Origin of the sequence: Paenibacillus sp. FSL W8-0187, assembly GCF_037969755.1 — a bacterium.
GTDB lineage: Bacteria > Bacillota > Bacilli > Paenibacillales > Paenibacillaceae > Paenibacillus_AQ.
In genome coordinates, this window is sequence record NZ_CP150206.1 from 1,085,001 (window position 1) to 1,890,000 (window position 805,000).

673 protein-coding genes, 2 tRNA genes, 2 rRNA genes, 13 pseudogenes, 4 riboswitches and 2 other annotated features (1 of these 696 running past the window's edge) are annotated in these 805,000 nt (G+C 48.3%); of the genes and pseudogenes, 519 read left to right on the plus strand and 171 right to left on the minus strand.

Annotated elements, in window-relative coordinates:
- Positions 1 to 277 precede the first annotated feature (277 nt).
- Positions 278 to 3,206 (plus strand): 23S ribosomal RNA (locus MKY48_RS04750).
- A gap of 66 nt (positions 3,207 to 3,272) precedes the next feature.
- Positions 3,273 to 3,389 (plus strand): 5S ribosomal RNA (gene rrf / locus MKY48_RS04755).
- A gap of 166 nt (positions 3,390 to 3,555) precedes the next feature.
- Here the strand turns inward: rrf and MKY48_RS04760 are convergent.
- Positions 3,556 to 4,416, minus strand: coding sequence for a hypothetical protein (locus MKY48_RS04760; RefSeq protein ID WP_339270424.1), 861 nt, complete (start codon positions 4,414 to 4,416; stop codon positions 3,556 to 3,558).
- Positions 4,417 to 4,585: 169 nt separating this feature from the next.
- A complete protein-coding gene (locus MKY48_RS04765) occupies positions 4,586 to 5,491 on the minus strand; it encodes a LysR family transcriptional regulator (protein ID WP_339270426.1) in 906 nt (301 codons plus the stop codon).
- Positions 5,492 to 5,664: 173 nt separating this feature from the next.
- On the opposite strand from MKY48_RS04765, the gene MKY48_RS04770 reads away from it, so the two are divergent.
- From MKY48_RS04770 to MKY48_RS04825, 12 genes are all read left to right on the plus strand, one after another.
- Positions 5,665 to 6,702: an ABC transporter ATP-binding protein gene (locus tag MKY48_RS04770; protein ID WP_339270427.1), complete on the plus strand. Its 1,038-nt coding sequence runs from the start codon at positions 5,665 to 5,667 to the stop codon at positions 6,700 to 6,702.
- Positions 6,703 to 6,724: 22 nt separating this feature from the next.
- Positions 6,725 to 7,792, plus strand: a complete 1,068-nt coding sequence (locus MKY48_RS04775) for an ABC transporter substrate-binding protein (protein ID WP_339270429.1) — start codon at positions 6,725 to 6,727, stop codon at positions 7,790 to 7,792.
- 386 nt (positions 7,793 to 8,178) lie between these two features.
- On the plus strand, positions 8,179 to 9,849 hold the full coding sequence (locus MKY48_RS04780; protein WP_339273392.1) for an iron ABC transporter permease: 1,671 nt from the start codon (positions 8,179 to 8,181) through the stop codon (positions 9,847 to 9,849).
- Positions 9,846 to 11,156 carry an MBL fold metallo-hydrolase gene (locus tag MKY48_RS04785; protein WP_339270431.1) on the plus strand — a complete coding sequence of 437 codons (1,311 nt, stop codon included), beginning with the start codon at positions 9,846 to 9,848 and terminating at the stop codon, positions 11,154 to 11,156. The genes MKY48_RS04780 and MKY48_RS04785 overlap by 4 nt, the downstream gene beginning before the upstream one ends.
- A 175-nt stretch (positions 11,157 to 11,331) precedes the next feature.
- A complete protein-coding gene (locus MKY48_RS04790; RefSeq protein WP_179090724.1) occupies positions 11,332 to 12,312 on the plus strand; it encodes a ketoacyl-ACP synthase III in 981 nt (326 codons plus the stop codon).
- Between the two features lie 211 nt (positions 12,313 to 12,523).
- A complete protein-coding gene (locus tag MKY48_RS04795; protein WP_339270433.1) occupies positions 12,524 to 13,876 on the plus strand; it encodes an extracellular solute-binding protein in 1,353 nt (450 codons plus the stop codon).
- Between the two features lie 115 nt (positions 13,877 to 13,991).
- Positions 13,992 to 14,948: a sugar ABC transporter permease gene (locus tag MKY48_RS04800; RefSeq protein ID WP_339270435.1), complete on the plus strand. Its 957-nt coding sequence runs from the start codon at positions 13,992 to 13,994 to the stop codon at positions 14,946 to 14,948.
- Complete coding sequence (locus MKY48_RS04805) at positions 14,945 to 15,808, plus strand: carbohydrate ABC transporter permease (RefSeq protein WP_009592322.1); 864 nt, start codon at positions 14,945 to 14,947, stop codon at positions 15,806 to 15,808. Before MKY48_RS04800 ends, MKY48_RS04805 begins: the two co-directional genes overlap by 4 nt.
- A 79-nt stretch (positions 15,809 to 15,887) precedes the next feature.
- Positions 15,888 to 17,612 carry a sensor histidine kinase gene (locus MKY48_RS04810; protein ID WP_036661988.1) on the plus strand — a complete coding sequence of 575 codons (1,725 nt, stop codon included), beginning with the start codon at positions 15,888 to 15,890 and terminating at the stop codon, positions 17,610 to 17,612.
- 15 nt (positions 17,613 to 17,627) lie between these two features.
- On the plus strand, positions 17,628 to 18,971 hold the full coding sequence (locus MKY48_RS04815) for an extracellular solute-binding protein (RefSeq protein WP_339270438.1): 1,344 nt from the start codon (positions 17,628 to 17,630) through the stop codon (positions 18,969 to 18,971).
- 22 nt (positions 18,972 to 18,993) lie between these two features.
- Positions 18,994 to 20,592 (plus strand): response regulator, encoded by a 1,599-nt coding sequence (locus MKY48_RS04820; protein WP_339270440.1) that lies wholly within the window; start codon positions 18,994 to 18,996, stop codon positions 20,590 to 20,592.
- A gap of 342 nt (positions 20,593 to 20,934) precedes the next feature.
- Positions 20,935 to 21,906, plus strand: a complete 972-nt coding sequence (locus tag MKY48_RS04825) for a ring-cleaving dioxygenase (protein ID WP_339270442.1) — start codon at positions 20,935 to 20,937, stop codon at positions 21,904 to 21,906.
- A gap of 229 nt (positions 21,907 to 22,135) precedes the next feature.
- Here the strand turns inward: MKY48_RS04825 and MKY48_RS04830 are convergent, their stop codons facing one another.
- A complete protein-coding gene (locus tag MKY48_RS04830) occupies positions 22,136 to 23,089 on the minus strand; it encodes a YafY family protein (RefSeq protein WP_339270444.1) in 954 nt (317 codons plus the stop codon).
- 130 nt (positions 23,090 to 23,219) lie between these two features.
- Between MKY48_RS04830 and MKY48_RS04835 the strand changes: the two genes are divergently transcribed.
- A complete protein-coding gene (locus MKY48_RS04835) occupies positions 23,220 to 24,113 on the plus strand; it encodes an SDR family oxidoreductase (RefSeq protein ID WP_339270445.1) in 894 nt (297 codons plus the stop codon).
- Positions 24,114 to 24,300: 187 nt separating this feature from the next.
- Here the strand turns inward: MKY48_RS04835 and MKY48_RS04840 are convergent, their stop codons facing one another.
- On the minus strand, positions 24,301 to 24,558 hold the full coding sequence (locus MKY48_RS04840) for a GlsB/YeaQ/YmgE family stress response membrane protein (RefSeq protein WP_076325633.1): 258 nt from the start codon (positions 24,556 to 24,558) through the stop codon (positions 24,301 to 24,303).
- A 196-nt stretch (positions 24,559 to 24,754) separates the two neighbouring features.
- On the opposite strand from MKY48_RS04840, the gene MKY48_RS04845 reads away from it, so the two are divergent.
- From MKY48_RS04845 to MKY48_RS04875, 7 genes are all read left to right on the plus strand, one after another.
- Positions 24,755 to 25,489 carry an acyl-ACP thioesterase domain-containing protein gene (locus tag MKY48_RS04845; RefSeq protein ID WP_339273394.1) on the plus strand — a complete coding sequence of 245 codons (735 nt, stop codon included), beginning with the start codon at positions 24,755 to 24,757 and terminating at the stop codon, positions 25,487 to 25,489.
- 62 nt (positions 25,490 to 25,551) lie between these two features.
- Entirely contained in the window at positions 25,552 to 26,244 is a 693-nt protein-coding gene (locus tag MKY48_RS04850) for a response regulator transcription factor (protein WP_076325631.1), read from the plus strand.
- A 9-nt stretch (positions 26,245 to 26,253) separates the two neighbouring features.
- Positions 26,254 to 27,240 (plus strand): sensor histidine kinase, encoded by a 987-nt coding sequence (locus MKY48_RS04855; RefSeq protein ID WP_339270446.1) that lies wholly within the window; start codon positions 26,254 to 26,256, stop codon positions 27,238 to 27,240.
- Between the two features lie 581 nt (positions 27,241 to 27,821).
- Positions 27,822 to 28,592, plus strand: coding sequence for an ABC transporter ATP-binding protein (locus MKY48_RS04860; RefSeq protein ID WP_339270448.1), 771 nt, complete (start codon positions 27,822 to 27,824; stop codon positions 28,590 to 28,592).
- Entirely contained in the window at positions 28,567 to 30,495 is a 1,929-nt protein-coding gene (locus MKY48_RS04865; RefSeq protein WP_339270450.1) for an ABC transporter permease, read from the plus strand. Before MKY48_RS04860 ends, MKY48_RS04865 begins: the two co-directional genes overlap by 26 nt.
- 87 nt (positions 30,496 to 30,582) lie before the next feature.
- Entirely contained in the window at positions 30,583 to 31,404 is an 822-nt protein-coding gene (locus MKY48_RS04870; protein WP_339270452.1) for an MBL fold metallo-hydrolase, read from the plus strand.
- A gap of 451 nt (positions 31,405 to 31,855) precedes the next feature.
- Positions 31,856 to 32,791, plus strand: coding sequence for an NAD(P)/FAD-dependent oxidoreductase (locus tag MKY48_RS04875; RefSeq protein WP_339270454.1), 936 nt, complete (start codon positions 31,856 to 31,858; stop codon positions 32,789 to 32,791).
- Between the two features lie 266 nt (positions 32,792 to 33,057).
- Here MKY48_RS04875 and MKY48_RS04880 read toward each other — a convergent pair whose 3' ends face one another.
- Positions 33,058 to 33,513, minus strand: coding sequence for a hypothetical protein (locus tag MKY48_RS04880; RefSeq protein WP_339292415.1), 456 nt, complete (start codon positions 33,511 to 33,513; stop codon positions 33,058 to 33,060).
- Positions 33,514 to 33,769: 256 nt separating this feature from the next.
- A complete protein-coding gene (locus MKY48_RS04885) occupies positions 33,770 to 33,994 on the minus strand; it encodes a hypothetical protein (protein ID WP_339270457.1) in 225 nt (74 codons plus the stop codon).
- A 310-nt stretch (positions 33,995 to 34,304) separates the two neighbouring features.
- Between MKY48_RS04885 and MKY48_RS04890 the strand changes: the two genes are divergently transcribed.
- From MKY48_RS04890 to MKY48_RS04930, 9 genes are all read left to right on the plus strand, one after another.
- Complete coding sequence (locus MKY48_RS04890; protein WP_339270459.1) at positions 34,305 to 35,321, plus strand: zinc-dependent alcohol dehydrogenase family protein; 1,017 nt, start codon at positions 34,305 to 34,307, stop codon at positions 35,319 to 35,321.
- 285 nt (positions 35,322 to 35,606) lie between these two features.
- On the plus strand, positions 35,607 to 36,290 hold the full coding sequence (locus MKY48_RS04895; protein ID WP_076325620.1) for a sigma-70 family RNA polymerase sigma factor: 684 nt from the start codon (positions 35,607 to 35,609) through the stop codon (positions 36,288 to 36,290).
- Positions 36,290 to 36,742 carry a GNAT family N-acetyltransferase gene (locus MKY48_RS04900; RefSeq protein WP_339270461.1) on the plus strand — a complete coding sequence of 151 codons (453 nt, stop codon included), beginning with the start codon at positions 36,290 to 36,292 and terminating at the stop codon, positions 36,740 to 36,742. The genes MKY48_RS04895 and MKY48_RS04900 overlap by 1 nt, the downstream gene beginning before the upstream one ends.
- Before the next feature lie 359 nt (positions 36,743 to 37,101).
- Positions 37,102 to 38,268: a bis-aminopropyl spermidine synthase family protein gene (locus MKY48_RS04905; protein WP_339270463.1), complete on the plus strand. Its 1,167-nt coding sequence runs from the start codon at positions 37,102 to 37,104 to the stop codon at positions 38,266 to 38,268.
- A gap of 62 nt (positions 38,269 to 38,330) precedes the next feature.
- Entirely contained in the window at positions 38,331 to 40,466 is a 2,136-nt protein-coding gene (locus tag MKY48_RS04910) for a DNA topoisomerase III (RefSeq protein WP_339270465.1), read from the plus strand.
- A 139-nt stretch (positions 40,467 to 40,605) separates the two neighbouring features.
- Positions 40,606 to 40,743 (plus strand): hypothetical protein, encoded by a 138-nt coding sequence (locus MKY48_RS04915; RefSeq protein WP_012819087.1) that lies wholly within the window; start codon positions 40,606 to 40,608, stop codon positions 40,741 to 40,743.
- A gap of 235 nt (positions 40,744 to 40,978) precedes the next feature.
- Positions 40,979 to 41,242 carry a DUF1294 domain-containing protein gene (locus tag MKY48_RS04920; RefSeq protein ID WP_076325616.1) on the plus strand — a complete coding sequence of 88 codons (264 nt, stop codon included), beginning with the start codon at positions 40,979 to 40,981 and terminating at the stop codon, positions 41,240 to 41,242.
- Between the two features lie 120 nt (positions 41,243 to 41,362).
- The gene (locus MKY48_RS04925; RefSeq protein WP_076325615.1) at positions 41,363 to 41,797 is read left to right on the plus strand and encodes a universal stress protein; all 435 of its coding nucleotides are present in this window, start codon (positions 41,363 to 41,365) and stop codon (positions 41,795 to 41,797) included.
- Positions 41,798 to 41,987: 190 nt separating this feature from the next.
- Positions 41,988 to 42,266, plus strand: a complete 279-nt coding sequence (locus MKY48_RS04930; protein WP_339270468.1) for a hypothetical protein — start codon at positions 41,988 to 41,990, stop codon at positions 42,264 to 42,266.
- Positions 42,267 to 42,299: 33 nt separating this feature from the next.
- On the opposite strand, the gene MKY48_RS04935 is transcribed toward MKY48_RS04930, so the two are convergent.
- Complete coding sequence (locus MKY48_RS04935) at positions 42,300 to 42,911, minus strand: histidine phosphatase family protein (protein WP_339270470.1); 612 nt, start codon at positions 42,909 to 42,911, stop codon at positions 42,300 to 42,302.
- A 603-nt stretch (positions 42,912 to 43,514) separates the two neighbouring features.
- Positions 43,515 to 43,616, plus strand: a riboswitch (purine riboswitch).
- 196 nt (positions 43,617 to 43,812) lie between these two features.
- Between MKY48_RS04935 and purE the strand changes: the two genes are divergently transcribed.
- From purE to purD, 13 genes are all read left to right on the plus strand, one after another.
- Positions 43,813 to 44,298, plus strand: coding sequence for a 5-(carboxyamino)imidazole ribonucleotide mutase (gene purE / locus MKY48_RS04940; RefSeq protein WP_009592351.1), 486 nt, complete (start codon positions 43,813 to 43,815; stop codon positions 44,296 to 44,298).
- Positions 44,295 to 45,482 (plus strand): 5-(carboxyamino)imidazole ribonucleotide synthase, encoded by a 1,188-nt coding sequence (gene purK / locus MKY48_RS04945; protein ID WP_339270472.1) that lies wholly within the window; start codon positions 44,295 to 44,297, stop codon positions 45,480 to 45,482. The genes purE and purK overlap by 4 nt, the downstream gene beginning before the upstream one ends.
- Positions 45,483 to 45,485: 3 nt before the next feature.
- Complete coding sequence (gene purB / locus MKY48_RS04950; RefSeq protein WP_098742011.1) at positions 45,486 to 46,781, plus strand: adenylosuccinate lyase; 1,296 nt, start codon at positions 45,486 to 45,488, stop codon at positions 46,779 to 46,781.
- 285 nt (positions 46,782 to 47,066) lie between these two features.
- Positions 47,067 to 47,957, plus strand: coding sequence for a phosphoribosylaminoimidazolesuccinocarboxamide synthase (locus MKY48_RS04955; RefSeq protein ID WP_339270476.1), 891 nt, complete (start codon positions 47,067 to 47,069; stop codon positions 47,955 to 47,957).
- Positions 47,958 to 48,007: 50 nt separating this feature from the next.
- Positions 48,008 to 48,253 carry a phosphoribosylformylglycinamidine synthase subunit PurS gene (purS, locus tag MKY48_RS04960; RefSeq protein ID WP_006208285.1) on the plus strand — a complete coding sequence of 82 codons (246 nt, stop codon included), beginning with the start codon at positions 48,008 to 48,010 and terminating at the stop codon, positions 48,251 to 48,253.
- 4 nt (positions 48,254 to 48,257) lie between these two features.
- Entirely contained in the window at positions 48,258 to 48,947 is a 690-nt protein-coding gene (gene purQ / locus MKY48_RS04965; protein ID WP_076325609.1) for a phosphoribosylformylglycinamidine synthase subunit PurQ, read from the plus strand.
- Positions 48,925 to 51,168, plus strand: a complete 2,244-nt coding sequence (gene purL, locus MKY48_RS04970) for a phosphoribosylformylglycinamidine synthase subunit PurL (protein WP_339270479.1) — start codon at positions 48,925 to 48,927, stop codon at positions 51,166 to 51,168. The genes purQ and purL overlap by 23 nt, the downstream gene beginning before the upstream one ends.
- Positions 51,153 to 52,631 (plus strand): amidophosphoribosyltransferase, encoded by a 1,479-nt coding sequence (gene purF / locus MKY48_RS04975; protein WP_339270480.1) that lies wholly within the window; start codon positions 51,153 to 51,155, stop codon positions 52,629 to 52,631. The genes purL and purF overlap by 16 nt, the downstream gene beginning before the upstream one ends.
- A gap of 85 nt (positions 52,632 to 52,716) precedes the next feature.
- Complete coding sequence (locus MKY48_RS04980) at positions 52,717 to 52,983, plus strand: hypothetical protein (RefSeq protein ID WP_339270482.1); 267 nt, start codon at positions 52,717 to 52,719, stop codon at positions 52,981 to 52,983.
- Between the two features lie 59 nt (positions 52,984 to 53,042).
- Positions 53,043 to 54,083: a phosphoribosylformylglycinamidine cyclo-ligase gene (gene purM / locus MKY48_RS04985; RefSeq protein ID WP_339270484.1), complete on the plus strand. Its 1,041-nt coding sequence runs from the start codon at positions 53,043 to 53,045 to the stop codon at positions 54,081 to 54,083.
- Positions 54,083 to 54,694 carry a phosphoribosylglycinamide formyltransferase gene (purN, locus tag MKY48_RS04990; protein WP_339270486.1) on the plus strand — a complete coding sequence of 204 codons (612 nt, stop codon included), beginning with the start codon at positions 54,083 to 54,085 and terminating at the stop codon, positions 54,692 to 54,694. The genes purM and purN overlap by 1 nt, the downstream gene beginning before the upstream one ends.
- Positions 54,695 to 54,846: 152 nt before the next feature.
- Complete coding sequence (gene purH / locus MKY48_RS04995) at positions 54,847 to 56,394, plus strand: bifunctional phosphoribosylaminoimidazolecarboxamide formyltransferase/IMP cyclohydrolase (protein ID WP_339270488.1); 1,548 nt, start codon at positions 54,847 to 54,849, stop codon at positions 56,392 to 56,394.
- A 219-nt stretch (positions 56,395 to 56,613) separates the two neighbouring features.
- Complete coding sequence (purD, locus tag MKY48_RS05000) at positions 56,614 to 57,882, plus strand: phosphoribosylamine--glycine ligase (RefSeq protein WP_339292416.1); 1,269 nt, start codon at positions 56,614 to 56,616, stop codon at positions 57,880 to 57,882.
- A gap of 231 nt (positions 57,883 to 58,113) precedes the next feature.
- On the opposite strand, the gene MKY48_RS05005 is transcribed toward purD, so the two are convergent.
- Positions 58,114 to 59,481: a lanthionine synthetase C family protein gene (locus MKY48_RS05005; protein ID WP_339270492.1), complete on the minus strand. Its 1,368-nt coding sequence runs from the start codon at positions 59,479 to 59,481 to the stop codon at positions 58,114 to 58,116.
- 195 nt (positions 59,482 to 59,676) lie between these two features.
- On the opposite strand from MKY48_RS05005, the gene MKY48_RS05010 reads away from it, so the two are divergent.
- The 14 genes from MKY48_RS05010 (at position 59,677) to MKY48_RS05075 (ending at position 77,672) form a co-directional block, all read left to right on the plus strand.
- Positions 59,677 to 59,829 carry an FDLD family class I lanthipeptide gene (locus MKY48_RS05010; RefSeq protein WP_220686521.1) on the plus strand — a complete coding sequence of 51 codons (153 nt, stop codon included), beginning with the start codon at positions 59,677 to 59,679 and terminating at the stop codon, positions 59,827 to 59,829.
- Between the two features lie 87 nt (positions 59,830 to 59,916).
- Positions 59,917 to 61,167: a lanthionine synthetase C family protein gene (locus MKY48_RS05015; RefSeq protein ID WP_339270494.1), complete on the plus strand. Its 1,251-nt coding sequence runs from the start codon at positions 59,917 to 59,919 to the stop codon at positions 61,165 to 61,167.
- A gap of 38 nt (positions 61,168 to 61,205) precedes the next feature.
- The gene (locus MKY48_RS05020; protein ID WP_339270496.1) at positions 61,206 to 61,889 is read left to right on the plus strand and encodes a winged helix-turn-helix domain-containing protein; all 684 of its coding nucleotides are present in this window, start codon (positions 61,206 to 61,208) and stop codon (positions 61,887 to 61,889) included.
- Positions 61,864 to 65,091 (plus strand): lantibiotic dehydratase, encoded by a 3,228-nt coding sequence (locus tag MKY48_RS05025; protein WP_339270498.1) that lies wholly within the window; start codon positions 61,864 to 61,866, stop codon positions 65,089 to 65,091. Before MKY48_RS05020 ends, MKY48_RS05025 begins: the two co-directional genes overlap by 26 nt.
- On the plus strand, positions 65,078 to 66,976 hold the full coding sequence (locus MKY48_RS05030) for an ABC transporter ATP-binding protein (protein WP_339270500.1): 1,899 nt from the start codon (positions 65,078 to 65,080) through the stop codon (positions 66,974 to 66,976). The genes MKY48_RS05025 and MKY48_RS05030 overlap by 14 nt, the downstream gene beginning before the upstream one ends.
- 174 nt (positions 66,977 to 67,150) lie before the next feature.
- On the plus strand, positions 67,151 to 67,867 hold the full coding sequence (locus tag MKY48_RS05035) for a response regulator transcription factor (protein WP_339270502.1): 717 nt from the start codon (positions 67,151 to 67,153) through the stop codon (positions 67,865 to 67,867).
- A gap of 137 nt (positions 67,868 to 68,004) precedes the next feature.
- On the plus strand, positions 68,005 to 68,943 hold the full coding sequence (locus MKY48_RS05040) for a HAMP domain-containing sensor histidine kinase (protein ID WP_339270504.1): 939 nt from the start codon (positions 68,005 to 68,007) through the stop codon (positions 68,941 to 68,943).
- A 91-nt stretch (positions 68,944 to 69,034) separates the two neighbouring features.
- Positions 69,035 to 69,955 (plus strand): ABC transporter ATP-binding protein, encoded by a 921-nt coding sequence (locus MKY48_RS05045; protein WP_339270506.1) that lies wholly within the window; start codon positions 69,035 to 69,037, stop codon positions 69,953 to 69,955.
- Positions 69,952 to 70,659, plus strand: a complete 708-nt coding sequence (locus tag MKY48_RS05050) for an ABC transporter permease (RefSeq protein ID WP_339270508.1) — start codon at positions 69,952 to 69,954, stop codon at positions 70,657 to 70,659. The genes MKY48_RS05045 and MKY48_RS05050 overlap by 4 nt, the downstream gene beginning before the upstream one ends.
- Positions 70,660 to 70,673: 14 nt before the next feature.
- The gene (locus MKY48_RS05055) at positions 70,674 to 71,408 is read left to right on the plus strand and encodes an ABC transporter permease (RefSeq protein ID WP_339270510.1); all 735 of its coding nucleotides are present in this window, start codon (positions 70,674 to 70,676) and stop codon (positions 71,406 to 71,408) included.
- A 533-nt stretch (positions 71,409 to 71,941) separates the two neighbouring features.
- The gene (locus MKY48_RS05060) at positions 71,942 to 73,252 is read left to right on the plus strand and encodes a maltose ABC transporter substrate-binding protein (protein WP_076325597.1); all 1,311 of its coding nucleotides are present in this window, start codon (positions 71,942 to 71,944) and stop codon (positions 73,250 to 73,252) included.
- Between the two features lie 97 nt (positions 73,253 to 73,349).
- Positions 73,350 to 74,663, plus strand: a complete 1,314-nt coding sequence (locus MKY48_RS05065) for an ABC transporter permease subunit (RefSeq protein ID WP_339292417.1) — start codon at positions 73,350 to 73,352, stop codon at positions 74,661 to 74,663.
- On the plus strand, positions 74,663 to 75,505 hold the full coding sequence (locus MKY48_RS05070) for a sugar ABC transporter permease (protein ID WP_076325595.1): 843 nt from the start codon (positions 74,663 to 74,665) through the stop codon (positions 75,503 to 75,505). The genes MKY48_RS05065 and MKY48_RS05070 overlap by 1 nt, the downstream gene beginning before the upstream one ends.
- A 130-nt stretch (positions 75,506 to 75,635) precedes the next feature.
- On the plus strand, positions 75,636 to 77,672 hold the full coding sequence (locus MKY48_RS05075; RefSeq protein WP_339292418.1) for a methyl-accepting chemotaxis protein: 2,037 nt from the start codon (positions 75,636 to 75,638) through the stop codon (positions 77,670 to 77,672).
- A gap of 669 nt (positions 77,673 to 78,341) precedes the next feature.
- Here the strand turns inward: MKY48_RS05075 and MKY48_RS05080 are convergent.
- Entirely contained in the window at positions 78,342 to 80,483 is a 2,142-nt protein-coding gene (locus MKY48_RS05080; protein WP_339292419.1) for an alpha-amylase family glycosyl hydrolase, read from the minus strand.
- A gap of 436 nt (positions 80,484 to 80,919) precedes the next feature.
- Here MKY48_RS05080 and MKY48_RS05085 point away from each other — a divergent pair, with 436 nt between their 5' ends.
- From MKY48_RS05085 to MKY48_RS05105, 5 genes and pseudogenes are all read left to right on the plus strand, one after another.
- Positions 80,920 to 82,065: a serine hydrolase domain-containing protein gene (locus MKY48_RS05085; RefSeq protein WP_339292420.1), complete on the plus strand. Its 1,146-nt coding sequence runs from the start codon at positions 80,920 to 80,922 to the stop codon at positions 82,063 to 82,065.
- A 313-nt stretch (positions 82,066 to 82,378) separates the two neighbouring features.
- A complete protein-coding gene (locus tag MKY48_RS05090; protein ID WP_339292421.1) occupies positions 82,379 to 83,335 on the plus strand; it encodes a GNAT family N-acetyltransferase in 957 nt (318 codons plus the stop codon).
- Between the two features lie 35 nt (positions 83,336 to 83,370).
- Positions 83,371 to 84,078 (plus strand): PIG-L family deacetylase, encoded by a 708-nt coding sequence (locus MKY48_RS05095; RefSeq protein WP_339292422.1) that lies wholly within the window; start codon positions 83,371 to 83,373, stop codon positions 84,076 to 84,078.
- A gap of 504 nt (positions 84,079 to 84,582) precedes the next feature.
- On the plus strand, positions 84,583 to 85,197 hold the full coding sequence (locus MKY48_RS05100) for an alpha/beta hydrolase (protein ID WP_339292423.1): 615 nt from the start codon (positions 84,583 to 84,585) through the stop codon (positions 85,195 to 85,197).
- A gap of 135 nt (positions 85,198 to 85,332) precedes the next feature.
- A pseudogene (locus tag MKY48_RS05105) lies at positions 85,333 to 85,518 on the plus strand (sugar ABC transporter permease); the annotation flags it as partial.
- 146 nt (positions 85,519 to 85,664) lie between these two features.
- Here the strand turns inward: MKY48_RS05105 and MKY48_RS05110 are convergent.
- On the minus strand, positions 85,665 to 85,988 hold the full coding sequence (locus MKY48_RS05110) for a hypothetical protein (protein ID WP_339292424.1): 324 nt from the start codon (positions 85,986 to 85,988) through the stop codon (positions 85,665 to 85,667).
- A gap of 180 nt (positions 85,989 to 86,168) precedes the next feature.
- Here MKY48_RS05110 and ilvA point away from each other — a divergent pair, with 180 nt between their 5' ends.
- Entirely contained in the window at positions 86,169 to 87,434 is a 1,266-nt protein-coding gene (gene ilvA / locus MKY48_RS05115) for a threonine ammonia-lyase IlvA (RefSeq protein WP_076325579.1), read from the plus strand.
- 142 nt (positions 87,435 to 87,576) lie between these two features.
- Here ilvA and MKY48_RS05120 read toward each other — a convergent pair whose 3' ends face one another.
- From MKY48_RS05120 to MKY48_RS05130, 3 genes are all read right to left on the minus strand, one after another.
- Entirely contained in the window at positions 87,577 to 88,515 is a 939-nt protein-coding gene (locus tag MKY48_RS05120; RefSeq protein WP_339292425.1) for a hypothetical protein, read from the minus strand.
- A 148-nt stretch (positions 88,516 to 88,663) separates the two neighbouring features.
- Complete coding sequence (locus tag MKY48_RS05125; protein WP_339292426.1) at positions 88,664 to 89,326, minus strand: DUF1129 family protein; 663 nt, start codon at positions 89,324 to 89,326, stop codon at positions 88,664 to 88,666.
- 2 nt (positions 89,327 to 89,328) lie between these two features.
- Positions 89,329 to 89,664, minus strand: a complete 336-nt coding sequence (locus MKY48_RS05130) for a PadR family transcriptional regulator (RefSeq protein WP_339292427.1) — start codon at positions 89,662 to 89,664, stop codon at positions 89,329 to 89,331.
- Between the two features lie 412 nt (positions 89,665 to 90,076).
- On the opposite strand from MKY48_RS05130, the gene MKY48_RS05135 reads away from it, so the two are divergent.
- The 4 genes from MKY48_RS05135 to MKY48_RS05150 all read left to right on the plus strand — a co-directional run bounded on the left by MKY48_RS05135 (position 90,077) and on the right by MKY48_RS05150 (position 92,921).
- Entirely contained in the window at positions 90,077 to 90,331 is a 255-nt protein-coding gene (locus tag MKY48_RS05135) for a hypothetical protein (RefSeq protein ID WP_339292428.1), read from the plus strand.
- 391 nt (positions 90,332 to 90,722) lie between these two features.
- Positions 90,723 to 91,550: an alpha/beta fold hydrolase gene (locus tag MKY48_RS05140; protein ID WP_076325574.1), complete on the plus strand. Its 828-nt coding sequence runs from the start codon at positions 90,723 to 90,725 to the stop codon at positions 91,548 to 91,550.
- 77 nt (positions 91,551 to 91,627) lie between these two features.
- The gene (locus tag MKY48_RS05145) at positions 91,628 to 92,404 is read left to right on the plus strand and encodes a class III extradiol ring-cleavage dioxygenase (protein WP_339292429.1); all 777 of its coding nucleotides are present in this window, start codon (positions 91,628 to 91,630) and stop codon (positions 92,402 to 92,404) included.
- Between the two features lie 289 nt (positions 92,405 to 92,693).
- Entirely contained in the window at positions 92,694 to 92,921 is a 228-nt protein-coding gene (locus tag MKY48_RS05150; RefSeq protein ID WP_339270534.1) for a hypothetical protein, read from the plus strand.
- Positions 92,922 to 93,387: 466 nt separating this feature from the next.
- On the opposite strand, the gene MKY48_RS05155 is transcribed toward MKY48_RS05150, so the two are convergent.
- The 3 genes from MKY48_RS05155 to MKY48_RS05165 all read right to left on the minus strand — a co-directional run bounded on the left by MKY48_RS05155 (position 93,388) and on the right by MKY48_RS05165 (position 96,741).
- Positions 93,388 to 93,927: a DoxX family protein gene (locus MKY48_RS05155; protein ID WP_339270536.1), complete on the minus strand. Its 540-nt coding sequence runs from the start codon at positions 93,925 to 93,927 to the stop codon at positions 93,388 to 93,390.
- A gap of 1,483 nt (positions 93,928 to 95,410) precedes the next feature.
- A complete protein-coding gene (locus MKY48_RS05160) occupies positions 95,411 to 95,935 on the minus strand; it encodes a DoxX family protein (RefSeq protein WP_339270538.1) in 525 nt (174 codons plus the stop codon).
- Positions 95,936 to 96,198: 263 nt separating this feature from the next.
- Entirely contained in the window at positions 96,199 to 96,741 is a 543-nt protein-coding gene (locus MKY48_RS05165; protein WP_076325570.1) for a DoxX family protein, read from the minus strand.
- A gap of 694 nt (positions 96,742 to 97,435) precedes the next feature.
- Between MKY48_RS05165 and MKY48_RS05170 the strand changes: the two genes are divergently transcribed.
- The 13 genes and pseudogenes from MKY48_RS05170 (at position 97,436) to MKY48_RS05230 (ending at position 110,427) form a co-directional block, all read left to right on the plus strand.
- On the plus strand, positions 97,436 to 98,113 hold the full coding sequence (locus MKY48_RS05170; protein ID WP_076325566.1) for a response regulator transcription factor: 678 nt from the start codon (positions 97,436 to 97,438) through the stop codon (positions 98,111 to 98,113).
- Entirely contained in the window at positions 98,110 to 99,120 is a 1,011-nt protein-coding gene (locus MKY48_RS05175; RefSeq protein ID WP_339270545.1) for a HAMP domain-containing sensor histidine kinase, read from the plus strand. Before MKY48_RS05170 ends, MKY48_RS05175 begins: the two co-directional genes overlap by 4 nt.
- A 92-nt stretch (positions 99,121 to 99,212) precedes the next feature.
- Positions 99,213 to 99,926: an ATP-binding cassette domain-containing protein gene (locus MKY48_RS05180; protein WP_339270547.1), complete on the plus strand. Its 714-nt coding sequence runs from the start codon at positions 99,213 to 99,215 to the stop codon at positions 99,924 to 99,926.
- Positions 99,923 to 100,708: an ABC transporter permease gene (locus tag MKY48_RS05185; RefSeq protein WP_339270549.1), complete on the plus strand. Its 786-nt coding sequence runs from the start codon at positions 99,923 to 99,925 to the stop codon at positions 100,706 to 100,708. The genes MKY48_RS05180 and MKY48_RS05185 overlap by 4 nt, the downstream gene beginning before the upstream one ends.
- Positions 100,705 to 101,463 carry an ABC transporter permease gene (locus MKY48_RS05190; RefSeq protein ID WP_339270551.1) on the plus strand — a complete coding sequence of 253 codons (759 nt, stop codon included), beginning with the start codon at positions 100,705 to 100,707 and terminating at the stop codon, positions 101,461 to 101,463. Before MKY48_RS05185 ends, MKY48_RS05190 begins: the two co-directional genes overlap by 4 nt.
- A 462-nt stretch (positions 101,464 to 101,925) precedes the next feature.
- A complete protein-coding gene (gene lepB / locus MKY48_RS05195; RefSeq protein WP_339292430.1) occupies positions 101,926 to 102,588 on the plus strand; it encodes a signal peptidase I in 663 nt (220 codons plus the stop codon).
- Positions 102,589 to 102,743: 155 nt separating this feature from the next.
- A complete protein-coding gene (locus tag MKY48_RS05200; protein ID WP_339292431.1) occupies positions 102,744 to 103,742 on the plus strand; it encodes a phosphotransferase in 999 nt (332 codons plus the stop codon).
- Positions 103,743 to 104,101: 359 nt separating this feature from the next.
- Complete coding sequence (locus MKY48_RS05205; protein WP_339292432.1) at positions 104,102 to 104,827, plus strand: response regulator transcription factor; 726 nt, start codon at positions 104,102 to 104,104, stop codon at positions 104,825 to 104,827.
- Positions 104,824 to 105,930 (plus strand): sensor histidine kinase, encoded by a 1,107-nt coding sequence (locus MKY48_RS05210; RefSeq protein ID WP_339292433.1) that lies wholly within the window; start codon positions 104,824 to 104,826, stop codon positions 105,928 to 105,930. The genes MKY48_RS05205 and MKY48_RS05210 overlap by 4 nt, the downstream gene beginning before the upstream one ends.
- A gap of 123 nt (positions 105,931 to 106,053) precedes the next feature.
- The gene (locus tag MKY48_RS05215; protein WP_339270561.1) at positions 106,054 to 106,830 is read left to right on the plus strand and encodes an ABC transporter ATP-binding protein; all 777 of its coding nucleotides are present in this window, start codon (positions 106,054 to 106,056) and stop codon (positions 106,828 to 106,830) included.
- The gene (locus MKY48_RS05220; RefSeq protein WP_339292434.1) at positions 106,805 to 108,157 is read left to right on the plus strand and encodes an FtsX-like permease family protein; all 1,353 of its coding nucleotides are present in this window, start codon (positions 106,805 to 106,807) and stop codon (positions 108,155 to 108,157) included. The genes MKY48_RS05215 and MKY48_RS05220 overlap by 26 nt, the downstream gene beginning before the upstream one ends.
- Complete coding sequence (locus tag MKY48_RS05225; protein ID WP_339270564.1) at positions 108,154 to 109,653, plus strand: serine hydrolase domain-containing protein; 1,500 nt, start codon at positions 108,154 to 108,156, stop codon at positions 109,651 to 109,653. The genes MKY48_RS05220 and MKY48_RS05225 overlap by 4 nt, the downstream gene beginning before the upstream one ends.
- 508 nt (positions 109,654 to 110,161) lie before the next feature.
- Positions 110,162 to 110,427 (plus strand): annotated as a pseudogene (locus MKY48_RS05230) (glyoxalase).
- 386 nt (positions 110,428 to 110,813) lie between these two features.
- On the opposite strand, the gene MKY48_RS05235 reads toward MKY48_RS05230, so the two are convergent.
- The 3 genes and pseudogenes from MKY48_RS05235 to MKY48_RS05245 form a co-directional block, all read right to left on the minus strand.
- Positions 110,814 to 111,368, minus strand: coding sequence for a DJ-1/PfpI family protein (locus MKY48_RS05235; protein ID WP_215163357.1), 555 nt, complete (start codon positions 111,366 to 111,368; stop codon positions 110,814 to 110,816).
- Between the two features lie 60 nt (positions 111,369 to 111,428).
- Positions 111,429 to 112,057, minus strand: a pseudogene (locus tag MKY48_RS05240) (YitT family protein).
- Positions 112,057 to 112,497, minus strand: a complete 441-nt coding sequence (locus MKY48_RS05245; RefSeq protein ID WP_339292435.1) for a GNAT family N-acetyltransferase — start codon at positions 112,495 to 112,497, stop codon at positions 112,057 to 112,059. Before MKY48_RS05245 ends, MKY48_RS05240 begins: the two are co-directional and overlap by 1 nt.
- Before the next feature lie 127 nt (positions 112,498 to 112,624).
- Between MKY48_RS05245 and MKY48_RS05250 the strand changes: the two genes are divergently transcribed.
- Together MKY48_RS05250 and MKY48_RS05255 are read left to right on the plus strand one after the other, a co-directional pair.
- Complete coding sequence (locus MKY48_RS05250; protein ID WP_215163348.1) at positions 112,625 to 113,077, plus strand: MarR family transcriptional regulator; 453 nt, start codon at positions 112,625 to 112,627, stop codon at positions 113,075 to 113,077.
- Positions 113,078 to 113,535: 458 nt separating this feature from the next.
- Positions 113,536 to 114,048: a GNAT family N-acetyltransferase gene (locus MKY48_RS05255; protein ID WP_339292436.1), complete on the plus strand. Its 513-nt coding sequence runs from the start codon at positions 113,536 to 113,538 to the stop codon at positions 114,046 to 114,048.
- Positions 114,049 to 114,287: 239 nt separating this feature from the next.
- Here MKY48_RS05255 and MKY48_RS05260 read toward each other — a convergent pair whose 3' ends face one another.
- Positions 114,288 to 114,668, minus strand: coding sequence for a VOC family protein (locus tag MKY48_RS05260; protein WP_339292437.1), 381 nt, complete (start codon positions 114,666 to 114,668; stop codon positions 114,288 to 114,290).
- Between the two features lie 493 nt (positions 114,669 to 115,161).
- On the opposite strand from MKY48_RS05260, the gene MKY48_RS05265 reads away from it, so the two are divergent.
- The 5 genes from MKY48_RS05265 to MKY48_RS05285 all read left to right on the plus strand — a co-directional run bounded on the left by MKY48_RS05265 (position 115,162) and on the right by MKY48_RS05285 (position 119,897).
- Positions 115,162 to 116,079 (plus strand): class I SAM-dependent methyltransferase, encoded by a 918-nt coding sequence (locus MKY48_RS05265; RefSeq protein WP_339292438.1) that lies wholly within the window; start codon positions 115,162 to 115,164, stop codon positions 116,077 to 116,079.
- A 262-nt stretch (positions 116,080 to 116,341) separates the two neighbouring features.
- Positions 116,342 to 116,671: an NUDIX domain-containing protein gene (locus MKY48_RS05270; RefSeq protein ID WP_339292439.1), complete on the plus strand. Its 330-nt coding sequence runs from the start codon at positions 116,342 to 116,344 to the stop codon at positions 116,669 to 116,671.
- Positions 116,672 to 117,043: 372 nt separating this feature from the next.
- A complete protein-coding gene (locus MKY48_RS05275; RefSeq protein ID WP_339292441.1) occupies positions 117,044 to 118,219 on the plus strand; it encodes a sensor histidine kinase in 1,176 nt (391 codons plus the stop codon).
- Entirely contained in the window at positions 118,206 to 118,850 is a 645-nt protein-coding gene (locus MKY48_RS05280; RefSeq protein WP_169090796.1) for a response regulator transcription factor, read from the plus strand. The genes MKY48_RS05275 and MKY48_RS05280 overlap by 14 nt, the downstream gene beginning before the upstream one ends.
- A gap of 153 nt (positions 118,851 to 119,003) precedes the next feature.
- Complete coding sequence (locus MKY48_RS05285) at positions 119,004 to 119,897, plus strand: type II CAAX endopeptidase family protein (protein ID WP_339270576.1); 894 nt, start codon at positions 119,004 to 119,006, stop codon at positions 119,895 to 119,897.
- Between the two features lie 196 nt (positions 119,898 to 120,093).
- Here MKY48_RS05285 and MKY48_RS05290 read toward each other — a convergent pair whose 3' ends face one another.
- A complete protein-coding gene (locus MKY48_RS05290; protein WP_339292442.1) occupies positions 120,094 to 120,945 on the minus strand; it encodes an aldo/keto reductase in 852 nt (283 codons plus the stop codon).
- Positions 120,946 to 121,112: 167 nt separating this feature from the next.
- On the opposite strand from MKY48_RS05290, the gene MKY48_RS05295 reads away from it, so the two are divergent.
- The 3 genes from MKY48_RS05295 to MKY48_RS05305 all read left to right on the plus strand — a co-directional run bounded on the left by MKY48_RS05295 (position 121,113) and on the right by MKY48_RS05305 (position 124,119).
- The gene (locus tag MKY48_RS05295; protein WP_339292443.1) at positions 121,113 to 121,502 is read left to right on the plus strand and encodes a hypothetical protein; all 390 of its coding nucleotides are present in this window, start codon (positions 121,113 to 121,115) and stop codon (positions 121,500 to 121,502) included.
- A 251-nt stretch (positions 121,503 to 121,753) separates the two neighbouring features.
- Positions 121,754 to 123,094: an erythromycin esterase family protein gene (locus tag MKY48_RS05300; protein WP_339270582.1), complete on the plus strand. Its 1,341-nt coding sequence runs from the start codon at positions 121,754 to 121,756 to the stop codon at positions 123,092 to 123,094.
- A 641-nt stretch (positions 123,095 to 123,735) separates the two neighbouring features.
- Positions 123,736 to 124,119, plus strand: coding sequence for a hypothetical protein (locus tag MKY48_RS05305; protein ID WP_339270584.1), 384 nt, complete (start codon positions 123,736 to 123,738; stop codon positions 124,117 to 124,119).
- Positions 124,120 to 124,420: 301 nt separating this feature from the next.
- On the opposite strand, the gene MKY48_RS05310 is transcribed toward MKY48_RS05305, so the two are convergent.
- A complete protein-coding gene (locus MKY48_RS05310; protein WP_339270586.1) occupies positions 124,421 to 124,789 on the minus strand; it encodes a hypothetical protein in 369 nt (122 codons plus the stop codon).
- 758 nt (positions 124,790 to 125,547) lie between these two features.
- On the opposite strand from MKY48_RS05310, the gene MKY48_RS05315 reads away from it, so the two are divergent.
- The 5 genes and pseudogenes from MKY48_RS05315 (at position 125,548) to MKY48_RS05335 (ending at position 130,935) form a co-directional block, all read left to right on the plus strand.
- A complete protein-coding gene (locus tag MKY48_RS05315) occupies positions 125,548 to 126,843 on the plus strand; it encodes an erythromycin esterase family protein (RefSeq protein ID WP_339292444.1) in 1,296 nt (431 codons plus the stop codon).
- Positions 126,844 to 126,873: 30 nt separating this feature from the next.
- Positions 126,874 to 128,034 (plus strand): serine hydrolase domain-containing protein, encoded by a 1,161-nt coding sequence (locus MKY48_RS05320; protein WP_339292445.1) that lies wholly within the window; start codon positions 126,874 to 126,876, stop codon positions 128,032 to 128,034.
- 177 nt (positions 128,035 to 128,211) lie between these two features.
- A pseudogene (locus MKY48_RS05325) lies at positions 128,212 to 129,318 on the plus strand (transposase); the annotation flags it as partial.
- A gap of 192 nt (positions 129,319 to 129,510) precedes the next feature.
- A pseudogene (locus tag MKY48_RS05330) lies at positions 129,511 to 129,762 on the plus strand (GNAT family N-acetyltransferase); the annotation flags it as partial.
- A 318-nt stretch (positions 129,763 to 130,080) separates the two neighbouring features.
- Positions 130,081 to 130,935: a GNAT family N-acetyltransferase gene (locus tag MKY48_RS05335; protein WP_339270591.1), complete on the plus strand. Its 855-nt coding sequence runs from the start codon at positions 130,081 to 130,083 to the stop codon at positions 130,933 to 130,935.
- A 612-nt stretch (positions 130,936 to 131,547) separates the two neighbouring features.
- Here the strand turns inward: MKY48_RS05335 and MKY48_RS05340 are convergent.
- The gene (locus tag MKY48_RS05340) at positions 131,548 to 132,774 is read right to left on the minus strand and encodes an IS110 family transposase (protein ID WP_339292446.1); all 1,227 of its coding nucleotides are present in this window, start codon (positions 132,772 to 132,774) and stop codon (positions 131,548 to 131,550) included.
- A gap of 270 nt (positions 132,775 to 133,044) precedes the next feature.
- Between MKY48_RS05340 and MKY48_RS05345 the strand changes: the two genes are divergently transcribed.
- The 6 genes from MKY48_RS05345 (at position 133,045) to MKY48_RS05370 (ending at position 139,043) form a co-directional block, all read left to right on the plus strand.
- The gene (locus MKY48_RS05345) at positions 133,045 to 133,815 is read left to right on the plus strand and encodes a nucleotidyltransferase domain-containing protein (protein WP_339292447.1); all 771 of its coding nucleotides are present in this window, start codon (positions 133,045 to 133,047) and stop codon (positions 133,813 to 133,815) included.
- Positions 133,816 to 134,442: 627 nt separating this feature from the next.
- Positions 134,443 to 135,567 carry a DUF3048 domain-containing protein gene (locus MKY48_RS05350; protein WP_339292448.1) on the plus strand — a complete coding sequence of 375 codons (1,125 nt, stop codon included), beginning with the start codon at positions 134,443 to 134,445 and terminating at the stop codon, positions 135,565 to 135,567.
- 231 nt (positions 135,568 to 135,798) lie between these two features.
- The gene (locus MKY48_RS05355; protein WP_053489885.1) at positions 135,799 to 136,413 is read left to right on the plus strand and encodes a DUF47 family protein; all 615 of its coding nucleotides are present in this window, start codon (positions 135,799 to 135,801) and stop codon (positions 136,411 to 136,413) included.
- 14 nt (positions 136,414 to 136,427) lie between these two features.
- Positions 136,428 to 137,417, plus strand: coding sequence for an inorganic phosphate transporter (locus MKY48_RS05360; RefSeq protein ID WP_339270596.1), 990 nt, complete (start codon positions 136,428 to 136,430; stop codon positions 137,415 to 137,417).
- Between the two features lie 102 nt (positions 137,418 to 137,519).
- Positions 137,520 to 138,476, plus strand: coding sequence for a magnesium/cobalt transporter CorA (corA, locus tag MKY48_RS05365; RefSeq protein WP_339292449.1), 957 nt, complete (start codon positions 137,520 to 137,522; stop codon positions 138,474 to 138,476).
- Positions 138,477 to 138,677: 201 nt separating this feature from the next.
- On the plus strand, positions 138,678 to 139,043 hold the full coding sequence (locus MKY48_RS05370; RefSeq protein ID WP_076325558.1) for a YrhK family protein: 366 nt from the start codon (positions 138,678 to 138,680) through the stop codon (positions 139,041 to 139,043).
- Positions 139,044 to 139,255: 212 nt separating this feature from the next.
- Here MKY48_RS05370 and MKY48_RS05375 read toward each other — a convergent pair whose 3' ends face one another.
- The gene (locus MKY48_RS05375; protein WP_339292450.1) at positions 139,256 to 139,867 is read right to left on the minus strand and encodes a hypothetical protein; all 612 of its coding nucleotides are present in this window, start codon (positions 139,865 to 139,867) and stop codon (positions 139,256 to 139,258) included.
- Between the two features lie 288 nt (positions 139,868 to 140,155).
- On the opposite strand from MKY48_RS05375, the gene MKY48_RS05380 reads away from it, so the two are divergent.
- From MKY48_RS05380 to MKY48_RS05420, 9 genes are all read left to right on the plus strand, one after another.
- On the plus strand, positions 140,156 to 140,446 hold the full coding sequence (locus tag MKY48_RS05380; RefSeq protein WP_053489879.1) for a YerC/YecD family TrpR-related protein: 291 nt from the start codon (positions 140,156 to 140,158) through the stop codon (positions 140,444 to 140,446).
- A 4-nt stretch (positions 140,447 to 140,450) separates the two neighbouring features.
- Complete coding sequence (locus MKY48_RS05385; RefSeq protein WP_339292451.1) at positions 140,451 to 141,215, plus strand: CbiX/SirB N-terminal domain-containing protein; 765 nt, start codon at positions 140,451 to 140,453, stop codon at positions 141,213 to 141,215.
- An 18-nt stretch (positions 141,216 to 141,233) separates the two neighbouring features.
- Entirely contained in the window at positions 141,234 to 142,115 is an 882-nt protein-coding gene (locus tag MKY48_RS05390) for a diacylglycerol kinase (protein ID WP_076325555.1), read from the plus strand.
- Between the two features lie 390 nt (positions 142,116 to 142,505).
- Positions 142,506 to 144,074, plus strand: coding sequence for a 23S rRNA (uracil(1939)-C(5))-methyltransferase RlmD (gene rlmD / locus MKY48_RS05395; protein WP_339292452.1), 1,569 nt, complete (start codon positions 142,506 to 142,508; stop codon positions 144,072 to 144,074).
- 415 nt (positions 144,075 to 144,489) lie between these two features.
- Positions 144,490 to 144,813 carry a hypothetical protein gene (locus tag MKY48_RS05400; RefSeq protein ID WP_339292453.1) on the plus strand — a complete coding sequence of 108 codons (324 nt, stop codon included), beginning with the start codon at positions 144,490 to 144,492 and terminating at the stop codon, positions 144,811 to 144,813.
- Positions 144,814 to 145,376: 563 nt separating this feature from the next.
- A complete protein-coding gene (locus tag MKY48_RS05405; RefSeq protein WP_339292454.1) occupies positions 145,377 to 147,347 on the plus strand; it encodes a hypothetical protein in 1,971 nt (656 codons plus the stop codon).
- On the plus strand, positions 147,325 to 147,981 hold the full coding sequence (locus MKY48_RS05410; protein WP_339292455.1) for a hypothetical protein: 657 nt from the start codon (positions 147,325 to 147,327) through the stop codon (positions 147,979 to 147,981). Before MKY48_RS05405 ends, MKY48_RS05410 begins: the two co-directional genes overlap by 23 nt.
- Positions 147,981 to 148,961 (plus strand): hypothetical protein, encoded by a 981-nt coding sequence (locus tag MKY48_RS05415; RefSeq protein WP_339292456.1) that lies wholly within the window; start codon positions 147,981 to 147,983, stop codon positions 148,959 to 148,961. Before MKY48_RS05410 ends, MKY48_RS05415 begins: the two co-directional genes overlap by 1 nt.
- Positions 148,962 to 148,969: 8 nt before the next feature.
- A complete protein-coding gene (locus tag MKY48_RS05420; RefSeq protein WP_339292457.1) occupies positions 148,970 to 150,256 on the plus strand; it encodes a hypothetical protein in 1,287 nt (428 codons plus the stop codon).
- Between the two features lie 332 nt (positions 150,257 to 150,588).
- Here MKY48_RS05420 and MKY48_RS05425 read toward each other — a convergent pair whose 3' ends face one another.
- The 3 genes from MKY48_RS05425 to MKY48_RS05435 form a co-directional block, all read right to left on the minus strand.
- Positions 150,589 to 153,477 (minus strand): DEAD/DEAH box helicase, encoded by a 2,889-nt coding sequence (locus MKY48_RS05425; RefSeq protein WP_339292458.1) that lies wholly within the window; start codon positions 153,475 to 153,477, stop codon positions 150,589 to 150,591.
- A gap of 1 nt (position 153,478) precedes the next feature.
- Positions 153,479 to 153,877: a (deoxy)nucleoside triphosphate pyrophosphohydrolase gene (locus MKY48_RS05430; RefSeq protein ID WP_339292459.1), complete on the minus strand. Its 399-nt coding sequence runs from the start codon at positions 153,875 to 153,877 to the stop codon at positions 153,479 to 153,481.
- 96 nt (positions 153,878 to 153,973) lie between these two features.
- Entirely contained in the window at positions 153,974 to 155,842 is a 1,869-nt protein-coding gene (locus tag MKY48_RS05435; protein WP_339292460.1) for a DUF2075 domain-containing protein, read from the minus strand.
- 198 nt (positions 155,843 to 156,040) lie between these two features.
- On the opposite strand from MKY48_RS05435, the gene MKY48_RS05440 reads away from it, so the two are divergent.
- Positions 156,041 to 156,370, plus strand: coding sequence for a nucleotide pyrophosphohydrolase (locus MKY48_RS05440; RefSeq protein WP_339292461.1), 330 nt, complete (start codon positions 156,041 to 156,043; stop codon positions 156,368 to 156,370).
- A 264-nt stretch (positions 156,371 to 156,634) separates the two neighbouring features.
- Here MKY48_RS05440 and MKY48_RS05445 read toward each other — a convergent pair whose 3' ends face one another.
- A complete protein-coding gene (locus MKY48_RS05445) occupies positions 156,635 to 158,038 on the minus strand; it encodes a helix-turn-helix transcriptional regulator (protein WP_339292462.1) in 1,404 nt (467 codons plus the stop codon).
- Positions 158,039 to 158,461: 423 nt separating this feature from the next.
- Here MKY48_RS05445 and MKY48_RS05450 point away from each other — a divergent pair, with 423 nt between their 5' ends.
- The 4 genes from MKY48_RS05450 to MKY48_RS05465 all read left to right on the plus strand — a co-directional run bounded on the left by MKY48_RS05450 (position 158,462) and on the right by MKY48_RS05465 (position 160,545).
- Positions 158,462 to 158,644 carry a hypothetical protein gene (locus MKY48_RS05450; RefSeq protein ID WP_339292463.1) on the plus strand — a complete coding sequence of 61 codons (183 nt, stop codon included), beginning with the start codon at positions 158,462 to 158,464 and terminating at the stop codon, positions 158,642 to 158,644.
- Between the two features lie 21 nt (positions 158,645 to 158,665).
- Positions 158,666 to 159,160: a nuclease-related domain-containing protein gene (locus MKY48_RS05455; RefSeq protein ID WP_339292464.1), complete on the plus strand. Its 495-nt coding sequence runs from the start codon at positions 158,666 to 158,668 to the stop codon at positions 159,158 to 159,160.
- A 42-nt stretch (positions 159,161 to 159,202) separates the two neighbouring features.
- Positions 159,203 to 159,781: a hypothetical protein gene (locus tag MKY48_RS05460; protein ID WP_339292465.1), complete on the plus strand. Its 579-nt coding sequence runs from the start codon at positions 159,203 to 159,205 to the stop codon at positions 159,779 to 159,781.
- Between the two features lie 257 nt (positions 159,782 to 160,038).
- Entirely contained in the window at positions 160,039 to 160,545 is a 507-nt protein-coding gene (locus tag MKY48_RS05465) for a DUF4190 domain-containing protein (protein ID WP_339292466.1), read from the plus strand.
- A 270-nt stretch (positions 160,546 to 160,815) separates the two neighbouring features.
- Here the strand turns inward: MKY48_RS05465 and MKY48_RS05470 are convergent, their stop codons facing one another.
- A complete protein-coding gene (locus MKY48_RS05470; protein WP_339292467.1) occupies positions 160,816 to 160,995 on the minus strand; it encodes a hypothetical protein in 180 nt (59 codons plus the stop codon).
- Positions 160,996 to 161,131: 136 nt separating this feature from the next.
- On the opposite strand from MKY48_RS05470, the gene MKY48_RS05475 reads away from it, so the two are divergent.
- Positions 161,132 to 162,136 (plus strand): carbohydrate-binding protein, encoded by a 1,005-nt coding sequence (locus tag MKY48_RS05475; RefSeq protein ID WP_339292468.1) that lies wholly within the window; start codon positions 161,132 to 161,134, stop codon positions 162,134 to 162,136.
- A gap of 147 nt (positions 162,137 to 162,283) precedes the next feature.
- Here the strand turns inward: MKY48_RS05475 and MKY48_RS05480 are convergent, their stop codons facing one another.
- Positions 162,284 to 162,715, minus strand: coding sequence for an HTH domain-containing protein (locus MKY48_RS05480; protein WP_339292469.1), 432 nt, complete (start codon positions 162,713 to 162,715; stop codon positions 162,284 to 162,286).
- A 589-nt stretch (positions 162,716 to 163,304) separates the two neighbouring features.
- Between MKY48_RS05480 and MKY48_RS05485 the strand changes: the two genes are divergently transcribed.
- Entirely contained in the window at positions 163,305 to 164,492 is a 1,188-nt protein-coding gene (locus MKY48_RS05485) for an MFS transporter (protein WP_339292470.1), read from the plus strand.
- 198 nt (positions 164,493 to 164,690) lie between these two features.
- Here MKY48_RS05485 and hcp read toward each other — a convergent pair whose 3' ends face one another.
- Positions 164,691 to 166,376, minus strand: coding sequence for a hydroxylamine reductase (hcp, locus tag MKY48_RS05490; protein ID WP_339292471.1), 1,686 nt, complete (start codon positions 166,374 to 166,376; stop codon positions 164,691 to 164,693).
- Between the two features lie 207 nt (positions 166,377 to 166,583).
- On the opposite strand from hcp, the gene MKY48_RS05495 reads away from it, so the two are divergent.
- From MKY48_RS05495 to MKY48_RS05525, 7 genes are all read left to right on the plus strand, one after another.
- Positions 166,584 to 167,606: a 2-oxoacid:acceptor oxidoreductase family protein gene (locus MKY48_RS05495; protein WP_339292472.1), complete on the plus strand. Its 1,023-nt coding sequence runs from the start codon at positions 166,584 to 166,586 to the stop codon at positions 167,604 to 167,606.
- Positions 167,603 to 169,900: a thiamine pyrophosphate-dependent enzyme gene (locus tag MKY48_RS05500; RefSeq protein WP_339292473.1), complete on the plus strand. Its 2,298-nt coding sequence runs from the start codon at positions 167,603 to 167,605 to the stop codon at positions 169,898 to 169,900. Before MKY48_RS05495 ends, MKY48_RS05500 begins: the two co-directional genes overlap by 4 nt.
- A 221-nt stretch (positions 169,901 to 170,121) precedes the next feature.
- The gene (locus MKY48_RS05505) at positions 170,122 to 172,386 is read left to right on the plus strand and encodes a helix-turn-helix domain-containing protein (RefSeq protein WP_339292474.1); all 2,265 of its coding nucleotides are present in this window, start codon (positions 170,122 to 170,124) and stop codon (positions 172,384 to 172,386) included.
- Between the two features lie 316 nt (positions 172,387 to 172,702).
- Complete coding sequence (locus MKY48_RS05510) at positions 172,703 to 173,605, plus strand: ABC transporter permease subunit (protein WP_339292475.1); 903 nt, start codon at positions 172,703 to 172,705, stop codon at positions 173,603 to 173,605.
- A gap of 54 nt (positions 173,606 to 173,659) precedes the next feature.
- Positions 173,660 to 174,559: a carbohydrate ABC transporter permease gene (locus MKY48_RS05515; RefSeq protein WP_076325522.1), complete on the plus strand. Its 900-nt coding sequence runs from the start codon at positions 173,660 to 173,662 to the stop codon at positions 174,557 to 174,559.
- Positions 174,560 to 174,686: 127 nt separating this feature from the next.
- Complete coding sequence (locus MKY48_RS05520) at positions 174,687 to 176,387, plus strand: ABC transporter substrate-binding protein (protein ID WP_339292476.1); 1,701 nt, start codon at positions 174,687 to 174,689, stop codon at positions 176,385 to 176,387.
- Between the two features lie 24 nt (positions 176,388 to 176,411).
- The gene (locus tag MKY48_RS05525) at positions 176,412 to 177,641 is read left to right on the plus strand and encodes an alpha-L-fucosidase (RefSeq protein WP_339292477.1); all 1,230 of its coding nucleotides are present in this window, start codon (positions 176,412 to 176,414) and stop codon (positions 177,639 to 177,641) included.
- 121 nt (positions 177,642 to 177,762) lie between these two features.
- On the opposite strand, the gene MKY48_RS05530 is transcribed toward MKY48_RS05525, so the two are convergent.
- Complete coding sequence (locus MKY48_RS05530; RefSeq protein WP_339292478.1) at positions 177,763 to 178,494, minus strand: hypothetical protein; 732 nt, start codon at positions 178,492 to 178,494, stop codon at positions 177,763 to 177,765.
- Between the two features lie 424 nt (positions 178,495 to 178,918).
- On the opposite strand from MKY48_RS05530, the gene MKY48_RS05535 reads away from it, so the two are divergent.
- From MKY48_RS05535 to MKY48_RS05555, 5 genes are all read left to right on the plus strand, one after another.
- A complete protein-coding gene (locus tag MKY48_RS05535) occupies positions 178,919 to 180,031 on the plus strand; it encodes a transposase (RefSeq protein ID WP_339292479.1) in 1,113 nt (370 codons plus the stop codon).
- 188 nt (positions 180,032 to 180,219) lie between these two features.
- Positions 180,220 to 180,786 (plus strand): hypothetical protein, encoded by a 567-nt coding sequence (locus MKY48_RS05540; protein WP_339292480.1) that lies wholly within the window; start codon positions 180,220 to 180,222, stop codon positions 180,784 to 180,786.
- A gap of 60 nt (positions 180,787 to 180,846) precedes the next feature.
- A complete protein-coding gene (locus MKY48_RS05545) occupies positions 180,847 to 181,551 on the plus strand; it encodes a demethylmenaquinone methyltransferase (protein ID WP_339292481.1) in 705 nt (234 codons plus the stop codon).
- 231 nt (positions 181,552 to 181,782) lie between these two features.
- Positions 181,783 to 182,772, plus strand: a complete 990-nt coding sequence (locus tag MKY48_RS05550; RefSeq protein ID WP_339292482.1) for a tRNA-dihydrouridine synthase — start codon at positions 181,783 to 181,785, stop codon at positions 182,770 to 182,772.
- Positions 182,773 to 182,981: 209 nt separating this feature from the next.
- On the plus strand, positions 182,982 to 184,142 hold the full coding sequence (locus MKY48_RS05555) for a cobalamin-independent methionine synthase II family protein (protein ID WP_339292483.1): 1,161 nt from the start codon (positions 182,982 to 182,984) through the stop codon (positions 184,140 to 184,142).
- Positions 184,143 to 184,244: 102 nt separating this feature from the next.
- Here the strand turns inward: MKY48_RS05555 and MKY48_RS05560 are convergent, their stop codons facing one another.
- Entirely contained in the window at positions 184,245 to 185,012 is a 768-nt protein-coding gene (locus MKY48_RS05560; RefSeq protein ID WP_339292484.1) for a TVP38/TMEM64 family protein, read from the minus strand.
- 158 nt (positions 185,013 to 185,170) lie between these two features.
- Here MKY48_RS05560 and MKY48_RS05565 point away from each other — a divergent pair, with 158 nt between their 5' ends.
- From MKY48_RS05565 to MKY48_RS05735, 35 genes are all read left to right on the plus strand, one after another.
- Entirely contained in the window at positions 185,171 to 185,863 is a 693-nt protein-coding gene (locus MKY48_RS05565; protein WP_339270701.1) for a response regulator transcription factor, read from the plus strand.
- Positions 185,856 to 187,187 carry a HAMP domain-containing sensor histidine kinase gene (locus tag MKY48_RS05570; RefSeq protein ID WP_339270702.1) on the plus strand — a complete coding sequence of 444 codons (1,332 nt, stop codon included), beginning with the start codon at positions 185,856 to 185,858 and terminating at the stop codon, positions 187,185 to 187,187. Before MKY48_RS05565 ends, MKY48_RS05570 begins: the two co-directional genes overlap by 8 nt.
- 191 nt (positions 187,188 to 187,378) lie before the next feature.
- On the plus strand, positions 187,379 to 190,753 hold the full coding sequence (locus MKY48_RS05575) for a HEAT repeat domain-containing protein (protein WP_339292485.1): 3,375 nt from the start codon (positions 187,379 to 187,381) through the stop codon (positions 190,751 to 190,753).
- 14 nt (positions 190,754 to 190,767) lie between these two features.
- Positions 190,768 to 191,577 carry an AAA family ATPase gene (locus tag MKY48_RS05580; RefSeq protein ID WP_339270706.1) on the plus strand — a complete coding sequence of 270 codons (810 nt, stop codon included), beginning with the start codon at positions 190,768 to 190,770 and terminating at the stop codon, positions 191,575 to 191,577.
- A gap of 238 nt (positions 191,578 to 191,815) precedes the next feature.
- Positions 191,816 to 192,994, plus strand: a complete 1,179-nt coding sequence (locus MKY48_RS05585; protein ID WP_339270707.1) for a DUF4317 domain-containing protein — start codon at positions 191,816 to 191,818, stop codon at positions 192,992 to 192,994.
- Positions 192,995 to 193,267: 273 nt separating this feature from the next.
- Positions 193,268 to 193,972 carry an ABC transporter ATP-binding protein gene (locus MKY48_RS05590; protein ID WP_339270709.1) on the plus strand — a complete coding sequence of 235 codons (705 nt, stop codon included), beginning with the start codon at positions 193,268 to 193,270 and terminating at the stop codon, positions 193,970 to 193,972.
- Positions 193,972 to 196,299, plus strand: a complete 2,328-nt coding sequence (locus MKY48_RS05595) for an FtsX-like permease family protein (RefSeq protein ID WP_339270711.1) — start codon at positions 193,972 to 193,974, stop codon at positions 196,297 to 196,299. The genes MKY48_RS05590 and MKY48_RS05595 overlap by 1 nt, the downstream gene beginning before the upstream one ends.
- A gap of 629 nt (positions 196,300 to 196,928) precedes the next feature.
- Entirely contained in the window at positions 196,929 to 198,434 is a 1,506-nt protein-coding gene (locus MKY48_RS05600) for a dienelactone hydrolase (protein WP_339270712.1), read from the plus strand.
- 488 nt (positions 198,435 to 198,922) lie between these two features.
- Positions 198,923 to 201,136, plus strand: a complete 2,214-nt coding sequence (locus MKY48_RS05605) for an ABC transporter transmembrane domain-containing protein (RefSeq protein WP_339292486.1) — start codon at positions 198,923 to 198,925, stop codon at positions 201,134 to 201,136.
- Between the two features lie 7 nt (positions 201,137 to 201,143).
- Positions 201,144 to 201,674 carry a DUF1854 domain-containing protein gene (locus MKY48_RS05610; protein ID WP_339270716.1) on the plus strand — a complete coding sequence of 177 codons (531 nt, stop codon included), beginning with the start codon at positions 201,144 to 201,146 and terminating at the stop codon, positions 201,672 to 201,674.
- Between the two features lie 11 nt (positions 201,675 to 201,685).
- Positions 201,686 to 203,914, plus strand: a complete 2,229-nt coding sequence (locus MKY48_RS05615) for an ABC transporter ATP-binding protein (protein ID WP_339270718.1) — start codon at positions 201,686 to 201,688, stop codon at positions 203,912 to 203,914.
- Between the two features lie 307 nt (positions 203,915 to 204,221).
- Complete coding sequence (locus MKY48_RS05620) at positions 204,222 to 205,553, plus strand: extracellular solute-binding protein (RefSeq protein ID WP_339270719.1); 1,332 nt, start codon at positions 204,222 to 204,224, stop codon at positions 205,551 to 205,553.
- 317 nt (positions 205,554 to 205,870) lie between these two features.
- Entirely contained in the window at positions 205,871 to 206,692 is an 822-nt protein-coding gene (locus MKY48_RS05625; protein WP_251035621.1) for a response regulator transcription factor, read from the plus strand.
- Between the two features lie 134 nt (positions 206,693 to 206,826).
- Positions 206,827 to 208,095, plus strand: coding sequence for a HAMP domain-containing sensor histidine kinase (locus MKY48_RS05630; protein WP_339270723.1), 1,269 nt, complete (start codon positions 206,827 to 206,829; stop codon positions 208,093 to 208,095).
- 18 nt (positions 208,096 to 208,113) lie between these two features.
- On the plus strand, positions 208,114 to 208,878 hold the full coding sequence (locus tag MKY48_RS05635) for a hypothetical protein (protein WP_339270725.1): 765 nt from the start codon (positions 208,114 to 208,116) through the stop codon (positions 208,876 to 208,878).
- Between the two features lie 353 nt (positions 208,879 to 209,231).
- Positions 209,232 to 210,500 carry an alpha-L-fucosidase gene (locus tag MKY48_RS05640; protein ID WP_339270727.1) on the plus strand — a complete coding sequence of 423 codons (1,269 nt, stop codon included), beginning with the start codon at positions 209,232 to 209,234 and terminating at the stop codon, positions 210,498 to 210,500.
- Positions 210,501 to 210,520: 20 nt separating this feature from the next.
- Complete coding sequence (locus MKY48_RS05645) at positions 210,521 to 211,909, plus strand: extracellular solute-binding protein (RefSeq protein ID WP_339270728.1); 1,389 nt, start codon at positions 210,521 to 210,523, stop codon at positions 211,907 to 211,909.
- Between the two features lie 28 nt (positions 211,910 to 211,937).
- Positions 211,938 to 213,320, plus strand: coding sequence for an extracellular solute-binding protein (locus tag MKY48_RS05650; protein ID WP_339270730.1), 1,383 nt, complete (start codon positions 211,938 to 211,940; stop codon positions 213,318 to 213,320).
- A 73-nt stretch (positions 213,321 to 213,393) separates the two neighbouring features.
- Positions 213,394 to 214,512 carry an ABC transporter ATP-binding protein gene (locus MKY48_RS05655; protein ID WP_076325478.1) on the plus strand — a complete coding sequence of 373 codons (1,119 nt, stop codon included), beginning with the start codon at positions 213,394 to 213,396 and terminating at the stop codon, positions 214,510 to 214,512.
- A gap of 13 nt (positions 214,513 to 214,525) precedes the next feature.
- Positions 214,526 to 217,495: an extracellular solute-binding protein gene (locus MKY48_RS05660; protein WP_339292487.1), complete on the plus strand. Its 2,970-nt coding sequence runs from the start codon at positions 214,526 to 214,528 to the stop codon at positions 217,493 to 217,495.
- A gap of 97 nt (positions 217,496 to 217,592) precedes the next feature.
- A complete protein-coding gene (locus MKY48_RS05665; RefSeq protein ID WP_251035623.1) occupies positions 217,593 to 218,480 on the plus strand; it encodes a sugar ABC transporter permease in 888 nt (295 codons plus the stop codon).
- A complete protein-coding gene (locus tag MKY48_RS05670; RefSeq protein WP_339270734.1) occupies positions 218,480 to 219,394 on the plus strand; it encodes a carbohydrate ABC transporter permease in 915 nt (304 codons plus the stop codon). The genes MKY48_RS05665 and MKY48_RS05670 overlap by 1 nt, the downstream gene beginning before the upstream one ends.
- A gap of 24 nt (positions 219,395 to 219,418) precedes the next feature.
- Positions 219,419 to 221,530, plus strand: a complete 2,112-nt coding sequence (locus MKY48_RS05675; RefSeq protein WP_339270736.1) for a YIP1 family protein — start codon at positions 219,419 to 219,421, stop codon at positions 221,528 to 221,530.
- Positions 221,530 to 223,938 (plus strand): DUF5696 domain-containing protein, encoded by a 2,409-nt coding sequence (locus MKY48_RS05680; RefSeq protein WP_339273396.1) that lies wholly within the window; start codon positions 221,530 to 221,532, stop codon positions 223,936 to 223,938. Before MKY48_RS05675 ends, MKY48_RS05680 begins: the two co-directional genes overlap by 1 nt.
- A 1-nt stretch (position 223,939) precedes the next feature.
- Positions 223,940 to 224,809: a sugar ABC transporter permease gene (locus MKY48_RS05685; protein ID WP_098742108.1), complete on the plus strand. Its 870-nt coding sequence runs from the start codon at positions 223,940 to 223,942 to the stop codon at positions 224,807 to 224,809.
- A gap of 19 nt (positions 224,810 to 224,828) precedes the next feature.
- Entirely contained in the window at positions 224,829 to 225,797 is a 969-nt protein-coding gene (locus MKY48_RS05690) for a carbohydrate ABC transporter permease (protein WP_339270740.1), read from the plus strand.
- Positions 225,798 to 225,837: 40 nt separating this feature from the next.
- Positions 225,838 to 227,253: an extracellular solute-binding protein gene (locus tag MKY48_RS05695; RefSeq protein WP_339270741.1), complete on the plus strand. Its 1,416-nt coding sequence runs from the start codon at positions 225,838 to 225,840 to the stop codon at positions 227,251 to 227,253.
- A gap of 191 nt (positions 227,254 to 227,444) precedes the next feature.
- Complete coding sequence (locus tag MKY48_RS05700; RefSeq protein WP_339270742.1) at positions 227,445 to 228,329, plus strand: AraC family transcriptional regulator; 885 nt, start codon at positions 227,445 to 227,447, stop codon at positions 228,327 to 228,329.
- Between the two features lie 233 nt (positions 228,330 to 228,562).
- Entirely contained in the window at positions 228,563 to 229,957 is a 1,395-nt protein-coding gene (locus MKY48_RS05705) for an extracellular solute-binding protein (RefSeq protein ID WP_339270744.1), read from the plus strand.
- 50 nt (positions 229,958 to 230,007) lie between these two features.
- Positions 230,008 to 231,243, plus strand: a complete 1,236-nt coding sequence (locus MKY48_RS05710) for a glycoside hydrolase family 16 protein (protein ID WP_339292488.1) — start codon at positions 230,008 to 230,010, stop codon at positions 231,241 to 231,243.
- A gap of 249 nt (positions 231,244 to 231,492) precedes the next feature.
- Entirely contained in the window at positions 231,493 to 232,245 is a 753-nt protein-coding gene (locus MKY48_RS05715; RefSeq protein WP_339270748.1) for a superoxide dismutase family protein, read from the plus strand.
- A gap of 582 nt (positions 232,246 to 232,827) precedes the next feature.
- Positions 232,828 to 233,157: a nucleoside triphosphate pyrophosphohydrolase gene (locus tag MKY48_RS05720; protein WP_339270750.1), complete on the plus strand. Its 330-nt coding sequence runs from the start codon at positions 232,828 to 232,830 to the stop codon at positions 233,155 to 233,157.
- 394 nt (positions 233,158 to 233,551) lie between these two features.
- A complete protein-coding gene (locus tag MKY48_RS05725) occupies positions 233,552 to 233,695 on the plus strand; it encodes a hypothetical protein (protein WP_339270751.1) in 144 nt (47 codons plus the stop codon).
- Positions 233,696 to 233,731: 36 nt separating this feature from the next.
- A complete protein-coding gene (locus MKY48_RS05730; protein ID WP_339270752.1) occupies positions 233,732 to 234,766 on the plus strand; it encodes an EndoU domain-containing protein in 1,035 nt (344 codons plus the stop codon).
- A 25-nt stretch (positions 234,767 to 234,791) separates the two neighbouring features.
- Positions 234,792 to 235,208, plus strand: a complete 417-nt coding sequence (locus MKY48_RS05735) for a hypothetical protein (RefSeq protein WP_076326516.1) — start codon at positions 234,792 to 234,794, stop codon at positions 235,206 to 235,208.
- Positions 235,209 to 235,546: 338 nt separating this feature from the next.
- Here MKY48_RS05735 and MKY48_RS05740 read toward each other — a convergent pair whose 3' ends face one another.
- The 6 genes from MKY48_RS05740 to ssuC all read right to left on the minus strand — a co-directional run bounded on the left by MKY48_RS05740 (position 235,547) and on the right by ssuC (position 241,325).
- Positions 235,547 to 236,536, minus strand: coding sequence for an ABC transporter substrate-binding protein (locus MKY48_RS05740; protein WP_339270754.1), 990 nt, complete (start codon positions 236,534 to 236,536; stop codon positions 235,547 to 235,549).
- Between the two features lie 27 nt (positions 236,537 to 236,563).
- Positions 236,564 to 237,706 carry an LLM class flavin-dependent oxidoreductase gene (locus MKY48_RS05745; protein WP_339270756.1) on the minus strand — a complete coding sequence of 381 codons (1,143 nt, stop codon included), beginning with the start codon at positions 237,704 to 237,706 and terminating at the stop codon, positions 236,564 to 236,566.
- A 1-nt stretch (position 237,707) separates the two neighbouring features.
- On the minus strand, positions 237,708 to 238,607 hold the full coding sequence (locus tag MKY48_RS05750) for an aliphatic sulfonate ABC transporter substrate-binding protein (protein ID WP_339270758.1): 900 nt from the start codon (positions 238,605 to 238,607) through the stop codon (positions 237,708 to 237,710).
- Positions 238,604 to 239,620: an ABC transporter substrate-binding protein gene (locus tag MKY48_RS05755; RefSeq protein ID WP_339270760.1), complete on the minus strand. Its 1,017-nt coding sequence runs from the start codon at positions 239,618 to 239,620 to the stop codon at positions 238,604 to 238,606. The genes MKY48_RS05750 and MKY48_RS05755 overlap by 4 nt, the downstream gene beginning before the upstream one ends.
- A 114-nt stretch (positions 239,621 to 239,734) precedes the next feature.
- Positions 239,735 to 240,532, minus strand: a complete 798-nt coding sequence (locus MKY48_RS05760; RefSeq protein WP_339292489.1) for an ATP-binding cassette domain-containing protein — start codon at positions 240,530 to 240,532, stop codon at positions 239,735 to 239,737.
- Between the two features lie 13 nt (positions 240,533 to 240,545).
- Entirely contained in the window at positions 240,546 to 241,325 is a 780-nt protein-coding gene (gene ssuC, locus MKY48_RS05765; RefSeq protein ID WP_339270762.1) for an aliphatic sulfonate ABC transporter permease SsuC, read from the minus strand.
- A gap of 396 nt (positions 241,326 to 241,721) precedes the next feature.
- On the opposite strand from ssuC, the gene MKY48_RS05770 reads away from it, so the two are divergent.
- From MKY48_RS05770 to MKY48_RS05780, 3 genes are all read left to right on the plus strand, one after another.
- Positions 241,722 to 242,096, plus strand: coding sequence for a hypothetical protein (locus tag MKY48_RS05770; protein ID WP_339273397.1), 375 nt, complete (start codon positions 241,722 to 241,724; stop codon positions 242,094 to 242,096).
- 112 nt (positions 242,097 to 242,208) lie between these two features.
- A complete protein-coding gene (locus tag MKY48_RS05775) occupies positions 242,209 to 242,946 on the plus strand; it encodes an SMI1/KNR4 family protein (RefSeq protein WP_339270764.1) in 738 nt (245 codons plus the stop codon).
- Between the two features lie 767 nt (positions 242,947 to 243,713).
- Entirely contained in the window at positions 243,714 to 244,298 is a 585-nt protein-coding gene (locus tag MKY48_RS05780) for a hypothetical protein (RefSeq protein ID WP_339270766.1), read from the plus strand.
- 83 nt (positions 244,299 to 244,381) lie between these two features.
- On the opposite strand, the gene MKY48_RS05785 is transcribed toward MKY48_RS05780, so the two are convergent.
- Entirely contained in the window at positions 244,382 to 245,251 is an 870-nt protein-coding gene (locus tag MKY48_RS05785) for an AraC family transcriptional regulator (protein ID WP_339270768.1), read from the minus strand.
- 251 nt (positions 245,252 to 245,502) lie between these two features.
- Between MKY48_RS05785 and MKY48_RS05790 the strand changes: the two genes are divergently transcribed.
- On the plus strand, positions 245,503 to 245,928 hold the full coding sequence (locus MKY48_RS05790; protein ID WP_339270770.1) for a DUF6157 family protein: 426 nt from the start codon (positions 245,503 to 245,505) through the stop codon (positions 245,926 to 245,928).
- Between the two features lie 150 nt (positions 245,929 to 246,078).
- Here the strand turns inward: MKY48_RS05790 and MKY48_RS05795 are convergent, their stop codons facing one another.
- From MKY48_RS05795 to MKY48_RS05805, 3 genes are all read right to left on the minus strand, one after another.
- The gene (locus MKY48_RS05795) at positions 246,079 to 247,431 is read right to left on the minus strand and encodes a solute carrier family 23 protein (protein WP_339270771.1); all 1,353 of its coding nucleotides are present in this window, start codon (positions 247,429 to 247,431) and stop codon (positions 246,079 to 246,081) included.
- Between the two features lie 44 nt (positions 247,432 to 247,475).
- On the minus strand, positions 247,476 to 248,840 hold the full coding sequence (gene guaD, locus MKY48_RS05800; RefSeq protein ID WP_339270772.1) for a guanine deaminase: 1,365 nt from the start codon (positions 248,838 to 248,840) through the stop codon (positions 247,476 to 247,478).
- A 286-nt stretch (positions 248,841 to 249,126) separates the two neighbouring features.
- Complete coding sequence (locus MKY48_RS05805; protein ID WP_339270774.1) at positions 249,127 to 249,834, minus strand: hypothetical protein; 708 nt, start codon at positions 249,832 to 249,834, stop codon at positions 249,127 to 249,129.
- A 295-nt stretch (positions 249,835 to 250,129) separates the two neighbouring features.
- Here MKY48_RS05805 and MKY48_RS05810 point away from each other — a divergent pair.
- Together MKY48_RS05810 and MKY48_RS05815 are read left to right on the plus strand one after the other, a co-directional pair.
- Positions 250,130 to 250,981 (plus strand): annotated as a pseudogene (locus MKY48_RS05810) (hypothetical protein).
- A gap of 103 nt (positions 250,982 to 251,084) precedes the next feature.
- Positions 251,085 to 251,837 carry a superoxide dismutase family protein gene (locus MKY48_RS05815; protein WP_339270776.1) on the plus strand — a complete coding sequence of 251 codons (753 nt, stop codon included), beginning with the start codon at positions 251,085 to 251,087 and terminating at the stop codon, positions 251,835 to 251,837.
- Between the two features lie 182 nt (positions 251,838 to 252,019).
- On the opposite strand, the gene MKY48_RS05820 is transcribed toward MKY48_RS05815, so the two are convergent.
- The 5 genes from MKY48_RS05820 to MKY48_RS05840 all read right to left on the minus strand — a co-directional run bounded on the left by MKY48_RS05820 (position 252,020) and on the right by MKY48_RS05840 (position 258,838).
- The gene (locus MKY48_RS05820; protein WP_339270778.1) at positions 252,020 to 253,585 is read right to left on the minus strand and encodes a helix-turn-helix domain-containing protein; all 1,566 of its coding nucleotides are present in this window, start codon (positions 253,583 to 253,585) and stop codon (positions 252,020 to 252,022) included.
- Positions 253,563 to 255,257, minus strand: a complete 1,695-nt coding sequence (locus MKY48_RS05825) for a histidine kinase (protein ID WP_339270780.1) — start codon at positions 255,255 to 255,257, stop codon at positions 253,563 to 253,565. Before MKY48_RS05825 ends, MKY48_RS05820 begins: the two co-directional genes overlap by 23 nt.
- A gap of 173 nt (positions 255,258 to 255,430) precedes the next feature.
- Positions 255,431 to 256,318 (minus strand): carbohydrate ABC transporter permease, encoded by an 888-nt coding sequence (locus tag MKY48_RS05830; protein WP_076326497.1) that lies wholly within the window; start codon positions 256,316 to 256,318, stop codon positions 255,431 to 255,433.
- 18 nt (positions 256,319 to 256,336) lie between these two features.
- On the minus strand, positions 256,337 to 257,272 hold the full coding sequence (locus tag MKY48_RS05835) for an ABC transporter permease subunit (RefSeq protein ID WP_339270782.1): 936 nt from the start codon (positions 257,270 to 257,272) through the stop codon (positions 256,337 to 256,339).
- Positions 257,273 to 257,311: 39 nt separating this feature from the next.
- Positions 257,312 to 258,838, minus strand: coding sequence for an ABC transporter substrate-binding protein (locus MKY48_RS05840; protein ID WP_339270784.1), 1,527 nt, complete (start codon positions 258,836 to 258,838; stop codon positions 257,312 to 257,314).
- 207 nt (positions 258,839 to 259,045) lie between these two features.
- Between MKY48_RS05840 and MKY48_RS05845 the strand changes: the two genes are divergently transcribed.
- The 8 genes from MKY48_RS05845 (at position 259,046) to MKY48_RS05880 (ending at position 269,987) form a co-directional block, all read left to right on the plus strand.
- Entirely contained in the window at positions 259,046 to 259,792 is a 747-nt protein-coding gene (locus MKY48_RS05845) for a sugar phosphate isomerase/epimerase (RefSeq protein ID WP_339270786.1), read from the plus strand.
- 157 nt (positions 259,793 to 259,949) lie between these two features.
- Positions 259,950 to 260,465 carry a DUF4241 domain-containing protein gene (locus tag MKY48_RS05850; protein WP_339270788.1) on the plus strand — a complete coding sequence of 172 codons (516 nt, stop codon included), beginning with the start codon at positions 259,950 to 259,952 and terminating at the stop codon, positions 260,463 to 260,465.
- 164 nt (positions 260,466 to 260,629) lie between these two features.
- Positions 260,630 to 261,577, plus strand: a complete 948-nt coding sequence (locus tag MKY48_RS05855; RefSeq protein ID WP_339270790.1) for a hypothetical protein — start codon at positions 260,630 to 260,632, stop codon at positions 261,575 to 261,577.
- 282 nt (positions 261,578 to 261,859) lie between these two features.
- Entirely contained in the window at positions 261,860 to 265,204 is a 3,345-nt protein-coding gene (locus MKY48_RS05860) for an S-layer homology domain-containing protein (RefSeq protein ID WP_339270792.1), read from the plus strand.
- A 342-nt stretch (positions 265,205 to 265,546) separates the two neighbouring features.
- Positions 265,547 to 267,451 (plus strand): bacterio-opsin activator, encoded by a 1,905-nt coding sequence (locus MKY48_RS05865; protein WP_339270794.1) that lies wholly within the window; start codon positions 265,547 to 265,549, stop codon positions 267,449 to 267,451.
- Between the two features lie 321 nt (positions 267,452 to 267,772).
- Complete coding sequence (locus MKY48_RS05870) at positions 267,773 to 268,834, plus strand: WXG100 family type VII secretion target (RefSeq protein WP_339270796.1); 1,062 nt, start codon at positions 267,773 to 267,775, stop codon at positions 268,832 to 268,834.
- 1 nt (position 268,835) lies between these two features.
- Positions 268,836 to 269,267, plus strand: coding sequence for a hypothetical protein (locus MKY48_RS05875; protein ID WP_339270798.1), 432 nt, complete (start codon positions 268,836 to 268,838; stop codon positions 269,265 to 269,267).
- Positions 269,268 to 269,450: 183 nt separating this feature from the next.
- Positions 269,451 to 269,987, plus strand: a complete 537-nt coding sequence (locus MKY48_RS05880; RefSeq protein WP_339292490.1) for a hypothetical protein — start codon at positions 269,451 to 269,453, stop codon at positions 269,985 to 269,987.
- Positions 269,988 to 270,616: 629 nt separating this feature from the next.
- On the opposite strand, the gene MKY48_RS05885 is transcribed toward MKY48_RS05880, so the two are convergent.
- On the minus strand, positions 270,617 to 272,311 hold the full coding sequence (locus MKY48_RS05885) for a PucR family transcriptional regulator ligand-binding domain-containing protein (protein WP_339270802.1): 1,695 nt from the start codon (positions 272,309 to 272,311) through the stop codon (positions 270,617 to 270,619).
- A 452-nt stretch (positions 272,312 to 272,763) separates the two neighbouring features.
- Between MKY48_RS05885 and MKY48_RS05890 the strand changes: the two genes are divergently transcribed.
- From MKY48_RS05890 to MKY48_RS05950, 13 genes and pseudogenes are all read left to right on the plus strand, one after another.
- Positions 272,764 to 273,594, plus strand: a complete 831-nt coding sequence (locus MKY48_RS05890; protein WP_339270804.1) for a DUF2877 domain-containing protein — start codon at positions 272,764 to 272,766, stop codon at positions 273,592 to 273,594.
- A gap of 3 nt (positions 273,595 to 273,597) precedes the next feature.
- Positions 273,598 to 275,142 carry an acyl-CoA synthetase FdrA gene (gene fdrA / locus MKY48_RS05895; RefSeq protein WP_339270806.1) on the plus strand — a complete coding sequence of 515 codons (1,545 nt, stop codon included), beginning with the start codon at positions 273,598 to 273,600 and terminating at the stop codon, positions 275,140 to 275,142.
- Between the two features lies 1 nt (position 275,143).
- A complete protein-coding gene (locus MKY48_RS05900; protein WP_339270808.1) occupies positions 275,144 to 276,574 on the plus strand; it encodes a DUF1116 domain-containing protein in 1,431 nt (476 codons plus the stop codon).
- 85 nt (positions 276,575 to 276,659) lie between these two features.
- Entirely contained in the window at positions 276,660 to 278,201 is a 1,542-nt protein-coding gene (locus MKY48_RS05905) for a xanthine permease (RefSeq protein WP_339270810.1), read from the plus strand.
- 71 nt (positions 278,202 to 278,272) lie between these two features.
- The gene (locus tag MKY48_RS05910) at positions 278,273 to 279,640 is read left to right on the plus strand and encodes a tetratricopeptide repeat protein (protein WP_339292491.1); all 1,368 of its coding nucleotides are present in this window, start codon (positions 278,273 to 278,275) and stop codon (positions 279,638 to 279,640) included.
- A 166-nt stretch (positions 279,641 to 279,806) separates the two neighbouring features.
- A complete protein-coding gene (gene arcC, locus MKY48_RS05915; RefSeq protein WP_339270814.1) occupies positions 279,807 to 280,757 on the plus strand; it encodes a carbamate kinase in 951 nt (316 codons plus the stop codon).
- A 243-nt stretch (positions 280,758 to 281,000) separates the two neighbouring features.
- On the plus strand, positions 281,001 to 281,231 hold the full coding sequence (locus MKY48_RS05920; protein WP_339273399.1) for a hypothetical protein: 231 nt from the start codon (positions 281,001 to 281,003) through the stop codon (positions 281,229 to 281,231).
- 114 nt (positions 281,232 to 281,345) lie between these two features.
- Positions 281,346 to 282,113 carry a YpjP family protein gene (locus tag MKY48_RS05925; RefSeq protein WP_339270816.1) on the plus strand — a complete coding sequence of 256 codons (768 nt, stop codon included), beginning with the start codon at positions 281,346 to 281,348 and terminating at the stop codon, positions 282,111 to 282,113.
- Between the two features lie 2 nt (positions 282,114 to 282,115).
- On the plus strand, positions 282,116 to 282,661 hold the full coding sequence (locus tag MKY48_RS05930; RefSeq protein ID WP_339270818.1) for a hypothetical protein: 546 nt from the start codon (positions 282,116 to 282,118) through the stop codon (positions 282,659 to 282,661).
- Positions 282,662 to 283,195: 534 nt separating this feature from the next.
- A pseudogene (locus tag MKY48_RS05935) lies at positions 283,196 to 283,429 on the plus strand (3-oxoacyl-ACP synthase); the annotation flags it as partial.
- 122 nt (positions 283,430 to 283,551) lie between these two features.
- Positions 283,552 to 284,118: a 3-oxoacyl-[acyl-carrier-protein] synthase III C-terminal domain-containing protein gene (locus MKY48_RS05940; RefSeq protein ID WP_339270820.1), complete on the plus strand. Its 567-nt coding sequence runs from the start codon at positions 283,552 to 283,554 to the stop codon at positions 284,116 to 284,118.
- Between the two features lie 154 nt (positions 284,119 to 284,272).
- Complete coding sequence (locus tag MKY48_RS05945) at positions 284,273 to 285,130, plus strand: hypothetical protein (protein WP_339292492.1); 858 nt, start codon at positions 284,273 to 284,275, stop codon at positions 285,128 to 285,130.
- Between the two features lie 80 nt (positions 285,131 to 285,210).
- Positions 285,211 to 285,762: a delta-aminolevulinic acid dehydratase gene (locus tag MKY48_RS05950; protein WP_339292493.1), complete on the plus strand. Its 552-nt coding sequence runs from the start codon at positions 285,211 to 285,213 to the stop codon at positions 285,760 to 285,762.
- A gap of 100 nt (positions 285,763 to 285,862) precedes the next feature.
- Here MKY48_RS05950 and MKY48_RS05955 read toward each other — a convergent pair whose 3' ends face one another.
- The 5 genes from MKY48_RS05955 to MKY48_RS05975 form a co-directional block, all read right to left on the minus strand.
- Positions 285,863 to 286,651 carry a response regulator gene (locus MKY48_RS05955; protein WP_076322734.1) on the minus strand — a complete coding sequence of 263 codons (789 nt, stop codon included), beginning with the start codon at positions 286,649 to 286,651 and terminating at the stop codon, positions 285,863 to 285,865.
- The gene (locus MKY48_RS05960; RefSeq protein WP_339293472.1) at positions 286,644 to 288,344 is read right to left on the minus strand and encodes a sensor histidine kinase; all 1,701 of its coding nucleotides are present in this window, start codon (positions 288,342 to 288,344) and stop codon (positions 286,644 to 286,646) included. The genes MKY48_RS05955 and MKY48_RS05960 overlap by 8 nt, the downstream gene beginning before the upstream one ends.
- A gap of 140 nt (positions 288,345 to 288,484) precedes the next feature.
- A complete protein-coding gene (locus tag MKY48_RS05965; protein WP_076322735.1) occupies positions 288,485 to 290,140 on the minus strand; it encodes an iron ABC transporter permease in 1,656 nt (551 codons plus the stop codon).
- The gene (locus tag MKY48_RS05970; protein WP_339292494.1) at positions 290,137 to 291,246 is read right to left on the minus strand and encodes an ABC transporter ATP-binding protein; all 1,110 of its coding nucleotides are present in this window, start codon (positions 291,244 to 291,246) and stop codon (positions 290,137 to 290,139) included. Before MKY48_RS05970 ends, MKY48_RS05965 begins: the two co-directional genes overlap by 4 nt.
- A gap of 22 nt (positions 291,247 to 291,268) precedes the next feature.
- Positions 291,269 to 292,291 carry an ABC transporter substrate-binding protein gene (locus MKY48_RS05975; RefSeq protein ID WP_076322737.1) on the minus strand — a complete coding sequence of 341 codons (1,023 nt, stop codon included), beginning with the start codon at positions 292,289 to 292,291 and terminating at the stop codon, positions 291,269 to 291,271.
- Between the two features lie 248 nt (positions 292,292 to 292,539).
- On the opposite strand from MKY48_RS05975, the gene MKY48_RS05980 reads away from it, so the two are divergent.
- From MKY48_RS05980 to MKY48_RS05990, 3 genes are all read left to right on the plus strand, one after another.
- Positions 292,540 to 292,767 (plus strand): hypothetical protein, encoded by a 228-nt coding sequence (locus MKY48_RS05980; protein ID WP_339270829.1) that lies wholly within the window; start codon positions 292,540 to 292,542, stop codon positions 292,765 to 292,767.
- Between the two features lie 260 nt (positions 292,768 to 293,027).
- Positions 293,028 to 293,402: a BlaI/MecI/CopY family transcriptional regulator gene (locus MKY48_RS05985; RefSeq protein WP_339292495.1), complete on the plus strand. Its 375-nt coding sequence runs from the start codon at positions 293,028 to 293,030 to the stop codon at positions 293,400 to 293,402.
- Positions 293,403 to 293,411: 9 nt separating this feature from the next.
- Complete coding sequence (locus MKY48_RS05990; RefSeq protein WP_339292496.1) at positions 293,412 to 295,070, plus strand: M56 family metallopeptidase; 1,659 nt, start codon at positions 293,412 to 293,414, stop codon at positions 295,068 to 295,070.
- Between the two features lie 54 nt (positions 295,071 to 295,124).
- On the opposite strand, the gene MKY48_RS05995 is transcribed toward MKY48_RS05990, so the two are convergent.
- Entirely contained in the window at positions 295,125 to 295,658 is a 534-nt protein-coding gene (locus MKY48_RS05995) for a hypothetical protein (protein ID WP_076322740.1), read from the minus strand.
- 393 nt (positions 295,659 to 296,051) lie between these two features.
- Here MKY48_RS05995 and MKY48_RS06000 point away from each other — a divergent pair, with 393 nt between their 5' ends.
- From MKY48_RS06000 to MKY48_RS06010, 3 genes are all read left to right on the plus strand, one after another.
- Positions 296,052 to 296,624 (plus strand): sigma-70 family RNA polymerase sigma factor, encoded by a 573-nt coding sequence (locus MKY48_RS06000; protein WP_339270832.1) that lies wholly within the window; start codon positions 296,052 to 296,054, stop codon positions 296,622 to 296,624.
- A gap of 210 nt (positions 296,625 to 296,834) precedes the next feature.
- Complete coding sequence (locus MKY48_RS06005) at positions 296,835 to 297,710, plus strand: radical SAM/SPASM domain-containing protein (RefSeq protein WP_098742173.1); 876 nt, start codon at positions 296,835 to 296,837, stop codon at positions 297,708 to 297,710.
- Positions 297,711 to 297,865: 155 nt separating this feature from the next.
- The gene (locus MKY48_RS06010; protein ID WP_339270834.1) at positions 297,866 to 299,338 is read left to right on the plus strand and encodes a DEAD/DEAH box helicase; all 1,473 of its coding nucleotides are present in this window, start codon (positions 297,866 to 297,868) and stop codon (positions 299,336 to 299,338) included.
- 87 nt (positions 299,339 to 299,425) lie between these two features.
- On the opposite strand, the gene MKY48_RS06015 is transcribed toward MKY48_RS06010, so the two are convergent.
- Both MKY48_RS06015 and MKY48_RS06020 read right to left on the minus strand, forming a co-directional pair.
- Positions 299,426 to 300,157: a class I SAM-dependent methyltransferase gene (locus MKY48_RS06015; protein WP_339270836.1), complete on the minus strand. Its 732-nt coding sequence runs from the start codon at positions 300,155 to 300,157 to the stop codon at positions 299,426 to 299,428.
- Between the two features lie 160 nt (positions 300,158 to 300,317).
- The gene (locus MKY48_RS06020; RefSeq protein WP_339292497.1) at positions 300,318 to 300,788 is read right to left on the minus strand and encodes a DUF4267 domain-containing protein; all 471 of its coding nucleotides are present in this window, start codon (positions 300,786 to 300,788) and stop codon (positions 300,318 to 300,320) included.
- Positions 300,789 to 300,954: 166 nt separating this feature from the next.
- Between MKY48_RS06020 and MKY48_RS06025 the strand changes: the two genes are divergently transcribed.
- Together MKY48_RS06025 and MKY48_RS06030 are read left to right on the plus strand one after the other, a co-directional pair.
- Positions 300,955 to 301,299 (plus strand): helix-turn-helix domain-containing protein, encoded by a 345-nt coding sequence (locus MKY48_RS06025; protein ID WP_339270840.1) that lies wholly within the window; start codon positions 300,955 to 300,957, stop codon positions 301,297 to 301,299.
- Between the two features lie 102 nt (positions 301,300 to 301,401).
- The gene (locus MKY48_RS06030) at positions 301,402 to 301,647 is read left to right on the plus strand and encodes a PepSY domain-containing protein (RefSeq protein WP_339270841.1); all 246 of its coding nucleotides are present in this window, start codon (positions 301,402 to 301,404) and stop codon (positions 301,645 to 301,647) included.
- A gap of 85 nt (positions 301,648 to 301,732) precedes the next feature.
- On the opposite strand, the gene MKY48_RS06035 is transcribed toward MKY48_RS06030, so the two are convergent.
- The gene (locus MKY48_RS06035; RefSeq protein ID WP_339270843.1) at positions 301,733 to 302,974 is read right to left on the minus strand and encodes an MFS transporter; all 1,242 of its coding nucleotides are present in this window, start codon (positions 302,972 to 302,974) and stop codon (positions 301,733 to 301,735) included.
- 127 nt (positions 302,975 to 303,101) lie between these two features.
- Between MKY48_RS06035 and MKY48_RS06040 the strand changes: the two genes are divergently transcribed.
- From MKY48_RS06040 to MKY48_RS06055, 4 genes are all read left to right on the plus strand, one after another.
- The gene (locus tag MKY48_RS06040; protein ID WP_339270845.1) at positions 303,102 to 303,533 is read left to right on the plus strand and encodes an NUDIX domain-containing protein; all 432 of its coding nucleotides are present in this window, start codon (positions 303,102 to 303,104) and stop codon (positions 303,531 to 303,533) included.
- Between the two features lie 39 nt (positions 303,534 to 303,572).
- The gene (locus MKY48_RS06045) at positions 303,573 to 304,019 is read left to right on the plus strand and encodes an NUDIX hydrolase (RefSeq protein ID WP_339292498.1); all 447 of its coding nucleotides are present in this window, start codon (positions 303,573 to 303,575) and stop codon (positions 304,017 to 304,019) included.
- Positions 304,020 to 304,255: 236 nt separating this feature from the next.
- Positions 304,256 to 304,444, plus strand: a complete 189-nt coding sequence (locus tag MKY48_RS06050) for a hypothetical protein (protein ID WP_074961888.1) — start codon at positions 304,256 to 304,258, stop codon at positions 304,442 to 304,444.
- 308 nt (positions 304,445 to 304,752) lie between these two features.
- A complete protein-coding gene (locus MKY48_RS06055; protein ID WP_339270849.1) occupies positions 304,753 to 305,358 on the plus strand; it encodes a metalloregulator ArsR/SmtB family transcription factor in 606 nt (201 codons plus the stop codon).
- 178 nt (positions 305,359 to 305,536) lie between these two features.
- Here the strand turns inward: MKY48_RS06055 and MKY48_RS06060 are convergent.
- Positions 305,537 to 305,740, minus strand: a pseudogene (locus MKY48_RS06060) (recombinase family protein); the annotation flags it as partial.
- Between the two features lie 169 nt (positions 305,741 to 305,909).
- Here MKY48_RS06060 and MKY48_RS06065 point away from each other — a divergent pair.
- The 8 genes and pseudogenes from MKY48_RS06065 (at position 305,910) to MKY48_RS06100 (ending at position 313,251) form a co-directional block, all read left to right on the plus strand.
- Positions 305,910 to 306,569 carry a TetR/AcrR family transcriptional regulator gene (locus MKY48_RS06065; protein WP_339292499.1) on the plus strand — a complete coding sequence of 220 codons (660 nt, stop codon included), beginning with the start codon at positions 305,910 to 305,912 and terminating at the stop codon, positions 306,567 to 306,569.
- A 109-nt stretch (positions 306,570 to 306,678) separates the two neighbouring features.
- A complete protein-coding gene (locus MKY48_RS06070) occupies positions 306,679 to 307,815 on the plus strand; it encodes a choline esterase (protein WP_339292500.1) in 1,137 nt (378 codons plus the stop codon).
- A gap of 646 nt (positions 307,816 to 308,461) precedes the next feature.
- Positions 308,462 to 308,725, plus strand: coding sequence for a B-box zinc finger protein (locus tag MKY48_RS06075; RefSeq protein ID WP_339292501.1), 264 nt, complete (start codon positions 308,462 to 308,464; stop codon positions 308,723 to 308,725).
- A gap of 65 nt (positions 308,726 to 308,790) precedes the next feature.
- A complete protein-coding gene (locus MKY48_RS06080) occupies positions 308,791 to 309,579 on the plus strand; it encodes a prolipoprotein diacylglyceryl transferase family protein (RefSeq protein ID WP_339292502.1) in 789 nt (262 codons plus the stop codon).
- Positions 309,580 to 309,596: 17 nt separating this feature from the next.
- The gene (locus tag MKY48_RS06085; protein WP_339292503.1) at positions 309,597 to 311,012 is read left to right on the plus strand and encodes a radical SAM protein; all 1,416 of its coding nucleotides are present in this window, start codon (positions 309,597 to 309,599) and stop codon (positions 311,010 to 311,012) included.
- Between the two features lie 181 nt (positions 311,013 to 311,193).
- Positions 311,194 to 311,600 (plus strand): annotated as a pseudogene (locus tag MKY48_RS06090) (SGNH/GDSL hydrolase N-terminal domain-containing protein); the annotation flags it as partial.
- A gap of 150 nt (positions 311,601 to 311,750) precedes the next feature.
- The gene (locus tag MKY48_RS06095) at positions 311,751 to 312,269 is read left to right on the plus strand and encodes an SGNH/GDSL hydrolase family protein (protein WP_339293473.1); all 519 of its coding nucleotides are present in this window, start codon (positions 311,751 to 311,753) and stop codon (positions 312,267 to 312,269) included.
- A gap of 403 nt (positions 312,270 to 312,672) precedes the next feature.
- Complete coding sequence (locus tag MKY48_RS06100) at positions 312,673 to 313,251, plus strand: SEC-C domain-containing protein (RefSeq protein ID WP_339270861.1); 579 nt, start codon at positions 312,673 to 312,675, stop codon at positions 313,249 to 313,251.
- Between the two features lie 136 nt (positions 313,252 to 313,387).
- Here the strand turns inward: MKY48_RS06100 and MKY48_RS06105 are convergent, their stop codons facing one another.
- Entirely contained in the window at positions 313,388 to 313,834 is a 447-nt protein-coding gene (locus MKY48_RS06105; RefSeq protein WP_339292504.1) for a hypothetical protein, read from the minus strand.
- 126 nt (positions 313,835 to 313,960) lie between these two features.
- A pseudogene (locus MKY48_RS06110) lies at positions 313,961 to 314,074 on the minus strand (GNAT family N-acetyltransferase); the annotation flags it as partial.
- Between the two features lie 170 nt (positions 314,075 to 314,244).
- On the opposite strand from MKY48_RS06110, the gene MKY48_RS06115 reads away from it, so the two are divergent.
- Positions 314,245 to 314,427: a hypothetical protein gene (locus MKY48_RS06115; protein ID WP_098742201.1), complete on the plus strand. Its 183-nt coding sequence runs from the start codon at positions 314,245 to 314,247 to the stop codon at positions 314,425 to 314,427.
- 264 nt (positions 314,428 to 314,691) lie between these two features.
- Here the strand turns inward: MKY48_RS06115 and MKY48_RS06120 are convergent, their stop codons facing one another.
- The 3 genes from MKY48_RS06120 to MKY48_RS06130 are packed head-to-tail and all read right to left on the minus strand — an operon-like array spanning position 314,692 to position 317,608.
- Positions 314,692 to 315,561, minus strand: a complete 870-nt coding sequence (locus MKY48_RS06120) for an ABC transporter ATP-binding protein (protein ID WP_339292505.1) — start codon at positions 315,559 to 315,561, stop codon at positions 314,692 to 314,694.
- A gap of 20 nt (positions 315,562 to 315,581) precedes the next feature.
- The gene (locus MKY48_RS06125) at positions 315,582 to 316,628 is read right to left on the minus strand and encodes an iron ABC transporter permease (RefSeq protein ID WP_076322771.1); all 1,047 of its coding nucleotides are present in this window, start codon (positions 316,626 to 316,628) and stop codon (positions 315,582 to 315,584) included.
- Positions 316,625 to 317,608 (minus strand): iron ABC transporter permease, encoded by a 984-nt coding sequence (locus MKY48_RS06130; protein ID WP_076322772.1) that lies wholly within the window; start codon positions 317,606 to 317,608, stop codon positions 316,625 to 316,627. Before MKY48_RS06130 ends, MKY48_RS06125 begins: the two co-directional genes overlap by 4 nt.
- Positions 317,609 to 317,805: 197 nt before the next feature.
- On the opposite strand from MKY48_RS06130, the gene MKY48_RS06135 reads away from it, so the two are divergent.
- The 5 genes from MKY48_RS06135 to thiE (MKY48_RS06155) all read left to right on the plus strand — a co-directional run bounded on the left by MKY48_RS06135 (position 317,806) and on the right by thiE (MKY48_RS06155) (position 323,549).
- Positions 317,806 to 318,828: an iron-siderophore ABC transporter substrate-binding protein gene (locus tag MKY48_RS06135; protein ID WP_339292506.1), complete on the plus strand. Its 1,023-nt coding sequence runs from the start codon at positions 317,806 to 317,808 to the stop codon at positions 318,826 to 318,828.
- Positions 318,829 to 320,052: 1,224 nt separating this feature from the next.
- Positions 320,053 to 320,156: riboswitch (TPP riboswitch) on the plus strand.
- 143 nt (positions 320,157 to 320,299) lie between these two features.
- On the plus strand, positions 320,300 to 320,986 hold the full coding sequence (gene tenA / locus MKY48_RS06140) for a thiaminase II (RefSeq protein WP_339292507.1): 687 nt from the start codon (positions 320,300 to 320,302) through the stop codon (positions 320,984 to 320,986).
- A 51-nt stretch (positions 320,987 to 321,037) separates the two neighbouring features.
- A complete protein-coding gene (thiM, locus tag MKY48_RS06145; RefSeq protein ID WP_339292508.1) occupies positions 321,038 to 321,880 on the plus strand; it encodes a hydroxyethylthiazole kinase in 843 nt (280 codons plus the stop codon).
- Complete coding sequence (gene thiD, locus MKY48_RS06150) at positions 321,877 to 322,896, plus strand: bifunctional hydroxymethylpyrimidine kinase/phosphomethylpyrimidine kinase (protein WP_339292509.1); 1,020 nt, start codon at positions 321,877 to 321,879, stop codon at positions 322,894 to 322,896. Before thiM ends, thiD begins: the two co-directional genes overlap by 4 nt.
- Positions 322,893 to 323,549 (plus strand): thiamine phosphate synthase, encoded by a 657-nt coding sequence (thiE, locus tag MKY48_RS06155; protein ID WP_339292510.1) that lies wholly within the window; start codon positions 322,893 to 322,895, stop codon positions 323,547 to 323,549. The genes thiD and thiE (MKY48_RS06155) overlap by 4 nt, the downstream gene beginning before the upstream one ends.
- Before the next feature lie 104 nt (positions 323,550 to 323,653).
- Here the strand turns inward: thiE (MKY48_RS06155) and MKY48_RS06160 are convergent, their stop codons facing one another.
- Complete coding sequence (locus MKY48_RS06160) at positions 323,654 to 324,181, minus strand: hypothetical protein (protein ID WP_339270899.1); 528 nt, start codon at positions 324,179 to 324,181, stop codon at positions 323,654 to 323,656.
- A 252-nt stretch (positions 324,182 to 324,433) separates the two neighbouring features.
- Here MKY48_RS06160 and thiE (MKY48_RS06165) point away from each other — a divergent pair.
- The 8 genes and pseudogenes from thiE (MKY48_RS06165) to MKY48_RS06200 form a co-directional block, all read left to right on the plus strand.
- A pseudogene (thiE, locus tag MKY48_RS06165) lies at positions 324,434 to 324,595 on the plus strand (thiamine phosphate synthase); the annotation flags it as partial.
- 265 nt (positions 324,596 to 324,860) lie between these two features.
- Complete coding sequence (locus tag MKY48_RS06170; protein ID WP_339270900.1) at positions 324,861 to 326,813, plus strand: BglG family transcription antiterminator; 1,953 nt, start codon at positions 324,861 to 324,863, stop codon at positions 326,811 to 326,813.
- A gap of 245 nt (positions 326,814 to 327,058) precedes the next feature.
- Positions 327,059 to 329,071, plus strand: a complete 2,013-nt coding sequence (locus MKY48_RS06175) for a PTS fructose transporter subunit IIABC (RefSeq protein WP_339270901.1) — start codon at positions 327,059 to 327,061, stop codon at positions 329,069 to 329,071.
- A 421-nt stretch (positions 329,072 to 329,492) separates the two neighbouring features.
- Positions 329,493 to 330,659, plus strand: coding sequence for a dicarboxylate/amino acid:cation symporter (locus tag MKY48_RS06180; protein ID WP_339293474.1), 1,167 nt, complete (start codon positions 329,493 to 329,495; stop codon positions 330,657 to 330,659).
- Between the two features lie 144 nt (positions 330,660 to 330,803).
- Positions 330,804 to 331,433, plus strand: coding sequence for a TetR/AcrR family transcriptional regulator (locus MKY48_RS06185; protein ID WP_339270903.1), 630 nt, complete (start codon positions 330,804 to 330,806; stop codon positions 331,431 to 331,433).
- Between the two features lie 24 nt (positions 331,434 to 331,457).
- Positions 331,458 to 331,628 carry a hypothetical protein gene (locus MKY48_RS06190; protein ID WP_339270905.1) on the plus strand — a complete coding sequence of 57 codons (171 nt, stop codon included), beginning with the start codon at positions 331,458 to 331,460 and terminating at the stop codon, positions 331,626 to 331,628.
- A 761-nt stretch (positions 331,629 to 332,389) separates the two neighbouring features.
- The gene (locus MKY48_RS06195; RefSeq protein ID WP_339292511.1) at positions 332,390 to 334,543 is read left to right on the plus strand and encodes a fibronectin type III domain-containing protein; all 2,154 of its coding nucleotides are present in this window, start codon (positions 332,390 to 332,392) and stop codon (positions 334,541 to 334,543) included.
- A gap of 757 nt (positions 334,544 to 335,300) precedes the next feature.
- On the plus strand, positions 335,301 to 336,563 hold the full coding sequence (locus tag MKY48_RS06200) for a DUF4073 domain-containing protein (RefSeq protein WP_339270907.1): 1,263 nt from the start codon (positions 335,301 to 335,303) through the stop codon (positions 336,561 to 336,563).
- Between the two features lie 81 nt (positions 336,564 to 336,644).
- On the opposite strand, the gene MKY48_RS06205 is transcribed toward MKY48_RS06200, so the two are convergent.
- A complete protein-coding gene (locus tag MKY48_RS06205; protein WP_339292512.1) occupies positions 336,645 to 338,057 on the minus strand; it encodes an MFS transporter in 1,413 nt (470 codons plus the stop codon).
- A gap of 327 nt (positions 338,058 to 338,384) precedes the next feature.
- Positions 338,385 to 338,918: a YbhB/YbcL family Raf kinase inhibitor-like protein gene (locus tag MKY48_RS06210; protein WP_339292513.1), complete on the minus strand. Its 534-nt coding sequence runs from the start codon at positions 338,916 to 338,918 to the stop codon at positions 338,385 to 338,387.
- A 175-nt stretch (positions 338,919 to 339,093) separates the two neighbouring features.
- Here MKY48_RS06210 and MKY48_RS06215 point away from each other — a divergent pair, with 175 nt between their 5' ends.
- Positions 339,094 to 339,759, plus strand: a complete 666-nt coding sequence (locus MKY48_RS06215) for a GntR family transcriptional regulator (RefSeq protein WP_339292514.1) — start codon at positions 339,094 to 339,096, stop codon at positions 339,757 to 339,759.
- Positions 339,760 to 340,057: 298 nt separating this feature from the next.
- Here the strand turns inward: MKY48_RS06215 and MKY48_RS06220 are convergent, their stop codons facing one another.
- Together MKY48_RS06220 and MKY48_RS06225 are read right to left on the minus strand one after the other, a co-directional pair.
- Positions 340,058 to 341,521: an Msr family ABC-F type ribosomal protection protein gene (locus MKY48_RS06220; protein WP_339292515.1), complete on the minus strand. Its 1,464-nt coding sequence runs from the start codon at positions 341,519 to 341,521 to the stop codon at positions 340,058 to 340,060.
- Positions 341,522 to 342,091: 570 nt separating this feature from the next.
- Positions 342,092 to 342,499 carry a helix-turn-helix domain-containing protein gene (locus MKY48_RS06225; protein WP_339292516.1) on the minus strand — a complete coding sequence of 136 codons (408 nt, stop codon included), beginning with the start codon at positions 342,497 to 342,499 and terminating at the stop codon, positions 342,092 to 342,094.
- A 162-nt stretch (positions 342,500 to 342,661) separates the two neighbouring features.
- Between MKY48_RS06225 and MKY48_RS06230 the strand changes: the two genes are divergently transcribed.
- Complete coding sequence (locus tag MKY48_RS06230) at positions 342,662 to 343,567, plus strand: DMT family transporter (RefSeq protein ID WP_339292517.1); 906 nt, start codon at positions 342,662 to 342,664, stop codon at positions 343,565 to 343,567.
- A gap of 223 nt (positions 343,568 to 343,790) precedes the next feature.
- Here MKY48_RS06230 and MKY48_RS06235 read toward each other — a convergent pair whose 3' ends face one another.
- Positions 343,791 to 344,111 (minus strand): helix-turn-helix transcriptional regulator, encoded by a 321-nt coding sequence (locus MKY48_RS06235; RefSeq protein ID WP_339292518.1) that lies wholly within the window; start codon positions 344,109 to 344,111, stop codon positions 343,791 to 343,793.
- A 318-nt stretch (positions 344,112 to 344,429) separates the two neighbouring features.
- Between MKY48_RS06235 and MKY48_RS06240 the strand changes: the two genes are divergently transcribed.
- Positions 344,430 to 345,791 carry a helix-turn-helix transcriptional regulator gene (locus tag MKY48_RS06240; protein ID WP_339292519.1) on the plus strand — a complete coding sequence of 454 codons (1,362 nt, stop codon included), beginning with the start codon at positions 344,430 to 344,432 and terminating at the stop codon, positions 345,789 to 345,791.
- A gap of 327 nt (positions 345,792 to 346,118) precedes the next feature.
- On the opposite strand, the gene MKY48_RS06245 is transcribed toward MKY48_RS06240, so the two are convergent.
- Positions 346,119 to 347,015, minus strand: coding sequence for a GIY-YIG nuclease family protein (locus MKY48_RS06245; RefSeq protein WP_339292520.1), 897 nt, complete (start codon positions 347,013 to 347,015; stop codon positions 346,119 to 346,121).
- Between the two features lie 243 nt (positions 347,016 to 347,258).
- Between MKY48_RS06245 and MKY48_RS06250 the strand changes: the two genes are divergently transcribed.
- The 8 genes from MKY48_RS06250 to MKY48_RS06285 all read left to right on the plus strand — a co-directional run bounded on the left by MKY48_RS06250 (position 347,259) and on the right by MKY48_RS06285 (position 358,676).
- Positions 347,259 to 348,014 carry a hypothetical protein gene (locus MKY48_RS06250; protein WP_339292521.1) on the plus strand — a complete coding sequence of 252 codons (756 nt, stop codon included), beginning with the start codon at positions 347,259 to 347,261 and terminating at the stop codon, positions 348,012 to 348,014.
- 395 nt (positions 348,015 to 348,409) lie between these two features.
- Positions 348,410 to 350,224, plus strand: a complete 1,815-nt coding sequence (locus tag MKY48_RS06255; RefSeq protein ID WP_339292522.1) for an alpha-L-fucosidase — start codon at positions 348,410 to 348,412, stop codon at positions 350,222 to 350,224.
- A gap of 7 nt (positions 350,225 to 350,231) precedes the next feature.
- Positions 350,232 to 351,266, plus strand: a complete 1,035-nt coding sequence (locus MKY48_RS06260) for a glycoside hydrolase family protein (protein ID WP_339292523.1) — start codon at positions 350,232 to 350,234, stop codon at positions 351,264 to 351,266.
- Between the two features lie 774 nt (positions 351,267 to 352,040).
- A complete protein-coding gene (locus MKY48_RS06265; RefSeq protein ID WP_098742239.1) occupies positions 352,041 to 352,991 on the plus strand; it encodes an ABC transporter permease subunit in 951 nt (316 codons plus the stop codon).
- A 16-nt stretch (positions 352,992 to 353,007) separates the two neighbouring features.
- Positions 353,008 to 353,880, plus strand: a complete 873-nt coding sequence (locus tag MKY48_RS06270; RefSeq protein WP_339292524.1) for a carbohydrate ABC transporter permease — start codon at positions 353,008 to 353,010, stop codon at positions 353,878 to 353,880.
- Between the two features lie 139 nt (positions 353,881 to 354,019).
- Positions 354,020 to 355,600: an extracellular solute-binding protein gene (locus tag MKY48_RS06275; protein WP_339292525.1), complete on the plus strand. Its 1,581-nt coding sequence runs from the start codon at positions 354,020 to 354,022 to the stop codon at positions 355,598 to 355,600.
- A 212-nt stretch (positions 355,601 to 355,812) separates the two neighbouring features.
- On the plus strand, positions 355,813 to 356,838 hold the full coding sequence (locus MKY48_RS06280; RefSeq protein WP_339292526.1) for a response regulator: 1,026 nt from the start codon (positions 355,813 to 355,815) through the stop codon (positions 356,836 to 356,838).
- Entirely contained in the window at positions 356,835 to 358,676 is a 1,842-nt protein-coding gene (locus MKY48_RS06285; RefSeq protein ID WP_339292527.1) for a sensor histidine kinase, read from the plus strand. Before MKY48_RS06280 ends, MKY48_RS06285 begins: the two co-directional genes overlap by 4 nt.
- 107 nt (positions 358,677 to 358,783) lie before the next feature.
- Here the strand turns inward: MKY48_RS06285 and MKY48_RS06290 are convergent, their stop codons facing one another.
- Positions 358,784 to 360,616, minus strand: a complete 1,833-nt coding sequence (locus MKY48_RS06290; RefSeq protein ID WP_339292528.1) for a glycoside hydrolase family 97 catalytic domain-containing protein — start codon at positions 360,614 to 360,616, stop codon at positions 358,784 to 358,786.
- A gap of 285 nt (positions 360,617 to 360,901) precedes the next feature.
- On the opposite strand from MKY48_RS06290, the gene MKY48_RS06295 reads away from it, so the two are divergent.
- The 6 genes from MKY48_RS06295 to MKY48_RS06320 all read left to right on the plus strand — a co-directional run bounded on the left by MKY48_RS06295 (position 360,902) and on the right by MKY48_RS06320 (position 370,098).
- On the plus strand, positions 360,902 to 361,486 hold the full coding sequence (locus tag MKY48_RS06295; protein ID WP_339293475.1) for a discoidin domain-containing protein: 585 nt from the start codon (positions 360,902 to 360,904) through the stop codon (positions 361,484 to 361,486).
- Positions 361,476 to 363,680 carry a hypothetical protein gene (locus MKY48_RS06300; protein ID WP_339292529.1) on the plus strand — a complete coding sequence of 735 codons (2,205 nt, stop codon included), beginning with the start codon at positions 361,476 to 361,478 and terminating at the stop codon, positions 363,678 to 363,680. The genes MKY48_RS06295 and MKY48_RS06300 overlap by 11 nt, the downstream gene beginning before the upstream one ends.
- A 72-nt stretch (positions 363,681 to 363,752) precedes the next feature.
- Complete coding sequence (locus MKY48_RS06305) at positions 363,753 to 366,359, plus strand: glycoside hydrolase family 95 protein (RefSeq protein WP_339292530.1); 2,607 nt, start codon at positions 363,753 to 363,755, stop codon at positions 366,357 to 366,359.
- Positions 366,360 to 366,831: 472 nt separating this feature from the next.
- Positions 366,832 to 367,815 (plus strand): peptide-methionine (S)-S-oxide reductase MsrA, encoded by a 984-nt coding sequence (msrA, locus tag MKY48_RS06310; protein WP_339292531.1) that lies wholly within the window; start codon positions 366,832 to 366,834, stop codon positions 367,813 to 367,815.
- 308 nt (positions 367,816 to 368,123) lie between these two features.
- A complete protein-coding gene (locus MKY48_RS06315) occupies positions 368,124 to 368,489 on the plus strand; it encodes a hypothetical protein (RefSeq protein ID WP_339292532.1) in 366 nt (121 codons plus the stop codon).
- 646 nt (positions 368,490 to 369,135) lie between these two features.
- A complete protein-coding gene (locus tag MKY48_RS06320) occupies positions 369,136 to 370,098 on the plus strand; it encodes a phosphotransferase (protein WP_339292533.1) in 963 nt (320 codons plus the stop codon).
- A 183-nt stretch (positions 370,099 to 370,281) separates the two neighbouring features.
- On the opposite strand, the gene MKY48_RS06325 is transcribed toward MKY48_RS06320, so the two are convergent.
- Together MKY48_RS06325 and pyk are read right to left on the minus strand one after the other, a co-directional pair.
- Positions 370,282 to 371,499 carry an L-dopachrome tautomerase-related protein gene (locus MKY48_RS06325; RefSeq protein ID WP_339292534.1) on the minus strand — a complete coding sequence of 406 codons (1,218 nt, stop codon included), beginning with the start codon at positions 371,497 to 371,499 and terminating at the stop codon, positions 370,282 to 370,284.
- A gap of 151 nt (positions 371,500 to 371,650) precedes the next feature.
- Positions 371,651 to 373,066, minus strand: coding sequence for a pyruvate kinase (gene pyk, locus MKY48_RS06330; protein ID WP_339292535.1), 1,416 nt, complete (start codon positions 373,064 to 373,066; stop codon positions 371,651 to 371,653).
- A gap of 159 nt (positions 373,067 to 373,225) precedes the next feature.
- Here pyk and MKY48_RS06335 point away from each other — a divergent pair, with 159 nt between their 5' ends.
- Positions 373,226 to 374,005, plus strand: a complete 780-nt coding sequence (locus MKY48_RS06335) for an AraC family transcriptional regulator (protein ID WP_339292536.1) — start codon at positions 373,226 to 373,228, stop codon at positions 374,003 to 374,005.
- 51 nt (positions 374,006 to 374,056) lie between these two features.
- On the opposite strand, the gene MKY48_RS06340 is transcribed toward MKY48_RS06335, so the two are convergent.
- Positions 374,057 to 375,013 (minus strand): LCP family protein, encoded by a 957-nt coding sequence (locus MKY48_RS06340; protein WP_339292537.1) that lies wholly within the window; start codon positions 375,011 to 375,013, stop codon positions 374,057 to 374,059.
- Between the two features lie 185 nt (positions 375,014 to 375,198).
- Here MKY48_RS06340 and MKY48_RS06345 point away from each other — a divergent pair, with 185 nt between their 5' ends.
- Positions 375,199 to 375,948: a MerR family transcriptional regulator gene (locus MKY48_RS06345; RefSeq protein ID WP_339292538.1), complete on the plus strand. Its 750-nt coding sequence runs from the start codon at positions 375,199 to 375,201 to the stop codon at positions 375,946 to 375,948.
- A 121-nt stretch (positions 375,949 to 376,069) separates the two neighbouring features.
- A complete protein-coding gene (locus MKY48_RS06350; protein ID WP_339292539.1) occupies positions 376,070 to 376,279 on the plus strand; it encodes a general stress protein in 210 nt (69 codons plus the stop codon).
- A gap of 155 nt (positions 376,280 to 376,434) precedes the next feature.
- Here the strand turns inward: MKY48_RS06350 and MKY48_RS06355 are convergent, their stop codons facing one another.
- Complete coding sequence (locus tag MKY48_RS06355) at positions 376,435 to 376,773, minus strand: helix-turn-helix domain-containing protein (protein WP_071221283.1); 339 nt, start codon at positions 376,771 to 376,773, stop codon at positions 376,435 to 376,437.
- Between the two features lie 160 nt (positions 376,774 to 376,933).
- Here MKY48_RS06355 and MKY48_RS06360 point away from each other — a divergent pair, with 160 nt between their 5' ends.
- Together MKY48_RS06360 and MKY48_RS06365 are read left to right on the plus strand one after the other, a co-directional pair.
- On the plus strand, positions 376,934 to 377,872 hold the full coding sequence (locus tag MKY48_RS06360; RefSeq protein WP_339292540.1) for an aldo/keto reductase family protein: 939 nt from the start codon (positions 376,934 to 376,936) through the stop codon (positions 377,870 to 377,872).
- A gap of 279 nt (positions 377,873 to 378,151) precedes the next feature.
- Positions 378,152 to 382,213, plus strand: a complete 4,062-nt coding sequence (locus MKY48_RS06365; protein ID WP_339292541.1) for a tail fiber protein — start codon at positions 378,152 to 378,154, stop codon at positions 382,211 to 382,213.
- An 82-nt stretch (positions 382,214 to 382,295) separates the two neighbouring features.
- On the opposite strand, the gene MKY48_RS06370 is transcribed toward MKY48_RS06365, so the two are convergent.
- Positions 382,296 to 383,270 (minus strand): aldo/keto reductase, encoded by a 975-nt coding sequence (locus tag MKY48_RS06370; RefSeq protein WP_339292542.1) that lies wholly within the window; start codon positions 383,268 to 383,270, stop codon positions 382,296 to 382,298.
- 204 nt (positions 383,271 to 383,474) lie between these two features.
- Here MKY48_RS06370 and MKY48_RS06375 point away from each other — a divergent pair, with 204 nt between their 5' ends.
- From MKY48_RS06375 to MKY48_RS06400, 6 genes are all read left to right on the plus strand, one after another.
- Entirely contained in the window at positions 383,475 to 383,939 is a 465-nt protein-coding gene (locus tag MKY48_RS06375) for a DinB family protein (protein ID WP_339292543.1), read from the plus strand.
- A 128-nt stretch (positions 383,940 to 384,067) separates the two neighbouring features.
- Positions 384,068 to 384,577 carry a CYTH domain-containing protein gene (locus MKY48_RS06380; protein ID WP_339292544.1) on the plus strand — a complete coding sequence of 170 codons (510 nt, stop codon included), beginning with the start codon at positions 384,068 to 384,070 and terminating at the stop codon, positions 384,575 to 384,577.
- Positions 384,578 to 384,939: 362 nt separating this feature from the next.
- Positions 384,940 to 385,611, plus strand: a complete 672-nt coding sequence (locus MKY48_RS06385) for a PAS domain-containing protein (protein WP_076322814.1) — start codon at positions 384,940 to 384,942, stop codon at positions 385,609 to 385,611.
- Positions 385,612 to 385,667: 56 nt separating this feature from the next.
- Positions 385,668 to 386,840, plus strand: a complete 1,173-nt coding sequence (locus MKY48_RS06390) for a MalY/PatB family protein (protein WP_339292545.1) — start codon at positions 385,668 to 385,670, stop codon at positions 386,838 to 386,840.
- A gap of 146 nt (positions 386,841 to 386,986) precedes the next feature.
- A complete protein-coding gene (gene nhaC, locus MKY48_RS06395) occupies positions 386,987 to 388,513 on the plus strand; it encodes a Na+/H+ antiporter NhaC (RefSeq protein WP_076322815.1) in 1,527 nt (508 codons plus the stop codon).
- Between the two features lie 83 nt (positions 388,514 to 388,596).
- Positions 388,597 to 388,983 carry a RidA family protein gene (locus tag MKY48_RS06400; protein WP_076322816.1) on the plus strand — a complete coding sequence of 129 codons (387 nt, stop codon included), beginning with the start codon at positions 388,597 to 388,599 and terminating at the stop codon, positions 388,981 to 388,983.
- 110 nt (positions 388,984 to 389,093) lie between these two features.
- Here the strand turns inward: MKY48_RS06400 and MKY48_RS06405 are convergent, their stop codons facing one another.
- Positions 389,094 to 389,849: a YheC/YheD family protein gene (locus MKY48_RS06405; RefSeq protein ID WP_339292546.1), complete on the minus strand. Its 756-nt coding sequence runs from the start codon at positions 389,847 to 389,849 to the stop codon at positions 389,094 to 389,096.
- Positions 389,850 to 389,929: 80 nt separating this feature from the next.
- Entirely contained in the window at positions 389,930 to 390,322 is a 393-nt protein-coding gene (locus MKY48_RS06410) for a hypothetical protein (RefSeq protein ID WP_339270962.1), read from the minus strand.
- A gap of 148 nt (positions 390,323 to 390,470) precedes the next feature.
- On the opposite strand from MKY48_RS06410, the gene MKY48_RS06415 reads away from it, so the two are divergent.
- Entirely contained in the window at positions 390,471 to 390,836 is a 366-nt protein-coding gene (locus MKY48_RS06415) for an MmcQ/YjbR family DNA-binding protein (RefSeq protein WP_339292547.1), read from the plus strand.
- Positions 390,837 to 390,960: 124 nt separating this feature from the next.
- On the opposite strand, the gene MKY48_RS06420 is transcribed toward MKY48_RS06415, so the two are convergent.
- A complete protein-coding gene (locus tag MKY48_RS06420; protein WP_076322819.1) occupies positions 390,961 to 392,235 on the minus strand; it encodes a chitinase in 1,275 nt (424 codons plus the stop codon).
- A 396-nt stretch (positions 392,236 to 392,631) separates the two neighbouring features.
- Here MKY48_RS06420 and MKY48_RS06425 point away from each other — a divergent pair, with 396 nt between their 5' ends.
- Positions 392,632 to 393,984, plus strand: coding sequence for an MATE family efflux transporter (locus MKY48_RS06425; RefSeq protein WP_339292548.1), 1,353 nt, complete (start codon positions 392,632 to 392,634; stop codon positions 393,982 to 393,984).
- Between the two features lie 91 nt (positions 393,985 to 394,075).
- On the opposite strand, the gene MKY48_RS06430 is transcribed toward MKY48_RS06425, so the two are convergent.
- A complete protein-coding gene (locus MKY48_RS06430) occupies positions 394,076 to 396,697 on the minus strand; it encodes a LuxR C-terminal-related transcriptional regulator (protein ID WP_339292549.1) in 2,622 nt (873 codons plus the stop codon).
- A gap of 191 nt (positions 396,698 to 396,888) precedes the next feature.
- On the opposite strand from MKY48_RS06430, the gene MKY48_RS06435 reads away from it, so the two are divergent.
- The 7 genes from MKY48_RS06435 (at position 396,889) to MKY48_RS06465 (ending at position 407,194) form a co-directional block, all read left to right on the plus strand.
- Positions 396,889 to 400,752 carry an S-layer homology domain-containing protein gene (locus MKY48_RS06435; RefSeq protein WP_339292550.1) on the plus strand — a complete coding sequence of 1,288 codons (3,864 nt, stop codon included), beginning with the start codon at positions 396,889 to 396,891 and terminating at the stop codon, positions 400,750 to 400,752.
- A gap of 361 nt (positions 400,753 to 401,113) precedes the next feature.
- Complete coding sequence (locus MKY48_RS06440) at positions 401,114 to 402,157, plus strand: BMP family protein (protein ID WP_339270974.1); 1,044 nt, start codon at positions 401,114 to 401,116, stop codon at positions 402,155 to 402,157.
- Positions 402,158 to 402,226: 69 nt separating this feature from the next.
- Positions 402,227 to 403,720 (plus strand): ABC transporter ATP-binding protein, encoded by a 1,494-nt coding sequence (locus MKY48_RS06445; RefSeq protein ID WP_339270975.1) that lies wholly within the window; start codon positions 402,227 to 402,229, stop codon positions 403,718 to 403,720.
- Entirely contained in the window at positions 403,720 to 404,787 is a 1,068-nt protein-coding gene (locus tag MKY48_RS06450; RefSeq protein ID WP_076322825.1) for an ABC transporter permease, read from the plus strand. The genes MKY48_RS06445 and MKY48_RS06450 overlap by 1 nt, the downstream gene beginning before the upstream one ends.
- Positions 404,771 to 405,694, plus strand: a complete 924-nt coding sequence (locus MKY48_RS06455) for an ABC transporter permease (protein ID WP_098742272.1) — start codon at positions 404,771 to 404,773, stop codon at positions 405,692 to 405,694. Before MKY48_RS06450 ends, MKY48_RS06455 begins: the two co-directional genes overlap by 17 nt.
- Positions 405,695 to 405,786: 92 nt before the next feature.
- Positions 405,787 to 406,461, plus strand: coding sequence for a sulfite oxidase-like oxidoreductase (locus MKY48_RS06460; RefSeq protein WP_076322827.1), 675 nt, complete (start codon positions 405,787 to 405,789; stop codon positions 406,459 to 406,461).
- 1 nt (position 406,462) lies between these two features.
- Positions 406,463 to 407,194 carry a nucleoside phosphorylase gene (locus MKY48_RS06465; RefSeq protein ID WP_339273406.1) on the plus strand — a complete coding sequence of 244 codons (732 nt, stop codon included), beginning with the start codon at positions 406,463 to 406,465 and terminating at the stop codon, positions 407,192 to 407,194.
- A gap of 124 nt (positions 407,195 to 407,318) precedes the next feature.
- Here MKY48_RS06465 and MKY48_RS06470 read toward each other — a convergent pair whose 3' ends face one another.
- Positions 407,319 to 407,789, minus strand: a complete 471-nt coding sequence (locus MKY48_RS06470; RefSeq protein WP_339270978.1) for a DinB family protein — start codon at positions 407,787 to 407,789, stop codon at positions 407,319 to 407,321.
- Positions 407,790 to 408,033: 244 nt separating this feature from the next.
- On the opposite strand from MKY48_RS06470, the gene MKY48_RS06475 reads away from it, so the two are divergent.
- The 16 genes from MKY48_RS06475 (at position 408,034) to htpG (ending at position 428,248) form a co-directional block, all read left to right on the plus strand.
- On the plus strand, positions 408,034 to 408,552 hold the full coding sequence (locus tag MKY48_RS06475) for a TetR/AcrR family transcriptional regulator (protein WP_113060294.1): 519 nt from the start codon (positions 408,034 to 408,036) through the stop codon (positions 408,550 to 408,552).
- A 130-nt stretch (positions 408,553 to 408,682) separates the two neighbouring features.
- Entirely contained in the window at positions 408,683 to 409,678 is a 996-nt protein-coding gene (locus MKY48_RS06480; RefSeq protein ID WP_339292551.1) for an NAD-dependent epimerase/dehydratase family protein, read from the plus strand.
- 210 nt (positions 409,679 to 409,888) lie between these two features.
- A complete protein-coding gene (locus MKY48_RS06485) occupies positions 409,889 to 410,356 on the plus strand; it encodes an RNA polymerase sigma factor (protein WP_339270982.1) in 468 nt (155 codons plus the stop codon).
- Complete coding sequence (locus MKY48_RS06490; protein ID WP_339270984.1) at positions 410,353 to 411,561, plus strand: hypothetical protein; 1,209 nt, start codon at positions 410,353 to 410,355, stop codon at positions 411,559 to 411,561. Before MKY48_RS06485 ends, MKY48_RS06490 begins: the two co-directional genes overlap by 4 nt.
- Before the next feature lie 21 nt (positions 411,562 to 411,582).
- On the plus strand, positions 411,583 to 411,780 hold the full coding sequence (locus tag MKY48_RS06495) for a hypothetical protein (protein WP_076322834.1): 198 nt from the start codon (positions 411,583 to 411,585) through the stop codon (positions 411,778 to 411,780).
- 168 nt (positions 411,781 to 411,948) lie between these two features.
- The gene (locus tag MKY48_RS06500) at positions 411,949 to 412,566 is read left to right on the plus strand and encodes a TetR/AcrR family transcriptional regulator (RefSeq protein WP_339270986.1); all 618 of its coding nucleotides are present in this window, start codon (positions 411,949 to 411,951) and stop codon (positions 412,564 to 412,566) included.
- Complete coding sequence (locus MKY48_RS06505; protein WP_339270988.1) at positions 412,541 to 413,233, plus strand: DUF308 domain-containing protein; 693 nt, start codon at positions 412,541 to 412,543, stop codon at positions 413,231 to 413,233. Before MKY48_RS06500 ends, MKY48_RS06505 begins: the two co-directional genes overlap by 26 nt.
- 272 nt (positions 413,234 to 413,505) lie before the next feature.
- Positions 413,506 to 415,212 (plus strand): trehalase family glycosidase, encoded by a 1,707-nt coding sequence (locus MKY48_RS06510; RefSeq protein WP_339292552.1) that lies wholly within the window; start codon positions 413,506 to 413,508, stop codon positions 415,210 to 415,212.
- A gap of 210 nt (positions 415,213 to 415,422) precedes the next feature.
- On the plus strand, positions 415,423 to 417,168 hold the full coding sequence (locus MKY48_RS06515) for a sensor histidine kinase (RefSeq protein ID WP_339270992.1): 1,746 nt from the start codon (positions 415,423 to 415,425) through the stop codon (positions 417,166 to 417,168).
- The gene (locus tag MKY48_RS06520) at positions 417,146 to 418,321 is read left to right on the plus strand and encodes a response regulator (RefSeq protein WP_339270994.1); all 1,176 of its coding nucleotides are present in this window, start codon (positions 417,146 to 417,148) and stop codon (positions 418,319 to 418,321) included. The genes MKY48_RS06515 and MKY48_RS06520 overlap by 23 nt, the downstream gene beginning before the upstream one ends.
- 141 nt (positions 418,322 to 418,462) lie before the next feature.
- Positions 418,463 to 419,740: a sugar ABC transporter substrate-binding protein gene (locus MKY48_RS06525; RefSeq protein ID WP_339270996.1), complete on the plus strand. Its 1,278-nt coding sequence runs from the start codon at positions 418,463 to 418,465 to the stop codon at positions 419,738 to 419,740.
- Between the two features lie 23 nt (positions 419,741 to 419,763).
- Complete coding sequence (locus MKY48_RS06530) at positions 419,764 to 420,771, plus strand: sugar ABC transporter permease (RefSeq protein ID WP_339270997.1); 1,008 nt, start codon at positions 419,764 to 419,766, stop codon at positions 420,769 to 420,771.
- A complete protein-coding gene (locus tag MKY48_RS06535; RefSeq protein ID WP_053489640.1) occupies positions 420,768 to 421,580 on the plus strand; it encodes a carbohydrate ABC transporter permease in 813 nt (270 codons plus the stop codon). Before MKY48_RS06530 ends, MKY48_RS06535 begins: the two co-directional genes overlap by 4 nt.
- Before the next feature lie 149 nt (positions 421,581 to 421,729).
- Positions 421,730 to 424,828 carry a glycoside hydrolase family 2 TIM barrel-domain containing protein gene (locus tag MKY48_RS06540; RefSeq protein WP_339271001.1) on the plus strand — a complete coding sequence of 1,033 codons (3,099 nt, stop codon included), beginning with the start codon at positions 421,730 to 421,732 and terminating at the stop codon, positions 424,826 to 424,828.
- 53 nt (positions 424,829 to 424,881) lie between these two features.
- The gene (locus MKY48_RS06545; protein ID WP_339271003.1) at positions 424,882 to 426,123 is read left to right on the plus strand and encodes an MFS transporter; all 1,242 of its coding nucleotides are present in this window, start codon (positions 424,882 to 424,884) and stop codon (positions 426,121 to 426,123) included.
- Positions 426,124 to 426,370: 247 nt separating this feature from the next.
- Positions 426,371 to 428,248: a molecular chaperone HtpG gene (gene htpG / locus MKY48_RS06550; protein ID WP_339271005.1), complete on the plus strand. Its 1,878-nt coding sequence runs from the start codon at positions 426,371 to 426,373 to the stop codon at positions 428,246 to 428,248.
- A 112-nt stretch (positions 428,249 to 428,360) separates the two neighbouring features.
- On the opposite strand, the gene MKY48_RS06555 is transcribed toward htpG, so the two are convergent.
- From MKY48_RS06555 to MKY48_RS06570, 4 genes are all read right to left on the minus strand, one after another.
- Positions 428,361 to 428,987 (minus strand): DUF3298 domain-containing protein, encoded by a 627-nt coding sequence (locus tag MKY48_RS06555; protein WP_339271007.1) that lies wholly within the window; start codon positions 428,985 to 428,987, stop codon positions 428,361 to 428,363.
- Between the two features lie 245 nt (positions 428,988 to 429,232).
- Positions 429,233 to 430,384, minus strand: a complete 1,152-nt coding sequence (locus tag MKY48_RS06560; protein WP_339271009.1) for an MFS transporter — start codon at positions 430,382 to 430,384, stop codon at positions 429,233 to 429,235.
- Between the two features lie 49 nt (positions 430,385 to 430,433).
- Positions 430,434 to 430,979, minus strand: a complete 546-nt coding sequence (locus tag MKY48_RS06565) for a PadR family transcriptional regulator (protein ID WP_076322846.1) — start codon at positions 430,977 to 430,979, stop codon at positions 430,434 to 430,436.
- 449 nt (positions 430,980 to 431,428) lie between these two features.
- The gene (locus MKY48_RS06570) at positions 431,429 to 431,815 is read right to left on the minus strand and encodes a helix-turn-helix domain-containing protein (RefSeq protein WP_339292553.1); all 387 of its coding nucleotides are present in this window, start codon (positions 431,813 to 431,815) and stop codon (positions 431,429 to 431,431) included.
- Between the two features lie 248 nt (positions 431,816 to 432,063).
- Here MKY48_RS06570 and MKY48_RS06575 point away from each other — a divergent pair, with 248 nt between their 5' ends.
- Together MKY48_RS06575 and MKY48_RS06580 are read left to right on the plus strand one after the other, a co-directional pair.
- Positions 432,064 to 432,609, plus strand: coding sequence for an NAD(P)H-dependent oxidoreductase (locus MKY48_RS06575; protein ID WP_339271011.1), 546 nt, complete (start codon positions 432,064 to 432,066; stop codon positions 432,607 to 432,609).
- A 182-nt stretch (positions 432,610 to 432,791) separates the two neighbouring features.
- Entirely contained in the window at positions 432,792 to 433,322 is a 531-nt protein-coding gene (locus MKY48_RS06580; RefSeq protein ID WP_339271013.1) for a GrpB family protein, read from the plus strand.
- A gap of 13 nt (positions 433,323 to 433,335) precedes the next feature.
- Here the strand turns inward: MKY48_RS06580 and MKY48_RS06585 are convergent, their stop codons facing one another.
- Together MKY48_RS06585 and MKY48_RS06590 are read right to left on the minus strand one after the other, a co-directional pair.
- Entirely contained in the window at positions 433,336 to 434,397 is a 1,062-nt protein-coding gene (locus tag MKY48_RS06585; RefSeq protein ID WP_339271014.1) for a response regulator, read from the minus strand.
- Positions 434,375 to 436,243 carry a histidine kinase gene (locus tag MKY48_RS06590; protein WP_339271016.1) on the minus strand — a complete coding sequence of 623 codons (1,869 nt, stop codon included), beginning with the start codon at positions 436,241 to 436,243 and terminating at the stop codon, positions 434,375 to 434,377. The genes MKY48_RS06585 and MKY48_RS06590 overlap by 23 nt, the downstream gene beginning before the upstream one ends.
- A gap of 190 nt (positions 436,244 to 436,433) precedes the next feature.
- On the opposite strand from MKY48_RS06590, the gene MKY48_RS06595 reads away from it, so the two are divergent.
- The 11 genes from MKY48_RS06595 to MKY48_RS06645 all read left to right on the plus strand — a co-directional run bounded on the left by MKY48_RS06595 (position 436,434) and on the right by MKY48_RS06645 (position 448,341).
- The gene (locus tag MKY48_RS06595) at positions 436,434 to 437,795 is read left to right on the plus strand and encodes a sugar ABC transporter substrate-binding protein (protein WP_076322854.1); all 1,362 of its coding nucleotides are present in this window, start codon (positions 436,434 to 436,436) and stop codon (positions 437,793 to 437,795) included.
- A gap of 29 nt (positions 437,796 to 437,824) precedes the next feature.
- Positions 437,825 to 438,790, plus strand: a complete 966-nt coding sequence (locus tag MKY48_RS06600; protein WP_215163803.1) for a sugar ABC transporter permease — start codon at positions 437,825 to 437,827, stop codon at positions 438,788 to 438,790.
- Between the two features lie 60 nt (positions 438,791 to 438,850).
- On the plus strand, positions 438,851 to 439,675 hold the full coding sequence (locus tag MKY48_RS06605; RefSeq protein ID WP_076322856.1) for a carbohydrate ABC transporter permease: 825 nt from the start codon (positions 438,851 to 438,853) through the stop codon (positions 439,673 to 439,675).
- A gap of 61 nt (positions 439,676 to 439,736) precedes the next feature.
- Positions 439,737 to 440,603: a sugar phosphate isomerase/epimerase gene (locus MKY48_RS06610; protein WP_339293476.1), complete on the plus strand. Its 867-nt coding sequence runs from the start codon at positions 439,737 to 439,739 to the stop codon at positions 440,601 to 440,603.
- Positions 440,600 to 441,610 carry a Gfo/Idh/MocA family oxidoreductase gene (locus tag MKY48_RS06615; protein WP_339292554.1) on the plus strand — a complete coding sequence of 337 codons (1,011 nt, stop codon included), beginning with the start codon at positions 440,600 to 440,602 and terminating at the stop codon, positions 441,608 to 441,610. Before MKY48_RS06610 ends, MKY48_RS06615 begins: the two co-directional genes overlap by 4 nt.
- Positions 441,611 to 441,664: 54 nt before the next feature.
- Positions 441,665 to 442,693, plus strand: a complete 1,029-nt coding sequence (locus tag MKY48_RS06620; RefSeq protein ID WP_339292555.1) for a Gfo/Idh/MocA family oxidoreductase — start codon at positions 441,665 to 441,667, stop codon at positions 442,691 to 442,693.
- A 17-nt stretch (positions 442,694 to 442,710) separates the two neighbouring features.
- Positions 442,711 to 443,502: a glucosamine-6-phosphate deaminase gene (locus MKY48_RS06625; protein WP_339292556.1), complete on the plus strand. Its 792-nt coding sequence runs from the start codon at positions 442,711 to 442,713 to the stop codon at positions 443,500 to 443,502.
- Entirely contained in the window at positions 443,495 to 444,658 is a 1,164-nt protein-coding gene (locus tag MKY48_RS06630; RefSeq protein ID WP_339292557.1) for an amidohydrolase family protein, read from the plus strand. The genes MKY48_RS06625 and MKY48_RS06630 overlap by 8 nt, the downstream gene beginning before the upstream one ends.
- Positions 444,659 to 445,316: 658 nt before the next feature.
- Positions 445,317 to 445,970 (plus strand): response regulator transcription factor, encoded by a 654-nt coding sequence (locus tag MKY48_RS06635; RefSeq protein ID WP_339292558.1) that lies wholly within the window; start codon positions 445,317 to 445,319, stop codon positions 445,968 to 445,970.
- On the plus strand, positions 445,967 to 447,364 hold the full coding sequence (locus MKY48_RS06640; protein ID WP_339292559.1) for an ATP-binding protein: 1,398 nt from the start codon (positions 445,967 to 445,969) through the stop codon (positions 447,362 to 447,364). Before MKY48_RS06635 ends, MKY48_RS06640 begins: the two co-directional genes overlap by 4 nt.
- An 83-nt stretch (positions 447,365 to 447,447) precedes the next feature.
- A complete protein-coding gene (locus MKY48_RS06645; RefSeq protein WP_339292560.1) occupies positions 447,448 to 448,341 on the plus strand; it encodes a hypothetical protein in 894 nt (297 codons plus the stop codon).
- Positions 448,342 to 448,665: 324 nt separating this feature from the next.
- Here MKY48_RS06645 and MKY48_RS06650 read toward each other — a convergent pair whose 3' ends face one another.
- Positions 448,666 to 449,448 (minus strand): aminoglycoside 6-adenylyltransferase, encoded by a 783-nt coding sequence (locus MKY48_RS06650; protein ID WP_339292561.1) that lies wholly within the window; start codon positions 449,446 to 449,448, stop codon positions 448,666 to 448,668.
- Between the two features lie 128 nt (positions 449,449 to 449,576).
- On the minus strand, positions 449,577 to 450,524 hold the full coding sequence (locus tag MKY48_RS06655) for a YafY family protein (protein WP_339292562.1): 948 nt from the start codon (positions 450,522 to 450,524) through the stop codon (positions 449,577 to 449,579).
- A 111-nt stretch (positions 450,525 to 450,635) separates the two neighbouring features.
- On the opposite strand from MKY48_RS06655, the gene MKY48_RS06660 reads away from it, so the two are divergent.
- The 3 genes from MKY48_RS06660 to MKY48_RS06670 all read left to right on the plus strand — a co-directional run bounded on the left by MKY48_RS06660 (position 450,636) and on the right by MKY48_RS06670 (position 452,467).
- Positions 450,636 to 451,124, plus strand: coding sequence for a DinB family protein (locus tag MKY48_RS06660; RefSeq protein ID WP_098742303.1), 489 nt, complete (start codon positions 450,636 to 450,638; stop codon positions 451,122 to 451,124).
- 41 nt (positions 451,125 to 451,165) lie between these two features.
- Positions 451,166 to 451,654 carry a helix-hairpin-helix domain-containing protein gene (locus MKY48_RS06665; protein WP_339292563.1) on the plus strand — a complete coding sequence of 163 codons (489 nt, stop codon included), beginning with the start codon at positions 451,166 to 451,168 and terminating at the stop codon, positions 451,652 to 451,654.
- Positions 451,655 to 451,798: 144 nt separating this feature from the next.
- The gene (locus tag MKY48_RS06670; RefSeq protein ID WP_076322868.1) at positions 451,799 to 452,467 is read left to right on the plus strand and encodes a DUF4097 family beta strand repeat-containing protein; all 669 of its coding nucleotides are present in this window, start codon (positions 451,799 to 451,801) and stop codon (positions 452,465 to 452,467) included.
- Between the two features lie 160 nt (positions 452,468 to 452,627).
- On the opposite strand, the gene MKY48_RS06675 is transcribed toward MKY48_RS06670, so the two are convergent.
- From MKY48_RS06675 to MKY48_RS06685, 3 genes are all read right to left on the minus strand, one after another.
- A complete protein-coding gene (locus MKY48_RS06675) occupies positions 452,628 to 454,079 on the minus strand; it encodes an erythromycin esterase family protein (protein WP_339292564.1) in 1,452 nt (483 codons plus the stop codon).
- Between the two features lie 162 nt (positions 454,080 to 454,241).
- Positions 454,242 to 454,439, minus strand: coding sequence for a helix-turn-helix transcriptional regulator (locus tag MKY48_RS06680; RefSeq protein WP_009594955.1), 198 nt, complete (start codon positions 454,437 to 454,439; stop codon positions 454,242 to 454,244).
- A gap of 25 nt (positions 454,440 to 454,464) precedes the next feature.
- Complete coding sequence (locus MKY48_RS06685) at positions 454,465 to 454,980, minus strand: DUF6773 family protein (RefSeq protein ID WP_339292565.1); 516 nt, start codon at positions 454,978 to 454,980, stop codon at positions 454,465 to 454,467.
- A gap of 441 nt (positions 454,981 to 455,421) precedes the next feature.
- Here MKY48_RS06685 and MKY48_RS06690 point away from each other — a divergent pair, with 441 nt between their 5' ends.
- Both MKY48_RS06690 and MKY48_RS06695 read left to right on the plus strand, forming a co-directional pair.
- On the plus strand, positions 455,422 to 456,318 hold the full coding sequence (locus MKY48_RS06690; RefSeq protein ID WP_339292566.1) for a putative RNA methyltransferase: 897 nt from the start codon (positions 455,422 to 455,424) through the stop codon (positions 456,316 to 456,318).
- 111 nt (positions 456,319 to 456,429) lie between these two features.
- Positions 456,430 to 456,855 carry a VOC family protein gene (locus MKY48_RS06695; RefSeq protein ID WP_076322870.1) on the plus strand — a complete coding sequence of 142 codons (426 nt, stop codon included), beginning with the start codon at positions 456,430 to 456,432 and terminating at the stop codon, positions 456,853 to 456,855.
- Positions 456,856 to 456,940: 85 nt separating this feature from the next.
- Here the strand turns inward: MKY48_RS06695 and MKY48_RS06700 are convergent, their stop codons facing one another.
- Positions 456,941 to 457,990 (minus strand): S-layer homology domain-containing protein, encoded by a 1,050-nt coding sequence (locus MKY48_RS06700; RefSeq protein ID WP_339292567.1) that lies wholly within the window; start codon positions 457,988 to 457,990, stop codon positions 456,941 to 456,943.
- 378 nt (positions 457,991 to 458,368) lie between these two features.
- On the opposite strand from MKY48_RS06700, the gene MKY48_RS06705 reads away from it, so the two are divergent.
- Together MKY48_RS06705 and MKY48_RS06710 are read left to right on the plus strand one after the other, a co-directional pair.
- On the plus strand, positions 458,369 to 459,283 hold the full coding sequence (locus tag MKY48_RS06705) for a hypothetical protein (RefSeq protein WP_339271057.1): 915 nt from the start codon (positions 458,369 to 458,371) through the stop codon (positions 459,281 to 459,283).
- Positions 459,284 to 459,665: 382 nt separating this feature from the next.
- Complete coding sequence (locus MKY48_RS06710; RefSeq protein WP_339271059.1) at positions 459,666 to 460,208, plus strand: alpha/beta hydrolase; 543 nt, start codon at positions 459,666 to 459,668, stop codon at positions 460,206 to 460,208.
- A gap of 454 nt (positions 460,209 to 460,662) precedes the next feature.
- Here the strand turns inward: MKY48_RS06710 and MKY48_RS06715 are convergent, their stop codons facing one another.
- The 3 genes from MKY48_RS06715 to MKY48_RS06725 all read right to left on the minus strand — a co-directional run bounded on the left by MKY48_RS06715 (position 460,663) and on the right by MKY48_RS06725 (position 465,527).
- Positions 460,663 to 462,483 carry an ABC transporter substrate-binding protein gene (locus MKY48_RS06715; RefSeq protein WP_339271061.1) on the minus strand — a complete coding sequence of 607 codons (1,821 nt, stop codon included), beginning with the start codon at positions 462,481 to 462,483 and terminating at the stop codon, positions 460,663 to 460,665.
- 79 nt (positions 462,484 to 462,562) lie between these two features.
- The gene (locus tag MKY48_RS06720; protein WP_339271063.1) at positions 462,563 to 464,071 is read right to left on the minus strand and encodes an ABC transporter permease; all 1,509 of its coding nucleotides are present in this window, start codon (positions 464,069 to 464,071) and stop codon (positions 462,563 to 462,565) included.
- A gap of 13 nt (positions 464,072 to 464,084) precedes the next feature.
- Positions 464,085 to 465,527 (minus strand): ABC transporter permease, encoded by a 1,443-nt coding sequence (locus tag MKY48_RS06725; RefSeq protein ID WP_339271065.1) that lies wholly within the window; start codon positions 465,525 to 465,527, stop codon positions 464,085 to 464,087.
- A 147-nt stretch (positions 465,528 to 465,674) separates the two neighbouring features.
- Between MKY48_RS06725 and MKY48_RS06730 the strand changes: the two genes are divergently transcribed.
- From MKY48_RS06730 to MKY48_RS06785, 12 genes are all read left to right on the plus strand, one after another.
- Positions 465,675 to 467,417 (plus strand): ABC transporter ATP-binding protein, encoded by a 1,743-nt coding sequence (locus MKY48_RS06730; protein WP_339271067.1) that lies wholly within the window; start codon positions 465,675 to 465,677, stop codon positions 467,415 to 467,417.
- A gap of 349 nt (positions 467,418 to 467,766) precedes the next feature.
- Positions 467,767 to 468,402, plus strand: a complete 636-nt coding sequence (locus MKY48_RS06735; protein ID WP_076322878.1) for an SGNH/GDSL hydrolase family protein — start codon at positions 467,767 to 467,769, stop codon at positions 468,400 to 468,402.
- Between the two features lie 367 nt (positions 468,403 to 468,769).
- A complete protein-coding gene (locus tag MKY48_RS06740) occupies positions 468,770 to 469,891 on the plus strand; it encodes a sugar ABC transporter substrate-binding protein (RefSeq protein ID WP_076322879.1) in 1,122 nt (373 codons plus the stop codon).
- A gap of 144 nt (positions 469,892 to 470,035) precedes the next feature.
- Positions 470,036 to 471,526: a sugar ABC transporter ATP-binding protein gene (locus MKY48_RS06745; RefSeq protein WP_339293477.1), complete on the plus strand. Its 1,491-nt coding sequence runs from the start codon at positions 470,036 to 470,038 to the stop codon at positions 471,524 to 471,526.
- Positions 471,523 to 472,518 carry an ABC transporter permease gene (locus tag MKY48_RS06750; protein WP_076322880.1) on the plus strand — a complete coding sequence of 332 codons (996 nt, stop codon included), beginning with the start codon at positions 471,523 to 471,525 and terminating at the stop codon, positions 472,516 to 472,518. The genes MKY48_RS06745 and MKY48_RS06750 overlap by 4 nt, the downstream gene beginning before the upstream one ends.
- Positions 472,519 to 472,988: 470 nt before the next feature.
- A complete protein-coding gene (locus tag MKY48_RS06755; RefSeq protein ID WP_076322881.1) occupies positions 472,989 to 473,444 on the plus strand; it encodes a thioesterase family protein in 456 nt (151 codons plus the stop codon).
- Positions 473,445 to 473,494: 50 nt separating this feature from the next.
- Entirely contained in the window at positions 473,495 to 474,493 is a 999-nt protein-coding gene (locus MKY48_RS06760; protein WP_339292568.1) for a Gfo/Idh/MocA family oxidoreductase, read from the plus strand.
- Positions 474,494 to 474,619: 126 nt separating this feature from the next.
- Complete coding sequence (locus MKY48_RS06765; RefSeq protein ID WP_339271075.1) at positions 474,620 to 475,696, plus strand: fatty acid desaturase; 1,077 nt, start codon at positions 474,620 to 474,622, stop codon at positions 475,694 to 475,696.
- A 98-nt stretch (positions 475,697 to 475,794) separates the two neighbouring features.
- The gene (locus tag MKY48_RS06770; RefSeq protein ID WP_339271077.1) at positions 475,795 to 476,928 is read left to right on the plus strand and encodes a sensor histidine kinase; all 1,134 of its coding nucleotides are present in this window, start codon (positions 475,795 to 475,797) and stop codon (positions 476,926 to 476,928) included.
- Positions 476,925 to 477,527, plus strand: a complete 603-nt coding sequence (locus tag MKY48_RS06775; protein WP_339271079.1) for a response regulator transcription factor — start codon at positions 476,925 to 476,927, stop codon at positions 477,525 to 477,527. The genes MKY48_RS06770 and MKY48_RS06775 overlap by 4 nt, the downstream gene beginning before the upstream one ends.
- A gap of 367 nt (positions 477,528 to 477,894) precedes the next feature.
- Positions 477,895 to 479,115 carry a cation:proton antiporter gene (locus MKY48_RS06780; RefSeq protein ID WP_213645875.1) on the plus strand — a complete coding sequence of 407 codons (1,221 nt, stop codon included), beginning with the start codon at positions 477,895 to 477,897 and terminating at the stop codon, positions 479,113 to 479,115.
- Positions 479,116 to 479,196: 81 nt separating this feature from the next.
- On the plus strand, positions 479,197 to 479,685 hold the full coding sequence (locus tag MKY48_RS06785; protein ID WP_071221197.1) for a cation:proton antiporter regulatory subunit: 489 nt from the start codon (positions 479,197 to 479,199) through the stop codon (positions 479,683 to 479,685).
- A gap of 214 nt (positions 479,686 to 479,899) precedes the next feature.
- Here MKY48_RS06785 and MKY48_RS06790 read toward each other — a convergent pair whose 3' ends face one another.
- Positions 479,900 to 480,646, minus strand: coding sequence for a class I SAM-dependent methyltransferase (locus MKY48_RS06790; protein ID WP_339271082.1), 747 nt, complete (start codon positions 480,644 to 480,646; stop codon positions 479,900 to 479,902).
- A 589-nt stretch (positions 480,647 to 481,235) separates the two neighbouring features.
- On the opposite strand from MKY48_RS06790, the gene MKY48_RS06795 reads away from it, so the two are divergent.
- The 3 genes from MKY48_RS06795 to MKY48_RS06805 all read left to right on the plus strand — a co-directional run bounded on the left by MKY48_RS06795 (position 481,236) and on the right by MKY48_RS06805 (position 484,503).
- Positions 481,236 to 482,420: an acyltransferase gene (locus tag MKY48_RS06795; RefSeq protein ID WP_339271084.1), complete on the plus strand. Its 1,185-nt coding sequence runs from the start codon at positions 481,236 to 481,238 to the stop codon at positions 482,418 to 482,420.
- A 151-nt stretch (positions 482,421 to 482,571) separates the two neighbouring features.
- Positions 482,572 to 483,264 carry a response regulator transcription factor gene (locus MKY48_RS06800; RefSeq protein WP_339271086.1) on the plus strand — a complete coding sequence of 231 codons (693 nt, stop codon included), beginning with the start codon at positions 482,572 to 482,574 and terminating at the stop codon, positions 483,262 to 483,264.
- A 21-nt stretch (positions 483,265 to 483,285) separates the two neighbouring features.
- Entirely contained in the window at positions 483,286 to 484,503 is a 1,218-nt protein-coding gene (locus MKY48_RS06805) for an ATP-binding protein (protein WP_339292569.1), read from the plus strand.
- 158 nt (positions 484,504 to 484,661) lie between these two features.
- Here MKY48_RS06805 and MKY48_RS06810 read toward each other — a convergent pair whose 3' ends face one another.
- The 3 genes from MKY48_RS06810 to MKY48_RS06820 form a co-directional block, all read right to left on the minus strand.
- Positions 484,662 to 484,895, minus strand: a complete 234-nt coding sequence (locus MKY48_RS06810; protein WP_339292570.1) for a hypothetical protein — start codon at positions 484,893 to 484,895, stop codon at positions 484,662 to 484,664.
- A complete protein-coding gene (locus MKY48_RS06815; protein WP_076322893.1) occupies positions 484,847 to 485,188 on the minus strand; it encodes a sigma-70 family RNA polymerase sigma factor in 342 nt (113 codons plus the stop codon). The genes MKY48_RS06810 and MKY48_RS06815 overlap by 49 nt, the downstream gene beginning before the upstream one ends.
- A gap of 230 nt (positions 485,189 to 485,418) precedes the next feature.
- The gene (locus MKY48_RS06820; protein ID WP_339271092.1) at positions 485,419 to 487,131 is read right to left on the minus strand and encodes a DUF4127 family protein; all 1,713 of its coding nucleotides are present in this window, start codon (positions 487,129 to 487,131) and stop codon (positions 485,419 to 485,421) included.
- A gap of 331 nt (positions 487,132 to 487,462) precedes the next feature.
- Between MKY48_RS06820 and MKY48_RS06825 the strand changes: the two genes are divergently transcribed.
- From MKY48_RS06825 to MKY48_RS06870, 10 genes are all read left to right on the plus strand, one after another.
- Complete coding sequence (locus MKY48_RS06825; RefSeq protein ID WP_076322895.1) at positions 487,463 to 487,780, plus strand: hypothetical protein; 318 nt, start codon at positions 487,463 to 487,465, stop codon at positions 487,778 to 487,780.
- Between the two features lie 195 nt (positions 487,781 to 487,975).
- Complete coding sequence (locus tag MKY48_RS06830) at positions 487,976 to 488,692, plus strand: hypothetical protein (protein ID WP_339292571.1); 717 nt, start codon at positions 487,976 to 487,978, stop codon at positions 488,690 to 488,692.
- Complete coding sequence (locus MKY48_RS06835) at positions 488,682 to 489,881, plus strand: PQQ-binding-like beta-propeller repeat protein (RefSeq protein ID WP_339292572.1); 1,200 nt, start codon at positions 488,682 to 488,684, stop codon at positions 489,879 to 489,881. Before MKY48_RS06830 ends, MKY48_RS06835 begins: the two co-directional genes overlap by 11 nt.
- A gap of 178 nt (positions 489,882 to 490,059) precedes the next feature.
- Positions 490,060 to 492,018, plus strand: coding sequence for a copper amine oxidase N-terminal domain-containing protein (locus tag MKY48_RS06840; protein WP_339271098.1), 1,959 nt, complete (start codon positions 490,060 to 490,062; stop codon positions 492,016 to 492,018).
- A 220-nt stretch (positions 492,019 to 492,238) separates the two neighbouring features.
- Positions 492,239 to 494,554: a helix-turn-helix domain-containing protein gene (locus tag MKY48_RS06845; protein ID WP_339271100.1), complete on the plus strand. Its 2,316-nt coding sequence runs from the start codon at positions 492,239 to 492,241 to the stop codon at positions 494,552 to 494,554.
- Positions 494,555 to 494,744: 190 nt separating this feature from the next.
- Entirely contained in the window at positions 494,745 to 495,665 is a 921-nt protein-coding gene (locus MKY48_RS06850; protein WP_339271102.1) for an ABC transporter permease subunit, read from the plus strand.
- 12 nt (positions 495,666 to 495,677) lie between these two features.
- Complete coding sequence (locus tag MKY48_RS06855; RefSeq protein WP_339271104.1) at positions 495,678 to 496,538, plus strand: carbohydrate ABC transporter permease; 861 nt, start codon at positions 495,678 to 495,680, stop codon at positions 496,536 to 496,538.
- Between the two features lie 59 nt (positions 496,539 to 496,597).
- Positions 496,598 to 498,148 carry an extracellular solute-binding protein gene (locus MKY48_RS06860; protein WP_339271106.1) on the plus strand — a complete coding sequence of 517 codons (1,551 nt, stop codon included), beginning with the start codon at positions 496,598 to 496,600 and terminating at the stop codon, positions 498,146 to 498,148.
- 29 nt (positions 498,149 to 498,177) lie between these two features.
- A complete protein-coding gene (locus tag MKY48_RS06865) occupies positions 498,178 to 499,233 on the plus strand; it encodes an amidohydrolase family protein (RefSeq protein WP_076322909.1) in 1,056 nt (351 codons plus the stop codon).
- A gap of 435 nt (positions 499,234 to 499,668) precedes the next feature.
- A complete protein-coding gene (locus MKY48_RS06870) occupies positions 499,669 to 500,028 on the plus strand; it encodes a Rieske (2Fe-2S) protein (RefSeq protein ID WP_339271108.1) in 360 nt (119 codons plus the stop codon).
- Positions 500,029 to 501,587: 1,559 nt separating this feature from the next.
- Here MKY48_RS06870 and MKY48_RS06875 read toward each other — a convergent pair.
- The 3 genes from MKY48_RS06875 to MKY48_RS06885 are packed head-to-tail and all read right to left on the minus strand — an operon-like array spanning position 501,588 to position 503,235.
- A complete protein-coding gene (locus MKY48_RS06875) occupies positions 501,588 to 502,130 on the minus strand; it encodes a chromate transporter (protein ID WP_339271110.1) in 543 nt (180 codons plus the stop codon).
- A complete protein-coding gene (locus tag MKY48_RS06880; protein WP_339273412.1) occupies positions 502,130 to 502,699 on the minus strand; it encodes a chromate transporter in 570 nt (189 codons plus the stop codon). The genes MKY48_RS06875 and MKY48_RS06880 overlap by 1 nt, the downstream gene beginning before the upstream one ends.
- Before the next feature lie 53 nt (positions 502,700 to 502,752).
- Entirely contained in the window at positions 502,753 to 503,235 is a 483-nt protein-coding gene (locus MKY48_RS06885) for an Lrp/AsnC family transcriptional regulator (protein ID WP_076322912.1), read from the minus strand.
- 435 nt (positions 503,236 to 503,670) lie between these two features.
- Between MKY48_RS06885 and MKY48_RS06890 the strand changes: the two genes are divergently transcribed.
- The 7 genes from MKY48_RS06890 (at position 503,671) to MKY48_RS06920 (ending at position 521,356) form a co-directional block, all read left to right on the plus strand.
- Complete coding sequence (locus MKY48_RS06890) at positions 503,671 to 504,765, plus strand: CapA family protein (protein ID WP_339271112.1); 1,095 nt, start codon at positions 503,671 to 503,673, stop codon at positions 504,763 to 504,765.
- 477 nt (positions 504,766 to 505,242) lie between these two features.
- Entirely contained in the window at positions 505,243 to 511,350 is a 6,108-nt protein-coding gene (locus tag MKY48_RS06895; protein WP_339292573.1) for a phosphodiester glycosidase family protein, read from the plus strand.
- Between the two features lie 230 nt (positions 511,351 to 511,580).
- Positions 511,581 to 511,907 carry an antibiotic biosynthesis monooxygenase gene (locus MKY48_RS06900; protein ID WP_339273414.1) on the plus strand — a complete coding sequence of 109 codons (327 nt, stop codon included), beginning with the start codon at positions 511,581 to 511,583 and terminating at the stop codon, positions 511,905 to 511,907.
- 39 nt (positions 511,908 to 511,946) lie between these two features.
- Entirely contained in the window at positions 511,947 to 512,942 is a 996-nt protein-coding gene (locus MKY48_RS06905) for a Gfo/Idh/MocA family oxidoreductase (protein WP_339273416.1), read from the plus strand.
- A 222-nt stretch (positions 512,943 to 513,164) separates the two neighbouring features.
- A complete protein-coding gene (locus MKY48_RS06910) occupies positions 513,165 to 517,274 on the plus strand; it encodes an S-layer homology domain-containing protein (RefSeq protein ID WP_339292574.1) in 4,110 nt (1,369 codons plus the stop codon).
- Between the two features lie 300 nt (positions 517,275 to 517,574).
- The gene (locus tag MKY48_RS06915) at positions 517,575 to 520,517 is read left to right on the plus strand and encodes a family 10 glycosylhydrolase (protein ID WP_339271118.1); all 2,943 of its coding nucleotides are present in this window, start codon (positions 517,575 to 517,577) and stop codon (positions 520,515 to 520,517) included.
- A gap of 200 nt (positions 520,518 to 520,717) precedes the next feature.
- Positions 520,718 to 521,356, plus strand: coding sequence for a TVP38/TMEM64 family protein (locus MKY48_RS06920; protein ID WP_339292575.1), 639 nt, complete (start codon positions 520,718 to 520,720; stop codon positions 521,354 to 521,356).
- Here the strand turns inward: MKY48_RS06920 and MKY48_RS06925 are convergent.
- Entirely contained in the window at positions 521,351 to 523,024 is a 1,674-nt protein-coding gene (locus MKY48_RS06925; RefSeq protein WP_339271121.1) for a PH domain-containing protein, read from the minus strand. The genes MKY48_RS06920 and MKY48_RS06925 overlap by 6 nt on opposite strands.
- Positions 523,017 to 523,499: a PH domain-containing protein gene (locus MKY48_RS06930; RefSeq protein ID WP_076322918.1), complete on the minus strand. Its 483-nt coding sequence runs from the start codon at positions 523,497 to 523,499 to the stop codon at positions 523,017 to 523,019. Before MKY48_RS06930 ends, MKY48_RS06925 begins: the two co-directional genes overlap by 8 nt.
- Positions 523,500 to 523,739: 240 nt before the next feature.
- Here MKY48_RS06930 and MKY48_RS06935 point away from each other — a divergent pair, with 240 nt between their 5' ends.
- Both MKY48_RS06935 and MKY48_RS06940 read left to right on the plus strand, forming a co-directional pair.
- A complete protein-coding gene (locus tag MKY48_RS06935) occupies positions 523,740 to 524,681 on the plus strand; it encodes a YafY family protein (protein WP_339271123.1) in 942 nt (313 codons plus the stop codon).
- A 63-nt stretch (positions 524,682 to 524,744) separates the two neighbouring features.
- Positions 524,745 to 525,254, plus strand: a complete 510-nt coding sequence (locus MKY48_RS06940) for a GyrI-like domain-containing protein (RefSeq protein WP_339271125.1) — start codon at positions 524,745 to 524,747, stop codon at positions 525,252 to 525,254.
- A 140-nt stretch (positions 525,255 to 525,394) separates the two neighbouring features.
- Here the strand turns inward: MKY48_RS06940 and cpaA are convergent, their stop codons facing one another.
- The 5 genes from cpaA to MKY48_RS06965 form a co-directional block, all read right to left on the minus strand.
- A complete protein-coding gene (gene cpaA / locus MKY48_RS06945; protein ID WP_339271127.1) occupies positions 525,395 to 525,877 on the minus strand; it encodes a capreomycin N-acetyltransferase CpaA in 483 nt (160 codons plus the stop codon).
- 155 nt (positions 525,878 to 526,032) lie between these two features.
- Positions 526,033 to 526,857, minus strand: coding sequence for a carbohydrate ABC transporter permease (locus tag MKY48_RS06950; RefSeq protein ID WP_339271129.1), 825 nt, complete (start codon positions 526,855 to 526,857; stop codon positions 526,033 to 526,035).
- A gap of 1 nt (position 526,858) precedes the next feature.
- Positions 526,859 to 527,812 (minus strand): sugar ABC transporter permease, encoded by a 954-nt coding sequence (locus MKY48_RS06955; RefSeq protein ID WP_339292576.1) that lies wholly within the window; start codon positions 527,810 to 527,812, stop codon positions 526,859 to 526,861.
- A 270-nt stretch (positions 527,813 to 528,082) separates the two neighbouring features.
- Positions 528,083 to 529,390: an ABC transporter substrate-binding protein gene (locus MKY48_RS06960; protein ID WP_339292577.1), complete on the minus strand. Its 1,308-nt coding sequence runs from the start codon at positions 529,388 to 529,390 to the stop codon at positions 528,083 to 528,085.
- Positions 529,391 to 529,591: 201 nt separating this feature from the next.
- Positions 529,592 to 530,524: an AraC family transcriptional regulator gene (locus MKY48_RS06965; protein WP_339271135.1), complete on the minus strand. Its 933-nt coding sequence runs from the start codon at positions 530,522 to 530,524 to the stop codon at positions 529,592 to 529,594.
- Between the two features lie 182 nt (positions 530,525 to 530,706).
- On the opposite strand from MKY48_RS06965, the gene MKY48_RS06970 reads away from it, so the two are divergent.
- Entirely contained in the window at positions 530,707 to 531,900 is a 1,194-nt protein-coding gene (locus MKY48_RS06970; protein ID WP_339292578.1) for an acyltransferase, read from the plus strand.
- 151 nt (positions 531,901 to 532,051) lie between these two features.
- Here MKY48_RS06970 and MKY48_RS06975 read toward each other — a convergent pair whose 3' ends face one another.
- The gene (locus tag MKY48_RS06975) at positions 532,052 to 532,837 is read right to left on the minus strand and encodes a YheC/YheD family protein (protein WP_339292579.1); all 786 of its coding nucleotides are present in this window, start codon (positions 532,835 to 532,837) and stop codon (positions 532,052 to 532,054) included.
- Between the two features lie 165 nt (positions 532,838 to 533,002).
- On the opposite strand from MKY48_RS06975, the gene MKY48_RS06980 reads away from it, so the two are divergent.
- Genes MKY48_RS06980 through MKY48_RS06990 form a run of 3 tightly spaced genes read left to right on the plus strand, consistent with a single transcriptional unit; the run spans position 533,003 to position 536,219 of the window.
- Complete coding sequence (locus MKY48_RS06980; protein WP_339292580.1) at positions 533,003 to 534,250, plus strand: CoF synthetase; 1,248 nt, start codon at positions 533,003 to 533,005, stop codon at positions 534,248 to 534,250.
- Between the two features lie 9 nt (positions 534,251 to 534,259).
- Complete coding sequence (sbnA, locus tag MKY48_RS06985; protein ID WP_076322928.1) at positions 534,260 to 535,264, plus strand: 2,3-diaminopropionate biosynthesis protein SbnA; 1,005 nt, start codon at positions 534,260 to 534,262, stop codon at positions 535,262 to 535,264.
- On the plus strand, positions 535,248 to 536,219 hold the full coding sequence (locus MKY48_RS06990; protein ID WP_076322929.1) for a 2,3-diaminopropionate biosynthesis protein SbnB: 972 nt from the start codon (positions 535,248 to 535,250) through the stop codon (positions 536,217 to 536,219). Before sbnA ends, MKY48_RS06990 begins: the two co-directional genes overlap by 17 nt.
- Before the next feature lie 76 nt (positions 536,220 to 536,295).
- Here the strand turns inward: MKY48_RS06990 and MKY48_RS06995 are convergent, their stop codons facing one another.
- Complete coding sequence (locus MKY48_RS06995) at positions 536,296 to 538,560, minus strand: AraC family transcriptional regulator (RefSeq protein WP_339292581.1); 2,265 nt, start codon at positions 538,558 to 538,560, stop codon at positions 536,296 to 536,298.
- A gap of 363 nt (positions 538,561 to 538,923) precedes the next feature.
- Here MKY48_RS06995 and MKY48_RS07000 point away from each other — a divergent pair, with 363 nt between their 5' ends.
- Genes MKY48_RS07000 through MKY48_RS07010 form a run of 3 tightly spaced genes read left to right on the plus strand, consistent with a single transcriptional unit; the run spans position 538,924 to position 542,365 of the window.
- Positions 538,924 to 539,814, plus strand: a complete 891-nt coding sequence (locus tag MKY48_RS07000; RefSeq protein WP_339293478.1) for an ABC transporter permease subunit — start codon at positions 538,924 to 538,926, stop codon at positions 539,812 to 539,814.
- Between the two features lie 16 nt (positions 539,815 to 539,830).
- Entirely contained in the window at positions 539,831 to 540,712 is an 882-nt protein-coding gene (locus MKY48_RS07005; RefSeq protein ID WP_076322931.1) for a carbohydrate ABC transporter permease, read from the plus strand.
- Between the two features lie 33 nt (positions 540,713 to 540,745).
- Positions 540,746 to 542,365 carry an extracellular solute-binding protein gene (locus MKY48_RS07010; protein ID WP_339292582.1) on the plus strand — a complete coding sequence of 540 codons (1,620 nt, stop codon included), beginning with the start codon at positions 540,746 to 540,748 and terminating at the stop codon, positions 542,363 to 542,365.
- 145 nt (positions 542,366 to 542,510) lie between these two features.
- Here MKY48_RS07010 and MKY48_RS07015 read toward each other — a convergent pair whose 3' ends face one another.
- The 6 genes from MKY48_RS07015 to MKY48_RS07040 form a co-directional block, all read right to left on the minus strand.
- Entirely contained in the window at positions 542,511 to 543,512 is a 1,002-nt protein-coding gene (locus tag MKY48_RS07015) for an aldose 1-epimerase (protein ID WP_339292583.1), read from the minus strand.
- A gap of 1 nt (position 543,513) precedes the next feature.
- Positions 543,514 to 544,518, minus strand: coding sequence for a Gfo/Idh/MocA family oxidoreductase (locus MKY48_RS07020; protein ID WP_098742368.1), 1,005 nt, complete (start codon positions 544,516 to 544,518; stop codon positions 543,514 to 543,516).
- Between the two features lie 25 nt (positions 544,519 to 544,543).
- Positions 544,544 to 545,383: a carbohydrate ABC transporter permease gene (locus MKY48_RS07025; RefSeq protein ID WP_213645922.1), complete on the minus strand. Its 840-nt coding sequence runs from the start codon at positions 545,381 to 545,383 to the stop codon at positions 544,544 to 544,546.
- Positions 545,380 to 546,357 (minus strand): sugar ABC transporter permease, encoded by a 978-nt coding sequence (locus MKY48_RS07030; protein WP_339292584.1) that lies wholly within the window; start codon positions 546,355 to 546,357, stop codon positions 545,380 to 545,382. Before MKY48_RS07030 ends, MKY48_RS07025 begins: the two co-directional genes overlap by 4 nt.
- Before the next feature lie 79 nt (positions 546,358 to 546,436).
- Positions 546,437 to 547,804, minus strand: coding sequence for an extracellular solute-binding protein (locus tag MKY48_RS07035; protein ID WP_339292585.1), 1,368 nt, complete (start codon positions 547,802 to 547,804; stop codon positions 546,437 to 546,439).
- Between the two features lie 355 nt (positions 547,805 to 548,159).
- On the minus strand, positions 548,160 to 550,391 hold the full coding sequence (locus tag MKY48_RS07040) for a helix-turn-helix domain-containing protein (protein WP_339292586.1): 2,232 nt from the start codon (positions 550,389 to 550,391) through the stop codon (positions 548,160 to 548,162).
- 638 nt (positions 550,392 to 551,029) lie between these two features.
- Between MKY48_RS07040 and MKY48_RS07045 the strand changes: the two genes are divergently transcribed.
- From MKY48_RS07045 to MKY48_RS07090, 10 genes are all read left to right on the plus strand, one after another.
- A complete protein-coding gene (locus MKY48_RS07045; protein WP_339292587.1) occupies positions 551,030 to 556,144 on the plus strand; it encodes a choice-of-anchor I family protein in 5,115 nt (1,704 codons plus the stop codon).
- Between the two features lie 168 nt (positions 556,145 to 556,312).
- The gene (locus tag MKY48_RS07050; protein WP_339292588.1) at positions 556,313 to 556,681 is read left to right on the plus strand and encodes a hypothetical protein; all 369 of its coding nucleotides are present in this window, start codon (positions 556,313 to 556,315) and stop codon (positions 556,679 to 556,681) included.
- 230 nt (positions 556,682 to 556,911) lie between these two features.
- A riboswitch (FMN riboswitch) is annotated at positions 556,912 to 557,078 on the plus strand.
- A gap of 136 nt (positions 557,079 to 557,214) precedes the next feature.
- Entirely contained in the window at positions 557,215 to 558,195 is a 981-nt protein-coding gene (locus tag MKY48_RS07055; protein ID WP_339292589.1) for a DMT family transporter, read from the plus strand.
- Between the two features lie 208 nt (positions 558,196 to 558,403).
- Positions 558,404 to 558,946, plus strand: a complete 543-nt coding sequence (locus MKY48_RS07060; RefSeq protein WP_339292590.1) for a sigma-70 family RNA polymerase sigma factor — start codon at positions 558,404 to 558,406, stop codon at positions 558,944 to 558,946.
- Positions 558,947 to 559,013: 67 nt separating this feature from the next.
- Positions 559,014 to 560,009 (plus strand): hypothetical protein, encoded by a 996-nt coding sequence (locus MKY48_RS07065; RefSeq protein ID WP_339292591.1) that lies wholly within the window; start codon positions 559,014 to 559,016, stop codon positions 560,007 to 560,009.
- A 543-nt stretch (positions 560,010 to 560,552) separates the two neighbouring features.
- Positions 560,553 to 561,518 (plus strand): ABC transporter permease subunit, encoded by a 966-nt coding sequence (locus MKY48_RS07070; protein ID WP_076322943.1) that lies wholly within the window; start codon positions 560,553 to 560,555, stop codon positions 561,516 to 561,518.
- A 15-nt stretch (positions 561,519 to 561,533) separates the two neighbouring features.
- Positions 561,534 to 562,406: a carbohydrate ABC transporter permease gene (locus MKY48_RS07075; protein ID WP_339292592.1), complete on the plus strand. Its 873-nt coding sequence runs from the start codon at positions 561,534 to 561,536 to the stop codon at positions 562,404 to 562,406.
- A 48-nt stretch (positions 562,407 to 562,454) separates the two neighbouring features.
- Complete coding sequence (locus tag MKY48_RS07080; protein WP_339292593.1) at positions 562,455 to 564,080, plus strand: extracellular solute-binding protein; 1,626 nt, start codon at positions 562,455 to 562,457, stop codon at positions 564,078 to 564,080.
- Between the two features lie 107 nt (positions 564,081 to 564,187).
- Complete coding sequence (locus tag MKY48_RS07085; protein ID WP_339292594.1) at positions 564,188 to 564,994, plus strand: Nif3-like dinuclear metal center hexameric protein; 807 nt, start codon at positions 564,188 to 564,190, stop codon at positions 564,992 to 564,994.
- A 58-nt stretch (positions 564,995 to 565,052) separates the two neighbouring features.
- Positions 565,053 to 565,727 carry a GntR family transcriptional regulator gene (locus MKY48_RS07090; protein ID WP_339292595.1) on the plus strand — a complete coding sequence of 225 codons (675 nt, stop codon included), beginning with the start codon at positions 565,053 to 565,055 and terminating at the stop codon, positions 565,725 to 565,727.
- Between the two features lie 83 nt (positions 565,728 to 565,810).
- Here the strand turns inward: MKY48_RS07090 and MKY48_RS07095 are convergent, their stop codons facing one another.
- Complete coding sequence (locus MKY48_RS07095) at positions 565,811 to 566,584, minus strand: sporulation protein (RefSeq protein WP_215159799.1); 774 nt, start codon at positions 566,582 to 566,584, stop codon at positions 565,811 to 565,813.
- A gap of 231 nt (positions 566,585 to 566,815) precedes the next feature.
- Here MKY48_RS07095 and rlmD (MKY48_RS07100) point away from each other — a divergent pair, with 231 nt between their 5' ends.
- From rlmD (MKY48_RS07100) to MKY48_RS07120, 5 genes are all read left to right on the plus strand, one after another.
- Positions 566,816 to 568,414 (plus strand): 23S rRNA (uracil(1939)-C(5))-methyltransferase RlmD, encoded by a 1,599-nt coding sequence (rlmD, locus tag MKY48_RS07100; protein ID WP_339292596.1) that lies wholly within the window; start codon positions 566,816 to 566,818, stop codon positions 568,412 to 568,414.
- 75 nt (positions 568,415 to 568,489) lie between these two features.
- The gene (locus tag MKY48_RS07105) at positions 568,490 to 569,047 is read left to right on the plus strand and encodes a DUF4256 domain-containing protein (RefSeq protein WP_339292597.1); all 558 of its coding nucleotides are present in this window, start codon (positions 568,490 to 568,492) and stop codon (positions 569,045 to 569,047) included.
- Positions 569,048 to 569,427: 380 nt separating this feature from the next.
- The gene (locus tag MKY48_RS07110) at positions 569,428 to 570,003 is read left to right on the plus strand and encodes a 50S ribosomal protein L25 (protein ID WP_339292598.1); all 576 of its coding nucleotides are present in this window, start codon (positions 569,428 to 569,430) and stop codon (positions 570,001 to 570,003) included.
- A gap of 206 nt (positions 570,004 to 570,209) precedes the next feature.
- Positions 570,210 to 570,914 carry a DNA alkylation repair protein gene (locus tag MKY48_RS07115; RefSeq protein WP_339292599.1) on the plus strand — a complete coding sequence of 235 codons (705 nt, stop codon included), beginning with the start codon at positions 570,210 to 570,212 and terminating at the stop codon, positions 570,912 to 570,914.
- A 144-nt stretch (positions 570,915 to 571,058) separates the two neighbouring features.
- Entirely contained in the window at positions 571,059 to 571,460 is a 402-nt protein-coding gene (locus tag MKY48_RS07120) for a DUF1801 domain-containing protein (RefSeq protein ID WP_339292600.1), read from the plus strand.
- A 37-nt stretch (positions 571,461 to 571,497) separates the two neighbouring features.
- On the opposite strand, the gene MKY48_RS07125 is transcribed toward MKY48_RS07120, so the two are convergent.
- Positions 571,498 to 571,926 carry a GNAT family N-acetyltransferase gene (locus MKY48_RS07125; RefSeq protein WP_339292601.1) on the minus strand — a complete coding sequence of 143 codons (429 nt, stop codon included), beginning with the start codon at positions 571,924 to 571,926 and terminating at the stop codon, positions 571,498 to 571,500.
- 347 nt (positions 571,927 to 572,273) lie between these two features.
- On the opposite strand from MKY48_RS07125, the gene erm reads away from it, so the two are divergent.
- The 6 genes from erm (at position 572,274) to MKY48_RS07155 (ending at position 577,833) form a co-directional block, all read left to right on the plus strand.
- Positions 572,274 to 573,140, plus strand: coding sequence for a 23S ribosomal RNA methyltransferase Erm (gene erm, locus MKY48_RS07130; protein ID WP_339292602.1), 867 nt, complete (start codon positions 572,274 to 572,276; stop codon positions 573,138 to 573,140).
- 128 nt (positions 573,141 to 573,268) lie between these two features.
- A complete protein-coding gene (locus MKY48_RS07135; protein ID WP_076322957.1) occupies positions 573,269 to 573,646 on the plus strand; it encodes a MerR family transcriptional regulator in 378 nt (125 codons plus the stop codon).
- Positions 573,643 to 573,963 (plus strand): thioredoxin family protein, encoded by a 321-nt coding sequence (locus MKY48_RS07140; protein WP_339271185.1) that lies wholly within the window; start codon positions 573,643 to 573,645, stop codon positions 573,961 to 573,963. The genes MKY48_RS07135 and MKY48_RS07140 overlap by 4 nt, the downstream gene beginning before the upstream one ends.
- 223 nt (positions 573,964 to 574,186) lie before the next feature.
- A complete protein-coding gene (locus MKY48_RS07145) occupies positions 574,187 to 575,200 on the plus strand; it encodes an aminoglycoside phosphotransferase family protein (protein ID WP_339292603.1) in 1,014 nt (337 codons plus the stop codon).
- 294 nt (positions 575,201 to 575,494) lie between these two features.
- A complete protein-coding gene (locus MKY48_RS07150; RefSeq protein ID WP_339292604.1) occupies positions 575,495 to 575,785 on the plus strand; it encodes an SDR family NAD(P)-dependent oxidoreductase in 291 nt (96 codons plus the stop codon).
- A gap of 119 nt (positions 575,786 to 575,904) precedes the next feature.
- Positions 575,905 to 577,833 (plus strand): PAS domain S-box protein, encoded by a 1,929-nt coding sequence (locus MKY48_RS07155; RefSeq protein ID WP_339292605.1) that lies wholly within the window; start codon positions 575,905 to 575,907, stop codon positions 577,831 to 577,833.
- A 172-nt stretch (positions 577,834 to 578,005) separates the two neighbouring features.
- Here MKY48_RS07155 and MKY48_RS07160 read toward each other — a convergent pair.
- Together MKY48_RS07160 and MKY48_RS07165 are read right to left on the minus strand one after the other, a co-directional pair.
- A pseudogene (locus MKY48_RS07160) lies at positions 578,006 to 578,134 on the minus strand (hypothetical protein); the annotation flags it as partial.
- Positions 578,135 to 578,322: 188 nt separating this feature from the next.
- On the minus strand, positions 578,323 to 581,784 hold the full coding sequence (locus MKY48_RS07165; RefSeq protein ID WP_339292606.1) for a copper amine oxidase N-terminal domain-containing protein: 3,462 nt from the start codon (positions 581,782 to 581,784) through the stop codon (positions 578,323 to 578,325).
- 463 nt (positions 581,785 to 582,247) lie between these two features.
- Between MKY48_RS07165 and MKY48_RS07170 the strand changes: the two genes are divergently transcribed.
- The 7 genes and pseudogenes from MKY48_RS07170 to MKY48_RS07200 all read left to right on the plus strand — a co-directional run bounded on the left by MKY48_RS07170 (position 582,248) and on the right by MKY48_RS07200 (position 592,525).
- Positions 582,248 to 582,571 (plus strand): metalloregulator ArsR/SmtB family transcription factor, encoded by a 324-nt coding sequence (locus tag MKY48_RS07170; protein ID WP_339292607.1) that lies wholly within the window; start codon positions 582,248 to 582,250, stop codon positions 582,569 to 582,571.
- 65 nt (positions 582,572 to 582,636) lie between these two features.
- A pseudogene (locus MKY48_RS07175) lies at positions 582,637 to 583,118 on the plus strand (SRPBCC family protein).
- 130 nt (positions 583,119 to 583,248) lie between these two features.
- The gene (locus MKY48_RS07180) at positions 583,249 to 584,256 is read left to right on the plus strand and encodes a C45 family peptidase (protein WP_339292608.1); all 1,008 of its coding nucleotides are present in this window, start codon (positions 583,249 to 583,251) and stop codon (positions 584,254 to 584,256) included.
- A gap of 375 nt (positions 584,257 to 584,631) precedes the next feature.
- Positions 584,632 to 585,333 (plus strand): ABC transporter ATP-binding protein, encoded by a 702-nt coding sequence (locus MKY48_RS07185; RefSeq protein ID WP_071223563.1) that lies wholly within the window; start codon positions 584,632 to 584,634, stop codon positions 585,331 to 585,333.
- Positions 585,334 to 585,346: 13 nt separating this feature from the next.
- The gene (locus tag MKY48_RS07190) at positions 585,347 to 588,664 is read left to right on the plus strand and encodes an FtsX-like permease family protein (RefSeq protein ID WP_339292609.1); all 3,318 of its coding nucleotides are present in this window, start codon (positions 585,347 to 585,349) and stop codon (positions 588,662 to 588,664) included.
- Between the two features lie 278 nt (positions 588,665 to 588,942).
- Positions 588,943 to 590,685, plus strand: a complete 1,743-nt coding sequence (locus MKY48_RS07195) for an ABC transporter ATP-binding protein (RefSeq protein WP_339292610.1) — start codon at positions 588,943 to 588,945, stop codon at positions 590,683 to 590,685.
- Positions 590,666 to 592,525: an ABC transporter ATP-binding protein gene (locus tag MKY48_RS07200; protein WP_339292611.1), complete on the plus strand. Its 1,860-nt coding sequence runs from the start codon at positions 590,666 to 590,668 to the stop codon at positions 592,523 to 592,525. Before MKY48_RS07195 ends, MKY48_RS07200 begins: the two co-directional genes overlap by 20 nt.
- 231 nt (positions 592,526 to 592,756) lie before the next feature.
- Here the strand turns inward: MKY48_RS07200 and MKY48_RS07205 are convergent, their stop codons facing one another.
- Positions 592,757 to 594,148 (minus strand): MFS transporter, encoded by a 1,392-nt coding sequence (locus MKY48_RS07205; protein WP_339292612.1) that lies wholly within the window; start codon positions 594,146 to 594,148, stop codon positions 592,757 to 592,759.
- A gap of 118 nt (positions 594,149 to 594,266) precedes the next feature.
- Between MKY48_RS07205 and MKY48_RS07210 the strand changes: the two genes are divergently transcribed.
- The 10 genes from MKY48_RS07210 (at position 594,267) to pepT (ending at position 604,696) form a co-directional block, all read left to right on the plus strand.
- The gene (locus tag MKY48_RS07210) at positions 594,267 to 595,178 is read left to right on the plus strand and encodes a LysR family transcriptional regulator (RefSeq protein WP_339271211.1); all 912 of its coding nucleotides are present in this window, start codon (positions 594,267 to 594,269) and stop codon (positions 595,176 to 595,178) included.
- A gap of 303 nt (positions 595,179 to 595,481) precedes the next feature.
- The gene (locus tag MKY48_RS07215) at positions 595,482 to 596,258 is read left to right on the plus strand and encodes an ABC-2 family transporter protein (RefSeq protein WP_339292613.1); all 777 of its coding nucleotides are present in this window, start codon (positions 595,482 to 595,484) and stop codon (positions 596,256 to 596,258) included.
- Positions 596,255 to 597,055, plus strand: a complete 801-nt coding sequence (locus MKY48_RS07220; RefSeq protein WP_076322974.1) for an ABC-2 family transporter protein — start codon at positions 596,255 to 596,257, stop codon at positions 597,053 to 597,055. Before MKY48_RS07215 ends, MKY48_RS07220 begins: the two co-directional genes overlap by 4 nt.
- A 16-nt stretch (positions 597,056 to 597,071) precedes the next feature.
- Positions 597,072 to 598,058, plus strand: a complete 987-nt coding sequence (locus MKY48_RS07225) for an ATP-binding cassette domain-containing protein (RefSeq protein WP_339292614.1) — start codon at positions 597,072 to 597,074, stop codon at positions 598,056 to 598,058.
- Positions 598,059 to 598,158: 100 nt separating this feature from the next.
- A complete protein-coding gene (locus tag MKY48_RS07230) occupies positions 598,159 to 598,659 on the plus strand; it encodes a DUF3995 domain-containing protein (protein WP_339292615.1) in 501 nt (166 codons plus the stop codon).
- Positions 598,660 to 598,864: 205 nt separating this feature from the next.
- Positions 598,865 to 600,835 (plus strand): tetratricopeptide repeat protein, encoded by a 1,971-nt coding sequence (locus tag MKY48_RS07235; protein WP_339292616.1) that lies wholly within the window; start codon positions 598,865 to 598,867, stop codon positions 600,833 to 600,835.
- Positions 600,836 to 600,976: 141 nt separating this feature from the next.
- Positions 600,977 to 601,726 carry a methionine ABC transporter ATP-binding protein gene (locus tag MKY48_RS07240; protein ID WP_339292617.1) on the plus strand — a complete coding sequence of 250 codons (750 nt, stop codon included), beginning with the start codon at positions 600,977 to 600,979 and terminating at the stop codon, positions 601,724 to 601,726.
- A 4-nt stretch (positions 601,727 to 601,730) separates the two neighbouring features.
- On the plus strand, positions 601,731 to 602,429 hold the full coding sequence (locus MKY48_RS07245) for a methionine ABC transporter permease (protein ID WP_076322978.1): 699 nt from the start codon (positions 601,731 to 601,733) through the stop codon (positions 602,427 to 602,429).
- 54 nt (positions 602,430 to 602,483) lie between these two features.
- Positions 602,484 to 603,320: a MetQ/NlpA family ABC transporter substrate-binding protein gene (locus tag MKY48_RS07250; RefSeq protein ID WP_339292618.1), complete on the plus strand. Its 837-nt coding sequence runs from the start codon at positions 602,484 to 602,486 to the stop codon at positions 603,318 to 603,320.
- A gap of 143 nt (positions 603,321 to 603,463) precedes the next feature.
- On the plus strand, positions 603,464 to 604,696 hold the full coding sequence (gene pepT / locus MKY48_RS07255; protein ID WP_076322980.1) for a peptidase T: 1,233 nt from the start codon (positions 603,464 to 603,466) through the stop codon (positions 604,694 to 604,696).
- 95 nt (positions 604,697 to 604,791) lie between these two features.
- On the opposite strand, the gene MKY48_RS07260 is transcribed toward pepT, so the two are convergent.
- Complete coding sequence (locus MKY48_RS07260; protein WP_339292619.1) at positions 604,792 to 605,676, minus strand: AraC family transcriptional regulator; 885 nt, start codon at positions 605,674 to 605,676, stop codon at positions 604,792 to 604,794.
- A 191-nt stretch (positions 605,677 to 605,867) separates the two neighbouring features.
- On the opposite strand from MKY48_RS07260, the gene MKY48_RS07265 reads away from it, so the two are divergent.
- Positions 605,868 to 607,166, plus strand: a complete 1,299-nt coding sequence (locus MKY48_RS07265; RefSeq protein WP_339292620.1) for an alpha-glucosidase/alpha-galactosidase — start codon at positions 605,868 to 605,870, stop codon at positions 607,164 to 607,166.
- A 141-nt stretch (positions 607,167 to 607,307) separates the two neighbouring features.
- On the opposite strand, the gene MKY48_RS07270 is transcribed toward MKY48_RS07265, so the two are convergent.
- Positions 607,308 to 608,615: a HAMP domain-containing sensor histidine kinase gene (locus MKY48_RS07270; RefSeq protein WP_339293479.1), complete on the minus strand. Its 1,308-nt coding sequence runs from the start codon at positions 608,613 to 608,615 to the stop codon at positions 607,308 to 607,310.
- A gap of 194 nt (positions 608,616 to 608,809) precedes the next feature.
- Here MKY48_RS07270 and MKY48_RS07275 point away from each other — a divergent pair, with 194 nt between their 5' ends.
- The 12 genes from MKY48_RS07275 to ald all read left to right on the plus strand — a co-directional run bounded on the left by MKY48_RS07275 (position 608,810) and on the right by ald (position 624,303).
- Positions 608,810 to 610,630, plus strand: a complete 1,821-nt coding sequence (locus MKY48_RS07275) for an ABC transporter substrate-binding protein (RefSeq protein ID WP_339292621.1) — start codon at positions 608,810 to 608,812, stop codon at positions 610,628 to 610,630.
- Between the two features lie 102 nt (positions 610,631 to 610,732).
- Complete coding sequence (locus MKY48_RS07280; protein ID WP_076322984.1) at positions 610,733 to 611,743, plus strand: ABC transporter permease; 1,011 nt, start codon at positions 610,733 to 610,735, stop codon at positions 611,741 to 611,743.
- 1 nt (position 611,744) lies between these two features.
- Positions 611,745 to 612,581: an ABC transporter permease gene (locus MKY48_RS07285; RefSeq protein WP_076322985.1), complete on the plus strand. Its 837-nt coding sequence runs from the start codon at positions 611,745 to 611,747 to the stop codon at positions 612,579 to 612,581.
- Between the two features lie 8 nt (positions 612,582 to 612,589).
- Positions 612,590 to 613,600 carry an ABC transporter ATP-binding protein gene (locus MKY48_RS07290; protein WP_339292622.1) on the plus strand — a complete coding sequence of 337 codons (1,011 nt, stop codon included), beginning with the start codon at positions 612,590 to 612,592 and terminating at the stop codon, positions 613,598 to 613,600.
- Positions 613,587 to 614,387 (plus strand): ABC transporter ATP-binding protein, encoded by an 801-nt coding sequence (locus tag MKY48_RS07295; RefSeq protein ID WP_339292623.1) that lies wholly within the window; start codon positions 613,587 to 613,589, stop codon positions 614,385 to 614,387. The genes MKY48_RS07290 and MKY48_RS07295 overlap by 14 nt, the downstream gene beginning before the upstream one ends.
- Positions 614,388 to 614,696: 309 nt before the next feature.
- Complete coding sequence (locus MKY48_RS07300; RefSeq protein WP_339292624.1) at positions 614,697 to 617,099, plus strand: PAS domain S-box protein; 2,403 nt, start codon at positions 614,697 to 614,699, stop codon at positions 617,097 to 617,099.
- Between the two features lie 57 nt (positions 617,100 to 617,156).
- Positions 617,157 to 617,822 carry a response regulator transcription factor gene (locus MKY48_RS07305; RefSeq protein ID WP_339292625.1) on the plus strand — a complete coding sequence of 222 codons (666 nt, stop codon included), beginning with the start codon at positions 617,157 to 617,159 and terminating at the stop codon, positions 617,820 to 617,822.
- Positions 617,823 to 618,038: 216 nt separating this feature from the next.
- Complete coding sequence (locus tag MKY48_RS07310; protein ID WP_256720554.1) at positions 618,039 to 618,161, plus strand: hypothetical protein; 123 nt, start codon at positions 618,039 to 618,041, stop codon at positions 618,159 to 618,161.
- 6 nt (positions 618,162 to 618,167) lie between these two features.
- Positions 618,168 to 620,165, plus strand: coding sequence for a methyl-accepting chemotaxis protein (locus MKY48_RS07315; RefSeq protein WP_179090638.1), 1,998 nt, complete (start codon positions 618,168 to 618,170; stop codon positions 620,163 to 620,165).
- A gap of 200 nt (positions 620,166 to 620,365) precedes the next feature.
- On the plus strand, positions 620,366 to 621,286 hold the full coding sequence (locus MKY48_RS07320) for an AraC family transcriptional regulator (RefSeq protein WP_339292626.1): 921 nt from the start codon (positions 620,366 to 620,368) through the stop codon (positions 621,284 to 621,286).
- Positions 621,287 to 621,393: 107 nt separating this feature from the next.
- A complete protein-coding gene (locus MKY48_RS07325) occupies positions 621,394 to 622,893 on the plus strand; it encodes an alpha-glucosidase/alpha-galactosidase (RefSeq protein ID WP_339292627.1) in 1,500 nt (499 codons plus the stop codon).
- A 291-nt stretch (positions 622,894 to 623,184) separates the two neighbouring features.
- The gene (gene ald / locus MKY48_RS07330) at positions 623,185 to 624,303 is read left to right on the plus strand and encodes an alanine dehydrogenase (RefSeq protein ID WP_339271243.1); all 1,119 of its coding nucleotides are present in this window, start codon (positions 623,185 to 623,187) and stop codon (positions 624,301 to 624,303) included.
- Positions 624,304 to 624,465: 162 nt separating this feature from the next.
- On the opposite strand, the gene MKY48_RS07335 is transcribed toward ald, so the two are convergent.
- Both MKY48_RS07335 and MKY48_RS07340 read right to left on the minus strand, forming a co-directional pair.
- Positions 624,466 to 625,158: a pseudouridine synthase gene (locus MKY48_RS07335; protein WP_076322992.1), complete on the minus strand. Its 693-nt coding sequence runs from the start codon at positions 625,156 to 625,158 to the stop codon at positions 624,466 to 624,468.
- 262 nt (positions 625,159 to 625,420) lie between these two features.
- Positions 625,421 to 625,981: a DUF1273 domain-containing protein gene (locus MKY48_RS07340; protein WP_339292628.1), complete on the minus strand. Its 561-nt coding sequence runs from the start codon at positions 625,979 to 625,981 to the stop codon at positions 625,421 to 625,423.
- Positions 625,982 to 626,108: 127 nt separating this feature from the next.
- On the opposite strand from MKY48_RS07340, the gene MKY48_RS07345 reads away from it, so the two are divergent.
- Entirely contained in the window at positions 626,109 to 626,978 is an 870-nt protein-coding gene (locus tag MKY48_RS07345; protein WP_339292629.1) for a DUF6612 family protein, read from the plus strand.
- Positions 626,979 to 627,213: 235 nt separating this feature from the next.
- Here MKY48_RS07345 and MKY48_RS07350 read toward each other — a convergent pair whose 3' ends face one another.
- Together MKY48_RS07350 and MKY48_RS07355 are read right to left on the minus strand one after the other, a co-directional pair.
- Positions 627,214 to 628,230: a DUF4871 domain-containing protein gene (locus MKY48_RS07350; protein WP_339292630.1), complete on the minus strand. Its 1,017-nt coding sequence runs from the start codon at positions 628,228 to 628,230 to the stop codon at positions 627,214 to 627,216.
- Positions 628,227 to 628,745 (minus strand): sigma-70 family RNA polymerase sigma factor, encoded by a 519-nt coding sequence (locus MKY48_RS07355; protein WP_076322996.1) that lies wholly within the window; start codon positions 628,743 to 628,745, stop codon positions 628,227 to 628,229. Before MKY48_RS07355 ends, MKY48_RS07350 begins: the two co-directional genes overlap by 4 nt.
- A gap of 155 nt (positions 628,746 to 628,900) precedes the next feature.
- Between MKY48_RS07355 and MKY48_RS07360 the strand changes: the two genes are divergently transcribed.
- Entirely contained in the window at positions 628,901 to 629,404 is a 504-nt protein-coding gene (locus MKY48_RS07360) for a hypothetical protein (RefSeq protein WP_076322997.1), read from the plus strand.
- Positions 629,405 to 629,448: 44 nt separating this feature from the next.
- A complete protein-coding gene (locus MKY48_RS07365) occupies positions 629,449 to 629,964 on the plus strand; it encodes a mismatch-specific DNA-glycosylase (RefSeq protein WP_076322998.1) in 516 nt (171 codons plus the stop codon).
- 220 nt (positions 629,965 to 630,184) lie between these two features.
- Here MKY48_RS07365 and MKY48_RS07370 read toward each other — a convergent pair whose 3' ends face one another.
- Both MKY48_RS07370 and MKY48_RS07375 read right to left on the minus strand, forming a co-directional pair.
- Positions 630,185 to 631,039, minus strand: a complete 855-nt coding sequence (locus MKY48_RS07370) for a 1,4-dihydroxy-6-naphthoate synthase (RefSeq protein WP_339292631.1) — start codon at positions 631,037 to 631,039, stop codon at positions 630,185 to 630,187.
- Positions 631,036 to 631,746, minus strand: a complete 711-nt coding sequence (locus MKY48_RS07375) for a futalosine hydrolase (protein ID WP_339292632.1) — start codon at positions 631,744 to 631,746, stop codon at positions 631,036 to 631,038. Before MKY48_RS07375 ends, MKY48_RS07370 begins: the two co-directional genes overlap by 4 nt.
- 187 nt (positions 631,747 to 631,933) lie before the next feature.
- On the opposite strand from MKY48_RS07375, the gene MKY48_RS07380 reads away from it, so the two are divergent.
- From MKY48_RS07380 to MKY48_RS07400, 5 genes are all read left to right on the plus strand, one after another.
- Complete coding sequence (locus MKY48_RS07380; protein WP_339292633.1) at positions 631,934 to 632,533, plus strand: TetR/AcrR family transcriptional regulator; 600 nt, start codon at positions 631,934 to 631,936, stop codon at positions 632,531 to 632,533.
- Positions 632,534 to 632,760: 227 nt separating this feature from the next.
- Entirely contained in the window at positions 632,761 to 633,768 is a 1,008-nt protein-coding gene (locus MKY48_RS07385; protein ID WP_339271258.1) for a substrate-binding domain-containing protein, read from the plus strand.
- Entirely contained in the window at positions 633,758 to 635,692 is a 1,935-nt protein-coding gene (locus MKY48_RS07390; protein ID WP_339293480.1) for a sensor histidine kinase, read from the plus strand. The genes MKY48_RS07385 and MKY48_RS07390 overlap by 11 nt, the downstream gene beginning before the upstream one ends.
- On the plus strand, positions 635,689 to 636,903 hold the full coding sequence (locus tag MKY48_RS07395) for a response regulator (protein WP_339292634.1): 1,215 nt from the start codon (positions 635,689 to 635,691) through the stop codon (positions 636,901 to 636,903). Before MKY48_RS07390 ends, MKY48_RS07395 begins: the two co-directional genes overlap by 4 nt.
- A gap of 95 nt (positions 636,904 to 636,998) precedes the next feature.
- Complete coding sequence (locus MKY48_RS07400; protein ID WP_339293579.1) at positions 636,999 to 637,202, plus strand: hypothetical protein; 204 nt, start codon at positions 636,999 to 637,001, stop codon at positions 637,200 to 637,202.
- Here MKY48_RS07400 and MKY48_RS07405 read toward each other — a convergent pair.
- On the minus strand, positions 637,156 to 637,290 hold the full coding sequence (locus MKY48_RS07405) for a transposase (RefSeq protein ID WP_339292635.1): 135 nt from the start codon (positions 637,288 to 637,290) through the stop codon (positions 637,156 to 637,158). The two genes, MKY48_RS07400 and MKY48_RS07405, sit on opposite strands and share 47 nt — an antisense overlap.
- Positions 637,291 to 637,804: 514 nt before the next feature.
- Here MKY48_RS07405 and chvE point away from each other — a divergent pair.
- Genes chvE through mmsB form a run of 3 tightly spaced genes read left to right on the plus strand, consistent with a single transcriptional unit; the run spans position 637,805 to position 641,634 of the window.
- Positions 637,805 to 638,890, plus strand: coding sequence for a multiple monosaccharide ABC transporter substrate-binding protein (gene chvE, locus MKY48_RS07410; RefSeq protein WP_339271262.1), 1,086 nt, complete (start codon positions 637,805 to 637,807; stop codon positions 638,888 to 638,890).
- Between the two features lie 42 nt (positions 638,891 to 638,932).
- A complete protein-coding gene (gene mmsA / locus MKY48_RS07415) occupies positions 638,933 to 640,465 on the plus strand; it encodes a multiple monosaccharide ABC transporter ATP-binding protein (protein ID WP_339292636.1) in 1,533 nt (510 codons plus the stop codon).
- 2 nt (positions 640,466 to 640,467) lie between these two features.
- Positions 640,468 to 641,634: a multiple monosaccharide ABC transporter permease gene (mmsB, locus tag MKY48_RS07420; RefSeq protein WP_076323005.1), complete on the plus strand. Its 1,167-nt coding sequence runs from the start codon at positions 640,468 to 640,470 to the stop codon at positions 641,632 to 641,634.
- An 84-nt stretch (positions 641,635 to 641,718) separates the two neighbouring features.
- Here the strand turns inward: mmsB and MKY48_RS07425 are convergent, their stop codons facing one another.
- The 4 genes from MKY48_RS07425 to MKY48_RS07440 form a co-directional block, all read right to left on the minus strand.
- Positions 641,719 to 642,447 (minus strand): Tat pathway signal protein, encoded by a 729-nt coding sequence (locus tag MKY48_RS07425; protein ID WP_339292637.1) that lies wholly within the window; start codon positions 642,445 to 642,447, stop codon positions 641,719 to 641,721.
- Positions 642,444 to 643,322 (minus strand): ABC transporter ATP-binding protein, encoded by an 879-nt coding sequence (locus MKY48_RS07430; RefSeq protein WP_339292638.1) that lies wholly within the window; start codon positions 643,320 to 643,322, stop codon positions 642,444 to 642,446. The genes MKY48_RS07425 and MKY48_RS07430 overlap by 4 nt, the downstream gene beginning before the upstream one ends.
- Positions 643,312 to 643,698: a GntR family transcriptional regulator gene (locus MKY48_RS07435; protein WP_339292639.1), complete on the minus strand. Its 387-nt coding sequence runs from the start codon at positions 643,696 to 643,698 to the stop codon at positions 643,312 to 643,314. Before MKY48_RS07435 ends, MKY48_RS07430 begins: the two co-directional genes overlap by 11 nt.
- A 391-nt stretch (positions 643,699 to 644,089) precedes the next feature.
- The gene (locus MKY48_RS07440; protein WP_339271272.1) at positions 644,090 to 644,677 is read right to left on the minus strand and encodes a M15 family metallopeptidase; all 588 of its coding nucleotides are present in this window, start codon (positions 644,675 to 644,677) and stop codon (positions 644,090 to 644,092) included.
- A gap of 176 nt (positions 644,678 to 644,853) precedes the next feature.
- On the opposite strand from MKY48_RS07440, the gene MKY48_RS07445 reads away from it, so the two are divergent.
- The 3 genes from MKY48_RS07445 to MKY48_RS07455 all read left to right on the plus strand — a co-directional run bounded on the left by MKY48_RS07445 (position 644,854) and on the right by MKY48_RS07455 (position 647,601).
- Entirely contained in the window at positions 644,854 to 645,381 is a 528-nt protein-coding gene (locus MKY48_RS07445; RefSeq protein ID WP_339271274.1) for a hypothetical protein, read from the plus strand.
- Between the two features lie 291 nt (positions 645,382 to 645,672).
- Complete coding sequence (locus MKY48_RS07450; RefSeq protein WP_339271276.1) at positions 645,673 to 646,542, plus strand: MurR/RpiR family transcriptional regulator; 870 nt, start codon at positions 645,673 to 645,675, stop codon at positions 646,540 to 646,542.
- A gap of 105 nt (positions 646,543 to 646,647) precedes the next feature.
- Complete coding sequence (locus tag MKY48_RS07455; RefSeq protein ID WP_339271278.1) at positions 646,648 to 647,601, plus strand: ROK family protein; 954 nt, start codon at positions 646,648 to 646,650, stop codon at positions 647,599 to 647,601.
- Positions 647,602 to 647,772: 171 nt separating this feature from the next.
- Here MKY48_RS07455 and MKY48_RS07460 read toward each other — a convergent pair whose 3' ends face one another.
- The 3 genes from MKY48_RS07460 to MKY48_RS07470 form a co-directional block, all read right to left on the minus strand.
- Entirely contained in the window at positions 647,773 to 648,954 is a 1,182-nt protein-coding gene (locus MKY48_RS07460; protein ID WP_339271280.1) for a PatB family C-S lyase, read from the minus strand.
- 33 nt (positions 648,955 to 648,987) lie between these two features.
- Positions 648,988 to 649,911, minus strand: a complete 924-nt coding sequence (locus tag MKY48_RS07465) for an AEC family transporter (protein ID WP_076323014.1) — start codon at positions 649,909 to 649,911, stop codon at positions 648,988 to 648,990.
- A 246-nt stretch (positions 649,912 to 650,157) separates the two neighbouring features.
- Entirely contained in the window at positions 650,158 to 650,877 is a 720-nt protein-coding gene (locus MKY48_RS07470) for a 3-ketoacyl-ACP reductase (protein ID WP_339292640.1), read from the minus strand.
- 172 nt (positions 650,878 to 651,049) lie between these two features.
- Between MKY48_RS07470 and MKY48_RS07475 the strand changes: the two genes are divergently transcribed.
- Positions 651,050 to 653,182 (plus strand): class I SAM-dependent methyltransferase, encoded by a 2,133-nt coding sequence (locus MKY48_RS07475; RefSeq protein WP_339292641.1) that lies wholly within the window; start codon positions 651,050 to 651,052, stop codon positions 653,180 to 653,182.
- 170 nt (positions 653,183 to 653,352) lie between these two features.
- Here MKY48_RS07475 and MKY48_RS07480 read toward each other — a convergent pair whose 3' ends face one another.
- The 3 genes from MKY48_RS07480 to MKY48_RS07490 form a co-directional block, all read right to left on the minus strand.
- Positions 653,353 to 654,075, minus strand: coding sequence for a peptidylprolyl isomerase (locus MKY48_RS07480; protein WP_339292642.1), 723 nt, complete (start codon positions 654,073 to 654,075; stop codon positions 653,353 to 653,355).
- 275 nt (positions 654,076 to 654,350) lie between these two features.
- A complete protein-coding gene (locus MKY48_RS07485) occupies positions 654,351 to 654,743 on the minus strand; it encodes a hypothetical protein (protein WP_339292643.1) in 393 nt (130 codons plus the stop codon).
- A 552-nt stretch (positions 654,744 to 655,295) separates the two neighbouring features.
- Positions 655,296 to 656,000: a hypothetical protein gene (locus MKY48_RS07490; RefSeq protein ID WP_339292644.1), complete on the minus strand. Its 705-nt coding sequence runs from the start codon at positions 655,998 to 656,000 to the stop codon at positions 655,296 to 655,298.
- Positions 656,001 to 656,353: 353 nt separating this feature from the next.
- On the opposite strand from MKY48_RS07490, the gene MKY48_RS07495 reads away from it, so the two are divergent.
- From MKY48_RS07495 to MKY48_RS07505, 3 genes are all read left to right on the plus strand, one after another.
- Positions 656,354 to 657,805, plus strand: coding sequence for a SulP family inorganic anion transporter (locus MKY48_RS07495; protein ID WP_339292645.1), 1,452 nt, complete (start codon positions 656,354 to 656,356; stop codon positions 657,803 to 657,805).
- A gap of 199 nt (positions 657,806 to 658,004) precedes the next feature.
- On the plus strand, positions 658,005 to 659,921 hold the full coding sequence (locus MKY48_RS07500) for a HAMP domain-containing sensor histidine kinase (RefSeq protein ID WP_339271293.1): 1,917 nt from the start codon (positions 658,005 to 658,007) through the stop codon (positions 659,919 to 659,921).
- A 149-nt stretch (positions 659,922 to 660,070) separates the two neighbouring features.
- The gene (locus MKY48_RS07505; RefSeq protein WP_339271295.1) at positions 660,071 to 661,960 is read left to right on the plus strand and encodes an ATP-binding protein; all 1,890 of its coding nucleotides are present in this window, start codon (positions 660,071 to 660,073) and stop codon (positions 661,958 to 661,960) included.
- A 92-nt stretch (positions 661,961 to 662,052) separates the two neighbouring features.
- Here the strand turns inward: MKY48_RS07505 and MKY48_RS07510 are convergent, their stop codons facing one another.
- Positions 662,053 to 662,292 carry an NHLP leader peptide family RiPP precursor gene (locus MKY48_RS07510; RefSeq protein ID WP_098742453.1) on the minus strand — a complete coding sequence of 80 codons (240 nt, stop codon included), beginning with the start codon at positions 662,290 to 662,292 and terminating at the stop codon, positions 662,053 to 662,055.
- 72 nt (positions 662,293 to 662,364) lie between these two features.
- Positions 662,365 to 663,318 carry a hypothetical protein gene (locus MKY48_RS07515; RefSeq protein WP_339271298.1) on the minus strand — a complete coding sequence of 318 codons (954 nt, stop codon included), beginning with the start codon at positions 663,316 to 663,318 and terminating at the stop codon, positions 662,365 to 662,367.
- Between the two features lie 236 nt (positions 663,319 to 663,554).
- On the opposite strand from MKY48_RS07515, the gene MKY48_RS07520 reads away from it, so the two are divergent.
- On the plus strand, positions 663,555 to 664,217 hold the full coding sequence (locus MKY48_RS07520; RefSeq protein WP_215159665.1) for a general stress protein: 663 nt from the start codon (positions 663,555 to 663,557) through the stop codon (positions 664,215 to 664,217).
- Between the two features lie 605 nt (positions 664,218 to 664,822).
- Here the strand turns inward: MKY48_RS07520 and MKY48_RS07525 are convergent.
- Positions 664,823 to 665,932 (minus strand): GNAT family N-acetyltransferase, encoded by a 1,110-nt coding sequence (locus MKY48_RS07525; protein ID WP_339271300.1) that lies wholly within the window; start codon positions 665,930 to 665,932, stop codon positions 664,823 to 664,825.
- Between the two features lie 191 nt (positions 665,933 to 666,123).
- Between MKY48_RS07525 and MKY48_RS07530 the strand changes: the two genes are divergently transcribed.
- The 3 genes from MKY48_RS07530 to MKY48_RS07540 all read left to right on the plus strand — a co-directional run bounded on the left by MKY48_RS07530 (position 666,124) and on the right by MKY48_RS07540 (position 669,354).
- A complete protein-coding gene (locus tag MKY48_RS07530; RefSeq protein ID WP_339271302.1) occupies positions 666,124 to 667,572 on the plus strand; it encodes a potassium/proton antiporter in 1,449 nt (482 codons plus the stop codon).
- Between the two features lie 205 nt (positions 667,573 to 667,777).
- A complete protein-coding gene (locus MKY48_RS07535; RefSeq protein WP_339271303.1) occupies positions 667,778 to 668,251 on the plus strand; it encodes a DNA starvation/stationary phase protection protein in 474 nt (157 codons plus the stop codon).
- Between the two features lie 200 nt (positions 668,252 to 668,451).
- Positions 668,452 to 669,354, plus strand: coding sequence for an EcsC family protein (locus MKY48_RS07540; protein ID WP_339271305.1), 903 nt, complete (start codon positions 668,452 to 668,454; stop codon positions 669,352 to 669,354).
- Positions 669,355 to 669,463: 109 nt separating this feature from the next.
- On the opposite strand, the gene queF is transcribed toward MKY48_RS07540, so the two are convergent.
- From queF to MKY48_RS07570, 6 genes are all read right to left on the minus strand, one after another.
- A complete protein-coding gene (gene queF / locus MKY48_RS07545; RefSeq protein ID WP_009591586.1) occupies positions 669,464 to 669,961 on the minus strand; it encodes a preQ(1) synthase in 498 nt (165 codons plus the stop codon).
- Between the two features lie 69 nt (positions 669,962 to 670,030).
- Positions 670,031 to 670,741: a 7-carboxy-7-deazaguanine synthase QueE gene (gene queE / locus MKY48_RS07550; RefSeq protein ID WP_256720566.1), complete on the minus strand. Its 711-nt coding sequence runs from the start codon at positions 670,739 to 670,741 to the stop codon at positions 670,031 to 670,033.
- Positions 670,742 to 670,814: 73 nt separating this feature from the next.
- Complete coding sequence (gene queD, locus MKY48_RS07555) at positions 670,815 to 671,306, minus strand: 6-carboxytetrahydropterin synthase QueD (RefSeq protein ID WP_339271307.1); 492 nt, start codon at positions 671,304 to 671,306, stop codon at positions 670,815 to 670,817.
- Positions 671,303 to 671,980 (minus strand): 7-cyano-7-deazaguanine synthase QueC, encoded by a 678-nt coding sequence (queC, locus tag MKY48_RS07560; protein ID WP_339271309.1) that lies wholly within the window; start codon positions 671,978 to 671,980, stop codon positions 671,303 to 671,305. The genes queD and queC overlap by 4 nt, the downstream gene beginning before the upstream one ends.
- A 134-nt stretch (positions 671,981 to 672,114) precedes the next feature.
- Positions 672,115 to 672,146: riboswitch (PreQ1 riboswitch) on the minus strand.
- A gap of 111 nt (positions 672,147 to 672,257) precedes the next feature.
- Positions 672,258 to 672,962 carry an AIM24 family protein gene (locus tag MKY48_RS07565; RefSeq protein WP_339271311.1) on the minus strand — a complete coding sequence of 235 codons (705 nt, stop codon included), beginning with the start codon at positions 672,960 to 672,962 and terminating at the stop codon, positions 672,258 to 672,260.
- Positions 672,963 to 673,017: 55 nt separating this feature from the next.
- The gene (locus MKY48_RS07570) at positions 673,018 to 673,470 is read right to left on the minus strand and encodes a hypothetical protein (protein ID WP_339271313.1); all 453 of its coding nucleotides are present in this window, start codon (positions 673,468 to 673,470) and stop codon (positions 673,018 to 673,020) included.
- 219 nt (positions 673,471 to 673,689) lie between these two features.
- On the opposite strand from MKY48_RS07570, the gene MKY48_RS07575 reads away from it, so the two are divergent.
- From MKY48_RS07575 to MKY48_RS07600, 6 genes are all read left to right on the plus strand, one after another.
- Entirely contained in the window at positions 673,690 to 673,848 is a 159-nt protein-coding gene (locus tag MKY48_RS07575) for a hypothetical protein (protein ID WP_339271315.1), read from the plus strand.
- Positions 673,849 to 674,051: 203 nt separating this feature from the next.
- Entirely contained in the window at positions 674,052 to 674,786 is a 735-nt protein-coding gene (locus MKY48_RS07580) for a hypothetical protein (protein ID WP_339271317.1), read from the plus strand.
- 185 nt (positions 674,787 to 674,971) lie between these two features.
- Positions 674,972 to 675,703 (plus strand): hypothetical protein, encoded by a 732-nt coding sequence (locus MKY48_RS07585; RefSeq protein ID WP_339271319.1) that lies wholly within the window; start codon positions 674,972 to 674,974, stop codon positions 675,701 to 675,703.
- Between the two features lie 114 nt (positions 675,704 to 675,817).
- Positions 675,818 to 676,216, plus strand: a complete 399-nt coding sequence (locus MKY48_RS07590; RefSeq protein ID WP_076323038.1) for an HTH domain-containing protein — start codon at positions 675,818 to 675,820, stop codon at positions 676,214 to 676,216.
- Positions 676,217 to 676,541: 325 nt separating this feature from the next.
- On the plus strand, positions 676,542 to 677,297 hold the full coding sequence (locus tag MKY48_RS07595; RefSeq protein WP_339292646.1) for an S-layer homology domain-containing protein: 756 nt from the start codon (positions 676,542 to 676,544) through the stop codon (positions 677,295 to 677,297).
- A 1,438-nt stretch (positions 677,298 to 678,735) separates the two neighbouring features.
- Positions 678,736 to 681,411 carry a DUF5704 domain-containing protein gene (locus MKY48_RS07600; RefSeq protein WP_339271323.1) on the plus strand — a complete coding sequence of 892 codons (2,676 nt, stop codon included), beginning with the start codon at positions 678,736 to 678,738 and terminating at the stop codon, positions 681,409 to 681,411.
- 55 nt (positions 681,412 to 681,466) lie between these two features.
- Here the strand turns inward: MKY48_RS07600 and MKY48_RS07605 are convergent, their stop codons facing one another.
- Positions 681,467 to 682,570: a YheC/YheD family protein gene (locus MKY48_RS07605; protein ID WP_339271325.1), complete on the minus strand. Its 1,104-nt coding sequence runs from the start codon at positions 682,568 to 682,570 to the stop codon at positions 681,467 to 681,469.
- Between the two features lie 290 nt (positions 682,571 to 682,860).
- Here MKY48_RS07605 and MKY48_RS07610 point away from each other — a divergent pair, with 290 nt between their 5' ends.
- The 14 genes from MKY48_RS07610 (at position 682,861) to MKY48_RS07675 (ending at position 695,576) form a co-directional block, all read left to right on the plus strand.
- Positions 682,861 to 684,006, plus strand: a complete 1,146-nt coding sequence (locus MKY48_RS07610) for a glycosyltransferase family 4 protein (protein WP_339271327.1) — start codon at positions 682,861 to 682,863, stop codon at positions 684,004 to 684,006.
- A gap of 72 nt (positions 684,007 to 684,078) precedes the next feature.
- Positions 684,079 to 684,660, plus strand: a complete 582-nt coding sequence (locus tag MKY48_RS07615; RefSeq protein ID WP_339271329.1) for a WIAG-tail domain — start codon at positions 684,079 to 684,081, stop codon at positions 684,658 to 684,660.
- 354 nt (positions 684,661 to 685,014) lie between these two features.
- Complete coding sequence (locus MKY48_RS07620) at positions 685,015 to 685,719, plus strand: glycosyltransferase family A protein (protein ID WP_339271331.1); 705 nt, start codon at positions 685,015 to 685,017, stop codon at positions 685,717 to 685,719.
- Positions 685,720 to 685,803: 84 nt separating this feature from the next.
- Positions 685,804 to 686,145, plus strand: a complete 342-nt coding sequence (locus MKY48_RS07625) for a nucleoside-diphosphate sugar epimerase (RefSeq protein ID WP_083659676.1) — start codon at positions 685,804 to 685,806, stop codon at positions 686,143 to 686,145.
- A 29-nt stretch (positions 686,146 to 686,174) separates the two neighbouring features.
- Positions 686,175 to 686,495, plus strand: a complete 321-nt coding sequence (locus MKY48_RS07630; RefSeq protein WP_244878965.1) for a hypothetical protein — start codon at positions 686,175 to 686,177, stop codon at positions 686,493 to 686,495.
- Entirely contained in the window at positions 686,492 to 686,794 is a 303-nt protein-coding gene (locus MKY48_RS07635; RefSeq protein ID WP_326095284.1) for a hypothetical protein, read from the plus strand. The genes MKY48_RS07630 and MKY48_RS07635 overlap by 4 nt, the downstream gene beginning before the upstream one ends.
- 20 nt (positions 686,795 to 686,814) lie before the next feature.
- Positions 686,815 to 687,108: a hypothetical protein gene (locus MKY48_RS07640; RefSeq protein ID WP_339271337.1), complete on the plus strand. Its 294-nt coding sequence runs from the start codon at positions 686,815 to 686,817 to the stop codon at positions 687,106 to 687,108.
- Between the two features lie 194 nt (positions 687,109 to 687,302).
- The gene (locus tag MKY48_RS07645; RefSeq protein ID WP_339271339.1) at positions 687,303 to 688,388 is read left to right on the plus strand and encodes a phosphotransferase; all 1,086 of its coding nucleotides are present in this window, start codon (positions 687,303 to 687,305) and stop codon (positions 688,386 to 688,388) included.
- 248 nt (positions 688,389 to 688,636) lie between these two features.
- Complete coding sequence (locus MKY48_RS07650) at positions 688,637 to 689,818, plus strand: phosphotransferase (protein WP_339271341.1); 1,182 nt, start codon at positions 688,637 to 688,639, stop codon at positions 689,816 to 689,818.
- Between the two features lie 94 nt (positions 689,819 to 689,912).
- Positions 689,913 to 691,625 carry an HAD-IIIC family phosphatase gene (locus MKY48_RS07655; RefSeq protein WP_339271343.1) on the plus strand — a complete coding sequence of 571 codons (1,713 nt, stop codon included), beginning with the start codon at positions 689,913 to 689,915 and terminating at the stop codon, positions 691,623 to 691,625.
- Positions 691,622 to 691,855: an acyl carrier protein gene (locus MKY48_RS07660; protein WP_076323051.1), complete on the plus strand. Its 234-nt coding sequence runs from the start codon at positions 691,622 to 691,624 to the stop codon at positions 691,853 to 691,855. The genes MKY48_RS07655 and MKY48_RS07660 overlap by 4 nt, the downstream gene beginning before the upstream one ends.
- Complete coding sequence (locus MKY48_RS07665) at positions 691,852 to 692,436, plus strand: GNAT family protein (RefSeq protein WP_076323052.1); 585 nt, start codon at positions 691,852 to 691,854, stop codon at positions 692,434 to 692,436. The genes MKY48_RS07660 and MKY48_RS07665 overlap by 4 nt, the downstream gene beginning before the upstream one ends.
- 250 nt (positions 692,437 to 692,686) lie before the next feature.
- Positions 692,687 to 694,063, plus strand: coding sequence for a nucleotide sugar dehydrogenase (locus MKY48_RS07670; RefSeq protein WP_339271345.1), 1,377 nt, complete (start codon positions 692,687 to 692,689; stop codon positions 694,061 to 694,063).
- Positions 694,056 to 695,576 carry a glycosyltransferase gene (locus MKY48_RS07675; protein ID WP_339271346.1) on the plus strand — a complete coding sequence of 507 codons (1,521 nt, stop codon included), beginning with the start codon at positions 694,056 to 694,058 and terminating at the stop codon, positions 695,574 to 695,576. The genes MKY48_RS07670 and MKY48_RS07675 overlap by 8 nt, the downstream gene beginning before the upstream one ends.
- A 90-nt stretch (positions 695,577 to 695,666) precedes the next feature.
- Here the strand turns inward: MKY48_RS07675 and MKY48_RS07680 are convergent, their stop codons facing one another.
- The 4 genes from MKY48_RS07680 to MKY48_RS07695 form a co-directional block, all read right to left on the minus strand.
- Positions 695,667 to 696,614, minus strand: a complete 948-nt coding sequence (locus tag MKY48_RS07680; protein ID WP_339271348.1) for a phosphotransferase — start codon at positions 696,612 to 696,614, stop codon at positions 695,667 to 695,669.
- A 58-nt stretch (positions 696,615 to 696,672) separates the two neighbouring features.
- The gene (locus MKY48_RS07685) at positions 696,673 to 697,209 is read right to left on the minus strand and encodes a glycosyltransferase (protein WP_339292647.1); all 537 of its coding nucleotides are present in this window, start codon (positions 697,207 to 697,209) and stop codon (positions 696,673 to 696,675) included.
- Positions 697,210 to 697,805: 596 nt separating this feature from the next.
- Positions 697,806 to 698,720 (minus strand): right-handed parallel beta-helix repeat-containing protein, encoded by a 915-nt coding sequence (locus MKY48_RS07690; RefSeq protein ID WP_339271352.1) that lies wholly within the window; start codon positions 698,718 to 698,720, stop codon positions 697,806 to 697,808.
- A 281-nt stretch (positions 698,721 to 699,001) separates the two neighbouring features.
- Positions 699,002 to 699,403 (minus strand): CHRD domain-containing protein, encoded by a 402-nt coding sequence (locus MKY48_RS07695; RefSeq protein WP_339273430.1) that lies wholly within the window; start codon positions 699,401 to 699,403, stop codon positions 699,002 to 699,004.
- Between the two features lie 184 nt (positions 699,404 to 699,587).
- Between MKY48_RS07695 and MKY48_RS07700 the strand changes: the two genes are divergently transcribed.
- The 15 genes from MKY48_RS07700 (at position 699,588) to MKY48_RS07770 (ending at position 714,552) form a co-directional block, all read left to right on the plus strand.
- A complete protein-coding gene (locus MKY48_RS07700) occupies positions 699,588 to 700,394 on the plus strand; it encodes a glycosyltransferase (protein WP_076323057.1) in 807 nt (268 codons plus the stop codon).
- A 31-nt stretch (positions 700,395 to 700,425) separates the two neighbouring features.
- A complete protein-coding gene (locus tag MKY48_RS07705) occupies positions 700,426 to 701,529 on the plus strand; it encodes a glycosyltransferase family A protein (RefSeq protein WP_339271355.1) in 1,104 nt (367 codons plus the stop codon).
- Positions 701,530 to 701,541: 12 nt separating this feature from the next.
- A complete protein-coding gene (locus tag MKY48_RS07710) occupies positions 701,542 to 702,270 on the plus strand; it encodes a glycosyltransferase family 2 protein (RefSeq protein WP_339271357.1) in 729 nt (242 codons plus the stop codon).
- A 28-nt stretch (positions 702,271 to 702,298) separates the two neighbouring features.
- Positions 702,299 to 703,003 carry a sugar phosphate nucleotidyltransferase gene (locus MKY48_RS07715; RefSeq protein WP_339271359.1) on the plus strand — a complete coding sequence of 235 codons (705 nt, stop codon included), beginning with the start codon at positions 702,299 to 702,301 and terminating at the stop codon, positions 703,001 to 703,003.
- A 43-nt stretch (positions 703,004 to 703,046) separates the two neighbouring features.
- Positions 703,047 to 704,174, plus strand: a complete 1,128-nt coding sequence (locus MKY48_RS07720; RefSeq protein ID WP_339271361.1) for a DUF3880 domain-containing protein — start codon at positions 703,047 to 703,049, stop codon at positions 704,172 to 704,174.
- A gap of 192 nt (positions 704,175 to 704,366) precedes the next feature.
- Positions 704,367 to 705,290: a GT-D fold domain-containing glycosyltransferase gene (locus MKY48_RS07725; protein ID WP_339271363.1), complete on the plus strand. Its 924-nt coding sequence runs from the start codon at positions 704,367 to 704,369 to the stop codon at positions 705,288 to 705,290.
- Positions 705,287 to 706,618: a glycosyltransferase family 2 protein gene (locus MKY48_RS07730; protein WP_339271365.1), complete on the plus strand. Its 1,332-nt coding sequence runs from the start codon at positions 705,287 to 705,289 to the stop codon at positions 706,616 to 706,618. The genes MKY48_RS07725 and MKY48_RS07730 overlap by 4 nt, the downstream gene beginning before the upstream one ends.
- Before the next feature lie 22 nt (positions 706,619 to 706,640).
- Positions 706,641 to 706,910 (plus strand): hypothetical protein, encoded by a 270-nt coding sequence (locus MKY48_RS07735; RefSeq protein WP_339271367.1) that lies wholly within the window; start codon positions 706,641 to 706,643, stop codon positions 706,908 to 706,910.
- Position 706,911: 1 nt separating this feature from the next.
- Positions 706,912 to 708,114, plus strand: coding sequence for a glycosyltransferase (locus tag MKY48_RS07740; RefSeq protein WP_339271368.1), 1,203 nt, complete (start codon positions 706,912 to 706,914; stop codon positions 708,112 to 708,114).
- 22 nt (positions 708,115 to 708,136) lie between these two features.
- Positions 708,137 to 709,165 (plus strand): glycosyltransferase, encoded by a 1,029-nt coding sequence (locus MKY48_RS07745; protein WP_339271369.1) that lies wholly within the window; start codon positions 708,137 to 708,139, stop codon positions 709,163 to 709,165.
- 27 nt (positions 709,166 to 709,192) lie between these two features.
- Positions 709,193 to 710,326, plus strand: a complete 1,134-nt coding sequence (locus MKY48_RS07750) for a DegT/DnrJ/EryC1/StrS aminotransferase family protein (RefSeq protein ID WP_339271370.1) — start codon at positions 709,193 to 709,195, stop codon at positions 710,324 to 710,326.
- The gene (locus tag MKY48_RS07755; protein WP_339271372.1) at positions 710,323 to 711,498 is read left to right on the plus strand and encodes an ATP-grasp domain-containing protein; all 1,176 of its coding nucleotides are present in this window, start codon (positions 710,323 to 710,325) and stop codon (positions 711,496 to 711,498) included. The genes MKY48_RS07750 and MKY48_RS07755 overlap by 4 nt, the downstream gene beginning before the upstream one ends.
- Positions 711,499 to 711,668: 170 nt before the next feature.
- Positions 711,669 to 712,226, plus strand: a complete 558-nt coding sequence (rfbC, locus tag MKY48_RS07760; RefSeq protein WP_339271374.1) for a dTDP-4-dehydrorhamnose 3,5-epimerase — start codon at positions 711,669 to 711,671, stop codon at positions 712,224 to 712,226.
- Positions 712,227 to 712,232: 6 nt separating this feature from the next.
- Complete coding sequence (gene rfbB, locus MKY48_RS07765; RefSeq protein WP_339271375.1) at positions 712,233 to 713,219, plus strand: dTDP-glucose 4,6-dehydratase; 987 nt, start codon at positions 712,233 to 712,235, stop codon at positions 713,217 to 713,219.
- Between the two features lie 217 nt (positions 713,220 to 713,436).
- The gene (locus MKY48_RS07770; protein WP_339292648.1) at positions 713,437 to 714,552 is read left to right on the plus strand and encodes a YhcN/YlaJ family sporulation lipoprotein; all 1,116 of its coding nucleotides are present in this window, start codon (positions 713,437 to 713,439) and stop codon (positions 714,550 to 714,552) included.
- A 96-nt stretch (positions 714,553 to 714,648) separates the two neighbouring features.
- Here MKY48_RS07770 and nagA read toward each other — a convergent pair whose 3' ends face one another.
- Genes nagA through MKY48_RS07785 form a run of 3 tightly spaced genes read right to left on the minus strand, consistent with a single transcriptional unit; the run spans position 714,649 to position 717,440 of the window.
- Positions 714,649 to 715,836, minus strand: a complete 1,188-nt coding sequence (nagA, locus tag MKY48_RS07775) for an N-acetylglucosamine-6-phosphate deacetylase (protein ID WP_339271379.1) — start codon at positions 715,834 to 715,836, stop codon at positions 714,649 to 714,651.
- A complete protein-coding gene (gene nagB, locus MKY48_RS07780; protein ID WP_339271381.1) occupies positions 715,833 to 716,561 on the minus strand; it encodes a glucosamine-6-phosphate deaminase in 729 nt (242 codons plus the stop codon). Before nagB ends, nagA begins: the two co-directional genes overlap by 4 nt.
- Positions 716,562 to 716,564: 3 nt before the next feature.
- Positions 716,565 to 717,440, minus strand: a complete 876-nt coding sequence (locus MKY48_RS07785; protein ID WP_098742499.1) for a MurR/RpiR family transcriptional regulator — start codon at positions 717,438 to 717,440, stop codon at positions 716,565 to 716,567.
- A gap of 290 nt (positions 717,441 to 717,730) precedes the next feature.
- Here MKY48_RS07785 and MKY48_RS07790 point away from each other — a divergent pair, with 290 nt between their 5' ends.
- From MKY48_RS07790 to MKY48_RS07820, 7 genes are all read left to right on the plus strand, one after another.
- A complete protein-coding gene (locus MKY48_RS07790) occupies positions 717,731 to 717,955 on the plus strand; it encodes a LuxR C-terminal-related transcriptional regulator (protein ID WP_006208732.1) in 225 nt (74 codons plus the stop codon).
- A 275-nt stretch (positions 717,956 to 718,230) separates the two neighbouring features.
- Positions 718,231 to 718,503 (plus strand): hypothetical protein, encoded by a 273-nt coding sequence (locus MKY48_RS07795; RefSeq protein ID WP_339292649.1) that lies wholly within the window; start codon positions 718,231 to 718,233, stop codon positions 718,501 to 718,503.
- Positions 718,504 to 718,539: 36 nt separating this feature from the next.
- Positions 718,540 to 720,333: a sensor histidine kinase gene (locus MKY48_RS07800; RefSeq protein WP_339292650.1), complete on the plus strand. Its 1,794-nt coding sequence runs from the start codon at positions 718,540 to 718,542 to the stop codon at positions 720,331 to 720,333.
- On the plus strand, positions 720,308 to 721,093 hold the full coding sequence (locus tag MKY48_RS07805) for a response regulator (protein WP_076323076.1): 786 nt from the start codon (positions 720,308 to 720,310) through the stop codon (positions 721,091 to 721,093). Before MKY48_RS07800 ends, MKY48_RS07805 begins: the two co-directional genes overlap by 26 nt.
- A gap of 115 nt (positions 721,094 to 721,208) precedes the next feature.
- Positions 721,209 to 722,528 carry an extracellular solute-binding protein gene (locus MKY48_RS07810; RefSeq protein WP_339292651.1) on the plus strand — a complete coding sequence of 440 codons (1,320 nt, stop codon included), beginning with the start codon at positions 721,209 to 721,211 and terminating at the stop codon, positions 722,526 to 722,528.
- A gap of 99 nt (positions 722,529 to 722,627) precedes the next feature.
- The gene (locus tag MKY48_RS07815) at positions 722,628 to 723,509 is read left to right on the plus strand and encodes a sugar ABC transporter permease (protein ID WP_076323078.1); all 882 of its coding nucleotides are present in this window, start codon (positions 722,628 to 722,630) and stop codon (positions 723,507 to 723,509) included.
- Between the two features lie 13 nt (positions 723,510 to 723,522).
- The gene (locus MKY48_RS07820; protein WP_339292652.1) at positions 723,523 to 724,407 is read left to right on the plus strand and encodes a carbohydrate ABC transporter permease; all 885 of its coding nucleotides are present in this window, start codon (positions 723,523 to 723,525) and stop codon (positions 724,405 to 724,407) included.
- Positions 724,408 to 724,616: 209 nt separating this feature from the next.
- Here MKY48_RS07820 and MKY48_RS07825 read toward each other — a convergent pair whose 3' ends face one another.
- The 3 genes from MKY48_RS07825 to MKY48_RS07835 are packed head-to-tail and all read right to left on the minus strand — an operon-like array spanning position 724,617 to position 726,947.
- Positions 724,617 to 726,002 carry a nucleoside recognition domain-containing protein gene (locus MKY48_RS07825; RefSeq protein ID WP_339292653.1) on the minus strand — a complete coding sequence of 462 codons (1,386 nt, stop codon included), beginning with the start codon at positions 726,000 to 726,002 and terminating at the stop codon, positions 724,617 to 724,619.
- Positions 725,953 to 726,699: a FeoB small GTPase domain-containing protein gene (locus MKY48_RS07830; protein ID WP_339292654.1), complete on the minus strand. Its 747-nt coding sequence runs from the start codon at positions 726,697 to 726,699 to the stop codon at positions 725,953 to 725,955. Before MKY48_RS07830 ends, MKY48_RS07825 begins: the two co-directional genes overlap by 50 nt.
- Positions 726,696 to 726,947: a FeoA family protein gene (locus tag MKY48_RS07835; protein ID WP_339292655.1), complete on the minus strand. Its 252-nt coding sequence runs from the start codon at positions 726,945 to 726,947 to the stop codon at positions 726,696 to 726,698. Before MKY48_RS07835 ends, MKY48_RS07830 begins: the two co-directional genes overlap by 4 nt.
- Positions 726,948 to 727,182: 235 nt before the next feature.
- Between MKY48_RS07835 and MKY48_RS07840 the strand changes: the two genes are divergently transcribed.
- From MKY48_RS07840 to MKY48_RS07870, 7 genes are all read left to right on the plus strand, one after another.
- Positions 727,183 to 728,250: an NAD(P)-binding domain-containing protein gene (locus tag MKY48_RS07840; RefSeq protein ID WP_339293481.1), complete on the plus strand. Its 1,068-nt coding sequence runs from the start codon at positions 727,183 to 727,185 to the stop codon at positions 728,248 to 728,250.
- The gene (locus MKY48_RS07845; protein ID WP_215159549.1) at positions 728,231 to 728,536 is read left to right on the plus strand and encodes a metalloregulator ArsR/SmtB family transcription factor; all 306 of its coding nucleotides are present in this window, start codon (positions 728,231 to 728,233) and stop codon (positions 728,534 to 728,536) included. Before MKY48_RS07840 ends, MKY48_RS07845 begins: the two co-directional genes overlap by 20 nt.
- Before the next feature lie 369 nt (positions 728,537 to 728,905).
- Entirely contained in the window at positions 728,906 to 730,630 is a 1,725-nt protein-coding gene (locus tag MKY48_RS07850) for a proline--tRNA ligase (protein WP_339292656.1), read from the plus strand.
- 521 nt (positions 730,631 to 731,151) lie between these two features.
- Complete coding sequence (locus tag MKY48_RS07855; protein ID WP_339293482.1) at positions 731,152 to 732,162, plus strand: MBL fold metallo-hydrolase; 1,011 nt, start codon at positions 731,152 to 731,154, stop codon at positions 732,160 to 732,162.
- A gap of 453 nt (positions 732,163 to 732,615) precedes the next feature.
- The gene (locus MKY48_RS07860) at positions 732,616 to 733,800 is read left to right on the plus strand and encodes a glucose-1-phosphate adenylyltransferase (protein ID WP_339292657.1); all 1,185 of its coding nucleotides are present in this window, start codon (positions 732,616 to 732,618) and stop codon (positions 733,798 to 733,800) included.
- A 14-nt stretch (positions 733,801 to 733,814) separates the two neighbouring features.
- The gene (glgD, locus tag MKY48_RS07865) at positions 733,815 to 734,918 is read left to right on the plus strand and encodes a glucose-1-phosphate adenylyltransferase subunit GlgD (RefSeq protein WP_339271532.1); all 1,104 of its coding nucleotides are present in this window, start codon (positions 733,815 to 733,817) and stop codon (positions 734,916 to 734,918) included.
- A 38-nt stretch (positions 734,919 to 734,956) separates the two neighbouring features.
- The gene (locus MKY48_RS07870) at positions 734,957 to 737,401 is read left to right on the plus strand and encodes a glycogen/starch/alpha-glucan phosphorylase (RefSeq protein WP_339271534.1); all 2,445 of its coding nucleotides are present in this window, start codon (positions 734,957 to 734,959) and stop codon (positions 737,399 to 737,401) included.
- Positions 737,402 to 737,792: 391 nt separating this feature from the next.
- On the opposite strand, the gene MKY48_RS07875 is transcribed toward MKY48_RS07870, so the two are convergent.
- Complete coding sequence (locus tag MKY48_RS07875) at positions 737,793 to 738,356, minus strand: phosphatidylglycerophosphatase A (RefSeq protein WP_076323093.1); 564 nt, start codon at positions 738,354 to 738,356, stop codon at positions 737,793 to 737,795.
- Between the two features lie 166 nt (positions 738,357 to 738,522).
- Here MKY48_RS07875 and MKY48_RS07880 point away from each other — a divergent pair, with 166 nt between their 5' ends.
- From MKY48_RS07880 to MKY48_RS07890, 3 genes are all read left to right on the plus strand, one after another.
- Positions 738,523 to 739,581 (plus strand): GerMN domain-containing protein, encoded by a 1,059-nt coding sequence (locus tag MKY48_RS07880; protein ID WP_339271536.1) that lies wholly within the window; start codon positions 738,523 to 738,525, stop codon positions 739,579 to 739,581.
- Between the two features lie 112 nt (positions 739,582 to 739,693).
- Complete coding sequence (rph, locus tag MKY48_RS07885; RefSeq protein ID WP_076323095.1) at positions 739,694 to 740,452, plus strand: ribonuclease PH; 759 nt, start codon at positions 739,694 to 739,696, stop codon at positions 740,450 to 740,452.
- Between the two features lie 4 nt (positions 740,453 to 740,456).
- On the plus strand, positions 740,457 to 741,086 hold the full coding sequence (locus tag MKY48_RS07890; RefSeq protein WP_339222475.1) for an XTP/dITP diphosphatase: 630 nt from the start codon (positions 740,457 to 740,459) through the stop codon (positions 741,084 to 741,086).
- 79 nt (positions 741,087 to 741,165) lie between these two features.
- Here MKY48_RS07890 and asnB read toward each other — a convergent pair whose 3' ends face one another.
- Positions 741,166 to 743,010, minus strand: coding sequence for an asparagine synthase (glutamine-hydrolyzing) (gene asnB / locus MKY48_RS07895; RefSeq protein ID WP_339271539.1), 1,845 nt, complete (start codon positions 743,008 to 743,010; stop codon positions 741,166 to 741,168).
- Positions 743,011 to 743,172: 162 nt separating this feature from the next.
- Between asnB and MKY48_RS07900 the strand changes: the two genes are divergently transcribed.
- The gene (locus MKY48_RS07900) at positions 743,173 to 743,487 is read left to right on the plus strand and encodes a hypothetical protein (RefSeq protein ID WP_100540785.1); all 315 of its coding nucleotides are present in this window, start codon (positions 743,173 to 743,175) and stop codon (positions 743,485 to 743,487) included.
- Positions 743,488 to 743,539: 52 nt separating this feature from the next.
- On the plus strand, positions 743,540 to 743,905 hold the full coding sequence (locus tag MKY48_RS07905; RefSeq protein ID WP_339271541.1) for a hypothetical protein: 366 nt from the start codon (positions 743,540 to 743,542) through the stop codon (positions 743,903 to 743,905).
- A gap of 226 nt (positions 743,906 to 744,131) precedes the next feature.
- On the opposite strand, the gene MKY48_RS07910 is transcribed toward MKY48_RS07905, so the two are convergent.
- Positions 744,132 to 744,428 (minus strand): DUF4870 domain-containing protein, encoded by a 297-nt coding sequence (locus MKY48_RS07910; protein ID WP_339271543.1) that lies wholly within the window; start codon positions 744,426 to 744,428, stop codon positions 744,132 to 744,134.
- A gap of 159 nt (positions 744,429 to 744,587) precedes the next feature.
- On the opposite strand from MKY48_RS07910, the gene MKY48_RS07915 reads away from it, so the two are divergent.
- Together MKY48_RS07915 and MKY48_RS07920 are read left to right on the plus strand one after the other, a co-directional pair.
- Positions 744,588 to 744,661, plus strand: a tRNA-Arg gene (locus MKY48_RS07915).
- A gap of 422 nt (positions 744,662 to 745,083) precedes the next feature.
- Positions 745,084 to 745,524: a hypothetical protein gene (locus tag MKY48_RS07920; RefSeq protein ID WP_339271544.1), complete on the plus strand. Its 441-nt coding sequence runs from the start codon at positions 745,084 to 745,086 to the stop codon at positions 745,522 to 745,524.
- Between the two features lie 92 nt (positions 745,525 to 745,616).
- Here the strand turns inward: MKY48_RS07920 and argS are convergent, their stop codons facing one another.
- From argS to MKY48_RS07935, 3 genes are all read right to left on the minus strand, one after another.
- Positions 745,617 to 747,479, minus strand: a complete 1,863-nt coding sequence (gene argS, locus MKY48_RS07925) for an arginine--tRNA ligase (protein ID WP_339271546.1) — start codon at positions 747,477 to 747,479, stop codon at positions 745,617 to 745,619.
- Positions 747,480 to 747,537: 58 nt separating this feature from the next.
- Positions 747,538 to 747,760, minus strand: a binding site (T-box leader).
- Between the two features lie 58 nt (positions 747,761 to 747,818).
- Positions 747,819 to 748,583 carry a class I SAM-dependent methyltransferase gene (locus MKY48_RS07930; RefSeq protein WP_076323102.1) on the minus strand — a complete coding sequence of 255 codons (765 nt, stop codon included), beginning with the start codon at positions 748,581 to 748,583 and terminating at the stop codon, positions 747,819 to 747,821.
- A 143-nt stretch (positions 748,584 to 748,726) separates the two neighbouring features.
- Positions 748,727 to 749,155, minus strand: coding sequence for an EamA family transporter (locus MKY48_RS07935; protein ID WP_076323103.1), 429 nt, complete (start codon positions 749,153 to 749,155; stop codon positions 748,727 to 748,729).
- Between the two features lie 135 nt (positions 749,156 to 749,290).
- Here MKY48_RS07935 and MKY48_RS07940 point away from each other — a divergent pair, with 135 nt between their 5' ends.
- Positions 749,291 to 749,734 carry an acetyltransferase gene (locus MKY48_RS07940; protein WP_339271549.1) on the plus strand — a complete coding sequence of 148 codons (444 nt, stop codon included), beginning with the start codon at positions 749,291 to 749,293 and terminating at the stop codon, positions 749,732 to 749,734.
- 1,229 nt (positions 749,735 to 750,963) lie between these two features.
- Here the strand turns inward: MKY48_RS07940 and MKY48_RS07945 are convergent.
- Positions 750,964 to 751,037, minus strand: a tRNA-Arg gene (locus MKY48_RS07945).
- 361 nt (positions 751,038 to 751,398) lie between these two features.
- Between MKY48_RS07945 and MKY48_RS07950 the strand changes: the two genes are divergently transcribed.
- From MKY48_RS07950 to ispG, 5 genes are all read left to right on the plus strand, one after another.
- On the plus strand, positions 751,399 to 752,241 hold the full coding sequence (locus MKY48_RS07950; protein WP_339292658.1) for a hypothetical protein: 843 nt from the start codon (positions 751,399 to 751,401) through the stop codon (positions 752,239 to 752,241).
- A gap of 145 nt (positions 752,242 to 752,386) precedes the next feature.
- On the plus strand, positions 752,387 to 753,709 hold the full coding sequence (gene tig / locus MKY48_RS07955; RefSeq protein ID WP_076323106.1) for a trigger factor: 1,323 nt from the start codon (positions 752,387 to 752,389) through the stop codon (positions 753,707 to 753,709).
- 275 nt (positions 753,710 to 753,984) lie between these two features.
- Entirely contained in the window at positions 753,985 to 754,575 is a 591-nt protein-coding gene (clpP, locus tag MKY48_RS07960; RefSeq protein WP_006208779.1) for an ATP-dependent Clp endopeptidase proteolytic subunit ClpP, read from the plus strand.
- Between the two features lie 14 nt (positions 754,576 to 754,589).
- Positions 754,590 to 755,855, plus strand: coding sequence for an ATP-dependent protease ATP-binding subunit ClpX (gene clpX, locus MKY48_RS07965; RefSeq protein WP_076323107.1), 1,266 nt, complete (start codon positions 754,590 to 754,592; stop codon positions 755,853 to 755,855).
- A gap of 113 nt (positions 755,856 to 755,968) precedes the next feature.
- On the plus strand, positions 755,969 to 757,078 hold the full coding sequence (gene ispG / locus MKY48_RS07970) for a flavodoxin-dependent (E)-4-hydroxy-3-methylbut-2-enyl-diphosphate synthase (protein ID WP_100540796.1): 1,110 nt from the start codon (positions 755,969 to 755,971) through the stop codon (positions 757,076 to 757,078).
- A 404-nt stretch (positions 757,079 to 757,482) separates the two neighbouring features.
- Here ispG and MKY48_RS07975 read toward each other — a convergent pair whose 3' ends face one another.
- Positions 757,483 to 757,632, minus strand: a complete 150-nt coding sequence (locus MKY48_RS07975; protein ID WP_339292659.1) for a hypothetical protein — start codon at positions 757,630 to 757,632, stop codon at positions 757,483 to 757,485.
- A 185-nt stretch (positions 757,633 to 757,817) separates the two neighbouring features.
- Here MKY48_RS07975 and lonB point away from each other — a divergent pair, with 185 nt between their 5' ends.
- The 44 genes from lonB to MKY48_RS08195 all read left to right on the plus strand — a co-directional run.
- A complete protein-coding gene (gene lonB / locus MKY48_RS07980; RefSeq protein WP_339292660.1) occupies positions 757,818 to 759,548 on the plus strand; it encodes an ATP-dependent protease LonB in 1,731 nt (576 codons plus the stop codon).
- An 84-nt stretch (positions 759,549 to 759,632) separates the two neighbouring features.
- Positions 759,633 to 761,969 (plus strand): endopeptidase La, encoded by a 2,337-nt coding sequence (lon, locus tag MKY48_RS07985; protein ID WP_339292661.1) that lies wholly within the window; start codon positions 759,633 to 759,635, stop codon positions 761,967 to 761,969.
- A gap of 16 nt (positions 761,970 to 761,985) precedes the next feature.
- Positions 761,986 to 762,630 carry a ribosome biogenesis GTP-binding protein YihA/YsxC gene (gene yihA, locus MKY48_RS07990; RefSeq protein WP_339292662.1) on the plus strand — a complete coding sequence of 215 codons (645 nt, stop codon included), beginning with the start codon at positions 761,986 to 761,988 and terminating at the stop codon, positions 762,628 to 762,630.
- 214 nt (positions 762,631 to 762,844) lie between these two features.
- Positions 762,845 to 763,435, plus strand: coding sequence for a non-ribosomal peptide synthetase module (locus tag MKY48_RS07995; protein WP_076323113.1), 591 nt, complete (start codon positions 762,845 to 762,847; stop codon positions 763,433 to 763,435).
- 289 nt (positions 763,436 to 763,724) lie between these two features.
- A complete protein-coding gene (speD, locus tag MKY48_RS08000) occupies positions 763,725 to 764,123 on the plus strand; it encodes an adenosylmethionine decarboxylase (protein WP_076323114.1) in 399 nt (132 codons plus the stop codon).
- Positions 764,124 to 764,461: 338 nt separating this feature from the next.
- The gene (hemA, locus tag MKY48_RS08005; protein WP_339292663.1) at positions 764,462 to 765,868 is read left to right on the plus strand and encodes a glutamyl-tRNA reductase; all 1,407 of its coding nucleotides are present in this window, start codon (positions 764,462 to 764,464) and stop codon (positions 765,866 to 765,868) included.
- Between the two features lie 19 nt (positions 765,869 to 765,887).
- The gene (ccsA, locus tag MKY48_RS08010; RefSeq protein ID WP_339271564.1) at positions 765,888 to 766,718 is read left to right on the plus strand and encodes a cytochrome c biogenesis protein CcsA; all 831 of its coding nucleotides are present in this window, start codon (positions 765,888 to 765,890) and stop codon (positions 766,716 to 766,718) included.
- Positions 766,719 to 766,724: 6 nt separating this feature from the next.
- Positions 766,725 to 767,384 carry an NAD(P)-dependent oxidoreductase gene (locus MKY48_RS08015; protein WP_339292664.1) on the plus strand — a complete coding sequence of 220 codons (660 nt, stop codon included), beginning with the start codon at positions 766,725 to 766,727 and terminating at the stop codon, positions 767,382 to 767,384.
- 3 nt (positions 767,385 to 767,387) lie between these two features.
- On the plus strand, positions 767,388 to 768,344 hold the full coding sequence (gene hemC / locus MKY48_RS08020; protein ID WP_076323118.1) for a hydroxymethylbilane synthase: 957 nt from the start codon (positions 767,388 to 767,390) through the stop codon (positions 768,342 to 768,344).
- Positions 768,345 to 768,348: 4 nt separating this feature from the next.
- Positions 768,349 to 769,905 carry a uroporphyrinogen-III C-methyltransferase gene (gene cobA / locus MKY48_RS08025; RefSeq protein ID WP_339292665.1) on the plus strand — a complete coding sequence of 519 codons (1,557 nt, stop codon included), beginning with the start codon at positions 768,349 to 768,351 and terminating at the stop codon, positions 769,903 to 769,905.
- A 55-nt stretch (positions 769,906 to 769,960) separates the two neighbouring features.
- Entirely contained in the window at positions 769,961 to 770,962 is a 1,002-nt protein-coding gene (gene hemB / locus MKY48_RS08030; protein WP_339292666.1) for a porphobilinogen synthase, read from the plus strand.
- Positions 770,963 to 770,995: 33 nt separating this feature from the next.
- On the plus strand, positions 770,996 to 772,291 hold the full coding sequence (hemL, locus tag MKY48_RS08035) for a glutamate-1-semialdehyde 2,1-aminomutase (protein WP_339292667.1): 1,296 nt from the start codon (positions 770,996 to 770,998) through the stop codon (positions 772,289 to 772,291).
- The gene (locus MKY48_RS08040) at positions 772,288 to 773,196 is read left to right on the plus strand and encodes an RluA family pseudouridine synthase (protein ID WP_339292668.1); all 909 of its coding nucleotides are present in this window, start codon (positions 772,288 to 772,290) and stop codon (positions 773,194 to 773,196) included. The genes hemL and MKY48_RS08040 overlap by 4 nt, the downstream gene beginning before the upstream one ends.
- 163 nt (positions 773,197 to 773,359) lie before the next feature.
- Positions 773,360 to 774,706, plus strand: coding sequence for a LysM peptidoglycan-binding domain-containing protein (locus tag MKY48_RS08045; RefSeq protein ID WP_339292669.1), 1,347 nt, complete (start codon positions 773,360 to 773,362; stop codon positions 774,704 to 774,706).
- A gap of 190 nt (positions 774,707 to 774,896) precedes the next feature.
- Positions 774,897 to 775,197: a binding site (T-box leader), on the plus strand.
- A 112-nt stretch (positions 775,198 to 775,309) separates the two neighbouring features.
- Positions 775,310 to 777,979 (plus strand): valine--tRNA ligase, encoded by a 2,670-nt coding sequence (locus MKY48_RS08050; RefSeq protein WP_339292670.1) that lies wholly within the window; start codon positions 775,310 to 775,312, stop codon positions 777,977 to 777,979.
- A gap of 7 nt (positions 777,980 to 777,986) precedes the next feature.
- Positions 777,987 to 779,390, plus strand: a complete 1,404-nt coding sequence (locus tag MKY48_RS08055) for a folylpolyglutamate synthase/dihydrofolate synthase family protein (RefSeq protein ID WP_339292671.1) — start codon at positions 777,987 to 777,989, stop codon at positions 779,388 to 779,390.
- Positions 779,391 to 779,396: 6 nt separating this feature from the next.
- Positions 779,397 to 780,773, plus strand: a complete 1,377-nt coding sequence (murC, locus tag MKY48_RS08060) for a UDP-N-acetylmuramate--L-alanine ligase (RefSeq protein ID WP_215155283.1) — start codon at positions 779,397 to 779,399, stop codon at positions 780,771 to 780,773.
- Positions 780,774 to 780,987: 214 nt separating this feature from the next.
- A complete protein-coding gene (locus MKY48_RS08065; protein WP_339292672.1) occupies positions 780,988 to 782,379 on the plus strand; it encodes an SPOR domain-containing protein in 1,392 nt (463 codons plus the stop codon).
- Between the two features lie 127 nt (positions 782,380 to 782,506).
- Entirely contained in the window at positions 782,507 to 782,749 is a 243-nt protein-coding gene (locus MKY48_RS08070; protein WP_076323127.1) for a DUF4321 domain-containing protein, read from the plus strand.
- A 25-nt stretch (positions 782,750 to 782,774) separates the two neighbouring features.
- Positions 782,775 to 783,386: a Maf family protein gene (locus tag MKY48_RS08075; RefSeq protein WP_339271580.1), complete on the plus strand. Its 612-nt coding sequence runs from the start codon at positions 782,775 to 782,777 to the stop codon at positions 783,384 to 783,386.
- Positions 783,387 to 783,471: 85 nt separating this feature from the next.
- A complete protein-coding gene (gene radC, locus MKY48_RS08080) occupies positions 783,472 to 784,161 on the plus strand; it encodes a DNA repair protein RadC (protein WP_009593994.1) in 690 nt (229 codons plus the stop codon).
- A gap of 38 nt (positions 784,162 to 784,199) precedes the next feature.
- The gene (locus MKY48_RS08085) at positions 784,200 to 785,234 is read left to right on the plus strand and encodes a rod shape-determining protein (RefSeq protein WP_009593998.1); all 1,035 of its coding nucleotides are present in this window, start codon (positions 784,200 to 784,202) and stop codon (positions 785,232 to 785,234) included.
- A 57-nt stretch (positions 785,235 to 785,291) separates the two neighbouring features.
- The gene (gene mreC / locus MKY48_RS08090) at positions 785,292 to 786,167 is read left to right on the plus strand and encodes a rod shape-determining protein MreC (RefSeq protein ID WP_339292673.1); all 876 of its coding nucleotides are present in this window, start codon (positions 785,292 to 785,294) and stop codon (positions 786,165 to 786,167) included.
- 1 nt (position 786,168) lies between these two features.
- Positions 786,169 to 786,693 carry a rod shape-determining protein MreD gene (mreD, locus tag MKY48_RS08095; protein ID WP_339292674.1) on the plus strand — a complete coding sequence of 175 codons (525 nt, stop codon included), beginning with the start codon at positions 786,169 to 786,171 and terminating at the stop codon, positions 786,691 to 786,693.
- Between the two features lie 83 nt (positions 786,694 to 786,776).
- Entirely contained in the window at positions 786,777 to 787,439 is a 663-nt protein-coding gene (locus tag MKY48_RS08100; protein WP_339292675.1) for a septum site-determining protein MinC, read from the plus strand.
- Between the two features lie 3 nt (positions 787,440 to 787,442).
- Positions 787,443 to 788,237 (plus strand): septum site-determining protein MinD, encoded by a 795-nt coding sequence (minD, locus tag MKY48_RS08105; protein ID WP_009594006.1) that lies wholly within the window; start codon positions 787,443 to 787,445, stop codon positions 788,235 to 788,237.
- A gap of 167 nt (positions 788,238 to 788,404) precedes the next feature.
- A complete protein-coding gene (locus tag MKY48_RS08110; protein WP_339292676.1) occupies positions 788,405 to 789,313 on the plus strand; it encodes a M23 family metallopeptidase in 909 nt (302 codons plus the stop codon).
- Positions 789,306 to 790,169, plus strand: a complete 864-nt coding sequence (locus MKY48_RS08115; RefSeq protein ID WP_213647985.1) for a M50 family metallopeptidase — start codon at positions 789,306 to 789,308, stop codon at positions 790,167 to 790,169. The genes MKY48_RS08110 and MKY48_RS08115 overlap by 8 nt, the downstream gene beginning before the upstream one ends.
- Before the next feature lie 118 nt (positions 790,170 to 790,287).
- The gene (locus MKY48_RS08120; RefSeq protein ID WP_339292677.1) at positions 790,288 to 791,523 is read left to right on the plus strand and encodes an Rne/Rng family ribonuclease; all 1,236 of its coding nucleotides are present in this window, start codon (positions 790,288 to 790,290) and stop codon (positions 791,521 to 791,523) included.
- A gap of 161 nt (positions 791,524 to 791,684) precedes the next feature.
- Entirely contained in the window at positions 791,685 to 791,996 is a 312-nt protein-coding gene (gene rplU, locus MKY48_RS08125) for a 50S ribosomal protein L21 (RefSeq protein ID WP_006208810.1), read from the plus strand.
- Between the two features lie 13 nt (positions 791,997 to 792,009).
- Positions 792,010 to 792,342: a ribosomal-processing cysteine protease Prp gene (locus tag MKY48_RS08130; RefSeq protein WP_339292678.1), complete on the plus strand. Its 333-nt coding sequence runs from the start codon at positions 792,010 to 792,012 to the stop codon at positions 792,340 to 792,342.
- 17 nt (positions 792,343 to 792,359) lie between these two features.
- Positions 792,360 to 792,671, plus strand: a complete 312-nt coding sequence (gene rpmA / locus MKY48_RS08135) for a 50S ribosomal protein L27 (RefSeq protein WP_015734021.1) — start codon at positions 792,360 to 792,362, stop codon at positions 792,669 to 792,671.
- Positions 792,672 to 792,840: 169 nt separating this feature from the next.
- Positions 792,841 to 793,581, plus strand: a complete 741-nt coding sequence (locus tag MKY48_RS08140) for a Spo0B domain-containing protein (RefSeq protein WP_339292679.1) — start codon at positions 792,841 to 792,843, stop codon at positions 793,579 to 793,581.
- A 13-nt stretch (positions 793,582 to 793,594) separates the two neighbouring features.
- Positions 793,595 to 794,905: a GTPase ObgE gene (gene obgE / locus MKY48_RS08145; RefSeq protein ID WP_076323137.1), complete on the plus strand. Its 1,311-nt coding sequence runs from the start codon at positions 793,595 to 793,597 to the stop codon at positions 794,903 to 794,905.
- 287 nt (positions 794,906 to 795,192) lie between these two features.
- Complete coding sequence (locus MKY48_RS08150; RefSeq protein ID WP_339292680.1) at positions 795,193 to 796,500, plus strand: SPFH domain-containing protein; 1,308 nt, start codon at positions 795,193 to 795,195, stop codon at positions 796,498 to 796,500.
- 20 nt (positions 796,501 to 796,520) lie between these two features.
- On the plus strand, positions 796,521 to 797,279 hold the full coding sequence (locus MKY48_RS08155; RefSeq protein ID WP_339292681.1) for a hypothetical protein: 759 nt from the start codon (positions 796,521 to 796,523) through the stop codon (positions 797,277 to 797,279).
- 24 nt (positions 797,280 to 797,303) lie between these two features.
- Complete coding sequence (locus MKY48_RS08160; RefSeq protein ID WP_339292682.1) at positions 797,304 to 798,056, plus strand: hypothetical protein; 753 nt, start codon at positions 797,304 to 797,306, stop codon at positions 798,054 to 798,056.
- A 276-nt stretch (positions 798,057 to 798,332) separates the two neighbouring features.
- Positions 798,333 to 798,770, plus strand: coding sequence for an ACT domain-containing protein (locus MKY48_RS08165; protein ID WP_063478870.1), 438 nt, complete (start codon positions 798,333 to 798,335; stop codon positions 798,768 to 798,770).
- Positions 798,771 to 798,823: 53 nt separating this feature from the next.
- Positions 798,824 to 800,110 carry a homoserine dehydrogenase gene (locus MKY48_RS08170; protein ID WP_339271601.1) on the plus strand — a complete coding sequence of 429 codons (1,287 nt, stop codon included), beginning with the start codon at positions 798,824 to 798,826 and terminating at the stop codon, positions 800,108 to 800,110.
- A gap of 61 nt (positions 800,111 to 800,171) precedes the next feature.
- Positions 800,172 to 801,245, plus strand: a complete 1,074-nt coding sequence (gene thrC / locus MKY48_RS08175) for a threonine synthase (RefSeq protein WP_076323143.1) — start codon at positions 800,172 to 800,174, stop codon at positions 801,243 to 801,245.
- Positions 801,242 to 802,210, plus strand: coding sequence for a homoserine kinase (thrB, locus tag MKY48_RS08180; protein WP_339271602.1), 969 nt, complete (start codon positions 801,242 to 801,244; stop codon positions 802,208 to 802,210). Before thrC ends, thrB begins: the two co-directional genes overlap by 4 nt.
- Positions 802,207 to 803,094 carry a prephenate dehydratase gene (gene pheA / locus MKY48_RS08185; protein WP_076323145.1) on the plus strand — a complete coding sequence of 296 codons (888 nt, stop codon included), beginning with the start codon at positions 802,207 to 802,209 and terminating at the stop codon, positions 803,092 to 803,094. The genes thrB and pheA overlap by 4 nt, the downstream gene beginning before the upstream one ends.
- Entirely contained in the window at positions 803,095 to 803,979 is an 885-nt protein-coding gene (gene ilvE / locus MKY48_RS08190) for a branched-chain-amino-acid transaminase (protein WP_339271606.1), read from the plus strand.
- Positions 803,980 to 804,142: 163 nt separating this feature from the next.
- A protein-coding gene (locus MKY48_RS08195) for a LysM peptidoglycan-binding domain-containing protein (protein ID WP_339292683.1) crosses the window boundary here: on the plus strand, positions 804,143 to 805,000 show its 5' portion. 852 nt of this gene lie beyond the right edge of the window; only the first 858 of its 1,710 coding nucleotides appear in the window; it begins with the start codon at positions 804,143 to 804,145; its stop codon lies beyond the right edge, outside the window.

Consider the following 805,000-nt stretch of genomic DNA (forward strand, 5'->3'; position numbering starts at 1 on the left):
TTAAAATCAGGTTTAGGCCTGTTACTCACTCGTTGGTCAGTTTTGAGAGTTCAACTCTCATTTGATCCTTGAAAACTAGATAACGAAACGAATTTGCGCAATTAGAAATATCCTTTTAGCTGAACTTGTGTCAAGCAATTGATCAAGTTTTTATAAAAGTAGCAGCGGAGGTTTTGGGATCATCGATCCTTTGGAAGTTTGTTTCCACCTATTAACTCGTTTAGTAGATCAGGAAACAAACGGACAACAGAGCGATGAGCACAATAACCGAAGCATTGGTTAAGCTACTAAGAGCACACGGAGGATGCCTAGGCGCTAGGAGCCGAAGAAGGACGTGGCGAACAACGATACTGCCTCGGGGAGCTGTAAGCAAGCTTCGATCCGGGGATGTCCGAATGGGGAAACCCAGCTGATGTAATAGTCAGTTACCCGTATCTGAATACATAGGATACGAGGAGGCATACCCAGGGAACTGAAACATCTAAGTACCTGGAGGAAGAGAAAACAAGAGTGATTCCGTCAGTAGCGGCGAGCGAACGCGGAACAGCCTAAACCAGAGAGCTTGCTCTCTGGGGTTGTGGGACGTCTCACATGGAGTTACAAAGGAACATATTAGGCGAAGAGGTCTGGAAAGGCCCGCTATAAGAGGTAAAAGCCCTGTAGCCGAAAGTATATTCCCTCCGAGACGGATCCCGAGTAGTGCGGGGCACGTGAAACCCCGTATGAATCCAGCAGGACCATCTGCTAAGGCTAAATACTCCCTAGCGACCGATAGTGAAACAGTACCGTGAGGGAAAGGTGAAAAGCACCCCGGAAGGGGAGTGAAATAGATCCTGAAACCGTGTGCTTACAAGAAGTCAGAGCCCGATCTATGGGTGATGGCGTGCCTTTTGTAGAATGAACCGGCGAGTTACGTTCCCATGCAAGGTTAAGGCGAGAAGCCGTAGCCGCAGCGAAAGCGAGTCTGAATAGGGCGATTTAGTATGTGGACGTAGACCCGAAACCGTGTGATCTACCCCTGTCCAGGGTGAAGGTGCGGTAACACGCACTGGAGGCCCGAACCCACGTATGTTGAAAAATGCGGGGATGAGGTGGGGGTAGCGGAGAAATTCCAATCGAACTCGGAGATAGCTGGTTCTCCCCGAAATAGCTTTAGGGCTAGCCTCGGAATTTAGAGTCGTGGAGGTAGAGCACTGATTGGGTGCGGGGCCCGCAAGGGTTACCAAGCTCAGTCAAACTCCGAATGCCATAGACTTATATCCGGGAGTCAGACAGTGAGTGCTAAGATCCATTGTCAAAAGGGAAACAGCCCAGACCATCAGCTAAGGTCCCCAAGTGTGTGTTAAGTGGGAAAGGATGTGGAGTTGCACAGACAACCAGGATGTTGGCTTAGAAGCAGCCACCATTTAAAGAGTGCGTAATAGCTCACTGGTCGAGTGACTCTGCGCCGAAAATGTAACGGGGCTAAACACACCACCGAAGCTATGGCTTGATGCTTTGCATCAGGGGTAGGGGAGCGTTGTATGTAGGTTGAAGGTGTACCGTAAGGAGCGCTGGACAGCATACAAGTGAGAATGCCGGTATGAGTAACGAAAAGATCAGTGAGAATCTGATCCGCCGAAAGCCCAAGGTTTCCTGAGGAAGGCTCGTCCGCTCAGGGTAAGTCGGGACCTAAGGTGAGGCCGAAAGGCGTAATCGAAGGACAACAGGTTGAAATTCCTGTACCACCGTAAACCGTTATGAACGATGGGGTGACGCAGGAGGGTAGTGACGCGGACTGATGGATGTCCGTCCAAGCAGTGAGGCTGATGTGTAGGCAAATCCGCACATCGATAAGGCTGGGCTGTGATGGGGAGTGAAAATTATAGTAGCGAAGGTCATGATCTCACACTGCCAAGAAAAGCCTCTAGTCAGGTGAAGGTGCCCGTACCGCAAACCGACACAGGTAGGCGAGAAGAGAATTCTAAGGCGCGCGGAAGAACTCTCGTTAAGGAACTCGGCAAAATGACCCCGTAACTTCGGGAGAAGGGGTGCCTCGGTAGGGTGAATAGCCCGAGGGGGCCGCAGTGAAAAGGCCCAAGCGACTGTTTAGCAAAAACACAGGTCTGTGCGAAGCCGTAAGGCGAAGTATACGGGCTGACGCCTGCCCGGTGCTGGAAGGTTAAGGGGAGCGGTTAGGGAGTAATCCCGAAGCTGTGAACCGAAGCCCCAGTAAACGGCGGCCGTAACTATAACGGTCCTAAGGTAGCGAAATTCCTTGTCAGGTAAATTCTGACCCGCACGAATGGCGTAACGACTTGGGCGCTGTCTCAACGAGAGATCCGGTGAAATTTTAATACCTGTGAAGATGCAGGTTACCCGCGACAAGACGGAAAGACCCCATGGAGCTTTACTGCAGCTTGATATTGGATTTGGGTACGATCTGTACAGGATAGGTGGGAGCCTTTGAAGCATGAGCGCCAGCTTGTGTGGAGGCGACGTTGGGATACCACCCTGATCGTATCTAGGTTCTAACCTGGTACCGTAATCCGGTACGGGGACAGTGTCAGGCGGGCAGTTTGACTGGGGCGGTCGCCTCCTAAAGAGTAACGGAGGCGCCCCAAGGTTCCCTCAGAATGGTTGGAAATCATTCGAAGAGTGCAAAGGCATAAGGGAGCTTGACTGCGAGACCTACAAGTCGAGCAGGGACGAAAGTCGGGCTTAGTGATCCGGTGGTACCGCATGGAAGGGCCATCGCTCAACGGATAAAAGCTACCCTGGGGATAACAGGCTTATCTCCCCCAAGAGTCCACATCGACGGGGAGGTTTGGCACCTCGATGTCGGCTCATCGCATCCTGGGGCTGAAGTAGGTCCCAAGGGTTGGGCTGTTCGCCCATTAAAGCGGTACGCGAGCTGGGTTCAGAACGTCGTGAGACAGTTCGGTCCCTATCTGTCGTGGGCGTAGGAAATTTGAGAGGAGCTGTCCTTAGTACGAGAGGACCGGGATGGACGTACCGCTGGTGCACCAGTTGTTCCGCCAGGAGCATGGCTGGGTAGCTACGTACGGAAGGGATAAGCGCTGAAAGCATCTAAGCGTGAAGCCCCCCTCAAGATGAGATTTCCCAATTCGTAAGACCCCTTGAAGACCACGAGGTAGATAGGTTGGAGGTGGAAGTGCAGCAATGCATGGAGCTGACCAATACTAATCGGTCGAGGGCTTATCCAAAACATATTTCAATGTGCTGCAAATTCGTTTCGTATCTAGTTTTCAGGTGATCAAGCATCTGAACCGTTTGGTGGCGATGGCGGAAGGGTTCCACGCGTTCCCATACCGAACACGACCGTTAAGCCTTCCAGCGCCGATGGTACTTGGACCGAAGGGTCCCGGGAGAGTAGGACGTCGCCAAGCGAACAACCATAAAGACCGTTATCGAGTAATCGATAGCGGTCTTTTTTGTTATCCCCCGCATGAACTCGTGAAAAGAATCATGAAGCATCAGAAAGAAGGGCACCCACATAGCGGGTGCCCTTCTTTTCTTTACCTTAATATCTTTTTTATCTTAAATATCTTTATCTTAGTATCTTTCCAATATCAGCTGTGTCTTCAAGCCATCCATAGGAAGAAGCCAACCGTTAGACTCCAGGGTGTCCATTAGCTCTGATCGGAGTTGGGAAGCAACCGAGACATCGGACGTTTTAAAAGAGATTTCGATCAGATTCTCGGTTCCTGTGCCGTCTGCATTGCGGATCGGCCAAACTTCGAGGCTCATTTTCTGGCCTTTCCATGATCCTTCATAGCGGTAGAACGTCAGCGGTCCATGAATACGGGACTGTGAGAGCTTTTGTTGACCCCAATTCGGAGAGGACCATTTTTTGAGCTTACCTGGGAGTTTGTCCAGCAGTAAAGCCAAAGCGTCTTGTTCGGATGGAAGCGTTGTGCCGGTTGTATTCGTGCTTACTTTCTTGGTGTTGGAGAAGCTAAGCGTTTGTTTGCCGTAGCCCCAATCAATCTCGGCCTCGTAATTGTCATCCGAAGCATCAAAGCCTTCCTGGTTTGCCAAGCTGAGCGCCGCGTTAATATCTCCATTCACGATGGGATACCGTTTCTTATAGGTAAGCTCGTAGTTATCTTTATCCTCTTTTTTGCGAAAACGGACATTCCAGCCTTCGGCATCCAGTTCCAGATTGTTTGTATCATAATAAGCAACACCGATCGCTTGGGGAACAGAGGCTATTCCGAATGCTTGAATGACTTCGCTCCGCAGGCTCCCACCGGATTCCAGCACGGTTTCGGGTTTGGCAAGGAACTTCACTTCATACGAAGGCACGGCATTGGCGGCGGCCGAAACCTCCGACTGGAGACCGGTTAGTCCACTTCCTAAAGTCGCGAAACCTACCATGAAAGACAACGTCAGCTGTTTCCATTTTCTCAACACAATCACTCCCATAAGCTGGATTTAGGTACACAGCTTACTTTAAACGCTAAATAATTGTGAGTTGTTAACGGGGGAGGGCGATTGTATCAAATGTTTATAGAATTATTGAATAGCAGCATACATTTTTTGTTAATCCATCCACATAGCTTACAGAATATACTCACCTAGATCACAGGACCTGCTCCAATTGTTTGCCCACTTCACGCAAAACCTCTTGAAAACGCTGAATTTGGACGGAAGGAAGACGGTCCTTATTATGGACGCTGAATATGTGCCGGGATGCCCGATGGCCGGGAATCGGCATAATGTGCAGTAAACCTTGCTGCTGCTCCCGTTGTACCGCCATCCGTGACATAAAGGAAACATGGTCCCCCATCAACACAAGTTGCTTGATCGCTTCCAGCGAGTCGAGCTCTACCGGACTCCTCATATGCAAACCATGCTGCTCCAGCCACAGGTCCGTCAGCTGCCTTGTGCTGGATTCGGTTCCATGCAAGGCGAAGGGAGTCCGAATGATCTGCTCGGGCTGCAGCGAATCCGTTTTGGCTAGCGGATGGTCAGGCGAACATATTAGGGCCAGATCATCTTTGCACAAGGACTCGGCCTGCAGACTGGACCCCGTAAAGGGTTCGGATGAAATAATGCCCAGATCAATCTGGTGCCGCGCTAGCATCTCACGGATAACCGGAGAAGGCTTGACGGATAAGGAGATCCGTATGCCAGGAAACTCACGGGCAAAGGTATTCAATATCGCGGGCAGCAGATAGGTGGCAGGGACATAACTGGCTCCAATGTGCAGCGTTCCCCGATATAAGCTGTCGTATTCGCGGACGACCCGCTCCGACTCCTTGGCAAGCGCGTTTATTTTTACCGCATAATGCAGCAGAGCTTGTCCAGCCTCGGTGAGAAATGTTTTTCCGCTTCGGGACTCAAACAGCCGGACTTGCAGTTCTTCTTCCAGTGACTTCATATGAAAAGTAACTGTTGGCTGCTTAATGCCAAGTATTTCTGCCACGCTGGTCATATGATGATGGCGGTCGATCAGCTCCACAATTTGCAGCTTCATCAGATTCATTCATATATCTCTCCCTTGATGATTTCTTATTTATGCTCTCTATATAGATTTAATCTATGAGTATCAACAGAATTCAAACAAAAAGTTAATTCTGAGTTTACATTAGTCTAATACAACGCTTAAACGTAACCCTTACACTGGAAATAGCTTAAGAAGACAGGTTGGGATCGAAAGTGGATATTGAAATCAGGGGCATTCAAAAATCGTTTCAAGGTACACCCGCGTTACTTCCTACCGATTTAAAACTGCGTCATGGTCAATTCACCACATTGCTCGGGCCGTCAGGCTGCGGCAAAACGACACTGCTGCGGATGATAGCCGGGCTGGAACAACCGGACGGAGGAGAAATCTATGCGGAAGACCGGTGTATCTACTCCGTGCACAAGAAGATTGACGTTCCGGCGCACAAACGCAACTTCGGGATGGTATTTCAGGATTTTGCCCTCTGGCCGCATATGACGGTATACGAGAACGTTGCTTTCGGATTAAAAGCGGCCAAGCTTAAGACGGATCTCAGGCAAAAAGTAACCGAAGCGTTGGCTATGGTCCGTTTAGAAGGAATGGAAGATCGTTATCCGCATCAGCTGTCCGGTGGACAACAGCAGCGGGTTGCATTTGCCAGAGCAGTAGCGATCCGTCCGGCTCTAGTACTGTTCGATGAGCCTCTGAGTGCGCTGGATGCGGTGCTTAGGGAGGAAATGCGGATCGAAATGATGTCGCTTGTGAAGGATATGGGGTTGACTGCCCTTTATGTCACACACGATCAGGTGGAAGCCATGTCGATGTCGGATGAAATTGTGGTCATGCGGAAAGGGAAAGTCCTGCAGCGTGGAACCCCGGAGATGATATATGAAACACCCAGTCATCCCTTTGTGGCTTCGTTTATCGGCAAGTCCAATTGGGTGACGGTCGATCACTCCATGGTGAGGCCGGAGCATGTGAGCTGGAGCAGGACAAGCACGGAGGATGTATGCTATCAGGCAATCGTGCTAAGCGTGAGCTATGTAGGCGAGCGATACGAAATTCACTTACAGGTGGATGGTTTGGACAAGTGGACCGCTTACCTGGACAAGAGAATTCCGGTCGGAGAACGCGTGAATCTGTACGTGTCTCCGCATACGATCTGCCAGATGGGTGAAGGAACAAGTCATGATAAGAACGTGAGCATGCAACAGAATATAGCAAAACGCACACCTGCTGCTGCAGGCTAAGATGAAGGGGAGTTGGGGAGAAATGAGTCAATTGAAGTTCCGGAAAAAAAGCGCGGTACTGTTGTTGGCATCGGTTATGAGCCTAAGTCTGTTTGGATGCGGCAGTACGCCGAATGGGGATTCAGCTACTAAGCCGGCACAGGATACAGGCAAGCAAACTGCATCGGGGAGTGCGCAAACCGGAGGTAAGCTCGTCCTTTACAGCGCTGGCCCTCAAAAGCTTGCCGACAATATCGTGAGCGGTTTTGAAGCTAAGACCGGAGTGAAGGTAGAGATGTTCCAAGGCACAACGGGCAAAATTTTGGCACGGATGGAAGCGGAAAAATCGAATCCGGTCGCGGATGTTGTCATTCTGGCCTCCCTCCCATCCGCACAGGCGCTCAAGGCGGATGGTCTGACATTGCCTTATCCTGAAGCTGCCAATGCGGACAAGCTGAATAAGGATTGGTCCGACGCGGAAGGAAACTATTTCAGCACAAGCGCATCGGCGCTCGGGATTGTATACAACACCAATCTGGTCTCTGCGCCGCCTCAAAGCTGGGCGGACTTAGGCTTGCCAGAGTGGAAGGATGCGGTCAATATTCCGGATCCGACGCTGTCGGGATCGGCGCTGGATTTTATCACGGGCTATTTGAGCGTGAAGGGCGACGCAGGCTGGAAACTGTTCGAGGATTATAAAGCCAATGGGACTGCTATGGCAGGAGCGAACCAGGAAGCACTGGACCCTGTGATCACCGGTGCCAAGAGTTTGGTTGCTGCAGGCGTGGATTATATGGCGTATTCGGCTAAAGCCAAAGGCGAGCCGCTTGACATTGTATACCCGGAGGAAGGAACTGTCGTGAGTCCGAGACCGGCTGCGATTTTGAAATCCAGTCCGAACGTAGATAATGCCAAGGCTTTCATCGACTACTTGCTGTCTGACGAAGCGCAGAAACTGGTGGCGGATGCCTATCTGATTCCGGGTCGTGAGGATGTGGAGGCCGAAGGCCGGACCAATCTGAAGGATATTCCAGTGTTTAAAGTGGATTGGGCTTGGATGAATGACCATGGGGATGAGACGGCAGCACGTTTTTCCGAAGTATTCAAGTAAGTGCATAAGAGTGCGTGTTCAAAAAGGTCGGTTTTCAGCAACGAAGCTTATGCTTCCGATGTGCGTTTTTACAAAACGCTTCAGTTGGATGAAGCTAGGGAGTGAGGAGCGGAGCGTACGTAGTTTGTACGTGAGCACCGGAAGGCCCGGATGAATTCAAGATTCGATGCCGAGTTGCTTCTTGATTCACTTCGTGTTAGATATTAGTTATCTTGCTACGCTGATGAAATTCTGTATCGCAAGAAAACCTACCTTTAAATCGCGGTCGCTCGTCCTTGAATTGACCTCGATTGGTTTTCTTATCAAAATCGGACTTTTTGAACAACCTCTAGGAGTGAAGCACAGGAAGGCAATGTGAGGTGAACCGAAAAGTGAGACCTGTCATCATGGACAGTCAGCGATTTTTACGGAAAATGGGCGTTATTCTCGCCCTTTTTCTTCTTATTATAAGCATCGGTGTGCCATTGCTGCTTATTTTCTGGCAAAGTGTATACCCGGATCAGCACTTCGATTGGCTGGCGCCGATACGAACGATAGCCGGTCATGAGCTGTCCGGTATTTTGCTGCAAACCATCTGGCTAGGGGTATGCGTGGTGGCAGGATCGACACTGTTTGCGCTGCCGCTTGCCTGGATGATGGCCAAAACCCGGTTGGGACAGCATCGGTGGGTGGACGTGATTTTGATGATTCCGTTCATGACCCCGCCGTATATCGGTTCGATGGGCTGGATTCTATTTATGCAAAAGGGCGGATATTTACATCAGTGGCTGCCGGGAGCAGCGAGATGGAGCGATTCCTTCTTCAGCTTCGGAGGCATGGTGCTGATCATGAGTCTGCACTTGTTCCCGTTTCTCTACCTGCTGCTGCGGGACGCTCTGATCCGCATCGGCGGTAATCTGGAGGAGGCCGGAGCGGTTCATGGCGCAAGCGCAGGATACCGGTTTAGAAGAATCATAATGCCGTTGCTGTTATCCTCTTACGGCATGGGTGCGATGCTGGTGTTCGTAAAAACCATTGCGGAATTCGGCACGCCGGCAACGTTTGGTCGCCGCATCGGCTATTATGTGATGACCTCGGAAATCCACAAATATATTTCTAGCTGGCCCATCGATTTCGGTAAAGCGACCTCGCTGGCATCAGTCCTGCTGTCGGTTTGTCTGGTGATGTGGTACATGCAGTCTACGATCAGCCGGAGGTTTACCTACCGTCTTGTCGGCGGCAAAGGTCAGCGCTCCAAAAGATATTCGCTGCGCGGCAGCAAAGGCGCCGTCTGCGCTTTATACATCGGTTTGCTGCTGATATTGTCTGTCGGCATTCCTTATTTTTCAATCATTGCGGCATCCCTGATGAAGCTCCGCGGAGCCGGATTGTCCTTAGATAATCTGACGCTTGATCATTACAAGGAATTGCTGTCCTGGGGATCGGTCAGCCAGAAAGCGATTAGTAACAGTCTGGGTCTGTCGCTTGCAGCATCTACGGTTGCTGTTCTACTCGGTACCGGTTTTGCCCTAACGATCGGCAAGTCCCAGGCACGGATGCAGCGGGTCATCGATCTGTTAAGTCTTTTGCCGAATACGGTCCCCGGCATTGTGATGGTGGTCGGTTTGATCCTGCTCTGGAATGCGCCATGGATGCCGGTTACGCTCTACAATACCTATGGGATGGTGGTGCTGACGTACGTCGTGCTGTTCCTCCCATACACGGTGCAATATGTGAAGGCCAGCTTTACGCAGATTGACGGTACCCTGTTTCAGGCGGGGCAGGTATTTGGAGGCGGTCCTCTGCTTATATTGCGGCGGATTCTGCTCCCGCTGATTATGCCCGGCATGCTGGCAGGATGGATCATGACCTTCACGATTGCGTCACGGGAGCTGGTCGGGTCACTGCTCATTTTGCCTCCATCGATGCAGACATCAGCTACATATATCTTTGCGCAGTTTGAGCAGGGACAGGTGTCTCTCGGGATGGCGATGGCCGTCGTCTCCGTCGGTATGACGGTGCTGCTGTTACTGCTGGTCGAAGCTATGAATTCTAAAAGAAAGTGGAATGCATCATGATGAAACTGACGGTGTGGGGCGGTGCAGGCGAGCATGGCCGTTCCGCCTATTTACTAAGTGGCAGCCAGGTTCATTTACTCCTGGATTGTGGCGTCAAGAAGGAAGGATCGGGAGACTATCCCATGATCCAGCAAGAACAGGTGCCGAAGCTGGATGCCGTGTTTCTGTCGCATGCCCATGAGGATCACTCGGTGGCGATTCCGCTCCTGTACCGGCTTGGCTATCAAGGAGAGGTGTGGACCACTCGTGAGACGGCAGCGCAGTTAACGAACTACTTTGCCTCTTGGAGAGAGTACACGGCAAGGGCAGGCGTAGAGCTTCCTTATATGGAGGAGGATCAGCTGGCGATCCGCTACCGGTACCTGGAGGAAGAGGCTGAGAAGTTGACATGGTTTGAAGCGCTTCCCGGCGTAGAGGTCATGTGGGGGCGAAGCGGACATATGGTGGGGGCTGTCTGGTTTTTGGTACAGGCTGAAGGAAAACGGATCTTTTATTCAGGAGACTATACATCCGAATCGCTGCTGCTTGAGGATGACAGCCCTGCGCTGGTAGACAAGCCTTCTTCCATGCTGCTGGATCTGGCTATCGTGGATGCGGCTTACGGGACCGACGCTAATTCACAGGCCGATAAACTGAAGCAATTGGAACAAAAGATTGAGAGCACGCTGCAAACCGGCGGGAAGGTATTATTACCGGTGCCGGCTGCCGGCCGAGGGCAGGAAATGATCCTATGGGCACACAGGAACTGGGGAAACGTGCCGATCGTGATCGAAGCGCCGCTGATCGAGGGGATGAAGCGACTGCTCGAGCGTTCGGAGTGGCTTCGCAGCCAGGATTCGGATCAAGGAATGAGAGATCAGCTGGAGTTATTACTGAATCGGAACGATTGGATCATACCGGCTAGCGAGGTGGAACGCGAGTCCTTGCTCCAGAAGCACGGGGCATCGCTATGGTTCGTAACCGATGGGATGATGCAGTCGAATCTTGCGCAGTGGTATTATAGCCAGATGTCCAGCGATACCCGGAATCTGGTCCTGCTCACGGGTCATGTTTCCCAGGGGACTTTTGGACATCGTCTCCTTCAACATCCGGCGTCATACGGTGCCTGCTCAGTAACAAAAATCAGGTATAAGGTACACCAGGGCCTGACGGACGTGCGCCAGATGATAACCGGCGTTCCGGCACTGCATACCGTACTCGTCCATGCAGACAAACGAGAAACGGACCGGTTACGAGCCCGTCTGACAGAGGAAGCACCGAACCTCCACATTTATTCCATGTCGGTCGGTGAGGAAGTCTATTTCTAGTCGTGCTTAGAGAACCTTTATCGCTTTCGCGATAAAGGTTTTTTTGTGGAATGGCTGTTATGTGTTTAGATGTAGGTGAAGTTGGTGAAGGCTGTAATGAACATATATAAAAATAAATTAGTACCAAGTACTAGTACTTGGTGATATAATAGCTATAAACTTGGAGGTGTGAATGATGAGCCAATCAAAGTCAAGAATTACGGCAATCGGGACCTATGTTCCTGAACGGATATTAACCAATACGGATTTAGAGAAGATGGTTGAAACGAGTGATGAGTGGATTGTCCAGCGAACAGGCATGCGGGAACGCCGGATTGCCGCCCCACACGAGTACGTGTCGGATCTTGCCATTAAAGCTGTGGAGGATATGGTTGATCGGTACGGTGTTACCGTGCAGGATGCGGATATGATTCTTGTGGCTACAAGCACTCCGGAGTATTCTTTTCCAAGTACAGCCTCCCGGGTGCAATCGAAGCTGGGCATTGCGAGCACGGGTGCGCTAGATCTGAATGCCGCCTGTGCGGGATTTGTATATGCGCTCCAGATGGCTGACGGATTAATATCCGGGGGAGCCTACCGTAAGATCCTGGTTATCGGGGCGGAAACCTTATCGAAGATTACGGATTACACCGACCGGACGACATGCGTATTGTTTGGGGACGGCGCCGGTGCCGTATTGCTGGAGAAAGATGAGGATTCGCCAAGTGTCATAGCGTCTGTATCGGGAACCTTTGGCGAAGGCGGCATTCATCTGTATAAAACAGCGCTCTCCGAGCAAATGGACGGCACGGAATTAAAGAGCGGCTGTCTTGTTCAAAATGGCCGGGAAATTTATAAGTGGGCCATTCGGAACATTCCGGACGGCGTTCGCGCTCTTTTGGCTAAAGGGGGCATGACCCCAGCCGAAGTGGATTGGTTTGTCCCGCATAGCGCCAATCTTCGCATGATCGAAGCGATTAACGAGCGGGGGCCATTTACAATGGACCGCACCTTAACCAGCGTCGAGTACCGCGGGAATACGTCGGCAGCCTCCATTCCGCTTGCACTTCAGCTGGCGGTGGATGAAGGACGGCTAAAAGCGGGAGACCACGTCTTACTCTACGGGTTTGGCGGGGGAATGACCTATGCCGGCTCCATCGTAAAATGGACGATATAAATTCGTTACATGAAAACGATGGAACATCATGAAATCTATAAAACCGCTATCGACATTCGATATGCGGTTTTTTTGTGCTGCGTTTTTTGGATAAACGAACCTGAATCGTAATAAATTCAACTCAAATTCGAAAGTTTACCACCTCAAAATTTGACGCCGCTTTCATTAGACTAAAGAAGAAAAATACGTTTCATGGAAGAGGGGTAGAACGATGAAAAGGTTTAAGTCATGGAGCATGCTGCTCCTGAGTATCATCATGGTGTTCACGCTGGCCGCATGTGGAGGCGGAGGCGGTAACGGAAGCAGTACGGCTGAATCTCCGGGGGGAGGCAGCAGCAACGAAGAGACGGACAATACGAAAGAAGGAACCGAGTCCACAGAGAAAATCGAGCTCTCCTTCTGGTCGCTGGGAACGACCAACTATGAGGATCTGGCGAAGGAATATACGAAGGAGCATCCGAACATAACGTTCAAATTCCAGAATACGTCGGACCAAACCGCACATCACAACAATCTGACGACAGCGTTGTCCGCAGGTTCGGGTGCGCCTGACATTTTCCAATTAGAAATCGCCTTTATGGAGCGTTTTATCAACAACCAGGATAAATTCTACAATCTGTACGTTCTTGGCGCCAAAGACTTAGAAGGCAACTACCTGGAGTGGAAATGGAAGCAGGCCACATCGGTTGACGGCTCCTTCCAACTCGGTCTGCCTACAGACATCGGTCCTACGGTTGTATATTACCGTACGGATCTGGCTGAGCAAGCCAGATTGCCAACGGATCCGGACGGGTTTAGCGCAGCGATTGATTCATGGGATAAATTCGCCAGCGTAGCCAAGGACTTCACAAGCAAAACAGGAAAACCGTTCGCGGACTTGACGGACCTGGTATATAACGGGGTGCGCGACCAGTCCCCGGATCAAATCTACTTCAACAAAGAGGACGGCTCCTTTATCGGAGATACGAATCCGCAAGTGAGAAAAGCTTACGACTTTACGGTAAAAGGAATTCAGGAAGGCTGGATCGGCAACTGGATTCTGTGGTCTCCGGAATGGCAAAAAGCGATTAATGATGGAGACTTTGGCGTCATGCTCGGCCCGGCTTGGATTGCCGGCACGATCCGCAATGCCAAGGATACCGCAGGCAAATGGCAGATTGCCCAGCTTCCTGAAGGGGCAGGCAACTGGGGCGGTTCGTTCCTGACCTTGCCGAAGGAAGGCAAGCATTCTAAGGAAGCCTACGAATTTATCTCATGGGTGCTCAACAAGGAGAATCAGCTAAAATCGTTCAAGGACAGCGGCTTGTTCCCATCTATCCCGGCGGTTTACAGCGAGCCTTCATTCACGGAGGAGAAGGATGAATTCTTCGGCGGCCAGGTCATTTCCGAAGCATATGCCAAATCGGCGGAACGCATCAAGCCGGTTTACTACGGACCGCTTCACGACCAGACCGACACGATTATCAAGAACGCGCTCAAAAACGTGTTGGAGAAAAAGGCCGACCCGCAAAAAGAATGGGAAAGCGCAATGAAACAAATCAAGACGCTGGTTGATCGCAGCTAGGAAAAGGATCATTCCTCGCTAGCCCGTTCAGCCCGTAATCCGTCCGAATCTGAGTAGGGAGGAAGCTCTCTTCGCTCGGATTCGGATTTATCCTTACCTACCTGGAGGTGCATTCATGGCAGACACAGCTACAGCAGAGTCACCGCAACCGGTGCCCCCGAGGCGGCGTTTGTTGACGGAGACCGTGCGAAGCCGGTTTACGGCGTATACGTTCATATCGCCTTTCTTCATCTTGTTCGCAATTTTTGGACTGTATCCGATTCTTTTTACCATCTATTTGTCCTTCTTCAAATGGGACGCGCTCGGACCGATGAAATACGTCGGCTTCAAGAACTACGAGTTGATTACAAGCGACCCGACCTTCTGGATCGCTTTTAGCAACACACTCATTATGGCTTTGATGGGAACCGTGCCGCAGCTGATTGTGGCATTATTTGTTGCGGTTATGCTGAACTCGGCCTTGAACAAATTCAAGAACACATTCCGCATTCTGTATTTCATGCCGAACATCACCTCCATCGTTGCGGTGACGCTGGTGTTCAGTACGATGTTCGGAAACAACGGGATGGTCAACTGGCTGCTGAACACCTTCGGTGCGGAAAGCGTGCCGTTCAACTCCGGCTGGTGGGGAGTCAAAATCGCCATATCGTCCATGGTCATGTGGCGGTGGATGGGCTATAACGCCATTATTTTTCTGTCGGGGCTGCAGAGCATTCCGACCGATATTTATGAAGCGGCCAAAATCGACGGGGCCACCCGAGGCCAGCAGCTGCTCTATATCACGCTGCCGCTTCTTCGCCCATTCATTCTGTTCGTCACCTTGGTATCGACGATCGGCGCGCTCCAATTGTTTACGGAGGCTTATGTATTCCTCGGTCAGTCCGGCACGGGTTCTACGCGTCAGGAAGGGGTCACGATGGTCACTTATTTGTATAACGAAGCATTTAAGAACGGATTCTTCGGTACGGCTGCGGCAACGGCGGTTCTCTTGTTCATCGCCACCATTCTGTTCTCGGTATTAAATATGATATTGGGCCGCGAAGGCAAAGATTCGGGAGGTAAAAAAGCATGAGCACAGTCGCCATAAGCCGAAAAAAGCCGGATGAACCCGGTGTTGTCGCGAAATTCTTTTTCTATCTTTTCATGGTCCTTGGCGCGCTGGTCTCAGTCTTTCCGTTCTACTGGATGTTCGTCGTGGCCACCAATGACAAGGATGCGGCATTTCACATTCCGCCGCTGCTTACGCCCGGCACGCAGTTTTTCGATAACTTCGCGCGCGTGCTGGAGCGGACGGATTTTTTCAGGGCCTTGATGAACTCGGTGGTGGTGTCTACGGCCGTGACCTTGTCCGTTGTGTTCCTCTGCACGCTGGCGGGTTATGCTTTTGCCAAGTATGAGTTTCCTCTGAAAAAGACGCTGTTTGTTTTTGTCATTGCCACGATGCTGGTGCCTGCCCAGCTGGGCGTGCTTCCACAATACGTCATCATGGCCAAGCTGCACTGGATCGACAGCTACAAAGCGCTGATCGTGCCGGCCATGGTCAATGCCTTCGGCATCTTCTGGATGCGGCAGTACATCGCCTCTGCCGTTCATACCGAGCTGATCGAAGCGGGGCGGATCGACGGCGGCGGGCATTTCCGGATCTTCTGGAACATTGCCATTCCCGTTGTCACCCCGGCGATGGCCACGCTCGGGATTCTGAACTTCATGAACGTGTGGAACGATTTCTTCTGGCCGCTCGTCGTATTGAAAAACAGGGAGAATTACACCATTCAAATTGCGCTGCAGCAATTGTTCACCAATAAGGACGGCCTTGATTTCGGCATGATCATGTCGGCCACCTTCACGGCGACGCTGCCGCTTCTCATCGTATTTCTGTTGTTCAGCCGATGGGTGATCGCCGGATTGACATCAGGCGCCATAAAAAGTTAACAAGCAAGGTGAAGTCGACAAGGAATGCGGCCTGTCATGAAGAATAATAGACATAGTAGAGTGGAGGGAGGAAGGATCCATGAAACTCCGCCGAAAGATATTGCTGGCTATTATTCTTCTGGTCTTCATTCCGGTCATCGCGCTGGGCGGGGTATCCTATTACAGCTTTTCGGAAGCGATGGAGAAGAAGTCGAATGATTTCTACTGGATTTCGCTCCTGGAAACGGATCGGAAACTGAAGTTCGCCTTGAACGAAATCACGACGATTTCGAACTCGGCGATTACCCAGCAATCGGTTCAGCAGATGCTGAAACAGCCGGAATACGCGGTTACCTATGAACGGCGGCAGGAGATCAACAATCTGATCAATCATCCGATGATTGCGTCGTTTGCTTTTTATTCGAATGACCGGTTGATGTATAACACGAATGGCGGAATGGAGCTTCAGGAACTGAGGCAGCAGGCATGGTATGAAGCGGTGGAGAAGGCGGAGGGGCGTCCCGTATGGGTCGGACCCGGCGAGAACGGCTCTGCGGCTGACGGCGCTCCCGTTTTGATTCAATCCAGGGTCATCAAGGACTATTACTCGCTGGAGGATATCGGAACCGTGGTGATCTACGTGAAGCCGGATCTCCTTGATCAGGTGTTCTGGGAGGCGGCAACGCTGAAGCAGGGAGATATTTTGCTGGTCAACCAGCAGGGGCACATCGTGTTCAGCAAGTCAGGCGGGCATATCGGGGAGCGGACGGAATTCCCGTTTCTCTCGGATAGTTATAAGACGAATGGAAAAGGCTACTATATCGATCAATATGCAGGCGAAAAATCGCTGATCACATATTCACCTTCCCATAATAAAGATTGGTTTCTGGTCGCCATCACGCCAAGCAAACTGATTTCGGCCGAATCGGTCCCGATTCGCAACCTGGCCTTGATCCTGGGATTGATCTCGCTCGTGTCGGCGTTCCTGTTCGACCGTTTTTTTGTGCGCAGAATGGTGCGCAGCATCATTAGCGCGGTGAACGGGATGAAGCGCGTCAAGCAGGGCATCTTCGTTCCGATCCCGTCGCATAACGTGGCGGAGGACGAGACGGATTTGTTGATCGACGGCTTTAACCGGATGAGCACCCAGATCCAGGAGCTGATTGGGCAGGTCGAGACGGAGCAAGCACGAAAAAAGGAAGCGGAGCTGCAGGCGCTGGTCGCTCAGATCAATCCGCACTTCATCTATAATTCACTGGAATCGATCAATTCGATGGCCGTGCTTCAGGGCAATAAGGATATCAGCAAGATGGTGGTTTCGCTTGGAAAGCTGCTGCGTATCAGCATCAGCGAGCATCATGAGCTGATCCCCCTCAGCATGGAGCTGGAGCATGTCCAGCATTACATGCGGATACAGAAATTCAGGTTCGAGGAAAAATTCGATTACGGCATTGAGCTTCCGAATGAACTGAGGCACTACGTTACGCAAAAGCTGATCGTTCAGCCGATTGTTGAGAACGCTTTATATCACGGGATCGAGCCGATGGAGGAAAGCGGGCTCATCTCCATCAGGGTGTCCGAGAACGGCGAGGATATCGTGATTGACGTGGAGGACAACGGTCCGGGCTTCGATCCGGAAACGCTGATGAAGCTGTGGAATTCGGATCCGGGACAGCTCAAAAAGTATCGCGAGAACGGGGTCGGATTGAAGAATGTCCATGAAAGGCTGCGGATCCGGTTTGGCAGCCGTTACGGCCTGATGATCTGTTCCTCCCCGGGTTACGGCTCCTTGATACGAATTCGAATACCGAAAATACTGACATGACAGGGGGGCTGCAGGGTGAGATGGTTTTGGAATTGGGGCTGGATCGTCGGATATGCCGCTCTGTTGGCGTTGTCTGTCGTGTGGGTGACGGTACAGAATCAGGGACCGGCCCAGGAGGAACAGCCCGAGAAAATCACGCTAACGTTCCGGCATTTCTGGAACAAAGAGCATGACAAGCCGGTGCTGGCCGTATTCGAGAGCATCGTCCGCACTTATGAGAAAGCGCATCCAAACGTAAAGGTGAACTTCGAGAGCATCGATCAGACGATTCACCGGGAACAAAAGCTGAAGAGCGAGATGGTAACCGGTACGCCGCCGGATATGTTTGTTTTGTTCGGAGGGGCCGAGATCGTGCCTTATGCCAGATCCAACCGGTTGATGGATTTAACGGATTTTTTGCAGGATACCGGATTGAAGGAGCAGTTCAAGGATCTGCACCATTGGACCTTCGAGGACCGGATCTATGGCCTGCCCTTCGAGGGACACGCAGAGCCGATCTATTATAACCGGGCTTTATTCCGGCAGCTGAAGCTGGAGCCTCCGAAGACGCTGGGAGAGATGGACGAAGCTATTCGTATCCTTCGGGAGAACGACATCATCCCCTTTGCGGTCGGCAACGAAGACAGGTGGCCGGCGGGAATTTTTGCCCATTATTTCATGGATCGCTACGCCGGGCCGGAACTGATTGACCGCCTGGTTGAAGGCGATGATCAGGCCAGCTTTGTGCAAGAGTCGTATTTGGAGGCGTTTGAGCACTTGGAGCTGTGGATCGAAGAAGGGGCGTTCAGTCCGAACGCAAACGATCTTTCCACGGAAGAAGCGATTGCCCAGTTCACGGAAGGAAAAGCGGCGATGTATATGAACGGCAGCTGGGATATCACGCTGCTGCAGAATGAGGATTACCCGGATTTTCAGAATGAGATCGGCGTCATTCCCTTTCCGTCGCTTTTTCCCGGCGAAGAACGCTCCTTGGCAGGGGGATATACGATCGGCATCGGGCTGTCATCGGACTTGGATGAAACGAAAAAGCAATCGGCTCTGGAGCTGCTGGGCATGTTCTATACCCCGGAGGTGCAGACTCGGCTGGTGTATGAAGGGCTGCGCGTGCCTTCGATGAAGATTGACTATGATTCGAAGAAAACCGGGCCGGTTTTTGCCCAAGTCACGGAATTGATGGAGGAATCCGCGAGCACCTTTCTGCCTTACGACAACACGTTATCACCCGAGGTGAACAGTTCGTTCCTTAAGGTGATCGAGGATATGATTGGAGGACGGATCGATGCTGCCGGCGCATTGGAGCAAATTCAGAAGTCCTCGGTCCGGTATTGGAAGCTTAGGCGGAATACGGCAGCAGAGTAAACAGGAGACAGGGGGGAACGTCATGGGCGGATCGGAAGGCAAATTCAGAGTCATGCTGGTCGATGATGAGCCGATCATTCTGCGCAGCCTGAAGGCGGCTATTCCATGGGATGAGCTCGATCTGGAGGTCGTTGGGGAGGCCAAGAGCGGAGACGGCGCATTGAAGCTGGCGCGCGAAGCGTCGCCGCATATCATTATCAGCGATATTCGGATGCCGGGGATGGACGGCATTACGCTCATGAAGGAACTGAAGGCGGATCAGGCAAGACGAATCATTATTTTCATCAGCGGGTACGGCGAATTCGAATACGCGAGGGAAGCGCTGCGCGAAGGGGCTTTCGATTACTTGCTGAAGCCGATCGATCACGATGAGCTGACGGAAACGATAGCCAAGGCAGCCAGAACCCTGGAGAAGCAGATTGCGGATGACCACATGATGCACTCGGTCAAGGTTTTATCGCTGCTGGCCCGGGAGAGGATGCTGACGGAATTTATCGAGGGAAATCGAAGCCCCTTGCAGCATATGCAGTGGCTGGAAGACAGCGAGCTGGAGCATGGATACACGATGGCCGTCATTCAATTGGATCATTACTTGCGGCTTAACGAGTTGTGGAGCATGGATGAGAAGCGCCTGTGGCTCTTTGCAGTACGGAACGTCCTCGAGGAATGGTCTTTGCAGCATGGCGGACTGACGGTATTCCCTTTCCGCAGCGGTGAATGGGTGCTGCTGTTTCCGAACCTGACGAAAGAGCGGCAGGAGGATATCGGCAGGGATCTGGTGCAATTGATCAAGCGGAATACGAAGCTGTCCTGCTCGGTCGGCTTCAGCCCCAGCATGGCTGGGATTGACCGCTTGGGAACGGCTTACGAGACGGCCGTCCGCGCCTTATACCAGCGGTTCTATTCCGGGGAAGAGGGGGTGTTCCTCGGGACTCCCGATTCCATTATGGAAACGGCCAGCGAAGCAAAGTATCCGAAGCATCTCGAGTTGCTCATGGTGGAAAGCATCCGCACGCTTCACAAGGAACGGCTGCTGGAACTTTTTGATGAGACCAAGGCTTACATCGAGGAGCATGCCTTTAGCCGGGAGATGACCGAGCGGGTGCTGCTGGAGATGAGCGTTGTGCTGTATCGGCAGTTTGAGCATATGAAGGTGCTGTTTGAGTGGTCGCTGGAGGAACTGCTGCAGGAGCTTCATTCTTCCGGCACCCTTCAGCAGTTGATGGATGTCATCAAGAGCCATTTCAGCAAGTGGATTGCCGAGAGCCGGTCCGGGCAGGCCAAGGACAATGTCCTGGCCGTTATGGGTAAGGCCAAGGATTATATCGCGGAAAATTATCAGAAGGATCTCAGCATTGAAGAGGTTTCGGAGCTGGCGGATTTGAGCATCAGCCATTTCTGCACCCTGTTTAAGGCAACAACGGGATATACGTTTCTGGAGTACTTGACGGAATGCCGGATCGAGAAGGCCAAAAGCATTTTGCTGAATACGGATGTGAAGGTATACCAGGTAGCGCCACTGGTAGGGTATCAGGACCCTCGATATTTCACGCAAGTATTCAAGAAAATAACAGGGAAAACGCCCTCCGAGTATCGCGAGGAGGCGATATCCAATACATAAAGAGGCGATGATTCGTTCGTGGTGTTACTGGGCCAATCATGTGAGGATAGCTTTCAGCATAGCAGGGAATGAATAACAGATCTATTTTTTCCGGGTTTGATTAGGGAAAAAGGAGTTCTGTTATTTTTATTTTAAATATCTTAATATTAAGACTTGACGATTCCTGAGTTAAATACTAAACTGAGATTAAGCGCCAGATGCACACGATAAGTTGAAGAAGCAAGGGTTAAAGTGCTTTTGATTAAGGTGCTTTTTGAATAAGGCGTTTATCCAACAGGACAGGTGTCTGAGATCGTGTTTTGTTAATGAAGAATAAATCAAATATAGATGGAGGTTGAAGTCATGAAGTTTAAAGGAATTCATCACGTATCTGCGTTAACGGCTGCGGCTTCGCGGAACTTCGAATTTTATACGAAGGTTCTTGGCATGCGGCTGGTCAAGAAAACGGTGAACCAGGACGATGTATCGGTATACCATCTGTTTTATGGCGATGAAAAAGGAAACCCTGGGACGGAGCTGACCTTCTTCGAAATTCCGATGGCAGGCCGGACCCGCGAGGGAAACAACAGCATCTCGGCAACATCTCTCCGCGTACCTAGTGACCGCGCTTTGGAATATTGGGCCCAGCGGCTGGATGAACATGGGGTAGAACGCGAGGAGATCAAGGAACGTGCCGGCCGATTGACGCTTCTCTTCAGAGATTTCGAGGGCCAGCGCATCATTCTGGTCTCGGATGAACATAATGAGGGAGTTCCTGGGGGCATCCCTTGGGAAAAGGGACCGGTTCCTGCGGAATACGCTATCATCGGATTAGGTCCGGTGCAGCTGACTGTACCTAATCCAGTGCAGACCGTGAAGGTATTGACGGAGCTGATGGGCTTCCGTTACAAAGGTCAGTATGCCTCGCCAGTAGACGGGCAGGCGGACATCCTTGTTTTTGAAACAGGAGAAGGCGGCACGGGAGCGGAAGTGCACGTTGAAGAAAGAACGGACCTTCCGCAGGAGCGGCTTGGTCGGGGCGGCGTTCATCACGTTGCATTCCGCGTAGAGGACGAGGAGGAGCTCCGAGCATGGATCAACCGGATTGGCGATGTAGGATTTTCGAATTCGGGGTTTGTTGATCGTTTCTATTTCCGTTCCTTGTATTTCAGAGAGCCTAACGGTATTTTGTTCGAGGTAGCTACTGATGGCCCGGGTTTTGACACGGATGAGCATATCGATCATCTCGGCGAATCCCTTGCGCTGCCACCGTTCCTTGAGAAGAAGCGGGAACAGATTGAAGCCAACCTAAAGCCTCTCCATACCATTCAATAATGAGGGCGCATATATGCGCAGCAAAAAGCACCGGGCAAGCCTCCCTTTTGAGGCATTTGCCTGGTGCTTTTTTAGATAGCAGGAAGAAAGTATGTCGTTAGTCGTTTTACTTATAGATATCAGAAAGTATAAACTTTAAGCTTGTGACCTCCTGATATCGCAAGAAAAACTTCATCTAACTGCGGTCTGGCATCTGTGAAGGTACGTCGATAGGCGTTTTTCTTATGATCTATTCATATAGCCGTGAAATGGCTTTTGCGGCTGTGCTGACATGCTCACGCAGCTCCTGCGGGGCCATCACCTCGATTTCCGCTCCGCAGCTTAGAAGAAATGCTGAGGCCGATTCTAAGGTGTTGAATTCCAAATCGGCTGCTATCCATCCGTCGTGCTGGCTTTCCATGTCGCATCGGATTATTTTTACGTATCGCTCGCGCTCAAAGCGCTTGATCAGAGAGACGGTCATTCGAACCTGTGCCGGATACTGCGGAAGATTCTGCATGAACCGTGCCAGCGACTCCTCCCAATACTCGGATAGATTAAAATCAGCCGGGCGCTCGAAGGTATCCTCGGACATGACGGCATCCACGATTCTCGATACACGGTAGGTTCGCATATCGCCTTCGGATTCCGCGACCACATACCAGGTGCTGCGTTTGGCAACTAGGCCGAGCGGATGAATGATTCTTTCGACCCGCTCCTCTCCCTTCATATATTGAATACGGGTGATACGATCCAGCCATAGTGCCTCCTGAAGCACTGTAAGATACGGATGCGATTCACGGTAGGAGTGCCAGCCTGCGCCATCAATATGGATTTTCTCCCGAATGATTTCGGCGTCCTGCCGAATGGAGCGGGGGGAAGAGGCCAATAATTTCTGATAAGCCGCATCAAACTGTTTGCGGATTCCCAAATCTCCGATGAGCGGACTATGACTGGAGACCAGCAGGGAGATAAGCTCGTCAGGCGTCATTCCGGTCAGATTCGTTCGATAGCTCTCCTCCAGCACCCAACCGCCGAAGGAGCCTCTTTCCGCATAGACGGGAATACCGGCCGAGCTTAGACTTTCCATATCTCGTATGATTGTTCGTTCCGATACCTCGAGCTGCTCCGCTAAATAACGGGTGTTCTTCTTACCTCCGTTCTGGAGCATCAGCATAATGGACAATAGACGATCCGCCCTCAAGTCATGTCACCTCTTTAATATCTATAGAAGATAATAGTATTGTAGCACGGATATAAGACAAGGGATGTCATATATGACTGATACGATAAGGATGTTGAGAAAATTCAGTATACAGGTAGGAGGTTACGCTATGAATAAGAATGAGCACAAGCCATTACAAGGTAAAGTAGCCGTCGTTGCTGGAGCGACCCGAGGGGCTGGCCGCGCCATTGCGGTGATGCTGGGTGCCTCTGGGGCAACGGTGTATTGCACAGGACGGAGCGTACGGGGGCAGGTATCGGATATCAAGCGTACCGAGACTATTGATGACACGGCGGATATGGTCACGGCGCGAGGCGGGATCGGCATAGCCGTGCAATGTGACCATACCGTGGAAGAGCAAGTAAAATCATTGTTTGAACGGATTCGCGAGGACCAGCAAGGACGACTGGACATCCTCGTCAATGATATATGGGGGGGCGAGAACCTCACGCACTGGAACATCCCGTTCTGGGAGCAGTTTCTATCCGATGGATTGCTAATGCAGGAGCGAGCTGTCACCACACACATGATCACAAGTTATTACGGTGTTCCGCTGATGGTGGAGAACGGTAGGGGACTGGTTATTGAAGTTACGGATGGATCTACGTATCGGTATCGCGGGAACTTGTATTACAGCCTGGCAAAAATTTCGGCGATTCACCTTGCTGCAGCCATGGCGGAAGAGTTACGTCCATATCAGGTAACCGCGCTGTCCGTTACACCAGGATTTCTGCGTTCCGAACAAATGCTGGATCACTTTGGTGTTACGGAAGAGAATTGGCAGGATGCCACAGCGCAAGAGCCGCATTTCATCGAGTCGGAGACCCCCTATTTCCTGGCGCAGGGCATTGCGGCGCTTGCAGCCGACCCCAGTGTTGCCGACAAGAGCGGCAAGGCGCTAACCAGCTGGGATTTATCGGATGAATACGGGTTTAGCGACATCGACGGACGCAGGCCGCATTGGGGCAATTATGCGAAGAAGCAAGGACTTCCTCTTACTTAAAAAAGAAAGGGGAGCATGTAAAAACAGGGTGACCTACCGCCATGATGGCGAATAGGTCACCCTGTTTTGTTGTGGATTTTTATTCGTTCATTCGCGAATACCGCTGCGTAATCTGGATCGTGCAGTTGCCGGTGAGTCACACCATGAAATCCAAAAATCCACTTCAATTAAGTTAGTTTCAATCAAGTTAGGAACGGCCGCGTCTCATCGAACCCATGATCAGGCTGACGATAAAGACAAGCACGACGGCACCGATCAGAGCAGGCAGGATGTAGAATCCTCCCATTTCTGGTCCCCAAGACCCGAGTAGAAGTCCACCCAGCCAAGCACCGACAAAACCGGCAATGATGTTACCGATGATACCGCCGGGGATGTCTCTGCCCATAATCAAGCCTGCAATCCAACCAATGATACCACCAACGATTAATGACCAAAGAAAACTCATTGTTTATCACCTCGTATAAGTTATAGTTGTTTGTGCCTTACTATTAACCAAAGACGTGATTTTTAAACCGGATGATAACAAAATCACTTTTTTCCAGCAGACGAAATACCGTGTCATGCTTTGATAAACGCCGGGTATTTGATTATGCTTGAAATAGGGTTAGTCTGAACATAATAAAGGAGCTGGCATGGGACTTATGGTTGAACAATGGACAGAAGAATATACGATTCAATCGGTTGATGCAGATTTTAAAGGGGATTGCCGTTGGTCTTCGCTGCTCAGTATTTTGCAAAGAGCGGCTGACCGGCATATTGAGGCGCTCGGGATCAGTCGCGAGGAGATGATCGAGCGGGGCATGGGCTGGATGCTGATTACGCTGGAGCTTGATATGCGGCGCATGCCAAGGGATATGGAAACCGTATATGTGGACACCTGGAGCCGCGGGGCCAAAGGGGCGCTGTGGCATCGGGATTATCGGATAAAGAACGGCGATGGAGAATTGCTGGGCGAGGGCCGCTCGGTATGGGCGCTGGTGGATATTCATAAACGGAAAATTTTGCGTCCGTCCATGTTTCCATACGAGGTGCCGATCGGTCAGGAAACGGTTGGGGAACTGCCAAGCAAAGCCGTTTTACCGGAAGGGGTACAGCTGGATGAGGCGTATACGTACACGGTTCGGTACAGCGGAATCGATACGAATGGTCATTTGAATAATGCCCGTTATGCAGACCTGTGCTTTGACGTGTTAGATGAGCAGGAGCTTCGGGAAGGGCAAGTGACCGGCTTCAAGATTACATATCATCACGAGGCCAGACTGAAGGATACGATGCTGATCAAGCGTTCGGTCGAAGAGAACAATCGGGTGTATGTGCAGGGCGCATCGCCGGACGGAATCAACTTTTTTGAAGCGGCTATCGTTAGGGAGTCATAACCATCAGGCGAATTCTTTCGGAAGGGGAAAGAGCGGCCTGACGCTTCATGGAGGGTGAACGGATGTACAAAATCATGATTGTTGAGGATGACCCGAAGCTGGCGGGGATGCTGCAATCGCATATCGAACGGTACGGAAATGATGGGAAAATCATCGAGGATTTCGATCATGTGCTGGAGCAATTCCACGAGATAAAGCCGCATATCGTTCTGCTCGATGTGAATCTGCCAAGCTTTGATGGATATTATTGGTGTCGTCAGATCAGGTCGGTATCCACCTGTCCGATTATTTTCATATCCGCTCGGAACGGGACGCCCGATCAGTTAAGGGCACTGGAGAACGGAGCGGATGATTATATCACCAAGCCGTTTGCTTACGATATCGTCATCGCCAAAATCCACAGCCAGCTGCGTCGCGTATATGGCGATTATGCAGCAGCATCCGCCGAGCGTACGGTTGAGAAGGACGGGCTGGTCCTGTATCCCGAACGGATGGAGCTGATTCTCGAGGATCGGACATCCTTACTCACGAAAAAAGAAACAATCCTCCTGGAGACGCTGCTGAGCCGGAGCCCCCGGTTGGTCACACGCGAGACGATTCTGGAGAAGCTGTGGGATGATACTTTCGTTGACGATAATACGCTGAGCGTGAATATTAACCGGGTACGAAAACGGCTTGCGGAGTTAGGGATTGAGAATGCGCTGGAAACGATCCGTGGCTCCGGGTATCGGCTGCACACGGTTTGGAAGAGGTAAGGGAAAGCTATGAAAAAGCTGTTTTGGCGTGAGCAACTGCCCCTGATTCTATTTACGGTCGCCGAGTTGTTCGTCGTGCTGCTCGTATTCTGGTATGACGGTTATGATCATCCGGTGACAGCGGCTTATGCCGTTTTCCTCGGTCTAACCATTCTGGGCGGATACTTGGCATTCCGGTACTTCACGCACCGGGATTTCTACGAGCGGCTGTCACAGCCCATCAGGTCGCTGGAGGAATCGATCAAGCATAATGAATCGGCCCCGCTGCCTACGGCCCTTAGCGAGCTGATGGAAGAGCAATACCGTCAATACCGAACGGTCATGGAAGAATGGGAGCGCCGGCGGAAAGAGCATATGATCTTCATGAATCAATGGGTGCATCAGATGAAAACGCCGCTGTCCGTCATTGAGATGATCATGCAAGAGGATGATAACGACTCCTTCAAGAGTATATCCGAAGAGTCCGACCGGATTCGGCGCGGGCTGGAGATGGTGCTCTACATGTCCAGGCTCGAAACCTTTGAGCAGGATTTCAGTGTGGAGCCCGTGAAGCTGCATCAGGCGGCAGTCGATGCAGTTCACGAGAATAAGCGTTATTTTATTCACAGTCATGTGTATCCGGAAGTCCGGATCGATTCGATTCTCACCGTCCAGACGGATGCCAAGTGGCTTCGGTTCATCCTGCTGCAGCTGCTATCCAACGCCATCAAATATTCCGCCGGTACCGGACTTAAGGTGACGATCCAAGCCCACCGGAGCGAGGATCACCGCCATGTCGTGCTGGAGATCACGGACCGGGGGATGGGTATACCCAAATCCGATATGAAGCGGGTGTTTGACCCGTTTTATACCGGGGAAAACGGACGCAAACTGAAGGAATCCACCGGCATGGGCTTGTATCTCGTTAAGGAGGTCGTTCATAAAATGAACCACCAAATCGAGCTGGAATCCGAGCCGGGGAGAGGAACGACCGTGAGGTTGATATTCTCGGGGTGAGACTCGGGACAAGTAGTCCTGTTAGCGTCTGACTGGCGAGGCTTATGACGTTAAGTAAGGTTGTTGGCTGTTTAAAATTAAAATAACAGTATGGATTTAGGCGCCGAGTAGGGTCAATCAGACAATATTTAAGTCATTCTTAGATTATGGAGCGGTACAGTAATCCACATAAATACTTTATGATAGCACCTTATCTCGGATAAACGATGGTTATTGAAATCATCATGAAACCCTGAGATAAGGTTCTTTCTTTTGTTTTAAATAATGAGTAGGTATCGGCACGCACCAGCGAAAGAGGACGAAACGATTCCGAAGAAGCGAAGCGGTCGGCTTTGCACCCGAATTTTCACCACAGTGAATTCGTTCAGAAAATTTGGGGGCAACAGCGATCGTAGGAACGTTACGTAATCGGAGCGGTCTTGAGAAGCGCATAAGTGACGTTTTTGGTGCTCTTTTACTTTTAGTAAACATGAATCTTACACCGATGTAAGATTGGTGAAAGAGTGATCGATAGGAGAAGCTCCGGGGATGCTATACACTAACCTTACAAGATATGAGATAAAGAAGGTGAGGTTTACAAGATGGAAATACTAAACGTGCGCAATCTGGGCAAAGTCTACAAGGCCGCGGTGTCCCACGAGGCGCTTTCCAATATCAATTTGAGCATCAACGAAGGGGAATTCGTTGGCATTATGGGACCATCCGGCAGCGGAAAAACAACGCTGCTCAACATGATCTCCACCATCGACCGTCCCACATCCGGGGAGATCCACATTGGCGGGGAAGATCCGTTCCGTTTATCCCAGGATAAACTCGCGATGTTTCGCCGCCGTGAGCTCGGGTTTGTCTTTCAGTCATTCAACCTGCTGAATACGCTGACGGTGAAGGAGAACATCCTGCTGCCATTGGCACTGGATGGCGTGGATTTGGATGAGATGAACCGCAGGGTGGGCATATTGGCCGAGAAGCTAGGCATTACATCGATACTGAATAAGCGGACTTATGAAATATCGGGGGGACAGGCGCAGCGGACGGCCGTAGCACGGGCGATGATCCATGTACCGAAGCTGGTCCTGGCCGATGAACCGACGGGGAACCTGGACTCCAAATCGGCGCGCGACGTCATGGAGATGATGGACCGGAGAAACAGAGAAGACAAAGTGACGATGCTGCTGGTCACCCATGATCCGGTTGCCGCAAGCTACTGCAATCGGGTGGTGTTTATCAAGGACGGTCAATTGTACAACGAAATCACGTACGGTGAGAGCCAGTCGGCCTTTTATCAAAAAATCATCAATGTGTTATCGCTGCTGGGAGGTTCGGGACATGAATTTTCGCCAGTTCGCCATTAACAATGTCCTGCGCAGCAAGCGGACATATATCGCCCATTTTCTGAGCAGTGCCTTCTCGGTCATGATTTTCTTTACCTACGGGTTGCTCTCGTTTCACCCGCAGCTGAAGGACGGTCTGGTCTCCTCCAGCGATACCATGTCCTTGTTGGGTACGATGGGCATGACAGTATCCCAGTACATTGTGTTTGTCTTTTCGTTCTTTTTCCTTCTGTATTCGGTGGGAGCCTTTATCAAAGTCCGAAAGAAGGAATTCGGTATTCTCCTGATTCTCGGGATGTCTCGCAAGCAGCTGAACCGGATGCTGTTTATCGAAAATATACTGATTGGCGTTGCGGCAATCGTAGCCGGGATCGGGACAGGTGTGCTGTTCTCGAAGCTGATTCTGTTAATCAGCGCGAAACTGCTGGCCGTGGAGAACGGACTTCCGTTTTATGTTCCGCTCAAAGCGCTGATCATCACGGCAGCGGCTTATGCCGTCCTGTTCCTGCTGATTGCCCTGTGCTCGTCGTTCATGCTGCGGAAGGGCACACTACTTGCGCTCGTGAAAGCGGAGGAAAGTCCCAAACCGCAGCCGAAAGCCTCGCCTTGGCTGGCCCTAATGGCTGTCCTGCTGATTGGTGCCGGATACGGCATGGTTATGGCTTTTGCGATTCTCCAAATCTTTAATTTTATTCTGCTGTTTGGAGGGGTTGTACTCGTTATCATGGGTACGTATTTTCTCTTCACCCAATTCAGCGTTTATTTTATGCGGTATTTGCAGAAGAAGGAGCGATTTTTCTTCCGTCGAACCAATCTGCTGACGGTATCGGAGCTGCTGTACAGAATCAAGGATAATGCGGTAATGTTCTTCCTCGTTTCAGTCATTTCAGCATCTGCCTTTACCGGGATCGGTACCACGCTCGCGATTGGGGATCCGGGCCTGTCGGCCATGGAGAACCCTTATGCTTATACGTATTCCTTGTATAACGAGGATGCGGACAAAGGCAATCGACATCTTGATATCATCAGGGAGGAGCTCAAAAAGGGCGGATTCAATTACAAGGAGGCGGAGGTGACCCCGATTTTCTCGGATAACGGGGTGATGCTAATTAAGCTTAGCGAATATAACAGTCTCATTCAGTCGCAGGGTTACCCGGCAGAAACATTGGGTGACCTTGAAGGGATCTTGACTCCGGGAACGGTCTCGGAGAAGAACAGCTACCGAATCGACGGTCCCTTGAATGATCAGTTCGAGATATTAAACGGCAAGAAATCGGAAACCGTAAAGGTGCTCAAAGCCGAAACGTTCATTGCTGTACCTGCAGCCTACGGCGAGACACTAGTCGTATCCGACCGCTTGTACGAGGATGCGTTCCAGGCACAACAGGATCAGGATTACGGTTATGCGGCATACCATACATTTTACGTAAAGGATTGGAAGAATACAGGGGATGTGTCTAGAGCGATTTCTGATCGTCTCAACGAGAATGAAGACTACAGCTATTATCTAAAATCATTGTACTTGGAGTGGAAAAGCGCCCAGCAGCAGAACGGCATTCTGCTTATGGTTAGCGGCCTGGTCGGCATTGTCTTCTTCACCTTCGCGGCAAGCTTTGTTTATTTCCGACTGTATGCGGATCTTGCTCGGGACGAACAGCAGTATCGCATGATTGCTAAGGTTGGCCTCAGTAAAAAAGAGCTTGGCACCATCATTACCAAGCAGCTTGTCATTATGTTTTTCCTGCCGATGCTGATCGCACTCATTCATAGCGGCGTTGCCTTCATAGCCCTGCAGCAGCTGGTAGACTTCTCGATTGTAGGACACAGTTTGAAGATCTTTATCTTCTTCCTGAGCATCCAGGTCGTTTATTTCTTTATCACTCGCTGGCGTTATCTGGATCGTCTTAACAAAATCATTCAGTAAAAAATCGCCATTTCTTCGTTGAAAAGTGCCAAAACGGGTATGTTATTACAAGAAGCACTTACAACGAGAAGTGGGGGCGATTCCATAATGAATGATCACAGCATGTTAAAGACGGGTGCCGTAGAGACTGAAGAGATTACGCCGGATATTCTATCTTTGCGTACTGTAATGGTGAACGTCCAGATGATCGGTACGCCTGGAACGGGAGATTGGGTACTGATTGATACGGGACTCGGAAATTTTGAAGGCTCCATTGTAGAAGAAGCGGAGAAAAGATTCGGAAAGCCGCCGGTTTGCATCGTGCTTACGCACGGCCATTTTGACCATGTCGGGAATGTGAAGGCATTGGCGGACCGCTGGAGCGTACCTGTCTACGCTCATCCGAGCGAACTGGCGTTTCTTACGGGAAAAGAAGACTATCCACCAGGAGATCCAAGCGTAGGCGGCGGATTGATGGCCCGCGTTGCTCCGATGTATCCGAACAAAGCCATCGATCTGGGCTCCAGGATACAACCTCTGCCGGAGGACGGCAGCGTGCCGGGTCTTCCTGAATTCAAATGGCTGCCGACACCGGGCCATAGTCCCGGTCACATCTCTCTGTTCCGCGAACGGGACCGAGTCCTCGTAGCGGGAGACGCTGTGATTACGGTGAAGCAAGAGTCGGCGCTAGCCGTCATCGGGCAGGAGAAGGAGCTGCATGGTCCGCCGATGTATTTTACGCCGGATTGGGATCTCGCGCGGGAATCGGTTCGCCACCTGGCAAGCCTGAATCCCGAGGTTCTGATCACGGGACACGGGGTTTCGATGCGGGGTAAGGAGCTTACGGCTTCACTTGCACGGCTGGCCCGGGACTTTGATCGTTTGGCCGTTCCCGAGCAAGGCCGATATGTGGATAAGGATATGAATTGAATGAGAACGGATCTAATTATCCGTTTCATGATATGAACGATTTATAAGCTAAACGAGACACCGTGAGGGCGATGGCCTTGCGGTGTTTTTTAATATGAGGCAGATTGTAATATGAAGTGTCTATATTAACTTGACACACATTAAATGAGTCCATATATATGAACTATTTTAATTCAACCACGGATACATGTCTTCCACTCCATCTTTAATGAATTCTGAGATGTTTACTGAGTTTTGCTCAGTTAGTAATCTCCCATTCATAATATCTGCCTTTATTCTCTCTGAAATTGTTGCGGTAACATTCACATCAGGATTAAACGTTTGCCTGACGCTACCCCTTAAAGAAAAACATTCTTGACAGCTTTTATTTTTTAAAGTTATTATAGACCTATAATGTCCATTATATAATCGTACTCATTTCACTAAGAGATCGTTGTAAGGAGGAAAGAACATGATGAATCGCAATACTTCAGAAGACCATGATGATATCTTCGATGTGGCGGTGGTAGGGGCAGGAGCTGCAGGGCTAAGTGCAGCACTGTTTCTCACTCGAGCTCGTCGCCGAACAGTCATTTATGACGGAGGACCCGTTCGTAATTCAATGATCTCTAAGATTCATGAATACCTTGGGTATGAAGGAAGTACACCGGTCGAATTCCTGGAACGTGGGCGTTCCGAGGTGGTAAGCTACGGCGGAGAAATTCGCAGTGAGACCGTATTGAAGATCGAAGCAAGGCCCGATGGGCTCTTTGATGTCTGGGGCAGCAAGATGAAGATCACGGCTCGGGCCGTAGTACTGGCCACAGGGCTAGTCGATGTGCTCCCCATGGTGCCTGGCTTAAAAGAGGGGTTGGGCAAGTACGTTCATCTGTGCCCATGCTTCAGCGGATATGAAGTTCGGGACAAACCTTTCGTAGCCTTTGGACTTCCGGAGCGCCTTGCCCAGCTTGGAAAGTTCCTGACCGCGTGGTCTTCAGACGTAACGGTCGTAAGCCCACACGAGTTCGACTCCGAAACGCTGACAAGGCTTGATGGATTCGGAGTTAAAACCGTTCAAGACGAGGTGACCGGTCTGGTAACGGAAGGGGACCAACTCGTCTCCATCGCCACAGCGAGCGGCACGGAAGTGCCATGTGAAGCAGTTTTTGTGGCGGCCCCTTTCAAAGCTGCGTCTGAACTGGCTGCCTCTCTCTGTGAAGTAGACGAAGCCGGTTTCGCAGTTACCGATACGTACGGAAGAACGAGCCGACCAGGAGTATGGGCGATCGGGAATGCTACGGATCAGCTTGCCCATCTCGTTCATTCAGCCGCCTCCGGTGCGAATATTGGACCTTGGGTCGTTGACTATTTGCTTGAAACATCCCTGAATCCGAAGAAGAAAGAATAGGCACGGATGACCGAAATTTCTTTTTCGCGCGCCCATGCGCTGACGGTGAATCGGCTGATGGCTGCGTATTTTGGAGACATGGACCACGCATCAATGGTGCAATTAATCGAGTCTCTAACTATGTGAGTACAGTGCTGCGACACAAACAAATAAAAAGATAAAAGCATCGCTTAAGCCTCTGTAAAAGCTTGAACGATGCTTTTTCTATATTAGGGTATTGCGAAATCAAATCTATTCCCGATTTTTCCTTTTAAAACCGTTTTCTATTACCGGAACTCATCCTTGTGTCCGCCAAACTGGAAACCGAATTGACCACTATAACCGGCTAAATGGCCCCCGGCATCGAAGCCAAAACCATGTCCCCCACCAAGATGTGCACCGGTATAACCACCGACACCATATTTTCCACCAAGATATCCACCTGCATGAACTCCCATCCCATGACCACCACCGAGTTGGCCGCCAGCATGAACTCCTACTCCATAGTCACCGCCGAGATGGCCCCCAGCATGAGCTCCTATTCCATGGCCACTCCCGAGATGACCACCGACAAACATACCTGCTCCATAATCACCCCCAAGCTGTCCACCAGCATGAACACCAATGCCATGTTCGAAATGATTGTTATTAGAAGGATAAACGCCATAATATGGTGCAGGATACGGATAATAAGATGGTTGAGGGGATCGACAATATGAGCATAAATATGGGTTAATTATCATTAATAAGCCTCCAATCTGATCGATGATTGTAGCTTATTCAGAACTAATAAAACATGATACTTGACCATTCCAATATAGGAAAAATACAGAATACAGGGTCTGCAAGGGCTTCATATTGTCGAGAATCCCTGTCTGTTTTCACCTCAGCCCAGTAGAATATCGAACGTAGGCTGTGGCTTAGAGGATTTTTTTAAATGTCTACTTGACGGGGGGAACTTCATTCAGCGGTAGCCTCTTGTTTATGGTTGTTGAGCTTTTAATCCTGGGCTGGATCCTCATCCATGCTGACGCCTGAATCAAATACACTGTCCTGCGGAACTTTCGTGAGATCTAGCTTTAGCTTCACTTGGTCATTAATATTCCCATACCAGGCCTCAAAGGAGTCATCCAACTGCTCCTCTCGATCACGATCCTCGTTCACATCTGAATCAACTTCGATTTTATTACCTAATACCTCGTAGTCGTCTTTGGGGTGGATCATACTTTACTTCAACTCCTTCGTATACGAATTGAATTAAAATTTCCTATAAAACTAATTTTATACATGGTTTTCTTTTACAGCTTAGGTGAACAAGCTGATAAAACAAAAAGAGGGTGTCCATCGTCATTTTTATGCTAATGACATTTGGGACACCCTTGATTACTTTTGTGATTTAATATTCATGAATCGTTTCGTACATGCTGACCGCTGATTATTAGGTTTAAATATATATCTATATAGACACATCTCTAATTACAATTCGACAGCTATTCCATTAATCTAACGGGCTGCAAGGATAATTCAGTAAGGAGTGAGACGCATTAAGGAGTTTATTTCTTTACAGTATAAGAAGTTTGGAAATCCTCTTGAGGTGTTGGAATTAGAACAACGAGTAGACGATATACAACTTCAGCACGACGAAATAGTGGTTCGAATGATTCTTAGTCCAATCAATCCTTCTGACCTAATTCCGATTCGAGGTGCCTATAAACATCGAATTCAGCTGCCAGCAGTACCAGGATATGAAGGGGTTGGCGTTGTTGAAGCTGTTGGTTCATCCGTAACCACATCCCTTTTAGGTAAACGGGTACTGCCTCTACGTGGTGAGGGAACTTGGCAACAGTACGTGAAAACAAAAGCCAATTTTGCAATTCGAGTTCCCGTTGAAATCAATAACGAAACAGCAAGCCAAATGTACATTAACCCTATGACAGCGTGGCTTATTTGTACAGAAGAATTGCGGTTAAAGTCTGATGATGTGTTAATTGTAAATGCTTGCGGTTCTGCAATAGGACGTATTTTTGCACAGTTTCCAAAGGTGTTTGGATACAGATTGATTGCGGTGGTAAGAAATGATAGACATACCCAGGAACTGCATTCGCTTGGTGCTTGGGCGGTAATTGACACGTCTAAAGAATGGCTTGTCCATCGAGTTTTGGAATTGACCTGTGGGATGGGGGCAACGGCCGGTATTGATAGCATTGGCGGGCAAGATGGACACGACCTGATTGAGTGTATCCGTCCAGGTGGCACAGTCTTAAGTATTGGTCTTATGTCAGGAACCCAAATGAATTGGGCTCAGATACACCAAAAACATTCTAATATCAGAGTGAAGCCATATTGGCTTAAAAGATGGATTGAAGGTATCTCCGATGTTCGGTGGCATGAAACTTTTGGTGATGTATTCAAATTGGTGATAGATGGGGAATTGACTATTCAAGCACCAAGAACGCGTTTTAGTCTACGGGAATATGAGAAAGCAATTATAGAAACCCAACAAAGTGGTCACACAGGGAAGGTGATTTTGGAACCATTTTTATTCAACTAACGCGCTAATGGTCTTCGTTCGCATTAAGAGTTATAACCGGCCTCGTAAATGTACTTGGCTGGAAGTCCGATCACGAAGCCTTCATGGAAGAATTGTCGCACTTTGATTGATAATGCGTCATGACGAATATTCAATATGGAAATGATGAACGGATTTGTGCGAAAATGAAGGTGATGGTAATCCGGCTTTTTTAAAAAAAATGATGAGCTGACGTGAACCTGAACACGTTCTGATGCATCTAACATATGTAAGGCCAAGAAAGTGTTGCAGAGGAGGTCTCCCAATGTGAATAAGAAATCAAATATAGAGCACGATGTTCAGCTTGCCAAGCATGGGGATCGGGAAGCCTTTAGCAGGCTGATCCACGCTTGCGAGCGTAATTTGTATGGCTTAGCCCGTTTGTACCTGAAGCGGGAAGAGGATTGTGCGGATGCTGTACAGGAAGCGATTTATAAATCCTTCGCAGCTATGCCTACCTTAAAGGAGCCTGCTTATTTCAAAACATGGCTGTCCCGTATTCTCATTCATGAATGCCTGCAACTGCTGCGTTCCCAGCAGCGGCTGCGCACGGTTGAACTTGCCAATGGCGGTGCCGATTCACTGCCGTATGAAGCGATCGAACTCAACGAAGCCGTGACTCACCTGGATGATGATTTACGCAAGGTCATTCAGCTTCACTATTACCGGGATATGCCGGTTAGCCGTATCGCCAAGATCGTAGGAATACCGCAAGGAACGGTGAAATCCCGGTTGTACCGAGCCCGCGCCATTTTGGCGGAAAGATTGGATCCCTCCACGGAAAGGAGCGTGAGCCATGACCCGATAGTAGGTAAGGAGTCGAGTCGGGATGACTTTGCTCCTATCCTACAGCCTGGTAGTGTTGTACTTCTGCCAGCCAAATCGATCTGGACGGCTAGGCTTGCCGGGGATTACGATATCATTCACAGATCATGGGGTGTGGCGGTTTAATGGGAACGAATCCGAACGTCAGATTGATGGACAAAACCGACCTTGGAGCATGCTCCGAGCTGATGCTCAAGGTCTTTAGCGGCGAACCCTGGTACGACCAGTGGGACTCCGTACAGCATGTGCAGCAATACCTCACGGAATTTATGGACAATCCGGTATTTCTGGGGTTTGTTATTGAACAGGATGGTAAGATCCTCGGTGCCTCTTTTGGTCATACGAAGAGCTGGTATAGCGGTAAGGAATATCATATCCAGGAATATTATATCGATACCGGTAGTCAGGGCAGCGGATTAGGCTCGGCATTAATGAATGGAATGAAGGCATACTTAAGTTTAATTCACATTCATTGCATGGTGCTGCTAACGGAAAAGGATCTTCCGGCGGAAGATTTTTATCGGAAACATGGTTTTGAAGTGAAGAAGGATATTATTTTTATGGCCAACAGATTTTAGTCGGCGGAATTTATATTGAAAAAATAGGGAGCTGTCTTGATGTCGGTGTGTGTTCTTAACTAACCAAATTTTATAGGACTCTGACTTGTGCATTGCGAAAAAACCCACTTTATGTGAGTTTTATTTGTCATGCGCGATGGTTCTGAGTCCACCTGGTTAAGAACACAACAGCCATCCCTTATATATTGACTGTACAGCCGTGCTCTGGGCACGGCTTCCCGCTTGGGGGACAGAAGATGGACGATGGTTCATGGACTTCTGTCCCTTTTTTTTCATTACTGCAGCACGTATGGGGGTTACGTGTGTTCTTTTCCAGGGGTAATAACAAACTCATATTCAGGAAAAGAGCGTGATTTCACATGATCCATTATATAGAAGAAGTGAAAACCAAGGTTCGTCTGCAGGAAGGCGTCCAGGTGATCGAACAGCTGCTGGTAGCGAGTTATATGCGGCCCGGTATATCAACCAAAGAGCTGGCACGTCATACGTATCTGCCGGTTCCGGTTGCTTCGGCGATCAAGAAGGAGCTCATCAAGGCAGGGGCTCTCATTCAGGACCGGGGGGTGCGCTGCACCGATTCCGGGAAGTCCTATATTGAACACGAGCTGGGGTATGGAGGCATCGATATAGATCTGTATCAGAAGCTTCTGGCCGGCGAAGCCGATTGGCAGGAGGAGCTTTCTGATGTACTAGCGAGGCTCACGGAGATTCTGGAGCAGCGCCCGCAGGTCGATGTACAGATTGACCAATCCCAATGCACGGTAGAGACGAGTCTGCGGAGGGCGATTCTGTGTCTGAGGGAACACAGTCTGATCGGGAAGAACATTCTGTGTGTTGGCGATGACGACCTGGTGAGCATCTCGCTTGGTCTGCTGCTTAAACGGCTGTTCCCGCACGCGAAGGACCAAAGAGCCGCCATTACGGTTATGGATATCGATGAGCGATTCCTGCGATTTATCCAGGGCGCGGCTGCAAAAGAAGGCTTATCGGTTACATGCAGGCATATCGATCTCAGGCAGCCTTTGCCTGAGGGCTTGAACGGGCAATATGATTGCTTTTTCACGGATCCGCCGTACACGCTACAAGGGCTGACTCTGTTCTTATCCAGAGGCATTAGCGCGCTGAAACGCCAGAAGGGATGCCCCATCTTTCTCTCCTTCGCCCACAAATCTCCCGATTTTACATGGTCCATGCAGCGTGAATTCGTCCGTATGGGTTTATCGGCAAAGCAGGTCCTGCTTCATTTCAATCAATATATTGGTGCGCAGATGATCGGTAATAGCGGTCAGATGATCGTGTTAACAACGACGGAATTTACGGCGCCGCGTGTTACAGATTCTTTCGAGGATGAGCTCTACACAGGCGAGGTTAGGCGAACCGTTCGAACCTACAGATGCATCCAATGTCAGGGTGAGCTGCAGGTGGGCGTGCAGGGTGATTTTTCCACGATCGAGGATTTGAAGAAGCAGGGCTGTCCGGTATGCGTCAATCATACGTTCACATGGCTGGCTAAGAAAACGATCTGACTTATCTTTGTGGAAACAATCGAGGGGAGGTTATAATAGGGGAATAGAGGAAGGGGAGGGCTATGAAAGTATTAGTATTGGCTGAGAAGCCGTCCGTTGCGAAGGAAATTGCGAGAGTAATGGGCAGCCGCGAGAAGCAGAAGAATTATTTTGAAGGACCAAAATATATTGTGACCTGGGCGCTTGGACATTTGGTAGGACTTGCCGAACCCGAGGACTATGATAAGAAGTACCAGACCTGGGTTCTGGAGGATTTGCCGATCCTGCCGGATAACACAAGGCTTAAGGTGTTGAAGGAAACAAGTCACCAGTTCAAGACGGTCCAGCATCTGATGAAGCGCCCGGATGTCGGCGAGATGATTATTGCCACCGATGCTGCCCGTGAAGGGGAGCTGCTTGCGCGCTGGATCCTCAAAATGGCGAAGTGGAACAAGCCGTTCAAACGGCTGTGGATTTCTTCCCAGACGGATAAGGCGATCAAGGAAGGTTTTGCATCACTCAAGCCGGGGCAGCAGTTCGACAGGCTGTATGAGTCCGCACGCTGCCGAGCGGAAGCGGATTGGATGGTTGGGCTGAATGTGACGCGTGCGCTGACGACCAAATTTAATGCACAGCTGTCGGCAGGCCGGGTTCAGACGCCAACGCTCGGGATGATCATGGACCGGGAGAAGGAGATTGTGAATTTCCGCTCCCAGGAATATGAGACGCTGCAGGCGGATCTGGGGAGCTTTGAGGTATCGTGGCGTCCGGCCGGCGGAGACGGTCGTCTATTCGAGAAGGATAAGGCGGCCAAGCTGAAGCAGAAGCTGGAGGGCAGCACCGGAAAAATCGTCAGCGTGAAAAAGAGCGAAAAAACCGAACCGCATCCGCTGGCATACGATTTGACCGAACTGCAGCGGGATGCCAACCGCCGATTCGGGTTCTCGGCCAAGCAGACCTCGAATGTGCTGCAGCGCCTGTATGAGCAGCATAAGCTGGTCACCTATCCGCGTACGGACAGCCGTTACCTGACATCCGATATGGTCGGAACGTTGAAGGAAAGGCTGTCGAGCATTGCCATCGGGCCTTATGCGTCCATTGCTCGTCCGTTGCTGCGTAAGAACTTATCGCCAGGCAAACGGGTCGTGGATGACAGTAAGGTTACGGATCATCATGCCATCATTCCAACCGAACAAACCGTGCTGCTGAATCAGTTATCTGTCGATGAACGCAAGCTGTACGATCTTATCGTACGCCGGTTCATCAGCTTGTTCTATCCTCCTGCCCGTTACGATAACGTATCGGTTACAGTTCAGATTGAGGGGGAGCAGCTTTACGCGAAAGGGACTACGATCAAGGATAGCGGCTGGCGTGAGGTATACGGCGGCGATTATGATGATGACGCTGACGACGAGCAGGATGATGCTCCGGGTCAGTCTTCAGGCAAGCTCCTGCCGGAGCTGCGAGAAGGAGAGTCGGTGAAGGTGGTATGCTGCGTGCTGAAACCGGGACGTACCCAGCCGCCAAAGCGTTATAACGAAGCGGCGCTGCTCTCCCAGATGGAGAAGCACGGACTTGGAACCCCCGCGACCCGGGCTGATATCATCGAGAAGCTGGTTAGCTCGGACACGATTGAACGGCAGGGGCAATCCCTCCATCCGACAGGCAAAGGCAAGCAGCTGATTGAGCTTGTCGCTCCAGAGCTGAGAACACCGGAACTCACGGCGCGCTGGGAGGCCGAGCTCGAACGGATCGCGAAGGGGCAAGGCAAGCCGGAACCATTCTTGCGCGGAATACGGGACATGACCAAGAAGCTGGTCACGGATGTGAAGGGAAGCGATGCGGAGTATAAACCGCATAATGTCTCGAACAGCCACTGTCCGGATTGCGGGACAAGACTGCTGGAGAAGAAGACCAAGCGCGGCAAGCTGCTAGTCTGCCCGAGTGACGACTGCGGATATAAGCGTTCAGGCGAGAAGCGTCTGTCCAACCGCCGCTGCCCGCAGTGCCACAAGAAGATGGAGATGAAAGAAGGCAAGGCGGGGCTGTTCGTGCAGTGCCTGGGCTGCGGCATTACGGAAACGCTGAAGAAGGACGCCAAGCATGTGAACAAACGCGAGGAGCGGAAGCTCGTGCAGCAATACAGCAAGCCGGAGTCGATTGGTTCGAACCTGGGCGACCTGTTGAAGGCGGCCCTTGAGCAGAAGGGGAAGGAATAATCTGCAATGGTGAATCTGCCGAGGGGTGCTGCTGTAGTCCCATGATGTGCATCTTCCAAGGCTTGAAATGCGTTTTTCTTGCCGGTGTTAGCATAACCTCGGGTGCAATGGCTCATTCTACGGACAGGGGGTGAATTGCATGCCGAATCATAAAGCAAGAAAAACCGAAAACCAGCAGAACAAATCAAGCATTCTTGAGGAGAGCAAGACCCTCAAACCGAAAAAGGCTGCAGACTATGTTCCGAGCCTGAACGAAATATCCAAGAATGAATCATAAGTTTTCGTAGTGGTTGAGTATGGTCTGGTTGTCATTATGCCGGACACGGGTCCGCTCCGATTTATGACGTCGGCCGTGTCCTAATAATGGCGTTCATAGATGGCTTGCCTATGGGCTAAGATTGTTTAGCTGGCATTGTCTTCATTAGCCTGCAGTTCTATAATAACAGTAGAACGCAAAGCAAATGGCTGATTGGGCAAGATCGATCAGTTGGAATGGGGGTGCGTGAACCAACGTGAGACCTGCACTGATCGTTTGGTTTATTTTTATCAATGCGGTAGCCTATCTGGTCATGTCCGAGGATAAACGGCGTGCCAGAATGGGACGGGATCGGGTTCCGGAGCGAACACTATTTCTGCTAGCTGCCATCGGCGGGGCCTTGGGTGTATGGATTGCCATGTACCGCAAACGTCATAAAACGAGGCATTTATCTTTTAAACTGGGCGTGCCGCTGTTGTTAGTCGTGAATGTCGCGCTATACACGTACTTCTGGGGATAAGTCGGATTCATCTGAATTACATAGGAACATCACAGCAAGTCAGCAAGCTCGTTTCATATCGGTATGAAGTTGTTTAATAATAAGTAGTAGGTCTTTTAACTATAGAAAGAGGTGGCCTGTATGCTTTTTACTAAAATTCTTCTAGCTTACGACGGCTCCAAAGCAGCGAATAAAGCGCTCGGACGTGCGGTTGAACTTGCTAAGGTAACACCGGGAGCTACGCTGGATGTCATTCATGCTTACGATTTTCCGCGTTTCTTCGTTGGGGAAGGGCTTGCCCCGATTCCAGCTTCACTTAATAAAGATGTCTACGATCTTGCCGTGCAGACGACAGAGGAAATCCGCGAGCGGATTGAGAACTCAGGCGTTACCGGTCAAGTGGAGATGATCCAGGGTCCTCCGGCTGAAGTTATTCTGGAGTACGCGAATCAGAACGGCAGTGATCTTATTGTCATCGGCAGCCGCGGTCTTGGCGGAATTCGCGAGTTTGTACTCGGCAGTGTCAGCCATAACGTAGTGCAGCATGCAAAGATCCCGGTACTGGTAGTGAAATAATGTTGTTGGGGACGCTGAGGCGTCCCTTTTTTCTGAGAAAGTACGTCGATGACGTTTTTCTGGGATTCAAACGTTGTTCGGTTTTGCATCCGCAGGTACCGCTTCATTCTTATCGTAATCGATAGGGTCTGCGTCTTCGAACTAACAGCGGTCTGTTAGGGTGATAGTTTTTTTATAAGCGGAGGTTCATATGGAAATTATTCTACTTATAGTCTTGGTTGTTTTGGTCTGTTTTATGGTTTCCAGTCGAATGTCGGCAATGGAGAAGCGAATGAAACTGCAGCAGAACACGTTAAAACAAATTGCAAACCAATTAGGCATACCCGAGCCGCCGGTACATGAGGAAGCCAAAAGGCTGCTGGAGGAAGGGCAGGAGATTAAAGCGATTAAAATCGTACGAGAAGAATTAGGTTTGTCTTTGGTGGAAGCCAAACAATATGTAGATGCCATGAAGCATGGTGAGCAGTAGAACGGGCGTGAGATGAAACGCAGTTTTTTTCAGTTATAGATGAGGTGTTGCATTCTCCAGGGTAAGCTCCCAACGTCCGTCGCGGTATTCGATCTTGTGCAGCCCAGTGTTCGCCACGGGAAAGAACGGATTCTTATTGCTCCATGTTATATCCTTCATCAGATGATAAATGATATTGATAACTCCACCGTGAGTGACAACCAATACGTTCTCATGATGATTCGCCGATACCTGATCTTGGCATAGTTTGGTGAAGGTATCCTTAATCCGCACAAAATTCTCCTGGGGGCTCTCACCGCCAGGGTATTTTTCGTCCATCCGTAAACTGGAAAAATACAAACCTGGATACCTCTCCTCTGCTATGGGGTTGGGCATTCCGGCGAGCAGACCATTATTCATCTCCCGCCAATCCTCGAAAGCTTGAAAGGGAAGGCCAAGCTTATCGGCAATGATGGCCGCAGTCTGATAAGCCCTCTGCAGATCGCTACACACGATCCGGTGGATATTATAAACATGCTTGTGTTCATTCAAGTATTGCCCCAGCTTCTCCGCTTGCCCGATCCCTTCGTTTATGAGCCCGCGCTGGCTCCACCCTCCGCGGTACCCTTCTTCATCTTGACCATGCCTAACGAGATAAATAGCCATAGGCGCCTCCTAAGAATAGATTCTGTTTGTAGCATTTAAACAGACCAACCCAACTGGTATAAATGTCGGATTAGTTGTTTTGTTGTATTTAATACTAGTGCAGCTGTTAAGAATTCGACATTCGCCTTTATCTTCCTTGTAAGTAATTACAGTAAAGAGCAGAATACGGTCTTATTTAATTCTGCGATAACACTTTTCCCTTACCCTCTATGCAGCAGCAAAAAAATTCTTCATTGAAGATGCTCCAGCGGAGCGGACGAATCGTGGATGGAGAAGCGCCAGCGTTCGCCTTTAAACACGGGAAACATCCCTATTTAGTTCAATCCAGTTTCCCGTGTTTAACAGCCGATCGGAATCACGATGCGTCAGCGCAGCGGCTGCCAATGCTCCACATGTACTGCTCACGGCTTTTCCAGTCCGACATTGCCCACGCCTTTTATTTAGCCCGCAGCCTCCTGGAAGTTTTTGCTGCTGCATTGCTCACTTGCCAGATACGAACATTATATTTTCTATAAATCCGATTGTTCGTGTTTAGGTTGACATGAGGTGTCAGAAATTGATAAACTGAGGATGTTGAGGTTCAAAATAACTTATGAAGCATGATTGATGAAATTTAATATTTCTCGTATAAAGCCGGGGATATGGCCCGGAAGTCTCTACCCGGAAACCGTAAATTTTCGGACTACGAGGGAATACAAACGGTGCGGCTACGACGGGGCTTGATTTCGTGTTTGCCTCTTAGGCGAGCGGATGCGCAAGATTCTTCTGCTTGACGCAGGCAGCAGCGTTCGTAATCCTTGTATGTCCGAGACCTGCACAGACTTTGTGTTTACGGGATCGGACTTTTTTTTCAGCAGTTAACCAGGATATTGTCGAATTTCGAAGAAAGCGGGGGTAACTCATGACAGCACAAGTAGGAGTCATTATGGGAAGCCAATCAGATTGGGATACGATGTCCCATGCATGCCAGGTGCTAGACGAGCTTGAAATTCCTTATGAGAAAAAAGTCGTATCCGCTCACCGGACGCCGGACTTGATGTTCCGGTATGCCGAGGAAGCGGAAGGCCGGGGGCTTCGCGTCATTATTGCTGGAGCCGGCGGAGCCGCTCATCTGCCCGGGATGGTCGCTTCGAAGACGGTATTGCCGGTCATTGGCGTTCCGGTGAAATCGAAAGCGCTGAAGGGATTGGATTCATTGCTGTCGATCGTGCAGATGCCAGGGGGCATTCCGGTAGCGACTGTAGCGATCGGCAAAGCGGGAGCCACGAACGCCGGATTGCTCGCAGCCCAGATTTTAGGCACTTCGGATGCAGGGATTCGCGAAAGAGTTCAAGCGCGCCGAGACCGTATCCGTGATGAAGTGCTGGAAAGCAGCGATAACTTATGATGGAGAACGGAGCACAGCAGACGCGCGTATCTGGCAAAAAGCTACTGCCTGGTTCCGTCATTGGCGTACTTGGCGGGGGACAGCTCGGACGGATGATCGCGCTGGACGGGATCCGGATGGGATATTCGTTCGTCACCCTCGATCCGACGCCGAACTCCCCGCTCGGCCAGATGGCCGAGCAGGTTACGGCCCGGTATGACGATGTGGAGGCTGCCCGGCAGCTCGCCGTCAAGGCTGATGTCATTACGTACGAATTCGAAAATGTCGATGCGGGCGTGGCCCAGCTTCTGGAGGAGCAGTCTTATGTTCCGCAAGGAAGCAAGCTGTTGTACACCACGCAGCACCGGCTGCGCGAGAAGGCCGCGATTGAAGCGGCTGGCGTACCGGTTGCACCGTATCGTGAAATAACAAGCTTGGAAGATTTACGATCCGCTGCCTCTGAACTTGGACTTCCCTGCGTGCTTAAGACCGCCATGGGAGGTTATGATGGTAAAGGGCAAGCGGTTCTCCGCAGCGAAGATGAGCTGGAATCAGCCTACAGGGAGCTGGCTGCCAGCGGGACTGAGCTGGTGTTGGAGAAGTTTGTGAAGTTTGCGTGCGAGATCTCTGTGATCGCGGCGCGCACCCCCAGCGGCATCGTGAAGAGCTTCCCTCCGGCAGAGAACGTGCATGTCAACAATATTTTGCACTTGTCGATTGTGCCTGCTCGCGTGACGAGTGAAGTAAAGCGCAAAGCATGCCAGCTCGCGGAACGTGTGGCAGAAGGAATGGGAGCTGTTGGCCTGCTGGCTGTCGAGATGTTTGTGACCGAGGATGGGGAGCTGTACGTGAATGAGCTTGCACCTCGTCCGCATAACTCGGGTCACTATACGATGGAGGCATGCTCAACCTCCCAATTCGAGCAGCATGTGAGAGCGATCTGCGATTTGCCGCTCGGGGACACAACGCTGCTGAGCCCGGTCGTCATGGTGAACCTCCTGGGGCAGCATCTGGAGGAAGCGGTACGGCGTTTTGGAGAGCACGACGCGCTTGCAGAGTCTCTCGGCGTTGTGCCTAAGCTTCATCTATACGGCAAGAGCGAGTCGAAGTTTAACCGCAAGATGGGACATATCAACCTCTTGTGCGGGGATGTCGATGCAGCGCTTGAATGGGTAGAGAAAACTAATATTTGGAGGCAGGATTAAACGATGATTGAACGTTATAGCAGACCGGAAATGCGGGCGATTTGGACCGAGGAGAACAAATTCAGAGCATGGCTGGAAGTGGAATTGTGCGCATGCGAGGCATGGGCCGATCTAGGTGTCATTCCGAAGGAAGATACCGTTAAGCTTCGCCAGAATGCGACCTTTAATATGGACCGGATTTATGAAATCGAGCAGGAAACCCGCCATGATGTCATCGCTTTTACACGCGCGGTATCGGAAAGTCTTGGCGAGGAGCGCAAATGGGTCCACTACGGATTGACTTCGACGGATGTCGTTGATACCGCGATGGGATATCTGCTCAAACAAGCCAACGATATTTTGGAGCAGGACATCCTGCGTTTTATCGGTATTTTGAAAGAGAAGGCACTGGCCTACAAGCATACCCCGATGATGGGCAGAACGCATGGCGTGCACGCAGAGCCGACAACCTTCGGTTTGAAAATGGCGCTGTGGCATGAGGAGATGATCCGCAACCTGGAGCGTTTCCGTCATGCGGCTGACGGCGTGCAGTACGGTAAAATTTCCGGCGCAGTTGGAACGTATGCCAACATCGATCCTTCGGTTGAAGAATTCGTCTGCCGCAAGCTCGGTACGAAGCCGGCGCCGATCTCGACCCAGACGCTGCAGCGTGACCGTCATGCGGAATACATGGCAACACTTGCGCTGATCGGTACTTCGCTTGAGAAGTTCGCTACTGAAGTACGCGCGCTCCAGAAGAGTGAGGTTCGCGAGGTCGAAGAGGCATTCGCCAAAGGACAAAAAGGCTCCTCCGCGATGCCGCATAAACGGAATCCGATCGGTTCCGAGAACATCTCGGGTCTGGCGCGCGTCATTCGCGGCCACATGGTTTCCGCTTACGAGAACGTGTCGCTCTGGCATGAGCGGGATATTTCCCACTCCTCGGTAGAGCGTATCATCCTGCCGGACGCTACGATGCTGCTGAACTACATGCTGAACCGCTTCGGCAACATCGTGAAGAACCTGACAGTCTTCCCGGAGAACATGAAGCGCAACATGGCTCGCACATACGGCGTTCCTTTCTCCGGCCGGATCATGACGAAGCTGATCGACAAGGGCTTCAGCCGCGAGCAAGCTTACGACACCGTTCAACCTCGAGCCATGCAGGCATGGGAAGAGCAGCGTCAATTCCGCGAGATCGTGGAATCCACGCCTGAGATCACCGAGGTGCTCAGCGCCGAAGAGATCGAAGATGCCTTCAATCCAAGCTGGCATCTGAAGCATGTGGATACCATTTTTGCCAAGCTGGGGTTGGAGTAGTTAGCTGGCATAGGAAGTTTCTACAACGGAGAAGGCGGAATTGTTTTGTAGAAGCGCAGCGGTCCCCTTTGTCCCCGGATTTCAACCTTTAAATCATATTTATGGAAATCTGGGGGCAACAGGGATCGGAAAAATAATCCGCATTCGTAGTGATGAACAAGCTAAAGATCTTTAGTTCACCTTTAGTCCATATGATATTGAGCATTCTATTTTTCATCCGTTAGAAATATAGGGAGCGACGGTTACTCCTGCGTGAGCCACACGTCGCCCCAAGGGGAGGAACACATGACATTACCGGCATTATCGACCGCCACTCATCTGGTCAACGTACCGCTGCTGTATAAGGGCAAGGTTCGTGAATTGTACGACCTGGGCGAGCATGTACTCATTGTAGTAACCGACCGTATTTCCGCTTTTGACTATGTGCTGGAGCCTCCTGTACCGGCCAAAGGAACCGTGCTGAACAAACTGAGCGCCTTCTGGTTCGAACAAACGGAGCAGCTTATCCGCAATCATGTCGTGCATACCGACGTGAACCTGCTGGGCGATGCCGTCAAGGACAAGGATCTGCTGGATGGACGCATCATGGTGTGCCGGAGGGCCGAGCGCATCGATATCGAATGCGTGGTGCGCGGATACATCACCGGCGGAGGCTGGAGGCAGTATCAATCCTCGGGAGAGGTCAACGGCATTAAGCTGCCGGAGGGCCTGCGTAAGAATGAGGCTTTTCCGGAACCGATCTTCACGCCTGCTGCCAAGAACGATGTCGGTCATGACGAGGACATCCCGCTATCCCGCATGAAGGAGCTTGTCGGCGAAGAGCTGGCATTGCAGCTGCAGGACAAAAGCCTGATGCTGTACAAGTTTGCCCGCGATTACTGCCGCAAGCACGGCATTATTTTGGCCGATTGCAAGTTTGAGTTCGGATTGATCGACGGAGAGATCATTCTGATCGATGAGATCTTCACGCCGGATTCCTCCCGTTTCTGGGATGAGAAGAATTATGCGCTCGACATTGAGATTGACAGTATGGATAAGGAGCCTGTACGCACGTATCTCGCTTCGTCCGATTGGGATAAGAACAGTGAGCCGGATCCCCTGCCGCAGGCCGTGGTGGAGGAGACGACGCGCCGCTACACCGACATTTACAGCCGAATCACGGGCGCAAGTCTGTAAAGCTTTTATAAACCATTTCATTCATATATACCGAGGAGGAACAGGATACAATGTTGAAAGCAAAGGTCTACGTCACGATTAAGCAGAGCGTATTGGACCCTCAAGGGGTAGCGGTGCAAGGTGCACTTCATTCGATTGGGTACAAGGAAGTGGAGAGTCTGCGGATCGGTAAATATATGGAACTTGAGCTGGGTACGGACAACCGTGAGGAAGCCGAACAGCGAGTGAAAGAAATGTGTGAAAAGCTTCTGGCTAATACGGTGGTTGAGAACTACCGTTATGAATTGGAGGGCTAAACCAATGAGATTTGCAGTGCTGGTCTTTCCTGGCTCCAATTGTGATATTGACTGTTATAAGGCGGTAGAGGAGGCAATCTCGCAGCCGGTGGATTATGTGTGGCATACGGCTACGGACCTTTCCCCATACGATTGCATTTTGGTACCCGGCGGATTCTCCTATGGAGATTATCTGCGGTGTGGTGCGATTTCCCGATTCGCCCCGGTTATGAGCGAAGTGGCGAAGGCGGCAGAAGAGGGCAAGTATATTCTTGGCATCTGCAACGGATTTCAGATTTTGACGGAAGCCGGACTCCTTCCGGGAGCACTGCGCCGTAATGATTCAATGAAATTCCGCTGCCATGACACGGTGCTCAAAGTGAACAATAATACAACGCCGTTTACGCGCGATTACGCGGAGGGGCAAGAGATTGTCATTCCCATTGCGCATGGCGAGGGCAACTATTACTGTGATGAAGAAACACTTCAAAAGCTCCGGGACAACCGGCAAATCGTATTTACGTATCAAAACAATCCGAACGGCTCGATCGAGGATATCGCAGGCATCTGCAACGAGCGCGGCAATGTGATCGGCATGATGCCGCATCCGGAGCGCGCGGTCAGCAGCTTGCTCGGCTCGGATGACGGTAAAGCAATGTTTACATCCATATTACAGGCATGGAGGGATACTCATGGCGCAGCAAACGTCCGTTAAGGAACCGACAGCAGAACAGATCGCAGAGCATCAGATTTACAAGCAAATGGGAGTTTCGGACAGCGAGTATGAGCTGATCTGTTCCTTCATGGGACGCAAGCCGAATTACACGGAAATCGGCGTATTCAGTGTTATGTGGTCCGAGCATTGTGCCTACAAAAATTCCAAGCCGCTGCTTCGTCGTTTCCCGACAAGCGGCCCGCGCGTCCTGATGGGACCGGGCGAGGGCGCTGGGATCGTCGATATCGGCGACAACCAGGCGGTTGTATTCAAAATCGAAAGTCATAACCATCCGTCCGCTGTAGAGCCTTATCAAGGTGCAGCCACGGGCGTTGGCGGCATTATCCGCGATATTTTCTCCATGGGGGCAAGACCGGTAGCGATTCTCAACTCGCTTCGGTTCGGCAAGCTGGAGAGCGATCGCGTTAAATATTTGTTTGAACACGTGGTATCCGGTATTGCCGGTTACGGCAACTGCATCGGGATCCCGACGGTAGGCGGCGAGGTTGTATTCGACGAAAGTTATGAAGGCAATCCGCTGGTCAATGCGATGTGCGTCGGCGTTATCGACCATGATAAGATTCAGCGCGGCGTTGCAAAAGGGGTAGGCAATCCGGTCTTCTATGTCGGCCCTCCAACTGGCCGCGATGGCATCCACGGGGCGACCTTCGCTTCCGTAGAGCTGACGGAGGAATCCGAAGCGAACCGTACGGCCGTTCAGGTTGGCGATCCCTTCATGGAGAAACTCGTGATGGAATCCTGCCTTGAGCTGATTGATTCCGGCATCGTGCTGGGCATTCAGGATATGGGCGCGGCTGGGTTGACTTGCTCCAGTGCGGAAATGGCAAGTAAAGCAGGCAACGGTCTTGAGTTGTACCTGGACCAAGTGCCTCAGCGCGAAGAGGGCATGACGCCTTATGAAATGATGCTATCGGAATCCCAGGAACGGATGCTGTTCGTGGTTGAGCCGAAGCATGAAGCGCAAGCGCGCGAAATCTTCGAACGCTGGGGCGTTATCTGCGCTAAAGTCGGCAAAGTGACGGACGATGGCCGCCTGAAGCTGATCCACCACGGTGAGGTGGTAGGCGACATGCCGGTTAAAGCGCTCGTAGACGAATGCCCGATCTATAACAAACCATCCCAGGAACCGGCTTATTACAAAGAGCAGGCTGCGGTGGATACGCTTCGTTATGAAGAAGTGAAGGATTTGGGCGGTGCCCTTAAGAAGGTGCTCGGTTCGCCAAGCCTTGCAAGCAAAGCATGGGTATACAACCAATACGATTATATGGTTCGCACCAGCACGGCCGTTCGTCCGGGTTCGGATGCTGCTGTCGTAACGGTGCATGGAACGCGCAAAGCCCTGGCGATGACAACGGACTGTAACGGACGTTACGTCTACCTCGACCCTGAGCTTGGCGGCAGAATCGCCGTTAGCGAAGCAGCGCGCAATATCGTGTGCTCCGGTGCCGAGCCGCTGGCGATTACGGATAACCTGAACTTCGGAAGCCCGGAGAAACCAGAAATTTTCTGGCAGATGGAAAAAGCCGTGGACGGCATGGCGGAAGCTTGTCGTGAGCTTGAAACGCCGGTCATCGGCGGTAATGTCAGCCTCTACAACGAGAATGCCAAAGGCGCGATTTATCCGACGCCGGTTGTCGGCATGGTCGGCCTGATCCATGATACGGATCATATTACAACACAAGGCTTCAAGGCGGAAGGCGATGCCATCTATGTGCTGGGTGATACCCGTGCGGAACTTGGCGGCAGCGAGTTCCAAGCGATCATTCACGGGGTGTCGGAAGGCAGACCGCCTGAACTGAACCTGGATACTGAGAAGAAATTGCTCGGCGGCGTACTGAAGGCCATCCAATCCGGTCTGGTACAATCCGCGCATGATGTGTCGGAGGGGGGACTTGCAGCCGCGCTGGCGGAGAGCTGTATCAGCGGCAACGTTGGGGCGAGCGTACAATGGTCAACCGATCTGCGTAACGACGTAGCGCTCTTTAGCGAGAGCCAATCCCGGATCGTGTTGTCGGTGTCCCCAGATCATAAGAATGCGCTGGAGAAGCTCCTGCAAGAAGCGGGTGTTCCATTTACCGCGCTTGGCGTAGTCGGCGGGAATAAGCTTAGCATTAACATTAACGGTGCTTCTGCGCTGGAAGAATCCGTGGAGGCTTTGAAATCCGTCTGGGAGGATGCCATTCCATGTCTCATGAACTGATACCCGAAGGACTGTGGACAGGGGATTACTACAATGAGGGAACAGGTCAGAGCGATATTTTCGATACATTAAAAGAAGAGTGCGGCGTATTCGGGGTGTTTGGGCATCCCGATGCCGCCTCCCTTTCCTATTACGGGCTTCACGCCCTCCAGCACCGCGGCGAGGAAAGCGCAGGAATCTGCGTGGCCGATGGCGAGAACTTCAATTATCATCGCGGTATGGGACTGGTAAAAGAAGTGTTTGATAAAGACAAGCTGGAATCGCTGAAGGGCAGCATGTCGATCGGGCATGTTCGTTATTCAACCAGCGGGGACAGCGGGCTGACGAATGCGCAGCCGCTCGTCTTTAAATACCGCGAAGGCAATCTGGCAATCGCAACGAACGGCAACATCGTCAATGAGCCGAAGCTTCGGCGCGAGCTGGAGATGGAGGGTTCCATATTCCAGACGACCAGCGATACGGAGGTCATTGCGCATCTGATTGCACGGTCGCCGAAGGACTTTGTCGAGGCTGCCAAGGATGCCTTGCGGCGTCTGGTGGGCGGGTTTGCCTTTCTGCTCATGACCAATGACAAGCTGCTCGTCGCCTCGGACCCGAACGGACTCCGTCCGCTGACGATGGGCCGTCTGGGCGATGCGTACATCTTAACCTCCGAGACCTGTGCACTTGAAGTCATCGGGGCGGAAGCGATCCGCGATGTCGCTCCCGGGGAGCTGCTGATTCTCGATCGGAACGGGCTTCGGGAAGAGCGGTATACGGAAGCGGGACGCAAAGCGCTGTGTGCGATGGAATATATTTATTTCTCCCGTCCGGACAGCGATCTGAACGGCTCCAACCTGCATTCGGCCCGCAAACGGATGGGCAGCAAGATGGCCCTGGAATCGTTCGTGGATGCGGATGTGGTTACGGGCGTACCGGATTCCAGCATCTCGGCCGCTATCGGTTATGCCGAGCAAACGGGCATTCCTTATGAGCTGGGATTGATCAAGAATAAATACACGGGCCGGACGTTCATTCAACCGAGCCAGGAGCTGCGCGAGCAGGGCGTGAAGATGAAGCTGAGCGCGGTACGGCGTGTGGTCGAAGGCAAACGGGTGGTCATGATTGATGACTCCATTGTACGGGGAACCACGTCCCGTCGGATCGTCAATCTGCTTCGCGAAGCGGGCGCGACCGAAGTGCATGTACGGATTACGTCGCCGCCGTTCAAGAATCCTTGCTTCTACGGCATCGATACGCCGGACCGCAGGGAGCTGATCGCCTCCGAGAAAAGCATCGAGGAAATCTGCCGGGAGATCAACGCGGATTCCTTATCGTTCCTGAGCCCGGAAGGACTCATATCCGCCATTGGCGGTTATGATGAGCACAGCCATAAAGGCGGCTTGTGCATGGCCTGCTTTGACAATGATTACCCGACGCAGATTGATTTTAACGGGGAAGAGAAGATGGGCTGCAGCTGCTGATTCTGCAGTGGACAGCCATTTTTTCTAGGTTTTATCCTTTAAGTGCGTGTTCAAAAAGGTCGGTTTTCAGCACCGAGAAGGTTGGATGAAGCAGGGACGTCAGGAGCGGAGCGTACGTCTGGTACGTGAGCACCAGAAGGCCTGGCTGAATTCAAGATTCGATGCTGAGTGGCTTCCTGATTCACTTCGTGTTAGATATAGAATTTATTCGTTATCAGCAGAGCTGATGAAATTCTATATCGCAAGAAAACCTACCTTTGAATCGCGGTCGCTCATCCTTGATTGGCCTCGATTGGTTTTCTTATCAAAAGAGAGCTTTTTGAACAACCTCTTTAAGCTGATTATTGATTAAGCCCATAAATGATATGTGAACGGATACTTTCGTCATAACGAAAAAGGAGTGTTGAGCGCGTGTCGGATACTTACAAACAAGCAGGCGTAGATATCGCTGCAGGCAACGAAGCGGTAGAGCGGATGAAAAAGCATGTCAAAACGACTTTCAGACCGGAAGTCATGACCGACCTCGGGGGTTTTGGCGCACTGTTCAAGCTGAATAAAGACCAATATGAAGAGCCGGTACTCGTCTCAGGCACGGATGGCGTCGGCACAAAGCTGAAGCTCGCATTCGCGATGGACCAACATGATACCATCGGCATCGATGCAGTAGCGATGTGCGTGAACGATATTGTGGTGCAAGGCGCAGAACCGCTCTTTTTTCTCGACTATTTAGCGTGTGATAAGGTCATTCCCGCCAAAATCGAGTCCATTGTCAAAGGGATCGCTGACGGATGCAATCAAGCAGGCTGTTCCTTGATCGGCGGAGAGACGGCGGAAATGCCAGGCATGTACAGCGAAGGCGAGTATGACATCGCGGGCTTTACCGTAGGCATTGTCGACAAAAGCAAAATGATCAACGGGTCGAATATCGCGGCAGGCGACACGGTGATTGGTCTAGCATCCAGCGGTGTGCACAGCAATGGCTTCTCGCTTGTCCGCAAGCTGCTTCTGGAGGACGCCGGCTACTCCCTGCAGCAAGAGCTTCCGGAACTGGGCGGACGTCTTGGGGACGTGCTGCTCGCACCAACAAAAATTTATGTCAAGCCGCTGCTCGGACTGTTGAAAGAGATCGAAGTAAAGGGCATGGCGCATATTACGGGCGGCGGATTCATCGAGAACATTCCGCGCATGCTGCCGGATGGCGTCAATGTCGACATCGAATACGGCTCTTGGCCGATTCTGCCGATCTTTAAGCTGATGCAGGAAAAAGGCAACATTTCGAACAAGGATATGTTTACGACATTTAATATGGGAATCGGCATGGTGCTTGTCGTTAAGGAACAGGATGCAGACGGGGTGCTTCAATACCTCCACTCCGCAGGCGAAGAGGCTTATGTGATCGGCCGCGTAACCGAAGGCGAGCGTCTCGTAACCTTCACGGGAGCTGAGGTGTAATGAGACCGTTTCGGATTGCGGTTTTCGCTTCCGGCAGAGGCAGCAACTTTCAGGCTTTGGCAGACGCGCAGCACAGGGGGGCTTTGGGCGGCGTAATCAGCATTCTGGTATGCGATAAGCCGCAGGCTCCCGTCGTGGAGCTGGCTCAAGCGGCGAATGTGGATGTATTCGCGTTTCAGCCGAAGGAATATGCCACGAAGGAAGATTACGAACGTGAAATTGCGGTAGAGCTTCAGCAGCGCGGTGTCGAATTAATTGTCCTTGCAGGATATATGCGGTTGTTGAGTCCGTCCTTTGTCGAGTTCTATAGCGGCCGGATTATTAACATTCATCCTTCGCTGCTGCCTGCTTTTCCTGGTAAAGACGCGATTGGCCAAGCGCTGGATTATGGCGTGAAGATGACCGGTGTCACGGTTCATTTCGTTGATGGCGGCATGGATACCGGACCGGTTATTGCTCAGAAAGCTGTAGAGATCAAGGAAGGCGATACGGCGGAATTGCTGGCACAGCGTATTCACGCGGTGGAGCAGAAGTTATACTCCGAAGTCGTTTCCTGGTTTGCCCAGGGGCGGATTTCGCTGAACGGGCGGAATGTGACGATTACCGAATAGGCTTTTGTAATAAAAGCGGACAAGGTCTTTCTGTTAATCGACATGTTCGATATTTCTCGGGAAATAATTTGCAATTATGGATCTTCGACAGCATATACGGAATCAAGACAGGTCTACTTAGTTGATTTTCATTCAAAATAGGGGGTATGAACGTGGGTATCAAAAGAGCTTTGGTCAGCGTTTCGGATAAAACCGGCATCGTGGAATTTTGCCGCGAGTTGTCTTCATTGGGTGTAGAGATCATTTCGACAGGGGGAACCAAGAACCTTCTCGCCAAGGAAGGAGTTCCTGTCATCGGCATTTCCGATGTGACCGGATTCCCGGAGATTCTGGACGGACGCGTCAAAACCCTTCATCCAGCCGTGCACAGCGGTCTGCTTGCCATTCGTGACAGCGAAGAGCATCAGCGTCAGATGCAGGAGCTGGGCCTCGATTATATCGATATGGTCGTGGTTAACCTGTACCCATTCCAGGAAACGATTGCGAAGCCGGATGTCGAGTATGAAGATGCAATCGAAAATATCGACATTGGCGGTCCAACGATGCTGCGTTCGGCTGCGAAAAACCATGCTTTTGTGAGCGTGGTTGTCGATGCGGCGGATTATGGCAGCGTGATTGAGGAAATCCGCGGCGGCGGCGACACGACCTTGGAAACCCGTAAACGTCTTGCAGCCAAGGTGTTCCGTCATACGGCTGCCTACGATACGTTGATTTCCGACTATTTGTCGAATGTAACGGGCGATCCGCTTCCTGAGCGCTTTAGCGTGACCTACGAGAAGATTCAGGACCTTCGTTACGGCGAGAATCCGCATCAAAAAGCGGCCTTTTACCGTAAACCGCTGGCACCTGCGGGTACCTTGACGACAGCGGAGCAGCTGCATGGCAAAGAGCTCTCCTACAACAATATCAATGACGCGAATGCAGCCCTGCAGATCGTGAAGGAGTTTGACGAGCCGACCGTGGTGGCCGTGAAGCATATGAACCCTTGCGGCGTTGGCATCGGGACGAATGTGCTGGAAGCTTATCAAAAGGCTTATAACGCCGACCCGACATCCATCTTTGGCGGCATCGTGGCAGCGAACCGGACGATTGATGCTCCGACGGCGGATCTGCTGAAGGATATCTTCCTTGAAATTATCCTGGCACCGGACTTCACGCCGGAGGCGCTGGAGATTCTGACGAAGAAGAAGAACATCCGTCTTCTGAAGATGGGCGAGTTCGGCTCGGCCAAGGAGCGCCAAAGCACTCTTGCCGTGACAACTATCGAAGGCGGCATGATTGTGCAGGAAAGCGATGTGCATTCTCTGGATACCGCAGACCTGCAAGTTGCAACAGATCGCAAACCAACGGAAGAGGAGCTGAAGCAGCTGCTCTTCGGCTGGAAGGTTGTAAAGCATGTGAAGTCCAATGCGATCGTATTGGCAGCAGACGACATGACCGTTGGCGTTGGCGCAGGTCAGATGAACCGTGTCGGCTCGGCGCGCATAGCGGTGGAACAGGCAGGAGAGAAAGCCAAGGGCGCCGTTCTTGCTTCCGATGCGTTCTTCCCGATGGGAGATACCGTGGAGCTTGCAGCGAAAGCCGGCATTACCGCCATCATTCAGCCGGGCGGCTCCATTAAGGATGAGGAATCCATCAAGGCTGCCAACGAATACGGTATTGCCATGGTGTTCACTGGCGTGAGACATTTTAAGCACTAATTCATAAGCATAAAATGGGAGCTTCGCTGCATCCGTCAGGCTGCAGCTGAAGGATCACCTTTCATCCAGCAACATATAGAGGCGACGCCGCTCTTTCGAGCGCGCCGCCTTTAAGTTTAAGGGGGACAAGAAGGTAAAGGCTACCTCACGCTTCGCCCTGTAAATCATTCATGTTATGAAATTTTATTGGTAAATTGAAATGAATCGGGAGGCAAAACCATGGATATTTTAGTTATCGGAGGCGGCGGAAGAGAGCATGCCATCGTATGGGCACTGGCAAAGAGCCCAAAAGCGGATAAGATTTACTGTGCACCTGGCAATGCTGGCATTGGACAACTGGCCGAGTGCGTGCCGATTCCGGTATCGGAATTTGATAAGCTGGCAGCATTCGCCGTGGAGAAGCAAGTGGGGCTCATTGTCGTCGGTCCGGATGATCCGCTGGCTGACGGTATCGTAGACACGTTTGACGCTACAGGCATCCCGGTATTTGGTCCGCGTAAAAATGCAGCCGAAATTGAGGGCAGCAAAACCTTCATGAAGGATCTGCTCCATAAATACGGCATTCCGACGGCAGCTTACGCGAAGTTCGACAATTATGAGGAGGCGCTTGCTTACTTGCGTGAGCAAGGCGCGCCGATTGTCGTGAAAGCGGACGGGCTCGCAGCCGGCAAAGGCGTTACCGTTGCAAGAACGATCGAGGAAGCCGAGCAGGCGCTTAGCGACATTATGCAATCGAAGGTGTTTGGCGATGCCGGAAGCCGGGTGGTCATCGAGGAGTTCCTGGAAGGCCAGGAAATGTCGATCCTCGCCTTTGTGGATGGTGAAACCGTGAAGCCGATGTCGGCGGCACAGGATCATAAACCGGCTTATGATGGAGATCTGGGGCCGAATACGGGAGGAATGGGAACTTATTCGCCATTGCCTCATATTCAGCCATCCATCATCGAAGAGGCGATTGAGACGATCATCAAGCCTACGGCAAAAGCGATGGTAGCCGAAGGGCGTCCGTTCCGGGGCGTTCTGTTCGCCGGATTGATGATCACACCGGACGGCAAACCGAAGACCATCGAATTTAACGCCAGATTCGGCGACCCGGAAACGCAGGTTGTATTGCCGCGTCTGAAGACCGACCTGCTTGACGTTTTCCTTGCTGCCGTAAATGGAAACCTGGCTGATCTTGAGCTGGAGTGGAGTGACGAAGCGGCTGTATGTGTCATTCTGGCTTCTGGCGGTTATCCTGCATCGTATCCGAAAGGAATTGCGATCACTGGGCTGGAGAATGAGCAGGACGGGACGATTGTATTTCATGCGGGCACTTCTCGCGATGCTGATGGGACGTGGAGAACGAATGGGGGACGTGTCCTGGGCATTGTCGGTTTAGGAGCAGATATCGCTTCAGCACGTACGAAAGCCTATGAACGGGCAGAAGCGATTGCATTTGAAGGCAAGCAAAACCGGACGGATATTGCGCTGAAGGCGCTTGTTTAGCTGTCTTTTATGGTTACTTAAAGCAGAATAATATAGCAGGATCAAGAAAGGAGTCTTCGCAGATGAAGACTCCTTTTTGCCGTTTTCGAAGAATTGGAGAAGACACTTCCCTATTTAATTAACGCGTTGTTCAGCTCCCGTTTACCTAATATTAACTTTGAACAGTTACGATTATTTATAATATGGGAAATTAACCCTATTTATTCTATAAATCCCAAAGTAAAGGAGGGATTATGAAAGCATAAGCATATAATCCCAATCGTTATGCTCTGCCTCTCCGACGCTGACGAGTGTAGCAGCAATTCCTGCAGCTCCTTCAAGAAGCCCGGCTTTTGTAAGCCATCGCATCGTATTTGCCGCTCCTGGTTCCGCATCCTTATAGCCAAGAGGAGTGCTGGAGTCGAATCGTTGAAGCAACCTGGTCATAAGTTGATCGATTAATGGCTTGATTGCCGGATCTTTAGTGAAGTTCCACATTCTCCAGCTCATAAGGAGAAGACCGGACAGACCATGACATAACGAAGGGGAATCCATACGATTCCTGTCGCATTCGTATGAAACCGCTTTTATAAAAGATTGGAGGGCGGTCTGGGCTACGGTTGTGTTGTTTAGGCTTATTGAGGAAATATATAAAGCACAGGCTACACCAGGTGTTCCATAGCACCAGGCTTCTCTTTGGCGAAGCAGTTTATTTTTAGTCATGAGCTCTTCGAAAGGAATGATATGCGGCCAATAGCTTCCCAATTCGTCCTCTTCTTGCGAATCCAGTAACCATTCGGTTATATATTCGATTGCTCTGTATTGTCCTGGAACTTCAATTCCGCTGTTGTAAGCGGCGGATAATAAGGCAAGAGGTCCCGGGATCCCATGCGCCATCCCACAATTGAAGCTGCCTACGGGAAAATTGCTCTTATCACCGGCAGTGGAGTGGAATTTACTTGGCGTAAACCAGCCTGGAACCATCTTATCATTTATACATATGGGTTCCGTAAGATCGACAAGGAAGCGAAGGATTGGTTCTATTAACGGAGCGATAAGAGGATCAGTTGCATTTTTCAACAAGTATCTTCCTACGCCGCTCGCACCTGATATTGTATCGTATAGCTCCATGGGTACTCCGTTCTTCTGACGCAGTATTTCCGTGCTTGCTTGCAGCCATTGCTCAACCATGGGTGACATCCAGCGATGGATCTGATTCAGGAATTGATTATAAAATTCTCCCTGGTTCGAAGCAGCGTATACAGCAGATGCGATTCCTGCCCAACCGCTATATAGGGAAATATCCCCTGTTCCGTACCTGGCAAGGCATGACTGGACTTCAACCATATTTGAATGTATTGCATGGTTCCAATTTATAGATTCATCGATTCTACGCCATAGCGATAAAAGGTGAATATTGCCCGGGTAGCCGTGAGACAAAGAAATGTCCCCCCAAGGGAAGTGGTCGGTCTCCGTCATGACGTTGTCTAACGTATGGACAGAATCAAACACGAATTTGGGATCACTCAAGCGAATCGCAATTTCTTTGCTGATCTCCAGTCCCTTTTCATATATGTATGTTGAGCTTTGCTCTTTGACAAATAACATATCCTTTTTCACGCTGTCTCCTCCTTTTTGTTGCCTATCTAAATTATCGTAGAAAGTTCAATTTTCTGTCCTTAAAACCTATTTAATTATTCATTAACAAATCGTTAAGGAGGGTTCAAAAATAAAGTTATATTTAAGATTAATATAAAGATTATTTAATATATGGAGTAATATTATTTAATTGTAAAATAAAGGAGGTGAAATTTAATGAACAACCAATTCGATTTAGACCTTCAAGTTGCACAAAATGAGGTTGCTCCAAATGAAGTACAACCTGCAAGCGGCCTTATTTGCACTCCATCATGCCTGACGGGAACATTGAATTGCAAAATCAGCTTGTCTTTTTGCAGAACGTGTTAATAATAGCATGCGGGCAACAAAAGACACGGTTACTTTAAACCGTGTCTTTTCTCGCGTTTTAATATTTTGAAGGGAGAAGGAAGCGATGTGAGGACAAGCTGTTTAAAGGAACAGTCCATTAGTATTAGTAAATTAATTGCCGAACGACTGGTTGATCTTCCATATATAGAAAACATTGCGGTGAGTCCCACAAATCGTTCTCCTTCCAGGGGAACTGCTCCCTGGAATCCGATTTCATTAGCCGATGGTATTCCTGGCATATGGGTATTATTCGCTGAATGGGATCGGCTTGAACCGGATCGGGGCTGGAAGGAGTCCATTCATCAGCATTTATTATCTTTATATAGAGCCATGCCGCTTCGAATTCCTGACATTTCACTTTATTCGGGAGTAACAGGGATAGCCTACGGGCTATTCATAGCATCGGATGATCGAACGAATTATAAACAAGCACTCTCTCAATTAAATCAATATATAGCAAGCCAATTTACGGAAGGCAGAAAAATTCCAGGCCTGGATTCACTCGATGTTGTCAGTGGCTTATGCGGTGTTGCCAGATATGTGCTGGAGGCAAGCAGGTATGATGATAGAATGCGCGAAATTGCCGTTCCTCTAATAACGAATATCATCGGGGAATCCCAATCTATGATAGATGCTGTTCTCTGCGGAATGGATCGACAGGTTCAACACGGCATTGCTCATGGGCTTGCCGGCATTCTTGCCTTATTGGTTACAGCTCTTCACAAACAAGTTGAGGTTGAGAACCTGCAACATACGATTCATAGAATTGCCGATTATTTGGCACTGCAAATTCGAGAGGACCGATATGGACGATTCTGGCCGATATCTTCCAAACCTAGCTGCTCATATCGAAGTGAAGAGGAAGAGACGAGACAAATCGAAGGTTGGTGTCACGGCACTTTAGGAGTCTCGCTTACATTATTGCGGGCAGGAATCTATTGTAGCAATGAAGGGTGGAAGAAGGTTGCTGCTGAAGCTGCGGGATCTACGTTCAGGCTCGGAGAGAATGAGCTCGGTTCCATGACGCCTTCATTTTGCCATGGATTAGCTGGTTTATTGCATTTGGCCAACCATTTGCATGCGCTATGTGATATTCATGAAGCTTCTTTGTTTGCAGACAGAGTGGCATCGAGATTGATGAAAATGTTTGATGAATCAAGCCCTTTTGGTTATCGAGATCAAGAAGATACGGTTTGTACTGACAATCCCGGCTTACTGCAAGGGGCAGTCGGAATTGCTTTGAGCTTGCTTGATTATGGAAAACGGGATGATCCGATTTATCTGGGAAAATGGAGGGAGTTATTTCTCATGTCATAGCTTGAGTAAAGCAGGACTATTACTAACAGGGGGTTTATATGAAAAAAACAATTGTGGCTGTTTCACCAGATAGTCCCATTAAGGTGTTTTTAAACCGGATTACTGATTCTAGCAACATTGAAGTATTATCCTGTGATTCCTTTAACCAAATTGAAATGATAACCGATCATCGATGTATGGGAGTACTTGTGTGTCAGAAGAATATAACTTTGAAGGACCTGTCAATCTGGCACGGGCTTCGAGAGAAGAGAGCTGTTCCTTTTATATTTATCACGCCGGCAAATAATGAACAACTAGAATATGAGATTTTAAGTCAGTTATTTTCTCTTTCCGCCCAACCTGATCTAAAGAAAGCAGGACCGGAGCGTGAGGTCATTTATTTATCACCCAATGTCATATTTGATCCGAGCTGTAAGGTGATTTGGAAGCAGGGAGAGGGGCAAATGCTTACATTGATGGAATATAGGCTGCTTGAATATTTTCTGAAATCCGGAGACTGGGTGATAGATATTGATCATATTATCAATAAGGTTTGGGGAGTTGATACATTTACCTCTTCGAATACGGTATATGTCCATATTCGAAAACTGAGGGAGAAAATAGAGGAGGATCCTAGCAATCCCAAAATATTAGTGACCTGCCATGGGCTAGGATACAGAATGAATATCATGAATAATATGTTGGAGGTTGATCAACATGAAAGAACATTCCAGCTTAAATGATGGGGTAACCAATGAAATGCATGAAGGGAAAAAACAATCGGAACGATGGTTTAAGCCATGTGATTTTTTTATAGTGAGAACCCCGCTGCTTTCACTTGATACCTATTTACAAGTTATGTCCCAACACAATTTTCAATCCGAGAAGGTTGAGCTTGAGACGATAGGGCGTTTAAAAGAAGAGGCCTCTAGATCCATAGTCAAGGAAGCAATCAGTGTTGCCTCTCCGTCACTAAGGTCCTTCTATGAGTTTTTGAATACCTCAACGGACGAAGCTGACAAAAAAACCATTCAAAAATATGAAAAGACACTGGTCAGCCTGTTCCGTTATTTTATTCGTATGTCGACACGAACAACGCCTTTCGGTCTCTTTTCAAGGGTCGGTCAAGGATATTTCGGAGACCGGAGCGACTTGGAGGTATGTTCGTTCCTGGAAAATGAAAAAAGGGCGAGGCCTGATATGGAATGGATCTTTCATTTAATTAAATTAATTGAGTCCGATCCCGTTATATTTGATGAATTAAAGGTTCGAATGAATCGAACACTGATGATCAAAGGAGATCGGGTCAAATTACCGTTTCGGCCTCAATACGGGATATTGAATCTTGATGCTATTCCCGAAGGAGTCAATTCGATTGGATTGACAGAGGTTGTTGGTTTCACGCTTCAGGCAGCAAAAGAACCTGTTGATGTGAAAACGCTAAAGAGAGCAATTCTAGAAGCATTCCCGGAATCCAATTTAAACATCATTCATAATTATTTGCACCAGCTGTTAGAACAGGAATTTATATTAAGCGAGCTTCGGCCTCCGCTCATGGATGTACCGCCGCTAGAACATATACTAACGGTTTTGTCCGGAAAATCGGGATCTGATAAGTGGTTGGAAATTCTAAGCGAAGTTCAGGCTTTGTTACTCCAATATGAAACCAGCGAGATTGGTAACGGTGAGCACATCTATCGCCGACTTACGGAGAAGATGCTTGATGTCGTTAAGACCAGTAATCTGGTTCAGGTTGATGTGAGGCTGGAGAAGGATGTCACTCTTCCACGATCCATAACTAACGATGTTGTCTTGGGAGCAGAGTTGATGTGCAAATTGCATGTGCCAGAAGGTCATGAATTAAATGAGTATTTAAACCGCTTTCTCGAGAAATATGGGGTCTATCAGGAAATTCCAATCAATGAGCTTTTTGATAGCGATTGGGGTTTAGGTATCCCTAAAGCCTATCAACCGGATTTTAATCCAGGAACCCAACAGGTCTCCTATACTCGCAACTCGATTCTATTTCAACTGGTAACCGAGGCAATTGCGGAGGGCTCCGCTGAGTGTGTACTGACGGATGAACATATTCAAGAACTTGCCCTGAATGATGATCCACAGAACGCCCCGGAATCTTTGGAAATTTATTATTCTCTGGTAGCTGATTCCCAAGAGCATGTCGATCAAGGCGATTATAAGTTAGTTCTGGGGGCGAGTGCTGGATCGAGCGGAGCAGGAAAAACTTTCGGGCGTTTTTTGGATATGTTTGATCAAGCGTTTATACAGAACTTCGAACAGATTCATTCACATGTTCAGAAATTGCATCCAAAGGCAGCCATAGTGGAGATGGTGTTTATGCCCTCCAGCGGAAGGATATCAAATATTATGATAGGGAAAAATTTATTGGAATATGAGATCGTTTCGGGTACGACTTCATCTAAGAATGAGTTAAATACACTTCATATCGACGATCTTCTAGTTGGAGCAACCTATGATCGTTTTTATATCAAATCCAAGAAGCTGGGAAGGGAGATCATTCCGCTTCAGACTCATATGTTCAATCACAGAATTTCCCCTCCGATCTTCAGGTTCCTTAGTGATATAACGAGAAAGCTCACCAAAACTTGGTCCTATTTTAACTGGGGGCCGGTAGAACACTCTCCCTTTTTGCCAAGACTCCGGTATAAGAACATTATACTTAGTTCGGCTCAGTGGAGATTGGGAAAGTATATCTTGGGGGGAGAGCAGTCCGGGGGAAGTAAAGAATGGCTTGATAAATTTCATTCATGGAAGGAGAGATGGAAGGTACCTCGGTATATTTATTTGGCAATGGGGGATAACAGACTGCTGTTGGATTTACATAATCCGTTAGGTGTAGAAGAATTGAGACGCGAGATGGGGAAACTTCAAAATGGTCAAGAGTTGCTTCTAACGGAATGTATGAATCATCCAAGCTGTTCGCCTCTACACTCTAAAGGAGAAACATATATTGGCGAATTTGTTTTTCCACTATTAAATATCAAGAGCGTGCCTCAATCATCTCCTGAGCGCGGCCTATTAGACGATCCGAATTATGTACCGGTTGCATCCAGAGGCGTTCTACCGGGTGAAGACTGGCTCTATATAAAATTATATGGAACTTCTGAGCGAGAGGTTGAATTGCTGGGCTTGCATTTGGCAGATTTATGGAGACAACCTGAATTTAATAATTGGAGCAGAAGGTTCTACTTCGTACGCTACAAAGATCAGGAAAGCCACATAAGATTAAGGTTTAATGGAGATCCGAAAGAGCTCTGGTCTACGGGGATCGGCCAAATTAGTCAATGGATGCAGAGAATGCGTAATTCAGGTCTCGCGGTTTCCATGACGATAGACACCTATGTTCCCGAATTCGAGAGATATGGTGGAACAGGGTTGATCGAGATGGCAGAAGATATATTTGCTACAGATAGTAAGCTTGTAAGTCTTTATCTTGGGGAGGCTCGGCGTAAACGATTAAACCTTGCTTCAGAAGTAATAGCAGTAGTCAATATACTAGATATTCTAGCTAGTTTTGGACTTACTTTAGAAGGGCAAAAGAAATGGCTGGAGGAAAGAGTTGACGGGAAGGAACATATGAAAGCATACAGAGAGATGAAAAAGACATTAATTGAAGCCGCAGATTCTAAGCCTTCATGGCTCTACCAGGCTGACGCTTCAAATGTCATGATTGCAGCAATTGATGAGAGGCGATCCTTGATTAGAACGTACTCCGAATCCATAGAGACTGCCAAACAACGGGGGTTAACGAATCATCCGCACGATATTTTAGCCAGTTTGGTGCATATGCATTTAAACCGTTTGCTCGGTGTTGACAGGGAGCTTGAGATTAAATGTATGGCCTTAGCCAAATATACCGCATCTCATTTTTATTATGCGAAAGGAGCTCTACATGTTATCTCCTGATACAAATATGAAGGACGAGTATGTGTCGTTTTCCTCCAAAAATATATTTCGGACATTTCTCTTTTGGCCCCGCATATTCAAGCTTCTGTGGGAAACACATGCCGGTTATTTAATCGGCATCTTAATTTCAAACCTGTTTAAAGGGATTTTACCTGCGATTGCCTTGCTTGCAACAAGAGAATTGATAAATAGCGTAGTAGCAAGTGTGCCTCAAGGAGAGTTCAGGCCCATTCTTCTAGCCTTTGGCTTTTTAATGTTGCTGAACATTCTATCAGACTTCGTTGGTATCGTTGACGGGTATTTCCGGAAAATGTTTCAAAGCCTTCTATCCAATCGGGTCAATTTAAAATTAATCGAGAAGGCTCATCAGATGACGCTCCAGTCTTTTGAAGACGCCGATGTGCAGAACAAGCTGCAGCGTGCGCAAGGAGAAGCCAACTACAGGCCCTTTGAAATATTTGTCCAAATGCTCGGAATCATTAGCGGTGTAGTAACATTAGTTTCGGCTTCCGCCATTCTTATCGCTTGGAAGTGGTGGGTTATTTTCGTGATTATCCTTATCCCTTGTCTGTCGTTTTATTCTTTCCTGAAGATCGGCCAGAGAGAATTCTACACCTACTATCAGAGAGCTGGAAAGCAGCGCGAATCCTGGTATCTGTCATTTCTGGTTACTCGAGACAACAGCTTTAAAGAAATCAAAATATTCCAACTGGGGAATTATCTGCGGGAAAGGTATTTATCGATACTCAATGGCTTCCATCTTGAGGACAAGAAACTGGCTTCACGCAGGTCGTATACCTCACTAATCTTTCAGGTGATCAATCAGATCGCCTGCGGATTCATTATTTTCCTGGCTGTCCGGAGCGCGTATATCGGCCAAATCATGTTGGGGAATTTAATCAGCTTCATTCAGGCTATCAATCTTACCCAATCGACGTCGCAAAATATCGTTCAGGGAATTTTGAGCCTATGCCAAAATAACTTATATGTAAAGCAGCTCTTTGATTTCTTGGATATGCCCGAGGAAGAAGAGGTGCAAGAAATTGAGCAAAGGATATCCCAAATTCACAGCATTGAATTTCGCAACGTATCCTTCAAATACCCAAATACCAATAAAAATGCAATTTCCAATATTAGTTTTATGCTAAATAGCAATGAGAAATTAGCCATTGTAGGCAAGAACGGTTCTGGCAAATCTACAATTGTTAAGCTGATCACACAATTATATTCCAATTTTGAAGGTGACATTCTGATTAATGGTCAATCGATACGTGATTTGAATAAAGAGAGCTTCCGTGAAAAAATGGGGGTGGTGTTTCAGGACTTCGTCCAATATGAAATGACGGTCAAGGATAATGTCGGGTTTGGGGATGTGAATCAGAAGGAGAATGAACAGTTAGTATGGAAAGCCATTGAACAATCCGGTATTACGAAATTAATCAACACGCTGCCCAACAAATTAAATACGATGCTTGGAAAATGGTTTGATGATGGCCAGCAGCTATCGGGTGGACAATGGCAGCGCGTTGCGATCGCCAGAGCCTTTATGAGGAATGCAGATGTTTATATTTTGGACGAACCAAGCTCATATCTGGACCCTCATTCAGAGAAAGAAGTTTTTAACAAGTTTGAGCAGCTGACACATCAAAAAATCGGGGTTTTTATCTCTCATAGATTATCTTCTGCCAAAAAAGCTGATAACATTATATTGTTGGAAGAGGGCCGAATTATTGAGGCCGGCAACCACGATAGCTTGATGAGATTAAATGGAATGTATTCGGAAATGTTTGAAATTCAAGCTTCCTCCTATCTCTCATCAAATGATGAAGAGACTTTGGAAGAGAATGCGTTTATATCTTCTTTTGTTAGCACTTCGGCCGAATAATATATGGTACAGCCAAAGTACAGGCAAGCCCATTCTGGATTCTGTTGTAAGGGGTGGTCGGTGAATTCCTCCCTTTATTAACAAGAATCCAGAAATGGGCTTATTATATTGTCTCTCTGTTATATAATACAGTTAACAGTTTGTAGAATTATGAAAGTAATGGGGAAAAATGCTATGGATAATATTTCTGTACTGCTTGTGGATGATGAACAAGGGTTATGCGATATGTTGACTACCGTGTTGAAGAAGGAAGGCTTACGGCATATTCGAAGTGTGGGTACAGGGCAGGAAGCGGTGCGAATATTAACGGAGTTTAATCCGGACGTGATCATACTGGATGTCATGCTCCCGGATGAAGACGGCTTTGAGGTGTGCCGAAAAATTCGCAAAATGACCGAAACGCCGATTCTTTTTCTTACCGCCCGGGACTCTGACTTGGACAAGCTCATGGGGTTTGGGATTGGGGGGGACGATTATATTACGAAACCATTCAATCCATTGGAAGTTGTTGCCCGCATTAAAGCTCGCGTGAAATATAAAGTACAGCGGGAAAAATTGGTCCTGTCACGGTTATCCGAACTGGATTTTGGTTACTTTCGGGTAGACCTCGCAGCGGGGGAGTTGATCGTAAATGGAAACCACGTGGAGTGCCCGGCACGCGAATGGGAGCTGCTTGTGTTCCTATGCCGAAATCCAAATCGTATATTTAGTACGCGCCAATTATACGAATCAGTTTGGAACGAGCCCTACCTTGGGGATGAGAAGACGGTTGTAATCCATATCTTCAGGCTGCGAAAAAGGATGGAGCCCGACCCTAGAAATCCCCGGTTTCTTGTTAATGTAAGAGGACTTGGCTACAAAATGTTGGCTCCAAGGAAGGAGCAACTATGAACCCAATGGTCAAAATGGCTTTTCGCTTTATGAAGCTAACCATCCTTTGGTTGATGACTTTTATCTTCATATTTATTATATGCGCAGTTATATTTATATATCTTCAGGAGTGGTTGAAGTCCTGGGACACGATTTCCATGAAGAGTTTTTTAGCTGTTACAGGATTCCTACTAACGGTCATTTTTATTATTGCTTACGGCTGGTGCGTGGGCAAACCACTCACTTATTTAATCCGTTGGATCAACCGATTATCCGAGGGGAATTATAGCCAGCCGCGGGAGCATTTCCGTCAGCCAAACGAAGTCTCCGACGCCTCATTACACCATAACCACTATCGTTATCCGTATGTCTTATATAAAGAATTATTTGATCAAATGACTCAATTATCGAATCAACTGCTGCAAAGCGAGAACGATCGATTACATATGGAAGTCAAGAAGCAGGAATGGATTGCGGCAATTGGCCACGATCTCAAAACGCCATTGTCCTATATTGAAGGTTATGCTCATATGCTCGCGGCTACCGATTATCATTGGACCGATGAAGAGAAACAAGATTTTAGCAGGCAGATCAGCAGCAAGACAGCGGAGTTGAAGCATCTCATCCATGACTTAAATCATACGGGCCGGTGGTCAGTCGAACAGTTCCCGATGAATAGAAAATGTGATGATGTAGTGAATTTTCTGCGCGATATGATAATAGATATCGCCAACCACCCGTTAGCCGAGCAAACCTCCTTTATGTTTAATACGGAAGAGATCGGGTTCATGATGGAGTTTGACAGCAGTCTGTTGGGCCGAGCCCTTCAAAATGTAATCATGAACGCGGTTATCCATAATCCGCCCGGCACCAAGGTTCAATGCGATATCTCTGTAAAGGAGAACCATTGTTACATTGTGATAGAGGATGATGGAAACGGGATCGAGGATACGATATTAAGACAGGTTTTAGATCAATCGGGTAAAGGAATAGCTATAGCCAATGCCTTTGTTGAAGCTCATTCTGGCAGCATGAGCATTCTACCGGCGGATAGTAAGGGTACCCGGGTTGAATTTGTATTGCCGATCAGCCCCTAAATTATCCTGTCGTTCATTTCATGTTTACCTCCTGTTTATTTCCCATTGCTAAACTTTAAATGTTAGTTAAGCCATGCAGGAGGAATAAGAGATGAACGAATATGCGATCGATACACATCAACTGACCCGAAGATTCGGGCAGCGGGAAACAGTAAAGCAGATTAATTTGAAGGTTCCCAAGCGGGAGGTCTATGGATTTTTGGGGCCAAATGGAGCGGGTAAGACAACAACGATTCGGATGCTCCTAGGACTCATCCGCTCGTCATCCGGGGAGATTCGCATACTTGGCAAAGATCTGAAGAAGAACCGAATGGACATTCTGAAAGATGTGGGTTCTCTCGTAGAATCTCCTTCGTACTATGCTCATCTTTCAGGATACAATAATTTGAAAATCATGGCGCTAATCCACGGCATACAAGATTCCAGGATTCTGGAGGTTCTGGAATGGGTGAGACTTAATCATGCAGCTCATCAGTCGGTCAGGAGTTATTCACTTGGCATGAAGCAGCGGCTCGGGATAGCGATGGCGCTCATTACGAACCCCAAATTATTGATTCTGGATGAGCCGACGAATGGACTTGATCCATCAGGAATTCAGGAAATTCGAGAGTTGATTACCAGACTTCCTCGTGATTTTGATATAACGGTTTTGCTCTCAAGCCATTTATTGAGCGAAATTGAGCAGGTTGCAACCTGGGTGGGAATTATTAACCAGGGGGAAATGATTTTTCAAGGACCGCTTCAGGAATTAACCGACCGAAGTAAGCCTTATGTATGGATTGAGATGGATCGGCCTGTGGAAGCAGCAGCTGCTCTGAACGATCATGGATGGGATGCGGAACATGAAATAACAACGGGTCAGATCAAAACTTCCATGATCACCAGGCCGCAATCGGCGGAAATGATTCGCTTTCTTGTGAATCGGCAATATGATGTATACCGAGTAACAGAGAAGAAGAAGACCCTGGAGGAAATCTTTCTGGAATTGACCGGTCAGGAGAACAGCTTATGATACTGGAACTGATGCGTGCAGAGGGATTAAAGCTGAAGCGATTATGCCGGTGGATGCCTCTCATACAAGGCATCATTTTAATCAGCATGACGGCTCTTGAGTGGTATCTTTATTTTCGCCAAGGCCCCGGGGGGATCTATGCTGGCTTTGCCGTAATGTATATGTTTTTATCTTTCATTTTTTTATTGGGAATTACACTCCTAGCCAGTATCATGGCAGGTACCGAGCACGAAACCAAGGCATGGAAGCAGCTTCTCGCGATGCCTGTTCCCAAAGGCTCCGTATTCCTGGCGAAATTGGCTTGGATATTTATTTTGCAGTTATGTACCGTAATCATTACTATTGCTGGCATGTGCATGATCTGGGTCCTATACTCGGATGAACCGATACCATGGGGAATTATGATATTGCAGCCTCTATTCGCATGTTTGGCAACACTGCCGATGATGGCCATTCAGCTCTGGTTGTCCACGGTATTTTCCAACCAGGCATTACCGCTGGCTATAGGGATATTTGGATCTATCTCCAGCCTGTTTTTAGCTCGAAGCCATTCTTTTGTGATTCAGATCCTTCCCTGGTCGTATCCGTCGTTATCGAGTCCGCTTGTCCCCGGTCATATGCAGTGGATTGGCATCTCACTCGGAATAGGGGCAATGCTGTCGGTTCTGGGAGCTCTCCTGTTTGCCAGGCGAGAATTTGAATAGGAGGTTGCCGGATCATGAGAATGCTGTTACGTGCTGAAGGAATGAAACTTCAATGGAAAATTATATTTTTACTCATCGTATTGGATACGCTGATCAACTCAGCGATGGGGGCGATGCAGCTTCAGAGTTTAAGGGACTTTTTTCCGCCTAGCTGGTCTACGCTTTATATACACAGCGTCAATCTTCATTCTATGTTTTTCTATCCTCTGTATAGCGGGATTATAGCATCTTTATTGTGTTTATATGAGCATAAAGATGGGGGCTGGAAGATCACGATGAGTTTGCCGGTCCCCCGGTACAAGGTCTTTTACGCGAAATATATTTTGTTGGTCGGGATTCTGGCGTTGGTACAGATCGTATTTTTGCTTGGTTACCTTGGAACGGGTTATCTTGTCAAGGCTCCTGAAAGGATTCCGTGGGAAACATTACTGTATTCAGTCATAGGGGGATGGATAGGAGTTTTACCACTCGCTGCTTTACAACTTATGGTTTCGATAAGAGTTCGTAATTTCGGAGCCTCGCTGGCCATGTCCATAGGTTATGTGGTACCGAATATCGTGCTGACAGGTTTTCATTCTGCGATCGGGGCCTGGCTTCCGTTTACCATTCCCTACTATGTTATGATGCCACAGGCAGCGCTCTACGCGCCGCGAGTCGAACCTTATAGCTTGTGGTCAATTGTGATATTTACGGGAATGGTGTATTTGTTGATGGGGCAGAGGTTCGTTGAAAAAAGAGATTGGTTGTAGCCCGATCGCTAAACAGGTGGTCAATAGGTTTTCTTACCCTGGTGTACTAACACCAGGGTTTGTTATATCATGGGCCAGGGCGTAGCTAGGCTAATTTCTGAAAAGAGAAACGTCCATCCTATGGAGCTTCAACGGTACGTCGATCGGTGGAAGTCAAAGTGTTTATTATTGTGCAAACGTTTGTTCAACATTCGAGCATTTTGCAGTCGTTCTTGTCCGATTTAGAGGGGAGAATGACTGAATTGCACAGCATATGCACAACTATTTTTACGATAACTTACGAAATAGAGTGAATAGTGAAGGTAATAAGAGATTATATGCTTAAAACGGGTAAAAATGATCTGTGCAAACGTTTTTACATTCGATATTAAATGTTGTATGATGTTTTCAGTGAATGAAGCGCTTTCTCAATGGGATTTTTCCTAAGTATCTCGTCAGATGCTACATAGAAAAAGAGACGCTGAAAATTTCTGAAATCGTTTGCGCAGATTTCCAACATTTTCTGATCATTTATTGAGAGGGGTAATCATGGAATGAAGATGAAGAAACTACTTACGCTAGCTGCAACCTTCACGTTGGCGTTCTCCATTACAGCGTGCGGAGGAAATTCACCTGCTCCTGCTGCTGAGGCACCTGCTGAGAATCCACCGGCACAGGAGACGCCGGCCGAAAATACAGAAGCACCGGAACTTAAGCCAGAGGAAGGCGCTAAATTGATCGTATGGGAAAGTAGAGACGAAAGAGCCTACACGGATGCGGTTGCTAAAGAATTTACCGAAAAATACGGTGTTGAAGTAACCATCGAAGAATTGTCTCCAACCGACCAAGTGACCAAGCTTCAACAAGACGGACCATCCGGATTGGGTGCTGACGTTGTATTGTTCCCTCACGATAACCTGGGTAAAGCCGTAGCTACAAACCTGGTTCTGCCAAATGATTACTTCGAAGAAAAAACGAAGAGCAGCAACACGGAAGCCGCTATCCAAGGCGTAAGTTATGACGGCGTTCTGTATGGATACCCGCGCGCTGCTGAAACATACCTGATGTACTACAACAAAGACTTGGTAAAAGAAGTTCCAACAACGATGGAAGAAGTTATTGAGTTCAGCAAAACCTTCACAGACAAATCCAAGAACAAGTATGGATTCATGTTCGAAACAGGTAACCTGTACTTCGCCTATCCATTCCTTGCTTCCAATGGCGGCTACATCTTTGGTAACGGCGGCGCAGATGTCAACGATATCGGCCTCAACAATGAAGGCGCAGTCAAGAGTATGGAAGTTTACGCAAGCCTGAAAGAAATTCTTCCGGTTAAATCCGGCGACATTACGCCTGATATTAAACGCGGACTGTTCACATCCGGCGATCTGGCTATGGACATTAACGGACCTTGGGAGCTTGGCGGATACAAAGAAGCGCTTGGCGACAAGCTTGGCGTTGCTCCAATCCCAACCATCGGCGGCCAGCCTGCTGTATCGTTCTCCGGTATCAAAGCTTGGTACGTAAGCTCGTTCACGAAATACCCGCAAGCCGCTCGCTTGTTCGCGGACTTTGCAACAAGCAAGGAAGCTCAATTGAAACTGAGCGCATTGGTTGGATCGGTTCCGACAAACAATGAAGCTCAAGAAGACGATCAAATCAAGAATGACGAGTATGTATCCGCATTCACAGAGCAATTCAAATCTTCCCAACCGATGCCATCCGTTCCTGAAATGGCTAACGTATGGTCTCCTGTAGGTGCTGCATTGGCTGAGATCTGGGATAACAACAAAGACGTAAAAGAAACGCTTGATAAAGCTGTAAATCAAGTAAAAGATCTCAACAGTGGTGGAGCTAGCGAGTAATTACGTTCTTATATAATACGAGAAAGATGAAGAAGTTCACCCGCCGAACAACCGGCGGGTGATTCCTCGATTATATGGAGAGGAGAATGGAGGGAGCATGCGTCAACATCGTACGACAGCAGCCGTATTATCAGCCATCTGTATGGGTCTGGGTCAGCTTTACAACCGGCAATGGATCAAAGGCGTTCTTTTACTTATCGTAGGTATATTCAGTCTGTATTACTTCATCAACAACCTGGGTGATGCCATCTGGGGAATGACAACTTTGGGGGAACAGGGAAGCCATTTAGAGAAAGTCAACGGTTTAACCCAAATGGTAGCAGGTGACCATTCCATCAATCTCCTGATTGAAGGACTTATCACCATGATTATGTTTGCAATTTTTCTTATTGGGTATTATGCCAATATCAAAAACGCATATAACGCTGGAAAACTAAGGGAACAGGGTGGAAAACCCAACAATTTCAGACAGACCCTTTATTATATTTTTGAATGGAAATTCGCGCAATCTTTCCTGACACTGCCGGCGATCGGTATTTTGTTTTTTACGGTCATGCCGATTATCTTCATGGTCATGCTGGCGTTTACCAACTATTCCGCTCCAAACAATCTGCCGCCGGCGAATCTGGTTGACTGGGTCGGTTTCAAAACCTTTACCAATCTCGTTGCATTGAAATCATGGAGCCACACCTTCTTCGGCGTCCTGACCTGGACGATCATCTGGGCGGTGCTGGCAACAGTAACGACGTATTTTGGCGGTGTGCTTGTTGCACTGCTTATTCAACAAAAGGGAATTCGTTTCAAAGGCGTATGGCGTGTCATTCTCATCATTCCATATGCAATTCCACAGCTGATCTCACTGCTCGTGATGCGTAATATGTTTAACGGGCAATTCGGACCGATCAACCAGTATTTAAGATATTTCGGTTTGGAAGGCCTGCCATGGCTGACCGATCCGGTCTGGGCCAAAGTGACCGTTATTATCGTCAATATGTGGGTAGGTATCCCGGTATCCATGCTTCTTGTCATGAGTGTCCTGACTACGATTCCGAAAGATCTCTATGAAGCGGCCGATGTAGATGGGGCGACTGGATTCCAGAAATTCAAGATCATCACCCTACCGATGATTATGTTCTCGACGGCACCGGTTCTGATTACGCAGTTTGCCGGTAATATCAATAACTTTAACTTGATTTTCCTCCTGACGAACGGGAACCCGGTTGTGGGTGACTATCAATACGCGGGCGCGACGGACCTGCTGGTAACCTGGCTCTATAAACTGACGCTGGATCAGCAGCGCTACAGCATGGCATCGGCCATCGGTATTATCATCTTCATGATTATTGCGACCTTCTCGATTTACAATTATCGCAGAACCAGATCCTTTAAAGAGGAGGATATGATCCAATAATGGGAATTAAAATGAGAAATGCGATTCGCCTGACGGCAAGTTACATTACGCTTGTCATCATCGCGATCGGTTGTATTTACCCGGCGCTCTGGATTATTCTGGCCTCTTTCCGTCCCGGAAAGTCGTTGTACAGCAAATCCTTGATTCCAGAATCTTTTACGCTCAGTCATTATAAAGAATTGTTTACGTCCCAAAGCTTTCTGTTTGGCACTTGGTACATGAATACATTGAAAATTGCGATATTCTCCATGATTATCGGGACCATTCTTGTTCTGCTTACAAGTTATGCGGTATCCCGGTTCCGGTTTAAAGGCCGGCAGAATGCGCTATCGGTCATTCTCGTGCTGGGGATGTTCCCAGGCTTCATGAGTATGATCGCCTTGTATATCCTGCTGAACTCCCTGGATCTGCTGAATACGCATGCGGCAATGATTATCGTGTATGCGGCAGGGGCGCCGCTAGGCGGAACTCTGATCATGAAGGGCTTTCTGGATACGATACCACGAAGTTTGGATGAAGCGGCGAAGATCGACGGAGCCACCAATTTCCAGATTTTCCGCAAAATCATTCTGCCGTTGTCGAAGCCGATGATCACGTATATGGGCTTGACCCTGTTCGTTGGTCCGTGGGTAGACTTTATCTTTGCCAGACTCGTGCTCCGGACAAAAGAAAACTGGACGCTCGCCGTCGGTCTATGGGATCTCGTCAACTCGACTCAAGACAGTAACTTTACGCTGTTCGCAGCGGCATCGGTGCTGATCGCACTGCCGATCACCCTGCTGTTTGTGTTCCTGCAGCGTTTGCTGGTCGATGGCATGACGGCTGGTGCAAGCAAAGGGTAAGGAACGGATAGCTAATCGTATGGATTCATCATAAGACAGATAGATAGAGAGAACAGCGAAGAGACACAGCCAGTAACCGCTAGCTGTGTCTTTTCGCATTCAAACATGCGATGCAGGGGGACATATACATATGAACATGATGAGACGTTTTCAATTCAAAGCAGTTGGGATGAAGCTGTTTGTTATCTTTTTTACCACGATCGTGCTGTTATCTTCGGCGTTGGGGTTATTATCGTATTTCATCTCCAAGGACACGGTGATGGATCAGGTGTCAGAAGCGACTTCGGGGCAGATGATGCAGGCGGCGGACAAGCTGGATTTTCTGCTGGCCCAATATGAAGCCGCTTCCCGGCAATGGGCGCTGGATACGGTGCTTCGCGAGGACCTCGTTACGGTGAGTAGTGCGGGTATCGGCATTCGGGACAAAACGCAGGCCGAGAACCGAATCCGTGAGAAATTGAACGGGATGGCATCTTCCGATAAACGTCTGCAGGGCATGCGCCTGGTTGCGCCCAATCTTCAAGCTCAAAGCTCCTATAACTCAACAGGTTTATCGGGAGTGTCATCCACGGATGGCGTGAAGGCGAAGATGGACCGGATTATACAGGCCGATGGTGAACCGGTATGGTTCCCCACTGAGGTTCAAGGTTTTATGGAGAACGAGAAAACCGCCACCATGTCGATGGGGAGATTGCTGAAAAACCTGAAGAATCCGAATGCGCAGTATATCCTGCTGATCGATATCAAGAACGAGGCGGTCGGAGAGGTGCTGACCAATCTAAAAATAGGGAACAACGGCCGGATGCGAATTGTTGCCGAGGATAACCGGATCGTACACGACATGGACACGGCCCAACTTATGCAGCCGTCCACCATTACGGTTCCTCAAGATGCCGAAGAAGCAGGAATTTATTACACCGCCGATGAGCAGATGGTAGTGTATACGCCGCTGAAGACGGCTCCTTGGCATATGGTCGGCTTTGCTCCCGTTAGTGATTTTGTAAAAGCCACGAATAAACTGCTGGTTGTAACGCTTGCGGTTATTGTGGCCGCGGTTCTGGTTGCGATACTGATAGGCTATTATATGATGCGTTCCATTGGCCGCCCGCTGAATCAGATGTGCCGTCTGATGGAAGAGGGAGAGCAGGGGAATCTGAGGGTTCGGACCGAGTTCCAGCGTACGGATGAAATTGGTCGTCTCGGACACAGCTTCAACCGGATGATGGGGCAAATCTCGGCTTTGGTCGATCAGACGAATGCTTCCGCGAAGGAAGTGCTGGCAACGGCGGAGGAATTGGCAGAAGCATCGAAGGGAACCTCGCTGACGGCTGGTGAGATTGCATCGGCTATGGAGCAGATTGCACAGGGAAGCGCAAGCTTGGCGATGGAAGCCGAACGGGAGAATCAGCTGGCTGAGAACATTGGCGTCCAGATGAGCAAGGTTTCGGATTCGAATCAAGTGATGGAGGCAGCGGCTGATCGGGTGCTTGTGGTGACGGGAGAGGGCGCGCGGCATATGGACAATCTGGTGGAGAAATCCACGCGGATTAATCAGGTAAACCGGGCCATCGTCCAGAATGCGGAGAAGCTGAAGGAGAATACCTCGTCGATTCACAAAATATTGGAGCTGATGTCGGAGATCACGCATCAAACCAACGTGCTGTCCATTAACGCGACGATTGAAGCGGCCCGGGCGGGGGCAGCAGGCAGCGGCTTCATGGTCGTAGCCAATGAAGTGCGGAGCTTGGCGGATCGTTCCAAAGAATCGATCCAGACCGTAGGCGCGATGATCAAGGATATCCGCTCTGAAGTGCAAGGTTCCGTGGATGCCTTGACGTCGGCATCGCCGCTCTTTGACGAGCAGCTGCATTCGGTGCAGGAAGCTCAGGGCGTATTTGATCATGTTCGCCACGAGATGGATGCTCTTTTGGCCGAGATCCGCGAATCGACCCGTTCGGTAGAGGTACTGATCGGTTCCCAGCTTACCCTGACCGACTCGATCTCGGAGGCGAGCTCGATCGTGCAAGAGACCAGCGCCGCCACGGAGGAGGTCGCTTCGATGTCATCCGAGCAGTTCAAGGTGAGCGAGAAGCTGGTTGCCCTGTCTTCACGCTTGGAGGAGCTGTCGGAGGGATTGCGCAAGTCTTTGGTGATGTTTAGGACGTAAATGGTTACTATTACTACACGAAGATGTGATGGCTTATGCAGCACTCCGCATGTGGATCATGCTTCTGATCCCTGTTACCCCCGGATTTCTATTGGAATGATATTTATGGTTGAAATCCGGGGATAAAGGGGACCACTTCGTTTCTCCACCATGATTCCGCCTGCTCCGTTGAAGCTTGTGGGGAATCGATTCGTCCTCTTTCGCTACTGCGTGCTATGCACACAACCACTTACGCTAAGGTGTGGGGATGGAAAAGAGCCGATGAAGGGGAACATCTTCATCGGCTCTTTGTTGGTGGGAGTACTGCTCGGGAGTGCTGGGATTGAGCGCGAGACCGTTGAACTACCTCGTACGCTTGTTGAGTTACTACCTGCTGAGCACGCTCTCCCTTTGGGAATCGCTTCATGTAGCACGGTGAACGTTGGGGTACTTCGTGCGTAACGGGCTATTGCCTGCTAGATTATGAACTGCATGAATAAAACCAGCTCTGGGAATCGTCCCGGAGCTGGTTTTTTGTTTAGGGGCCACTCCTTCGCATAAAATAGGGGCGGTTCTGCTGGCCGGAGCGGTGAAGGAATGATACGTTCCTGCGGGCTTACGGCTGCCAATTCACATTAATGGTGGCCGTGCCTCGCTGGAGCGGTGAAGGAATAGTACGTTCTTACGGGCTTACGGCTGCCAGTTCACGTTGATGGTGGCTGTGCCGCTTGCTGGAGCGGTGAAGGTATGGTTAGATCCGCCTTCCCATGTTACCGTCGAGCCTTGTTTTTTCAGGAATTTGAATTCGATGGTTTTACCGGCCGGTACGCTGACGTCGTAGTACCAGGTTGGGTATTGGTAGATGACTTGGTTGTACAATGGCCCGACAGCTTTGGCAGGGTCCCAATTGCCGAGCTCGCTTACGCTGCCTGCCAGGTACACGTTTTGTCCAAGTGCGGTGGTGGCATTATTCACGACGAACCGGACGCTGACTTGATCCCCGGTCAGCACTTCGAAGTTGTCGTGCACATTGCTTGAAGTGCCAGCGCTATTGGCGACTTTGATGTTATATACGCCACCGGCAACCGTAGGGATTTTCACTTTGATCTGCGTGTCCTCCCATGCTGTAACGTTAGCACCCGTTACGGCCGTTGAGCCGAAGTATACCGTGCCTTTGGTTGCGCCGAAGCCGCGGCCGTCAATGGTGATGGTTGCGCCCGGTTTGGCCATCATCGGGCCTACGTGCCCGATCGTTGGCGAAGTCACGGCCGTGGTATATTGCCATACGGCCGTACCGCCGGCAGCCAGCGTAAAGTTGGAAGCTGCTCCGCCTGTGCCAACGGTCAAGCTGTTGCCGTTTAGAAGTCCGCCCAGCACGTCGGTATAGCTGCCGGCAGGCAATGAAGTCGCCAATCCCGTAATGGAAACCGGTGTGTTCACGTTGCGGTTGACAGCGATAAGCGCCACGTTGTTGCCGAATTTACGTTCATAGATCAGGACATCATTGTTGATCCAGCGCTCCTGCGTCGTTCCATAGGCGATGGCCGGATTGGACTTGCGCAATGGGGCCAGCTTTTTAATTACTTGGTAAGCTGTAGTCGTCGTAGAGAAAGAAGGAATCCGTGCCCGGTTGTCTGGGTCGTTGCCACCGGACATGTATTGTTCGGTTCCGTAATAGATGGCTGGCACCCCGCGCGAGGTGAGCGTGAAGGCCAAGGCCTGTTCCAGCTTGCGGCGGTTGTCGCTGCTGTTGTGGAACCGCTCCATATCATGGTTATCGATGAACGTGACCTGATCCTCCACTTGGGCATAATCGGTGGCCGAGCCCTCCAGCATAGACTTCAGACCGTACATATTGTCGGTGTTGTCCCTGAACACTTGACGTACCTTTTGTGCGAAACGGAAGTCCAGCAGGCTCATGCCGGACTCGTTGGCGAACTTATGATTCTCGGCACTCACTTCGTTCACGCCGAGGAACCATTCGCCGAAGGTAAAGACAGGCTTGTAATTGTTGACGGTAGCCATGAAACTCTTCTGCCAGCCAAACGGCATATGTTTCACCGCGTCCATTCGAATGCCGTCAATGCCCAGATCGAGCCACATTTTGATGGCATCTTTCAGGTAGGTATCCACGGTGCTGTTGTTGTGGTTCAGGTCAGCAAGGTCATACAGGTTTTTGTAAATCCCGTTCTCTGTCGTTGAGAAATCGGTGCCCCCGTTATGATGGAATAAATTCTGCGTATCGTTCGTGTATCCGCCGAGCAGGGTGCCGTTATTGTACAGCTTGCCGTTCTCCGCAAACGACGGCTGGTCCGAGGAAGCGGGAGAGGTGTGGTTCGGTGCGAAGTCGATGATGACTTTAATATTCTTGGCATGAGCGGCAGCGATGAGATTCTGGAAATCGGCGATCGTGCCGTAAGCCGGATTCGTTTTCTTGAAGTCTCTGGCCCAATAGCCATGATAAGCGGTGTTGTTCACGCCGGAATAGTTGATGACGCTGTAGATGTTCTCGACAGGCTGGGAGATCCAGATGGCGGTAACGCCCATGCCGGTCAGGTAGCCGTCATTGATTTTGTTAATGATCCCTTGCCAGTCACCGCCGCAGTACAGCCTCAGATTGGTACAGGTACCGTCAAAGGCAGGTCCGGTCGGGTTGTTGGCAGCATTGCCGTCAGAGAAACGGTCCGTAAAGATTTGATAAATGACATCCGTGCTGAAATTTTGCTTGTTGGATACCGAGGTATCCGGGGCTGCATGGGCTGGGCCAAGCAAGCTCAGGACCAGGGACAAGCTAAGGGCAAGAGCAGTTGTCAGTTTGTAAAACTTTTTCATCGTAATTCCTCCTATGTAGTTGATAAAGAGAAGGCTGGTTTTACTAGCTTATCGGCTGCTTGAGCATCACCTCCCATACAAAATCGGGCAACAAAAAACCCCGGAATCTCCTGTAGAGAAACCGGGGTTGTTCCATACCGGGTGTGCGGTTACGGAATGCATGGCCCTTAAATTATGCGAGTGTTTGATTTCAACAATATTGTAAATGAAAGCGAATTCAAGTGTCAATACGTAATATCCAAATAAAAGGAAAATTCATGTCGGGTGTGGTGAAATTAAATTTTATAATCAACGATTTTTATTGAAACAAAATTTTATGGGTCATATAATAGGTTTAGGAAACGTTTACATTTTTCAAAGAAGCTGTTGATGAAGATGGCATGTTGGTTTTTCAGTTGATCCGACACAAGGACTTGATGTAAAGGAGGGAATAACAATGGAGCATCATGCGGAGGCTGGTGCAGAGCAGCTTGGATTGGGAATCAAGGGAGTGAAGTCGGCTTGCGCCGCCATTGAACGCGAGATTGCCGCAGGTACGACACCGGGAGCCGTACTGGGTGTTATGCATGAAGGCAAGCAGTGGTCCTATAGTGCCGGATATGCCAACCCCAAGCCGAGGCAGGGCCAGCCTGTTCCGGCCAGCAAGGATACGTTATACGATTGTGCGTCCTTAACGAAGGTGGTGGTTACGCTCCCGTTGATTCTGCAATTGATTGATGAGGGAGTCTTGACCCTAAGCACAAAAGTGAGTGACATTCTGCCTTCATTCGGAACGGCAGGAAAAGAAGAGATTACGGTAGGCCAGCTGCTGACGCATACTTCCGGGCTCCAGGCGGATATGAACCTGCACTCGCAGGGCTGGGATAGGGAGCGGATGTGGGATGTCGTTCTTACCGCGCCGCTCGCGACTAAGCCGGATACCGAAGTGATTTACAGTGATTTGGGATATTTGGCGCTTGGCCGCATTATTGAGAAGTCGCTGGGAATTCCATTAGACCAAGCAGTAAAGGGACGGGTGTTAGATCCACTCGGCATGCGTCATGCCACGCTGACTCCTGCGCTGGAACAGCCCGGCCGCTATGCCGCAACGGAGTATGAGAATACCATCCAGGATCATCTGTGCGGGATCGTACATGACGAGAAGGCGCGGGCCTTGGGTGGTGTATGCGGCCATGCCGGCTTGTTTGCCACCGCAGGAGATCTGCTGCACTATGCCCGAATGTGGCTGGCACAAGGGGCGATCCCGACAACTGCAAGTCAAGAGGTGAAGGGCGGCGATTCCCGCATCTTATCTCGGGCTGCGGCTGTGGCGTCTACTTGCACCCATACGAGACATATTGATGGCACCAACCGTGGTCTGGGGTGGGTACTGAAAGGGGATAAGATGGATGCTTCCGGTGATTGGATGGGTCCTGGCTGTTACGGACACACCGGCTTTACCGGAACCAGCATGTGGATCGATCCCGAGTTGGATCTTGCGGTCGTTCTGCTGACAAACCGCGTATATGGGGGGCGGAGCAGCAGCGTCGCTCAGCTGCGGGCCCAGGTTCATAACGCTTTGACAGGAGCCGTGGCATGGTAAGACGAGGCTCCGGCATAGGGCGACAGCCATCCAAGCATGCCCCCGGACAACGCACCGTGTGCAGGGAGCAGTGCGCACGATGTATAAAATAGCGGTTTTCGTTTCGGTAGCAACGCGGGGGCGATATAACGCCGGATGGACTTAAGGAATGGCCAATTGAGCCGGTACATTTATGGGAGCTCGTACATTGGTGTCCCATATAGCCATATGGAAGTCTTCCTTAATTAAGATCAACCGGTTGCATACCGTTCGCGGCAATTGAAGCGAATCCAAGCGAATCCTATGAATTACGATTATAAGGAGGGAATACGTAATGACGAGTGTAACCTACAGACCTTACCGGCCTGGAGACGAAGACGCTATCACTACTCTGTGGAATGCCTGCTTACCGGGAGATCTCATGACTCGGCTTCGCTTTCGGAATTTGGTGCTGCTCGATCCGAATTTTGATCCGCAAGGACTGCGGATTGCGGAGCAGGAGGGCCGCATGGTTGGCGTCCTGTATGCGGTACGCCGGAGGCTACCGATGATCGGAACCGAACTGGAGCTGGATCACGGCTGGATCACCTTCTTCTATACCGATCCATCGGTTCGAAGACAGGGGGTGGCATCGCGGCTGCTGCAGGACGGCGAAGACTATCTTCGCGATCATGGACGCAGCAAAGTCTTTTTCTCCTCGTATGCCTCGAATTATATCGTTCCGGGAATCGATGGCGAGCGCTATCCAGAGGGCTTGGCGTGGCTTGCGGCAAGCGGCTTTACCCGCAATTACACGGCGGTTGCGATGGATCGCTCCCTGGTCGATTTTCATATGCCGCCGGAGGTTGTGGAGCTAAAGCGGCAGCGAGAGCAAGAAGGCTTCACTTTCATGCTGGCTCAGGACAGCGATCTGGTGGAACTGATCGATTTTGCGACGGACGTGTTTAACCCGGATTGGGGCCGGGCGATTCGTGAGGGACTGCTCCAGCGATTAAGAACGGATCAGATCCTGATCGCGCGCGATCAAGGAAAGCTGGCGGGATTCTGCCTGCATAACGGATATGAAGGTGTGGCTGAACGCTTTGGTCCGTTTGGCGTGGACCCGTCGATGCAAGGGAAGGGCCTTGGCAAAATTCTGTTATATGATTGCCTCGCCCTCATGCGGGCGCAGGGGCTGCATGGAGCCTGGTTCCTCTGGACGGGCGAACAAAGCCCGGCAGGGCATTTGTACCGCAAAGCCGGATTTCACGTGACGCGCCGGTTCGATATTATGAGCAAAACGCTTCGATAGATATTACTACTTTTCATACAAAGGGGAGATCCGATGTGACGGAAGCAAAGCAGCATCATATATTGGCAATTGGCGGACATGCGGGCGATATGGATCTTACGGCAGGAGCCGTGATCGCCAAATACACGCAGGCTGGCCACAAAGCAACGTTTCTTCACTTAACGCCAGGGGAGAAGGGACACCCTCGTCTGACGCCGGAGGAGTACGCGAAGCAGAAGATTGACGAAGCTCACCGGTTTGCCGATATCGTTGGCGCGGATGTCCGGTTCCTTGCTTACAAGGATGCCGAGCTGCCACTCGATGAGGAAGTGAAATATCAGGTAGCGGACGTCATACGGGAAGTGAAACCCGATATCATCATCACGCATTGGAAGGAGAGCATCCATAAGGATCACTCCAATACCCATTATATCGTGGAGGACGCCCGCTTCTATGCGGGGCTCAAGACGATTGAACGCGAGCTTCCGGCCCATTATGCCCAGCATTTATACTATGCGGACAATTGGGAGGACCCGTATGATTTTCACCCCGAGGTGTTTATCGATATTCCGGACGAAGCCTATGAAACGTGGGTAAGAGCTATGAACGTATATGCTTATGCACGCGGGGAAACCTACGGCTTCCCGTTCATCGAATATTACAAAGCGCTCATGATTGTGAGGGGAGCTCCGGTGAACTTCAAGCGCGCCCAGACCTTCGCGGTTCCGAGAGGCGCGTTGACCAAACGGTTACAATTTTTCTGAATATATGGTTTTTAATCCAATTAACTGGAATAATCGCTAACAATATCACAAAAAAATTGTGAGAAATACCAAAACATCCACTGACATTATACATAACTTTTGATATAATGAGTGATGTTACGGGGGAACACGTACGGAATCATATAGAGAATACAAACAGGAGAGGAAGTCTTCCATATGGAGGCTTCCTCTCTTTTCGTTTCGTCCAATGGTTGTGGAAAATGGCCACATAGCGTTTCCGATTGCAGTTCTGATCGGGTTGCGGAAGGGTGGCTGGCTGTTGTATTTTTTAAAATCCATGGTATTATGTATTTAAAGAATCTTGAATTAAAGATATTCAGGCGAATTTTAGGGTAGCCTAAGATGTGATTGTAGCCTGTTTATGATGTGATTTTCAGGTAGCCTTTGGTCCTATTGGGCTATTCCGGGGCATTGTAACATTTATGGTTGTCAAACGGAATTGGAATCTAACTATATAACCAATCGGAAGGAGACTATAAACACATGGAACATACACATATTTACCGCCAGGGAACTTCCCCGGAGGCACCAACCTTACTATTGCTGCACGGTACGGGGGGGAACGAGGAGGATTTGCTGCCGCTGGCCGAGATGGTCTCGCCCGCATCGAATGTGCTCGGTGTCCGCGGGAACGTGCTGGAGAACGGCATGCCGAGATTTTTCCGTCGTCTGGCTGAAGGCGTGTTTGACGTAGAAGATCTCGTAAAACGTACGCAGGATCTGAATGAATTCCTGAACTGGGCAGCTGACGAATATGGTTTTGACCGCAGTCGTATTGTAGCGGTTGGGTATTCGAACGGCGCCAATATTGCCGCCAGCCTGCTGTTCCACGAAGGAGATGCGCTGCAAGGGGCCATTCTCCACCATCCGATGGTTCCGCTGCGGGATAAGACCTTACCGGATTTGACTGGCGTTCCCATCTTCATCGCCGCCGGTCGGCGTGATCCAATGTGCACCCCTCAGGAGAGCGAGGATCTGAACGAACTATTGAGCGGGGCAGGCGCGGACGTGAAGCTGCATTGGGAGAACGGGGGTCATCAGCTCAGCCGCGCAGAGGTCGGGATGGCCGCTGCCTGGTTTAAGGAGAAGTTCCTGTAATACAGGGCATGCCAAGTTCCATGATGCTTTCCCTATCTAATCAAGTAAAAAGCGAATATGATCAAAATACCGTCAATACGTTGGCGGTATTTTTTTTATACTTAACCCATCGAATAAGAATCGAGGGGGTCCGACATGGTACAGACAATGGAGACGATGAAGAAGCCTGGAGCCCAGCCGACGCGGGAGGACAAGTCCAGGGAATCCTTGCAGCGGGGAGAGAATCTATGGGGGATCGCATTCGTAAGCCCGATGCTGATCGGCGTTATCATTTTGGTGCTGTTCCCGATACTGGCTACGCTCGTGCTGGGGTTTGCCGATTCATGATTCCAAGGGAAGGACATTCTGATCCCGCGCCGTTTGTCAGAGCTAATATAGATCATACAGATAGACAGGCGAAAGCCGGGGGTCATGAACCCCCGGCTTTCAATATCATGGCCTTCGCCCGCGCGAATCATCGCAAGGACTTATTTTGTCAAATAGGAACTGGTCAGAGGAACAAACAGGGAAGTGCCCGGACCTTCATCAACGATCTCCACAAAAATAAAATCGGCAGCCGATACATCGACGTCTACGCCGACCAGGCCATCTTCAGCAGCCAGGGACACTTTTTTGAGCGTTGAGTTGTTATGGTCCATAATGACGATTTCTTGCGCACCGCCAGTCACGGCCAGCTCAAGATGCAGTTTGGCATATTTTTTACCCGTCATGATCTGGAAGCTGTTGCCTTGTTTGGCCGAATCGGTATGTAAATAAACGTCTTTATAAGTATTGCTGTCCTTCATAGCCATATACGGGTATCAGCTGTGCATTCGGGCTATGTTGGTTGCGAAAATGACTCTTTTACGAAAGCTTGCCAGAAAAGGGCGAGATATTTTCATGAAAAGTGATACAATGATAGAAATACGTAAATAAGGGTAGCGGAAGGATCAACGTTTACCTGGCAGCGAAGTGGGAGTGTGATCGAGAGAATGGAAGAGACGTATACGGCAAAACGGGCAGTCAGCATGGAGGACATCGTACGCGCACACCACGTGCTTCGTGAAGTGATCGTGCGGACACCGCTGCAGCGGGACGCTGTGCTATCGGCAAAGTATGACTGCGAAGTGTATTTGAAACGCGAGGACTTGCAGGTGGTTCGCTCCTTCAAGATCCGTGGCGCTTACAATATGATTCGCAGCTTGTCGGATGAGGAACGGGGCAACGGAATTGTGTGCGCCAGTGCGGGAAACCATGCGCAAGGGGTTGCTTTCTCCTGTAATGCGCTGAATATTAAAGGCAAGATTTATATGCCGAGTACGACCCCGAATCAGAAGGTGAAGCAGGTGAAGCGTTTTGGCGGGGGCAGTGTTGAGGTCATTCTGATAGGGGATACCTTTGACGATGCTTATGCTGAAGCGATCAAGGCCTGCGATGAGTATGGCATGACCTTTATTCACCCGTTTGATGAAGCGAAGATTATCGCGGGCAATGGCACGATCGGGATGGAGGTCATGGAGGAGCTGGACGCACCGGATTATATGTTTGTTACTATTGGCGGTGGGGGTCTTGCCGCAGGCGTGGCAACGTATGTCAAAACCGTCAGCCCAGCGACGCAAGTCATTGGCGTTGAACCGCTTGGGGCCGCATCCATGATCGAATCCAAGAAGCAGGGCGAGGTCGTCACGATGCATGAGATCGACAAATTCGTGGATGGCGCCGCCGTGAAGCGTGTCGGACAGCTGACTTATGATATATGTTGCGAGTTGGTCGATGACATCGTGACGGTTCCGGAAGGAAAAGCCTGCACCACCATTCTGGAACTGTATAACGAGAATGCGATCGTTGTCGAGCCTGCCGGGTCGCTGGCCGTGGCTGCGCTGGATATGAACCGGGACCGGATTCGCGGAAAAACGGTGGTATGCATCATCAGCGGCGGCAATAACGATATCGACCGGATGCAGGAAATCAAGGAGCGCTCCTTAATATATGAAGGGCTGAAGCATTACTTCATGATTAACTTCCCGCAGCGTGCGGGAGCACTCCGCGAGTTTCTGGAAGAAGTGCTAGGTCCAGACGACGATATCGCACGCTTTGAATACACGAAGAAGCATAACAAGGAAGACGGACCTGCCCTGGTGGGCATCGAGCTGTTAAGGCCCGAGGATTACGGTCCGCTGGTAGAGCGGATGCAGCGCAAGGGTCTGGATTATACGGAGCTTAACAAGAACATGAACCTGTTCAATCTGCTGATTTAAGAGGTACAGGCCACGATAAATAGGCACAGAACCACGATCAAAAGCCGGATTCTCCTATAAACGGGAATCCGGCTTTTTTTCATACCTATTCATTAGGTTGGTGATCCTGCTGAACATAGGGAATGGTTTGTGGTTCGTTCGTCTAGTCGAGCGGAACCGCCTTCGCACGATATTGCTCAACCTCCTGGGTCAGCTTGTCCTTGTTGCTCTCAAGCACTTCAGACCAGGACTTTAGCTTTTTCAGAAGAGCGCTTTTGGAGACGGCGTCGCTGTCCTTAAGGACGTTATCGAAGGCTGGCCGCACTTCCGGATCGAGCAGATTGTCCTCGTACTTGAACAGTGGCGTATTGTTGTAGCCATAGAATAAGCTTAGCTCGGTAAAACGAAGCTTCAGCTTCACATCAGCGGCCCGGTTTGATTTGGGATATGCCGTGATAAAAGCCTCCTGCGAAAGTCCACGTTCAATGACCTCGGACCAAGGGATGACCAAGGCCGCATCACTGACCGCAGGCTTCTCGGACTCCACGATCATGATGTCGATATAGGCTTGAAGATCCTTATTGATGTAAGGCTTGTATGGTTTCAGTGTCGTATAGTCAATAATCGGGAAGATGACGCCTTCGGTCGTATACAGTCTGTAGCCGCTGTCTCGCAGGTTGATGAGCACCTTGCGCAGCGTGTCGTCCTTGGCTTTGTTAATGGTGGTGTTAATCGGCTCCCCGTATTTGTACAGGTTCATCAGTTTATCCTGAATGCCGATTTCATACACCTTGTCGGTTTTTGCCGGGAGCGCATCATTCATCGCGTTCTCCAGTTTGAGCACCAGCATGGTCGCCTGATACGTGGTTACGCTGCGGATATGCTTGGTGATGTAAGACTTGGCATAAGCCACATCGGATTCCTTCAGCAGTTTACTGGCTTTGTTGTACACCGCATTGCCGAAGGCGGTAGCTATGCTTGAGACGGCGGTTGAACTAGCTTGGGATACGGATGCAGTTGCTGCGTTAGCGATGACGCCGGTCTGGATCGATAGAATAAGTGCAAGGATGGCAGCAATCGCGGATTTTTTGGATTTTGACATATATATTCCTCCCTTACCACACATTACCCTTATCCTATCATCTTCTATAGAACATTAGTTTACATTGATCGAAAAAATATTAAAGATTTTGTTAAGCTCCGGCCGCAAATCCATGACGAGTTTTGTAAAAAGAACAATCCCCTGAGTATTATTTGCTCGAAAAAAGAAGTTTCGTCCCGGCGATTCCGATCAGGAATATGACGAGACTGATCCATGGCGCTATTGTCAGAACCGGCAGCAGCCGTCCCAGCCACACGCCGGCTACCAGAATCAATACGGTGATGGCGACATAAATTCCCATATTGCGAACATTAATCTTGCGCTTGTCCTCCTCCGGCTTGAAGGTGTCGCTCTTCATCCATCTTAACAATGCGTGGATAAGCACATAGGAACCGCCTGCTATTAGAATCAGGGTGGAAATACGTACCTGCGTCATGCGCTCAACCGGCCCTCCGGCCCACATCGTGATGAATCCGACCAGCGCTTGGACGAAGAAAAACCAGGTTAAGGCAATCCAAGGGATCATGAAATGGTATTGGAGACTGCTCAGGCCTTTTATTTTTGGCAGCTGCTCCACGAGCTCCTTGCAGTAGGATTCGGGATCGCTTCCGAACACATCCTCGGCGCTCCTGCCCTTGGCTTGGGCATCCAGCAGGTGCTGGGCGATTTCAAGCAGCAGTTCCTCGCCTTTTTGCTCCTGCACGAAGCTGCTGCGGATATAGACCACCATGTCTTGGTAATAGCTAAGATTGTCAGGCGTCATGGCATCCTGGAGTCGGTTGTTCTCTTTGATCATCTGTTTGGTATTCATCCTCACTGTCCTCCACGGGTAAGAATATGGTCCACACTATCTTTAAGCGTTCCCCAATGTTCCTTGAATTGTTGAAGAACATGCAGACCTTTATCGGTCAGATTGTAATATTTACGGGGCGGTCCCCCGGCACCGAGCGCAGGCCGCAGTGTCCCTTCGATAAGCTGGTCTTTCTGCATACGAAGCAGCAGGGGATAAATGCTGCCTTCGCTTACAAACGTTAGTCCGCTGTCTTCCAGCAGCGTGCTTATCTCATAACCATATACCTCCCGATGCTCCATAAGCGAGAGAATGCAGCCTTCGAGAATGCCTTTTAGCATTTGACTTTGGGTGGTCATGAATGGGGTTATCCTCCTTCAAGTATATTGCTATGCAAGGTAGCGGGTCGCATTTAGGCTGGGCTGCAAATGAGAATGATAAATGCCGAGTGACGAATTGACAGTGATGTCGGATGAGAGTGACAACGGCAACGGCAATAGTGAATGGCAATTTGCAATGACAATGGCGAATTACAATTGTGAATAACGAATAGCAAAACCGTGATCCCTACAAAACGGATGTCCCTTTCAGCTACCTTGTTATGCAATATATCATAACAACAGCATACTTGCAATGCAAGGTAGCTTAAATAATCCATGCCGTATTCGTGAACCAGGTATAATTCTGCCGTTCCTATTTCACAATAATAAGCATTCTGAAGCAACAGACAACCCTCTAAACATTTAGGGGTAAAAAGGAGGAGTTCTTTAGGTGAGTGCTAACTTTTATGACGATGAATTGCATGGTGGAGACGCTGTGCCGGCAAACGGGCAAGAGGTTGTTGCAGGTAACAGTGCAGCCGACGGGATGTTTGGCCAGCCTGAAGGGGGATACGCCTCCGGGGATGATGAAACAGATCTGTCTGTATCAAGCTTATGGGAGAACGACCCTATTGGGAAGACCTGGATGAACGATTGGAGCGGACGAGAAGAGACCCATGCGATGTTTCGCCAGAGCTACGAGTAAGGCTGAAGATGCGGTGTGAAAGCTGATGAAGATTGAAGTGGACAAGATAAGATGCATGCTGGGGTTTGCAAAGCCGTTAGTGGAGGTTGAACGGTTCGGAGAACTGGGCGGAACTATAGTTTAGGAGAACGATGCCAAGTTTGTCTGTGGTATAAGTAGTGGTTGAATGGACCGTTTCATAACCGGTGGAGCTGTAGTAGAAGGCTGCGCCACGGAATATAGCCGATTTCCACATGCATCGGACGATCATATCTTGCACGTAGTTTGCTGTCTGCCATTTGCGTTGACAATCCATAATCACGATGCTAAGATAGGTTTATCTAATTCATATTAAACTTATCGGAATTATTAATATTATGATTAAGGCGTGTTATCGCAAGGAGGAATCGGCATGGAGCGGCAAATTACAATCCGGCATAATCAAGAAGAACTTACGGCAACCATCCATTACCCGTTGAAGGAAGCGGCCCAAGGAGGCAGGTGCAATCGGGTACCGTTGGTCATCATCTGCCACGGCTTTGTTGGAAGCCGGATCGGCGTGGACCGGCTGTTTGTCAAAACGGCGCGTGAGTTTGCCGATGACGGGTACATGGTGATCCGGTTCGATTATATAGGATGCGGGGAGAGCTCTGGTAATTACGGAAGCGAGGGGCTCGACTCGATGATTGCCCAGACGCGTTCCGTTCTCGATTATGGACTCAGCTGTGCCGATGTCGATCCGACGCGCATCACACTCATCGGACATAGCTTGGGTGGCGCTGTCGCCCTGCAGACCGCCGTTCGTGACCGGCGGGTGAAGAATCTGATTCTGTGGTCTGCGGTAGGTTATCCGTTCAACGATATCGTCAAAATCACCGGTCGCGATGTGTACGACACCTCTGTTAAGTCGGGAACCGCTGATTATTTGGGATACTCGTTTACCCCGGTCTTTTTCGATTCGTTGGCACAGGGTCAGCCTTTCCAGGAAGCGATCAAGTTTACGGGCAATGTGCTGGTGATACATGGTACCTCGGATGAAGTCATTCCGGTCGACTACGCATTTTTGTATCAAAAAGTGTTCTGGATGCGCCAGGAAGGCCGCTGTGATAAGGAGATCATCTTCCAAGCCGATCACACGTATTCCGCCGGGCCTCAGCGCGAGCTGCTCCTAGAGCGGACACGGGATTGGTTGAACGAACAGGAGAACATTCAGCAGGAGTGGCAGCACTGGATGATTTAAGGGAGTTATTTGGCATATTGGGCGATTTAACGGTACAATAGAGTTGTCCCTTGATTTTGAAGCTGGAGGTGGCATCGATGACGTTACCTGCTTTATTTATTGCCCATGGTTCGCCGATGATGGCCCTGGAGGACAACGAGTACACCCGCTTCCTTGAGCAATTGGGGCGGGAGCTGCCTGTACCTAGAGGCATAGCGGTATTTTCTGCCCATTGGGACGATCCGGATCAGCGGCTGACTGAAGATGCAGTGCATGGCACGATGCATGATTTTTACGGATTTCCGGAGGAAATGTACCAGATCACGTATCCTGCCCCAGGCAGTGCGGAGCTGGCTGCTCAGATTCGTCAGCGTTTTGAGGCAAGTAATCTGCATGCCAAAGCCGTGACTGGCCGTGGACTGGACCATGGGGTATGGGTCATTCTGCGCAAAATGTACCCCGATGCGAATATTCCTGTGGTGGCCTTGTCTGTGGACTCCAAGCGCTCGCCACACGAACAATATTCCATCGGTACGATGCTGTCCGATTTGCGTGAGGAAGGCATCCTGATTCTCGGGAGCGGCGGTTTGGTGCACAATCTGCGGATGGTGCATGAGAGCGATGAGCCTGATGAATGGGCGGCTGCATTCGATGAATGGATCGCGAAGCAGCTGACGGAATGGAATCTGAATAATTTGTTTGCGTTTGACAAAAAAGCGCCTCATGCCAGCGATGCGGTCCCATCTTATGGACGGGAGCATTTTGTCCCTTTGTTCTATGCAATGGGTGCTGCCGATACCGGCCGCAAGGCAAAACGATTGTTTCAATCTTACCAATATGGCAGTTTGAGTCTGAACTGCTGGTCATTCGAATAATGAGATGCCGGGCTTGGATCACAAGCTCGGCTTTTGTTGTGTTAGAGGGGATTGTGTGTGGGATTTTCGTTGGCAGCGAGTCGGGGCAGATGTCTGTGGGGAGAAGCAGAAGATAGTGGGGGGCGTTATTGGGTAACCAGTGTACTTAGTCAGTCCGTCGGCGGCCCGGCAAATATCGGACCTCAGATCCGCTATTTTCGTAATCGGCATGATATTGCGAGGTTTATCGGACACAGAATCCGTTAAGTTGCAGATCAGTGCACTTGCTCAGACCGTAGGAGCGGCAGTATTGGACCTCAGATCCGCTATTTTTGCTATACGCACGGTATTGCGGGAGTTATCGGACACACGATCCGTTAAGTTGCAGATCAGTGCACTTGCTCAGACCGTAGGGGCGGCAGTATCGGACCTCAGATCCGTTATTTTCGCTATCGGCACGATATTGCGGGGGTTATCGGACACACGATCCGTTAAGTTGCGGATAATCGGCAAAATGATGGCCTATTTCGGTGAATAACGGATCTCTGGTCCGTTAGTGTCAAAGAAATGGTGCTTTTGGTCAAAATAAAGTCCGCTGAGTCCGCTAAAATTGTAAGTCGTTAAGCAGCGTCACATGTACGACGCTCGAATGAGTTCACTCTTCGGACCTCAGATCCGCTATTTTCACTATAGGCACGGTATTGTGGGGGTTATTGGACACAGAATCCGTTAAGTTGCTGATAATCCGTAAAATGATGGCCTATTTCGGTGAATAACGGATCTCTGGTCCGTTCGTGTTAAGGAAATGGTGCTTTTGGTTAAAATAAGGTCCGCTGAGTCCGCTAAATTTGTAAGTCGCTAACAGTTTCGCATGTACTCGTTAAGCAATGCTGTATGTAACAACGCTCGAACGCTGCCATAACAAAAAACAACCCGGCTTGATTGCTCAAGCAAGGTTGTTTAATCAATAGGGTAGAATTTTTTAACTACAGTTACCTACTATGTTATGCCGTTTGTTTTTTGAATGGTGTGTGCGTGGTTCCGTCGCCTTTGGTTGTTTTATGGGTCATTTTATTCCACAACCCGCGGAGGTAAGGGAGTACCCAATGGTCGAAACCGATTTTACCGGCGTTGGCAGCAGCGACGATGATCAGCACTTCAAGCAGTAACATTTGGGCGTTGGTGCTCACGGTGCCCGAGAAGAGGAACGCGGCGTTCATAACCAGTCCCATCAGGGCGGCGAAGGTGGTGAAGGTACCGAGAATGAGTCCGAGACCTACCAGGAATTCACCGAGCGGGATGATAACGTTGAAGAGCTTCACGCCTGGCAGTGCTCCGTGTTCGAGGAACGCTGCCCACCAGCCTTGTACGGCGGGGTGATCGCCGGCTGCCTTCGCAATCGCGCCTTGCAGGAAGCCGCCTGCGTCAAATCCGCCTGTCAATTTACCCCAACCTGCTGTCATCCATTCATAACCGATGTAGACACGAATGATAGTCAGCAGCCACATTGCAAATTTGTTTGTTCTCAGCCAGTTGTTAAACATATAAACCACTCCTTAAAAGTATGAATTTTCTTTTTATGAAAGCTTCCTTGCAAATTCTCAGGTGCGTTGAAGTTCTGCGTTGTTGTTGATTCAGGAAGATGATCATCTCTTTCATGTCTTTATTATAAGTGAAATAAATCACAATATATGTGATTAAAATCACATTTGTGATAAACATCATAAAAAATTTTACGGGTTGACGCAGTTAACGTACAGCAAAAGACGGATGATCGGGATTGAGGCCGCGATCACCCGTCGGTTGAAGTTAAGAGGTACAGTTAAAGTTACAGTAATGGTGTAGTGTTGTAGTAGAGTAGTTGCAGCAATAAGTAGTTTGCAGGAGCGGGGAGTAGTTGTAGAGGTAGTAGTCGTAGAAGCAGTAGCTGTGGTAAGTAGCACTATAATCTCAGTAGTAGTTGCAGCAACAGTAATTGCAGGAGCCGTGTAGAAGTAATTGCCGCAACCAGTAGTAGCACTCGCATAGCTGTAGTAGTGGCAGTTTCCGCGATGAGTAACAATGCAGCAGGAAGTAGCAGCGATAGTATTAGTAATTTGCGGCAGCAACACTAGGAGTAGCAGTGCAGTAGTGTGGTAGCCGCAGCAGTTGCAGCGACAGGAATTACAGGAGCGATGGTAGAAGCAATCGCGGCAATCAGTATTAGCACTAGCATAGCTGTAGTAGTGGCAGTTTCCGCAATGAGTAACAATGCAGCAGGAAGTAGTAGCACAGCATAGCTGCAGGAGCGGCAGTTTCAGCAATGGAAGTGACAATGCAGCAGTGAGCAGCAGTGAGTAGCAGGAAGTAGCAGCGATAGTAGTAGTAATTTGCTGCAGCAGCAATAGGAGTAGCAGTGCAGTAGTGTGGTAGCCGCAGCAGTTGCAGCAACAGGAATTACAGTAGCCGTGGTATAAGCGGCAATAGCGGCAATCAGTAGTAGCACTAGCATACTGTAGCTGTGGCAGTTTCAGCAATGAGTAAAAAAATGCAGCAGCAAGTAGTAGCGATAGTAGTAATTGCGGCAGCAGCCATACGAGTAGCAGTAGCAGTAGCAGTGCAGTAGTCGCAGCAATAGGAACAGTGCAGTAGTAGCATTTGCACTAAACAAAACTAGTTGCAGCAGCGTGTCACAAGGCAATAACAGCCAACAGAAGTAGTGACGTACAGGCTTGCAGCAGTTGCACTAACAGAAACAGCAGCAGTTTCCCGAACCAGCACCAACAGCACCATCAGCCAGGCGGCAGCAGTATGCAGTTGTGCAGAGAAGCAACAGTAATAGCACCAACAGTAACCTGCAGTTTGCATGAAAAAGCTCAAAGAGGAGATAAGCAGTCAATCGGATTAAGCGGTGAGAATGAGTCAGTCTCCACTTTTTGAGAGGAGGGAAGTCAAGCGGCAGCTTACAGAAGAGGAAGCAAGCCGCTTTTGATTCTAGTTATAGCAACCAGCTAATGTTCATCGGTGTTGATTTAGCTTTAAAGCCCTTCAGACTGCCTGATTCTGTAGAGAGGAGGGGTCACTGCTGATTTTTGCTTTGCGGGTGAATTTATCTTGGAGGTAGGACATGAGCCAGCGGTCGATCCCAATCTTTCCGGCATTTGCAGCCGAGAGGATGATCAGAAATTCGAGCAGTAGGAGCTGACCATTGATGCTGATGGAACCGGAGAAGAGATACGCGGTGTTCATCACGAGCCCCATTAGGGCGGCGAACACAGTGAATGTGCCGAGAATGAGGCCAAGTCCGACGAGGAATTCGCCTAGCGGAATGATGACGTTGAACCATTTTACGCCCGGCAGCGCGGCATGCTTCAGGAATACGGCCCACCAATCCTGAACTGCGGGATGCTCACCAGTGGATTTGGCGATGGCTCCCTGCATAAATCCGCTTGCATCGAAGCCTCCCGTTAACTTGCTCCAGCCTGCCGTCAACCATTTATACCCGACATACACCCGAATGACCGTCAGCAGCCACATTGCGATTTTGCTTGATTGCAACCATTGAATTAACACCAGCATCACTCCTCCATGAATAATCATTCTCTTTTTCTGTTTTCAGATTTTTGCAAATTTGAAATTCGTAAGCGCGATGGAAGCCGAAAAAAACAGCAACGATCTATTTAATGTCGCATCCTAACAAATTATTCATATTTGCAAAAATCTGTATTTAAATACAGTATTCGCAAAGGTCGGAACTTGGCATGGGTTCTTGGCATGAAAAAAAGACGATGGAGAACCGAATGGTTCTCCATCATCCCATGTTTGTTGCTTTACCTTTACGCGGTGCGTTTTTTAAGCGGTGTTGGCGCGATACCTTCATCTTGGTTTGTTTTGTGGGTCATTTTATTCCACAGGCCACGAAGGTAAGGGAGTACCCAACGGTCGAGACCGATTTTACCGGCGTTGGCAGCAGCGACGATGATCAGCACTTCAAGCAGTAACATTTGGGCGTTGGTGCTCACGGTGCCCGAGAAGAGGAACGCAGCGTTCATAACCAGTCCCATCAGGGCGGCGAAGGTTGTGAAGGTACCGAGAATGAGTCCGAGACCTACCAGGAATTCACCGAGTGGGATGATGACGTTGAAGAGCTTCACGCCCGGTAATGCCGCGTGCTCGAGGAACGCTGCCCACCAGCCTTGTACCGCTGGGTGATCGCCGGTTGCATTGGCAATGGCCCCTTGGAGGAAGCCCCCTGCGTCAAATCCGCCGCCAGTCAATTTACCCCAACCTGCTGTCAGCCATTCATAACCGATGTATACCCGTATGATAGTCAGCAGCCACATTGCAAATTTGTTTGTTCTCAGCCAGTTGTTAAACATATAAACCACTCCTTAAATGAGTTTTAATTTTTTGGATTAATGGGTTATTGCGTTGTTTCTGATATCGTTGTTGTTGGTTCTTGTTGCCTTGGGAAGTGATCACCTTCTCTATGTCTTTATTATAAGTGAAAATATTCACATTACATGTGATAAATATCACAAAGTTGTGAACGTTTCGAAATGAGCGCTCCGCAGAGGGGGTTATATACAATGTGGGCACCGATTTCTGGGTGCGCGATGCCTAGTTAGGAGCACGCTTGGATGGCTGTCAGGCTGCCATTCACCTGCTTTCTGCTTAGAGCCATAATCAAGTTCTTGTGAAAATACAATGACAAGAACTTGGTTACATTCCCGATATGATTTCATCGACGACGGCAGACGCCCTTTTATTAAACTAACGGGCAGAATAGTTTAACAAAATAAAGGAGCATTCTGCTTGTGGCATCTGCTCCTTCTTCATGTTGCCGTTAAGGATCAAGCTGTCTACATTTCAGGAGGCAGCTCGTCTAATACTCCGATAATGCCTGTTTTTGGTACGAGTTTCATATTTCGGAACCCAATTATGATAATATATGAAAAAGTATGGAACGAGGAGTGGGATAATTGGCTTGACGATGAAGCAACCTGGAGGTTTGTCAATGCGATTGGTTCGGGTTCTGCATTTATTAATACTATGTAGAGAGAGTGATGTTACTTGAAAAGAAACGTATTATATATTGAAGATAATGAGAAAATAGGCAGTTGGGTAAAGGAAGAATTGGAACAGCGAGGGTTTTCAGTTCAGTGGCTGCTAACTGGTGAAGGAGCCGAAAGAGAAGTCAATCAGCATGAAATCGTTATTTTGGATATCATGTTACCCGGTTTAGACGGATTTACTGTGGGAAGACGATTAAAGAAGGCAGCTCCTGCTGTTCCTATTTTGCTGTTAACTGCTCGAACATCGATAGATGATAAAGTAGATGGTTTACAATTTGCTGATGACTACTTAACGAAACCATTCCATACAGATGAATTAGTTGCAAGATTAGAAGTATTAATCCGTCGTAATGGTGGAACAAAATCCGAACGCATTTCATTAGGAAATCAGATTGAAGTAGATCCAGAAGCTCAAATGATATTTGACAAACGCACAGGAGAAGAAATTATATTAACAGGGAAACAGCATCAAATCTTAATGTACTTCTTACGCCACCCTAATCAAGTTTTAACAAAAGAACAAATTTATGAAGCTATTTGGGAAGAAGCTTATATAACTGGTGATAAAACATTAATGGTGCATATCCATCGACTGCGACAAAAATTAGAACGTCATCCGGATTCCTCAGAGATTATTGAAACGTTGAAGGGAATAGGCTATCGGGTGAAACTATGAAACAGAATAGATCATTATTTCATCGTTTTCTAAAAGTGCATTTTCTATTTATCTTTTTTCCTCCCATTTCACTTATTTTCTTCAGTGCGTTTTTTGGGATTTCTGATATGAATGAAAAAGTTCTGAACACGTTAAATCTATTTTACGTTACCATACTTTTGTTTGGTTTTATTATTGTAGCATTTGTTATATTATCTTGGCTGTTCTTCTTGAAACTTCAAAAACGTCTCGCCCGCTTACAGGAAGTCATGTCATTTTCAGCTAAAAATAATTCATTTCCTAAACCCATATCTGTTCAATCGGATCGCATGGATGAGATAGACCAGTTAGGAATTTCTTTTAATTGGATGATTCAGCAGCTTGAAGACAGTCGCAAGCGAGCATTTGAAGAGGAATTATTACGACATCGACTCATTGCGAATTTATCTCACGACTTACGAACGCCACTTACCATTTTGAGAGGACATGTCACCAGTTTAAATAAAGAATCCATGAGTTTCGAAGGACAAAACTCGTTAACAGAGATTAACCATACGATTACAAGAGTCGGAGATCTAATGGATGATTTACTGTCCTATACATTGCTTACATCAGGGAAACATCCTTTTGGGCCCGTTTCAACAGATATTGTACGTTTAGTAAGAGCATCTGTTGCTGCGTGGTATCCTGTGTTTGAAGATAAAGAAATTCAGCTCGATGTTGATTTACCGGCAGAGGATACTTTTTATTGGGAAGCAGATCCTAATTGGATGACACGGGTTTTGGATAATTTATTTCAGAATATTCTTCGCCATGCAGCAGAGGGAAAATATGCAAACATTGTGGTTGATGTAGAAAAAGAACAGATCATTATTGCAGACAGAGGTCCAGGTTTGGATAACTCTTCCTATGAGCGTGGGGCGGGGATTGGTTTATCGACTTGTCATTATATGTTGAAAAAAATGAATCTGAAAGCGAACTTTACATCAAATGAAAAGGGCACAAGTGTAGCTATTGCAAGGGCTTAACCTAAAGGTAATCCAGAAGTAAACCACATGATAGCTGTGATGTAACTTTGCTTCTATATAATTGGAACCATAACGGAAAGGAAGTGTTATGGTTGCTTACCATTAATAACTTAGTCAAATATCGCGGAACTCAACAAATCTTATCAGGTATCAGTTTTAAAGCGAGACCTGGTAGAGTGACTGGTTTTTTAGGTCCGAATGGGGCAGGGAAAAGTTCTACACTACGCATCCTGCTTGGATTAGATCGTGCCACCTCAGGGAGTGCACTCATTAATGGCAAGCCATTCGCAGAATTACATAATCCTCTAGCAACAGTAGGTGCCGCACTGGATGGATCTGGAGCTCATCGTAGGCGAACAGGAAGGGCCCATTTAAGTTGGATTGCTCGTGCCGCAGGATTACCTAGTTCACGTGTCGAGGAAGTTCTGGAAATAGTGGGTCTTACTAATGCAGCTGACAAAAGAGTTGGGAATTATTCGCTTGGCATGGGGAGAAGACTTGGAATGGCGGCTGCACTACTGGGTAATCCCCAAATATTGGTTCTAGATGAACCAGTAAATGGGCTCGACCCGGAAGGAATTCGTTGGATTCGGACATTTTTACGTGAACGTGCTGATTCTGGAAACACGGTGTTACTGTCCAGTCATCTAATGGGAGAGCTTGCAGAGACTGTTGATGATGTGGTGATTATTAAGCATGGAAAAATCGTTGCAGATGGAACATTGGAAGAAGTAATAGGTAACCATTCCACGCTGGAGGAAGCCTTTTTTGCCCTGACATCTGAAAATGCAGGTGAGGTTGGATGAGAGCATTCAACGCAGAACTATCTAAATTGTTCTCCCTGCCGGGCATCTGGCTTGCCTTTCTTATTGGAGCATTTGCCCCAGCGGTCATTGCTGCCTTGGACAGTATAGCTCAAAAAGAGGAGATTATAGCTGGAGTTAGCACACGGCTAACGGAAGTTGGATATATTGGCTTAGCTCTTGGTGTGCAAGGTGTCATTATTATTGGGGTGCTTGCTGTCAGCAGTGAGTATTTGACAGAGAGCAGTGAATCTGGTGGAGGACAACAGATTACAACAAGTTTAACTGTTGTTACATCCCGATTTCTTTTTTTGCTGGCAAAAGCAGGCGCTGTGACAGTGATCAGCATACTGCTATGTATTGTTGCTATTATGACAACTGTGTCTGCAACGCATCTTATTCTCGGTGAATATGCCCCTGCATTTGAATGGTCCAGACTTATCGGTGCAGTTTGTTACTGGACATTCACTGCTCTTTTAGCACTTGGGATTACTTTGCTAACTAAGAATGGCATCATCCCGCTTGCTGTGCTCATAATAAATTCTTCCGTTGTATCATTTAGTGTCCTGCTTTCTAAGGTTACAAAGTTGGCGTTTTACTTACCAGATAGGGCTGGCGCTGAAATGTTTATGTTTACAAGCGACAGACTTCACACCCCGTCCACAGGCAGTTTATTCGACAGATTTCACACCCCCTTCACAGGCGGTTTAGTCATGTTTGCCTGGGTAGTCGTTTTTTTCATTGTTGCAGCTATTGTATTCCATAGGAGGGACGTTGCAGCATGAGTGTCTCATCTAGTAGAAAGATAACACAAATCCTTGGTGCTGAACTGGGTAAATTAGTTACATTACCATTGATATGGCTCACTCTTATGGGTACATTCATTCTTAGTTTAGTTTTAGCCGCAGCTTTTACTTCTGTTGGTCTACAAGGGGCAGCAGGAACGCAAAATATACTGAATATAGGTCTTGCTTCTATGGGATATCTTCAAGCAGGCTTCATTATTCTTGGTATATTAGCTACTTGTTCGGAGTATACAGGTGGACAGATTCGAACTACTTTAACTACGATACCTTGGCGCGGGTTCCAATTATCCACGAAGCATTTGGCATTGGCAATTATAACTATTCCTGCTGCGTTTATTATTACTGCATCAGGTGTACTATATACCTTTATCATGATGAAAGACACAGCAGTAGTGATTGAAATAGACGCAATGATAGAATCATTAGTAGGTGCAACAGGCTATCTAACATTAACCACACTTCTCAGTGCAGCTATAGGTGCTTTACTGAGACGAACCACTCCTGCTTTAGTGATACTGCTTGGTTATTATTTCATTGTCAGTCCATTGTCAAGAGATTTTCTACCTAGTATTACAAATTATTTTCCGGATACGGCAGGATATTATATGTATATGCCGCCTTCCTCTGATGAGATAAATGTCCTTACACCCATGCAAGGGACAGGTATTTCAATGTTATGGACACTGATTTTTTTTACAGCAGCTATTGTATTTTACCGTAAACGAGATGCCTAAGTGTTTCATCATTTATACACACCATCTGGCAGTTTGTATAATCTACCATATGGTGATGTTTGGTTAAAAGATGTTTTTGAGCAATCCAATGAATAAATATTTCATCTAAGAACGGATTCTTACCTTTTTGCAGGCTGTCGAAAGCGAGAATTCATGGTTCGTGCTGGATGTGTAGTAAAAAAGTCGAACGCTTGACTTCCCAAATCTGAGGAATCCAGAATTGAAGGGCTTCGGCATCAGATAACGAATTACCATGAAAGAGATCAGAGACAAAGCGAAGAGAGGGATTCCATCATCGGAATGCCCTCTTATTTCCATTTGTATCATTCAACAAGTTAATCGATATTTTGCCCGTGAATTCATTAAGCTAACGGGCAGATTAGTTCAATCAAGCCACTGTAACCTTGGAACACTTAACCTTAAGTTTACGTATAAAGGAAAAGAAGTCGAGGGGAGTGGGAAATGATGAAAGTGGTCATTATCGTTATTGTATTTGGACTGATATTTGCAGCATGTAGTAGTTCAGAGGAAACAAGTAAAATCATCACTGATTCCATAACGAAACCAACGATTAATACAGTAACCAAAAATGAGTTAGATTCCAAGCAGGTCATCTACAATCATAACTATGACAACATGGATCGTGGGAATCATGATTTAGAAGGCCAGGTTGTGATTGATTTGAAGTATTACAATGAGCATGCGATTAGCCGCGGTGATATCGTATACTTTACAAATCCTGAAACTAAAAAGAATCTTGGTGAGTACAGTATTTCTAGAGTAATCGGGTTACCTGGCGAAAAAGTAAAGATTGAAAAAGGACAGATCTATATTAACGGGAAAATGCTTGATGCCTTTTACGGAAGAGCACATCGACTGGGTGCTGATCTCGATAGTTTGAAAAAAGCTTTAGAGCGTGTTGACTTAGAAGATTACATACGAAAAAACATCGAAAATATAGTGAATTATTTTGAGAAATTAACTATGAAGGAAATTGAGATCCCTGAAGACAGCATTTATATTGTAGGTGATGATTGGTTTCGCAGTAATGATAGCAGATTCTTTGGGCCATTACCCACAGATAAAATTGAGGGAAAAGTGGTTGGGGTGATCGGTAGCCCGTAAAGCTAACGGGAAACGTTAGTTCAATAAAAGACAAGAAGGCAGCCATTAACGAGATCGGCTGCCTTTGTTCAACTAACGGGCAGGATAACGTAATTGCCACATAGAACATGTACTATATTTAAGATGGAAGAAGTTGCTGGAAAGGTGGATATAGATTGGACCCTCGTCAAATTGAGATTCTATGTAATGAATTAGGGCTAGGTGATATAGCCGTTGCCCCTATTGCGTTATCAGGCGGTTTATTACATCGTATGTATGCAGTACAAACCACATCAGGTAGATATGTAGTCAAAGCGTTAAACCCAGAAATTATGGCCAGACCAACGGCCATGCAAAACTTCATCAGATCAGAACTTATTGCTAATCGTGCTGCAAACTATATACCTGCTCTTCCGGCTAAGAAGTTTAATAGTGCTTCTATCCAACAAGTGGGTGAGCAATTCTGTCTCGTATTTGAATGGATGGATGGCAAAAGCCTTAAGCCCAGCGACATAAATACGGGTCATTGCAAAATAATGGGTAGCATTCTTTCATCTCTACATATTGGGGATTTCTCAGACCTTGGAATAGTTAATAATTCTTCTGAAGATCGGAGACTAACTGATTGGAACTTCTATTTGAAAAAAGGGCAAGAGAGTAATGCCGAATGGACAAGTATATTATTTGAAAACAGTGAAATGCTTAACGATTGGAATGCCGAAGCTATAAATTCAGCGAAGCAAATTTCAACAGATATGGTCATCAGTCATGGCGACCTAGACCCTAAGAATGTTTTGTGGGATGTTAAACCAATTCTGATTGATTGGGAATGTGCAGGATATAGAAACTCTAAGCAAGATTTAGTTGAAACGGCTATTTATTGGTCTGAAAATGATTCGGGCGAGATTGACAAAGACAAATTCTTATCTTTCATAGATGGCTATAAGGGAACAACACAAAACCAAATCCATGCAAACTGGAGGATGATACTGGCAAGTGGATTTTTAGGGAAGTTGGACTGGCTAGAATATTGTCTAAAGCGGTCTTTATGGATTGATTGCACGGATCACGATGAACAGAAAGCCGGGACCGAACAGGTTGCTGGAACCATACTAGCTATTAAGCGTTATGCAGAGAAAATTAATGAAATTGAAGGATGGCTGAAAGAGATCTAAATTGCCTGATCGATTACGCTAACGGGAAACGTTAGCTCAATAAAAACCAAAAGCAGCCTCGATCAACTTGATCGGCTGCTTTTGTTCATCTAACGGGCAGGATAATTTAAGTTTTTTAGAATATAACAGTATATGACTATCAATATATTTATTCCTGTCCGACGACAAGAACGTATAGACTTACAGGCAGCAATTCAACATAGAGCAGCCGTTTGATGCAATATTGCCGCTCATTGTCAGAAATTAGATAATCATTCTTACCAAATCCAGCATAAGCTCAATCGCCCTTTATTCCTGTCTTCCAACAATCTGCTATACTGATAGTTGGCTTACACGGAACGCTTTGAGGAGGAATCGCATTGTACCGGATTTATATTGTGGAGGACGATAGCAAAATTAGCGCCGTCCTAAAGAGAAATATGGAGAAATACGGATTTGATGCAGCTTGCGCATCAGAGTTTCGAGACATCGTGCCGGAACTTGAGGTGTATGAACCGCATTTGGTCATGCTTGATATAAACCTGCCGTACTTTGACGGCTATTATTGGTGCAGGCAAATACGTAAAAAATCCAACGTACCGATCATTTTCATATCCGCTCGTGCGGGTGAGATGGATCAGGTGCTGGCCATAGATAACGGCGGTGATGATTACATCACGAAGCCGATTCATTTAGATCTTTTAATCGCGAAGATAAAAAGTGTATTAAGGAGAGTTTACGGGGATTATTCGGCATCGACCGGTCTTGCCCCGTCGCCTGAAAACGAGTTGAACGTACAAGGCTTGCGACTGAACCTTAGCCGTAATGAACTTATATGGCAAACACAAAGAACCCAGATTACGAAGAATGAACAGTTGTTAGCTGAATGCTTCATACAGCAGTACGGAAGAACCGTCTCGAGGGATCAGCTCTTGGGGACGTTATGGGACAATGCGCAGTTTGTCGATGACAATACGTTGACCGTCAATGTTGCAAGATTGCGCAAGAAACTGGAGGAGCTGGGGCTGCCGAATGCGATCGCGACAGTACGAGGTATGGGTTATAAACTGATTCTGGGCGAAGAGCAGGGGGAGACGAGTTTATGAGAGTGCTCCCGGTAGTGTTGTTCCTTCGTGACCGGCTAATTTATGTGTTATCCGGATTCCTTATGATTAGTACCGGCGTCTGTTTAATGCTTCTGGAAAACGCGCGTTATCTTGGATGGATGGATACGAGTACGATTTATTATTTTGTTGTTGCAGCCGCGTTCTTTTTGATTCTTGGACTAGTTGTTGACTATATTCGGCAGCGTGAGTATTACAACCAGCTTAAAAATGCGATTGAAAGGTCTGATGAATTACACGTTGAAGCCATCGTACAATCTGCAGTAACGAAGGAGCAGCAGCTTGTCGCTAGATTGCTTGAGCAACAAATGAGCGCTTATTTGAATAAGCTGGGCGCATACCGCCGTCAGCAGGAGCTTCATAATCATTTTGTGCTGCAGTGGGTGCATCATATGAAGACGCCCTTATCGGTTATCGATCTGCTCTTGCAAGTGACAGCGAAGCAGCTGCCGTCTTCAGAGAAGGAACAACAAGAGCTCGCCTTCAGCCTGCATGAAGAAGCGGATCGAATGTCGAGAGGTCTGGAAATGCTGCTCCATACGGCACGCCTTGAGAAGTTCGAAATGGATCTTCATCTCAAAAAAACGCCTCTTCACGACGTGATACGAGACGTTCTGATCGCACACAAACGTCTTTGTATTCGGCATAACGTCATACCGCAAATACATGGCGAGGCATGGACGGAAACGGATGAGAAGTGGATGACCGTCGTACTCAATCAAATTGTCAGCAACGCTATTAAATACAGTAAGAACAAGAAAGGCCTAAAAAAACTAATTTTCCTCTTGGATCAGAGTACAGACACTGGCAGCAAACTTAGCATAACCGATGAAGGAAGTGGTATCGCACCTCACGATATACCACGAATATTTGATCCTTTCTTCACTGGCGAGAACGGACGATCTGCAGAGGAATCGACGGGAATGGGACTCTATTTAGCGAAGCAAGTGTGCAGCAAACTCGGTCATGAACTTTCCGTATCGTCGGAGTTGGGTGTTGGTACGACGATTACGATCACTTTTCACCCCCATGGCATACACCTCCTTCTTGGCAGCAAAGCGAACAAGGACATGCACGCTTTGTGACAACTTTGTCATGTTCGAAGCGTGTTTTTTGTTATGTAAATCGATGGGTTCGATACTCATTGCCCGCTATACTAAACCTTGTTAAGACACACAGACTAAAAACGGGAGGAGGGAAATCGAACGATGAGTATACTTAAGGCACAGGGACTTAATAAAATTTACAGTTCCAAAGGGAATGTCGTATGCACAGCACTACATGACATTGACCTGCAAGTAGAACATGGCGAATTTGTCGGTGTCATGGGGCCGTCGGGAAGCGGAAAGACGACGCTGCTTAATCTTCTCGCGGCAATGGAACGTCCGACATCCGGCCATATCGAAATTAACGGAATTTATCCAAATAAGCTCAGCGATAAAAAATTGGCGCTTTTCAGAAGGCGCGAACTTGGCTACATCTTTCAGGATTTTAACCTGCTGGATGCCCTGACCATCAAAGAAAACATTATTTTGCCGCTGGTGTTGGAAGGGACGGCTCCCAAGTTGATCGAGGAAAAACTGAAGTCCCTTGCAGAATGGCTGCAAATTACTAATCTCTTGAACAAGCGCACCTATGAAGTGTCAGGCGGTCAGAAGCAGCGTGCGGCCATTGCGCGCGCCCTTATTCATGAGCCGTCGTTACTGCTCGCCGATGAACTGACGGGAAACCTGGATTCGAAGTCGGCGAAGGATGTGATGGAGTCGCTAAAAGAGTTGAACGAAAGATTCAGGGCAACGGTTTTAATGGTGACTCACGATCCATTTTCGGCGAGTTATTGCCAGCGCATCGTGTTCATCAAAGATGGAAGAATCTTTTCGGAAATTCGGCGCGGCTCCAACCGGCAAGCGTTTTTCCAACAAATATTAGACGTGCTGAGCGTATTGGGAGGGAATTTTAATGACGCTCCGTTCGCTCGCGCTTAGCAACATCCGCGGCAATTGGCGGTCATACGGCGCGTTTTTTATGAGCAGCGTATTGTCCGTCATGATCTTTTATATCTATGCGGCGTTTGTTGCGCATCCGGCTTTGACAAGCGGTCAGTTGATCGGAACTGCGAAAGTAAGATTGGGCATGGTGCTTTGCCAATACATCATCGTCATTTTCTCGTTTTTGTTCGTGCTTTACTCCAATTCGGCTTTTCTGAAGTCCAGAAAGAAGGAATTCGGCCTTCTATACATGTTCGGAATAACCCGTATTCAGCTTCGCAGACTTATCGTGTATGAGAACACGGTGATTGCCGTTTTGGCCATCGCAGCCGGCATCGGGCTGGGGATACTATTCAGCAAGCCGTTTTTTATGGCGCTCGCAGTGCTGCTTGGCATGAAAGAATCCATTGCCGCTCTTGTACCGCTTCGCGCGCTGTGGATGACGACCGGCGGCTTTTTTATGCTGTTCACGTTCATTTCCGTGGTAACGGCATGGCGTGTGGGGAGTACGGAAATTGCAGGATTGCTTAATGCAGCGGGAAGGCCGAAGGAACGGTCCGTTTATTCGCCATGGTTTGCTCTGCTTGCAGTCTTGTGTTTGGCATCCTCGTATGGGATGGCTTTGAGGTTAAATATGGCGAATTTTAGCATGCTTGCACCGATGATTCTGCTTACGGCAGTTCTTGGAACTTATCTTTTATTCACGCAGTTCAGTAGATTGCTGCTGCGAATCATTAAAGGTTCTGCAAGAGTCTACTATAATCGAACGAATTTGATCGTATTCGCTCAGCTTGGTCTGAAGTTGAAGGAAAACGCGAGAATGTTGTTTATCGTGTCGATTTTGAGCGCGGTTATTTTAACGGCATCCGGAACGATATACATGTTGGGACTTGCCGTACAGTTGGACAATGTAAAGACGCAATATGAGGATGCCCAAGGGGTCATTTCTCTTACGATGTTCATTGGCGTGTTCATTAGTTTACTGTTCTTTATCGCATCCGGCAGTATGATTTATTTCAAATTGTTCACGGAACTGCAGGAGGATCAGGCGCAGTATAAAGCACTGACCCGTATCGGTATGACGCAAGCCGAACTTCGAAAAATCGTCTTTATGCAGGTCGGCATTCTTTTCTTCGCGCCATGCCTCGTCGGTATCGTACATGCGTTGGTCGCGCTTAAAGCATTAAATAACCTGCTTATGGTATCCAATTGGATCTATTCGTTCGTCATCATCGGTATTTACATGGCCATGCAAACGATTTATTTCCTTGTGGCCTGCAATAGCTACATGAAAAGCATAAATTTAAAGGGGAAACGGTTATGAAACCATCAGTAAAAATGTGTTTGTTCATGATTCTTATGATTCTAACGGTTAGTAGTCTCACACCCAATATAACTAACGCCGACTCAAGCGAAAAAATTAAGAAGATCGAACAGTATGTTGAAGAGCAAAAAGAGATCAGCAAAATTCCAGGGATATCGTTAGTAATTGTAGAGGAGGGGAAAACGGTTTATCAAAAAGGCTTCGGGTACGCTGATGTAAAGGCCAAAACACCCGTGACCGCTAATACATTATTTGAAATCGGATCCACAACGAAAGCATTTACGGGTCTTGCCATTCTGCAATTGGAAAAGGAAGGGCTGTTAAAACGGACGGATGACGTTCGAAAGTATATCCCATGGCTAGAGTTAAAATATAATGGAGAGCCGCAAACGATTACTATAAATCAGCTGCTTTATCATACCAGCGGGATCGCTTCTAGAACTATAGCTCATATTCCTGAGAGCAATGCAGATAACGCCCTCGAAATGAACGTAAGAACATTGCTGAACCAGCAATTAAACCGGAAGCCAGGCAGCTCTCATGAATACGCAACGCTCAATTATGATGTCTTGGGACTCGTTATCGAGATCGTAACAAAGCAACCCTATGATATGTATATAAAGCAGCAGATATTAGAGCCGATCGGCATGAAAGACTCGTTTGTTGGGCTGCATCAAGTTCAGTCCAACGAGATGGCAGCCGGCTATAAAATAGGATTCATGAAAGAGCAAGCCTACACGCCGCCCATCTATCGGGGGAATGTACCCGCCGGATACGTTATCAGCAACACGAAAGATATAGCGAAATGGATGAATCTACAGTTAGGAAGAGATCCGAGCCATGCGTTCGACAAACAGATCATTCAAGAATCGCAAATCCCTGATTTGTCGGTGGAACCTTTTGATAAAGACACCTACTATGCCAGCGGATGGGCAGTTATGAAAAAAAACGAAAAACAATATATTTTCCATGCCGGACAGAACCCGACTTTTACCTCGTATTTCATCATGCAGCCCGATGAACAATTAGGGGTAGCCATTCTATCCAATTTGAATACGAGCTTTACGACAGCCATAGGTCAAGGCGTGATGGATCTGTGGGAGGGGAACGACGTTGCGAATACTCATTCCTCCGGCGATCAAAAGTTGGATCGAATCGTGACCATCCTGTGTATCGTCGTCGGCTGTTTCGGAGTAATGTTCATCCTGCTATCGCTAAGAACCGTGAGCAAGTTTGTTCGAAAACAAAGAATACGGACAAAATTAAACGTAAAAAGGATCTTGTTATTATCCGTACATACGTTGGTTGCAGCTGCAATTTTGACACTCACGCTCATGTTTCCGAAAATTTTCTTTCAAGGATTGCCTTTGGCATTTATTAAAGTATGGGCCCCAACGACAATCTCGGTGTTTCTTTATAGTGTCATAGTGGTAAATATCATTTATTATCTGATTGGACTATTGCTTATTTTTACTAAAAAGACGAAATTGAATTGAAGAAGAAACGTAATCTCGACATGAATAAAACTATTGCAATGCAGGTCTATGTGTACCCTAATGATATATGATACTAATAAATATATTGCAATACGTTGATGAAATGTATCAGTTTAGAATTCTGATTATAATTTAATCATCCAAAAGACCCCGTCTAGATTAGACGGGTTTTTGTGTCATTTATAATGGTCTTGTTTAACTTTTACTGCTTTAGATGGCCACTGCCAAGAGAAGATGTAATTGCATGTGTATACGTTTACCTATTACGAACCAGAAAGATTCGGGGAATTAAGGAGCCATCCAAAAGTGACCAAAATGGCAAGAACTTATACTCAGAGACGATTAGATGGTTGACTAAGGTCAATCGATCTTGGAAGCCCATTAAACTAACGGGCAGGATAGTTGAAAAAGGAACTTAAATTTAAATCTCGAATATCTAATGTAATCGGATAGCTAAAAATTTGATGACAGACAGGAGTTAGATACAATGATAAAAGGTTTTTGAGGAATATTTTGGAGAACTAAGAATCTTAAAGTTGTAAAAAAACGGTACAGTGAAGTGTTAAAGATTGAAAGAACTGTGATAAAACCCCAATTAGGAAATGAGACTATCTTTTCTTTCTTTACTGAGAATGACAGTTATTTTCCAACAGAACAACAAGTGATGTTGAATTTCCAAGTACACTAAACGAGACTATTAAGCATCTTGAACATATTGGTGTACCTCTTGCAAAGAAAGAAGAGATTGTCGGGAGTAGTTCAAGTTCTTGTTAAAATCGGAAATGGGATAAACTTCTGTCAATTTCAGAAAAGTATATAAGTTCTTGATATTGAGTTAGGACAAGAACTTATATAGGTCGATAAGCTGTAATCTAAACTTACTGACCAACATCATTACCTTAATCCTTAAAGGCAAGCCAGAACAAGATCGAGTGGTCATCGACAGGCGTTCTTATCATATGAAAAGGGAGCTTTGACAACCAAGCGACGAATTTGAAACAGGTTTGGAAGTTAAGCTAGTAATCCGAGAAAGGTTGATGAAATGGCCCCTTCTTTATGTTGTCAATTGGGACAAACGATTTTACAGGCACACTGCGTCAGGCCCGATGCGTGAATATGATGTTATTGTAGTAACTTTCATCATTGAATTTTTATTCAAATTATACTCCATGATACCAATTGGAATCGAAATCCAACTTCAATAATTGTCCAAATCTCTCACCGAATTCAATAAACCCTCTTCCTCTTGCAGTCAGTATCTTCCCATCTTGGACTACAAGATCATTACAATAATTCTCTTCTTTAAAAAAACCTGTTTCCTTTCTCTGTTCTTCATACATGCCAATTGTGTATTTACGATCTTCTAACAATCCTGCTTTTGCTAATAGATATGGAGAACTTGAGATTGCTGCAATTACAAGATCCTTATTATAAAGGGAACATTTATTTATAAAGTCTATCAGATCTTCATTATCATACAGCGTTGAAATATCCATACATCCTGGAAGTAATAGACTATCTAGCGTATTGATATCGACATCATAGATCGTTGTATCAGAAATGCAAGTTAGGTCCGATTCACCTATTATTGGTGCTGAAGTAATCCCTATCGTCTTTATCGGGTGATCTCCCTGCTTAAGAATGGAAAGGGCAACGGTTAATTCATATTCACTAAACAAAGGGTATAAAATCACACCTGTTATTTTTGTTTTCATTTCATATAATCCTTCCATAAATATTTACTATTGTGGATGCCTTTTATCAAAAACAGGCACTTATGTGTGTCCACTTGTTTTTATCAATAGGTTCATGGCTTTCTGTGTAAGTGGCATAAAGTATTAAGAATTAAACCGCCCAGACATACGGTTAGTAGAGTTCCAATACCAATTGGCCCATTGAAAATAATTGCGGCTATCAAGAAAAACAGATATATGATTGTGCGCGTAAATAGTATATTGAGCCCAGTAATCGTTTGTAAGACTAATGTTAGTCTGTCCACTGGAATTGGCGCGAAATTCGCTTGCAAATAAATAGAAGTACCTAACCCAATTAATATTAAACCTAAACCCAAAAAAGCAAGTTTACTGATCCACAATTTAGGCTCGATCAGATCCTTTAACAAAAAAATCCATATGTCGATACCGAGACCTGTTATCAATGCAGTTACCAACCCTAATAATTCCGGTCGATGTCTGGATAAACATGAATTACATCCAATCAATAGTATTGCGATAAGCACTTCCCAACTTCCCACTGTAAGACCTACATTTTTGGATAGACCGACTAAAAGTGCATCAAAAGGTGAAGCTCCAAGGTCGGAGAGTATTGTTAGTGAATCCCCAAGGGCTAATATGAATATCCCACAGCTGAAAAGGGAAAATGTCGTTACGCCAAACTTCTTCATTATTGTGAAAGAATATCTTTAATCATTACAATATGAGGGATACCATCCTCAATAAATTCAGCTGATGAAGTCTGATAGCCAAGTTTTCTATAAAACCCCTCTGCCTGAGTTTGCCCGTGCAATTTAACTTGATGATTTCCTTTTTCAACAGCGATTTCTTCTAATGCGGAAATGATTTTTTTCCCAATCCCAAATTTCCGGTATGGCTCTAAAATACAGATTCGTTCTAATTTACCTATTCCATCAAGAATGCGAATCCTTCCTGTGCCAATTGGTTGCCCATTGTAATAGGCGAGTATATGTTCACATTGTCCATTCAGCGCATCAAATTCATCAAATTCATCTTTAAGTGGTACGCCCTGTTCATCAACAAATACTTTCTTTCTAATTAAGAATGCATTTTCTAATTCCTCAGGTCGTGTGATTCTTTTTGTGTTCACGTTTTTATTCCTCTCTGGATTTATTTTTTCAAAAAAAATCGTCATAATGAATTTAGCATCAATAACAGGTATATAATAAAATAATATTGTTGTAAATGCAACAAAAAATCTATTGGTAGGTGTTCGAATGAGGGAAATACTTCGCGAAGTTGGAATGATCGCTAGAGCTTTGGATTCCATAAGCAATATTGAGTTCAAGGAATTAGATCTTACAAAAGGGCAGTACTTATATCTGGTTCGTATATGTGAGAACCCGGGAATTATTCAAGAAAAGCTAGCGGAAATGATAAAGGTGGACCGAACAACTGCAGCACGTGCGATACAAAAACTCGAAATCTCTGGGTTTGTTGAAAAGAAAGACGATGAAACAAACAAAAAAATTAAAAGGCTATTTTCAACTGAAAAGGGTAAGCAAGCATACCCCTTTCTAAAGAGAGAAGGGGATTATTCTAACTCGGTTGCGTTAGCGGGACTTTCTGAAGAAGAATCCGAAACATTGTTTCATCTTCTGCATAGAGTTAGACAAAATATTGAGATCGAGTGGGAATTCGTAAAGAAGGGAAATAAAAGAGAGTACTGAGATTAGAAATTGTTGTTCGACCAACGGGAAACGATCACAGCCGCGGCCACTAGTAGAAAACGTGTACTAAAGTTTCCAGGTGGAATATGTACACACAAAGGGCACCTGATCGGGTGCCCTTAATTCTGACTTTACTGACTACGCAGAGAATCGTAGCACAATTCATTGAGCTAACGGGAAACGTTAGTTCAATAAAGACAAGAAGGCAGTCGGCCAATGTGATCGGCTGCTCTTTCGTTAAGCTAACCGGGCAGGATAGTTTAATTATAATTGTTTTCTCAATCCTGTTGATAATTAGAAACGGTTAAACTGTATTTATACTTTACCAATTGGGGTTTAATAGATGAGCAATGGTGATGTGGAGGTTGACAAGAGAACATAGATAGTGCCCATAAAAGCAGGAAATGAATGTTTGATGAAAGAAACAAAACATACCTTTTAAAGGAAGTGCATATTGTATGGGGCTTCAAGTGTTTATTAGAGCTGTAAATGAAGATGATCTTGTTGTATTAGAAGAACAACTGAACAACGGACCTAAAACAAAACATCAAACTAGGTTTGAGAGGCAACGGCAAGGCGAGGTAACCTACCTTATTGCATTAGTTAATGACATGCCCGTCGGTCATGTACTAATCAAATGGTCAGGTACTCAGGATGAGTCCGTTTCAAACCATATAAAAAATTGCCCTGATTTTGAGGATCTTCTCGTTAAGGATACGTATCGCAGAAATGGAATAGGTAAACAGCTATTGTTACACGGTGAAGCCTTAGCCAAACAAAAAGGTTTTCGCCAAGTCGGATTAGGGGTAGGAACAGAAAATGAATCCGCTAAGATGTTGTACCAGAAAATGGGATATAAGGACTCGGGATTGGGAGAATACACAATTGGGGGATCTTATATTGATGAAAGTGGTGCATTACTCTCATGGACGGAAAACTGTGTGTATTTAATTCATAAATTAACAGATTAAACTTTATTACAAACGAAGTTCGTTTCGATCTATTAAGCTAACGGGAAACGATAGTTAAATAACCGACTAGGAAGAAGCTGCCGGTGCTGATCGGCAGCTTCTTTACGTTAACGGGCAGGATAATTCCAAGGAATATGGCAACGGCAAACTGCGAGTGAGCTTAAAGTTAATTACATGTCGTTAATCACGCAAAAAGCCAATTTTTCAACGATATTTCAAACAAAAATGAGCTCGTTTGCTTATGATGAATGCCATTCTAAAAACTCAAGTCGATTTCCAAAAGGGTCGTTTAAATAGAAGCGTTTTACTCCTTCATCAACTCTTGCTTCATCATCAATTACTTGAATATTATTGTGATGCAGATATTCGCGCAACTCATCTAAGTTCTGTACGTGAAATGCTGGGTGAGCTTTTGTAGCGGGAACAAAATCTCTTTGTACTCCGATGTGTACTTGATGAGTACCGCATTGGAACCAAACGCCACCACGTTTTTTTAGAATTTCAGGTTTTGGAATCTCCGTCCAACCCAATAAGTTATTGAAGAAATTCCTAGCCTCTTTTTCGCATCCTTCTGGGGCAGCCAGTTGAACGTGGTCAAGACCATAGAAATTGTAAGCCAAATAATTCCTCCTCCTTTGGTTTCATATAATGAAACATCATTTCAAATTATAATTCCATTTTATAGTAATGCTGAACAAAAATCCATTTCTATTTACTCTATCTGAATAAATTAAAGAAAAGTCTTAATGAAATAATGGACATCAATTTCAATTTCCGTCGTTTATACATGAACAGTATTACGGGCTCGGATAGATGTTATCTAATGTGCTTTTTGTAAAGCCTTGAATTCAAAGTAAATTACGTTAACGGGAACTATAGTTCAACACTGAGAGGGGCTGTCGCTAGGCAGCCTTTCATTAAGCTAACGGGCAGGATAGTTTAATTAAATCCACGAATAAGTTAAAATGGGGATAATTAGTAAATACAAATTTTGAATGAAAATCAGTGTCAACGCACAAGCCGTTACATGCTTTAAAAAAATGCTGTTTGTTAGTTTGAACGTTCTGTTCTTAAGTTTGGCAAATACTATTTTGAAATGAGGTAGCGAGAGCCATGGAAGACAGCAAAATTAAACGTACTGCGTTAATGAGTTCGTACCTTCGGAGTCACCATTCACTTCATGCCGATCCGAAAATCTTCGACGATTTCATCTCATCTCAACTTCTAACCCAGGAGGATCAGGTTGCATACGAGCAGAGTATGGTAATGGCACTGACTGCAATAGATCCGGAGCGAATAGCGTTAAACTTAAAACGTGAAGATTCCATAGCTTATATGGTTCAACATTATTTTCCTACATCACTCTTCCTTAGTCGTGCGAGGTATGCTGAAGACAAGCTGAAAGATGCAATTAATCGAGGGATTAAACAATATATCATTCTTGGTGCAGGCATGGATACCTTTGCACAAAGGAACCCTAATCTGACTGAACAGTTACAGATTTTTGAAATAGATCATCCGGCGACTCAACGCTTTAAACGTAACCGACTGAAAGACTTAGGGTTGGAACAACCTGATAATTTGAATTTTGTCCCTGTAGACTTCACCAAGGATCAATTAGAAAATGTGTTGCTGGATGCATCGTATGATCCAACTTTACCCAGTTTTTTTAGTTGGCTCGGTGTAATTCATTACCTTCCACGACAAGATGTATTTTCCACTTTTAGAACTATTGCGAATATTGCTCCCCCTGGTAGCAGCATAATTTTTGATTATTGGGATTTGGATGCATTTGATCCCGAAAAAGCGGCTAAACGCGTAAACATTATGCAATCTATCTTGCGACAAGCAGGTGAACCTATGTTAACTGGACTTGACCCGCAATCAGTAGCTGATGAACTTTATAAAGTTGGTATCGACATGCAAGAACATTTGAGTCCGATGGAAATTCAATCAAAATATTTCGAAGGACGCAATGACGGATATTATGCATATGAACATGCATTCTTCGTGCATGGACGAGTTAAATAATTGGTGTCCTGTGTGTTTTTATTCAACTAACGGGAAACGATGGTTGAATAAAAACAAGAAGGCAGCCGGTTTCTTGATCGACTGTCTTTTCTCAACTATCGGGCAGGAAAGTGCAAGAGGGTAGTGGAATAAATATGCAAACGTTGCTCCATAAGGAGGTCGTAATATGCCACATCGTAGCCGCAGGTGGATTTATGGAAGATGAGCAAGGAAATATTCAGTAAAAACTCGTGACGGTGGTTGGGTTTACCCTGGTGGACAAGTGGAAGTTGGAGAAAATCTGAAGGATGCTTTGGTTCGTGAAATCAAAGAGGAAAGCGGAATAGCCACCACGGTTAGCTACTTAATTGGTGTCTATTCGAATAAAGGGATTTTTAAATGGTATGATGGCGTGACTGATGTTCCTACGCAAGTTATGTTTGATTTTGTTTGTAAACCTGTTGGTGGGGAGTTAGCTGTTTCTGAAGAAACAACTGATAGCCGCTGGGTGGCGAAAGATAGAGTTCTTGATTTCATTACACATCCAGCTATTCGCACTCGCTATCAGGCATATTTGGAGTTTAACGGAGCAGTAAATTACATGGAATATTAACGAACCCCGAGTTCATAATCAAACACCAATCAGATATATCGAAGTAGATTGTTTCTCGTTGTTGAACTAACAGGTAACGATAGCTCAATAAAAACAAGAAGGCAGCCGATCAAAGTGATCGGCTGCTTTGTACGTGTTTCTCCGCCGATACGAGAAAAAACATCGAGAAACCAATTGTTCTCCATGCTACAATGAACGCCATGGAGGGGTAATACCACCGTAGCTGACACCACCCACAAACACATGGATAAAAATGCAAGAAACCTCCCCGTTAGCTGAATGACCTGTCTGTAAACTATGGTACGGTTCACCGTACCGCTAAAGCCGCGAAGTCCCTAAAACCTTAAAGAACGCAGTAGGAGATTCGATGATATGAGAAAAATATTATCTTTCATGGATTGGGGTATATTCGCTCTTCGTTTATACCATTATATTTTGCTGTTCTCCCGGGTTTTGGCAGTAAATGAGTTTTCGAACCGAACGTTATTAAACGTGATCTGGCTGAGCATAGCTCTTGTCGTCCCGTTGCTGTTCTGGTTTCCTGGGCGCCGGATGAACAAAGTCTGGTTTTGCATACTGGAGCTATTGCTTGGCGGTTCTTATTATGTGAATTCTGTCATTCATCCGGATCTGACTTCAAAAGCGGACTATTTACTGCCGAGTCTTACAATGGGGTACTTATTGACTAAGCAAACCCTTTGGATCATTCCCGTAGTTGTTTTCATTCCTTTTTCCTTTCAGTCTTACCTAAGATTATCTTGGGGGCAAACCCTAAGTATGGGAGCAGACAATCTGCTGTTCTGCTTCATCGGCATATGGGCAAGCTTCGTCGCCAATGCATATTATCAGAAGAATAAACTGGTAGCCGAAGTGGAGCAGCAAAATAAGTTGTTAACTCACTACACGGCCGAGATCGAGAAAATGACTTTGCTTGAAGAGCGAAACCGCATGTCCAAGGAGCTTCATGATACACTGGGGCATTCCTTTATCTCACTCATCCTGAGCCTTGATGCTTCTATTGCCCTTATGGATAGCAAGCCTGCCGAGGCCAAAGATCGGTTAATTCGCTTAAGAACATTGGCTGAGAAAAATCTGGACGAAATGAGGAACGTCGTACACGAAATGGGGGAAGAAGAGGACTCAAGTCTGATCCGACAGGTTGAATCCCTTGTGGTCCGTTTCCGGGAGCACACGGGTACGGCCCTGACTTTGAGTCTGCCGGAGACAGAGCGGTCCATAGCTTTTGAAGTACGGCAAGCGATCCTTCGGGTCATCCAGGAATCCTTTACAAATGCACTAAAACATGGACAGGCAACTCAACTGCATCTGGAGCTTAGATTTTCTGAGAGCCATCTGCAATTGTCCGTTCGAAATAACGGCAGGCCGATCGACAAGCTAAATTATGGCTTCGGCTTGACCACGATGAATCATCGGGTCGAGCGGTTGGGAGGCAGCCTACACCTAACATCTGGAGAGGGAACTCCAGCGATAACCGAAGTCAGATGCGAAATCCCGCTGAAAGGAGTGATTCCACATGGTGAAAATTAAAGTGCTGCTTGCTGATGATCAAGAGTTAATTCTCGAGAGCTTACATATCGTCCTGTCCATGGAAGAGGATTTGGAAATTGTCGGTTTAGCCAAGAATGGGGAAGAAGCAATAAAGGGCTGCGAGCAGTTTATGCCGGATATTGTGTTGATGGATATCAATATGCCAGTCATGGACGGCGTTGCCGCAACGGCCCTGATTAAAGAACGAATACCTGCAACCAAAATCATCATGCTGACTTCCTATAAGGAAGTAGAATATGTGTTAGCGGCGTTAAGCTATGGAGCAGAAGGTTATCTGCTCAAAGCTCTTCATCCCAAAGACCTGGCTGCAGGCATACGGGTGGTTCAGGCGGGAGGGACTTTAATCTCGCAGGAAATGGCGAGTAAAATGATCAAGAGCATCAACAATACCACCCCTGCGAAAAATAATGAATTCGGGCTCACTGCCCGTGAAATAGAAGTGCTGCATAAGCTGGCTTCTGGCCTGCGTAATCAAGACATTGCCGAGGCGCTGTATCTTAGTGAAGGGACGGTTAAAAATTATATATCAACGATTTATTCGAAGCTGAATGTGAAAGGAAGGCGGGAGGCCGCCCGTAAAGCCCGAGATTCGGGAATTATGGATCATTAAAAAGCCGATCCCCAAGAAGCTGGTAACTTATTAGGGTTACCGGCTTTTTTTGAATATAGTCATAGAATAAATTATGACAAAAGCGCACTGTCTCTTTATGACTTTTTCAGCCTATACTCATAGCATCAAACAATAGAGGAAGCGATATAAGACATGAAGAAAAAAATGTCTGAAAATAAAGAGATGCTGCAGAATGGCAGGAATTTAAGTGCTCGGAGTTCATTTTGGCGCTTTCCAATCGTCTGGATGATTGTGGGGGCTATCGGTATTGTTCTCATTGATACGTTATTCCGGCAGCTGACAGAGCGAGTAGAGGGGATGATTTCCCTTGTCCTTACACTAGTGACGGGGCTCTTGGCCATCTTGGTTTATAAGCTCACCCTGACATATTTGGCCCGGCGTTCCACTCCAGAGATAGCTAGACAACGCGCAGGGATTGAAGCCTTGCTGGGCGTACTTACCGGGACAATCTTTATCGCAGGCTCCGTCATTATTATTATGGCTCTGGGAGGTTACTCCTTTCAGTGGGCAAGTTCTGCGAATGCGGGTTCTGTTCTAATATCCTCCATTGGAGCAGCTTTAGGAGCAGCCATTGTCGAGGAACTTATCTTTCGTGGACTTATGTTTCAAGCCATTGATAGATTGGGGGGGAAATCGCTCGCACTCGCTGTGACCTCACTATTCTTTGGAGTTGCCCATCTTGGCAATCCAGGGGCAACATTATATAGCGCGTTCGCTATAGCCCTGGAAGCAGGTGTTCTGCTCGGAGCCGCCTTCTTGTGGCGGCGGAACTTGTGGTTTACCATAGGCTTGCATTTTGCTTGGAATGCCATTGAAGGCTTGCTTGGCATTCCTGTTTCTGGGCACTCTGCTGCCGGTCTATTTACTGTAAAGGTGAACGGAGCCGCTCTTCTCACAGGTGGCGATTTTGGACTTGAGGGCTCTATTGTTCCGGTTGTGGTCAGTCTTCTGATCTCCATACCTATGCTAATTTGGACTGAACGGAATCGAGGAGTTGAGGCCCGGAACCTTCCTGTATCAAAGTAAACGGCAGATGAATGAATGCAAACCTCATTGCGGTTGATTGATTTGGTGATTTTCGGGTAGATGCCTGAACCTGTCTATACGAAAGACATTCCGTGTGAGTCACTTGTAGCATTGGCCGGCTTCTCTATGTCACATTTTTTGCGCGTGTTTGAGGCGTACACCGGCTTCACCTTCAGATTTACGGTTTGATCAAGGTTTACAGATCGACTCTCCAGTTGCCCATCATCTTGGCGACTTTCGGATCGCGGTACGATAAGAAAAGACTTTCCCGCGTATCGAGAGTGGAAATTTGTTCGATATCGTCCGTGCTCAACTCAAAATCGAAAATGTCGAAGTTTTCGACGATCCGCTCTTTGCGCACCGATTTTGGAATAGCAACGACTCCACGCTGAACAAGCCAGCGCAGGACTACCTGGGCGACGGGCTTGTTGTGTTTTTCTGCGATCGAGGCCAGCACTTCGTTGCCGAACATGTTGTTAAGTCCTTCAGCGAACGGGGCCCACGACTGGTGTTGAACACCCTGCTTTTTCATAAAAGCGGCGCTCTCGATCTGCTGGTAGAACGGGTGCGTTTCGATCTGGTTGACGGCGGGCACGATTTCGTTATGCACGATGAGGTCCATCAGACGGTCGGGCAGGAAGTTGCTGACACCGATCGCCTTGATCTTGCCTTCACGGTACAGGTCTTCCATCGCACGACAAGCGCCGTAGTAATCGCCGAACGGCTGATGAATAAGGTATAGATTGAGATAGTCGAGCTGCAGCTTCTTCATGGATTTAGCAAACGCCAGCTTGGCACTCTCGTAGCCGGCATCCTGAACCCAAAGCTTGGTCGTGATGAACAACTCCTCACGCGGCACACCGCTGCGCTTAATCGCGTCTCCGACCGCTTCCTCGTTCAGATAACCGGCGGCGGTGTCGATCAGGCGGTAACCGGCCATCAGCGCTTCATATACCGCGTTCTCGCATTCTTCAGCATCCGGAACTTGATAGACACCCAAGCCGATGATAGGCATTTTTACACCATTGTTCAATGTTACGGAATGCATTGTAATTCCTCCTAGTCAAGAAAATACTTGGTTTTAAATTGAACAACGGATAATGTGTGGGAAAAGTGGTGGGGGTGATCGGTAGCCCGTTAAAACGGGAAACGATAGCTCAATCAAGACATGTAGACAGCTACCTAGTAAGACTTTAAAACGAAGGGATATACGTAGTGAATATTGTAAAAAAAATGAAAGCGCATGGTCCTCACATTCGTTTTGAACTAGGACTCGACAACTTGATGGTTGAAGCATATCGAAGGAAGAGTCTTCGTCGTGCGCTAGCCATTTATCGTTCAATCTTTGGTTCTGAAGACGATGTGATTTTTATTCATCGCACTAGCCATTGTAAGAGTGACCCGTTGATGATTAGTTCCAACGGGTTTTTATTTTTTGTTAAAACGATAATGGAAGAAATTAAAAAGAGAAAAGGGCATGTTACGGCAAAGGGTACAAGTTCTTGTCCTTTAACGGTACATGTTCTTGCTCCGACATCAACCGTCCTTGAGTGGGGCGGTCTTTTTTGTATAGACATATGTACAAAATACGACTTTTTGATGTGATTGGATAAGGCTCGTCCTCATGCTTCATTCTGGCAGTCCTAGCAATGAGCGAACGGCTTGATCTCCACAGTATGGCTGATGGTATGTCATATCGGTCAGTAACATTCGGTCACTTCTTTGGGAAGGTGTGTCATATGACATTTTGACACTGTTGCACATGACAACGAGTGCAGTAGGATACGGAAGAGAGTTTGGGGAACAAGAATATCTCTTATCAAACCAAATCATAAAGTATTTAAGGAGAGGATTTTATGAAAAAGAAAATGGTTATCGCAATTGCTGCTTCGATGATCACACTGACTAGTTTTACAGGAGGTACTAATGCGACTTTGAAAGCAGAAGCTTCTGTTACAGCTCCCTACAACACAAATCAAATAGCCGAACAGATTAAATGGTTAGAAAAGCATGCAATGCCATTAAAGACAACGGATCCAACAGCATCTCTTCATGATTTAACTCCACTTAAGAATATGGTAGGATCAGCTACAATTGTTGGTTTAGGTGAAGCGACGCATGGAGCTCACGAAGTTTTTACCATGAAACATCGCATTGTTAATTATTTGGTACATGGAATGGGCTTTAACGCCTTAGTGTTAGAAGAGGGATGGGACAGAGCATTGGGACTCGATCGCTATGTTCTTACGGGTAAAGGGGACCCAAGCCAATATCTATCGCCAGTATTTAACACGAAAGAAATCATAGATCTACTTCAATGGATACGCCAATATAATGCTGATCCAAAGCATAAATCCAAAATACGGATCATTGGGATGGATGTACAAACAGTAAACAAGAATGTTTATAACAATATCATAGAGTATGTAAAGAAACATGATCCAAAACTTGTAACCCGTTTCGAAAAAAAGATGGAAGGCCTTATTCCTGTAACAAAGGATATAGATACCTTTGGCAACCTTAAGAAAGAAAGAAAAGAGCAATATGTTTCAGATGCGAAACAAATCAGTGCTTTATTAGAACAAAATAAAAGTAAGCTGAATGGAAAATCCCAAGAGTTCGCATGGATCAAACAAAATGCTCGTATTATCGAGCAATTTACGACAATGGCAGCTTCATATCCTGATAACCAGGAAGACTTTTATTTGAAACATGATATTGCCATGTATGAAAATGCGAAGTGGACAGAAGAACATGTAGGAAAAACAATCGTGTGGGGCCATAATGGACACGTTTCGAAAACAAACATGATCCCTTTCGTGTACCCTAAAGTAGCTGGGCAGCATTTAGCAGAACATTATGGAAAACGGTATGTATCCATTGGAACATCTGTCTATGAGGGACGTTACAATGTTTATAACAGTAACCAAGAATATGGGCCGTATGGAACATTAAAATTAGATGACCCGAATAGTTATAACTATTCGTTTGGACAAGTCAATTACGATCAGTATTTTGTTGATTTACGTAAGGCCAGCGGAGTGACAAAAACTTGGCTAAACGAGCAACATCCCGTTTTCGCTGGAATAACTACGGTAGGTCCGGATATCCCAACAACTGTTGATTTATCATTAGGTAAAACATTTGACATCATCGTTCAAATTCAGAAAGTGAATCCATCTCAACTGAATCCATAAAATCTTAATTAAAGTACAAATGGATGAGTTTTGAAGAAGCAAAAGAAAAAGTCTAGTCAATGATGAAGTCCTTGGATGACAAGAACATGTATGCTTAAAAGTCGCTTAGTTGCGGCTTTTTTTTGTTTTAACGATTTATGTTCTTGTCAAAAACCAATAGACTTGAAGTTTTTTAGTGGGATATGGATTACATGGCGCTTTGCTGCTAGAGAGCAATACTAGAATCATGTCGGGTGACAAAAACATAGTAACATTAGAAGCCGCTGATTATGCGGCTTTTTATATTTATGTTATCAAGTTCTTATCAAAATAGAATGACAAGAACTTGATAACATTCCCGACTGATGACAAGAACATTGTTACATTCCCGATATGATTTCATCAGCGGCGTGTCGCGGGACAAGATCTTGTTCCCATTGAGAGTCGCTATTTTAGCGGCTTTTTTGTTTTATCGGTACAAGTTCTTGTCCCGAGTCGAGGACAAGAACTTGTACCGATTGCCGTAATGGACAAGAACATTAGCCGATTCCCGATTAGATAAGTATCTTACTATGTTCCCATGCAATTTCATTAAGCTAACGGGCAGGATAGTTTGATAACTGTATGGGCAAAATAGCCAAAAGGAATGGAGGATATTTCTCATGTGGTGGAGATGTATTATTTTGATTTGGGCCATAGGGGTAATCAACTTTACAATATTGGATGGTGTTGATGCATACAGCGATGAGTCACCAACTTTGAATAATGTCGACATTCAACATAAGTGCTTAGAAGAAGTCCTTATTTTTGAACTTCGTCCTAAGATCATGGACGTACTTAGGAAAGAGTATGGTAGTAACTTTCTCATCGCTAGACAGCATATCTTACCTTTGAGAAAATCGAACTATTATCCTCAAGATGAGTTTATACTAGAGGGGCAAGTTACGACAAATTCTTACTCGGATATAGTTCAATTTACTTTTAAAGCTAATTTTGACGGATACAAAGTGAGTGGTTTTCATGCTGTTAGTCATTCATTGAACTAACAGGAAACGATAGAAAAATAAATATAGAAAAGCAGCTGGCCATAATCAGCTGCTTTTTGTTTAACTAACGGGCAGGATAGCGCAACAACGATTTTGTCCCCGGATGAGTTCAGCAATTCTCCGTGACGGGTAGCAGTTAGCAGTGGCAATGGTTGGTACGCTTAATTGCTACCCGGCTTTGTGCTGAGAAGTTTATAAAAAGCCGTGAACAACGGTAATCCAAAAGAGAGTGATAAGGGATATCAAGGGTTAAGATATTATTAAAATACAGAAAAAGAGCCGCAACCGCGGCTCAAATAAACTAGAAATTAAGATGTAGTAATGGCTTAATATGATCAGCAGCAGCACTAAATTGATCAGAAAATGCCTTAGAATGCTCATATTCTTTTGGCAAGTTATTCAGGAATAATTTGATCTGTTTAATCACTTTTATGTGTACATCTGAATCTACACGATTACCTTCTAATTGATCTTTTACAAGATAACCATATTCATCTCTAAATATTAAAAAGTCATTGATGAGAACATTTATATCAGGGAAACTTTTAGTATTTTCTTTAAGAAGTGTTAATCGGTCATTCACTAAAATAATGGAAGTATACACATCAAACATTTGCTCAATTTCTCTATTAGAGTCTATCTCACTGCTTTGAGCAAGTGTATCATCCAATTTCTATACTCTTGAAACAAAACCAGTATAGTAACTCGAATTAACCTCAGCTTCTTTCTTACTGATTCGATAGAAGACCAAAGAATCTTAGTAGCGAAGAATATTTCAAAGAAGGATTCTGAAAATAAGACCTTTGCGGACCTCAAAAAGAATAACATCGAATTAAAAGGTATTGGATTTTAGGTTAAGGCGCTTCATACATTCGGTGGCTGTGATTGATCCGGACTTCCATTCCCCATACAACTGAATGAACTCTGCATTAATCTCGTGCTTACGTCGTCCGAATTTCACTCCGTTATTTTTGGCAACTTCTATTCCTTCCGCCTGCCGTTGCTTATTTTTTTTTCGTTCCTGTTCAGCTACGTAGGAAAGAAGGCTTAAAAATTGATCCTCCATTAACTTTCTGTGATTTTCTTCCATTCTCTAATGATACCATCATAATCCCGTCCTAATCGGGCGATAAGCCGTCATATGACAGTAAAAACGCATCATGGTGACATAATGGCATCTTGGCAGTATGACAATTACTTTGCAATCATAATCCCGTCCTAATCGGGCGATAGGCCGTCATATGACAGTAAAAGCGCATCATGGTGACATAATGGCATCTTGGCAGTATGACAATTACTTTGCAATACTCGGGGAGACAAATCGCTTCGCAACGAATGTCAAACAATAACCCTGGGGAGGAAAAAAATGAACAAGAAATTATTAACGAGGCTGGCACTTACTACAATATGTAGTATAAGTTTGGCCGGTTGTTCCACAGAAGAAATCCCATCAACACCATCCAGTTCGGGCAATACGCGCCTGCATCTAAACTTGAAACTGCCATGAAGGACAACCAGACTCCATTACAGTGGCTGGAGAAGAATGCAAGCAAATTAACAACAACAGAGCCTCGTGCTTCTTTGGAAGATTTACAACCACTTAAAGAGATGATAGGATCTGCTTCTATTGTTGGTTTAGGCGAAGCTTCTCATGGCATGCATGAAATATTCACGATGAAACACCGTATCGTACAGTATATGGTTACGGAATTGGGGTTTACAAACCTTGTCTTAGAGGAGAACTGGGGGAAAGGATTGATGCTTGATCAATATGTTCTTACAGGTAAAGGGCATCCAGACAAAATTCTTAGCCCCGTGTTTAACAATAAAGAAATGACGCAAATGTTGGAATGGATTCGTGACTACAATGCCAATCCCAAACATCCCAACAAAGTACGTGTAATCGGGATGGATCAAAAAAAATTAGATGAACATGTGTTTAACAAAATTTCGGACTATATCCAACAATATCATCCGGATTTGATTTCTCAATTAAATGACAAAATGAAAGAGCTTATTTCCGCAACAAAAGATGAAGGAAGTTTTGAGAAACTGCCGAAAGATGAGAAAGAAAAGCATCTTTCCAATGCCCGGTCTATTATTGAGCTGCTAGAAAAAAATAAAGCTAATGCCGGCAAGCAAAAAGAAGCTTACGCATGGGCATTGCATAGCGCCCGTATTTTCGAGCAATTTATTCATATGCTTTCAGCTGAACAACAGCCGGAGTTCTTCTTAAGACATGATATTGCAATGTATGAAAATGCGAAGTGGACACAAGAACAATGGGGGAAAACCATTGTATGGGGTCATAACGGACATATATCCAAAACCAATACTCTTCCATTCGTATATCCGGAGATGTCAGGACAACATTTGGCTAAACATTACGGCGACAAATACGTATCCATCGGGACTTCAATCCATTCAGGTTCATGTAACGTTGTTAATGAAAGCGGCAAATTCGGTCCTTACGGAACGGTTAGAATCGATGACCCCAATAGCATTAACTATACCGTCGGACAAGTCAAACATGATCAATTTTTTGTAGACTTGCGCAAAGCAAGCGGTTCGGTGAAAACTTGGTTAGATGTAACCCGTCCTCTATTTGCCGGAATAACAAAATTGGGACCTGAAGTACCTTTGTTTGTAGACGCTGCATTCGGCAAGACATTTGACATCTTTTTCTATATCAAAAAGGTCACTCCATCACAAATGAATGAATAATACGATTCCTTAATCAAAAGGAGAAACGAAATGAACAAAATTTCTATGCTCACTGTATCGACAATGATTACCGCGACTCTATTACTGCCATTACTGCCATTACAAGGAACTGGTTTTGCAAAGCAGGCGGATCCCCTCGTTACTACTTACAGTCAAGATTCGCAGACCAAAGCCAAGCAACTTATCGATGAAGCTGCTAACCATCAAAATATACCGGGCATAATTGTAGCTTCCTCAAACAAAGGATCAAAATGGGCATATGCTTCCGGTGAAGCAAGCATTTACGGTACTGACCCGGTTAAGACGAACTTTACTTTCCGGATCGGTAGTCTAACAAAGACGTTTACTGCAATGGTCGTTCTTCAGCTTGTTGATGAACAAAAACTGAACCTGGATGACACGATAGAAAAATGGCTGCCTGATGTTGTTAAGGGTACTGAATATGAAGGGGATCATATCACGATTCGGCAACTATTAAACCAAACAAGCGGTATTCCTGACTATTCAGAACACAAGGATATTCTCGATAAATTACTCCCAAACCCGTTACATTCCTTTACTGCTGACGAATTAGTTCGTACTGGACTGAACATGAAGGCAACCTCTAAGCCTGGAGAGAAATGGGTTTATTCCAATACGAATACGGTACTGGCAGGGATGATTATTAAGAAGGCTACTGGAGAAACATACGGGGAACATATTAGGAAACGTTTCATAGCTCCCCTTAAGCTAACGAGCACTTATGTACCCGACGACTACTCGTTTATTCCAGGTGAACATGCACGAGGATACTTCGTACTCGACGGTCAATTCATAGACAGAACCGAAATGAATCCCTCTTGGGCAGATGCTGCGGGATCTATGATCTCCACAGCGGATGATATGAATACATTCTTCAGTGCTATACTTAGTGGCAAGCTATTAAAACCAGCTACTTTAGATCAGATGTTAACTGGGGTTGAAACTCCAGTAGGTGAATACGGCTTGGGGATCGTTGGAACAAAGCTGACGAATGGTATTACGATTTGGGGGCATGGCGGCAACTTTCCAGGATTCGCAACGTTCGCAGGTGGAACTCGCGGCGGGGATTATGTACAAACCCTTAATATCAATGCGATGCCTTCTGAAATTAATACGTTGCCTCTTTCCAAAAGCATTGCCGAGCAACTCATTGGCTCTTCATCACATTAAGAACACCAGCAAGCTGGCACCGGAAATTTCCTATTCCGGTGCCAGCTTGCTGCCATCTCGGCCCCGACCGTTTCCTCTGCCCGCGACGGAATGTCCGAGATAAACAGTTTCAATTTACGTTATAACTCACACCTGCGCGAACGCATGGGACATTTTCCTGATCGGATTACCGATGGATACGGGTGCAATCTTGGGCCAGCCCAAACATCCAAACATATGCGAAGTTTAGTTACACCCCATATGCTCTCAATTGTAAACCGCCGACATGTAACTGCCCAGAAGATCGATGCAGCCATACGTGACATTCTGAATCAATACAATACACTAAGCCTGCCTAAACTATGGGGAGACGGGAAGACAGCTGCTGCAGACGGAACGAAGTTCGATTTGTACGAAGAAAATTTGTTATCTGAATATCATATTTGTTATGGTGGGTATGGCGGAATTGCTTATCATCATATTTCAGATACCTACATTGCTTTATTTAGTCACTTCATTCCCTGCGGAGTATGGGAAGCTGTCTACATAATAGATGGCCTACTAAAGAACAAATCAGACATCCAACCTGATACGTTGCACGCTGATACCCAAGGACAATCTACTCCTGTTTTCGCATTAGCGTACCTGTTAGGGATCAACCTAATGCCTAGAATTCGAAATTGGAAGGATCTCATATTTTTCAGGCCAAGTGAAGACACCGTATACGAACACATAGATCCACTATTCAGTGATACTGTGGATTGGGATTTACTTGAAACCCATAGGAAAGATCTCTTACAGGTAGTTCTGTCAATCAAGGAGGGTAAAATTCTACCGTCAACCTTACTTCGGAAACTTAGTAACGAGAGTAAGAAAAATCGGCTCTATCAAGCATTTAGGGAATTAGGACGCGTTGTTCGGACCGTTTTCCTCCTGAAATACATTTCAGATATTACGTTACGTGAGCAAATAACGGCCAGTACAAATAAAGTGGAAGCATACAATGGATTTTCCAAGTGGCTCTTTTTTGGGGGAGATGGCGTGATCGCTGAGAATGATCCAGAAGAACAGGAAAAACGCATCAAGTACAACGATCTTGTAGCGAATGCAGTCATCTTTCAGAATGTTATAGATATCACCCTGATTTTACGGGACTTGATTAAAGAAGGGCAGACACTATTTAGGAATGATGTTGAAGCTCTGAGTCCTTATTTAACCAAGCATGTCAAACGATTTGGGGACTATATACTTGATTTAGAAAACATTCCGCAGCCACTTGAAGGAGCAATGTCAGTACCTATTTAATTGATGGGGTCATAGAAATGGTATTTTTTACCATGCTATGGCCCATTTTTACACGCATCTCGGCTGTACCCCAGATGCGTTCCATGAGCAGAGCTATTCTGCCGCGGGGAAGAAAACGACACAGGGCTCAAGCGGTTAAAAGAGAACCAGAAACATTCTGCGTGGACTGCTTTTGTTGTAAGGGAGAATGCTACCTTAGTAGGAAGCGTTATGACATGGATAGATGGAGATGGAATCATTGAAGATGTATTTATCAGAGCACCTTGGCGGAAACAAGGAATTGCAAAGCATTTACTCTCTCAGGCGCTCACCTATCTCAAAGATCATAGATGCGCGTTCGCAGAACTACAAGTTGAGACGGCCAATAAATCCGCGCTATCTTTATATCACTCGGTAGGCTTCAATGAAGTATCGGAAGAAGTGCGGTATCTTCGAGAGCAATAAATCGTTCAACTAACGGGAAACGTTAGTTCAATAAAACTTAAGTTGAGCAGGCTGCAGGGGCCTGCTCATATTATTAAGCTAACGGGCAGTATAGTTCAATTATAATTGTTTTCTCAATCCTGTTGATACTTAGAAACAGTTAAACTGTATTTATACTTAACTAATTGGGGTTTAATAGTGAGCAAAGGTGATGAGAGAGGTTGACAAGAGAAAAAATATCGTTTTTTGAATATGACTTACAGTTCAGGGATAAGACAATTGCAAATGAGTTGATACAACGGGTTGTTATTTCAATTTATTATGATGAGGATATAAATCATGGAGAATAGCATAAACAGTAAAGTGTACCGATTAATTTCTTTGATATCTACGGACGCGGGGAACTATGTTAAAAATGCTCATATTAATCAAACGTTAACCCTTGTTTACTATGAAGAATCAGATCAAAATCATGGTGCATTTTGTATCGTTGAGAACGAAAATTATATCATCGCATTTGCGGCTTTTACTGATTACAGCCATGATGAAACATTACTAAATCTTATGGAGAAGCAGATTAGTAAACATTTTCAGCCGAATGAGACAAGAGCAATCTGTTTTAACGTATACGGAAAAAATAAAGAGTTAGTTCATTTTGTTAAAGAACTTGGTTTTGCGACCGATATGGAGGGTTTTCAGCTTCAATATGATTTCAGCAAAGAAATAAAAATGCCGGAGACGTTTCCGCTAGTAGAAAAGGGATTTACACCAGACATGCTTAGAAATTTTATTCAACTATTTGAGAAAGCTTATTATAACTTGAATGTTGAAAATGGCTGGAACACAAATACATACCAACAAAATCAAGATAATTTCTTGAATTTACTACAAAAAAACGAATTAGAAGAATGGGTAAGATCTTTTTGGATTGATGACAAATTGATTGGGGCCTATATTCTAGCAGGTGATTACATTCGAGACTTTGTTATACATCCCGAATATCAGAACCGCGGGTATGGAAGCCTTATTCTGAAAAATTGTATTCATCGAATGTCGAATGTAATGGGGATTAAAAATATATTATTGCGTGTTGCGCAATCGAATAGCGGAGCCAAGAGGTTTTACGAAAGGAATAATTTTATTGAAATCTCCAATTTTGCTGAGCATACGCTTGTGTCAAATCGTCTTAACTGATCAATTTTCAATATTATTAAGAAGGAAACTGTCTATATATAGGTAAATTGATCGTTCAGAGGCTGAAAAAATTATGCAGCTAACGCCTATGCAGTAGGAATAAAAGAATTGAAGCCAGGCAAGTGATGAATTTGAATCAAAATGAGGTTCTATTCAGCTAACGGGAAACGATAGTTCAATAAGAACAAGAAGGGAGCCGATCAACGGGATCGGCTGCTTTTGTTCAACTAACGGGCAGTTTTCTTGAGCAAGTTGTTGACTAAGGTGACGGGAAAGAGTAATATTTAACCAATATCCGTAAATCAATGATGGAACAAAAGTAAATCATTAAACTCTTCACAGGAAAGGGTTTCATGACTGAGAAAACCCTAGAGTACTGATTGAAAATGCCAGTTCCAGAGTATGGCTAATACCCATCGGTTTGACCCGTTATAGTCAATTAAGGTGGCTGTGTGAAAATACAGCAACCTGGGTGGTACCGCGATTAATATCGTCCCAGAGCATTTTGCTTTGGGGCGTTTTTTTTTATGAAAATGAGTCTTTGCCCGAATGCTCTGCAGGCACGACGAAGCAGGGCTGCCGCGGGGCAGACCTTGGGCTGGAGGTGAGGGATTAGGCTGGTCGAGAGACTGTAAAGCCTTTGGCTTCAAGCTGGCGAATGACTTCTGCTTCGCGTCGCTTCTCACGTTCTTGCCGGAAATGTTCCAGATAGTCAGCACCAAGTTCTTTATAAGGGGTTTTGGTTGCGAGCATGTGGTAGACGATTCGCAGTAGGGTATGACCTAAAGCGACCAGCGCCTTTTTCTTGCCAAGACGCTTCACCCAGTTCCAGTACCTTGCGGAAAGTCTGGTATTGCGGGTCATGGAAGCAGCCCACGCACATTCACTCAACACGGCCTTCAAGTGGTTGTTTCCGGATCTGGCCCTTGTCCTTTTTTTACCGGCGCTCTGGTGATTGCCTGGAGTGACGCCAGCCCATGCCGCAAGATGGTGATCGTCCTTGAACGCGGACATGTCCGTACCGATTTCCGCGACGATGATGGAGGCAGCCTGTTCGTTAATGCCGGGAATCGATGTGAGAAGATCCATGGCTTCTTGCTTGTTGGCAAGACGGCCCCGGATATCCTGCTCTACCTGCTCGATTTGTTGTTCCAGATACATGAGGTGGTTCCAGGAAAAACGGATCATGTCGCGGTGATGCTTGCGCAGGCGTCCATTGAGGGACTGCAACAGTTTGGGCGACTTGTGTTTGAGTGCACCTCTCATATGGGTTTCAAGAAACTCCATGGTGATGACCTCGCCGTCCACGATCTTCTGGAGCAACAGCCGTCCCGATGCGGACATGTGCGTCGTAAGCTTTATGTTCGCATCCTGTAGCGATTTATGGATGCGGTTCTTCTCCGAGGTGGCATCATGCACCAGCTTCTTGCGGTAACGGGTCAGATCTCGAAGATCACGGATGTCTTCGGTGGGAACGAAGCTTCCTTCAATGAGCCCGCAGCGCAGCAGCTTGGCGATCCACTCGGCGTCTTTCATGTCGGTCTTGCGTCCGGGAAGGTTCTTGACGTGATGCGCATTAGCCAGCAAAAGGTCCAGGTCGAATGCCTCGAGCACGTTCCACACGGATTTCCAGTAGATGCCGGTGCTCTCCATGGCAACGTGCGTGCAGCCTTCATTAACCAGCCACTCGCCAAGCTCCATGAGCTCGTGTGTCATGGTGCCGAACGTGCGCATCTCCAATTTCGGCGCGCGGTCAAGCGGTCCGGTGAGTACGCAGGCCACAACGGTTTCCTGGTGAACGTCAAGTCCGGCGCAGCGTTCAAGAATGGCTTCCAACATGGCAAATCCCCCCCGACATGAATAATGGAACCGGAAAGACAACCGAAACAAACGAAGATTTTTTTATCCGGACTCGCAGTCCGATAGCCTGTGCTTCAAGGTTGTCTGAGCAGTTTATTTTACGGGGTCGAACCACCGCAAAAAACCACGAACTGGCCGGTTCATCTCAAGTATGAAGGAAATGAAAGATAGAAAAAAGACTATGATTACATTTTCATCATAGCCTGTGACCCGGCTGGGTCATGAAAGTTTATTTTGGGAGGAGTCTATATGATATTAGAAAAAGTTATAAATAGAATTGTAATACAAAGTGAATATAAGGATTTTGTTGATAAGTATATAGATAATATACTTACCGAATTTAAAGGTAAGATTCATAGCATTTATATGTGTGGCTCGATTCCAAAAGGAACTGCTAACCCTTTTAAGTCAGATGCAGACTTTACTATTGTATGTGTAAATCCCAAAGATATTGATTACGAAAGATTGTCAAATATTAAAGACAGGCTTTTGGAAGAATATCCAGTAGTAACTAAGATTGATACCACAATTTGCTCGATTGACGATGTATTAAGTAAACCAAATGATTGGGGTTTTTGGGTAAAGATAATTAGTGTTTGCATATATGGTCATGACGTTGGTGAAAAAGTACCACCGATAATTATTTCTCCAGAGTTCATTTTAGACTTAAATGCAGAGACCAAGAAGGAAGTAGATCGTAGACATAGTTTACTTTCTAATGCTAGTGATAACACAATGAAAACTAGATTAATTAAAGGTTACTCTAAGAGATTAATTCGTGCATTATACTCTTTGGTTTTAGAAGATACAGGTGTATGGCAAGATGACATTATTAAGATGAAGAATGCCATATTAAACTATTGTGAGATTGACTCCGCTTTAATTGATTATCTGTATGCTTGTTACTTGGATAGTAATGTACTTGTTGAAGAGTTTCTGGGAATTGCAGATGAAGTATATAGCTATTTTGAGAACTCCTTAAATGCAATGGCTGTCCGGGTCACACTGAGAAGCGAGTGACCACATCCAGCCCCCTAAGCCCGTCGGGACGTCACTGCATTAGGTGTTCGGCAAGCCTCACAACTATAAGCAGCGACTCTAATTAAAACATAAGACTATTGAGCTAACGGGACACGATAGCTCAATAAAACAATGGAGGCAGCCGACCAACGTGATCGGCTGCCTTTGTTCATTTGCTTAATAATAGTATTGTCGAGAAATAAGAACATGGTACCATTCAGGGAAATACATTTACTAAATCTAAGAGGGAAAAGGGAGTACGGCAAAGGGTACAAGTTCTTGTCCTCCGAGAACAACTGATGATTAATCATGAACATTCCAGCCACCAGATACTTTGATCAATTACATATGTCCCAAATACAGCCTTTGACTAAGCAAAGAAGAAAAGGACCTGCGGTGTCAGGTCCTTTTCTTCAGTGAACATCGAAGACTTGCTTTAAGAAATCGGGTTACCTTTGATATTCATCGGATTGTATCCCTTCTATATACAGACAAAGCACGATACAGACAAAGTACGGATTTTGTGATTAAATGTAAACTAAAGTTGATTGTTGGTTGGGAATTTTGGGCAAATAGGTTGGAAATTTAGGGTAATAAGTAATGGGAGCGTTCATAGGGGGAAACAATATGCATAGCAAAGGGTCTTTCAGGAAATTCGCATGGAGGACAAGCTTGCTGTCGATGGCGGCAGTATTGCTGCTGTCCGGATGTGGTGGTAAGCAGCAGGCAGAGTCTGTCCCGGCGCCGGTGGTGGAGGCTCCGATCGAGCAGCCAGTGGAAGTGCCTCAGGAGAATGCATCTTCTCCATATAAGGCACCTCTGACCGGATTGCCGTTAGAAGCGTCACTGACGCAGCGGCCGCTGGCCGTTATGATCAATAACGCACCGGCGGCAAGGCCGCAGTCGGGTCTGGGACAAGCGGACATGGTATATGAAGTGCTGGCGGAGGGAGGGATTACGCGTTTGATCGGCATTTTCCAAAGCCAGAGCGGCATTGAGAAGATCGGGCCGATTCGCAGCATTCGTCCTTATCTGATCAATCTAGGCGAGAGCTACGGCGGCGTGCTTGTGCATGCTGGCGGCAGCCCTGAAGCTTATAGCATCATCCAAAAGCAAGGCAAGCAGGATATGGACGAGATCGGAAATGCAGGCTCCTTCTTCTGGAGAGACAAGGAACGGAAGGCGCCGCATAATCTGTATTCCAGCGACGAGAAGCTCCGTGAAGGAGCGGCCAAACTTAATTATGGCAACGACGTGAAAGTGCCGCAATATTCGTTCTATTCGGAGCCGGCGGCTGCAAGCGGCGATGGTGCAGAGGGAACGGCGCCTGTGGAGGTTGTGTCCGGTGAACCCGGGGAGAAGGTAGAAATCAAATTTTTACTGGATAGTTATGTGGTGGCTTATCAGTATGACGGTTCGACCAATACGTACAAACGGTGGGTCAACGGATCGCCGCATGTGGATCTCAACGATAATGTTCAGCTGGAGGCCGCGAATGTAATCGTGCTGGGGGCGGATCATAAAGTGCTGGATGATGTGGGCCGGCTTGCCGTGAATGTGGAAACGGGCGGGAAAGCGATGCTGTTCCAGCGCGGAGAAGTCATCGAGGGGCAGTGGGTACGCGCAGCGGGCGATGCGATCCGTTTCGTGAAGGACGGCAAGGAAGTGCCGTTGGTGCCGGGAACGACGTATTTCAACATTGTGCCGAATTCGCCTTCTTTTGAAAGTCATGTGACCATTACGAATCCTTGATGCATAAGATGTGGATGGAGGATGCTCTGTCGGGATAATTTGCACTCATACGGAGATGTTAATAGGCAGGAGAATTGAAGCGATATCCATGCATCTTCTTTTTTGTTAGTTCCTTACATTTTTGAGTGTTACTTTTCTATACACACCCTGCCATGGATGTGATAAGATAGTCAAGGTTGTCTATCTTTTGAGGGCGTTCGCGGCAATTTATCGAAAAAAGGGGTTAAGAGTATGAAATTGAAGAAAAAGGATATATTCTTCCAAACGCTGGAGAATATGGCCGATACGGTGGTACAAGCCGCAGATTATTTTTCGCAGCACGTTTCCAATCTTCAAGATGTGCTTGAATTTGCCAATGAAATGAAAAAATACGAGTCCCAGTGTGATACCTATACGCATACCATCATTACTGAACTCAACAAAACGTTTATCACGCCAATCGAACGCGATGATATTATGGACCTGACAACCAGCATGGACGATGTGATGGACGGATTGGAAGCAACCGCATCCCGGTTCTATATGTACAATTTGGGGAAACCTGACGAGTACATGGTACAGTTTGCTGAAATTCTGCGTCAATCGGCTTACGAAATTCAGAAAGCCATTCATTTGCTCTCTCAAAAGAAACTTCTGGCTATTCGTGAGTACACGATCCGCTTGAACGATCTGGAGAACCAAGGCGACGAGCTGCTGCGCATCTGTATCAAGGATCTGTTCGCCACCGTCTCTGACCCGATTCTGCTGATCAAGAAAAAAGAGATTTACGAACGTCTTGAAACGACCACGGACACCTGCGAAGACGTGGCAAATATGCTGGAATCCATCATTATGCGCAACTCGTAAGGGAGTCCTGAACAATGGATACAACGATGTTAGTATTAGTAATTGTTGTTTTTTTGGCGCTTGCATTTGACTTCATCAACGGGTTCCACGATACGGCGAATGCCATTGCAACGTCGGTATCAACCCGGGCCTTGAAACCGCGCGTAGCCATATTGCTTGCAGCCAGCATGAACTTCATCGGTGCGATGATGTTCACGGGGGTTGCCAAAACCATCGGCGGCAGCGTCGCGGATCCGACCAAGCTGGATAACGGGATCGAGGTTGTTATTGCAACATTGCTTGCAGCCATCATCTGGAACCTGGTTACCTGGTGGTTCGGATTGCCATCATCCTCTTCCCATGCGCTGATTGGGGCATTGGCCGGTGCGGTATTTGTCGGCGCGGGAAGCGACATGCTGAATTATGCCGGATTTAAGGATATCGTCTTGGCGTTGATCCTATCGCCAATCATTGCCTTTGTGATCGGTTATCTGGTCATGCAACTGCTCAAGGTTATCTTTGCTAAACACAGCCCGCATACGGTGAATAAAGGCTTCCGTACGATGCAAATCTTTACGGCAGCACTTCAATCCTTCACGCACGGCACCAACGATGCACAGAAGGCGATGGGGATTATCACCTTTGCTCTGGTCACCTCCGGTCAATTGACAGAGATGGAAGTTCCGCTCTGGGTTAAAATTTCTGCAGCGACAGCGATGGCGCTCGGGACCTCGATCGGTGGCTGGAAGATCATCAAGACCATGGGTACGAAAATTTTCAAAATCGAGCCGATCAACGGGTTCGCAGCTGATTTCTCGGCCGCATCCGTCATCTTCTCGGCTACGCTGCTTCATCTGCCGATCAGTACAACCCATGCGATCACCTCGGCAATTCTCGGTGTAGGCTCAGCGAAACGCTTCTCCGCCGTGAAATGGTCTCTGGCAGGACGCATTATTGTGACTTGGTTTATTACGATTCCGATTACGGCTGTACTGGCAGGAATCATATTTAAAATTCTTTTCTAAAACGTAATTACACATAGATAATGGATAGTAGTGGGCCAATCAGGAATCGATTGGCTTTTTTTGTCTAACGAAACCGAAGGTGCAGGGAAAGGAGAGCTTATCATGATTCGCACGTTCGCTATTACGCCAAGTTATGAAGCGGTAATCGGCCTTCCACTTGAAGAGATCCGTATTGAGGATTACGCCTGGGTCTGGGTCGATTTCAGTGAGCCCACGCCGGAGGAGGCCCGGATGCTGGAGAGCTACTTTCATTTTCATCCGCTGGCGGTGGAGGACTGCCTGCACATCCTGCAGCGGCCGAAGCTGGATTATTACGAACAGATGCAGTTTTTTGTTCTGCATGCCCTTCAGCCGGATACTCTTGAAGCTGTCGAGGTGGATCTGTTTCTTGCACCTTCCTTTATTGTCTCCTTCCACGAAAAGGCGCTGCCCGAAATGAATGACGCTTGGGAACGCGTGACCTCGGTCGCCGGCAAGGGTCGGCTGGGTCAGGACGGTCCGAGCTTCACGGCCTATACGATCATGGATAAGCTGGTGGATCAGTACTTTCCCAGTTTGTTTGCCATCGAGGACGAGTTGGCCGAGCTGGAAAGCCGAGGGGAGAAGGATTCGGTCGAGGAGCTAATGAATCAGGTGTTTGCGCTGCGTTCGAGGCTGCTTCGCCTGCGGCGGACGGTTGTGCCGATGCGGGATTTGCTGTACCGGATCGTGAACTCGCAGCATTTGGAGCACCACGCGCACCATGCTTATTTTTCCGATATCTACGACCATCTGCTGAAGCTGGCGGACATGATCGAGGCCGACCGCGAGATGACGGCGGATCTTCGGGATAGCTACATATCGGTGAATTCGAACCGGATGAATACCATCATGAAGACACTTACGGTGATCACGACCATCTTCATGCCGCTCACCCTGATTGCCGGGATTTATGGGATGAATTTTCAGAATATGCCGGAGCTGGAGTGGCATTACGGTTACTTCTTCGTGCTGATTCTCATGTTTGTGCTTGGCGGGGGCATGGTGATGTGGTTTATGCGCAGAGGCTGGTTTAAATAAAAAGGTTTATTTTTGACATGATCATCGTGATGCCATTCGGCATTAGAGGCATGTTTGCCAGAGTATCGGTGGTCCAAGTCCTTGCTGGGGAAGTTATCGGATAGGCGGGTAAGGTTGTCCTGCACCATAAGGCGAATGCTAAATCGCTGGGGTTTCTTGTTTCTCCGTAAGGGGTAAAGGCTTGCAGAGGAGGGACTGCATATGAAACTCAGGCTCAAACCACATCCCAAGAAGCGTTCATCGCGTCAACCAGATGAGCCTTTGCGTTCCCGGCTGCTGCGCCGGATGCTTCGCTTGGCTTGGAAGCGAAAACGAAAGCTGGCCGTTACGAACCGCTATGAAGTGGGCATGGTCATCAGCGAGATTGCGACCGGCCTGTTGTTCATTGCAGGCAGCATCATGATGTTCTATCCCCATATGAAGCGAATCCCGACCGTGCTGTACCTGCTGGGCAGTATTATGATGCTGCTGCGTTCCGGTTTGCGCGGCTCCTATTGGTTCCGGTTAAAATCACTCGAAAGCGTCGAGAATAAAGAAGCCAGCCCCGAAGGGGACTGGACGCGGTGATGAGGATAGCATAATTTGATAAAAGGATATGGCTCCAGCCTAGGGTAACAGACTGGAGCCTGCTGCATGATGTATGATGTTCGGATGATCCCGCCTATGGCGACCTTCAAACGTATCTGCTAAACCCATCGTGCCCAATATCCTTCGAAGATCAGAGGCTGCGGTGTTTCTGTGACTCACAGTAGGGTTTATAGCCTACCGATCTACATAAATCAACGGCGACGTCTGCTTTTGCCGGATGTTCTGCGCGATCCGGAGCGGCGCCTGCTTCCCGAGGAACGGCGGCGTCTTCTTGGTCTATATTCGTAGGCGTCCTCATTCTGATCCGTAAATGCGCTTGGAGAGGATCCGCTTTTGCCTTTCTTCTTAAGTGCGCCTGCGAGCACGGAGAATATGGGGGCAAGCTGCTGGAAGCCCTGCATGACCTTTTGTACCTTGCCAATGTTGTTGACGATGCCGTCGATGCCGCCCATCCGATCGATGAGGCCCTTGATGTCGCTCATATTGTTGACTCCGAGCCCGCCGAGGAGCTTGCTTAATCCGCCTCCACCGCCGCTGCCGCTACTGCTACTGCCTCCTCCGCCAAGGAGACCTGCCAGGCCACCGCCGCCGGAATTCGTGGATGGAGCCAGAGCCGAAGCCGATGCCTCCATGTCCGTTACACCGTCGGTATATGGATATAACGCGGTTTCACCCACTTCCGGATAATCGCTGTATGGAGAGATGCCAGGGTATGGCGATGGCGCCTGCGGCAGTGATTCATTTTCAATGAGGGAGCGCTGGTTGGTCGGTCGGCGGTGATAATAGTGAGAATGACGCGTCATGATATCACTTTCCTTTTTGAGTTAAGATACTATACTGTATGATGCGGGCGGGCGATGGGTTTAGGCGGATGTCCCGATTTTCGGGATAGGAGCGGAATCGGGCGATAGCCCAGGAAGATTTTGGCGAGCACTTGAATGGTGAAATGAGAGCGTGTATAAGGGATGCTGCCCCTGGGTAATGGTTGTCCTGTAGTGCGTGAAATCGTTAATGCTTGAAAATACTATATCCGCTCGGGTACAATGGGAGTGCGAGTGTTATACACAGTAACAATAGGGGATGATCATCCAGTGCAATTAAAGAAGCTAAATGATAAAAGCATCGATCAATTATTCGAAGCGATATTAACCCTGGGCAGTGTGGAAGAGTGCTATGTATTCTTCGATGATCTCTGCACCGTTAACGAAATTCAGTCCTTGTCGCAGCGGCTGGAAGTGGCGCGCATGCTGGGCAAGGGATGCACATACAACCAGATTGAAGCAGAAACGGGAGCCAGCACCGCAACGATTTCGCGTGTGAAGCGCTGCCTGAACTACGGCAATGACGGTTATAAAATGACGCTGGAGCGTTTAGGACGTTAAACTTATGACGAAGCCGGGTGTGCTGGTTATTAGTCATGGTTCACGTGAACAGAAATGGATGTCGCTGGTGGACGAAGCCGTCCAGAAGCTGGCCTCTCATATGGATATACCGGTCGTATCTTCGTATCTGGAACTGGTAGAGGGCCGTCTGATTCAGGACGGTATCACGGCCTTGGAAGACCAGGGTGTCACCGACATTGTGGTCATTCCTCTATTTGTCTCGTCCGGCAGCACACATGTCGACGAAATAGCTTATGCTATAGGAGCGAAGGCCGTTCCGGACATGGAGACGGACCTGGCGCCGTTTCGGGTCCAGTCCCGGGTTCATTTTGGTACACCTATGGACGACGACCCCGAGATGGCAGCCATGGTATGGGATAAGGTAAAAGAGCTGTCCGTAAACCCGGCGAAGGAGGTTATTCTTCTCGTCGGACACGGCAGCCAGCATGATCTGTTTCGCAGCCGCTGGGAAAAGGGTATTAACTCTTTGGCACAGCGAGTTAGCGAGGTAAGCGGAACAAGCGCGGATTATGCCTTACTCAGTCCCGGCGATGTTCGGGACAAGGTGACAGCATGGATGGAGCGCGGCTGCGATGTGATCGTAGCTCCGCTTTTTTTAAGTGAGGGGTATTTTACGGAGAAGGTTATACCCGATCGGCTCGAGGGGCTTGAATGCCGATATTCAGGCAGAACCTTGCTTCCGCATCCGCTGCTGCCGCAGTGGATGGAGTCGCAGGCTAAACTTCTTCTTCTATCCTTGAAATCATAAGTAGGTGGCGTATCGTTAATGAGAAATGCAAGGTTAATCTATAACCCAACCTCCGGCCGGGAGGAAATGAAGCGTCGGCTTGCTGATATATTGAACCGTCTGGACAGTGCTGGCATCGAAACCTCCTGTCATGCAACAACCGGAGAGGGGGATGCGACCCGTGAAGCGGCGGATGCCGTCGAACGCGGCTACGATCTTGTGATCGCAGCCGGCGGAGACGGTACGCTTAATGAGGTCATTAACGGGATGGCTGGCAGAGATAACCTTCCGCCGCTCGGTATTTTCCCGCTGGGCACCACGAACGATTTTGCGCGGGCGCTCGGCATCTCGAAGAACTGGGAGGAGTACTGCGATCTGGTCATTCGGGGCGAGACACGTCCGATTGACGTGGGCAAAGCGAATGATCGTTACTTCATCAATATTGCAGGCGGCGGTACGCTGACCGAGCTCACGTATGAGGTGCCAAGCAAGCTGAAGACGATGATCGGGCAGCTGGCGTATTATTTGAAGGGGATCGAGAAAATGGTCAGCCTCACGCCGCAGGAGCTCATCATCAACGCCAGCGGTCATCCGGCGATCCATGACGAGTTCATGGTGTTCCTCATTGCGAACAGCAACTCGGTCGGCGGCTTCGACAAAATCGCGCCGGGCGCAAGTATTGACGACGGCTTGTTCGACGTCATTGCCCTGCGCAAGTGCAATCTGGCGGAGTTCGTGCGCGTGGCTACACTAGCACTTCGCGGCGAGCATATCAACGACAAGCGGGTCGTACATTTCCGCACCGACTATATGGAGGTCGTCTCTCCGGGACCGGTTCAGCTGAACCTGGACGGCGAGTTCGGCGGCGTCCTGCCGGGCACGTTCCGTGTCCTGCCGCAGCATTTAAGGATTTTTGGCTGAGATAAGGCAGCGTGGGCGGATAGCATCGGGGCGCGTAAGTCGTGATGGCTGCTGCCGATGGCTAAGCGAGGACTGATCGCATAAGTGATGGATAGGCGATTGGGGCGATGGGCCATTGAACCAGATGGAACAGGCCGAGGATCGCCGCTTAGGCTTCACGCTCTTGTAAGTAAATGATTGGATTTGCAGGCTGGATGGATTGAATAACATACGAGGCTCCCGTATAATGATGGACGTGAGCTTGTGCGCTAAGCTCCCTTGGGGGAGCTTTTTGTTGTTTAAGCGAATGAAGGTTAACGGAAGATCATCCGCTCCATTATGGATGGGACGCCGATTGGGAATATAGAATAGTAAGGGACAAGTTGAACGGAAAGAAGTGAACAGCACATCATGAAGAAGAACCGCAAGGGAAGCGACACGCGCCGCAGCGGCAAGCCCGCGGCTTCGGCGGCCCTCCTGGACCTGCCGGTGGCCAAGAACGACGAGGTCGTGATCGATATTATAGGAATGAACCATGACGGGGAAGGGGTCGGCCGCGCAGACGGCTACACCTTGTTCGTTCAGGGCGCCCTGCCGGGCGAGAAGGCCCGGGTGAAGGTCCTCAAGACCAAGAAGCAGTACGGCTACGCCAAGCTGCTGGAGCTGGTCGAGCAGAGCCCGAACCGCATTGCGGCCCCATGCCCAATCTACGACCAATGCGGCGGCTGCCAGCTGCAGCATATGAGTTATGCCGGACAGCTGGAGTGGAAGCGCCAGTTGGTGGTGGACAACCTGGAGCGCATCGGGAAGCTGCGGGTGGTGCGTGAGGCGGCAAGTACTGGAGAGACGCGTGCGGGCGATGAGCGGAGTGGCACAGATGGTGGAGGGGATATTGAGAATTCTGAAACCAATGGGGCGAATCCTGCCGTGTCCGGCGTTGAATCAGATCAACAGGGGATCCTCGTGCGGCCGACACTCGGTATGAGCGAGCCTTGGCGCTACCGCAACAAGTCCCAGGTGCCGATCGGCGTAACGGAAGGAGGCCTTGTCGGCGGCTTCTACGCCCGCGGCAGTCATCGGATCGTGGACATGGAGACCTGCCTCATTCAGCATGAGCAGAACGACGAGGTCGTCAGCCGCGTCAAAGCCATCGGACGGAAGTTAGGCATCACCGCCTACAATGAAGAAACAGGTCAGGGCCTGCTTCGCCATGTCGTGGTGAAGATCGGTTTTGCTACCCGGGAAATGATGATTGTGCTCGTAACCAATGGAGAACGCATTCCGCGTGTGAACGAGTGGATCTCTGCCATTCGTGAAGAACTCCCGGCTGTGGTGAGTGTCTGTCAGAACGTGAACACACGCAAAACGAACGTTATTTTCGGTGATGTGACCCGCGTCCTGTGGGGGCGTGAGGTCATCCATGACTATATCGGTGACGTGAAATTCGCGATTTCCGCGCGTTCCTTCTATCAGGTGAACCCTGCCCAGACAGAAGTGCTGTATGGGAAGACGGTGGAGTACGCGGGATTAACCGGGGAAGAGACCGTGATTGATGCCTATTGCGGCATCGGGACGATATCCCTTTTCTTGGCTCAGCATGCCAAGAAGGTGTATGGAGTCGAGATCGTGAAGGAAGCGATCGAGGATGCGCGTGCCAATGCAGAACTGAACGGTATGAAGCATGTGGAGTTTGAAGTCGGCGCGTCTGAGGATGTGATTCCACGCTGGAAAGAGCAGGGCATCGAGGCGGATGTCATCGTGGTCGATCCACCGCGTAAAGGGTGCGATCCGCGACTCTTGGAGACGATTCTTGAGATGAAGCCGGAGCGGGTGGTGTACGTGAGTTGTAATCCGTCCACGCTGGCAAGGGATTTACGTATGCTGGAGGATGGCGGGTATCGGACGGTAGAGGTTACACCGGTGGATATGTTTCCGCATACGACACATATTGAAAATGTAGCTTTGTTATTGAGAGATTAATACAGATATGAATTCCCTTATGTATAAAGGGTTCCATCGATAATACAGGTATATAAAAATGATTGGTACAGAATAAGAAATGGCCGTTTGATGTGAAATTGATGTGAAAAAGCTAATTAATTCCCACCAAAAGGCTGATAATTCGACACAAAAAAAGACACTTTCAGCAATTAGCCGAGTGTCTTTTTTTTTCAATCTCAATGAGAAGTAAAATGGGAGGCGAATTTATCAGCTTCGATTTGATTGCTAAACGTTGTTAATGAAGTACTTCATTTCATATCAAGATTAATTCAATTGCCTTTAGTTTAATTTTTGTGTTCTCCTACGGCACGGTCTCGGTACCCCTCTTTTTTATAAAATGCGTTTGCCGGAAATACCTTCCATATGCCAAAATGATGTAAAGGGAGGTGATAGTATGCACTTGAAAAAAGAAGAGGTTTGTAAAGATATTTTAAACATCCTAAAAAAACAACCATCTAACAGCGTTGATTCGATTCAGGGCCATTTCTTCAATGAGTTACAGGAAAGAAATCTTGTAGGTACTGTTAAAAATGGAACAACGACTACTTACGGGATTCCGATGCCGCAAAGCGACATTATGCTAATTAACGAAGTTATTTATGATCTCATAGTTGAGAGGGTTATAACTCCAGGCAGAGATTCTTACAATAAAGGGATGCCATATTTTAGCGTCACCAACAATGAAAAATTAGAAGAAATGATTAAAAGTCTCCAATAGCACCTTCGGGTGCTTTTTTTTTCGAAAGCAACCGAATAATCACACCACGCAGGGGCCGAAAACAAGGTTTTATATTCGTTTATATAGGTGGACCTTAAGGGGTGTTATTAGGTTAACCAGAAACTTTCGGTAATGTATGACTAAATCATTATTGAAAACCTTTATTCTATGCGGTTTATTGGTAATAAAAGAAAATATCAATAACGGAATCATCGTACGCATTACGGTGCATATGTTACATATTACATATTTTCAACTACTTGTTTAAATCAAAAAAACAGGGAAAATATTAAAATAAATGCTTAGAATAGGAATTTAAATAATTGACTTGGGCTCTTGGAGTAACTATTAAATGTTGTCACATGGTCTTAGTCGGAAAGAGTTATATCAACCCTACAATTTAAGGTTATCTATTTCTAAATCAAGCAGGAATAACTTCCCAATAAGTAGAACTATAGAGAGATGTTGTCGAATTATGGTTTAAGCCTTTAGTCATGCTATAAATTGAATGACGTAGATCTATTATACTGTTTTATTCGTACTTATTTTAAGAGGTGAATATTATGGCCGTAAAACTCCCATTTATTAAAGAAGTGAAATTACAAGGATATGAGCCTATGTTTGATATAGAAGAGGTTGTTATTAAGGCTGATACTCACCTTACAGTTTTATTAGGGGGGAATGGATTAGGCAAAACTACTATTCTTCAGTCAGTTATTTATGGCTTGGCAGCAGGCCTAGATAATGCTGACATCGAGCCCTTAACAAACTATAGGTGGTCGCAAGCTTTTTTTAAGAAAAGAGTCTCTAATAGAGCTAATGCATTTATTGTTATTACTTTCGAGCTTGGAGATGTAGATATTATTGTTGAACGTAGTCTTAACAAGTCAAATGTCAATAAATTAACTGTAATAAGGGGGCAAGTTAGAGAAGAGTATGGGGTTAGTGAAGCTAATACTGAATATGAACGAATTATTTGTGAAGAAGGGAATTTCAGTACTATTCAAGATTTTAGGTTTTTAGTTCATAGATTGTTATATTTAGCTGAAAATCGAAGGGATATTACTTGGGATTTGGATGCACAAGTAAGAATTTTGATGTTATTAAATAATGACGTTATTGATGAAAAAGATTTTCGATCGAGACGTGCAATGCTAAAAGAATTAGATAGCAGTAAAAGACATCTTAAGGTAAAAATCAATAAACTTATTGAAGAATTCAATGATCGCAGTCTAAGTGTAGAAAAAGAAGATGATGTTAATGATGGGGAGTCTGATGATGAGGTATTAATCACAGATTCAATAGAGTTCTGGAATGATGAAGAAATAACTAAAATGACTACGATTCTTAAGGGACTAATTAGGCGTAAAAATGAGTATGAAAAGGCAATCAATGATTATAGTGGGCAGCAAGAAGTTTTAAGGAAAATTATCTATGAACTTTCAGAAAGGCAAAGAACTTTTGAAGCAGAATTAATCTCATACAGTCTTCAACATTCAACAACTAGCTCACAGCTGTACTTAAGAAAATTAATAGACTACGGACTATGTCCTTCTTGTGGTACAAAGTCAGCAGAATTTCAAAAACTTGCAATTGACAGAGTAAAGGAAGGTAAATGTGCCATTTGTGGTATGGAGCATGCTTCAAATGTATCACTTCAAGCAATAGAGGAAGTTCATTCTCAGCTAGAAGAAAAAATAAAAGCAAAATTAGCTATTGATAATGAGATTTCTAATTTGAAGTTCCATTATCAAACAATCCAAAGTGAAATTTCTCAGATAGAGACACAACTTGAATTGACAAAATATAATAATAGAACCCATCCAACAGCACAAATTGTTACTGTCAATCCAAACAATCTATCTAAAAAAGAACTAGAAAAAGAAATTGAAAGATTAACTGGAGAACATAGTAACTTAGAACTTGTAATCGAAAAAGAAAGTGTTAATCTTGATAATGAATACAAACGATATATTGAGTCTTCTGAAAAAAATATAAAAAGGCTAGGGCAACTTTTTAGCAATTTCGCATATGAATTTTTAGGTTCGAAGGTGTCCTTAGAAGAGAGAAAAGGAAATGATAGATTTTTAGGTATTACGTTGTTTAATCCTGTATTTAATGACGTAGTTAGAGAAGTTCCAGAAGATTGTTCTGAAGCTCAGCGGTTTTTTCTAGACATCGCAATGCGATTAGCCATGCTTCATCTCATATATGAGTTAACAGGTTGTAAAAATTCTTTTATATGTGAAACGCCTGAATCTGCTTTAGATGTTAGTTATATAGATAATGCAGCGAGAATGTTTCGTAAATTTATTCAAAATGGACACTCATTAATCGCTTCTACTAATTTACAAAGGCTTGGTTTAGCTCACAAATTAGTGGAGTACAGGAATGACTTTCCTGTTTCAGCTAATATTTTTGACTTGCTTAATATCGGTAGATTGTCAGATGTTCAAAAAAATTCAAAGGAATTAAAATCTATAAGGGATGAGATACTGGAGGCTGCTAATTATGATAACAAAGGAGTTGATTGAACGAGTAAGAGATGTGGGAATTGTTTTGTACACATGCAAAAATTATGATCAGAAATTAGGAAGATTACAGCTACAGAAATTAATTTATCTTTTAGATACATTAGTTTTATGTAGATATCTACTCTCAGTGAAGCAAGGTCATGAAACCTATCACCATGGTCCTTATGATCAGAAAATTCAAAACGCAGTTGATCTCTTGGGGTTTTGGGGTTTAGTAGATATTACTGATATAAACGTTCAAGATGGAAAGATCTCATCAAATTATGAGATTTCAACATATGGTGAAGAATGGATTAATGAGTTAATAAATAAAGGAGAAGGGATATATCAGAGATTTGAGTTGTCTCGTGCAATATGTGATTCTCTTTCTAGACGGAATGCATTTAATAGGATAAGGAAATTAGTTTACGCAGAACCAACCTATTCTAGAATTGGTCAAAAGGGGTATGGTTATAACTTGGATCTAAGTGAATATGATACTAATTTATCTAGTCAAGTGGTGGCTAAAATGGAAAAGATTTATAAGACAGATAGAATAAGTGTTTCTGATAAATTCGTAGCAGACTTTTTAATTGAGTTCTTAGAGCAACGTGCAAGTGTAAATTACGAACATGATGATTGGATTGATAACTAATGGAACTATCAAGAGCTGATACTGCTCTATTATCTGAATTGATAAAGAAATCCTCAAGTTGGATTGCTGCTGCATTAGATACGGATATAACCGGTGTTAAATCTTTTTTAAATGATATGACTGATATCATAAAGATGATTAATGAAGAAAACGGGAATATAGTATTTGCAGTTGAACTCTGTAAAGTATTAGACAGCGACTTGAAGTTTACTCCAAAAGATATAATGGACTGTAGGCAGATTGGAAGAGAGTGTATTAAATTAGATTTGAATAATAATTTCCTTCCTAATTCTGATATTATAACAGCAGATCTTAGTGAAATTAGTGTTTTCTCAGCAGATCATCAAAAGGTATTTCTAAGAGTAGAAGGTACAATGCTTCAAACAATAATCAATGGGGTACTCAGAGTAAAGGTAGACGTATTGGCACCAGGAGCTGCTGAACCTCGTGTAAGTAAAAATGCCAGGTCAGGATCTTCCTATGCTATACTGATCAGAGATCATCATAAATTACAGTTACCTAAGGAAATGGAACAATTCTGGAGTGATCGCCAGAGACGAATACTTATAGCAAACAGACAGACCGAAAAAGTATTGCAATTTTCATTGTTTGAATGGTTGGATACGAATGTAACTGATGGTCGTGTTAGAGCTGAAGTTCGCTCTATCAGTCAAGAGCGTACTGATATTGAGATTTATACTTTTCGTGGGGAACTTTATGTTATTGAAGTGAAGTGGCTTGGTATAAATGCTGCAAATACTAAATTTGACGAAAATAGAATTAAGGAAGGAATGGATCAAATTTATACTTATTTAGGAAGAGATCCTCTTGCAACTAAAGGTGTACTTGTATGTTACGATGGTAGATCTGAAGAGGATCATAAAACAAAAAGCGAAATTGATTCAAAAAGTGTGCATATGAAGGGTGATTATTATGTTTTATATTTACCCTCAGAAACAGCGAGTGAAATTCGGAGGTAAGTTATAGAATGGGGAAAGTTATAATTCAACCAGATTATTCAATTGATTGCTTTCCAAATTTCAACTCAAATATGGAGATTTCGAGGCATAGATGGTATTCCTTCAAGGAAGGTTTTAGTGCAGGTCTTGTCAACAGAGCAATATCTGAATATATGATTGGTAATAGAAGTAGTTCCGTTAATATTCTAGATCCTTTTTCTGGTTCTGGCACAACGTCGCTAGTTGCTGCTGAGAATGCGATTGACTCTGTTGCTATAGAAGTTAATCCTTTTCTTGCTTTTGTGAGTGAGGCAAAATGTATGTCAACTTCCAAAAAAGAGTTTGAGCTGATTGAGGAAATTAAGGCTATTTTAAGTTTTCGTCCGTACGAAATTGAAAGTCCTATTGAAAATATCTCTACTTTTGCGTATCGACCGGAGTTGTCAAAATGGTTGTATAATAGAAGCGTTATAAGAGGATTTGAATCGCTAAAACAAAGTATAAGGACAATATCAAATGGTTTCCCTCCATTTATGCTAGCTCTTTACTCAGCGATGACTGATTGTTCGAATGCAAAAAGAGATGGCAAATGCCTAAGATACAAAAAAGGTTGGCAGACTATGGGGTTTAGTTCAATCGAGTTAAGAGAAAGATTTGAATTTTATGCTAGACAAGTTGCACACGATATTACTTCACTTCCTTTAGGGAAAAGCGATCAGCAAATTATTAATTCTAGTGCGCTAACAGCTCTTACGGGCGAACAATTAAATAGAAAAAAATATGATATAATAGTTTTTTCTCCCCCTTATTTAAATTCTTTTGATTATACTGATGTCTACCGGCCAGAATTATTTTTGGGGGATTATATTAAAACTCAAGACGAACTAAGAGATTTGAGAAGTCAAACTTTAAGGTCACACATTCAATATAAATGGAAAGCTTATAATCAGTCATCATCAAAGGAAGCTAGAGATATTGTAAATAGTTTAGAAACGAGATTGTCTGAATTATGGGATAAGCGTATTCCAAGTATGGTTTCTTCTTATTTTGCTGATATGGAAGAAATATTGGGTAATACTTATAAGGTTTCTAATAAAGATGCATCTATGTGGATTGTTGTAAGTACATCAGCCTACGGTGGAATAGAGATTCCAGTTGATAATATTCTTGCCGAATTAGGAAAAATTTGTGGATGGAAGTTAGAGGGTATTCACAATCTTAGGCATATTAGAAGTGCGAGTCAACATACCTTAAAATTACAAGAGGCACAAAATGTTCGATTAAGAGAATCGCTTATTCGCTTGAAAAAGCGTTAATAAGTAATAAGGGTATTTGTTAGCGCTTGGATTTAGAAAGCAATAGAAAATTAGTGAACAGCTGACGTCGATTATATTATCGACGTCAGCTTCTTTAATTTTACCTGATGGTATTGGTTGTAACTTGGAATATTTCTTTATTAACCTTTGTACTTTGTAGTTAAAAGAATAATTTACTTCCATTCTATGTTTTATTAAATTATATCCATAACAGTCTTATAATGGTTATATCTGTCTCTTCGAAAATGCTAATTGGGAAAGCAGTCCTATGGTAATAGATTGTTTCCGAATCTCTGGTTACTCTGTTCAATCTATAGCCGAAGAAACTTAATTTAAGACTGAGTCAAATACCTATAAAGCTTACTTTCTATCGAATGTTCTAATATCAGATTCATATGCACAACAGAAATGGAATCACCATTTTTATCGAGCATAGATGCTTGGACGGCACTGTCTTGGTCAGGATGTGCTTTCCCCAGATAATAAAACTCGGTACCCTCCGCATCGTCCTTTTTCACAAAAACATGAAGATCGATCTTTCGACTGCCAGCCTCAATAATGCTTCTAACTTCTTCGGATTCAAGTGTACGTCTACTTCTTGTTGACCATTTCAATATCTCTGAATTAATAAATTCCTCTTGATAATTAGTGCTTGCCTCTACCCCTTCATGTTTGTGATAGGTTACAAAGATAGGGCAGGTATGATGCTTTGTTTTGTATCCGTACATGGTGGAGCTTTCGTCATTATGCCAATTCAATAGTTTGCAGGAATCTTTTCGGGAATACTTTTGATACAAAGTAAGTTGCTCGTTACATACATACTTCTCGCTTATACGAGAAGCGGTCTGAATAATATCTGAGATCCTTTCGCTGAAATAAGAGTTGTTCTGTAAGGAATGAGCCATCTTTGGATGAAACGCAATTTTTTGATTCTGCGTGAATATGACGACTGGGGTGTCTCCATATTTCTTACGCGTTGGTTCTGTGAAGAAAGCCATGTCCAGAACGCGTTTGATGGAATCAATCGTTTCGGCATCTGTTGAACATCCCTTTTCATTAAGTGCATGAACATACTCCTCATAGGATACCTGCTCCTTGGTAAATAGCAGCTCAAGCAGTATAATTTCATGCCGACGCTTCCCATTCAGTACTTCGGCAGATAACATCACGACATACTTCTGCTCTAGTTCGGATAAGTGAGGGACGGTCTCTTTGATTTTCTGTAAAAAGTGATAATAGCTAGAGTGTTCGTCAGTAAATATTTTCGGATCAATTGAATCATTCTCAATGAAATCGATTAATAGAGGTATTCGATTCAGCCGATTCTTAAGCTGCAAATAGGTCTCTCTAAGTATTTTTAATGCTGTTAGATTACTGTTGCTAATCGAACGGAAGATTTGTTGTCTTGCAACTTCTTCGAAGTTGATCGTCGAGACACCTTTAATATAGCTGGTGTCCTTCATATGGCGACGGATGTTATCCTTGTTCTGAGATTTGTCTCCAGAGAGGGCTACCGGAATCAAATAGTTATTCTTATAATTACCAATAAAATCTATAATTGTAACGAATTCCTTGTCGGGGTGTTTACGTAGACCACGTCCTAATTGCTGAACAAACACAATACTTGACTGGGTCTGTCGCAGCATGACAACTTGATTAATACAAGGAATGTCGATTCCCTCATTAAAAATATCCACCGTCAGGATATAGTCCAGGTTTCCAGCTTCAAGCTCAATTATACAGCGGGTACGTATTTCTTGATTGTCATCACCAGTTAAAGCCACGGTTCGGTAGCCTCTGGTATTTAGCATGTCAGATAGCTGTGAGGCTTCTTCCTTACGACTACAGAAGATTAAGCCTTTTACCGCCTTGCCTGAATATCCATAATATTCCATTTTATCAATTAAATAAGAAACCCGTTCATTCGCGACCAGCTGAGAGAGCATTGCAGTATCGTCTATCGTTTGGCCGTTGTGTTCAAAGTCAACGACGCCAAAATAGTGAAACGGACATAGCATATCTTCTTCTAAGGCTTCCTGCAGTCGAATCTCATAGGCAATGTTATAATCGAACAATTCATAAATATTAAATTCATCGGTTCGTTCTGGCGTAGCGGTCATGCCGAGCAGAAATTTAGGCTTGAAATAATCAATGATTTTATGATAAGAACTTGCCCCAGCTTTGTGAACTTCGTCTATCAAAATGTAGTCAAAAGCCTCAGGATCAAAACCTGATAAAGTTGAGCTCTTGGAAATCGTCTGGATTGTTGCGAATAGATATTTGGCATATGTATCTCTGCTGGTGCCGGATAAAATACCGTAATCACTATCCTTACCGCCAATGATTCGCTGATAGTCGATCATGGCCTTCTGCAAAATCTGCTCTCGGTGTACAATAAATAGCATTCGATTTGGAGCGAAGTTCTTTACATCAAAAGCAGAGAGATAGGTTTTTCCTGTTCCTGTAGCCGAAATTACTAAGCCTTTATGTTCTCCCGTCTTACGTAGATCCTGTAGGTTCCTTAACGCACCCTGCTGCATTTTATTCGGAAAGATCGAACTGAAGACAGTCTGAGCGGTTTCAGGAATCAGAGGTAGCACGGTGTGAGCCTTTCGATTTGCCTTTTGAACCTCTTCATATAAAATTTGATACGCATCAATCCATTTATCTGTCAGTGGGACAGACTTATTCCATACATTTTCGAATTCGCATTGAAACTGCTCCAGAAGTCCACCGTCTTTAAAAGAGGTTAATTTCACATTCCATTCGTAGTTGGATTTTAGTGCTGCCGCTGTCAAGTTGGAGCTTCCCATAATGATAGTGGAATAACCTTCATGCTGAAAGACGTATCCTTTGGCATGAAAGCCACTTAGATCCGTCAAGCGAACCTCAACATTTGTGATTTTTAGCAGCTCTTTATAGATTTTAGGCTGGTTGAAGTTCAGATAATTGGAGGTTAGGATTTTACCAGTTATTCCGCGCATCTTTAGATCAGCCAGATGAGACTTGATCGTGGCTAGTCCACTCTCTGTTATAAATGCAACAGAGAAAATAAAGGATCGACAGCGATCGAGTTCTTCTAACAGAGGGGTAAGCACATAATTGCTGGTCTCTGTGTTGTTAACCAGAAGCTTAGGCTTGTATTTGTCCAAAGACTCCTGCTGATGGTTAATGAACGCCCAGCTTAAGGAATTGTTTAAATGCTGAATAGGATTTTCCATTTTATTTTATCGACTTCTCCTGGATTTTTTCTACAGCGGGTATATCAGCAGGTGCCCAATCCAAAGACATCAACTCATGTGGGGACAGCCAGGAGATGGCCACATGTTCAGTCAATGTAGGTTTCCCGCTTATCAGATGACAATAAAACGTAGTCAGGTGGACAAAACCAAAGTCATATTCATACACGGTTGTTTCGATCGCTTCTCCGATCTCAATGACGCAATCCATTTCCTCGTCGATCTCACGTTTTAATGCAGCCTGAGGCGTTTCGCCTTCCTCGATTTTCCCACCTGGGAACTCCCATTTGTACGCCAATGTTTTAGTAGCTCCACGCTGGGCACAGAGAATCTTTCCATCTTCGACGATTACAGCTCCAACTACGTGAATATGTTTTTTCATTTAAGTTACCTCCGGTCATGCAGCCTGGTATTTTATGTAGTGAATTCTGCATTTATAATCTATTATAGCAGGCCATTGTTTTTTGATTGTTTTAGCTCACTCAATTCTAGACTTAAAGAATCTTTCAGTGTCCTTATCCATAAAATATACGTAACAACCTTTCATGCCTCGTGTTAGAAGCACCCTATAAGTATTTTTTACTAAATCAACAAATTGTTCCTTCGAACGCTTTACAACAGTATCATGAGAATGTTCTTTATGCCCTTCCCAGGACTGAGTATCAAGATTATAAGTAAGATCTTTGCCAAAAATAATCCCAACATAATCAAATTCAAACCCTTGGGCTGTATAAATACAGCCAACTTGGTTGATTCCATTAGGATCGTACGCCCATAGAGAAGATTCAGGGATAGTTCTATCTAATCGCCTTGCACCAGGTTTCGCATTCCACGGCCTTTTAAAATCTCCTACAATCACATCTTCAATAAGTGAACCGTCTTGTACCGGGTCTGACCATTTCCAGCAAAAACCTGCTGTTAATCTAGCGCTATGTCCCTCACTTACTTTTTCTTTAATAGCATTGTCTAGGTCAACAGGTGAATTAAATATTTTAAATTCAAAATCATCATTTGAGTCCCAAAGAACGTTTGCAGTTTTTTTTATGGACAATGTATTGTTAATCCAATTGATAAATCCATCGGAACCATTGCAACGGAACTGTGCATCAAGTTCTTCAAAATATATTTTGCAATTGTTTTCTAGTGCATACTTAGCTATGTAAGATACAGAACCAATTTCATCTGGACGTACAACTTGATCATCATCGATGAAAAAAACAGATACTTTTGAGGCGTTGATAATTTCTGCAATTTGAGGTAAATCCGATCGATATTCTTTTTTTGTAAATCTATTATTACTAGTCTTTCTAATTCGGTGTGCTTCATCACAAATTAGAACATCGATTTCATTAGCTTTAGCGTCCATATAACTATTGAAATATTTAAATTGAACTCCGCCTCGTCGCCCGATGATTTCACGTAAAGTTTCAGTGAAAGCCTTAGAACCAGTAGCGTAGTGAGCATTATACCCATTCAATAATAGGTCTGCCATTAAATTAAGGGCGATGACAGATTTGCCCGTCCCCGGACCACCTTTTATTATTACCACTTGTTTTTGTTTATCATGGAATCCATCCTGAGCAAAGGCAAAGATTTTATCGTAAATAATTTGTTGTTTATCCAATAGGATATATTCGGAATTGCCTTTTATCGTATTACCTACGTGATCCATTAGTTTCTTGCTAGGCCTGTATTTACTATGCTCAATTCTGTTAAGGATCTCCATACCATCACCCAAGCCAACCTTGGATTGTAGGAACTCTTTGAGTTTAGTTACATCGTCTCCAGTGAACAAAGGATACTTCATTAACGGTTCGCTGAACTTATCGGCAAAAATCACATCATCTGAATAGTAGTTGTAGTTATGTAGATAAGCGCAAGCAGAGAGATCTATAGGATTATCCTCATAAAATGCAGTAAGTGTATCTTCTAAATATAGTTGGTATTTACCGACTTGTACTGAAGGATGTAGTAAATCTTTTTTTGAACCAGCTACCCATGTCACAACCTCATTCTGTCCATTTGACGCTTCACATTTATCCCATTGTTTAAGCTCAATAATTACGGCGTTTTCTTTTCCTGTCTCATCTTTTCCCGTGATCATACAATCCAATCTTTGAGAGTTGATTGGCAACTGGTACTCAAGGAATATACCATTATCATTGTTCAAGTTCGAATACTGAAATATTTGTGAGACTGCTCTCAGTGAGTTTTTCCAAGACTTAACTTCTGAATCAGAAGGATTATATCTGAAATGATGAAAAAAGCTAGTCTTAAGTTTTTCAGCAATTTGATTCTGAATGGTGTCCTCGATAAACTGGGCAGAGGTTCCAGAATAAAGTTTCATTTTGATGCCACCTCGAATTTTGTAATTAGGTATACATATAATAGTATATTTGTACTAGATTTTCTTCGACAAAAGTTCACACTAATCCTTTATTATGTATATAAGGCTTCATTTCATATTAAGTTCTTTAGTAAAGAATCACATAAATAGGTGTGTTTCAATAGCATTTTAATGAATTAATTTGGGGAGGGAATATAGTTGCAAGAATTGACTTCGAAAATTATTCGATTTAGGGATGAACGAAACTGGCGACAGTTTCATAATGCCAAAGATCTAGCCATTTCATTATCACTTGAAGCGAGTGAGTTACTGGAGCTCTTTCAATGGAAGCAAAACGATGAGGTTGTTAAAGAAAATTTAGAGGGTATTAAAGATGAACTTGCAGATGTTTTGTATTATGTTCTATTAATGAGTCACGATGTAGGAATAGATATTGAGGAAGCTCTGGAATCAAAACTCAGGAAGAATGAAAGGAAGTATCCGATCGAAAAGGCCTATGGGAGTAATAAAAAATACACTGAGTTGTAGTTTCTGCTAAACAAAAAGCGCCCTTGCTAATGTCGCAAGGGCGCTCTATCCCTGTTTCTCAACTCACTATATAAGATTGGTCGAAACGTGAGTGTGGTTAATCCAAATCTTTCCGAAAAGCTCTGCCGAAGGCAGTATGTAGTTTTAACTAATTACCAGCCGCCTTGACCATGATTGTTTGTGGTGGACATCGGGATGGTAGGAATCGGTTTTAATGGATCAGCTACAGTTAGGCTAGCTGGCAACACAAGGGCTCCTACGAAGCTAAGAATGAGTGATAGTACCATTAACTTTTTTTTCATTTCGATAATAAACCTCCTTCATTATTGCAGCATAGTTTTGGAGATCTGAATGACTTAACTTATGTCGGATATGCTCAATCGTCGAGCAGCATCTCACGATGTTAGTTACATTATTGATTTTATATGAGAGATCTAAGCTACCCAATATATATTTCGATCCTTTTTGAATATTTTCCTTCCGTATGTAATACATACCAAGATCGGTAAGAAAATTGGCAAAGCGATCATCTATTATATGTTCTGAATAACTTCCGATTGATCCTCCTCGTTGAAGATGGTCCGTGATTAGACTCTCAAACCTTTCGAGAATTTTTTCAATTTCAAAATGATACATGTTAGCTGCTTGAATGACTTTAAATAAAGCTCTTAGTACTTCGTTCTCCCTAGAAGAGATATACTCGATGTAAGGTTCTAGTACTTCTATGTTACCTTTCATTAGTTCATATAGATAACGGTTACCTCTGGCCCATTCCTGGAACTGCTCTTTGGTTCGTTCGGCAGTTTCATCTGATTCTATAATCCAGCTTTGATCCTCATAACAGGATAAATAATAAAGTGCTTGATCATAATCATCGTTATCTGCAGCTATGGAGCCTAACAGCAAATCGGAGTATAAAATATATCCAAACAACGGCTTGGCTGGCTGTGTGTGTTTCCTGCTAGGTCTCGTTTGGTTATGTTTCTGAGCATACAGCACTCTGGAGATGCGTCCCATTTCCTGAGTATGGTATTTTGCTTTATTCCATTGACGTAAGGACACTAACGTGTTGGCTAAATCTTTTAAAGCATCTAATTGCACCCCTTCAGGGAGTCGCTTGACATAAGTTTCAAATTGTATGGTACAGTTTAGATTATTTTCCTGGTTCGAGTTTAGGGAGCAAGTAAATATCCTGTATTGACACAAAGCCAATCGTTCGGCATGCTGGTGTTTTTCACTTTCGGCAACTTTTGTGTATATGATCAGGGCTGCCTCTAGATTTCCTTTGTGATATAGCGCTTCTGCGCTATCAAAGAGCAAAGAAGAATAAGTTAAATTATCCATCATCATACCAATAACGTGATCTAAGCATTTGAGTTTGTCTAGTTCGGCACAACGCATGATAAATGGGCCAAGTCGTCTCCAATTTGGAGATGATTGAATGATACATTCATTCGCATATAAGGAATAAAAATATCCCTCTTCCAAATTCATGGCCTCAGTAATTAAATCCAGGTTGGAGACGGAAAGGGGCTGTTGCCCTTTTATGAATCGGCTGAGAGTTCCTGAATTAATCCTCGATTTATTTGCAAAAGAGGAAATGCTGAGATTTTCCTTCTTCAGGTAACGTAATAGTTCCGTACTTATCGTTGTGTCTGTAGGTATCAAGGATATCCCCCTCCAGATTCAAATTCCATATTCAGGAAAATGACGTATATAAGTAATTTAATGCATAATACACCATTGGTCAATAACTTTATAGTAGGATTAGAAAGATAAGCTAAATTAAAGAGAAATACGTAGTTAGTAATTAATTCTAAAGAATCTAATGTAGGGGGAGTAGCATTGATTCATAAAAAATTTACAGAGTACTGAAATGCGTCCTTTTTAAGCCGTATTAATAGAGCCTTTTAGTATTAATAGAAGATCCCAGTTTTTGGTTGACCTATTAATATACGGCTTATAAGATGGCGGTAGGTGATCACTATATCCATATATGATATTAATGTTTCTAGGATTTGCTCAACTGCAGCAAGAGCTTATCTAACTGAACAGGGTGAATCACCATTACATATAGAACGGAGCTTTTCTATGTTTGAAAAATTAAAATCCTTGTTCAAATCCTCTGATAAGCCAAAGAAAAAGCCGGCTCAACATACGAATAAAGCCAAAACATCAGGAAACAACGCCAAACCCAAGGTTCAACCTACTCGTATTGGTGAACTGGGTGAACATAAGATTAATATTCAACTTGATCAACTCCCCAAGGGATGAAAGTATGTAAGTGATTTAATGGTGACGAATTCGAAGTCCCGTACGGGCTATTTGCAGATCGACCATGTTGTAGTTACACCGCAAGGATTGTTTGTCATCGAGACGAAGAACTACACGGGAGAGATTAAGGGAACAAGAGAGAATAAGTCATGGACGGTAAGTAACCGATTTAAAATGTACAATCCCTTTATGCAAAATTACGGCCATATTCAAGCGATTAAAAGTTTGCTCCCTGACTACCAAAAGAGCCGGTTCATCTCACTGGTTTCTTTTACAATGCGTTGTAGATTCAGCGTAGATCCGGAGCTTAGAAAAATTCAGTCGGACGAACTGATTGTGTACGATGTTGAGCTTTCCGAATATATTCAGCGCAAAATGAATCGGATTCAAGCGGAGAAGGTGGATACCGTTTTATCGGAAGCTGATATTCAGAAGATCTATCAATCATTGATTGAGGCGAACATCACTGATCCGAAGATTCGGGCTGAGCATATGGAGAAGGCAAAGTTACGTTAATATTAACGAAGATATGATAACACCAGAAATGAGGGCATATTTATGAAAGGCAAATTCTCTACAATGGCATTATTGCTTAGTTTGGCAGTTTTCTTTTCGTTTACGGGTGATGTCTCTGCTGCAGCAAAGAAACCGAAGGACATCTTTGCTGAAAAGTACCCTAATGAAGTGGTTAAGATCGTCAAAACCGATGACATTAACAATGACAAGAAAAAAGAATCGTTTATTCTCACTGAATCGGGTAATTTTTATCTGATTAACTCAAAGGGACGAGTTGTTTTAATTGACACAGGTATTATAAGTGATGAAGACTTTAAACAATCGACGATCCAAGTGTTTACAGTATCGAAGAACGAGAAACATGTGGCTGTTACGTTCTCTTATTTCCCCTCGAATACCCAGTTATATGTATATCGACTTCAACATGGGACATTGAGTAAAGTTCTTCAATTGATGGGCGATCAGGGAGTTATGATTGATTCAAAGGGTAAAGTACATCAGTACTGGAAGAACTTCAGAGACGAAGGCGGCTGGGATCTGGCAGAGGGAATATTCACCTGGAGTACAAAGACCAATAAATACAAAGGTTCAGGAAAATATATGCAACGGGATAATTCCTAAGGAGATACAGTGCATGTGGAATGTTGCTCTCTGTTGATCAGGAAAGACTAAGCGAAGCCCTTGGGCTCTTTCTGTTTTATAAATAAAGCCTATCAAAAAATTCCCGCGCAACTACTTCTCCATCTATTTGTCGAATTATCTCTTCACGATACCCTGTCTTGCTATCGTGGTCGCTCCGATTGTAAAGAGGATATTGGAAAGTTTTGTCGAATAGTTCTAAATGACTACATACACATATCAGAAGGGGGTCAAAAGAAGTGAAACAGGACACTAGAACTACTACATTTAATCAGCCCAATAGGACAACGCCCGCCCAAGCTAACAGGACCGTTAGCAGTAAATCTAGGGCGGCTAGTCCACAAGTAAACAGGGCAGCAACCAATAAAGTGGGGGGAGCGGATAGTCCTTCCGGTAACACGAGTAAAACAACAAAAGCAGCCATGAAGAATCAGCCAAAGGATAGACTAGGACAAGCTGTAGTATCATTAATATTCGGTATATTCGGAATATTGTTTTTCATAGTAGGGATGTTAAAGTTGGGCTTTGATTCCCAGTACAGCTATATGACTTCGCCAGGTACTATGGCCACAATTTTCTTTGCTTTTATACTTAGTGTTGTTGGTTTTATCTTAGGTATTATTGCAAGAAAATCTTCTAAAGGAAGAGGTATGGCGATAGCGGGGATTACCCTAACAACATTACCCGTTGTCGTCATGATCTTAATTATTGGTGGGGGACTGGTAGTAAACTACATGTGGTGGTAAGGTGGGTCAAATTTTGATACACCCCCGTCAATTATTGAACGGACTATCTATCTACATATGACTACAGGGCTTGATAGAACGGAGAATTTTGATATGCAGGGGCGAATAGCTCCTGTAATTGTGCTTGCATTTCTGTATAATAAAAGGCGGCTGTAGTTAGCCGCTCCATCATTGAGCAAATGCTATTCCTGTAATTTGTTATCACTGTCTACTCGTCACATGTGGAGTGTTGCGCACTGTTAGTGCGATAGGTGTAGAAGGCAATTAAAGTCATCTCAAAGCAGATAAAGTCGTGTTAAAGCCTAAAGTTGTGTTACAAGCCGGGCGAAATTCAGGTATGCACTCCTGTTTTTCCTCGGTTTTTTTATTGAATCCTTCCCCTTCATTTTTCCATAGTTTTTCTTCTGTTTTTAGCACGACTTGAATTGCCTTTTTGGTCCCGATCTTCACATCCTCCTACCGTATCATTAAAAAATTGTGGAATTAATTCGGAAAATGGAAATAAAGTAAGATAATAGTACAGTAAAAACCTGTGGCATGTCTCATGTAAGCGCTACAGATAAATAAAGAACAAGGAGGTTTGAAAATGACTAATAAAAGGTTTTCTTTTAAGCGCTTATCACTTTTGGTAGTTTTAGTAGTATTTCTATCCACATTTTGCGCAGCCTTACCGTCAGTAAACGCAGCCGCTAGAGGAGCATGGGCTCCAAATACTGCATATGCAGCAAATGACACAGTAACCTATAGTGGAAGCACTTATACCTGTCTTCAGGCACATACTTCTCTCGTAGGTTGGGAACCGTCCAATGTTCCTGCTTTATGGCAGAAAGGCGGTAGCGGCGGAACTACGCCACCGACAACAAACGGAGTGACGTTCTATGCAGATATAAACTATGGAGGAAAAGCAGTGACACTCGGGATAGGCAATTATACACTGTCTCAGTTGAATGCAAACGGAATTCCGAATGACTGGATGTCGTCTCTTAAGGTTCCAAGCGGTTGGACGGTTGAAGTATATGAGAATGATAATTTTGGAGGAACCAAGTGGACCTTTACTTCAGATTCTTCCTGGGTTGGCAACACGATCAATGACAAAATGTCATCGGTCAAGATTTATACGGGTTCACCACCTCCTACAGTAACAAAGCCTGCCGAGGTTCCAAGCCATATATGGACATATGTCATGAATGCGGACAATGCCTATGGGAAAGGCGGAGATTTTGCTTTATTGTTAAGTGCTGTTATCAAAAAGGAAAGCAGCTTTGGAGCAGGTTTACCAGGTAGTCCATCGGCCGGCGACGGATTGATGCAGGTAGAACCAAACACACGCAATGCGTATTTATCTCAATTCAGCTCAAAATTTGGCCGTGCGTATAATCATAGCAGTGAACAAGATCAGGTATATCTGGGCGCGTTAATTTTAAATGAGAAGATTACGAAGTTTGGAAATATCTACAACGGATTATTACACTACAACGGTGGAGATAACTGGTATCCGGGAGCCACGGATTCTTATGGCCGTCCTATTCTGGCAGATCAATATGCAGATGCAGTTTATGCTACTTATAAGGGTTATGGCGGAAAGAATTAAGGTGTTACATTGATATGTAAATAACGCACATTTGGATGGTACAGCATACTTCGGACTTACTCCTGTAGCTAAAACTGTTCCTAATACGATTACTTGGAGAATTAATCTTTAATATAAATGGCCTCCTGTAAATTGGGGGCCATTTAATTAGCGTAACGAGGTTCTTTTAAACAGGTAGTGAAGAAATATTGATGTAGTTGCAATGCGGTAGCGATTTTCAAATGAAATTTGGCCGTAATTACCGTTTAACATTTGCTCCACATCGTTTTCATCTACTCTAGAATACAAGGCAATAGTTTGGTTAGTAATATTAAAAACCTGATTTAGGACCTCAATTATTCCCCGTACTCGTTCATCCTCCCCGACTTGTTCCATTCCGGTAGATAACATGACCAATAACTGTTTTAATGTAGCTAAGTCATGCCCATACTCCTGCTTATTAATTAGCTCTTCATCAATTCCGGTTATCAAACTTAACGACTGCGTTGATATATGATACTTTTTGGTAACTATTTCAAACAACCGACCGAACTCATCTTCGTCATTGTTTGGTATAACTATTTTTTTAATAGAGTCCACAGATTCACAATCCCCTTTCGGATAGTAGTAACTCTAGCCGCTTCTAATATATCTCAATTTATGGAATTAATATAAATTTTCATCAAAGGTAGTGGAATCCTCCGCTTCGCACGGTCTTCCCATAGGCTTCACAAAGTTCGCCTTCCGTAAAGTTGGGAGATGGGGATCGTGATGAAGATACATCAAAAATTGACGCACCCCTCAATATTTTACTTCCTCTTAGCAGGCGTCCACTTTTCGGAAATAATTGAATCAAAAGGCTCCGAGCCTTGTGATATGCTCCCCTTTTAGCAGACAGGTAAAAAAACCGACTGCTTGAAGGGGAGTTTTCTTTAGTCAAAATCGAATCCATTTAGTGCCGGAGCATCATATTTCAAAAAAAAACGATTTTCTGAACTTGATATGTGTCGGTTGCCGTAAGAATTATTCAAGGCATCCTGCATGTATATCAAAAAGATTAAGACCTTATATGTTTTTCATATTTTTATTGTAGATAGCCGCATGCTAACATATACAAATGCAGATTAAGGGGGACTGTTATTCAGTTTCTGCTTCATGGTTTTTATTCATTCGATATAGGTGGTCCTAAATGTTAAAAAAGTCAGCGTTTCCATTACTACTGCTCAACATGTTTCTCGCTAATCTAAGTATGGGCCTTGTCATTCCGATCATACCGGAACTTCTTGAGCAGTTTACGGCAAGCGGACAGGCCGCGGGCTATTTGGTCTCCTGCTTTGGCCTGACCCAGTTTCTATTCTCACCTCTTGCAGGTAATTTGTCAGATCGATATGGCCGTAAACCCATGATTATCATAGGTTTGATCTTGTTCGCCATCTCCAACTTGCTCGCAGCGTTCGCGGGCGATCTAACTTTATTATTCGTATCGCGATTGATTGGCGGAATAGGCTCAGCAGCCTTAATCCCGTCCATCATTGCTTATATTGCCGACATTACAGCAGATGAGCAGCGCAGCAAGGCCATGTCATGGTTAGGTGCGTCGATGACATCCGGGTTTATTATTGGACCGGGTGTCGGCGGATTGCTTGCGGAATGGGGCATTAAGATGCCCTTCTATGTATCCGCATGTGTAGGGCTGCTGGCGATGGTTTGCAGTCTATGGGGATTCCCTGAATCGCTGTCGGCGGATAATCGCCAGATGCGTAGTCAAGTGAAGGAGAAGAGCGAGAATGTATTCCGGCAAATCGTGCTTTCGGTTCGGTCTCGTTATTTTGTCCTGTTGCTCATTGTTTTCGCCATGACCTTTGGTTTAACGCATTTTGAAGCGATTTTCCCGCTTTTTGTCGTACAAGTCTACGGATTCACAACGCGTCAAATTTCTATACTGCTTACCGTATGTTCGCTCATCGGCACGTTGAATCAATTGTTGTTCACTGACCGGATCACACGACGATTCGGAGAAAAACGGATCATCGTTGCCATGTTGTTGTTATCGGCAGTATCCCTTGTATTCTTATTATTCTCAGGCCATTTTTACTATGTCATGGTAGTCACGATGTTGTTCTTTACGTTCAATAATATATTGCGCCCCACGATCAATACGCTGCTATCCAGAGTGGCCGGGGATGAACAGGGATTTGTTGCAGGGATGAATAACGCTTATACAAGTCTCGGTACGATATTTGGACCGATGCTGGCAGGTATTTTGTTTGAAGTCCACTTTAACTTGCCCTATCTGTTTGGTGGATTCGTACTGCTAGTGAGCAGCATTTTCACGGGAAGTCGATTGAGAAATATAATATCTTTTCAACGCGGCTGATGTGACTAATCCTCCACAAAAACAAGAACAGTTGTCTTTGGAGGACAGACGCGTTGGCAAAAAGCGGATTTTAAACATGGCAGATAGGATGAAGTTAAAGCATCCCATTTTGCAGTTTTTTTATGAACTACGGCTCAGTACGCTATGAAAATTACTGAATTTTAATAAAAAGAATGCCCCGGTGAGGGCATTCTTTTTTTAGGCACCAAGGAACATGTTCATGTCATCTTCCACATTGGTGATGCCGCCGATACCGAAGTTTTCCACGAGGACTTTGGCAACGTTAGGCGACAGGAATGCAGGGAGCGTAGGGCCCAGATGAATATTTTTAACGCCAAGATATAGCAGGGCAAGCAGCACGATCACCGCTTTTTGCTCATACCAGGCAATGTTATAGGCAATCGGCAAATCATTAATATCCTCAAGGCCGAATACTTCCTTCAGCTTCAATGCAATCACGACGAGGGAGTAAGAATCATTGCATTGACCAGCGTCCAGGACCCGCGGAATACCGCCGATTTCGCCTAGATCCAGTTTATTGTATTTGTATTTGGCACAGCCTGCAGTCAGGATGACTGTGTCTTTCGGAAGTTCAGCCGCAAAATCGGTGTAATAATTGCGGGATTTCATCCGTCCGTCGCAGCCGGCCATGACGAAGAAGCGGCGGATCGCCCCGGATTTCACGGCATCGACGACTTGATCGGCCACGTTCATCACAGCGGCATGAGCGAAACCGCCGATGATCTCACCCGTTTCAAGTTCCGTTGGAGCTGGGCATCCTTTCGCTTGCTCGATCAGTGTGGAGAAGTCTTTGGGAGTACCGTCTTTTCCTTCTGGAATATGGCGGACACCCGGAAACCCAGTGTTGCCTGTTGTATATATACGGTCCTTATAACTGTCTTTCGGCGGAACGATACAGTTGGTCGTCATTAATATCGGTCCGTTAAAGGCTGCGAATTCGCTATTCTGCTTCCACCAGGCATTCCCGTAATTGCCTACAAAATGCTCATATTTCTTGAATGCCGGATAATAGTGGGCAGGCAGCATTTCACTGTGCGTGTACACGTCCACGCCTGTTCCTTCCGTCTGCTTCAGCAGCTCCTCCAAATCCTTCAGATCATGGCCGCTGATGAGAATGCCGGGCCGGTTTCTTACCCCGATATTTACCTTCGTAATTTCAGGATTTCCGTAAACGGAAGTGTTCGCTTCATCAAGCATCGCCATGGCGTTTACGCCGTATTTACCGGTTTCCATCGTCAAAGCTACCAGATCCTGCACTTCAAGGCTGTCGTCAAGCGTGGCGGCAAGTGCACGGCGCATAAAACGGTTTATTTCGTTATCATCCTTCTCCAGATGAAGCGCGTGGTACATATAAGCAGCCATCCCCTTCAAGCCGTAAGTAATCAATTCGCGCAGCGAGCGGATGTCTTCATTCTTGGTCGAGAGGACACCAACCGTACGTGCCTTTTCATCAAAAGCAGCTTCGTTATCCGCTTGCCAGACGGCAGCATCAGGGAGATTGGCGGTTCCCTCCGGATATTGTTCGTTATAATAGGTGCGCACCTCTCCGCGGAGCTCTATCGCTTCCCGGATTTTTTCCACAAAAACCTCGCGGTCAAAGTTGGCGTTCGTAATTGTTGCAAACAAGGAGTCCATAATAAACAGCGATACGCGCTGTTCAAGCACCTCCGGCAGCTGGACATCCAGACTGAGAAAAGAGATACCTTTCAGCAGATAAATCAGTAAATCTTGCAGGTTTGCCACATCATGCGGTTTGCCGCATACTCCGACAATGGTGCAGCCTGTTCCTTTGGATGCTTCCTGACATTGAAAGCAGAACATGGACGGCTGATGCTGTAAGGTCTCTTGGGCGTTGTTATTCATTATTTCTCCTCCAATTTCGTGATTATTAGTCGTAAGGTCAGTAAATGATTGCCTCGCAATTGGACTGTTGAAGACAGTATACTTCGCTCCCACAACCGACATAGTGATTGCAATCACAATTTTTTAAGTAGTGAGTTTAATCACAAACCCGGTCCGTTTCTTCTTTTAAACTGGAATTAATGAACTAAGAAGAAATGAGGAGAGAACATGTCGATTTTACCTCAAGAGAATGAACTGGGATTTTTCGAGATCCGTCTCGAATCCATCGGCGGGCTTGGCGCCAATCTGGCCGGAAAAATGCTGGCCGAAGCCGGGGTTACCGGCTCCGGACTTAACGGTTCGAATTTTTCCAGCTATGGTTCGGAGAAAAAAGGGTCGCCAGTGAAGAGTTTCGTAAGGTTCTGCGATTCCGAGGTGGAAATCCGCGATCACAGTCCCATTGAGCAGCCGCATGTCGTCGGCGTATTTCATGAAGCATTGTATAAGACGATCGATGTCATAAGCGGATTACAGCCTGATGGAACGGTGCTTGTGAATACGGCGCGAGACCTTTCCGAAGTGGCCGTGGATCTGAACATGACGCAGGGAACGCTGGCCGTAGTTGATGCGCTGAAAATTTCCGTTGAGGAAAAAACCAAAGTGAATACGGCAATGCTGGGGGCTTTGTTCCGGATTTGCAGCTTCCTAAACCCGGACGATATGCGGCAGGTGATCCGCACAACATTTGAGAAAAAGCTGCCCCACCTCGTGGAAGCGAATTTGCGGACCTTTGACAGAGGATATAACGAAGTCCAGTTCCTTTCCTTGGGAGATGGCTCAGAGCTTATAGACCCAATCGCTTTCGCAAGACCGCAGCCGATCCTTGGATATGACACGCAGGAGCTGGGCGGGATTCTGAACGTTACGGCGAACAGTGTTCTGAAGGATCTTAGCGGCTCCCGGCAGGGATATTTGCCAGAGTACAAGATAGAGGACTGCATTCACTGTGCCGCCTGCGATACGGTATGTCCGGATTTCTGCATCGTGTGGGAGAAGAAACCGGATAAGCGCGGGAATATGCAGATGTTTATGAAAGGTATCGATTATCAGTATTGCAAAGGCTGCCTGAAGTGTATCGAAGCTTGTCCGACCACCGCTTTGGCTGCCATGTTAGAAGAGCCGCATTATGCGGAGCAGCACCGTGTGCCGCAATCATTTCCCTATTTAACTGCGGAGGGAGTCAGATCATGAATATGCAAATTCAAGAAACAACGGAGAACAAGCTGGCGGCCGCTCAAACGGCAGTCTTCGAATCGGGCAACGAAATGGCTGCCATGGCGGCTGCCCAGATTAACTATCACATTATGGGTTATTTTCCGATTACACCTTCTACGGAAATTGCCCAATATCTTGACATGATGCGTACACGCGGCGAACATGACATCAAGCTGATTCCAGCTGACGGCGAACATGGCTCGGCGGGGATTTGCTACGGTGCGGCCGCAGCCGGAGCACGGGTATTCAATGCTACCAGTGCGAATGGTTTCCTGTATATGATCGAACAGCTTCCTGTGCAGGCGGGCACACGTTTCCCGATGGTCATGAATTTGGTGACGCGTGCAGTCAGCGGACCGCTGGATATTCGCGGTGACCATTCGGATCTTTACTACGGTCTGAATACCGGCTGGGTGATTTTGACGGCCCGTTCACCGCAGGCAGTTTATGACATGAATATCATGGCGCTGCGAATCGCTGAACATGAAGACGTACGCCTGCCGGTCATTGTAGCTTATGACGGATTTTTCACATCGCACCAGAAACGCCGGGTACAAATATTTACGAACCGGGAAACTGTTCAGGAGTTTGTAGGGGAAAAGGCGCCTGAATATCCACATGTGCTGGACGAGAACAACCCGATCGTTGTTGGGGCTTATATGAACGGCGACGATTTGATGAATAACCACTTCCAACAGTCAAACGCCATGTACCGTGCGGGCGAGGTGTTCGAGGAAGTGGCAGAGGAATACGCAGCTTTATCCGGAAGATCCTATTCGCCGCTTGATCTGTATCGCATGGAAGATGCAGAGGTGGCTTTATTCCTGCTCAATTCGGCGGCCGAATCCTCCAAAGACGTCGTGGATCGGCTGCGGGCGAAAGGAATTAAAGCGGGCATAATCAGCCCGAATATTCTCCGGCCGTTCCCGGCAAGAGAAATCCGCGAGGCGTTGACACGTGTCAAAGCGCTACTGGTTGGCGAACGTGCCGATTCTTACGGTGCGCACGGGGCCAATCTGACCCATGAGGTCAAAGCGGCCCTGCAGGAAATCCGTGGTCCGCAGCCTATTGTGCTGTCCCGCATATTTGGTCTTGGCGGGAAAGACTATTACGCGGATGACGCAGAAGCTTTTTTTGCCTTGACGATCGAGGCCATGGAGCTCGGTTATGCCAAAATGCCGTTTGATTATTACGGTCAAACACGGGGAGATGAGCAGCAAAGGCTGCAGCCAGTCATTGCCCCGATGAATGGAGACAGCTTTAAATCTGGCCTGATTACCGTAAAGGTAGATGAAGAGACAAGCAAACTATCCGTTAAAGTGCCGCCGATGCGGGCGCTTGCCGCGAAACCGAAACGGTTTGCTTCCGGTCACGGAGCCTGCCCGGGCTGCGGTATTTTCCCGGCGCTGGAGCTCTTTTTCAAAGGGATTGAAGGCAATGTCGTTACTTTATTCCATACCGGCTGCGCTTATATCACAACAACGGGTTATCCATATAACTCGCATAAGCAGAGCTTCATTCATAATTTGTTCCAGAACGGACCGGCTACTTTATCCGGCACGGTAGAAGCGTTCCTTGAGAAGAAACGTCGCGGGGAAATCGAGGTTCCTGAGGACTTCACTTTTGTGATGGTGACCGGCGACGGCGGCATGGACATCGGGATGGGTTCGGCCATCGGGACGGCGCTGCGGGGCCATAATCTGATCATTCTGGAATATGATAATGAAGGCTATATGAACACCGGTGCACAGCTTTCGTATTCTACACCATTAGGACACATGACCAGTACGTCGGGTGTCGGCAAACAGCAGCAGGGCAAAGCGTTCCATCACAAAGATACAGTGCAAATGATGGCGGCGGCACATATTCCGTACGTATTCACGGGGACAGAAGCATTTCCGCAGGATCTTGTGAAAAAGGCGGCAAAAGCGCAGTGGTACGCCCAGAATGTAGGTACCGTCTACGGCAAGCTGCTGATCACATGCCCGCTGAACTGGAAATCGAGCGACAAGGATGGGGAGAACATCGTCCGCGCGGCCGTGAATTCAAACTTCTTCCCACTGTATGAAGTAGAGCAGGGAGAAACGAATATTACGTACGATCCTGAAGCGAAGAAAAAACAGGTGCCGCTCAGCGACTGGCTGAAATATATGGGCAAATCAAGACATCTGCTCAAGGAAGAAAACAAAGAAATGCTTGGCGAATTTGAAAAAGAAGTGGAGCGGCGCTGGTCGATTCTGAAAGCGAAACACGAGAACCCGCTGCTATAAAATATTCAATTCAGCATACTAGGATTTACAGCAACCGGAGCGGGCATTGTCCCGCTTCTTTTTTTGTTTATAAATTATGATTAGGGGCCTTGACCGGATGTGCGGAACGCAATTTGAGTCTAGCCTCATCGAGCAAATGGCTATGGAGAACTATAACCTAAGAGGTGCTTTTTAAGTTATAATAATTAAAAATTCATGAAAAAACGGTGGGAGGGTTGATCATGCAGAGATCCTGGTACAAGCGTCTATTGCTCTCCTATATGCCCATTTTTGTTATTGTGATTACCTTTATATTTTTTGTTTTCTTTCAGCTGTTCAGCGAACAGAGCCGCCGGGAGGCGCTTAACGCCAATAAATCGCTTTCCTTGCAAGCGATGCGTATGGTGGACACCTCTCTGAAGGTGATCGACAATATGATCGTTCTTGAGAGCATCAATAGCAAGGCTTTGAACGATTTTTTTGAATCTTCTGCCGTGAGCGATCCATATATTAATATCCAAGCTGTTAAGAAGCTCAAGGAGATCATTAATTATTATCCCTTGATCGATTCGATTTATCTGGTGAGGAATTCGGACGACTATGTGCTCAGCGATGCCACGAATGGATACATAAGTACATATCCGGACCATGAATTTATCGAGCAATATCAAGTATCGAAAACGCCGAAATGGACAGGCGCTAGAAATTTTGAACAATTTACAATGAAAGGCGGCAAACAGGTGGTCAGCCTGGTCAGAGGATCGCCTTATATGAAAAACGATTTTGGCATGATCGTCGTCAATGTGAGCGCGGAATCTTTGAACAAGCTTACCCAAGAGATGCTGGATTCCAAGATGAGCTTCATTCAGGCCCAGGATGCTTCCGGAAATCATCTGTTCGGCACCTCGATGGATCGTCCGCCATCCCAAGTCAATTCCCAGTATGTATCAAGCTATACGAATTGGAAATATGGCAGCGGTTTGTTGAACAATAGTTTTGTAAGCGCTATCTCTTATTTGTATAACCTTTGGTTTATCATCGGTCTTGGCATGATTGCCATCGGCTTCCTATGGATGATTTATGTTTCCAGGCGCAACTCCAAGCCCATTGAGGCAATCGCCGCCCGATTCAGCAGCTATTCGCTTCCGGTGGTGAGCGGAGGTCGGGGGAAGGGGAAGCTGGATGAATTTGCTTTTATCGAATCCGCCTTTGACAACATACTGGAACAATTCAAGGAATATCAGGAGAAATACCGTGAGGATCTCCATGTCAGAACCCGGTATATGTTCCGTCAACTGATCGAAGGGGACTCTCGTCTGTCTATTTCCGAATGGAAATCTGAAGCGGTTCGGCTGAATTTGCCGCTGCCGCTGGATCGATATCGTATCCTCATCCTTGAAATCGATAAGTATGGCGATTTCTGCCGGGACTATTCCAAAGCCGATCAAGATCTGCTTAAATTCACCCTGCGGACGGTCGTGGATGAGATCGCTTTGAAAAAGGACTGCCGGCTGTGGTCGGAATGGACGTCACCTTCCAATCTGTCCATTATGCTGTTTGAAGAACGGGATCAGGACAAGTTCGAGGAGGCCGTACTGGTCCCGGTTGCAGAACAAATCCTTGCATGGACGCACCAAAACTTGAAATTTACGATTACGATTGGCATAGGCAGATGCACAGATCAGATTGGCGATATTCCGCACTCTTATAAAGATGCGATGCAAGCCTTAAAGTATAAAATCGTGCTCGGTGAAAACCGGCTGATCCGGAGCGAGGATATTTCGAGTCATGGCATCGTCGAGGTTTATACGCATTTGGGAGAAATCCGCTCAATCATCCAGTCCTTCAGAATGCTGAAAGAGCATTGGAGCGACGACTACGATCAATGGTTTGAACAGCTGAAGAACAGCTTCCTGACCAATGATGAAATATTCAGCCTGATGAATTACCTTATTTATTATATCGGCCGCGAAATATCGGGACTGGGCAAGGAAATTTACAACAAGTGGATACAGGAGGGATTGCCGAAGCTGACAGTAAAGGTAGACAATTCTTACTCCTTGGAGCAGCTGAGACAGGAAATCAAACAAGTGCTGACGGATCATTATGAACAGATGAAGCAGATTCAGGATGGAAACCAATACTCCAATATGATCAGAAACATATGCAGCCTAATTGAGCGCGATTATGCCAATCCGGATCTTTCCCTTGAAATGCTGGGGGAACAGTATCAGCTGAACGCCAAATATGTAAGTAAATTGTTTAAGGAAAACACCGGACAAAGGTTCATTGATTTCCTGATCGATATTCGAATGAAGGAAGCGAAGCGGCTGCTGACGGAAACGGACTATTCCGTTCAGGAGATTGCAGAGCGGGTCGGATACGCCCATGCCATTTCGTTTACCCGCGTTTTCAAGAGGACGGCTGGAGTTACTCCGGGTGAATACCGGAATAACCGGAAGGCACAGCAGCGTGGAGAAAATGATTCAGTAGTAGAAAACGGTTAAGGCGGCGATTATGCATCGTCGTCTTTTTTGATTGGAAATGTACCCATTTTTAAGGCGGTCCGCTCGCCTCCAGTAAACCTTGATGCGTTTTTACGAGGAGACCTTGGCGAAAACGGTTAGCTGTTTTTATTTTTGTTTCTTGTGCCCGGATGACATTGTTGTATACACTCGGTTTACATCGCAAGGACCTGAAAGTAGGAATGGACGAAAGGAGTTAACCAGCATGCCGAGACTGAACTCTAGGCTTCAAACCGAACCAAGCCTGGACCAGAAACATCCCCTACAGTTGAAAGCGCTGCCAGAAGGGGGAAGAGGAATGTCAAGAAGAAAACAAATTAAGCGTCATTGGCAGCTGTATCTCGTTCTGCTACTGCCCGTTCTTTATTTGATCATTTTCAAATACGTACCGATGGCCGGTATTGTAATCGCATTCAAAAATTATAACGTCATCAAGGGAATCTGGGGAAGCGACTGGGTCGGACTGAAATATTTCCACCAGTTCTTCGATTCGCCGAACTTCTGGCTCTACATTAAAAACACACTTGGCATCAGTTTCTATGGATTGATCGTAGGCTTTCCAGCACCTATCCTTTTGGCACTCGCGCTGAACGAAATTCGCAACGGGCTATTCAAGAAGACGGTGCAGATGGTATCTTATGCCCCATATTTTATTTCTACAGTCATCATGGTTTCGATCATTGTCGTCAATCTGACGCCAAACGTTGGGATGATCAGCAAATTTTTTGAGATGCTTGGTATGAGTAATACGAATTTTATGGGCATTCCGGGTCTGTTTAAGTCCATTTACGTCTGGTCGGATGTCTGGCAGTTTACAGGATACGGAGCGATTATTTACATTGCAGCGCTGTCCGGCGTCAACCCGGAGCTGTACGAATCGGCCAAAGTGGACGGCGCGTCCCGCATCCAAAAGATTCTGAACATCGATATCCCGAGCCTCATTCCCGTATCGGTCATTCTGCTCATTCTCAATCTAGGCAACATCATGAAACTAGGCTTTGAAAAAATATACCTGATGCAAAATCCGCTTAACTTAAGCACGTCAGAAGTCATATCCACTTATGTGTACAAGGTTGGTTTGCTGGGATCCAGCTTCAGTTTCTCGACGGCAATCGGTCTCTTCAACTCGGTCATTAACCTTATACTGCTGGTGTCCGTCAATTACATCGCCAGAAAGCTGTCGAACAGCAGCTTGTGGTAGGGATATCCCGCTTTTCGAAAAAACAAAACCAACTCCGGAAAGAGAGGAGACTTTATGTTCAATAAAACGGCTATACGTGAATCGAAAGGCGATCGCCTCTTCATGTTCTTGATCTATCTGTTCTTGTCATTGGTTCTTATTGCTGTAGCTGTACCACTGATCTACATTGTAAGCTCGTCCTTCAGTTCGCCTCAAGCAGTCGTAACGGGCAAAGTTTGGCTGTTTCCCGTAGATTTTACGCTGGACGGCTACAAGGCGGTGTTCAATAATCCGCAAATCGGCGTCGGCTATCTGAACTCCCTCTTTTACACCGTCGTCGGCACGATCATTAATGTAACACTAACGATTATGCTAGCTTATCCGCTGGCGAAGAAGACGCTTTACGGCCGTAATTTCTTCATGGTTCTGCTGGTGATCACGATGATGTTTGAAGGAGGACTGATTCCTTATTATCTCGTCGTCAAAAATCTCCATCTGCTGGATACGCGCTGGGCCATGATATTGCCGGGGGCGCTTGGGGTATTCCAGGTCATCGTCGCAAGGACGTTTTTCCAAACCACGATTCCCGATGAATTGGCAGAAGCCGCGGAGCTGGACGGATGCAGTGACATCCGGTTCATATTCAGCATCGTCCTGCCGTTGTCCAAACCCATTATTGCGGTCATGACGTTGATGTATGCGGTCGGCCATTGGAATGCTTATTTTGATGCACTGATCTTTTTAAGAAAGCCTGACTTGTTTCCGCTTCAAATCATTCTCCGCAATATTCTAATCCTGAATACAGTCGATGCTTCCATGATGGCGGATGTGAGCCAGATGCAGGCACAGCAGGGGCTTAAGGATTTGCTGAAATACTCCTTGATTGTTGTTGCCAGCGTGCCGGTGCTCGTCATATATCCTTTCGTCCAGAAACATTTTGTCAAAGGCGTCATGATCGGCTCGCTGAAGGGCTGATCATGAAGAGCGATAATGGCATCAAGGAGGTGAGGCTGTACATTATTCAGATACGGCAAAAGCTCGTGGCGGCACAGGAAAGGGGCCAAGCGCCCGAAATACTGATGATAAGTGGGGGGAATATTCAATGGAAAAGAGCATGAAAAAGAAAACCTGGCTAGGCTTCATCAGCTGCCTGATGGCTTGCATGCTGCTGCTTAGCGCCTGCAGCGGCACCAAATCGGCCGATTCCGGCGATCAGGCAAACGGCAAAACAGCAGATGAAGATTTGTTTACGCCTGTCGGTTCCTATCCGATCGTGAAGGAGCCTATGACCATTAAAATGTTCGCACCTCAATACGCGTCGATCGAAAACATGGATACCAACCTATTTACCAAACATCTTGAAGAGAAGACGAACATCAATATCGCTTGGGACCTTGTACCGGACAATGCTTTGAACGACCGCAAGCAGCTCATGCTGGCCGGCGGCGATTATCCTGAAGTCATTCTCCAAGGGAATTTGACCAAGGAAGAGCAAATGAAGTATGGGTCGCAGGGCGTGTTTATCCCTCTGAATGATTTGATAGACCAATATGCACCCAATATCAAGAAAGCGATGGAGGATATCCCTTACATGAAATCCTCCATCACGACTCCGGACGGCAACATCTATGCATTGCCGCAGGTCAATGAATGCTACCATTGTGACAATGCGCTCAAAATGTGGATCAATAAAAAATGGCTCGATAAAGTGGGACTGCCTGTTCCAACGACAACTGACGAATTTTATACTGTACTGAAAGCGTTCAAAGAGAAGGATCCGAACGGCAACGGCAAACAAGATGAACTCCCGCTGACAGGCTCGGATGAAATGTGGGCAGGCAACGTCTCCGCCTTCCTGATGAACTCGTTTATCCTTGATGATTACGTTGACAAGGGTTCGGGTACGTTCCTCCGCGTCATCGATGGCAAAGTTGATTTTACGGCAAACAAAGAAGAGTGGAAGCAAGGCCTCCTTTATCTGAATCAATTGTACAAAGAGGGATTAATTGATCCCGCAGCCTTTACCCAGAATGCGGATGCGATTCAACAAATGGCCAACCGCGAACCGGACAATATTATGGGTACGCTTTCAACTGCATTAATTAGTTATGCTTACAGCATGGATGATAAGGCGCCGCGTCATAAAGATTATGTTGCCCTGCCTCCGCTAAAAGGCCCGAATGGTGTGCAGCAGACGCTGAATTTTGCGGGAATCGCTGTCTCACAATTTGCGATTACGAATAAAGCGACGAGCGAGCAGCAGATTGCCGCCATCCGGTTAGCGGATTATCTGTATACGGAAGAAGCGATCCTATTGCAGGAATATGGCCCTGAAGGCAAAGGGTGGCGGAAAGCTGAATCCGGAGAAAAGGGTATGGATGGAAAGCAGGCTAAATATACAGCTACTCCTATCCCCGACAAAAAGCCGACGCATAATGACGGTTGGGAGCAGATCGGTCCATCACTGAGAACCTACGCTTATCGCGCGTCCTGGACAGCTCCTCAGGATCCGCTCGCTCCCGATGGATACGGTACCCGTCTGAATCAAGTTTCCAAGGAATATGAACCGTACCAATCCAAGGAGCAATATCCAACAGGACTGTTCATCGCGCTTGAAGATGCAGAGCTCGTTGCACAGATCAAGACAACGCTTGTCGACTACGTAAAATCCAATATGGCGCAGTTTATTACAGGCTCTAAAGATATTAATAAAGAATGGGACTCTTATGTGCAAGGGCTGGAAGGAATGCAGCTTAGCCAGTACCTGGAAATCTATCAAAAGGCATTAGATGCGAGAAAATAATGCAGAAAGCAGGTGTATGATTCAATGAATGAACTTGCAAAGCCATCTCCACAGCAGCTGGCATGGCAGGATATGGAGATGGGCATGTTTTGCCATTTCGGTATGAATACGTTTTGCGATCAGGAATGGGGAGACGGGACGGATTCAGCGGAAATCTTCAATCCGGAGCAGCTTGATGCCCGGCAGTGGGCTAGAACCGCAAAACGCGCGGGCTTCAAATATCTGGTATTGACCGCAAAGCATCATGATGGATTCTGTCTGTGGCCAACGAAAACGACCGATTACTCCGTGAAGTCCAGCCCGTGGAGGGACGGTAAAGGGGATGTCGTCCGGGAAGTTGCCGATGCCTGCAGAGAGGAAGGGCTTCAGTTTGGGCTGTATCTGTCCCCCTGGGACCGACATGAACCTTGCTATCCGGATAAAGAGGCTTATGACGATTTTTACGCGGAGCAATTAACGGAGCTTCTGACCGGATATGGACCGCTGGTCGAAGTATGGTTCGACGGAGCCGGTTCCCAAGGCAGGGAATACGATTGGAACAGAATCATCGGTCTGGTGGATCAATACCAGCCGGATGCAATGGTCTTTAATATGGGACGCCCGACCATCCGCTGGGTAGGGAATGAAGACGGCGTCGCCCCTTATCCGTGCTGGAATACGGCCACTACGGCGAAGGAGAGTATGTTCACCAGCGATATGATGACCTGGATGGAAGGAACCCCGGGCTGGGTACCGGCTGAATGCGATGTTCCGATCCGCAAGCTTCACTGGTTTTGGCATCCTGACGATGAAGCAAGCTTAAGAAGCCTGGAGGAAGTACTGGATATTTATTACCGCTCGGTCGGCCATGGCGCTACGCTGCTCTTAAATATATCCCCGGACAACCGCGGGCTGCTGCCTGAAGTGGATGTGAAGCGTGTCATCGAATTCGGAGATGAAATCCGCCGCAGATTCGGGCAGCCGGTTGGCCAAACGAGTGGAGAAGGAAGCGAGCTGCTTCTGAAGCTGGAGCATAGCCAGCCAGTAAATCACGTAATCATCATGGAGGACATAACCCATGGGGAGCGTGTGCGTGAATACGTGCTTGAAGCATACAGCCAAGGCGAATGGAAAGAGCTTGTACGTGGAAGTGCGATTGGGCATAAAAAAATCGACCAGTTCGACACCGTCGAAACCGATCAATTGCGTGTCAGAATCCTTTCCAGTGTGGAGAAACCTTTGATCCGAAATTTGGCTGCATATCACGTGGAATGATTTTCATAAGTGAAATTAGTAACCAAAAACAGACTGCCGCGGCAGTCTGTTTTTCGTATTTAGTACTTTGTATCCATTTCTTAAACGGAAGCTTAGAAAATACGGTCTGGGTATCTTGATTCTACGCGCTAATCACGTTACCGCAATAGTCGCATTCCTTCTCATCGTTAGCATACACGATGATCCTGGCTCCGCAGCTCGGGCATTCCATGGATCTAGGTCCGCGCCCCCGATCCTCGCTTTCATCGTATTCGTCGTCTTCATACGCCTCATCACCATATTCGTCAACATATTCTTCATTGTAATCATCATCATATGCTTCATGATACTCTTCGGGCTCAAGGTCGAGGATGCCATTTTGGATTCGGCCGAAGGGCAGCATGTGCTCTGTGATCATAAAATCCAAGTCTCGAATGACGTGATTGGGAGATTGTTTCGTCGCTACGGCGATATGATCAATCTCTTTGATTCTTCTGTTTATAACAAGGTGGTAATACTGGTGCAATAATAAGCTGAATTTGCGATCTGCCCGGCTGCCCAATATGAAAAAAGCGATAGCCGGAATTAGAAGTATTACTCCATATAGCCAGGCAGAATCCCAGAAAAGTTGAACATCCTCAGGGTTGTTGAGGTCAAAAGCTAAAATAAATAATCCCATGATTAAAATATAAGTATAAACCCAAAGCCATCCAATCAGTCGATGATTTCTTCCCTTGCGAGAGTGATGAACATGAGTCGTAAGTACACGGAATAATGTCATCAAGAGACCGACGGGATATAATGTGAAGGCGAGTGTTAAAATGACACGGTCGAACCTGGAATATTTCGATTTATAAGGTAAATAATCTTCCATCCTTAGTACTCCTTTTCATACGGTGCTATCTGGTTCTAATATACTATCATTGTATACGATTTATGGTCTTTGTTGTTGCATTATTTGGAAAAATACGGTGCGGACATAAGAGGAACGGCAGACAAGGAAGCCTTGATGAGCTGTCTAAACGAACCTAAGAAGCAGATATTCCATTCAATATGTGGGACATGTTATGGGTTGTTTTTTGGCAGGGGTTTATTCATGCTTTGCGTAAGGACACTCGTGACTTCAGTCATGAGAGGAATTGCGTTTTTTTCCTCCTTAGAATCATCGCAAATGCTCCTTCTTTCTCAAAAAACAAACAACTACTTTGGACTAGAACAAATGTTTGGTATAATGGTAAATATAAACGTTACGTCCCTGTTCCTACTTCGATCCTCACGGAAAGGATGGGTGAGATCTGTTGAAGCTAACGGTTACCGCCAAAATCAAAATTTTACCTTCACCAGAGCAGAAAGAGTTGTTGTTCCAGACACTCCATGCCTATCGGATGGCCAGCCAATTTGTATCGAGGCTCGTCTTTGATGAGAAGGTGCTCCACCAACAGAAGCTGCATCTCTTGACGTATCGCAAGCTTCGTGCCGATTTCGGGCTTCGCTCTCAAATGGCGCAATCGGTGATGAAGACGGTCATTGCCCGCTATAAGTCCATTCAAGGAAATGGGCATCCCTGGACTCTTGTACGATTCAAGAAGCCGGAACTCGATTTGGTCTGGAACCGCGATTACTCCATGCGAAACCCAATGTTTTCAGTCAATACCTTATCCGGGAGGATCAAGGTCCCCTTTGAAAGCAAAGGCATGGAACATTATTTGGATGGAACATGGACATTCGGTACAGCCAAACTGGTGCATAAGCGCGGAAAGTTCTTCTTGCATATCCCCGTGACCCAACCTGTTGACGAACCGTCCGTGCATGACATCGAAAGAATCGTCGGTGTAGATATGGGGATCAACTTTATCGCCGTCAGCTATGATTCGCGGGGAACAACCGCATTCTTCCACGGCAGAAGGGTCAAGAACCAGCGTTCAAAGTACAAGCGGCTTCGCAAGCGGCTGCAACAGGTTGGAACAGCTTCCGCCCGCAGAGCGATCAAGCGTATCGGACAGCGAGAAAACCGTTATATGACCGATGTCAACCATCGGATATCGAAGGCACTCGTTGACCGGTACGGAGCGAATACCTTATTCGTTGTGGAAGATCTAACGGGCATTCGCCATGTGACAGAACGTGTTCGCATCCGGGATCGATACGAGAGCGTGTCATGGTCGTTTTACCAACTTCGTCAGATGATCGAGTACAAAGGGATTCGTTCAGGCGCCAAGGTGATCGCAGCGAATCCGGAGTACACGTCTCAGAAGTGCCCGAAGTGCCTGCGTACAAACAAAGCGAACCGCGACAGGAAAAAGCACCACTTCTGTTGCAGAGAGTGCGGCTACGGCTCTAATGATGATCGAATTGGAGCCATGAATCTTCAGCGCATTGGAATGAAGTACATCGCTGAAGTGGCTGTGTAGGTATACCTGTACAGCCAGGCAGCAGTCAACCTGCCTATCGTAACGCCATGTTAAGGAAGGAGGCCTAACCCGCCGCTCTCACTTCCGGGCAGTTACAAGCTCGCGACTTCAGTCATGAGTTGTTGACACTGAATAAGATGTGCAGATTGATACCGCGCCCCTCAGGGTTTGAAAACATAGGAGGAACCATGTCCTGGAGCAAATTGAAGCAACAGCTGGAGAGTTTTCTCAGTCCTGCATTAGCTGGAAGAGTTGAATATCGCGCCACCGGTTATCGTTATTTACCTGATAAAGCAGGGCTTTGTTATATTTCGGTAGATAAAAAGAACGTACTCAATATGAGTGATAAAACCAGCTCCATCAGATGGTATCAGACGGAGCTGGAAATTAAGAATGATCCCAATATCCAAATTCCGATCAGCGATGATGAATTGGAAGCCGTCAGAAAGGAAACGAAAGGGACCGTTCCAGAGGATCGTCTAAACGTAATTGCAAGAAACAGAAAAGTATCCGTACTCGCAAAGGAGCTTTTGTCAGCACAGGCTGCATTAAGTAAATCCAATTTTGTCGCTACAGCGAATAAGTTCTTATCTACTTCTATAGAAGAAAGCATAGAGAGCGATGATATCTTATTGAATATTCTAGCTTTGGCAGACAGACGAGTTGGCAAAAAGCGGATTTTAAACATGGCAGATAGGATGAAGCTAAAGCATCCGATTGTGCAATATTTTTATGAACTGCGGCGCAGTGCGTGATGAGCATAAATAATTTTTGTTGAAAGAATCATATTGCACTTGTGGAAGAGAGGGAATTTCATGTCTGAACAAACAAAGTCGGAAAGAGTTCATCAGGTATTTGAAAAGATATCGGATCAATACGACTCGATGAACTCGGTCATCACTTTTAGGAGACATATCGCATGGCGCCATGATGTTATGAAACGGATGAATGTGAAAGAAGGTAGTAAAGCTCTTGATGTGTGCACTGGAACCGGGGATTGGGCGATTGCTTTAGCAAATGCTGTTGGAACGCATGGAGAAGTCATTGGATTAGATTTTAGCCAAAACATGCTCAAAATAGCCCAAGATAAGCAAGAGCAACAAGTTTTAAAGCAGCTCACCCTTATCCAGGGAAATGCCATGGAGCTTCCTTTTGAAGATGATTCATTTGATTATGTAACCATTGGTTTTGGTTTAAGAAATGTACCCGATTATTCAACCGTGTTGCGGGAGATGTATCGAGTAACTAAACCAGGCGGACAAGTCGTTTGTTTAGAAACATCCCAACCCACATTAATCGGTTATAGACAAGCTTCCCTCTTTTATGTTCGCTATATCATGCCCTTGCTTGGAAAGTTTATTGCCAAAAGTTATGATGAATACTCATGGTTACAAGAATCAGCTCGTCATTTCCCCAATAAAAATGTACTGAAACAAATGTTTTTGGAAGCGGGATTTTCCAAAGTAGATGTAAAAAGCTATAGTGGCGGTGTCGCGGCAATGCATATGGCGATAAAATAAATAATAGCAAGGAGGGGCCACGCCCCTCTTTTTTATTGGGGGTATGCACCTCTCTGGAATATGATATATTCATTAAAGTGTCTACGATTAACATATACTGCTGTTTGATATACATTGCTTAAATATGCTATAAGTGAAGAAAAAGCAAGAGCATGAACAAGATCAAGAACAGGTTGGACTTACTATTTCGGGATAAAGATTTGTCCTGGTATGTATAGAGGGGTATTGGATATGACAGATAATTTTTGGCGTGATTTACCACGACCTTTTTTTATACTGGCGCCCATGGAAGATGTGACGGATGTTGTGTTTCGTCATGTTGTAAGTGAAGCAGCCAGACCGGATGTGTTTTTTACGGAGTTTGCGAATACAGAGAGCTATTGTCACCCAGAGGGGAACCACAGTGTGCGCGGACGTTTGACTTTTACAGAGGATGAACAGCCCATGGTAGCCCATATCTGGGGAGATAAGCCGGAATACTTTCGTCAAATGAGTATCGGCATGGCGAAAGAAGGGTTTAAAGGCATCGATATTAATATGGGTTGTCCTGTAGCGAATGTAGCGGAGAATGGGAAGGGAAGCGGGCTGATCTGCCGTCCCGACATTGCAGCGGAACTTATCCAGGCCGCCAAAGCCGGGGGACTGCCCGTCAGTGTAAAAACAAGGCTCGGTTTTAGTAGCGTAGACGAATGGCGCGACTGGTTAACCCATATTCTGAAACAAGACATTGTGAATCTGTCCATTCATCTGCGGACAAGAGATGAGATGAGTAAAGTAGACGCTCATTGGGAACTGATTCCGGAGATTAAGAAACTTCGTGATGAGGTGGCACCAGACACACTTCTAACCATTAACGGGGATATTCCTGACCGTCAGACCGGACTCCAGCTCGCTGAACAATATGGAGTGGACGGCATTATGATTGGACGTGGTATTTTTCATAATCCGTTTGCCTTTGAGAAGGAGCCAAAGGATCATAGCAGTGAGGAATTGCTTGATCTGCTGCGGCTGCATCTGGATCTCCATGATCAATATTCAGTACAGGAGCCACGCTCCTTCAGACCCCTTGCCCGCTTCTTCAAAATCTATGTCCGTGGATTCCGAGGGGCAAGCGAACTCCGAAATAACTTAATGAACGCAAAATCAACAAGTGAAGTACGTGCGTTGCTTGATGAATTTGGAAGCAAGGATCATGATGAGGCAGAGGAACACGGAAACTAAATGGATAGGCTGGAGAAACAACAGCGCTTCAGGAGAACAAATAACATTTTTAGAAAACATGGCCGAATTGGCTGTGTTTTTTCTTTTGGAAAATCTCAGCACTCCTTCTAGCTATAGCTTTTAGCTATAACTAGTTATGTTCTTTTGGTATGTCTTCTAACCCCGCTCGTCGTGATATGATCATCGTATACAACGAGGGGGTTATTTACATGACTGATAAGTTCCAGATCGTAGGAAGTTTGTTGCGGCCCGAAGAGCTGCTGAAATATAAAACGCAAATTGAACATCGTGATGATATCCAGTATCCGTTCTATGAGAATTTTGAAGGGTATGCTGAGTGCGAGACAGAGGCGATCAAACAGGTTGTGAAAAAGGAAATCGAGCATAACCTGTCGATTATTACGGACGGTGAATTCTCCAAATCGATGTGGCATCTGGATTTTGTATGGGGCTTTGGCGGAGTTGAGCGTTATATCGCGGACCATGGCTACTTTTTCCGGGATGTGGACGGAACCTCGAAATATGAAACACGCAAAGATATTGGGCTGCGCATTACTGGCAAACTGAGTGGAAAGAATCATCACTTCATTAAGCTGTTCAAACAGCTTCAAGATACGGCTGGCGATCAGCAAACGAAACTTTGCGTACCGTCTCCTTCCCATATCTTCGGTGAACTTTCCTGGTCGGATAACATTGGCGGCACGGATGCTGTTTATCAGAACAAACAGGAGCTCAAAGCGGGCCTTGTAAGCGCGTATAAGGAATTTGTGGAGGAATTCGCTGCGGCAGGCGGCAAAATCTTGCAATTCGATGATTGCTTGTGGGAGTTGTTTGCAGACGACAACCCGAACTCTCCGTTTACAGGGGAGCATATTAATCAAGCGGAAGTACAGGGTCTTGCCACCGAATTTATTGATATAAACAATACAGTGATTGACTTCGGTCATAGCCTGGGCTTGAAAATGTGGACACACAACTGCCGCGGCAACTATGATTCCCGTAACATGGGCGGTGGATCTTATGCGAAAATCGCCAACTTGTTCCTGAAGCAATTGAAATATGATCGCTTCTTCCTCGAGTGGGATGATGATCGTGCGGGTTCGATTGAAGCACTGGAGGTTTTCAAGGACAGACCGGAAACGGAGATTGTTCTGGGCTTGCTGTCTTCCAAAACAAATACGCTTGATGATGAAGGACGCGTCATCCGTCTGCTTGACGAAGCATCCAAAATCATTGATAAGGATCGTCTGCTGCTCTCACATCAATGCGGCTTTGCCTCCTGTGATGGCGGTAACGAACTAAGCGAAGCCGAGCAATGGGCGAAGATTGATCAAGGCCAGAAGCTTGCGAAGCAATATTGGGGTAGCTAGATAATAAAACGAGATATTTATATAAACGGCGACCTTTTCCCGGAATTCAATCAGGGGAGAGGTCGCCGTGTTTTTTTGAATGGTCTTCTTGTATATCTTGTATTATCCTTTTTTTGTTACCAAATCTCTACTCTTTGCTAAGCTGGGGATTGCCTTGGGTTTGGCAGAAGGACTTGTCCCTTTCGATTTCTCCATTTTGGAGAACAAGTTCATCAATTTATCTTTATAGATATATCCGAGTACGAAACCAATAACGGCAATGACGGATATGATAATGGCGATGCTGTATTGTTGCATATGAATCGTGGACCCTACCGCGGCAGAGGCAATAATCCATGGCAGACGACCAACCAGAAGTATCGTGAAGAATCTTAAAGAACTCATGGATGTAAGAGCGGCAACAAATACGAGCATGTCTTTCGGCAAACCGGGAATCACGAAAAAGATAAACAAAAAGGCAGAGAACTTCTTCTCATTATGAATAAACGACATCCACTTATAGTCTTTCTTTTGCAGCAATCGCGCAATAAAATTGCGACCGATAAAACGAGTGAAATAAAAAGCAATCGCTGAGCCCAATACCAAGCCTACTGTAGTATAGAATGACCCAAGCGTAACCCCATAGATATATCCGCCTGCAACCTGTACCACTTCTCCCGGAATAGGCGCAACCACGATCTGAAGTATCTGGAATAAAATAAACATCACCGGACCCCAATGTCCCGTTGAATGAATATACGCTCTGAAATTGTCCATGGACGACATGACTTTAATAATGGCAGGAGAATAATAGACCAGTAAACCAATGGACAAAATCGTTAACAGACCCAACAGTATTTTCATAACTGTTTTTCTCGAAAGTTGTGGCATAGCTGATGACTCCTTTGCGTTATGACCTTTGCTGATTACAGTATAAAACGAAAATATGAAGAGTCACCTACATAACTTCTGAAGAATTCTTAAGGCGATTGTATCTGCTGGTAGTGGCTGCTAACGCATATTATACTGAAATTGGACGGAGGGATCGGATGAGCAAGCAAATTTTAATTGCTGACGATAACAGTGAGATTCGTGAAATTGTAAAGATTTTGTTAGAGAGCGAGAATTATGAAGTCATTGAAGCGGTAGATGGTCAGGACGCAATTGATAAAGTGAATGAAGAGACGGATCTCATTATCTTGGATATGATGATGCCGAATAAATCGGGGCTGAAGGCGTGTCTGGAGATTCGTGAAAAAACAAGTGCTCCGATCCTGTTTCTCACAGCTAAAACGCAGGATTCGGACAAACAATTGGCCTTCTCCTCCGGGAGTGATGATTTTTTGTCCAAACCCTTTTCCTATACAGAACTCGTTGCAAGGGTAAAGGCATTGCTTCGAAGGTATTATGTGTATCGTGGCAAGGAGAAGAGGGAAGAAACGGACCAAATCATCATGGAGGATCTTACGGTCCATCAGGATTCCAAGACTGTTTTTGTTGGGGAGAAGGAAGTGGCTTTAACCGAAATTGAATACCAGATCTTGTTGTTGCTAGCGAAGAAACGGCGAAAGGTATTTTCGGCGGAAAACATATATGAGAGTGTCTGGGGGCAGCCCTACTTTTATACGTGCAATAACACGGTTATGGTTCACATTCGCAATTTGAGAAGCAAGCTGGAGGACGACCCACAGAACCCTAAATATGTGAAGACCGTTTGGGGGAAGGGGTACAAAATTGAATAGATTGCTAATGGGGAAAAAGCTGAAGATCAAATTGGTGCTGGCGGTTATGATTTCTTTAGTCATTTCCATAAGTACACTCGTTATTTTACAAGTTGTTGGTGAGACAGTACTGGATAATTACTTAAGCAAATCCACTTTTGTAGAGAACAGGCAGCAAGATGCGCTTGATCGATTCAAAACATTTGTGAATAGCCAGAACGTGTCAACCTCTGATCATGAGCGATTGTCCGAATGGGTAAGTGAGGAACGATACTTAAATCTGTATATTTTTGCAAAAGATAAATTGATCTATTCCTCCAATACCGGGATTGATTCTGCCATCAATGAAGAGCTTTTAACCCAATTGGTACCATCGAAAATACCCATCAAGACGATTAGTTTCGCGGATCAGGATGCCCAGATATATCTGGTCGGCTTTTATGAGTATCAATATTACACCCTCATTCTGATTATTGGTATTTTCGTCGCGGCTGTTGTGTTCATTGTTTCCTTTCTACTCTTTATTAACAGGAAAACATCATATATTGGCAGGCTTGAACAAGAGATTAAGATACTCGAAGGTGGAAATTTGGATTATTCGATTACGATATCGGGAAAGGATGAACTGTCGTCTTTGGCCCAAAGTATTGATGAGATGAGAAAATCATTTATTGAGCGGCTCGGCAGCGAGGAGAGGGTGAGGATAGCCAATCGTGAATTGATCACGGCAATTTCCCATGACCTCCGTACCCCGCTTACGATTCTGTTGGGATATATGGACATTATAGAACTCAACAAATATAAGACGCAGGAGGATTTATTGCAGTATATTCATAACAGCAGGGAGAAAGCTTATCAGATCAAGGCACTGTCGGACAAACTATTCGAATATTTTACGGTATCCTCTGCTGCGGAAGAAGAGGAAGTGGAATTTGAAATCTATGAGGGCAGAGCGCTTATCGATCAACTCATTGATGAACAACTGGTCGTTTTGGATGATATCGATGTTCAGATTCAGGCCAATGCTAATCACGAGAAATTTCTGCTGGAAATCAATCTGGTCGCCATTCGCCGTGTATTCGATAACATATTTTCAAATATTCGAAAATACGCCGATCCATCAGAGCCCGTTCAGATCAGGGTCTGCTTGAAGCAGCAATGGGTCTTTCTTGTTGTAGAGAATAAGATTAAACGTGTCGGCAAAAAGAAAGATAGCAACGAAATCGGGCTCGTTAGTTGTCAGAAAATGATACAGCAGCACAACGGAACGTTGACGGTATCTCAGGAAAAAGATATCTTTTCGCTACAAATCACGCTGCCAATCATCTTAAATAAAGCGGGATAGAGCAGCGGGAATGCAGATGAGGCTCACTTCCATACAGTATGGAGTTGATTCATCTCACTTCATGACCATCCAACTATCCCCCGGCTGTGGCCATAGCACGACAAACAAGAAGTTATATACTTCCAGGAGAGCTTGTGTAAATCGGTTACGTAGAAATTATAATCAGTTATAAGGACATGAGGGGAGAGGAAATGTTGACATATAACCATGATCTGATGAAAAAAGAGCAATTGCTCATCGAGCTGGATTCGCTGGGTTATTCGGACAGGATGAAGCGGATGGCGCTTCTGGGGCGCCAGCATACAGGAGATGCGGATTATTCCGCACTGCTCATATCTTTGCTCGAAAGCGGCACCGCCTATGAGGCGCATCTGGCTTTGACCGGTGCCGACGTAGTGCATGATGCTCATGCCGTTTTATTTGCCCTGAAGCATTCGAAGGCAGGAGTTAGGGGCCGGGCAGCTGGATTACTGCCAGAAGTGGTGACAGATCCGGACTTTTCGATTGAATCCGAAATCGCCCTGATGTCGTATCATTGCCGCCGCCAATTGCTGCGGAGCATCTTGAATACATATCGTCAGGATTGGGCGGAACGGCTGCTGCCGCTCGTGCTTGACCGGTGGGGCGCACAGGAAGCTTCCTTATTGTTGACCGTGTGCAGCGAAGAGACGGTTCGCAGCAGGCTTCCGGAGCTGGGGTATGCCCTGCAGAATTGGCGGCTCCTAACGAAGCACTATCCCGATCTGGTTGCAGCATATTTCAAGAATGCTATGCAGAACGCAACGCATCGGGAAAAGGTCAATATATGGTGGACACTCTCATCGGCGATTGAAGTATTGAGTGTTACAAGACCCGCAATCGTGTTGGAATGTGCGCTTACTCTTGGGCCGACGGATAAGATTCATCCTGTACTCAAGCAGCAATTGGGCATTCTGATTCAGGCCAGCCCTGAGGGCGTATTCGAACTGCTGACACGTGAGGAGACACGGGAATATCTTTTGAATCATGGCGTTCCTGCAGGCGTGTTGAAGAAGAGAAAATGGTTCACCACAGCGCAGTGGACCACGCTGACTACCTTGCTCGCAGATCAGCCTGTGCATGTAGCTAAGGTGCTGGATACCCTTGCGCCGTCTTGTCGCGAAGCGATGTTTGATGCCGCTTATAAGGAAGACGAGCGGAAGACACGCATTTTCCCTATGCCGCTGTTGGATGTACTACCACACCGACTGCGCGACAAGGAAGCTGCCCGCATGCTGGAACTTCGCGACATTCGTGATCATCAGGATGACATGCTCGAAACAACGGCGCGCCGTTTCATTGTTAACGCCAGGGAGAAGCTGGAGCAAGCCGTCCAGGTGTCTAAAGCGGATGAGCGTGCTGCGGCCTATGCCCACCTTGTTCGGAGTACAGCTCTATCCCGAAGCGGAATGGATGAGACGCTGCGTTTCCTGACTCGAATCAAGAACGACCAGGATCCGGTGCGCTGGCAAGTTATGGTCGAGCTCTCAAACTGTCCTGCTCCCATGTTTAAGGAAGAGCATGTGAACGATCTGACTGTGCTGGTGGATAGCGTGGTGGAAGCCAGGGACACTTCGTACGGGACAAGGTCCGCCACGGAGAAACTGGCTTTTGCCATACTGCGTGAACATGCATTGGAGCCGAAGGGCGAGCTGTTCAAGTTCGCTTTGAGAACGTTTGGAAGATTGACGATGCGGGATGGTCAGTTTGCGCTCTTCTCGATGGATTGGGATAGCATACCAAGTTCTGCACTGGAAGCGTTGTTCGATGAGATTTATGCCTTTGGTGTAGAAGCGAACAAACGCGAAAACGTAAGTGTGGTTCTGCGTATGGCTGATTTGTTCGGAAAAGCCGTGGATCGATTGCCGAAGCTTCAGTTTCTGCTGGAGGAACTGTTGAAGGCTAAAACGGTATCGCCGCAGGCGGTTCATTATTGGCTGGCACCGTATGGAACCCGGGATGCGAGGGTTAGAGAACTGCTGGACAGAGACCCATCCTTCATCTCATTCCACGACGTATTTATGCATCTGCATCTGAAGCGTCAGGAGTGGCTTACCCCGTTCATCTCGGGAAAAATCATCAAAGGCAAGCATTTATCGGGAAAAACGATTTATGTTGTGCCCGCCTATAATGGATTTCATCGGTGGCTGCCGCGTCAGCAAAAGGCATTAGCTTCCCTCTTGGAACGGGTGGCATTGGATGCCAAACGGAGTTTCCATGAACGTGCGGCGGCGATGCGGAGCTTGGCCGTCATGCCGGATTATCGCTCCGATCAACTGGAGGTCCTGCTGCAGGATGAGGAAGTGCATGTCGTCGAGGCAGCGCTTTACGCCTATTCGTTATGGGAAGAGCCGGAGAAGGCACTTCCTGTATTGCTGGGCAACCTGGATGGAGACCGTGCTCGGGTCGCCATGTACTCGATCCCCAGATGTTTGCGCAGGGTGAGCCCGGTCTTGTTGACGTCCATGCTGTCGGACCTGCTGAATCGGGAGAAATTGAAAATCACGGTCAGAAAAGAAGCCATCCGCCTGCTTGGAGCTTATAAAAGCAGTGAGAGCATGGCGCTTCTCATCCGTGAATACGAGAAACCGAATGTACACAAAGACGTGATGATCGCCATAGGTCACGCTGCCAGACAATGGCTCGATGATGAACGCAGCTGGACCCTGATGAGTGCCATGGCAGCTTCCCCGCAGCGTGATATCGCAAGAAGCCTGCTTAACCAGTACGCTGGTGGACTTCCGGTGGAGGCTCGGCCAAGGTATTTGCAATTGATTATCGAGATCGCAGGCCATGCCGATCCAGTTGTGGCAAGAGAGGCTTTCCAAGCCATGAGCCGTTGGGTGAATGGAAGCGAGGATAAGGTAGCCGCTTCCGCCAATAGAGCGATTCTTGATATGGAGGACAATGCCAGATGGAAGGCGGCGATGGATACGCTCATTGTGGCATGCCGTGACGGAAAGGTGAATGATCGGGTCATCGGCGTTTGCACACAGTTGGCTAACACGGAGACGAAGGTTGAATGGAATGCTGCCCCGGAGAGAGATCTTCCAGAGCGGCAGCGCCTGGTGGCATTGATTGACAAGTTGACCTCTTTGCCTCCCAATGCAAGATGGGTGCTCGTTCCTTTATATACGGGTATGATCGATGCTCTTAAATCCAAAGAAACCCTGAGATCAGCCGTGATCAAGTTATATTTAGCGATGGTTGAATGGAAACAGGCGGATCAGGCTGCCTTGCATTTGGACCCTGTGATTCAAATGGTGGACACCTATCCGCATCTGTTGGATTACGCCTACAGACAGATCGCTCGGGTAGCAAATGCCAGCCAGGCGTATTGGAGACCGGAGGCGATTCTGGACCTGGTGGACCATTTGAGAGATCGGCAGCCGTTTGCGGCCCAGTATATCGGGCTTTCTTTGCTGAAGGTTGCGGGAACGTACCTTTTGTGGAACCAGGCTTGTACCGACCGTTTGAGAGCGTACCGGAATCATGAGCATGAGGCGATTCGTCTGGCTGCACTGGATATTTGGACCGTGCTTGAATGAGGGGAGCGAGGGCGATGCTATATTTAACTAACTTCAAACTCTCTTCCTCCATTTCCAGTAACCCGAATATATATCCCGATCATGTGTTCAGGCACATGGCAGGGGAAGTTCTGCTGTTTGATCGAATCACGGTATTATACGGCAGTAATGGCTCCGGCAAATCCTCCTTGCTGAATCTAATCGCCAACAAATTGGGAATTGCGGGCGCTGAGCGAATGACAAGCTATGGTCACAACGTGTACGCGCAGCGGTTTATCGAGGAGAGCAGCTACCAACTCGGGCATGATGACCAGGAGCATCCCCTATATAAGCTTCCCGACGGGAGCCGGTACATCAAGTCAGAGGATCTATTGTATGAAATCAAGAAAATACAGCAGGAAAGCGTGCTTCGCGAAGGGTTGCTGCATGAGCAGTTCGTTCAGGGAAAGAGCAAGGCCGAGGTAGAAGAGCTGGAGCAGTCGTATGAGTTCAAAAAGAAGATGGATATCATTCAATTCGCTCAGGAGAAATATTCGAACGGGGAGACGTCGATGCAGTTTTTTGAGGAATATTTGCTTCCCGGGCAACTGTATTTACTGGATGAACCGGAAACGTCGCTTTCTCCGGCGAATCAAATCATGCTGGCCGAGCAAATGAACGATCTGGCGCGTTATTTTGACAGTCAATTCATTATTGCTACGCATTCTCCTTTTGTTCTGGGTACGCTTCATGCGAAGATCTACAATCTCGATGCCAAGATTTTGCAAACGGCAGAATGGTTTGAACTCGACAATGTACAATTCTTTTACCGGTTTTTTCATAAACATCAAAGGTTGTTTGAATGAATAGGTTCGAGTATCCGGAAGAGGTATCCTTTGAGTAAGGATATCTCTTTTTGATATGGGTTCCCACAAGGGTATGTACTCGACTCAGGTATTCAAATATGCAACAATAGAGGATCAGGCGCACAGGGGAATTGACCCTAGGTACAGCAAGGCAAGCCGCAAGATCGCTTACCAATTTGCGTTCCAATAATTTATACTATATAAGCTAGAATATATCTAAGGAGCTGCCGAATCCGATATGAACAAAAAAGAAGTCGCCAATATACGCAAGCAATTTAAGCTGGATCACGATTTAATGAATATTTACGATATTCTCAATGTCTATATTACGAAGGAAACGAATGAAATCTATCATTGGGAGCGCCTGCCGTTCGAGCTGGTGGATCGGGAGAAGCAAGAGTTATACATGGGTAATTTCAAAAAACTGCTGACCGGCGAACTGGATCAAAAATTGTTCGAATTGAGGTTTCAGGAAGCAGCGGAAGAACCGGCGCAGGTCATGCTTCACCAAGCGCTCGTGTCGGGTGATCCGGAAGAATGGCAGGACTTGATGCTGATGCTGGTGGATAGAATGCTGAAGGATGCCCAGTATGAGCGGGATATGGTGGTCACGTTCGTGCGGGGACAGTATTATATGCCGACCAAGGCGAGAAACGATGAAGCGGAAGAGAGCGAGAAGAACGAGGTGTTCGCCCATCCGTTCATTTTATGCAGCGTGAATTCTACGGAGAAACAACGGAAGACGCTCTTGTTCGATTATGTGGAGCGGGAGTTCAAGTACAATATCATAGTAGATCCGATTATCAAGTTAAGTACGCCGGAGCAAGGATTCCTGTACCCTAGCGTGACGGACAATTATTCCGATGTGAATCGTATTTTGTATTGTACGGGAAAATCGAATTTTCCGGATCCGCATTTTGTCGAACAGGTCTTGAACGGAGAAAGATCCGTGACGGCACTTGAAGAGCGAGCGATCTTCGAAGATATCGTCAAGGAAGTGGCCGGCGAACAGCTCGATTCAGCCACCATTGCCCAGGTGTACGAAGAAATCAACCGGGTGATCGAAATTAATGAAGAGACGAAGGAGGAAGAACCTCCGAAGCTGGATTATAAAGATCTGGAGCGCGTACTGAATGCAAGCGGCGTAGAGGACGTGACGACCGAGAAGGTGGAGCGGGCATTTGAAACCATCGTGGACAACAAGAACTATGAAATGAAAGCAACCAGCGTCATGCCGAAGTATACTTCCAAATCCATTAAGATCGAAACCAAGGTAGCTACGATTTCGGTTAGCCCGCAGGATTTAAGGTATGTCAAACAGGTGAATTTCCAAGGTAAACGCTGCATCATGATTGAAGTCGATGAAGATGTCGCGATTGAAGGGTTTACGCTAGCTTCAGAGACGCTTTTAAGTTAAATCAGTTCCATTTCAGATAAGATCAGGTATCGTACGCAGGAACAGACCGCTATCCCACAGTTGGATGGCGGTCTTTTTGTTTTTTTTTACTTTTTGGAAAATTTCGTCCGGATTCAGCAATGGAATTCCCTTAGCCAGTCGCTAAAGGGAAATCCTTCTTGAGGCTGATGATGGAATACATCGCGTGTCGGGTGTCTCTTGTACCGTAAGGTGTAATGATAAGATTAAACGCATCAAGGCCAACTGAAAATCCAATACGGGGAGATGTAAGAAGTGACAACGTTAATCGAATTCAAAAACGTAACCAAGGCCTATTCAATCGGCGAGGTGACGATTCAAGCCCTTGCGGGCGTTGACTTCTCCATATTAGAGGGGGAATTCGTCGTGATTCTAGGGGCCAGCGGGGCGGGGAAAAGCACGATTTTGAACATTCTCGGCGGGATGGATACCGCTACCTCGGGACAAGTGTTTGTTGGAGATCAAGAGATTACAGGATGGAGCGAGAAGAGATTAACCGAATATCGAGGCGAGAAGGTTGGCTTTGTATTTCAATTCTATAACCTGATTCCGAATTTGAATGCGCTGGAGAACGTGGAATTTGCAACAGAGGTATGTAAGGACCATCTGGACGCCCGTGATATTTTACATAAGGTTGGACTAACGGATCGTTTGAAGAACTTCCCTTCCCAGCTCTCTGGCGGTGAACAGCAAAGAGTTGCGATCGCAAGAGCGGTTGCCAAGAATCCCGCGCTTCTGCTCTGCGACGAACCCACCGGTGCTCTGGATTATGTGACAGGAAAATCGGTATTAAAGCTTCTTCAAGATTTGAACAAGGAAACGAAGACATCCGTCGTACTGGTCACCCATAACTCGGCCATCGCGCCGATGGCGGATAAAGTGATCCGCGTCAAGAGCGGGAAGATCGAGAGCATCACGATCAATGAGCACAAACAAAGCATTGAAGGGATCGAGTGGTGATGAAGATTTTATCGTTGAAATTATTAAGGGACATGAAACAGTCGGTAGGACAATTCATAGCCATTGTTTTGGTTATCGCGGTGGGAGCTTTTTTCTACACGGGGCTGGTTACCTTGAGCGACAATCTTAGCGCCTATACGAAGGGGTATTTTCAAGAACATAATCTAAGCGATTTGAACGTCTATTACGGTGAAATTTCCGCAGAGGATGTTGCGGATTTACGGAGCATTGAAGGCATTCATCATATTGAAGGGCGTTATACCGTCCAGGCCGAACAGGCTTTTGAAGATGATAAAGCTACATTAACGGTGCATTCGATCCCCGTACCGAATGCAATCAACACGTCCAGGATGATGGAGGGCAGGATGCCAGAAGAGCCTAATGAGATCCTGTTGGACTCCCACTATGCCGAGGCGCATCATTACCGTATCGGTGATTCCATCCGCATACGTGTGAATGACAAGGATATGACGTTCACGATCAGCGGCTTGAACGAGAATGTGGAGCATGCCAAGAAGAACGAAACCCAGGACCATCAAGTTTATGGAATCGCTTATATCCCCGAAGAGACCATTCCTGAAATCACAGGCGGCATGTTTTACAATGAGGTCATGATTGATGCCCAGGATGGTTACGATATTGACCAGTTAGGCCAAGCCATTGAGGCACATTCCCAGTCGCTCCCTTATGTAAGTCAGGTTAGTAAAGAGCGGACCTTCAACTATTCCCAGACCCAGCAAACGATTCATAATAATAAGCTGATGAGCAGGGTGATCCCGATCGTGCTCTTTTTGATTGAAGCGGTGATCCTGTTTCTGATCATGTCAAGGGTTATCGATTCTCAGCGAAATCAAGTGGGCATTATGAAGGCATTAGGGGTGAAAAAAAGAAGCATCATGCTGCATTACATGGGCTACCCTGTGCTGGCGAGTGTCATCGGCTCCATCCTGGGCTTTGCCATAGCCGCCGCCCTGTTCATTCCACTCATTACAACGTCGATTGGAAGATCCTACTCCTTGCCTGACCTGACGTTCACCCTTTCGTTCTTTACACTCCTACCTCCAATGATCTGCTCCAGTGCGTTTGGCATGCTGTCCTGCTATTTAAGTGGCAGAGCGATATTGCAAGAACGTGCTGCCCAGGCGATGCGTCCGAAACCGCCGAAGAAAATGAAGAAGCTGCTCATCGAGAACATTCCGGGGATGTGGAGTCGGCTGCCTTACAGCTACAAGATCATTCTAAGAAATATCTTCTTAAATAAACAAAAAGCATTCGCGAGCTCCGTTGGCGTTGTGGTCAGTACGGTTTTGTTGATCAGCGCTTTTGGCACGCAGACGGCCCTACTCAAAGTAGCTAGCCAGATTGAAGAGGTAAATACGTATGATTTACGAGTCGATTATTCGATGGGATCGTTCCCGGATCAGGCAGCACTGCCCTCCGGCATTGCAGACCATTATGGGTTGTCCACCTACCCGGTGGAATTCATCCAAGGGGAAAACAAAGAAAACGCTGCGCTCGTGGTTACGGAGCAGGATAATGAGTTGATTCGCTTTTATGATGAAAAAGGCAATCGGCTATCGTTAGAGGAACATGGCGTGCTGGTACCGAAATCTTACGCGGATCAGTATCATATTGCTGAAGGGGATACGATTCAGATTCAATTTACGGCACCGGAGTTTAACCAAACCATCGTCGATATGAGGGTTCTGGATATATCCACACAGTATTCGAATCCGTCGTTCTACAGCACACCAAGCTATATAAAGAGTTTGGGGATCGACTACGATCCTTCTTCGCTGTTAGTGAGCGTACATAGCGCTGCAGATCTGGCGGACGTTCGCAGCTTCTTTGAACAAGATCCACAGGTAGATGCCATTGCGGACAAGAATGATCTCAAGAAATCAGCGCAATATATGCTGAAGCAAAACAGCTTTATCTTCATCATGTTTATCGTCTGCGCCGTCATTCTGTCCTTCGGCGCCATCTATACGATCTCTTCCATCAACATTTACGAAAGGAATCGTGAGCTTGCCACCCTGAAAGTCTTAGGCTATCCCAAACGTAAAATCAATCGGTTGATCTTCTCTGAGAACATGCTATTAACCGCTTTTGCGGTCATTGTCGCTCTGCCGATCAGCGGTTATGTCTATTCCATCATCATCAATGCGCTATCGAGTACCCATCAGCAAATCCCGGATCAATTAAACCTAGTGATCCTGCTGGCATCTGTTGTGCTGGCGTTCTTCCTGACCCTTCTCTCCAACCTCATGCTTCGGAAAAAAGTGACGCGGATTCATATGATAGAGTCGTTGAAGGGTGTGGAGTGAGGTTTTTTTCATAAGGAGGACCAAGTACCCTATGACTTCCAAAAATATCGGAAGCAAGGTATAAAATCAGGGGATTGGTAGAGCGTCAGCATTTATTGAGAGAAAGCGCCATGCCTTTTTTCATGAGGCGTGGCGCTTTAATAACTTTTTAGCAGCGATAAGTTTGAAATATGACATTCTCAATAATCATCGCTTTAGGGCCTGTACGCAAACCTATTTCAGCCATATCCTTAATGCCGTTCTTTATACGTATCCTTGTCTTCGTGGATGCCTCTGCAATTCGTCGAACGCATTCAAAACTGTCGATTGACAAGGAAGCAGTTCCATTGGGACCCGCGCCTGGCGCGGGTTATTTTAATGTCGACTAAAGAATGTCTTATCGTCGTTAATTAACGAAACTCGATGGCTCAATGAAGACATTTAAAGGCAGCGAACTTTTTCTTAGAACGCATAGTGTAGGTGTTTTAAATAAAAAGTGCAGGATTTATCCTTGGATGATCCGGGCCTTGCGCGCATCATCGTGCAAGCTTACAAGCGTGTAAGTTAATTGTCATCTAAATCAATGGTACCAACCTGGCTGCTCCTCTAAAATACTCCCTAGATAGGATTATTTTTAAGGGGGAGTTGGCGTGAGGTTTTTTGAAATGCTGCTATTCTTTTCGAGTGCGTGTTTGTTGGCATTCCAGTTCATAGTCAATCAGCGTATCCGAAGACCAGCTTTGCTCCTGACAAGCGGAGCAGGCTCCATTTTTTTAGTGATCCATTTGCTTGTCGAAGGATACAGGGTTCAGCTATTATTTTTATACGGATTTACGCTCCTGATGCTTATTCTTTCACTGATAGACGCTTTCAAAACACCGGCAGTCGTTCAGACTGCTTCGCGAATCCGTAGGGTGCTGGGCCGCCTTTTTATCGGGTTTGGGTTAATCGCAACGGGATGCTTCCTCTATGTGTTTCCCGTATTCAACTTTCCGGAGCCAACTGGCGAGCTGAAGGTAAGTACACAAGTCTTTCATTTCATTGATTCAAGCCGGGAGGAGACATTTGGCACAACCACGACAGGCAAGAGGGAATTGATGGTTCAGGTATGGTATCCGGCCCAAGCTGGCTCCAGCAAGTATGCTCCCTTTATTCCCGATACCCGGATTTTACGTTATATGGCTGCGAACTATGGCCTTCCCGGGTTTACTTTTCAACACTTGAAGTACGTATCCAGTCATGCTTATTCGGGGGCCGAAGTCTCTCCAGCACAGACTTCATACCCGCTGATCCTTGCGAATCCCGGCTTCGGCTCTTCCAGGTTCCTCCATACGTCGCAAGCCGAAAATCTCGCGAGTCACGGATATATCGTGGCCGTGATCGACCACACCTTCAATACATTTGCAACAGAGTTTCCAGACGGTCGAATCACGACCAGCACAACCAACGACTTATTTTCGCCCGACCACGATTATCGGACCGAAAGCGGAAATCGCGACAAATTGGGAAAAGTTTTAACAGATGATGTGGGTTTTGCGCTGGACCAGTTTGAGCTTATCCAATCGGGGCAGATTCCAAGTCGTTTTAAAGGGAAGATTGATCTCAAGCATGTCGGGGTGTTTGGTCATTCCATCGGCGGAGCGACGGCCTATGACGCTTCTTACGATCCGCGAATCACGGCTGGAATAGACTTGGACGGAGGGCTTTACCGACTGCGTGACAGAGAGGGTCTGCAAAAGCCGTTTTTATTCATCCACTCGGAAAGCGAATTTGAACAATTAAAAATGGTGAGGGATAACCGAGTTTACACGGATGCAGAGCTTGACCGTATGGGCTCAACAAGAGAGTGGATGGATCAAGTAACGGAAGATAAAAAGCTGGAGCTTAAACGGATGCGCGAAACGGTCGGTGAAGGGGGACAAGTCCTTTATATTGAAAATACGGAGCATTTGAATTTTACCGATGTCCAGTTCATTTCACCTATTTTCAAAATACTGGGCATCACAGGGAAAATTGCACCTGAAAGAGCGAGCTCCGTTATTAATGCCTATATGCTGGATTTCTTCGACATGTATCTGAAAAATCAAGGTGGAAACTTAATGAAAGGACCGGATAGCCGCTTTCCCGAGATGAAGTTCGCAACCCCGCTATTATAAATTATGGAACAAGCTGCCGATTTCGACATGCTCCCTTATTAAGTAAACAGGTTTAAATAAACCGTTTCTTAAAGGGGAGTTTGACCAAGATTCATGCCGTGGTCGATGCACTGGGAAATCCGCTACGCTTCGAATTAACAGCTGGACAGGCACACGTTTTTTGTGGCGTGCAGTGAGATCCGAAGACTTGGAAGGACAGGGCCAGTATATTTTGGAAGGGTATATTATGCTGGTGGGAAACGCTATGGTCGATTGGTCGATTTTGCTTGCGAACCTGTGGAGTCACTGGTTGAAGCCCCGGTTGGGAGCGGAACGGTGTACAATGCAAATAAAGGAGTATCCTGGTACGAGCTTTGGCTGGATGAGAACCTAAGAACACACACTATCTTCACATCTTAGTTGATAATATATTTACAAGGGATAAATACCTTTTTGACTTCTAATTCAAGGATTACTTCTATACATTGCAATGATGAAAGGGGGAGCCCATGATCAAGAGCTTACCGCATGAAGTGAGTGTCGCGATACAACCTCATGAACCCTATAACGTTATCTACTGGATGTTATGTGATCGGAGCATAGATGGCGAAGGCTACGCACACACCTACATAATTCTAAGCAAGGAAAAGTTGCTTGTTGTATCTTACCCAGGAGATACAGCGAATGTAGAGTCCATTGATATCGACAATATTGAAACCGTATTCACCGTCAATTTAATCGCCTCCGGTATCATTGTTCTACAAGAGGATGAGGAGCGGGTCATAGGAGCATTTACGAATGGACAGATGGGGAGCGCTGCCAAGTTTGTCTCGATCTTTACTAAGATTAAGCAGAAAGAAGACATTAGCGATGAAGAGGTTGTAGATCGCCAGGAGAACATCACTTGTCCGAAATGTGGAATGAGATATCCCGAAGAAGGCAGGCCAATTTGCCCGAAATGTATGAAGAAGCATGCCATATTCTCTAGGCTGCTTAGATTTGCTGGACAGTATAAACTTCTGATGTTTTTCATTGTTCTATTTATGCTGCTCAATTCGGCTACAGGTCTTGCCATACCCTATCTGCAAGGTACGGTGTTGTTCGACCAAGCACTTGGGAATACCGGAGACTTCGCTGGACGAATTGGTCTCGTGATCCTTCTCATTTTCGTTTTTCGGACGATTTCCTTATTGTTCGGGATCCTATTTAGCACGATAAATGCCAGATTGGCGGCGAATGTAGTATTTGATTTGAAGGCAAGCGTGTTCGCTGCGATGCAGCGGTTATCGCTTAGTTTTTTTCAGAAAAAACAAACCGGTCAGCTTATGACAAGGGTTAGCAATGATGCGCAAGAACTGCAGTATTTTTTCGTAGATGGCATTTCTTACTTTATCGTCAATGCCATGAATATCATCGGTATTACAACCATTATGTTGATTATGGACTGGAAACTCACATTGATCTGCTTCATCCCGATTCCATTTGTCTTGCTGCTGATACGATGGGTGTTCCCTAAGCTATGGCGGTTGTCCTGGCGGAGACATCGACGTGTGAGCATGCTCAACGCCATGATCAGTGATACGATACAGGGTACGCGAGTTGTGAAAGCATTCGGGAAAGAACGTCAAGAGCTTGAGCGTTTCCAGAGAGCGAATTCATCCTACTCAGACTCGGAACAGTCCTTTAACCTGATGAGCAGTACAATCTTCCCGATATTAACGATCCTTACTCAATTTGGGGGCATCTTAATCTGGGCTTTTGGTGGTTGGAGGGTGATGCAGGGTAGTCTCTCGTTCGGTGAAATCATGACTTTTATAAGTTATATTTACATGCTGTATGGTCCACTACAGTTTATGAATAACATTGTCAATTGGTGGTCCAGTTGTATGAGTGCGGCGCAGCGCATTTTTGAAATACAGGATGCCGTCTCCGATGTTGTAGAAAAGGAGGATGCGATTCCTATAGAGCGCTTGAATGGCGATATTCGCCTTTCCCATGTCACCTTCGGTTATGAACCGAACAAGCTGATACTGAAAGATGTGTCAATGCATGCAAAACCAGGCCAGATGATCGGTGTCGTGGGACGCTCGGGTGCCGGTAAATCCACACTCGTGAATCTGATTTCTCGCCTATATGATGTTACAGATGGTGAAATCGTGATAGACGGAGTTAACGTAAAAGATTTCCAAATCGACACGATGCGCAAAAACATCGGGATTGTGTCGCAAGAGCTATATGTGTTTATGGGAACAATCGCCGAGAATATTGCTTACGCTGATCCTGAATGCTCGCTGGATGACATCATTAACGCTGCTCGAATTGCGAATGCGCATGATTTCATTGAAAAGCTGCCCGATGGTTATGACACGATCGTTGGTACTGGAGGTCATATTCTGTCTGGTGGAGAGAAGCAAAGAATATCCATCGCACGGGCGGTTCTGCATAATCCCCAAATTTTAATCCTGGATGAAGCAACGGCATCACTGGATACGGAGACGGAACTTCAAATACAAGAAGCGCTTGAAACGTTAATCCGAGGTAGAACAACGATAGCGATCGCACATCGGTTGTCTACATTAAGAAATGCGGATTACTTACTGGTTATGGATGGAGGCAAGGTTGTTGAAGAAGGGACACATGAACAATTAATGATGATAAAAGGCGTATACCATGGCTTAGTACAAAAGCATGATGAAGCGCTGAGCATGAGAAGGGTGGGTTAATCTTTTAATGCAAATCACGGAACCTAATCAATCCGATTTGTCTGTCTCAGCGAGTATGAATTATTTAACGGCTGATAACACAGTGTTTACGAAAACGGAAGGCCAAATGCTTATGGTTCAAGTGAATGATGAGAAATATCCGGCGGTATATTTGCACTGCTCTTTCCCACACACCAATAGAAGAGAATATATATCGGTTCGCACAGGTGAGAATAAAGAAATTGGCATCATCAAGTCTTTGGATGAAGATTTTCCGAAGGATACCGTTAGCCTGCTTGAGGAGCAAATAAAAATGAGATATTTTGCTCCTGAGATCACGAAACTGATCAGAATTAAAGAAGAATTCGGGTACTCCTACTGGGAGACGGAAACCGTGTCCGGGAGTGTTCGGTTTACGGTTCGTAGCGGCGGAGGGAATGTGAAGCTCGTAACCGATCGCAAGCTGTTAATTATCGATGTGGATGGGAACCGATTCGTCATCGAGGATATCAAGCATTTAAGCGAGAAGGAATATCGACTGGTAGAAATGTATATATAGGGGAGGCTGCGATGAACCTTCAATTTAAGCTATCAGAGCAAGATCTTCTAGCTGTTCAGCAAGCCTTAGGAGAAAATATTACGTATTGCGTCCCCGTAGATTTATCGTTTGACAGCCGTAGGACGGATGGTTATTTTGTGATTGGGGAGACCAAGTGGGTCCACGTAGACAATGGGACAGTTACCGAAACCTGTGCAATTCATGAGGCACATGATTATAAGGTTGTTCCTTTAATCGGAAATGTGATCATGGAGGCGACGCATATGAAGACCCCGAGGATCATCATCCGGTGCACGATGCAGCATGCGGCAAGGCTCTCTTACATTGCTCAAATTCTGAATTACATGGCTTCGAACAGTAAGATCCGGATATACAACAATGAGAGCGAGAATGTATGTTCACAATGCGGCGGCTACCTTGTTAAAGGTACTAGGTTATGTCCGAAGTGTATGAATAAAGGAGCTGCCTTTAAGAAACTCTGGGATGTTTCGAAGTCACATTGGAAAATATTGATCACGGCACTCGCCGTTCTATTAATCATGTCGGCTGTTACGCTAACAGGCCCTTATTTTCAAAAAATACTTGTGAACTCGGCTTTGCAGCCGCCAGACGGCGTAAACCCAAGTACGCGGATATTTCTAATGGCTCTCGCTGGAATTGCATTTGGTTTAGTAGCAGGAGAGTTGTTAGGGGTATTAAGGGGTAGGATTATGGCCCGTGTAAGTTCAAGAATTGCAGCGGATCTGCGTAATCTTGTCTTTGAGAAGATTCAAAGCTTGTCGCTTGGATTCTTAACCTCGCAGCGTGCTGGCGATATCATGAACCGAATTAATTCTGATACAGATCGCATCCGGAATTTGATTCAAGAAGTATTTTCGATGGCTATTTATCAAATCATCATGCTGGCCGCTGTGAGTTTCCTGCTATTTCACACAGACTGGCAGCTTGCCCTTATTATTATTTTGCCGGCGCCGATCGTTGTTTATATTCAATATTTTGTTTGGAAAGTCGTGCTTAAAAAGCTCTTTCGCAAACAGTGGCGGGTTCATGATAAAGCCAATTCATTCCTGCATGATGTGCTGAGCGGGATTCGAGTGGTTAAAGCATTTGGTAAAGAGGAGCGGGAGATTAAGCGGTTCAGAGCATATCACCGGGAGTATGCCTTAGCTACAATCCGGAGTGAAAAAGTATACAGTTATTTATCGCCCATTTCCCATTACTTGATCCAGATTGGACAATATTTTGTATTGCTAGTAGGCTGTAATATGATTCTGGGCGGGAGGCTGTCCCTTGGTGAATTAGTTCAGTTTACTGGTTACGCAGCCATGATCTATGGTCCGCTTGGATGGTTAATGAATATGCCTAGATGGATCGCTAACGCCCTCATTTCTGTAGAGCGTGTATTCTCGGTCATTGATGAACAGCCGGAGATCACCGACACGGAGAAGTCCACGAAGCACAAGATTGATGGGACGATAAGTTTTAAGAATGTTACCTTCGGATACCAATCCTATGAACCCGTGCTCAAGTCCATCGATGTTGATATCAAGAAGGGGGAAATGATAGGACTCGTTGGTCACTCGGGATCAGGAAAGTCTACGTTTATCAATCTCATCTCCCGCTTCTATGATGTCAATGAAGGAACGATAAGCATCGACGGTGTGGATATTAGAGATATCAAGCAGGAAGATTTACGTTCTCAAATCGGGGTTGTGCTGCAGGAGACATTTTTGTTCAGTGGAACGATAATGAATAATATCAAGTATTCAAAACCAGAGGCAACGATGGAAGAAGTGATACAGGCTGCAAAAATTGCCAATGCACATCATTTTATTAGCCAGTTCCCAGACGGTTATGATACCAAACTGGAGGAGAACGGAAATAATATTTCAGGTGGTGAAAGACAGCGGCTTGCCATTGCTAGAGCCGTGTTGAACAATCCTAGAATTCTAATATTGGATGAAGCAACGGCTTCGCTAGACATCGAGACAGAATCGGAAATCCAAGAAGCGCTGCAGCGTGTCACCAAGAACCGGACAACAATTGCGATAGCACATCGATTGGCCACATTGAAAAATGCGGATCGACTTCTTGTACTGAATAAAGGAGTTATTGCAGAAATCGGGACCCATGAAGAATTGATCGAGAAGCAAGGAATATATTACAAGCTGGTAACTGCGCAGCGAAACATGTCTAAGACCCAAACCGAACGGGTATTGGAGCCCACCTTACATACTTGATGCATTCGGATAATGAAAGCCGGAGGATAGCGGCCTTGATCCCAAATGATAGAACCTATCCCGACCTTTGTCGGGATGGTTTTTTTATCCAAAGGGGGAGTCCGGTCATAAACGCTTGAAATATTCACACGAAACACACATGATAATCACTGGATATTCACACCGGATTATGAATTTTTTGATACATTATATCTAATCCATTCATCTGACATATCCAAAGGAGGGGAACGCGTCACTAAAAGTATATTCTGTACGATTTAGTGTAAGGGCTTACATGGCGAGTCTACAATTCGAATGGGGGCATATTATGAAAAAGTTCAAAAAACTACGGTTTATGTTACTTATTTCTACGTTCCTTGTTTCAATCTTACTCTCTGCATGCGTAAGTCCAAACAGTGATGAAGTCAAATCAGATGAGAATAAGACAGAAGATGTAACCGATTCAGGTGAGCAAGTGACGATAAAATTTATGACACCTTGGGGTGCGGAAGAAGTTAAAAGCCGACTCTCGGATGCACTGGAGGCAAAATACCCGAATATTAAAATTGAACATATCGGTGCATTTGCATCTGCTGAGAAAATCCAGGAAGCCAATGCCGCGAATAATTCACCAGATATTATGCTCGTAACCGACCCGTTCGTGACATTAGATGAGTTAGAAATGACCTATCCTTTGGATAGTTTAATTGCTGAAAGTAATCTGGATTTGACTAAATTCCGTGATGGCGCAATTGATGCAATTCGGTTACGTGATCCCGAGCAGCAGGGAAGATTACTTGGTTTACCTTTTGAAGACGTCGTCGTGAATCTATTCTATAACAAAGATATTTTCGATAAGATGGGTATTGAATACCCAAGTGAAACACCAACATGGGATGAAGTTCTCGAAAAGGCAGCGAAGATTGCAGGGAAGCATGGTGACAGCACATACGTTGGTTTAGCTACACGTGGTCTATCCCAATCGTTGCTTCAGTTATCCGCGCCTGGTACGAATCCGGAAACAGGAGAAATCATGTTCGAGAAAGATCCTGCTTTCGCAAAATATTTTAATCTAATCCAACGTGTTGTGAGTATCCCGGACAATGTTCCCGCAGAATCGGAGAAAGATAATTTTGGATTTGATAAAGGGAATGTTGCAATGATCCTATCCTTTGTAAATAGCGCCAACTTATATGCTCATACAGAGGGGCTGAACTTTGGCATGTCCGCGTACCCAAGCTGGAGTGAACTTCCGGGTATATTGCCAAACAACGTACCGCTTACACTGGCTATTAACCCGAACAGCGAACACATTAAAGAAGCATTTCAAGTGTTAGAATTCGCAGTTTCCGATGAGAACCAGAAGAATTTATCCATTGGCGGAGCTCCACCAGTCGTTAAGGACCCCGAAATACGACGATATATGGCAGGAGAAGATAATGTGGGTGTATACAACATTGATGCTGCCTATAAAGGAGAAGCGGCTAAACCGGTCTATTCACCTTTTGGCCCCGATATTTTCTATTACGAAGCCAACATTATTGATGACAAGACCGCAGAGTTTATTAAATTGAAGGGCAAAGAAGATGTCAATACCTTCTTACGCAAAATGGTTGAAGAATATGATGCGATATTGAAAGAGAAAGAAAGTAAGAAATAGAGGCAGGTACAATTATGTTAATTAAGGAGAAACCTATCCCGACCTTTGTCGGGATGGGTTTTTTTATCCAAAGGAGGCATTCCAATTAAATCAGCGAGGCGAGAATCAACGATTTACATGGTACGTAAAAAAGGAATTGAGACCTGCATGGCAAATAGTTAATTCTAGGAAGCGTTCTCAGGAGAAATATGCTTAACAAATTTCCAAATGCACGTGTCATAGCAACATACGGATAAGGAGGAAATGGAATGTATCATTTGCAGCAAAGGGGGCAGCTTTACGAATTACGGACGTAAACTTGAAGTAAGAACAAAAAATTGGCAACAGCACCGCTCGCTCTTAATCCGATTTTCAGAGATCATTTGAAAATTGAAAAGCCGATTTGGCATAAAGATACTGCTAGCAGCGAAGAGGCTATTGGGAGGAAGAAATATAGCATGAACATTCTAATCGTTGAAGATGATGAATCAATTTGCAATATATTACAATCATATCTGGTGAATGAAGGTTGGACGGTATATACCTCGGAAGAAGGTAATGATGCCCTGCAAAAAATTCATAACTTTAAAATTGATTTATTAATTCTGGATTTGATGATTCATGGCATACCAGGGGAAGAAGTTTGTCGGAAAGTGAGAGGGTCTTCCAGCATGCCGATCATAATGATCACATCCAAGGCTCGTGAAATCGATACGATTAATGGTCTTAATCTAGGTGCGGATGACTATATTACGAAGCCTTTCCGCATGAAAGAGGTCATCGCTCGAATTCGAGCTCTGGAGCGAAGAATGAAGATGCTCTCTATAAATAGCCGAACTGTGATGCGATTTAACAAAGGAAGACTTCAAATAAACTTTGAATCGAAGGAAGTATACGTAAACGGTAAACTCGTGAATTTAACGGTTACAGAGTTCAAGCTGTTAAGTGTTTTGCTCAAAAAACCAAATAAGTTATATAGTCGACAAGATTTATCTTATGAAGTTCAAGGTTATCGAGATATTGGTGATGGGAGAACGACAGATACGCATATAAAAAATATCCGCAAAAAAATTGAAGAAGATCATAAAAATCCAGTTTATATTGTAACTAAAATTGGTGCGGGGTATAAATTTACGTTCCATCCGGATGAAGAGTACTAATGGAATTGTGGAATAGATTACGCCAGACCCATTGCATTCTGTTTATCTCCCTTATTTTGACATCTTTGATCTTTTTGTTAGCGACCTATTTCTTATCCCGTCTTTCATTTGATCGTTCAATAGAGGTTTATAAGATGAAGTTTGTAGAGGATCAAACGCAGAAAATTGCCTTTACTTTGCGCACTCATCTAGAACCGGGCAAGCTATCGATCGAGAAGATGGACTGGCTTAAACAAGCAGTTAATGTATATTCGATGAGTATACGTTACTATGCTCCGGGCCATGAAGAAGTGCTGTATGATTCAGGGCTGGAAAGTCAGCAATATGGTCGGCCCTTCACGGCGAGCAGTCCGATTTATGTCGATGGCCAGTTAATCGGAATTTTGGACGCTACGGTTGATTTGGATAATGATTTCAACCTTCCTTCCGCATCGTTTTTTTCGTTTGCTTTATTTGGAGGTAGCGGTGGTATTACCATCATCTTATTATGCCTTATGGTAGTTATTTGTTATCTTCTTGCCAGGCGATTGTCGAAGCCGCTTCGTTTAAGCAGCCTTCAGGCGAAACGTATTGCTGGGGGACATAGGGATACTTTAATTTCCGAAACGGGAACGTTGGAGCTGAATCAGCTAATTACTTCTATGAATAAGCTTGTTGTAGATTTGAATAACCAAGAACACTGGCGGGAGCAATCGATGCAAGATTTAACACATGAACTTCGTACTCCGCTAACCTCTATGCTATCCAGAATGGAGGCGCTTATTGATGGTATTTATCCAGCGAATGAAGAGAATTTAAATCGTATTTACGCCGAAATTGATCGGCTATGCCGCCTTGTGGATGATGTGGAAAAATTGTCTGAAGCAGAGGGAGCTAAATTCCAGCTTGATATTGAATTAATCGATATACGAAATCTGGTGAGGGATGTTTACGAGAATTTAATCTTCTTAGCTAAAGCCAAAGATATAAATTTTACTCTGCATACCATCTATACCCCTTGTCACGTGGAAGTAGATCCTGACCGTTTCGTTCAAATTATGACGAATATTATTTCCAATGCGATCAAGTATACGGCAATTGGAGGGAGCATCGATGTGGGAATCACGATTGATCACAAAGAAATGGTTACTATTTATTGTAGAGATAACGGCATAGGGATATCGGAGCAAGATTTGCCGCTTGTTTTCAACCGCTTTTATCGGGCAGATAAAGCACGTACTAGAAATACCGGTGGAATCGGGGTTGGATTAAGTATTGCTAAAGCACTGATTGAAGCTCATGGGGGAACTGTTCAAGCAGAAAGTAAGATAGGTGAGGGTTCGATGTTTCGAATTGATATTCCGTTAGTCCGAACGCCCAAAAACGAGTTGCTGGCGAACTCATATTCGCCATATAAGTTGTGACGGAGGTTTTACTTCATCATGAAAAAAACATTCCGCTTGCTATTGAAAAACCCATTAATTATTATGTATCCGATTATTTTGGATGCGTTATCATTCATTATTGGGCTTATCATTGTTGGTTTTATTGGTGTGCCTTCACTATCCATACGTCTTATTCTGGAGATGGGGATTCCATCGGTCAGTTATGTTAGTAATATTCCGCAGCTCATCAATCAAATGCAGTTTATGGGTGATACGATATCTGTGAGAGCGTGGATTCCTGTTCTCTTCATGCTGTTACTGATGGCTTTTGCTCAGGGGGGGTATATCGCTTCTTTGCGTAATGTTGTGGAAGGCAGTCCAATATCAATCGGTCAATTTATGAAAGACGGCAAAAAATACGCGGTCCGCTTTATCTTCTTGTTTATGATCATAACCGCAGCAAAAACAGCCATTACAACGTTATTGGCAGCGTTTCTAGGTGTTATCGGACTGTTCTTGTCCCTCGTTATATTTGTAGTTCTCCGAGTCATCTTTATTTATGTAGAATATTGTATCGTTGTTAATCAATTGAATGTTGATGCAGCATTCCGTCAGAGCAGACGTTATTTTCAAGCGTCAAGTTTTAACACGTCAGGTATTATTATTGTCATGATGATCAGTTCAGGCGTCATTAGCTTGCTACTTCACTATTTATGGAGCCCCGCAGCAGTAATTATAGCGATACCTATTTGTGCTGTTGTCATGGGTGTTATTCAAATTGCTTTCATGCAGCAGTTGTTGTTAAACAAAGTATCTACATGAAAAATTGCAATGAATCCCTAATAGTGCGTGTTCAAAAAGATCGATTTTCAGCACCGAGAAGGTTGGATGAAGCTAGGGACGTCAGGAGCGGAGCGTACGTTTTGGGTACGTGAGCACCGGAAGGCCCGGCTGAATTCAAGATTCGATGCCGAGCTGCTTCCTGATTCGCTTCGTAATCAAAAGCGGACTTTTTGAACAACCTCTAATACATAATTAACCCCTTAAATAGCAGTAAGGACACTCGTTCTTACTGCTATTTATCGTTATGGATCATCACATGAAATACGCAACATCTTCACACCACCTTCACAACAGAATTGTTAAGATTAGAAAAAAAGTTGAGGGGGGTCTTTGTGATAACGAATTCGATGATTAAACCTACTCTTCGGCAATTAGAGTATCAGGGTTGGGAGTTCGGTATGTTTTTGCATTTTGGTCTGCGTACATTCTATGAGGGGTATGTTGATTTTGATAAGCGCTCGATGTCACCTTCGGAATTCAATCCTGTTCGGTTAGATTGCGAGCAGTGGATTCGAACAGCTAAAGAATCTGGGATGAACTACGCGGTATTGACAGCCAAACATCATGACGGTTTCTCTAATTGGCCATCGAAGTATAGTTCATTCACTGTGGCGGAGTCCCCATGGAAAGAGGGAACCGGGGATGTGGTGAGGGAGTTCGTCGCCGCATGCCGTAAGTATGATGTGAAACCTGGATTATATTATTCTCCATTTGACGGCTCGGCAGATTTTTATAATCAGGATGCCCGTGCATATGATGATTACTTTGTTAATCAAATTACGGAACTGCTTGGAGATTATGGAGACATTGATATTCTGTGGTTTGACGGTTGCGGCTCTGAAGATCATGAATATGATTGGGCAAGGATTATTGGTGAGATTCGCCGACTGCAGCCGAATATTTTAATTTTTAATATGGGCGATCCTAATTTCCGGTGGGTAGGTAATGAAGACGGAATTGCACCGATTCCTTGCTGGAATGTTACAGATGCAACGGAATTCTCGATTTTAACCCAGCAGAAAGATGCATTGGGTGAACATATATGGTTACCAGCTGAATGCGATGTACAGATGCGGGCGAATTGGTTCTACAGTGACAGTGATGAGCACACCGTCAAGAGTCTAGATCAACTTATGGGCTTGTATTATTATTCGGTAGGTCGAGGCGCTAACTTGCTATTAAATATCGGACCGGATCGAGAAGGTTTGTTACCTGCGAAAGATACAGCACAGTTACAGGCAATGGGTAGTGAGATTCGTAGAAGATTCGATCATCCTATTGCTTCAATAGAACAGTGTTCGCAGAATAAGTCAGGATGGTCTTATGAGGCAACGAAACCTCATGTAATCGATCATATCCTGATTCAAGAGGATTTGGCGCACGGAGAACATGTGCGGGGTTTTCGGATTAACGTCACGACTGAAAAAACACATCGGTCCATCACGGTGTACGAAGGAAGAAACATTGGACATAAAGCAATTATTCGCATTCCTCCGATTAAAGTTCGAGGCCTTCAGTTAGAAATAACAGATTATGAAGATGTGCCTTCAATCCGCCAAATTGCTATCTACCATGTGGGGGAGACCTATGATTCCGAATAAACAATGAGGGGGAATTGATTGTGATTAAGAACCGAAAAATATGGAATGTGCTTATGATTCTGTGCCTTATGCTTACCATTTTTGTAACCGCTTGCAATAGTTCGGATAATACAGCTAATGAACCGGAAAGCCATTCTGAAGCGACGGATACCCATAATACGGATACAAACACGGAAGAAGGTAAGGAAGAGGGACCGAAAGAGCCTGTCAAACCATTTAGCGATGAACCCGTAACGCTTAAGATAGCGACGCCTTGGGGAATCGACTATTTCACACCGAGAATGATTGATCCGATTCAAGAGCAATTCCCCCATGTGACCGTCGAGCATGTTGACTGGAACGGGACGGCTGAGAATATGCAGGAATTAAGTGCGCAAGGTATTGTTCCTGATATTGTATTAGGTTACACCGGTCAAGCACCGTTTGAAGAACTTGAGATGGTATTCGGTCTGGATGACATGATTGCCGAGTATGGCGTTGATTTAAGTGGAGTCAATCCACAGCTGCTTCAGGAATTACGTTCAAGGGACAAAGAAGGACGTCTGATTGGTCTTCCCGATGCTGGCGATGTCCTCGCATTGTACTATAACAAGGAAATCTTTGATCTGTTAGGTGTCAACTATCCATCTGACAATATGACGTGGGATGAACTTATTGATCTGGCGAAGCAGCTGACCGTCAAGAAGGACGGTGTTCAATATAGTGGCCTTGATCTAGGGGCCATGCCAACAGCGTTATTTAATCAATTATCGATGAACTATACAGACCCAGAGACGGGTGAAGTATTGTTTGACAAAGATCCTAAGTTTGCAAAGATGATGGAAGTTCTCAAGAAATATTTCAGTATACCCAACATCTATAATCCAGAAGAACAAAGTAAATTTGAAGGTAAAACAGCTGCAATGGTCATTAACTGGCATGGCTTCTTAACTTGGTTTGGCGGAGAAGTGGAAGAGAGAGTTGAATATGAGAAAAGTATGGATATGGTTCCCGTTCCGTCGTTTGCAGATATGCCGGGAGTAGCTCCTAAACCAGGGGCTCATCCATGGATCATCAATGATTTCAGTGAACATAAAGAAGCAGCATTGCAAGTGTTAACCTACGTGATCTCCCCTGAATACCAGATCCAATACCGGATGAGAATGGGGACTCCTTCCGTATCCTTAAGCCAAGAGGATGGGGAATTGTTCGGTGCAGATGATCCAACGTATACAGGCAAAAATGTCACGGCGATGTTCCAAAATCCATTTGCTGAACCACCTGCACGTAAAAGTCCGTGGGATCGGCATGTTGCGATCAATGAGGCACTCACGAAGTTTGCCACTACCGATTTGAACGTAGCGGAATTCACGCGTGTACTGAAGGAAGAGTCGGAAATTAAGATCAAGGAAGAGCAATCCAAGAAATAAATATGACATGCATTAGGGGGAGCGTTATATGAAGCTGAAACGCACATTAGTCCTGCTATCTGTGTTTATTTTATCGATTTCATTGTTGTTGTCAGGGTGCAGTACGGATGTTGGTGGCCAGCAGGAGGACACAACGGAAACGGTAGCCACGGATACACCGTCTACGGATACGCCATCCACAGATGCGAAAACAGAAGATGAACAGGCCGTATCGACAGATGAGGTTACCATCAAGATTTTGTATCCATGGGGACAAGAGGCGTTCGATAAACTTTTTAAGGATATTGATGAGAAGCTTCCTAATATTAACGTTGAATTAGTTGACTCCCAAGCACAATTGGAGCCCTTGCAAGAGCTGAACGCGAAACAAATCGTGCCGGATATCATATTTGCCAACTGGGGAATCGACGCGTTGCAGGAGCTGGATATGATCGAACCGCTCGATGATTTGATCGAATCCCACCAATTCGATCTTAGTGGTATAGACCCTTCCATTATAGCTTACTGGCGTTTAGTCGATTCTGAGGGCAGATTGCTAGGTATGCCTACAGCTAGCGACAATTATACGATGTTTTACAACAAAGAGGTTTTCGATCTATTTGGAGTGCCTTATCCAACAGGGGATCTGACATGGGATGACATGGTTGATCTTGCGAAGAAACTGACTGGTGAAAGGGACGGAATCCAATATCATGGACTTGAGATGGGCCCTGGATTCGCAGGTACGGAAGCCTTGGTCCCTTTAAAGCAATTAAATGTGAACCTGACGGATCCCGAAACAGGAGAGGTTTTAATTACGAAAGAACCGGCAATTATTAAATACCTTGAATTGATGAAGAAGTTCTACAGCATCCCTGGTATTTATAGTGATGATCCGGAAGTCAGAAAGGATTATTCCTTTCAAAATAAAAATGTCGCTATGATCGTATCTTGGCCGGGATACATTAAATGGGGCATTGGAGATCCGGAAATCACGAAACATATTCAATCCGTACCAGTGCCGGTATGGCCGGAATTACCGAATATTGCACCGGCTTCATTCTCGCATCCATTCATTATTAATAAATACAGTGAGCATAAAGATGAGGCATTTCAAGTCCTTACCGAATATGTGTCTCCCGAGCATCAGGCCCAATTAGCAAGAATTGGGGATCGTCCAGTACTAACCGATCCGAAAGTTTACGAAGAGTTTGGCGCAGAACTTGAAGTTTATGAAGGTATGGATATCAACGCATTTTTCTCACGCCAACCAGTCATTCCAAAAACGATCAGCAAATGGGATCAATATGTGGATCTTTCAGGGAGCCTAATGAAATTCTCTGAGTCAGATATGAATATTCCAGAGTTTCTAAGAGTATTGCAGGAAGAATCTGAGGCGAAAATCAAAGATGCCATGGCTAAGGGACAATAGATATTTCATGACCAAAAGATTCAAACCAAGGTATTGACTGGGGAAAATGGGATCGTGCAAAGGAGGAATTCTTGTGTCGAGAATTATATTTAATCATGTTCACAAACGTTACGGGAAATATAAAGAATACGCAGTGAAAGACTTTAACCTCGAAGTTGAGGATGAGGAATTTCTTGTCTTTGTAGGTTCTTCAGGATGTGGTAAGTCGACAACATTACGTATGCTCGCGGGATTAGAAGATATCTCAGAAGGCGAAATTTACATTGGCGATACCATTGTGAATGATATGCCGCCTAAAGACCGTGATATATCGATGGTATTCCAAAATTATGCGTTATACCCGAACATGTCTGTCTACGATAATATTGCCTTTGGTCTGCAAATGAGAAAGCTTCCGAAACATGAAATTGAGTCATCGGTTAAACGGGCTGCCCGTGTGCTAGAAATTGAAAACTATTTGGACCGTAAACCAAGAGAATTATCTGGCGGTCAGCGCCAGCGTGTTGCACTTGGTCGGGCGATTGTTCGTACACCACAGGCATTTCTGATGGATGAACCGCTCTCCAACTTGGATGCTAAACTGCGTGTGCAGATGCGTTCGGAAATTATTCGGCTTCACAAAAAAATCGGTGTCACGACGATTTATGTTACCCATGATCAGATTGAAGCGATGACGATGGGCGATCGTATTGTGGTCATGGAGAAGGGGATTGTTCAACAGGTAGATACGCCAGAGGTTATTTATAATGAACCAGCTAATCTGTTCGTAGCTAACTTTATCGGAAACCCGCCGATGAATTTTGTGACCGGCAAAATTGAAGAGCGTGAAGGGTTCCTTGAATTCCATACGAAGCGCTTCGGGCTTAAGCTCACAGAGAAGCAAGCTCATGCGATAAGACAGATGAATCTCGTAGATCGAGGAATCATTATTGGAATGCGGCCAGAAAACATTAGCTTTGAGGAAATTATGTTGGAAGCGTATCCACAGTCGATTATTAACGGAACGATGGAATTAAGTGAATTTGTTGGATCTGACCGTTACTACCATATGAATATAGGGTTGGAGAAATATCTGGTTGCCCGTGCTCACCCACGCTATCACTTTGACGATGGAATGAGAACTGCTGTCGCCGTGGATATGAACAAAGCATTATTTTTCCATAAAGATACAGGGCTTCTATTAACAAAGTGATGGAGGGATACGAATGGTAAAGAGAAGTATTAAATTTCTTAACCGATTATTGCTCGTTATCTTATCCGTAGCCCTTATAGGTAATCCGGTGTTGCCAGGTAACGCACAAGGTGATCCCAAGATTGCAGAATCAAGCAGTCCGGATACACGTACTCAAGATTTTTCGAGCCATGAGCCTTATTTTTATACCATATCGAAAGAATGGGAGCAGAAGAAGGTTAAGGTGGGAGCGAAGGAGGCTCTGATTGATGCTAAATCGTATCATGCGAAGTCGGATGATGCTGTCGTCTCCGTGGGCTCTTATGAAGGCGAGCATGATGTTCTTCTATGGTCTCAGCCTAAAGGCTGGGTAGAGTACAAAGTAAATGTAGATCAAGAAGGCTTATATGAACTGGCTACGGATTATCACCCGTTTCTTTCAAAGGATGGGCTCGGGCGCCAGTCGGTGATCATGAGTGTCCAGATCAATGGAGAATATCCGTTTCGAGAGGCACATTCCGTTTCGTTGGAACGGCGATTCTCTGAGGTGAGACCTGAGAAATATGATGATGAGGGTAATCAAATTCGTTCATTAATTGACGAAGAAGCGGGCTGGAAAACGACTTCTTTTCGTGATTCTGAGGGGTCTTATAGCAAACCGTTGCAATGGCATTTGAACAAAGGGGAAAACACGATTCGTATAGAGACGATTCGCCAGTCGGTCGCGCTGAAATCATTCCGTTTACAAGTCCCTAAAGACATTGCCAATTATGAAGACGTGAGAAAAACGTATCCAACTCATGCAGCGAGCGGCAGTAAGGAAGCCATTGTCATCGAGGGTGAACAGTTCAGCCTTAAAAACTCCTCTTCGATTCAAACGCAATACGATCGGAGTCCGTTATCTGAGCCTAAGTCGCTCGATCTCGTTCGATTTAATACGCTGGGTGGTACGGGCTGGAACAAAGGCGGTCAAGCGGTAACCTGGGATTTTGAAGTTCCGGAAGATGGCCTATACCATCTGACATTCCGTGTGAAACAAAATTTGCGTAAAAATGCTACGGTATTCCGAAATATTTATATTGACGGTGAAATTCCTTTTAACGAAATGAAAAACGTTCCGTTCCCATATGACAGTGACTGGAAAAAGGTATCGCTTGCTAATACGGATGGGGAATTATTTGATTTCTATTTCACAAAAGGAAAGCATTCGCTCAGGATGGAAGCAACTGTCGAGCCTTATATCCCCGTCATAGCCGACATCGATCAGATGTCGAAGGAACTTCGCGACGTTTCCAGAGAACTTCGTATTGCCACAGGGAATAGCACAGATGCGTATCGCGTATGGAACATCGAGAAAGATATCCCGGGTATGACCAAGAGACTTGAAGTATTAAGGGATAGCTTCAACAAACTTACAGATGAAATGCTCGCAATCAACAAGGTAAGGGACAATGTGTCACAATCCTTTAAATCCAGTGTGCGAGATTTAGAAGATTTATTAAAAGATCCGAATGAAATTCCTTATAGTCAGTTAACCATCGGAACGATGCAAGAGAAAATTGAGGCCCAGCGTGTGGATTTGATGAATACTCCGCTGCAAATTGATCGAATTTATGTAGCTGCCCCCGATACAAAACTGCCTAGAATAGAGGCAAACTTCTTCGAGAAATTATGGAACTCGATCGTTACGTTGTTCTATTCCTTTTCAAGCAAGAACCAGCTTGATCGGAATGCAGAAGATGAATTGAATATTTGGATGTTCAAAGGGCGTGATTACGTCGATGAGCTGCAGCAGCTTGCCAATGAACGATTTACACCAGAGCATGGCATTAAAGTGAATATCAATTTGGTCCAGTCGGCAGATTTGGTAGTTCTCGGTAAAGCAGCCGGGATATTACCTGATATAGCGATTGGGGTACCGAGTGCATCGATCTTTGATTATGCATTGCGCAATGCCATTTATGACTTTACAAAATTCCCGGATTCGGAGGAATTGTTAGATCAATTCCATCCAGGTATTATGCAGCCTTACCGTTATGACGGTGGTGTTTATGGTATACCGGAGACCAATAACTTTAACATCATGTTTTATCGCAAGGATATTATGAATCAGCTTGGCCTACCTGTTCCGGATACTTGGGATGATGTATACAAGATTCTGCCGACGTTATTGCAGAACGAAAGCAACTTCTACATCCCGCCGGATAACTTCTCGTACCTGTTCTTCCAAAATAACGTGGAGTTGTATTCGAAAGACGGACTGACGAGTGCATTGAACGAACCTAAGGCTTTTGAAGCGTTCAAAGAATGGACGGAAATGTTCAATGTGTACGGAATGGAACGACAAGTGAACAGTTTCTATCAACAGTTTAGAGATGGAACCATGCCGATCGGTATTTCAGATTTCAATACATACATGCAGCTACTGGTCGCAGCACCGGAAATTATGAATGAATGGGCAATCGCTCCCATTCCTGGAACAAAGCAGGCAGACGGTACGATTGCAAGATGGGCTGCCGGGGGAGCGCCGACAGCGAACATTCTTTTCAATGATACGCCGAAAGAGAAACGCGATCTCGCTTGGGATTTTGTGAAATGGTATATGTCCGAAGATATTCAAACCGAGTTTGGACTTAATCTGGAGCAATATCGAGGTGAAACCTTCCGCTGGAATTCAGCTAATGTTCATGCGTTTGCGAATATGCCTTGGAAACAGGATGATCTCAGCGTTATTTTGGATCAATGGCAGTGGATGCAAGAATGGCCCAATGTACCGGGAGGATATATGACGGCTCGAGAACTTGGTTTTGCTTGGAACAATGCAGCCATTGATCAAGTAAATCCGAGGATTGCATTAGAGAAGGCGGTTAAAGAAATAAACCGAGAGATGAAGCGTAAACAGCAAGAGTTCAATTATATCGATGAAAACGGGCAAGTGTTGAAGAAGCTGGATCTGATCCGAATTACGGAACCTTGGAAAGGAGCAATTCTGAATGACAGATAATGCAGCAGCTCTTTCTGAAAAGGTGAACGGAGCTAAGGCCAAGCTCGGTAAGACGAAGCCCAGCATTTCGGAACGGATCCATTATTTGTTGAAAGACATGTGGAAGTACCGCTTATCTTACTTGTTTATTTTGCCGTTTATGGCGATGTTCATCATATTTATCCTGATTCCTGTTGTTTCAGGTATTCTGTTAAGTTTCACCTATTTTAATGCCTTTGATTTTCCATCATGGCGGGGCTGGCTTAACTACCAGAATTTATTCTCACAGGACATTATTTTCTTGCAGTATGTATTGCCTAACTCGTTTAAGTTTGCCGTATTCGTAGGGCCAGTCGGTTACATCTTAGCCTTTCTGTTAGCCTGGTTAATTGCTCAGCTGCCAACAACGATGCGCACTTGGTATGCACTTGCCATGTATGCTCCTTCGTTATCTGCAGGTGTTGCGATGGCAGTCGTTTGGACGGTTATGTTTACCGGGGACCGATCAGGTTATATTAACAGCTTTTTGCTCAAATGGGGAATCATTGATCAGCCGGTTTTATTCTTACTCGATAAAGACTACCTGCTCAATATTATGATCATTGTCTCGATATGGTCTTCTATGGGTATTGGTTTCTTGGCCATCTTGGCCGGTATCCTCAATGTGGATAGACAATTGTACGAGGCAGGACGAATTGATGGTATATCGAGCCGTCTTCAAGAAGTGTGGTACATCACCATTCCAATGATGAAGCCGCAGATGATGTTCGCAGCCATTATGGCAATCGTTCATACGATTAAATCCGGAGGTATTGGGGTTCAATTGTCGGGTACGAACCCGACTCCGAATTATGCGGGTCAATTATTAATTGATCATATCAATGACTATGGATTTATTCGTTTCGAACTCGGTTACGCGAGTGCGATTTCTATCGTGGTTCTTCTGATGTGTTATGTGTTAAGTAAATTTTTCGGTTATTTATTCGCACCGAAGGAGGATGAATAATGCAAGAGGCACGGATGACTGCCATGCAGCGGAAATTAAAAATAAAATGGAGCGACTTTGTATTAGCTCTGAGATTGATCGATCGAGCACAAATATGGATTGCCATCTGTATCTTGCCGCTTGCCATTTTCATGCTCCTTCCGCTCATTTATTTGTTCAACCATGCATTTAAACCATTGCATGAGCTGTTCATGTTCCCGCCCACATTTATTGTTAGGGAGCCGACAACGGGGAGTTTCTCCGAACTGTTTGCCATGACGGCAAGCACCATTGTGCCGGTATCCAGGTATGTATTTAACAGTATTGTGGTTACCTTGTTGTCTAGCGTTGCCATGGTTATCACAGGAGCGATGTGTGCCTATCCTTTATCGAAGCATCCGTTCCCAGGTTCAAAAATTGTACTTGGTTTAATTATGCTGTCGTTGCTATTCGCAACAGAAGCCATCGCGATTCCACGCTTTATCGTCATTCAAAGCCTAGGGATTATGAACACTTATTTAGGTCACGTACTGCCACTTGTTGCCATGCCGGTGGGCGTATTCCTATTGAAGCAGTTTATGGACCAAGTGCCGAACGAGTTGCTGGAAGCAGCGAAGATCGATGGCGCGAAAGAATTCACAATTTTCCTGCGCATCGTTATGCCAATCGTTACACCTGCCATTGCAACGATTTCAATCCTTGCTTTCCAATCGGCATGGGGGAATGTAGAGACTTCAACTTTATTCATGCAGGAAGATTCCATGAAGACACTGCCGTTTTACATGAGCACATTAACATCTGGGCTAAGCAACTCGGTAGCTAGACAGGGAGCTGCGGCAGCAGGAGCATTAATCATGTTTTTACCGTCATTGCTCATCTTTTTGATCTTCCAGAGAAGAGTAATCACGACCATGGCGCATTCGGGGATCAAATAAGCAGTGGTATGGGGGAGGTGTACAATGCGCAACAATCCAAGCAAACGAAAATATGTGCTTTGGCTAGTCTGCTTGATTGCACTGACTGGATTCCCGATGATCGCAAGCGCTGATGTTCCTTATCGTACCTTCACGGAAGACAGTTATGAACGTACGATAATGACTCAATCTGCATATTCTCCAGTCGGCGTATTAGCGCAGGAGATTCCAGTCGTCAATGAGAAGGGTGAAGTAGAGTATACATCGCTGCAGCGTCCTCAAGATCTATTCATTGCAGACAATGATGATATTTATATTGCGGATACCGATAATAATCGGATTGTTCATCTGAATGAAAGTGGTGAGCTTGTTCGGTTAATCACGTTACCAGAAAGTCCGCTCAATCAACCACAGGGTGTGTTTGTTGCCGATAATGGCGATGTTTACATTGCGGATACAGGTAATAAGCGAGTTGTTCACCTGGATAAGAATGCGAAATTATTGACTGAAATTGGTCGTCCTACATCACCACTAATTAATGAATCCTTCGTATATGAACCGACGAATATGGTTATCGATAAACGCGGCTTTATATATGTTGTATCGAAAGGAAGTTATCACGGGATCATCCAATTTACTCCCGAGGGGAAATTCGACCAGTTCTTCGGAACGAATAAAACGGAAGTAACGCTGATGGATATCATTCGGAGACAGTTTTATTCGAAAGAGCAATTGAGTCGGCAGGTTCGACTTCTGCCTGTAACGATCCGGAATATAGATATCGATGATCAAGGCTTCATCTATACGGTTTCCGGTTCCAAAACAGAGCAAGTCAAGAAATTAAACATTCGCGGTGAAAATATATGGAAAGAGATGTCGTTCAATGAACGGTTGTTTTCCTTAGCTACAGTAGAATCTGATGAATTGATTGAGAAGCAGCTTACCGATGTTTCCTTAGATCAGAATGGTAATGTAACGATTATTGATAAATCACGGAACATTGTCTCCCAATATGATGCAAACGGTACGATGTTATTTTATTGGTCAGGCCGTTCTGCCTTAGGTAATTCGCTGGTTGGTTTAACAGCGGCACCTGTTGCAGTAGAAACCAACTCAAACAAACACCTTTATATTTTGGATGAAGCGCTGGGCCTCATTCAAGAGTATGAACCGACCGAGTTTGGAGCAACGGTTCACGAAGCTTACAAGTTGATGGAGGAAGGCAAGTATGCAGAAGGGGAGCAGTATTGGAACAAAGTACTGAAGTTGAATGCTCACTTCTCTCCAGCTTATAAAGGAATCGCTCAGGCCGCATTTTCTCGCGGTGAGTACGAGCGCGCTAGAGACTTGTTCAAGCTTGCAGGAGATGGTGAGGGATACTCAGACTCATTCTGGCAGATTCGCCTGCAATGGTTCCAGAAAAACTTCTCGACCTTGGCGAACTCTGTTATTATAGCCAGCCTCTTATTATGGGTTTTTATCAGGCTAAAGAAAAAATTCAATTTCCGAATGATGCCGAAATCGAATAAGTTAAACAGTCAAACCTGGTTCCAGCAATTAAAGCATGTATTCTATATCTTGAAACATCCGATAGATGGGTTTGGTGATTTGAGATATTTGAATAAGGGTGGCTACATCAGTGCTTTCGTTATTCTCATATTAACGGTAGTCATGCTTCTGGTGAAATCGTTCTATACGAGTTTTACATATAATCCAGTGCCGGTCTATGCAAAGGGTTCAACTTACATGCTTACAGTCTTCTTGGCCGTATGGTTATCATGGGTGGTATGTAACTATCTGGTAGGTTCGATCAAGCAAGGTGAAGCAAGGTTTAAAGATGTATTCGTTGGAAGCTGTTATTCCTTATTCCCGGTCGTGTTACTCGGGATCCCGCTTGCCCTTATTTCGAACATCTTTACACAAAGTGAAGCATCCATTTACAGCTCGATTGAGGTAGGTATGCTTTTGTGGAGTGGGTTATTATTCTTCTGGAACATTCAAGCGTTGCAAAACTACGGTGTTGGCGAAACGGTATTGAATATAACACTTACGGTCATCACAATGACCATTATGTGGGTACTTGTGTTCATCTTAATCGGACTTACATCCGAATTTGGTAACTTTGTTTACACGATCTATCAGGAGGTGTCGATGTGATGCGCTTATTACGGTCCAAAAAACGATTCATGGTAGCTGCGATTTGCGTCTTATTCGCGTCGACGCTCGGCGGTTTCATCTTTGCTACATCCGCTTCAACCAATAAGACGAAGACCGAAACTCAAACAACAGCACAGACTGAAACAAAGACTAAAACGGAGACACAGAGAGCACCTCAGACGAGTACGACAAAGGCAGTAACCCCTGCAAAATCAAATGGGAAATTGCCGGATGAAACCCAGTTCCAAACGATATCGGAGAATGAGAAATTATTGCTCAAAGCTGATAAATCCTCCGGTCATTTTACTGTAACAAGTAAAACAACAGGAGAAGTATGGCGCTCCTTTCCTAATCCGAAGGATTGGCAGGATAAGCTCAATACAGATGCATGGAAGCTGCATCTTGCTTCACCCTTTATGTTCCGTTATGTAGAGTTTAACCTGCGTAAAGACTTGCTGAAAGAGACTAACTTCTATGCACAAAAAGGGGGAATAAGCCAGTTCGAAGTAACAGATCAGGGATTCAAAGTTATGTATGACATGCCAGATCTTGGCTTCATCATTCCTGTAGAAGTCAAGCTTGGCGAAGATTTCGTTGAAACCAAAGTATTAGCTGAAGGTCTGGTAGATGAGAAAGTCATGCCGAAGGAAGAACCAGCGGCAGCAACGGTTGATAAGGATGGCAAAGAAGTCAAGAAACCGAAGCCCAAGAAAGATCCGATGGCTCGCCTAGCGTCCATTCGCTTATTCCCTTTCTTGGGTGCACAAACTTCGGATGACGAAGATGGATTTCTATACATTCCAGACGGGCCGGGCGCTTTAATTGATTTCAGAGAACGTCGAGCGGGTACACAAAACCTCTATACGGAACGTGTTTATGGTGACGATTGGGCATACAGTAACCGCAATACCATGTCTGATCGTAATCCGATTACTATGCCGGTATTTGGCATTAAATCGAATAAACAAGGACTTCTTGGAGTCATTACGGAAGGTGAAGAGTACGCGAACGTGGTTGCGGCGCCTTCGGGATCATTCAGTCAATTCAACTGGGTTACACCGGAGTATCAATACCGGTTCAAGTTCTTCCAACCGACAGATACGAAGAAGTTGAACGGTTACTTGACGTATAGCAAGGAAATAACGAAGTCGGATCGTGCGACCCGTTATTATATGATCGAGGAGAAGAATGAAGAAATTAGCTATGTTACACTAGCTGAACGCTATCGGGAATTGTTGATGAAGGAGTCGGCGATGAAACCGCTTGAAGGTGAGCATGCGAAGCTGCGGCTGCAGCTGCATTTACTTGGCGGCGATACCGAAGACGGATTTTTGTGGGATTCATATCTACCGTTAACTACGACGAAAGAGGCGGAAGGCATCGTGCAGGAGTTGTCTGCACTTGGTGTCGATCATATGGACATCACTTATCTTGGCTGGCAAAACGATGGATACAGTAAGTTTGGCGGCGACTTCCCCGTTCCAGATCAACTGGGCGGTAATCAGGGAATGAAGAAATTCACCGATTTTGCTCATTCGAAGGGCTACGCGGTTTATCTTGATGCCTCTTCCTATACGTATAACAGAGGCGGTGAAGACGGATTTCGAAAAAATCGAGACGGTCTTCGTGATCTAGCTTCTTCCGTCATAGAATCGACGAATTGGGATAGCAGACGGAAGACATTTGTCAGTCCTCAATTTATGAAAGGGGTTATAGAAGGAGATCTCCAAGAAGCGAAATCATTAGGAATTAATGGCTATTTATACGGTCAAGGAATCGGATCGTTGTTGAATACGGACTTTAATGAGAACTATAGAGCGACAAGAAAACATTCAAAGGAAATTCAGAGCCAATTGTTTCAGATGACAAAAGAAACATTCGGCAGCGTAAGAGGGGCAGGAGGTAACGCGTACACCTTCCCATATATTAGCCATATGGACAACATGGCCTCTAACTTCTCCTATGACATGTTTATCGATCGTGTTGTACCATTCGCCCAAATAGCTCTTCATGGTCTGACTACATACTCATTCGAGTATGCGAACTTGAGTGATGACTATGCGGACAATTTCTTGAAGGGAATCGAATACGGCGCAGTACCGTCGTTTGTCGTAACGAACGCTTCATCACAGGAATTACTTAAATCACTTTCTCTCCATGAATTCTACAGTACAAACTACAAGGACTGGCTTGCAGAGATCGTGTCACAGTATCAAAAATACGAAGAGGCACTTGGTGATGTGCAGAACGAGTTCATTACAGGCCATCGTGAAATCGTAAGCGGCGTATTTGAAACAACATACAGTAACGGAAAACAAGTCATCGTGAATTATAACGATAAAGAGGTTAGCGTCGGGGATGCTGTTGTGAAAGCCAAAGATTACATTGTAAGCAAAGGAGGTGCGTAGTATGGCCCCAAAGCGAATACTCTCTGCTAAGAGATCCCGAAAGCTGGAAGGGTCGTTATTTATTGCACCGTGGTTGATCGGCTTTATCGCTTTTTTAGGATTTCCGCTAGTCTTCTCACTCTTTATGAGCTTTCACACGGTAAAAATATTGCCGAAGAAAATTGTGTACGACTTTGTTGGCGTCAAATATTACCGCGAGATCTTGTTTAACAGCTCGGATCTATACGATAAGTTAATTCCATACTTCCAGGAAGTCGTCATCATGATCCCGGTTATCGTCATATTTGCCTTGATGATCTCTATTATGCTGAACCAAAAGCTGCCCGGTCGATTCTTATTCCGCGCCATCTTCTTTTTACCGGTTATCTTCTCTACGGGTGCTGTGCTGATGTCATTTATTAATCAAGGGGAAGGCAACCTGGGTTTCCTTGAACGATTTAATATTGGCGGTTACATGGATATGTTCCTTGGGGACAGTTCATGGGCGAAACCTGTAAAGACCGTATTGAATCAGTTTGTCCTTGTCTTATGGTATTCCGGGGTGCAAATTCTGCTCTTTATTGCAGGCCTTCAGACCATTTCGACGTCTGCGTATGAATCAGCTCGAATTGATGGTGCTACACCATGGGAGGTATTTTGGAAGATCACACTTCCAGCAATGTCACCGTTCATCCTGCTGAACTTAATTTATACCGTTGTAGATATGTTTACGTTCCCATCCAATCCTGTCATTAGTTTGATCAATACGGGGAACTACGGATTTAATAGTGCACTCGCATGGATTTACTTTGCTATTATTCTTGTATTCTTAGGAATTGTCATTCTCCTCTACAGTAGAATTAACCGGAAAAATGCAGGAGTAAATCGTTAGTGAGGAAGGGAGGCAGAACATGAAGGTTGAATTAGCGAGGCGTGTGAAACTGAAACAGAAGTTCACAACGAAACGTGGATTACGGCAAGTGAAGTATACGATTCTAGGTCGAGAGATGAATCAAGGGCTGATATTTAAACTAGTCTTGTACGGCATATTCATCGTAACCTCCTATGTGTATATGAACCCGATTTTAAAAATGCTGGTGAAGATGATCATGAGTGCCAAGGACTTAATTGATCCAACCGTGACGTGGATTCCGTCTTCCGTTTACTTAGGTCATGTGGTCGAAGCTTGGAAGCTGCTGGATTATCCGAAGTCTCTCTCCATCAGTGTACTGATTGCGATTTCGACTGCTGTGCTGCACTGTATCTCGTGTGGGCTAGCGGGCTATGCCTTGGCAAGACTCGATGTCCCATTCAAGAAGACGATTCTATTCCTCGTCTTCTTGGCATTCATTATTCCGCCGCAAGTTGTTATTTTGCCGACGATTATGGTGTATACGAAGCTTGGATTGAACGGTCATTTATTAACCTTAATTTTGCCTTCTATTTTTGGGTTCGGTGTCAAGGGCGCACTCTTTGTCATCATTTTCCGTCAATTCTTCTCCACGCAGCCCAAAGCATTGGAAGAAGCGGCCCGTATCGATGGTGCAAGTGCTTTGAGATTTTATGTACGCGTTATGTTTCCATTGGCAAGACCAGCCATTCTCGTCGTCCTGTTGTTCTCGTTCGTCTGGACTTGGAATGACACGTACTACCCTAGGATGTTCCTGGGTTCAAGCGGCGATATGCCGTTAGCACTGAAAATGTCATTTATCGATAGTCAGTTGACGACGTTTATTACGAATGGAGGACTGCCGGAATATTTAGCCGAACCGATTAAAATGGGTGCAAGCTTCCTGGTTATATTGCCTCCGCTTATTCTTTACCTCTTTGCCCAGCGTTACTTTGTTGAGAGTGTTGAACGTACAGGTTTGGTCGAGTAGAACTGGATCCATAATTTAGGATAATACAGGAGGATTATATATGAAGAGAAAATCGATTTTTCTAATCATTACTTTTGTATTCATGCTAACAACAATACTTTCAGGTTGTACCGGCAATGATTCGGTAAATAAAGAACCGGAAGTTGTATCCGAAGCGAAGCCTGCTGGGACTAATGAAAAAGCTGCACAGGAAGAAGAAGTGGATTGGACGAGTAAAGCTGTGACGGATTTCAGCGAGGAGACAACGATCACCATTCAACATGAATGGGGCATAGATCAGATTGCTCCTCTCATGCAGCCCATTGAAGATAAGCTCCAAGCAGAAGGTAAGAATATAACCGTTCATTGGATTCAAGGTGATTCCACCTCGGAAGCATTGCAAGAATTGAACGCTAGCGGTGTCGTCCCGGATATTATTTACAGTTCTAAGGGAATTGATGGTTTAAAAGAACTGGATATGGTTGAGCCCATTGATGACTTCATGAAGATATACGAAATGGATGAAACTAGTATCAATCCATCTGTAATATCCTTGTTCCGCTCCTACGATGATAAGGGTTCAATGGTTGGTGTACCCACGTTTGCTGATACCATTACGTTATTTTACAATAAAGAGATTTTCGATATGTTCGGCGTTCCTTACCCGACAGACCATATGACGTGGGATGAAACCTTTGAGTTAGCTAAGAAGTTGACCGGAGAACGAAATGGTGTAAACTACCGTGGTCTGGAGATGGGCTATACGAACAGCCTGACAAGCGAAGCGCTCGCACCTCTTAAAGAAATTATTACGAATGTTGTGGATCCTGAAACGGATGAAGTATTACTTACGAAGGAGCCGGCAGTTACAAGATATTTCGAATTGATGAAAAAGTTCTATAGCATACCAGGGATATATGAACGTGATCCGGATAAACAAGCAAGCTTCTTTGCCGGTGGAACGGCTGCGATGTTAGTGTCTTGGCCGACATACTTGGAATGGGGAATTCCTGAAACCATTCGACCGAATGTTGATTCGGTTCTCATGCCCATCTGGGGAGGGGAAGAACAGTTAGCGTCACCTACGCAAGCTCATATGTATGTATTGAATAAATACAGTGAGCAAAAAGATGCAGCTTTCCAGTGGATGAAAGAAGTCGTTGCGGAAGATATGCAGATGAAGTTCTCCGCTGCAGGATATCCGACGGTATTGAAGAGTCCTGAAGTTATCGCGACATTCGGCAGCGAAAAAGATATTTACGAAGGCAAAAATGTAAAAGCGTATTTCCCGGAAAACGCGAGAATAATTGAAGGTAGAAAATCGGAATATCAGCGATTAGCTGAAGGTATGATTACCGAGAAACTGAAGGACTTCGCGAACTCAGATATGAATATCGCCGAATTTTTGCGGAAGCTGGAAGAAGAAATGACGATTAAGATCAAGGAAGAGCAACAAAAGAAAGAACAAGGTCAATAAGAACCTCTGGACGCCTGCATAAGTATTTGTTAAGAACCTGAGGCCAACGTCTCAGGTTCTTGGCGCTATATAGCTTTACGCACTTGTTGGACTATTTTGCTGATTAAATCTTCACACTATCTCTATGGGGATTCATGTATTGTAGAAAACAGGGGATGAATCAGTCGAAAAGTGGGGAAGGTGAATTCGCGATGTATGATAAGCTTCCAGTCCTGAATCCAGAGGAAACGATCCCGATATTGCAGGATCAATTCTATTATCCACCTTATATTACGCTTGCCCATATGTATAAACCTCCAATGGGTTGGTTTATGATACCTCAGCAGATTAGTCAATATCAGCTTCTATATGGAGTCGATGGGAAGGCGGATAATATTATGAATGGCGTTAAGTGTCCGCTTGGAAAAGGGGATATTTACATCATTCGGCCCGGTGCTGTTCGTTCATTGCAACCATCTAAGAATGAGCCATATGTGGGAATAACCATTTCATTTCATTTTGGACTGTCAAAGTCACCAATAGAATTCATGTTTGGAAAAGACTACATTAAGGGGAGCGATCCAGATGGATCGTTACTAGGCAAACTAATCCCCTTAATTCAGGCGATCCAGCAGCATACGTTGACAAGTAATATGCTTGCCCAAGGACTGTTGTTACAAATATTATATGATTTGGCTAATAACAATCCGGTTGATGAAACAGCGAAGCAAACCACAAAAATCAATGCAAAGATGGTGAAAATCTGTAATTACATTAAAGAAAATTATAGTACGACGATTCGTTTAGATACGCTAAGTGAGATGACGGGGCTGAGCAGAAACTATATCATACGGCAATTTCGCAAGTGTTACGGTATGACGCCGTCTGATTATCTGGCTACGATTCGCATAGAGAAGGCGAAGCAGCTCGCACTTGAAACCGATCTTTCGATCAGCGAGATTGCGAACCAGGTCGGATATACGGAGCTGCACTCATTTAGTCGGATGTTCAAAAAACGAATGGGAATCAGCCTGAGTCAGTTTAATGCAACGCTTATTTCGTCACTCGATATCGTCTCCCCCCTAGAAGAATCTTAGGGGGTTATTTTTGTTATAAAAGTGTTACTCTGGGCTAAATACTTCCAGGGATTAGCCGAGTAAACTATGAATTAGATCGATTTGAAAACGCTTCCGATGTCTAGTGGACAGTTCAAGTTCGATTCAGAATTAGCCTATGAAAATGTAAGAAGACCGGATCGAATGGCTTTTGGATTCATTTAATCCATTCTTTTCACATCGGTATTATGAATTTGATGTAGGAGGAGTTATATATGAAAAAAAGTAGTCGGAAAAGTCTAGGCCTGCTGTTAATGATGTGTCTCTTGTTCCTTCTCGTTCTGGGGGCATGTTCATCAGGAGGAGGCGGTGAAGCAGCAAGTGATAAGCCGGATACAACAGAGTCAACAGAGGCAACGAATGCGAATACAGAAGAGCAAGAAGAGAAGCCCAAGCCTGTAGAATTGAAACAATTCTCGAATGAACCCGTTACGTTAAAGGTAGCAACCCAATGGGGTGAAGAAAATTTCCAGAACAATTTTGTTCAGGATATGAAGGAGCTGGTTCCTCATATTACATTCGAATATGTGGATTGGAATGGAACGGTTGAAGGGATCCAGGAGATTAACAGCGCAGGGACGGTTGTTGACCTACTAACGCCCAACCTTGGGGTGGATGTGCTGCTCGATCTTGATATGGTACAGCCGCTGGATGAGATGGTAAAAGAGTATGGGATCGATTTGAGCACAGTGGACCCGTCGTTTATTGCTCTGATTCGCTCCCAAGACCCTGAAGGACGGCTGATCGGATTGACGGGTAACGGAGGGATTTATGGTCTCTTCTATAATAAAGAAGTATTCGACCTATTCGGTGTTCCCTATCCGACAGAAAACATGACTTGGGATGAAATCATTGACCTCGCTAAGAAAACGACAGGTACCCGTGAAGGAAATCAATACATAGGATTGGAGTTCGGCTCGGATACGGTGGATGCTGCTCTATTACAATTATCTATAACATTGACAGATCCAGATACCGGGGAACTGTTATTGTCTAAAGATCCGAAGTTTACGAAATACATGGAACTGATGAAAAAAATATATAGTATCCCAGGCATCTACAATCCGGAAGAACCAGATAAGTTTATGCAAAAAACAGCTGCAATGGAAATCAACTGGCATGGTTTCCTGACTTGGTTTGGAGGGGAGACCCCGGAGGAAAGAGCAGATTTCAAGAAAGACATGGACATTCTGCCGGTTCCATCCTGGTCCGACATCCCACAAACGGCTCCAGCGGTTCATACGGCGCCTACCGTAATTAACCCGTATAGCGAGAATAAAGAAGCAGCGCTGCAAGTACTTCAAGCCATTATTTCAATAGAGAACCAAACGAAGGCTACAAGAAAAGGCACAATCCCGGCTACCTCCGATGTGGAAATACGCAAACAGTTTGGTGCCGACAATCCAGATCATCAAGGCAAAAATGTAATGGCCATGTTCCAAAACCAATTTGCCCTTCCTCCTGCCAGAGCAAGCGTGTGGGATAAATATGTCGATTTGAATGGGGCTATGCAGAAGTTTGCGACCTCGGACATGAACATCCCAGAGTTTATTCGGGTGCTTGAAGAGGAATCAGCGATCAAGATTAAGGATGCCAAGAATAAGGAGTAAGAGAGTTTCGTTCAGACAAAATAGAGTACGGAATAGGAGCGAGTAAAATCATGACAGATATGTTGCATAAGGAAGGCTGGACCCTCGTATTTCATGAAGAGTTTGATGGGGAAACGCTCGACCAGACGAAGTTCTCACCCTACGGGTTATCCCATTGGAAGACATTAGAGGAAGCAAAGGCGACCTATCAATTACGTGATAGCTGTATCGTGTTACAACTGCCTGATGAGCATAAGCGTGTATCCGCTATTGTTACGGGGATGCGAGACGGACTACACCGATACGGTGATAATTTCGGACTAAACCATCATGATCGTGCCTTCATGAACCTTGTGACGAAATATGGTTACTTCGAGTTACGTGCGAAGGTGGCGAAAGGGAGCGGGCTTAATTCAGCTTGGTGGATGATCGGGTTCGAAAATGAGAAGGAGCAAAATGCTGAAGTCGACATTTTTGAAATGTTAGGCAAAGACACACATTTACTGAATACAACACTTCATTCATTACGTGATACGAAGTTGAAGTACGCCCATATTCCGTATCGTACGGATGTAGACTTATCTGAAGATTTTCACGTATACGGCTTTGAGTGGGATGAATCCGGTATGAAGTTCTACCTGGATCATGAGCTATATTGGGAAATCGATCAGTCACCGGATTATCCGATGGTTACATTGCTCCAGATTAATGATGGCGATGGGGGATGGATTGGCGACCTGGATCGATCCATTCCGTATCCGAAGGAGTTCCTCGTTGATTATTTAAGGGTATATAAGCGCGAGGGGATGCCTATGGAGCTCATTCCGCTCGAAGGAACGGAAGGCAATCTCGCCCGGTTTGCCATTAGCGGAGTAGGTAACGATATTACCTGGGGAGATTTGTACAACGCACAATCGCATATTTGTTATATCAATGACGGCGATCCGAATACCGCTCTAATCAGCAAACCGGAAGAGTCATTACCTCACTATATTTATTTGGATTGGATGGAACCGAAAGCATTTGATATGGTATCGTTAACGACACGAGCGGGATTGAAGCATGGCCCGACACAGTGGGATATTGAAATATCTCCAGATGGTGTATCCGATTGGCGTAAAGTGGGTGAATCCGGGCAGGTTGCATGGAGTTATCGTGAGAATGAGTTAGAAACGTTCGAAGTCAGGTTTGCCCAAGTAGAGCAGGCTAAGTCGATTCGCTTGGTTATTCAAGCCTTCAATGAGAGTCAAGAAACAGGAACGTATCTTATCCAGGACATAGCTGTCTATTTGAGCACAAAGGCGTAATAGATCAGAGCTGATCCGAAGCGGAGACGGATGAACTGTTGGCTGTACACATGGCCGGTAGGAAATGGATGGATGGCCTAAACTGAAGCGGTCGTAGTTACCTCATTGTAGTTTATTCGTTTATCACTTGTACATGTCTTTGGAATCAATGACCAACGCCGAAAGCCTCAAACCCATAAAATAACGGTTGAAACGTATAAGATCAGGGTATTGGGAGATGTATGAATACCATCATCAGGAGGCGATGAAGTGAAGAAGAAGACCTACAAGTTGAAACATATGGCCGGAGCATTTCTTGCTGGTGCCATGCTGTTTTCAGGATTTTCGCTGGCGGCTGCCAATCCCGAAGGAGCCGTAGATGCGATTAAACACGCAACATCTAAAATAAGCTACTACGTCAATGGCAAGGACCACTCTACACCTGCCGGTCAATTCATGAACCAAGGGACGGCGGCCCCGGATTCCATTATTCACAACGGCACGACTTACGTGCCTGTTCGCATCGTTTCTGATCTGGTCGGCCAGCCCGTGTATTGGGAGCAAGCTTCCCGAACGATCTCTTTGGGACTTCCCGTGGTCAAGCTGTACAATGCGGCGAGCGAGCCTGTTGGTTCCACTACCTTGGAGCAGATCAATGACGGGGTGAAGGTGAAGATTACCGCATCCGGTCTCACTCCAGGCAAGCATGGGTTCCATGTGCATGAGAATGTGATACAGGGAACAGATTTTAAATCTGCCGGAAGGCATTTTAATCCGACCGACAAGCATCATGGCCTTGAGAATCCGCAAGGAAGCCATGTTGGCGACATGCCGAACCTGGTCGTCGGCGCAGACGGCACCGTTGAAGCGGAGATGATCATTCAGCATGGCACACTTGAAAAGAATCAGCCTAATTCGGTGCTGGGACGCTCGCTGATCATTCATGCCGGCGAAGATGATGGCGTAACCGATCCAGCGGGTAATTCCGGCGACCGTGTGGCTGGCGGGAATATTCCGGAGTAATCTAGTAAGTTGATAGTACATCGGTTTGCAGCATATGAAATCCAGTGAAAAACGCATCTCCACAGGGAGGTGCGTTTTTTTGATGGCTGTGCAACGAAGGGGAGAGAAGGAACTGGTGGAGTAGTTTATGTAAGGTGTAATCTTGGTGGATACGTCGTTAACGATTGACTGCCATACTGTAGAGGGATCATCGAAGTTCCGGTTTGGATCAGAACAGGTATACGGATTTACCGTTGGGTTGTCCATGATTTAGAGTTTTTGATGGTTTTGGCTTTCCGTTATTCGGACCGTTGTTGCTTTTTGCGGATATGCCGTATAGGGTTAGTTAATTCTAATATCCAAGTACTCAGGAGTTTAGTAGTTTGTAGCAGACCACTAATTATAGTTGAAAAAAGACCGTAGATGTAAAATGTAGGACCCATTAGAATGGGAAATTTCGCATTAATTAAGTATCTATCTGACAGTTGCGGTGATTGTAAAAAAAGAACTCCCTTCTAGCTATTACTTCGTATAACGTCAGGAATGCTTCTTTGATATGATACAATGTAAATACATAATTAACCATGTAAAGGATGAGAATCTATGCCGGTTTACAACAAGCTAGTTCGGGATATGATTCCCCAAGTCATTGAATCTACAGGCAAAGAATTTCGCACACGGATCTTGGATGAGGAAGAGTATAAGAAAGAATTGATCATAAAGCTGAAAGAAGAGTCGGAAGAGTACTTTGCCGCTGAAAGTTCAAAGGAGTCATTGGAAGAACTTGCAGATATGCTTGAGGTTATCCGGGCATTGGCGGTGGTACATGGAGCAACATGGGAAGAGCTTGAAGCCTTGAGAGAGAAGAAGGAGGAAGCTCGAGGCGGATTCCAAGAACGGGTGTATCTAATCGATGTCGACGACAACGCTTAATGTCAAACTGATTACGGAAAACTTAGCAGACGATTTAATCACCAGGATGCAGAATGCTTCCGGAATCTATATTATGACTTCCTTCGTTATGCAATCAGGGGGGCGTTTATTGGCTCCCCATTTGAAAAGTGCGATCGAACGGGGACACCAGCAGAGACACTGAACGATTGAACATTCAATTAATTAACGGGATCGCGCTCAAGAATAAGTTGATGCCTGGAGAAAGAAGAAACGGATCGGATAAATCATTAATACATAAGAAGGGCGATGCATTTACATGAAGCGCCCTTGCAAGTGCATTAATCGTTAGCAACGTAGGCGCTTTTTTAACTTTCTCAATTTCAGTTATTTGTATTTGAGTATAATCTGTTTAGCGAATAATGGAGTGAAATAAATGCCCAAAATCCAGGTTCCACCCGAGTTGCTGATTCAAGTCGCTGAGAAGTTCCGTATAGAGTCCCTGCAAATGGAATGGAGAATAAGTTCCCTGGACCATCAAATGGATACCATGCTGATGTGGGAGGGAACGACGCGGTAGCGTTTTTTTGAAGATTTTCATAGAGCCCGCAGCGAAATGACCCAGACGATTGAATATATGAGATCAATTAGTGATGAATTAAAACGCATTGCTTATAGATTTATATTAGTAGATGAAGAACTATTACCTCTTGCTCTGGTAGGCAGCAAAGAGGAGCCCAAGACTTGGCTTGAAGAGGCCTGGGGCAGCTTGAAAGAATTAGGAAACGGAATAATGGCTGCTTCTAACGAGAGATATGATAAACGGTATTCTTCGGTGTGGAGCTTTTTGGATTACTGGACAGCTGGCGTACCCAAAGGTGCTTACCAAGGTTATGTGGAAAGGGCTGATAAGCTTTTTGATTCCCCGAATCACTTCGCCAATGGTAAGACCTTTGGAGTACATGGAACTATTAGAGAAGCCATTTTTCCTATAAATGCATGGTCTACAGAACATGTTGCTAGTATCATTGGAGCAGCAGGAATTGCTACGGGTGCAACAGTACCTCTTATGAAACCGAAAGATATATTGAGTCCATCTGTTAAATATGAAGTTAGAAAAGGTAATGATGGCTTGAAGCATGATTCGAGTGGAGATGGAGGAGGAACGCCGAAGAAAGCTGAGGGGTCAGGTGAGGTTGGTAAAGTTATACCAACAAACAGTACTGTTATTAGTCCAGAAATGAAAGATAAGATATTGGAGGGACAACGCAAAAACCCAAATAAGAATGACTTAATAGGTGGGCATTCTCCTGAAATCACTAACCGTAATCCAAATTATGCAGTTGAAGAGATCTCGATTAACCCTGATGGTACGAGAAAAGTAAGGTTTACCACACAATTCCTAGATGGAAATCTTTCTAAAATTAAAACAAGTACACTCTTTCCAGAGTCTTGGACTGAAGAACAAATTCTAAATAGCATAACTAATGTTGGTAATGCACCAGCTATTTCTACCAGGTTAAGAGATGGGGCAACTTGGCATAGAGCTGTTGTTAATGGTGTTGAAATTGATGTAATTAAAGCTGGTGAAAATGTGACCAGTGGTTATCCAACAGGAACAGTAAATGCATCTCGCCCAGCAGGTTTTTAATTCAACATTAATGGAGGCAATGTATATGTACAAAGAACTAGATAACCTATTATCTGCGGATACAACAGTAGATTCGTGGTACGATGATGGCTGTGTCATTGCAAACGAGATCCTTGCAGAATTTAGTCCAAGTGATTGGGATGAATTATCTAATCAAGTACTAAGTAAACCAGTAGAATGGCAAAGAAAATTGGCATATTGTTTAGATAATGAGTGCAATATGTATGAACTTAACATTTTAATAGCATTACTGAGCACTAATGATGTTGAGTTGTTCGAGATATGCATTGACACACTAAGAAGTTTTACAAATCAAGATAGTAAGAAAATGATATTAGATAATCCCATAATAATACAACGTGTTAATAGCATTTTATCGCAAACATCGAGCTTACCAGTGAAAAATATGCTTCAAGATTTTCTTTCAAAAATACATTCGTAATTTTGCGCTCTATACCTTGATTGGTTTTAGGTCTTTCAAGGTTTCTTTTTTTGGAGGGGGCTACCCAGTACTGTATGAACCCATCAAACATTAATGATCAATAACGTTTTAGATCAGTATAAGACAAAATATTTAACCACAAGTCTACTTAAGTGAATTTTCGAATCGGAGGGCGTATATAGATTTCTCCGTCCTCTTTCCCGGATCTCTAAGTAACTATTTACGTTAGTAGCTGAAAAAAAGGACACAAAGTCCTCAATAGACTTCGTGTCCTCGAATGGTTCCACCCTAACGATTTTTGCCTGTACTTCGCTCCTCTTAGATCTTCCTCAACGGCTTCACTTCAACGTCCTCACATCCACCGTATTAGATATAACATCAACTTCATTCGGAATAATCCCTTTCTCAAACATATAATCGGCCACTGCTTGCCAACGTTGGCGGACGGTGTCATCAATAGGGGCTAGCGGGAATAAAGAGCCTTCTAATTGTTGACGAGCAACGGGTTCGGAGACGCCTTGGATCTCTTGAATTAATTGGACGGTGTGATCGACGTCTTTAGATAGAAGCGAAGCCTCTTCATTCAACCCTTCAAATACTTCACGAACGAGTTCAGAATGTTCCTTCAGGAAGCCATTTCGAACAATATACACCGTATCATTGTCAGATTCGATGTCGCCTGCGGATATGACCAGCTCTGCACCGAAGTCGACGAGCGCAACGGCTGTAAACGAACCCCATGTCGCCCAAGCATCGACTTGCCCGCTCTCAAAGGCAGGCCCTGCTTCCGTTGGCGGAAGATAGACAATCTCGACTTCGCTTGCATCGAGTCCACCTTTCTCCAGCGCTTTATATAGTAGGTATTCGCCGGTACCGCCGCGGTTTACAGCGATCTTCTTACCTCGAAGGTCGGAAGGACTCTTAATGCCGGCTTCCGGCTTGGCGACAATGCCTTGATTATCTTGATCGCCAGGCTGCTTCGTAAAAATGGTGAATTCGGATGATCCACCTACAAGAGCACTAATTGCAGCAGTGATCGAGCCAATCGTGATATCGATGGAATCAGCGTTTAACGCTTCGATCGCCGGAGACATGGCCGCAAAACCGCCGGTTTTTTCAACTTTCGCTCCGGCTGCTTCAAGCCTTTTATACAGGGGCCCGCCTTCATCGGATAAACTTAATGGCTGAGCACTGCGCAGTATGCCTAGACGAACGGGTACGGCCTCATCATCCTCAGGGTTGGCTTGTTTCGCTTGACCGGCTTTACCACAAGCCGCTAACGTTACTAATAGAAATATGAATAGTAAATGAAAGCTTATTTTTCGCATAGGACACTTCCCTTTTTGCCTGATCATTTAGTGGATCTGATGAGCCCAAGTGAAAACCTTCTCCTGTTCTTCTTGCTTCGGTGTCGTTGCGGCCTCACCGTCAATGAATAGATGGGGCAGGATGTATTCTCCTACACGATAAGCTTCTTCGAGCAGTGGAACACCGGAGAAAATAAAGGTTGAAATGCCCGCATCTTGATACTCTCTTAAGCGCGCCAAAACGGTTGCCGGACTGCCTACGATCGTTGTGCCCGGACCTGGTCTTACCAGACTCATCCCGGCCCATAAATCCGGATAAATTTCAAGCTCCCGAGCGTCTTTAGGAATTTGGCCGTTGTGATTGCCAAGCATCCGCTGCTGCCCCACCGAATCGCTATTACGAAGGACCTTCTGCATATTTTCCACGGTTTGCGGATCCATCGTCTTGAGCAGCCGATCCACTTCTTGCCAAGCTTCTTCGTCCGTATCTCGAACGATCAGGTATAACCGGATGCCATACCGCATGGTACGGCCTTGCTCAGCAGCTAAAGCTTGAAGATCTTGAATCTTCTCTGCGACTTGCGGAGGCGTTTCCCCCCAGCTCAGGTACGTATCGATATGCTTGGCTGCCGTGAGGTGAGCCGCTTGCGACGATCCGCCGAACCACAGGGGCGGCGTTGGCTTCTGCGTGGAGGTGAGCTGTAAGGCTTTGCCTTCAGCCGTGATATACTTGCCATGGAAGTCTAGGCTGTCTCCGGCCACCGCTTGTTTCCATACTTCAATCCATTCATCCGTGTAGGCATAGCGTTCATCATGCCCAAGCGTTGAACCATAGGCGCGCATTTGCGCCGTGTTTCCGTTCACGATGTTTAATAATACGTGTCCTCCGGAAAAATCATCGAAGGTTTGCGCCATTTTCGCGGCCAGCACGGGCGAAATCAACGGTGGATGAACAGCGATTAGAAAACGCATGTTGTTCGTGCTGGATATGAGGGATGATCCCAGTACCCACGTATCATGCGGGCCCGTTGCAAGCAGTGCACCGGTAAACCCTAATTGGTCAACAGCCGAGGCAATCTGCCTTAGGTAAGGTAAATCGATTTTGCGAGCGCCCTCCGTTGACCAAGGGCTGCGGCCATCCGGCGCTGTTAAATACCAATACACTTCAACGTTGTCTTTATGTGCAGCCACGTTATTCTCCTCCAATTTCTACGGGTACAGGCAAAACGGCATCTGAAACGACAATTTCCTTAGGCAAAATGTGCTGTCGCGCTAACAGATCGGCAACCTGCTGCTGTTCAGTTATGAATTCTTCGGTAATCGGCTGCAGCCCCCAAGGTCTGCGCCGAAGCGCGGCTTCCCATGATTCCACGGAAGGCCAATGGGGCAAGTCCCGGGCAAACAGCTCCGCCGCTTCGCGCGTATTTTCTTGAATCCACGCATCGGCCTGCTGCAGAGCTTCGACAACGGCCTTGAGCAGCTGCGGTCGATTTGTCGCAAAATCCCGGTCGGCAAACCATACGGAACGGTGAGAGATATGGGATTCAAGCGGCACCAGCGTACGAACGAGTCCTTTGTTATGCAGCTCCGTCAGCTGCGGGTCGTTGCCGACCCATGCCTCCACTTCGCCCGCCAGCAATGCATTGGCCCCCTCATTGCCTATATCCGCACGAGCGACATCATCATATAGAAGGCCTTCTTTATCGAGAGCGGTTGCCAGAAAACTTGTATGCCAGGACCCTTCGGAAAGCGCAATGCGCAAACCTTTCAATTCCGCAACGGATTGCACCGGCGACTCTTTGCGAATGACTAAGGCTCCGCTAGCTGTACGAGGATTAGATACCGCAACGTACACAATATCGATATCCGAAGCCTGCGCGGTTAACGGCGGCGTAGACCCTGTACCTCCAAAGTCGATTTCTCCAGAAGCGATACGTAGAGGCGTCTTCGCTCCATCGGTGTAATCGACCCAAGCAACGGATGCGTTATGGTCTTTAAGAATCTCTTCTAAAAAGCCTAAGCGGCGCAATACGAATAACGAATGATTATTGGGATGAACGCCGATGGTTACGTCTGCTTTCGTTTGAGTCATGTGAGGGACACTCCTTTGGCTATGTTTTGTTCAGCCGCGGCTAATGGTTCTGGAAGACTCCAGTCCCATACGTTCACGGGATTCGGGATGAAACCATGCTCGAACAGGAACCTGCTTTGGGCATCAAGCGCCGTTAGATAGTCTTCGCGTAGTGCCGGTCGAAGCGAAATATTACGGTAAGCGGAGGCCACATATTCGGATGAAGCGCCGGTTTCTTTTGTAACGACCCGAATGAAATCATTGGGATGATCTTTGGACCAATCAGCGGCGCGAAGCAGAGAAGTGAGAATCTGTTCAACGACATGTTCCTGCTCCGTCAATGCCGTATCGACGGTCACGGTTCGGGGCACGCCATTGTTGACTCGCACCAGCGGATCCGGATGGAACCCAAGCTCGATCACTTCCTTCACGGCGACCGTGCGGGCGGCCTCAAGCCCGGTGGCTCCTTTGACAAAAACGGCATCGATCTCCCGTCGCTGCAGCGCCTCGATCTCGGTATTCCATGAATCCCTTCTTCCTTCAGGAACCGCCTCAAGATGAACGATGTTGACTTCATCCAGCGTAAGATTTGCAAGCGAGAGCGCATTATGAAAACCGCGAAGCGCTTGGGCCGCTCGAAAATCAATTTCTAAATAACGATGGCGAGGAATTCCGATTCTTTTTCCACGCAAATCGCCAGGCCCCTGAATATCCGAGTCGGGAAGGGTAAGGATCGCTTGATATTCATCGACCCAGCTTAGTCCGATAAGCCGCGTATCGCTCCCGGTTGAGCGTGCCCATAAAGCCGGAATGTTTCCTCCTTCCCGCACCAGGAAAGGCAAGGTGTGATTAAAATGCGCATGAGGCAAAGCGTGATTGGCGTTTCTTGTTAGTTCCGCCGCCGTACATCCGGACTTTTCAAGCTCCTGTTGAAGAAGCCCTAGGTCAAGGGCCAAACTGGCTGCTGTCGGAACCGGGCAGCGTGTAATCCTAATTTCCTTCACGATTTCTTGCGGGTTATCGATGTTAGGCATGCTTCAGGGCTCCTTTCTTTTTTCGGTTTCACGTCCTGTCATCGCTCGCTTTTGATCCACCTCCTTCAAGAAATGGTTATCCATTAAGCCTTACAAGCGGGCTTATGTTAGAATCTATGACCCTTTCTTTAATGGGTAGGGGAGGTCCTCTGCTTCATTTCGGCTTTCCATTTCGGTTATGCCCATGACCCGTTTCAGGATGTGATCGATGAATGCTGCCACTTCGGCATTTCCCCGTTGACGCGGACGTGAGAAAGGGACAATTCGATCCATCGCGATCCGGCCTTCCTCAATGAGTACTACGCGATCGGCCAGGACGACAGCCTCTTCGACATCGTGGGTAATCAAGACGGTCGTAAATTGCTGCTGCTTCCACAACGATTCGATTAATTGCTGCATTTCGATGCGGGTCAATGCATCCAGCGCGCCTAAAGGTTCATCGAGCAACAATAATTTTGGCTGGCTGGCTAACGCTCTTGCTAAGGCGACTCGTTGTTTCTGACCGCCGGACAGCACGGACGGCCATTCATTCGCCCGCGTTCCTAGCCCAACCTGGTCTAAGGCGGCTTCGGCTTTATGACGGTCTTCTTTTCGAAGTCCGATCGCTACATTATCGATGACCTTATTCCAAGGCAACAGCCTTGCATCTTGAAACATCATCCGAGTTTCGGCATGCACATGCTGAACCGGATGGTCATTAATCCATATGTCTCCCGACGTGGAGGGTTCCAATCCGGCGATCACGCGCAATAACGTGCTTTTCCCGCAGCCGCTTCGCCCGATGATGGCAATGAACTCTCCTGGCTTCACGTCTAGCTCAATGCCTCGAAGCACAGTCTGTTCGCCGAAGCTTTTCTGTAATTTGGTTATACGTAGGTGTACACCATGGGTAGAGGAAATCAGGGTCGACACATCCTTTCAGAGCTTACTTTTGATAATTCGGGTTCCATTGTAAAAACCGCTTCTCTAGGAGCTTGGCGATGGAATCGGCCAGTTTTCCAAATAAGGCATAAAGCAAAATGGTAAGAAGAATAATGTCGGTTTGCATGTATTCTCTTGCGTTCATGGCAAGAAAGCCGATTCCCGAATTCGTAGCAATCGTTTCGGATACGATTAAAGTCAACCACATGATGCCTAAAGCGTAGCGGAGTCCGACTAAAATGGAAGGAAGTGCGCCAGGCAGAACGACTTTCCAAAAGAGCGAAGCTGAGCGCAGCCCGTATACGTTCCCCATTTCGATCAATCCGTTGTCCACGGAGCGGATGCCGTGCAAGGTATTGATGTAGACCGGAAATAACACGCCAACCGCGACCAAGAATATTTTCGACTCTTCGCCAATGCCAAACCATAGAACGACTAATGGAATCATCGCCAGATGAGGAACATTGCGTACCATTTGAATCGTCGTATCTAACAATTTTTCAGCGATGGAAGATAAGCCGTTGATGAAACCCAGCACAAGACCGATCCCCCCGCCGATTAAGAAACCAATGAACGCTCTTTGAAAACTAATTGAAATATGCTCGATTAATTCTCCTGATAACAGCAAATCTCTGAAAGAAAATAAAACGTCCTGAGGCAGGGGGAGGATTTTCCTCGAAATCACGTCAAGATTGGATAATATAGCCCACACAACGATTAGTAAGATGGGGAGAACCCAAGGCAAACATTTTTCGATGATGGGATTGGACATGAGCTTTCTCATCACTTCAACTCACCTAGCCTTCAAAAATAGGATCAAAAGAAAAAGGCCACAACGCCAGCACAATATCTGCTGAGGTTGTGACCTCCATTTGAATGGTCGGTATCATTTAATGTTTAATAATTCCTATAAGTTTAATATGGATTTGATTATACTTCCCGATTTTGGTTTCGTCAACCGGAAATATGCGAGTCTATAGTCTATGGAAGAGGCTATGTTAAAATATGGTGTAATGTATATTCTCCCATACGGAAAATACGTTCTTAATTGAAGTGATATATAGGAGTGTTTCATATTAACAATAAAGTAGCCCTATTGTATGTTGTTCTTGTTGCTTCCCTCCTAACTTCCTGTTCGCCAAGAAACCCGGATCGAATAGAAGAATCCGGCTCGTTGGAGATGGTAAATATCTATTTGTACCGTAACGATACCCATCACGTTCAACCCGAACTGATCAATGTTCAAAGTGACCCTGATTTGCTAAGGAATGCCGCACAATGGCCACAGAGTGGAGAACCCGAACAACTGCCCAATATTCAAGAAATTAAACAAATGTATGTCTTTCAGTTTCAATTTCGCAACGGAGATACGATCCAAGATGTCTATTATATGTATGTTACCGACACAAGTAATGAGCAGTACATGAAGGAATTTGAAGGGAGTCTTAAAAAGGATACCGACAAATTTGATGCTTCAGAAAAAGAACGGATACTAAATTTAGTAGGACTTGAAGACTGGAAAAAGGTTTCAGTTTCAGACTTATTAAATTCATGATTGTTAGATTGAATAAATTAGATTGTATTCGTTGCGAAGCGTATCAATATTCTCTAGAAGAACTCGCAGAAGCTTGTTGAACGATATACATCGAGGAGGTTAACCAAACTAAATGAAAGCAACAATCGAAGGACTTCTCCATGTACTAGGAGAGCATCATAAGGGGTCCCACGGCATTCCGGAGGAGGACATTCAAGCAAAGGAACAGAGCCTGGGTTTTCCATTGCCGACGGTGCTGCGGGAATATTATAAGATTTTGGGACGATCCCCATATACCACCCAAGGGTGCAATAATCAATATGAACCGCTCCCTCTGCAGGATGTGTTCATTCCCGATGATACATTTTTTACGACAGATAAGGCGTTTCTGGTCTTCTATCAAGTAGAGGAATCCGTAATATATTGCGGGATCCGACTTCAGGATTTAGAACAGGAAGATCCACCGGTTTATCTGTGCGCTTGGAACTCGCCCGACTGGCAACTGGAAAATCGATCGCTTCAACGTTTTCTCGCTGGCAAGGGACTCGTTCAGTTGGGCGTGGAGGATCGGCTGCCGTATTGGGCCATTTTCGATGAGAGCATGTGGAGCTTGTCCGACTATCGCAGATGTATGCGTCTGGAGGAACCGGAGCATGAGATGGAGGAAGGATCAGAGCTGAATGCATGGAAAATCTATCTGAAGGACGATGTGCTGATCGTGTTTGAACTTGACGTATCCGAAGAGGAGACGGATGAAACGTTGGCTGTATATCTGGCGTCCTTTCAGCCAGCGAGCATGGAGGATTTGCTGAGCGAGATGAGTAAGGCAACTGACTTGCCTTCATTTCGAACGAATCTGTCAGCTCAGTGAGGGATTGAGGGAGCAAGTAAGAGGAGGCAAGTAAGAAGTAGCGGATAGAACGAACCTATTTGATGGATAATTTTATGGTACAATATGTATATAATAAAGTGGACTGAGGATGCTGCTAACATCCACACTCCTAACAACTGCCGCTTTTAAGAGCGGTAGGCTGTACAAGGTTCAGAAATAGGTCGTCACCCTTGCCTAGGGCGGCCTATTTCTTTTTGTTTTGACAAGCTGTGAACAGAATTGGAGCATGAATGTCAGTGCATTCTTAACCTGCACGGGCATCATGCTGGAATTCCTTAACAGACCTCACGATGAACCGTATCCTAAGTCATTAAACTAACAGGCAAAATAGTTTAAGATTATGCGCGGTGAACCGTACCCCAAGTAAGAGGGAATGGTTGGTTACGGTCCAATGGATTGAATGGGGGAAATATATTGTAGATTCGTTTGCATCTCGAGAGAGGTGCTTTTTTTCGTTTAAAGATTCCTCACGATCCCTTCACCAATTACAGCAAGATTTGAAAAGTAAGGGCAGGCTATATTTGTTAAGTTATATTCGACAAACATAATAAGGAAGGGGCCGTAGCAAAAAAAAATCATAATAACCTCAATGTTGGTTGGAGTCAAAACCTGTCATGTCGAGAAAAGACTTGGCGATCATGTTATTAATACCTAGAAGTGGAGGAATCATCGTGAATATAGAGCACAATAAAGAGGTAAGTAGATCTATAATAACACCACATGTTCTCAAACGGTGGTCAGGATTTATGGCAGTAATAGCAGGTATTCTATATATCGTCATTCAGTTTATCCACCCGACAGATGATATCTCTTCTGTGCACACAAACTCTTGGGTAGTGGTTGCATGCCTGACTATGGCTATGTCGCTCTTTAACCTGATCGGAATTACGGGATTCTATATAAGCCAAGCGAAAGAAGCGGGGTGGCTTGGCTTGGTCGGTTTCCTTTTGTTCAATCTGTTCTGGTTAATGTCAATCATTTTTAGTTTTATCGAAGCATTCGTTTTGCCGTTGCTGACAAGTGATGCTGAGAAGTTTGTGGAAGGAATGGCTGGACTCTTTGGAGGAACGGTTAGCGAGGTTGATCTGGGGATCTTCCCAATATTAGCACCGCTCGCGGGAGTATTGTATATGCTAGGAGGTCTGTTGCTAGGCATCGCCACATTACGTGCCAGAGTCTTCCCTCGCCCAGCAGCAATTCTGCTGGCCTTCGCTTCTGTAGTGACCATTGCTGCTGCAATCATCCCCCATCCGTTTGATCGGGCATTAGCGATACCTATGGGATTAGCTCTTATATGGATGGGATATACTGTTTGGTCGGAACGTAAGTAAGCATCGAATTAGAGATGTCTTCGATCTTCCCTATTTGAATGAAATAAATAGTTCCTCTGACGGTTTGGCTCCTCGGTGCAACATTAAATTTCCAGATCGTCAGGGAGTTTCTTGATGGGTGCATAGATATGGTAGGTTGAATCCAGATTGTGGACGTCATTAAAAACTTGGATAAGTTCAATATCCGATTGATCAGACTCTTGCTTGGAAATCTTTAAGAATCTTGCATAGTCTGTTTTGAGCACTTCTCCAATATCAAGCAGGTCGCCAAAATAGTTGAACCTCGCACAAAAAATAGTCGGTACATCAACCGTGAAATAAAAGGGTTTATGAATTTGAATTTCACTTGGGATTCCGAACAGAACTTTGAACCGGGTTGAATTGGGTTGACAGTTTGAATAAATGACAAAACAAGAACCATTTATGTTTTCATCAATATGATTCAACAGCATTTTGGAATGAGAGTGAATCTTCTTTTTGTAATCATCAGTGGCTAGGTCTACTTCAAAGGCAATCCCGCTTATTCGGGTCTCTTTGAACTCTGTCAGTGTGAAATCCGTGACGACATCACCATTCATATTTTTAAATGGTCTTTTAACCACAGTAGGTATTTGAGTCGGAGAGATTTTATTGAACCCTGCTCTTAGCGAACTTGGAGCTATCCCGTAATGTTGTTTGAATGCCCGGGTGAATGAGGCTTGCGTACCAAAGGCTAACTGATAAGCAATATCGGTAAGCGATAAGTTGTTGTTATAAATGAGTGATAAAGCGGCATTCAATCTTCTAGATAGGATGTACTGATTTAACGAACAGCCCATCATGGCAGAGAAAAGCCTATGAAAATAATATTTAGACATATTGAAAGTAAGAGCAACGGATGACACGGATAAAGGCTGTTCTAAATTCTCCTCAATATGAATCAATGCTTGTTCTATTATCCTATGATGGTTCATACTATCTCCCTTCGTCACGTGCTCTAATTTTTTGTGCTAAGTATACCACACGCGTTATACCGCTTAGAAGGCAATTCGCAATCCGCGAATTGTTAAACAGAGGCTCCTCATTATTTGTATAGAATTAGGGGGAAATACGAAAAAACGGTCAGATGACTGACCGATTCTGTCAGGGATAGAGGGATATAATTGGATATAAATAAGTCGATGTGTTATGAGTGGTTCTATATATTGGATTAGGAGGAACGAAAATGGATTGGAATTACTATGATACGTTTATTACCGTTGCCGCAGATTGCCCCGTTGAGACTGGAACGCAGCCACCAGACAAGAAAGACGGAAAAACCAAGCCGGGCATCGAGTTTGAGTTAATCACGAATCATCCGTATGGCTATACCCAGGAGGAGCTCTTGTACGAAGTGTATATCCGACACAAAAATATTCCGGAGGCAGAGTTAGCCGAGAGAGGGAACCAGATTCGAGACGAGTTTTATATGAAGCCGCAACCATGCTTGAGAGCATCGATGCTCCCGAAGAAATACGGGTGGGGTATTCATTTCAATGCAAAGGGGCAAATCGCGATCGTTCCGGTGGAATCCCCTGATTATCGGCGCTTCGTGGAAAGAGCCTATGGGAATGTGAAGCTGCTAGCCGCGATGAGAAACAAGAGGAGGTGAGTGCAATCACAGGTTCAGTAAAACACATGTTTGATTTGATCAGTGTCCCCCATATACAAAAAACCACCCCCAAAGCCTACGACAAACGTAGTCTCTCTAGGGGCAGCTCTGTAAACCTTACATATAACTCCAATTGCCTCGCTCTACAACTTACTTCGCACTAGGCAGCAATTTATTCAACAAGATCGCTGCAAGCGAAGCAGCCAGAATCGGTGAGCCCAACAAATACTGCACGAACGTAGGCAGCGTGTACAAGAAATCTTTAGGAATGAGCACTAACGCTAACGTCAAAATCATCGGGATGGCGATAATGTACATTTCTTTTTCCCCGATTTTTTCGTTCTTCATGACCTGGATCCCGTTAATCGAGATGATACCGCAGACGATTGCGAATACGCCGCCGATGACCGCAGTTGGGATCGAGGAGATCAGCGCGGCCAATTTGCCGGAGCAGCCGAAGAGGACAAACCATCCACCTACCGCAAGAAAGACTCGGCGACTAGCTACGCCCGTGATGGAGATGATACCTGCATTCGTGGAATAGCCGGTAACCGGCGTCGAGCCGAGTCCCGAAGCAATCAGGCAGCTAATCCCTTCTCCAATGACCCCACGGTTAATGTTCTTATCGGTTAACGGTTTATCAATAACGTTGCTGATGGCAAACCATGTCCCCGTCGTTTCTGCCAGCAGAACGAGATAAATAATGATCATGGTGATGATCGCCGAGAAGTCGAACGAGAAGCCAAAATCCTTAAACGGAATCTGCGGCATGCTGAACCACTTGGCGTTTGCGACAGCGCTGAAGTCCAGCACACCCATAAAGTTAGCGGAGATACATCCGATAATTAATGCGACCATCACGGACGTAACGCGGAATATCGCGCCTCTTGTGCGGAACAAAGAACCCAGGATCACGAACAGGATGAGTGCACCAGCTGAGATCAGGGCCAGCAGCACGTTCTGATTGATGGTAGCGTCCGTGGCGCCGTAGATATTGTCTCGAATAGCAACAGGCAATAAGGACAGACCGACGATGAAGATGATCGTGCCCCCGACAATGGGCGGGATAAAGGAGGTAACGATTTTATTGAAGACTCCCGTATACCCCAAAATAATCACGAGGATCGCGCCAATTAAGCTCGCGCCCAGCACGGAACTCCAACCCATCTCTCCGCCGCCGCTGGCGGCATAAATGGCGACAATTGCGCCGAGAGGAACATAGGAAGGACCCTGCGCCATCGGCAGCTTCATACAGAAATACGTTTGCACGATTGTGGCAAGCCCGGCTGCAATAAACGTGGATTGAATTAATGCGCTGGACTGATTGGGCGCCAAGCCAATTAGCATGGCAATCAGGAAAGGAACGACATAGACGTCCATCGCGACGACATGCTGTAAACCGAGAATGGCGGATTTCCCGAATGAAATTTTGCCGTCGGGAGGAACCGTTAAATGCTGTGATGTTGTTTGCGTGTCATTTTGCTCTTCTGCTTGTGTTTTCACTCCGCTGGACACCTCGAATGTTAGGATGAATTGCTATATCTTTCTTAACGCGTATGAACCTTTTCCCCTTGCACCCACACCTCGCGGATATGCTCAGGCCGTGCCAGATACATGATTTTCTGAAAAATATCTTGTATGTCTTCAAACTCATCAAAAATCGGCAGCTTCGCAGACGGAAGTCTCGTATCGATCACCTGCACATCCCATGCGTAGTTTTCTTGAATGCGACCGATCGGCAAGCTCAGGCTATCACCGCCCCCGGCCGTAGCCAGATAGAATGCCTGATGGACCGTTATCCGCGACTCGGGTACGCCACGAGCTTCCGCAGGAAGGGAGGTGTTCACGCCATCTTCCAGCATCCTTGAAGACATCACGGCTTGTCTTATGTTATCAAAGAGACTGGGCGAGAAGCCGCCGGATAGATCCGAGCCTAAACCGATCTCGACATTTTTGGCATGGAAGCGGGCAACCGGGATTACGCTGTTGGCGAAATACGCGTTGGATATCGGGCAATGGGCGATCGCGGTGCCGGTGTCAGCGAATAGTTCTGCATCCTGATCATCAAGGAAATTACAATGAGCCATGACCGATTTATCGCGCAGCAGTCCAAAATCATTCAAGGCAAACGCATCGTTTTTCTGGAACCGATCTTTCACATAACCGTGCGCCCAATCGCTTTCGCTGCAGTGGGACTGCACATACGTATCGTATTTGGCTGCCAGCTCGCCTAAACCCTTCAGCCCCTCATCGGTACAGCTTGGAATAAAGCGTGGGGTGACGACGGGATACACGCCTTGTTTTGTGGTCTTGGCGAGTTCCTGTACAGCGATAATAAATTCCTCCGTATCCGCCAGTGCCGTGGATGTGTCCGCATCGCGGTAGTAATCTGGATTCTGCTCGGGGTCGTCCATGACAACCTTTCCGACAAGTCCGCGCTGGCCCTTGTTCGCACAGATTTGGGCTAACAACAAGCTGGCTTCTTTATGCACCGTGGCAAAATAAAGGGCCGTCGTTGTTCCGTTGGCCAGCAGGGTGCTTACCACATCGTCGTAAACCTTTTGCGCAAACTCGAGATCGGAGAACTTCGATTCCAGCGGGAACGTATAGGTATTCAGCCAATCATAGAGCGGAATGTCCAATGCGGTACCGGATTGAGCCCATTGCGGGGCGTGAACATGCAAATCGACAAAGCCAGGCAAGAAATACTGTCCTTCCTCTAGTCGATGAAAGCTGTCCGTGCCTTGATACGTATCCAGCAAGGATTGATAGTCGGCGTCTTCCGGTGCCACGACTCGCTCAATCATTCCGTCAGCATTGATACAGTAAAGATAGTCTCTTAATACTTGAATTTCTTTGGGCGATTTGCTTGAAAAAGAAGTCCCTTGAAATAATAACATATATTTACTCATGTTTACCGCCTTAATGTTCGTTTTTTGGAGCGCTTTTGTCATTATAGTCCGTTGAAAAAGAGATGTCCATAGTTTAAAGGCGAATAGATATGAGCGCTGGTCTGGTAGGGTGATCACTAAGCGTAAGGGGGGGCCTTGGCGAAAACAGGGGGGCTATGTTGAGTATGGAGCTCGGATGTAACTTAACATAATAGGAGGAGCATAAACTTGCACAGAAAATCTATAAGAATAAACTGTTTTACTCCATGCAATGTAATAGTCAAAAAAAGAGCCAAGTTGGCTCGAATTATTTTGAACTCACTAATTCCTCGCCCTTGACTCTCCAAATCTTCGCACCGCTTACAAAAGTATTGGATTCTTTATCATATGTCACTTCCTGTGCATCAAGCGTCTCGTTTAGATTCGTTGCAACGATATGAGCATTCTTGAGTTGGTAAATTGATGTTTGGGCAGCAGTACCAACCGTTGCAACAATTTCATTGGTTCCGTCCTGGTCAACATCTGCTTCCACTGTATGCGCGTCAATTCCCAATACCTTTGGAGAACTTGTACCTGTTTGAATGTAATAACTAATGGGGCAATTAGCTCCACATGCTCCAGTTACTTTAATATAAGTCTTATCAAGTGTTTTAACCCGACTAACTGTATATTGATCAGTATTTTGAGAAGAGTAACCAACTTGACCAATTTCAAAAATATTCGTTCCAATCTTTATTGCCGCAGTAACATTTTCATCATCATGATTTTTTTGATAAAAATAGGTAGTGTAATTATCTAACTTTTGTTTGAGTATGACTTTGGTCAAGTCTGTTTCGACAATTTTCTTTAGTGGTTTTTCTAGGTCCACATCTTTGAAACTTAGGGTATATTGCATAGGATGTTTGCCCGTGTCAGAATCATCAACTGTTGAGTTAGATATGGGGATATCAGACGCCTGATTGCAACCGGTGAGGAGAAAAAATACTGTTAACAATGTTATTCCTATTCTTTTCATTAAATCCCCAACCTTTTCTATTTTATTAAGTTTTGCAGATTTTATTATATTCGATATTTAAATTGAAATGTTGATACTATGTTTTTCTTTAATTAAACATTAGTAACCATTGTTGTATATGCATTTAAATGAGCGGACTACGACCCAATAACCACTGAGATGAGTGGATCTTCATGAAAGAAGGCTGCGGACGCAATACGTCCGTAGTCTTTTTGTATAAACAAGAGGATATGAGGTGGTTCCCACAGAATAACTTGAAGCTGCAATCATTTTTGTGATTTGAAGGGGAATTGAAATGAAGACAAAATTGATCATGGTCGAAGGTCTGCCGGGATTCGGCAAATCGACGACGTCCCGTATGATTTATGATATTTTAACCGAACGAAACATCGAGGCCCGGCTTGTGATGGAAGGGGATGTTGACCATCCGGCGGATTTTGAGGGAACGGCGTGCTTGACTGAAGAAGAATTCGAGCAGTTGCTGCTGGCCGCAGGCTCCTTTAAAGAAATATTGATCGAACGAGCCGCCCAAAAAGGCAGCTGAAAGCTCTTGCCCTACCAGAAGCTGAAGAACGAATACGGTACCTCTTTTCCAGATGACCTATATCAATCGTTGTCCAAGCAGGATATTTACGAGCTCCCGCTGGACCTCAACAGGAGACTTATCACCGAGCGGTGGGAGGCATTTGCGGAGCAGGCGCTAGATGAGCCCGCCGTTATGATTTTTGAGTGCTGCTTCATCCAGAATCCGGTGACCGTTGGCATGGTGAAATATGATGCGCCGGAAGGCCAAGTGATGGACTACGTGCTGGGGCTGGAAAAGGCGATCCTTGGCCTGAATCCTGTATTGTTCTACATTGAACAGGACAGTCTGGAATACGCATTCCGCAAGGCCATCCGGGAACGACCGGAGGCTTGGTCTACAGGGTTCGTCCATTATTACACTCAGCAGGGATACGGCAAGCATCACGGTCTAGAGGGCGTTGAAGGGGCTCTGCAAGTATTGGAAGCCCGGCGGGAGCTGGAGTACAGGATCTTGGACAGTCTCGGACTGAACAAGGAGCGAATCAATAACTCCCATTATGATCAAGAGACGTACAGAACCATGCTGATGGGCAAGCTGAAGCTGCATGGGGTTATCCAATAATATTTTTTCGAACGCCTCATATCCCATAAAATAACGGCTTAGACGTATAAAATCAGGGGATTGGGAGATGAATGAATATCATCATTCAGGAGGAGGCGATGAAGTGAAAAAGAAGACCAACAAGTTAAAGTATAAGGCCGGAGCATTTCTTGCAGGGGCCCTGCTGTTTACAGGAATTTTGTACGTTGCTGCGAATTCCGAAGGAACCTTCGATGCGATTAAACATATGACGTCTAAAATAAGCTACTCCGTTAACGGCAAGGACAATTTCACTGCTGACAGCCCATTTGATAAACAAGGGACGGCGGTCTCGGATCCTGAGATTCCTACCGGCAGCAACGATGTGCCCGCTCGCACGGTTTTGAATTCGGTTAACCAACCAGTGTACTGGGACCAGGCTACCAGAAAGGAATCCATGGAGCTTCCTAAAATCAAGCTGTACAATGCGGCAGGCGAGTCTGTTGGTTCCGCTACCTTGGAGCAGATCAATGACGGGGTGAAGGTGAGGATGACCGCATCCGGCCTCACACCAGGAAAGCATGGTTTCCATGTGCATGAGAACACGATCAAAGATAGGGATTTCAAATCTGCTGGTGGGCATTTTAATCCGACCGACAAGCATCATGGCCTTAAGCATCCGCAAGGAAGCCATGTTGGCGATATGCCGAATCTGGTCGTAGGCGCAGACGGCACCGTGGAAGCGGAGATGATCATCCAGCATGGAACCCTTGAAAAGAACCAGCCGAACTCAGTGCTCGGACGCTCGCTGATCATTCATGCCGGCGAAGATGACGAAGTAACCGATCCATCGGGAAATTCCGGTGATCGGGTGGCCGGGGGAAATATCCCGGAGTAACTTGACTGTTAGGAGCTATACAGGACAATCGGGCATCGGCAGAGATTTGGAGCTTAATGGAATGTGTGTACATTAGTGAGAAGAAGAGAACAAGCAGAGGGGCCAAGAATCTCCTAAGATTCTTGGCCCCTCTGCTTTATTTTCAATATTCGCTTAAATCGATTCACCGGAGCATCCCCCCTTCAGCCCTGCTGCTGCCGATATTCGAGCGGGGTTAGGCCGCAGTGTTTTTTAAACACCTGTGAGAAATAAGAGAAGTTGGAGTAACCCACCTTGGATGCAATGAGATGTACCGGTATATGCGTGCTCGTCAGCAGCGATTTCGAGATTTCCATTTTCCGGGTGATAATAAAGTCATTCAGAGATATGCCCTTCGCTTTCTTGAACAACCGGGATAAGTATTCCGGGTTCAGATAGATGGCTTCGGCTACTTCCGCACGGCTGAAGTTCTTCTCGATGTTCTGATTGATGTAATCAATGGCCCGTTCGATGGGAGATAGGGCATGGTGAGCTTCTCCGGTATGCGCTTGAACATAATCAAGCGTGAAATGGACCAGGTCGATCATCTTATCCAGTGATGTATAAGCTTCGATATAGTCGGCATAAGGATATTGCTCAAAAAAGATGTCGTTCACTTCCAGCTTCAACTGGTTAACCGCTGTCAAGAATATTTGGATATAGTCCTGATGAAACCTGGCCAGAAATTCAGCGGACATAATCCCCAGCTGCTTTTGCTGATGGAGGTAGCTATGGATCTGATCCCGGACGGTCTTAATGCTGTTATGGGATATGAGCATGGACCAGTTCTGCATGTTGGGAAAGGAGTAGGAACTATCCTTGATCTTGTTCAGATGCTGCATCGTAAAGACTTTGCTGTATAAAGCGACATTTTGCTGCCGCATATGGCAGAGTGCTTTGTAGTGCAGTTTAAGCTTTTCCGGTTCCCCGATATCGGAGATATAGCAGGCTGCTGAGCAGCCGAGCTCATTTTGTGCCATGTCGATAAATTGCTTCATCAATTCCGAGATGGGGGCATCGAATACACCCTCCGTATAAAGAAGTGTCAAATAATTCATCTGATCCAGCTGCACGAACAGCAGGTCGAGGTTATAAGGCTCTATGAGCTCCGATATGATGCTTCTCAGCTCATATTTTATGGTGTCTTTGTGCGGATTCGATTTCGTAAGCTGGATCAGGATGGAACCGAATTGAGCATGAGTGGAGACGGAAATATGGATATTGCTCAAATCTCGCAGCAGCTGCTGCGGATGCATTCGGGAATCCAGCATGAAGCTGCGGACACAGTTCTCGAGCAGCAATTCTTCATTTTGCCGCCAATAGGCACCATACTCATAAATTTGCCGCATGTGGGTATTGGCATGAATCTTATGGATCGCACGCTCAATGGATGCTTGAATATCTTCGTACCTTGCAGGCTGGAGAATATAATCGAAGCAGCCAAGCTGAATGGCTTCCTGCGCATATTCAAATTCGGAATAAGAAGACAGGAAGATACACTCGATGGCAGGAAATTGAGCTTTTACCCATTTGAACAACTCCAGTCCATTCTCCAGCGGCATTTCGATGTCACATAACATAATATGTACATGATGATGATTTAATAGTGTTCTGACTTCGTCCGGGCCATACGCGGGATACACATGATCGATATGCAGCTCCTGCCAATTGACTCCTGCTATAACTCCTTGCACAACATCATATTGATCATCCACCACTAGAACGTTCATAAGCTTCCTCCTTGTCTTGTATTCTTGCCTTGATCGGGATTATGATTTCGGCAACCGCACCTTTCTCTGTGTTGAAAAAAGCAAGCATAGCCCGCTCCCCGTACAGCATGGACAAGCGATGACGCACATTGCTGATTCCGATATGGATATCCTTATGGAAGCTGCTGTCCCCATGATTCAGCTCCTGCAGAACCGAATCCGTAAAGCCGTCGCCATTATCCTGAATGGTGATATCCGCATAATCTCCATCGTCACTCTCTAGCAGAATCGCTTTAATTTCGACCCGCAGCTGTTCGTTCGGCTTCGTTGCATATTTGATGCTGTTCTCCACGAAGGCCTGAATGGATAGAGGCGGTATCGTAAAATCCTTCAAGGCGCTATCGACGCTGTATTCACACAGCGGCGGAACATGATGAGCAATTTGCTGAATCCGTATATAGTTCAGAACATGATCTACCTCCTGTTGAAGGGAGACAAGCTGCAGATTATCCTTGAAATTGTAGCGTAGGTGGTTGGATATCGCCAGGATCATATGCTGAATGCGCTCGTAGCTTTGCTGCTGGGCCATCCCGTACAGGCTTTTCAAGCAGTTTAGAAAGAAATGGGGGCGAATTTGCAGCTGCAAATGCTGCAGCTCTGCCTTCTGCCGTTCAATCTCATGTTCATAGGCGACAATCTTCAAGTGATTAACCTGGGTTGTCAAATGGTTAAATGCCGCGCCCACCTGCTTGAACTCTTCGATGCGGTATTCTTCTCTTAGCTCCTGCGCTGAGCCTTTGCCAATGCTCGTCATCAGGCGATGCCAAGGAGAGAGGAGCGACCGGTTGAAGAAGAATAAGCTGATGATCACAAGTACAATGGTGAACAAGGACAGCGCGAACAATAGAGCAAGCCCTCCCTTGAATACATCCGGCTTCGGTACAGCAAAGATCAATTGAAGGTTCGTATTCTGAATGGGCTGGCTGATCATGATAAAGTTGTTGTTATATTCGTTTAATTGGAGCTCGTGGTCTGCGACGAATGGTTTATTCGTCAGCGGAGCGCCTTGATTGTTGGCGTAAATCACCTCGGTTCCTTTTTGCACAAGATCCATCGAATGGATCTGATCAAAATCCACCATGGCAGCGGCATACGTGCCGTTTTTTCCGAGCAGTCTGAAAAGATAGGCTTTACCTTCAACTTCGAAAGCGAGCCAGCCCGCGTTATAATGGTTCTCTGCTCGCTGCGTCAATGTACGCATCTGCAGCCGAATGGCTTCTTTCGTTTCATAACTGTACCCGTTATCAAAAATGTCGCGATAAGTGTCATTGACAGCACTATATATAAAAAAAGCATTAGCCAAGTCATACGAGTTCAGAGCCGTATTGAACTGCGTCAAAATTTCATGGGATGCAACATGAGCCCGAAGCGCACTGACAGGACTGCTCAGCGTTGCATAATTGTAATCGCTTACGGCAACGTTGGATAAAAAACTATCGATGGCATCCAGATCGTTTTGCAAGTTTTGAGCATATAATGCGTAGGATTGCTGATTAGATTCGACAAATTTCGCATTAAACGCGTAATAGGAATAGAAGTTGAACGCAAGCAGCATCCCGATTAGCGGGAACGTAATCAGCAATAATGCGCGAAATATATTCATTTTAAATGAAGCGCTGTACCTTCTTTTCATGATGTGGTCACCTAGGATTTAATATGTTTGTATATTATATCACGTAAGACACCTGGATCAGGCTGAACAAGTTATTTCCATGAAAATCATGATTTCAAAAAAAGGACAATAGGCCAGCAAGGTGATGAACATTCATGCTGTGCTTCTTGTCCTTTTTTGTGAGAAAGTAAGGTCTAACCTTTAACGGCTCCAACCGTAATCCCTTTTACGAAATACCTTTGGAAGAATGGGTACACCATCATAATCGGTAATGCCCCGACGACGGCGATCGCCATCTTAATCCCTACGCTAGGCATATTGGATGCAATTTCACTAGCGTTGCCGCCAGCTCCGCCGCTTGCAAGGAATCTAACATCCTGCAGCATCGTATTCAGCATATTTTGTACACTGAACAAGCTATGATCCGTTAAGTAATACAGACCGTTTCTCCAGTCGTTCCAATAGTTGAGTCCAATGAGGAGCGACAGCGTCGCGACCATCGGCAGCGACATGGGGAGAACGATGCGGAAGAGAATGCGGAATTCTCCGGCACCGTCGATTCTTCCGGCTTCAATGACTTCGTCAGGTATGGTCGTCGTAAAGTACGTACGCATCATGATGACATAGAAGGCATTGAGCAGCAGGGCGGGAATGATCAAAGCCCAAATTGTATTATCAATGTTTAAATAGCGGGTCCACATAATATAGGTAGGTACTAACCCGCCGTTGAACAGCATCGTGAAAAAGACGAAGAAAGCGAATTTTCCGCGATGGGGCAAATCTCTTCTGGAGAGAGGGTAAGCCAGCAATACGGTGATTATCAAGCTGGTAACCGTACCGACAACCGTGACGAAGACTGTGATGCCGTAGGCACGTACAATCGTATCGAGTCTTTCATACATGTACGCATAGCTTTCCAAACTGAACTTCTCGGGAAACAGTGAGTAACCGTTCCGGATCAGTGTGCCCTCATCGGTAAAGGAAGAGACGACTAGCAGTACAAACGGAAACAAGCAGAATATCATGAACAAGAACATTAGAATATTCGCTATGATCTGAAACGCTCTACTATTATCAACCATGTTCGAATCTCCTTTGCGTCAGAATAGCGCGTTCTCTTTGCTGAATTTAATAACGAGTCGATTGGCGATGTAGACAAGTGTGAATCCGACCAGCGATTGGTACACACCTGCGGCAGAGGACATGCCCACATCGTTCAATTTGATCAAGCCGCGATAAACATAGGTGTCAATCGTATTGGTAACATCGTATAGCGGACCGGAATCCATCGGTACCTGGTAGAACAGTCCGAAGTCGGAATAGAATATCGTTCCGATTGCAAGCAGCACGAGCGTAATCATCGTTGGCTTCAGGGAAGGCAATGTGATGTGAACGATCTGCTTCCACCGGTTCGCCCCGTCAATTACAGCCGCTTCATAGTAGCCCCGATCAATGCCGACTACGGTCGCGTAGTAGATGATGCAGCTATACCCGACGGTTTTCCATAGATGTACAATCGTCAAGATATAGGGCCAGTATTTCGGCTCCGTGTACCATGAAATGCTCTTCAGTCCGAGAGGCTCCAGAATGGAGTGATTGATAAAACCGGACTCGGAGCTAAACAGGGCGAATACAAGATAACTTACGACAACAATGGAGATCAGATAAGGCAGCAGGATCAGCGTTTGGTAGCTCTTTTTCCAAAACTTCGAACGAATTTCATTTAAGACTATGGCAATGGCAACGGCTAAAACAGTCCCCAAAATAATAAAGGCAAGGTTGTATCCCAGGGTGTTTCGGGTAATGATCCATGCCTCTTTCGTCTTGAAGAGGTATTCAAAGTTGCTTAAGCCTGCAAACGGGCTATCGATGATCCCTTTATTCCAGTTAATATGTTTAAACGCGATGATGATGCCAGCCATTGGTACATAGTTGTTGATCAGCAGGTAAATAAGGCCTGGAATCATCATGATGTACATGGGAATAAAGCGTTTAATACTGGTTTTTCCAGCTCTTTTTACCTTTGGTGCCGCCATGATGGCCATTCTCCTTTCAGCCAATAATCGAAAAAAAGATTATTTATTGTTAGCAGCCCACTTATCAAGTTGGGATTGCTTCTCGGCAATAATGTCGTCAATGCCCGCATCCTTCAGTTCCTTCTGGAAGATCGGCAATGCCGTCTCAGGGTCAAGAACCCCGCACATCAAGGCTTCGTGATATTTAGCAACGACGTTGGACGCCGCAGTCATCTGGTTTCGTACACGGCTTGAATCAAAGGTGAAGCCGTATGCTGCAGAGCGGATGGCAGTATTGTTAAATTCCTTCTGAACCTCCCAATAATCGGCCGGGTTTCCTTTCCATACATGACCAATGGTTTGGTTCGTCCAGATCCAGCCTCCAGTCGGCGGGTATCCACTGTTACCGCCATTCACGCCTTCAGGGAAATCGATCATGGATTGTGCATTCCCAGCATCGCCAACGGTTACATAGTGCTTATCCTGAATACCGTAGATCAGCAGGTTCACAATTTCAGGATCGGTGTACATCAAATTCAGCAATTTCATCGCCGCTTCGGGATGCTCACTTCCGCTGCTGATCGCCCAAGTAGCCATTTGCACGTCAGAGGTTGTTGTATAAGGAGGAATGATTTCGGATACGACGATTTCCGTGTTCCAATTTCTCGTCTCCTGTACGGCAAATCCAGGCTTCAGGTTGGCAAATCCGCCAAATGCGCTGCCTGCTTTCATCAGCGTGCCGGCACTTTCCGTATTGTTAATCGCATCTTTCATGATCAGGCCGGATTGATACCATTTGTGCATGCGTGTAACAAAATCTTTGTATAAGTCCGTTTCATACAAGTTGACAACCTTCAGTTCCTTGCCAAAATCCATCAGTACGCCAAGGTTGGTCATATCGTCGCCAAGCGTATCCCAGCCCCAGTTACGAACCAGCTCGCCATTCGATGGAACGACAGGGATTACGTTGGGTTCATTCTCGCGGATCGTTGTCAGCGCTTCTTCCAACTGATCGAGTGTTTTGATATTGGCGTAATCGATGTTGTATTGATCCGCCAAGTCTTTTCTCATTTGGAAGCCATAGGCCTTGGCAAGGTCGCGACCTGTCGTAATACCGTAAATGTCATCGCCTATGCGGCCGCTCTCGATGTACTCAGGCCCGATTTCTTTAACGAGGTCTTGACCATACTTCTCGAGCAAATCGTTAAGCGGGATGATCTGACCGTTGTTGGCAACCGTAGCCAGTGGCGTCATGTAGATCGGAAGCAAGTCCACTCCCTTACCGGAGGCCAGCATCATTGTCGTCTGTTGTACGTAATTCCCGTACGAAATGTACGTGAGGTCCATTTCAACATTCAGCTTTTCTCTTGTGATTTCGTTAACGGCCTCCACGACCTCTGCGGTATCTTTCTTGTTATTGCCCATCATGACAACGTTGAGCTTCACGAGCTCCTTTTCTTTCAAATCTCCTTCAGCGACAGGTCCCGAATCGTTCTTAGCGCCGGATCCGGAATCTTTGCCTCCGCAAGCGACAAGGATTGAAAGCGCTGTTATTATGACCAGCGCGCATGACAGTATTCGTTTCATTTTGACAACACCCTTCTCTAGTAGAATCTTGTTTAATATCTTAACAAACAAGGTGAACGCGTATCTGTAAAAATAATGTCTTAAATGATTGAAAAAATGACTTGTTATCCGGAAAGCCGCATTTGTTGATTCCCCGTAAACAGGTTTGTGCTAAGATGGTGCAGGCTCTTTGCCATAACTTAACATCAGAAATGAGGCGGATTAGGCATGACAAATCTGAAGGTTGCGTTACAACTGTATACTTTGCGCGATTACGATCAGGAAGATTTCGCTGCGAAGCTTAGAAAAGTAAGCGAGAACGGTTATGATGGTGTTGAATTTGCGGGATTTGCTGATATTCCGGCAGAAGAGATGAAGTCGATGCTGGAGAAGGCGGGACTGGAAGCCATGGGCAGCCATACGCGAATGGAGGAGCTGCTGGATCATTTGGAAGAGGTTATTGCTTACAATCAAGTCATCGGCTCTTCCTATATCGTGATCCCTTACTATAAGATGGAATCGATGGAAGACGTACATAGCCTGATCGCGATCGTAAAAGAGATGGGCCCGAAGATCAAGGCAGCCGGTATGGATCTTCTATATCATAATCATTATCATGAGTTCACGAACGAGTTCGGTGATCAACCCATACTCGAAATGCTGCGAGAAGCAACAAAGGAAACGGAGCTGGGTTTTGAAATCGATATGTTTTGGACAACGCATGCTGACCGTGAGCCTGTAGAGGTCATGGAACGTTTCGGCTCACGCTGCAAGACGGTTCACGTGAAGGACATGGTGAATAAAGAAGTCAAAGAGATGACCGAGGTGGGAACAGGCATTCTTGATCTGAAAGGCATTATCGAGAAGGCCAAGTCCTCGGGCTACGAGTGGGTCGTTGTTGAGCAGGACCGAATTAAGATCGATGGCTATGAGAGTGTCAAGATTTCGCTCGACCATGTGAAATCAATGCTATAAGGGGCAGTGGTCGATAGGTAGGCTAAAATCTTTGTCTAATGGGTGTAAGTCTGACTGTAAAAAACGTTGTATTGAGGTGGCTCGAACACCATTTAAACACTTCCGATCATACGTGCTAAAATAGAACCATCATACGTTGTTATTGGAGGTATCTTCATTGAACATTCAACTGGGCCATTTTGAAGTGAATTCCGGACAATTGGTTGTGGCCGATCCTTGTTATGAATTGGATACGAACATTATTATTATGGGTGTGTTGGAAGCCGTATTGAATGGAACGTGGGTAGGGGAAGTGGAGAAGGTGGAGATCCCGGATTGGGGCGAAGCCAACGCCAAGCTAACGGCTTACCATCATTCGGCAGCTGAACAGGGGGCATTCCTGGAGTGGATCAAGTGTCCTTTTGTAGCTGGAGTGGATAGCGGGCAGGCCGGGATTTTTGATATTCCAAAGTACCGAATTCCTGATGCGGATTCGACCTCGGACAGCTCGGATACGGATACGGAATGGTATTATGCCTGCTGCGACATCACCGGGAGTGGAGAAGAAGCGGGCGTTCTGGATGGAGGGGTCGTATCTCGAACCGGCATGGGCGATGGTGCATACGGCGTATATAAGGCCGTGAATGAGCAGGATCAGGTGGTTGGCGTGAAGATTGTGTTTATTAAGAGGTAGTCGAGTGTCAGTGAAACCAATATGAGCAAGTGCAAACAGCCATGGAAGGTAACCCTTTTGTGGCTGTTTTACTGAATTAACAGAGGAGGCGGAGCAGCTCTTAGAGGAGTTACAGGAAGGTTAGCGAATAAATAGGGAATCCACTTTAAATCGAAGGTGATTCCATGAGTTTTAGGATTAACAAGAGTGAGCAGCACGCAAAGAAGGCTCCACCGGCATACCTAATCGGTCTAATCGGAATGTTATTGTCGGTAGTCATTGCCATCGGCATATTGAGTATGACGGACTTCGAGTTATATTCGTATTCCATCTTATTTGTTCTTCCTTTGGGTGCGATTGCCTTGGGTATGATTTCAACGTCGGTTTATACTTGGCGAATCGTAAGCAGAGGCTATAAGCCGTCCAGGCAATATTATGCGGTTTCATTACTCATGGCGTTCATCACCTTTTTCTTGATTCAATATGGTGAATATCAAACAACGTATGTAACTGAAGACCATACGATCAATCATCAGTTTAAAGGGGAACCTATCCGCAACTACACCGATGCGCAGGAAAATGTCCTTACGTTTCCCAATTACCTTGCCTTTAAATTGAAGACTGGCGAAACAAGCTTCATACATCGTGGCGGCGAGGTCATTGAAATGAATTCATCCTCAGGTTCCAACTGGTTCAGTTGGAGTTTGAGCCTTGTCGGATTCCTGTTGGGTAGCACATTTCCAGGCTGGTTCTCCCAGCAGGGCACGCTGCATTGTACGGCATGCAAACGAGCGTATGTGACAGAACACAAGCTGGGAGAGCTCACCTTTGAGAGAGTCACGGAGCTCCACGATGTTCTTGTTCAAGAAATCCAATCCGATAATTTCAACGCATTTATAGACATCGTCAATCGATATGATATTTTCAAAAACAATGAAGCCCATGATCTTCAAGAAACCTACGTCATTAATATAGGTGTCTGCCCAAACTGCAACCATGGATATGTAATCATGAGACATTACTCTCGCATTGATGCAGAAGGAGGCTCTTTCAGCGAAGATAATAAAAAAATCGTACTTCCAACTACGGGGTCGTTTGCTGCACAGGGGTTTCGTTATGTGAAAGCGGTGTAACTTTTAAAGATTCCGCCTACAAATTTGTTTGATGGATGTTGCGGAATCATCGTAAAAGCAATGGAACCTCAAGCAACATCTTAGCCGAGCGAAAACTCAGGGCCGCTCCCTGTATTCGCTCGGTTTTTCTGTTATAACATGCTCCTTGAACTTGAAACAAAAATGAGACAGTTCTTGTTCAACAGTTGGTTTACACTTAATTAAGATGTTGAAATTTATCAGATCACGTCGTGTTTCTATGACTCATCGATGATTGTACTGATGCAAAGGAGAAACCTATATATGAAAAAAATGTCTATCATGCTGGCAGTAACGCTCATTTTTTCGATGGTGCTTGCTCCCTTGGCTTCCGCTCTGCCCGGGGTCGGGGCTGGTAATGCCTCGATCCCGTCCGAAGCGGACGGTTGGGTATGGGTCGGGACAGCAGAAGAACTGGCTTATATTAATCGGAATCAAGCATCTTACCTGGATCGGAATATCCGATTGACCGGCGACATCGATATGACCGGGTACGATTGGTTGCCTATAGCCGATGAAGCGACCGTCTTCAGCGGTATTTTCGACGGAAGTGGACACCGGATCGAAGGTCTCACCATCGATGGAGGAGCTCTACAGTATGTCGGCTTTTTCGGCCGCGTATCGGGGACCATCCGTAATCTAAGCATTTCCGCACAAGTCAACGGCGGCAGTTATGCCGGCGGATTGGTGGGCCATCTGATGGGCGGCAGCATCATCAACTCGCATTCACAGGGCACGGTTACAAGCGGTAATACGGGTACTGGGGGCGTGAGCGTAGCAGGCGGGTTGGTCGGGACGGCCTATGGCGATTCGACCATTCTTCGCTCCTCTTCATCCGCTGCCGTTAAGAGCGGCGATGCCTCCAATCAGTATGCGGGCGGCCTGGTTGGAGCTCAGGGAGCAGGCAGTATCAATGAATCGTATGCCACCGGAAGGATCACGAATACGGCGGGCGATCACTTTTTTTTTGGCGGCGGGTTGGCCGGACAATTGATATACGGAACGATCGCCAATAGCTATTCTTCGACTGCCGTCATGCAGTCCGGAAGCGTCACCTATTACACAGTTGGCGGCTTTATCGGAATCTTGACGTATGCCTCCATCAACGCCTCGTATTACGATAACACGGTATCGGTCCAAACCACTGGCGTGGGAGTTGGGGAAAACTTAGGCCCGCCTCAACTCACAGGCCTTACGACCAACGACATGAAGGCAGCCTCCAATTATGGCGGTTGGGATTTCGCGAACACGTGGGCCGTCGATGCTGGCGTCAATGGGGGTTATCCTTATTTGCGCCCGGGCATCTTGACAACCGATCTTCAGCGGGCAGTCAAGGACGTTCCCTATTCGATTGCGATTGATGCTTTCGATGGCGCAAGAGGAGGACTGGTTTGGAGTGCCTCCGGACTTCCCAATGGCCTATCGATGACTGCTTATGGGACGATCGAAGGCAGCGCTACGGTGAGCGGTACGTTCCCGGTTACGGTTTCAGCGACCGATGCAGGCCGGAACATCGCCAGCGCTGTGTTGACCCTGAACGTGGATCAACCTGCACCGGACATCGGCGGGCTTGCTATTAGTCCAGGCAGCGCGAACGGCTCGACGAGCGTGACGGCGGTTCCGGGCGACCCGGGACATACGTTTGCTTATCTGCTCGAGAAGGATGCCGGTGTTCGTCCTCTGGTGGGTGATGCGCTGCCTGCTGAAGCGACCTCGTACTTGCTAGGCACGGACATTTTGGATCTAGTCCCGGGTCAATATCTTCAGGTATTTGAGCTGGATGCACAGGAGCGCATCCATGCATGGAGCAGCGTACAGGTAGAAGGGGCCCATATTCGAGACCAGGTCCGCGTGACGGGAGTGACGCTGGATCAGACGGAGCTGACCCTTACAGCTGGAGGTGCTTCGCAGAAGCTGACAGCCGTCGTTACGCCGGTGAATGCGACGAACCAGACGGTATCCTGGGACTCCAGCGATCCAGCCGTCGCCGAGGTGGATCAGAGCGGTGAGGTGACGCCGATCGCGGAAGGTACGGCGGTCGTTACGGTGACAACCGCCGACGGAGGGTTCACGGCCACCGCAGCAGTGACGGTACAATCGGCTCCAGCAGATACGGGGACGGTGATCGGCGCAGTCTACGGTACAGGGAATACACCTCTGGCCGGTGCGGCGGTATCGGTGGGCGGAATGAAGGATATGACCGACGCCGAGGGGAGATTTGCCCTGAATAACGTAGCGGCAGGCCGCCATGCACTCACGGTGACAGCAGCGACGTATAACGATTATGAAACAACCGTAAATGTTTTAGCTGGGGAGACGGTCGATGTAGGACGCATCGATCTGAGAACTGTCTATACCCCTAAACCGGAATCTCCATCCTATAGCTGGGTTCCTCCTGTTCCTACCCCTATCCCTACACCGGACCCAAGGACTGTCGTAACGATCAACGGCAAACAAGTTCGGGTAATCGCCAAAAAAGAGCAGGAGCATGACGGACGCACCGTTCTAAGACTGATTCCAGGCTCCGAGTTGGTTCAGTCATGGGCCGCTGACGGGGACGACATCGTCATCGACATCGACAATGAGGATCCGGTGGTGAAGGTTGATCTTCCGGTTGAAGCACTGCAGGTTCTCCTTGCGGTGAAGCCGAATGCAGCCATTCGAATTGGGGTAATCGGGGCAAGCTACCGCGTTCCGCTGCACGTGCTAAGTGACCTTCCGAACCGAGCGACCGTAACGGTTGTTATTGCGAAAATGACGGATTCCGCAAGCCGCGAGCTGGATGAGGAATTGACCCGTCAAGGGTATGACATGTTGGCGGAACCGACGAGCTTTGAGCTATACAGCGACGGCAATATAAGAATCGAAGCGGAAGGCACGTATTTGGAGCGGGCATTCTCAATAAACGCTGCGGCAGAACCCGGCCGTTCCACCGTCGTGTGGGTGGATGACGCAGGGAAGCCGAGCTTCGTGCCTTCCGTTTTTGAAGGGGAGACAGCGACTTTTTATGGCGCATATAACGGCGTGTTCACCGCGGTTCGGTCTAACCGAACCTTCGAGGATATCCAGGGACATTGGGCGCAAAGCGACATCGAGCGGATGGCGAACAAGCTGATCGTGAACGGATCGGTTGACGGCACGTTTGATACTAACCGTACGGTGACCCGCGCCGAGTTTGTCGCGATGCTCGTGCGTTCGCTCGGACTCGCTGAGAAGCCGCAGCTTTCTGCTTATTCGGACGTGTGGCCGAAAGAAGTTTGGTATGCCGGTGCGGTTGGAGCCGCATCCGCTGCCGGCTTGATTGAAGGCTACGCCGACGGTTCGTTCCGACCGGACGCTAGGGTCACGAGAGAGCAGGTGGTGGTTATGCTGGGCAGAGCCGTCTTATATGCCGGCGAGCTTCCGTCGCAGGATGTCTCCGCGTTGGAACGTTTCGCGGATCATGCCCAGGTATCCGAGTGGGCTAAGGGACCGGCTGCCGAGCTGCTGGCCGCGGGCATGATCGAAGGCGTCGGCAATGCTGCGTTCGCACCGCAGGCGTTTGCCACGCGGGCCCAAAGCACCGTTCTCTTAAACCGAATGCTGCTCTACTTGAATTTCATGAACTAATTGCAGTTGAATAGCTGACGCGCACATTCCAACCGAGAATGTGCGCGTTTTTTTTCGTTTATTCCGTTATGGAGCCTATTCGTAGACTCGAAACATAGTATAGTATAAAAAAATAGCAGGTTTACTAGTTGTAAGATTCAACGGGCGAGAAGCGGATGGAGTGAGGATGTAACGGATGGAGAGGATTTCAAGACATCGCATTATCGGTTTGGATCGGGAAATGAAGAGTTTTGGCTGACGGATTCCCGGGCGCAGACATCCATTTTTTTAATATCAGGGATTGGCGGTATTGGCAAAACAACGCTGTTGCTTCAGATGGCCCGCACGGCAAGGCAGTCCTCGGTGCGTTCTCTTTGGCTGGAAGGGCAAGGGGGCCTAACGACGTCGGGCGCTTTTCTGGCGAGTCTGGAGATGAGTCTTGCAACTGAATACGGCAGAACCAGGGATCCGGAATCCGCGCTGCTGCCATACATCGTTAACGAGCTTCAGCTGCAGCGTACCGTGTTGTTCATAGACAATGGTGAAGAGATCGCACAGCTGGAAGGGTGGCTGTTCTCCAGATTTCTTCCCGAGCTGAAGTCCGCCCGCGTGTTGATCGTTTGTGCCTCACGCAATGGATTGCCGCTCAAGTGGCAGACGAATCCGGAATGGAAATCCCAATTGCATAGGTTCCCTTTGCGGCTGTTTACGCGAGAAGAGGTCTACGATTATTTAGGCGGCAGCGGCTTGGGTGTGGAAATGCAAAGGGGTATTGCCGAGAAGACGGAAGGCCATCCGTTGTCGCTTGCTTTGACCGTGGATCTGCTGCTTTCCGAATCTGCGGAACAGTGGAATGTATGGCGAGAGGTTCCGGCTGTATTGAGCGCCGAATTTTTGCGGGAAGCGGCTTCTCCCGGCGTGTACCGTGCGCTGACGGTTTTGTCGCTTCTGCCTGCAGCCGACGAGAAGCTGCTGAACCGGTTGTTGGACGCACCCTTGGAAGGGGCAGACTATTACCAGTTGAGGGGACTTTCGTTTGTACGGGATACGGTGGATGGAATATCGCTGCACCAGGTCGTCGCTCGAATGTTGCGGGATGATTTCGCGCGCAGAAATCCCGCACAATTCGAAGCGGTTCGCCATCAGGCGTTCGTTCTGCTGGCAGAACGATTCCATTCGGTCGATCAACGGATGCAGATGCGCCTGAGCGCCCACATCTTGGAGCTGTACCGCGAATTTCTACCCTCTGCCCATGCGTATGCCAATTTCGCATCTAGCCTAAAGCCCGGCGAACAGAAACCGTTCGGGCAGGAGGATCTGCCGTATTTGCAGCGTTTTTTGAAGGCCTCTATTCTCGGTTCCGACTGGCAGTCCGAACTGGTTGAACCTGCCGATTGTCCGGTTGTGTTGGAGGAGATTGCAGCTCATTTTCCTGAAGGAATCTTTATCGTGCGGGACGAAAAAGGGATGCCGCTGGCTTTTTGCGCAGGCGTATGGCTGCATGCCTTGAGTTTGCCATTGTTGGAACGATATGCGCCTGGGTGCAGAGGGATGTTGGGAGAAGAGGTTTCTTCGCTGCATCGGCTTCCTCCGGAGGCAGCCGATACGATATTTGTGCTGTTATCCGCGGTGAATTCCGAACAGTCCTTGTATCGTCCCGCGGAGCTGGGCGCTTTGCTGATGCAGCAATGGCTGGTTCACATGACTGGCGGCCTGCGGGGGATTTTGGCGGCGGGGGATCCGCAGTTGAATTCCTTATTGTCGATCCTGGGATTCAAAGCGTACGGGAAAGCGACGGGATATGCGGGCATCGAATTGACGACATGGGAGCTGGATTTTAGGCAAACGACCTTTGATCAGTGGATTCAGCGGATCATACGGCAAACGGAGACAGCAGCAGGTCAACCGACATATCAACGGGAAGATGAGGTTCCTCCGGCCATTGATAGAAGCGAAATGAAGCTAATACTGGATGGACTGTTCGACCCGGACAAGCTGGAGGAACTCCCTGTCAAGCGGCGGTTGGGTTGGAGCGGGGCGCAGGTGAGAACCATAATCCAAGAGATTCTGGCCGACCCACGTTCGAGGGAACCTTTGACGCTATTGGAGAAGGAAATTCTAATCGCAAGTTATCTGCGTAAGGACAGGAACAAAAACCAGCTCGCAGCATCCTTCCATATGAGCAGAGCCACCTTTTACCGCCATACGCGTTTAGCAGAAAAGCATCTGGCTTTTGTGCTAAGCGATTTGGTGAGGTCAGGGTTCTGAGCACACTAGATAAGATATAGGATCAAATAGCCCGTTTATGTGAGCTCCTGCATAGGATTCCCAGCGGAAAAACGCATCTCTGTAGGAGGTGCGTTTCTTGTGATCTGTTTGATTAGAGATACACTATAATGTCAACCAAGGCTGTCACTATACTAGAGACAATAGAGCATATTGGGGCTTCTGAACCATATTAGAACATGAAAGGCCCCAATCCTCCAGCTTGTAAACTCCAATGCCTTTGATATGAAGGACTCTGGAACCTTTTCCATATCCTAGAAGATAGGTACAATAAGGTCCAATGAAATATTGGAGAGGATGCAAATGCCTAGAATACTCGTTCCGCCCGAGGTATTGATTCGGGTATCGGAGGAAGCCGCCAGGGCAGCGGAAGAGCTGGAAACGACCAAGAATCGGCTGGACCAGCAGATTACGTATATGATGTCTTCGTGGGAAGGAACGACCCGTTCGCGGTTTTTTGAAGATTTTCAGCACGCCCACGGCGAAATGAATAAAACGATTGAACATCTGCGGATCATCGGCCAGGAGTTGAAAACCATTGCCTTTCGGTTTATTTCAGCCGATATGCATGAAGATCTCATGCTCGCGGCAGCTGCAGCGAGCGCTGCTAATGAACCCAAAACGTTCTGGGACCATGCGGGGGACTTCTGGCAGGGGCTGCAGACCGGTGCCAAGACCGTGGCCAATTCGGTAAAGGATACGGCGACCTCCTTAGTAGAAGATCCGCTTGACACCGCTAAGGATATGGCCTATAACATGACCATCGGGGCAGTCGAAGAGGTCGTCGACACGGCGGTTTGGGGAGGCAAAATGATCTTTGATGCCGACACCCAGGAGAAATTCGCCGCAGACGTCGAGGCGTCGGGCGGTGCGTTCAATTTTGCCGGACAGCAAGCAGCCATGACGATCGCCGGCTTGGTCGGACGCCGGTTTGGCGTGAAGACTCACCCACACCTGAAGCATGATTCGGGTGGGGATGGGGGGAAGGTTGGAGGGCAGCCGAAGTCTGTGTTTGAGAATGGTCGAGCGTCAATTGAAACATTCAAGTCAAATCCAAAAGTTTTCAGTGGTAAATCAGCCGAAGAAATTTCAAAGATGTTAGAAGATGAAGGATACCAAGTTTCGGTTCAGGCTTCTAAAAAATCAAGATCAGGTGCAAAAATAATTAATATTCACAACACTGGAAGCGAGAAAAATATAACGCAAATGCAGGTTTCACCTGGTGGAGGAAGGCACGGGGATAGTCCATACGTTAAAATAAGCACGAGTGATCAAGGAATTATTAAAATTGTCGATGGTTCTGAGAATGTGTATAAAACTGACGGTGCAGAAACTGCAACTATTATCTTTACAGGGAGGGAATAGAGTGATAGACAATGATTCACCAATTATACCATGGGTTGGACTTGGCGGAATTAAACTTTATAGTCATGTAAGTCAATTTTACGATTTAATTGATAAGCTGGATGAAAAGTCATCGTTGTTAGTGAAATTCTTTGTAAGATATGAAATTAAAGATTCTGTAGATTTGTGGTTCAATTTATTGAATGGAAAGCTCTTTAAGATAACTGCGTCTAAAGGATACAATGGATTATTATTTGATAGAATTCATATCGGCATGCATATTGATGAGGTGCTTCAAATAGAGCCAAGTTTTGAATACGATGATTTTGAAGAAGTCTATGTAAGCCCCAAAGGGGTGTTTATTGAAACTGACCCTATTGAGCAAACAGTATTGTGGATATCGGTATATGTTAAAGAACTAGATGATGATGATTTTGAAAGGGGAAATTGGTGATTAAAAATCTTCTGTGTTCGTTCTATTCATGAGATCGAGTCTGAGACTAAGAACTTTTGATGAACTTTGAAGGCTTATTCCAACTTGAAAATGAGTTAGGGACAAGCTTTTTTTATGTATAATACCTATAACAATCTAAGATATGTATAGACTAAGTGATTTATTGGATTAGGGGTACCGGACATGTTTACTATTTCCTTTAAAGCATATGATAATTTTGATGATATTAAACAAATGTCTGCTAAACAATTTGACCAGACAAAACAAGATATAGAAGGAATCATTGAACTAAATTTTAATGGCAATAAATACGGATTGTTCTTCGATGATTGTCCTTTTGGCGAGGAAAGGCTTGTTCGATGGTTTGTTGACTTATTAACGATTGCAAAAAAAATAAAAGAGCATAATTATGTTGCGTATCGAATTCCAGATAGTTCAAACCTATGGCTTGAATTTATTTTGCAGGGAAAAGAGCTAAGTGTAAGCCTAGTAGAGGATGTTGATCGACAATCAATAATAGATCTATTTATTTATAAACCATACAAGGAATTTACGTATTCACAATGGAAGGGAAGTATAATCAACACAGTTTCTTTTGTGGAGGAGGTAATAATAAATTCAAGCAAGCTGCTAAATTTTATGGCTGTAATGAATCCTCAACTATTAAATAGCGAGAATATTCAACTATTAGAAAATAAAGTGCGTGAGCTAAGCTTATAATGATTTTTTTCTAGATCATCCCATTACAACTTACTAAACTACTGATCATTGATTAAAGGCTTGTTCTAACTTAAAAATGGTTAGGAATAAAGCCTTTTGGCACGTGCAATCTATGGAAGTATTTTTTATCTTGTTTGATCAATGTGGGGAAAGTTGTAAAATTTATGGCCGTTCCCCTCCATACCTGAATAGAGTAGAAGTTAAGCAAGTCAACCTTAAAATGGAAATGGACAATGGATTTGAAAGGGAAATTTCATAAAGTGAATGTTGAGATAAAACAGTCCTCATTATGGATGATTCAATTGCTAATGATACGCATATCCCTTTTACTCCATAATATTGAATAAGGTGAAAAAATTGAATATAGAAGAACTAAAGGCAGCACTCTCTGGATCGAATACTGAGGGCGAATATAGGGAAGTCGTAAGATAGCAGCTAAAAAAACGAGAAGCTAGAGCGCAAATAACATTACCAACTTAAGCAGCCAATCATATAACCTCCCTAATACCTCCGCCAGAGCACAACTAAAGAGAAGCCTTTCCCTAACCAATACTACCCCTCAAAAAAAGACGTGACATTGAACTGACCGCTCCCCAGCGATCCTTCCATTCACGTCTCTTTACCGTAGACTACCCTTTATTCAGCAGCCGATAAAGCGTGAGCGCCAATTGAATCTGGAATAACTCGTCTGCGTTTTTTAAGTTGGAATTCAGCAGCTCTTTGATTTTGTCGATGCGATAGATAAAGGTGTTGCGGTGGATGAACATCGCCTTGGCCGCTTCCGTTACGTTCTGGTTGTGCATGAAATAGTATTCCAGCGTGGAGATGAAACTGGTGTTGAACGTTTGATCATGGTGATGGATGACGCCAAGCGTGTTGTGGAAGAACTCTTCCATCTCGGCAGGCTTGATATTGGAATCGAGAAAATGATAGACGGCATAATCCTCAAAATGGGAGATGATCCGAATGTCTTTGAATCGCTGCATCAATCGCATCGCTTCCTGGGCCTCGAAGAAGCTTCGATGAAGCGAGGAGAACGCCTTATACTGACTGCCAATACCGATTAGAAACTGCGTTTTCTTCATTTCTCGGGTCAATAGCTCGACCAGCTCAAGGGCGAAAGCTTTTGTTTCGTTGACGGTAACCGGCGGTTTATTCTCATTCTTCCCGACTAATATGATGATCTGCTGACTTCGGTAGTAACACGTAAGCTCCCCGTTCGCTTTACTGGACAAGCCGTGGATCAGGTTGACGCATTTCTTCACCATATGCTCCAGTTCGTATTTTCGGTACACGATATCCTTATAGCTTTCCAGAAGGGTCGGTTCGATATGAACGACCATGCAGTAATAGGTATAGTTGATATTCAGCCCGTGTAGATCCGACTGCGAGTGCAGCGTCTCGGTCGAGGTGATGCTGCCGGACAGCAGGTCGTCAAAGAAATCGTGTCGGATTTTGAGCTTGACTTCCTCCAGCTCTTTCGCCTTCATGCGATCGAGAGCCAGAATGGTAGAGCCGTGCTCTAACGCTAAATTATCCATTGCCGTTAGCTTGCGAACGGTTTGGAAGACGACAATGTATCCGTACACATGGCTGGACACCGAGATCGGCATGATGCGGCATTTGAAGGTTTGATGCTTGTGGTCGTAGTCGCGCTGGATCGATTTCTTGATTTCGCTTACGTATGTCGGGATCGCCTCGGTAAACTCGGACGGGAAGATGGGCCTGTTCTTCTGGACCGACAAGAACTCATGCAGCTGCGTCTTATTATCCGGATGGTCTGTATAGCAGAGCAAATTCCAATCCCGATCAAGAATCAGGATCGGATTATGGACGATGTCGGCTAGCTCCGCCGAAATTTGTTCGATGCCGCCCCCTTCCAGCGGAATTTTGAACAGCGCATTATGCAGGTCGAGCGATCTGCGATTCAGCGCGTCATAATCGGCATTGGTCTTCTCATTAATGATCGCGATCACCTTGGAGAGCGTGTATTCAAAAGGGAGCTCCAGTAGCGGAAGCCCATACTTGTTCGCCAGATCAATCATGTTTTGCGGAATTCGGTCAAAATAGCGTTTCATTTTGATACACAGTCCCGCGCAATTGTTCGCGGCCAATTCATGAATGACCCGATTCTGCAGCTCCTCGCTATCTTTAAAAATATATCCGGTGGATAAGAGCAGCTCATTCGAAGCAAGCCAATCGAATACATCCGGATTTTCAATAATATTCACAATGGATATTTGGTGATCAATTCCTGCCGCACCTGCAACGAGTTTAATGCCTTCGATCGCTTTGATCTGAAGGATGTCCCTGATAGTTAGCATTCTTAACACACACCTTTGTTTTTGTTCTTCATTGTGCAATGTGCACAGCGAATACGCTAAGTTTTTAGTTTCGCTGTACAATGACCGGAGCGTAGCCCTGGATTACAATAAGGGTGTCAGGAGCGGTTTGTAACTTCAACTGTGATATAATTCACAAAACATCCTTTTGGCTGTGGAAAGTCATTCACCTGTTATACGTTCGACGTTTATATACCGGCTGAATTTGAATTCAGTATAGCATCTTAGGTCATTTATCCACAACTAAGGCATGGCCGATCCAAGGTGAATGAGGCCTTCAAAGGGATAGCCTGACAAAAGACAGCGTTTGTCCATTTGTAAGCTAAGGAGGCGATATAACGGGAAGCTGCGGGAATAGAACCAGTACAGAAGCGGTTTGTGTTGTAAGCGCCGCCATCTCTTGCGATGCGGGGTTCCTTCAACAAATAAGAAGCTTGAAATTCCATGGGACGGTACACAGCATCTTTGATCGAACGGTGAACCTGAGGTGCCGGACGAACGGTGAACTATATACACTTGCCACTGACAACGTGGACAACGCTCCGAATACGCTGGTCACGGACATCGCGAGTTTTTCCAAACGGGGGCTGACGATTGGAGATCAGTTCTACGCGGAGGGAGATCGGTTATGCGTAGGGAAGAATGCAGCCATTATGCTTCAGCAAGTCCATGTATGGCGGAGTAAGCTCCCACCCTATCCGGAAGACGAAGAAGTCTTAAGAAACCATGTAGCTGCAGCGCAGTCATGGATTGAAGCTCACGGCAAGGCCGGCGGGATGAAGCGAGCGGCTGAGACCGGAAATCCTTTTGATCAGGAAATGGAGAGATTGCTGAGGGAACGCTCGACGGGACTTCTTGAAGCGCTGTCCAAAGGTGAAGTGAGTCTTGCATCTCATTATGCAATTCAACTAATCGGCTTGGGTCCGGGTCTGACTCCGTCGGGCGACGATTTCTTGGTAGGATTGTTTGCCGTTATGAATCTAACGAATGGTCCGCTGTTCAAGATCCGCCACGTGTGCGAGCAAGTTGTGGCGGCATCGGCTGATAGGAGCAATCCCATTAGCTATATGGCTTTAATGAAAGCCGCAAGCGGCCAGGTAAGGGAATCCATAGGTGATTTCATGAACCATATGATCCATGGCAGTAAGACTGAAGTTATATCTAGCTTATCCAGGGTACTTGATATCGGTTCTACATCAGGAACGGATATCGCGCTCGGGCTGGTGAATGGCTTGAAGCTTAGCATAGAAAGCAATGGGAGGTAAAGCATGTCGACTAAAGTTGTGATTAAAAAGAATACGTACTTTGATTCCGTCTCACTGATGTCACTGTCAACCAAAGCGAATCAATTAGACGGCGTAGAACAGGCATTTATCGCAATGGGAACGCAGATGAACAAGGAAGTACTGGCCAATGTCGGTCTCATGACCCCGGAACTGGAGGAAGCCAAGGGAAGCGATTTGATGATCGTCATTAAAGCGGTCTCTGAGGAGTTCGTGGAAAGCGCTTACGAAGGTGTCGAAGCCTTATTTAACAGCAAGGGAAGCGAGGCAGGAAACAGTGAGCTTACGTTCCCGACAATCGACTCAGCCGCAAGAAATCTTCCTTCGGCCAAGCTGGCCGTCATTTCTGTAAACGGACTGTTCGCAGCCAGAGAAGCCAGAAAGGCACTGGAGAATGATCTCCACGTCATGCTGTTCAGCGATAATGTGAGCGTGGAAGAGGAGATTGAGCTTAAGAACATGGCGCATGAGCGTGGTTTGCTCATGATGGGACCGGACTGCGGTACGGCCATCATCGGAGGCGTGGGGCTGTGCTTTGCGAATAACGTGCGTCCAGGAAGCATTGGGATCGTAGGCGCATCCGGCACGGGAAGCCAGGAGGTCAGCGTTCGGGTTCATGATTTTGGCGGCGGGATCTCCCAGCTGATCGGCACGGGCGGACGGGATTTAAGCGAACGGGTTGGCGGCATTATGATGCTGGACGGCATGAGGGCGCTTAACCAAGACGAAGCGACCAAGGTCATCGTACTGATCTCGAAGCCGCCTGCAAAGAGCGTGGAGGAGAAGGTGCTTGCCGAGATCAAGAACATGAGTAAGCCTGTCGTGGTGTGTTTTATCGGCGGAACGGAGGAAGCAGTGGTGAACGCCGGCGGTCATTTTGCCAAAACGACGAAAGAAGCGGCGCTGAAAGCCGTTATCCTGTCGGGCGTCGACGAGAGCACCATTGATAAGCACCCGCTGAATCTGCCTCTCATCGAGGAGATCAAGGCCAAGCTAAAGCCGGAGCAAAAATACATCCGTGGATTGTTCTGCGGCGGAACACTGTGCGACGAAGCCATGTACCTGGCGATGGAGCAATACGAGGATGTATACAGCAATATTCCAAAGGATCCGAAGTATCGCCTGCAGGATATCCATGTGAGCCAGGGCCACACGTTTATCGATTTTGGGGATGACGAGTTCACCAACGGCAAGCCTCACCCGATGATCGATCCTTCTTCCCGGATTGCCAGATTCAAGCAGGAGGCTAAAGATCCGTCGGTTGGCGTTATCGTAATGGATTTCGTTCTTGGATACGGAGCGCACGAGGATCCGGTCGGGGTCATGCTCCCTGCGATCGTGGAGGCCAAGCAGGCGGCCGAACAAGAAGGAAGACATCTGGAGATTATCGGCTATGTACTGGGAACGGATCTCGATACGCCGTCTGTAGAAGAGCAGTTAAATAAACTGGTATCTGCCGGAGTTACTTATGCCAGCAGCAGTACGAACACGGGGCTTCTCGCCAGAGGCTTCGTCGAGAAAGGAGTATGACATGAGCAGAATCAACGAGCTATTTAACAGCGAGCTTCACGTAATCAATGTGGGTCTTGAAATGTTTAAAGATGATATTTTGAAGCAAAAAGGGAAGGTTTCCCACCTGGAGTGGAAACCGCCCGGCGGCGGCAAGCCTGAAGTGATCGCACTGCTGGACAAGCTGGATCAGCCGGACATTCAGGAGAAAATCGAAGCGGCGAACAAGCTGGCCGTAGAGCGGATCATCAACTCCCAGCCGGTATTGATCGGTTTCGATCAGGCGATCAATGTCGTGCCGGGCATGACCAAGAAGACGATCCTGCACGCAGGTCCGCCTATTACGTGGGAGCGAATGAGCGGTCCGATGAAGGGTGCGGTCACGGGCGCACTGGTCTTCGAAGGCTTGGCCAGCAATCTGGATGAAGCGGCGGAACTTGCGGCATCGGGTGAAATCACGTTCTCGCCATGCCATGAGCATAACTGCGTAGGCTCGATGGCGGGGGTAACTTCAGCCTCCATGTTCATGCACATCGTGGAGAACCGGACATACGGCAATATCGCATACACGAACCTGAGCGAGCAGCTGTCCAAAATACTGCGGATGGGTGCTAATGACGAAACGGTCATCGCCCGTCTGAACTGGATGAGAGACGTGCTGGGCCCGATGCTTCGGGATGCCATGAAGTTCTCCGAGAATGGCATTGACCTTCGCCTCATGCTGTCGCAGGCGCTTCATATGGGAGATGAATGCCATAACCGCAACAATGCCGGCACGACGCTGTTAATCCAAGCATTAACGCCGCTGATTCTGCGGACCGACTTCCCTACGGAGCAGCAAATCGAGGTTTTTGATTTTGTGGCAAGCAGCGATTACTTCTCCGGCCCGACCTGGATGGCGCTCTGTAAATGCGCGCTGGATGCGGCGCATGGGATTGAATACAGCACTATCGTGACCACCATGGCCCGCAACGGCGTCGAATTCGGCATTCGCGTCAGCGGCATGCCAGGCAACACCTGGTTCACCGGACCGGCGCAAAAGGTGGTTGGACCCATGTTCGCAGGGTATAAGCCGGAGGATTCGGGCCTTGATATCGGCGATAGCGCGATTACGGAAACCTACGGAATCGGCGGATTTGCGATGGCAACCGCTCCGGCGATTGTGGCGCTTGTCGGCGGAACCGTGGATGAAGCCATGAATTATTCGGTCAAGATGAAGGAGATTACGACCACGGAAAATCCGAACGTTACCATTCCTTTATTGAACTTCAGCGGCATTCCAACGGGCATAGATATTCGTAAAGTGGCCCAAACCGGCATCATGCCGGTGATCAACACGGCCATCGCGCATAAAGACCCGGGAATCGGAATGATTGGAGCGGGTATCACGCATCCTCCGGTGGATTGTTTTGAACAGGCGTTACTAGCTCTTAGCCAGCGCATTCAGTCATAGAATGGTGGCCCTTCAGGCATGCCTTAATGCCTGAAGGGTACCTGATGCTAGTTCTATAAGTGTAATGATCTAAGGAGGCATTTATATGGATCAGGTACTCATGAAAATGTTATGGAAAAAAGGAGATTGGGCTGCGTTCTTCGGCTTGCTTGCCAATAATCTAACCAATCTGCTGACCATGATTTCACTTTTGATTTTTGTTGTAGGTTTTCCGGAAGATATGGTCTACGGAAGAGTAGTCCCTGCCTTCGGATTCGCTATCTTTATCGCAAGCATGGCTTACGGTTGGTTTGGATATAAGCTGGCAAAGAAAACGGGCCGCAGCGACATTACCGCGCTGCCGTCAGGTCCGAGTGCCCCGTCGATATTTACCGTTACTTTTCTGGTGCTGATTCCGGTATTCAGACAGACCAATGATGCAACCTTTGCGCTCCAGATCGGTCTGGTATGGTGCTTCTTCGAAGCCATGATCCTGGTTGTGGGTTCCTTCTTGGGCGATTTGCTCAGAAAAGTAATTCCAAGAACCGTTCTCTTGTCCTGTTTGTCCGGCCTTGGATTGCTGCTGCTTGCCATGAACCCGATGCTGCAATCATTCGAAACACCGATCGTCGCTTTTATCGTATTGGTTATCATCTTTATCAACTGGTTTGGTAAATCTCCAATATTCAAAAAGATCCCGACCGGTTTTCTGCTGCTAATTGCCGGTACCGTCCTGGCTTGGGTATTCGGATTGCAAAATCCGGAAGCGATTACGACGGCGTTGTCTACGCTGGGCTTTAATCCGCCTGAAGTTCACATTACAAGTCTGTTCCAAGGAATACCTCATGCGCTGCCGTACCTGGCATCGGCTATTCCTTTGGGTCTCGCCAATTATATTTTTGACTTGGAAAATATCGAGAGCGCCCATGCGGCGGGAGATCCTTATAATACCCGAAACGTCATGCTGACGAACGGTGTGGCTTCCAGTATCGGCGCATTCACAGGGAATCCGTTCCCGGTTACCGTGTACATCGGTCACGCCGGTTGGAAATCCATCGGCGCCGGTCTGGGGTATACGATTGCATCCGGCTTTGCCATGCTGATTATCTCGCTCTTTGGAATCGGGGCGCTGCTCCTGTCCATCATTCCGGTTGTCGCGATTGTTCCGATCCTGGTCTATGTCGGCGTGGTCACGGCCAATCAGGTTGTCCGGGAAACGCCTAAGAATGAAGTACCCGTTATCTTCATAACCTTATTCCCTTGGATCGCCAACTGGGCTCTAACACTTGCCAATAACATCTTTAATGCCGCCGAGACGACGGCTTCCAAGGTTGGCATCGATTTGTTGTTAAGCAAAGGCGTTTATTATAACGGACTGAATCATCTGGGGAACGGCGCGCCGCTCAGCAGTTTGATCTGGGGTTCCATTGCCATCTTCGCCATCCTGAATAAGCCGCTGCGGGCTGCCGTGTTCGCGGTCATCGCAGCCGTCCTATCCCTATTCGGCATTATCCATGCGCCTACGGTGGGATTTGCCCAAGATGCGCTGATGCCGTTCGTATACGCATACCTGATGGTTGCCGCACTGTTTGTTTATAAGCATTTTTCCGATCTTCGCGATCCGGCAAATCAATTGCAGTCAGAGTAATGGAATGCGCTGGTCTGAATATGTAGATCTGAATGACAAGGATTGAAAACATAAAACGAGGAGGTCACTCGATGAATGCTGAAGCGATGAATGACGAACTCATTCTGGCGTGCGACCGAGGAGACTTGGCTGTGGTAGAGCAGTTATTGGAGCGTGGTGCCGATGTTCATCACAAGGACAGCCAGGGCCGGATGGCGCTAATGGCTGCAACACAGAAAAACCATGTCTCCCTTGCCAAAAGGCTAATCGAAGCGGGCAGTGACGTGAATGCAAGAGACATCACCATGTTAACCCCATACCTGTGTGCAGGAGCTAACGGTTTTCATGAAATCCTGCGTCTGACTATTCAAGGAGGAGCGGATATCACGAGCGTGAACCGGTTTGGGGGAACAACGCTGCTGCCGTCAAGCGAAAAAGGATATTTAAGAACCGTTCAGATTTGCCTGGAAGCAGGCGTTGCCGTGAATCATGTGAATAATCTGGGATGGTCCGCGTTGCTGGAGGCTGTCATTCTTGGAAACGGGGGCCGGCTGTACTCCGATATCATTCAGCTTCTGGTTGAAGCAGGGGCCGACGTGCAGCTGAAGGATCGTGACGGAAAGTCCTCCCTCCAGCATGCCGTAGAGATGAAGCAGCATAAGGTAATCAAGATTCTCAATAAACAAAGCGTAAGTATCCCGGACAGCATTCTACGAGCGAAAGAGCTGGGTAAGGCAGAGAAGTTCGAGGAAGCCATCTCAATCATAGACAACGTGCTGGGGGAAGAGGGGAATCCTGCCGACCTCTACTACTACAAAGGTTATTTTTTCGGAGAACTAGGACGTTATGACGAGGCACTGGCTGCTTATAATCAAGGGCTGTCGATTGATCCCGGCGATCTCGACTTCTATTTCTATACCGCCAATGCTTATCGGATGATGAAACGTCCGGAAGAAGCCATTGCCGAATATGACAAAGCGATTGAGCGGAAGCCGGAGGAAACGTTCTACCGCTATCATAAATCCAATTATTTAAGAGAATTGGGCAGGCACGAGGAAGCCGTCATCGTGATGGATCAGCTGTTAGCCGACCAGCCTTGGCGTTATGATTTTTCCTTTCACAAGGCGAACAGCCTGAGATCGCTCGGTAAGCACCAAGAGGCTGCCGATGCGATAGACAATGCAATCACGCATGATCGGACCAATGGGCTATATCATTATCATAAGGGCCAATCCTTGAATTTGCTTGGTAACTATGCGGCGGCGATCGAAGCGATGGATCAGGCCATCCAATGCGGCCCGGATCATGCGGATTATTACTGCGAGAAAGCCAGCAGCCTGTTAGCGCTTAATCAGCCGGAGGAGGCCATGGTGCTCATTGAACAAGCACAGGCTATTCATCCGGATCATGGCAGAGCCAAGAGCTTGAAAGAAACAATAACGGCTGCTGCAAAACCATAATTCCATTTGAATGTAAACACATCTTTACAGAAACATCTACGGTCTCTGGCGTGCCAATAAAGATGGGATTCTTCATGCAGGACTCGTTATTATCGGCGCGCCGTATGGCTCGTTTATAGAGGATCACTCAGCTAGAGTCATCGGCTGATCGACCAGGAGGTTAGTCATGGATAAATTTGTAGTTGTAGCCATTGGCGGTAATTCGTTAGTCAAGGATAATGGCCGCGAGTCGATTAAGGATCAATACGAGGCGGTATGTGAAATTGCTGCCAACATTGCAGACATGGTGCAAGCAGGGGTCAACGTGGTCGTTACCCACGGTAACGGGCCGCAGGTTGGATTTGAGCTGAGAAGGAGCGAGGTTGCTTCAGAGGTCATCGGCATGAATGCTGTTCCGCTCGTGAATTGCGTGGCGGACACGCAGGGCGGCATCGGTTATCAAATTCAACAGGCGTTAACGAATGAGTTTATCCACCGCAACATCACGAAAAAAGTAGCGACCATCATCACACAGGTTGAGGTCAGCGAAGCCGACCCTAATTTCCGAGATCCTTCCAAACCGGTGGGCTCCTTCTTCTCCCTGGAGCAAGCCGAGGAATTGAAGCGCGAGCATCCCGAGTGGGTGATGGTTGAGGATTCGGGCCGCGGATATCGCAGGGTTGTTCCTTCACCTGCGCCGATTGATATTGTCGAGAAGGATGCCATCCGATCGCTGATCGAGTCCGGCTGTATCGTGATTGCCGTCGGCGGAGGAGGTATTCCCGTCATCAAGACGAAGGACCATACCTACGAAGGCATCGATGCGGTGATCGATAAGGACTTCGCCACAAGTTTATTGGCAGAGCAGGTAGATGCGGAAACGCTGATTATTACAACGGGCGTGCCTCAAGTATTCGTGAATTTCGGTACGCCGGATCAGAAGGCACTAGAAGAGGTCACCGTTGAAGAGATTAAACAGTATGTGAAAGAGGGGCATTTCCCGAAAGGCAGCATGCTTCCTAAAATTGAGGCCAGTCTTAATTTTCTAAAGAAACCGGGACGCAGAGTCATCATTACGAACCCGGAAAGCTTAAGCGATGCCATCAAGAAACAGGCTGGAACGCATATTGTGAGCTAACGGCTTAAGCTGTTGGCAAAAGAACCGCCAGAACCGCTATATTTACTTTTTTGAACATGGCCCGAGAGAGGGATACTTTGAAAAAAGTGCCTCTCTCGGGTTCTTTGCGATGATACTCGCATAATCGGGCTCCTCGGGTTTTCCGTGGCGTATAGGTGCTGTTCTCCCGATCCACGGAAGTTTCTTGAGCTTGATGATTGAACAGATGGGGCCAACAAAGCGGACGCTGACCTCATAGTCTCCATCCATTGTAATGCCGGTGGTGGAGCTGGTGGATTGGAGTCATTCCGATATACTAATGTTTCCGCTGTGTCTCGTTCTCTTCAGAATGTGCTGCATACCAAAATCATGGCAGCCCTAAAGCCTTATCATGTGATTGATCGGGGACAGAAAGCGGCGAACCTGCATATGGTCTATGACCTTTATGTAAAGATGGAAAATGTAAATTTTATAATATACCAAAATTACTATTAAAAATTCATAAAAACACATATTGTTAAAATAAAATAGAACTTTCATCATTTGTTAAATATTAGTAAATAATTTAGATTTTTAGGAGGTGTTATACAAAATAGATATTATAAGGAGATGGTTTTTTTGAGTTTTTGGCGTAGTATCAAGAAAATAGCTTCAGTTTTAGTTTTGGTAATGTTGTTAAATACAGTATTTGCTGCAATTACTGTATCGGCGCTCCCAGCACATAGCGAACTTCAGCAAATCCAAGATGAACTAAATCTAACTGAAAGCGAGATTCAAGAACTTCTATTATTTATCCAAGAACACTCTAGCAGCATAGAGGAAGCAATCGAGGTAGACGAAAATTTAAAGGCGAATATTGAACAATATAACGAGTATAGCAAAGAGTTTGCTATGATACTTGCATTTGCAGATATAGCAAATAGCCAGACATCTACAGTCAGTCACTTGTCGGACTCCAGTATTCCGAGTGAAATTTCGCCAGCTATTTGGCCTATTGTTTGGGCTGTTGTATCTGCTATAATTAAAGCCGCAGTAAAGAAGAAGATGGGGAAAAAAATTGTTCAACAAATAGGTAGACAATTCGATGATAAAGTATGGCCACAGATAGAACCAGGAATTAAAAGAGAATATGAAATTCATGGTTATACTAGGAGTGTTGGTCCAGAGGATGCTGCGCAAGCCAATGGAATTAAGCAAGGTGAACACATAATCTCCTTATATGGTCAAAATGGTTCGGAATATTTGAGGCTACATGTTTATACTTCCGATTCAAGAAATCATACTCGGTGGCATTATCATACAAAAGATAATTGGCCTGACCATAAGGGTAATGTTGATTTATACCATAATTCACTTCCAAAATGGGGTTCAGAATAAAGTTGGATAAACGACGATTTTTGTTAACGTTTGGTCGTAATTTAGACCATAGTAATATTGACTACTTGGTAAAGAGCCGATTATCAAAGTATAAGGGCGGGATCCAAGAGGATTATTTTAACCCCATTCTTCAAAAGGGGGCAGAAGTGATTCTCAACTACCAGATTATTGATACGAATTTTGATCGAAAATCTTCTAAGTATTATTTGGATGATTATCATATTACGGAAGCACAGAAGAACGGTTTTTTGCTTTCATTGAAAAAGCTAAAAGGGACTCACGTCTGGTGCGACCCGCGAATTCAAGGCCATGCCTTTTGTGTAGTTGATGGAATCGAGTACAGTTTCTATGTCTACCGCTCACTTGAAAGACAAGAATACCGCTTTCCCCAATATTACAATGATGACAGTAATGCAGATCCTATTGTGCATAGTCAGTTGCATAAAATGCCTGAGGAAGAACAATATTTACAGTTTCCATCCGATTTGAGTACAGAGGTCAAAGATGAAATAACGATTAAATGGATACAGGAATTGATTAAAATGTAGTAAGTAATTTGAAAAGTAAGACCCTGCACATTATATAGTGCAGGGTCTTTTATTTTTGCGATTATGGGAATTATAATTTTCATATGAATTAAAGTCACTGTTTGTTTCCAAAGAAACTCAAGAAATAATCCGAGTAAAGAAAGAATTATATAAATGACAGAGGTGTGCTCTGCACGGACAAAGATTCATCGAACAAGCGGGCATGGAAATCTATCTATGGATATCGACGATCATTCAAGGTGCTGATATATTCTCTTAACATTTGGTCATATCTTGTACTTATATCCATATAATATACCATTATTAACCAAATTTGATATTTGCGAGGTGTGTTATATGAATTCCGTTTATATCACAAGTGTAGGAAAGTTTCTCCCCGGTTCTCCGGTTAGTAACGATGAGATGGAAGAATATCTTGGCAAGATTGGAGGGAAATCTTCCAAAACCAAAAGACTCATTCTGGAGAAGAATCAAATTCGGTCCCGATATTATGCCATGGATAAAGAGCAAAAGAGCTTATACACAAACGCAGAGATGGCTTCTTTAGCCATTCGGGATGCCCTGGAGCGAAACGGCAACGTAACCGAACAAGATATCAATTTCCTAGCGACAGGTACGACAAGAGCGGATCTGCTCCTGCCAGGGTTTGCGAGTATGGTGCATGCAGAGACTGGTTTACCCCCTATGGAAATTGCATCTCATTCCGGTTTATGCGCCAGCGGAATGCATGCACTCAAGAATGCGTATGTACATATAAAAGCTGGCGAGCACCGAGCAGCCATCGCCTGTTCCAGCGAGTTTTTGAGTCGCGAATCAAACATACGAAATTTGAAGCACAGGGGATTTATAGCAATAATCGGGTGCCTTTTGACACGGATTTCTTACGTTTTATGCTTTCGGATGGCGCAGGAGCTGCCGTACTGCAAAATGAGCCTTCCTCCAAGGGGCCATCGCTGCGTATTGAATGGATCGATAACCAGTCCTATGCGAACCAGTATGAGGTCTGTATGTATTCAGGCATGAGTAAAGAGAATGGAATTCCTTCCTGGCTGGACTATCCCTCCATTCATGAAGCAGCCGATCAAGGAGCTCTGAATATGAAGCAGGATGTAAGGCTTGTCAATGAAATAACAAAGGTAGGCACCAATCGATTATTGGAGCTCGTGGAGGAAGGGAGAATTGATCCTGAGAGATTGGACTGGATGGTGTGCCACTATTCATCGCATTTTTTCAGAGATGAAATCTTCCGATTATTGGAGCATGGCGGCGTGAGGATTCCGGAAGAGAAATGGTTTACGAATTTATATACGAAAGGGAACACGGGCGCAGCATCGATCTATATTATGCTGGAGGAGCTGCTGAATGAAGGTCATCTCACTGAGGGAGAGCAGGTATTGTGTATCGTTCCCGAAAGTGGTAGATTCCAAATCTCGATTATGCTGCTGAGCGTAGTGTAAACATAAAAGACGCCATCGTCAGATGGCGTCTTTTATGTTCCTCATACAGACAGCGATCATCATGCACAGATTCTCCTTTTTAATAATAAAAAGAGGAAAAAACATCATCAATTCGAATATACTCTAGAAACAATACGAAGAGAGGGATACTCTAATGAATATGCAGACACTAGCAGAGAAGATGAGTGCCGGTGTGTTTAACGATATTCTAAAACGTGACTTTTCACAGGACATGATTTCTGAACTAGAACAGATGAACGCAGCCCAATTGGAAAACAAATTGAAAGACACATTAGCAGTGCCGATAGGCATATCCAAGGAGAGGGTATTCGAATATCTTCAATTGTATTATTCAGCATCTTGGCAGAATCTCTTCATGGAGCTGAATATGCCCCGTGCTTTAAGTCTTCTAGAAGTTGGTGCAGGTGATATTGTTTACATTCCAAAGGCTCTAGACGCTTATTCCAAAAACATGGGCACATATGTGACTGCCAATCTCAACAGGGAGTTGACACAAAATTTTCAGGAGAAAACGAAAGGAATGGACATAAACATACAGGTTGTTGAGGACGATGCCGCAAATATAGGTTTATATTATCCAGCGTCTTCTTTTGATGTTGTCGCTTTTCATCACGCTATTAATGATATCATTCAGACCATTATCGCCAATCGTGAGGGCATTGATACAGTAAACAATGATTGGTGGACAATCGAACCTCAAATGTTACAAGCTGTTATGGATTATGACCGAAAAGGCATGTTGAAAGATGCAGCGTATCATGAGTTTATCCAAATCATTGACACAAGCCATAAGCAGTTAAAAAGAGGAGGATATATGATATTCGATAACATTACTTACTCTGGATATGATGAAATGGGTTATTCCTCTGAATTTCACAGCAACTATATCCAACTGGCTAGAAGCTGGATTAGCGAAGCAAATCTAGGTCTGGAAGAGATTGAAGTCGAATCGTATGATAAACAATGGTGGATGATATTGAGAAAAGTGTAATTATAGTTTAAATTCTTGTAACAACATAGTTTCAACAAATAATCCAAATTCAAGTATAACTGTAAGGAGTTGATATGGTAGTGAGTAAACCTGTTATGCAGGTCGCTCTGGTTGTTGGACCGGATTGCGATATGGAGAGCCAAGCCGTAAGGGCGGCTCTGGAATATTTCGGAGTGCGCGTTTTTACATATTGGGTCGGGAGGCCGAATGATCTGATCTCTGTCTTGTCGGGTGATGATGTGTATGAAGGCACCGATATGATCCTGTTGAACTTTCACGGGGATGAAGGCAGCTTGATCATGCCGGAGCTCGGCGAAGAGGTATACGAGGAGGATGAACCGAGGGGCGACTTCGGACCAGGCGAGATTCAGCGTTATGCCAAGCTGGACGGAAAGACAGTAATTGCGAACGGCTGCTCGCTGGGAGATCCAGCACTGGCCGAAGCCTTCCTGGAGCGGGGCTGCAGGATGTATATCGGGCCGGATGATTACCCGGACGGCAACGATGCGCTGATGTTCGTTCTTCGGCTGTTCTATGAAATCGTTCAGCAGGGCCGGGACGTAAAGGAAGCCTTTGCCCGAGCTGTAGCGATGAGTGATGAGCTATCCATGTACCGGCTGTATGAACGATAGCAATCATAAATAAAAATTTTGCACCCCTGCTCATTCCCAGCAGGGGTGTGTGTGCCAATATAAGAACGATTGAGTACCTCTAGTATCTAGATTACCCGTGCTATCCATTCTTCTCCTCGAAATACTCCTGATACTGACTCGGCGTGACGTGGGCGTACTTTTTGAAGATACTTATAAAATACTTGTAGTCACTAAATCCGATATCCTGTGCGATGGTATAGACCTTGTTATCGCCTGACTTTAGTAAATCGATCGATTTCTGAATGCGATAGCGATTGAGAAACTCGTTGAAGGTATAGCTGGTCTCTGCCTTGAATTTCTGGTTCAGGTAATAGGCGCTTAAGCCGATCTCTTCCACGAGGTCATGAATACTGATCTTCTTGGCATAGTTCTCCTGTACATAGGCGATCATTTTGGCCACGTATTTCGAGGTTTTGGTTTCCTTCTCCAGAAATTTGCTGTTTAGAATCTCTTCCTTTTCCTGCGGATGATTGGAGATCACTTCATATTTGCGGACTAAATCCACTTTGGCTTTGGCCGATTCGAGTGCCGCGACCAGCTGCTCATCCTCTAAGGGCTTCACCAGGAACTCGGTCACGCCTAACTGGAGTGCCTGCTTCGCAAGGTGGAATTCATTATATCCGGAAATAATAATGCTGCTGAAGGTATGCTGCTGCAATCCTTCCCGAATCATCGAAATGCCATCCATGATCGGCATGGTGATGTCGGTTATGACGATATCCGGCTTTAGCTCGCAGATCTTCTCATAGCCATCCTGTCCATTCAGCCCTTCTTCAATGACGATGCAATCGTATTGAAGCCAATCGATGCTGAACCGTATCCCCCTACGAATCATATCCTCATCTTCGACCAGCAGAACTTTAAACATGATATCCACTCCATTCGTAAGAAATCGTAAGTGCCACGCAGGTGCCTTTTCCTTGTGCGCTGTCAATGTGAATGCCGGATCCTTCGCCATATAGAAGCACTAAACGTCGGTGAACGTTGTACAGACCGATATGCTGCGTCGTGTTTGTCTGGCTTTGCAGGAGCTGATTCACTTCCTGAAGCGTCTCTTCACTCATGCCTTGCCCGTTGTCGCGGACTTCCAGAATCAGCTTGTCTGTGGAAGTGTAGATATGGATCTCGATAAGCACATGGCTCTGATCCTGATACCCATATTTGATAGCGTTTTCGATAATCGGTTGCAGCAGAAGCTTGGGGACATATACATCCAGTGTTTCCTCCGCTACGGTAATCCGATATTCCAGCCGATCATTGAACCGAATTTGCTGCAGCTTCAGGTAATCCCGTACATAATTCATGTCATTCTTCAGCTGGACATTGCGATCAGGTCCGATGCTGTATCGAAGCAGCCTGGATAGGATCAGCACGATGTCCTGCGCTTGATTCGCATCAATCTTAATGGCATAGCGCAGTGTCTCCAGTACATTGAATATAAAATGCGGGTGGAACTGTGATTGCAGCTGCTTCACCTCAATAATCGTGCTGAGCTCGGACAGCTCTTTATTTTTCTGGATCAACTCTTTCAACCGATCCAGCATCACATTGTACTCATCGCCCAGAATTTGAAACTCGTCATTCGTCTGAATGTCGACATAGCCATTGAAGTTTCCTTCGCGCAGCTGTGCCAAGGCATGAATTAATTTATCGATCGATTCGGAATTGCGGGTCGACATTTTGTTCGCCAGGAACTGGATCAACACCCACAGCAGCAGGCTGGCAGCAAGAACAAAGAAAGAGACCGTATAGTAGGTGTATTGCTCCGACTTATAGGAGTTCAGCGTAATGACTTGAATCGGCGTATCAGGGATCCGCTTGGCATACATGTAGTACTTGCCTTCATTTAGCAGAACATGTCCCTTGTTATCGAGCTTGGGGCTGAATTTGTTGAGAACGCCTTTGGTCACGTTGCTGGTCGTGGCAATAATGGTGTTATGTTCATCGGTGATCATGGCGATCTCATTATTTTGTTCGAAAATCATCTTCTGAATGTCGGATTCGTACAGCTGGTAGATGATATAACCTATCGTCCGCTTGTCCTTAACGATGGCTTTGCCAAACGTATAACTTGTATCGCGATCATGCGAATAACGAAAGCTGTTCATTTCGGTTAGCGTGTTGCCGGGCCGCTGATCGATCCGATGAATGAGATTGCCGAAGGCAAAATTGGAATACAGCGCATCCGCTGGGGCGGAGCTTGCCAGGAAGACCCCATCCGTATTGACGACATGAAAAATGCTCTTGACCTTCTGCTGATTGTTGAAATCATAAAAGGCAGAATACACTTGTTCGCTGCCCAGATGCGAGCTTACATAATTGATCACGGTAGGAGAGACGGCCATCCGATTAATCTCCTCGTAGTACTGATGATACACACCGGATATGGATTGACTGATAGACTGGGCGGCTTCGGTCGTTTTTTGGGTTAGGTTCATTCTGCCATTAATAATCGTGAATGCCAAAAACAATACGATTAAGATGGAGAACGGGATCATCGTATAGATGCGAAATAAATGACGGGTCGATTCCTTGAAGTTGCGATAATGTGTAGGTTTCATGCTGCCCTCCATCTGCGATAAGGCCCTCGACTCTATTATACTGACTGGCGGTATCCGCAGATCATCCAAATACATCCAAGCCGCCCCCTCATGCTGCAGGTGCCGACTTGGATGTAGTCTACGTTATGAATTCATCACATTCACATGGAAACTTCTTTTTGTCCGGAGAGCTTCAGGAAGACAAGCAGCGACACGACCGTAATGACGGTAAGAATCGTGGATAGAGCTGCCGCCACGCCGTAGTTACCGCGGATGACCTCGGTGTATATGGCAACCGTTACGGTCTTGGTCTTGCCTGTATAAAGAATGATCGAAGTGCTTAATTCGGTAATGATGGTAATCCAGCTCAGGATCGCGCCGGAGACTACGCCTGCCACCATCATCGGAAGCGTAATCTTGAAGAACGTCTTCATCTGGGAAGCCCCCAGACTGATGGCTGCTTCCTCGATCCCATCGTTAATCTGATGCAGAATGGCCGCGCTGGATCGAATCGTATAGGGCAGGCGCCTGATAACAAACGAGATGATCATGATGACGGCTGTTCCGCTCAAGGCCAGCGGCTTATTATTGAAGGTGATTAATAGAGCGATCCCCAGAATGGAGCCGGGAACGATATACGGGAACATCGTGAAGATATCCAGCGTGTTCGTTAGCGCATTCTTTCTTCGAACGGTTACGTAAGCAATCAGTATCGCTAACAGGATAATGACGACCAGCGACACGATCGCCAGGAAGAACGTGTTCAGAATGACGCCGCCAATATTACTGAAGGCATCCCTATAGCTTTGGAGCGAGAACCCTTCGACGAAGATTCTGCCGTTGGATTTCAGGAACGAAGTATAGATGACATAGAGCTGCGGCAGCAGTGCGATTAACGTATACAGATAGATAACGGCATGAGCCGCGATATTGCCGATGCCCTTCTTCTTCTTGGCTTCAATCGGATGCAGTGCGCTCATCGTAAAGGATTTACGATTGGCTACGAATTTTTGCAGCAGGAATATCGTTGTGGCGAACAGAACGACAATGACGCTGATCGCCGCCGCAAAGCCGTCATCGCCGCCGACCTCACTGATGAACTCGTTAAAGATCAGCACCGGAACGGTCTTGTATCCCTCACCGATCAGCATCGGCGTACCAAAATCGGCCAGCGCACGCATGAAGACGAGCAGGCCGCCCGCCAGCAAGGTTGGCGTAATGAGCGGGAGGAGCACTTTGCGCATTTTGCCAAAGCCTGAATAACCCATGCTTTCGGCTGCTTCCATTAGCGATTGGTCCATATTCTTCAGTGCGCCTGATACATACATGAAGATAAGAGGGACCATCTGCAAGGTCAAGACGACTAAGATCCCAGTAAATCCGTATATATCCGGCATCGTAATGCCGAATGTGTTGCTAACGAATTTCGTAATGACACCGCTTCTGCCCAGCAGCAGGATCCAGGAGTAAGCTCCAATGAAAGGAGCCGACATCGAGGAGATCAGAATCATGACCCGAATGGCCGAACTGCCTTTAATCTTCACCGTTGCCATGATATATGCCAGCGGCGTTGCGATAATGGCGGCAAGCAAGGTTACACTGACGGTGACTTTAACGCTGTTGAACAGAGCGTTTAAATAGTAGGGCTTACTGAAAAACTTCGTGAAATAGGCGAGGGAAAAATCGCCAGTCGTACCGTTGTACACACTCTTAAACAGCATCGTAAATAAAGGCAGGGCCAGAAAGAGAATGTAGAACACAAAGATCAGTAACGAAATGTTGGTCCAGACATCAAATCGTTTGCGCGTCTCTCTCATAGCCGAGCGCCCCTTGTATAGTTCATTTCGCCTGCCGCATCATAGACATTAATCTTCTCTTTCTTGGCCTTGAGATAGATAACTTGACCAGGCTCGAGGATATATGACGTTTTCGATTCCTGCGTGATCTCCACGCGTTGACCGGACGCCAAGTCTACAAAATAATGGGTGTTCTGCCCAAGAAATACGCTGTGTACAATCGTCGCTTCCATGCCGGTTTGGTCCTCGGTCAGAATGAACTCTTCCGGCCGAACCGAGATTTGAACGTTTAGCGTATCTGCCCTGGCATCGGATTTCGGAACCTCGATGTTAGACAGCTCTTCCATATAGCCGGAGCCGAGGTGCAGGACATAGCTGTCTGCCAATTTTGTTAAAGTACCCTTGAGAATGTTGGTACGACCAATAAAGGTAGCAACGAATACGTTCGCAGGACGTTGATAAATCTCCTGTGGCGTCCCCAGATGCTGAATCACGCCGGATTTCATGACCGCAATCCGATCGGATACCGCCATGGCTTCCTCTTGATCGTGCGTGACGTAGACGGTGGTAATCCCGACTTCTCTCTGAATGTCTTTAATCGCGTTACGCATGTCGACCCGAAGCTTGGCATCCAGATTGGATAGAGGCTCATCCATCAGCAGGACATCCGGGCGGATGACGATCGCTCTGGCTAGCGCAACGCGCTGCTGCTGGCCGCCGGATAGGTTCTTCGGCATGCGATCTTTATAGAGCTCGATCTGAACGACCTTTAAGATGTCATCCACCTTGGCGTTAATCTCCGCCTTGGATAATTTCCGATTCTCCAGTCCGAACGCGATGTTTCCTCTAACGTTTAAGTGAGGGAAGATCGCATAGCTCTGAAAGACCATCCCGATATTCCGCTTGCCCGGTTCCACCTTGTTAATGACACGCTCGTTAAAATGAATGGTTCCGCCTTCAATGCTGTTGAAGCCGGCGATCATACGCAGCAGTGTCGTCTTGCCGCACCCGGAAGGCCCGAGAAGGGTGAAGAATTCACCCTTTTTAATCTCCAGGGACAGCTCGGGAATGACGGTTGTGTCGTCGTATTTTTTGATTAAGTCTTTAATGGTTATAGTTACGCTCATGGTTGTCACCTGATTCTATAGTTTATTTAACGCTAGTAAACAAATCGACATAACGCTCAACGATCTCAGATTTATGCTCACTTACATAGTCCGTGTCTTCATCAATCATGTGGATCTCTTCATAGGGTTTCATGTGGTCGCCAAGCTTCGTATCTAGGCGAAGTGGACGGTTCGTTAATTGCGTACCGAACGCATCCTGCGCTTCTTGAGACAGAATGAAGTCGATGAATTTCTTGGCGTTGTCCATATGCGGTGCATCTTTGATAATAGCGGATCCCGCATCCAGGAATACGGCGCCTTCTTTTGGATATACGATTTCTACCGGAGCGCCGTTCTTTACATAAGTGCTGGAAGGGTCTTCATAGGTAAGGCCGACTACATATTCACCGTCCGCCACACTTTTGTGAACGGCACCGGAACCGCTTGCAATTTTGCCGTCCAGGTTCTCGATCAGTTGACCAACGTAGTTCCAGCCCTGTTCATTCTCATAATCGCCGCCCATCGCTTTCAGCATGTTGGTTAACTGAGCGAAAGCGGAGCTTGAGCTTGCCGGGTCAGCGGAAGCAATCTTCCCTTTGAGCTGCGGATTCAGCAAATCCGCATAGCCTTCGATTTTGATATCACCGATCAGGTTTTTGTTTACGAGCAGCACGCTGCCATCCGAGATATAAGGAGTAGCAAAGCCCGACGTATTACGGTGACCTTCAATCAGGTTCTTGTCTTCAGGTGATACGTAAGGCTCGTATAAAGCTTCATTTTCGCGGAAACCTGCCATAGAACCACCAAACATCACGTCAGCGTAAGGGTTCTGCTTCTCAGACTGTAAGCGCTTAATAATTTCGCCGGTACCAGCCGTTACAAGCTCAACTGTAATCCCGGTCTGCTTCTCGAACATCGGAATGATCGTCTTGATGATCTCCTCGCTATTCGGACTGTAGATGACGAGTTTATTGGACGATCCCGAATCGGACTCGCTGCTTGCACAACCGCTAAGCGCCCCCATAATCAACACGCAGGTTAACAGTAAAATCGATAGCTTTTTCATGTATAATCCCCCTTGAACAAAAGTTCATTTCGTAATTGCATGTTCATTGTAGCAGTCTTGGTACCGTTTACATAATCCCATAATCCGCAAACATCGTCTAAAATACGCAACCTATTTTGGAGGAGAAAGAGATCTGAAACGGCATACTTTTAAAGAATTCTTTCGGATCCGTTAGGGCAAGATATGGTTTGGAACAACATCTGGCAAGAAGGAGCTGTTCCTATCACAATTTCGAGGGAGTGAGATGGATGGCTAATAAAAACGATCGTAATCAAAAGGCTGATTCTGACCGCGACAACGCCAAAATGGATATTGACGCTGGAGAAGCCTTAGGGACTGCAGGTGGTGGTGTCGTAGGTGCTGCTGTAGGTTCCATATTGGGTCCAATCGGCACGATTGCAGGTGGTATCGCAGGCGCAGCATTGGGTAACAAAGCTGGCGATGCTGCAGATAATGACGACAACGATTCAAAATAAGCAGTGTTAGCACAACCATCTGTGCGAGTAAAAATAAAGGGACCCGGGGATTCCTGTGTCCTCGATTATTTGTAGCTGCATGTTTTAAAGAACCGCGCTCCCGCGCGGTTCTTTAATTTCACGTATAAATTCTATGTATTAGTAAATTTCAACTCATTTTTGCTTGACATACCACTACATGACGTAGTAGATTATAATCACTACATCGTGTAGTGATTAAGTTCGTTATGGACGCATAACGACATAAAGAGGTGTTCACCGTGAACCAAGTACAAAAATTATCGGATACTGAAACGGAGCTAATGGAGGTGATTTGGGAGTGTACACCGCCTGTCACATCCACCGAACTGCTTGGTCTGTTTGCCCAGAGAGGAAAAGAGTGGAAAGCGCAGACCATTTCCACCTTCCTATCACGCTTAGTGGACAAAGGGGCACTTATGGTTACGAGGCATGGACGGACAAATAAATATATGCCTCGCATTTCACCTGAAGATTATAAGCTCATGGAAACGCAGCACGTGCTGGACGGATTATATCAAGGCTCGGTTAAAAATCTAATTTCAGCTTTGTATGACGGCGAAAAGCTTTCAGATGAAGATATTGCAGAGCTGAAGCAATGGTTTTCGCAAAAGTAGGGGGGGCTTATGAATATTATTCTTGAATTGCTGTTGACCCTTACCGTTGCTGGAAGTGCCGTCGTAGCCTGCATTCTTGTACTACGGATCATACCCATCAATGCCTTTCCTACAAAGTGGCGCTATGGGATTAGCAAAATGGCAGTAGGCTTTTATCTTTTACCCGTGGTCCTTGGTATGCAGTGGATTTCACCGCTTGTTACATTCAATGCAACAGAAACCGCCCCCATCGTGAACGAGTTACCTTCAACTGTGCAACATGCACTGCCTAATCCGTATTCAAGGATTAATCCGGTGCAGCTCATCCCAGAACAGACCATTTCAGCAAACGTAGCCCTTCCCCTTATTATCTTATGGGCAATCGGCGCTATAGCTTTTGCTGCATGGCAGATGTATTGTTATCGCAGATTTTTAAAGAAACTAGAACATACGCGTACCAACGTTCCGATTAGCAGCGAAGCGGCTAAACAGCTCCCTTTCATCAAGGAAGCCCTTAATGTGAAAAGCAACGTCCGGCTTGCCTACAGCTCCATCATTCGGAGTCCTGTTCTTGTCGGCCTAAGGAAACCAACTATTTATCTCCCTATAGAGAATACCGTTAACATGGACATGGTGATCCGTCATGAGTTGATCCATCTGAAACGGAAAGATTTATGGGTCAAAGCGTTCACGCTCTTGGCCAGCGCCTTACATTGGTTTAACCCATTGGTGTACATTCTTCGCAAGGAAATTCACACATGGAGCGAGCTGTCTTGTGATGAAGAAGTCGTAAAAGAGATGTCTTATGCCGAGCGAAAACGCTATGGAGAGACGATCTTAAACGTTATGGTAGGATCAAGGAATTTACCCGTGCAATTTTGTGCCTCCTTATCCGGTGACGGGAAACAATTGAAAAGGAGATTAATGATGATGCTTAATGTAAAGAAACAAAAAAAGAAAACACTGTATCTCTCGATAACAGCGGTGTTTTTGGTTGCTGTAATTAGCACATCAGCAGCGGCATGGGCTTCTAGCAATACGCCCAAAGTCATTGGAAATGAGGGAAGTCATTCTGAAGCTCAACCAAACGAAGTAGCCAATGAAGCGGCTCCTAAAGCGCCCCCTTCTAATGACGTAGTTGAAACTGAAGGAAACGGTGTTGGAACTCAGCCAGAAGAAGCTCGTCCTGTGCCTGCAGTTGAGAATGAAGGAAATAATGTTGAAACTCAGCCAGAAGAAGCTCGCCCTGCAGTTGTAGCAGAAAATAAAACAATCACTGATTACCAAGGCAATGAAACCGTGGATGCACCTAAAAACATAGGTGCAAATGAAAAAAGTGGTGCTGAATCTCAAGCAAATGTAGAACCAGCTCTCCCTGTAGACGATGGTTATAGGAAGTCCCACCCAAATGAAATCCCACCGGGAACTTCTATGACGGTCAGATCCATGACAGCTCAAGAAAGAGCTTCAATGGAGGAGCTTGAAGAGGAATTAAGAGCCACGTTGACGCCCGAGGAGCTTGCTGAGTATGATCATGAATATTCTCATCCAAATGAGATTCCCCCGGGCACTTCCATTACGGTCAGATCCATGACACCTGAAGAAAGAGCTTCAATGAAGGAAACTGAAGAGGAATTAAGAGCAACATTGACGCCAGAAGAACTCGCTGAATATGATTTTGATAAATAAGAAACCGCCATTTTGAAAAAAGCACTGCCTTTAGGGCAGTGCTTTTTTTGGGGGTTATTCAGAATGGGTCGACCATGAAAAAGCTGCACTTCTTGAATTAGCCTCGTTCGTGCTTGTTTTAATTTGGAACGTATGGTTACTATAGCTGCCTGTGTCAATGGTAACAATCGAATTTCCAGCTATATTTGGTTGCCACCAACTGACACTGCTATTGGTTTGACTTTTTATGCTTAAATTAACGGATGGCATCGTGCCTGGCAAATTCCCTACAGCTATCGAAACATATCTGTCCGGAGAGGGAATAAATGCATGGCCGACATTTGCTCCTTGGGTTCCATCCGTATTAATAGGGACACTCACATTTCCACTCCAGCTATCAGACAAGATACCAACGTCAAAGAGACCTACGTCCTGGTTTCCATTCGCTCTTTGCTCAAACAGGACGATCTCTTCCGGAGTCATAGGTCTGACCGTAATGGATGTTCCAGAAGGAAAGATTGCTTCTTCTCCTTCTGAGGTTGCAAAAGCGGATACCGAAAGTGACAACATCAGAACCATTGTAAGGACAAGTGAAAAAAGTTTTTTCATTAGAGAATGATCCTCCTTAAATTTAATATTTTTTTAATTACTAGATTAGCTATTCAAACAACCATATAAAAGAACTCACCTCCGCCTCCTCTATATGAGCTACCCCTCTTTTCTAAGGCAAGTATCTAGTAGGTTCAAAGCTTCTTGTTCGTTACCTTGCTTGAGATAAGTAAGGTAGCTTGAACGATGTATGTATCCAATAGAGCTAATCTACTACTAAAACGATTTATCCTAGCAACATATGACGCTTTTTTTAAAAATATAATTTTTCTGACGATCATACATAAGGAAAATCGTGTAAATATATGTTAATATTTTACTATAATGGTAAACTGCTTGATTTAAAACTTCGTCAAGCAGCTAATGAATAAAATAAAACGGAGGAGGGTACACGTGGAGCAAGAACAATGGTTATATTTCTTATGCACTAATTTCTATGATTTAGACCACGACACCCAAAAATTAGCTTATGAAGCTTATCGGAATTTGGTCTATCGGGACATTTATTTTCTGACACGAAGTCATGAACTGGCAGAAGATGTTGTACAGGAGACGTTCTATAAAGTGGTGGTTAAAGCCCCTCAACTGCAAGACACTAAGCATTTGAAAGCCTGGATGATTAAAATAGCTAGGAATTATGCCTATGATTTGTTAAAAAAAAATAAAAAATATCATCATCTTAGAGATCCTCAAGTCGTTATTGATATGAAGGCCCCTTTTTTACGCCCTACTGTAGCCGAGCAAGTGGAAGATCAGATTCGGAAAGAGATACTACTTGAAGCTCTAAATGAGCTAAGCCCCGAGTATCGTCAAGCTTTGTTTCTATATTACATCGAAGAAAAACCATATAAGGAAATTGCACAGGAGCTAGAAACAACGGAACAAGCTTTGGCTCAAACGATGGTCAGAGCAAGAAAAAAATTGCACCTCTACTTTTCAAAAAGATGGGTTGATGCTGATGAGTGACGATTCAAACATAACGATGAACGGTTAATTAGAGCAACAACTAAAGAAGGAAGGTGCTCCCCTCTTTTTCGCTTAATACAGAATGGCATCAGATAGCATCTGTAGTTGTAGCTGTAAAGGGCCCGCCTATGGTACGATATGAGGGATTGGCAAGCGACTTAGCTAGCAAATCGCCATGCTATCATAGACATCTGGATTGGGGATAACATCTTGAAGACATTTAAGAAAGTTTACATAGAAATTACGAGTATTTGTAATCTGGCCTGTACGTTCTGCCCACCGACAGAGCGTAAGGCCAACTTCATTAAGGTCGAAGACTTTGCGAGAAGATTGGACGAGATCAAGCCGCATACGAGTTACATTTATTTGCATGTGAAGGGGGAGCCGCTGCTCCATCCGAAGATCGATGAGCTGCTGGATATTAGCCATGAAAAAGGGTTCAAGGTCAACATTACGACCAACGGCACGTTGATCGCGAAGAACCGGCATAAGCTGCTGGGCAAGCCGGCCTTAAGACAGATGAACTTCTCACTCCACAGCTTCGACGGTCACGAGGGTTCAACAAATCGCGAGGGATATTTACGGGAAATCCTATCCTTTGTTCGTGCCGCGGAGGAGCATAAAGTCATCTTTTCGTTCCGATTGTGGAATCTGACGCAGGACAACCAAACAAACCTGGAGAAGAGCCGCAACCGCCAGACGCTCGAAATTTTGGAGCAGGAATTTAATCTGGATTACCGAATCGAGGAAAAGGTTGAACCCGGCGGTGGTGTGAAGGTGGCCGACCGTGTTTATCTGAACCAGGATTATGAGTTCCAGTGGCCAAGTCTAACAGCCCCGGAGGATGAAGGCAAAGGCTTCTGCCATGCGCTTCGCAGCCAGGCGGCCATTCTCGTAGACGGGACAGTCGTGCCGTGCTGTCTGGATGGGGAAGGGGTCATCAATTTGGGCAATATTCATCAGAAGTCCTTCTCGGACATCGTTGACGGGGAGCGGGCGAATAACCTCGTAGAGGGATTTTCGCGCCGGGAAGCCGTTGAGGAGCTATGCAGAAAATGCGGGTATCGGCAGCGGTTTGGGGCATAAACAAGAGGCGGAGAAAAATTCCGCTTCTTTTTTTATACCGATGTATGGTATCGTTATGTGTTATGACGTAAAGGAACGGCTTGTGGAAACTCGATTATGAGATGCCCTATGTTACGTGATGAGACAATATAGGTATTCACCTTAAAGGAGACCCCATGACATTTCAAGATTTAAATATATCCCCCGTGATTCTCAAAGCTTTAGCGAAGGAGAATTACAAGACGCCAACGCCTATTCAGGCTCAGGCGATCCCGGCTGTGCTGGCCGGCAGAGATTTGCTGGGCTGCGCGCAGACCGGAACAGGGAAGACCGCTGCTTTTTCGGTACCAATGATCCAGTTGTTGAACGAACAATCCCCTAAACCGGGCATGTCGCGCCGTATTCGTGCGTTGGTGTTGTCGCCGACCCGGGAACTTGCCCTGCAAATTTCAGATAACGTGAAAGCCTACAGTCAGTTCACGAAGCTGCGTTCGACGGCCATTGTTGGCGGCGTTTCGCAAAAAACGCAGGAGCGGGCGCTACAGCAAGGAGCGGACATCCTCATTGCTACCCCAGGCAGACTCCTGGATCTTATGAATCAGAAGCGTGTCGATCTGCAGCATGTGGAGATCCTGGTGCTGGATGAGGCTGACCGGATGCTCGATATGGGCTTTATTCATGACGTAAAACGAATTATCGCCAAAATGCCGAGCAAAAGACAAACGCTGTTCTTCTCAGCTACCATGCCTGCGGAGATCACCCAACTTGTCAAAACATTATTGCAAAACCCTGTAAAAGTGGAAATCACGCCGGTTTCCTCTACAGCCGAACGAATCAAGCAATCGGTGTACCTGCTGGAAACAGGAAATAAACAGAAGCAATTGAATGAGCTGATGAAGGACCCGTCCATCGTGTCGGCCTTGGTCTTTACCCGTACAAAGCGCGGCGCTGACCGGGTTGTGCGCGACCTGACGAAGGTGAACATCTCGGCTCAAGCCATTCACGGGAATAAATCGCAGGTCAGCCGCCAGACGGCACTCAAAAATTTCAAAAGCGGGGAGACCCGGGTTCTGGTGGCTACAGATATTGCCGCCCGAGGCATCGATATCGACGAGCTGTCGCATGTCATTAACTTTAACCTTCCGAACATTCCGGAAACGTACGTTCACCGGATTGGCCGGACGGGGCGTGCGGGACTGAGCGGAACGGCGATATCGTTCTGCGAAGTGGACGAGGTGCCTTTTCTCCGCGATATTGAGAAGTTAATCGGAAAGTCCATACCCGAAGTGAAGGACCATGCTTTCCCGATGTCGGGATCATTAAGAGCAGCCAAGGTAGACCGATCGCCGAAATCGGGCTCGGGCAATTCCACCAAAGCCAAATCAGCAGCAGTTAGACCTGCTAAACCGAAGGCCGATCCCACCCGCAAGCCAAAGACCGACATGGCTCGTAAACCGAAATCAGACGGAGCTCGTTCTTCGAGCACGAATTTGGTACGTAAGCCGAAGGCGGAGGCCGTCAGTAATCCGTATTCAGAGATGGCACGTAAGTTCAAATCGGAAGCTGCTCAGAAACCCAAGGATGGCCAAGCACGTAAGCGCAAATCCGAGGGATTCAATAAGGGAAGCAAGACCGGTAGATCCTCGTAAGCAGAAATAACGATAGTGACTCAGAAAGCACCCTCTCCCACTTTTGAAGTGGAAGAAAGGGTGCTTTTTTTCGAAATGGAATGAGAGTTACGTGCTCTTTCTCCCCGCTAGAAACAGGAACAGTGGAATTCTGCGCCTGCGCTCATAGGTTTCCTCGTTCAAGAAATGTTCTCGCACGGGTCTGGATTCCCTAAGCTGCTCCACGATAAAGCCTGCTTCCTGCATCGCCGTGAAGTAATCCTCGACGGTTCGATGGTACTTCCGAACGGTGCCTCCGAGCCATTGCTGTTCCCGGTAGCCTTCGCTGAAGTAATGGTCCACGACCCAGTTCGTTCTTGTGCCGGACGGCTGAAGCGTAGAGGTAATGACGGGATGTTCGACGGAGAAGACAAATCTGCCGCTTGGCTTCAAGCACTGATGAATGCATTGAAAGACGCGCTCGATATCCTGCAGATAATGAATGGCGAGCCTGGAGATCACTAAATCATAAGAATCGCGGGGATATGTAAATTCCTCTATCCTCGTGAGCATAACGGTTCCATTGTTGTAATCGGCCAGGTTGCTTGAGGCGGCTTCCACCATATTACGAGAGCCTTCAATCCCTATATACGCAGCACAACCTTTGTTGAGCAATTCCACGCCAAAGCCTGCATCGCCGCACCCTAGGTCCAATACATGCCGATCCGAGATATCCTCAAGCAGCTGCCAGATGACCGGCTTCTCTAGTGTATCGTTGGCGTTTTCCTGCCCTTGCCGCCGCTCCATGTACTTCTCGAAGTTCGTGTCGTTGTCATAAAAATCAGATCCGTGATAGCTCATAGGCACCTCCTGCTTGGAATCATCCTTACACTCGATATTTCAGAAGATCAGTTAGCCGTGCTAATCCACCTAAAACAGCCGTCTGCAAAATCCGGGGCGGTCCCTCGAGGTACCCATGATGAACAAGGGTCTTTCCTGTCACACAACTCACCTCGATCCGTTATTTTGGAAAAGACTGGGGATGTTTACTCTTATGATTCATTATAACGGATCGTTCCTCCCGGAATAATACCCAGGCCACGATTAATATATAAATAACGGTGCCGATATGAATCCACGCGCTGGCTGGAGCCGCTCCGTCACTACGCAGAACTAATATGGCATCTACAATAGGCATTTCTATGCTGAGAATGAGTAGGATAAGGGATGCTTTACGCAGACGAAAGAGCAATAAGGCGGCGATCACCAGCCCGATGTATAAATCTCGATTGGCCTTGATGTAGATGATGGCTGCATCTGAAGAATGAAAAAGAGTTAAACCAAAGCCTTGAATGGCGGCCTCCGGCTGAATAAACGTGTTCACACCGAGGTACAGCAGAAACAGCGAGAGTGAGGCGACCAGCCAGTAAGAGTAAGCGCGCGGCCCCCAATCCTTGGATTGCGATGATGTGCTGGAACCATATGGATTCATACAATAATCCTCCTTAAATTTTTCGAAAGCATCTAGGCTGCTGAATAACGTTACCTGTCATGCTCCGGTTGAATTGACTTTAGACTAACATGCAACATAGAATCGTGATAAGAACCCACTTTCGAGTAAGGAGCTTACTTTAAAGTAAGCCATAGAGGAGGGCTATATGAGAACATCTGCTAAAGCTGTCATTAGTCAATGCCCCATTGAAACGGTCATGCATGTCATAGGGGGGAAGTGGAAGCCCTTGATCTTATGGCATCTAATGGAATCCACCAAGCGCTTCAGTGATTTGGAGAAGGACATACCCGAAGTTACGCAGAAGATGCTGACCCAGCATCTGCGGGAATTGGAAAGTGACGGGCTTGTTGTTCGTACCATCCATCCTTCGGTTCCGCCAAAGGTGGAGTATGCTCTGAGCGAATATGGAATCACACTGCTGCCTGTGCTCGATGCGATGTGTAATTGGGGAACGATTCATAATCGAATAGCGATAGAACGTCCTTTATGATACGAAAAATGTGAATGTTAAACGGCGTCAATCGGCACCAAGGAGTAACCCCTCTCATAAGGTACATGAGCGGACATTTTTATTGAGGGGGTTACTTCCGAAATGTACGAAAATTACTATCATGTACCTGGGCCGATGACCAGGCAGAGAATCTCTATGCAGCAAGCTCAAGAAATTGCACTTGCCCGTGTGCCGGGCCAAATTGTTCATGTCGATATGGATCTGGAGCATGGCGTGTTGGTCTATGAAATATTTATACTGACATCCGACAACAGACTGTTTGAAGTCGAAATTCTTGCAAAATCGGGAAGAATCTTAAAGGTTGAGGAAGAAGACGACGCGGATTAAGGTGTATTAGGCTGGAAAAAGCAAATAACCGAGTGAGACGTGGATAAATCATCGTTTCGCTCGGTTTTTTTATTTGTGCAGGATGTTAAGTTTCGGTTGCTTCACCACCTCCAGACATCGTGTGATTTCCATGACGAAGAAGTGGAAGAATCATCAAGAATCCGGCGAGAAAACATGCGCCAGCTAAAACGTATACGTAGGTTAGTGACATGGTCTGCTTTAATAGCCCCGAGCATCCCATTGTGATCAGCATGGCTCCGGTCATGAGCGGCGTACGTACTCCGGTGACCCGACCGATGTAGGCTTGTTCCGTTTGCTGCATGACCAAGGAGTGGTTCCCGATAAAAATAGCCGGTTGCAGCAGCGCAATCAGGAATTGCGAGAGCATGGTCAGCCAGAGGACCGTCGACAGACCCAGCAGGAGAATGCCCGCTTCGTTCACAATTAACCCCATCATCAGTAACCGTCCGGGAGCTATTCGGGATGCGAGCATAAACGTTACGATTCCACCCAGGATTTCGCCTACACCGTAAGGGATGGTAATCCACTGCAAGTCCTGAGCGGACAAGCCTAAGCCCTCGGTCACCAGAAATACGCTGAGCGGGGAGATCAATCCCACCCCAAGTCCCACAACCATGAAGCAGAGGCTTAGCCGCAGCAGGTCTCTTTTGAATAGAACATAACGAATGCCATCGGCCATATCATGAAGAACGGAGGGAACTGCTGTTGTCGTGTTTATAGACGCCCCTTGGTTTTTAGGCACAAACAGCATGGCTAGCGCAGATAACATGAACAATCCGCTCGTTAACACGAGAGCAGCCGACATGCCCCATTGCTGAAATACCCATGTGCCTAGAATCGGACCGATGATCATGAAGAGAGAGAACAGCGTTTGCAGCAGCGACATTCCGATGGAAGCATCCTCGTCCCGCACATGGATTTTGAACAGCTTCATGCCCGAGGGCTGGGCGAACTGCGAGAGGATGGATGAGCATAAGGTCGCGAAGAATACAGCGCCCCACGAGCCGGATTCCAGCATCAGAAACACGATAAGGACGGAGCAGGCACTGAGTATCTCGCACCAGACGATGGTTGCTTTGGGACGCCAACGGTCGGCCAATACACCCCCAATGAACGAAAACAGAAAGATCGGTCCATATTCGGCGACGGAAATCATGGAAGTGGCAAAAGCATTCCCGCCTGTCATGTCCATGACATACAGCAGGACGGCAAAATTTCGGATCCATATTCCGAGCTGGGAGCATACATTGGAAATCAGGATCGCTCGGACGAAGCCGTTGTGGAGCAAACGGATGGAGCTTGGCATGATGATATTCCTCCTTACAGAATCAATGCTGGAACCTATTTTGCGGCCTCCTGTAAGGTAAGAGTCAATGGTCAACCGCCACCAGGATCGTGTAAAGTAGTATAAAAGGTGGTTGAGGAGGGGTGACATGTTTATCGTCAACGTAGAAGGGGCCGTCTGCAAGGACGGGCAGTGGCTGATGATTACGCGCAGCATGAAGGAAGAGCATGCGGGCGGAACACTTTCGTTAGCGGGAGGTAAAGTCGACAGGGAGGGGCACACACTGGATATTCTGGAGCGCACGGTGAAGCGGGAACTTTACGAAGAAGTAGGCGTCGAGGTGAAGGAGAACGTCACGTACGTATACAGTTCTTCTTTTGTAACGGACGATGACCGTCCTGTCATTAACATGGTGTTCTTGTGCGAGTATGATAAGGGGACGCCATACAGCAAGAGCCCGGACGAGGTAGAGTCGGTACAGTGGATGACGCTGTCCGAAATCATGAATCACCCGATGGCACCGCCGTGGACGAAGGAGAGTGTGCAAAGAGCGGAGGAGGCACGACGTAAGCTAACCTAAGTCAGGGAAAAAAGAATCCAACGAATTGGCGGTGTGGTAATGAGCAACCTATTGCAGGTCAGAGTGACCGGAATCCTGATTGAAGACGAACGTATTTTGCTGGTCAAACAGAGCGTTTCGTCAGAACGTGGCTGGTCGCTTCCCGGAGGAAGAGTAGAGCAGGGGGAAACCTTGGAGGAAGCCATGGTTCGGGAAATGGAAGAGGAAACCGGGCTAACTACAAAAGTGAAGAAGCTCCTATATCTATGCGATAAACCGGATTCATCGCCCTCACTGTTACATATAACGTTTTTGCTGGAACGCTTGGAGGGGGAGATCCGCCTCCCGTCGAACGAGTTCGATTTCAATCCTATTGGTGATGTGGTCCTGGTCCCAATCGCAGATTTAACAAGTCACGGGTTCTCCGAGAAGTTTATGACGATCGTTCAGCGCGGATTTCCGGAGTTAGGAAGCTATCAAGGGCTCAAGAGTAATATTGGGTTATAAAGGAGCTGCTGATTTCATGACCGCGTGAAGGCTTGAGACCACCTATGTAAAAAAGAGTTCATAAGCGTTTATTCCCTATATTTTCCGGTAGGCCGTCCCCTATAATGGAGTTGCACAGATATTCAGGCTGTATTTTCTACGATTCGTATAACAAAGAGAAATCGAATCTTGTACAAGCTGTGTGCAGGGGTTCGCAACAACATTAAAGAGATTATGAAATAAAGGGGATATGAAACATGGCCAAAACAAAACGGGGCCGCGCACTATGGAGTATGCCATCACGTGGCCGCGGCACATGCCCGGTATGCAGCACTTCTCGCATCAAGCTTCTCTACGTCGCCAACAAGTCGGACGGCACGGCGCTAAAGGTATGCAAGAGATGCCAGAATGCCGATCAGTCCAGAGTTGACGCAGCTGTCGTGTAAGATGAGGTTCGTAGGTTAACTGGATGTAAATAGGAAACTTGAGAAACGATAGTCATGCAGCAGCCCGCTCCTTACGAAAATGGAGCGGGCTATTTCATGTCCTGTGAATGAAGTTCAGGCGTTACTTGCCGCCTTTCATGAAAACATGAATATGACGGACCTTTTCCCCGGTCATATCGCTCTTGTCATCGTTCTGGCCATTTTTTAAAAAAGAACGAGGTTTACTTTGAATTTCAGATGGGATAATATCTAATTTAATCAATAGCAAATTAGATGTTCGTCAAATTGTGTAGGGAGTGAACATATCCATGCAATTGGATAAGGTGGTTAGTTATCATAAGGCGCTTGCAGATCCGACGCGAATCAAAATGCTGATCCTGCTAGCCGAAGGCGAATTGAACGGACAGGTTCTGGCCGAGAAGATCGGTGTCACGCCGGCAACGATCACGCACCATGCAGCGAAGCTGCGGGAAGCGAGCCTGATCAAAGAGCGCAGGGATAAGAACACGATCTATTTCTCGTTAAACCATTATTTCATCAAAAATAGTGCAACGGCTACGGAAAATCTAATCTACCAAAGAGTGAGGCCCGAGGGCGTCCCCGAGCGCTTGGAGGAAGAAGATCAGCGGACGAGGGACGCTGTTGTGAACCATTTTTTCACATCCGACGGGAAGCTGAAGAGCATCCCTGCCCAGCTGAAGAAGAAACTTATCGTGCTTACACATTTGGTATCCCGGCTGGAGAAGGGACGCAAGTACACCGAGAAGGAAATTAACGAGTTTATTCAGGGTTACCATGAGGACTTTGCGACTCTTCGCCGGGAGTTCATCATGCACCATTTCATGTTCAGGGACAACGGGGTGTATGAGCTCAATCCGCAAGAGATGTGGGCACGGTGGGAGGATCTATCCTAAATGAAAGAGGATTCTCCGCTATCCCTACAACGGATAGGATTTCGAGCAGCAGGTCTCGGAGCAAGTCCTTAAGAGAGCCGGTCATTTCTATATTCCAGTCACGGATAAGAGGCAGGAGACCGTATGGTTTATCCTGCTTTTTCATCTGGAAACCAGCAGACATGGAAATCCGGTCTCATGGCAGACTATAAAAACTAATCCCTTTTTCATTCAGATCATTAACAACACTTATAAGTTCCTGCATGTTTCTTCCAAGTCGATCTAATCGCCAAACAACGATTGTGTCTCCGCTTCGAACAAAATCTAATGCCTCAGTTAATCCGTCCCTTTTCTTTTTAACTCCACTCACTTTATCTACAAAAATTCTCTCACAACCAAAGGTCATATAAAAAAACAAAACAACTCCATTAACTTATCTCTTAGGAAGGATAATGTTCTATGCAATGGTTTTAATCTTTTAAATGGATATTAATATTTCAATACTACTTGACATGTGAATGAATTATCGGTATGGTGTGAATGAGTTCACACTTCATATTAAGGAGTAATCTATGCCAAAAAATACTTTCTATCGTTTAGATGAAGCAAGGCGCGAGGAAATATCTAATAACGCTATGCATCTTTTTGTTGATAATCTTTACGAGGATATAACTATGAAGATGGTTTTGGATAGTTTGTCCATGCACCCCGGAACATTTTATCGGTATTTTGAAGACAAAGATGACCTTTATTGTCTCTTAGTACGTAATGTCACCCAGAAAAGAGCTGCGTATTTTAATAACAGTAATGAAGATTCCCTTTACCGGTTTTTCCTTACTGGCTTATTTGGTAACGTTAATGGCACTGTGACCGAGCCGCTGAATGAGTTGGAAATCAAACTCACTAAAACATTTTTAAACATTCCTGAGAACGTTTTACTTAAAGTATATCTGAATGTGCTAAAGGGCGAGTCATTCCCTTTAATCAAGGACATTTTACGCCGAATGAGGGTTGATGGATATCTCCGACCTGATATTGACGACGACCTGATTTCTTTTATGTTTGAGTCAATGCAGTTTAATTTAGTCATGTTTTTTAGGGAATTCGATATTAAGGACTCTACGCTGCAACATAAGCTTAGCAAGTACTTTGCTGACTTTATGAGTCATGGGCTGCTTGAAGATCATAAATATACTGAAATGGTTAGCGATATCAAAAAAGCCAGGGAGTAGATATGATTCACTGAAGATAGGATGTAATCGTTTCACCGTTTTGAAAAGTGCTCATAGCGCAGTGTATGTATTTCATATTCGCCACTATTAATTAAGGGGGAACAAGAAAATGAAAACGTATGACGCATTTCCAGAACCAATTGGCGGCTATACTGTCGGTCGAACCCAGATGGATTTTGAGTACACGGCATCAGATCATTCCAAAAGAGAACAGACGGCGTTTGTGTACTATCCGTCCGACAGCAGCGAAGGTAAGACTACATCAACGTACATGTTTCCTGAAGTCTACGAAATGTTTAATGAGCAGCCACTTGTCACTGCGTTGAAGGATGTTTTCTCTATAGATATCAAGACCCAGTGTTACGACGACCTTGCTCTCTCCGGGAAGGAAAAGCGCTATCCGGTGTTATTCTATGTTTGCGGCGGGGGCGGTTCTCCAGAATGGGGTACAGTGATCTGTACAGACTTGGCAAGCATGGGATATGTTGTGGTAAGCATCGGCCATCAGAATAGCACGATGTATAAGCGTAAAGATGGGCGCCTGTTTAATGTATCAAAGGATTTTTCGGATGTCATTAGGGCGTTTTCTGAAGATCCGGAGATGCTGGCGTTGGCTGGTAAGATGGAGATGCGGCCTGACGATGAAACTGCCATTGAGATGTGCCGTAACGTGCTTACACTGCCGATACTTGCCAAGGTAACAGAGTATAGTGAATTACAGGCAGAAGATGTGAGGTATGTAGCCGATTATCTTTACAAACTGGACTCTGGAGAACTGAATTCCATCTTTAAGGGCAGATTGTTGCTTGACATCGGCATGGGCATAGTCGGACATTCTTATGGAGGGCTTACGACGGCGATGGTTTGCCGGGACGACGACCGGTTCGCCTGTGGGATTGGCTTGGATAGCGGTGCGTTCGGCCTTCAGGGCAGCGACCTTAAGAAACCCTTCTTGCTACTGTTTTGTGAACCTAACTATAACATGAATGCGATAATTGGCGCTAACAATAGCATGGAAACCTATTATTTCTCTGTTGATCGTGTTGCGCATTTAGATTACTGCGACATCGTGTTTACCAGTGTTAATGAGGAACTCAGAGGCGAACGGGATGCTATGGAGATGCGAAATCTTGTTACAGACTATACGAAGAACTTTTTTGATCATTACTTACTGCAGAAGGCTGCAAGTGTGGAAAGTCTGGCATACGATGGCGTGGACTTGATCAAGAAGACCAGCAACAAGTGACATAACCGAGAGGTTGCTGATAAACGCATATCAAAGAGCTAGCTGTACAGACACAGAGCCGATAACCCTATTACACGGTTATCGGCTCTCTCATATTTCAGGCATTGTTTTCTATTTGAAGTATCTATTTCTGTCTTAGCTTGACATCAATCATCCCACCTAAAAAATTGAAAATGCTATTTTTAAAAATATTCATATTGAAACCTGCCATGACTATGTCCTTTCATACTTCGCTACCTGATTGCCGTCAGCCGAAATATTATGAAAATTTCTGTTCGATAAAAGTTTTAAAATACCACTGCTCACGGTACAGATGTCCTTGCAGTGCTGTTCAATATAGTCCACTACTCGGCGCAGGGATAGGTTGTAATCGTGATCTCGACGGCAACAAGTTTAATGTTTGGCAGGATGCTCCCACCAGCTGACCGACAGAACACTGGAATGGATAGGCAAGCACTGGCTCGAATGAGACAGATGGCTTGCCTTTTTATGTTGTTAACGCGAATTCGCAGTTTGGCAGCTCCAGTGCGGTGACTGAAACTCCTCATGATCACTGGACAACGGTCATAACGAATCTGGTAGTTTAATTCCCCGGTAACGTTTACAATAGGGAATATAAGGGTTAAATGCCAAGTGAGGTGATTGGATGGAAGTCTACCGCTGCATGAACCATCCCGAGAGGGAGGCCGTCGCTCAGTGCACGCGCTGCGGAAAGCCGGTATGCGAGGAATGCCATAATCCGGAGACAGGCCGCTGCCGCTATCGCTGCGGTGAGATGACCCCCGCTCCCGGCATGCCGGGACGGCCTAGGAACGTATGGGTGACCGTAATCGTCTCCATACTGGCTATCTTGGGCGGTCTTGCGCTGCTGCTGCTGACGATCTGCGGAGCCATACTGTTTTCTTATTAACGCACGTGTTCCTAATTCCGACAAGCGCAATTTTCAATTCAGTTATTATTTCAAGGAGTGGACAGATGGAGTTTCCTGTTTATTTGTACCTAGGTTCCTGGCGGATTCATCCACATGTGTTGTTTGAATCGCTGGCTTACTTTATCGGCTTCCGCGTGTATTTATGGACCCGCAGGCCGAGCGGCATGACCAAGCTGATGAGCCTGCAGATTCTGGCTGGAATCATCGCCGGCGCGGCCATTGGCTCCAAGCTGCTATTTTGGCTGGAGGATCCGGCTGCCACTTGGGAACAGCTGCGCCAATTCCACCTGTTATGGGGAGGCAAGACGATTGTCGGCGGTCTTCTGGGCGGATTGATCGGCGTCGAGCTGACAAAGCGCTTGGTGGGATGGAGGCATTCCACGGGCGACGATTTTGTTTACCCGCTGATGCTGGGTCTGGGACTCGGACGGATCGGCTGTTTTCTGACCGGCCTGGATGACCATACCTATGGCACGCCGACGACCTGGTTCACAGGCGTGGATTTTGGCGACGGGGTTTATCGCCATCCGACTCAGCTGTATGAGATCCTGTTCCTGATCGTGCTGGCCTTACTGCTGCTTCCGCTGTACCGCCAAAGCCGCGGCAAATCCACTCGCGAGGGCTACGTGTCCGGGCGGATGTTTCAATGGTTTATGGCCGGGTACCTGCTGTTCCGCCTGGTGATCGACTGGATTAAACCGACGCCGCATCCTTACCTGGGACTGAACAATATCCAATTAGCCTGCATCGCGGGCCTCATCTATTATGCATGGCTGATCGGCGGCAGAAACCGGCTTCGCCGCTTCATGCCGGGTTCCCATCTTCCAAGCTGACCAAAGGAGTCTTGATTATGCCAAAATACCGGCCTTATCTGTATCATGAACTGACGAATAGCATATGCACGACTTGTTACCGCAAAGTGGAAGCCAAGATCATCGAGGAGAACGGCATGATCTATATGCTCAAAAGATGCCTCGTTCACGGTCCGGAAAAAGTGCTGATCGCCACAGAGGCCGATTATTACCATCAGACGCGAAAGTTTATCAAGCCGTCCGAAATGCCGCTTGTCTGGAATACGCCGATCCGTTACGGCTGTCCTTATGACTGCGGGCTCTGTCCGGACCATGAGCAGCACAGCTGCCTCACGCTGCTGGAGATCACGGACCACTGCAATCTGCAGTGCCCGATCTGCTTCGCGGAGTCGTCGCCGCATCGTACCTCGTACCGGTCGCTAACGCAGATCGAATTCATGCTCGACCGGATCGTGGAGAACGAGGGGGAGCCTGACATCGTGCAGATCAGCGGTGGCGAGCCGACGACGCATCCGGATTTCTTTGACATCCTGGACATGTGCAAGAGCCGCCCGATCAAGCATATTATGGTGAACACAAACGGCATCCGCATTGCCCAGGACCGTGATTTTGCGCGGAGGCTGGCCGAGTACATGCCAGGATTCGAAATTTACCTGCAATTCGACAGCTTTGAGGCGCATGTGCTGAAGGAGCTGAGAGGGGCCGATCTTCGGCGCATCCGCCAGCAAGCTATCGACCATCTGAATGAATTCAATATCTCCACGACACTGGTCGTCACGCTGAAGAAAGGCCTCAATGACGGCGAAATCGGAGATATCATTCAGTATGGGCTTCAGCAAAAAGCGGTGCGCGGCGTCACCATTCAGCCGATTCAGGCTGCGGGCCGGCTGGAGGGGTATGATCCGGCAACCGACCGGCTAACCGTGAGCGAAGTGCGGCGGATGATCATCGACCAGTCCGAAGTATTTACGGATGCGGACATTCTGCCGGTGCCGTGCCACCCAGATTGCCTGGCCATGGGTTACGCCTTGAAGCTGGGCGGGGAAGTGCTGCCGTTGACGCGGATGATCGACCCGGAAATTCTACTGGAGGGCGACAGCAACACGATTGTGTTTGAGCAGGATCCGGTGATCCGAGGCAAAATGTTTGAGCTGCTGTCGACGGGACACTCGCCGCAATCCTCGGCGCTTTCCCTGAAGAGCCTGCTCTGCTGTCTGCCGCTAGCCGCCGTGCCGGAGCAGATAACCTATGACAACGTCTTCCGGGTCATTATCATGCAGTTCCTGGACGCCCATAACTTCGACGTCCGTTCCGTCAAGAAATCCTGCGTCCACATCATGCATCCCGACGGACGAATGATCCCGTTTGACACCTACAACATGTTCTACCGAGACGACAAGGAAGAGCTGCTGAAGGAGCTGAAGGAAGAGGTTGCCACCGCATGGGACCGGTAGGAAGGCTCTGAAATTATGGCTCAATGGCTCTGAAACTGGAGCGGATGAGGCGATATAACACTTGAGAAGAAGATAAGCGCTTTGGATTCTTAATCATTCCTAACTACATAGGGAGGCGAGAATTGTGCAGAACCGAATTCCTGAGCCTGAGAAGGTATCCCCTTATCAGTTGGATCAGAACATGAAGATCGAGAACCATGGAGCGGACGAACGGATATGGTATTCCCCCCAGAGGGGGCCGTTTCAGGTATCCGGATTTGGCTGGTTCCATACAGAACGCATATATCGCAGACTGCCTTCGGTACCGGATGTTTATATCCGACCTGAGGTGGATGCGTTAGCGAACTGCACATCGGGCGGTCAGATCCGCTTTCGCACGAATTCGCGGAGCGTGTCGGTCCGCGTGCGTCTGACCGCAGGATCCGGCTGTACCACATGCCGCCAACGGGGGAGTGCGGCGTCGATGCGTATATCGGCGGCCCCGGCCATTGGCTGCATGCGGGAACGGCTCGATTTCAGGCTGGTCAGGTGGAGTATGAGAGCAGCATCTTTGATTCCGGGACAAGCGAGGCACGGTCGTTCCTCCTGAATATGCCCTTGTACCAGGGCGTCGAAGAGATATGGATTGGACTTGAACCAGGGGCCGAGGTTTGGGCACCGGAATCCTATGATTCTTCCAAAAAAGTGATTGTATACGGAACATCCATTACGCAAGGCGGATGCGCGTCACGGCCCGGCATGTCGTATACAAACATCTTAAGCCGCAGGTTTCATCTGGAGTTTATCAATTTGGGTTTCTCGGGCAACGGAAAAGGGGAGTCGGAGCTTGCGATACTGGCGGCTCAAATTCCGGAACCCGCATGTCTCGTCATTGATTACGAGGGTAACGCCGGGAGCACTGAGTCTTATCGACAGACCTTGCCTCTATATATCGAGACTTACCGCAAGGTTCATCCGGAGGTTCCCATCATCTTGATATCCCGCATCCGCCATGGAGCCGAGTCGTTCAAGCCGGAGATTCTCGAAGGGCGGCTTGCGCGGAAGAAGTTCCAGATGGATCTTATCCGGCAGCTGACCGAGGCGGGAGATCATAACCTAACGTTCGTCGATGGATCGGATTGGTTAGGTGATGATCCCGGGGAAACGACGGTTGACGGGGTTCATCCGACGGACCTCGGCTTCAAGCTGATGGCGGACCGGCTTGAGCCTGTGCTCAGGCAAGTGATTGGCGATAGTGCATCTGCAGCAGGGCGATAAGGCAGTCAACAGGTTCAAATGTTAGCGTATGGGTGAAGTAACGTAAACGCAATGAAATCGAAATCTGTGACCATTGGGCCAGGCCAATGAGCCTTAAGGCGCGGATCTATGGAATCTTTACCAAAAATGGTACAAGTCTATTATAGGTTCTAACAAATTTGTTACATCCTACTTGCGTTATGACGATAATATAGAATAATATGAAGGGGCGCGGCTTTCATAGAGGGGACCCGCGCTTTTTTGCTATCTAACTTGCCTGGACACCTTCTTATCGGAAGCCCCCCCTGTAAGAGAGTGTTATGACGCGGAAGGCCGGCATGCCTTAAGGGTTTACAGGCTTGAGATGCGCATTTTCATATTTTCCATGTATAATAGAAGAAATCATTCAAATAGGAGCTAGGAAATGAAAAAGCTAGGAAGAAACGATCTATGTCACTGCGGAAGCGGGAAAAAGTACAAAAGATGTTGTCTTGAAAAAGATGAACGCACGGTATACGGTAAAGTCATCCAGTTCCCTGGTGCGAGAGCAGAAGAGCCTAAGCTGCAGGTCGATCAATTGCGTCAGATGATTAACGACAAGCTGGGATGGATGGACTGGAACGCTGATGAGCATCGCGAGCTTGCCGAGTCTGTGTTTCCTCAGATCTGCCGGGATTATGAGCTGCAGGATGATCAGCAGCTGTTTCAAGTGTTCAGCCTCCTGATGGTCTGGAACAGCTTCTCCAGAGAAGCCAATCCGAAGTACCGTAAACAGGGCGGATATGCAAGTGCGTTGGAATATATAGTAACTTCATCGCTGAACATTTCAACAACGAAGTCCGATATCGCGAAGAAGCATGAGGTTTCCGTTGCTACGTTGACCCGCAACAGCGGTCAGATTCAAGACTTCATGGATGGCGTAGCGGCATCCGGTGACGACGCAAACGTCGAGGATGAGGAAACCGATAGCGAAGTGGACAAGGACTTGTCCCTGGGACGCTAGCATTGCCAAATGAAGATCCATAGCATGAGTGCGGCATTTGCGCATTCGGTATCATAGCGTGACCGCTCCTATTCAAGTGGGGCGGTCATTTTGCGTTTATCCATAATCGACGTTTTCGCAAGGCTGCTTTCCCGATCTAGGCGGAGGCTCCGCGTGAACCCGTCAGCAGCCAGCCTAATGCAATACCATACAGTAGATGACCGGCCAGCCAGAACAGAAGAGCAGCGAGGTCAGATAACTCCGGTGTACGGTCAGACAAAATGGTGGTCAGATACAGGAGAAGCCCTACGGCCAAACAGACCAGGGAGACCCAAGACAAGCTTCGCCAGCGGGTCCAATTCTTCTGCTTCAGAAAGACAGCCAGAGCGATGCTCAGCAGGACGGAGATGATGAGGTGCAGCGCAAACTCGATAATTTCGGAGAGCTTCAGCTCATTCAGGACAGGTACGTAGTCAATGTTTAGGAGCAGCGTGTAAACCTTCAATGAGGTGAAATGCTCTACGATTTTTAGGAACAGCCCGAGGAGAATGCCGGTGGTGATGCCAGCCCATACTGGCCTGTTCAACCTGAATTTACTCCACATGAGCGACGCCCCCTTTTTTGTTCATTGTATAATACCTGTCGATCCGATGCGAAACGAATATTCGCTGTACAACATTGGAACGAATCGAGCGAATACGATGGCAGGCGCATAAATGTACATATAATAAATAAGCGTCGCGATGCCGCGTCCCCGGGACCCCTGAAATACGGCTATAAGACGGATAATGAGCAAGTGGATTCCCATCTCCGGTTTTCCGTAAGCGGCCTCCGAGGAGAGGAACCGCAGGGCCTACTTCTTCGGCGAAGACGGCGAGCCGTGGAGATTGCCGTCAGCTCAGCCATGCAGGATGCAGGGGCCGTCAGCTTTGCATGTAACCGAGTCTTGTTTAGAAATTGTATAGTTCGGTCCTATACTCTAGTTCTATAGACTTATACAGCTGGAGTGATAGGATGACAGACGAGTATTTTGATGAAATGCGAAAATACGGCCACGAGGATGAGATGCGGTACCGAATGTTGATGCGAGGGGTAAAGAACCTGCTGGAACAACGGAAGCGTGAAAAGTCCAAACTGTTCAAAGGACTTCCGCTTCGACAAAGGAATAAAGTCCCGCGTGTAGGTAAATGGTCATAAGTTGTCGTTAACAGAACCGTCAGTGGAACAGCATGTGAGCAATGGAAGACAAAACATATGTTCATAGCGTTTATTACAAATACAAAGGCTACCCTCATGGTTTTGGGGTGGTCTTCTTTGTGTGTCCTCTTCATGTCTCACTGCATGTCTTTCTTCATGTCTCACTGCATGGGGGTCTTTTGTCTCTTCGCGTCAAGCCCACATAAAAAAGGCCGGATCCCACCGCTTGAATGCGAAAGGGAGTCGGCTTGATTGCAATTTATGCTACACGGGTGCCAGCTCAGGAGCTGGAGTCGGCGTTGTTGGTTGTTTGGGTTCCGCTGGTTCCGGCTTGACGGCTAAAGGCCGGCGTATGCCCTTCCCGCGCGGGACGCACATCGGGGTTCCGTACAGCGGATCCGGAATAATCTCGCACGGCAGCTGGAACACGGTCTGCATCAGCTCGGAATCGATGATATCTCCCGGTTTGCCCTTTGCCTTGATGCTTCCGTCGCGAATAGCAACGATATGATCGGCATAACGGCAGGCCAGATTGATATCATGCAGCACCATGACGATGGTCCGTTGTTCTTGAACATTTAATTCATACAGCAGATCCAGCACTTCGATCTGGTGCGTCAAATCCAGATAGGTGGTCGGTTCATCGAGCAGAATGATTGGCGTTTCTTGTGCCAGCGTCATCGCGATCCAGGCCCGCTGGCGCTGGCCGCCGGATAGCGAGTCAACCGTACGGTCAGCCAGTTCGGTCAAACCTGTGGAGGCCAGCGCCGCTGTGACTGCTTCCTCATCCTCGCGTGACCATTGACGAAGCCAGCTCTGGTACGGATAGCGTCCTTGCTTTACCAGCTGCATCACCGTTAATCCTTCCGGGGCGGTAGGCCCTTGAGGCAAAATGGCGAGCTTACGCGCCACGTCCTTGGTGGACAAGCCTGCGATGTCGGCCCCGTTCAGTACAACCGAGCCGCGCTGCGGTTTCAGCAGCCTGGCCATGGAGCGCAGCAAAGTGGACTTGCCGCAGCCGTTGCTGCCGATAAACACGGTGATTTTACCTATAGGCACGGTTAAATCCAGATTTTCGAATATAAAGTCTCCCCCATAGGACAGACCCAATCCCTTTGCTTCCAGCGTATTCATGACGCCAGCTCCTTTCGGTTCTAGAATCGATTGCGGTTACGATACAGCAAGTAGAGGAAGAACGGCGCGCCGATTGCGGCGGTGAATACGCCTGCCGGAACGTCGCGCGGCAGAAATGCCGTCCGAGCTACCAAGTCCGCGACAAGGAGCAGAATCGCACCGATCAGAGCGCTGACCGGCAGGACGCTCCCGAAGGAGGGACCCACCAGCCTGCGGGCCATATGCGGTGCCATCAGACCGATGAAGGCGATGGCGCCGCCGATCGAGATGGCTGCTCCGGCCAGAGCTACGCTGAGTCCGATTAGGATCAGGCGCTGTTTCTGAACCTGGGCGCCCGTGCTGCTGGCAACGTCGTCGCCCAAGGCTTGGATGTTCACATTGCGGGCCTGCAGCCATGTAAGCGGTAGAAGTACAGCTATCCAAGGCAGCAGGGTCAAAACGTCCTTATCCCAGGACATGCCGTAAATGCTGCCTGCCATGAAAGTAAGGGAGCGGTCGGCCAACTGCAGCGGTCCGGATATGATAAGCATATAGGAGATCGATTTGATTGCAGCCGATACTCCGATTCCGATCAAGACTAGCCGCAGCGGTGATACGCCATTTTTCCAAGCAAGCACGTACAGCAGTCCGGTTATGAAAAAAGCACCAAGGATGGCGAATAGCGGCATCCAATGGATCGATACGGTGCCTGTGAATATGAAGATGAAGAGAACCGCTCCAAGTGATGCTCCCTCCGTTATACCGATGACGTCGGGGGAGGCCAGGGGGTTGCGGATGACGCCCTGCAGAATAGCCCCCGCCACGGCGAGAGCGGCGCCGATCAGCACGGCGATAATAATTCGGGGCAGCCTTAGCTGCATAACGATAACCTGCTCCATGGGCGGAGCGTTACCGAACAATGCCTTCATGACATGAAGCGGCGAAACAAACTGGCTTCCTGTGCCTGTGCTAATAATCATGGCGGCGATGCAAAGCACGAATAGGATCAGACATACCCATAGTGTTCTTCTCTCTAGCATAAACGATACTTTAGCGTTCCTGGAGCGGAATATGCGGTGTTTATTCATTGTGCTCGTCTTCCTTTCCTGGCTATGTACACGAAGAACGGCACGCCAATGATTGCGGTCATCACGCCGACCGGGACTTCCTTCGGCATGGCAATATATCGGGAGCCGAGATCGGCCGTCACCAGCAGAAGTGCACCGAGCACCGCGCTGTAAGGCAGAATCCAGCGATAATCATTTCCTATTAAATGCCGAACGATATGCGGGATGATAATCCCGACGAATGCGATGGGGCCCGCAGCGGCAACAGAACCTCCGGCCAGCAAAATAACAGCCGCTGCCGCTAACAACTTGATGAGGGCTGTTTTTTGCCCGAGGCTCTGGGCGATGTCATCACCCATGGAGAGGGCGTTCAGATGGCGGCCCAGCAGGAGTGCAACCAGCATGCCAACGGTCATGTACGGCCACACGGCTGCAAGTTGGTTCAAATCGCGTCCGGCTACCGAGCCGACAAGCCATACCAGCACCTGATCGAACATTTTGCCGTCAGAGAGCATGAATCCCTGCGTTAAGGAATGGAAGAAGGCGGCTATGGAGGCACCCGCGAGGGTGATTTTTACTGGCGTCATGCCGTCCCTGCCGATGCTGCCTAGGAAAAACACGATACCGCCGCTTACCGCGGCTCCGATCAGCGCGACCCAGGTAAGAGATTGGAGTCCGCTTATACCCAGCCAACCCGCTGACATAATAATGAAGAAGGCTGCACCGGAGTTCACGCCCAGCGTGCTGGGTGATGCAATCGGATTGCGCGTGATGACCTGCATGAGGGCACCCGCAACAGCTAGGCTTGCTCCTACAGCAAGTGCAATGAGCGCCCGGGGCAGTCTTGCTGTGAGAATGATCAGATGCTCGTTGCTCCCGTTGAAGTGAGTGAACGATTCCAATACCTGATGAAGAGGTACGTTTGTTACTCCGAATGCGATGCTGCCCATGACGGCAGCAGCCAGCGCCAATAGCGATATGAATAGTCCGAATACGCGCATATATGCTCACTTTCTTAAGTCCATGAATAATTAAGTTCATATGAATTTTAGGTGAAGGGACCCGATCTGTCAATGAGCTTGATAATCATTCTCATAAATATCTTGATATTTTTCAGGAAACCCTTTATAGTTTTGAATCAGTGATTGATAATGATTTTCAAGTAGAAGGATATGACACAAGGGGGATTTAGATAGGAATGGGAAAAGGAATGGCAAATAAACCAACGAGAGGCCTCAAGTTTAGCTTGCTGGCTCTCATTATGATCGTGATTCTTGCCGGTTGTGGAGCAAGCCCAGCGAAAGAAAATACAAACAATACTGGCGGCGACACGACGAATAATGCAAGTGGTAACAATGGTAGCGCAGCAAGCGAATCCTATGAAGTTACACATGCGATGGGTACGGAAACAATCAAGGGAACCCCTCAAAAAGTGGTGGTTCTCACGAACGAAGGAACCGAGGCGCTTCTCGCATTGGGCGTGAAGCCAGTAGGCGCTGTTAGATCCTGGACAGGTGACCCATGGTATCCACATATTAAAGACCAGATGGAAGGCGTTACCGTTGTCGGGGAAGAGAGCCAGCCGAACATCGAACTGATCGCGGGCCTGCAGCCGGACCTGATTATCGGCAACAAGATGCGTCAGGAGAAAGTATACGAGCAATTGAAGGCGATCGCGCCGACCGTTTTTGCCGAGGATCTTCGCGGCGAGTGGCAGAACAATTTTGAACTGTATGCCAAGGCGCTGAACAAGGTATCCGAAGGCGAAGAGCTATTGGCTGCATACGACAAGCGGATTCAGGATTTCAAAGAGAAGGCCGGAAGCAAGCTGGACGAGACCGTTTCCGTGGTCCGTTTCATGGCTGGCAAGACGCGCGTGTACCATACCAATACGTTCTCGGGCGTCATTTTCGATAAAATCGGCATCGCCCGCAACGACATGACCAAGAACGCCAAGGACGATTTCGTTGACGAGATCACGAAGGAACGTTTGCCTGAGGCAGATGCCGACAGACTCTTCTACTTCACTTATGAAACCGGGGATGGCGGCGCCAACCAAACCGAGCAGGAATGGATCAACGATCCATTATGGAAAAACCTGAACGTCGTCAAGAACGGCCAAGCCCACAAAGTGGATGATGCAATCTGGAATACAGCAGGCGGCATCCTGGCGGCCAATCTGATGATTGACCAGTTGCAGGAGTTTTACGGCATTCAGTAATGAATGAAGACGAATGCTACAGGGTAGTATTATCGTATAGCAGATGATGCAAGGAAAAAGCTAAAAAAGGAGGCATCCCAAAAGATCTCAGATCTTGAGGGACGCCTCCTTTTTTAGCATCACAGCATCGCCAGTACTGCCGCTATAAGGCATGCCACACCGCACGCCAGCACAGCTTAACCAAGTCCCCTACTTCGTGCCGCTGCCCCTGACTGTTATCGGACTCCAGATCCCTTATTTCTCAATTTGACCCCGATTTTTAAATCTAACGGACACAGGATCCCTTATTACCAAAATAAACTGCCTATTTGCCATCATATTCTATGAATAACGTATCTGGTGTCCGTTAACTCTCAAAAATTACGCCTATTAAGCCAAATAACGTATCCTCAGTCCGTTACGCTCAAGGAGTAGCACGAAGTCCAGTAGATCATCAGTAGCCAAGACCAGCAAGTAGCACCAAGATCAGCAGTAGCACCAATACCAGTAGTAGAACCGAGCCAGCAGCAGCACCAATACCAGCAGTAACACCAAGATCAGTAGTAGCCAAGACCAGCAAGTAGCACCAAGCCAGCAGGTAGCAACAAGATCAATAGTAGCACTTAGACCAGCAGTAGCGATAAGACCACCTGTCAACGGACTCCAGGTCCCTTATTTCTCAAATTGCCCTCGATTTTTAAATCTAACGGACACAGGATCCCTTATTACCACAATTACCGGCCCATTTGCTATCATATTCTATGAATAGCGTACCTGGTGTCCGATAACTATCAAAAATCACACCTACTCAGCCAAATAACGTATCCTCAGTCCGTTACGCTCGAGGAGTAGCACCAAGTCCAGCAGTAGTAACAAGACCGGCAGTAAGCACCAATACCAGCAGCAGCCTCAGCTATACACGCTGTGTTACCCCGGAATCTACCTCTAAACCATAGCTACTCTGAGTTCCCGCCGGCCCCTACATCGATTATAATCCCAGCCATCCATGCATACCCCTAGACACCCAACGCTTATGTACTCATTATGTTGGGGAATACATGACAGCCGAGCGTCAGTGTTCCCGTAACAAGTTTCGGCCGCCGGCGTTTTTGCGAATGACCTCCGCCACCGTACATCATCCTAATCCCCACTCATGGGAAAGCTTCGAACGTGGGGCTTCGTTCACGAACAGTTAATGTTTGACAGCATCCATAAACCTATGTACAGTATTAGACAAAAGAATAGGAAGTCCACTAGGGGAGCCGTTGGCGGCTGAGACAAGAGCGTATCTTGGACCCTTTGAACCTGATCTAGTTCGTACTAGCGTAGGAAAGTGGAGCCTTCGTATATGAGGTCTTGGTGCGCCTTTTTTGGCGCACCCGGGCTTGTTGACGAAGCCGCTCCAGTTTTCGGGGGCGGCTTTTTAGCGTTGTCTGAAAAGTCGTATCTTACGGACTTCCTGCTCTTCAATATGTTGGAGGTGGGGACAAAAATGAGTTTCACGCAAGCGCTCCGTCAGCAGGCGGGAGACATTTTTCAAGCAATCTTCGATCATCCCTTTGTAAAAGGCATTGCCGAGGGGAACCTGGCGCGAGAACAGCTGATTCACTATGTGAAGCAGGATTTTGAGTATTTGAATGCCTACATGCGGATTTACGGTATCGCCATATCCAAATCGACCAGCAGGGAAGAGATCGCCACCTTTAACGAACAGATATCATTCATCCTGCACAGCGAGGTGCACCCGCATCAGAATTTGTGCGCAGCCGCCGGGGTGACCTACGAAGAGCTTCAGGGCTATCCGCTGGCTCCGTCCGCGCATCATTATATCCGACATATGCTGACGGTGGCGCATGAGGGCAGTCTGGGCGAGATTATGGCCGTATTGCTGCCTTGCCCATGGACGTATCTGGAGATTGGCCGCAAGCTGCTGGATGAAGTGAAGCCGGATGCATCCCATCCGTTCTATGACTGGATTTATTTCTACGGCAACCGTGGGGAAGACGCGACAGCCAAGTTCTGCAACCGTGTCGATGAATGGGCAGAGCATGCGACGGCCGCCGAGCGGGAACGGATGAAGGAGCATTTTATGCTGAGCTGCCAGCTGGAGTATATGTTTTGGGACATGGCTTACAAGCAGGAGGAATGGCCGGTGCAGCTTGAGGCTGCGGTGCTGTAAGGAGTCATAATAAGCACATAAATTCCAATATAGATAAGAGAGGCGATTCATATGCATGCATGGGAAAAAGAGGTTTCGGCGCTTTTAACGAAGGTACAGCAGACGAGCCCCCTCGTTCACAATATGACAAACGTGGTGGTTACGAATTTTACGGCTAACGGCTTGTACGCGCTGGGCGTGTCGCCGGTCATGGCTTACGCGCCGGAGGAAGTGGCGGATATGGCCGCCATAGCGGGCGCGCTCGTGCTGAACATCGGCACGCTGAACCGCGAGCTGGTGGATGCGATGATTCTCGCCGGGCAATCGGCGAATGCGCACGGTGTGCCGGTTCTGCTGGATCCGGTCGGTGCGGGAGCGACCCGTTTTCGGACGGAGTCGGCATTGCGGATTCTGAGTGAGGTGAAGGTCTCGCTCGTGCGCGGAAACGCGGCTGAAGTCGCTCATCTTGTCGGGGAGGCCCGAGAGATTAAGGGCGTAGACGCTGGCAACAGCACTGGCAGTCATCATGCTGAGCTGGCCGTGCGGGCTGCACGCGAATTAGGCACGATCGTGGCCATTACCGGTGAAGAGGACGTAATTACCGATGGAACAGAGGTGTGTATCATTACCGGAGGGAATGCTCTGCTTACGAAGGTGACTGGCGCAGGGTGCCTGCTGACCTCGGTGCTGGGTGCCTTTGCCGCAGTGGAAGCAGACCTGCTGCTTGCGGGTACGGCGGGTCTGGCCTTCTACGGGGCCGCGGCGGCGAGAGCTGCGGAATGCACGGCGGACCAAGGACCGGGAAGCTTCCAGATCGCTTTCTTGGATGAGCTGGCAAAACTTCATCCAGGCTCGTTGGCGGGATATGCCGCTGTCCGGGAAGCGGGAACGGCTGCCGCCGGTGGCGCACGATGAGCAAGACTCGCGTGCCCCGGGCACTGACGATTGCCGGGTCCGACAGCGGCGGCGGCGCCGGCATTCAGGCCGATCTGAAAACCTTCCAGGAACTCGGTGTATACGGCATGTCGGCGATTACCGCGATCACGGTGCAGAATACCTTGGGGGTTCACGGCGTATATCCGCTTCCCCCAGAGGCAGCAGCCGAGCAGATGGAAGCGGTTGGCTCAGACCTCGGAGTAGATGCATTGAAGACGGGCATGCTGTTCAACGCCGAGGTCATTCGGCTGGTTGCTGACCGGATTCGGGCATTCGGCTGGGGGAAGGTCGTTGTCGATCCCGTGATGATTGCCAAGGGCGGAGCGGAGCTGCTGCAAAGCGAAGCGGTGCAGGCTTTAAGAGAAGACTTGCTGCCGCTGGCCTTGATCGTCACCCCCAATATACCGGAGGCCGAAGTATTGGCGGGGATGCGTATCCGCACGATGGAAGATCGGAAGGAAGCGGCGAGACGTATTCATGATCTGGGGCCCAAGATTGTGGTGATCAAAGGCGGCCATGACGAGGGAATGCCGGGCGTCGCCGGTGAAGGTTCGGATCACCAAAGAGACAGAGGAGCAGATATAGCGGCGGGTACGCAGCAGGAAGAGTTGCCGCAGTCCGAAAGTACGTATGGCCAAACGAGAACTGCCAACCCTCTCGGGGAGTTAAGTGAGGGACGCTCTCCTAGTATCAAGACCGACGACAGATTCGGTAATGCCGAAAGTCCTCCGGTCATGGACCTCGTATACGATGGCACTGCCTTCTCCGAACTATACGGCAAAAGAATTCATACCGTTCATACGCATGGTACCGGCTGTACTTTCTCTGCCGCCATCACTGCAGGCCTGGCCAAAGGCTTGAGTGCATTCGATGCGATTCAGAGCGGGCGCTTATTCATCCAGGCCGCCATTGAGGACGGCTTAAACCTGGGGCAGGGACACGGCCCCACGAATCATTGGGCGTATCGTCGCCGCCGTCAGGAGGTGCTGCGATGACGGGGAGAGTGACACCCGAGATGATGAGGCAGCATCTACGGATGTACCTCGTACTCGGCAGTGTGAACTGTATCGAAGAGCCAAGCCGGATTGTGCAGGAAGCACTGGCTGGCGGCGTAACCATGGTCCAGTTCCGCGAGAAGGGACATGGCTCGCTTGTTGGCGTGCCGATGATCCAGTTGGCTCGCCGGATCCAGGATCAGTGCCGCCAAGCGGGCGTACCCTTCATCGTCAATGACGATGTGGAGCTGGCACTGAAGCTGAACGCCGACGGCGTGCACGTCGGCCAGGACGACGAATCCGCGGCTTCCGTCCGCGAGCGGATCGGCAACCGGATTCTCGGCGTTTCCGCCCACACGGTGGAGGAAGCGCGGCGCGCGATTCTCCACGGTGCCGATTATCTTGGCATCGGGCCGATCTATCCGACCCGCTCGAAGGATGATGCCAAGACTGCGCAAGGCCCAGCAATTCTCCATGAGCTTCGCGAAGCTGGAATCCACCTGCCGATCGTTGGGATTGGCGGGATTACCGTGGAGCGCGTGGAGGAAGTGATTGGAGCGGGTGCGGATGGCGTCGCGGTGATATCCGCCGTGACGGGAGCGGAGTCGATACGGGAGGCTGTGGAGGCTATTGTAGATAAGAGCTTCAGGTAGTGGATGTTTTTCATGTGAAAGGATGTTAACAATTAATAGAACTTACTATAAAAAAAGAGTGTCGAAATTTTTCGACACTCTTTACAACTATAGGGTAAATTTTATCAGTTTAAGTGTTCTGCTTTTCCTTCTACATACCATTGTTTTGATCCATTTGAGTTCTTCGTTTTCATGTTAATAACAATATAAGAGCCATCATACTTCTGCCAAAACTGCTTGGCTTCCGTTAACTCGGAGTTTATTAGAATAGCAGGCATGTAATCCCCTACTTCTAGGTTTGCTCTTCTTTCTTCGCCATAAAATGCATCAATAAAAGACGATTTCTCTTCTGATTTGAATTTTGAGTATAATTTATCTTCAATCTCGATGGAGCTTATCATATTCCATTCGCTTAAGTCTTGTTGTGTTGTCAATGTCACGGATTTAATTGAATGATGTAGGATCGTTTCTTTCCCTAAATTCCATGAAGAAACAAGTTTGTTTTCTACGTTTTTAATATATTGTTGTTCTTCTTGATTTTCTGTATTAAAAGAGAAGATGTTTGTTAATGAGTCACTCGCATAAACACTAGAACCTGATATAGCAAATGCTAGACCGAGAGTTATTATAGCAGTTCTTTTTTTTACCTTCATTAAGATGCTTCCTCCTTTAGTCATTTGTTTTTTAGTATATTTACTGAACCTGAATTAGTTACATCACTGCCAGTAAGAGGCGAAAGGAGAGAATTCCAATTCATAACATAAAACTCGAATGTTTTATGTGTACAGCTTGAGATATTAGCTGCCGCGCTTCTTAAATAATTTTGGGTTTATACTAATAATAATATAAGATTTACAATATATGAAATTAAATAGGACTCATTGACCAAAATTAACAATAAATACCTATTGATTGGCGGGATTACCGTGGAGCGCGTGGAGGAAGTCATGGGAGCGGGTGCGGATGGTGTCGCCGTGATATCCGCCGTGACGGAGGCGGAGTCGGCGCGGGAGGCTGTGGAGGCTTTTATAGGAAAGATATGCCGTGCAACCGAACGAATTTCTTGAGATGTAAGAGGATTATAATACGGATCATGAACAAGAGTGCCGAAGTTTCTGCGGCACTCTTGTTTTGTTAACGTCAGATTTTAAAAAAACGGTATATGCTCAGCTTTTCCGTCAACATGCCATTCTTTTGCTCCATCCGCATCTATCCATTTTCGTGCAGCATCCCAGATCAGATTGCTATACAGACCTGGATATGATATACGTAGGACTATGTACCTGCTCCACATTTAGAGAGCTCTCCAAATAAGTTGAATAGGAGATCGGAATGAATAATAGGCAAAAAGAGATTTTTCGCAATTTGTTAATGGAACCGAACCGGTTGTGGCTCGTTCAGGATCTGGCGGATCAGACCGAGTGCTCGGAGAAGACGATCCGGAATGATCTGAAGGTAATTGATGAATATATAGTTAAGCACTCCAGTGGTAATCTGGTGAAAAGGCCGGGACTCGGCGTTTATCTGGAGATCGGGGAAGCAGATCAGACTGATTTATTCCAACGTTTGTATTCAAACGAGAGTTCCACCGAGCATGTATCCGATGAGGAAAGGGTGCTGCATCTGGCTTACCGGCTCTTGATGAACGCGAAGCCCGTAACCATTCAGAACCTGGCTTCTTTGTTTTATGTGAACAAGACGATTATTCGTCGAGATATGGAGAAGATTGAGGGCTGGCTGCACAGCTTTGATCTGAACTTAGTGACTAAGCAGCGTGTGGGCTTAATGATTGAAGGCTCGGAGAAGAACAAACGGATGGCGCTGGCGCGGTTGAACCAGTTGATCAATCGTCCGGAGTTGACGGGACAGATGATGCGTAAGCAGTATGAACCGCATGAGATTGCAACCGTATTCAATGAGTTGAAGGCGTTGCAAAAGCAACATCAGCTCCGCTTCACCGATGAAACCTTTGAAAGTCTGATGCTGCATATTCTGCTTATGGTCAAACGGACCAAGCTGGGACAGCCGATTTCGCTTTCTGGGCAGGACATAGCCTTTTTGGAGAACAAAGCGGAATTTGCATGGGCGATAGACTTTTTGAAGAAGCTGCAAAAACTGTTCGCCGTACCTTTTTCCAAGGAAGAAACCGCTTATCTAACCCTGCACCTGCTTGGCGGGAAGTTCCGATACACGCAGGAGGATGAAGGCGCCCGGCGGAGTGATCTGGCAGACAGCCACCCCCTGCTGCCCCAATTGGTTGAGCAATTGATTCGGCGGATGTCGGAGTTGAATATGATCCCTTTCTCCAAGGACCAGGTATTATTGAACGGGTTGAAAGTGCATTTATACACGACCATGAACCGTCTTCATTATGGTCTGGCTGTGTCTAATCCGATGCTGGCTGAGATCAAAAAGATGTACCCCTACATGTTCGATCGGGTCATCATGGCATTGGAAGAGGTAGGGGGAGCGCTCCAGCTGTATTTTCCCGAAGAGGAAGCCGCCTATTTGACGCTGCACTTTCAGGCGTCTGTGGAACGGCTTCACCAGAATGAAAGCCATCCTCAGAAGGCCATTATCGTGTGTCATATGGGCGTCGGGATGTCCCAATTGCTTCTCGCGAAGGTGGAACGGAGATTCCCGTCCGTGCATGTAGAGACAACGATGTCCAAAGCGGAAGTGGAGGATTATCTGGCAGCTCATGAGGTGGATCTTATTATTACAACGGTGGATCTGCCCAAGCTAAAATCACCTCACATCCTCGTTTCCCCACTGCTCGAGGCCAGTGACGAGCGTAAGCTGGAGCAAGCGATCCGGCGGCTTGATGAGCCGGATTGCAGGGCGGCTGAGGAATCAGTCTTTTTGAAATATACGACACCTTTTCTCGTCTTTCCTCAGCAGGAGATAGAGCGCCCAGAACAGTTAATCGCCAAATTTGCGCATATGCTGGAGGACAAAGGGTATGTCGAGGCAGGCTATACGGAAAGTGTGCTGGATCGTGAGAATATGTCTGCTACGACGATTGGCGGGGGCATTGCCATCCCTCATGGCAGCCCGAAGTGGGTTAAACAGTCCTGCATCGTGATTGTTACTCTGAAACAGCCGATCACCTGGGGAACCGAGAAAGTAGAGCTTGTGTTCTTGCTTGCGGTTAAGCACGATGAGCGGGAAGAGATGAGGCAGCTGTTCAGAGAATTGTCGCATATCAGTGAGCAGCCGGCTTTGGTCAGTGCGTTATCTAAGGAGACGGATGCGATGCGATTGCTGAGTACGTTAAAAGGGTAATATTAGTCTTAGAAACATTGATGATCAAGCAGGACGTATACGTCCTGCTTTTTACATTCTTTTTTGGGGTCCCCGGAAAGTATTTGGAATAAGCATCGTAGAGGCTCCACTTGGTGGGGACATTTTATTGCGATATAAACCTGTTTTTCCGGAAGTTCCGGTAAAAAGTTCATCCGATAACAGCGTTTTTAGCCTGTACACTATAAATGTAAGCGGGAACATGAGAGCAAAGGAGAATGACGATCATGAAAATATTAGCGATTACTTCATGTCCTAACGGAATTGCACATACGTATATGGCTGCTGAGAATCTGCAGAAGGCAGGCGCGAAGCTGGGCGTTGAGTTGAAGATCGAGACTCAAGGCTCCATTGGCGTGGAGAATCAATTTACGGAGCAGGATATCCGTGAAGCCGATGGTATTATTATCGCTGCGGATAAAACGGTGGTGAAGGACCGGTTTGTCGGTAAAAAACTGCTTGTCGTTGGTGTGCAGGATGGTATCCGTCGTCCAGAAGAGCTAATCCAACAGATGATAAAAGGGGATGTGCCAGTTTATCAGGCACAGTCCAAGTCAGCTGAAGATATGACAGGAGAGAACAAACCTAAACAAAATCCGATTTACCGTCACTTGATGAACGGTGTATCCTATATGGTGCCGTTTATCGTGATCGGCGGGCTGCTCATCGCAGTCGCACTGACGATGGGCGGTGTGAAAACGCCGGGTGGACTGGTTATACCGGAAGATTCGATCTGGAAAACGATTGAGAGTATCGGCGGGGCTGCGTTTACCTTTATGGTTCCGATTCTTGCGGGATTTATCGCCATGAGTATTGCAGACAGACCGGGTCTTGCACCAGGTATGGTTGGCGGGTTCATTGCTGCGAACGGCAGCTTTTATGGAAGTGAAGCGGGAGCGGGATTCATCGGCGGGATTATTGCCGGTTTCCTGGCGGGTTATGTTGCACTTGCTATTAAAAAGATCAAGGTTCCTCGGTCGTTGCAGCCGATTATGCCCATTATCGTTATTCCGGTACTGGCTTCTCTAATTGTAGGGTTAATCTTCGTCTTTGTAGTTGGTGCGCCAGTTGCGAATCTGTTTGAAGCGTTAACGGTCTGGCTCGCGGGCATGCAGGGCACAAGTTCGATTCTGCTCGCGCTTATTCTGGGCGCGATGATATCTTTTGACATGGGTGGTCCCGTGAATAAGGTTGCGTTCCTGTTCGGCTCGGCCATGATCGGTGAGGGAAATTATGTGATCATGGGACAAATTGCCGTTGCCATCTGTGTTCCTCCGATTGCGATGGGACTGGCAGCCATGATGAACAAAAAGAAGTTTACACCTGCGGAACGCGAAGCTGGAAAAGCAACATTTACAATGGGACTGTTCGGGATTACCGAAGGAGCGATTCCATTCGCGGCGCAAGATCCTCTACGCGTTATTCCAAGTATCATGGTCGGCTCGATGACGGGTTCGATGATTGCAATGTTTGGTAATGTCGGTGACAGAGTAGCCCATGGCGGACCGATTGTAGCCGTACTCGGTGCCGTTGATAATGTGTTGATGTTCTTCCTCGCTGTCATAGGCGGCGCAGCTGTATCCATTATCATGGTGAGTCTGCTCAAGAAAGATGTTGCAGGTGTGACTCCGGCAGTTGTTGGAGAAGGAGCGAAAGAAACACCGGCCAGTGCACGTAAAGAGTTGGCAGCAGACACAGCTGCACCCGTGGCTGCGGACTCAGCGGAAGTGACTTCAACCGTGACCCATAACGATACAGCAACCGAAGCACCTGCTATCCGCGTCGAGAAATTGACAGACATTGTAACAATGGATCTTATTAATCTGAATCTGACCGGAACGACACAGGATGCTGTTATTGACGAAATGATCGGTGTATTGGAGCGGAATGGGGCGGTAAGAGCTGATGGAGATTTTAAACAGGCCATATTAGCCAGGGAACAAGAAAGCTCCACAGGCATCGGCATGAATATTGCGATTCCTCACGGTAAATCGGATGCTGTCCTGAAACCAAGCGTGGTCTTTGGTATCCAGCAGGATGGTGTTGACTGGAAGAGTCTGGATGGCAGTGAAGCCAAATTGATCTTTATGATTGCCGTGCCGCGGAATAGTAAACAGAATGCACATTTGAAAGTGCTGCAAATGTTGTCCCGCAAGCTGATGGACGATGATTTCAGAGAAGCGCTCTTGGCGGTGACCACCAAGGAAGAGGCCTACCAATTGCTCGATCAGGTGCATTAATTCAAGCCACCGAGTGACTTCACCTAGCCATTGGTTCGGTGGGCAACAGTAGCCAAAGAGCTTGGCTTATAGCAGAAGGATAATGGCTGATCTGTTGGAATTAATCCTGCCGTTATCTCATCATATTAGGGTTCTATGGAACCATTCCAATGAAGCCAGCCCCTACACAGAAATGAGCGGGGCTGGCTTCAATTTTTTTGTGCATGCTTGAATCGGAGTAGGCATTTCGCCGTTACATTATTTATTTGGTGTCCATCTCTGTCATCTGATCTGTTACTGGTATGTTACGTTGTCATATTTTGCATAATGACAATGATATCCAGAATATGATAAAGTTTGTTCGTTCCATGTCCAATGGATTGTGTCCGTTTGGAGTGGACAATAAACGGAAATAAGATCTGTGGGTGATAACAGCATGAACATGAAAAAACTCGGTTTGCTGCCGAAAATCCTTATAGCCATTTTGCTCGGCATTGCGATCGGATCGTTCTCACCGGAATGGCTGGTTGCCGGATTAGCTACCTTTAGCGGGTTGTTTGGAAACTTTCTTGGTTTTGCCATACCTTTAATTATCATCGGATTTATTGCTCCCGGGATCGGGGAGCTGGGAAGAGGGGCCGGTCGCCTGCTGGGCGTGACCACGGGCCTTGCTTATCTCTCCACTGTTATCGCGGGGCTGTTGGCGTTCTTGGCAGCGACGCTATTGTATCCGTATATGTTGGAGGTTGGTGGTCTGGTTAATTCCTACTCCAATCCGGAAGAGGCGCTGCTGGAGCCTTTTTTTAAAGTTGACATGCCGCCTGTTTTCGGGGTAATGACTGCTCTACTGCTAGCCTTTACACTTGGGCTGGGAGCGGCTGTAATCAAGGGACAAACCTTGCAGAAGGTCATGGTTGATTTCCGGGAGATTGTGGAGAAGCTGATCGCCTCGATCATCATTCCGCTGCTGCCGTATCATATCCTCTGCGTGTTTGCCAACTTAACCTATGGCGGGCAAGTGACCACGATCCTGTCGGTCTTTGCCAAAGTATTCATTATGATCATTGTCCTGCATGTGCTGTTCCTGATCATACAATACTTGGTTGCGGGGCAAGTCACGCACAAGAATCCGTTTGCCATGCTGAAGAACATGCTGCCGGCTTATTTTACGGCGATAGGTACGCAGTCTTCTGCCGCTGCCATTCCGGTTACGCTGCGTCAAACCAAGCTGAACGGGGTCAGCGGGAAGGTCGCTGATTTTGTCATCCCTCTGTGCGCAACCATACATCTATCCGGTAGCACGATTACGCTGGTAAGCTGCTCGATGGCCGTGATGCTGCTGACGGGGATGCCAACTTCCCTCGGCATGATGTTCCCATTTATTCTGATGCTGGGCATCACGATGGTTGCCGCTCCAGGAGTCCCTGGAGGTGCCGTCATGGCAGCACTCGGATTGCTGGAGTCCATGCTGGGCTTCGATACAACGCTGACGTCGCTCATGATCGCCCTCTATATTGCGCAAGACAGCTTCGGAACGGCTTGTAATGTAACCGGAGATGGAGCAATCGCAGTGATCACGGACCGCGTGAGCAAATCTGAGCCTGCGTAAATAATGTAGCGCGGATTACTACTTTGCATCGCGGACGGTCAGGATCCAGCAATCTATATGAGTTCAGGCGGAAGCCTGCCCATTTCCGAAAAGATGGGCAGGCTTTTTATTGATTTTTTTGTACGATCGTACTAAAATATAACCATGAATACTAAAAATAAAATGAATGACCAAAAGGAAATGTCTTTTATTGAGAAGGCCCGCCGTGCGCAGATCGTGGCATGTGCGATCGAAACCATTGCCGAGGACGGTTATGCCCAAGCTTCGATAGGTCAAATCGCCAAGCGTGCCAACGTTAGCAAAGGGGTGATTTCCTATCATTTTGCAGGCAAGGATGAGCTCCTGGAGCAGGTGGTGACGGAGTATTATATCGCCTTTGAGTCCTTTATGCAGCCAATCCTGCGTGACGAAGCTTCTCCGAAAAACAGGCTCAAGAAGTATATTGAAGCGAATTTGGAGTTTATCGCGGATCATCGGAAGATGGTTTTTGCCGTTGTGGAAATCGTGACGGGCATGAGGACGAAGGAGGGGAAGCCTCGGTTTTCGGCGGATACGGATGAAGGTGTGTTTCAACCGATTGAGGCGATTCTGCATGCAGGGGCGAAGGAAGGAAGCTTTCGAGAATTCACCCCGTTATCCTCCCGAGTCATGGCGCTCGCTATCGGGCATGCCATCGATGGATTCAGCCTGGAATTGATGAGAAACCCCGATCTTCACGTAAAGGCTTATGTACAGGAACTGATTACGATCTTTGATCACGCCACGCGCAAATAAGAACGCTCCCAAGGAGGAGAGAGCATGTTGATTTATTATGTGGTGGAGTGCTTTTGCTGCAAGAAGACATTTCGGCTGTACGAAGGAAGCACGGGATATAAAAATTTCAAGGAAAACCAGAAAGGGAAATATTCCTGCGAGTCATGCAATCATAGCATACGGCTTGAGGCGCTCTTTAATCTGCTTAAGAAATAAGAAGGAAGAAAAAGAAAAGGATAATAATGAAATGACAAGAACAATTATCTGGGCCCCATCGCTTTCGCCGCGAGCATCAGCTGCATTGCGGCATGAAATGGTGGGTATCGGACGGTAGGGTTACGCTGGTGGATATGTTCTCGCATACGCATATGTGGAATGCTGTTCACTACTAGTTTGGAACGGGAAAATGTGTGTGAAGTTAATTTGGGTATGCCCTCTCTTGATGGAGAGGGCTTTTTTTCTAGGGAGAGGATGATTACAATGGGGGGGCTACATCCAAAAGACAGTTTGCAGTTGGCTCAAATGACCGAACGCATCCAGCCTGACACTCTGCAAACTATAAAACGAGACAATTAAATTAATTCTATTATATGGTATTATATTTGAATAATTTTGAACAGAAAGGAAGCCAATCGTGCTGTTTCGAAAAGCTACGGATATACCGCAGTTAATTAAATTTCGTAAGATATTACTACGTTTATGAGGATAACAGTAGTATGGGTGAAACATTTAGAAACTACTTTGATTCCTCATTATCAGACAAGATTCGTAGTATGAGTTGCTGATGATGACAGAGTATTTATATCAACAGTATGTAGGTTTTATTTTCAGGCCTTAGATACTTCCAGAGTCTTAATTTGAATCTTTAATCTTACTATACAAGACTAAAGATTCAAATAATTTACTATTAAGAAGAATTTCGAGATATCCGATAATAAAAGAGAGTCTATAATATAAAAAGGAGATGATTAAATTTTATGAAAAAAATTACAGGATTAAGTATTTTTATTCTATTATTTGTATTATTAGATACTTATGCCTATGGGGAATCCGTAAAAGAAATGCAGGGTAATTCATTCCCAAGCGGGACTATCGCAACAGCTAGCAGCGTAGCGGATTCGTATATTCCCGCAAATGTAATCGATAAAGATTTAAAAACAAGATGGAACGCAACAACATACCAAGCAACGCTGCAACTTGATTTCCCAACGGAGTTGAATATTTCTGCAGTGCAACTAGCAGCAGTTGCCACTCCCACAACGGATGAGGAGTACACGGTCTTTGGATTCAAAAATGGATTATGGACACAAATAAGTGAGCCTACGATAAGAAATGTTCTTGCTTCAGCCGAAAGTACACCTGTTGTACTGGAGTCTATTCCAGTTAATCCAGGCAACTACGATGCGATTAAAATAAATATTGATGGTCGTAATTCATGGGTAGCCATAAATGAAATAACATATATAAATCAGTCATTAAATGCCCCGCATCTTGAAAAGATAGTAGATGGACCGATTTCTTTATATTGGAACTCGGTTCCGGGAGCGACTCATTACGAAGTGAAACGATCCGAGACACCTGGGGGTCCTTATACAACTATTGCTACTGTTCAGGAAAGACCTTGGTTAGGGTATCTAGATGAAGAGACGTACAGTGATGAGAATCATTATAAGGATTATTATTATGTCGTAACGGCATTGAACGGATCGGAAACGAGCCCGAACTCAAATGAGGTATCCTTAATCCGGCCGAGCACGCCTATAAATGTTCAAGCAGTACCAGGGGACAAAGAAGCAATGGTTACGTGGGATAAAGTGGATAATGCAACCAATTATGAAGTGAATGTTGCGACTTCGGAAGAGGGCCCCTATCAGTATGTTGGATCCGCAATTGATAATAACAAAACAGTGACCAAATTAGTAAACGGAACGAAATATTATATTCGGGTGGTTGCGAGGAATGAAGATGGGTACAGCAGGTCTTCGTCACCAGTTTCAGTTATACCGGGTATAAATCAGTCATTAAATGCCCCGCATCTTGAAAAGATAGTAGATGGACCGATTTCTTTATATTGGAACTCGGTTCCGGGAGCGACTCATTACGAAGTGAAACGATCCGAGACACCTGGGGGTCCTTATACAACTATTGCTACTGTTCAGGAAAGACCTTGGTTAGGGTATCTAGATGAAGAGACGTACAATGATGAGAATCATTATAAGGATTATTATTATGTCGTAACGGCATTGAACGGATCGGAAACGAGCCCGAACTCAAATGAGGTATCCTTAATCCGGCCGAGCACGCCTATAAATGTTCAAGCAGTACCAGGGGACAAAGAAGCAATGGTTACGTGGGATAAAGTGGATAATGCAACCAATTATGAAGTGAATGTTGCGACTTCGGAAGAGGGCCCCTATCAGTATGTTGGATCCGCAATTGATAATAACAAAACAGTGACCAAATTAGTAAACGGAACGAAATATTACATTCGGGTGGTTGCGAGGAATGAAGATGGGTACAGCAGGTCTTCGTCACCAGTTTCAGTTATACCGGGTATAAATCAGTCATTAAATGCCCCGCATCTTGAAAAGATAGTAGATGGACCGATTTCTTTATATTGGAACTCGGTTCCGGGAGCGACTCATTACGAAGTGAAACGATCCGAGACACCTGGGGGTCCTTATACAACTATTGCTACTGTTCAGGAAAGACCTTGGTTAGGGTATCTAGATGAAGAGACGTACAGTGATGAGAATCATTATAAGGATTATTATTATGTCGTAACGGCATTGAACGGATCGGAAACGAGCCCGAACTCAAATGAGGTATCCTTAATCCGGCCGAGCACGCCTATAAATGTTCAAGCAGTACCAGGGGACAAAGAAGCAATGGTTACGTGGGATAAAGTGGATAATGCAACCAATTATGAAGTGAATGTTGCGACTTCGGAAGAGGGCCCCTATCAGTATGTTGGATCCGCAATTGATAATAACAAAACAGTGACCAAATTAGTAAACGGAACGAAATATTACATTCGGGTGGTTGCGAGGAATGAAGATGGATACAGCAGGTCTTCGTCACCAGTTTCAATTATACCGGGTATACAAGAAACAGATAGCAACAATAACTAGTTTTTACTTTACCTAATAACTTCCTCAAATGAATTGCTGGATCGTGAGCTGCTGCTTATGCTGATCAAGCACATCGAAGTTTTAAGAAAGCGGAGAAGTTAAGGCCGTATCCTGTTAAAGTTAAACGATATTACGTAGCGGGAAGGCACTGATTTCCGGCCCCTTCCCACCTTGTTATGTGTTGAATCAGCTTCCCCTACACATGGGAGCACTATTCACTGTTAGCGCGAATGGACAATTAAACCGGAGACGCATTGGCGGAACTAGCAAAGAGGGGCGGAGAGCCCCTCTTTTTTGTTAAACTTCACTATGTTGTTAATGCAGAGATTTGAATCCAATTATTTGGGAAATCATTCGATAAAGGATTAGAAGTGTTGTTTAATATATTCGGCAATATGTTGATGGCTTTTAACCCTGACATGGTATTTGTGGAAAATGGTACAGATCAATTATTCAGAAAAGAAAATGGCTGTCATTATAAATACAAAGCTGGGTCAATACCAGAAAAAGTATCTAAGATAATTAATTTACTACGATTTCCACATATTTATCAGGAGTAGTTATAAAAAACACATTCACATTCGAATGTGTTTTTATTTTATATAAATATTGCTACAGCTTTGGTTTATTTACATTTTTTTGTTCATTATTTACTCCAGTAGAATATTACCTTAATATTTCCTGTTTACAATATGATAGAAACTTATATCGTTTTGCGGATGATATTCTGAAATGATGATAACTAGGAGGAATAATTGTGAAGAAGCTACTAACAAGCATTATGGCAACATCTATTATTTTCAATATGGGTGCTTTTTCAGGATCAGCGCAAGCAAAACTGGATGAGCTTCTATTCTCCAAAGATCCAGGTCTTACTTTTGATGTCATTAGTGACATTCAAGGGGATTACAACGACTTTAAGCATGTGCTTAACGATATGAAACAGGTAAACCCTGCTTCAAAAGCATTAATCGTGAATGGTGATATTACAGACCGAGGGTGGGACTTTGAATATCAAGCCGTACAACAGGTGTTAGATAGTAATCTTCGTCCAGAACATGTTTGGTACAGCATAGGAAATCATGAGTTTTATAAACCGAAATGGGCAACACCGAACAAATTAGCGCAAAACACGTGGCCGAATAATACGCCGGAATCCGAAATGTTCGAAAATTTTTATAACTTTACGGGCGAAGAGAAAGTCTATCATAAAAAAGAGTTAGACGGATATCCGCTGCTTTTCATAGGAACCGAAAAATATATGCATTATCATGATAAATCCTTGTGGGATGAGGTTTATCTTAGTGATGAGCAGCTTGATTGGTTAAAGCAGAATCTTGAAGAATATTCAAAGAATGATCCCAATAAACCCATCTTTCTCTTTAGTCATCATGTCCTCAAGGATAGTATTTCAGGCTCCAATCAATCCCCCTACACAGGTGATTACTTAGACCAGGATAAATTAGAAGGAATCTTAAAGGATTACCCACAAGTCATTCTCTTTACAAGCCACAGTCACTGGGATCTGAATCTTCCGGATTGGGCAGGTAAAAAGGTAGTTGAAGGTGGAGATAAGCGTGGTTTTACTGTTGTGAACACAGCTGGTATTCAAATGGGCTGGGCATCGGCAGGTCCTAATGGTGGCGAAGTGCAAACCGGCATTGATTTTAAACAGGGACTTCAGGTTGAAGTGAACGGAAATGATGTGAAAATAAAAGCGTATGATTATAAAACAGATAAAGTTATTAAAGAGCTGGGTGTGCATCATGGTACGGTTGCTCAATTACCACCTCATGTTGAAGCTGATGATGAGAAAAATGAGCTTATTGGTGCTACCCAGTACATGGAGTACTCTGTGAATGGAAATGGAAATGGAAAAGGGAATGGGAATAGTCGCTGGGTTGACTATGATCCGAAGAACCCTCCAAAATTTGAAGGAAACCAAAATGTATTCGTTCGCCATAAAGGTGAAATGAACCTGGAAGATGGATTATCTAAAAAGGTGACTTTCAAAAAATAATCTGAAAAAACAGAGCGCTGATTTTATCAGCGCTCTGTTTTTTGCGTACAACTAACCCGATCTGACTTGGGCATTTCAATATCAACGTTTCGAAGTAACGGGTTCGCTATTCATCTTTTCGTCCGCATCCATTTTAACTGCACGCCCAAACTGTACATAATAAAACGCAGCTACCACAACGATAAGAATGGCAAGCACCATAAAAATATTGCTATAGATGATAGTCGTGCTATTTTGTGGTATCGGATTTAAGCGAATGGTCGATGTGCCCAAATCCAGTATCTTGCCGATAACAGCAGTTGATGTTGCCGTAGAAATAAAAGTGATCATGGAGAATAATCCCATACCTACTCCTATATGCTCTTTTGATAGCGTTCGTGAAACGGTGTTCGACATCGCAATTTGCATGAACGATTGACCAACAGCACCGAAAATAAGAAAGATCCCAATAAAAACTGGCGGCATGCCAACGACGGAAGACAAAGAGATAAAGCCAATCAGAAGAAGTGCCGCTGCTGTATAAACAAGGAACGGATTTCCCTTTTCATCTGCTAATTTGCCGCCGCGCCGACCCAAAAATGCGGCCATTAAAGATGACGGCAACATAACCATTCCGATGAAAACAGGTGACGAATGGTTTACAGAAGAAAGCAACTGAGGTGTAATGAATGGAATGGCAAAGCTAATCCCGATCATTACGAAAGTAATAATTAGACCAAATGTAAAAGGTTTGTTTCGAAATATAGCCGGGTTAATGAATGGCGTCGAAGTGTATCGTATACGTAATAAGAAAAAAATGAGAGTAATAGTACCCACCAAGGCAAACCAGATACTTCCGTTTGTTAAAGCCAGTAACAGAATGGCCACTGTGCCTGCTAAAAGCAATCCGCCAATAAAGTCGATTTTTCTGGAAACTCCCTTTTCTTCATCTAAATATTTCCGATACATCGGTAACGTAAGCAACGATAAAAGCGAAATTACAAATAAAACCCGCCAGTTCCACGTACTGCTTACCACTCCAGCAATGATCGGACCCATTGCCAAACCGAGTGAAAATCCGATTGCAACGGTACCCAACGCACGACCGCGGCTTTCAGGAGAGAAGTAACGAACCGGGACGATCATTGCAATCGCTGGAATGACCGATGCACCAGCTGCCTGCACAATTCGACCCACAATGACCATCCAATATTGAATAGCCGCTAAGCCTACAATAGATCCAATTGCAAAAAGTAGCAGGCCAAACGTCAACAAATTCTTCAGGCTGTATCTGTCTGTCAATTTTCCGTAGGTTACCGAGCCGATTGCGTATACAATCATATAGCCTGTGATGATCCAGCTCGCTTGCGATGGAGAAAGTTGAAACTGTTCGCTGATATTAGGAAGTACAATATTAAACATGGTTGCATTCATGACGGAAATAATGAGCGTAAAGACAAGTAAACCAAGTAATAACTCTCTGTTATTTTTTTGAACGCTTTGATTGGATTGCATTGGAATGCCTCATTTCTATAGGATAAAACAGCATTGCAGGGGGGTGCTTTAAATACTTTGCTTGGTAGATGCTCATCGCCAAAACACTGAAAAGTCCTCAAAATTGAGGACTTTTCTGTTACTTTGGACAATTTGAATTTGAATTTGTTTTTGATCTTGCTCCCACAGCCGCAAATGATCGTATGCTTCAAAACTAGAATGGGCTGCTGGCACTTGGGGCATATATTTTGATGCTGCGTCGCTTGGAGCATTAGACTTTTCAGCTCTTGTTGTATACGAACACCAAAATTTTTCATACCATCGTCTCCCATGCCTCAACAGCTTGGATTACTTGATTTCCCCTGTTGCCATGAGAACGGCTCTTCCCAGCGTATGGCTCAGCATGGTGAATCCAAGGAGAGCCGGTGTGGAGTTAGGGGCGACGCCAATATTCTCGACATCCAGCGCATGAACGACAAAATAATACCGATGAGGGCCGTGTCCCGCTGGAGGCGCCGCACCGATAAACCGTTCAAGTCGCAAATCGTTCGGCAGTTGCAAGGAGCCTTGCGGCAAACCACTGCTATGCTCGTCACCTGCACCGGTCGGCAGTTCGGTGACGCTGGCAGGAATGTTGATGACGGCCCAGTGCCACAAGCCTGATCCGGTCGGGGCGTCCGGATCATACGCGGTTACGGCAAAACTCTTTGTCCCTTCGGGTGCACCCGACCATTTCAAATGGGGCGAAAGATCTTTACTGCCTTCCAATCCTGACATCTCCGAGTATTGCTGGGGCTGTAGAGGAAGGCCCTCCGCAATGTCGTTACTCGTCAATTGAAAGACTGCGACTTCTGGCAACTTGGAAAATGGATTGTTGTTCACTGTATATTACCTCCTTTTATTTTACAATGTCGATAATACACAACATAATCGATTCTGTAAAGTATAATCGTTTTATGTGTCCATTATTGAATTTAGTCTTTGTTTTTTTATAAATTTCGGTGTAAACTATCGAAATACGGATAATTATAATGTGCATGAAGGAAGGTGCTGCTTCATGGCCAAAAGGAACGGTTCGTCCACCTTAAGCGAGAATGTCACGAAGAAACTACAGTCCGATATTCTAACTGGACAATATGAACCCGGCTTTCCATTGAAAGTTTCGGAATTAGCCAGAGATTTTGAGGTCTCGGTTGCCGTTGTTCGAGAAGCGCTGACCCGATTGGCGACCCAAGGTCTTGTACAGCAAAACCCTAACCACGGATTTTCAGTAAAGACGGCGTCGGAAGAAGAGCTGAATCACATCATACAAGCACGGTTAATCAATGAATCCGAAGCTTTACGCCTATCCATCGCTTATGGCGATCTCACATGGGAGTCCAATGTAATCGCCGTTCATCACAAATTATCGCAGACGGCTGAGCACAAGGAAGTAAATGAAAAGCTTATCGTTCGCGAAGAGTGGTCCGAGATCCACCGTCAATTTCATTACGAACTTATAGCTGCATGTCCCAATCCGGTTCTCCTGAATATCTGCAGCAACCTTTGGGATTTGAGCGAATTTTATCGACATTGTTCGCCCCCTAAACAGCAAGTTCGCGATGGCCTCGCTGAACATAAGGCATTAACAGATGCAATTCTTAGCCGCGACAGTGATCGTGCTGTACAGATCTTTAGAGCGCACATCCAGCTCACCGCGGATGTCCTGTTTGACAATCATTAAGTGGTTATGCTACAAATACCAACTTTCAAACCCGTTTAGACAAGTAGCAACACAGTCGGAGAGGTGGCTGCCCATCATTTGAGCAAAGCTGCTCTGCCGCACCACCGTTGTATTCAATCGGTTCATAAGTTTGCGCGTTGTTTTCGAAGGACTTGGATAGGACGGGCTGTTTGAGATTCGCCAGTGGCCATTGGGGCAACTGAAATAGGGCACCCATATGGGTGCCCTAATTGGTGCTGTCTTCAAATTTTTCTTTGTGTTTGAACCCCGCTTACCCACTCGAAGACCCGAACAGTCGTTAAGCCCTCTGAATGATTTTTTTGTCCCTGATTTCATATACGGTATCGGCTACATTCTCTATCAAACGGATATCGTGCGAAATGAAAATGATCGTTCCCGCATAGTTCTTCATTAATTGTTCCAGTGCTTCCACCGCAGGAAGATCCAGAAAATTGCTGGGTTCATCCATCAGCAGGATGTTGTACCGTCCTAACAGCATTTTGGCAAGCTGCAATTTCATGATTTCTCCGCCGCTCAACACGGATAATGCCTTGCGTACGTCCTGCTGAGAAAATCCCATCGATGCCAGAACGGCTCGAATTTCCGATACCTCATAATCACTGTCTTCCAACATGAACTCCATAACCCCCTGATCACGGTCAAACTTGTAACCCGTTTGGGAAAAATAACCGATTTCCGCTTTAGGGGATACGGAAATATCATGTTCACGATGGAGTATCATCTTGAGAAGCGTCGTTTTGCCAGATCCATTCGCACCGGTGACTGCGATCTTGGCACCCAATGGAAACTGGAAAGAGGCCTCCTCGAATATCTCCTTGCCCTCAAACTGTTTGCAAATGTCTTTCCCGGTAATCGGAAACGGATGATGAAGCTCCAAGGCTTTGCTTTGCCGAAAACGGATGGTTCGCATGGCTTCAGGGGGTTTCACCTCACCAAGCGCTTCGATTCGATGCTCCATATTTTTAGCGGCATTATGGAGCTTTTTCTGTTTGCTGCCCGTCGATTTTTGATGAGCCAGGCGGCCTCCGCTTTCGGAGCTGTTTTTTCGTGAAGCGCCCTTGGCCTTTTGATCCACTTTTCGAGCCTGGTTAAGCTTTTCGGTAATGGCTTTCTCCAGCCGCTCCCGTTCCGCAGTAAACTGCTTATATTTTGTAGCCTGGCTATGCCGTTCCTCTTCCTTCTGACGCAAGTAATCGGAATATCCGCCCCAGTACTCCGTGATTTTCCCCTCATTCAACTCCCAGATCTTGTCGACGACTTGGTCAAGGAAATAACGGTCGTGACTGATGATGAGCAAGGCGCCGGAAAAATATTTAAGCTGGTGGATCAGAAAGTCTATGCCATCCCGATCCAGGTGACACGTCGGTTCATCAGCAAAAATTCCGTGCACTTCTCCGGAGAGGGCCTGGGCTATTTTTAGCCGTGTTTCTTCACCACCGCTCATATTCTCCGCTTCACAGCTCTCAATTCCCAGCTTGCCGATTAAAGCGTAATCTTGAATCTCTTGTACCATGACATCATCCAATTGGGGAATATAACTGAAGTTGCCTTCCCGAATGACTGTACCATGGGACAAAGGAATTTCCCCCAGCAGGGCTTTTAGCAGTGTGCTTTTTCCTGCTCCGTTCGCACCAACCAGACCGATTCGGTCATAGTCGTAAAGCTCCAGTCCATCAATGTCCAGAACATCGCGCCCCGAATATTCCACAACCATATCTTTTGCTTTCATCAATAATTCCATATTGTTTCCTCCTTCAAAAATCGCAGTTTCTGTTCGCAGGATCTCCTGCGATTGAAGAAGAGAGGTTTAAATAAAGAAGTACCAATGCATGGATCTCATAAGATCTGCCCCTTTACATATTTATTTTTCTGCTATTTTTATCGTCCGGCTGTTTTTTGGCAATAAAAAATACAGATCCGAGTCCACAATGGGGCTTAAATCTGCATGGATAACGAGAGAAGATGGCGATACAAAGGCATAGCAAACAAGCTAACCGTGTCGCAATCTATGTCTACATACGCAGGAAATAAGCAGCTCAAAAAAAGCCCACACTTGTGGTTTGGAAAATCCGCTTTTTTTATTGCCAACTTATCTTATACGCATGGAATGTAACATAGATCACGAGCCTCCTCATAAATGATACGTTGAATCATAACATTGGCTGCTATACCTGTCAATACAATAGAGTGCAGCCACAATAACGAGTAGATGTGAGTAGACCCTTAGATCGCTAGAAGAACTTGACCTGTTGTTGAAAAGGGTGCTTGGTTTTGAATTGTATTTTCTGATTCTGGATTTTTAATAGGTCGCTTAGCCATCGCTCTGGCTATTTTGACCATCCTCTTCAGGATCCTGCGATTGTAAACGAATATCAACAATTCTATTTTTATAAGTTGCTCCCCAACTCTTCATGGATAAAATGATCGGTTCCAATGTCTTTCCGAATTCAGTAAGCGAATATTCCACTTTAGGTGGTACCTGTTTATATACTTCGCGATGAATAATGCCATCCCGCTCAAGCTCCCGAAGCTGCAGCGTGAGCATGAACTGCGTAATGGCCGGGTACAGGCGGCGGAATTCACTAAATCTTTTCGGACCCTCAATGAGGTGATAGAGAATAATACCTTTCCATTTTCCCCCGATAACTTCCAGAGTTGTTTCAACAGGACACCCTTCTGTACTTGGAATCACATGGTTCTTATGTTTACCATCGCTCAAATCCCTTATCCCTCCCAATAGTTCAATAATTAATACTATATAATAAAATTATGCGTACTTCTCAAATCTTTATATATATTCTATTATAAACCCGTGTTAAGTTCAATTCATTTGGGCAAGGTTCGAACGGCACAAAATGAACAGAGAGAAGGATGTTGAGTCATGAATTTGAAAGGGTTGTTCATTGGGTTACTTTTTACGGTTTTATATGCTTCGGGGGCCATTATCATGAAAATTGGTCTGCTCTCAGCGTCTCCATTAACATTAGCCACATTACGTTTTCTGATCGCCGGGGTGCTGCTACTGGTCTTTATTTATGGATTTAGAAAGGGGAAATACCCTTTACCTAACAAAAGAGAGTGGGGCGTTTTACTGCTTCTGGGTTTGCTGAATACCTCGTTGTTTGTTGGTCTAGGCAACTTAGCGCTTCGAACCATTTCCGCCGGGATATTCAATCTCTTTCTACCCATCAATCCTTTTGTCTTTGCACTTTTTTCTCTAATCTTCATGGGGAAAAACATTGGTGCAAAAGAATGGACGGGTATGGCTGTTTCCGCCATAGGTCTATTCATCGCAACCTACCCATCGTTGGCAAACAGTCATGCCTCCTTAAGCGGCATTTTATTACTTGTTTTGGCGATGGTTTCGATGGCTGTTGGAAGTCTCGTCTTTAAAAAGGCCAATCTTCAGTTGCCTAATCTTGTGATCAACGCTTGGCAGGTATTCATTGGCGGAATGATTATTATGATTCCGGCTCTCTTCCTAGAGTCTGGAAATCCGGTCAATGTGGACGCGCATCTAGTCGAATACTTGATCTGGTCCGTCTTCGGTCTCTCCATTTTTAGCATGGGTCTCTGGTTTTATTTATTGAAACAAGATGCCGTTAAAGCAAACAACTGGCTACTTTTAAATCCTGTCGCGGGCTATATCCTGGCAGCCATCATACTGGGTGAACCGCTTACGTGGTACTCAGTCGTAGCCACCATCGTTGTGCTTTTCGGATTGTACTTGTCAGGAAATTTTCGCATCAAACAAACGAAGGGGAAAATGATAGAACAAACGGAATAATATCCTTTCTTAAAAGGTAAAGCTAAAGTTTTAAGAAAATCTGATTCAATGAATAAGAGAGCTTGTTTTGATCAATCTTTTTTCAAAACAAGCTCTCTCTTTTTTATTCAAGTATCAATTCGGTAAAGCAAAAAAACTCCCGTATAATCAGGAGTTAGTTAGAGCGTATTGAAATGCTGAAGTATAAGGAAGGAAGATAGATATCTTTTGTAATGTTCATTCTTTATTTCCGATACAACTCTTTAAGGATGTTCAATCCTTTTAATTGGTTTTCTTCATCCTGCTGTAATAGCAGCGAGTTAATTTCTAATATGATCTCATTATCTTTTTTACCTAATGATATAAAGTCAAAGAAGTCGAGGTTCAGAGCTTTTGTAATTTTTTCGAGGGTTTGCACGGTGAAATTGCCTTCTCCTCTTTCCAGCCTACCTATATAGCTAAATGAGGACTCGATTTTTTCGGCAAGCTCCTCTTGAGTTAAATTCTGGCTTTTTCTTATTTCTCTTATCACAATACCCAATCTCTCTGCAATCGGTTTATCCATATATATCGACTCCTCTTATATAAGAAGTGTAGACAAAAGGCAGTCAATATTGGAGTCACTAAAAGGTTTATTTATATTAATTATTGTCCTTAAAAGGCTATGGTTCTTGGAAGGTCTATTTGATAAATTGTAAATATATTCAAATATAGTTGTGGATGATTCCCAAAGGTGCTTCCTAACAAAGTAGGTTTTGTGCGGGAAGTAGCTTCATACTTTAATTGACAGGCGTTAAATTAATCTATACTATTACTATTATTATATGGATGTACTAAATTATGGATGTTCCGAATGCGGATATTCTTATTGGAGGTTGTTGAATTGATACATACAACCACGATACGATCAGAATTGGATGTTCACCTGAAAAAGACCGGATTAACTATAAATCAATTTGCGGAACAATCAAAAATAAACTCAGGGACGCTAAGCACTATTATTAAGGGTGTACGGCCCATTGCTGTGCAGCAATTAGATCGAATGGTATCGGCGATGGGACTTCCCGAAGGCAGCTTTTATGAGCTGTATGCAGATGAATGTTTTGCTTATCCGCTGAATTGGAGAAGACTAAAGCCGTTTTTGTACCGCTGTGCCGAACTGGATAAGCTGGAGTTAATTCAGATGGTTGTTCGATACATGACGGATAATCTAGCTTATGTGCCGATGCTTTTTGACACAGCAGAGGATTTGTTTAATCAGGGTAAAAATTCAGCAGCCGCAATTATTTTTGAATCCGTAGCTGAAAGTGAGAAATATCAACATTCCGAGCGGTTAGCTCTATGTCATTATCGACTGTTTACAATCTCACTAGGTCATGACCAGGAAAAAAATCTTCGGGCAGCTACCAAATTTGAAGGATTCGTCGAACGTTTAGATGAAGTGGATCAACTTGATGCGTTGAAGGATTTGGCTAATATTTATAGTTCTCTTCGACATTGGGGTAAGGTTGAGGAACTTGCAGAGAAGATGGGACGAAAGGCAACTATCCAATATACATATAAATATGAACAAACTAAAAGGCATTGTCTCCAGAAGGAACCCAAACGTCCGTTGTTTCTATATATTATATACTCCTATTTATTACGATCGGGTGTTTGTGATGAACGAGGAGATTATGAACAGGCGTTACGATATGTATCACTATATTCGGAACTGAGTTGGGTTCAGGAGGATTCTGAAGAAGCTCGTCGAATTATTGAGCAATATAAAATGTGGGCAGTAGCAAATACATATTTGTACCAATTGATGCTGGGGCAGGTTGAGATTTTGCCGGATTATGTGGCTTATATTGAATCAAAAGAAGACGAAATTCTTCCAGCGTTGACCAAGATTCTTCAGGCTGCTAATCAGTATCATTTTAACGTAGATCATATATTAGAGAGATTTCGAAGCAAGATTTCTTCCCTTACTGAGATAAAAGGTAAGTCGGAAACATACACCCATCAAGTGGGAGAAGATCGATATTCGCGTTTTTTGATAGAACTTGCATCCTATTATTTGAACAGACAAAGGAACGAGGATGGATTAATTTACTTATTAGATAGCTTAACAGTCGCTATTGATATTCATAAAGGTGACGCCATTCTGAAATGTGTTCAATCTTTTGAGCTGTTCAGACATGTCGCATCTGTGGAAATACAAAATAGATATAATTCACTAATCAGTGAGGTGAAAATAAAATGAAAAGAAAAATGATGAGATTTTTGACTGTATTATGTGTGGTTATTTTTATTAATGTTCCTGTTCATACTACTGAGTCCACGCCTGATGAGCCGCCACTAGTTCAGCAATTTACACATGGTATTGGGGGATCTTAGATCTCTTATTTCACTTTTATTAAAGGGAAGGGATTCATTGTCACTAGAGCATCCTTTTCCATAAAAATTCGAGGCAAAGTATGGTGTAAGTGGAGGCCCTGTCGTTTATCGATTAGGTTTCCAGTACACCATACTTGGATTAATCAGTATTAAGATTTAAGGATCTATAAAATTCAAACAATGGTTCATCAATTTATAAATTCCCTCTCTTAATCTCATCGAGAGTTTTCCCGTTTATGTCTTTCCAATCAGCCCAGCCATTCGAAGGTCTTCCGAGAACAACAGCACTTGCAGCACTTGGGGATTTAAAGACATGGTCATTTACAAAAATATAATGTGAGGTAGATCTTTCAACAATTCGATCGGAAATCAGTTTGTTTCTTAAAGCCAAATACGATTTCATGCTTGGAGCAGCTTCCAATACCATTTGTGAATTTTTCAAAACCACGAGGCCTTCGTCAGTGAATTGACCAAGCGCCTCTACGCCCTTAGACTTACAATAATATGTATCAGTTTGTAATATATTGTCGCTTTCGTTTGAGCCTCGCACCTCTTCAAATAGGTGATAACCAAGGGTAGAAATCAAAATTTTTATAGTGTCAAAAATATCCATTAAATCGGCTATGACTTGTTCGGGTAAATATGGTTTAGTGGGAATTGTTTGTTGTAATTTGAAACGATTTATTGCAATGCATTGCTCATAACAATACCATTCTAAGTACTTTATATGAGCTTTTGTAAATGAGTTATTGTTCGTTGTAATGACAACAGCTGTATCCCAGAAGTCTTTTTCTTTGTTATGTTGTTTAATTCTTAAGTAACAATTCTCCGCTTCACCTATATAAACTTGAGGTTTTAGATCATCTGTTTGGCCAAACAAAAAATATAAGCCTACACTTTTTGTTTCCTCGCGTTGTCCCGCATCATTTAATCTGTTTCTGGGCATCAAGGTTGCCCTAACAATACGACTTGTAATCTCTGCTATTTTTATCCCTCTAGGTGAACCATCAGGCAAAAATATTTGAATAGTTCTTGCTTTGTAACCTATCTCAGTCACCACCAATGCAAAATGTATGAGTTTATTATACAAAATTCTACAATAAAACGGGAAAGCAATGAATATTTTCTAACAATGTGAGTGCAAGATCATGTACGTTGGAATTATCGAAACGATATTTTCTATGGGGATATAACATAAAATAAAGTCTTTTCAATTGAAGGATTGGACTGTTGAATTATTGAATATGTCTATAGAACTATTAGTTAGATTGAATTAATAAGGGGCATCAAAATGTGGTCTGAGATATCAAAATTAATAGGAGCTAATCCTATAATGACACTTGTGATTATTATTGCAGGTACATCGACTATTTGGATGTATAAAGAGTTCAAGGAAATGATTAATCAGAATAACAAGGCGAAGATCAATAATATCAACGAGAAAATAAAGGTATATAGTCAATTACAAGCGAGTACCGCAGGTCTACTTCATGATAAGGGGCACAGAGAATTAAAAGTTATCCTTATTAATAAAATTGGAGATTTTAGTCCCTTCTTAAGTGAAGATGTCAGGCGAGTAGTAAGGGACTATTACAGATATGGAGATTCGGCCTATTTGGAAACAATGCTAGCCTTTATTGAAGTGGATGTGAGGAAGTTAGAGGAAGATAAAAAAAGACTTTCTGAATATAACAGCAATACCGATGTTGAAGGTTTTATTAAGAGATTATCGGATCCATTCAAACCGATCATGATGATATGGCTTCTTGTATGGTTCTTGTTGCTGGGCTACATTAAGTATCAATCTCAAGACACTTGGTATTCTAAATTGTTTGTAGGATCTTTTTTAACATCAATTTTTATAAGTGCAATAGCGGTTTTAGCAGTTTTAAGTCTGTTAAAGAGTAACGTTAGATATAAGAGAAGGACATATAAGTGGTTTGTATTTGGATATATAATATTTTCACCAGTTTTAATTTTTATTCATGATGCTCTCTCGATTTTCTCTTTAGTCACTCAAATTATTGGGCTTTATCTACTAATAAGACTACAGAAAATAAAAAAGAATATGATCATCACTTTTGATTAACAGTGAAATCAAGGCTAATCCATATCAATATAATCTCTTCTATAAACGTGTATTGGAATCCATCCTTTGAGCGCTGTACAACAAAGGGAATCTCTCTCATTTCTTCACGTTCGTCAACATTAGTAGAATTAACTTAGCTAATATACAAGGATCTGCTTTAGAACTGTATGCAACGAAATTCCTATCCCATCTAGTAGACTATTCCGACTTGCATTAAATCAGCTACTTCCGCTTATAAATTCATTCATCGAGTAGATAAGGAACTTTATTCCCTCCCCCACCTCAACAAAACACAACCCCAACCCAAAAAAACAAAGAGGCTGCACCAGCGCACCTTCTATAATAGAGGTTACTAGACTGTCGGACCGCTGACGGGCAGGTGAGGAGGGATAAACATGAAGCGGGATGAATATATGGACGGGGCAGGACTGGAGCAGGAAAGGTCGAATGCTCTTATAAGCGATAAGCTGGTAAGTGATCATGATAGTAACCGTCGGATAGCCTGGTGGAGGGAAGCGCGCTTTGGGCTTTTTGTGCATTGGGGGCCTTATTCGATGCTGGGCGGGATGTGGAACGGCGAACGGGTGGATGCGAATTATGCGGAGCATATCCAGTTAAGGGGAAAGATTCCGGTGACCGAGTATGCGGAGGCCGCAGCCGGGATGAACCCGGAAGCGTTTGATGCGCACGAGTGGGTATCGCTGGCCAAGCGGTCCGGGGCAAAATATGTTATCGTGACGGCCAAGCATCATGATGGGTTTGCGATGTACGATTCCAAGGTCAGCGATTATTCGATTACGCGTCACGCCCATTTTCCGAGAGATCCGATCAAGGAGTTGGCAGAGGCCTGCGAAGAGGAGGGGATTCGCCTTGGGATCTACTATTCCCATGCCATGGACTGGCATCACCCGGATTCGCAGGGGAACGCACTGGATTACCCGGGGAATATCGGCGCATGGGATCAACTGGAGGAATGGATCGGAGATGACGATAAGCGGGAACGCTTCGAACGTTACCTTCACGAGAAAGCCCTTCCTCAAGTAGAGGAGCTGCTGACCGACTATGGCCCGATTGGGTTGATGTGGTTTGATTGCGGTCATAAGATCAGCGACGAGCATGCCGTGTGGTTCTATGATCTGGTACGCCGGCTGCAGCCGGATTGCTTGATTAACAAGCGGCTGCGGGATGACCGATTTGCGGATTACGGCAATCCGCATGATAACCAGCTCCGGTTCCATCCGGTGCAGCGGGACTGGGAATCGATTCATACGCTGAATGATTCCTGGGGGTTCCGATATGATGATGACCATTGGAAGAGTCCGGACGAATTGATCGAACAGCTGCTGCGCGTGGCAGCCACGAACGGTAATCTGGTACTGAATGTCGGGCCGCTCGGAGACGGAGCGATTGACGATACATCGAGAAGTCTGCTGGAGACGGTGGGCAGCTTCTTGGAACGGAACGGCGAGGCGATATACGGCACGAGCGGCAGTCCGATCGGTACGCCGCAGTGGGGTTATTGCACATGGAAGCCGGATGAGAATCTCTTGTACCTGCTGGTGAGAGAATGGCCTCAGGACGGTTTCTTGATCCTGCCTGGTCTCGCTAGCGGAGTTCAATATGCGAGGCCTATCGGAGCAAAGGCGAAGGTGGGCCACCTGCCGTTCCGAAAGCTTGGGCCGTGGGACTGGCAGATTGATGTACGTTCGGTACCTCAGGACGCCTATGCTACTGTGATTGAGCTGAAGCTTAACGGGGAGCAGTTGGAGAGCAACGGGACTCCTAGATTCATATCTTCAATGCCGAATACGTTCTGGGCATATGATGGTGTTATCGAGGGCGATGGCCTGCGATACGATAATGGAAAACGTGGTCATGATGGCGTTACCGGTTGGACCGCTCCAAATGCGGCTGTTCAATGGACGTTCCGTTCGGAGGAAGAAGTGCCCGTCCAGTGCCGAGTGATCGTCACCTTGGCCGCCGGAGCGGATCAGGCAGGAGGACGTTATGAGTTGTCTCTGGATGAACAAAAGCTGACTTGTACCGCTTACGATACGGGTGGGGACGGATGCTGGGGAGAATGTGAAATGGGTCAACTGACCATTCTCTCGGCAGGCGTACATCATCTTGAAGTACGGGGACTATCGCTGGTTTCTGATTCATTAATGAACTTGCGCAAGGTTACGCTATTGCCAATGGAGAGGGAGTGAGGAATCAATGAAAATCGTATTTGATCCTGCACCGGTTGCAGGAGGCTTTCGAATGCCGGGATATTGGATATGGTGCGGCAGCGTTATCCAGGGTGAGGATGGCCGGTACCATATGTTTGCTTCGCGCTGGCCCAAATGCTTGCCCATGCATCCCGGCTGGCTTGCGACCTCGGAAATTGTCCGTGCGGTCTCCGACCATCCGGCCGGACCGTATGTATACGAGGAGACGGTACTCGGGGCCAGATCCCCGGCCTATTGGGACGGATGCAGCGTGCACAACCCGCATATCGTGAAGGTTGAGGGCTCATACGTCCTCTATTACATGGGCACGACGTTTCCGTTTCCCCTCCCTGAAGAAGGGGAGCCGCTGCTTCCGAATGATCCGCTCGTCGTGGTTGCCAGGGCGAACAAACGGATCGGGGTTGCGACCGCTCCTTCCATAACCGGCCCTTGGACACGGAGGGACCATCCGGTTCTGTTGCCGCGTCCGAATCATTTTGACAGCTTCTTGGTGTCTAATCCTGCCCCCTGTGTTCATGAGGACGGTTCGGTGAAGCTCATCTATAAATCTCGTCCCTATGAAGGGCATTCCTATGGCAACATGCAGTTGGGCTTGGCCTGCGCCGAATCGGTGTACGGTCCTTATACCCGTCAGCCTGAACCGCTGTTTCCCCCAGCGATTCATATTGAAGACCCCTTCATTTGGCGTACGGCACGCGGGTACGAAATGATTGCCAAGGACATGGACGGCTCCATCTGCGGGGAGCGCTATAGCGGAGTCCATGCGTGGTCAGCGAACGGGGAACAGTGGAGGATGACAACCAAACCAGGGGAACCCGTGTACTCTCGCAGAGTACGGTGGGACGATGGCACGGAACGGTTGATGGGTAACCTCGAACGCCCGTTTTTGCTCATGGAGGACGGTCGTCCGGCCTGGATGTTTGCTGCGACTTCAGACGGGAGCCGCGGGTTTTACGATTGTACGGAGACCTGGAACATGGCGATTCCGATTCTGAAGATTACGGAGAACGACGACGAATAAGAGCGATCCATATCCGACTCGAAGCATGATAAACAGCACCAAAAACGGAAGGTCGACCACCGTCATGCGATGCATGCACCATGTATGGGGAGTGCGCGCAGAGAGAAATGCCTATTACTCTCAGCGGCCCATGCTCTCATGTACGGCAGCGTTTTACTTCCCCGTTTACTTCACCTTGCTAGCCCTTTTGCTTACATGGCCGGATAGACCATGCTAGCAGAAGGGCTTTTTTTCTCTATTCCGCCTCAAATCCCCATCTTAAAGTGCGTGTTCAAAAAGGTCGATTTTCAGCACCGAAGTTTATGCTTCCGATGTGCGTTTTTTCAAAACGCTTCAGTTGGATGAAGCTAGGGACGTCAGGAGCGGAGCTAAACGTTTTCGTAGAAAACGACTTCGGAAGCATCTGCTTGGTTTGGGTACGTGAGCACCTGAAATGTTTCCGCAGGAAACATGCTTCGGAAGCTTCTACTTAGGCCCGGCTGAATTCAAGATTCGATGCCGAACTGCTTCCTGATTCGCTTCGTGTTAGATATAGGATTTATAAGTTATCAACGGAGTTGATGAAATTCTATATCGCAAGAAAACCTACTTCTGAATCGCGGTCGCTCAGCCTTGAATTTGCCTCGATTGGTTTTCTTATCAAAAGCGGACTTTTTGAACAACCTCTTATACACAATCGTAAAAAAACACATCGACAAACAAATGCCACCATTGTTGGCAAGGCCCTCCGCTTATACGATGAATACGAAGGCAAACTTACAACGGGAGGTCCTTATGGCGAACATCAACCCAAGCACGCGGCTAACACCGTCAGCGCGGAGCCGGGAATGGTTATCCAGCTTTCGCAAGTACAAGGCGATATACCTCATCTCGATTCCGGGCATCCTCTATTTTTTGGTATTTAAATATGTCCCTTTATTCGGCAGCGCCATGGCTTTTCAGGAGTACAACTTATTCAAAGGCATATGGGAAAGCCCATGGGTGGGGCTGGATCAGTTCTATCGCATGTTTCAGTACGAAGAGTTTCTGCGGATCTTCTGGAACACCCTTCTGATCGGGATGTACAGCATCGTATTTGCTTTTCCAATCCCGATCATTCTGGCCCTGCTGTTGAACGAGATTCGTCTTGTCCTGTACAAGCGGGTGCTGCAAACCGTTATCTACATGCCGCACTTTCTGTCCTGGGTCATTATCGGGGGGATTGCGGTAGGCATTCTGTCTCCGACCACGGGCATCATGAATCAGATTCTGATGTGGGTGGGACTCGAACCGATTTACTTCCTTGGTGAGGAAAGCTATATTCGCAGCATTCTGATCGGCTCCGGCATTTGGAAGGAAGCGGGATGGGGGACGATCATTTACCTGGCGGCGCTGGCCGGGATCAATCCGGACCTGTATGAAGCTGCACGCGTAGACGGCGCAAACCGGTGGCGTCAGACTCTGGCGATAACGATTCCGTCGATTCTGCCAACGATTATGATTCTGTTCCTGCTGAACATCGGCAATTTCCTTGATTTCGGGTTTGAGCGGGTGTTTGTGTTCCTGAATGCCTTGAACGAGAATAAGGGCGACATTCTGGATACATACATTTACCGCGTCGGTCTGCTCGGACAGCAGTACAGCTACACCACGGCCATCGGGCTGTTCAAATCTCTCATCGGGCTGCTGCTCATTGTGGGCGGAAACGCCATAAGCCGCAAAACGACCGGAAATTCCTTATACTAGGCAGGTGACCGAAAACATGATAAAAAGATCAAAAGGTGAATCCGTATTCGAAATTTTCAACTTTATCTTCCTGGCCGTTGTGTCGGCTGCCATGATATTCCCGATTCTGCACGTTGCGGCACAATCGCTCAGCAGTGATGTGGCCATTTCACGGGGAGACGTTGGCCTGTGGCCGGTGGAGTTCACGCTCTCGAACTATGCGATCGTCTTGAACGATACTTCCGTATGGCGTTCATTTATGATCAGCGTATTCGTGACCGTCGTGGGGACCGGGATCAACCTGATCGCAACGGCCTCGCTGGCCTATCCGCTGTCGCGCAATGAATATCGGGGACGAAAAGTCATTCTCATGCTTGTGCTGATCACTTTTATTTTCAGTGCGCCCCTGATTCCGAATTATCTGCTCATTAAATCGCTGAACATGCTGGATACCGTATGGGCCCTGATTATTCCGGGGGCGATTAGCGCGTACAACTTGTTCATTATGCGCTCGTTCTTCATGAATCTGCCGAACGAAATTATTGATTCGGCCCGGATCGACGGGTGCGGGGAGCTGCGGATCATATCGAGCATCGTGCTGCCTTTGTCCAAGCCGGTCATGGCGACGATGGGGTTGTTTTACGCCGTTGCGCATTGGAATTCATACTCGTCCGCTCTATACTATATCAATAGCCGTCAACTGTTTCCGCTCCAGGTTCGTTTGAGAGAGATCGTCATTACCGATCAGATGGGAGAGATGGACACCACGTTTGAGAATCTGGCGAACATGTCCCCGGAGGGCATCAAGATGGCCACGATTGTGATCGCTACGCTGCCGATCATCCTGGTCTACCCGTTCCTGCAGAAATATTTTATTAAGGGCATGCTCATCGGTTCGATCAAATCTTGATCGTAAAAGAACACAATCCCATAATAAGAACGCCAATACTGCATATGAGGGTTATGAGCTACGATGAAATGGATTTAACGAAAGCGCTTACCTCATGAATGAGCCACTTGTCTATTTTTGTGAAAAAGGGGAGAGGTTGATGAAAAAAAATTGGACGGTCTTACTGATCAGCGTCATGATGATGTCACTGCTCGCTGGATGCGGGGGGAAACCGGAAGAAGGAACTGTCAGTCCCAAGCCGGAAGAAACGAAGCAAGGTACAGACTCCAACAAACTGTCCTTCTCGATTTCTTTCTCCACGGGCGGCAACACCTACATTGAATCGTCACCCGATATCAATAAGGACAAATGGGTGCTGAAGCTGGAAGAGATGACAAACACGGATCTCGATATCCGCTTGATGTCCCACAAGGAATTTGATCAGAAGATGAGTCTGATGTTTGCAGGCAACGAAATCCCGGACGTTGTGGGAAATATGCGGGGAGGTCCAACAACAGGGTCCATGTCAGGCTCGGTGGAAGCCGGGGTGTTCATGCCGCTGGATGATCTCCTCAAGGAACATGCTCCGAATTTGATGAAGATGGTCACCCCGGCCGCGTGGGAAGAAGTATCCTATAACGGCAAAATCTACGGCATCCCGGCCTGGCTGGAAAATCCGTCGCGCCGCGCCACATTCATTCGCACGGATCTCATGGAGAAGGCCGGCATCAAGGAAGCGCCTAAAACCGTGGAAGAGTACCTGGATATGCTGCGTGCCTTTAAGAAGCTGGGTGTAGAGCACCCGTACCAATACCGTGAGGGCTTTAAATATGCGGATACTTTCCTTGGGGCATACGATGTGCTGCCGTTCCAGTTCATGGAGCTGAATGGGGAGGTCGTTCCGAAATTCTTCGATGTCGAGAACATGAGCAAGGCGCTCCAGACGTATAAGACGATGTACGATGAGGGTCTGATCCCGAAGGATTTCGCTTCGCTCTCTCAGGAGGATTACGGACGCAATATCAATGCCGGCAAATCCGGGATGTGGGCCTCCAACGGCGAGGGGTTGATCGGGTTCCGCACCAAACTGAAGGAAGTGGATCCTTCGATGAAGGTGGATATTTACCCATCCCCGACCGGACCGGACGGCAAGGGCGGACTCGGCTTATACAGTTCGGTATCGACCACGTACTATATCAATAACAAGGTGGGAAAAGAGAAAGCCATCGAAATCATTAAATTCCTGGATTGGATGCTGACGGAGGAAGCCGATATGTTCTTCTCCTTCGGGATTGAAGGCGAGAATTACACAATGGAGAACGGGAATATCAACTATAAATGGCCTGTGACCAAACAAGAGGTGGATGAAGCGGGCTTCCGAGCCAACCAGCTGTGGTTCGTTCATGAGCTGACCTATAATAAGAAGCAGACGGCCCTTACCGAGGATGGCCAGGACGTGATCAAGGCTTTCAGCGATGTGCTGAGCAATGAAGGCCGCGGCGGTATTACGTTCATGGCGAATCTGAACAGCTTCTCCAAGTTCCCGGATCTGGCTTCGACCGGAGATACGGGACCTAAATTCATCCTGGACAGCATGGTGAAGATGATCTACGGCAAGCAGCCGATCTCCGATTGGCCGAAGGTGCTGGAGGAATACCGTGCCAAGGGCGGGGATGAGATCATCAAGGAAGCGACGGAGCGTTGGAAGAACAAGGAGAACGTCGTAGACCGCACGAGATAATATCCAAGATAGGAAGTAGGGCATCTCCTGTTTGTTCCATATATCGTGTACAATAGATCCGAAATGTAAGCGTTTAACCCAAATGAGCGAAGGATGAAAAATCAAGGTATCCGCCGGTCTTACCATCACAGGTATCCGCTGCGGATACCTTATTGTTCCATTCGATGTTTGCCTCATACCTTATTCTTCTACATACAGGAGGCTAAAATGATATGCGGTTGCTTATTGCTGACGACGAACCTGTAATCCGAAGAGGGCTGGTCAAGATGGCGGAGACCTACCGTCTGCAGTTTGATGCCATTGACACGGCCGTGAATGGTGAGCATGCGCTCTCCCTGATCAAGGAATTCGAGCCGGATGTACTGCTGACCGATATCCGGATGCCCCGAATGGGCGGACTGGAACTGTGTCAGGAGCTTCATGAGTTGTACGGGCATATTCAAATTATCGTCATATCGGGTTATGGCGAATTCCAATATGCACAGCAATGTCTGGCTTACGGGGTGAAGCATTATCTGCTAAAGCCGGTTACCGGCGTGGTGCTGCACCAAACCTTTGACGCGATTGTGAAACACCGAAATAAAGGCATTGTCTCGCTGGCTTCCTATGTCGATTGGATTGAAAATATCGGGCAGGAGATCTGGATGCTGCAGACCGAACAGCTCGATCGGCTGTTGGTCGATTGGAGAGCGCATCTGCAAGCGGCGGGACTCAGCGTCCCACAGCTCCAGCAGCTGCTGGATGACGCGGTGGGCATGATTTTCCGTCGTCTCGTCTCGAAGGGGTATATGGAGGTTTCGGTGATTGAACCGATTGGTTACCACACGGTGCAGGAGCAGCTGTTGAACGAATTTGAGTTAAGGGTCAAGCAGATGACCGCGGATCTGGTGACGCAGCGGTGGGGGAATTTCAAGAATCCGCTGGATGAAGTGAAATCGTATATCGACACGCATCTATCCGAGGAGATCACCCTTGAGGAAGTGGCGGAGATGGCCGGTTATACGCCGACGTATTTTAGCGCGATGTTTAAGAAGATGACGGGCGATACCTTTGTAAGGTACCGGATTCACCGGCGAATGGAGCGGGCGAAGGAACTGCTGGCTCTGCCGCATATGCGGATCATCGACGTGGCGGCGAACGTCGGTTACGAGGATTATCCCCATTTTACGAAAATGTTCAAGAAGGTAACGGGACATACGCCGACGGAATATCGGACGATGCTGGGCTTTAACGGATGAAAAATAAACTGTACCGCAAGTTGTTTCTGTACTTTGTATCCATCATTGTGCTAACTTCCTTGTTGATCGGCATCGTTACCTACACGCGCTCATCAGCTGAGCTGGACCGCCAGCTGGACCGGCATATGTCGCAAATCGTGCAGAACGCCTTGAACCATACCGATCTGTACATTAAATCCTACGACCGTACGATGATCTCCTTATTGACCAACCGGGAATTGAAGAAATTCGTGGATTTACCTAACCCGGCGGACCATTATGATTACTATCACATCAGCTCCACAATCAAGGATACGGTATTCCGTCCTCTCATGGAACGGGGGCCCGAGCTGCTGACCATGTATCTCCTGTCTTATAACGGAAATGCCACATACAGCTTCGGTTCTGATTTTACGGCTCCGGTATTCAGTGCAGAGGAGAAAGCAAAGCAGCTGACGGATCTCCGTAATACCACAAAAGATGAAAGCGGTCTCATGATTCACACGGAGAGCATTATACCTGGACGCAGCGGCAGCGTGGTACGCATGACGAGACTGATTAAGGGATTATCCTCCACAGCGGAAAAAGGCGTGCTGGCCATGGAGGTGCGTTCCCAGGAGTTATCCTCCCTCTGGAAAGGAATTGATCTGGGCGAACGGGGATACTTCTATATCGCGGATGCCAGCGGCCACGTAGTCTATCAACCTGAGGGATTGGAGCATGAAGCCTCGTCTCCGGCCGAGGATCCGAAGCTGACCGCCGCCATCATGGGCGCAGACGAGGAATCCTTCAAATATACGACGGCCAATGGAGAGCAGAGGGTGTTCATGACGCGGATGTCCCCCTATTCCGGATGGCGTCTGGTTGCTTCGATACCGCTGGAGGAGTGGCGCAAACCGATTGCCAGCATTCGTTCTACGGTTTGGACGATCGGCTTGATCAGCCTCATTGCTGCTTGTCTGCTTGCTTACCGTTTCACCCGTTCCATTACCCAGCCCATCCAGACGATTATCCGCGGGATGCGCCAGACGGAGCAGGGGCGGTGGATTCCCTTGGAGCTTCCTAAGCGCGAGGACGAGCTGACGGAAATGATGCAGCGGTACAATCTGATGGTGACCCGGCTGTCGGAATTAATCGAGCGGGTATACGAGACTGAACTGCAGCAGCAGAAGACGATTATCGAACGGCAGAAGGCCGAGTTCCAGGCGCTTCAGCTCCAGATCAATCCGCATTTCATGTACAACACGCTGGAGACCATCGTGTGTTATGCCGAGGTTGAAGGCTCATCGGAGATTACCGAAATGGTGTCCTCTCTTGGCTTTATGATGCGGTACTCCTTGCTGACGTCGCTGGAGGAGATCACGGTCGCGAATGAGCTCAAGCACGTGTTGAACTACATGACGATCATGAAGCATCGGCACGATCTGGAGTTTGATCTGCGGGTTGAGGTTCCCCATGAGCTGCTCCTGTACAAAATGGTGCGGTTGACGCTCCAGCCTTTAATTGAAAATGCATTCCAGCATGCCTTTCCGGACGGCATCGAAGCATCGCAGTACATCATGATCACTGCCGGATGCGATGATGATGCCTTCTGGGTCAGTGTGACGGATAACGGCATCGGCATGACCGATGAACAGCTGCGCGAGGTTGCGGCACGGCTGTCCTACGAGTACGATCATGTGAATCATGTGCCTGAGTCCTCCCTGAACCTTAGCGGTACCGGAGGTATCGGGCTGCTGAATGTGCATCGGCGGATTCAGCTGGTATTCGGCGAGAGTTACGGACTTCGTGTAACCTCGGCGGGCGAGGGGACAGGAACTACCATCCGCATGGTCATGCCATGTCCGCCGCGTGTTTAGCACAAGGCCTGCTTCCGGATTGGAAGTCAGGCCTTACGTTTTTAAAGAGATAATGAAGGTTAACCTTCAGAGACTTCCCCCTTCTTTTCTCGCAAGAATGATAGACTTTACTTGTTCTCCACTTGCGGCATGAGATGGATGGAAACGCCGCCGTACACCTTGAGGCGTATCTTGATGGTATCCTTGGCGCAGCACGTTTCCGTATGGACCTCAATGGAAGGAGGAATGGAACGATATCGATATTCGTCCGCTTCCGCCTGTTCCTGATAGATCACGGCTTGGTAGGCTTGGTTATCTTCAAGGAAATCCAGCGGGATCCGGACGTCTCGTCCTCCGGCGGCACAGATGGAGGCGACAAACCATTCCGTACCCGATCGTCTTGCTATCGTAACGAATCGGCCCGGATAACCTTCCAGCAGCCGCGTCTCATCCCAGACGGCGGGAACGGCGGCCAGCAGCGGCTTGCCTGGATGATCCGCGAAGACGGAAATCGCATCGGCATAATGCTGGATGCCGGATTCGAAGAGGATGGCCAGGGCCAGTTGAAGCCCTTGGGTCGTCGTGGTCCGCCTGCTGAACGTGACCGGCGTAAAATCCATGGACCCGATCAGGTTCCGCGTAAACGGCAAGGTACAGAGGTGAACCGCATTAGGCCCTTCACTCTGTGCCCGGTAGTATTCCGCACCGTAAACGCCTTCTCTTGTCATCACATGAGGCCATGTCCGGTGCTCGCCGCTTGGTTTGGTGGATCCATGAAAATTGACCATCAGCCGATGCCTGGCAGCGGATTCTGCAATGGCATCATAGACCTGGAGCGTCTCTTGATTGTCGCTGTCGAAGAAGTCGACCTTGATGCCAACGGCACCCCAAGATGCCCACAGGCGTAACTTCTCCTCACGGAGTTCCTTCGTATTCAGCCCTTTATAATGCGTCCACAGCCAGATGCCGACGCCGCGCGCCTTCGCGTAATGGATGAGCTGAGGCGCATCCAGCACACCCTCCCAGCCGCCGTCCACAACGCTGTATTCCCATCCCATCTCGGCGGCAAAATCCACATGCTGCCGTTGAATGTCCATATCGCCACAGGAATCGCCTTCCGCGTACCAGGACCAGGCCGCTCTGCCGGGAGAGATCCAAGAGGTGTCTTCCAGCACGGGCGGAGGACATAAGTGAGTCGTTACCGATGAAGACACCAGATCCCTGAGCGATCCGATGATCATGACACGCCAGGGCGTCGAGAGCGGAAGCTTGGCGGCAATCGGCGTTTCCTGATCCGGGGCGTAAGCGATGCGGAGCTTCCGGCCGTCTTGCTCATCCGCTTCGAGATGACTGGCGCCATACCCCCCGTCCACAGCTGCTTCAGTCAGCAGCAGCCAATGATCCCCTGCCGATTGGACCAGCAGCGGGAAACCGAAATGCCCTCCCCGAAGATGATCCGGCATGGCATGGTCGTAGGTTCGTTCATAACACCGCATGAACGGCTGAGCCCAGACATTGAGCATTCGGTCCTCCGGCAGATGGAAGCCGGAGAGCTCGTTCTCGAAACGAATATCCCCTTCTCCTTGCAGCTCATACCGGTATGCGACGCCGTCCTGAAAAGCGCGGAAACGGATTCTCACCTGATGATTCTCTACCGAAGTCAGAAGCACCAACTCGTTTGCTTCGTAAGACTGCGATTTTTGCTTGCCGGTCACAAGCTCGTAACGCTCCGTGATCGTGTTGTGCTCAACCCCTTGGATGCAGATGCCTTGCTGAAATTTGTATTGGTTGGTGATCAGCCCGAGCGGCGACCTTTCAAGAACGCGATATCGATTGTTCATCACCGTGTAAAAAAGGGGGCCGTTATGCTCCTGTTCCAGCGTGATATGCAGATTCCCGTCAGGTGAATGAAGCTGTGCATGAAACGGCGCTGACAGAGACTGGGATAGCTCATGATCCATAAACGAAACTCCTTCCTTGTCGCTCCAAGAATGACGTATCCATTGCAGCCTCATTGTAACGGACAATGCAGAGGCTTAGCATACGGCTCCGTTCGCTCCGGGTTGTGTTTTCTTACGTTGTGTTACTCCATAAAAAAACACGGCCATTCCGCAAGTTACGGCATGGTCCGGCGAGCAGCGGCTGTTTTATCATAGAAGCATATCAAGAGGCGTTTGAAAGGAGGGCATCAGGTAATCGCGGGTGGATCGTAATCACTACTTATGACAAAGGATGGGTGATGATTGATGAGACAGGTACGCAAGCGTAACAGGCAGGTAAGAAGAGGAGGAATTATACTGCTATTGGGTATTCTGCTGTTTTCGTTCGGCAATCCGCCAATACAGGGGGAAACGGCCGCTCAGGATGTAATGGAGCGGGTCAACCTGGCATGGAATAAGCAGGCGACGGCCAGTTCCGAGATCAGCGGGCGTGAAGCAGGGAAAGCCGTTGACGGCAGCCGTGATACCTACTGGCAGCCGGCGAGCACAGACCGTGAGGACATGAATGTATACATACAGGTGGATCTGGGGAGTGAGCAGTCCTTCAACCAGGTCGTCCTGGATTTAAACCGGGGAGATCATTTGGGAAGTATCGAGATCGATTACTCCCGTGACGGTGAGTCTTGGAGCAGAGCCTATGCGAAAAATGGGGGCATTCGAGCGGACGGTCAGGAAGTGATGACGTTTGATTCCGTAAGCGCTTCCCACATTCGGGTAACGCTGCTGCTAAGCCGAAATCTCAATGTTCAGCTAAAGGAGTTGGAGCTTTATATGCAATGGAGATCAAGGGATTCCGTCCGATGTAACGGAGCTGGCCTTCGTGAAGCCTGATGGAACCCCTTATATCAACAATGAGGAACTGACCTTGGACATTGGAGGCACATCTGCCGTGGAGGCGCGCGGCAAACGGGGGAACGGGGAATGGATTTCGCTGCCTCAAGGCCAGGTTCAATATCATGCGGTGGGAACCAGCGCAGCGGTTACTTCCGAAGGTTCGGTAACCGGGATCAAGGTAGGCGCTACCCGGTTATATGCGGAAACCAGCATCAACGGTCAAACGATACGTACGCCGGATTTCTGGATTGTGGTGAAGGATGATCAGGAATTCCAGGATCCGAAATACATTGCCTTCAGTTCGTTCGCGCATAAGGCGTTGATCCAGAAGATTGGCGAGGCGGCGATCTTGGAGGAGGGCAAGGAGCTGCCGGTCGTAACGATCACTCCGAATACAGATGGAACCGTATCTGCCAGATGGTTCAAGGACGGTCAATCCAGAGGCTCGCTGGGCACGAAGGCGCTGCAGGCAGGGGTAGTGCAATCGTTAACGCTTCCGGGTGGGATGAAGGTACCGGGCACGTACGAGGTACGGATGACTTTCCAAGCCGCTGACGGTGGAACCTACTACGACAGCTTGTTTTATACCGTCATGCCCAAGAAGGGAATTCCTGATGGTCAGAGCCAAATCGCCTATACCGGAAAAGACGGAAGGATGGTGTATGTTCCCGATTATAAGGGGAACCGGATCATCGATTTCTCGAACGTCGGTTATATGGGTGGGGGTGTGAAACTGCCCGATGTTCAGGCGAGGATTGCCGTACAGCCGACCGGCGGGGATGATACGGCGATGCTGCAAGCGGCGATTGATGAGGTGTCCCGGCTGCCGCGTGACGCAGATGGTTTCCGGGGGGCGGTGCTGCTGAAGAAAGGCACGTATCTGGTCGACGGTTCCCTGAACATTCAGGCCAGCGGGGTCGTGCTGCGGGGTGAAGGCAAGAGTGAGGACGGTACCATCATCCGCGGCACGGGAACAACGGCCAGAAATTTGATTGTTGTCGGTGGAACGAACGGTGCCGCTATTGTGGACGGGACGGAGACGGACATTCAGGATTTGTACGTTCCGGCAGGATCGCGATCGTTCCATGTGCAGAATGCCTCCGGCTATCAGGTGGGCGATTCCGTCATTGTTCGAAGAATCGGTAATGACCGCTGGATTCATGAGATCGGGATGGATCATATCTACATGCGGCCAGGGACCGGGGAAACGCAGCAGTGGTCCTCGTTCAATCTGGATTTTGACCGCGTCATTACGGCCATCGATGGCAATCAAATTACGGTGGATGCTCCATTAGCGAATGCCATTGAACGTCAATGGGGTGGAGGCAAGCTGTTCAAGGCGACGGATGAATCTCGAATCGAACAGGTTGGGATTGAGAATATGCGCGCCATATCCGATTTTGATCCGAGCAAGACCGATACCAAGATGGATAACGATGTTCTGGATACCCCGTATTATTCCGATGAGGCACATGCGGAGCGCTTCATTATGATGAACAGCGTGAAGAATGCCTGGGTGCGCGAGGTGGACGGCTACCATTTCTCCTACGCCTTGGTGCAGGTCGGGCGGCAGGCCAAATGGGTCACCGTGCAGGACAGCGAAATGTACGACATGGTCAGCGTGATTACGGGCGGTCGTCGTTACAGCTTTTTCATCCAGGGGCAATTAAATCTGGTACAGCGCAATTATACGGAAACTTCACGTCATGCTTATGTCATTGAGAGCCGCGTACAAGGACCGAATGTCATGTACGACAATAAGGCCACTCGCGAATACAATACAAGCGAGCCGCACCACCGCTGGTCCACCGGCGGCCTGTACGACAACGTCAGTGCGCGCATCAGCGTCCGCGACCGCGGATGGCTGGGCAGCGGACATGGCTGGGCGGGAGCGAATTACGTCATGTGGAACACCGAAGGCGGGCTTGTTGCGCAGAAGCCTCCAACGGCACAAAACTATGTCATCGGTCACATCCCGACTGAAGACGGTTTGAACGTGAAACCGCTCGTTCCAAACGATTATGATTCAAGACCGCGTGAGGACGGCTATTGGGAATACGCCGACCGGCATGTAGCGCTCCAGAGCCTATACGTCCAGCAGTTGACGGACCGTCTGGGTCAGCAAGCGGTGGATAATCTGGCCCGTACGCCTGTGGGCGGCGGTGCGATCGATATACCAGAGCAGCCTTAATTATATATAGCGAACAGGGGATTATCAGGGGAAACGCTGATCGTCCCCTTCTTCGCGAAGAAGGAGACGTGTATGAAGGTGGAGAGGGAGATAACAGGAAGAGATACGGAACGTTCTCACCGGAGACATCATGCGGAGCTTGATCGTGCAGGGCAGTACGGCAAGATCAAAGCGGTAGGTGATAAAACAGCATGGCGGCAGCCTGACACATCTGTAAGTCGGCGCTTGCGATTATGGTACGCTTCCCCGGCGGACAAGTGGAATGAAGCATTGCCCATTGGGAATGGGCGCTTGGGCGGCATGGTTTTTGGCAAGACCTCGCTTGAGCGGGTGCAGCTCAACGAGGATTCCCTCTGGTATGGTGGTCCGGGAAGGGGAGCCAACCCTGACGCCACCGAATATTTGAGCGAGATCAGGGGGATGCTGCGGGATGGACGTCAGGCCGAGGCCGAGCATCTAGCCCGGATGGCGATGACTTCATCCCCGAAATACGAGCAGCCTTATCAGCCGCTGGGCGATCTGCTTCTCAAATTCCTGGATGCCGAAGCGGTGGAGCATTACGAGCGAGAGCTGGATTTGGAGCGGTCCATGGTGACCGTATCCTATTCTTCGGGCGGCATAGGCTATCGCAGGCAGTATTTTGTCAGTGCGCCGGATGGCGTGATGGTGATTCGCCTAACTGCCGATCGGCCCGGGGCGCTGACGTTTGCGGCAAACCTGATGCGCCGTCCTTTTGACAGCGGAACAGAGTCGTTAGGGCACGATACCTTGCTGATGAAGGGCGAATGCGGCGTGGACGGCATTTCCTTCTGCACGGCACTGCGTGCTGTCGCTGGGGAAGGAAGCGTACGAACCATCGGTGATTTTCTCTCGGTTGAAGGCGCGGACTCGGTTACGCTGCTGCTGTCAGCCCAGACGAGCTTTCGGTGTCAGCAGCCGGGCCAGGTATGTCTGGAGCAGCTGGATCGTACGGCAGGCATGTCGTTCGAACAGCTGGAAAGACGTCATTTGGAGGAATATCGGGAGAAGTTTGAACGCTTCTCGCTAACTCTCGGTTCCAGTAAGAAGGATGCGAATAGAGCGGGCCTAACCGAAAGTGGAAATATCATTCCGAATGGGCAGGATCGACTCTTCGATTCAGATCAAGTTGAAACTCCGAACCGAGCGGAAGACGATCTATCATCCCTGTCTACCGATCAGCGGCTGAATCTGTTGAAGGATAGAGTGAAGACGGAAGGTGCCTCTGCGGAAAACAGCGATCCCGAATTGATTGCCCTATACGTACAGTACGGGCGCTATTTAGTCATCTCCTGCTCCAGACCCGGATCTCTCGCAGCGAACCTGCAGGGCATATGGAATGACAGCTTCACCCCGCCCTGGGAGTCGAAGTATACAATCAATGTGAATATTCAGATGAACTATTGGCCGGCAGAGCTGCTGAGCCTGGCGGAATGCCACGAGCCGCTGTTCGACCTGATTCACCGCATGCTCCCGAATGGCCAGGACACGGCTCGCGAGATGTATGGCTGCCGTGGCTTCGCAGCTCATCACAATACCAATCTCTGGGGAGAGACCCGGCCTGAAGGAATATTGATGACCTGTACCGTATGGCCGATGGGAGCCGCCTGGCTGTGCCTTCATCTATGGGAGCATTACCGGTTTGGCGGGGATGCGGATTTCCTGCGGGAACGAGCGTATCCGGTCATGAAGGAAGCGGCGGTATTCCTGCTGGATTATATGACTGTGGATGAGGAAGGGAGACGAATAACTGGACCTTCCGTTTCGCCGGAGAACCGATTTGTGCTTCCGAACGGAGCCGTCGGCAGCCTCTGCATGGGACCCGCTATGGATGCGCAGATTGCGACGGCCTTGTTTCGGGCCTGTCTTGCGGCAGGCCAGCTTGTTGGAGATAAGGACACCTTCCTTGAAGAGCTTCAAACCGCGCTGCAAGAAATTCCGGCACCGCGGATTGGAAGGCATGGAGGGATCATGGAATGGCTGGATGATTATGAGGAGGCCGATCCCGGACACCGGCATATCTCGCAGCTGTTCGCCCTGTATCCGGGAGAGCAAATTGATCCCGTTCAGTCCCCGGAGCTTGCCGAGGCGGCTTACAAGACCTTGGAGCTCCGGCTTGCGCATGGCGGCGGTCACACCGGCTGGAGCCGCGCCTGGATCATCAATTATTACGCCAGGCTGCAGCACGGCGCGGAAGCGCATGAGCATCTGGTGAATCTGCTGGCTTCCTCAACTTACCCGAATCTGCTGGATTGCCACCCGCCTTTTCAAATCGACGGTAATTTCGGCGGGATTGCCGGCGTTGCAGAAATGCTATTGCAGTCGCACACAGGAGGGTTAAGGCTGCTCCCGGCCCTGCCCCCGCAGTGGAATAGCGGCAAGGTGAAGGGGCTCCGTGCCCGGGGCGGCTTTGTTGTCGACATGTGCTGGGAGGAAGGTGAACTGGCCCAGGTGAAGATTCGCGCCGACAGGGCGGGCGAATGCAGGCTATGGTCCCGTTCGTCGCTTGTCCTCATAGAGGAGAAACGGCTTGGAGAGGTTATGCTAACGAGTACCACGATATCCGGAGGAGCGTATTGCTACTCGTTCTTGATGCAGCAGGGTGCCAGTTGTAGCTGGGGAAGGTCTGTGGAGGAGACATATAAAGCGGTTGAAGAATAAGTTTAATTAAAAAGAATGGAGAAATCTATCTGTGAGGGAACAAATATAATGTTATAATTTGGATTGTACATACACACCTTGAGTGGGCGCACTCCTCTGTAAAGGAGGTGGTGCGATGAACGTTTCGTTCGGTGAAGTGATAACCTTCGGGATTTTCCTGCTGGCATTGCTGACTTACATCGATAAACGACGAAAGTAACCCACTCCTAAGGTTGGCGCCTAAGTGGGTTACTTTCTCATTCCTGACTTGATCTTGGAGGAGAAATCCTACTCAAGATGTTTGTACAAAGGAGTAGCCATAGGCCGGCTGCTCCTTATTGCTATTCTTATCTTATCATACCCCTTTCTAGACCTCAATAACGGATCGATTGCACAAAATACTAGTGAAAAGTTATGATACTTGCTGCGATTGAGTCCCCAAGACTACACTAGTATCATAATGAAATAGACAAACATGAAAGGGGGGACTGCCTTGAATCAGGCAAGTGGAAAGACGCAATTGGCGACGTTTGCGGGCGGGTGTTTCTGGTGCATGGTTAAGCCGTTTGACGAGCTTCCCGGTATCCTTTCCTTGGTTTCGGGTTACACGGGCGGCCATACGGAGGATCCAACCTATGAAGAAGTGGGAACAGAGACGACGGGTCATTACGAAGCTGTGCAAATCCGGTTTGAACCGGATGTGTTCCCGTACACAAGGCTCCTAGACATCTACTGGCGCCTGATTGATCCAACGGATGCGGAAGGCCAGTTCATGGACCGCGGGGCGTCGTACCGGACTGCGATTTTTGTTCATCATGAAGAGCAGCGTGTGGAGGCGGAAGCCTCCAAGGGTGACCTGCAGCAAAGCGGGCGGTTCAAAAGAAAGATCGTGACGCCGATCCTGCCGGCAGGGCCTTTTTATCCTGCAGAGGATCTTCACCAGAATTACTATAATACCCACCGTTATGACTACAACCGGTATTATGAGGGCTCCGGCAGAGCTTCTTTTGCCGAGCGGCATTGGAATCGGAAACAGGACAGGGAAGAGCTCCATAGGAGTCTTACCGTGCTCCAGTATGCAGTGACGCAAGAAGGCTTGGATGAGCCTGCTTATGATAATCCCTATTGGAATAACAAAAGCCGGGGGATTTACGTGGACGTGGTGAATGGAGACCCGTTATTCAGCTCAACCGACCAATATGATGCCCGGACGGGATTGCCGGCTTTTATGAAACCTCTGTATGAGGGATATATCAGCAAAAAAGGAGATCTTCGCGGCGGCAAGGTACGCACCGCGCTCTATGGCAGGTTGTCCGGCTCTTACCTCGGTCACCTGTATCATGACGGCCCTCCGCCTGGCAGCTTGCATTACCAGATAAACTCTGCGGCGCTGCGTTTTGTGCCTGAGGGAGATATGGTTCGGGAAGGGTACGGTGAATTCGCGCGGTTGTTTGAGTTGGAACACGGAAAGGGTTAAACCAACGCAACGAATAATTGACTCTTCTCTATAAAGCCTTCATGGAATGAAAACACAGAGCATCTGCAGGATTGGTTGCTTTAACAGACTAAGATTAGTGATTGTCTAATGGAGAGGCCCCCTTTAGATCAAAAAGTTGAATGTTCAACCGTTTCGGTATTGTAGGGACAGTTGTTTCAATTACTATATAAATCGCTCAATATATCCCGTATATTTCCAATCAATAATAGTGTTTAATGAATGGAGAGGTGTTTGAGACCTTTTTCAAGTATAGGACAAATCGGTTTTATTTATAAAAGGAGGATTGTATGACACGATTGTGGATGCGGACAGTCTGCTTGTGGCTGGTCATTATTATACTTATTGGAGGATGTCAGAACGTGAATAGCCCGAAAGAACAGGAATTATTATCTCAGGCGGAGTCCAAAGCCATTCAATTTTTTAAAGATACGTATCAGTTGGATGTCGAGATGACGGAGTCGAAGAAAATGGATGCGTCCATCATGCCGCATGTTTTGATGAAGGGGCATGTGATTGGACAGGAGGAGCAAAGATTTAACATTTCCTATGACTATGAAGAAGACAAACTGACGAATTATGTGATGAGTGCTAAGCTGGAGCAGGTGATTCGGGACTTGGGGTATGATCCTTTTGCCGAGACGGGTGCAGAGTGAAAAGGATTTAAGGCTTGGCAACACACGATAATACCCAAGATAGAAATACGCTTGGTCTCTAAATACTGCACAGGAGGAATCATGTATTGAGTCCACAAAGTAACCGTATTACTGATGAAACTTATCATAAAATGTCCCAATTAGCCTATGACGACTTGTTTGGGCTTAATTCTATTCTCTCCCTTACTTTTCCCCATCTGATCTTCAAGCTCCATCCCGTGCATCATGTTCACTATGCTAAAAATTTATTAATTCATCTCTAACACGGGAGGTCATCTATATAATCAAGCGGTTATTTCTCCTTGTAAATCTGTACTTCTTGACGGGATATTGGTCTCCCCGTATAGCCCTGCTTCCAAAGTGATCATGTAAGCGTCCAGTCGTTCATGCTGGAAGGTACCGTTTTCGTCAATATGTCGGTCTCCATGTTCTTCGTAAACTTCCCCTATACTTATTCTCTCCCATCCACTCCACTTATGGCTCCTGTACAATACCTATTAGGCAAGACTCATGCTTGCGTCTATGTGCGGAAAGGGGTGACGTTGTTGAATACGATTCATATTCACAATGGTGTACAGATGAGAGGGCTGGTTACTAAAGCCGAAGTGTAAGTCCTCTTAGGCTGTAGTGGGAGGAAAAAGAGTAGATGATGAAGTTAACAACGATGGTTCGCGGATTAACGGCAGACAAGGTAGCCCACGAACTCATCCGCAACTGGGAGTTTGACGAGGGCACATTGAAGTTCTGGCGGGCAAGCTCCAACTTTGTGTATGTGTTTAACCATAGCGGAGATCGATATTTTCTTAGGTTTAATGATGAAGAGGAGAGCAAGATCGAGCAGATAAACGCCGAGCTGGAATTTATGCGGTATCTGGTTAAGAACGGCTATCCTTCTGTCACGCCGGTTTCCTCTGTGAACGGGAATTGGATCGAAACGATTCAGGCACCCGAGGGACATTACCACGGCGTTGTGTTTTCCGCTGCTGCAGGGATTGCATTAGATGGCAATCTCACGACCACCCAGTTCAAGGACTGGGGGAAATCGCTCGCAAGGCTGCATACGCTATCCAGCCAATACGAACCCGGAACTGTAAGACGCCGAAGCGCAGAGGACATATTGCGCATGATCGATCAGGTTCTGCAGCGGCATCCCGAGGAGCAGGATGCTGTTGAGGAGCTTCACCGGGTTAGTCTCTGGCTGCAGTTCATGCCATCGTCGAGACAGACGTATGGCTTAATCCATTATGATTTTCAGTTGGATAATGTCTTTTATGAAGCGAAGGAGCGTTCTTTCCACGTTATCGATTTTGACGATGCAATGTACCACTGGTTTGCGATGGATATCGTGACGGCTCTTGCGGATACCGAGTCGGAGGAAGAGAAACGGGCTTTCCTGAGAGGGTATCGTTCCATCCGAAGTTTGGATAACGAGCTGGAGACGGAGTTTGCAAGATTTCGCCGATTCGAGCGGCTGTACGGATTTGCCAGAGTGCTGCGTTCCCTGGAGGACAGCGATTTGACGGATGTTCCCCCTTGGTATGAGGGGCTTCGAATGAAGCTGTTGCGCATCTGCGAGAATGATAGGCAGGGGTTCAGGGAGCCGTGGTAAGGGCCCGATCATAGTGAAGGAACCAGTCGCTTTAGGATAATCGAGCCAGACAACCATATCGCTTACGCAGGTCAATGACTGCAAAGGTTGCCAGTCATTGAGGTCAAGCGTTGCAGGCATATAACAAAAGGGTTAGGCAGAGGGCATGAACACCCGATCTGCCTAACCCTTTTTTCTTTAACATCAACCATACAAATAGGACTTCACGTCCTGCCCGATGTAGGCTCTCCATATGATCAGATTGTAAGGATCGTCCCAGTCGATCTGCTGCGGCTCTTCAAACATGCGGTGCAGGCGGTTGTTGTTGAAGATGATGGAGCCGCATTGATCAAAAGCCACCCCGTCTACCCACAGCATCCTGTCGTCGGACAGCAGCTTGTTGAACGAGCGCGTGTACGGTGAATAGTAACCGATCCCCTTGCCTTCGAGCATGGTGTAGAATATATGGCCTTGATTGTCGGCATGCATGCCGTCGGTTGTCGTTCCTTTGCTGCCCAGGGTCTGAACGGAATTCCGGATGATTGAATCGGGAATATTGAAATTCCGCAGCAGTCCTGTATCGATAGCGTACAGATTGCGCCCCGTTACCTGGCAGTAGAATAGAGTTCCGCGATCCGCGGATAATGCTATGCCATCGGCGCCGATCCGGATCGGCTTGTCGCGGTATACCGGCTCGGTATCAATTTCAAACCGGAATCGGGGCACGTCCTGCGTACTGTAATGACTGTCGAGCACACGCCGAAATTTCTTCGTTCTCATATTGTAGACGATAATTCCGCCATACAGCGGATGGTCCGGCCAGCCAGAGCCCGAATCGGTGATATAGGCATAGCCGTTTCGGTTATCCACCACGATGTCGTTCAGGAACGATGTTCGGGGAGGGGCAATATCATCCGGAATGACAATGGAATCGAGCAGGCGGTTAGCGTTCAGATCCCAGATGACCAGTTTTTGCGAGCCTTCGGGCGAAGTATCGTATGCGATTTTTCCTTGATCCAGAATCCACATCCGATGATGCTCATCAATTTCGTAGCCAAGGACGGATTGCAGCTTTCGCACATCCCCTGGTGTATTCCACTCCCAGCTTGGAAAAGCCTCCAGTACGGGCTTGCCGTTCACCATCACAATGGTGTTCAACGTAGCGGGAATCCCTTCCGCCCAGCGCGGAACCGATACATAGAAGCGTCCCTTTAGGTCCACTTTGACGCCTGCGGGCATGCAGTGCTTCCAATACTGATGCTCCTCGAATCGCTGCTTCATCGCAGCATTCGGGAAGTTCCAGTCCAGGCGGTTCCAATGGAAGAGGATCTGGTACGGACTTGTATAGCTATGGGCTTGCTTATCATGAAGGGCGGCAGGCTGCGGCCACTGGTCCTCCATGGAATGATACGGTATACGCATATTTGTAAGACCTCCCGATAACATGCTCGGTTCATCCATTACGGCAGCGGTAATTCATTCTTCGCGCTGATTCCTCTGAGTTAGTTATATGCCCAGAGGGATGGATTGGCACCGAAAATATTTACGAAGAGGTCTTTTTTCAGAGTACCCGTTACACTTGCATAACCTTAATCAGATTCGTGTTACCGGATTGACCGATCGGCACGCCTGCAGACAATACGATAATGTCGCCTTTTTCGATGTAACCTGTCTTGATGGCATTGCGAGTAGCGGATTCGAACATTTCGTCCGTCGTTGTGACCTTGTCGCCTTTTACCGGAATGACGCCGGAGAGCAAGCAGATTTTGGCCAGCACTTCTTCATGCTGTGTAACCGCGATAATCGGTGCTTCTGGCCGATATTTCGAAATCATCCGCGCCGTAAATCCGCTCTCCGTTGACGTAATGATAGCTTTGGCATTCAGCACGAGGGAGGAGCTAACCGCACCCTGACTAATAACCTCGGTAATATCGGCAACTTGCTGTCTGGATTTGAAAGCGAATTGGTCTTTATAATCGATCATCGTTTCGGCGCGGCGGGCAACTGCGGCCATCGTACGCACGGATTCTACCGGATATTTGCCCGCAGCGGATTCCCCCGAGAGCATGACAACGTCAGCTCCCTGGATCACAGCGTTAGCCACGTCGCTCACCTCGGAGCGGGTCGGGCGGGGATTGACCTGCATCGATTCCAGCATATGCGTTGCCACGATTACCGGTTTGCCGGCCAGGTTGCATTTATCGATCATTTCTTTTTGCATCATAGGCACTTCTTCGATCGGCACTTCGACGCCAAGGTCGCCGCGGGCAACCATGATGCCGTCGGAGGCTTCAATGATGTCGTCCAGGTTCTGCATGCCCTCTTCATTCTCGATCTTGGAGATGATCTGCACATGCTCTGCGCCGCGTTCCTTCAGAATGCTGCGGATTTCGCGGATATTATCGCCATGGCGCACGAAAGAAGCGGCAATGATCTCAATGTCGTTCTCGAGACCGAAGCCGATATGCATGACGTCACGCTCGGTGACCCCAGGAAGTGTCGTTTTGATTCCGGGGAGGTTGACACCTTTACGCGGTTTAAGCACGCCGCCGCTAATGATTTTACAGTGAATGTCCTTCCCATCAACACGGAGAACGTTCAGGTCTACGAGGCCATCATCAATCAAGATACGGTCGCCCGGTTTCACGACTAGATTCAGCTCGGCATAATTGACCGAGATGCGCTGGGCGTCTCCCAGAATTTCTTCGGTAGTCAGGATCAGTTCCTCACCTGGTTTGAGCGTGCAGGAAGCCTCTTTCAGCTTGCCGATCCGTACTTCGGGTCCTTTAATGTCCATCATGATGGGTACATACGTGTTTAATTCGGATGCGGCCTGGCGAACGTTCCGAATCCGGGTCACGTGATCCTCCGGCTCTCCATGTGCCATATTCAAGCGGGCAACGGTCATTCCCTCCTGAATCATGTTTTTCAACAGCTCAATGGAATCGCATGCGGGTCCCATCGTACAAATGATTTTGGTTTTTAGCATGGCTGTTTGTTCCTCCTTTGTATTTGCACTCTTCAGCTTTTTTGCAGCATTCGAGCTCATTCAAACTACCCTAATGATCACATTGTAGCCTGTCTTGTCGAATCATGATATGAACTATAGTACAATGGATGGATTATAGTATCGCAATGGAGGTGAGTTATGATCACTCCGGTAGAAGTAAAACAAATTAGCGGTGTCGATTGGTATGAAGAAGCTGACAATGAGAAGCGAGCATGGCGCTTAAGCCTTGTGACATATGGAAAATGTGTATATTGGGTGAATGGGGATAAGCAGATTATGGAGAAAGGGGAGTTGCTGCTTATTCCAGCCGATGTTCCGTATTATGGCAAAAGCATCCCTACCGTGACGCACACGCAAATCGCCGTTGAGTGGACAGACCAGCTATCGACGGGATTATCGGTGCTTGAACGAGAAGAAGCATTAAAACATAAACCCGGCTGTTATGAGTTGATCCGCGAACGGTTGAAGGTGATCCATCAGCAGTGGCAGGAACGCCCATCTTATTATGTCTTGATGATAGAAGCATTATTGACAGAAGTGTTGATTTATATCAGTCGTGAGCTGGACAATGGAGTCATTACGCCGGAGAAGCACTTGCATGTGGAACGGATGAAGTCTTATATTGAGCGGCATTACCGTGAGAAGATAACGAAAGAAGAGCTGGGCGATGCCATCGGCAAAACCCCCAATTACGCAGCGGTACTCTTTAAGAGTGTTACGGGGCAGACCATCAGCCAGTACGTGCACGCCCAGCGGATCAAACGGGCAGTGTATTTGTTAACGGAATCGCAGCTGACGGTACAGGAGATTGCCGTATTTCTCGGATATCAGGACCTCTCCTATTTCTATAGAATTTATAAACGAGTCACGGGCAGCGCTCCTTCGGATTTATTGCATGAGCGTCCACGAACGATCTAGGAAGTTTAACGCAAAAAAGAGGGCTGCGCCCTCTTTCTGGTACTTGCTACTTTATTGAGCAGCGTCATTTTCGAATAACTGCTTCACATACTGCCGCAGTTTCGTTTTATCTACGCCGAGCACTTGTGCCCGTCCGGCCTTCTCGTTTGTCAGCAGTGAGAACGGCGGAAGCTGCTGCTGGTCGATTTTATCCATATTCACATCAAAACCGAGAGCCATCAGCTTCAGCATTTCTTTGGGGCTTAGATCGGTTTCGATGTATGGCGCGATTGAATCCAGGATGCTGGGCAGCTTGAACAAAGAGCCTGTGGTCTGCATCTTTTTGGCGACTTCCGTCATAAGAATCCGTTGTCGTTCCGTACGGGCAAAATCGGATCTTGCATCGTGCCGGAACCGGACGTATTGCAGCGCCATCTTGCCGTCGAGGTGCTGCAGCCCTTGCTTTAAATCGATGTCGTACATATGCTTGTCCGCTTTGCTTGTGTAATACATATCTTTCTCAACTTCAATGTCGACTCCGCCAATGGCGTCGACCAGGGCTATGAATCCGACAAAATCGGTGTAAACATATTTATGTATGGGCATGTCCAACAAATCGCTGATGGTTTGTCTGGTCAGCTCGATTCCGCCGTAAGCAAATGCCGAATTCAACCGTCCTTTGCCATGGCCGGGGATGTCGACATAGGTATCTCGCAAAATCGAGAACAAATGGGCTCTTTTCGTGACAGGATCGATGGAGGCAACCAGCATGGTGTCGGATCTGCCGGCATCGTCTCCCCGGGAGTCTCCTCCAATCAGGAGAATATTAATGCGTTCTTTACCCTCCCACTTGGGTATCTCGATGATTTCCTCCGACGCGGCGCCCGAAGTATCCACCTGCTCCGCCGAATTCGAAGCGGTCGAAATTTGGTTTGAGAATTGTATAATAGCGTAGGTATAGTACGAGATAATCCCCAAGATTCCAACGGATAATAAGAGCATGGTGTATTTTAACCATTTCCTTTTCATAGTTCCTATAACATCCTTTCTGTTTTACTAACTGCATAATTGACCATTCTAGCAAAATAATGAACAAAAATCATATTTTCCCGGAAAAACGATTCGGCAAAGTCGATATATTCCGGTCGGATAAACGGGTTGACTCTCCTCCAAGGGGAGACCTTAGACTGGAAGTCGAAGGAGGGAACCAGCGTATGTTATACACGGTAAAAGAGGTTTCGGAGCTGTCCGGGGTGACCATCAAAGCACTGCATCATTATCATAAAATCGGCCTGCTCTTGCCTGCCGAGATCAGTGAAGCGGGTTATCGCTTGTACGGTACTGCCGAGCTGGAGCGATTGCAGCACATTTTGTTTTACAGGGAAATGGATTTTTCGTTGGATCAAATCAAGGCACTGATGGAGAAGGCCCCTGAGCGGCGGAAGATGCTGTTACAACAGGAGAAGCAGCTGATGGATCGCGCAGATCGATTGGATACGATTCTGAAAACCTTAAGAATATCCTTAACCAGTACGGAGGAGGGCAAGCGCATGGAGCCTCAGGAATTGTTCAAAGGTTTTGAGAGCGAAGAAGAATGGAAGGAAGCCTTAGCAGAGCAAAATGAGCATCTGAAAGGGCAGTATGATGTGGATTTGCTCGAGAGCGAACCCGTTGATGTTCCAAGCATGAACGAGCAGGCAAGGGAAGCGGCTGCCTTTATGGCAGGCATGGCAAATGCGTTGAAAACGGGGATTAAGTACGATGATGTGCGAGTACGGGATTCGATTCGGGATCATCTGCAGTTTATGAATGAGCAGGGCCACGCCTTTACGGCTGCGGATTTTGCGGGTCAAACGAAGTTTTTCCTGAATGATGACTTTCATCTCCGGATGCTGGAGGAGCAGCAAACGGGGCTGGCTTATTATCTGCATGCGGCTGCGGAGGCGTATGCGCATCTGACGTAAATAGGGTGATTAAGCCGCGCGGGTCGCGGCTTTTATCATTTTTAAGGGTGTTTAGAATTTATCGGAAGGGTTAAATACATGACATAGCAGCAACAAAAAAACAACTTAGGAGTGATGAACAGTGGCTAACAACAACGGTAACAAAATGAGCAGAGAAGAAGTGGGACGCAAGGGCGGCGAAGCAACGGCCAAGAATCACGACAAGGAGTTTTATCAAGAAATCGGCCGTAAAGGCGGAGAAGCCACATCAGAGTCCCATGATAAGGAATTCTATGAGGAAATCGGCCGCAAGGGCGGAGAATCCCGCGGCAATCAAAACAATAACGATTAAATGAAATCTACAATCATAAAAAAACAATCATAAAAAAATAGCAAGCTTTAAAAAGCAGCGGCGGATTCCGTTCAAAGGGAACCGCCGCTGCTTTATTTTTGAGCTAACCGTAACCGCCGAGCCCGGCGTTTGCCGGACGCTGTTAGGCATTGAATTCAAGTCCACCGAGCCGCCCACAGCTTCATTTCCTTGCAGATGACATGAAGGTCCATGCCTTTGGGTGTCAGCGTGTATTCCACTGTAACCGGAACGGTAGGGAATACTTCGCGTTCAAGCACGCCCTGTTCCTCCAGATGGCGAAGCGTCGTGGTCAGTGCCCGCGGACTGACATTCGGGATTTGCCGCTGCAGCTCGCCAAATCGTTTCGTGCCGCCAAAGAGCTCGCGGATGACGAGAAATGCCCATTTTCCGCCTAAGACCAGCAGCGTTTTTTCGATATTACATTCGATATGTTCGGGAGTTTTCGGTATGTAACTGCTCGATTTATTTCCCATAACGGTAGGCTCCTTCCGGTTTTCTATTAACTATACTCAAGTATATCAGCTATCCTTCTTATAATATAGTGAAGAACATTTCACTTCTTCTCTGAGAATAGGAACTACTTTAAAATAGCAAATGTAGCATTCAAGTAATTCTATTGAAGGAGGAGTTACCATGAAATACAGAAGATTAGGACGCACAGGTCTCAAGGTCAGTGAGATCAGCTTGGGAAGCTGGCTTACATACGGTGGTTATGTTGAACGCGAGAATGCGGTTAACGCAATTAAAACGGCTTATGATCTGGGCATTAACTTTTTTGATACGGCGAATGTATATGAGAAAGGTGCAGCCGAAGAGTTGGTTGGCGAAACCCTGAAAGCGTATCCGCGCGAGACTTACGTGCTGGCGACAAAGGCTTTTTGGCCTATGGGCGATGGCCCGAACGATCGCGGCTTGTCCCGCAAGCACATTATGGAGCAGGCACATGCCAGCTTGAAGCGGCTTGGCCATGATTACGTGGATATTTTCTACTGCCACCGTCATGATCCGGAAACGCCACTTGACGAGACGCTTCGCGCGATCGACGACCTTGTCCGCCAGGGCAAGGTCCTCTATGTCGGCGTCAGCGAGTGGCAGGCATCGCAAATAGCAGAAGCGTTGACGGTAGCGGATCGTTACCTGCTCGACCGCATCGTGGTCAATCAACCCATCTACAATATGTTTGAACGTTACATTGAGAAGGAAATCATTCCGCTGAGCGAGCGTTCCGGCATTGGGCAGGTCGTATTCTCTCCGCTGGCGCAAGGTCTGTTGACGGGCAAGTATACCTCAGCTTCCGATATTCCAGAAGGCAGCCGTGCCGCGAAGCTGGAATGGATGCGTAAAGGCATTACCGAGGAGAAAATCGCGAAGGTTCGCGAGCTGGAGAAGATTGCGGCAGAGCTTGAAGTATCCGTAGGCAATCTGGCGCTTGCCTGGATTCTGCGCCAGCCGAACGTATCCAGTGCGCTTGTCGGCGCAAGCCGTCCGGAGCAGGTTAGCGAGAACGCGAAGGCATCCGGCATTGAGCTCAGCGAAGAGGTTCAAACTCGCATTGAAGAGATTTTGAAATAGGGAAGTAAATCGACTAAGAACTAAGACGTTTATCGCATGGATCCTTGGGAATAAGAGAATCCGAGGACAGGTAGAAAGATGTATATAAGATGGCTTCTGACTCGGTTCAGGGGCCATCTTTTTTGCGTGTCTCTTTAGCTAATGAATCCCTCTATTAGAAGACATTTTCTCCTTGAATTATATCGTCTACCATTTATAATACTTTCTAGTAATGTTATACTACTCATTAGTATTATATTACTGAAATAGGACAAATGTATTAGGGGGAGAAGCAGCAATATGCAAAAACGAAGGCGAATAGCATCTACGAAATGGTTGAAGGTGATGTTGTCCATTCTAATAGGTTTAGAGGTTGTACTGGGTGTGCTCGCGTCTCCGAAGACGGTTAGGGCTAATCTTCTAGACGCTCAATATCTGGGCGAGATCCGTCTATTTCCTTACCAGAACGGTCCCGAAGGGTGGATATACTGTGCAGGGCAAGTGTTAACGATAAGTCTGGAAAATTCGGCTTTGTATACTCTATTGGGCAACAACTTTGGCGGAGATGGCAACAAGACGTTTGCATTGCCTGATTTACGGGAGGAAGAACCGGTGCCGGGCATGGGATACTATATCGCGGCTGAGGGATTATATCCGAGAGGCAGCAGTGGCTTGACCGACAATACGATGCTGGGGGAGCTTCGACTTTTTCCCTACAACATGGAGATGAATGATAACTGGGTGACGACTGATGGCACCGTTTTAAGTGATTCTGATCCTCTATACAGTGTGTACGGTACTACATTCGGCCAAGACAGTCAGGGTAGCTTTAAATTACCGCAGATTAACCCTGTGCAGCCCAACATCCGGTATTACGCCGCCAAGGCAGGGATACATCCAGGCAGCGCTGGTGAGGTGTATGCTGGCGAGATCCGCATTTTTCCTTTGGAAATCCCTGGGCTAGCATCCTATAAGGCGGATGGCAAGCTTGTAAATGTTGCAGAGAATAGGGCACTTTATGAGTTAATCGGCAACAAGTTTGGGGGAACTCCGAACCAAACCTTTGGAATTCCTGATCTGAGAGGCAAACCTTTGACGCAGTATTACGTATCCCATTACGGATACGTTCCAACCCTGCAGCAAGTTCAGCCTGTAACTGTTTCCGACCAATATACAACAGATGTTTCCACACCATTAACGGTACCATCCCCTGGGGTGATGAGTAATGATTCCAATGTTCTGACAGCCAAAATATTGAATCCGCCTGCTCATGGAAAGATCACATTTCATAAGAATGGCTCGTTTACTTATACACCGGATGTCGATTTTGTTGGTACAGATTCTTTTACATATATAGCGAGCAATCATAATAAGAGCAGTGGCACAGCCATCGTTAACATCAACGTTACGGAGATTGAGCCGACGATAAGCGGAGTAACCGATGGAGGGCTATATAATCACGAAGTGACGCCCGTTTATACCAATGGCACGGGAACGCTGGACGGGCAGCCTTTTGTCAGCGGCACGACCATCCGCAAAGATGGCCAGTATAAGCTGGTCGTCGAGTCGCCTCGCGGCAAAAAGATCAAGGCCGATTTTGAGATCGACCAAACCGCACCTCTGGTTACAGGCGTGGCAGATGGAGGCCAGTATGATCGGGAGCGGCAAATCTTCTTTAATGAAGGGAGCGCGACGCTCAATCAGCAAGCGTTCCAGAGCGGAGACAAGGTAAACACGGAAGGGGGATTTAACCTCGTCGTAACCGACCGTGCTGGGAATAAGACTCAGGTTCATTTCTCGATCTATTTCCCAAAAACCGTGACGTTCGACAGCAACGGGGGTTCGCCCGTGGTGGATGCGGTCGTCCCTTATGCTACGACCGTAACACAGCCCGTCGATCCAGTGAAACCCGGTTATGCCTTCGGGGGATGGTATATGGATCAATCCTTCCAGCTTCCATTTGATTTCGCGGCACCGATTCTGGCTAACCTGACGCTGTATGCCAAATGGATCGATGCGGATTCGCCTGTCGTGGTGGATCGGACGCCTGCGAATCTGGCTGATGAGGTGTCGATCGAAACGAAGCTTGAATTCAAGTTCAATGAACCCGTAACCGGAGTTAGTGGCAAGTACATATCGATTATGAGGGCGGAGGACCATCACAAGATCGAGTCGATCGAAGTGACAGACGGTTCTCATGTCAGGGTGGTCGATGAGAAGGTAGCGGTAAGTCTGTCTCAACGTCTGTCGTACTTTACGCGTTATTATGTAGAGATAGAGGAGGATGCATTTCAAGACGCTGCAGGCAACTTCTATGAAGGCATGAAGGGTCCTCAAGATTGGAGCTTTATAACGGAAAAAGAATCTGTTTCAGCGCCGCCTGCTCCTGCAAGCTTGAGTGCTAGAGCTGGAGATGGTGAAGTGACCTTGCAATGGTCTACCGTAACGGGGGCTACCTATTACGATATTTATTCCGGGACGGAATCCGGCGTATATGGAACAGCACCGATCGCAACGGTCACGGATACTACGTATTCAGCAGGTGATTTACTGAATGGAACGACGTATTATTTTGCGGTTAAAGCAGGAAATGATGGGGGCTCCAGCGCATTTTCAGAAGAAGTGAGCGCAAGGCCGGCCGGTGCTGAGATTCCCGTTCCGAGCGATGCGGATTTAAGCGGATTAGCATTATCGCATGGAACGCTCGCTCCGGCATTCAACCCTGCTGTCACAAGCTACATTAGCCAGGTTGGAAACCGTATAACGGAGATCAGCATAACGCCGAGCGTTTCCGATCCTCAGGCAAAGGTGACGATGAACGGCAAGGCCGTATCGGCCGGGCAGCCGTCAGATCCGGTCAGCCTAGCAGTAGGAAGTAACAGCATTCATCTCGTGGTTACGGCTCAGAATGGAACGACAAAGACATACACGGTGGACGTGAACAGAGAGGCAGCCGCTTCCCCTGAGCCTGAACCTGGGAATCCACCCCATCCTGGTACGCCAGGCGGTGGATCTGACTCTCCTGGAGGTCAAGGACCAAGCGGTGGTGAGGGTTCCCAAGCAAGTCAAGGGTCAGGTTCGGGGCAGAGCTCCACAGAGAGCAGCCGCGTAACGTCGTTTATAAATGATGTATTACAGAACGGCATGATATCATCAACGTTAACGAAAGAGAAGAATGGGCAGGCCGTGTTGACTGTCAAGGTGAACGGAGATAGACTGCAATCACTGCTGATCAAAGAGAAGAACCGTCGACCGATTGTGCGTCTTCACGCCACGGACGATCTCGATCAAGCCGTGCTGGTCCTGGACAACCAGTCCGCAAAAGCGCTTGAAGGAAGCAGCGCGATGATCGAATTCGAGACCTCGGCAGGCAGCGCCCGTATTCCAGCTCAGGCTATTTCAGGACAGCTCGGCAAAGCTGCGGCAACAAAAGAAGGAACACTTCATCTTGTACTTACCAAAAGCGAAATAGCGCTCAGCGCAAAGCTGAAGCAAACCGGGAATGCGAATGATCTTGGTACAACTTATGGCTTCATTGATGTTAGGATTATAGCCTATGATCAAGGGAAGCCGTTGGGCGGAGATTCCTATTCTGCTTACGTGGTGCTCGAGATTCCCCTTCAAGAAGAATCCGCCGCGAAAGTCGTGACAACCGCCGTGTTTTTGGACGAAAAAGGAAACGTCCATCACGCGCCAACCCGGTTGGCAACACGTGAAGGCAAAACGTACGCTATCATCCAAGGTTTGAATAATGGTACGTATGCCTTGGTCAGCCATACCGAAGGATTACCGGATATGACAGGCCATTGGGCCGAGGCAGCGGTGAACGAGATGGCCTCACGCCTCATTGTAAGCGGCAGAGATGCTGCCGGGTTCCATCCGGATGCACCAGTCACCCGTGCGGAATTCGTCTCCATGATGGTTCGCTCACTCGGTTTAACAGAGCAGGGAAGCACCAGCACATTTCAAGACGTAACTTCCCGGGACTGGTACTTGGGGGCCGTATCGGCGGCAAGCAAGAGTGGACTTATTCACGGCTATGCCGACGGCACCTTCTTGCCGGATAACCTGATATCGAGGCAGGAGGCTGCGGTCATTTTCGCAAGAGCCCAAAAAATCGCAGGGGTTGCCCCGATATCCGGCAGCTTGGATTCGGATGCTGCGCTAGATTCCTTCCAAGACGGTGCCGAATGGGCAAGTTGGGCGAAGGCGGCTGCAGCGGATGTGGTCGGAAGTGGAATCATGAGCGGTTATGATGGCAAGCTGAGGCCGCACAGTAATATGACCCGGGCGGAAACGGCAATCATGCTTCTGCGGATGCTTTCCGCATCGGGGATGATTGGAAATGTGCCTGCTAAATAATGGCTTGTCGAATATAGAAAAAAAGAGCTGCGCCAAAAGGAATTCATTCCTGGCGCAGCTCTTCTATTTGAAATAACGCTATTTACCCCAGCCGGTAAGTGGCGAAGGGCTTGGAATAAACAAAGTCGTCGCTGATTTCATCCAGGCTGGAACCCAGTGCTTCATCGATCTCAATATCCAGGCTCTTCAGGTTATCATCCAGCTGCTCGGTTTTCGTAGCTCCGACAATGACAGTGGAGACGGCAGGACGATTCATCAGCCAGGCTAAGGACAGGGCACTCGGGGAATGACCATGCTCTGCAGCCAACTGGCTGACCTGCTGTGCGAGCTTCAGATTGCGATCTTCCAGGAAGCGGTTGAAGTTAGGGTCCGTTTCCGCACGGGAGCCGGAGGGCGTGCTTGCGCCTTGACCGTATTTGCCGGTGAGAATGCCGCCGGCAAGCGGGAAATACGGGATGATGCCAACGCCCTGATCGAGGCAGAGGGGAACAAGCTCCAGCTCCGGCGTACGGTCGGCCAGGGAATAACTCGTTTGGGTGGATACATACCGGGCGTATCCGCGCTGCTCGCTGATCCCAAGCGCCTTCATGATTTCCCAGGCGGCATAGTTGGAAGCGCCGATATATCGTACCTTGCCCGACGACACCATGTCATCCAGCGTGCGCAAGGTTTCCTCAAGGGGCGTATTCGGGTCAAACGTATGGATCTGATACAGGTCCACATAGTCGGTTTTCAGCCGCTTTAAGCTGTTCTCCAGCTCTTGCTGCAGATGATAGCGGGAGGAACCGCGTTCGTTCGGCCCTTGGCCGTTCACGAGTCCGGCTTTCGTGGCTAATACGACGTTATGGCGTTTGCCGGCAAGCGCCTCCCCGATGATGCGCTCGGATTCCGAGCCTGCATAAATATTCGCGGTATCGATGAAATTGATGCCATGGTCCAGTGCATGGTCTATGATGCGGGTGGATGTCTCTTGATCGGCTCTTTTGCCAAAAGCGTTCGTGCCAAGACCGAGCTCCGAAACTTTCAGTCCGCTGTTGCCAAGACGGCGGTAGTTCATCTTGATCCACTCCTTTATGTATAGATTTCCTATAGTATAAACATGATCCCGCAATCGCCTTTACTATATTATATCCTCTAGTCTAATCGATGAAGCGGTTTGTGGACAAATGCTAAAGGTTGTGCAAAATGCCTTAGGACTCCTTGCGATAGGCTGAATATTACGATAGGATAGTTACGAACCATTTGGAAGGGGGATTGTCTTATGAATGAAGCGATTTTTAATCAATTGGATTTTGCCAGAGGAGCGACCTTAAAGTCGGTAGAACATGTAACGGAGCAAGAGGCCGATATCATCCCGGAAGGATTTGCGAATAGCATTCGCTGGAACCTGGGCCATATCTACACCGTGCATGAGCAGTTTGCTTTTGCAACGGCGGGCGAGCAGCCCCGTATTCCGGAAGGATTCGAGGCATGGTTTGCAACCGGAACCAAGCCGGCCGATTGGACGTCGAAGCCGCCTGCGCTCTCCGAGCTAGTAGAGCTTTTGCAGGAGCAAACGACCCGGATCCGTGAAACCTTCTCGAATCGCCTCGACCAGGATTCGGCTCATCCGCTGACCATCGGTCCCGTGACGTTCCAAACCGTTGGCGAGTTTCTTACGTTCAGCATGTATCACGAAGGTATGCACACGCAGGTGATCAAGTCTTATAAGAAATTGATAAAGTAAGATGAAAACGAAGCGATAGAAGGGTGCCCCCGCGCATCCCTTCTATCGCTTTTGTTTGTCGCTGCGGTGATCGATCCTTATAATGGAATCAACACAGATGGGATCATCGATGGGAGGATATGATAGTTATGGCGATTGAAATCGAACGCAAATACCTTTTGGAGGTTTATCCGGAAGACTTGATATCGGAAGGAACCATCGTGGTCGAGAAGGAGCAGTTCATCGAGCAGACGTATTTGGCGCTGGATGGGGATCAGGAGCTTCGGGTCCGTAAAATAACGGATCTGAAATCGGGTCAGGTTGAATTCACTCATACGTTCAAAAAAGGATGGGGAATTGCCAGGGAGGAAATAGAGTTCGCCATTTCCGAAGGACTCTATGACCAAGTGGTGAAGGCGCATGGCGCGATTCCGCTGACCAAGAGACGGGTGACCGCCCGCTTAGGGGACACGATCATCGAAATCGACGATTATGCGCAGATTCACTTGCTGGTGCTGGAGGTAGAGTTTCCTTCCATTGAAGCCGCAGACGGCTTTGTGCCGCCGGCGTGGTTTGGACAAGATATCAGCACGGAGAAACAATACAGCAACAAGAAAGTATGGCGGGACCTGCAGCAGCAAGCTGGCAGGGAATCGTAACGGCGTTAGTCACGAAATGGTTAGCTAAAACATAGGAAACATATGCAGCTAGCACGTGGATACTACGCGTTCTCATATGGTTGCAAAAAGGCTCTTGCGAGCGGTCATATCGGACCGCCCGCGAAGAGCCTTTTTTATAGCATTCAACCCAAAATTCTGTCGTAAGGCGAACTGTAATGGTCCATTGAAGAGTGTTTTGAGAAGTATTCGACTTTTTTAGACAAAAGTATTGAAAACGTTTTATTATTATAATATAATATTATCATGATAATTAATTATTATATCGTAAGGGATGATATCCATAACAAATGATGGCTTATCCAAAATAAATAATGGCGTAACAGAGAAGGGAGAAGCTCTTCATGAATGAAAATCAGCAGCTGCTTGAAAGCTATTTTCCGATTGCCTCTTTTATCGCGGCGATCATCGGACCTCAATGCGAGGTGGTTGTGCACGATATCAGCGATCCGGAACGCTCCATCATTTTTATCGAGAATGGCCATATTAGTGGACGCCGGGTCGGCGATGCATCCACAGACCTCGTATTGAAAATTTTGAAGGCGGAGGCCTACAGAGAAGAGCAGTTCATCGCGAACTACAAAGCTTCCAGCGCCCGTGGTCAGACTTTTCGATCTTCGACGTATTTTATTAAAAACGGCAGCGGCGAGCTGGTCGGTCTGATGTGCCTAAACATCGACATTACGCATATGGAGGTTGCGGCCGACTGGATCAATAGCATTTTGCAGGGAGGATCGCTGACGCCGCCAGCAGCTCTTGATGCATCCAAGGAGGAGAAACCGTCCACCGAATATCTGCAGGGGAACGTGGACGATTTGCTGCAGCATATCGTCCAGACCGTCCTTAGCAAAATCAGCATTCCGGCGGACCGTTTATCTTCTAACGAGAAGATCGAGATTGTGAAGGAATTGAATGAGCAGGGGGTATTTCTGCTGAAGGGCGGAGTATCCAAGGTTGCCGCGGCTTTATCCATATCGGAGCCTACCGTGTATCGCTATTTGCAGAAGCTGAAATAAGCGGCTGTCAACCGAATAATAATGCATTGCATCCTGAGACAATGGAAGGTGACATCATGACATTTAATTTCGACAAGGTGGTCAGCCGGTTTGGCACGAACAGTGCGAAATGGGACGGGATGGCGCAGAGCATGGGGAGCGACATGATCGCTCTCTCCGTGGCGGACATGGATCTGCCGGCACCGCCTATGGTGGTGGATAAGGTCGCGGAGGCCGCACGTCACGGTATTTACGGATATACCGATCCGTTTCCGCCTTACTTCGAAGCTGTCCGCACTTGGCTTGATAAAGCCTATGACTGGCAGGTCGAGCCCGAATGGATCGTATTTTGTCCGCGCATTGTGCAAGCCGTTTCGGTCATTATACAGAAGTTTACGGAGACCGGAGATAGGATTCTTGTCCATACACCTGTTTATCAGCCTATTGCGAAAGCGGTTACGTTAAACGATCGGGTATTGGTTGAAAGTCCGCTTAAGCTAGCGGACGGGCGATACGAGATCGATTTTGAAGATATGGAGCGGCGGATGCGGGAAGGGGTTAAAGTGGTCCTGCTCATATCACCGCACAATCCGGTTGGCCGCGTATGGACGAAGGATGAGCTTGAACAGATGGCGGAGCTTTGCATCCAGTATGACGCACTGATTGTGTCCGATGATATCCATGCTGATTTCATTCATGAGGGACACGAGCATACCGTCATTGCGAAGCTGTCCGAAGAGGTTGCGAATCGTTCCATTATCTGTACGTCACCGGGCAAAACCTTTAACCTGGCAAGTCTCGAAATCGCTAATACCATCATTCCCAATGATGAGCTGCGAGGGCAGTTTAAGCACGGTCTGCTGCAGGCCGGAATTCATAATCCTAGTTTCTTCTCCGTGCCTGCGCTGGAAGTCGCATACACAGCATGTGATGAATGGTTAACGGAACTTCGTGCTTATATCAAAGATAACATGGCTTATGCCCAAACATTCATAGCTGATCATATGCCAGAGCTGGCCGTGATCGAACCTGAAGGGACATATTTGCTGTGGATTGACTGTACGGCCGTGAGCTGCCATGAAAAGGATTTGGTGGAGTGGATTCAGGAGAAGGCGCGTGTCAGCGTTAGCTTCGGTTCTTCTTTCGGTCCTGGCGGTGAAGGCTTCATCAGGGTCAACATCGCCACGCCGCGTCATATATTACAGGAAGGCCTGGAGCGGCTTGCCGCGGCTTATCCGCTACAGCGTTAACAACCAAAGTTTAAGAGATCAGAAGGAATAAACTTCAAAGGCTTACCATCCTTATCTCGCAAGAAAAACTTCCGCTATATGCGGTCTGTCTTCTGAGAAGGTACATCGATAGACATTTTCTTATTTACATCCAGGGGGAATCCATGATGGCTAAACCAAAAGAGGAACGAATGATAAAGCAGCCGACCATGTTTCTGGCGTTGCTTCCGATTTTTACGATGGTGATTTTGCTGTGCCTTGGTTACGTATTATTTGAGCTGCCGCCCGAACCGCTGATTATTGCATCCGCCATTGTCGCAGGCCTGATCGCGATTAAGCTGGGTTACAGCTACAACGATATTTTGGAATCCATTTCGCAAAAAATTGCGAAAACCATGCCCGCCATCCTCATCTTGATTGTGGTCGGATTTATGATCGGCGCGTGGATGGTCGGTGGAACTATTCCTATGATGATCTACTACGGCCTGAGAATCATTGATCCGCAATTTTTGTTGATCACCGCTTTTCTGGTTACATCTGTAGTATCCGTATGTACGGGAACCTCCTGGGGATCTGCCGGGACCATCGGGGTTGCCTTCATGGGGGTCGGCGCTGGAATGGATGCCAATCTTGCCGCGGTGGCGGGTGCAGTTGTAGCGGGTGCTTACTTCGGGGACAAGCTTTCGCCGCTTTCGGATACAACCAATATTGCTGCCTTGTCCACTGGCGTTAATCTGTACGAACATATCGGCCATTTGCTGTATACGACGCTGCCGTCCTTTTTCGTGGCGGGGATCGTTTATGTGGTCACAGGACTGAACACACATGTATCCAGCGTTGGGGTTCCTGAGAAGGTCACCGAGATCATGAACACGATGACAACGATATACGATTGGAATTTGCTCTTGATCCTGCCGGTATTAATCGTCCTGTACGGCTCGATCACCAAGAAACCGACGATTCCTGTCATGCTGCTGTCATCCATTGTGGCCATGGCGAACGGCATGATATTTCATGGCTTCACTTTGCATGACGTTGTGACTTCGGTTGTAAGCGGATTCGATATCGCGATGGTTCATGTTAGCGGCTTTGATCCCAATACCGTCATTGCTGATATTCCGCGTCTCATTAACCGGGGAGGCATGAGCTCCATGATGGGGACACTGCTCATCTGTTTCAGTGCGATCACGTTTGCCGGCACGATATCGCTGACCAAATCGCTGGAGTTGATTGTGGACAAGCTCTTGAAGCATGTGCGTTCCACCGGCTCGCTGATCCTGGCTACGATTGCAACAGGGTTGACCATGATCGGCGTAACCAGCAACGGACAGGTCTCCATCCTGATGCCGGGCGAGATGCTCCGTGAGGCTTACATCCGGCGCGGTCTCCATCCGAAGAACCTGGGGCGGACGGTGGAGGATTCCGCGGCCATTACCGAACCGATTCTGCCATGGACGGCAGCAGGTGCCTATATGGCCGGTACACTGGGCGTAGCGACATTATCTTATTTACCTTGGGCAGTATTGTGCTGGACAGGCATTATCTTCGCAACGATCTGGGGTTTTACCGGGTTCGGCATCGCTAAGCTTACGCCCGAGCAGCAGGAGGAAATGTTGAAGGAATACGACAATCCGCATAAAGGAAGTCAGAACAAGCCTCATGCGGATGATGCAGGTGCTGCATCTGTCCATTAATGCAGGATGAATATTTCTTGGATCAAGGCAAGAAATCATCAATATAAATGCGTGAACGTATGCGCTAAAGAGGAGAGAACACCATGACACAACAAGAGAGAAAAACCATCGCAACTCAGCAGGCACCCGGAGCCATAGGCCCTTATTCGCAAGCGGTGCAATACGGAAATCTTCTGTTTACATCCGGTCAGCTTGGGATGGATGCGTCGGGGCAATTCGCCCCGACGGTAGAAGAGCAGGCGAATCGCTCACTGCTTAACGTGAAGGCGATTCTGGAAGCAGCCGGTTTTGGTATGGAGGATATCGTCAAGACTACGGTTTTTTTAAAGGATATGAATGATTTCCAAGCCGTCAACGAGGTATATGCTTCTTTCTTTTCAGAGCCATATCCGGCACGGAGCGCCGTGGAGGTTGCCCGTTTGCCGAAGGATGGGCTGGTTGAGATTGAAGTGGTAGCTAGCAAGTCGTAACCCCATCGTCCTTCAATGTGCTGAATTAGGGATATGAACATCATTAGGTTTTAATAAAACTGCCGGGCACTAAACCCGGCAGTTTTTTGTGTGAAAAGGGGTTATCATTTTTATTTCATACGCCCATATTGCTTCCCGTAAGACAGCACCTTATGGTACAGGCTTTTGTCTTTCAAGTTTTTGAGCGGATAAACTTGGGGTCTGGTGTTGACCTCTAGAATCCAGGGCCTCCCCTTGGAATCGACTGCCACATCCAGGCCGAGTTCGTTAAATCCTTTGTAATGGCGGTCAAAGTTTTTACCTACCGCCACGCCAAGTCCTTTGAGCTCGGATTCCAGCTGTTGGGTGAAGGCCGAGGCGAAATTGGCGCCGCTCATCGTCTTGCGGAACGTGCCAATGGTGCCGCCTTGATTATAATTGGTGGCGACTTTGTTAGGGTTGCCGACTTTGGTGAACAGGGCGGTGCTGACCCAGGCTCCCTGCCTAGTCTTCTGGACCATTACCCGGATATCAAATGGCTTGCCATTGCTTTTGGCCAGACGAATTCCTTTTTGCAGCAGGTAGGGTCTGCTCCCGGCAAAGCGGTTCAGATCACGGTACAATTGAGATGAGCTGGTGTATGACGTTTTCTTGGTATTCAGCTGGCTTTGGTAGCCCCCGTCCGTTTTTCGGATTCGGATGATGTTATTGCCGCCTGAACCATCCGTAGGTTTGAAGAAAACCGTAGTGTAGTCCGCCAGCATAGCGTTCAGGTTTTTTTTACTAAACGGCAATGTGTGCGGTACGTATTGTCTGAAATAAGAATCTTCGTTTAACCATTTCGTTTTCTTCCATTTGCTTTTGATGGTGCTGCTTTTATATTTCATAGCTAAGAGGCTCACCCCTCTTTTTTGTTCAGCATATGCCAAAAAAGTAGAGCAAGCCTCCACGATGGCCTTGAACCAAGCTATGTGTTTGAAAACAATTTTTTATCGAAAAACAATAAGGTGATAAATAAAGCTGCCGCGACAAGCAGTATCGACGCCGGTATGATAAAGGCCAGCAGGGTTGCCGTATTCTGCATTTGATAATACATCAGCATGCCGAGCGGCATGATCCCGCCCCCGAGGATGCTCGTCCAGAAGTGCAGCGCGGCCGTCTTCTTCATACTAAGTTTTTCTCGAAACACGTAGTAGAACAGGCCATAGGCAAATAAGGTCAGCCAGCCTACCACCAGAATATGGGCGTGGCCTGCAACCATGTTGTAGTTACTTCTCCCTGCCATGTCCGCTCCGATCAAAGCACCGAAGAGTGTATAGATTGCCGCGATGCGCATCAGCCACTTACTATATTTTACCAATGGATATTCCCCCCCTTGCATCTTGAATCGGTCCCAATATACAAGAGTTATATGAACGGAGCGTGAACAAAATATAAACCGGAATTGAACAGGGAAACATCATCTAATATAATCAAATAGATCTGATCTAGAAGGAGAGAATTCCCAGGTGCGAAGCCCACTCATTGCTTACTGTCTTTCGAAGAAAGCTGCAACCGAGGATTATCCGTTCGGCCCGCTTCCGATCGTCATGAAAGTCGGGGGCAAAATGTTTGCCCTGATTACCATAACGGCAGGAGAGAAGGTTAGTCATATTTCCCTGAAATGCGATCCGGTGATTGCAGAGAATTTGCGCCAGCAGCATGACGCGGTGCAGCCCGGTTATCATCTCAACAAAAAACATTGGAATACCGTTACCGTGGATGGCTCCTTAACGGAAGCGGACCTCCAGGATATGATTGATCATTCCTATGATTTGGTGCTGAAGAGTTTACCGAAGGCTCAGCGCGTTGCGATCTCTCAGCGGCTGGTATGAAGCCTGCTGAAATAAATAATCGCCCTGTGGCACAGTGGAGGCAGATAAACAGCCACTTGCCAGAGGGCGATTATTAGATGGTACCATCAAACCTAGTTCAACCCATCCGCTGGGCGGTTTCGTATCAGAATGGTCTCATGCCCAAAGTATCCACTTTCTCTCCGGTAATATCAACGCCCATACGGCTTGTAATATCGCGATAGTGACCGGCGCGGCGCTGCACCGGGCTGCCCTCGGTTTCACCGAGGTTAGCTTCCAGGCCGTTCAAGACCATCACGGTCGTACCGAAGCCGGGATCGCCCAGCCCTCTGAACTTCTCAAGCGGGGAAGGCTTCCATCTGCCAACCATTACATCATGGGCAGAAGGCTTCGGGTCCTGCGGCGTCATCCAGAACAGGATGGCGGTCATGTATCCGATTTTGCCGTCAGCGGCAACGATCTCCGGATGGTCCAGCAGCACGCTTTTGTCTCCATAGATGATGGAACTGAACAGGCCGTAATTAAAGTTCCAGCTGAGCATGATCGGTCCCCGTCCATAATAGCGTTTGTCTGGTGTTCCGGGATACAGCACCGCGCTGGCAGGATCGACGAAAGCATCCTTGTTGACACCAGTCCGGCCGGCGATGTTCTCGTTCCAGAACAATCCCCAACGGAGCGGTCCTCCCGGAGCGGTAGCCCAGCCTCCGCCCGTTTCGTGGGACAGATTGGCGAGGAAGGCGGCCAGTTCACGCTTGCGGTCCTTCTTGAACCCTTCCTTCAGGAAAGTGCCGCCATCAATGATAACGGTTTCAATATCTTTGTTAAGGTTCTCAACCGAATGGAAGTCAGCTGAACGCACAACGAGTGTTTCAACGCGGGCGTCCTTGTCTAATCGGTAAATCTCCTGCGCGGAAGGGGTTCCTTGCCGCGTGTTGATCTTGATCTTCAGATTGGAGACCTCCGCGACCGCGTTGATGAGATTGTCGTATGAGAAATAGTCGGTCTGATCGGCTTTATAGTATTCTTTGCCATTGGCGATTTTAAACCATTCCGCCGAGCCTAGCCGGTAAGGGAACAACGCCTCGAAGTCTTCCTCCGAGAGCAGTGCTCTAACAGCGGCGATCGCCTTCTCCGGTGTGTAATCCGGATCGAGGCCATCCCAATTCTGGTCGATCTCCTTACGACTGATTAGCCGGTGCTCCCCGATCGCTAGGGAACCGCCTAGATTCTCCGTGATTTGTGCTGGAGCTGAGGTGCTGGATTTGGTGCTGGCTGCCGGATGAGCGGAAGATGCTTCGGGCTGGGGCGCTTCATCGGCTGCAAAGGCATGAAGCGGGGTCATGAGGAGCGCAGCGCCGAGGGCTGCAATCATACTTCGCTGGATCATTTTGCGGGATAACGGATATTTCCACACGGTCATACACATTCTCCTCTGTATCATTGGGATTGGAATACACTGCCATCATATATACGGTATGTTGTTTTGTACATAGTCAGGAAATCCCACGATTTAACGCGCAGTTGACATTGAAGGGGAACCTCTGGCGCGACCAAGCGGGGTAGATGTGACGATAGTCAGGGGATTTGCTGTGGAATCGCTAAAGATGCCGTCGAAGATCAAATACCGGCATTCGCAGTGTCCTCCAACTTGATGACTAGTTTTTTAATGTAAAAACATTATAATGTTATTATGTTTTGATTCTATCAATCTACTGATCTATGGAAAGAATGCTTCACTTCATAATGTTCTGTTCATTTGTGTAATTTCATACATATTAGAGATTCATCATCTTATAGACGAAGAAGGTTAACTGACATGAGTTTATTTGTTCGCGAAAAAGGGTTCTACAAAAGCTTTTTCTGGCTGACGCTTGTGATCGGGATGCAGAACCTGATATCGGTCGGCGTGAATTTGTCGGACAACGTCATGCTGGGAGGATACAGTGAATCGGCGCTATCGGGCGTTGCCCTCGCGAACCAGATCCAATTCCTGCTGCACATGCTGGTTATGGGCGTATGCGAAGGATTGGTCATCATGTCGTCCAGATTCTGGGGAGCGAAGGATTTAGGCTCCATCAAAAAAGCAGCAAGCATCGGCATGCGCATGGCCATTTTCCTCAGTATTGTGTTATGGATAGTCGTGTTCTTTTTCCCGCATGAGGTACTGTCCTTGTTTACGAAGGAAGAGAATGTTATAGCCGCAGGTGTGGAATATTTACGAATCATCTGTTTCTCTTATATCTTCTTTGCCGTCACCAGTTCCTTGCTGGCTTCACTGCGAAGCGTGGAAACGGTGAAAATCGGCTTTGTGGTATCGTTATCGACCCTGATTATCAACATCTGCCTGAACTATATCCTCATCTACGGGTATTTAGGTTTTCCTGAACTGGGTGTGACCGGATCGGCTATCGCTACCCTGACGGCTAGAATCATTGAATGTGTGATCGTCCTGGTGTACATTAAACGATTTGATCGCAAAATTTTGCTGAAGCTGCAGGATTTCCTGCAGTTCGATATGGATCTCTTCAAACAGTACATTCGCGTAGGCTCCCCGATTCTGCTGTCGAACACGATATGGGGACTTGCCATGGCGGCACAAACTGCCATTCTGGGGCATATGGGAGAATCGGCAATCGCGGCCAACAGTATTGCGACTACGATTTTCCAGATGGTGACAGTCATCGTTTACGCTTCGGCCAGCGCAACGGCTGTGCTGATTGGGAAGACCATCGGTGAAGGGTTGATGGACAAAATCATATCCTATGCCAAAACGCTGCAGATTCTGTATATCCTGCTCGGCTTGCTGACGGGCGCTGTGCTGTTTGTAATTAAGGATTTCGTCCTGGGCTTCTACTCCATATCCGATGAGGCGAAGACACTCGCGCTCCATTTCATGACAGTGTTGTCGATCACCGTAGTCGGAACGGCTTATCAGATGCCGGCATTAACGGGCATTGTGCGAAGCGGCGGAGACACCCGCTTTGTCCTTTACAACGATTTGATTTTTATGTGGCTGATCGTGCTGCCCTCCTCGGCATTATGCGCGTTCGTGTTCCATTTATCACCACTCGCCATATTCATTTGCTTGAAGTCCGATCAGATACTGAAGTGTTTTGTGGCGATCGTAAAGGTTAATCGATTCAAATGGATACGATCCTTCAGCTCATGATGGATGGACGGTTGTCTTAAGGTAAGAAATCCATAGAGTAAAAAAAGAACCTCAGGAACGCGTGTCCCGGGGTTCTTTTGTATGGTTACGTTCAATCCTCTAGCAGGTTTAATGACTGGGCTTTAACCAGAGCCTGCGTGCGGGTAGTCACGCCGAGCTTGCCATACAGCCTGGATAAATATACCCGGACTGTTCCTTCGGACAGGCCAAGTGCAGCGGCCATCTGTTTATTGGCGGCACCTTGCCGGATCAGATGCAGGAGATTCATTTCATTCCGATTCAGCTGTTCCGGGAGAACAGACGGGGATAGCTTGGCGGATGAAGGGTCCGCTTGGGGATAATCCGGAAAATGCTCCAACAGGATGCGTACATATTCAAGCAGCTGATGCTGCTCCGGCTGTAAGCCGCTTTCTTGTCCTTGGTGGTTTGCATACAGCTTCAGTAGCTGGTACATCTCCTCTCCTTCGTCCAGGAAGGAACGGACATAACCGTTCTGTGCTCCAATACGCAATGCGTCGCCAAGGAGATGAAGGGACTGCTTTCGTTGACCACGCTGGTATTCCAGCAGCGCTTGCAGGCCTGTGATCTCGATGATGCTGGATCGTTGCTGTTCGCGCTCGGCTTGGGGTTTTAACAGCTCCAGGAGGTGAAGCGCCTCGGCTTCCCTGCGCTGTTTGCCTAACAGGCGAACGAACGCCAGATATTCGGTTTCCCGGCTATAGGTTGGTCGGTCCTTGACGGAAATCGGGAGGCCGGCCGCTTCCTTGCGGGCTTCGGTTATACGCCCTTCCCGAATATAGAGCATACATCGTATAGCCTTTAATGGAGCAAGCCATGGGCTCGCTTTCCTGCCGAGGACAGCGGTCCATGCTTCATCCAGAGCATAATGGGCCAGATGAAACTTGCCCTCCGCAGCGTACAGCTTGGCTTCGGTTATATGAAGCGGCACGAACAAACCCATGGTTTCTTTGGCGGGGGGCGCATTTCGAATCTGTACCAGCAGTTGACGGCATTCGGTAAGCCGATTCCATTCATAATACCCCTCGCACAAGGATTGCTTTACATATAAATTCATGAGCGAATGCGCCCATCCATGGGATTCCAGCACGCCGGTAAACAGATGTGCGATCTTCTCCGTATCAGCGGAGAGAGCTCCCTTCATGCCAAGCGGTGTACGTCTTACGTAAGGCTCCTGACGGTTGTAATCGAATTGATAGTAGATCGGATTGTCGGGCATAGCGTTGTCGAGGATGCCTTCACTAAAAGCAAACCATTTGCCGAAGTCCCCGTTCAGAAAAACAAGATTGGAACGCACGAACAGGAGGCTGCTTCGGAGCTGCTCCCGTCGATCTGATGACGCGAGTGCGGCGCACGTTTCTTCAATCTGGGAGAGCATGCGCTCAGACCGCTCCAGATCCCCTGCCAGAACCATGATAAAGGCATGCGCTAATGACATTTCAAGTCTCATCGAGAATGGGGATGGGATGCGGTCAAACCATTCTAGCAAGGTAGCAATTTCCCCCCGTTCAAGCACGGTTTGCATATGCTGCTCCAGCAAGTTCACGGCCCCCTCAATGTCCTGCGCTGCGAACATATGGTCAATGGCCTCATCCATAGAACCGGCAGAAGCGTAATATTGCCCGGCAAGCCGATGACGCTTCGTATACTCCCCGTTATCTTCACGTAGCAGGAGGTCCAGCAGAAACTGCGAGAACAGATGATGATAGCGATAGCAGGTATGATGTTCATCCAGTGGAACCAGAAACAGATTCAGCTTCTGCAGCTCCTCCAGCATCGGGCGGCTGTCGCTGAGATCGGTTACAGCATCGCACACCTGTGGATGAAGCTCCGATAGGACTGCGGTCTGCAGCAGAAAAGTGAACACCTCGGAAGATAGCCTGCCTATCACCTCCTGGAACAGATATTTTGAGATCAGAAGTTGATTTCCCTTCATATCTTCGACGAATGGCTCCAGATCGCGGCCGTTTCGCAGGGAAAGCGAAGCAAGCTGGAGCCCGGTTATCCAGCCTTCCGTTCGATTAAGCAATGCATCCAGTTGCATCGGAGTTAGACGGGGCTGACTGCTATCTGATTCATGCCGGAAAAAGCGCTCGGTTTCATCAGAGGTGAATTCCAGCTGCTTCATTCCGATATGGTTGACCTCATGGTTAACCATCCCTTTCATCGTGGGGAATGGGAGCTCGGTTCGGGAGGAGATGAATAGATGAATAGGCTCAGGGAGGTAATCAATCAAGTAGGAAATCCCCGCGTGGATTGCATGATAGTGAATGCTATGCAGGTCCTCGAGAATGAGATTGAGGGGTTCATGCTCCTCGTATAATTCACTGATCAGCGTATCCAGAAAGCTTTCAATCGAGGCGCTTGGCAGCAGATGCGTATGGTTCATAAGCCGATCTCCTTGCAGTTCTGGAAGAACCGAAGCCAAGGCGGCTGTTACGTATCGCCAAAAGCGGACGGGATCGTTATCCCGTTCATCCAGCGACACCCAGGCGCATCGCTCGTTGGCTCCATGGGCCCACTGGGCCAGCAGCGTCGATTTGCCGTATCCGGCAGGGGCAATAATGGTAGTTAGTTGTCCATTGTGGCCTGCTGTCATCGCATGAATAAGCCGATCCCGGTGAATGAGATGCTTTTTTAACCCGGGAAGGCTTATTTTCATTTTCAGAATAGGTGAATCAGTCAGTAATTTCATAGATACCCTCGCTATATACGAACGTTATTTTTACGAAATTTGAGTCAAGATAACTAGATTATATGAAAAAAATGATGAAAAGTTAACGTTTGTCAATCGTTTCCCTTCCATTTATTTGATAGCATCCATAGTACCGCGGTCCCGACCGGGATTGTGGTTTATAAGCGCTGATGAAATGAGGGAGGAGATTTATGTTAAGGCGTTCAGGGAAAATCCTGCTATGTATAGCTTTGCTGTTGATGCAGATGGATTGGGTATTTGGATACCGGCAAGCCTTCGCAGCCACCGCGATTGCACCGAAGCTTGTGGCCGGTTATTATCATACCGTTTCGCTTGCAAGCAGCGGCGAAGTTTACTCATGGGGGTTTGGAGACAGGGGGCAGCTAGGTGCCGGCATCTGGAGTGCCCGGGTCACTCCCGTTATGGCGAAGGGTTTGAATCATGTCATTGACATTCATTCCGGCGTCCGCAGCTCGATGGCGCTCCGTCAGGACGGAACGGTATGGACGTGGGGGGCGAACGAGAACGGACAATTGGGAATTGGAACGACAACGAATGTGAACGCTCCCGTACAAGTTGCAGGTTTAAGCGGGATTAGGGCCATATCAGGCGGATTGGGCTATCACGGCATGGCGCTTTCCGAGAACGGCACCGTATGGACTTGGGGGAAAAACGACAACGGCGAGCTGGGCAATGGAACGACGATACAACAAAACACCCCGGTTCTCGTGACCGGTCTAAGCGATGTGAAGGCTATTGCGGCTGGAGGATATTACAGTCTTGCCTTGAAATCCGACGGTACCATATGGGCCTGGGGCGTGAACGGAGACGGGGAACTCGGCGATGGAACGAGGATGGATCGATACATGCCGGTACAGGTGGCGGGGCTGACAGACGTCGTTGCCATTGCCGCCGGAGGGTCTCATAGTTTGGCGGTTAAACAAGACGGCACCGTCTGGGCATGGGGAAAAAACACATACGGCATGCTTGGGGACGGCACGAGAACAAACCGAACGACACCGGTGCAGGTTAGAAACCTGGAGCACATTGTTGCGGTTGCAGGCGGAGGATACCACAGCCTAGCAGTAGACCAAGCAGGGAACGTATGGAGCTGGGGGGAAAATAGTCAGAAGCAGCTTGGCCTGCCGAATGCTTACAGCCTCATTCCAGCCCCTGTGCCGGGGATCAAGCATGTACGCGAAATTTCCGCCGGCGGCTTTCATAGCGTGGCGATGAAGAAGGATGGGACCGTCTGGGGATGGGGCTTGAATTCCGGAGGGCAAATCGGAGACGGAACGATAAACACGAGGGAAATACCTACCCTGTCGAAGGCCGTGCTGGATACCACGTCCCCGGATACAGGAAGTGGGGTCTTGAATCCGTACAGCATTACCGCGGACTCCGTTGAATTGGAGTGGCCTAAGGCCCGGGACAATATGACGGAGCAGCACGACCTGCAGTATCTTTTATATTCGTCTGGCAGCCCGAATATCGGGGACGTAAGTCAAATGGAGAGGTACGGAAAGCCGATCGGTAGCTACACGGCGGATCAAACCGCACTTGTGGTAAACGGACTGGCGGAAGGCACGGATTATTATTTTAATGTCATCGCCAAAGATGCCGTCGGCAGGAAAAGCGCATACCGCATGCTGAAAGTGACAACGAAATGGCCGCAAATCTACTCGTTAATCTATGATGGCAACGGAAATACGACGGGGAATGTTCCGGCAAGCAGTGGTTTGTTTGCCAGAGGCGACGAAACGGTTGTGGCGGGTAATACGGGCCAACTGGGCAAGTATGGGTATACCTTCGTCGGCTGGAATACGGAAGCCGATGGAAGCGGGATCGATTATCCGGCTGGAGGCAAGCTTATATTTGGTACGCAGGATGTCACGCTGTATGCCAAATGGAGTGCGAACCCGGCACCAACCGAACTTACGGCGGTATCGTATACGCCGGCTCATCAGTCTGTCGGCGTTGAAAGTGATGCGACCCTGCAGGTTGTCTTCAATGAAGACGTGACGGCTGTGTCCGGTAAATCGATTACGATTAGGCAAGCTTCGGATCAGCGTGTTGTGGAGACCATCGATGCCGCCGATGCAGGTAAGGTCTCGGTTCTCGGGAACGCGGTGACCCTAAACCCGTTGACTGCTTTCGACTATGGAAAGACCTATTATGTCGAGATCGAATCGGGGGCTTTTACCGGTAACCATTCGGGTACTTATTTTGCCGGAATTCAAGGCGGGGATACCTGGAGCTTTACGGTCAGGGAGCCTGCGGCCCCGGCGTATGATGCCACCTTGCAAGCATTGGCGCTGATCTCACCTGGAGCGGAAGTGGGTCTGAGCCCTGAATTCGATAGATATCATTATGATTACAAGGCACAGGTAGCCAATGAAACGGATCGCCTTACGGTGACTGCCCAGGTGTATGACGCTCGTGTGCAGGTAACGGTCAGCGTGTATGGGGAAGCCGGGGATTTGGAAGTGGGGCCGATCGATATTTTCTCCGGTCAGGAGAGCCCGGAACTCCCGGTTTCCGTCGGTAACCATATAATCGAGGTCGTTGTGACGGCGCCGGAAGGCCAGCACCTGAAATATAGAGTGATGGTGACAAGAGCGTCGTCAACCGGAGGCGGAGGTGTAACGCCTGAAGAACCGGGAGGAGGTTTATCTCCTGGAGGTACTGGCTCCGGCTCAGGATACGCAAATTCAGGTTCATCAGGCAGTGCCACGCCAGCAGAGAATAGAGTGAATGTCAGAGTTACGCTAAACGATGAATCTCAGGAAGGGATGGTTACAGGCTTGTTCCATGAGACAGATGGACGTACCGTCGTTTCGATGAAGCTGGATACGGCAAAGCTGGAAGCCCGTTTAAAGACCGTGGACTACAATCCGGTCATCGTCATTGCGCTTGCACAGCCTGCGGATCATGTCTACCTGGAAATAAGCGGTGCTGCAATTGACCTTCTTGATACTAAGCAGGGCGCCATTGAAATCCGATCCGTTCTCGGTACCTTCCATGTCCCTGCTGCCGTGATGGCATCATCGCGCTGGCAGAAGTCGGGAAGTTTGGATAAGTCGATAGCGGCGGATCAAATGTTGGTGACTCTGACGATGGCTGCCAGCGATGCAGCTAAGGCAAAGGCTGTACAGAAGGCGGCGCTGCAATCCGGCATAACCCTTATCGGTTTGCCTGTCGATTTTGAAATTACAGCTAAAGTTCAGGACATATCCCTGCAATTAGATCCGTTTCCACAGTATGTGGAGCAGCGGATTTCATGGTCACATGGAGTGTCAGGCCATATTACTACAGCTGCCCGGGTGGATGAGAATGGAGATTTCCATCATATTCCGACGCGAATAGAGATGAAGAAAGATGGAAGCAGCGAGGCCGTTCTGCATCGCCTCACCGCCGGAACCGTTGCTCTCATATCTCATCAAGCGAGCGTTGCCGATGTTTCGTTTCATTGGTCCAAGGATGCCGCGAACGATCTGGCTTCGCGATTGATCCTCGATGGAAACGGCCGAGTGAAGGAGCCCACAAACCCAGGTGCGAATCAGCCCGAGAGGACCCGTTTCGCTCCGGACGCTCATGTGAATCGTGCGGAGTTTGCTGCCATGATCGTCAGGGCACTCGGTTTGCACGAGGTGAAGGGAGAAGTTCCTGCTTTTCAGGATGTCAGCGCAGGCGACTGGTATAGCGGCGTCATTGCACAAGCCGTACAGTATGAGCTTCTTCAGGGGTATGAGGACGGCCGTTTTCGGCCAACTCAAGGGATTACGCGCCAAGAGGCCATAGTGGTTATGGGTAGAGTGATGAAACTGGCAGGTATAACAACTACAGTGAATGAGATGGAATCAACTGGTATCCTTTCATCTTTTCAAGACCTCCAAGAGCTGTCCGCTTGGGCCAAACCGGCTGCTGCCGCGCTTGTGCAGCAAGGAATAGTCCATGGAGCCGACGCAGGGCTTAAGCCGCTGCAGAAGCTGTCCCGCGGCGAGGCGGCCGTCATGCTGCAGCGGTTATTGAAGGCAGCAGAGCTGATCGATTGATTCAGCGGGATTAACTAGGTCGGATCTTAGAACATTTCATATATTTGCAGGGGATGCCTTTAGGCATCCCTTTCTGCGTGAATGAAAAGGAAAAGTAGCATATAAGCTGCCAACAATTTGAAATTAATGCGTTTTCATGCTGATCTCGGCAGAAAACGCTTGCTCAAATGTTGGCAATTTCCGAACATTATCGACATTTTGATAAGGTAATGTTCTGTGATATCGGCAGTTTTCCGCCAAATATTTGCTAAAAAACACATTAAACTACATAAAACGCTAAAATTTTTGTTTTGACATCTGCTTGTCTATACCATAGGATAATAGTATAAAAAGTGCTCACTTAGGAGGATAAGGTCAGGAAATGAAAAAGACATGGTCAATTCTATTAACACTCGTATTATCCGTTGGATTGCTTGCAGGTTGCGGCAATAGCGATAAGTCTACTGACACTGGTGCAGCTAATGGCGGTTCAGAAGGATCTCAAGATAAGAAACGCATTGCACTTGTTCTCCCTGAGAAGATCGGCGTGAATCCTTTCTTTGCATTGATGGACGAAGGATTGCAGAAGGCTGCTGCCGATTTCAATGTCGAAGTGAAAACGATTGAATCGACAGACCCGGCCTCGATTGAGCAAAACCTGCGTACGGCGGTTGCTGAAAAATATGATTTGATTATCACATCCACCTTCCAAATGGAAGATGCATTGAAGAAGGTTGCACCGGAGAATCCGGACGTGCCTTTTGCCATTATCGATACGGTAGTGGATTTGCCGAATGTCCGCAGCGTCGTATTCCGTGAACATGAAGCAGCTTACCTGCTTGGTGCAGCAGCTGGATTGGCTACGAAGACCAACAAGGTTGGCAACGTGGTTGCAGACGACATTCCGATTATGCATAAATATATGACCGGCTTTGCAGAAGGTGCAAAATCGGTAAACCCTAACGTTGAAATTTTCGTTAACTACGTCGGCGGTTTCACAGATCCGGCTAAAGCGAAGGAACTCGCACTCCTGCAGAACTCTAAAGGTGCCGATTTCGTTGCAGGCCTTTCCGCTGTTGGTGATTTGGGCGTATTCGAAGCCGCGAAAGAGAAAGGCTTCTATGCTTCAGGACAAGATACGGATAACACGGGCACGGATCCCGAGCACGTTGTGCTTGCTCAATTGAAAGGTACAGACGCTGTTGTCTACGAAACGGTTAAAGACTTTGCAGAAGACAAATACTCATTCGATATTCGTGATTATGGTCTGAAAGAAGGCGGCGTGGGTCTTACTTACGTAACCCATGAGAGCAAAACACCGCTTAACCCATTTATTGGACAAGACATCGTAGATCAGCTTAAGGTGATTTCCGACGATATTATCGCCGGAAAGATTAAAGTAACCAACGCATTGGAACAAAATTAGTTCTCACCTGGACCGGCTGCCCATGAGCAGTCGGTCTTTCATTCAGAAGCGAAAGGAAGGCATGACTCGATGCTACTCCAGATGGACAATATTACGAAAAAGTATGGCGAGTTTAGCGCAAACCGCGGCATTGATTTTTCGCTGCGTGCGGGTGAAGTTCATGCGATCGTCGGGGAGAATGGTGCAGGCAAAACAACGCTGATGCGGATATTGTACGGGATGGAGCAGCCAACCTCGGGTACGATTCGGCTGAATGGCAAGGAAGTTTCGTTTGCAAGCCCGGAGGGCGCGATTCAGGGCGGCATCGGTATGGTGCACCAGCACTTCATGCTGTTTCCTACGTTTACAATCGCTGAGAATATCGTGATCGGCAATGAACCGGGATCAGGTGCCAGGTTTGACCGCAAGCAAGCCGTGAAGATTGTTGAGGGGCTTTGTGATCAATACGGAATGAAGGTGGATCCCCGCGCAATCGTAAGCAGCAGCGCGCCTGGCGTGCAGCAGCGAGTTGAAATCTTGAAGGTGCTGTATCAGGGCGCCGAAATCATTATATTGGATGAGCCAACTGGCGTGCTGACGCCGCTCGAGGTGCAGGAGCTCCTGGATGCCATTAAACAGCTCTCCAAACAGGGAAAGAGCTTTATTCTGATAAGTCATAAATTGAACGAGGTTCTTGACGTGGCCGATCGCATCACGGTGCTCCGTGACGGTGCCGTCACGGGCGTGGTGGAGAAGGGAAATACCGATGCCCATCAGCTTTCCCGTCTCATGGTCGGCCGCGAACTGATAGAACTAGATCGCAAGCCGATCACGCCGGGTGAGAAGGTGCTGGAAGTATCAGACGTTTCGATCCGCGGAACGAAAGGAAAGCCGGTTCTGGACGAAGTGAATGTTGAAGTCCGTGCGGGCGAAGTTGTCGGGATTGCCGGTATTTCCGGCAACGGGCAGTCCGAGCTGCTTCAGGTAATTTCCGGTCTGGCTCAGCCGGACAGCGGCCGGATTGCCGTTTCGGGCAAGGACGTAACCGGCATGTCGACAAGGGAGATACGGGAGCACGGATTAGCCCATATTCCGGAGGATCGCTATGTATGGGGTGCTAATCGAACGGCAACCGTGATGGATACCGGGCTTATGGGGCACCACCGCCGCTTGCAGAAGGGCGGCTTCCTTAATCTGAAGGACATTCGTTCGTTAGTTTCCGGATGGGTTCAGAAGTTCTCGATCAAGACGGGCTCCCTGGAGACCAGCACGCAATATTTATCCGGCGGCAATCTGCAGAAGCTGATCGTCGCACGGGAACTGGAACAGGGAACCCCGTTCCTGATCGCTGCCGAACCGACGCGGGGCGTCGACATCGGAGCCATGGAGACGATCCACGGCGAGCTGCTTAAGCGGCGTGAAGAGGGGACGGGAATTCTGTTGGTATCCTCGGAATTAACAGAAATTTTGAAGCTGTCCGACCGGGTTCTGGTTATGTTTGAAGGCCGGATCGCGGGCGAGCTGTCGGCGAAGGAAGCGACAGAAGAGAAGTTGGGACTGCTGATGGCGGGAGGAGCCTTGTAATGAATAAATGGACAAAATTTACGCTTCCGCTGCTCCAGCCGATTGCCGCCATCATTGTTGGGCTGCTTGCCGGAGCCATCGCGATCATGATTGCCGGCGGCGATATCCTGCAGACTTACGCGGAGATGTGGAAGGGTGCCTTCGGCGGCATGTATTTCTTTACGAATACGCTGTCCCGGGCGACCCCGATTATTCTGATTGGTCTGGGCGCGGCGTTTGCATTCCGCGCAGGTTTCTTTAACCTTGGTGCCGAAGGTCAGATGGTGTTTGGCGCGCTTTCTGCCGCATTGGTCGGATTGTACATGCCGGGCCCGGGCTGGCTGGTGTGTATCGTTGCCATTCTTGCCGGTGTGATCGCAGGCGGATTATGGTCGGTGATGGCCGGATATTTTGATGCCCGGTTTCGGGTTAACCTGCTGATCTCCACGCTGCTGCTGAACTATGTGGCCGTGTTGTTTGCGGGTTATCTGGTCGCCTATCCGCTGAAGGACCGCTCGGGTTCAGCTGCGATGGCGCAATCTGAAATGCTCGATAACAGCGTCTGGCTGCCGAAGCTAATCTCCGGTATGCCGCTGCATGTAGGCTTTGTGCTCGCGGTGCTGGCCGCGTTGATTATATTTGTACTGTTGAAGCGCTCCGTGATCGGTTACGAGGTACGGATGCTTGGCGGCAATCCGCTGTTTGCCCTGTTTGGCGGCGTTAAGCGCGGACCGATGATGCTTGGCGCCATGTTCTTCAGCGGCGGCTTGGCCGGTCTTGGTGGCGCCGTTGAAATTCTGGGCTCTCAGTATCGCTATATTGATGGTGCATTATCTACGGCCGACTATGCCTGGACGGGCATTATGGCTGCATTGTTGGCAGGATCGCATCCGATCGGCACGCTGATTGCCTCGATCTTTTTGGCCGCGCTGCAGACAGGCGGTATGGGCGTGGAACGGAATACGGAAGTGCCGCTTGAGGTAGGAGCGATTATCCAAGCCGTGCTGATTCTGTTTATCTCCGCCCGATTCACTTACAGCTTCCTGAAGCGCAGAAAGGGGAACAAATCCGATGGAACAGCTGTTTGATCTTGCCTTAATCAACTCGGCCCTCCGGGTGCTCACTCCGATCTTGCTTGCGGCCCTCGGCGGTGCCCTGTGTTCGCGCGTCGGACTGTTCAACGTCGGTTTGGAAGGCTTTATGCTGCTTGGGGCTTTTTCCGCCGTGGTGGGGAACCACTTCTTCGGCAACGTCTTTTATGCGATTTTGTTCGCGATTGTGATCGTTTCGATATTCTCTTTTATATTTGCTTATCTCAGCATCAATCTGCAGGCGAACGTCATCGTGGTCGGTATCGCGATGAATGCGTTGGCGGCTGGATTGACCACATTTAGTTTACGGGCTATTTTTGATGTAAAAGGTGCATTTTATGACAATACGATGGTTGGGCTGCCGAAATGGAACATTCCGATTATCGAGGATATTCCGGTGATCGGTCCGATACTGGCGGGTTTGACGCCGCTTGTCTATCTGTCGTTTTTGATTGCGGGCCTCATGTGGTATTATTTCTATCGCACGAAGAGCGGCTTCCGGTTCCTGGCTGCCGGTGAGAATCCGCTCGCTGCCAAAAGCGTAGGAATCCGTGTAAGACGGTATCAGTATGGAGCCGTGCTGGCGAGCGGTGTGTTGTGTGCCCTTGCCGGTGCGCAGCTGTCGCTTGGCCAGGTGACGATGTTTACGGAAGGCATGACGGCTGGACGCGGCTTTATTGCGCTCGTAGCTACAATGCTGGGCCAATCGGGTCCGCTTGGAGTAACGGCCGCAAGCCTGCTGTTTGGCTTTATGGATGCGCTCAGCATAAGGTTCCAGGGACTGGCGCTGCCTACGCATTTCACGCAGATGCTGCCTTATGTCGTCACGATTCTGGCGATGTTCTTCTTTAAGGACAAAAGCTTCCAGCAGGATGCACTGAAGCAGGGCTCAAGCTCCAGATAGGTGCGCATGCTGCGCCGTGACAACAAGAGAATTCGCCATCTTAGACGATCAGCGGATGCGAAAGCCGACAAAGCGTAAAGGAGATGAACTTGGTGCACAAAAAAGCAGAGCGATTGAAAAAAATGAAGCCGGTGGCGGTGGGCAACCTGACCGAGGAGCAGCGTGCCAAGCTGCCGCCGGGGCAGACGCTGACCGAGAAATTCCCTATTTTGCACGAAGGGGAGGTTCCTCATTACGACATGTCGGAGTGGACGCTCAAGGTATTCGGCGAAGTCGAAGAGGAGCGGACGTTTTCTTATGAAGATATCATGGGGCTGCCAACGGTGACCGTGAATACCGATATTCACTGTGTCACCCGCTGGTCCAAATTCGATACGGTTTGGGAGGGAGTCCTGTTCCGGGATTTCCTGGCGGGGCTGAAGATCAAGCCGGATGCCAAATACGTCATGTTTCATGCCGATCCGGATTATGATACGAATGTACCTATCGAGGATCTGCTCAAGGACGATGTGCTGCTGGCCTATCGCTTTAACGGCGAGCCGCTGACGGACAAGCATGGCTGGCCGCTGCGCACGGTTGTGCCGCATCGCTACTTCTGGAAGAGCGCCAAATGGCTGCGCGGCATTGAGTTTATGAAGGAAGACCGCCCAGGCTTCTGGGAACGCAACGGTTTCCACAATGAAGCGGACCCGTTCAAGGAAGAACGGTTTAGCGGCGAGGCACTGGATATACCTGAAGACGAATGGACACATAAGGAGTTTGACTAATATGTTGATGCCTATTTTGCAAGTGAACTCAGAGGATATACCTGAATTTGTGATTGTCTGCGGCGATCCGAAGCGTGCGGAGACCATTTCCCGCAAGCTTACAAACGCGCGCGAACTCGCGTTCAGCCGGGAATACCGCACCTTCGTGGGGACGTATGAAGGCGTCGAGCTTGCGGTAACCAGCCACGGCGTTGGTTGTCCGGGAGCTGCGGTTTGTTTCGAGGAGCTGATCCGCGCGGGGGCGAAGACCCTGATTCGCGTGGGCACGGCCGGATCGTATCGGGCGGATACCCCTGCGGGAAGCCTTGTTGTCAGCACGGCGGCGATCCGTACGGATGGCCTGACGAAACAGCTGGTGCCAGACGGCTTTCCGGCAGTTGCGGACAGCCAGGTAGCGGAAGCGCTGTACGAATCCGCCCTTGCGATCGGTGAGGGCGTGGTGCGTAAGGGGATTACTGTAACCCTGGACGTGTTCTTTAACGGCGTTGAAGAAGTACCGCACCAAAAGTACAAAGCAGCGGGAGCGCTTGGCGTAGAGATGGAAATTGCGGCGCTGTACGTCGTTGCGTCGATCCGCGGCGTTCGCGCCGGTGCGATTGTAGCAATGGACGGCTTTGCCGACGCTGATCTCGCGGCCGAGTACGACCCGAACACGAATGTGGTCGCCGACGCGGTGGAACGCGAGATTAACACGGCCTTGCAGGCTGTGGTGAAACTGGCGAAGCAGGGTTAGTAAGGGCAAGCAAGCCGGATTACCTGAGAGCAAGCTGCAGGAAATCCGGCTTTTTTGTTTTGAGTATGATGAATCTGGGGGGAGCATTAGAGATTTGCAGCAGCAACTCCAGCAGTACCTATCGTTACCGCTTTGGCGGCTGGACCGTGAAGAAGGGAACCTTTTCGATTCCGACAGCCCGCACGTAAGTGAATAATTGCCCTTTATGGTGGATTTCGTGATCGACCATGTTGCCCAGCCACACTTTTCCTGGGACAACGAACCCGTTAAAGTCCAGCGGCTGCTCCAGCAGGAAGTCGGACAATTCATTAAAAACCGCCGTAGACGATTCGGTCGAAGCCTGCACGATATTTCGAATGTCATCGATGGTTTCGTACTTGGTGGAAATCGAAGGCGGAGAGAACGAGCCTTTTGCAATGGAGCGCAGGAACATATCCGAGGACGCCGCAATATGAACAGCTAATGCACCCAAGGTATAGGCGTTCTCCCACGGTTTATAATCCAAATGCTCGCTCTTTACGTCCTGCAGCAGTTGCAACAAGACCGTACGGTGTCTATGCCATCGTTCGAATTGCTGTTGACCTTCATGACTCATGATTCTTCCTCCTTGATCGATTGCAGAATAAAGTGTTTAAATATACGCCCGCCTTATACACGGTTCATAAAACAGTTCGATAAGTAATAGCGGATTCCTTCCCGATCGCAAGTTATAGCCAGATGTTGTATTTGATCATTTTGGAAAAAGCAGTTGCAAAAAGAAAGGAGGCCGTATATACTAAGTTCAATTAGTGATTGGTCAATCAATAATAAAACGATATGAGTGAAGGAGGGTGGTAGAAATGGCTAGAGCGTCAACCTCTGCGAATCGGCGGAATGATATCGTGGCGGCAGCCATCGAAGTGTTTGCAGAGATCGGATATTATCGCGCGACCACGGCTCAAGTTGCCGAACGGGCAGCGATATCCCAGCCTTACGTCTACCGGTTCTTTACCAAGGAGTCACTGCTCGTGGAATCGCTGGCTGTTTCCTGGGAGCGCATCGTGAAGGCATTTCAAGCGGTGATCGAATCCGCTTCTCCAGAGAATCTGGAGTTGGGTTTGATTCAGGCCTACGAAGGGATTGTGCAGTCGCATCGCAGTGAGATCCTGCTCCAGATGCAGGCACAGACGATTCAGGAAGCGCCGATCCGCGAAGCGATGCAGCAGGGAATGAATGAGGTGAAGGATCTCGTGGAGAATGCCTTTGTGCGGGCGGGGTTTGAGGATGCCGATAAGAAAACCTCCGATTTTCTGGCCCGGGGCATGCTGTGCAATGTAGCCATGGCGATGGATATGCCGAATATGATGCCTATAAGATAGATCATGTCCAGGCGCGTTTTGTGCCACACCGCGTACCGCATGGGTAGTGCGCGGTGGAAGAAGGGCATTTTTTTAAAAGAAATTGTAATTGATCAATCAATAACGATATGAGATAAGGGAGAGATTGATGATGAAAAAAGCGATTGTTTTGGGTGCAACAGGTGGGGTAGGAGCTCCATTAACCGTGGAGCTGGTAAAGCGTGGGGTCCAAACGGTGGCCTTCGGCCGCTCCTCGACGAAGCTGAATGAGCTGGCGGAGCAGTTGGACCATTCTCCTCTGCTTACGCTGGAAATTGGAGATGCGTTTAAACCCGAGGATATTCTAAGAGCCGGGGAAGGAGCTGACGTTATTTTTCACAGTGCCAACATTCCCTATCACGAGATGGAGTCCAGGCTGCTGCCGCTGGGTGAATCGGTCATGACAGCAGCAGAGAAGCTGGGTGCAAAGGTTGTTGTCGTTGATGGAATCTATCCTTATGGTAGACGATTAATGGAAAAGGCGACGGAGGATCATCCCAAAAAACCGCATACCCGCAAGGGCAAAGTGAGATTGGCCTACGAGCAATTGTTATTCTCGTCGCGCTGGCATAAGGCAAAGCCTCTTATCGTACGGCTTCCCGATTATTACGGTCCCTCTGCGCAGGCATCTTACCTATCGGTAACGATGGAAGCCATTGCGCCAGGCAAACCGACCGCTTTCATCGGCAATATGAGCGTTCCCCGCGAGTACGTCTATTTGCCCGATGCCGCCCGGATGATTGTGGAGATTGCAACAAGGGAGGAGTCCTATGGGCAGAACTGGCATATCCCCGGACCCGGCGTTATTTCAGGTCATGAGCTGGTGCGGATTGCGCAGCAGGCTGCCGGAAAGCGCAAGACTGTGATGCCGCTGGGACGAATTGGGCTATCTTTGATTGGATTATTCAATCCGGTGATGAAAGAGGTGGTTGAGATGCTGTATTTGACCGAGGAGCCTCTGGTGCTGAGCGGTGAAAAATATGAACGCTTGATAGGGCCGATTCAATGGACGCCCCATGAGCAGGCAATTACGGCAACGATGAGGAGTTTAATGGGCAAAGGTGCTCGAGAAGCTGAAGACGCAAAGGGTAGTGCAGCCATGATATAACGATACATTACAGATGTTTTTTACGAAAAGTAGTAATTGATCAATCAATAATATTGATTGGGATTAAATAGAGGCAGACACGCTGACTGCGTAGACGGTTGGCGTGTTTTTTTTATGGGCTCGAAAAAAATTTCGAGAATATCCATCAGTTTCATTTGCCCAAACGTTATATTAACAGAAAAGACAAAACGAAAAGTGAGAGGTTGGCTAATGGAAGTATGTGATCTCTATGAAAATCTGAAGGAGGATGTCCGGCGTTATGCCAGATCCATTGCCAAGCATGCTTATGAAGCGGATGATCTGGTCCAGGATGCCTTTATGAAGGCCATCAAGGAGCCGAATCTGGCAGCTCTGCCCCTTCACAAGCAAAAGGCCTGGTTCTTCAGAGTCGTCAAAAATCGCATGATCGATATTAGCCGCCGGGAGAAGCGGCTCGTATCGTGGGAGGATGATCTGGACGTCGCAGAGCTCCCCGTTTCAAGCCGCAATATTGAAATGACGGAATGGCTCGCCCGTTTGCCGCAATCGCAAAGCGATATCGTGTTTAAGCGCTTTTGGCTCGGGATGTCCAGCCAGGAAATCGGTGAGCAACTGGGCATGCCGGCAGCCACGGTTCGGTACAAATTGCAAACCGCCATCAAAAAATTGAGAAAACTATGGGAGGAAGATATGAAATGAGCAGAATAATCGAGAATGTAGGGATGTTGGATCTTACGCAGGCAACGGAGGAAACCGTAACAAGCATCGAACGGATCGGAAACGTGGGACTTGTAATCTACCGGGCAGAGACGGCACATCTGCTCACGCTGTTGAAAAATGCAGGCAATATCGGCAAGACGCTTGAAATTCCGGAGGGGCACCGTTATTACAGCGGTACGCTGCGATTGGACGAGGAATATTTTCAGCTTCTGGAGCAGCCGGACCGCGTGTTCGTTAACGGCACGGTCATTATCGATAAAGAAGTATCTCTTGAAGTATTCCAGAACGGTACGCTGCACCTGGTGGTCAACGGCCAGGTCTATGCTCCCCGGCATCTGGCCGGAGCTGTTACCGCTGCGTTGATCAAAGCGGGGGGAGCCAGCGCGGAAATACACGCGTATCAATACGAGCCCAGGTTCGAGTCCGGGAAGGTTCAATTGAATAATGCGTATCTGGCCTCCAGCAACGAGCCCATGGAGCTGGTGTTGAACGGCATAGTTCAACTGGATAAGGAACTGGATATGGAGCAGTTCACGGCCCGAATTGAAAGTATCCGCGTTAACGGCAAGGCGGTTATTCATGAACATCAATCTCCTTATTTCTACGAAAAATTGAAAACGATAAACGGCTTGGTCGAGGTGATCCCGGCAGGCTTCGAATATGTAACCAAACCCGTAAGGCTAAACGCGAGAACCGCTCGGCGCTTTAAAGACCATAAGCTCTACACGAATAAGCCGCTCATTCTCGAGGCGGACGTGACCCGGGATGCCTTCAGCCAGGCCTTGTCAGAGATACAGTCGACTTCGTTCATCATTTGCAGCGAGGAGATCGAGGATTTGGTTTGGGAGCGCTGTCCCAACCTGAACACGGAAATCGTAAGTTATGAGCGGCTCTTTGTTTTCATCAACGGCGAGGAGACCTGGTCGAGGGATCAACTGCTGGCTTTGGGGCAGCCGGCTAGCTTTATCGTTGACGGGACGCTGACCTTTGACGATGACGTGACTGAGGAAGACATTAAGGCTTCGCTGTCCTCCCTGGATCTTTTCGGCGAAGTCGTTGTAGGGGAAAAAAGAATTAAAGGCATTTTGTACCCTTACCTTCGAGTAAACAATGGAAGTATCATAGTGAAGGGGACGGAAGAGGCGCTTGCAGGTATTGGTAATGTCGGAATGTTGTCGCTATAAAAAGAAATGAGGAATGAAACCATGAATATCAATAATGAAGATATTGCCAAACAGCATGTTCGCGATCTCCGTCAGGAATTGGAACGATGCAGGATGGCAACGAAATTGCGATCTAAACGCAATCAAGCGGCCAACACCGCAACGACTGCACGTACAGTCGATGGAAAGTGGAAGTCGCTGCTTAATACCATCATCATGATGGGAAGAAGAATGCTCTAATCGGTTGAGCCGGTTATGGCACCAAACGAATCTATACGAATCGTCGATGCGATAAGCGTCGGCGATTTTTTTATTTTTAACTACCGATAGTTAAAAAATATTGACACTTCCCATTCTTAGATTTAAAATTCTACCTATCGGTAGTTAAAAAAGGAGTGGGATCATACGTTGAAAAAGAAAGACTTAACCTCGCAGCAGATCGTTGAGGCCGCCATCGGATTGTTTGCGGTTCATGGCATCGAGAAGACCAGCCTTGCGATGATTGCCGGCGAGGTGGGTATTACGAAACCGTCGATCTACTACCATTTTGCATCCAAGGATGAACTGGTGGAGCGCGTCTTTGATTATATGTTCAGCGATTATCATTTCGATCATTATTTCTCCCTGACCGAAATGAACGAGCACAACTTCGCGGAGAAGCTGTACCAAGGGGGATTGCGCATGTTTCCGGAGGAGGAAGAGGCTTTTGTGCCGGTCATGCGCCTATTGAATGAGTTCATGCTGACCACAAACCGGAGTGCCAATTACGGCCAGCGGGTGATAGCTATGCAGCAATCGTTCCTGGACGGCTTTCGGGAACTGATGCGGTTAGGAGCAGACTTCGGGATCATTGAGCGGCAGAATGCAGATTCCAAAGCGTATGTTCTGGCACTGGTCATTGATAATGTCACGAGTTATATCATGATGGATATTCGATTGGATTACCAAGCGATATGGAGGGAAGCGGTGAACAGTACCCTCAGGAAAGGGGCGGATATACTTGAATCACGGGATGGAATACAGTGACCTTGGATTATCCTCTTCTGACCGGATCCTGATTTGGGCGGTACCGCCGTTATTAGGCGCGGTTGTCGGCTGGTTTATACCTGCAATCGCGGATTGGGCAACGGGCCTCGCCTGGGTGCCTTTTCAAGGACCGCTGGAGTTAATCGCATCTATACAAGGACCTTGGGTCGTCATCGTAACCGCTATTCTGGGCTTGCTTGCGGGCATGGTACTCTCCCATATTGCCATTAAAGAAAGCCTTGCCGTTCGTCTGTCGGATCAAGAGATCAGACTCCGCATGCATGATGCCGAACAAACGTTTACGAGAGACGAGGTTTCTGCGGTCTTTCTGGATGGCAAGCAGTTGGTCCTGCTGGGCACTGAGGGGCAGGAACTCTACCGGGAGAAACCCGAAGCCAAGCGGGATGCCTTAGCCGAAGCCTTCAAGCGGCACGGTTACTCCTGGAGAGACCGCGATCCGTTCGCCGATCATTATGTCCGATGGGTTGCCGATTCGCCGGAACTGACGCCCAGCCTGAACGCGCTCTTCCTGGCACGGAAGAAGGCGATGGAGAACGAGGATAAAGAAGATGCAGCCGATCTGCGCCGGGAACTATCGAAGCTGGGAATTACGGTACGGGATGACGGAAAAAGACAGTATTGGCGGCAGCACGGCCGCCGGCCCTAACGGCCTTAGGAAGCAGTCGTAATTGTCCCGATCATACGCTACACACACTCATCACGCCACCGCCGCGATCATCGGCGGTTTTTTAATGGATCTTCGCGTCACTGTCGTTTGCCATGACATTTATTCCCCCTCTCATCGAACAAAATGACACCTCACCCGCTTAGACGAGCCTGCAGCAAACAATATCCCTCTATCGGCAAGACATCCGGCAGTCCTCTCTTCCCATGAGAAGTCTTACAATGAAAGCGATACCTCAGCGAAGGAGATGTCTTATGAATTTTGATCTGAATATCGTACCTTTCAGCCGAAGAGAGTCCTTCTTGGCAATTTCCCTCCTGCCCGCGGCAAAGGACCGCAGACCAGGACTTTACCTGCGAACCGTCCGCGGAGGAGATGACAAGTTTGGCGAGGCGTTTCTGATAGAGCTGCTAAACCGGCAGAGCGAGCCGGTTCCGTTTGAACCTATGGCATCACCCGACAAAATCAGGCTAAAGGCCTCCGATTCGGAGGGTCATGCGGACATTTGTTTATCGGACTCCCGGACCGTCCGATTCCGCTCGGAAGGCTGCGGCATCCGGCTTACCTTTTTTCCAGCAGCGTATGATTACGCCTATGAGACCCATCCGGACAGCTGGGAGGTGAACAGCTTCACGCATGGCTGCCGCTTCATGCTGACCCGGCTTGCAGGCCAGATGGGCATGGAGGTCGAATGGAACGAGATCAAGAGCTCGCGGGTGACCGCCGACTTCTCCATGGACGCGTTAACCAATATAGCGGAATTTGCGGTAGAGGAGTTCATGACCGTCATGACCCCACGCAAGGAATGGGAGTCCTTCGACGAGGCGGTTCATAGCGTCCGGGAAGATTATGCCGCATGGCTGAACAACACCCTTACCGTCTCTGAGCGGTGGCAGGAAGCAAGGGAGCTCGCGGCCTATATTACCTGGTCCTGCGTGGTTCCGGCCGAAGGCTGTCTGACCCGCCCAGCCATGTATATGTCCAAGAATTGGATGACCAACATCTGGAGCTGGGACAACTGCTTTAACGCGATGGCCCTCGTGCGGCATCAGCCGGAGCTGGCCTGGGATCAGTTCATGATCTTTTTTGACCGGCAGGATGAGAGCGGCCTGATCCCTGACTTCGTGAACGATAAATACGAGCTTTGGAATTGCAACAAACCACCGATTCACGGCTGGACACTGGCCTGGATGATGCGTCGGACCGATTTCATTAAGGAGACCCAACTGCGCGAGGTCTATGGCCCGTTATCCAAATGGACGGAGTGGTGGTTCACGCACCGGGACCATGACGGCGACGGCATTCCCCAGTACAACCACGGCAACGATTCAGGCTGGGACAACAGCACGGCGTTTAATAACGGCATTCCCGTCGAGAGCCCTGATCTTGCCGCCTATCTCATTATTCAGATGGAGACGCTGGCCGAAATCGCAGGTTTGCTGGGCCTGACCGAGGAGTCGAGCCAATGGAGACAGAGAGCGGACGATACGCTGGAGCGTTTGATTCGACACTTCTGGAAGGATGGCCGGTTCACGGCCTGCCGCTCGGGAACGCATGAGGTATCCGAGGGAGACAGCTTGCTGCTGTTCGTTCCCATCCTGCTGGGAAGACGCCTTCCCGAGTTTATTCGCAAGGCTCTACTGGAAGGACTTCGGGATGAAAGCCGATTCCTGACAAGCAACGGCTGGGCTACCGAGAGCGTAAGCAGCCGCTATTATAAGGCGGACGGATATTGGCGCGGGCCGATCTGGGCTCCTTCCACGATGCTGCTGGTCGAAGGGGTAGCGGCAGCTGGGGATATGGAGCTGGCGACGGAGATTGCGCAGCGGTACTGCCGGATGGTCAGTCTCAGCGGCATGGCCGAGAATTTTGATGCCCTGACCGGAGCGGGGCTTCGTGATCGGGCGTTCACCTGGACCTCCAGTGTATTTTTGATTCTTGGACATGAATACTCCCTATAACGATGACGGACAAATACTTCTTCCCGGGCTTTTGCCTTGTGGGGGAGGTGCTTTTTCCGTTTCCTCTCCGTTTCCAGTTGCCGCCTAATTACAAGCCCTTTGTTCGGGTTTATAATGAAAGCGGTATCACGGACTGGTTAGCAGTCCTGCCGCATGGCGAACGAGTGGACGAAAGTTTCACGATACGATACGACAACGGGGAGAGTAACCATGAATCTTCAGGGGATCAAAGATCGAGTGGGCCGGCTGTTCACCGGCACCTATCACAGTATACGAACGAAGCTGCTTACTTGTTTTTTAGTCGTCACCCTGATTCCGCTGTTCTCGCTTGGCGGACTTTCCTATTATCAATCCGCTAAAGTGATTAACTCCCAGTTCGGCAAATACGGCGATAATGCCGTAGCGCAGCTGGAGCAGCAGACCAGTTCGGCATTAGGGCGGATGAAGCAGACGGCGGAAACAATTTATTCCTATTTACTGGACCCGAGCCATTCGGGGATCGGAGCCGGGACGCCATCCACATACGGCGACATTATGGAGAAGAACGACTTCGAATCGTTATTGAAGTCTCTTCGGACGCAGCTGACAGCGGGAATTTATATCATTACGACCTCCGGCTATTACTATGGGGAGAACAATCTGGATGTGAATAAACTCGGCAATATCCCGATGTGGAGCACGAGGCCGAAGGCCTATGCCGGGACGTATTGGCTCGGTTTTTACAAACAGGATCATTCCATTAAGAGCAGTGATAGCGATAACGTGCCGGTCATCGGGCTCGCCGTACCGATCCACCACCCGGACAAGGCTCAGGACGGCAGCATCATCCTCATTGAGGAGAGTGCCGAGGAGCTGCTGCGCAGTTATGCCAAGTTCGAGGCCGACACGCACGCCCACCTGCTCATTACATCGCCGGACGGCACGATCGTGTATGAGACGGATGCTCCGTATACCCCCCATGACAACGATGTGACCTGGTCCCGGACTCTTGGCGTCAACCAATGGACCATGGAAGCCAGAGTTCCGGCCAAGGCTTTCTATCAATCCTCGGGCGTTATCCGGGCGAACACGATGGTTGTTGCCATCGTCTCCTGCTTGCTTGCTTTTGGCATTGCTTATCTGTTCTCCTCCCGGTTCACCTCACGAATTCGAACCTTGAAGGACTCGATGCAGAAGGTGAGCTTTGGCAAGCTGGATACCCGTACGCCAATCGAGGGCAGGGATGAACTGGGCAGTCTCGATATGAGTTTTAACCGGATGGTTACGGGCGTGCAGACACTGATTGGCGAAGTGGAGCAGAGCGAGCGGCTGAAAAAAGAGGCGGAGCTGCGCGCATTCCATTATCAGATCAACCCTCATCTGCTGTTCAATACACTCAACTCCATCCAGTGGAAAGCCAGGCTGCAAGGCGCGGAGGACATCCGTCAGATGCTGTATCATCTGACGATGGTGCTGGAGGGGAATTTGGATATCTCGCAGGAGCTGGTCACGTTGAACAGGGAGCTGCGCATGATCGGTCACTTTTTGAAAATCCAGGAGATCAGGTACGGCGAGGTGTTCCGTTATGAGCTGGATTGCGATGAGGCGTTTCTGCCTTATTTGATTCCACGGATGACGCTTCAGCCGCTGTTTGAAAACATTTTTTTCCATGCCTTCACCGATGGTCAGGGAGAGATACATGTCAAGGTCGAGGAGGATCATGACGAGCTGGTGCTTACGCTTCGCGATAACGGGGCCGGCATCAAGGAGGAGAAGCTCGCTCAGTTATTCTCGCCGGAGATGAAGCGGAAGGGACGCGGCGGGCTTGGCGTGCGGAACGCCGATCAGAAATTCAAGCTGCATTTTGGTCCGCTATACGGACTGAAGGTACATTCGATTAAGGGAGAAGGAACAACGATCACCATACGCTGGCCGAAAAAGGAGGAGTCTTTCAATGATGAAAGCAGGGTACTTTAAGGTGTTGATTGCCGATGATGAGAGCATTGTGCGTAAGGGACTCCGCTCCACGGTGCCGTGGGACCGATTCGGGATGGAGGTTGTGGCGGACAGCCCCAACGGTCAGGCGGCTTGGGAGGCGTTCCTGGAGTTTCGCCCGCAGGTCGTCATTACGGATATCGTCATGCCGGAGATGGATGGAATCGAGCTTTCGCGCAAGGTGAAGGAGGTCGCGCCGGAAACCCGAATCATTCTGCTCAGCTGCCACCGGGATTTCGAGTATGCCCAAGAGGGGATGCGGCTTGGCGCCTCGGGATATCTGCTGAAAACCGCCTTCGAGGACGAAGAACTCGAAGCGATGCTGGAAAAATTCCAGCGTGAGCTGTCCGATACGCCGTCCTACGCGCACGAGTTGGCAGAGCAGATTTCTGCTCACCTGTTTGCTTGGCTGAACGGTCATAGCGATCGATTCCCGGGAGAACTCCGGCAGCTCTGCAGCCGTGTGGGGCAGGGGGAGTGCAAGCCCATCTCCCTCTACCTGATCAAGACGGCGGGCTGCAGCAGCAATTGGGAGGGGCTGCTTCAGGAACAGGGCTCCGACGAGCCGGGTTTGCGCTGCAGCAAGCTGATTCACTACGGCGCGGACAGCTGCTATTGGGCCGTACCGGAGGAGTTTAAGGGAGCGGCGGACAGCTTGCTGGTGGAGATCAAGAGCCGGTGCGGGAAGCTCACATGGAATTCGCGGGAATGTCTTCACGATTCGGAGGATGTACAGGCAGCTTTTCAATCCTTGCATAAGGAAGCCGAGCTGGAACGGGTGTACGGTCTTAGCGGGGAGCAGTGGCCTGAGCCGATTCTGCACGCGGTCCATCTCCTGCATGAACATCCCGCGGACGAGTGGTCGGCAGCGGAGCTGGCCCAGAAGGTGGGGCTGAGCCGCAGCCATTTTTCGATCCTGTTTAAGAAAACGGTTGGCGACAGCTTCATCACATTCCAATATAAACGCAAGCTCCGCCTCGCCTATGGCCTGCTGCGCGAAACCTCCTTAACGATGCAGGAGATCGCCGAGAAGACCGGGCTTGGCGACAGCAAATATTTCAGCAAATGGTTCAAACGCTGCACAGGCCAGACGCCAAGCCAATACCGTGCCGAACAAAAAGGGGAATCATTGTAAACAAATGAACACCCGAGGACGAAAGTTCGAACAAAAATACGATCATCTGCGAATCAGCGCACGTTTTGAACCGCTTTCATCCGAGTTATGATGAAAGCGGTTCAATTCATATCAACTCAATACTTTAGGGGAGCTGACAATATGAAAAAGAAAATGTCATGGATCGCGTTGGTTTCGGTTATGACGTTAATGGCATCCTTGCTGGCCGCATGCGGCGGCAGCGGCGGGACCGGAGCATCGAAGGAGCCGGACGGCAATGCATCGGGCGCGGCGACAACGCTTCGCTTCGCTACCTGGGATACGGGTGATGCGCTGAAGATCGAGCAGGAGATCGCCAAGAAGTTCGAGGAATCGCATCCCGGCACGAAGGTTCAGGTGGAGGCTTATGCCGACGGATTCGATCAGAAGCTGGCCGCCGGTTTTGGCGCAGCCAATCCGCCGGACGTGATGTATATGTGGGATTTTCCGACGTATCACCAATCTCTGGAGCCGCTGGACGGCTACGCGTCCAAGGATGAGGATTTGAATATCGATGATTTTTACCAAGGATTGTTTAACTACGGCAAGATCGATAATCAGCTGTACGGAATCCCGGCGGGCTTTACGACCCGGGTGGTGTACTACAACAAGAAGATGTTCGACGATGCGGGCATCGCCTATCCGAGCGATGGATGGACATGGAGGGAATTCCAGGAGAATGCCCAGAAGCTGACGGATAAATCCAAGAAGCAGTATGGCTTCGGCGTACGAGCCGAGAACGATACGTATGACCTCCAAGGGTTCGTATGGAGCAACGGCGGTTCCTTCATTTCCGAGGACGGCACAACGATTGAAGGCTACATGAACAGCAAGGAAACGGCGGAAGCCATTCAGATGCTGGGCGATATGCTCAAGAACGGCTCAGCCGTCCTGACTGGAGGCAAAGGGCAGCAGAGCGGGGAGGATATTTTCAAAGCCGGCAAAATTGCCATGTGGGAGAGCGGTATCTGGCCTCTGGAATCCTTCAGGGAAGCTGGAATCGACGTGGGTACGGTGGAAATGCCAGCCTTCGAGGGCAAGCCTGTAAAGGGCGTATTGGCCGAATCCGCGCTGTCGATAGCGAAGGATTCCAAGAACAAGGATCTGGCTTGGGAGTTCATTAAGTTCTACGTATCGGACGAAGCGATCAAAATGCGCGTGGCCGACCTTCCGGTCCGGGTCAGCGTGGTGAACGAGCTGAAGAAGGATCAGGATCCGCTCTACAAGCCGTATTACACGATGCTGGAGCGTTCGGACAATACGCCGGCCTTCCTGCTGAATCCGAAATGGAACGAAGTGAACCGCCAGCTGTCGGCAGCTGTGGAATCCGTCATGTTTGGCAGCGATGCCCAGGAGGTTCTGAACCAAGCGGTGAAGGATAGCGAACGCTATTTGAAATAAACGAAGAAAGAAGGTTCGCGAATATGGCCCATACTGAAGTGCCTTACTCACAACAGCAGACAGCGGCCCCGAAGCGACTTGGACCAAAACGTTGGGGTGGGGCCGTGCCCTACCTCTTCATTTTTCCATGGATATTCGGTTTTCTGGTTTTCACGCTTGGTCCGCTGCTGTTTTCCCTCGTCATTTCGTTTTTTGATTGGCCGATCGTAGGCCAAGTGACTTTTGTCGGCATCGACAACTATGTGGAGATGTTCTCGAACGATCCGTTGTTCTGGAAATCGCTGATAGTTACGTTAAAGTTCGCGGCTTTGTTCGTTCCGCTGAACATCATCGTGGCTTTGGGACTCGCCATGCTGCTGAATCAAAAGGTGAGAGGGAGCGCGTTCTTCCGCACCGCCTTCTACCTGCCGTCGGTCATTTCCGGCGTTGCCCTCGCCATGATCTGGTCTTGGGTGTACAGCGGGGATTACGGGATCCTGAATTTTTTCTTATCGCTTGTCGGCATCGAAGGCCCGGACTGGCTGAACGATACGAAGTGGTCCCTGGTCGCCATGGTTATTGCAAGTCTGTGGGGACAGGGCTCGATGATGCTTATTTTTCTGGCGGGTCTCAAAGGCATTCCGAAGGACCTGTATGAGTCGGCCTCGATAGATGGAGCGGGTAAGATCAGGCAGTTCTTCAATGTGACCATCCCGATGATCACGCCGACCCTGCTGTTTAACCTGATTACGTCCATCATTGCGGCCTTCCAGCAATTGACGCTGGCGCTTCTGCTTACGGGCGGTGGCCCGCTGAAGTCGACGTTTTTCTATGCGATGTACATGTACGAGAATGCGTTCAAGTATTTCAAGATGGGTTATTCCGCAGCCAATGCCTGGTTCATGTTCCTGATCGTGCTGACGCTGACGTTCCTCGTGTTCAAGTCTTCGGAGGCCTGGGTGTTCTATGAGGGCGAGATGAAGAAGGAGAAGGCGAAGCCAAAGCGTAACAAAGCAGGCGTACCTGCCGGCAGAGAGGGGCGTTCCGCATGAAAAAAGTAATCACGTACACACTGCTCATCTTGTGCTCCCTGCTGTTCATTGCGCCGCTCTTCTGGGCGATCACGACAGCACTGAAGTCGCAGCAGGAGCTGTATCTGTTTCCTCCAAAATGGTTGCCTTCCGTGTGGAGATTCAGCAATTTCGCGGAAGCCTGGAGCATTCAGCCGTTTAACCTGTTTTTGAAAAATACGCTGATCGTGACGCTGCTGTCGACGCTCGGGCAGCTCATATCGTGCACGCTGGTGGCATACGGGTTCGCACGGTTTCAGTTCAAGGGACGGGATGCGCTATTTCTGATCGTGCTTGCCACCATGATGATTCCGTGGGAAGTGACCATGATTCCACAGTATATGGAGTTCAACTACCTGGGTTGGATCAATACGCTCAAACCGCTCATCGTACCGTCCTGGTTTGGTTCCGCCTACTTCATTTTTCTGCTGCGCCAGTTCATCATGACCTTGCCGAAGGAGCTGGATGAAGCGGCAACGATTGACGGGGCGGGCAAAATGACGGTTTTGCTGCGGATCATCGTGCCGCTGATGGGACCCTCGCTCATTCTGGTGGCCGTGTTCCATATGATGAGCTGCTGGAACGATTATCTGGGTCCGCTCATCTTCCTGAATGATCAGACGAAATATACGCTGACGCTGGGGTTATCCCAATTTAAGGGTATGCACGGCGTCGATATGCAATCCATTATGGCGATCACCTGCCTGATCTCGATCCCGCCGCTGGCCGTATTTTTCTTTGCGCAGCGTTATATCGTTGGCGGCATTGCCACGACGGGGATCAAGGGGTAAACGGTGCCAATGATAAGAGGCATCCACGATTGATATGAAGCATGAAACAGCATCAGAACATAGAAGTGCGTGTTCAAAAAGTCATGGAAAGATGACTTTTTGAACTACCTCTAGAAGACTAGACTGCTTGGGAAAGGATGGAGAGATATATGAAAGACCATCGTATCGGCCGCGACTGGGATGACCTAAGCGTGCTGGAACGGAACCGGGCGAAAAGCCGGGCCTATTTCATTCCGTTCGCGGATGCGGACGGAGCGTTAAGCTATGACAGAGGCAGTTCGGCTTGGTACCAATCACTGAACGGGGTGTGGAAATTCCACTATGCCGAGGAGCCGGAGACAGCTCCTGAAGTTTTTTATGAAGAAGATTACGATGTATCGGCCTGGGATGACCTCCCAGTTCCGGGGCACTGGCAGCTGCAGGGCTACGGCCATCCTCATTACACGGATTTGTACTATCCGTTCCCGGTGGATCCGCCGCATGTGCCAAATGCGAATCCGACCGGAAGTTACGTACGCGAGTTCGAGCTTCCAGAGCATTGGGATGGCAGGAAGATTTGCGTCAAATTCGACGGGGTGGACAGTGCGTTTCATGTGTGGCTAAACGGGTCGTTTATCGGCTATAGCCAGGGAAGCCGGCTGACCTCCGAGTTTGATCTGACGCCTTATGTGAAGACCGGCGTAAACAAGATATCGGTTCGGGTATACCAGTGGTCTGATGGAAGCTATCTGGAAGATCAGGACATGTGGTGGATTAGCGGCATTTTCCGGGATGTGTATCTGGTAGCCGAGCCGTCGGCGCTTCGCATCAACGACTTCCGCGTAACGACCGATCTGGATGCGGAGTATCTGAATGCCAAGCTGAACGTGCGTTTGGAACTGGAAGGAAGAGAGCGCGGCTCCGTCCAGTTGCGGTTGTTGAACGGAGCCGGAGTGGAAGTAGGGTCAGCCGGGAAGGATGTCTCGCACTCCGCCGTGGAGGACTTTGAGATCAAGGTAGCCGGTCCGGATTTATGGAGTGCCGAGTCCCCGGCACTGTACCACTTGGTGATCATCTTGCAGGATGCTCAAGGGGGAACGCTGGAGACGGTGGCGCAGCGCGTCGGCTTCCGCTCCATTGAAGTGAAGGACGGACAGCTCCTGGTAAATGGCAAGACAATCCTGCTTAAAGGCGTCAACCGCCATGACCATCATCCGGATACGGGCCGAACCGTCACCCTGTCCACGATGCTCGAGGACATCCGTATGATGAAGCAGCACAACATCAATGCTGTACGGACCGCTCATTACCCGAACGATCCCCGGTTCTACGAGCTGTGCGACGTGTATGGGCTGTACGTGATGGAAGAGACGGATCTGGAGACCCACGGCTTCGAGCCGCTCGGCAACATTTCCCGCTTGAGCGATGATCCGGAGTGGAAGGAAGCCTATGTGGACCGTGTCCGCCGAATGGTGGAACGGGATAAGAACCATCCGTCCGTGCTGTTCTGGTCCCTCGGCAACGAATCCGGCTTCGGCTGCAATTTCCGCGCGATGGCGGAATGGTGCCGGGAGAATGATCCAACGAGGCTGATCCATTACGAGGAGGACCGCGAAGCCGAGGTGTGCGACGTGGTGAGCACCATGTATTCCTCCGTCGAGAAGATGGAGGGATTCGGCAAAATGACCGATCATCCCAAGCCGCATATTCTGTGCGAGTTCGCGCATGCGATGGGCAACGGGCCCGGCGGTCTGCGTCCCTACTTCGATACCTTTGAAGCGCATCCCCGCCTTGCGGGCGGTTTCGTGTGGGAGTGGATCGATCACGGGCTGAGCAGAAGGACGCCGGACGGCAGGATGGATTATGCATACGGCGGTGATTATGGCGATGTTCCAAACAACAGCAATTTTGTTATTGACGGTTTGGTCCGTCCGGACCGGACGCCATCACCTGGACTTCTGGAATACAAAAAGGTCATTGAACCGGTCCGCATGTCGATGCGAAGACACGGTGTGCTTCATATCATGAACCGCTATGATTTCATTTCGCTGGATCATCTGGTGGCCCATTACCGGGTGTTGGCCGATGGACAGCTTGTCCATAGCGGAGCGCTGGAGCTTCCCCGCATCGATGCAGGCACAAGCACGGAGTTAAGCCTCCAGAAGGTTTTGGAGCAAGCGACAATAGGCGTGAGTCCTTATGCCGAGCTGTGGTTTGAGGTATCCCTCTCCCTGGCTGCGGACTGCCGCTGGGCGGAACGGGGACATGAGGTGGCATGGTCCCAGTTTCTGCTGCGGGAATCGTCCAAGCCTGAATTCGAGCAAACGGCCGCATCGCGGCGGGGACCATTACAGCTCACCGAGGAGAAGCACAAGCTTAAGGTGGGAAATGGCAGCTTTCAGCTGTCACTCGGTTCGCTTCATTCCGGATTTGAGAGCTTATTCCTGCATGGCAAAAGAATCACGCTTGGCGGACCGGCGCTGAATTTCTGGCGTCCGCCGATTGATAATGATATGTACGTGCTTCCGGATTGGCGCAAGGCCCATCTGGACCGACTCTCCGAGCGGATCGATCATTTCGAATGGAAGCGACTGGACCAAGACAGCGTGAAGGTGCGGCGGATTTCCCGGATTGCGCCGCCGGTATATGATTGGGGCTTCCGCTGCGAAACGACCTATACGATCACTTCCAGCGGCCTGATTATCATGGATGTGAAGGGTGAGCCGATCGGCACGCCGCCCGCCATGCTGCCGAAAATCGGATTGCAAATGCAAGTTGCGGGAGACATGGAACATGTCCGGTGGTACGGCAGAGGACCTGGGGAAAGCTATCCGGACAGCCTGGAAGCGGGACGGTTCGGGGAATACCGCAGCACTGTGGACGGCTTGTTCACGCCGTATATTTATCCGCAGGAGAATGGGAACCGATCGGATGTCCGCTGGATCTCGCTCGCGGATGGTGCTGGATTGGGGCTCCTCGCCGTTGGCGAGCCTGTCCTGAATTTCAGTGCAAGCCGGTACACCGACCAGGATGTGGAGTCCGCGGCGCATGCCAGCGACCTTGTTCCACGCAGTTTCATTACGCTGAATCTGGATTACCGGCAGAACGGACTTGGCAGCAACAGCTGCGGTCCGGCACAGTCTCCGGAGCATTCGATCAAGCCGGAGCCGTTTTCGTTCCGCATTCTCCTGAAGGCTTACGCTGCCGAGGATACCGATCCGGTAAGACTGAGCCGGCGGATGCGCTCGGAAGCGGAATTATACAAGTAACCGACTGATTTCATTTCAGATCGTGATCGGATTTTCTGGAGAAGGGGAATAACATGTCCTTTTACATCAAAGACCTGCTGCAGCTGTCTACGGGGGTGCGCCGCTTCCTTATAAGCGAGGCCTTCTATGGCATTGGAATCGGCCTCTATACACTCGTCCTGAATCTGCATCTGCTTTTTCGGGGGCTAAGGGAGGACGAAATCGGCGCGTTGGTGTCGATGGGCATTCTGATTATGGGCGTGCTCGCCATTCCGGTATCTCTGCTCGCCAACCGGACCGGAAGGAAAAAACTGCTGGTTACCGGCGTATTCTTTATCGCCGCAGGCAATGTGCTGTTTGCTGTCAGCGATGATTTGCTGTGGTTCTATGCCGCTCAAATATTGGTGTCTACCGGCTTGACGCTTGTGGAAACGACGGAGATTCAGCTTCTCTTCCATTATTGCCGTTCCCGTAAGGAGGAGGCCCGTGCATTTTCCTTGATGTTTGCCGTCTTTACGGCTTTCACGGGTCTCGGAACGCTGGCTGCCGGATATATCTCGAAGGGATTTGAAGGAAGCAGGGGCTATGAAGTGTCCCTTCTGCTGACCGGGCTGGTGCTTGTGCTTCATGGCGTCATCCGGGCGTTCTGGCTGCCTTCTGAGCGCAGGGACTTGGATGAGGAAGCGCCGACGGTTTCATCTTCTAAGGGAATATCCAGGTTAACGGGGCCTCTGTCGTCCGGGACCTTATGGCTGTTCGCCGTGTTTACGGCGCTGCTCGGTGGCTGTATCGCCATGACTGGCTCATTCTTGAACGTCATCGTGAAGTTCCGCCTGGATTGGATGGATGACCAGGTATCTTTAATTCTTGCCATCGGCGCGATCCTTCTGTTTATATGCTCATTGATGACACCGTACGTCATGGAGCGGTTCGGTTATAACACGGCCATTATCTCGGTATTTATCGTTAATATGTTGCTGTTTGCCGCTCTATACATGATTCTCCCCGTATGGCTGTTTGTCGGGCTGTTTCTGCTGCGGGGCGGTGGCGTGACCATGCTGTCCAATCTGCTGGACAGTCTGCTGATGTCGGCTTTCAATGAGAAGGAACGTAATCTGTATGCTGGCATGCGGTCGGTATTTCGGAGTTTAGGCTCGTCCGGGGCAACTTTTGTTGCCGGACTGATCCTGGCCAGGCAGGATTATCGGCTCCCCTTTCTGGCCACGGCCGGCGTGCTGCTCCTATGCGGCCTGTATTACGTATGGTGGATTCGTCCGGTCTTATCCAAGAGATTAAACAGCGGTATCGAGCCATGAATGAAGGGCCGTCTAAAAGGGGAATTCCCTTTTAGGCGGCCTTTTTGCTGATTGCAGCATGCTGTTTTCATATTCATCTTACGGCGTCGGCTTCACAGTTACAGGTTGAACCCGTATTTGTTCGAGGGAAAGTCTTTAAACATATTGACATCAAAAATTGGTACATGTTTAAATAGAAGAAGTGTTAGCACTCTGCTGTAAAGAGTGCTAAAAGAAACCTCGTTCAGATTGGAAGGGAGATTTTTTCATGGCGAAAAAACAGTTTAAAGCTGAGTCCAAACGGCTGCTCGAGATGATGATCAACTCCATCTATACGCAGCGTGAAATTTTTCTGCGTGAGCTGATTTCAAATGCCAGCGACGCGATCGACAAGATTTACTATAAAGCGCTGACTGACGACAACTTGACCTTTAACAAAGAAGATTACTACGTTAAGATTACCGCAGATAAAGCAAACCGTACGCTGACCATTACCGACACGGGGATCGGGATGACAAAGGAAGACCTCGAGAACAACCTCGGCATCATTGCGAAGAGCGGTTCCCTTGCATTCAAGAGTGAGAACGAAGCGAAGGACGGCCACAACATTATCGGCCAGTTCGGCGTTGGCTTCTATTCGGCTTTCATGGTTGCCGATGTCGTTACCGTGACCAGCAGAGCCCTCGGCAGCGACGAAGCATTCAAGTGGGAATCGGAAGGCGCGGATGGATATACCATTACGCCGGCCGAGAAGGATTCTGTCGGAACCGAGATCGTGCTTAAGATCAAAGAGAACACGGAAGACGATCAGTATGACGAGTATTTGGAAGAATATCGTCTAAGAGCGATCATCAAGAAGTACTCGGACTTCATCCGTTATCCGATCAAGATGGATGTGAAAACGCAGCGTCCGAAAGAAGATGCCGAGAATGAGTTCGAAGAAGTTCAGGAAGAGCAGACCATCAACAGCATGGTGCCGATCTGGCGCAAGAATAAAAGCGAGCTGACCGACGCGGATTACGAGAATTTCTACAATGAGAAGCGCTACGGCTTCGATAAACCGCTCAAGCACATTCATGTCAAAGCGGACGGCGCTGTTGTATACAACGCGATTTTGTTCATTCCCGAGAATACGCCATTCGATTATTACACCAAGGAATACGAGAAAGGGCTTGAGCTGTATTCCAACGGCGTCCTGATCATGGACAAATGCGGCGACCTTCTGCCGGATTACTTCAGCTTCGTGAAAGGGATGGTCGATTCCGAGGATCTGTCGCTGAACATCTCCCGCGAGATGCTCCAGCATGATCGTCAGTTGACGCTGATCGCGAAGAACATCAAGAGCAAAGTGAAAAGCGCGCTGCAGGGCATGATGAAGGACGAACGAGACAACTATGAGAAGTTCTTCGCCTCCTTCGGCAGAGGTCTGAAATTCGGCGTCTACAACGATTATGGCATGAACAAGGAAGATCTTCAGGATCTGCTGCTGTTCACTTCCTCCAAGGAGAAGAAGCTGGTTTCGCTGGATGAGTACGTATCGAGAATGCCGGAGGATCAGAAGTATATTTATTATGCTTCCGGTGATTCCATCGACCGGATCGAGAAGCTCCCGCAGACGGAAATGGTGCTCGATAAAGGTTATGAAATCCTGTACTTCACCGATGATGTTGATGAGTTTGCGATCAAGATGCTCATGAAATACAAGGAGAAGGAATTCAAGTCGGTATCCAGCGGCGATCTTGGCCTCGATTCCGAGGCGGACAAACAGGAGAATGAAGCCGAAGAGAACGACAATAAGGAACTGTTTGAAGCCATGGGCAGCCTCTTGGCCGGCAAGGTGAAATCCGTTAAAGCTTCCAAACGATTGAAATCCCATCCGGTATGCCTGTCCACGGAAGGTGATGTCTCGATTGAGATGGAGAAAATCCTGAAGGCGATGCCGAACGGACAGGATATCCAAGCCGACAAGGTGCTGGAGATTAACACGAATCATGAGGTGTTTAAATCTCTGAAAGCTCAGCAAGCGGATGAGGATAAGCTGAAGCTTTACACGAATCTGCTGTACAATCAGGCGCTGCTGATCGAAGGCTTGCCGATTGCCGATCCGGTGGAATTCACGAACGATATTTGCAAAATCATGGTGTAACCGGCGCAGCTGGATTATAAGATAATAACAAACAAACCTGAAACTCTGGTGTAAGGTACCAGGGAATCGGGTTTGTTTTTTTGTACATCTAATCTCAGTGCAGTGTAGATCGTTACACTACGTCCGCGGCAAGATCCGATAACAATCCGTTCTCGGTTGCCAGGCCTAAAAGGTCGTACACCGATATTGGGAACATCGGAAAGCCGACATAGTATGGGGTGATGGCATATAGCGGATAGAAGATGACCAGTGACTTATCCGCTAGATAGAAGTCCTGGTTCGGCGAAACGGTAACCGGACGGTTCTCCAGCACGGGAATGCCGCGTTCCTTGATCTGACGGTTCACCTCGACGGCCAAGATGGCTTGATAGCCCGAGCCTGGGCGGAACAGATCGGATAAGGCATAGGATTTTCCGGTGGCCGTGGCAAAGGTCAGGCCTTTCGTCACCGTATACCCGTGCGCCATATGTTCGGAGTAGGTATAGTTCGTCAGCACGAGGCTAAGAATGCCGCGCTCGTTCGTTTTGATCTCAAAGGTGCCCGTCGTTTGCGGGTTGGTGCCGGTCTGAACCTGCTGCTGTTCTCGCTGCATGTCCTGGATTTGAAGAATAATGACCCGGTTGATGGCTTCTTCCGCCCCCGGATCCATGAGGCCGTGTACTTGCGGATAATGAATCACGAGACTGGGTGCCGTATGCGTAAGGGTATGGATACTTGCCGGGGGTACATATTGCGCCATACGTACAATCGCTCCAATCTAACATCAGATACGTTAGCCTATTCGGAAGCGGACGCAGAGGTTACGAAGTTGGCAGGAGCGGAGGCTTGAGACTTGGAGGCTTCTAAGGCTCCGTCAACCCGGCAGAAGGGCTTCGGATAGGCAGAACGCTCCAATGCGAAAGAAAGCTCTAATGCGAAAGAACGCTCCAATGCGACAGCGGTAGTCCAAGGCCGCGGGCATGTTTGTTGTAAATCAGCAAGCCTTCACTCCTTGTCTGTAACGCCAGACGTAAGCAATCTTCTTACAAAGATCGTGAATATGACTAAGGAAACGACTACCGATGCTGCTGTAACCGTGAACAAATACGTATAGCCGATACGCTCGGAAACCAAGCCGAGTATAATGGCGCCAAGTCCGATGCCGAGATCGAATGCCGTCATGAACGAGGCGTTGGCTGCTCCTCTCCGGTTCTCCGGAGCAATGCGCAGGGTCGCTGCTTGAAGCGCGGGCTGGGCCGAGCCGAAGCCGATACCGTACAGAATGGCTGCCGTAATCAGCCCGGTCAATCCGTTTGACATACTTAAGACGATCAGAGCCGCCGCCGTCACGACAAGGGACGGAATGATGACAGCCGCTTCGCCGAAACGGTCCGACAGCTTCCCGGCAAAGGGTCTGATCAAGGTAAGAGCGACGGCGTACACCAGGAAAAAGGTTCCCGGATTGACCCGGATGGACTCGGCAAACAGCGGGAGGAAGGTCGTGATCCCCCCGTATGCGACAGCCAGGAAAAAGATTGCGACCGTGACAGGGAGAACGGATTTCTCGACTAACTGAATTCGCCCTGCCGACGGTTTGGCTTGATAAGGGGCTCTGGTCATGTAGGCCAGTATGAAGGCAATCAGAGAGAGTCCGGTAGCGACAAGGAACAACGTCCGAAACGAATACCCGCTGACGATAAAAGTACCCAGCATGGGGCCGATGGCCATCGCAACCGTCATCGCCATACCGTACCAGCCCATGCCTTCCCCGCGGCGGGAGGTTGGGATTAAATCCGTAATGACCGTTCCGATGGAGGTTGTCGAGAAAGCCCAGCTCGCGCCATGCAAGATCCGCAGCGCAAGCAGAAGCAGAATGCTGCCAACCCAATCGTAGAGATACATCGAAAGAACAAAGAAGATAAGACCCCAAACGTAAAAAGCTCTTCTGCCGTATCGGTCCACCAATCCCCCGACCATCGGGCGAAAGACGACCGCCGTCAGCGTGAACGCACCGGCCGCCAAGCCCACCTGGGATTCGGAGCCGCCTAAATGCTTGATATATAGCGGAAGCGTGGGCAGCAGCAGATAGAAGCCCGTAAACAGAAATAACATCCCGACCGTCATCTGAATAAACGGTTTCGTCCATAAACGTTCCATCCTGTATCCCTCCTTATTTCGAATTTCTCAATGTGAAAACATCTGGACTCTAGTCTTCTTCGGATTTAACAGTCGATATTTCTTTCCGGATCCACTCGATATTCGTCATTCCTATCTGCTTCCGGTGATCGAGTACCCGCAGCAATTGAAGCCGCTGTTTCTCAGGATCAGGTTTATAAAACGTGATCTCCGCTTCAAAGTCCGTCACATGTTTCAGGTTGGTCTCCAGATAAATCAAATACTGCTCTAGACAATCGAGCCGAACCTTCTTCGGAACATACCGGAAATAGACCATTTTAAAATGGAATATCTGCTCCGTATCCATGTTGTATTCCAGGGGGTTCTCCATGAGCTCGAGAAACTTCTTCCGTCCGGAATCGGTGATCCCGTAGATTTTGCGGGGGCGTTTGCCTCCGCCGGATTCGTCCAGACGAAGATGGATCCACTCGTGATCCACCATCCGGGAGAGCAGGGGATATAACGTTCCGGAACTAATCTGACGGTAAGGACCCCCTGCATTTTTTAATATCTCTTGAAGCATATACCCGTGTTTATCCCCGGTCATCAATTCACCCAACACAAAAATTTCATACATATGAGCGCCTCCAACAATATGTCGTTACGATATAAATATATATCGTAACGACATAAATATGCAATACCTGGAAAAGATTTTTTGCAATCGTTCTCCAAACGACGGTAACTATGACATGGCGCTTTAAGATAGTGATAGATGAAGTGAAGCAAGAGGAGCGATACATTTAATCTGCGTCAGACACAAAAAATAGGAAGAGAGGGATTAGCGGTTTAAAACGGAGTCTTGTAAAAACTGATCCCTGTTAGAACTACCAGCTTAGAGGGGACCTAACAAATGAAGCCGATCTGAGTAGGATCGGCCGAAGAGTGCGCGAGGGGGATGGAGGTCAATTGCAAATTGAGGAATATAGCAGACTAGGATTCGTGGTGCACAGCAGGGAGTAAATGCATGCGTTCGTATAGGCGAGCAGTGCCCAGCATGAGCATTAAGGGTTTTGCTTCCTGCGTTTACAGTCCGCCTGCGTTTTTCCCATGACTTTCACCTTGTTGTCCGTTGTTCTTCTCGACATAATCCAAATGTTGAAACCCCCAGGTGCACATGTCGGTCAGAACGCTGCCCAAGCTCTTTCCGTGCTCCGAGATGGAATACTCTACTTTGGGCGGAATCTCCTGATATACCTTGCGTACGACCAGCTCATCCTGTTCCAGTTCGCGGAGCTGATTTGTGAGCATGCCTTGGGTCACGCCCGGAAGCAGCCGCCGGAGCTCCCCGAACCGTTTGGTTCCGTCCTGCAGCAGTATAAACAAAATCAGCGGTTTCCACTTGCCTCCGATTAATTGCAGCGTTGTCAGGATGCCTTCGGTGTTAGGCCGTTCATGATCGCTTGTTCTCATATTCTCATCTCCCATAGGAAGGGTGTCATCGGTCTTTGTTCATGTGATGTTAGTAATGTAGCACAGTATTCCGTTTAAACCCAGTACTATTCTTATTCGTACTTAGTATGTTTTATCGTACTATGCATGGGATGAATAGGTACGCTAAAACCGACTAAGTACATAAAAAGAGCGTACTTTTCAACGAAGCCGATCCGAAACATAATGGGGGTGTCAAACAAACCAAATGAGACAGGAGAGACCTGAATATGAAAATCATGGTGATTGTGGCTCACCCGAATTTAGACAACTCGCGTGCGAATCGAGTGCTGATGCAGCACAGCAGGCTGTATGCGAATGGAAATGTAGATATCCGGGATCTTTACAAGGAGTATCCGGACTGGAATATCGATATCGAGCGCGAGCAGCAGCTTCTTCTTCAGTATGATCGGGTGGTGTTCCAGTTCCCGTTTTACTGGTACAGCTGCCCGCCACTGTTGAAGAAATGGTTCGATGACGTGCTGACCTTCGGCTGGGCGTTCGGACCGGAAGGCAACAGTCTGAAGGGCAAGGAGTTTATGCTGGCCACGACGGCAGCAGGCACGGAACAGGAGTATCAGGCAGGTGGGGACAATTGGTACACCGTCAGTGAGCTGCTGCGTCCGATTCAAGCCACGTTGGACCGGTGTAAAGTCCGTTATTTGCCGGCCTTCGCGACCTATAACGTGGAGCGGGTAAGCGATGAAACCCTCCAGGCGGAGGCCGACAGATATGCCAATCAGGTTCTAGCACCTGCAGCCGAAAGCCGATACTGAGGCTCGCTTCTCCGTTAACCGATAGAAGATTGGCTCTTGCCGGCCGAAACCATTAAGGGCATGATAGAGTCATATATGACATGACCTGAAGCAGTTCTTATGCTCTTTTATGGGGGCCCGCTACTATTAGCTCGAGGCAGCTTCATAAGCACATGCGCACCAAATTGGAGGGAGGAAGCTTTATGACGATTGATGAAGATATTCATTTGGAGTCCTACGACAAGCAGTGGGCGGATCGGTTTTGCGACGAACACCAGACGTTAATCAGGGAGATCGGCGCTTATACGTCCGCCATCGAACATTTCGGAAGTACATCCGTACCGGGGATGACGGCTAAACCCATCATCGATATTCTGGTGGGCGTGGAGAACGCGTTGCATACGAATGAAATCATCCCCAAACTGACCGCTATGGGTTACGAGGACTTGGGCGAAGCCGGGATTCCCGGCCGTTTATACCTGCGCAAAAGAGGTAAGCATGCCTATAATGTTCACATTGTGTTATACCGTGGCGACATTTGGAATCATAACATCATCATCCGGGAGTACTTGCGAGCACATGCCGTGGAAGCCGAGCGTTACAGTGAGATCAAACAGCGTATCGTTTTGCAAGGAACCCGGACCTTGCTCCGATATTCCGATGAGAAGAATGCGTTCGTTGAGCAGCTTCTTGCTAGAGCGAAAGTATGGATGAATGGTGTGCAATCCGAATAAGCGTCTGGTAACTCTATCCTCCATTCATGGCCTTGCACTGCTTTCGGTAAGCGGAAGGGGTGAGGCCATGAAATTTTTTGAACGTCTTGCTGAAATGGACATAGTCCGAGAAGCCGACGCGGTAGGCCGTTTCCTCGGCGGAAAGCTCAGACTCCGCCAGCAATTCCCTCGCTTTTTCCATGCGAACCTGCACCAAGTATTTCACGAAGTTCATATTCGTTTCGCTCTTGAAGGTACGGCTTAGATACGTGACCGACATCCCCACTGAATCAGCCACCTCCTGTAAGGACAAATCCTCCATCGCGTAATTCTCTTCAATGTATCGCTTGGCTTTCTGAATATTGTGGCGAGACCCTAGATTTCGGGAACCCTTAATCAGCGCCAGCATTTCCTTGACCTTATCCTCGATTTGACGGCGGCAGGCCATGGGGTCATCCTGTGGCCATTGATCCTCGCCGATCTCCATTGCAAGAAGCAAACCGCGTTCTTCAAGCGCAGCCAGCAGATCCTGCATCAGCATATGAGCATATCTTGATAAGCTCACCTCTTCGGGTCCCCTCGTCTCAAAAAGAGCCATGATCTGGCGGATTTGTTCCAATGCTCCCTGCTCATCGGCAGAATACAGCAGCTGGGCGAGCCTGGCTTTATGGCGCTGCTGCGCAAGCGTCCATTCCGTCTGCCGGGAGAATCGCGCTTTCCGGTTATCCAGCTCCCTGCAGGCACGTTCCAGTGTTGTATGGAACTGCGCCGGGTCGATGGGCTTCAGCAGGAAATCCGAAACGCCATAGCGCAGGGCCTGACGTGCAAATTCGAAGTTGTCGTGGCCTGAGAGGATAATAAAATGCATCTGTGGATGGGATTCCCGGACACAGCGGATAAATTCCAGTCCATCCATTTCAGGCATGCAAATGTCGGTCACGATAATATCTGGCCGGGTGCTCTCTAGCATCTGCAGGGCTTCAACCCCGTCTTCGGCTTCGCCGGTGACCACAATTTGAAGACCGGACCTCTCAACAAGCTTTCGCAAACTCAAATGAATGGCGTATTCGTCATCAATCATCATTAACCGGTACATGGTGTCCCTCCTCGCTAGTCCTATACGGCAGTCTAATCTCAAATATCGTGCCTTCCAAGGGCACGGACTCCACAAGATGCAGGCCATACTCGTCACCGAAGGTAAGCTGAAGTCTTTGATGCACGTTCAAGAGCCCGATGCCGCTCGTGGGTTCCTCCCCGCCGTTTCGCAGCATGCCTTCACCCGGCTTCTCCCGGGTTTGCAGGATGCTGCTGATCTGCCACAGCGTTTCCGCTGCCATGCCAATCCCCTTGTCACGGATCATGATGGCAAAATAGCCCGCCTCCGCACGGGTGCTTATCCCGAGGTAGCTTGGCTTCTTGCCTCGGTATCCGTGTATGAACACATTCTCTACGATCGGCTGCAGCGTCAGTCTGACGGCATTTACGCGATCCAGGTCCCGTTCGTTCACATCCATATCAATCTGGAGTCTGCGGAAACGGGCGCTTTGAAGATCGAGATAATACTGGACATGCGTCATCTCCTCCCGCAGCGGCACGACAGACCCGGCATGGCCGATATTGTAACGGAACATATGGGCCAGCGCCCGCGTCATGCGACTGATCTCCATATGATCGTCCGCAATGGCATATGAATTAATAATCTCCAGTGAATTGTACAAAAAATGCGGGTTGATGTGGGACTGCATGGAGCGGAGCTCGGATTCCTTCTGCTTGATCATGAGCTCCCGTTCCTTCAGTTGGGAATCCTGGACCTCCCGAATCAGCCGCTTCAGCTCTCCCGTCATGCTGTAAAAGCTCTGGAATACGGCAGTCATTTCATTGTTGCGGAACCGGTTCATTTTGGTAGGAAGCACAAAATCACCCCGCTCGACGCGGGCCATCAACTTCTGGAGCATGGATAGCGCTCTCGTCAAGGACAAGGAGAATCCGCCTACAAGCGCCAATGCAATGATTAAGAGAATGGCTGCGGCCGCTAGCGAGTAATTACGCTGGGTGATCAAACCGCCGATGAGATTGTTCAGCGGCAGGTCGGCGACGACCGTCCAGCCAGTGATCTGCGAGCGTTCATGCAGGACCATCTTTTCGGTGCTGGAAGCTGCGTCTTGATGCCGGAAGAAGGAGGAGTCCCGGTTTTGAATATGCGTTAACAGCCCCGGTTCGACTTGGGTTCCGACCCGACTCGGATCCGGGTGGTAGATCATCTGCCCATCCTTGCCCATGATCCAGACATCAAAGCCGCCCAGCGAATCATTAGAGCAGATGGCTCCGATTTGCTTCAGATTGAGATCGACAATCAATAAGCCTTTATAGAGAAAGGAAGAATTGTCATAGAGCTTCCGGGCCACGGTAAGGGCTGGCGTGTTTCCTACCCGGCTGAGGCCGATGATTTGAAAATCGTTGAATTGATCCAGCTGCGCTTGAAAGGACCGGTTGCGTTTGCGGATTTCACTCATATCGAGCAGCCCCGGCGCGCTTTCGTAATCGGTGATTTGTCTCTTGTTCTCGGCGACGAGCGAAATTCCGATAATATCGGACCGGCCGTAGATCATCTGGGCAAACAAGTCGTCCTCGACTTTTTTGGCAAGCTGAAAGTACGCATAGGGGGTAAGCTGGGTGGTCGAGAGAAATTGCTGGATCTGCGGGTTGTGGATAAAGGGATAGGTGGAATTCTCCAGATTGGATATGTACGAATCCAGTGAGACGTTGGTTTGCTCGATGATACGCCTGTTAGCGCCTGCGGCAAACTGTTCAATCGCATCGGTAGACGACTGGTACCAGAAGCTGCCAAGCAGAAAGAAGGGGAGGCCAATGAATAGGATGATCAGAACGAACAAACGTTGGTTAATGGTCAGATTACCGGTGGAAACGCCTTGGATGTTCATCGCTCTTCCGCCTTCCGCATTGAAGTAAGGAATGTAAGGAACATTGTAGCAAAAAAACACAAGTTGTAAATAAAAAACCATGATGCCGCAGCAAGAAATCACAAGTGGGCTAAGAAAGCACATGGGCGCATTCGGTCGTTATCAACTACAATCGCATTAATCCATTTCAAACAATAGGGGGCGAGGATTTGTGAAAAAGAGAAAAGGGCTTTACAGCTGGTTAACGGCCTTATTGCTGATAACCGTTATAGTAAGCGGTTGCAGCAATGCTGATGAAGGAAAGGGCGGTACTGCCACACCCGGTACCGGAGGCGATGAAGGGAAAAAGGTAGAAATCCTGCTCGGGTATTATTCCAGCGACAGCTCCGATACGAAGATGAAGGAGCTGATCGAGCAGTTCGAAAAACAGCATCCGAACATTAAGGTGAAGACGCAAAGCGCGCCATACGGGCAGTTCTATCAGAAGCTGGATACGCAGATCGCGGCCGGCCAAGCGCCGGACGTATGGCTGTCCGACGGCGTCTACGTCATGAAATACGCCCAGCGGGGCGCCGCTAAGGATCTGACGGATTGGATCGCAAGAGACCTGAAAGCCGATGAATACTACGGCCTCGATTTTAATAAGGACGCGGACGGGCGCTATTGGGGCGTGCCGCAGGGCATTCAGGTCGGCGTGCTGTTTTACAACAAGGAGCTGTTTGATAAAGCAGGCGTAACGTATCCTTCGGATGAATGGACCTGGGACGACCTGAAATCGTCGGCAGCCAAGCTGACGGTGGATGCCGGTGGAAAAACCGCCGAGGACAGCGGGTTTGACGCTGCAAGCGTGAATCAGTTCGGGCTGACGTTCTTCAGCATTACCGAAGGCTGGTTCTCCGTGATGAAATCCTACGGCGGCGGTGTCCTTGACGAGAAAGCGGAGAACTCCATCATCAATTCGCCGGAGAACAAGCAGGCGTTCGAATGGATGGTCGACGGCATGCAGCGCGGCATCATTACGGATCCGGTCGACCTGAAGAGCTTCCAGAGCAATACCGCCGTGTTCCCAAGCGGATCTGCAGCCATGCGGATCGGCATCTATGCCCGGGTGCAGGCAGCGAATGAAGCCGGCCTGAATTATGATGTGACGCTGCTGCCGAAGGGACCTGATGGCAAGCGAGTGTCCCCGGTCATCGCCAACTCATGGGTGATTAATCAGAAGTCGAGCGACGAGAAAGCCGAGGCTGCCTGGGAGTGGATTAAATACTGGGCTACGGAAGACGATGTGCAGAAGCAGTGGACTGAACTGGGTGAAGCCGTGCCCGTCAAAAAATCCGTAGCGGAATCCGAAGTGTTCCTCAAGGCGGGAGAGCAGCCGGCTAACCGCCAGGCCTTCCTGGATAGCCTGGAGTTCGCACAGACACTCGACAATAACGCAGTCTGGGAAGAATGGGTAGGCAAATTCAACGAACATGCGGAGCGTGCCTTCCTTGGGGATGCAACTATCGATCAAGCGCTCAGCGAAGCGGATGCTGCCGTTCAATCGATTCTCGATGATTTTTATAAAAAATAAAACAAGGGTGGAAGAAAGGCGGGAGTGAAATGGGCAATACATTAAACGACAATGCAGCACTCAAAGCCGATCCGATGCCGCACGGAAAGCCCGCCCGAAAACGGAAATGGGATCATGAGGGGAGATGGGGGCTGCTCATGGCCTCCCCCTATTTTCTCCACTTTATCATCTTTGTGGCAGGTCCTCTCGCCGCATCCCTGTACTTCAGCTTTTCCGATTACGATATGCTGAATCCGCCCGAGTGGAGCGGACTGGATAATTTCCGGCGCATGGCCGAGGATTCGATGTTCTGGCGTTCTCTGTGGAACACCTTGTATTTTGCGGTTCTGTTCGTACCGCTCCAGACTTTTCTCGCTTTAGTACTGGCTGTCGCGCTAAACCAGCGTTTGAAAGGGCTTAAATGGTTTCGAATGGCCCATTTTATTCCGGTGATCTCCTCATGGACCGTCATCCTGTACGTCGCCGACGCCATATTCAACCCTCGCTTCGGTCTGGCGAACACGCTGCTTGCCAAGCTGGGGCTGGAAGGGCAAGGCTGGCTGCAGGATCCGAAGCTGGCCATTCCGCTGCTTGTCTTCATCGCGGTCTGGAAAGGGATCGGCTATATTATGGTCATTTATCTGGCGGGTCTGCAGAGCGTTCCCGGGGATCTGTATGAAGCCGCAGAGATCGACGGCGCAGGAGCTCTGCGCAAATTCCGCTACATTACGGTTCCGTTGATCTCGCCGACCACGTTCCTGGTTGTCATTATGAGCACGATTTCCACCTTCCAGGCATTTGAACAGATTTATGTACTAACCGGCAGAGGCGACATCAGCTCGGCGGGAGGCCCGAATAACTCCAGTCTGGTCATGATGCTGTATTTATATCGTGAAGGGTTCACGTTTATGAGGATGGGGTATGCTTCCGCCATTGCCTGGGTGCTGTTCATGATCCTCTTCCTGTTGACGCTGATACAGCTCAGGGGTCAGAAGAAGTGGGTGCACTATGACTGATCAAGCAGTCAAGATGGAACTGCAGATGTGGAACCGCATCGGAGGAAGGAGGAACCTCACATGAGAAGAAAGCTGCTGGGAAAAAGCATCGGTTACGTGCTGATCGGGATCAGCTCGCTCATCATGATCGTGCCGTTTCTGTCGGCGCTCATGAATTCATTGAAAACCTACAAGGAATATACAACCGTTCCGCCCCGCTGGATTCCCGAGGTATTCCAATGGTCTAACTACGCGCAGGTGTTTCAGCTTGGGAATATTGGCGGCTACACGTTAAACAGCATCTTCGTAGCCGTATTGTCCGTCGTCGGCGCCCTGATCTCCTGCTCGATGGTCGGTTATGCGTTCGCAAGGCTGCGCTTTCCGCTAAAAAGTGCGCTGTTTGTGATGGTGCTGGGAACGATGATGATTCCGGCGGTGGTCATCATCATCCCGCATTTCATCATTTTTAATAAGTTGAACATGCTGGATACGCTCACGCCGCTGTGGATTATCGAATGGTTGGCTCAGCCGTTTGGCATTTTCCTCATGCGACAGGCTTTTATGAATATACCTAAAGAGTATGAGGAGGCGGCCAAGATGGAGGGATGCAATCCGTTCCAGATTTATCTGCGGATCTTTATTCCGATGGCCAGGCCTACGCTGGCGACGCTGGCGATCTTTACATTCATGGGCAAGTGGAACGAGATTTTGACGCCTGTCATTTATTTGACCTCGAATGAGAAGTATACGCTGCCCATCGGCATTCTCTCCTTATCGGGCCAATGGACCGGCAATGAACAGCTTATGATCGCGGCCGCATTGGTCAGTCTCGTTCCGATTCTGCTGGTATTCCTGTTTGCCGAGAAATATTTTGTGCAGAACCACAATATGGCCGGGATTAAATAATGGAGTGTTATCATCGGCCCGGGAAGGGGCCATGTCTGTGAAGGAAAGGATGAAAGACAAGATGAAAATAGCGGCATTCAGTGGATCGTTAATCGATTACAGCATCCATGAAGCGATGTCGATCACGGCCGGGCTTGGTTTCGACGGAATCGAAATTGCCTGCCGCGAACCGCACTTAAGTCCGGAAGCTTCGCTGCCGCGGGTTCGCGAAATGAAGGCTGTTGCGGAAGTTCGTGGCTTGGAGATTCCGGCATTGGCAGGTTATATGGGATATTTCTCGACAAGCGGAGATGCCGAATGCGCTGAGGCTTATGATCAGTTTATGGGCCTGCTTGAACGCGCGGTGATGTTGGAGGCGGGCATGATCCGGATCTTTCAGGGAGGGCCGAATGCCTTTCTGGCGGAGGATTATCATTATGCCAAGGCGGCTTTCTGGATTCGGAAATGCGCGGAGGAAGCCCGGGCTGCGGGAAAACGGATCGTGTTGGAGATTCACAATCAGAGCCTGGTAGAGACGACAGATAGCGCTCTGCGACTGCTGGATTTGATCGGCGATGATCAGGTTGGCCTGATTCATGATGCAGGGAATATGTACATCACGGACACGGAATTTGGGGAAACGTCGGTCCGGCAGCTCGGAAGCTATTTGTTCCATGTGCACATCAAGGATGAACGGCGGATCGGGCAAGGGGGCGCGCCGGGAACGTTCAAGAATTTGACCCGACACGGGGAAGAGTTCTTCCTGCAGTGCCGTCTTGGTGAGGGAGAAGTGGATCACGGCGGGCTGCTCAGGGGACTTCGGGAACAGCGGTACGCAGGTTGGCTTACGCTGGAATGCGCAGCACCCTATCCGCCGAAGGAACGGCTCGCTTATGATCTGTCGGTCATCAAGGAATGGCTGCAGGCTGTGGAGGTGTCGACAAGATGACGGGGAAAGCGCGGAGTTTTGGAATCATTGGCTGTCAGCATGCCCACATCGGCATGTTTATCGAGGAGATGCTGGCCCTGGGCTACGAATGTGCAGGCGTATACGAACCGGATAATAAGCCGTTAGCCCGTACTCTTGCCGACCGGTACGGCCTGGAACTGACGGGGGATCGGGAATCGCTGCTGAGCGATGAAGGAGTGAGTGTTATCGGCTGCGCGGCCATTAACCATGAGAAGATGGATGTCATTGAGCTGTGCGAGCTCCATGGCAAACCAATCATGATCGACAAGCCCGCCGTGACGGATCGGGCGGGGCTGACCCGGCTGCGCGGCGTTCTGGAGCGGGGAAGGATCGAGGTAGGCATGATGCTCACCGAGCGCTTTCGTCCTTCCCTGCATACCGTTCAGCGGATGATCGGGGCGGGTGAATTGGGGGACATTGTCCATATCTCGATGCGTAAACCGCATCGGCTGAATCCGGAAGCCAGGCCGGCCTGGCATTTTGACAAGTCACAATCCGGGGGCATCATTAACGACCTCTTCGTGCATGACTTCGATCTGTTACGGTGGCTGACGGGCCGGGAAGTGGAGACGACATCCGGTTATCTGGCGAAGAATATACTGCCTGAACATCCGACCTTCTATGATACGGCCGGCGTGCAGGTATTCATGGCTGGCGGCATAACGGCACAGCTTTACGCGGATTGGCATACACCGGCAGGCTGCTGGACATGGGGAGACGGACGGATATTCATTACGGGGACAAGAGGCATTGTGGAAATTCGGCTGGAAGGAGACCCGTTGCTCTCGAGTGATGAGGCTGTACTTGTTATCACCGATCAGGAGCTGCGCTCCATGCCGTTGGCGCAGCCGCCGTTCTCCCTCTCGCAGGATTTTCTGAACCGGGTGGAGGGAGAAGCGGGCTTCATCACGCATGACGATATTTACAAAGCCTCGGAGGCGACGGTAACGGCCGATGAGGAAGCACGGATCCTGATTCGGGAATAGGGAAAAGCATGCGGTTTCGCTGCAAACTGAACGTAACGAGGAGGCGTAGGATACATGACGGAGGAAACATTGCCGGTTCGATTCGGAATTATTGGCTGCGGAATTATTGCCGACATTCATGCACAGGGCATTTTGAACACGGAGGAAGCCGTGCTTGCCGCCGTATTTGATACGAAACGGGAATCTGCGGTCAAGCTGACTGCAAAGTACGGAGGAGATATCTGCGATACATTGGAAGAACTGCTGGCACGCGAGGATGTGGAGGTTATCTGTATCTGCACGCCAAGCGGCATGCACGCAGAGCAGACGGCGATGGTCGCACGGGCGGGCAAACATGTGCTGGCGGAGAAGCCGATGGCGATCAATCTTGACGATGTCGAGCGCATGATCGAGGTATGTGCGGAGAATGGTGTGCTGCTGGCAACCGTCTTTCCGAGGCGCATGTCCCCACAGGCAGGGTATGCCCGGCAGGTCATTCAAGAAGGACGGCTTGGGAAGCTTAGCTTATGCTCGGCGTATGTCATGCTGTTCCGCGATCAAGCCTATTATGACAGTGCGGGCTGGCGCGGGACATGGGCGATGGATGGCGGCGGGGCTATGATGAATCAGGGAATTCACACGGTGGATATGCTGCAATGGCTCGTTGGGCCTGTTGCGTCCTTGTCCGCGAAAGCCAAAGCCGTGCTGCGCAATATCGAAGTCGAAGATACCGTTATCGCTGCGCTTGAATTTGAAAGCGGCGCGCTGGGCGTGCTGGAGATCACGACGACGGCCTGCGACGGGAAAGGGCAGCGGCTCGTCATCCATGGAGAGAAGGGTGTGCTCGTCATTGAAGAAGATACGATCGTAGCTCTTGAGATCGATGGCCAGCAAGTTCAGCTGCCTGAATTCGAACCGTTTAAAGTTATACCTGACGGACACCGGCTGCAAATTCGAGATATGGCGCTTGCCGTTCGCGAAGGCCGCGAGCCTGTAGTCACCGGGAAGGACGGCCGACATTCACTCGAGATTATTCTCGGCACATACGAAGCTTCCCGGCAGCACAAGGAAATCAAACTGCAGACCGAAACACCGGTATTGTAGGGGATGGAGGTGACTTTATGATGTCTCAGCGCAGCATAAAGCCTGTTCTTGAAGAAGTTCAAGATCAACTGAAGGTCCACGTTTATGACCAGCGCGAAGCGATGGGGAAAGCGGCGGCCGCCGATATCCGCGCGGCCATGCAGCGCCTTCTGGCCGAGAAAGAGCACATTCGCATCGTCTTTGCGGCTGCCCCATCCCAGAATGAATGCCTTGCGGCGCTGGTTCAATCGGAAGGATTGGACTGGAGTCGGGTCACGGCTTTTCATATGGATGAATACATCGGCCTTCCTCCGTCGGCACCGCAGCGGTTCGGGAACTTTCTGTCTCGGCAGCTGTTTGATCTGGTATCCCCAGGAGAGGTGCATTTGATCGACGGCATGAATGATCCTGAGGCGGAGTGCGACAGATACAGCGGATTGATTACCGCTGCGCCGATCGATATGGTGGTCCTGGGTATTGGCGAGAACGGGCATATCGCCTTCAACGATCCGCCCGTTGCCGATTTTGCGGATCCGTTATGGGTAAAGCGGGTGAAGCTGGACGAGGATTGCCGCCGACAGCAGGTGAATGACGGCTGTTTCGCAAGCTTGGAGGAGGTTCCGGAATACGCCCTTACGCTCACCATTCCGGCGTTAATGTCAGGTGCCCATCTGTTCTGCGTCGTTCCGGGTGCAAGCAAGCGGGCAGCGGTACAAAGGACGCTGCACGGCGATATACACGAGGCCTGTCCTGCCAGCATTCTTCGAAGGCATGCGGATTGCACGCTGTACGTGGACCGGGAGTCGTATGGGGAAATCCGGAATGGATAGCCATGCCCTTGTTCGTGTGGGCCGTCATTACACAACAGGTGAACGGATAAAGCTAACATGGACTCCTGACGGCCGGATCGAGCAGATACTTCCGCACGATGGTGACGAGGACGCCTGGATCGCTCCCGGACTTGTTGATCTTCAGATTAACGGCGGGTACGGCCATGATTTCAATTCCTTGCCGCTCACAACGGAGACGGTTATCCAGGCAACCCGGCGTTTATGGGAAAAGGGTATAACGCTTTACTACCCAACCGTCATTACCAATGGCGATGAAGAGATCGAACATTTGCTGCGGGTTATCGACGCCGCTTGCCTGGAAGATGAAGCGGTCGGTTCCACCATTGGCGGGATTCATTTGGAGGGACCCTTTCTTTCTCCGGAAGAAGGGCCCAGGGGAGCCCATGATTCCCGGTACATCAAAGCGCCCGATTGGGCGTTGTTTTCAAGATGGCAGGCGGCATCGGGAAATCGGATTCGGATCGTGACGCTATCGCCAGAGTGGCCGGAAGCTGCCCGGTTTATCCGGTCGTGCGTAGAGGTGGGGATCACGGTATCGATCGGGCATACCGCCGCGACGTCTGAGCAAATTCGAGTAGCCGTGGAAGCAGGAGCGACGATGTCCACGCATCTTGGCAATGGCGCGCATCTGACGCTGCCGCGCCATCCGAACTATATATGGGAGCAGCTTGCGCAAGATCAGCTGTGGGCAGGGATCATCGCGGACGGGTACCATCTGCCGGACTCGGTCATCAAAGTGATGCTCCGCGCCAAGTCGTCCAAGGCGCTGCTCGTCAGCGATGCCGTCTATTTAAGCGGTATGCCGCCAGGCGAATACGAGACCCATATCGGCGGCAATGTCGTATTAACACCCGAAGGCCGATTGCATCTCGCCCGCAAGCCTGAGCTGTTGGCCGGTTCGGCCATGATGCTTGCCGATGCGGTATGGCGGCTGGCTCAGTCAGGGCTGTGCACGTTTCCTGAAGCTTGGGACATGGCTTCAACGCTGCCAGCGCAGGCGATGGGGAAAGCAGACCATTATGGATTAAAGAGAGGGGCGCAGGCCGACTTCGTGGTGTTGGAGAAGGAAGAGGGAAGTCTTCGCATTGTGGAGACGGTCAAGGGAGGCCATTCGGTTTACCAAAGGGAATGTTAGATGTTAAAATATAGAAAACGAAACCAAAAAACCCAGATTGCGATCTGGGTTTTTCCTTATCACGGCACAAGGCGGAGAGATGACATGACATTGAAATGGAGAGTTCCCATTATGCGTAAAATCTCAGCATGGACGTTTATTCTGCCTATCCTCTTATTCACAATTGAGATTTTATTTGTCCGCGACGGGCACTGGTTTCGCTATTACGGACTTCTGTCCACTGTCTTTCTTCCACCATTCGGGATCGCGCTATCCATACGTTCCTATGGAATAACAGACTCGAACAAGGACCTGCTATTAATAGCCTGCAATGTGCTTGCGTTATTCTCTTATTTTATCTACACTTTTTTAGGATATCTAATGCTGGGTCCATAGGAGGGCATGTTGGTGTACCAACATAGAGGCAGCTACGGGTAAGTTATTGATCATCGAATATCTATTGGTTGGCGGGGTCTATAGCCTTTATCAGTGGAGGGGATGGGAATTATCTCGGGAACAATATGAATCCGATCGGTTCGCATAAGATGATGCTCTAACCATCAATATTTAGTTTGGCACCTCCGAGTGGGCGGATGGTGCTTTTTTTAGATTCGCTTTTACAACTCTATTACAAAACAATAATAATATGATTGTAGAAGTAGGGGGAGGGGGAACAATTGTGGCAGCGATTTTAATAGTTGAGGATGAAATATCAATCAATGAATTGATTAAACGAAATTTGCAGCTTGTGGGGCATCAGTGCACTTCGGTTTTGGATGGTGAAGCTGCGATTTCTGAAATACAATGCCATAACTATGATCTGATCATTTTGGATGTGATGCTGCCTGAATTTGACGGGTTTGAAGTGTTTAAAGAAGTACATGGCACTCCCACCATTTTCTTAACGGCACGTAACAGCTTATCGGATCGAATAACAGGCTTTTCCATGGGGGCTGACGATTATTTGACCAAGCCCTTTGAAATGTTGGAGCTCTTGGCTCGTGTCGAAGCGGTGCTGCGGCGAACCCAAAAAAATAAAAAATGCTTTGAAGCGGGAGAGGTGAGGATTGATTTTGATGGCCGTCAGGTATTTTATAAGGGAGAGCTTGTGGAATGCACACCGAAAGAATATGAATTGCTGGAAGTGCTTGTAAACAACCGCAATATTGCATTGTCCAGGGAGCGGCTTCTAGAGCTCGTGTGGGGCCATGATTATGAAGGCGAAACCCGGACGATTGATGTTCATATCCAAAGACTGAGGAAAAAATTAGGTTGGGAGCACGTGATCAAAACCGTCTATAAGCTGGGTTACCGCTTGGAGGTAAGCCGATGAAATATAGAACCTTTTTAACGACGCTTGTGCTTTTTCTGTTCTCCTTCAATCTCGGGATATTTATCATTTCTGTCGCTTCATTCAAAGATACGGTTCATCGAGCAGAAGAAAGAAGTTTGGGCGAACATTATTTTATTACGTCTGCGCTTATAAAGGATTTTCGTGCAGTGGAAAGCCGCGGAGTTCATATTGAAGGTTCATTGGCTTCTCTGCTCCAACCCTACAGTTATCTGTCCGGGGATCAGAAGGTTAAGCTGGCGCTTTACAAGGGCGAACAGCTTGCCTACTCCAATCGGCTGGAAATGGTATTGCCGAGCCGTTTTTTGGAGCCGCCGAAGGACGGAAATCGTTTGGTTGCGATGCAAAAAACAGGTGGCCATTCCTATGTTATTGTTTCGGGGAAGCTTCCTGCGCCATATGATTCCTATACCATGGTCTATCTTTATGATGCGACAGATGCCATCACCGCATGGAAACATATGAAAAATGTGCTGTTTTTCGCAGGATTTATTCTTTCCTGTCTGCTTGCGCTTGGTCTTATGTTATTACTTAATCGAATATTCAAGCCACTGTCGCAGATTTCCCAAACCTCCCGTAATATCGCAGCGGGTGCATATGAAACCAGGCTTCCGGTAACCGGGCGTGATGAGCTGTCCGAAATGGCACAAAGCTTCAATCATATGGCGTATGAAATCCAGCGTCAAATGACGGAGCTTATCGACGCCGCGGACAAAAAGCAGCAGTTTATTGATAATTTTGCCCATGAACTCCGTACACCCTTGACCGCAATCTATGGATACGCCGAATATATGCAAAAGGCTGCCCTGACTGAGGACGAGAGGCTGTCCGCGATCAGCTATATCATGTCGGAAAGCCGGCGTATGCAGACGATGTCCTATCAATTACTCGAATTGGCGAATCTTAAAAACGATGAGATTGGCTGGCAAGCACAGAAAGTAACCGGTCTCTTTCGATCTGTCCAACAGACACTGCATAGTAAAATCACGGAAAAAGATATACAAATCGAGTTTATTTGTGAAATAGATGCTGTGTGGGGAGACGCCTGCTTGCTGCAAAGTCTGTTTGTCAATCTGATTGACAATGCGATAAAGGCATGCAGCACGGGCGGACATATCGTAGTGCGTGCCGCCATAGAGGCCGGAAAGAAGACGGTTTATATCCAGGATAACGGAAAAGGGATGAGCGCTGAAATACTCCGGCATATTACAGAACCTTTTTATCGCGGAGAGAAATCACGAAACCGCAGGGACGGCGGCGCCGGATTAGGCTTGGCCATCTGTCAACAGATCGTCTTGCGTCACCGCGCGGAGCTTGCGTTTACGAGCCATCCCGGGGAAGGAACGACAGTCAAAGTAATTTTTACAACTTCATAATGACTTGGTGATGGTTCTATAATTTGGCTATTCTATACTGCTTATTGTGATCACAAACCAAAACGATGGAGGAGTGAATTCAGATGAAAACAAACAGATCGGAAAGAAAAAATTTTAAAAAAACCATATTAGCGGCTACAGCGGTTATTGGGGCCAGCACACTATTGTTCCAGGGATTCACACAGGCAGCGATGGCGACGGAATTCAAAAAAACAAATACGATCCCTACAAGTTATTCGAATTATGCAGCCGGATCATCCCAAGCGGTGCCAAACAGCTTGCCGAAAGGCTACCAAAAAGCGAATTACAAGATAGGAGCCATTGATCTTGAATATTACCGCAACCAGAAGCCGACCAGCAAGGACATGCCAAAAGAAGAGGCGGCGGAAATTGGCGCACGGGCCCTGTGGGAAGTATTCGGCCTGAACCTGGAGGGTCAGGTGATTGAAATGGGCTACGAGCAGCCAGCCGAAAGTCTCCCCCGTTCGAGATGGTACGCTGATGTGCTCGTGAACGGTAAGCGTAGTTATTCTTTCTCTGTGGATTCGGTAACAGGAGAATTATTTGACATTGTCCACGGTAGAACGCTAGATAAAAAGGTTTCAGTAGCTTTTGATCCGGCACTTGATAAAAACCCGCAGGAATATGTTGCGCTGGCGAAGAAACTGGCGGAGAAATATAACGTTGTTCACGGTCCAATCAAGTCGGTTGCATATAACGGCCAAGGCTACAGCGACAATGATCCGACGATTTCACTTGATATCAAAGGCGAAGATGGGGAAATAGCTTTGATGACTTTCTCACGATATGACAAGGCGCTGCTCGGTATCGGTTATAACGGGTCATATAAGCCATCACTGGAATTCAGTGAAAGGCTCATGAAGCGGGTGGAGGAAAAGGCCAAAAAGCTTGAAAAGTCAGCTCCCCCAACCAATGAGAACGAAGGATCCTTTCTGAGGGTTTTGGATTTGGATTGAGATATGTTCTTAAAATGGTAAAGTGAAGTTTCAGCCTGTAAGCCGCCACGATGTTGGCGGCTTTTTTTGTATAAGAAAACCCCCGGTTCGACCGGGGGTTCAGGAAGGCTTATAGCTATGAGTAAAAATCCCTTGAACATCATGATAAGATGATAGCCGGTTAGAGGGCCGCATCATCAAGATCAAGGAGGACAAGGAAATGGATAAAAGCAGTCTAGTACATACACGATGGAACTACGATTCAGATTGAAACGCAGCGTTGGGTATATCTGCCGCTATTCTTATATTAAACGAATATTTATCGATTGTTCGATAGAACTATCGTTACATTTCTTCGTATACCTTTTCTAAATACTTAATGGATACTTGTTGTGCCTCAAATTTTATTTGTATATCGCTTTCATATCCTCGTCTTAGATTTACATATAATGATATCGTATGCTTAATCGCGTTATAGCAACTTTCTTTTTCATGAAGAGCAATTGTTTTTCCCAGTTCCTCGATAAGTTCAGGAGCATGTCTTTCAATTTTCCGTACCCCATTTGGAAGTGAATTGTGTTGCATTAAAATTAATGGACCAATAACAGCCTCTCTAACAAATGAAAGAAGACTGATGACTTCGAATAACTCTCCTCTGCCGAGTTTAGTAGCACCATAATGTATCCAAACCCAGAAACGGTCTTCAATCCATTGAAGATCAGGGGAAGGATAAGAAAACTTGATTTCATTCAGAAGCTGTTCCAAAGAGGAATTCCGTTGCCATACCACAACAGGCTTTTCTACTCCATCCTTTATTTCTTCGATCGTTACAAATTTAAAATCAACATGAAGAGGGCCATGGTACAAGCCAATGAGTAACCGTGGCTCACCTACATGTTCACCAGTAAACCCGGATAAAAGGTGACCAAATTCACCAACGATTTGCAGTCTATTCATCATAATGTCCGTTTTAAAGGTTGGATCATAGACAAGAATCAAATCAAGATCGCTAAACTGATCCATCGTATTAGTTCTCATTGACCCCCCAGCAAGTACACCTACAAATCGTTCGTCATCTTTTATCTTCTTTATAAGATTTTGAATAAACTCTTCATGTTGTTTTAACATGCTTATCACTCCTGAAATTTGACCTATTTAAAAATAGGTATTACGCCATCGTAACATAATTGATGAATCATATTCAATATTGATTTTCTAATCGAAAGTGTTTGAATAATCCATAAGGTTGGCTGCCTCTAATCGTATTTCGCCATCATCTCTGTGAGTATCCCCTTAATGCGATTCACCAGCTCCTGCGGCTCCTTCACGGTGGCTTCATTTCCTAATCCGATAAAAAATTTAGCAAAATACAAAAGCTCGCTCGCAGGGACATTCTGATCGAGCCGTCCACTTCCATCCGGCCGCATGTCAATGAGGGGAACAGGACACAATTCGGATTCACAGCGCTGAACGCCTTCCCGGCTCAGATCAACCACCATCCGGACATAGACCGATTTCTCTGCCCCGTATTCCCTCCAATTGCCCAGATGGATATGGCGGTGATCTCGCGGCTCGATTCCGGTTGTATCATAAGCCACGGACTTCATGCGGTCACAGCGGAACAGGCGAAAATCATCGCGCAGAAAACAATAAGCGGGACAATACCAGAAGCCATTGCTTGCATAAATGCCCACGGGCTGGATACTTCGCTCGGCATAGCCTTCCCTGCTCTCGTATAACACCGTAACGACCCGCTGGTCGACGGCGGCATCCAGAAGAACGCCGAGAGATTCAACCTTCTGCTGCCTTGTATGCGTCAAAAAATCCACCCGGTTCTTCATCTGGTCAATCCGGTCGCGCACATCCCCGGGCATGTAATAATAAAATTTTTGAAGTGCGGTAGAGGACTCGGCTTCAAAGGGAAGAAATAGATAGTGACGCAGGGCGTGGCTGGCAAAAAACATCGCGACGGCTTCTTCCTCGCTAAAAGCGATTGGCGGAAGAATTCGTTCCTTCAGAACCTGATATCCGCCGTGCGGTCCTACCTCGGAATAGAGTGGAACGCCCAGCTCGCTTAGCTCCTGCAGGTCCCGCAAGATCGTCCGAGAGGACACGCCGAATTGATCGGCCAATTCCCTTACCGTGAATTTCCGCATCCGGTTCACGGTCATCATCAGCTCCATGAGACGTTTGGATTTGGACATAAGATCAGCTCCGTATCGTTTGATGACTATGACAATAGTTGTCACCATTATACGCTATACTGGCTGTAGAACCCAGAGACCCCTTATAACTAAAAAATGGAGTGATGAAACGTGAGTCAATTGAATGAAATGAAGCAGTTGTTATTTGAGGAACTGGAGCTTATCGTTAGAACCAGTTCGAATCTGATCGGCAAAATTTCGCCAGAACACTGGGATTACAGACCTGCCCACAATATGAGGTCGCTTCAGGAGCTGGTTTACCATCTCGTTTCGGTACCTGCTACCGATTTATTGATTCTGCAAGAGAAGAGTGAAGCGGAGATCCGGGAGCTGGAGGCAAGCATTGCTGCAGACGGCGTAGACAAGGACAAGCTGATTTCCTGGATGACGAAGGGACTTGCGGATGTAAAGTCATACATGAATGGGTTGACGGATGAAGAATTTATGCAAAAGAAAACTAAACCCTTCTATTTGGAGCACGGTTCAACGCAAGCCAAGTGGCTGATTGAAATCGTCACGCATGCCCAGCATCATCGGGCACAAATGTTCAATTACCTGAAAGCCCAGGGCTATGAAGTGAGCATGTTCGATTTATATTAAACTGCGGGTGCAGGATGATTGAGGCGAAAGGATGGTAAAGGATGCAGCGGCATGTACTGGGAAAATCGCCGAAGCTTCCGTTAACCGAAGAAGAGCGAGCGAAGCTGCGGTCAAACAAAATGAAGCTCATCGATATTGCGCACATGGATATCGAGTTATTGTCTGGCGTGCTTGGCATTTCGGATAGCCGTGCACAATATGTCCGGGGGCTGGCGCAGTTTCAGACGGTTCCTTCGATCGGACCGAAAGTGGCTGAACGCGTAGTCAAGATGGGATATTACGCATTGGAAGAAATCAAGAATGAAGACGCCGCCGCGTTAACCGACCGGATGGAGGCAAGCAGCGGATTCTGGGAGGATCCTTGCGTAGAGGATGCATTTCGCTGCATTGTTCATCATGCCAATCATCCGGAAAGCGGGAAGAGCTGGCATGATTTCAGCGAAGAGCGTAAGCAATTTAGGGAGGAGCACGGATACCCTACAACCCGTCCGACACGATCGTGGTACGACAACAAATATGGACAACCATAGGGTCCATACCTTGACCTATCGGGAGGCACTGCCACAAGGCGGTGTCCTTTTCCTGTCTTTTACCAGAATTGAAAAATCACTTGAAAGTGACGCAACGTCATCTTGTACAATGGTTTCAAAGTTGAAAAGGGGTGTTAGAAAGATATGAAACGATACGCAGCTGCAATTCTATGTGTCCTATGCGTGTTATTGCTCAGTGCATGCAATTCCACGGACGAAGAGGAGGCTCTTCAACGCGTAACGCTTGAGGAGGTTGAAGTGCTGGAGATTGACCATGGCAGCACGACCTTGTTCGTCGAGACAGCGAATGTGGAAGCATTGGAAGTTTCGCTGCTCAGAAACACCAAGTCCGCTGGGGCTGTTGTTGATCAGGATGGCAATCGGGTAAAGATTCGTTTAGATAACGACATCACGCGGATGTTGAATATCGGCAGGATGCCGCAGCTTAGCGTGAGAATTCCTGCGGACTATGCAGGGAAGGTCGTAATTGATGGTTCTTCCGGCAAAGTAACGGGAACTGGGTTGCAAAATCATAGCCTCGAGGTGAAGGGGAAAAGCGGGAATATCTCACTTGCGTTCACCCGTTTGAATAACGATGTGGAGGTATCGGCGACAAGTGGAAACGTGAACATCCAGCTGGATGAAGAAACGCCTGATGTGACATGGATGCTGCAATCCGGAAGCGGACATCGGTCCATTGCCGTTCTGCTCCAGGACAGGAAGGAGAGCAATCGGAAGACGGAAGGGCGATCCGGTCATGGCAAGCATGAGGTGAAGCTCAAAACCTCCTCGGGGAACATCTCGATAAAATAATCATGCAAGAACAGAGCTTAAGAAAAAAACAAGCATCCCCGTACTCGTCCTTTGCAAGAGTTCACAGCTTTTACGACTCTTGAAGCAGACCATAAGAGGATGCTTGGCATGTTAACCTATTCAAGTTTTTTATATAACAAAGAAGAATGATAGCACTTATTTATTCTTCAGCAGGTACAGAAGCCTTGGATGAAGCGGAGGATCTCATATATTGCGGCGGGTTTACGTCATCAATAAGCAGAATACCATCGTATTGATCACGGGCAATCAGACTTTCGGGGATCATGCCCCAGCTGTAGGCAAAACGCGGCTCGAACATCCAGGAGTTACCCGCCTCACGCTTCTGGTATCGCAAATCAACGAAGGTATACGGCGCACCTGCGGCCGACAGGATCGATTCAATGGAGCCTGGTTCTGCCGGCAGAACGTCATGCACATTGCCCATATTATCTGCGGTTTGTCCGCTGGCCGGATACAAGCCGAGTACGTAACTGTATTTTTTCATTTCGTCCGAGAGTTTTTCTCCCATTAGAGTAACCGGATATGGCGTACCCATGACCTCAGTTTGAGCCTTGCGGATGTGGTCGTTATGTCCCCAGACGATGAATTTCTCCGTTGGATAGACTTCGGTAGCCAGCCACATGAGATTATCGTGCATCGCCTGATCCCGCCATTCCATCGATTCCAGGAACGGTGCATAATCCCCGCTTTCCATGCCGAGGGTTGATTTAATGGAGAGCTCCACATACTCCCGGGCTACCCGAATCCGGTCGTTCAAACTTCTTTCAAGCAGCAAGGACAGCTTGGGGTTATCCGGATATAGCTGCTTCAAATGAGCCTCGTTTGCCTCCATCTTTAAGGATTTTATAGCATCCTTGTATACTTGGATCAGCTGACTTTTCTCTTTGCGATAAGCGGCAAGATCCGTACCAAGAGAGTAGTCTGACAATTTCTTCTCAGCTTCCGCAAGGCGCTTAGCCATGGTCTGATCCTGCAGCCATTGCCCATCCAACAGTGGGTGCTGCAGCTGCATGTCAAAACCGGTCAGCATGAGCGGCTGCTTGCTCTTTTGTGCTGTTTTCATGTAGTCGAACAACGGCAAAGCCTCCTTGGACCACCAGACACCGAAGATGGAATCCTTCATGGTCGACTCGGGGCTCTGTTGTCCTGCTTTACCATATGCCAAAGAAGTATTGCTGAGTCCGCTTTCGAAGGCAAGCACGTTATAGCCCATTTCCTGATGCAGGAACTGGATTAAACGGGTCTTGGCCAGATTGAACTCGGCAACGCCGTGGGAGCTCTCGCCGAGGAACACAAAACGTTTATCTTGCAGCAATGGTTTTAGCATTGCCAGATCCTTATATTGGTTTGGACCGCCCGCCGTGTCGGCGGGCTGAATCGTATCCAATCGGTATACGTGGTCTTTAGCCCAGTCCTCCCACTTGGCAATCTTTTCGTCAGAGGTTCGGGCCGTTTTCACTTCTGTAACCTGACCTTGGATGGTATCCGGGGTGGAAGCGTAAATTTTTCCGGCAGGGATTAGGGATGTCCCCACAAGGGAAGCGGTGAGCAGAAACACGGTGAATGCTTTTCTAGCGTTATGTAGCGGCATGCAGGATCACTCCTTAGATGATTTGTTGTATGATTTTCTAATTGAATGGACGTATAGCAAAAAAAGATATCGTCATGATTACCTTGGGGAACACAGCATCACCTCCTTAATATAGACATAGTTACCGTGATTTTGCTGGAGAACTGCACTGCTGTATTAGCCTTAGTCCTCTTCCCAGAACAGATCATTAAGAGTACGAGATAGCGCTTTGCATATGGCAACGCACAGACTGAGGGACGGATTATATTTACCTAACTCGATCAGACCAATGGTTTGTCTGGAGACACCCACGATCTGGGCTAATTCTTCTTGCGATAGATCCTTCTCAACCCGGGCCATCTTCAGTTTGATGTTTTTCATACGGCAGTCACCCTGATATCCCTTTCTACGAGTCGAACGGATCGTTCTGCGACATTTTCTGGCTCACCTTGTTGGCACCATAGTGGATCATCAAATTCACTCCAACAAAGAGGGGGATATAGATGATCAGTGAGACGAAGAAAACGATAAAGAAGTATTTGATCTCGGTCGCACTGCTGTTATTGCCAAACAGAATCGCGCTGCGGATACCGAAAAAAAGAGCAAGTGCGATACCGATAACGAGTCCCCATATCGCTGTACGCTTACTGAATGAAACTTTGCTTCGCTGGTCATGGACCTCCACTTCATCCGAATAAATTCCCATCGCCACACTGCGGATGCCGAAATATATGCTTCCTCCCAGCATGATCAGCATTTCCAGCCATACGGATTCCGTTCCGGGCAGCGCAAAAGATTTAATAATGACGGAAATGCTGCAAATGATCATGATCAAGGTATACACCTCTTTATATAACTTGTTCTTCAGATTGACGATACGCTCATCCTCAACCGTGCTCTTCTTGAACCAATTCACACTCATCATTCCTTCCATTTTGGTTAACAATCGTTCCTTAGATTTCTTGATACATGGATTGTAATAGTATTTACGTCTTTTTGCAATATATATATGTCATTTTGATTTTAATATTAGTCAATTTGGGAAATAAAAGTATATTCATCCCCGGTTAAACATCATACCGCACAGGGCTGCCTTTTTCTTGATATATTTTGCTAAGCTGCATAGTTGGCCAGTGGGTTTACAACCATTCTCAGCGTGTTAAAATTGGAATAGGGCAGCTCTCTTGCCCGAATTGATAACAGGAGCGTGTTCGTTGCCATGGTCATGATCCATTTCGTTCGCTTACGTTAATGTGAGGTACAGATCCAAGTAGGCTCGGCCCTTTTTTTTGTGACTGCGGCTTGAGTTTATTTTTCTGTGCCTTTTTCATTGCGTATGATCGAATGAAAGGGTGATTTTGCTGTGTCCAGAAATGAAAGGTTATTAAAAAAAGCACAATGGCTATCGAAACATGAGAAGATGTTTAAATGCCCGATTTGCGGCAGTTCTATGAAGGTTCAACAGCTGGCAAACTTGGTGTGCGAGAAGCTCCATAGCTATGATATATCCAGACAGGGGTACGTCAACCTGCTATCCCATAGAGCCAAAACTAAATATGATAAGGCTTTGTTTGAGGCACGAAAAATGATTAACAGCAGCGGGTTCTTTGGCCCGATGATTGAAGGAATTTCCAATAGTCTGATCCGGATGCAGAAACAGAAGCTGTCGGAATCTGGCAGGCCTCTGAGACTGCTCGATGCAGGATGTGGGGAAGGCTCCCCTCTCTCGGCAATTGGACATAACCTACAGGAGCAGGGGCATGAGCCTAACGTTATTGGTGTGGGCATGGATATTGCCAAAGAGGGAGTCGTATTGGCTGCCAAGACATATTCGGACCCTATGTGGTGCGTGGCCGACCTGTCTCAGTGCCCGTTTGCAGACGAACAGTTTAATTACATTTTGAATATTCTGTCTCCTTCTAATTATTCGGAGTTCCGGCGACTGCTTACGAGTGACGGAATGTTGGTGAAGGTAATTCCGGGGAGCCTGTATTTGCAGGAGCTTCGAGCTTTGTTCTATACAGGTACAGGTAAAGAGACGTATTCCAATGACGGCACCATGGAGCTGTTCAGCCGTCACTTTGAACGGATCGAGTTCGAAGAAATTCGGTATAGCGTCGTTCTGGATTCCGAGCAGATGAAGCAATTGATTCATATGACGCCGTTATCCTGGAGCGTTTCGTCTGAGGTTATTGAACGGATGTCAGGTGGAGAGATGGAGATAACCGCCGACTTCACACTTCTGTATGGATGGAAATAAGGTAGGTATTTTTCCAGCCTTAGATTTCCGTCATATTTTACTAAAGTGTCCACAGTGGGAGATAATAGGAGTTATCTTTGATAATATGAAAAAAAGGTGGTTAACGATCACATGACACTTCGAATGAATCCGTATCTCTTTATGGACGGGAACGCTAAGGAAGCTATTCAATTCTATGAGAAGGCTTTGGACGCCAAAGTCGTCATGGTTCAGACTTTCGGCGAGATGCCGGCTAACCCGGACTTTCCGCTGCCGGAGAGCGCGCGGGATCGGGTATCCCACGCAAATCTTATCGTCGGAGAGACGGTTTTGATGTTATCCGATACGTTTCCCGGGCAACCGGTCCAATCCAGCAATCAGGTCCAGATCTGCATCATGACCGATGCAGCCGAGCGTGCAAAGCAGGTATATGAAGCACTGCGGGAGGGTGGCAAGGTGGTTATGCCGCTGCAGGAAACCTTCTGGAGCCCGGCCTACGGGATCGTTGAGGACAAATATGGCGTAAATTGGAATATCTCAACCGAAGTTGAAGCGTAGAAATAGATTCTATACCTAATAAAAAGGGCCCTGACGATTTGCCGTCAGGGCCCTTTTTCGCTTATAGCAAATCCAGTTTCCTAAATTACGCCCGCGTTCCATCCCACCACTTATAGTAGATGTGGATATGCCCGGCGGGGCTTGCCACTAGCGGATCGATAACGAGTGTCTTGCCGCTTACCTTCAACTCGATCACCTTCTTGTTTTTCTCGGCGGAGTCTATCTTCGCGAGGAAGGAGGAATCGACCTGGAAGCCATACAGCTGGAGGAGCTCGATCAGCATGCTGCGCTGCGTTTTATCGGTGGCATTGGATAGCGCGATTCCGCTGAACTGCATAATCTGCGGCTCGAATTGAACGGACACGGCATAATCCGTTTCGCCGGTTTGCTTCGTGCTGGTCATCACAATTTTGTTCGACCCGTCGTCATAGATCCTGTAGCCGCTGTAGTTCGAGAATACCTTCTGACGAATCACGAGATACATTTCATCCCGGTACACATCCCAAGGCGTTGGCAGCTTCGGAAGCATGGCCTCCGCACTTGGCACGGTAGGACGATCGTACAGGTTCGACATTCCACGATCGGTCAGGTTCTTGATCAGCTGAAGCACTTCGGCGCGCGTGATGGTGCCGCTGCCTACATACCCTTCAATCGTATTTTCGCCCTTAATCCGGCCCTGCGCGTACTTTTTGCCCAGAACATATTGAACCGCTTGATTTCCATCGTAGTTCACGCCATCGGCGCTGGATATCAGCTCGGCCACATGGCCCCGCGTTATGTATTGGCTCCGCTTGGTTTTGTCAGTGAATCCGTGTACAGGATAGTTCTTGAAGTGCAGAAAATGATAATATTTATCCGACCATAGTTCGGTCAAATAGTTCTCCTGCAGGTCTTTGCCTGTGATGCCGACAACCAGCATGCGGATGAATTCGGCCTCGGTCACATTTTGATTGGGCATGAACATTCCGTTGGCATAGCCGTTGACAATCCCTTTGTCGACGCCCCATTCGATGGTCGTTTTTGCCCAGTGGTTATCGATATCCCGAAACGTAACCCCGGCGGAAGCGCTGCCAGCCCCAACGAATAAAGAGACAACCAGGAGTATAGGCGCACATAGTGCCCTGAACTTCAACATCTGCAATCCTCCATCTATAATTTGCTAAAATACTACAAAATACATTGTATAAGTGTGTTTTTCGACCGGTCAAGCGTCTGAAAGCGCTTCTGGTCAAAGATGGGCTGTTATAACTAGCTAACTAACTTAATCGATACTTAGTGACTACAGGACTAAGGAAGTGCATATATCCTTCACTTTGAAAAATGGATTTGCGAAAGAAAGGCATGTTTTTCGCGAAAGAGCTAGGGAATGGAGTACGATGTACCATGAAATAATTGACTCGGAGCAAGCAGGCTATAGTCTAAAAGTTAGGGGTTCGGAATTCCTATTGGAAGATACCAAGCCATTAGGTAAAATATCCCTTGTTTACTATCTATAGAAGAGGGGCGAAATTCGATGAGATTGGTGCGAAAATCCGTATTGACCCTATGCAGCCTTTTGCTTGCAGTCTCGGTCCTATTTCCGCAAACAACGGTTCACGCAGCGGATCAGAAATGGATGAATCAAGTATGGAGCGAGTATAAATCCTATAACAAGAAGACGGTAAATGCGTATAACAATTACCAGAAACAAGTAGACAAGAAATATCAGGTGTTTTATGATGCGAGCCATGCGTCCCTGGATCAGCTGGAGAAAAAAGTGCTGGAGGATCAAAAGCAGTGGGACGAGAAGCTTCAAGCAGATCTGGATCAGCTGAAGCTGAAGTATGAAGGGAACCGTGATTTAAAGGAGAAGCTGACACAATATGAACGGTTCATCAATCCAAGTTATTTAAACAGTCCGATGTGGAAGTATGCAAAAGCCGCAGACCGGGATTATTTGAACAGTACCCTATGGAAGCTGAGCAAAGCAATGAACGAGGATTATTTGAACAGCTTGATGTGGACATACAAGAAGACGATCACCCCGAGCTATTTGAACAGTTCCGCATGGAAATTCAGCAAAATGGTCAGTGAAAGCTATTTGAACAGCCCGATGTGGAAGCTTCGTAACGGATCCAGTACGTCGTACCTGAACAGTCCGATGTGGAAGTACAAACAGGGGAAAATCAGCAAAGCAACAGCTAAGAGTCAATACAGCAAGCTGTTTAAGGAACAGACAACCGCGATCTCCAAGGGTAATGCTGCAAGAAAATCCGAAATAACGAAAATGGCAAGCGGTACGCAGAAGAAGATAGGCGAGCTATACAAGGAAACGGTGATCACCCTTGAGACACGACGCGAGGAGGCACTGAAGAGCATCTCCGACCTGCGGATTGAAATCACCGGAGAAGGCTTGCAATGGGAAACGCTGCTTGTGGAGAGACCGTAATATTATTTTATTGTTAACAAGGGAAGAGCTGCCCTACTGGTCTGAACATAACCAGAGGGCAGCTTTTGCTTTGTAAAAATGAAAACAAGAAAATGCAGGATATTCTTTGACTTTGACTGCTTTTTCAAATAATTCCGCGCTGTGAGCGAGGAACTGTGCGGCTTATAGAGAAACCAATCTTCGATGGTTTGATTATAAGCAACAGTAACCTAGGGGTATCTTCATCTCCATGTGATGAGGGCATGTATAGGGTGTCCGATTCCGGCTAAATGTCAGCAAATGAAAAGAAGTCCAGCACTCTACTATCGATTACCCTAGATTGGTAGACATTCTGTTGAGATATGTCCATACCCTTAAGCAAAGATCGGGAAGGAGACTAAACATGAAAAAGCAAGTTTTGTTCATCCATAGTGCCGGCCCTCAAGGTATAGACCAAGGCAGCTGTGACTTAATCGCAGATCTAAAAGAACAGCTCGGGGAAGTTTATCATGTCTCATCCCCGGCCATGCCGGATCCGGATTACGCTCTGTGGAAAGCGCAAATCGCTAATGAAATCGAGGCATTGGATGAGGAGGTTCTCCTCATAGGCCATTCCCTGGGCGGCTCGGTGTTGCTAAAATTTCTGTCGGAAGAAGGCTGCAGGCGAACAGTCTCCGGACTGTTCTTGATCGCAGCCCCCTACTGGGGCAAAGACGATAAGTGGCAGAGTGAAGATTTTAGATTGCCTGATTCTTTCGCCACCATGCTGCCTCGCATATCAAGTCTGTACCTGTACCACAGCCGCCACGATCCCGTGGTGCCTTTCGCGCACGCTCAGCACTACGCGAAGCAACTCCCCCAAGCTGTCACCCGAGAATACGAGGGCGACGATCACTATTTCTGCGAGGGCTTGCCCGAGCTTGTAGATGATATCAAGCGTATATAATCTAAGTCTTCAATCTTGGAAAGCCCCCCTGTACATGTTAATTACAGGGGGCGGCTTCCTCTCACTCCCCCTCCCCAAAAAAGGCGAGAGTAGCTGCGCCGCGGCTATCGTTCGTCCCTTTTTATGGCTAATGTGAGATGTATCGAAGCATGAGCTAACAACGGACTACTTAAGGTAGTGCTCCAGCGGAGAAGGCGGAATGATTCTGGAGAAGCGAAGCGGTCTCCTTTGCCCCCGGATTTCTACTCTGGCCCATTCATTCATAGAAATCTGGGGGCAACAGAGATCGGAAGAAACATCCGCATGCGGAGCGATGAAAAAAACAGCCGGAGCGATGCAAAGGGTCTACCTGCGAACATAGCAATGCTATGGGAGCCATAATTTTAACGTGGCGCATATAAAGCTCGCATCAAAAAAGACGACATCAGCTTTTCGCTAATGTCGTCCTCTTTTTTTACTTGCTCGCTTTATATGCGCTCAAGTATTCCTTCACCTTCGCTGGATCGGCAACCAGCTCGTTGCCGGTTTTAACGATTGGGCTGACGGTGGAGTAAGCTTTAATTTTGTTGTTGTTGTAGTAAGTCAGGATTTCATCCTGGTTGATGGAGTAGAGCACCGCTCTTCTCAAATCATCGCTTGTTGCCACATCACGGTTTTTCGTGTTGAACAGCAAGTAGGATACGGCGTTACTTTCGATGGTTTGCAGCTTCAGCTTACTGTCGCCTTTAACCACATCGTATTTCGTTTCAGGCACGCCGTAGTACAGGTGAATTTCGCCGCTACGCAGTGCGGAGAGCGTGCTGTCCGCATCTTTGATAAAGCGAACTTTCACTTGTTCGATTTTCGGTTCGTGCTCGGTACCCTTCATATAGCCAGGGTTTTTGTAGAAGGTCGCTTCATAGTCAGTTTTGGAAGACAGAATGTAAGGACCGCTGGCATACAGCGTGTTGTTGTATTTGTCGCCTTCGGTTACCGTGTTTTGGTCGCCGTAAGGGATGTCTTTGTTCACATCGAATTTCTCAACATCATATGTGTTGATGGATTCCACTTGTTTCTTCGATACGATACCGGCCGATTGGTGAGCCAGGTAGTTCAACACTTGCGGGAACGGCTCGGTGGTCGTCAATTTAATGACTTGGTATTTACCATCTTTCGTGCTTGCTTGATTCTTGTCGTCGACAAGGGAAGTGATCTTGGTATCCAAACCAGCTTCCAGTGCATCCTTGATGCTTTCGCTGCCACCGGACACTTTAGTGTTCTCCAGTGTGCTCAGATCGGTTACAGCTTCAACCGTGTTGATATGCTCGTGAAGCGTGTAGGTGCGATGATCAGGTACCGAATTTTTGTCTTTGGCTCTGTTCATGGAGAAGATGACATCGTCAGCGCCTACGCGCTCGCCGGAATCTTCAGCCTTTTTATTTGTGATTTTCGCAAAGTCAATATCGTCTCTAAGAATGAAGTAGTACTCCGAGTTGCCTTCGCCAATGGCATGGTTATAAGACAGCGATCCTTCGGATGTGATCTTGTCATCATCGGTCAGGTTGATCAGACGTACGTTCATGTTGGTGTTGATGATATTGATGGAACCATCGTTACCCTTGATTGGATCAAGAGAAGTCAGTTCAGAGATCGATTGGGACAGAATCAGCGGCTGCGTAGCACGCTTGGATTGGTCTTTGAAATCAACAGCTTCCCAAGGAAGGGAACGGGATTTCGAGAGACGGACGGAGTTTTCGTCCAGCACATCCTTGTTGAACGCTTGGCTCTTCAGGGAAATGTACAATGGCGCGATGTAAGCTTTGTCCGTAACGAGACGCTGTTCAAGCTGTTTGTAGGTTTCGGCAGCGTCCTCAGGCGTTTGTGTTGCCGCTTGGTCGATCAGTTTGTCCACTTCTTCGTCGGACATGATGCTGTAGTCGCCGCCCGTTTTGAACAAGGAACGTACAGCGTAGTCAGGGTTACCCGTAACGGTTGTCCAGCTGGACAGCGCGATGTCGTAATTTCCGGCATCTTGCTGTGCCTTGTAGCTGCCGTAATCCGGCTGCAGATTCAGCTTCACGTTGAAGCCGTTCTTTGTGAGCTGGTCGCGAATGATGTTGACATCGGATTCGTTAGAGCTCATGCCAAGCAGTTCAATATTTACAGCGGATGTATCTGTAGCTGTATCCGATGGTTCTTGCTGATTTTGCTGTGCATCATCTTTGGTTGTTACGTTGCATCCAGCCAGTACAATGACTAGCGAGAGGAACAGTAACAGCAAGGAACTCTTTTTCATTTGTGATACCCTCCTGAGTTGTATATATATAAAATACTTTTGAAACCATTAGTTAGTGTGCCATGGGCACTGAAGCTCATTAATCCAGCTTAGGATCTAGGGCATCCCGCAGTCCGTCGCCAAGGAAGTTGAAGGACAGGACAAGCGCGATGATCGCGAGACCCGGATAAATGGCCAAGTAGGAATGTGTCTCAAGATACGTGCTTCCGATCTTAAGGATATTACCCCATTCCGGGATGTGCGGCTCAACGCCGAGACCCAGATAACTCAAGCTGCTCGTCGAGATGACGGCTGCACCAATGGTTAGCGTAGATTTGACAATCATGGGTGCAAGCGAGTTTGGAACAATATGCTTGAATATAATCGAAAAATTGCTCGAGCCGAAAGCTCTGGCCGCATCAACGTATTCAAAGGTAGAGGCCAGGAGCACATTCGCCCTCATGGTTCTCGCATATGTCGGGATAGCCCCTACGCTGAGTGCCAGGATGAGGTTGATGGTGTTGGCTCCGAATGCAGCAATGATCGCAATGGCGAGTAAGATACCCGGAATGGCGTACAGCACATCCAGCAAACGCATGATGATGTTATCGGTATGGCGGCCATAGTAGCCGGAGATGGCACCGAGAACACCGCCGATGACAACCGGGATCGCTGTAGAGGCAAATCCGACGATCAGCGAGATTCGGGCCCCGAACACAATTCGGGAGAACAAATCCCGGCCGAAGTTGTCCGTACCGAAGGGGTACACAAGGCTTGGCGGCTGCAGGATGGCACTGTAGTTGTTATCAATTGCGATGCTGTAATCGAAAGTAAACAGGCTGCTTACCGACAGACAGAACAGGAAGATCACAAAGAACAGTCCGGACATGGCCGTGGAGTTAGCGGTAAGCTTCACCCACACGTCGCCCCAGCGAGTCATCGCCGGATTGCCGTTCTTGCGTATCTTCGCTAGCAGGTTGATGCCGAGCACCAGGGCAAAAATATTACCCGTCACTGCAGTCAGAATGACCGGAAAGGCAAGCCAGGCCATTTTGGGATGTGCATAATTCGTTGTTACATATCGGGCAACGAGTATAAGCGCGACCAGTTGAATGACTGCAATAATCAGAAGCGCGGCCATCGCCGGCAGGAATGTATTCGAGACGTAAGGCTTGAACAGATTCAGTGCCGATACCGCGATAACAAACAGCTGGGTTAACAGCATGTAGACGGCAATCGTATATTCAGGAGGCTTCTGTTTTTTAATCAGATTGAAACCGAACGTGACGGTAAACAGATTTCCTGTGACGATGCTCAGCAGCTGAATGTATCCCAGGATCCTCGTCGAGCGCCGGATTTCTCCCTGGCTTTGAAGGTCTCTTCGGATCAACAGCGTGATGATGATCTGAATGATGGTAAACAATGCATATACCGCAAAGGCGGTGAACACCCACGGTTTGATGGTTCCCCCAGTGAAATCAAAGCTGTTCAGAAGCAGGATCACCGTTAAGGTCAAAGAAATAACCCATGTGAAGCTGGCTTGACTGTACTCGTGTGAGGATTTCAGCTGGTGTTTGGTTTCTTGTTTAGAAAGAAGCTTCTTGATCATGAGTACACCTGCTTTAGTATTGTTTCATCTTGGACCTGATCCGTGGATCGAAGAACGCGTACAAGATATCAATGATGACGTTCACCAGCGATATGGTAATGGCGGTGTATACCACGCCGCCCATAATGGCCGGGATGTCAGGGATGAATTGTTTATCGACGATGTAGCTGCCGATACCGCTGATGTTGAACACCTTCTCTGTAACGGCAGAACCGCCAAGCATCCCGCCGAACTGAAGTCCAATGACGGTAATGATCGGAATGATGGCGTTGCGGACAGCATGCTTCATCAGGATGGTGCCCTTGCTGAGCCCCTTCGCTCTGGCTGTGATCATGTAATCTTCATTAATAACCTCCAGGGTAGAGGAGCGCGTCATTCTCGCTACCGAAGCAGTAAGTCCTGTGCCGAGCACAATCACTGGCATGATCATGGACAACCAATTCTCCGGATTAAAGGTGGCGGGCAGCCAATGCAGCTTGATCGAGAAATTCAGGATGAAGATCAGTCCCTGCCAGAAGTTCGGAATGGACAGCCCAAGCAGAGCCACGAACATAAAGGTATAGTCAAAGAATGAATTCGGTCTCGTAGCCGAGATAATCCCGATTGGCAATGCGATCGCAATCGCAATGATCAGGGAAATGACCGTGAGCGTCAGTGTGATCGGGAACTTTCTGGCGATGCTTGAGGTGATCTCTTCGTTGCCAGAGAAGGATTTGCCAAGATCGAAATAGGCGATTCCTTTAATATTGTTCCACAGCTGGGCCAGGTACCCTTGGTCTAGACCGTGCATTTTGTTAAAAGCCGCGATCTGTTCCGGCGTTGCCGTCTCGCCCAGGATGTTGGCTGCAGGGTTGAACGGCGACAAGTGGAGAATCGTAAAGACGAGCACGGCTACCCCAAAGATAACGAAGACCGTCATCACGAGTCTCTCCATAATATATTTCAGGTAAGGATTGCTGTACAAAAAAATAAGGATGTACATCAGCAAGCCTGGAATAAGTGATATAATGAAGAACAACGGATTCTCGATGAGAGAACCAAACGTATCCGCCATGGTCAACCGTTTCCGGTTGTTCAGCTTCAGTTCCTTGGCAGTCCGTTCCTTAAGGACTTCATGGAACCTTGCTTCTACGATCTTGTCGACTTCCTGCCGGAGCTGACCCTCATTGACTTTTTGCTTGAAAAAGTCGTGTTTGCGTTTCTGCTGCTCCATAATCTCGGAGCGAAGGGCCTCCAGATATCCGGCAGCCAGCATCTCGCTGCGTATGCGGTTCTCCGCCGCTGTGTAGTCATCCTTCTTTCTCTGAACCAAATAAAATAGGAAGACCACGAGATTCACGGGCGCTCCCAATAATAATAGTAAGTATCTATAAGAAGGATTCAGAAGGATCTTACTGTATGTGCTGCTTATCAAACCTATGAGTCTGTTTGGTCTTGCTGCTTCTGTCCCCCCCATAAGCTGCCTTTCCTCCTTGTTTCAAATTGCATTATTCCGAGTGATATAGTATATTTTATTTTAGCCTATTTTAAAAGTCAATAGATTATAAGAGTTGTAGATGATATTCCTTTAATGACATAAACGCATAATGGCAGGTGAGCAGAGTTGGAACCGATATTGCAGGTTAAAAATTTGAGTGTAGCCTTTCAATCCCGTGATTCAGAATTTCACGCGGTGCGTGGGGTCAGCTTTGAAGTGAAGAAAGGGGAAACGCTCGGGATCGTTGGGGAATCCGGGAGCGGCAAAAGCGTCACTGCACGCTCGATCATGCGGCTGCTGCCGTCCCCGCCCTCTTATATGAAGGATGGGGAGATCCTGTTCCTTGGCCAGAACCTGGCAGAGAAAACCGAGAAAGAGATGGAGAGCATCCGCGGACGCGATATCGGGATGATTTTTCAGGACCCGATGACCTCGCTTAATCCGACTATCCGAATCGGGGAACAAATATCGGAGAGCCTGGTTAAACACCAGAAGCTGTCCAAGCAGGAAGCGAAGAAGCAGGCGCTTGAGATGCTGAAGCTGGTCGGCATACCGAACAGCGAAGCGCGCTATAATCAATACCCGCACGAGTTCTCGGGCGGCATGCGGCAGCGGGTCATGATCGCCATCGCGCTGGCGTGCAGTCCTGCGCTGCTGATCGCGGATGAACCTACAACGGCGCTTGACGTAACGATTCAGGCCCAGATCCTCAATCTGATGAAAAATATGCAGGAGCGCTTCGGTTCTTCCATTATATTGATCACGCATGACCTCGGCGTTGTTGCGGGCATGTGCGACCGCGTGGCGGTGATGAAGGACGGCATGATCGTGGAGACGGGCACGACGGAGGAAATCTTCGAGAATCCTCAGCATCCTTATACCTTAAAGCTGTTAAACGCCCTTCCGCGTCTGGATGAGAAGAAGAAAGTTAAGCCGGCTCCGATCATCGTTCCAAGCACGGATTACAAGGGACCTCTGTTAGAGGTTAAATCCTTGAAGCAGTATTTTGATATGGGTAAAGGAAATGTGCTTAAAGCGGTGAATGATATCAGCTTTCATATTCAGGCTGGGGAAACGCTTGGAGTCGTCGGGGAATCCGGCAGCGGAAAATCGACGACGGGACGAGCCATCCTTCGCCTTCACCAGCCAACAGGCGGAGAAGTGCTGTATCAGGGAATGTCTGTGAATCGTCTTTCTCCTTCGGAAATGAAGGCCATGCGGCGCCATATGCAGATGATTTTCCAGGATCCGTATGCTTCGCTCAACCCGAGATTGAAGGTGGTGGACATTATCGGCGAAGCGCTGGATGTTCACAAATTGACTGGCAGTAAACAGGAGCGGAAGAAACGGGTCGAGGAGCTGCTGGATATGGTCGGATTGGATCCGGCCTATGCCACGCGTTATCCGCATGAGTTCTCCGGCGGTCAACGCCAGCGGATCGGGATTGCCCGGGCGCTTGCAGTAGAGCCGAAATTTATCGTGTGCGATGAGCCGCTCTCCGCGCTCGACGTGTCGATTCAATCGCAGATCGTGAAGCTGCTGGAGGAATTGCAGCATCGTCTGGGCTTGACCTATCTGTTTATTGCGCATGACCTGTCGATGGTGAAGCATATCAGCGACCGCGTTGCTGTTATGTATATGGGCAAAATCGTTGAGCTGGCTGAAAGTGAAGAGCTGTACTCCAATCCGCAGCATGATTATACGAAGTCCTTACTCGCGGCGATTCCGGTACCCGATCCGAAGATCGAATCCAAGAAGAAACGGGTACTGCTGGAAGAGCGCACCGGAGAGGACAAATATAATCTCGAGCATTCGGAGCTTGTGGAAGTATCGGAAGGCCACTGGGTGGCTATGCCAACCGGAGCCTAACGAACAATAGTAGAACCTGTCCCGACCGGAGTCGGGGCAGGTTTTTTGTTGAATAAGGAGTATGAAGTTCAGAAGTTTACCGCCTTGATCTCGTCAAAAAAACTTTCGCTAATAACTTCCGCTAGATATGGTCTGTCTTCTGGGAAAGTACGCCCGATCAACTTTGTTCTCATTCAACGGGACATGCCAAAAAATTCGCTCATAAATCGACGATTTGCGTGGTATATAAAAAAGGAATTGAGCCCTGAACGGCAAATATTTAAATGTTAGGAAGCGTTCTCACGAGAAATGAGCCTACGAATTTCCAATTGTACGTACATTAGCAACATACCGATAAGGAGGAAGTGGAATGAATCGTTTGCAGCAAGGGGATGTCGTATTATTTCAAGGGGACAGTATTACGGATTGCGGTCGTGACCGGAACTTTTCCGGCAGCTTGGGTAACGGCTACCCGCTATTGATCGACTCGTTGTTCGGCATGAAATTTCCTGAGTTAAACGTAACCTTTTTGAATAGAGGGATCAGTGGAAACCGGGTCGTTGACTTGAATGACAGATGGCAGGAGGATTGCCTGGACCTGAAACCGGACTGGGTATCCATCTATATCGGAATCAATGATACTTGGCGCCGATATGATAGCGGTGACCCGACAAGCACCGAGGATTACAAAGCTGGCTACCGTCGATTGATCGAACGCACCAAAGGGGCGCTGGACGCCAAGTTGATTCTGGTTGAACCGTTCGTGCTGCCGCATCCGGAGGATCGCAGAGTTTGGCGCGAGGATCTGGATCCGAAAATCACGGCGGTTCGTGAATTGGCGGTAGAATACGGGGCGCTTCTTGTGCCGCTGGACGGATTGTTCGCTGCGGCGTCGGTGCGCCGCGAAGCTGCTTTCTGGGCGCCGGACGGCGTGCATCCGTCGCCGGCCGGACACGGCCTGATCGCGAAGGCTTGGCTTGAAACGATGGGCGTTCGTTTGGATTAATTCATTTATCAGCGAAAAGCGGAATGCAGTACTGCAGGATAAGCTCTGATGAGCTGATCGAATAGGATGGCAAAAGAGCTCGGGGGTGAATCACTGCCTTTCCGAGCTCTTTTTTGATAAGAATTTGCATGAGATATGAAATGTGGGCAAGCCGCTGCCGATACATATCAACATGAAGAGGCTGGCTATTGGAAGGATAGCTTTCTGAAGGCTGAAGCGAGAGTTAGAAATAACTTTCATTTTTTTGCCTTTGTGGTGTAATGCATTAAAGCGAGAAAATAAAGGTTGACGCCTCCTGTTAAATCCTATAGGATTACTTGTATTAATTGATATAGTCCTTTTAACGGAAAACAGGGGGAGAGAGAACATGAAAGGCAGTAAACATGTAAGGAAATTAACGACGCTGGTGCTCGCGTTTATGATTGTCTTAACCGGTTGTGCCGAATCGGGCAGCGGTGGCGGTAACGGAGCCGGGAATCTGGCGGACAAGGTCGAGAACCTGCCGGCAGGCATCGCGGAGAAGGATCCTGTGAAATTGATGGTCGTCCGGAAAATCGGGGGCGATGATCATACGGCGCAATTTTTGGCAGGCGCGAAGCAGGAAGGCGAGGCACTCGGGTTTAAGGTAGATACCTTCTCGGCGAACGGGGATTCCGCCAAATTCCATGATGCGATCGCCCAGGCCATTGACAGTGATTACGATGGATTTATCATTTCGCACGGAGACGATCCTGCATCGGTTCAAGACGTGAAGAAGATTACGGATAAAGGGATTCCTGTCGTCACCTTTGACTCCCTGCCGGAGATCGGCGACATTGCAGGGGTAACCCAGACATCGCAGGATGACGAGCAGCTGGCGAAGCTGGCACTGGACAAACTGGTCGAAGAGCAAGGGCCGGAAGCCAACATTGTCTATCTCTGGGTAGACGGATTCCCGCCGATGGTGCGTCGTAATGCCGTATACCAGGAAACGCTGAAGAACAACCCGGGCATCAAGGAATTGGAGCGTTTCGGTGTAGCGAGTAACCAGACTTCACTGGAAACGCAAAATGCAGTATCCGCCATCCTGACGAAATATCCGAAGGGTGAGCTCGATGCGATCTTCGCTACCTGGGATGCCTTCGCCATCGGTGCAGCCAGAGCGCTAGAGGAAGCGGGACGCACCGAGGTTAAGATTTACGGCATTGACGTATCCAATGCAGATTTGGAGCTGATTCAGAAGCAAGACAGCCCATGGGTGGCAACGGCTGCCGTGGATCCGAAAACGATCGGCGCGATCAACGTCCGTTTGCTTGCTAAAAAGATTGCCGGCGAGGAAACGCCTGCTACGGTCAATCTGGAGCCTGTATTGATCGAGCGCTCAGGCCTTGCCGGTGCAACCGAAGCGGTCAACATGGTCAACCTGGCGGATATTATCCCTAGCTGGGGAACAAGCACCGAATTCGAAGAGGACTGGATGAAGGCGTTGAAAGAAGCAGGCGGCAAATAAACAGCATGATTCATACAGGCGCTCTTGTCGGTCATCGATAAGGGCGCCCTATCCTATTTGAAGGGAAGAATGCACTTGCGAAGCGTTATGGAGCCAACAACTGCCACATCGACCGACGTGTCGGGTGCGGCACCCTTACTTCAAATGAAGCATATCTCGATCTCCTTTCCGGGTGTTAAGGCGTTGACCGATGTTGATTTTCAGACGACGGCGGGAACGGCCCATGCGTTGATCGGCGCGAATGGCGCAGGGAAATCTACATTAATGAAGATTCTATCGGGAGCTTACAACCATTACGAGGGCGAGATTTGGATCAATGGGAGCAAGGTGCACATTCGTTCCCCGAAGGAAGCAAAGGACCTGGGCATTCAGATCGTCTATCAAGAGGTGGATACGGCGCTCATCCCGAACCTGACGGTCGGGGAGAACATTATGCTCGACCGGACGGTTCACGATATGGGCAAACGGCACTTGATCCACTGGAAAGAACTCCATCAGGAAGCCGAATCGATTCTTGCACGGATGAATATCCGGGTTCCCGGCAAGAAGCTGATTTCGGAACTGACGCTGGCGGAGAAGCAGATGGTGCTGATCGCAAGAGCCGTCTCCAAGCAGTGCCGGATTCTGGTGCTGGACGAGCCGACCGCGCCGCTCAGCCACAGCGAGACGGATCAGCTGTTCAAGCTGGTGCGCAAGCTGAAGCAGGATGGGGTCGGCATTATTTTCATATCGCACCGGCTGCCGGAGCTGTATGAAATTTGCGATGATATTACGATCATGCGGGATGGTCAGCTAGTGAAGAGTGACCGCATTGCGAATATCGATCAGCCGAAAGTGGTGGAGTACATGCTGGGCTCCAAGATGGAGCAGCAGTTTCCCCACGTCGAGCGGGACATCGGCTCCACCTGGTTCGAGGTGAAGAAGATGTTTGACCCGGGCAAAATCAACGGCGTTGACCTGCACATCCGCAAAGGGGAGATCGTCGGTCTGGCCGGTCTGGTCGGGGCCGGGAAAACCGAGCTGTGCCGGGCAATATTCGGAGCATCCGACACATCGACCGGCGAGATCACGCTGAACGGGAAAAAGCTGCGCATCCGCTCGCCGCATGATGCCGTATCGCAGGGCATTGCGCTGGTCCCCGAGGAGCGCCGCCGCGAAGGTGTCTTCGTGGAAGAAGCGGTGTCCGTCAATTTAACGGCTGCGGTGCTGTCCCGTTTTTCCAGATGGGGCTCCTGGCTTAGCTTCGGCAAGGAAAAGCAAGCGGCGAGGGAGATTATTCAGTCGCTCGGCATTAAGACCCCAAATGAGCGGGCCAGAGTGAGAAACCTGTCCGGGGGCAACCAGCAGAAGGTGGCGATCGGCAAGTGGCTGTTGGTCGACGCGGACGTGTATATTTTTGATGAGCCGACCAAAGGGGTTGACGTTGGCGCGAAGCGGGACATCTTCCATCTGGTGGCCGAGCTGGCCAAGCGGGGGAAATGCGTGCTGTACGCCTCAAGCGAGCTGTCCGAAATCGTTGGCATCACGGATCGGGTATATGTGATGTATGACGGCGGCATCACGAAGGAGCTAACGACGCAGTCATCCAACGAAGAGGAAATATTGTTTTATTGCACAGGAGGCGGGTTGACATGAATACAGCAAGACCTGTTAAGGAGAAGCCGGCGGCTAGTTTCGCTTTTGATTTTCTTTATAAATACGGTACATTGATTACGGTATTTGTACTTATTCTCGTATTCGGGACCGTCGCCGACAACTTTTTGAATACAAGTAACATTATTAACATACTCCGTTCGATCTCGATCGTGACGATCATTGCCGTAGGGCTGACCGTATCGCTGGCTGTTGGCGGCTTTGACCTGTCTGTCGGCTCGACGGCTTCCCTGGCGAACGCGCTGGTCATTTCCATGTTTGTCTGGCATGGGCAAAATATCGGCATCGGCATTGGTATCACGCTGCTGTTCTGTCTGGTCGTGGGATTGATCAACGCCTTCCTGGTCATCAATTTCAAAATTGATGATATGCTGATGACGTTGGCCACGATGTTTATCTTTCAAGGCGTTGCGCTCACGTATACCCGCGGCGCTACCATTTCCCAGAATATGATCCTGCCGAGCGGAGATTTTGCCACCGGTAAAATTCCGGCGGTGTTTGAGAAGATTGGGCAAGTGCCATGGATCATTATCATTATGGTTCTCGTCGTCCTCGTCGTCCATCTGTTCCTGACCTATACGAAACACGGACGGTATATGTATATGATCGGAGGCAACCGTGAAGCGGCGGCTTTATCCGGGATTCCGGTGAGCAAATACCGTTTGCTTGCTTATCTGGTTTCTGCATTGTTTGCCGCCATCGGCGGCATTATCCTCGGGGCACGCGTCATGACGGCCGAAGTCAACTCCGGCGGACCTTATCTGATGGATGCCGTCGCCGCGACTTTCATCGGATACTCCGTATTCGGAGCCGGCAAGCCAAATGCGCTCGGGACCTTTGTCGGCGCCGTGTTGATCGGTATATTGCAAAATGGCCTGATCATGCTGTCCGTGCCGTATTATGCGATGGATATCGTGAAGGGCGCCGTGCTGGCGTTGGCGCTTGCTTTAACCTACTATAAGAAGCGGCATTGATCGCTTAAGCTGCGCTTTCTGTAACCGAACTTTGTTCCATTCATACTTATCGAGACCATCCCTCCAGTGTCCCAACTTCGGAGTGGGTGGTCTTTTTTCATGACTAGCAGCATTTAGACAACCTATGGGATAAGCAAAATTTCAAGCCTTATTCTACGGGCGAATTCGGCGGATTATCCATGATTTGGTTATTTAGTTGACGGACCCAACTTGTATTCATTATCCTTGATAGAAGACTGAATAAATCGTACATACATTTGCCTCATACAGTGCGTGTTCAAAAAGTCGGGTTTTCAGCACCGAGAAGGTTGGATGAAGCTAGGGACTGAGGAGCGGAGCGTAGGCAAAACCTACGTGAGCACCGGAAGGCCCGGCAGAATTCAATATTCGATGTCGATTAAGCTTCTTGTACTGCTTCGTGATCAAAAGATGACTTTTTGGACCTCCTATAAAGAGAAAGGGGACTCATCATGAAAAAAACAACCTTCATACAACCGGATCCCATGACTTGGCTGGACACATTTCACTTTGAAATTCCGATAAAGATAAGGTATTGCGAAACGGATATGCTGGGTCATGTCAATAACGTCAGTTATTTCATGTATTTTGAGCAGGGACGCATTGAGTACTTCGAGAACCTGGGATTGACCGAGGATCTGTTCAGCGACAAAAAGGTGTCGGTGGTTGCGGATCTGGAATGCCAGTATCTTGCTCAAATGTATCTGAAGGACCCGCTTAAGCTTCATGTCCGGGTGGCTGAGATCGGGCGTTCCTCCATGGACGTCCAATATGCGATCGTGGTGGATGGCACCTTAAAAGCGGCCGGTCGCGGAACCATTGTCCTCATCGATACCGCGTCAGGCAAGAGCACGCCAATTCCGGATTCGGCACGCGAGCGAATTTCGACGTTTGAAGGATGGATGTAACGAAAAGCGAAAGATCAATCATAATCAGATAAGAAGGGAAGGGATTAGGGATGAACATCCGTTTTGCCGTTATCGGCACAAACTGGATTACCGAGCGGTTTCTCCAAGCCGCTCTGGAGACGGAAGAATTTATTCTTGCTGCCGTATACTCTCGTACAGAAGAGAAGGGAAAGGCTTTCGCGGCCAAGTACGCGGATCCCAAAGTGTACACGGATCTTGTGACGATGCTGCAGGATGACGAGATTGATGCGGTTTACATTGCGAGCCCGAATTCCTATCACGTCGATCAGGCGATATTGTGCATGAACCACGGGAAGCATGTTCTCTGCGAGAAGCCGATGGCTTCTAACGCAGTCGAAGTGTCCGCCATGATTGAAGCTGCGAAGAATAACAACGTTCTGCTAATGGAAGCCCTGAAGTCGACGTTGATGCCGAATTTCAAGACCGTCAGGGACAACCTGTACAAGTTGGGTCCGATTCGGCGTTATTTTGCAAGCTATTGCCAATACTCCTCCCGTTATGATGCGTACAAGCAGGGGACGGTACTCAATGCATTTAATCCCGAATATTCCAACGGTTCACTCATGGATCTGGGGATTTATTGCCTGTACCCGATGGTCACCCTGTTCGGTAAACCGGGCTCCGTCAAAGCTTCGGGTTATATGCTATCCTCCGGGGTTGATGGCGAGGGCAGTCTGTTGTTGTCCTATCCCGAGATGGATGCCGTTATCATGCACTCCAAGATCAGCGATTCCTATGCCCCTGCCGAAATTCAGGGCGAGAACGGCACGATGATTATCGACAAGATCAATCAGCCTTACGATGTGAAGATCCATTACAGAGACGGCACCATTGAGAACGTCACCCAACTGCAGACCCATGAATCGATGTATTATGAAGCTCGGGAATTTATCGATTTAATCCAATGCGGCGAAAGGGAAAGTGCAATCAATACCCATGCCAACTCACTCATTACGGCTGAAATCATGCAGGAAGCCAGACGCCAGGTAGGACTGCGGTATCCGGCCGATTCCCGCACCAATATATGATATTTGTCATACTCCCGAAATGACGTTTATGACTACGACACGCGTGACATTCTAACTATAATTAAGTTAGACAAGTGCGTGATACATGTATAACGTCCTTGCGCCATTTCGAGGAGGAAGACAACTATGGCTAAACCCGATAACAAACTATCCAGCTTAAAGAAGAACGTTGCCCCTTATGAGGAAATTGACACAAAGGCGAGTATTGGTCAGCTTTTCAATACACTGGTTCCCTTGATATTGCTATGGTATGCAGCTTATTTAAGCCTATCCGTATCGTACTGGCTTACCATTCCCATAGCGGTTATTGCATCGGGGTTTGTTGTCCGGACGTTTATCATATTCCATGACTGCTGTCACGGATCTTTCTTCAAAAGCCGCAAGGCGAACAAAATTCTCGGCACGATTACAGGCGTAATTACATTGTGCCCTTACGAGCAATGGAAGAACACGCACGCGATTCATCACGCGACGAGCAGCAATCTCGATAAGCGTGGAATCGGCGATATGTGGGTATTAACCGTTGAAGAGTATGGAGCGGCTTCTTTTTGGCAGCGTTTATACTACCGGGTATACCGCAATCCGATCGTGATGTTTGGACTGGGTCCTATCGCCATTTTTCTGGTATCTTATCGTTTCAACCGCAAAGGCGCGAGACGCAAGGAGAAGATCAGTAACTATATAACGAATATTTCGATTGTTGCGCTGTATGCATTGCTGTGCTGGGCGATTGGATGGCAGGCGTTTCTGCTCGTTCAAGCTCCTATCTTTATGGTATCGGGGATGCTTGGCATTTGGTTGTTCTATGTACAGCATCAATTCGAAGAAACGTACTACGAGCATGATGAAGAGTGGAGTTATATCAATGCAGCCGTAGAAGGCAGCTCTTATTACAAACTTCCGAAGGTTCTGCAATGGATTACGGGTAACATCGGCTTCCATCACGTTCACCATCTTAGTCCGAAGGTTCCTAATTATAACCTGGAGAAGGCCCATGAAGCCGCTCCTCCGCTGCAAAAGGCAACAACGATTACGCTCAAGACCAGTCTGAAGTCTATTCGTTTCCGTCTGTGGGATGAAGAGAAAAAGGTGTTCGTCACGTTTAGGGAAGCCAAGAAGTCGCTCCGTAAACCGCAGGAATCGGTATTGGCGAAAGCCGAGAAGAGCCTGGCGAGCAGCAGACCTAGAGTGCAGGGCGAGTAATTCCGTTCGAGACGAGGTTATAATAGAAATGAATAAGAATACGGGTCCGTTATGTAGAAATGAGGACTAAAGCTTGAACCGACAGAAGGTGGGACTCCATGCAGAAATGGTATCAGATATTTCATAAAAGTACGGGGCTGAGCCCTTATGTATGGGTCGTCTTCTACATCCTTCCGTTTTATTTCATCTTCCGTTCGACCTCTACCTACCAGGTTGTCTTCGGAACACTGATGATTGTGATGTTCTTCGCCTTCTATGTGCTTTCATTTCTGGCCAAAGGCTGGCTCGTCTACTTCTGGACGAGTCTGCAAATTTTAATATCGATTACGATGTCATTGGTATTCGGGTATATCTATTTCTCGTTGTTCCTCGCATTTTTCATCGGGAATATCAAGAATAAAGCGGGGTTTATCACGCTGTACTCCATCCATCTGGTCACGACCATCATTACGGTCAATTATGGATTGTTAACGCGGAATCCGTTCTTTATCACACAGCTGCCATTTATGCTTGTCAGTGTAGTCGGGGTGATTCTGCTGCCCGTGACGAACTATAACCGGAATAAGAATGATCAGCTGCAGGGTCAGCTGGAGGATGCCAACAAACGGATTTCGGAACTGGTGAAGCTGGAGGAACGTCAGCGGATAGCCCGCGATCTGCATGATACGCTCGGACAGAAGCTGTCTCTCATCGGCCTCAAAAGTGATTTGGCCGGTAAATTGATGACGCAAGATACGGAAAGAGCTCAGGCCGAGATCAACGATGTACGCCAGACGGCCAGAACGGCACTCCAGGAAGTGCGTGAGATGGTGACACGGATGCGGGGGACCCGGCTCACGGATGAAATTTTCCGCATTCAGCAAATTCTAAAGGCTGCCCAGATTGAATTAAATTTTGAGGGAACGTTGGAGCCGGAAAATCTGTCGTTAATGAATGAAAATGTGATCAGCATGTGCCTGAAAGAGGCCGTGAATAACATAGTGAAACATAGCAATGCTACGGTGTGCTCCATTGTGATCGAATCCACGGAAACGGATCTGGTTGCGAGGGTGAAGGACAATGGAACAGGGTTCGTGACCGATGCGAGAAACCGCGGAAATGGACTGCGGGGAATGAGAGAGCGGCTTGAATTCGTAAACGGAAGCATGGAGCTCACTTCCGGCGAGGGGACTACGCTGGTCCTTCGTGTACCTAATGTGCTCAGAATGCCGGATAAGGAGGCGGGAATATGATCCGAATTGTCATAGCCGAAGATCAGCGATTGCTGCTTGGAGCCCTGGCCTCACTGCTTGATCTGGAAGAAGATATGCAAGTGGTCGGGACGGCAGGGAACGGGAAGGATGCCGTACAGCTTGTCAAACTTCATAAACCGGATATCTGTATCATGGATATTGAGATGCCGATGATGAACGGACTTGAGGCTGCCGAAGAACTAAAGGGCTTTGGCTGCAAGGTAATGATCTTGACGACCTTTGCCCGGCCGGGGTATTTCGAGCGTGCCGTGAAGGCCGGCGCCAACGCCTACCTGCTTAAGGACAGCCCAAGCGAGGAACTGGCTGCATCCATTCGGAGCATTATGGCAGGCAGACGAATATACGCCTCCGAGCTGGTGGATGAAGCGTATTCCGGTGAAGAGAATCCGCTGACGGAGCGGGAAAAGGAAGTGCTGGGCCTGATAGCGGACGGCAAGAATACGAAGGAAATTGCCAACCAGCTGTTTATTACGACAGGTACCGTGCGGAATTATATTTCCGTTATTCTTGATAAGCTTGGCGTCAGCAACCGGATCGAAGCAATCACGCGTTTTAAAGAAAAAGGTTGGTTTAAATAATTAAATAAATATAGCCGGAAGCCCCGTGGTTGCAGCCACCGGGCTTCTTTTTCGTGTGGATAAAGAGCAAGGGATAGCCTGGAAAATCCATTTTGATTCGCGATATATGTATTTTTTTACCTGATGTATTATTCGTTTTTATGCATAAATATTCATTATCTTTTGTGTGGTAAATTATTTGGATATAATTTATATTTTTTGGAAACCATAAAATCACTAATAAAATTAAGCCTGTACTTTATGTAAATAATGTAGTATCTATTGGGCTATCAAGCAAGAATATTGCTGTTGCTTTGTAAATGTATGCATTTTTATGTATAATAGGAATGATTGCCCGAAGTCAAATTTGAGGAGGAGGAGGTCTTCTATGGACCATATGATGTTTGAGGTTGGAACTGCTCTGATTCTGGTTGCTATAGCCTCCATAATTGCAGGAAAGCTCAAGTTCTCGATTATACCGTTCTTGATTGTACTCGGGATGCTTGTAGGTCCGCATGCACCAACGATAGGAATTCTTGACTTTAAATTTATCGAGAGCCAGGGAATCATCGATTTTCTGGGGCAAATCGGTATTCTATTCTTGCTCTTTTACCTTGGCCTTGAATTCTCTGTTCAAAAATTAATCAAATCCGGACGAAACATAGTGGTGGGTGGAACCATATATGTCATCCTAAACTTTGCACTGGGCCTGGCTTACGGATTTGTAATCAACATGCCGCTATATGAGACGTTAATCATTGCAGGGATGTTGTCCGTTTCCTCTACTGCAATTGTGGCGAAAGTGCTGGTGGATCTGCGGCGCACCGGTAATGCTGAGACGGAGCTTATTCTTGGCATGATTTTGTTCGATGATATATTCCTTGCCGTGTTCTTATCGATTATGTCGGGACTGCTGTTAGGCGGGGCTACATCGGTAGGGGCAACGATTATCTCCGTAGGTATATCCATAGGTTACATGCTGTTGTTCTTTGTTATTGCGAGAAAAGGTCCACCTATACTTAACAAATTGCTGAATATTACATCCAGCGAAATTTTCATTATCGTTGTTTTCTCGTCAATGTTCTTTATTGCTGGATTTTCAGAGACGCTGCACGTGGCTGAAGCGATTGGCGCGCTGTTGTTCGGACTAGCCTTATCCGAGACAGATCATAGCGAACGGATCGAGCAGTTGGTTATTCCTTTCCGTGATTTCTTTGGAGCGATCTTCTTCTTCAGTTTCGGTCTCGGTATCGACCCGACCACGCTGGGGAATGCGTTATGGCTGGCACTTGGTGCCGTGGGACTGACTATTATTGGCAACCTTGTAGCAGGCATGATCGCGGGACGCAAGGCCGGACTATCACATAAGTCGTCGCTTAACATCGGATTGACTATTATGGCGCGCGGGGAGTTCACGATCATCGTTGCGAATCTGGGACTCGCTGGCGGACTGTCCGCCGTGCTGAAACCGTTCTCGGCGCTATATGTTCTGATTCTAGCGATCCTTGGGCCTCTTCTAGCCAAGGAGTCAAAACGTGTCTACCGTGGCGTGAATAAAATATTTAAATGGAGCGAACCTGTGGAGAAAGTAAAAAAAAGGAAAGTATGAGGATGCTGGGATGATTTACTTTCTTCCAACTAATCTATATAATCTAGAGATTGAATTAACCCCAGAACGGAGGATTTTCACATGAGTATTATTCGCGAATCTGATCTGCCGGGTATCGGGAAGAAATTCCTTATTCAGGCAAGATCAGGGGATAAGCTGGTTATTGTGATTCATGACGATGGCCGTAGAGAACTGTACCATTTTGAAGATGACGATCCTGAGGAGACCATCTCCCAGATTACATTAGAGGATGATGAGGCTAGACAAATTGCCGGCATCATCGGCGGCATGACGTATAAGCCGAAAGCGCTCGAGACGATCGAGGTGACACTTGAAGACCTGATCATCGAATGGGCACGCATCGAGCCGCATTACAAATGCGTGGGACAATCCATTGCAGGGCTTCAGGTTCGTCAACGTACAGGTGCTAATGTATTAGCGATTGTGAACAAGAAAGAGCAGAAAATCAATCCGGGTCCGGACGACATCCTGACAGCGGGATCGACGCTGGTACTAGCGGGCGAGCGCAAGCAGATCAAGCAGCTGAAAGAACTGCTGGTTAACGGTTAATAGCGCTCCTTGGTTGATACGATGATAAACCATACCGAAAGCAAGCTCCTCTTTTGTGGGGGGCTTGCTTTTTTATGCGATGGGCAACCTATTCATCCAAGGGATAATATACGAATCTGTTTTGCATAAAAAAAGCGCCAAGGGCTTTGTCCCTTGTGCGCTTTTTCTGTTTAACAGCGGGATGCTGCGGGTTATGGAATTCCAGAGGGGCCGGTTATTTCCGGGCCACTATCATAAACCGTGCGGAATTCGTCCGAATCCCACGATCTGTGTGATGGTCTCTGATGAACTGCTGCAGGATGCGAAAATCCAATTCCTCCTGTCCAAACCCGGGGATGATGGGCGTGTGCTTGAGCAGAAAGATAAGATCCTCTTCACGCTCATAGTACTCAACCGCATCGTATTCGGCATATTGGATATCGCCGAACCCGGCAAGCCGAAGTTCCTTCATATATTGATCCTTTAAGGCACCGTCTTCACGGGAGGATTGTCCTCTGCCAAAGGCTTGAGCCAGATTGGCTTTATCACATTCGCGAACCTGCTGCGTCAAAAACACGCCATCTTCATCTAGTACTCTTCCCACCTCTGATGCACGGAAAGGGGAGTGTCTGCATGAGATTACATTGAAAAACGCCTCCGGGAATTGAAGAGACTCTGCATTCATCTGCATCAAGCGTACATTGGAAACAGGTACGTTCCGTTTATTCCGCCGGGCTGTCTCTATCATCGCATGCGAAAGATCGATCCCGACCAGCAAGGCTGCTTTGTCGGCGATGGACAACAAGTTCTCTCCACCACCAGTGCCAATATCGAGCACAACATCGGATGGTGTGCAACATTTGCCGACCTCATCGTAAAAATCCCACTCCACACCTTCCGAGATACATCGGACCTGGCTGAAGTCCCAGCCGTTTAAGGCTCCTACAATATCATAAAACTGCTTGTATTCCTGTGAATTCATTTATATTGTCCACCTTCCATATGAGATAAAATGGGATGCTGCAAACCGATTGACCCTCATTCGATCGAAGCCAAAAGCCGGCAGACTTCTTGGTTATAGAGCAGGAGAACTTGTCCATAGGAACGGACGACTCCCTTTCTGTCCGGCAGCTGATTTATGTTATATAGCAAAATGCAGCTCATATGGCTACGAGTTATAATTTTGGCATGGCCCGGTCCTCTGTGAACCCGAGCCTAGCTACTTCGAATGATACGGATCAAGTGCAACATCCCATTCACCCCCATTCTGAAAAGTTTATTTTTGAGATAAGAAAGATATACATCTGAGGCATAGTATCCTTATCTCGCAAGAAAAACTTCCGCTATATGCGGTCTGTCTACTGAGAAAGTACGTCAATAGACGTTTTTCTTATTGTAAGTCCAAGGATTCTTCGTAATCAAGGAGAATTTTATTAGGAGGAAGGACCATAATCTTAAGCAAATGATAAGAATTTGGAAGTGTTGGCGTTAAGAATTGTTTACTATACTAGATAAATCTGTTTCGCAAGGAACGAGAATAATATGATTAAAAACCATGAAAGGGTACTGCCATGAACAAAATAAACGCTTTACCAAGGGAGCGTCTTCCCGAGCTGCAATTGGTACGCGCATTTGCCATCCTCGGCGTGCTGTCCGTGCACTCCACTTCGTATGCTGTATCTGCGATGACAGACTCCAAATACTTTTTTATGTACAATTTCATGAACATCTTCATGAAATACGGAACGCCAACATTTATATTTTTGAGCAGTCTGGTACTCTTTTATAATTACTATGACCGTCCTACGACGAAAAAGCTGATCGGTGGATTTTACAAGAAAAGACTGCTGTATATTATCATTCCATATACGCTGTTCTCTGTGTTCTATTTCGCGCTGCTGCACTATTTATATTATCAGGGCAGACCGTTTGGCGAGACGATGGAGAGCTTTGTTCAAAAGTTGTTGACGGGCAAAGCGTATACGCATCTATATTTCGTATTTATTAGCATTCAGTTTTATGTAATGTTTCCGCTTGTGTTGTGGCTGTTCAAGAAGGTGCCCCAGCTTGCGAAATGGTCGATACCGATTGGACTGGTGATCCAGTGGACGTTTATACTAATGAATAAGTACTATTGGCAGGTACCGAATAAAGGGAGCTGGGCATTGTCCTACATTGCCTATTTCATGCTGGGAGCATTTATCGGCATCTATTACCCGAAACTGAAGGCCTGGCTTGTCATTAGCCGCGCGAACGCACGACCACACCGCATCGCCGCCTGGGTGGTGCTATGGATCGCATGGGCAGCTGCCGGTCTCGGCCATGTGTACATTTATTACAACAACCGTCTTCACGGAACCGGATATAATTCAACGCTGTATGAGCTATTGTGGAATATGCATACTTATTTTGGGGCGCTTGTCCTGCTCCAGTTTGCCATTCTGTTCTATCGGGCAGGGGTGCGCGGATGGACACCAGCGCTGGAGAGACTGGGGGCCGTATCCTTCGGGATATATCTCATTCATCCATTCTTTCTGCTCGTCTACCGGGAGTTTCCGCTAACCACGGGGAGCTCGATGCTGACCCATCTGTGGTATGCAGGAGGTTTTGCGGCAGCGCTAGGCTGTTCATGGATCGTTGTGGAATTGACGGTTCGATATATACCGGGCTCATGGGTGATATTCGGTAATATTCCGAAGGCGAAGAAATCGGTTAAGCCAGTCGATTCGCCGTCCGTGCCGCTTTCCGGTTCGTAGTCGGTTTCATCGCAAACCAGGACGCATCCGAAGACGAGGGCATGGCTATGGAGAAGAAACATCAATTACCGCACCACGCGGTCTGACATCCATGAAGAAAGACGACGTACAGATGTTGTGCTGACGGCCGCATTCGGAACAAGGAGGAGCCATGTCTGGAGTTACGATATTAATGGTTGATGATGAAACCGAAATTTTGAAATTGATGGAGATTTACGTCAGAAATGAGGGCTACACGCTGCTCACCGCATCTCACGGCCTGGAAGCGCTGGAGATTCTAAGAACCCATAAAGTGGATTTAATCATCCTTGATGTCATGATGCCGCAGATGGATGGCATTGAGGCATGTATGAGAATTCGGGAGGAGAACAACACGCCGATCATCATGCTGTCCGCCAAGAGTCAGGAGATTGACAAGATCGCCGGGCTCAGCATCGGCGCGGATGATTATGTGACCAAGCCGTTCAGCCCGCTGGAATTAATCGCTAGAATCAAATCACAGCTCCGCCGATACAAACAGCTGAACAGCAACTCGGTGAGGGATGAGAACGAAATCCAGATCGATGAGCTGATTATGAATGTCGCTTCCCACCGGGTAACGGTGGCAGGCGTTGAGATTAAGCTGACGCCGCGCGAGTTTGCCCTGCTGCATATGCTGGCCATCAATCGCGGACTCGTGCTTAGCATGGACAAGATTTATACCGAGGTGTGGAACGAACCGTTCATGGAATCGAAAAATACGGTCATGGTACATATTCGCAAGCTGCGCGAGAAGATCGAGAAGGATCCGCAGCAGCCGGAATATATTAAGACGGTGTGGGGGATTGGCTACAAAATAGAGTAAACTTAAGCAGAGGTGACTAACTTGAAAGTAATGAAGCTTCATAGCATCCGCCTGAAGATGCTGTTTATGCTGCTTGCCAGCATCGGCATTACGGCAGCCCTGCTTATCATACTCTATGCGTTAAGTACGCTAATACTCTCGATTCCGGCAATCAAGCCGCCGCTCGTCTGGATCATTAACCATATTGGCTCGGATCCGGTTATACTGGTTACGGGCATCATTCTCTTTTTTGCCAGCTATTATATGAGCACGAAGTGGTTTGTCCTTGATCTGCAGAAAATACAGACCGGTCTTCAGGACATCACGGCGGGACGATTCGATTCCAGAATCGAGCTTAAATCCCAAGATGAATTAGGCGTCGTCGCAACCAGCATAAACCGCATGACCGAACAGCTGAACGTTTATCTGGAGGAAATCAGGAATGGGCTTCGCGAGATTGCCAAGGGGAATTTCGACACCGACATTCCGGTGCAGTCAGGCAGCCAGCTGGGTGAGGTGGCGGAGAGCATCAACCAAATGAGCAGGCAGCTTCACCAATCCATTCTGGAGGAGCGTAACGCGGAGAAAACAAAGAATGATCTGATTACGGGCGTTTCCCATGACTTGCGGACGCCGCTTACATCGATACTGGGATTTCTGGAAGTTATTGAGGAAGACCGGTACCAGGATGAAGTGGAGCTGCGATATTACGTGAATATCGCTTATGAGAAAGCGCAAAATCTAAAGAAGCTCATTGATGATTTGTTCGAATACACACGGATTAATAACGGGCTTCCGCTGGATATCCAGAAGATCGATATGGCTCAGTTCATTAGACAGCTGATCGAGGAATTCGTTCCTGCCCTGGAGAAATCCGGGATGGAATGCAAGCTTGTGGCAGAGGAAGGCCTCATTATTCAGGCAGATGGCGCCCAGCTTGTCCGAGCTTACGAGAATTTGATAACCAATGCGATCCGTTACGGGGATTCGGGCAAAAAGATCGACATCGCCGTCCGCAGCGATGGTAATCAGGTGAGCATTAGCTTCACCAACTACGGAGATCCGATTCCTGAGCGGGATTTGCCGTTCATCTTTGATCGCTTCTACCGTGTGGAGACCTCACGTTCGAAGCAGACAGGGGGTACCGGCTTGGGATTGGCCATTACGAAGAGCATTGTGGAGATCCAAGGCGGTGAAATCCGGGTACGGAGCGACCGGCAGAGGACAACCTTTGAAACGCGGTTTCCTAAAGTCGTATAGTGGCTGCTTCAACTTGCCTGTATGTACTACATCTTTTTTTACAATGTAAAACACAACCCAGTACCGCGACGGTACTGGGTTTGTTGTATACTGGAAAGAAAGAAATTTTTCTAGGGATTAAACCCACTAATATCGAGGCCATAATTGAAACTGCAAAGTTACTCTGTCTCATAGGTATTATTGTTCTCCCGAATCACTTCCATAAACTCCAGGACAATCGTTGATATGGCATCCTCTTGAGGCATATAGATATATTGACTGATTCTCAAAATATCGTCTTTGTATAAATCAATGAGTTGCAGAATGGCTTGATCATCATTCTGCTTTGCAGCTTGCAGCAAAGTCATGAATTCGCGATCTGAGATAACTTTTGGATCATTTTTCTTTTCCATCGGTTCACCGCCTGTTGAGAGATATGGAGCTGCTTGGCTACTTCCGCTTCAGTGAGGTCTTCTATGAAGAGTTTATATATAATGGTTCTCCCTTGCGGGGGTAATGAATCCAGTAATTGACCAATCCAAATGCGGTCATCGGATCTTGCGTGAAATGAGCCTGTCTGCACGGTACTAAAATCAGGGTACGGCGTTTCTCGTTTTCTAAGCTTTTTAGCCTGATATTGTATTCTCCAACCAATTCGATAAATTTCTGTTTTATAGCGTTCGTATGCTGTTATATGCTTCTTCATAACGCATCCCTCCTATGCCTGTCTATAATCGTATTCATCATTTAGGGGAAAAAGAGAAGTTAACGAGCCGCAAAAAAATAAGAACGTTTGTTCCTATTTTATTGTACCATTTTTTACATCTATTGTGAAATGGTACTCTATAAGTTGAACTATTGAATCCACTCATAAAAACGGACAAAAGAAAAAGGACAGCTCCGATAAAGACCGAGCTGTCCTTTTTCATTCTCATGTTATTGGAGTGTGACCCTAGGATTGAGTGTGATCTCAAAGGCTCGCCACCAGATGAAATCAGGATTGTCATAAGCCAGCGAAGCACTGCTGTATTCTGCCAATGTCCACGAACACCCCTTTATTTGTTTGACATTGCATGTCGGAGCGGAGGTGCCAATCAGGAAAGCGTCCCTTCCGGCCAGCGTTGTTTGGTGAATCTGCATTTGATCTCGAAGGATCGTGAACACTTGCTGGTAAGCTGATTCTGTGTTAAAGAGACGCATGTTCTGATCAGCGAACGAGGCTTGAAGATTATCGTAACGAATATGGCTTGGAGTTCTGGAATAGCTTCGGACATCGACGACAGCAAGCCTCTTGTAATAGTAATCCTTCAAAAACCGTTTAAAGAGTAGTGATCCATGAGCGTTAACGGCCATATTCAACTTGGAGGCAGAGGTTTCTGATACCAAAAAAGCATATCTTGCTTGCCCCATGCCAAGCGAGATGCCCATAAGGTTCCCGGCAGTGTTCCATGCACTATAACCTAATAGGCGTCCCGTATACTGGCTGTCTAGCAGCGCTTCCGTTACTGTTGGATTGGCAGAGCCTTTCCCGGTGAAATCCATAACCACGGTTGCTACGAAGTTTGCTCCATTGGCATGGATACGGCTTACGGCATGGGATACCTGTGTTTCGTCTGTGATTGCCAGAATTTCTATGTTTGGTTCGCAAGTTACATATTGGCCGCCAACCACATCAATATGACGAAGAATATTCTGATGTAAAGTCATGTATTCATAGTCGTTGATGATCGTGGATCCATGAGGGCCGTAATATTGCAGCGAAATTTGCGTTTTGCTGCCTTCTCGATGCAATTGATTAGCCATCCGTGCTACCAGAGAATGACCCAAGCCATCTGCATCAGGCAATATAATGGCACGATTCGGATTTTGCCCCTCGCAACCGTCCAGATAACGATCGATGTAGTTCTCCACAAATTTAATTTCATTGATTTGCACACCTTCTACTTTCGCATCGTCCACTCCAACGGCCAGGAAATCAATATAGCCCTGACGTACAAGCCTGTCCAATACATAATGATTGGTTTTAAACTTATGTTGCCTTGTGTTGTAGTAATGGGTTTTATTGAAGTGGACGGTATCGCCCAGCTCGGTGCCATCACTGGATATATTATAGCCGTTCAAAATATCGCTGAAGTCTGTATATTTTTTGCGAGCTATACCCATGAAACTGCGAGACTCGGTGTACGCGTTATAAGAGAGTCCCTCCACATAAGTGGTCGTAGCGAGTCGCAAAATGGTATCAAACACATAGATTGGCTTGCTGGGATAATGTTGTTTAATCTCGCGGATTAGGTCAAGCAAGTCTGTTGTCCCTGAATCATAATGGGGATACGTCCCGCCTCCGCTTGTTCGCAAGCGTCTACTACCGATTAACCCCCCATAAACGAGCATATCGATAGAAATAATAAACCCCTGGACGGAAGAGGCATGATTCAATATGAACTGACGAATATCCTCCGGTTTACCAAAAGTAGGTGCGGAGGTGCCTGTAAGTTGGCTGCCTGAGGCTTCTGCGACCGAATCGATTCGGTTACGAATAACTGCAGCAGTAGGAGTTATCAGGTTCAAGCCCGAAGCTTGTCCCAATTTGATTACATCATCAAGGTTTACTGGGCGATCATCCAAGGGTACATACAATACATTTTTCATTGGTCAACTCTCCTTATTTATGGTTTGATTGGCCTTCATATATATAGGTAAATTTTCCATTCCGTTTACAACCATAAATCATTTATTTTTTTCAATCCAATCTTCCAAGCATTTTAAAGTCAATCCGGATTGCGCTCTGGCTGTTAACCCCTTCAGACGGAGGGAAGTACATGGATTTAAGCATATTTTTCGAATGTATGAAGATCTGATTCAGCATAAGCGAAGGTAATTGTTCAGCTTTATTTAAGCATTCGTTAAGAACTTGCCCCACTGATTGATAAGATATGTTCCTTATACTTTCCTTCAGAGAGTACATAAGGAGGCAGTCGGGATGGGATCCATACATCATGCGAAACGGAACATTAGGCTTACTATGGTATGGCCAGCAATCATAGTATTGGTTGGGGTCTTGCTACTATCGGGGTGCGCAGAGTTCAAGATTTCTGGTGAAGATACCCGGATTGAGAATCGAACCATTGGAGGGGCGGCAGCAGCCAATAGAAACTCATCGATGGCACCAGCATCCTTTCTCGAGCAATTATGGGGGGAAATATCAGACGGGGTGACGAATCGCACCAGAAAAATGACAGGCAGGCAAACGCCGGGCCATACCCTATCCGAAGCGAGTTGGCGTATGGAGGTACGATAATGCAGGGAAGACGGCTAATTGTGAATATGCTGCAGAAGTCATTTTAACGAGATCCTATCGTGAATGTAGACGACAATAAAGAAAATGAGGACAGCTCCCTTTCCTGGAAGGGAGTTTTTTTGTTTTGATTTTGGAACAGATTGTCTTATAATAGCGTTTACATGATGTATGCTTGTATGGGAGAGGATGGTTTCAGTGAGTTTACGCGTATCGATCCGAAAGCGACTATTCATTGGAATAACGGCAGCTGTCTGTATTTCACTTGTTGGGCAACCGGCTCAGGGTATACAGATGAGCACTCGTATCGTAGTCGCTGGTGCTGCTGAAACTGGGGGCTTTACATCCGGCCAACGCGTTACGATTCAGCAGAAGGCTGCTTTATTTCCTAATACGCTTAGTAAGAATAGCAATCTGACAAAACTCAAGGTGAGCTATTACGGCACCAAGGGGGAAACGCTCCGGCTTTCCTCCGTGAAAGGGGAATTGGCTTTAATCAAATCCGATTCCCGGGGAGACTTATGGCTCCCGACATGGTATGTGTCCAAGGAAGCTGCCCTAGTAAAAGAAATTTCTCCGCTCTCGCTTCAACTGCGCAGCAGCGGCAGTATATATCTTACTCCCGGCAGCACGGTGAAATGGCCAATATCCCAAACGGGAACGTCTCTTATCGCCGTAGCGAAGTGGAAGGACTGGTATGGCGTCATGATCAGTCCTGCCAAGTGGAAGGAAGATTACCGGATCTACCGTCCGGCGATGATGTGGGTGCGAGGCAGTGACGTGACGGCCAAGAAGGCGATGCCTGACGGGCTTCTCGATGGGAATTCGGAAATAACGACGGATGTGGTACGCAACTTGACGGAGTTTCTTTTCAAGAAAGGCACCCCTTCTTCTTATGTGAGGGATGCACGATAATTCATCCTTGTATGCGATTGACCGTGGCACCGGCATGAAGCTGTGGCAGGAGGATGCGGGATTTGGCTGGTATACAGCCGTCACGGATAAGGAGCGGGAGTATGTCACGATGTTCTCGGCTTATAACCCGGTGGTAAAGGATTATGTAGCCCGCGTGCGGCATATCCAGTTGTCGGATGGAAAAGTGTTATGGGAGGTTAAGCCGAAGAACGAATTTGGACTGACGATGACGGCTGCGCAAGACACGGTAGTTCTGGATGAACCGCTCGATCTGAACGAAACCAAAAGTTTGCTGAGCGTGCTGGATCAGGAAACCGGAAAGCTGCGTTGGAAAAAGACGTTGTCCGGCGAACACCGCTTATTGAACCAGGGCACGGACGATCCGTACGTGCTCATCGAGCAGAACGGACAGCTTACCGCTTACGATCCCGAAACCGGCAAAGCCGTATGGGATTACAAAGTCGGGAAAAAGTTCATGGACGATCCGACCCAAGATCCGTATTTTACTGGAGGCTATCGCTACAATCCGGTATCTCCTGCGGATATGACAACAAGATGGATGCTGCTTGGCAAGGAGTGGGTTCTGCTCAATACGGAAACTGGCGAACGCGAAGGCGTGTATCCAGCACGTGAGATGGAACGGTTCGAGGTGCTAAATGAGCGGTATTTGTTGGTGCAGCGCGCGTTGAACGGGAAGTATTTCAGCGGGGCTACCGCTTACGAAAGCGTATTGTATGACAGCTTGGAAGATCGGGAATTATGGACCGTGAAAGGCAAAGCTGCCCGCGGCGCCATTGAGGGAGAGCGAGTCTATCTTACATTGAACGGCATCCCGGCAGCGGTAGATAAAGAAACCGGTAGCGTAATTTGGAAGATGGAGACCATTTCCAAAGCGAGTGACGATCTATCCCATCTAGTTGGCAGCAGTTATGGAATCCTGGACCGCTACCTGCTTCTGAGCTTGGGAAGCGATCTTGTGGTGTTGAACAAGGACGACGGCAGAAGCTTGGGAAGATTGCATAACGTGATTACCGGCAACGTGGATTTGCGAGAGCAATATGCCAGAAACGGTGCACTGAACGTAACGGATCATCAGGTGTTGGTCGGAACAGTGAATGGAGCGTTCATTCGCTATGATGCGGAAGAATTAAAGGCTCGTCTGGATGAACTGTTTGAACGCATGGAATAAAGAATGAATCAAGAGATAAGCGTCCCTGGTGTCTGGAAACAGATGCTGGGGGCGTTTTTTTGGTTTGCAATCTTGCAAATTTTGATATTGTTTCATTTCTATAGGGTGGTATAATATTCCTGGTTCAAATTAACTAGATCTGAAAGACTTACATTCAGATAAGAGATGAGGTTCATTCATGTTCAAGAAAATGTGGGTTCTGCTGTTGGCGGTTTGCGTGATGATCCCGAACGCAGCCGGGGCAGCTTATGGGGAGTCGGGCAAGTCAAGCTCGAAGATTGCAATGTTATTGCCTGATGGTACACCTTTGATGGAGGATGGCACGGTCTGGGTTACGTACAGCCGCCTTCCAATCAACCAAATCCCGATTCCGCTGGGTGGAGATCTGAAGTTCATCGCGGGCTCCAGCGGATATGGATTCGGCGTCAATAACGCGGGTGGACTCGTTATGTGGGGGGAATCGGGATATGAGGCTGTAGCGGGTGTGAACCATGTGAAACAGGTTGGACAAGGCTACTGGTTGACCTCTGACGGCAATGTTCAACGTATGGTTAATTCCAAGCCGCAAGATGTAAAAGGCTTTGAGGGAATAAGCGTTTTTGACGAGAATAAGGGAATTATCGGCGGTGTTACCCAGTCGGGAACAATCTTATATCATAATAGTGCCTATACGCCGGAACCTGTGACGCTTGGTCAAGCAGCGGATGTGAACGCCATTCGCAAAATCAAGGTTGCCGGCGATTACGCCGCTATTTTATACAATGACGGAAGACTTGTGCTGTTCAGTACGCTTCGAATCAATGGCAGCACGACTTATCTGTCCCAAAACCTGATTTCTGACGGGGCTGACATCTCTTTTGGGAAAGAACAGAAACTGATTTTCGTTAAAAAAGATGGAACGGTGTGGAATGCGAGATTGGATGTATTCACGCAAACCTTCGAAATGAGCCCGTTGAACGGGATCAGCGGAGTGAAAGAGATTGTGGGAATCGAAGGTTCCAAAAGCTTTTTTGCCCGGTTATCGGATGGTACTTGGACGGAGTATGATAGTGGACAGCAATACGATGTGGCGGTACCGAGCATTACCGGCGTCACTATTAAGGTATCGAACAGCAAGCCGAAGGTGGGGAGCTCGATCACGCCAACGGTTGAATTTCAGTACAGCAGCGGAGAGAAACACAAGGTTCCGGCGAATATGATCTCGTTATCGGTAGATAAGCCTCATCTGGTCAAGGCAGGGGATAAAGGCACCTATAAAATCATGGGTGTGGGTGAGGCCACGCTGACGGTGGAAGTTGCAGGCAAGAAGCAATCGGTGAAAATCATTTCAGGACTTGGCAAACCGCTGGAGAACGCTAAACAGGAGAAGGGAATTACCTACCTGCCTCTGAAGCCGGTGTTTGAAGCCGTGGGAGGTTCGGTTCAATATCAGGCTGCTTCCAAAACCTTTGATATCACCGTAGGACAGACCGAGCTTACCGTCAAGGCAGGAAGCAAGCAAGCGAAGATCAACGGAAAAACCGTGAATATGAAAGGTGCTCCGATCCAGAACAAAGGGGAGACACTCGTATCCGCGGATCTGCTGACCGCAGCACTGGGTGCAAAACTGAAATGGGACGCATCCAAACAGCAAATGACCGTGACGCTGGGCGCGGCACAATTCGTTGTAAAGGGCGAGCCGAAGAAAGCAACGAGCAGCGGTAACACCGGAAACTCCGGGAAAAGCAAAATGTCATCGGTCCCTGCGACCGGAAGCATGGCTGGTTGGAGGCTGTTAAAAGGCCATGAATATGAAAAATCCTTGCGGATTTATTACCAATACAAGAATGGCATCCTGTCGACCAAAACGGAGGATATCCGTAAGGTGGATTTGAATAAAAAGGTGACTTGGACGGATGATTACGGCCGTAAGCATACCAATACCGTCCGTGAAATCTACTCTCTGTTCACCCTTTCGAATGAATATACCTCTGAATGGCTCCACAAGAAATTCGGTAAGCTTTATGAGGATTGGCTGCTAAGCTCCTTGGTTGATGCCGCTCGTATTGTTGAGCAATATCTGCAAGAGACCGGTCAGATGCCGAGTTATGCACCCAATGTCACCCTGACGCCGGATGCGGTATTTGAATACGAGTGAGTGAACACAAGCAAGGAAAAAAGATATTCTCGTTTCCGATAAGGGCCAGGAGATTCCTGGCTCTTTTTGTTATGGATGCAAACATGTCCGGTAAACGTCATTTCTGTGCAAACTCCATGCACAGAAGTTGCAGCGAATATTATAACTTACATCAAAATATAGTAGACGTAAATGCAAACCTTGTTTACTTGCAATTTTAAATACCAAGGGGGGGACATTCATGAAGCGAAGGACGCCGCCTAACCGATCACCTGAGCCGGGGGATACCGATTCTCTGCCTCCCAGAAGGACCACTCTGTTTTGGAGGCTGTTTGCCAACTATTTTCTCCTCATTCTCATCCCCGTCATTGTTGCTTCGGTTCTTGCGCAGGTGCTGGTCGTTCGCATCATTGAAAAGGATGCCGAGCGTTTTAACCAAGTGATGATGAATCGATTCTCCGAGCAGACGGATACCGAGCTTCAGTCCTTGAAAACGAGCATGATTAATATCCTCAGCACCTCCAGATTACGGAGCGTGCTTCTCGCTCCCATGGCTTCTTCGCCGGAAAGCCAGCTGCTTCCGGAACTGCTTCATTCCCTGCGGGAGCAGCTGCAGCAGCTGGAATCGGATGATCTCGTCGAGAGGGCGTATTATTATTTTGTTCACCAGGATTTGATGATGGATGCCGAAACCTACACGAATAAAGCGTATTATTTCCATTCCCATTATCCCTTGGATCTGAACCGCCGGCATCAGCTGGAAGCTGAATTATCCGGCAAAAAAATGATGGACTTTATGGATACCCCCGACACGTTGACGGCTTCCATGAGCTACCCGTTTAATACCGCGGCTCCTGAAGTCTATCTCCTGGTCGAAGTGAAACGAGACAAGCTTCAGGAGCAGATTCATATTCCGGAGAGCTGGGTTACGGGCACGGCGATTGTGGATGATAGGGCCAAAGTGATCGCCCAGAACGGACTGACCGAGCAGGACCAGCTTGCCCTGCAGCAGCGAATACGTACAGAGGGCATTGCTTCGCAATTCACGATATCGGACAAGACGGGGCTGTCCTTCATGGCATCTGGCTTTGACGAGTCCTGGCATTATATCAGCATGATCGATTTGGGTACATTGATGAAGCCGGTCTATATGACCCGATGGATCTGTTGGTTATTCCTCCTATTCTTTCTCATTGTTGGCGCACTCGCCTCGTATTATTTAAGCCGGCGCTTATATCGGCCGATTCGGGAGATTAAGGATGGACTGAAGCTGCATCACACTCCGAACGGGGAGGTCGGCCACGAAGGAAACGAGTTTGATGTCATCAAACGCTATTCCCAGTTCATTATTACGGAGAATAAAGAGCTGTTCCAGATGGTGAACGGGATGCTGCCGATTGTCCATGAGCAGTTTTTTACGAAAATCCTGCTGGGGCAATACCGCGATGCCTTATCGATTGAGTACTACGCCAAGGAGATTGAGTTTGCCTACAGCCATAAGGCGGCAAGAACCGTCCTGTGCATCTCGTTCCATTATGATCCAACCGTTTACGAGTCGGCATCGGAATCCACCAAGACTTTTTTGCTGACGGAGCTGAAGGACAAGATTCATCGGCTGGCACATGGCATGGTCTGGATCTGCCAGACAAGGCCGGATCTGATAGCTTGCATCGTGGAGCATGGTTCCATTACGGAGGGCGAGGACCATCCGGAACAAATAGCGGAGCAGATAAGGCACGTTTTTCTGGAATACGGTGCTTATTATAAAGCGACCATCGGTATCGGAAAGACCGTTCATGCCATTGAGGAGCTGCACCAGTCTTATGAGCATGCGCTGGCCATGCTGAAGTACCGGGGGCTGCATTCTGCGGTGGAGATTTGCGGCAGTCAGCCTTCCCGGGAGCTGCAGCAGTGGGATTCTTTTCTATCTGTACAGGAGGTTCAGCGGATTCTCAATCAGTACAAAACGAGGGAGTATGACAAGCTGCTTCATTCCGTGCTTGCTCTGCTGGAGGAGGGAGAGGGCAAGGATGCATCTGCCATGCAGATGAAATATCTGCTAGCCGATGTGCTAAACACCTGGATTCGGGCCGTGGAATCGGAGCGCAATGAACTCAACGTTCCGTATTACTCGGGTCTGTTCGAACGAATGAATCGCTGCATGACATGGGACGAGCTGACGTGCTGTTTCGAAGAGATTCATGGTTTTCTGTTCCGGAAGCCGGCTTCCAGCAGCCGGAGTCAACAGTTTAGCGAGATCGTGGAATACATTCATGAGCATTATGATCAAGAGATGTCGATCGAGTATTTTGCCGGTATGTTGAATATGTCCATCGGGCATTTCAGCCGGACCTTCAAGGAGGAGGTCGGGGAGAAATACGTGGAATATATCGCGAAGTACCGGCTGATGAAGGCGAAGCAATTTTTGCTTGAAACCGATTTGAAAATTGACGAAATTGCCGAGAAGGTTGGGTATTGGGGCCGAAATTCTTTGATTCGGGCTTTCCGCCGATATGAAGGCATTACGCCCGCCAAATACCGGAGTTTTCACCAATAGGAAAGAAGAGACTGCATTATTTTCTGAAGTCTCTTTTTTTGCATGGAACAGGCTGAAAGCCTTGCGGCACAGGCAGTGCAAAACATGTGTCTTAAGGAAAAGATGTTTGCTTTACGCGAAGGAAGCACAGCTCGTATAGTGGGGACAACAACGAATGAATGTAAATGCTTTCAATCGGAGGTGGGGATTATTGGCGCAGCTATCACGGATCGGCTATGTTCTGAGAAAACATAAAGCGTTGTACTTGCTGATGCTGCCCGGCATTTTGTACTACTTGATATTTAAGTACGCGCCGATGTACGGCATCATCATTGCCTTCCAGGACTATTCGATCGGCCGGGGTATTTTGGGAAGCCAGTTTGTCGGATTCAAGCATTTGATTGAATTTTTCTACGTCACCCCCGATGCATGGAAGCTGATTCGCAACACGATCATGCTGAATGTGTATGATCTCCTGTTTCATTTTCCGGCGCCGATCATTCTGGCGATCCTGTTCCATGAGTTGAAGAGCAAATGGTTCAAACGGTTTGTGCAAAACATCAGCTATATGCCGCATTTCCTATCCACCGTCGTGATCGCGGGCATTCTCGTGACCTTCCTGTCTCCCACCACGGGCGTGGTGAACCATCTGCTCGTCAAGCTGCTTGGCATCGAGCCGATCATGTTTCTGGGCATGCCTGAGTGGTTCCGGACGGTGTATGTGGGCTCCGAAATATGGCAGAAGGTGGGGTGGGGCACCATTCTCTATCTGGCTGCGATTGCCGGAATCGATCCGACGCTGTATGAAGCGGCCAAGATGGATGGGGCGAACCGGTGGCAGCAGGTCAGACATATTACGTTCATCGGCATGGTGCCTGTCATGATTATTCTGTTTGTACTATCGCTCGGTAATTTCATGGAGGCCAGCTTCGAGAAAATACTATTGATCTACAACACGATGAATTATGAAACCTCGGATGTCATTAACACCTTTGTGTACCGGCGGGGCATCCTCGATGCCGATTTCAGCTTCGCCACCGCGGTGGGCCTGTTCCAATCGGCGATTGGCTTCATTCTGGTCGTTGCGGCCAATCGGATCGTACGCAAATATTCGGAGACCAGCCTGTGGTAAGGGAGGTGCGCGATGAAAAAGCAGGAAAGCTTCGCCTCGAAGCTGTTTGACGTATTCAATGTATTGTTCATGATTGTGCTGATCATTGTAATGGCTTATCCGATGGTTTACGTATTCTCGGCTTCCATCAGCAACAATGCCATGGTCGCGAGTGGCGCCGTGCTGCTATGGCCGAAGAAGATCACGCTGATCGCTTACGAGCAGCTTATCTATAACCCGGATCTCTGGGTGAGTTATTGGAATACGATCCGTTATACCTTCCTTCAGACGGTACTGACGCTGATTGCGACCTCCGCCATGGCATATCCGCTTGCGAAACGATGGCTGCCCGGCCGAAGAGTGATTCTGCTGATGGCGGCGTTCACACTACTGTTCAGCGGCGGCATGATTCCAACCTTCCTGATCGTTCAAAGGCTGGGGATGCTCGATACGATATGGGCGATCGTGCTCCCGTCACTGATCAGCACATGGTATCTGTTTATCATGCGGACATTCTTCGAGGCGCTGCCGGAGGAGCTTGAGGACGCGGCTGCCATCGACGGATGCGGGTCCATGCAGATTCTGGTGCGGATCGTGCTGCCTTTATCCGTACCGGTGATGGTCACGATCGGCCTGTTCACGGCCGTGAATCAATGGAACTCTTTTTTCAGCGCTTTGATCTATCTGAATGACCGGGAGATGTACCCGCTGCAGATTATGATGCGCAACATCCTGATCGCCGGTACGAATGTGCAGGGCGAGGGAGACCTGACACATCTGGAGACGTTGAAATACGCCATGATCATGATCGGTACGCTGCCGATCCTATGCGTCTATCCGTTTATCCACAAATATTTTGTACAGGGCACGATGATTGGCGGCATTAAGGGGTAGTTATGGATTTCAAGCAAATCCGTCTCTATACGTTGTGAAGATAAAAGGGAGGTTAGGGAATGAGGCGAAAGGGGTTCAGAACTGCGCTTGCCATGATCCTGCTCAGCGCGATGCTGGTTGCGGGATGCTCCGGCGGGGGCAAGGATGATTCGGGAACGTTAAGTCCTGACAAACCGGTTACTTTTTCTTGGCTGGTATACGACCGGGTCGAGGGAAAGGTTCGGGATGACTGGGAGATTTTCAAAGAGATCGAGGCGAAGACGGGCGTCAAAGTGAAGTTCCAGATCGTGAGCCAGGAGGGGCTTGAGGAGAAGAGGCAGATCATGATTGCCACAAATACCGCCACGGATTTTATCCAGGTGCCGACGCAGGACGGCAGGGAGCATGGACCGGAGAAGGTGTTCCTGAATCTCAATGATTACTTGGATCGGGCGCCGAATCTGAAAGCCTTTTACGACAAATATCCTGAGGCCAAGGCGCTGGCAACGGGCACGGACGGAGGCTTGTACACCGTACCCGTGTTGGAAGGGGATGCGGAGGGCAAGGGCTTCAACTTTATCTGGTATGCCCGCAAGGATATCATGGATCAGCATGGGATAAAGGCACCGACCACCGTGGACGAATTTTATCAGTATCTGAAAACATTGAAAGAGAAGGTTCCGGATTCCTATCCGCTCATATCCAACGCCATCGTTGGCGATACAGGGCTGTATACGACCTTCGGGCGTATATTCACGGGGATCAGCGGTTTCTACAATCTGGATCCGACCACGGATCAATACGCGTTTGCCCCATATCATGAGAATTATCAGGATATGTTGGTCTATCTGAATAAGCTGTATGCGGAAAAATTGCTGGATCCGGAATTCTCGCTGCTGACGCAAGCGCAGTGGGAGGAGCGAATACTAACCGGCAAATCCTTGGTGACGTTTTTCTGGAAGGCGGACCTGGAGTCGCTCGTAGCGAAGGCGAGGGGGGCTGGTACGGCCGAGTATGAACTCGACGCGATTCCTTCCTTTGCCGCCGAAGGGATCAAGAACTATCAGTTTTCCCGTCCGGTCGTTGGCACTGTCGGTCGAGCGATATCGGCCAAAGTGAAGGATAAAGAGCGTGCCGTTCAATTCCTTGATTATTTGGTCAGCGAAGAGGGAACGAATTATCTGTCCCTGGGAATCGAAGGCAAAACGTATACGATGGAGGACGGTAAAGCGGTATATAACAAGGAATTTGGCGAGTCTCCGTTTAATGCGCTGCGCAAGGACTGGGGCGTATGGTATGACCTGATCACGCTGAATAACGCTAAATCCCGTGAAGTATGGGAGCGTGGTTTAAGCGAGAAGAGCAAGGATATCAATGCCCGGTACGAGCAGTACATTGTCCCGGCACCGAAACAGATCGTCAAGACGGAAGAGGAGCTGGAGCTCGAGAAATCGAAGCTGAACAATCTGAACAAATTCCTTGAGCAAAAGGTGACGGAGTTCGTGACCGGCAAAACCCCGATTAACGACACCACCTATCAGCAATTTATTGACCAGGCCAAGAAACTCGGCTCCGATGAACTCCTTACTATGTACAACACCGCCTACACGCGCACGTACGGCGGTAAGTAATTACTTATGGAGATTGGAGGAATCAGGCAATGGACGATATGAAAATTATCGACGTCGACGTTCATAACGAGCAGGACGACAGGGCGCTGCTTCCATATTTGCAGGAGCCCTGGCGCTCCCGGGTAGCCGCATCTGGCATCGGTTATGCAGGCTCAGGGTATTACTCGCCAATCGGCGTGATGAAAAAGGACTCGATCCCTCCGGGGGGTGGCAAAGCCGGTTCCGACCCCGATTATATGATCAAGCAGCTGATCGAGGGCTATAATCTGGACTACGCCGTGTTGACGGGCGTTGTCTACAACATCTCTTCCACCCATGATCCGGATTATGCAGCCGCGATATGCTCGGCCTATAACGATTATCTGATCGCCGAGTGGCTCGGCAAACATAAAGCATTCAAAGGCGCAATGGCGGTAGCGACTCAGGACCCTTTGCTGGCGGCACGCGAGATCGACCGGATCGGCGGCCATCCGGATATCGTGGAGGTGATGATCTCCAGCGCGGCGCGTTCGCCGCTGGGTCAGCGTCATTATCACCCGATCTACGAAGCAGCGGAGCGCAAGGGTCTCCCAATCGGGATCCATCCGGGAGCGGAAGGCGGCGGGAGCTCGACGGCTCCCACCGCGGCCGGCTACCCGACCCGCTACATTGAGTGGCACACCTGCCTCTCCCAGATGTTCATGGCGCATCTGGTGAGCATGGTATGCGAGGGCGTATTCGTGAAGTACCCGAACCTGAAGGTCGTTCTGGTTGAAGGCGGAGTGGCTTGGCTGCCGGGCCTGATGTGGCGGCTGGACAAAAATTACAAGGCGCTGCGCGCAACCGTGCCCTGGCTGACGAGAATGCCGAGCGAATACATCCGGGATCATTGCTACTTATCCACGCAGCCGATTGAGGAGCCCGACAATCCGCAGCATCTCATCGATCTCTTCAACATGATCGATGCCGAGAACATGCTGCTCTACTCCAGCGACTACCCGCATTGGGACTTCGACTCGCCAAGCCATATTTTGCGGGGGCTGAAGCCGGAGGCCCGGCGGAAGATTTTTTACGAGAATGCGAAGCAGCTGTACAGATTGGATTGAGCGGATGGATGATGAACGTAGAGCCAATTTGATGAAACTAACTTGCATGATCGAAGTTAGCTCGCATGGTCGAAACTAGCTCGCATGATCGAAGCAAGTTTGCATGATCGAAGCTAGCTCGCATGAACGAAACCAGCCTACTAGATGAGATTAGCTTGCTAGATTGAAACTGGTCAACGATGAACGTCAATAACTGGCAACTTTTTTACTGAGCAGGAGTAGGTTATGAACTCGATGATTTGGACTGCTGGATAGAATACCTTAGCTAAATTGAGCCATTGGATTAATTAATATGATAGGGAGTGGCCGGGCAGATAGGGTAACTCGACAACCGGGATTAATGAATTTGACTGGAGTCAACTAAGGTACTCTGGATGAATAGCACGCGGTGAAAGACAAACAACGAACTGGGCGCACAGGCAAGGAGGTGCATGAATGGGAGTACATTACGTGCTGGCGGAGGAGGACATACCGGAGGGCGGACACCAGGTCGTAAACATTGAGGGACGCGAAATTGGAATCTATCGGATCAACGGCGAGTTTCATGCGATTCTCAACTACTGTCCGCATCAGGGGGCGCCGATCTGCGCAGGACTGGTCTCCGGTACGACGCTTCCTTCGGAGGTATACGACTACGAATACGGCCGGACAGGCGAGATCGTCCGCTGTCCCTGGCATGGCTGGGAGTTTGACCTGCAGACCGGCAAGTCGCTGTTCAGCGACCGCATCCGGGTGAAGAAGTATAAGGTAGAGATACATGAGGGCAAGATCGGGGTGGTGATGGGGAGGAAGTAGGTGGGGAGTTGAAAGAGTATCATTAAGGACAGAGGGACTCCATCCAATGTGAACAGACGTGGGGCCGTCGAGCATTGGATACTTGTTGGATGCAGGTGACGATTGGATACTTGATGGATGCAGGTGACGATCAAGGCACATTCGTTGGGAGTTGGGTATAACGAGATGTCGCTATTACATTGGTGTGGCATTGAGATATAATCGGATGTGGCAAATTACCTGGCCTGCTCCTGGTTATTGTGACCTTGCGCCACTTCCTGGGATTACTTAATGGGAAACTGCAGGTTTCATTGCCAAATCATGGGCGCTCAAGGTACTTGTGTCAGCTTTTAACGGACTCTAGATCCGTTATTTAAGATCACAACCCGATTATTTACAAAGTACCGGACTCCAGATCCGCTATTGTGCGAATTACGGGTGCCAATACCAATAAAGACAGCAAATAAGGTCCTCTGGGTCCGCTAAAGTTACCAAAAGGGTTGTTTTGGACAAAATAAGGTATTCTGTGTCCGTTAGGAAGTCTTCACGACGAATAAGAGGACTTTCGGACATATTAAATGATATGGCGATCATATTTTGGGCGTCCGGTTAAGGCGGATGTGGCAAATTACCTGGCCTGCTCCTGGTTATTGTGACCTTGCGCCACTCCTTGGGATTACTTAATGGGAAACTGCAGGTTTCTTTGCCAACCATGGGCGCTCAAGGTACTTGTGTCAGCTGTTAACGGACCCTAGATCCGTTATTTAAGTCCAAAACTACGTTTTTTTACAAAGTACCGGACTCCAGATCCGCTATTGTGCGAATTACGGGTGCCAATACCAATAAAGACAGCAAATAAGGTCCTCTGGGTCCGCTAAAGTTACCAAAAGGGCTGTTTTGGACAAAATAAGGTATTCTGTGTCCATTAGGAAGTCTTCACGACGAATAAGAGGACTTTCGGACATATTAAATGATATGGCGATCGTATTTTGGGCGTCCGGTTAAGGCGGATGTGGCAAATTACCTGGCCTGCTCCTGGTTATTGTGACCTTGCGCCACTTCTTGGGATTACTTAATGGGAAACTGCAGGTTTCATTGCCAACCATGGGCGCTCAAGGTACTTGTGTCAGCTTTTAACGGACTCTAGATCCGTTATTTAAGATCACAACCCGATTATTTACAAAGTACCGGACTCCAGATCCGCTATTGTGCGAATTACGGGTGCCAATACCAATAAAGACAGCAAATAAGGTCCTCTGGGTCCGCTAAAGTTACCAAAAGGGTCGTTTTGGACAAAATAAGGTATTCTGTGTCCGTTAGGAAGTCTTCACGACGAATAAGAGGACTTTCGGACATATTAAATGATATGGCGATCATATACCGTCCGGTTCACAGGTGAATTTCTACTCATTGCCCTATCAGTCTGAGCGGGGGACAGGTAAGGTGCGTGATCCGGGGCATGCTTGGATGGCTATCGACTGAAAAAAAGAGCGAGTATTGTGGGAATGAGTCCCACACACTCGCTCTTTTAGTCATGGCGATTATCCCGAACGGGTTATAGTTGTTCTATACAATCCCCCTCACACCACCTGCGACAACACCAATCCCCCGTAAGCAAACGCGGCCAGGATTACCAGCGCTGGGTGGATCTTGCGGATGTTCATGGCCCAGAAGGCGATGGCGGCGATGCCGAGGGATTGCAGAAGGCCGATGGAGATGACCGAGCTTTTGCCCATCTGCCAGGTCAGGGTCAGCATCATGATGGCGATGACCGGCTGAACTAACAGGGTCATGCCTTTGACGACTGGCGACGTACGGTATTTCTGCAGCAGATTCAAGAGCCAGATGAGAGCTACCGCCGAAGGAATAACCGTAGCCGCGAGGGCAAGGGTCATGCCCATCCAGCCGGATACGTCGTACCCGACAAAAGCGGCGATTTTGGTGGCGATCGGCCCGGGAAGCGCGTTGCCAAGGGCCAGCATGTTGGAGAACTCCGGATCGGTCAGCCATCCGTGATTCGTGACGATCTCCTTGTACATGAGCGGGATGGAAGCGGGACCGCCGCCATAACCGAGCACGTTGGAGACGAAAAAGCTGATCAGCAGCTGAAGCCATTCTTCCATTAGGCGGACCCCTCCTTATCCTGTCTTTGTTTTTTTAATTTGGCTACGGTTTTGAAATGTACGGTGCCGTAGGCAAGGAACAGTATAATGACAATGGCCGGATGAATCTGGAAACTCTCCAGCAGAAGAAACGATACTGCGAAAAATCCGATCCCGGCGTAGATGCCGAGCCCCTTTACAGCCTTCTCGCCGAATTCGTAAGCCATCGTTCCCAGCATCACGGCAATGACCGGCGTAACGCCGGCAATCATGCCTGCCACCACTTTGGAGCTGCTAAGGAACGTCACCGCCGACAACAGCGCGATCATCGCAATACAGGTCGGAAGGATATGCGCGAGAATGGCAACTATGGCGCCAAGCACCCCTTTTTCCCGGTAACCGAGATAGGCGGCCATCTTCGTGGCGATGGGACCCGGAAGCGCGTTGGCTAACGCGAGCACCTCCCCGAATTCATCGTCGCTGAGCCAGTTGTAACGAACGACGGCCTCGTGACGGATCAACGGAATAACTGAAGGACCGCCGCCGTAGCCGAGTATTCCGGTTCGGAACATTCCGAACGTTAATTCCATGTATGGGTTGCTAGTTTTATCAGGCAAGGTATGAGTCCTTTCTGTTGTAAGAGTTAAAGTCGGATGCCCATTCGGCTTTTATAACGCTTGATTAAGATCTGCGTATCCACACTTGTAATGCCCGGGAGCGGGTAAAGCTTCTCATTTAAAAACATTTCCATTTCCTTATGATCGGTAAATAGTCCGTGCATATGCAGCTTGCTGGGACCGGTCATATGATACAGACTTGTTACATACGGCTCGTTCTCCAATGTGTCCGCTACCTGCTGTAGATGTTTGGGTTCGACCTCCACATTGAAAAAAGCAGACACCGAAATCCCCACTTTCTCCGGATTAATGACCGCCGCGAACCGTTCAATGACGCCGTCATCGATTAGGGCGTTGACCCTAGCCTGTACGGCAACGCGGGACAACCCAATCTCCTTAGCCAAATCCGTGTACGAGATTCGCCCGTTCTTGCCGAGGATCGCAATGATTTTGCGGTCCGTATCATCAATCAGGGGAGGCCCGTTTTCACCGGAAGAATGAATATTCATGGGCTGCAGCTCCTTTGGTTTTACTTATATGTAAGAGTTAGCCGACATAATTATTACAAAACGTAATTAAAATGAAGGTTATACTTGCGATACGTTTAAATATATAAGCAATTTATAATATTTTCAATCTGATTTGCAAAGTTTGAAACTTTTTGTCCGCTTTTCAAGTCTAAGACTATGGATAGAAAAAGATAGATTTGATTTATTTGGATCTACAACCACTTTTAATCCGTTAAAAAAAATCTGGGGGCATTAGGGGATCGGAAGAATAATCCGCATGCGTAGTGCTGAAAGGGCTAACTGGTTAGAATCCATTATGTAATTCTATTAAATGGTTCATTTTATAGAATTACCCTTTTATATCAAATTATGATAGGATAAACGTGGTAAATAACTAGCTTCTTAGAAGTTCTTATTTGGAAAGGCGGCATCGATATGAAAAGATTATTTTGCCTCATTCTGGTTATCGTTATGATTCTCCCGGTCAGCATCGTTTCGGCAGCGGGCACGAATGAGAAAGAGACTCAGAGCAAGGTCAAGGAGACCAAGGATACAGCGGGCACAACCACTCAAGCCAAGTCGAAGAGCAAACCGATAGATCTTGTTTTTGCAGGTGACATTCTGTTGGACGGCTACGTGGGGAGTCAGATTGATAGATTCGGGAACCTATACCCATTTAAGAAGGTTGCCCCCATCTTGAAAAAAGCGGACATGGCGTTTGCCAATCTGGAGACACCGGTCTCCACTCGGGGTAAGGCTGCGGACAAAACCTTTGCTTTCCGTTCGAAGCCGGATACGCTCGAAGGCTTGGTCTATGCAGGAATCGACGGCGTAACGCTGGCTAACAACCACATTCTGGACTATGGGCAGCATGCGATGCTGGATACGATTACACATTTGAAGCGCCAGAAGATCGGGTACACGGGAGCCGGGCGCAATATTGACGAGGCCTTCCAGCCTTACGTTCAGAACATTGATGGGAAGAAAATTGCGGTGCTGGGCGTCAGCCGGGTCCTCTCGGGTAATTCTTGGATCGCGGGCAAGAACCATCCGGGCGCTGCTTCCGCGTACACAATGGAGCCGATGTTAACCCATATTAAGAAATCGGCAAAAACAAACGATTATACGATCGTGTATATCCACTGGAATGAGGAATTTTCCGACTATCCGGAAGAATATGCACGCACGATGGCGAAGAAGATGATCGATGCGGGTGCCGACATTATTATTGGTTCCCACAGCCATACGTTGATGGGCATTGAGTATTACAAGAACAAACCGATTTATTATTCGCTGGGCAACTTCGTGTTTAATCGCTCAACACGGGGCGGTGACAATACCTTGCTGTCGATGATGGTCCATTTTGAGATCCAGGGTTCCAAGATCACGAGCCGGATTACGCCGGTGAAAATTATTCAAGGTCAACCGAATCTGATGGACAAGAAGTACAACAAAGACATCATCGCGAAACTGAACAAACTCTCCTATAATGCAAAAATTGATGCCAACGGCAATGTCACCAAAAAATAAAAGGAAGTTTATAAACAACTGCGGCCATAACCATAGGACGCGGTTGTTTTTTTGTGCGCTGGGGAAGACCTTCGCAAAAAATGTCAGAAACGGTATGGATTTTTTCTCATTCTCAGCATTCGACAAAATCCGCACTTACTCCATCCAGCCAGAAATTCCTGCTCCGAAAAATAAAATAAAGTTTTACAAAACATATTGTAATTTGAAATAAAATTTCAATATGATAAGGGAAAGAAGACGGGTTAACTTCGGTCGTTGGTGGTAGCGGTGAATATGAAGCGGAAGCATACATTTTTGCAGCCCTTCCAGCTAATGACGGAATGTAACAGCGATAGCGGCAGAGTTAACTTCGTCTTAACACAGATCGGAGGTGGAATTAACAAGCTAACGTTATACTCCCGAGTAGGTCTTTCATTCACGGACAAACATCCGGGAGAAAACAAGAGTCCAAGCACAGAGAAGGAGGAATTAATGTACATGATAAAAAGCAAAAAGAGAATATCGTCGCTGCTCAGCGGAGTGATGTTTCTTTCGCTACTGCTTCCCGCAGGACAAGCTGCTGCCGACCCGGTCGCCGCTGCGTCATCGGTCATTGATATGCGGCAGATGGAGATTGGGCCAGGGGCTACATATACATGGGCGAATATGCAAAAGGGCAGTGGAGAGCAGAAGGTCCACATGGTGGAGTTTGATCCATCGCAAGGGAATCTGGAGCTTCAGCCCGGCCTCACCGATGGCAAGGTCTACGGCATGCAGGGAGTCAGCAAAATGGCATCCGATGCCGACAAGGCAGGCAACCGCGTCATCGCGGCAGTGAATGGGGATTTTTACGATATGTCCACCGGAATTCCGCTCGGATTGTTTATGGGGGGCGGGGAGTTATTAACGGATCCGCCCAGTGGCCGGAACGCCTTTGGCATTAAGCCGGACGGGACCAGCCTGTACGGCAGTCCGAAATTGACGAAAAACGTGACGATAGGCGGAGTGGTAAGCAGTCTATCATCCATCAACCGTCTCAGAGGGACGGACGCACTTGTTCTTTATACCGAAAAATTTAATGCCACCACGATGACCAATAACCTTGGAGACGAGGTGATTCTGGATATTGTGAGCGGCAGGGTCGCCAGTGGGGAGATCTTGACGATGAAGGTGGCCTCTGTTCTTATAGATCAGGGGAATTCGCCGATTGGCCCAGGCCAGGTGGTACTATCCGCATCGGGATCACAGCGGAGCAAGCTTGCCGGACTCCAGGCAGGGGATGAAGTAAAGGCAAGTTTTGAGCTGGACAACGAGTGGAAGGATGTCACGATGGCGATTGGCGGTACGGTGATGCTGGTGCAGGATGGCGTAGTCCAGCAGCATACCGATCCGGCCGTGCATCCAAGAACGGTGGTGGGAACCAAAGCGGACGGAACCGTTGTGCTGTTCGAGGTCGATGGTCGTCAGCCCGGCTTCAGTGAAGGGCTTAACTACATCGAACTTGGCGAAATGCTGCAAGAGCTTGGTGTGGTAAACGCATTGAATCTGGATGGAGGCGGATCAGCTACCTTTGTTGCCCGCCTGCCGGGAGAAGCCACGCGCAAGGTGCTCAACTCGCCATCCGATGGCGGTGAACGCAAGACGGCCAACGGTATTTTGCTGGTGAACAAGGCGCCTGAAGGAGCACCGAATAAACTGGTCGTCGCACCTACACTGGAGAGAGTGCTGACGGGCTCCTCTACAACTTTCAAGGCGGCAGCCGTGGACCAGAACCTGCATCCGGCGAAAATGACGGAGGCTGCGGCATGGAGCGTTGACCCTGCTTATGGGAAGATCGACGCAAGCGGTACGTTTACGGCAGGGGATCAACCGGGTGTAACCGAAGTATCCGTACAATCCGGCAATCTGACCGGAACAGCCGCGTTGGAAGTCGTTAATGAGCTGACCGAGCTCAAGTTCTCCGACGCCGTGAAGACCTTCTCTTCCGGCTCTACCGAGACGCTCGAGGTCACGGCGCTTCGCAATGGACAGGTGATTCAGGCGGATAACAGTCGTTTTGAATGGCGAACCGAAGGCGAGATCGGGACGATTGACGCAAATGGAACGTTTACCGCCACGGACAAGCAGGATGTCAGCGGCAAAATCCATGTGAAATACGGAAATGTTGAAACTTCCATTGATGTGAATGTCGGTCTTCCTCCGGTGATGCTCGAGGATTTTGAGAACGGCCTTAGCCGTTATAAACCAAGTGCTGGAGCGCAGTATAAGTCGACCAAGGTATCCATTGAAACCGATGAGACCTACATTCGCTCGGGGAATGGCGCATTGAAGCTGGAGTATGATTTTACCGGAATGACAGGCACCTCCGGCGCTTATCTGCAGACGAATGGCACAGCGGACAATATCGAAATTCCTGGTTATCCGGAGAAGATCAGCATGTGGGTCTACGGGGACGGCAATGCGCACTGGCTCCGTGCCCAGATTCGTGACAGCAAGGGCGCGATCCCGCTCGATTTTACCGATCAGACGATTGGCGTTGATTTCAAGGGATGGAAGTATCTCGAAGCGTCCGTTCCCAAAGGAAGAACCCTTCCGCTGGTGATGGACATGCCTGTTCGTTATATGGAAACCCAGGCCGCGAAAAAAGACGCCGGTGCCATCTACGTGGACGAAATTCGGGCATTGTACGGCCCGGCTAATGACGATATCGAACCGCCGATTCTGAAGAAATTCTCGCCGGCTGACGGTGCGGAAATCAAGGTGAATACGCCGACCATAACCGTGTATGCCGAGGATGCAGGTTATGATCCTGTCGCACACCCGGGAACCACCTTAATTGATCCGGACAAAATCCGATTCTATCTGGACGGCAGTCCGGTGCAGCACACCCTGTATCCGCCGGAAGGAAGAATCCATTACACGCCGAACGTTCCGCTTGCCGATGGCGTTCATCAGGCGAAAGTAACCGTCCGTGATCTGGCGGGCAACCAAACGACCAAGGAATGGAACTTCACCGTAAATACCGGCGCAGCCAAGGTGGTATACAATACGCCGGATACGATCTATGCAGGCGGCAGCTACACGCTCGATATCGGCGGAGTGAAGACCTCCCAAATTCGCGGCGGGCATGTCGATTTCCAATTCGATCCCACCAAAGTGGAGAATCTGGAGCTCATACCGGGAGACAAGCTGGGTCCAACCCAGGTTAGCGGGAACATCGACGGTACAACTGGAAAGGTGAGAGTGACCTGGAAGGACATCCATACCGCATCCCTGCAGGATACGGATTGGATCGGCCAAATCCGGTATGACGTGAAAAAGAACGCCACTGGCAGCAGCATTCTATCACTCACGTCCGGGGCGGTATCCTTTGCCGATACGGGCAATACCGAATTTTCGTTCTACGGTCTTCCGATAGAATCGCAGATCGCAACGCATTATGCGCTGAACTGGAATGAGGAAGGAACCGTACAGGGATACGAAACCGTGTTTGAAGTGACCGATGCCCAAGATCAGCCTGTGGAAGGCGTTCAGATTATGGCTGACGCAGCGGCGGTGGGCAAAACAGATGCTGCGGGCATCCTGAAGACGGCGGCGCTAACATCCCAGGTGAAGACGTATACCGTGCAAGCCGTAAAGAATAATCAATATAGCCCGGCCTTGGAGTTTAAGGTTTCGCCGCTGGCTGGAAGTCCTACTCCATTCAACATCAGCGTGGGCATGGGCGAAGATCCGACCACGTCGCGGATGCTGAACTGGCACACGGACCCGGCGACGGATGGGACCGTTGTGGAACTGGCCAAGCGGTCCGAATTTACGGATTTCGATGCGCCGAACGTCCAGAAGTTCAATGGTGCTAGCGAGCTGTACCATACCTTGGATCTCGGCACCGTTCGTGTCCATAAAGCGACGGCAGCCGGACTTGAGCCAGGCACAGAGTATGTGTACCGTGTCGGTGATGGACAAGGCCATTACAGTGCCCAAGGCTCTTTTAGCACAACGGAGCTTACGGGAGATACAACGAAATTCCTGTATTTTGCCGATTCCCAGGCATCCACAGCGAAGGAGTTCGAGCTGTGGGGGAATACGATCGACAAGGCGGCAGCCGAGCATCCGGACGCCGAATTTATGGTCCATGCCGGCGATATGGTCGACAAGGGATTCCTGGAGGAGCAGTGGAACTACTGGTTCGCTGAAGCCCAGAAGCATTTCCTGAATACGACGTTAGTGTCTGCCATCGGCAACCATGAAGTGATGGGGAATAAGGAGAATGGAGACTTCCTGGCTCACTTTAACCAGCCGGGCAATGGCTTGGACACCCTGAAGGGAACCAATTTCTCTTTTGACTACAAGAACATTCATTTTATTATGCTGAACAGCGAGTATCAGTTGGAGGATCAGAAAAAGTGGCTCCAGCAGGATCTGGCTGGCAATGACAAAGATTGGACCATCGCGATGTTCCACCGCGGACCTTACGGAAGCATCTATGACTCCGCCGAGGTACGCAGTCTGTGGGCGCCGGTGCTTGAGGAATCCGGTGTGGATCTCGTGTTAAACGGACATGATCATATTTATATTCGTTCCTATCCGATGATGAACAACCAGATTGCTGCGGACGGTAAGGGCACAACCTACGTTGTGGCGGGATCGTCAGGACCTAAATTCTACTCTCACACGGAGCGAGGCTGGCATGAGGTGGTCGACGATGAACCCACTCAGATGTATGCTTCCGTGGAAGTGGAGGGTGACGAGCTTTATTATGTAACCAAAACGGTTGACGGACGCGTCGTGGATGAGTTTACGCTGGCGAAATCGGATACGAAGCCGGAGCCGCAGCAGATTGAAGTAACGCCAAGCCAGCTGACACTAGCTGTAGGCGAGAGCCAGAAATTGCTGGCTCAAGTGAAGCCGCGCAGGGCTGAACGAACCGTTGTGTGGTCCGTATACAGTTCCGAACCGGCGAATGATGTCGTCACCGTATCTGCAGACGGCATCGTGACGGCTCAAGGTCTGGGCAGCGCGGTCGTAAGAGCGACCAGCACGGTAGCACCGGACGTCTATGCAGATGTGAAGATTACGGTGGACCGAATTCCGAACGGCAGCATGGAGTCGATCGCCCTAGGTGGTAAAACCGAGCTGAAGGTCGGGGATACCGATCAGGCCGTCACGGAGGCGGTTTATACCGACGGCAGCCGTATCCGCTTAATCGAAGGTGTAACCTACGAGAGCAGTAAGCCAGAGATCGCCTCGATCGATGAGTTAGGCTCAGTCCGGGCATTGGCCGAAGGGGCGACCGTGATTTCGGCAACCTACGAAGGGTTCAAGTCGGAATATGATTTGAAGGTGACCACCCGGGGCGGGGGAAATCCTGATCCGGGACCGGAGCCACCGGTAGACCCTCCGGTACAGCCGCCGGTAACACCGCCAGTAACACCACCGGTAACACCGCCAGTAACACCACCGGTCACCCCACCTGTGACACCGCCGTCAGGCAGCGTCACCTTATCAGCGAGCGAGCTGGCAGCTCAGCTGTCGAACGGGCAGGTTGTAATCACGATGGATGGAAGCTTTACGGATATCACGCTGCCAGGGAATGCAGCAGACATACTTAAGGATGGTTCGATCCATATTGAAGCGAAGAATGTGGCCATAACGATCCCGGCCGAAGTGCTTCGCCAGTTGGGTGGTCTTGCATATCCTGGCCAGCTTGAGAAGAGCACGATGAAACTGAGTGCCGCCACGTTATCGGATGCGGAGATGAAGGAGCGAATCGCGCAAGCTGCCCGCGTCTCCGGGGCCAAGCTGACAGCAGTCGGAGCCATGCTGGAGTTCCAGCTTCGATTAACGACAGCGGATGGCAAAGCTTACAACTTAACTGAATTCGATCATCCGATTACGCTGGAACTGCCGTTATCTAATGACACTAACGGCAAAAGAATAGCGATGTACTATTTGTCCGATAATGGTGAGTTGGAGTATATAGGCGGAGTGGAAAAAGATGGCCGCATGACTTCGGGGATCCGACATTTCAGCGCCTATGGTTTACTTGATTATGAGAAAACCTTTGCCGATGTGCCCTCTTCATTCTGGGCTGCAGAAGTGATTACCGACTTGGCAGCGAAGCAGCTCATCGAAGGCGTCAGCACGGAACGCTTCGCACCGGCTCAGCAAGTGACCCGGGCTGAATTTGCGGCGATGCTGGTTCGTCTGCTCGATCTTCAGGCAGAGAGCTCTGCGCCGTTTGCCGATGTAGATTCAGGCAAATGGTACGCAGAAGCTGTGGCCGCAGCTGCCGGGTCGGGCATCGTGAATGGAATAAGCAAAGACCGTTTTGATCCGGATGCCCCGATCAAGCGTCAGGAAATGGCGGCGATGCTGGTGCGCGCTTATGCCCACGCGATGAAACTACAGCAGGAGAACATCAGCGCGGGCAGCGATTTTGCCGATCTTGCTTCATCCCCGGACTGGGTTCGGGAAGCGGTAGAAACGGCGCATGCCCTCGGATTTGTTCAGGGCCGTACACCGAGCCGCTTTGAACCGGAAGGCCTGACCACGCGTGCGGAAAGCGCGCAGGTCATCTATAATCTGTTGCACAAACTGAAGTAAAGGCTAGAAGGCAGACTACCGCTTCTCTTCTCCTGTAGATGATCACAGAGGAGAGAGGCGGTTTCTTTTCTTAAGACTAACCGAGGGCTGTCTTTACGGCATAAACGTCAAAAGACATTTTTCTTACAGGTTAAAGAACGGTGGAAGTTCCGATATAATGATTACATGGTCAATGGACGAATGTGAATCGAATTAATGGCTAATCTGGAAACCGGAAAGGAGGAGAGAGAATAACGGAATACGCGAATACGCCGAAGCCACCTTACTATGCCTGCATTTTTGTGTCCAAACGAACAGAGGGTAACCGGGGTTATGGGGAGATGTCCGATAAAATGGCAGAGCTCGCCGCGCAGCAGCCCGGCTATTTGGGGGTGGAGTCTGCACGGGATGAGGGCCTTGGGATCACGGTATCGTACTGGGATTCCCTGGAGGCCATTTGTTTATGGAAGGAGAATGCTGCTCATCAGGTAGCCCAGGAACGGGGCAAGAACGAGTGGTATGAAAGCTTTGGTTTACGAATTTGCAAAGTGGAGAGGGACAGCTTCTACAAGCTTTAGGCAAGGCTAATCCAGGAAGATGATGAGGAGGAGTAAATGATGATACAGAATCCGGGCAAGATCAGATGGGGAATCATAGGGACAGGCTGGATTGCGGAGCAGTTTGCAGCCGATCTGGCGTATGTGGAGAACGCTCAGTTTGTGGCCGTGGGCTCTCGTACGGCAAGCAATGCAGGAGAGTTTGCGTCTAAATACGATATACCGCGGGCTTATGGCAGTTACGAGGAACTCGTGAAGGATCCCGATATTGACGTTGTTTACATAGCGACTCCGCATCCGCTGCACCGGGATCATGCCTTAATGTGTCTTCAGGCCGGCAAAGCCGTCCTGTGCGAGAAACCCTTTACGATTAACGGGGATGAATTGGAGGAATTAGTGGCAGCTGCACGGGAGCAAAAGCTGTTCCTGATGGAGGCCATGTGGACGCGTTTCCTTCCCCCGATTCGGAAGGTGCGCGAATGGTTGAACGACGGACTTATCGGCGATGTTCGGCTGCTGAAGGCCGATTTTGGTTTTCGCAGCGGCTGGAATCCGCAGGGCCGTTTGCTCAATTTGGAACTTGGCGGCGGCGCGCTGCTGGATGCGGGTATTTATCCGGTGTCGTTTGCATCCATGATTTTTGGAACCGAGCCGGAGAAGATATGGAGTACCGCGCATATCGGTGAGACGGGCGTAGATGAGCAGTTCTCGGTTATTCTATCTTATGAATCGGGCAAAACCGCTTCGTTAAACGGGGCGATCCGGCTTGGATTGACGAATGAAGCTTATATTTATGGCACCAACGGGTATATTCACATTCCGTCCTTCTTGAATGCAACATCCGCTGCGCTTTATGTAGATGGCGAGGAACCGGTGGTTGTTACAGATGACCGGCAGGAGAAAGGGTATAGCTTCGAGGCTTATGAAGTGGGGCGGTGTCTAATGGAAGGGCGGCTGGAGAGCGATGTGATGACGCTTGATGAGTCGCTTGCGATTATGAGGCTGCTGGATCAGATTCGGGGACAGTGGGGCCTGAAGTATCCTTCGGAAGGTTAAGCCGTCTGGCAAATAAGGGAGCAGTGCGAGAGAACATCTCGCCCTGCTTTTTTTGTTGCTGCTATAGTTAAGATGACGTGAACAGAATTATTACGCGTTCTCAATGTCATTATTTACATAAGTTTTACGTTGGGATGACAAGCCCTTTATACCCCCTTGTTATGCTGGAGCTGTTTGACAGTCTTGCTTCACACACATCCAACATCATAAAGGAGAGAATACATGATTACTCATCTGTACAAAAGGCTATTATCCATGCTGTTATCCATAGCGTTAGTGTTTGGATTATTTGCAGGAATCGGATCCTTATCCACTGTTGAAGCAGCAACGCAGGATCAGCCTGATATCTTACTTCAGCGCAATGCGGAGTGGAAGTATTTTGATCAGGGCCAAGATTTAACAACCGTATGGCGTTCCACCTATGATGATTCCTCATGGGAATCCGGATTCGCTCCTTTCGGTTATAAAGATAACGGAAGCAGCATAGCAACCACGGAGTTTGGTCCGCTGGGCACCATAGTAGACTATGGTACGGATAAAAAACTCAAGCACCGCACGACGTATTTCCGAACGAATCTTCAAGTCAACAAGGACCAAATTGACAGTTACGGCCAGATTCTCGGCACGTTCGGCATTGATGACGGCGCCGTGCTCTACGTCAATGGCCATGAAGTAAGACGCATGGGCATGCCGGAAGGCGAAATCATGTACGACATGAAGGCGACCTCGAGCAAGGACCTGCCCGTTATATATGGGGACGTGGACCTGACCGAGCCGCTGAAAACATATTTGCAGGACGGCAATAACGAAATTGCGGTCGAGATCCATCAGCAGAGCGACAGCAGCTCGGATCTATATTTCGATATGAAGCTTGCCGCGTTAGCGCAGGCACCGGCACTGGATATTTCCAAGGTAACGGTAACCTTCCATGGAGACGCGACCAGCGCGAAAGGCTTTACCTGGTATACGCCGCTGGGCTCTTCCCAAAGCGATGTCCAGGTTGTGGAGAATCGCGGGGCCGGGCCGGACTTCAGTCAGGCGCTAGCATTTAGCGGTCGTACTTCCGTCTCCTCGAATTCTCCGGGAGAGCATGTACATAAAGCGGAAGCGACAGGTTTAATGGCGGATACCTCCTATTATTTCAGAGTTGGGGACCAGAGCCTGAATGTGTGGAGCGAGGTGGGTACCTTTCAGACGGCACCTGTCAGCGGTGCCTTCACGTTTATCGATCTGACGGATACACAAGCGAAGGAAGAGGACGAGGCGATGCTGTCGGCAGCTACCTTGTCCAAAGCACTTGCCACTATTCCAGATGCTAAATTCGTTGTCCATAACGGAGATGTGGTGGAGAACGGCACATCGGAGCAGGAATGGAACTGGTTGCTGGGTCATTCGCAATCCAGCCTTTTGAATACAACGATTGCCCCTTCCGCAGGGAATCACGAGAATAAGAATTATGCCTTCTACGAGCATTTTAATGTGAAGCAGCCAGACAACGCTGCAACGATTACTGGCGCGTACTACTCTTATGATTACAGCAATGCGCATTTCATCGTGCTTAACTCCAATGAGAATTCGCCCGAGTACGCGAACTTCTCTGCAGAGCAAGTCGCGTGGGTGAAGCAGGATGTGGAGCAAGCGAAGGCTGCCGGTGCAGACTGGATTATCGTCAATATCCATAAAGGGCCGTATACAACTTCGAACCACGCAACCGACAGTGACATCATGGGTGCGAACGGAGTAAGGAACAAAATTGCTCCTGTGATGAACGAGCTGGGAATTGATATGGTGCTGCAGGGCCATGATCACATCTATGCGCGGACAAAGCCGATCAAGAGCGACGGAACCGCCGAGGATGCCACGAAAATTACCGAGATGTTTAATGGGCAGAACATCGAATATGCAGTTAAGCCGGATGGAACCATCTACATGATTCCTGCCACCGCAGGAGCCAAGGTTTATTTCAAGAACCAGAAGCCGGAGCTGGGTGATTCATATTTCAATTTGTTTGAGCGCGCCGAAGAGAACCACGCCCGCCAGTACGGAAATACAACCAGCCTTGCCAGAGGCCAGGTTCAGAACTTTGTCGGGTTTACGATCGACGGTGGCAGGCTGACAGCTGTGACGTATGAAATCGATCAGAATCAGATGAACGGGCAGCCGTTTATCGTGGATCAGTTTGGAATTATGAAGGAGACGAAGCCGGATCCTGTTCAGGAAAAAGTGAGCAAAGTGACGGTTACGTTCCACGGCGATGCCAAAACATCCAAGGGTTTCACCTGGTATACATCCCAGCAGGTGACAGGCAGTGACCTTCAGATCGTGGAGAAGTCTGCTGTCGCTCCTGACTTTACGAATGGGATCACGTTCCAAGGACGTTCGGCTGCTTCTACTAATTCAGCAGCAGAACTTGTGCATAAAGCGGAAGCAACGAAACTCAAGCCCAATACGTCCTACGATTTCCGCGTAGGAGATGCAGCGCTTGGGGTTTGGAGTGAGACGGGAACCTTCCGGACTGCGCCGGAGAAAGGAGCGTTCACGTTCATTGATTTGGCCGATACGCAGGCGAAGGCAGAAGATGAAGCGGTGCTTTCATCCGAGACACTTGCCAAGGCGCTGGCTACCGTGCCGGAAGCGCAATTCGTTGTCCATAACGGCGATATTGTAGACAAGGGCGTCAAGGAAGAACAGTGGAATTGGCTGTTAGGTCATTCACAGGAAAGCTTGCTCCATACGACGCTGGTGCCATCTGCGGGTAACCACGAGGATGAAAACTACGCCTTCATCGAACATTTCAATGTACAGCAGCCGGATAATTCGGCAACCGAGACCGGAGCGTACTACTCATACGATTACAGCAACGCGCATTTCGTTGTGTTGAATTCCAATGAGGACTCGGACGTGTACGATAATTTCTCTGTCGAGCAGGTGGAATGGCTCAAACAAGATGTGCAGAAGGCTAAAAAAGCCGGAGCGGAGTGGGTGATCGTCAATATTCACAAAGGTCCGTACACTACTTCGAATCATGCGACGGACTCCGATATTATGGGAGCTAACGGCGTGCGGTCCAAGATTGCTCCGTTAATGGCAGAGCTCGGCATTGATTTTGTATTGCAGGGTCATGATCATATTTATGCCCGCACCAAACCGATCAAGGCTGACGGCAAAGCGGCAGAGCCGGAGAAGATTACGGAGATGCTAAACGGCGAGAAGCTGGAATACTCGGTTAATCCGGACGGTACGATCTATTTGATTCCGGCAACCGCAGGACCGAAAGTTTATTATAAGAATCCGAGTGAAAAGCTTGGGGATGCATACTACGGACTGTTTGAACGCGCGGAAGAAAACCATGCGGCCAAATACGGACCGGATCCGAGCGATAACCGGCGTCCGAAACGCAGCCAGGTACAAAACTTCGTCGGTATTACGATCGATGGCGGCAAGCTGACCGCGGTCAGCTATGAAATTGACCAGAACCTCAATGGTGCACAGCCATTTATCATTGATCAATTCGGTATCGTGAAGAAGGATGTTCAAACGCCGAATCCCGATCCAGGAACTCCAGGTCCGGGACCAGGTCCAGGAACACCGAATCCGGGGCCTGGCACATCCAATCCAGGATCAGGAAGCAACTCTGGTTCAGGCAATAATCCAGGTTCCGGTTCAGGAAGTGGCTCAGGATCAGGCTCGGGGAACGGTTCAGGTGCCGGGAATGGAACGAACCCGGGTAACGGATCGGAAACAGGTTCTCAGCCTGGAAGCAACCCTGGTACGGATTCGGGTAATGGGAATCTACCGGCGCTGAGGGATACCGCGGGGCACTGGGCCAAATCAGCCATCGATAAGGCCGTGGCAGCAGGCTTTGTCAACGGGTATGGAGACGGAACCTTCAGGCCAAATCAACAGGTTACGCGGGCTGAATTCATGGCTATGCTGGGCCGCGCGCTGCATCTGACCGAAGGCGGGACTAAGCTTACGTTCACGGACGCAGGCAAGATTCCTTCGTGGGCCAAGGATGCTGTAGCGCAAGGCGTGGCAGCAGGCATCATCAGCGGTTACAAGGATGGCTCCTTCGGTCCGCACAAGCCGCTGAACCGGGCCGAGCTGGTAGCGATGATCGTTCGTGCCAGCGGAATAAATCCCGACTCGGTAGCGAAATTGACCTTTAAAGATACGAAGGAAATTCCGAAGTGGGCTGCGCGGTATATTGCGACTGCGGTTGATGCAGGACTTGTGGGCGGTGTGGGTAACAATCGCTTCGCTCCACAGCAATTCGCAACACGGGCGGAAGCCGTGACGCTGATTATCGGACTTCTTGAACACGTGAACTGAATGAATCAGGAAGCCAAAACGGGGGATTGTCCCGTATTGGCTTCTTTTTTGCGATTGCATACGCCATGGCAGCTTAAATTCCTGCTCGAAATATAAAATTATATTTTATAAAAACTATTGAAATTTGAAATAAAATTTCAATATGATAGAGGTAGAGATGAACGCGTGTGTTCGAATCCATGCCGATCATCTACTTTTAGCGACAGAGATAGGAGGTGGGGGGCGCCGATTCGAATCGTAATCGTATTTGGGTTCAACGAATAGTAAGCGCATTCATAAAAGTAGGGAGTGAATTAGTGAATGAAAACCAGAAGACATGTCTATCGAAGCAGCAGGTCGATCCTGTGCATGACGCTGGCGTTAGCGATGATGTTCAGTACAGCTGTTTCTGCATGGGGCAGCAGTTCCGTTAATGCAGACGCAAACGCCGGAGATCCACGCGCTGTTGTGATTGAAAATTTCGAATCGGTAACCAATTTGTCCGCAACCTCCGTAAGGGGAAAGGCTCAGCTGGATGTAGTGGGGAGGCCGGAACCAATCTATTATGGACATCACGCTGCAGCTCTAACGTATGATTTTGTGGGCAGCGAATCCGGTACCTCGGCGGCTTATCTCAACTTCAAAGATCCGGACGGTTCTACCGGCAGAAGCGTCCCCGGTTCACCGACTGCACTCGGTTTATGGGTTTACGGCGACGGCGGGAATCATTGGCTCCGTGCCCAGCTTCAGGACGCTTCCGGCGGCAAGCATGCCGTGGATTTAACCTCTACCTCCGGTTTTAGCTGGAAGGGCTGGAAATACGTCAAATTTAACGTCCCCTCTACCATCAAGGCTCCTCTCAAAGTGAATCAAATCTATATCACCGAATTAAAGGACACGAATAAAAACAAAGGTACCGTATACTTCGACAGGTTGTCCGCATTCTATACGGCTTCCCAGGTGTACGGGCTCGACATTGGCGGGCTGACGCCCATGGGCGTAGGAGAAACGGCGAAGCCCCAGGTATATGCAACCTATGAAGGACATACGGAACCTGCATTATTAACAACCGGCGTGAAACTCACCAGCAGTGACGATAACATCGCTACTGTCACGGGCGCTACATACGACACTATTGAAGCATTGGCGCCGGGAACGGTAACCATAACGGCAGAATACGGAGATGGACCAAAATCTCAGTATGAGCTTCATATTACGCAGGATGTGCCAGCCCCTGGAGAATTGCTGTTATCCGGGCCGCTTCATATGGAGACCAGTCTTACCGGCAACATGAGAACCAGTGTGGTTTACTCCGTATACGGAAACCAGACGGACCCTGTATGGCTGACTGAAGGAATTAGCTATGCAAGCCATCAACCGGGCGTTGTATCTGTAGATCAAGCCGGTCAATTGACAGCAGTTTCCGCAGGAACGGCAGACATTACGGCTTCGTACCGTGGAATAACCGCACAGCATGCCATTACGGTGACGGACCCGGTTCCTGTTCTGCAGAGCATCGAACTTCAAGGACTTACAGCGGTTACGGTTGGAGACTCCTTCGAGACGGCGGTGTCCGCAACCTACTCCTGGATGGAGGAGCCGGTGATCATAACGGAAGGCGTTACGTTTACCAGCAGTCATCCGGATGTAGCCGCTGTCGATGATAAAGGAGTGGTATCCGGCTTGAAGATAGGTTCCGCTAGAGTAACAGCGACATTCCAAGGAAAGACCAGTTCCCTCTACATCACGGTGAACAAAGCTTCTGAGCATCCGAAAGCCGAGATGAGAGCGGCCTGGATTGCAACCGTCGACAATATTGACTGGCCAGCCAAAGGAGTCACCGATCCGGATCAGCAGAAGCAGCAGTTTATCAGTCTGCTTGATCAGTTGGAGGATGCGGGAATGAATGCGGTCATTATGCAGATCAAGCCGACGGCGGACGCATTCTACCCGTCCAATTACGGGCCATGGTCAGAATGGCTGACGGGAGTTCAGGGCAAAGATCCGGGGTACGATCCGCTGGCATTCCTGCTGGAGGAAGTCCATAAGCGAAACATGGAGTTTCATGCCTGGTTTAATCCATACCGCATCAGTCTTCAAGGAGACGTTAACAAACTTGTAGCAGACCACCCGGCCAGGCAGCATCCGGAGTGGGTTGAAGAATATGGCGGCAAGCTGTATTTCAACCCAGGAATACCGGAAGCGCAACAGTTTATTATCGACGGCATCATGGAGGTCGTTCGGAATTACGACATCGACGCCGTGCATTTTGACGATTACTTCTACCCGTATCCCGTAACCGGCGTGGATTTCCCGGATACGGACACCTTTAACCAATACAAAGGCTCCTTTACGAATAAGGGAGACTGGAGAAGAAATAACGTCAATCAATTCATTCAGAACGTGAACGAAGCCATCAAGGCAGAGAAGAGTTACGTGAAATTCGGCATCAGTCCGTTTGGTATCTGGAAAAATAAATCCAGCGATCCGACCGGCTCTGAAACCAATGGTCTTGAGAGTTACAATGCCATCTATGCCGACTCGAAGAAATGGGTTGAAGAAGAGTGGATCGATTATATCACACCTCAGATTTATTGGAATATCGGTTATTCCGCTGCCGCTTACGATAAGCTGATCGATTGGTGGAGCGGGATCGTGTCCGGCAAGAACGTTCATCTATACAGCGGACAAGCCGTATATAAAATCGGGTCGAATGCCGATTGGTCCAACCCCGAAGAGATGCCGAACCAGATCCATTACAACCGCAACTTTGAGGAAGTCCGGGGCAGCATATACTTCAGCTCCAAATGGTTTAAGGATAATGCGCTCGGATTTACGGATAGACTGAAGAACGATCTGTATCGATATCCGGCATTGATCCCGGCGATGCCTTGGATCGATTCGGAGGTGCCGACTTCGCCCAAGAAGCCAAAGGCTGATCAAAAGCAAGAAGGCGTGAAGCTAAGCTGGAGGTCGACAGGTGACGAGACGTATTATGCGGTCTATCGTTATGATGGCCGAGACGCCGGCAGTGTTCAAGATCCGTCGCATTTGTTAGGGACTCTCCGAAAAACAGCCGATAAGATGCAATTCTTTGTCGATCATACCGTAGCGGAGGGACAAACCTATACGTATGTCGTGACGGCAGTTGATCGTCTGCATAATGAGAGTGCCCCAAGCAAACCGGTCACGGTGAAAGTGAAGCATAGTGGTAAGCCTGGAAAGCCCCCGGTGAATCCACCAGGGAAACCGAGCAGACCGTGAGTTGACATGAGCGCGATAGGATCTAATCCATACCGGTTAACGGCTGTTCCACTTCCCTAGCAACATGTAGCTTCAGGGAACGACCAGCCCATTTCAAGCAAAAGGGACATCCCGGCTTATAGCCTTGGGATGTCCCTTTTGCGCTTGTTCCAATGGATATGCGTGATACAATAGGTGCATTACGACCTGGAGTGTGGTGCATGTTCAAGAAATTAGGAATGGCATTGGTTTACGCCGCCGTAGGTGGTCTTGTTTACTTTTATGGCGATGCCATATTGGTATGGATTCGATCGACAGACAGTATCATGCTGATGATGTTCATGGCCGTCATCATGGCCTTGTTTCCGGTGATCCCTTATCCGGTGGTAGGAGGCGTTATCGGTGCCGCCCTGGGGCCGGTCATCGGCGGAATTGTCACTTGGGTCGGCTCCACCGCCGCTTCCATCCTTATGTTTATGTTCATCCGATACGGCTATCAGGAATGGGGCGACCGGGTGCTTTACCGTTATAACAGGCTGGGAAAAGTGACAACGATGTTCGAACGGAACGCCTTTTTGACCATCCTGTTTACCCGGTTGATCCCGTTTATTCCTTCCATTGTCATCAATGTGTACGCGGCTCTCAGCAAGGTAACGTTCGCATCATACAGCATCGCGTCCGCGTTAGGCAAAATCCCAGCCATGCTGCTGTTCTCGATGGTGGGGGATCATCTCATGACAGACCCTTCCCACATCATCATCACCATCGGCGTATATGGCGTATTTCTTGTGATAACCCTTATGGTTTACCGATTGTCGGGCTTTGGTCGTTCAGGAAGAACGGAGACCGAACGTTTATAAGTGTTCAATTGATGAGGCGGGACCACTCCGTTCAGCAGATGCGGAGTTCTCGCCCTTTTTCTTTTGGAACCAAGCCCGAACAGCCTCGATCTCTCGCTGATCCATTCCGCTTAAACTTTCGTTGATCTCGCTGAATATCATCTTCACTTGAAGGGATAGAAGCCCCCTTCTTCGCTGTCTGCGGGTACCGCTAACCTCCATGGCGATAATCTGCGGCCTGCGTATATACCTGGTGGACATAGCAATGAAACGGCTGCGGATCGTTAGCTGTTTATCCGTTACATTAAGTCCGGAATCCCGGTGCGAGAGGAGTCCCCAAGCTAACGAGAGCGGAAGCAGCAGAAGTGATAACAAACCGAGCTTGTCAAAATACCAAATGCATGGGGCACTAACTACCGCGGCAAAAGCCAGCTTCCACCGCAAGTACATCCATTTTGCGCGGGGCGGCGGCGAAGCGGTAATGGTCTGAGCGCTGAATTGAGGCGTAACCCGATTCAGCAGTGCCGGAATATCTCCAGTCTTCAGTAGAGGGTGAAGCATGAAATGCTTGTCAGACTCAGACGTAAGCACATGAACCTTCACTTCAGCGTAACCGAACCAGCGCCGGAATACGCCTTCTTTAACGGTGATGGCCAGCACTCGTTCGGGAGAGAAGAGCAGTCTCTTTCTCTCCAGCAGACCGCAACTGACTGAGATTTGTTTCCCGATCCGCTCGACGGTAAATCCCGCATATTTGATCGTGTAGAGCACGGCGGAGAGCAGCCAGGATACGATGAGCGCCACAGCAGCAATGCTGATCCAACTGCCGGGCAGCAGCTTCCCTGCCGATTGAAACAGCAATTGGTACATCCGATCCGGGAGCAGGTCATCGGCAAAAGATAAAATACCGCCCACAAAGGCTAAAGCCAGCGACAGGTTGGGTGAGGAAAGTGCGGCAATGAGCAGGCGTCCGGAGGATAGTTGCAGCAGCGTGCTGCGTTCTTCCTGTACGGTGATTGGATCGTTTGCATTCTTTCTGCCAACGACGCCCGAATCGGAATCCTCCAAAAGATCGCTTCCGTATCCCATGTTCTGATTCGACGGTTGAATGGATTCGTAATTCTCTCGGGTTTCCGGCGGTTGAACAGATGGCCCCTCCGTCTGAACGGGAAGGCTCTGATCGGATGGGTCGGGGCTTTCATGGGCTTGGTGAACCTCACGCTGCGTCTGCCTTGTTCGGGTTTGCTCGCGTAGCCAGCGCTGCAGCCGTTCGCCTTCGCTATTGGTAATGGCAGGCAGTATGCCCCCGCCTTCCGTTTTGCCCGGCGTTTCGATTCGGACCTGGGTAAGCCCCAATATACGCTGCAGCAAGGGCTGCTCCATATTCATGGAATGAATGCGGCCCGTATAGATGGACAATTCCTCACGGAACAGAACGCCGCGACGGATGAGGATTTTGTCTTCTTCTAACGTATAGACGAAGCGTTTCCACTTCAGATACCCGTACAGAAGCAGAAGCGAGACCAGGATGACGATGGCGGCGGACAGCCAGTACCAGGGGATGTCGCGCAGCGATTTTCCGTTAAGGAATTTGATGGATACCAGAGCGGCGATCGGAATGAGTGATTTAACGCTGCTTACGAGCGGGAACAGGATGAACAGCCGGTGAAGTCTTGTCGGTTCATTCATCGTGATCCACCACTTTGGCCAGCTCGCCGATCTGTTTTTTCAATTCCTCTGCTTCTTCCAGCTTGAGCGCCTGAATGACATGAGTCGTAGCGGCGGTAACGACCTTTACCTTGGCTAAGCCATATTTACGAAGGAGCGGTCCCCGTTCCAGCTCGACATGCTGTACCCGCGTCATCGGGACAAGGGTGTCACTGAGCCAGATCCAGCCGGAGCGAAGCTCCAATTCTTCCTCGCTTACCTTGAAGCCGAATTGTTTGTAGGTGAAAGAGGGCACGGCCCAAGTAAACCAGGCTCCGAGAACCAAAAGTCCGATGGTGATCCAGCCCGGTATCAGGGTCCACCCGAATATAGCAGCCATAATCAGATAGGCTGCTGCAGCGAGTAGAATAACCCCATCCGTAATGAAACCCGTTATGCGGGAGATCGTTACGGAGTCCGGGTGACACCTGCGCATGGCGTCAAGTCGATTGTCCATATGTATGTTCCTCCTTGATGTTACAGATTCGTACATTTTGCATCTTTTATGTATGTCTACGTTCTTGGGGATGGATCGTTTCATCCCGTCCTTTGACTTGATTGCCGTGCCTATCATTGTAGCATAACAGGCTAACGAGCATCTGAACCTGACCTAACGGTTACATGAACACATGCCAAATCTGTTAAGCTTGAGTTAAGGAAGAACATGAATGATCGAGAGGCGAAAGGATCGCATGCAATGAAAATAGACCGGCTATTAGCCATAACCGTCCTGCTTCTGAACCGGGGGAGACTGAGCGCCAAGGAGTTGGCCGATCGGTTTGAAGTATCGAGCAAAACCATATATCGCGATATGGATACGCTATGCCAAGCCGGGATCCCGATTGTTGCCCACCAGGGAATATCCGGCGGGTTTGAAATTATGGAGCATTATATGATTGACAAGTACTGGCTGTCCGCTGAGGAGATGAGTGCGCTGGTTACAGCCGTCAAAGGGATGAGCAGTGCACTGGATGATCAGCAGATGGGCATCCTGCTTGAGAAGGTAAAAGCGCTGCTGCATAGGGTAGAGCAGGGGCTTGGCGATGAATATCGGAGGGAACCTGTGGTCATGGACTTTCAGCCTTGGGGACAGCGTCAAGGACTGAAACCCACCGTGGGCTTGCTCAAAAAGGCTATTCAAGAAAAGCGCAGGGTCGAGATGGAGTATATTGATACGCAGGGCAACGCGGAGCGAAGAACCATTGAACCGGCATCCTTGATACTGAAGGGCAATATTTGGTATGTACAAGCCTTTTGTCTGGAGCGGGAAGACGATCGAATCTTTCGATTATCGCGCATGCAGCATATCGAGATGCTGGATGAGACTTCGGAGACAAGAATGATACCGAGCATGGAACGATTAGAATGGGATGCTTCTTGGTCGAGCGCACAGGAGCAGGAGACTGTGCTGTTATTCGAAGCAGCCGCGCGTCAGCGGGTGGCGGATATTTTTCCGCCGGAACAAGTAACCGTCAACCCGGACGGCTCTTTACGCGTTCACGTGTTATACAAATTGGATGATTGGTTTTACGGCATGATTCTAAGCTTTGGTGATCAGGTGCTGGTTGAGCAGCCGGGCGAAGCAGCCGAGGAAGTGAAGCGAAGAGCACAATTGATTATGCAGCGCTACGATAACTAGGACAGATAGATGTCCACGTTACCTCTTTAGAATAGAGATATATTCATTTTAAGGAGGATACACATGAGTGATAGCAATCAGAATCAGAGTGAACGATTTATAGAAGTTAGACCCGCCATGTCCATTCAGGGTGTCGGCGTTCGAACGACGAATGAAGCGGAGGCAGGACCGCAAGGCAAGATACCACAGTTATGGGACCGGTATTTCCAAAGCGGTTTGCAGGCACAGATATCTGATAAGGATCAAGCCATATATGCTTTGTATACCGATTACGAAAGCGACGCATCCGGGGAATACACCTTGATTATCGGTAACAGGATAGAGGAAGACGTGGCTGCTGCAGCTTCTTCGGAGGAATTGGAGCAAGCGTCCGTCCCAGCAGCCAAGTACATGGTATTCCGGACAAGACGTGGCCCTTTGATGGAAATTGTCCCTGAGGTGTGGTATGAAATTTGGAGTTACTTCCAGCAATCAGCCGAAAAAAGGACGTATACCGGCGATTACGAACGCTATGATATGCAGCAGTTTGATCCTGCCCATACCATGGTGGACGTTTACATCGCTATTGAATAGCGGTTAAGAATCGGCTACTGCTCCATTGCTTGGAGTGGAAACGACTAATCCGGGTGATATAACCCAATCCGGAAGTTAGCTATATTTGCCAATAACGAACTAGAGGGTGATCCCGCAGCGGGGTCACCCTCTTTATTTCACTATCCAGAGACCGGCATCTTAATCATCGTTATGAAAGTAGTGCCGCCATAATCAAACGATGTTACTTCCGAGAAACCCAGCTGGGTATACAAGCGAATGGCTCGTTCGTTGAATTTGGCAACGGTCAGCCGATACGATGTGTAATTGTGAATTTCAGCGATGGATGACAGCACGAACGAGAGGAACTCTTTTCCCCGGCCTTGTCCGGTCGATTCCGGTTTCATGCCAAGTCCGAAATCCAGCAAATCCTCGTCATATGCACCTAACGGGATCGCAATCGGAATTTGGGCAGATGAGCCTGTGCAGCAAAAGCCGAACAGCTGCCCTTCTTCGTCCAGTATGGCGTAATAGGAATACTCAAGGAGTTCTTTCCGAAACTCCTCATCCGGCTCGCTGTTGTAGAAGTCATAGGGAGGTTCATAGTTCCATTCCATAATTTGCTCGGCGAACGTTTCGGTCATGGCCGCGATACGAAGAGGCATGATTCTCATCCTTTGGGTTTGTTGATATTGGTTTCTTCCACATCCCTTTATTTCGATTTGGAAACGTAAATAACCTTCTCTTCCGTGTTCATAGCCGGTCGGTCAGCAGGACCGAACCACTATGGAAGAGAAGGCATGTATTCCGAAGGTCCAGCTTATTTAAACCCAGTCAACGCCGATCCCGATTTCATGAAATACTTCTGTCCGAAGAAATAGATCAGGATCATGGGAATCGCCATGATGGTGGAAGCCGCCATCAGTTTCTCCCACTGCGCCCCGTGATCCTGCTGAAAGCTTTGCAGGCCGACGGTGATGGTCCATTTTGCCGAATCGTTCAAATAAATGAGCGGTCCCATGAAATCCACGTAAGACCACACAAAAGAAAATAAAGCGACGGTAGCCAGAGCCGGTTTCAGGATCGGCATGATGATCTGGACATAAATTCGCAGCTCCGAAGCCCCGTCAATTTTGGCAGCCTCTGACAACTCGGTCGGTACGCCAAGCAGGAACTGCCGAAGCAAAAAGATGAAGAACGGAGCTCCGAAGAATGCGCCGATGGTCAGCGGCATGATCGTATTCACCCAGCCGAGCTTGGTGAAGATGATGTACTGCGGGATCATCTGCACTTGAGCCGGCAGAATCATGGTCGCCACCACGATGGTAAAGATGATGTTCCGGCCCCTCCAGGGAATGCGGGAAATCGAGTAGGCTACCAGCGGTGCAGAGAACAGCTGACCGATGATATTCACCATACAAATCAGAAACGTGTTCATCATATAGCGTGTAAAAGGAATGGCTTGAAGGGCTTCTTTATAATTCGACCATTGGAACGTTTCAGGCAGAATACTCGGCGGAAACTTGAGTATTTCTTCCGGCGTCTTCAACGAGGTCATCACCAGCCATACAAATGGGAACAGGAAGATAACAGCGAATAGAAGAAGGACTACATGCGGTAAGATCACTCGCAACTTGACAGCCATGTTACTCACCTCCGTAATAGACCCAGCGGCCTGACGTTTTTAACAGGATGAACGTAATCAGCAATACGATAATAAACAGAATCCAGGCAAGCGCCGAGGCATATCCCATTTTCAGAAAAACAAAGGCTTCCTGATACAGATTGACCGCATAGAACAGCAGAGACTGTTCCGGACCGCCCAAAGAGCCGCTTCCATCCACCTTGCCTCCTGCCAGAATATAAGACTCCGTAAAAATTTGAAAGGCTCCGATTAAACCCATGATGAGCTGAAAAAGAATGATCGGGGACAGGGCAGGGACCGTAATCTTCCAGAACCGGTACCACCAGTTCGCTCCGTCCACCTGAGCCGCTTCATAATATTGCCTCGGCACGCCCTGGAGGGCGGCCAGGAAGATTAATGCGCCCGCACCCGAGCCCCACAGGCTCATCAGGATAAGAGACGGTTTTGTGTACCGGGGATCCAGCAGCCACGCCGGGTCCGTTAAACCGAGAGTGCGAAGTGCCATGTTAACCAAACCGAAGTCGGGGTTCAGCATCCATGTCCACAATAGAGCGCTTGCAACGATCGGTATTACGGATGGAAGGTAGAAGATGGTGCGGTAATAATTGATCCCCTTTACTTTGAAATTGAGCATCACGGCAATCAGCAGAGAGACGGCCAGCGTGATCGGCACGGATATGAACGCCATAAAAAAGGTGTTACCGAGCGACTTATAGAAGCGGTCATCCGCAAAAATTTGCTCGTAATTCTGAAGCCCTACCCACTTGGGAGGGCTGAATAAATCGTATTCGGTCAGACTCAGATAGAGCGAACCGAAGAACGGATAGACCGTAAAAGCCAGAAAGCCGATAATCCAAGGAGAGGCGAACGCCAGGCCAAGATATACATAATGACGCTCCTTCCTGGACCAGCCTGATATGGGTTTTCGTTGATTCGCTGCTGTGGAGACCTTCATCTTCGCGATTCTCCTTCCGCTTTAAGAGGTTGTTCAAAAAGTCCGCTTTTGATCACGAAGCGAATCAGGAAGCAGCTCGGCATCGAATCTTGAATTCAGCCGGGCCCTCCGGTGCTCACGTACCCAAAACGTACGCTCCGCTCCTGACGTCCCTAGCTTCATCCAACCTTCTCGGTGCTGAAAATCGACCTTTTTGAACACGCACTTTAAGTATTTAGTATGCACCCCCGCCCAATGCATCGCTGCATTGGACAGAGCCTGCTTAGCTCATCATTTCACCAGTGGCTGAATCTTTGCCTTTACCTTGTCCAAGCCTTCCTCCATGCTGACGGTACCTCGGAGGATAGCATCATATTGCGCGCTGAACTCCGTCATGTATTCGTTCGCGTAGGAGGAAGCCGGGAAGGACCTCAGGTTTTCGCTTCCCGAATAGTCGAGGAATTCCTTGAATCCGGGCACATCTTCATAGAGTGGATTGGAGAAAGCAGAGTTTCTCGTTGGGAGATTCCCAAGGGCGGCCGTAAATTCGGCCATTTGCTCCGGTTCGGTCATCCATTTAATGAATTTCCAGGAAGCGTCCGGGTTTTTGACGCCTTTTGGGATATAGAATACGCTGGTAGTCACATTTCCGGAGTTTTGAAGTTCCGGGTTGTTCTCATCATAAGGAATCGGGGCAATTCCGTAATTCAGATCAGGCGAGTATTGTTTGATGAAGGTGGGCAGCCACTCTCCATCGATCGTCATCGCATACTTGCCCGAGAAGAACGGATTCTGTGCTGACATGTATTGGCCAAGCCCAGAAGAGAATCGATCCAGATTATCGGAACCGTATTGATCCCAGATCTCCTTCGAGAGCTTAATCGCTGATTGGATCCCGGGATGGTCCGGCGTCACCTGCTGCGCCGATTCATCATAAAACGATCCGTTAAAGGCATAGCTGAACGTATACGCATCCATTCCGGGCCACAATCCGAGTCGCTGGAGGCGCCCGCCATCCTCGACGATGCTCAGCTTTTTGATATATTCTTTAAGCTCGCTTATCGTTTCCGGTGGACCGTCATAACCGGCTTCCTGCAAAATATCCTTGTTGTAGAACAGCATGGATACATGCATGGCCGTCGGGATCGCATACGTCCTGCCCTCATGCTGGGAAGTGCTTAGGGCAGCCGGCACGAAGTCTTTAAGATCCAAGCCGTCCTTCGTTATATAATCATCCAGCGGCATCATGGCGCCGCGCAGCCCCCATGGCACGACATTCTGTCCGAATTGGGATGCGATGTCCGGAGGATTGCCCCCGGTAATCGCGGTAAGCTGTTTCTGATAGTCGCTTTGGGATAGGCCTTTTACTTGAATGTCGGGATTGGCCGAGTTCCACTTGGCAATCAATCGTTCCAGCGCTTCCGCTTCCGGTCCGGTCCATCCGTACCAGAAGTCGAGTGTAACGGCATCCTGGGCAGGCGGATTATCGGATGGCTTGTCACCAGCATCACTGCCCGATTGCGACGGATTACCGCCAGAGCATCCTGTTGCGATAGAGAACAATAGAATAAGACTCCATATCAAATGTTTCTTCTTCATTCCTCTTCCTCCCCTTGAGCAATCGTGTACAATCGTGTAATCGTAATCAAAGTTCTATCAATTCCCTCCCCAAAACAGTTGACTAAACAACCGGCCCTGATCCAGTTATTTGTAAGAATTATGGATATCGTAGCATGTAAAAAAATCATTTCATTTCACTATCGTGTTCAAAAATAGGATTATCGTATGGCATTGAACGTTCTATTTGATCGCTTGTTTACGAAAGTCGGTGGGGGAGATGCCCGTGTATTTTTTGAAGATTCTGCAAAAATAGGAGAGTTCATTAAATCCGGTGGAGTAGCAAACATCCGTAACGGTTAACTCCGGCTGCTTCAGCATCATCATGGCCTGCAGAATCCTCAGGTCGGTGAGATACCGGTTGAATGTTTTGCCTGTCCATTCTTTGAAGAGGATGCAGAACGTGGACCTTGATAAATTTGATAGGGTGCATAGATCATTCAGATTCATATCTTCCTGGTAGTGGTTATGGATATGATCAACGACTCTTGTCATGATTCCCCGGTATTTCTCTGATTTCTCGAACCCTTCTCTGAGCAGTTCACCGTTGACCTGCCGTACCAGAATCGAGAGGAGGACAAGCAGTTTCGCTTTGAGCGAGATTTGAAAAAAAGGGGTTCGTCTCTCGTATTCAATCAGCATGTCCTTCAAGACATTTTGGACCGTTACGTCGGTAACGCTGTCCAGCGTTATTTTGGATTGGGCGTTCATTTCCTTGCGCAGAAAGTATTCCAGAAACCCCACATCGAAAAAAGTATGATCTGTTGGCATTTCCTGAAATCTCTCGTTCACGAAGGCTGGCATAAACTCGCATCCGTAAATCTCGATGTCCTCATCGGGTGAAATGCTGACGCTGTGCAGGGTAAACGGAGGTATAACAAAAATATCGCCCTTGGAGATCTTGTACGCCTGTTGATTAACGGTGTGTTGGAATGCTCCTTTCGCCACATACCAAATCTGAAAATAATCATGACAATGCGTCCACAAGCTCTGTTGATAGGTCAATTTATACATTTTGCACGGAAGACCTTCCAACATTTCCATCTTTGAGTTAAAATAAACGACACCTGATCCCGTTAGTTCTTCAATATCAACCTGACTCCAATAAATACTCAATGTTTTACCCTCCCCTATTGATTTCCTTTGATTTAAGAAAACGCTTTCAGTTTATGAGTCAGCCATTTTCTTAAAGATGATTATCCCTGAAAAACGAATCGTGTACAGCATTCCTCTTCCTGCCCTTTGAAATATGTTTCGCATTCGCAAACATCCTATTTCTAGGGGAATGTGGGGTTGTTATGAAAATTGTATATTTGGATGGTTTGAGAGGTTTAGCTGCCTTGATTGTGGTTGTGTCTCATTTTTTTCAGGTGTTTGCACCGTCTGTTTTTGAGGGGAGGAAGGAGATCGAGCATTTCGCTTTCGAGGGGATTGCCGCGCGAACACCGTTCAATCTGCTGTTTAACGGCAACTTTTCCGTCTGTCTATTTTTTGTGTTGAGCGGATATGTGCTCAGCTATCGTTTTTTTCAAACCGGGGACAGGCTCATCATTTATTCGTCTGCCATACGCCGCTATTTTCGTTTGGCCGCACCCGCCTTGGTATCCGTCTTCCTTGCTTATCTGATCATCGTGTTGGATCTCGGAGCATACGACAAAATACGCGGAATGACGTTATCTTCGATGCCCGATCCGTTTATGGCTAGCGACAATCTGCTGGTCATGCTGAAGGAAGGCTTGTTTCATACCTTTTTCACGTATGGATCGCAGTATAATCCTGTACTCTGGACCATGACATATGAGCTGTTCGGATCGTTTCTGATTTTTGGGTTTCTTGTCCTGTGTGGGAGACGGGTGATCCGTTATACTGCATATGTTCTCCTGATCTACGTCTTCAACGATTCTTACTACCTGGGATTCATGCTGGGGATGCTGCTCGCAGACTTGAAGCATAATGACCGGGATTGGCTGTCTTACTTCAATGCACCATGGATGACCTTCATATGGATCACGGTTGGCATTTATCTTGGCTCCTATCCATACTTGGATCCGGAGGGAACAATCTATTCTATTCTCGTGTGGGAATCGGATGGATTCGAATTTTTTGCATTTTATCATGTGATCGGGTCGTTTCTGATTCTGATAGCCCTGCTGAATTCGAGATGGCTGCAAGCGTTGTTTCATCATAAGTTATTTGCCTATCTGGGAAAGATATCGTTCTCGCTCTATCTAGTGCACTTCACGATCATTTGTACACTGGGATGCCATCTATTTCTTCTGTTCAGCACATTTCTCTCCTATGGGTGGAATGTAATCGTGACGAGTCTAATCACGGTTCCGGTGATCTTTGGCGCTGCCCATGTATTCTACCGGCTGGTGGACGTTAACGTCTTATCTTTGCTGTCGCGCTGGAGTAAGAAATGGCTTGCCAGCCGGAAGAGGAGAGCGCTCAACGCCCATGTCCCTCATGAGAAATCCGTAAAGGCAGACTAAAGACTAAGGATATCAAATAAGCCCATTTATGCATGAGAAAAAACCTTCTGGACCGCGGCCGATAGAGTTTGGGCATTTCCTAATCCCAGGCTCGGCAGGCTGCGGTAACCGAAGGTTTTTGCTATTCCTCCTTACATGAAATGAATATGTCTTACATACCCTGCTTCGATTTTTTACAGTTCAAGGGATAGTAGCGCCCGTACGCTTTTCCATAGGACACGATTCTTTTAATGGTGTCCTTCTGTTTAAGTTTGGTGAAGGGGCATGGATCAGGGAGCGTGTTCACTTCCAGTATCCAGAGCGTAAGGTCGCGATCTACTGCGAGGTCGAGTCCCAATTCGTTCAATGCAGGATAAGTATGGCTCATGGCAGCAGCCACTGCCAAGGCAATACGGTCAATCTCTTGAAGGAGTTCGTCTGTCTTCGCATCATCTGCACTTGCGCGAATAAGTCGGTCTGCGGCATAAATCGTACCGCCTTGGCTGCCGTTGGTAACCGCTTTTCTCGGATGGGCGACACGTCCAACCGTTCCGGTAGCCTCCCATTCCCCCTCCGGGTTTCTTTGAATCATGACACGAAGGTCGAAAGGGCGATGATCATATGTCAGCAAATGTATTCCTCTCTGGATCAGATAGCGCTTGCTGTCTATTTGTTTACTCAATGATCGGTACAGTTCTCGATAAGAACGACAAGTCAACGTTCTTATGCCGTTTTGATACTGATATGCCGAGCCCTTCTTCTCCACGCGCATGACCCCTTTACCTTGTGAACCAGCATCGGGTTTCACATATACCATGCCGTAGCGCTCCAGCATGTCAAACAGATGGTTCCGTGAAAACAGCTGGGTGGGTGGAACCAGCTTCGCCAACTCTTGTTGGCTTTGCAGAAGTTTTGTTTTGGTCCACTTGCTCTTCACCGTGAATCGGGAGGTTTTCATAAGATGTGCCTCATTTCAGGAAGATATGGTGTTATTGTACGAAGCTGGCGGTCAAAGTGTAACCGTGCAGTTTTTTTTCTATAGGGGGAATCGAACGAAATGAAGGAAGCGACATAGACTATAGTCAGGGGTAGTGGACTCCAATCTGTCGAAGGGGGAAGCGAAGTGCGGGATTCCAACATTCTGCAGCAAGCCTTGGTCCGCTCGCGTCGTTATATGCCATGGTATGAGGGCTGGGTACGGGGGAGCATCGGAAGAGCGCTCGATGAGATGGCTCAGGAGCCGAGGTTAGAACTGGAGCATCTACCGCTGATGACGCACACCGTGCTGGAGGAGTTATACTATACGGACGACAATCCGTTGGCAGCTCGAAGTGATGTTCATTATTATCGTACTTCCGGCACGAGTTCGGGTCGGCGTAAAGCGATCTATTATTCTGAAGCCGATGAAGAGGATTATATTCGGTTTAAGCTCCAGGTGTACCGGCAGATTCTTGGGTCCGGCCAATATCGATCGGCTATTGCGGATATGGGTACCGGGCACGCGGAGGCAACGTCGATCGAGGTGTTCCGCCGCTTAGGTATGAACGCCGAATCGATCCCCTTTCAGGCGCCGATTGAGCAGCATCTTGAGCGGCTCGCACTGTGCAAGCCGGAGGTGCTATATACGATGCCGTCGATACTGGATCGCATCCTGAACGCTTCGATTGACGCGACCGTATATGGCATCCGTCACGTCATACTGGTTGGCGAAATGGCTTCCCCTGCCTGGATTCAGCTTACCGCCAAACGGCTCGGAATCGGTGCAGACCATATTACGGATACGTACGGTTCCATCGAGATTGGCACGATTGCTTATTACTCCCATGAACACGGGCGATATCTTCTGACGGACGGACTGCTTGCCGAGGGAGTACGCCCGGAGCAACTGGACGCTGATCTCGAACCGCTTGCCAATCCGGAGGAATCCGTGCTCGTCCTGACATCGGGTTATCGGGAAGCGTTTCCCGCCATTCGCTATGTCACCTACGACGTAGTGCGCGATTTGCGCCCAATGATGGTGGATGGAAGACTCCGTCAAAGCTTTAGCAGCATCGTTAAGCGAATCGGACCAGATCTGAAGCATGGAGAGAAGATCAGCATCTATGATATTGAAAATGTCGCCTTGCGCCATCTGCATGCGGGCAGCGTTCAGGTGAAGGTGGCTCATAACGCCTTGATCGTGTATATATTCCATTCCACGGCAGAGCAAGCGATATTACAGAGGATCAAGCATGATATCGAGCAGCAGATTCCCGAGATCGGTACGATGATACAGTCCGGAATCCTTGGCGAAATCCAGGTGATTCGCGGAGATGGTGAGCCAGGAGCAGGTAAGACATCGGTTAAACATAAAAAAATATGGTACGAGTAAATAAGGAGAATGACCTTGGAACTTCAAGACGGGATTGCAGGCGTGATCGGTGTCACTCCATTAATCCGCCTTAGTCGATTGTTTAACAACCGTTCGTTTGATGTATACGGAAAACTGGAGTGGATGAATCCCGGAGGAAGCACCAAGGATCGACCGGCGCTTCATATGCTTCGGGAGGCCATGCGCCGCGGCGAGATCACGCCGAGCACGGTCGTCATTGAATCCAGCTCAGGCAATCTAGGCATCAGCCTGGCACAACTCTGCAACTACTTGGGGCTGCGTTTCATCTGTGTCATTGATCCGCGCACAACCGATCAGCATCGCCGCATCATTCGCAGTTTTGGCGGGGAACTTGAACTGGTCACGGAGCCCGACAAGGAAACCGGTGAATTTCTGCCTGCACGAATAAGAAGGGTTAATGAACTGGTTCACCGTATGCCTAATGCTTACTGGACCAATCAATACGGTAATCCGGACAACTATTTGGCCCATAAAGAAACCACCATGCAGGAAATCGCTGAACGGTTGGGTGAGATTGATTATTTGTTTTGCGGGGCTAGCTCATGCGGCACGATCCGGGGATGCAGAGAGTATATTGCGGATCGGCAGTGGTCTACCCAAGTTGTGGCTGTAGATGCAAAGGGAAGCGTTATTTTTGGAGGAGAGAAAGGTCCGCGGAAATTGCCTGGACTAGGTGCCGGCATAACGCCGACTTTATACCACGAGGATATAGCGGACCGCGTAGAGTACGTGTCGGACCTAGATTGCATACGGGGCTGCCGGGATCTGGTTCGGTACGAGTCGATTCTCGCCGGCGCTTCATCTGGCGGGGTTATCTCAGCAGTCCAGCGGATGTCGGGCAGCATCCCTGAAGGAGCGTTATGTGCGGTAATTTTACCTGATCGCGGTGAAAGGTATTTGGACACGGTGTATAACGATATATGGGTACAGCAGGAGTTTGGTGTGGACCCGGTTCTTTCTCTTTGGAGGATAGATCATGATTTATTTACATGACGGACACATACGTGAAATCGGGATGGATTGGTCAACGCTGATTCAAAAGATAGATGAAATCATCAGGATCAAAGAGAACGGGGACTGCGTTCATCCGCTAAAGCCGTATTTACGCTTTCGCGCCCCCGAGAATCGAATCATTGCCATGCCAGCTTTTGTTGGAGGAAATGTAAATATGTCCGGCATCAAGTGGATCGCAAGCTTCCCGGGCAATAGCCTGCATGGTCTGCCGAGAGCGCATAACACGATAATCCTTAATCATCCTTTGACCGGTGAGCCCGTGGCTGTCATATATAGCGGATTGCTGAATGGTTTGAGGACAGCCGCGGTAAGCGGGTTAATGCTGAAAGCCTTCATTGAAGCCAGGCGGCTCGAGAGCGTACGGATTGGTATCATTGGCTGGGGGCCAGTCGGGCAGATGCACCTCGCGATGTGCAGGGCGCTGCTGGGGGATCGCTTGGAACGTGTGCATCTATACGATCTCAAAGGCATCGATCCGGCAACCGTTCCTGAGGAGGTTCGGAACATCACAGATATTGCGGATACTTGGCAGCCTGTCTACCGAAACGCCGATGTTCTTGCCACATGCACCGTCTCGGAAGAGCGATATATCAATGAGAAGCCATCGAAGGGGATGCTGCTTCTCAATGTGTCGCTGCGGGATTATACAACAGACAGCGTAGCCGGGGTCAAGGCCATTGTTGTCGATGAATGGATGGAGGTTTGCCGTGAGAACACGGATGTGGAACAACTGCATCTGATGACGGGATTGCAGGAATCCGACGTCCTGACGCTTTCAGATATTCTATGTCGTGACGGCCTGGCGGCTTACGACGATCATGAAACGGTTTTCTTCAACCCTATGGGGTTAGCGGTATTCGATATTGGCATAGCCAGTTACTATTATCACGAAGCTAAGCGATTTGGGAAAGGCATCGGGTTGGATAAAGGATAGCGATCCATATTAGAATAACAGGGCCCTTCGTTCCGCTGTATAGCGGAACGAAGGGCCCTGTTGTTAAGATAGACCTTTAACCGCTCGCATGGGTCTGCACCACATGCTGCCGGCGGTAAGCGCCCGGCGTTATGCCGGTGGCCTTCTTGAACGTCCGGTTGAAGGAAGTAATGTTGAGATAGCCGACACGCTGGCTGATCTCATTAACGGTCAAGTCTGTGCACGCCAGCAGTTCCTTCGCTTTGTTCATGCGGATGCCAAGCAGATGATCACTGAAGTTAAGACCGGTCTTCTCCTTGATATAGACGGAGAGGTAGGCGCTCGACAAGTTCAGCTTGGCTGACAAATAGTCGAGAGACAGATCATCGGCATACTGGTTATGGATGATGTTCATGAACATGGCGATGAGCGGCTCGTCGCCGGTATCCTTTTTCTTGCGAATGAGGGCGCAGGAGGCTTCGACGAGCTGACGGAATACCCCCTGGTAATCAGATAAACAATGACATTCTGCCAGCCTTGCGCTCCACCGCTTCAAGGATTGGACAGAAGTTTTATCTATCTGGGCCATCTCCATATAGCTTAGAATCTTGGAAGCGACCGAATCGGCGAAGAAACGAAATTGCGCGATGCCCGCCTCCTTACGCTGCATTGCTTCGAGCGCCTGGTCGATGATCTGCAAGGAGCGGCTGTCGCTGCCGGATTGCAGGGCGTCCAGCAGTCCTTTTTCCTGTGGCGGGCTCAGATTGACGGTGGTTGGAAGAACCCGCTGCTTGGTTACCATCTGGGATTCTTCCAGGAGCTGTGCCTGCGCGGCCAGTCCTTTGACCTGATGGTAGGCTTGATTGAATTCGGACGAATGGCTCACCTGGGAACTGACGGCGATGGTGACCAGGAACAATTCCTTTTCCTCGTTTAACATGTCCTTGATTTCCAGCAGAAGATCCTCCAGGCGGGCGGCTTCCTCCCGTTTAAAGATAGATACAATCTCGTTCTTTTCGATCTGGAACGTATGAGACCCCGGATAGCGCTCAGCCGTGATCAGATGAATATGCTCCAGGATATGGCGGACAGCCTGATCGGTCTGGAGGGGGAGCTCATAAACCGGATTCATCCGGAAACGGATGTGATACAGAACCACGATAAAGCTTCCGTCATCCGACAGGAAGTCCTCCCACTCGCTGATATCGGTATTGATGCTCTTCAACTGACTGATATAAGAGTAACTGGTTAGAACCGATTTATGCTTGTTCATGCGCTCCCGTATTTCTTCCTTCTCCCGGAACAGCTCTTGAATACGGTTCTGGATCAGATCGTATTCCGTGATGCTGCCGGATTCCGGCATGGATGTACTGTTGGCTCTGTTCAGCACGGTGGTTAGAATCTGCTTCACGGGCTTATGCAATCTGCGGCTGAGGAAATAGGAAGCGGCAAGGGCCACGCCAAGCGACAGGCAGAAGATGAGCAGCAAACCGCCGGTTAACCGGCTCAACTGAGAAGAGACATGGCTGTAAGGTACGGCCGAGACATAGGTCAGTCCGTCGGATCCGGCTTCGGCAAAATAGTAGGTTCCATCCTTCAGCACGGCTTTCTGTCCGGCTTCAAACGACGGAAGCTGATCTTGGTTCATGGAGCCTAGCGTATACAGCACTTGGCCTTCGGCATTCAGAATGGCGAGTGCACGATCAACCGACTCGCCGAAGAAGGACTGGGCAGCCTTGTCGATATCGATGAGGGCAATGACCTCATAAGGACTATCCGGCTGTTTATAGACAAAGGGCATCAGTTTTTTCTCGGACAAATCGTTGTTGATTCGATAGGTTGATGCAGGGAGGAGTTTGAAGGACTCCTGATGGCCTTCGTAGCTGCTCCAGAATGAATAAGGATACATCGAACTTGCATAGGAACGATTGAACATATAGGAAGCATCGCCGCTTCCGGATTTGCTCAGTACAAAATCAAACTCCCGGAGATAAATCAGGGTATCCTCCAGAAAGAATAACGGGTTATAGATATCGCTCCGCATCTGCATCATCACATCTCGGGCTTTCAAGTAATTCACTTCGTTTCCCGCCTGGTTGCGAAGCTGATTATTGAAGCCGATTAATTCGGATTGATTGTATATATCAAACATCAGCACCTGAAGCCTGCTGAATTGATTGGTGAACCGTTCCGCCGTATCGTGAACGGCCTGCTGGCTGGTGTCGATGATTTCTTTTTGCAGGCTGGTCTTAAAAAGCTGGAAGATGACCATATAGAACAATCCGAATAACACGATGATGGCCAGAAAGCTCAGAAAAATCTTAAAGAATACACTGCGGCTTTTATGTCTGATCCAATTCACAGCCTTCCCCCCTTTGTATTTTTCTGACGTCCAAGGTTTCACAACATTATATAGGACAAGTGTTAAGGATTGTGCCCGATTCGTGTTAATCGTTCGTAAAAAATGGATAGTCAATATTTTAGATTTTAAGCAATGCTTTAGGAAAATGGCGCTTCTGCCCAGTCATCCAATGAAAGGCGAGACATCATTAAAATGGTCAATACCCCTTATGCGTTCGGGTCGTTTATGATGCAGACGTGGACCTTTGGGACACACGAAGACGCATAGACGAAAGAGGGGGGATTGCCGATTTTACAACGTCATCTTAACACCGTGGAAGCGCATTCAAACATTCGCAAGAAAAGTGCTTGGCGAAGCTGGATGATGCAGGTTCGCAGAAACTGGCAGCTTTACGCTTTATTTGCACCAGTTCTGTTATACTTCATTGTATTTCATTATGTACCCATGTATGGCGTCCAGATTGCATTTAAGGATTTTATTGCGAACAAAGGGATCATGGATAGTCCATGGGTGGGCTTCAAGCATTTTGAACGCTTTTTTGACAGCTTTTATTTTTGGAGGATTATTAAAAATACGATGGGTATCGGGTTATATGAGTTGGTGGTCGGATTTCCGATTCCAATTATCCTGGCCTTGATGATTAATGAAGCCAGATCGGGCCGGTTCCGCCGATTTGTACAAACCGTAACTTATGCACCCCATTTCTTATCTACGGTGGTCGTCGTTGGCATGATCATGATGTTCCTGTCGCCGGTCAGCGGCCTAGTCAATTCGATTATCACCTCCTTCGGCGGAGAGCCGATCGCATTCATGACGGAGCCCTCCTGGTTCAAGAGCATCTACGTGTGGTCTGGCGTGTGGCAGGGCATGGGCTGGAGCTCAATTATCTACTTGGCAGCACTTGCCGGGATTGATCCGCAGCTGCATGAGGCGGCCAAGGTGGATGGTGCGGGCTGGCTCCGGCGAATCTGGCATATTAATCTGCCGGGGATCGCGCCAACGATGACCATTCTGCTCATTTTGAACATCGGTTCCGTTCTTGGCGTCGGCTTTGAGAAGATCTTCCTGATGCAAAATTCGCTCAATATGGAAGCGTCCGACGTCATCGCCACGAACGTATACCGGAGCGGTATACTGGGTGCCCAGTACAGCTTCTCGGCTGCGGTCGGCCTGTTTAACTCCATCGTCAACTTTATCATGCTGATTACCGTAAACCGGATTGCCCGAAAAGTCAGCGAGAACAGCCTATGGTAAGGAGGAATGATGGCATATGCCGCAAAGCCGCAGTGAACGAATAGCCGGAGTATTTATTTACATTATACTATCTTTTATTACACTCCTTGTACTGTATCCTTTATTTTTTGTTCTGATTGCTTCCATCAGCGCTCCGGAAACAGTGATGCGGGGGGAAGTATGGTTATGGCCGAAGGAACTGTCGTTTGTCGGCTACGAACGGTTATTTGCCAATTCGGAGCTCATGCGGGGATTTCTAAACACGCTGCTCTATACCACGACGGGCACAGCGCTGAATGTACTGATGACGATCGCAGCGGCTTATCCATTATCGAGAGCCGATTTTAACGGCCGCGGCATTTTTACGGCGATCATCGTATTCACCATGTTCTTCAGCGGGGGGATGATTCCCAATTACTTGCTGGTGAAGGAACTGGGGATGCTGGATACGATTTGGGCCATCATTATCCCTTCGGCCGTATCGGTGTGGAACATTATCATCATGCGGACCTTCTTCCAAAGCTCCATTCCGAAGGAAATGCAGGAGGCGGCGTTTATCGATGGGGCCTCTAACATGCGGGTGCTGCTGCGGATTGTGCTTCCATTATCCGGACCGATATTAGCTGTCATGGTTTTGTTCTACGCAGTGGGCCACTGGAATTCGTATTTTAGTGCGCTGATCTATTTGTCGGACCGTGCGAATTATCCGATGCAGCTGTTCCTGCGTGAAATTCTGGTTCAGGGACAAATGCAGGAGATGGTTGATATCAGTGATGATTCACTGGCACGAAGTCTAATGGATGCGGAAGCGATCAAATATGCGGCGGTCATTGTGACAAATCTGCCGATGCTGCTGCTGTATCCGTTCCTGCAAAAGTATTTTGTGAAGGGTGTTATGATTGGCGCAATTAAAGGTTGATTACGGATATTTCATGAGGAGGAATTGAATTTTATGGTGATGAGAAAATGGACTTCACTTACATTGGCAGCTGTACTGGCAGCCGGATTGCTGGCAGGCTGCGGTAGTAAAAGCGGCGAAGGTGCAGCAGATAAGGGGGAGACGCCGCAAGCCAATGTTAACGAGACCGGCATGCCGATTGTGAACGAGCCCCTTAACTTGACGTTCTTCACGGGCAAGTCGCCATCAAACGGGAGCAAATTCGAGGAAACGCTTGTATGGAAAACCTATCAAGAGATGTCGAATGTGAATGTGACCTGGAACCTCATTCCATTCGACACCCTTACAGAGAAGCGGAACCTAGCACTGGCAGGTGGAGACTATCCGGATGTATTCTACTCCGCAAGGGTCAGCTCCGCAGAATTAACCCGTTATGGGGAGCAGGGAGTATTTATACCGTTGAATGATCTGATCGATCAATATGCACCGAATTTCAAAAAGCTGATGGAACAATACCCTGATATTCGAAAAGGGCTGACGATGCCGGACGGCAATATTTATTCCCTGCCTTCTTTCTACGATCCTGCGCTGCTCTCCATGTTGATTGGTACACCGATATGGATTAATCAGGAGTGGCTGGATCAGCTCGGGATGAAGGAGCCGCAGACGACCGAAGAATTCTATGCGTATTTGAAGGCGGTCCAGAAAACCGATCTGAACGGTAACGGTAAGCATGATGAGATTCCATTCGCTTCAACAGGCATTACCGGAATCATCGATCACTTGAAAGGCTCTTGGGGACTTGGTACAAGTGGACTTGGCCATAAATTGGTAGACATAGATCCGGATACAGGGAAACTGCGCTTTACCAAAGCCTTGCCGGAGTATAAGGAAATGCTGCAGTTCGTAAACAAGCTGCACCAAGAGGGACTGCTCGATAAAGAGATCTTCACGATTGAGGGCGGCGCATTGAATGCGAAAGGGCAGGAGGGCCTGCTCGGTGCCACGATTGTGCCGAATCCGGAGATGGTGATGGGACGAAAAGAATACATCGGGCTCGGGGCGCTTAAGGGACCGCATGGAGATCAACTCTATTCTCATGTCAAAGTTCCGATGGTTCACGTAGGTGCATTTGCGATTACTGATAAGAACCCGAATCCGGAAGCAACGATCCGCTGGATGGATTATTTCTACGGGGATGAGGGAGCCCAGTTCTATTTCATGGGTAAAGAAGGCGAGACTTACACGAAGAACGCTGAGGGTCAACTGGAGTATGTGAAGGAAATTACGGAAAATCCAAATGGATTAACGCAGGATCAGGCGTTGGCCAAGTATTTCACTTGGCTCGGGGGCAGCTATCCGGGATTTGTGCGGGAGAGATGGTTCAAAGCCTCGGAGACACGACCTAACGCAATGGCCGCTGCTGAAAAAGCAGAGCCGTATGCCGTGAAGGAGATCCTGTACAATTTTAACTTTACATTGGAGGAAATGGACGTCATGACCTCGATCGGTAAAGATATCGAGGATTACGTGAAGGAAATGGAAGCGAAATTCGTGAATGGTTCGGCCTCGTTCAGCCAATGGGAAGAGTATGTGAATACACTCAACAAGATGGGGATGGACCGATATATGGAGGTTTACCAGGCTGCATTTGACCGCTACCAGGCGGAGTAATCGGAAGATATGACAATCGAAAGACGCGGTGCGGGGGGTTCCGTATCGCGTCTTTTGCTAATCCAAATAATTGGTGAAACAGGTTACATGATGAAGCGGCCCGTTCAAGGAAACATCCTTGCTTACGGACCGCTTCTGTTATGGTTTAATCGGATGAGGAACAGAGTTCTTCTACATGGATGGTACAGAACAGCAGGGCGGTTCTGCCGGGCTCCAGCACCTGCATGCCGGTGATTTCCGGATCCAGTTCCAGGTTGAAGGCATTGGTAGCACATGTGTAAGGCTCGGGGCATAGATAACCGCTCGCTCCATCGCCATTGTGCAGCACCCATTGCTTGAATGCGTCATCCGCACGGTATGTAACCCGGAGGCCTGCCGCCGAATCGGTTAATACGGTTTCATTACGGTCTTCCGGCATGGCAAGGAACAGATCATCGAGCGGAAACTGACTGACGGAGATGCCATCCCGTAAGCCTCTGCTGCGGAAATCATGGGCGAGCTCGCCGGTCGGCAGCACGCGGTCATTAAGGACCCATCGTTTCCCGACAGGGGCCTGCAGCGTGCAGCGTTCCTGACCGTATTCATTTCCGAAGGGAAAGCGGAAGGTGGTATGATATCCCAGTCCCCATGGAAAAGAGCTTGTGCTTTTATTGCGAATTTCCGCGGTCTGCCTGAACGAGGCCCCATCAATGCTCATACGCAGAAGGATGGTGAACTCGTGGGGAAATTGCGACAGGATCGTTGGACGGCCTCTTGAAGAGAACACGGTTTCGATCACGGCCCGATTCCCTTTTGTCCAGCAGCGTCCGACTTCCCATGCCTGGTCATGAACAAGCCCGTGCGCATGATTATGATGCTTCGGCTCGTTGATCCGGAATTGATAGGGCCGGCCTTCAAAAGTAAAACTCCCGTTTTCGATCCGGTTGGGCGGAAATAAAACAGGAATGCCATATAACAAGGGTGTCCGCTCATATTCCGTCATGGAAGGCGGCATACGCAGCAATTCCGTGTCGGATGGTTTCCACCGCAGCGAGATGACGCTGCTCCCCCAGCCCGGAACCACCGTCATGGATAAGCGATCATTCTCGGCCCTAACTGCAGGCATGTCAAGAAATGTACATCGTTCAACTGCTGGGCATGTCTCCATGTCACACCTGCTCTACTTGTCCGCTTAAGACGGAGCGATGGATGGCATGCACCAGCTTGGTATTCAACAAACCGGCAGCTGCGCCAGATTCCGGCATCGTATCCAGGCGGATATGATCGACGAAGGAATGGAGCATATAATTGGGTGCTGCAGTATATTGGCCGTTGATCGGTGTACCGAGCGTATGGACATGACTGTACACGCTGCCGCCTTTACGGACCATTTGATCGGATAAATCGACATACAATGCCCCGTCTTCGCCGATGATCTCGACCTTGAAGTCGTAGATAAGCGGCATCGATTCGGGCAGCACCCAGCTGGTCGTAAATGTAGCGTGCGTGCCATCATCGAAGGACACGATCGTTTGCATGGAATCGTAGGTGTCGATCCCCATCGCGACTAATTTCTTCTTCGTGCCTACCGCGTAAACGCTCACCGGCAGAACCCCGCTTTTCAGCCATAAGGCAATATCCGTGGCATGAGGGAAAAGGAACCAGCCGGGTGTTGATTCCCCGGCCCATTTCAGCATTTTGGTGGGCACGTAGATGGTGTCATTTAAGCGGGTGTTGATGGTCAGAATGTTGCCTATGTCACCATTTTGGACCGCTTCCTTAACTGCAACGAATGGAGAATTCCAGCGATTCTCGAATGCGACGAGGCACTTAATGCCCGCCTTCTCGACCTCGGCGTACATGTCCTCGGCTTCCTCGACGGAGGTGGAGAAGGGTTTTTCAACCATGATATGAATGCCTTGCCGTGCTGCAAGCATAACGGGCTCTTTATGCAGGAAATCCGGCGTGGCAATAACGATGGCGTCCAAAGCCTCGCTTGCCAGCATATCTTCAACCTGCAGATAACCGGGAACCCCGTATTTATCCATGCTGGCGTTTCGTGTTGTTTCATAAGCATCGCTGACCGCGGCCAACTCCGCATAGGGATTTTGGCTAAGGGTATCGGCGAACATATTCCCGCGAATCCCCATGCCTACGATTCCGATTTTTATCATTGTGAACCCTCCTCGAATGGTTAAATTATTTAACTGCTCCGGCTGTCATTCCACTGACCAGATGTTTCTGCAGCAGCCAGAACGCAATCACGATCGGAAGTGTGGTTATGACGGAGCCCGCCATGAGGTAATCCCAGTTGACGACATACTGTCCTTGAAAGCTGGCGATGCCGACCGACAGCGTCCATTTGTCGTAATCGCTGATGAACGTCTGTGCAAACATAAACTCGTTCCAGCTGGTTAAGAAGGAGAAGACGCCGGTTACCACGAGCCCGGGAAGCGTGAGCGGAAGCAGGATCCGGATAAAGGTTGTCCATCGGTTGGCGCCGTCTACGCTCGCAGCTTCGTCGATGGACTGGGACACGCTGTCAAAGTAGCCTTTTAGCATCCATGTACAGAACGGTACTGCAAACGTGGTATATGCGATTACGAGACCCAGATGGGAATTCAGCAGATTGTAATCCTTCATGATAAGGTACAGCGGAATAATGAGCAGTGAGCCGGGGAGCATCTGCGTCAACAAGATGATATATCCGAGCGACATCCGTCCCCGGAAGCCGAAACGGGACATCGCATAGCCGCCAAAAGCGGAGATGACAAGGGAGAACACCGTTGTTAGCAGCGAGACTAGCGCCGTATTACCGAACCATTTCATAAAGTTGGCGCTGTCATCCGCATTGGGATTCAGCATTCCCTTGTAACCATTCCAATTAAGTTCATGTGGCAGGTACGTCAGCGGCGTGCTGTAGATTTCGGCCTGAGGCTTCAACGAAGTCAAGATCATCCATAGAAAAGGAGACACGGCAAACAACGAAATAAAAACAGCGCATACATATACTAGAATCTTGTTTGGGCCTTTGCTCATGACATTTCACCAGCCTTCGTCGCTTTCATGTACATGACGGTGAACACAATGGAGATCGCCAGCAGGATCATCCCTGCAGCGGAGGCCAGACCGAAGTCAAACGATTTGAAGCCTGCCCTGTAGATGAAGATGGTCAGTATTTCGGTTACCCGGCTCGGTCCGCCCCCGGTGAGGACGTATACGATGCCGAAATCCTTAATGGTCCAGATGATAAGCAGCAGGAACACGATGACGGATACGGGCTTCAACATCGGGAAGGTGATGCTGAGAAACTGGCGCCATTTCGAGGCACCGTCGATTTCCGCTGCTTCGTACAAGCTTTTGGATATGCTTTGCAAACCGGCCAGCAGCATGATGGCCGCGAACGGGAAGCCCTTCCATACATTGACGAACATGGCTGCCCAGAGCGCGGTGTCGGCTTCGCCGAGGAAAGCGACCGGATTGGCCAACAGGTTGAGCTTCAGCAGCAGATCATTGATCACGCCGAATTGGTAATCATACATCAGAATAAATACGAGACATGCAACGACTTCAGGTACGGCCCATGGGATGATCACCAGTGCTCTTACAAGCCCTCGGCCCTTGAAGGGAATATTCAGCAGGACAGCAGTACCGATTCCGAGCAGGAAACGCAGAGCCACCGTCACGATAATATATAGAAAGGTAATGCCTAACGATTTCAGGAAGTTCCCCGACTGGATCGCGGCTGTATAGTTGTCCAATCCTACAAAGGGATTGCCTTCGGCAATCGGTTTGGCAACCTTCCAGTACTGCACGCTCATCAGCGCCGATTTCAGAATCGGATAGAGGAGCACAAGAGCAACGGTAATGACCAGCGGTGCAATAAATAAATATGCGGCTATATTTTTTTTGAAATGTCGTTTTTCCTCTAGCCATAAACGCTTTGCCCTCGATGGTCTTTTCAATGGCAAGGGAGTTTGCCTGCTTGTCGCATCCGTTCGCGTTGGATTCATTCCCCTACCTCCTTATGATGTAAGTGCCGCCCGGCCATGAAGCCAGGCGGCTTCAAACGTTTGATCATCCGAATGTTTTTTAATGCATCGTGTCCTTCATTTGCTCAGCTGCACTGTCCAGCGCTGTCTTGGCGTCTTTCATGCCAACAAACATTTCCTGCGCGGCATTGATCAGGATTTGGGAGAGGGAGCCGAGTTCGGGAATTGGCGGGTCCATAACGGCCGGCGCATATACATTCTCCTGGAAATCGAAGAATTGGGCAGCCAGCGGATTCTCCGATTTGTATTCTTCGGATTCGGCATATTCCTTGCTGCTCGGAATCATGCCGGAGCCGGCGATAATCTGCTGCGCCTCTTGGGATGTCATCCATTCAAGGAACTCCCAAGCTTCATCAGGATGCTTGCTGTCTTTGGAAATCATCGATACGATCGGGTAATTGTGCGGGTTCGGTTTATAGGTTTGGCCTTCGTATACGACGGAAGGCTGCGGAATGAGCCCAAGGTCGTCCATTAAAGCTTCATCGCGTTCTTTGGTCATGCCGATAAACCAGGGGCCATCCATCATCATGCCGGCTTGCCCATTCCAGAACATCTCGCGGCTGACCTTCTTGTCGCGGGTTCCTGGAGGCGTTGCCTGCGGGTTCTTGATTAGATCCTGCCACCACTCCGCTGCCCAAACGTTCGGTGCCGAGTTGACATTAATCCGGTCGGCTTCGTAAGGGCCTGCCTCGCCGTCTGGGAAGTAAATTCCTCCTGATACCGGACGAGCGAGCAGCCTGTACCATTCCGAGGCGATAAAGGGATGCGTGCCGATGACGCTGGAGAACCCGTATTGCCCGTCTTTAACACCGCCAAGTTGAATGGCGGCTTCTTTGAAGTCGTCCATCGTTTGAATGGAGGCAGGATCAATTCCGGCCGCTTCGAACATCGATTTGCTGTAGAAAATGCCGGTTGATCCCCATGCGTAATTGGACAGCGCATAATAGGAGCCGTCGACCTTGCTCAATTCCTGTCCGACAAGCTTGTCCTCAAGTCCGCTCGCTTGAATCTTTTCGTCGAGATTCACGAAAGTGCCGCCGCTCTGCAGCGCATTATAGGTGGCAATATTCTCAGGGTATACCTGAACGATGTCCCCCTGTGTACCTGCCAGAATCTCCGTGGTCAGTTTATCCCAGTAATTCTCGTAGTCTGTGCCGTGAACTTTGATGGTGACGTTAGGGTGGGATTCATTGTATTTGGCAATGAGCGCATCGATTGCCTTCTTATGAGGTTCTTCCGCATACACCGACGTCTCGAACGAGATCGTAATTTGATCACCTTCGGACGGGTCGTTGCTTGCCGATGCCGGGTCTTTACCACCCGAGCATGCGCTTAATACGGTTGATAACGTAAGGACTGCAGCGATAAGAGCCGTCCATCCCTTTTTCTTTCTGTTCTTGTCTACCATGCTAGTTCATCCCCTTCTGGCTTTTTAGTATTGTGGAAAGCGCGGTGAGGCGCCGTTCCTATGCCCTTAATAAAAACACCTGGTGCCAAGTCAGGACAACAAACACTTTTCGTAAAACAAACCGAAAGGTGAATACAGTGTTAGTGTAAACGTTACCGCGATGGCAATTTAAATAACACTGGAAATTGTATGTAATATTAATCACAAAAAACTTTTCTCTACGAGAAACTATTTTCTACTTTGCAGTGAAGGGCATCACTGCGCGGGTAGGAGCAACCAAGACATAAACGGGAGAAGGCCGAGGGAGACTTTTATGTCCTCCTCGGCTTCGTTTGATATCGGGGTCTGCGCCGTTTTATTTGCCTTTACGATAATCCATTGGGGGTACGCCGGTAATTTTTTTGAAAGTCCTGGCGAATGATATCGGGCTGCTGTAACCGACCCGTTCCGTAATTTCTTGTACAGACAATGCGCTTTCCGTAAGGAGTCGTTTCGCTTCCTGAATTCGCAAATCGATCAAAAAGTCCACAAATTTCAAGCCATACTCTTCCTTGAATAATCTGCTCAGATATTTGCCGCTGATCCCGAATTTGTCTTGCAAGTAGTCAAGAGATAGTTCCGCTTTCGTATAATGCTTTTCAATATAAGCCTTAACCTCTTGTACGAGGTTTCCCTGGCTTCGCAGATTCCGCTGCTTATCCAGCCGTTGGGCAAATTGCTCCAGAAGCTGGAGCACCATCTGCGTCCAATCTTCCGGCAGGTCGATTTCTTTCTGAACCCGGTCGAGTGCCGGCATCGTTTCCGTTTTCCAGAGCAGGTAGTATTCGTCATTCATACTGGAAGCCGTCTTGTTCAAATGGTACGTCAGGTAATGCAGTACGCTGCTTGCGCCCCGTCGGGATATGCCTTCTTCCAGCATATTCTGAAAGAGCGCCTGCATCTGTGTCTTCCACTTGACTTCTTGCAGTTGGAAGGCGTCAACGATCCGGTCGACCTGTTGAAAATAATGAAAGCTGTGATCCTTCGACAAGGCATCGGACGAATAAGGAATGATCATGGCACTTCGGTTTACGGGCTTCGTTTGCAGCGCATCCAATGCCTCGTGATAGGAATCATGCAGATTATCCGGATGCTCAACCGGCTCCCCGATGCCGACGGATACGGTGAACGATAAGGCATCGGCAAATCGGCGCTGGCATTCTTCGGTGAAGGAGAGTGCCTCGAATCCCTGTTTCTCCGCTTGTGGCGATATGACCAAAATGCAAGCAAGCTGGTGCAAGGACACCCACAGAAGCTTTACCTCGCAGGCGTGATCCGACGCCGCTTCCAGGATGATCGTTTCAATGGCTTTTTGCTGGGAGCGATGCTGCTTCTGACCGTAGTTGGCGCTCCACTCTGAACGATGATCAATTTCCAGGACAAAAACCAATGGCTTGCCAAACAGCACAGGCAGGCCGTGCTTGGCTGCTTCCTTCTCCCATTCCTTCAGATCGAAAGAGCGCGTCCCTTCCAGCAGCTCGTACATGAAAAAATTTTGCTGAGCCTTCAAGTCCTCCTCGAACTGAAACTGGAACCTTTTATTCTGATCAATCATATTTTGCAATTTGGAATTGATGAACGTAAATTCGTTTTTATGGATTTCCTCCGGGACGTCATCCTTGGAGGATAGCTGCTGCAGCTGGTTGACCAGGCGCTGAATGGGTCTGTAATTTTGCAGCGTCACGTAGACGATCCAGGCAACCGAAACGGCACATAGAAGCAAACCGGCAATAAACCATATATTTGATAAGCTAATGATGAAATTGAAGGTATCCGCCCTTTGAACGCTGCTAACGATGCGCCAGCCCGTATACTCGGAATTCGCTTCTGACTGAAGGGCGCCGTTGTTGGTTACAGGCTTGCTTACAGAAGTCTTCGATTTTGTCATATCAAATAAGCTGTTCCCTTGGGTATCATACAGGCTTAGTATGCGGGATGACGGATCGTGCATTTGAAGAAGCATTCCCTGCAAGGCGTCAGCGCTTACATTAACGACGATTAGCCCATGATGCTTCGAGAAGATGGAAACGCTGCGCGTCAGTGAAACGACCGGCACTCCTTTGTCGGAGGGCAGCTCCTTGTATGATCTGATATCCGACCAATGGCTGTTGGGTGTTTCCAGCTTGGAGCGAATGAAGGCGTTATCGGCATATTGATCCAAGGGATAGCTCGTGCTTTCATTGAGGACTTGATTATGATCCGCTTGAACCATATAGATGGAATGAATCAGGGGGTTGGTCATTTTTAAATCGCGCAAAAGATTCATCACGTCCACCTGAAGGGGCAGATCCTTTTCCGTGCTTCTGGAGAAAAAGGATATGACCTTTCGATTACGCAGCATCTCGAGCGAAATTTTCTGATCCAGCGAAGACAACGACGTATCAATCATCAGCATCGCTTGTTGGGTTACGAAAGCATTGGAGCGCTCGGCATCCTTTCGGTTGCTCTCGCTCAATGATTGGGAAAAGACAAAAAATAAAAAGGCGGGGACGATCAGAAAGACAGGGATATACAGCATGAGCATCCGCGTAAACCAGTTACGATTCATGTTGGTTCCTCTTTCCTAGGCAAACATAAACGATTCACACGTTATGGCCTCGAATAGTCATGAATTGATCTTCGGCTGTTATTCTTGTGAAGTGTTTGTTACAAATAGCAATTCTTTATGTTAGTTTATCAGACATCATGTCGATTTGACTACAATATTGTCGGAAATGTGACAAAGAGGAAGACGCAGCAGATGGAGCCGAAGACGACATTCAGAGATATTCCCAAGGTCTTCGCGGTATGGCTTTTTAAGCAAGAGGCGGAGATATACTTCGAACAAGAAGATTGAATGGATGGTTGAGCGGTTGATTCAGGGCTTTCTGCTCATGTGGGCCATCTTGTTCCTACGTTGGTGTATATTGATAACCATAGCCACGATGAGGCATTTTGGAATCATTGATTAAAGGCGATGAGAAAGCGGGTAATTCTTCTGATAAGTGGAGTATCACAAAGCATATATGAAGGTAATTTCAAGGCGGCAGGTAGCTCGGACACAGCTGCCGCTTACAGAAGCCCGGCATGGCTGTCGCGGCTTTTTTTGCTGTGTAGCGTCCATTTTACACAAACCGTGACCTTTATTGAGGATGCGTTAACACTTCTTCCTTACACTTGAAATTAAATAAGGATAGAAGAGGGGATATGGAGTTGAAGCATAAAAGCATGAAAGTAGTCTCGCTGTTAATGGCGGCGGAAATCACGATGGCCTCTCTATTTTCGGCGGGCACCGTGATGGCTGAAGAGGGACAGGAGATACTCCGGACGGCAAGCATGGAGACAGCATCACAAGATGCAGCTGTCGCTGCCGTTCATTTCGGCATTACCGATAAAATTTTTCTGGATGCACATGCAGAAGAAGCATATACGGTAACCGTTGATGTGTATGGCGGACAAGCACCGTATACGTTCTCAGCGACGGGTCTACCGGTAGGTTTGGACATTAAGTCCGATACAGGATTCATTACAGGTACGCCTGCTGCTGGACAAGAGGGCGAATATACGGTTGAGGTAATGGTACAAGATAGTGCAGCCGTACCTGCAAAGGCTCAATCGACTGTGAAATTGCAAGTATTGGGGAAACGGCCTGATCCGGTGGCTGACAAGCTAGCCATGAAGATGATCGGGCATTATTCTGTAGGGACCTCCAATAAGGATGGCGGCGTTGCGGAAATTGTAAAATACAACAAGGATAACGGGAAGCTCTATCTGGTCAATGGTTCAACTCAGCCGGCTAGTCTCGAAATCGTGTCGCTTGGCGCTGACGGCAGCTTGCAAAAGGACAAGCAGATCAATGTGGAAGACTTGGCAAGCACGGGCGGTTTTCTGTATGGGGACCTGACCAGCGTGGATATCAACACCAAGACGAAGCAGGTGGTGGTCGCTGTTCAGGAGCAGGATCATGCAAAAGCCGGCAAGGTTCTGGTACTCGACTATGACGGCGGTTTGATCGGATCTTATGAAACCGGCATCCAGCCGGACATGGTCAAGTATACTTCCGATGGCCGTTATATCCTGACAGCGGATGAAGGCGAGCCTCGTACAGAGACTGCTTCTGATCCGGAAGGAAGCATTACGATTATCGACACCCTATCGGGCGAAGTAAGTTATCTGAAGTTTGATGACCCGTCCATCATTGACGATCAGGTACATATTCGCGGACCTGTGGAAGCGGACGGGCAAATTCGCAGCACCGGAAATAAGGACGATGCTGTTCATGATCTTGAGCCCGAGTACATCTCGTTGTCCGAAGATGAGCAGAAGGCATACGTCGCCTTGCAGGAGAATAATGCGATCGCCGTGGTCGATATCGCCGCGAAGCGTATTCAAGCGGTTAAGGGACTCGGGTATAAGGACTTCAATCAACCAGAGAATCAGCTTGACCTTCTGAAGGATGGACAAATCAAGTTTGAGAACGTTCCTTTTTACGGAATGTATATGCCTGACGGAATCGCGACCTACAGCGTGAATGGACAGCAGTACATTCTGTCCGCGAATGAAGGGGACGCAACAGGCTGGGATGAGCGAAGCAATGAAAGTAACATTGGCAAAATGAAACCTAATTTGGATCCGTTGTCTCCGGCAGCACAATTTCTGGCAGACAAAGGAACCGCCTACGATAAGGTTGAAGTTGCCAGCGATATGGGCAATGAGCGACTGTACCTGTACGGAGGTCGTTCATTCTCCATATGGAATGCAGCCGATATGTCCCAGGTGTATGACAGCGGCAGTGATTTTGAGAAGATTACAGCCGAGCGTTTACCGAATCATTTCAATGCCAGCAATGACAAAACCGATCTGGACAGCCGCAGCTCCAAGAAAGGACCAGAGCCCGAATATGTAACGGTGGGTAAGGTAGGACAGAAGACGCTGGCTTTTGTCGGCTTGGAGCGCATTGGCGGGGTAATGACGTATGATGTGTCGAACCCATCCGATCCGGCGTTTCTGAACTACATCAATACACGGGATTTTAACGGAGGGATTGCATCGGATTCCGGCCCGGAGGGACTGGACTTTATTCCGGCCGCAGACAGCAAGACAGGACGCCCGCTGCTGCTGGTTGCGAATGAGGTCAGCGGAACGGTGGCACTGCTGGAGCCTCAGGTGACCAAAATTACGTTGGATCACTCTTCGCTCACGCTGAATCCGGGCGGTTCCCCGGTACAATTGCAAGCGAGCGTTGATCCCGCTCAGGGCGGATCCAGCGAGCTGGCCTGGAGTTCCTCTGATGAAACGGTAGTTACCGTAGATCCGAACGGTCTGGTTGCACCGGTATCCGTAGGTGAAGCCGTGATCACCGTTCTGAGCAAGGATGGCTATGGATCAGCGGAAGTACCGGTTAAGGTAACGGATGGTTCGCCGGAAGGAGAGCCATGGAAATTAACGGTTATGCATACGAACGATACGCATGCGCATCTGTCCGAAGTCGCCAGAAGGGCTGCACTGGTTAAGCAGGTCCGCAGCGAGGGCGGAAACAGCCTGCTGCTGGATGCAGGGGATGTATTTTCCGGCGATCTGTATTTTACCAAATGGTTTGGATTGGCCGATCTGGCCTTCATGAACTATATGGGTTATGACGCGATGACGTTCGGTAACCATGAATTCGATCAAGGCACCAAGACGCTAGCAGATTTCGTAAGCAAGGCACAATTCCCGCTCGTCAGCGCGAATGTGGATCTTAGTCAGGATGCTAACATTTCGCACCTGATCCGTAAGCCGGCCGTGATCGATACCGATCAGCCTAAGACGACGGCACATAGCGGGGTATATCCATACGTGACATTGCTAGTTGACGGCCAGAAGGTCGGGGTATTCGGCTTAACCACTGAAGATACAGCCGAGACGTCCAGCCCGGGCAAAGATGTGGTATTCAACGAGGCGGTAACCTCAGCTCGTGCAACGGTGGAGGCGATGGAGCAGGAAGGACTTAACATCATCATCGGTCTGTCGCATCTGGGCTACGCCAAAGATCAGGCGCTTGCCGAAGCGGTTGAAGGCATCGACCTCATTGTTGGAGGCCATACCCACACGACGCTCAATGCACCGGAAGTGGTGACGGACAATGAACACGGTACACCAACCGTCATCGTGCAAGCGAATGAATGGGGGAAATACCTCGGCCGGGTCGACTTGCAATTTGACAAGGAAGGCAAGGTCCTCGTCGGAGAAGGCGAACTCGGCGGCAAGCTGATTCCGGTGGATAGCAATGTGGCGGAAGACAAGCAGGCCAAGGATATGCTGGCCCCTTATAATGCCGAATTAGAAGAGCTCATGAAGCAGGTAGTCGGTATAGCAGATGTTCTGCTGGACGGTAAGCGCGAGAATGTCCGCTCCAAGGAAACGAATCTCGGTAATCTAATTGCGGATGGCATGCTGGCAAAAGCCAAGGAGCTTAAGAACGCCGATATTGCCCTCACCAATGGAGGGGGTATTCGCGCCGCTATTGATGAAGGTGAAATCACGATGGGCGAGCTGCGCACGGTGATGCCTTTCGGAAACACGCTGTTTGTCATGGACGTCACAGGACAGCAGCTGAAGGACGGATTGGAAAACGGAATTAGCGGTGCGAAATTGGCCGATTTGCCGGGGAAATTCCCGCAAATCGCCGGGATGAAATTCAAATGGGATCCTAGCGCTCCGGCAGGAAATAAAGTGTACGATGTACAGATTATGAAGGGCGGAAGCTATAAACCCCTGGTATTGACCGAAACGTACAGGATGGCAACGAACAGTTTTGTGGCCAAAGGCGGGGACGGATATAAATCCTTTGCCGAAGCGATTGCCGAAGGGAAATATAACGAGGATCTGGGTTATCCGGATTATGAAATCTTCATGGAATACGTGACCAAGCTTGGCGGAAAGGTCTCGCCGAAGGTCGAGGGACGAATTACCGAGCAGAAGAAACCGGTGAATCCAGGCGACGGCTCCTCTCCGGGATCAGGTTCAGGATCAGGCGGTTCGGAAGGCGGTTCTGTAACACCGCCGACAACGCAGCCTAACCCTCCTTCCACGGGTGGAAATACATCATTGCCCAACGTAATGACAGGCAAGGATCTGAATATAATCGCTGCAGATGGAGCTGTGGACCACATTACGGTGAAGGAAGAGGCGTGGAAGAAGGCAGTTGCCGGATTATCTGCGAACGGGCAGCAGGAACTCATTATTCGGGCCCCTGAGTTGAACCGTGCCGCTGATCTATCCCTTTCGGCAGCTGGTCTGAAGCAGGCCATGGAACGGAATTCGAATACGATCCTGGTGCTGGAGACCGCACTTGGTGCGTTCCGTCTTCCGGTAACGGCTCTGCATTTGGATGAGGCTTTGAAGTCTGTACAAGGCTCCGGCAGCATCCAAGTGAAAATATCCATGACCCCGGTTAGTAGCAGCGTGGTGGATGCTATGACAAGCAAGGCAGCTTCCATGGGCGCCGTGATGGCTGCGAATGGAGCACTTCAGTTTGGCGTAGCGGTTGGCGTGCCGGGCGCAGAGCAAGAAGTAAAGGATTTCGGGAAGCGTGTGGTCAGTCGCATCCTGCCGCTGCCGGCAGGAACAGCTCCGAATTCGGTCACTGCTGTAATCTATGACGCCGATGCAGGAACCTTCCGATTTGTACCGGCTGCAGCGACGACATGGAACGGTAAACCGGCCATCGAAGTGAAGCATGCCGGAAACGGCATTTATGCGCTGCTGCAGTACAAGAAAACCTTTGCGGATCTAAACGGACACTGGGCGAAAGCGGAAATCGAATCTATGGCTTCCAAGCTTCTCGTGAACGGAGTTAACGCTAACTCGTACGCACCGGGCAAGGTAATCACGCGAGCAGAGTTTACGGCTATGCTGGTCCGTGCGATGGGACTTAGTCCAGTTATCGAGAGCGGAGCATTCAAGGATGTCCAGGATGCCTCCGCGTATGCTGGCGAGATCGGCGCAGCGTTGCGTTACGGCTTGATCGAAGGCGGCACAGATGGTGTTTTCTCACCAAATGCCGGCATGACCCGGGCAGAAATGGCTGTGATGATTACCCGGGCTATGGAAGCGGTAAGTCCGACAAGCCTGCCAAACCAGGGCGCGAATGCTGGTAATGAATTCAAAGATCAGGCATCCATCCCAGTCTGGGCGGCTGCCCATGTAGCCAGTCTTACTGAGCAAGGCATCGTGCAGGGTGATAATCAGGGTAATTTCGGAGCACTCGATTCGGTTACCCGTGCACAAGCAGCACTTGTTCTGAAGCGGACTTTGGCAGCATTGAAGTTCATGAACTAAGCGAAGCGGGAATACATTAGAAATTATAAGACCGTCCTTAAGGTTGATCAGAGACCTTTCGGGCGGTTTTTTATATCTAAGTCATTTGTGAGCGATTAAAGAGAAGTCTCCAGGCATCCGATAATTGAAGTAAGCGTTAAAATAACAATTGGATAAGGATGTGAGTTCATGCGCGTTGAGTCAGCATATACATACTGGAGCCCTGTGAAATCGAAGAAAGCCGAACCAGCCCAAGAAGGGTTTGAACAGCTGTTCCAGAAGAACAAGAAGGAAGAAGAGGGCAAGGGAAAGATGGTAACCGTTAGAGAAGGCGGTTATTTGCGTCAGTATATGGTTCGGCCGGATGGGAGCAAAATGCTATTAAGCGAGACGAAGCAGTTCGAGAGTGAAACCGCCGCCAGTTCAACAGATCTATCGATGTCGTTGCCTCGAGCAGGCGGAATGAGCCTCAATACCAAGGAAGCTCTCGATCTGTTATGCCTTCAGGCTGGGGCAGTCGGTACCCGGTCCATCTTCAAGGTATTCGATATAACATAAAAGGAAAATGGCAAAAAATCATACTGGTAACAAATCGATACTTGCTGTATAATTCTCAGTAAGTCTTGGTTGAATGTGAGATTTTTCATTGTATTTAAGCCTAATTTCATTTATTTTGAAAATAGATGTATTTACATGAAAGGATTCATGTTATAATTTCAATGCGTCAACTAAGCTTATAGGAATTATCGGTTAATTGAATGATTGTATGATAAAAATAAAACATGAATATGGATCTTCGGGGTAAGGTGAAATTCCTAACCGGCGGTGATGGTTCGTTCCGCGTGAACGAAACTTTAGCCCGCGACTCGCTGCGTTCTGGCACGAACATGAATGCAGCGACTGACTTGGTGCAATTCCAAGGCCGACGGTAAAGTCCGGATGGGAGAAGATCAAAGATGAGTTTGCCGTAGATGGGAAATTTTCCATTCGGGCGCAGGCTTATTTGATCAGCCCCCGTATACGTCGACACATGTCGATGGCGGGGGCTTTCTGCTAGTAAGACCTCCGTATTCAAGACAGGAGAGGGCAAGATGAGTAATATTAATACCGGGGTCAAAATGAAACCCTATGATTCCGACGCACAGGCAAGTCGACGTTTTAAGGGAGGGTTCTGGCTTGTCGTTTTGGGAGCCGCTCTGTGGGGCGTAGACCCGTTATTCCGGGTCATTCTGCTCAAGAATCTGACTTCGGCTCAGATCGTTTTGCTTGAACACATCATTATATCCTTGATTGCAATCCCTGTATTGTGGAAGAACCGCGAGGAACTAAAAGGCCTTGGCTGGAATCATGTCGGCGCGCTGCTGTTTATATCCTGGGGCGGCTCGGCATTGGCTACCGTATTGTTTACGATGGGGCTGTCGAGCGGCAATCTGAATGCCGTCCTGCTGCTTCAGAAGCTTCAGCCGCTGTTTGCCATCATTTTGGCCAGCTTACTTCTGAAAGAGAAGCTTCCGCGCCATTTCGGGATACTGCTCATTATCGCTTTGGCGGGCACGTATTTACTGACCTTTGGCCTAACCCTTCCGATTGGCCATTGGAACGAGTTTATTCAAGTTGGCAGCCTCTTGTCCTTAGGTGCGGCAGCCCTGTGGGGCGGTTCAACGGTCATGGGGCGCCTGATGGTAGGCAAACTGAAATACGAGACGGTAACCTCGCTGCGTTTCGTGCTGGCACTGCCGCTCCTGACCGTCATTACATGGAGTGAGGGGGCAGCATGGAATATGCCGGCCTGGAATACCGGGGCATTTGCCTTGGTATCGCTGAATCTGATCGGTCAGGCATTGCTGCCGGGTCTCCTGAGTTTGCTGGTTTATTATAAAGGGTTAACCACGACCAAAGCCTCCGTGGCAACACTTGCGGAATTGAGTTTTCCTATGGTGGGCGTGCTCATCAACTGGATTGTATTCCAGCAGATCGTGACAGGTCCTCAGCTTCTGGGATTCCTGCTCATCTGGCTCGTGCTGTTTATCATATCCAGACAGCAATCCGAAGCTTCTCCACAATTACAATAATTTCATAAAAGTTTTTCAAAAAAGCCGGTCCGAAATGGATCGGCTTTTTTGTCGTTACAAAGTTGTCCAATGGACCTGTCGCCCTTGCAAAGGGATCATTTTTTCGAAAGATGTGTAGGGTTTTTGGAATTATAGGTGTCTTATATAGTAGCACCGGATCTATGGCTTGGTTCAACAAAACAGATGGTTATAAAAGGGGGGAGGGTCCATGGAGGATCGGACATTGCTGGATGGGCTTGCGAGGAAAGATCCGTTATGTTTTGAAACTTTGGTTGACCGCTATTCACGCTACATAGCCGCGGTGGTCGCTAAGGTGGCTGGTGGACGGTTTAATTCCTACGATGTGGAGGAAATCACCGGTGACGTGCTGGTCAAGCTGTGGACAGACGGGACAAAAATCATGCTGCGCGGAGATAGTCTCAAGCCTTATCTGGCCATCGCCGCGCGTAATCATACCTTGAATGCCTTGCGAAAGAGGCAGCGGGTCATTGAATCCGAATTGGAAGATGACGCCGTTTCTTGTCCCTCTGCGGAGGCACTGGCTATTCTACGGCAGGAGAAGGAAACGATAAGCGGCATGGTACAGGGGATGGGCGAACCGGATCGAGAAATATTTATCCGCAGGTACTTCTATTTAGAGAAAGTCCGCGATATTGCAAGTCGGCTGAATATGCAGGAGAAAGCCGTCACCGCCCGGATCCGCCGGGCAAGGGACAAACTGCGCATTCATTATGAAACCGAGAATCCGTAGGATTTCTATAAGGATCGTGTCTATAGGAGTGAAGCTTCAAATCGATAGCGAAAGGGGATGGAGGCAAGTGAAGCGGCGAATTGTAGATATTATGGCCAGTATCGACAATCAGGAGCTGGACAATCTCCTCCTTACGGAGGAAGAGGAACGCGAGTTGACGCAGCAGATCAGTATGGAACGAATCAAGAACCGAGCGATGAACCGTATTCAAGAGGAGGAAACGATGGTGTTTAAAAACAGGAAAGTAAAAAAATATAAAGCGAGTATCGTTATCGCTGCGGCGATGATTATGATACTTAGCACGACCGCTTTTGCGAGCCAATACATGGATAGTTTGAAGCAGTTCTTCGGTCAATCCGCGTCCATTGCGGAAGATGAGCGATCACCCATACAAGGAAGTGATACCGTGTCCGGGGTGACCATGAATGTTGAAGAAGGCATATATGTCGGTAACAGCGGCTATTTGGTGGTCAGCTTTACGAAAGAGGATGGTACGCCATTCCCTACGGGTGTTTTGATACCCGGACTTGAACTGAAAACGGAACATAGTGTGAATTATATGGTGGGGCAGCAGCTTCTTGACGATAACAAAAAGCTTGTCGGCGTATTTGAGATGGATGCGGTGAGTGACCTCGACGGGTTAAAGGCACGGATTACAGCCGATCGAATCACGGCAGCGGACGACACCCATACCGTCGAAGGGCCATGGGATGTTAAATTCACCATTTCTCCCGGCAAGCAAAGAGAGCAGAGCCTGAATCTGGCGATTGATGAGGGTGAGGAAGCACTGTCTCTCAGCACCATTAGCGTATCTTCCATCGGTGTGGCCATCGAAGGCAAGCGTACGGACGGTGAGCTGGATAAACTGCCGGAATACACGCCGGAGGTTAAGGTCACCGCCGCGGACGGATCAGAACTGATCCTTCATGCTAGCTCGACAAGTACGACAATGAGAGGGTTTCAATGGCTGTATAATCTGGACAGCAAGAATAACCTTGTTTTTCTGGGGGATATGGATATCAAGAGTATCAGCATTGACGGCAACGTGACGGAGCTGAAGTAAATCTTGAGCTGGCAGGGGGGAAACCTCGAGGGGCAGAAGCGAAGACTTCTGCCCTTTATGCATGATGAATACCTAGGCAGGGATGGAATCCGAAAGCCGTGACGCAACAGGCCATTGCCTGAATGCGCTCACGGCTTTTTTTAGGCATGGGATCGAATTTTATACATGAGAAAAAAATGTATTGAAATTGTAGCAAACGTTCATTAAAATGAAACTAACTACCATACTAGTTATACTAGTATGGTGAAAATGACTCTCTACACAGGTGGGAGAAGCAGCTGGTTCACTTTGTCAGTCAAACGTTCAAGATACGGGAGTCTATTTATTGAACATAATTGTAAGCGTTTAACATTGGAGGGGGGATCAATAGAGGCCGGATATTACCCATTATTGTGCCGTAACAGTAGCAGCCTGTTAATAGCCGCAATAAATGAAAGCGATTTCACCGCAAGTGTTGAATGGAGATGGATAATGAAATACGGCCGTATTCCATGAATGAAGAGGTCTGAGAAGAGGCCATACGGAATGGAGTGAATAACGTCGATGGAGCCAAAAGTTGTAAATCATTCTTTGCCAGCAGTGAAAACAGCAAAGAAAACACCCAAACTTAAAACCGTCGCTGCCCTGGTCCGGAAGGATTGGCAGCTGTATTCCCTGTTGATTTTGCCGGTTATGTACCTGCTCATTTTTAAATACGGACCGATGATTGGCAACGTGATCGCTTTCAGGCGATTTATGCCCGGAGGCAGCATCTACGGGGAGAAATGGGTAGGACTCCACTATTTCAACATGTTTGTCCATGACCCTGCGTTCTGGAACGTGTTCAAGAACACCCTGCTTCTTGGTGCGTTGTCCCTGCTCTTTACGTTCCCGGTTCCCATCATCTTTGCACTGCTGCTGAATGAGGTGAAGAGCAAGCGATTCAAGAAATTCGTCCAGACGGCTTCTTATCTCCCGCACTTTTTGTCCATCGTCATCGTTGCCGGGATGATCCTGCAATTGACGTCGGTTAATGGCTCTGTTAACTCGCTTGTTGAGTTCTTTAATGGAGAACGAATCAATTTCATGCAGCGCGCCGAGTGGTTCCGGACGATCTATATCTCTTCGGAAATATGGCAGGGCATGGGCTGGGGCGCGATTCTGTATCTGGCCGCATTAACGACGATTGATGAATCCCTGTACGAGGCGGCGAGGATCGACGGGGCTAACCGCTGGAAGCAAACGCTGTTTGTCACGATTCCGGGTATCCTCCCGACAATTGTGACGCTGCTGATCCTGAATATGGGAGCGTTCCTCGCGGTAGGGTTCGAGAAAATATTGCTGCTGTACAATCCGGTCATCTATGAGACGGCTGACGTCATCTCGACTTACTTGTACCGGGTCGGTCTCGTATCAAACAACTTCAGTTATGCTACAGCCATCGGATTGTTCGAGTCCGTGATCGGACTTATATTGGTCTTCTCCGTGAATGCGATCTCGCGAAGACTGACGGATCGAAGCTTATGGTAAGGAGGGAGCACTTATATGAAGGAATCAAGATCCTATAAGGCATTCAAAGTGTGCAATGCCATTATTCTGCTGTTCGTTGTCTTCATCACGCTGTACCCCTTCCTGAACGTGGTTGCTCAATCCTTCAGCAGCGAGTCGTACATCAACTCAGGGAAGGTGAACTTAATTCCCAGGGGCTTCAATATCGATACCTACAAAACCGTGACCAAAGACGCCATGTTCTGGACGAATTACAAAAACACCGTCGTTTACAGCGTGGTTGGCACTGCGATATCCATGTTCTTAACAACGATCTTTGCTTACGCCTTATCCAAGAAAAGGCTGGTAGGCCGCAAGTTTCTGACGATGTTTGCCGTGTTCACGATGTTCTTCAACGGAGGGCTGATCCCGAACTATGTGCTCATTAACAGCCTCGGCTTCAGCAACTCGATCTGGGCCATTGTAATCCCGGGAGCCATCAGCATCTACAACATGCTCATCATGAAATCCTTTTTTGAAAATATGCCGGAAGAGCTGGAGGAAGCCGCGGCCATTGACGGCCTGAACACCTATGGCATGCTGTTCCAGATCGTGCTGCCCTTAAGCAAAGCGGTGATCGCGACCATGGTCCTCTTCTATGCAGTCGGGCACTGGAACTCCTGGTTTCCGGCCTTTCTGTACCTGGATCAGAAGGAACTCTTCCCGGTCACGATTTATTTGCGGAACATGATAGCGGGCGCGACAGGCGTGACTTCCGCAGGTGCCACTTCTGCCGATAACTTGACGCAGATATCTGCCAATATCAAATCGGTGACCATGGTGCTGACCATTTTGCCGATATTGACGATTTACCCGTTCGTGCAGCGATATTTCGTAACCGGCATCATGCTTGGGTCCGTAAAGCAATAGGATTATCCATCCGATTGGCATTATTGATATTTTGGGGGGAATAGGAAAATGAAAAAAAGTCCTCGTTCGTTTGCTGGCAAAGCTTTATTAATATCGTTGATTGTTGCGGTATTGGCGGCGTGTACCGATAAAACAGGCGGCAAAGAGGCCGAGAATCAAGATAAGGGCGCCATGGAAACTTACGCGGTAGGCGATACGTTCAAGGCGACGGAGCCCTTCGATTTGTCCATCCTTTACAGCGACCAGCCAGCTTATCCTTACAAGCAGGACTGGATGCTTTTTGCTAAACTAAAAGAAATGACAAACGTGACCTTGAAGCCGACGATCGTGCCGATGAGTGATTACAGTCAAAAGCGCAGTCTGCTGATCAGCTCCGGTGACGCTCCGTTGGTCATTCCGAAGACTTACCCCGGGGAGGAATCCGCGTTTGTGGCTTCCGGTGCAATTCTGCCGATTAGCGATTACATTGATCTGATGCCGAATTTCAAGGACAAGATCGAGAAATGGGATATGGAGAGCGAACTGGAGGGACTTCGCCAACAGGACAAGAAATATTATGTGCTTCCGGGCTTGCATGAGGCGGTGTGGCCGGACTATACGCTGATCGTTCGTACGGATATTTTCGAAAAGCATAACATCGCGATTCCGACCACCTGGGATGAGCTGTATACGGCCATGAAGCAGCTGAAGCAGGATTACCCGGACGTTACGCCGTTCTCCGACCGCTTCAAATTCAACAGTACGCTGAACATCGCGGCTACGGGCTTTGGCACCAAAGGCGGATGGGGTTACGGCAGCGGACTTACGTATGAGGAAGACACGGATGAATTTGTGTATACGGCAGTAACGGATGAATATAAGGATATGCTGGCCTACTTCCACAAGCTGGTGGATGAAGGATTGCTGGACAAAGAGAGCTTTACCCAGGATGACGATCAGGCTGTGCAAAAGTTTGTGACCGGCAAATCCTTCATCATTAACGGCAACTCCCAGACCGTGGTCCAGCACCGTAATGATATGGACAAAACGCTGGGCGAAGGCAAGTATGCAATCAGCAAAATCACGGTTCCCGGCGGCCCGGCAGGCCAGCTGATGTCCGGGAGCCGACTCGAGAACGGAGTGATGATCTCTTCCAAGGTGAAAGAGAGTGAGCACTTTAAAGCCATCCTGCAGTTTATCGACTGGCTCTATTACAGCGATGAGGGACAGGAATTTACGAAGTGGGGCGTAGAAGGCGTGACGTATACCAAGGAAGGCGGCGTACGCAAGCTGATGGACGACATTAACTACAACGGACTGAATCCGAAGGGAACGAAGGATCTGCGGATCGAGCATGGCTTCTCGGGCGGGGTGTTTGCATACGGCGGTACAACCGAGCTGCTTCAATCCATGTTCAGCGAGGAAGAGCAGCAGTTCCAGAAGAGCATGAGCGAAACGAAAACCGTCGTGAAGCCGGAGCCGCCGATTCCGTACTCGGTCGAAGAACGCGAGCGAGTGACGCTTTTGAGCACGCCGCTGAAGGACTACACGGATCAGAACACACTGAAGTTCATTCTGGGCGACCGCGATCTCGCCGAGTACGACAAGTTCGTGAAGGAGCTGGATAGCCAGGGCGTGGGACAATACCTGGAGATTGCGAATAAGACTTATAAAAATTATAAAGAGCAACAATAATTAACGGATCAACAGGCTGTCGTTTCTTTTTGGAAAGGCAGCCTGTTTGGAGGTGCGGACGGTTCGCGATGATCCTGCCATGTTCACGACAAGGAGGTTGTTCTAAATTGAATGTGACCGTTCAAGACGTAATCGACCGGTTAACAGAACCGGCGGGACAGGGACACTTTGAATCCACGGTGGACAGGGTTGTAGCTGGAAGCGCGGATGCCATCGTTCATGGCATTGCCGTCACGTTCGCCGCCTCGCATTCGGTTTTACAGAGAGCCATACATGCGGGAGCAAACCTTGTGATTACCCATGAGGGGGTCTTTTACAGCCACCATGAGGATGGAGTGGAAGGGATGCAGGCAAGTGCTGTCCACCAGGATAAAATAGACCTGATCCAATCCGGCAATCTAACGATTTACCGGTTTCATGATGCGCCTCACAGGTACGTTCCCGACATGATTACGCAGGGATTGGTTCAGGCGCTGGACTGGGAACCATATATCGATAAGTACCTTCCGACAGCGGCCGTAGTTACACTGCCCGGAGAAATGACAGTTCAGGATATTGCCGAAGATATAAAAAGAAAGCTGAATCTTCCGTATCTTCGTTATATCGGGAACCAAAGAGGAACATGCTCCAGAATCGGCATAACCGTTGGCTACCGGGGCGGCGGAACGCACGCCATTCCCCTTTGTGTGAATGAGCGGCTGGATCTTCTTATCGCCGGCGAAGGCCCGGAATGGGAGACGCCCGAATACATCGGCGATGCAGCGGCCCAAGGCCGGAACCCGTCCATGCTCCTGCTTGGCCATGCCGCCAGCGAGGAGCCCGGTATGGTCTGCGTGGCCGAGCGGCTGCGAGAGTTTTTTCCGAAGATTCCCGTACATGATATACCGTCCGTGCCCTTGATTCAGGTAATATAGAGGGAGGATAACGTAAGCAAAGAGAACATAGAGCATAGGAGAAAGAGGTAACGTATATATGTCAACAGAGCAAAAGATTAAAGGCTCTACCAGGGAATATTCATATCAGCTACTGAAGGACCGGATATTCCATCTGGAGCTGGAGCCGGGTACGAAAATCTCGGAAAAAGAAATTGCGGATGAATTGAACGTCAGCCGAACGCCGGTCCGGGAAGCGTTCATGAAACTTGCCGAGGAGGAAATGCTCGACATCATTCCGCAAAGCGGGACAATCGTATCCCGTATTAATCTCAGGCATGTTGAGGAAGGCCGGTTTATCCGGGAGAAGATCGAGAAGGAAATCGTGGCGCTCGCCTGTGAGTTTTTCCCCGAAGAGTTCCGTTTCCGTCTGGAAACCAATATTGCGCTTCAGGACGTATGCGCGGGCAACCATAATTTCTATAAGCTGTTTGAGCTGGACGAGGAGTTCCATCAAATTCTGTTTGAGGGTACGGGCAAAGAACGGACCTGGAAGATGCTGCAGCAATTGAATATTCATTTCAACCGTCTGCGGCTGCTTCGCCTGTCCAAGGACTCCAACTGGGAGCATATCATCTCACAGCATAAAGAAATATATCAGCTGATCGTCAATAAACAAGCGGTGCAGGCCATGAACGTGATGGAGCGTCATCTGCGCCTTGTCGTTGTGGAGCAGGATATTTTACGCGAGAAGTACCCGCATTATTTTATTTAACAAGCGATATCATTCATTAAAAAACAATGACCCGCAGGAGTGTCACTTGGGAGCAAGTGAGCTGCCTTGCGGGCCATTTTTCATTAAATCGATCTGCGGATGACACGGTCAAGCATTTGGGCCACGTGGGATGGACCTTGATCCAGATCCTGTTGATCCAGGGTTACCCAGGAATGTTGTTCATCCATATCGAGTGATCGCTGGAGCCAGCCAGAAACGCCTCTGCCTCTGCGGTCGACTTCGACCAGAACGGAAATGCCGTCCTGCTCCGGATAGAGGATCAATTCAAGCTCTGTGATATGGCCGGCATAGGAGGAGCCAGGATAAAATTCAATTTCTTGCACAAATGGAACACCCCGGCCTAATCTAGGATGATATTCGCATGTTGCTATTTTGAAGCTGAAGCCAAGGGCTTCCACGGCGTCAAACACAACGGATGCGTCCGCGTTTGGTTCAACGTCGATGAAATCACGATCCTTCGGATCGATGGCATTATCGATATCGAGTCCGGTATGGATCCATACCGGCTGCCGTGAAATGGTGAGCGGTGTTTCTAACGGCAGGGGAAAAGAGAATGGTATTTCCTGTTGATCGCCAGGCTTCAACGTGAGGCGGCTGGAGACATTGATTTTGGCAAGGGTATAGGATTCTATGTATTTCTTGTCGTCGCTTTCCTTGGTATATTCCGTCATCACTTTCAAGTAAATGCGGTCGACTGTCTGCTCTACGTTCCCTCCCTTAATGTGAATAATGCCGCGTACCTCTTCACCCGGATAATAAGAGGATTTCTCGAGATGCGTATCGATCTGGGCTGCTCCAATTCCTACACTGGCTAGCATTTTGTTGAAAAACGACATAAAAGATACCTCCATATGAGAATGTATGATAATGGAATTATACGTCGGGGGATCACCTCTGGTTTCCGAATTGCAAAAATATTTTTTTGCGGTTTTACGCGGTGAAGATGTTGACGCCAAGGAAGCAGAAGAACACCGATGAAATCGGGAAAAAGAACACGGCCCGTTAGCATTCGCAGGTTCGGCATGGTATATTGGACACGATACCATTAAGGATGGAGAAATCAAGGCATGAGTGAACAACGACGTTCTGGACAAGGAACCAAAATCAACAAATCAACGGCATACGGGAATAAGCCGAGTGAGCGGACTGCAGCGAACCAAGCTGGGGCCAAGCCGGCTTTTAAGCGTGAACATAGAAAGAACAAGGATTCGTTATTGTCTTCATCGTATTCGAAGGCGAAACCATCCGATAAACATAAGCAAGAAGTACGCGGGCCAAGGCCTTCATCTGGACGTGAGCACGCAGATGAGCTGCAAGCCGGTGACATTATAGTCGTTACGATCAAACGGCTTGGGATCAACGGCGAAGGAGTCGGCTATTACCGCCGCAAGGCAGTGTTTATTGACGGAGCGATCACGAACGAAGTCGTCAAAGCCGAGGTAAAAGAGGTCCAGCCTAAATTTATTAAGGCACAGCTGGTAGAAGTAGAGAAGCGTTCGCCTCACCGTATTGAGCCTCCTTGCCCGGTGTTTGGTATTTGCGGCGGATGCCAAATTCAGCATATCTCTTATGAGGGACAGTTGCATGCCAAGACGGATATCGTGCGTGAAGCATTCAGCCGATACGCAGGACGTGACGACGTGAAGTTTAAGCCGATTCTTGGCATGGAGCACCCATGGGATTACCGGAATAAAGCACAGCTGCAGCTGAAACGGAAGGGCCATGAAGTGATCGCAGGGCTCTATGAAGCGGACAGCCATACGATTGTGGACATTAGCGGCTGCCCGATTCAGCACCCGAAGGTGAATGAAGCGGTGGAGAAGGTCAAATCCGTCCTCGAAGAATTGCGGATTCCGCTGCACAAAGAGAATGGAAACAAGGACGGCGTACGGACGATTGTGGTTCGCCACGGCTTCCAATCTGGGGAGATTCAGGTGACACTGGTCACGGCCGGAAGCAAGCTGCCAAGGCAGGACGATCTCGTTCGTCTGCTGCGCCTTACCATTCCGGAGGTGAGCGGGATTTCACTCAATATCAATCCGAAGAAAACCTCGCTCATCTTCGGAGAACGGACGATTTCGCTGTGGGGAGCCGAGAGCATGCAGGAATCGCTGAGCGACCTGCAATTCTCGCTGTCGCCCAGAGCGTTCTTCCAGCTGAATCCGCAGCAGACGGTCAAGCTGTATGAGTCGGTCCGGGGGGCAGCCGGATTGACGGGGAAGGAAACCGTCATCGACGCCTACTGCGGAACCGGCACGATCGGGCTGTGGCTTGCGCCTTATGCCCAGGAGGTGCGCGGGATCGAGGCGATCCCTGAAGCCGTCGAAGATGCCAAGGCCAATGCGCAGCGAAATGGACGTGCTAACGCGAGCTTTCACGTCGGCCAGGCAGAGGAACTGCTGCCGCGCTGGGTCAAGGAGGGCATGAAGCCGGACGTCATCATTGCCGACCCACCGCGCACCGGCCTAGACCCGCGCTTCCTGGAGACGGTGCTCCGCACCAAGCCAAAGCGGTTTGTGTATGTTTCTTGCAATCCTTCAACCCTGGCGAAAGATTGCAAGGTTCTGCTGGATGGCGGCTATGAAATCGAATGGGCGCAGCCGGTCGACATGTTCCCGCAAACAAGCCATGTGGAAGCGGTAACGTTGTTGGTGAGGAAAGAATAGATGAGATGTGATAGTGTTGCTTAAAGTTATACGGCGTGGTGGGTATCGCAATAATTGTATGAGGGGGAATCTAACTTGGCAAAGGAATTGTCAACAGAACAACGTGAAGAACTACTCACAACATTGAAAGCTCGTTTTGAGAAAAACATGTACCGCCATATAGGCCTGGAATGGGATGACGTACAAGCAAAGCTCGTAGCAAATCCTGAAAAACTGTGGTCACTCCATGAAATGGAGATAACTGGCGGAGAGCCGGATGTTGTAGGTCATGACAACAAGACGGGCGAATACATTTTTTATGATTGTTCAGCTGAGAGTCCAAAAGGCCGCCGAAGTATTTGTTACGACCGTGAAGCGCTGGAATCAAGAAAAGAACACAAACCGAAGAATAGTGCTGTTGAAATGGCAACCGCCATGGGCATAGAGTTGCTATCGGAAGAACAATACCGGGAATTGCAAAAACTTGGAAATTTCGATTTGAAAACATCGAGCTGGGTGGTAACACCTGCCAGTATTAGAAAACTCGGCGGAGCCATTTTTTGTGATCGCCGCTACGACACTGTCTTTGTGTACCACAATGGAGCGGAATCATACTATGCTGCCAGGGGATTCCGTGGCTCGCTAAGAGTCTGAATTTTGAAGGGGTTTTCGCTAAACGTACGGCAGGACAAAAAGATGAGATGTTTTGATGGAACTACACAGAGGGGCGGAAAGCTCCTCTTTTACGTATAATCATAACCACTCGGAATTCCTTCCTGTAATGGACCCCCCATACCACCGCGGTCGACAACCCCCCTTTTCTATGATATGGTAGCAAGTAATTAGGCATTTCGTTCCCATGGGACGAGGTGCCTTCTCGCATATATAAAAGCGTTTTACATTAAATGTCTATCTGGAGGTGATGCAATGGTGCTCCTACTTTCCCCGCTACGGGGGGAGAAATCCGTAGTTCATTATGGATGATTGATGGTGAGTACACCCAAAATAACGATAATCTGAGGAGTGTTGTTGAGATGAGAGTAAATTTACGAGCAGAAACGCGCGCCGCGATGAACAAAACCGGACTTAAGCAGCTTCGTCTTTCGGGGCGAATTCCGGCAATTGTATTTGGCACAGGGGAAGAGAATATGATGATTCAACTGTCCGCCAAAGAATTTGGCAAATGGGCAAGGAACGGCAAAGGAGGAATCCTTGAGCTTCGTTTTGACGATCGGGAGCCGCTTCCGGTTTTGCTGGAGTCGGTTCAGCGTGATCCAATCACTCGTGAATACATCCATGTCGACTTTTTACGTATTAATATAAATGAAGTCGTGCGCACGAGAGTGAATCTCGATTACATCGGTACCGCCAAGGGAGCCAAACTTGGAGGAGTCGTCCAAATACAAAGCACGTTCATCGAGATAGAGTCCTTCCCGGACCGTATTCCTGCCACCATTCCTGTTGAAATCAGCGAACTGGAGATTGGGCATTCTTTACATGTCGGGGACCTTAAACTGCCTGACGGCGTCGTGCTCATCTCTTCGGCAAACGAACTGCTCGTGTCAGTGGTGACACCGAAAGTCCAGTTGGAAGAACCGGAGGCTATGTAACTTCTGCTGCCGGCGATTGCTTCCCGATATTCCATCGGGAAGTAATCGCCGTTTTTTTTGCTTAAAACCTTGAACAGAATCCGGAACTTTCCATCAAGAGAGACTAGGCTTGGCCGTCATTATTATTGTACACTCAAGTCATGTGGAGTGCGGCCTACCGCTTACCCGGCAGCTGCATACTAAGCCAATGAAGGAAGTGTCGAACCATGAATGTGGAATCCGTAATGTCGGAGCTTGAAGCACTCGGCAAGGAACGGCTCAAGAAAATGTACCTGTCCAATGGGGCGCGTGAACCGCTCTTTGGCGTAGCAACAGGCGCCATGAAGCCGATTGCCAAGAAAATCAAAATCAATCAGCCTTTGGCTGAGCAGCTTTACGCCACCGGAAACTATGACGCCATGTACTTTGCCGGCATCATTGCAGACCCTAAAGGGATGACGGCAGCGGATTATGATCGTTGGATGGATGCGGCCTATTTTTATATGCTGTCTGATTATGTGGTTGCCGTAACGTTGGCAGAGGCGGATATCGCGCAAGACGTTGCTGATCAATGGATCGCAAGCGGCGAAGAGCTTAGAATGTCGGCGGGGTGGAGCTGTTACTGCTGGCTGCTCGGAAGCAGACCCGATCGTGAGTTCCCGGAAAGCAAAATCTCGGCCATGCTCGAACTGGTGGAAAAGACCATCCATGAGTCTCCGGACCGAACGAAATCCGCGATGAATAATTTCATGTACACTGTAGCCGTATCTTATTTGCCGCTCCATGATAAGGCGGTTGAGACCGTAAAGGCCGTAGGACCGGTAGAGATGAAGCGGGGCGATAAGAGCAAGATCCTGAACGCTTCCGAAAATATTAGAAAAGAAGTCGAGAGAGGGAAGCTTGGTTTCAAACGTAAGTATGTGAGATGTTAAACCATTCGTTCGTTTTATTTGGCGAGGCAAGCGGGATTCTTACGGAACGTTTCGATTGGTGTGCGATACAGGCGATAAACGGCTGGAAATGAACGCTGATCTCGTTTATGAAAACCTATTAACCTGTGAAAGGGACGTTATTCCATGAAAGAGGATAAAATCGTTTACGGGTCGATCGACGAATATATTTCAAGCTTCCCTCCCGAAGTTCAAAGCATTCTCCAGACATTAAGACAAGTGATTAAGGAGATGGCCCCGGAAGCGAAGGAAAAAATCAGCTATCAGATGCCGACCTTCGAATATCACGGAAATTTGGTGCATTTTGCGGCATTTAAGAAGCATATCGGTTTTTACCCGGCCCCTAGCGGCATTGAGGCGTTCCAAGATGAGTTAAAGGAATATCATAAGTCCAAAGGTACCTTGCAATTTCCCATCGATAAGCCTTTGCCCTATGACCTGATACGCCGAATCGTTCAATATCGGGTCGAGCAAAACCTGCAAAAGGCAAACAGCAAATCAAAAGGGAAAAAGTCGGTGGAGAGCTGAGATGGAAGACCAGAGAAGGCGGTTTTACTGCCTTCTTTTAAAGTTCCTTTTTCAAATAGTAATGCGTATGCCGTCCGGCATTCTCGATCTTGCCATATACCTCATAACCCTGCTTGATGTAAAAATCCAAGGCTTGAAAGCTAAGTGTATCCAACTTTGCGAACTCGCATTGCTTCTCTATCGCTATTTTTTCCACCTCGTTCAACAGCTTGGCTCCGTACCCCGATTTACGGTATGGTTCATCCACGAATAAGTAGTGGATCTCGAGCCAGTTCCAGCATATTTCCCCCACAATCCCACCCAAAATCTGACCGTCCGCATTCCTCAACAATAAATTGATTTCCTGATACCGGCCTTTTAAGTCGTCTGGGAAGTGTTTGAGATTATACGCAATCAATTGATTTCTCACATAATTTTTATCCTCACTCTTTGACGCTATGACTTCATTCGTGAAATAGATTTCCATATCGGTTTGCTCCTTCTAGTATGCCGGTTGACTGATATTCATTAGAATTCGGAACCATTGAACCCTATCTTCCTCAACATACCATACCCAGCGCATGGACCGACGGTAAAAAATCTTTTTAAAAGAATGTACCCGTGAGGCAGGGGAATGCCTATGCTATACTGTGGTTGTTATTTTATCCGTTTCATCTAAGGGAGGATTGTCCTAACATGTGTTGCATCGCATTCATACGTATTCGTTAATGAAGGTACAGAACATCTAAATCCATCCATTTTCATGTAAAAATGCGAAGGATTATTTGTGCTGTGCCTTTTTCATTACTATACGAATGAATGAGGTGCTTTTTTGTGTCCAAAAATAATAAAAATCATCGGGAAAAGTTGAAGAAACCGTCTAACTTTTCCGCGCAGCATTTATTAATCAGCAAACGGCTGATTCATGATATGATCGATTTGGCCCAGATCCGATCCACCGATACCGTTCTCGATATCGGAGCAGGGACAGGGGCATTAACCTTTCCGCTGGCAGAGAAGGCGGCACATGTGCTTGCGATCGAGACCGATCCGGCGTTTGTGGATAAACTGTTCAGCAAGATAAAAGATGGAAGCAACATTCGCGTCAAGCAGTCTGATTTCCTGGAGGTTCCTCTTCCGAAAAGTCCGTTTGCCGTCGTGGCGAATATTCCGTATTCGATCACCACGCCGATCATGGCGAGGCTGCTGGATCATCCCGGCGTGCCGCTGCAGCGAGCCGTGCTGCTTGTGGAAAAGGGTGCGGCCAAACGTTTTACGGCAGTTCCTGTTCAAGATCCGCGCATCTTAAGCTGGAGGATGCATTACGACATTCGGCTCATGCGAACCATATCGCCTCAACATTTTGCGCCGCCTCCCAAAGTGGATTCCGCTATTCTAGCTATCAACCGGAGGAAGAAGCCGCTCATTGCCACGCAGCATCAGCCGAGGTTTACAGCGTTGGCAGCCTACGGATTGCGGGACTCGCGGCTGCCGTTATTCGTGGCCCTGGCGGGCGTGTTCACGCCTCCCCAGATTACGAAGCTGGTCCGATTGCTGGGGGTGAATCGAGAGCTCCCCATCAGTAGGCTGAACGAAGAGCAGTGGGGAACTGTATTCCATACGATGCTCCAGCATGTGCCGTCAAGTCGTTGGCCCAAACTTTCTACAAGCTCCAAAGGCAAATCCAAGAAAAGAAAATAACATTCGATGGAGATCTCCGTCGTTTCTAATACGATCACTTTTAAAATATTCGCAGAATTTGCTTGACCCTGACACTAGTGTCAGGGTTTACAATGAAATCGAATCGTTCATCTAGGAGGCGTAGAAGCATGAAAATCGGAGAACTTGCAGCCCGTACCGGAGTCAGCATCCGTTCGCTTCGATACTACGAACAGCAAGGACTGCTTATGCCGGTTCGCAACGAGAACGGATACCGGGAGTATTCGAGCCTCGCAGAAGAACAGGTGCGTACTATCCAGTTGTATTTGAATCTGGGGTTGTCCACCGAGCAGATCGCTGGTTTCCTGCATTGCGTCTTGAAAAATAAAGAGGCGTTTTGCGCGGAGGTGTTCCCGATTTTCCGTCAAAAAATTGCCGAGATCGAGGCGCAAATTCACCAGCTGAATCATATCAAGATGAATCTGGAGGAACGCATGCAATCGATTCTGGATGAACGAGAATCGGAAGAAGCGGAGGAATGCAAATGAGTTTATCACAAATAGATGCAGCCAGCTTTCAAAGCGCGATTAAACAGAATGGAGTCACTCTTGTTGAATTTGGAGCCAAATGGTGCCCGCCGTGCAAAGTGCTGCTTCCCATCCTGGATGAGCTGAGTCAGGAAGAAGCGGGTCGCCTGGATGTCTATCAGGTGGATTGTGACGAATCCCCGGAGCTTGCCGCCCAATTCGGCATTATGTCCATGCCGACGGTGATTGTGTTTCATAACGGAGAACCGGCAGACAAACTTATTGGACTTCGGCCTAAGAGTGTGTATCAAGCGGCGATAGGCCGTTATGTATCATAGAATTGAATAATCGATGAATGAGCGAAAACGCCTCTGATGTTTGATGACACAGAGGCGTTTTCTATTGATGTAGAGGGCATTATTCGCCGTGTATCGAATTCTTATATAGCAACCGTAGCAAGCTGCTGAAGCTGTTTGGGATCATCTGATGATAGGATTTTTTGTGAATAAATATATGCCTGGCAAGGCGCAGAAGCGAAAATTTTTTAAGGAGGTGCTTTAATTGACAACAGAGATCTTTTTCTCAACGAACTCCATCGGTCATGTAACGGATGAGCAGCTTCAAGCTATGCTGAACAGACACCATCTAGGGAACCTCATTTCAGCTGAGAAAACGTCTGAGGGAGTAGGAAATCAGACGTTGTTCATTAACTCGAGCCAAGGAAGCTATGTATTAAAGGGAAATCCCCTTTATACAGGGCAGTTGGTTGAAGAGAAATTTTATACGGACTATTTGCAAGAGTATACATCACTGCCTTTATCGGCCCCATATCTGTTGGATGAATCCATCGATATTTTCGGCTGGAGCTACGCGATCATGCCTCGTCTTCATGGCGTACATATGAATGATCCACAACTTAGAGCAAGGCTTGATGCAGCCGATCGAATAGATATTGCCTCTTCAGCAGCTAACATTTTAAATGAAATGCACGGCTGGAAAGTGGATCAGTATGGCGAGCTCGATCCGAAAACGCAAAGAATTCGCCCGTTTGAGGGATCTTATAAAGAGTGGCTCTACCATCGAATTCGGTTTTGGTTGGAGGATGCCAAACAATATTCCCAGATCACTCCAACCGATACGGAATGGGTAGAAGGGGTACTGCGTGACTCGGCGGATGAGTTCGATAAGCATGGCTCACCCACTTTTGTTATGGGGGATTTTAAGGCGGAAAATATGCTGGTAGCGTATGATACGGATTGTCAGGAGTGGCGAATCAGCGGCATTTTTGATTTTACAACCGGATATTTTGGGGATGGAGCAGCGGATTTGCCTAAGATGGTGATTATGTACTGGGATTTCGAGGAACAGGAAGTAGCGCGGCATTTTATACAGATGTACTTACAGGGCTCTGCAAATAGGGAAGGCATTGTTGATCGATTTAGGGTACATATGCTCCATCAGCGTATATTGGATTGGGGATGTGCCAAAGCGATGGGTGCAGTCACTTGGGATCCGCAGCTAACCTTTTCAGAATGGGCAAAAGATTATGTTTATGCCATGGACTACTTGAGATAGTGGGATTGCATCATGTACAGAGTAGAATAACTTGAACGATTTTGTCAGGTCTCGGATAAAGGACAGAGCAGTCTTTACAGACTTAAGCTCTGTTCTTTTTTTTAGATATCAGAAAGTATAAACTTCGAAGCATAGCCTACCTGATATCGCAAGAAAAACAACATCTAAACGCGGTCTGTCTTCTTTGAGAGTACGTCGATAGACGTTTTTCTTATTGCTTGTGGAATTCCGGATTGACCTTTACATGATGTGATGGTTTACAATGCGGTTAACCGAATGAGAAGGAGCTGCTGCGTGTGCATATTAGTGAATTGTCACGTAAAAGGCAACCGCGGAATTGGAAAAGAGATTGCAAGACAGCTTGCTGCCAATGGACTTCATGTGGTCATTACATCCCGGGACGAAGAGAAGGGGAGGCTGGCTGTTCAAGAATTGCTTGCAGATGGGCTCCTTGTGAAGCTGTACGTGGCGGATGTCCATGAAATCAACGATGTGGCACGGATGATGGAGCGAGCGGGGAGTATTTTCGTGAACGAGAGCGAATCGCTTGGTAATGTGGTGGGATTTTCACTATGCAGGGGATGACGTCTCTTGTTTGATTTACCGATATGACGCTGCTAATGATTAGCAGTATAAAAATACTCTGAAAAAGCCCCATTTCGAAGATGCTGATGTATAATAATCGGTATCAGGAGGTGCAGGGTATGAGTGATATCAACATTTTTGGCCATCAGGCTTTGTTTGAACATGTCTACAAAAGTGCTCCAATTGGCATTGCCCTGGTTACGATAGAAGGAAATTGGATCAGCGTAAATCCTGCGGCTTGCAAAATGTTTGGCTTCACGGAAGAAGAATTGATGTCACAGCCGGCAACCGATTATATTTATTCTGATTGCATTAACAATAAAGATAAATTGTATCAGTCTTTGGACGAGTCGTCCTCAACTATTGCGGTGGAAAAACAATTCGTACATAGAGACGGCCATGGCATCTGGGCATCGATGCATGTTTCTCTGGTTCGTGACGAAAAGGATCAAACCCCTTTATTTTTCATTTCGCAAATTGTTGATATTACCCAGAGCAAGATAGCCGAGCGAAAGCTTCAAGAGAGTATTGAACGCTACACTTCGCTGAAGAAGTATAACCATGATGCGATCATCTCCTTCAATCTGGAGGGGAGGATCATTAACGGGAACCAGATGGCAGAGCAGTTGACTGGTTATAAGATTCCGGAATTAATTGGAACCAAGATCTCGAATTTGATCGGTGAACGTAACCTTACCCGCGTACTTTCTGCTTCAGCTGATTATGTTGCTGTCGAGAAGGGCATTAACGTCATCCATCACAAAGACGGACATACGGTTGAAGTGCTCGCTACACTGGCACCCATTGTCATTCATAACAAGAATGTGGGTTTTTACATCATTGCCAAGGACATGACGGAGCAGAAGAGGCTCATCATCGAGAAGGAAGCAGCCGAGAAGACAAATAAAGCCAAGAGTGAGTTTCTGGCGATGATGAGCCATGAGATCCGTACGCCGATGAATGGTGTTATCGGGATGACGGACCTGATACTTGAGACGGAGCTTGATGAGGAGCAGCGGGACTATGTACAGATCATTAAGAAAAGCGGGACAACCCTTCTGAACATCATCAATGATATTTTAGACTTTTCAAAAATCGAATCGGGCAGAACAGAGCTGGTGGAGGAAACATTTAACCTAAGAACGGCTTTGTCCGAGACATTGAACCTGATTCTTCCGAAGGCGCTGGAGAAAAATATTGAGGTGACCACTTCTGTAGCTTCTGACGTGCCGAATCAAGTGTATGGGGATGTGACGAAGCTGAGGCAGGTCTTAATGAACCTGCTTAGTAATGCCATTAAATTTACACCTAATGGCGCCGTCTCCATCTCTGTGCAGTGTGTCGAGAACCAAGGGAACTCGGCCCTTATCCAATTCTCCGTTATGGATACGGGCATAGGTGTGTCGAGTGAGAAGGTTGCGCAGCTATTTGAACCCTTTTATCAAGTGGACCATTATATGACCCGCAAGGTGGAAGGGACGGGACTGGGGCTGGCGATCTGTAAAAAACTCGTTCAGTTGATGGGCGGAGATATCTGGTATGAGAAGAATCAGAACCAGCCGGGGTCTGTCTTTACGTTTACGATTGCTTTTTCGTTTGAGTCGAATGCTGGCAATAAACAGGAGAATGAGGCCGTTCACGAGAATCACTCCTTAGGAAACGATCTGAAAATTTTAATTGCCGAGGATAATGAGGTGAATCAGTTAGTCCTCAAGAAAATGATTGAGAAGCTGGGATACAATTCGACCACCGTCCAGAATGGACTCGAGGCGGTTGAAGCCCTCGAGCGTTACTCGTATGACATCGTGTTCATGGACATTCAGATGCCCTTCATGGATGGAACGGAAGCGGTCCGCGCCATAAAAGAATCGGCATCATCCGAAAAAGAGCCTTATATCGTGGCCGTCACGGCCCATGCGATCAAAGGCGATCGCGAGAAATATTTAGGGATGGGCATGGACGAGTATGTAAGCAAGCCTGTCAGCATGAATGTTATTTCGGCCATTATTGATAAGTTTCTGGCTGAGCGAAATATGTCTCAAGCCTAAACAGATGAAAGCTCAAGTGATGTCGCTTGAGCTTTTGTTCATTCCACTGCTGAATAATTAGGAATCAAATAGTATTATGCAGCTGCCCATCTGCCGTCGCAGGACGTAGGGGTGGTGAGTGCAATACGGCCTGCGGGAAGGTTCCCGACAGGCCGTTAATGATATATGTGTCCTAAGAGGCGTTACCGGTTACGCTGCTGCCGCTCTTTGTAAGATTGTAGGTGATGCCCTCACCGCTCCAAAAATGGAACTTGAGAATCACATCTCCGTCTCTGACCTCATTAAAAAAGGTAGGCTTTAAATTATCATATTTTCCCATTTGGAAGTACCCGGATAATTCGTCATAAAATCATGTAGAAATTAGTTATGAGCTGCAGGTGGTTACAGAAGAGGGCTTGATGGGTGGAAGGGGATAAAAAAAGCTGTTCCTCCTGTCATATTTGACAGGAGGAACAGCTCTTATGTTATAGAGTGTTATTCTACCTTCGACTAAGGCTTTTTAATTAAAACAAGCGTTTTGGATGCTTCGGATAAAGGTGTTACGGATTGAGCACTCGAAGCGATTTTCTTATCTTTGGACAGTACCGACAAGACATAAACGGCGTATTCCGTATTGTCTTGTATGTCTTTTCCGAAGGCATCTTTAGCAGGGATATCAATCAGAGTCGAGATATCTTTGCCATCGGGTTTTATTGTTGCGTTCTTATCCTCTTTCGCAGCGGCTGCCGTTGCAGCTTTAAGATCGAAGTTCTTGATGTTGTCTTTCTCTACAAACAACAGGCGGTATGCCATAATGCTGCGCTCATCGATCGCCTTCTTGAAATCGACTTGAAGCTTCCCGCTTGCATCCAGCTTGGCTGTAACGCCCGTTGTCCGGGTCGGGTTCGGGATTTCGAACTCCGAAGAAGAATTGGAGATGCTGTTGTTGGTAGAAACAGTGCCATCAGCTACAGCAAGGATGTAAACCCTATATTTTGTACCAGTTACGATAGCTGCACCGTTGACGTCCGCTAAACCTGCGGACAATTTGTGCTCGATTCTGTTAGGAGATGGCGATACCTTCGTATACAATTGTTCCTTGGTGACTTTGTTGGCGTCGTCCAGTCCGAAACTTTGGTTGCTCGGTACGACCATGATTCGATATTCTTTAACACTTCCTGAGGAAGGATTAAATTTGACAACAATGTCGCTGCTGTTGCCGTTGGTGCTTTCAATCCCGGCATACACGTCCGAAGGAACCGTTACAGCGCTACCCGTAAGCTTAATCGGTGCAGATGGTGCCGACAGGGCATTGCTTATTGAACCATTGTTGCTTACGGACAATACGAATACTTGATAATCCACCAAATTGCGTATTGGCTCATTGTTAACATCTCTTGTTCCAGCTCTCAGAACATCCTCAAAATTGGAGCCGATCGGTACTCTGTCGAAGTAAGATACATTGTTAGCTTGAGCTACATTAAAGTTACCAGCGTTAGCTTGCTTCACAACCATGATCCGATATTCCTTAATGTTGGTTTCATTTGCAGCCTTGGTAAACGATACTTTCAAGTCGCTTGCGTTATTATTATCGCTCACATCAGCTGCTGTAACGTTCGTAACCTTACCAACTTCCGTCACACCTTGAATCGTAACGGCATTAGAAACCGATGAAAGTGCTCTGCCGTAATTCGAGTAGCCTACCGACAAGACATACACCCGGTAGCTTGAACCTCTTTGAATAAGATCCCCATCAGAATCCTTGGTCGTGTTGGTCAAATCTCGAGTGATAGTTCTGCCGGTTTTGTTAACCGTGGTATAATTCCCGTTTTCATAAGCTTGGGACACAGTCAGGCTCTTGGAGGACTTCACAACGAGAATCCGATAATGGTCGATGAAGTTTTCACCATTTGCTGGATTGAAGGAGACTTTTAGATCGCTTCCGTTACCATTATTGCCGATAATGGACAAGGTTGGCGTTGAAACAGGGTTTACATTGCCCTGATTGTTGTTTCCAAGCGTAATCGATGAGTAATTGGATAATGCATTGTTGCCCGAATATCCTACGGACAGGACATATACACGATAGCTGACACTATTGCGAATCAGCTCTCCATCGATATCACGGCTGTTGGAATTCAGGGTTTGAGTAATGTAGTTGCTGCTGTTGTTCTTATTGATTTGAGTGTAATAATAGCTGTTGTTTAAGTTATTGGCTCTATTCAGATCAAAATAACTATCAGATGATTTTACAACGAATACCTGGTAATAGCTGATGTTAGAACGATCAGACGGCTGGGTGAATGACACCTGCAGATCGCGTCCGTCATTGTAGTTGTTCACGTCAGTGACGGACAGATTGGTAACTGCGCCCAGATTGGTGCTGGAACTCAAGATGATGGAGCTCGATGGAGCGGACAGCACGTTGTTATTGGGGTTATTGTAGTCCACGGCCATGACGAATACGCGATAGTACACACCATTGCGAATCGTTGCTCCGTCTACGTCTCTAGCACCCGACGCCAGCGTCAAGTTGTTGATGTTATTCCCGGTTTTGTTGACTTGGGTGTAATTGTAGCTGGACACAGCATTGGCTTTGCTCAAGTTGAAGCTGCTGTAATTGCTGTCCTTTACGACAAACACGCGATAAGAGTGAATGTTGGATTCGTTGGATACCTTGTTAAAGCTTACCCGAAGGTCGCGGCCATCACCATAATCGCTGATATCCGTCACTTGCGTAATGGATGGAACCGTTGCGGTTCCCGTGTTGAGCGTGATGGAAGACGAACCTGAAGACAGGTTGCTTGCAAGCACACTCTCGTTGCTGCTGACAGATAGGACAAACACAGTGTAAGCGACACCGCTGCGGATGAGCTCATTTGAAGTATCACGAGCAGAGGAACTCAGCGTCGTGGACAGCGTTGTATTCGTCGTACTGGTTTTGCTCACCGTCGTATAATTCTGACTTGGGACGGATTTGGCTGCCGCCAGATTAAAGTTGGCAACATCCTTCGTTTTTACCGCAAATACGCGATAGTTGGTTACATTGCTCTCGTTCTGGGCACGCGTGAAGCTGACCTGCAGATCACGGCCATCGCCGTAGTCGCTCACATCGCTTGCCTTCACGTTGGTTGCTCCGTTCACCGAATTGGTGTTGGTTAGCGTCAACGACGGCGAAGCCGAGGAAAGGGCATATGTCCCGCCTGTTTTGCTGACTGCCAATACGTAAGCTTTATAAGACTGGTTATCGCGGATAAGATCATTATCCACGTCCCTTGAACTCGACGTGAGGGTCAGAGTCTGATCCGAGCCGGACGGGTACACCGTTGTGTAAGCTGCGGAGGACACGCGCTGTGCCTCTGATTGGTTTAACGTCTTGGACTGCTTCACAATCATCACGCGGTAATGCGAAATTAATGATTCGGTCGACGATTTGGAGAAGCTGACCTGCAGATCGCGGCCGTCGCCGGCGTTGCCGATGTCCCGAAGGGTCACATAATTCACCGGTACGATACCAGTATTATTTCCGCCGCCGCCTGAATTGTTCGTTGTTTTGACGGTGACCGTTTTCGTTTTGGAATTCCAGCCGATTTTTTGGCCGAGGGCTTCACTTACGAAGCGCACTGGAACCATGGTATTTCCTTTTAAGTTTTTCGCCGGAACATCCAGCGCTACCGTCTTGTTATTGATGGTGGCCGTCTTGGAGTTAATTTTTAGAATGACGGTTGTGCCATTCTTGGTCGCTGTGACGGTTTTCGTTTTTTGATTCCACTTGACCGATGCATCCAAGGCTTCGAAGATGGATCTCATCGGAAGCATGACGCGTCCTTGGATCATGATAGGTGCTTGAGGCGTATACAGCTTGACACCGTCAATCAAGACGCTGATGTTCACTGCCGCCTGTGCCTGCGATTGGAATGTCATGGGAATTAACAGTATAGCTGCTAGCAAGGCAGTCCATATTCTTTTCACACACTCAACCTCCTGAAATTTAGCTTTGTTATTATTTTCCTCTACAATATGACGCATTGGCCTTGAATAAAGTTTCAACTATAACATCGGCAATACAAAAATATTTTTTAGTACCTGACCATAAAGAAGGGAAGAGACAGCAGAGGTTTGCTGTTTTTCTTCCCTTTATTGAAAGCAGTGTCCTGCAGGAATGGATAAGATGCCGGGATCGTTCGTTTTGATATTTCGGATGCAGGATGGGCATATGGGGTTGATGGGAATTGGAATCAAAGTCCGAAGGGGGGCACCCAGCCACCGGGGATGGATAAAAATCATCGAGTACTTCCAGTCGGCGGGATTCTCGGGATGGCAGGCGTGAGGGAGCAGCGGCGGATAGGTTCAATATAAGGAAGGTGTTATGTTTGTTCAAAGATCGTGTTGTTTTTTATATAACTTTACAGAAATATAACTGTGTAGTAATATAATGAACATGTTGAACGATAACCTTTTTGAAGTATTGGCAGAACCGAACCGCAGGACGATATTGGACCACCTGCGCGTAAAAGAGTACACGGTGGGCGAGATGGTAGATCTCGTGCAGCTCAGTCAACCCGGCGTATCAAAGCATTTGCGCATCTTGAGGGAGGCTGGTCTAGTCTCTCTGCGGAAAGAGGCTCAAAGGCATGTGTACAGCCTGAATGCCAAGCCTCTGGAGGAAATCCATGACTGGCTGGAGCCTTATCGTCAATTCTGGACGAACAAGCTGGATGATCTGGAGAGACTGCTGGATGAGGATGAAGCTCCTTGAACATCGGAATGTAATTTGATTGAAAGAACCCATGTTGAATAATACATTCTTGAGGAGGATGAAAAATGCTGGCAGTTGTACAGCAAGACGAGTTCGGAACGACCGTCCGATTTGAACGCCGCCTGAAGCATTCAGTGGAGAAGGTGTGGTCCTATCTGACGGATAATGACAAGCTGACTCAATGGTTCTCGGAGCTTAAAGTGGAAGATTTGCGCCAAGGCGGCAGAATTACATTTGATATGCAGGACGGAACGTTCGAAGAATTTGAAATTACGGACTATCGGGAGTTATCGGTATGGAGTATACGTGGGGAGAGGACCGGGTGCGTTTTGAGCTGCATCCCGAGGCCGAAGGCTGTCGTCTGGTATTGATCGAGATGATAACGAAAATTACGGATCATACACCGAAGGATATTGCCGGTTGGGACGTATGTCTGGACGTCATTGGGGCTCTCCTGGATGGCAGGACGCTGGAATCGCGCAAAGAGGCCTGGTCCGAAAAATATGAGCAATACGTTCAAGTATTTGAACAATTGCCCCGCGTATAATAAATCTGCTCCTTCCTAGCATGTAAACATGCCGGGTCGGAGCTTTTTTATTGGAAGATGGATGAATTGCATTTATAATCGGGTAAGGGATATATTCCCATATGGAAATCGCCGGGGTGGAGGGGTTAAAATGCCGGATTACACGGTACACATCATGCAGCTTAGAGAAGATAACTATCATAACGGGCTTAAGCTGGGTCGCAGCCTGCGAAATCAACCGATATTAAAAGCTTTTGAAGCAGCCACCAAACCGGAGATCGATACGGAACAGTTGAAGAGCATCTATAACGAGTTTGCCCCACAGCTGCTATCGGAGCTTGAAGGACTGGCGGAAGGCTTGGAAATGCCGTTTCCCAAAGCCGCCGCTCTCCTAGGGGGATACGATGTTCCAAAAATCGCGGCCATGGGCTGTTCGGCGATGATTACCCCTTCGTATTACGTAAGAAATTACGATTTTACGCCTGCGTTTTACGATGGTTATTTTACCGCGGCTCAACCCGAACAAGGCTTGGCGACCGTAGGTTATAATTTGCAGGCCATAGGTCGGCATGACGGGGTGAATGAACAAGGACTTGCCGCCGGGCTGCACTTTGTGAGCTTTGACGGATACCGGACGGGCCTGTCGCCATGGGTCGGCGTTCGGATGATATTGGAATCATGCGCTACCGTAGAAGAAGCGTCTTATATGCTGCGCCATATTCCCCATGCGGCTTGCTATAACTTTTCAATAGGAGATGCACGAGGGAACATGGCCGTTGTCGAAGCAAGTCCGGATCAAGTCATTACCCGTGCGGGCGGGGAGGCGGCAATCGCCTGCGTTAACCATTACGAAGCGTTGACGGGTAAGAACAGGCCTTCCATCGAGCATTCCCTTGGGCGTAAACGTTACATCGATGGCCTGAATGCCACACAGTTGACCCAAACCGAAGCATTCGGTTTGTTTAAGGAGCGAGAGTCCCCGTTGTTTTTTACGGATTACGACGATTTGTTCGGAACGCTGCATACCTTTTCGTACGCCTTCGAAGAAGGAAGAGTCATGACTTCGCTTGCTCAGGGCAGTGCGCTTGATTTTTCGTTCAGGGAATGGGTCGAGGGCAAGGATATCCCGGCAGCAAAGTTGACCGGACATACCGATTGACTTTTAAATCCATCAGAAAAGCGCTTCTTCGCAGGTGAAGAAGCGCTTTTTTTGTGCTGCTCGGGCTATTTCGATTTTGGAACATTCTGTGACATTGCCATCGCGGGGGCTGCTGCGTTTTCTTTGGCCGATTTGTTTATGCTACACTGGATTAAAGAACCATTTCATTGAATGAACGCTATAACAAGGAATCTAACAACGGAAAATGCACTGATACGAGGCATAGCACAATGATTGCGGCAGATGTCGAAGGACGTATCAATACACGGTGAACAGCCCTACGGCTAGATCTCCGGTTAAGCCTCCATTTGGGTTACATAAGTTTACATAACGATTCAAGCCGAAATTGCAACCATGAGTTGGGAGTGGAGTAACATGGCTTTTGTGAGCATGAAGGATGAATATAAGCGCTACCGGATGGGAGAGACCACCATTGTAGCCAATGATGGAATCAACCTGGAGATCGAAAAAGGCGAGTTTGCGATCATAGTCGGTCCCAGCGGCGCAGGCAAATCCACGGTGCTGAATATATTGGGCGGCATGGATACCGCGGATGAGGGACAAGTGCTGGTGGATGGAACGGATATTGCCAGGTTTAACAGCAAGGAGTTGACCGGCTATCGGCGCAATGACGTCGGATTTGTGTTTCAATTTTATAACCTGGTTCCCAATCTGACGACCAAAGAAAATGTGGAACTGGCTTCGCAGATTTCTCCCCGGGCTTTGGACGCCGAACAAGTACTACGGGATGTCGGCCTTGGTAATCGTCTGAACAATTTTCCGGCACAGCTGTCCGGCGGGGAACAGCAGCGGGTAGCGATTGCCAGAGCACTCGCCAAGCAGCCGAAGCTGCTTCTCTGCGATGAACCCACGGGTGCGCTTGATTACCATACCGGAAAGCAGGTGCTGAAGCTGCTCCAAGACACCTGCCGCCATACCGGAACGACGGTTATCGTCATAACGCATAATTCTGCCCTGACGCCGATGGCGGATCGGGTCATCGAGATCAACAATGCCAAGGTCCGGAACATGGTTTTGAATCCGAACCCCGTTTCTGTAGACAACATCGAGTGGTAGGGAGATACATATCATGAAGAAAAGAGCGCTGTGGACTGATATTTTCCGGGAAATATCGCGGACAAAAGCTCGGTTTCTGTCCATTTTTGCCATTATTATGCTCGGCGTCGGTTTTTTTGCGGGGATCAAAGCCACGGGTCCTGACATGCTGGATACAGCGGATCACTACTATAGCGATTTAAAGCTGATGGATCTTAAGATTCAGTCCACCTTGGGTCTCGAACAAAGCGATATCGAGAAGCTGAAGTTGGTTGCCGGAGTGGATGAGGTTCAACCTGGCTATAGTACAGACGTATTCCTCGGTGACAGCGGGCGGATCGCAAAGGTCCTCTCCTATGACCCAGGAAATAATCTGAATCAATATGTGCTTACAGAAGGCCGAATGCCGGAGGCCACAGGGGAAATTGTCATCGACGCAGGAGACCGCGGAAATGAATTTAAACTGGGGGATCAGATTACCTTTACCAATCCGAATCAGGAAGTCAACCTCAAGAAAAAGTTTGACCACCTAACTTACACGGTTGTGGGGAGGGCGAAGAGTCCGCTGTTCATCAGCAGCATGAGTCGGGGAACGAGCGGCATCGGCAAGGGGACAGCGGATGTGTTCGCCGTTATACCGGAGAAGGACTTTAAACTATCTGTATATACGGAAGCCTACCTGACCTTTCAAGACACAGCTGAATCAGCTCCCTATACGCCTGAGTATGACGAGAAGATCAAACGGCACAAAGAAGCGGTAGAACTGGCACTGGAGACCATGCCGCAGGAGCGGCTGACAGAGATTCGTGTCAACGGTCAGAAGAAGCTGGATGAGGCCATGGACAAAATCGAGGATGCCAAGAAACAGCTGGCCGATGCGGAGCAGAAGTTAAATGATGCGAAGGTCAAGCTGAATGAAGGCGAGCAATCCTACCGCGATGGCGTCAACAAGCTTCAAACCGAGCTGGACCAGGGGCAAGCCAAGCTGGATTCCGCGGCCAAAAAGCTTGCCCAAGGCAGAGCGGAGCTGAAGCGGAATCGGCAGCAGTTGGAGCAAGGACAATCTCAGCTTAAGATGGGTCAAAGTCAACTGGATCAACAGAAGTCGGAGCTGGCACCAAAGCTGGCACAAGGGCAGCAATTAGCGAAGGCGCTGCAGCAAATCTCCGGTTTAGATCCGGAGGGCATACCGGAAGAGCAGAGGCAAGAACTGCTCTCGGCGGCTCAGGCGGCCGATCCGAAACTAGGAGCAGCTACTACGGGTTTCATGGGAGGCACATTGGATGGCGCTGCTTTGCAAAAGGCTGCTTCTGCGTTCCAGAGCGGTTTAAACGAAGCTTCCCTGCAGCTGGATAACGCTCAGCAGAAGCTGCATGCAAGCCGAGCAGAGCTGAAAGAAGGACAAGCCAAGCTTCGGGAAGCCGAGCGTCAGCTTGTGCAGGGTGAAGCTTCGTTGAAGCAAGGAACGGAGGAGCTTGCTGCGGCTAAACAGGCAGGGGAAGCCAAGCTCGCGGATGCGAAAGCGGAGCTTAGCGAAGGGCAGGAGGAGTACCAGGAGGGCCTAAAGAAATTTAATGAAGAAAAAGTAAAAGCTGAACGGGAAATCGCGGATGGCGAGAAGGAAGTGGCTGAGGGACAGAAGGAGCTGGATCAGCTCGAGCTGCCCAAAGTCTACGTTATGGACCGCAGCGTCAATCCGGGGTATACCGAGTACAGCGATAATGCAGACCGCTTATCTTCCATTGCAACAGCATTTCCGGTGTTCTTTTTCCTGATCGCCGCCCTCGTCAGCCTGACAACGATGACTCGGATGGTTGAGGAGCAGCGGCTGCAGATCGGAACCTTGAAAGCACTTGGATACAGCAACCGGGATGTGATGAAAAAATTTCTGGTCTATTCGACGCTGGCCAGTGTTGCGGCCTCAGCAGCCGGACTGGCTATCGGCTTCACCTTGTTTCCTGCGATTATCTATGATGCTTACGGCGCTTTATATAATCTGCCGGATGTGCGAACCCGTTTTTATCTCAGCTACAGCATTATCTCGATTGTCGTGGCTGTGCTCTGTACGACCATGACAGCTTATGTGGCAACGCGAGTGGAACTTCGAAGCAACGCTTCGGTCCTGATGCGTCCAAGAGCGCCTAAGAACGGATCCCGCATATGGCTGGAGCGAGTGCCTTGGGTGTGGAACCGACTCGGTTTTATTGGAAAAGTAACCGCCCGCAATCTGTTCCGCTACAAGCAGCGGATGTTTATGACTGTCTGCGGCGTTGCCGGTTGCACGGCTCTGATTCTGACCGGTTTTGGTCTCAAGGATTCCATCGGGGATATCGCACCGCTGCAATACGGAAAGATCATGCAGCATCAAGCGACGGTTGTATTTCAAGACGATAACGGCGATAGCAGCATGCTGGAGGATTATAACAAGCGCATTGCGGATACGCCGGAGATTACGGGGATTTTGAATGTGACCCAAGAGGCGATGACCGCGACCGCCCCCGGGGTGAACGCCCAGGATGTGAGTTTGTTCGTGCCGCAATCGCCGGAGGAGATCGATTCCTTTATCGTCCTGAAATCCCGTGGGCAAGAGAAGACACTGTCACTGACGGATGACAGTGCGATCATTACCGAGAAGCTCGCCAAGCTGTTTGATCTCAAGATCGGCAGTACTTTCACCGTCCAGAACAGCGACAACGAACCCTTTGAAATACGCGTGGCGGGGATCACGGAGAACTATGCCTTGCACTACGTGTACATGACGCCGCTGTATTACGAAGAGATTTTTGATGGGACGCCGGAAGTGAACAGTCAATTGCTGACGTATGACAACAACAATCACGATTCGGAGTGGGAGGACCAGCTTGGAGAAACGTTAACCGCAAGCCAGCGGGTGGCGATGGTCAGCTTCACGAGTGGAGTAAGCAATGCCTTTAGTGATACGATGGACAGCATGAACGTCGTGGTGGTTGTCCTGATTGTATCTGCAGCAGCGCTCGCGTTTGTCGTCCTGTACAATCTGACGAATATTAACGTATCTGAGCGGATACGGGAGCTGTCAACGATCAAGGTGCTTGGCTTCTATGATAAGGAAGTAACCATGTACATTTATCGCGAAAATATGATTCTGACCGTACTGGGGATCATAGCGGGCAGTCTGGGAGGCGTGTTCCTGCACCGGTTCGTTCTCCTGACCGCGGAAGTGGACGCGATGATGTTCAGTCCCGCCATCCATGGAATCAGTTACGGCTATGCGGCACTGCTGACACTGTTGTTCTCGGCCATTGTCATGGCCTCCATGCATTACAAACTGAAGCGGATTGATATGATTGAAGCGCTGAAATCAGTGGAATAGATATATGTTTCAACAAGAGAGCCCTATTCGAGAGGAGACAATCCTGAAGAATAGGCTCTCTTTTTCCTCTCCGGTGTACAGCTCCCTACACATGTCAACCATTGCGTTTTGAAATGTGAATTCCTGTGATATTTTTAATCAGCCGGTAAGTTATAGGAGAAAATATATTATAATAGACATATCCAGCTCTTGTACGAACTAATATTGCTACTACATGAAGACCAGTGGGTAATTGATGATAGAACATGATAAAGGTCTTCAGCCTCGGAGGAATGCATATGGGAATGGTCTTCTCGATCTTGAAAAAGTACCGCGTAGCAGCGATTGCGGCACTGGTCATGATGCTGATTGAGCTCACCGTTGAGTTGATTCAGCCGCTGCTCATCTCTAAAATCATTGACGACGGCATTCAGAAACAGGATTTGTCCGTCGTATGGATGTGGGGAGCCGTTTTAACTGGAAGCGCTATTATTGCTTTTATAGCCGGGATATCCAGCTCTTTTTTTGCGGCGCATACGAGTCAGGGACTCGGCTATGATCTGCGTGATCAGCTGTATGAAAAGGTGCAGTCCTTCTCCTATTCGATTTTTAACCGGTTTGCTACCTCATCATTGATTACCAGACTTACGGGTGACGTCACCCAGATTCAGGATACGGTGTTCATGGGTTTACGATTTATGACGCGTGTTCCGCTAGTTGTGTTAGGAAGCATTATCATGGCATTGGTCGTGAATGTGAAGCTGGGCATGCTGCTTGTCCTTACCGTGCCGTTGTTGTTTATTTTTATCGCTTGGATTATGAAGCGGGCAGCGGATGCGTTCCGCAATGTGCAGCAGCGACTGGATGCGGTAAACGGCGTCATTCAGGAGAATTTGACCGGGATCCGGTTGATTCGCGTATTCGTGCGCATGGGTCACGAGATTGAACGCTTTGGCCGTACCTCGGGCAAGCTGATGAGCACCACCGTCTCGACCTTGCGGTTAACGGAGACAACGATGCCGTTTATACTTCTCATTATGAATGCCGGGATTATGGCGGTCCTGTGGTTTGGCCGCAAAGACATCGCGTCCGGCAGTGCCAGCGTCGGCGAAGTGGTTGCCGTCGTCAATTATTCTCTACGTTGTATTGGTGCCATGTCCGCCCTGTCTTGGGTTGTCGTTGCCTTCTCCCGGGGGCGCGCTTCCGCCCAGCGGACGCAGGAAGTGTTAAAGACCGAAGAGGATGCAGCAAGCGCGGGTAAGGATAAAAATAAAAAGGTTGAAATTCAAGGGGGCGTGAAGTTCGAGCAAGTGAGCTTCAGCTACCCGGGCAGCGACATCGACGTGCTGACGGATATTTCCTTTGAAGCGAGGCCCGGAGAGCGGATCGCGATTATGGGAGCAACAGGTTCCGGCAAATCTTCGTTAGTACAGCTGATTCCACGGCTTTACGAGGAAGAGAAGGGGACCGTGCTCGTAGACGGAATGGATGCCGGATCGATCGATGAGGTGAATCTGCGCAGCAGCATCGGTTATGTGCCGCAGGAAGTGCTGCTCTTCTCCGGTACGGTCCGGGAGAACATTGCCTGGGGACGCGAGGATGCTTCCATGGAGGAAATTAAAGAAGCGGCGCGCAGAGCCCAAATCCATGATACCATCGAGCATTTGCCTAAGGGCTATGACACGATGCTGGGCCAGCGGGGAGTCAACTTGTCCGGCGGGCAGAAGCAGCGCTTGTCCATTGCACGAGCACTCGTACGAAAGCCCGCCATCCTTATTCTGGACGACAGCACCAGCGCCCTTGACGTCCGTACGGAAGGTGCCCTGCTGGATGCCCTGAAGGATTTGTCTTGCACGACGTTTTTGATCACGCAGAAGATCAGCTCGACCACTTCGGCTGATTTGATTCTGCTGCTGGATGATGGGCGTTTGATTGGAAAAGGGAACCACGACGCTTTGATGGAAAGTTCCGCTCTGTATCGACGCATCTATGAATCCCAATACGGAGAGGAGGCGCAGCAGCATGCTCAAGGCATTCACTGAACCGTTTCGTCATCCAAGACCGAAGATCGATCTTGGCAACAATAAGGATGGCGGCAAGGGCGGTAAGCCAAAAGCCAAGGCCAAAAACTGGTCGGCTACCCTCTCCAGAATATGGGCTTATCTTGCCCGCCGCAAAGGGAAGCTCGCACTTGTACTGCTGATGGTGATGTTCAGTTCGGGCCTGGCGCTGCTCGGTCCCTATCTGCTCGGCGTCGGGGTGGACAAATTTCTGGATGATGTGCGTAATCCGGACAGCTCCATCAACTCATCCTGGTTGTATTTTCTCGTTGGCCTAGCCGCCGTCTATGTCCTTCAGGCTTTAACCACCTGGCTGCACAACGTCTGGATGATCGGCATCGCTCAAGAAACGGTGTACCGGATGCGGATGGATCTGTTCACGCATCTGCACCGGCTCCCGATACCGTTCTATGGCAAGCGCCAACAGGGTGAGATCATGAGCCGTCTGACGAACGATATCGAGAACGTGAGCTCGACGCTGAACAGCTCAGCCATTCAAATCTTCTCGAGCGCGCTGACCTTAATCGGTACATTATCCGTCATGTTATGGCTTAGCCCGCTGCTTACGCTACTGACCTTCCTGGTAGTGCCGCTGATGATGATGGGGATGCGCTGGATCACCCGACGGACAGGCCCCTTGTTCAAAGAGCGTCAACGCAACCTGGGGGATCTGAACGGGTATATTGAAGAAACGCTGTCAGGACAGCGGATCATTAAGGCTTTTTCCCAGGAAGAACGGGTTGTCCGCGAATTCGATGAGCGCAATCAACGGATTCGCCTTTCGGGCTTCTGGGCGCAGAGCATCTCAGGCTTTATTCCGAAACTGATGAACGGGCTAAACAACTTGAGCTTTGCGATCGTAGCGGGAATTGGCGGCATCATGGCGATCCAGGGACATATTACGATCGGCATCATCATTATATTTGAGAGTTATGCACGACAGTTTACGAGACCTCTGAACGATCTGGCGAACCAATGGAATACGCTGCTGTCAGCCATTGCGGGTGCGGAACGCGTATTCGAAGTGTTGGACGAAGAGGTTGAAGCAAAGGATGAAGGAGCTGCTGTCACGCTGAAAAGCGTGGAGGGTGCGGTGAAATTCGACAACGTATCGTTTTCTTATGAAAAAGATGGAGACACTCTGGAAGGAATCAGCTTTGAGGCGAAACCCGGCGAGATGATTGCGCTAGTCGGTCCGACGGGTGCAGGGAAGACCACCTTAATTCAGCTTCTCTCCCGATTCTACGATCCGGACAGTGGAAGCATTACCCTCGACGGGCGGGATATTTCTTCGATTCGCAGGGAGAGTCTGCGCTCGCAGATGGCTTTTGTGCTGCAGGATTCCTTCCTCTTCCAGGGTACGATCCGCGAGAATATCCGCTTCGGGCGGCTGAATGCCACCGATGAGGAAGTGGAAGAAGCCGCAAAGCTGGCCAATGCCCACTCTTTTATCGTGCGGATGAAGGACGGTTATGACAAGAAACTCAAGCCTGACGGCAGCGGCATCAGCCAAGGCCAGAAGCAGCTGCTAGCGATCGCGAGGGCGATTCTGGCCAACCCTTCCATGCTGGTGCTGGATGAAGCGACAAGCAGCATCGATACGGTAACGGAGATCAAGATCCAGGAAGGATTGCAGCGGTTAATGAAGGGAAGGACGAGCTTCGTGATTGCCCATCGTCTAAATACGATCCGCTCGGCGGACCGCATCCTGGTGTTGAAGGATGGGCGCCTGCTGGAGCAAGGCTCTCATGATGAACTGCTGAAGCAGGGAGGATTCTACAGCGACCTGTATTACGGCCAGCTGAAACGAGCGGCTATGTAATATTGCACCAGTGCCAAGGTAGAGGAGTGTACCATCAACGTCCAGCATCACTTGCAGCCGCGGTTTCCGCAATGAGGTTTTACCCGGCATAGACTATGGCCCGCTGTTGAGGGCATCATGCCATATTGGAACACGCATTAAAATAGAATCAAAACCACCGGAGAGGCTTGAAGAAGCCTATTGTTACTCCGGTGGTTTTTCTATTGACCTGGTTAATCTGTTGTTCTCTCCTTACTTAGAAACTGTGGTTTGAACCTGAAGCTTACGCTGTCCCGCTCTGCCAAATTGCAGCATAAACAGCAGGAGAACTCCAGCTTGTAAGGCAAACAGGACGATATAGATGTTGCTGTAGGTGGAGGCTCCCTGGAACAGATTCAGCGGATTCCAGGAACTTCCGGCGCCAAGATCGACGGCTTTGCCGTATACCCCTGTGGCGATCGCACCTGACAGGAAGTTGAGCAGAGAGAACAATCCCATACCGACGCCGGTTTGTTCTTTGGGCAGCGACAAGGAAATCGTCTTGGAGAGCGAGATTTGCATAAACATTTGCCCCACATTGCCGAAGATCAGAAACAGCGCAATGAGGAATGGCGATATGCCCGCGAAGGTGGACAACAGAGCGAAACAGACCAGAAGCAGGGTGGACGCTATATAGAATAGATAACGTGTTCCCTTGGTATCCGCGAGCTTACCGCCTCTTCCGCCAAGCATGGCCGTGACGATGGCTCCCGGCACCATGACAAATCCGATCCACCCCGGAGCCAAACCATTAATATTCGCCAACAGCTGTGGAGTTAGAAAGGGCAGGGCGTAACCGACACTCACGATGAATATGGCGAGCATTAGTCCGACTGAGTAGCTTTTGTTGCTGAATAAACGGGGCTGAACAAAAGGCTCTTTAGCCGATCGAATGCGCAGGAGGAATAACAGGAACAGCATGAAGCTGCCTAAACCATATATCCAGCTTCCCTGTGTCACCGCAAGGAGCAGCAGCGCAACCGTCCCTGCCAGAAGACCGCCACCGAGCCAATCGATCCGTCCCCCCCGGCCTTGTTCATTGCCCAAATATTTGCGGTACAAGGGCAAGGTGACGAGGATCAACACCGGGATGAAGAAGAGCCATCTCCAGTGAAACACACTGACGATCAAAGCCGAGACCACCGGCCCAATTGCGCTTCCGATCGCGAGTCCGGTAGCGGTTATGCCAAGCGCGCGGCCCCGGCTTTCTGCCGGGAAGTAACGGACGGGTATGATCATGGCTGTTGCCGGAATGACGGCTGCCCCCGCAGCCTGAAGTATCCGGCCCAGCAGGACCATCCAGTAGGCTTGTGCCGATAAGCCTGTAATGGAGCCGACAAAGAAGAGGAGCAAACCGAAGGTGAGCAGATTTTTGAGTTTATAGGTGTCAGCCAATTTTCCGTATATGACAGAGCCTATGGCATATATCAGCATGTAAATCGAAGATACCCAACTGACTTGGGCAAAGGAAAGCTGGAATTGCTTGCTGATTTCCGGAAGTACGATATTAAACATGGTTGCGCTCATCGATGAGAGAATCATTGTAAAAGCCAGAATGCGTATTAATTTTTCAGCCGATGGTGGTTGTTGCTGATGTTCGTTCATGTTATTTCCCCCTTTCCTTTGGTTACGATTTATTCTACAATCGATAGTTAATAAATAAAAATATATATTATGACATGCATTCATATACTTTAGGTTATCAATAAAGGAGGAAGATACCGTGGAACTGCTTCAGCTGCATTATTTTCAGACGGTGGCTAGAATGGAGCATATGACCAAAGCTGCAAAGGAACTTCGAATTGCCCAGCCTGCGCTCAGCAAGACGATTGCCCGGTTGGAGGAAGATTTGGGAGTACAACTGTTTGATCGGCAGAATCGCCAAATCAAGCTCAATTCATTCGGAAAGGCTTTTTTGAAAAGCGTAGATACGGCACTTTCGGCCATTGAGGAAGGCAAGAGAGAGGTGTCGGATTTGGCAGGTATGGAGAGGGGAAGCATACGTATTGCAACGACGGCGCTAAGCCGGCTGTCCAGAGCACTGGGTGCTTTCCGCACACGGTATCCTGAAGTGAATTTCCGCATTGTCCAGATTGCGCCCGACGCGATGATGGAGATGGTTCAGATGTTGGAGAACGGAGAGGTCGATCTATGCTTTACCGCAGCAGCATTGGATGAAGACAACATTCGGGAGATCCCTGTCCTCCATGCCGAGGTGTTCTTGGCGGTGCCTCACGGTCATCGATTGGCGGGACGGACCAGCATAACCCTTCAGGAGGTAGCGGGGGAAGCATTCATCGAATACAAAGCAGGCCACCCGTTTCGAAAAATGAACGAGGAGTTCTGCCGTTTGGCCGGGATCAGCCGGAATGTCGTCTGTGAAGTGGATGAACCTGCAGCTTTGGCCAGCCTCGTATCCGCCGGACTTGGAGCGGCATTTGTACCCGGTTGCAAAGGGGATGAACAGCCGTCCTTCGCGATGGTGCGCATCGAGAAGCCTTCCTGCTACCGCACCTTCACCGTAGCTTGGCTGGAGCGGCGATATCTGTCTAAGGCAGCCAGGGAGTTCCAGTCCTTCCTGATAGAGTATTTCGGCGAGTTTCAGGGGCCGATGAAGCATAGGGACGTGATCTGACAACGTGTACCAGCGTATATGATGATGACGTCGGAGCAATTTCATACTCCAACAACGAAGTCTTCAAACTCCCTTGGTGGTTTCTATCGAAACTGGCCTGGGAGGAGAAGGCTTCTTTCGTACTATCAGGTTAGCCAGAATCTTCTGGTTGACCTTTTTGTATGCCGAATCCCTTCACGATTTACCTTCCGAAAAAAGCCTTGCCTGATCTGGAACGTTCTGGTATGCTATTGTCCTTCTCTCATTTTCGCCTTGTCTGAAGTGGATGGGTCCGCCATCTAAAATGCTTATCGGAGGTGCTTCATGCTTTATTTCACATTGGCTTCCAAAGCCTATGCCCGCAATTTGCAGTACCGCGGCGCCCACATGGTGCACAATATCGCCAGCGCGATGTTCGGCTTCATGTATGCCTGTATCTGGATTGGTCTCGGTGCAGACTACGCGCTCGGAGAATACGGAACGCAGGGAATGGTCGGTTATATCGCCTTTACGCAAGCTGCGCTCTGGGTTTCCAGTTTCGTCACGAATGGCCTCGGCATTCCCCAAGCCGTGCGAACCGGCCATATCTCTCTGGATTTGATGCGTCCCGTTCATTTGTTCAGTCATTTGATGGCCAAGGAATGGGGGCAAATCGCCTACCAACTCGTTTACAAATCAATCCCGATCTACCTGGTGTATTATTTTGCCTTCTCCCTGCATTTACCCGGAAAAGCATCTACCTTCCTCTATGTTGCCATTGCGCTCGCAGGTGCCGCCTATTTATCGATCTGCATCAACTATCTCATCGGCGCATCCGCATTATGGACAACGGAATCGTCTTGGTTGTATTGGGGCAACCATGCGATGATCAATCTTCTTGCAGGCTTCTTCATTCCGATTGAATGGCTGCCGGGCTGGCTTCAGACGATGGCTTGGTGGTCGCCTTATCCTTATCTGCTCTATGTGCCGACCCGAATCTATCTGGGTTTTGATGACGTTTCCTATCTATGGGGGACGCTCCTATGGTGCGTGCTGCTCACGCTGGCCAGCCTGCTGGCAACAGGCTTCCTAAGACGGAAGGTGGAGGTGCAAGGAGGATGACCACGAGATCCTGGCTATCTCTGTACGCGCTGCTGATCCGCACCAGCATCAAAAGCCGCATGCAATACAAATTCAATTTTATCCTGGCTTCATTTCTGGCGGCGCTGATCCAAATTTCTGAATTTCTTATGGTTGCTATCGTGCTGTACAAGTTCGGGGCCATTCAGGGATGGTCCATGCATGAAATCGGGTATTTGTTTGCCGTTATGACCTTATCGAAGACGCTCTACCGGACGTTTGCGGATGAAGTGCACCATCTTGAACACTATCTGGTCAACGGGGAGCTTGACCAGCTGCTGACTCGTCCCATGCCGGTACTGCTGGCGCTCATGCCGCAGAAATTCCGGATTATGCTGGGCGAAGTGCTGCAGGGCGGTTTTCTGCTCTGGTGGTCGCTGCATGGCATGATGGCGGCAGGGCAAGTCGGATGGAGCGCGGTGCCGCAATCGCTGTATATTATCGTCACGGGGGCCGTCATCCTGTTCTCGATCGGACTCGCGACAGCCACGTTCGGTTTTTGGACAACCCGGATCACCGAGCTTCAAAATATTACGGAGGACGCTGCCCGGACAGCAGCCCAGTATCCGCTCACGCTGTATCCCAAATGGATGTCGTCGATCCTGTTGATCGTGGTTCCGGTCGGTTTAGTTAATTACATCCCGTCATTATACATACTGCGGGGCGAGCTCGGAGCCTGGGTGCTGCCTGCGCTGGCTGGAGCGGCTCTGGTATGCCTCTACTTAAGTCTGAAATTCTGGCAGTTTGGTTTGACCAAATATCAAAGTACAGGGAGCTAAAAGGAGGAACGCGTCAATGATTGAAGTCCACAACATACGCAAGGAATTCAAAACGCCGGTTGTGAAGGAGGGGCGCTTCTCCGGTGTGCGAACCCTGTTTACGAGAGAATATCGGACGAAGGAAGCCGTGAAGGGAATCAGCTTTCAAGTGGAGCAGGGGGAATTCGTCGGTTACATCGGACCAAATGGGGCCGGGAAATCCACAACCATCAAAATGCTGACCGGCATTCTCCACCCGACCTCGGGTTACGTATCCATCGGAGGCATGAATCCGCACAAGGAACGGCGCAGCGTCGTGAACAATCTGGGCGTCGTATTCGGTCAACGGAGCCAGCTGTGGTGGGATTTGCCGGTGAAGGATTCCTACGATATTTTGGCTAAAATGTACAGCGTGGATCAGACGGACAAGGAGCGCAGGCTCGGTCAGTTTGCTGAACTGCTGGATTTACAGGCGTTCTGGGAAACGCCTGTGCGTAAGCTGTCGCTCGGGCAGCGCATGCGCGCCGACCTCGCCGCCGCGATGCTGCATGATCCGGACGTGCTGTTCCTGGATGAGCCGACGATCGGCCTGGACGTGAACGCCAAGCGGAACATCCGCCATTTTCTTAAGCTGATCAACGAGCAATTCGGCAAGACCATACTGCTCACGACACATGACATGGATGATATCGAACAGCTGTGCAATCGGGTGATGGTCATTAACAACGGCGAGCTGTCTTATGATGGAACGGTACAGTCTTTACGCGACACCATCGGGCTGCCTACCGTGATCACCGTCACTTTCCGCGGTCCTTTTGTTATTCCCGATCAATCTTTACGCGAAGGCGATCTTTCCGTCCCAATTCGGGTGACAAGCACGCTGGATAACACCGTCACCATTGAGGTGAACCGCCGCGAAATGAACACGCTTGATATTTTTAAAGAGCTGGGCCGCTGGGGCGAGCTGGATGATATCGATATGGAAGATCCCGATTTCGAAGATGTGATTCATAAGGTGTACTGAACCAAGTCGCGCAGGCTCCACCACATATTTAAACGAAACTTATACTTCAAGTCATCTAAATGCTCTTTTCGTTAAGTATGATGAGCTTGAGGTGATTGATATGAATAATTCAAGAATGAAAAAAGCCGGGTATACGGCTTGCATAGCCGCTGTTCTGTATGGCCTCCCCCATTATTGGTGGGGACTTGGTATCGGGTTTGCATTCCCGGGGGATTTCCAGGAAGCGCCTGATGAATTTTGGACGCACGTGATCGGTTACTGGGGAATGGGTACCCTTGCCTTATTGGCAGCCGTATTCGCGCTTGCTTTCGCCAGACCATGGGGGTTACGATTACCGAAATGGTTGCTAATTATACCTGCTGCCATCGGTTCTGTTTTGTTGTCATTATGGGGATTTACTTACTTCGTCATGCAGTATTTGTTAGCGGTCGGCCGAGTTCAGTCGGCCCCCATGTATGCCACTCAAGATGCAAGCCCCATGGCGGTGTGGGGATACTTCTGGTACGCACTCTTTCTGATCTGGGGAATTTCATTGGGGGCAGCAGCATACTATGCTGGAAAAGTCCGTAAGCAGAATAAAGCAAATCATTTCACTAAATAACGCATGTATTCCTTTTGATTGGACATTTTTGGTAACCTCGTACAATATAATAGGATACACACCTAAAGAGGAGCCTGCAGGGTTCCTCTTTAATTTGGGTGCAAATGGACATAGAGGAAGTATAATATAGAGATGAGAGGAAGGAGTCCTCTGCTCTAATTATACGAGTCCAAGAATAACATCTACATACAAAGGATGAGCCACCATGAAGTTGATGAAGCGGATCTGGTTCCGTATCGGTAACCATTACAGGAAGAAGCGGGATTTTGAACAAGCCCTTAAATATATGAGAAAAGGCGAAAGTGCCATTACCAGTTTCAATGATAAGCTGCACTATGCGGAACTGCTGCACAACAGCGGCCATTCGGAAGAGGCCGTAGCTTATTTGGGGCGCGTGATCGATACGAGCGGAAGCCATCGCGCTTATGAGCGGCGCGCTCATATTTTGCGTGAGCTGAACCGGGAGCGCGAGGCCATTGAGGATCTAAATGAAGCGATTCGATTGAATGCCGACAATTATATGAATTGGTATACCCGGGGGATTGCCCACAAGGATTTGAACCAGTATGATGAGGCGATCCGGGATCTGAAGGAAAGCATCAAGAGAGAGGACGACAGCACGGTTATTTCGACTTACTATGAGCTGGGCATGACCTTTTATGAGAGCGGCAACCCGGCGGAGGCGGCGCACTATTTTCGCTTAAGCATCGAGAAGCCGGAACGCGCCATCCCGATGTATTATTACATGCTGTCCGTATCCCTGGATCTGATGGATCATGTGCAGGAAGCCGTGGGTGTGCTGCAGGAGGGGATCCAGCTGGCTGATCGGTATGAGGCGGAAGCGGATGGCGGATATGCGTTGTTTGCAGACAGCACCAATTACAGCTATGGCGCATTTCAGACGTTTCAGCGGCAAGTGCGGGAGGCGTATTCCTTTCGTAAGCCCATGGCGGACCTGTACGTGCAGCTTGGGGACATGGGACAGGCCGAACACTATTTATCGGAGGCCATCGAGCGGTATCCGGATTCATACGAGCTTTACTTAAAGAGAGCGGAGGTCTTCAACCGGTCTGATAACAAAAATGCAGCCAAAGCGGATTTGGAGTGGGCCATTGAAGCGGAGCCGGACGATTACCGTGCGTATTTCGACTTGGCTCGGATTTATCGCGAGGATGGCCTGGAAGAGCAAGCCTACGAGCTGATTTCGAAACTGTATGCAAGACAGCCGGAATCCCCGCTGGCCTGTTATTGGATGGCCGATTGTTACTACCGGCTGGGTCGTCAGGAGGAGGCGCTGGCGATCAATGACAAGCTGCTTAAGCTTGAGAATGATGATGCCCCCAACTATGTGCAGCGCGCCGATATTTACATGGAGATGAATGATCTGCCATCTGCGGAGCAGGCGCTGAAGGAAGCAGCCGCAATTCAGGACGGGACTGAAATCCGCAACAAGCTGAGTTACGTGCTCTATCTTCAAGGACGCAATGAGGAAGCGCTGCTTGAGCTGCAGGAGGCAGTTAAGCAGGAGGAGTCCTTCTCCGAGCATCCGACGTATCTGGCGGCCAGTGGTCATATATATAAGGAGATGGGGATGTGGGACCTCGCTATCGACGCTTATTCCCAGGCGATTCAGGCGCATCCGTCGAATCCGAGATTTTACGAGTTTCGTGCCGTTTGCTTTGTGGAGACCGGACAGCTGGAGCGGGGATTAGCGGACTGCGCTCAAGGGCTCAGCTTGAACCCGGAGCAAGGCAGCCTGTACAGCCTGCGAAGTGGAATCTATTATACGATGGCGGATTACGCACAGGCGAAGGAAGATACGCTGCAAGTGCTGGAGCTTTCGCCGGGCCATCCGGGCGCTTATTTCAGACTGGGACAGATCTATTACAAGGATCAGGATGAGGATGCGGCATTGGCTGCTTTTGATGAGGTACTGAAGCTGGTCCCCGAGCATGCCGACAGTTATCTGTACAAAGCACATATCTATTACGGCCAGTTCGAGCATGAGGATGCCGTACAGGCCATCGTGAACTGGAGCTTGCATCTTCAGAAGGAGATGTCACCAGCGGACAAAATCCAAGCCATCGAAGGTTTGGAGGGCTTTGAGGAGAGTTTGCTGAATAAGGCGGTAGAACGGTTAACGGGCATGTATGGGCATCAGCTTTATTTGTCCTGAGAACTTGCACTTTCTGGCAGCGAATAAGTGGTGTCACATTTTGTCCAAAATTATGGTATGATTCAATAGTTGTTGCAGCATAACATGCTCGCAGGCTGTATAGCCAAGCGGGCTTTCTTCATGTGCAAGGAGGGGATTATGATGATCTCACTGCAAGAGGTCAGTAAAAGCTTTGGCAGCGGCAGTGACCGTTATCAGGCGATAGACACTGTCTCTCTTCATATTGAGGAGGGAAGCATACACGGCATCATCGGCACGAGCGGAGCCGGGAAATCGACGCTGCTGCGCCTCATGAATGTACTGGAGCGACCGGATTCCGGCCGAGTTGTAGTGAATGGTCAGGAGCTGACTTCGCTTGGCGGCAGGGAGCTTCGGGAGGCAAGAAGATCGATTGGCATGATCTTTCAGCTATTCCAGCTGGTCAGCAACCGGACGGTATGGGGCAATGTGTCGATGCCGCTTGAGCTGGCGAAGGTACCGAAGGCCCAGCGGGCGAAGCGTGTCCAGGAGGTCCTGCGTTTTGTCGGGCTTGAGGATAAAGCGAAGTCGTATCCCGCTCAGCTAAGCGGCGGGCAGAAGCAGCGGGTAGCGATTGCCAGAGCGTTAGCCAATTCGCCGACCGTCCTATTGTGCGATGAGCCGACCTCATCCCTGGATCCGCAGACAACTGCGGACATTCTGGAGGTGCTCCGGCATATCAACCGAACGCTGGGGGTAACCATCGTGATCGTTTCCCACGAGATGGACGTGGTGAACGGCATTTGCGACCATGTGTCCGTAATGGAGAACGGGCGTCTGAGCAGAACGTACCGTAATCAGCTAAGCGATGGAGAGGCTTCTCGGGGTTCAGAATCTTCAACGGACGGTGCAGGGAAAGTGGGGGATTGTTAGTTCCATGAATGACATCATTTCATATTTGAGTGATTATTTTGCCTATGTTCTGCAATATCAGAATGAAATATGGCGGGCGATTGGCGAGACGTTCATCATGGTGGGCATATCGATTGCTGCCGCCATAATACTGGGTCTTCCGGTCGGAACACTTCTATTTTTGTGCCGAAAAGGCCAGCAGTATGAGAATCGCCTGTTATTCTCCATTCTGAATGCCCTGGTTAACGTCATACGCTCCTTCCCGTTCCTGCTTCTGGTTGTCATTATGATTCCGGTCACGAGGTGGATTGTCGGCACTTCCCTCGGGACGCTTGCCGCTGCGGTGCCTTTATCCGTCGTTGCGGTGGCTTACTATTCAAGACTGGTCGAGCAATCCTTGCTGGAGGTGCCGAAGGAAGTGATGGAGGCTGCCGCTTCCATGGGGGCATCCACACTTCAGATGATATACAAATTCCTGTATGTGGAGGCCCGATCGGGCCTTGTACTCGGGCTGACAACATCCACGATCAGCTTTATCTCGTACTCCACGGTGATGGGAATCGTGGGCGGGGGCGGCGTCGGGGATTTCGCGATCCGCTACGGGTACCAGCGATTTGAGGGAGAGCTTATGTCCTTTACGATCATCATTATGATCATTCTGGTACAGTCGATTCAGTTCGGCGGGAACCTGGCATCCAGATTGCTGGATAAGAGAAAAGTTTAATTATGTTTTTGAACGCATGTACACCAATTATTTTTTACCTGGAGGTAACCTACGATGAATAAGAAATTAATGCTGCTGTTGCTGACCCTCTTGCTGGTACTGGCAGGCTGCGGACAGCAATCTGCTAAGGACAAAGCTTCGGAGAGCGCTGCACCCGATACCACGAAAGAAGTTACATTAAAAGTCGCAACGCTCATTCCGCCAATGACCGAGGTGCTTGACCTGGTGAAGCCGATGCTGAAGGAAGAAGGCATCAATCTGGATATCCGGATCCTGTCCGATAACGTGCAGCCAAACAATGCGCTGGCTCATAAAGAGGTAGATGTAAATTTCTTCCAGCATGTACCGTACATGGAAGAATACAATGCGAACAACGGCTCGGAATTGGTTCCGGTCACGCCGATCTATAATGCCGTGTTTGGGGCTTACTCCAAAAAATATAAGACCATCGAAGAGCTTCCGGACGGTGCGACGATTGCGATTGCTAACGACCCTTCCAACATCGGCCGATCGCTGGTGATGTTCGAGAAGAACGGCCTGCTTAAGCTGAAGGAAGGCGTTGGCATTAAAGCGACCCAGGCGGATATCGTGGATAATCCGCACCAATACAAGTTCACCGAGGTTGATCTGCTCATGCTGGCCCGTACGCTCGACGACGTCGATATGGTTGCCATGACGCCAGCATACGCGAAACCGCTGGGGCTTACCCCTAAGAAAGATGCTCTCGTAACCGAAGGCAACGACTCCGATTTCACCATTACGCTGGTGGCTCGTAAAGATAATGTGGATTCCGAGCCGATCCAGAAGCTTGCCAAGGCGATGACCAGCCCGGAAGTGAAGAAGTTCTTCGAGGATAACTATTCCGAGAGTGTGCTGCCGGCTTTTGAATAAAGCGCGAATTTTAGGGTTCGCATTAACCGTTCTTCGAGGTTTTGGGGAACGGTTATTTTTTTGCTCGCGGCCAAATATGGTATACTCTTGATGGATTTGAGAGGTGCATCTTACATACCCATACGTATTGGAGTTGAGAATTTATGAAAAAAGAAGTAATCGACAGACTCATTACCTATGCACAAGTGGATACGCAGTCAGACGAGAACAGCAACACCTGCCCTTCGACACCGGGACAACTGACGCTGGGTCAGCTGCTGGTGGACGAGCTGAAGGAAATTGGCATGCAGGACGTAACGATGGATGAGAATGGTTATGTGATGGCTACACTTCCGGCAAACTCGGATAAACCAATCCCGACCATCGGCTTTTTGGCACATATCGATACGGCTACCGATTTTACGGGTGCCGGTGTCAAGCCGCAGATCGTCGAACAATATGACGGACAAGACATCATTCTGAACAGGGCGCAGAATGTGGTGCTCTCCCCGCGGGATTTTCCGGAGCTGAATGGCTACAAGGGGCATACACTCATAACAACGGATGGCACCACCTTGCTTGGAGCTGACGATAAAGCGGGAATTGCCGAGATTATGACGGCGATGGCGTATTTGATTCAACACCCGGAACTGAAGCATGGTAAAATCCGGGTTGCTTTTACGCCGGACGAGGAGATCGGGAGAGGACCGCACAAATTCGACGTGGAGGCCTTTGGGGCCAAGTATGCGTATACGATGGATGGCGGACCGCTCGGGGAGCTTCAATACGAAAGCTTTAATGCGGCAGCGGCGCTTGTCACCTGCAAAGGGAAGAATGTCCATCCCGGAACGGCCAAAGGTAAAATGGTCAACGCGGCGAAAATCGCCATGGAGCTGAACAGCTTGCTCCCTGCGGAAGAAGCGCCTGAGCATACGGAAGGGTATGAAGGCTTCTATCATCTCTCCTCCATTGAGGGCGATGTGGAGCTGACCGAGCTCCGTTATATTATCCGCGATCATGACCGGGAGTTGTTCGAAGGAAGAAAGGCCAAGCTGGCCTCCATCGTAGAAGAGCTTCAAAACAAGTATGGAGCCGAGCGGATCATCCTTCAGATGAAAGATCAATATTACAATATGCGCGAAAAAATCGAGCCGGTCAAAGAAGTGGTTGACATCGCCCAGACAGCCATGGAGAAGCTGGGAATCACGCCGATTATCGAGCCGATTCGTGGGGGCACCGACGGTTCTCAACTGTCGTACATGGGCCTGCCGACACCCAATATTTTCACGGGCGGGGAGAACTACCACGGGCGGTATGAGTATGTATCCGCCGACAATATGGTATTGGCCGTTCAAACAATTATTGAGATCGTGCAGCTGTATGAGGCGCGGGCTTAAGTTAAATCGTTTCAAAAAGAGCTGCCGGCAGGAGTGCCGGCGGCTTTTTCGTCTGCTCTTGTTCGACCCACACTACGTCCTTGCCCGTATATAAATCATGCTTTATTAGAGCTTTTCTCCAGACTGTATTTAAACTCGCTTGGGGTCATGCCTGTCCATTTGCGGAACTGCTTGGAGAAATAGAGTGCATCATTGAAACCGACAGAGGAGGCAATCTCATGAATGGAGAAGGAGGATTTCATGAGCGACTTGGCTTTTTCGATACGTACCTTCATGAGATACTGCATGGGTGACAGGCCAGTATGCTGTTTGAACATTTTGGACAGATGTGCCCGGTGATAACCAAGTGTCTTGGCCATCTGATCAATGGACAGCTGTTGGTGATACTGGGTCGAGATCCAGCGCTCGGTCTGCCTTACGCCTCGCTCGATATCCGGCACGTCATTGGAGTTCGACGGAAGATGCTCACGGTTTAACATCGCCAGCTTATGGAGCAGCAATCGGAGCCATCCGGAAGCCTGGAGATCCTCAAGCCAAGGGTGATCCGATCGGTTAAAGCCCAGACGGAGATGACGGTACATCTCGACCAGGGAGCTTAACTCAGCTTCATCCGTACAGTGGATAATTGGTTTAGCCGGCGTAACACCCATGTCGGCCAGCAGCATCTTGGTGCCTTTTTCTTGTAAAGCTACCCAGTTATAGTGCCAGGGATTCCGATCATCAGCTTCATAGCTGAAAAGAACACCGGGAAGGATCACGAAGGTATCGCCTGCCTGGCAATGATGTACGATGTCGGCACATTCAAATATGCCTTGGCCTGTCAAGACGGTATGAATGAGGCAGTAATCATGAATGATCGGACCGATTTTGTGGCGCGGTACGGGAGTCCCCTCACCGCTGAACAGGATGTTCAGGTCATGACCGCCCGGCGAAGGATTCATGCCAATCGTGTACAGTGTATGGTCCGGCAAAATGGACATGCGTTAGCCCTCCTTAAACGTGTGCGATATCAATCGATGAAGTGGATGCTGTGTTAGGATTAGCTTACCTAATGATACAACAAATGTCCATATCGCTCTTGTTTTGCTCCATATTCAAAAAAGACCGATTATCATATAGTTAGTCTTGAGAAAGCGTATTAATTCATGGAGCTTAGGGAGGGGATTTATTGATGTCTAAGATTACATTTATCGGAGCAGGAAGTACCGTATTTGCCAAGAACGTTCTGGGGGATTGCATGCAGACACCGGCTTTGCAGGGATTTGAACTTGCTTTGTATGATATTGACCCGATCCGATTGAAAGACTCGGAGAACATGCTGAATAATATTAAGAAAACCAGCGGCAGCACCTGTGTCGTCAAATCATACAGTGATCGCAAGGAAGCCCTTCGCGGAGCAAAATATGTCATCAATGCTATCCAGGTCGGAGGATACGATCCGTGTACGATTACGGATTTTGAAATTCCGAAGAAGTATGGACTCAGACAGACGATTGCGGATACCGTGGGGATTGGCGGGATTTTCCGTAATCTCCGTACCATCCCGGCCATGCTGGATTTTGCGGCCGATATGCGGGAAGTTTGTCCACAGGCGCTGTTCTTGAACTATACGAACCCGATGGCGGTGCTGACCAATGCCATGAACACCCTGGGCGGTGTGCAAACAGTAGGTCTGTGCCACAGCGTACAGGCTTGCATTCCGCATCTGTTCGATAATCTGGGGATGGATAAGGAAGGCGTGCAGGCTAAAATCGCTGGGATTAACCATATGGCATGGCTGCTTGAGGTAACGAAGGATGGCGTGGACCTGTATCCGGAAATTAAGAAGCGCGCGGCCGAGAAGCAGAAGGAGAAACATCATGATATGGTTCGTCTCGAGATGATGCTGAACTTCGGTTACTACATCACGGAGTCGTCCGAGCATAACGCCGAATACCATCCGTATTTCATTAAGCGCAACTATCCGGAGCTGATCGAGCGCTTTAACATCCCGCTGGATGAATATCCACGTCGCTGCGTGAACCAAATCGAGGGATGGAAAGCGATGCGCGAGGATCTGGTCAACAACCAGGATCTGATGCACACCCGTTCCCATGAATATGCCTCCTACATTTTAGAAGCGATTGAGACCAATGTGCCGTTCAAAATCGGGGGCAACGTAATAAATACGGGGCTGATTACGAATCTTCCGAAGGAAGCCTGCGTTGAGGTTCCGTGTCTGGTCGATGCCAGCGGCGTAACCCCGACCTATGTCGGCGACCTGCCTCCACAGTGTGCCGCGCTGAACCGCACCAATATCAATACCCAGCTGCTGACGCTGGAAGCGGCGGCAACCGGCAAGAAGGAGCATATCTATCATGCAGCGATGCTCGACCCGCATACGGCTGCGGAGTTGTCCATCGATGACATCAAGAGCCTGTGCGACGACCTGATCGAGGCGCATGGAGACTGGCTCCCTAAATACCAATAAGGCTGATACAGCTTAAGCAAAAATAACAGAAGTTTTGCAGCAAAAGAAATTGTATAACTGCAAGCACAATAAAAGAGAGAGACGCTCTGGTAACAACAGAGGCGTCTCTCTTTTTCGTTAACGGACTTCGTGCGTCATCGCCTACGGATTCAGATTCGCACGCGGGAGCGTGATGAGAAACACCGTCCCTGATCGTGGCGAGCTCCGTACCGAGACACTCCCATTCATGGCGCGAATGGCTTGATAGGAGAAGGTGAGCCCAAGTCCGGTGCCGCTCATTTTGGTGGAGTAGTAGATCGAACCGAGACGGCTTAACTGCTCGGGGGTCATGCCGACCCCGTTGTCCTTGATTTCCACGGCCACCTGGTCCGTTTCTTCATAGACGGTAATGTTGACCATGCCGTTGTCGACGTCTTTGCACGCCTCGATCGCATTCTTAATAAAGTTAACCAGCAGCTGCTTAAGCTCTGCGGGACTCCCCGAAATGTAGAGGTTAGACTTAAGAGAGTCTGTGCTGAGGGTGACGTTGCTCATATTGGCATATGAAGTCATAAGCTCAACGACTGACTGGATGTGGGCGGTAAGCTCGATTCGCTGCTGAAACGGCAAGTGAGGCTTGCTGATCGAGAGATATTCGGACAATATCTGTTCGGTTCGGCGAATTTCCTCCATGCTGATTTCTAGGAATCGTTCGGTCTTTTCCTGAGGAAACGTACCGCTTTTGATCAATTGCAGGAACCCCAGCACGGTGGTCAGCGGATTGCGGACCTCATGGGCAAGGGATGCGGCGACATGATTCACGGCTTCAGCTTTTTCATTTTGGATATATCGCAGGTAAAGCTCCTTGTCGGATACGGATTTGTTAAACAGGGTAACAAGCAGCCATATGCCAAGCGAGTTAGTAACGGGAATAGCTAATATATTAAAAAGAAAGTAATTCATGATGTAGTCTGGTTTTGTTATATAGAGCACCGTGAGCGGGATAAGCGAGAAGCTGATGCCGGCTACGAAAATGATCCAAAGCTTGTGTTTGCTCCGATGGTACAGAAATGACAGCAAAACGAACAACGGGTACGTGAAGATCAAAATAATGACAGCGTCGATCATGCCGACTCCGCCGATGTACAGCCGATAGATTAGAAATTCCACAAGCAGGATTGCCCCCGTCGCGAACCCTCCGAACAGCATGCCGAAGAACATAATGACATACCGCACGTCAAAGATCAGCCCGCTTTGGACGGACGAAGCAAAGGTCATAGACAACAGCATGCACAGCGAACAAATGATAATGATGAAATTGCGGGAATAGTTGACTGTCAGTTTTCTGTAATAGATGTTGTATGCGACAAAAGGCATCAACGCAAACAATAGCTGCAGCAAAACATCTTTAATCACAGGCAGTAGGCCCACCCCTTTGAAGGATATCGAATCGTCCGCTAGATTAACCATGTCCATTCAAGTTCGACGTCCATTTGGAAAAATCCTTGAACGTTGAATAAAAATATCAAAAATTATTCGTACTCAGATTGAAACGAGAAACATATAAATCCATCAGGAGAGCGCTTGCAGGAAATCGAAGCACACATGACCCAGACACTCAGCATTTAAGAAACGAACACATTCCATGAATGGAGGGTTCACAAGTGAAGCTGAAAACCGTTCTGAGGCCCATATTCATTCTTTTGTTGGTGGCGTCTTTTTTTGCTGCCGGATGCCAAAGTGTAACGCCACCGACAGCATCAGATCCACCGCCACCCAAAGATGAGGTAAAGACACCCGGAGGCAGTGATGAGCCGGCACCGCAGGGCGACGCGAAAGCGACGCCGAGAAACGAAACGCTTTACGTGAACGGTTTACAATGGGGAGCGCCCACGAATTTTAACCTGCTTAGCGGAAACCCGGCGTTTCCGATTAACTACGGAAACTCCAGAGAACTCGTCTACGAAACCTTGTTTATGGTCAATCAGCTGACAGGCGAGTTAGAGCCGCTGCTGGGTACCAAGTATGAATGGACCGACGATCTGACCCTGAAGATTGAACTGAACAAGGATGCCAAATGGAGCGACGGCAAGCCGTTTACTTCCGATGATGTCGTCTATACCTATCAGCTCGGCAAAAAGTATGACATTAATTGGAGCAGCTTCTGGACCTATATTGAGGACGTAACGGCAGACGGCCCGCAAACGGTGAACATTAAGCTGAATAAAGACAATCCGAACAAATTGACGGTGCTCGACAGCATCGAGGTTATGCCGATGCTGCCTAAACATGTATGGGAAGAGGTCGAGAAGAAAGCCAATAACGATCTTGCCACCATTCGTAAAGAAGTCAATGAGGACCCGATCGGAACAGGGCCTTACAAAATGTATTTTTACAATGATCAGAAGATCACAATTGTACGTGACGATAACTACTGGGGTCAAGCACTCTTTGGCAAGCTGCCGGCTCCAAAGTACATCACCCATGTCATCTATAAAGACAATGCAGCGGGCGATTTGGCATTCAAGAGCGGTCAGGTAGACGTATCGCAGCAGTTTATTCCGCAGGTATGGAAAATGTGGGAGGGCGGGGCTCCGGTTAAAACCTACATCAAAGACCCTCCGTATTATGTGCCAGGCTCCATGCCATCGATCTTCTTCAACTTGTCGAAGGAAGGACTCAACAATGCGGATGTCCGAAGAGCGATCGCCATGGCGATTGATTACGGCAAAATTTCGGAGCTGGCCATCAGCGGCTACTCGGCTCCAATGGAGCCGTCGCTGACGCTGAATACGGAGGCCGAAGCGAAATATGTAGACCAGGCGGCTATCAAACCGCTCCAATGGACAACAGATGTGGATGCGGCCAATGCACTCCTCGATTCCATCGGCGCCGCGAAGGGGAAAGACGGCATCCGCGTCCTGAACGGAACCCGCCTCGGCCCGTTTGAAATCGAATGTCCATACGGCTGGTCGGATTGGAATGCGGCGCTTGAGATTGTTGCCCAGAACGCGAAGGCAATCGGTATCGAGATTCGAACCAAATTTCCGGAAGCGCCGGTATGGACCAATGATCTCCAGACCGGCAAGTTCGATATCATCATGAACACGCCTGCTGGCGGGGTCAGCCCGAGCCAGCCGTGGAACCGTGCCATGACCATCATGTACTCCAAGGGTGTTGCGCCAATGGGCGAAATGGCATTCTACAATTGGGGCCGGTATAAGAACGATCAAGCGGATGCCATCATCGAGAAGATTCCAACCATCACGGACGAGACTGAATTGAAAGCACTCTACACCGAATTGACCCAAATCTGGTTGAAGGAGATCCCGTCGATTCCGCTCATGTATCGTCCATGGGTATTCGACACCGTCAATGAATCGGTATGGAAAGGGTTCCCGACCGAAGGGGACGGCAGCAACATTCCGCCTCAAATTTCGATGGATGGAGCCGGCATCAAGTCGCTGTATCAGATTCATAACTGATGGATATAACTCAATGAACCAAGACCTATATTGGCGGATTTGCACCCCTGATATAGGTCTCTTTTCACCAAATTCAGGGTGTGATCCATGGGGGTGAGCTGCTTGAGCGTTTACGGAAAATATATCGTCAAGAAGTTCTTCTGGTACTTTCTGACGCTGGTGATTGCGGTCACGCTGAATTTCCTGTTGCCCCGGATGATTGAGGGAAATCCGGTGAGCATGATTGTGTCGGAGATGACGCAGGGGATGACCGACAGCGATACGATCAAACGGGTCTATGAGACGTTTCTCGTTGAGTTCGGAATCGACAAGCCTTTATGGGAACAGTTCATCATCTATCTGAAAAATTTGGCGACCGGTAACCTGGGCACTTCATTCGGGCTCTATCCGAAACCGGTAACGGAGATTCTGGCCTCAGCAGTTCCCTGGACGATCGGGCTCCAGCTTCCGGCCATCCTGGTTGGCTGGATCATCGGCAATGTGCTGGGCGCCGTGGCGGCCTACCGCAAAGGCGTGTTCGATAAAGTGATATTCCCGGTGGCCTTGTTCGTGAATTCCATTCCGTTCTTTACCCTAGCCATTATTATGCTGTATGTGTTCGCCCTGTCCCTAAACTGGTTTCCGCTGCATGGGGGCTACGATTATCAGATGGTGCCGTCACTCAGCTTTGAATTCTTCGCTTCCGTACTTCGGCATCACACGCTTCCGTTTCTATCGATCGTGCTGGTTACGATTGGCGGCCAAGCCATTGGCATGCGGGAGATGTCCATCTATGAGCTGAATTCTGATTATGTGCTGTACAGCAAGCTTCTCGGAATACGGGATTCCAAAATCGCGAGGTATGTATTCCGGAATGCGATGCTGCCCCAGATCACGGGATTGGCGTTATCCATCGGTACGATGGTGGGCGGTTCGCTGATTTGTGAGATCGTATTCAGTTATCCGGGAATCGGAACCTGGATGTTCACGGCGATTCGTCAGCTGGATTATCCGTTAATTTCGGGCTGTACCCTCTTGATCGCCCTGGCTGTGCTGCTGGCCAACTTTACGATTGACCTAATCTACGGCTGGATTGATCCAAGAATTAAGGCCGCTCAGATGGAGGATCAATAATATGAACAGTTCCTTTCGCATATTGATCAAATCGCCAAAGTTTATGTTCGGAGCCTGCATGCTGTTGGCTATGATCGGCGTGGTGCTGATCTACCCGCTCTTTAACCGCAATGACCCGCTGGAGATGATCGCCCTGGCGTACCAGCCGCCGGATTCGAAGCTGCTGCTGGGGTCGGATAACTTCGGCAGGGATTTATTTCTGGAACTGATCTACGGCATTCGGACCTCTTTGCAGGTGGGCCTCATTGCCGGCGTATTTGCTACTGTGATCGGTCTTGTGATCGGTTTAGCCTCGGGCTACATCGGAGGCATGATCGATAATCTGTTGACCGCGATCACCAATATCTTCATCGTGATTCCTTCCTTTGTCATCCTCATTCTGATCTCGGTCAGCATCGATTCGCGCAGCTCATTTGTCACGGCGGTCATCATCGGCATTACCAGCTGGCCCTGGACGGCCAGGGCCGTGCGTGCGCAGACATCCTCGCTCCGCAATCGGGATCACGTGAATATCGCGAAAATATCCGGGTACAGCACGCCGCGCATTATCATCTCGGAGATTTTGCCGTACATCGCTTCCTATGTTGTCATGGCCTTCGTGCTGCAGACGGCATCGGGCATTCTGTCCGAGGCTTCCATCTCGATGCTGGGGCTGGGACCGTACAACACGATTTCCCTTGGCATCATCATGAACTGGGCGCTCGTATTTGAAGCACCGGTTGCCGGCGCGTGGTGGGCCTTCATCCCGGCGGCGATCTCCATCGCCATCATCACCTTCTCCTTGTACATGATGAACACCGGCATGGATGAAATATTCAATCCGAAGATTAGGAGCTGATGGGTGTTGTGAGCACAAATATACTGGAAGTTAACGAATTGAAAACCTATTACCGTACCCGGTTAAAGGAGCATGTCTATGCCGTAGACGGTGTGAGCTTCTCGCTCGAGAAGGGGAAGACGCTTGGCATTGCCGGTGAATCCGGCTGCGGCAAATCGACCCTTGCGCTCAGTTTGATGGGATTTTATTTTCCACCGCTGCATTTTGGCAGTGGCTCGATTGTCATCAACGGTACGGACATCATGAAGCTTGGCAAGGAACAACTCCGTTCCCAGGTGTCCGGAGGAGAGATATCATATATCCCGCAAGCAGCCATGAATGCCCTGAATCCTACGCTCAAAATCATTCATTTCGTCGAGGATATTATGAAGGAGCATCGCCCTGAGCTGAACAAAAAGCAGGTGTGGGAGATGGCGGCGGAACGGTTCGAAACCTTGAATTTGTCAACCAAGGTGCTGAACTCTTATCCAAACGAGCTGTCAGGCGGCATGAAGCAGCGGACGGTTATCGCGATCTCCACCATTCTGAATCCCAAAGTGCTGATTGCGGACGAACCGACCTCGGCGCTGGACGTAACCTCGCAGAAAGCGGTGATCAAACTGCTGAAGAGTCTGCTGGATCGGGGCTATATTCAGTCTCTGGTATTCATCACGCACGAGCTGCCGCTGCTTTATCACGTAACGGATGACATCATCGTCATGTATGCAGGGGAGATCGTGGAGCGCGGTACCGCAGAGCAAATGATTTTTGACCCGATACACCCGTATACAAAAAAGCTGATGGGTTCCATCATTGTGCCCGAGGAAGGTATGAAAGGCCATAAGCTGGCCGCCATCCCGGGGACCCCGCCTAATTTGAAGAATGTGCCGGAGGGCTGCCGGTTCGCGGATCGCTGTTCCTATGTGCAAGACGCCTGCCGAAAGGGAAAGATTGTGAGCCAGACCGTGGAGGATCGAATGTATCGCTGCATCGTAGAACCGGGTGTGCTTAAGGAGTGGTATGCGAATGAAGAAGAATGATGTTCTGATTCGGGGAGAGCATCTTACCAAGGTATTCGGTTACGGAAAGCAGAAGACAACCGCCGTAGAGGATGTCAGCTTTACCTTCCATGAAGGCGAAATCATATCGATTGTCGGCGAGAGCGGAAGCGGCAAAACGACACTGGCCAAAATGATCATGGGCCTGCTGAAGGAGAGCAGCGGTACGATTGAGTATATGGGCAAGCCAAGACAACTGAAGCGGCACAGAGACCGCAAGCGTTATTGGAAAAACATCCAGGCGATCTTCCAGGACCCGTTCTCTTCGTTCAATCTGTTCTACAAAGTCGAGAAGCTGCTGCTCGACTGCATCAAGCTGCAGGGTGATAAACTGTCGAAGGAGGAGCAATTCCGCAAAATGAAGGAAGCGTGCTCCTTCGTCAATCTGAAATTTGAAGAGCTGCATAATAAATACCCGTTCGAACTGTCCGGCGGGCAAATGCAGCGCCTGATGATTGCCCGGATCTTCATGCTTTATCCGAAGCTGCTGATTGCGGATGAACCGACCTCCATGGTTGACGCATGCTCACGATCCACGATACTGGATATGCTCTTGAAGCTGCGGGATGAGAACAACATGACAATTATTTTCATTACCCATGACGTAGGGCTTGCTTATTATGTAAGCGATACACTGTATATTATGGAGCAGGGGAAAGTTGTGGAGCGGGGACCAGCGGAAGAGGTGATCTTGAATCCGCAGCATCCTTATACCCAGCAGTTAATTTCAGATGTGCCCAAGATCCACTCCGAGTGGGATTTGGCATGAGCGATGTGTACGATGGAAATGTCATGATGGAAATGCCCGAAGCGAAACGCCGCTTTGGGCTTTATTTTGTTTAGAGCCCCTTTTGCTTCGTTTATTTTCGTGGATATGACACTCCGAATCGTTACGCAAAATTTCTCTGTACTTGATCTTCGCATTTGTGAAGGATCTGCCGATAAATGATATGGCTGCCATTTGCTTCATCCCGCAGTTCGCATTCGGTATACCGCAAAGCATCTGACGTGACTGCGTGTATGCTTCATAAGGAGACCATCAAACATCATGTGTATTTACTTCTTAGGGGCAACCATCTTGGTATTAGTCGCCCTCACCATCACATTCTGGATTTTCTTGTTCAAAAGCGCATATCAGCGAAAGTTAAACCATCAGGCCTTGGATATGGCCGAAGGCAGATTCCGACTGCTTGATGATATGCTGCTTACGCTTGATGTTGGCATTTGGTCATACGATTTCGGCACAAGGAGTATCCAAAATACTTCTTTGGCTTTTCATAAAATTACAGGTTATTCACATCGTGATTTCACGGACGGTCTTTCCTGGGAAGAGCTGATCCATCCAGAGGATATGGCGTTGTTTCGATCATTGGTCGACAGAACTCGACAAGGTGAGACCGTTCATACTGAATTCCGGATTATTCATGCAGAGGGCGATGTTCGCTGGGTCCAAGTGAAGATGATTCCGATGATGAATGAATCCGGGCAAATGATCCGTACAGATGGTATTGCCGTTGATATTAGCACACGTTTCCGCATGGAGGAGGCGCTGTATGATATTACGGAATGCAAGAAGATGGAGCAAGCGCTCAATGAAAGCATGAACCGGTATCGCAGGCTGGTAGAGCTATCTCCTATTGCCATTGCCGTTTGTAAGGACCGCAAGCTGATGTATGTAAATCCCGCTGGACTTCGGATCATTGGAGCGGCTGGGCCTGAGAACATCCTGGGTACCGATCCTTGGGACTGGGTGCTGGATCCCTACGAGGAGTGGGAACGCAAACGGCTCATGCAGCTAATTCGATCAGGGCAGGTCGTTCCCGAGGAATTATCCATAAAGCGGGTTGACGGAGAGCGGGTCGATGTCGTGACAACGGCCTTGTATGATGCGGAATCTGACGCGATTGAGATTTTCTTCGAGGATATCACCGCCCGCAAATCCGCGGAACGGGCCCTTATGGAAAGCGACCGAATCAACCGCCATATCCTGGATATCGCTCCTGTTGCGATGTTCCTGCACTCCGATTTTTCTTATGTTTATGCGAATCCCGCGGGCCTTTCCTTATTGGGTATAGCGGATATCGTACAATTAGCGGGAACTTCACTCCAGGACGTAATCCCCTCGGATCAGGTCGAGTTCGTGATTGCGGAGGTTGAGCATGTGTACGAAAGCGGGAATACCTCGGAGCTCACCGGGAACAAACTGGTCCAACTGGATGGAACGATCATCGATATAGAGGCAATTACGACACCTATTCCTTATATAGGTCATAGCACGGCGCTTACCATTATTCGCGATGTTACGCAGCAGAAGCAGGCTGAACGGGAGCGCATTGCGGCAGAAAGGCTAGTTCGGGAGAGCGAGGACCGTTATTTTAGGCTGCAAATGAGCCTGGATCAATTCTCTTCCGACCTTTTTGGGATGGTGAAGATCAGTGAATTGAACGCCCGTATCGTGCGGGAAATCAAGAAGGTGCTGGTGACGGATCGGGTGAGCCTCATCCAGATCAACCACCACAGCCTGCATATCAAAATCCAAGGGGGCCATAAAGTTCTGCCGCAAGGTGTGCTTCATGCGATCCATACATGCGGACCCGAGCATATTCCATTCTGTAAACTGTTTGAGATGTCCGACGGATATTTTGTCAAGATTGGAGAAATGAACGGGGATAGCAGCATTGTCTGCATTGGCGGAGAGGTTCCCTTGCTAATGATTCAGGCCAAAAAAATATGGCTGGAGACCATTACGCGCTATGCAAGTGTCCTGTACGATAACTTCCGCGTCATTGAGGATTTGACGAGGGAGCTGGAGAAGCTGGATTCATCCCAGCAAATCATGCCCTTGTGGCTGCTGCGACTGATGCTGCATTTATCTGAAAATGAGCGGAAGCGATTGTCCCAAGATCTTCACGATGCTGCGCTCCAGGAACAGATTATATGGTACAGGAAATTAAATCAGATTACATCGGATCTTGAGCTGCCGGAGCAACTTCGCCCACAGCTGGAGGAAATCGAGCAGGGGCTTCTGGATGTCATATATCAGATTCGAATTACGTGCAACGAGCTTCGCCCCCCGCTGCTCAAGGAGGAGGGTTTGGAACGTTCGCTGGAGGCATTGTTTGAATTTACCCAGCTCCGCACCAATTATTCTATACAGTTCGACTGCTCGAACTTCGATGATGATATCAGTGACGATCACTTGATCGGACTGTACAGAATTGTCCAGGAGCTGCTAGCCAATGCTACGAAGCATTCCAACGCGACCGAGGTAAAGCTCCGTTTGTCCACTCAGTGTGATGAGGTCAATCTTAGCTATGAAGATAACGGGATTGGGATCGATTTGAACCAGAAACCGGATCAATTCAATCATATGGGGATCGGCGGCATGAAGGAAAGGGTGAGAAGCATGAACGGTAAAATCCAGTTCGACTCATCGAAGAGCGGTGGGACGGCTGTCTATATATCCATAACAGCAAAGTAAACATTCCACCGGCAGTGAAGTAATCAAGATACCAGATTGAAGGAGCCATGAGTGACCATGATCGAAATTTTATTAGTGGATGACCATCCCTCGGTGATGGAGGGAACCAAGGTGCTGCTTGAGCAGGAAAAGGATATGTTCGTGAAGCTTGCGAATACGCCGGAGCAGGCGCTGGAGCTGGTGAGAACGTTGCATTTTGACGTAATGCTGATTGATATGCATATGCCGGGCATGAGCGGAATTGATTTGGCCAAGCAGATCCTCCAAATCGTTCCGAACGCGGTGATGCTGGTTTATACGGGTTTTGAAGTCAGCAATCATTTTAATTTGATTATGGAGGCCGGACTGGCTGGTTTTGTCTCGAAAACGTCGGGCAAAGAGCAGTTGGTAACGGCTGTTCGATGTGCGCTGCGAGGGGAAGCAGTTCTGCCGTTAACACTTGTGAAGCAGCTCCGGCGTGTTACCGCAAATGGTCCGGAACGGACAGCAGGGGCGCCGGCAGCCCAGTCTATAACCGATAAAGAATATAGTATTCTCAAGGAAATCGCTCGCGGAAAGAGTAACAAGGAGATTGCGGGAATGGTGATCATGAGCCAGCGTTCACTGGAGTACTGCTTAACCAATCTGTTTCAAAAGTTGAATGTGAAGTCACGCATAGAAGCTGCACTGAAGGCAAAGCAGATGGGAATCCTCTCGGATTCGGATTTTGTCCAGCTGGGCTGACCGGCTAGCTCTCTTTAACGTTTCAGATCATAAAGTATGTTTACCTCGACATGACACGAGATAAATTCGCTATTATTCGACAATATCCGCAAGGCAATCCGCAAAATTCTTGCGTGAGCACGCAAGAGAATTTCGGTTACGAACGGTAAGTAAGTGTATATGCTTATGTTACTGGATGGATGTAGTCTGTAAGTAGGAAGGGTGGTAACCTGCGGCATGACAAAGGACCTATTTGAATATGGTGTCGATGACCTCTTGTCACCGGAAGAGATTGAGGAAGTTTTGGCGCAGCTTGAAGAAGAGTGGAATGAATTTAACAGCCGGAAGAAGCGAGGGTGACTCATAATGAAACGATTGAAGTCTTTGAAATCTCTGTTTGCAATGAAACTCCAGAGTCGTATGCTGTTTATTATTTTGGGGTCGATTACGATTTTTCTAGCTGGCATGATGACGTATATCAGTATGACTACAACGGAGGAAGCTCTGGATTCGGCCAAGACGCTTGCGGTGACAACGAGTGAGAAGATTGGCACGCTGGTACAAGCAGAGCTTGACGATGTCATGAGCTCCGCACGTACATTAGCTGTAAGCTTTGTTGGAATGAAAGGGACCGATACCACGAATCGCGCAGCCGTTAATGAAATACTGAGAAGAAATCTGGAAGACAATCCGTCCTGGAAAGGGATCTGGACCTTATGGGAGCCGGATGCCTTTGATGGCCGGGACAACGAATACAGAAACAAACAGGGCAGTGATCAAACGGGGCGATTGATGTCCTACTGGGCAAGAACGGAATCCGGCCTGGAACGCTCCGTAATCGAGGATTACGAGCACGAAGGGGAAGGTGACTTCTATCTCCTGGCGAAGAACAGCGGAAAAGAAATCATTATGGATCCGTACGTCTTCAAAGTAGGCAACGAAGATGTCATGATGACATCGCTCGTTGTTCCGATTATCGATAACGGAAAGACTGTCGGCGTGGTTGGTGTCGATATTTCCCTGGCACATTTGCAAAGCGTAATGGAGCAATTCCGATTGTTCGACACGGGGTATGCGCATATTTTTTCGAATACCGGCGTGATCGTAACGTCGCCGGAGGACGGGGTGATGGGGCAGACGTTGGAGGAGGCCTATCCTGGCAAGACGGTTCCCCTTATCCTGGATGCGATTCGGGAAGGAGATGTCTATACTGAGGAAGATTCCGAGCTGTACAAGCTGTATACCCCGATTAAGACCGGATTGACCGAAACGCCATGGTCTGCTGCTATCATTATCCCGATGGATGAGATTACGGCAAATTCGGATGCGTTGATTATCTCCATTATCGTTGCCGGACTGACCACTCTGGTGGCCATGGCGGCTGTCGTGGTCCTGTTAACGAGATCCATCGTGAAACCATTGGGCATTTCCGTTTCCATCGGAGAGTTCATGTCGAAGGGAGACTTCACGCAGGAGGTGCCTGCGGCTTATCTCCGCAGAGCCGATGAAATCGGCACGTTGTCCAGAGTATTCGCGCAGCTGCTGGAGAGCATGCGGGAGATGATCGGCAAAGTGAACCTGAACGCATCATCGGTAGCCGCCGCTTCACAGCAGCTATCGGCTGGTGCCGAGGAACTTGCGGTTGGAAGCAGCAGTCAGGCTGAATCCGTGCAAACGGTCAGTGAATTGTTCCATGAATGGTCAAATGCCATCAATTCTGTTGCGAGCGATGCATCAGCAGCATCCGAGCTTGTAAACCAGACCTCCGGCATTGCAACGGAAGGCAGCGGTATCGTCCAGCAGTCGGTGGAAGGCATGAATCGGGTACGAGAGCAGGTTGCCAAACTCGAAGCTGATTCCCAGCGGATTGGCGAGATTATCGAGGTGATTGACGATATCGCCAAGCAGACCAATCTGCTTGCCCTTAATGCCACGATCGAGGCTGCCCGCGCCGGCGATCAAGGAAGAGGCTTCGCTGTGGTGGCGGATGAAGTGCGCAAGCTAGCCGAACGTAGCGGAGGAGCGACGAAGCAGATCGCCGATATCATCAAGGGCATGCAGAAGAATACGGCTGATAGCGTGGAGGCGGTGAATCTAGGCGTCATCCACACGGAAAAAGCCGGTGAAGCCTTTGCCTACATTACAAGTATGGTGAATGAGTCTGCCGGTAAAGTAATGGATATTGCAGCTGCCAGCGAGGAGCAGGCAGCCCAGGCTGCCGAGGTGGCAACCGCGATTGAAACGATATCTTCGTCGACGGAGGAAACGGCGGCTACAAGCGAGGAATCGGCTGCAACGGCACAATCGCTTGCCGAGCTTGCTGAAGAGTTAAACCATACCGTATCGGCCTTCAAAATCTCGTAGCACCACTGGCATATTGATGATAAGCTTGGCCTAAGGGCCAGGCTTTTTTTATATATAAAGTTACGATTTATGTACGCTGTGAGATTTTAATACACCTATAACTACTCTTAAACGCGGTCTGTCTTCTGTGAAGTACGTCGATAGAAGTTTTTGTCCATAAATCATGCTGCACTGCTCGGACGAAGGGAGGAACATGTGTTGTGAATGGCAGCTTGTTTCAGCAGATGTTAGAAGAGGGGGATTATGTCCCGCGCTTTTACGCCTATTACTATAAGCAGTGGATAGATTATGAAATGCCATACCATCAGCATGACTCCACCGAGATTATGTATATGATCCAAGGGGTATGCCGGATTGACGTGAAGGTAGGCGATACGGAAAAGAGCGTCACGCTCAAAAAAGGGGAGTTTATGGTGCTGGATGCCGATGTCCCGCATCGGTTAATCGTTGAGCAGGCAGTCTCCTGCCGAATGCTGAATGTGGAATTCGGGTTTATGGAAAATGAAGGGAGGACGCTTTCTCTCAGGCAGATTGCAGGTGAGGAGCAAGAGGTGTCTTTTCTCCTGAATCGGCCGTTTCCCTACTTGGTGCTAGCGGATCAGGAGGAGGTATATCCGGTGCTGCGGAGCCTCGTGCTTGAACTCGATCAGAGAGGGACGGAGGGGAGAATGATGACGCATATGCTGTTTATTCAGCTGCTTGTCTGTATCGCCCGTCTGTATGAAGAAAGGGAACGCAGCGAAGTGCAGCAGAGCGAGTTCTATATTAAACGAAGCGTCGATTTCTTGCATCAGAACTATGACCGCCATATTCAGGTAAAGGACGTTGCCGCCGAGGTGAATCTGCATCCCGGCTACTTGCATCGGGTATTCCGCAGAGGGACGGGCAGGACAATAACGGAGTATCTGACCATGATTCGAATGGAAAAGGCAAAAATGCTGCTGGAGCAGACGGATATCCCCATAGATGAAATATCGGACTATGTGGGTGTTGGCAGCAGGCAATATTTTCATATGTTGTTCAAGAAGAATACGGGAACCACTCCGGTGGAATATCGGCTGCGGAAGGATCGGAATGCCTGGAAATACGGTGATCAGGATGCCAGATCAGATAAGAAGTGAGGATTTTTGACTCAGAAGAGTCCAAAAGGTCATGATTTTGATAACGCTTTCTACCACTCGACTGCTACAATAACTACAATCTAATTTGCAGCTGGGGAGTGGATAGAATGTCATTTAAGGTTGCTTTTATCGGCGCGGGCAGCATCGGCTTTACCCGGGGAATTCTGCGTGACTTGCTGACTGTACCGGAATTTAGGGATATCGAGGTCTCTTTCACCGATATCAGTCAGCATAACCTGGATATGGTCACGGAATTGTGTCAGCGGGACATTACCGAGAACGGACTGTCGATTGCGATCCAGTCCACCACGGATCGAAGACAAGCCCTGCATGGTGCAAAATATGTCATCTGCACCATTCGCGTGGGCGGACTGGAGGCATTCCGTACGGATGTGGACATTCCGCTGAAATATGGCATCGATCAATGCGTGGGCGACACGCTCTGTGCAGGCGGCATTATGTATGGCCAGCGGGGAATCCCTGAGATGCTGAACATTTGCCAGGATATTCGCGAGGTGTGCGCACCAGATGTACTGCTGCTGAACTACTCCAATCCCATGGCTATGCTGACATGGGCATGCAATCAGTATGGCGGCGTGCGGACGATTGGATTATGCCATGGCGTACAGCATGGGCATCACCAAATCGCCGAGGTTTATGGCTTGAAGAAACAGGAAGTCGATATTGTCTGTGCGGGCATTAATCATCAAACCTGGTATATTCAAGCCTCACATCAAGGCAAGGACTTGACGGCTGGACTGCTGGAAGCGTTCGAACGGCATCCGGAGTATAGCAGGACAGAGAAGGTTCGCATCGATATGCTGCGGCGTTTCGGATACTACAGCACCGAATCCAACGGCCATCTAAGCGAATATGTTCCTTGGTACCGTAAACGGGCGGAGGAAATTACGGAGTGGATTGACCTCAGCAGTTGGATAAACGGAGAGACAGGCGGATATTTGCGAGTCTGTACCGAGGGACGCAACTGGTTCGAGACGGATTTCCCGAACTGGATGCAAGATCCGGCTATGGAGTACACGCCGGAGCACCGGGGAGAGGAGCATGGCTCCTACATTATTGAAGGCTTGGAAACCGGCCGGGTATACCGGGGGCATTTTAATGTAATGAATGAGGGCATTATCGCTAATCTGCCGAATGATGCAATCATTGAGGCGCCGGGTTACGTAGACCGCAACGGCATTTCCATGCCGCATGTAGGGAATTTGCCGTTAGGGCCGGCTGCGGTGTGTGGCGTAAGCATATCCGTTCAACGGCTGGCGGTCGAAGCGGCGGTTCATGGAGATGACAAGCTGCTTCGTCAGGCATTTATGATGGATCCGCTGGTTGGAGCGGTATGTAATCCGAAGGAAATCTGGCAGCTGGTCGATGAAATGCTGGTAGCCGGTGAAGCGTGGCTTCCTCAGTATGCGGTTTCGATCACTGAAGCGAAAGCACGTCTAATATCCGACAATCTGATCCCCACCCGTTCGTATGAAGGAGCAGCCAGACTCAAGGTGAAGACAGTGGAGGAGATGCAGCTCGATCGGGAGAAGGCGAACAAAAACGCAGGTGAATCCGACAAAGGGAAGGATCGCGAAAAAGTTTAAGCTGGTTGCACAATAACGAAGGGATATAACAACAGAAGTACTTAGAGTTTTCATGAATGCGCATGATTGAAACACTTTGGCGAGGACGGTATAACGGACAAAAATCCGTTATAATCCCTCTGCCAGAAGTGTTTTTTTCTGCATACAGTTCATCTTTTATCTGCATATACTACGGATACATAGAGATAAATTCGGATGGACAATCCCTGACCTTAGACAGGTACACAGTTTGGGTAAAAATGGTTACAATTCAATTAGATAGGCAAAATTCACTATTAAGGAGGCATGGGGATGATAATTGGGGTTCCCAAAGAAATCAAAAATAACGAAAGTCGTGTAGGCATGACGCCGGGTACGGTCGTCAGTTTTAGAAATGCCGGACACGAAGTGCTTGTACAATCCGGGGCTGGTCTTGGGATCGGTTTTACGGATGAAGCTTACAGAGCGGCTGGAGCCAAAGTGGTTGCATCGGCTGCAGAAGCGTGGAAAGCCGAGATGGTTGTGAAGGTAAAGGAACCCCTGCAGGAGGAATATGAATACTTTCAAGAGGATATGATCCTATACACTTATCTGCACCTGGCCCCCGAGCCGGAACTGACCAAGGCGCTGGTTGACCGTAAGGTGAGTGCCGTTGCTTATGAAACGATACAATTGACGGATGGCAGCCTGCCGCTGTTGACACCGATGAGTGAAGTGGCAGGAAGAATGTCCATCCAAATCGGAGCGCATTTCCTGGAAAAAGCGCATGGCGGCAAGGGAGTTCTTCTAAGTGGCGTACCCGGGGTCGCACCAGGTAAGGTTGCCGTTATCGGCGGCGGCATCGTTGGCACTAATGCGGCAAGAATCGCGCTGGGTCTCGGTGCGGACGTCAGCATCCTCGATATTAATCCCGGCCGGCTTCGTCAACTGGATGATCTGTTCCAAGGGCGGGTCAAAACGATTATGTCCGATCCGTATCATATTGCGGAAACGGTGAAGGCCGCCGACCTTGTCGTGGGCGCAGTATTGATCCCCGGTGCGCGGGCCCCGCGCCTCGTAACGGAAGAGATGGTAAAAGAGATGAGTCCGGGATCCGTCATCGTGGATGTGGCGATTGATCAAGGGGGCTCCATCGAGACGATTGACCGGATCACCACGCATGACAACCCGACCTACGAAAAGCATGGTGTTATTCATTATGCTGTAGCCAACATGCCGGGCGCCGTAGCCAGAACCTCCACCATGGCATTGACCAATGTAACGGCACCCTATGGACTGAGAATAGCAAGTAAAGGACTTCGGTCTGCCGCACGTCATGATCAAGCACTTGCCAAGGGCATTAATGTCATCGACGGCAAGGTAACCTACGAAGCGGTTGCGGCGGCCCATGGGTATGCTTATACCAGCATTGACGATTATTTGCTGGCATAGAAATAATATGTTTTAAGCATGTAGAGCCATTTTTCAAATTTGACACGATACCGGGGTTTATGAAGTAAACCTTAGGAGTGGCTTTCCTTGGCCGGCGTGGACAAAGTTGAAAAATGGCTTTTGTATGTTGCCTTACTGTTCCTACCACGAGTTCGCCTTCGCCTAGTTCAACATGAACAGGAGGTTATGTAGTTCGGCTTCCTGCAAATGCCTCCATTTCCCCCGTTCCAGTTGATCCAGTGTAATATTCATAATCCGAATACGCTCCAGCTTCAGCACTCTGTACCCCAAGGCTTTACACATTCTGCGGATTTGCAGATTAAGGCCCTGTGTCAAAATAATACGAAATACATCTTCGCTTTGCCTATAGACCTTGCATGGTTTGGTTATGACGTCCAGGATTTCAACACCTTGAGACATCGCTTGCATAAATTCGTCCGTAACGGGTTTGTCCACAGTCACCACATATTCTTTCTCATGATGATGTTCTGAACGCATCATTTTGTTCACAATATCTCCGTCGTTCGTAAGTAAAATCAAACCTTCAGAGGCTTTATCCAGCCTTCCAATGGCAAAAATGCGCGATGGATAGTTAACAAACTGAATAATGTTTCCCGCGACATGTTCTGCTGCCGTACAGACAATACCGATAGGTTTATTGAGAGCCAGGTAAACCGCTTCCCTATCCTGATGAGGAATTTCCTTCCCATCTATTAACACAATATCGTGCAGTTCAACGTCCGCCCCTTTTTCACACACCTTGCCATTGATCGTGATGCGTCCGGCTGCAATCAATCGGTTGGTTTCTCTGCGCGAGAAAACTCCCGTTTCGCTTATATATTTGTTAATTCGCATGCTCCACCGCTTCTCATGTGTACTATTGCCATAGGTTCATTTGTTAGTTGATATTCTCTTTTCCTTGATTTTTGCGGAATGTTGCATAAAATGATTAATTTCGATAATCCATCAGAGAGGCAGACTTATGTCGAAAATATTTCCTTTAAGCTGACGTCTCTTTCAGGTTCTTCACATTGCTCCTCTGGCGGTTCTAGCTGGGGAGATTCGCCAGCAGGGAACTCTTCTGGCGGATCGAAGTGGTAACCGGGGAGCAGCAAGCCTAGTAAAAATCCTGCGACATGTTCTCTTCGTCTGCAACAGCCTGTATCTCCTCTGAACCGATGCTGATGAAGCGGTAACCGTCCGCTGTCTGCTTCTTCAGCGCACGTTCTTTGATGAACTTGGGGCTGGCTTCGCCGCCATCTTCGTCATACACGAGCAGAATGCCATCGGTCTTGCGGAGTAACAGATCGTCTCTGGCCGTAAATTGCCACGGCCCCTGATAGGGGCTCTTGCTGACAGGCGCATAGAAGTCTACCCCCTTCATCAATTCCTGAAAATAAGCTTTTTTATCGTCGTTCCATTGCGCCTCGGGATTCTGATAGGCGGTCAGAATAGAGCATCTCAGGTGAGGGTATCGGGACTTTAGTTCTATAGCTGCTTCAACGGCCCACAGGTCCACGCCATACTGACCGGGCGTGATAACCCACTGAAGACCTTCCTCGAGCAGCGGAATCAAGCGGTTGGCAATCGCTTGACGTATATAAGGAATGCCTTGGTGTTTGTTGTTGTAAATACCGAGTTCATGAGCTCGATATCCGGTAACAAGAATGTTTTCCAATTGTGCACACTCCCTGACAAAGAATAGGTCTAGTGTACCGTTTTCTGAAAAATTGATCAATATTTGTCGCAGATCGTATAGAATGGGATGAGTAATCTTGGAATACATATTTTAGGAGGAAATTCGATTGAAGAAGTGGACAGCAGTATTACTAGGGGCAATTTTGGTAATGAGCATGACAGCATGCGGAAAGGACAACAAAGCAGCAGACGACGCCGCAACACCGCCAGCAGCGGAACAAGGGACGAGCGAGACGCCGCCTGCTAAAGAAGAACCGAAGAAGGATGCTCTTCCAACTGCTGACGAGCTTCTTCAGAAGGCGGCTGAAGCTTCTAAGAATTTGAAGAGTTTTGCGATGAAAGCCGATGTTAAACAGCATATCGTAGTTGAAGGCGATGAGAAGCAGGAGCAAGATGTTAATATGGCGCTTGATTCGGAACTTACGCTCGAGCCGGTGGAGATGATGCAGAACATCGTGATGGATTCTCCGGAAGGCAAGATCGAGATGAAGCAGTATATAACGGAAGACGGTATCTACATGCTTATGGATGGTCAATGGATGCAGGTTCCGAAGGAATCGGAGCAGGAGATCCGCGACAGCCTGGATCCGAGCAGTGCAAGTCCGGAGCAGCAGTTAGAGCAGTTCAAGACTCTCGCTAAGGACTTCAAAGTAACGGAGGACGGAGACTCATACGTTCTGACGGCGGATGTCTCCGGCGACAATCTGAAGGAGCTTGCCAAGTCCATGATGAGCCAAGCGGGCAACGATCCGCAGATGGAAGCCATGATGGATCAAATGGATATCAAGAGCATCCATATTGTTTATGGCGTACAGAAGGAATCTTACTTGCCTGTAACAACCGATTTGGACATGGTAATGGCAATGGAAGCCGAAGGTCAGAAGGTATCCTTGGATATGAAAATGAAGAGTACTTACTCCAAGCATAACGAAATCAGCAAGATCGAAGTTCCGAAGGAAGCATTGAATGCGGAATAATGCTATTTGACTGATGAAATAAGCGGAATATGAAATGATTGATATTCCTCATGAAGAGGCTGCCCCGGTTCTGTAGATGTTCTACAGACCGAGGCAGCCTTATTTGATGAGAACAATTTCATTTCAACGGTAGGGTCAAGGCAACGGCTTCCTCCGTTGTTTGACTAGGAGGCTTGCCGTGAGGCGTGCTTGGGTTAACGGCCAGCGGCTCATGTATCTTTGGGCACCGCCAAATTTATGGTTTAGCAACTTCGACAATGACGCTGCCGAACAATTGACCGTTGATCGAGACCATAATGCGCCACAGTCCAGGCGAAGGAAGTGACATCGTTGTCGGCAATGAGGCATCGGCGCCATTATGAGGATAAGGAGTGACGCGAGATTTAAATACATCGATGATCTTTGACGAATTTTGTTTCACGGCAGTGATGACCAGATCCCCCGTTAATTCCTCTTTGCTTCCCCAAAAGTGCCACATATATTTATTGGGGTGACCTGAGATAAACCCAGGATCAATAAAGCCGAGATGTCCCTTAATGCCGGTCATTTCAGTGGGAGGAAACTGGGAGGACAGCATCGCCTCCACCGGGTCTTCAGAAGCAGCCGAAACGAAGCTCGGACTCGGCTCCCAGCTGCTGTCCGGCATATCGACCACGATATCGCCGTATTTCTCCTGATCCACCATCACGTCGAATCGCCATAACCCGGAGAGCGGCAGGGCAAAGCGGGAAGAAACCCGGGTGAAGTTATCGTAAGCCATATCGGAGGTAATCTCCGTCTCGACAAGTTCTTCAAGGGTAGTTCCCGTATCCCGGTGTACGGCGGTTATGTGGATCGTTTTCCCTTCAAGCTCTTGGACCGGGGTTAGCAGATTCCACCAGGCACCGGCCGGAGAGCCCGCGGCATAATCCCCACCCGGAAATGCCTGAAGTTTATCCACCCCATCCTCCGTGTATACGCTGCGAGGAGTCCACTTGGCAGCATATCCCAAGCCCTGGATCGGGATCATCCGTTGAAGCGCAGGGGACTCGCGCCATCCCCATACCGCCGCTATTAGAAGAATTATGAATGCACTTGCGGTTATACGCAGACGAGTTGGAGATTTCCGCTTTTTTCGACCCTTCTTTACAGAGCCGTTAGCAGCGCTGTTCATTACACTGGATTTCATCTTCTCGGTGAACATCGGCTCGTTGAATGGAGAAGAAGCGAGTTCCTGTATCCAATCGGGCGGCAGTTCTTGTTCGGTCTTCACTGGACATCCTCTCCTTTCAACAGCTTCTCCATTCGGGCGCGAGCCCGGTGCAGTCTGGATTTGATCGTTCCTTCGGATATGCCGAGCAGCTCCGCCATTTCTTTTCGCGGCAGCTGGTAATGGGATTCAAGGATGAGCACCTCGCGGTATTTGGGCGGCAGCTCCATCACGTATTTCCAAATCTGCGATACGGCAGCAGCATCCATAAACTCTTTTTCCGCAGAGGGTTCAGTCTGCTTGGAGGTTACCCAGCCGGTTAAAGACACCCTCGTCATAAAGGAAGATTTGAGATAGTTCAGGGAAAGGTTACGGGTGATGGTTAACAGCCATGTTTTTACAGAACTTCGGCCCTGAAACTCATTCCAGTGCTTAAATGCACTCAAGAATACGTCCTGACTGATATCATCAGCCGCATCTTTGCGTTTTGTTAGGAAGAACGCATAGTTCCACACGTCCTGGCCGAAGGACTCCATTAAATCGCTCAGCACCGTGCTTGCTTCATTTACGGCCACCATTTGTTTCAGGTACTCCAATCACATCACCTCAAATATTAGACAATTGAACATAGGATTGGTTCCCAGATTCCCCCCAAAAAATTGAAACAATTTAACGTGCAAATCGTTGTAATGAGTAACAGGTATGCAAGGAATCGAGGAAGGGGGGAAGGCGTATGCATTTATATTTTAAGGATAACTTTTTTAGCTCGGGTATAACAGATATTATGGATAGGGAAGGCAGTGTAATAGGAAGTCTGGATTTGAAGAGTGCTTTCGGTTCCTCGCTGGACGTGTATAACGCTACGGGAGATCCGGTATGCAGCGGCTCGTTTCGTTTCTTCTCCAACAAGTGGCATATCGTGAGCGGCAGCGGGGAAGAGCTGGGCGTGCTGCGTATGCGTATGAGCTTTTTTACGAAAAAATTTGAATACAACGCGGGATCGCGGGGCGTATACGAGATCACTTCGCCTGCTTTTTCCAATGAATATGAAATAATGGATGGTACCGGAAGGGGAATCGCCCATTTTTCCCGTATTAGCGGCTGGCTTCAGGCCGGAGCCTATCTGCTGGAGAATGAGAGCGACGTCCTTGGAGATTGGGAACTCGTGACCGTGGTGATGGGCATTCACCAAATACGCAAACGCAACAACAGCGCTGCCGCATCGAGCTCTCATTAAGTTTTAGGTTAACCCAGAATAAGACGATGATAGGAGGAGTCAGAATGAACGAAGTCAGCGATCATCTCGATTATGGATTGACTGTTGTTTTTATCGGATTTAATCCTAGTTTACGATCGGGGGAGGTCGGACATCATTATGCCAACCCCCGCAACAATTTTTGGAGGATTCTGCATAAATCCGGGTTGACCCCTCGCTTATATGATGCCTCGGAGGATGGGGAATTGCTTAAACTGGGGTATGGGTTTACCAATATTGTGGCCAGGCCTACACGGGGGGCCGAAGACATTACCCGCGAAGAGTACAAACTCGGAAGAGAAACGCTGCGGGAGAAGCTGGCGGAGTACAGACCGGAGGTTGCTTGCTTTGTTGGCAAGGGCGTGTACACCGAATTTAGCGGTAAAGCAAAAGCGGATTGGGGAATTCAGCAGGACTCCGTCGTGGACGGCGTTCATGAGTTTGTTGCTCCTTCTTCCAGTGGACTGGTACGAATGCCCATGGATGAGATTATCGAAATTTATCGACGATTGCATGATTTTATATCGAGGCATGAGTTCTGAACAGAGGAGTTGGACAAGAACGATTCATGAGGATCATGAAAAAGAGGAGCGTCCAGGAGACCCGATTTGTCGGACTCCTGGTGCTCCTCTTTGAACATAGAATACATAAGCTTTCAGCGGAAGCTAAATCTTCTGATTACCGCAAGAAAATTCTATTTGTAGTTTTTCTTCTATTGAAAGTACATCTATTGAGAATATACTTTAGGGTTAGGTCGCCATATTATGGACGCTTCAACAGTGCAGGATCGATCCGCGGCACAAGCCCTTCATCGGCTGCACGGTTCAGCAGAGCTGAAATAGCGGCATAGCCGTCTTCGCCCAGCTCTGCGGTAAATGGATTGACATACAAGTCAATGTGGGCATCGGCGACATCCGGGTCCATTTCCTGAGCGTGTTGGAGGACATACGCCCGAGAGTCTTCAGGATGTTCCCAGGCGTATTCGACCGAGGAGCGGATCCAGCTCGAGATGCTGGCCAGATCCAGCGACCTTCGGGCCACAATCGCTCCCAGCGGGATCGGCAGATTCGTATCGGTTTCCCACCAGCTGCCGAGATCGGTCATCAGCTTCAATCCGTAGGACGGGTACGTGAATCGCGCTTCGTGAATGACCAGTCCGGCATCGATGGCACCGTCGCGGACAGCCGGCATGATCTGGTCAAACGGCATCACCACGATTTCGCCGAGTCCTCCGGGTACGTTTTGGGCGGCCCACAGGCGAAACAACAGATAAGCAGTGGAGCGCTCGCTCGGAACGGCTACCCGCCGGCCGGACAAATCTGCAGGGCTGGCTGGTGTTTTTCCGTCCGTGAGCTTGTCCGCTGTCAGAACGAGCGGTCCGCATCCGCGACCAAGTGCTCCCCCGCAGGGCAGGAGGGCATATTCATCCAGCACCCAGGGCAGCGCGGCATAGGATATTTTTAAGATATCATGTTCTCGATCTTCGGCTGCCCAGTGATTGGTGATATCGATATCCGCATAGGATACATCAAGCTCGGGAGCACCGGGAATAAGACCATGAACCCAGGCATGAAAGACAAATGTGTCGTTGGGGCAAGGGGAAAAAGCGATTTTCATCGTAACACCTCCGGTAGTAATGAACTTGCGGTCTCAAGCGCCTGCAGGGCCTCCTTGATCTTCCATGCACTGCGGTCCCGCGGGCCGACCTGATTGGATATGGAACGGATTTCGAGCACGGGCACACCGGCTGCATCGGCAGCGGTCGCCACGCCGAAACCCTCCATCGCCTCGGCTGCGGCGTCCGGCACCCGATGGAGGAGGCGTGCGGCCGTAGCTGCTGTTCCTGTCGTGGTGGAGACCGTCAGGACGGGCCCGAGGGTTACGGCTGCGCCAGCAATCTTTAAGGCCTCCGCAAGTTTGCGGGCAGAAGCTGGATCTGCCTGCACCCGATCCATTCCGAAGCCAAGCTCCTGGACGCTGCTGAAGCCGTCTTCGGTTTCAGAACCGAGATCAGCGGCAATGATGGTGTCCGCAATGACGATGGAGCTAACCTCAGCCTGGCCGGCAAATCCTCCGGCGATACCTGCGCTGACAACGAAATCATAGGTGCCTTGAATCAGCTGGCGGGCAGTCGCAGCAGCGGTAGCCGCGGGACCGACTCCACCCGCGATGACATCAAATCCATGTGCGCGCTTAAGCCCGCGTTGCACGGCTTCTTTTTCGGCATCGACTGCCGTAACAATAAGCACGCGCTTGGAAGACGGGGCTGGCAAGTTATGTGACTCGGTCATATCCACCGAGTTGGATTGGGTATGTTTCTGCATGTTATTAATCTCCTTATTGGCTGTAACGATAAACATCGTTATCCTTTTACGTTATAACGTTCTTGATGCGATGTAAAGTCTCGTGCATGTTAAGACTGGACTTTATGTGTAGCAGTAACTTTCCGATATAGAGTATAATGAACGGTAACTTACATACATCATGATTAGATTCGGAGGTTGGATAGCTTTGCGTAAGAAGGGTGCGAACGGACAAGAAAGCCGGGCTAGACTACTGATTGTCGCTGCCAATGAATTTGCAAAGTCAGGATACCATCAGACCAAGATCAGCACCATCGTTTCCCGGGCTGGATTGACGCAGCCGTCATTCTATTTGTATTTTGAAAGCAAAGAAGCCGTTTTCAAGGAGTTGGTGGAGAAATTTCGCTCTGAGCTCAAGATCCTGCTCGAGGGAAGCAGATTGGAAAGCGGAATTGATGAGGAGCATGTAACCGGTCGTTTGCAGAGCGTGCTGACGGGGTTGTTCGCGTTTCTTGGCAAAGATTCGGACCTGACACAAATTGGTTTTTTCATTGGGGATGACGCTGTCATCGTAAAGTCTGAAATGGTAGCCATGATTGAGCAAAATCTGAAAGCTGAGCAGCGGGACGGGTACTTTGACGGAGATTTCGATATGCACATCGTTGCGGAGTGCTTGGTTGGCGTCATTGAAAGACTAACCTCACAGCAGCTTCTGACAGGCAAGCGGACTCCTGAGGATCTTGCGCGTCACGTGGTAAGTTTATTTATGCACGGCATCAGCATTTATCCGGCTAAGCGGGCTACATAAGGCAATGAAATTTAATGTATAAAAATAAAGATAATTAAAATATCAGAAGCAGGCAGTGATATGGTTAGGGTTAACCGTGGACGGCCTGTTTTTTGCTGTTGACCAGAGCCGAATTCCAGCAAGGGTTTGATCTTTTTCAAAGAATTGCAGTATATTCATTATACGTTATGTAACCGATTGCAACTGGAAATGGCGAACGAAGGATCAAGGAATCGGGGGTTTTAATCATGAAGAAGATGATGCTGGTGTACGGTGCGCTTCTATTGGCTTTTCTTACCTATGTGTTCATGTACAGACTGGAGGACAAGCGTTCTTCTGCTTGGGAGGAAGGCGGCCTGCACGGCAGCATTGGGGAGAATTATGTCATGGTGACTTTTCAATCCGGCATGGAATATTGGAAAAATATTTTAAAGGGCTTCGAGGATGGAGGGGATGCTCTGGGCGTAACTGTCGATTACCGAGGCTCTACACAATATGACGTGGAGGAACAGATCACCGTTCTGGAACAAGTGATTGCCAAAAAACCTGCCGGTATCGCCTTGTCGGCCATCGATTCCAAAGCGCTGACGTCGACAATTAATAAAGCCGTGGAAGCTGGAATACCCGTCGTGCTGTTCGATGCGGATGCACCTGACAGTAAGGCCTATTCTTTCCTGGCGACCAATAATTACAACGCTGGCGTTGCGGCCGCGGACAAAATGGCGCAGCTTCTCGGCCGGGAAGGGGAGATCGGGATTGTTACCCAGCCCGGGCAGCAGAATCATGATGACCGTTCCGAAGGCTTCAGGGACACTTTAGCACAGCGATATCCGGGCATGTCCGTGGTGGAGATCAGGGAAGGTAAAGGGGATACCCTCGTTGCCAAAGAGGCTGCTGCAGACATGCTGGACAAGCACCCGGATCTCAAAGGGATCTTCGTAACGGAGGCCAGCGGCGGAATGGGCGTGGCGGATGCTGTTATCGGCGCGAATAAAGCGGATCGGATTACCATCATCGGATTCGATACAAATAAAGGGACGCTGGACCGGATTTCCGATGGAACCATCGCGGCAACGATCGCTCAGGGGACGTGGAACATGGGCTATTGGTCGCTGCAGTATTTATTTCATCTGCATCATGGTCTTACCGTACCGGCCCCGACGCTCGGCAATGACGTGTCTCCACTTCCGACAAGGGTGGACACCGGGATCTCGATTGTGACCCGAGAGAATGTGAATGACTATTATGCAAAATAGGATCAGAGCGGAATCCTGGCGCGAAGGCATCTCGCGGTGGCTGCGGTTCGGGGATTTACCGCTGAGATACAAGTTGGTCATCTTGTTCCTTATGGTTGGCATCCTGCCCTCAATCGCGCTGGGCGTCCTCGTCAATTGGACGGTTAACCGCATTGTGGATCAGCAGGTAACCTCGAACACCATTCAATTGATCGGAAAGGTCAATCAGACTTTGGACAATGATATGGAGAATCTCCAGAACATTACGTATTTGATCGGATTTGACCCGCGCACGGAGCGATTTCTGCAAGGGGAAATCCAAGGGGATAAGCCGGCCGCAGGAACCGAAGATACGGGTAATTCCGGCCTGCAGTCGTTCTCGGTGAAGCAGGACAATGAGGAAAATTATGAGATTAAGCGGTATCTTCAAGGCTTCACGACGCTGTACCCGGAAATCGCCTCCATTCTTCTGGTCAATCGCGACGGGGAATACATCAGTAACGAAATGTATGCGCGCGGTCCCGCCAGCTTGACGGAGGAAGCTTGGTACCTTGAGGCTGCCTCAAATGAAGGAATCTTTACAGTGCTCGGGCATCCGGCAGATCGTAACGTCACCACCCATGTTCATTATGGCAATGAGGAGTTGGTGTCGGTCGTTCGCTCGTTTGTGAATCCGGATACGAGGGAAGTAACCGGAGCGGTATTGATCGATTTGAAGCTGCGGGCGGTTGCGAGAGCGGTCCGGGATGTCACGCTTGGAAAAAGCGGATATTTGATGGTGGCCGAACCCAGCGGCTCCAGCATCTATAAGCCGGAGGATTCCATCATTCCGTCCATACCGCCTTCGTGGTTTCCGGAAGAGGACAGCGGTGCTTTCATCCGTGAGTCGAACGGAGAGCGGCTGCAATTGATATACGGCACCTCCTCCTTTACCGGCTGGCGGACGATCGGCGTATTTCCAACCAGCGAATCGGTGTATGAGGTCCGAGAGATTCGATTTTATATGATTTGTTTCTTGTTTGTGGTGTGCTTGTTTGGTATAGCTGCATCCTACACGCTTTCACAGTCGATATCCAGACCGATCTGGCAACTCATGTCCTTCATGCAAAAAGCAGAATCCGGGGATTTGACGACCCGTTACTGGGGAAACCGTCAGGATGAGGTGGGCATGCTTGGACGCAGCTTTAACCGCATGCTTCTGCAGATCCGCAAGTTGATGAAGCTGAGCGAGCTCCGGGAGAAGCAGAAGCGCGAAGCGGAGCTGCGCAGCCTACAGGCCCACATTAAGCCGCATTTTCTGTACAACACACTGGATACGATCCATTGGATGGCCCGCAAGAAAGGGGCGGACGATGTATCGGATCTGGTGGAATCCTTGTCGAGGCTGTTTCGGATCGGACTCAGCAAAGGGGATGATATCATCTCCATGTCCGACGAATGGATGCATATCAGCAGCTACTTGCAGATACAGAAGACGCGTTACCGCGACAGGCTGCAGGTTGAGATGGAGCTTTCGCCTGAGGCTGAGAAATTATACGTGCTGAAGCTCCTTCTGCAGCCGGTGGTGGAAAACGCGATATACCACGGCATTAAGGCCCGGAGAGGACCGGGGCGAATCTGGATCAAAGCTGATGTCGAGGGGAATGTGCTGGTGCTTGCCGTACAAGACGACGGGGCAGGTATGTCCAAGGAGCAGCTGGAGACGCTTCGCAATCAGCTTGCCGATCCGGTAACGGCCATGGAGACGACTCCGGGAGAAAGGGTAGGCGAAAGTCGCAGCTATGGCATGCTGAATGTGCAGGCACGCATCAAGCTAACGTTCGGCGATGAGTACGGAATTGCAATTGACAGTATAGAGAACGAGGGAACCACGGTAATGATTACGCATCCGCTGCTGCATACCGCCCCTTCGTCCTCCAATCATGATGGGAGAGACAGGCTATGAACAAAGCGTATCAAGTCCTGATTGCTGACGATGAGCCGATTATCCGTGAAGGAATTCGGGATGCGGTGGATTGGGACGCTCTTGGCATGGAGGTGGCTGCTGAAGCGGAGGATGGCGAGGAAGCGCTGGAGCTTGCGCTCAGCCGGCCGATTGATATTATGCTGGTCGATATGAATATGCCGTTCATGGACGGCATCGGGCTCATGAAGCGGATGAAGGAAGAACGTCCCGAATGCCGGTTCGTCATTATTACTGGCCATGACGAATTTGCGTATGCGCAGGAAGCGATCCGGCTCGGGGTTAAGGATTATATATTAAAGCCGGTGAATGCGGATCACCTGATTCGAGTGCTTGGAAGCGTAAGGGATGAACTGAATGACCGGCAAATCCAGGAGAGTTATCTGAAGAAGGCCTCCGAGCAAATCGAGAAGAATATTCCGCTGCTGCGGGAACGATTCTGCTTGGAATGGATGCATGGCCTGCTGGATGAGGAGGAGGCGCTGGAGCAGCTGGAGTTTCTCGGGCTTCCTCCTAGTAAGCCTACTCAGGTCGGCATCGCCAGATGGCCGGAGATGGCGGCTCCGCAGCCTTTGATGAAGGAAAGCGACCGGCAGCTGTATCTGTTCGCGATGGAGAATATCATTTCCGAGCTGATCCATCCCGCTCCTTGTGTTTTGTTCCGTGATCATACAGGATGGATTGGCATCTGTTTATGGGGTGAGACGGATGTGGAAATCGCAGCCGATGCCGAGCAATCCATTCAGAAGTACTTGAAGCTGACTGTCAATGTTCATATGGAGTTTGTATCGGAAGGAGCGGGGGCGGTTGCTGCAGCCTATGAGGCCTGCCGGGATGGGGTGTTTAAGGATGCGCAGCTGTCTCCGTTAGTACGGCGGGCCCGGCAGCTCATCCAGGAACAGTATGCCGTTCGGGAGCTGACGCTGGAATCATTTGCCCAAGTTTTGCAGGTTTCGCCGGTCTATCTGAGCCGAACGCTAAAGAAAGAACTGGGCACGTCCTTTATTACGCTTATGACCCAGACGCGGATTCAAAAGGCGATCCATCTGCTTAATTCCACCGATCTAAGCATCTTGGACATTGCGGAGCGGGTGGGGTATGACAGCCAGCATTATTTCAGCACGGCTTTTAAAAAAGTAATGGGGGTATCACCGAACCGGTACCGCAAAGGGGCGACGGTTCAGGAAGAGTAGGCGGTGTGCGAGGATCATGAAGGGGATATCCCGAACCTATGCCATTTCCTGCTGAGTCTCATATTTTTGCAAACGCGGGAGCAGATCTTTGCGGAGTGAGTGTATCGCTTTTTTCAGTGGTTTGTCCTTGGGCCGGGATTACAGTTTCGCCTCCAATTGCTGTACAGATCTGGACCTTCTCCTGGGCGAAACTGAAGCACGCTCGTGAAGATCTTCTCCAGTACGTCTTTCATACGCTCGGAACGAAAGCGATTAGTGGTGCGAAAAATCCGGATGCTGTCTCCCGGCAATCCACATGAACATGACATTCTCGCGGACGGCATTGGCGATCTGACGAGAAGAGTAGATCCGTTGTGTGTAAGCGTAGACGTTGACTTTGGTGAGCATCTTGGGAGGGTAGCTGTCTAGACTGCCGCCAGGGTTGCCCCATGGTATATTGAATGTACAAAAGAAACCGTTCCTTTCGTAAATGGTTTGGGTAGCACCTCCATTTTACCGAAGAACGGTTTCTTTGCGTCTAAAAAAGTAGGCAGTCCGCACGGCGTAGCGGAGAGGACGAATCGATTCCAGACAAGCGACAGCGATGGTAGGAACGATTCGTACATGGAGCGTCTTCTAACAGGAAGAAGGGGGCCTCCCCCAAGATCTAAGATCTTTTGGGACTCCCCCTTTTGGATGCCGGCAACCGCTTGGGGCATGGTGTGACTAAGCCGGAAAGTTACGCAGCCAATGTACACTCGCGTAAAACCCAAACAACAAAAGTATGAAAATTATAAAAAAGGTTGTTTTCGTGGAAAGACCCCTACACCCGATGGGATGTATCCTTTTTAGTACAGAGAGGCTTTTCGAACCTTCGGTTGTAAGCGCTCTCGATTCCATTTTTCGGAAAGGGGAACTACCGATGAAGAGAGGATTGCCAGGATTGCTGATCGCGGTGCTGCTCTTGGCCCTGACGGCCTGCAACCTCGCCGAAAGCAAAACCGGCGATGCTGATAAGGGGTATGTCGGCCTTGCGATGCCAACCAAATCATCCGAGCGCTGGGTGGCTGACGGGAAGAACATGGAGCGGCTGTTTCAGGAAAAAGGATATAAAACCGACCTTCAATTTGCTGAGGACGTGATTGAAAACCAGATTTCGCAAATCGAGAACATGATTACGAAAGGGGTCGACGTCATCGTCATCGCTTCAATTGATGGAAATACGCTAACCGACGTGATCAAGAAGGCTCATGATCAGGGAATTAAGGTTATTGCCTACGATCGGTTGATCCGCAATACCGAGCATTTGAGTTATTATGCTACATTCGACAACTTTCAGGTCGGCGTTCAACAAGCCTCTTATATTGAAGAGAAGCTCGGCTTGAAGGAAGGGAAGGGGCCGTTCAATATCGAGCTGTTCGGTGGATCGCCGGACGATAACAATGCTTACTTTTTCTATGATGGCGCGATGTCCGTTCTGAAGCCTTACATGGATTCGGGCAAGCTTGTGGTTCGGAGCAAGCAGACCACGATGGCCCAGATTGCGACCCTGCGCTGGGACGGGGCCTTGGCCCAGTCGCGGATGGATAACCTGATCAGCGCCAACTATTCCAGCGAAAATCTGGATGCGGTACTGTCTCCCTACGACGGGATTAGTATTGGCATTATCTCCTCGCTCAAGGGTGTGGGTTATGGGACGGCAGGTAAGCCCCTGCCGATCATTACTGGTCAGGATGCGGAGCTTGCCTCCATTAAATCGATCGTAGCCGGTGAGCAAACCCAGACGGTGTTCAAGGATACACGCCAGCTCGCCGAACAGGCAGTCAAGATGGCGGAGAGCGTGCTGAAGGGAGAAGAAGCCGAGGTCAACGATACCGAATCGTACGATAACGGCATCAAGGTCGTGCCTGCCTATCTGCTCCCTCCTGTATCCGTAGATGCTTCCAACGTGGAGAAAGAGGTTGTGAAGACGGGCTATTACTCCAAGGAAGAAATCGGATTGAAATAGTCTTAAGGCAGCGAACATGAAACGATAGGAAGGTGAAGCCAGATGTCAGAGTACATTCTCGAAATGCGGAACATTACGAAAGCGTTTCCCGGGGTGAAGGCGCTGGATAACGTGAATTTGAAAGTTCGCGAAGGTGAAATCCATTCCCTGTGCGGGGAGAACGGAGCGGGCAAATCCACGTTGATGAAAGTGCTGAGCGGCGTGTATCCACACGGCTCCTATGAGGGAGATATTTTGTTCAAAGGCAGCGTCTGCGAATTTAAAAATATCAAGCAAAGCGAAGATCTGGGCATCGTCATCATCCATCAGGAGCTTGCGTTGATCCCTTATCTGTCGATTGCCGAGAACATTTACTTGGGGAACGAGCGTGCCGAGAAGGGCATTATGAACTGGAATGAGACGATGATGGGTGCCAAAGCGCTGCTGGATAAGGTGGGACTCAGCGAGAATCCGAACACACAGGTCGGCAGCATCGGCGTCGGCAAGCAGCAGCTGGTCGAAATTGCAAAGGCCTTATCCAAGAAGGTGAAGCTGCTTATTTTGGACGAACCGACGGCGGCGCTCAATGAGGACGATAGCGAGAATTTGCTGGAGCTGATGCTGGAATTCAAGAAACAGGGAATCTCCTGCATCCTAATTTCCCATAAATTGAACGAGGTCTCGAAGGTATCGGATTCCATTACGATTCTTCGTGACGGTCAAACCATCGAAACGCTGGATATGAGAGGCGGCGTGGTGAACGAGGACCGGATCATCCGCGGCATGGTCGGCCGGGATTTGACGAACCGCTATCCGGAGCGGACACCGAAGATCGGGGGAGTCATTCTGGAGATTAAGGATTGGACGGTATATCACGAGCTGCAAGCAGGCCGCAAAGTGATTGACAACGTGAGCATGGATATACGCCGGGGGGAAGTCGTGGGCATTGCCGGGCTGATGGGTTCCGGCCGGACTGAGCTTGCGATGAGTATTTTCGGTAAGGCTTACGGCCGGAATATTACCGGAACGCTGCGCAAAGACGGGAAGGAAATCCGGAATCAATCCATTACCGAAGCCATTGATAACGGCTTAGCTTACGTGACCGAGGACCGTAAGGAATACGGGTTGATCCTCATGGACGATATCAAGCGCAACATCTCGCTTACCGGACTGTCCAAGCTTGCGAGGAACATGGTCATTGATGATAAGGAAGAAATACTCGTGGCGGAGGACATGCGGAAGAAGCTCAAGATCAAAACGCCGAACATTCTCCAGAAGGCGGGAAACCTCAGCGGGGGGAATCAGCAGAAGGTCGTCCTAAGTAAATGGATTTATGCCGAGCCGGACATTCTGATCCTGGATGAGCCGACGCGGGGGATTGACGTTGGGGCCAAATACGAGATATACGCGATCATTAACCAGCTGGCGGATGAGGGGAAGGGCGTACTTGTCATTTCCTCGGAGCTGCCGGAGATTATAGGGATCTGCGACCGGATTTATGTCATGAGCGCGGGACGGATAACCGGTGAGGTTAGCAGAGAGCATGCTTCGCAGGAAACCCTGATGAGATACATGACCAAGAACGGAGGGGCTTAAGCATGGAAACACTCAAAAAAATGTTCAAAAACAACATCCGCCAATACGGGATGATCATCGCCCTTGTTGTCATTATGATATTTTTCCAGATCATTACGGGCGGGCTGCTGCTGGAGCCGATCAACATCACAAACCTGATTCTCCAGAACAGCTATATCCTCGTACTTGCTATCGGCATGGTGCTTGTCATTATTACGGGCCATATTGATTTGTCGGTCGGTTCGGTAGCTGCTTTCGTCGGTGCAGTGGCCGCGATTATGATGGTGGATATGCAGCTGCATCCGGTCATTGCGGTGATCGTGTCTCTGATCGTCGGGGGCCTGATCGGTGCTTGGCAGGGGTTCTGGGTGGCTTATGTAAGGATACCGGCCTTTATCGTAACGCTTGCGGGAATGCTGTTGTTCCGTGGTCTAACCATGATTGTGCTGGAAGGTCAATCGATTGCGCCTTTTCCTTCAGGCTTCCAGAAATTGAGCTCCGGCTTTATTCCGGATTTCGGTAACACCGGCACCAATCTAATCGCGATTCTGGCTGGGATCGTCTTTACGGTTATTTTCCTGATCAATGAGCTTCGCGAGCGAAAATCGCATAAAAAATACAACTTCGAAGTATTGCCAAACGGCTTGTTCCTTTTGAAGCTTATACTTATCGCGGCGGTGATCAATGCCTTTACGTTCATGCTGGCCAGTTATGCCGGCCTGCCGAACATTCTGATTCTGCTATTGGTGTTGATCATCATCTACTCCTTCGTGATGAACAAAACCGTGATGGGCCGTCATATTTATGCGCTTGGCGGCAACGAGAAAGCGGCGGCTCTGTCCGGCGTGAAAACCAAGAAGGTCACCTTCTGGGTATTCGTCAACATGGGTGTGATGGCAGCGATCTCCGGGTTGATCTTTGCCGCCCGCTTGAACGCGGCGACGCCAAGAGCTGGCACGAACTTTGAGCTGGATGCCATCGCGGCGAGCTTCATTGGCGGCGCTTCGGCTACCGGCGGGATCGGTACGGTCTTTGGTGCCATCATCGGCGGTCTCGTCATGGGCGTGCTCAATAACGGGATGTCGCTTGTAGGTCTTGGCATCGACTGGCAGCAAGGAATCAAAGGTCTGGTTCTGCTCGCAGCGGTAGCCTTCGATATTTACAATAAAAAGAAGAGCAGTGCTGCTTAATTTAAAACGATGTAAATGATAAATGGCTGACTCCGGGGTAGATCTGTTGCTCCCCTTGGATCAGCCATTTATTTTGCGTATATATTACATTTTAATCGTAACTCTTCGGGTTATCAGTCGAATCAGAATAAGTGTAATCAGGATGACGGCAACGGACCCTGAAAGAGAAACCGGCAGCGTGACGGAAAAGGCTGTCGTGACTGGCAGCCACTGTTCCCATATGGAAGCCAGCTCAAATTGCCACAATGCATCCATGAAGCCGATTAACACGAGGGCTACGGCGATCCACCCCAAGCCGCGAATCCAGCCAAACCGGTAAAATCCGGATCCGATCATCCACCCCATCAGATAATAGATAAAGATTTGGACGCCGTAGGAGGCAAGCATCAGCAGCCAGCTGTTATCAAACTCCTGCATCAGCGGGGTGCTGCCTGCATCATGGGATGTCACCATCCCGATGATCCAATTGCCTAGACCCACCACGACTGGGAAGGCCAATGACAGATAGACGGCAGCCACAGCGGCTCCATTGAAGAAATCCTTACGGGTTACTCCATGTCTTACATAGTAGCTAAGGAAGCCATAAGCAGAAATAATACCGATTACCAGCATGAAGCCCTTGGTTGAGCGGTACGTGATAGAGAAGAAGTCCTCCTCTGCGATTCCTTCGCGAACATTGACACCAACGCTAGTACCGATGCCGACTCCAATATAGATCAGCAGCACAATAAATAGAAATCCCAAGGCCCAGCTGCCTTGCTGAATAAACATGTCTGTCGATACTCTGGTTACGGCTGATGACGTCTTTTTCATGCGGAATATTCCTCCCCCGTCAGATGGATAAACAAGTCCTGGAGCGAGATCGGCCCGATCTCAAGTCCTGCCCGATGTGCGGCTAGCTGGGATGCCTCGTTTAATTCCCCATAGACCATGACGGCCTTGGTAGAACCGAGCTGCTGCACGTTGAGCACCTTCAAGCCCTGGATGAATTCATCTATCTTTGCCGCCGGGCCCGTAATGGAAACACCCCGGGACGTGAGGCTTTCATAATCGTCTTGCAGCACGAACTGGCCTTTGTGAATGATAATGACTTCTTCAAACAGATAATCCATCTCCGAAACCAGGTGGGTGGAGAGAATGAATGTACGGGGATGGTGCTCCTGGTCTTTCAGCAGTTCCCGGTAAAAAATTTCGCGTGACGGTGCATCCATGCCGAGATAAACTTCATCCAGTATGGTAACTGGCGAGCGGCTGGCAAGTCCGATGCATACGTTAAAAGCGGATTGCATCCCTTTGGAAAGCTGCTTCAGCTGTTTATCCAAGGGCAAATTGAATTTGCGTGCGAGCTCAAGGGCGTACATGGTATCAAAATGGGGCCGGTGTCTGGCTATGGAATCAATCGCTACCTTGACCTTGTCCGTCTCGTCTTTGTAGTCTACATCATAGATGAAGGAGACTTCCCTCATGATCTTCGCATTTTCGAACGGCTGCTCGCCGCCAATCGTAACCGATCCCGATGAGGGTTCACGAAATGAAGCAAGAACAGACAGTAGTGAGGTTTTGCCTGCTCCGTTGCGCCCCAGGAGACCATAAATTTTGCCTGCTGGGAGATGAAGCGAAACATTTCGGACGGCTTCGAGGTCACCGTATACCACCGATACGCGGTCAAACTGAACATCAAGATTCATGGAGGTCACTTCCTTTTAACTGGGTTATGATTTGAAAAAGCTCATTCGTGGACAAACCGAGTTTGTCTGCTTCCTGTACCATAGGCACCACATAATGTTCCGCAAATGCACTCTTTCGGGTCTGGAGCAGCATTTCCTTGGCCCCTTCTGCAACAAACATGCCGACACCTCGCTTTTTATAGATGAGTCCGGAATCAACCAGCAGGTTGATGCCCTTTAACACCGTGATGTGATTGATTTTGTAAAATTGGGAGAGCTGCGTCGTGGAAGGAACCTGTTCACCTTCAAGCAGTAGATCATTCACGATCTGGTCCTCGATCTTCTCCTTGATCTGGATGAACAGGGGCTTATTATCTGGATGCACGGTACCGCTCAATAAGAATCACCGCCTGTCTCGTTAAGGTTATATACTCATATATATAACTATATAACCAAAAGGTGAATCGATTGTCAAGCATTTGGTTGGATGTCGCAAATCCATTAACACGCATTTCCAAAAAACAACGTCAAAAAGGCCAACCAGAAGGATCTGGTCGACCTTGATCTAAACGCTGATGCGTAAGTCATTATCTTGCGTATAACTAAAGTATGCGAGCCTCGATGCTCAATAAAAGATGATGCGTAATACCAAAATTCCAGTAATTCTTACGGACTCAGAATACGTTATTTCGTTAAAAACAGACTCTCTTCTCACCGTAACAGACAGGGGAGCTCTTATTTACGGTTAAAAGCGGAGGTAAACTATATTTACAAATTGCTATAGCCGTTCACTTTGCTTCCAAAGTCTCGGAAGCGTCCATGGGAGGGAGTTTTCCACGTTTCAAATCACGGATCGTCAGTCCGAAATCGATCTGTAGATGCGGATAATCCGGGAAGTTGGCCCAATCACCGCCCCACTGGAAGCCTAAATCTTTGGCAATTTCCACAACTTCCATCCAGTCGGCCTTGCCGTTTCCGTTCCCGTCATATTCCATATCCCAGATGATACTTCCATCCTTTAGTCTTAGCGCAAAATCAATCGCAAGTCCATAGTTGTGAAGGGATTCTCCTGCCTTGGCATTCGTCACGATGTCGCCCTCGGTGCTGCGGCCCTGATTGTAGATGCGGGTCTGCTCTTCATGACTGCGGTAACCGTCCGTTATGATGATCGCGATTCCTTTTTTCTTGGTGAGACGGACAAGCTCGTTCTTTTGCTGCAATACATACGGGTGGAGCTGTGAGACTTTAGGGTCTTCTTTACTATTAAAATCAAGATCGTTGATGAATCCCGGTATGGAGGTTTGCAGCTGCATATAAAATATGGCGAGTAATAAGGCAGCAATTAAGAAAAGTGTCGTTTTTTTGCGTTTGATCATGCGAACTCTTTAATCTACCTACTTTCATATAATGGCTTACTCTATTATATCGGCATCCCGCCTCGGATTCCAACAGAGGGGACTTCCTGACCAGATATCGACATGAATAGCAATCCATGGTTTATCGCATCCTATTCATTAAAATGGTCGCTATCCGAAAAAAAGGGGGGATTGCAATGAGCAATATTCAAAATATGTCGATGAGGCTCAACCAGCTATCAAGCGAATTGACTACGGCAGCGCAAAACGGGGGAATGAACGAAGTCGGGATGATCGTGAGCCAGCTCAGCCAGATCCAAGCTGAACTTCAAAGCGCCCAGGCTGCAGTTTCGCCTGAAACTTCTGCTGCTGTCCGTCAGGAACTGGTGAATTGCCGGATGGTTTTGCATGGGATGATGAATACGGTGCAGGATATCCGAACCGCTACGGCGGAGCAGTACCGCCAAGTGCTGGGCGAGAACAAAACGGCATTCGAGCAAATGGACGAGACTGCGCAGCAGAGCGAGTACGCCGAAGCCTATCAACATCGTCAGCTGTTCCAGCAGATGGACCATGTCAGCCAGCAGCTTCATCAGCTGGATGGTTCGATGCTGGATGCAGGTTATCAGATGGAGCGGGGACAGGTGACCGGCGACAGTCTGAATGGAGCGGTAACGATTGAGGGGCTGACTTCAGGTACAGACGAAACCGGAAGCATGATGTAAGACTGCTCGATCGGAGGATCGAAACAGGATAACAGTTAACTACAATAATCGAAGCTGCAGATCCGATTCACAGGATGCTGACAGCTTCTTTTTTTAAGAGATATGAACGTATAAATACTAGTGCTTACCTTCCTTACCTAGCACGAAAACCTTCTGCTAGTATGAAGTCTGTCCTTAGAGAAACTGCGTCAATATCCGTTTTTTTAGTGATTGAAAGAAAACTCCTTTTTAATATATAATTAAGGAGAAAATATTCTTTTTGCGCCTGTTAGAGGAAACGAGGGATGTGGAATGGCAAGAGTTGGCCCAAGACTGAATCAATCCAACACGCTGCTGATGATATCGAGCATTTATTCTTCCCTGACCAAGACGGAGAAAAAAGTGGCTGATTACGTGAAAAGCTACCCTGAGGAAACCGTGCTCGCTACCGTAACGGATTTGTCTGAGAGGGCAGGGGTCGGCGAGACATCCGTCATTCGATTCTGCCGCAAGCTGGGGTTTCGGGGATTTCATGAATTCAAGCTGTCTGTTGCACAGGATTTGGTGGATCGTCCTCCATCCGTAATGGATACCGCTATCGATGAGCAGGATGACATGATGACGGTGGCCCGCAAGCTGACGATGCAGCATGAAATTTTACTTAAGAATACGCTGGATCTGGTTAACGCCGACAATCTAAAGATGGCGGTGGATAAGCTGCTGACCGCAAACAAAGTGTATGTCTATGGCGTGGGTTCTTCAGGCATAACCGCACTGGATTTGCATTATCAGCTGATGAGACTGGGGCTTAATGTGGAAGCGCACCGGGATTCGCATATTATTGCCATGTCCGCTTCCTTGGTCAAGAAGGGCGATCTCGTATTCGCCATTTCCACTTCCGGCAGCACGCGTGACCTGGTGGATCCGGTGAAGGAAGCGAAGCAGAATGGAGCGGACGTCATCTGTTTGACCGGACATCTCCGTTCCCCGATTGTTACATACGCGGATACGGTTCTCCCTGTATCTTCCAGGGAAATGCCGACAGAGGGCGGAGCCCTGGCAACAAAGTTCATGCAGACGTATATGTTGAACATTCTTACAACGCTCTTAACGATGAAAAAAGAGGATGCCTCGAAGTCGTTGGAGAAAACCGCGAGGTCCGTTGTGGATAAGCTGTATTAGTGAATCGATCCTTGGGAATCGATACACTTCTGTTCATCTTCGGGCGGGGGCACGGGATGAATCGATCTTCCATTTTATTGATTACGAAGGGAGTGTTTACATACTATGAGTTACGCGATCGGTGTTGATATTGGGGGGACGAAAGTCCAGTTTGCAGTCATTGATCGAGAAGGAAAGATCATAAACCGGCATCTGATGCCTACCGAGGCGAACAAAGGGCCGGAGCAGCTTATGAACAAAGTCCTGCTTGGCATCGACATGATGATGGAATCCGCCGGTTCAGAGGAAGCGGTGCAAGGTATCGGTATCGGCAGCGCAGGCCAAATTGATTTTCGGGAAGGGACCGTTCTATACGCGGGAGATACGTTGCCAGGTTGGACGGGGATGGAGATTAAACGAAAGGTATCTGAACGTTACGATACCCGGGTGCATGTTGACAATGATGTTAATGTTATAGCCATTGCCGAGAAAATGTACGGCGTTGGCAAGGATTGTGATAACTTTGTGTGCCTTGCTCTTGGTACGGGGATTGGCGGTGCCGTTATCGAATCGGGGCGTCTTCTTCGAGGGGTCTTTGGCGGGGCAGCGGAGCTTGGCCATGTCAGTATTGACATCAACGGTCCTCGCTGCAGCTGCGGAAATAACGGCTGTATTGAGCTGTATGCTTCAGGCAGCGGCATTGCCAGATTAGGGCTTGAGATGCAGAAGAGTGAAAGCGCTTCATATGATTGGGAACCTAATGCCCGGGATATTGTTAAGGCCTGGCACCGGGATGATCCGTCGGCCACGGAGGTGATGCGGGTTGTTATCCGAGCACTGGGAGCGGCTGTTGCCGGTTATATTCATGCATTTAATCCGGAGGTAGTGGTAATTGGCGGGGGAGTGGCGGAATCGGGTCCTCGTTTTTTGCAGGCGCTCGATCAGGAGGTCGATGTCCGGACTTCTTCGTATATGAGAAGCTGCTGCAGGATTATGCCTGCTAACTTTGGCAGTGATGCAGGTGTCATAGGCGCAGCTGCTCAAGTGTGGCATTACGGTAAGATGGATTCTATGTTGTAAGTAATATAGGAGAATTATTCCTTCAAAAATCAGGTAGAGGATTAGTGGTGTCTTGTCAGGCTTATGAGGGTGAACGAGGGTGTCAACTAAGGCAGTTTTGCATCGTCTTAAAAAAGCAATAAAAGGAGCCGCGCGTTTAGCCCGGCTCCTTTTATTAATTGAGTTTGTTACTTATGCTTTCCGCCATTCCTCGATCGCTTTATGTAGGCGAGACAACGCCTCCTGAACGGTGGCGCGTGTGCAGGCCAGGTTCATGCGCATGAAACCTTCGCCTTCCTTGCCGAAGGCTGCTCCGCTGTTTAAACCAAGCTTCGCCTCATGAACCAGGAAGCGGTTTAACTCCTCGTGGGACATGCCCATCCCGCGGAAATCAATCCACAGCAGGTAAGTAGCTTCCGGGATAACCACCTTAAGCTCGGGCAGATGCTCCTGGGCGAAATTCGAAACCAGCTCCATGTTCTCGCGGATATAAACCAGAAGTTCATCCAGCCATGGTCCGCCTTCACGGTAAGCGGCCTCGGTGGCGGCGGCACCCATCGGTGTAATGGAGCCAATGGCGTAACGGTTCAGTATTTTGCGGAACTTGCTGCGCAGCTGCGCATTCGAGATGATGATGTTCGCCGTATTCAGACCGGCGATATTAAACGTCTTGCTTGGTGCGGTGCAGATGATGGAACGCTCGGCAGCATCCTCGGACAGAGCGGCGAATGGCGTATGCGCACCAGATTCAAACACCAGATCTGCATGGATTTCATCGGATACAACAAGCACATCGTATTGCTGACAGAGGGAGGCCAGACGATCCAATTCCGTTCTGGTCCACACCCGGCCTACCGGGTTGTGCGGACTGCACAGAATGATCATTTTGACGTTGCCGGTAGAAAAACTCTTCTCCAAGTCCTCGAAATCCATCGAGTAATCTCCGTCCTCACTTCGAAGCAGCGGATTATGCACGAGCTCACGACCATGGTCCTGAACGACGCTATAGAATGGCGGATAGACCGGCGTCTGGATGACAACTTGATCTCCCGGCTCGGTGAACGCATCCACGATAAGGCTGAGTGCCGGAACGACACCCGGACAGAATTGAATCCACTCCTGCTGAATACTCCAGTTGTGGCGTTTCTTCATCCAGTCGCAAATCGCTTCACGGTAAGAGTCGGACGGGAACGTATATCCGAATACACCATGCTCCACCCGTTGATGGAGCGCCTTTACAACGGCGGGTGGAGCGGCAAAATCCATGTCAGCCACCCACATCGGAAGCGCGTCGGGCACGCCGAAGATGGTGGGAACATTGTCCCACTTCTGACAGTCGGTACAGGTTCGGTCTATCGCAAGATCAAAATTCATATGTAAATTCCTCCTAGTAGAGATGAGTTAGCGCTAAGCTACAAATTTAGCTAATGTGATTAAGCCGGTAATCGTAATTACGTTTAGTATGGTCGATATAAGGACAGTTTGTGCAGCAAAATCCGGCTCATTCTGATATTCTTCCGCCAAGATGGATGAATTTACGCCAACCGGCATGCCTGAAGCAATGATGAGTGCTTGAGCCGGGATGCCCTTTAAGCCGAGCAGCAGCACGATCAGAATGCCGATGGCCGGCGCGACCAGGAGACGCAGCAGCACGCTGAGGTAGACATCGAGCCGGCGCAGGCGGAGCGGATATTTGATGATCTGTGCGCCGAGCGTCAGCAGGGCGATCGCCACCATGGACTGATCCGCATACATCAGCGGCTGTGAGATAAAGACCGGAAGCGGCAACGCCAGGGCATGCAGCACTATGCCGATGACGAGGGCATAGGGAACGGGCATTTTCAGGAATCCGATGATGGCCTGTTTGTATAATCCTTCTGTCTTGGCCCCTTGAATGGAAATAACTCCGTACGTGAACGTAAGGAGGCTCTGAAAAGACATGATGAGCGCTTGCACCGAGCCGGCCATCGGATCACCCTTGAAGGCGAGATCATTGATCGGAAGGCCGTAGTTTCCCGAATTATCGAGCAGAAGGCTGTTGGTAAAAGCTGCTCTCATCCCCCGATTGAATTTGCGCTGCTTGGCAACCAGCATGCTGATCAGGTAGAGGACGCCGATATAGAGCGCATAGAATAAGGCCACCATGCCCAGCAGCTGCGGTGACATTTTGGACTCGTACATACTCATAAATACGGCTGCAGGCGTAATGTAGTAAAAGTTAATTTTAGCGAGTGTGTACAAATCGAGTTTAAAGGCATATTGCATAATAATGCCAAAGCCTATCAGCACAAAGATGGGAAGTACCACTTCAAGTAAAATGTCGGCGATCATGCTGTTGTCATCTTCTTTCCATGAGTGTAGCTTAAGGTAAATATCTGGCTGTCGTATGACGCCATGTCATTATATCATGACAAAGGATAGTTGACACTTGATTCCGTATGGAAAAAAGAACAATTGTCGCTGGTCACAACCAATCGCTTTACACCTGGGCTGCACGCAAAAAGGGTGTTCCCTTGGCCGACGCCCAGGGAACACCCTTGGATGGTTATAGCAATAGTAGCGTCTGTTGACGCATCACTATTGCGGGTTGGTTGTCCAAATTCCGGCGGTTTTGACAAATACACGCTGCGGCAGCTTCAGTGCAGCGAGCACAAGCTCAGCTACGTCTTCCGGCTGCAGCATCCGGTCCTCGTCCCCGATCTTCAGGCCGGCATTGACGGCAAGATCCGTGTTAACGGTGCTTGGGGTCAGAGCGGTTACGCGAATGTTGTGTTTGCGAACCTCCTGCAGCACGGCTTCGGTCAGTCCCATAACGGCAAATTTAGAAGCGTTATAGGCAGAGCCTGTGGCGAATCCACGCTCTCCAGCCGTAGAAGAGATGTTGATGATATCACCCTTGTTATGCTCGATCATGCCCGGCAGTGCCGCGCGCGTCATGTAGTACGTTCCCATCAGGTTCACGTCGACGATACGTTTCCAGGCTTCAGGTTCCATCTCCAGCAGATTGCCGAATTGGGCAATGCCCGCATTGTTGATTAGAATGTCCACCGAGCCCAGCTCCATGTTTACCGCTGCAAAAGCAGCCTCTGCCTCGCTCTGTACAGAAACGTCGGCAACTGCGGCCACGGCTCTGACGCCATATTGTTCAGCAACCAGGGCGCTCAGCGGTTCCAGATCAGCTGTCGTACGGGCGACAAGCCCGACGTGCACACCTTCCTTGGCAAGCGCGATCGCCAGGGCGCGTCCAATCCCTTTACCTGCACCCGTGATGAGGGCTGTTTTATTTTTTAGGCTCATGTACACTCACTCCTTCACATCAATAAAAAAATATGGTTTCGTTGACCAGTATACCCTGTAGCATCGGCTATTACCAAATGCTTGCGATCCATCGACAGGAATTTGTTATAATCGTAGCAGCGAAAAAACATAACCGTGTTCATTATTATTTCAGGAAGTGGAGGAACAACCTATGCTGCACGCGCTGGACATCATAACCGCTTTTCGGCAGGGGGATGAAGCGGCTGCCAAGAGGCATCCATGGTTAATGAAACTGGTATCGGCCGAAGAACGAATCGTGAATCTGGAACGAATTACGTCCATCGGCCAATTAGCCCATGCCAACCCCGTGCTGGATTATGTAGAACGCACCTTGAAGATACTGGATTCGCTCCCTGTCTCCTATTGGATCAAAGAATTGCTGGAAGAAGTACTGGTATGGGCGGAAACGGCCAAGGGCGGAACCATGCGGGAACGCCTCCGCTGGCAGCAGTCGGGCATCAACTTGTTCCTTCATAATATCGGGTCCGCCCAGCTATACGAGAGACATATTCGGGACGGTAATGGAACCCTGCCTCCGCATGAAGAGATGGTACACACACTCATACTTACCCATGGACTGCTTGGGCAACACATTCGGGGGGAAGTCGCTTTCGAGGAAAATTTGCCGCTGCATAAGCTTACGGACGAAGGGCGGCTGACCGCAGATGAGTTGATCCGGCTGCTAATCCCTTTGAATCACTGCATCATCGGTGGTGTATCGGAAGAGCTTTGGCATTCCGTTCAGGAAGAAATAACGCAGCTTATTCGCAATCTTGCCGAAGGGACCGTACCGGATCGATGGACTTATGAGGAGAGGCTGCGCCGTCTCCGGTCCGTTTCGATTGCCCGGGGAGAAGACTTCGATAAGCAGCTTCAAGGGATTCGTGAGCAGTGTGATCTATCAGCTGCCCTGCATGGATTTCAGGATATGACGCTCTGGTATGTGGAGGCTGCCCTGCAGGATTTCTCGTTGGAGGAGTTCATGAAGGTTCTTTTGCTTGCTCTCCATTCGGAGAAGCAGAGCCCGGCTCAGCAAGTTACCGAGGGACAGCGAGATCAGCTGCTACCGGATTCGGTGAGTCACTTAAGCTTTGAGCCGCTGATGAATGATATGTATTACGATTATAAAGGCGTCAAGAAGCTGAACGTATATAAGAAGAGAATGATTGAGCAATATTTGCGCCAAACGGATTGGACGGCTTGCCTTCACGGGCCGGTGATGGCCAACCCGCATCTGAGCCATCGGATCGAACGGAAGCCGGAGCTACCGGATACGGTATTCTTTACTTTCGAATTCTCGCAAGCGGCGGAGAAATTAATTGAATTTTGCATCGAAGCGGAGAAGTCGCCGCTCTATGAGAAAGCGGTCCTGCTCCTGTTTGACCTGTTCGGCCTGCGCCGGGACGCCTACGACAGGTTTCATAACGAAGAGAGTTATTTGAGTGATATGAACAGCACGGGAGATTACAAAAAAGTGATTCTGGATTATATTACGGGAACGGCGGTGCTGGATATCGGTCCCGGGGGCGGCGTGCTGCTTGACCTGATCGAGGAACGGCTGCCGCATGTGCGTCCGGTTGGGATTGATATCTCCTCGAACGTGATTGAAGCGCTGGAGAAACGCAAACGTTTGGAGCACAAAGCATGGGAAGTGATGAAGGGGGACGCGCTGAATCTCAGGGACTACGTGGAGCCGGGAAGTGTCGATACGGTCATCTTCTCCTCGATCTTGCATGAGTTGTATTCTTATATTGAGATGGACGGAACCCGCTTCAATATGGCCACTGTAGAGGCCGCGCTGACAAGTGCCTACGAAGTACTCGCACCCGGTGGCCGCATCATTATCCGTGACGGGATTATGACCGAGCCCGGGGACATTTGGAGAAGGATTCGCTTCCTGGAAGCGGATGGGCTGGAATGGCTGACCCGGTATACCTCCGATTTCAAGGGCCGGGTCATAACATACGAGCAGCTGTCCGAGACGGAAGTGCGCATGACTATAAACGATGCAATGGAGTTCCTGTATACCTATACTTGGGGCGCCGAGGCCTATGTGCATGAGGTGCAGGAGCAGTTTGGCTACTTTACGCCTACGCAGTATGCGGAATGCATACGCGGGACGCTAGGCCCCGAGGCGATCATCCGCGTGCAGCAGCATTATCTGCAAGAAGGATATGCCGAGGCATTGGCTGATCGCATCGAATTCATGGATGAAGATGGGAAGCCGGTGACGCTGCCTGACAGCACTTGCTTGTACGTCATCGAGAAGCCGGTCCATAGCTAGAAGAGACAATAACAGGCTGTACTGAAAAAAGAGGACCCGCACGCTAGTTATAGCGTACGGGTCCTTGTTCGTTGGTTGTCGTTTAATCTGCCATGGTCACTGTGTACACAAGTGGTCCGTAATGTGTTCCATTGCTAGAATTCGCGTCGTAGTCCTAATCCGAAGAGATGCTATTCCTGCTTCTTGGGGTCCGGATAATCCTTGCCGAGCGTATCAACCGTCACTTTCTTCATGACGGGCACCTCAAGCGGCTTGTCCATCTGATCCCGCTCCAAGCCCACGATCTCCTCAGCCGTTTCCATCCCCTCAATCACCTTACCGAAGGATGCGTACTGTGCATCCAGGGAAGGAGCATCCGCAACCATGATAAAGAATTGCGATCCGGCGGAGTTTGGATCCTGTGCCCGGGCCATCGATAATACGCCTGTCGTATGCTTTAGGTCATTCTGAAAGCCGTTGGACGTAAATTCGCCGGGAATAGCGTAGCCAGGTCCCCCCGTTCCGTTACCGTCAGGGTCGCCTCCCTGAATCATGAAGCCTGGGATGACGCGGTGAAAGCCTGTCCCGTCATAGAATCCTTGTTCCACCAGGGAGATGAAATTGTTCACCGTATTCGGCGCAACCTCAGGATAAAGCTCAAGCTTTATCGTTTTGCCGTTCTCCATCTCAATCGTGACAATAGGATGGCTGGCGTTCGGGTCCGGCACATTCTGCTTAACCTCGGGCTCCTTCGGGGGTTCCGCTTCGGGTGCTGTTGCCCCGTTTGTCGAGCCCGTTCCGCCGCCAGAGCCGCTTTTGGCTCCCTTGTCATTCTGACCGCATGCCGTCATTACGAGCAGTAGCCCAAGGATGACGAATAGGGCGGGCATCCAGCGTGTTCTGCGTTTCAACATCATTGATTCCTCCTGTGTTATTCCTTATCAAGCCTTAAGTATTTAATCTGTATCATATTTTATCACAGGTTGGACAAGTACTGAAAATCGAAAAAGATGAGTATACATATCTAAAGCTTCCATCGAAGTAATCTCACAGAAGATAGACCGCGTATAGAGGATGATTTCCTTGCGATGATCGAGTCGGTTCAGCTTCTCGTTCTATTTTCAAAAAATAAGCCTCCGGACTTGTAGCAAGTCTGGAAGCTTAAGGGAAGGAAAACTTTGAACTGTCTCTACTTCGCCGGAAATATGCCCTCCACTTTGTTTAGAGGGAGCAGAATCCGGGAACGGTTCTTATCCTTGGCAAGCAATTCAATAAAATCGGCTCCGATTCTGACCAGACGGATCCGGTTAAAGGCACCACGGGTAGGGAAGGTGGTCCGCACACCTACCAGCATCGTTTTGCCCGGCGGCTTGACATCAAATACCCGAACCGAGTTGAGACTGGACGGTATAAAGAGCTCGCCATTTACCTTGATGAAATTTTTCGGAAATACCCGCTGTAAACGTCCGGGTTCTAAACCGGTGTTCGGTGCGTTGACTTCAACCAGATGACCGGTTAAAGTGGCCAGTCGCTGCTGGAGCGTGATTTTATGTCCGCAGGGATGGAGCGGCAATCCTTTCATATTCAGCATCATCCTTCCAGGGTCGTATAGTGTAGTGTATGTTGGAAGGTATGACATGGGTGAACGTAGAGGTTCACATTTCCGGCGCGTGAAGGATCAGGAAGATGAAGAGTTTCCGCGGTTGCTCGTTTCACTGCCATCCGGCTTCTCGTGTTTAATGCTGCCTTGGTATCGGGATACTGTCCGGATATGAATCCTCGACAAACAGACCAAAATCCTCATCAATATCGCGTTCGGTCACTAAACGTTGATTCTCGTCAGAATGCTTCTTCATAGGCGGTTCCTCCTAGTGAATCTAGTCTTTGAAATGGTTGGCTAGTATAAGAACTGATAGCTCGACCCATACTGTTTTACTATAAAGATGTTGTATGGGAGGCATAGGCATGGAAAGAAAGGGAAACATATTAACAGCACTCATATGGGGTACCTTGATCGGCATCTTGCTGTGGATGTCATTCCTCGGCTGGCTGGATATCATATTCGGAAAATAGACGATCGTACCCATACTAGTATAAGACCCGCCTTCCTATTGGAGAGGCGGGTTTTGCAGGTTTAGTCGTCTCCGCCATGGCTGCCGTTTAGTAGATCGATACCGTGCATCTGCTCCGTCGGCGGGGCAGCGGGGTCCACCGGGCTATTGGCCGCAATAGCGTCCGCATCCGGTACATCCTCCAGCGGCTGGTACTCAGCTTCTCCGGACGGGTAATCTTTAAAAATGTCCTGGTTTAAAAACGCAGTCCCGCTGCCGGTTAATGATGCGTCTGCTGCAAGCCGCCGCTCCGTATCGCCGGAGTATTGGCCGATAATTTCGTCTCCGGGACGAGAAGGGGGTTCGCCTTCGACGGCCCGCCATTCCCGATCCGTTACATCATCTGCGACATCGCGAATGTAGGTTTCATCGACTGGTCGATCCCCCTCTATCCGGTCTGCTTCTGCCTGCTCTGAGGGTGAAGAGGAAAAGGTTCTCTCGTCGGCAATGGTCCACTGCTCGGGATCGGCACCGGTAGCTTCCCATGCATCGATGGCGCTGTGATCCGGGTCCATACGCTCCTCCGGTTTTGCATCCGCAGGTGCCGCTTCATTCAGATCATACGCGATATGGTCCGCATCTTCGCTGCTTAGGCTTTGCTCCGTGTAGGTGTTGACGTCTCTTAGATCATCTTGCGGAATCATCTCCGTATCCTCAACTCTCCGCTTAGCCTCGAATTCCAAATATGTCAAGTCTGCCAGCGTATTCCGATTGTTTTCGTCGCGCATATTGACCATCTCCTTCTATGATTTCAAATACATTTCAAAATACAACAGGTTTCTATACTTCGACTTTACCCGCTGAAGCAAGAATGAATCCCGGGTACGTTCAGGCGATGATGAACCATACAAGTTCTATCTTTCCCTGTCATTTGCAGCATTATGAAAATTTTAAAACAGGAAAAATGGACGAAATTCAATACAAACGGGAGAAAATGTATGATTTCGTGGAATAGGTCCGCTAAATAGATAATGAAATTTTGAAATGATCCCGTTATAATCGAAAAAGTGACTATCGGACCGGGACAATCCTGAGAGTGGATTGTCAATCAACTACAATAGGACAGGAAGTGATTAGGACTTTGTTTCAATGGATTAAACAAGGCTTCTTTGGCAACTCACGCAGAGATATTTTGTCAGGATTGACGGTAGCGTTCGCTCTCATACCGGAAGCGATCGCATTCTCTATCATGGCGGGTGTCGATCCCATGGTCGGACTCTATGCTTCTTTTGTGATTGCTGTCAGTATTTCATTATTCGGCGGACGTCCCGGTATGATCTCCGCAGCGACAGGGGCCATGGCATCATTAATGGGACCGCTCGTGGCGATGCACGGGATTGAGTATTTGTATGCGGCAACGATTCTTACAGGAATCTTGCAATTGTTGATGGGGGCGCTCAAATTCGGACGGTTTATTACGTTTGTCCCCCAGCCGGTCATCACCGGATTCGTGAACTCGCTAGCCATCATTATTTTTCTGGCCCAAATTCCGAATTTCAAGGGTGAATCGTGGCCGATGTACTTGATGGTCATCGGAACGCTGCTCATCATCTATTTGCTGCCGCTGGTTACCAAAGCGATTCCCTCGGCGCTTGTTGCCATCATCGTAATGACGATCATAGCGGTGTGGTTCAAGGCTCCTGTGCAAACAGTGGGGGACATGGGCAACATTACGCAGGCTCTTCCGTTCTTCCACATTCCGAATGTAACCATCAGTTTGGATATGATCATGACGATATTGCCTATTTCTCTAGCTCTTGCTGTCGTCGGGATGACGGAATCGCTGCTGACGGCGTCGCTAGTCGATGAGCTGACGGATACCGGCAGCGACAAGAACCGGGAAATCCGCGGTCAGGGTGTTTCCAACGTGATCACAGGATTCTTCGGCGGCATGGCCGGTTGCGCTATGATCGGACAGACGGTGATTAATGTGAAATCAGGCGGTCGCACCCGGTTATCAACCCTGGTGTCTGGTGTGTTCCTGCTGTTTCTCATCATTGTGCTCGGCGACGTCGTGAAACAAATTCCGATGGCAGCGCTTGTCGGGGTCATGTTTATGGTTTCCATCGGTACGTTTGAATGGGGATACCTTCGCACACTTCACCGTGTTCCGCTGGGTGATGCCATTGTCATGCTGGCAACGGTGATCATCGTGGTGGCAACGCATAATCTGGCCATCGGGGTCATGACCGGTATTATGTTAAGCGCGTTGAATTTCGGCTGGAAAATGGCAAAAATCCAGGCCATACCGCATGTGCAGCCAAACGGTATGAAGGTATATGAAATCCGGGGGCCGTTATTTTTCGGTACAATGATGTATTTTATAAACCTGTTTGACGTGAATGAGGACCCTGAGCATGTCGTGATTGATTTTTCCAAATCCCATGTATGGGATCAGTCAGCCACGAATGCCATTTCCAAGGTATTGAATAAGTACAAGGAAGCGGGTAAAGCCATTACGCTCGTGGGGTTGAACGATGAAAGTCAGCGGATGGTTGATAAAGTCGGCCTTGCTTCAAGCTCCACACACTAGAAACGAAAAGGGATTGCTTTTTAGCCTTAGGGTTAAGAGCGATCCCTTTTTATTTTGCCTTTTATGTAATAAAAATTTTACAAACGGAACAGACGTTTCATGTTATATTGATTGTAAATGAACACGAAGTTTGTCGAATCAGCCGGACGGTGAAGATGCGGACTTTTATTGACTATAGACGGTTAGAGGTGCTGACTAGATGAAGGATATGCCCAAATACATATTCCTGCTTCTGCTGGTAGTGCCGCTGCTGCTGCTTATATCGATCATATCACCGGGAAAATCGGAAGCAAAGAATGCTCAAACCGTGATACCCGATTGGCAGTTTATGTGGGATGACGAACAACAGGATGTTGTTTCGCCAGTCAACCTGCAGGGAAGAAGTTGGTTGGCGGGAATACCAGACAAGACGGGACCCCCAAAGTCAGATGGGGTGTATTCAGCATGGAATCGTTTTACTTTGCCCGCTCTCCCTTGGAAGCATTCGGCCATCATGATTGACCGCATTAAGGGACAGGATGTTTTGGCTTTTTTGGATAATGAACAGGTGTATGAAGCCAAGCGAGACTATATGTATACGAGTCATTCTCTTCTGCTTCCGATCCATCCGGATGATGCTGGCAAGACCGTTTATATATGGACAAACGGCGTCAGGGATATGACGTTAGGCATCGATGGCGATATTATACTTGGCGAATATGAGCATCTGCGTGGAAGCTTTATCAAGAATGACCTGGAAGATTTCATATTGGGCAGCTCGTTTCTGTTTATTGCGGTGGTCATGTTTTTCTGCTGCTTGTTCCTTCCGAAGCATACGGTATCCAGTTGGCTTTCGCTTAGTGTGATTATTCTGGCAAGCGGGGCTATGCTTATTACGTATTCGCCGTTCCTATACACCTTCTATGGAGACCTGGGCAACGTGTGGGTCGCGGTGTTTGATATCTCACTCTTTGCCGTGCTGCCGGCGCTGTATTACTATTTTGAGAAAATATATGGTTCCGGGCCCTATCGAGTCATTCGCTACTGCCGAAGATTTCAAATAGCCTACTCCATAATGTGCCTGATATTTCTAGTTGCCCAGGTGGTCAGCGATCATTCATTTCACGAGATTTACTATCTTGTTTCGGTGAAGATCTTGGGCATTCTGATTATCCTGCAGATGCTGCTGCTTGTCGGTACCACCATTCTGTATGCTTCCAAGCGGAATAAGGACGCTTATATCTTTTCCGTTGGTTTCGGGATGATGGCGTTAGCAGCGCTCGGAGATCTGCTGGCCTTTTATTACCATGACGGACAATATCATTTCTTTCTATGGAAATGGGGCATCATCGGACTGATTGTCTCTCTGATCGTCATGCTGGGGCGTAAATTCGTCCGCAGCCATGAGCAAGTGCTGCAGTATTCCAGGAAGCTAGAGATGTTTAATAATGAACTTCAGCGATCGGAGAAAATGGAGATTATCAGCGAGCTGGCCGCCTCGGTTGCACACGAGGTTCGCAATCCGCTGCAAGTGACGCGCGGCTTCATGCAGCTTCTGGCACAGAACTCCAAGCAGGCGGAGAAGGAGTATTTTGGACTGGCGCTGAAGGAGCTGGACCGGGCTTCGGGGATCATCACGGATTTCCTCACGTTTGCTAAGCCTGAATTGGAGAATGAGGTCAAGCTGAATGTGTATGAGGAGCTGAAGCATGTGAAAGGCATCCTACTGCCGCTGGCCAATCTTAGCGGGGGCACGATCGAGCTGGATGTCGCGAAGGAATTATACATGACCGGTAATTCTTCCAAACTTAAACAAGCAATGATTAATATCGTCAAGAACAGTATAGAGGCACTGGATGGAGAAGGGGTTATTCGCATATGGGCCTATGCCAAGGGTGAAGAAGTGGTCATTCACATCAAAGATGACGGCATCGGAATGGATGCTGCGGATCTTGAGAGACTGGGTGAGGCGTACTTCTCCAATAAGTCCAAAGGGACGGGGCTCGGCTTGATGGTCACCTTTCGAATCATCGAAGCGATGCATGGCACCATTCATTTTGTTAGTGAAAAAGGAAGCGGGACAGAGGCTATTATCCGCTTTCCGGCCGTACCTGCTTTGCAGGAGGGGGAAGTATAAATTTAAGAGGGATGCCGTAACGGTATCTCTCTTTGTTATATCTTTAATAGAAAATTTTATCATTTTTCCGAATATTAGAAGGTGGAAGGTTTTGTTGCATCGAATAACACAGTAAGAGTTTCACTCATTATAATGTTTGAGGTGCGTCAATGAGGTCTGGATGGATAATCGCTGTGTTCCTGATCATCGTTTTTACTTTAAGCCAGGGGTTTCCCAGGCTTGTCTTTGCCACCGAAGAAACGGCAGCTCGTGCAGCGATTAAGGAGTGGAGAATCCTCTGGTCGGAATCCCGAGGGATTCCCGAGAGCGTGCCCGTCCACATCAATGACTGGATGGAAACTTCGGTCGGTGATTCGAAGCCTTTTAAGCCGCATACCAAGGCATCCGCGTGGATTTATATGAGGATTCCCGAGATCGCCTCTACATCCCCTGGCATTTTGATTGATAAGCTCCACGGGCAGAAGGTTGCGGTTTATGCGGACCATGAGAAGATTTACGAATCTACCCGAACGTACAATTATGAGCTTAATTACATTTTGCTTCCTCTGCATCAGGATATGCTCGGCAAGGATCTTCACATCTGGCTGGAGACCGCTAGGGATCATGTGACAATTGAAGGGAAAGTCCTCGTCGGCGATTATCAAGACATGTTTAATCGGTTTGTTAAGTCGAATTTGATGGACATCATTCTCGGGAGCGCCTTCATATTTATCGCATTGGTGATGTTGATCTGCGCTATTTTTCTGAACAGAAAATATTTGATCGCTGTATTATCCTTATCTTTAATTATTTTATCTGTAGGCATCCTGGTGTTTACATACTCCCCGTTTCTTTATACGATTTTTAATCAATATGGCAATATGTACACTCACTTATATGACATCTCATTATTTATCTTACTTCCTTCGTTCAGTCTCTTTTTTGAAAAAATCTTCGGGCCCGGCTGGAAGGGTTCGCTGCGTAAACTCCGCAAGTTCCAGATCGTCTACTCGCTGTTTTGCGGGCTGTTTCTGATTGCTAATCAATGGGGTTCAAATCAATGGTTCGACCTGTATTATTTCTTCTCCGTTCATGTCATGGGTGTTGTGATGATCGTTCAATTTGTATTGCTGGTCGGAAGCTCCATGTATTATGCCGTTAAGGGAAATAAGGACGCTGTTATTTTTAATGCAGGCTTTGCGGTATTCGCTGTTGTGGGCTTAAGTGAGCTGCTGCAATTTTTCCTCACTCGGGGCAGCTATAATCTCTTCCTTTGGAAATGGGGGATTGTCAGCTTTATTATCGCCCTGATTGTCATTCTCGGACGGCATTTTGCCAAAAATCACGAACGGATTCTTCAATACTCCAAGGAGCTTGAGATGTTCAACAATGAACTGCAGCGTTCGGAGAAAATGGAGATTATCAGTGAGCTAGCAGCATCGGTTGCGCACGAGGTTCGTAACCCGCTGCAAGTAACGCGGGGTTTCCTGCAGCTTCTCACCGGAAAAGCCCAAGCTGCTGAACGCGAATATTTAGATTTGGCTCTGGTGGAGCTGGACCGTGCTTCCGGCATTATTACGGATTTCTTAACCTTTGCCAAACCGGAATTCGGCAAAGACACCGTGCTTCGAGTTTCGGAGGAGTTTAAGCATATTGAAGGCATACTAGGCCCGCTTGCACACCTCCAAGGAGGCAAGATTACCGTAGATATTCCGGAGGATATTACGATTCGGGGGAATTCCTCGAAATTCAAGCAGGCCTTTATCAACATTGTTAAGAATAGCATCGAGGCGCTGGGCGAAGAGGGATTGGTCCATATCCGCTGCTATCGCCAGCAAGACCAGGTATATATTCATGTTGTGGATAATGGCGAAGGGATGGGGCCCGATGTGTTGGCACGGCTGGGAGAGCCTTATTTCTCCAACAAAACGAAGGGGACGGGGCTTGGCCTGATGGTGACCTTCCGCATTATCGAGGCGATGGATGGAGACATTTATTTTACGAGTAAAAAAGGAGTGGGGACGGATGCCGTTATTACGCTTCCCGCAGCTGGCGAATAATTCGCTAAGCTGCGGCAGCGATGACGGTTATCGTCCCCACTCGTTGTACCGATTACTTCTATTTATGAAATGTCCACGCTGTTATGTAGTCTTTACCAGATGGCTCTTTCTTTGGCTTCTGACTTGATCACGCCTGATGGATTCGGAGGAATGACCAGATAGAGCTCGTTAGGGTTCTCTTCAAGCGTTCGAATCTCGATGTGGTCGGGAATCCGTACCCCAAGAACTTCCTTGATGGCGGATTTCGGATCGCTGAGCAATTTTGCCTTAAAGCTAGGATCCTCCCAAGCTTTCTGAATCAATTGTGTTTGAAAGATGGCTTCTGTCGTCATAAGAATCACCCTTTCAAATAAATTGGTTATTTTTTACTCTTAAAGAATACCATGGAACAAATATAAAATCTATTATTTTTTGCTTAGAATAGACAAATAATAGTTTAACCCGCCATAAGAAAGCGTTTCTTTGCTGTTTTCGATATGATTCGCTTCGGTTTGAAGCTCATCCACCAACGTTTGATGAAAGGAGATGAGATGGGGGGCATCTATATCTATCGATAAGAGATGAGTATGGGTCGCTGCGGCAATGTCTGCATAGGGCTTCATCATGTTGTTGATATAGATGGCTTCTTGAACTTCGGGCAGCGTCAGAATCTCGCCATGTGGTCGTCCCAATTCCGATTTAATGAGAGACAGCAGGCAGTTGTAGCTGCCATCCGCAAGATCCTGCTTCCAATCGGTCCAATCGTCCATCATCTGCAAGGTCAGCAGAACCTGGTTCATCACATCATTCGTTCGTGGAATGAGGCTTGCTTGATCAGATAACAGCAGTGCGGCAGTGCTTCCCAGCTTTACGGGAGCTGCTTTTTTTGCAATCATGGCCCTGTTGTGCTTAAAGTAATCGTCCCGGGTTTCGTGGAGGACGCCTTCAGACCATTCATGCGTGTAGTTTTTGAAATAAGACCAGAAGTCGGAATTCGCTGGAAAGTAGGGCTGATAGGATGTGAGAAACTCGTAATACAGCAGGTTGGCAAGTGCGAGATGGTGTTTAGGATCTATGGGAGACTGACTGTCATAGGGCGAGTCCATGATGTCGTCTTGAATGAAGTAGTACAACATGCCGATAATGTTGGCCGCTGAGAGGTGACGGTATACATCGGCGGGGAGTGAGGTCAGTTCTTTCATCCAGAAGGGAAGCAGATAACATATGTAATTTTTGGAACTGTCCTGCTCGAACACGTCAAACTTTCTCAAGTATGAAAGACCGATTTCATTCAAGGGAGCAGGGAGCTCGGAAAGCCTTGCTTCGCAGGCTGAGAATGCGGCAGCAAGATCGTCCTCGAATGGCTTGAACCAGTTCATGGAATCACCAACCTATTCTATTTATAAGGAACCAAGTGCTTACTTGCTATATTAACATGGATCATCATAAAGTTAAATATTACCAGCTGCATTGAATGGGGTATTATGGGATTTTTGATGCTGTGGCGGGTACTTTTGCAGGCGGTACATTGGTTTTCTTGTTTGATTATGGCGACTGACGTTTAAGTTAGGGGTGTACAGCGATAAACCGAAAATGACCACGAGGAGGAATTCATATGACTCAGAAAATTGTAGGAGCTTTTCGGACGGAGCAGGAAGCAACCCGGGCCATTGAGGAACTAAAGCAGCAAGGTTTCAGAGCCGATGAAATCTCGGTTATTGCCAAGGATCGCGGTGAATCTTCTCATATTCAGGACGAGACCGGCACCAAGGCACCTGAGGGCTTGGCATCCGGAGCGGCCACAGGCGGTGTGTTAGGCGGTGTAACCGGATTGTTGGCCGGTTTAGGTGCATTGGCCATTCCGGGCATTGGTCCGATCATCGCGGCAGGTCCGATTGCGGCAACACTTACAGGAGCAGCCGTAGGCGCTGGGGCGGGCGGATTGGTAGGTGGTTTGATCGGCCTCGGAATTCCGGAAGAGCAAGCAGAGGAATATGGGGGCTATGTGGATGAAGGCCATATTCTGGTCATGGTGGATGCAGATGAAACGAATGGTGGCCGGGTATATGATATATTCCGCAGCAATAGCGCCATTAATGAACATCATTACCGTGAAGAAGGCACTTATAGCGGTACCGGTGCGCCGATAGACTCACGCTCTGAAGCAGCGGCTGCTACCGAGGATGCAGTTCCAGACCCTAACCTATATCAAGGTTATGGTGATGGTAATGGCGGTGCCATAAGTCCGGATCGGAATGAAATTTCGAAGAGACGATAAAGGTTATTGTTAAAATATGAATTTTCAATAATAAACCGCCCGGGATGAATCCGGGCGGTTTGTTCATGCGCGTTAATGTGTGTTTACCGCTTATTGCGCTGTCTCTGTACTCCCCTCGAACCGGGACCGCCAGGTCCGTGCCCGTGTCCAGGACCACCAGGACCCCCGGGATACCACGAACCCGGACCGTGTCCCGGTCTGCCAGGGTGCCACGGGCCATGCCCGTGTCCAGGAAATCCGTGGCCACCGGGGTATCCCGGATAAAACGGAGGGTACGGATAGAACGGGTAGTAAGGTGGAGGATAGTAAGGATAAGGATAGAATGGGTATCCGGGATAGAGACCCGGAATACCAAGGCCTCTTTTAGGATGTTGTCTCAAGCCATGCACCTCTTTCCATCTGATAGGTTATCTCATCCTATGTAGAAGCGGAGAAGAAGGGCACATATCCTGTCAAAAATAGGCGGACGGCCATAGTTGGTTATGAATAACAGCGCTGTGCAGCCTGGTAGAACGATTCAGATATAAAACCTAGCACATAAAAAGGTGCAAATGACCTCTCCGCTAAGGGGAGGGATCAAATGCACCTTCAGTGTCCACCTAAAGTCAAATATACTGAAGACCTGCTGTGTACGGGAGAGGAATAGGATCAAAGGTTACGCTTCCGTTTGCCCGATAAGATGATTCCGGATCAAACAGGAGCGAGAGCAACCCCTCATCATCCAGTTCCAATACTTCATTGTTCAGGGTTATACGGTAAGGACCATGTTCGCCATCTGCCTGAATCAGCCCCTCAGGCAGCAAAGGAGCCAACTGGCGAAGCAGTTCTGGGCCGCTAACCAAATAAACGGTCCCCTCATTCTGAATATATTCAGGCATGACGCCGGTAGATTGGATTAATGCTGCCAGCTCTTTATCCTGCCAAGGCAGCGGAACCGTTAGCTCTGAAAGGTTGAAGGACGAGATTGCCTCGGCTATGACCAGTGCCGCCGCTTCAGGGCTTCCCCCCCATTCTACAAGGGTAGACTCTCTCGAAGGAGTCATCACAACTCCGGGTACCGCGATGATGGCAAATGCGGTCAGCACGCCGTCTTCTTCGGCGACAAGCACCTGCTGCTCAAGGCGGATCACGTTGGAGTAGGCGCTTGCATCTAGCAGCTTGTTAAGCTCCGAAGCCGTGGTGACATAACCGGCTTCCCGCTGCTCCATTAGCCTTTGAAGGTGGAATAGATCCCGCGGCTGCATCCCCCGAATGCGCACTTGTTTTCCCGTCACCGTCCGCAAGGGCTCGATGGCGCCCTGGTCAAGTTGGAACCGGAATGCACGGCCGAACAAACGGCTGCCTGCCCGGGTGTACAGGGATCTGCCGCCGGAAATGAGGATTAAGGATGCCCCGGAAGCTTCCCCATGACGGATACACTGTTCCAGGAGACTGCCTGCGAGTCGCTGACCCCGGTAATCCGGATCCGTACAGACGGAGCCGATGGAATAGACATTTAACCTTGCACCGCGAGTTTGAATGGTAAATGGTACGAATCCCATGAATGAGACGAGTTTGTCTTGATCCCAGGCGCCGTAGGAATGGCTGATTCCCGGTGAGAATATTGGAGGAAAGGATACCCCCATAGAAGGCTGTTCCGGCTGCTTCAGAAAAATACGGTTGGACAGCTCAACAGCTTGATGCAGTTGATCGCTTTTCATAATAGAAATGTTCACTCGATTTACGCCTCCCCTATGTATGTCGCTTGTTACCAGTATAAAGTCATTGGGTGTGGAATTTCCAGTAAACGTTTGCAACTTCTTTGTTTGTCCGGCTTCGTTGTACTCCGTTCTTGAAGAAGCACTTGTTGTGTGCGAGGAAGGGTTAGTTTTCGGGTAATATAACTTACGAATCTGACACCGGAGGGATGAGCTTGCCAAGTTTTGTTGATTCCATGATTTTATTATGCGGCGCTTTGCTTCTGACAGGCGTACTCACCACCAAGTTTTCTTCTCGCTTCGGCATGCCCGCCCTGGTACTGTTTATCGCCATCGGGATGATTCTCAGCCGCTTCATTTATTACGATAATGCGGAGCTCACCCAGCTGGTCGGGATATTTGCGCTGATTGTTATATTGTTTCAAGGCGGGATGCAGACCGATTTCAAAGAAATCAAGCCGGTTTTGGGGACGGCCATTTCACTTGCCACGATTGGTGTCTTGTTGACAACGGTTGTCGTCGGAATCTGCGCCGCATTCATTCTGGATATTTCGTTACAAGAGGGGCTGTTAATTGGTGCGATTGTTGGTTCGACGGACGCGGCAGCCGTTTTCTCGGTTCTCGGCGGAACGAATCTGAAGAAACGGATTCGAATGACGCTGGAGGCTGAATCCGGAAGCAATGATCCGATGGCTGTGTTTCTAACCGTGTCCTTAATCGAATGGATCGAACACCCGAAATTACATTTGATCGGTCTTATTTTTTCCTTCGTGAAGGAGATGGGATTGGGCCTGGTTGTCGGTGTTCTTATTGGAATGCTGGCTGTATATGTGATCAATCGCATCAATTTCGATTCCTCGGGTTTATATCCCGTGACGGCATTGGGATTCGCCGTACTGACTTATGCCGCTGCCGCATGGCTTGGTGCCAGCGGTTTGCTGGCCGTATACGTTATGGCTTTGCTGCTCGGCAACACCGAGCTGACGTACCGCAAGACAATTCAAGCATTTAACCAAGGTTTTGCATGGATGATGCAGATCGTCATGTTTGTGCTGCTCGGGCTCCTTGTTTTCCCGAACGAGCTGTCGGAGGTCGTATGGCAAGGACTGTTATTGTCTTTGATTCTCATATTAATTGCCAGGCCGATCGGCGTGTTCAGCAGCCTGTTGTTCACCAAATTTGCCATGCGGGAGAAAATATTAATTTCATGGGCGGGCCTTCGCGGGGCCGTTCCGATCGTCCTGGCTACATATCCCGTTCTGGCGGGCATCAGGCATGGAGAATTGTTTTTTAATGTCGTGTTCTTTGTTGTGTTGACCTCAGCGGTGATCCAAGGCACTACGATCTCTCCGCTTACGCAAAAGCTTTCGCTGGTGGAGAAGGATAAAGCCAAAGCACCGACTTTATTAGAGTTAATGGCTCTTGGACAAGCGGATTCCGAGATCAACCATGTTCTGGTGGATGGAGATTTGCCCATTGTCGGCAAAGAGATTCAGCAACTGAATCTGCCAGATGATATCCTCTTTACGGCTATTATTCGGGAGAAGCGTATCATTACGCCTAAGGGGAGTACGGTCATTGAGGCAGGGGACACTTTATATGTGATGAATCCAAAGCAAAAGCGGAAGGAAATGAAAACGATCCTGGGCTTGTCCTAGGGTTCTTCACGGCAGAGAGATATGATGCCTGTCATTGCAGTTGATCTTAAAAATAAACTAGGATAGGTATAAATAGGAGGTAATTTCTTCATCCTATCTTCATCTGATGAGTTTCGATTTCCTTTGCAAAAGAGACAAGAATCTGTTATGATTAATACAAGGATTTAGAATAAGTCTAAATGCAATATTAAAGGAGACGATATAAATGAGTAACTTAACCCAACAAGCACAAGGAACAACAACCAATGAACTTCTACAAATTTTGAACACGCAGGTAGCCAACTGGAGTTTGCTTGGTGTGAAGCTTCACCACTATCACTGGTATGTACAAGGTCATCAGTTCTACGTGCTGCACGAGAAATTCGAGGAACTGTACAATACAGCAGCGAGTTATGTGGATGAACTGGCAGAGCGGATGCTGGCCATTGGCGGTAAACCGGCAGCCAGCATGGCGGAATATTTGAAGCTGTCCACGCTGCAGGAGGTTTCCGATGAGAATACGGCTGAACAGATGGTCGGACAGCTGGTTTCGGATTTCGAGCAGCTTGCCAACGAACTGAAGGCGGGCATCGAAGCCGCGGATCAAGAAGGGGACGACGCTACATCCGATCTGTTGACTGGCATGGTCAGCAATGTACAGAAGCATTCCTGGATGCTGAATGCCTTCTTGGGAAAATAAATCTCACATCTGTATGCTTGCCGTCTCATGACAGATTGTGGAAATAAAAGAGAGAGATCGACCTCATGGGGGTTGATCTCTTTTTTATTAACCTTATGAGTGATGTTATAAGATAAAATTTGAAAATTATTGCGTCTTTCTTCCATGCCCTGCGTATACAGTTTATAGTTATTTTTTAATTGCGGATAGGAGTAATGAGGATGACCGAGATGGAATCACGACAACAACTGGAGTCACAGCTTCAAGAGATTTTGAAATGGGAGAAAGAGCAGAAGGACGTCATGTTCTGGGAGAAGCTCGGAAGAATTCCTTTTATGCTGCTGGATCGCCTCACGCCCAAGGCTGTACAAGAGAAAATCGGAAGTGCCTTGAATGAGGTAGGCGGATTTATTCAGAGCGGCGGGAAACATCTGGTTCGCGAGAAGTCGGTTATGAAGGTTCTGGCGCAAACAGCGGGATTGGACGGTCCAAACCCGGTTTCCGGCCCTTCCGTCAAGTCCGCTCAGGAGGAATACATGGAAGATGAGAATGGAGAGGAGGAGGCTGCTTCCGGGCTTACCTTGGCATTTGCCGCGAAGCTACCGCTCCAAGTCATGGATAGCGCAGCGGATACGCTAACCGTAAAACGCGTCAAATTCGCCGCAGCGCAAGGAGCAGCAACGGGAATCGGGGGCATATTTACGATTGCGGCCGATCTGCCGATGGTGCTCGGTCAATCGCTTAAAGTGCTGCAGGAGATGGCGCTTTGTTACGGGTATGATCCGAACGATCCCCGGGAGCGGGTGTTTATCGTGAAGTGCTTGCAGTTTGCATCCGCCGATATCGTGGGGAAAAAAGCGGTGCTTGAGGAGCTCGCCAGTTTTGATGATGAACAAGTGACGGAGCAGGTATTCTCACAGCTGCAGGGCTGGCGTGAAGTCGTTCAGTCGTATACCGATAACTTCGGGATGAAGAAGTTGTTTCAGCTGATTCCGATTGCTGGGATTGTATTCGGTTCAATCAGCAACAAGGGGACGATTAGCGATGTGGCTGAGGCAGGGAAAATGCTCTACAAGAAGCGTCGTCTGAATTACCGGCTTAGGAATATGGAATACCCTATGTAATCGTTTATTCCTCTTGTTGAAATGATAAAAAGGGTTATCCGCCATGCGGGCAACCCTTTTTATCATCATTACGGTAATTAGAACTGACGTATTTCACGCAAAAGGCTTCCTATCGGTTGTCCACCTTTTCCGGATACAGGTCATGGTTCATCAGACGGTTCGCGGCGATCTCCTCGTATTTGGTTCCAGGACGACCGTAATTGCAGTACGGATCGATGGAAATGCCGCCCCGCGGGGTAAATTTGCCCCATACCTCGATATATCTCGGATCCATCAGTTTGATGAGGTCATTCATGATGATATTGACGCAGTCCTCATGAAAATCCCCATGATTACGGAAGCTGAACAGGTACAGCTTCAAGGATTTGCTCTCCACCATCTTAATATCCGGAATATAGCTGATGTAGATGGTCGCAAAGTCCGGCTGGCCTGTAATCGGACACAAGCTTGTAAATTCGGGACAGTTGAATTTGACGAAGTAATCCCGGTAGGGATGCTTGTTGTCAAAGCTCTCCAGAATGCCGGGATCATATTCAAACGTGTATTTCGTGCCTTGGTTGCCAAGCAGGGTGACGTCTTCCATTTCTTCTTTTTGTCTTCCAGCCATATAGTGTAGCTCCTTTATAAATATATTAATAAATGCTCAATCAGGTGTAGCGTATTTTTAGGACAACCGTCACACTCCGCGTTTATTGCCCCAGACCAGCGTGTGCAATTGCGGCAAGACACGCACATCGTTCAACCGATCGGATCGCATGACGGCATCGACAAGCAACTCGTACCGATCCAGCAAATGGGAGACCAGCGAAGTGGTATCACCCGTACCTACATCGGGATTACCGGTCTGCAAGTAAAACGGCACATTCGGGTATCGTTCATGGACTGTTTCCGCATAGCTCAAGTCCTTATCGTCAAACACGACAACCTTAAGGCTGAAGGATCTGCCGGGTGCCCGAGCGGACAGCCGGGAGACGATATCATCGAGCTTGCCCCAGTCCGTATCCATACCTGAGCTTGGTGGCTTGGGGGAGATGGTGACTTCATCGATATCATTCAGCCAATCCTGCCAGCGTGAACCTTGGGTCTCCACGGCAACGGTAATTCCGTGTCGGTGCAGCTCATCCACCAGCGTGCCGAGCTGGGAGAGAAGAGCGGGATTGCCGCCGGACAGGGTAACATGATCGAAGCGTTCTCCGCCCAGCCGGTACAGTTCTTGCCAAATCTCATCTGCACTCATGCGCGAAATGGTGTCCTTGGCGGACCCGTCCCACGTAAATGCGGAATCGCACCAGGAGCAGCGATAGTCGCAGCCCGCCGTACGAACGAACATCGTCTTGCGGCCAACGACCATGCCTTCACCTTGAACGGTAGGACCAAAAATCTCCATCACGGGAATCGGACGGTCCACCGCGATGACAGGGGAGGAGGCACTTGAATCGTTCTCATGCTTTACATGCACATTATTCATCGATCATCCACTCCCGTCTGACCTCAGCGTAGCTGGTCGGCGTCTCGAACAGGCGAACGAATTCGGTTCGTGTGCCTTGTCGCTCGTGCGACTCTTTGCTGCGGAGGGCTTCCTCCATTTTTTCAAACAGCCAGACCACCATGTTTTCCGCTGTTGTGTTCATTGGCGGCAGGGTCTCGTTTAAGTAACGGTGATCCAGATAAGGTTCGATTTCCGTTTTCCAGCAATCTTTAATGTCGCCAAAATCCACGGTAATGCCGATTTCATTGGGAATACCGCTGATACCAAAGACCACTTTGTACGTGTGGCCGTGGAGGTTCTTGCATTTTCCCTCATAGCAATGCAGATGATGGGCAGCATCAAAGGTAAACTCTTTGGAGACAAGTACCCGTTTCCGGTGGTAACGCAGGCTTCCGGCATCGATGTCTTCGCCAAGCTTCTGCAGTTGCTCTACAATGCGGAAAGCACCGGGCTCGCGGCTCATACCAGGCGCCCCCCTTCGGCTACACGGTTACGTCGCTGCATATAGTTGTCGAGCCCCGCTTTTCTCAGCTTGCATGCAGGACATTCCCCGCAGCCGTCTCCCTTGATGCCGTTGTAGCAGGTTAACGTATGGTCGCGAACGTATTCGAGTGCATTCATCTGGTCGGCGAGCTCCCAGGTTTCCGACTTGTCGAGCCACATGAGCGGTGTGTGAATGACAAACGGGTAATCCATGGCCAGATTCAGCGTAACGTTGAGCGATTTGATGAAGCTGTCCCGGCAATCGGGATAACCGCTGAAATCCGTTTCGCATACGCCCGTGATCAGATGTTTTGCGCCGATGCCCTTGGCCAGTACAGCAGCAAAGCTGAGGAACAGCAGGTTTCGTCCCTCCACAAACGTAGTAGGCAAACCGTCGCCTTCGGCAATTTCGATATCGCTGCGCGTTAACGCATTCGGTGCCAGCTGATTAAGCAGGCTCATATCAAGCACTGTTTGCTTCACGCCTTGTTCCTTGGCGATTTGTGCCGCGCATTCTATTTCAAGCTTATGGCGTTGGCCATAATCGAAGGTGACGGTTTCGACTTCGGCGAAGCGTTCCTTCGCCCAGAACAGGCAGGTGGTACTGTCTTGACCACCGCTGAAAACAACGACCGCTTTTTCATTTTTAAGCATAAAAAAACCTCTCATCCTTCATAATTTAAGAACAGCCGGAAGGGCTGAACCTCTAGAAGAAAGAGAAGTTCATTGAACTGAATCCGTAAAAAAACAAGCCTTATTCTTAGGGTGTAACACCGAATAAGACACGATAGTTTTTTATAGAGGGAGTTCACGAACCTCTCCCACACACCGCGACAGGCGTATGGATTGTCTTCTGTTTGTCCTTGTGACCGCAGTGGGTGTTATATCCAGCATACAGTCTGATTACGCCCTCCATTATAACACGGCCCGATTATTTGATAAACACTCCGCCAAAGGGAATTGCTTCCCGCAGAAAACGCTTGATGATGCCCTCGTCATTTAATTCGTCCACGAGCCGCTGATTCTGGCGTCCTGCTTGAAACAACACATAACCGTCACCGGTCAGCTTCCAGTGATAGTTCATATGCTGGCTGGCGAGATGATTGCCATATACGGTCAGGTCCAGCTTGGCCGCTTCGGGATAGGCGATGATGCTCCCGGCGTCCACATACAATGGCTCGGTAGGATGCAGCTTGACTTTGCATACCGGACCCTGGGTCAAAATGCCGATACTGCCGTTTCCCGAAAACTTCATCTTAATGGCGTCTCGCGTGACCAGCATGTTTTTGATCTTAAGGATTCGTGTCTGCATCGTAACATGTTTAGTATAAAAGAAAACATGCCGAAAATCATAGAGCATGTCCTGTTCGCCTTCCAACTGAATTTCATGCATATTGAAGCCTGGGGGGAGCGCAGCCGTAAATTGACTAGGCCCTGTAATATCGGCACGAATCAGTTTTTTCTTGCGGTATATGCCTTTTACGTTCATGAGACGGTCGCTGCGTCCGGAGGAGGGACCCCGATAGGCAACGATTTGCTCAGGATGAAGGACGTGGGCTGTGTCGTCCTCAGTCAGGGAGAACGTGACCGCTTGTCCTGCTCCGCTGCCGGCTGCATCTTCCATTCGAATAATCATGGCCGCGCCTCCTTTTGCCTGGGTTGAATGGTGGGGATTTGGATCAGAGCTTGTCCTATTTAGATCGGTTCGTTCGGCGCATGCCGAATCGCAGGAAGCGAATGATCACAAAATAACCGGCAGCCAATGCCACGGCGGTGATCGCCACGGTCTTTAAACGTTCCGCCCCGCGATTTCGTGCGGCTTCAGCCTCCTGAAGCTGGCTTACCATTTGGGTTAATTGCTGGTTCTGCTCCGCAAGATTGGAGTTCTGTTCCGCCAGGGTTAGATTTTGCTGCTGCAGCCGTTCGGAAGCGATCATGGCTTTATCAAGTTCCTGTAGGGCTTGGTTATAGTTGTTCTTGAGCTGGTTTATTTCATCGGGCAGTCCGGAGAACTGCTGGATATCATCATACATATTGTTAAAGTAATTGGCGTTGGCGGTCCGTCCACCGGCCGGCAGCGCCATCCCCGCCACCAGCAAGATGAGAGAAAGTTGAATTAGCTTGGATTTTGTCGGCTTATGCAAGAGGATCACCACCATTCGATTATTTATAGTAAATACGAATTAGATTCCGACAGGTTTCTATTAATATATATTACCCACATTTGCGGTGGAAGTGAATCTATTAGCAGGCCAAGTTGTTTAACTTGCTCATGTAAAGGGTAATGTATGTAAGTAAGCGCCTATCAAGCCATCCCCTACGAATTATCATAAATGAACAGTAGATAAAAGGAGATTTTGATCATGATGAAAGATAACAACGTGAAGAAAATTATGATTACAGTGAATGGAAAACCCGTGGGCAACGGATTATTAATTGATAAAGTAACGTACGCTCCCATTCAAGGCATACCAAGACATATGGGGAATACTAAGCCCGTTTCGGCAGCAGAAATAGGTTAATAGACTTTTATATGAAAACACAGCCACTAAAATCCGGAGAACGCCTCCGGTTTTTTTTGTGTTAAAAAACAGAGAATTCGTCTGAATAAATATGACGATTCATGGAAGATTTCATTACAAATTCATACAATTTTCCTTTATACTAGGTTGTAACATGAACCAATATACATAAACCATAATATGTGAGAAGGGGTTTTGAAGAAATGGCATTTTGTACACATTGCGGCAAGAAATTAACGGAAAACGTCGCACATCAATGCGTTGACGACATCGCAGCGAATTCTATGAAATACACGGCGTCAGCGGCAGAGCCGGGACCAGAGCGTACAGCGTCCTCATCATTTGGAGCTTTAGATGCCAAGACTGCCTCAACCATTCAAGTCGATGGGCAGGTCCTGAAGAACTTATTGAAAAATCCGATGAGTGCTTTGAACATGCGGGGAGATCAGACTGGTTTAATCTACGGTCTCATCGGGATGGCTTCCAGTATCATCGGCTTTTGGTTGTTCGGCCTTGGCTTTAAGCAGCTTATCTATTCCGGCTTGGGCATGATGTCGGCCGTGTTAAGTAATTTCGGCATGGGGAGCAGGGCGCTTTTAATGGGGTTGTTCTCAACCGTTATTTTATTGGGTTCCTTCTGGTTTACGGGCAATATGGTTACGAAGCAGAAGCTTGACATAAAGGAATTCATTGCGAAGATCGGCTCTTTTCAGCTGCCATTCGGAGCGGCGCTTATCGTAAGTGGATTGATCAGTTTCATGTCGTTAAAGCTGGCATCCCTCATCCTTGTATTTGCTTTAATGACGGGATTGGCAGCGAACTGCGCAGCTGTTATCGAATTGTACCGCATTGGATCAAGCCAATGGATTAAATTTATAGGGATTGCTTTAGGCATTTATGTTTTAATCCTTGCGATTGTACAGACCGTTTTATTGTAGGAATAAGTCAATTTCAAGGTAGTAAAAGGCTTCCTTAGCCGACATCTGACAAAAATCTGCATATCTAAAAGACCGCAGCTGCTAGGGCTGTGGTCTTTTTTTGTCGAATTCATAATAGGAACATATGTTCCATGACAGTAAGATGTCCATCTGTATTGGTACATTAATAGAAGAAGAGGAAAGAGGTGGATGTATTGCAGTCTGGCTTGTTTTCGGATTTTACATGGAGCCACAGCCATGTATTCGCTGGGGGCACTAGTCAGGTCTTTCTGCTGATCGAGTGGAGGGCTGGTGTGTTAAAGCAAAAAACGCAGTTCCATGGCTTTAATCAGTGCATGGCTGAAGATGTCCAGCTACACCTACAATTAGGGGAACGCGTTCAAGTGGAGCGTATGTATGGATGCCAAGGTGAGATATTGAATGATCGTAACATTTCGTTGTCTTTAGGCTCTTTGTCGGAAGGGAGATCCAAACAGTTGGTTCTTGAGCTAAGTGTCGGAGCTAGGCAATCGGGGGTGTATCCCATTATTACCGCTCTATGGACATATATGGATGTACAGAAGCGGAAGGTGGTTTTGCAGCCGTCCCGAACGATTCCACTTCAATTCAGCAACCATACGGCATTGAAATACCGAAGGGCAGATTATCGTGTGGAGAAGGTGCTCAAATTATACCAGAATGCTTCCATTCTGGAGCAGGCAATAGGAAAGCTGGAACGGGGAAAGCTGGCTCAAGGGGAAGAAATGATTCGTAGACAGGCAGATGAGATGCTTTTATACGCAATTCGATTTCGAGACGCGGATTATTTGAAGGAGGCAGAGACCCTTTATCAACTAATTGGTTTGTATCTGGATACATATCGGCAATTATCTTCTGAAAATGCGAATAGGAAGAGGGACTTTAGACTTAAAAATTAACTAGGAATGAAGAATCTGTATATAAAAAAGGAAAAATGATTTCAGGGTCGAATGTACTATTTAGCAGTCAAACAAAATATGTCTAATTTACTAGAAAGATAGGGAGAATGCCATATGACAGACCGACTGATCCGACTAATGAGAATCATTACCCTTGTACAAGCAAGACCAGGTATACTGGCTCGCGAGCTTGCCGAACGTTGTGGAACCAGCGAAAGAACCATTTATCGGGATATGGATGCCCTCAGCGCCATGCATATTCCCATCACACACCAAGGCCGAGGCCGAGGCTACACATTTATCGGGCATTTTGCAATGTACCCGCTTGGTTTAACGGAAGAGGAGGTACAGGCGCTATTTAAACTGTTGACCATATTGGAACAAATCAAGCCGATGCTGCCCGATGAATTTGAAAGCGCTTATGAGAAGGTATTGGCTGCTGTATATAAGCAAAGCGCGGAAAAAGCTGAAATTCAGGCCGGGGACCGGGATGAATCCTCCACCGGTTTATAACGGTTCCACTACATGTAACAATTAAACCTCGAACGAAAGGACACATGTTCATGTGACTATCGTCGAGGTTTTTATCAGTTTATGAGGAATTAACCACGGTCATGTGGAGATGCGAATGTAGTAGTGAATTAGAATCAGGATAGGAATATTATACCAAAATAGATGATTATATGATAATATAACTATAATTTCTCTCATCCATCCAAAAATGTAATTGATGTGTAATTATGAGAGACGGCGGTAGATGTCCCTAAGCAAGGGCGTAGGAAGGAGATATGGAGCAATGGCATAGGTTTTATTCCACAACTTGTATAGGAGGATATTCATGAAGAAGATCTCGATCAGTGTATTTACGGCATTGTCCCTGTTTGTCGGAAGCTTCTATCTGAACACGGTGGAGGCAGCGCAAGAGAGCAACGCAGACAAAATGGCGGAGTCTCGTGAGACGAAGACGAGCCATTTTACGGATATTCAAGGCCACTGGGCCCAGACGGCTATTCAAGATGCAATACAACGAGGTTATGTCGATGGTTATCCGGATAAAAGATTCCTGCCTAACAAACAGGTAACTCGAGCGGAATTTATGAAAATGGCGGTTTCAGCTTTGGATATTGAGGTGGCTTCCTTAAGTTCAGGTTCCTGGTATGCTCCTTACGTGGCTGCCGCAGAATCGGCAGGAATTTATAAGGCCGGCGATTTCGGAAACAGTAACTTGACGGAACGACTGACGCGTGAAGAGATGGCTAAGCTAGCGGTAAAAGCGCTGGGATATAAGAATGTGGAAGACAAGCAGTGGATGTATCTTGCATCCAACGATGGCATCATATCGGGGACCGCGCCTGGCGTAATATCTCCTACGGGCACTACGACAAGGGCTCAAGCCATTGCGGTTATAGAGCGTTTGCTTCAGGTAAAAAGCGGCAAGGAACTCCCCGTTGATAAATATGCGGTAGCTGCGGCTGAAGTGTATTGGCATAAGACAAATATTTTCTCGGTGGCACCAGAGATTTTTAATGGGCCGGATAATCATAATAAAAATTTCGGGATTGATTCATGGAAAATGTCTAAGTTACGATTTTGAGCACAGGATGGGTCCGTTGTAGCGCAAGTAGATGAACTAATAGCTATTGATTGGAACGACCCAAAAGATCCAAATCGTAAACTTCTTCCGAGTAAAGAGAAGCTGGTTTGGAAGTTTGGTTCGAAAGAAAATGTATTCAGCAATGATCTCCAAGCCTATGTTATTGTATTGAAGTCACATTTGCCGGTAAATAAAAAACCTAAGTCCTACCCAATTAATCAATTAAATCTAGCGATCTTGGGATATAACGGTCAACCAACTGGAGAGCTATTGAATATGGCTTCTCTTGTTGAATCCAAAGATCCAAAAAGATATGTTAATGGCCTAGTCATCCCGAAAACTGGATTTAGCACAGATGGAAACATAAGAGTCTTGGTAGAAACAATCTCGGCGGGAGCTCCAATCTATCAGAGTACTCTATCTAAGTCAAAGCTTATTCGATAGGTAATTCAACATGATTAAGAATAACTCTATCAATAAAATAACGGTTTTTTTTCTTTTGTTGTCTATTGTGTCTATCCACATTCCTCCAATTGAATCTGTGGATGCTGCTGAAACTACTCAGAATATCACGTATGATTTTGTAACAAATTCTGACGATTATGAATATAGCGGACTTTTATTTTCATCAAAGAAGGAGTTAGAGACAACAAGAATTAGTGTAAACGCACCTGCAGGAAAAATAATAAAAAAACTAGAGTGGATAAATAAAAGTACAAATAACCCGATCAGATCAGTCAAGGGATTCACAGCTGGTTCTACGACATGGGCTGGGAAGGATTCTCTTAGTGGAACAAGATTAAAGGTTTCATCCTTAGATAATACCAATTATGGTGGCGTATATTACTGGGATAGATGGTCAGTAACAGATGCAGGTCATGATTTTGGTCAGTTATGGAAGGCATCAAGTACCAATGGTACTATCATGGATAATAAAAACTGTAATGGATTTGTAGAAAAAGAAACAATTCAAGGGCATCAACTTCCCAAATACCCTGGCTGTACCGATAATAAATTATCTTTACCTATCAATCGCACCACTGCTTTTTTGATCAGTGAAACCGGGCATACTCTGGAAGGAACGTGGATAAAACATAACGCTATTTCTACAAATGATATCAGTTCCTCAAATACTAAAATTGACAACACATCACGTGTCCCTGACGTTCATGGATCTACCGGGACAACTGATCCAAGCACCTTAGTAGGTCAAATAGCAGATGTTACTTCAATTGATAGTATAAGGATGTATTATACTCAAACCTTTAACAATGACACTTATAATAAATACTGGGCAAATCCGGGAGCTAAGCAAGTATGGTACTTTGCTAAGTTTTGGGTGTCATTTGATTCTTACACTTATATGTACAAAGACAAACTCCTTCGAGCCACCTTTGCAGATGGAACATCAGGCTTAGAAATCACAGGCGCGACGTGCGTGCCACCGTCCGGTACCATTCAGCTCACAGCGAAATTAACGAAGGTAGACGGAAGTACATACAATCTGCAAAGACACGACAAGTTGACCTGGCGGAGCTCGGATAGCAGTGTCATGACTATCAATGCTTCAGGTGTAGTGACAGCCGTAGCAACGACAGGGCAAGCGACGATTACGGCTCATTTTAAGGATACGGCCCAGGCACTGGATGAAACCGACGATACCTCGATTCAGGTTGGGACAGGCTCGTCTTGCGGGAATACCGGTGGAGGAGATCCGGGTGGCTTACCCAATACATGCGGAATCCAAATTGGTGCTGCGAGAAAGGGAACTGTTTCATCACATACGGTTATGGACCCCGTGGCAACGGGCGTAATTAAGGCGGACGATCGAGACTCTGAAAAGTTTGATGTTCTGGACGGGATACCGACTTCGGAATCCCTGTACGTCAATGTGTTTGGACTCAATTATCTGTACAAGAACCAATGGGCGAACATGTTGGGGGACATCACCTACACCGTCCCCGTCAAAAAGACGTACATTCTCACCTGGACGATACCGGGTGAACCAAGCTCGGGTCCGGATGATCCCGGCACGCCAGATGAACCTATGGAAGAAGAGGTTCAGGTAGAAGAACAAGTTACGATAACGAGGCCGTATTCCTACTGGCAAATCGATAACCTGGAGGTTTATAAGTTAGCCAAAACAACCGTTAGCAATTATGCATTACCTGGCGGTTCGGTGAGCCTTACTCCAACCGGTTACACCCCTCCTGTCCTTACATCCGATCATAGCGCGAATGTTGACGATCATGTGGAGCCTGCATCATGCGAAGAAGTGGATTTAGGGACGGAAACCGTTTCAGGCGGTTCGAGCAGGCCAGCAGTACCGACAACGGATTTTACATCCGTAGCGGAGTCGGCTGTAGGTCAAAACCAAGTGAAAAACGATAGAGTCCTGTTTAACGGATCTACCGTAATGAGTGACAGCTGGGCGCAAGGGACGGCACCAACACCAGGGATCATTCCTCCGGCTGCGACGATTCAAAGAGACGTCCTATACGGCAGAAACTATCTCATTAGCAATACGTTATTGAATAAAGCGAATACGACGAGCACAGGAACGATTGAATATGATCTCATACCCGGCAACATTAATGGCGGGTCTAATCAATCATTTCCGGTCAATGCCATTAACACCGTCACCGTCCATACGCCGGTAGTCAATTATTCCTCGGTGACGGATGATCAGGCCCACAACCAGAAGACGACCCCGAACCCAAACCGGTCTGCATTCATCTTGGATCGGCCGTTTACGGTGCGTATTCCTACCTCGGGTCAGCATCGGAATATCCAGGGATACGGAGATCGAGACTATGCGAAATATGTAAGATCGAAGCAGGTCTATTTTCCGTTCGATGTCTACAGCAGCGACAGGAGCACCTTTTATCCCAAAGACACCTGGATCACAATCCCGACGGCTCAGCTGGACACGGAGTTTTTCCTGCCGGTATGGGTGGATGAGGGCGATTATCAGGTATACTTCCGTACGATTGCGGAGAACGCTCCTTCCGACTTTACGACACAGCCCAGCGCGAATCAGGATTTGGCTCACCATGTGGCTACGGATATAGAACCGGTTGAAGTGATCGGGCGCGTATATGATTTCCATATCACGGATATTGCCGATTATAACTGGGAGACGGTCTTCCGCAAACAAAAAGGGAATGCAACACCAAGTGGTGCGTCCTATTGGACAGGACTTCGGGATATTGACGGTGGAGCACGCGGGAACTCGCTTCCGTACACACTTCCCATCGCACCGGGCAAACATCCGGCACAGGGGTATAAGAATGCGGCCGTAAAGACAGGCTACCACTTCAAATTCGATTTAAAGACGAAGGGCAATATGTTTGGTGTACAAGACGGCATTTCAATTACACCGAGTTTTTATTTCGTTAATCCAGACGGCAGCGGACGGCAGCCCGTTGATCTGTATTACCACAGCGGAAACCGGAAGTTCATTCGGATCGGTTCCCCGCAGGACACGGAGAAGCGTTATGTCATTCTGAATGACAGGCTGCGCAATGTTCCGCAAGGCGAGCTGCAGGATACCGCATCGTATTTGTATAAACGCGGCGGAGCCCCGGCGGGAATGTCCGCGGCAGCCTACATGAAGCAGTACTTGGAGAAGATCAGCAAGGGCAAGACCTGGGTAGGGCGGCTCGACTGGATGCTGCTACCATTCGAAATACGCACACTGATCGGCCCGAAGTCAGGATTGCCTGCCTCCGTTGATACGGAGCGGGCCAACGCGGCTGTACAGCGCTGGTATGGTGAATACAGTCTTCCTGCCGATGTGTACGTGGTGAAGAAAGGAACCGACCTGGCCGCTTATGGACGGACGAACCGACTGGACGAGAAATCCCCGATTTTTCTCAAAAAAGGGTATATCGTGGTCAATTTCAACATCGAGACGATCCGAGAGGGCAATACGGCCAAACCCCATCTGCAATACATTCATGCCCCACTCATGAATCAATGGCAGCTTGAAGGGTACAGCCGCACGTATAACGATCCGTATGGTAAGCGGTTTTCTCTGCTGGACGGGGATATCGTATTTTATCATGCTGATAAATCCAGTAAAGGAGATTTTAAATCCCAGGTGCCTCATTAAAATCGTGAAAAACCAGCTTCTCCCTGATCTTTAGGGAGAAGCTGGTTTTTGTCATTCAATAATGAGGCCAGACACCGTTATCATACAGATAACGGGCAAAGGCCATTGGATTGTGGTATGAGCATTTCCATGCATCAGCCATACCAGCCTCCAAAAAACCATAACGTTGATCGCAGCCATTGCATTCAATGAAATAGAGCTTTCCATCCTCTGTAATGCCAATATCCATTCCAAAATCAGCGGCAAACGGAATAAACAAGGACAGCGTCTTGGCGATGTGGAGGGAAAACTCAGCGATTCGTTCTATGGTTGGCCCGACAGCTACACCAGGCATACAGCGGGATAGTATGTCCGGTACCCGATAGGCTGAGCCGCCTTGAGCAATGTTGGAGACAAACGTTCGTGGGGCCGATGTTTTTGCAAACATGCCGGCGACCTCCCAGCGCCCGCTTCCCCCGCGCTGAACGGTAACTCTGATATCAAAGGGGCGGTCATCATATTCGGCAAGCGGAATGCGCTGCTGTACAAGGAATGGAGCTTTCCTGATCCGCTGATAGATCAGGGGATGGAGCTTTCCGGGCGGCAGGGTAACCGTTCTCCACCCCTTGGCCGATGGTAATGAGCGGGAGTAAGTGAATTGACTGCGTAGGGAGTTACCTTTCAATCGCATAATACCAACCCCGATGCTTCCATTGCATGGCTTTAAAACGAGATCCCCGTGCTGACTAAGCATGGAGTGAATCGAGGCGGGGGTAGCTTTAACCGTATGAGGCAGGGATGGTGATATCCCCTGGTCCTGCTCCAACATATGATGTATGACGTTTTTACCGTAGCGTGTACGCCCGTTATAAATAAATATCCCGCGATTGATTAGTTGATCAATCAGCGCCAGCTCCTGTTTTTTATGATAAATAGCTCGCATATGAACAACGCGCGGGAGGGGGATATGCACTCGTGAATATCCAACTGGAGCCGGAATATAACCAGTCACCTTTCCAGTCTCTAGTGAAATATGATGAATGGTAAAAAAACAAGGAATCAACCCGTTCACGGCAGCAGCTTCTTCATAATTGGTTAGTGATTCAGTGCCGGTTTCCCCGCTGGAAATTCTGCGATACGTATTGTTGTTGAGTAGAATGCCGACATATTCCAGATGCATGGTCATCCTCCTTGTTACCACAGATCATGTAGTCTTTGTACCACATCGTATGCATGCAGGAGATTGTCCCGGATGGACGGGTGTCGCCCGTGGTTGGCCTATTCTTTACTGGATAATAGTCACCAATAGACCCTGATCCGGTATATGTTAAGGTATGAGACCATACAAATGACAGGTATGCGTTTATTTTGAATAAGGCAACGAAACGCTACTGGTACAAGGGGATTGATACCTTTGATATATCAGCAGGTGTTTTTCATATAGATATGATGTGAGAAGGATGTGGAGTTATGGGTTTGCGGAAGGTGGCGGTTGTGACGCCGGGATCGTTTGTTATTCCATCGGGGAGGAGCAGCTCCGTCGAGCGGGTAGTCGAGCAGACCATTCCATTGGCACAGGATACCATGGATGTGCGCATATTCGGAGTGCTGGGAAAAGGGCTCCCTTCAAAAGACGCGATTAACGGCGTTCCGTGCTACCGCCTGCCATCTGGTACGAATTATTATCCTTCCTTGCTGCGGAGACTCCAGAAATGGAGACCGGATATTATTGAAGTTCACAATCGGCCGCTGCTGGCCCAGCGCCTCAAAATGCATCTGCCGCATGTGAAAGTCGTACTTAATCTTCATTCCAATACATTTATTATGCCACCATATATGAGCGAGCAGCGCTTTGGGAACATTGCCCGCTGGATGGACGGCATTGTAGTAAACAGCCGTTTTCTGCTGGAGGATATTACTTCAAGACATGCTTGGCTTTTGGAGAAGATCACGATTAATCATCTTGGTGTTAGTCTTGATCATTTTACTCCGGCATTCAGCCCTGCTGCCAAGGCCCTAAAAGAGGCAAAGCTTGCTCAATACGGATGGAGTGGACGTCGTATCATCCTGTTTGCGGGACGGCTTATCCCTGACAAAGGGGTTCACCATCTGATTGACGTAATGCCACATATTATTGACAAGCACCCAGAGGTTTTATTGCTTATTATCGGAAGTGCAGCTTACGGATCCGATCGGGAAACCGCCTATGTCCGGGAACTGAAAAAAGCTGCCGGACCTTATTTGCATTGGGTATACTTTCGACCCTTTGTCCCTTATCCAGCGATTGCAGACTGGTACTCGCTTGCTGATATTGTGGCTGTCCCCTCAGCGCCGAGGGAGGCCTTTGGACTCGTAAATGTTGAAGCAATGGCAGCTGGGGTTCCTGTCATCGCTGCGAACGCAGGCGGTATCCCGGAGATCGTGGAGAACGGTGTGACGGGTTATCTGGTTCAAAGAGATGATTTTCCTGGCGGACTCGCTGAACGGATTAACGGATTGCTTCAAGACGAGAATCTGCGTACACAAATCGGAATGGCCGGTCGTGAAACGGTACGTCAACGTTTCAGGTGGGATCATACAGCAGAACGATGGGCTAACCTGATGCAAACCATCTAACCGGCAGTGGCAGTAGCCCTATCTCTTGAATAGGATGAATGTAACGATTAGAAGCAGAGGAGAGAGCCGACAGTGAACAAAGCCAGAAGGATCACCAGGATAAGAAGGGGAAGGCCCTTTCGGCGGTACGATGGCTATTATAAGAAGATGGCCATCAGAGGAACTTCCGCCAACTGGTCAGATTTAGAGAAGGGTATGATGGATCACGCGTTGACCGATGATGTAATCGGTGCTTCCCATCTGCAGCATCGTAGTGTAAGAAGTGAGGCGATTGAGGATTATGCCATACACAGTATTCATTTGTCATCCGAATCCATCATATCTTCCAAACTAGCACTTGAGTCGGTTCAACCGAGTCATCTTTCATTTAATCCGGTTCATGGGATACCTGACATCCCTTTACTTCAGCAGTTTGGATCCATCCCCTTTACCTTTACTGATGAACATGAAACGATCGAGATTACAGTACCGCTTCAGACCTCTTATCAAGATGAACATTACGTAGTGGTGGCATCGTGCAGTGATCCGGTGTTTCAAGCTGGCATTCGAAAACGGCAGCATGAGGAGGTGGCCATCGGAATTACACGACCAGCAGGTACATTGATCTCAGAAGGCTGGTTGTACTGGATTTCAATAGGCCGGATGGAAACATAAGGGAGTAGAAGGATGGGGGAAGCGAGATTCCACCCATCCTTTTTAGTAAGCAGGAAGGATCAAAATCGTAAACATGCTGAAGATGCCATCCCGGAGATTCAAGTGCCAATCATCCGCGGAAGTGATTTTTAAGGAGTTCCCCGTATTACTCTCAGTATTCGTGTAATGCTGCTCCAATCAAGTTGTATACATAATTACAGATTATGATGTGTCTAGAGGATAGAATGGTCCCTGCGGATGCCGTCACGGAGCGAGAAAGTCAACATACAATAGAAATGAATTGCCAAAAGATTATTCGGTCCTCATGCAGTGATGAGAAACGGGAGGCGGAATTTATATGAAGGACTTTTTACGATGAGGAGACGAGGCGCTCGCTTACGGACATCTTTATCGGCGACTCTTCCCAAAGCTGATCCGGTTGAAGGACGGAAGGATGGATTTATCGTTGGCTATTCTTATGGCGTTCAACACGGACAAAATAACGGAGATTGCTCATTTGACGGCATCAGCATCATTATCCCCATTCATGATTCAAATGAAGATGCCATTGGCAAGATCAGAAGAATCGAAGCCTTAACGCCGCATCCATATGAGCTGCTCATCGCTGATGCCGGATCCTCGGAAGGAACAAGGCAATATGTACGCGGCCGTATCGGAGCGGTACGACACATTGTCGGGAGAAGTGATCAAGGCATAGGGGTTGTTCTTAATAAGGCACTTCGTGCTGCACACGGGAAGAAGTTAGTTATTCTATATGGCTGTACACCTGTTATGGATAACTGGATTGGCGGTCTGACGGATGAGCTGGAACATGCCCCCGCTATCAAAACGGTTTGTGTGAGTTTTGCACAGTCAGGAACCCCCATACTGCCTAGGGATGAAGTGGATACTCATAATCGGTTAAATGCGTGCTGTGCTCTGTTCCGCCCGGAGCTGTTATCGGATGTTGGAGGACTAGATGAAGGGAGTCCATCATTACAGGAAAGCATAAGCGAATGGTTAGGACGTGTTCCACAGCAATATAGAACGATGCTGCAGGCTAAGGATCTATTCACCTGATTCGAAAGACGGCATTATTCATGGCACCAGAAAGCTTGTCGAAGCATATGTTGAAAAATATGATGAGCGAAGGAGAGTTATGTCGTGGAGAAAAAAATTGATGATATGGTCGAACACCTTTCGCACTCCCAGCGGCAGTTAGCGCGCATTCTAGAAGCTCAGCGTCATGCAGCAGTCCGCATGGCTCAAATTATACATTCATTACCCAATCATGAAATCCAAACCTCCGAAGAACCAAATTCACGAGAAGGACCATCGTTAGGGGGACAATTATTAGGAAGCCGATCGTCAGGATCCCAGGTGGAACAAGTCAATAGCAGCATTACTGCTTATTTGAACGCCATGGCCGACCTACAACAAACATCGGCAGACAGTTTGGAAATCGTAATGAAAGAGCTTAAAGCGACCGAGCAAGGTGAAGAATAATGGGATCCGACTTCGTTGGTTAAGGGGGAATGTATGTGAGTAAAGAGGAATCGTTCATGCGGATTCTCGATGCATCCGTTACTATTCAATATAATACCTATCTCATTCTTCAAGGGAAAGCGGTAGAAGCCGAAAAGGTTTGTCAATGGGTCCTGACTCAATATCCTCGTTCCAAGGGAGAGTTGAAGGATTCGTTATCCATTCACGAGCAAATTGTTGAGCAAATCGAGGGCTTGACGAAAATAGGCTCCGGTCTGTGCCGGAATCTGCGAATTATCCTCGGAACGGAAGCTGAACAAGATGACGCCATGGGATTTGATGCATTCGATTTCGGAGACACGGACTCATGATCGCGCGCATACAGCGGGAACATGAAGCCAAGATTGCTATGGTATCATCCATTGCTAGAAGTCAGCAAGCGCTGGCAAGTATTTTGGAAAGTATCGCAGAGGTTACGGCACATTCTGAAACAACCGCGCGCACTCTCGCGGAGAATATTCGGCTGCTTGTCGGCTATCAATCCGTGATGGCTGAAATGTTGACAGGCATTCCGTTAAATCGGTACAAATTAGGCAGTCCGGCATCGCCCTGGATAACATCCGAGTGCCAGCTATCTTACAACGAGGCCGGGTTAGAAGCTACGAACTGAACCTTGCAGGAGGATTCGGCATGAACATGGCATTATCCGTTAGGAATCATCGAAAGACTTCAGAAATGGCTCGGAAGAAATCATTCGCAAAGGGGCTGCGTGGCCTGAAGTCATCAGGCAGTAAACGCCGTCATGGCAAGAAAGGCAAGCGCCATCGAGCCGGTGGCCGTTACAGCTCCAGGCCTGGGGTCGGCAGATCCCGGCCTTTATCTCAAGTCCATGACCATGGGTATGATCATTCCTACATGGAAGACTTTAAAGCTGGATTTGCGAAAGGTTATGAGGATGGCAGACAGGCGGATGCCTCTCCATAACGACTCTGGTGGCATTTTATGTAACTTGAGCTGAAGAACGCTCCATCTTATATAGAATCAAAATTATTAAAGAATCTACCGTGGCCAATTGGAGAACGAGCACAGCACACCTCCGTTTGTTAGGCAAATGAATGGATGCGCATCTCTATGTTCGACATACAATGGTTTAAAAGCGAAAAATGGAGTGAGGACTAATGAGTCCAACCAGCAGAATAGACAAGCGATTCATTCGAAAAACATGGCGTAAGATGGAGTTTTCCAAATCATTCAAGTTCTTTAGCACCGAAGTGAGATTAGATGATCAAACAATGGAATGTTTAAAAGACTCATACAAAAGCAGTATATGGAAACTTGAAATCAAACATGAACAAAAGCGCATTCCCATCATTCTTAAAATTTCGAAACCGCTCGAAAAAGACCGACCGGAAAGCACGGTTGAGAAAAATATATACCGTAAAGGAAGAAAAGTACTTCAGCCGTTCATGCCACTAGTTTATAAAACCAAAAGAAATGTAAACGGACGCGATTTGTGGGTGTTCATGGAATACATCGAACCTCTTAAAGGGCGGGTGCAGTATAATCCGGATCACTTTGACAAAATCATTCCTACGTTAGCGAAGCTCCACTCCTCTACGATGAATGAACGCTTTAAACAACATGAGCGACTATTCGGTGATTGGCTGCCTCAATTTAGCTCTAATGTTATGAGAAAAGAAAGAAAAAGCATAAATAAGTTAACCTTGTATTATTTAGATGAAGCGATGAAAAACAACCATTTAAAAGAAATGATAAATCCATATTACTCGCTCGTGAAGGGTCTGCTGCAGAGAGGGCCAGATTATTTCCCGGAGGTCGTTCATGAAGGCTGCAGCATTATCCACGGAGATCTTCACACTGCAAACATAGCGGCCTACAATGTTAAGGAGAAATCGTGGAAAATCAAGTTTATTGATTGGGAAGGCGCAAAATATGCCCCGTGCTGGTTTGATCTCGTCAATTTGATCGGGGTTTTCTTGGCATACCGCCGAGAGTGGGAAGATCAGGAGGAGCTTATAACCCGCCGTTGTGTTCAGTTATATTCGAATGAGATGAGAAGGCATGGAGTTATCTTTAAAACCGATCCATTCAAACTGTATCAGATGGCATTCCTAAAACGAATACTTGAGAAGGGGCTGTATCTGCAGCTGAATTGGGCTGTTACCGGTAAAAAAGAGGCGAAGCTACTGCCGGTGTATTTAGAAAAAATCAAAGTTTTAGGAAAAAAATTGGAACTTTATTAGTACTTATTCGATCCAATGGATATTAAGTTGAGTACTACTCGGATAACCCGCGTGTTCAGCGGGTTGTTTTGCGTTGTTTTTGATGAATCTATCTCACAATCGCAGCAGAAATTCTTGGCTAATCGTTATCCAATTATTCGAGGAATGTTAAATCATGTGTGTGGAATGTTAAATCGCATTTTTTTAATGTCATGTCGGAGGTCCTCCACATAGGATATAAAAGGAATACGGAGTGGAGGAACGCGGATATGACAAAAATGGGTAGTTCGGAAGGATTCGAGCAAGGTCGTACGGATGGATTTAGAAAGGGAAAAGAAGATGGATATAATAAAGGGCTTGAGGATGCACAAGCCTTATTGGTGAACCCGCCTCTTAACGATATCAGTCTGAAATGGCGAGAGCTTCGATGTGCTGACCAGATGGCAAGCCATTTCGGATCTTCTGTTGTTTTAAACGACAGAAATATGGAATGTTTGAAAGAAACATTCAAGAGTGCAATCTGGAAACTCGAAATTACGGCAAACGGACAAAATTATCCGATGATTTTAAAGATATTCAAAGCACCTGTGAACGAACAGAAATTAATCGAGTTAAACATGTACCGGAAAGCAACCAGTATTCTACCGGATTTGATACCTACCATATATTTGATCGTGGAAGGTATGAATGGTGAGGATGTATGGGTATTCATGGAGTTCGTCCCTCAAGTAAAGGGTCAGGTTATCTTTACACCCGATTATTTCGACCGGATTATCCCTTCGTTGGCGAAGCTTCATGCACTAACCTATAACGACAATTTTTATAATCATTGGGAAACATTCGAGGAATGGCTTCCGCTTTACGACTCCGAAACCACAACGCAAGAACGCCGGAAGAACCATCAAAAAACGATGGAATATCTGGATAAGGCAATGGAACGTCCTGAATTAAAGCAGAGACTGGAGTCTAGCTACGCTAATGTCCGTACCATGTTACAAAAGGGACCTATTTATTTTCCCGAACTTCTTCAGGCTGGTAAAAGTATCATTCACAATGATCTTCAAACTCCGAATATCGGCTGCCACAATGTAGCTGAAGAGACCTGGAATATTAAATTTATCGATTGGGAAGGAGCACGTTTCTCACCATGCTGGTTCGATATGTTTAATTTAATGGGTGTGTTTTTTGCATACCGAAAGGACTGGAGAGGTGACGAAAATGCCGTGATTGAGCGCTGTGCGCCTTTGTATGCCGCAGAAATGCTCAAATATGGAATCCGGTTCGATACGGACCCGGTTACGTTATACAAAATGGCTTATTTGCAGCGCGTTTTGGAACGCAGCTTGCTCCAGCAGCTTATTTGGGGAGTGGAAGATCTGAAGTCGGTTTATTTATTGGATCATTATTTAGATAGAATCAATGTGTGGGGCAAGGAGCTCGGGTTATATTAATGCCAATGACTTTAGCGGGATAGGATCTAGGAGTATCAGAATCATTGGAAGAATGGGCAGGTCAATGCTCTAACAACAGGAGGGAGGTATAGGAATGAATCATGTGTTAACCTATCTAGATTTAGCGGATTCTCTGCTGTGCTCCCTTCCCTCCAGGGCTCGGATTGCAGGAAGCCCTAAGCTCCCATGCAATCGAACCTTCCGAATACGAGTCGACAGAACGATGCCCTTTGAGTTTGTTGCCAATTTGATGCCTCCGTTTTGCGGATTATGGGAGGCTGATGTCTGTTTTGATTACTCTGATTATGATAGCGCTCTGTCCGATATTGGAGGGGAAACTCAGGCGGATGTATATATCATCTGGTTAGATTGGCGGATCTACGCCAGCTCAATGAGCGCACAGGAAGCTGCACATTGGCTGAATGAACGGATCGTTAAACTGCGTATGGTAACGGATAAACCAATCTGGATAAATAACTGGCCGGAGTCCTTGGAAGATGCCGATAGGGTGCTCAGCTTCCGTGCCAGTGACCGTGGATGGTTCCGGAAGTTAAATTCGTATTTGTTGGAGTCCGTTGAGAACAACACAGGATGTGTTCTGATCGATTTAGCTGAATTGGCCCATGAAGGTACCGAGTCCTTCTATGATTATCGGAACGAGGAAATCAGCAGCTATCCATTTTCCAATCAGGCAACGATAATTATCTCCCGTCACCTTGGTGTACATCTCTTACCCGCTTCCTGTGTTCCGAGACTTAAAGCGATTGCTCTTGATCTTGATGATACGCTTTATCACGGGGTATTGGGAGAGGAAGGGGCTGAAGGGGTAGCTTTAACGGAAGGTCATCATCGGTTGCAAAGGCTGCTGCTCAAACTTAAACAATCGGGAGTGCTGCTCACGTTATGCAGCCGTAATGAAGAAGAAGATGTTAAGGCTCTGTTTGACACTCGGAGCGATTTCCCGCTGAGATGGGACGATTTTGCCGCTGTCTGCGCGAATTGGCAGACAAAAGCAGAAAATCTGAATCGCTTGGCGCGAATACTGAATATTGACCCGTCTGCTTTCGTGTTTGTGGATGACAATCCGGCAGAGTTGGTGAAGATGGCCGCTGTACTGCCAGAGGTTCGTCTTTTACGAGCAAAGCAAAACGGTGAAGAAACGATGTTTGGATTATGTCATTTTCCCGGATTATATCAACTTCACCAGGATAACATGGCCGTATCCAGAACAACCGATATTCAGGCCAATCAGACAAGGGAGAAGATTAGACAATCAGCATCGGATTATCGTTCCTATTTAGACAGCTTGAACATGGTTGTAACCATCTATGAGAATGAAGCTTCCCATGTCACGCGGCTGCATGAATTAAGTCATAAAACGAATCAGTTTAACCTGGCATTAAGGCGGATGACAGAAGTGGAGGCGAATGACGTTATGAATGCCTCGAAATATGCTACGATTACGATTCGCCTCTCCGATATACTGTCAGACAGTGGAATTATCGGCGCTTTTATATGCCGGTTGGATGGTGAGCAAGCGCATTTAATCGAAACGCTTTTTAGCTGCAGGGCGCTTGGCCGTGAGATTGAAACGGTAGCCTTTGCCTGGATCTTGGAGAAATTAATGGATCGAGGGGTGCAGCGTATCAATATCGAAATGGCTCAGGGGCCGCGAAATGCTCCTGCCTTGGACTGGATAAAGCGTTTTGTTACAGGCTCGCCTGAACAACTGGCGCTTAAAGATCTCTATGCACGTGTAAAAGCAGCTTGCGGAAGTCATCCTGCTAGAGTGGAGGTAAATCGATGACTACAGAATTACGCAAACAAATCGGGTCGATCTTATCCGAGGTATTAAACACTGCATTACCGCCTCATGATAATCCAAAGCGGGAAGAGCTGGCGAATTGGGATTCTTTAAAACATATGGAACTCATTCTTCGTCTTGAAGAACAATTTGATGTTCGCTTCTCCATTAGGGAAGTAGCGGGAATTCAAAGCTTGGATGACATCGCCAAGATCATTGAGGTGAAGTCGTGAAGCACAACATCAAAGTTGAACGCTTTGGGATTCGATTAAGACCCATTACGATGGACGACGCTGATTTTATTTTCAAACTAAGAAGATCCCCTGATTTATCCAGGTATATTGGAGAAATCGATTCTCGTTATTCTACTCATGAATCATGGTTGAAACAATATTTTCACAGAGAAGGCGACTATTACTTCTGCATTGAGCTTCTCTCGGGCGTACCTATCGGAACCATAGCGATCTATGATATTGATGGTCAAGCCGGGAATTGGGGAAGATGGATTATTTCCGATTCGATCCCTGCCGCTCCTGCCAGCGTATGGCTTATTTTTCACGTTGCGTTTGATATTCTGGGTTTGTCCAGTGTGTTCTCCAACACGGTTATTGATAATGCGAGTGTCGTTTCTTTTCATGATAACTGCGGTTTGCCCCGGACCGGAATTGAACGTAATGGCCTTACCATTAGAGGCGTATCCTATGACATGGTTATTCATACGGCTACGAAGGAGAACTGGCCTATGATTCAACAAAGATTAGAGAAGCCTGCAATATTGGCGGAGCGTCTGCTGAGGGAGAATCCGGAAGAATAATTAACATACTTTACGGAATGTAAGAAAATATGACTTGTTTACTGACGACAGCGAAACCGTTCGCTGTCTTTTCTGTATGTACCGGACGAAAAGGAATGACATGGGTAATATGTCTGGTGAATTCGCCGTTGCTTCTCTCAGGTGTATTTCATATTTTATCAGGAGAAGGAAATTCATGATCGCCCGGTAATTTCATCATGGGTGTTTTTTGAACAAGGACTTACTCTTCAAGAAAGGATGGACAACCAGGATGAGCGAAATCTTGCATAAAATAGAAACCAAGACGGCAACGGTGGCCGTGATCGGTCTTGGTTACGTCGGACTATCTGTGGCAGTGGAGGCGGCAAGAGCCAATTACAGGGTGTACGGAATTGACATCGATAAGAATAAAACGGAACAGTTACAACGCGGAAAATCGTATGTTACGGATATAAAGGATGAAGATATCGATTCTTTGATCCATCAGCGCCTGTATGCCGTTCATGAGTTTTCAGTGCTGGCTGAAGCAGATATCATCGTTATTTGCTTGCCCACTCCGCTTAACATCAACAGAGATCCTGACGTTTCCATGATTCGGTCAGCGGTTGATTCCATCATCCGGTATGCTTCGAGAGATACGCTCATTATTTTGGAAAGCACCACCTATCCCGGAACGACCGAAGAATTAATTAAGAATGTGATTGAAGCCAATACGCAATGGGAAGCGGGTAAGGATGTTTTTGTATGTTATTCTCCGGAAAGAGTGGACCCTGGAAACCGTAAATTCAATGTAAAAAACACACCTAAAATCTTAGGTGGAATCACGGAGGAATGTACCCATCTTGGCCTTCAATTTTACCGTTCTTTTTTGGATAACGTGATACCAGTAAGCTCAACGGCCGCGGCCGAAATGGTTAAGTTGCTCGAGAACACGTTTCGAAGTGTTAACATAGCGCTTGTGAACGAGCTGACGCTCATGTGTGATCGAATGGGGATTAACATCTGGGAAGTGATCGACGCTGCTTCGACCAAGCCGTTTGGTTACATCCCCTTTTTCCCAGGGCCGGGGATCGGTGGCCACTGCATCCCGATCGATCCGACCTATCTGTCATGGAGAGCTAAAAAGTTCGGCTTCTATAACAAATTTATTGAATTGACCAGCGATATCAACAGCAATATGCCCCGATATGTCATATCGCAGATTACCGACATACTCAATGACAATGAAAAGCCGCTAAAAAACTCAAATATTATATGCATTGGAATGGCTTATAAAAAGGATGTCAACGATATGCGAGAATCGCCTGCACTCGAAGTGTTCAGGCTTCTACAGCAGAAGGGGGCTGCTGTAACCTATTATGACCCGCTCATTCCATGGTTTATAGACAATGGCCACAGGATATCCTCCATAGAACTTTTGCCGGATCTGATTGCCTCCGCCGACCTGGTCGTTATTACTACCGATCATAGTACGATCGATTACCAGTTTATTGCTGAGCATGCCGCTTTGCTGTATGACACGAAAAATGTGACTCGGTCGATTAAAGGAAACATTGTATTGCTCGGCGGACATAAGCGATTGGAGAAAAGTTTATCCCCGGTTGTGTCGATCAAAGATAGCGGGGAAGGGAGGGAAGGGATTGATTGATGTTGTCATTTGTGTGCATAACGGTTTGAATGCGGTAAAACAATGTTTGAACTCCATTCAAAATAATACGACACAAAAAATTAATGTAATTATCATAGATGATGGAAGCGATCAAACCACAAAGCGATATCTGGAACAGTACACACGACAATTTCACTATACATTAATTCGACACGATAAACCGCAAGGCTATACGGCTTCTGCGAATCAAGGATTAAAACAGTCAACATCGCGATACTGCGTCCTTCTCAACAGCGACACGATCGTAACCAGTCAGTGGTTGGAAAGGCTGACGGAAACCATGGAATCCGATCGCAGGATCGGTATCGTCGGTCCGCTGTCTAATGCAGCCAGCTGGCAATCCATTCCCCATCGGGACTGGAACCGTAATGGATTGGAGCCCAACTTGACGATCGAACAAATGGCCGAGCTTGTCTATCAATCCTCCGATAAGAATTTTCCGAGAGTCATGTTTTTGAACGGCTTCTGTTTAATGATCAAGAAGGAAGTCATAGACAAAATCGGGTATTTCGATGAAAAGAACTTTCCGATAGGTTACGGGGAAGAAGATGATTATTGTCTTCGTGCCCGCGCTGCCAACTTTAAATTAAAGGTTGCCACTCATTGTTATATTTATCATCAAAAGTCGGCAAGCTTTGGAAAGGATAGAAGGAAGCGATTAGCACAGAATGGGAAAGCTGCCCTCATTCGCAAACACGGCGTGGAAAGGATTAAGCAATCGATACAAAAAATGGTCGATCATCGATTGCTCAAAGAAACAAGGGCAAAATTAAAATGGCTATTAGCTTGCAGACGACAAATCATCACAAGTAATCAACGAAAAAACGTAATATACACAGCGATAACCGGTAATTACGATAAGCTACAGGATCCTTTACAAATGAGCAAGCATTGTGATTACTATTGTTTCACGGATAATCCGAAATTAAAGTCCGGAACCTGGAAAATGATTAAGTTAGATAAAATATTCGCTGATACGGCCCGTCAAGCTAGATGGGTAAAAGTTATGCCACACTTATTATTCCCGACCTACAAACACAGTGTTTGGGTTGACGGGAATATCCGAATTGTCGGAGATATCGATCGGTTTATTGAAAAATATAGCGCCTCACCGCTCGTGTTCTACAAACATTCACATCGGAATTGTATTTATAAAGAAGCTGAAGCTTGTATTGCCTTGGGGAAGGATAAGAAAGAAGTCATATTAAAACAAGTAGCCTTGTATAAGAATGCGGGATATCCGAGGGATAACGGACTAATTGAGTCCGGCGTGATCCTAAGACGCCATAATGATCCTATCGTTACGGGGGCAATGACCACATGGTGGAGACAAATCATAAGTTATAGTAAAAGAGACCAAATCAGCTTTAATTACGTTGCCTGGAAGAATAACGTTCCATTTACCGCGATCAATGGCAATATCCGTAATAATGAATTTTTTAATTGGAGCAAGCATCACAATAAGCCAGTTATGAAAAGATTGAAACGCTAATATGTATCTTAGGGGCTGTTGTCGTACAACGGCCCCTTCGTTATGCCTTTATGAAATGGCGGTTGTTAGTGTGGTGGAAGGAAAAATGTTTTATTTAACGCCACCCAAATGCCTGCTTACGATATCATCCTTCTTCAGTTCGTCTAATACAACCTCCTGTACCCGGGAACTCTTCAGGGGCAGTTTCCTTTGCCTGATCGATCCGCCGAGGTAGTAGTAGAGGCTGTAAGGAAAAATCGCGTCTATATAGTAGAGTTCTTCAAAAGACTTCCCCTCAGGGAATTTCGCAAAATACTCTTTATAATATGAAGACAACACAATCCTCGGTAATAAATAACGGATATCCTTGATGGGAGAGTCAATTCTTGAATGCTCCAGGTCAATAATCCATATATCTCCTGATGTTGTTTTTATTGCGTTTAAATGGGTTAGATCCCCATGTACGACCCATCTTCTTTTGCTCACGGATTTGAGATGGTCAGCGAGGAGGGGCGCTCTCCGGGAAGAAACTCTTATACATTTCTCAGCTAATTGTATACATGGTTGAATATACTTCAAGGAGTACTGGTCTTTCCATTTCATCAATTCTTTTAATTTGAATTGATACTCAGATATCCACCTGTTTATTCCGACCTTCAAGTCGTCCGGATTATGTTTGGGTGTGAGTGAACTTGGGTACCTGGCGTGTTGATGAAAATCTCCGATTACCCTTACGCGGTCAATTATCGATGCAGGACCGCCAGAGATATATCTAGACAAATAATAACGATGCTTTCCTTGTTTCGTACATAGTTTCCGTTGATTCGTGGCGATAACATCAGGCACCTTTAACCCTTGTTGGGATAGCGCGTATTGTAGAGTGATTGAAGGGGTGAACGTTTTACTTGATCTATAGTCCGATTTAAGGATATAGGTTTCGTTGTTATTGATTACCTTCCACACCGCTTTATCCGGCTCGTTCTGAATCCATTCGATTTTCGGCTTTTTGATATCATAATACTGGTTAAGAACCAACGTTGCATCTTGAATTGTAGGCATGCCATCACCTCTCCATCGAGATCATAGGACAAGATCATCATCTAATCTATTACAGGTTCTATGGTACGTCGAGCAGGCCTTGAAACAGAGCCCTCCAATTTTCTGCACACTGCTTGACCGTAAAGTTCTTGGCCACGGCCTTTGCGGCCTTTTGTGAAATTTTTTTCCGAAGTTTGGGATTTTCGATCAATTCTTTAATCCCGGCGTACCAACCTTGCTCTGTTTGAGGAACAAAATAACCCGTTTTTTTGTGGAATACCCAATCACGGTATATGGGGGATAATGAATAAATGCCGGGAATGCGGCAGGATGCGTAGTCGCGGAATTTCACATTACTTTTGCAGTGGTAGAACAGATCATCATCCATGGGTGCAAGACCGATATCCCAATTGGCCCGATACAACCGCTGCATGAACTGGCTGTAATTTTCATTATGTTTACAATGCGAGACATTAGGATGACCCTTCAATTCTTCAGGACAGTACCCATAGAACTCCAGTCTGACAAAATCTCCGTATTCCTTAAGTATACGCTTCAATGCGGGAATAACGGGTCGGAAAGAACTCTCTTTTTTTGCACCTTCGTATCCGATCACGAGTCGATCTTCCTTTTTCGGACCTCTGGACAATTTTGTAAATGAAAGATCGATACTCCCTGGAAAATAGATCACTTTAGGAGTGAATTGCTTCTTAATCACTTCGCGAAAGACGGGTGATTCTACTTTGACCATGTGTACATTTCTTAGAAAGTAAGTATAGGTTTTTTTATAAGCGGGTTTTGCGTATATCTGGCCAAGACGAGTGGTTTGAGGGATCGCGAGAAAATGGTCGTCAATGACGTATACGGTCTTCTTTCCCTCACGGTGTGCCCATTCTAAACATTGGAGCGCTGCTGGCTCAATGCTTCTTAGAAACAAAATAATATCGTATGAAGAAATGATAGATCGGGTTACCTGTTTATGAGGAAGGATCTTAAAACTGCAGTATCCTTGTCCTTCCAGATAACGGAGAGGTGGGAGAAGAATGATTTGGTACGATGCGGTTCCCTCTGAGCCGACCACAAGAATTCTTCTCATTTAGTGACCCCCAATCAACAATGATTACTGGATGCCCTTGCGGGTAACGCAGTTGAAAAATAGTGCTTGCCCTCACGAGGAGAGCAAGCGTAAAAGCCATACGTGAAACAAGGAATTTAGAACAAGTTATTATCTGTACCTGTTACGGAGATTTGAGTTGGAGTGTTACCGGTGAACCGATTTCCGAATGCGGTGTTTTCATCGCCAGAAATGAGGAGTCCAAAATTCTTATTGAGCTCCATCTCGTTGAATTCCACACTGTTAAAATCCGTGGCAATTGCGATACCGGTTTGAGTGTTACCATCGGAATCGTTGGCTCCAAGATATCCGTTATCCCCGGTTGTGATCGAAACGCCGATCCCTGTATTATTTTCCACGTTGTTGCGTATCAGTACGTTGTTTGCTGCTGCAACGGTGATTCCGCTTGTTCCGTTTTGCGAGACCGTGTTGCCGAATAACAGATTGTTCGCTGCGGTGCTCGAGATGCCGATCGTGCCGTTTTGAGAGACAGTATTACCGATAGCCGCATTATTGGCGCCGGCCAACAAAATACCCACACTTGTATTGCTGAAGGATACATTCTGTACGATCCAGCTGTCGGTGCTTACTACGTTGATTCCAGCAGCGCCGCCTGCGTCTTGAACACTGTTTCTCCACGCTACATGACCGGTACCGGCAGCTAAATCAATGCCAATACCAAGCGTGTTGTTAATGGTATTGCCAATAATGCGGTGATTGGTACCAGCGGTAACATCAATCGCATCGGCCGTGTAGTTTTGAATCTTAAATCCGTTAATTTCAACCCCCGTAGCTGCCGTGACAATGAACGCACTTGCCGCAGCGTTGAGTCCTTGGCGTATCGCCGAACCTTCATTTTTAGCTATAACTTTTACGTTGGAAGTCGCTACAGTCACCGCCGGCTCTGGATACGTTCCATCATTAACCAATACGACATCACCAGCGACAGCTGAAGCTACCGCAGTTGCAATTGGCGTCCCTGTAGGTGAAGGGAAGACCGAAATAATGGCCATCACGTCTACCTCCTTATATAGAATTGATTAAGGTTTTGTATTCTTAATCTAGTAACAGTTAATGCAATGGAAGAAAGTTATGTTAAGGCAGATGAATGAGATAAAATGCACATTTTTGAGAGGTTGAAAGAACAGATAGGGTTAAAGCCTACGTTCCTACTGCCAAGACGTGGATCGTTCTCGAACGAATTGCTGATATCCATGCGAATTTATCATGGGGAACCAATGGGGCTCTAACTTTAGGCTAAAGAGTCAAAGTTGTTCCATATGATGATGTGCTTCTATCGCCGGATCTGGCCGCGAATTTCCCCATCCCGATTTTGGATGGTATGCACGTTGGCATAGGCATTACCGCGTTCGAATTCACGGATCAGGTCGCGAATCGTTCTGCCTTGCAGAGGACCGATCAAATCTTGGTTTGTCAGGACACCCCGAATAACTCCACGTCTTACGGATATGCCGAACTTTGAAGGGCCAAACAAGAAGGCGACAATGGGACCGTTTTGTCCGACTCTTCCGAGATGAATATGAGCTTGGGTAACACGGTTAATATTATTGACCACAAGTCTGAATCGCAGTTGGGTACCCGTTCTGTTTACCCGAAAAACCGCATTTCCAAAGGCTATCGTTCTTACAGGTGGTACCTCGTTTCGGCCTAGTAATAATGCTCTGAAAGTTCTGATAAGTCTTCACTTCCTTTCTTTTTAATGCTCTAGTTTATTCAATGTAGATAGAGTTGGTATGTTTATTGGTCCATACGCTCAACCCAATTTATTTCACCTCAGGTACGAATGCCGTTACAGTAAAAAAACCTATACATAAAATGAGGGGGAAGTCTTCTTAATCCAAACTTGGCAGGTGAGAAACATGAAGAAACGAAGTCCTTCGAGTCCCGTTAACAGAACAAAGAGGAGAAGATCCCTGTCCTCAATCAAAAATGCGGAGCTTCCGAAGGTATCCGTCATCATTCCTGCTATGAACGAATCGAAGACCATCGCGGCAGTCATTCGGCAAGCCTATCAAGTGCACCCCGACACGGAGGTTATCGTTGTTGCCAATGGTTCAACGGACGGTACAGCCGAAATTGCTCAAAGCATCGGAGCGAGGGTGATTCACATGCCCTTTCCGCTCGGTCATGATGTGGGACGAAGTATCGGCGCTGCAGCGGCTAGAGGAGACATCTTGCTGTTTACCGATGCAGACATTGTTATTCAAGCAAGTGATTTGACGCCTTTGACGAAAGCTGTGGAAGAAGGTGTGGATGTAGCTTTGAACAAGTATTTGGGTCCAACCGACAAGCATCACGTTCACAGCGTGATCCTCGCCAAGCATACGTTAAACATTTTGGTTTCCAATCCCGAATTGAAAGGAGCTTCGTTAACAACGATTCCACATGCAATGAGCCGTAAAGCCATAAATCTGATTGGCATCGACAATTTGGCTGTCCCCCCGAAAGCTCAAGCAATGGCCATTTATAATGGTTTGAAGGTACGAGGGGTCCATTACGTGGATGTGGGAAGAAGAAACCCCAGAAGGGGTAGAACCAGAGGAAATGATCCCCTTGAAACCTTGATCGTTGGGGATCATTTGGAGGCGATAGATTGGTTAATCTCTAAATCCGGCATGCGGGGAAATCGGTCGGATCTCACACGAAAAAGAGAAAGCGTGTGGTGATGGGATGGTGCGAAGAAAGCAGAGACGAGTTATGATGCCAGCCTCATATTCTTTTAGAAGAGCAATGAAGCCAATAAGTAAAAGAAAAAGTGCCAAGAACAAACGCAGCCGCCATAAATTAGGGGCTCGGATGTTCAAGAATCGTCTGAGTTCAAACGGAGTTATCGACTATTGGAAAGAGAAAGCATACACTGTCGGTTATCAACAAGCAGTCCATGAAGATATTGAGCGTGAAGATACTGACCCCCATATCAAATTGAATGAGAGTTGGAACCGCTGGTACCATTCAGTTAGGCCGCTACCATGGGAGATTTACCATGCGGCGGCGTCTAAATTTGTGGAAGGACACCGTAAGCATTCTGGAATCTATCTAGGAAATGCAGTACTCCTGCCAACGGACAAAAGAGTAGCGGCAATTGTCTTGGTGATGAACGAGAAAGATACGATTTTACAATTGCTGGAACAGCTTCATCGGCTGCCACTACATGAGATCATTTTTGTGGTGAACGGATCAACCGATGAAAGCTTTGAAATGATCCGTAACCAATCGAAAGCGATTATTGTGCACTATAAACAAGCTTTGGGACACGATGTTGGCAGAGCAGTTGGGGCGAAGTTGGCCGATTCTGAAATTCTGCTGTTCCTTGATGGAGATGTTCCGATATTAGCCGAGCATCTCGTACCGTTCATCGATGCCATTGAACAAGGTAGCGATATTGCCTTAAATGATATTTCTCCATGGATCGGGATGTTTTCCAAAAGAGACTACGTAACCATAGTTAAGGAGTTTATTAACCGATCCATGGGCAGGGCGGACCTCGAAGCGAATTCGCTTACGGCGGTGCCTCACGCGATCAAGAAAGAAGCAGCGCAGATCATTGGGTACGCCAATTTATCCGTCCCACCGAAAGCGCAAGTCATCGCCCTTGAAAAGGGTTTAAAAATAAATGCACCGGCCAGTGTAGACGTTATTTCAAAAAATCGACTCCGGGCTCGAAATGTCGGACTACAGAATGCTGTTTCCGATTTGATCATTGGAGATCATATCGAAGCTCTAAAAACAGCATTCGATTTAAAGGGATCACGGCTATCTTTTTCGGATCAGATTAGACAAAGGCAGCTAACCAAGGTTTAGAAGGTGGAAGCTATGCAAAAAACAAGTATCATTATTCCAACTTTCAATGGAAAGGATCTGCTAAAGGATTGTATTTATTCCATTAAACTTCATACGAAAGAGCCCTATGAGATCATTGTTGTCGATAATGGTTCCTCCGACGGTACCGTTGATATTTGCCGTCAGGAGGGGATTACCTTCATTTCATTGGCAAGTAACGTTGGCTTTCCGGCAGCATGCAACAAGGGATTAAAAATCGCAACCGGCGATACGATACTTCTGCTGAATAATGATGTCATTGTCACCCGCAACTGGTTACAGAATATGTTGAATTGTTTGAACAGCGAAACGAATATCGGTATCGTCGGACCACTTACCAACTATGCGAGCGGCAAGCAACAGATCGATATGCCTTATACCAGTTTGGAAGAGATGTCGAGCCAGCTGAATGAGCCGGATGCGAAAAAGTGGCTACAGGTGGAACGAATCGTCGGAATGTGCTTCCTGTTTAAACGGGAGTTAATGGACCGCATCGGACTGCTGGACGAACGTTATTCCCCGGGTCATTATGAGGACGATGATTATTGTCACCGGGCCAGGAATGCGGGATATACGTTCAGGATAGCTGGGGATGTCTTTGTTTTTCATCATGGGAGTGCCAGCTTTGCCAAGCAGGACATGAGTAAAGTGAAGCATCTTGTTGATATAAACAGACAGAAGTTTATTGATAAATGGGGCGTCGATCCAACGATCTATGTATAATTATATAGTTTGCGAAAGGAAGGGTTATATGAAAGGCGTCATTCTGGCAGGAGGTACGGGCACCCGTCTTTATCCATTGACCAAAGTCATAAATAAACATCTGCTGCCTGTCGGGAAAGTTCCGATGATATGTCACGGAATAGAGAAATTCAAAAAAGCGGGTATTGAAGATATTCTCATTGTGATCGGCAAGCAATCTGCGGGTTTATATATAGACCTGATCGGCAGTGGAAAAGAGTGGGGAGTAAATGCCACGTTTAAAATCCAGGAAGAAGCCGGGGGGATTGCCCAAGCTTTATACCTTGCCGAACCGTTCGTAACACCAGGCGAAAAGTTCGTGGTACTTCTTGGGGATAATCTGTTTGAAGATCATCTAACCACTTATGTTCAAGATTTTGAAAAACAAGCCGATGGGGCGCGTGTACTTCTGAAGAAAGTTCATGATCCAAAGCGATACGGAGTTCCAGTCTTGGAGAAAGACAACATCGTAATGATTGAAGAAAAACCGGAGGAACCCCAATCTGATTATTGTGTAACCGGTATTTATATGTATGATTCGACTGTGTTTGAAACGATCCGAGCCATTAAACCATCGGCACGAGGTGAATTGGAAATAACAGACGTTAACAATGTGTACGCGTCGAAGGGGAAACTTGCCTATGACATTTTAGAGGGATGGTGGACGGATGCAGGAACCTTCCAGTCCTTATACCAAGCCAGTGGCCGATTGTAGAGAACTCAATATTTGGAATGAATAAGTCCGGAGGCATGACTGCATGAGAATAATGAATGATCATTTGTTGCTTCAGGGAGAGGAACAATCGGCTCACATGGAAGGATACAGAAACGGTTTTACAGAGGGGCGGAGAGAGGGGTACCGGATTGGTTTTTCCGATGCAGTTATACGATCTTTACCCAAGGAAGAGGAGCCGATCCGGGATCTCCGAATTCTCTATGTCACCACAGGCATTGGCGTTCCGTATCCTGCGCTTGATCAAGCGGTGACTGAAGCTTTAAAGGTACTGGTTCGAAGTCTTTCGGTTGCAAATCCTTCAGATGATATCGTTCTTTTGGCTAAGAAATTTCAGCCGGATCTAGTACTAGCGTTAAACGGAGTTGTTTTGGAAGCTGATACGCTCAAGGAGCTGCGGGATAGCGGATTTAAAACGGCCATTTGGTTTACTGACGACCCGTACTATACGGACTGGACGGTATCGATCGCTCCCCGTTACGATTACATTTTTACGCTTGAATCAAACTGCGTATCTTTTTATCGAGATTTAGGTTGTGAACACGTCTATCATTTGCCTTTTGCAGTCAATCCTAATGTATTTTACCCGAAGCATGTACCCACCTCATATCAAACCGATATCTGTTTTATTGGAACAGCGTATTGGAACAGAGTGGAGTTAATGGATCATCTAGCCCCGATTCTGAAAAATAAAAAAGTGGTTATCTCTGGATGGTGGTGGGACCGGATGCAGCATTACGCCCAGCTGTCTGACAAGATCAAACTCGGAGATTGGATGACGCCAGAGGATACGGCCACCTATTATAATGGTGCCAAAATTGTGATCAACCAGCACCGTTCATCAGATGATGATACGATCAATGCCAACAGTAGAAAAGTACAGGCGCTTTCCGTTAATCCCCGCACATTTGAAATATCCGGCTGTGGCACACTTCAGTTATCGGATATCCGCCATGATATGAGCCAGTTATATTCCCCAGGATCGGAGATAGAGACCTATGGTTCTTATGGTGAATTGATGGATAAAATCGACTATTATTTGCGTCATGAGGAAGAGAGACAGCGAATTGCGTTGAACGGCTTTATGAGAACAAGAAAGGATCATACCTATCATAAACGTTTAGGTTTGATGCTTCGTACTATTTTCCCCTAGTTGTCGGGTCAAAATGGATTGTTATACCCGTTTCCTAATGAATTCTAAAGAATATATTGTGCGTAAGACGGGGTGATCATCATACGGCAGCACTTGGAAAAAAAAAGAAAAAGGTTGGTAAAGAGGCGACCTAAGCGGAAGTTAACTCTTCAAAGAACAAGATCCCATGCACCAAACGAGTGCACCCAGAAATTGTTGGAGCAAGCTGCAGCTTCTTTTAATGAAGGTTTTGATACCGGCTATGACGAGGCCATGATGAGGTCGCAGCAGCATTCCGTACCCGAAACGAAGGTCAAACCAAGCTCGGGAGAGGGGTACGCGAAGGGATACTATGATGGAGGAGAAGGTATTGTGGACTCGATTCTACCGGAGCTCGAGGTTCTCCCTGAAATTTCAATTCGCCATATTATTGAAGAAGGTATGAAGCAACTGAGTTCTCAGTATTATCGTCTTATGAGCGCGGCGGAAGTTGCGGGAAGGATTAAAGAAGCTTTAGACTCAAGTTCCCCGTTGTCTGTTATCCGTTTAGGGGATGGAGAATTGCTTACGCTTGCGCAGGAAATGGTTTTGAACGAGGATGAGGTGCGGAAAGAAGGACATTTTTTAAGCTACGCCGGTGTTAGTTTACCCGATCTAATAGCAAGGGATCTGCTGGCAGCCTCTGTGAGAAATGCAGATATCGTTGGAATTCCCAAATTAAGATTGCCAAACTTCCAACCTCTGTGCTTTTCCGTGTTTAAAGCTCACGGCATTGATTATCGAAAGTTACAGCTAACCTTATCGACAGTCAACTATGCATTACATTTGGAAGGTTTGTTGCCTGGGATCCTTGCAGGACGTCGAGTTCTCGTTGTGGGCAATTCTGCTCCTGGTCTTTCACGGGTGTTGTCAGATCGCGGAATCAAGGTGACCGGCACGGTTGCTCCCGTGGAAGGAATGTACGATATTCCAAGAACAATGAATGAAATTCGAGGTCATCCATTCGACATCGCACTTGTGGGTGCCGGCATTCCGGCTGTTATCATTACAGAGCGCATAGCCTCAGAGCTCGGGAAAGTCGCCATTGATTTCGGGCATTTGGCTGATTCATTAACCAATGGAGAGTCAACCTTATGAATCAGATGAGCAATCATAAAAGAAATGGTTACAACGACGGATTTAACAAAGGATTCAATTCCGGCTACAAGGATGGATATTCCCGTGGGCGGCATGTGGGAATAACCCAATTCACAAATGTCTTCCAAGGTACAAGTATCATTGTGCCGACCTATAATCAGCTTGACTATTTAAAAGAATGCATTGAAAGTATCCTCCACTATACTGATGCGCCGTATGAACTCATTATTATTGATAATGCATCTGATGACGGTACAGCAGAATTTCTCAAATCCTCCCAAGGACTCCGCTTTCAAATTAATGAAGAAAATTTAGGCTTTGCAGGTGCTGTCAATCAGGGACTTATGATGGCAAAAGGAACAACGTTGATGATCTTAAATAATGATTCCGTAGTAACGACCAACTGGCTCTCGAATTTGCTCAACTGTTTGCAAAGCGACTCACGGTTCGGAATTGTCGGACCGGTGACAAATTATATCAGCGGAGATCAACTGATCCATGTTAGCTACCAAGATATAGCTGAGATGCAGCAATTCTCCAAATCATACAATCAATCTAATGCGAACAGCTGGATCGCGACAGAACGATTGACGGGTTTTTGCATGTTGATTCGGCGAGATGACTTTAACCGATTGGGTTTTTTTGACGAAGGTTTTGAGATTGGAAACTGTGAAGACGACGATTATGGGCTGCGTGCCCGGCTTCTTGGCATGCAGCTAGTTATAGCAAAGGATACGTTTATTCATCATTACGGCAGCGTCAGTATGAAGACGTTAAATTCCAAATTCGAACAAGTGTATGCAAATAATCTTACGTTCTACTCCAGTAAATGGGGAGATCCCCATGATATGTTGTCCCTGAAGTGGCAGCAAAACATGAACAGCACGATAAAGCTGCGTACCATTGATTTGTATCCGACATGTATCTTCGTGAGAGGCGCCAGTTCGAAAACGTATTGGATAGAGAACGGGATCAGGTATCCGGTTCATGGTGCCAGCGGAATTCAGCCAGTCCGAGTTTCACAGGTTGATCTGCGTTGCTGGCCGCTTGGGGATGGTATTTCTGCGGAGGACGCCATTGGGCGTGTGAAGACTGTATATTTCTCATCGGATTCATGGGAGCAAGAAGGCAGGCTGATCAAACTTAAGAATGACAGTGTATATCAGTACAAGGGGAAGAGACTGCACCGATTCATGAATCGGCTCGCAGTGGCTGCTTGGCACCTTGATTCTTACGAGCCATTGCTAGTGAACGAGCAAGAGGTTCAGAAATATGAGGAGGAAGCTCCGATCATTTCTCCTCCGGTAATTAAGGCAGATAACATTTAATAAAGAGCAGAGGGTGAGATGGATGAAAGCACGGAGAAAAAATGGCGGTGTATCGCTCAGATTGAAAAGAAAAGGTATCCGTGGAAGAGGTTTAAGAGGTAAGGGGATAAATAGAGCTTCTGGAGGAAAGAGAAGGAGGGGGCCGGGAAGAATAGCTCCGGTTCAAAATGCAGTCGACTATAACCAATCCTATGATGCGGGGTTTGACAAAGCGTATAACGAAGGATTTAACGTTGGTTATGCGGAGGGTATGGAGGCCGGTCATCAAGAAGCTTATAAAGGAGAAGGATAAGATGGCTTTAAGAAAAAAAACAAGGCCTCGAAAGCGAGTTGGAAAAGGAAAACGCCGACCTGTTCGTCTTAGCGCATATCAAATAGGGAGTATGGATGGTTTTCAGCGAGGAAAAGAGGAAGGTTTTGCACAAGGGCGTGCGGAAGCCCAGAAAAGGTCTCATAACGCTGTGGCCGTTATCGAGTCGGAGCTGCCAAAGATGGATGTTCTCGTTATCGCGGCAGGCATGATACCTTCGCTTGAAATCGGCGTTATTCAGCCCCTTAGTGCACTGAAAAAACAAGAGAATCTGCAATTCGACGTGAAATTGGAAACCGATGTGACCCATGAAATGGTTGCTGCCGCAAACACGATCGTATTTGTTCGTAATGTTGAGCCAGCTGCTTATGCATTACTGGAGATGGCCCATCAGCTGAAAAAAAGGACGGTATATGTTATTGATGATAATTTCTTGGAGATTCAGCCGACGACTTCAGTCGGGGAATATTATAACGATCCGATCCGAAGAGAGACGTTTATTAAGTTTTTGAAAAACACGCAAATCATTAAAGTAGATGCGCCTGATCTCGGCACCTATATTCATGAGCGATACAATAGACATGTCATTTATTTTCCTGCCAGCATTGATTTTGAGTGGCTGGATCAGAACGACAGGGGAGATAAGAGTCAGGAGCAAGTTGTCATCGGTTATGCAGGAGGGGACAAAGAGGAAGATTTCGTTCCCGTCATTTCCGCTCTGAACAAAATTCTGGATTACTACGGGGGATTTGTGAGACTGGAATTTTTTGGCTACCTTCCGCCTTCATTGGCGGAACATCCAAGCGTTAAGTATGAAGGCGGGGGGATGGAATACAAGGAATTCATGAAGAAATTAAATCAAAGCAACTGGAACATCGGAATTGCGCCCCTCGCTAACAATTCATTTAACAAAGGCAAAACGAATACGAAATTCCGTGAATACGGCGCCTGCGGTATTCCGGGTATATACTCGAAGTCTCCTGTTTATATGCATTGGGTCGAGCAAGGGGAAACAGGCTACCTAGTTGAGCATAACGAGGAGCATTGGTATGAGGGAATCAAGGCCATGATCGAAGATCCAGAGATGCGGCAGCGAATCAAGGAGAATGCGCAAAGGGCAGCTCGGCAGCATTTTGCACTTCAGACATGCATCGATAACTGGAAGAAATTCATATTCAAAACGTAAAATCGGGGGAGAGAGCGGGAACATGGGGAAAAGAGGGGATATAAACGTTCTCATCATCGGATCGGATAAAATCGCTTCCTATAAAATCGGCATTGAGCAGCCGCTTCGCCATCTGCAGAAGATGGGAGTCTGCGAATTTGACGTCAGATCCGATAATGAGATGGACAGATCAAGGCTAGCTGATGCGGATATCGTGCTCTTCTTCCGAACGGTTCAGCCTGAAGCATATAAGTTTCTGGAAATGGCCCGGGAGATGGGAAAAAAAACGGTGTACGTGATCGACGACCATTTTATTGCGATGTCTCCGGGGTCGGATATGGGAAGATATTATCATGATTCCTCACGAAGAAAGACGTATGTTAAATTTCTGAAAAACGCCCAAATCGTAAAGGTTGCTTCCGGTTTTTTTGCCAAACATCTTGATACGCATTTTAGTCCCCAGAAAATCGTCTATTTTCCGGGAAGCGTTGATTTCGCTGCTATCTCCGGGTTAAGAAAGAACCGCAAGGAAGAAGGTAAAGTTGTGATCGGGTATGAAGGCGGAAAAAAACAGGCGGCTTTTGAACCGGTTACCAGTGCATTGATTAAAATCATCGGGAAATATGGGGATAAAATCAGAATGGAGTTCTGCGGGTATGTTCCTGATGAACTCAGAGAGAAGCCACAGGTCTATACGGAATCTTATGACGAGAACTATAAAAAATTTCTGAAACGCCTCTATCAGTCAAACTGGGATATCGGGTTGGCTCCGTTGGAACGAACGCTGCTGCATGATTGCAAAAGCAACAATAAATTCCGAGAATATTCCGCCTGTAGGATTCCGGGAATTTATACTTCCTCTCCAGCTTACGAAGAATGGGTAACCGGAAAGGAAAACGGTCTGATTGTTTCCAGTACTGGTGATGATTGGTATGAAGCTATGGTCCAACTGATAGAGCAACCGGAACTGCGCCAGAGCATTGCAGAACATGCCGAACAAGTAGCATGGGCGAATTTTTCAGTGGAAGCTTGCGCCGAACGATGGCGTTCACAAATTCTAATGTCGGAATGACGAGGGATTATGAAAGGAGAGGTTCACTTGGACCATAAGCTGATACCCGTTCTTCAACCGAGTATAGGTCAAGAGGAGATCGACGCTGTGGCAGATGTTTTACGGTCAGGATGGCTTGGACTTGGCCCCAAAACGGAACAGTTCGAGCAGGAATTTGCCAAGTATGTCGGCAGCCGTTTCGCGGTTGCGCTAAATTCTGGTACGGCCGCGCTCCATCTGGCCATGGACATTTTGGGTATTGGGCCGGGTGACGAGGTCATCGTGCCTTCCATCACGTTCATATCCACTGTCCATGCGGTTAGTTATGTGGGAGCAACGCCGGTTTTTGCGGATATTGAACCCGATACGATGAACATATCACCGGAAGATATCAAACGGAAGATAACAGATAAAACCAAGGCAATTATCGTCGTTCACATGGGCGGGCATCCCTGCGATATGGATACTATCCATGAGTTGGCGCATGCCAATGGAATCAAGGTAGTAGAAGATGCTGCGCATGCATGCGGTGCCGAATATAAAGGCAAAAAGATCGGCTCGATCAGCGATATTACCTGCTTCAGTTTTCACGCAGTCAAAAATTTGACGAGTGGTGAAGGCGGGGCGATCACCTGCAATACAGAGTGGATGAATCGTAAGCTGCGTGAGAAGCGGTGGGTTGGTATCTCCCGGGATACGTGGATACGATCGTCGCATGAAAAGGTGTATGCATGGCAGTATTTCGTTGATGACGTAGGGTATAAATATCATATGAATGATATGCAGGCTGCCATCGGGCTCGTTCAGTTAAAAAAGCTGCACCAACTGAACGGAAGACGAAAGGAAATAGCGGCTCACTACCAATCCGAATTAAATGACTTGGAATGGCTGGAACTTCCTCAGGAACAAATGTATGCTCATAGCTCCTGGCATTTGTTCCAAGTTAAATTCAGCAAAGAAAACTCGAGAGATCGCATGATTGGCCACTTGCAGGAACACAATATCGCGACGGGTGTTCATTACTATCCATGTCACCTGCATCCTAGCTACCTGCATTTAAAAGCCATCGTGCCGCTATCCTCAGAGATCTGGAAAAGAATTCTAACTCTTCCCATTCATCCGAATATCACAGAAGAGGATATGGATCGGATCATAACCCGTATAAGGGAGTTTAAGCCATGAGAAAACTGTTGGTTCTAGGTGCAGGAATCTCTCAGCTTCCATTAATCGAAACTGCGAAAAGAATGGGGTTGTACGTCATTGTTGTGAGCCGCTATGGAAACTACCCGGGATTTGCCCAGGCTGACAAGTTTTATTATGAGGATACAACCGATATGGATAAGGTAGTTGAAATCGCCCGTCTTGAAGGAATTCATGGAATCTGTACAACGGGGACGGATGTGGCCGTCAAGTCGATTGGCAAAGTAGTGGATGAATTGGGAGTAAGCGGATTGAGTTATGAATCCGCTCTACTCTCCTCAAATAAATGGAAGATGAAACAGGCTTTTATGAAACATGGCGTACGAACGGCCCGATTTCTGAAAGTCCAAACCTTGCAGGAAGCTTACAGCGCTTTCGAAGTATTGTCGCCGCCGCTTATCTTTAAGGCAGTGGACGGGGGAGCAAGCAAGGGAATTGTGAAGGTTGCGGATATCGCCCATGTGGAATACGCATTTGAAACCGTGCGCAAGGATACGAAACTGGATTTTTTCATCGTTGAAGAGTTTATTGAAGGAACCGAGTTCGGCGCACAGGCATTCGTTTACGATAACCAAATTCAATTCATCATGCCGCACGGGGATTTCGTCTTTTATGGGGATACCGGTGTTCCCATCGGTCATTATGTCCCATATGAATTGCCCGAAGAAGTGCAGCAGGATCTGTTTTCCCAGTTGAAACAAAGTATCGAAGCGCTGAAATTAAATCATTGCGCAATCAATGCGGATTTTATTTTGAAAGACGGGCATGTGTATGTTCTTGAAATCGGAGGCAGAGCAGGAGCTACATGCTTACCCGAACTGGTGTCCACTTTCTATGGATTCGATTACTATGAGCAGATCATCAAGGCTGCTCTTCGTATGAATCCGTCATTTCCCTCTCATACTTCACAGCCTTGTGCGTGTGAACTACTGATCTCCGATAAAGATGGGGATATTACTGGACTTGAGAACGGAAATGATCAGCATGAGAATATTATTCAAATATCATTTGATTATCATATAGGCGAGAAGGTAAATAAATTCAGGGTTGGCACAGACCGAATCGGCCAGATCATCGTGAAAGGGGACCGTTTGGAAGAAGTGCTAAGCCTGCTGGAAGAAGTTAAAGAGAAGATAAGAATCGACTTAGGATAGATCTCATATATATCATATCGAAATCTCGATCTGCAGCAGCGATCGGGATTTTTACATGGGGGAGAGCATTGCCTATATCCTAATTTGGGATTAGACATATAAATAATTGAGAGAGCGGCAACCGACGTTTTCGGTAAAGCTCTCTCTAATCCATGTACCGGAGGCAGCAGATGAAAATCACGGATACAAAGCTCCAAGGCGTGAAACGGATTGAACCGGCCGTTCACCAAGACCATCGGGGATTTTTTATGGAAAGTTTCAATGATCGAGTTCTTAAAGGATGCGGCATTAACGACCATTTTATTCAGGACAATCACTCGATGTCACGTGAGGCGGGTGTTATTAGAGGACTGCATTACCAACTGTCTCCCGAGGGACAGACGAAATTAATCCGCGTTGTAAGCGGGGCGATCTATGATGTGGTCGTTGATATTCGGTCGGGCTCTCCTACCTATGGACAATGGCAAGGTTTTATCTTATCTGCAGCCAATTACCTTCAACTTCTCGTTCCCAAAGGATTTGCCCATGGTTTTTGTACCCTTGTTCACGATACGGAGGTCATATACAAGGTCGATGCCTACTATTCGCCAGAGCATGATCGAGGTATAGCCTGGAACGATCCGGATCTTAATATCGATTGGCCTGTGAACAAACCTGTTCTCTCAGACAAAGATTCAAAGCATCCTCGATTGGCTTTGGCAGAAAATAACTATATATACGAGGGGTGAGGTGGCATGAAGATCGTTGTCACAGGCGGTGCGGGATTTATAGGCAGTAACTTTATACGATATATGCTGTCTCAACATCCGCATGACGAATTTATTAATGTGGATTTATTAACTTATGCCGGCCATTCAGGCAATCTTATGGATGTACAGACGAATCCCCAATATCGCTTTGTGAAAGCGGACATAAGAGACCGGGCGGCAGTTGAACCGCTCTTCAAAAAGGGGGTTGATGCGGTAGTAAATTTTGCAGCTGAGTCTCATGTCGATCGAAGCATAGTGCAGCCTGAATTATTTGTCATGACGAATGTGATTGGAACTCAGACGCTCCTCGATTTGTCCAGGCAATATGGTGTCTGCAAGTTTGTTCAGGTTTCTACGGATGAAGTTTACGGAACGCTTGGAGCCAATGGATTATTTACCGAAGAATCACCGCTTCAACCCAACAGTCCTTATTCTGCAAGCAAAGCAGGCGCCGATTTGCTTGTTCGAGCTTATTATGAGACGTTTGGATTACCGATCAATATCACGCGCTGTTCAAATAATTACGGCCCATATCAGTATCCTGAAAAGCTAATACCGCTTATCATTTACAATGCTTTGCATAACAAGCCCCTTCCGGTGTATGGCGACGGTTTGAACGTTCGCGATTGGCTGTACGTAGAAGATCATTGCCGGGCAATCGATCTGGTTTTGCGCCGCGGCGTTGATGGAGAAATATATAATATTGGAGGACACAATGAAAGGAATAATTTGCAGGTCATCCGTACGATCCTGACTGAACTGAACAAACCTGAATCATTGATTCAGCACATTGAAGATCGCCTAGGACATGATCGTCGTTATGCGATTAATGCTGATAAGATAAGGAAGGAGCTTGGTTGGACTCCCCAATATAATTATGAAAGCGGCATTCGTGCGACGATCCGATGGTATCAGGACAACATAGCTTGGCTTGAACAAGTTCTAACACCGCTAGGAGAGCAAGGGGATTAAAGGGCTTGCCCTAATTTGTTTTCGTTTAGCTGAATAAGACCAAGAATTTATAATGGAATGAAACGCCGATGCTGAATGCTTTAATCGGCGTTTTTTGGTGCATTAAAGGTCTAGTTAGCATTTATCTTCCATGTTAAAACCTTTCAGCATACCACTTCTGCCGCAAGGTCATCCTATACGATGTTACTACACTCATTATAGAGATGGAGGATGAATCATGATTAAATCCAAGGCCCTCAACCTGACCGTCTCCACGGCATTGCTGCTCAGTATGGCTGCAGTAGCAGGATGCGGTAACGCCAATGACGGCAACACGACACGTACGAAAAATGTGGACGGTGGCCGTATCGGTGTGAATTCCGTACGGAACAATCAGAATGTCCGCAGCACGCAGCAGCATGACCTGACCAACCTGAAATACAGCAAGACGCTGTCGAAAAAAGTTTCGGATATCAGTGGTTTAGGTACAGCCCACGTATTCGTGACGAACCGCAATGCGTATGTCTCGCTGTCCAGGGAGGGCATGAACACCAACAACACCAATAACACGAACAACATTAATGGTCATGTGACGGGTATGAGCACGGGTGCAAATCGTGCCACTGACCGTACGATGACGGGCACAAACACAACGAATGTTAGAAATCGTACCTTCGGCACTTCAAGTACAGGCAGCGTAGGTCTTCTGCGAGGCATGGCAAATGATACAAGACGCGCAGTGGACAATACAACAGGTCTTGGCCGAACAGCCGATAACCGTGGCTTTGGCGTAAATGGAACAACGACCCGTGGCGGATTTGGCGGCAGCAATTATAATACGTTAAACGGAACACGCACTGACGGACTTATGGGTACACGCACGGATGGACTTACGGGAACACGTACTGATGGACTTATGGGTACTGACGGTATACGAACCAACAGCCTTACAGGAACTAGGGGAACGACTAATAACACTTATATGGGAACAGGTATTAATGGCGTTCCTTATGGCACTTACAACAATAATAACATGGGTATGATGAGCACTCGTGAAGAGGTTCCTCAGCATGTTCGTCATGAAATTACGAGCAAGATTCGCAAAACCGCTCCACATATCAGTCAAGTATATGTTTCCACAGATGAAGGATTTTATCAGCATGCTAATCGTTTTGGAACGGACGGTCGTGCAGCGAACACGGTTGGAACGCTTTCCCGCGATTTCGGCACGTGGATTAACCGTGTATTTCCACTGAACCTTGGCGGTCGTGACGGCATGAACGATACCCGCGGCAACCTGATGAAGAATGATACGGATGACGGTTGGTTTGGCGGTAATCGTAACAGCCGGTAAAACCTCTATACCAAAAGGAGCTGCCCTTTAGGAATGAAATTATCCCTAAAAAGGCAGCTCCTTTGCTTTGTTTGCTATATGCAATCATCAATCAGATTAATGTTTGCGTTGTCCTTGAATCCAAACGCCTTGAAGCTCTAGATCACTTGTAAGCATTAGCACGTCGGCAAGCTTGCCGGCTTCAAGAGAGCCTGTAAGATCAGCGATACCGATTTTTGTGGCGGGATTAAGACTTCCGACGCGGGAAGCCTGTTCAATGCTCAATCCAACCTCTCGGACCAACAGCTGAAAGCCTTTGATCATCGTCAGCGTACTGCCAGCCAGACTGTCTCTGTTGCTCTTGAGCGTGGCGATGCCGTTCTCCACAACAACTGGCAGGTCACCCAGCGTATATTCGCCGTCAGCCATACCAGTCGCGGACATCGCATCGGTAATCAGAATCAGATTTCCGTCTTGCTTCATACGGGCCAGAATCCGAATGGCTGCGGGGTGGACATGGATACCGTCAGCGATAATCTCGCAGCTTAAGCGATCATCACTCAGCATCGCGCCCACCACGCCAGGCTTGCGGTGATGCAGTCCTGTCATTGCATTAAACGTATGCACACCATGGCTAAGACCTGCTTCCACGGCGGCCTCGACTTCCTCATAGGTGGCATCCGTATGCCCCAAGGCGGCCACGATCCCGTGGTTGTTCAGCCAAGAGACAGCCTCTAGTGCTCCCTCACGCTCCGGTGCCAGCGTCACCTGGCGAACCAGGTCAGGGTATTTAGACACCCACTCTTCCAGCCAGTCGATATTAGCATGGACGATATGCTCCGGATTTTGTGCGCCAGGCCATTTTGGACTGATAAAAGGGCCTTCCAGATGTACGCCTACCAGTCTTGTGTAAGGCATATCTTGGCTCTGGTAGTCGTTAACTTCTTGCAATACATGGTCGATGGCTGCCTTAGGGGCCGTCATCGTGGTAGCAAGCATGGCCGTAGTGCCCTGAGAGCTGTGGAACGACGTGATTTTATCCAGGACATCCTTGGTGGCATCCATGAAATCTTCACCGTTACCCCCGTGTACGTGGATATCAATAAAACCGGGAATAATGTAGCCATCCGGTTGATTGATCACTTCCGCTGCTGCCTGCTTCAGATCAGCAGGGAGCCCGGAAGTATCACCGGCGTATGAAATGCTCTCTCCTTGAATGGCCAGCACGCCGTCTTTGCAGATGCCGTTTGGCGTCAGGACTTGACCATACAGCAGTTGGACAGATTCTTTTCGTTCGCCACTCATACCAGCAGTCTCCCTGCGCCTTGATCCAGAAGGACAACCACGTTCGGATGACATTGAAGCAGCGATGCCGGACACTCTGTGGTAATCGGTCCTTTCAATGCGCGTTGAACAATTTCTGCTTTATCCTCACCGCGGACGAGAAGAAGGATTTGACGGGCTTTCATGATCGTAGCAACACCCATCGTAATCGCATGGGTTGGCACATCATCCAGGGTAGGGAAGAACCTTGCGTTGGCGTGACGTGTTTTCTCCTGCAGCTCAACCACATGCGTACCGCCGCTTAAGGATTCGCCAGGTTCGTTGAAACCGATATGTCCGTTATGTCCAAGGCCTAGAAGCTGGAGATCAACCGGGCCGAATTCTTCCAGCATTTTATCGTAATTCAAGCATTCTTCTTCCGGATTGGTGGCATTGCCGTTTGGTACATGGGTCCGTTCGATCTGGATGTCCACATGATTAAAGAACTTCTCATTCATGAAGGTGCGGTAGCTCTCGGGATGATTCTCGGGAAGGCCTACATATTCATCCAAATTATATGTTGTGGTTTGGGCGAAGCTGACTAGGCCTTGACGATTCATTTCAATCAGCTTGTTATAAAGCCCGACCGGCGTGCTTCCTGTAGCCAGTCCCAGTGTGGCGCGCGGATTGGTGTGGAGCAGGCTGGAGATCTGGTTAGCGGCTGTTTGTACAAATTGTTCTTCATCGCTGAATGTGTAAATATTCATTGGTTATTGTCCTCCTCGGCTTTTGCGATAGTTTTGAACATTAAGATATGATTGCTCCAGACGGGGAACATACGTAGAGAAGTCCCGACTGGCCATACCCATGAACAGGATGTCAATAATGTGAAGCTGGGCGATACGCGAAGCCATGTCTCCCCGGCGCATTCCTTCCTCTAATGAAGATGAATACAGTGTGATGTCTGCCAGAGCGGAGATGGCACTGCTTCGGTACGACGTGATGCTGACCGTGAAGGCGCCGGCGTCTTTGGCACAATTCAACGCATCGATGGTCTCCGGCGTTTCGCCGGAGTATGAAACAGCCACGGCAACATCGCTTGAAGTCAGTGTGGAGGCTGATGTGATCTGCATATGCGAATCTGCAAAAGCCGTGCAGTTTTTGCCGATCCGGATCAGCTTCTGGTAGAAGTCCTGTGCCACAATGGAAGAGGTAGCCACTCCGTACAGATCAATGCGCTTCGCGCGGCATAGGGCATCCACGGCACGCTCCAGCTGACCCAAATCGAGCAGCTCTGTCGTATCCCGGATCGAAGTCAGATGATTGGATTCAATCGCCTCGACGATGCCGGCAAGCGGGTTGCCAGCAACGATATCCTGGTAGCGCGTATTTCCCGTGCGCGAAGCCATCTCGGCATGAGCGATCTCGGCGGCAAGCTTGAGCTTAAAATCAGGATACCCCTTACACTGAAAGTTCTTACAAAAACGGGTTACAGTGGCAGCGCTGACCTCACACTGCTCTGCAAGATCTTTAATGCCCATATGCACAATCTCGGATGGAGCTGTCAAAATAAACTCTGCGAGTCGTCGTTCCTGACGGGGCAGACCTTCCTTTTCGACAGAAATAATATGCAAGATTGGTGTCATCAAAAGCCTCCTTCAAGGTTCCCGGTGAGCTTATTGCCTGGGCATAACGAATGGGATTTTCATTTTGAAAATAATTTTTAAAAACATGAAAAAATAAAGAAAATAATTTTTACACCCTCATCATAGACCAACCTACCAGAGGAAGCAAGGACAAAAATCGCCAATACGGGCCAATCGCCCAAATTGTTGGCCTCTTTCGCACCTTCCCCCCTCATCTGACATAAGATGAGTTGACTGTATCCCTTACCCTTGTTAGACCACACATACCCGGGCAAGGAGGGGTGACACCATTGAAGGGGACCGACCATAACAGCAAGTTCTTGTTAACCCACCGTGAACGCGAAGTATTTGAATTGCTAGTACAGGATAAAACGACTCGCGATATCGCCGGGCAGTTGTTTATTAGCGAAAAGACGGTGCGTAACCACATCTCCAATGTCATGCAGAAGTTAAACGTCAAGGGCCGTTCGCAAGCTGTCGTTGAGTTGATAAAACTCGGTGAGTTGAAGATCTGACACCATGCCGGTTGCATGAACGAAAGCACAGCGAAAGCCTTCCTTCCCGTAGCAACGGGAGTGAGAAGGCTTTTTTGTGTTTTCATTCCGGGAAAATATATTCTGTGATTGGAAATGGTAGGAACCGCCATGACAAATAGAGATATGTTAAAATGTTCGCAGTTGGTATTAGATGTAGCATTCGTCGTTTATACGTGATCATGGGGTTTGAATCGGCTAATCGTTTGGTAGTTATTTTGTACAAATAGCCTGTACATGTCGGAGGTGAAATAAACATGGGATGGATGATCGGGATGATGGCCGGAGTGGTTCTTGTTCTTCTTGTATTTGTAGGGTTCAGGCGCAAGAAAAGCAGCGGAAGTGAGCGTAATGTCATTCATTTGAAAAGAAAAACGCGAACCCGCAGCGGACAGGATGGACAAGCGTGCAGTAAATGCCGCCGCAAGCGCCAATTAATCTTTTACGCGGATGACTCCGGCGCTGTAAGAGGGCTGTGCACCGATTGCAAAAGAGAGCTTGAACGACATCAGGAATTATATCCCCTATAGTGAATAACAGTTCCCAATCGAAAGGGAGTGCAGAACTTGAACAGGTTTGGCAGGCTGAATACACTGCGGAATCAAATTTTCCTTGGATTTATGCTGGTGATGGTTATCGTATTGGCATTGGTCGGGGTGTTTGTATATGATCAGGTTTCGGCCTTGCTGCGCAACAGTGCGGAGAAACATATTCAGCAGACGGCCGTGCAGGCCACGGGTAAGCTGGATGCGCTGCTCAAGCAGGTGGATACATTGACGGCTCAAGTCTCGACGAACGCAACGGTTCAGCGTTTTCTGGCGCAGGAGACTGCGGGTAAGTCGATTACATTCGGAGAACGGCAGTCCCTTCAACAGGAGGTTCGTAAATATGAAGCCTATGCTACGGGCATCCGGTCGCTGGAATTATATACGAAGGACTATCGGCGGCTGTTTCCGCTGGATGAAGGCCGTCTGACCAGCCGGGTTAGGGGCGATTGGATTGCTGCGGCAGACCAGGGCATGGGGAAGCTGGTATGGTTCGGTCAGGATCCCCGGGATCCGGATGTGGTGGTAGCGGTACGGAGAATCCGTCTGATTGACCATTCCTTTGCCCACGGCGGGTACTTGCTCGTGAAGCTGGAGAAGGACTATTTTGCGCTGGCGGATTCGGCTGGCGGTACGGGCAGCGATTCGCGTGAAATGATGGGATTGTTTGATCAGGCTGGGAATGAAATCTCGTCGGATTTTGTTACCCCGGTGGATGCGAAGGAGGTTTTGCAACGCGAAGGGGAGACGGTTACGCTCGGTCATGAAAATTACATTGCCGTACAGAAACAGTCTGAGGCCACGGGTTGGAACTTGGTCATCTTGACACCTGTCGATTATACGACTGAGGGGATATCGGTGCTGCGAACCGCGATTATCGTATCCGGGGGCGTTGGTGCGCTGCTGTTTCTGATTTTAAGCTTTATTCTGACCACGATGATCATCCGGCCGATTTTGAATCTGATCAAAGCCATGCGCGGCGTGAGGCTGGGGACGCTGAGGCCCATTGCCGTCACCTCGAAGACGATGGAGATCAACGAGCTTAACAATTCATACAACCAGATGGTAGATTCGCTGAACGAATTAATCGAGGTCGTGTATCAGAAGGAAATCATTCAGAGCCGGACAGAACTTAAAGCGCTGCAGGCACAGATCAATCCGCACTTTCTCTTTAACACATTGGAAGCGTTTTATTGGGCGCTGGATGATCAAGGCGAAGAAGAGCTGGCCCAAATCGTGGTTGCGATGTCCGGCTTATTCCGTTACGTCATTAACCGCAAAGACGAGGATGAGTGGGTAACAATCAGGGACGAGCTGGATCATGCTGAACGTTATTTGATGATTATGAAAATGCGGATGCTGGACCGGTTATCCTGGAAAATTGAGGCCGATGAAGCTAGCAAAAGCGTGCCGATTCCGAAGCTGTTGATTCAGCCGATCGTGGAAAATGCGATCCTGCACGGGGTTGAGCAGCGATTGGGGCCAGGCGCTGTCATTGTGCGGGCGAATGCCTCCGATCGCCCTGGATATACGGTCATTTCGGTTACCGACGACGGCCCCGGAATGGACGAGGAGAGGGTGGCCTCTCTTTATTCCTCCATGGAAAAAGGATACACGGAATCTTCTAAAAAAAGCGGTGTCGGCATTGCCAATGTAGAGCAACGAATCCGGTTGTATTACGCTTCCGGACAAGCCGGCCTGCGTATTCACAGCGTGGTGGGTCAGGGAACGACGGTCTCATTTCAAATTCCGAATGATGTTCAGGCTAACGATGCCAAGGGGGAGAAGCATGAAAACGATACTGATCGTGGATGATGAACCGAGAACGAGGGAAGGGGTAAGAAAGACCCTGGAGGCATGGTCGTCTGGCCGCTGCAGAATCGTGACGGCATCAAGCGGCGTAGAGGCACTGGAGTGGCTGCAGGGACAGGTGGCTCATCTGGTGGTGACGGACATCCGCATGCCGGAAATCGGGGGACTCGAGCTCATAGAGAGATTGCACGAATTAGAGCATCCGCCGGTCATTATTGTCATATCCGGTTATTCGGTATTCGATTATGCCCGGAAAGCGCTGCAATATGGCGTCGTGGATTACCTCCTGAAGCCGCTGGATAAGCGGAAGCTGGTGGCTGCGGTCGAATCGGCTCTGGAACGCCGGGAAAAAATAGATCGGATCGAGCGGATGGAGAAGCTGGTGGATCCCAAACTGCTGGAGACGTCGCAGCAGGATAAGCGCTACAGCATCCAGGTACAGGAAGCGCTGAAGCACGTGGATCAGCATCTTCAGGAGTCGGTATCGCTTAAGGAAGTTGCAGACGTGCTTCATCTGAATTCCAGTTATTTCAGCGTGTTATTCAAAGAGCAGACGGGGCTCACCTTTAGCGAATATCTGACGCGCCGCAGGGTGCAGCGGGCCAAGGAGCTGCTGGCGGGCACCTCGCTGCCTGTCGCGGAAATTGCAGAGAAGGTAGGATACCAAACGGCAAAATATTTTGTGAAGGTGTTCCGTGATCTTGAGGAAGTAAGCCCGAGTCAATACCGCCATAGCGTATCTGATAGCGGGGCGGAAATCTAATAAAAGTGGAATTAGTCCCAATCATTATGACCTTATACAATCATCCCCTCACTGATAAAATTTGTTTAAAGCGGTTTCAATACGCGAACAGCATACTAGAAAAGGGGTTGTAAACGTGTTCAACAAAAAATGGACGGTTCTGCTTTTAACATGGTGTCTCGCTCTGGTTGCGGCTGGTTGTGGATCGAGCAACAGCAGCACGGGGGATTCAGGCAGCAGCGGCAGCGAAGGCGAGAAAGTTACGGTGAACTTCATGCACTTATGGCCGGCAGGCGTTTCTGCAGGACAGAACAAAATCGTGAATCAGATCATCGAAGAATATCAAAAAGAGAATCCGAACGTGACGATCAAACAGGAAGTTCTGGATAATGAGCAATACAAAAATAAATTGAAGGTGCTTTCCGCGTCGAACGAGCTTCCGGACGTAGGGGTGACCTGGGCAGCCGGATTCCTGAAGCCTTATGTAGAAGGCAGCTTGTTTGCGCCGGTAGATGATTTGCTGGGGGGTCAGCTTAACGGTAAATTCGTAGCTGGCACGACCGAGGCTTATGCGATTGACGGCAAAACGTATGCGCTTCCACTCGAGTTCAATATCGCGCCGGTATATTACAACAAAACGATATTCGAACAGCTTAACTTGGAAGTGCCGCAAACCTACGAAGAATTCAAGAATGTTGTGAAGGCGCTGTCCGATAACGGGATTGCTCCTATCGCACTAGGCAACAAGGACCGCTGGACCGGTTCGCTCTGGTACATGTACCTGGCAGATCGAATCGGCGGACAAGAAACGCTTGCCAGTGCAATTAGCGGTTCGGGTTCCTTCAAGGATGAATCGCTTGTAAAGGCAGCCGCAGAGGTTCAATCGCTGGTGGATGGCAATGCGTTTGTCAAAGGGTTCAACGGCTTATCCAACGAGGAAGCGAAATCCGAATTCCTGAACGGCAAAGCGGCCATGTACATGATGGGCACCTGGGAACTGCCTAACTTTACGACCAATGAAGAGATCCCGCAAGAGTTCCGCGACAGCGTCGGTTTCTTCAAATTCCCGACGGTTGAAGGCGGCAAAGGCGATATTAACAGCTGGGTAGGCGGACCGGGTGTTGGCTTGTTTATTGGCGAGAATTCCAAGGTGAAAGAGGAATCCAAGAAGTTCGTTGAGTATTTCGTAACCAAGTGGGGCGAGCAGTCCGTTACAGGTGCTGGTGTCATCCCGGCAACGAAGGTAGATACCTCAACGCTTGAGCTTCCACAACTGTACATCGATCTGTTTGATGAAATGAATCAAGCAAGCAGTATCACCTTGTTCGCGGATGTACAGATGGAGGCGAATGCCGCCGAGACGCATCTGAACATGATTCAGGCGCTCTTCGGCAAAGCCGTAACGCCGGACAAATTCTCCGAAGAGCATGATGCAGCGATCTCCAAAGGGAACTAAGACTCTTTAGGACAACAAAGAAACGGGACCCTGGTTTATCCGGCAGTGATGCCGGATAAATCTTTCCTCTAGACCATATGGAGAAAGGAGTCGGACACTTTGGATAAAGTGATGTCCAACAAAAAAATCATCGCGCTGTACGTGCTGCCTGCACTGCTTGTGATTATGGCCGTCGTTTATATTCCAATTCTATTGACCGCCTATTACGGACTGAACGAATGGAACGGCATTGGTGCAATGACCTTTATCGGACTCGATAATTACCAGGCGCTACTCTCGGACGGCAAGTTCTGGGATAGTGCATGGCACTCCCTGCTGTTAGCCGTATTCTCGGCTGCAAGCCTTATGATCTATCTGGCCGTGGCGATGGTGCTGGCCTCCAAGATCAAAGGCGCCAACCTGTTCCGTAAAATCTATCTCATACCCATGCTGCTGTCCTCCGTTGCGATCGCGCAGCTGTGGCTCCGCATTTACCACCCGACGAACGGGATTGTGAACAGCTTCCTGGAGTCCATCGGGATCACGAACCCGCCGGCATGGCTTGCTGAGTCGTCGCTTGTCTTGTTTGCTTTGTTTATTCCGATTCTGTGGCAGTATGCCGGTTTTTATATTTTGATCTATTATGCAGCTCTGAAGAACATCCCGGCATCGCTGGTTGAAGCTGCCAAGATCGACGGGGCAACCTCCATGCAAATTGCGTTCCGGATCAAGCTTCCACTCATCATGGAAGTGATTAAGGTTACGATCGTGCTGGCGGTGGTAGGTTCCTTGAAATATTTTGACCTCATCTTTGTCATGACGGACGGGGGGCCTAACGGCGCGAGCGAAGTGATGGCTTCCTATATGTATCATACGGCTTTCCGCGCTTATGATTTCGGTTACGGCAGCGCGATCGGGTTCTTCCTGCTGGTGATCTGTCTGATCGTAACGTGGGTCATCCGGAAATTAACGGCATCAAAAGAAACGATCCAATATTCATAAGGAGGGAAACTTCATGATATCTGGAGCCGCAGGACAACTCCAAGACGGGTGCGCTCGGTCTGGAAACGGAGTGGGAGGTAAGCTGGGTTACACGCTGCTGTATATCGTGCTGATCGGAGTAGCCGTATTTCAGCTGTTTCCGCTCGTATGGCTGCTGCTGTTCTCATTAAAAAACAATCAGGAAGTATTCGATCTTCCTCCGCTGTCCCTTCCGATGAATCCGCGCTGGGAGAATTACGAGAAGGTATGGAGTGCCGGCAACATCAGCGTTTATTTTCTGAATAGCGTCTGGATTACCGTCGTAGCAACAGCACTAACGGTCATATTAGGGAGTCTTGTCACCTTCGCGATTACCAGAATGAAGTGGAAGGGCAGTTCCTTTGTCCTCGGTTTGTTCATGGTTGCCATGATGATTCCGGTTCATTCCACCTTGATCCCGCTGTTCAGCATGTTCAACAAGGTTGGCTTGACCGATCATCCGATTTCTTTGATATTGTCGTACGTGGCTTTCAATATGCCGATTACGATTATGATTCTGCTCGGGTTTTATTACACGCTGCCAAAGGAAGTGGAAGAAGCAGCGGTCATGGACGGCTGCTCGGTTCACCGGGTCTTCTTCCGGATTGTGCTTCCGATGACGGGCTCGGTGCTCGCGACAACAGCCATTATTAACATGATCTACAACTGGAACGAGTTTATTTTCGTGAATACGTTTATCAGCTCGGATATGTTCAAGACCCTCACCGTTGGCGTGCAAAACTTTATCGGACAATATACAACCGATTGGGGTGCTATCGGCGCAACCTTGATGATCAGCATTTTGCCAATATTGCTGATGTTCCTTTTCCTCAGTGATCGTATCGTGGAAGGCATCGCTGCAGGGTCGGTGAAAGGTTAAGTTTCATAGAACTCATCCATTTCCGGATAAAAAAATATCGAGCCGCTTCAAGAGACTTCTTGGGGTGGCTCGTTTGCTTTATATATGTTTCTATTTGCAGCATGGCTATCAGAAGAAGAGGCATCCCAAGGTTGGATCAACCTTTTGGGATGCCTCATAGAATGTACGATTTTGCTTTGTTTGATGCAGATTCCATCCCTATCGTTACGTTAAACCCATCCCAATGCCCGAGCCACTTGAGTAACCAGGAAGGTAACGCCGATTGCGATAGCCGTCGGGATGGCAAAGGACAGGAACGTCCACTTCGCGCTTTTGGTTTCCTTCCAGATGTTGACGAGCGTGGTTCCGCAAGGATAGTGGAGCAGTGAGAACAGCATCATGTTTAGCGCGGTCAGCCAGGTCCAGCCTTGATCCAGGAAGATTTGCTTGAGGGCAAACATATCGGTAACCTCGGTCAGGGAGCCCGTAGCCAAATATCCCATCAGCAGGATTGGCAGCACGATTTCATTTGCGGGCAGTCCGATGATGAAGGCCATCAGAATGAAGCCGTCGAGTCCGAGCGCGCGCGCAAACGGATCAAGGAATTCAACGAAATGAACCAGAATGCTGGAATCGCCAATATAGATGTTGGCAAGTACCCAGGTAAGCACGCCGGCAGGCGCCGCTACGATAATGGCTCTGCGCAGGACATAGATGGTTTTATCCAGGGTTGACCGGAGAATCGTATTCAGAATCTTCGGTTTACGGTATGGCGGCAGCTCCAGGGTATAGTGGGAAGGAATGCCTTTCAAGGCGGTTTTAGATAATCCCCATGATACCGCGAGCGTGACAACGACACCGATCAGCACCATGCCCATAACAACGGAAGCCGTCACGAAGGTCTGGGCTCCTCCCGAAAAACCTGCAGCCATGAACAAGGAGGCCAGCAGGATCAGGGTTGGCCAGCGGCCGTTGCAGGGCACGAAGTTGTTGGTCAGAATGGCGAGCATTCGCTCCCGCGGCGACTCGATAATCCGGGTCGACATAATGGCCGCCGCATTGCAGCCGAATCCCATCGCCATGGTAAGGGACTGCTTGCCGTGCGCCCCCGTTTTTTTGAACAGGCGGTCCAGGTTAAAGGCTACCCGAGGCAAATAGCCATAGTTCTCAAGCAGCGCAAAGGCCGGAAAGAAGATGGCCATTGGAGGCAGCATGACACTGACGACCCAGGAGGTACCCCGGAACAATCCGAGTATCAGCACACCATAGAGCCAATCGGGAGCATGGAGAGCCTGAAAGGCCATCGTCAGGTATCCTTCGATCCAGCCAAAGAAACTTGCCAGCATGGAGGAAGGCACGTTAGCGCCTGCGATCGTTAAGTAAAAAATAACGCCGAGCATGGCCAGCATGATCGGAAATCCCCACAGCTTGGAGGTGAAGATGCGGTCCAGACGCTCGGAACGGTACAGAAGCTCCCGGTTGGTCACGGTGACGGCTTCACTGCACAGCTCGCGGGATTTTTTGAATAACTCACCCACGATATCTTCCCGAACATCCTCTACCTGCTCAGCAGGAATGATGGCTGTTAGAGCTTCCAAGCGCTTTAGCTGTTCCAAGTGAAATCCCCCCTTTATCCGAAGCTTTTAATCGGTCTTTCAGCGTCGCGATCAGCCTCCGGTCTCCATCGAGAAAACGGATGGCCAGCCATCTGGCTGGATATTCGTCGCCGAAAATGTCTCGTAATTCGGACTCCAGGCCGGAAATTTGCGCTTCCAGCTGTTCGTTATATTTCATCCGGTACGGCGTAGTCGGAGTCTGCCCTGTGCACATTAGAAGCAGCTGCTCGGACAGGGTATCCAGCCCGTCGTTATTTCTGGCCGATATCGGAATGACGGGAACGCCGAGCTGATCCGTAAGCTTGCGTGCGTTAATCTTGATTCCTTTTTTCTTCGCTTCATCCATCAGATTCAGGCAGACGATGACCCGGTCGGTCATTTCCAACACTTGAAGCGCAAGGTTAAGACTTCTTTCCAGCGCCGTAGAATCCAGAACCAGCAGGGTAACGTCCGGTTTCTCAAAAATAATATAATCGCGCGCCACTTCTTCATCGGCCGAGTTGGAGAACAAGGAGTACGTTCCGGGCAGATCGATAAATTGGAAGCGGGTGTCTTTGTAATCGTAATTGCCGCTGGCGAGACTGACCGTTTTACCGGACCAGTTGCCGGTGTGCTGCTTTAGGCCGGTGAGGGCATTAAAAAGCGTGCTTTTGCCCGTGTTTGGGTTGCCAGCCAGTGCGACAGTAAAAGTTCTCATGATGACATCACCTTACCCCAGATTAACTGACTTTCTTCTTTTCTTAATGCAATGACGGTACCTGCTACTCTATAAGAGGTGGGGTCACCGAGCGGGCTGGCTTTCAGCACTTCGATAACGGAACCCGGAACGAATCCGAGGTCCAGAAGCCGCCGTTTATGCTCCCCGCGGATATCCACCTGTTCAATCAGAAACCGCTCGCCGAGCGTTGCCTGATGCAAATGCTGCCTATTCTTTGTCTCATCCATAAAGTTTAACCTCTCCCTACTAAGTTGGGACGAGCATATAATGTTTCCTCGAAGCAACTTTATGCCTATAGTATGACTGAATGCGTGTGTTGTCAACTGAATTCATCAGATATTTATTCGAGTTTCATGCGGCGTTTGACGATGCAAGCACCATTTTATGCTTGAAGGGAGAACAAGATCCATGTAATATCTATATATGAGCAATTATTCATATAATTGGAGTGATACCTATATGATGTGGGATGTAATCGTTATCGGCGCGGGGCAGGCAGGATTGGCAACCGGCTATTGGTTGCGGCAGGCAGGGATGAAGTTTCTGTTGTTGGATCGGGGATCGGAGGCAGGCGATGCATGGAAGACGAGATATGATTCGCTGAAGTTGTTTACACCGAGAACTCACAGTGCATTGCATGGAATGAGGATAGGTGGGGATCCGGACGGGTTCCCGGACAAAGATGAAATGGCTTCCTATCTGAAATCCTATGCAGAACGGTTTAAGCTGCCCATCCAATTTGAGACGGATGTGAAGTGTGTCCATAAGGAAGAAGACAGGTTTATAATCGAAACCCATGAGAGAGAATATCATGCGAAGTCGCTAATTATCGCTACCGGGCCGTTCCGGCAGCCTCGCATTCCGGCGTTTGCAGCATCGGTTCCAGCGGATATTGTCCAGCTGCACTCCTCCGATTACAGACGACCTTCCCAGTTTCAAGAGGGCGGCGTTCTTGTAGTTGGCGGCGGGAACAGCGGGGCGCAGATAGCGGTCGAACTGTCTGGCGGTCGGGAAACGTATTTGGCTCTTGGACAGCAGCCGCGGTATTTACCCATGACCGTTGGGGGCAAGGGGATGTTCTGGTGGTTGGACAAACTCGGCATTTTATCAGCCAGCGGTTCCTCCTGGGTGGGACGTAAGCTGAAGCGTCGGGGAGACCCGATTTTTGGATATGAATTGAAACAAGCGGTCAAGTGCGGTAAAGTGGTGTTGAAAAAGAGAGCCGTTGATGCCGGCGCTTCCGGCATGCGATTCGAGGATGGAACGGAGCTTAAGGTTCGGAATATCATCTGGGCAACCGGCTTTGTTTCCAGCTATGATTGGCTTCATGTGGATCAAGCGCTGAATCATAAGAAGGCTGTTATTCATACACGCGGCATCAGTCCGGTGAAGGGGCTCTATTATGTAGGTTTGCCTTGGCAGACGCACCGGGGCTCCGCACTCTTGGCAGGAGTTTCACGGGATGCCCGCGAAATCGTTCAAGCCATTATGGAGAAGAGGGGATTAGTTTATGGAAAAAGAGCACCATGAGCTGCTGCACGAAGACCAGGCCATGGAAGCGTCACGACTGCTGAAGGCCATTTCGGATCCGACGCGGATTCGCATTCTTCATTTGCTCTCGCAAGAAGAATGCCCGGTCGGCCATATTGCCGAGGTGCTTGGCATGAGTCAGTCGGCGGTATCCCACCAGCTTGGCTATCTGCGCAGTTTAAGACTGGTCAAATTCCGCAGGGACGGGAATACATATTTTTATACGTATGAAGATGAGCATGTCATCGGGATCTTGCGGCAAGTGCTGGATCATATCGCTCATTAAGTATGCCTGTCCTTTTCATGCTTGACATTCTGAACGTTGGGCTGTAATGTATTGGAAAATGAATTTCCCGTGAATAACGATCATCAAGGACATGAGGATGCATGATTCAGCGAGACAGAAAAGAAGCCCCCGGCTGAAAGGCTTCCACCGCTTGGCTGCGTCCTTCCTACCTTGTAGTTGCCCGCTGTCAACAAGCGGAGCCGGTTCGGCCCGTTACCGCCTTATGAAGCATCTTGCAAGGAGCGCCTTTTGCGCCTCACAAGATGGAATCAGGGTGGTACCACGAGCACATTCGTCCCTAGGAGCGAATGTGCTCTTTTTTGCGCTCAGGCAGGTTCATTCATGGAGATAAGAAGGAGTATGAGGAAGATGCGGCAAAGCCAATTATTGATGACAACGATGCGTGATGTGCCTTCCGAGGCGGAGGCACTAAGCCATCAATGGATGCTCCGTGGCGGTTATATCCGTCAAACGGCGGCAGGAATCTATTCGTATTTACCGCTGGGATGGCGGGTCTTGCGGAAGATCGAAGCGATTATTCGGAAGGAAATGGATGCCTCTGGCGGGCAGGAGATGCTCATGCCCGCTGTCCAGCCCGCCGAGCTGTGGAAGGAATCGGGCAGGTACGATATTTACGGATCGGAACTCATCAGGCTGCATGACCGCCATGACCGGGAGTTCGTGCTTGGGCCAACCCATGAAGAAGTGATTACGTCTATCGTTCGCCAAGAGATTTCTTCCTACCGGAAGCTGCCGGTGAACCTGTACCAAATTCAGAGCAAATACCGGGATGAGCGGCGTCCGCGTTTCGGCCTGCTGCGGGGCCGTGAATTCCTGATGAAGGATGCGTATTCTTTCGACCGGGACTGGGAGGGCCTGGATGTGTCCTACCGGAACATGTATGAAACGTATGAACGAATCTTTAGGCGCTGCGGTCTGACGTTCCGGGCGGTGGAAGCTGATGCAGGTGCCATTGGTGGGCAAGGGGAAACCCATGAGTTTATGGCGCTGGCGGATATAGGCGAGGATACCGTTGTTTCGTGTTGCGATTGCAGTTATGCAGCAAATCTGGAGCGTGCGGAGTCTAAGGTTCCGGCTGAGCAGGCTGATAGGAAGTCCGCGGCCGCTGACGGTCATTCTGCCATAGAGCAGATATTGACGCCAAATGTGAAGAGTATTCAGGAATTGACTAACTTCCTCCAAATCGGCTCGGAGCAATTGATCAAGACACTGATTTACCAAGTGGACGGAGAACGAGTCGCGGTCCTTGTCCGGGGAGACCGTGAAGCAAACGAGGCAAAAGTGAAGTCTTACCTAGAAGCAGAACTCGCGGAATTAGCGAGTGCCGAAGAGGTGATGCAGGCGACGGGAGCCCCAGTCGGGTTTGCGGGACCGGTAGGCCTTTCCCTAAAAGTATTGGTCGATTACGAAGTAGCAGCGATGGCAGAGGGGATTACCGGTGGCAACCAAGGGGATCTCCATTTAAAGGGGGTCCGCCCAGGACGTGATTTTTCGCTGGAGTATACCGGCGACTTTCGGAATGTAATCGAAGGAGAACCTTGCCCGCGCTGCGGAGCACCGCTCGAATTTCATCGCGGGATTGAGCTTGGACATGTGTTCAAGCTGGGTACGAAATATAGTGACGCCATGAACGGTATGTATCTGGATTCCGACGGGCGGGAGAAACCGCTGATCATGGGCTGCTACGGTATTGGCGTCTCCCGCGTCATGGCCGCCATCGCCGAGCAGCGTATCTCGGATGAGCGATTGGTCTGGCCGATGTCCGTCGCTCCGTTCAAGGTGCACATTATCCCGGTTGCGGTTAAGGATGAGGCCCAAATGAAACTGGCTGAACATATCTACAGCGAGCTGAACAAAGCTGGTCTGGAGCCGCTGTTGGATGACCGGGACGAACGGGCCGGCGTCAAGTTCAAGGATGCCGACCTTGCCGGCGCTCCGCTGCGTCTGATCGTTGGCCGCGGTGCAGCTAACGGAGAGGTCGAATGGATGGGCGAGGACGGAATCAAGATCCACCTGCCTGTCGAGGAAGCCATCCAGCGCTCACGCGAGGAGGTAGCCCGCCAGCTGAAGTGAATTTTCAAAATGAGTCGAGTATTCAGCTCAAGAGAATCTACAGTTTGTCAAAGGATAAGGCATCCCCAAGGTTGTATGACTTTTGGGGGATGCTTTTTTGTTTATGAAGATTGGTCATTTGCTAATAAGCCATGAGGAGCTTATTTGATGGTTAGCTTGATTATGAACAAGCACAAAGCAGCGGAGCGGACGAATCGATTCCGGAAAAGCGGGAGCGGTCGCCTTTGCCCTCGGATTTTTACAATAGATTAAAACAGTAAGAAAAATCCGAGGGCAACAGCGATTGGAGGAACGATACGTATGTGAAGCGTCCCTTTAATGGAACATACTAGCTGCTCACTTCAATCTTTAAATCCTTGCACTAACATTGCACTACTGTGATACCTTATCTTCCCGTGAAACCGACACTTCGGCAAATCCAGGAAACAAACCATCCCAGCCTGCTATACTTATCCTGGTTACAAGCTTATGATGAAAGAGTCGAATTTGAAGTCATAATGCGGATGGAGGTTGCATCTACAATGAATCAGGAAGAGAAGGGATCAAGCCCGGACATTCATTATATAGAAGAACATCAGCTCAGTCAGGTGAAGATTACATTGTCCAATCCCTTAAGATGGGTGAACAGCTATGTGCTGCGCGGAGATGACGGTATGACCGTCATCGATCCGGGGCCGCGTACGGCTGCTTCGGAGCGGGAATGGCTGGCGGCGATGGAGCAGCTCGGGTTCGGATTTAGCGACATCAACTCGATCGTGCTGACCCATCATCACCCGGACCACTATGGGCTTGCCGGGTGGTTTCAGGAGCGGTCGGGCGCCAAGGTGTGGATGTCAGAGCGGGCGCATCGGGAAGCGATGCTCATGTGGGGAACAGATTCCACGATGGATCATGCGCTCCCGGCGTTCTTCCAGCAGCATGGCATGCCGGAAACCAAGCTTTCCCTGCTGCCGGAGCATCTGAACGGCTTCTTCCCCCAAGTCACGCCGCAGCCGGACATATCGTTTATCGGCGAGGACCTGCCGTTTCGGATGGGCAACCGGATATGGGTACCGGTGCAAACGGCCGGCCATGCTCCGGGGCATCTGTCGTTCTTCCATGCGGAGAGCGGCGTTCTGTTATGCGGCGATGCCGTGCTGCCGCAAATTTCGCCCAACGTGAGCCTGCTGCCCGGCAGCGACGCCGAGCCGCTGGCGCTTTTCCTTGCAGGGCTGCGCCGCCTGCACGAACTGCATGTCCGGACGGCGTACCCCGGACACCGCCACCCGTTCACGCATTTCCGTGAACGGATCGATGCGCTCCTCCTCCATCACGAGGAGCGCCTGGTTACCATCGCCGGCATGCTGAGCGCTGCCGGACGGCTAACCGCCTTCGAGGTCTGCACCGCCCTCTTCGGCGAGAAGCTCGGCATCCACCAGCTGCGCTTCGCCATGTGCGAATCGCTGGCCCATCTCGCCGAGCTGACCCGCCGCGGGGAAGCCGAGATGATCGAAACCGGGGACGGAATGCGCTATTTTTCTGTACGGAAATAGCCGCATTCCTGATATAATCAAGACATGAATAAAACCGTCTGCTTGTACGTTGACTTCCATCATGCGTAGAAAGGGCGGTTTTTTGTTTAATAGATTTAGAAGGTTACAATGTGGAGCATCCGTTGTCTGATACTGACCAGATCGTTACCCGCATAAATGCCGCAATCAGGATGCTTGGAAAGCGGCACCACGGCACTTTTTCTCTAGAGAAGAAGGCGCGTTCATTCCTAAGAAGGGGCTTTCTCCTGATTAGAGTCAGAGTTTCTCTCTGCCCCGCATATAGTTGATATACCTTGCTGTTTAAGCAAGGCATCCCCTCAAGCGTTTTTTTCTTAATTACTCATCACCATGATCCACTCCACCATATTGGTATCGAAGCGTTCCCTTGGTTCAATCCGCAATTTTCATGTTATAGGATTCGTATCTCATAAAGCCCCTAAAGGAGAATCTGTCATGAAGAAAAAAGATGTGGTCGCCATGCTGCTCGCAGGAGGTCAAGGCAAACGGCTGAAAGGCCTGACGAAGACGCTGGCCAAGCCGGCTGTTTATTTTGGGGGTACATACCGGATTATTGATTTTCCGCTGAGCAACTGCTCCCATTCGGGAATCGACACGGTCGGGGTGCTAACCCAGTATGAACCTCTGGTTCTGCATTCTTACATTGGCGTAGGAAGCGATTGGGATATGGACCGGTTGAATGGGGGCGTATTCGTGCTCCCGCCCCATGAACGCGAGGACGGGACGACCTGGTACCGCGGGACGGCGGATGCGATTTATCGGAACCTCAAGTTTATTGATCAGTACGATCCCGAGCACGTTTTGATTTTGTCGGGAGATCACATTTATAAAATGGATTACGACCGCATGCTGACTTATCACAAGGAGAAGGATGCGGATTGCACCATCTCAGTCATTGAGGTGAGCCTGGATGAAGCGAAGCGGTTCGGCATGGTGAATACGGATGAGAACTACCGGATTTTCGAGTTCGAGGAGAAGCCTGCCCACCCGAGGAGTACAACGGCATCCATGGGCGTTTATCTGTTCCGCTGGAAGCTGCTGCGATCTTATTTAATGCGGAATGCAGAGCTTCCGGATACAAACCATGATTTTGGCAAAGACATTCTGCCGAGCATGCTAGAGGACGGCAAAACACTGTACGCTTATCCGTTCGAAGGGTACTGGAAGGACGTCGGCACCATCGAGAGCTTATGGGAAGCTAACATGGATCTGCTCTGCAAGCACCCCAAGCTGGACTTGAACGATCCGATGTGGCGCATTTACACCCGGAACCCGAATCAGCCCGCAGAGTATATTTCTCCAACCGGCGTCGTCCGGAACAGCATGATTAACGAGGGCTGCACCGTATGCGGCGAGGTAGAGCATTCGATCCTCTTTTATGGGGTGGAGGTAGGGGAAGGCAGCGTCATTACTGATTCCGTCATCATGCCCAAGGTGCGTATCGGCAGCCATGTACGCATACACCGGGCTATTATCACCGAGGACATGGTTATTCAAGATCATGCCGTCATCGGTCCGCCTGAGGAAGATCCATCCCGAATTGTGCTTGTAAGCGATCAAGATGAAGACGTCCTGAAGCTGCTTCAATCGTCGTCTTCGTCCCATAATAATCAAGGTTAGGACGGGATACGCAGATGAGAGAACTCATGGGTATCATTAATTTGGAGCATGAACGGGATGTGCTGAGTGAATTGACGTATTACCGGTGCGGGGCTGCTGTGCCATTCGCGGGAAGGTATCGCCTGATCGACTTTGTGATGTCGAATATGATGCATGCGGGCATTGAGGATATTGCGCTGTTCGTTCGCAGGAAATACCGCTCCCTGATGGATCATCTGGGTGAAGGCCGGCCGTGGGATATGCACCGCAAGCGTGGCGGCCTATTCATACTTCCACCGGATTGGAATGATGAAGCCGATGTGTCCGCTGGCGAGCTGCGGCATATTTATAACAATCTCGATTTTTTTGAGCGTGGAGCTGCAAAGCATATCGTGCACTCCGGCAGCCAGCATATCAGCACGGTCGATTTGAACGAGGTGTACGAATACCATCTGGAGCAGGGTGCTGACGTGACGCTTGTTTATACAAGGGTAAATGCGGCGAGGGAAGAGCATCGTTCCTGCACCCGGCTCGATGTCGATGAGGACGGCATGGTAACGGATATTCATTACGATCATAAGCATGATGCGGTATACATGGAGATGTTCGTGATGGAGAAATCGCGGTTTCTTGAGATGGCCGATCATTGCATCGCCCATGGGGGCAATCACTTTTTCCGGGACGCGATTATGCATAACCGGAACAAGCTGAACATTGCGGGATATGAATACCGCGGGTATCACGCGGTGATCAATTCGCTCGAAAGCTATTACCGTACCAGCATGAACCTTCTGAACCCGAAGGCGTACAACAGCTTATTCCGCAAGCAGGCGGTCCACACCAAGATCAAGTATGAGGTTCCCGCCAAATATTTGAATTCAGCCGATGTGAGCAATGCGCTGGTCGCCAACGGTTGCCAGATCGACGGGGAAGTAAAGAACAGTATTCTGTTTCGCGGAGTACAGGTAAAGCGAGGCGCAAGCATCCATAACTCCATCATCATGCAAAAATGCATCATAGGCGAGAACGTGAGGCTGGAGAACGTCATACTCGATAAAGATGTGATGATCTCGCGAGATCATAAGCTTCAAGGCGATTTTCGCAAACCTTTTGTCATTGCCAAGGACATCTCGATTTAATCGCAAAATAATACGAATCCGTCAGGAGGAACTTTCTTTTGTTTAACAACAAGGAAACATTCAAGCAGGTCTTTACGGAGCAGTTGGTGAGTCGGTTGGGGAAGGGACTTGAGGAAGCGACGGCTGAGGATGTATACAAAATCCTCGGCGGCATGATTCGGGAGTATGTCGGACGGGAATGGGCGGCTGCCAATCGGATATACCGGGATACCGGGCAGAAGCAGGTGTATTATTTCTCGCTTGAATTTTTGATCGGACGGCTGCTGGGAAACAATCTGCTGAACCTGGGTGTACTGGATATGGTCCGCAGCGGCCTTTTGGACCTGGGATGGAATTTGGAAGAGATTGAGGAGCAGGAACCGGACGCGGGGCTCGGCAACGGGGGGCTCGGACGTCTTGCGGCATGTTTTCTCGATTCGTTGGCGTCGCTAAGCTATGCAGGCCATGGGTGCGGCATCCGGTATAAGTACGGATTGTTTGAACAGAAGATAATTGACGGCCATCAAGTCGAGCTGCCGGACAACTGGCTCCAGCGGGGCAACGTCTGGGAAGAGCGGCGGGCTGACAAGGCGGTGGAAGTCCAATTCTGGGGTTGCGTGGAAGTGGATGTGCAGGAGGGGCGAACCGTATTTCACACGGTGGATTATGAGCGTGTTCAGGCTGTGCCCTACGACGTTCCGGTGATCGGTTATGGCGAGGGGCAGGTAAATACACTGCGGCTGTGGAGCGCCGAGTCCGCTTCGGATATATCCAGAATCCGTTCGGCCCATCATCATAACAGCTATTATAAATTTTTGGAATATAACCGTTCGGTCGAATCGATATCGGAGTTTTTGTACCCGGATGATTCGGCATACGAAGGCAAGCTCCTTCGGCTGAAACAGCAGTACTTCCTCTGTTCCGCAGGCGTTCAGAGCATTCTTAGAACGTTCGACAAGCTGGGACGGACCTATCATGAACTTCCCGAGCATGTTGCCATTCATATCAATGATACCCACCCGACGCTGGTGATTCCGGAGCTGATGCGGATTCTGATCGATGACAAGGGCTTCGGTTGGGATGAGGCATGGGACATCGCGAGCCGGACCGTATCCTACACGAACCACACCTTGCTTAGCGAAGCGTTGGAAAAATGGCCTGCCGGCATGGTTCGTGAGCTGCTGCCGCGCATTTACATGATGATTGAAGAGATCAATAAACGCTTCTGCGGCATGCTGCTGGAACGCTATCCAGGGGACCATGAGCGCATATCGCAGCTCGCCATCATCGAAAGCGACCAGATCCGCATGGCCAATCTGGCGATTGTGGGTAGCTATCATGTGAACGGCGTAGCTGCGCTGCACACGGAACTGCTGAAGACCCAGGTCATGAAGCCGCATTATGAGCTGTATCCGGAGCGATTCAGTAATAAAACCAACGGGATTACCCACCGGCGCTGGCTGATGCACAGCAACCCCGGCCTGAGTCAATTGATCTGCGACGGTATCGGCACTTCATGGATCACGGATCCTCATCAATTGATCCAGCTCAAGTCACTCAAGACCGACACCGCCTTTCAGCAGGGGATTCAGCGGACCAAACGGAGCAATAAAGAACGGCTTGCCGAATACATCGCCAATAAGCAAGGGGTCGTGATCAATCCCGATTCCATATTCGATGTCCATGTGAAGCGGCTGCACGGTTACAAGCGGCAATTGTTGAATATTTTACGAGTGATGCACGTGTATAACGAGATTAAGGATCAGCCAAGCGCGGATCGCGTTCCCCGTACCGTCATTTTTGGGGCGAAGGCAGCGCCGGGTTACTATCTGGCCAAAAGCATCATCAAACTCATTAATGTCGTTGCCGAAGTCGTGAATAAGGATCCGCAGGTCAATGACAAACTCCAGGTGCTGTTCCTGGAAAATTATTCGGTGTCTCTGGCGGAGAAGATTATTCCCGCAGCCGATGTGAGCGAGCAGATTTCCACGGCTGGCAAGGAGGCATCCGGCACGGGAAACATGAAGTTCATGATGAACGGTGCGTTGACCATCGGCACGCTGGATGGGGCTAACGTGGAAATGTTCGAGCTGCTCGGCAATGAGAATATGTTCCTGTTCGGTTTGAAGCTGGAGGAAGTGCTCGAGTATTACAGGACGGGAGCTTATGTATCCAGGGAACGGTATGAGCAGGATCCGAGAATCGCCCGCGTGCTGAATCAGTTGATATCCTCAGGACCGTTCTGCTGTCACGAGTTGGAGTTTGGTCAGATTCTTCAGTCCCTGCTGGATCATAACGATGAGTTTTTTGTATTAGCGGACTTTTCCAGTTATGTGGCAACCCAGTCGGATATCGATGATGCTTATTTGAATAGTGGATCCTGGACCGAGAAGTCAATTGTAAATATCGCACACTCGGGACATTTCTCCAGTGATAACACGATTCACCGTTATGCATCCGACATCTGGAATGTTTCTCCTGTTAAAGTCGGTGTGAATAGATAATCTATCTCTATTACAAAATCTAAAAAAAGAACCCCGCCATAGGCTTGGCGGGGTTTCCATAGGTGCTCTATTGGAATGTTCTTCATCATAGCATATGATGGATGCTTGGAAAATGACTAGATAGATTTACCGATTTACGTGATTGGACAGCCCGTTTTTTCATAGGTGAGAAGAGCCTTCTTATTGGTTAGCGGAGGCCTGCTTATTATAGAAGAAACTCATCGTTCCGGCCCGAAATGCTAAAATGCTTTCTACTGCAATCGTCTATCATTCTTTGAAATCACCCAGTTCACGATTGGAATAGGATAGGTTCGGTGAGTTCCTTCCTTCTGATAGGCAGGGAAAAAGGAGATTCGCATTCTGTGCGAATCTCCTTTTTTGGGAGAGTGGTTTATTCTTTTGGAAGCTCTTCGGTCGTTCCGAACAGTTCGATCTCCCGCTCCGCTTGCTTACGATGGGCGATCCGGCTGCTGGCGGCCGCGGCAACCGCGCCGACGATATCGTCGAGGAAGGTATGTACACGGCCGCTTGATTTATCATTCAATTGCTCGAGAATGCCGGGCTTGAGCTTGTCAATATACCCGTAGTTCGTGAAGCCGATGCTTCCATATACGTTAACGATGGAAAATGCCAGGATTTCATCCACGCCGTATAAGCCTTCGTCATTGGCCAGCATTTCTTGAAGCGGGGATATGAGATTGCCTTCCTCCGCCAAAATATCTAATTGAATTCCGGTTAACACCGCGTTTTGGACTTCGCGTTTGCTAAGTACGGCATCCACATTCTCCATGCATTCTTCCATAGTCAAATTCGGGTAGTATTTTTTCTGAAGGATCATCACTAGTTCAGCGATTTCCTCCAACTTGATTCCGCGCTTATGCAGCAGGCTCCGTGTCGCTTCCGCTACCTTCTTGCTGTTCAGACTGTATGGAATGTTTGAATCGTTTTCTGCCATGATGGAACTCACCTCATTTTCGTGGTTGATGAAGATGCTTACGACGATTGTACTTTTTCCACCCCCCTTTGTCCAGAAAGGACAAAACTGCGAGTTATTTTTTTGGAAAGGGCTCGTATACATAGGAGTACAACCTGTACAAAAAAATGTTAGGGAGGAACAATACATGAAACGTAGTAATCGTAATCTTCGCAGGCTTTCCGCCGCCGGGCTGCTTGCTGTTCCGATCGTGTTGTCCGGCTGCGGCGTGTTTTCCGGGAAGCAATCGGAGGCGATTGACCCGCCGCCTGCGCAAGTGGAGAAGCAGATGCTGAACACGACCGGATCCACAGCGGCACAAGGAGACATTGGCACGCAGACAACGGTTTATCTTTCGGATGCGCGGGGAATGCTGGCACCTGTAACCTTGGGTATTCCGAAGGTAGAAGGTGCAAGCGCAGTGAAAGAATCTCTTGAAGTGCTTGTGAACGGAGGCCGCTATGCTGGCTATGTTCCACAGGGCTTCCAGGCGGTATTGCCTGCCGGTACGCAGATCCATAATGTGACGGTTGATCCGGAGAGTAAATTGGCCGTTGTTGAATTCAATAAATCGTTTACGGAGTATCAAGCGGCAGATGAACGAAGAATCTTGGAGGCGTTGACGTGGACGCTGACGGGACACGAAGGCATCGAGTCGATGCAGGTATGGGTGGACGGAGTCAAACTGACGGAAATGCCAGTCAACCACACGCCGCTGGACCGTCCGCTTTCACGTGCGATGGGTATCAACCTTCAAAAGGCGGATGACGCATTGTATACTTCCTCTTCGCCGGTTACCGTTTATTTCTCTTCCGTGACGCCTGACGGCATTCAGTATTATGTACCTGTTACAAGACTTGTTCCAACCGGACAGGACGCGGTTAAGGCTGCCTTGAATGAACTGATCCGGGGACCGCATTACGGTGATGGGCTTGTCGAGGTCATCCCGGACGATACCACCGTTGCATCGGTCGAAAAAGGTGAGGACGGTGCTGTTACCGTATCGCTTCAGGACAGCATGTTTGAGCAGGGAGAGCAGGTTCCAACCGAATTGCTGCAGGCCGTCGTGCTAACCGTAGCCGAGAATTCGGATGATGCGAAGGTGAAAATTCGGATGAATGATCTCTCTGAGGTGGTTGGAACGGATAGCCGCAATTATAGCGAGCCTGTCGGCCGTCCGGAGTTCATTAACGAAATTTCGATTTGACGCTTCACCGCTATCTTTGAAATATGCGCCGGAAAAGGTGCTTTTGTGCCTGCACTTTGGTAGAATAGGGAATGCTAATCAGGATTGCGATAAGAAGTAGGAGGCAGAAAACATGAGATCTAACGGACGTAAGAGCGATGAGCTTCGACCGATGAATTTATCGACCCATGTGAATAAATATGCGGAAGGCTCCGTGTACATCGAGATGGGAGACACCAAGGTGCTGATTACGGCGACCGTGGATGAGAAGGTTCCCCCGTTTCTGAAAGGACAAGGAAAGGGCTGGGTGACGGCTGAATACTCAATGCTGCCGCGCGCAACACAATCCCGCAACCAACGGGAAGCCAATCGCGGTAAACTCAGTGGCCGGACGATGGAAATTCAGCGGCTGATCGGCAGAGCGCTTAGGTCTGTTGTGAATCTGCATGCTCTTGGCGAGCGGACAATTACGCTGGACTGCGATGTAATCCAGGCGGATGGCGGAACGCGGACCACCTCCATTACAGGAGCATTTGTAGCTTTAGCCATAGCGGTAAATAAAATTGCAGAACAACATAAACTAGCGGTATTTCCGATAACGGACTACCTGGCCTCCATTAGCGTGGGCATTGCTGGCGGACAGGCGCTGCTGGATCTGAACTATGAAGAGGATTCCAAAGCGAAGGTAGATATGAATCTGGTCATGACCGGAAGCGGCAAATTCGTTGAGGTTCAGGGGACTGGCGAAGAGAGCCCGTTTTCTCGTGAGGAGCTGGATCAGATCCTGGAGCTTGGGGAACAGGGAATCCGCGAGCTCATCGAGCGTCAGCAGGAGGCACTTGGCCCCATCGCAGCTAAAATCGGTTCCGTGAATGCGGGTACTGGAGTATAATCCCATGACATTGACACTTGGAGACACGCTAATTGTAGCTACCCGCAATCAAGGGAAAGTCAAGGAATTTGCGCATGCTTTTGCTGCTTTCGGTACGGAGGTCAAGAGCATGTACGATTACCCTGATCTGCCGGATGTCGTTGAGGATGGAGCAACGTTCGCAGCTAATGCATTTAAAAAAGCCAAGGCGGTTGGCGACGCACTGGGATTGCCTGTTCTGGCTGATGATTCCGGATTATGCGTGGATGCGCTGAATGGTGCGCCCGGCGTTTATTCCGCACGTTATGCCGGCGAGCACGGCGCGGACGAGGACAATAACGAGAAGCTGCTCAGTGAACTGGAACAATTAAGGCTTGGTGAAGATACGGAGCAGCCCTTGCTAAGTCCGGCCCGATTTGTCTGTGTGCTGGTGCTGTATGATCCGGTCTCGGGAGAAAAGCTCGAGGCTGAGGGGAGCGTTGAAGGCTGGATCACGTCGGATCCGTCCGGAAAGGGCGGATTTGGATATGACCCGCTGTTCTACCTGCCAAGCCATGAGAAGACGATGGCCGAGCTTTCCCTGGAAGAGAAACAGGAGATCAGCCATCGGGGAAAAGCACTGCGCAAGCTTGTAGCGGACCTGCAGGCGCGATAACCGAATAAGGTGCTATAAAAAGAAACCATACCGGCCTACTGCTGGTATGGTTTCTTTGATTTTTTAGAACAATAAGGACTTAACGTATGGATACGTTATACTCTTTGAGCCAGTAATGCACCTGGGCCAGGTAGGCGAACAGCTGCGGACCGGACATCAATTGACCGAACCAAGGGAGATTGGAGGACGCATCCGGCGAAGAAGCCAGCTCCCGGATTCGTGCCGTATCGACGAGCGGAAGCAGCGGCGAAGAAGGATCGTCCAGAATGGACAGCACCTGCGCTTTGACGGCTGCCAGATAGTTCGGATTGTGAGTTTTGGGATATGGGCTTTTTTTGCGGTACAGGACATCTTCCGGAAGCACACCTTCAAGGGCTTTGCGCAGAATGCCTTTTTCACGATCGCCTGTCGTTTTGATGCTCCAAGGAATGTTCCACACATAGTCGATCAGTCGATGATCTGTGTAAGGTACGCGGACCTCCAGTCCAACGCCCATGCTCATCCGGTCTTTACGATCGAGGAGCGTTGGCATGAAACGGGTGATATTGAGATAGGACATGACCCGCATTTTGGCCTGCTGCCCGGTCTCCCCGGCCAGCTTCGGCACTTCGGCTACCGCATCGGTATAGCGGTCTCCGAGGTAATCCAGCGGCTTGATCCAGTCCCGGATCTCGGCAGACAACAGCCCGGCTCTCATATCTGGGGCAACAGACCATGGGAAAGTACCGGAATTCAGCATTTCTTCCCGGTGAAACCAAGGGTAACCGCCGAATATTTCATCAGCGGCTTCACCGGATATGGCGACGGTTGCGCCTTTTTTAATCTCACGGCAGAAGAGGAGCAAGGAGGCGTCCACGTCAGCCATTCCCGGGAGGTCCCGCTTCTGCGTAGTGACATCTAGCGCTTCGACCAGTTCGGGGGTGTCGAATTCGATCCAATGGTGGTTTGTGCTGAGCTCCTCGTGCATCCGTTTAATCCATGGCGCATCCGCACCCGGCTGGAAGGAATGGGATTTAAAATGTTTGTTGTTGTCCACATAATCGACGGAGTAGGTGTGCACTTGTCCTTGGCCCGTCCGCTTGTAGTAATCGACGGCCAGCGACGAAAGCGCGCTGGAATCGAGCCCGCCGGATAACAGCGAGCAGACTGGTACATCGGATACCAGCTGACGTTCAACGGTGTCGCGCAGCAGATCGCGCAAGAAGCTTGCCGTCTGATTCACATCATCTTCATGGGGCTTGCTTTCCAGTTTCCAGTAAGTATATTTGCGCAATCCTTCCCGGTTAAAGATCATGGCCATACCAGGACGAAGCTCTGCAATATCCTTGTAGACACCGTGTCCCGGGGTTCGGGCCGGACCGATAATAAATACTTCAGCAAGCCCCTCTGCCCCGACCACAGGCTCCACCTTCGGATGCTGAAGCAATGCTTTTGGTTCCGATCCGAATACAAGCGTTCCGTCAATGTAGCTGTAGAACAGGGGTTTTACCCCCACCCGGTCCCGAGCCAAAAATACCTGTTCCCGCACGCTGTCCCAAATCGCGAATGCAAATATTCCATTGAGGCGTTCCAGACAATCGGGGCCCCATTCGATATAGGATACTAACAAAACTTCCGTGTCGCATTTGGTATTGAAACGATGACCACGTCGTACCAATTCGTTTTTAAGCTCCGCAGCGTTATATAATTCCCCGTTATATACAATGGCATAGACTTCCTCTTCCTGATGAATGATCATCGGCTGAGCGCCATTTTCGGGGTCGATCACGCTGAGTCTTCGGTGACCGAATGCGCACGGGTTGGAAATCCAAGTGCCGGATCCGTCAGGTCCGCGGTGAGCCAAACTTTCTGTCATTTTTACCAGCAGCTGCGAATCCTGCGTCAAATCGCCGCTCCATTGTATAAAACCGGTTATTCCGCACATGACGGTTCATCCTCTCTTTGTCTTTGTCATACGCTGTCCCATCTTTTTAATCCTACGTCGCCAAAGTGATACAGATATATGCCGAAGGAAGGCATAAAATGTCTGTCCTTTTACGAAAACTAAGAAAGAGGACGAATATCAAAGAGAAGGAGAGATGCGTCCATGAATAAGTCGACCTACTACGTTTCCGTCCAGAGCCGCTCTGTGTTGACCGAACAGGGAGCGAGCGCTTATGAATGGGAGATCGAAGCAACGCCGGAAGAGGCGGATCAAGTTCGGATTGAGCTGGACATGATGCAGGAGAAGGACGAAGAAATGACAGGGTACTTGTTTCCTTGGCCGGACACACCGCAACAAAACTCCAATGCCTTGTTTCAATCCTCCCTGGACAAGGTGTACCGGACCATCTACGAATTAGGAACACCGGCCACACGCCAGCAAATGGAAGAGCTCCGATTGCTCTCCGATTTGACATGAAAACAATAAGGATCGTGCAGTCCCTGCACATCTTGATGAAGGAGAATGTATGATGTATGCAATCAGAGATGCAAAAATTCGCCGGATTACGGAAGTAAATGGCGCCCCTTGCGCTGAGGTTGAGGTCTATCCAGCAGCGGAAGGAGAAAGTGCATTGCTGGCTTATCTGACGCCATCTTCCCCGCTGGGAGGCTATGAGCTGGTGAAAATCGTGCGCAGCAACGCCAGCATGGAGGTGGATTGGTTCGACAACAGCATGCATGATGCATTTGTTGATGCCACGGACGAAGCGTTCGAGAACACGGTTCAATCCACCGCGGAGGAAGACCGGGATGCATTCAAGCAGCAGCTGCTTTCTACAGGCCAGCTATATGAGCAGCTGAATCATAGGCTCAGTGAAGGACCCCAATATTTCTAGTGCCTTGAAGAATGAAGAGATCTGTCCGGCACTATGGGCAGATCTCTTTTTGTATGGATTCGGCACCACGGATGGTGAAAGGCACCACAATGGTGCCGCTACCGTTTTTGTGGCATCCACGCTGGGCTGTGAAGTGAAGACGGCAATGAGAAAATGGACTGATTACAACAAAATAACACAAGAAAGACCATACGGTTAACCGCATGGTCCTTTTAGGATAAGATGCTCAATAAGCATACTCCCTCAGCACTTGAATGCCCATGATCACGTTATAAACAAAAGCCCCGAAGTAGAGGATGCCGAAGAGGATAAGGTATCCAATGATGGAACCGAAGGACCCTGAGGTAACGGCCATGTAAATCAGCGGTATCGCTGCTATGACGGGAAATACGTGCGAGAACAGGGCGCGACGGGCGTGCTTGGAAACATAGGCGTCCGGGGAGAAAATCCATACGAGGAGAGGAAGGAGGAAGGGGGCAAAGAAGATGCTGAAATACGATAAAGAGGATAAAAGCTGTCTCATGATATCACGCTCCTGAAGTCATTTTCATGATATACATATTACCCAGTAAGCCCGCTCCTGATTCGGTTCTGAACCATTCCGAAAAAAAGTTCTTTGAAAAATACAAAAGATGCGATATAATATACTTCGTTACTGTTTAAAAGATTTTCATACATATATGTCCCAGTAGCTCAGCTGGATAGAGCAACGGCCTTCTAAGCCGTCGGTCAGGGGTTCGAATCCCTTCTGGGACGTAAAAGAAAGAAGCTGCCATGATTGGCAGCTTCTTTACGTATTCCAGAGGGGTGATGAACTCCACAAATGGGGTTCGTCGGAGGTTAAGCTTCGTAAGGATTACATCGCAGTCGGCCGAAGGCCGTATCCCGACTGGGACAAGAACGTCCATGAGGATGAGAACCCCTGGTAGTGGTTCGCCTGCGCATAAGCTTCAGGAGGGCACTTCGCAGTCGGCCTGACTCGCGCTTGGAAACAGGCGAGCCGCAGAAGGAAGCCGTTCATTTTTATAAGAAGCTGGGGTATGCCCAGATTGAACCAATTGGTGAATACATCGGGAGCGAATATAGCGTATGTTTTGAGAAGTGTCTGACATCCTAGCGGTTTCGCCTTATAATAGAAGAAAAAGTATTTTACGAACCATATTGAGGAGGCATCGAGCATGCAGCTTACTAAAATATCACAAAATACCGCCATTTTATTGGAGCATGCCAGAAAATCGGGGCTGACTTCCTCCCAACTGCTGGAGGCTGTGCGCTCTGGCAAGGTAGAAAGATTCCAAGTCGCGAACAATGGTCATTTTCACTACGAGGAACTGTTCTCTTATGCCGGAGAGCATGGGGAAGATTTGGAGAAGGCCGTTAGCGAGGGATACAAAATTACGTTTAACACCCGCAACGGGTTGAAAATCTGGCTGGAGGAAGCCTTTTGCATCAGCTCGGAATCCGATTTTAGTGTAGGTGAAGGCATTATTGAAGGGCTGAAGTTCCAGGAGGAGCAAGTCGCACGCTTGAAGGAAGCGCTGGCTGTCAACTGGACCCTGCAGGAAGAGCCAACTGCAGATGGTGTCCAGGTCAGACTGACCGTCAGAGGATTGCAATAATATATAAGATAGCCACCGTACTTGTTCAACAAGACTAGTACGGTGGCTTTTTTTAAATACAGCATGATTCGTTAATTTCTTCAGAGGGAGATTTACATCCGGCTTGGCGTGGGCAGTCCCAGCACTTCCAGCGCTTCGCCAAGGATGTTCTTGAATAAGGAAGTGAGCCATACACGGAATTGGAGCACTTCATCCGCCGATTTTAGAATAGGGCATGCCGAATAAAAATTGTTGAACAAAGAGCACAGCTCATAAGTAAAGTTGCAGATGGCGCTTGGGGATAGATCCCGCCCGGCGGCGTATAGGGTATCATGCCAGGTACTGATATGGCGAAGCAGAGCATGCTCCGCTTTTTCCATAGCAGGGAACCGAGCAGGCACAGACGGCGCAACACCGGCTTCTTGAGCTTTATTGAGCACGCTGAGTGCACGCGCGTAGGAATAGAGCAGGTATACCCCCGTATTTCCTGATATTTCAGTGGCCTGCTTCAGATCGAACACCACCTCGGTTTGCAGTGCAAAGCGAAGCAGGTAGTAACGGATGGAGGCGGCTGCGATCGTATGACTGGACAAACCGTTTTTATCGGAACGGGTATCTTCGATGACCTTGGCTACTTGGTGGATAAGCTCGGTGATTTTAATTCCGATTCCCTGACGTCCGGACATCGCATAGGACGCTTTCCCATCGGTAGTATCGATTCCGAGGTCCGCAGCCGCAGAAGGGCTTAACGAAACAACACCGTAGCTGACATGACGGAGCTTGTCGGCCTCTTTATGGAATCCCAAGCTTTCCAGTGCCTGCTTCACCATCGCCTGCGGGTACTGCTGTCTGTAATCGATGACGTTGATGACCATGTCTGCTTTGCCGAAAGAGAGCTGCTCGCCATGGGTACTCGTCGTCCACACCTCATCCGTGAATTTTTTGTATACAAAATCATTGGAGAGCACACCGTATTTCCACAAGTGGTAGGCGATGTCTTTGGCCGTGTAAGTCAGAATGCCATTGGAGCGGACGAGCACTTTATCCATACTGTGGTCTGACTCCGGATCGTCCACGGCTTCCGTTCCTGTTTGCTTGAGCACCCAGCAGCCTGCAAGTTTACCCTCGGTTTCCTGATGGAAGAGCGGCGTATTCTTCAACAGTTCGAAAGCGGACGACCAAAATCCCTCTCTGACAATGCTGCTCTCCCACACAAGCAGATCATAGTCAATGCCGAACTGCTTCATTTCTTCAAGATGCTCTTTGACGATTCTCTCGGCAACGAGCAGTCCGATCCAGGATAAATTCTGGTTGCCCTCTTCCAGTGCGTGCAGAACCTCAGTCCGATGCTGAACCAGCCCAGGCTCCCTTTCATAGGCTTTATTGGTACTTGAGTACACGTCCCAGCAGTAATCGCCGAACCGGGCATGTTCCTTCGATAGCGGCGTGTGGAGCATCCCAACCACCGTATCTGCCAGTTGATTGCCAAGGTCGTCGATATAATTATGAACCTCTACCTCGTAACCAAGCTTCCTCATCAACCTGACCAGCGTATCTCCGATACAGGAGTTTCTTAGATGGCCGATATGGGCGGATTTGTTCGGATTAATGGAAGTGTGCTCAATGACAATCTTCTCGTTAGCTGCCGGAGGCAGTTCAAAGTGGTGCCCGGCCCAATATTCCCAATCGATACGCAGATTCATAAAGCCTGGGGCTACAATCTCCGTGGAATAGACCAGTTGTTTGTACGACGCGTCCTGCTCAAGCTCGGCTTGAATCAGCTCGGCAATGTGCAGCGGAGCCTTACGAAGCAGCTTCGCAAGCTGCATCGCAATATTGGTGGCATAGTCCCCATGCTCCATGCTGGCAGGCTGCTCAATGCGGATTGGAGTGGAATCCGGCAGTTTGGAGCCCAAAGCTTCACACACCTGGTTTACAGCTTGTTGAAGGCTTGAAGTAATCAAATGACTTAACAAATTAAATCCCCCTTTTTGAAAAAAACACGTCAGAAAAATCAAAAAAGCCCTCATCTCTTAAAGAGACGAGGACTTGTGCTCGCGGTACCACTCTTGTTGTTAAACCGAAGGGTTTAACCACCTTTATACGATAACGGTGTAAGCCGGGGCTTCCTACAGTATTTCACTTCGGAAGACCATCTCCTGGGTCCGCTTCACGGCCGACTTTGTACCGGTTTCCACCCTCCCGGCTCGCTTGGACTAAAGTCAAGTGCAGTTACTCTCCCAATCAACGAAAATCACATGTTCAAGTTTTTCATATTATTAACCATTCTATTTAGAAAATCAACCCTAAAATGACTAAACCTTCTCTGCAAAGACACGCAGGCGCCTGTAATCTCCATAAAACGCATCCTCATGCCAGAGTGTCGCTTGGGCAGCTTGGCTGATGCGGGCAATGGCTTCGTCCTTCTCATCAGCCGAGAATCCAGTGAAGAAACGATCGCCAAAATGCAGCAGCCAATACTTCACGCCATCCTTGCCCTCAGGCAGCTTCGTAGGACGGTCAAAGTGATGGGCGATATGCACGCGGAACCCTTGGGATTCAAGCAAGGTCGCATACTGGCCCAAGCTGGGAAAATACCACGGATTCCGGCTGTCGGCATCAATTCCATAATGATCGGCGAACACTGTTTTCAAGGCTTGGTAAATTCCGTCGATATTCCCCTTGCCTCCAAACTCTGCGACGAATCGACCACCGGGCTTGAGTGCGCCATAGACGGAGCGTACCACACCAGCAGCATCCTTCATCCAGTGTAGGGCGGCATTCGAGAAGACAGCATCATACGGCGTTTCGGTTTCGAAGTTCTGTCCGTCTCCGGTCATAAACGTCAATTCAGGATATTTGCTTTTGGCGCGCTCCATCATCTCGGCCGAATCATCCATGCCGGTTACATGAGCACCCGAAGCGGAGATTTCATAAGCCAAATCACCGGTTCCGCAGCCGAGATCAAGAATCCTTTCTCCGGGTTGAGGCGCAAGAAGTTCTGCCACTCCTTTTCCATAAGCCGAGACAAACGATAACTGCCGATCATAATCGTAAGCTTTCCATACTTGCTTTGACATAACAACACTCCTTCACCCATGAATTATCCTCATTGTGACATGTTCACCTTATAATTAGAAATATATAAATGTGATAATGTTGATAGGTTTTATCAATAAAGGAGCGGACAAAAAGCCGCTGAGCAGCGGTTTTATGTAGAACATTATTTGACGGCAACAAGAAGAGCGCCAACAGCAATGAGTGCAACGCCGGCTGCGTTAATCCAGGATATCTTTTCTCCAAGAAAGACAAAGGCCAGAATGACCGCGATGACAACGCTCAATTTATCGATAGGTCCGACCTGCGATACTTTGCCGTATTTGAGTGCGAGAAAATAAAACAGCCAGGACAATGCCCCCGCAATGCCGCTGAGCACAATGAAGCTTAATGCTTTCTTCTGAACCAGAATGTCACCGAGTTCCGAGAATTTGCCCTGAACCCCCACGACCCCGAGCAGAAACAGTGCCATGATGACAGAGCGAATGGCCGTTGCTGAATTGGCATCGATGTTTTGCAGGCCTATTTTTCCGAAAATAGCGACAAGTGCCGCCGTGGCCGCCGACAGCAATGCGTATACAAGCCATAATGGCAATGCTGATCTCTCCTTCCTGACAAAGATAAAGTCTCTGATTAATGTACCGGATTCCTTTATAATAGTATAGAGCAATTTTACCGATATCATGAATTTCTATGAGATCTGAACAATTTGGAAGGGAGTGGATGAAAAATGACGTTTCATATAGCACCTTATGCAGAAGAGTATCATGATCAGTTGGTGGAGCTGTGGCATCGTGCCGTATCTCAAACCCACGATTTCCTGACGGAGGAAGACATCCGGTTTTATTATGACATGATGCAAAACGGAGCTCTGAGAGCCGTGGAGATCTGGGTGTGCTTAAATACGGAACAGGAGCCGGTTGGATTTATAGGGCTGGATGGCTCCAAAATCGAAATGCTCTTCGTGGATCCCCTCCATCACGGCCAAGGTACGGGAACGAATCTGATCCGGCATGCCGAACAGCTGAAGGGGCGGAGGCTGCAAGTCGATGTGAATGAACAGAACCCCAAGGCCCATGCCTTTTACAAAAAATACGGATTCGTGCAAATCGGCCGCTCCGAGCTGGACGGCTCCGGGAAGCCATTCCCGCTTATTCACATGGAGCTGCAGTAAGGTCATGGATCAGCGCAGCTGAGCCCATCGATAATCGTAAGCATAACATCCTCAGCCAAAAACTCCGCGAGATAACTCGCAGAGTTTTTTTCGTGGGAAGCGGGGCGCCAACCCGGCGCCGGCCGCGGTAGCGGCAGACGGCCACTATCTTCTTTGAAAGAACTTCGATAGTCGTTATACCTTAACTAATCTGATGAAAAAGTGGGGGAGCAGCCAACTGGAGGAATCTAAGCTGAGGAGTCAATGATGTTTTTCCGAATAACTTGTCGTTTCGCTATCCTTGTCGTTCCTATCAGAAGAGGGTATCGGCCGGGTTGGAGCATCACCTGAAGAATCGCTGCAGCAGGTGCTGGATCTGATCGAGGACCCGTATATCTACTTTATAGGAATCCCGAAAGAGCGAATCTCACCGCTGGTTTGTGACCAAACGGGATTGCCATGCCGTGCCGGAGTATAGCGGACGCAGTAAAGAGCATGAAGAGCGCCTTACCCGACTGTGGTCCAAGCAGGACGGCCCGGACGAATTGGTTTACCTATACCCGATGGAAGGCAAGTATTTCTGAACGTCGTACACTGGGCAACCTCTCCGAGCGAGAGCGTTGTCTTCTATTTTCGTGAAGAAGTCGGAGCGGGGGGAGTGCTTGGCGGTAGTATAGGATTGTCTGCAGCAGGTGTAGAGGTGTAGAGAGTTGTGCGGTCGTGTTGCGTTGCCTTAACGGACTCAGGAGCCGTTAATTGAGGAAAAAACTCCCGTACAGGTATGGTAACGGACCTGAAGTCCGTTATTTATGACAAAAGAGGGTAATTTGCCTGTGAATTTGCTAAATAACGGCTGTGGTGTCCGCTAAATTCCAAATTAGGCCGTTTTTTCTGAAATAACGTACCTACGGTCCGATAGAGTTTGTGTTCTGTGCGCGATGTTGGGAAGCTGCTATGGAGGTCATGCGCCACATTGTACCTCAGAAGAGATGCGACCTTTAGAGGCCGACTGCGAAGTGGTCTCCCGAAGCGTATGCGGATGAGAACCCCTCACAGGGGTTCTCATCCCCATGGACGCAAAAACACCACCCCGAAGGGCGGTGCATTTTTTACGTCCCCGAAGGGAGGCGACCTTTGCAGGCCGACTGCGCAGCAATCCTTCCGAAGCATAGGCTCCGGCGCCCCCCTACCAGGGGTTCTCATCCCCGTGGACGCAAAAACACCGCCCCTAAGAGGCGGTGCATTTTTTACGTCCCAGAAGGGATTCGAACCCCTGACCGACGGCTTAGAAGGCCGTTGCTCTATCCAGCTGAGCTACTGGGACATAGGAATTTTTCAAGCAAAAAATATATTATCACATACGCTGGAGAAATTCAATCATTATTTTAAGATGCAAAGTTTTTTGGTTCTGCAAGATTATGAGAGCAGCATATCGGGTTATATTGATAAAATATACGCTGGACTATATAAAGATAGTCGTCCACCCGTTGCCGGATGTGGCCAAGTACGAGGGATGTCAGCCCTTTTTTAAACTTGGCAGTACATATGCTATAATCAACGAATACGAAAAACAGGACTAGAAAGGAGGTGCCCTTATCAAGGACTCTTACTCCCAAGAACAAGAGGACAAGAACATCATCCTGTTTCCGAAGACGCTGGATTATTACCAGATTCAGCTTACGGTTATGCTCGAGAATGAACGTTACGGTGAAGCGATGGAGGTTCTGCGCTTTCTGCTGAAATGCGGAGGACAGAATGAACGGCATTATGAAGAGTGGAATTCGCTCCTCGACTGGCTTGAAGCCGCATTTCCGGAACAGGCTGTCCCCCGTTCGGTTGATTCCGAAGCAGAGCCCGAGGAGGATGATCCGGACGAAGCGGAAATGGCAAGGCAGATGGTTAGGGACAAAGTCGCTCAGGATGCCGGATATGCCGACAAGCTGCTGGCTTCGGTCATGAACGGGCCGCTGACAGAGCAGACCATTTTGGCGCTGGAACAGCTCGCTTATTTGGACCGTCCGGAGATCGACGCTATTTTGGTCGAGTGGCTGCATGATACGCCGCTTCATCCGCTGCTGCAATTTCGGGTGCTGCAAACGCTCCGGAGAAGAGGAATGGAAGGGAATGTGAGCCTTCATCGCGGGCAGGAAGCCGTCGAGATTGAGATCGATTCGGTTCCCTTGGACCCAGGAAGTTTCCCGGACGCCATTTCGAAAATTTTGGAGCGTGTGGCCGATCAGACGGAGATTCATGAACCGACACTATTTTATTTTGCACAGGAATTATGGTCTCAGTTCATCATGGCGATTTACGGCACCGAAGATTACCATTCCATGCTGGATGAAGAAGAATCCACGCTTGACATATGGGCGGCTGCTCTGCATGACATTGTGTCGGAGAGTCTGAAAGGGTTTCGCAATGAGGAGGAAATCCGCCCGCTCTACGGCATAACGGACACCATGCGGTTCCGCTATGAGGGAGCCTACCGATCTCTTAAACAATTTGTTGCTGCGGGCGTGGAAGATTAGCGAGAGTTGGAAAACGTTTACGGTATCGTAGCATAAGGGTTCGCCCTTGAAAAAGAATTTAATGTTGTTTATACTATAGTGGTTATTCGGTACGTGATACATTATTGCGTCGACCACGTGAATTATTTTGGAGGGGAAAGCATAAATGAAAGCAACTTGGGAAAAAATAGAGAAGAACCTTGGGGTTCTTGACGTTGAGGTTGATGCGGAGCGCGTTGCATCCGCCCTCGACAAAGCTTTTAATAAAGTAGCCAAAAAAGCAAATGTACCTGGATTCCGTAAAGGTAAAGTACCTCGCTCGATCTTCGAAGCTCGTTTTGGCGTTGAGAGCTTGTACCAGGATGCAATCGACATCCTTCTTCCAGAAGTATACAGCGAAGCTGTAGAACAAGCGGATATCTTCCCTGTGGATCGTCCAGAAGTGGACATCGAGCAATTCGCTAAAGGCGAAACTTTTAAGTTCAAAGCAAGAGTAACGGTAAAACCAGAAGTTAAACTTGGCGAATACAAAGGTGTTGAAGTTGCTGCAGTAGCTGCTGAGGTTTCTGACGAGGAACTGAGCGAAGAGCTTGAGCGTCTGCAACAACGTCATGCTGAGCTTACAGTAATCGACGAAGGTGCTTCCCAGTCTGGCGATATCGTTGTGATTGATTTTGACGGTTCCGTTGACGGCGTTCCTTTCGAAGGTGGACAAGCTGAGCGTTATTCCCTTGAGCTTGGAAGCAACACGTTCATTCCAGGTTTTGAAGATCAAGTCATCGGAATGGCTACTGGAGACTTCAAAGACGTGGAAGTGACATTCCCTGAAACTTACCATGCTGAAGATTTGGCTAACAAACAAGCTATCTTCAAAGTGAAAGTTCACGAAATCAAACGCAAGCAGCTTCCTGAGCTGGATGATGAATTCGCTAAAGACGTAAGTGAATTCGATACGCTTGATGAGTACAAGGAAGATCTGAAGAAACAACTGCTGACTCGCAAAGAGCAAGAAGCACAAGGCGTTCGTGAGAACGAAGCCGTTGAAAAAGCAGCAGCTAACGCTGAAGTTGAAATTCCTGACGCTATGATTCAATCTGAAGTTCAAAACATGATGCGCGATTTCGACAACCGTCTTCGCCAGCAAGGTATGAACCTGGAAATGTTCCTTAGCTTCTCCGGCCAAACGAATGCCGATCTGGAAGGTCAAATGAAGGACGATGCTGCAAAACGCGTTCGCAACAACCTCGTGCTCGAGCAAATCGCGAAAGAAGAAAAACTCGAAGTATCTGAAGAGGAAATCAACAAAGAGCTGGAAAACATGGCTGACACATACAAACGTCCTGCTGATGAAATCCGCAGCATCTTGGGTGCTAACGGTTCCCTTGACAGCCTTCGTGAAGAACTGCTTCTTCGCAAAACTATCGACTTCTTGTTGGAAAACAGCGTAGAAGGCGCTCCTGTTGAGAAGAAAGAAGCAACTGAAGAATAATAAATAGGCGGCTGAGAAAAGCTGCCCTCACATTAGATAAGGCACGTACATTTCATGCGTGCCTTATTTTTAACTAAGAATAGCCAATTTAATACTAAATGTGACATGAATTGGTTATTAATTTCGACATACATAATGAGACAAGTTGGCAGGATATAATTCTTGGCAAGTTCATAGGATGTAAGCAGGGTTAAAAAATGACATCGTGCTGTGAACATGTTAGAATAACTTTTGTAACGTTGTAGTATATTTTTCAAGGAAAAGAGGTTGGTCGCATGAGTCTTGTACCTATGGTTGTGGAACAAACCAGTCGAGGCGAAAGATCTTACGATATCTACTCAAGATTACTGAAGGATCGCATAATATTCCTCAGCAGTGCGATCGATGACGATGTTGCCAATCTTGTCATCGCCCAGCTTCTGTTTCTAGCTGCGGAAGATCCGGAAAAAGACATCTCTTTGTACATCAATTCCCCTGGCGGTTCGGTTACAGCCGGGATGGGTATATATGATACGATGCAGTTGATCAAGCCTGATGTGTCCACGATTTGCGTTGGCATGGCTGCCAGCATGGGGTCACTGTTGCTTACTGCAGGAGCGCCAGGCAAACGCTATGCTCTTGAGAACAGTGAAGTGATGATTCATCAGCCGCTCGGAGGCATTCAAGGTCAGGCATCCGATATCCAAATCCATGCAGATTGGATCATCAAGACCAGACATAAGCTGAATCAAATCTATGTGGAGCGCACGGGTCAGCCCCTTGAAAAAATCGAACGCGATACGGACCGCGACTTTTTCATGAGCGCGGAGGAAGCGAAGGCGTACGGGATTATTGATGATGTTCTGTCTTCACCGACCAAATCTTAAGGGGTGGTAATAGCATGTTTAAATTTAACGATGACAAAGGGCAGCTGAAATGCTCCTTCTGCGGTAAATCGCAGGAGCAGGTCCGCAAGCTGGTTGCGGGGCCCGGTGTTTATATATGTGACGAGTGTATTGACTTGTGTTCAGAGATCGTTGAGGAAGAACTCGGCCATGAGGAAGAAGTGGATCTGAAGGATATTCCGAAACCTCGTGATATTCGTGACATTCTGGATCAATACGTAATCGGTCAGGATCAAGCGAAGAAGTCCCTTTCCGTTGCCGTTTACAATCACTATAAGCGCATCAATACCCAGAACAAAATTGAGGACGTTGAATTGCAAAAGAGTAATATTTTGCTGCTCGGACCAACAGGTTCCGGTAAAACATTGCTCGCGCAAACCATGGCCAAAATTCTCAACGTGCCGTTCGCTATTGCAGATGCAACTTCACTGACCGAAGCTGGTTATGTAGGTGAGGATGTTGAGAACATTCTGCTGAAGCTGATTCAAGCAGCGGATTATGATGTGGAAAAAGCGGAACGCGGCATTATCTATATTGATGAGATCGATAAAGTGGCTCGTAAATCGGAGAACCCGTCCATTACCCGTGACGTTTCCGGTGAAGGGGTTCAGCAGGCCCTGCTGAAAATTCTTGAAGGTACCGTTGCTTCCGTGCCGCCGCAAGGTGGACGCAAGCATCCACATCAGGAATTCATCCAGATCGATACGACGAACATCCTGTTCATTTGCGGCGGTGCATTTGACGGATTGGAGCAGTACATTAAACGCCGGATCGGTAAAAAGGTCATCGGCTTTAATGCAGCCGGAGAAAACCAGAAGGATCTTAAGCCAGGTGAATACCTGACGATGGTTCTGCCGGAAGATCTGCTGAAATTCGGCTTGATTCCGGAGTTCGTTGGTCGTCTGCCAGTTGTGTCTACGCTCGAACCACTGGATGAGGCGACATTGGTACGGATTCTGTCCGAGCCGAAAAACGCGCTGACAAAACAGTACCAAAAGCTGCTTGAATTTGACAACGTAAACCTCAAATTTGAGCCAGGTGCGCTAGAAGCGATTGCCCGCGAAGCCATTAAGCGCAATACCGGCGCACGCGGACTGCGTTCCATCATTGAAAGCATCATGCTGGATGTGATGTACGAAGCGCCGTCAAGAGATGATATTAAGGATTGCGTCATTACGGAGCAGGTCGTTCGTGATAAAGTGATTCCTGAACTGCAAGCCAAAAGTAACGAAGACGATAAGAAACAAGAAGAAAGCGCCTAATGTGCTCTAGCGCATTAGACGTGGAATAAATCTACGCTGATTCTCCACTTCCAGTTATACCCAATCGGGTTGATTGGAGTGGAGCTTTGGCGTTATATGGGAGAGATCGTACCATGTTTTTGAGACAAGACACACGGCCCGTCAAGGTGGGGAATCTCACTATTGGGGGAAAGAACGAAGTCATTATTCAAAGCATGTGCACCACCAAAACAGCAGATGTGGAGGCGACCGTTGCCGAGATACTCCGTCTGGAAGAAGCGGGATGTCAGATCGTTCGGGTAACGGTGAACAATGAGGAAGCAGCTGCGGCCATTAAGGAAATCAAGAAACGTATTCATATTCCGCTTGTGGCGGACATTCATTTCAACTACAAACTTGCCCTGATGGCGATCGAGAACGGTATCGATAAAGTCCGGATCAATCCGGGAAACATCGGTAAGCGTGAAAAGGTCGAAGCTGTCGTGAAAGCATGCAAAGAGAAGGGGATTCCGATTCGAATCGGAGTTAACGCCGGTTCCTTGGAGAATCATCTCCTTGAAAAATACGGGTATCCGACACCGGAAGCCATGGTGGAAAGCGCCTTGTATCATATCGGCATCTTGGAAGAACTGGATTTCCATGATATCATCGTTTCGCTTAAAGCTTCTGATGTACCGATGGCGATTGCAGCTTACACTAAGGCTGCAGAAGTGATTCCGTACCCGCTTCACCTGGGCATTACCGAAGCAGGGACCCTGTTCTCGGGTACCGTCAAGAGTGCCGCCGGACTTGGCGCGCTGTTGTCCCTCGGAATCGGCAGCACGATGCGTATTTCCTTGAGTGCCGATCCTGTGGAAGAGATCAAGGTCGGCCGGGAACTGCTAAAATCCTTCGGTCTGATCTCGGATGCGGCAACCTTGGTATCTTGCCCGACCTGCGGACGGCTGGATATCGATTTGTTCTCCATTGCCAATGAGGTAGAGGAGTACATCTCGAAGATTAAAGTCCCGATCAAGGTTTCCGTTCTGGGCTGTGCCGTAAACGGTCCCGGAGAGGCCAGAGAAGCCGACATTGGTATTGCCGGCGCTCGGGGTGAAGGTTTGCTCTTCCGATACGGAGAGATGATCCGTAAGGTGCCGGAAGAGATCATGGTTGAAGAGCTCAAGAAAGAAATCGATCATATCGTGAAGGTGTACGAGGAAACCGGCGAAATCCCGGGCCGCAAGCACAAATCCACGGTCTAAGCTAGATAACTTGGTTTTTGAAATGTATCCCCACTTAAATAAAAACGGCAGTCTCTGGATTCAAAGAGACTGCCGTTTTGTTGTTTTGAAAGAGTTTAAGGGGGAGGCAGGGTATATCCTTGAAATTTCTTTGAACGGTCAAAAGTGTAGCAATGACCGAATAGGACAAGTAATATAACTTGTTTATCTGACGTGCGGTAATAGGAGGAGCTCGTTTCAATGGTATGTTTTACAGTAACTATTCTTTACTGAGCTTCTGATAACTGAAGCTCAGTTCTCCACTCTCCCCACCCCCCACGATGAAGAAGGATGCCATGCGCCGCACCAGCGGAGCGGACGAATCGATTCCGGAGAAGCGGATGCGTTCGCCTTTGTTTCCGAATTTCTACATTGGTACTCGTCATTCATGAAATTCGGAAACAACAGCGATCGGAGGAACGATACGTACGCGGAGCGTCTCCCATCACAACGTCTCCCATCACAACGTCTCCCATCACAACGTCTCCCATCACAACGTCTCCCATCACAACGTCTCCCATCACAACGTCTCCCATCTCAACGTCTCCCAACGTCTCCCATCCACTTTTTGATACTTTACGACTTTGTTAATGCATCCTGATTAAATCACCCTCTTTTACAATTTGTTCCCCCTCCCGCGTTTTACCATCCGAGGAATCGGCAATACTACCATGTATTAACGTTTGGATGAAGACATAATGGAGTACAGGAGGAATGACTTGTGAATTTAAGTATCGTAATTATGCTGGTGCAACTGTTTTTTGCGGTCATCATCGGCATTTATTTTTGGAATTTATTGCGCGGACAGAAGACAAGCAAAACAGCGGTGGACCGGGAATCGCGCAAGGAGCTCGATAAACTCCGCAAACTCCGGTCGATATCGCTAACGAAACCGCTCGCTGAGAAAACAAGGCCGCAAACGATGGATGACATCGTGGGGCAAAAGGACGGCTTGCGCGCCTTAAAGGCAGCGCTATGCAGCGCGAACCCTCAGCATGTCATCGTTTACGGACCCCCGGGGGTCGGTAAGACTGCTGCTGCCCGCGTCGTGATGGAGGAAGCCAAGAAGAACCCGCAATCGCCGTTTAAATATGACGCAAAATTCACGGAAATCGACGCAACGACGGCCCGTTTTGATGAACGGGGAATTGCCGACCCGCTCATCGGGTCTGTTCATGATCCGATTTATCAAGGTGCCGGTGCCATGGGGGTTGCAGGCATTCCTCAGCCGAAGCCGGGTGCGGTGACCAAGGCCCATGGGGGGATCCTGTTTATTGATGAAATCGGGGAATTGCATCCCATCCAGATGAATAAGCTTTTAAAAGTGCTGGAGGACCGCAAGGTACTGCTCGAAAGTGCATATTATAATTCGGAGGATGCCAATACACCTGCCTATATACACGATATTTTTCAAAATGGCCTTCCGGCAGACTTCCGTCTGGTGGGTGCTACGACACGTTCGCCCGAAGAGATTGCTCCTGCACTTCGCTCGCGCTGCATGGAGATTTTTTTCCGTCCGCTTTTGCCTGAAGAAATTGGGAGAATTGCAGAGGATGCCATTCAGAAAATTGGTTTGAATGCAGCGCCTGAAGCGGTGGAAGTTGTGAAGCAGTACTGCTCCAATGGACGGGAAGCGGTCAATATGATTCAATTGGCTGCCGGTCTTGCTTTGACGGAGAAGCGAGATTCGCTGCGAGCGGCAGATGTAGAATGGGTAGCCAGCAGCAGCCAGCTTCAGCCAAGGCCCGACCGGAAAATACCGGAGAAGCCTCAGATTGGCGTAGTAAACGGATTGGCCGTATATGGCCCGAATATGGGGGCACTGCTTGAAATTGAAGTATCTGCAGTTCCTGTCGAAGAGGGCCGGGGTACCTACAATATCACCGGGGTTGTGGATGAAGAGGAATTTGGCGGAGGCTCGCGCAAGCTGCGTCGCAAGAGCATGGCCAAAGGCTCGATCGAGAATGTACTAACCGTGCTGGGTTCGATGGGCTTTACACCTAAGAACTATGACCTGCACATCAATTTTCCCGGAGGAACACCGATTGACGGTCCTTCCGCCGGTATTGCGATGGCAACAGCAATTGTATCAGCCATCAAAGGGATTGAAGTCGATAACAAGGTCGCCATGACTGGCGAGATGAGTATTCATGGAAAAGTGAAACCGATAGGCGGGGTCATCGCTAAAGTGGAGGCGGCATTCCAGGCAGGTGCTACCCGTGTCATCATCCCTAAAGACAACTGGCAGACGCTGTTTCAGGATTTGAGCGGCGGCTTACGGGTAATTCCGGTAGAGTCGCTGGATGAAGTATTCAGCCATATTTTTGGTGGATCATTCGCTCCGGAGGTGGTACAGCTCCCTGCAAACGAGGTATTTCCATCCGCTTCCGCTTCATTGCTGCAGGCGACGCCTCCGCGCAACGGCAAAATAACGGACGCCGGAGGATGTTAAGCTTCGTTTGGTTGGTTTTTTATACGCAGATTTGATAAAATAGGAATAGTGTCAACATTGAGAGCCATTGGAGGTGCGAAAGCGATGGGACCAAGTAAATCCAAAGGTCGTCGTTTTCCTTTACTGCCTTTGAGAGGTCTGTTGGTCTATCCAAGTATGGTGCTTCACTTGGATGTAGGCCGGGAGAAATCGGTAAAGGCTTTAGAAAAGGCGATGGTTGAAGACAATTTGATTCTCCTATGTTCTCAATCGGAAGTGAACATTGAAGAACCGACGCAGGATGATATTTTTCGGATTGGCACAGTTGCGAATGTACGCCAGATGCTTAAGCTTCCCAACGGTACCATACGTGTGCTAGTGGAGGGTATGGAACGGGCGGAAGTTATTGAATATACGGATCAAGAGGAATACTATGAGGTCATTGCTCGGGAACTTCCCGAGGAAGAGAACCATGACCCCGAAGTTTCCGCATTAATGCGAACCGTACTGTCTCAGTTTGAGAATTATATCAATCTCTCGAAGAAGGTGACACCAGAGACACTGGCGGCCGTTTCCGATATTGATGAGCCGGGTCGACTGGCAGACGTCATCACGAGTCATTTGTCACTGAAGATCAAGGATAAGCAAGAAATTCTCGAAACAATTGATGTTCGCAAACGGCTCGAGAAACTTCTAGATATACTGAATAACGAGCGTGAAGTGCTGGAGCTGGAGCGTAAGATTAACCAGCGGGTCAAGAAGCAAATGGAGAAGACCCAGAAGGAATACTATTTGCGCGAACAGATGAAGGCCATTCAGAAAGAGCTTGGCGACAAGGAAGGCCGTGCCGGGGAAGTAGAGGAACTCCGAAGTCAGCTTCAGGAGCTTGAGCTGCCCGAGCGCGTGCACGAAAAGGTAGAGAAGGAAATCGACCGACTCGAGAAAATGCCGGCGAGCTCTGCTGAGGGCGGCGTGATTCGGAACTATGTCGATTGGCTGTTGGCGTTGCCTTGGACCAACAAGACCGAGGATGATTTGGACATCATCAAAGCAGAGCAAGTGCTGGACGAGGACCATTACGGTCTCGAGAAGCCGAAGGAGCGCGTGCTGGAATATCTGGCGGTGCAAAAGCTGGTGAAGAAGATGAAAGGGCCTATTCTATGTCTGGTGGGTCCTCCGGGGGTCGGTAAAACATCACTTGCCCGGTCCATCGCCCGCTCTCTGGAGCGCAAGTTCGTTCGCATTTCGTTAGGCGGGGTAAGAGACGAGGCGGAAATTCGTGGCCACCGGCGTACTTATGTAGGGGCCATGCCGGGACGCATCATTCAAGGCATGAAAACGGCGGGGTCGATGAATCCTGTGTTCCTGCTGGATGAAATCGATAAGATGGCGTCCGACTTCCGCGGCGACCCGTCTTCCGCCCTGCTTGAGGTACTTGACCCTGAGCAAAACAATACGTTCAGCGATCATTTCGTGGAAATTCCTTTTGATCTGTCCAACGTCATGTTTGTCACGACGGCAAACGTGCTTCACAACATTCCAAGACCGCTCCTGGACCGGATGGAAGTGCTGTACATTCCAGGATATACGGAGCTGGAGAAACTGCAGATCGCCAATCGTTATTTGCTGCCCAAGCAGAAGAGTGAACATGGGCTGACGCCGGAGCAGTTGATTCTGGACGAGGAAGCACTCATGAAGGTGATCCGGGAATATACCCGTGAATCTGGGGTGCGGAATCTGGAGCAGCAAGTGGCTGCCCTATGCCGCAAAGCCGCCAAACAGATCGTGACTAATCAATCGGAATCCATTGAGATTAAGGCTGACGATATTAAGGAATATCTCGGTATTCCGAAGTTTCGCTATGGTATGGCCGAGCTTGAAGATCAAGTAGGCACGGTAACAGGGCTTGCGTGGACGGAAGTGGGCGGCGAGACGCTGACCATTGAGGTTACCGTGGTGCCTGGTACCGGCAAGCTGATCTTGACGGGTAAACTGGGTGATGTGATGAAGGAATCGGCTCAAGCCGCCTTCAGTTTTACCCGCTCGAAGGCGGTAGAACTGGGCATTGATCCGGATTTCCACGAGAAGCTGGATGTCCATATCCATATCCCGGAGGGAGCCATTCCGAAGGACGGCCCTTCAGCCGGCATTACGATTGCGACGGCTCTTATCTCATCTTTAACCAAACGGCATGTAGCCCGTGATGTGGCCATGACGGGGGAGATTACACTTCGGGGACGTGTTCTTCCGATTGGTGGCTTGAAAGAGAAATCCCTGGCAGCCCACCGTGCCGGCTACAAAAAAATATTACTCCCTAAGGATAACGAACGTGACTTGCGTGATATACCTGACAGCGTGAAGAACGACGTTGAGTTCGTTCCGGTATCCCATATGGATCAGGTTCTGGAGCATGCGCTCGTTGAACAAGCGGGAGTGCACTAGAGAGGAAAGTCTAATTATGAAAGTTACGAAAGCCGAGTTTGTCATCAGTGCTGTCGTACCTGCTCAATATCCTGAAGACGCCTTGCCGGAAATTGCTCTGGCAGGGCGTTCCAATGTGGGCAAGTCATCACTGATTAACCGTATGATATCCCGTAAGAACCTGGCCCGAACCAGTGCAACACCGGGGAAAACCCAGCAGCTCAACTATTATCGGGTGAACGACGACCTGTATCTGGTCGATTTTCCCGGCTATGGTTATGCGAAGGTATCCAAGACCCAGCGTGCGGCATTTGGCGAAATGATTGAGAGATATTTGCTCAGCCGGGAAGAACTGAAGCTTGTATTACTGATTGTGGACATGCGTCACCCGCCCTCAAAAGATGACATCAGCATGTATGAATGGCTGCAGCATTATAACCGGCCGGTATGCGTGGTTGCGACCAAGGCGGACAAAATTCCGAAAACGCGCCGTGAGAAGCATGTAAAGATCGTGAAGGAAACACTAGGCTTCAAACCCTATCACTCTTTTGTCATGTTTTCATCCGAGCTCGGTCTGGGTAAAGATGAGTTATGGGCCATCATGGAGTCCCATATGGGGACTATGAATGAAGAGGAAGAGCCATATATGGATTCGGAAACGGAAGGCAATGAGCAAGCCTGATCCGATTAATTTCGTGATATTTTTTTCAAGGCTAATATAGGGAATCGGTGAATTCTTTACAGGAAAGTGAGCATCTTGCGGGAAATATCGCTCTGATTCCGGCTAATTCCGTTTTTTTATGAAATATGATGGATATTCTCATTCGAAAGACAGGAAAGACCGCTTGGATTTGCTGTATAATGGTAGTAAGTTAAAAGAATTGAGGGAGATTTTTATGGCTCAGCGGTTAGCCACAGAATATGTTAATGCCACAATGCAAATGACGGATATTCAAATGGATCAATTTCTGCAGTATACCCAAGCTTTCCGGGTTACTAACCGGGTAAAAGTCATGGATAGCGGAGAGCAGGAGTTCGTGCTCGAAGATGAAAGCGGGGAAGAAGTTCATTTGCCCTTTGAACGCAAGAATGGCTTGTACGTCTGTGAGCTGTCGTGCCGATTGGTTACTCCCCATCTGACAAATGCCGTACGCAAACTGTTTGCGGCTTTTAAGGGATCAGGTAAAGTGAATCGGATTTATCGCGGCTTTACGATGAGCTACGACTACCACGCGGGAACGGTGCACAGAATTACGCAAGTCACCGGGAACGACAGCATTGTCATTTATGAGTACAAGAATACGGCAGGAGAGCTGCAGCGACTCTTCAACAGCAATGAAGCAGAGAAAGAGATCGAATCCATCCAGCATCATATTAACGTGCTTCTGGACCAACGGATTGCAGCAGGGAATGATAATCTTATTACGAAGACCATAGATGAGCGGCTGCGACGGTTTAATCAACGCCTATTCGTGCTAGAGGCCTAAGGAGGCTGCCCTGTAACAGGGCGCCTTTTTTATTCACGGATCCATGACACCAAGTGGTTCATTCGCACATATATTGAGCTGTAAAATATTTATGGGTTATTTTCGAAAAAGGTGTTGCATTTAAGCGTCATAGATGTTATTTTTAATCTCGTTGAAAAGAATATAGGAACCAGGATTCACTCAGGACATGTAATGTTGCGAGAGATTATTCCCTCGGGAAGTGAATGACGTAGGTCCTAGCGGATGAAATTTTCAAACATTTTATTCCTAGGAAGGGGGAAACCGGAAGATGGAATACTCAACTTTCGGAAGACACGTTGCTGTTGATACTTGGGGAGTCGATTTTGAACTATTGAACAGTGCAGAATTTTTGCAAGCTCAGATGGTGGAAGCCGCTGAAGCATGTGGAGCAACGGTAATGTCCGTCCAATCCAAGCAATTTGAACCACAAGGTGCAACTGTGCTGGTGTTGCTGTCGGAAAGCCATCTCTCGATTCACACATACCCTGAGAGAGGTTTTGCTGCGATTGACTGTTATACCTGCGGGGAGACAGTAGATCCGCAACTGGCTATTGACTATCTGGTATCCGCTTTGAAACCTGAAAAATGCTATGCTAAGAAACTCGTGCGAGGACTCGGCGAAATGACCGTGGAAACGCCTGAGATGAACCAGGCTGAACTCGTTTAATCCAGCCTTCTAAAAAAATGCCTATACTGATAACCATGGAGGTTTCCATGGTTATTTATTTTGGGGATTGAGAAGTACGGTCGATTTCCAGTCCGTCGTTCTCTGAAATGAGATTTCGTAGAAAATAACACGTATATCTAAGGTGTTCTATATCCACAATAGTAAGGTACGATCTACAGGTAGAAATCTTCATGAATGGAATGAAGAAGTATGGGGATTTCATAAACATTTCATAAAATAGACAAGGGTGCTCAATATACTGTGATATAATGAACAGGGTCAAGACAGTCCGTTGTGAACGGCAAAACTACTCGGAGAAATAGGCAGGTGAACATGCAATGCACATCGTCGTTGTTGGGTTGAACTATCGCACGGCGCCCGTGGAAGTCAGAGAACGTTTTACATTCTCGGAAGAAGACATGCCGAAGGCGTTAGAGCAGCTAAATTCGACCAAGAGCGTATTGGAAGGCGTCATTGTCGCTACCTGCAACCGCACTGAGATTTATGTTGTGGTAGACCGCCTTCATATGTGCGGCTACTTTATCCGCAGTTTTATGGAACAGTGGTTCGGCATTAATCGTGAAGAATTTACACAACACCTCTATATATATGAAGACGAACAAGCGATTTCCCATCTGTTTAAGGTTACTTGCGGCTTGGATTCCATGGTCATTGGAGAGACGCAGATCCTGGGACAGGTGCGCAATGCTTTTTTGACGTCGCAGCAGCAGAATGCCACCGGTACTTGGTTTAATATGTTGTTTAAGCAAGCTGTTACGCTCGGCAAGCGGGCTCATTCCGAGACATCGATCGGAGAGAGTGCTGTTTCTGTCAGCTATGCTGCGGTGGAACTGGGTAAACGGATTTTCGGTACGTTTAACGACAAAAAAGTAATGATTCTCGGCGCAGGCAAGATGAGCGAACTTACCGTGAAGCATCTTTATGCCAACGGTGCTGCGGAAGTAATTGTAGCCAACCGTACGCTTGGCCGTGCGGAGGAACTTGCACGCAAGTTCCAAGGGACGCCGTGCACCATAGCCGAAGCCAAGAATTTGCTGCATGAAGTCGATATTATTATTAGCTCTACGGGCTCGAATGAATATGTTCTGAATGCGGAGCGGGTTAAAGAGAGCATGAAGAAACGTCAGGCCCGCCCGTTGTTCATGATTGATATTGCTGTGCCACGGGATATCGATCCGGTGATTGGGGAACTTTCCAATGTGTTCTTGTACGATATTGATGATCTGGAAGGCATTGTAGAGACCAATATGGAAATGCGCCGGGTGGAAGCAGCGAAGATTGAAGTAATGATTCAAGAAGAGATGGATGCATTCCACACATGGCTGAAGACGCTCGGTGTCAGACCGGCAATTCGGGCCTTGCAGGAGAAGTCGAATACCATTCATGAAGAAACGATGGAAAGCTTGTTCAACAAGCTTCCAGAACTGGATGAACGCCAGCGAAAAGTCATCCGTCGTTTGACCAAGAGCATCGTTAACCAGATGATGCATGATCCCATTAACCGGATTAAGGAAATGACGGGCGGCAAGCAGGGCGGTGAAGCACTGGATTATTTTTCACAAATCTTTGCGCTGGAAAGCCTGATCCATGAGAATGAGCAGGAAGCCCGCAGCCGCAACAAGAAAGCAACTGCACCCGTTAAAGCTGAACGGACGAAGAATGCTGTAGATCAGCAGGCAGAAGAGAAACCGCTTAAGGTGTCTCTAGCCCCAGCCACCCTTTGAGGAGGGTGAGTACAAACCCATGCTGTTAAACTTAATTTATATCACCGGCATTTGTATCTATGCCCTGAGCCTTCTGTTTTATATCTCGGATTGCGTTTCACGCAATTCGGTGGCGAAGCGGATAGGCACAGGGCTTCTTGTTATTACTGCACTGTTACAATTCACCGGAATCAGCATCAGAGCGATGGAAGGCGGACATTTCCACTTCCCGGTGTTTACGCTGTTTGATTTCCTGTTCCTGCTGGCGTTCTGCATATCGATTACTTCGATTGCCCTGGCGTATTTGAAGCGGTCGGAATTTGCCGTCCTGTTAATGAACCTCGTCGGGTTTAGCGTCATGCTGGTCAATCGTTTATGGGTCACGGCGGGAGACAATGCATTGTACAGCTGGGAGACGGAACATCGTCTCTTGCTTATTCATATTGCCCTGGCGAGTGTCAGCTTCGCCGCTTTGACCGTCGGGGCTGTGTTTGCGGCGATTTATATGTTCCTTCACCGGAAACTGAAGCACAAGCAATGGAATGATACGATCCGCAGGCTGCCAAGTCTGGAGAAGCTTGATGTTTATTCTTATAAAGCGCTGATGGCTGGAACGATTATTCTGGTCATGTCGCTCATTTTGGCCGTCATGTCGGTGGCCATGGCTGGGCGATGGACCTTGTTCTTGGATATCAAAGTCCTGTCTACATTGACGGCTCTTGCGATGTATTTGGTTTATTTCATCAAACGTCGCCTGTGGAGAAGGTCAGGCAGGGAAGCAGCCATATGGGCCTTAATCGGGTATGGATTCATTATTTTGAATTTCTTTCTCAATACGTGGTCCGCTTTCCATAGTTGGTCAGGAGTGTGATGGCAGATGGCATATGATGATCATTATGTGCCCGTCCTGCTGAACTGCAGGGGACGTCTATGCTTGATTGTCGGCGGCGGCAAGGTGGCGGAACGTAAAGCCGACACCCTGCTGAATGCCGGAGCAAGCGTACATATTGTAAGTCCCATACTACGAAGCGAGAAACTTCAACGTTTGGCCAATGAGAATGTTCTTCGATGGACGAAGCGGAAGTATCAATCAGACGATCTGACAGGCGCGTTCATGGTTCATGCGGCAACGGACGACAGCATGCTGAACCTGAAGATAGCGGAGGACGCCGATCGTCTTGGCGTGTTGGTTAACGTAGCCAGCAACGGCGAGGCCGGGACGTTTATCAACCCGACGGTGCTGCGGCGAGGGAGGCTTACACTGGCTGTATCAACATCAGGAGCTGGGCCGATGGCCGCACGCGGTATACGCGACGATCTCGAAGAACAGTTCGGGCCTGAGTATGAGGATTATTTGGATTTTTTATATAGGATGCGTTCGGTAATTAGGGAAGAGGTGGAGTCTGCTGATGCACGCAGACGGCTGCTGCACAAGGCATACCGCATGGATATGCTCGGAGAGATCCGCCGCGAAGGTTATGCGCCCTGGAGTGAGGATAAAATCAAGCAGTGGATTGCGAATAATCAGGAGGAATGAAAGATGCGCACAATCGTAGTTGGCAGTAGACAAAGTGCTCTGGCACTGACACAGACAGGACAGGTTATCGATGATTTAAAGCGTTTAGCCAAGGAGCATGGTCTGGACTATGACTTCACCGTCAAGAAAATCGTCACCAAGGGCGACCGCATACTGGATGTTACGCTTTCCAAGGTAGGCGGCAAAGGATTGTTTGTCAAAGAAATCGAGCAGGCGATGATCGACGGTGAGATTGATATGGCGGTTCATAGCATGAAGGACATGCCCTCTGTTCTGCCCGAAGGTTTGGTGTCCGGCGCGGTGCCGGCAAGAAAGGATCCTCGTGATTGCCTGATCTCCAAAGAAGGGGCAACGCTGGATGACCTTCCTACAGGTGCCAAAGTGGGGACAAGCAGTCTGCGCCGTTCCAGCCAGCTCAAGGCCTATCGGCCGGATCTGCAGATCGAATGGATTCGAGGGAATATCGATTCTCGCATTCGCAAAATGGAGGATGGTGAATTTCAGGCCATCATTCTGGCGACCGCAGGTCTTCAGCGCATGGGCTGGGAGGACCGGATCACATCGTACTTGCCGGTTGAAATTAGCCTGCCTGCCGTTGGCCAGGGCGCACTCGGGATTGAATGCCGCGAGAACGATGCTGAGCTGCTGCATTTGCTCTCACTTTATAATGATGATGTCACCGCACGAACCGTTGCGGCTGAACGCAAGTTTCTGAGCGAGCTGAACGGAGGATGCCAGGTGCCTATCGGGGCTTACGCTGTCCTGAAGAATGTGGATGCCGAAGATTCCCGCGGAGCACAAAACGTTATACAATTAACAGGAATGGTTGGCTCTCCTGACGGCGAAATCGTATTGAAGGAAAGCGCCGAAGGAACCGACCCTGAATCGCTCGGAGTGGAAGTGGCTGCAAAGCTGAAAGCTAAAGGAGCGGAGAAGATACTGGCACAAGTTAGGGGTTGAGGGGATGGCAGGCAAGGTTTATCTCGTGGGAGCAGGACCGGGCGATGCGCGCCTGATCACGATTAAAGGCAAGGAATGCATTGAGAAGGCAGATGTCGTGGTGTACGACCGATTAGCCAGCCCTCGGCTGCTGCGGTGGATGAAGCCCGGAGCGGAGAAGGTCTATGTAGGCAAGCTCCCCGATCGGCATACGATGAAGCAGGAGCAGATCAATCAGCTACTGGTTGATTATGCTTTGGAAGGCAAGAAGGTCGTCCGTTTAAAGGGCGGCGATCCAACCATCTTCGGTAGAGTAGGCGAAGAAGCGGAGCTGTTATACCGTCATGGCATCTTGTACGAGATTGTACCGGGGATCACCTCAGCGATCAGCGTTCCGGCTTATGCCGGGATTCCGGTGACGCATCGTGACCATGCTTCATCTTTATCCATCATTACCGGGCATGAAAGTCCCGAAAAGCTGGACCGGATGATTCAATGGGATAAGGTGACCAATGCAACGGGGACTTTGATTTTTATGATGGGTGTGGCCAAGATCGGCTATATCAGTCGTCAACTGATCAAACACGGCAGGCCGCCAGAAACCCCGGTGGCTCTTATTAGATGGGGAACCCGAGCGGAGCAAGATACGCTGACGGGCACGCTGGCGGACATCGAGGACAGAGTCAAGGCAGCGGATTTTCAGCCGCCTGCCGTCATCGTTGTTGGGCAGGTGGTGCTTCAGCGGGAGCACCTGAAGTGGGCAGAACGGCTGCCTCTGTTCGGTAAACGAATTCTGGTCACGAGGGCCCGTAGCCAGGCCAGTGCATTGGTATCCCAAATCGAAGAGCTCGGCGGAGAGCCTTATGAATTTCCCGTCATCGACATCGTCATGCCTTCGAAGGACGAAGTGCTTGCTGGCGTTCAACAAGCACTGGACAAGCTGAGTACGTATGACTGGGTATTCTTCACCAGCGTGAACGGAGTCGAATTCTTTTTCCGCCACTTGAAGGAGAATGGGCGCGATATTCGTTCCCTAGCCTCTGCCCGCATCGTCGCGGTTGGTCCAGCAACAGCCCATGCTCTTGGTAATTACGGCATAGCCGCTGAAGTCATTAAGGAGCGGTACCAGGCGGAAGGCATTATCGATGCTTACGGTTCAGAGCTCAAGCCTGGTCAGCGTGTGCTGCTGCCTCGGGGCGATCTGGCACGCAAGTGGCTGCCAGAGAAGCTGACGGAAATGGGTCTGCTCGTGACGGAAGCCGTGATCTATGAGAACGTGCTGTGTGGTGAGGACGATGATGAGCTGTTGAAGCTGCTTCAAGATGGCGGCATTCACGCCGTTACTTTTACCAGTTCCTCTACCGTTACCAATCTGCTGAAGGCGCTGAAGGGGATGGGCGTAGCAGATCCTGCCGAACTGTTAAAAGGATCGACGATTGCTTGCATCGGACCTTTGACCGCCCAGACGGCAGAGGAAGCCGGTCTGCACGTATCCCTCCTCGCCGAGGAAGCGACGATCGACAGTCTGGTGAAGGCCTTGTGCATTTGGAATGAGAACGATCCACGCCGCGTTGCGCCATAATATCCTTATCTTTTAAATACATGATCAAAAATTACATCATCAGGAGGTATACGTCATGAGTTTTCCAATCGTACGCCATCGTCGGCTGCGTCAAAATGCCGGCATTCGCAGCATGGTCCGTGAGACCGTGCTTCATACGGAGGATCTGGTTCAGCCAATCTTCGTTACCTATGGCAGTGGTGTGAAATCCGAAATTTCCTCGATGCCGGGGGTCTATCATTTTTCGCTCGATACCTTGAAAGAGGAAGTAGACGAAATCGTAAGTCTAGGCATTCCTGCTGTGCTCCTGTTCGGAATTCCTGAGACCAAAGACAGCGTAGGCACATCCGGTTTTGCGGATGACGGGATTGTCCAAGAGGCTACCCGTCTCATTAAGTCGTGGTATCCCGATCTCCTGGTGATTGCTGATACGTGCTTGTGCGAATTTACCGACCACGGCCACTGCGGTATGGTGCATACCTTTGAGCGTGACGGTCACATCTGCGGCGATGTATTAAACGACGAGTCACTGGAGCTGCTCGTTCGTACAGCGGTTTCCCAAGTGAAGGCGGGAGCCGATATTATTGCACCTTCCAATATGATGGACGGTTTTGTTCAAGCCATTCGTTCCGGACTTGATGAAGCCGGATTTTATAACGTGCCGATCATGTCTTACTCGGTTAAGTACGCTTCGGCCTTTTACGGACCTTTCCGTGAAGCTGCCGATTCTGCTCCGCAGTTCGGCGACCGTAAAACCTATCAGATGGATCCGGCCAATGTGAGAGAGGCGCTTCGCGAGGCGGAGACGGACGTGCTGGAAGGCGCCGATATGCTGATGGTGAAACCAGCTATGGCCTACCTTGACGTTGTCAGATTGCTGAGAGACCAGTTTGATCTGCCGATTGTCGCTTATAACGTAAGTGGGGAATATTCCATGATTAAGGCGGCTGCTCAGCAGGGATGGATCAGTGAGCAGGCGATTGTGATGGAGCTGCTGACGGGGATGAAGCGTGCCGGTGCGGACATTATCATCACGTATTTCTCGAAGGATGCAGCACGCTGGATGCGCAGCAAGTAACCAATAACGACTAAAGAGTTAGGAGTGCATAGTATGAGCCAAGATATGCGGAAAGAAGAATTATCGCGTTCTGCTTTTGAAGAAGCGAAGTTATACATTCCCGGCGGTGTCAACAGTCCGGTACGTGCGTTTAAATCTGTGGGACTAACGCCGATTTATATCGATCGCGGAGAAGGCAGCCGCGTATATGATATCGATGGCAACAGCTTTATCGATTACGTAGGTTCTTGGGGACCGCTGATTATGGGCCACGCGCACCCTGAGGTCGTTGAAGCGCTTCAGGAGACCGCTGCGAAGGGGACCAGCTTTGGTGCGCCAACCCTGTTGGAAACGAAGATGGCGAAGCTCGTCTGCGAGCGCGTGCCGTCGATGGAGGTTGTGCGAATGGTGAATTCCGGTACGGAAGCTACCATGAGCGCCATCCGGCTGGCGCGCGGTTATACCGGGCGCAGCAAAATCATCAAATTCGAAGGCTCTTATCACGGTCACGCCGATAGCCTTCTGATCAAGGCCGGATCGGGCATCGCAACGCTGGGTCTTCCCGATAGTCCCGGTGTCCCTGAGAGCGTGGCTTCCAACACCATTGCCGTTCCTTATAATGACTTGGAGTCGGTAGAGCTTGCCTTCAAGCGGTTCGGCGAAGAGATCGCCGCAGTCATTGTTGAGCCGGTGGCCGGCAACATGGGCGTGGTACCTCCACAGCCAGGGTTCCTGGAAGGACTCCGCAAGGTCACTTCCGATTATGGTACAGTGCTTATTTTCGACGAGGTCATGACCGGATTCCGCGTGGATCTAAACTGTGCGCAAGGACGTTATGGCGTTACGCCGGATTTGACATGTCTGGGCAAGGTGATCGGCGGCGGTCTGCCAGTCGGTGCTTATGGAGGCAAGCGTGAGCTGATGGATCAGATTGCTCCGGCAGGGCCGATCTATCAAGCAGGAACGCTAAGCGGAAATCCGCTCGCCATGGCGGCCGGCTACACGACTCTAAAACTGTTGACGCCTGCTATCTATGAACAGCTGGAGGAACGGGGAGCTCGCCTTCAGGCCGGATTTGAGCGAAACGCTAAGGAATTCGGGGTTCCGCTTACGATCAACCGGATCGGGTCCATGGTATGTCCTTTCTTCACGAATACGCCGGTTGTCAATTTTGATACGGCCAAGACAAGCGATCTGGATCGTTTCCGTCAATATTTTGCAGCGATGGTAGAAGAGGGAGTCAGCGTACCTCCTTCCCAGTTCGAGGGCATGTTCATCTCGGGAGCGCATACGGTGGAAGATATCGATGCCACCATCGAAGCCAACTACAATGCCTTCAAGAGCCTATGAGTTACGGGGGCAATTGGAGCAAACGCGGCGAATGGCTGGAGATGGCGCCGGGCAAGGCGCTGTTAGGTCAGCCGGATCGGAACGAGGCTGCTGCCAAGTGGCTTATGGGAACGGTCGGTATGCCCGAGAAGCTGTATCGCAAGCTTCATCATGAGCAAGGGATACAATGGAGAGGGGACCGGCTTCGGCTGGTCCTTTTTCCTTATCGGGATTACGGCATCGAACCGAGATGGCAGGAGCTAGATGTATTGTACGAGGACGATTTCTGCCTGGTCGTGAACAAACCGGCCGGCATGGCGGTCCATCCGGACAACGAGAGCACGGAGACAACGCTGAATCATGTGGTAGCTGCATATTACGAAGCCGAAGGCATTCATACGGCAGTCCGGCATATTCATCGGCTGGATAAGGACACAACAGGTCCCGTACTGTACGCCAAGAATGAATATGCGCAGCTAAAGCTTGACGAGGCCATGCGGGAGAAGAAGATCGTCCGGATTTATGCGGCTATCGTTCAGGGGAGGGTCTCGCAGGATCTGAAGAGAATCGATTTGCCGATAGGCAAAGACCGCTATCACGCAAGCCGCCGGCGGGTTTCATTAACCGGGCAGGCTGCGATCACGCATATTCTCTCATCTGAAGTGTATCCAAAAGCCAGCCTGCTGCAAATTCGTCTGGAAACCGGCCGTACGCATCAGATCCGGGTACATCTAAGTCATATGGGACATCCGCTTCTGGGAGATTCCTTATACGGAGGACCCGAGACGTTCCCGCGCCAGGCGCTGCATGGCAAATGTCTGTTGTTTACTCATCCTCTCTCGGGCGAGAGTATCGAGGTGGAAGCGCCCTGGCCTCAGGATATGTTGGAGTTAAGAGAGCAAATCATAGAGTCAGCAGGCCGTTAAGAAAATTTGCAAAATCCTGAATGAACCGGTAACTTTCACGCACAATTCGCAAAAAAGTCATGCTCTCCTATTTTCGGCATATAGATAAATTGAGTGGCAAAACTTAGGCTCATGCCGTGATAACAGATCACGGATAGTATATGCCAAAAAGGAGGACATTCCCGTGTTTGACCAGTCCTACGGATTGCGGTTCGATATTTACGAGCGTATTAATTTAACGGAAGATTTGCCGGGAATCGATGAATTGGAAGAGGCGGAGTTGATCCCGCACATTCAGGTGATCAGTCAGCAGGACCAGGCCACGCTTCGGGGTCATCTGCTTCTTGCAGGCCTGTATAAAGGTGACACCGAAGCCGGAGAGACGGAGCCGCTCGAACACTGGATTCCGGTCGAAATCACGGTCCCGCTGAACCGGGTATCATCATTGGATGACATCGCGGTCGAGATCGAGAATTTTGACGTGGATTTGTTATCTAAGCGCAGCTTGAACATTACAGGAGTTCTGTCGCTCAAAGGAATTCAGGCGGCGGCTCCAGGAGCCCGTGACCAAGTATGGGCCAATGAGGAATTCACAGTGGTACATGCTCCTGAAGCGACAGATTATTCGAACGGGGAGCAGCAGTTCGCAGCCAACCCGTATGACCAGTTTCAAGGCGGAGCCAACACTGACGCGAATTCGGCTTCACCTTCTTACTTCAACGAGGCTCAGCCCCAAGCCCAAGAGTCCGGGACGGATGCACGCACACAGCAGTATCTGGCATCCTGGGCGCAGTACGAGAACCAAACTCGGGATTCACAGGCCTCGGACAGCACCCTAAGCATTTCCGGTGCGACTGAAGCCCGGGATACGGTCGAATATGCCTTACATAGCGAGACGGAAACTCAGGCAACTGAGCCGTCGATTCCAAGTGTATGGCAATTTGAACGGGCTGCCTCCAATCCGGAGCCGGTGCAGGAAGATTCAGCAGCCGGTTTCCCTGGTGTCATTGAGCGTAAGGGCGAAGAAGTTGAAGCCGTACCGGTGCTGGAATCACCGGAAACGGAGGAAACCCAGCCTGTTTTTGCTGAGGAAGCAGTACCTTTGGAGGATATGGATGATATAACGGAGGAGGTTTCCGTTAAAGTTGAAGAGGTTCCGACCAAACCGGAGTTAAAGGTGGCCTTCAACTCGAAGAACAGCAGCACAAACAGCACATCGGGTGTAGGCTTATCTTCATTGCTTCAATCGAGCAGAACGGTTCAGGATCAAGTCGCTCGGGACGAGGAAGAAGAGGCGGAGGAATTGGTTGATTCGGCTTCGGCTGAGGATGTGGAGTGGAAGAGTCTGTTCCTGGGTAACCGCCGCGAGGAAACGCCGTTCCGCAAGGTCCGGATGTGCATTGTACAGCGTGAGGAGACACTCGACGTGATTGCCGAGCGTTATCAACTGACGCCGCGGGAGCTTTTGTTATATAACCGCATGTCCGAGCAGAATGTGGAAGAAGGACAGGTATTATACATTCCCCAGTAATCGGTGGGGGGAGCAATTGCGTAAGAAAAAGCAGGTCAAGGTAGGACATCCTTGGCCTGCTTTTTCAATGTATAAGATTTATTGATTTGGCAGGTATGATGTCTAAATCGATCGGAAACACTCGAAATATTGACTATATGCAACAACCACGGTATATTTGAATAGAATATGTACAGGTATTTCATAAGCTAGAACAACGTTGAACGGGAAGAGTAGGAAGGTATGGCCTTCAGAGAGCGGAATTGCTATCAAGCGCTGTGAGATTCCGCAGGAACCAGCTTGCCGAAGTCACCCCGGAGTTGCGGACTTGAGATAGAGTAGGGATCGATTGCTACCCTGGTTAGAGTTCGCCGGCCGCAGCCGTTATCTGCGTAAAGTGTCGTGCTTGATCGTAAGCCTTTCATGTTCTTCATGGGAGGACACGGTTGATGAATTATTTATAAGCACGAAACAAAGGTGGTACCGCGAGAGAACAGTCTTTCGTCCTTTGAGGACGAAGGGCTTTTTTTGTTTCATGCCAAACATTGATATTCATGCCCACTCCCGGAGGCTAAAACATTTCGGGTTGGCAAAACTGATTAACAGTATCGGAGGTACGAAAATATGGATCAAAAACAAAACCAATCCCAGTTAGAAATGCCGACGACGTATGATCCGAAGGCAGCTGAACAAAAATGGTATCCGTACTGGAAGGAAGGCGGCTTCTTTGAAGCTGGCAAACGACCGGATGCGGAGCCGTACACGATTGTTATTCCTCCACCAAACGTTACGGGAATGCTTCATATCGGCCATGCCCTTGACTTTACGCTGCAGGATATTCTGATCCGTGTAAAGCGGATGCAGGGTTATGATGCGCTGTGGCTGCCGGGCTCTGACCATGCGGGCATCGCTACGCAAACCAAGGTTGAGCAGAAGCTTCGCGAGGAAGGCGTTACCCGATACGATCTGGGACGTGAAAAATTCCTTGAGAAAGTGTGGGAATGGAAGGATCTATATGCGAATACAATCCGTGACCAATGGTCCAAGATCGGCCTGTCCCTCGATTACTCCAGAGAACGTTTCACGCTCGACGAGGGGTTGTCGGACGCGGTTCGGGAAGTATTCGTTAAGCTCTATGATAAAGGGCTCATATATCGCGGAAAACGCATCATCAACTGGGACCCGGCTGCCCGCACGGCTTTGTCCGATATTGAAGTGGAGTACAAAGAGGTCAACGGCCATTTGTATCACTTGCAATATCCTCTAAAAGACGGCAGCGGCTCCATTACCGTAGCAACCACCCGTCCGGAGACCATGCTTGGCGATACGGCGGTAGCCGTTCATCCGGAGGATGAACGCTATAAAGACATGATCGGCAAAACATTGGTCCTGCCGATTGTCGGCCGCGAGATTCCGGTTATTGCCGATGAGTACGTTGAGAAGGACTTCGGCAGCGGAGCGGTTAAAATTACGCCGGCGCATGATCCGAATGACTTCGAAATGGGTCAGAGACATGACCTGCCGCAAATTACCGTGATGGATGAATCCGGGACGATGAATGAGTTTGCCGGTAAGTACCAAGGTCTTGACCGGAGCGAATGCCGCAAGCAGATCGTAAACGACATGAAGGAATCGGGCGTATTGCTCCGCATCGAAGATCATGTCCATCAGGTTGGCCATAGCGAAAGATCCGGTGCGGTGGTTGAGCCTTATCTGTCGACGCAGTGGTTCGTTAAGATGCAGCCGCTTGCGGAAGCAGCTGTGGATGCGCAGAAATCCGGCAAGGGCGTTAACTTCGTGCCTGACCGCTTCGAGCGAACCTACCTGCATTGGATGGAGAATGTACGCGATTGGTGCATTTCCCGTCAATTGTGGTGGGGCCACCGGATTCCGGCCTGGTATTCCGAATCGACGGGCGAAGTAGTTGTTGCCATGAATGAAGAGGAAGCGCGCGTGAAGCTTGGCAAGGATGATCTGAGACAGGATGAGGATGTGCTGGATACCTGGTTCAGCTCCGCATTGTGGCCGTTCACAACCATGGGCTGGCCGAATCTGGACAGCGAGGATTTCAAACGATATTATCCAACGAGCGTTCTCGTGACGGGTTATGATATTATTCCGTTCTGGGTATCGCGGATGATCTTCCAAGGGCTTGAATTTACGGATCAAATGCCGTTTAAAGATACGCTGATCCATGGTCTGGTCCGGGATAGCGAAGGCCGCAAGATGTCCAAGTCGCTCGGAAACGGTATCGACCCGCTTGAGGTTATTGAACAGTATGGCGCAGATGCCATGCGTTATATGATATCGACCGGCAGTACGCCGGGTCAGGATCTTCGTTTCCGCTGGGAACGCGTGGAACAAGCGCGTAACTTCGCGAACAAGATCTGGAATGCGTCACGTTTTGCGCTCATGAACCTGGAGGGCTTCACGGCGGCGGATATCGACATTTCCGGAGAGCTGGGAACGGCCGACAAGTGGATTTTGCATCGTTTGAACGAAACTTCCCGCGACATTACGCGTCTAATTGATGCCTACGAATTTGGCGAAACCGGTCGACTGCTCTACAATTTCATCTGGGATGATCTGTGTGACTGGTATATCGAGTTTGCCAAGCTGTCCCTGTATGGCGAGGATCAAGCGGCCAAGAAAAAGACGCAGTCGGTGCTTGCCTATGTGCTGGACCGCACGATGCGTTTGATCCACCCGTTCATGCCGTTCATCTCCGAAGAGATCTGGCAGCATTTGCCGCATGAAGGCGAGACGGTGATGTTGGCTTCATGGCCGACCTATGATGAGGCGTTTGAGAATACGGAAGCCGTTACCGAAATGAACCTGCTGATGGATGTCATCCGCGCTGTACGTAACATCCGGGCCGAAGTAAACGTACCAATGAGCAAAAAAGTGGAGCTGCAATTGAAGCCGGTAAGCGAGCAAATTGCCAGCATTATTGATCGCAATGCGGATTATATTTGCCGCTTCTGCAACACGTCGGAGTATCAGTCCTCCCTTGTGCTTGAGGCGCCGGATAAGGCGATGACCGCTGTGGTTACAGGTGTTGAAATGTATCTGCCGCTTGCCGGGTTGATCGATATCGCTCAGGAGATCACGCGTCTGGAGAAGGAAATTCAGCACTTGAACAGCGAAGTCGAGCGTGTGGAGAAGAAGCTGAACAATCCTGGTTTCGTATCGAAAGCACCGGAAAAGGTGATTGAAGAAGAACGGGCGAAGCTTGTGGATTACTCGGACAAACGCAGTAAAGTGATCGCACGCATCGAAGAATTGAGAGGCTGAGGGCAAGATGAACTTGGACCAGAAGGTGAGAACGATGGTTGATCATTCGGCAGCAGCAGCTGTAGCTCCGTTCCTTACCTATGAGGAAGCGGTAGCTTGGATTAATGGGCTGATTCCGTTTGGAATCCGCCCTGGCATGGATAGAATTCAGCGATTGATGGAGCTGCTGGGCCATCCGGAACGGCGGTTGAAATTTATTCACGTGGCCGGAACGAATGGAAAAGGCTCCACATGCGCTTTTTTAACAAAGGTTTTGCTTCAAGGGGGATTCACGGTTGGCACCTACACTTCTCCCTATATTACGAAGTTTACCAATCGGTTTCAGTATAACGGTGAGGACATACCGGAAGAGACGCTGCTGGCGCTCGCGAATGGCTTAGAGCCGCTTGTAGCCGAAGTGGCGAGCTCCGGGCTTGGATCGCCCACGATGTTTGAGGTGTCCACCGCCCTTGCGATCCTGTATTATGCCGAGGTATCTTATCCGGATGTAGTGGTATGGGAGACGGGACTTGGCGGTCGCCTGGACGTGACCAATATCGTTCATCCCATCATTTCGGTGATCACGAATATCGGGATGGACCATACCGACGTTCTGGGTGATACCATTCAGGAGATCGCCACGGAGAAGGCTGGCATTATCAAGCCTGGAGTCCCTGTGGTGAGTACGGTAACTCAGCCTGAGGCTGTCGAAATTCTGAAACAAGCGGTAGGAAAAAACCGTACAAGTCTGTATCTCGTAGATGAACAATTCTCCTATGAGCGACTGCGCGGGGATGAAGAAAGCCAGACTTTCCGCTTTAAGGGCCCGTTCCGGGACATGGATCTGGACATCTCGATGCAAGGCGAGCACCAATGCGCCAATGCTGCGCTTGCCATGATGACGCTGGAAGTGCTTCGCCAGTACATGGCTTTTATCGTGGATGAAAAAGAATTACGTACAGGGTTTAAGGATACTTTCTGGGCGGGAAGACTGGAACAAGTACAGTCCTCCCCGCGGATTGTTCTCGATGGTGCGCACAACCCCGAAGGGGCTGAAACCTTGGCCAAAAGCTTGCCGCAGATCTATAAGTATCGGAAACTGAACTTAATGATGGGAATGCTGGCAAATAAGCATCATGAATCGTATTTGCAGCATATACTGCCAATAGTGGATACGCTTATCCTGACTGAACCGGATTTCCGGAAGAAACTGGACGCCAAGGCGCTTGGTGACATCGTAGAGCAGGTAAGGGAGAAATACGCCAAACATACACTGCAAATCATCATAGAACCAAATTGGAAAAACGCACTTGAAGAGTTGAAGTCACGGACGGAAGCGGAGGATCTTGGGGTGGTGTCGGGCACGTTGTACCTGATTGCCGACGTGCGTTCCAACCTCCTGGGCCTTTCCGATTCTGAAAAAGGTTGGTGATATCTGTTGAATACATCGGAACATGTTCATTTTATTGGAATTGGCGGCTATGGGATGAGCGCCATTGCAAGAGTTATGCTGGAGATGGGTTATAAAGTCACGGGTTCTGACGTGGCATCGCAAGAATTGACAGAAAAGCTGGCGGCCAAGGGCGCCAAAATATACATTGGACATACCGCCGAGCAAGTCCAGGGCGCGGACCTTGTGGTTTATTCGACGGCTTTGTCCAAAGACAACGTGGAGCGGGTCGAAGCAGAGAAGCTGAACATTCCTGTCCTTCACCGTGCGCAGATGCTGGCGCGTCTTTTGAACGAACGCAAAGGAGTCGCCGTAGCGGGTGCGCATGGTAAGACAACCACTTCATCCATGATTGCGCTCGTGATGGAAGAATGCGGAGTCGATCCGACATTTATCATCGGCGGTGAAATCATGAATGTTGGCACCAATGCCAAAGCCGGTGAAGGCGAGCACGTGGTGGCCGAAGCCGACGAGAGCGATGGTTCATTCCTTCAGTACCACCCATGGCTCGGCGTTGTTCTGAATATTGAGGCCGATCACCTGGAGAATTACGAAGGGGATTTCAATCGTCTCAAGGCAGCTTATGTACAATTCCTCAGCCAGATTAAGGCAGACGGGACGGCCGTGGTTTGTGCGGACGATAACAACATCCAGGCTATTTTGCCTGACCTTAAATGCAATGTGACCACATACGGCATTCATGCCGATGCGGAGTATACGGCAACGAATCTGGTGCTCGGCGACCGTCACGTCAGCTTCACGATGCTTCATAACGGAATGGAGCTGGGCACCGTGGAACTGTCCGTACCGGGTAAACACAATGTCTACAACGCAATGGCTACGGTGATATGCTGCTTGAAGGGCGGAATTTCGTTTGAAGCGATTGTAGAGGCCATTGTTAAGTTCAACGGTGCTAAGCGCCGCTTCCAGGTGCTTGGTGAAGCAGAAGGCATTCTGGTGATTGACGACTATGCGCATCATCCGACGGAGATTGAGGCTACGATCAGTGCTGCTAAAGCTACGGGCAAACGGATTATTGCCGTATTCCAGCCGCAGCGGTATTCGAGGACCTTTTTCCTTCTGGATGCGTTTAGCCGCGCGTTCGGAGAAGCCGATGAGGTGATTATCACCGATATTTATTCTCCTGCCGGCGAGAAGCAAATCGAGGGTATCAGTTCCGGTAAGCTGGTGGAGCTGATTGTCCAGAACAGTAATGCCGGTGCCCGCTATTTGCCTACCAAAGAGGATGTTCTGAACGATCTCAAAGGTCGTGTAAAAGAAGGCGATCTGGTTCTGACGATGGGGGCGGGCGATATCTGGAAAGTCGGCGCTGCTTTAGCAGAGTCTATTAAAGGCAAGAAGTAAATGGATTGCGCGCATGCTTTGCTGCTTCGCTGCAGCAGGGGATTGCATGGGCTTTTGTCTTTCGAACGGAGGCAAAGCAAGCGGAATCGATAAGTATAACAGGCTGATCAAGATGTTTTCTTGATCAGCCTGTTTGTTTTGTTTTTCGCACACTCATAAGTTGCCAAGCTTGATCATATAGCTAGGTGTAGAAGGACAAGTGAGGTGTGTGGATATGAATAAAGCACGGATGACGATTCGTTTTGATCACGATCCGCCGAAGGACAGTCATAAGGATCATATGCGTGAGGAACGGGATCCGTATCAAAAAGTTCCAGCAAGACGCAATGACCAAGTTGATGACCGCCATCTCGTATTCGACGAGTTTGACACAACGGCGCCAGATCGGTTTGCCGATGCGGGCACTTCGTTCGAACCTAGGAGCAGTATGCAGCATGATCATCTGCGCGTCGTTCCGCCTCTCCGGGAGGAGGGGGAGACCCCGAATGTGAACGGTCAAGGGTGGAGAACCTCGCGTCATAACCGGTCCAGGGGCCGATTAGCTGAGGAAAGACGGCGTCTGGATCATATCGACGGCGGGTCGTTTGGTGACGGACCTGAACATAACGATACATATGACGATATGCGTGAGCGTAAGGAACTCTATGACCTTCATGATGACGTGTATCCCGGAAGAGTGGACCCCGAAGCAAACGACTCCAACTGGAATCTCGGGCCTGAGGCGGATCTATATGAGTCATCTGCTGATGACTACAGTTATTATCGCTCACGCAAACCTACCTCCTTCTGGAAAATGGCTGTGTCTGTGACAGCGGCTGTTGTTACGGGTTTGCTGTTTGGGTATATGGTGCTGTCTATGTTTAACGGCGGTAATGCAGGTGGGGATCCAACATCGGGACAGCTTGAAACCAATGATGCAGTGAATCAAGCCCCGGCTGATTCCTCTGGTGGAACGGGTGCAACCCTCGCACCTGATTTAACTGAATCGGCTGTTCACATTCCAGGTCAAATCTTTTATATGCTTCAGTACGGTGTGTTCAGCACCCCGGAACGGGCTGAGCAAGCGAAGGGGGAGCTGCTGCAGTCCGGTATTGCCGCCGGCGGAGATTCGGATGAGGAGAACCGGGTGTATGCGGGCATTTCACCAGACCGTGAGCAGGCCAAGCTGCTCAGCAATCAGCTTAAGGCCGAAGGCGTCGAATTATACGTAAGAGAAATCGCGCTCCCTAATATAGAGTCAGCTGTCTTTGCGGGCGAGGAGCAGACGCTGACGGACTATTTTACGATAAGCGGGCAACTGGTATCGGAGCTTAGTAAGCTATCGGCATCGCTCCTGGGGAAGCAGGAGGCGGGCGCGGTGGCGCCGGAGAATATGACTGCGATCACAAATCTGCACCAGCAGTGGATCCAATCGATGCAGTTGCTGTCAGCCGGCTTGGGTCCGGAGACCGGGGCTGTGCTGCCGGCGATGGAGCAATCCATGAACAGTTCAATCACTGCGCTCTCCGAATATAACAAAAATCAATCCAAGGGGCATTTGTGGGAGATTCAAACAGGTATGATGAACTATGTCATGGGCCAAAAGAAACTCCTGGATGGCCTATAAATTCAAATTTACGTAAAATCCGGCTTGGAACTGGAAATAGTTCCCCCTGCCGGATTTCTGTTTGTATTGCTTATCGATTCACCGTATAATAATTAGGGTGTCAAAATATGGCGAGGGAAGAGGATGCATGAAGAAAAACAAAGGAATGCTCATCTTGTTTTTGCTGCTGGGGTGGCTGACGGGAACATGGCTTGCTAAGGCGCTTCAGCCTGTCAAGGCTTTGTCGTTTTTAACGTCTACTACACCGATTAAGTGGTCGCCTCGCGCTGATTTTGACATTATTCGTTATGATATTAACCTTGAACTTAACTTTTGCCTGCTCAGTCTGCTCGGTATTATAGCTGCACTTTGGTTATACCGCAGGCTCTAAGACATGACAAAGGAGATTATCCCCCTTGAATGAGAAGAGAAACCGCCGTATCATATTGGCCTCCACCTCTCCTCGGCGTCAGGAATTGATTGCCTCCCTTCGTATCCCATTCGAGATTATGCCTAGTGAAGCTGATGAGGACACCCCGCAAGGGTGGTCGCCAGAGCGAATTGTGGAGTCACTGGCACTACGTAAAGCGGAAGCGGTTCTCCGAAAGCTGACGGATGATCCGGGAGATGGTATCATTGTGGGAAGCGACACGATTGTAGTTGTAGATGATCATGTCCTCGGGAAACCGGAGGATCATGCTGACGCGGCAAGGATGTTGTCCATGCTTCAAGGACGGGCTCACCTCGTGTACACGGGCGTGGCTTGTGTTGATCGGGAATCCGGTCATACAAAGGTTGCCCACCGTGTGACAACCGTAAAGATGAAATCGTTAAGTGATGATGCGATCGCGGCTTATGTAAAGAGCGGGGAACCTGCTGACAAAGCAGGCTCGTATGCGATTCAAGGCTTGGGTGCAACCATCGTGGAAGGAATCGAAGGCGACTATTTTAACGTTGTCGGCCTGCCGCTTTCTCTGCTGTCGGACATGCTGTCTGAAATGGGGATGGATGTACTCACCGATTCATAGATATAGAACAACGGCATGCGAAATGTAGGGGAATCCTGAAGTTTCGGTGACCTGCTGATTTAAATCTTAGAAAAGAGGGGAATATATGGAGTCGCCAACGCTATTGCTGCGCGACATCCCCCATGATGAACGACCTAGAGAGCGCATGATGCAATATGGGGCGAGCGCTTTAAGCCATGCAGAATTGCTGGCGATATTGCTTCGGACCGGTACCCGCCAGGAATCTGCCGTACATATAGCCCAGCGGCTGCTGGGGGAAGCAGGCGGCATCCGGCAGCTCGTTGATCTTAGCATTGAGGAAATTACGCAAATCAAAGGAATTGGAACCGCTAAGGCTGTTCAGCTGAAGGCTGGCATAGAGCTTGGACGGCGCTTAGCCGCATCGAGACATGTAGAGCCAGTTATTATTCGCAGTCCGCATGACGCGGCAGAACTGCTCAGTGAACAGATGCGCTATTTACAGAAAGAGCATTTTGTCTGTGTATTTTTAAATACGAAAAATCATGTCATTGCCCAGGAAACGTTATCGATGGGAAGCCTTAATGCTTCCATCGTTCATCCCCGCGAGGTGTTCAGAGCGGCCATCAAATGCAGCAGTGCATCCCTGGTGTGCGCGCACAACCATCCTAGCGGAGATCCGACGCCCAGCCCGGAAGACATATCGCTGACTGCCCGCTTAGTGGAGGCAGGACAGATTGTCGGGATCGACGTGCTGGATCATCTGATCATTGGGGACGGATCGTTTGTAAGTTTGAAGGAACGGGGCTTGATGTAATATAATAGTTCAGATTGACGAAGAAAGGGAGATACATCATGTTAGGTGGTTTTACGAAAGATTTGGGAATCGATTTGGGGACGGCAAATACGCTGGTTTATGTTCGTGGGAAAGGAATTGTCGTAAGAGAGCCTTCCGTGGTTGCTCTGCGTACAGATACTAAGAGCATTGAAGCCGTCGGAGAATCGGCTAAGAAAATGATTGGACGCACACCAGGCAATATTCGTGCCATTCGTCCGATGAAAGACGGCGTCATCGCTGATTTTGATACAACAGCTACGATGATTAAATACTTTATTCGTCAAGCACAGAAGCAACGTTCCATATTCCCGCGCCATCCGAACGTGATGGTATGTGTACCTTCCGGCATTACGGCGGTAGAGCAGCGTGCGGTTGAAGATGCGACCAAGCAAGCCGGTGCACGCGAAGCTTATACCATCGAAGAACCTTTTGCAGCTGCAATCGGCGCTGATTTGCCTGTGTGGGAACCTACAGGCAGCATGGTTGTTGATATCGGCGGAGGTACGACCGAGGTTGCGGTCATTTCTCTTGGCGGTATCGTAACCAGCCGCTCTGTACGCGTAGCAGGCGATGAGATGGATGAGTCTATTATTTCCTATATCAAACGTCAATATAACTTGATGATCGGTGAGCGCACATCCGAGCTGCTCAAGATGGAAGTCGGTTCCGCCATGCCGCTGGAGACCGTGGAAACGATGGAAATTCGCGGCCGTGACTTGGTGACGGGTCTGCCGAAGACGATTACCATTACTTCGGATGAGATTAGCGAAGCGTTGGCAGATACGATTAATGCGATTGTTGAAGCTGTTAAGGTTACGCTTGAGAAATGTCCTCCGGAGCTTGCTGCGGATATTATGGACCGGGGCATCGTGCTTACAGGAGGCGGCGCATTGCTTCGCAACCTGGACAAGCTGCTCGCTGAAGAGACCGGCATGCCGGTGATCGTTGCAGAGAATCCGCTGGATTGCGTGGCCATTGGTACAGGTAAAGCGCTCGAGAACATTCACTTGTTTAAATCCCGGAGCAGCTCTGCCGTCCGTTCCAAACGGTAGAAATCAAAATAGAAGTGTAAACCCCTAATGTTGGGAGAGAAAACAGTAAGTTAGAGGGTGTTGCAACTGTTTAAGCTGCTAGGTAATAAGCGATTGTTTATTATGCTCATCGGGCTGGTAGCGTTTATCGCTATTATGGGGTTTACGCTCGGCCCGAGAGCTTCTTTATCTTGGCCTGAAAAATTTGTCAAAGATACGGTCGGTTTTGTGCAAAGTGTGTTTTATAAGCCCGCTTCTTATATAGCGGGTTTCTTTGAAGATGTACGGAATATGAAGGAGATCTATGAAGAGAATGAGGAGCTGCGGAGAGCGGTAGCCCAATACTCTCGAGAGAGTGCTTCCTACAATACAATGAAAGCCAATTACGAAGAGCTTCAAGATATTCTTGGATTTACGAAGAACCAGAAGGATCGTGACAAATATGTATATCGTCCCGCACAGGTCCTTAGCGTCAACTCGGATCCAAATAACCGGACACTTGTCATCGATCTGGGCGAGCGCGCTGGGGTTCGCCCCAATATGTCGGTCACGACAGTGGACGGCATGGTCGGTATTATTAGCAGTGTAAGCAATTTCACCTCAACGGTGAAACTGTTGACATCGATGGACGCCCAGGATCCGAACCCGCAGCCGATTTCGGTGACGGCCATCGGCAAAGAGGATAAAACGTTTGGCGTGGTTGAGAGCTACGATGAGAAGACCAACACACTGCAGATGACGCGTATTCAGGAGAATGATCCGATCAAGAAGGGCGACAAAATCATTTCATCCGGTGCCGGAGGCGTAATACCACAGGGCTTGATCATTGGTGAGGTAAAAAGTGTTCAGGTAAGCCAATACGGTCAGAGCAGAACAGCTACAATTAAACCAGCGGCCAAGTTTGATGACTGGAAGTATCTGATCATCGTCTTTACGCCTGAGGAGCCGGAATAAGATGGCACGTAAACAGATTCTGGTCCTGTTGCTGTTCGTGCTGTTTATCCTGCAGGGCACGGTGGTTTTCTGGTTAACGCCAAGCTCGCTGCAGCTTCAGATTTATCCTAATTTTGTATTGGTCTGCTTGTTTTTTGTATCGATTTATTATCATCGCCATACGGGGCTGGTGCTCGGACTCATATTCGGCATGCTTCACGATATCGTGTATTACGGCGAGATGATTGGCACTTATTCATTTGCTATGGGCGTATCCGCATATCTGGTGGGACTTGTATTCAAGTCCCCGCGGGCACCATTGCCCATGATGATGACCGTTGTCATTCTGGGAAGTTTGTTGTTTGACAGTACGCTTTTTGGCATATATAAGGTGTTTCGACTTAATCCGACTTCTTATAATTGGTCACTGCTTCATCATATGCTACCCAATCTCCTTGTTCATTTTGCCTTTGCTCTGGCGATTTACGTTCCTCTTCGCAAGCAGATTGAGTTGGTTGCGAAGAATCAGAGAAGGAAGGCATCCTGAACCCTCCAATATGACATTTTACTAGACTAGCAGGAACTTGAAGGTTTGAGAGCGAAATGTATAGGGATGGGAGGGACAGGCTTATGGCTGTAAAATCCAATCATGTAACGATTAAGGGCATCAAAGATGGCCTGGTATTCCTGCTTGATGACCAGTGCGAGCTGGAGGAGTTGCTCGGCGAGCTGCGCTATAAGCTGGAGCACAGTCATCAGAATATTTTGACCGGACCTATCATTCATGTGGATGTGAAGCTGGGTTCCCGGAAAATTTCCGAAGAAGAGAAGCAGACGATTCTTGACATATTGAAGCAAAAGGGCAACCTGCTGATACGTAATGTGGAGTCGCCGCCGCTTGAGTCCGAGCTCATTCCAGAGGAGAAGCTTACACTTAAGACGGGAATGGTGCGTTCCGGACAGGTGCTGCATCATGACGGCGATCTCTTGTTCCTCGGCGATGTGAATCCCGGCGGGACCATAACGTGTACTGGCGATATCTACATATTGGGAGCTCTGCGTGGAACCGCGCACGCCGGTGTAGAGGGCAACGAGGAAGCGATTATAGCGGCTTCGTATCTTGCCCCCACCCAGCTCCGTATCTCCCAGATGATCAGCAGACCGCCGGATGAATGGGAGACGCGGGAAACGGTCATGGAGTTTGCGTATTTGAAGGACGGAAGCATGGAGATCGATAAGATCAGCAACATCTCACGTTTGGGTCGGGATTTTAATGTGTTTAAAGGGGTGTAGAACATGGGAGAGGCAATCGTCGTAACTTCAGGTAAAGGCGGAGTCGGTAAAACGACGACATCGGCGAACATCGGCACAGCTTTGGCACTGCTCGGTAAAAAAGTGTGTCTGGTTGATACGGACATCGGTCTTCGTAATTTGGATGTCGTGATGGGCCTGGAAAACCGGATAATATATGATTTGTGCGACGTTGCAGAAGGGCGATGCCGACTTAACCAGGCGCTAATCAAGGATAAGCGCTTTGATGAGCTGTATATGCTTCCTGCAGCCCAGACCAAAGACAAGAATGCCGTTTCTCCGGAGCAGGTGAAAGATATCGTACTTGAATTGAAAAAAGAATTCGAATACGTCATTATCGATTGTCCGGCTGGAATAGAGCAAGGATTTAAGAATGCCATTGCCGGTGCAGATAAAGCGATTGTGGTTACAACGCCCGAGAATGCGGCCGTGCGGGACGCAGATCGGATTATCGGCCTGCTGGAGAGCTCGCATGTCGAGTCTCCGAAGCTCGTGGTGAACCGGATTCGCCCGAACATGGTGAAATCCGGCGACATGCTGGAGATTGAAGATGTGCTGCAGGTGCTGAATATTGATCTGATCGGTATCGTGCCAGATGATGAAATGGTCATTAAAGCGGCCAACATCGGGGAGCCTACGGTGATGAATCCGGACTCCCAGGCAGCCATCGCCTATAGAAACATCGCCCGGCGTATCCTGGGTGACACCGTTCCTCTGATGCAAATCCATCAGAAAAAAGGAATGTTCACCAAATTCAAAAAGTTTTTTGGAATGGGTTAAGGGCTTAACACGAACCGGTGCCGGAAGGCATCGGTTTTTTGTTTACTTCATCGACGCTGTTTTGATCTGCATACATTCCGCTAGCTTCTTCAATAGGGCTTGTTCTAAATATCTTTCATCTCCTCATAGGATAGAGTAAGAAAACAAGCCCCAAGGGGGAAAGAACAATGGACATCAAAACTTCAGTTAAGAACCGAAGAGAAGCCCGCATTCGCGAGCTGCTGGAAGGGGAACAGTCTCAGGCACCGCATGATAAGTCGTCATGGACGCCCGTTCCCGAGAGGAAGCTTGCCAATCTCAATCTTCACAAGTCAGGCTTTGTACAGGATCACAGAGCGAACCCATCCCCTCGTCTCGCAGACAGGGAACCGGACCCCGAGCAGCTTTGGAAGCAAGGGCACCGCGGTTGGTATAGTACGCTGGATCCCGGTGATCCAGGGGAACCTCCAAGAAAAGCTTCGTTTCTGTCGGGCTTGGTGCGCCGCGTGATCGTCAGTGCGCTGGTGTTTGGATTGGCATGGGGGGTATTTTCGTTTCAGCAGCCGTGGGCTCTTCGTACGCAAGCTTTTATTGTTGAGGGACTGAGCCATGAGATGGATTTCCAGGCAGCTCAAGTATGGTACGAGGAGCATTTTGGAAGCGCGCCTTCCTTTATTCCGATTTTTGGACAAACTGACGAGCACTCGACGAAGGTAAATGCCGGGACTACTTTAGTTCCTCCGCTTTCCGGAAAGGTGGTCCAATCCTTTGCTGTGGATCTTAAAGGCATTGTTTTGGAAGCCGGAGGGGGTTCTTTAGCAGACCGGGCGGTTAAGAGTATAGAGACTGGACGCGTGCTTGAGGTTAAAGATCATCCTGAGAATGGGATCACCATTCTCATACAGCATACAGGAGAGAGAACGGCGATATACAGCAGGCTGGCAGAAACGGGACTTAAGGTAAACGATTGGGTCCAAGGTGGAGATATTATCGGCACATTGGCGTCTTCAGGCACAGGCAGCCCGCCCGCCCTTTATTTCGAACTGAAAGAGGGGAATCGTGGTGTCGATCCGGCGGAAGTGATTCCGTTTGATTAAGTTTAAGGGAACGGTATTGTCGCTGCATCCTCTCTTTGTTATTGTCATGCTGGCCTCTGTATTCACCGGTCGCTTTTTAGAATTGCTGACCCTGTTTATTATCGTGTTTATTCATGAATTGGGACACGCCGCCGCAGCGGCAGCGATGGGGTTCAAGGTACGAGCCATTCAGATGCTGCCGTTCGGCGGCGTTGCTGTCATTGAAGATGACGGCAGAATGACCGCGATGAAGGAAATCATCATTGCGCTTGCAGGTCCGCTGCAAAATGTCATCATGATTGGAATTACCCTGGTGTGCAGATGGGCGGGGTGGGGAGACGAGCAGCTGTTATCTTATATCATTCAGGGGAATCTCATCATTGCGCTGTTTAACCTTCTCCCGATTCTGCCACTGGATGGCGGCAAAGTGCTGCAAGCACTCATGAGCCTGCTCGCCCCATATCATGCGACCTTGCTGTGGGCTTCACGCGCCGGCATTTTGTGCAGCTTGATCATGATTGGATATGGCTTGCAGCCATTATTCTCCGGCGGCGGTATCCGTTTAAATGTGCTGATGATCGGTCTCTTTTTAGCGTATTCCAATTTTGAAGACTATCGGAATGTGCATTACCGGTTCTTACGATTTTTGGTTAATCGGAGCGGGATTTATGAACGAAATTTGGATGGACTCGGTCCTGCCCAGCCAATCGTTGCAGATTCTTCGAAACCTTTGGATGATATCATGCGTCTATTTAAACGAGAGAAGTATCATCTCATTTATGTCATGAGCGGACGAGGCAGCCTGCTTGCCGTCGTTCCGGAGCAGCATGTGATCTCTTCTTATTTTGCATCAAATGGTCCGCCCTGGTATGCGTAAATCGTAAACACCATGAGGAAGACGCAGGGCGGGCCATGATTCTTTATCCATTCATATCATCTGAGATTGTGTTAGGATAAAAAAATAGAATATCGTCTTCCATTTGAGGGGTGAAGCCATGAGGCAAATGATAGTTCATTGTGAACATGAGACCATTCAGATGGCCCTCATCGAAGATGGGAGGTTAGCAGAATTCGCCGTTGAGCGGAGTCGTGAGGAAAGTGTAGTCGGTAGTTTTTATAAGGGCAGGGTCGTTAATGTGCTGCCGGGCATGCAGGCGGCTTTTGTAGATATCGGGCTGAAGAAGAATGCATTTCTATATATTGATGATGTGCTCCATCCTCATTTAGAGAAGCAGCCCAAGCAGAAGCCGTCCATATCGGAGCTGCTAACAGTTGGCCAGGAATTGATCGTGCAGGTGATGAAGGAACCGAGAGGTGGCAAGGGGGCGCGGGTCACTACCCATTTCTCGCTTCCTGGTAGATGCATGGTGTACATGCCTACTGCGGATTATGTTGCCGTCTCCAAGAAAATTGGACGTGATGCGGAAAGAGCAAGGCTCAAGAGTATCGGCGATCAGCTCCGCACAGACGAAGAGGGGATCATTATCCGCACGGTATCGGAGGACGAGCCTTTAGAATTTCTTAAGGGAGATCTTGAATATCTGCGGAAAGAGTGGGCGCGAATTCTCGACAAGGGCGAATCTTCTCCTGCTCCAACGCTTCTTCATCGTGATTTAGGTATGCTGCAGCGTTTTCTCCGCGATGCTTTTGATCCACTTCATGACGAACTTGTGATCGACAGCAAGCTCAAAGGCGAGGAAACCAAGAGCTATCTGAGGGAAACCGTTCCTGGTATAGAGCCAAAGGTTACATATTACTCGGAAGGAAGTCCGATTTTTCATGCTTACGGGTTGGACGAGCAGATGAGAGCCGGCTTTGCAAGGAAAATCACGCTTCCCGAGGGTGTAACCATCGTTGTAGATCAGACGGAGGCCATGACCATCATGGACGTGAATACAGCCAAATATATCGGTGGCGATAATTTCGAGGAAACGGTGCTGAAGACAAATCTTATGGCGGCGCAGCAGATTGCAAGAATCTTGCGGCTCTGGGATATCGGAGGCATTATCATCGTTGATTTCATCGATATGGATCGTGAAGAGTATCGGGAGCAGGTTGTTTCTGCCATGGAGGCTGTGATGCGCAAGGACCGTGCCAAGAGCTTTGTGGTGGGTTGGACCAAGCTGGGACTGCTGGAAATGACCCGCAAAAAGGCTAGAGAAAGCTCTTCGCTCCCATTTGCCAAGCCCTGCGGGGCTTGTGGGGGCAGAGGCGTTGTTATCGAACAATGATGTTGACGGTGAACATGGGATGTGATATTATCATTGGGTATGTGTCTAGTGATGAATTGCTGCACATGCTGTAACCGCTCCGGTTGGGTTAGCAAGGACGTTCCTGCTTAGGACGGACACCTTAAACTAGGCGAGTCTGAGACATAGGGAGGTGCAAGCAAATGTACGCTATTATCGAAACAGGTGGTAAACAATACAAAGTTCAAGAGGGCGACGTATTGTTCATCGAGAAGCTGACTGCAGGTGACGGCGAGAGCGTGACTTTCGACCGTGTACTGGCCGTATCCAAAGAGGACGGTTTGGTAGCAGGTACGCCGGTTGTTTCCGGTGCAACTGTAACTGCGAAGGTGGAGAAGCACGGTAAAGGCCGTAAGGTCGTTGTATACAAATACAAGCCGAAGAAGAACTACCACAAGAAGCAAGGTCATCGTCAACCTTACACTAAAGTAACCATCGAGAAAATCCAAGCGTAAGTAGGTGCGGTAATTGATTACTGTACAAGTACTGCGCGGGGGAGATGGACAGATCCATAGCTTTAAGGTTACGGGGCACGCGGGATATGCCAATCCTGGAGAAGATATTGTATGTGCTGGAGTTTCCAGCATTACAGTGGGAACGGTCAATTCCATTGAAGCGTTAACCGGAACTGTTATGGAGACCCGGATGAAGGGCGGCTTTCTTAGCGCGAATCTTCCGCCGACGGCAGACGATTCCGTCTCGGGACAAGTTCAACTGCTTCTCGAATCCATGGTTGTTATGTTACAGGGAATTGCCGATTCATACGGCAAGTATATAAGAATACAAGAATTGACTACTTGAAGAAGGAGGTAGACAACATGTTGAAATTGGATCTTCAGTTATTCGCATCGAAAAAAGGTGTAGGTTCCACAAAGAACGGTCGCGATAGCGAATCGAAACGTCTTGGTGTGAAACGTGCGGACGGTCAAGCAGTGACTGGCGGCAGCATCTTGGTTCGCCAACGCGGAACGAAAATTCATCCAGGCACGAACGTAGGTATCGGTAAAGACGATACTTTGTTTGCGAAAGTTGACGGCGTTGTGAAATTTGAACGTTGGGGTCGTGATCGCAAGAAAGTGAGCGTCTACCCGGTTGATGTCGCTCCAGTAGCGGCTGCAGTAGAAGCTTAATCGTTTCTTATGCTGCATACAGAAGAAGCCTTTCGGCATCGTTGCCGGGGCTTCTTTTTTTGTAAATTGCGTAAAGATCATCATCCAGGGGATGAACCGTCCTGAAAGTCTATGATATACTGGGATTTGGTGAATGTAACCAATTGCTGTTGAAAGACGAGGAGAAGCGATGAAATCCTGGAAATGGATAGCAGCTGGGGCGGGGTTAACCTCCGTAATACCCGTAGCATGGATGGTATGGAAACCGACTTTGGCTGCAGGAGCAGTGTTGACGGTTTGGGCTGTCACTGCGTCTGTCTGCAGTGCATGGCTTGTCCGAAAATCGGACGAGCGTAGACAGCAAGCCATCGTTCGGAATATGGAGTCGACGGCGATTCAGATGCTGAATCACCATCGTCATGATTGGATGAATGAGCTTCAAATTTTGTACGGCTACATTCAACTTGGAAAGCTTGATAAAACAGTGGGTTCTGTGGAAAGAATAAAGGACAGGATGGCGACGGAGAGCAGAATCTCTAAGCTAGGCATTCCTTCGCTGGTTTTTTATTTACATTCATACCGTACGTACAGCAACAATCTGCAGCTCGACGTTGAAGTTGTGGACCAGGTACAACTGGAAGACAAAGTATCGCCACAAACGGCGGAGTCTTTTACCGAAGCAATCATTCAAACGGTGAGAGCTTTTCAATTGAGCGGAAAAGCGTCCTGGGGGGATACCCGGCAATTAACATTAACATTTATGCAGCAAGAACAAGAGCTGATGGTATGGGCACAAGGAGAAGGATCCTTTGGTGACCCGGACAGCTTGAAGCTTCAGATTGAACAATCCGTAAAAGGCGAAGGCATTCGGGTGGAGCAGACGGAGCCGGGGGAGACCTCGTATCGTTTGTATTTGCCGTTTGTGACTTGAGGAAGGTGATTTCATGTTTGTAGATAAGGCAAAAGTATATGTAAAAGGCGGAGACGGCGGAGATGGTCTCATTGCGTTCCGTCGAGAGAAATACGTTCCTGAAGGCGGACCTGCCGGCGGTGACGGCGGTAAGGGCGGCGACGTGATTTTCCGGGTGGACGAAGGACTGCGCACGTTGATGGATTTCCGTTACCAGAAGCATTTTAAGGCCAAGCGCGGGGAAAAAGGCCGCAATAAAAGTCAGCATGGCGCCAATGCGGATAGCATGATTGTCCGTATCCCGCCGGGTACCATCTTAATGGATGACGATACCGGTGAGGTGATTGGGGATTTGACCCGGCACGGTCAACAGGTTGTTGTTGCCAGAGGAGGCCGTGGAGGGCGTGGAAATATCCGCTTTGCTACGCCGAACAATCCGGCGCCTGAACTTGCCGAGAACGGTGAGGAAGGCGAAGAGCGTTACGTAACCCTGGAACTTAAAGTGATGGCTGATGTAGGTCTCGTCGGGTTCCCTAGCGTAGGCAAATCAACCTTGTTATCCGTTGTATCTGCGGCTCAGCCGAAGATCGGCGCATACCACTTTACGACCATAACACCGAATTTGGGAATGGTTGAGGTTGGAGACGGTCGCAATTTCGTAATGGCTGACTTGCCTGGTCTGATTGAGGGTGCTCATGAAGGCGTGGGACTTGGTCACGAATTCCTCCGGCACGTGGAAAGAACACGCGTCATTATCCATGTTGTGGATATGGCAGGCACGGAAGGAAGGGATCCGTTTGAGGACTGGGAAAAAATCAATGATGAAATCAGGCTTTACAACCCGGTTCTGGTCGATCGGCCGCAAATCGTAGCCGCTAATAAAATGGATATGCCGGAGGCGGAAGAGTATTTGGCAGCCTTCAAAGAGAAGGTGAAGGAGATCCGTCCGGACATCGAGGTCATGCCGATTTCCTCGCTGACCCGACAAGGTATCCAGGAACTTCTTTATCGCACGATCGATGTGCTCGAAAGTATTCCGGATGAGCCAGCGATTGAAGAAGTATCCGAGGTTTCCGAGCGTAAGGTGTATAAATTCAAAGCGCAAAACGACAACTCCTTCACCGTCACTAGGGATAATGAGATGTATGTGGTGCATAGCGAGCGAATTGAGCGGATGCTGAAACGGATGCAGATGAATTCACATGATGCGATTCTGAAGCTTGCAAGAACCATGCGTCATATGGGCGTTGATGAAGAACTCCGGAAACGGGGGGCGACAGAAGGCACCATTGTACGGATTGGCGATTTCGAATTCGAATTTGTTGAAGGCAGCAGCTACTATTAATGCGTAAAAAGTACGTTTTGAAGAAAAATACCGCAAAGTCTGTATAACAGCAGGCTTGGCGGTATTTTTTTTATGAACGAACTTGTATCTCTATGAATCGATAACTCGTAAACATGAACAGTGATTTATGGCATCTGCATGTGAAATTGTTTCGATATGTCTTTTTCCATTTAGGTTTCCAAATTTTGCATCCACATATCGGGTAAATCGTATACAATAGTAGTACAATAGTCCTTTTCCATAGACAATCAGGATGGAAGGAACGGCGTAAAAAGGAGAGTAGAACTATGGCGATTATTGAAGTTGTAAAATACGAAGGGCCGCCGGATGTGTTTGCATGGCGTTATCCGAATCAGGAGTTAGGGACTTGGACCCAGCTCATTGTTCATGAGACACAGGAGGCAATCCTGTATAAGGGCGGTCAGGCCCTGGACTCCTTCTCAGCGGGGCGGCATACGCTGAGTACAGCGAATATACCGATTTTATCCAATGTGATCAATCTTCCATTCGGTGGGAAGTCTCCCTTTACGGCAGAAGTCTGGTTTGTGAATAAACTTCGTTCACTGGACGTGAAATGGGGGACCAACTCGCCGATCCAGCTGCAAGATCCGAAATACAATATTATCGTATCGGTCCGGGCTTTTGGCCAATTCGGCGTACAGATCAGCGATCCGCGAAAGTTTCTGGCGACCATGGTCGGTACGCTGCAAACTTTTGACCAGAGCACCCTGATTAAATATTATCGCGGCGTACTGATGTCCAATATTACGGAAATCATATCCTCCTATATCGTTCGCAAAAAAATCAGCGTTGTGGAGATCAATGCTTACATAGCGGAAATATCGAAGCATATCATGGAAGCGATTGCGCCTTCATTTGAAGAGATAGGGATCACTCTGCTGAATTTCTATGTAGATTCCATCAACATACCGGAGAATGACCCTGCAGCTGTTCGAATCAAGGAGGCGCTAGCGAAGAAAGCGGAGATGGACATCATCGGATATACCTATCATCAGGAAAGAACCTTTAATACGCTTGAGGGGGCAGCGAAGAATCCCGGCAGCCCGGCAGCGGTCATGGGGACCGGGCTGGGCATGGGGCTTGGGATGGTCGGCCCGATGTACGAGACCGCCCGGCATATGTTTGAGAGTTCAAAGGAACTAGAGAAGGATGATATGCCAATCAACCAGAAGGCGTGTACCAAGTGCGGAACACGGAACGGGGAAGAAGCCCGATTCTGTTCGGGATGCGGCCAATCGCTTCAGGCGCAAGCCGAGCAAGAGCCAGCGAAAACCGTCCGGTGCAGCGATTGCGGGCAGCCTCTACCTCCGAATGCCAAGTTTTGTCTTCACTGCGGAGACCCTTACCATGCATGCCCTAAGTGTGGTCATGACCATCCTGCCGGTGCTGTTGAATGTCCGGAGTGCGGTGCACCGCTGCCTATGCCTTGCCGGGCATGCGGTGAATTGGTGGATGCGGAAGCCAAGTTTTGCCCGCACTGCGGGTCGAGCCATGAACTTACATGTCCTGGGTGTCATCATGAGATCAAACCGGGCCAGAAGTTCTGCATGGAGTGCGGTCATAAATTGATGTGAAGTGAAAGCGGGGGAATAGAGTGAACACAAGGACCACAAGTCGAAACAGATTATGGCTGGCTGCCGTAGCGCTTCCGGTCGTAACCATCCTTCTGTTCGGATTGATCAGTGGGATCGTTCAGCTGAATGCTTGGATATCGGGCATAGCCCTCGGATGCGCCGAGGCGGCCATTCTCGTATTTATCGGTTTTGTCATGCACCAGCGCAAAGCGGCTTCGTCAGGAGCACCCTTTCATATTGCTTCAGGCGTTATTATAGGGATCTATACAATCTCCGTCTTGCTGGAGGTTATTCTGCTGGGATATTTATTTAAGCTGCCTGAATCTTCGTATTTAATGATTCATCTGATAACCTTCCTGGGGTTTTCGGTTGTTCTGGGACTGATAGCTTTGGCGGGAAAATATGCAGGAGCTCATGAACGGAAGGAAAGTGATCATCTTTCGGTTAAGAAAGAGACGGTGGCTTGGATCGGGGGAATCCGGAGAAAACTAGGGGAGATGCCAGGAGAGAACATTCATTTGTTAGACCGGCAGATGGCCGAGCTTGAGGAAACGCTTCGGTATAGCGATCCAATCACACACACCTCATTATATGAAGTGGAGCATATGATCCAGCAAAAAATCGCGATGTTGGAGGACCAAGTGGCGCTGATCGGGGAGACACAAGCGGAACAACGTGATGAGCTGGTAGAGCAAACCGTTCACATCATCTGTGATATCCTTAGAACGGTACAGGATCGCAACACGGAACTTCTGAAAGCAAAAGCGGGATCAACCTAATGCAGATGATAGAGGGGATAGAAAATGGAAGCTTCTGATCTCAAGCGCTTTAAACAGAAATTCACGACAGTGGATTATTCTATTATTGCGGTGGCGGTTCTGTTTTTTCCGCTGGCCATTGTGCTGACAGCTGTTCGGGTCCTTGTCACCCATCGCCATAATCACTGTAAGGGACGAAACAATCGGCTCTTCGGGTGGGTTTTGGTCATCACCTATGGAATCTTTGAATTGCTTATGATTCTGGCGACTATTGATGATAAAGATGTCGATGGCCTCTATTCGGCTTCCATCGTTTGGGGCGTTATTATACTGGTTCCAGCTATCATCATGCTGTTGATTGCCAAAAAAGAAGACAAGAAATTCAACAGTTTGCTGCAATTTTATTCGAATGCCATTATGAAAAGAGGGCTCGTCCAGATTGAATATATCGCTCGTGAGGCAAGACAAACGCCGGCACATGCCGTCCGGGATATCACGTTCATGTTTGAACGGCGTATGCTGCCTAACGGAAAGCTCGACAATGGAGTCGTCATCATCCCGTCCTTGCAGAGGAGAACCCAATCCCCATTCCAAGGGGAATTTGTTTCGCGCAGTGGACAGAGAATGCAGTATTCACTGGGAGAAGCTGCGGCTGAACCAGCGCCATTAACCCGAAACGAAGCGACGCCCGATCCAGGACCGACGTCTGTGGAATGCCCGGGCTGCGGGGCAAGGTCGGTCGTAACGCATCTGGAGAAAAAAGAATGTGAGTATTGCGGTACGGTGATTGTGGCTTAGATTTTACGCGGAGCGTTTGATCTCAAATCTTAAACATGGTTGTTTCATCGGCAGTTTCCGCATACCGGAGACTGCTTTTTCTTACGCATCATTTACAATTTTGACGTGAATATCGATGTGTTCCGAATCGAATTGCGATATAGTATAGGCTATAGAGTTGACATAAGAAATATCGGGATATCTAAAAAAACTGGACACTTATGTATTGCCCTTACTTGGTATATCCAGTATAATGTCCACTATACGAATACAGTAGTCTTTGAGGAGAGGACGTTTGTGAAGGAACGCTACTATTTGGTCCGGGAAGACATCCTTCCCGAGGCTGTGGTTAAGACGATGCAAGTAAAAAAATTGCTGGCGTCGGGAGACGTTAGGACGGTCCATGAAGCCGTTGAGCAAGTTGGGCTTAGCCGAAGCGCTTTTTATAAGTACAAGGATGGAATCCATCCTATCAATCAACTGGAACGAGATGAAATCGTAACGATTTCTATCGATATGGAACATCGCTCCGGGATGCTATCCGAAGTGCTGGGGCTGGTAGCGGGTGAAGGCGGGAATGTATTAACCATTCATCAGAGCATTCCACTGCAGGGTATCGCCAATGTCGTGATTTCCGTCGAAGTATCCCGGCTTAATGAGGAGCTGGATGATCTGCTCGACGGATTGAGACGAATAACCGGAGTAAGAAGAGTGCAGATGATAGGCCAGGGTTAAGTTATGATGAATAAATAGATATCTATGCGATGGGATACAGGAGGTATGTATTAATGAAACCGGTCAAAGTAGGACTTTTGGGATTAGGAACCGTAGGAACAGGGGTTGTCCGCATCGTTGAGGGGCATCAGGAGGATTTGAGCAGCCAGGTCGGTTCGCCGATTTCGATAGAACGCATCGCTGTCAAACATTTGGAGAAGTACCGCAGTATCAATGTGGACCAGAATAAACTGACGGAAGATCCATGGGCGGTCATCCGCGATCCTGAGATTGATGTCATCGTTGAAGTGATGGGCGGGATTGAGCAGACGAAAACCTATATTCTCGAAGCGCTTGAGCGCGGCAAGCATATCGTTACCGCGAATAAGGATCTGATGGCTCTCCATGGTGCCGAAATATTAGCCAAGGCACAAGAGAAGCAGTGCGACGTGTTCTACGAGGCAAGCGTTGCTGGCGGTATTCCTATTATCCGCACGTTGATTGAAGGCTTCTCCTCGGATCGAATCATGAAAATCATGGGGATCGTGAACGGTACAACCAACTTCATTTTGACCAAGATGAGCCAAGAAGGCGCATCGTATGAGGATGTCCTGGCTGAAGCTCAGGAGCTCGGTTATGCAGAAGCCGATCCGACCTCCGATGTGGAAGGCTTGGACGCGGCCCGCAAAATGGCGATACTAGGGACACTCGGCTTCCGCACGAACGTTGAGCTCCAGGATGTAACCGTTAAGGGAATCTCGCAAGTGACCAAAGAAGATATCGCCTATGCGAAGCGTTTGGGCTACGAGATGAAGCTTCTGGGTATAGCGGAGCGTCAGGACGATGAGTTCAGCATCACTGTTCAGCCTACGATGGTTCGAAAAGGACATCCTATCGCGGCCGTGAATGGGGTATTTAACGCGGTTTATGTATACGGAGAAGCTGTAGGTGAAACGATGTTTTACGGAGCCGGCGCCGGCGAGATGCCAACCGCTACATCCGTCGTTGCAGACTTGGTTGCGGTCATCAAGAATCTGAAGCTCGGCGTCAACGGGCTCAAAGCCATCGTTCCTTACAAACCGAAGAAACTCAAAACCGATGAGCAGATTATGTACAAGAACTTCATTTTGCTTCATGTCGACGATAAAGCAGGTGTACTTGCCCAAATTACGCAGGTGTTCGCCGAATATAACGTCAGCCTGGAATCGGTTGTTCAGCAGCCGAACGAGCATAATCCGGACGCAGAGATTATCATCGTCACGCACAATGCGAGCAAAGCCAATATGGATGAAGTGTTGAATCATTTTGAAGGCCTGGAAGTCATCCGCCGGATTAAAAGTGTTTACCGTGTTGAAGGATAAGGGATTAGAACTCATTAAATACCCGATATAATTTTTTCATAAGAAAAGGAGAACATGAGAGATGCCGTATGAAGGATTGCTTCAAACCTACAGAGAATATTTGCCGGTGAATGAGCGTACTCCGCTTTTAACGCTTAAGGAAGGAAACACACCTTTGATCAAAGCCGTGAATCTATCTGAAGAGCTCGGAATTGATCTGCATTTCAAATTTGAAGGGCTTAATCCAACGGGTTCATTTAAAGACCGCGGGATGGTGATGGCCGTAGCGAAAGCAATGGAAGAGGGAAGCCGTACTATTATGTGCGCTTCCACGGGTAATACGTCAGCAGCAGCTGCTGCTTATGCCGCTCGTGGCGGATTAAATTGTATCGTTATCATTCCGAACAATAATATTGCGCTGGGCAAGCTCGCCCAGGCAATGATCTACGGAGCGAAGGTTATTGCGATTGAGGGCAATTTTGACCGCGCGCTGGAAATCGTGCGCGAGATTACGGCGAAGCATCCGATTGCGCTTGTGAACTCCGTGAACCCTTATCGAATCGAAGGCCAGAAGACGGCTGCATTCGAAGTCGTAGACCAGTTAGGGAAAGCTCCGGACGTGCTGGCGATTCCGGTCGGCAATGCGGGGAACATCTCCGCTTACTGGAAAGGATTTAAAGAGTACCACGCGGCGGGCAAATCCTCTTCACTACCGAAAATGCTAGGATTTGAAGCGGAAGGTGCTATGGCGATCGTGAAGGGAGAGCCTATTGCGAATCCGGAAACGGTAGCGACTGCCATCCGTATCGGGAACCCAGCCAGCTGGAAAACCGCGGTTGCCGCCGCAGAGGAATCCGGTGGACAGATTAACTACGTAACGGATGAAGAAATTTTGGAAGCATACCGAAAAATTGCATCGCGTGAGGGCATTTTTGCCGAGCCAGGATCGGCTGCCTCCATCGCAGGCGTTTATAAAATGAAGCGAGAAGGATATTTTAAAGGTGGAGAGTCCGTTGTCTGTGTGCTGACAGGGCATGGGCTCAAGGATCCGAATATCGCCATTTCTACCGTGAACGCCGAACCGCTCGTCGTATCGGATACGGAATCAGCCGTAATGGATGCTATTGCTAAGCTTGAAGGAGCTGCACGGGTATGAGTTTGTCTCAAGGTGTCCGGGTGAAGGTTCCGGCCAGTACGGCTAATTTGGGACCTGGATTCGATACACTCGGCATGGCATTGTCTTTATATTCCTGGATCGAGATGAAGGCGTCGGAGCGGACCGTATTCCATCTTCATGGTGATGAGATGGGAGGTCTGCCGACGGATAAGAGCAACCTGATCTACAAGGTGGCTCAGATGGTTTTTGAAGAAGCGGGACAGGCTGTTCCTGATCTGGAGATTTCCATGTATTCCGAAATTCCGCTTACCCGCGGTCTTGGCAGCAGTGCATCGGCGATTGTAGGGGCGCTGGCGGCTGCCAATGCGCTGATCGGTTCGCCGCTGCCCGATTCCAAGCTTTTTGACATGGCGACGGATCTTGAGAAGCACCCGGATAATGTAGGGGCCTCTTTATTTGGAGGGATTATTACGGCGGTATGGGACGGAGCCCATGCGGATTATATCCGCATTGAACCTCCAGCAGACCTCGGAACGCTCGTGGTTATTCCCGATTTCGAGTTGGCTACATCCAAAGCAAGGGAAGCGCTGCCCGCCCAGGTCAGTTTAGCGGATGCTGTATATAATATTAGTCGATCCTCCTTGATGACCGCGGCTCTTTCGGCAGGCAGACTGGACTTGATTCGGGCTGCAATGCAAGATCGGATTCACCAACCCTATCGGGTGCCGCTTGTGCCAGGGATGACCAAGATTTTGACCGAAGCGACAAGCCACGGAGCGCTCGGTGTTGCGCTAAGCGGAGCGGGCCCGACGATGATTGCGTTGGTGGATCGGAACGATTCACAGATAGAAGAATTGAGCGCGTATTTAATGGAGACGATGAAGGCGGAAGGAATCTCGTCTTCGTGCTACCAATTGAATCCAGTTGCGGAAGGCGTCCAGCTCTTGGATGATATAAACAATAGATCCTTTTTGGATATGATTAGAGGGGAAGTTACCGCATGAAAAAAATAGCCTTGTTGCCCTCAGGATCGGTATCTCATGAAGCGATACTTTATCTCCTTAACGGTGAGCCGGTGGAGTTTGTCCACCATAAACTGATCTCTGATGTATTTATGTCTACAGTAGAAGGACAAAGCGATTACAGCGTGATCCCGATTGAGAATACCATCGAAGGCTCCGTGAGCCTTCATATGGATTGGTTGGTCAATGAGGTGGATCTGCCGATGCAGGTAGAGTGGGTCTATCCTTCCATTCAAAACCTGATCGGAAATGCTGCCGAGTTCCGTTCAAATGACGGTACGATGGATTACAGTAAAATCACAAAAATTTGGTCCCACCAAGTAGCAACGGCCCAGTGCCGTCAGTTCCTCGCGAAGGCCGCACCACAGGCTGAGTTGGAGCAAGTAGGCAGCACGTCTGAAGGGGTTAAGATCGTAAAGGAAAATCCCGGCCAGGGATGGGCGGCGATCGGCACTTCACTCGGCGCAGCCACTCACGGATTAAACCTGCTTGCCGAGCGTATTACCGACCATGATAACAATTACACCCGGTTTGTCTTGATCGGACGCGAGCCGATTTCAGTCAACCGTTCGCCGGAGCATATCAAGACCAGCATTCTCGTGACCCTCCCAGAGGATGTGCCGGGAGCGCTGCATCAGGTGCTTTCTGCTTTTGCTTGGCGGCGCCTGAACCTGTCGCGGATCGAATCCCGTCCGACGAAGAAGAAACTCGGTAATTACTATTTTTATATCGATGTCATGGCCGCAGCGGATTCCGTTCTATTGCTCGCCGCCATGGGAGAGATTGAAGCGCTGGGATGTTTGGTTCGTGTGCTGGGTACTTATCCGGGCTATGCGTACGAGAGTGAGAAAATGGAGGTTAAGTAAATGTCAGAGCAATGGATCTATCTGGATGGAGAATTCGTCACAAAAGAGAATGCAAAAGTATCCGTTTTTGATCATGGATTTTTGTACGGAGACGGCATATTCGAAGGCATTCGGATATATAACGGCAACATCTTTAAGTGCAAGGAACACTTGGATCGGCTGTACGATTCCGCCAAGTCCATCGATTTAGTCATCCCACTGGCATATGATGAGCTGCTGGAGGCTACGGCCGAAACGATTCGGCGCAACGATATGCGAAACGGGTACATCCGTATCGTAGTATCCCGAGGTGCAGGCAATCTGGGTCTGGATCCGCGTCGCTGCCCTAAACCAACGGTGTTGATCATTGTGGAACAGCTGGCGATCTACTCTGAAGAAGCCTATCTGAACGGTTTGAAGGCTGTATCCGTAGCTCAGCGCCGTAACATTCCGGATGCGCTCAATCCGAAAATCAAGTCTCTGAACTATTTGAACAATATTCTTGTGAAGATACAATCCAACTTTGCGGGAGCGGATGAAGCAATCATGATGAACGCACAAGGATATGTGACGGAAGGCTCCGGGGACAATATTTTTATCGTGAAAAACAGCGTGGTCACCACGCCACCGTGCTACCTTGGTGCGCTTGAAGGCATTACACGTCAGGCGATTATTGATTTGTGCGATAAACTCGGCATTAAATTGAAGGAAGAGCCTTTCAGCATGCATGACGTATATATTGCAGACGAGGTATTTTTTACAGGAACCGCCGCCGAGGTCATCGCCGCTCGCGAAATTGACGGACGGATGATCGGAAAAGGGCAGGCTGGTCCAATTACGCTTCAATTGCTCGAGGAATTCCGCAAAATTGTGGATCAAGACGGTTATAAAGTGTGGGAATCCTAACGTTTTTGGACAGCTAAATAAACGACTTAAAAAATCCTTTCATGTCGATGAAAGGATTTTTTTTGCCCAGAGGGATGTCAATCGCCTATTCCGTGCATAGGATGTAGTAACGAAAGCGGGCGAATAACATGACGCCTAGAAGAGTGTAGGAGGTTTTAGCGGCGTGAAGATATACATCGTCAAGGAAGGCGACACCCTATATGAGCTGTCCAAAAAATACGACGTTCCTTTAGCGAAAATCATCGATGCCAATCCACAGCTGGTGGATCCGAATAAGCTCGATGTCGGTGCCAAAATCAAATTACCGACAGAGCCTGTTCCGGTACCAGGCGGCAGCCAACCCATTATCCATAAGCATACGGTAAAGCAGGGGGACTCCCTCTGGAAACTGTCGAAGGCATGGGGCGTAACCCTGAAGGAAATCATTGATGCCAACCCGCAGCTTAAAAATCCGAATGCCCTGCTGGTGGGAGAGGTCGTGAACATCCCTTCATCAGGCGTATATTCGGAGTCGGGCGCAGATGACGGGGGTTCGATGAGCAGTGGCAGTGGTTTGAACCCGGGCAAGAAGAAGCCGGGCAGCAAGGATTACACAGGAGTAAAGGAAGAAATCACAGCGCCGATCGAGCAGCCTCCGGTTGTTCCGGAAGTTAAGGAGCCCGAGCCGCTGATTTTGCCGAAACTTCCTGAGATTTCGCCTTTCCCCGAGGAGCCTAAGAAATTCGAACCGGAGTACAAACCGGAGATTTTACCTGAAATCAAGAAGCCGGTCATCCTGCCGGAAGTCATGAAACCAGAGATCCTGCCAGAAGTAAAGAAACCGGAAGTCATGCCTGATTTTAAAAAGCCTGCAATCATGCCTGCAATCATGCCTGATTTCAAGCCGGAATTTAAACCTGAATTTAAACCAGATTTTAAACCGCCATATAAGCCAATAGAACCTGAGTATACGTACCCTGTTAAAACCATGCCGTTACCTCACCCAATCCATCCCATGGCCGAACCATGTCCGCCATTTGCG

Excerpts from the sequence above, each read along its gene's own strand:
- MKY48_RS04765 (WP_339270426.1), bottom strand. The coding sequence starts at position 5,491 with ATGAATCTGATGAAGCTGCAAATTGTGGAGCTGATCGACCGCCATCAT.
- MKY48_RS04775 (WP_339270429.1), top strand. The coding sequence starts at position 6,725 with ATGAGTCAATTGAAGTTCCGGAAAAAAAGCGCGGTACTGTTGTTGGCA.
- MKY48_RS04780 (WP_339273392.1), top strand. The coding sequence starts at position 8,179 with ATGGACAGTCAGCGATTTTTACGGAAAATGGGCGTTATTCTCGCCCTT.
- MKY48_RS04785 (WP_339270431.1), top strand. The coding sequence starts at position 9,846 with ATGATGAAACTGACGGTGTGGGGCGGTGCAGGCGAGCATGGCCGTTCC.
- MKY48_RS04790 (WP_179090724.1), top strand. The coding sequence starts at position 11,332 with ATGAGCCAATCAAAGTCAAGAATTACGGCAATCGGGACCTATGTTCCT.
- MKY48_RS04795 (WP_339270433.1), top strand. The coding sequence starts at position 12,524 with ATGAAAAGGTTTAAGTCATGGAGCATGCTGCTCCTGAGTATCATCATG.
- MKY48_RS04800 (WP_339270435.1), top strand. The coding sequence starts at position 13,992 with ATGGCAGACACAGCTACAGCAGAGTCACCGCAACCGGTGCCCCCGAGG.
- MKY48_RS04805 (WP_009592322.1), top strand. The coding sequence starts at position 14,945 with ATGAGCACAGTCGCCATAAGCCGAAAAAAGCCGGATGAACCCGGTGTT.
- MKY48_RS04810 (WP_036661988.1), top strand. The coding sequence starts at position 15,888 with ATGAAACTCCGCCGAAAGATATTGCTGGCTATTATTCTTCTGGTCTTC.
- MKY48_RS04820 (WP_339270440.1), top strand. The coding sequence starts at position 18,994 with ATGGGCGGATCGGAAGGCAAATTCAGAGTCATGCTGGTCGATGATGAG.
- MKY48_RS04825 (WP_339270442.1), top strand. The coding sequence starts at position 20,935 with ATGAAGTTTAAAGGAATTCATCACGTATCTGCGTTAACGGCTGCGGCT.
- MKY48_RS04835 (WP_339270445.1), top strand. The coding sequence starts at position 23,220 with ATGAATAAGAATGAGCACAAGCCATTACAAGGTAAAGTAGCCGTCGTT.
- MKY48_RS04840 (WP_076325633.1), bottom strand. The coding sequence starts at position 24,558 with ATGAGTTTTCTTTGGTCATTAATCGTTGGTGGTATCATTGGTTGGATT.
- MKY48_RS04845 (WP_339273394.1), top strand. The coding sequence starts at position 24,755 with ATGGTTGAACAATGGACAGAAGAATATACGATTCAATCGGTTGATGCA.
- MKY48_RS04850 (WP_076325631.1), top strand. The coding sequence starts at position 25,552 with ATGTACAAAATCATGATTGTTGAGGATGACCCGAAGCTGGCGGGGATG.
- MKY48_RS04855 (WP_339270446.1), top strand. The coding sequence starts at position 26,254 with ATGAAAAAGCTGTTTTGGCGTGAGCAACTGCCCCTGATTCTATTTACG.
- MKY48_RS04860 (WP_339270448.1), top strand. The coding sequence starts at position 27,822 with ATGGAAATACTAAACGTGCGCAATCTGGGCAAAGTCTACAAGGCCGCG.
- MKY48_RS04865 (WP_339270450.1), top strand. The coding sequence starts at position 28,567 with ATGAATTTTCGCCAGTTCGCCATTAACAATGTCCTGCGCAGCAAGCGG.
- MKY48_RS04870 (WP_339270452.1), top strand. The coding sequence starts at position 30,583 with ATGAATGATCACAGCATGTTAAAGACGGGTGCCGTAGAGACTGAAGAG.
- MKY48_RS04875 (WP_339270454.1), top strand. The coding sequence starts at position 31,856 with ATGATGAATCGCAATACTTCAGAAGACCATGATGATATCTTCGATGTG.
- MKY48_RS04880 (WP_339292415.1), bottom strand. The coding sequence starts at position 33,513 with ATGATAATTAACCCATATTTATGCTCATATTGTCGATCCCCTCAACCA.
- MKY48_RS04885 (WP_339270457.1), bottom strand. The coding sequence starts at position 33,994 with ATGATCCACCCCAAAGACGACTACGAGGTATTAGGTAATAAAATCGAA.
- MKY48_RS04900 (WP_339270461.1), top strand. The coding sequence starts at position 36,290 with ATGGGAACGAATCCGAACGTCAGATTGATGGACAAAACCGACCTTGGA.
- MKY48_RS04905 (WP_339270463.1), top strand. The coding sequence starts at position 37,102 with ATGATCCATTATATAGAAGAAGTGAAAACCAAGGTTCGTCTGCAGGAA.
- MKY48_RS04910 (WP_339270465.1), top strand. The coding sequence starts at position 38,331 with ATGAAAGTATTAGTATTGGCTGAGAAGCCGTCCGTTGCGAAGGAAATT.
- MKY48_RS04915 (WP_012819087.1), top strand. The coding sequence starts at position 40,606 with ATGCCGAATCATAAAGCAAGAAAAACCGAAAACCAGCAGAACAAATCA.
- MKY48_RS04925 (WP_076325615.1), top strand. The coding sequence starts at position 41,363 with ATGCTTTTTACTAAAATTCTTCTAGCTTACGACGGCTCCAAAGCAGCG.
- MKY48_RS04930 (WP_339270468.1), top strand. The coding sequence starts at position 41,988 with ATGGAAATTATTCTACTTATAGTCTTGGTTGTTTTGGTCTGTTTTATG.
- MKY48_RS04935 (WP_339270470.1), bottom strand. The coding sequence starts at position 42,911 with ATGGCTATTTATCTCGTTAGGCATGGTCAAGATGAAGAAGGGTACCGC.
- purE (WP_009592351.1), top strand. The coding sequence starts at position 43,813 with ATGACAGCACAAGTAGGAGTCATTATGGGAAGCCAATCAGATTGGGAT.
- purK (WP_339270472.1), top strand. The coding sequence starts at position 44,295 with ATGATGGAGAACGGAGCACAGCAGACGCGCGTATCTGGCAAAAAGCTA.
- purB (WP_098742011.1), top strand. The coding sequence starts at position 45,486 with ATGATTGAACGTTATAGCAGACCGGAAATGCGGGCGATTTGGACCGAG.
- MKY48_RS04955 (WP_339270476.1), top strand. The coding sequence starts at position 47,067 with ATGACATTACCGGCATTATCGACCGCCACTCATCTGGTCAACGTACCG.
- purS (WP_006208285.1), top strand. The coding sequence starts at position 48,008 with ATGTTGAAAGCAAAGGTCTACGTCACGATTAAGCAGAGCGTATTGGAC.
- purQ (WP_076325609.1), top strand. The coding sequence starts at position 48,258 with ATGAGATTTGCAGTGCTGGTCTTTCCTGGCTCCAATTGTGATATTGAC.
- purL (WP_339270479.1), top strand. The coding sequence starts at position 48,925 with ATGGCGCAGCAAACGTCCGTTAAGGAACCGACAGCAGAACAGATCGCA.
- purF (WP_339270480.1), top strand. The coding sequence starts at position 51,153 with ATGTCTCATGAACTGATACCCGAAGGACTGTGGACAGGGGATTACTAC.
- MKY48_RS04980 (WP_339270482.1), top strand. The coding sequence starts at position 52,717 with ATGAAGCAGGGACGTCAGGAGCGGAGCGTACGTCTGGTACGTGAGCAC.
- purN (WP_339270486.1), top strand. The coding sequence starts at position 54,083 with ATGAGACCGTTTCGGATTGCGGTTTTCGCTTCCGGCAGAGGCAGCAAC.
- purD (WP_339292416.1), top strand. The coding sequence starts at position 56,614 with ATGGATATTTTAGTTATCGGAGGCGGCGGAAGAGAGCATGCCATCGTA.
- MKY48_RS05010 (WP_220686521.1), top strand. The coding sequence starts at position 59,677 with ATGAACAACCAATTCGATTTAGACCTTCAAGTTGCACAAAATGAGGTT.
- MKY48_RS05020 (WP_339270496.1), top strand. The coding sequence starts at position 61,206 with ATGAAAAAAACAATTGTGGCTGTTTCACCAGATAGTCCCATTAAGGTG.
- MKY48_RS05025 (WP_339270498.1), top strand. The coding sequence starts at position 61,864 with ATGAAAGAACATTCCAGCTTAAATGATGGGGTAACCAATGAAATGCAT.
- MKY48_RS05030 (WP_339270500.1), top strand. The coding sequence starts at position 65,078 with ATGTTATCTCCTGATACAAATATGAAGGACGAGTATGTGTCGTTTTCC.
- MKY48_RS05035 (WP_339270502.1), top strand. The coding sequence starts at position 67,151 with ATGGATAATATTTCTGTACTGCTTGTGGATGATGAACAAGGGTTATGC.
- MKY48_RS05040 (WP_339270504.1), top strand. The coding sequence starts at position 68,005 with ATGAAGAGTTTTTTAGCTGTTACAGGATTCCTACTAACGGTCATTTTT.
- MKY48_RS05045 (WP_339270506.1), top strand. The coding sequence starts at position 69,035 with ATGAACGAATATGCGATCGATACACATCAACTGACCCGAAGATTCGGG.
- MKY48_RS05050 (WP_339270508.1), top strand. The coding sequence starts at position 69,952 with ATGATACTGGAACTGATGCGTGCAGAGGGATTAAAGCTGAAGCGATTA.
- MKY48_RS05055 (WP_339270510.1), top strand. The coding sequence starts at position 70,674 with ATGAGAATGCTGTTACGTGCTGAAGGAATGAAACTTCAATGGAAAATT.
- MKY48_RS05060 (WP_076325597.1), top strand. The coding sequence starts at position 71,942 with ATGAAGATGAAGAAACTACTTACGCTAGCTGCAACCTTCACGTTGGCG.
- MKY48_RS05065 (WP_339292417.1), top strand. The coding sequence starts at position 73,350 with ATGCGTCAACATCGTACGACAGCAGCCGTATTATCAGCCATCTGTATG.
- MKY48_RS05070 (WP_076325595.1), top strand. The coding sequence starts at position 74,663 with ATGGGAATTAAAATGAGAAATGCGATTCGCCTGACGGCAAGTTACATT.
- MKY48_RS05075 (WP_339292418.1), top strand. The coding sequence starts at position 75,636 with ATGAACATGATGAGACGTTTTCAATTCAAAGCAGTTGGGATGAAGCTG.
- MKY48_RS05080 (WP_339292419.1), bottom strand. The coding sequence starts at position 80,483 with ATGAAAAAGTTTTACAAACTGACAACTGCTCTTGCCCTTAGCTTGTCC.
- MKY48_RS05085 (WP_339292420.1), top strand. The coding sequence starts at position 80,920 with ATGGAGCATCATGCGGAGGCTGGTGCAGAGCAGCTTGGATTGGGAATC.
- MKY48_RS05090 (WP_339292421.1), top strand. The coding sequence starts at position 82,379 with ATGACGAGTGTAACCTACAGACCTTACCGGCCTGGAGACGAAGACGCT.
- MKY48_RS05100 (WP_339292423.1), top strand. The coding sequence starts at position 84,583 with ATGGAACATACACATATTTACCGCCAGGGAACTTCCCCGGAGGCACCA.
- MKY48_RS05110 (WP_339292424.1), bottom strand. The coding sequence starts at position 85,988 with ATGGCTATGAAGGACAGCAATACTTATAAAGACGTTTATTTACATACC.
- ilvA (WP_076325579.1), top strand. The coding sequence starts at position 86,169 with ATGGAAGAGACGTATACGGCAAAACGGGCAGTCAGCATGGAGGACATC.
- MKY48_RS05120 (WP_339292425.1), bottom strand. The coding sequence starts at position 88,515 with ATGTCAAAATCCAAAAAATCCGCGATTGCTGCCATCCTTGCACTTATT.
- MKY48_RS05125 (WP_339292426.1), bottom strand. The coding sequence starts at position 89,326 with ATGAATACCAAACAGATGATCAAAGAGAACAACCGACTCCAGGATGCC.
- MKY48_RS05130 (WP_339292427.1), bottom strand. The coding sequence starts at position 89,664 with ATGACCACCCAAAGTCAAATGCTAAAAGGCATTCTCGAAGGCTGCATT.
- MKY48_RS05140 (WP_076325574.1), top strand. The coding sequence starts at position 90,723 with ATGGAGCGGCAAATTACAATCCGGCATAATCAAGAAGAACTTACGGCA.
- MKY48_RS05145 (WP_339292429.1), top strand. The coding sequence starts at position 91,628 with ATGACGTTACCTGCTTTATTTATTGCCCATGGTTCGCCGATGATGGCC.
- MKY48_RS05155 (WP_339270536.1), bottom strand. The coding sequence starts at position 93,927 with ATGTTTAACAACTGGCTGAGAACAAACAAATTTGCAATGTGGCTGCTG.
- MKY48_RS05165 (WP_076325570.1), bottom strand. The coding sequence starts at position 96,741 with ATGTTTAACAACTGGCTGAGAACAAACAAATTTGCAATGTGGCTGCTG.
- MKY48_RS05175 (WP_339270545.1), top strand. The coding sequence starts at position 98,110 with ATGAAACAGAATAGATCATTATTTCATCGTTTTCTAAAAGTGCATTTT.
- MKY48_RS05185 (WP_339270549.1), top strand. The coding sequence starts at position 99,923 with ATGAGAGCATTCAACGCAGAACTATCTAAATTGTTCTCCCTGCCGGGC.
- MKY48_RS05190 (WP_339270551.1), top strand. The coding sequence starts at position 100,705 with ATGAGTGTCTCATCTAGTAGAAAGATAACACAAATCCTTGGTGCTGAA.
- lepB (WP_339292430.1), top strand. The coding sequence starts at position 101,926 with ATGATGAAAGTGGTCATTATCGTTATTGTATTTGGACTGATATTTGCA.
- MKY48_RS05210 (WP_339292433.1), top strand. The coding sequence starts at position 104,824 with ATGAGAGTGCTCCCGGTAGTGTTGTTCCTTCGTGACCGGCTAATTTAT.
- MKY48_RS05215 (WP_339270561.1), top strand. The coding sequence starts at position 106,054 with ATGAGTATACTTAAGGCACAGGGACTTAATAAAATTTACAGTTCCAAA.
- MKY48_RS05220 (WP_339292434.1), top strand. The coding sequence starts at position 106,805 with ATGACGCTCCGTTCGCTCGCGCTTAGCAACATCCGCGGCAATTGGCGG.
- MKY48_RS05225 (WP_339270564.1), top strand. The coding sequence starts at position 108,154 with ATGAAACCATCAGTAAAAATGTGTTTGTTCATGATTCTTATGATTCTA.
- MKY48_RS05235 (WP_215163357.1), bottom strand. The coding sequence starts at position 111,368 with ATGAAAACAAAAATAACAGGTGTGATTTTATACCCTTTGTTTAGTGAA.
- MKY48_RS05250 (WP_215163348.1), top strand. The coding sequence starts at position 112,625 with ATGAGGGAAATACTTCGCGAAGTTGGAATGATCGCTAGAGCTTTGGAT.
- MKY48_RS05255 (WP_339292436.1), top strand. The coding sequence starts at position 113,536 with ATGGGGCTTCAAGTGTTTATTAGAGCTGTAAATGAAGATGATCTTGTT.
- MKY48_RS05265 (WP_339292438.1), top strand. The coding sequence starts at position 115,162 with ATGGAAGACAGCAAAATTAAACGTACTGCGTTAATGAGTTCGTACCTT.
- MKY48_RS05275 (WP_339292441.1), top strand. The coding sequence starts at position 117,044 with ATGAGAAAAATATTATCTTTCATGGATTGGGGTATATTCGCTCTTCGT.
- MKY48_RS05280 (WP_169090796.1), top strand. The coding sequence starts at position 118,206 with ATGGTGAAAATTAAAGTGCTGCTTGCTGATGATCAAGAGTTAATTCTC.
- MKY48_RS05285 (WP_339270576.1), top strand. The coding sequence starts at position 119,004 with ATGAAGAAAAAAATGTCTGAAAATAAAGAGATGCTGCAGAATGGCAGG.
- MKY48_RS05290 (WP_339292442.1), bottom strand. The coding sequence starts at position 120,945 with ATGCATTCCGTAACATTGAACAATGGTGTAAAAATGCCTATCATCGGC.
- MKY48_RS05300 (WP_339270582.1), top strand. The coding sequence starts at position 121,754 with ATGAAAAAGAAAATGGTTATCGCAATTGCTGCTTCGATGATCACACTG.
- MKY48_RS05305 (WP_339270584.1), top strand. The coding sequence starts at position 123,736 with ATGTGGTGGAGATGTATTATTTTGATTTGGGCCATAGGGGTAATCAAC.
- MKY48_RS05320 (WP_339292445.1), top strand. The coding sequence starts at position 126,874 with ATGAACAAAATTTCTATGCTCACTGTATCGACAATGATTACCGCGACT.
- MKY48_RS05335 (WP_339270591.1), top strand. The coding sequence starts at position 130,081 with ATGGAGAATAGCATAAACAGTAAAGTGTACCGATTAATTTCTTTGATA.
- MKY48_RS05340 (WP_339292446.1), bottom strand. The coding sequence starts at position 132,774 with ATGTTGGAAGCCATTCTTGAACGCTGCGCCGGACTTGACGTTCACCAG.
- MKY48_RS05345 (WP_339292447.1), top strand. The coding sequence starts at position 133,045 with ATGATATTAGAAAAAGTTATAAATAGAATTGTAATACAAAGTGAATAT.
- MKY48_RS05350 (WP_339292448.1), top strand. The coding sequence starts at position 134,443 with ATGCATAGCAAAGGGTCTTTCAGGAAATTCGCATGGAGGACAAGCTTG.
- MKY48_RS05355 (WP_053489885.1), top strand. The coding sequence starts at position 135,799 with ATGAAATTGAAGAAAAAGGATATATTCTTCCAAACGCTGGAGAATATG.
- MKY48_RS05360 (WP_339270596.1), top strand. The coding sequence starts at position 136,428 with ATGGATACAACGATGTTAGTATTAGTAATTGTTGTTTTTTTGGCGCTT.
- corA (WP_339292449.1), top strand. The coding sequence starts at position 137,520 with ATGATTCGCACGTTCGCTATTACGCCAAGTTATGAAGCGGTAATCGGC.
- MKY48_RS05370 (WP_076325558.1), top strand. The coding sequence starts at position 138,678 with ATGAAACTCAGGCTCAAACCACATCCCAAGAAGCGTTCATCGCGTCAA.
- MKY48_RS05375 (WP_339292450.1), bottom strand. The coding sequence starts at position 139,867 with ATGACGCGTCATTCTCACTATTATCACCGCCGACCGACCAACCAGCGC.
- MKY48_RS05385 (WP_339292451.1), top strand. The coding sequence starts at position 140,451 with ATGACGAAGCCGGGTGTGCTGGTTATTAGTCATGGTTCACGTGAACAG.
- MKY48_RS05390 (WP_076325555.1), top strand. The coding sequence starts at position 141,234 with ATGAGAAATGCAAGGTTAATCTATAACCCAACCTCCGGCCGGGAGGAA.
- rlmD (WP_339292452.1), top strand. The coding sequence starts at position 142,506 with ATGAAGAAGAACCGCAAGGGAAGCGACACGCGCCGCAGCGGCAAGCCC.
- MKY48_RS05400 (WP_339292453.1), top strand. The coding sequence starts at position 144,490 with ATGCACTTGAAAAAAGAAGAGGTTTGTAAAGATATTTTAAACATCCTA.
- MKY48_RS05405 (WP_339292454.1), top strand. The coding sequence starts at position 145,377 with ATGGCCGTAAAACTCCCATTTATTAAAGAAGTGAAATTACAAGGATAT.
- MKY48_RS05410 (WP_339292455.1), top strand. The coding sequence starts at position 147,325 with ATGATAACAAAGGAGTTGATTGAACGAGTAAGAGATGTGGGAATTGTT.
- MKY48_RS05415 (WP_339292456.1), top strand. The coding sequence starts at position 147,981 with ATGGAACTATCAAGAGCTGATACTGCTCTATTATCTGAATTGATAAAG.
- MKY48_RS05420 (WP_339292457.1), top strand. The coding sequence starts at position 148,970 with ATGGGGAAAGTTATAATTCAACCAGATTATTCAATTGATTGCTTTCCA.
- MKY48_RS05425 (WP_339292458.1), bottom strand. The coding sequence starts at position 153,477 with ATGGAAAATCCTATTCAGCATTTAAACAATTCCTTAAGCTGGGCGTTC.
- MKY48_RS05430 (WP_339292459.1), bottom strand. The coding sequence starts at position 153,877 with ATGAAAAAACATATTCACGTAGTTGGAGCTGTAATCGTCGAAGATGGA.
- MKY48_RS05435 (WP_339292460.1), bottom strand. The coding sequence starts at position 155,842 with ATGAAACTTTATTCTGGAACCTCTGCCCAGTTTATCGAGGACACCATT.
- MKY48_RS05450 (WP_339292463.1), top strand. The coding sequence starts at position 158,462 with ATGTTTGAAAAATTAAAATCCTTGTTCAAATCCTCTGATAAGCCAAAG.
- MKY48_RS05460 (WP_339292465.1), top strand. The coding sequence starts at position 159,203 with ATGAAAGGCAAATTCTCTACAATGGCATTATTGCTTAGTTTGGCAGTT.
- MKY48_RS05475 (WP_339292468.1), top strand. The coding sequence starts at position 161,132 with ATGACTAATAAAAGGTTTTCTTTTAAGCGCTTATCACTTTTGGTAGTT.
- MKY48_RS05485 (WP_339292470.1), top strand. The coding sequence starts at position 163,305 with ATGTTAAAAAAGTCAGCGTTTCCATTACTACTGCTCAACATGTTTCTC.
- hcp (WP_339292471.1), bottom strand. The coding sequence starts at position 166,376 with ATGAATAACAACGCCCAAGAGACCTTACAGCATCAGCCGTCCATGTTC.
- MKY48_RS05495 (WP_339292472.1), top strand. The coding sequence starts at position 166,584 with ATGTCGATTTTACCTCAAGAGAATGAACTGGGATTTTTCGAGATCCGT.
- MKY48_RS05500 (WP_339292473.1), top strand. The coding sequence starts at position 167,603 with ATGAATATGCAAATTCAAGAAACAACGGAGAACAAGCTGGCGGCCGCT.
- MKY48_RS05505 (WP_339292474.1), top strand. The coding sequence starts at position 170,122 with ATGCAGAGATCCTGGTACAAGCGTCTATTGCTCTCCTATATGCCCATT.
- MKY48_RS05510 (WP_339292475.1), top strand. The coding sequence starts at position 172,703 with ATGTCAAGAAGAAAACAAATTAAGCGTCATTGGCAGCTGTATCTCGTT.
- MKY48_RS05515 (WP_076325522.1), top strand. The coding sequence starts at position 173,660 with ATGTTCAATAAAACGGCTATACGTGAATCGAAAGGCGATCGCCTCTTC.
- MKY48_RS05520 (WP_339292476.1), top strand. The coding sequence starts at position 174,687 with ATGGAAAAGAGCATGAAAAAGAAAACCTGGCTAGGCTTCATCAGCTGC.
- MKY48_RS05525 (WP_339292477.1), top strand. The coding sequence starts at position 176,412 with ATGAATGAACTTGCAAAGCCATCTCCACAGCAGCTGGCATGGCAGGAT.
- MKY48_RS05530 (WP_339292478.1), bottom strand. The coding sequence starts at position 178,494 with ATGGAAGATTATTTACCTTATAAATCGAAATATTCCAGGTTCGACCGT.
- MKY48_RS05540 (WP_339292480.1), top strand. The coding sequence starts at position 180,220 with ATGTCCTGGAGCAAATTGAAGCAACAGCTGGAGAGTTTTCTCAGTCCT.
- MKY48_RS05545 (WP_339292481.1), top strand. The coding sequence starts at position 180,847 with ATGTCTGAACAAACAAAGTCGGAAAGAGTTCATCAGGTATTTGAAAAG.
- MKY48_RS05550 (WP_339292482.1), top strand. The coding sequence starts at position 181,783 with ATGACAGATAATTTTTGGCGTGATTTACCACGACCTTTTTTTATACTG.
- MKY48_RS05555 (WP_339292483.1), top strand. The coding sequence starts at position 182,982 with ATGACTGATAAGTTCCAGATCGTAGGAAGTTTGTTGCGGCCCGAAGAG.
- MKY48_RS05560 (WP_339292484.1), bottom strand. The coding sequence starts at position 185,012 with ATGCCACAACTTTCGAGAAAAACAGTTATGAAAATACTGTTGGGTCTG.
- MKY48_RS05565 (WP_339270701.1), top strand. The coding sequence starts at position 185,171 with ATGAGCAAGCAAATTTTAATTGCTGACGATAACAGTGAGATTCGTGAA.
- MKY48_RS05575 (WP_339292485.1), top strand. The coding sequence starts at position 187,379 with ATGTTGACATATAACCATGATCTGATGAAAAAAGAGCAATTGCTCATC.
- MKY48_RS05580 (WP_339270706.1), top strand. The coding sequence starts at position 190,768 with ATGCTATATTTAACTAACTTCAAACTCTCTTCCTCCATTTCCAGTAAC.
- MKY48_RS05585 (WP_339270707.1), top strand. The coding sequence starts at position 191,816 with ATGAACAAAAAAGAAGTCGCCAATATACGCAAGCAATTTAAGCTGGAT.
- MKY48_RS05595 (WP_339270711.1), top strand. The coding sequence starts at position 193,972 with ATGAAGATTTTATCGTTGAAATTATTAAGGGACATGAAACAGTCGGTA.
- MKY48_RS05605 (WP_339292486.1), top strand. The coding sequence starts at position 198,923 with ATGATCAAGAGCTTACCGCATGAAGTGAGTGTCGCGATACAACCTCAT.
- MKY48_RS05610 (WP_339270716.1), top strand. The coding sequence starts at position 201,144 with ATGCAAATCACGGAACCTAATCAATCCGATTTGTCTGTCTCAGCGAGT.
- MKY48_RS05615 (WP_339270718.1), top strand. The coding sequence starts at position 201,686 with ATGAACCTTCAATTTAAGCTATCAGAGCAAGATCTTCTAGCTGTTCAG.
- MKY48_RS05620 (WP_339270719.1), top strand. The coding sequence starts at position 204,222 with ATGAAAAAGTTCAAAAAACTACGGTTTATGTTACTTATTTCTACGTTC.
- MKY48_RS05630 (WP_339270723.1), top strand. The coding sequence starts at position 206,827 with ATGAAGTTTGTAGAGGATCAAACGCAGAAAATTGCCTTTACTTTGCGC.
- MKY48_RS05635 (WP_339270725.1), top strand. The coding sequence starts at position 208,114 with ATGAAAAAAACATTCCGCTTGCTATTGAAAAACCCATTAATTATTATG.
- MKY48_RS05650 (WP_339270730.1), top strand. The coding sequence starts at position 211,938 with ATGAAGCTGAAACGCACATTAGTCCTGCTATCTGTGTTTATTTTATCG.
- MKY48_RS05660 (WP_339292487.1), top strand. The coding sequence starts at position 214,526 with ATGGTAAAGAGAAGTATTAAATTTCTTAACCGATTATTGCTCGTTATC.
- MKY48_RS05665 (WP_251035623.1), top strand. The coding sequence starts at position 217,593 with ATGTGGAAGTACCGCTTATCTTACTTGTTTATTTTGCCGTTTATGGCG.
- MKY48_RS05670 (WP_339270734.1), top strand. The coding sequence starts at position 218,480 with ATGCAAGAGGCACGGATGACTGCCATGCAGCGGAAATTAAAAATAAAA.
- MKY48_RS05675 (WP_339270736.1), top strand. The coding sequence starts at position 219,419 with ATGCGCAACAATCCAAGCAAACGAAAATATGTGCTTTGGCTAGTCTGC.
- MKY48_RS05680 (WP_339273396.1), top strand. The coding sequence starts at position 221,530 with ATGCGCTTATTACGGTCCAAAAAACGATTCATGGTAGCTGCGATTTGC.
- MKY48_RS05685 (WP_098742108.1), top strand. The coding sequence starts at position 223,940 with ATGGCCCCAAAGCGAATACTCTCTGCTAAGAGATCCCGAAAGCTGGAA.
- MKY48_RS05690 (WP_339270740.1), top strand. The coding sequence starts at position 224,829 with ATGAAGGTTGAATTAGCGAGGCGTGTGAAACTGAAACAGAAGTTCACA.
- MKY48_RS05695 (WP_339270741.1), top strand. The coding sequence starts at position 225,838 with ATGAAGAGAAAATCGATTTTTCTAATCATTACTTTTGTATTCATGCTA.
- MKY48_RS05700 (WP_339270742.1), top strand. The coding sequence starts at position 227,445 with ATGTATGATAAGCTTCCAGTCCTGAATCCAGAGGAAACGATCCCGATA.
- MKY48_RS05705 (WP_339270744.1), top strand. The coding sequence starts at position 228,563 with ATGAAAAAAAGTAGTCGGAAAAGTCTAGGCCTGCTGTTAATGATGTGT.
- MKY48_RS05710 (WP_339292488.1), top strand. The coding sequence starts at position 230,008 with ATGACAGATATGTTGCATAAGGAAGGCTGGACCCTCGTATTTCATGAA.
- MKY48_RS05720 (WP_339270750.1), top strand. The coding sequence starts at position 232,828 with ATGCCGGTTTACAACAAGCTAGTTCGGGATATGATTCCCCAAGTCATT.
- MKY48_RS05725 (WP_339270751.1), top strand. The coding sequence starts at position 233,552 with ATGCCCAAAATCCAGGTTCCACCCGAGTTGCTGATTCAAGTCGCTGAG.
- MKY48_RS05730 (WP_339270752.1), top strand. The coding sequence starts at position 233,732 with ATGACCCAGACGATTGAATATATGAGATCAATTAGTGATGAATTAAAA.
- MKY48_RS05735 (WP_076326516.1), top strand. The coding sequence starts at position 234,792 with ATGTACAAAGAACTAGATAACCTATTATCTGCGGATACAACAGTAGAT.
- MKY48_RS05740 (WP_339270754.1), bottom strand. The coding sequence starts at position 236,536 with ATGCGAAAAATAAGCTTTCATTTACTATTCATATTTCTATTAGTAACG.
- MKY48_RS05750 (WP_339270758.1), bottom strand. The coding sequence starts at position 238,607 with ATGACTCAAACGAAAGCAGACGTAACCATCGGCGTTCATCCCAATAAT.
- MKY48_RS05755 (WP_339270760.1), bottom strand. The coding sequence starts at position 239,620 with ATGCCTAACATCGATAACCCGCAAGAAATCGTGAAGGAAATTAGGATT.
- ssuC (WP_339270762.1), bottom strand. The coding sequence starts at position 241,325 with ATGAGAAAGCTCATGTCCAATCCCATCATCGAAAAATGTTTGCCTTGG.
- MKY48_RS05770 (WP_339273397.1), top strand. The coding sequence starts at position 241,722 with ATGGTAAATATCTATTTGTACCGTAACGATACCCATCACGTTCAACCC.
- MKY48_RS05775 (WP_339270764.1), top strand. The coding sequence starts at position 242,209 with ATGAAAGCAACAATCGAAGGACTTCTCCATGTACTAGGAGAGCATCAT.
- MKY48_RS05780 (WP_339270766.1), top strand. The coding sequence starts at position 243,714 with ATGGCAGTAATAGCAGGTATTCTATATATCGTCATTCAGTTTATCCAC.
- MKY48_RS05785 (WP_339270768.1), bottom strand. The coding sequence starts at position 245,251 with ATGAACCATCATAGGATAATAGAACAAGCATTGATTCATATTGAGGAG.
- MKY48_RS05790 (WP_339270770.1), top strand. The coding sequence starts at position 245,503 with ATGGATTGGAATTACTATGATACGTTTATTACCGTTGCCGCAGATTGC.
- guaD (WP_339270772.1), bottom strand. The coding sequence starts at position 248,840 with ATGAGTAAATATATGTTATTATTTCAAGGGACTTCTTTTTCAAGCAAA.
- MKY48_RS05805 (WP_339270774.1), bottom strand. The coding sequence starts at position 249,834 with ATGAAAAGAATAGGAATAACATTGTTAACAGTATTTTTTCTCCTCACC.
- MKY48_RS05820 (WP_339270778.1), bottom strand. The coding sequence starts at position 253,585 with ATGAACGTTCTAGTGGTGGATGATCAATATGATGTTGTGCAAGGAGTT.
- MKY48_RS05825 (WP_339270780.1), bottom strand. The coding sequence starts at position 255,257 with ATGAAAAGAAGGTACAGCGCTTCATTTAAAATGAATATATTTCGCGCA.
- MKY48_RS05830 (WP_076326497.1), bottom strand. The coding sequence starts at position 256,318 with ATGGTTGATAATAGTAGAGCGTTTCAGATCATAGCGAATATTCTAATG.
- MKY48_RS05835 (WP_339270782.1), bottom strand. The coding sequence starts at position 257,272 with ATGGCGGCACCAAAGGTAAAAAGAGCTGGAAAAACCAGTATTAAACGC.
- MKY48_RS05840 (WP_339270784.1), bottom strand. The coding sequence starts at position 258,838 with ATGAAACGAATACTGTCATGCGCGCTGGTCATAATAACAGCGCTTTCA.
- MKY48_RS05845 (WP_339270786.1), top strand. The coding sequence starts at position 259,046 with ATGACAAATCTGAAGGTTGCGTTACAACTGTATACTTTGCGCGATTAC.
- MKY48_RS05855 (WP_339270790.1), top strand. The coding sequence starts at position 260,630 with ATGAGTTTTAGGATTAACAAGAGTGAGCAGCACGCAAAGAAGGCTCCA.
- MKY48_RS05860 (WP_339270792.1), top strand. The coding sequence starts at position 261,860 with ATGAAAAAAATGTCTATCATGCTGGCAGTAACGCTCATTTTTTCGATG.
- MKY48_RS05870 (WP_339270796.1), top strand. The coding sequence starts at position 267,773 with ATGCCTAGAATACTCGTTCCGCCCGAGGTATTGATTCGGGTATCGGAG.
- MKY48_RS05880 (WP_339292490.1), top strand. The coding sequence starts at position 269,451 with ATGTTTACTATTTCCTTTAAAGCATATGATAATTTTGATGATATTAAA.
- MKY48_RS05885 (WP_339270802.1), bottom strand. The coding sequence starts at position 272,311 with ATGCTAACTATCAGGGACATCCTTCAGATCAAAGCGATCGAAGGCATT.
- fdrA (WP_339270806.1), top strand. The coding sequence starts at position 273,598 with ATGTCGACTAAAGTTGTGATTAAAAAGAATACGTACTTTGATTCCGTC.
- MKY48_RS05900 (WP_339270808.1), top strand. The coding sequence starts at position 275,144 with ATGAGCAGAATCAACGAGCTATTTAACAGCGAGCTTCACGTAATCAAT.
- MKY48_RS05905 (WP_339270810.1), top strand. The coding sequence starts at position 276,660 with ATGGATCAGGTACTCATGAAAATGTTATGGAAAAAAGGAGATTGGGCT.
- MKY48_RS05910 (WP_339292491.1), top strand. The coding sequence starts at position 278,273 with ATGAATGCTGAAGCGATGAATGACGAACTCATTCTGGCGTGCGACCGA.
- arcC (WP_339270814.1), top strand. The coding sequence starts at position 279,807 with ATGGATAAATTTGTAGTTGTAGCCATTGGCGGTAATTCGTTAGTCAAG.
- MKY48_RS05925 (WP_339270816.1), top strand. The coding sequence starts at position 281,346 with ATGGTTTTTTTGAGTTTTTGGCGTAGTATCAAGAAAATAGCTTCAGTT.
- MKY48_RS05940 (WP_339270820.1), top strand. The coding sequence starts at position 283,552 with ATGCTTTCGGATGGCGCAGGAGCTGCCGTACTGCAAAATGAGCCTTCC.
- MKY48_RS05945 (WP_339292492.1), top strand. The coding sequence starts at position 284,273 with ATGAATATGCAGACACTAGCAGAGAAGATGAGTGCCGGTGTGTTTAAC.
- MKY48_RS05955 (WP_076322734.1), bottom strand. The coding sequence starts at position 286,651 with ATGTTTAAAGTTCTGCTGGTCGAAGATGAGGATATGATTCGTAGGGGG.
- MKY48_RS05960 (WP_339293472.1), bottom strand. The coding sequence starts at position 288,344 with ATGAAACCTACACATTATCGCAACTTCAAGGAATCGACCCGTCATTTA.
- MKY48_RS05965 (WP_076322735.1), bottom strand. The coding sequence starts at position 290,140 with ATGAGAGAGACGCGCAAACGATTTGATGTCTGGACCAACATTTCGTTA.
- MKY48_RS05970 (WP_339292494.1), bottom strand. The coding sequence starts at position 291,246 with ATGAGCGTAACTATAACCATTAAAGACTTAATCAAAAAATACGACGAC.
- MKY48_RS05975 (WP_076322737.1), bottom strand. The coding sequence starts at position 292,291 with ATGAAAAAGCTATCGATTTTACTGTTAACCTGCGTGTTGATTATGGGG.
- MKY48_RS05980 (WP_339270829.1), top strand. The coding sequence starts at position 292,540 with ATGGCTAATAAAAACGATCGTAATCAAAAGGCTGATTCTGACCGCGAC.
- MKY48_RS05990 (WP_339292496.1), top strand. The coding sequence starts at position 293,412 with ATGAATATTATTCTTGAATTGCTGTTGACCCTTACCGTTGCTGGAAGT.
- MKY48_RS05995 (WP_076322740.1), bottom strand. The coding sequence starts at position 295,658 with ATGAAAAAACTTTTTTCACTTGTCCTTACAATGGTTCTGATGTTGTCA.
- MKY48_RS06010 (WP_339270834.1), top strand. The coding sequence starts at position 297,866 with ATGACATTTCAAGATTTAAATATATCCCCCGTGATTCTCAAAGCTTTA.
- MKY48_RS06015 (WP_339270836.1), bottom strand. The coding sequence starts at position 300,157 with ATGAGCTATCACGGATCTGATTTTTATGACAACGACACGAACTTCGAG.
- MKY48_RS06020 (WP_339292497.1), bottom strand. The coding sequence starts at position 300,788 with ATGAATCCATATGGTTCCAGCACATCATCGCAATCCAAGGATTGGGGG.
- MKY48_RS06025 (WP_339270840.1), top strand. The coding sequence starts at position 300,955 with ATGAGAACATCTGCTAAAGCTGTCATTAGTCAATGCCCCATTGAAACG.
- MKY48_RS06030 (WP_339270841.1), top strand. The coding sequence starts at position 301,402 with ATGTACGAAAATTACTATCATGTACCTGGGCCGATGACCAGGCAGAGA.
- MKY48_RS06035 (WP_339270843.1), bottom strand. The coding sequence starts at position 302,974 with ATGCCAAGCTCCATCCGTTTGCTCCACAACGGCTTCGTCCGAGCGATC.
- MKY48_RS06040 (WP_339270845.1), top strand. The coding sequence starts at position 303,102 with ATGTTTATCGTCAACGTAGAAGGGGCCGTCTGCAAGGACGGGCAGTGG.
- MKY48_RS06045 (WP_339292498.1), top strand. The coding sequence starts at position 303,573 with ATGAGCAACCTATTGCAGGTCAGAGTGACCGGAATCCTGATTGAAGAC.
- MKY48_RS06050 (WP_074961888.1), top strand. The coding sequence starts at position 304,256 with ATGGCCAAAACAAAACGGGGCCGCGCACTATGGAGTATGCCATCACGT.
- MKY48_RS06055 (WP_339270849.1), top strand. The coding sequence starts at position 304,753 with ATGCAATTGGATAAGGTGGTTAGTTATCATAAGGCGCTTGCAGATCCG.
- MKY48_RS06065 (WP_339292499.1), top strand. The coding sequence starts at position 305,910 with ATGCCAAAAAATACTTTCTATCGTTTAGATGAAGCAAGGCGCGAGGAA.
- MKY48_RS06070 (WP_339292500.1), top strand. The coding sequence starts at position 306,679 with ATGAAAACGTATGACGCATTTCCAGAACCAATTGGCGGCTATACTGTC.
- MKY48_RS06075 (WP_339292501.1), top strand. The coding sequence starts at position 308,462 with ATGGAAGTCTACCGCTGCATGAACCATCCCGAGAGGGAGGCCGTCGCT.
- MKY48_RS06080 (WP_339292502.1), top strand. The coding sequence starts at position 308,791 with ATGGAGTTTCCTGTTTATTTGTACCTAGGTTCCTGGCGGATTCATCCA.
- MKY48_RS06085 (WP_339292503.1), top strand. The coding sequence starts at position 309,597 with ATGCCAAAATACCGGCCTTATCTGTATCATGAACTGACGAATAGCATA.
- MKY48_RS06095 (WP_339293473.1), top strand. The coding sequence starts at position 311,751 with ATGTCGTATACAAACATCTTAAGCCGCAGGTTTCATCTGGAGTTTATC.
- MKY48_RS06100 (WP_339270861.1), top strand. The coding sequence starts at position 312,673 with ATGAAAAAGCTAGGAAGAAACGATCTATGTCACTGCGGAAGCGGGAAA.
- MKY48_RS06105 (WP_339292504.1), bottom strand. The coding sequence starts at position 313,834 with ATGTGGAGTAAATTCAGGTTGAACAGGCCAGTATGGGCTGGCATCACC.
- MKY48_RS06115 (WP_098742201.1), top strand. The coding sequence starts at position 314,245 with ATGACAGACGAGTATTTTGATGAAATGCGAAAATACGGCCACGAGGAT.
- MKY48_RS06120 (WP_339292505.1), bottom strand. The coding sequence starts at position 315,561 with ATGAATACGCTGGAAGCAAAGGGATTGGGTCTGTCCTATGGGGGAGAC.
- MKY48_RS06125 (WP_076322771.1), bottom strand. The coding sequence starts at position 316,628 with ATGAATAAACACCGCATATTCCGCTCCAGGAACGCTAAAGTATCGTTT.
- MKY48_RS06130 (WP_076322772.1), bottom strand. The coding sequence starts at position 317,608 with ATGCGCGTATTCGGACTATTCATATCGCTATTGGCGCTGGCTGCTGCC.
- MKY48_RS06135 (WP_339292506.1), top strand. The coding sequence starts at position 317,806 with ATGGGAAAAGGAATGGCAAATAAACCAACGAGAGGCCTCAAGTTTAGC.
- tenA (WP_339292507.1), top strand. The coding sequence starts at position 320,300 with ATGAGTTTCACGCAAGCGCTCCGTCAGCAGGCGGGAGACATTTTTCAA.
- thiM (WP_339292508.1), top strand. The coding sequence starts at position 321,038 with ATGCATGCATGGGAAAAAGAGGTTTCGGCGCTTTTAACGAAGGTACAG.
- thiD (WP_339292509.1), top strand. The coding sequence starts at position 321,877 with ATGAGCAAGACTCGCGTGCCCCGGGCACTGACGATTGCCGGGTCCGAC.
- thiE (WP_339292510.1), top strand. The coding sequence starts at position 322,893 with ATGACGGGGAGAGTGACACCCGAGATGATGAGGCAGCATCTACGGATG.
- MKY48_RS06160 (WP_339270899.1), bottom strand. The coding sequence starts at position 324,181 with ATGAAGGTAAAAAAAAGAACTGCTATAATAACTCTCGGTCTAGCATTT.
- MKY48_RS06170 (WP_339270900.1), top strand. The coding sequence starts at position 324,861 with ATGAATAATAGGCAAAAAGAGATTTTTCGCAATTTGTTAATGGAACCG.
- MKY48_RS06175 (WP_339270901.1), top strand. The coding sequence starts at position 327,059 with ATGAAAATATTAGCGATTACTTCATGTCCTAACGGAATTGCACATACG.
- MKY48_RS06180 (WP_339293474.1), top strand. The coding sequence starts at position 329,493 with ATGAAAAAACTCGGTTTGCTGCCGAAAATCCTTATAGCCATTTTGCTC.
- MKY48_RS06185 (WP_339270903.1), top strand. The coding sequence starts at position 330,804 with ATGAATACTAAAAATAAAATGAATGACCAAAAGGAAATGTCTTTTATT.
- MKY48_RS06190 (WP_339270905.1), top strand. The coding sequence starts at position 331,458 with ATGTTGATTTATTATGTGGTGGAGTGCTTTTGCTGCAAGAAGACATTT.
- MKY48_RS06195 (WP_339292511.1), top strand. The coding sequence starts at position 332,390 with ATGAAAAAAATTACAGGATTAAGTATTTTTATTCTATTATTTGTATTA.
- MKY48_RS06205 (WP_339292512.1), bottom strand. The coding sequence starts at position 338,057 with ATGCAATCCAATCAAAGCGTTCAAAAAAATAACAGAGAGTTATTACTT.
- MKY48_RS06215 (WP_339292514.1), top strand. The coding sequence starts at position 339,094 with ATGGCCAAAAGGAACGGTTCGTCCACCTTAAGCGAGAATGTCACGAAG.
- MKY48_RS06220 (WP_339292515.1), bottom strand. The coding sequence starts at position 341,521 with ATGGAATTATTGATGAAAGCAAAAGATATGGTTGTGGAATATTCGGGG.
- MKY48_RS06230 (WP_339292517.1), top strand. The coding sequence starts at position 342,662 with ATGAATTTGAAAGGGTTGTTCATTGGGTTACTTTTTACGGTTTTATAT.
- MKY48_RS06235 (WP_339292518.1), bottom strand. The coding sequence starts at position 344,111 with ATGGATAAACCGATTGCAGAGAGATTGGGTATTGTGATAAGAGAAATA.
- MKY48_RS06250 (WP_339292521.1), top strand. The coding sequence starts at position 347,259 with ATGACACTTGTGATTATTATTGCAGGTACATCGACTATTTGGATGTAT.
- MKY48_RS06255 (WP_339292522.1), top strand. The coding sequence starts at position 348,410 with ATGAAGCGGGATGAATATATGGACGGGGCAGGACTGGAGCAGGAAAGG.
- MKY48_RS06260 (WP_339292523.1), top strand. The coding sequence starts at position 350,232 with ATGAAAATCGTATTTGATCCTGCACCGGTTGCAGGAGGCTTTCGAATG.
- MKY48_RS06265 (WP_098742239.1), top strand. The coding sequence starts at position 352,041 with ATGGCGAACATCAACCCAAGCACGCGGCTAACACCGTCAGCGCGGAGC.
- MKY48_RS06270 (WP_339292524.1), top strand. The coding sequence starts at position 353,008 with ATGATAAAAAGATCAAAAGGTGAATCCGTATTCGAAATTTTCAACTTT.
- MKY48_RS06275 (WP_339292525.1), top strand. The coding sequence starts at position 354,020 with ATGAAAAAAAATTGGACGGTCTTACTGATCAGCGTCATGATGATGTCA.
- MKY48_RS06280 (WP_339292526.1), top strand. The coding sequence starts at position 355,813 with ATGCGGTTGCTTATTGCTGACGACGAACCTGTAATCCGAAGAGGGCTG.
- MKY48_RS06285 (WP_339292527.1), top strand. The coding sequence starts at position 356,835 with ATGAAAAATAAACTGTACCGCAAGTTGTTTCTGTACTTTGTATCCATC.
- MKY48_RS06290 (WP_339292528.1), bottom strand. The coding sequence starts at position 360,616 with ATGGATCATGAGCTATCCCAGTCTCTGTCAGCGCCGTTTCATGCACAG.
- MKY48_RS06295 (WP_339293475.1), top strand. The coding sequence starts at position 360,902 with ATGAGACAGGTACGCAAGCGTAACAGGCAGGTAAGAAGAGGAGGAATT.
- MKY48_RS06305 (WP_339292530.1), top strand. The coding sequence starts at position 363,753 with ATGAAGGTGGAGAGGGAGATAACAGGAAGAGATACGGAACGTTCTCAC.
- MKY48_RS06315 (WP_339292532.1), top strand. The coding sequence starts at position 368,124 with ATGACACGATTGTGGATGCGGACAGTCTGCTTGTGGCTGGTCATTATT.
- MKY48_RS06320 (WP_339292533.1), top strand. The coding sequence starts at position 369,136 with ATGATGAAGTTAACAACGATGGTTCGCGGATTAACGGCAGACAAGGTA.
- MKY48_RS06325 (WP_339292534.1), bottom strand. The coding sequence starts at position 371,499 with ATGCGTATACCGTATCATTCCATGGAGGACCAGTGGCCGCAGCCTGCC.
- pyk (WP_339292535.1), bottom strand. The coding sequence starts at position 373,066 with ATGCTAAAAACCAAAATCATTTGTACGATGGGACCCGCATGCGATTCC.
- MKY48_RS06335 (WP_339292536.1), top strand. The coding sequence starts at position 373,226 with ATGATCACTCCGGTAGAAGTAAAACAAATTAGCGGTGTCGATTGGTAT.
- MKY48_RS06340 (WP_339292537.1), bottom strand. The coding sequence starts at position 375,013 with ATGAAAAGGAAATGGTTAAAATACACCATGCTCTTATTATCCGTTGGA.
- MKY48_RS06345 (WP_339292538.1), top strand. The coding sequence starts at position 375,199 with ATGTTATACACGGTAAAAGAGGTTTCGGAGCTGTCCGGGGTGACCATC.
- MKY48_RS06355 (WP_071221283.1), bottom strand. The coding sequence starts at position 376,773 with ATGGGAAATAAATCGAGCAGTTACATACCGAAAACTCCCGAACATATC.
- MKY48_RS06360 (WP_339292540.1), top strand. The coding sequence starts at position 376,934 with ATGAAATACAGAAGATTAGGACGCACAGGTCTCAAGGTCAGTGAGATC.
- MKY48_RS06365 (WP_339292541.1), top strand. The coding sequence starts at position 378,152 with ATGCAAAAACGAAGGCGAATAGCATCTACGAAATGGTTGAAGGTGATG.
- MKY48_RS06370 (WP_339292542.1), bottom strand. The coding sequence starts at position 383,270 with ATGAACTACCGCCGTCTTGGCAACAGCGGACTGAAAGTTTCGGAGCTC.
- MKY48_RS06375 (WP_339292543.1), top strand. The coding sequence starts at position 383,475 with ATGAATGAAGCGATTTTTAATCAATTGGATTTTGCCAGAGGAGCGACC.
- MKY48_RS06380 (WP_339292544.1), top strand. The coding sequence starts at position 384,068 with ATGGCGATTGAAATCGAACGCAAATACCTTTTGGAGGTTTATCCGGAA.
- MKY48_RS06385 (WP_076322814.1), top strand. The coding sequence starts at position 384,940 with ATGAATGAAAATCAGCAGCTGCTTGAAAGCTATTTTCCGATTGCCTCT.
- MKY48_RS06390 (WP_339292545.1), top strand. The coding sequence starts at position 385,668 with ATGACATTTAATTTCGACAAGGTGGTCAGCCGGTTTGGCACGAACAGT.
- nhaC (WP_076322815.1), top strand. The coding sequence starts at position 386,987 with ATGGCTAAACCAAAAGAGGAACGAATGATAAAGCAGCCGACCATGTTT.
- MKY48_RS06400 (WP_076322816.1), top strand. The coding sequence starts at position 388,597 with ATGACACAACAAGAGAGAAAAACCATCGCAACTCAGCAGGCACCCGGA.
- MKY48_RS06405 (WP_339292546.1), bottom strand. The coding sequence starts at position 389,849 with ATGAAATATAAAAGCAGCACCATCAAAAGCAAATGGAAGAAAACGAAA.
- MKY48_RS06420 (WP_076322819.1), bottom strand. The coding sequence starts at position 392,235 with ATGACCGTGTGGAAATATCCGTTATCCCGCAAAATGATCCAGCGAAGT.
- MKY48_RS06425 (WP_339292548.1), top strand. The coding sequence starts at position 392,632 with ATGAGTTTATTTGTTCGCGAAAAAGGGTTCTACAAAAGCTTTTTCTGG.
- MKY48_RS06430 (WP_339292549.1), bottom strand. The coding sequence starts at position 396,697 with ATGAAATTACTGACTGATTCACCTATTCTGAAAATGAAAATAAGCCTT.
- MKY48_RS06435 (WP_339292550.1), top strand. The coding sequence starts at position 396,889 with ATGTTAAGGCGTTCAGGGAAAATCCTGCTATGTATAGCTTTGCTGTTG.
- MKY48_RS06440 (WP_339270974.1), top strand. The coding sequence starts at position 401,114 with ATGAAAAAGACATGGTCAATTCTATTAACACTCGTATTATCCGTTGGA.
- MKY48_RS06445 (WP_339270975.1), top strand. The coding sequence starts at position 402,227 with ATGCTACTCCAGATGGACAATATTACGAAAAAGTATGGCGAGTTTAGC.
- MKY48_RS06450 (WP_076322825.1), top strand. The coding sequence starts at position 403,720 with ATGAATAAATGGACAAAATTTACGCTTCCGCTGCTCCAGCCGATTGCC.
- MKY48_RS06455 (WP_098742272.1), top strand. The coding sequence starts at position 404,771 with ATGGAACAGCTGTTTGATCTTGCCTTAATCAACTCGGCCCTCCGGGTG.
- MKY48_RS06465 (WP_339273406.1), top strand. The coding sequence starts at position 406,463 with ATGTTGATGCCTATTTTGCAAGTGAACTCAGAGGATATACCTGAATTT.
- MKY48_RS06470 (WP_339270978.1), bottom strand. The coding sequence starts at position 407,789 with ATGAGTCATGAAGGTCAACAGCAATTCGAACGATGGCATAGACACCGT.
- MKY48_RS06475 (WP_113060294.1), top strand. The coding sequence starts at position 408,034 with ATGGCTAGAGCGTCAACCTCTGCGAATCGGCGGAATGATATCGTGGCG.
- MKY48_RS06480 (WP_339292551.1), top strand. The coding sequence starts at position 408,683 with ATGAAAAAAGCGATTGTTTTGGGTGCAACAGGTGGGGTAGGAGCTCCA.
- MKY48_RS06485 (WP_339270982.1), top strand. The coding sequence starts at position 409,889 with ATGGAAGTATGTGATCTCTATGAAAATCTGAAGGAGGATGTCCGGCGT.
- MKY48_RS06490 (WP_339270984.1), top strand. The coding sequence starts at position 410,353 with ATGAGCAGAATAATCGAGAATGTAGGGATGTTGGATCTTACGCAGGCA.
- MKY48_RS06495 (WP_076322834.1), top strand. The coding sequence starts at position 411,583 with ATGAATATCAATAATGAAGATATTGCCAAACAGCATGTTCGCGATCTC.
- MKY48_RS06510 (WP_339292552.1), top strand. The coding sequence starts at position 413,506 with ATGAATTTTGATCTGAATATCGTACCTTTCAGCCGAAGAGAGTCCTTC.
- MKY48_RS06515 (WP_339270992.1), top strand. The coding sequence starts at position 415,423 with ATGAATCTTCAGGGGATCAAAGATCGAGTGGGCCGGCTGTTCACCGGC.
- MKY48_RS06520 (WP_339270994.1), top strand. The coding sequence starts at position 417,146 with ATGATGAAAGCAGGGTACTTTAAGGTGTTGATTGCCGATGATGAGAGC.
- MKY48_RS06525 (WP_339270996.1), top strand. The coding sequence starts at position 418,463 with ATGAAAAAGAAAATGTCATGGATCGCGTTGGTTTCGGTTATGACGTTA.
- MKY48_RS06530 (WP_339270997.1), top strand. The coding sequence starts at position 419,764 with ATGGCCCATACTGAAGTGCCTTACTCACAACAGCAGACAGCGGCCCCG.
- MKY48_RS06535 (WP_053489640.1), top strand. The coding sequence starts at position 420,768 with ATGAAAAAAGTAATCACGTACACACTGCTCATCTTGTGCTCCCTGCTG.
- MKY48_RS06540 (WP_339271001.1), top strand. The coding sequence starts at position 421,730 with ATGAAAGACCATCGTATCGGCCGCGACTGGGATGACCTAAGCGTGCTG.
- MKY48_RS06545 (WP_339271003.1), top strand. The coding sequence starts at position 424,882 with ATGTCCTTTTACATCAAAGACCTGCTGCAGCTGTCTACGGGGGTGCGC.
- htpG (WP_339271005.1), top strand. The coding sequence starts at position 426,371 with ATGGCGAAAAAACAGTTTAAAGCTGAGTCCAAACGGCTGCTCGAGATG.
- MKY48_RS06555 (WP_339271007.1), bottom strand. The coding sequence starts at position 428,987 with ATGGCGCAATATGTACCCCCGGCAAGTATCCATACCCTTACGCATACG.
- MKY48_RS06560 (WP_339271009.1), bottom strand. The coding sequence starts at position 430,384 with ATGGAACGTTTATGGACGAAACCGTTTATTCAGATGACGGTCGGGATG.
- MKY48_RS06565 (WP_076322846.1), bottom strand. The coding sequence starts at position 430,979 with ATGTATGAAATTTTTGTGTTGGGTGAATTGATGACCGGGGATAAACAC.
- MKY48_RS06570 (WP_339292553.1), bottom strand. The coding sequence starts at position 431,815 with ATGAGAACAAGCGATCATGAACGGCCTAACACCGAAGGCATCCTGACA.
- MKY48_RS06575 (WP_339271011.1), top strand. The coding sequence starts at position 432,064 with ATGAAAATCATGGTGATTGTGGCTCACCCGAATTTAGACAACTCGCGT.
- MKY48_RS06580 (WP_339271013.1), top strand. The coding sequence starts at position 432,792 with ATGACGATTGATGAAGATATTCATTTGGAGTCCTACGACAAGCAGTGG.
- MKY48_RS06585 (WP_339271014.1), bottom strand. The coding sequence starts at position 434,397 with ATGTACCGGTTAATGATGATTGATGACGAATACGCCATTCATTTGAGT.
- MKY48_RS06590 (WP_339271016.1), bottom strand. The coding sequence starts at position 436,243 with ATGAACATCCAAGGCGTTTCCACCGGTAATCTGACCATTAACCAACGT.
- MKY48_RS06600 (WP_215163803.1), top strand. The coding sequence starts at position 437,825 with ATGGGCAATACATTAAACGACAATGCAGCACTCAAAGCCGATCCGATG.
- MKY48_RS06605 (WP_076322856.1), top strand. The coding sequence starts at position 438,851 with ATGAGAAGAAAGCTGCTGGGAAAAAGCATCGGTTACGTGCTGATCGGG.
- MKY48_RS06610 (WP_339293476.1), top strand. The coding sequence starts at position 439,737 with ATGAAAATAGCGGCATTCAGTGGATCGTTAATCGATTACAGCATCCAT.
- MKY48_RS06615 (WP_339292554.1), top strand. The coding sequence starts at position 440,600 with ATGACGGGGAAAGCGCGGAGTTTTGGAATCATTGGCTGTCAGCATGCC.
- MKY48_RS06620 (WP_339292555.1), top strand. The coding sequence starts at position 441,665 with ATGACGGAGGAAACATTGCCGGTTCGATTCGGAATTATTGGCTGCGGA.
- MKY48_RS06625 (WP_339292556.1), top strand. The coding sequence starts at position 442,711 with ATGATGTCTCAGCGCAGCATAAAGCCTGTTCTTGAAGAAGTTCAAGAT.
- MKY48_RS06630 (WP_339292557.1), top strand. The coding sequence starts at position 443,495 with ATGGATAGCCATGCCCTTGTTCGTGTGGGCCGTCATTACACAACAGGT.
- MKY48_RS06640 (WP_339292559.1), top strand. The coding sequence starts at position 445,967 with ATGAAATATAGAACCTTTTTAACGACGCTTGTGCTTTTTCTGTTCTCC.
- MKY48_RS06645 (WP_339292560.1), top strand. The coding sequence starts at position 447,448 with ATGAAAACAAACAGATCGGAAAGAAAAAATTTTAAAAAAACCATATTA.
- MKY48_RS06650 (WP_339292561.1), bottom strand. The coding sequence starts at position 449,448 with ATGTTAAAACAACATGAAGAGTTTATTCAAAATCTTATAAAGAAGATA.
- MKY48_RS06655 (WP_339292562.1), bottom strand. The coding sequence starts at position 450,524 with ATGTCCAAATCCAAACGTCTCATGGAGCTGATGATGACCGTGAACCGG.
- MKY48_RS06665 (WP_339292563.1), top strand. The coding sequence starts at position 451,166 with ATGCAGCGGCATGTACTGGGAAAATCGCCGAAGCTTCCGTTAACCGAA.
- MKY48_RS06670 (WP_076322868.1), top strand. The coding sequence starts at position 451,799 with ATGAAACGATACGCAGCTGCAATTCTATGTGTCCTATGCGTGTTATTG.
- MKY48_RS06675 (WP_339292564.1), bottom strand. The coding sequence starts at position 454,079 with ATGCCGCTACATAACGCTAGAAAAGCATTCACCGTGTTTCTGCTCACC.
- MKY48_RS06680 (WP_009594955.1), bottom strand. The coding sequence starts at position 454,439 with ATGAAAAACATCAAACTGAAGATGGCCCGGGTTGAGAAGGATCTATCG.
- MKY48_RS06685 (WP_339292565.1), bottom strand. The coding sequence starts at position 454,980 with ATGAGTGTGAATTGGTTCAAGAAGAGCACGGTTGAGGATGAGCGTATC.
- MKY48_RS06695 (WP_076322870.1), top strand. The coding sequence starts at position 456,430 with ATGACACTTCGAATGAATCCGTATCTCTTTATGGACGGGAACGCTAAG.
- MKY48_RS06700 (WP_339292567.1), bottom strand. The coding sequence starts at position 457,990 with ATGTTGAAGTTCAGGGCACTATGTGCGCCTATACTCCTGGTTGTCTCT.
- MKY48_RS06705 (WP_339271057.1), top strand. The coding sequence starts at position 458,369 with ATGAGATTGGTGCGAAAATCCGTATTGACCCTATGCAGCCTTTTGCTT.
- MKY48_RS06710 (WP_339271059.1), top strand. The coding sequence starts at position 459,666 with ATGAAAAAGCAAGTTTTGTTCATCCATAGTGCCGGCCCTCAAGGTATA.
- MKY48_RS06715 (WP_339271061.1), bottom strand. The coding sequence starts at position 462,483 with ATGAAAAAGAGTTCCTTGCTGTTACTGTTCCTCTCGCTAGTCATTGTA.
- MKY48_RS06720 (WP_339271063.1), bottom strand. The coding sequence starts at position 464,071 with ATGATCAAGAAGCTTCTTTCTAAACAAGAAACCAAACACCAGCTGAAA.
- MKY48_RS06725 (WP_339271065.1), bottom strand. The coding sequence starts at position 465,527 with ATGGGGGGGACAGAAGCAGCAAGACCAAACAGACTCATAGGTTTGATA.
- MKY48_RS06735 (WP_076322878.1), top strand. The coding sequence starts at position 467,767 with ATGAATCGTTTGCAGCAAGGGGATGTCGTATTATTTCAAGGGGACAGT.
- MKY48_RS06740 (WP_076322879.1), top strand. The coding sequence starts at position 468,770 with ATGAAAGGCAGTAAACATGTAAGGAAATTAACGACGCTGGTGCTCGCG.
- MKY48_RS06745 (WP_339293477.1), top strand. The coding sequence starts at position 470,036 with ATGAAGCATATCTCGATCTCCTTTCCGGGTGTTAAGGCGTTGACCGAT.
- MKY48_RS06750 (WP_076322880.1), top strand. The coding sequence starts at position 471,523 with ATGAATACAGCAAGACCTGTTAAGGAGAAGCCGGCGGCTAGTTTCGCT.
- MKY48_RS06755 (WP_076322881.1), top strand. The coding sequence starts at position 472,989 with ATGAAAAAAACAACCTTCATACAACCGGATCCCATGACTTGGCTGGAC.
- MKY48_RS06760 (WP_339292568.1), top strand. The coding sequence starts at position 473,495 with ATGAACATCCGTTTTGCCGTTATCGGCACAAACTGGATTACCGAGCGG.
- MKY48_RS06765 (WP_339271075.1), top strand. The coding sequence starts at position 474,620 with ATGGCTAAACCCGATAACAAACTATCCAGCTTAAAGAAGAACGTTGCC.
- MKY48_RS06770 (WP_339271077.1), top strand. The coding sequence starts at position 475,795 with ATGCAGAAATGGTATCAGATATTTCATAAAAGTACGGGGCTGAGCCCT.
- MKY48_RS06775 (WP_339271079.1), top strand. The coding sequence starts at position 476,925 with ATGATCCGAATTGTCATAGCCGAAGATCAGCGATTGCTGCTTGGAGCC.
- MKY48_RS06780 (WP_213645875.1), top strand. The coding sequence starts at position 477,895 with ATGGACCATATGATGTTTGAGGTTGGAACTGCTCTGATTCTGGTTGCT.
- MKY48_RS06785 (WP_071221197.1), top strand. The coding sequence starts at position 479,197 with ATGAGTATTATTCGCGAATCTGATCTGCCGGGTATCGGGAAGAAATTC.
- MKY48_RS06790 (WP_339271082.1), bottom strand. The coding sequence starts at position 480,646 with ATGAATTCACAGGAATACAAGCAGTTTTATGATATTGTAGGAGCCTTA.
- MKY48_RS06795 (WP_339271084.1), top strand. The coding sequence starts at position 481,236 with ATGAACAAAATAAACGCTTTACCAAGGGAGCGTCTTCCCGAGCTGCAA.
- MKY48_RS06800 (WP_339271086.1), top strand. The coding sequence starts at position 482,572 with ATGTCTGGAGTTACGATATTAATGGTTGATGATGAAACCGAAATTTTG.
- MKY48_RS06810 (WP_339292570.1), bottom strand. The coding sequence starts at position 484,895 with ATGGAAAAGAAAAATGATCCAAAAGTTATCTCAGATCGCGAATTCATG.
- MKY48_RS06815 (WP_076322893.1), bottom strand. The coding sequence starts at position 485,188 with ATGAAGAAGCATATAACAGCATACGAACGCTATAAAACAGAAATTTAT.
- MKY48_RS06820 (WP_339271092.1), bottom strand. The coding sequence starts at position 487,131 with ATGAAAAATGTATTGTATGTACCCTTGGATGATCGCCCAGTAAACCTT.
- MKY48_RS06825 (WP_076322895.1), top strand. The coding sequence starts at position 487,463 with ATGGGATCCATACATCATGCGAAACGGAACATTAGGCTTACTATGGTA.
- MKY48_RS06835 (WP_339292572.1), top strand. The coding sequence starts at position 488,682 with ATGCACGATAATTCATCCTTGTATGCGATTGACCGTGGCACCGGCATG.
- MKY48_RS06840 (WP_339271098.1), top strand. The coding sequence starts at position 490,060 with ATGTTCAAGAAAATGTGGGTTCTGCTGTTGGCGGTTTGCGTGATGATC.
- MKY48_RS06845 (WP_339271100.1), top strand. The coding sequence starts at position 492,239 with ATGAAGCGAAGGACGCCGCCTAACCGATCACCTGAGCCGGGGGATACC.
- MKY48_RS06855 (WP_339271104.1), top strand. The coding sequence starts at position 495,678 with ATGAAAAAGCAGGAAAGCTTCGCCTCGAAGCTGTTTGACGTATTCAAT.
- MKY48_RS06860 (WP_339271106.1), top strand. The coding sequence starts at position 496,598 with ATGAGGCGAAAGGGGTTCAGAACTGCGCTTGCCATGATCCTGCTCAGC.
- MKY48_RS06865 (WP_076322909.1), top strand. The coding sequence starts at position 498,178 with ATGGACGATATGAAAATTATCGACGTCGACGTTCATAACGAGCAGGAC.
- MKY48_RS06870 (WP_339271108.1), top strand. The coding sequence starts at position 499,669 with ATGGGAGTACATTACGTGCTGGCGGAGGAGGACATACCGGAGGGCGGA.
- MKY48_RS06875 (WP_339271110.1), bottom strand. The coding sequence starts at position 502,130 with ATGGAAGAATGGCTTCAGCTGCTGATCAGCTTTTTCGTCTCCAACGTG.
- MKY48_RS06880 (WP_339273412.1), bottom strand. The coding sequence starts at position 502,699 with ATGGAATTAACGTTCGGAATGTTCCGAACCGGAATACTCGGCTACGGC.
- MKY48_RS06885 (WP_076322912.1), bottom strand. The coding sequence starts at position 503,235 with ATGAATATTCATTCTTCCGGTGAAAACGGGCCTCCCCTGATTGATGAT.
- MKY48_RS06890 (WP_339271112.1), top strand. The coding sequence starts at position 503,671 with ATGAAAAGATTATTTTGCCTCATTCTGGTTATCGTTATGATTCTCCCG.
- MKY48_RS06895 (WP_339292573.1), top strand. The coding sequence starts at position 505,243 with ATGATAAAAAGCAAAAAGAGAATATCGTCGCTGCTCAGCGGAGTGATG.
- MKY48_RS06905 (WP_339273416.1), top strand. The coding sequence starts at position 511,947 with ATGATACAGAATCCGGGCAAGATCAGATGGGGAATCATAGGGACAGGC.
- MKY48_RS06910 (WP_339292574.1), top strand. The coding sequence starts at position 513,165 with ATGATTACTCATCTGTACAAAAGGCTATTATCCATGCTGTTATCCATA.
- MKY48_RS06915 (WP_339271118.1), top strand. The coding sequence starts at position 517,575 with ATGAAAACCAGAAGACATGTCTATCGAAGCAGCAGGTCGATCCTGTGC.
- MKY48_RS06920 (WP_339292575.1), top strand. The coding sequence starts at position 520,718 with ATGTTCAAGAAATTAGGAATGGCATTGGTTTACGCCGCCGTAGGTGGT.
- MKY48_RS06925 (WP_339271121.1), bottom strand. The coding sequence starts at position 523,024 with ATGAATGAACCGACAAGACTTCACCGGCTGTTCATCCTGTTCCCGCTC.
- MKY48_RS06930 (WP_076322918.1), bottom strand. The coding sequence starts at position 523,499 with ATGGACAATCGACTTGACGCCATGCGCAGGTGTCACCCGGACTCCGTA.
- MKY48_RS06935 (WP_339271123.1), top strand. The coding sequence starts at position 523,740 with ATGAAAATAGACCGGCTATTAGCCATAACCGTCCTGCTTCTGAACCGG.
- MKY48_RS06940 (WP_339271125.1), top strand. The coding sequence starts at position 524,745 with ATGAGTGATAGCAATCAGAATCAGAGTGAACGATTTATAGAAGTTAGA.
- cpaA (WP_339271127.1), bottom strand. The coding sequence starts at position 525,877 with ATGCCTCTTCGTATCGCGGCCATGACCGAAACGTTCGCCGAGCAAATT.
- MKY48_RS06950 (WP_339271129.1), bottom strand. The coding sequence starts at position 526,857 with ATGGCTGTCAAGTTGCGAGTGATCTTACCGCATGTAGTCCTTCTTCTA.
- MKY48_RS06955 (WP_339292576.1), bottom strand. The coding sequence starts at position 527,812 with ATGAAGGTCTCCACAGCAGCGAATCAACGAAAACCCATATCAGGCTGG.
- MKY48_RS06960 (WP_339292577.1), bottom strand. The coding sequence starts at position 529,390 with ATGAAGAAGAAACATTTGATATGGAGTCTTATTCTATTGTTCTCTATC.
- MKY48_RS06970 (WP_339292578.1), top strand. The coding sequence starts at position 530,707 with ATGAAAATTGTATATTTGGATGGTTTGAGAGGTTTAGCTGCCTTGATT.
- MKY48_RS06975 (WP_339292579.1), bottom strand. The coding sequence starts at position 532,837 with ATGAAAACCTCCCGATTCACGGTGAAGAGCAAGTGGACCAAAACAAAA.
- sbnA (WP_076322928.1), top strand. The coding sequence starts at position 534,260 with ATGACCTTGGAACTTCAAGACGGGATTGCAGGCGTGATCGGTGTCACT.
- MKY48_RS06990 (WP_076322929.1), top strand. The coding sequence starts at position 535,248 with ATGATTTATTTACATGACGGACACATACGTGAAATCGGGATGGATTGG.
- MKY48_RS07000 (WP_339293478.1), top strand. The coding sequence starts at position 538,924 with ATGCAGGTTCGCAGAAACTGGCAGCTTTACGCTTTATTTGCACCAGTT.
- MKY48_RS07005 (WP_076322931.1), top strand. The coding sequence starts at position 539,831 with ATGCCGCAAAGCCGCAGTGAACGAATAGCCGGAGTATTTATTTACATT.
- MKY48_RS07010 (WP_339292582.1), top strand. The coding sequence starts at position 540,746 with ATGGTGATGAGAAAATGGACTTCACTTACATTGGCAGCTGTACTGGCA.
- MKY48_RS07015 (WP_339292583.1), bottom strand. The coding sequence starts at position 543,512 with ATGGAGACATGCCCAGCAGTTGAACGATGTACATTTCTTGACATGCCT.
- MKY48_RS07020 (WP_098742368.1), bottom strand. The coding sequence starts at position 544,518 with ATGATAAAAATCGGAATCGTAGGCATGGGGATTCGCGGGAATATGTTC.
- MKY48_RS07025 (WP_213645922.1), bottom strand. The coding sequence starts at position 545,383 with ATGAGCAAAGGCCCAAACAAGATTCTAGTATATGTATGCGCTGTTTTT.
- MKY48_RS07030 (WP_339292584.1), bottom strand. The coding sequence starts at position 546,357 with ATGAATCCAACGCGAACGGATGCGACAAGCAGGCAAACTCCCTTGCCA.
- MKY48_RS07035 (WP_339292585.1), bottom strand. The coding sequence starts at position 547,804 with ATGGTAGACAAGAACAGAAAGAAAAAGGGATGGACGGCTCTTATCGCT.
- MKY48_RS07040 (WP_339292586.1), bottom strand. The coding sequence starts at position 550,391 with ATGAATCGTAACTGGTTTACGCGGATGCTCATGCTGTATATCCCTGTC.
- MKY48_RS07045 (WP_339292587.1), top strand. The coding sequence starts at position 551,030 with ATGGAGTTGAAGCATAAAAGCATGAAAGTAGTCTCGCTGTTAATGGCG.
- MKY48_RS07050 (WP_339292588.1), top strand. The coding sequence starts at position 556,313 with ATGCGCGTTGAGTCAGCATATACATACTGGAGCCCTGTGAAATCGAAG.
- MKY48_RS07055 (WP_339292589.1), top strand. The coding sequence starts at position 557,215 with ATGAGTAATATTAATACCGGGGTCAAAATGAAACCCTATGATTCCGAC.
- MKY48_RS07060 (WP_339292590.1), top strand. The coding sequence starts at position 558,404 with ATGGAGGATCGGACATTGCTGGATGGGCTTGCGAGGAAAGATCCGTTA.
- MKY48_RS07070 (WP_076322943.1), top strand. The coding sequence starts at position 560,553 with ATGGAGCCAAAAGTTGTAAATCATTCTTTGCCAGCAGTGAAAACAGCA.
- MKY48_RS07075 (WP_339292592.1), top strand. The coding sequence starts at position 561,534 with ATGAAGGAATCAAGATCCTATAAGGCATTCAAAGTGTGCAATGCCATT.
- MKY48_RS07080 (WP_339292593.1), top strand. The coding sequence starts at position 562,455 with ATGAAAAAAAGTCCTCGTTCGTTTGCTGGCAAAGCTTTATTAATATCG.
- MKY48_RS07090 (WP_339292595.1), top strand. The coding sequence starts at position 565,053 with ATGTCAACAGAGCAAAAGATTAAAGGCTCTACCAGGGAATATTCATAT.
- MKY48_RS07095 (WP_215159799.1), bottom strand. The coding sequence starts at position 566,584 with ATGTCGTTTTTCAACAAAATGCTAGCCAGTGTAGGAATTGGAGCAGCC.
- rlmD (WP_339292596.1), top strand. The coding sequence starts at position 566,816 with ATGAGTGAACAACGACGTTCTGGACAAGGAACCAAAATCAACAAATCA.
- MKY48_RS07110 (WP_339292598.1), top strand. The coding sequence starts at position 569,428 with ATGAGAGTAAATTTACGAGCAGAAACGCGCGCCGCGATGAACAAAACC.
- MKY48_RS07115 (WP_339292599.1), top strand. The coding sequence starts at position 570,210 with ATGAATGTGGAATCCGTAATGTCGGAGCTTGAAGCACTCGGCAAGGAA.
- MKY48_RS07120 (WP_339292600.1), top strand. The coding sequence starts at position 571,059 with ATGAAAGAGGATAAAATCGTTTACGGGTCGATCGACGAATATATTTCA.
- MKY48_RS07125 (WP_339292601.1), bottom strand. The coding sequence starts at position 571,926 with ATGGAAATCTATTTCACGAATGAAGTCATAGCGTCAAAGAGTGAGGAT.
- MKY48_RS07135 (WP_076322957.1), top strand. The coding sequence starts at position 573,269 with ATGAAAATCGGAGAACTTGCAGCCCGTACCGGAGTCAGCATCCGTTCG.
- MKY48_RS07140 (WP_339271185.1), top strand. The coding sequence starts at position 573,643 with ATGAGTTTATCACAAATAGATGCAGCCAGCTTTCAAAGCGCGATTAAA.
- MKY48_RS07155 (WP_339292605.1), top strand. The coding sequence starts at position 575,905 with ATGAGTGATATCAACATTTTTGGCCATCAGGCTTTGTTTGAACATGTC.
- MKY48_RS07170 (WP_339292607.1), top strand. The coding sequence starts at position 582,248 with ATGAACATGTTGAACGATAACCTTTTTGAAGTATTGGCAGAACCGAAC.
- MKY48_RS07180 (WP_339292608.1), top strand. The coding sequence starts at position 583,249 with ATGCCGGATTACACGGTACACATCATGCAGCTTAGAGAAGATAACTAT.
- MKY48_RS07185 (WP_071223563.1), top strand. The coding sequence starts at position 584,632 with ATGGCTTTTGTGAGCATGAAGGATGAATATAAGCGCTACCGGATGGGA.
- MKY48_RS07190 (WP_339292609.1), top strand. The coding sequence starts at position 585,347 with ATGAAGAAAAGAGCGCTGTGGACTGATATTTTCCGGGAAATATCGCGG.
- MKY48_RS07195 (WP_339292610.1), top strand. The coding sequence starts at position 588,943 with ATGGGAATGGTCTTCTCGATCTTGAAAAAGTACCGCGTAGCAGCGATT.
- MKY48_RS07200 (WP_339292611.1), top strand. The coding sequence starts at position 590,666 with ATGCTCAAGGCATTCACTGAACCGTTTCGTCATCCAAGACCGAAGATC.
- MKY48_RS07205 (WP_339292612.1), bottom strand. The coding sequence starts at position 594,148 with ATGAACGAACATCAGCAACAACCACCATCGGCTGAAAAATTAATACGC.
- MKY48_RS07215 (WP_339292613.1), top strand. The coding sequence starts at position 595,482 with ATGCTTTATTTCACATTGGCTTCCAAAGCCTATGCCCGCAATTTGCAG.
- MKY48_RS07220 (WP_076322974.1), top strand. The coding sequence starts at position 596,255 with ATGACCACGAGATCCTGGCTATCTCTGTACGCGCTGCTGATCCGCACC.
- MKY48_RS07225 (WP_339292614.1), top strand. The coding sequence starts at position 597,072 with ATGATTGAAGTCCACAACATACGCAAGGAATTCAAAACGCCGGTTGTG.
- MKY48_RS07230 (WP_339292615.1), top strand. The coding sequence starts at position 598,159 with ATGAATAATTCAAGAATGAAAAAAGCCGGGTATACGGCTTGCATAGCC.
- MKY48_RS07235 (WP_339292616.1), top strand. The coding sequence starts at position 598,865 with ATGAAGTTGATGAAGCGGATCTGGTTCCGTATCGGTAACCATTACAGG.
- MKY48_RS07240 (WP_339292617.1), top strand. The coding sequence starts at position 600,977 with ATGATCTCACTGCAAGAGGTCAGTAAAAGCTTTGGCAGCGGCAGTGAC.
- MKY48_RS07245 (WP_076322978.1), top strand. The coding sequence starts at position 601,731 with ATGAATGACATCATTTCATATTTGAGTGATTATTTTGCCTATGTTCTG.
- MKY48_RS07250 (WP_339292618.1), top strand. The coding sequence starts at position 602,484 with ATGAATAAGAAATTAATGCTGCTGTTGCTGACCCTCTTGCTGGTACTG.
- pepT (WP_076322980.1), top strand. The coding sequence starts at position 603,464 with ATGAAAAAAGAAGTAATCGACAGACTCATTACCTATGCACAAGTGGAT.
- MKY48_RS07260 (WP_339292619.1), bottom strand. The coding sequence starts at position 605,676 with ATGTCCATTTTGCCGGACCATACACTGTACACGATTGGCATGAATCCT.
- MKY48_RS07265 (WP_339292620.1), top strand. The coding sequence starts at position 605,868 with ATGTCTAAGATTACATTTATCGGAGCAGGAAGTACCGTATTTGCCAAG.
- MKY48_RS07270 (WP_339293479.1), bottom strand. The coding sequence starts at position 608,615 with ATGGTTAATCTAGCGGACGATTCGATATCCTTCAAAGGGGTGGGCCTA.
- MKY48_RS07285 (WP_076322985.1), top strand. The coding sequence starts at position 611,745 with ATGAACAGTTCCTTTCGCATATTGATCAAATCGCCAAAGTTTATGTTC.
- MKY48_RS07295 (WP_339292623.1), top strand. The coding sequence starts at position 613,587 with ATGAAGAAGAATGATGTTCTGATTCGGGGAGAGCATCTTACCAAGGTA.
- MKY48_RS07305 (WP_339292625.1), top strand. The coding sequence starts at position 617,157 with ATGATCGAAATTTTATTAGTGGATGACCATCCCTCGGTGATGGAGGGA.
- MKY48_RS07310 (WP_256720554.1), top strand. The coding sequence starts at position 618,039 with ATGACAAAGGACCTATTTGAATATGGTGTCGATGACCTCTTGTCACCG.
- MKY48_RS07315 (WP_179090638.1), top strand. The coding sequence starts at position 618,168 with ATGAAACGATTGAAGTCTTTGAAATCTCTGTTTGCAATGAAACTCCAG.
- MKY48_RS07325 (WP_339292627.1), top strand. The coding sequence starts at position 621,394 with ATGTCATTTAAGGTTGCTTTTATCGGCGCGGGCAGCATCGGCTTTACC.
- ald (WP_339271243.1), top strand. The coding sequence starts at position 623,185 with ATGATAATTGGGGTTCCCAAAGAAATCAAAAATAACGAAAGTCGTGTA.
- MKY48_RS07335 (WP_076322992.1), bottom strand. The coding sequence starts at position 625,158 with ATGCGAATTAACAAATATATAAGCGAAACGGGAGTTTTCTCGCGCAGA.
- MKY48_RS07355 (WP_076322996.1), bottom strand. The coding sequence starts at position 628,745 with ATGGTGGCCGTAAATGAAGCAAGCACGGTGCTGAGCGATTTAATGGAG.
- MKY48_RS07360 (WP_076322997.1), top strand. The coding sequence starts at position 628,901 with ATGCATTTATATTTTAAGGATAACTTTTTTAGCTCGGGTATAACAGAT.
- MKY48_RS07365 (WP_076322998.1), top strand. The coding sequence starts at position 629,449 with ATGAACGAAGTCAGCGATCATCTCGATTATGGATTGACTGTTGTTTTT.
- MKY48_RS07370 (WP_339292631.1), bottom strand. The coding sequence starts at position 631,039 with ATGAAAATCGCTTTTTCCCCTTGCCCCAACGACACATTTGTCTTTCAT.
- MKY48_RS07375 (WP_339292632.1), bottom strand. The coding sequence starts at position 631,746 with ATGCAGAAACATACCCAATCCAACTCGGTGGATATGACCGAGTCACAT.
- MKY48_RS07385 (WP_339271258.1), top strand. The coding sequence starts at position 632,761 with ATGAAGAAGATGATGCTGGTGTACGGTGCGCTTCTATTGGCTTTTCTT.
- MKY48_RS07390 (WP_339293480.1), top strand. The coding sequence starts at position 633,758 with ATGCAAAATAGGATCAGAGCGGAATCCTGGCGCGAAGGCATCTCGCGG.
- MKY48_RS07395 (WP_339292634.1), top strand. The coding sequence starts at position 635,689 with ATGAACAAAGCGTATCAAGTCCTGATTGCTGACGATGAGCCGATTATC.
- MKY48_RS07405 (WP_339292635.1), bottom strand. The coding sequence starts at position 637,290 with ATGCTCACCAAAGTCAACGTCTACGCTTACACACAACGGATCTACTCT.
- chvE (WP_339271262.1), top strand. The coding sequence starts at position 637,805 with ATGAAGAGAGGATTGCCAGGATTGCTGATCGCGGTGCTGCTCTTGGCC.
- mmsA (WP_339292636.1), top strand. The coding sequence starts at position 638,933 with ATGTCAGAGTACATTCTCGAAATGCGGAACATTACGAAAGCGTTTCCC.
- mmsB (WP_076323005.1), top strand. The coding sequence starts at position 640,468 with ATGGAAACACTCAAAAAAATGTTCAAAAACAACATCCGCCAATACGGG.
- MKY48_RS07425 (WP_339292637.1), bottom strand. The coding sequence starts at position 642,447 with ATGAAAAAGACGTCATCAGCCGTAACCAGAGTATCGACAGACATGTTT.
- MKY48_RS07430 (WP_339292638.1), bottom strand. The coding sequence starts at position 643,322 with ATGAATCTTGATGTTCAGTTTGACCGCGTATCGGTGGTATACGGTGAC.
- MKY48_RS07440 (WP_339271272.1), bottom strand. The coding sequence starts at position 644,677 with ATGATCAAACGCAAAAAAACGACACTTTTCTTAATTGCTGCCTTATTA.
- MKY48_RS07445 (WP_339271274.1), top strand. The coding sequence starts at position 644,854 with ATGAGCAATATTCAAAATATGTCGATGAGGCTCAACCAGCTATCAAGC.
- MKY48_RS07450 (WP_339271276.1), top strand. The coding sequence starts at position 645,673 with ATGGCAAGAGTTGGCCCAAGACTGAATCAATCCAACACGCTGCTGATG.
- MKY48_RS07455 (WP_339271278.1), top strand. The coding sequence starts at position 646,648 with ATGAGTTACGCGATCGGTGTTGATATTGGGGGGACGAAAGTCCAGTTT.
- MKY48_RS07460 (WP_339271280.1), bottom strand. The coding sequence starts at position 648,954 with ATGAATTTTGATCTTGCGATAGACCGAACCTGTACCGACTGTCAGAAG.
- MKY48_RS07465 (WP_076323014.1), bottom strand. The coding sequence starts at position 649,911 with ATGATCGCCGACATTTTACTTGAAGTGGTACTTCCCATCTTTGTGCTG.
- MKY48_RS07470 (WP_339292640.1), bottom strand. The coding sequence starts at position 650,877 with ATGAGCCTAAAAAATAAAACAGCCCTCATCACGGGTGCAGGTAAAGGG.
- MKY48_RS07475 (WP_339292641.1), top strand. The coding sequence starts at position 651,050 with ATGCTGCACGCGCTGGACATCATAACCGCTTTTCGGCAGGGGGATGAA.
- MKY48_RS07480 (WP_339292642.1), bottom strand. The coding sequence starts at position 654,075 with ATGTTGAAACGCAGAACACGCTGGATGCCCGCCCTATTCGTCATCCTT.
- MKY48_RS07485 (WP_339292643.1), bottom strand. The coding sequence starts at position 654,743 with ATGAAAGGATTGCCGCTCCATCCCTGCGGACATAAAATCACGCTCCAG.
- MKY48_RS07490 (WP_339292644.1), bottom strand. The coding sequence starts at position 656,000 with ATGCGCGACGAAAACAATCGGAATACGCTGGCAGACTTGACATATTTG.
- MKY48_RS07500 (WP_339271293.1), top strand. The coding sequence starts at position 658,005 with ATGAAGGATATGCCCAAATACATATTCCTGCTTCTGCTGGTAGTGCCG.
- MKY48_RS07505 (WP_339271295.1), top strand. The coding sequence starts at position 660,071 with ATGAGGTCTGGATGGATAATCGCTGTGTTCCTGATCATCGTTTTTACT.
- MKY48_RS07510 (WP_098742453.1), bottom strand. The coding sequence starts at position 662,292 with ATGACGACAGAAGCCATCTTTCAAACACAATTGATTCAGAAAGCTTGG.
- MKY48_RS07515 (WP_339271298.1), bottom strand. The coding sequence starts at position 663,318 with ATGAACTGGTTCAAGCCATTCGAGGACGATCTTGCTGCCGCATTCTCA.
- MKY48_RS07520 (WP_215159665.1), top strand. The coding sequence starts at position 663,555 with ATGACTCAGAAAATTGTAGGAGCTTTTCGGACGGAGCAGGAAGCAACC.
- MKY48_RS07530 (WP_339271302.1), top strand. The coding sequence starts at position 666,124 with ATGAGCTTGCCAAGTTTTGTTGATTCCATGATTTTATTATGCGGCGCT.
- MKY48_RS07535 (WP_339271303.1), top strand. The coding sequence starts at position 667,778 with ATGAGTAACTTAACCCAACAAGCACAAGGAACAACAACCAATGAACTT.
- MKY48_RS07540 (WP_339271305.1), top strand. The coding sequence starts at position 668,452 with ATGACCGAGATGGAATCACGACAACAACTGGAGTCACAGCTTCAAGAG.
- queF (WP_009591586.1), bottom strand. The coding sequence starts at position 669,961 with ATGGCTGGAAGACAAAAAGAAGAAATGGAAGACGTCACCCTGCTTGGC.
- queE (WP_256720566.1), bottom strand. The coding sequence starts at position 670,741 with ATGGAGATTTTTGGTCCTACCGTTCAAGGTGAAGGCATGGTCGTTGGC.
- queD (WP_339271307.1), bottom strand. The coding sequence starts at position 671,306 with ATGAGCCGCGAGCCCGGTGCTTTCCGCATTGTAGAGCAACTGCAGAAG.
- queC (WP_339271309.1), bottom strand. The coding sequence starts at position 671,980 with ATGCTTAAAAATGAAAAAGCGGTCGTTGTTTTCAGCGGTGGTCAAGAC.
- MKY48_RS07565 (WP_339271311.1), bottom strand. The coding sequence starts at position 672,962 with ATGATTATTCGAATGGAAGATGCAGCCGGCAGCGGAGCAGGACAAGCG.
- MKY48_RS07575 (WP_339271315.1), top strand. The coding sequence starts at position 673,690 with ATGATGAAAGATAACAACGTGAAGAAAATTATGATTACAGTGAATGGA.
- MKY48_RS07580 (WP_339271317.1), top strand. The coding sequence starts at position 674,052 with ATGGCATTTTGTACACATTGCGGCAAGAAATTAACGGAAAACGTCGCA.
- MKY48_RS07590 (WP_076323038.1), top strand. The coding sequence starts at position 675,818 with ATGACAGACCGACTGATCCGACTAATGAGAATCATTACCCTTGTACAA.
- MKY48_RS07595 (WP_339292646.1), top strand. The coding sequence starts at position 676,542 with ATGAAGAAGATCTCGATCAGTGTATTTACGGCATTGTCCCTGTTTGTC.
- MKY48_RS07605 (WP_339271325.1), bottom strand. The coding sequence starts at position 682,570 with ATGCATCTGGAATATGTCGGCATTCTACTCAACAACAATACGTATCGC.
- MKY48_RS07610 (WP_339271327.1), top strand. The coding sequence starts at position 682,861 with ATGGGTTTGCGGAAGGTGGCGGTTGTGACGCCGGGATCGTTTGTTATT.
- MKY48_RS07620 (WP_339271331.1), top strand. The coding sequence starts at position 685,015 with ATGAGGAGACGAGGCGCTCGCTTACGGACATCTTTATCGGCGACTCTT.
- MKY48_RS07630 (WP_244878965.1), top strand. The coding sequence starts at position 686,175 with ATGTATGTGAGTAAAGAGGAATCGTTCATGCGGATTCTCGATGCATCC.
- MKY48_RS07635 (WP_326095284.1), top strand. The coding sequence starts at position 686,492 with ATGATCGCGCGCATACAGCGGGAACATGAAGCCAAGATTGCTATGGTA.
- MKY48_RS07640 (WP_339271337.1), top strand. The coding sequence starts at position 686,815 with ATGAACATGGCATTATCCGTTAGGAATCATCGAAAGACTTCAGAAATG.
- MKY48_RS07645 (WP_339271339.1), top strand. The coding sequence starts at position 687,303 with ATGAGTCCAACCAGCAGAATAGACAAGCGATTCATTCGAAAAACATGG.
- MKY48_RS07650 (WP_339271341.1), top strand. The coding sequence starts at position 688,637 with ATGACAAAAATGGGTAGTTCGGAAGGATTCGAGCAAGGTCGTACGGAT.
- MKY48_RS07655 (WP_339271343.1), top strand. The coding sequence starts at position 689,913 with ATGAATCATGTGTTAACCTATCTAGATTTAGCGGATTCTCTGCTGTGC.
- MKY48_RS07660 (WP_076323051.1), top strand. The coding sequence starts at position 691,622 with ATGACTACAGAATTACGCAAACAAATCGGGTCGATCTTATCCGAGGTA.
- MKY48_RS07670 (WP_339271345.1), top strand. The coding sequence starts at position 692,687 with ATGAGCGAAATCTTGCATAAAATAGAAACCAAGACGGCAACGGTGGCC.
- MKY48_RS07680 (WP_339271348.1), bottom strand. The coding sequence starts at position 696,614 with ATGCCTACAATTCAAGATGCAACGTTGGTTCTTAACCAGTATTATGAT.
- MKY48_RS07690 (WP_339271352.1), bottom strand. The coding sequence starts at position 698,720 with ATGGCCATTATTTCGGTCTTCCCTTCACCTACAGGGACGCCAATTGCA.
- MKY48_RS07700 (WP_076323057.1), top strand. The coding sequence starts at position 699,588 with ATGAAGAAACGAAGTCCTTCGAGTCCCGTTAACAGAACAAAGAGGAGA.
- MKY48_RS07705 (WP_339271355.1), top strand. The coding sequence starts at position 700,426 with ATGATGCCAGCCTCATATTCTTTTAGAAGAGCAATGAAGCCAATAAGT.
- MKY48_RS07710 (WP_339271357.1), top strand. The coding sequence starts at position 701,542 with ATGCAAAAAACAAGTATCATTATTCCAACTTTCAATGGAAAGGATCTG.
- MKY48_RS07715 (WP_339271359.1), top strand. The coding sequence starts at position 702,299 with ATGAAAGGCGTCATTCTGGCAGGAGGTACGGGCACCCGTCTTTATCCA.
- MKY48_RS07720 (WP_339271361.1), top strand. The coding sequence starts at position 703,047 with ATGAGAATAATGAATGATCATTTGTTGCTTCAGGGAGAGGAACAATCG.
- MKY48_RS07730 (WP_339271365.1), top strand. The coding sequence starts at position 705,287 with ATGAATCAGATGAGCAATCATAAAAGAAATGGTTACAACGACGGATTT.
- MKY48_RS07735 (WP_339271367.1), top strand. The coding sequence starts at position 706,641 with ATGAAAGCACGGAGAAAAAATGGCGGTGTATCGCTCAGATTGAAAAGA.
- MKY48_RS07740 (WP_339271368.1), top strand. The coding sequence starts at position 706,912 with ATGGCTTTAAGAAAAAAAACAAGGCCTCGAAAGCGAGTTGGAAAAGGA.
- MKY48_RS07745 (WP_339271369.1), top strand. The coding sequence starts at position 708,137 with ATGGGGAAAAGAGGGGATATAAACGTTCTCATCATCGGATCGGATAAA.
- MKY48_RS07755 (WP_339271372.1), top strand. The coding sequence starts at position 710,323 with ATGAGAAAACTGTTGGTTCTAGGTGCAGGAATCTCTCAGCTTCCATTA.
- rfbC (WP_339271374.1), top strand. The coding sequence starts at position 711,669 with ATGAAAATCACGGATACAAAGCTCCAAGGCGTGAAACGGATTGAACCG.
- rfbB (WP_339271375.1), top strand. The coding sequence starts at position 712,233 with ATGAAGATCGTTGTCACAGGCGGTGCGGGATTTATAGGCAGTAACTTT.
- MKY48_RS07770 (WP_339292648.1), top strand. The coding sequence starts at position 713,437 with ATGATTAAATCCAAGGCCCTCAACCTGACCGTCTCCACGGCATTGCTG.
- nagA (WP_339271379.1), bottom strand. The coding sequence starts at position 715,836 with ATGAGTGGCGAACGAAAAGAATCTGTCCAACTGCTGTATGGTCAAGTC.
- nagB (WP_339271381.1), bottom strand. The coding sequence starts at position 716,561 with ATGAATATTTACACATTCAGCGATGAAGAACAATTTGTACAAACAGCC.
- MKY48_RS07785 (WP_098742499.1), bottom strand. The coding sequence starts at position 717,440 with ATGACACCAATCTTGCATATTATTTCTGTCGAAAAGGAAGGTCTGCCC.
- MKY48_RS07795 (WP_339292649.1), top strand. The coding sequence starts at position 718,231 with ATGGGATGGATGATCGGGATGATGGCCGGAGTGGTTCTTGTTCTTCTT.
- MKY48_RS07805 (WP_076323076.1), top strand. The coding sequence starts at position 720,308 with ATGAAAACGATACTGATCGTGGATGATGAACCGAGAACGAGGGAAGGG.
- MKY48_RS07820 (WP_339292652.1), top strand. The coding sequence starts at position 723,523 with ATGATATCTGGAGCCGCAGGACAACTCCAAGACGGGTGCGCTCGGTCT.
- MKY48_RS07830 (WP_339292654.1), bottom strand. The coding sequence starts at position 726,699 with ATGAGAACTTTTACTGTCGCACTGGCTGGCAACCCAAACACGGGCAAA.
- MKY48_RS07835 (WP_339292655.1), bottom strand. The coding sequence starts at position 726,947 with ATGGATGAGACAAAGAATAGGCAGCATTTGCATCAGGCAACGCTCGGC.
- MKY48_RS07840 (WP_339293481.1), top strand. The coding sequence starts at position 727,183 with ATGTGGGATGTAATCGTTATCGGCGCGGGGCAGGCAGGATTGGCAACC.
- MKY48_RS07845 (WP_215159549.1), top strand. The coding sequence starts at position 728,231 with ATGGAAAAAGAGCACCATGAGCTGCTGCACGAAGACCAGGCCATGGAA.
- MKY48_RS07850 (WP_339292656.1), top strand. The coding sequence starts at position 728,906 with ATGCGGCAAAGCCAATTATTGATGACAACGATGCGTGATGTGCCTTCC.
- MKY48_RS07855 (WP_339293482.1), top strand. The coding sequence starts at position 731,152 with ATGAATCAGGAAGAGAAGGGATCAAGCCCGGACATTCATTATATAGAA.
- MKY48_RS07860 (WP_339292657.1), top strand. The coding sequence starts at position 732,616 with ATGAAGAAAAAAGATGTGGTCGCCATGCTGCTCGCAGGAGGTCAAGGC.
- glgD (WP_339271532.1), top strand. The coding sequence starts at position 733,815 with ATGAGAGAACTCATGGGTATCATTAATTTGGAGCATGAACGGGATGTG.
- MKY48_RS07875 (WP_076323093.1), bottom strand. The coding sequence starts at position 738,356 with ATGGCAGAAAACGATTCAAACATTCCATACAGTCTGAACAGCAAGAAG.
- MKY48_RS07880 (WP_339271536.1), top strand. The coding sequence starts at position 738,523 with ATGAAACGTAGTAATCGTAATCTTCGCAGGCTTTCCGCCGCCGGGCTG.
- rph (WP_076323095.1), top strand. The coding sequence starts at position 739,694 with ATGAGATCTAACGGACGTAAGAGCGATGAGCTTCGACCGATGAATTTA.
- MKY48_RS07890 (WP_339222475.1), top strand. The coding sequence starts at position 740,457 with ATGACATTGACACTTGGAGACACGCTAATTGTAGCTACCCGCAATCAA.
- asnB (WP_339271539.1), bottom strand. The coding sequence starts at position 743,010 with ATGTGCGGAATAACCGGTTTTATACAATGGAGCGGCGATTTGACGCAG.
- MKY48_RS07900 (WP_100540785.1), top strand. The coding sequence starts at position 743,173 with ATGAATAAGTCGACCTACTACGTTTCCGTCCAGAGCCGCTCTGTGTTG.
- MKY48_RS07905 (WP_339271541.1), top strand. The coding sequence starts at position 743,540 with ATGTATGCAATCAGAGATGCAAAAATTCGCCGGATTACGGAAGTAAAT.
- MKY48_RS07910 (WP_339271543.1), bottom strand. The coding sequence starts at position 744,428 with ATGAGACAGCTTTTATCCTCTTTATCGTATTTCAGCATCTTCTTTGCC.
- MKY48_RS07920 (WP_339271544.1), top strand. The coding sequence starts at position 745,084 with ATGCAGCTTACTAAAATATCACAAAATACCGCCATTTTATTGGAGCAT.
- MKY48_RS07930 (WP_076323102.1), bottom strand. The coding sequence starts at position 748,583 with ATGTCAAAGCAAGTATGGAAAGCTTACGATTATGATCGGCAGTTATCG.
- MKY48_RS07940 (WP_339271549.1), top strand. The coding sequence starts at position 749,291 with ATGACGTTTCATATAGCACCTTATGCAGAAGAGTATCATGATCAGTTG.
- MKY48_RS07950 (WP_339292658.1), top strand. The coding sequence starts at position 751,399 with ATGCTCGAGAATGAACGTTACGGTGAAGCGATGGAGGTTCTGCGCTTT.
- tig (WP_076323106.1), top strand. The coding sequence starts at position 752,387 with ATGAAAGCAACTTGGGAAAAAATAGAGAAGAACCTTGGGGTTCTTGAC.
- clpP (WP_006208779.1), top strand. The coding sequence starts at position 753,985 with ATGAGTCTTGTACCTATGGTTGTGGAACAAACCAGTCGAGGCGAAAGA.
- clpX (WP_076323107.1), top strand. The coding sequence starts at position 754,590 with ATGTTTAAATTTAACGATGACAAAGGGCAGCTGAAATGCTCCTTCTGC.
- ispG (WP_100540796.1), top strand. The coding sequence starts at position 755,969 with ATGTTTTTGAGACAAGACACACGGCCCGTCAAGGTGGGGAATCTCACT.
- MKY48_RS07975 (WP_339292659.1), bottom strand. The coding sequence starts at position 757,632 with ATGGGAGACGTTGTGATGGGAGACGTTGTGATGGGAGACGTTGTGATG.
- lon (WP_339292661.1), top strand. The coding sequence starts at position 759,633 with ATGGGACCAAGTAAATCCAAAGGTCGTCGTTTTCCTTTACTGCCTTTG.
- yihA (WP_339292662.1), top strand. The coding sequence starts at position 761,986 with ATGAAAGTTACGAAAGCCGAGTTTGTCATCAGTGCTGTCGTACCTGCT.
- MKY48_RS07995 (WP_076323113.1), top strand. The coding sequence starts at position 762,845 with ATGGCTCAGCGGTTAGCCACAGAATATGTTAATGCCACAATGCAAATG.
- speD (WP_076323114.1), top strand. The coding sequence starts at position 763,725 with ATGGAATACTCAACTTTCGGAAGACACGTTGCTGTTGATACTTGGGGA.
- hemA (WP_339292663.1), top strand. The coding sequence starts at position 764,462 with ATGCACATCGTCGTTGTTGGGTTGAACTATCGCACGGCGCCCGTGGAA.
- ccsA (WP_339271564.1), top strand. The coding sequence starts at position 765,888 with ATGCTGTTAAACTTAATTTATATCACCGGCATTTGTATCTATGCCCTG.
- MKY48_RS08015 (WP_339292664.1), top strand. The coding sequence starts at position 766,725 with ATGGCATATGATGATCATTATGTGCCCGTCCTGCTGAACTGCAGGGGA.
- hemC (WP_076323118.1), top strand. The coding sequence starts at position 767,388 with ATGCGCACAATCGTAGTTGGCAGTAGACAAAGTGCTCTGGCACTGACA.
- cobA (WP_339292665.1), top strand. The coding sequence starts at position 768,349 with ATGGCAGGCAAGGTTTATCTCGTGGGAGCAGGACCGGGCGATGCGCGC.
- hemB (WP_339292666.1), top strand. The coding sequence starts at position 769,961 with ATGAGTTTTCCAATCGTACGCCATCGTCGGCTGCGTCAAAATGCCGGC.
- hemL (WP_339292667.1), top strand. The coding sequence starts at position 770,996 with ATGAGCCAAGATATGCGGAAAGAAGAATTATCGCGTTCTGCTTTTGAA.
- MKY48_RS08040 (WP_339292668.1), top strand. The coding sequence starts at position 772,288 with ATGAGTTACGGGGGCAATTGGAGCAAACGCGGCGAATGGCTGGAGATG.
- MKY48_RS08050 (WP_339292670.1), top strand. The coding sequence starts at position 775,310 with ATGGATCAAAAACAAAACCAATCCCAGTTAGAAATGCCGACGACGTAT.
- MKY48_RS08055 (WP_339292671.1), top strand. The coding sequence starts at position 777,987 with ATGAACTTGGACCAGAAGGTGAGAACGATGGTTGATCATTCGGCAGCA.
- MKY48_RS08065 (WP_339292672.1), top strand. The coding sequence starts at position 780,988 with ATGAATAAAGCACGGATGACGATTCGTTTTGATCACGATCCGCCGAAG.
- MKY48_RS08070 (WP_076323127.1), top strand. The coding sequence starts at position 782,507 with ATGAAGAAAAACAAAGGAATGCTCATCTTGTTTTTGCTGCTGGGGTGG.
- radC (WP_009593994.1), top strand. The coding sequence starts at position 783,472 with ATGGAGTCGCCAACGCTATTGCTGCGCGACATCCCCCATGATGAACGA.
- MKY48_RS08085 (WP_009593998.1), top strand. The coding sequence starts at position 784,200 with ATGTTAGGTGGTTTTACGAAAGATTTGGGAATCGATTTGGGGACGGCA.
- mreD (WP_339292674.1), top strand. The coding sequence starts at position 786,169 with ATGGCACGTAAACAGATTCTGGTCCTGTTGCTGTTCGTGCTGTTTATC.
- MKY48_RS08100 (WP_339292675.1), top strand. The coding sequence starts at position 786,777 with ATGGCTGTAAAATCCAATCATGTAACGATTAAGGGCATCAAAGATGGC.
- minD (WP_009594006.1), top strand. The coding sequence starts at position 787,443 with ATGGGAGAGGCAATCGTCGTAACTTCAGGTAAAGGCGGAGTCGGTAAA.
- MKY48_RS08110 (WP_339292676.1), top strand. The coding sequence starts at position 788,405 with ATGGACATCAAAACTTCAGTTAAGAACCGAAGAGAAGCCCGCATTCGC.
- MKY48_RS08120 (WP_339292677.1), top strand. The coding sequence starts at position 790,288 with ATGAGGCAAATGATAGTTCATTGTGAACATGAGACCATTCAGATGGCC.
- rplU (WP_006208810.1), top strand. The coding sequence starts at position 791,685 with ATGTACGCTATTATCGAAACAGGTGGTAAACAATACAAAGTTCAAGAG.
- rpmA (WP_015734021.1), top strand. The coding sequence starts at position 792,360 with ATGTTGAAATTGGATCTTCAGTTATTCGCATCGAAAAAAGGTGTAGGT.
- MKY48_RS08140 (WP_339292679.1), top strand. The coding sequence starts at position 792,841 with ATGAAATCCTGGAAATGGATAGCAGCTGGGGCGGGGTTAACCTCCGTA.
- obgE (WP_076323137.1), top strand. The coding sequence starts at position 793,595 with ATGTTTGTAGATAAGGCAAAAGTATATGTAAAAGGCGGAGACGGCGGA.
- MKY48_RS08150 (WP_339292680.1), top strand. The coding sequence starts at position 795,193 with ATGGCGATTATTGAAGTTGTAAAATACGAAGGGCCGCCGGATGTGTTT.
- MKY48_RS08160 (WP_339292682.1), top strand. The coding sequence starts at position 797,304 with ATGGAAGCTTCTGATCTCAAGCGCTTTAAACAGAAATTCACGACAGTG.
- MKY48_RS08170 (WP_339271601.1), top strand. The coding sequence starts at position 798,824 with ATGAAACCGGTCAAAGTAGGACTTTTGGGATTAGGAACCGTAGGAACA.
- thrC (WP_076323143.1), top strand. The coding sequence starts at position 800,172 with ATGCCGTATGAAGGATTGCTTCAAACCTACAGAGAATATTTGCCGGTG.
- thrB (WP_339271602.1), top strand. The coding sequence starts at position 801,242 with ATGAGTTTGTCTCAAGGTGTCCGGGTGAAGGTTCCGGCCAGTACGGCT.
- pheA (WP_076323145.1), top strand. The coding sequence starts at position 802,207 with ATGAAAAAAATAGCCTTGTTGCCCTCAGGATCGGTATCTCATGAAGCG.
- ilvE (WP_339271606.1), top strand. The coding sequence starts at position 803,095 with ATGTCAGAGCAATGGATCTATCTGGATGGAGAATTCGTCACAAAAGAG.